General features: G+C 49.6%; 894 protein-coding genes, 13 tRNA genes, 1 other RNA gene, 3 pseudogenes, 2 riboswitches and 1 other annotated feature (2 of these 914 cut by a window edge). Of the genes and pseudogenes, 470 read left to right on the top strand and 441 right to left on the bottom strand.

The genetic code is table 11. The annotated features are described in order from the left end of the window. Positions 1–189 carry the final stretch of an ExbD/TolR family protein gene (locus AACQ84_RS06720; RefSeq protein WP_012306937.1) on the top strand. The gene continues 519 nt to the left of window position 1, outside the view, so 189 of the gene's 708 nt are visible here — the last part of the coding sequence; the start codon falls outside the window, past its left edge; the stop codon is at positions 187–189. Here the strand turns inward: AACQ84_RS06720 and tmk are convergent. The 6 genes from tmk to petM all read right to left on the bottom strand — a co-directional run bounded on the left by tmk (position 143) and on the right by petM (position 7,107). After that, positions 143–802 carry a dTMP kinase gene (gene tmk, locus AACQ84_RS06715; protein ID WP_012306936.1) on the bottom strand — a complete coding sequence of 220 codons (660 nt, stop codon included), beginning with the start codon at positions 800–802 and terminating at the stop codon, positions 143–145. The genes AACQ84_RS06720 and tmk overlap by 47 nt on opposite strands. Next, positions 802–2,019 carry an FAD-dependent oxidoreductase gene (locus AACQ84_RS06710; RefSeq protein ID WP_012306935.1) on the bottom strand — a complete coding sequence of 406 codons (1,218 nt, stop codon included), beginning with the start codon at positions 2,017–2,019 and terminating at the stop codon, positions 802–804. Before AACQ84_RS06710 ends, tmk begins: the two co-directional genes overlap by 1 nt. Positions 2,020–2,072: 53 nt before the next feature. Continuing rightward, positions 2,073–4,301, bottom strand: coding sequence for a molybdopterin oxidoreductase family protein (locus AACQ84_RS06705; RefSeq protein ID WP_012306934.1), 2,229 nt, complete (start codon positions 4,299–4,301; stop codon positions 2,073–2,075). Between the two features lie 207 nt (positions 4,302–4,508). Beyond that, positions 4,509–6,113, bottom strand: a complete 1,605-nt coding sequence (locus AACQ84_RS06700) for an MFS transporter (RefSeq protein WP_041443465.1) — start codon at positions 6,111–6,113, stop codon at positions 4,509–4,511. 327 nt (positions 6,114–6,440) lie between these two features. Next, positions 6,441–6,914, bottom strand: coding sequence for a photosystem II reaction center protein Psb28 (psb28, locus tag AACQ84_RS06695; protein ID WP_012306932.1), 474 nt, complete (start codon positions 6,912–6,914; stop codon positions 6,441–6,443). Positions 6,915–6,987: 73 nt separating this feature from the next. Continuing rightward, positions 6,988–7,107, bottom strand: a complete 120-nt coding sequence (gene petM, locus AACQ84_RS06690; RefSeq protein ID WP_012306931.1) for a cytochrome b6-f complex subunit PetM — start codon at positions 7,105–7,107, stop codon at positions 6,988–6,990. A 12-nt stretch (positions 7,108–7,119) separates the two neighbouring features. Between petM and AACQ84_RS06685 the strand changes: the two genes are divergently transcribed. From AACQ84_RS06685 to AACQ84_RS06670, 4 genes are all read left to right on the top strand, one after another. Continuing rightward, entirely contained in the window at positions 7,120–7,269 is a 150-nt protein-coding gene (locus AACQ84_RS06685; RefSeq protein WP_156785469.1) for a hypothetical protein, read from the top strand. 94 nt (positions 7,270–7,363) lie between these two features. Then, the gene (gene dcd, locus AACQ84_RS06680) at positions 7,364–7,960 is read left to right on the top strand and encodes a dCTP deaminase (protein WP_012306930.1); all 597 of its coding nucleotides are present in this window, start codon (positions 7,364–7,366) and stop codon (positions 7,958–7,960) included. A gap of 133 nt (positions 7,961–8,093) precedes the next feature. Next, complete coding sequence (gene thyX, locus AACQ84_RS06675; protein WP_012306929.1) at positions 8,094–10,148, top strand: FAD-dependent thymidylate synthase; 2,055 nt, start codon at positions 8,094–8,096, stop codon at positions 10,146–10,148. Between the two features lie 236 nt (positions 10,149–10,384). After that, entirely contained in the window at positions 10,385–11,134 is a 750-nt protein-coding gene (locus AACQ84_RS06670) for a response regulator transcription factor (protein ID WP_012306928.1), read from the top strand. A 34-nt stretch (positions 11,135–11,168) separates the two neighbouring features. Here the strand turns inward: AACQ84_RS06670 and AACQ84_RS06665 are convergent, their stop codons facing one another. The 8 genes from AACQ84_RS06665 to AACQ84_RS06630 form a co-directional block, all read right to left on the bottom strand. Continuing rightward, complete coding sequence (locus tag AACQ84_RS06665) at positions 11,169–11,846, bottom strand: hypothetical protein (RefSeq protein WP_012306927.1); 678 nt, start codon at positions 11,844–11,846, stop codon at positions 11,169–11,171. Positions 11,847–11,882: 36 nt separating this feature from the next. After that, on the bottom strand, positions 11,883–12,647 hold the full coding sequence (locus tag AACQ84_RS06660; RefSeq protein WP_041443462.1) for a hypothetical protein: 765 nt from the start codon (positions 12,645–12,647) through the stop codon (positions 11,883–11,885). Positions 12,648–12,700: 53 nt separating this feature from the next. Continuing rightward, the gene (locus AACQ84_RS06655; RefSeq protein ID WP_012306925.1) at positions 12,701–15,436 is read right to left on the bottom strand and encodes a hypothetical protein; all 2,736 of its coding nucleotides are present in this window, start codon (positions 15,434–15,436) and stop codon (positions 12,701–12,703) included. Between the two features lie 178 nt (positions 15,437–15,614). Beyond that, positions 15,615–16,199 (bottom strand): Maf family protein, encoded by a 585-nt coding sequence (locus tag AACQ84_RS06650; protein ID WP_012306924.1) that lies wholly within the window; start codon positions 16,197–16,199, stop codon positions 15,615–15,617. 106 nt (positions 16,200–16,305) lie between these two features. Beyond that, positions 16,306–16,857 carry a photosystem II reaction center PsbP gene (gene psbP / locus AACQ84_RS06645; protein WP_012306923.1) on the bottom strand — a complete coding sequence of 184 codons (552 nt, stop codon included), beginning with the start codon at positions 16,855–16,857 and terminating at the stop codon, positions 16,306–16,308. Between the two features lie 131 nt (positions 16,858–16,988). Further along, the gene (locus AACQ84_RS06640) at positions 16,989–18,266 is read right to left on the bottom strand and encodes a glutamyl-tRNA reductase (protein ID WP_012306922.1); all 1,278 of its coding nucleotides are present in this window, start codon (positions 18,264–18,266) and stop codon (positions 16,989–16,991) included. Positions 18,267–18,524: 258 nt separating this feature from the next. Further along, positions 18,525–19,562: a class II fructose-bisphosphatase gene (gene glpX, locus AACQ84_RS06635; protein ID WP_012306921.1), complete on the bottom strand. Its 1,038-nt coding sequence runs from the start codon at positions 19,560–19,562 to the stop codon at positions 18,525–18,527. Between the two features lie 143 nt (positions 19,563–19,705). Continuing rightward, entirely contained in the window at positions 19,706–21,334 is a 1,629-nt protein-coding gene (locus AACQ84_RS06630) for an NB-ARC domain-containing protein (RefSeq protein ID WP_012306920.1), read from the bottom strand. Between the two features lie 445 nt (positions 21,335–21,779). Here AACQ84_RS06630 and AACQ84_RS06625 point away from each other — a divergent pair, with 445 nt between their 5' ends. Continuing rightward, on the top strand, positions 21,780–22,709 hold the full coding sequence (locus AACQ84_RS06625) for an FTR1 family iron permease (RefSeq protein ID WP_012306919.1): 930 nt from the start codon (positions 21,780–21,782) through the stop codon (positions 22,707–22,709). Positions 22,710–22,723: 14 nt separating this feature from the next. On the opposite strand, the gene AACQ84_RS06620 is transcribed toward AACQ84_RS06625, so the two are convergent. Then, positions 22,724–23,317, bottom strand: coding sequence for a hypothetical protein (locus AACQ84_RS06620; RefSeq protein ID WP_012306918.1), 594 nt, complete (start codon positions 23,315–23,317; stop codon positions 22,724–22,726). A gap of 222 nt (positions 23,318–23,539) precedes the next feature. Then, complete coding sequence (locus AACQ84_RS06615) at positions 23,540–24,304, bottom strand: dienelactone hydrolase family protein (RefSeq protein WP_012306917.1); 765 nt, start codon at positions 24,302–24,304, stop codon at positions 23,540–23,542. Between the two features lie 531 nt (positions 24,305–24,835). Here AACQ84_RS06615 and AACQ84_RS06610 point away from each other — a divergent pair. Together AACQ84_RS06610 and AACQ84_RS06605 are read left to right on the top strand one after the other, a co-directional pair. Continuing rightward, a complete protein-coding gene (locus tag AACQ84_RS06610) occupies positions 24,836–25,852 on the top strand; it encodes a hypothetical protein (protein WP_143589353.1) in 1,017 nt (338 codons plus the stop codon). Positions 25,853–26,087: 235 nt separating this feature from the next. Further along, positions 26,088–27,524: a dihydrolipoyl dehydrogenase family protein gene (locus tag AACQ84_RS06605; RefSeq protein ID WP_012306915.1), complete on the top strand. Its 1,437-nt coding sequence runs from the start codon at positions 26,088–26,090 to the stop codon at positions 27,522–27,524. Here the strand turns inward: AACQ84_RS06605 and folP are convergent. Further along, positions 27,502–28,359 carry a dihydropteroate synthase gene (gene folP / locus AACQ84_RS06600; protein ID WP_012306914.1) on the bottom strand — a complete coding sequence of 286 codons (858 nt, stop codon included), beginning with the start codon at positions 28,357–28,359 and terminating at the stop codon, positions 27,502–27,504. The genes AACQ84_RS06605 and folP overlap by 23 nt on opposite strands. 4 nt (positions 28,360–28,363) lie before the next feature. Beyond that, complete coding sequence (gene xth / locus AACQ84_RS06595) at positions 28,364–29,146, bottom strand: exodeoxyribonuclease III (protein ID WP_041443459.1); 783 nt, start codon at positions 29,144–29,146, stop codon at positions 28,364–28,366. A 401-nt stretch (positions 29,147–29,547) separates the two neighbouring features. Here xth and AACQ84_RS06590 point away from each other — a divergent pair, with 401 nt between their 5' ends. From AACQ84_RS06590 to AACQ84_RS06580, 3 genes are all read left to right on the top strand, one after another. Then, the gene (locus tag AACQ84_RS06590) at positions 29,548–30,576 is read left to right on the top strand and encodes a chlorophyll a/b binding light-harvesting protein (protein WP_041443458.1); all 1,029 of its coding nucleotides are present in this window, start codon (positions 29,548–29,550) and stop codon (positions 30,574–30,576) included. A gap of 166 nt (positions 30,577–30,742) precedes the next feature. Then, complete coding sequence (gene fldA, locus AACQ84_RS06585; protein ID WP_012306911.1) at positions 30,743–31,255, top strand: flavodoxin FldA; 513 nt, start codon at positions 30,743–30,745, stop codon at positions 31,253–31,255. 141 nt (positions 31,256–31,396) lie between these two features. Beyond that, positions 31,397–32,122: an alpha/beta fold hydrolase gene (locus tag AACQ84_RS06580; protein WP_012306910.1), complete on the top strand. Its 726-nt coding sequence runs from the start codon at positions 31,397–31,399 to the stop codon at positions 32,120–32,122. 43 nt (positions 32,123–32,165) lie between these two features. Here the strand turns inward: AACQ84_RS06580 and AACQ84_RS06575 are convergent, their stop codons facing one another. Next, positions 32,166–33,257, bottom strand: coding sequence for a saccharopine dehydrogenase family protein (locus AACQ84_RS06575; RefSeq protein ID WP_041443455.1), 1,092 nt, complete (start codon positions 33,255–33,257; stop codon positions 32,166–32,168). Positions 33,258–33,608: 351 nt separating this feature from the next. On the opposite strand from AACQ84_RS06575, the gene AACQ84_RS06570 reads away from it, so the two are divergent. From AACQ84_RS06570 to AACQ84_RS06560, 3 genes are all read left to right on the top strand, one after another. Continuing rightward, on the top strand, positions 33,609–33,938 hold the full coding sequence (locus AACQ84_RS06570) for an STAS domain-containing protein (RefSeq protein WP_012306908.1): 330 nt from the start codon (positions 33,609–33,611) through the stop codon (positions 33,936–33,938). Positions 33,939–34,068: 130 nt separating this feature from the next. Continuing rightward, on the top strand, positions 34,069–37,557 hold the full coding sequence (gene mfd, locus AACQ84_RS06565; RefSeq protein ID WP_012306907.1) for a transcription-repair coupling factor: 3,489 nt from the start codon (positions 34,069–34,071) through the stop codon (positions 37,555–37,557). Positions 37,558–37,605: 48 nt separating this feature from the next. After that, positions 37,606–38,070 carry a plastocyanin/azurin family copper-binding protein gene (locus AACQ84_RS06560; protein ID WP_012306906.1) on the top strand — a complete coding sequence of 155 codons (465 nt, stop codon included), beginning with the start codon at positions 37,606–37,608 and terminating at the stop codon, positions 38,068–38,070. A gap of 85 nt (positions 38,071–38,155) precedes the next feature. On the opposite strand, the gene AACQ84_RS06555 is transcribed toward AACQ84_RS06560, so the two are convergent. Together AACQ84_RS06555 and AACQ84_RS06550 are read right to left on the bottom strand one after the other, a co-directional pair. Then, positions 38,156–38,494: a P-II family nitrogen regulator gene (locus AACQ84_RS06555; RefSeq protein ID WP_012306905.1), complete on the bottom strand. Its 339-nt coding sequence runs from the start codon at positions 38,492–38,494 to the stop codon at positions 38,156–38,158. Positions 38,495–38,617: 123 nt separating this feature from the next. Beyond that, complete coding sequence (locus AACQ84_RS06550; protein ID WP_012306904.1) at positions 38,618–39,058, bottom strand: acyl-CoA thioesterase; 441 nt, start codon at positions 39,056–39,058, stop codon at positions 38,618–38,620. A gap of 52 nt (positions 39,059–39,110) precedes the next feature. On the opposite strand from AACQ84_RS06550, the gene AACQ84_RS06545 reads away from it, so the two are divergent. Continuing rightward, positions 39,111–40,334: a hypothetical protein gene (locus tag AACQ84_RS06545; protein WP_041443454.1), complete on the top strand. Its 1,224-nt coding sequence runs from the start codon at positions 39,111–39,113 to the stop codon at positions 40,332–40,334. 102 nt (positions 40,335–40,436) lie between these two features. Continuing rightward, a complete protein-coding gene (locus AACQ84_RS06540) occupies positions 40,437–41,276 on the top strand; it encodes a hypothetical protein (protein WP_012306902.1) in 840 nt (279 codons plus the stop codon). On the opposite strand, the gene bioF is transcribed toward AACQ84_RS06540, so the two are convergent. Together bioF and polA are read right to left on the bottom strand one after the other, a co-directional pair. Further along, a complete protein-coding gene (gene bioF, locus AACQ84_RS06535; RefSeq protein WP_012306901.1) occupies positions 41,273–42,460 on the bottom strand; it encodes an 8-amino-7-oxononanoate synthase in 1,188 nt (395 codons plus the stop codon). The two genes, AACQ84_RS06540 and bioF, sit on opposite strands and share 4 nt — an antisense overlap. A 2-nt stretch (positions 42,461–42,462) precedes the next feature. Beyond that, positions 42,463–45,384 carry a DNA polymerase I gene (polA, locus tag AACQ84_RS06530; protein WP_012306900.1) on the bottom strand — a complete coding sequence of 974 codons (2,922 nt, stop codon included), beginning with the start codon at positions 45,382–45,384 and terminating at the stop codon, positions 42,463–42,465. Positions 45,385–45,572: 188 nt separating this feature from the next. Here polA and AACQ84_RS06525 point away from each other — a divergent pair, with 188 nt between their 5' ends. Then, positions 45,573–46,397, top strand: a complete 825-nt coding sequence (locus AACQ84_RS06525; RefSeq protein WP_012306899.1) for a class I SAM-dependent methyltransferase — start codon at positions 45,573–45,575, stop codon at positions 46,395–46,397. Between the two features lie 83 nt (positions 46,398–46,480). Here AACQ84_RS06525 and ilvC read toward each other — a convergent pair whose 3' ends face one another. Further along, positions 46,481–47,476, bottom strand: a complete 996-nt coding sequence (gene ilvC, locus AACQ84_RS06520) for a ketol-acid reductoisomerase (RefSeq protein ID WP_012306898.1) — start codon at positions 47,474–47,476, stop codon at positions 46,481–46,483. Between the two features lie 327 nt (positions 47,477–47,803). Here ilvC and map point away from each other — a divergent pair, with 327 nt between their 5' ends. After that, positions 47,804–48,574 carry a type I methionyl aminopeptidase gene (gene map, locus AACQ84_RS06515; protein ID WP_030006497.1) on the top strand — a complete coding sequence of 257 codons (771 nt, stop codon included), beginning with the start codon at positions 47,804–47,806 and terminating at the stop codon, positions 48,572–48,574. A 105-nt stretch (positions 48,575–48,679) separates the two neighbouring features. On the opposite strand, the gene tig is transcribed toward map, so the two are convergent. Beyond that, entirely contained in the window at positions 48,680–50,044 is a 1,365-nt protein-coding gene (tig, locus tag AACQ84_RS06510; RefSeq protein WP_012306896.1) for a trigger factor, read from the bottom strand. Between the two features lie 413 nt (positions 50,045–50,457). Between tig and AACQ84_RS06505 the strand changes: the two genes are divergently transcribed. The 3 genes from AACQ84_RS06505 (at position 50,458) to AACQ84_RS06495 (ending at position 54,437) form a co-directional block, all read left to right on the top strand. Continuing rightward, on the top strand, positions 50,458–51,501 hold the full coding sequence (locus AACQ84_RS06505) for an aspartate-semialdehyde dehydrogenase (RefSeq protein WP_012306895.1): 1,044 nt from the start codon (positions 50,458–50,460) through the stop codon (positions 51,499–51,501). A 36-nt stretch (positions 51,502–51,537) separates the two neighbouring features. Further along, complete coding sequence (dapA, locus tag AACQ84_RS06500; protein WP_012306894.1) at positions 51,538–52,428, top strand: 4-hydroxy-tetrahydrodipicolinate synthase; 891 nt, start codon at positions 51,538–51,540, stop codon at positions 52,426–52,428. 182 nt (positions 52,429–52,610) lie between these two features. Continuing rightward, on the top strand, positions 52,611–54,437 hold the full coding sequence (locus tag AACQ84_RS06495; protein ID WP_012306893.1) for a ribonuclease J: 1,827 nt from the start codon (positions 52,611–52,613) through the stop codon (positions 54,435–54,437). A gap of 162 nt (positions 54,438–54,599) precedes the next feature. On the opposite strand, the gene AACQ84_RS06490 is transcribed toward AACQ84_RS06495, so the two are convergent. Together AACQ84_RS06490 and dnaB are read right to left on the bottom strand one after the other, a co-directional pair. After that, complete coding sequence (locus AACQ84_RS06490; protein WP_049761592.1) at positions 54,600–55,022, bottom strand: slr1601 family putative cell division protein; 423 nt, start codon at positions 55,020–55,022, stop codon at positions 54,600–54,602. Positions 55,023–55,411: 389 nt separating this feature from the next. Then, a complete protein-coding gene (gene dnaB, locus AACQ84_RS06485) occupies positions 55,412–56,788 on the bottom strand; it encodes a replicative DNA helicase (protein WP_041443451.1) in 1,377 nt (458 codons plus the stop codon). Between the two features lie 145 nt (positions 56,789–56,933). Between dnaB and ruvA the strand changes: the two genes are divergently transcribed. Further along, positions 56,934–57,563: a Holliday junction branch migration protein RuvA gene (gene ruvA / locus AACQ84_RS06480; protein ID WP_012306890.1), complete on the top strand. Its 630-nt coding sequence runs from the start codon at positions 56,934–56,936 to the stop codon at positions 57,561–57,563. A 58-nt stretch (positions 57,564–57,621) separates the two neighbouring features. Here the strand turns inward: ruvA and rpiA are convergent, their stop codons facing one another. Then, positions 57,622–58,323, bottom strand: coding sequence for a ribose-5-phosphate isomerase RpiA (gene rpiA / locus AACQ84_RS06475; protein ID WP_012306889.1), 702 nt, complete (start codon positions 58,321–58,323; stop codon positions 57,622–57,624). A gap of 116 nt (positions 58,324–58,439) precedes the next feature. After that, on the bottom strand, positions 58,440–58,877 hold the full coding sequence (locus AACQ84_RS06470) for an RNA recognition motif domain-containing protein (protein ID WP_012306888.1): 438 nt from the start codon (positions 58,875–58,877) through the stop codon (positions 58,440–58,442). Positions 58,878–59,471: 594 nt separating this feature from the next. Between AACQ84_RS06470 and AACQ84_RS06465 the strand changes: the two genes are divergently transcribed. Next, on the top strand, positions 59,472–61,286 hold the full coding sequence (locus tag AACQ84_RS06465; protein WP_012306887.1) for an aspartate kinase: 1,815 nt from the start codon (positions 59,472–59,474) through the stop codon (positions 61,284–61,286). A gap of 211 nt (positions 61,287–61,497) precedes the next feature. On the opposite strand, the gene AACQ84_RS06460 is transcribed toward AACQ84_RS06465, so the two are convergent. The 3 genes from AACQ84_RS06460 to AACQ84_RS06450 form a co-directional block, all read right to left on the bottom strand. Next, positions 61,498–61,570, bottom strand: a tRNA-Phe gene (locus AACQ84_RS06460). A gap of 98 nt (positions 61,571–61,668) precedes the next feature. Then, on the bottom strand, positions 61,669–62,262 hold the full coding sequence (locus tag AACQ84_RS06455; protein ID WP_012306886.1) for a DUF3177 family protein: 594 nt from the start codon (positions 62,260–62,262) through the stop codon (positions 61,669–61,671). Between the two features lie 198 nt (positions 62,263–62,460). After that, positions 62,461–62,682 (bottom strand): Calvin cycle protein CP12, encoded by a 222-nt coding sequence (locus AACQ84_RS06450; protein WP_012306885.1) that lies wholly within the window; start codon positions 62,680–62,682, stop codon positions 62,461–62,463. A 345-nt stretch (positions 62,683–63,027) separates the two neighbouring features. Between AACQ84_RS06450 and dnaN the strand changes: the two genes are divergently transcribed. Continuing rightward, positions 63,028–64,212, top strand: a complete 1,185-nt coding sequence (gene dnaN, locus AACQ84_RS06445; RefSeq protein WP_012306884.1) for a DNA polymerase III subunit beta — start codon at positions 63,028–63,030, stop codon at positions 64,210–64,212. On the opposite strand, the gene AACQ84_RS06440 is transcribed toward dnaN, so the two are convergent. Beyond that, the gene (locus AACQ84_RS06440) at positions 64,209–65,396 is read right to left on the bottom strand and encodes a serine hydrolase (protein ID WP_234991413.1); all 1,188 of its coding nucleotides are present in this window, start codon (positions 65,394–65,396) and stop codon (positions 64,209–64,211) included. The genes dnaN and AACQ84_RS06440 overlap by 4 nt on opposite strands. 551 nt (positions 65,397–65,947) lie before the next feature. Between AACQ84_RS06440 and AACQ84_RS06435 the strand changes: the two genes are divergently transcribed. Further along, on the top strand, positions 65,948–69,640 hold the full coding sequence (locus tag AACQ84_RS06435; RefSeq protein ID WP_041443450.1) for a response regulator: 3,693 nt from the start codon (positions 65,948–65,950) through the stop codon (positions 69,638–69,640). Between the two features lie 20 nt (positions 69,641–69,660). Here AACQ84_RS06435 and AACQ84_RS06430 read toward each other — a convergent pair whose 3' ends face one another. The 4 genes from AACQ84_RS06430 to AACQ84_RS06415 form a co-directional block, all read right to left on the bottom strand. Then, positions 69,661–69,972, bottom strand: a complete 312-nt coding sequence (locus AACQ84_RS06430) for a hypothetical protein (RefSeq protein WP_012306881.1) — start codon at positions 69,970–69,972, stop codon at positions 69,661–69,663. Between the two features lie 88 nt (positions 69,973–70,060). Next, a complete protein-coding gene (gene secA, locus AACQ84_RS06425; RefSeq protein WP_012306880.1) occupies positions 70,061–72,877 on the bottom strand; it encodes a preprotein translocase subunit SecA in 2,817 nt (938 codons plus the stop codon). Between the two features lie 345 nt (positions 72,878–73,222). After that, positions 73,223–73,558 carry a photosystem II reaction center protein Psb28 gene (gene psb28 / locus AACQ84_RS06420; RefSeq protein ID WP_012306879.1) on the bottom strand — a complete coding sequence of 112 codons (336 nt, stop codon included), beginning with the start codon at positions 73,556–73,558 and terminating at the stop codon, positions 73,223–73,225. A gap of 122 nt (positions 73,559–73,680) precedes the next feature. Next, a complete protein-coding gene (locus tag AACQ84_RS06415) occupies positions 73,681–74,028 on the bottom strand; it encodes a hypothetical protein (RefSeq protein ID WP_012306878.1) in 348 nt (115 codons plus the stop codon). Between the two features lie 67 nt (positions 74,029–74,095). On the opposite strand from AACQ84_RS06415, the gene AACQ84_RS06410 reads away from it, so the two are divergent. Next, complete coding sequence (locus AACQ84_RS06410; protein WP_012306877.1) at positions 74,096–75,049, top strand: DNA polymerase III subunit delta'; 954 nt, start codon at positions 74,096–74,098, stop codon at positions 75,047–75,049. On the opposite strand, the gene AACQ84_RS06405 is transcribed toward AACQ84_RS06410, so the two are convergent. Together AACQ84_RS06405 and thiL are read right to left on the bottom strand one after the other, a co-directional pair. Continuing rightward, positions 75,039–75,860, bottom strand: a complete 822-nt coding sequence (locus AACQ84_RS06405; RefSeq protein WP_012306876.1) for a carbohydrate ABC transporter permease — start codon at positions 75,858–75,860, stop codon at positions 75,039–75,041. The two genes, AACQ84_RS06410 and AACQ84_RS06405, sit on opposite strands and share 11 nt — an antisense overlap. A gap of 71 nt (positions 75,861–75,931) precedes the next feature. After that, complete coding sequence (thiL, locus tag AACQ84_RS06400; RefSeq protein WP_012306875.1) at positions 75,932–76,924, bottom strand: thiamine-phosphate kinase; 993 nt, start codon at positions 76,922–76,924, stop codon at positions 75,932–75,934. Between the two features lie 101 nt (positions 76,925–77,025). On the opposite strand from thiL, the gene AACQ84_RS06395 reads away from it, so the two are divergent. Beyond that, positions 77,026–77,598, top strand: a complete 573-nt coding sequence (locus tag AACQ84_RS06395) for a hypothetical protein (protein WP_012306874.1) — start codon at positions 77,026–77,028, stop codon at positions 77,596–77,598. A 23-nt stretch (positions 77,599–77,621) separates the two neighbouring features. Here the strand turns inward: AACQ84_RS06395 and AACQ84_RS06390 are convergent, their stop codons facing one another. From AACQ84_RS06390 to AACQ84_RS06380, 3 genes are all read right to left on the bottom strand, one after another. Beyond that, entirely contained in the window at positions 77,622–80,741 is a 3,120-nt protein-coding gene (locus AACQ84_RS06390) for an alpha-mannosidase (protein ID WP_012306873.1), read from the bottom strand. A gap of 33 nt (positions 80,742–80,774) precedes the next feature. Further along, positions 80,775–81,509 (bottom strand): GDSL-type esterase/lipase family protein, encoded by a 735-nt coding sequence (locus tag AACQ84_RS06385; RefSeq protein WP_012306872.1) that lies wholly within the window; start codon positions 81,507–81,509, stop codon positions 80,775–80,777. 64 nt (positions 81,510–81,573) lie between these two features. Beyond that, positions 81,574–82,731, bottom strand: coding sequence for a 2-succinylbenzoate--CoA ligase (locus AACQ84_RS06380; RefSeq protein WP_012306871.1), 1,158 nt, complete (start codon positions 82,729–82,731; stop codon positions 81,574–81,576). 67 nt (positions 82,732–82,798) lie between these two features. On the opposite strand from AACQ84_RS06380, the gene AACQ84_RS06375 reads away from it, so the two are divergent. Continuing rightward, positions 82,799–83,098 carry a DUF3593 domain-containing protein gene (locus AACQ84_RS06375; protein WP_041443825.1) on the top strand — a complete coding sequence of 100 codons (300 nt, stop codon included), beginning with the start codon at positions 82,799–82,801 and terminating at the stop codon, positions 83,096–83,098. 2 nt (positions 83,099–83,100) lie between these two features. Here the strand turns inward: AACQ84_RS06375 and AACQ84_RS06370 are convergent, their stop codons facing one another. The 4 genes from AACQ84_RS06370 to rimM form a co-directional block, all read right to left on the bottom strand. Further along, positions 83,101–85,038: an FAD-dependent oxidoreductase gene (locus AACQ84_RS06370; RefSeq protein WP_012306869.1), complete on the bottom strand. Its 1,938-nt coding sequence runs from the start codon at positions 85,036–85,038 to the stop codon at positions 83,101–83,103. Positions 85,039–85,139: 101 nt separating this feature from the next. Beyond that, a complete protein-coding gene (gene prmA, locus AACQ84_RS06365) occupies positions 85,140–86,030 on the bottom strand; it encodes a 50S ribosomal protein L11 methyltransferase (RefSeq protein WP_012306868.1) in 891 nt (296 codons plus the stop codon). Positions 86,031–86,092: 62 nt separating this feature from the next. Next, positions 86,093–87,670, bottom strand: a complete 1,578-nt coding sequence (serA, locus tag AACQ84_RS06360) for a phosphoglycerate dehydrogenase (RefSeq protein ID WP_012306867.1) — start codon at positions 87,668–87,670, stop codon at positions 86,093–86,095. A 219-nt stretch (positions 87,671–87,889) separates the two neighbouring features. Then, entirely contained in the window at positions 87,890–88,417 is a 528-nt protein-coding gene (gene rimM, locus AACQ84_RS06355; protein WP_012306866.1) for a ribosome maturation factor RimM, read from the bottom strand. Between the two features lie 138 nt (positions 88,418–88,555). Between rimM and AACQ84_RS06350 the strand changes: the two genes are divergently transcribed. Together AACQ84_RS06350 and AACQ84_RS06345 are read left to right on the top strand one after the other, a co-directional pair. Then, positions 88,556–89,113 carry a thioredoxin family protein gene (locus AACQ84_RS06350; RefSeq protein ID WP_012306865.1) on the top strand — a complete coding sequence of 186 codons (558 nt, stop codon included), beginning with the start codon at positions 88,556–88,558 and terminating at the stop codon, positions 89,111–89,113. A 151-nt stretch (positions 89,114–89,264) separates the two neighbouring features. Next, on the top strand, positions 89,265–89,738 hold the full coding sequence (locus AACQ84_RS06345) for a hypothetical protein (protein WP_012306864.1): 474 nt from the start codon (positions 89,265–89,267) through the stop codon (positions 89,736–89,738). Between the two features lie 14 nt (positions 89,739–89,752). Here AACQ84_RS06345 and AACQ84_RS06340 read toward each other — a convergent pair whose 3' ends face one another. The 3 genes from AACQ84_RS06340 to AACQ84_RS06330 are packed head-to-tail and all read right to left on the bottom strand — an operon-like array spanning position 89,753 to position 91,421. Further along, positions 89,753–90,346, bottom strand: a complete 594-nt coding sequence (locus AACQ84_RS06340) for an L-threonylcarbamoyladenylate synthase (RefSeq protein ID WP_012306863.1) — start codon at positions 90,344–90,346, stop codon at positions 89,753–89,755. 3 nt (positions 90,347–90,349) lie between these two features. Then, complete coding sequence (locus AACQ84_RS06335; RefSeq protein ID WP_012306862.1) at positions 90,350–91,003, bottom strand: DUF2301 domain-containing membrane protein; 654 nt, start codon at positions 91,001–91,003, stop codon at positions 90,350–90,352. A 37-nt stretch (positions 91,004–91,040) separates the two neighbouring features. Beyond that, positions 91,041–91,421 (bottom strand): phasin family protein, encoded by a 381-nt coding sequence (locus AACQ84_RS06330; RefSeq protein ID WP_012306861.1) that lies wholly within the window; start codon positions 91,419–91,421, stop codon positions 91,041–91,043. Positions 91,422–91,625: 204 nt separating this feature from the next. On the opposite strand from AACQ84_RS06330, the gene AACQ84_RS06325 reads away from it, so the two are divergent. Further along, positions 91,626–91,850: an indolepyruvate ferredoxin oxidoreductase subunit alpha gene (locus tag AACQ84_RS06325; RefSeq protein WP_012306860.1), complete on the top strand. Its 225-nt coding sequence runs from the start codon at positions 91,626–91,628 to the stop codon at positions 91,848–91,850. 82 nt (positions 91,851–91,932) lie between these two features. On the opposite strand, the gene mnmH is transcribed toward AACQ84_RS06325, so the two are convergent. From mnmH to AACQ84_RS06310, 3 genes are all read right to left on the bottom strand, one after another. Beyond that, a complete protein-coding gene (mnmH, locus tag AACQ84_RS06320) occupies positions 91,933–92,994 on the bottom strand; it encodes a tRNA 2-selenouridine(34) synthase MnmH (RefSeq protein WP_012306859.1) in 1,062 nt (353 codons plus the stop codon). A 101-nt stretch (positions 92,995–93,095) separates the two neighbouring features. After that, the gene (locus AACQ84_RS06315) at positions 93,096–93,344 is read right to left on the bottom strand and encodes a hypothetical protein (protein ID WP_012306858.1); all 249 of its coding nucleotides are present in this window, start codon (positions 93,342–93,344) and stop codon (positions 93,096–93,098) included. A gap of 103 nt (positions 93,345–93,447) precedes the next feature. After that, positions 93,448–94,968, bottom strand: a complete 1,521-nt coding sequence (locus AACQ84_RS06310) for a helicase C-terminal domain-containing protein (RefSeq protein ID WP_041443448.1) — start codon at positions 94,966–94,968, stop codon at positions 93,448–93,450. Positions 94,969–95,092: 124 nt separating this feature from the next. Here AACQ84_RS06310 and AACQ84_RS06305 point away from each other — a divergent pair, with 124 nt between their 5' ends. Next, positions 95,093–95,665 carry a 5-formyltetrahydrofolate cyclo-ligase gene (locus tag AACQ84_RS06305; protein ID WP_234991415.1) on the top strand — a complete coding sequence of 191 codons (573 nt, stop codon included), beginning with the start codon at positions 95,093–95,095 and terminating at the stop codon, positions 95,663–95,665. Continuing rightward, positions 95,662–95,997, top strand: a complete 336-nt coding sequence (locus tag AACQ84_RS06300; RefSeq protein ID WP_012306855.1) for a YnfA family protein — start codon at positions 95,662–95,664, stop codon at positions 95,995–95,997. The genes AACQ84_RS06305 and AACQ84_RS06300 overlap by 4 nt, the downstream gene beginning before the upstream one ends. A gap of 101 nt (positions 95,998–96,098) precedes the next feature. Here the strand turns inward: AACQ84_RS06300 and AACQ84_RS06295 are convergent, their stop codons facing one another. After that, positions 96,099–96,368 (bottom strand): hypothetical protein, encoded by a 270-nt coding sequence (locus AACQ84_RS06295; protein ID WP_012306854.1) that lies wholly within the window; start codon positions 96,366–96,368, stop codon positions 96,099–96,101. Positions 96,369–97,209: 841 nt separating this feature from the next. Between AACQ84_RS06295 and AACQ84_RS06290 the strand changes: the two genes are divergently transcribed. Further along, positions 97,210–97,806 (top strand): Crp/Fnr family transcriptional regulator, encoded by a 597-nt coding sequence (locus AACQ84_RS06290; protein ID WP_012306853.1) that lies wholly within the window; start codon positions 97,210–97,212, stop codon positions 97,804–97,806. Positions 97,807–97,815: 9 nt separating this feature from the next. Here AACQ84_RS06290 and AACQ84_RS06285 read toward each other — a convergent pair whose 3' ends face one another. Together AACQ84_RS06285 and AACQ84_RS06280 are read right to left on the bottom strand one after the other, a co-directional pair. Then, positions 97,816–98,829, bottom strand: coding sequence for a hypothetical protein (locus AACQ84_RS06285; protein ID WP_086459461.1), 1,014 nt, complete (start codon positions 98,827–98,829; stop codon positions 97,816–97,818). A 296-nt stretch (positions 98,830–99,125) separates the two neighbouring features. Continuing rightward, on the bottom strand, positions 99,126–99,314 hold the full coding sequence (locus tag AACQ84_RS06280; protein WP_012306851.1) for a CPXCG motif-containing cysteine-rich protein: 189 nt from the start codon (positions 99,312–99,314) through the stop codon (positions 99,126–99,128). Positions 99,315–99,474: 160 nt separating this feature from the next. Here AACQ84_RS06280 and AACQ84_RS06275 point away from each other — a divergent pair, with 160 nt between their 5' ends. After that, positions 99,475–100,101 carry a TetR/AcrR family transcriptional regulator gene (locus AACQ84_RS06275; protein ID WP_012306850.1) on the top strand — a complete coding sequence of 209 codons (627 nt, stop codon included), beginning with the start codon at positions 99,475–99,477 and terminating at the stop codon, positions 100,099–100,101. A 68-nt stretch (positions 100,102–100,169) separates the two neighbouring features. On the opposite strand, the gene AACQ84_RS06270 is transcribed toward AACQ84_RS06275, so the two are convergent. The 3 genes from AACQ84_RS06270 to AACQ84_RS06260 all read right to left on the bottom strand — a co-directional run bounded on the left by AACQ84_RS06270 (position 100,170) and on the right by AACQ84_RS06260 (position 102,474). Then, on the bottom strand, positions 100,170–100,679 hold the full coding sequence (locus AACQ84_RS06270; protein WP_012306849.1) for an inorganic diphosphatase: 510 nt from the start codon (positions 100,677–100,679) through the stop codon (positions 100,170–100,172). A gap of 120 nt (positions 100,680–100,799) precedes the next feature. After that, entirely contained in the window at positions 100,800–100,979 is a 180-nt protein-coding gene (locus AACQ84_RS06265; RefSeq protein WP_041443447.1) for a hypothetical protein, read from the bottom strand. Between the two features lie 178 nt (positions 100,980–101,157). Next, complete coding sequence (locus tag AACQ84_RS06260; protein ID WP_012306848.1) at positions 101,158–102,474, bottom strand: ATP-binding protein; 1,317 nt, start codon at positions 102,472–102,474, stop codon at positions 101,158–101,160. Between the two features lie 146 nt (positions 102,475–102,620). On the opposite strand from AACQ84_RS06260, the gene AACQ84_RS06255 reads away from it, so the two are divergent. Next, positions 102,621–103,052 carry an EVE domain-containing protein gene (locus AACQ84_RS06255; RefSeq protein WP_012306847.1) on the top strand — a complete coding sequence of 144 codons (432 nt, stop codon included), beginning with the start codon at positions 102,621–102,623 and terminating at the stop codon, positions 103,050–103,052. Positions 103,053–103,115: 63 nt separating this feature from the next. Continuing rightward, positions 103,116–103,877: a twin-arginine translocase subunit TatC gene (gene tatC / locus AACQ84_RS06250; RefSeq protein ID WP_012306846.1), complete on the top strand. Its 762-nt coding sequence runs from the start codon at positions 103,116–103,118 to the stop codon at positions 103,875–103,877. Here tatC and AACQ84_RS06245 read toward each other — a convergent pair. Continuing rightward, complete coding sequence (locus AACQ84_RS06245) at positions 103,866–104,234, bottom strand: response regulator (protein WP_012306845.1); 369 nt, start codon at positions 104,232–104,234, stop codon at positions 103,866–103,868. The genes tatC and AACQ84_RS06245 overlap by 12 nt on opposite strands. A gap of 532 nt (positions 104,235–104,766) precedes the next feature. Here AACQ84_RS06245 and AACQ84_RS06240 point away from each other — a divergent pair. The 6 genes from AACQ84_RS06240 (at position 104,767) to AACQ84_RS06215 (ending at position 111,110) form a co-directional block, all read left to right on the top strand. After that, entirely contained in the window at positions 104,767–105,267 is a 501-nt protein-coding gene (locus tag AACQ84_RS06240; protein WP_012306844.1) for a cupin domain-containing protein, read from the top strand. An 87-nt stretch (positions 105,268–105,354) separates the two neighbouring features. Further along, a complete protein-coding gene (locus AACQ84_RS06235; RefSeq protein ID WP_012306843.1) occupies positions 105,355–106,434 on the top strand; it encodes a CIA30 family protein in 1,080 nt (359 codons plus the stop codon). Between the two features lie 148 nt (positions 106,435–106,582). Next, on the top strand, positions 106,583–107,863 hold the full coding sequence (locus AACQ84_RS06230; RefSeq protein WP_012306842.1) for a hypothetical protein: 1,281 nt from the start codon (positions 106,583–106,585) through the stop codon (positions 107,861–107,863). Next, the gene (locus tag AACQ84_RS06225) at positions 107,860–108,852 is read left to right on the top strand and encodes a pentapeptide repeat-containing protein (RefSeq protein WP_012306841.1); all 993 of its coding nucleotides are present in this window, start codon (positions 107,860–107,862) and stop codon (positions 108,850–108,852) included. The genes AACQ84_RS06230 and AACQ84_RS06225 overlap by 4 nt, the downstream gene beginning before the upstream one ends. Positions 108,853–109,420: 568 nt before the next feature. Continuing rightward, positions 109,421–109,750 carry a hypothetical protein gene (locus tag AACQ84_RS06220; protein WP_012306840.1) on the top strand — a complete coding sequence of 110 codons (330 nt, stop codon included), beginning with the start codon at positions 109,421–109,423 and terminating at the stop codon, positions 109,748–109,750. A 163-nt stretch (positions 109,751–109,913) separates the two neighbouring features. Then, complete coding sequence (locus tag AACQ84_RS06215; protein ID WP_012306839.1) at positions 109,914–111,110, top strand: FtsW/RodA/SpoVE family cell cycle protein; 1,197 nt, start codon at positions 109,914–109,916, stop codon at positions 111,108–111,110. Between the two features lie 23 nt (positions 111,111–111,133). Here AACQ84_RS06215 and AACQ84_RS06210 read toward each other — a convergent pair whose 3' ends face one another. Together AACQ84_RS06210 and AACQ84_RS06205 are read right to left on the bottom strand one after the other, a co-directional pair. Continuing rightward, the gene (locus tag AACQ84_RS06210; protein WP_041443445.1) at positions 111,134–111,547 is read right to left on the bottom strand and encodes a hypothetical protein; all 414 of its coding nucleotides are present in this window, start codon (positions 111,545–111,547) and stop codon (positions 111,134–111,136) included. Positions 111,548–111,566: 19 nt separating this feature from the next. Beyond that, positions 111,567–114,305, bottom strand: coding sequence for a valine--tRNA ligase (locus tag AACQ84_RS06205; protein WP_012306837.1), 2,739 nt, complete (start codon positions 114,303–114,305; stop codon positions 111,567–111,569). A gap of 207 nt (positions 114,306–114,512) precedes the next feature. Here AACQ84_RS06205 and AACQ84_RS06200 point away from each other — a divergent pair, with 207 nt between their 5' ends. Beyond that, positions 114,513–115,121, top strand: coding sequence for a hypothetical protein (locus AACQ84_RS06200; RefSeq protein WP_012306836.1), 609 nt, complete (start codon positions 114,513–114,515; stop codon positions 115,119–115,121). On the opposite strand, the gene wecB is transcribed toward AACQ84_RS06200, so the two are convergent. Both wecB and AACQ84_RS06190 read right to left on the bottom strand, forming a co-directional pair. After that, complete coding sequence (gene wecB / locus AACQ84_RS06195; RefSeq protein WP_012306835.1) at positions 115,108–116,220, bottom strand: non-hydrolyzing UDP-N-acetylglucosamine 2-epimerase; 1,113 nt, start codon at positions 116,218–116,220, stop codon at positions 115,108–115,110. The genes AACQ84_RS06200 and wecB overlap by 14 nt on opposite strands. 153 nt (positions 116,221–116,373) lie before the next feature. Beyond that, positions 116,374–116,745: a hypothetical protein gene (locus AACQ84_RS06190; protein ID WP_012306834.1), complete on the bottom strand. Its 372-nt coding sequence runs from the start codon at positions 116,743–116,745 to the stop codon at positions 116,374–116,376. 673 nt (positions 116,746–117,418) lie between these two features. Between AACQ84_RS06190 and AACQ84_RS06185 the strand changes: the two genes are divergently transcribed. Both AACQ84_RS06185 and psb35 read left to right on the top strand, forming a co-directional pair. Beyond that, positions 117,419–118,777 carry a type IV pilus twitching motility protein PilT gene (locus AACQ84_RS06185; protein WP_041443444.1) on the top strand — a complete coding sequence of 453 codons (1,359 nt, stop codon included), beginning with the start codon at positions 117,419–117,421 and terminating at the stop codon, positions 118,775–118,777. 53 nt (positions 118,778–118,830) lie between these two features. Continuing rightward, positions 118,831–119,040: a photosystem II assembly protein Psb35 gene (gene psb35 / locus AACQ84_RS06180; RefSeq protein ID WP_012306832.1), complete on the top strand. Its 210-nt coding sequence runs from the start codon at positions 118,831–118,833 to the stop codon at positions 119,038–119,040. On the opposite strand, the gene AACQ84_RS06175 is transcribed toward psb35, so the two are convergent. Continuing rightward, positions 119,037–120,476: a hemolysin family protein gene (locus AACQ84_RS06175; RefSeq protein ID WP_012306831.1), complete on the bottom strand. Its 1,440-nt coding sequence runs from the start codon at positions 120,474–120,476 to the stop codon at positions 119,037–119,039. The genes psb35 and AACQ84_RS06175 overlap by 4 nt on opposite strands. Positions 120,477–120,515: 39 nt before the next feature. Then, complete coding sequence (locus tag AACQ84_RS06170) at positions 120,516–121,208, bottom strand: hypothetical protein (RefSeq protein WP_012306830.1); 693 nt, start codon at positions 121,206–121,208, stop codon at positions 120,516–120,518. An 82-nt stretch (positions 121,209–121,290) separates the two neighbouring features. Between AACQ84_RS06170 and AACQ84_RS06165 the strand changes: the two genes are divergently transcribed. Further along, positions 121,291–121,363 (top strand) — tRNA-Ile (locus AACQ84_RS06165). Between the two features lie 116 nt (positions 121,364–121,479). Here AACQ84_RS06165 and AACQ84_RS06160 read toward each other — a convergent pair. Then, complete coding sequence (locus AACQ84_RS06160; protein ID WP_049761719.1) at positions 121,480–121,896, bottom strand: hypothetical protein; 417 nt, start codon at positions 121,894–121,896, stop codon at positions 121,480–121,482. Positions 121,897–121,989: 93 nt separating this feature from the next. Between AACQ84_RS06160 and pyrE the strand changes: the two genes are divergently transcribed. The 3 genes from pyrE to AACQ84_RS06145 all read left to right on the top strand — a co-directional run bounded on the left by pyrE (position 121,990) and on the right by AACQ84_RS06145 (position 123,829). Then, a complete protein-coding gene (gene pyrE, locus AACQ84_RS06155) occupies positions 121,990–122,586 on the top strand; it encodes an orotate phosphoribosyltransferase (RefSeq protein ID WP_012306828.1) in 597 nt (198 codons plus the stop codon). A 148-nt stretch (positions 122,587–122,734) separates the two neighbouring features. Then, positions 122,735–123,166 carry a hypothetical protein gene (locus AACQ84_RS06150; protein WP_143589432.1) on the top strand — a complete coding sequence of 144 codons (432 nt, stop codon included), beginning with the start codon at positions 122,735–122,737 and terminating at the stop codon, positions 123,164–123,166. A 39-nt stretch (positions 123,167–123,205) separates the two neighbouring features. After that, on the top strand, positions 123,206–123,829 hold the full coding sequence (locus AACQ84_RS06145; RefSeq protein WP_012306826.1) for an esterase/lipase family protein: 624 nt from the start codon (positions 123,206–123,208) through the stop codon (positions 123,827–123,829). 88 nt (positions 123,830–123,917) lie between these two features. Here the strand turns inward: AACQ84_RS06145 and AACQ84_RS06140 are convergent, their stop codons facing one another. Next, the gene (locus tag AACQ84_RS06140; RefSeq protein ID WP_012306825.1) at positions 123,918–125,150 is read right to left on the bottom strand and encodes an LL-diaminopimelate aminotransferase; all 1,233 of its coding nucleotides are present in this window, start codon (positions 125,148–125,150) and stop codon (positions 123,918–123,920) included. Between the two features lie 1,039 nt (positions 125,151–126,189). Here AACQ84_RS06140 and AACQ84_RS06135 point away from each other — a divergent pair. Next, entirely contained in the window at positions 126,190–127,176 is a 987-nt protein-coding gene (locus tag AACQ84_RS06135; RefSeq protein ID WP_012306824.1) for an RNA polymerase sigma factor, RpoD/SigA family, read from the top strand. Positions 127,177–127,425: 249 nt separating this feature from the next. Here AACQ84_RS06135 and AACQ84_RS06130 read toward each other — a convergent pair whose 3' ends face one another. Both AACQ84_RS06130 and queA read right to left on the bottom strand, forming a co-directional pair. Then, positions 127,426–128,709 (bottom strand): TldD/PmbA family protein, encoded by a 1,284-nt coding sequence (locus tag AACQ84_RS06130; protein WP_012306823.1) that lies wholly within the window; start codon positions 128,707–128,709, stop codon positions 127,426–127,428. A 76-nt stretch (positions 128,710–128,785) separates the two neighbouring features. Next, positions 128,786–129,862, bottom strand: coding sequence for a tRNA preQ1(34) S-adenosylmethionine ribosyltransferase-isomerase QueA (gene queA, locus AACQ84_RS06125; protein WP_012306822.1), 1,077 nt, complete (start codon positions 129,860–129,862; stop codon positions 128,786–128,788). 98 nt (positions 129,863–129,960) lie between these two features. Here queA and AACQ84_RS06120 point away from each other — a divergent pair, with 98 nt between their 5' ends. After that, a complete protein-coding gene (locus AACQ84_RS06120) occupies positions 129,961–130,497 on the top strand; it encodes a TIGR02652 family protein (protein ID WP_012306821.1) in 537 nt (178 codons plus the stop codon). Positions 130,498–130,511: 14 nt separating this feature from the next. On the opposite strand, the gene AACQ84_RS06115 is transcribed toward AACQ84_RS06120, so the two are convergent. After that, positions 130,512–131,492 (bottom strand): LysR family transcriptional regulator, encoded by a 981-nt coding sequence (locus tag AACQ84_RS06115; RefSeq protein ID WP_012306820.1) that lies wholly within the window; start codon positions 131,490–131,492, stop codon positions 130,512–130,514. Positions 131,493–131,634: 142 nt separating this feature from the next. Here AACQ84_RS06115 and AACQ84_RS06110 point away from each other — a divergent pair, with 142 nt between their 5' ends. The 3 genes from AACQ84_RS06110 to miaA all read left to right on the top strand — a co-directional run bounded on the left by AACQ84_RS06110 (position 131,635) and on the right by miaA (position 133,680). After that, positions 131,635–132,351 (top strand): NnrU family protein, encoded by a 717-nt coding sequence (locus tag AACQ84_RS06110; protein WP_012306819.1) that lies wholly within the window; start codon positions 131,635–131,637, stop codon positions 132,349–132,351. Between the two features lie 89 nt (positions 132,352–132,440). Continuing rightward, a complete protein-coding gene (locus tag AACQ84_RS06105) occupies positions 132,441–132,776 on the top strand; it encodes a thioredoxin family protein (RefSeq protein WP_012306818.1) in 336 nt (111 codons plus the stop codon). Positions 132,777–132,783: 7 nt separating this feature from the next. Then, positions 132,784–133,680, top strand: coding sequence for a tRNA (adenosine(37)-N6)-dimethylallyltransferase MiaA (gene miaA / locus AACQ84_RS06100; protein ID WP_012306817.1), 897 nt, complete (start codon positions 132,784–132,786; stop codon positions 133,678–133,680). 87 nt (positions 133,681–133,767) lie between these two features. Here the strand turns inward: miaA and AACQ84_RS06095 are convergent, their stop codons facing one another. Then, positions 133,768–134,367 carry an ATP-dependent Clp protease proteolytic subunit gene (locus tag AACQ84_RS06095; protein ID WP_012306816.1) on the bottom strand — a complete coding sequence of 200 codons (600 nt, stop codon included), beginning with the start codon at positions 134,365–134,367 and terminating at the stop codon, positions 133,768–133,770. Between the two features lie 64 nt (positions 134,368–134,431). After that, complete coding sequence (locus AACQ84_RS06090) at positions 134,432–135,118, bottom strand: ATP-dependent Clp protease proteolytic subunit (protein WP_012306815.1); 687 nt, start codon at positions 135,116–135,118, stop codon at positions 134,432–134,434. A gap of 119 nt (positions 135,119–135,237) precedes the next feature. Here AACQ84_RS06090 and cobA point away from each other — a divergent pair, with 119 nt between their 5' ends. Continuing rightward, a complete protein-coding gene (gene cobA, locus AACQ84_RS06085; RefSeq protein ID WP_012306814.1) occupies positions 135,238–136,728 on the top strand; it encodes a uroporphyrinogen-III C-methyltransferase in 1,491 nt (496 codons plus the stop codon). Position 136,729: 1 nt separating this feature from the next. Here the strand turns inward: cobA and AACQ84_RS06080 are convergent, their stop codons facing one another. The 5 genes from AACQ84_RS06080 to AACQ84_RS06060 all read right to left on the bottom strand — a co-directional run bounded on the left by AACQ84_RS06080 (position 136,730) and on the right by AACQ84_RS06060 (position 142,594). Further along, positions 136,730–137,797, bottom strand: coding sequence for a hypothetical protein (locus tag AACQ84_RS06080; RefSeq protein WP_012306813.1), 1,068 nt, complete (start codon positions 137,795–137,797; stop codon positions 136,730–136,732). 155 nt (positions 137,798–137,952) lie between these two features. Next, positions 137,953–140,454, bottom strand: a complete 2,502-nt coding sequence (locus tag AACQ84_RS06075; RefSeq protein WP_012306812.1) for a U32 family peptidase — start codon at positions 140,452–140,454, stop codon at positions 137,953–137,955. A gap of 44 nt (positions 140,455–140,498) precedes the next feature. Then, entirely contained in the window at positions 140,499–141,518 is a 1,020-nt protein-coding gene (locus AACQ84_RS06070; protein WP_200807221.1) for an AvaI/BsoBI family type II restriction endonuclease, read from the bottom strand. Then, a complete protein-coding gene (locus tag AACQ84_RS06065) occupies positions 141,439–141,858 on the bottom strand; it encodes a DNA cytosine methyltransferase (protein WP_012308460.1) in 420 nt (139 codons plus the stop codon). The genes AACQ84_RS06070 and AACQ84_RS06065 overlap by 80 nt, the downstream gene beginning before the upstream one ends. After that, positions 141,848–142,594, bottom strand: a complete 747-nt coding sequence (locus AACQ84_RS06060; RefSeq protein ID WP_012306810.1) for a DNA cytosine methyltransferase — start codon at positions 142,592–142,594, stop codon at positions 141,848–141,850. Before AACQ84_RS06060 ends, AACQ84_RS06065 begins: the two co-directional genes overlap by 11 nt. Before the next feature lie 378 nt (positions 142,595–142,972). Between AACQ84_RS06060 and AACQ84_RS06055 the strand changes: the two genes are divergently transcribed. Together AACQ84_RS06055 and AACQ84_RS06050 are read left to right on the top strand one after the other, a co-directional pair. Further along, on the top strand, positions 142,973–143,269 hold the full coding sequence (locus AACQ84_RS06055; protein ID WP_041443440.1) for a hypothetical protein: 297 nt from the start codon (positions 142,973–142,975) through the stop codon (positions 143,267–143,269). Then, positions 143,266–143,547, top strand: coding sequence for a hypothetical protein (locus AACQ84_RS06050; protein ID WP_143589355.1), 282 nt, complete (start codon positions 143,266–143,268; stop codon positions 143,545–143,547). The genes AACQ84_RS06055 and AACQ84_RS06050 overlap by 4 nt, the downstream gene beginning before the upstream one ends. A gap of 8 nt (positions 143,548–143,555) precedes the next feature. Here AACQ84_RS06050 and AACQ84_RS06045 read toward each other — a convergent pair whose 3' ends face one another. The 4 genes from AACQ84_RS06045 to AACQ84_RS06030 form a co-directional block, all read right to left on the bottom strand. Continuing rightward, positions 143,556–144,998, bottom strand: a complete 1,443-nt coding sequence (locus tag AACQ84_RS06045; RefSeq protein WP_012306808.1) for a sodium/glutamate symporter — start codon at positions 144,996–144,998, stop codon at positions 143,556–143,558. A gap of 235 nt (positions 144,999–145,233) precedes the next feature. Next, the gene (locus AACQ84_RS06040) at positions 145,234–145,377 is read right to left on the bottom strand and encodes a hypothetical protein (RefSeq protein WP_156785468.1); all 144 of its coding nucleotides are present in this window, start codon (positions 145,375–145,377) and stop codon (positions 145,234–145,236) included. Between the two features lie 7 nt (positions 145,378–145,384). Beyond that, positions 145,385–145,792, bottom strand: a complete 408-nt coding sequence (locus tag AACQ84_RS06035; protein WP_041443438.1) for a type II toxin-antitoxin system VapC family toxin — start codon at positions 145,790–145,792, stop codon at positions 145,385–145,387. Further along, the gene (locus AACQ84_RS06030; protein ID WP_065710489.1) at positions 145,789–146,043 is read right to left on the bottom strand and encodes a hypothetical protein; all 255 of its coding nucleotides are present in this window, start codon (positions 146,041–146,043) and stop codon (positions 145,789–145,791) included. Before AACQ84_RS06030 ends, AACQ84_RS06035 begins: the two co-directional genes overlap by 4 nt. A 133-nt stretch (positions 146,044–146,176) precedes the next feature. Here AACQ84_RS06030 and AACQ84_RS06025 point away from each other — a divergent pair, with 133 nt between their 5' ends. Then, positions 146,177–147,367: a class I SAM-dependent rRNA methyltransferase gene (locus tag AACQ84_RS06025; RefSeq protein ID WP_012306806.1), complete on the top strand. Its 1,191-nt coding sequence runs from the start codon at positions 146,177–146,179 to the stop codon at positions 147,365–147,367. A 12-nt stretch (positions 147,368–147,379) separates the two neighbouring features. Here the strand turns inward: AACQ84_RS06025 and AACQ84_RS06020 are convergent, their stop codons facing one another. Next, positions 147,380–148,678: an FIST signal transduction protein gene (locus AACQ84_RS06020; RefSeq protein WP_012306805.1), complete on the bottom strand. Its 1,299-nt coding sequence runs from the start codon at positions 148,676–148,678 to the stop codon at positions 147,380–147,382. A gap of 248 nt (positions 148,679–148,926) precedes the next feature. Here AACQ84_RS06020 and AACQ84_RS06015 point away from each other — a divergent pair, with 248 nt between their 5' ends. The 4 genes from AACQ84_RS06015 to AACQ84_RS06000 all read left to right on the top strand — a co-directional run bounded on the left by AACQ84_RS06015 (position 148,927) and on the right by AACQ84_RS06000 (position 152,240). Further along, entirely contained in the window at positions 148,927–149,265 is a 339-nt protein-coding gene (locus AACQ84_RS06015; protein WP_030006276.1) for a hypothetical protein, read from the top strand. A 103-nt stretch (positions 149,266–149,368) separates the two neighbouring features. Next, on the top strand, positions 149,369–150,868 hold the full coding sequence (ycf46, locus tag AACQ84_RS06010) for a stress-responsive protein Ycf46 (RefSeq protein WP_012306803.1): 1,500 nt from the start codon (positions 149,369–149,371) through the stop codon (positions 150,866–150,868). A 124-nt stretch (positions 150,869–150,992) separates the two neighbouring features. Continuing rightward, the gene (locus tag AACQ84_RS06005) at positions 150,993–151,346 is read left to right on the top strand and encodes a DUF1257 domain-containing protein (RefSeq protein ID WP_012306802.1); all 354 of its coding nucleotides are present in this window, start codon (positions 150,993–150,995) and stop codon (positions 151,344–151,346) included. Positions 151,347–151,601: 255 nt separating this feature from the next. Beyond that, positions 151,602–152,240, top strand: a complete 639-nt coding sequence (locus AACQ84_RS06000; protein ID WP_012306801.1) for a hypothetical protein — start codon at positions 151,602–151,604, stop codon at positions 152,238–152,240. Positions 152,241–152,345: 105 nt separating this feature from the next. Here AACQ84_RS06000 and AACQ84_RS05995 read toward each other — a convergent pair whose 3' ends face one another. After that, complete coding sequence (locus AACQ84_RS05995) at positions 152,346–153,647, bottom strand: DUF3747 domain-containing protein (protein WP_012306800.1); 1,302 nt, start codon at positions 153,645–153,647, stop codon at positions 152,346–152,348. Positions 153,648–153,730: 83 nt separating this feature from the next. Beyond that, positions 153,731–155,368: a mechanosensitive ion channel family protein gene (locus AACQ84_RS05990; protein ID WP_012306799.1), complete on the bottom strand. Its 1,638-nt coding sequence runs from the start codon at positions 155,366–155,368 to the stop codon at positions 153,731–153,733. Positions 155,369–155,850: 482 nt separating this feature from the next. Here AACQ84_RS05990 and ftsH point away from each other — a divergent pair, with 482 nt between their 5' ends. The 6 genes from ftsH to AACQ84_RS05960 all read left to right on the top strand — a co-directional run bounded on the left by ftsH (position 155,851) and on the right by AACQ84_RS05960 (position 170,886). Continuing rightward, positions 155,851–157,764 carry an ATP-dependent zinc metalloprotease FtsH gene (gene ftsH / locus AACQ84_RS05985; RefSeq protein ID WP_012306798.1) on the top strand — a complete coding sequence of 638 codons (1,914 nt, stop codon included), beginning with the start codon at positions 155,851–155,853 and terminating at the stop codon, positions 157,762–157,764. 5 nt (positions 157,765–157,769) lie between these two features. Further along, complete coding sequence (gene yidD, locus AACQ84_RS05980; protein WP_012306797.1) at positions 157,770–158,012, top strand: membrane protein insertion efficiency factor YidD; 243 nt, start codon at positions 157,770–157,772, stop codon at positions 158,010–158,012. A 39-nt stretch (positions 158,013–158,051) separates the two neighbouring features. Continuing rightward, positions 158,052–158,951, top strand: coding sequence for an alpha/beta fold hydrolase (locus AACQ84_RS05975; protein WP_012306796.1), 900 nt, complete (start codon positions 158,052–158,054; stop codon positions 158,949–158,951). A 196-nt stretch (positions 158,952–159,147) separates the two neighbouring features. Further along, the gene (gene ols, locus AACQ84_RS05970; RefSeq protein WP_012306795.1) at positions 159,148–167,310 is read left to right on the top strand and encodes a fatty-acyl-[ACP] elongase/decarboxylase Ols; all 8,163 of its coding nucleotides are present in this window, start codon (positions 159,148–159,150) and stop codon (positions 167,308–167,310) included. A 187-nt stretch (positions 167,311–167,497) separates the two neighbouring features. After that, on the top strand, positions 167,498–169,414 hold the full coding sequence (gene dxs / locus AACQ84_RS05965; protein WP_012306794.1) for a 1-deoxy-D-xylulose-5-phosphate synthase: 1,917 nt from the start codon (positions 167,498–167,500) through the stop codon (positions 169,412–169,414). Between the two features lie 17 nt (positions 169,415–169,431). Then, positions 169,432–170,886 (top strand): CmpA/NrtA family ABC transporter substrate-binding protein, encoded by a 1,455-nt coding sequence (locus tag AACQ84_RS05960; RefSeq protein WP_041443437.1) that lies wholly within the window; start codon positions 169,432–169,434, stop codon positions 170,884–170,886. A gap of 2 nt (positions 170,887–170,888) precedes the next feature. Here AACQ84_RS05960 and mnmE read toward each other — a convergent pair whose 3' ends face one another. The 4 genes from mnmE to AACQ84_RS05940 form a co-directional block, all read right to left on the bottom strand. Then, positions 170,889–172,271, bottom strand: coding sequence for a tRNA uridine-5-carboxymethylaminomethyl(34) synthesis GTPase MnmE (gene mnmE, locus AACQ84_RS05955; RefSeq protein WP_012306792.1), 1,383 nt, complete (start codon positions 172,269–172,271; stop codon positions 170,889–170,891). A 3-nt stretch (positions 172,272–172,274) separates the two neighbouring features. Beyond that, positions 172,275–172,739 carry a single-stranded DNA-binding protein gene (locus AACQ84_RS05950; RefSeq protein ID WP_041443436.1) on the bottom strand — a complete coding sequence of 155 codons (465 nt, stop codon included), beginning with the start codon at positions 172,737–172,739 and terminating at the stop codon, positions 172,275–172,277. Positions 172,740–172,806: 67 nt separating this feature from the next. Continuing rightward, entirely contained in the window at positions 172,807–173,340 is a 534-nt protein-coding gene (locus AACQ84_RS05945) for a hypothetical protein (RefSeq protein ID WP_012306790.1), read from the bottom strand. A gap of 163 nt (positions 173,341–173,503) precedes the next feature. Further along, on the bottom strand, positions 173,504–175,090 hold the full coding sequence (locus AACQ84_RS05940; protein WP_041443435.1) for a hypothetical protein: 1,587 nt from the start codon (positions 175,088–175,090) through the stop codon (positions 173,504–173,506). A 191-nt stretch (positions 175,091–175,281) separates the two neighbouring features. Between AACQ84_RS05940 and ispF the strand changes: the two genes are divergently transcribed. The 3 genes from ispF to AACQ84_RS05925 are packed head-to-tail and all read left to right on the top strand — an operon-like array spanning position 175,282 to position 176,183. Continuing rightward, positions 175,282–175,761 carry a 2-C-methyl-D-erythritol 2,4-cyclodiphosphate synthase gene (ispF, locus tag AACQ84_RS05935; RefSeq protein WP_012306788.1) on the top strand — a complete coding sequence of 160 codons (480 nt, stop codon included), beginning with the start codon at positions 175,282–175,284 and terminating at the stop codon, positions 175,759–175,761. 10 nt (positions 175,762–175,771) lie between these two features. Then, the gene (locus tag AACQ84_RS05930; protein WP_071819463.1) at positions 175,772–175,957 is read left to right on the top strand and encodes a type II toxin-antitoxin system HicA family toxin; all 186 of its coding nucleotides are present in this window, start codon (positions 175,772–175,774) and stop codon (positions 175,955–175,957) included. 10 nt (positions 175,958–175,967) lie between these two features. Next, positions 175,968–176,183 carry a type II toxin-antitoxin system HicB family antitoxin gene (locus AACQ84_RS05925; protein ID WP_223209862.1) on the top strand — a complete coding sequence of 72 codons (216 nt, stop codon included), beginning with the start codon at positions 175,968–175,970 and terminating at the stop codon, positions 176,181–176,183. Between the two features lie 77 nt (positions 176,184–176,260). On the opposite strand, the gene AACQ84_RS05920 is transcribed toward AACQ84_RS05925, so the two are convergent. From AACQ84_RS05920 to AACQ84_RS05910, 3 genes are all read right to left on the bottom strand, one after another. Further along, positions 176,261–176,860 carry a cytochrome c oxidase subunit 3 gene (locus AACQ84_RS05920; protein WP_012306786.1) on the bottom strand — a complete coding sequence of 200 codons (600 nt, stop codon included), beginning with the start codon at positions 176,858–176,860 and terminating at the stop codon, positions 176,261–176,263. A gap of 13 nt (positions 176,861–176,873) precedes the next feature. After that, on the bottom strand, positions 176,874–178,520 hold the full coding sequence (ctaD, locus tag AACQ84_RS05915; RefSeq protein WP_012306785.1) for a cytochrome c oxidase subunit I: 1,647 nt from the start codon (positions 178,518–178,520) through the stop codon (positions 176,874–176,876). 84 nt (positions 178,521–178,604) lie between these two features. Further along, on the bottom strand, positions 178,605–179,600 hold the full coding sequence (locus AACQ84_RS05910) for a cytochrome c oxidase subunit II (protein WP_012306784.1): 996 nt from the start codon (positions 179,598–179,600) through the stop codon (positions 178,605–178,607). 386 nt (positions 179,601–179,986) lie between these two features. Here AACQ84_RS05910 and AACQ84_RS05905 point away from each other — a divergent pair, with 386 nt between their 5' ends. Genes AACQ84_RS05905 through AACQ84_RS05895 form a run of 3 tightly spaced genes read left to right on the top strand, consistent with a single transcriptional unit; the run spans position 179,987 to position 183,359 of the window. Continuing rightward, positions 179,987–180,901, top strand: coding sequence for a COX15/CtaA family protein (locus AACQ84_RS05905; RefSeq protein ID WP_012306783.1), 915 nt, complete (start codon positions 179,987–179,989; stop codon positions 180,899–180,901). Positions 180,902–180,955: 54 nt separating this feature from the next. After that, entirely contained in the window at positions 180,956–181,909 is a 954-nt protein-coding gene (locus AACQ84_RS05900) for a heme o synthase (RefSeq protein WP_012306782.1), read from the top strand. Positions 181,910–181,913: 4 nt separating this feature from the next. Next, positions 181,914–183,359: an aminotransferase class I/II-fold pyridoxal phosphate-dependent enzyme gene (locus AACQ84_RS05895; RefSeq protein WP_012306781.1), complete on the top strand. Its 1,446-nt coding sequence runs from the start codon at positions 181,914–181,916 to the stop codon at positions 183,357–183,359. A 1-nt stretch (position 183,360) separates the two neighbouring features. Here the strand turns inward: AACQ84_RS05895 and AACQ84_RS05890 are convergent, their stop codons facing one another. Next, on the bottom strand, positions 183,361–184,179 hold the full coding sequence (locus AACQ84_RS05890) for a Cof-type HAD-IIB family hydrolase (RefSeq protein ID WP_012306780.1): 819 nt from the start codon (positions 184,177–184,179) through the stop codon (positions 183,361–183,363). A gap of 147 nt (positions 184,180–184,326) precedes the next feature. Here AACQ84_RS05890 and AACQ84_RS05885 point away from each other — a divergent pair, with 147 nt between their 5' ends. Further along, complete coding sequence (locus AACQ84_RS05885; protein ID WP_041443433.1) at positions 184,327–184,551, top strand: hypothetical protein; 225 nt, start codon at positions 184,327–184,329, stop codon at positions 184,549–184,551. A 237-nt stretch (positions 184,552–184,788) separates the two neighbouring features. Here AACQ84_RS05885 and AACQ84_RS05880 read toward each other — a convergent pair. Further along, positions 184,789–184,861 (bottom strand) — tRNA-His (locus AACQ84_RS05880). A 54-nt stretch (positions 184,862–184,915) separates the two neighbouring features. Between AACQ84_RS05880 and AACQ84_RS05875 the strand changes: the two genes are divergently transcribed. Then, positions 184,916–185,320 carry a DUF4359 domain-containing protein gene (locus AACQ84_RS05875; protein ID WP_012306778.1) on the top strand — a complete coding sequence of 135 codons (405 nt, stop codon included), beginning with the start codon at positions 184,916–184,918 and terminating at the stop codon, positions 185,318–185,320. Here the strand turns inward: AACQ84_RS05875 and AACQ84_RS05870 are convergent. From AACQ84_RS05870 to AACQ84_RS05860, 3 genes are all read right to left on the bottom strand, one after another. Next, positions 185,317–186,036, bottom strand: coding sequence for an LOG family protein (locus tag AACQ84_RS05870; protein ID WP_041443431.1), 720 nt, complete (start codon positions 186,034–186,036; stop codon positions 185,317–185,319). The two genes, AACQ84_RS05875 and AACQ84_RS05870, sit on opposite strands and share 4 nt — an antisense overlap. An 80-nt stretch (positions 186,037–186,116) precedes the next feature. Then, entirely contained in the window at positions 186,117–186,782 is a 666-nt protein-coding gene (locus AACQ84_RS05865; protein WP_049761583.1) for a histidine phosphatase family protein, read from the bottom strand. 2 nt (positions 186,783–186,784) lie between these two features. Then, positions 186,785–187,132, bottom strand: coding sequence for a HepT-like ribonuclease domain-containing protein (locus tag AACQ84_RS05860; RefSeq protein WP_012306775.1), 348 nt, complete (start codon positions 187,130–187,132; stop codon positions 186,785–186,787). Between the two features lie 118 nt (positions 187,133–187,250). On the opposite strand from AACQ84_RS05860, the gene AACQ84_RS05855 reads away from it, so the two are divergent. After that, positions 187,251–187,808 carry a DUF3172 domain-containing protein gene (locus AACQ84_RS05855; RefSeq protein ID WP_012306774.1) on the top strand — a complete coding sequence of 186 codons (558 nt, stop codon included), beginning with the start codon at positions 187,251–187,253 and terminating at the stop codon, positions 187,806–187,808. Between the two features lie 77 nt (positions 187,809–187,885). Continuing rightward, on the top strand, positions 187,886–189,757 hold the full coding sequence (glmS, locus tag AACQ84_RS05850; protein ID WP_012306773.1) for a glutamine--fructose-6-phosphate transaminase (isomerizing): 1,872 nt from the start codon (positions 187,886–187,888) through the stop codon (positions 189,755–189,757). A gap of 82 nt (positions 189,758–189,839) precedes the next feature. Here glmS and AACQ84_RS05845 read toward each other — a convergent pair whose 3' ends face one another. Then, positions 189,840–190,130, bottom strand: coding sequence for a YiaA/YiaB family inner membrane protein (locus tag AACQ84_RS05845; RefSeq protein ID WP_012306772.1), 291 nt, complete (start codon positions 190,128–190,130; stop codon positions 189,840–189,842). Between the two features lie 137 nt (positions 190,131–190,267). Between AACQ84_RS05845 and AACQ84_RS05840 the strand changes: the two genes are divergently transcribed. Together AACQ84_RS05840 and gshB are read left to right on the top strand one after the other, a co-directional pair. Then, entirely contained in the window at positions 190,268–191,290 is a 1,023-nt protein-coding gene (locus AACQ84_RS05840; protein ID WP_012306771.1) for a hypothetical protein, read from the top strand. 75 nt (positions 191,291–191,365) lie between these two features. Continuing rightward, on the top strand, positions 191,366–192,325 hold the full coding sequence (gene gshB, locus AACQ84_RS05835) for a glutathione synthase (protein ID WP_012306770.1): 960 nt from the start codon (positions 191,366–191,368) through the stop codon (positions 192,323–192,325). 44 nt (positions 192,326–192,369) lie between these two features. On the opposite strand, the gene aroB is transcribed toward gshB, so the two are convergent. Together aroB and AACQ84_RS05825 are read right to left on the bottom strand one after the other, a co-directional pair. After that, the gene (gene aroB, locus AACQ84_RS05830) at positions 192,370–193,467 is read right to left on the bottom strand and encodes a 3-dehydroquinate synthase (RefSeq protein WP_012306769.1); all 1,098 of its coding nucleotides are present in this window, start codon (positions 193,465–193,467) and stop codon (positions 192,370–192,372) included. A 103-nt stretch (positions 193,468–193,570) separates the two neighbouring features. Then, positions 193,571–194,140 carry a DUF4333 domain-containing protein gene (locus AACQ84_RS05825; protein ID WP_012306768.1) on the bottom strand — a complete coding sequence of 190 codons (570 nt, stop codon included), beginning with the start codon at positions 194,138–194,140 and terminating at the stop codon, positions 193,571–193,573. A gap of 301 nt (positions 194,141–194,441) precedes the next feature. Here AACQ84_RS05825 and AACQ84_RS05820 point away from each other — a divergent pair, with 301 nt between their 5' ends. Continuing rightward, a complete protein-coding gene (locus AACQ84_RS05820; RefSeq protein ID WP_012306767.1) occupies positions 194,442–195,626 on the top strand; it encodes an MFS transporter in 1,185 nt (394 codons plus the stop codon). Here the strand turns inward: AACQ84_RS05820 and AACQ84_RS05815 are convergent, their stop codons facing one another. The 3 genes from AACQ84_RS05815 to AACQ84_RS16375 all read right to left on the bottom strand — a co-directional run bounded on the left by AACQ84_RS05815 (position 195,627) and on the right by AACQ84_RS16375 (position 198,061). Then, positions 195,627–196,100, bottom strand: coding sequence for an NAD(P)H-quinone oxidoreductase subunit N (locus AACQ84_RS05815; protein ID WP_012306766.1), 474 nt, complete (start codon positions 196,098–196,100; stop codon positions 195,627–195,629). Between the two features lie 137 nt (positions 196,101–196,237). Further along, a complete protein-coding gene (locus AACQ84_RS05810) occupies positions 196,238–197,779 on the bottom strand; it encodes a sodium:solute symporter (protein ID WP_012306765.1) in 1,542 nt (513 codons plus the stop codon). Positions 197,780–197,911: 132 nt separating this feature from the next. Then, on the bottom strand, positions 197,912–198,061 hold the full coding sequence (locus tag AACQ84_RS16375; protein ID WP_200807557.1) for a phage integrase N-terminal SAM-like domain-containing protein: 150 nt from the start codon (positions 198,059–198,061) through the stop codon (positions 197,912–197,914). A gap of 239 nt (positions 198,062–198,300) precedes the next feature. On the opposite strand from AACQ84_RS16375, the gene AACQ84_RS05805 reads away from it, so the two are divergent. The 12 genes from AACQ84_RS05805 to sppA all read left to right on the top strand — a co-directional run bounded on the left by AACQ84_RS05805 (position 198,301) and on the right by sppA (position 209,644). After that, entirely contained in the window at positions 198,301–199,044 is a 744-nt protein-coding gene (locus AACQ84_RS05805) for an FkbM family methyltransferase (protein WP_012306764.1), read from the top strand. Between the two features lie 42 nt (positions 199,045–199,086). Next, positions 199,087–200,400, top strand: a complete 1,314-nt coding sequence (locus AACQ84_RS05800; protein WP_012306763.1) for a radical SAM protein — start codon at positions 199,087–199,089, stop codon at positions 200,398–200,400. A gap of 29 nt (positions 200,401–200,429) precedes the next feature. After that, positions 200,430–201,560 (top strand): hypothetical protein, encoded by a 1,131-nt coding sequence (locus tag AACQ84_RS05795; protein ID WP_143589357.1) that lies wholly within the window; start codon positions 200,430–200,432, stop codon positions 201,558–201,560. 29 nt (positions 201,561–201,589) lie between these two features. Continuing rightward, positions 201,590–202,585, top strand: a complete 996-nt coding sequence (locus tag AACQ84_RS05790) for a phosphotransferase family protein (RefSeq protein ID WP_041443429.1) — start codon at positions 201,590–201,592, stop codon at positions 202,583–202,585. A gap of 85 nt (positions 202,586–202,670) precedes the next feature. Then, positions 202,671–203,741, top strand: a complete 1,071-nt coding sequence (locus AACQ84_RS05785) for a glycosyltransferase family 61 protein (RefSeq protein ID WP_159449822.1) — start codon at positions 202,671–202,673, stop codon at positions 203,739–203,741. A 116-nt stretch (positions 203,742–203,857) separates the two neighbouring features. Continuing rightward, positions 203,858–204,187 carry a hypothetical protein gene (locus AACQ84_RS05780; protein WP_041443428.1) on the top strand — a complete coding sequence of 110 codons (330 nt, stop codon included), beginning with the start codon at positions 203,858–203,860 and terminating at the stop codon, positions 204,185–204,187. An 88-nt stretch (positions 204,188–204,275) separates the two neighbouring features. Next, positions 204,276–204,572, top strand: a complete 297-nt coding sequence (locus AACQ84_RS16370; RefSeq protein ID WP_012306758.1) for an SPASM domain-containing protein — start codon at positions 204,276–204,278, stop codon at positions 204,570–204,572. A gap of 3 nt (positions 204,573–204,575) precedes the next feature. Further along, complete coding sequence (locus AACQ84_RS05775) at positions 204,576–205,073, top strand: AAA family ATPase (RefSeq protein WP_012306757.1); 498 nt, start codon at positions 204,576–204,578, stop codon at positions 205,071–205,073. A 294-nt stretch (positions 205,074–205,367) separates the two neighbouring features. Continuing rightward, entirely contained in the window at positions 205,368–205,760 is a 393-nt protein-coding gene (locus AACQ84_RS05770; protein ID WP_041443426.1) for a hypothetical protein, read from the top strand. Positions 205,761–205,849: 89 nt separating this feature from the next. Further along, positions 205,850–206,614 carry an endonuclease NucS domain-containing protein gene (locus AACQ84_RS05765; RefSeq protein WP_012306756.1) on the top strand — a complete coding sequence of 255 codons (765 nt, stop codon included), beginning with the start codon at positions 205,850–205,852 and terminating at the stop codon, positions 206,612–206,614. 179 nt (positions 206,615–206,793) lie between these two features. After that, a complete protein-coding gene (gene fni, locus AACQ84_RS05760; protein ID WP_012306755.1) occupies positions 206,794–207,822 on the top strand; it encodes a type 2 isopentenyl-diphosphate Delta-isomerase in 1,029 nt (342 codons plus the stop codon). A gap of 37 nt (positions 207,823–207,859) precedes the next feature. Continuing rightward, entirely contained in the window at positions 207,860–209,644 is a 1,785-nt protein-coding gene (gene sppA / locus AACQ84_RS05755; protein WP_012306754.1) for a signal peptide peptidase SppA, read from the top strand. Here the strand turns inward: sppA and argJ are convergent. Together argJ and AACQ84_RS05745 are read right to left on the bottom strand one after the other, a co-directional pair. Further along, on the bottom strand, positions 209,641–210,885 hold the full coding sequence (argJ, locus tag AACQ84_RS05750) for a bifunctional ornithine acetyltransferase/N-acetylglutamate synthase (protein WP_012306753.1): 1,245 nt from the start codon (positions 210,883–210,885) through the stop codon (positions 209,641–209,643). The genes sppA and argJ overlap by 4 nt on opposite strands. A gap of 112 nt (positions 210,886–210,997) precedes the next feature. Then, complete coding sequence (locus AACQ84_RS05745; protein ID WP_012306752.1) at positions 210,998–212,164, bottom strand: DUF58 domain-containing protein; 1,167 nt, start codon at positions 212,162–212,164, stop codon at positions 210,998–211,000. A gap of 24 nt (positions 212,165–212,188) precedes the next feature. On the opposite strand from AACQ84_RS05745, the gene AACQ84_RS05740 reads away from it, so the two are divergent. Then, positions 212,189–212,797 carry a GIY-YIG nuclease family protein gene (locus AACQ84_RS05740; protein WP_234991419.1) on the top strand — a complete coding sequence of 203 codons (609 nt, stop codon included), beginning with the start codon at positions 212,189–212,191 and terminating at the stop codon, positions 212,795–212,797. A 122-nt stretch (positions 212,798–212,919) separates the two neighbouring features. Here the strand turns inward: AACQ84_RS05740 and AACQ84_RS05735 are convergent, their stop codons facing one another. Beyond that, on the bottom strand, positions 212,920–213,384 hold the full coding sequence (locus AACQ84_RS05735; RefSeq protein ID WP_041443423.1) for a hypothetical protein: 465 nt from the start codon (positions 213,382–213,384) through the stop codon (positions 212,920–212,922). Between the two features lie 504 nt (positions 213,385–213,888). On the opposite strand from AACQ84_RS05735, the gene lpdA reads away from it, so the two are divergent. From lpdA to hslO, 4 genes are all read left to right on the top strand, one after another. Beyond that, positions 213,889–215,325, top strand: a complete 1,437-nt coding sequence (lpdA, locus tag AACQ84_RS05730) for a dihydrolipoyl dehydrogenase (protein WP_012306749.1) — start codon at positions 213,889–213,891, stop codon at positions 215,323–215,325. 134 nt (positions 215,326–215,459) lie between these two features. After that, entirely contained in the window at positions 215,460–215,657 is a 198-nt protein-coding gene (locus AACQ84_RS05725; protein WP_012306748.1) for a hypothetical protein, read from the top strand. 120 nt (positions 215,658–215,777) lie between these two features. Next, a complete protein-coding gene (locus AACQ84_RS05720) occupies positions 215,778–217,094 on the top strand; it encodes a PrsW family glutamic-type intramembrane protease (RefSeq protein ID WP_012306747.1) in 1,317 nt (438 codons plus the stop codon). A 101-nt stretch (positions 217,095–217,195) separates the two neighbouring features. After that, on the top strand, positions 217,196–218,092 hold the full coding sequence (hslO, locus tag AACQ84_RS05715; protein ID WP_012306746.1) for an Hsp33 family molecular chaperone HslO: 897 nt from the start codon (positions 217,196–217,198) through the stop codon (positions 218,090–218,092). 47 nt (positions 218,093–218,139) lie between these two features. Here the strand turns inward: hslO and AACQ84_RS05710 are convergent, their stop codons facing one another. Then, the gene (locus tag AACQ84_RS05710) at positions 218,140–218,997 is read right to left on the bottom strand and encodes a Tab2/Atab2 family RNA-binding protein (protein WP_012306745.1); all 858 of its coding nucleotides are present in this window, start codon (positions 218,995–218,997) and stop codon (positions 218,140–218,142) included. 200 nt (positions 218,998–219,197) lie between these two features. On the opposite strand from AACQ84_RS05710, the gene AACQ84_RS05705 reads away from it, so the two are divergent. The 3 genes from AACQ84_RS05705 (at position 219,198) to AACQ84_RS05695 (ending at position 220,957) form a co-directional block, all read left to right on the top strand. Further along, positions 219,198–219,635: a BLUF domain-containing protein gene (locus tag AACQ84_RS05705; protein ID WP_012306744.1), complete on the top strand. Its 438-nt coding sequence runs from the start codon at positions 219,198–219,200 to the stop codon at positions 219,633–219,635. Positions 219,636–219,717: 82 nt separating this feature from the next. After that, entirely contained in the window at positions 219,718–220,362 is a 645-nt protein-coding gene (locus AACQ84_RS05700; RefSeq protein WP_012306743.1) for a class I SAM-dependent methyltransferase, read from the top strand. Positions 220,363–220,393: 31 nt separating this feature from the next. After that, complete coding sequence (locus AACQ84_RS05695) at positions 220,394–220,957, top strand: YqeG family HAD IIIA-type phosphatase (RefSeq protein ID WP_012306742.1); 564 nt, start codon at positions 220,394–220,396, stop codon at positions 220,955–220,957. Positions 220,958–221,371: 414 nt separating this feature from the next. On the opposite strand, the gene smc is transcribed toward AACQ84_RS05695, so the two are convergent. Further along, on the bottom strand, positions 221,372–225,001 hold the full coding sequence (gene smc / locus AACQ84_RS05690) for a chromosome segregation protein SMC (protein ID WP_012306741.1): 3,630 nt from the start codon (positions 224,999–225,001) through the stop codon (positions 221,372–221,374). A gap of 197 nt (positions 225,002–225,198) precedes the next feature. Between smc and AACQ84_RS05685 the strand changes: the two genes are divergently transcribed. Together AACQ84_RS05685 and AACQ84_RS05680 are read left to right on the top strand one after the other, a co-directional pair. After that, a complete protein-coding gene (locus tag AACQ84_RS05685) occupies positions 225,199–225,924 on the top strand; it encodes a WecB/TagA/CpsF family glycosyltransferase (protein ID WP_012306740.1) in 726 nt (241 codons plus the stop codon). A gap of 86 nt (positions 225,925–226,010) precedes the next feature. Further along, positions 226,011–226,571: a Uma2 family endonuclease gene (locus AACQ84_RS05680; RefSeq protein WP_012306739.1), complete on the top strand. Its 561-nt coding sequence runs from the start codon at positions 226,011–226,013 to the stop codon at positions 226,569–226,571. Between the two features lie 155 nt (positions 226,572–226,726). Here AACQ84_RS05680 and AACQ84_RS05675 read toward each other — a convergent pair whose 3' ends face one another. Both AACQ84_RS05675 and AACQ84_RS05670 read right to left on the bottom strand, forming a co-directional pair. After that, positions 226,727–227,125, bottom strand: coding sequence for a DUF2513 domain-containing protein (locus tag AACQ84_RS05675; RefSeq protein WP_012306738.1), 399 nt, complete (start codon positions 227,123–227,125; stop codon positions 226,727–226,729). A gap of 121 nt (positions 227,126–227,246) precedes the next feature. Continuing rightward, the gene (locus tag AACQ84_RS05670) at positions 227,247–228,098 is read right to left on the bottom strand and encodes a hypothetical protein (RefSeq protein ID WP_012306737.1); all 852 of its coding nucleotides are present in this window, start codon (positions 228,096–228,098) and stop codon (positions 227,247–227,249) included. A 242-nt stretch (positions 228,099–228,340) separates the two neighbouring features. On the opposite strand from AACQ84_RS05670, the gene AACQ84_RS05665 reads away from it, so the two are divergent. Further along, positions 228,341–229,846 carry a UbiD family decarboxylase gene (locus tag AACQ84_RS05665; RefSeq protein WP_012306736.1) on the top strand — a complete coding sequence of 502 codons (1,506 nt, stop codon included), beginning with the start codon at positions 228,341–228,343 and terminating at the stop codon, positions 229,844–229,846. 138 nt (positions 229,847–229,984) lie between these two features. Then, a complete protein-coding gene (mnmG, locus tag AACQ84_RS05660; protein WP_012306735.1) occupies positions 229,985–231,904 on the top strand; it encodes a tRNA uridine-5-carboxymethylaminomethyl(34) synthesis enzyme MnmG in 1,920 nt (639 codons plus the stop codon). Here mnmG and AACQ84_RS05655 read toward each other — a convergent pair. Then, positions 231,901–232,260, bottom strand: coding sequence for a (2Fe-2S) ferredoxin domain-containing protein (locus tag AACQ84_RS05655; protein WP_049761580.1), 360 nt, complete (start codon positions 232,258–232,260; stop codon positions 231,901–231,903). The genes mnmG and AACQ84_RS05655 overlap by 4 nt on opposite strands. Before the next feature lie 89 nt (positions 232,261–232,349). Between AACQ84_RS05655 and AACQ84_RS05650 the strand changes: the two genes are divergently transcribed. The 4 genes from AACQ84_RS05650 to bcp all read left to right on the top strand — a co-directional run bounded on the left by AACQ84_RS05650 (position 232,350) and on the right by bcp (position 237,199). Next, positions 232,350–234,947, top strand: a complete 2,598-nt coding sequence (locus AACQ84_RS05650; protein WP_083764435.1) for an ATP-binding protein — start codon at positions 232,350–232,352, stop codon at positions 234,945–234,947. Positions 234,948–235,130: 183 nt separating this feature from the next. Then, positions 235,131–235,649 carry a response regulator gene (locus tag AACQ84_RS05645; protein ID WP_049761576.1) on the top strand — a complete coding sequence of 173 codons (519 nt, stop codon included), beginning with the start codon at positions 235,131–235,133 and terminating at the stop codon, positions 235,647–235,649. Between the two features lie 59 nt (positions 235,650–235,708). After that, a complete protein-coding gene (gene speB, locus AACQ84_RS05640) occupies positions 235,709–236,602 on the top strand; it encodes an agmatinase (protein WP_012306732.1) in 894 nt (297 codons plus the stop codon). Between the two features lie 132 nt (positions 236,603–236,734). Beyond that, positions 236,735–237,199, top strand: a complete 465-nt coding sequence (gene bcp / locus AACQ84_RS05635; RefSeq protein WP_012306731.1) for a thioredoxin-dependent thiol peroxidase — start codon at positions 236,735–236,737, stop codon at positions 237,197–237,199. Between the two features lie 11 nt (positions 237,200–237,210). Here the strand turns inward: bcp and AACQ84_RS05630 are convergent, their stop codons facing one another. Further along, entirely contained in the window at positions 237,211–237,999 is a 789-nt protein-coding gene (locus AACQ84_RS05630) for a TrmH family RNA methyltransferase (protein WP_012306730.1), read from the bottom strand. 71 nt (positions 238,000–238,070) lie between these two features. After that, positions 238,071–238,156, bottom strand: a tRNA-Leu gene (locus AACQ84_RS05625). Between the two features lie 217 nt (positions 238,157–238,373). On the opposite strand from AACQ84_RS05625, the gene murA reads away from it, so the two are divergent. Beyond that, positions 238,374–239,690, top strand: a complete 1,317-nt coding sequence (gene murA, locus AACQ84_RS05620; RefSeq protein WP_049761716.1) for a UDP-N-acetylglucosamine 1-carboxyvinyltransferase — start codon at positions 238,374–238,376, stop codon at positions 239,688–239,690. Between the two features lie 194 nt (positions 239,691–239,884). Here murA and AACQ84_RS05615 read toward each other — a convergent pair whose 3' ends face one another. The 5 genes from AACQ84_RS05615 to ubiE form a co-directional block, all read right to left on the bottom strand. After that, a complete protein-coding gene (locus tag AACQ84_RS05615; RefSeq protein WP_012306728.1) occupies positions 239,885–240,817 on the bottom strand; it encodes an Hpt domain-containing protein in 933 nt (310 codons plus the stop codon). Between the two features lie 142 nt (positions 240,818–240,959). Next, positions 240,960–242,150 (bottom strand): 1-acyl-sn-glycerol-3-phosphate acyltransferase, encoded by a 1,191-nt coding sequence (locus tag AACQ84_RS05610; protein WP_012306727.1) that lies wholly within the window; start codon positions 242,148–242,150, stop codon positions 240,960–240,962. Between the two features lie 164 nt (positions 242,151–242,314). After that, a tRNA-Ser gene (locus AACQ84_RS05605) sits at positions 242,315–242,401 on the bottom strand. Between the two features lie 87 nt (positions 242,402–242,488). Then, positions 242,489–243,208, bottom strand: coding sequence for a metallophosphoesterase family protein (locus AACQ84_RS05600; protein ID WP_012306726.1), 720 nt, complete (start codon positions 243,206–243,208; stop codon positions 242,489–242,491). Between the two features lie 16 nt (positions 243,209–243,224). Continuing rightward, the gene (ubiE, locus tag AACQ84_RS05595) at positions 243,225–243,929 is read right to left on the bottom strand and encodes a bifunctional demethylmenaquinone methyltransferase/2-methoxy-6-polyprenyl-1,4-benzoquinol methylase UbiE (protein WP_012306725.1); all 705 of its coding nucleotides are present in this window, start codon (positions 243,927–243,929) and stop codon (positions 243,225–243,227) included. A gap of 128 nt (positions 243,930–244,057) precedes the next feature. On the opposite strand from ubiE, the gene AACQ84_RS05590 reads away from it, so the two are divergent. From AACQ84_RS05590 to AACQ84_RS05580, 3 genes are all read left to right on the top strand, one after another. Further along, on the top strand, positions 244,058–244,531 hold the full coding sequence (locus AACQ84_RS05590; RefSeq protein ID WP_234991420.1) for a hypothetical protein: 474 nt from the start codon (positions 244,058–244,060) through the stop codon (positions 244,529–244,531). Positions 244,532–244,632: 101 nt separating this feature from the next. Beyond that, positions 244,633–245,991 carry an anthranilate synthase component I gene (locus AACQ84_RS05585; protein WP_012306723.1) on the top strand — a complete coding sequence of 453 codons (1,359 nt, stop codon included), beginning with the start codon at positions 244,633–244,635 and terminating at the stop codon, positions 245,989–245,991. A 136-nt stretch (positions 245,992–246,127) separates the two neighbouring features. Further along, positions 246,128–246,595, top strand: a complete 468-nt coding sequence (locus tag AACQ84_RS05580; RefSeq protein WP_012306722.1) for a QcrA and Rieske domain-containing protein — start codon at positions 246,128–246,130, stop codon at positions 246,593–246,595. On the opposite strand, the gene AACQ84_RS05575 is transcribed toward AACQ84_RS05580, so the two are convergent. Next, on the bottom strand, positions 246,592–247,440 hold the full coding sequence (locus AACQ84_RS05575; RefSeq protein ID WP_159449824.1) for a carbonic anhydrase: 849 nt from the start codon (positions 247,438–247,440) through the stop codon (positions 246,592–246,594). The two genes, AACQ84_RS05580 and AACQ84_RS05575, sit on opposite strands and share 4 nt — an antisense overlap. A gap of 242 nt (positions 247,441–247,682) precedes the next feature. Then, on the bottom strand, positions 247,683–248,051 hold the full coding sequence (locus tag AACQ84_RS05570) for an AbrB family transcriptional regulator (RefSeq protein ID WP_012306720.1): 369 nt from the start codon (positions 248,049–248,051) through the stop codon (positions 247,683–247,685). Positions 248,052–248,301: 250 nt separating this feature from the next. Between AACQ84_RS05570 and AACQ84_RS05565 the strand changes: the two genes are divergently transcribed. From AACQ84_RS05565 to AACQ84_RS05535, 7 genes are all read left to right on the top strand, one after another. Then, positions 248,302–249,303, top strand: coding sequence for a succinate dehydrogenase/fumarate reductase iron-sulfur subunit (locus AACQ84_RS05565; protein ID WP_012306719.1), 1,002 nt, complete (start codon positions 248,302–248,304; stop codon positions 249,301–249,303). Positions 249,304–249,342: 39 nt separating this feature from the next. Next, on the top strand, positions 249,343–249,909 hold the full coding sequence (locus tag AACQ84_RS05560) for a photosystem I assembly protein Ycf4 (protein ID WP_012306718.1): 567 nt from the start codon (positions 249,343–249,345) through the stop codon (positions 249,907–249,909). Between the two features lie 106 nt (positions 249,910–250,015). Continuing rightward, the gene (locus tag AACQ84_RS05555) at positions 250,016–250,786 is read left to right on the top strand and encodes a peptidylprolyl isomerase (protein WP_012306717.1); all 771 of its coding nucleotides are present in this window, start codon (positions 250,016–250,018) and stop codon (positions 250,784–250,786) included. Positions 250,787–250,967: 181 nt separating this feature from the next. After that, entirely contained in the window at positions 250,968–251,468 is a 501-nt protein-coding gene (locus AACQ84_RS05550) for a CGLD27 family protein (RefSeq protein WP_012306716.1), read from the top strand. An 83-nt stretch (positions 251,469–251,551) separates the two neighbouring features. After that, a complete protein-coding gene (locus tag AACQ84_RS05545; protein WP_012306715.1) occupies positions 251,552–252,505 on the top strand; it encodes an asparaginase in 954 nt (317 codons plus the stop codon). Positions 252,506–252,575: 70 nt separating this feature from the next. After that, a complete protein-coding gene (locus AACQ84_RS05540; RefSeq protein ID WP_012306714.1) occupies positions 252,576–253,316 on the top strand; it encodes a cytochrome c biogenesis protein CcdA in 741 nt (246 codons plus the stop codon). A 62-nt stretch (positions 253,317–253,378) separates the two neighbouring features. Next, on the top strand, positions 253,379–254,767 hold the full coding sequence (locus AACQ84_RS05535) for a cytochrome c biogenesis protein (protein WP_012306713.1): 1,389 nt from the start codon (positions 253,379–253,381) through the stop codon (positions 254,765–254,767). Here the strand turns inward: AACQ84_RS05535 and AACQ84_RS05530 are convergent. Both AACQ84_RS05530 and AACQ84_RS05525 read right to left on the bottom strand, forming a co-directional pair. Further along, positions 254,753–255,973, bottom strand: coding sequence for a DUF445 domain-containing protein (locus AACQ84_RS05530; protein WP_041443420.1), 1,221 nt, complete (start codon positions 255,971–255,973; stop codon positions 254,753–254,755). The genes AACQ84_RS05535 and AACQ84_RS05530 overlap by 15 nt on opposite strands. 88 nt (positions 255,974–256,061) lie before the next feature. Next, positions 256,062–257,795: a potassium channel family protein gene (locus AACQ84_RS05525; RefSeq protein WP_012306711.1), complete on the bottom strand. Its 1,734-nt coding sequence runs from the start codon at positions 257,793–257,795 to the stop codon at positions 256,062–256,064. Between the two features lie 231 nt (positions 257,796–258,026). Between AACQ84_RS05525 and crtE the strand changes: the two genes are divergently transcribed. The 3 genes from crtE (at position 258,027) to AACQ84_RS05510 (ending at position 260,280) form a co-directional block, all read left to right on the top strand. Next, positions 258,027–258,935 (top strand): geranylgeranyl pyrophosphate/diphosphate synthase/geranyltranstransferaseCrtE, encoded by a 909-nt coding sequence (gene crtE, locus AACQ84_RS05520; RefSeq protein ID WP_012306710.1) that lies wholly within the window; start codon positions 258,027–258,029, stop codon positions 258,933–258,935. A gap of 21 nt (positions 258,936–258,956) precedes the next feature. Further along, the gene (locus AACQ84_RS05515; protein ID WP_012306709.1) at positions 258,957–259,412 is read left to right on the top strand and encodes a divergent PAP2 family protein; all 456 of its coding nucleotides are present in this window, start codon (positions 258,957–258,959) and stop codon (positions 259,410–259,412) included. Between the two features lie 64 nt (positions 259,413–259,476). Beyond that, entirely contained in the window at positions 259,477–260,280 is an 804-nt protein-coding gene (locus tag AACQ84_RS05510; protein WP_083764432.1) for an LCCL domain-containing protein, read from the top strand. 19 nt (positions 260,281–260,299) lie between these two features. Here AACQ84_RS05510 and ygfZ read toward each other — a convergent pair whose 3' ends face one another. Then, positions 260,300–261,358, bottom strand: a complete 1,059-nt coding sequence (ygfZ, locus tag AACQ84_RS05505) for a CAF17-like 4Fe-4S cluster assembly/insertion protein YgfZ (protein WP_012306707.1) — start codon at positions 261,356–261,358, stop codon at positions 260,300–260,302. Positions 261,359–261,449: 91 nt separating this feature from the next. On the opposite strand from ygfZ, the gene AACQ84_RS05500 reads away from it, so the two are divergent. From AACQ84_RS05500 to AACQ84_RS05490, 3 genes are read left to right on the top strand one after another with little or no spacing between them, the layout of a single operon-like run. Further along, positions 261,450–261,584, top strand: a complete 135-nt coding sequence (locus AACQ84_RS05500; protein ID WP_254903385.1) for a hypothetical protein — start codon at positions 261,450–261,452, stop codon at positions 261,582–261,584. A 39-nt stretch (positions 261,585–261,623) separates the two neighbouring features. Then, on the top strand, positions 261,624–262,040 hold the full coding sequence (locus AACQ84_RS05495) for a GNAT family N-acetyltransferase (protein ID WP_234991421.1): 417 nt from the start codon (positions 261,624–261,626) through the stop codon (positions 262,038–262,040). Between the two features lie 7 nt (positions 262,041–262,047). After that, positions 262,048–262,719, top strand: a complete 672-nt coding sequence (locus tag AACQ84_RS05490) for a serine/threonine protein kinase (protein WP_012306705.1) — start codon at positions 262,048–262,050, stop codon at positions 262,717–262,719. 4 nt (positions 262,720–262,723) lie between these two features. Here AACQ84_RS05490 and AACQ84_RS05485 read toward each other — a convergent pair whose 3' ends face one another. Continuing rightward, a complete protein-coding gene (locus tag AACQ84_RS05485) occupies positions 262,724–263,266 on the bottom strand; it encodes an NYN domain-containing protein (RefSeq protein WP_012306704.1) in 543 nt (180 codons plus the stop codon). 253 nt (positions 263,267–263,519) lie between these two features. Between AACQ84_RS05485 and AACQ84_RS05480 the strand changes: the two genes are divergently transcribed. Beyond that, a complete protein-coding gene (locus AACQ84_RS05480; RefSeq protein ID WP_012306703.1) occupies positions 263,520–265,202 on the top strand; it encodes a glycosyltransferase family 39 protein in 1,683 nt (560 codons plus the stop codon). Between the two features lie 94 nt (positions 265,203–265,296). Here AACQ84_RS05480 and AACQ84_RS05475 read toward each other — a convergent pair whose 3' ends face one another. The 13 genes from AACQ84_RS05475 to AACQ84_RS05415 all read right to left on the bottom strand — a co-directional run bounded on the left by AACQ84_RS05475 (position 265,297) and on the right by AACQ84_RS05415 (position 282,669). Further along, positions 265,297–265,671: a Crp/Fnr family transcriptional regulator gene (locus AACQ84_RS05475; RefSeq protein ID WP_012306702.1), complete on the bottom strand. Its 375-nt coding sequence runs from the start codon at positions 265,669–265,671 to the stop codon at positions 265,297–265,299. Between the two features lie 147 nt (positions 265,672–265,818). Then, positions 265,819–267,108, bottom strand: coding sequence for a DUF4335 domain-containing protein (locus AACQ84_RS05470; protein ID WP_041443419.1), 1,290 nt, complete (start codon positions 267,106–267,108; stop codon positions 265,819–265,821). A gap of 84 nt (positions 267,109–267,192) precedes the next feature. Further along, a complete protein-coding gene (locus AACQ84_RS05465) occupies positions 267,193–267,783 on the bottom strand; it encodes a DUF3038 domain-containing protein (RefSeq protein WP_012306700.1) in 591 nt (196 codons plus the stop codon). A 488-nt stretch (positions 267,784–268,271) separates the two neighbouring features. Beyond that, positions 268,272–268,463: an aldehyde dehydrogenase family protein gene (locus AACQ84_RS05460; protein WP_012306699.1), complete on the bottom strand. Its 192-nt coding sequence runs from the start codon at positions 268,461–268,463 to the stop codon at positions 268,272–268,274. Beyond that, positions 268,460–270,436, bottom strand: a complete 1,977-nt coding sequence (locus AACQ84_RS05455) for a hypothetical protein (RefSeq protein WP_012306698.1) — start codon at positions 270,434–270,436, stop codon at positions 268,460–268,462. Before AACQ84_RS05455 ends, AACQ84_RS05460 begins: the two co-directional genes overlap by 4 nt. A gap of 3 nt (positions 270,437–270,439) precedes the next feature. Next, complete coding sequence (locus AACQ84_RS05450; RefSeq protein ID WP_200807224.1) at positions 270,440–270,655, bottom strand: hypothetical protein; 216 nt, start codon at positions 270,653–270,655, stop codon at positions 270,440–270,442. A gap of 107 nt (positions 270,656–270,762) precedes the next feature. After that, a complete protein-coding gene (locus tag AACQ84_RS05445; protein WP_012306697.1) occupies positions 270,763–271,620 on the bottom strand; it encodes a GTPase subunit of Type II restriction endonuclease in 858 nt (285 codons plus the stop codon). Between the two features lie 91 nt (positions 271,621–271,711). Next, positions 271,712–274,735, bottom strand: coding sequence for an L-glutamate gamma-semialdehyde dehydrogenase (pruA, locus tag AACQ84_RS05440; protein ID WP_012306696.1), 3,024 nt, complete (start codon positions 274,733–274,735; stop codon positions 271,712–271,714). A gap of 105 nt (positions 274,736–274,840) precedes the next feature. Beyond that, positions 274,841–276,571, bottom strand: a complete 1,731-nt coding sequence (locus AACQ84_RS05435; protein WP_012306695.1) for an ammonium transporter — start codon at positions 276,569–276,571, stop codon at positions 274,841–274,843. A gap of 68 nt (positions 276,572–276,639) precedes the next feature. After that, complete coding sequence (locus AACQ84_RS05430; RefSeq protein ID WP_012306694.1) at positions 276,640–277,704, bottom strand: potassium channel family protein; 1,065 nt, start codon at positions 277,702–277,704, stop codon at positions 276,640–276,642. A gap of 431 nt (positions 277,705–278,135) precedes the next feature. Further along, positions 278,136–279,908, bottom strand: a complete 1,773-nt coding sequence (locus tag AACQ84_RS05425) for a hypothetical protein (protein WP_012306693.1) — start codon at positions 279,906–279,908, stop codon at positions 278,136–278,138. Positions 279,909–279,924: 16 nt separating this feature from the next. Then, positions 279,925–280,239 (bottom strand): ion channel, encoded by a 315-nt coding sequence (locus AACQ84_RS05420; RefSeq protein ID WP_012306692.1) that lies wholly within the window; start codon positions 280,237–280,239, stop codon positions 279,925–279,927. A gap of 285 nt (positions 280,240–280,524) precedes the next feature. Continuing rightward, the gene (locus AACQ84_RS05415) at positions 280,525–282,669 is read right to left on the bottom strand and encodes a polyribonucleotide nucleotidyltransferase (RefSeq protein ID WP_012306691.1); all 2,145 of its coding nucleotides are present in this window, start codon (positions 282,667–282,669) and stop codon (positions 280,525–280,527) included. Positions 282,670–283,261: 592 nt separating this feature from the next. On the opposite strand from AACQ84_RS05415, the gene rplC reads away from it, so the two are divergent. The 31 genes from rplC to prfA all read left to right on the top strand — a co-directional run bounded on the left by rplC (position 283,262) and on the right by prfA (position 300,244). Beyond that, complete coding sequence (gene rplC / locus AACQ84_RS05410) at positions 283,262–283,903, top strand: 50S ribosomal protein L3 (protein ID WP_012306690.1); 642 nt, start codon at positions 283,262–283,264, stop codon at positions 283,901–283,903. Positions 283,904–284,003: 100 nt separating this feature from the next. Continuing rightward, the gene (rplD, locus tag AACQ84_RS05405) at positions 284,004–284,636 is read left to right on the top strand and encodes a 50S ribosomal protein L4 (RefSeq protein ID WP_012306689.1); all 633 of its coding nucleotides are present in this window, start codon (positions 284,004–284,006) and stop codon (positions 284,634–284,636) included. A 4-nt stretch (positions 284,637–284,640) separates the two neighbouring features. Further along, the gene (locus AACQ84_RS05400; protein WP_030006191.1) at positions 284,641–284,952 is read left to right on the top strand and encodes a 50S ribosomal protein L23; all 312 of its coding nucleotides are present in this window, start codon (positions 284,641–284,643) and stop codon (positions 284,950–284,952) included. Between the two features lie 22 nt (positions 284,953–284,974). Then, positions 284,975–285,802: a 50S ribosomal protein L2 gene (gene rplB / locus AACQ84_RS05395; RefSeq protein WP_012306687.1), complete on the top strand. Its 828-nt coding sequence runs from the start codon at positions 284,975–284,977 to the stop codon at positions 285,800–285,802. A 36-nt stretch (positions 285,803–285,838) separates the two neighbouring features. Next, a complete protein-coding gene (gene rpsS, locus AACQ84_RS05390) occupies positions 285,839–286,117 on the top strand; it encodes a 30S ribosomal protein S19 (protein ID WP_012306686.1) in 279 nt (92 codons plus the stop codon). 15 nt (positions 286,118–286,132) lie between these two features. Further along, a complete protein-coding gene (gene rplV / locus AACQ84_RS05385) occupies positions 286,133–286,492 on the top strand; it encodes a 50S ribosomal protein L22 (protein WP_012306685.1) in 360 nt (119 codons plus the stop codon). A 45-nt stretch (positions 286,493–286,537) separates the two neighbouring features. After that, complete coding sequence (gene rpsC, locus AACQ84_RS05380; protein WP_012306684.1) at positions 286,538–287,260, top strand: 30S ribosomal protein S3; 723 nt, start codon at positions 286,538–286,540, stop codon at positions 287,258–287,260. A 58-nt stretch (positions 287,261–287,318) separates the two neighbouring features. Next, entirely contained in the window at positions 287,319–287,738 is a 420-nt protein-coding gene (rplP, locus tag AACQ84_RS05375; protein ID WP_012306683.1) for a 50S ribosomal protein L16, read from the top strand. 3 nt (positions 287,739–287,741) lie between these two features. Continuing rightward, positions 287,742–287,948 (top strand): 50S ribosomal protein L29, encoded by a 207-nt coding sequence (gene rpmC, locus AACQ84_RS05370; RefSeq protein ID WP_012306682.1) that lies wholly within the window; start codon positions 287,742–287,744, stop codon positions 287,946–287,948. A 21-nt stretch (positions 287,949–287,969) separates the two neighbouring features. Beyond that, positions 287,970–288,209, top strand: a complete 240-nt coding sequence (gene rpsQ, locus AACQ84_RS05365) for a 30S ribosomal protein S17 (RefSeq protein WP_012306681.1) — start codon at positions 287,970–287,972, stop codon at positions 288,207–288,209. A 52-nt stretch (positions 288,210–288,261) separates the two neighbouring features. After that, on the top strand, positions 288,262–288,630 hold the full coding sequence (rplN, locus tag AACQ84_RS05360; protein ID WP_012306680.1) for a 50S ribosomal protein L14: 369 nt from the start codon (positions 288,262–288,264) through the stop codon (positions 288,628–288,630). Positions 288,631–288,632: 2 nt separating this feature from the next. Further along, positions 288,633–288,983 (top strand): 50S ribosomal protein L24, encoded by a 351-nt coding sequence (gene rplX / locus AACQ84_RS05355; protein WP_012306679.1) that lies wholly within the window; start codon positions 288,633–288,635, stop codon positions 288,981–288,983. A gap of 74 nt (positions 288,984–289,057) precedes the next feature. Beyond that, positions 289,058–289,603: a 50S ribosomal protein L5 gene (gene rplE, locus AACQ84_RS05350; RefSeq protein WP_012306678.1), complete on the top strand. Its 546-nt coding sequence runs from the start codon at positions 289,058–289,060 to the stop codon at positions 289,601–289,603. 25 nt (positions 289,604–289,628) lie between these two features. After that, complete coding sequence (gene rpsH, locus AACQ84_RS05345) at positions 289,629–290,030, top strand: 30S ribosomal protein S8 (protein ID WP_012306677.1); 402 nt, start codon at positions 289,629–289,631, stop codon at positions 290,028–290,030. 33 nt (positions 290,031–290,063) lie between these two features. Beyond that, positions 290,064–290,606: a 50S ribosomal protein L6 gene (gene rplF, locus AACQ84_RS05340; protein WP_012306676.1), complete on the top strand. Its 543-nt coding sequence runs from the start codon at positions 290,064–290,066 to the stop codon at positions 290,604–290,606. 2 nt (positions 290,607–290,608) lie between these two features. Next, positions 290,609–290,971: a 50S ribosomal protein L18 gene (gene rplR / locus AACQ84_RS05335; protein ID WP_012306675.1), complete on the top strand. Its 363-nt coding sequence runs from the start codon at positions 290,609–290,611 to the stop codon at positions 290,969–290,971. A gap of 30 nt (positions 290,972–291,001) precedes the next feature. Next, complete coding sequence (gene rpsE / locus AACQ84_RS05330; protein ID WP_012306674.1) at positions 291,002–291,523, top strand: 30S ribosomal protein S5; 522 nt, start codon at positions 291,002–291,004, stop codon at positions 291,521–291,523. Between the two features lie 51 nt (positions 291,524–291,574). Beyond that, on the top strand, positions 291,575–292,015 hold the full coding sequence (rplO, locus tag AACQ84_RS05325; protein WP_012306673.1) for a 50S ribosomal protein L15: 441 nt from the start codon (positions 291,575–291,577) through the stop codon (positions 292,013–292,015). A 97-nt stretch (positions 292,016–292,112) separates the two neighbouring features. Beyond that, complete coding sequence (secY, locus tag AACQ84_RS05320) at positions 292,113–293,432, top strand: preprotein translocase subunit SecY (RefSeq protein WP_012306672.1); 1,320 nt, start codon at positions 292,113–292,115, stop codon at positions 293,430–293,432. 85 nt (positions 293,433–293,517) lie between these two features. Beyond that, positions 293,518–294,081 (top strand): adenylate kinase, encoded by a 564-nt coding sequence (locus tag AACQ84_RS05315; protein WP_012306671.1) that lies wholly within the window; start codon positions 293,518–293,520, stop codon positions 294,079–294,081. A gap of 55 nt (positions 294,082–294,136) precedes the next feature. Beyond that, positions 294,137–294,361, top strand: coding sequence for a translation initiation factor IF-1 (infA, locus tag AACQ84_RS05310; protein WP_006276978.1), 225 nt, complete (start codon positions 294,137–294,139; stop codon positions 294,359–294,361). Positions 294,362–294,499: 138 nt separating this feature from the next. After that, positions 294,500–294,613, top strand: coding sequence for a 50S ribosomal protein L36 (rpmJ, locus tag AACQ84_RS05305; RefSeq protein WP_071819462.1), 114 nt, complete (start codon positions 294,500–294,502; stop codon positions 294,611–294,613). A 74-nt stretch (positions 294,614–294,687) separates the two neighbouring features. Then, positions 294,688–295,065: a 30S ribosomal protein S13 gene (gene rpsM, locus AACQ84_RS05300; RefSeq protein WP_012306670.1), complete on the top strand. Its 378-nt coding sequence runs from the start codon at positions 294,688–294,690 to the stop codon at positions 295,063–295,065. Between the two features lie 60 nt (positions 295,066–295,125). Further along, positions 295,126–295,515 (top strand): 30S ribosomal protein S11, encoded by a 390-nt coding sequence (rpsK, locus tag AACQ84_RS05295; RefSeq protein WP_012306669.1) that lies wholly within the window; start codon positions 295,126–295,128, stop codon positions 295,513–295,515. A 113-nt stretch (positions 295,516–295,628) separates the two neighbouring features. Further along, positions 295,629–296,570 carry a DNA-directed RNA polymerase subunit alpha gene (locus AACQ84_RS05290; RefSeq protein WP_012306668.1) on the top strand — a complete coding sequence of 314 codons (942 nt, stop codon included), beginning with the start codon at positions 295,629–295,631 and terminating at the stop codon, positions 296,568–296,570. Between the two features lie 60 nt (positions 296,571–296,630). Further along, complete coding sequence (gene rplQ, locus AACQ84_RS05285) at positions 296,631–296,981, top strand: 50S ribosomal protein L17 (protein WP_012306667.1); 351 nt, start codon at positions 296,631–296,633, stop codon at positions 296,979–296,981. 24 nt (positions 296,982–297,005) lie between these two features. Further along, positions 297,006–297,830, top strand: coding sequence for a tRNA pseudouridine(38-40) synthase TruA (gene truA, locus AACQ84_RS05280; protein ID WP_012306666.1), 825 nt, complete (start codon positions 297,006–297,008; stop codon positions 297,828–297,830). A gap of 36 nt (positions 297,831–297,866) precedes the next feature. Continuing rightward, positions 297,867–298,322, top strand: a complete 456-nt coding sequence (gene rplM, locus AACQ84_RS05275; RefSeq protein WP_012306665.1) for a 50S ribosomal protein L13 — start codon at positions 297,867–297,869, stop codon at positions 298,320–298,322. After that, positions 298,322–298,735 (top strand): 30S ribosomal protein S9, encoded by a 414-nt coding sequence (rpsI, locus tag AACQ84_RS05270; protein WP_012306664.1) that lies wholly within the window; start codon positions 298,322–298,324, stop codon positions 298,733–298,735. The genes rplM and rpsI overlap by 1 nt, the downstream gene beginning before the upstream one ends. 86 nt (positions 298,736–298,821) lie before the next feature. Further along, positions 298,822–299,052: a 50S ribosomal protein L31 gene (rpmE, locus tag AACQ84_RS05265; RefSeq protein ID WP_012306663.1), complete on the top strand. Its 231-nt coding sequence runs from the start codon at positions 298,822–298,824 to the stop codon at positions 299,050–299,052. 100 nt (positions 299,053–299,152) lie between these two features. Continuing rightward, positions 299,153–300,244 (top strand): peptide chain release factor 1, encoded by a 1,092-nt coding sequence (prfA, locus tag AACQ84_RS05260; RefSeq protein WP_012306662.1) that lies wholly within the window; start codon positions 299,153–299,155, stop codon positions 300,242–300,244. Positions 300,245–300,330: 86 nt separating this feature from the next. On the opposite strand, the gene AACQ84_RS05255 is transcribed toward prfA, so the two are convergent. After that, entirely contained in the window at positions 300,331–300,654 is a 324-nt protein-coding gene (locus AACQ84_RS05255) for a hypothetical protein (protein ID WP_012306661.1), read from the bottom strand. Positions 300,655–301,082: 428 nt separating this feature from the next. Between AACQ84_RS05255 and AACQ84_RS05250 the strand changes: the two genes are divergently transcribed. From AACQ84_RS05250 to rplL, 9 genes are all read left to right on the top strand, one after another. After that, on the top strand, positions 301,083–302,909 hold the full coding sequence (locus AACQ84_RS05250; protein ID WP_012306660.1) for an iron uptake porin: 1,827 nt from the start codon (positions 301,083–301,085) through the stop codon (positions 302,907–302,909). A gap of 185 nt (positions 302,910–303,094) precedes the next feature. Next, complete coding sequence (gene rplS, locus AACQ84_RS05245; protein ID WP_012306659.1) at positions 303,095–303,457, top strand: 50S ribosomal protein L19; 363 nt, start codon at positions 303,095–303,097, stop codon at positions 303,455–303,457. Between the two features lie 95 nt (positions 303,458–303,552). Next, a tRNA-Trp gene (locus AACQ84_RS05240) sits at positions 303,553–303,625 on the top strand. 62 nt (positions 303,626–303,687) lie between these two features. Further along, entirely contained in the window at positions 303,688–303,915 is a 228-nt protein-coding gene (secE, locus tag AACQ84_RS05235) for a preprotein translocase subunit SecE (RefSeq protein WP_012306658.1), read from the top strand. 18 nt (positions 303,916–303,933) lie between these two features. Further along, positions 303,934–304,536, top strand: a complete 603-nt coding sequence (gene nusG / locus AACQ84_RS05230) for a transcription termination/antitermination protein NusG (protein WP_012306657.1) — start codon at positions 303,934–303,936, stop codon at positions 304,534–304,536. A 2-nt stretch (positions 304,537–304,538) separates the two neighbouring features. Beyond that, complete coding sequence (gene rplK, locus AACQ84_RS05225; protein ID WP_012306656.1) at positions 304,539–304,964, top strand: 50S ribosomal protein L11; 426 nt, start codon at positions 304,539–304,541, stop codon at positions 304,962–304,964. Positions 304,965–305,055: 91 nt separating this feature from the next. Then, positions 305,056–305,772 carry a 50S ribosomal protein L1 gene (gene rplA / locus AACQ84_RS05220; protein ID WP_012306655.1) on the top strand — a complete coding sequence of 239 codons (717 nt, stop codon included), beginning with the start codon at positions 305,056–305,058 and terminating at the stop codon, positions 305,770–305,772. Positions 305,773–305,793: 21 nt separating this feature from the next. Beyond that, positions 305,794–305,946 (top strand) — a sequence feature (ribosomal protein L10 leader region). Between the two features lie 39 nt (positions 305,947–305,985). Further along, a complete protein-coding gene (rplJ, locus tag AACQ84_RS05215) occupies positions 305,986–306,513 on the top strand; it encodes a 50S ribosomal protein L10 (RefSeq protein ID WP_012306654.1) in 528 nt (175 codons plus the stop codon). Between the two features lie 87 nt (positions 306,514–306,600). Continuing rightward, entirely contained in the window at positions 306,601–306,987 is a 387-nt protein-coding gene (gene rplL, locus AACQ84_RS05210; RefSeq protein ID WP_012306653.1) for a 50S ribosomal protein L7/L12, read from the top strand. Between the two features lie 213 nt (positions 306,988–307,200). Here rplL and gatA read toward each other — a convergent pair whose 3' ends face one another. Then, positions 307,201–308,658, bottom strand: a complete 1,458-nt coding sequence (gene gatA / locus AACQ84_RS05205; RefSeq protein WP_012306652.1) for an Asp-tRNA(Asn)/Glu-tRNA(Gln) amidotransferase subunit GatA — start codon at positions 308,656–308,658, stop codon at positions 307,201–307,203. 248 nt (positions 308,659–308,906) lie between these two features. Here gatA and acpP point away from each other — a divergent pair, with 248 nt between their 5' ends. From acpP to tkt, 3 genes are all read left to right on the top strand, one after another. Further along, the gene (gene acpP, locus AACQ84_RS05200; protein ID WP_012306651.1) at positions 308,907–309,152 is read left to right on the top strand and encodes an acyl carrier protein; all 246 of its coding nucleotides are present in this window, start codon (positions 308,907–308,909) and stop codon (positions 309,150–309,152) included. Positions 309,153–309,301: 149 nt separating this feature from the next. Then, positions 309,302–310,558 (top strand): beta-ketoacyl-ACP synthase II, encoded by a 1,257-nt coding sequence (gene fabF / locus AACQ84_RS05195; protein ID WP_012306650.1) that lies wholly within the window; start codon positions 309,302–309,304, stop codon positions 310,556–310,558. Between the two features lie 169 nt (positions 310,559–310,727). Continuing rightward, on the top strand, positions 310,728–312,734 hold the full coding sequence (gene tkt, locus AACQ84_RS05190) for a transketolase (protein ID WP_012306649.1): 2,007 nt from the start codon (positions 310,728–310,730) through the stop codon (positions 312,732–312,734). 93 nt (positions 312,735–312,827) lie between these two features. On the opposite strand, the gene AACQ84_RS05185 is transcribed toward tkt, so the two are convergent. Next, on the bottom strand, positions 312,828–313,919 hold the full coding sequence (locus tag AACQ84_RS05185) for an LptF/LptG family permease (protein WP_099241098.1): 1,092 nt from the start codon (positions 313,917–313,919) through the stop codon (positions 312,828–312,830). A 256-nt stretch (positions 313,920–314,175) separates the two neighbouring features. Here AACQ84_RS05185 and AACQ84_RS05180 point away from each other — a divergent pair, with 256 nt between their 5' ends. Continuing rightward, positions 314,176–315,651 (top strand): DUF3370 domain-containing protein, encoded by a 1,476-nt coding sequence (locus tag AACQ84_RS05180; RefSeq protein WP_012306647.1) that lies wholly within the window; start codon positions 314,176–314,178, stop codon positions 315,649–315,651. A 38-nt stretch (positions 315,652–315,689) separates the two neighbouring features. Here the strand turns inward: AACQ84_RS05180 and AACQ84_RS05175 are convergent, their stop codons facing one another. Beyond that, positions 315,690–316,274 (bottom strand): low-complexity tail membrane protein, encoded by a 585-nt coding sequence (locus tag AACQ84_RS05175; protein ID WP_012306646.1) that lies wholly within the window; start codon positions 316,272–316,274, stop codon positions 315,690–315,692. Between the two features lie 358 nt (positions 316,275–316,632). Between AACQ84_RS05175 and AACQ84_RS05170 the strand changes: the two genes are divergently transcribed. From AACQ84_RS05170 to AACQ84_RS05160, 4 genes are all read left to right on the top strand, one after another. After that, entirely contained in the window at positions 316,633–320,625 is a 3,993-nt protein-coding gene (locus AACQ84_RS05170) for a magnesium chelatase subunit H (RefSeq protein WP_012306645.1), read from the top strand. Between the two features lie 487 nt (positions 320,626–321,112). Continuing rightward, positions 321,113–322,960: an argonaute PAZ domain-containing protein gene (locus AACQ84_RS05165; RefSeq protein ID WP_012306644.1), complete on the top strand. Its 1,848-nt coding sequence runs from the start codon at positions 321,113–321,115 to the stop codon at positions 322,958–322,960. Positions 322,961–323,111: 151 nt separating this feature from the next. Continuing rightward, positions 323,112–323,231: a UPF0175 family protein gene (locus tag AACQ84_RS16365; protein WP_012306643.1), complete on the top strand. Its 120-nt coding sequence runs from the start codon at positions 323,112–323,114 to the stop codon at positions 323,229–323,231. A 144-nt stretch (positions 323,232–323,375) separates the two neighbouring features. Continuing rightward, on the top strand, positions 323,376–324,674 hold the full coding sequence (locus tag AACQ84_RS05160) for an FHA domain-containing protein (protein ID WP_012306642.1): 1,299 nt from the start codon (positions 323,376–323,378) through the stop codon (positions 324,672–324,674). A 12-nt stretch (positions 324,675–324,686) separates the two neighbouring features. Here AACQ84_RS05160 and AACQ84_RS05155 read toward each other — a convergent pair whose 3' ends face one another. After that, positions 324,687–325,313, bottom strand: a complete 627-nt coding sequence (locus tag AACQ84_RS05155; protein ID WP_049761566.1) for a GerMN domain-containing protein — start codon at positions 325,311–325,313, stop codon at positions 324,687–324,689. 34 nt (positions 325,314–325,347) lie between these two features. Then, positions 325,348–328,488: an efflux RND transporter permease subunit gene (locus AACQ84_RS05150; RefSeq protein ID WP_012306640.1), complete on the bottom strand. Its 3,141-nt coding sequence runs from the start codon at positions 328,486–328,488 to the stop codon at positions 325,348–325,350. A 185-nt stretch (positions 328,489–328,673) separates the two neighbouring features. On the opposite strand from AACQ84_RS05150, the gene AACQ84_RS05145 reads away from it, so the two are divergent. From AACQ84_RS05145 to plsY, 3 genes are all read left to right on the top strand, one after another. After that, positions 328,674–329,078, top strand: coding sequence for a DUF3119 family protein (locus AACQ84_RS05145; protein WP_012306639.1), 405 nt, complete (start codon positions 328,674–328,676; stop codon positions 329,076–329,078). A 62-nt stretch (positions 329,079–329,140) separates the two neighbouring features. Beyond that, entirely contained in the window at positions 329,141–330,265 is a 1,125-nt protein-coding gene (locus AACQ84_RS05140) for a DUF3086 domain-containing protein (RefSeq protein ID WP_012306638.1), read from the top strand. 37 nt (positions 330,266–330,302) lie between these two features. Next, positions 330,303–330,950, top strand: coding sequence for a glycerol-3-phosphate 1-O-acyltransferase PlsY (gene plsY / locus AACQ84_RS05135; protein ID WP_012306637.1), 648 nt, complete (start codon positions 330,303–330,305; stop codon positions 330,948–330,950). Between the two features lie 359 nt (positions 330,951–331,309). Here the strand turns inward: plsY and psaJ are convergent, their stop codons facing one another. Both psaJ and AACQ84_RS05125 read right to left on the bottom strand, forming a co-directional pair. Next, positions 331,310–331,423: a photosystem I reaction center subunit IX gene (psaJ, locus tag AACQ84_RS05130; RefSeq protein WP_012306636.1), complete on the bottom strand. Its 114-nt coding sequence runs from the start codon at positions 331,421–331,423 to the stop codon at positions 331,310–331,312. A gap of 43 nt (positions 331,424–331,466) precedes the next feature. Further along, the gene (locus AACQ84_RS05125) at positions 331,467–331,976 is read right to left on the bottom strand and encodes a photosystem I reaction center subunit III, PsaF (RefSeq protein ID WP_012306635.1); all 510 of its coding nucleotides are present in this window, start codon (positions 331,974–331,976) and stop codon (positions 331,467–331,469) included. 155 nt (positions 331,977–332,131) lie between these two features. Here AACQ84_RS05125 and tsaD point away from each other — a divergent pair, with 155 nt between their 5' ends. After that, positions 332,132–333,199, top strand: coding sequence for a tRNA (adenosine(37)-N6)-threonylcarbamoyltransferase complex transferase subunit TsaD (tsaD, locus tag AACQ84_RS05120; protein ID WP_012306634.1), 1,068 nt, complete (start codon positions 332,132–332,134; stop codon positions 333,197–333,199). Positions 333,200–333,266: 67 nt separating this feature from the next. On the opposite strand, the gene purU is transcribed toward tsaD, so the two are convergent. Next, complete coding sequence (purU, locus tag AACQ84_RS05115) at positions 333,267–334,115, bottom strand: formyltetrahydrofolate deformylase (protein WP_012306633.1); 849 nt, start codon at positions 334,113–334,115, stop codon at positions 333,267–333,269. A gap of 92 nt (positions 334,116–334,207) precedes the next feature. Here purU and AACQ84_RS05110 point away from each other — a divergent pair, with 92 nt between their 5' ends. Together AACQ84_RS05110 and AACQ84_RS05105 are read left to right on the top strand one after the other, a co-directional pair. Next, entirely contained in the window at positions 334,208–335,653 is a 1,446-nt protein-coding gene (locus AACQ84_RS05110; RefSeq protein WP_012306632.1) for a RecQ family ATP-dependent DNA helicase, read from the top strand. Between the two features lie 49 nt (positions 335,654–335,702). Further along, positions 335,703–336,383, top strand: a complete 681-nt coding sequence (locus AACQ84_RS05105) for a potassium channel family protein (protein WP_012306631.1) — start codon at positions 335,703–335,705, stop codon at positions 336,381–336,383. Here AACQ84_RS05105 and AACQ84_RS05100 read toward each other — a convergent pair. After that, the gene (locus AACQ84_RS05100) at positions 336,380–337,978 is read right to left on the bottom strand and encodes a cation:proton antiporter (protein ID WP_223209930.1); all 1,599 of its coding nucleotides are present in this window, start codon (positions 337,976–337,978) and stop codon (positions 336,380–336,382) included. The genes AACQ84_RS05105 and AACQ84_RS05100 overlap by 4 nt on opposite strands. Before the next feature lie 141 nt (positions 337,979–338,119). Between AACQ84_RS05100 and AACQ84_RS05095 the strand changes: the two genes are divergently transcribed. After that, positions 338,120–339,253 (top strand): beta-ketoacyl-ACP synthase, encoded by a 1,134-nt coding sequence (locus AACQ84_RS05095; protein WP_041443806.1) that lies wholly within the window; start codon positions 338,120–338,122, stop codon positions 339,251–339,253. A 28-nt stretch (positions 339,254–339,281) separates the two neighbouring features. Here the strand turns inward: AACQ84_RS05095 and AACQ84_RS05090 are convergent, their stop codons facing one another. From AACQ84_RS05090 to AACQ84_RS05020, 15 genes are all read right to left on the bottom strand, one after another. After that, on the bottom strand, positions 339,282–340,142 hold the full coding sequence (locus tag AACQ84_RS05090; protein WP_012306628.1) for a restriction endonuclease: 861 nt from the start codon (positions 340,140–340,142) through the stop codon (positions 339,282–339,284). Between the two features lie 90 nt (positions 340,143–340,232). After that, on the bottom strand, positions 340,233–343,949 hold the full coding sequence (gene bchH / locus AACQ84_RS05085) for a magnesium chelatase subunit H (RefSeq protein ID WP_012306627.1): 3,717 nt from the start codon (positions 343,947–343,949) through the stop codon (positions 340,233–340,235). A 59-nt stretch (positions 343,950–344,008) separates the two neighbouring features. After that, complete coding sequence (locus AACQ84_RS05080; RefSeq protein ID WP_041443413.1) at positions 344,009–345,448, bottom strand: isochorismate synthase; 1,440 nt, start codon at positions 345,446–345,448, stop codon at positions 344,009–344,011. Between the two features lie 388 nt (positions 345,449–345,836). Beyond that, positions 345,837–346,928 carry a Get3/ArsA fold putative tail anchor-mediating ATPase NosAFP gene (locus AACQ84_RS05075; RefSeq protein WP_012306625.1) on the bottom strand — a complete coding sequence of 364 codons (1,092 nt, stop codon included), beginning with the start codon at positions 346,926–346,928 and terminating at the stop codon, positions 345,837–345,839. 96 nt (positions 346,929–347,024) lie between these two features. Then, positions 347,025–347,390: an Hpt domain-containing protein gene (locus tag AACQ84_RS05070; protein ID WP_012306624.1), complete on the bottom strand. Its 366-nt coding sequence runs from the start codon at positions 347,388–347,390 to the stop codon at positions 347,025–347,027. Between the two features lie 5 nt (positions 347,391–347,395). Then, positions 347,396–351,178 (bottom strand): response regulator, encoded by a 3,783-nt coding sequence (locus AACQ84_RS05065; RefSeq protein WP_203414987.1) that lies wholly within the window; start codon positions 351,176–351,178, stop codon positions 347,396–347,398. A 283-nt stretch (positions 351,179–351,461) separates the two neighbouring features. Beyond that, positions 351,462–351,965 carry an SH3 domain-containing protein gene (locus AACQ84_RS05060; protein WP_012306622.1) on the bottom strand — a complete coding sequence of 168 codons (504 nt, stop codon included), beginning with the start codon at positions 351,963–351,965 and terminating at the stop codon, positions 351,462–351,464. Positions 351,966–352,047: 82 nt separating this feature from the next. Next, complete coding sequence (locus AACQ84_RS05055) at positions 352,048–353,544, bottom strand: AAA family ATPase (RefSeq protein ID WP_012306621.1); 1,497 nt, start codon at positions 353,542–353,544, stop codon at positions 352,048–352,050. A 103-nt stretch (positions 353,545–353,647) separates the two neighbouring features. Further along, a complete protein-coding gene (locus tag AACQ84_RS05050; protein ID WP_012306620.1) occupies positions 353,648–354,148 on the bottom strand; it encodes a YceD family protein in 501 nt (166 codons plus the stop codon). 112 nt (positions 354,149–354,260) lie between these two features. Then, on the bottom strand, positions 354,261–354,752 hold the full coding sequence (locus AACQ84_RS05045; RefSeq protein ID WP_012306619.1) for a Jag family protein: 492 nt from the start codon (positions 354,750–354,752) through the stop codon (positions 354,261–354,263). A gap of 6 nt (positions 354,753–354,758) precedes the next feature. Next, entirely contained in the window at positions 354,759–355,925 is a 1,167-nt protein-coding gene (gene yidC / locus AACQ84_RS05040; protein WP_012306618.1) for a membrane protein insertase YidC, read from the bottom strand. Between the two features lie 179 nt (positions 355,926–356,104). After that, positions 356,105–356,497 carry a PH domain-containing protein gene (locus AACQ84_RS05035; RefSeq protein ID WP_012306617.1) on the bottom strand — a complete coding sequence of 131 codons (393 nt, stop codon included), beginning with the start codon at positions 356,495–356,497 and terminating at the stop codon, positions 356,105–356,107. Continuing rightward, complete coding sequence (gene rnpA, locus AACQ84_RS05030; protein ID WP_012306616.1) at positions 356,487–356,837, bottom strand: ribonuclease P protein component; 351 nt, start codon at positions 356,835–356,837, stop codon at positions 356,487–356,489. The genes AACQ84_RS05035 and rnpA overlap by 11 nt, the downstream gene beginning before the upstream one ends. A 63-nt stretch (positions 356,838–356,900) precedes the next feature. Continuing rightward, complete coding sequence (gene rpmH / locus AACQ84_RS05025; protein ID WP_012306615.1) at positions 356,901–357,038, bottom strand: 50S ribosomal protein L34; 138 nt, start codon at positions 357,036–357,038, stop codon at positions 356,901–356,903. A gap of 184 nt (positions 357,039–357,222) precedes the next feature. After that, the gene (locus AACQ84_RS05020) at positions 357,223–358,002 is read right to left on the bottom strand and encodes a DUF2808 domain-containing protein (protein WP_012306614.1); all 780 of its coding nucleotides are present in this window, start codon (positions 358,000–358,002) and stop codon (positions 357,223–357,225) included. Between the two features lie 290 nt (positions 358,003–358,292). On the opposite strand from AACQ84_RS05020, the gene AACQ84_RS05015 reads away from it, so the two are divergent. The 4 genes from AACQ84_RS05015 (at position 358,293) to AACQ84_RS05000 (ending at position 361,650) form a co-directional block, all read left to right on the top strand. Beyond that, positions 358,293–359,438, top strand: coding sequence for a Re/Si-specific NAD(P)(+) transhydrogenase subunit alpha (locus tag AACQ84_RS05015; RefSeq protein WP_012306613.1), 1,146 nt, complete (start codon positions 358,293–358,295; stop codon positions 359,436–359,438). 67 nt (positions 359,439–359,505) lie between these two features. Continuing rightward, positions 359,506–359,796 (top strand): NAD(P) transhydrogenase subunit alpha, encoded by a 291-nt coding sequence (locus tag AACQ84_RS05010; protein ID WP_012306612.1) that lies wholly within the window; start codon positions 359,506–359,508, stop codon positions 359,794–359,796. A gap of 3 nt (positions 359,797–359,799) precedes the next feature. Then, the gene (locus AACQ84_RS05005; protein ID WP_012306611.1) at positions 359,800–361,200 is read left to right on the top strand and encodes an NAD(P)(+) transhydrogenase (Re/Si-specific) subunit beta; all 1,401 of its coding nucleotides are present in this window, start codon (positions 359,800–359,802) and stop codon (positions 361,198–361,200) included. 309 nt (positions 361,201–361,509) lie between these two features. After that, the gene (locus AACQ84_RS05000; RefSeq protein WP_012306610.1) at positions 361,510–361,650 is read left to right on the top strand and encodes a hypothetical protein; all 141 of its coding nucleotides are present in this window, start codon (positions 361,510–361,512) and stop codon (positions 361,648–361,650) included. 173 nt (positions 361,651–361,823) lie between these two features. On the opposite strand, the gene AACQ84_RS04995 is transcribed toward AACQ84_RS05000, so the two are convergent. Beyond that, positions 361,824–362,183 (bottom strand): YkgJ family cysteine cluster protein, encoded by a 360-nt coding sequence (locus tag AACQ84_RS04995; RefSeq protein WP_012306609.1) that lies wholly within the window; start codon positions 362,181–362,183, stop codon positions 361,824–361,826. 150 nt (positions 362,184–362,333) lie between these two features. Here AACQ84_RS04995 and psb30 point away from each other — a divergent pair, with 150 nt between their 5' ends. Next, the gene (gene psb30, locus AACQ84_RS04990) at positions 362,334–362,465 is read left to right on the top strand and encodes a photosystem II reaction center protein Ycf12/Psb30 (protein WP_012306608.1); all 132 of its coding nucleotides are present in this window, start codon (positions 362,334–362,336) and stop codon (positions 362,463–362,465) included. Between the two features lie 70 nt (positions 362,466–362,535). On the opposite strand, the gene recJ is transcribed toward psb30, so the two are convergent. Next, positions 362,536–364,536 (bottom strand): single-stranded-DNA-specific exonuclease RecJ, encoded by a 2,001-nt coding sequence (recJ, locus tag AACQ84_RS04985; protein ID WP_012306607.1) that lies wholly within the window; start codon positions 364,534–364,536, stop codon positions 362,536–362,538. Positions 364,537–364,699: 163 nt separating this feature from the next. Then, the gene (rpaB, locus tag AACQ84_RS04980; protein ID WP_012306606.1) at positions 364,700–365,428 is read right to left on the bottom strand and encodes a response regulator transcription factor RpaB; all 729 of its coding nucleotides are present in this window, start codon (positions 365,426–365,428) and stop codon (positions 364,700–364,702) included. Positions 365,429–365,649: 221 nt separating this feature from the next. Between rpaB (AACQ84_RS04980) and radA the strand changes: the two genes are divergently transcribed. After that, a complete protein-coding gene (gene radA / locus AACQ84_RS04975) occupies positions 365,650–367,071 on the top strand; it encodes a DNA repair protein RadA (protein WP_012306605.1) in 1,422 nt (473 codons plus the stop codon). 205 nt (positions 367,072–367,276) lie between these two features. On the opposite strand, the gene AACQ84_RS04970 is transcribed toward radA, so the two are convergent. Beyond that, on the bottom strand, positions 367,277–368,047 hold the full coding sequence (locus AACQ84_RS04970) for a tetratricopeptide repeat protein (RefSeq protein WP_012306604.1): 771 nt from the start codon (positions 368,045–368,047) through the stop codon (positions 367,277–367,279). A 126-nt stretch (positions 368,048–368,173) separates the two neighbouring features. Further along, positions 368,174–369,151 (bottom strand): cysteine synthase A, encoded by a 978-nt coding sequence (locus AACQ84_RS04965; protein WP_012306603.1) that lies wholly within the window; start codon positions 369,149–369,151, stop codon positions 368,174–368,176. A gap of 237 nt (positions 369,152–369,388) precedes the next feature. Here AACQ84_RS04965 and btpA point away from each other — a divergent pair, with 237 nt between their 5' ends. Next, positions 369,389–370,222, top strand: a complete 834-nt coding sequence (gene btpA, locus AACQ84_RS04960) for a photosystem I biogenesis protein BtpA (protein WP_012306602.1) — start codon at positions 369,389–369,391, stop codon at positions 370,220–370,222. Positions 370,223–370,341: 119 nt separating this feature from the next. Here the strand turns inward: btpA and AACQ84_RS04955 are convergent, their stop codons facing one another. Both AACQ84_RS04955 and AACQ84_RS04950 read right to left on the bottom strand, forming a co-directional pair. Further along, positions 370,342–371,304 carry a CAP domain-containing protein gene (locus tag AACQ84_RS04955; RefSeq protein WP_012306601.1) on the bottom strand — a complete coding sequence of 321 codons (963 nt, stop codon included), beginning with the start codon at positions 371,302–371,304 and terminating at the stop codon, positions 370,342–370,344. A 32-nt stretch (positions 371,305–371,336) separates the two neighbouring features. Continuing rightward, positions 371,337–371,810, bottom strand: coding sequence for a low molecular weight protein-tyrosine-phosphatase (locus AACQ84_RS04950; RefSeq protein ID WP_012306600.1), 474 nt, complete (start codon positions 371,808–371,810; stop codon positions 371,337–371,339). Positions 371,811–371,951: 141 nt separating this feature from the next. Here AACQ84_RS04950 and AACQ84_RS04945 point away from each other — a divergent pair, with 141 nt between their 5' ends. Further along, complete coding sequence (locus AACQ84_RS04945; protein ID WP_012306599.1) at positions 371,952–373,322, top strand: SGNH/GDSL hydrolase family protein; 1,371 nt, start codon at positions 371,952–371,954, stop codon at positions 373,320–373,322. Here AACQ84_RS04945 and AACQ84_RS04940 read toward each other — a convergent pair. Then, on the bottom strand, positions 373,319–374,308 hold the full coding sequence (locus AACQ84_RS04940) for an NAD-dependent epimerase/dehydratase family protein (protein ID WP_012306598.1): 990 nt from the start codon (positions 374,306–374,308) through the stop codon (positions 373,319–373,321). The two genes, AACQ84_RS04945 and AACQ84_RS04940, sit on opposite strands and share 4 nt — an antisense overlap. Before the next feature lie 141 nt (positions 374,309–374,449). On the opposite strand from AACQ84_RS04940, the gene AACQ84_RS04935 reads away from it, so the two are divergent. Both AACQ84_RS04935 and AACQ84_RS04930 read left to right on the top strand, forming a co-directional pair. Beyond that, a complete protein-coding gene (locus AACQ84_RS04935) occupies positions 374,450–374,914 on the top strand; it encodes a glutathione peroxidase (protein WP_012306597.1) in 465 nt (154 codons plus the stop codon). A 137-nt stretch (positions 374,915–375,051) separates the two neighbouring features. Continuing rightward, positions 375,052–376,104, top strand: coding sequence for a M42 family metallopeptidase (locus AACQ84_RS04930; protein ID WP_012306596.1), 1,053 nt, complete (start codon positions 375,052–375,054; stop codon positions 376,102–376,104). An 11-nt stretch (positions 376,105–376,115) separates the two neighbouring features. Here AACQ84_RS04930 and AACQ84_RS04925 read toward each other — a convergent pair whose 3' ends face one another. From AACQ84_RS04925 to AACQ84_RS04915, 3 genes are all read right to left on the bottom strand, one after another. Continuing rightward, the gene (locus tag AACQ84_RS04925) at positions 376,116–376,688 is read right to left on the bottom strand and encodes a hypothetical protein (protein WP_012306595.1); all 573 of its coding nucleotides are present in this window, start codon (positions 376,686–376,688) and stop codon (positions 376,116–376,118) included. Positions 376,689–376,775: 87 nt separating this feature from the next. Beyond that, complete coding sequence (locus AACQ84_RS04920) at positions 376,776–377,339, bottom strand: Uma2 family endonuclease (RefSeq protein WP_012306594.1); 564 nt, start codon at positions 377,337–377,339, stop codon at positions 376,776–376,778. A 93-nt stretch (positions 377,340–377,432) separates the two neighbouring features. Then, positions 377,433–377,861 carry a DUF29 domain-containing protein gene (locus AACQ84_RS04915; RefSeq protein ID WP_041443409.1) on the bottom strand — a complete coding sequence of 143 codons (429 nt, stop codon included), beginning with the start codon at positions 377,859–377,861 and terminating at the stop codon, positions 377,433–377,435. Positions 377,862–378,091: 230 nt separating this feature from the next. Between AACQ84_RS04915 and AACQ84_RS04910 the strand changes: the two genes are divergently transcribed. Beyond that, on the top strand, positions 378,092–378,643 hold the full coding sequence (locus AACQ84_RS04910) for a DUF4334 domain-containing protein (RefSeq protein WP_012306592.1): 552 nt from the start codon (positions 378,092–378,094) through the stop codon (positions 378,641–378,643). A gap of 23 nt (positions 378,644–378,666) precedes the next feature. On the opposite strand, the gene AACQ84_RS04905 is transcribed toward AACQ84_RS04910, so the two are convergent. After that, entirely contained in the window at positions 378,667–380,253 is a 1,587-nt protein-coding gene (locus AACQ84_RS04905) for a glucose-6-phosphate isomerase (RefSeq protein ID WP_012306591.1), read from the bottom strand. 119 nt (positions 380,254–380,372) lie between these two features. Between AACQ84_RS04905 and AACQ84_RS04900 the strand changes: the two genes are divergently transcribed. Then, complete coding sequence (locus AACQ84_RS04900) at positions 380,373–381,986, top strand: S8 family serine peptidase (RefSeq protein WP_012306590.1); 1,614 nt, start codon at positions 380,373–380,375, stop codon at positions 381,984–381,986. Between the two features lie 88 nt (positions 381,987–382,074). On the opposite strand, the gene AACQ84_RS04895 is transcribed toward AACQ84_RS04900, so the two are convergent. The 3 genes from AACQ84_RS04895 to AACQ84_RS16360 form a co-directional block, all read right to left on the bottom strand. Then, on the bottom strand, positions 382,075–382,371 hold the full coding sequence (locus tag AACQ84_RS04895; RefSeq protein WP_012306589.1) for a type II toxin-antitoxin system RelE/ParE family toxin: 297 nt from the start codon (positions 382,369–382,371) through the stop codon (positions 382,075–382,077). Then, positions 382,358–382,576: a TA system antitoxin ParD family protein gene (locus tag AACQ84_RS04890; protein ID WP_012306588.1), complete on the bottom strand. Its 219-nt coding sequence runs from the start codon at positions 382,574–382,576 to the stop codon at positions 382,358–382,360. Before AACQ84_RS04890 ends, AACQ84_RS04895 begins: the two co-directional genes overlap by 14 nt. 169 nt (positions 382,577–382,745) lie before the next feature. Continuing rightward, positions 382,746–383,147, bottom strand: a complete 402-nt coding sequence (locus AACQ84_RS16360; RefSeq protein WP_012306587.1) for a GFA family protein — start codon at positions 383,145–383,147, stop codon at positions 382,746–382,748. Between the two features lie 257 nt (positions 383,148–383,404). Here AACQ84_RS16360 and AACQ84_RS04885 point away from each other — a divergent pair, with 257 nt between their 5' ends. Further along, positions 383,405–384,817, top strand: a complete 1,413-nt coding sequence (locus tag AACQ84_RS04885) for a hypothetical protein (RefSeq protein ID WP_012306586.1) — start codon at positions 383,405–383,407, stop codon at positions 384,815–384,817. On the opposite strand, the gene AACQ84_RS04880 is transcribed toward AACQ84_RS04885, so the two are convergent. Then, on the bottom strand, positions 384,814–385,740 hold the full coding sequence (locus tag AACQ84_RS04880; RefSeq protein ID WP_012306585.1) for an RluA family pseudouridine synthase: 927 nt from the start codon (positions 385,738–385,740) through the stop codon (positions 384,814–384,816). The genes AACQ84_RS04885 and AACQ84_RS04880 overlap by 4 nt on opposite strands. A 192-nt stretch (positions 385,741–385,932) precedes the next feature. Between AACQ84_RS04880 and AACQ84_RS04875 the strand changes: the two genes are divergently transcribed. From AACQ84_RS04875 to AACQ84_RS04865, 3 genes are all read left to right on the top strand, one after another. Beyond that, on the top strand, positions 385,933–386,028 hold the full coding sequence (locus AACQ84_RS04875) for a photosystem II reaction center protein T (protein ID WP_012306584.1): 96 nt from the start codon (positions 385,933–385,935) through the stop codon (positions 386,026–386,028). Positions 386,029–386,210: 182 nt separating this feature from the next. After that, positions 386,211–386,756, top strand: a complete 546-nt coding sequence (nrdR, locus tag AACQ84_RS04870) for a transcriptional regulator NrdR (RefSeq protein ID WP_012306583.1) — start codon at positions 386,211–386,213, stop codon at positions 386,754–386,756. A 433-nt stretch (positions 386,757–387,189) separates the two neighbouring features. Continuing rightward, on the top strand, positions 387,190–388,170 hold the full coding sequence (locus AACQ84_RS04865) for a 30S ribosomal protein S1 (RefSeq protein ID WP_012306582.1): 981 nt from the start codon (positions 387,190–387,192) through the stop codon (positions 388,168–388,170). A 141-nt stretch (positions 388,171–388,311) separates the two neighbouring features. On the opposite strand, the gene pgeF is transcribed toward AACQ84_RS04865, so the two are convergent. Continuing rightward, complete coding sequence (gene pgeF / locus AACQ84_RS04860) at positions 388,312–389,100, bottom strand: peptidoglycan editing factor PgeF (RefSeq protein WP_012306581.1); 789 nt, start codon at positions 389,098–389,100, stop codon at positions 388,312–388,314. Positions 389,101–389,273: 173 nt separating this feature from the next. On the opposite strand from pgeF, the gene pyrH reads away from it, so the two are divergent. From pyrH to AACQ84_RS04845, 3 genes are all read left to right on the top strand, one after another. After that, positions 389,274–389,996 (top strand): UMP kinase, encoded by a 723-nt coding sequence (pyrH, locus tag AACQ84_RS04855; RefSeq protein ID WP_012306580.1) that lies wholly within the window; start codon positions 389,274–389,276, stop codon positions 389,994–389,996. Then, the gene (gene frr / locus AACQ84_RS04850) at positions 389,983–390,531 is read left to right on the top strand and encodes a ribosome recycling factor (RefSeq protein ID WP_012306579.1); all 549 of its coding nucleotides are present in this window, start codon (positions 389,983–389,985) and stop codon (positions 390,529–390,531) included. Before pyrH ends, frr begins: the two co-directional genes overlap by 14 nt. A 75-nt stretch (positions 390,532–390,606) precedes the next feature. Next, entirely contained in the window at positions 390,607–390,879 is a 273-nt protein-coding gene (locus AACQ84_RS04845) for a DUF6439 family protein (RefSeq protein WP_012306578.1), read from the top strand. Here AACQ84_RS04845 and AACQ84_RS04840 read toward each other — a convergent pair. Together AACQ84_RS04840 and AACQ84_RS04835 are read right to left on the bottom strand one after the other, a co-directional pair. After that, positions 390,876–393,404: a mannose-1-phosphate guanyltransferase gene (locus AACQ84_RS04840; protein WP_012306577.1), complete on the bottom strand. Its 2,529-nt coding sequence runs from the start codon at positions 393,402–393,404 to the stop codon at positions 390,876–390,878. The two genes, AACQ84_RS04845 and AACQ84_RS04840, sit on opposite strands and share 4 nt — an antisense overlap. 252 nt (positions 393,405–393,656) lie before the next feature. Next, positions 393,657–393,733 (bottom strand) — tRNA-Met (locus AACQ84_RS04835). A 201-nt stretch (positions 393,734–393,934) separates the two neighbouring features. Here AACQ84_RS04835 and AACQ84_RS04830 point away from each other — a divergent pair. From AACQ84_RS04830 to ruvX, 3 genes are all read left to right on the top strand, one after another. Further along, complete coding sequence (locus AACQ84_RS04830) at positions 393,935–394,789, top strand: hypothetical protein (RefSeq protein ID WP_012306576.1); 855 nt, start codon at positions 393,935–393,937, stop codon at positions 394,787–394,789. Between the two features lie 83 nt (positions 394,790–394,872). After that, entirely contained in the window at positions 394,873–396,060 is a 1,188-nt protein-coding gene (locus AACQ84_RS04825) for a GNAT family N-acetyltransferase (RefSeq protein WP_012306575.1), read from the top strand. A gap of 9 nt (positions 396,061–396,069) precedes the next feature. Continuing rightward, the gene (gene ruvX, locus AACQ84_RS04820) at positions 396,070–396,504 is read left to right on the top strand and encodes a Holliday junction resolvase RuvX (RefSeq protein WP_012306574.1); all 435 of its coding nucleotides are present in this window, start codon (positions 396,070–396,072) and stop codon (positions 396,502–396,504) included. On the opposite strand, the gene AACQ84_RS04815 is transcribed toward ruvX, so the two are convergent. From AACQ84_RS04815 to AACQ84_RS04800, 4 genes are all read right to left on the bottom strand, one after another. Next, positions 396,501–396,941 carry a hypothetical protein gene (locus AACQ84_RS04815; protein ID WP_012306573.1) on the bottom strand — a complete coding sequence of 147 codons (441 nt, stop codon included), beginning with the start codon at positions 396,939–396,941 and terminating at the stop codon, positions 396,501–396,503. The two genes, ruvX and AACQ84_RS04815, sit on opposite strands and share 4 nt — an antisense overlap. Before the next feature lie 119 nt (positions 396,942–397,060). Beyond that, positions 397,061–398,749, bottom strand: a complete 1,689-nt coding sequence (gene hflX, locus AACQ84_RS04810; RefSeq protein WP_217833056.1) for a GTPase HflX — start codon at positions 398,747–398,749, stop codon at positions 397,061–397,063. Positions 398,750–398,806: 57 nt separating this feature from the next. Continuing rightward, complete coding sequence (locus AACQ84_RS04805) at positions 398,807–399,274, bottom strand: surface-adhesin E family protein (protein ID WP_012306571.1); 468 nt, start codon at positions 399,272–399,274, stop codon at positions 398,807–398,809. A 132-nt stretch (positions 399,275–399,406) separates the two neighbouring features. Beyond that, a complete protein-coding gene (locus tag AACQ84_RS04800; RefSeq protein ID WP_012306570.1) occupies positions 399,407–399,982 on the bottom strand; it encodes a TerD family protein in 576 nt (191 codons plus the stop codon). 19 nt (positions 399,983–400,001) lie between these two features. On the opposite strand from AACQ84_RS04800, the gene lpxD reads away from it, so the two are divergent. Further along, entirely contained in the window at positions 400,002–401,027 is a 1,026-nt protein-coding gene (gene lpxD / locus AACQ84_RS04795; protein WP_012306569.1) for a UDP-3-O-(3-hydroxymyristoyl)glucosamine N-acyltransferase, read from the top strand. On the opposite strand, the gene dusB is transcribed toward lpxD, so the two are convergent. From dusB to AACQ84_RS04775, 4 genes are all read right to left on the bottom strand, one after another. After that, entirely contained in the window at positions 401,024–402,124 is a 1,101-nt protein-coding gene (gene dusB / locus AACQ84_RS04790) for a tRNA dihydrouridine synthase DusB (RefSeq protein ID WP_083764427.1), read from the bottom strand. The genes lpxD and dusB overlap by 4 nt on opposite strands. Continuing rightward, complete coding sequence (locus AACQ84_RS04785) at positions 402,108–403,862, bottom strand: EAL domain-containing response regulator (protein ID WP_012306567.1); 1,755 nt, start codon at positions 403,860–403,862, stop codon at positions 402,108–402,110. The genes dusB and AACQ84_RS04785 overlap by 17 nt, the downstream gene beginning before the upstream one ends. Before the next feature lie 33 nt (positions 403,863–403,895). Further along, the gene (locus AACQ84_RS04780; RefSeq protein ID WP_012306566.1) at positions 403,896–404,903 is read right to left on the bottom strand and encodes a PhoH family protein; all 1,008 of its coding nucleotides are present in this window, start codon (positions 404,901–404,903) and stop codon (positions 403,896–403,898) included. A gap of 131 nt (positions 404,904–405,034) precedes the next feature. Next, the gene (locus AACQ84_RS04775) at positions 405,035–405,754 is read right to left on the bottom strand and encodes a response regulator transcription factor (protein ID WP_012306565.1); all 720 of its coding nucleotides are present in this window, start codon (positions 405,752–405,754) and stop codon (positions 405,035–405,037) included. A 749-nt stretch (positions 405,755–406,503) separates the two neighbouring features. Between AACQ84_RS04775 and AACQ84_RS04770 the strand changes: the two genes are divergently transcribed. Further along, complete coding sequence (locus AACQ84_RS04770; protein ID WP_012306564.1) at positions 406,504–406,896, top strand: hypothetical protein; 393 nt, start codon at positions 406,504–406,506, stop codon at positions 406,894–406,896. A gap of 351 nt (positions 406,897–407,247) precedes the next feature. On the opposite strand, the gene AACQ84_RS04765 is transcribed toward AACQ84_RS04770, so the two are convergent. The 3 genes from AACQ84_RS04765 to AACQ84_RS04755 are packed head-to-tail and all read right to left on the bottom strand — an operon-like array spanning position 407,248 to position 408,964. After that, positions 407,248–407,865, bottom strand: coding sequence for a hypothetical protein (locus AACQ84_RS04765; protein ID WP_012306563.1), 618 nt, complete (start codon positions 407,863–407,865; stop codon positions 407,248–407,250). Between the two features lie 11 nt (positions 407,866–407,876). Beyond that, positions 407,877–408,332: a hypothetical protein gene (locus tag AACQ84_RS04760; protein ID WP_012306562.1), complete on the bottom strand. Its 456-nt coding sequence runs from the start codon at positions 408,330–408,332 to the stop codon at positions 407,877–407,879. 53 nt (positions 408,333–408,385) lie between these two features. Further along, on the bottom strand, positions 408,386–408,964 hold the full coding sequence (locus AACQ84_RS04755) for a hypothetical protein (RefSeq protein WP_012306561.1): 579 nt from the start codon (positions 408,962–408,964) through the stop codon (positions 408,386–408,388). Positions 408,965–409,990: 1,026 nt separating this feature from the next. Here AACQ84_RS04755 and AACQ84_RS04750 point away from each other — a divergent pair. Beyond that, on the top strand, positions 409,991–410,611 hold the full coding sequence (locus AACQ84_RS04750; RefSeq protein ID WP_012306560.1) for a CPP1-like family protein: 621 nt from the start codon (positions 409,991–409,993) through the stop codon (positions 410,609–410,611). Between the two features lie 18 nt (positions 410,612–410,629). Here the strand turns inward: AACQ84_RS04750 and nusB are convergent, their stop codons facing one another. The 3 genes from nusB to AACQ84_RS04735 form a co-directional block, all read right to left on the bottom strand. Then, positions 410,630–411,271: a transcription antitermination factor NusB gene (gene nusB, locus AACQ84_RS04745; protein ID WP_012306559.1), complete on the bottom strand. Its 642-nt coding sequence runs from the start codon at positions 411,269–411,271 to the stop codon at positions 410,630–410,632. 57 nt (positions 411,272–411,328) lie between these two features. Then, positions 411,329–412,093 carry a DUF502 domain-containing protein gene (locus AACQ84_RS04740; RefSeq protein WP_012306558.1) on the bottom strand — a complete coding sequence of 255 codons (765 nt, stop codon included), beginning with the start codon at positions 412,091–412,093 and terminating at the stop codon, positions 411,329–411,331. 257 nt (positions 412,094–412,350) lie between these two features. Then, positions 412,351–413,178: an HpsJ family protein gene (locus AACQ84_RS04735; RefSeq protein WP_012306557.1), complete on the bottom strand. Its 828-nt coding sequence runs from the start codon at positions 413,176–413,178 to the stop codon at positions 412,351–412,353. Positions 413,179–413,273: 95 nt separating this feature from the next. Between AACQ84_RS04735 and pgl the strand changes: the two genes are divergently transcribed. The 10 genes from pgl (at position 413,274) to AACQ84_RS04685 (ending at position 422,186) form a co-directional block, all read left to right on the top strand. After that, a complete protein-coding gene (pgl, locus tag AACQ84_RS04730; protein WP_012306556.1) occupies positions 413,274–414,032 on the top strand; it encodes a 6-phosphogluconolactonase in 759 nt (252 codons plus the stop codon). Positions 414,033–414,069: 37 nt separating this feature from the next. After that, positions 414,070–414,873, top strand: coding sequence for an FHA domain-containing protein (locus tag AACQ84_RS04725; RefSeq protein WP_012306555.1), 804 nt, complete (start codon positions 414,070–414,072; stop codon positions 414,871–414,873). A gap of 210 nt (positions 414,874–415,083) precedes the next feature. Continuing rightward, a complete protein-coding gene (gene nuoH / locus AACQ84_RS04720; protein WP_012306554.1) occupies positions 415,084–416,202 on the top strand; it encodes an NADH-quinone oxidoreductase subunit NuoH in 1,119 nt (372 codons plus the stop codon). 51 nt (positions 416,203–416,253) lie between these two features. Beyond that, positions 416,254–416,865: an NAD(P)H-quinone oxidoreductase subunit I gene (gene ndhI, locus AACQ84_RS04715; RefSeq protein ID WP_012306553.1), complete on the top strand. Its 612-nt coding sequence runs from the start codon at positions 416,254–416,256 to the stop codon at positions 416,863–416,865. 61 nt (positions 416,866–416,926) lie between these two features. Beyond that, positions 416,927–417,544, top strand: coding sequence for an NADH-quinone oxidoreductase subunit J (locus AACQ84_RS04710; RefSeq protein WP_012306552.1), 618 nt, complete (start codon positions 416,927–416,929; stop codon positions 417,542–417,544). A 22-nt stretch (positions 417,545–417,566) separates the two neighbouring features. Next, positions 417,567–417,872 carry an NADH-quinone oxidoreductase subunit NuoK gene (gene nuoK / locus AACQ84_RS04705; RefSeq protein WP_198158715.1) on the top strand — a complete coding sequence of 102 codons (306 nt, stop codon included), beginning with the start codon at positions 417,567–417,569 and terminating at the stop codon, positions 417,870–417,872. A 250-nt stretch (positions 417,873–418,122) separates the two neighbouring features. Further along, positions 418,123–419,589, top strand: coding sequence for a hypothetical protein (locus tag AACQ84_RS04700; RefSeq protein WP_012306550.1), 1,467 nt, complete (start codon positions 418,123–418,125; stop codon positions 419,587–419,589). A 167-nt stretch (positions 419,590–419,756) separates the two neighbouring features. Continuing rightward, positions 419,757–420,920, top strand: a complete 1,164-nt coding sequence (locus AACQ84_RS04695; protein ID WP_012306549.1) for a cysteine desulfurase family protein — start codon at positions 419,757–419,759, stop codon at positions 420,918–420,920. Positions 420,921–420,934: 14 nt separating this feature from the next. Further along, on the top strand, positions 420,935–421,273 hold the full coding sequence (locus AACQ84_RS04690; RefSeq protein ID WP_012306548.1) for a circadian clock KaiB family protein: 339 nt from the start codon (positions 420,935–420,937) through the stop codon (positions 421,271–421,273). A gap of 52 nt (positions 421,274–421,325) precedes the next feature. Beyond that, on the top strand, positions 421,326–422,186 hold the full coding sequence (locus AACQ84_RS04685; RefSeq protein ID WP_012306547.1) for an ABC transporter permease: 861 nt from the start codon (positions 421,326–421,328) through the stop codon (positions 422,184–422,186). Here the strand turns inward: AACQ84_RS04685 and AACQ84_RS04680 are convergent. Then, on the bottom strand, positions 422,183–423,058 hold the full coding sequence (locus AACQ84_RS04680; protein ID WP_012306546.1) for a lysophospholipid acyltransferase family protein: 876 nt from the start codon (positions 423,056–423,058) through the stop codon (positions 422,183–422,185). The genes AACQ84_RS04685 and AACQ84_RS04680 overlap by 4 nt on opposite strands. Before the next feature lie 69 nt (positions 423,059–423,127). On the opposite strand from AACQ84_RS04680, the gene AACQ84_RS04675 reads away from it, so the two are divergent. The 4 genes from AACQ84_RS04675 to AACQ84_RS04660 all read left to right on the top strand — a co-directional run bounded on the left by AACQ84_RS04675 (position 423,128) and on the right by AACQ84_RS04660 (position 427,122). After that, positions 423,128–423,955, top strand: a complete 828-nt coding sequence (locus AACQ84_RS04675) for an SDR family oxidoreductase (RefSeq protein WP_012306545.1) — start codon at positions 423,128–423,130, stop codon at positions 423,953–423,955. Between the two features lie 48 nt (positions 423,956–424,003). Then, positions 424,004–424,810 carry an EI24 domain-containing protein gene (locus AACQ84_RS04670; protein ID WP_012306544.1) on the top strand — a complete coding sequence of 269 codons (807 nt, stop codon included), beginning with the start codon at positions 424,004–424,006 and terminating at the stop codon, positions 424,808–424,810. Positions 424,811–425,158: 348 nt separating this feature from the next. After that, positions 425,159–426,046 carry a beta-carotene hydroxylase gene (crtR, locus tag AACQ84_RS04665; RefSeq protein WP_012306543.1) on the top strand — a complete coding sequence of 296 codons (888 nt, stop codon included), beginning with the start codon at positions 425,159–425,161 and terminating at the stop codon, positions 426,044–426,046. 14 nt (positions 426,047–426,060) lie between these two features. After that, positions 426,061–427,122, top strand: a complete 1,062-nt coding sequence (locus AACQ84_RS04660) for an Mrp/NBP35 family ATP-binding protein (RefSeq protein ID WP_012306542.1) — start codon at positions 426,061–426,063, stop codon at positions 427,120–427,122. Positions 427,123–427,231: 109 nt separating this feature from the next. Here AACQ84_RS04660 and AACQ84_RS04655 read toward each other — a convergent pair whose 3' ends face one another. The 4 genes from AACQ84_RS04655 to AACQ84_RS04640 form a co-directional block, all read right to left on the bottom strand. After that, positions 427,232–427,597 (bottom strand): hypothetical protein, encoded by a 366-nt coding sequence (locus AACQ84_RS04655; RefSeq protein WP_012306541.1) that lies wholly within the window; start codon positions 427,595–427,597, stop codon positions 427,232–427,234. Between the two features lie 67 nt (positions 427,598–427,664). Then, the gene (locus AACQ84_RS04650; protein ID WP_012306540.1) at positions 427,665–428,108 is read right to left on the bottom strand and encodes a SufE family protein; all 444 of its coding nucleotides are present in this window, start codon (positions 428,106–428,108) and stop codon (positions 427,665–427,667) included. 132 nt (positions 428,109–428,240) lie between these two features. Beyond that, a complete protein-coding gene (locus AACQ84_RS04645; RefSeq protein WP_012306539.1) occupies positions 428,241–429,296 on the bottom strand; it encodes a hypothetical protein in 1,056 nt (351 codons plus the stop codon). Positions 429,297–429,534: 238 nt separating this feature from the next. Then, positions 429,535–430,248 carry an ABC transporter ATP-binding protein gene (locus AACQ84_RS04640; protein WP_012306538.1) on the bottom strand — a complete coding sequence of 238 codons (714 nt, stop codon included), beginning with the start codon at positions 430,246–430,248 and terminating at the stop codon, positions 429,535–429,537. Between the two features lie 82 nt (positions 430,249–430,330). Here AACQ84_RS04640 and AACQ84_RS04635 point away from each other — a divergent pair, with 82 nt between their 5' ends. Both AACQ84_RS04635 and bchM read left to right on the top strand, forming a co-directional pair. Then, positions 430,331–430,816, top strand: a complete 486-nt coding sequence (locus AACQ84_RS04635) for a CYTH domain-containing protein (RefSeq protein ID WP_012306537.1) — start codon at positions 430,331–430,333, stop codon at positions 430,814–430,816. 70 nt (positions 430,817–430,886) lie between these two features. Then, entirely contained in the window at positions 430,887–431,582 is a 696-nt protein-coding gene (gene bchM / locus AACQ84_RS04630) for a magnesium protoporphyrin IX methyltransferase (protein ID WP_012306536.1), read from the top strand. A 20-nt stretch (positions 431,583–431,602) separates the two neighbouring features. Here the strand turns inward: bchM and AACQ84_RS04625 are convergent, their stop codons facing one another. Both AACQ84_RS04625 and AACQ84_RS04620 read right to left on the bottom strand, forming a co-directional pair. Then, positions 431,603–432,451 carry a sulfurtransferase gene (locus tag AACQ84_RS04625; RefSeq protein WP_041443797.1) on the bottom strand — a complete coding sequence of 283 codons (849 nt, stop codon included), beginning with the start codon at positions 432,449–432,451 and terminating at the stop codon, positions 431,603–431,605. A gap of 42 nt (positions 432,452–432,493) precedes the next feature. Continuing rightward, positions 432,494–432,880 (bottom strand): annotated as a pseudogene (locus AACQ84_RS04620) (ATP-binding protein); the annotation flags it as partial. Positions 432,881–432,929: 49 nt separating this feature from the next. On the opposite strand from AACQ84_RS04620, the gene AACQ84_RS04615 reads away from it, so the two are divergent. After that, the gene (locus AACQ84_RS04615; protein WP_012306534.1) at positions 432,930–434,060 is read left to right on the top strand and encodes a PP2C family protein-serine/threonine phosphatase; all 1,131 of its coding nucleotides are present in this window, start codon (positions 432,930–432,932) and stop codon (positions 434,058–434,060) included. Here the strand turns inward: AACQ84_RS04615 and larB are convergent. Then, a complete protein-coding gene (larB, locus tag AACQ84_RS04610; RefSeq protein WP_012306533.1) occupies positions 434,057–434,827 on the bottom strand; it encodes a nickel pincer cofactor biosynthesis protein LarB in 771 nt (256 codons plus the stop codon). The genes AACQ84_RS04615 and larB overlap by 4 nt on opposite strands. Before the next feature lie 33 nt (positions 434,828–434,860). Beyond that, positions 434,861–435,298 carry a DUF2996 domain-containing protein gene (locus AACQ84_RS04605; RefSeq protein ID WP_012306532.1) on the bottom strand — a complete coding sequence of 146 codons (438 nt, stop codon included), beginning with the start codon at positions 435,296–435,298 and terminating at the stop codon, positions 434,861–434,863. A 142-nt stretch (positions 435,299–435,440) separates the two neighbouring features. Here AACQ84_RS04605 and trmB point away from each other — a divergent pair, with 142 nt between their 5' ends. Both trmB and ftsH4 read left to right on the top strand, forming a co-directional pair. Next, positions 435,441–436,091, top strand: a complete 651-nt coding sequence (trmB, locus tag AACQ84_RS04600; protein ID WP_012306531.1) for a tRNA (guanosine(46)-N7)-methyltransferase TrmB — start codon at positions 435,441–435,443, stop codon at positions 436,089–436,091. 175 nt (positions 436,092–436,266) lie between these two features. Next, on the top strand, positions 436,267–438,144 hold the full coding sequence (ftsH4, locus tag AACQ84_RS04595; protein WP_012306530.1) for an ATP-dependent zinc metalloprotease FtsH4: 1,878 nt from the start codon (positions 436,267–436,269) through the stop codon (positions 438,142–438,144). Positions 438,145–438,230: 86 nt separating this feature from the next. Here ftsH4 and AACQ84_RS04590 read toward each other — a convergent pair whose 3' ends face one another. After that, positions 438,231–438,938 carry a hypothetical protein gene (locus AACQ84_RS04590; RefSeq protein WP_041443400.1) on the bottom strand — a complete coding sequence of 236 codons (708 nt, stop codon included), beginning with the start codon at positions 438,936–438,938 and terminating at the stop codon, positions 438,231–438,233. Positions 438,939–439,201: 263 nt separating this feature from the next. Here AACQ84_RS04590 and AACQ84_RS04585 point away from each other — a divergent pair, with 263 nt between their 5' ends. From AACQ84_RS04585 to rsmA, 4 genes are all read left to right on the top strand, one after another. Then, entirely contained in the window at positions 439,202–441,484 is a 2,283-nt protein-coding gene (locus tag AACQ84_RS04585) for a hybrid sensor histidine kinase/response regulator (RefSeq protein ID WP_012306528.1), read from the top strand. Positions 441,485–441,556: 72 nt separating this feature from the next. Then, positions 441,557–442,504 carry a prolyl aminopeptidase gene (gene pip / locus AACQ84_RS04580; RefSeq protein ID WP_012306527.1) on the top strand — a complete coding sequence of 316 codons (948 nt, stop codon included), beginning with the start codon at positions 441,557–441,559 and terminating at the stop codon, positions 442,502–442,504. A 22-nt stretch (positions 442,505–442,526) separates the two neighbouring features. Beyond that, the gene (gene cbiT, locus AACQ84_RS04575; protein ID WP_012306526.1) at positions 442,527–443,117 is read left to right on the top strand and encodes a precorrin-6Y C5,15-methyltransferase subunit CbiT; all 591 of its coding nucleotides are present in this window, start codon (positions 442,527–442,529) and stop codon (positions 443,115–443,117) included. 56 nt (positions 443,118–443,173) lie between these two features. Further along, the gene (gene rsmA, locus AACQ84_RS04570; RefSeq protein ID WP_012306525.1) at positions 443,174–443,995 is read left to right on the top strand and encodes a 16S rRNA (adenine(1518)-N(6)/adenine(1519)-N(6))-dimethyltransferase RsmA; all 822 of its coding nucleotides are present in this window, start codon (positions 443,174–443,176) and stop codon (positions 443,993–443,995) included. Here rsmA and AACQ84_RS04565 read toward each other — a convergent pair. The 3 genes from AACQ84_RS04565 to AACQ84_RS04555 all read right to left on the bottom strand — a co-directional run bounded on the left by AACQ84_RS04565 (position 443,980) and on the right by AACQ84_RS04555 (position 446,763). Then, positions 443,980–444,270 carry a cupin domain-containing protein gene (locus AACQ84_RS04565; RefSeq protein WP_012306524.1) on the bottom strand — a complete coding sequence of 97 codons (291 nt, stop codon included), beginning with the start codon at positions 444,268–444,270 and terminating at the stop codon, positions 443,980–443,982. The two genes, rsmA and AACQ84_RS04565, sit on opposite strands and share 16 nt — an antisense overlap. Before the next feature lie 62 nt (positions 444,271–444,332). Continuing rightward, entirely contained in the window at positions 444,333–445,064 is a 732-nt protein-coding gene (locus tag AACQ84_RS04560) for an SPOR domain-containing protein (RefSeq protein ID WP_012306523.1), read from the bottom strand. Positions 445,065–445,194: 130 nt separating this feature from the next. Further along, a complete protein-coding gene (locus tag AACQ84_RS04555; protein ID WP_012306522.1) occupies positions 445,195–446,763 on the bottom strand; it encodes a photosystem II high light acclimation radical SAM protein in 1,569 nt (522 codons plus the stop codon). Between the two features lie 519 nt (positions 446,764–447,282). Between AACQ84_RS04555 and AACQ84_RS04550 the strand changes: the two genes are divergently transcribed. The 9 genes from AACQ84_RS04550 (at position 447,283) to AACQ84_RS04510 (ending at position 459,503) form a co-directional block, all read left to right on the top strand. Beyond that, complete coding sequence (locus AACQ84_RS04550) at positions 447,283–449,118, top strand: PhoX family protein (protein ID WP_012306521.1); 1,836 nt, start codon at positions 447,283–447,285, stop codon at positions 449,116–449,118. A 133-nt stretch (positions 449,119–449,251) separates the two neighbouring features. Further along, the gene (locus tag AACQ84_RS04545; protein ID WP_012306520.1) at positions 449,252–449,878 is read left to right on the top strand and encodes a hypothetical protein; all 627 of its coding nucleotides are present in this window, start codon (positions 449,252–449,254) and stop codon (positions 449,876–449,878) included. Between the two features lie 285 nt (positions 449,879–450,163). Beyond that, positions 450,164–451,330, top strand: a complete 1,167-nt coding sequence (locus AACQ84_RS04540; RefSeq protein ID WP_012306519.1) for an ATP-grasp domain-containing protein — start codon at positions 450,164–450,166, stop codon at positions 451,328–451,330. A gap of 46 nt (positions 451,331–451,376) precedes the next feature. Continuing rightward, on the top strand, positions 451,377–452,312 hold the full coding sequence (locus tag AACQ84_RS04535; protein WP_012306518.1) for a succinate--CoA ligase subunit alpha: 936 nt from the start codon (positions 451,377–451,379) through the stop codon (positions 452,310–452,312). An 81-nt stretch (positions 452,313–452,393) separates the two neighbouring features. Further along, a complete protein-coding gene (gene folD / locus AACQ84_RS04530; RefSeq protein ID WP_012306517.1) occupies positions 452,394–453,260 on the top strand; it encodes a bifunctional methylenetetrahydrofolate dehydrogenase/methenyltetrahydrofolate cyclohydrolase FolD in 867 nt (288 codons plus the stop codon). A gap of 271 nt (positions 453,261–453,531) precedes the next feature. Beyond that, positions 453,532–455,691 carry an HAD family hydrolase gene (locus AACQ84_RS04525; RefSeq protein WP_012306516.1) on the top strand — a complete coding sequence of 720 codons (2,160 nt, stop codon included), beginning with the start codon at positions 453,532–453,534 and terminating at the stop codon, positions 455,689–455,691. Beyond that, on the top strand, positions 455,684–456,517 hold the full coding sequence (locus tag AACQ84_RS04520; protein WP_012306515.1) for an HAD-IIB family hydrolase: 834 nt from the start codon (positions 455,684–455,686) through the stop codon (positions 456,515–456,517). The genes AACQ84_RS04525 and AACQ84_RS04520 overlap by 8 nt, the downstream gene beginning before the upstream one ends. Positions 456,518–456,531: 14 nt before the next feature. Then, complete coding sequence (locus AACQ84_RS04515; RefSeq protein WP_012306514.1) at positions 456,532–457,407, top strand: carbohydrate kinase family protein; 876 nt, start codon at positions 456,532–456,534, stop codon at positions 457,405–457,407. A 110-nt stretch (positions 457,408–457,517) separates the two neighbouring features. Continuing rightward, entirely contained in the window at positions 457,518–459,503 is a 1,986-nt protein-coding gene (locus AACQ84_RS04510; RefSeq protein WP_012306513.1) for an alpha-amylase family glycosyl hydrolase, read from the top strand. A 16-nt stretch (positions 459,504–459,519) separates the two neighbouring features. Here the strand turns inward: AACQ84_RS04510 and AACQ84_RS04505 are convergent, their stop codons facing one another. From AACQ84_RS04505 to AACQ84_RS04495, 3 genes are all read right to left on the bottom strand, one after another. Further along, entirely contained in the window at positions 459,520–460,530 is a 1,011-nt protein-coding gene (locus AACQ84_RS04505; RefSeq protein WP_041443396.1) for an aspartate carbamoyltransferase catalytic subunit, read from the bottom strand. Between the two features lie 86 nt (positions 460,531–460,616). Next, the gene (gene rplY / locus AACQ84_RS04500) at positions 460,617–460,910 is read right to left on the bottom strand and encodes a 50S ribosomal protein L25 (RefSeq protein WP_012306511.1); all 294 of its coding nucleotides are present in this window, start codon (positions 460,908–460,910) and stop codon (positions 460,617–460,619) included. Positions 460,911–460,965: 55 nt separating this feature from the next. Beyond that, a complete protein-coding gene (locus AACQ84_RS04495; protein WP_012306510.1) occupies positions 460,966–462,297 on the bottom strand; it encodes an adenylosuccinate synthase in 1,332 nt (443 codons plus the stop codon). A gap of 92 nt (positions 462,298–462,389) precedes the next feature. On the opposite strand from AACQ84_RS04495, the gene dapB reads away from it, so the two are divergent. The 3 genes from dapB to AACQ84_RS04480 are packed head-to-tail and all read left to right on the top strand — an operon-like array spanning position 462,390 to position 464,782. Then, a complete protein-coding gene (gene dapB, locus AACQ84_RS04490) occupies positions 462,390–463,217 on the top strand; it encodes a 4-hydroxy-tetrahydrodipicolinate reductase (RefSeq protein WP_012306509.1) in 828 nt (275 codons plus the stop codon). A 14-nt stretch (positions 463,218–463,231) separates the two neighbouring features. Then, positions 463,232–464,062: a hypothetical protein gene (locus AACQ84_RS04485; protein WP_012306508.1), complete on the top strand. Its 831-nt coding sequence runs from the start codon at positions 463,232–463,234 to the stop codon at positions 464,060–464,062. 3 nt (positions 464,063–464,065) lie between these two features. Continuing rightward, positions 464,066–464,782 carry a hypothetical protein gene (locus tag AACQ84_RS04480; RefSeq protein ID WP_012306507.1) on the top strand — a complete coding sequence of 239 codons (717 nt, stop codon included), beginning with the start codon at positions 464,066–464,068 and terminating at the stop codon, positions 464,780–464,782. Between the two features lie 5 nt (positions 464,783–464,787). Here the strand turns inward: AACQ84_RS04480 and AACQ84_RS04475 are convergent, their stop codons facing one another. Beyond that, positions 464,788–465,357 carry a nicotinate-nucleotide adenylyltransferase gene (locus AACQ84_RS04475; RefSeq protein WP_041443395.1) on the bottom strand — a complete coding sequence of 190 codons (570 nt, stop codon included), beginning with the start codon at positions 465,355–465,357 and terminating at the stop codon, positions 464,788–464,790. Positions 465,358–465,412: 55 nt separating this feature from the next. Here AACQ84_RS04475 and pgsA point away from each other — a divergent pair, with 55 nt between their 5' ends. Beyond that, entirely contained in the window at positions 465,413–465,949 is a 537-nt protein-coding gene (pgsA, locus tag AACQ84_RS04470) for a CDP-diacylglycerol--glycerol-3-phosphate 3-phosphatidyltransferase (RefSeq protein ID WP_012306505.1), read from the top strand. Here pgsA and AACQ84_RS04465 read toward each other — a convergent pair. From AACQ84_RS04465 to rsfS, 5 genes are all read right to left on the bottom strand, one after another. Beyond that, on the bottom strand, positions 465,854–467,149 hold the full coding sequence (locus AACQ84_RS04465) for an O-antigen ligase family protein (RefSeq protein WP_143589362.1): 1,296 nt from the start codon (positions 467,147–467,149) through the stop codon (positions 465,854–465,856). The genes pgsA and AACQ84_RS04465 overlap by 96 nt on opposite strands. 71 nt (positions 467,150–467,220) lie before the next feature. Further along, positions 467,221–467,721: a hypothetical protein gene (locus AACQ84_RS04460; RefSeq protein ID WP_041443393.1), complete on the bottom strand. Its 501-nt coding sequence runs from the start codon at positions 467,719–467,721 to the stop codon at positions 467,221–467,223. Positions 467,722–467,766: 45 nt separating this feature from the next. Next, positions 467,767–469,092: a Mur ligase family protein gene (locus AACQ84_RS04455; protein WP_012306502.1), complete on the bottom strand. Its 1,326-nt coding sequence runs from the start codon at positions 469,090–469,092 to the stop codon at positions 467,767–467,769. A 90-nt stretch (positions 469,093–469,182) separates the two neighbouring features. Beyond that, positions 469,183–470,025, bottom strand: coding sequence for a pentapeptide repeat-containing protein (locus tag AACQ84_RS04450; RefSeq protein ID WP_041443392.1), 843 nt, complete (start codon positions 470,023–470,025; stop codon positions 469,183–469,185). Between the two features lie 526 nt (positions 470,026–470,551). Next, positions 470,552–470,935 carry a ribosome silencing factor gene (gene rsfS, locus AACQ84_RS04445; protein WP_012306500.1) on the bottom strand — a complete coding sequence of 128 codons (384 nt, stop codon included), beginning with the start codon at positions 470,933–470,935 and terminating at the stop codon, positions 470,552–470,554. Between the two features lie 251 nt (positions 470,936–471,186). Between rsfS and AACQ84_RS04440 the strand changes: the two genes are divergently transcribed. After that, on the top strand, positions 471,187–472,251 hold the full coding sequence (locus AACQ84_RS04440; protein WP_012306499.1) for an ABC transporter ATP-binding protein: 1,065 nt from the start codon (positions 471,187–471,189) through the stop codon (positions 472,249–472,251). Positions 472,252–472,260: 9 nt separating this feature from the next. On the opposite strand, the gene AACQ84_RS04435 is transcribed toward AACQ84_RS04440, so the two are convergent. From AACQ84_RS04435 to AACQ84_RS04420, 4 genes are all read right to left on the bottom strand, one after another. Then, on the bottom strand, positions 472,261–473,670 hold the full coding sequence (locus tag AACQ84_RS04435) for a serine/threonine-protein kinase (RefSeq protein WP_012306498.1): 1,410 nt from the start codon (positions 473,668–473,670) through the stop codon (positions 472,261–472,263). 68 nt (positions 473,671–473,738) lie between these two features. Continuing rightward, complete coding sequence (gene fghA / locus AACQ84_RS04430) at positions 473,739–474,617, bottom strand: S-formylglutathione hydrolase (protein WP_303396469.1); 879 nt, start codon at positions 474,615–474,617, stop codon at positions 473,739–473,741. A gap of 26 nt (positions 474,618–474,643) precedes the next feature. Further along, complete coding sequence (locus AACQ84_RS04425; protein WP_012306496.1) at positions 474,644–475,753, bottom strand: S-(hydroxymethyl)glutathione dehydrogenase/class III alcohol dehydrogenase; 1,110 nt, start codon at positions 475,751–475,753, stop codon at positions 474,644–474,646. Positions 475,754–475,859: 106 nt separating this feature from the next. Continuing rightward, positions 475,860–478,154: an MASE1 domain-containing protein gene (locus AACQ84_RS04420; RefSeq protein WP_012306495.1), complete on the bottom strand. Its 2,295-nt coding sequence runs from the start codon at positions 478,152–478,154 to the stop codon at positions 475,860–475,862. Between the two features lie 271 nt (positions 478,155–478,425). Between AACQ84_RS04420 and AACQ84_RS04415 the strand changes: the two genes are divergently transcribed. After that, positions 478,426–479,337, top strand: a complete 912-nt coding sequence (locus tag AACQ84_RS04415; protein ID WP_012306494.1) for an alpha/beta fold hydrolase — start codon at positions 478,426–478,428, stop codon at positions 479,335–479,337. A gap of 65 nt (positions 479,338–479,402) precedes the next feature. Here the strand turns inward: AACQ84_RS04415 and AACQ84_RS04410 are convergent, their stop codons facing one another. The 7 genes from AACQ84_RS04410 to AACQ84_RS04380 all read right to left on the bottom strand — a co-directional run bounded on the left by AACQ84_RS04410 (position 479,403) and on the right by AACQ84_RS04380 (position 486,340). Beyond that, positions 479,403–480,620 (bottom strand): PAS domain-containing sensor histidine kinase, encoded by a 1,218-nt coding sequence (locus AACQ84_RS04410; protein ID WP_030007550.1) that lies wholly within the window; start codon positions 480,618–480,620, stop codon positions 479,403–479,405. Positions 480,621–480,772: 152 nt separating this feature from the next. Continuing rightward, entirely contained in the window at positions 480,773–481,249 is a 477-nt protein-coding gene (locus AACQ84_RS04405) for a nuclear transport factor 2 family protein (protein ID WP_012306492.1), read from the bottom strand. Positions 481,250–481,353: 104 nt separating this feature from the next. Next, positions 481,354–481,797, bottom strand: coding sequence for a cyanase (gene cynS / locus AACQ84_RS04400; RefSeq protein ID WP_012306491.1), 444 nt, complete (start codon positions 481,795–481,797; stop codon positions 481,354–481,356). Between the two features lie 57 nt (positions 481,798–481,854). Next, the gene (locus AACQ84_RS04395) at positions 481,855–482,748 is read right to left on the bottom strand and encodes an ABC transporter ATP-binding protein (RefSeq protein ID WP_012306490.1); all 894 of its coding nucleotides are present in this window, start codon (positions 482,746–482,748) and stop codon (positions 481,855–481,857) included. Beyond that, positions 482,748–483,584, bottom strand: a complete 837-nt coding sequence (gene ntrB, locus AACQ84_RS04390) for a nitrate ABC transporter permease (RefSeq protein WP_012306489.1) — start codon at positions 483,582–483,584, stop codon at positions 482,748–482,750. The genes AACQ84_RS04395 and ntrB overlap by 1 nt, the downstream gene beginning before the upstream one ends. Before the next feature lie 20 nt (positions 483,585–483,604). After that, positions 483,605–485,242, bottom strand: coding sequence for an ABC transporter substrate-binding protein (locus tag AACQ84_RS04385; protein WP_012306488.1), 1,638 nt, complete (start codon positions 485,240–485,242; stop codon positions 483,605–483,607). A gap of 297 nt (positions 485,243–485,539) precedes the next feature. Beyond that, positions 485,540–486,340, bottom strand: coding sequence for a response regulator transcription factor (locus AACQ84_RS04380; RefSeq protein WP_012306487.1), 801 nt, complete (start codon positions 486,338–486,340; stop codon positions 485,540–485,542). Positions 486,341–486,854: 514 nt separating this feature from the next. On the opposite strand from AACQ84_RS04380, the gene AACQ84_RS04375 reads away from it, so the two are divergent. The 3 genes from AACQ84_RS04375 to AACQ84_RS04365 all read left to right on the top strand — a co-directional run bounded on the left by AACQ84_RS04375 (position 486,855) and on the right by AACQ84_RS04365 (position 489,228). Next, complete coding sequence (locus AACQ84_RS04375) at positions 486,855–487,025, top strand: hypothetical protein (protein WP_012306486.1); 171 nt, start codon at positions 486,855–486,857, stop codon at positions 487,023–487,025. Between the two features lie 128 nt (positions 487,026–487,153). Further along, positions 487,154–488,761, top strand: a complete 1,608-nt coding sequence (locus AACQ84_RS04370) for an NAD(P)/FAD-dependent oxidoreductase (protein ID WP_041443389.1) — start codon at positions 487,154–487,156, stop codon at positions 488,759–488,761. Between the two features lie 131 nt (positions 488,762–488,892). Then, complete coding sequence (locus AACQ84_RS04365) at positions 488,893–489,228, top strand: hypothetical protein (protein ID WP_012306484.1); 336 nt, start codon at positions 488,893–488,895, stop codon at positions 489,226–489,228. Positions 489,229–489,230: 2 nt separating this feature from the next. On the opposite strand, the gene sipA is transcribed toward AACQ84_RS04365, so the two are convergent. The 3 genes from sipA to AACQ84_RS04350 form a co-directional block, all read right to left on the bottom strand. Beyond that, a complete protein-coding gene (gene sipA / locus AACQ84_RS04360) occupies positions 489,231–489,455 on the bottom strand; it encodes a regulatory protein SipA (protein ID WP_012306483.1) in 225 nt (74 codons plus the stop codon). 118 nt (positions 489,456–489,573) lie between these two features. After that, positions 489,574–491,568, bottom strand: a complete 1,995-nt coding sequence (locus AACQ84_RS04355) for an NAD(P)H-quinone oxidoreductase subunit 5 (protein ID WP_012306482.1) — start codon at positions 491,566–491,568, stop codon at positions 489,574–489,576. Positions 491,569–491,598: 30 nt separating this feature from the next. After that, positions 491,599–491,730 carry a hypothetical protein gene (locus tag AACQ84_RS04350; RefSeq protein ID WP_254903390.1) on the bottom strand — a complete coding sequence of 44 codons (132 nt, stop codon included), beginning with the start codon at positions 491,728–491,730 and terminating at the stop codon, positions 491,599–491,601. Between the two features lie 518 nt (positions 491,731–492,248). On the opposite strand from AACQ84_RS04350, the gene petH reads away from it, so the two are divergent. From petH to AACQ84_RS04315, 7 genes are all read left to right on the top strand, one after another. Further along, positions 492,249–493,457 (top strand): ferredoxin--NADP reductase, encoded by a 1,209-nt coding sequence (gene petH, locus AACQ84_RS04345; protein WP_012306481.1) that lies wholly within the window; start codon positions 492,249–492,251, stop codon positions 493,455–493,457. A gap of 223 nt (positions 493,458–493,680) precedes the next feature. Then, complete coding sequence (locus tag AACQ84_RS04340) at positions 493,681–494,169, top strand: GAF domain-containing protein (RefSeq protein WP_012306480.1); 489 nt, start codon at positions 493,681–493,683, stop codon at positions 494,167–494,169. A 114-nt stretch (positions 494,170–494,283) separates the two neighbouring features. Continuing rightward, the gene (locus tag AACQ84_RS04335) at positions 494,284–495,039 is read left to right on the top strand and encodes a response regulator transcription factor (protein WP_012306479.1); all 756 of its coding nucleotides are present in this window, start codon (positions 494,284–494,286) and stop codon (positions 495,037–495,039) included. A 57-nt stretch (positions 495,040–495,096) separates the two neighbouring features. Next, on the top strand, positions 495,097–496,443 hold the full coding sequence (gene murD, locus AACQ84_RS04330; RefSeq protein ID WP_041443388.1) for a UDP-N-acetylmuramoyl-L-alanine--D-glutamate ligase: 1,347 nt from the start codon (positions 495,097–495,099) through the stop codon (positions 496,441–496,443). A gap of 54 nt (positions 496,444–496,497) precedes the next feature. After that, entirely contained in the window at positions 496,498–497,739 is a 1,242-nt protein-coding gene (locus tag AACQ84_RS04325) for a DNA cytosine methyltransferase (protein ID WP_012306477.1), read from the top strand. Between the two features lie 181 nt (positions 497,740–497,920). Beyond that, positions 497,921–499,471: a sensor domain-containing diguanylate cyclase gene (locus AACQ84_RS04320; RefSeq protein WP_012306476.1), complete on the top strand. Its 1,551-nt coding sequence runs from the start codon at positions 497,921–497,923 to the stop codon at positions 499,469–499,471. A 373-nt stretch (positions 499,472–499,844) separates the two neighbouring features. Continuing rightward, complete coding sequence (locus AACQ84_RS04315; RefSeq protein ID WP_012306475.1) at positions 499,845–501,047, top strand: NAD-dependent epimerase/dehydratase family protein; 1,203 nt, start codon at positions 499,845–499,847, stop codon at positions 501,045–501,047. 202 nt (positions 501,048–501,249) lie between these two features. Here AACQ84_RS04315 and rpmB read toward each other — a convergent pair whose 3' ends face one another. Then, positions 501,250–501,486: a 50S ribosomal protein L28 gene (gene rpmB, locus AACQ84_RS04310; protein WP_012306474.1), complete on the bottom strand. Its 237-nt coding sequence runs from the start codon at positions 501,484–501,486 to the stop codon at positions 501,250–501,252. 79 nt (positions 501,487–501,565) lie between these two features. Between rpmB and AACQ84_RS04305 the strand changes: the two genes are divergently transcribed. Together AACQ84_RS04305 and AACQ84_RS04300 are read left to right on the top strand one after the other, a co-directional pair. Continuing rightward, positions 501,566–501,754 (top strand): hypothetical protein, encoded by a 189-nt coding sequence (locus tag AACQ84_RS04305; RefSeq protein WP_012306473.1) that lies wholly within the window; start codon positions 501,566–501,568, stop codon positions 501,752–501,754. A 130-nt stretch (positions 501,755–501,884) separates the two neighbouring features. Then, positions 501,885–503,327, top strand: a complete 1,443-nt coding sequence (locus tag AACQ84_RS04300; protein ID WP_012306472.1) for an MFS transporter — start codon at positions 501,885–501,887, stop codon at positions 503,325–503,327. Here the strand turns inward: AACQ84_RS04300 and ctpA are convergent. Further along, positions 503,324–504,568, bottom strand: coding sequence for a carboxyl-terminal processing protease CtpA (gene ctpA / locus AACQ84_RS04295; protein ID WP_012306471.1), 1,245 nt, complete (start codon positions 504,566–504,568; stop codon positions 503,324–503,326). The two genes, AACQ84_RS04300 and ctpA, sit on opposite strands and share 4 nt — an antisense overlap. A gap of 230 nt (positions 504,569–504,798) precedes the next feature. Between ctpA and petB the strand changes: the two genes are divergently transcribed. The 8 genes from petB (at position 504,799) to AACQ84_RS04255 (ending at position 510,434) form a co-directional block, all read left to right on the top strand. After that, positions 504,799–505,467 carry a cytochrome b6 gene (gene petB / locus AACQ84_RS04290; protein WP_012306470.1) on the top strand — a complete coding sequence of 223 codons (669 nt, stop codon included), beginning with the start codon at positions 504,799–504,801 and terminating at the stop codon, positions 505,465–505,467. Between the two features lie 56 nt (positions 505,468–505,523). Further along, a complete protein-coding gene (petD, locus tag AACQ84_RS04285; RefSeq protein ID WP_012306469.1) occupies positions 505,524–506,006 on the top strand; it encodes a cytochrome b6-f complex subunit IV in 483 nt (160 codons plus the stop codon). Between the two features lie 216 nt (positions 506,007–506,222). After that, positions 506,223–506,630 carry a RusA family crossover junction endodeoxyribonuclease gene (locus AACQ84_RS04280; RefSeq protein ID WP_012306468.1) on the top strand — a complete coding sequence of 136 codons (408 nt, stop codon included), beginning with the start codon at positions 506,223–506,225 and terminating at the stop codon, positions 506,628–506,630. After that, entirely contained in the window at positions 506,627–507,319 is a 693-nt protein-coding gene (locus AACQ84_RS04275; RefSeq protein WP_012306467.1) for a hypothetical protein, read from the top strand. Before AACQ84_RS04280 ends, AACQ84_RS04275 begins: the two co-directional genes overlap by 4 nt. Before the next feature lie 4 nt (positions 507,320–507,323). Further along, positions 507,324–507,509 (top strand): hypothetical protein, encoded by a 186-nt coding sequence (locus tag AACQ84_RS04270; RefSeq protein WP_085519860.1) that lies wholly within the window; start codon positions 507,324–507,326, stop codon positions 507,507–507,509. A gap of 38 nt (positions 507,510–507,547) precedes the next feature. Further along, complete coding sequence (locus tag AACQ84_RS04265) at positions 507,548–509,806, top strand: NADP-dependent isocitrate dehydrogenase (RefSeq protein WP_012306466.1); 2,259 nt, start codon at positions 507,548–507,550, stop codon at positions 509,804–509,806. Positions 509,807–509,865: 59 nt separating this feature from the next. Further along, a complete protein-coding gene (locus tag AACQ84_RS04260; RefSeq protein ID WP_012306465.1) occupies positions 509,866–510,180 on the top strand; it encodes a type II toxin-antitoxin system Phd/YefM family antitoxin in 315 nt (104 codons plus the stop codon). After that, positions 510,174–510,434 carry a Txe/YoeB family addiction module toxin gene (locus AACQ84_RS04255; protein WP_315862064.1) on the top strand — a complete coding sequence of 87 codons (261 nt, stop codon included), beginning with the start codon at positions 510,174–510,176 and terminating at the stop codon, positions 510,432–510,434. The genes AACQ84_RS04260 and AACQ84_RS04255 overlap by 7 nt, the downstream gene beginning before the upstream one ends. 16 nt (positions 510,435–510,450) lie before the next feature. On the opposite strand, the gene AACQ84_RS04250 is transcribed toward AACQ84_RS04255, so the two are convergent. Continuing rightward, entirely contained in the window at positions 510,451–511,344 is an 894-nt protein-coding gene (locus tag AACQ84_RS04250) for a CoB--CoM heterodisulfide reductase iron-sulfur subunit B family protein (RefSeq protein WP_041443385.1), read from the bottom strand. 86 nt (positions 511,345–511,430) lie between these two features. Between AACQ84_RS04250 and AACQ84_RS04245 the strand changes: the two genes are divergently transcribed. Next, on the top strand, positions 511,431–512,192 hold the full coding sequence (locus AACQ84_RS04245) for a sensor histidine kinase (RefSeq protein ID WP_012306462.1): 762 nt from the start codon (positions 511,431–511,433) through the stop codon (positions 512,190–512,192). Here the strand turns inward: AACQ84_RS04245 and AACQ84_RS04240 are convergent. Next, complete coding sequence (locus AACQ84_RS04240) at positions 512,152–512,625, bottom strand: GNAT family N-acetyltransferase (protein ID WP_315862065.1); 474 nt, start codon at positions 512,623–512,625, stop codon at positions 512,152–512,154. The genes AACQ84_RS04245 and AACQ84_RS04240 overlap by 41 nt on opposite strands. A gap of 362 nt (positions 512,626–512,987) precedes the next feature. Continuing rightward, positions 512,988–513,087: riboswitch (TPP riboswitch) on the top strand. 9 nt (positions 513,088–513,096) lie between these two features. Between AACQ84_RS04240 and thiC the strand changes: the two genes are divergently transcribed. The 5 genes from thiC (at position 513,097) to gyrA (ending at position 521,621) form a co-directional block, all read left to right on the top strand. After that, positions 513,097–514,482, top strand: a complete 1,386-nt coding sequence (gene thiC, locus AACQ84_RS04235) for a phosphomethylpyrimidine synthase (protein ID WP_012306459.1) — start codon at positions 513,097–513,099, stop codon at positions 514,480–514,482. Positions 514,483–514,773: 291 nt separating this feature from the next. Beyond that, positions 514,774–514,989, top strand: coding sequence for a DUF2283 domain-containing protein (locus AACQ84_RS04230; protein ID WP_012306458.1), 216 nt, complete (start codon positions 514,774–514,776; stop codon positions 514,987–514,989). Positions 514,990–515,026: 37 nt separating this feature from the next. After that, on the top strand, positions 515,027–516,241 hold the full coding sequence (locus tag AACQ84_RS04225) for a hypothetical protein (protein ID WP_012306457.1): 1,215 nt from the start codon (positions 515,027–515,029) through the stop codon (positions 516,239–516,241). Positions 516,242–516,695: 454 nt separating this feature from the next. Beyond that, complete coding sequence (locus tag AACQ84_RS04220) at positions 516,696–518,888, top strand: ComEC/Rec2 family competence protein (RefSeq protein ID WP_012306455.1); 2,193 nt, start codon at positions 516,696–516,698, stop codon at positions 518,886–518,888. A 159-nt stretch (positions 518,889–519,047) separates the two neighbouring features. Next, entirely contained in the window at positions 519,048–521,621 is a 2,574-nt protein-coding gene (gene gyrA / locus AACQ84_RS04215; RefSeq protein ID WP_041443381.1) for a DNA gyrase subunit A, read from the top strand. Between the two features lie 166 nt (positions 521,622–521,787). Here gyrA and AACQ84_RS04210 read toward each other — a convergent pair whose 3' ends face one another. The 3 genes from AACQ84_RS04210 to hemE all read right to left on the bottom strand — a co-directional run bounded on the left by AACQ84_RS04210 (position 521,788) and on the right by hemE (position 524,907). After that, positions 521,788–522,741, bottom strand: coding sequence for an ABC transporter permease (locus AACQ84_RS04210; RefSeq protein WP_041443791.1), 954 nt, complete (start codon positions 522,739–522,741; stop codon positions 521,788–521,790). A gap of 19 nt (positions 522,742–522,760) precedes the next feature. Next, positions 522,761–523,693, bottom strand: a complete 933-nt coding sequence (locus tag AACQ84_RS04205) for an isoaspartyl peptidase/L-asparaginase (RefSeq protein WP_041443379.1) — start codon at positions 523,691–523,693, stop codon at positions 522,761–522,763. Between the two features lie 161 nt (positions 523,694–523,854). Beyond that, positions 523,855–524,907, bottom strand: coding sequence for a uroporphyrinogen decarboxylase (hemE, locus tag AACQ84_RS04200; RefSeq protein ID WP_012306451.1), 1,053 nt, complete (start codon positions 524,905–524,907; stop codon positions 523,855–523,857). 103 nt (positions 524,908–525,010) lie between these two features. Here hemE and AACQ84_RS04195 point away from each other — a divergent pair, with 103 nt between their 5' ends. From AACQ84_RS04195 to AACQ84_RS04180, 4 genes are all read left to right on the top strand, one after another. Continuing rightward, positions 525,011–525,442 (top strand): FYDLN acid domain-containing protein, encoded by a 432-nt coding sequence (locus AACQ84_RS04195; protein ID WP_012306450.1) that lies wholly within the window; start codon positions 525,011–525,013, stop codon positions 525,440–525,442. Between the two features lie 48 nt (positions 525,443–525,490). After that, positions 525,491–527,263, top strand: coding sequence for an ABC transporter ATP-binding protein (locus AACQ84_RS04190; protein ID WP_041443378.1), 1,773 nt, complete (start codon positions 525,491–525,493; stop codon positions 527,261–527,263). A gap of 61 nt (positions 527,264–527,324) precedes the next feature. After that, the gene (locus tag AACQ84_RS04185; protein ID WP_041443377.1) at positions 527,325–527,543 is read left to right on the top strand and encodes a hypothetical protein; all 219 of its coding nucleotides are present in this window, start codon (positions 527,325–527,327) and stop codon (positions 527,541–527,543) included. After that, on the top strand, positions 527,536–527,949 hold the full coding sequence (locus tag AACQ84_RS04180; RefSeq protein ID WP_012306447.1) for a putative toxin-antitoxin system toxin component, PIN family: 414 nt from the start codon (positions 527,536–527,538) through the stop codon (positions 527,947–527,949). The genes AACQ84_RS04185 and AACQ84_RS04180 overlap by 8 nt, the downstream gene beginning before the upstream one ends. Before the next feature lie 16 nt (positions 527,950–527,965). Here the strand turns inward: AACQ84_RS04180 and dxr are convergent, their stop codons facing one another. Both dxr and AACQ84_RS04170 read right to left on the bottom strand, forming a co-directional pair. Further along, complete coding sequence (dxr, locus tag AACQ84_RS04175) at positions 527,966–529,144, bottom strand: 1-deoxy-D-xylulose-5-phosphate reductoisomerase (RefSeq protein WP_012306446.1); 1,179 nt, start codon at positions 529,142–529,144, stop codon at positions 527,966–527,968. A gap of 68 nt (positions 529,145–529,212) precedes the next feature. Further along, positions 529,213–529,851, bottom strand: coding sequence for a class I SAM-dependent methyltransferase (locus AACQ84_RS04170; protein WP_012306445.1), 639 nt, complete (start codon positions 529,849–529,851; stop codon positions 529,213–529,215). Positions 529,852–529,962: 111 nt separating this feature from the next. Here AACQ84_RS04170 and dacB point away from each other — a divergent pair, with 111 nt between their 5' ends. Next, the gene (gene dacB / locus AACQ84_RS04165; RefSeq protein ID WP_012306444.1) at positions 529,963–531,402 is read left to right on the top strand and encodes a D-alanyl-D-alanine carboxypeptidase/D-alanyl-D-alanine endopeptidase; all 1,440 of its coding nucleotides are present in this window, start codon (positions 529,963–529,965) and stop codon (positions 531,400–531,402) included. Positions 531,403–531,461: 59 nt separating this feature from the next. Then, positions 531,462–532,034 carry a CesT family type III secretion system chaperone gene (locus tag AACQ84_RS04160; RefSeq protein ID WP_012306443.1) on the top strand — a complete coding sequence of 191 codons (573 nt, stop codon included), beginning with the start codon at positions 531,462–531,464 and terminating at the stop codon, positions 532,032–532,034. Positions 532,035–532,118: 84 nt separating this feature from the next. On the opposite strand, the gene ndk is transcribed toward AACQ84_RS04160, so the two are convergent. The 3 genes from ndk to AACQ84_RS04145 all read right to left on the bottom strand — a co-directional run bounded on the left by ndk (position 532,119) and on the right by AACQ84_RS04145 (position 534,345). Then, a complete protein-coding gene (ndk, locus tag AACQ84_RS04155; protein WP_012306442.1) occupies positions 532,119–532,568 on the bottom strand; it encodes a nucleoside-diphosphate kinase in 450 nt (149 codons plus the stop codon). Between the two features lie 99 nt (positions 532,569–532,667). After that, a complete protein-coding gene (locus tag AACQ84_RS04150; protein WP_012306441.1) occupies positions 532,668–533,276 on the bottom strand; it encodes a PspA/IM30 family protein in 609 nt (202 codons plus the stop codon). A 67-nt stretch (positions 533,277–533,343) separates the two neighbouring features. Continuing rightward, entirely contained in the window at positions 533,344–534,345 is a 1,002-nt protein-coding gene (locus AACQ84_RS04145) for a hypothetical protein (RefSeq protein WP_012306440.1), read from the bottom strand. 400 nt (positions 534,346–534,745) lie between these two features. On the opposite strand from AACQ84_RS04145, the gene AACQ84_RS04140 reads away from it, so the two are divergent. Further along, a complete protein-coding gene (locus AACQ84_RS04140; protein ID WP_012306439.1) occupies positions 534,746–535,492 on the top strand; it encodes a phycobilisome rod-core linker polypeptide in 747 nt (248 codons plus the stop codon). Positions 535,493–535,753: 261 nt separating this feature from the next. Continuing rightward, positions 535,754–536,497: a TIGR01548 family HAD-type hydrolase gene (locus tag AACQ84_RS04135; protein ID WP_012306438.1), complete on the top strand. Its 744-nt coding sequence runs from the start codon at positions 535,754–535,756 to the stop codon at positions 536,495–536,497. 216 nt (positions 536,498–536,713) lie between these two features. On the opposite strand, the gene psbN is transcribed toward AACQ84_RS04135, so the two are convergent. After that, complete coding sequence (psbN, locus tag AACQ84_RS04130; RefSeq protein WP_012306437.1) at positions 536,714–536,845, bottom strand: photosystem II reaction center protein PsbN; 132 nt, start codon at positions 536,843–536,845, stop codon at positions 536,714–536,716. Between the two features lie 80 nt (positions 536,846–536,925). Between psbN and psbH the strand changes: the two genes are divergently transcribed. Further along, on the top strand, positions 536,926–537,129 hold the full coding sequence (gene psbH / locus AACQ84_RS04125; protein WP_012306436.1) for a photosystem II reaction center phosphoprotein PsbH: 204 nt from the start codon (positions 536,926–536,928) through the stop codon (positions 537,127–537,129). A 79-nt stretch (positions 537,130–537,208) separates the two neighbouring features. On the opposite strand, the gene AACQ84_RS04120 is transcribed toward psbH, so the two are convergent. The 4 genes from AACQ84_RS04120 to AACQ84_RS04105 all read right to left on the bottom strand — a co-directional run bounded on the left by AACQ84_RS04120 (position 537,209) and on the right by AACQ84_RS04105 (position 542,215). After that, positions 537,209–539,446: a serine/threonine-protein kinase gene (locus tag AACQ84_RS04120; protein ID WP_083764425.1), complete on the bottom strand. Its 2,238-nt coding sequence runs from the start codon at positions 539,444–539,446 to the stop codon at positions 537,209–537,211. Between the two features lie 123 nt (positions 539,447–539,569). After that, positions 539,570–541,246 carry a DUF3352 domain-containing protein gene (locus AACQ84_RS04115; protein ID WP_012306434.1) on the bottom strand — a complete coding sequence of 559 codons (1,677 nt, stop codon included), beginning with the start codon at positions 541,244–541,246 and terminating at the stop codon, positions 539,570–539,572. Between the two features lie 75 nt (positions 541,247–541,321). After that, positions 541,322–541,501, bottom strand: coding sequence for a hypothetical protein (locus AACQ84_RS04110; RefSeq protein ID WP_071819461.1), 180 nt, complete (start codon positions 541,499–541,501; stop codon positions 541,322–541,324). 45 nt (positions 541,502–541,546) lie between these two features. Continuing rightward, a complete protein-coding gene (locus AACQ84_RS04105) occupies positions 541,547–542,215 on the bottom strand; it encodes a class I SAM-dependent methyltransferase (RefSeq protein ID WP_012306433.1) in 669 nt (222 codons plus the stop codon). 96 nt (positions 542,216–542,311) lie between these two features. Between AACQ84_RS04105 and AACQ84_RS04100 the strand changes: the two genes are divergently transcribed. Then, entirely contained in the window at positions 542,312–542,806 is a 495-nt protein-coding gene (locus AACQ84_RS04100) for a hypothetical protein (protein WP_012306432.1), read from the top strand. A gap of 21 nt (positions 542,807–542,827) precedes the next feature. On the opposite strand, the gene AACQ84_RS04095 is transcribed toward AACQ84_RS04100, so the two are convergent. From AACQ84_RS04095 to AACQ84_RS04055, 9 genes are all read right to left on the bottom strand, one after another. Continuing rightward, positions 542,828–543,253 carry a ferredoxin gene (locus AACQ84_RS04095; protein ID WP_012306431.1) on the bottom strand — a complete coding sequence of 142 codons (426 nt, stop codon included), beginning with the start codon at positions 543,251–543,253 and terminating at the stop codon, positions 542,828–542,830. A 3-nt stretch (positions 543,254–543,256) separates the two neighbouring features. Continuing rightward, the gene (locus AACQ84_RS04090) at positions 543,257–543,640 is read right to left on the bottom strand and encodes a DUF1257 domain-containing protein (RefSeq protein ID WP_012306430.1); all 384 of its coding nucleotides are present in this window, start codon (positions 543,638–543,640) and stop codon (positions 543,257–543,259) included. 40 nt (positions 543,641–543,680) lie between these two features. Continuing rightward, complete coding sequence (locus AACQ84_RS04085; RefSeq protein WP_012306429.1) at positions 543,681–543,893, bottom strand: DUF2997 domain-containing protein; 213 nt, start codon at positions 543,891–543,893, stop codon at positions 543,681–543,683. Positions 543,894–544,126: 233 nt separating this feature from the next. Further along, entirely contained in the window at positions 544,127–544,921 is a 795-nt protein-coding gene (locus AACQ84_RS04080; protein WP_012306428.1) for a Crp/Fnr family transcriptional regulator, read from the bottom strand. A 136-nt stretch (positions 544,922–545,057) separates the two neighbouring features. After that, entirely contained in the window at positions 545,058–546,104 is a 1,047-nt protein-coding gene (locus AACQ84_RS04075) for a sulfate/molybdate ABC transporter ATP-binding protein (protein ID WP_012306427.1), read from the bottom strand. A gap of 77 nt (positions 546,105–546,181) precedes the next feature. Then, positions 546,182–547,006 (bottom strand): sulfate ABC transporter permease subunit CysW, encoded by an 825-nt coding sequence (gene cysW / locus AACQ84_RS04070; protein WP_012306426.1) that lies wholly within the window; start codon positions 547,004–547,006, stop codon positions 546,182–546,184. After that, entirely contained in the window at positions 546,996–547,853 is an 858-nt protein-coding gene (cysT, locus tag AACQ84_RS04065; RefSeq protein WP_012306425.1) for a sulfate ABC transporter permease subunit CysT, read from the bottom strand. The genes cysW and cysT overlap by 11 nt, the downstream gene beginning before the upstream one ends. A 50-nt stretch (positions 547,854–547,903) precedes the next feature. Beyond that, positions 547,904–548,197, bottom strand: a complete 294-nt coding sequence (locus AACQ84_RS04060; protein ID WP_012306424.1) for an NIL domain-containing protein — start codon at positions 548,195–548,197, stop codon at positions 547,904–547,906. Positions 548,198–548,245: 48 nt separating this feature from the next. After that, positions 548,246–549,304 (bottom strand): sulfate ABC transporter substrate-binding protein, encoded by a 1,059-nt coding sequence (locus tag AACQ84_RS04055; protein WP_012306423.1) that lies wholly within the window; start codon positions 549,302–549,304, stop codon positions 548,246–548,248. Positions 549,305–549,629: 325 nt separating this feature from the next. Between AACQ84_RS04055 and AACQ84_RS04050 the strand changes: the two genes are divergently transcribed. The 4 genes from AACQ84_RS04050 (at position 549,630) to AACQ84_RS04035 (ending at position 554,392) form a co-directional block, all read left to right on the top strand. Further along, positions 549,630–551,456 (top strand): SLC13 family permease, encoded by a 1,827-nt coding sequence (locus AACQ84_RS04050; protein WP_012306422.1) that lies wholly within the window; start codon positions 549,630–549,632, stop codon positions 551,454–551,456. 102 nt (positions 551,457–551,558) lie between these two features. Then, on the top strand, positions 551,559–552,122 hold the full coding sequence (locus AACQ84_RS04045) for a peroxiredoxin (RefSeq protein WP_012306421.1): 564 nt from the start codon (positions 551,559–551,561) through the stop codon (positions 552,120–552,122). A gap of 118 nt (positions 552,123–552,240) precedes the next feature. Further along, positions 552,241–553,254, top strand: coding sequence for an NAD(P)/FAD-dependent oxidoreductase (locus AACQ84_RS04040; protein ID WP_041443374.1), 1,014 nt, complete (start codon positions 552,241–552,243; stop codon positions 553,252–553,254). A gap of 160 nt (positions 553,255–553,414) precedes the next feature. Then, positions 553,415–554,392 carry a GntR family transcriptional regulator gene (locus AACQ84_RS04035; RefSeq protein WP_012306419.1) on the top strand — a complete coding sequence of 326 codons (978 nt, stop codon included), beginning with the start codon at positions 553,415–553,417 and terminating at the stop codon, positions 554,390–554,392. Positions 554,393–554,430: 38 nt separating this feature from the next. On the opposite strand, the gene AACQ84_RS04030 is transcribed toward AACQ84_RS04035, so the two are convergent. The 6 genes from AACQ84_RS04030 to lipA all read right to left on the bottom strand — a co-directional run bounded on the left by AACQ84_RS04030 (position 554,431) and on the right by lipA (position 561,672). Next, positions 554,431–555,381 (bottom strand): hypothetical protein, encoded by a 951-nt coding sequence (locus tag AACQ84_RS04030; protein ID WP_012306418.1) that lies wholly within the window; start codon positions 555,379–555,381, stop codon positions 554,431–554,433. Positions 555,382–555,624: 243 nt separating this feature from the next. Continuing rightward, on the bottom strand, positions 555,625–556,461 hold the full coding sequence (gene mazG / locus AACQ84_RS04025; protein WP_012306417.1) for a nucleoside triphosphate pyrophosphohydrolase: 837 nt from the start codon (positions 556,459–556,461) through the stop codon (positions 555,625–555,627). A gap of 101 nt (positions 556,462–556,562) precedes the next feature. Then, the gene (locus AACQ84_RS04020; protein WP_012306416.1) at positions 556,563–558,644 is read right to left on the bottom strand and encodes an Rne/Rng family ribonuclease; all 2,082 of its coding nucleotides are present in this window, start codon (positions 558,642–558,644) and stop codon (positions 556,563–556,565) included. Positions 558,645–559,024: 380 nt separating this feature from the next. Further along, the gene (locus tag AACQ84_RS04015) at positions 559,025–560,164 is read right to left on the bottom strand and encodes a cysteine desulfurase family protein (protein WP_086459432.1); all 1,140 of its coding nucleotides are present in this window, start codon (positions 560,162–560,164) and stop codon (positions 559,025–559,027) included. Positions 560,165–560,174: 10 nt separating this feature from the next. Next, on the bottom strand, positions 560,175–560,738 hold the full coding sequence (locus AACQ84_RS04010; protein ID WP_012306414.1) for a Uma2 family endonuclease: 564 nt from the start codon (positions 560,736–560,738) through the stop codon (positions 560,175–560,177). Positions 560,739–560,766: 28 nt separating this feature from the next. Continuing rightward, the gene (gene lipA / locus AACQ84_RS04005) at positions 560,767–561,672 is read right to left on the bottom strand and encodes a lipoyl synthase (protein WP_012306413.1); all 906 of its coding nucleotides are present in this window, start codon (positions 561,670–561,672) and stop codon (positions 560,767–560,769) included. 93 nt (positions 561,673–561,765) lie between these two features. Between lipA and AACQ84_RS04000 the strand changes: the two genes are divergently transcribed. Beyond that, a tRNA-Pro gene (locus AACQ84_RS04000) sits at positions 561,766–561,839 on the top strand. Between the two features lie 57 nt (positions 561,840–561,896). On the opposite strand, the gene AACQ84_RS03995 is transcribed toward AACQ84_RS04000, so the two are convergent. Continuing rightward, entirely contained in the window at positions 561,897–562,406 is a 510-nt protein-coding gene (locus tag AACQ84_RS03995) for a pentapeptide repeat-containing protein (RefSeq protein WP_012306412.1), read from the bottom strand. Between the two features lie 246 nt (positions 562,407–562,652). On the opposite strand from AACQ84_RS03995, the gene AACQ84_RS03990 reads away from it, so the two are divergent. Beyond that, positions 562,653–564,263: an iron uptake porin gene (locus AACQ84_RS03990; RefSeq protein ID WP_012306411.1), complete on the top strand. Its 1,611-nt coding sequence runs from the start codon at positions 562,653–562,655 to the stop codon at positions 564,261–564,263. A gap of 84 nt (positions 564,264–564,347) precedes the next feature. Here the strand turns inward: AACQ84_RS03990 and AACQ84_RS03985 are convergent, their stop codons facing one another. Then, on the bottom strand, positions 564,348–564,665 hold the full coding sequence (locus tag AACQ84_RS03985; protein ID WP_012306410.1) for a DUF3082 domain-containing protein: 318 nt from the start codon (positions 564,663–564,665) through the stop codon (positions 564,348–564,350). Positions 564,666–564,881: 216 nt separating this feature from the next. On the opposite strand from AACQ84_RS03985, the gene AACQ84_RS03980 reads away from it, so the two are divergent. Continuing rightward, entirely contained in the window at positions 564,882–565,124 is a 243-nt protein-coding gene (locus tag AACQ84_RS03980; RefSeq protein WP_049761563.1) for a hypothetical protein, read from the top strand. Here the strand turns inward: AACQ84_RS03980 and AACQ84_RS03975 are convergent. From AACQ84_RS03975 to AACQ84_RS03960, 4 genes are all read right to left on the bottom strand, one after another. Then, complete coding sequence (locus AACQ84_RS03975) at positions 565,121–565,504, bottom strand: VOC family protein (protein ID WP_012306408.1); 384 nt, start codon at positions 565,502–565,504, stop codon at positions 565,121–565,123. The two genes, AACQ84_RS03980 and AACQ84_RS03975, sit on opposite strands and share 4 nt — an antisense overlap. A gap of 3 nt (positions 565,505–565,507) precedes the next feature. Further along, positions 565,508–566,632 (bottom strand): DUF3747 domain-containing protein, encoded by a 1,125-nt coding sequence (locus AACQ84_RS03970; RefSeq protein WP_012306407.1) that lies wholly within the window; start codon positions 566,630–566,632, stop codon positions 565,508–565,510. A 153-nt stretch (positions 566,633–566,785) separates the two neighbouring features. Then, a complete protein-coding gene (locus AACQ84_RS03965) occupies positions 566,786–567,076 on the bottom strand; it encodes a hypothetical protein (protein ID WP_012306406.1) in 291 nt (96 codons plus the stop codon). A 162-nt stretch (positions 567,077–567,238) separates the two neighbouring features. After that, positions 567,239–567,355, bottom strand: coding sequence for a photosystem II reaction center protein I (locus AACQ84_RS03960; RefSeq protein ID WP_015132356.1), 117 nt, complete (start codon positions 567,353–567,355; stop codon positions 567,239–567,241). Between the two features lie 158 nt (positions 567,356–567,513). On the opposite strand from AACQ84_RS03960, the gene AACQ84_RS03955 reads away from it, so the two are divergent. Genes AACQ84_RS03955 through AACQ84_RS03945 form a run of 3 tightly spaced genes read left to right on the top strand, consistent with a single transcriptional unit; the run spans position 567,514 to position 569,296 of the window. Then, the gene (locus tag AACQ84_RS03955) at positions 567,514–567,927 is read left to right on the top strand and encodes a DUF6282 family protein (protein WP_012306405.1); all 414 of its coding nucleotides are present in this window, start codon (positions 567,514–567,516) and stop codon (positions 567,925–567,927) included. Beyond that, positions 567,854–568,477 carry a DUF6282 family protein gene (locus AACQ84_RS03950; protein WP_315862534.1) on the top strand — a complete coding sequence of 208 codons (624 nt, stop codon included), beginning with the start codon at positions 567,854–567,856 and terminating at the stop codon, positions 568,475–568,477. The genes AACQ84_RS03955 and AACQ84_RS03950 overlap by 74 nt, the downstream gene beginning before the upstream one ends. 33 nt (positions 568,478–568,510) lie before the next feature. Then, positions 568,511–569,296 (top strand): DUF1350 family protein, encoded by a 786-nt coding sequence (locus AACQ84_RS03945; RefSeq protein WP_012306403.1) that lies wholly within the window; start codon positions 568,511–568,513, stop codon positions 569,294–569,296. Positions 569,297–569,313: 17 nt separating this feature from the next. On the opposite strand, the gene AACQ84_RS03940 is transcribed toward AACQ84_RS03945, so the two are convergent. Beyond that, complete coding sequence (locus AACQ84_RS03940) at positions 569,314–570,609, bottom strand: Glu/Leu/Phe/Val family dehydrogenase (RefSeq protein WP_012306402.1); 1,296 nt, start codon at positions 570,607–570,609, stop codon at positions 569,314–569,316. Between the two features lie 208 nt (positions 570,610–570,817). On the opposite strand from AACQ84_RS03940, the gene AACQ84_RS03935 reads away from it, so the two are divergent. The 7 genes from AACQ84_RS03935 (at position 570,818) to AACQ84_RS03905 (ending at position 576,109) form a co-directional block, all read left to right on the top strand. Further along, positions 570,818–571,399, top strand: coding sequence for a DUF4126 domain-containing protein (locus tag AACQ84_RS03935; protein ID WP_012306401.1), 582 nt, complete (start codon positions 570,818–570,820; stop codon positions 571,397–571,399). A gap of 52 nt (positions 571,400–571,451) precedes the next feature. Then, entirely contained in the window at positions 571,452–572,663 is a 1,212-nt protein-coding gene (locus tag AACQ84_RS03930) for a molybdopterin molybdotransferase MoeA (RefSeq protein WP_012306400.1), read from the top strand. Between the two features lie 135 nt (positions 572,664–572,798). Next, on the top strand, positions 572,799–573,266 hold the full coding sequence (locus AACQ84_RS03925; RefSeq protein ID WP_012306399.1) for an LptA/OstA family protein: 468 nt from the start codon (positions 572,799–572,801) through the stop codon (positions 573,264–573,266). Positions 573,267–573,269: 3 nt separating this feature from the next. Beyond that, positions 573,270–574,013 (top strand): LPS export ABC transporter ATP-binding protein, encoded by a 744-nt coding sequence (gene lptB / locus AACQ84_RS03920; RefSeq protein ID WP_012306398.1) that lies wholly within the window; start codon positions 573,270–573,272, stop codon positions 574,011–574,013. A 141-nt stretch (positions 574,014–574,154) separates the two neighbouring features. Further along, on the top strand, positions 574,155–574,532 hold the full coding sequence (locus AACQ84_RS03915; RefSeq protein ID WP_232318863.1) for a hypothetical protein: 378 nt from the start codon (positions 574,155–574,157) through the stop codon (positions 574,530–574,532). A gap of 29 nt (positions 574,533–574,561) precedes the next feature. Further along, positions 574,562–575,134: a signal peptidase I gene (lepB, locus tag AACQ84_RS03910; protein ID WP_012306396.1), complete on the top strand. Its 573-nt coding sequence runs from the start codon at positions 574,562–574,564 to the stop codon at positions 575,132–575,134. Between the two features lie 33 nt (positions 575,135–575,167). Then, a complete protein-coding gene (locus tag AACQ84_RS03905) occupies positions 575,168–576,109 on the top strand; it encodes a glycosyltransferase family 2 protein (RefSeq protein ID WP_012306395.1) in 942 nt (313 codons plus the stop codon). Positions 576,110–576,119: 10 nt separating this feature from the next. Here AACQ84_RS03905 and AACQ84_RS03900 read toward each other — a convergent pair whose 3' ends face one another. Further along, positions 576,120–576,782 (bottom strand): class I SAM-dependent methyltransferase, encoded by a 663-nt coding sequence (locus AACQ84_RS03900; RefSeq protein ID WP_012306394.1) that lies wholly within the window; start codon positions 576,780–576,782, stop codon positions 576,120–576,122. A gap of 73 nt (positions 576,783–576,855) precedes the next feature. On the opposite strand from AACQ84_RS03900, the gene AACQ84_RS03895 reads away from it, so the two are divergent. Together AACQ84_RS03895 and AACQ84_RS03890 are read left to right on the top strand one after the other, a co-directional pair. Then, positions 576,856–578,556: an ABC-F family ATP-binding cassette domain-containing protein gene (locus AACQ84_RS03895; RefSeq protein WP_012306393.1), complete on the top strand. Its 1,701-nt coding sequence runs from the start codon at positions 576,856–576,858 to the stop codon at positions 578,554–578,556. Between the two features lie 17 nt (positions 578,557–578,573). Then, a complete protein-coding gene (locus AACQ84_RS03890; RefSeq protein WP_012306392.1) occupies positions 578,574–579,656 on the top strand; it encodes a YheT family hydrolase in 1,083 nt (360 codons plus the stop codon). A 28-nt stretch (positions 579,657–579,684) separates the two neighbouring features. Here AACQ84_RS03890 and AACQ84_RS03885 read toward each other — a convergent pair whose 3' ends face one another. From AACQ84_RS03885 to psbX, 5 genes are all read right to left on the bottom strand, one after another. Further along, positions 579,685–579,900: a hypothetical protein gene (locus AACQ84_RS03885; protein ID WP_012306391.1), complete on the bottom strand. Its 216-nt coding sequence runs from the start codon at positions 579,898–579,900 to the stop codon at positions 579,685–579,687. Next, entirely contained in the window at positions 579,893–580,027 is a 135-nt protein-coding gene (locus tag AACQ84_RS03880; RefSeq protein ID WP_254903392.1) for a hypothetical protein, read from the bottom strand. Before AACQ84_RS03880 ends, AACQ84_RS03885 begins: the two co-directional genes overlap by 8 nt. Before the next feature lie 130 nt (positions 580,028–580,157). Then, entirely contained in the window at positions 580,158–580,694 is a 537-nt protein-coding gene (locus AACQ84_RS03875) for a TolB family protein (protein ID WP_012306390.1), read from the bottom strand. A 29-nt stretch (positions 580,695–580,723) separates the two neighbouring features. Further along, positions 580,724–581,644, bottom strand: coding sequence for a Ycf66 family protein (locus tag AACQ84_RS03870; protein WP_012306389.1), 921 nt, complete (start codon positions 581,642–581,644; stop codon positions 580,724–580,726). A gap of 134 nt (positions 581,645–581,778) precedes the next feature. Continuing rightward, positions 581,779–581,895, bottom strand: coding sequence for a photosystem II reaction center X protein (psbX, locus tag AACQ84_RS03865; protein WP_030005983.1), 117 nt, complete (start codon positions 581,893–581,895; stop codon positions 581,779–581,781). Positions 581,896–581,971: 76 nt separating this feature from the next. Between psbX and AACQ84_RS03860 the strand changes: the two genes are divergently transcribed. The 3 genes from AACQ84_RS03860 to AACQ84_RS03850 all read left to right on the top strand — a co-directional run bounded on the left by AACQ84_RS03860 (position 581,972) and on the right by AACQ84_RS03850 (position 584,827). Then, entirely contained in the window at positions 581,972–582,109 is a 138-nt protein-coding gene (locus tag AACQ84_RS03860; RefSeq protein ID WP_156785466.1) for a hypothetical protein, read from the top strand. Between the two features lie 17 nt (positions 582,110–582,126). Then, the gene (locus tag AACQ84_RS03855) at positions 582,127–583,596 is read left to right on the top strand and encodes a PhnE/PtxC family ABC transporter permease (protein ID WP_012306388.1); all 1,470 of its coding nucleotides are present in this window, start codon (positions 582,127–582,129) and stop codon (positions 583,594–583,596) included. A gap of 100 nt (positions 583,597–583,696) precedes the next feature. Continuing rightward, positions 583,697–584,827, top strand: coding sequence for a hypothetical protein (locus tag AACQ84_RS03850; RefSeq protein WP_012306387.1), 1,131 nt, complete (start codon positions 583,697–583,699; stop codon positions 584,825–584,827). 10 nt (positions 584,828–584,837) lie between these two features. On the opposite strand, the gene recO is transcribed toward AACQ84_RS03850, so the two are convergent. The 8 genes from recO to rimP form a co-directional block, all read right to left on the bottom strand. Then, positions 584,838–585,650 carry a DNA repair protein RecO gene (gene recO / locus AACQ84_RS03845; RefSeq protein ID WP_012306386.1) on the bottom strand — a complete coding sequence of 271 codons (813 nt, stop codon included), beginning with the start codon at positions 585,648–585,650 and terminating at the stop codon, positions 584,838–584,840. Positions 585,651–585,657: 7 nt separating this feature from the next. Next, positions 585,658–586,344 carry a deoxyribose-phosphate aldolase gene (gene deoC / locus AACQ84_RS03840; RefSeq protein ID WP_012306385.1) on the bottom strand — a complete coding sequence of 229 codons (687 nt, stop codon included), beginning with the start codon at positions 586,342–586,344 and terminating at the stop codon, positions 585,658–585,660. 173 nt (positions 586,345–586,517) lie between these two features. Continuing rightward, a complete protein-coding gene (locus AACQ84_RS03835) occupies positions 586,518–586,640 on the bottom strand; it encodes a hypothetical protein (protein ID WP_254903393.1) in 123 nt (40 codons plus the stop codon). A gap of 19 nt (positions 586,641–586,659) precedes the next feature. Next, positions 586,660–586,749: a cytochrome b6-f complex subunit PetN gene (petN, locus tag AACQ84_RS03830; protein ID WP_071819460.1), complete on the bottom strand. Its 90-nt coding sequence runs from the start codon at positions 586,747–586,749 to the stop codon at positions 586,660–586,662. A 193-nt stretch (positions 586,750–586,942) separates the two neighbouring features. After that, positions 586,943–589,882, bottom strand: a complete 2,940-nt coding sequence (gene infB, locus AACQ84_RS03825) for a translation initiation factor IF-2 (RefSeq protein ID WP_012306384.1) — start codon at positions 589,880–589,882, stop codon at positions 586,943–586,945. Between the two features lie 237 nt (positions 589,883–590,119). After that, positions 590,120–590,374: a YlxR family protein gene (locus tag AACQ84_RS03820; protein WP_012306383.1), complete on the bottom strand. Its 255-nt coding sequence runs from the start codon at positions 590,372–590,374 to the stop codon at positions 590,120–590,122. Between the two features lie 51 nt (positions 590,375–590,425). Further along, positions 590,426–591,688 (bottom strand): transcription termination factor NusA, encoded by a 1,263-nt coding sequence (gene nusA, locus AACQ84_RS03815; RefSeq protein ID WP_012306382.1) that lies wholly within the window; start codon positions 591,686–591,688, stop codon positions 590,426–590,428. A gap of 59 nt (positions 591,689–591,747) precedes the next feature. Beyond that, entirely contained in the window at positions 591,748–592,209 is a 462-nt protein-coding gene (gene rimP / locus AACQ84_RS03810) for a ribosome maturation factor RimP (RefSeq protein WP_030005977.1), read from the bottom strand. 290 nt (positions 592,210–592,499) lie between these two features. On the opposite strand from rimP, the gene AACQ84_RS03805 reads away from it, so the two are divergent. After that, positions 592,500–592,802 carry a 30S ribosomal protein PSRP-3 gene (locus AACQ84_RS03805; protein WP_012306380.1) on the top strand — a complete coding sequence of 101 codons (303 nt, stop codon included), beginning with the start codon at positions 592,500–592,502 and terminating at the stop codon, positions 592,800–592,802. A 147-nt stretch (positions 592,803–592,949) separates the two neighbouring features. Here AACQ84_RS03805 and atpC read toward each other — a convergent pair whose 3' ends face one another. From atpC to dusA, 5 genes are all read right to left on the bottom strand, one after another. Further along, a complete protein-coding gene (gene atpC / locus AACQ84_RS03800; protein WP_012306379.1) occupies positions 592,950–593,354 on the bottom strand; it encodes an ATP synthase F1 subunit epsilon in 405 nt (134 codons plus the stop codon). Between the two features lie 100 nt (positions 593,355–593,454). Then, positions 593,455–594,906: a F0F1 ATP synthase subunit beta gene (atpD, locus tag AACQ84_RS03795; protein ID WP_012306378.1), complete on the bottom strand. Its 1,452-nt coding sequence runs from the start codon at positions 594,904–594,906 to the stop codon at positions 593,455–593,457. A 156-nt stretch (positions 594,907–595,062) separates the two neighbouring features. After that, entirely contained in the window at positions 595,063–595,812 is a 750-nt protein-coding gene (gene rsmG, locus AACQ84_RS03790) for a 16S rRNA (guanine(527)-N(7))-methyltransferase RsmG (RefSeq protein ID WP_012306377.1), read from the bottom strand. Positions 595,813–595,833: 21 nt separating this feature from the next. Next, the gene (locus tag AACQ84_RS03785; RefSeq protein WP_012306376.1) at positions 595,834–597,159 is read right to left on the bottom strand and encodes a four-carbon acid sugar kinase family protein; all 1,326 of its coding nucleotides are present in this window, start codon (positions 597,157–597,159) and stop codon (positions 595,834–595,836) included. A gap of 2 nt (positions 597,160–597,161) precedes the next feature. Next, positions 597,162–598,139, bottom strand: coding sequence for a tRNA dihydrouridine(20/20a) synthase DusA (dusA, locus tag AACQ84_RS03780; protein WP_397427721.1), 978 nt, complete (start codon positions 598,137–598,139; stop codon positions 597,162–597,164). 184 nt (positions 598,140–598,323) lie between these two features. On the opposite strand from dusA, the gene ebsA reads away from it, so the two are divergent. The 3 genes from ebsA (at position 598,324) to ispG (ending at position 601,161) form a co-directional block, all read left to right on the top strand. Beyond that, positions 598,324–598,704, top strand: a complete 381-nt coding sequence (gene ebsA / locus AACQ84_RS03775; RefSeq protein ID WP_012306374.1) for a type IV pilus biogenesis protein EbsA — start codon at positions 598,324–598,326, stop codon at positions 598,702–598,704. 76 nt (positions 598,705–598,780) lie between these two features. Beyond that, entirely contained in the window at positions 598,781–599,869 is a 1,089-nt protein-coding gene (locus AACQ84_RS03770) for a phosphotransacetylase family protein (protein ID WP_012306373.1), read from the top strand. 71 nt (positions 599,870–599,940) lie between these two features. After that, positions 599,941–601,161 (top strand): (E)-4-hydroxy-3-methylbut-2-enyl-diphosphate synthase, encoded by a 1,221-nt coding sequence (gene ispG / locus AACQ84_RS03765; RefSeq protein WP_012306372.1) that lies wholly within the window; start codon positions 599,941–599,943, stop codon positions 601,159–601,161. A 157-nt stretch (positions 601,162–601,318) separates the two neighbouring features. Here ispG and AACQ84_RS03760 read toward each other — a convergent pair whose 3' ends face one another. The 3 genes from AACQ84_RS03760 to AACQ84_RS03750 form a co-directional block, all read right to left on the bottom strand. Beyond that, on the bottom strand, positions 601,319–601,540 hold the full coding sequence (locus AACQ84_RS03760; RefSeq protein WP_041443781.1) for a hypothetical protein: 222 nt from the start codon (positions 601,538–601,540) through the stop codon (positions 601,319–601,321). Positions 601,541–601,655: 115 nt separating this feature from the next. Continuing rightward, positions 601,656–602,012 (bottom strand): hypothetical protein, encoded by a 357-nt coding sequence (locus tag AACQ84_RS03755; RefSeq protein ID WP_041443370.1) that lies wholly within the window; start codon positions 602,010–602,012, stop codon positions 601,656–601,658. A gap of 15 nt (positions 602,013–602,027) precedes the next feature. Next, positions 602,028–603,002: an aldo/keto reductase gene (locus AACQ84_RS03750; protein ID WP_012306370.1), complete on the bottom strand. Its 975-nt coding sequence runs from the start codon at positions 603,000–603,002 to the stop codon at positions 602,028–602,030. A gap of 310 nt (positions 603,003–603,312) precedes the next feature. Between AACQ84_RS03750 and AACQ84_RS03745 the strand changes: the two genes are divergently transcribed. The 9 genes from AACQ84_RS03745 (at position 603,313) to psb29 (ending at position 610,627) form a co-directional block, all read left to right on the top strand. Further along, entirely contained in the window at positions 603,313–603,861 is a 549-nt protein-coding gene (locus AACQ84_RS03745) for an ATP synthase subunit I (RefSeq protein WP_200807225.1), read from the top strand. A 54-nt stretch (positions 603,862–603,915) separates the two neighbouring features. Next, entirely contained in the window at positions 603,916–604,656 is a 741-nt protein-coding gene (atpB, locus tag AACQ84_RS03740; RefSeq protein WP_173867214.1) for a F0F1 ATP synthase subunit A, read from the top strand. Positions 604,657–604,817: 161 nt separating this feature from the next. Further along, on the top strand, positions 604,818–605,063 hold the full coding sequence (atpE, locus tag AACQ84_RS03735; protein WP_012306367.1) for an ATP synthase F0 subunit C: 246 nt from the start codon (positions 604,818–604,820) through the stop codon (positions 605,061–605,063). A 150-nt stretch (positions 605,064–605,213) separates the two neighbouring features. Beyond that, the gene (locus AACQ84_RS03730) at positions 605,214–605,699 is read left to right on the top strand and encodes a F0F1 ATP synthase subunit B' (RefSeq protein WP_012306366.1); all 486 of its coding nucleotides are present in this window, start codon (positions 605,214–605,216) and stop codon (positions 605,697–605,699) included. 129 nt (positions 605,700–605,828) lie between these two features. Next, positions 605,829–606,356 carry a F0F1 ATP synthase subunit B gene (locus AACQ84_RS03725; protein ID WP_012306365.1) on the top strand — a complete coding sequence of 176 codons (528 nt, stop codon included), beginning with the start codon at positions 605,829–605,831 and terminating at the stop codon, positions 606,354–606,356. Further along, the gene (gene atpH, locus AACQ84_RS03720) at positions 606,353–606,910 is read left to right on the top strand and encodes an ATP synthase F1 subunit delta (protein WP_012306364.1); all 558 of its coding nucleotides are present in this window, start codon (positions 606,353–606,355) and stop codon (positions 606,908–606,910) included. Before AACQ84_RS03725 ends, atpH begins: the two co-directional genes overlap by 4 nt. A gap of 101 nt (positions 606,911–607,011) precedes the next feature. Beyond that, entirely contained in the window at positions 607,012–608,529 is a 1,518-nt protein-coding gene (atpA, locus tag AACQ84_RS03715; RefSeq protein WP_012306363.1) for a F0F1 ATP synthase subunit alpha, read from the top strand. An 84-nt stretch (positions 608,530–608,613) separates the two neighbouring features. Further along, positions 608,614–609,558: a F0F1 ATP synthase subunit gamma gene (locus AACQ84_RS03710; protein ID WP_012306362.1), complete on the top strand. Its 945-nt coding sequence runs from the start codon at positions 608,614–608,616 to the stop codon at positions 609,556–609,558. 304 nt (positions 609,559–609,862) lie between these two features. Next, complete coding sequence (gene psb29 / locus AACQ84_RS03705) at positions 609,863–610,627, top strand: photosystem II biogenesis protein Psp29 (protein ID WP_012306361.1); 765 nt, start codon at positions 609,863–609,865, stop codon at positions 610,625–610,627. A gap of 54 nt (positions 610,628–610,681) precedes the next feature. Here psb29 and AACQ84_RS03700 read toward each other — a convergent pair whose 3' ends face one another. Beyond that, positions 610,682–611,155, bottom strand: a complete 474-nt coding sequence (locus AACQ84_RS03700; RefSeq protein ID WP_049761560.1) for a hypothetical protein — start codon at positions 611,153–611,155, stop codon at positions 610,682–610,684. Positions 611,156–611,406: 251 nt separating this feature from the next. Here AACQ84_RS03700 and cimA point away from each other — a divergent pair, with 251 nt between their 5' ends. The 8 genes and pseudogenes from cimA to AACQ84_RS16355 form a co-directional block, all read left to right on the top strand. Then, the gene (cimA, locus tag AACQ84_RS03695) at positions 611,407–613,023 is read left to right on the top strand and encodes a citramalate synthase (RefSeq protein ID WP_012306359.1); all 1,617 of its coding nucleotides are present in this window, start codon (positions 611,407–611,409) and stop codon (positions 613,021–613,023) included. 350 nt (positions 613,024–613,373) lie between these two features. Then, positions 613,374–613,874: a DUF2231 domain-containing protein gene (locus AACQ84_RS03690; protein ID WP_012306358.1), complete on the top strand. Its 501-nt coding sequence runs from the start codon at positions 613,374–613,376 to the stop codon at positions 613,872–613,874. Between the two features lie 3 nt (positions 613,875–613,877). Next, on the top strand, positions 613,878–614,477 hold the full coding sequence (locus AACQ84_RS03685) for a DUF2231 domain-containing protein (protein ID WP_012306357.1): 600 nt from the start codon (positions 613,878–613,880) through the stop codon (positions 614,475–614,477). Positions 614,478–614,496: 19 nt separating this feature from the next. After that, complete coding sequence (locus AACQ84_RS03680) at positions 614,497–615,390, top strand: cytochrome c oxidase subunit II (RefSeq protein ID WP_012306356.1); 894 nt, start codon at positions 614,497–614,499, stop codon at positions 615,388–615,390. 82 nt (positions 615,391–615,472) lie between these two features. Beyond that, positions 615,473–617,128 carry a cytochrome c oxidase subunit I gene (gene ctaD, locus AACQ84_RS03675; protein ID WP_012306355.1) on the top strand — a complete coding sequence of 552 codons (1,656 nt, stop codon included), beginning with the start codon at positions 615,473–615,475 and terminating at the stop codon, positions 617,126–617,128. Positions 617,129–617,229: 101 nt separating this feature from the next. After that, positions 617,230–617,823 (top strand): cytochrome c oxidase subunit 3, encoded by a 594-nt coding sequence (locus tag AACQ84_RS03670; protein ID WP_041443369.1) that lies wholly within the window; start codon positions 617,230–617,232, stop codon positions 617,821–617,823. 85 nt (positions 617,824–617,908) lie between these two features. Beyond that, the gene (locus AACQ84_RS03665; RefSeq protein ID WP_012306353.1) at positions 617,909–619,399 is read left to right on the top strand and encodes a GMC oxidoreductase; all 1,491 of its coding nucleotides are present in this window, start codon (positions 617,909–617,911) and stop codon (positions 619,397–619,399) included. A gap of 187 nt (positions 619,400–619,586) precedes the next feature. Next, positions 619,587–619,682, top strand: a pseudogene (locus tag AACQ84_RS16355) (hypothetical protein); the annotation flags it as partial. Here the strand turns inward: AACQ84_RS16355 and AACQ84_RS16350 are convergent. Next, positions 619,646–620,167: pseudogene (locus tag AACQ84_RS16350) on the bottom strand (pentapeptide repeat-containing protein); the annotation flags it as partial. The pseudogenes AACQ84_RS16355 and AACQ84_RS16350 overlap by 37 nt on opposite strands. A 633-nt stretch (positions 620,168–620,800) precedes the next feature. After that, positions 620,801–621,343: an HD domain-containing protein gene (locus tag AACQ84_RS03655; RefSeq protein ID WP_012306350.1), complete on the bottom strand. Its 543-nt coding sequence runs from the start codon at positions 621,341–621,343 to the stop codon at positions 620,801–620,803. Between the two features lie 152 nt (positions 621,344–621,495). On the opposite strand from AACQ84_RS03655, the gene ureE reads away from it, so the two are divergent. The 4 genes from ureE to AACQ84_RS03635 all read left to right on the top strand — a co-directional run bounded on the left by ureE (position 621,496) and on the right by AACQ84_RS03635 (position 625,136). Beyond that, complete coding sequence (ureE, locus tag AACQ84_RS03650) at positions 621,496–621,945, top strand: urease accessory protein UreE (protein ID WP_012306349.1); 450 nt, start codon at positions 621,496–621,498, stop codon at positions 621,943–621,945. 107 nt (positions 621,946–622,052) lie between these two features. Continuing rightward, entirely contained in the window at positions 622,053–623,411 is a 1,359-nt protein-coding gene (locus tag AACQ84_RS03645; RefSeq protein ID WP_012306348.1) for an MFS transporter, read from the top strand. A 23-nt stretch (positions 623,412–623,434) separates the two neighbouring features. Then, positions 623,435–624,598 carry a glycosyltransferase family 4 protein gene (locus tag AACQ84_RS03640; protein ID WP_012306347.1) on the top strand — a complete coding sequence of 388 codons (1,164 nt, stop codon included), beginning with the start codon at positions 623,435–623,437 and terminating at the stop codon, positions 624,596–624,598. Between the two features lie 73 nt (positions 624,599–624,671). Further along, on the top strand, positions 624,672–625,136 hold the full coding sequence (locus tag AACQ84_RS03635; protein ID WP_012306346.1) for a hypothetical protein: 465 nt from the start codon (positions 624,672–624,674) through the stop codon (positions 625,134–625,136). Positions 625,137–625,167: 31 nt separating this feature from the next. Here the strand turns inward: AACQ84_RS03635 and AACQ84_RS03630 are convergent, their stop codons facing one another. Both AACQ84_RS03630 and rlmN read right to left on the bottom strand, forming a co-directional pair. Further along, positions 625,168–625,464, bottom strand: a complete 297-nt coding sequence (locus AACQ84_RS03630) for a TatA/E family twin arginine-targeting protein translocase (RefSeq protein WP_012306345.1) — start codon at positions 625,462–625,464, stop codon at positions 625,168–625,170. A 34-nt stretch (positions 625,465–625,498) separates the two neighbouring features. Continuing rightward, on the bottom strand, positions 625,499–626,539 hold the full coding sequence (rlmN, locus tag AACQ84_RS03625; RefSeq protein WP_012306344.1) for a 23S rRNA (adenine(2503)-C(2))-methyltransferase RlmN: 1,041 nt from the start codon (positions 626,537–626,539) through the stop codon (positions 625,499–625,501). Positions 626,540–626,731: 192 nt separating this feature from the next. Here rlmN and AACQ84_RS03620 point away from each other — a divergent pair, with 192 nt between their 5' ends. The 5 genes from AACQ84_RS03620 to AACQ84_RS03600 all read left to right on the top strand — a co-directional run bounded on the left by AACQ84_RS03620 (position 626,732) and on the right by AACQ84_RS03600 (position 631,676). After that, the gene (locus tag AACQ84_RS03620; RefSeq protein ID WP_049761559.1) at positions 626,732–627,565 is read left to right on the top strand and encodes an alpha/beta hydrolase; all 834 of its coding nucleotides are present in this window, start codon (positions 626,732–626,734) and stop codon (positions 627,563–627,565) included. Between the two features lie 9 nt (positions 627,566–627,574). After that, on the top strand, positions 627,575–628,330 hold the full coding sequence (locus AACQ84_RS03615) for a phosphonate ABC transporter ATP-binding protein (RefSeq protein WP_012306342.1): 756 nt from the start codon (positions 627,575–627,577) through the stop codon (positions 628,328–628,330). Positions 628,331–628,356: 26 nt separating this feature from the next. Next, positions 628,357–630,156, top strand: a complete 1,800-nt coding sequence (locus AACQ84_RS03610; RefSeq protein ID WP_012306341.1) for an ABC transporter ATP-binding protein — start codon at positions 628,357–628,359, stop codon at positions 630,154–630,156. A 61-nt stretch (positions 630,157–630,217) separates the two neighbouring features. Further along, entirely contained in the window at positions 630,218–630,391 is a 174-nt protein-coding gene (locus AACQ84_RS03605; protein ID WP_012306340.1) for a hypothetical protein, read from the top strand. Between the two features lie 4 nt (positions 630,392–630,395). Further along, complete coding sequence (locus AACQ84_RS03600) at positions 630,396–631,676, top strand: FAD-binding oxidoreductase (protein WP_012306339.1); 1,281 nt, start codon at positions 630,396–630,398, stop codon at positions 631,674–631,676. Here the strand turns inward: AACQ84_RS03600 and AACQ84_RS03595 are convergent. Further along, positions 631,673–632,167 carry a PH domain-containing protein gene (locus AACQ84_RS03595; protein WP_012306338.1) on the bottom strand — a complete coding sequence of 165 codons (495 nt, stop codon included), beginning with the start codon at positions 632,165–632,167 and terminating at the stop codon, positions 631,673–631,675. The two genes, AACQ84_RS03600 and AACQ84_RS03595, sit on opposite strands and share 4 nt — an antisense overlap. Before the next feature lie 277 nt (positions 632,168–632,444). Between AACQ84_RS03595 and typA the strand changes: the two genes are divergently transcribed. From typA to AACQ84_RS03570, 5 genes are all read left to right on the top strand, one after another. Then, positions 632,445–634,238: a translational GTPase TypA gene (typA, locus tag AACQ84_RS03590; protein ID WP_012306337.1), complete on the top strand. Its 1,794-nt coding sequence runs from the start codon at positions 632,445–632,447 to the stop codon at positions 634,236–634,238. Between the two features lie 288 nt (positions 634,239–634,526). Further along, positions 634,527–635,606: a magnesium-protoporphyrin IX monomethyl ester (oxidative) cyclase gene (acsF, locus tag AACQ84_RS03585; protein ID WP_012306336.1), complete on the top strand. Its 1,080-nt coding sequence runs from the start codon at positions 634,527–634,529 to the stop codon at positions 635,604–635,606. 249 nt (positions 635,607–635,855) lie between these two features. Beyond that, positions 635,856–636,698, top strand: coding sequence for an inositol monophosphatase family protein (locus AACQ84_RS03580; RefSeq protein ID WP_041443366.1), 843 nt, complete (start codon positions 635,856–635,858; stop codon positions 636,696–636,698). A 62-nt stretch (positions 636,699–636,760) separates the two neighbouring features. Then, a complete protein-coding gene (locus tag AACQ84_RS03575) occupies positions 636,761–637,783 on the top strand; it encodes a daunorubicin resistance protein DrrA family ABC transporter ATP-binding protein (protein WP_012306334.1) in 1,023 nt (340 codons plus the stop codon). Between the two features lie 83 nt (positions 637,784–637,866). Further along, positions 637,867–638,637: an alpha/beta fold hydrolase gene (locus tag AACQ84_RS03570; protein ID WP_012306333.1), complete on the top strand. Its 771-nt coding sequence runs from the start codon at positions 637,867–637,869 to the stop codon at positions 638,635–638,637. A 2-nt stretch (positions 638,638–638,639) separates the two neighbouring features. On the opposite strand, the gene AACQ84_RS03565 is transcribed toward AACQ84_RS03570, so the two are convergent. Next, on the bottom strand, positions 638,640–639,566 hold the full coding sequence (locus tag AACQ84_RS03565) for a homogentisate phytyltransferase (RefSeq protein ID WP_041443778.1): 927 nt from the start codon (positions 639,564–639,566) through the stop codon (positions 638,640–638,642). Positions 639,567–639,635: 69 nt separating this feature from the next. Here AACQ84_RS03565 and AACQ84_RS03560 point away from each other — a divergent pair, with 69 nt between their 5' ends. Both AACQ84_RS03560 and AACQ84_RS03555 read left to right on the top strand, forming a co-directional pair. After that, on the top strand, positions 639,636–640,799 hold the full coding sequence (locus tag AACQ84_RS03560) for a class I SAM-dependent methyltransferase (protein ID WP_041443364.1): 1,164 nt from the start codon (positions 639,636–639,638) through the stop codon (positions 640,797–640,799). Between the two features lie 27 nt (positions 640,800–640,826). Further along, a complete protein-coding gene (locus AACQ84_RS03555; protein ID WP_012306330.1) occupies positions 640,827–641,903 on the top strand; it encodes a hypothetical protein in 1,077 nt (358 codons plus the stop codon). On the opposite strand, the gene AACQ84_RS03550 is transcribed toward AACQ84_RS03555, so the two are convergent. The 4 genes from AACQ84_RS03550 to AACQ84_RS03535 form a co-directional block, all read right to left on the bottom strand. Then, a complete protein-coding gene (locus AACQ84_RS03550) occupies positions 641,900–642,457 on the bottom strand; it encodes a hypothetical protein (protein WP_012306329.1) in 558 nt (185 codons plus the stop codon). The genes AACQ84_RS03555 and AACQ84_RS03550 overlap by 4 nt on opposite strands. 8 nt (positions 642,458–642,465) lie before the next feature. After that, positions 642,466–643,704: a type II secretion system F family protein gene (locus AACQ84_RS03545; RefSeq protein WP_012306328.1), complete on the bottom strand. Its 1,239-nt coding sequence runs from the start codon at positions 643,702–643,704 to the stop codon at positions 642,466–642,468. A gap of 66 nt (positions 643,705–643,770) precedes the next feature. After that, positions 643,771–644,877: a type IV pilus twitching motility protein PilT gene (locus AACQ84_RS03540; RefSeq protein WP_012306326.1), complete on the bottom strand. Its 1,107-nt coding sequence runs from the start codon at positions 644,875–644,877 to the stop codon at positions 643,771–643,773. Positions 644,878–644,996: 119 nt separating this feature from the next. Further along, positions 644,997–647,018 (bottom strand): GspE/PulE family protein, encoded by a 2,022-nt coding sequence (locus AACQ84_RS03535; RefSeq protein ID WP_012306325.1) that lies wholly within the window; start codon positions 647,016–647,018, stop codon positions 644,997–644,999. Between the two features lie 409 nt (positions 647,019–647,427). On the opposite strand from AACQ84_RS03535, the gene grpE reads away from it, so the two are divergent. From grpE to rimK, 12 genes are all read left to right on the top strand, one after another. Further along, on the top strand, positions 647,428–648,177 hold the full coding sequence (gene grpE, locus AACQ84_RS03530; protein ID WP_012306324.1) for a nucleotide exchange factor GrpE: 750 nt from the start codon (positions 647,428–647,430) through the stop codon (positions 648,175–648,177). Between the two features lie 116 nt (positions 648,178–648,293). After that, positions 648,294–650,249 carry a molecular chaperone DnaK gene (gene dnaK / locus AACQ84_RS03525; protein WP_012306323.1) on the top strand — a complete coding sequence of 652 codons (1,956 nt, stop codon included), beginning with the start codon at positions 648,294–648,296 and terminating at the stop codon, positions 650,247–650,249. 121 nt (positions 650,250–650,370) lie between these two features. After that, positions 650,371–651,507: a molecular chaperone DnaJ gene (gene dnaJ / locus AACQ84_RS03520; protein ID WP_012306322.1), complete on the top strand. Its 1,137-nt coding sequence runs from the start codon at positions 650,371–650,373 to the stop codon at positions 651,505–651,507. Further along, the gene (locus AACQ84_RS03515) at positions 651,504–651,758 is read left to right on the top strand and encodes a sulfurtransferase TusA family protein (protein WP_012306321.1); all 255 of its coding nucleotides are present in this window, start codon (positions 651,504–651,506) and stop codon (positions 651,756–651,758) included. Before dnaJ ends, AACQ84_RS03515 begins: the two co-directional genes overlap by 4 nt. Further along, complete coding sequence (rsgA, locus tag AACQ84_RS03510) at positions 651,734–652,831, top strand: small ribosomal subunit biogenesis GTPase RsgA (protein ID WP_012306320.1); 1,098 nt, start codon at positions 651,734–651,736, stop codon at positions 652,829–652,831. Before AACQ84_RS03515 ends, rsgA begins: the two co-directional genes overlap by 25 nt. Before the next feature lie 46 nt (positions 652,832–652,877). After that, entirely contained in the window at positions 652,878–654,266 is a 1,389-nt protein-coding gene (locus AACQ84_RS03505; protein WP_012306319.1) for an IctB family putative bicarbonate transporter, read from the top strand. Between the two features lie 153 nt (positions 654,267–654,419). Then, positions 654,420–656,630: an ATP-binding protein gene (locus tag AACQ84_RS03500; protein ID WP_049761557.1), complete on the top strand. Its 2,211-nt coding sequence runs from the start codon at positions 654,420–654,422 to the stop codon at positions 656,628–656,630. Between the two features lie 91 nt (positions 656,631–656,721). Beyond that, on the top strand, positions 656,722–657,243 hold the full coding sequence (locus AACQ84_RS03495) for a hypothetical protein (RefSeq protein ID WP_041443363.1): 522 nt from the start codon (positions 656,722–656,724) through the stop codon (positions 657,241–657,243). An 82-nt stretch (positions 657,244–657,325) separates the two neighbouring features. After that, positions 657,326–657,859: a DUF4330 domain-containing protein gene (locus tag AACQ84_RS03490; RefSeq protein ID WP_012306316.1), complete on the top strand. Its 534-nt coding sequence runs from the start codon at positions 657,326–657,328 to the stop codon at positions 657,857–657,859. A gap of 10 nt (positions 657,860–657,869) precedes the next feature. Further along, positions 657,870–658,652, top strand: coding sequence for an ABC transporter permease (locus AACQ84_RS03485; protein ID WP_012306315.1), 783 nt, complete (start codon positions 657,870–657,872; stop codon positions 658,650–658,652). A 44-nt stretch (positions 658,653–658,696) separates the two neighbouring features. Continuing rightward, on the top strand, positions 658,697–659,155 hold the full coding sequence (locus AACQ84_RS03480) for an ATP-dependent zinc protease family protein (RefSeq protein WP_012306314.1): 459 nt from the start codon (positions 658,697–658,699) through the stop codon (positions 659,153–659,155). Further along, on the top strand, positions 659,152–660,057 hold the full coding sequence (rimK, locus tag AACQ84_RS03475; RefSeq protein WP_012306313.1) for a 30S ribosomal protein S6--L-glutamate ligase: 906 nt from the start codon (positions 659,152–659,154) through the stop codon (positions 660,055–660,057). Before AACQ84_RS03480 ends, rimK begins: the two co-directional genes overlap by 4 nt. A gap of 22 nt (positions 660,058–660,079) precedes the next feature. On the opposite strand, the gene AACQ84_RS03470 is transcribed toward rimK, so the two are convergent. Then, entirely contained in the window at positions 660,080–660,964 is an 885-nt protein-coding gene (locus AACQ84_RS03470) for an alpha/beta hydrolase (RefSeq protein ID WP_012306312.1), read from the bottom strand. Between the two features lie 316 nt (positions 660,965–661,280). Between AACQ84_RS03470 and AACQ84_RS03465 the strand changes: the two genes are divergently transcribed. Together AACQ84_RS03465 and trpE are read left to right on the top strand one after the other, a co-directional pair. Then, the gene (locus tag AACQ84_RS03465; RefSeq protein WP_012306311.1) at positions 661,281–661,709 is read left to right on the top strand and encodes a photosystem I reaction center subunit II PsaD; all 429 of its coding nucleotides are present in this window, start codon (positions 661,281–661,283) and stop codon (positions 661,707–661,709) included. A gap of 215 nt (positions 661,710–661,924) precedes the next feature. After that, positions 661,925–663,445, top strand: a complete 1,521-nt coding sequence (gene trpE / locus AACQ84_RS03460; protein ID WP_012306310.1) for an anthranilate synthase component I — start codon at positions 661,925–661,927, stop codon at positions 663,443–663,445. Positions 663,446–663,467: 22 nt separating this feature from the next. Here the strand turns inward: trpE and AACQ84_RS03455 are convergent, their stop codons facing one another. The 6 genes from AACQ84_RS03455 to AACQ84_RS03430 all read right to left on the bottom strand — a co-directional run bounded on the left by AACQ84_RS03455 (position 663,468) and on the right by AACQ84_RS03430 (position 668,955). Beyond that, complete coding sequence (locus AACQ84_RS03455; protein WP_012306309.1) at positions 663,468–664,277, bottom strand: MOSC domain-containing protein; 810 nt, start codon at positions 664,275–664,277, stop codon at positions 663,468–663,470. Between the two features lie 3 nt (positions 664,278–664,280). Further along, positions 664,281–664,658: a DUF1823 family protein gene (locus AACQ84_RS03450; RefSeq protein ID WP_041443776.1), complete on the bottom strand. Its 378-nt coding sequence runs from the start codon at positions 664,656–664,658 to the stop codon at positions 664,281–664,283. 157 nt (positions 664,659–664,815) lie between these two features. Continuing rightward, on the bottom strand, positions 664,816–665,484 hold the full coding sequence (locus AACQ84_RS03445; RefSeq protein ID WP_012306307.1) for a protein-L-isoaspartate(D-aspartate) O-methyltransferase: 669 nt from the start codon (positions 665,482–665,484) through the stop codon (positions 664,816–664,818). Positions 665,485–665,553: 69 nt separating this feature from the next. After that, a complete protein-coding gene (locus AACQ84_RS03440; protein ID WP_012306306.1) occupies positions 665,554–666,390 on the bottom strand; it encodes a prephenate/arogenate dehydrogenase in 837 nt (278 codons plus the stop codon). An 87-nt stretch (positions 666,391–666,477) separates the two neighbouring features. After that, positions 666,478–666,921, bottom strand: a complete 444-nt coding sequence (locus AACQ84_RS03435; protein ID WP_012306305.1) for a YlqD family protein — start codon at positions 666,919–666,921, stop codon at positions 666,478–666,480. Positions 666,922–667,041: 120 nt separating this feature from the next. Beyond that, positions 667,042–668,955 (bottom strand): long-chain fatty acid--CoA ligase, encoded by a 1,914-nt coding sequence (locus tag AACQ84_RS03430; protein WP_041443361.1) that lies wholly within the window; start codon positions 668,953–668,955, stop codon positions 667,042–667,044. A gap of 234 nt (positions 668,956–669,189) precedes the next feature. On the opposite strand from AACQ84_RS03430, the gene argF reads away from it, so the two are divergent. Next, positions 669,190–670,110 (top strand): ornithine carbamoyltransferase, encoded by a 921-nt coding sequence (gene argF, locus AACQ84_RS03425; RefSeq protein WP_012306303.1) that lies wholly within the window; start codon positions 669,190–669,192, stop codon positions 670,108–670,110. 14 nt (positions 670,111–670,124) lie between these two features. Here the strand turns inward: argF and AACQ84_RS03420 are convergent, their stop codons facing one another. Then, positions 670,125–670,295: a hypothetical protein gene (locus AACQ84_RS03420; RefSeq protein ID WP_223209840.1), complete on the bottom strand. Its 171-nt coding sequence runs from the start codon at positions 670,293–670,295 to the stop codon at positions 670,125–670,127. Positions 670,296–670,524: 229 nt separating this feature from the next. Here AACQ84_RS03420 and msrB point away from each other — a divergent pair, with 229 nt between their 5' ends. Both msrB and pdxA read left to right on the top strand, forming a co-directional pair. Beyond that, complete coding sequence (gene msrB / locus AACQ84_RS03415) at positions 670,525–670,926, top strand: peptide-methionine (R)-S-oxide reductase MsrB (RefSeq protein ID WP_012306301.1); 402 nt, start codon at positions 670,525–670,527, stop codon at positions 670,924–670,926. Between the two features lie 72 nt (positions 670,927–670,998). Next, positions 670,999–672,075 (top strand): 4-hydroxythreonine-4-phosphate dehydrogenase PdxA, encoded by a 1,077-nt coding sequence (pdxA, locus tag AACQ84_RS03410; protein WP_012306300.1) that lies wholly within the window; start codon positions 670,999–671,001, stop codon positions 672,073–672,075. Here the strand turns inward: pdxA and AACQ84_RS03405 are convergent. Continuing rightward, on the bottom strand, positions 672,005–673,057 hold the full coding sequence (locus tag AACQ84_RS03405) for a tocopherol cyclase family protein (RefSeq protein WP_012306299.1): 1,053 nt from the start codon (positions 673,055–673,057) through the stop codon (positions 672,005–672,007). The two genes, pdxA and AACQ84_RS03405, sit on opposite strands and share 71 nt — an antisense overlap. 144 nt (positions 673,058–673,201) lie before the next feature. Between AACQ84_RS03405 and AACQ84_RS03400 the strand changes: the two genes are divergently transcribed. Continuing rightward, the gene (locus AACQ84_RS03400) at positions 673,202–673,648 is read left to right on the top strand and encodes a hypothetical protein (RefSeq protein WP_234991316.1); all 447 of its coding nucleotides are present in this window, start codon (positions 673,202–673,204) and stop codon (positions 673,646–673,648) included. 23 nt (positions 673,649–673,671) lie between these two features. On the opposite strand, the gene AACQ84_RS03395 is transcribed toward AACQ84_RS03400, so the two are convergent. The 7 genes from AACQ84_RS03395 to AACQ84_RS03365 all read right to left on the bottom strand — a co-directional run bounded on the left by AACQ84_RS03395 (position 673,672) and on the right by AACQ84_RS03365 (position 678,775). Next, positions 673,672–674,163 (bottom strand): TolB family protein, encoded by a 492-nt coding sequence (locus tag AACQ84_RS03395; protein WP_041443360.1) that lies wholly within the window; start codon positions 674,161–674,163, stop codon positions 673,672–673,674. A 4-nt stretch (positions 674,164–674,167) separates the two neighbouring features. Next, positions 674,168–674,455, bottom strand: a complete 288-nt coding sequence (locus AACQ84_RS03390) for an MSMEG_0570 family nitrogen starvation response protein (RefSeq protein ID WP_041443359.1) — start codon at positions 674,453–674,455, stop codon at positions 674,168–674,170. Between the two features lie 5 nt (positions 674,456–674,460). Further along, complete coding sequence (locus AACQ84_RS03385) at positions 674,461–675,438, bottom strand: sll0787 family AIR synthase-like protein (RefSeq protein WP_012306296.1); 978 nt, start codon at positions 675,436–675,438, stop codon at positions 674,461–674,463. A 26-nt stretch (positions 675,439–675,464) separates the two neighbouring features. Then, positions 675,465–675,983, bottom strand: coding sequence for an MSMEG_0567/Sll0786 family nitrogen starvation N-acetyltransferase (locus AACQ84_RS03380; RefSeq protein ID WP_012306295.1), 519 nt, complete (start codon positions 675,981–675,983; stop codon positions 675,465–675,467). 14 nt (positions 675,984–675,997) lie between these two features. Beyond that, entirely contained in the window at positions 675,998–677,092 is a 1,095-nt protein-coding gene (locus tag AACQ84_RS03375; protein WP_339367121.1) for an MSMEG_0568 family radical SAM protein, read from the bottom strand. Between the two features lie 24 nt (positions 677,093–677,116). After that, positions 677,117–678,124: a Nit6803 family nitrilase gene (locus AACQ84_RS03370; protein ID WP_012306293.1), complete on the bottom strand. Its 1,008-nt coding sequence runs from the start codon at positions 678,122–678,124 to the stop codon at positions 677,117–677,119. Positions 678,125–678,292: 168 nt separating this feature from the next. Then, entirely contained in the window at positions 678,293–678,775 is a 483-nt protein-coding gene (locus AACQ84_RS03365; protein WP_012306292.1) for an MSMEG_0572/Sll0783 family nitrogen starvation response protein, read from the bottom strand. Positions 678,776–679,178: 403 nt separating this feature from the next. Here AACQ84_RS03365 and AACQ84_RS03360 point away from each other — a divergent pair, with 403 nt between their 5' ends. From AACQ84_RS03360 to AACQ84_RS03350, 3 genes are all read left to right on the top strand, one after another. Further along, positions 679,179–680,417 (top strand): MSMEG_0569 family flavin-dependent oxidoreductase, encoded by a 1,239-nt coding sequence (locus tag AACQ84_RS03360; RefSeq protein WP_012306291.1) that lies wholly within the window; start codon positions 679,179–679,181, stop codon positions 680,415–680,417. A 150-nt stretch (positions 680,418–680,567) separates the two neighbouring features. After that, positions 680,568–680,840, top strand: coding sequence for a hypothetical protein (locus AACQ84_RS03355; protein ID WP_012306290.1), 273 nt, complete (start codon positions 680,568–680,570; stop codon positions 680,838–680,840). Positions 680,841–680,843: 3 nt separating this feature from the next. Then, entirely contained in the window at positions 680,844–681,311 is a 468-nt protein-coding gene (locus AACQ84_RS03350) for an HNH endonuclease (RefSeq protein WP_012306289.1), read from the top strand. Here the strand turns inward: AACQ84_RS03350 and AACQ84_RS03345 are convergent. The 5 genes from AACQ84_RS03345 to AACQ84_RS03325 all read right to left on the bottom strand — a co-directional run bounded on the left by AACQ84_RS03345 (position 681,308) and on the right by AACQ84_RS03325 (position 686,546). Beyond that, complete coding sequence (locus AACQ84_RS03345) at positions 681,308–682,399, bottom strand: LuxR C-terminal-related transcriptional regulator (protein ID WP_012306288.1); 1,092 nt, start codon at positions 682,397–682,399, stop codon at positions 681,308–681,310. The two genes, AACQ84_RS03350 and AACQ84_RS03345, sit on opposite strands and share 4 nt — an antisense overlap. 234 nt (positions 682,400–682,633) lie before the next feature. Then, positions 682,634–683,029 (bottom strand): hypothetical protein, encoded by a 396-nt coding sequence (locus tag AACQ84_RS03340; RefSeq protein WP_012306287.1) that lies wholly within the window; start codon positions 683,027–683,029, stop codon positions 682,634–682,636. 85 nt (positions 683,030–683,114) lie between these two features. Continuing rightward, positions 683,115–684,086, bottom strand: coding sequence for a protein translocase subunit SecF (secF, locus tag AACQ84_RS03335; protein WP_041443358.1), 972 nt, complete (start codon positions 684,084–684,086; stop codon positions 683,115–683,117). A 32-nt stretch (positions 684,087–684,118) separates the two neighbouring features. Continuing rightward, positions 684,119–685,522, bottom strand: coding sequence for a protein translocase subunit SecD (gene secD, locus AACQ84_RS03330; protein WP_012306285.1), 1,404 nt, complete (start codon positions 685,520–685,522; stop codon positions 684,119–684,121). Between the two features lie 40 nt (positions 685,523–685,562). Beyond that, positions 685,563–686,546 (bottom strand): alpha-ketoacid dehydrogenase subunit beta, encoded by a 984-nt coding sequence (locus AACQ84_RS03325; RefSeq protein ID WP_012306284.1) that lies wholly within the window; start codon positions 686,544–686,546, stop codon positions 685,563–685,565. Between the two features lie 368 nt (positions 686,547–686,914). Here AACQ84_RS03325 and AACQ84_RS03320 point away from each other — a divergent pair, with 368 nt between their 5' ends. The 7 genes from AACQ84_RS03320 (at position 686,915) to AACQ84_RS03290 (ending at position 695,640) form a co-directional block, all read left to right on the top strand. Further along, positions 686,915–687,391, top strand: a complete 477-nt coding sequence (locus AACQ84_RS03320; RefSeq protein WP_012306283.1) for an Hsp20/alpha crystallin family protein — start codon at positions 686,915–686,917, stop codon at positions 687,389–687,391. 408 nt (positions 687,392–687,799) lie between these two features. Continuing rightward, on the top strand, positions 687,800–689,029 hold the full coding sequence (locus AACQ84_RS03315) for a hypothetical protein (protein WP_041443356.1): 1,230 nt from the start codon (positions 687,800–687,802) through the stop codon (positions 689,027–689,029). A gap of 93 nt (positions 689,030–689,122) precedes the next feature. After that, complete coding sequence (gene ilvD, locus AACQ84_RS03310) at positions 689,123–690,808, top strand: dihydroxy-acid dehydratase (protein ID WP_012306281.1); 1,686 nt, start codon at positions 689,123–689,125, stop codon at positions 690,806–690,808. A 95-nt stretch (positions 690,809–690,903) separates the two neighbouring features. After that, complete coding sequence (locus tag AACQ84_RS03305) at positions 690,904–691,767, top strand: hypothetical protein (RefSeq protein ID WP_012306280.1); 864 nt, start codon at positions 690,904–690,906, stop codon at positions 691,765–691,767. Beyond that, positions 691,724–692,206 (top strand): Uma2 family endonuclease, encoded by a 483-nt coding sequence (locus AACQ84_RS03300; protein ID WP_012306279.1) that lies wholly within the window; start codon positions 691,724–691,726, stop codon positions 692,204–692,206. Before AACQ84_RS03305 ends, AACQ84_RS03300 begins: the two co-directional genes overlap by 44 nt. A gap of 156 nt (positions 692,207–692,362) precedes the next feature. Next, positions 692,363–694,060: a DNA mismatch repair endonuclease MutL gene (gene mutL, locus AACQ84_RS03295; protein ID WP_012306278.1), complete on the top strand. Its 1,698-nt coding sequence runs from the start codon at positions 692,363–692,365 to the stop codon at positions 694,058–694,060. A gap of 44 nt (positions 694,061–694,104) precedes the next feature. Next, positions 694,105–695,640: a bifunctional ADP-dependent NAD(P)H-hydrate dehydratase/NAD(P)H-hydrate epimerase gene (locus AACQ84_RS03290; RefSeq protein ID WP_012306277.1), complete on the top strand. Its 1,536-nt coding sequence runs from the start codon at positions 694,105–694,107 to the stop codon at positions 695,638–695,640. Between the two features lie 16 nt (positions 695,641–695,656). Here AACQ84_RS03290 and AACQ84_RS03285 read toward each other — a convergent pair whose 3' ends face one another. Then, positions 695,657–696,040, bottom strand: a complete 384-nt coding sequence (locus AACQ84_RS03285) for a DUF2358 domain-containing protein (protein WP_012306276.1) — start codon at positions 696,038–696,040, stop codon at positions 695,657–695,659. A gap of 15 nt (positions 696,041–696,055) precedes the next feature. Then, complete coding sequence (locus AACQ84_RS03280; protein ID WP_143589366.1) at positions 696,056–696,787, bottom strand: hypothetical protein; 732 nt, start codon at positions 696,785–696,787, stop codon at positions 696,056–696,058. A gap of 7 nt (positions 696,788–696,794) precedes the next feature. Between AACQ84_RS03280 and AACQ84_RS03275 the strand changes: the two genes are divergently transcribed. The 3 genes from AACQ84_RS03275 to hemJ all read left to right on the top strand — a co-directional run bounded on the left by AACQ84_RS03275 (position 696,795) and on the right by hemJ (position 698,408). Then, positions 696,795–696,941, top strand: a complete 147-nt coding sequence (locus AACQ84_RS03275) for a hypothetical protein (protein ID WP_156785464.1) — start codon at positions 696,795–696,797, stop codon at positions 696,939–696,941. 53 nt (positions 696,942–696,994) lie between these two features. Further along, complete coding sequence (locus tag AACQ84_RS03270; protein ID WP_012306274.1) at positions 696,995–697,705, top strand: hypothetical protein; 711 nt, start codon at positions 696,995–696,997, stop codon at positions 697,703–697,705. Positions 697,706–697,793: 88 nt separating this feature from the next. Further along, on the top strand, positions 697,794–698,408 hold the full coding sequence (hemJ, locus tag AACQ84_RS03265; RefSeq protein WP_012306273.1) for a protoporphyrinogen oxidase HemJ: 615 nt from the start codon (positions 697,794–697,796) through the stop codon (positions 698,406–698,408). Between the two features lie 128 nt (positions 698,409–698,536). On the opposite strand, the gene cynS (AACQ84_RS03260) is transcribed toward hemJ, so the two are convergent. Continuing rightward, positions 698,537–698,980 (bottom strand): cyanase, encoded by a 444-nt coding sequence (cynS, locus tag AACQ84_RS03260; RefSeq protein WP_012306272.1) that lies wholly within the window; start codon positions 698,978–698,980, stop codon positions 698,537–698,539. A gap of 475 nt (positions 698,981–699,455) precedes the next feature. On the opposite strand from cynS (AACQ84_RS03260), the gene AACQ84_RS03255 reads away from it, so the two are divergent. The 3 genes from AACQ84_RS03255 to AACQ84_RS03245 all read left to right on the top strand — a co-directional run bounded on the left by AACQ84_RS03255 (position 699,456) and on the right by AACQ84_RS03245 (position 701,367). After that, positions 699,456–700,487 carry an isochorismatase gene (locus AACQ84_RS03255; protein ID WP_012306271.1) on the top strand — a complete coding sequence of 344 codons (1,032 nt, stop codon included), beginning with the start codon at positions 699,456–699,458 and terminating at the stop codon, positions 700,485–700,487. A gap of 92 nt (positions 700,488–700,579) precedes the next feature. Next, on the top strand, positions 700,580–700,855 hold the full coding sequence (locus tag AACQ84_RS03250) for a helix-turn-helix domain-containing protein (protein WP_012306270.1): 276 nt from the start codon (positions 700,580–700,582) through the stop codon (positions 700,853–700,855). After that, the gene (locus AACQ84_RS03245) at positions 700,852–701,367 is read left to right on the top strand and encodes a TolB family protein (protein WP_012306269.1); all 516 of its coding nucleotides are present in this window, start codon (positions 700,852–700,854) and stop codon (positions 701,365–701,367) included. The genes AACQ84_RS03250 and AACQ84_RS03245 overlap by 4 nt, the downstream gene beginning before the upstream one ends. Before the next feature lie 94 nt (positions 701,368–701,461). Here AACQ84_RS03245 and AACQ84_RS03240 read toward each other — a convergent pair whose 3' ends face one another. Further along, positions 701,462–702,190: a phycobilisome rod-core linker polypeptide gene (locus AACQ84_RS03240; protein WP_012306268.1), complete on the bottom strand. Its 729-nt coding sequence runs from the start codon at positions 702,188–702,190 to the stop codon at positions 701,462–701,464. Between the two features lie 969 nt (positions 702,191–703,159). On the opposite strand from AACQ84_RS03240, the gene AACQ84_RS03235 reads away from it, so the two are divergent. The 14 genes from AACQ84_RS03235 (at position 703,160) to AACQ84_RS03170 (ending at position 718,108) form a co-directional block, all read left to right on the top strand. Beyond that, entirely contained in the window at positions 703,160–704,314 is a 1,155-nt protein-coding gene (locus AACQ84_RS03235; protein ID WP_012306267.1) for a D-alanine--D-alanine ligase family protein, read from the top strand. Between the two features lie 68 nt (positions 704,315–704,382). Continuing rightward, positions 704,383–704,529: riboswitch (cobalamin riboswitch) on the top strand. A gap of 364 nt (positions 704,530–704,893) precedes the next feature. Next, positions 704,894–706,864: a TonB-dependent receptor plug domain-containing protein gene (locus AACQ84_RS03230; protein WP_012306266.1), complete on the top strand. Its 1,971-nt coding sequence runs from the start codon at positions 704,894–704,896 to the stop codon at positions 706,862–706,864. A gap of 39 nt (positions 706,865–706,903) precedes the next feature. Then, positions 706,904–707,671 carry a phosphodiesterase gene (locus AACQ84_RS03225; protein ID WP_012306265.1) on the top strand — a complete coding sequence of 256 codons (768 nt, stop codon included), beginning with the start codon at positions 706,904–706,906 and terminating at the stop codon, positions 707,669–707,671. Between the two features lie 11 nt (positions 707,672–707,682). Beyond that, on the top strand, positions 707,683–708,897 hold the full coding sequence (locus tag AACQ84_RS03220) for an ABC transporter substrate-binding protein (RefSeq protein ID WP_012306264.1): 1,215 nt from the start codon (positions 707,683–707,685) through the stop codon (positions 708,895–708,897). Beyond that, positions 708,894–709,946 (top strand): iron ABC transporter permease, encoded by a 1,053-nt coding sequence (locus tag AACQ84_RS03215; RefSeq protein ID WP_012306263.1) that lies wholly within the window; start codon positions 708,894–708,896, stop codon positions 709,944–709,946. Before AACQ84_RS03220 ends, AACQ84_RS03215 begins: the two co-directional genes overlap by 4 nt. A gap of 186 nt (positions 709,947–710,132) precedes the next feature. Beyond that, positions 710,133–711,083 carry a DUF4365 domain-containing protein gene (locus AACQ84_RS03210; RefSeq protein WP_012306262.1) on the top strand — a complete coding sequence of 317 codons (951 nt, stop codon included), beginning with the start codon at positions 710,133–710,135 and terminating at the stop codon, positions 711,081–711,083. Positions 711,084–711,421: 338 nt separating this feature from the next. Beyond that, the gene (locus AACQ84_RS03205) at positions 711,422–711,664 is read left to right on the top strand and encodes a DUF433 domain-containing protein (RefSeq protein ID WP_012306261.1); all 243 of its coding nucleotides are present in this window, start codon (positions 711,422–711,424) and stop codon (positions 711,662–711,664) included. Further along, positions 711,648–712,022, top strand: coding sequence for a DUF5615 family PIN-like protein (locus tag AACQ84_RS03200; RefSeq protein ID WP_012306260.1), 375 nt, complete (start codon positions 711,648–711,650; stop codon positions 712,020–712,022). Before AACQ84_RS03205 ends, AACQ84_RS03200 begins: the two co-directional genes overlap by 17 nt. A gap of 178 nt (positions 712,023–712,200) precedes the next feature. Continuing rightward, on the top strand, positions 712,201–712,683 hold the full coding sequence (locus AACQ84_RS03195) for a crossover junction endodeoxyribonuclease RuvC (protein ID WP_012306259.1): 483 nt from the start codon (positions 712,201–712,203) through the stop codon (positions 712,681–712,683). A gap of 88 nt (positions 712,684–712,771) precedes the next feature. Further along, positions 712,772–713,035: a hypothetical protein gene (locus AACQ84_RS03190; protein ID WP_041443351.1), complete on the top strand. Its 264-nt coding sequence runs from the start codon at positions 712,772–712,774 to the stop codon at positions 713,033–713,035. Between the two features lie 184 nt (positions 713,036–713,219). Further along, on the top strand, positions 713,220–713,486 hold the full coding sequence (locus AACQ84_RS03185) for a hypothetical protein (protein ID WP_012306258.1): 267 nt from the start codon (positions 713,220–713,222) through the stop codon (positions 713,484–713,486). Positions 713,487–713,826: 340 nt separating this feature from the next. Continuing rightward, positions 713,827–715,641, top strand: coding sequence for a threonine--tRNA ligase (gene thrS / locus AACQ84_RS03180; RefSeq protein WP_012306257.1), 1,815 nt, complete (start codon positions 713,827–713,829; stop codon positions 715,639–715,641). 57 nt (positions 715,642–715,698) lie between these two features. Continuing rightward, positions 715,699–716,139, top strand: a complete 441-nt coding sequence (locus AACQ84_RS03175; protein WP_012306256.1) for a DUF29 domain-containing protein — start codon at positions 715,699–715,701, stop codon at positions 716,137–716,139. A 49-nt stretch (positions 716,140–716,188) separates the two neighbouring features. Then, positions 716,189–718,108 carry an ABC-F family ATP-binding cassette domain-containing protein gene (locus AACQ84_RS03170; RefSeq protein ID WP_012306255.1) on the top strand — a complete coding sequence of 640 codons (1,920 nt, stop codon included), beginning with the start codon at positions 716,189–716,191 and terminating at the stop codon, positions 718,106–718,108. Positions 718,109–718,182: 74 nt separating this feature from the next. On the opposite strand, the gene AACQ84_RS03165 is transcribed toward AACQ84_RS03170, so the two are convergent. Further along, positions 718,183–718,269 (bottom strand) — tRNA-Ser (locus AACQ84_RS03165). Between the two features lie 71 nt (positions 718,270–718,340). Here AACQ84_RS03165 and AACQ84_RS03160 point away from each other — a divergent pair. The 7 genes from AACQ84_RS03160 (at position 718,341) to AACQ84_RS03130 (ending at position 725,673) form a co-directional block, all read left to right on the top strand. Then, a complete protein-coding gene (locus tag AACQ84_RS03160; protein WP_012306254.1) occupies positions 718,341–718,709 on the top strand; it encodes a 2Fe-2S iron-sulfur cluster-binding protein in 369 nt (122 codons plus the stop codon). 92 nt (positions 718,710–718,801) lie between these two features. Beyond that, complete coding sequence (locus AACQ84_RS03155; RefSeq protein ID WP_012306253.1) at positions 718,802–719,644, top strand: inositol monophosphatase family protein; 843 nt, start codon at positions 718,802–718,804, stop codon at positions 719,642–719,644. 71 nt (positions 719,645–719,715) lie between these two features. After that, entirely contained in the window at positions 719,716–720,645 is a 930-nt protein-coding gene (locus AACQ84_RS03150) for a J domain-containing protein (protein ID WP_012306252.1), read from the top strand. 34 nt (positions 720,646–720,679) lie between these two features. Then, the gene (locus AACQ84_RS03145; RefSeq protein ID WP_012306251.1) at positions 720,680–721,894 is read left to right on the top strand and encodes an ATP phosphoribosyltransferase regulatory subunit; all 1,215 of its coding nucleotides are present in this window, start codon (positions 720,680–720,682) and stop codon (positions 721,892–721,894) included. 47 nt (positions 721,895–721,941) lie between these two features. Continuing rightward, positions 721,942–722,574 carry an ATP phosphoribosyltransferase gene (gene hisG, locus AACQ84_RS03140; RefSeq protein WP_012306250.1) on the top strand — a complete coding sequence of 211 codons (633 nt, stop codon included), beginning with the start codon at positions 721,942–721,944 and terminating at the stop codon, positions 722,572–722,574. A gap of 136 nt (positions 722,575–722,710) precedes the next feature. Beyond that, positions 722,711–724,030 (top strand): 30S ribosomal protein S12 methylthiotransferase RimO, encoded by a 1,320-nt coding sequence (rimO, locus tag AACQ84_RS03135; RefSeq protein ID WP_012306249.1) that lies wholly within the window; start codon positions 722,711–722,713, stop codon positions 724,028–724,030. A 179-nt stretch (positions 724,031–724,209) separates the two neighbouring features. Further along, positions 724,210–725,673, top strand: coding sequence for a DEAD/DEAH box helicase (locus AACQ84_RS03130; RefSeq protein ID WP_012306248.1), 1,464 nt, complete (start codon positions 724,210–724,212; stop codon positions 725,671–725,673). Between the two features lie 157 nt (positions 725,674–725,830). Here the strand turns inward: AACQ84_RS03130 and AACQ84_RS03125 are convergent, their stop codons facing one another. The 10 genes from AACQ84_RS03125 to AACQ84_RS03080 form a co-directional block, all read right to left on the bottom strand. Next, positions 725,831–726,217, bottom strand: a complete 387-nt coding sequence (locus tag AACQ84_RS03125) for a RidA family protein (protein WP_012306247.1) — start codon at positions 726,215–726,217, stop codon at positions 725,831–725,833. 39 nt (positions 726,218–726,256) lie between these two features. Then, the gene (locus AACQ84_RS03120; protein WP_012306246.1) at positions 726,257–726,691 is read right to left on the bottom strand and encodes an NUDIX domain-containing protein; all 435 of its coding nucleotides are present in this window, start codon (positions 726,689–726,691) and stop codon (positions 726,257–726,259) included. Between the two features lie 71 nt (positions 726,692–726,762). After that, entirely contained in the window at positions 726,763–728,409 is a 1,647-nt protein-coding gene (locus AACQ84_RS03115) for a DUF3685 domain-containing protein (RefSeq protein WP_049761554.1), read from the bottom strand. A gap of 161 nt (positions 728,410–728,570) precedes the next feature. Next, the gene (locus tag AACQ84_RS03110; RefSeq protein WP_012306244.1) at positions 728,571–728,798 is read right to left on the bottom strand and encodes a DNA-directed RNA polymerase subunit omega; all 228 of its coding nucleotides are present in this window, start codon (positions 728,796–728,798) and stop codon (positions 728,571–728,573) included. Positions 728,799–728,870: 72 nt separating this feature from the next. Beyond that, a complete protein-coding gene (locus tag AACQ84_RS03105; RefSeq protein ID WP_012306243.1) occupies positions 728,871–731,879 on the bottom strand; it encodes a DEAD/DEAH box helicase in 3,009 nt (1,002 codons plus the stop codon). 26 nt (positions 731,880–731,905) lie between these two features. Beyond that, a tRNA-Arg gene (locus tag AACQ84_RS03100) sits at positions 731,906–731,978 on the bottom strand. Between the two features lie 82 nt (positions 731,979–732,060). After that, a complete protein-coding gene (locus AACQ84_RS03095) occupies positions 732,061–733,284 on the bottom strand; it encodes an ABC transporter permease (protein ID WP_012306242.1) in 1,224 nt (407 codons plus the stop codon). Between the two features lie 81 nt (positions 733,285–733,365). Beyond that, complete coding sequence (locus AACQ84_RS03090) at positions 733,366–734,814, bottom strand: bifunctional orotidine-5'-phosphate decarboxylase/orotate phosphoribosyltransferase (RefSeq protein ID WP_012306241.1); 1,449 nt, start codon at positions 734,812–734,814, stop codon at positions 733,366–733,368. Continuing rightward, positions 734,805–735,092: a DUF3288 family protein gene (locus tag AACQ84_RS03085; RefSeq protein ID WP_012306240.1), complete on the bottom strand. Its 288-nt coding sequence runs from the start codon at positions 735,090–735,092 to the stop codon at positions 734,805–734,807. The genes AACQ84_RS03090 and AACQ84_RS03085 overlap by 10 nt, the downstream gene beginning before the upstream one ends. A gap of 71 nt (positions 735,093–735,163) precedes the next feature. After that, positions 735,164–735,862 carry a response regulator transcription factor gene (locus tag AACQ84_RS03080; RefSeq protein WP_012306239.1) on the bottom strand — a complete coding sequence of 233 codons (699 nt, stop codon included), beginning with the start codon at positions 735,860–735,862 and terminating at the stop codon, positions 735,164–735,166. A gap of 94 nt (positions 735,863–735,956) precedes the next feature. On the opposite strand from AACQ84_RS03080, the gene AACQ84_RS03075 reads away from it, so the two are divergent. Further along, positions 735,957–736,370 carry a gamma-glutamylcyclotransferase family protein gene (locus AACQ84_RS03075; RefSeq protein ID WP_012306238.1) on the top strand — a complete coding sequence of 138 codons (414 nt, stop codon included), beginning with the start codon at positions 735,957–735,959 and terminating at the stop codon, positions 736,368–736,370. On the opposite strand, the gene AACQ84_RS03070 is transcribed toward AACQ84_RS03075, so the two are convergent. From AACQ84_RS03070 to AACQ84_RS03055, 4 genes are all read right to left on the bottom strand, one after another. Then, positions 736,367–737,509 (bottom strand): 5-(carboxyamino)imidazole ribonucleotide synthase, encoded by a 1,143-nt coding sequence (locus tag AACQ84_RS03070; protein WP_012306237.1) that lies wholly within the window; start codon positions 737,507–737,509, stop codon positions 736,367–736,369. The two genes, AACQ84_RS03075 and AACQ84_RS03070, sit on opposite strands and share 4 nt — an antisense overlap. 90 nt (positions 737,510–737,599) lie before the next feature. Then, positions 737,600–738,772, bottom strand: a complete 1,173-nt coding sequence (locus AACQ84_RS03065) for an iron-containing alcohol dehydrogenase family protein (protein WP_012306236.1) — start codon at positions 738,770–738,772, stop codon at positions 737,600–737,602. A 56-nt stretch (positions 738,773–738,828) separates the two neighbouring features. Then, positions 738,829–739,350, bottom strand: a complete 522-nt coding sequence (locus AACQ84_RS03060; RefSeq protein WP_012306235.1) for a Ycf51 family protein — start codon at positions 739,348–739,350, stop codon at positions 738,829–738,831. Positions 739,351–739,675: 325 nt separating this feature from the next. Further along, complete coding sequence (locus AACQ84_RS03055) at positions 739,676–740,665, bottom strand: phosphotransferase enzyme family protein (protein WP_012306234.1); 990 nt, start codon at positions 740,663–740,665, stop codon at positions 739,676–739,678. Between the two features lie 248 nt (positions 740,666–740,913). Between AACQ84_RS03055 and AACQ84_RS03050 the strand changes: the two genes are divergently transcribed. The 3 genes from AACQ84_RS03050 to AACQ84_RS03040 all read left to right on the top strand — a co-directional run bounded on the left by AACQ84_RS03050 (position 740,914) and on the right by AACQ84_RS03040 (position 742,669). Then, complete coding sequence (locus AACQ84_RS03050) at positions 740,914–741,126, top strand: high light inducible protein (RefSeq protein WP_012306233.1); 213 nt, start codon at positions 740,914–740,916, stop codon at positions 741,124–741,126. Positions 741,127–741,287: 161 nt separating this feature from the next. Continuing rightward, entirely contained in the window at positions 741,288–741,863 is a 576-nt protein-coding gene (rdgB, locus tag AACQ84_RS03045) for an RdgB/HAM1 family non-canonical purine NTP pyrophosphatase (protein ID WP_012306232.1), read from the top strand. Between the two features lie 2 nt (positions 741,864–741,865). Then, the gene (locus AACQ84_RS03040; protein WP_041443347.1) at positions 741,866–742,669 is read left to right on the top strand and encodes a M48 family metallopeptidase; all 804 of its coding nucleotides are present in this window, start codon (positions 741,866–741,868) and stop codon (positions 742,667–742,669) included. 445 nt (positions 742,670–743,114) lie between these two features. Here AACQ84_RS03040 and argS read toward each other — a convergent pair whose 3' ends face one another. From argS to rseP, 8 genes are all read right to left on the bottom strand, one after another. Beyond that, positions 743,115–744,872 carry an arginine--tRNA ligase gene (gene argS, locus AACQ84_RS03035; RefSeq protein ID WP_012306230.1) on the bottom strand — a complete coding sequence of 586 codons (1,758 nt, stop codon included), beginning with the start codon at positions 744,870–744,872 and terminating at the stop codon, positions 743,115–743,117. 44 nt (positions 744,873–744,916) lie between these two features. Then, positions 744,917–745,624: a phospholipase D family protein gene (locus tag AACQ84_RS03030; protein WP_012306229.1), complete on the bottom strand. Its 708-nt coding sequence runs from the start codon at positions 745,622–745,624 to the stop codon at positions 744,917–744,919. Positions 745,625–745,632: 8 nt separating this feature from the next. Next, a complete protein-coding gene (locus AACQ84_RS03025; protein WP_012306228.1) occupies positions 745,633–746,016 on the bottom strand; it encodes a DUF4346 domain-containing protein in 384 nt (127 codons plus the stop codon). Positions 746,017–746,285: 269 nt separating this feature from the next. Further along, a complete protein-coding gene (gene bchD / locus AACQ84_RS03020; protein ID WP_012306227.1) occupies positions 746,286–748,334 on the bottom strand; it encodes a magnesium chelatase ATPase subunit D in 2,049 nt (682 codons plus the stop codon). A gap of 114 nt (positions 748,335–748,448) precedes the next feature. Next, the gene (gene tpiA, locus AACQ84_RS03015; RefSeq protein WP_012306226.1) at positions 748,449–749,174 is read right to left on the bottom strand and encodes a triose-phosphate isomerase; all 726 of its coding nucleotides are present in this window, start codon (positions 749,172–749,174) and stop codon (positions 748,449–748,451) included. Positions 749,175–749,240: 66 nt separating this feature from the next. Continuing rightward, positions 749,241–750,146, bottom strand: coding sequence for a S66 peptidase family protein (locus AACQ84_RS03010; RefSeq protein WP_041443771.1), 906 nt, complete (start codon positions 750,144–750,146; stop codon positions 749,241–749,243). Positions 750,147–750,188: 42 nt separating this feature from the next. Next, positions 750,189–750,455 (bottom strand): DUF3493 domain-containing protein, encoded by a 267-nt coding sequence (locus AACQ84_RS03005; RefSeq protein WP_012306224.1) that lies wholly within the window; start codon positions 750,453–750,455, stop codon positions 750,189–750,191. A 54-nt stretch (positions 750,456–750,509) separates the two neighbouring features. Continuing rightward, the gene (gene rseP / locus AACQ84_RS03000) at positions 750,510–751,601 is read right to left on the bottom strand and encodes an RIP metalloprotease RseP (protein WP_012306223.1); all 1,092 of its coding nucleotides are present in this window, start codon (positions 751,599–751,601) and stop codon (positions 750,510–750,512) included. A 185-nt stretch (positions 751,602–751,786) separates the two neighbouring features. Here rseP and AACQ84_RS02995 point away from each other — a divergent pair, with 185 nt between their 5' ends. From AACQ84_RS02995 to AACQ84_RS02965, 7 genes are all read left to right on the top strand, one after another. After that, complete coding sequence (locus AACQ84_RS02995; protein ID WP_041443770.1) at positions 751,787–753,046, top strand: efflux RND transporter periplasmic adaptor subunit; 1,260 nt, start codon at positions 751,787–751,789, stop codon at positions 753,044–753,046. A 28-nt stretch (positions 753,047–753,074) separates the two neighbouring features. After that, positions 753,075–753,392, top strand: coding sequence for an ArsR/SmtB family transcription factor (locus tag AACQ84_RS02990; protein WP_012306221.1), 318 nt, complete (start codon positions 753,075–753,077; stop codon positions 753,390–753,392). A 75-nt stretch (positions 753,393–753,467) separates the two neighbouring features. Continuing rightward, on the top strand, positions 753,468–754,607 hold the full coding sequence (gene arsB, locus AACQ84_RS02985; RefSeq protein ID WP_012306220.1) for an ACR3 family arsenite efflux transporter: 1,140 nt from the start codon (positions 753,468–753,470) through the stop codon (positions 754,605–754,607). A 16-nt stretch (positions 754,608–754,623) separates the two neighbouring features. Next, positions 754,624–755,022 (top strand): arsenate reductase, glutathione/glutaredoxin type, encoded by a 399-nt coding sequence (arsC, locus tag AACQ84_RS02980; RefSeq protein WP_012306219.1) that lies wholly within the window; start codon positions 754,624–754,626, stop codon positions 755,020–755,022. Between the two features lie 115 nt (positions 755,023–755,137). Further along, positions 755,138–758,332 carry an efflux RND transporter permease subunit gene (locus AACQ84_RS02975; RefSeq protein WP_012306218.1) on the top strand — a complete coding sequence of 1,065 codons (3,195 nt, stop codon included), beginning with the start codon at positions 755,138–755,140 and terminating at the stop codon, positions 758,330–758,332. A 69-nt stretch (positions 758,333–758,401) separates the two neighbouring features. Next, entirely contained in the window at positions 758,402–758,845 is a 444-nt protein-coding gene (locus AACQ84_RS02970) for a VOC family protein (RefSeq protein WP_012306217.1), read from the top strand. 382 nt (positions 758,846–759,227) lie between these two features. Further along, positions 759,228–761,003 carry a TolC family protein gene (locus AACQ84_RS02965; protein WP_012306216.1) on the top strand — a complete coding sequence of 592 codons (1,776 nt, stop codon included), beginning with the start codon at positions 759,228–759,230 and terminating at the stop codon, positions 761,001–761,003. 3 nt (positions 761,004–761,006) lie between these two features. Here AACQ84_RS02965 and AACQ84_RS02960 read toward each other — a convergent pair whose 3' ends face one another. Together AACQ84_RS02960 and AACQ84_RS02955 are read right to left on the bottom strand one after the other, a co-directional pair. Beyond that, a complete protein-coding gene (locus tag AACQ84_RS02960) occupies positions 761,007–762,776 on the bottom strand; it encodes an N-acetylmuramoyl-L-alanine amidase (protein ID WP_012306215.1) in 1,770 nt (589 codons plus the stop codon). 73 nt (positions 762,777–762,849) lie between these two features. Then, on the bottom strand, positions 762,850–764,124 hold the full coding sequence (locus AACQ84_RS02955) for a glutamate-5-semialdehyde dehydrogenase (RefSeq protein WP_012306214.1): 1,275 nt from the start codon (positions 764,122–764,124) through the stop codon (positions 762,850–762,852). Positions 764,125–764,384: 260 nt separating this feature from the next. Between AACQ84_RS02955 and AACQ84_RS02950 the strand changes: the two genes are divergently transcribed. After that, the gene (locus AACQ84_RS02950; protein WP_012306213.1) at positions 764,385–764,582 is read left to right on the top strand and encodes a hypothetical protein; all 198 of its coding nucleotides are present in this window, start codon (positions 764,385–764,387) and stop codon (positions 764,580–764,582) included. A gap of 83 nt (positions 764,583–764,665) precedes the next feature. On the opposite strand, the gene AACQ84_RS02945 is transcribed toward AACQ84_RS02950, so the two are convergent. The 6 genes from AACQ84_RS02945 to AACQ84_RS02920 all read right to left on the bottom strand — a co-directional run bounded on the left by AACQ84_RS02945 (position 764,666) and on the right by AACQ84_RS02920 (position 771,452). Then, entirely contained in the window at positions 764,666–765,859 is a 1,194-nt protein-coding gene (locus AACQ84_RS02945) for a homocysteine biosynthesis protein (RefSeq protein ID WP_012306212.1), read from the bottom strand. A 42-nt stretch (positions 765,860–765,901) separates the two neighbouring features. Then, entirely contained in the window at positions 765,902–766,051 is a 150-nt protein-coding gene (locus AACQ84_RS02940) for a DUF2256 domain-containing protein (RefSeq protein ID WP_071819459.1), read from the bottom strand. Between the two features lie 62 nt (positions 766,052–766,113). Further along, positions 766,114–767,085 (bottom strand): solanesyl diphosphate synthase, encoded by a 972-nt coding sequence (gene sds, locus AACQ84_RS02935; RefSeq protein WP_012306211.1) that lies wholly within the window; start codon positions 767,083–767,085, stop codon positions 766,114–766,116. 151 nt (positions 767,086–767,236) lie between these two features. Further along, positions 767,237–768,076, bottom strand: coding sequence for a glutamate racemase (gene murI, locus AACQ84_RS02930; protein ID WP_012306210.1), 840 nt, complete (start codon positions 768,074–768,076; stop codon positions 767,237–767,239). Between the two features lie 104 nt (positions 768,077–768,180). After that, positions 768,181–769,998: an N-acetylmuramoyl-L-alanine amidase gene (locus tag AACQ84_RS02925; RefSeq protein ID WP_012306209.1), complete on the bottom strand. Its 1,818-nt coding sequence runs from the start codon at positions 769,996–769,998 to the stop codon at positions 768,181–768,183. 146 nt (positions 769,999–770,144) lie between these two features. Beyond that, complete coding sequence (locus AACQ84_RS02920; RefSeq protein ID WP_223209845.1) at positions 770,145–771,452, bottom strand: cation:proton antiporter; 1,308 nt, start codon at positions 771,450–771,452, stop codon at positions 770,145–770,147. Positions 771,453–771,739: 287 nt separating this feature from the next. Between AACQ84_RS02920 and AACQ84_RS02915 the strand changes: the two genes are divergently transcribed. Further along, a complete protein-coding gene (locus AACQ84_RS02915; RefSeq protein WP_012306207.1) occupies positions 771,740–772,615 on the top strand; it encodes a GDSL-type esterase/lipase family protein in 876 nt (291 codons plus the stop codon). Positions 772,616–772,665: 50 nt separating this feature from the next. Here the strand turns inward: AACQ84_RS02915 and AACQ84_RS02910 are convergent, their stop codons facing one another. From AACQ84_RS02910 to AACQ84_RS02885, 6 genes are all read right to left on the bottom strand, one after another. Beyond that, on the bottom strand, positions 772,666–772,869 hold the full coding sequence (locus AACQ84_RS02910) for a hypothetical protein (protein WP_012306206.1): 204 nt from the start codon (positions 772,867–772,869) through the stop codon (positions 772,666–772,668). A 156-nt stretch (positions 772,870–773,025) separates the two neighbouring features. Then, the gene (locus AACQ84_RS02905) at positions 773,026–775,038 is read right to left on the bottom strand and encodes a ribonuclease catalytic domain-containing protein (RefSeq protein WP_012306205.1); all 2,013 of its coding nucleotides are present in this window, start codon (positions 775,036–775,038) and stop codon (positions 773,026–773,028) included. A 71-nt stretch (positions 775,039–775,109) separates the two neighbouring features. Next, positions 775,110–775,325 (bottom strand): 30S ribosomal protein S18, encoded by a 216-nt coding sequence (gene rpsR / locus AACQ84_RS02900; protein ID WP_012306204.1) that lies wholly within the window; start codon positions 775,323–775,325, stop codon positions 775,110–775,112. A gap of 64 nt (positions 775,326–775,389) precedes the next feature. Further along, positions 775,390–775,584, bottom strand: a complete 195-nt coding sequence (gene rpmG / locus AACQ84_RS02895) for a 50S ribosomal protein L33 (protein WP_012306203.1) — start codon at positions 775,582–775,584, stop codon at positions 775,390–775,392. A gap of 52 nt (positions 775,585–775,636) precedes the next feature. Further along, on the bottom strand, positions 775,637–776,176 hold the full coding sequence (locus AACQ84_RS02890) for an RDD family protein (RefSeq protein WP_012306202.1): 540 nt from the start codon (positions 776,174–776,176) through the stop codon (positions 775,637–775,639). Between the two features lie 65 nt (positions 776,177–776,241). Beyond that, positions 776,242–776,751: a hypothetical protein gene (locus tag AACQ84_RS02885; RefSeq protein WP_012306201.1), complete on the bottom strand. Its 510-nt coding sequence runs from the start codon at positions 776,749–776,751 to the stop codon at positions 776,242–776,244. Positions 776,752–776,797: 46 nt separating this feature from the next. Here AACQ84_RS02885 and AACQ84_RS02880 point away from each other — a divergent pair, with 46 nt between their 5' ends. Beyond that, positions 776,798–777,157 (top strand): NAD(P)H-quinone oxidoreductase subunit M, encoded by a 360-nt coding sequence (locus tag AACQ84_RS02880; protein WP_012306200.1) that lies wholly within the window; start codon positions 776,798–776,800, stop codon positions 777,155–777,157. A gap of 138 nt (positions 777,158–777,295) precedes the next feature. Here AACQ84_RS02880 and AACQ84_RS02875 read toward each other — a convergent pair whose 3' ends face one another. The 3 genes from AACQ84_RS02875 to AACQ84_RS02865 form a co-directional block, all read right to left on the bottom strand. Then, positions 777,296–777,832 carry a CHRD domain-containing protein gene (locus AACQ84_RS02875; RefSeq protein ID WP_012306199.1) on the bottom strand — a complete coding sequence of 179 codons (537 nt, stop codon included), beginning with the start codon at positions 777,830–777,832 and terminating at the stop codon, positions 777,296–777,298. 401 nt (positions 777,833–778,233) lie between these two features. Further along, positions 778,234–778,584 carry a phenylpyruvate tautomerase MIF-related protein gene (locus tag AACQ84_RS02870; RefSeq protein ID WP_012306198.1) on the bottom strand — a complete coding sequence of 117 codons (351 nt, stop codon included), beginning with the start codon at positions 778,582–778,584 and terminating at the stop codon, positions 778,234–778,236. A gap of 65 nt (positions 778,585–778,649) precedes the next feature. After that, a complete protein-coding gene (locus AACQ84_RS02865; RefSeq protein WP_012306197.1) occupies positions 778,650–779,132 on the bottom strand; it encodes a flavin reductase family protein in 483 nt (160 codons plus the stop codon). Positions 779,133–779,192: 60 nt separating this feature from the next. Here AACQ84_RS02865 and AACQ84_RS02860 point away from each other — a divergent pair, with 60 nt between their 5' ends. The 3 genes from AACQ84_RS02860 (at position 779,193) to AACQ84_RS02850 (ending at position 783,583) form a co-directional block, all read left to right on the top strand. Then, on the top strand, positions 779,193–779,705 hold the full coding sequence (locus AACQ84_RS02860) for a MogA/MoaB family molybdenum cofactor biosynthesis protein (protein WP_012306196.1): 513 nt from the start codon (positions 779,193–779,195) through the stop codon (positions 779,703–779,705). Positions 779,706–779,745: 40 nt separating this feature from the next. Further along, positions 779,746–780,735, top strand: a complete 990-nt coding sequence (locus AACQ84_RS02855; protein ID WP_012306195.1) for a vitamin K epoxide reductase family protein — start codon at positions 779,746–779,748, stop codon at positions 780,733–780,735. Positions 780,736–780,937: 202 nt separating this feature from the next. Next, the gene (locus AACQ84_RS02850; RefSeq protein ID WP_041443344.1) at positions 780,938–783,583 is read left to right on the top strand and encodes a chloride channel protein; all 2,646 of its coding nucleotides are present in this window, start codon (positions 780,938–780,940) and stop codon (positions 783,581–783,583) included. Between the two features lie 34 nt (positions 783,584–783,617). Here AACQ84_RS02850 and trpA read toward each other — a convergent pair whose 3' ends face one another. The 3 genes from trpA to ndhL all read right to left on the bottom strand — a co-directional run bounded on the left by trpA (position 783,618) and on the right by ndhL (position 785,088). After that, positions 783,618–784,412: a tryptophan synthase subunit alpha gene (trpA, locus tag AACQ84_RS02845; protein WP_012306193.1), complete on the bottom strand. Its 795-nt coding sequence runs from the start codon at positions 784,410–784,412 to the stop codon at positions 783,618–783,620. Positions 784,413–784,482: 70 nt separating this feature from the next. Continuing rightward, a complete protein-coding gene (locus tag AACQ84_RS02840; RefSeq protein ID WP_030005830.1) occupies positions 784,483–784,803 on the bottom strand; it encodes a DUF3007 family protein in 321 nt (106 codons plus the stop codon). Between the two features lie 51 nt (positions 784,804–784,854). Then, entirely contained in the window at positions 784,855–785,088 is a 234-nt protein-coding gene (gene ndhL, locus AACQ84_RS02835; RefSeq protein ID WP_012306191.1) for an NAD(P)H-quinone oxidoreductase subunit L, read from the bottom strand. A gap of 181 nt (positions 785,089–785,269) precedes the next feature. Between ndhL and AACQ84_RS02830 the strand changes: the two genes are divergently transcribed. The 4 genes from AACQ84_RS02830 to AACQ84_RS02815 all read left to right on the top strand — a co-directional run bounded on the left by AACQ84_RS02830 (position 785,270) and on the right by AACQ84_RS02815 (position 790,482). Continuing rightward, on the top strand, positions 785,270–787,753 hold the full coding sequence (locus AACQ84_RS02830; RefSeq protein ID WP_012306190.1) for an ArnT family glycosyltransferase: 2,484 nt from the start codon (positions 785,270–785,272) through the stop codon (positions 787,751–787,753). Positions 787,754–787,832: 79 nt separating this feature from the next. Next, the gene (locus AACQ84_RS02825; RefSeq protein ID WP_012306189.1) at positions 787,833–788,420 is read left to right on the top strand and encodes a peroxiredoxin; all 588 of its coding nucleotides are present in this window, start codon (positions 787,833–787,835) and stop codon (positions 788,418–788,420) included. 69 nt (positions 788,421–788,489) lie between these two features. Then, on the top strand, positions 788,490–789,848 hold the full coding sequence (gene rlmD, locus AACQ84_RS02820; RefSeq protein ID WP_012306188.1) for a 23S rRNA (uracil(1939)-C(5))-methyltransferase RlmD: 1,359 nt from the start codon (positions 788,490–788,492) through the stop codon (positions 789,846–789,848). A 169-nt stretch (positions 789,849–790,017) separates the two neighbouring features. Next, complete coding sequence (locus AACQ84_RS02815) at positions 790,018–790,482, top strand: ATP-binding protein (RefSeq protein WP_012306187.1); 465 nt, start codon at positions 790,018–790,020, stop codon at positions 790,480–790,482. A gap of 130 nt (positions 790,483–790,612) precedes the next feature. Here AACQ84_RS02815 and AACQ84_RS02810 read toward each other — a convergent pair whose 3' ends face one another. Continuing rightward, positions 790,613–790,933, bottom strand: coding sequence for a hypothetical protein (locus AACQ84_RS02810; RefSeq protein ID WP_012306186.1), 321 nt, complete (start codon positions 790,931–790,933; stop codon positions 790,613–790,615). A 293-nt stretch (positions 790,934–791,226) separates the two neighbouring features. Here AACQ84_RS02810 and AACQ84_RS02805 point away from each other — a divergent pair, with 293 nt between their 5' ends. The 3 genes from AACQ84_RS02805 to mtnC are packed head-to-tail and all read left to right on the top strand — an operon-like array spanning position 791,227 to position 793,075. Then, positions 791,227–791,865 (top strand): methylthioribulose 1-phosphate dehydratase, encoded by a 639-nt coding sequence (locus tag AACQ84_RS02805; protein WP_012306185.1) that lies wholly within the window; start codon positions 791,227–791,229, stop codon positions 791,863–791,865. Further along, entirely contained in the window at positions 791,862–792,392 is a 531-nt protein-coding gene (locus AACQ84_RS02800) for a 1,2-dihydroxy-3-keto-5-methylthiopentene dioxygenase (RefSeq protein WP_012306184.1), read from the top strand. The genes AACQ84_RS02805 and AACQ84_RS02800 overlap by 4 nt, the downstream gene beginning before the upstream one ends. Continuing rightward, positions 792,389–793,075 (top strand): acireductone synthase, encoded by a 687-nt coding sequence (gene mtnC / locus AACQ84_RS02795; RefSeq protein WP_012306183.1) that lies wholly within the window; start codon positions 792,389–792,391, stop codon positions 793,073–793,075. Before AACQ84_RS02800 ends, mtnC begins: the two co-directional genes overlap by 4 nt. 94 nt (positions 793,076–793,169) lie before the next feature. Here mtnC and AACQ84_RS02790 read toward each other — a convergent pair whose 3' ends face one another. The 4 genes from AACQ84_RS02790 to chlG all read right to left on the bottom strand — a co-directional run bounded on the left by AACQ84_RS02790 (position 793,170) and on the right by chlG (position 797,812). After that, a complete protein-coding gene (locus AACQ84_RS02790) occupies positions 793,170–794,126 on the bottom strand; it encodes a M48 family metallopeptidase (RefSeq protein WP_012306182.1) in 957 nt (318 codons plus the stop codon). 42 nt (positions 794,127–794,168) lie between these two features. After that, a complete protein-coding gene (purF, locus tag AACQ84_RS02785) occupies positions 794,169–795,638 on the bottom strand; it encodes an amidophosphoribosyltransferase (protein ID WP_012306181.1) in 1,470 nt (489 codons plus the stop codon). 243 nt (positions 795,639–795,881) lie between these two features. Beyond that, on the bottom strand, positions 795,882–796,574 hold the full coding sequence (locus AACQ84_RS02780; protein ID WP_012306180.1) for a PHP domain-containing protein: 693 nt from the start codon (positions 796,572–796,574) through the stop codon (positions 795,882–795,884). A 236-nt stretch (positions 796,575–796,810) separates the two neighbouring features. Then, complete coding sequence (gene chlG / locus AACQ84_RS02775) at positions 796,811–797,812, bottom strand: chlorophyll synthase ChlG (RefSeq protein ID WP_041443765.1); 1,002 nt, start codon at positions 797,810–797,812, stop codon at positions 796,811–796,813. A gap of 202 nt (positions 797,813–798,014) precedes the next feature. On the opposite strand from chlG, the gene pyrF reads away from it, so the two are divergent. The 4 genes from pyrF (at position 798,015) to AACQ84_RS02755 (ending at position 799,905) form a co-directional block, all read left to right on the top strand. Beyond that, positions 798,015–798,704: an orotidine-5'-phosphate decarboxylase gene (gene pyrF / locus AACQ84_RS02770; RefSeq protein WP_012306178.1), complete on the top strand. Its 690-nt coding sequence runs from the start codon at positions 798,015–798,017 to the stop codon at positions 798,702–798,704. A 96-nt stretch (positions 798,705–798,800) separates the two neighbouring features. Further along, positions 798,801–799,061, top strand: coding sequence for a BolA family protein (locus AACQ84_RS02765; protein ID WP_012306177.1), 261 nt, complete (start codon positions 798,801–798,803; stop codon positions 799,059–799,061). A 60-nt stretch (positions 799,062–799,121) separates the two neighbouring features. Continuing rightward, complete coding sequence (gene grxD / locus AACQ84_RS02760; protein ID WP_012306176.1) at positions 799,122–799,451, top strand: Grx4 family monothiol glutaredoxin; 330 nt, start codon at positions 799,122–799,124, stop codon at positions 799,449–799,451. 118 nt (positions 799,452–799,569) lie between these two features. Continuing rightward, positions 799,570–799,905 carry a hypothetical protein gene (locus tag AACQ84_RS02755; protein ID WP_012306175.1) on the top strand — a complete coding sequence of 112 codons (336 nt, stop codon included), beginning with the start codon at positions 799,570–799,572 and terminating at the stop codon, positions 799,903–799,905. A 45-nt stretch (positions 799,906–799,950) separates the two neighbouring features. Here the strand turns inward: AACQ84_RS02755 and AACQ84_RS02750 are convergent, their stop codons facing one another. The 3 genes from AACQ84_RS02750 to AACQ84_RS02740 form a co-directional block, all read right to left on the bottom strand. Continuing rightward, positions 799,951–800,208: a DUF6761 family protein gene (locus AACQ84_RS02750; protein ID WP_012306174.1), complete on the bottom strand. Its 258-nt coding sequence runs from the start codon at positions 800,206–800,208 to the stop codon at positions 799,951–799,953. A gap of 399 nt (positions 800,209–800,607) precedes the next feature. Continuing rightward, on the bottom strand, positions 800,608–800,883 hold the full coding sequence (locus AACQ84_RS02745) for a hypothetical protein (RefSeq protein WP_012306173.1): 276 nt from the start codon (positions 800,881–800,883) through the stop codon (positions 800,608–800,610). A gap of 419 nt (positions 800,884–801,302) precedes the next feature. After that, on the bottom strand, positions 801,303–801,950 hold the full coding sequence (locus AACQ84_RS02740) for a DciA family protein (RefSeq protein WP_012306172.1): 648 nt from the start codon (positions 801,948–801,950) through the stop codon (positions 801,303–801,305). 135 nt (positions 801,951–802,085) lie between these two features. On the opposite strand from AACQ84_RS02740, the gene AACQ84_RS02735 reads away from it, so the two are divergent. Together AACQ84_RS02735 and AACQ84_RS02730 are read left to right on the top strand one after the other, a co-directional pair. Then, positions 802,086–802,571: a J domain-containing protein gene (locus tag AACQ84_RS02735; RefSeq protein ID WP_012306171.1), complete on the top strand. Its 486-nt coding sequence runs from the start codon at positions 802,086–802,088 to the stop codon at positions 802,569–802,571. Between the two features lie 85 nt (positions 802,572–802,656). Beyond that, positions 802,657–802,932, top strand: a complete 276-nt coding sequence (locus tag AACQ84_RS02730; protein WP_030005814.1) for a DUF3143 domain-containing protein — start codon at positions 802,657–802,659, stop codon at positions 802,930–802,932. On the opposite strand, the gene AACQ84_RS02725 is transcribed toward AACQ84_RS02730, so the two are convergent. After that, on the bottom strand, positions 802,889–803,413 hold the full coding sequence (locus AACQ84_RS02725) for an AAA family ATPase (RefSeq protein WP_012306170.1): 525 nt from the start codon (positions 803,411–803,413) through the stop codon (positions 802,889–802,891). The two genes, AACQ84_RS02730 and AACQ84_RS02725, sit on opposite strands and share 44 nt — an antisense overlap. Before the next feature lie 51 nt (positions 803,414–803,464). Here AACQ84_RS02725 and AACQ84_RS02720 point away from each other — a divergent pair, with 51 nt between their 5' ends. The 4 genes from AACQ84_RS02720 to AACQ84_RS02705 all read left to right on the top strand — a co-directional run bounded on the left by AACQ84_RS02720 (position 803,465) and on the right by AACQ84_RS02705 (position 807,240). Then, the gene (locus AACQ84_RS02720) at positions 803,465–804,814 is read left to right on the top strand and encodes an O-antigen ligase family protein (protein ID WP_012306169.1); all 1,350 of its coding nucleotides are present in this window, start codon (positions 803,465–803,467) and stop codon (positions 804,812–804,814) included. A gap of 239 nt (positions 804,815–805,053) precedes the next feature. Continuing rightward, entirely contained in the window at positions 805,054–805,257 is a 204-nt protein-coding gene (locus tag AACQ84_RS02715; protein ID WP_012306168.1) for a hypothetical protein, read from the top strand. A 358-nt stretch (positions 805,258–805,615) separates the two neighbouring features. Continuing rightward, positions 805,616–805,969, top strand: coding sequence for a hypothetical protein (locus tag AACQ84_RS02710; RefSeq protein ID WP_012306166.1), 354 nt, complete (start codon positions 805,616–805,618; stop codon positions 805,967–805,969). A 38-nt stretch (positions 805,970–806,007) separates the two neighbouring features. After that, a complete protein-coding gene (locus tag AACQ84_RS02705) occupies positions 806,008–807,240 on the top strand; it encodes an MFS transporter (RefSeq protein WP_012306165.1) in 1,233 nt (410 codons plus the stop codon). Between the two features lie 35 nt (positions 807,241–807,275). Here the strand turns inward: AACQ84_RS02705 and AACQ84_RS02700 are convergent, their stop codons facing one another. From AACQ84_RS02700 to AACQ84_RS02685, 4 genes are all read right to left on the bottom strand, one after another. After that, positions 807,276–808,700 (bottom strand): glycosyltransferase, encoded by a 1,425-nt coding sequence (locus AACQ84_RS02700; RefSeq protein WP_012306164.1) that lies wholly within the window; start codon positions 808,698–808,700, stop codon positions 807,276–807,278. A 130-nt stretch (positions 808,701–808,830) separates the two neighbouring features. Beyond that, positions 808,831–809,412: a Uma2 family endonuclease gene (locus tag AACQ84_RS02695; protein ID WP_012306163.1), complete on the bottom strand. Its 582-nt coding sequence runs from the start codon at positions 809,410–809,412 to the stop codon at positions 808,831–808,833. Positions 809,413–809,436: 24 nt separating this feature from the next. Continuing rightward, positions 809,437–811,803, bottom strand: coding sequence for a DNA helicase PcrA (gene pcrA / locus AACQ84_RS02690; protein WP_012306162.1), 2,367 nt, complete (start codon positions 811,801–811,803; stop codon positions 809,437–809,439). Between the two features lie 68 nt (positions 811,804–811,871). Beyond that, complete coding sequence (locus AACQ84_RS02685) at positions 811,872–812,294, bottom strand: tellurite resistance TerB family protein (protein WP_012306161.1); 423 nt, start codon at positions 812,292–812,294, stop codon at positions 811,872–811,874. Positions 812,295–812,535: 241 nt separating this feature from the next. On the opposite strand from AACQ84_RS02685, the gene zds reads away from it, so the two are divergent. After that, on the top strand, positions 812,536–813,999 hold the full coding sequence (zds, locus tag AACQ84_RS02680) for a 9,9'-di-cis-zeta-carotene desaturase (RefSeq protein WP_012306160.1): 1,464 nt from the start codon (positions 812,536–812,538) through the stop codon (positions 813,997–813,999). A gap of 200 nt (positions 814,000–814,199) precedes the next feature. Here the strand turns inward: zds and AACQ84_RS02675 are convergent, their stop codons facing one another. From AACQ84_RS02675 to AACQ84_RS02665, 3 genes are all read right to left on the bottom strand, one after another. Next, positions 814,200–814,343 carry a high light inducible protein gene (locus AACQ84_RS02675; RefSeq protein ID WP_030005805.1) on the bottom strand — a complete coding sequence of 48 codons (144 nt, stop codon included), beginning with the start codon at positions 814,341–814,343 and terminating at the stop codon, positions 814,200–814,202. A 163-nt stretch (positions 814,344–814,506) separates the two neighbouring features. After that, positions 814,507–815,136: a precorrin-8X methylmutase gene (locus tag AACQ84_RS02670; protein WP_030005804.1), complete on the bottom strand. Its 630-nt coding sequence runs from the start codon at positions 815,134–815,136 to the stop codon at positions 814,507–814,509. A 222-nt stretch (positions 815,137–815,358) separates the two neighbouring features. After that, a complete protein-coding gene (locus AACQ84_RS02665; RefSeq protein WP_041443341.1) occupies positions 815,359–816,654 on the bottom strand; it encodes a D-alanyl-D-alanine carboxypeptidase in 1,296 nt (431 codons plus the stop codon). Positions 816,655–816,800: 146 nt separating this feature from the next. Between AACQ84_RS02665 and plsX the strand changes: the two genes are divergently transcribed. Then, positions 816,801–817,898, top strand: coding sequence for a phosphate acyltransferase PlsX (gene plsX, locus AACQ84_RS02660; protein WP_012306157.1), 1,098 nt, complete (start codon positions 816,801–816,803; stop codon positions 817,896–817,898). Between the two features lie 50 nt (positions 817,899–817,948). After that, positions 817,949–818,953, top strand: a complete 1,005-nt coding sequence (locus tag AACQ84_RS02655; RefSeq protein ID WP_012306156.1) for a beta-ketoacyl-ACP synthase 3 — start codon at positions 817,949–817,951, stop codon at positions 818,951–818,953. 34 nt (positions 818,954–818,987) lie between these two features. On the opposite strand, the gene AACQ84_RS02650 is transcribed toward AACQ84_RS02655, so the two are convergent. The 3 genes from AACQ84_RS02650 to AACQ84_RS02640 all read right to left on the bottom strand — a co-directional run bounded on the left by AACQ84_RS02650 (position 818,988) and on the right by AACQ84_RS02640 (position 821,558). After that, on the bottom strand, positions 818,988–819,371 hold the full coding sequence (locus tag AACQ84_RS02650; RefSeq protein ID WP_012306155.1) for a hypothetical protein: 384 nt from the start codon (positions 819,369–819,371) through the stop codon (positions 818,988–818,990). A gap of 39 nt (positions 819,372–819,410) precedes the next feature. Further along, the gene (locus AACQ84_RS02645; protein WP_012306154.1) at positions 819,411–820,163 is read right to left on the bottom strand and encodes a class I SAM-dependent methyltransferase; all 753 of its coding nucleotides are present in this window, start codon (positions 820,161–820,163) and stop codon (positions 819,411–819,413) included. A 108-nt stretch (positions 820,164–820,271) separates the two neighbouring features. Then, positions 820,272–821,558: a M16 family metallopeptidase gene (locus AACQ84_RS02640; RefSeq protein WP_012306153.1), complete on the bottom strand. Its 1,287-nt coding sequence runs from the start codon at positions 821,556–821,558 to the stop codon at positions 820,272–820,274. 95 nt (positions 821,559–821,653) lie between these two features. On the opposite strand from AACQ84_RS02640, the gene AACQ84_RS02635 reads away from it, so the two are divergent. Next, complete coding sequence (locus AACQ84_RS02635; RefSeq protein WP_234991323.1) at positions 821,654–822,442, top strand: phosphatase PAP2 family protein; 789 nt, start codon at positions 821,654–821,656, stop codon at positions 822,440–822,442. A 24-nt stretch (positions 822,443–822,466) separates the two neighbouring features. Continuing rightward, positions 822,467–823,408 (top strand): GTPase Era, encoded by a 942-nt coding sequence (gene era / locus AACQ84_RS02630; RefSeq protein ID WP_012306151.1) that lies wholly within the window; start codon positions 822,467–822,469, stop codon positions 823,406–823,408. A gap of 126 nt (positions 823,409–823,534) precedes the next feature. Here era and AACQ84_RS02625 read toward each other — a convergent pair whose 3' ends face one another. Continuing rightward, on the bottom strand, positions 823,535–823,963 hold the full coding sequence (locus AACQ84_RS02625; RefSeq protein WP_012306150.1) for a KH domain-containing protein: 429 nt from the start codon (positions 823,961–823,963) through the stop codon (positions 823,535–823,537). Then, positions 823,963–824,205 (bottom strand): 30S ribosomal protein S16, encoded by a 243-nt coding sequence (gene rpsP / locus AACQ84_RS02620; RefSeq protein ID WP_030007128.1) that lies wholly within the window; start codon positions 824,203–824,205, stop codon positions 823,963–823,965. The genes AACQ84_RS02625 and rpsP overlap by 1 nt, the downstream gene beginning before the upstream one ends. A gap of 196 nt (positions 824,206–824,401) precedes the next feature. On the opposite strand from rpsP, the gene AACQ84_RS02615 reads away from it, so the two are divergent. After that, positions 824,402–824,998: a chorismate lyase gene (locus tag AACQ84_RS02615; RefSeq protein WP_254903397.1), complete on the top strand. Its 597-nt coding sequence runs from the start codon at positions 824,402–824,404 to the stop codon at positions 824,996–824,998. Between the two features lie 87 nt (positions 824,999–825,085). Here AACQ84_RS02615 and AACQ84_RS02610 read toward each other — a convergent pair whose 3' ends face one another. The 6 genes from AACQ84_RS02610 to AACQ84_RS02585 all read right to left on the bottom strand — a co-directional run bounded on the left by AACQ84_RS02610 (position 825,086) and on the right by AACQ84_RS02585 (position 830,732). Continuing rightward, positions 825,086–826,297: a 4-hydroxy-3-methylbut-2-enyl diphosphate reductase gene (locus AACQ84_RS02610; RefSeq protein WP_012306148.1), complete on the bottom strand. Its 1,212-nt coding sequence runs from the start codon at positions 826,295–826,297 to the stop codon at positions 825,086–825,088. Positions 826,298–826,359: 62 nt separating this feature from the next. Further along, positions 826,360–827,283 (bottom strand): Ycf66 family protein, encoded by a 924-nt coding sequence (locus tag AACQ84_RS02605; RefSeq protein ID WP_012306147.1) that lies wholly within the window; start codon positions 827,281–827,283, stop codon positions 826,360–826,362. A gap of 71 nt (positions 827,284–827,354) precedes the next feature. Next, positions 827,355–827,633 carry a cell division topological specificity factor MinE gene (gene minE / locus AACQ84_RS02600; protein ID WP_012306146.1) on the bottom strand — a complete coding sequence of 93 codons (279 nt, stop codon included), beginning with the start codon at positions 827,631–827,633 and terminating at the stop codon, positions 827,355–827,357. A 79-nt stretch (positions 827,634–827,712) separates the two neighbouring features. Continuing rightward, entirely contained in the window at positions 827,713–828,513 is an 801-nt protein-coding gene (gene minD, locus AACQ84_RS02595; RefSeq protein ID WP_012306145.1) for a septum site-determining protein MinD, read from the bottom strand. A 64-nt stretch (positions 828,514–828,577) separates the two neighbouring features. Continuing rightward, complete coding sequence (gene minC / locus AACQ84_RS02590; protein ID WP_012306144.1) at positions 828,578–829,498, bottom strand: septum site-determining protein MinC; 921 nt, start codon at positions 829,496–829,498, stop codon at positions 828,578–828,580. A gap of 64 nt (positions 829,499–829,562) precedes the next feature. After that, complete coding sequence (locus tag AACQ84_RS02585; RefSeq protein WP_012306143.1) at positions 829,563–830,732, bottom strand: pyridoxal phosphate-dependent aminotransferase; 1,170 nt, start codon at positions 830,730–830,732, stop codon at positions 829,563–829,565. Positions 830,733–830,949: 217 nt separating this feature from the next. Here AACQ84_RS02585 and AACQ84_RS02580 point away from each other — a divergent pair, with 217 nt between their 5' ends. Continuing rightward, positions 830,950–832,071, top strand: a complete 1,122-nt coding sequence (locus AACQ84_RS02580) for a histidinol-phosphate transaminase (RefSeq protein WP_012306142.1) — start codon at positions 830,950–830,952, stop codon at positions 832,069–832,071. Between the two features lie 10 nt (positions 832,072–832,081). Here AACQ84_RS02580 and AACQ84_RS02575 read toward each other — a convergent pair whose 3' ends face one another. Together AACQ84_RS02575 and AACQ84_RS02570 are read right to left on the bottom strand one after the other, a co-directional pair. Next, positions 832,082–832,387 (bottom strand): hypothetical protein, encoded by a 306-nt coding sequence (locus tag AACQ84_RS02575; protein WP_012306141.1) that lies wholly within the window; start codon positions 832,385–832,387, stop codon positions 832,082–832,084. After that, positions 832,384–833,259, bottom strand: coding sequence for an MBL fold metallo-hydrolase (locus AACQ84_RS02570; RefSeq protein WP_012306140.1), 876 nt, complete (start codon positions 833,257–833,259; stop codon positions 832,384–832,386). Before AACQ84_RS02570 ends, AACQ84_RS02575 begins: the two co-directional genes overlap by 4 nt. Before the next feature lie 120 nt (positions 833,260–833,379). Between AACQ84_RS02570 and AACQ84_RS02565 the strand changes: the two genes are divergently transcribed. After that, positions 833,380–834,720, top strand: a complete 1,341-nt coding sequence (locus AACQ84_RS02565; RefSeq protein WP_012306139.1) for a nicotinate phosphoribosyltransferase — start codon at positions 833,380–833,382, stop codon at positions 834,718–834,720. Here AACQ84_RS02565 and AACQ84_RS02560 read toward each other — a convergent pair. Then, entirely contained in the window at positions 834,717–836,060 is a 1,344-nt protein-coding gene (locus AACQ84_RS02560) for a 16S rRNA (cytosine(967)-C(5))-methyltransferase (RefSeq protein WP_012306138.1), read from the bottom strand. The genes AACQ84_RS02565 and AACQ84_RS02560 overlap by 4 nt on opposite strands. Positions 836,061–836,108: 48 nt before the next feature. Here AACQ84_RS02560 and AACQ84_RS02555 point away from each other — a divergent pair, with 48 nt between their 5' ends. After that, positions 836,109–836,837 (top strand): HAD family hydrolase, encoded by a 729-nt coding sequence (locus tag AACQ84_RS02555; RefSeq protein WP_234991324.1) that lies wholly within the window; start codon positions 836,109–836,111, stop codon positions 836,835–836,837. 499 nt (positions 836,838–837,336) lie between these two features. Here the strand turns inward: AACQ84_RS02555 and AACQ84_RS02550 are convergent, their stop codons facing one another. The 5 genes from AACQ84_RS02550 to pilM all read right to left on the bottom strand — a co-directional run bounded on the left by AACQ84_RS02550 (position 837,337) and on the right by pilM (position 843,296). Then, entirely contained in the window at positions 837,337–837,921 is a 585-nt protein-coding gene (locus AACQ84_RS02550) for a transposase (protein WP_012306136.1), read from the bottom strand. 79 nt (positions 837,922–838,000) lie between these two features. After that, positions 838,001–840,367 (bottom strand): AMIN domain-containing protein, encoded by a 2,367-nt coding sequence (locus AACQ84_RS02545; protein WP_012306135.1) that lies wholly within the window; start codon positions 840,365–840,367, stop codon positions 838,001–838,003. A 232-nt stretch (positions 840,368–840,599) separates the two neighbouring features. Further along, complete coding sequence (locus AACQ84_RS02540) at positions 840,600–841,406, bottom strand: hypothetical protein (RefSeq protein ID WP_012306134.1); 807 nt, start codon at positions 841,404–841,406, stop codon at positions 840,600–840,602. A 50-nt stretch (positions 841,407–841,456) separates the two neighbouring features. Continuing rightward, positions 841,457–842,188: a PilN domain-containing protein gene (locus tag AACQ84_RS02535; protein WP_012306133.1), complete on the bottom strand. Its 732-nt coding sequence runs from the start codon at positions 842,186–842,188 to the stop codon at positions 841,457–841,459. 4 nt (positions 842,189–842,192) lie between these two features. Further along, positions 842,193–843,296, bottom strand: a complete 1,104-nt coding sequence (pilM, locus tag AACQ84_RS02530; RefSeq protein ID WP_012306132.1) for a type IV pilus assembly protein PilM — start codon at positions 843,294–843,296, stop codon at positions 842,193–842,195. A 212-nt stretch (positions 843,297–843,508) separates the two neighbouring features. Here pilM and AACQ84_RS02525 point away from each other — a divergent pair, with 212 nt between their 5' ends. The 4 genes from AACQ84_RS02525 (at position 843,509) to AACQ84_RS02510 (ending at position 846,783) form a co-directional block, all read left to right on the top strand. Beyond that, entirely contained in the window at positions 843,509–844,789 is a 1,281-nt protein-coding gene (locus tag AACQ84_RS02525) for an ABC transporter substrate-binding protein (protein WP_012306131.1), read from the top strand. Between the two features lie 120 nt (positions 844,790–844,909). Then, positions 844,910–845,353, top strand: a complete 444-nt coding sequence (locus AACQ84_RS02520; protein ID WP_012306130.1) for a DUF3531 family protein — start codon at positions 844,910–844,912, stop codon at positions 845,351–845,353. Further along, a complete protein-coding gene (locus AACQ84_RS02515; protein WP_012306129.1) occupies positions 845,346–846,020 on the top strand; it encodes a RibD family protein in 675 nt (224 codons plus the stop codon). Before AACQ84_RS02520 ends, AACQ84_RS02515 begins: the two co-directional genes overlap by 8 nt. A gap of 31 nt (positions 846,021–846,051) precedes the next feature. Then, complete coding sequence (locus tag AACQ84_RS02510; protein ID WP_012306128.1) at positions 846,052–846,783, top strand: ABC transporter ATP-binding protein; 732 nt, start codon at positions 846,052–846,054, stop codon at positions 846,781–846,783. Between the two features lie 7 nt (positions 846,784–846,790). On the opposite strand, the gene AACQ84_RS02505 is transcribed toward AACQ84_RS02510, so the two are convergent. The 4 genes from AACQ84_RS02505 to pheS form a co-directional block, all read right to left on the bottom strand. Continuing rightward, positions 846,791–847,594, bottom strand: coding sequence for a response regulator transcription factor (locus AACQ84_RS02505; RefSeq protein ID WP_012306127.1), 804 nt, complete (start codon positions 847,592–847,594; stop codon positions 846,791–846,793). Positions 847,595–847,813: 219 nt separating this feature from the next. Continuing rightward, on the bottom strand, positions 847,814–848,164 hold the full coding sequence (locus AACQ84_RS02500; protein ID WP_012306126.1) for a DUF4870 domain-containing protein: 351 nt from the start codon (positions 848,162–848,164) through the stop codon (positions 847,814–847,816). Between the two features lie 96 nt (positions 848,165–848,260). Next, on the bottom strand, positions 848,261–848,812 hold the full coding sequence (locus AACQ84_RS02495) for a TM2 domain-containing protein (RefSeq protein ID WP_012306125.1): 552 nt from the start codon (positions 848,810–848,812) through the stop codon (positions 848,261–848,263). Between the two features lie 90 nt (positions 848,813–848,902). Further along, a complete protein-coding gene (pheS, locus tag AACQ84_RS02490) occupies positions 848,903–849,910 on the bottom strand; it encodes a phenylalanine--tRNA ligase subunit alpha (RefSeq protein ID WP_012306124.1) in 1,008 nt (335 codons plus the stop codon). 99 nt (positions 849,911–850,009) lie between these two features. Here pheS and surE point away from each other — a divergent pair, with 99 nt between their 5' ends. Beyond that, a complete protein-coding gene (surE, locus tag AACQ84_RS02485) occupies positions 850,010–850,843 on the top strand; it encodes a 5'/3'-nucleotidase SurE (RefSeq protein ID WP_012306123.1) in 834 nt (277 codons plus the stop codon). Between the two features lie 15 nt (positions 850,844–850,858). On the opposite strand, the gene AACQ84_RS02480 is transcribed toward surE, so the two are convergent. After that, the gene (locus tag AACQ84_RS02480; RefSeq protein ID WP_143589438.1) at positions 850,859–852,997 is read right to left on the bottom strand and encodes a DUF3769 domain-containing protein; all 2,139 of its coding nucleotides are present in this window, start codon (positions 852,995–852,997) and stop codon (positions 850,859–850,861) included. Between the two features lie 277 nt (positions 852,998–853,274). On the opposite strand from AACQ84_RS02480, the gene rplU reads away from it, so the two are divergent. The 4 genes from rplU to rnpB all read left to right on the top strand — a co-directional run bounded on the left by rplU (position 853,275) and on the right by rnpB (position 855,149). Then, positions 853,275–853,622, top strand: a complete 348-nt coding sequence (gene rplU / locus AACQ84_RS02475) for a 50S ribosomal protein L21 (protein WP_012306121.1) — start codon at positions 853,275–853,277, stop codon at positions 853,620–853,622. 71 nt (positions 853,623–853,693) lie between these two features. Then, positions 853,694–853,960 carry a 50S ribosomal protein L27 gene (gene rpmA, locus AACQ84_RS02470; protein ID WP_012306120.1) on the top strand — a complete coding sequence of 89 codons (267 nt, stop codon included), beginning with the start codon at positions 853,694–853,696 and terminating at the stop codon, positions 853,958–853,960. 142 nt (positions 853,961–854,102) lie between these two features. Continuing rightward, positions 854,103–854,738, top strand: a complete 636-nt coding sequence (hisIE, locus tag AACQ84_RS02465) for a bifunctional phosphoribosyl-AMP cyclohydrolase/phosphoribosyl-ATP diphosphatase HisIE (RefSeq protein WP_012306119.1) — start codon at positions 854,103–854,105, stop codon at positions 854,736–854,738. A gap of 24 nt (positions 854,739–854,762) precedes the next feature. Beyond that, an RNA gene (gene rnpB, locus AACQ84_RS02460) (RNase P RNA component class A) lies at positions 854,763–855,149 on the top strand. A gap of 23 nt (positions 855,150–855,172) precedes the next feature. Here rnpB and rpaB (AACQ84_RS02455) read toward each other — a convergent pair. After that, positions 855,173–855,925, bottom strand: coding sequence for a response regulator transcription factor RpaB (rpaB, locus tag AACQ84_RS02455; RefSeq protein ID WP_030007099.1), 753 nt, complete (start codon positions 855,923–855,925; stop codon positions 855,173–855,175). Between the two features lie 203 nt (positions 855,926–856,128). On the opposite strand from rpaB (AACQ84_RS02455), the gene truB reads away from it, so the two are divergent. Beyond that, positions 856,129–857,025 (top strand): tRNA pseudouridine(55) synthase TruB, encoded by an 897-nt coding sequence (truB, locus tag AACQ84_RS02450; protein WP_041443755.1) that lies wholly within the window; start codon positions 856,129–856,131, stop codon positions 857,023–857,025. A 104-nt stretch (positions 857,026–857,129) separates the two neighbouring features. Here the strand turns inward: truB and AACQ84_RS02445 are convergent. Beyond that, positions 857,130–857,203 (bottom strand) — tRNA-Pro (locus tag AACQ84_RS02445). Between the two features lie 135 nt (positions 857,204–857,338). On the opposite strand from AACQ84_RS02445, the gene AACQ84_RS02440 reads away from it, so the two are divergent. After that, the gene (locus AACQ84_RS02440) at positions 857,339–858,556 is read left to right on the top strand and encodes a site-2 protease family protein (RefSeq protein ID WP_012306115.1); all 1,218 of its coding nucleotides are present in this window, start codon (positions 857,339–857,341) and stop codon (positions 858,554–858,556) included. A gap of 71 nt (positions 858,557–858,627) precedes the next feature. Then, the gene (locus AACQ84_RS02435; RefSeq protein ID WP_012306114.1) at positions 858,628–859,116 is read left to right on the top strand and encodes a DUF1499 domain-containing protein; all 489 of its coding nucleotides are present in this window, start codon (positions 858,628–858,630) and stop codon (positions 859,114–859,116) included. 95 nt (positions 859,117–859,211) lie between these two features. Here the strand turns inward: AACQ84_RS02435 and AACQ84_RS02430 are convergent, their stop codons facing one another. The 6 genes from AACQ84_RS02430 to AACQ84_RS02405 form a co-directional block, all read right to left on the bottom strand. Next, the gene (locus tag AACQ84_RS02430) at positions 859,212–861,737 is read right to left on the bottom strand and encodes a glycogen/starch/alpha-glucan phosphorylase (RefSeq protein ID WP_012306113.1); all 2,526 of its coding nucleotides are present in this window, start codon (positions 861,735–861,737) and stop codon (positions 859,212–859,214) included. A 298-nt stretch (positions 861,738–862,035) separates the two neighbouring features. Beyond that, the gene (locus tag AACQ84_RS02425) at positions 862,036–862,248 is read right to left on the bottom strand and encodes a DUF2839 domain-containing protein (RefSeq protein WP_012306112.1); all 213 of its coding nucleotides are present in this window, start codon (positions 862,246–862,248) and stop codon (positions 862,036–862,038) included. Between the two features lie 110 nt (positions 862,249–862,358). Then, positions 862,359–862,991 carry a vWA domain-containing protein gene (locus tag AACQ84_RS02420; protein WP_012306111.1) on the bottom strand — a complete coding sequence of 211 codons (633 nt, stop codon included), beginning with the start codon at positions 862,989–862,991 and terminating at the stop codon, positions 862,359–862,361. Positions 862,992–863,161: 170 nt separating this feature from the next. After that, a complete protein-coding gene (locus tag AACQ84_RS02415; protein ID WP_012306110.1) occupies positions 863,162–864,265 on the bottom strand; it encodes a N2,N2-dimethylguanosine tRNA methyltransferase in 1,104 nt (367 codons plus the stop codon). Positions 864,266–864,273: 8 nt separating this feature from the next. Next, positions 864,274–865,758 carry a M16 family metallopeptidase gene (locus tag AACQ84_RS02410; RefSeq protein ID WP_143589369.1) on the bottom strand — a complete coding sequence of 495 codons (1,485 nt, stop codon included), beginning with the start codon at positions 865,756–865,758 and terminating at the stop codon, positions 864,274–864,276. A 61-nt stretch (positions 865,759–865,819) separates the two neighbouring features. Continuing rightward, the gene (locus AACQ84_RS02405) at positions 865,820–867,424 is read right to left on the bottom strand and encodes an Hsp70 family protein (protein ID WP_012306108.1); all 1,605 of its coding nucleotides are present in this window, start codon (positions 867,422–867,424) and stop codon (positions 865,820–865,822) included. Positions 867,425–867,576: 152 nt separating this feature from the next. Between AACQ84_RS02405 and AACQ84_RS02400 the strand changes: the two genes are divergently transcribed. After that, entirely contained in the window at positions 867,577–868,434 is an 858-nt protein-coding gene (locus tag AACQ84_RS02400) for a TlyA family RNA methyltransferase (protein ID WP_012306107.1), read from the top strand. A 15-nt stretch (positions 868,435–868,449) separates the two neighbouring features. Here the strand turns inward: AACQ84_RS02400 and AACQ84_RS02395 are convergent, their stop codons facing one another. Further along, complete coding sequence (locus tag AACQ84_RS02395; RefSeq protein WP_083500740.1) at positions 868,450–868,803, bottom strand: FHA domain-containing protein; 354 nt, start codon at positions 868,801–868,803, stop codon at positions 868,450–868,452. Between the two features lie 411 nt (positions 868,804–869,214). Next, entirely contained in the window at positions 869,215–869,529 is a 315-nt protein-coding gene (locus AACQ84_RS02390) for a P-II family nitrogen regulator (RefSeq protein WP_012306104.1), read from the bottom strand. 688 nt (positions 869,530–870,217) lie between these two features. On the opposite strand from AACQ84_RS02390, the gene AACQ84_RS02385 reads away from it, so the two are divergent. The 7 genes from AACQ84_RS02385 (at position 870,218) to AACQ84_RS02355 (ending at position 877,850) form a co-directional block, all read left to right on the top strand. Continuing rightward, positions 870,218–870,460 (top strand): hypothetical protein, encoded by a 243-nt coding sequence (locus tag AACQ84_RS02385; protein ID WP_030007089.1) that lies wholly within the window; start codon positions 870,218–870,220, stop codon positions 870,458–870,460. Between the two features lie 372 nt (positions 870,461–870,832). Then, the gene (locus tag AACQ84_RS02380; protein WP_012306102.1) at positions 870,833–871,945 is read left to right on the top strand and encodes a sodium-dependent bicarbonate transport family permease; all 1,113 of its coding nucleotides are present in this window, start codon (positions 870,833–870,835) and stop codon (positions 871,943–871,945) included. A 382-nt stretch (positions 871,946–872,327) separates the two neighbouring features. Beyond that, on the top strand, positions 872,328–873,779 hold the full coding sequence (locus AACQ84_RS02375) for a circularly permuted type 2 ATP-grasp protein (RefSeq protein ID WP_012306101.1): 1,452 nt from the start codon (positions 872,328–872,330) through the stop codon (positions 873,777–873,779). A gap of 72 nt (positions 873,780–873,851) precedes the next feature. Next, positions 873,852–874,802: an alpha-E domain-containing protein gene (locus AACQ84_RS02370; RefSeq protein ID WP_012306100.1), complete on the top strand. Its 951-nt coding sequence runs from the start codon at positions 873,852–873,854 to the stop codon at positions 874,800–874,802. Between the two features lie 35 nt (positions 874,803–874,837). Then, positions 874,838–875,722, top strand: coding sequence for a transglutaminase family protein (locus AACQ84_RS02365; protein WP_012306099.1), 885 nt, complete (start codon positions 874,838–874,840; stop codon positions 875,720–875,722). Between the two features lie 243 nt (positions 875,723–875,965). After that, entirely contained in the window at positions 875,966–876,856 is an 891-nt protein-coding gene (locus AACQ84_RS02360) for a mechanosensitive ion channel family protein (RefSeq protein WP_012306098.1), read from the top strand. A 64-nt stretch (positions 876,857–876,920) separates the two neighbouring features. Further along, on the top strand, positions 876,921–877,850 hold the full coding sequence (locus AACQ84_RS02355; protein ID WP_012306097.1) for a bestrophin family protein: 930 nt from the start codon (positions 876,921–876,923) through the stop codon (positions 877,848–877,850). A gap of 8 nt (positions 877,851–877,858) precedes the next feature. On the opposite strand, the gene AACQ84_RS02350 is transcribed toward AACQ84_RS02355, so the two are convergent. Beyond that, positions 877,859–878,641, bottom strand: a complete 783-nt coding sequence (locus tag AACQ84_RS02350) for a proteasome-type protease (RefSeq protein WP_012306096.1) — start codon at positions 878,639–878,641, stop codon at positions 877,859–877,861. Between the two features lie 170 nt (positions 878,642–878,811). On the opposite strand from AACQ84_RS02350, the gene AACQ84_RS02345 reads away from it, so the two are divergent. Then, positions 878,812–879,381, top strand: coding sequence for a zinc-ribbon domain-containing protein (locus AACQ84_RS02345; RefSeq protein ID WP_012306095.1), 570 nt, complete (start codon positions 878,812–878,814; stop codon positions 879,379–879,381). Positions 879,382–879,416: 35 nt separating this feature from the next. Here the strand turns inward: AACQ84_RS02345 and AACQ84_RS02340 are convergent, their stop codons facing one another. From AACQ84_RS02340 to AACQ84_RS02330, 3 genes are all read right to left on the bottom strand, one after another. Beyond that, positions 879,417–880,550 carry an amidoligase family protein gene (locus AACQ84_RS02340; protein WP_012306094.1) on the bottom strand — a complete coding sequence of 378 codons (1,134 nt, stop codon included), beginning with the start codon at positions 880,548–880,550 and terminating at the stop codon, positions 879,417–879,419. Positions 880,551–880,643: 93 nt separating this feature from the next. Further along, complete coding sequence (locus tag AACQ84_RS02335) at positions 880,644–881,414, bottom strand: hypothetical protein (RefSeq protein ID WP_012306093.1); 771 nt, start codon at positions 881,412–881,414, stop codon at positions 880,644–880,646. 95 nt (positions 881,415–881,509) lie between these two features. After that, the gene (locus AACQ84_RS02330; protein ID WP_012306092.1) at positions 881,510–883,126 is read right to left on the bottom strand and encodes an MFS transporter; all 1,617 of its coding nucleotides are present in this window, start codon (positions 883,124–883,126) and stop codon (positions 881,510–881,512) included. Between the two features lie 131 nt (positions 883,127–883,257). On the opposite strand from AACQ84_RS02330, the gene AACQ84_RS02325 reads away from it, so the two are divergent. Continuing rightward, positions 883,258–884,928 carry a serine/threonine-protein kinase gene (locus AACQ84_RS02325; RefSeq protein WP_012306091.1) on the top strand — a complete coding sequence of 557 codons (1,671 nt, stop codon included), beginning with the start codon at positions 883,258–883,260 and terminating at the stop codon, positions 884,926–884,928. On the opposite strand, the gene AACQ84_RS02320 is transcribed toward AACQ84_RS02325, so the two are convergent. From AACQ84_RS02320 to leuD, 3 genes are read right to left on the bottom strand one after another with little or no spacing between them, the layout of a single operon-like run. After that, complete coding sequence (locus AACQ84_RS02320) at positions 884,925–886,178, bottom strand: FGGY-family carbohydrate kinase (RefSeq protein ID WP_012306090.1); 1,254 nt, start codon at positions 886,176–886,178, stop codon at positions 884,925–884,927. The genes AACQ84_RS02325 and AACQ84_RS02320 overlap by 4 nt on opposite strands. Further along, positions 886,178–886,555, bottom strand: a complete 378-nt coding sequence (queD, locus tag AACQ84_RS02315; protein WP_012306089.1) for a 6-carboxytetrahydropterin synthase QueD — start codon at positions 886,553–886,555, stop codon at positions 886,178–886,180. Before queD ends, AACQ84_RS02320 begins: the two co-directional genes overlap by 1 nt. A gap of 6 nt (positions 886,556–886,561) precedes the next feature. Then, positions 886,562–887,155: a 3-isopropylmalate dehydratase small subunit gene (gene leuD / locus AACQ84_RS02310; RefSeq protein WP_012306088.1), complete on the bottom strand. Its 594-nt coding sequence runs from the start codon at positions 887,153–887,155 to the stop codon at positions 886,562–886,564. A 162-nt stretch (positions 887,156–887,317) separates the two neighbouring features. On the opposite strand from leuD, the gene AACQ84_RS02305 reads away from it, so the two are divergent. The 3 genes from AACQ84_RS02305 (at position 887,318) to AACQ84_RS02295 (ending at position 890,262) form a co-directional block, all read left to right on the top strand. Beyond that, complete coding sequence (locus AACQ84_RS02305; protein WP_041443335.1) at positions 887,318–887,647, top strand: DUF6825 family protein; 330 nt, start codon at positions 887,318–887,320, stop codon at positions 887,645–887,647. A gap of 79 nt (positions 887,648–887,726) precedes the next feature. Continuing rightward, positions 887,727–889,469 carry an ABC1 kinase family protein gene (locus tag AACQ84_RS02300; RefSeq protein ID WP_012306086.1) on the top strand — a complete coding sequence of 581 codons (1,743 nt, stop codon included), beginning with the start codon at positions 887,727–887,729 and terminating at the stop codon, positions 889,467–889,469. 64 nt (positions 889,470–889,533) lie between these two features. Further along, positions 889,534–890,262, top strand: coding sequence for a Stp1/IreP family PP2C-type Ser/Thr phosphatase (locus AACQ84_RS02295; RefSeq protein WP_041443333.1), 729 nt, complete (start codon positions 889,534–889,536; stop codon positions 890,260–890,262). 24 nt (positions 890,263–890,286) lie between these two features. Here AACQ84_RS02295 and AACQ84_RS02290 read toward each other — a convergent pair whose 3' ends face one another. Next, positions 890,287–891,183, bottom strand: a complete 897-nt coding sequence (locus AACQ84_RS02290) for a D-hexose-6-phosphate mutarotase (protein WP_012306084.1) — start codon at positions 891,181–891,183, stop codon at positions 890,287–890,289. A gap of 119 nt (positions 891,184–891,302) precedes the next feature. On the opposite strand from AACQ84_RS02290, the gene recN reads away from it, so the two are divergent. Then, positions 891,303–893,069 carry a DNA repair protein RecN gene (gene recN, locus AACQ84_RS02285; protein WP_012306083.1) on the top strand — a complete coding sequence of 589 codons (1,767 nt, stop codon included), beginning with the start codon at positions 891,303–891,305 and terminating at the stop codon, positions 893,067–893,069. Here recN and glmM read toward each other — a convergent pair. After that, positions 893,066–894,472 carry a phosphoglucosamine mutase gene (gene glmM / locus AACQ84_RS02280; RefSeq protein ID WP_234991431.1) on the bottom strand — a complete coding sequence of 469 codons (1,407 nt, stop codon included), beginning with the start codon at positions 894,470–894,472 and terminating at the stop codon, positions 893,066–893,068. The two genes, recN and glmM, sit on opposite strands and share 4 nt — an antisense overlap. Positions 894,473–894,656: 184 nt before the next feature. After that, the gene (locus tag AACQ84_RS02275) at positions 894,657–895,262 is read right to left on the bottom strand and encodes a Uma2 family endonuclease (protein ID WP_012306081.1); all 606 of its coding nucleotides are present in this window, start codon (positions 895,260–895,262) and stop codon (positions 894,657–894,659) included. 248 nt (positions 895,263–895,510) lie between these two features. Between AACQ84_RS02275 and AACQ84_RS02270 the strand changes: the two genes are divergently transcribed. Next, positions 895,511–896,902 (top strand): NAD-dependent malic enzyme, encoded by a 1,392-nt coding sequence (locus tag AACQ84_RS02270; protein WP_012306080.1) that lies wholly within the window; start codon positions 895,511–895,513, stop codon positions 896,900–896,902. 42 nt (positions 896,903–896,944) lie between these two features. On the opposite strand, the gene pheT is transcribed toward AACQ84_RS02270, so the two are convergent. Beyond that, positions 896,945–899,374: a phenylalanine--tRNA ligase subunit beta gene (gene pheT, locus AACQ84_RS02265; RefSeq protein ID WP_012306079.1), complete on the bottom strand. Its 2,430-nt coding sequence runs from the start codon at positions 899,372–899,374 to the stop codon at positions 896,945–896,947. Positions 899,375–899,737: 363 nt separating this feature from the next. On the opposite strand from pheT, the gene AACQ84_RS02260 reads away from it, so the two are divergent. Beyond that, a complete protein-coding gene (locus tag AACQ84_RS02260; protein WP_012306078.1) occupies positions 899,738–901,414 on the top strand; it encodes a serine/threonine-protein kinase in 1,677 nt (558 codons plus the stop codon). Positions 901,415–901,425: 11 nt separating this feature from the next. Here the strand turns inward: AACQ84_RS02260 and AACQ84_RS02255 are convergent, their stop codons facing one another. Further along, positions 901,426–903,150: a peptide ABC transporter substrate-binding protein gene (locus AACQ84_RS02255; protein WP_012306077.1), complete on the bottom strand. Its 1,725-nt coding sequence runs from the start codon at positions 903,148–903,150 to the stop codon at positions 901,426–901,428. 45 nt (positions 903,151–903,195) lie between these two features. Further along, the gene (locus AACQ84_RS02250; protein WP_012306076.1) at positions 903,196–903,990 is read right to left on the bottom strand and encodes a fumarylacetoacetate hydrolase family protein; all 795 of its coding nucleotides are present in this window, start codon (positions 903,988–903,990) and stop codon (positions 903,196–903,198) included. A gap of 247 nt (positions 903,991–904,237) precedes the next feature. On the opposite strand from AACQ84_RS02250, the gene rpsF reads away from it, so the two are divergent. Then, positions 904,238–904,585 (top strand): 30S ribosomal protein S6, encoded by a 348-nt coding sequence (gene rpsF, locus AACQ84_RS02245; RefSeq protein WP_012306075.1) that lies wholly within the window; start codon positions 904,238–904,240, stop codon positions 904,583–904,585. Between the two features lie 158 nt (positions 904,586–904,743). Here rpsF and AACQ84_RS02240 read toward each other — a convergent pair whose 3' ends face one another. Further along, positions 904,744–906,138, bottom strand: a complete 1,395-nt coding sequence (locus AACQ84_RS02240; protein ID WP_012306074.1) for a sensor histidine kinase — start codon at positions 906,136–906,138, stop codon at positions 904,744–904,746. Positions 906,139–906,304: 166 nt separating this feature from the next. Between AACQ84_RS02240 and AACQ84_RS02235 the strand changes: the two genes are divergently transcribed. Further along, on the top strand, positions 906,305–906,556 hold the full coding sequence (locus tag AACQ84_RS02235) for a hypothetical protein (RefSeq protein WP_030007062.1): 252 nt from the start codon (positions 906,305–906,307) through the stop codon (positions 906,554–906,556). Between the two features lie 11 nt (positions 906,557–906,567). Here AACQ84_RS02235 and AACQ84_RS02230 read toward each other — a convergent pair whose 3' ends face one another. From AACQ84_RS02230 to AACQ84_RS02200, 7 genes are all read right to left on the bottom strand, one after another. Further along, positions 906,568–906,711, bottom strand: coding sequence for a hypothetical protein (locus AACQ84_RS02230; protein WP_012306073.1), 144 nt, complete (start codon positions 906,709–906,711; stop codon positions 906,568–906,570). 169 nt (positions 906,712–906,880) lie between these two features. Then, positions 906,881–906,952 (bottom strand) — tRNA-Thr (locus tag AACQ84_RS02225). Positions 906,953–906,956: 4 nt separating this feature from the next. After that, positions 906,957–907,041: transfer RNA gene (locus tag AACQ84_RS02220), tRNA-Tyr, on the bottom strand. A gap of 94 nt (positions 907,042–907,135) precedes the next feature. After that, positions 907,136–908,161, bottom strand: coding sequence for a hemolysin family protein (locus AACQ84_RS02215; RefSeq protein WP_143589444.1), 1,026 nt, complete (start codon positions 908,159–908,161; stop codon positions 907,136–907,138). A gap of 128 nt (positions 908,162–908,289) precedes the next feature. Next, a complete protein-coding gene (locus AACQ84_RS02210) occupies positions 908,290–908,427 on the bottom strand; it encodes a hypothetical protein (RefSeq protein WP_012306071.1) in 138 nt (45 codons plus the stop codon). Positions 908,428–908,529: 102 nt separating this feature from the next. After that, positions 908,530–909,603, bottom strand: a complete 1,074-nt coding sequence (locus AACQ84_RS02205) for a Gfo/Idh/MocA family protein (protein WP_012306070.1) — start codon at positions 909,601–909,603, stop codon at positions 908,530–908,532. Positions 909,604–909,873: 270 nt separating this feature from the next. After that, positions 909,874–912,465, bottom strand: coding sequence for a M1 family metallopeptidase (locus tag AACQ84_RS02200; protein ID WP_315862086.1), 2,592 nt, complete (start codon positions 912,463–912,465; stop codon positions 909,874–909,876). A 166-nt stretch (positions 912,466–912,631) separates the two neighbouring features. Between AACQ84_RS02200 and AACQ84_RS02195 the strand changes: the two genes are divergently transcribed. Next, positions 912,632–913,355, top strand: partial view of a M3 family metallopeptidase gene (locus tag AACQ84_RS02195; protein WP_012306068.1) — the 5' end (the start) only. Its footprint extends 1,346 nt past the window's final position; only the first 724 of its 2,070 coding nucleotides appear in the window; the start codon lies at positions 912,632–912,634; its stop codon lies off the right edge, out of view.

Below are 913,355 nucleotides of genomic sequence, written 5' to 3'. Positions count from 1 at the left end.
CCGACAATTCCCCAGGTGCCGGGAGTCAATCCAAATAATGATTTTCAGCTTGAGCCCCTCGACAGTGGCACACCGTTACCGCCGCCCAATGGGAATGGGTTTGATTTGGAGTTACAGCCCCTAGAGGAGTTCGGGACGCCACCTAGTCCGACCCAGATTCAGGAGCAGTTACAAAATAATCAGCAATAGTTTGGAGAATTTGCTGGTGGATGGTTTCAGGGGGTTGGGTAGCATCGAGTTGTTGCCAATTCCCTGGATAGGTTTGAAAAATTTGTTGGTAGTTTTGGCGCACTTGGGTAAGTTTGGCTTTGGTTTCGTAGATTTCTTGGTGCGATCGCCTTTGGACGCGCTCTAGGGCCACCTCCACGGGAAGATCGCAATAAAACACCAGATCGGGATTAGGAAAATCTTGGTTGAGACGGTAAATAAATTCGTATTCGGCGGCATTGTTGGCGTTGTAGGCGAGGGAAGAAAAATAATAGCGGGTCGTAATCACCTGGATCCCAGCGGCAAGTTGTTTGAAGACGCCGTCAATTTCGTTGTAAAGATGATCATGGCGATCGCCAGCGAAGAGATAAGCCAGTTGCCGATTTAGTTGGACTGGGTCGGTGGTAAAGCGCAGCCGTTGCCGCAGAGTTTCTCGAACGAGGTTGCCGATAATGCCGTTGGAGGGTTCGGGACTGAGGACGGCGGGGATCTTTTGTCGCTGAAAATGTTGATACAAAAGCTCGGCTTGGGTAGAGCTACCGGAACCGTCAATCCCTTCAAAAACGATAAATTTTGCTTGGGTTTCACGCTGCATCACCACACCATCTCCGCCAAAAGGCCCGCATTTTCTAGGAGATTGTCCCACGTCTGGAAAGGTTTTTGGTTTTGAATCAAATCACGGCAATGGTAAATTAGTTTGCCAGAGCGATCGCCGAGGATGGTGGCCCCCAACAGTTGATCCTGGCCATCGAGCCACAATTTGAGCGTTAAGTCTTGGGGAAATTGCAGTTGATCAACGCGATCGATCATTAGAGTCTTACTCAGGATTTTTGCGTCGGGGGGCAGATTTTGACCTTGGGCACCCACATGATCAAAAGGTAGCGGTTCAAACAAACGATAGGGAACTTCGCCGTAGGCACAGGGCATTTTTCGGCGCTGGGGCATATTGTTCACGAGGGTTGTCGCTTCGGCGATCGCCAATTCTGGCAAAGCATAACCACCAAGCACTGGCCCGACTCCATAAATATTGCTGCGGGGAGTTCTAAGCTCAGAATCAACCCGTAACCGCATCTGGGGCGGCTGACAAAAATCGGGGGGCAAATTCAGTTGAGTTGTCAAACCCCGGCGCTCTTTGGCCCAAATGACGGCCTGGTGTTCCTGGGTAAGGAGATCTGGGATTAGCTCAAACTGGAGCGTTACCCCCGCCACTTCGAGGCAAGTCTGTAACCGTTGGACGCAGTCAGGATCTTCTGTGGGCAGTAGGCTTTTTTCGCTAGTTAACGTGACCGTTTTTCCCAATTTTGCGAGGCAGTAGGCAAGGGTAAGGCAATGGGGATCGTGACCAACAAGGACAATTTTTTCTGGCAGGGTGCGCCAAGTTTCTGGATTTAAGAGGTCAGTGGGGCTTAAAAAACCATCCTGGGGAGGCGTAACCCAAGTGGTGCCCGTGGCGATCGCATAATGTTTGCTTTGGAGGCGACGGGTTGCGGTGATAAAACAGGTGTTGGGTTTCCAGACAAAATTGCCCATTTCTGGAATTACATCAACGCCCGCTTCTGCCAGGCGTGCCAAGGGTTCATAGAAATCATTCGGGGCGATCGCCCCCTTAACCCAAGCGGCAATATCTATTGGTTGGGGCTGTTCGGCCAGGTGTAGCAAGGTTTTTTCGAGGGCGAGTACCTGTTGATCCTGGAGTGGCTCCCCTGTTTGCTGCACTAAAGCAACTTTTTTACCAGAGGCGATCGCCCGTTTTGCCGTCGCAATTCCAGCTCCCGTTGCCCCAATCACCACCAAATCGTAGTCCACTGCCATACCAACCCCAATCACGTTCAAAAGGGATATCATAACCCAGGTTTCGGATCGTCCTAAAGCTGCTGCAATACAGGCTCGGCTGTCGCTTTTTCCTGGGGAACAGGGCCGGTGATTTTTTGCACATTCACGGCACAGGCTTTTAATTCCGGCTGCAATGAATCGGGACAGGCTTCGGCATGGCTCAGGGCATTGGCTTCGGTATCTTCTCCCCACAAAGCGCCCCAGTGCATCGGCGCAAAAACGGTGCCAGGGGTAATATTTTTCGTGATCAGCGCTGGAAATCGGGCCATACCGCGCGGCGATCGCACTTCCACCATTTCCCCGTCGGTAATGCTGAGACGGTCTGCATCGCGGGGGTGAATTTCCAGGAAAGGATTTGGGTGCATTTTTTGGATTTTTTTGATTCGTCCCGTGCGGGTCATCGTGTGCCAATGGCCGTAGAGTCGTCCAATGGTCAGCACAAAAGGATAGTCGGTGTTTGGTGGTTCTGCGAGACCCCGGGAGTGGTACGCCGCAAACCTGGCCCGGCCATCGGGGGTATGGAACCGTCGGTCGGTGTAAAGCCGTTTGCCCTTAAGGGGTTCGTCCTGGTGGAATAATTTTTGCAATAAACCCCGGTTGTCGGCTGTTGTTTCTGGATCGCACTTGGTCTCATTGGCGGGACAGGGCCATTGGATCGGGCCTTCGGTGGCCAAACGTTGGTGACTTAGCCCCGTCATATCACAGGGGCGATCGCCCGTGAGCTGAACAAATTCGGCGTAAACCTCTGCTGAAGATACCGCCCGGAACTGTTGCTGGAATCCGAGGCGGCGTCCTACCTCGGCGAAAATCTCCCAATCAGCCCAGGCTTCACCGGGGCGATCGCGGAACTGGGGACAATAGGTCACAACCCGCTCCGAATTGGTCATTGCGCCTGTTTTCTCGCCCCACTGCAACGCTGGCAAGAGGAGATGGGCGTAGTTAGACGTTTCCGTGGGGTAATAGGCATCCTGGCAAATGGTAAAGGGGGATTTTAACAATGCAGCCTTGGTTCGTTCCAAGTCGGGCATACTCACCGCTGGATTCGTCGCTACCACCCACAGCAAACCCACTGTCCCCATGTCTAGACCCTCGATCATCGCCCAGGCATCTTTTCCGGGCAGTGGTGAGATGGTTCCTGGGGGTAATTGCCAGGCTTTTTCTAAGGTGGCGCGGTGCTCTGGATTTTTGACGAGGCGATATCCCGGCAGTAAATGGGCCAGTCCTCCCGCTTCTCTGCCCCCCATGGCATTGGGTTGACCCGTGAGAGAAAAAGGCCCGGCCCCCGGCTTGCCAATTTCCCCGGTCATTAGGTGCAAATTAATTAGGGTGCGTACCTTGGCTGTGCCCTCGGCGGATTGGTTCATCCCCATCGACCAAAGAGATAAAACATTGTCCGCATTGGCCCAATATTTTGCGGCTTGTTCGAGGTGATCAATGCGAATCCCACAGCGTCGGGCCACCGTTTCGGGAGTATAGCTCTGGATGAGCATCGCATATTTAGAAAAGCCCTTGGTACATTCATCGATGAAGAGGGTATCGATTTTGCCCCATTTCAGTAATAGATGCGCAATGCCGTTGAGTAAATCAATATCAGTGCCGGGTTTGATCGCCAGGTGAAGATCGGCCACTTCGGCGGTTTTGGTGCGGCGGGGATCAACGACAATTAACTTTGCTTTAGAGCGTTTATGGTGTTCGCGTAGGCGATTAAACACAATCGGGTGACATTCGGCGGTATTGCTGCCGATGATAAAGGCGCAATCGGTTAATTCTAGGTCTTCGTAGCAAGGGGGCGGCCCATCGGCCCCAAAGCTCTGGATATAGCCCGCCACGGCAGAGGACATACAGAGGCGGGAGTTGGCATCGAAATTGTTGGTGCCGAGGCAGCCCTTGAGGAGTTTTTGGGCGGTGTAATAGTCTTCGGTTTGGAGCTGTCCGGAGCCATACATGGCAATACCTTCGCTGCCGAGGGTTGCCTTTACCGTTTTGATCTGCTCCACAATTAGCTCAAAGGCGTCATCCCAACTGATGCGCTGGAATTGATCCTGTAGCGATCGCCGATACATGGGGTAGAGTAAGCGGTCTTGATCGAGGGATTCGGCAATGGTCGCGCCCTTAACACAGACTTTACCGAGGCTGGATGGATGTTGGCGATCGCCCATGACTTTGAGGGTGGGTTGTTCATTTTTGATCACCTCAGAAACTTCGAGGCCACAACCAACACCACAATAGGGACAAAGGGTTTTCGTTTTGCGTTGATCCATTGCTAAACCGCTAACTTTAAGACTTCAATAATAGAGTTAAAAAATGCCAGAAAATTAAATAGCATTCATTAAGGAAAAAATCCCCTGGGGCAATGATCCTGAAAGACCCACATGGCCCCAAAGCGCGTAATAGAAAAAAACCTGTAAAACGCCATTACTTGCCATGACTTTTGTTTTACAGGTTGTGCCTAAACTAATCTCAAAAACCTAATAGGTCGCTTCTTCCTCAATGGGAGGGGTCGCGGTCATTTCCGTTTCGCCTTCATGGAACTCAGCAAACGAGCCCTTCGGTTCTTTGAGGAAAAAAGCACAGAGGAAAGCAACAATCAAGCCCGTGATCCCCAGCACTTGGAAGAAGCCAGCGTTGACCGTGGCCATCACAGGTTCACCTCCATTGGCCCCTGCCGAAGCTTCGGTGAGCAACAATAGCACTGTCAAATAAGCCACTGCTCCCACATTGCCGTAGGCGCCAACGTTGCCAGCAATTTGTCCGGTAATGCGTCGTTTGACGAGGGGGACAATCGCAAAAGTTGAACCCTCTGCGGCTTGCACAAAGAAGGAACAGGCCATCGTTAACAAAACGGCGATCGCCAAGGGCCAAGTCCCCGCCACCGAACTCATCAGGAGATAACCAACCCCCATGCCCACCGTGAGGACAACCATTGTCCATTTCCGGCTGCCCATCTTATCGGAGATCAAGCCTCCCCCTGGGCGGGACATCAAGTTCATAAATGCATAGCTAGAAGCAATAATTCCCGCCGTTGCCTTGTCTAAACTAAAGGTGCCTTCAAAGAAAGCCGGCAACATGGTCACCACTGCGAGTTCAGAGCCGAAATTCACAATATAGGTCAGCTCTAAAATAGCCACTTGGCTAAATTCGTAACGGTCTTCCGGGGCATAGCGTTTTTTCCCGGTCATTAAGTCCTTATTCACAGTCCAGCAGTTATAGGTCTGGAACAGATACAGGCCCACTAGTGCCAGAATAGCGATCGCAAAGCCAGTGCCATTTAAAAAATTCACCTTTTGCAAACGCCAAGCCAGCACCATCAAAATCAAGGTCAAAGGCAAATTCATGGCCAACAGGAACCAGAAATCCTTTTTGGTTGTGACTTCCATGCCCCGGGCACTCTTCGGGCGGTGGTACGTTTTCCCAGGGGGGGTATCACTCACGCTGAAGTAATACAACATCCCATACAAAGCCGCGATAATCCCTGTACCGGCGATCGCCGCCCGCCAATTCAAAATAGCCGTATTAAATTCCGGGAAAAAGAGAATCTTAAAACTTTCCGGCTGGCCGAAATTAAACGCACCGGGGAGGAAAGCCAAAATGATCCCAAAAATCACCATGGTAAAGGCCGAAAATGCCGAGCCAAAGTTACCCCAGCCCCCATAAATGCCTTCTGCTGTACCCACATCTTTGGGAGGAAACCACTCTGCGACCATCCGAATCCCGATCACAAAACCAGCCCCAACAATCCCCATTAAGAGACGTCCTAATACCAGTTGATTAAAGCTCTGGGCCGTCGCGAAAATCAAACAAGGAACCGCAGCATAGATCAACAATAGTGAGTAGGTTAAACGGGGGCCGTATTTATCTAACAGCATGCCGATAATGATCCGTGCGGGCACCGTCAAAGCAACATTACACAACCCGATTGTGCCTAGTTGAGCCTTGTCTAAGCCAAAATCCTGGGCGATGGTGGTTGCGAAAGGTGGAAAATTAAACCACACCACGAACGACAGGAAAAAAGCAAACCAGGTCATATGCAGGATCTTATACCTGCCATTAAATGACCACATTTCTCCAAGCATTGTTTACCATCCTAAAAAGAGTATTTTCAAGCTGCAGGTCAGACTGTCAATTTTCGACCTTATGGGGATTCGAACCAATCAAGAAACTTATGATTATCAAGAAAATAAGCGAGGGAATTATTTTTTCCCATTATGAAGAAACCAATATTATTTGATTCCGACAATTGTTTATGTTCCTGTTGATAGTTCGAATGGCCTAAAAATCTCTCGCCACTGCAAGAAGTTGTGATAAAGAATCACATTCTTTCTTCGCTAAATTCGTAACCGCTGATACTCTTTATGGGGATCGATGCGCTTTTGGGATGACAAGGGGCTTAATCCTGCATCCTAAGCTTCTGAATCTGTTTCTGATGCTAATGAGGATGGTTCATTGGAGGTCTCAGCACTTTCACCATAGGCAAAGCCATGTTCATCGGCGTAACGGTGCATGAAACGCATGAATCTTTCCCAGTGGTCGTCATTCTCAATTTCAAAGCGACAAATGACGCCCCGGAGCTCGTCTCCTTCTTCGCCACCAAAGACAATGCGACAACTGGAGGGGGTAACTGCGATGTCTCCTTCTTCGTCGATCAGTCGGACAATGCCATTGGAGCCAGCAGTAAAGCTCTGGAAACGGTCAAGGGCATTGAGTTGGGCAAAGGTCATAGAGACGGATTTGACACCTGTTTTGGGGTTGCGCTGCAGGCTAACGTTGCTGAGTTCTTCGCTGATGCCGTTGAAAAATTCGATCCGTGGTGTTGGGTCTTTTGGTGGAGGCGGGGCGGCTGGTTCGGTTTGTTTATTTTTGAAGAAGTTAAACATGATTTTGGAGGGCGATCGCCAGTGAGGGAGGGATATAAGGCTATACCCCTATCCTAACAATCGTGTGCTGAACCTATTCGGCTTTGCCTGCTTTATTTTGGATTTTGAGGATCAAAAATCCCCAAGCTACACCAAAGAGAACTGCGGTGATGGCAATGATAAAGCCGTTGAACATCATACTTTCTGCGCTCATGGAAATACTCCTTTGTCTGGTTATAATGGCTTGATTTTAAAGCGGTTTGGCCACAAAGGACATTTTAAAGCAGGTAGTGGGATTTTTGCGGTTGGGGTATTCCAGGGGCGCGGTTGGGATATTCCAGGGGCGATCGCCGCTCTGCAAATTTCTCCAAATTAAAAAAATAAACTCCAAACTCCAAATTTGTGGGGTTTTTGTGGGATTATATAGTTTTTGTTTTTTGCTATGATGAGCGATTTTAGCTACAGGAACTATGCTGAAGAATGACATTTGGATCCTCGAACAAGCCCAACAGGGGATGATTTCTCCCTTTGAAGCCTCACTGATCCGCCAGATCCAACTGTCCCCCCAGCAAACTGTACCGGCCCTCAGCTACGGCCTGTCTAGCTATGGCTACGATATTCGCCTCAGCCCCGAAGAATTTCTTATTTTCCGCCATATCCCTGGCACCGTTGTGAATCCCAAAGCCTTCAGCCCGGAAAACCTTGAGCGGGTTGACCTCAAGCGCGATGAGTACGGCGATTACTTTATTATTCCGGCTAATTCCTATGGTTTGGGCGTGTCCCTCGAAAAAATTCAGATGCCCCCCAATGTCACCGCGATCTGTCTTGGTAAGTCCACCTATGCCCGTGTCGGTCTGATTGCGAACACAACTCCCCTAGAGGCTTCCTGGTGCGGTGCAATCACCCTTGAATTCAGCAACGCCTCTAGTACCGACTGCCGTATTTATGCTAATGAAGGGGTTGTGCAACTACTTTTCTTTGAAGGCGATCCCTGCAACACAACTTATTCTGATCGTGGTGGAAAATACCAAAATCAGGAAGGAAAAGTCACCCTGCCCAGAGTCTAGGCCGATTCTGTTTATAGTTGGCGATCGCCCCAATTTTTATTACAACCCCCATGGACATCGCTTATTTTTGTCTATGGTGAAATCAAATCTTTTCTTTCCCTACATCTCCATTTGCTCCTGAGTTTGAATTGTCATGGATAAATTTCGCGTTGAAGTGCTCCGCTCTACCCCCAACCCCCAGCAAACTATCTGGAGTGCCATGCACCAGGACTACTGCGAGGAATTTGTGTGGGAACAACAGAGTAATTTTCCAGACGAACAAAAAGCAGGGGAGTTAATTGTTAAACATCTTTTGGCGGGTGGTCGCGGTCACTATGGCCCCCTGGAACATCCCCAGATTGTTTTTAATGTGGGCTATTTTCCCCACTCGATGATGCAGCAAATCCGGACTCATCGCGTGGGCGTTTCCTTTGATGTACAGTGCCTCGCCGGAGATACAGAAATCACCTTTGTCCAAGCCTCTGGATCTCTCCGCAAAATTAAAATTAGCGATCTCCATGACCTCTGGCACAACGGAGAAAAAGCCATACGGGAACGCAAAATTCGTGGTCGCAAAGGTGAACAACCAGGCTTTTACCGCCGCGACTGTAAAACTCGCTTGCGTAACATGTCATTAAGGGTGCTGAATGAGGACACTGGTAATTTTGAAATTGGCCATCTCCAAGATGTAATGAGTAGCGGTGAGCAGCCCGTTTATCGCCTGACCTTAGCCGATGGAAAAACCCTTGACTGCACCGTTAATCATCGTCTCTACACGACCCAAGGCTGGCAACGCATGGGAGAAGCCCTGGGTTTAATGACCGATGAAGAACATCAAGTCCTAGCAGTGACAAAAACCTGTGAAGTCATGACCAACGGCGTTGTCCGTCCCGATGCTCTCTACAGTCAGCAATCTTGGTTAGCCGCACAGGCAAAACAAGGGTTAACAGCTCAGCAAATTGCTAATATTTGTGACTGCTCCCCAGACGTGATTCGCCATTGGGCCAAGAAATTTCAATTAAAACTTCCTGCGGGTCATCGGCGAGGGCTAAAAACAGTTGTCGGTAATGGCTGTTATCGCAGTCGTACTTGGCTACAACAGCAACATGAACGAGGGTTACATGTCGATGAAATTGCTGCTTTAGCGAATTGCTCTATCGAATCTGTGAAAAAGTGGAGCTACCATCATGGCCTCCAACTCAATAAACGCTCCCCTGGAACCAAACAACCTTGGAATAAAGGTTTAACGGGTTATCGTCTTACATTGTCTGAGACAGCTATGGAAACACGGCGACGGAATGCGCAACATTTCACCAAACGTGGTGCAGATTCTCACTTTTGGAGAGGCGGCACTGCCACAGAGCGGCAACAGATTGGGGCCTGGACACGACAAATTGCTCCACAAGTCCATGCAAAATTCGACTATATTTGTCAGTCTTGTGGCCAACAAGGTAAACAATTACATGCCCATCATCTCGTACCCGTTTTTGCGGATAAATCCCTTGCCTACGAATTTGAGAATTTAGTTTCTCTTTGTCAGACTTGCCATCAATCTCTACATCAAAATCACTTGGAAGAGGATTTTGCCAGACGATTTCACCCCATCCGAAAACCTGAAATGTGGGCGGCAAAACCTAAATCTAAGGGTCGTCGTTTAAAAGCGCATCCGGTGAAGGTGGTTGCCGTGGAATATCTTGGGATCCAGCCCACCTACGATCTGGAAGTACAAGGGCCTTGGCATAATTTTGTGGCGAATGGTGTTGTTGTGCACAATTCTTTCCGCTATACAGGACAGCGGATTATTGACGTTGCAGAAGGCAAGCGGGACGTAGAAGAGGTCTTTTACCTACGGCCTGTGGGTAAGTATGATAATCGTCAAGGGAAAAAATATTTTTACTCAGAAGAGCAGCGTAACGCTGATAAGGAATGGTGTCTGGCTGCCTGCGATCGCTATCGGCAACGGATTGAAGAAGGCTTGGCAGAGGAGCACGCTCGGAGTTTGATTCCTTTTGATGCGCGGCAACACTTTGTTATGAGTTGCAATGTGCGATCGCTGATGCATTTGTTAGATTTGCGTTGGAAAAAAGACGCCCAACTAGAAGCCCAACAACTTTGTGAATTATTATTTGTTCACTTTGAAACTTGGTGTCCAGAAATTGCAGCTTGGTACCATAAGAATCGCGCCCAAAAAGCACGCTTGTCGCCTTAAGATTTTCTTTAGATTTTTGAGGCTGAGTGCCGATAAATTTACGCAAAAGTTAACATTGCTTGGTAATCTGTAATGTTCTTTCTAAATAGATCGAGTGGATGAAACCTTTGAAAATCAAAGAATAAGGCTGATTATCCATAAATTTTGATTGTCATGACCGGGGAATTTTGTGAAAATTCCTTAATCCTTTTGAATTTTCCTTTTAAGATAGAAGCAGTTGCTTTAGCTTGGTTGTGATGCCTCGAATTTTAATTATTGATGATGATCCGGCGATCGCCGAATTGGTTGCGATAAACCTTGAAATGGCGGGTTATGACGTCAGTCGTGCCGAAGACGGTATTAAAGGTCAGGCATTGGCGGTGCAGCTACAACCCGATTTGGTCATGCTGGATCTGATGTTGCCGAAAGTGGACGGGTTTACCGTTTGTCAACGGATCCGGCGGGAAGAACGCACAGCAGATATCCCCATTTTGATGTTAACCGCCCTGGGGCAGACCCAAGATAAGGTAGATGGCTTTAACGCGGGGGCCGATGATTACCTCACGAAGCCCTTTGAAGTCGAAGAAATGTTGGTGCGGGTGCGGGCTTTATTGCGACGGAGCGATCGCATTCCCCAGGCCGCCAAACACACAGAAATTTTAAACTACGGCCCGTTAACGTTAATCCCAGAGCGATTCGAGGCGATTTGGTTTGATCAGACCATCAAATTGACTCACCTTGAATTTGAATTGCTCCACTGTCTCCTGCAACGTCACGGCCAGACCATTTCTCCCAGCGAAATCCTCAAGGAAGTGTGGGGTTATGATCCTTCCGATGATATCGAGACCATCCGGGTGCACGTTCGCCACCTGCGCACGAAGTTAGAGCCGGAGCCCCGTCGTCCCCAGTACATCAAAACGGTTTATGGGGCGGGTTACTGCCTGGAGTTGCCGTCGCGGGTGAACCACGGGGAGACAACTCAGGTCTCGGAGCCAATGAACTCCTAGGCCCAAGTTTGCTTTGGCGTTAATTGATCAGCGCTCAAAGGTAATGGAGCCAGCGGAGTCCCCAGTTTCTCAGGCGATCGCACTGGGCAAAGCGGCCATAAAGTACCTGGGAGAGCAACCAGCGTTTTAGGGGATATCGCCATTGTCGTAATAAGGTCTGCAATCCCCAGCCGAGCAGGCCCAAGACGATGGGAACGAGAATCCATAGTAAGGGTTGCATCATCAGCGTTGACCAACCCAAGATCACAGAGATTAATACAAAGGCGATCGCCAAGGGCCAGGCCAGGCAACTGAAACCATATTTTCGTTGTCGCCAGGGTAATTGCGTCAATAATTGCCCAATAAACCACCCTTGAATTTCTGCTAACTGTTGATAGAGGGAAGGCGACGGCAGTAGATCCGCTACCACTTGGTGCAACACACCGCCATCAAGTCCAATTTGGGTCTTTAAAACGTTGATCCCTTCGTAACGCAACAGAAAAGAGAGGGACGCCTGGGGCCAGTCACCTTCTCGAAAAAGCACATATTTTCGCCAAGCGAGGTTGAACTCATCGGTAAACGTTAGGGTTTGCCCTTTGTTTTTGAGCGCCAGGAGCTGCAAAAGGTCATCATGATCCAACACAAATAAAACCCCGTGGCAGAGTGTGGACTGCGGTGGCGGCGTTAGCTGTTCTTGATCCAGTTGGATGTAGGGGTGTGCGGAAACAGTCACGGGAGAAAGGGCAAAAAGCGTAAATGACAGAGAAAACTATTGGGGCTTAACAAGGGACGCTCTGGGGAGACTTGGTCGGGCTTTGGACGTTTGTGAACTCGGTTTGGGTTGTCGTTTGAACGTGCCTTGAATGAGACTGATAAAAAATCTTAAGAGTCCCTGCCATTGCTGTTCACTGGTTTGGATATTGTGCTGGTGGGCCTGGAGGATTGTCGTGCAGTGGGGATGGCTCATCAGAGCTTCGGTGTAGGTATTCGCAATGGTGCCATCCAGTTGCAGGATTGTTTTCGCGTAAATAATGCCTTCGGGGAGGGGCTGTTTCGCTTGTTGGTGCTGTCGTTTGCGTTGGTCAAGGGCAATTTTTAGTTCTCCTAGTTTGCGTAGGCAACAGAGAAATTGGCGATCGCCAAGCAGATTTTGAATTTGCCGCTGATCTTGGGCATCGCCCGTGGGATTGGGGAGTGGGGGGAGAGGGCCGGAGTTTTCGCCATGATACAAAGGGTGTGTCGGTTCCCTGAGGAGGGTGTGGTATTGTCGCGCCAGTTGCGATCGCAAATTGCCGTAGGCCGCCTGTAAATCGGGGGAGTAATGCTGCTGGCTGAGCGTATCCTCCCTGAGATAATACAAATCTTGGTAAACCTCCTGGGGAATAAATCGCTGACCATCAATGGCATCGACCACCATCGTACTGACCTCTAGGGTGCTTGCATCCAGAAAAACCTGGTTTAGAGCCTGGATAAATGGGTCCATAGCAGCAGGCTGGAGCTGAGGGGATTTGGCTTCGGGAGCAGAACGATTCATGGGAGACCAAAAAAGTGGGATGAAACAATTGGGAGCGTCGTTAGCAGTAACACCTAGGACTCTTCTTCTAGAAAAAGAGGCGCCTCGTCTCCAAAATCAAAATCATCAAAGTCCTTGCTATCAAAGGTACTCAGTTCTTCTAAATCTGCTAGCGCTTCTTCTAAATCTAGATCCCCATCGGGGGCGATCGCCGCATCGCTGGCGGATAGATCAATGGCACTGTCTTGATCCAAATTATCGAGGCTGGTGATATCTATCGCTGAATTTTCGTCATCAAGGGCAAGATCGAAATCAGGATCTAGTTCACCCGACAGATCAAGTTCCTCTAACCAACTATCATCGCTGAAATCATTGGTCGGGGCGGCTGTTGCGTCATGGTGATGATTGGCCTCGCTGGTGCCGTTGCTTTCATCTCCTAGGGAAGGGAGATCGGCTGTAAGGTCAAGATCATCATCCCAAAGGGCCATGGCCTCCGGTGGCAAAGTCTGGGGGTCAAGATCAAGGTCTAAGTCGTCAAAATCCAGGGCTGCAGCATCTTGCGGACTAAGATCATCTGGCTGTTGAAAATCTGCCTGAATCACAGTCTCTTTGCTGAACTCACTGGCCTCAAAGTCGTGGGAATTTTCTTGGTGATCAAGGGCTTCGATTTCAAGTTCGGAGAGATGGTCTTGATCAAGGTCAAAGTCGAGCAGTGCTGCCTCATCGAGTTCCCCTAGGTTAAAGATATCGGCATCTTCTTCCTCTGGGTCGGCTCCCTCTGACAGCCAAGCGTCGGGATCCGTCGTGGATTCCGGTGGGGCATCAGGATCAGCCGGGGCGACGTGAATATCCTCGGTGAAGTCTTGTTGTTCTAGATCTAAATCAAAGGATGCATCGAGGGGATCAAGGGCCATTTCCCCAGAGAGCTCCATCTGGTCGAGGTCAAACTCAAAATCGTCAAATTGCTCAAGATCGTCTTCAGATAGAGCTTCTGGAGCTTCTAGGGAATCGATATCTGACCCAGAATCATCACTGGTATTGTTGGAATGATCAATGGGTTCGAGATCAAGCTCAAAATCACTGGGCAGATCGAAGTCTTCCTCGGCTAGGGGATCTGCTGTTGCCAAGGGATCAGCCCCAAGCTCAAAATCGGCATCAAAAGCATCGGGATCGAGGTCTAGGTCTCCGTCGTCATCTAATTCTAGATCTAGGGCTAAGTCTGAACTGCCAAGGTCTGGGGCATTTAAGGGGCCGAGGGTATTTTCGTCTAAATCTGTGGGGAAGAGGTTGAAGTCAAAGGCGTCCAAATCCTCTAGATCCGTGGGTAGGTCTTGGTGATCTGTAATGGTTTCTTCGGGGGCGATCGCCGCATCTGCTTCGGTGGTTTCAATGAGCGTTTCTTCATTACTCCCCAGAAGATCGTCCAAGTCAGCGGCGGCCAAAGTCTCTAAACGTTCTAAGTCAGAGTCCGTAAAGTCTAATTCTTCTTCTTCGCTGAATTCCTCGTTGGGCAAGGCATCATCTGCCGTCAACTCTGATGAGGCTTCCGGGTCATTGTCAAAATCGGCGGTGGTGACATCCGGGAAGGCTTGGCTTAGGCGATCGCCAAGTTCATCTTCCGGGAGTTCGCCGAGGGCCAGATCCTCTATGAAAATATCCTCCCCAAAGTCAGCGATGGTTTCATTGAAGTCCCCTAAGTCTGCTTCACTATCACCATCATTAGCTTCGGACTCTGCCAGATCAGGTAAAGCCTCTGCTTCTGCGGCCAGTTCCTGCTCCAACCAATTTTCCGGAAGGGGAGGTAAAGGCAATCGGTCTGTCTCCGGCCCATCGAGGGACGTGATCTCCGTGACGCCTGGGTGATTGTGCCAATCCTGATTCAAAAATGCAAATAAAGTCTCATCATCGACCGCATCTAGATCCGTGGTTTCTAACGATGTCGCTGTCTCTGCTACGGGAGTTTCGGGGTCTTCGAGTAAATCTTCTAATTCTAAATCGTCTACTGCCTCATCTCTGAAGGGATCGCTGTCTACTTCAAAATCTGCCAAATTGGGGACATAGGCATCGGGGCGATCGCCGTTGGCCCGTTCTGCCGCCGTGGTATCAACAGGGGTTTCCCAATCTTCAATTTCTGGGGCCTCATGGGTTGTCAGGGTCGCCTCTGGCGTTTCATCCAGGGCAATTTCCGCAAAATTATCTAAAAAGTTGAGAGAATCAGCATCCGCTAGATCCTTCGCCTCGTTCTTTTCTGCGACAAAGCTGGGCTGAGGTTCCGCAGCTGATTCGGTCGGGGCAGAGGGGGCTACCGTTGGCAGGGAATTATGGGGCAGAGGGGGAATTTTATCACTCTCCGGCGGCGTTTCCGAAAAAGGCTCAACAACCTTCACCGTTGCGGCCATGAGCGTTTGGTTAGGAATTTCAAGGAATTTCAGGTCTAGGGGTTCCTCGGCATTCATCAAGCGGTCATATTGCTGCAGGGTCACAAGCAACTGAAATAGCTGTTGCAAACCCTGGAAATTTTCTTGAATTTTACGGTGACCTAGGGCAACTTGCTGTTGATGAAAATGCTGGAGATTCTGGTACTGAGCAGTATTGAGTACGGCCTCGTCGACATCATTTTCGACGGTGCCATTAATGAGATCGACTTGGGTATGGAGGCTCGTATCGGGAGGGTAGGGCTCACCCTGGTCAGGATGACGGACAATGCGAGTCGTAATATTTAGGGTTGCTGCCTTACTCGCCACCATCGTAAAGGCTTTGGAAAGGTCGCCGCTGCGGAGGGCTTGCTTAAATTCATCGCTTAAGGACATGGTGGAATCTCCTTGGTCACTGGGTTGGCGCAAAAATGGGGGCGCAGTATGGATAAAAGCCTGGGGATGATGGCTGGGCGGATGTTATTTCTTCTCAGAATATCCCATCCCTAAAATGTCGTTGGTAAAATGCCAGTAAATGTAACATTGCCCTATTTGTTTGACATTGCCGCTGATCTTAGGGCCATAGGGTCTGGACGGTATAGCCGAGGTGCGCCAGCATTTCCCGTAATAGCGGTAGGCTCAAACCAATGACGTTACTATGGCAGCCTTCAATTTTTTCGATAAAAAGCCCCCCTTTTCCTTCAAGGGCAAAACACCCTGCACATTGTAGGGGTTCACCGCTGCGCACATAGGCCGCAATGGTGTCATCGTCAATGGCTGCAAAATAGACTTTTGTAACTCCGTGGCGCACGAGCAGTTGGTTTTGGGTTTGATCCACGAGGGCATGGCCTGTATAGAGCAAACCGTAATGGCCCCGCATGGTTTGCCACCGGGCGATCGCCTCAGTAGGGGAGGCCGGTTTCCCCAAGATTTCCCCTCGGACATGGAGCACTGAATCGCAGCCGAGGATTAAAGCATCTTGACGATGTTGGGCCACGGTTTTTGCTTTGGCCGCAGCGAGGGCTTCGACCAACTGGGCCGGATCATCATGGTGAATTTGGGATTCATCAAAATGACTCACGTGGACAATGGGGTTGATCCCAATGCCTTGGAGTAAACGACGACGGGCTGGGGAAGCGGACGCAAGGACAAATTCCATGGTGTTTTGAGGTAAGGCGGCGCAAACAAAGGCAATTACAGCATACCCAGGTGGATGCACTGGCGGATCAAGGTGTCAAAAATATTGCTTGAATATGGCTGATCAATTAGACCTTAAAGGAATTGACCATCGCGTTAAAGAGTTTCTCCACTTGGGGCCAACGGCTTTCGCGGGTCGAGAGATTAAAGGTATAGAGTTTGCCTAGCTTGACGGCAACGGTGGCGAGGTCATGGCGCATTTGACCTTCAGGGAGGGTGACGCGATATTCGAGGGTGTAGTAGGTTTGGCCCTTGTCGGTGCGGCTTTCGGCCCGGATCAATTCAGGTTGGCGATCGCTATTTTGGCTTGCTTCTTTCATAAACCGATAGCCAACATCGGTGGGAGTGCCGAGATCGTTTAAGGCTTTGTCGGCGGGAACATCACTGATAATGACGCTCAAATTTTCGGAATATTCCACCAAATCCCGAAATACCACATCTACGCCAGTATCGCTCTTGCTGACGTCAACGGGAATCCAACCATTGGGATAGAGAAACTGATAGCCATAGGTGCCATTGCTATAGCCCTGGAGGCTACCGACGCCACCGCAAGCAGCCAACGTACAACTGATCACGATCAACAAACTGGCGATCGCCTTTTTCCATCGATTTTGGCGCATTTATTTACCTCAGAAATTTAAAAGAAATTAAAAAATAAACTTACAGAGCCGGAGTCTCCGCGTTCATCATCCTAGCGAAAACACCGGCTCAAACCGAAATTTATTGGGTTTAATAATGCCTTAGGCTCTTGCTAAATCGCCTCTTCCGTTTCGAGGTTAAACAGCATTTGCAGCGATTGGAGGCAGACTCGACGGGCTTCAATATCCTGTTGGGCCCGCAGTTGCACCATCGGATCATGGAGAATTTTATTAACGATCCCCCGGGTCAAGGTTTCGATAACTTCCTGGTGCTTCTCTTCAAATTCTGCACCGAGGCGAGAGAGGGCTTTTTCCAGCTCCTGCTCCCGAATGCTTTCGACTTTGCTGCGTAGGGAACTAATGGTCGGGACGGTTTCGAGGGACTGCCACCATTGGATATAGTTTTCTACTTCCTCTTCTAAAAGGGCTTCGGCTTCTTCGGCCATTTTGCGGCGGGACGCTTGGTTTTGGGCCACTACTTCCTTGAGGGCGTCCACATTATATAAACGCACGCCGGCGATTTCTTCCACATCGGCAGCAACGTTAAGGGGCACAGAAATATCGATCAAAATTAACGTGTGAAGATCGAGATTTTCCAGTTTCGCCCGGTCAAGAATCGGTTCCGTCGCCCCGGTACTGGTAAAGACAATGTCCGCCTGTTCAACGACATTGAGCATCTCTGGCAGCAATTCTAATTGCAGATCCACATCGGGGAATTTTTTCGCGAGATCCCGCGCCCCCCGTTCGGAACGGTTGACGATAGTGATGTCTTCGGCCCCTTTAGAAACGAGGTGTTGCACCAACAGACGCGACATTTTCCCGGCACCGATAATCGCAATTTTTTGATTGGAAAGATCCTTGACCTTCATCTGGGCCAATTCCACGGCGGCGGAGCTAATGGAAACGGCCCCGGTGCCAATGTTGGTTTCGCTGCGGACGCGTTTCCCGGCGGTGATCGCCCGTTTGAACATCCGGTCGAGTAAGCGCCCTAGGCCTTTGTGCTGTTGACCAAGTTTGTGGGCGGCTTTGACCTGGGCGAGGATTTGGCCTTCGCCGAGAACGAGACTTTCTAGGCCCGCAGCGACTCGCAAGAGATGACGGATGGCATCTTGGTGCAGCAGGGTGAAGAGGTAACGGCGCAGGCGGTTGAGTTGGAGTTGTCCGGTTTCCGCAAGAAATTGGCAAATTTCCCGCACGCCCTGTTCTGTTTCCTGCACGACGGCATAGATTTCAAGGCGGTTACAGGTACTGATAACGGCGACTTCTTCTACGTGGGGGTAGGATTTGAGGTGGGCGATCGCCTCGTCCATTTTCGCTTCTTGAATACTGAGTTTTTCGCGGATTTCGACGGGGGCTGTTTTATGACTCAGGCCAACAACAACGATATTCATGGGGTTTTCTCTAAAGGTTTGATCTCTCTAGGGCTCCAACATCCAAGGGAAGCGCAGAGTTCTATTAAAGGATTTTTTTAACTTCCTATGCAATGTAGTCTCCGAACATTTAGGGACAAAAGGTTTTGTAAAGAAAATTTATGTAACTTTACGGCATCCCAATCGCTGACAGCGCACGAAAAAAAGGCGACCCCTCGTTGGCGATCGCCCTTTTGTTGCAGACAGATTAAACTCCAATGATCGCTGTCAAGTTTGATCCTAGAGTTGAATATTTTGGGGGTTGTCCCACATGTGAATGGTATCCACGAAGCGAGCCGTCATGGATTGGCTAGAAATAACCAGAGACTGGGTGCGTGCGCCACCATGGAACAGACGAACCCCTTCCATGAGGGTGCCGGGGGTAATCCCACAGGCCGCAAACAGAACCGTTTCACCGGAAGCTAATTCTTCTGCTTCATAAACCTTGTCCGGATCTTCAACGCCCATGGACTTGAGGCGTTTGATATTTTCTTCGCGATTCCAGTCCGCACTTTCGGGGGTATTCACATCGGCGGGATCGTAAATCAGTTGCCCTTGGAAGTGACCACCCAAACAACGCATCGCGGCGGCACTGATCACCCCTTCAGGAGCGGCCCCAATTCCCATCAGCGCATGGATGTTCGTCCCAGCAAAGGCAGCACAAATTGCCGCAGATACGTCCCCATCGCTAATCAAACGAACCCGGGCGCCAGTGGCCCGAATTTCTTTGATCAGATCTTTGTGACGGGGGCGATCCATCACGATAATGACTAATTCTTCTGGGCTACGATTTAAGCACTCAGACAAAATTTTGATGTTTTCGGTGGCTGACTTGCGAATGTCAACTTTTCCTTTGGCGGCTGGGGGCGCGGCCAATTTTTTCATGTAGTAGTCGGGGGCATGGAACAGACCGCCTTTTTCGGAAATGGCGAGGACTGCCATGGAACCGGGTTGACCATTGGCGACGAGGTTGGTGCCTTCACAGGGGTCAACGGCGATGTCAATTTCGATCAGTTCATCGGGGTTGCAATAGGCTTTGGCATCTTCACGGGTACAAATACCGACTTCTTCACCGATGTAAAGCATGGGGGCATCATCCCGCTCCCCTTCACCGATAACGATGCGACCGCGCATATGAATTTGATTCATCCGTTCCCGCATGGCTTCAACGGCCACTTGGTCGGCGGTATCTTTTTCGCCCATCCCCATCCATTTGGCAGAGGCGATCGCCGCTTGTTCGACAACTTCAATAATTTCTAAACCGAGGGTGCTTTCCACGCTTTTTATCCTCCAGACTGCGACTGTTGATCAAAACCACCAGTCATTTAGTTTTTTTGTAAACACCCCAAAGTCTATCAGAGAAGGGCGATCGCCTCAGAAGATTCCCAGAAAAGTTTTTCCTTTAAATATCTCCGGATGGGCTAGAGAAAATAGGTCGTTAAGGTTTCATATAGAAGGGTGAGATTGGTTTGGCGATAGTCGTGCTGGAGGGAGTTTGCAGGGGGCGTGTTTTGGGCAAGTCGCCGCAAATTTGCTTGGATTTGTGAAAAATCCCGATAACGGTTTTGCAGTCCCTTCAGGATCGGGCAAATAACGGGGGAAGTCAGGATATTTGGATCGGCTCCCTGGGGCATGAGGGGGAAATGTTTGAGGTGATTAAAGTGGGTTTGGGGGAGAGTGGCGATCGCCTGGATAATTTCTTGGCAACATTCCCGGGTAAATTCCTGGGCGAGGTAACGCTGGATAGACGGTTGCAGGCCAAAGTAGGGGCGATGATTTTCTTTTTTCTCCAGGAGGAAACGTCGGTCAAGGGAGCGCACCGCATCCCAAACTTCACTGGCAAAGGGCATTTCTACATGAAAGTTAGCCTGCAGTTGTTCGAGGGTAATGGATTTGCCCCACAACATCAGCCAGTAGAGCACTTCCTGTTCGGAGTTGCTAATGCGGCAGGTGAGATTGTAGAGGATATCCCGTAGGGTATTGCCACCGATAATTGTTTCTTGGTTTTGAAATTGCGCCACAGAACCGCCATACCATTCTTGAATCCCTGTGGCAATTAGCCGGAGCTTGAGGGGGTTGCCGCGATAGGTCTCGACCAAATCAGCCCAAAGCTCTGGGTCTTGGAGGTTATATTCCTGGAGGATTTGCTGGGCGACTAAATTACTGAGGCCTTCGACGGTGATCAATGTGACCCTGGGGTTGTCCGTGGCTAAGGCTTCGATGGCGGGGGAATTTTCTCTGGAAATCACGACAACGGTGCCAGCTAGACTCTGGTGGGCGATCGCCTCTAAAAATTCCACATACATTACGTGTTGCGGTTGATAGTTTCCCGACAGACAAGCGGTGGCAAAGAGTAGTTCCCAGTGGTCAAAGACTAAAATCTTCGGCTGCTGTTGCAAATGATCCTGGAGTTGGGCGATCGCCCCGTCAGGGTGTTCCGCCAAGGCCCATTCCTGCTGAATCAAAGCCCAATTGTGATCAAACATGAGGCGATCGCTGAGGTTACACCAGAGCGTGTTTTCCTGGAGTGGTGGGTGGTGCCGGAGCACTTCGCTGACAAGGGTAGTCTTTCCCAGGCCGCCACCCCCTAGCACGAAGATTAATGAAATATCCCTTTGTTGGAGCCGTTGCCCTAGGGTGCGCAGGGTTGACTCTTGGTTATAAAAATGATTCTTGTTTCTCGGAATTCCTTGGTACTGGGGTGGTGTTGGGGCTGGTACTTGGGACTCCGTCGTTGCGGCCATACCGTTGGGTACGATTTTATCGACCGCTGCCTTTTCTTGTTCCGAGAGCTGCTCATATTTAGTGGTCAAAGCCAACTGGAGTGAACGAATCCCCACCCGTTGGTTACAATAACGTCCGAGGCGTTTCCAAAGATCCGGAGCAATAACCCGTTTTACATAGCTGTGGGAATAGCCATCGATCTGAATATCTTTTAATTTGTACCCTTCTAACGCCCGCAATAATAGCTCTTGACGCAGTCCATCCAGGGGGTCCCCGTGTTTGTGACTAAGCCAAATACAAAGCTGAAGAAGCGTAAGGTTGGTCATGTGGCGTTATTCGATGAAATGTTAGGTGACGGCTGCAATGGACAATGCTCTGCCACACACTAAGGCAACTATCTAAGAGTTTATCTGTATTCCTTTCCTTCCTGGTGTCCTTGACCAAAAGTTGTGAATAATATGACTTTGTGAATAAAATGACTTTCTGTATCTGCCAATAAAGAGCAAAATGTTGCAGAAAATGCATTGTGAGCATTTTTGAGTTGCTTTATTTTTGACCATTCAGTCAAGATAAAAAATGTCTTGTCAGAGCCGTTAAGCATTAATCGTGATTGGCCGTCACTTTTATGCAAAATTTGGATGCAAAATATTCATCGCAGCGATGGTGAGAGTAAGGGACTTTTGGCGATCGCCTAGGTCTTAAGGAAAATCCTTTAGGATCAAAAAAGCATTGCGCAAGCGAAAAACGTCACCGAAATTGATGGGATCAGTTATGGAAATTAGTGCAGCATTACCCGCCTTTGTGATTACGTTGCGGGAGGGCTTTGAAGCGGCCCTGGTGGTGGGCATTGTCTTGGCTTGTCTGGCGAAAGCGCAGCAGATGTCCCTCCAAAAGTGGGTCTATGGTGGCATTGGTGCCGGGTTGGGGGCGAGTGTCCTGGTGGGCTGGGGTCTGTGGGGGCTGCTGTTACAGGTGGCGACGGCGGATGGAGCCTATGCGCCAGTTTTTAAACAAATCCTCGAAGGGAGTTTTGGGGTTGTGGCGATCGCCATGTTGAGTTGGATGCTCATTTGGATGACCCGCCAGGCCAAATCTTTAAAGTCCGATGTCGAAGGGGCATTGCAAGCGGCACTCCAGGACAGAGAAACGGCGGCCTGGGCTGTCTTTTCCCTGATTTTTATTGCGGTACTCCGGGAGGGATTTGAAACGGTGATTTTTATCGTGGCCCAATTCCAAGGGGGATGGCTGCCGCCGAGTCTTGGGGCGATGGCTGGCTTGACTGTGGCAACGGTGCTGGGGTTTCTCCTCTTTGCCCTGGGGGTACGGCTGAATATCAAGTTATTTTTTCAGGTGATGGGAATCTTTCTGCTGCTGATTATTGCGGGGCTGGTGGTCGGTGTTCTAAAGCACATCGATGCGGCGATCGCCCTTTTTGCCCAGATCCAAACCCAATATCAAGCCCTCTGCATTTCCCCTGCCCCAGCCTGCGTTCTAGGGATTCAGCTTTGGGATTTGTCAGAAACTTTACCCGACAAACAGTTTCCGGGGATTTTGCTGAAATCCTTGTTGGGTTATCGCCAAAAAATTTACCTGGCCCAGGCGATCGCCTATGTGCTCTTTCTCAGTTCCGTCGGGACGCTCTATCTTTATAGCCTCGGTTTGTTCCGTAGACCCGATGTCCCCTCAGTGAAACAACCCTAGGGAAATCGTTTTAGCTAATCATCGTAATCATACGAACGCACGCGACCACATTGCCGCAACAAATAGGGAGGCACTGGGTTGCCGCGATAATATTCCTGTCGCCACCGGGCTGGTAAGCAACTAGCATCGATGCCGTAGTCAAACCCGCGCTGATAACGGTAGTTATTGTAATTGTTGTAGTTACGATCGAAAAGAACACCGAGAATAATGTCACGGATCAAACTGTCATTTCCCCTAGGCAGACCGAAGGTTTGAAACAGGCTCCGACGCAGATTTTGGTCGCGTCTTAGGAAATAAAAAAGCTCGCGGGGAATACGACTGTTGTAATTGCGATCAATGTCATTAAAAATTCTATCCCAGGAAGAAATTTCATCTCGCCAGTCGTATCGACGGTATTGATATCGATAGCGATCATCGTCGTCATCGTCATAATCATCCCAGTCATCATCGTCATCATAATCCCAACGATATCTGTAGTATTCGTAGGAATTTTCGGGGGTGTTGTTTCTTCTGGGGTCAGCGGCGGCGGGCAATGTGGGCAGTAGTGACCCCAAAGTCAGGAGGGGAATAAGGCCCAGCAGTACCCATTGACGTGTGAAGGGTTTCATGGTGCTAAATATCCTGCTTAACTCAATCCTTGTGTAAAAGTCCATGACAGGTTAAGCCACGGAAAAGTTTCCCAATGGGCGTGAAATTAATGATGTAAAAATTTGTACTAATTGCTGTTTTACCGTGGCGAAAAACATCAAAAAAGCAAGCCTGGAATGATATTTTTCCAAAACTTGCCGATAATGAACTGTAACTTTTCTGAAATGAAAAATTGATCTGGTTTAAAAAACTGTTTTTAAAAATTCGAGCAATTCATCCCAGGATTTGAGATCCGCTTGGGGGTCATAATCGCTAGAATCCCACTTGGTAAAAGAGTGCAAGCCACCCCCATAGATTTCCATGTCGTAGGTCACGCCCGCTTCGTTTAAATCTGTGGCGAGGGCGGCCACCTCAGCGATGGGAGAGACAGGATCAGCCGAGCCATGGAGCACTAAAACGGAACCTGTGGTTTCACTGTAATCTTGACCTTCTGGTAGAGCTAAGCCGCCATGGAAGGAAATGAAGCCATCAAGATCTGCCCCTGACCGGGCCATTTCTAGCACTGCCGAACCGCCAAAGCAATAGCCCATGATGGCAACTTTTTCTGGGTCAACCCCTTCGAGTTGCTTGGCGACTTCTAAGCCTGCTTGTAATCTTTCGCGCATCAGTTGGCGATCGCCATAGAGTTTGCCACTTTCTGCTTGGGATTCAGCGACATTTTCGGGTCGTACCCCCTGACCATACAGATCAAGGGCAAGTACCGTATAACCTTGGGTCGAGAGCATATTCGCGCGCATTTTCTCGTAGCGATTGAGGCCATCCCAGTCGTGCACGAGTAAAACAACCGGCTGATCATCCCCAAAGCCTTCGTTGCGGGCAACATACCCCTCAAAGGGTTGGTCATCGATGTCATAAACCAAAGGATAGGCAACAACATCAGCTGTGGCGGGTTTTTGAATACCTATTAACCCCACAAGCCCAGCTAATAGAAGGATTTTTCGTAACATCTTTAAAGGTCTCTCCTCAACGTATCTACAATCACTGATATGCGGTTAGGCCACGAGCCACAATATGGCGATCGCCAGCTTTTCCGGCCATCACATTGTAGCGATCCTAAAAAATCATCGTTAATTCGGTTACTGCATAGGTAATTATTCTTAGCCACTAAAAACGCAGTAACTCAAAGTCATTGATCAAAAATTTTTAGTTACTGAATTGTTAATATGAGACGATCCCAATCTCGCAAGCTTTCTCCCCCGTTACTTTGCTGCCTTTCACCCTGGAAGGGAGGGGTCTCCGGAGCTTGGCCACTTTTTTTGATCAAGCATCTTCTAGAGCCAGTACAACGGAGACAACGCCCGCTGCTCTTTCAGTCATCCCTACCCCCAAAAAGAGTGAGAAGTTGGAGTTATTTTGAGGAGCCGGTGGGCAATGGTGGTAGTTGGACTGGGATGAGGCAGTAGGTAAATCGAATATTGCTTTATCCATGTCCATTGAAATCAGCACTTACCACCACGTAATTTTATTGAGATTGAACTATGTTCACTAAAAATTTCATTCATTTATCAACAGGAATGGCGATCGCCTTGATCACGGCCTGTGGTCAATCTGCAGATTCCGCCAAACTGCTCCAAGCAAATCCTATCGCTTCAGAAACCCAAAACACCGGGGGGGTAATGTCCCAATCGCGGCATCAGACGGCAGAACCATCGACCCCAACATCACCTGCCCTAATTGCCCAAGTCCCCACGCCCACTAGCCTCTCTCCAGAAGGACTGCGCTACTTTCAAAACATGGGCCCCCTTGAATATGCAGCTCGCCTGAGCGGTGTCCCAGATTTACCAGCCTGGCGCGTCCGACTTCGCCTATCACCACCGACCCTGATCGACAATGCTCGAGAACAACTGAACACGGTAACTGTCGATCACTATAATCTGTCCCCATCTCTCTATCAGGATCTCGCAGAGAGCTATGGGGTAGAAAATGCTGACCCTAGTTTCAATGATCGATCACCCCACCAGGCTTGGTCTTTTACTTTTATGCCGATCATGGGGATTGCTGCTGAATTACGGCCAGAATATACCGAGAGTCAGACTTTTCCTTTCGAGAGCAAAACAAAGGAATCTTGTGATTTTGTCGGGAATTGTACTGATTTGACTTTTTTAGATTTTGGTGGTGACGAATGGCGGGCTGCACCGACCCTTGCCCCAGAACAAGCCCCTTGGGAAAGTGAATCCCAAAGTATCTATGTTTTAGTGCGAGCGTTAGCACAACAGGCTGGCTGGTATGACCCAGTTCTAGGTTGGTTGCCTCCGACAGAAGTTCCTGAAGGAACCTCCGATGCAAGGCCCTGGGTAGAGATTTTGATTGATAACTACCCAGGCAATGGCGGTGGTTACCAAGGGGTCTGGTTGGAACGAGTTGCCGATGACAGCGTACAACAGATTGTCCATGGGGTATTTTATGAACCGACTAACCCACAGATTTTTACCTTTGAGAGCTATCGTTGCCGCCGCACTTCACCCCCGGGAAGTTTGAGCCTCCTTTGTCCCTAAAGGATAAAAAGGCAAGAAGCGCTTGGATGGGCCATTTGTCACCGCTAGAATTGAACTTTTTCGGGTAAATTTTCCGCAAAAGTAAAAGCAATTGGCCTGGGGGAGCGGGCGACAAAACTGAAGCTAAGCAGAAAAAGAGTTAAAAATTTCCTGAAAATCCCAACGTTAGCGATACAAAGGGGAAATTTTCGCGCAAAATAAAATCACTTGACTGCACCAATGGAGAAACTTAACTGTGGCTGTGGATTACGATATTGTCATCATCGGCGGTGGTTCTGGAGGCCTCGTGGTGGCCAGTGCAGCGGCCCAGTTAAAGGCAAAGGTGGCCCTGGTCGAAAAGGATCGCCTTGGGGGAGATTGCCTCTGGTATGGTTGCGTTCCCAGTAAATCTTTTCTCCATGCGGCAAAAGTTGCCCACCAAGTGCGCCACGCAGGACGGGTCGGCGTTCATACAAAAGCGCCAGAAATTAATTTTTCAGAAGCAATGGGCCATGTACAAAAGGCGATCGCCACCATTGAACCCCATGATTCTCCAGAGCGATTTGAGGGGCTTGGGGTCGAGGTGATTTTTGGGGATGGTCAGTTTCTCGACGGCAAAACTTTTCTCGTCAATGGTCGCAAGCTAACGGCCCGCGCTTTTGTGATTGCCACCGGATCACGGCCTGCTGTTCCCCCCGTCGAAGGGCTCCAGGAAGCGGGTTTTATTACCAATGAACAGGTGTTTTCCCTCACAGAGCAGCCAGAATCCCTCGCGGTGATTGGGTCGGGGCCGATTGGTTGTGAGTTGGGGCAAGCCTTCCACCGTTTGGGGACGGAAGTGACTCTGTTTGCGAGCCGCGATCGCCTTTTGCCCAAAGAAGACCCCGACGCCGCCGCTGTCCTGGAGCAACAATTTAACCAAGAAGGAATCACCATTCTGAAAAATGCCCGGTTAAAACGGGTAGCAGTGGTCAAGGGCAAAAAACACCTCTACACTGAGGATGATTCCCAGGTGGCGGCGATCGCCGATGAAATTCTCCTGGCCACGGGCCGCACTCCCAATATCAAGTCCCTCAACCTAGAAGCCGCTGGAGTGGACTACGACAGTCAAGGCATCCATGTAAACGACAAACTCCAAACGACCAATGGTCGGATCTATGCTTGCGGCGATGTGATTGGGGGCTATCAGTTTACCCATGTGGCGGGTTACGAAGCCGTTGTGGTACTCCAAAATGCCCTGAATCCACTGCAATTATTTCTCAAAAGCGTCAATTATCGGGTGATTCCCTGGGCAACCTTTACCGATCCGGAGGTGGCACGGGTTGGCATGACCGAGGAACAAGCCCGTAAACGTTACGGTGATGTGCTGATTTTGAAAGTGCCTTTCGCGTCAGTGGATCGGGCCCAGGCGGAGGATTCTACCGTGGGCTTTAATAAGTTGATTGTGCGTCATAACGGCGAAATCCTAGGGGCGCATCTGGTAGGGCCAATGGCAGGGGAGCTGATCCATGAAATTGTTCTGGCGATGACCTATCGCTTACCGGTTTCGGCCTTAACGGGGATTCATGTTTACCCGACCCTGAGCGAAATTAATAGTAAAACGGCGCTGTTACTCTCCAAGAAAAAATACGCCGATAACGAAAAACTCCAAAATTTCTTGACCGAATTCTTTAAGTTTCTGCGCTCTTTGTAGGCCGCCAAATCGCATCGGCAATTTTCGCCACATCGATCATTTCTGGGCCATCATGCACCCGGAGGATATCGGCCCCGAAGGCGATCGCCCCGGCACAGGCCGCCGCTGTCCCCCACACCCGTTGCGTGGGATCTGGTTTATTGAGGATATGGCCAATAAAGCTTTTACGGGAAGGCCCCACCAGGAGCGGGTAACCCAGATCGCGAAAGTCCTGGAGCTGGCGAATGAGATCGTAATTTTGCAGGGCTGTTTTCGCAAAACCAATGCCCGGATCGAGGATCAGGTGATTTTTCGGGATGCCCAATTCTAGGGCAGCAGCGATGCGCCCTTGGAAAAAAGTTTTCAGATCGGCAATCAGATCTTGGTAGTCCGTCAGACTTTGCATGGTTTCGGGTGTGCCCCGGATGTGCATCAAAATAATTGGCACGTTTAAATCCCGCACCACCGTCAGCATTTGCGCGTCAAAGGTCGCCCCAGAAATATCATTAACAATATCGGCCCCAGCGGCGATCGCCTCTTTTGCTACTTCTGCACGGGTGGTGTCGATGGAAATTACCGTTTGAAATTTTTCTCGAAGCGCTCGAATCACAGGAATTGTCCGGTCTAACTCTTCCGCGAGGGAAATTTGTGCCGCACCGGGTCGGGTCGATTGACCACCAATGTCGAGAATATCAATGCCAGCAGCGACCATTTTTTCTGCTTGGGCCAGGGCGGCAGCAACGGAATTAAACTGACCGCCATCACTAAAACTGTCGGGGGTGACATTGAGAATCCCCATCACATAGGTGCGATCGCCCCAGGTAAAAGTTTGATTCCGGAGGGTAAGCGGTTCCATCGGTCTAAAGCTCCACAATTACAGGGGTATGGTCACTGGGTTTTTCCCAACCGCGCGGCTCCCGGTCGATCCAACAGCGTTTTGCCTGGCCGTAAAGCTTTTCCGTCAGATAAATGTGGTCAATGCGCCAGCCGCGATTCCGACTAAAACCCCGCGTCCGATAATCCCACCAGCTAAATTGATCTGCCTCTTGGTTAAATTTGCGGAATACATCCTGAAAGCCGAAGTCCAGGATCGCCGTTAAAGTCTCTCTTTCTGCGGGGGAAGCCATAATGTGATCCGGTTTTTTCGGCATATAAATATCCCGGTCTTCGAGGGCAATATTAAAATCGCCGCACATTAAAATCTCTCGATCGTCTTTGCACAATTCTTTTAAATAGGCCTTGAGAACCTCAAACCAGCCCAGCTTGTAGTCATATTTTTCGCTACCGACGGCGGAACCATTGGGCACATAGAGATTCACCACCCGCACATCGCCAATCACCCCAGAAATCACCCGTTTCTGCGCGTCAAAATCCTGGGCGATCGCCGCCCCGACCACAGGCGTAAAACCAATAATCACGTCCTGGAGCGGTTCCCGACTGAGGAGAGCAACGCCATTGTAGGATTTTTGGCCAGAGATCGAGGTGTGATACCCCAGGGCTTCAAAGGGCTGCCGGGGAAAGTCCGGATCTACCACCTTTGTTTCTTGGAGACAGAGCAGATCAACCCCCGTTTGTTCTAACCATTGGCAGATGTGGGTTTGGCGAGAACGCACCGAGTTCACGTTCCAGGTTGCGATTTCCATGGGCTTCGAGAATTGGACTTAGTTAATTTAGCGTAGTTTGCGGCCAGGAATCCGACTGATACCTAGGCGATCGCCTTTTATTGCATGAACACCAACTGATAATTAATAGTGATAAAACTTGTCTGAAATAATTATTGGGTTTCTTCATATCAAAACTGATTAGCAAAAAAGACGTGATCGTTGCGGCGAGAAGTGGAGCGAGAAATTCGTAAAAACTCCTATTTTCTTTGCAGAGATAAGGTTTTTGGTCTCATGGAGTGATTGGCCAGGGCAACTTTTTACAAAAGTTAACTTGACTTTACTGAGAATAATTGTAGGATAAAGCCAATCCTTTATTGCCAAATATATGCGATAAGTGATTAGCCTGATTAGTTTTAACGACCACTCTTTTTAAAATCACGATGCAAACCTACGATAATCCAGACGTTAAATACGAATGGTGGGCAGGCAATGCCCGGTTTGCTGACCTTTCCGGTCAGTTTATTGGTGCCCACGTGGCCCATGCTGCCTTAATTGTTTTCTGGGCAGGGGCCTTCACGTTGTTCGAAATTTCTTACTTTGACCCGACCCTACCCATGGGCGAGCAAAATTTAATCCTCTTGCCCCATTTAGCCACCCTTGGCCTGGGCATCGAAGGAAACGGTGCGATCAATACAGAGCCTTATTTTGTGATTGGTGCAATTCACCTAATTTCTTCAGCGGTACTGGCGGCAGGGGGATTGTTCCATGTGTTGCGTGGCCCCCAAGATCTCAAAACAGCCACCGGCCCAGCCCGTCGTTTCCATTTTGATTGGGAAGACCCGAAGCAATTGGGTTTAATTTTGGGCCATCACTTACTGTTGCTGGGACTGGGTGCTTTCTTGCTCGTAGCGAAAGCGATGTACTTTGGCGGTTTGTACGACACAGCGACCCAAACCGTGCGCTTGGTTACAGAGCCGACCCTCGATCCGGCGGTGATCTACGGGTATCAAACCCACTTCGCCACCGTTGATAATCTCGAAGATATCGTTGGTGGCCATATTTATGTGGGTGTACTGCTTGTGGCTGGGGGAATTTGGCACATTCTCGTGCCGCCACTCCAGTGGGCAAAAAAGGTGCTCCTGTTCTCTGGGGAAGCGATTTTGTCCTATTCCCTGGGGGCGATCGCCTTGGCGGGATTTGTGGCCGCCTACTTCTGCGCAGTGAATACCACGGCCTATCCCGTTGAATTTTATGGGCCTGTTCTCGATGTCAAACTCAGCATTGTGCCTTACTTTGCCGACACCATCGAGCTCCCCATGAACGAACACACTTCCCGTGCCTGGTTAGCCAATGCCCATTTCTTCTTTGCCTTTTTCTTCCTCCAGGGGCACCTCTGGCACGCCCTCCGCGCCATGGGCTTTGATTTCCGTCGAGTCGAAAAAGTCCTTAGCGATCCACTGGATGCCTAGGTTTTTTAACCGCTACACATCAACTTAGTAAAAGTTTTCCTCTCATAGACAATCGGGTTCCATGCAGTGATTTGGAACCTTTTTTCTTTCTCCTAACGCGACTCTTTTTAGAGTAATTGATTTTTCAATTCAAACAACTTTCTAAAGCAAGATTACGGTTTTAATCATGTCAAAAATTGGTTTATTTTTCGGCACACAAACAGGCAACACAGAAGAACTTGCCCAAGCGATCCAAGCGGCCTTTGGTGGTTCAGATATTGTCGAACTTTTTGATGTGGCTGAGGTTGATATCGAAGCACTACGGGATTTTGATCAGCTGATCATTGGTTGTCCAACCTGGAATGTGGGAGAACTACAGTCAGACTGGGAAGCCCTCTATGATGATCTCGATGACGTAGACTTTTCAGGAAAAACCATTGCCTATTTTGGGGCTGGGGATCAAGTGGGCTATGCCGACAATTTTCAGGATGCCATGGGCGTTTTAGAAGAAAAAATTACCAGCCTTGGCGGGAAAACCGTAGGCCAATGGCCCACCGCTGGTTATGACCACAGCGAATCCAAAGCGGAACGGGACGGTAAATTTGTCGGTTTGGCGATCGATGAAGATAATCAACCGGAATTGACGGCAGAACGTATTCAAGCTTGGGTTGCCCAACTTAAACCAGCCTTTGGTCTGTAGAACGCTTGATTAATGTCATTCAGGGGAGGAGCTTGTTGTACTCTTCCTCTGGTGGAATCAAAAGGAATTCGGTAAAGGGATTTTTCCAAATAAATTTTTTTTAATCAATAACAACAATAAAAAATTATTCTAAAAATAAAAATGTACCAAACCAATGATGTGCTGTGGTTAAACGTTAATCCCGCTTTTAAATCCTTTGATATACCTCTCCTGAAGGTATTAGCAAAAAAACACTCAGTTCACTATTGGGAATATCAGCAATCGATGGACGAAGCCCGTTCCCTTGATGATGTTTTAGTCTTGCTTCATGATTACCTCAAGCAGTGCGATCGCCCCGTTCATTTACTAGGCCATGGCACTGGCGGATTAGTGGCCTTGCTCTACGGCGATCGCCACCCAGAACGGGTGAAATCCCTGACCTTGCTGTCGGTAGGGGCTTATCCGGCGGTGGATTGGCAGGCCCATTATTATGCCCAGTTGCGCCTATTACCTTGTCCGAGAAGTATTCTCCTAAAGCAGACCGTTTACAATCTGTTTGGAATTCAATCGCCAGCCACCGTTTATCAACTGCGGGATGTGCTCGAAAGCGACCTCAAAACGGCTCTTCCCCTCCATACCCTTTGTCGAAATCGATCTTTACCACCCCGTTCGGTCTCAATGCCTTTGTTGGTTTGTGGGGGCAGTGATGATGTGGTGATTGATCAGAAACTTCAAACAGATTGGCAGCCTTGGCTCAAGCCGGAGGATACCCTGTGGCAATGCCCCCAAGGTCGGTATTTTTTCCATTATTTTCAGCCCGAAAAAGTGGCCCATGAAATTTCGACCTTCCTGCAACTCAAGCAATCGGCCCTAACAGCGACAGTTTAAAAATAGTGACCAGATTTCTAGTGAATGTTCAATTGGCGATCGCCTAATTCTTTTCAGAAGGTTGAATGTTCCAAGAAAGTTGGAGTTGATGCTGGCGTGCCCAGGCCAAAAACAAATCACTGGGAATAATCTGCTCGACGGGATAGAGACCAGGCTGGTTAATTTGCTCACTCAAAACTAACTCCGCCACCAGAGCAACCCCTAAGCCAGCGGCGATCGCCGTGTGTTCATGAACAAAATCCACCGTAACCTGCTGGGGCGTAGCATCTTTTATGCCGCTAACAATCGCTCGCATCGCCACCCCAACCCCCGTAAAGGAATCCGTGAGCTTGGTCATACCGTAGCCAATTTTGCTGAGACCCTGAATGATGCGGGGATGTTGGCGTAATGATTCCGGCAATAGGGTCATGGCCCGCGTCAGCTGATTATAAAAATTGGGCAGAGAACCAAATTTTGTGACCACCGTTTCTACCGGAAAAGACTCAGCAAAGGTAAAAGTTTCCGCCACATCAAACCAATACACCGTTGTTTTGCCAATGGGTGCCGGAAAATCGATAATCGTCGGCTTGGAATAGGGTTGTTTGGCTTGCCAAGTGCCCCCTTGGAACACCAGAAAAGGTTCTCCTAACCCCAGAAAAGTCGTGGTCAGCACCGTTTCTCCAGCCCCGCCGGAACCTGCGACACCATAATAAAGCTCAATTTGGTGAGGTTCGTCAAGCTGCTCTACACCGAGGCGCACCATACTGTTAGAGATCCCCGGAAAGACCCCTGCATTGCACACCGCGATAATTCCGGCTTCCCTGGCGGCTTGGGTCAGGGGTTTGAGCTTTTGGTACAGGCAACGGTGATCACTAACGTCAATGTAATTTTTGCCTTGGTAGATGCAGGTTTGTAGGACTCGCCCATCCCGGCGGTGAAATGGCCCCGCACAGTGAATCACCAGATCATGGTTGGCGATCGCCTTTTCTAAAGCTGCTAAATCTTCTAAATCAAGGCGCAGAAATGTTCCCTGGAGCGCCTTTGCTGTCTGCCCAGAACGTCCCGTAACTGTCACCGCACCCAGGGGGGCGATCGCCGCTGCCACCCGTTGACCGATGCAGCCCGTGCCCCCCAAAATCAAAATCTTCCTTACCATCGGCGCTATCCTGTACTCTGGCTGCCACACCCTGGGCATTTTATCAGGCTGCTCCCTGAGACAGTAGACAACGACCCACCACGCCACCGCAAGCCTGAGCCTAAAAAATCCAATTTTCCCCGCCAGGTTGCCCCTAGGCTCGGATAATATTTAAGGTAGAAACGCCATTTGTTGCCAAGCCCATGGATTGAAAAGAATAGGTCTGGTTCAAAGGACGACAATGTAGACTAAGCTAAAACAGTCCCCCTGGGTCACTGCGCTTGAGGACAACGCCTCACCTTCTTGACCATCAATATTGATTTAAAATTTTTACCTAGTTTTTGATTCTTTTTTAACGATTCTGCGTTCATTATGGATAACAAAATTGCAGTCTTTCACCCCACGGGCATTTTTGATAATATTAAATCCCTTGAGTTTAAAGATGATTTACTCAAAAGTATTATCGAGGAAAAAAAAGAAGTTGTTGTCCTTGATTTTGCTGGAATCACATTTATGGACAGTGCCGGCCTCGGATCATTGGTTTTATTATTAAAAACGGTGCGCTCCCACGGGGCGAAAATGATTTTATGTAACGTCAATGAACAGGTACAAATGCTGTTTGAGTTGACCAATATGAACCGTGTGTTTGAAATTTTTGCGACCCAAGCAGACTTCTTTGAACAGCAGGCAGCGCAATCCTAAACAAGCCCCAAAAAGCCGAAGCGATCGCCGTAATCTTTTATTGGTTTTTTTATTGATTTTGCGGCCCCGTAAAGAACTGTAATACATTTAATGAACCCCTAAACGCTTCCTGTCACCGTCGCCATTACCTATGACTTTTTCTTCGGTTGTCCGTTTTTTGAGCCGCGCTGCCCTCACCGCAGAATTAAACCAAAAGCTCCAGACCCAAGGGGAACTCGCATTAAGTGGCCTGCCAAGACTCCCCAAAGGGCTGCTGGCCTCAAGTTTGGCGCAGTTGCAGGAGAAAAATTTATTAGTAGTTTGTGCCACCCTAGAGGAAGCCGGACGTTGGGCGGCCCAATTAGAGGCCATGGGTTGGGGGCAGGTCTTGTTTTATCCCACCTCGGAAGCGTCCCCCTACGAGGCCTTTGATCCAGAGTCAGAAATGATCTGGGGGCAGATGCAAACCCTAGGGGCGATCGCCCAGGGTCAGTCGTCTAATGTTGGTAAGGGCATGGTCGTGGTGACAACGGAGCGCGCTCTCCAGCCCCATCTGCCACCCCAAACGGTTTTCCAAGATTATTGTTTGACCTTAACGCCGGGAGAAGAACTCGATCACGCCGGGGCGATCGCCACCCAGTTAACGCGCCTGGGTTATGAGCGGGTAAATATTGTCGAAACCGAAGGCCAATGGACTCGTCGGGGAGATATTGTTGATATTTTTCCGGTGTCGGGGGAGTTACCGATCCGCTTAGATTTTTTCGGTGATCAGCTCGAAAGCATCCGGGAGTTTGACCCCAACAGCCAGCGTTCCCTCGATAAAGTAGACCAACTGGTTTTGACCCCCACGGCCTGGGCTCCTTTAATTGGTCAACAGATCCTTGATCCGGCGGATCTCCCCTTAACCCCAGAGGAAAAAGAACAATGGGCGGATGGTGTTTACCCGGAGGGAATGCAACGCTTTTTGGGGATCGCCTTTGCGGATCAGGTGGCCTCGATTTTGGAATATTTACCCGAAAATACCTTGGTGGCCATCGATGAACTCTCCCAATGTCTGGCCCATGGCGATCGCACCTACGAAACCAGCGAGGCCCAGTGGCAGTTACTCAATGGCGACTTTCCCTTGCCGAAAATCCACCGCAGGGTGCAAGAAAATTTCGACCAAGTCAGCCAACGGTATCAAAAAATCACTCTGGCAGAACTTGATGATGTCAGTGAAACCAGTGTCAACTTGTCCAGCCGTCCGGTGCCCATTACACCGCACCAGTTTGGTAAATTAGCAGAAATTTTGCGGGGTAAACGGGAAATCTACAGCACCATTACCCTCGATAAATACAATGCTTGGCTGGTCTCGGCCCAACCCTCACGCTCTGTGTCCTTACTCCAGGAACATGACTGCGCCGCCCAGTTCATCCCCAACCCCAGGGATTATCCCGCCATCGAAAAGCACCAACGCCAAGGCACGGCGATCGCCCTTAAGTACAAAGGCCAGGCAGAACTCGAAGGTTTTATTCTACCCACCTTTAGAATTGCCGTTGTTACCGACCGAGAATTCTATGGCCAACACGCCCTCACCACCTTTGGTTACATCAGAAAACGTCGCCGGGCCGCCTCAAAAACCGTTGACGTTAATAAGCTCAATCCCGGTGATTATATTGTCCACAAAAGCCACGGTATTGGTCGTTTTATCAAAATTGAAACCCTGCAAAGTCGAGAATATTTAGTTCTCAAATATGCCGATGGAATTTTGAGAATTCCCGCAGATTCTTTAGATACCCTGTCCCGCTATCGCCACACTGCCAAGGGGCGTCCGGAACTCCACCGCATGGGCGGTAAAACCTGGGAAAAAACCAAGGCCAAGGTCAGAAAGTCCGTTAAAAAGCTGGCCGTTGACCTCTTAAAAATCTATGCCCAACGGGCAGAAATGAAGGGAATAACCTACCCAAGCGATGCCCCCTGGCAACAGGAAATGGAGGATTCTTTCCCGTACCAAGCAACCCCAGACCAACTGAAGGCCGTCCAGGATATTAAGCGGGATCTCGAAAGCGATCGCCCAATGGATCGGCTCGTTTGTGGCGATGTGGGATTTGGGAAAACAGAGGTGGCGATCCGGGCCATTTTTAAAGTGGTGACTGGCGGCCATAAACAGGTGGCTCTCTTGGCACCGACCACAATTTTGACCCAACAGCATTACCACACTTTAAAAGAACGCTTTTCTCCCTACCCGATCAATATTGGCCTTTTAAACCGCTTCCGCACCGCCTCCGAACGCAAGGACATTTTGGAGCGGCTCCACAAGGGCGAATTAGACATTGTAGTCGGCACCCAACAACTCCTCGGCAAAGACGTGCAATTTAAGGATTTAGGTTTGCTTGTGGTCGATGAAGAACAACGCTTTGGGGTGAATCAAAAGGAAAAAATTAAGGCTCTCAAAACGAAGGTTGATGTTTTGACGTTGTCCGCCACCCCGATTCCGCGCACTCTATACATGTCCCTGTCCGGCATTCGGGAAATGAGCCTGATCACCACGCCACCGCCCTCCCGTCGCCCGATCCAAACCCATGTGTCCCGCCATAACCCTGAAATTATTCGCACTGCGATTCGCAATGAATTAGATCGGGGCGGACAAATTTTCTATGTGGTGCCCCGTGTCGAAGGAATCGAAACCATTGCCACCCAATTACAAGAAATGATTCCCTCGGCGCGGGTGGCGATCGCCCACGGTCAGATGAACGAAGCCGACCTCGAAACGACGATGTTGACCTTTAATAATGGCGAGGCGGATATTCTTCTCTGTACGACCATTGTGGAGTCTGGCTTAGATATTCCCAGGGTGAACACGATTATCGTCGAAGATGCCCAAAAATTTGGCCTCTCCCAGCTCTATCAACTGCGGGGTCGGGTGGGACGCTCCGGGATCCAGGCCCACGCGTGGCTCCTTTATCCGAGCAAAGGGGAACTGACCGAAAAAGCCCGGAAACGATTGCGCGCCTTGCAGGAATTTAGTCAACTGGGTTCTGGTTATCAATTGGCGATGCGGGATATGGAAATTCGCGGCGTGGGAAATCTCCTTGGGGCAGAGCAGTCCGGGCAAATGGAGGCCATTGGCTTTGATCTGTACATGGAGATGCTCCAGGATTGCATCAGTGAAATTCGCGGCCAGGAAATTCCCCAGGTGGATGACTGTCAGGTGGATCTAAGACTCACGGCCTTTATTCCGAGCAACTACATCACCGATGGCGACCAAAAGCTCGATGCCTATCGTCTGATTACCCAGGCCAACTCTAAACTGGAACTGATGCAAATTGCTGCCGATTGGGGCGATCGCTACGGCAAATTACCCCCCTCGGTCGAGCAACTGCTCCAGGTCATTGAGCTAAAAATGATTGCCAAATCCCTTGGTTTTGCGCGCATCAAACCCGAAGGCAAACAAAATATCGTCCTAGAAACGCCCATGGAGGAACCCGCCTGGCAGCGCTTCGCCGAAAAGTTGCCGTCCCATCTCCAGTCCCGCTTTGTGTACACCTCTAAAAAAGTGACGGTGCGGGGTTTGGGGGCGATGAAACCTCAGCAACAGTTGGATAGTCTTATCGAGTGGCTCGGCAGAATGCAGGGGGTGTTAGAGGAAGCCAGGGTATAACGGAACTATCAAAGAAAGCTAAATTTTCAAGCGCAATGGAGAAAATCAATGGTATTTCATAAATACTTCATCCATGGCTGTAGAGCGCTGGTGTTACTCGGATTAATCTGGTTTTGTCTGACCCCAGCGGCGATCGCCTTACCCGTTCCTGCCCAACAGCCCCTCCAGGAAATGCAGATCCATCTGGGTACAACCAGTGGCGCCCTACGATTTGTCCCTGACCAGTTGGAATTTGTCGCTGGCCAACGCTACAAATTACTCCTCGATAATCCCAGCAATCAAAAACACTACTTCACGGCCAAGGATTTTGCCGATACCAGTTGGACTCAAAAAGTCGAAGCGGGCAAGGTGGAAGTAAAAGGGGCGATCCACGAACTCGAACTCAAGCCAGGGGCGATCGCCGAATGGATTTTGATTCCCCAAAAGACAGGCAAATTTGAACTGCATTGTTCTGTCCCTGGCCATGCCGCAGCGGGGATGGTTGGCACCATTCAAGTCATTGCTGATTCGTAAAAAAAACTCCCTCAAATCAAGAGGGAGCTGTGGGGGATAGTTGTGGACAATTTTAAAAAAACTTAACTGAGCACCAGGGGCGATTTTAGACAGCTTCGAGGTCTTTTTCGCCAGTCCGGATCCGCACAATTTGATCCACAGGAGAAATAAAGATTTTCCCGTCGCCGATTTCCCCAGTCCGGGCCGCCGCAACAATTTTGTCAACGACTGCATCTACTTGATCATCATCGATGACAATCTCAATCTTGAGCTTTTGGAGGAATTCAACGGTGTACTCAGAACCGCGATATCTTTCTGTTTGTCCTTTTTGGCGACCGAAACCGCGAACTTCAGAAACGGTCATGCCGACGATGCCTGCATTGACGAGGGCGATTTTGACTTCATCGAGTTTGAAGGGGCGAATAATGGCTTCTACTTTTTTCATTGAAGTGATGACTCCTCTTAAATAGTCTGAAAATAATGAAAAATAATGAATTAAGTGCGTGAGCTACCTTGTTTTAGCATCACAGGTAAAAAGATATCGTTAGATTCAAGACAATTGTACAGGCTAAATTTTGCTGTCCTCGATTTTCGGTGCATTCCTTAACCATGTTTCGACTACCGGAGGTAGGCTACAACGCTGACGAGTTCTAGGATTGATCGCCACGTGGCGGGTAAGGGCTGTGGCCAGGGGCGATTCTGGGGGGGAGTCTTGATTTTCCTTAAAAATCCGGTAAGAAATCTTAAATTGGCGAGAATTTTCAAGTTCTGGGTAAAGCTGAATGTCTAGGCGATCGCCCCAGGTGATTGGCCGCAAAAAATCGATGGCACTATGGACAATGGGCAGGGCAACGGTTCCCTCCCGGAGTAACCCAGACCAATCCATACCGTTCCCTATGAGACATATTTCATAGGCCTCGTGGCAAATATGGAGAAGCTGGGCAAAGTAGACCACCCCGGCGGCATCAGTATCCGCCAAATGGATGGTTCGTCGATAAGCGTAAGCCATAAACTTCGATTCCGAAATCTCTATGGGACAATAAAAGCGTTGTGCCGCAAAAATGACGATGTCTGCTCCAGGCCCCTACCAAAGTAAACTCTTTAACTTTCTCAATCGTCAATCGATCCAGTGGGGAAGCCGACTGACCCAGGCCGCCCGCCGCCTTAAAATTACGGTGGAGTGGGGTAGCCAAATCGCTCTGTATCCGCTGTATCTACTGGTGCAAACCAGCCGCGTTGCGGTGCGTCAAATTGCCGCCGCCCAAACAGAACGCAAACGCCTTGCCCTCGCGGAGGCAGCGACCCAAACATCGGATTTTCCCCTCAGCATTTCTGGAGGTGACGGTACAACTCAGCCCCCCCTCCAAGGCATTGCCTGCGACCTCAAAACCCAGGACATTTTATTTGTCGATCAAGACAATCACACCGTTGAACCTCAACAATCCCAAACAGAATTACAGCGACAAATCAGTTTTCACCTCGGCAGCGTTAACTATCAAAAAAGACAGCAGGATCTCGTGAGCCAAACCCCAAATCCTCGGATTCTCCCGCCCGTGCATCACCATAATCCCCGGCTGCTAGCTCCGGTACGTTGGTTGATGCAGGGTTTAAGTTGGCTTGAACAAAGTCCGGTGGCGATCGCCATTGATCTCTTCGGCGAATCCCATTGGCACACGGCGGTGGTTCCTCCCGAAATTTATTCGCCCCAGCTTTTACCCCCGTTGCCCCTCGCCCCAGTGCTTAAGCCCCTAGATCAACGGCTAGCCCAGTTAGAACAGCGGGTTCTGGCGCCCACGATGCCCGTCGAAGCCTTACCACCCCTGCAACGTTTTTTTCGCAACTGGTTTAAGATTCAACCCGCCACCAGTACCATCACGGCCCCTGACCCCGTTGTCACCCCCAAGCCCTGGCTAACCTGGGCCGACCTCTTCCAAGCCAAAACAAAATCTGCCGCGGCCATTGATCAAGCTAATCTTAATTCGCTTCAGGCTCAACTGAGTCCACTGCCGCCATTGATCACAACTTTAGACCTACCAATTTCTCGCCCTGAATCGGGGGCGATCGCCACGGTCAAATCCCAGACCCAGAGCCTCACCCAGCCGGATGCCCCCCCCAATGCGACGGAGATTGAGGCGAAACCGGAGTGGATAGAAGCGGAGGCCCTCAGCGTTGGTTACGAGCAACATTTTTTGGAGCGACTTTTAAAAGCGCTGGATCACCTTTTGGCTTGGGTTGAACATACGGCCAGCCAACTCTTTAAAAAACTAAATCAGCTTAGGAAATAAACAAAACCAGTCAACGGCACTGCGACAAGCAAATGTCATCAGGATCGGTAGCCCAGCAAGCTAAAATTGGAGTGTTGTCAAAAACCTTAGCACTCTCGGATTATGGTGGCGATCGCACTTGTGGGTAAAGGACTAAAAAGTCTAGGGCTAGGCGCGTTAGCATTGGCTTCTGGAGCCGCAATTATTACCCTGCAACAGTTCCGTCTCAATAATTTGAAGCAAGCCACCGACTTAACCCCAGAAATTGTCGAGCGTCAGGCACAAACGGAAGCGGCCAGTTTAGACCTGTGGCAACAACTGCCCACCTACGGTTACGACAATTTAGTTTCCGACTGGATTTTTCTGCGATTTTTACAATACTTTGGGGATGATGAGGCGCGAAAATTGGGGGATTATCGCCTCAGTACGGATTATTTTGAGGTCATCGTCGATTTAGACCCTTGGTTTAAGGAAGGCTATTACTATCTATCGGGGAGTAGTTCCCTCTACGCTGGTACCCCAGACCGCACCGTCGAGTTGTTAAATCGTGGCCTGGCCGAGATGACCCCCACTGTCCCGGATCAAAGTTTTTATCTCTGGCGCATGAAAGCCATTGACGAGCATCTTTTCCTGGGTGATATCCCCGCCGCCATTCAATCCTATAAAACGGCGGCGGCCTGGGCGGCCTACTATGATGACCCCGAAAGTCAAAATGCCCAACAACGCTCTGAGGCCAGTGTTGCCTTTTTGGAACGGGATCCCCGTAGTATTATGGCGCGGGTAACGGCTTGGTCGTCGATTTTGGGGCAGGCGCGGGATGTGGAAACCCAGAGACGGGCGATCGCCGAGCTAGAGGCGATGGGAGTCATTGTTCGCATTGATGAAAATGGCAGACCCCGCTTTCAGGTGCCGCCGGAGATCCTAGAGGCGGAAAAAGAGGCTTTCCAAATTGAGGAAAATTAAAGATTCGATGACCCAGAAAATTCCGCAAAGCACCGCTGGAATATTTCGATAAATCCTTGGATCTGTTGGGGGCTATGGGTCGCCATCACCGACACGCGAATGCGGCTGGTAGGAACTGTTGGCGGGCGAATGGCAGGGGCAAAGAAACCTGTGGCCAAAAGGCGATCGCCCATGGCTAGTGCTTGCTGCGGATTAGCGAGACCAAAACAAAGCACCGCCGACTCAGAAGGCACCAATTCATGGTTCCCAAGGGCGCTTTTTAACTGACGAATGTTTTCCCAGAGTTGCTGCCGCCGTTGGGGTTCCTCCTGCAAAATATGAATCGCGGCGAGGGCGGCCGCCGTATCCGCTGGGGAGAGTCCGGTGGTGTAAATCCAAGTCGAAGCACGGTTACGGAGAAAATCAATTAAGGCTTTGCTGCCCGCTACATAGCCGCCGAGACTGCCCAGGGCTTTGCTGAGGGTGCCCACTTGGATAAGCGGTTGCTGGGTACAGTGAAAATGTTCCACGACTCCGGCACCTTTTTGGCCCAAAACCCCAGTCCCGTGGGCTTCGTCCACGAGTAGCATGGTGGAAAATTCCTTGGCGATCGCCAACAGTTCGGGCAGTAAACAGAGATCGCCATCCATACTAAAAACGCTATCGGTGGTGATCAGGCAACGGCGGTAGTTTTGCCGATGGGTTTCGAGAAGCTGACGTAATGCGTCTAAATCATTGTGGTCATATTCCAACACCGTCGCGCCGCTTAATTTTGCCCCATTTTTTAAACTCGAATGGTTGTATTGATCTCCTAAAATCAGGTCTTTTTTGTTAGTAATGGCGCTAATGGTGCCGAAGTTGGCTAGGTAACCGGAGCTAAATACTAGGGCATCTTCGGTTTGTTTGAGATTGGCGATCGCCTGCTCCAAATCCTGGTGGAGTTGTCGGTGGCCACTGGTGAGCCGAGAGCCTGTACTCCCTGTCCCCAGCGCCTCGGTGGCCGCTATGGCAGCATCAATTAAGCGGCGATCGCCCGCTAAACCCAGATAGTCATTGCTGGCAAAATTAACCACCGATTGACCATTTAAGGTGACCGTCGCCCCCGATTGACTGGTGATTGTTTTCGGTTGTCGATACCAATTTGCTTTTTTGATAGTGGCCAAAGCGGTCTCTAGCCAGCCATAAATAGGATCAGAATTCGCCATTGTTACTTCGCATCGAGCCAATTTTTACCGCAGTGAATATCAACCACTAAAGGAATAGATAAAGGTACCGCTTGCTCCATTGTGGTTTTAATTTTAGAGCCTAATTCTTCCCATTCTTCTGGGGGCATTTCAAAAACCAATTCATCGTGAACTTGGAGTAACAAACGAGCCTGATAATCCTTTAATAATTCGTGAATTTGGATCATCGCCACTTTGATAATATCGGCACTGGAACCCTGGATCGGTGCATTAGCTGCTGCCCGTAATAATTGGGCATCGTTGTAGGCATAATCGAGGCTATCTAAATCAATCGCTTTGGGGTCGCTGCCTTTTAGTTCAATTAAACAGTTACTGATAAAGTCAAAGTTGCGCCGTCGCTGCAAAATTGTACTCACATAACCCTGGGCGATCGCCTGCTTTTTAACCAGTTCTAAATACTCAAAAACCTTAGCATAGCGTTCATGGTAGCGGTCAATAAAAGCCCGTCCTTCTTCCTTAGAAACGCCCGCTTCCCGGGCAAACCGCTGGGCACCCATCCCATAGATCACGCCAAAATTGATAATCTTACCAATCCGTCGTTCTGCGGCAGTCACTGCCTGGGGTGAGTCCCGATCAAAGATCATCTGTGCTGTGACCCGGTGGACATCTTCTCCGGCTTGGTAGGCCTGTAATAAAATGGGTTCTTGACTTAAGTGGGTCAGGATTCTGAGTTCAATTTGTGAATAATCTGCCGCGACAAGTACCCAGTTTTCCTTAGGGATAAATGCCCGCCGAATCCGTTGGGAAAATTCAGTGCGTACCGGAATATTTTGCAAATTGGGGTTCGATGAAGAAAGTCGCCCTGTACTGGTCAAAGTTTGATTGAAATCTGTATGAATTCTATCGGTTTTTGGGCTAACGAGGGTCGGCAAAGCATCAATATAGGTGGATTTTAATTTTGCAAGGGTACGATATTCAAGAATGTAATCAATGATCGGATGATCCCCTTGTAATTTTTCGAGGACAGCATGGTTTGTTGAATAGCCTGTTTTGGTTTTTCGTGTTTTCTTTGTGTTTAAACCCAACTTTTCAAAAAGGATTTCTCCTAATTGTTTGGGGGAATTGAGATTAAATCGTTCATCTGCTGCGTTGTAAGCTTTGATTTCTAGGTCTGTTAAGTCAGCCCCCAATTCTTCGGCTAATTGTTGAAGATAGTCTTGATCAATGCGAATACCTGTATTTTCCATGGCACAGAGTACTGGTTCCAGGGGCGTTTCAACTTTTTCTAGAAGTTTTTCTAAATCGGGGTAATCTTTAAGCTCGACTTTTAATTTTTGGCAGACTAAATAAGTTGTATAAACATCTAAGCCGCAGTATTCTGCCGCAACGGAAATCTCTAAATCTGCAATGGTTTGTTTTTTGGTTAACCCTAAATCTTTATAGCTTTTAGCAATGATATTTCCCAGATAACGTAGGCTCAAATCCGTTAAATTATGTTTCATCTCTGGATGTAAAACATAACTTGCTAACATCGTATCGAACACTACCCCAGCTAGGCTGATTCCCTGGTGGGCAAAAATAGCGCGGTCAAACTTCGCATTTTGAAAAACTTTTGGATATTTTTCTGTTTCCAAAATCGGTTTTAGAGCCTGAAAAATTTGCGTTTTTTCTAGTTGGTTTCCGTTATGGTGAGCAATGGGAATGTAGGCAATATTGCCTGGGTCTCTCCCCCAACAGCACCCAATACCCACGAGATCGACTTCCCGGGGATCTAAACCGGTAGTTTCTGTATCCCAGGCCACGGGGTGATTGACATCAGTTTGGGTTTTGAGTTGATCGATTAACTCAGTGAGCTTCTCTGCGGTGTCAATAATCAGTGGCTGGATCGGCGAGATAGTTGCAGTTGGGGGCGTCTGGGCTTGATTTTGGTCGGGATCTGAGGGGGCAAAAATAGATAATTGTGCGTTACCTGCTTCGTCAACGATTGTATTATTGGACTGGACAGATTCTAGGGTGGGAATTTCAATCGTTTCTGCGCCAAAAATTTGCTGGATTCTACCAATATCTTGAATAAATTTTTTGAGTTCTAATTTCGTTAAAATCCCGATTGCTTGCTCTAGATTAAAGCCAGTTAAATGAAGCTCATTTAAGAGAATATCAAGGGGCGCATCCTGGGCAATTTTTGCTAATTTTTGACAATGATAGGCAGCGTCTTTGTCTGTTTCTAGGCGTTTTTTAGTGGCGCCTTTAATATTATCGAGGTTGGCATAAATATTATCTAAACTGCCAAATTCATGGATGAGCTTAATGGCAGTTTTCTCACCAATGCCCTGGACGCCTTTATAGTTATCAGATGAATCGCCAGCCAGGGCTTTAAAATCTACGACTTGCTCTGGTTTTACACCTAATTTTGCTTCGACGAGTTCCGGAGTAAATTCTTCATAGCTACCGCTTTTGACGCCCTTGGTATCGAGGTAAAGAATGCTGATTTTTTTGTCAGGGTCTACCAACTGAAAAAGATCGCGATCGCCTGTCAAAATTTTTACCTGTTGGCCCGCTTCACTGGCTTGTCGGGCGAGGGTCGCAAGCACATCATCGGCTTCGTAACCCACGGCAGTCACCCGGGACACATTTAAGCTATCGAGCAGGTCGAGGAGATTTTCAAAATCGGGCCGGAAATCGTCTGGGGCAGGCTTACGTTGGGCCTTGTAGTTCTCGTCGGCGGTGTGGCGAAAGGTGGGTTCAGGTCGGTCAAAGGCGATCGCCACCGCATCGGGTTTTTGGCGTTCGATCACCTGCACAAGGGCATTGAGAAAGCCAAAGCAAATACTCGTCGGAATGCCCGTTGAAGTCCGCAGCGCCCCTTGTCTAGACTTGGCAAAGGCGTAGTAGCAGCGAAAGGCGAGGGAGTGACCATCAATTAGGAGCAGCAGCGGCGTTGTCATTAATACTTACGGAACAATTCAAAGAGCAATCGACTATGATGATCTTCCCATAATCCCGCCATTTCATCACCCCAGGGATTTGTTTTATTGTAAAAAGGAGGTTGGTTTTTTACTTCCTTAATTTTAATCATCAAGAAAATAACTAATATTAAATAACCGAAAATACTGTTCTTTTAAGCTTTTAAAATATGAAAAATTTTGACGCCTTTTTTCAAAAAATTTATGCTCAACCCATCGAAGCACGTCAACATTGGTATGCAGAGGCAACCCAGGCCTATGACCAATATCGTGCCCCCTATATGCCGGAAATTATTGATTTAATCTGCGGAAAAATCAAGCCGGAAAGTGTCATTCTAGAAATTGGCAGCGGCCCAGGCAATGCAACGCAACATTTTGCCCAACGGGGTTTTTCATTAATCTGTCTAGAGCCGAACCCACGAGCCTGTGAATTTGCCGCCCAACGTTTTCAAAATTACCCAATTCAAATTATTAATACCACCTTTGAGGAATGGCAACCGACCCCAGAAAAATTCGATACTATCCTTGCCAGTACTTCTTTTCACTGGCTACAACCAGACACCAGATGCCAGGCGATCGCCAACTTACTCAAGCCCCAGGGGAACATACTTCTGCTTTGGAATACCGTTCCCCAACCGGATCCCACCATTTTTCAGGATCTCTTGCCTCTCTATGAAAAATATATGCCCAGCTTTGCCAGCTTTGAAAATATCGCTGTCCAGGAACAAAATCTCAAGAACATCAGCCAGGGTTTGCTTGATTCAAATTGTTTTCAAAACTTAGAACTAACCCAGGTCATTGAAACCAAAGATTATTCCCCCAACGATTACCTCAAATTACTCACAACTCTTTCTCCCTACATTGCCCTAGATCCCACAGTTCGCAGGCAGCTCTTTGATGAACTAAAGGCTGTCTTTCAAGCTCGAAAAATTCAGACGATTCCCACCCAATATATTTGCGCTGCCCACATTGCCCAAGTGAAACCGCCCAGTTAAAAAAAAGGTGAGAATCACTGACTCTCACCTAATCGGTTTAACTTAATATTGTTATTAAATATTAAATCAATCTAATTTCTCGATTAGCTTTCCTTCAACCAGCTAAACATTGCCCGCAGATCCTTACCCACAACTTCAATGGGATGTTCTGCTTCACGGCGACGAATAGCCGTAAATTGCGCTTGACCCGACTGATTTTCGAGGATGAAATTTCGTGCAAACTCACCCGTTTGGATTTCGGTCAGAATTTCCTTCATTGCGGCTTTGGTTTCAGCAGTGATCACCCGTGGCCCACTGACATAATCACCATACTCAGCGGTGGTAGAAATGCTATCCCGCATTTTCGCCAGACCACCTTCCACAACGAGGTCAACAATGAGCTTCACTTCATGGAGACACTCAAAGTAAGCCAACTCCGGCTGGTAACCCGCTTCGACGAGGGTTTCAAAACCAGCTTTAATCAGAGCACTCAGACCACCACAGAGAACTGCCTGTTCACCGAATAGATCAGTCTCCGTTTCTTCTCGGAACGTGGTTTCAAGGATGCCACCGCGAGTACCGCCGATGCCTTTCGCATAGGCCATCGCCAAATCACGGGCTTGACCTGTGGCGTCTTGGTAAACTGCGAATAATGCGGGCACCCCTTGACCTTGTTCATAGGTACGACGCACGAGGTGACCAGGGCCTTTAGGGGCAACCATTACAACGTCTACATCAGCGGGGGGAACGATTTGGCCGAAGTTGATATTGAAGCCGTGAGCAAAGGAAAGTACATTGCCCGCTTGGAGGTTGGGGAGAATATCTTTGGTGTAGACAGATTTTTGGACATCGTCGGGTAACAAAATCATGATCCAGTCCGCCACTTTTGCTGCTTCCGCAACAGGTAAAACCTTTAGACCTTCTGCTTCGGCTTTGGCTGTGGACTTACTTCCGGCATATAGGCCGATAACGACGTTAATCCCACTGTCTTTGAGGTTGAGGGCATGGGCATGGCCCTGGGAACCATAGCCGATGATGGCAACGGTTTTGCCGTTTAACAGATCTAAGTTTGCGTCCGCATCATAATACATGCGAGCCATAGGACAATTCTCCGACGGAAATTACAAAGTTAAGAATATGTGTTAATGCATACTGCAGACTTCGTATTATAGGAGATTGTTGTCAACTGAACTTTTGCTGGGCAGGCTCCTCAGAAATTTTTAATCACTTATAGGAAAAACAGCCAACCGACATCTTTGATTTCGGCAAACTCTGCTGATCATTGCGTCGCAATTTTGGCGATCGCCGAGGGTCTCAGTCGCCCTCCCTGGGGACTTGACAGGCGCAGCAATGATTCGCCGAAGGCTTTTAGGGCTGTTACAATAAACCTCTGATAATTCTGTTGGTCTTACAAGCAATAAACTCCCATGGGTAAAGGCATCGTTCTGCTATCAAAACGAGAAATTGAAAAAATGCGCAATGCGGGACGGCTAGCGGCGCAACTCCTTGATTACCTAGAGCCTCTGGTTAAACCGGGAGTGACGACCCTCGAATTGAACGATGCAGCGGAGGAATGGACCCAAAAACACGGTGCAAAAAGCGCCCCCCTCGGTTATGGCAAGAGTAACCCTTACCCAAAATCTATTTGTACCAGTGTCAATGAAGTAATTTGTCACGGCATTCCCAGTAAGAAAAAAGTCCTCAAAGACGGCGACATCATCAATATCGATGTGACCCCCATTCTCGATGGCTACCATGGTGATACGTCTCGGACTTTTTTTGTGGGCACCCCAGCACCCAGGGTTAAAAAATTAGTCGAAGTAACGGAAAAATGTCTGTACATCGGCATTGAAGCAGCTCAACCCAACGGTCGCATCGGTGATATTGGGGCGGCGATCCAAGAATATGCCGAATCCCAAGGCTATTCAGTCGTGCGTGATTTTGTCGGTCATGGCATTAGTAATGTCTTCCACACAGAGCCCCAGGTTCCCCACTACGGTAAACGCGGTAAGGGTACCAAAATTCGTCCGGGGATGGTTTTTACCATTGAACCAATGATCAATGAAGGCACCTATGAGAGCCAGCTACTCGGTGATGGTTGGACGGCGGTGACCAAGGACGGTAAGCTCTCGGCCCAGTTTGAACATACGATTGCGATCACCCCAGAAGGGCCAGAAATTTTAACCCTGTCGGCATAAAGGGTGTGATGGGATAGCTTGAAAACCTGAGATACCAACAAAAAAGACCCCAAGTGGGGTCTTTTCGCAATTAGTTTTAGAGTTTAAACATAAGCGTCTAAAGCTCTATTCTTCTCCGTTTGCTGCCTCAGCCTCTTCTGCTTCGAGAGTTCCGGCAGGGACAAATTCGATCTCAGACTGCTCTTCGAGCCAATCGAGGGTTGCATCAATGGTCAACTCTTCTTTGATGGCTTCCTGGAGACGCTCTTCATCAAAGCCTTCCTGGAGTTCTGCCTTAGCTTCCTCTAGGCGCTCGTTGAATTTGTCGGTATCAATTTCGATCTTCTCGACCTTAGCAATTTCCGTGAGAATCAAGGAGTTGCTGAGCCGTTGTTCTGCTTCTGGGCGAGCCGTTTCTCGCAGTTTAGGAATCATATCCTTGGTAAAAATGCGATTCACATCGATGCCCATGCGGCTGAATTCCATCATCTGCTGGGTGAGGACTGCGGTAATTTCTTCGTTGACGCTCACTTCTGGCAGTTCGGTGCTGTTATTGGCAGCGAGTTGTTCTAGCAGATAACGACGCACGCTGTTTTTGGTGCTGATTTCAGCGTTTTCTTTTAGTTGGGCTTCTAGACTTTCTTGCCAAGCCGCGAGGGTTTCAAATTCTTCGTTGGTGGCTTCGCTGGCAAACTCATCATCGAGTTCCGGTAGTTCGCGGCTCTTGAGTTCCTTGAGGGTGACGGTGAAGGAGACTTGTTTCCCGGCCATTTCTTCGTTGCCGTAGTCTTCGGGGAAGGTAACGGTGAATTTCTTGGTTTCTTCGGGTTTCATGCCGACAAAACCATCCACAAAGCCTGGGATAAATTTGCCTTCTTCGAGGTCGAGGGAAAAGTCTTCGGCTTGGGTGCCGGGGATAATGTCCTCTTCTTCTTCGCCAGCGTCGTTTACATAGCGACCTTCGTAATCGGCGATCGCCACATCTCCCATTTGGGCAGCCCGGTCTTCGACGGGGACAAGGGTAGCCAGTTCGCGTTGTTTCTGGGTGAGAAATTCATCGAGATCCGCCGGATCATATTCACTCTTTTCGGCCTTGAAGCTGAGGCCTTTGTAGCTGTTGAGGGTGACGGTGGCGGGGACATCCACGGCGGCCTTGAAACTGGAGGCTTCACCGGGTTTGTAGGCGCTGATCAGGTCATCGAAGGAAGATTTGAGCTGGAAATTTCCTAGGGCCTCAATGTTTTCTTGGGCGATCGCCGCTTTTAAGCTGTCGTCGATCAAATCCTCAAGGACAGACGCCTTAATGCGATTGGGGCCTAACCGTTGGATCAAAATCTGCTTGGGAACTTTACCTTTCCGGAAACCGGGGAGGTTCACGGTACGGGCGAGTTTCCGCACTGTGTCATCATAGGCTTTTTGGGTGACGTCAGCGGGGACTTCGATTTCTAGCCCAACTTGGCTGGCAGGAAGCTTTTCCTGGATAACTTTCATCGATGTTTAAAGGTTCTAATATATAAGTTACAACTAAGGGTCTTAGGATAGTTCTGTTCGTTGGCGATCGCCCCTTTAGGGGTCTGAATTGAGCGCTCCATGATATCCTAAGGTCAGTAACCCAAACGCAGGATTACCCAGAATATGTTTGGGTCGGTCTATTGCGTTTTTACGAGGGGTTAACCTATCTGATAATAGTATAATTAGAGCTTCGATATACAAAGTCTTGCGAAAGGGATGCCCCAGCACAGAACGACAAAAGTGGCCCTGCTTATCCTAGCCAAACCCTCGCCTCTGGGGTGATCAAGCCAGCCCCGCCACAGTGAAAAATTCCCCCTAGGCGATCGCCCCAACCAGATTTTTACTTTTTAATTTCATTACCCTTAACCCAAAGTCATTAGGAGGTTTATTCTTTGTCAAAATTAGTCAATGTCGCCATTCTTGGTGCTACCGGAGCCGTTGGCGCAGAACTCTTACAGTTGTTAGAAGAACGGGATTTCCCCCTAAACAACCTAAAACTTTTGGCCTCGCCCCGTTCTGCCGGGAAAACCCTCACCTTTAAAGGCCAACCCATTACCGTCGAAGCCGTCAGCCCAGAAGCCTTTGAAGGGATCGATATTGTCCTCGCCTCCGCCGGGGGAAGCACTTCGAAAAAATGGGCCAAGGCGATCGTCGAAGCCGGTGCCGTGATGATCGACAACTCCAGCGCCTTCCGCATGGATCCTGATGTGCCCCTCGTGGTGCCAGAAATTAATCCAGCGGCAGCCCAACAACACCAGGGCATCATCGCGAACCCCAACTGCACAACCATTCTCATGGGGGTGGCAATTTATCCCCTCCATCAAGTACAACCCATCCAGCGGATTGTGGTTTCTACCTATCAATCTGCCAGTGGTGCCGGGGCCAGGGCCATGGAAGAAGTCAAGCAGCAAACCCAGGCGATCTTGGCGGGTGAAGAACCCCCCACAGAATCTTTCCCCTATCCCCTCGCCTTTAATCTTTTTCCCCACAATACCCCCATCGATGACGCGGGCTATTGCCAAGAGGAGATGAAAATGGTGAACGAAACCCGGAAGATCTTTGGGACGCCTGACCTGCGGATTAGTGCTACCTGTGTCCGGGTGCCGGTGCTGCGGGCCCATTCTGAAGCGGTTAACCTAGAGTTTGCGCAGCCCTTCGAGCCAGCCCAAGCCAAAGACATCCTCACCACGGCCCCTGGTGTTACCGTAGTAGAGGATTGGGAAAACAATTATTTCCCGATGCCCATGGATGCAACGGGGAAAGATCCGGTGCTGGTGGGTCGTATTCGCCGGGATATTTCCCAAGACAATGGCCTGGAATTGTGGCTCTGTGGCGATCAGATTCGGAAAGGAGCAGCCCTTAATGCCGTCCAGATTGCGGAACTGCTTTGGGAAAAAGATTGGCTCCAACCAGCGGCGATCGCAACGGCGGTCTAGTCCAGTAAGATTTATGTGTGTTGTGTCGATTCGTTTATGACAAGTACAAGATTTGGTCGAGTGATCACCGCAATGGTGACCCCCTTTACGGAAGAGGGGCAGGTGGATTACGCGATGGCGGAAAAATTAGCGGCCCATTTCATTGACCAGGGGAGTGACGCCCTTGTTGTCTGCGGCACCACCGGAGAATCGCCCACCCTGACTTGGGATGAGGAGTATGAGCTATTCCGGGCTGTGCAAAATGCTGCCACTGGACGGGCTAAGGTAATCGCGGGTACGGGTTCTAATTCCACCAGTGAGGCGATCGCCGCCACCCAAAAAGCCGCTAAACTGAACTTGGACGGTTCGCTGCAAGTTGTTCCCTATTACAATAAGCCCCCCCAAGAAGGACTTTATCAGCATTTCAAGGCGATCGCCGAGGCCTGCCCTGATATCCCATTGATGCTTTACAACGTGCCGGGGCGCACCAGTTGTAATCTGTTGCCCGAAACCGTGATTCGCCTCGCCACCGTGGACAACATCGTGGCCATCAAAGAAGCCAGCGGTAACCTCGACCAGGCCGCCCAAATTCGTTGTGGTGTAGATTCTACCTTTGAAATTTACTCAGGGGATGATAGTCTAACTCTACCTTTGATGAGTGTAGGAGCCCAGGGCGTTGTGAGCGTGGCCAGTCACCTTGTCGGGCCGCAGATGCAGGCGATGATCCAAGCCTTTCTTGCTGGCCGTACCCAAGAGGCGATCGCCCTCCACTTGAAGCTTTTCCCCCTATTCCGTGTCCTATTCTGTGATACCAACCCCCTCCCCGTGAAAACCGCTCTCATTCTTCAGGGATGGCGTTTAGGTAGCTTTCGTCCGCCCCTCTGTCCCCTCAGCCCTGATCGCACAAAACAACTCACCCAGGTGTTGAAGGATTTGTCCCTCCTCTAAAACGAAGCATTCGGCGAACGTCCCACTGCCACGGCTTTTGACAACTGAACAGTATTGCGCCAATTACCAGCACCCTGTTGCTCGCTGGTCATATCTAGCCGTTGGTCTTCAAATACCAGCCTAAAAGTTTTCTATTTCAACCTTTTCTCTAGTTTTAACCACAAGCAAATCTAAGGAGTTTTATGAACAAGAGCAAACCCCAACCCACAACCCGTAGAAGAACCCGCACCAGCCAAAAACAAACGACAAAGCCAGAAAATCTCAACCCCCAGGACAGTATTAAAATTATTCCCCTGGGTGGTCTCCATGAAATTGGTAAAAACACCTGTGTTTTTGAGTATGACGATGAAATCGTGCTGCTCGATGCGGGCCTAGCCTTTCCGACGGATGGGATGCATGGGGTCAATATTGTTCTGCCAGACACAACCTATCTCCGGGAAAACCGCCACAAAATTAAGGGGATGATTGTCACCCACGGCCACGAAGATCACATTGGTGGTATTTCCCATCACCTCAAGCAGTTTGATATTCCCGTCATCTATGGCCCCCGCCTAGCTATGTCTCTGTTGTCCGACAAACTAGATGAAGCAGGCGTAAGCGATCGCACCAAACTCCACAGCGTCATGCCACGGGACATGGTGCGTATTGGTAAAAATTTCCTCGTAGAATACATCCGCAATACTCACTCCATTGCCGATAGCTTTACCGTGGCGATCCACACGCCCATTGGGGTGATCATTCACACAGGGGACTTCAAAGTAGACTTTACCCCTGTTGACGGTGAACAGTTTGATTTTCAGCGGCTCGCTGAGCATGGCGAAAAAGGTGTTCTCTGTCTTTTAAGTGATTCGACGAACGCCGAAGTTCCCGGTCGCACCCCTTCGGAAGCCTCAGTGAAGCCGAATTTAGACAGAATCTTTGGTCAGGCCCAAGGACGACTCTTTGTGACGACCTTTGCCTCTTCTGTCCACCGGGTCAGCATTATTTTAGAACTGGCGCAAAAACACAATCGTAAGGTGGCTGTGGTGGGCCGTTCCATGCTAAACGTCATTTCCCATGCCCGCAATTTAGGCTACATGAAATGTTTGGATGAGCTGTTTATTCCCCTGCGGCAGCTGAAAAGCATGAAGGATGAGGATGTTTTGATCCTGACAACGGGCTCCCAAGGTGAGACCTTATCGGCCATGACACGGATCTCCCACGATGCCCACCGCCACATCAAAATTAAGGAAGGGGATACGGTGGTCTTTTCGGCCAATCCGATCCCTGGGAATACGATCGCCGTGGTCAATACCATTGATCGTCTGATGATGCGCGGCGCGAAAGTCATCTACGGTAAAGGGGAAGGAATCCACGTTTCTGGTCACGGCGCCCAAGATGATCACAAGTTGATGTTGGCCTTGACGAAGCCGAAGTTCTTTATTCCGTTCCACGGGGAACACCGGATGTTGGTGAAGCACGCCCAAACGGCCCAATCGATGGGGGTACCGGAAGAAAATATTGTGATTATCGATAACGGTGACATTGTGGAACTCACAGAAAATTCCATTGGTGTTACCGGGAAAGTGCCTTCGGGAATTGAATTAGTAGACCGTTCTGGTATTGTCCATGATTCGGTACTCCAGGAACGGCAACAGTTGGCCGAGGAAGGGGTGATTACGGTGGCCGTGGCGATCGCCCAAGACGGTAATCTAATTGCGCCACCAGAAATTCATCTCCGGGGTGTGGTTACCGCAGCGAACAATAAGTTACTCCACCAGTTAATCCAGCGGAATGTCGAAAATGTGTTGGAAGACCGCCTCGCAGAGTACAAAGAACATGGCAAGCGCAGCAACGAAGACATTGACTGGACTGACATTCGCCTAGAGATTGAAGCATCCCTACAACGCCTTGCCCGTCGAGAATTACAAGGGGAACCCCTCGTGGTCTTTTTGATGCAGGTCAGCGAACAGACTGCCGTTAGAACCCAGCGCCGTCGTCGTCGTCCCACAGCATCCCTTGCTTCCTAATGTAGGAAAAGGATTTGGGATCTACTCTAAGTCTCTTGTAAGCATTTGAATTCAGAGAAATACACGAAAGGGAGCCATAATGACTCCCTTTTTTGTTTACGGATTTAGAGCATTAAAAAAATTCGAGAAAATGCTTAGCTGATAGCCAAGCTCTTAGAAAAATTAATTTTCGCTATTTTGAGCCTGGGCCGGATCTACCCAGATAATGCGCTGTTGTTTGGGATCGACTTTTATGGTGTACTCTTGCATTAGTCGATGGCTCCCGTAGGCATCGAAGTGACGGTTAAATTCTTGGCGTAGTTTGGCGACCCGTTGTTCTGCTTCGGTGACTTCGCCCTTGAGAACAGATAACTGCTGCTGTTGGGATAGTTGGGCCGGTAACAATTGGGCAATGGAGGCGATCGCCACCCCACCAAGGAGACAATTTACAGAAATCTGCGCCGCCAATTCCCAGCAGGCGAACCGATGCTGCTTATTTGCTGCTGTTAATGGGCCAGCGCTTTTTTGATCTTGCTTATGGCGACGTTTCTGGAGAGAAATGGGGGTCTGTTGCCGGGGTGATTGTGGAGGGGAGAAGCCGTACATGAACACAGGATCCAACACTAAAAAAACAAGAAATCGCGTAACCTGAAGTTATCGAAGCATTTTTCTTTGATTGATAATGCTTATAACAAGCCTTTTTAGAAAAAATGATCGATAATTTTGCCGATATTTAAATGACAGTAGATGCGCTGAAAATGGATCGAGGCGATCGCCCAAATCATTAAGATGTAAAAAATTTCAAGACCGAAATTCACCACAATTTTTTGGAGAATTTTGATCAAGCTTTGGCCTTGATGCTAGCAGCATCTTAGCACTTGCGTTTTAAAAAATTAGAATCTCTTCAAAAAGAAGCTCTGATCCCCAAAATTCAGGCAAATATGGCCGCTATTGATAAATAAAATAAATCATAGCCACGCAGATTTTGTCAGATTCTAATAGGTTTCTGCATAGGGGCTGGGACTCTGGGCTAGATTTAAAAACTTTGTTAGCTCCGGCTGGAAAATCAGCTTAACCGTTCCGGTGGGGCCATTACGGTGTTTCGCAATAATCACCTCGGCAATATCTCGCTCCGGGGTATCTGGGTTGTAATAACTGTCGCGGTAGAGCATTAAAACCAGGTCGGCATCCTGCTCGATGGAACCTGATTCGCGCAGGTCAGACATCATCGGGCGTTTGCTGTTGCGGGCCTCAACCCCCCGACTTAACTGGGATAGGGCAAAAATGGGTACATCTAATTCCCTGGCGAGCCCTTTGAGCGATCGCGTAATTTTTGAGAGTTCTTGGACACGATTGTCACCACCGCCTTCCATGAGTTGTAGATAGTCAATGAGGATTAGCCCTAACTTTCCCCCCTGCTCTGCCTGGAGTTTCCGCGCCTGCGATCGCATCTGACCTACCGTGATATTCGCCGTATCATCGATAAATAAAGGCACATCCGACAAAAATTCCACCGCTTTGAGGAGGGGACGCATATCAACCTCATCGAGGCGTCCGGCCCGGAGACGATTACTTTCAATCTGAGCCTCCCCAGCCAAGAGGCGCTGCACCAATTGCTCCTTCGACATTTCTAAACTAAAAATGGCCACGGGAAGCCGTTCCTTTTTAGCGATATTAGTGGCCACATTGAGCGAAAAACTGGTTTTTCCCATGGCGGGACGTCCGGCAATAATCACCAGATCAGAGCGTTGGAAGCCATTGGTCATCGCATCGAGATCATAAAACCCACTCGAAAGCCCCGACAGCATCTCTTTTTCCTGCTGTTTGGTCTGGCGTTCTTCGATGTTGCTAAAGGCTTCGGCAATGGTTTCGGCAATGGCGGTTAGGCCATCCTGGGGACGGGTCTGGGTGAGCCGAAAGATTTTTTGCTCGGATTCATCGAGGACATCGGGTAGAGTTTTAACGGTGTCATAGCCCAGATCAATAATTTCATGGCCCCCGGCAATGAGTTGTCGCCGCACGTATTTATCCATGACCAGTTCCGCATAGTGGTCAATATTCACAGCGGAGACGGTGCGATCCACCAATTGGGAAAGCTTGGGAATACCGCCGACTTTTCCGAGACGTTCGTTGTCTTGGAGCCAGGTACTCAGGGCCAATAAATCCGTCGGTTTGCCTTGGTTATGGAGCACCAACAAACCTTGATAAATATCCCGGTGGGCCTGGACATAAAAGGCATTAATCACCAGAACATCCACCACCCGGCCCATGGCCTCTGGGTCCATTAAAATCCCCCCCAGAATAAATTCTTCGGCTTCGATATTTTGGGGCGGAAGGGCGTTACCGGGAAAAGCGGGAGTTGAATCGGCCATGGTTGGGGAGGAAGTGGGGCGTAAGGAAACGCTTTCTTAATAGTCTAAACGTACTGATTGAAAATGAAAATAGCGATCGCCACTGGGACTTGCTGGAATGTCAGAGGCAATGGGAAGATCGCAGGCATTAGGCAGAGGGGCTTTCATGTTTAGTTATCTTAAGGGAGAGGCGATCGCCATCCACCGGAATTTGCAGGGGCGTTTTTTTCTAATTCTCGAAGTAAGGGACATTGGCTACGAGATCCAAGTGCCAGGACGCCTCGCCCAGGAGTTGGCAGCCGCAATCGGCCAACCCCAACACATTTTTGTCCACAGTCAGCAACGAGAGGACGGCACCTACCTCTACGGCTTTGCCAGCGCTGCCGCCCGGGATTTATTTCGGCAGCTGATCAGTGTCAGTGGCATTGGTGCCCAGGGGGCGATCGCCCTACTTGATACTCTAACCTTGCCGGAATTGGTACAGGCCATTGTCACCGCCGATCATCGTCAGCTAGCCAAAGCGCCGGGCATTGGCAAAAAAACCGCCGAACGGCTTGCCCTCGAACTGCGCAGCAAACTCAGCCAATGGCGAGATCAATTTTCGCTTCCCGACACAGCCGCTCAACCCAATGCCGCTGTCCACGAAGATTTGGAATTAACCTTGTTGGCCTTGGGATACCAAGAAACCGAAATCCGTGGGGCGATCGCCACCCTCAGTCAAGACTCGATTCTGTTGCAAAATGACAATGCCGACGAATGGATCCGGCGGGCCATCACTCTCCTAAGCCAAACATAACAAGACAAAAACCCCCTGCAATGAGGAGGCCCAGGCTTACCTGTTCAACAAAAAAACGCTACTGAATTTCCCGGACGCGGGGTTGTCCGTCAATAATTTCGCCGACCAAAATCACATCAGCCACCCCGACAAACAGACCGTTTTCCAGGACGCCAGGGATATTATTAATCTTTTGCTCTAGGGTTGCCGGGTCGTCGATGCCAGCAAATTTAAGATCCACGACTAAATTTCCTTCATCGGTCACCACGGGGCCAGCTTTTTTGACTCCCATTCGGAGTTCTGGCTTACCACCCAATGCTTCTAGTTGACGCATCACTGGCGTAATGGCCATGGGAATCACTTCCACGGGTAATAAAAAGGTTGAACCCAAGCGATCAACCAGCTTGCCGCTATCTACCACGACGACGAATTTGTTGGCGAGGGCATCCACAACTTTTTCCCGGGTGTGGGCCGCACCGCCCCCTTTAATTAAATTTTTCTGGGGATCGACCTCATCGGCCCCATCAATGGCCACATCAATATGATCAACGGCATCCAAACTGCTTAGGGGAATTTTGTACTGTTTTGCGAGAACTTCTGCCTGGAAGGAGGTGGGAATCCCGACAATATTCTCTAGTTCACCTGCGGCTAAACGCTCACCGATGTATTGAATTGCATAGGCGGTGGTTGACCCAGTGCCTAAACCAACCACTGAGTTGGACTGGACTAGGGCGGCGGCGACTTTGCCCACTTCTTGTTTCATGACCGTGACGGCATCCATTGTGTATCCCTCCGAGAAAAAAGTTGAATAAAAAAATTAATGCTGAAAAATTTTTTGGCGTAAACAAAACAAATCCTGCCACACGACCTGCAGCAGGAAAATCAATGACCCAAGGCCTAAACGTTAGCGGTTTGCTGTTGGAGCATGTCTTTGAGCTTCTCCAGTTCGCTGGCCCAGCGGGGGTCGGGTTGAGCGGAAGTTGCATCACCGTAGCTGGATTGCTTCTTGCTGCTGCCACCACTGCGCTTGCGCTTGCCGCCGCCTTTGGTGTTGCTGGCTTCGGCTGGCTTGTCGTCGCCTTTGCTACGGGGGAGAGCCTTCTCAATTTTGAGGGGACTGTCCATGAAGGATTGGCCATTGTACTTTTCGATGAAAGCATCGGCTTCTTCGTCGGTGGGGACGGTAACGAAGGCAAAACCACGACATTTGCCTGTTTTCCGGTCTTTGATCACTTTGGTGGTTGCGGTTTCGCCTGCTTCAACAAAGAAATCAACCAGGGCTTGTTTTTCGACGACGTCTTTGGGCAGATTGCCGACATACAAACGTACGGACATAGGGAACCTCCTAGATGTTGGTTGGGTTAGATGAAAAACTGGTTTTGGGACAAACTCGTTCAGGGATCAAGTGCTGATAATGTGGCGATCGCCTTTGACCTTGAATACAAAAAAATTTAACTGTAAAAAGACTGATCATCCAGTGTTGTTGTGCCCTAGGGCCTTCGGTGAAAACTGATCGGTTTGTCTGTCACAGGAGCAGTGGTGGCATACTTCACATCGTGCGGTTGCTCTGGAATTTTTACTTTACCGTGAACGTTACAGAATGTATAGCACCATCGAGTGACCCATTATGGGGTAAATAGTGCGGAAAGACAAGTCACTTAACGTTTTTTTTCGTTTTCCCCAGGGAATTTATGCTATGGCGATCGCCTGAAATTTTCTCGATGCCGTGGCTTTGGTGAACGATTATCCATCGTAAACCTTGGGTGAAAAAATTGCCCCTGAACGTAACAGAGATGACGGCACCACACAACGGAATGTGAAAGATCGATCAGAAAAGTCGGTAGGATTTGCTAGAGTGGATCACCGATTTTCCAAAACATCTATGGAAAGCGAATTGTGTTTTAAGTTCGGGAGAGTGAGGCAGGTTCCATGGCAATGATCGTTCAAAAATATGGCGGTACCTCCGTCGGCTCGGTAGAAAGAATTCAAGCGGTGGCCAAACGGGTACAGCAACGGGCCCAAGCGGGCAATCAAATTGTCGTGGTGGTCTCTGCCATGGGAAAAACCACCGATGGTTTGGTGAAATTGGCCCACGAAATCAGCACCAATCCCAACCGACGGGAAATGGATATGCTCCTCTCTACGGGGGAACAGGTCTCGATTTCTCTGCTCAGTATGGCCCTCCAGGAACTGGGACAACCGGCAATTTCTCTCACTGGTGCCCAGGTGGGAATTGTTACTGAAGCGGAACATAGCCGCGCCCGCATCCTCGAAATTAAAACCGACCGCCTCCAACGGCACCTGCAAAAGGGAGAGGTGATCGTCGTGGCGGGTTTCCAGGGCATTTCCAAAACCGAAGATCTAGAAATTACTACCCTGGGTCGGGGCGGATCGGATACTTCTGCGGTGGCGATCGCCGCTGCTCTCAAGGCCTCCTGTTGTGAAATTTATACCGATGTGCCGGGGATTTTAACCACTGACCCGCGTATTGTCCCCGAAGCGCAACTGATGGCCGAAGTCACGTCCGATGAAATGCTAGAGCTTGCCAGTTTAGGGGCGAAGGTGCTTCATCCCCGCGCTGTCGAAATTGCGAAAAATTATGGGGTGCCTTTGGTGGTACGTTCCAGTTGGACTGAGGATCCGGGGACTTGGGTGACCTCTGCCCCGGTGAGCGATCGCCCCTTGATTAACCTCGAAATTGCCAAAGCCGTCGATGCGGTGGAGTTTGATACTAACCAGGCCCGCATTGCGATGCTGCACATCCCTGATCGCCCCGGCGTCGCTGCCAAATTATTTGGAGAAATCGCCACCCACAATGTCGATGTGGATTTAATTATCCAGTCGATCCACGATGGCAACAGTAATGACATTGCCTTTACCGTGACCGAAAATGCCGCCACCCAGGCCCAGGCGATCGCCGAAGCCATTGCCCCCACCCTCTGCGCTGGCACAGACCAAGATTTAAGCGACGTTGCGGTGATGAGCGCCAATGACATTGCCAAAATCACCATCTCTGGGGCTGGGATGATCGGCCGTCCCGGGATTGCCGCCACCATGTTCCAAAGCCTGGCCGATGCAGGGATTAATATCGAGATGATTTCCACTTCGGAAGTGAAGGTGAGCTGCGTCATCCAGCAGACGGATTGTGACCGGGCGATCGCCACCCTCTGCGATGTTTTTGACATTGCCTCTTCCCCGATGAATGCGACCCCAGCGGCTCTCAATCCCGAAGATCACCCCCCCGTCCGGGGTGTCGCCCTTGACCTCAAACAAGCGCAACTGGCCATTCGTCACGTGCCGGATAGTCCTGGTATGGCTGCCCAAATTTTTTCGCTGTTGGCCCACCAAAACATCAGCGTCGATATGATTATCCAGTCCCAACGGTGTCGTGTGCTCAACGGGGTAAAGACCCGTGACATTGCCTTTACCGTTGCCCAAGGGGATGCTGAAGCGGCTCGCCTCGCCCTCTCTAGCATGGCAGAACAGCTAAATTTTGGGGAAATCGAAGTAGATCCGGCGATCGCCAAAGTCAGTATTGTCGGTTCTGGGATGATTGGTGCACCGGGGGTTGCAGCTCGCTTCTTCCAAGCCCTTGCCACGGCAAAAATCAATATTCAGATGATTACCACTTCTGAAATTAAAATTAGCTGCGTTGTCCCGGAAACCCAAGGCCAAGCCGCTCTGAAACTCGTCCATGAAGCCTTTGCCCTCGGTGGTGAAGCAAAGGTGGAAGTCCCCGCCTAATCATTGCCCAAACCCAAGATTAGCCCGCCGAGGAGAATTAGGAGCAAAAGCCCCAGGATCATAAGTACGCCCATACAAATTCCCTAAAAATACAATCTGCATTCAAACCCAGCCTAGCCCGGTTGGGTTTCTTTGTAGCGGAAACAACTTGATTCTAAAAATATTTTTCAAACAAAAAAAGAGCCCACCGAGGTGAACTCTCTTTATGCAGTGCCGGGAGGCGGAATTGAACCGCCGACACGAGGATTTTCAGTCCTCTGCTCTACCAACTGAGCTATCCTGGCGTTTTGCGCACAAGTTCTAATTTAGCAAAGCAATTTTAAATTGGCAACCCCTAAGCCTAGATTTTTCTCAAAAAAAGTTTTTTACGGGGTTTTTTCCATTATTCTTCGATGGCAATGCGGCCCTGACGTCCCAAACGGAACACCAAAAACGTCAGCAAATACACGACATAAATCACCAGGCCGACAATTCCTAAGAAGCCGAGAAAACCGGGTGTCGAGTTGGCGTGCAAAATTTGTTGGTAACGGCTGGGTGCTTCTAGCCACACTTGGCAATAGGCCCCTTGGCGCATCGCCGTGGAAAAGGCACAGCCCAAAAATGGTAAGTTGGCGATCGCCCCGAGCGCGCAGTAAACTGTCACCGCCCAACGCCAAGCCGTAAACGCGAGTTTTAGACGACTACCCGGCTGATCGCGAATTTCTTCATTGAGATCAATCCAAAACCACAATCCAATGGGAATCAAAATCCGTGACAACAGCCCTGTCAGATAGCCCACTGACCAACTGGGAATCAACAGATACACCGTCACCATTAACAAGCTGGCCACTTTCCAGTAAATGCCCAGGAGCCGCTGCATCGATTCCACCTTCGCGACGAAACTCCAGATCAACAGTGCAATCGGCACCATCACCGTAAAAATGACCGCCAAACGGTAGTCCATCCAGGCCAATTGCTGTAGTAACGTTTCATCCATGGTTTATGTGGGGTTTGAGACAAATTAAGATTGATTTTTCACAGTATACACAAGTCAAAGCAGTGGCACTACGGAGAGAAACCACTGCTTTGGGGATTAGCCTCTAGCACGTTTTTTGACCTTACCGAAGCCAAGATCAATGACCAAAAGCGCATCAACTAATTTTTTTTACAAAAATAAAGGCGATCGCCGACAAAATTAGTCTTCGTAGAGACGGCATTCATCCGCGTCGGGGTTATCATCACAAAACTTTTCTAGGGGACTTTTTTCCGGCTCTTTTTCCCGTTGGTGGGCGGCTTCCGCCTGGAGTTCTTCAACGGCGTCCCAAGCAGCTGCACATTCAGCGGAAGTGGAGTCAGTACTACAAGCTTCCCGAGCCGCATCACGTTCTTGTTCAATTTTTTGATGAATATTTGTCATGAATCCTCGTTTTATCTTGCTATCTTTTTTAATTAAGGGCTCCAGTGACGAATGTTGCAATGTTTGCTTAAGCTCAGCAAAAAGAAAGGACAACAGCCACTGGCGTAGGAACGAAACTCTTTGCTTTTCTTGGCAGTGATTGGCATTCACCGATGGAGATTAGCGCAGGATTAAATTCGAAAAATAAAAAGTCCCTACTGCTCCCCATTGTACCGTAGGAAACCTGGTGGGTCGGTTTATTTTAGATCGGGTATTGCGCCATCGCCGCCCCAGAAAAAATCCCGCCGGCTAGGGGATGTTGTAGTAGAATCTATCTGCTCTGCTTGGAGATCTCCGGAAAAAGCCATGAAGTTTGTTTGCAGTCAAAGTGATCTAAATAGCCAACTGTCCCTCGTCGGTCGGGCGGTGCCCTCGCGGCCTACCCACCCTATTTTGGGAAATGTGCTGTTGACTGCGGATGCGAACCGCCATCAGATTCAACTCACCGCTTTTGATCTCAGCCTCGGCATTCGCACGAGTTTTCCGGCCCAAGTTATCGAAGGGGGCACCCTAACCCTGCCAGCAAAGTTGCTCAATGATATTGTGTCGCGTCTGCCTGAGGGGGAAGTGACCTTGAGTTGCCCGTCGGATACTTTGATGAAAGGTGATGCCCAGGCGACCCTAACTGCTGCGACGGGACGGTTTCAGATTCGAGGCATGGGGGCCGAGGAATTCCCAGAATTACCAACGATCCAGGACGGTAAAAAATTAATGTTGCCGGCGATCGCCTTGAGTGAAGGCCTAGGAGGTGTACTATTCGCTGCAAGCCCCGATGAAACCAAGCAAGTTCTCACGGGCGTCCATCTCACCCATCACCAGGATTGCCTTGAGTTTGCCGCGACCGATGGCCACCGTCTTGCTCTCGTTGAAACCAGTGATCAGGTCAGTCCAGAGCCAGAATCCAGCGAAACCGGTAAACTTCCCACCTCAACCCTGGAAGATTTTGCTTTAACCATCCCCGCCCGGGCGCTCCGAGAACTAGAACGAATGTTGACCACCGCCAATGAAGCGGATTTGATTGCCTTGCATTTAGACGATAGCCAAGTCATTTTTGAAGTCAATCACCAGCACCTCACCAGCCGTAAACTAGACGGTGCCTACCCCGCTTACCACCAGTTAATCCCCCGCCAGTTTAGCCGCGATGTCACCCTAGAGCGACGGGCTTTGATTAGCAGCATTGAACGGGTGGCGGTTCTGGCCGATCAAAAAAATAATATTGTCAAATTCCGCCTCAACAGCGCCGAACAAAAACTTCACCTCGCTGTGGAAGCCCAGGATGTGGGCAGTGGTGAAGAAGCGTTGCCCGCCCAGGTTTCAGGGACAGACCTAGAGATCGCTTTTAACGTGAGGTATCTCATCGATGGTCTGAAGGCTTTACCGAGTAATGAGATCAAGATGCAGTTGAATGAGAATAACCAGCCAGTCATTTTTACGCCCCTGGGTGCAGTGCAAATGACTTATTTGATTATGCCCGTGCAGATCCGCAGTTAAGGCGTTGGGGCTGGGGCTGTCTCTGGGGCGGCTGGTTGGCTAGGCGCTTGGATAATCTCTTTTTTAGCCATGTGGTCATAGAATTGACGACTAATTTTGTGGAGTAGTTCTTTACCCTTGGGGTCGTTGTAGGGACGCTCGACAAAAATTGCAGCAACGTAACGCTTGCCATTGGGCAGATCAACAATTCCCGCATCGCCGATGATACTGCCGATGTCTCCGGTTTTATGGACGATGTCGGCTCCCTGGCCCAAACTCTGGGGTAAAAGGCGATCATTACTCGTGTCTCCCATGATCCGAAACAGGCGATCGCGGGAGCGGACAGACAAGATTTCGCCTTGGTTAACGCGGGCCAGGAGATGGGCAAGATCCTTAGCGCTGGTGAGGTTTGTGCCTTCGAGATCCGGCAGGGGATTGTTTAATTGGGTTTGGGTCATGCCCCACTGCTGAAATTTGGCGTTGAGGACGGCATTCCCCCCCAACAATTCGGTGATCATGTTGGTGGCGGTGTTGTCACTGTTAACGCTCATTTCCGTGGCGGTGTAGAGGGCGGTGTAGGTGCTGCCTGGGGTTTTGTATTGCATGCCGCCAGATCCACCCCCGATGACCTCTTGAGTGAGGGTGAGTGAATCATCGAGGTTGACTTTGCCACTGTCAACGGCTTCAAAGAAGGCCACAAGAATGGGAATTTTGATCGTACTGGCGGCGGAGAGGGGACGATCGCCAGCCACATCTAAATATTCTCCGGTGTCTAAATCCACAAAGAGCAAAGACGCATCCAGGGTAGAGTCAGCGGCGATCGCCGCTTGGGTGGTTTCTGCCAGTTGGGTGAGGGGCGTTTTCAGGGGAAGCGGTTCCGGGGCCGGGGGAGGAGTAACCTGTTCAGAGAGGAGCTGTTGGCTCGTTACGTTGTCGGGGGGAGTAACCGTGGGGACGGAGCGTAGGTTTGCGGCGCTGAGAATGGTGCCAATACAAGCACTAACGCCCACACCCACGATGAGTAAACGGAGAGGATACAGGAGGGGCCGGGGTAGTTTGAGGCGTGCTTGGCGGACTGGGCGGCGGGAACGGCGATTTGTCCTTGGGGAGTTGGATGGGGCCTGGAGCGCGATCGCCTGGGGGGAATTTCCTTGCCGATGACGGGCTTCAAAGGCGATCACCTTAGTATTGGTCGCAGCATTCAATGATCGTGGCGCTGGGGATTTTCTGCGTTTAGAACGACGGGACTTACCAACCACTGACGACTCCTACCTTGACTTTGGGGTAACTGAAATAGATTTTTTTCATTATGCCTGAAGACTTTGGCGATCGCTCCCCCTTTCTCAAAATTTTGTCAGCTCGCTGCAGCCCAAGGGAAAATCCAGAGAATCATGGCCAGCCTCTGCAATGCCATTGAGCCAAAAGCAGGAACAGATCGTGGTGTTGCGTCTTGGACAAGGCAATTTAAATTAAATTTGTATCCTATCTTTCAGTCAGGATAAATTTTTGAGCTTTGGGGAGAATCTAAATTGATTTAGTAATTTGGCGATCGCCTTTTTGCGAGAAAAAATAGCTTTCATGCTTAAAAATCAAGGTTAAAAAATGATCGCTTTATGCTGAATTTCACTTTAGGTCAGTAAAAGAACTGTTAAAATTTGCTTAAAGACTCAAGCCAATTTAGGGGAAATAATTAAGGTAATTCTCCCCTCCAAAATAACTGACAACAATGCTACAAAAATAATTCGGGGTGTTGTGTATGGTGAGTTTTTCTGGTGCTTTGACCTGGGAAGGTCTGTGGGGCTTTTTGACGGGGCGGATGTATATGCCCCACGGAAGCTGCTATCTATGGCAAACCCCTCTAGTCGGTCTACATCTGATGGCGAATTTGCTTACGGCGATCGCCTACTTTTCGATCCCGATTATGCTGGTTTATTTTGTCAAAAAGCGGCAGGATATGCCTTTTTCACGGGTGTTTATCCTATTTAGTACTTTCATTACTGCCTGTGGAATTGGTCACTTTTTAGATATGTTGACCCTCTGGTTTCCCATTTATTGGATTGATGGGATCGAAGGCAGTTTTACGGCTTTGATTTCCTGCTATACCGCCATAGAACTGTACACTCTTTTACCAAAATTTTTAGCGCTCAAAAGCCCGGAAGAGTTGGCAATTATCAACCAAAAATTACAACTCGAAGTGCAGGAACGCCAGAAAGCAGAAAGCATTTTGAGTCGTATTGTGGCGGGCACGGCTGCGGTCACAGGACGTGATTTTTTCTCGGCCCTAGCGGAAAATTTGGCGATCGCCCTTGATGTTTGTTATGTCGCCATTCGTGAAATCCTCGACAACGACACTCATTCGCCACAAACCCTTGCCACCTGGAAAAATCCTAAATTTCCCTCGATCCCAGCAGTGGCGATCGCCTCCCCTGCTACGGAATCCGACACCAGTCAAACACTCCAGTTCCCGATCCAAGACCGCAATTCTCGCACTATCGGCACCCTCCATGTGCAGCACTATCAACCCACCATTGACCAAGAGCTAGCCACAAAATTAACCCGTATTTTTGCCGCCCGGGCCGCCGCAGAAATTGAGCGCAAACGCGCCCTAGACGAACTTGCCTGGGCCAATAATCAACTCGAAACCATCAATAACCAACTCGAAGAAAAGGTCGCCGCCCGCACCCAAGCGCTCAAAACAGTAAACGAAACGCTCCGGAGCAGTGAAGCCCGTTACCGCAGTTTAGTGCTCAATATCCCTGGGGCCGTGTACCGTTGTCTCCCCGACGCACAATGGACAATGGAGTTTCTTTCCAATGGTATTGAACCAATTACTGGCTACCCGGCGACGGATTTTTTACATAATCAAGTTCGTGCCTTCGGAGACATTATCCACCCCGAAGATTACCCACGGGTTCTTGCCTCTTTGGGCACGCTTACCCCCGATAATCCCACCTATACCGATGAATACCGTCTTGTGCGCGTTGACCAAAACATTTGTTGGGTCTTTGAACAGGGACGGGGAATTTTTGATGCAACCGGTCATTTGATTCGCCTAGAGGGGGTAATGATCGAAGTCACTGACCGCAAACTGGCTAGCCAAGCCCTTGATCAAGAGCGGCGGCAACTGCGGCAACTGATCCAAAATATGCCCGTGGCAATGGCGATGTTAGACAAAAAGCTATGTTACGTGGCCCATAGTCATCAGTGGCTTGTTGACTATCAGCTTGGGGAAAAAACCCTCGTGGGGCGATCGCACCGTGAAGTTTTTGTGAATCTCCAGGAAGACTACCAACAGCACCTCCAAACAGCCCTAGGCGGTCAGGTGATTACCTGCGAAGAAGATTGCTACGTCCAGCATGATGGCAAAAAACAGTACCTCAAATGGACAGTCCAACCCTGGTATCACCGGGAAAATCAAGTGGGTGGGGTAGTGATTGTCACCCAAAATATCAATGATCTTGTCGAAGGTCGTGAGGCTGCCCTCGCTGCATCCCGCCTTAAATCGAGCTTTTTGGCGAATATGAGCCACGAAATTCGCACTCCCATGAACGGCATTCTCGGCATTGCGGAGCTTTTACAAACGACTCAACTGAATCCCCAGCAACAGGATTTTATAAAAACCCTCAGCCAAAGCGCGAACCATTTACTTTATGTGATCAACGATATCCTGGACTTTTCTAAGTTAGAAGCCGGGGAAATGCGCCTCGAATCCGTGCCTCTACAGATTATTGACTGTGTGGAGTCGGTGGCAGAGCTACTGGCTATTCAGGCCCAAACGAAACAGGTGGAATTGATCACCACTATTGATCCGCAACTGGGAGGAACAGTTACGGGAGATTCGATGCGGTTGCGGCAGATATTGACGAATTTAGTTGGTAATGCGATTAAATTTACCCATCGGGGTTCTGTGGTGATCCGCGCTCTACCCATGGCCGAAGATGAGGCTTCTGTTTTGGTGAAGTTTGAGGTCATTGATACTGGGATTGGCATTGACAAAGCAGATCAAGCAAAATTATTCCGGTCTTTTTCCCAGGTTGATCCGTCTACGACAAGGGAATATGGGGGAACAGGTCTCGGTTTGGCGATCGCCAAACATTTGGTCAGTCTCATGGCCGGAGACATTGGTTTAGAAAGTAGTCCTGGCCAAGGTTCAACCTTTTGGTTTACGGCCCGTTTCCAACGGTTAGAAACGCCGCCCCCCCTGCCCCAACTGGCCCCTTGCCGGGTTCTCCTCATTGACTCCCAGCCCTTGTCTTTAGAAGCGACGCGTCGGCAGCTCAGTCACTACGGGGTCAGCGTCACGGCCTATGGGGATTTTATGGGGGGGATCCTCGCCCTCGAACAGCAGGATAGTTTTGATCTGATGCTCTTGGCTTTACCCATTGTTGGTAATCAGGCAGGCATCGAAACGGTTCTAGATAAAGTAAAAACGCTCCTCCCCCGGGAAAATTTAGTGCTGCTGCTATCGGCGGTGGATTATCCTCGCTTAAAAAATTGGCTGCAGCCCCAAGGACTCCGTTATCTCCTCCGCCCCCTCCAACAGGAAGCGCTACTACGTTGCCTCCAAGCGGAAAAAAGGCTGGATCAGACAATGGCAGATGACCCAGATTTGGATTGGACTTTAGCAGAAATTTTGAGCAATCAGGGGGAGCGATCGCCAGATATTCAAATCCTCGTGGTCGAAGATACGCCCATTAACCAAACGGTTATTCTCAATCAGCTTGAAATTATTGGTTTTCGCAGCATCGATTGTGTGAGTAATGGCCGCGAAGCCCTCACTCAGCTCCAACAGCGGACCTATGACCTGATTTTGATGGATTGTCTGATGCCGGAACTAGATGGCTATACGACCACGGAAATGATCCGTCAACAAGAACAGGAGGATACCCACCAATTGATTATCGCGATGACGGCCAATGCGATGAAAGGCGATCGCGAAAAATGTCTAGCGGCGGGGATGGATGGCTACATTGCCAAACCCACCAGTATTAAGACCCTCCGTCAGGTCATTGATAAGTGTTTACAAAAGGCAGAAAAAAGTCGATCCGCAGGGGCGATCGCCGCGCCAACGATCCAGGAAAACCCAGAAATGGTCGCAGATCCTGACGCGCCTGTAGATTTAACACAGTTGGTGCATTTTTATGGCGATAATCCCAATTTCCACCGGGAAGTATTCAGGCAATTTTTAGACTTTGCCGCCAGCTACATCGAAGCACTCCAAGGGGCGATCGCCAATCGGGATGCCGCAAAAATTTCCTACGAAGCCCATCGCCTCAAGGGAGCCGCCAGTAGCGTGAGTGTGCGTAAAATTCCAGACTGGTGCATTGCCATCGAATTCGCCCTCGCCACCGAAAACTACGCCACGATCCAGACGCTTTCCCAGCAGATCGAAACCCATTTCCAGGCAGCCCACCAGTTTATCCAGACCTACCTCGAATCCCCCGACTGATGGCCGAACAACCCTTGATCTCAGAGTTCTGAGCGGCGAATATCTTGCTCAGCTTGCTTTCTCAAAAGGCGATCGCGGCGGCTATGGTAGAGCTTCGTTTCCTCTGGGGTCATCTGGGTTGGATCGAGGATAATCAACCCATGGAAATTTAACGCCGGATAAACCTTTAAATGGGGTAAACATTCCTCCAGGGCTTGCAATACAAGGCCATAGACATCCGCTAAAAAATAGTCAAAGGCCCCTGGCTGATCCCGTTGCCGATAGCCCACTGCCTGTTCCAGGTCTTTTTGGGAAATAATATAGCCCGCCTCAAATTGTGAAAACTCCAACATCGCTGCCCATACTTAAATTGATCCAAGGAAAAACATAAAACAAAAACTCCCCCAAGGAGGGGGAGCCATTCGGTATTTAAAGAGATATTTATACCGCTTGGGGTTGTTGGGGTTGCCGTTGGGGCTGGAATTGGAACAGGGAGTAAACCACGTTCCGGCGGATGTCGATCATCATTTCCAGGAACATTTCGTAACCCTCTTGTTTGTATTCGATCAAAGGATCTTTTTGACCATAGCCCCGTAAGCCGACAGATTCCCGCAGGGCATCAATGGCCTGGAGGTGTTCCCGCCAGAGGGTGTCGATCTGCTGGAGGATAAAGAACCGTTCTGCTTGGCGCATCAAACCGGGTTGACTTTTCTCCACCTGGGCTTCCTTGAGGTCGTAGGCTTTGCGCACTTCTTCATGGAGGAAGGTTTTAATTTCGGGGACGGTCATATCCTCAATATCTTTGGGTTCTAGATCTTCGAGGAGGTAGATAAATTCTTTTGCTTTATCGAGGAGCTTATCGAGTTTCCACTCTTCGGGGGGCAGTTCGGGGTTAACGTAGGCCTCGACAATTTCGCTCATGGTCTTTTCGGCGTATTGGATGACCTGCTCTTTGAGATCTTGCCCTTCTAAGACCCGACGGCGTTCAGCGTAAATGGCCCGCCGTTGATTGTTCATTACTTCGTCGTACTCAAATACCTGTTTCCGGGCGTCGTAGTAGAAGGTTTCGACTTTCTTCTGGGCACCTTCGAGGGAGTTGGTAAGCATTTTTGATTCGATGGGCATGTCTTCTTCGACCCGGAAGGCATTCATCAAACCAGCCACGCGATCGCCCCCGAAAATGCGCAGGAGGTTATCTTCGAGACTCAAGAAAAATCGTGTCGAACCGGGGTCCCCTTGACGACCGGCCCGGCCCCGCAGTTGGTTATCGATCCGGCGGGATTCGTGGCGTTCTGTCCCAATGACATGGAGGCCGCCATTTTGAATCACCTCGTCATGCTCCACGCTGGTGAGGTCATGGTAGGTTTTTTCGATGGCATGGTATACCGTCCGCAATTTTTGCACCACAGGATCGGCGGTGGGGGCATTTTCCGAGGCGATCGCCAACTTTTCTTCGGCCTCTAGTTCCGTCAAACTTTGGTTGCCATATTGATCGACGGCGAACTTTACCGCTTCCTTAAGCTGCTGTTCTAAGTCTGTGGGCAGTTCCGTTGGATAAATGTCGAGGGTGGTTTTCCAGGTTTTTTTCTTCTGTTTATTGTTGGTGTCAAAACCCTGGCCGCCACTGTTTTTACCACTGCCGGCGATCGCAAAATTGCCCTCATCCTCTGGTTTAACGATCTGGGGCATAAAATATTCACGCATCTTCAGGCGAGCCATATATTCCGAGTTCCCGCCGAGGATAATATCTGTACCGCGACCCGCCATATTTGTGGCGATCGTTACAGCCCCTTTACGACCCGCCTGGGCGACAATTTCCGATTCCTTCTCGACATTTTCGGGCCGCGCATTCAACAGGTTATGGGGAATACCCAACTCGTGGAGATAGGCCGAAATAATCTCTGACTTTTCTACACTGGTGGTCCCAACTAGCACCGGCCGGCCTGTTTCGTGCATCTGGGCACATTCTTCAGCAACAGCTCGCCACTTTGCTTTCTCATTTTTGTAAACCACATCCGCCAGATCTTGTCGCTTGGTGGGACGATTGGTGGGGATGATCGTCACCTCAAGGTTGTAGACCTTTTCAAATTCTGTTTCTTCGGTTTTGGCTGTCCCCGTCATCCCAGAAAGTTTGGGATAGAGCAAGAAAAAGTTTTGGTAGGTAATATTGGCGAGGGTTTGGGTTTCTTTTTGGATCGTGACCCCTTCTTGGGCTTCGATCGCCTGGTGGAGGCCATCACTCCAGCGTCGTCCTGGCATAATCCGGCCTGTAAATTCATCGACGATCACCACCTCATCGCCGCGTACGATGTAGTTCACATCTTTCTTAAACAATTCCTTGGCTTTAACGGCATTGAAAATATAGTGGGCCCAAGGATTTTGCTCGTCGTATAAATCCGTCACTCCTAGCAATTGTTCTGCTTTGGCAAACCCTTCGTCGGTCATCAAAACATTGCGGGCTTTTTCATCGACTTCGTAGTCGCCGGGGCCGTCTTCCTCGACTTGGGGCACCAACTGTTTCGCAATTTCCGCCGCTTGGAGATATTTTTCGGTGGGGCGTTCGATCTGCCCAGAAATAATCAGAGGTGTTCTGGCTTCATCAACAAGGATCGAATCCACTTCGTCAATAATGCAGTAGTTAAAGGGACGCTGCACCACTTCTTGGATCGTGGTGGCCATATTGTCCCGCAAATAATCAAACCCTAGTTCAGAGTTGGTGGTGTAGGTAATATCGCAGCGGTAGTTTTCAATCTTTTCGGCCGGCCCCATGCTGGACTGGATTAGCCCCACAGTAAGGCCCAAGAAACGGTGTACCTGCCCCATCCATTCGGCGTCCCGGCGGGCGAGGTAATCGTTCACGGTGACCACATGAACCCCTTTCCCCGTGAGACCGTTGAGATAGGCGGGCAGGGTGGCAACGAGGGTTTTACCTTCCCCGGTTCTCATTTCGGCGATTTGCCCTTTATGGAGGACGATCCCCCCCAAAAGCTGGACATCGTAGTGGCGCATCTGGAGCACTCGCCAAGCGGCTTCGCGAACGACGGCAAAGGCTTCGGGGAGGATTTCGTCTAAAATTTCTTCGGTTTCTTCGTCGCTATTGGCTTTGTCGAGCTTGGCGCGAAATTCTACAGTTTTTTGGGCTAGGGCTTCGTCTGTAAGGTTGGCAAAATCCTCTGCGAGCAGGTTGATTTCAGCGACGAGGGGCTGAAACCTTTTGAGTTTGCGGGCGTTGGGGTCACCAAATAGCTTCTTAAACATAGGATTTTGATTACAAACGGAGGATTAGGGGAAAAATATACTCATTGCGCTGGCACTGACTAAACGCCATTTCCTCAATTTTGGGTCTGGCGTTGGGCGATCGCAAATATTAATTTAATAACTTTTTTTAATTATGGTATCACTCCCGTTTTCGGTGAGAGAGTGGGGAAAATACGCCAGGCCATAGAATTCTATCGGCGATCAAAAGGCGATCGCCCCTGGCATTTGGCTCGTGAATACCAAAGCAAGCCATAATCTGACGCATCATAATTTGCGCAACCGTGACAGGCAATATTCCTGGAGCAGGCAACCGAATACCAAGGACGGAGAGACGTTTGGCCGGGCCTAGGCTTTAGTAAATTCGAGGCCGTTTTCCGCCGCATAACGTTCCATAAACCGCATAAAACGATCCCATTCAGCGGTCGAGCGCATCACCAAGCGCGCTTCAATAATGCGTGGTTTCCCATCATAAAATTTTGCTTTGACTTCGCGGGTGACAATTTCGCCTTCTTCGTCGATGAGGTACATACCCGTAATTTCATCGGTACTTTCTTGGGCGAGGGCGGCGGGATCTTCAAAGGAAAATACAGCGGTGCCGGTACTACCATCGGGGGAACGGGTTAAGCGGATACCGGGAACTTCGGGTTCATTAACGCCTTGGGAAAACTGAATAACGGCCATAATAATTTAATTTTTCTTCATATATTTGTGCCCCTATCTTCTCATACTCCCATCGGTTTGTTGATGGCCTGGGTCGGGAAAAGCGGGACTTTTTTAACAAAAGCCTGGGGGAAAATCAGGGATTAATCGAGGTTATTTGTTTCTAATTCCCAGGGCTGTTGGGCGTTCACGGTTTTCAAAATCTGTTCAAAGATCGACCGACAATGGTTATCGGTATGGAGGGGGAGTTCTTGATTTTTCGCCACAAAATCCACTTGCAGTTTGCCATCTTGAACTTTGTTGCGGTCAAATAGGACTTCAAGCTCCACAAGTTTGGTGAAAGAAACATTGCCGGGTTTTTCTTTGGCCATGATGTAACCTCCCGTCTCATAGGTGAGGTTGAGGTCGCATTCCTGGATGATATCCCTGAGGGAAGCGAGCATCTCTGGTTCGGAGAGTCCAACGAAGTAGGAGCAAGTATAACGCGCCATAAAAAATATCTTTCAACCATGCTGAAGCATTCTTTTTTATATTACCGAACGGGAGGCCCCTAACCGAATGATTTCTCTCGATCAGGTTCTTGGTCAGCCCCAAGCCGTCTCACTCTTGCGTCAGGCGATCGCCCAGGATCGTCTGGCTCCTGCCTACCTATTTGCGGGGCCAGAGGGCATTGGTCGCAGTTTGACAGCCAGGGGGTTTACGACGGCCCTTATGACCCAGGAAGTACCAGAAGCAGCCCAACGTCTGATTCGTTATAAGCTCCTAAAAAATAATCACCCCGATTTGCTGTGGGTAGAACCCACCTACCAGCACCAAGGCAAACTCTACACCCCAGCCCAGGCCCAGGAAGCTGGCTTAAAACGGAAGGCACCGCCCCAGATTCGCATTGAACAGATCCGCCAATTAGGGGAATTTCTCAGTCGTCCGGCCCTGGAAGCTCCTCGTTGTGTGGTGGTGATCGAGGCGGCCCAGACCATGGCAGAGGCTCCGGCCAATGCTCTTTTAAAAACCCTAGAGGAACCCGGCAACGCGACGTTAATTTTACTGGCCCCCAGTGGCGATAGTTTGTTGCCGACCCTCGTTTCCCGCTGCCAAAAGATCCCTTTTTATCGCCTTTCCCAGGACGATGTGGCGCAAATCTTAACGGCCCAAGGTTATCAACACATTTTGGCCGATGCAACGATTTTGGCGATCGCCCAGGGGAGTCCCGGTGCCGCGATCCAAATTTACGAGCTACTGAGTAATGTCCCCCAGGATTTATTACAAAGCCTCCAGCAACTCCCCCAAAACCCCCTTGGCGCTTTTAGCCTCGCGAAGGGAATTCACAATGCCCTTGACATAGAAGTGCAATTGCAACTTATTGACTACCTCCAATATCAGTACTGGCAACGGTTTCACAATGATCAACTGATCCAGCGCCTCGAAACCACCCGAAAATACCTCCGTAATTATGTTCAGCCCCGTCTCGTGTGGGAAACTTTCTTCTTAGAATTTTGCCAAACTAGCCCTTAACACCACTGCTGCTGTCACTGGGGATGATGTAGCGCTGGAGGAAAACAAACAGGATCATCACTGGCAAGATAGAGATAATCGAACCCGCCGCGATCAAGCGCCAATCGAGGGAAAATTGGCCCGCCAAGGTCGCTACTCCCAGGGGCAAAGTATAAAATTCCGGACGGTCAATGACGATTAGTGGCCAGAGAAAATCGCTCCAGGCACCGATAAAGACAAAAATTGCCAAGGTAATCAAAGCCGGACGCACGGCAGGCACCATAATGTGCCACCAAATGCCCAGTTCCGAACAGCCATCAATGCGGCCCGCTTCTTCTAATTCCTTGGGCACCCCTTGAAACGCCTGTCGCAGCAAGAAAATTCCAAAGGCAGAGGCCAGACTGGGAAAAATAATCCCCAAGTAGGTATTACGCAGACCAAGCTGCACTGTCAGGACATATAGGGGAATCATCACGATCTGAAAGGGGATCATGATCGTCGAGACGATGGTGGCAAAAATAGCATCCCGGCCTCGGAAGTCCAGACGCGCCAAAGGATAGGCTGCCAAGGCACAAAACAGAAGATTAAAGCCCACGGTAAGAACCGCAACAAGGGTGCTATTGAAGAGATAGCGGCCAAAGGGATGTTGTTGCCAGACGGTGACGAAATTACTCAGGGTCGGCGCTTGGGGAATGAGTTGGGGTGGAAAGCTAAAGACGTTTTCGGTGGGGGATTTGAGGGCGGTGCTCAACAACCAGAGCAGGGGAAAAAGCATCACTAGGGCGATCGCCCCCAGAAGGAGATAAGTGGCAGCGGTTTTCAGGCGATTCATGGAGGGCCGACATGGAGAAGATTGCAGCCTTATTTTGTCACATTCGGCTGGGGATCTCGGCAAGGAAAACGTTAGGCAAAGTGTTGAAAAGTTTGAGTTTGGCTTAAGGGCATGGTTTGGCCTGCACCATTGGCGATCGCCACCGTTTGCTCGGCGGTAATCTGGCCGATAATCGCCCCTTGACCTGGAAGCTTGGCCAGGAGCCGTTCCGCCGCCATCGGGGGGAGACAAAGCACCAGTTCAAAATCTTCGCCACCGTACAAAGCCCACCGCAAAGCCGTTTCTGGATCTTGATAACGCCGAAGGGCCGGGGACAAGGGGATTTTCTCTGCTTCCACTACGGCACCGACACCACTGCGTTGACAAATTTGCAGCACGGCATCGGCCAAACCATCGCTACTATCCATCCCTGCTGGGGGCGAATCTGAGGAGTTTAAATGCGGCAGCACATCCAGGCGGGGTTGGGGCGTTTGGTGGGCGCGGATCAAGGCTTGGCGATCGCCTATCGATAAAGTTTGAGAGCGAGCATTGGTATGGAGCAGCAATTCCAGGCCCGCACGGGAATCCCCATGGCAACCCGTAACGAGAATCACATCGCCCACTTTCGCGCTACTGCGCTGAATCGCACGGTGCGGTGACACCACCCCAAAGGCCGTAATGCCGATGGTTTTCACCGGCGATCGCGTTAGATCCCCACCGACTAAAGGCGTACCATAACGACCTAAACAGGCAGCTAACCCTTGATAAAGCTGATCGAGCCACAAAATCGGTGTTTCAGGAGGCAGAGATAAACCCACGGTAATGCCGATTGGTGTGGCCCCCATCGCTGCTAAATCCGATAAATTTGCCGCCACTGCTCGCCAGCCTACTTTCTCTGGGGGCATCGTGCGATCGCCAAAATGGACGCCATCCACCAGCACATCCGTCGTCACGACTAAATTCTGGCCAGGGGGGAACGTTAAAACTGCCCCATCATCGCCGATAATTTCTGCTGGACAAAACCGCTGCAGCCGCTGGAGAATCTCCGCTTCCCCAAAATCCTTGAGACATTTTCCTGCCGTCATCGTTTTCTCGCCAAGCCCTCCATGATGAATTGTTTATGCTCTGAAAAAGTATAGTAATTGACTAAATCCATTACTTTTTTTGTAAAATCGAGGAAATAGTAATGGACTATGACAACATGGGTACCAAAAATAAAGCCGTCACCGCCTATCTCCCCGAGGAAATTGAAGCACGTCTGACTGCTTTTTGTTTGGAAAATGGTCTGTCTCGCCAAGGCAAAAAAAGCGGTAAAGAGAAGCCCGCCTTAGGCACAGGCATTATCGAAGTGCTGCGGATCTTTTTTAGTGCTGACCTTAATGGCAACACTCCCACTCCCGTTTTAGACAAAGATGAGCTCCAAGCTATTGTCTCTGAAACTCTACCCAGTAATGTACCAACCCAGGAATGGGTACAAACAGAAATTCAACAGGCGATCACCCAGCTCAAATCTGAGTTAGACAGCCCGGCCCAAACCACCGAAATACCACCCAACCCTGAAAAAAAAAGTCCCCTCATCCTGAAGCAAGCTGACCTCGCCCGCCGCCTCCGTTCCAACCCCTCGACCCTCAGTCGCCATAATCAAAAAGGGGGCCAACATTTCGCCCAGTGGTCGAAGGCCAAAGACCCCGAATCTGTCGCCTGGCAATACCGTGGCGTCGAGGACAATAGCAAAATGTATGAAACAATCGAGCTTTGAAATGAAACATCATTCATCATATTTTAATGTTTCTCTAATCGATAACTCTGGACTTTCCAGGGCTGAATAGGCGTGTCAATTGCTTGTGAAATAGTATCCTCTAAACCATTTACCTGTTCTGTGATAGTTAGCCCCAAAGTATTACGATAATTTAATTCAATTTCTTGGCCACAGGCCTCGTAAAAACGGAGGATATAATCTTGATTGGATTCTGCTTGTTTTAATGCCAATAAAACCAAATTATCTGAACCTAACGTCAAAAAAGAATGGTGAGGTGGTAACTGATTTTGGTTGGCAGTAAGATCAGGAACCACTGCGCGTAAAGGGGAGTTGAAATTCCGCGCTAAATTAACAGTTTTCGCCCTTTGCCATGGGCCGCTGTGAGGATATAGGGCATAGGCTAAGTGATGCATTCCCCGATCTGCTTTAGGGTCAGGCCAGAGGGGGCTTTTTAATAATGTTAGGCGCAATTGACTGGATTTTACATCGTAGCCATGGTGATTTTTTGTGAGAATACTCACGCCATATTTCTCATTATGAAAATCAGCCCAACGTAAGGCTGGTACTTCCCATTTTGCCGGATCGATTTCAGGTTTTCGTTCGATGGCGCCACAGGGAGTTTCGTAGGTGCAAGTAGCCTTGTCAATGGCAAAAGGGAACGCAACTTTTAAGACAATCTGTTCTGCTTGCCAATCCACGGTGCTGTAAATCTTTAGCATTTTCCCCCGGCAATCGAGTTGATAGTCCTGGATAAACGTGGACTGATTTAATTGCTTTTTTACGCGGATCACTGAACGCACAGCATTTTTCTCTCGCCAGTGAATTGAAACGACTCCAGCGGGTTGGAGAGGCTTACTTTCGTAATCAGGGGCAATATCCCAAGCGTCCCAGTATTGACCTTTATCTTCAAAGGCTTGCAGTTGATTGCCAGCACCAGAAAAGATATTTTTCCTGTTGATTTTGTCAAAATATTGCGCAATATCTCCCGTTTGTGGATCAATTTCAATCTGGAGAAAATCATTCTCTAAAATAAAGTCTGGCTCATTGCATAAGTCATCTTCTCTTTGGGTTGGTGCTTGTGGATCGGGAGATAACCAGTAGAGGGAGTAACCGACGGATGACACTGTCGCAAGAAATGATAAATATTTTTTGTAATTTTGATCTGTCTGTAAATCTTCAACAATAATTTGTGACTCGACTTTGTTACCGTTCCAGTCGTAAACTGTCACTAAATCGGGAACCCTTAAACTAACAACCTCTGTGCGGTCCCAGTTGAGGTCATTAAATAAAAGTAGTGGTTTAGCTGCCGTTTCTAAGGGACAATCATAGGTGATTTGTGTGGCGATCGCCTGTAGATTTTGGGATAACATCGCCTCGCCAGCATTAATCACTTCCTGCCATTGTTGATTCGCTTCTGTAAAGACTTCAGGAATAGAAGTGCCTGGTAAAATATCGTGAAATTGATTAAATAAAACTTTTTTCCAGAGATCTTTTAGTTGGCTTTGAGAGTTGTTTAATCTGAAGGGATCTGGATGGGGTAAATTGTTGGCGATCGCCGACCAGATTTCGATTTGGCGCAGCAAGGTTTCACAGCGATTATTAAAGATTTTTTGATCTCGGTGCACAGTGTAGTACCCACGGTGCAATTCTAAATAAAGTTCGTCCTGCCAAACTGGTAAATCGGGGGCTTTTTTAACGTGGTTGAGATAGTTTTCTGCGGTGGAAAATTCCAGCTTTGGGAAAAATGGCGACTGTTGCCACTTGCGGGCCACCTGCAACATATCCTTGGTGGGGCCACCACCATGATCACCGACGCCAGGTAACCAAAAAATATCTTTTAAATGGGTTTGATCCTCCCATTTTTGGGCATAACTGGCCATCGTCAGCGGATTGGTATCCATGATTCCGGTGACATTGGGAGGCGTCATGAAGGTTAACAGTTCTGTCCCATCGGGCGATCGCCACCAAAACAAACCATGAGGAAAAGGAGCCGTATCATTCCAGTGTAATTTTCCGGTACCAAATGCTTTAATGTCACAATGCTCAGCCAGTTGAGGAAATTGATTCGGAAAACCAAAGGAATCCGGTAACCAAGCAATGGTTGAACGTCGGCCAAATTTTTCTAAAAAATATTGTTGGCCATAGAGAAATTGACGAATTATTGATTCCCCAGAAACTAAATTTACATCGGGCTCGACCCACATACCGCCCAACAATTCCCAATAATTATGATTAACGGCTTGTTGAATTTTCTCCCAAAGATCGGGACGATTGTTTTCAAGCCAATCGTAGAGAGCAGGGGTGCTGTGGCCAAAAATTAGTTCAGGAAATTCCCGTTGGAGATTTAAAACCGACTGAAACGTGCGTTGTCCGACTTCCCACGTTTCAGCAGTTGTCCAGAGCCAAGCCATATCTAGGTGGGCGTGACCCAAAACATGAAATTTTCTGGTTTTAATGCAACTGGCAAACGATATTAGTTCTGTGCGAATTTCTGCTAAAGCTTGATTGAATTTTTGCGTATCTGCGACTTGCGCCCAAGGGATACGATTTAATTGTTTTTCTACAACAGTGATCTTTTCCGGATTATGACGCGCTAAATAGTCGGTCAAAATTTTCAATTCTGTGGCAAAACTCCCCGCTTCTAAAATCTCTAAGGTCGGGGATTCAAAGATCAATTCAGATTTCATTAATGCGCCGATGTCATGGCCTGGACTAACGAGGGCGATCGTCACCTTGAAAATCTGATTCGCTTGGGCCTGATCCGTTAATAGTAGCCGCGTTGAAGAATCAAATAAATCACCTTCACAAACTAATTTGCCGTTGACAAAAATTGCGGCAATTTCGGCCCACCAAGTAAGATTTAAGCGGGCATTTAATCCGGAAATATTATAATTATTAATACTTTCAGGGAGGGTGATCTTTTGGTAAAACCAAGCGAGCTTTAATCCCTTTTCAAAAACGAGATAACCATTATTATTTGGTTGAATTGCTGCGAGTTGAGTGGGTTGAAAGGTTGCTAAATCTGGCCGAAATGTTTTCGGAACAGCGGTCTCTGTTTGGTAAAATTGCCATGTCGTTTGGGTCGGCAATGCAACAAAACTTTTTAGGTGCTCGATGGTCGCTTGGATAACAGGGGATGCCATGGGATATTTTCAGCCAGAGAACTGACTTTTATCTTAAACCCCAAGGGATACTGGCGTTTTCGATGAAATTGAGCAAGTGTTACCAGAATCGAGTTGGGCGATCGCCTGCCAGTTGATCACATCTTGAAAGAGCATCGCATAGCCTCCGCTGTTGGGGTGGAGACCGTCGGCGCTGAGGTTCTCATTGACCCAGTGGGTGCCGCGACTGAGCCACAAATCAAAAATATCCAGGTATGGAATTTGGCGATCACCGCACAGCTTTTTCGTCAATTCTTTGTAACGATATTGTTCGCTGTGACTGTAATATAGGCAGTCAAGAAAAGGCATTTTGGCTTCATTAACGGGCACTTGACCGATAAAAATTACCGGACAAAGTTGTTGCGCTTGTGCTAATAAATTGTCTAACTGGCTTTGGAAAAGGTCAAAATCCGTAAAACTTTTCCCATCGGGACGCCCCAGGCGCGGCGAATCATTGACCCCGACGGACAACAAAATTAAATCCGGCTGTTTATTGCGGAGTTCACCCCGTTGTTGGTACTCGGCTCCGAGGCGATCGCCCACCAATTTCACCGTATCACCGCGCACACCGAGGTTATAGAGCACATGGCCTTGGGGATTGCCCATCCAGTGGAGCCGTAATTGCTCGACCCAACCACCCCGGACTGGATCGCCAAACCCATACACCAAACTATCCCCGAAGGCGACGACCCGCAGCGGATGACGTTGGGCGTAGCTGGGGTTGATGTGGGTAGGACTAAGGGCAGTCATGGCAGATGTATTGGCAAAATTAAGCTTGCTTCATAAATCTACATCAAAAATGCAACTTCCTCCTTTACTGATAGCGATTTTCAATCATTTGGCGGAGTTTGATTCGGTTTAACTTTCCCTGGGCATTGCGCGGCAATTGTTCAACCAGCAACCAATGTTTTGGCTGTTTATAAGGGCTTAATTGCTTGGCGATCGCCATTTTTACCCTGTCTAAATCACTCGGATTTTTCAAACTCAGCACAGCGATGACAACTTCTCCCCAGTAAGGATCTAGCAAACCCAAAACCGCCGCATCTTTAACGAATTTCGTCCCTAGAATTGCTGCTTCAATTTCCGCTGGATAAATATTTTCACCACCACTAATAATCTTCTGGCTTTGGCGTCCAAACAAATGTAAATAGCCCGCTTGATCAAAGGCACCAACATCATCGGTTTCTAAGATTTTAGGATAATCAAAATTGGGGTAATAACCGAGAAATAGCGATTGGGCCGCAATGGAAATCAAACCCGTTTTTGATAAAGATAAATTGGCATGGGGCAAAACTTGGCCCGCACAATCTTTGCCGTCTAAAAAGTCTGCGGGTTTTAGGGCTACCACCTGGGAAGCGGTTTCCGTCATGCCATAGGTCAGAGCAATCCGGAGCTGCAATTGCCGGGCTTGCTCAAGGAGCGATCGCCAAGGTGGTGCCCCACCGAGTAATATTAAGCGGAACTGGGCTAACCATTGGGGGCAAACTTGGAGCAATACTTGTAATTGGGTCGGCACTAAGGACAGACAAAAATTACTGACATCCCAATCCGGCAAAATGCCGCGTTTTAACGCTGGATAATCGCCGAGTTTAAAGTCACCCCCACTCAAATGTGATCGCCACCATTGCATCAAGCCGCTGACATGGTAGAGGGGCAAAATACAAAGGCAATTTACCCGTTCTAAAGCGAAAAAATCCTGAAAAGCCTGGGCCGAAGCAGAGAAGGTTTCAGGGGTATGAATTGCCAATTTTAGCTGTCCTGATGTGCCGCCAGTGGGAATTAAAATGTGGGATTTTTTTGTTAGCAGTTCTGGCCTTTGATCTTGCCCTAAGAGTGATTTAATTTGTGTCCGTTCTGAAGTTTGCCAAGTAGAATTGACCAGCAACACGGATTCGTGACGGGCGATCGCCTTTTGAAACGCTTCAACAAAGAAGGCTGGATTTTTTTGATCAATGATTTGGAGCGACGACATCGAAGCAAATAAGCAGAATCCTTTAGAATACGGAGACAAACGCCCCTTGGTTGCTGATTATTCCATAATGTTCTCCAAAGAAACTTTTTTTGCCCTGTCTCTGTTTCCCTACCTCGGTTTTTTATGGTTCCTGACCAAATCCGGGAAAACGCCAAAACTGGCCCTGATCGGCTTTTACGTCCTCCTCGTTTTTGTGGCGATCTCCATTCCCGCCGGCATTTACGCCCAGGTGCAATACGGCGAAGAGCTGGCCAATGTGGACTGGCTCCATGGCGGCGCTGAATCTTTTTTGACCCTCTCCAATGTGTTGGTGGTCTTGGGTTTCGTCGGGGCGATCGCCAAACTCAAACAGACCAAATCTGAATAAATTTAGATTTTAAAAACCCCCTCCGGATTCACCGAGAGAATCGGCCGCCGCTGTATCCCTTCCCGTTGGAGAACGCTATTGGCAGCGAGCAAACCGCTACTGATTGCCCGTTCCATCAAGCCACAGGGGAACGGCATTTTTACCCAATCCCCCGCATACATGAGGTTGCTAATTTCGCTTTCGGTGGTGGGGCGATCGCCATAGCTATTGGGGGGATAGCCAGAGAAATTCTTTTGGTTTACCAGTTGCCGATGGAGCACCGTCGCCCCCTTTAGTTCCGGCACAATTTCGTATAGTTCCTGCTCAAAGGTGGCCAACAGTGCCTCTTGGGTAGGAAACTCTTTTTCCTTATAACAGTAAGCATGGAGCTCCACCACACTACCCCCGGTGCGGGCGGCCCAATCCTTAAACTGGGTCTGGATTTGGTGATATAGGGTAATGCTATCGGTCAAGGCATAGCCCGATAACGATGCAAACTTACTATGCTCCCAGGGGAAATCTCGATCCAACCAGAACCGTCCCACCGCAAAGGGATCAGACACCACGAGCTGATCAACTTTACGTTCTGCCTCTGGATCCCGGTCTCCCACTAAGCGGGTAAACAAATGGCGAGTTCCGGGCACGTCCGTTGCCAGCACTACATAATCGGCGGCAAGGGTGCCCCGCTGGAGTTCATCACTGGGATTTTCGGCCACCAACTGTACCTGATCAGCTTCACGGGCTTGGACTTTAAAGGGAGCTAAATCCCGTTGGGCGGGGCCACTCAGACGTTTACCATTGGCATCATAGCGAGCGCCATGACAGGGACAGAGGAAAGATCCATCCGGTTGCCGACCAACGGTACAACCCTGGTGGGTGCAGGTTAAGGACAAGCCTTCCTCCGTTGCCGGATTGACCGCATACATTGCATCCCCAGCGCCGTAATATTCCAGACTGTCATCGGTAATCAATTCATTCTGCTTCGTCCAGAAAGGTACATCCGTTTGTTCGTCTCCCTGTTGGTAGGCGATCGCCTGGATTTTGTTGTCCTGACATTGAATTTCGCTGACGGACACATCGGTCAAAATTTGGCCCCCTTTCGCGCGGATGGCGTCGGCAATGGGTTGAACGAGGCTCGTGCCCATGTCATCCACGGTGCCGTTAAACGCTAGGCCCTCTGGATTTCCGAAAAAGTAGAAGTGAAAAAATTGCAGCAATTCCCCTGTGCTCAAGGTATCAGGGGCATTGAGGCTAGATTTGGCGAAGGGTAAAAAGTAGAGGTCATAAAGGCCCTGGGGAAATTCACCCCGGACCCAATCGGCCACGGTGATGGTGTCGTAGGTGTCGTAGGTACGGGGGATTTTAAAGCCCGTAATCGCGTGAAAAACCTCTAAATGCTTAATTTTTGTGAGATTAATGCCCCAACGGAGTCGGTTCGGCGAAGAAATGGCGAGATCCACGATATTCCAAGGAAATGCGGTATTACTAGGACGAAATACCTCTGGGCGATAGCGGTCTGGATCTTTGAAAACGAGGGAATAAAAATCTAAGGATTGAAAATTGTCGTTGATGCTCAGTTCACTAACCAAGCTCTTGAGGTTGTAATACTGGGGAAAAAAGCCGTGGAAGCCATGTTCCATCATGAACTCATCTTCACCGACATTAATTTTCCAACTGGCGACCTTGCCACCGAGTTGGGGGGATTTTTCTAACAGCGTGACCTGAAAACCCCGTTGGCTTAATTCGTAGGCAGCGGCCAGCCCTGCTAAACCGCCCCCAATGACAACGACTTTTTTTCCCTGGCTGTGATAGTGGGGTAAATCCAAGGATTCTTGCTGGTGGATCGTCGGGTGGGGTTTGGCGAAGCGGGTGTACCCGACCATCGATCCGGCGGCTCCCACCCCAAGGAGTTTGAGGGCGCTACGGCGGGAAATGGGGGGAAGGGAAGTGTTGTCACTCATGCCATTCAGTTTAATTGCACATCTAGTGTCAATTATTATGAACTGATTTGCTGGGGGTGGGTTGTTTTTTTCGGCACTTTGTCACATTTGCGCAAAAAGACTTAGTTTCGGCGGATATTGAAGCAACACCATTCGTCTTTCTTCCAGAGGGCGGCGATCGCCCAGCCATTTTGCTCGAGGGTATCGGCGATGGGTTGAATCTGTTCGATCAGAATGCCGCTGAGGATTCCCCAGGTGTCCGGTTTGGCGATCGCCGACATCTTGGGGATCAGCTCAATAATAATTTCCGCCAAGATATTACAAACAATCCCGTCAAAGGGCTCCGGGTACATTTTGGGAAGGGTATCGATGCTGCCCTGGGCGACGACCATGCGCTCTGGTTCGATGTTATTGAGCGCCCGATTACTGTTGGAGGCAGTCACCGCCAAAATATCCGTATCCACCCCAAAGGTTTGCTTCGCCCCCAAAAGGAGAGACCCGATGGAAAGAATCCCCGAACCACAGCCAATATCCGCGATTACCTGGGTTTCTGGTTGCTGCCCTAAACGCATTTCTAGGGCTTCGAGGCACAGTTGGGTGGTCTGGTGAGCGCCAGTCCCAAAGGCAGAACCCGGATCGAGGCGCAATAAGAGGCGTTCTGAATGGGTGGGCACTTCTAACCAGGCTGGGTAAATCAACAGGCGATCGCCAATTTCCTCAGGTTGCCAATGGCTTTTCCAGCTACTTGACCAATCTTCTTCATCGATGAGATGCCACTTAACCACTGGTTTGGGTAAATGGGCAAGTACCGCATCCTGTTTCAGTAGCAGTGCTAAGGCTGCGAGATCTAAATGGTCAAACTCCGCCTGGGGGCTATAGGCACGGATCAGGTAGGATTGTCCTTTTTGCTCCCCTGCCATTCCCCGACAGCCAAAATCATCTAAGCGCCAGAAAATCGTTTCTTCTAAACTGGGGTCGCAGAGGATCTGTAATTCCCACCAAGTTGTTGTCATTGTTTTCCTCTTGTCATTGGGCGGGGGAAAGAATCCAGAGACCTTTCCCCCATGGCTCAACCTTACAGCTTAACCGTGTAGGCATCCCGGATTCCGGTTACCTTGGTAATCTCACTCAAGACACCTTCCGGCAGCGGATCATCTAGGCTCAGAACCATTACGGCGTCACCCCGGACAATTTTGCGGCCCACCTGCATACTGGCGATATTCACATTAAAGCTGCCCAGCAGAGAGCCGATCTTGCCGATAATCCCCGGAACATCCCGGTGGAGAGTAAAGAGCATGTAGCCCGTTGGCGGCACATTAATCGGAAAACCATTGATACTAGTAATGCGAATATCCCCGTCACTTAACAGCGCCCCATTGACGGAGTGTTCTCCATCAGCGCCAGTGGCTTCTAGGTGAATGGCTCCGGTGTAATCACGCACCGATTCATCACGGGTCTCAATGATCCGGATCCCCCGTTCCTTCGCTTCGATTTCTGCGTTCACATAGTTGACCCGTTCCCGCAATGCCGGAGAAAGGAGACCTTTGAGCGCAGCTACAACCAAAGGCTTGGCTTCTTTTTCGGCCAAATCCCCTTGGAGGGTCACATTTAATTTTTCGATGCGGCCTCCGGCTAACTGACCGACCATGTTCCCTAGGGTCTCCGCCAATTGGAGATAGGGACGCAGTTTTTCCATGACGTTGGCATTAAGGCCAGGAATATTCACCGCAGAGCGTGCTGGCAACCCTAAAATGACATCCCGAATTTGCTCGGCAACATCAACGGCAACATTTACCTGGGCTTCAGCGGTAGAAGCACCCAAGTGGGGGGTAAGGACGACGTTATCCAAGGCCCGGAGTTCAGATTCACCCAGGGGCTCTTCTTCAAAAACATCCAAAGCGGCCCCACCAAGGCGACCTTCTTGGATCGCTTTAGCAACGGCGGCTTCATCAACAACGCCACCACGAGCACAGTTCACAATGCGGGTGGTGGGCTTCATTTTGGCGATGGACTCTTCGCCAATTAAATGGGTAGTTTCGGGGGTTTTGGGGACGTGGAGGGTAATGTAGTCGGCTTCCCGGAACAGGTAATCGAGATCGACGAGGCGACAACCCAATTGTCCGGCCCGTTCTTCGGAGATAAACGGATCATAGGCGAGGAGCTTCATGCCTAGGGCTTTACCGACGCTAGCTACGTGGGCACCAATTTTGCCGAGACCGACAACGCCGAGGGTCTTTTTATACACTTCTGCGCCGATGAATTTTTTCCGGTTCCATTCTTTGGCTTTGACGGACTGGTTGGCATCGGGGATGTGGCGAGAGAGGGACAACATCATCGCGAGGGCATGTTCGGCGGCAGCAATGGTGTTTCCTTCGGGGGAGTTGACGACGATGATCCCTTGGCGGGTGGCGGCGGGAATATCGACATTATCAACACCGACTCCGGCACGGCCAATGATTTTGAGGTTTTTACCGGCTTCGATCACTTCTTTGGTGACTTTGGTCCCGGAGCGAATCATCAGGGCATCGTATTCGGGAATAATGCTGATGAGTTCTTCGAGGGGTAATCCGACTTTAACGTCTACTTGGGCGACCTGGGAGAGGATATCGATTCCGGCTTGGTCGATAGAGTCGGAAACAAGAACTTTAGCCATAACAATTCGATTAAATATAAATGTTTCGTTTGGGTCGGATACTGCGGGTCGTGTCGCCGGGGGCGGGGTTTGGGGGAAGTTCCCGTGGGCACGAGGGCTACAGATCCTTAAGTTTTTGTATAGAACAAAGGATTATTCTATCCTGACTGCTCACCCTGGACGGATTTTTCCCTGGGGGCGATCGCCTTTTTTCTAGATTTACAGGCGGAGTTTTGGTACTTAAATCTCGAAAAGTCCGGGAGGGGCATCCACTTCCAGGCGATTTTCCACTAGATCAACGACGGGGACAATGGCTTTCACGAAGGGGACAAGGTGCTTTTTCTGGTTGGCATCGGTGACTTCGAGGACGTCCTGGGCCGCCGTGTAGAGATCGCTGACAATCCCCAGCTTTGCTTGGGTGTTGTAATCAAATACCTCAAGGCCAATCAAGTCACTGACATGGTATTCGTCGGCTTCGAGTTCGGGGCGATCGCCAGCCCGCACCAGAACTTTGGCACCCCGGATATTTTCTGCTTGGGTACGGTCTTGGATATGTTCAAATTTCACCACAAATAAATTTTTGCCAGGGATTTGACGACCCCGTTCGAGTTCTACTGACTGGGGATCTTGGTTGGGCAGTTGTAACCACCGTTGACCGGGTACTTCGAAGCGTTCAGGAAAATCGGTGCTGGGATTAATTCGCACTTCTCCTTTAAGACCCTGGGCGGCCACCACCTGGCCAATGATGATCCAATCCTGTTCTGCCATGTTGCGCCTCAATGTCTTTTTAGAGCGATGTAAAAAAATTTGGGTTAAAAACTCAGGCTTCTTACTTTATCGGATTTTTCTGACGGAACGCGCCCTTTACAATACTTATAAGTTTTACTTGGAATCTGGCCCTTAGCTATGACTGACACAAATTCTGGACAAAATAAACTCAAAGGTCTCGTAATTGGTTTGGTGGCGATCGCCCTGGCGGTATCCCTCGCCCTGGGGATCAAATTCCAGCCCCCTGCCGCTACCCTCGAAGCCCAAGCGGCCGAAGCCGTACCCCTCGCCGTTGCCCTCGACAATGGTCGCCCGACTTTGATGGAATTTTATGCGGATTGGTGTACCAGTTGTCAGGCCATGGCCCCGGATCTCCGGCAAATCAAACAAACCTACGGCGATCGCCTTAATTTTGTGATGCTCAATGTGGATAACGGCAAATGGCTCCCGGAAGTGCTGAAATATCGCGTTGATGGGATTCCCCACTTTGTTTTCTTAGATGAAGCCGGCCAGGCGATCGCCGAAACCATTGGCGAACAACCCCGCAGCATCCTTGAAGCCGACCTCAATGCCCTCCTCGCCCACAACGACTTACCCTACACCTACGACCAAGGCCAAGTTTCTAAACTCGATCGCCCCAATCAACAACCCCGCCAGAGTGATCCCCGTAGCCACGGCGCCCAGGTCAAATCCTAGGTTTTGGGCGAAAAACTTGCCTCACAAATTTTCCCAGAAAGGTTGGCTATAATTGAAGCCAATTTTAAGGCCCTGGCCCGTTCGTGCTGGTGCCTCAGATTTTTCTAAATACCCTAGGTTTCAGGTTACGCCCTGTTTCAGTAAAGTACCTATGAATATTAAGTCTCTCCTCACCACCATCACTTGCTTGTCAGTCGGCTGTCTCGCCCCCAAAGCAGCCCTGGCCCACGCCATTGAAACGAATTTCCAAGTGCGCTTCGATAACTTTGAGCTCCAAAGCACCTTTGGTGATGGCGAAGTTTTCCCCAATGCCCCCGTTACGGTTTACTCTCCAGAAAATCCTGACCAACCGATCATGATTGGTCGCACCGATGAAAACGGGAAATTTAGCTTCAAAGCCGACACTACCAAAGCCGGAGACTGGGCCGTAGAAATTGGTTCCGCCGACGATAGCCACTGGGATCGCCTGATTGTGCCCGTCCAAGCAGAGGGGATCGACGCCAACGCCATTAGCGAACTGCCCCAACCGGAACACAGCCATGATTACTTTGCCTATTCATTCCTAGCGGGAATCGTCGGCTTGGGCCTCGTCTTTGGGATGCGCCAAAACCAAGACCGCGCTTAAACACAAATTATTTTTTACAAATTAAGGCTCACTGCCCCTTGACGGAGAATGCGCCAGCCGGAGCCTGTCCACTGGGCCACCGTCGAGGGCTGTCCACTGCCAATTTTGCTTGTTCGTTCCTGGGTTGTGCAATCAAGCACTGGGATTTCGGGAAATTCTTTGGCGATCGCCGCCATCCATTCGAGGGGGTCGCTACCGGAACGGTTGGCGCTGGTGGTGGCGAGGGGGCCTGTTTCTCGCAAAATCCCTTGGGCCAAGGCCAAATCGGGGACACGCACGCCAATGGTACCGGAATTAGTCGGATTCATTGCCGCTGAAACCTTTTCAGAAGCGGGTAGGACAAGGGTCAATGCCCCTGGCCAATATTGTTGGGCGATCGCCTGCCATTGTGCTTTTTCTGTCTCACTACCCACCACATAGTCCCAAATCTCCGGTAGGGAAGCCGTCATCAGGATCAGCGGTTTATCGGGCGATCGCCGTTTCAATTGATAGATCAGGGGGGCGGCGTCGGGTTGTGCCGCGAGGGCAGGCACGGTATCCGTGGGGAAGCTCACCACTTGGCCATTATTTGCCCGGTCAACCAGGGCAGCAGCAGTAACGAGGGGCATTAATTATTGGGTTTGTTTGAGATGGTCAAATACACTTTTATCACCAATATCATCGGCGGGCTTTTGTGTAAATTTCCGAGCCGCAAAAATGATGAATAAAACGCTCCACAGACTGAACCCAATTTGGGCAACTTCTAGAGGTAAAAGCTGGGTTAGATGACCGAGTAACAGGAATGGCACCAAAGGCGTCAGAAGCATTGTTTCCAAACGCCGAAAACAAAAGCCTTCCTTAAAGAAAATTCCCGTTAAGGCCGCAAAAAGAAAACCAATGCCCCACAGGGTTTGGGGTTGATCTAAAACGGTGACAAATAGCGGTTCGGGAAAAATTAGACCAAAGGCGATCGCCGCCCCACAGCCCACGAGCCAAAAGCCCTGGAGCAGTCGGTGTAGGGGAATCAGATAAATATGAATCTTGGCTAAACTGAGACCCAGACCACCACAAAAACCGATAAATAGCCTAGAAATCACTTCTTGCGCCCAACCCTGATCCCCAAAAGTAAGGGCGAAAACAGTGCCGAGGCTGAATGTCCCAGCGGCGATCGCCAACCCCAGACGATAAAGAAAAACTTCCTGGCGATCGGCAGCGGTGATCGTAAATTCGCCATAGTAACCTGTGTAAACTTCCGGGGTTTGGGGTGATAAAGAAGCATCAGACATCGTTATTTCCAGTCATCCATTTCCAAAACAGCTACGTTTATCGTTTCAAATTATTCAGCTCTGCTTGGAGAGATTCTACTTCCCGCCGGAGCCGTTCCGCTTCGTCCATGGCGTCGGTGTTTTCAGGTTCGTCATCGTCAAGGATTTCAATGCGGCGCGGCTCTTTGGTCTCGCTGTTGGAGCTTGTTGTCGTTTCTGGGCTTTGAGGCACCCGCTGTTGGGCCTGCTTGACCATTTCATTGACAAATTTTTTGGCCTCTTCGGCGTTCATCTCCCCTTTTTGTACCATTTCATCGGCGATGACCTGGGCCTGTTCGCGCAGATCATGGATCGTTGCCCCTGCTTTTTCGGCAGCGAGGGAAGCGGCCCCGACCCCAAGGTAAAAAGCTTTTTGTACTAAATCACTGAAGCCTGCCATAGTCTAAAGTCCTTTGTCATCAAGCGTGCTGTTTTAAGCATAGTCGATAAATTTGAGGCTTGGGCTGGGGGCGATCACCTGTCCCCATAGCGAAGAGCAATATTCCGGAGCATCCTTTGGGGAGAAATAGCGAAACGTTGATCTTCTTGCAAGGAATCGGTTACAAACAGTAACAACAAGCAGTACATCTTTGAGGAAAAACCCTTGCCCCATTCCATTGTGACTGACGTTTGCGAAGGCATCGCGGATTGTGTCGAAGCTTGCCCTGTGGCTTGTATCCATGATGGCCCCGGTAAAAATGCCAAAGGTACCGATTGGTACTGGATTGATTTTGATGTATGCATCGATTGCGGCATTTGTATTCAGGTTTGTCCCGTCGAAGGGGCGATTATCCCAGAAGAAAATGCCACGTTACAGCGTACTCCCTAATTTTTGGGACTTGATCTAGATCGTTTTGAAATGTGACAAATCCCCGCAGCAGGGGATTTTTATTAGCTGTATTAAATCTCTATTACCTTGAGCCAAGAGTCTTGATAAAGCTTTGAATGTCAGCGGCGTTTAACCCATTGAGGTGAATGGTTTGTTGGGGTTGGCGAAAATGGCGGGGTAGCGATCGCCGATAGGTGGGATCATAATGCGCTTCGAGGATCGCCTCAACAAATTCTGGCCATTGTTGAGCATCAATTAAGTTGTACCAGGCTTGGATTTTGCCCTTGCCATATTTGGGTACGAGCTGACTGAGCAATTGTTTCAGGGTCGCTGGATGTTCGATGAGGTGGGGATATTCCGCGATGAGTAGCTTGACCCGTTCGGCCATCGGTAAAACCACTTCCACCACAGGCGATCGCCGCATATTTTCCCAGAGGGGTTTCGGCACATGGATTTTGCCAATGGTCTTACTTTCTGACTCCACCCAAATCGGTCGCCTGGGATCAAAGGCTTGGAGCTGGGCCACCAGTTGCGACTCAAACCACTTTTGCGCAGGCTGTTGCTGGGGCGTTTCTTGCCACATTTGTCCTAACAGAGATCCCCGGTGGGCGGCGAGGGCTTCTAAATCTAAAACCTGAAACTGTGCTGCCTGCAATGCTTGGAGTAATTTGGTTTTGGCGCTGCCTGTATAGCCGCAGAGTACCCGCAAAGACAGGGTCGTTCCGAGATGGGAGAGGGCTTGGCGCACATACTGGCGATAGGTTTTGTAGCCCCCGGTCAAGAGAGTTGTCTGCCAACCGATTTGGCTGAGTACCGTCGCGAAACTGTGGGAACGCTGGCCGCCCCGCCAACAGTAAATAAGGGGGTGGAATTCCTTGGGTCTTTCTAAAAAATGCGTTTCTAAATGATGGCCAATATTTTTAGATACGAGGGCGGCCCCAATTTTACGGGCTTCAAAGGGCGATCGCTGGGTGTAGATGGTGCCCACCAAGGCCCGCTCTTCGTTGCTGAGTACCGGAAAGTTGACGGCACCGGGAATATGATCCTCGGCAAATTCCGCTGGCGATCGCACATCGATAATGTCTGTGTAGGGTTGAAAATTCTGATCCCAAGGATTTGTCGTGCTGTGAATCGGAGGAGCCATCGCCACCTAACTTTACGTTGTGAATCAAGCCTTCACCATAACAAAAAGACAGCCACGGGGCTGCCTTGGGGGTTTAGGTTTTAGCACAAGTCTAGGGAGATCTAGAACAGGGGAGATAGGGGCGCGCTAAAGAAGATTGCGGCGAGGGCAAAGGCGACACCACCGGCTAACAACACATTGTTATAGAACCAACCAATTTCTTTTTCTTGGCCAAAGAGGTTTTCTTCTTGACCCGCCGAGAAGAAGAGAGACCAAGCTTGGGTCGCGGAAATGGTGGCGTTGCTGAAGTCCTTACGGAAAATAACGGGGGTGAAGAGATTTTCAGGTTTGTAATTAAAGTTGGTAACCATAAAATTGCCTGTTTTGTTTGTCTACATTGACAATCTTAACATAAGTTTACGAAATATTGCAAATTGTTACAAAAGCATTGACTTTTGCTTGAGCCTTCAAAAATTAATTTCTTAGCCAGTTGGGTTCAAGATAATTACACACAGAACAGGGCTGGAGGGCATCAAGGATTTGTTGACCGTAGGCGCGGTGGTTGATGCGGTTGTCGAGAATGGCGATCACACTTTGCTCTTGGTGGAGGGGATAGGTAGCCCGTTGCATTTCCTGGAGAGCTGTGGGGAGTAGGTACAGGCGAAACCAATCTTGGCGTTTTTGTTTGTATTGGGCGACGCGGGCTGCCACCAGGGGATTTTCTAGGGACGGGAGAGGGAGGGTGGCGATCGCCATTAGTTGAGGTAACGGGAAGCCCACGGATTGACCATAGAACAAGGGATCCGTAAGCCGTCGCCAAAAAGCCCAACCACAGATCAAAATGCTATCGGCCTGGGGATTTGCTGTTTCTACCTTGACCCGCGACCCAAACTCAGCAGCAAGGGCCGCCCCCATCTGTGCCTGGAGGGGCACGTCGTTAATCAATAAAACAATGGGACGCTTCTGGTGGGGGTGGCGGCGAATTAGATGACGCAGTTGGTGCAATAGTTCCCCTTGGAATTCTGGGGTATTGGGTAAGGGAAGGCGCTGTTCTGGCAGATAAACGCGCACTTGATCCTGTTGACGGGGGGGCGCAAAGTCTACGCAAGTAAGCTGGTCTGGGTTGAGGCCAATTTGTGTACAAAAGCTGGGGGCTTCTCGTTGGGGTTCGAGAAAGCTTCCAATCAATAAAGTCGGCTGCCGTTGCCAGAGGGGTGCAAGGCTTTGGTTAAGGGTCTGGGGAGCTACTTGGAGAGAAAATCGGCCGTCCCGTTGGTGGAGGTGCGCCCAGCAGAGAGGTGACTGGTGACGGTGTTGCCAGGTAGCCGCAAAGGTACGCCAAGCTGCGGGGAGGTGGGGGAGTTGAAAACAGGTGGCCAAACGGCGTTGATTGTCTGGGTCGAGGGGATAGCAATGGTAGGGATTCGGCGATCGCCGCAGTAGTTGCGCTTTTAGTTGGTCGTACTGGCTCTGAATAAAATCCTGCTGGCCGGGGTTTTGTTGCTTGAGCATTTCCCAATCGGCAAGTTGTAGTTGGCAACGGTAAAAATCTTGGGCCCACTGCCATAGCTCATCGACAGGATTAAGAATTGTGGTTACAGGGGTCGGGGGGCGATCGCCAGTCATTCTTCCGAACCATTGGGGAGGGGTTAAAAGCGTAATGGCGCTGGGGTGGGGTTGACTTCCAGATTCAAGGGTGACAATGGGGCGCTCGGTTGCCAGTAAGCGTTGCAGTCGCGGGATTTCCTCCGCTTGGAGCCAAGCCAACAATAGCTGGGGGACGACGATGGTGACAGGCTCTGAGGTTAAGAGGGCAGGGGTCAGATAGCTGAGGGCATAGTCTTCGATGCCGGTTCTGGTTTGAATCAGAGCAGAGCGACCTAAACGTAATCCCCGCGCCACCAACCGGGCCAGGGTTAAATGGTGGGGCCAGGGGCTAATATCTTGCTCACGGGCGATCGCCACCAGGATTTGGTGTACCTGTGCTTCCATCATGGCGTCACTTTTCCCATTAACACAACAACCCAGAATTTCCTAAGCAAGAATTGATCCCCCCGCAAAAACGCTTTCTAGCCTATCAGAACCCTATTGCAGCGGTAGTGATGGGTCTGGTATATCCATGGATATGGATCAAAAAACCCACTTACGACAAACCTTTAAACAACGGCGGCGATCGCTGTTTGAATCAACTTGGCAACAGGCCAATGCCGCCATCTGTCAGCAACTCCAGGACAGCCTGCTCTGGCGAAATTCCACAACAGTTTTGGGCTACCTATCCCACCACCGAGAGCCCTGTTTACAAGCCTTACTGAGTGCTCCTAAAACCTGGGGATTACCCCGCTGTGTCGGGGACGATCTCGCTTGGCACCATTACCAAATGGGCGATCGCCTGATACCGGGCAAATTTGGCATCCGCGAACCGGAAGCCACGGCTCCTTTAATCGATCTGACAACCATTGATCTAGTGCTAGTACCAGCCCTTGCCTGTAGTCAAACGGGCGATCGCCTCGGCTACGGCGCTGGATTTTATGATCGATTTTTTGCCACCCTACCCCAACCCGTCACCACAGTGGGTATTGTGTTTGAATGTTGCTTTGTGCCAACCCTGCCCAACGATCCCTGGGACGTGCCCTTAGACTATGTTTGTACAGAAAAACGACTGATTAAAATTGCCCAGGAGCTTTCCCAATGACCAGCGTTATTTTCAAATCTTTGCTGTATTTTGTGCTGGCGGGGCTGTTTGAAATTGGTGGCGGTTATCTCGTCTGGCTCTGGCTTAGGGAAGGAAAAAGTTTACCCGTCGCCCTTTTGGGCTGGCTACTGCTGATGATTTACGGCGTGATTCCGACCCTGCAACCGGCTCACTTTGGTCGGGTCTATGCGGCTTACAGCGGTATTTTTATTGTCTTGTCGTTGCTGTGGGGCTGGCGTATCGACCAAGTTCGTCCCGATAACTACGATTGGCTGGGCTGTGGTTTGGCGATCGCCGGGGTTTTGGTCATGATGTATGCTCCCCGCAGTTAAGCGCCGTTAGGATTTTTCACCCATGACTTTTGCGAACCTATTAAAAAGCCCCCCAACCAGCTAGGGATTGAGGAGCCAGGTGCTAGGCGATCGCCAAATGATTAGTTAGCGGTTTCTTCGCCTTCAGCGGGAGCTTCTTCGGTGGCTTCACCTTCAGCGGGAACTTCTTCTTCAGTTACTTCACCGTCAACGGGAGCTTCCTCGGTAACTTCACCGTCAACGGGAGCTTCTTCGGTAACTTCACCTTCAGCGGGAACTTCTTCGGTGGTGGTTTCATCGGTGGGTGCAGTGGTCTCAGGGCCGCAAGCACCTAAGAAGCCAAGGCTCATAACAGAGGCGATCGCCACCAAGAGAAAACGTTTGATGTACATAGTATAAATACTCCTTAATCTAAATTAAGACCAAGTTAAAACAGCTACTAATTATAGCGACGGAAAATTGTCCTTGAGTAGCCGTTAAGCCAAGAACCATAAAGGTTTGAACAAAAGCAAAGCCGATCATCAGAAAGGCTAATCAAAACACTATTGCTTTTCTTGTTTTTTCCGCCTAAAGGATCATGATCTTTTGAGCTAACCTAAGCTAAAGCTTTAACAAACGTTTTAGTGCACCGAATCCAATTCTTTTGCTATTAATTCTCAACAAAAATTATTGATAAGTAAAACTACTTATTCCCACCAGCCCCGAAGCCCAGAAATTAAGATCAAGAGTCAGTGCTGTTTAGGGTTTTGCAAAAAATCTTGATTGCTCTGGGCAAAAATGATGTAAGCCTCTCAAATTGGCTCGGATATTGCCAATATTTTGATCGTAAATTTAAAGAGAATGATTGATGTTCCAATGCAGCTATTTTCACCAAGGTGATGCTACATTCTAAATAATGGCCACGATTTTCTTAAAATAGAAATTCGAGAAAAATGATTGGATTATTATTGGGACTAAGTGCTTTCTTTTTGGTTACAACCTATGTCACAACTCAATTTGCTGTGATTTATGGCTACTGGGGGTTCAACTCCCTTGTTCAGCTTAGTCAACAAGTAATATTTTGGGTCGGGGTTCTCTTCGTGGTTTGGTGCTTTGCAGAAGATTAACCTTAAACTCACGATTACATTTTATTTAACTATCTCCTTTATCCTGGGCGAAGCTTCGATTATCTCTTAACCAAAATTATCTTTGTCAGCAATTATTATTGGCCCAACGTTTGACTTTTGTAAGCCCATGGACGCTGCGGAAAAAATTTGCCATTCTTTCCTCCGGGGTCAGGTGATTCCCCGCTATTCTCAGGATATTTGGCAGGTGGAACGGGGCGTGTTGCAGCTCCGGAGCCACACCCCCGAAGGAGCAGTGACGGTGTTGGGTTGGCTCCAAAAAGGAAGTTTTTGGGGATCATTTATGACCAAACTCGAAGGGATTGAGGCGATCGCCCTTGTGGACAGTCGTCTGGTGCGCCACTCTGCCAAAGCCGTAAAACAGTCTCCCAGCCTTCAGCAGGAATTACTCCAACAAACCCTCCAGCGCCTCCGTCAAGCCGAATATCTCTTGGCGATCGCCGGTCTCAAACGCATTGAAGACCGCTTAATTTCTTTGCTGCTGCTCCTCAAGGACGAAATGGGCAAATCAGAAGCAACCATCACCCGACTCCGTTATCGTTTCACGCACCAGCACCTCGCCGATACCATTGGGACGACCCGCGTCACTGTCACCCGACTTTTTAAGGAATTTCAACAGCAAGGCTGGCTAAAAATTGATGGCGATCGCCACATTTTGTTATTAGATAATCCCCAAGGCGATCGCCTCCCCCTGCCTCGACTTTAGCGACTTGCCCTAACCTGAACATTGTTGACGCCACATCACATCGCCAATTTCTCCGCCTCCCGTGCGGGAACCCCTCTCCACATTAAAGTAATGATCATAGGAGCCAAACCCTGAAATTACCGCATACTCTGATTTCACGTCCCCATAGGTCGGCATTAAGCGACCATCGAAAAAGTAAATGGGAAAGCTAGGGGGATCTGTCGGCGTTGTACTGTTTTGCAAAATGAGATTAGCTCTGGGATAGCCCACCGAAATCGAATATTCAAATCGGGCCACCTCTCCCCGCTGCTGATGGTTAATAACGCCAATGTAGGGGACAGTCACAAAGCCTTGGGCTGGCTCAAAGCGCAATGACACTTGGGGATTGCCAATGGCTTGAAAGGTCACATTGCCGTTGCGACAAGCTTGGGCATTGTTACCCAGTTGAAGCGTATCCCCAGGCTCAGGGTTAAACAAATCAGGCCGATTACCAGGGGGCACCCGCACCGGTTCCGGCGATGCCGCCACAGATCCAATGGCGCCAATGGCATCAATATCTGGGCCACCATAGGGACTACCACTCGTTCGCCAGTCGGGATAATCACGTAAGCGCACGAAGCGATATTGGGCACCAGGGGGCAAATCATTAAACCTCGCTAAATCCACAGAACGGGTAGCGCCTTGAATACGCCCCAACTCGTACCATTGCTGTCCATCTGTAGAAATCGCCACGTTGGTGGCCTCTACCGCTGGCCCCACTTCAAAAATGTAAAGATCTGGCCCTGGCACGTCCACCAGGCGATTATTGACAAACTCCACAATCAACGCAGAAGAATTCATTTCATCTGAGGCATTACCGAGGGATACGTGGTTACCATCTGGAATGCCTAGGGCGCGGGAGCTGTCACGATATTCACCACTGACATTGGTGGCCTCGTTGTATTCCAAGCTCACGACTCGATCTGCAAAGGAGCTGGCCCCCTGGGGAAAATCAATCCCTTGGTAAACTTCGGCTTTCACGGAAATGGCGAGGGGAAGGCTCAAAAATAAGGCACTGCTAAGGCAGATCTTGACAGATGATGGTATCGAACTTTGGTTTTTGGTTGGGACATCCATAGTGGCAATAAGACGGGCACACCACTTCAGTATAGTGAAATAATTCGCCACTACAATCCGCCAAAACTCGGAAAATAACAATAGTAATAGTTAGCGGTATTTTTACTGTTGTTGAAATATTTTTTGTGGTCAAAGGAGACAAATTTCAATTAAACAGTATTAATCGCTGGGGACTGGAAATCTAATGTTTAATTGGCCGTTGATTTGCTTAGAAATACGGGGGATCAATAGGTAATGTCAGTTTCAATGGTTACTTCTAGGGTCTCTTCATCGACCGTAATAAACAGGCGGTTCGGCTGACAACAGACTTGGCAATCTTCGATATAACTTTGGGAAAAACCACCACTGAGATCCACAAAAGTAATGCTTTCTTCGCCGCAATAGGCACAAAAATAGTTTGCTGTATTTTCCATAATGAATTACCCGCTTAGTTTGTTTTTCTGTCACTAAATGTTTCTCAATATTTTCTGGGGGAGCACCTCAAGTTTTATGAAGGCTAAGGGAGGGGATTTCGTCTCCTAAGACACAATAAAAGTAGTTAGATACTGTATATGGGACGTAGGAAAGATGGTCATGTTTCAGCAGCGATCGCCAAAGACAGGATTAGCAGAGAACTGCGCGGCAGACCAGCCCCGGGACCGAATTTTAAAGGCGGCACTACAGTTATTCGCCCAAAAGGGATACGAAAAAACCACAACGAAGGAATTAGCCGCCAAGGCCCAGGTGGCAGAGGGAACTTTGTTTCGTCACTTTAGCAACAAAAAAACCATCCTCGTGGAAGTGGCAACCCTCGGCTGGATGGATCTCCTCACGGATTTTTTAACGGAAATGAGTGAGATGGGCAGCTACAAGGCGATCGCCCAGGTGATGCGCCACCGGATGCTGAATATGCACAAAAATAAAAATCTGCTCAAGGTTTGTTTCATCGAAACCCAGGCCCACCCAGAACTCCAGGAAAAAATCCAGGCAGAAGTGATCGATAAAATGACAGGCATTGCAGAGGCGTTTTTCGAGTCGGCCATGGAAAAAGGCATTTACCGGAAAATGAACCCCCACATTGTCGCCCAGGTCTTTTTGGGGATGTTTGCGATCGCCGGCTTTTCTGACGTGACCATCGCTGACCCCCACGCCACCCCAGAGTCACTCCGGGAAATGGCAGAAGGCATCGCCGACATTTTTCTCCATGGGGTCTTGGCTTAGAACCCAAAGCAAGGGGCGCATCCCAATAAGAACACGCCCACCCTTAAACATTGTCAATTTACAGCACTCTATTTGTAAGCTTTGACGCACTCTTCCACGATGGGCGCAACGGCATCAATATCTTTCCAGCCTAAAATTTCCACTTCTTTTTTCTCCAGGTTCTTGTAGGAGGCAAAGAATTCGGCAATTTCATCTAGGCGGTGCTGGGAGATCTGTTTGATGGATTTAATGTCGTTGTAACGGGGATCTTCAGCGGGAACACAGAGAATTTTTTCGTCGCGATCGCCACCGTCGATCATTTCCAGCATCCCAATGGGGCGGGCAGCGATGACACAACCAGGGAAGGTCGGCTCGTCCATAATCACCATCCCATCGAGGGGATCGCCATCATCGGCGAGGGTATTGGGCACGAAGCCATAGTCGTAGGGATATTTCACCGAAGAAAAGAGCACCCGGTCGAGGGCAAAGGCATTCATATCCTTATCGAACTCATACTTGTTTTTGCTGCCGCCGGGGATTTCGATCAAAACATTAATCAAACCAGCTTTCGGTTGGGCAGGAATCCGAGATAAATCCACGGGTAATTTCTCCAAATATATCCAGAACAAAGGGTTGAGGCGGCCCTGAAACACTCTAAAAAAGTGCGAGGCGATCGCCCTCAAGCATTCTACACAGAAGCGGTTCCTTTACCCGCAGGATTATTCCAATAACACAGAGGAGGTGAGATCCGGTGCGAGGTTCTGGACAGGTTGGTCGGAGTAATACCCAATAATCAATAGGGGAATGGTCAAGGTCAAAAGGGCGATCGCTGTACCAAGCAGATCAGACCATCGGGGGGAAGGGTCGGCAGGTTTGCCGGGAGAGCCACTGGAGTCCATAGGTGTCAGGGCCTGCTAACACAATCGTTAGGAAGCCAATGTTTTAAAAAACTAAAAAATTAAGTGGTTAAAGAAGGTGCTGTTATTCTAACTAACAATTGGCCCAGAACTGTGTTGGGTTTGACGATTTTCGCTACCCTTAAGATTTCTTTAACCGTCGGGGTCTTTTCATCACAGGCTATTGGGACGAATTCAAGGCTTGTTCTGCCAGCAAAAAATCAACAAATTGGCGGGCTGTCCGGCCGGAACGACCATTATGGCGAGTGGCCCATTGCTTCGCTTGAAAATCCAGATCAGCCGGAGCCAAATTTAAACTAGCTCTTTGGGCTAAATGGTGGACGATTTCTAAATAGGTGGCCTGATTAGCTGGGGCAAAGGTCAGGGTCAACCCAAAGCGATCGCTAAAGGATAATTTCTCTTGAACCGTATCCCAGTGATGAATTTCTTCTGCTTGGCTGGGTCGGGGCCGTTCCTCAAAGAATTCCCGCACCAGATGACGGCGATTGGAAGTGGCATAAACCACAACATTACTTGCCTTGGCCCGGATACTGCCTTCGAGCACCACCTTGAGGGACTTAAACACTTCATCATCCTCTTCAAAGGACAGATCATCAACGAAGATAATGAATTTTTGGGGTTGTTGCCGGAGGATCTCCACAATTTGCGGTAAATCTCCCAGACCTGTTTTGTCCACTTCAATTAGTCTGAGGCCCTGGTCATAGTAGGCCCCTAACAAGGCTTTTACCAGGGAAGATTTACCAGAACCGCGACTCCCGTACAAAAGCACATTCAACGCCGGTAAACCTTGAAGTAAAGCTTCGGTATTACGGATTAAGGCAGTTTTTGGCTCAGGGTAGCCCACAATATCGGCGAGGGGGAGCCATTCGGGATCAAGGACGGGTTGCAAACTTCCTTCAGCCCAGCGGAACGCACCATATTGGCTAAACTGGCCTGCGCCATGGCGATGGTAATAACCAGCCAACTGCTCTAGGGAGTCGGGCCAAGCGTCGTGGGAATGGAGAAAAGCAGAATCTTTGATGGGCGATCGCCGCCAAGGGGTGAGGGTTGTGGCGACCTGGGTCGCAACGGTGACCCAATAGCGGACGGTTTCGGGTTCGCACGAATACACTTGGTGCAAAATCGTCAGGTCATGGCGTACCGCTTCCTGGAGGGAACGGCTCATTTCCCCTAGGGATTTCACCTGGGCCTGACGACTAAAGGGATTATCGTCCTGGAGAATGCGCCCCACAAGCCAATCTTGCCAACTCACATCGGCGATCGCCAAAGCTTGAAACCAGCGCCCATAGCGTCGCAAGCACTGAATACTGGCCGTTGACCCGGAGGATTGGGCTGCTTGATCTGAATATAAGCTTTCTAACAACGCCAAAAAGGTCTGACCAACTGGATCCGCAAACACCCCCTGAAAAATCAGTAAAGATGCAATTTGCGGATAAAGTAGCCTGGTGGAAATTGTGTTTGAAGCGGGAGCAACCATAAAAATATCTGCCGATGTAATGGGCTAGAAGAATCCAGATGAACTGTGCTGATAGCGCTATACCATTCTGCTAAGAATTTACCGCATTGGGGAAATGGCGGTATTGTATTCCTCAGCATCCTTTACATTTTCTCAATCTGGATCAGATGGCATATTGGCTTTTTCAAGGGAACCCCCGCTATCATCGTGTACTTGATGCCATCCGTGAACAAACGGAAATGCCCTGGCTTGTGACCCGCTACAAAAACAAAATTCAAGTCGGTGATGGCGTTTTAATTTGGATGGCCGGTGAAGCTGCCGGCATTTATGCGATCGCCGAAATCATTAGTCTCCCCACAGTTATTTCCCCCAAAGACATTCAAGACCTCGACTATTGGACGGATCCCAAGCGACTCCGAGCCGATAAACCCCGCAGTCAGATCCGCTTTATTCGCAAGCTCCTCGGTCAACCCCTACGCAAGATAGAATTGCGATTTGATGGCATCCTGCGCGATCTTGATGTTATCCACACGCCCAGCAGTACCAATTTCAAAATCACCCCCGAACAATGGCTGCGGGTGCATCAACTGAAAGGGTGATCTCCCCTAACTTCCCCAAAAACCTCCGTTAAAATAAAACTCTGCTGTGCACCTTTCTTCACCATGACCTCGACCCAAAGTAAAATGCCCCCAACCGAGTCCCCAGATCCCATGCGGGAGATTCCCGATGAAGCAGAAATGTCCTTTTTCGATCACCTCGAAGAACTCCGCTGGCGCATTTTTTATTCGCTGATTTCCGTTGTTGTCGGTTGGGTCGGTTGTTTCTTTTTTGTCAAACCCATCGTCCAGATCTTAGAAGCGCCTGCTGCTGGGGTGAAATTCATCCAGGTGGCCCCCGGCGAATTTTTCTTTCTCTCGTTTAAGGTGGCGGGCTACACCGGCGCTTTACTGGCGAGTCCTTTTATCCTGTACCAAATTATTCAGTTTGTTTTGCCGGGGCTAACCAGGGGAGAACGGCGTCTCCTCGCTCCCGTTGTCTTGGGGTCTGGTGTGCTGTTTTTTGCGGGCTTGGCCTTTGCCTACGTTGCTTTGATTCCAGCGGCTCTGAATTTTTTCATTACCTATGGTGCTGATGTCGTAGAGGCGGCCTGGTCTATTGAACGGTATTTTGAGTTGGTGCTGGGTCTGATGTTTTTTACGGGGCTAGCGTTTCAGGTGCCTGTGGTGCAAATGATCTTGTCTTGGTTGGGGATTGTTTCTTCGAGCCTGATGCTCAAGGGTTGGCGCTTTGTCGTTCTGGGGGCAGTGGTGCTCGGCGCGGTGATTACGCCCTCGACAGATCCGATGACCCAATCACTCTTGGCTGGGGCCGTCCTGGGCTTATATTTTGGCGGCATTGGCATTGTGAAACTTTCAGGACGCTAGGGGCTTGGCGATCGCCTGCAGTACAGCGGCCATTAATTCGGGGCGACCAAAGGGTTTACGGAGAAAAGAATCGGGCTGTGGCACAGAATATTCTGGTAAGGCATCGGCACTGATCAAAATAAACGGAATTTTTTCGGTGGATTGATCATGGCGCAATTGACCAAAAATTTCTTGGCCATCGAGACAGGGCAAGCGAAAGTCACAAATAATCACGTCTGGTGTTAGTCGCCGCGCTAAACTAACCCCCAGGGCACCATTTCCTACGCCCGTCACTGCATAGCCTTCAACGATTAAAGAAATCACCAAGCTACCTCGTAGATCAGATTCGTCTTCGATCACTAAAATTTTCGGAATCATGATGTGTCACCAAGGGAAACAATGATTTTTGAGGAGAAAATTCAAGACTCTTTAGTGAGCCTAAATCAGGAAAAAATACGACGGATCTCAATAGTCAATAAAAGTTGTAATAGGTCGGTCTGGCTGAGAAAAAATACGATTGCTCAAGAGAAATTTGGCAGAAACAGCTACGACAGAAAAAGTAATTTTGCAGCATTGACCTAACTTGCTTACGCTACTGATCATAGAGGCGACCTTGCCTGGAAAAAATAAACCCTAATGAACATTTAAGGTTTCCCGGAAGCAAACTTAATGAATTTTGCTTTTTTTAACTTGCCTGTGGTTTTGTAACTAATTTTCTAAAAAAATATTGCGATTTGCTGAGAGTTGCATCGAAATCAGAGTTTATTTTTAGGTATTTTGTCTTACTGCCTGAAATGATCAATTAAAAATATTTTTAGCTTGTTTGATCTCTGTGATCGGGCGCTATCTTGAAGTCAAACAAAATTCGAGCTAATTTTCACGTTCGTTTTCACTAGGGGATTTTTAATTTATGACTTTGACAGCGGCAGCCGTAATTGAATATTTGGGCCTAGAACCCCATCTGGAAGGGGGCTATTTTCGGGAAACTTACCGCTCAACACTCTCTATGGCCACCGAAAGACCGGGAGGCGATCGCCAATTGTTAACCTCGATTTACTATCTGCTCAGTCAATCGCGGCCCATGGACTATCTGCACCGCAACCAATCGCCGATCATGCATTATTTCCACGGCGGTGCGGCGATCACCTACCATACCCTTTCTCCGGAAGGCCAGTGGCAGACCACGAAGCTCGGCTTTGACTTAGCGGCGGGAGAAGTGCCCCAACTCCTGGTACCAGGGGGTTACTGGAAAACGGCCATTTTAGAAGCGGGCGAATTTGGTCTTTTGGGGGAAGCGGTGGCCCCAGGATTTGATTACCAAGATTTGGAAGTTGCCCAGGGGTCAGTGCTCCAAGAACTGTATCCGGAGCATTGGCCGCAACTCAAGGATTATATTCATCCGAGCCATTAACTAAAGGAAATCATTGCCTCGTTTTGGCGATCGCCCAGGGAAACCCGTTACACTTTGGCTAACGGATCGGCAACCGAGGGAAACACAATGGCAATTTGGGATTTCGGTCGCTTTATGCAGACCCTCATTCAGTTCGATGTTATGCCGGGGAGTCAACTGATTAAGCCTTGGTTGGGTCAAGAAAACGTGGCAGCGGATAATGAAACATTTGGAGGCAGCGCCCAGATGGGAAAAATTTTAGTGGTGGGTGGCGATCGCCCAGAAAATCAAACCCTTGTGCAGGCCCTTTCGGCTCGCGGCTATCAAACCCATTGGACGCAAGATGCTGATGAATCTCGAAATGGGGCGGCCATGCTTATTCTTTGTGCTGATCTCGCCGCCACAACCAGAGACTCCCTCCTCACCCAGGTGAGTCAAGATCCCCAATGGCGATCGCCCCAGTGGGAACTGTTTAATTTTCGCCAAGCGACCCCTGCCCTCGCCCAACTGTGGGGGGCAGTAGACGACGTGGTGATGGGAGGTGTTAGCCAAAGTCAATTGCGGTTAACCCCGACTGGGGCGCTATTTACAGGTAATGTCTCCACCGATAACAATGGCGGTTTTGCGTCGGTACGCACCAAAAGTTTGGCAAATCCCTGGGATCTATCTAAATATGCGGGGTTCCGGCTCCGGGTAAAGGGCGATGGCCAACGCTACAAATTTATTGCCCGCTGCGAAAACCGTTGGGACGGCATTGGCTATAGTTATTCCTTTGAGACCACCGCAGATCAGTGGTTGAGCGTGGATATTCCGTTTAGCGAACTTGTGCCTGTTTTTCGGGCCAAATCCGTACCGCAAATGGGGCAATTTCAAGCTGACCGGGTCTATGCGTTGCAGTTGATGCTCAGTAAGTTTGAATATGATGGGCAACTCAATCCCAGCTTTCAGCCGGGGTTATTCCAACTAGCCATCGAGGCGATCGCCGTTTATGGTGGTGAACCTTTCCCCCAAATTATTGCCCTGAGTCAAACCACCGCCCCCCAGGAAGCGCTCCAGGAAACGGGGCTCCCCTATTGTCTAATCCATTGTCCCCAGGGTTTTACCGCAGAAAATTTGCAAACTGTGATCAATGTCATTGGCGATCGCCAAGCCGTTAACCAAATTATTACCTGTGCAGCGTCACAGTAACCAACAACTGGCCACCCATGGCAAAGAATTGCGGGGTATCCGGTTAGATATTTAGCATAAACAAGTAAGATCGAAAGCATAAATACTTTGGCTGCCTTAATCCTGTCCCCTTAAACGCTGGTTTCCCGTGGGAATTGTTTCTCAACCTATGACTCCCCCTGTCTCTCTCCAAGCCATCATTCGAGAGTTAGAACAACACCCAGATGCCCAACGCATCAAAAAGTTGTTAATTTATACTGCTGTCAATCGGTGGGAAAGTAATCCCCAGTTACTCCAACGTCTCTCCCTGGAGCGCATCGTCAAAAAAAATCTTGACCAGTTCTTGAGTTTCAAAGAACTCCAGCGGGCCTTTAGTACCTCTGTCAGTACCCTCAGTCGGCCTGCTACCTATGGTCGCCTTGCCAACGACATCTTGACCCAGTTAAGCCCCCTCTACGAAAACGAAGATCAAGATCCTTCGACGGGTATTGTTGCTGCTGGCCAGAATAGCCACCAAAGCATTACAGAGATTCACCTAGAAGTTGCGGTGCAAACCCTCGAAGAACACCGCGAGAATATTCGCATCAAAAAATTACTCTATGCCCTTTGTTTTAAGCGTTGGGAAAATAGTTTTCAGGTTTTAGAAGAATACAGTTTGGCTAACCTGTTACGCCAAGTCGTCGTTAACTACCCCACCCGTAACCAATTTGAGACGATCCTGCGCAAATTAGTGTCTCTGCTTAATCGCCAACAAATCTATGGCCAATTGGCTGATGTAATTCTTGGGGCGATCGCCCCCCTATACAAATCCGGTGATTCTGCCACGGGTTTAACCCAACCCACCGCTGACCCCCCGGCGCCAGTTCCCACCCCAGTGGTGCCGCCCCCTCCCCCTCCCCCTGCCCCAAGTCCAGCACCAGAGTCTGTGAACTATAAGCAGACCATGGCTTTTAATATTGACGAGCTCCCCATTCCCAAGCCTGCCAAGTCGATGGATCTTGATTTCAGTGAAAATCAAACCCTGGCGCTAGATCCAGAGACCCAGATGACCCAGACGATGTTGCTCAACACCGGCCCCCCTCGACCAATGCCGGCCCCTGCGCCTGCTCCGGTACCGAAAAAAAAGCATTTTGCGGCGGCTCTCAACATCTACGAACTTAAGCTGGAGGTGATGAAATATGCGAATCCCCTCCGCACGAAAATTTTGCTGTTTTCCGTCGTCCATCATCCCTTTGACCTCAGTGGCAAAGACTGGTCAATGTTGCGTACCTGTGATTTTGATGAGTTATTATCCGAAGTGCTGCGGGATGCCTCTAGTCTCAAGGCTTTGGAAATCAAACTTTCGGCGATCGCCCGGTCACTCTTTGACGCCAACGAACATCTCCAAGCCGCCGGAGCCATTGTTCAAGCCGTGACGACTTTCACCAATCCCCCCGTCCATGACCTATGACCCCCCAAGAACTCATTGCTAAATATGCGCTTGGAGAAACCCATTTCCCAGAAGCCCAACTCGATGGCGCGAACTTTTGGGGGGCAGATCTCATCGGCATTAATCTCCAGGATGCTGACCTCCACAACGCAATTTTGATTTTTGCCTATCTCAGCCGGGCCAATCTAAAACAAGCCAATTTCATTAATGCCAACCTCAGCGGCGCTAACCTCAACCAAGCCAATTTAACCTTGGCAGAACTTCATAACGCTGATCTCCATGGTGCTGTTTTAATTGGTGCTAACTTAACCAACGCCGACCTGACCCTGGCAAATTTACTCGATGCCAACCTGATGGGAGCAGATCTCCGGGGGGCAGACCTAAGCGGGGCGAATCTTTCTGGGGTCTGTTTGCGGGAAGCCAATCTTCGGGAAGAAAAGCGAGTTTATAATTCCAGTCTGCGGGGCACCATCCTCCGGAAAGCCGATCTACAGGGGGCGAACCTCCAAGGTGCCGACCTCGCCCGGGGCGAATTAAGTGGTGCCAACCTCAAGGGTGTTAATTTCCGACGGGCCGATCTCCATGAAGCCGATCTCAGTGGGGCCAACTTAGAAAACGCGATCTTGACCGAAGCGAATTTGATTGGGGCCAACCTTGTCAAAGCTAATCTCAAAAATGCGAAATTTGAGCGGGCGTTAATGGAGGATGCTGATCTTCGCCTAGCCAATCTTACCTGGGCTAATCTTCCCGGTGCCCGCCTCAATCGCGCCAAACTCAATAAAGCCAATTTGACCAATGCCCGTCTCAACCGTGCGGATCTCAGTCGCACCAACCTCTCCCAGGCCAAATTAATCGATGCTGAAATGATTGATACTTACCTTGCCCGCGCCAATCTGATGGGAGCAGATTTAACCCGGGCGAACCTGATCCGTGCTGAAATTAGCAGTACAAATCTTGCTGGGGTCATTCTGACTGGGGCGATGATGCCCGATGGCTCTGAACACCGCTAGACCAACGATTAATCTACACCAACCCATAAAAAAACCAGCCTAAGCTTCAGGGCTGGTCAGTTTGAGCTTGCTGTATGAGAGGAGAAACTCAATGTCAAGACGGCGCATGGTACTTTGCCGACAGATCCACTGGAATGGAAATCTGTAAAATCTTGGAGTGAGCTTTGTTAAAAATTGTAACAAGCACCGTCGATCTTTGCAACATTTCTTTACAGATGGCGTAATTTTTTGTCCAGGCCTTGATTTCAGATCTGGCGATCGCCAGCAAGATTAATCACGGAGAAATCGATTCTCTTAAAGATGAGTTGTTGTATTTTTGATGTGAGAACAGATATGTAAGCCCTAGAAAATAAGTAATTATACCCAATTATTTTATCTAAACTTTTCTTTCTTTGGCGATCGCCTTTGGTTTTTCAGTTGATAGGATAAAATTCCATTCTTCAAGGCGTTCTGTGTTTGGAATTGTCTTTGGGAATGAACAGATAAAACAACATCAAATCTTAAATAATTGTTTATTGTTTGCCAGATCAATAGACATTACAGAATTAATCAGCAGGAACAAATGAGTATGAGGCATTATTGCGACGAGTGGATTCAAGAGTGGTGTGATGGCAATGGCTGGACAGATCCAACGTTAGTCAGTACCAATTTTTATTGGGCTTTTCCGCCAAATGGCGTGATGCCCGAACCCATTCCTGGAGAAATTCTCCGCCTCATTAAATCGGAAAAAGGTTTTACCCAAGATGAAAAACGTTGGTTGGCTTTTGCCGCCGGGGTGACCTTAGTTTCAGGTATTTTTACTTATTATTGGCATTGCCCTTTACCGTTGGTGATGGCCTTTGCCTTTAGTGCTGTCACAGCGGCACGTTTGGAGGTTGAAATTCCGGCAACGGCTTAGGAAAAAAAAGAGTCATTTCTCTTGAATCGGTATTTGTCACCCAATAGCCTACGGTAAGCAATATCAAAAATTCATCAATAAGTTTGCAAAAAAGTCCAGGAGAAGCAACCCTAGGATCGAGCATCCTTTGCGATAATAGGGAAGCATTTTTTACCCTTAAAACGTGTTGGCTAACAGAGATCTCCTCCACCATTTTTTGACGTATTTTACTGAGGTCAAGCATTGGGCCTTGGAGGCAAGGTTGTTGCGATGGTTGACTTTGTTGTGGCTTGGGCTTGGATTAGTCACCCTCTTTTCCGCCTCTTATCCGGTGGCAGCTGTTGATTATGGTGATGGTTGGTACTATGTCAAGCGGCAAATCGTTTGGGCGATCGCCGGTTTGATCTGTGCTGGGGCGATCGCCCGCGTCCCCCTGAAAAAAATTCGCCTGATTTCGTTTGGCGGCCTGATCATTTCCTTTGGATTGATCCTGCTGACGATTGTCGGTTTTGGTCGGGGCAGTGAAGAATGGGGCGCTTCCCGTTGGATTGGGATTGCCGGATTTGCCCTACAACCCTCGGAGTTTGCAAAGCCTTTTTTGGTCTTAGAAGCCGCTAATGTCTTTAGTCGTTGGCGTCAGTTAAAAATTTGGCACCGAGCTGTTTGGTTGAGCTTATTTGCTGGGATTTTATTGGCAATTTTGAAGCAACCCAACCTAAGTACCACCGCCCTTTGTGGTATGACGATCTGGTTTATTGCCTTGGCCGCAGGTATTCCTTGGCTATTGCTGGGGGGAGCCGCTGGTGTCGGGGGATTGGCGGCCTTAGCGAGTATTAGTGTTAATAGTTATCAACGGGAGCGATTGACGTTTTTCCTTGACCCTTTCCGCGCTGCACGGGATGAAGGTTATCAGTTGGTACAAAGTTTGCTGGCGGTTTCCTCCGGTGGTGGTTGGGGCTTAGGCTTTGGCGAATCCCAGCAAAAGTTATTCTTTCTGCCGATTCAACACACGGATTTTATTTTCGCGATTTTTGCAGAGGAATTTGGTTTAATTGGCTCTTTGGGACTATTGGGGTTACTCTTCGCCTATGCCTCTTTGGGGAGTTATGTGGCTTGGCGATCGCCTGTGCTCCGTCACCGACTGATTGCCATTGGGGCCACCTTTATTCTCATTGGTCAATCTTTGCTCAACATTGGCGTGGCAACGGGAGCTTTACCGACGACGGGTTTACCCTTGCCCCTCTTTAGCTATGGTGGCAGTTCAATTATTTCTAGTTTGATGCTGACGGGACTTTTGGTGCGGATCGCCAGGGAAAACGGCGAAGCAACAGTCATTTCCCTCGCAGAACGACGGCAGCAGCGACAAGAAAATCCAACATAAACGCTCAACATTGAACGAACCAATCAGGAGTCAGACAATTTCTGTTCCAGGGCTTCTAGCTGCTCTCGGCGTACCTCTAGTTCGAGTTGACGACGGGTAAAGTCTTGGCTTTGGGCCGTCATTTCTTGCCGCCAAGTTTCTATTTTTTTTTGTTCTTGCTGGACAAACTCCGGGGTGATTTTGCCTGGGACAAAATAATGGTGCACCACATTCAAGAGCCAGTCCGTCGCGTCTTGGATGCTGGCCAATTGTCGCTGTTTATCAAGTTGAATTAAAACCAGTGCCCCCACAGCAAATTCCGTTTGGGAATAAACCATGGAGGGGCGATCGCCTTGGTCATGGATGAGCCAACTCCCGTCAGGCTGCTCTTGCGCCACAAACACAAGTTGAAGCTGAGTCGATTGGGGATGACGTTGAATTTGAGCAAGGTGACGCATCACAGGTAAAGGAAACGCATTACTGAAGTCGTTGTAAACGTTCCGTCAAAATAGATTGTTGTGCTTCAGCTTCGGTAAGGGCAGACCGGGCACCTTCGATCACCTCTGCTGGAGCTTTATTGACAAAGCCAGGGTTATTCAAACGTCCACTGAGGGATTGAATTTCCTTATTCACTTTTACGAGATTCTTCTCTAATTTTGACCGCAGTGCAGGAATATCGACAAGGCCTTCGAGGGGAATTAAGACCTGGATTGTCCCCACGACTCCGGCGATCGCCTGTTTGAGGGAATTATCGACGGTATTGGTCAATTTTAAAGTTTCCACCTTAGCTAATTTAAGAATATAGGCTTCCCCTTTCGCCAAGGTGTTGAGTTCCGTTTCCGTTTCACTTTGGAGGATCACGGTGACCGTTGCTCCTGGTTTAATGCCCGCTTCGGCACGGAGATTGCGGATCGTGCGAATTGCCTCAATTAATAGGGCAAATTCATCCTCTAGGGAGGTATCGACTAACTGGTCATTTTCGGCGGGGAAAAGCTGCGTCGCAAGGAATGTTTGGCCGTCCGCTTGGGTGAGGGTCTGCCAAATTTCCTCGGTGATGTGGGGCATAAAGGGATGGAGTAATTTCAGAATGTCCTCTAAGACCCACGCCAAAATCTGTTGAGCAACGGTACGGGAAGCTTGATCTTGCGCTTCCTTGGCATAGAGACGGGGTTTGACCAGTTCGATATACCAGTCGCAGAAATCGCCCCAGATAAATTCGTAGAGGGCTTTGGCGGCTTCCCCTAAGCCATACCCTTCGAGGTTTTTGTGGGTGTCGGCAATCACTTGGTGCAGACGGGAGAGAATCCAGCGATCGCCTAACTCTAGATCCGCCATCGCAGGACGACCCAAATCGGTGGGGGTTTTCCCATCGAGGTTCATCATCACAAACCGCGCCGCATTCCAAAGCTTATTGGCAAAATTCCGGGAGGCTTCTACAGACTGGGATTCATCGGTTTTGCGGTCGTATTGCAAACTGATATCCTGACCTGCCCCAGCGACCTCACGGATCAGGGTATAACGCAACGCATCCGTGCCATAGCGATCGCACATCAGCAGGGGATCAATGCCATTATTGGCAGATTTCGACATTTTTTTGCCATTTTCGTCTCGGACTAGCCCGTGAATGTAAACATCCTTAAAGGGAATTTTTCCGGTGAAATGGCTGGACATCATCGTCATCCGCGCCACCCAGAAAAAGATAATGTCAAACCCCGTCACCAGCACGCTATTGGGGAAATATTTCTGGAAATCTTCGCTATTGTCGGGCCAACCCAAGGTCGAGAAGGGCCATAAGCCAGAGGAAAACCATGTATCCAACACATCGGGATCCTGTTCTAGCTGACAATCTGCGCCATAGGCGGCGATCGCCTTTTGTTTTGCTTCCGCCTCATCATGGGCAACGATAAAGGGCGTGTGATCCTGAATTTCGCCATTGGTTTCACTAACCACATACCACGCCGGAATCTGATGTCCCCACCACAACTGCCGCGAAATACACCAATCATTCAACTTCACTAACCAATCCCGATACACCTTGCGCCACCGTTCCGGCACATAGTTCGGTTGATTTTCTTCGTCTAAAAAGGCGAGGGTTTTCTGCGCCAGCGGGTCAATTTTGACAAACCACTGGGTGGAAAGGAGTGGCTCTACCGGAACCTTCCCGCGATCGCTGTGGGGGACGCTGTGGCGATAGTCTTCCGTTTTGACCAGTACGCCATCCTCTTTTAATTTGGCAACGAGATTTTTCCGCGCCTCAAAGCGATCTTGCCCTGCAAACATCCCCGCATTTTCATTTAACGTGCCATCGCGGTTCATGATGTTAATAAATTCGAGGTTGTGGCGTTTCCCCATCTCAAAATCATTCGGATCATGGGCGGGCGTAACCTTCACACAACCTGTCCCAAATTCAGGGTCTACGTGCTCATCGGCAAACACCGGAATTTCCCGCCCGACAATTGGCAAGGTTAACGTTTTTCCAATTAAATTTTTATAGCGTTCATCATTGGGATTCACCGCAACGCCCGTATCACCGAGCATCGTTTCTGGGCGAGTCGTTGCCACTTCCACATAGCCACTGCCATCGCTCAATGGATAGCGGAAATGCCACAGATGCCCGTCTATTTCTTTGTTTTCTACTTCGAGATCGGAGACGGCGGATTGGGATTCGGGACACCAGTTGACTAAATAATTGCCGCGATAAATTAAACCTTCTTCGTAGAGGGTAATAAAGGCTTTTTTAACGGCTTCGCAGAGATTTTCGTCAAGGGTAAAACGCTCCCGCGTCCAGTCGGCGGAGAGTCCGAGGCGTTTGAGTTGGTTGATAATTGCGCCACCGGATTCGGCTTTCCACTCCCATGCTTTTTCGAGGAATTTTTCGCGACCGAGATCGTAACGGGTTTTGCCTTCGGCTTTAATTTGTTTTTCGACGAGGGTTTGGACAGCGATGCTGGCATGGTCTGTGCCGGGGAGACAGAGAACATTTTCCCCCTTCATGCGGTGATAACGAACGACAGTATCGATCAGGGAGGTATTGAAAGCGTGGCCCATGTGCAACTTGCCCGTGACGTTGGGGGGCGGAATCACGATGCAAAAGGGATCGCCTTTTTTCTGGGGGTCGGCCCGAAACACTGACCGTTCAAACCAAGTCTGTTGCCACTTATTCTCGGTGTTGTGGGGATCGTACTGACTGGGAAGATTGGGGATATCGGTAGTCATTGGGCCGTCTTGGAGAAATAAAAAAACTTGAGAGCTGCTTCATTGTAAATCGATCTTCGCCCTAGATTGTGCCATGCTGGGTTAGTTCTCCCCAAATTTGTTTGGGGACGGCGATCGCCTAGGATGTTAATCGGCAAATTTGGCGCGACACCGAAACACGGAACAATGTGCTAGAAGGAAGATGAGTTCGCACTATATCTGAACAAGATGGCAAAGAAAGAATATTTTTTATATGGTGGTTTGTTCCTGGCTGGGGCAATTTTGACGCCAGCGGCAGTTGGTTTATTCGGTCAAGGCGATCGCCCCGCTGAAACAACGGAAACAGCCGCTAATGAAACCTTTGGCAATGGCGACTCCGAGCCAAGTTTTATGGCCGACGAACCCACTACGGCCACCTTTGCCGAAAACGACAGCCGCGAACAGATCCTCAAAGATTACGAAACGGTCTCCCCCGAAGCACTCCGCAACATTCCGACGGCGATTCCCCAGTACGCCACCAACCAGCCTTCCGTGCCGCCCTATCCCAACTATTGGGCGAATATCAGAATTCCAAACTTCGCCAGTCCGCCCCTCAACCCCAATCCCAGTGCGGGTCAACCCAGTGGGCAAACAGCAGGCGATCGCCCCCCTAACAATGTCGCCAGCGTACCGACCCTCGATTCGCAAACACCCCCAGACGCTTTTCAGCCTGACCCAGCAACGTCCGCCCAGGAGAATCCTAATTTCCAGGGCCAAGACACGATCCAAGCCCCAAGCTCTGTCAATCTCCGGGATTTTGTGAACTCCGCTCCGGCCCGGGAGCTTACGCCGCCCTAGCTTGCAGAAAATCACGCACAATTTGCAAGATTTGCGCGGAACTGGTGCCATCCCCAAAGGGATTTACCGCATTGGCCATTTGCTCATACTTTTCCCGGTTTGTGAGCAAGAGTTGGGTCGCTTGGAAAATATTGTCCTGGGCGGTACCAATTAATTGGGCCGTACCGGCGGCGATCGCCTCTGGCCGTTCGGTATTTTCTCGCAAAACTAACACCGGCTTACCCAAGCTCGGTGCTTCCTCCTGGAGCCCCCCGGAATCCGTGAGTACCAGATAACTCCGTTGCATCGCCCCGACTAACTGCGGGTAATCTAGAGGTTCGGTGAGAAAAATTTGGGGATGTTGGCCTAGGATTTGCTGAATTGGCTCCCGAACCGTGGGGTTGCGGTGCATCGGTAATAAAATCGCCACATCTGGAAACGCCGTAACAATCTTATGTAACCCCTGCAAAATGTCCTGGAGCGGTTCACCCCAATTTTCCCGGCGGTGCACCGTCGAAAGAATCACCCGTTGCCGCTCCCAATCTAAACCGGGAATCTCACAGGGGGGATTTGCCGCTGCGACGGCTAAAAGGGCATCAATCACCGTATTCCCTGTGCAATAGGTGCCCCCTAAAATGTCCGCTTTTTTCAGGTTGGCGATCGCCTGGGGAGTCGGTGCAAAATGTAACTGGGCAATCTGAGAAATTAGGCGTCGGTTGGCTTCCTCTGGGAAAGGATTCATTAAATTATCCGTTCGTAAGCCCGCTTCCACATGGCCCACAGGAATCTGCTGATAAAACGCCGCTAAAGCTGCCGCAAACGCTGTTGTTGTGTCCCCTTGCACCAGCACCATATCCGGGGATAACTTTTGGTAAATCGCCTGTAAACCCGCCAAGCTCCGGCAGGTAATGTCCGATAAGGTTTGTCCCGGTTGCATAATTTCGAGATCATCATCGGCCCGTAGATCAAACCACTGCATCACCTGATCAACCATTTCCCGGTGCTGCCCCGTCAAAATCACATGGGTTTTAAAATCAGACTGCTGGCGAAATTGCCGGATCACAGGCGCGAGCTTAATCGCTTCCGGGCGGGTACCAAGAGTGATACAAACTGAGGGCATAAAACACTCACCAAAAGATCTTATCTATTCTACAGATTCCCTTGCCGGTCACGAAAAAACCCGGCAAATTACCGGGTAGATACAAGCATCTTTTTTTAGATCACTATGAACTTTGGAAAACTCTAATCAACGAGGCAGTGTACAGGTGTGCCTCTAACTAACTTCACAGGTTAAAGGGCAGGCTGCAAAAATAGAATCCGATGCGACCTCTGCATTTCCATGGAGCCAAGTTAACCAAGTCACCTCTTGCGGGTGAACTCCCTTGGCGGTTAGCATTGCCGCTGCGACCAAAATGCCCATCAAGGTGCCGCCAATAATCGTCCCGGCAACAACGAGCACTGCACTAACCGGCAAAATAGACTGGAGCACAATGGCCATGAGCGAACCAATAGTCATCATTAAAACAACGATTGGAAAACCGACAACCAAAAGGCAAACCAGTAGCGTAAAACTCCAGATCAAAAAGCTTTTTAATAGTACAGATAGGTAAGCTGAATCCCAACTGCGCGTCGATGAGTAGTCCATAATCTGTCCCCTCCCAGGGATATGTTTAGTTGTCAAAAAACTTAAATGGAAGCATCAATATTTCTGGGTGTTGATGCCCTTCGATAGTAAATAGTATAAACAGGAATTAGGTGAAAATGAGAATCCCTTTACATAAATTAATTTCTAAAGCTTTTTTTTATGGTAGAAATTCAAGGGAAAATATCGAAACTACTGATTATTCAAGTCTTTTGCTCCCTCTAGGTCATTAGAAATAGTTATTTATACTCAGGTAATAAAAAGCCGTTTCTGGACTGCTATTAAACGCTTTTTTGTCGTCAAAACTTTGCCTTGGCACCTGAGATTCTGTTACATTAATTCACATCAAGTTATGGGTATTTATGCTCGGTTTAAAAGAGATTGTTTGCCCCTTGGGGACTGCCTCAGAAAACATTAGAAATGTTGTGGCAAAAGATCCCTAGATAGAGCTGGAGATTATGTTGGTAGCAAATCGTTAAAGATGAAGGGCGCGATCTTTGATTTTTGGGTCAGGATAAAGGCGATCGCCTACAGCATTTCCCCTTTAGCAGAGCGAAGATTTCAAGTTACCATAGGGAAAGTCAGCCAATAAATTTAGGCAAAATTCCCCGGTTAAACCCACACAACACCAGGGTGTCCCCTCATTTTCAGTCCCCTCCATTGCGGAAAGATACCTATGAGTGATTCCATGCCTCCGAACCGTTCTGCGGGCTCCCGTCCTCCCGTTCCCCCTGCCAGCGAGGCAACCCAAATTATCTCTGCACGGCCCCAACCTGCTGTTTCGGCGGATGAAACACAAATTGTGATGCCCCAACAGCGACGTCCCCAGCCCACGGCCCAACCCCAACAACGTCGCCCGGCCTCTCCACCTCCGCCACCGCCGCTGCAACGGATGCCGCCCCCACCGCCTTTACCTACGCCACCTCGACAATATTTAGGGGCTAATGCCGAACGAATTCCCCAACGGGGGCCAGGGCAACCGAGTTTAAAGGAACTGGTCACCAGGGCTCACAAAGAAGGATTTTCCGATGTGCACCTTGGGGTCGGGGAAGTGCCTCGGTATCGTGATCGGGGGGAAATGGTGATCACTGAATACCCTGTGACTGACCAAGATACGTTTTATGCTTGGCTGCATGAAGTGCTTAAACCACAGGAAATCCAACGCTTTAAGGACAGTCTCGATTTTGATGGCGCAACCCAATACGAATTCGCCCGGGTGCGGATCAATATTTTTGATTCTCTAAATGGCCCCTCGTTGGTCTTGCGTTTGATTCCGCTCAAAATCTTGACCATGGAGCAGTTGCGCCTACCACCCATCTTTAAGAATATTTCTGATGCAGAAAAAGGCCTCGTTCTGGTTACAGGGCCAACGGGTTCGGGTAAATCCACAACCATGGCGGCAATGGTAGATTACATCAACAAAACCCACCCAAAGAATATCATCACCATTGAAGATCCGATTGAATTTGTTCACCAAAGTCGGAAATCTTTGATCAAGCACCGGGAAGTGGGGATGCACACCCTAAAGTTTGACAACGCGCTCAAAGCGGCCCTCCGGGAAGACCCAGACATTATCCTGGTTGGGGAAATGCGGGATAAAGAAACGGTTAATACGGCCCTCAAAGCAGCGCAAACGGGGCACCTTGTCATGGGAACGCTCCATACCAACAGTGCGATTAAAACTATTGAACGGATTCTTAATCTCTACAGTGCAGATGAGCAAAATGCGATGAAGGTGGCGATCGCCGAATCCTTGGTTTCTGTCATCGCCCAAGGGCTATGCCGTACCACCGATGGAAAGCGGGCTGCTTACCATGACATTTTAGTGAATACCGAAACCATGAAAGATTACATCGTCAGCGGTCAGTACGACAAAATGCTTGAACTGATGCAAAATGGTGAATTTGATGGTATGGTCACCATGAATCAGTCGTTGTTTAACCTCTACCAAGAAGGCCGGATTACAGAGGAAATCGCCCTAGAAAAATCGCCGACGCCCAACGAAATGGCGATGATGCTCCGGGGACGGATCTAGGCAGAGACCCGTTTCTTGGTAAGCTTGTAACGAATTGTAACGATCAAGAAGTTATGTCCGATTCTCATTCTCTATTTTTGGCAGTTGCTGGCCAACCCTTCCCTTTATACTTCACCCTCGTTTACGTGGTGGGCTTCGTGGCGGCGGTATCCATTGGTCTGATCGCCTTTTTTAATTCCAAGCGGCCTTCGGGTTGGGAAGATGCCAAACGCCCGGATCTGATTCCAGATTTGCAGAAAAAAGAGTCCCAGGATCAGTCTTAGTCGGTTCCGCCGCTGGGTTTAAAGTCCGGGCCAAGGATTTCTTCCATGTCTGGATGATCCTCTGGCTCTGGAGGAAAATCAAATTCGGCGATCGCCTCAATGTCAGAGGGGTCGCGGGTGATCTTGACCTGTTGGAGGCGGGGGCCATCAATACCCATCACTTGAAATTTCAGGTCTTCAAAGTGAAAGACTTCACCCGTTTCTGGGATTTTTTGCCATTGGTAGAGCAAAAAGCCACTGAGGGTTTGATAATCGTCGGTGTAGGGCAATTCAACATTTAGCAAATCATTGAGTTCTTCGAGATCAATTTGGGCATCGACCAGGAAAGTCTGTCGATCTAAAGCTTTGAAATGGAGTGGCGCATTGGGATGACTGTCGAGTTCATCGCCAATAATTTCATTAATAATATCTTTGAGGGTGACAAGCCCGGCGGTACCCCCAAATTCGTCTACTACCATGACCATCGGTTGTTTGGTGCGCTGCATTTTCGGCAAGAGGTCGGCGATCGGGGTACCCTCGGCGACGAAGGGAATAGGCTTTACCCAGCGATTAATGGCCGTATTGAGATTCATCCCCCCGGCGGCTAGGGGTTTGGCAAAATCCCGGAAGCGCACAAAACCGACAATGTCATCGATGGATTCTCCATAAACAGGATAGGCGGAGTGATTGGTCTGGCTGACTTTTTGCAACAGTTTGCCGAGGGTCGCGCCGTTGGCGATCGCATGGATTTTGGTGCGGGGCGTCATAATTTCTTCGGCAACCACATCACCAAATTCAATGACATTACTTAAAAGCTCCCGTTCCTCCGCCTCTAGGCCCATGGATTCTTGTTCGGTGGTGATAATCAGTTGGAGTTCTTCTGGTGTCAGTCGGTCATACCAAAGCCCCTGCTGAATCGGCGCAATGCCCCCAAGGCGCAACAGGAGACGGTTAGATTGATTCAAGATCCAAATAAACGGTTTAAAAATTCGGGCGATCGCCAAACTGGGAGGGGCCAACCAGCGGGCCATTTCTTCGGCATGGGAGAGAGCCAAGGATTTAGGACAGAGTTCCCCCAAGACGATCTGTAAATAAGCAATTAAGAAAAAAGCAAAAGGGATCGAAATAGAAACAGCAAAGGGTTGAATCCAGTCGTCGGGGAGAGGCAATCCCACCAAAAATTGAGCAATAACCGTCGCCATGGTATCTTCACCAATCCAGCCCAGGGCCAAACTAGAGAGGGTAATCCCCAACTGGGTCGTCGAGAGGAGGCGTTCCAAGCGGGACTGGAGGGCTTGCACCATCTTGGCCTGGAGATCCCCCTCCGCAATTAGTTGACTAATGCGCGATCGCCGCACCGAGACAATCGAAAATTCTGCGGTCACAAAAAAAGCATTAATTGCGATCAGCAACAACACAGACAATAATCGGACTAAAATTTCACCGCTCGATAACATGGAATTGTGCTATAACCCTTGCAGGCGTACTGTTTCTACCTAACGTATCACTGGAATCTGAGAAAGTTCTAGGGAAATTTCCCGGTCTGGATAGTCCTGAAGTTGGAGCGACAGGGTTTGCGTCTCATCCAGGATCACTGCCGGAATCCGGATGGTGCCAGCATACTTTTGCCGATTTGCAGGGATTTCGTTGGGGAGACCGTCCATTTGGGTACTTAACAATCGTCCCGTTTCGGTTTTAATTTCAAGGAAGTTATACAAAAAATTCACCGCTTCCTGGCCATTATTTTGCAGGTTTACTTCCATGAGCCAATCGTTACCAGAAAGTTGGCCGCTTACAATTTCTAAAGTGACATCGTCTGCACTGGTGCTGAGGGGAAAGGTTTTTTGGTCGGCGGTTTCCGCAGGTTGTTCCTCAATAAAGGCGTCCTTTTGCGGTGTTGCTGCCGGGGTGGCCTTTTGGAGTTCCTTTTCTTGGGCCTGGATCTGATCGTAAACAGACACAATAATTGATCGCTCGGACACAAATTCTAAATTTTCGGCGGGATCTGCTTCGCTATTGTCTGGCTGACGGCTACGAATCAGTTGCTGACTCGGATTTCCTTCGGGCTGCTTGACACCTTTTAGGGCTTCGTAACCCACTGTAAAGCCATAGAGGGCACTCACCGTTCCAGCACCAAACATTGCAAGCAGGAGCAAGAAAGTAAAAGCCAGGGTCGTTTGAAACTTCATGGGCGATCGCCGAGGGAACAGTTAAGGAAGAGAAGAAATTGTACTATGATAGCCTGTGGGCAAAATCGCCCCAACAAATTTGCCAGGGTTGGCCGAGCGGTTTAGGCAACGAACTCATAATTCGTCCCAGGCAGGTTCAACTCCTGCACCCTGGACTTTCAGATAAGTTTTCGAGCTTCAAATTTGCAAATTTAAGGTTGCGAAAAAAACGCCCCAAAGGCGATCACCTTTCGTTTGGGAGCATTGCCGCTTGGGTGAATGTTATTGCGCCCTAATAACCCATGTTGTAGTCGAAAGCAGCTTCCGTTTGCAGGGAAGAGTTAAACGGATTCGGCAAATCTTGGGTACGCAGCACCGGGTCACTGCCTACCTGTTGCAACAAAATATCCCGGTAAAGAATATCGATTTTCTTGATATCTCGTTTCGCCCGTTGTTCAGGATAGCCTGCCCCATTCAAGCCAAAGGGGGAAACACCAAAATAATCATTGAGTACTTGGCCCGTGCTAAAGCTCGCAAAGGTATCCTGCAACTCGTAGTAGAGGGCGCGGGTAAATACATCATTTGTATGTTCTGGGTAAGTGGGGTATCTTCCCTCTAGATACGTTTGGGCGATCGCCCCTTGGCCAATTCCCTGTACCGCCGCACCTACCACAAAAACTGTGGTTAAATGATGAAACCATTTTTTCATGGCATTACATCCATAAGTCAAATCTTTACCAGCATCTTTGCTCACAAAACCCAATTGGTCAAGTTTTCTCTGTACTGAACTTCATATACAACCATGCCTGCCCTTTCTGACCTCCTGACCGCTGATCAAGCCACCCTCAGACAAACACTCCTCAATCAAATCGCCACAGATGCGTATAAAGAAGGCGACTTCACCCTCTCTTCCGGACAAAAAAGCACCTACTATATCAACGGTAAATTGGTCACCCTCACCCCAATGGGAGCGCTCCTCATCGGTCGTCTGATCCTTGCTCAGCTCGATCAAGACGTTGCCGCCGTCGCTGGTTTAACCCTAGGGGCTGACCCGATTGTTAGCGCCGTCAGTGTTGTGTCAGCCTACGAAAATTGTCCCATTCCGGCTCTGATTATTCGCAAAAAAGCAAAGGGCCACGGCACCCAAGCCTATATCGAAGGGCCATCCCTTACCCCAGGCGCGAAAGTGGTTGTCCTTGAAGATGTTGTGACCACTGGACAGTCCGCCGCCCAAGCCGTTGAGCGTCTCCGGGATGCCGGTTACCAAGTAGAAGAAATTATTGCCCTTGTTGACCGTCAGCAGGGAGGGGCCGAATTTTACGCTAGCCAAAATCTCAAATTTTCTAGCTTGTTTACGATCACCGAAGTACAAGCCGCCTACCGCGCTTTAAATGCTTAGTCCCAGACATTGAATCTAATCAAAGTCCTCACTCAATCTGGTGGGGACTTTTGGAATTAGCCCCTGCGTAATGTTTGGTAAATGCTCCCTTGGCTAGGTTGGTGCGGCAGTGCTATGACTGAGGCAAGTGGCCATGGTGGAGCTTAGGATAATGGCGAATCGCTACCCGACACAGATCAACGCCCTTTGGATAGCTTTTCTTTTGGGAACCTTGTTTCATACGGACTTGGGATTGATGCCTCTGTTCCATGACCAGGCGGTGGAGCATTCCCATGCTGGAGGCAACCTAGATCTCGTTTTCGGGTTTATGCTTTTTTTCTTCGCCATCCCCATGGTGTTGATCATTTTGACGACTTTCACCAACAGTAAAGGGTTTCGGCGACTACATTTTTTGGTGACTTCATTATATTCAGTGCTAAATGTGGGCCATTTGATCGCAGACATTGTGGTGCAAGCTCCCTGGTATCAGCTTGTGTTGATGACGTTACTCCTGGGGATTGGTATTTTGCTGAATTTGGTGTCGTACCAGTGGCTCCAAAAACGTTACCATCGGATCAGAAAAACAATTCCTGCCGCCTAGGGTTTTTGTATTATGAGCGGCGATTGTGCAGTGTAATCAATGAAAATTTTATGTATTCACGGCCTCAGCCGGACGCCCTTTTCTCTCCTGGGGTTAGCTCAATATTTGGAGCGCCATGGTTGGGCAACGGAGCAGTTTGGCTATTTTGCGGCTACGGAAAGTTTTGAGCAGATTGTGGTACGGCTCCGCCAAAAAATTCAGACGATCGCCAAAACCGGAAAATACAGTATCGTGGCCCATTCCTTAGGGGGAGTCCTGACGCGGGCTGCCCTCACTTGCCCGAAAACTCCAGACCCAGAACATGTGGTGATGTTAGGCACCCCGAACCAACCACCTCGTTTAGCGGCTTGGGCTTGGCAATTGCCTCCTTTTCGCTGGTGGACAGGCCAATGTGGGTTTAATTTAACAGATCCGGCTTTTTACAAGGCTCTCCCCAATTTAGATGCACCCTACACGGTAATTGCTGGCGTCGGTGGCCCCAGGGGGAGCTTAAGTCCATTTGGCGAAGAATTTAATGATGGCATTGTTGCCCTAGAAGAAACACGCCTTTCTCCAGCAGATCCTGTGATCCAATTACCGGTACTGCACACTTTTATGATGAATCACTTGCCCCTCCAACAGACTGTCCGCGACATTTTGCGCCCCCACTCTCCCGCGTCTTAGTAAAGGTCATAAAAAAAGACGCACTCCGGTGCGCCTCAAAAGATCAACAGCAAATTTTTTAACTCAACGTTTAGAAATTACTAAATCCCTATTGGAATGCCGTTGTGATCCGTTTCATTGCTTCGAGCACATTTTCACGGCTATTGAAAGCAGAGATACGGAAATAGCCTTCCCCAGCGGCCCCAAAACCAGATCCTGGGGTGCCGACCACATTGCAGTTAATCAAGAGCTTGTCAAAAAAGTCCCAACTCGATAAACCAGCAGGGGTTTTAACCCAGACATAGGGCGCATTCACGCCGCCATAGACATCAAAACCAACCGCTTGGAGTTCCCGGCGAATAATGGCCGCATTTTCCAAGTAAAAATCGATCAGTGTTTTGATTTGGGCTTGACCCGCTTCAGAATAAACGGCCTCTGCTCCCCGTTGGACGATGTAAGAAACGCCGTTAAATTTGGTGGACTGACGGCGGTTCCAGAGGCTCCAGAGTTGCACGGCTTGGCCATTGCTCGCAGTAACAGTCAGATTTTTCGGCACAACGGTAAAGGCACACCGAGTCCCCGTAAAGCCTGCATTTTTAGAGAAAGAACGGAATTCGATGGCGCAATCCTTCGCTCCTTCTAGTTCGTAGATCGAGTGGGGTAGGCTTTCGTCGGTAATGAACGCTTCATAGGCAGCGTCAAAGAAAATAATTGAACCATTGGTCTTGGCATAATCCACCCAAGCTTGGAGCTGTTCTTTCGTCGCCGTTGCCCCGGTGGGATTATTGGGAAAACAGAGATAGATCAGATCGACTTTTTCTGTGGGGATTTGGGCGACAAAGTCATTGTCAGCGGTGATGGGGATGTAAGTCAGGCCACCATATTTACCAGACTCGTCGGCTTCTCCGGTATGTCCTGCCATCACGTTGGTATCAACGTAAACGGGGTAAACAGGGTCAGTGACGGCGATGGTATTGTCTTTGCCAAAGATATCAAGGATGTTCCCGGTATCGCATTTGGCACCATCAGACACAAAAATTTCAGAGGCGTCAATGTCGCAACCGCGGGCCTGGAAGTCGTGGGCGGCAATTTTTTCCCGTAGCCAAGCATAGCCTTGTTCAGGGCCATACCCTTTAAAGTTGGCGCGATCGCCCATGTCGTCAATGGCCTTTGCCATCGCTTCTCGACAGGCAGCGGGTAATGGTTCGGTGACATCACCAATCCCTAATTTGATAATGGGCGCATTGGGGTTTTCTGCTAGAAACCCATTCACTCGCCGGGCAATTTCGGGAAAGAGATAACCTGCTTTAAGTTTGAGGTAATTTTCGTTAATTCTAACCATAGAAAAATCAGGGGCAAAAGACCGTAAGACAGCTTAACCTATCATCCCATGCCCCAGGGAAGCCGCTAGATCTTTTTGGGGTGAAGAGGCCGGAAAAATTATCCATCGCTACTCACCTGACCAATCCATCGCACCGGGTTACAAAAATCGAAACGCCATCCCATCACGGCACAAATTCTGCAACTCTGGGAATAGATCTTGATCCAAAGGCGATCGCCACCTCGGTTTCCTGGACTAACAAGGACATTCTTTTATTTTTGAGAAGGATTATCAACCGTTAATTTTTAGGTGAAATCCCTGGCTTGCCAAAATACTTCTACGTTCTTCATTTCTGGCCTAAATGCCCTTATTTTTGCTGAGATTATCTTTTTCCTAAAGGTATACAAAGCGCCTTTTTTTGAATAAACTGGACTTATTGGTCAAAAAAATATTCTTTTTCAATCTTTTAAACGGTAGTGATCATCACAAGGGATACTGCCACCATGGGCAAAAAAGTCTATCCCTAGGTGGAGTTAACCCCACCGAACTTGATCTTATTCGCGCGAGAAGATACACTATAAGAAGTGAAAAGTCTTAATTTATGGGCATCTCCCTGTACCTCTACTGCAATAGAGGTCTCATTTTTGAGAGATGTCTTCCCCGCAAGGGCCACCCTTATCGCATTGAATAACATATTGCAACGACACTATATTTCTAATTGAGTCTGTCGATATTCCAAGTTCGGTAATCCCGCATCTTTTCCCCTTTTCAAGCTCTTGGTCAATCAAGGAGAATTAAGTATAGAACGCCGATGAATTCCCCATCCCTGAGATTTTAATGAATCGTTGAACCTTTTTCGATTGTTGCCCGTCTAAAGTAGTGAGCGCTCAATTAAAAGTTATAAAGCGTAAGAAAGTTAAAGGGTATGTCGTTTATTTTTTAGAAAAATTCTTTGTGTTCTAGATTGTGACCTACATGATGATTGTTTTGTAAAGTATCTGCCCCCCTGGGCCGCACCATATAGTTCTTCGTTCTTTAGATTTAAGGAGTTAAAGCGTAAATGCCTAAAGTAAATCTTCAACAAGCCCCCAATAACGGCAAAAGTTCTGCGGATATGGTGCGTACCTATCTCCGGGAAATCGGTCGGGTGCCCTTGTTAACCCACGAAGAAGAAATTGTCTATGGGAAACAGGTTCAGCGCCTGATGGCCCTCCAGGAAAAACGCCAAACCCTAGAAGAATCCCTTGATCGCGAAGCAACCCGTGAAGAATGGGCCGAGGCCGCTCAACTGACACCGAAGCAACTCCAACGGGATCTCCAAATCGGGGAACGGGCAAAGCGCAAGATGATTGAAGCAAATCTCCGGCTTGTGGTGGCGATCGCCAAGAAATATCAAAAGCGCAACCTAGAATTCTTAGATTTGATCCAAGAAGGCAGCCTTGGTTTAGAACGGGGTGTCGAGAAGTTTGACCCCACAAAAGGGTATAAGTTCTCCACCTATGCCTACTGGTGGATTCGCCAGGCGATCACCCGGGCGATCGCCCAACAGGGTCGCACGATTCGACTCCCGATCCACATTACCGAAAAGCTCAACAAAATTAAGAAAACCCAGCGGCAACTGGCCCAAGACCTAGGCCGGGCGGCCACCATCGCTGAAATCGCCGAAGCCCTCGAATTAGAGCCGGCCCAAATCCGTGAATATTTCCGTGTTTCCCGGCACCCAATCTCCCTCGATGTCCGGGTTGGCGATAATCAAGATACCGAGTTAATGGACTTACTCGAAGACAGCGGCGAATCCCCCGACAACAACGTCACCTATGAGTTGCTCAAACAGGATTTGCGCGACCTGATCGCGGATTTGACCCCCCAGCAACAGGAAGTGATTATTCTGCGCTTTGGCCTGAACGATGGCAAAGAACTATCCCTGGCAAAAATTGGCAAACGCATGAACCTCAGTCGGGAACGGGTACGCCAGCTAGAACGCCAGGCTTTGAATCATCTGCGGCGCCGGCGATCGCAAATTCGTGAATATCTGGTTGCCAGCTAAATTTTTCAACTTTTCACCATGACTTAGGCATTCTGAGATGGGGCATTCTCCCCATCTTTTTTTTGTCCATCTGGACGGCTAATAAAAAAGATTTTTAATATTGTTGACTTAATTTATCAACTAAGAGTATTCTAAAGATGGTGTTTTTCTCTCAAGGATGTACAGGGTGGGTGGTCCCACCTTTTTTATTGCCAAAAATGCCAGCACACAGCACTGACAGGTACGCTTGCAAAGGCAATAGATGATTTTCTAGGCAACAATAGACAAAGATTCGAGGGCAATGCAGGGGGTATAACAAGAACCCTGCCAGCGGCGATCACCTCCCACTTGAATAACTTGTTTGAGGGCTTCATAAACGTTGCCAGTGACCATCGTATCCTTAATCCGTCCGGTGATTTGCCCTTGTCGTACCTGGTAGCCCAGGTCAATATTGACGGAAAAATCTCCCGAAAGGTCTGCGTCTCCTCCCAGGATTTGATCGACGACAATTGCCGTATCTAATTGCGAAATAATTGTGTTAAGATTGCCTGCGCCAGGGGCAACAATCAAATTAACGAGCTCTGGGGTTGGATAGCGCCCGAGACTGGCCCGAAATCCGTTGCCCGTCGGTCGCATCCCAAGGCTTCGACTTGTTTGGCGATCGCCGTAGATGTCTTGGGCAGAACCTTCCCGCACCAGGGACAAAGAGCGAGTCAGGGTACCTTCGTCATCAAAGTGGCAAATGTAAGGTTTGGCGGTGGGGTCTTGGTAGAGGCTGATCTGGGATGAGGCGACCCGTTGGCCGAGGGCTTGGCTCCAAGGAGAAGACTTTTCGAGGATATTTTTCCCATTGAGGGCGGCGGCAACCGTTGACCACAGCAGGGGCGCAGCATTACTGGTGAAAATTACTGGTATTTTGCCTGTGGTGGCCGGACTATTTTGCTTCGCCCAGTGGAGACGCTCCAGAATCCTGTGTACCGTTGCCTCTGGATCGAGGGAATCCTGGGTAATATCCCCATCATAAATGCCCAAAAAGTCATCCCCCCGCACCCACTCCACCTCTAGGCCATAGCTGAGGGAAATATCGGCGGCAGTGCAATAGAGACCTTCGGAATTGACCAGGAGCGTATGGCTCGATTCGCAGTCGAATACACCGCTACAGAGAATATCGGGATAGTGATCGCGCAGTTGAGCGATCGCCACTTTACCTTTCTCGACTAGAGTTTCCACGGCCATGGCAGTGCCAATGGGAGGATTGATATCACGGCGCGGCTCACAGACTTCTAGGGGCGTCGGTTCCTGGAGTTGGCTCAAGGCGATCGCCTTTTCTACTAATAGTTGTGGTGCGACATGGCCATAGGCCACCGCGAGCCCAGGCCGCCCTTGGTACCAAAGCCGCAGTGCCGTACCGATGGATTCAGCCGTTTCTAATTGTTTGAGACGATTCGCCTCAAAGGTGACGGGGTGGGAAACGGAACTTCCCTGGTAAACTTCCGCAAACTCGGCTCCCCCCTGATGTGCCAAATCCAGGAGCTGCTGGGCAAAATCGCTCATAAAATTTTCCTACCGATACCCTACAAACTGTAAATAACGCCACTTAGCGGAAACTTTCGATTCAATCCTAATGTCCCTAAAAGACTTTCGCCTCAGGCAAAATGAGCATCGCATCCCCAAAGGAATAGAAACGATATTCCTGGGCGATCGCCGCCTGGTAAACGTCGAGCAATCTTTCGCGCCCGATCAACGCACTAACTAGCATCAGCAAGCTCGATTTTGGTAAATGGAAATTCGTGATCAGCCCATCCACCACCTGCCATTCGTAACCCGGATAGATAAATAAATTGGTTTGTCCCTGGAAAGACTGTAATTCCCCAGGAGAAGCGGCGGCCATTCCCTCTAGCGATCGCACAACCGTTGTCCCGACCGCAATGACCCGACCGCCCTTTGCTTTCGTTTCCCGGATTTTTTTCACTGTTTCCTCCGGCACGTCAATCCACTCATAGTGCATATCATGGGCGGTGATATCTTCTACTTCCACCGGGCGGAATGTGCCAACCCCCACATGGAGGGTCACAAAAGTTTTTTCTACACCCTTTTGTTCTAACGCCTCAAACACTTCTGGCGTAAAATGTAGCCCCGCCGTCGGTGCCGCCACAGCCCCAGGAGTCTCTGCATAGATCGTTTGATACTGGTCGGGTTTCGCCTCAGAGTCCGTCACATAGGGAGGGAAAGGGATCTCCCCAAAATCGTCTAACACAGACCAAAGGGTTTGGTTTGGCCGCAACTGAAATTCAAGTAAGCGCCCCCCTGTCTCTGGGTCTCGATCAACCACCGTTGCTTTCAGGGTTTGGCTCAAATCATGGGGCGCGGTGAATAAAATTTCTGACCCTAGGGTAAAACGTTTCCCCGGTTTCACTAAAGCCAGCCAAGTATCTGCTGAACGTTCTTCCAAGAGGAGGACTTCTACCGGAGCGCCCGTTGTCTTACGGCCATGGAGCCGTGCCGGGATCACTTTCGTATTGTTCATCACCAACAAGTCATTGGGCTGTAGCCAATCAACCAGGTGGTAAAAATGCTGATGCTGGATGCTATCGACAGAATCAAGCACTAACAGACGGGAACGATCACGGGGAGTGACAGGGGTTTGGGCGATGCGTTCCGGCGGCAGGTCGTAGTCATAACTTGAGAGGCTTTGGTCTGGGTTCATAGCTCACTGAAGCGAATAAAAATCTCCGATATAATGAACACAACTTTGAGGACGGCACAGCAAAATTTTTTTATTCCAACTATACCGACACAAGTGCAATGGTTGAATCTAGCTTACATTACCCTATTTTTGGTGCTGAAATTCCCTGTCCCCATTGTCGTCAAATGATTCCAGCGTTAACTTTGACGGATAGTTATCTCTGCGATCGCCATGGTGCTTTTGAAGCAGATCCAGAAACAGAAATCTTGGTACACCTTCAATCCAGTCGCCAATGGAAGCGCTGGGAGGAAAAATGGTACCGCCAACATACCCATCCCGATGGCATTCGCTTTGAGATCCATGAAGCCCTCGATCGCCTTTACACCCAGGGGTTACGGGCTACCAAAATTACCATCGCCCAACGCTACCAAACTTTAATGCGGCGCACCCTCGATTTTAAATCGGCCCCTGGACGGGGAGACATAACCTCAACGGACTATGCGGTCACCCCTTCAGTGCCCCACCTATACGGTCTGCCTGTGTTTTTTCATGATGCTGGCGATCGCCAAGACCGCTGGCAGATTGTCAACTTCGAGCTTGAAACCGAACCCGGCTCCCCCCGGCGTTATCCCTACCATTACCTGAGCCGAGAATAATCCCCATCAAACCCTTATTTTTGACCGGATTCTAGACCCTGGGGCATCAGCTCACTCAAATCAAACTTTTTCAACTGATTGGCAAATTGGGGCAAAATTTCGAGACAAAAGGCTTCCGCTGCCTTGGAGCGATAACGGTTTGGATTGACGATCACGCTTAAAATACGCCGCACTTCCACATCTTCAATGCGCGCCCGGTGCAGCACCCCCATCCGTAGTTCTTTCTCAATGGCCGTCACTGAGACAAAGGAAGCCCCTAGACCCGACTGCACAGCATTTTTAATTGCCTCGATGGAATTAAGTTCCATTTCAATCTTGAGCCGTTTGGTATCGATATCGCAGCGGGTTAAGACCTGATCAATGACCTTGCGGATCGTCGATTGAGAATCGAGGGCAATGAATTTCAGTTTGTACAAATCATCTCGATAAATGGTTTCTGCCTTGGCGAGGGGATGACTCACGGGCAAAATCAGGGACAGTTCATCCTCGGCATAGGGCACGATTTTCAACGTATCTTGCAACTCCGAAGGAACTTCGCCGCCAATGATTGCGAGATCCACTTGACCGTTAGCCACTCCCCAGGAGGTGCGTCGCGTCGAATGTACTTGTAACTGGACTGCCACATCGGGGTATTTCTGCCGGAAGCAACCAATCATCCGGGGAATGAGGTAGGTACCCGTGGTTTGGGAGGCGCCGACAATCAGGGTGCCCCCCTGGAGATTTTGTAAATCTTCGATGGCCCGACAGGTTTCTTGGCAGAGGGTAATAATTTTTTCGCCGTAATCGAGGAGAAGATAGCCGGCTTCGGTGAGTTGGGCGCGCCGTCCACCCCGGTCGAAGAGGGGGACATTGAGCTGTTTTTCGAGGTTTTGTACCTGGAGGCTGACGGCAGGTTGGGAGACGTAGAGACTATCTGCTGCCCGTTTAAAGCTTCCTTCGGTGGAGATGGCTTTGAGGATACGGAGTTGATCCAGGGTAAATGGAATGTCAGACATATAGCCTCGGCAAAAAGGGACGACAAAGAGGGATCACGGCTGGTTTTATGATTGACAGTACCATAATAAGGGGATCGTATCTCTTTTCATGGATAATATAGCCTGTACTAATTTTAAGCAAAATACTTCGATCGACGGAATTATGACGGATTTGAGCTGGTTTTCGACAAGTCACTGGATTATGGCAGGTCTTTTGCTTGGTTTTGCGATCGCCCATAGTGGTTTGGCGGCGTTGCGTCCCTGGGGCGAACAAAAAATTGGTTCTCGCCTGTACCGGGTACTGTTTGCTTTAGTCAGTATTCCCTTCGCGACTTGTTTGATTATCTACTTTTTTAACCACCGCTATGATGGTCTGGTGTTGTGGCAAGTCCAGGGGGACGCTTGGGTGAAACCGACGGTGTGGTGGCTGTCGGCGATTTCTTTTTTCTTTTTGTATCCCTCAACCTTTAACTTGCTCGAAATTGCGGCGGTCAAGCAACCCCAGGTGCATCTCTACGAAAAGGGGATCATTCGCATTACCCGTCACCCCCAGATGGTCGGTCAGCTGATTTGGTGCGTGGCCCATACCCTCTGGATTGGAAGCTCTTTTACGTTGCTTACTTCCATTGGCTTGATGGCTCACCATATTTTCGCGGTTTGGCATGGCGATCGCCGTCTGAGATCCCGTTATGGACAGACGTTTCTGGCGGTGAAAGAACGCACCTCGATCATTCCCTTTCTGGCGATTCTCCAGGGACGTCAACAGCTTAAACTAGAAGAATTCCTCAAGCCTGCCTATGTCGGTGTTACAGCCTTTATTGCCCTGCTCTGGTGGGGACACCCCTGGTTGATGGTGATGACGGCTAAAGTGCCCTGGTAACGGAAAAAAAGATGATCCCCAGGACCGATACAGGTAAGATAAGAGACCACAGATAATATTGAGTATGTGAGCGAAAAGAACAGGCAATTATGGTTCTATCAATCACCGAAGCGGATTTTACCCAGACTGTTTTAGAAGCCAATCAACCTGTTTTGGTGAACTTTTGGGCACCCTGGTGTGGTTTGTGTCATTTGCTCCATCCCTTTTTGGTGAAGTTGCAAAAGGAATGGGAAGGACAATTTCTTTTGGTCGATGTTAATGCCGACGATAACCTAAAGCTCGCCAATACCTATCGCCTCAAAACCCTCCCGACTTTAATTTTGTTCAACGATGGCACGATCGTCGAGCGCATCGATAAGTTCCAAAACCGCGATCGCCTTAATGCCCAGCTCGAACAACTCCTCCAGGGCGTGGTGATCCCCTAAATTTTTTATGACTGCCCCCCTCATCGTCATCTGTGGTGCCACCGCGACGGGTAAATCCGGTTTGGCCCTCAAACTTGCCGAAAAACTGGACGCGGTAATTCTTAGCGCCGATTCGCGTCAAATTTACAAAGAATTCGACATCGGTACAGCGAAACCAACCCCTGCAGAGCAGCAAAGCATTCCCCATTACCTGATCGATATCTGCGAACCGACAGAAACGCTCACCTTGGCGGAATATCAAGCCCAGGCCCAAGCACTAATCGCGCAATTTCACGCCGAACAGAAACCCGTTTTACTCGTCGGCGGCACTGGCCTTTACATTAAAGCGATTACCAAAGGTTTAAAAATTCCCCGGGTTGCGCCTCAACCGGATCTGCGCCAACAATTCACCGACCTGGGCCAAGCCTATAGCTACCAACTGCTCCGGCAGGTTGACCCAGAAGTTTGTCAGAAAATTCACCCCAATGACCAAGTGCGTACCCTCCGGGCCCTAGAGGTTTTTTATGTCACTGGGGAGCCGATTAGCAGCCAACAGGGAGAAAATTCGCCGACTTATTCGATCCTCGAAATTGGTCTCGATTGCGCTCCCGACCACCTCGATCAACGGATCCGTCAACGCACCCAGCAGATGGTTGACCAAGGCTTTGTTGCTGAGGTTGAACGCTTGGGTAAAAAATACGGTTGGGATCTGCCCCTCCTGAACACCCTCGGTTATGCGGAATTTCGGGATTATGTACGCGGTCAAGGGACATTAGAAGAGGCGATCGCCAACACCGTGCTCCACACCCGCCAATTTGCCAAACGCCAACGCACTTGGTTCCGCGCCAATCCAGATATTCACTGGCTCGATAACACCGCCCCAGATCTCCTTGAGCAAGCCCTCAATCTCATTACTCAACAATAGAGATTTGAAAGATTTTCCACATAAAAAAGCACCCTTTCGCGAGAAAGAATGCTTCAACGAATTTAAGGTTGAAAAATCAGACAAACATTAAGGACGTTCTTCAATTACCTTATCGATCAGGCCATATTCCAACGCTTCCTGGGCTGACATAAAGTAATCCCGATCCGTATCCTTCTCAATTTTTTCGATGGATTGACCCGTGTGGGCCGCCATCAATTCATTGAGTTGATGCTTAATGCGGATAATTTCCTTGGCTTCAATGTCAATATCTGTCGCTTGACGACGACCTTGGATCCCACCGAGGGGTTGGTGGATCATAATCCGGGAGTGGGGCAGGGCCAGACGCTTCCCTTTCGTGCCCGCAGACAACAAAAACGCCCCCATAGAAGCCGCTAAGCCCACACAAATGGTGACTACTTCCGACTTGATGTGTTTCATCGTGTCGTAAATCGCCAGACCCGCTGTCACTGAGCCACCGGGGGAGTTGATGTAGAGATAGATCGGCTTGCTGGGATCTTCAGAATCGAGGTAAAGCATGATGGCAATAATCTGGTTTGCCAAAGCATCATTGACACCCCGACCGAGGAAAATAATCCGTTCACGGTACAAACGGTCATAGATATTGATCCAGTCAGAATAGGGCTGACCGGGCATTTGATAGGGAACTTTGGGTACACCGATGGGCATGGATTTTGTTTACCTTGATCTGAACAACGGGAAAAAATGGGGTGATTTTAAGCAATCACGAAGACTACAGAGCCGGTACGGGGGACGGCAAGTCCTTCGAACTTTCGAGCACTTTATCGATAATGCCGTATTCGAGGGCCTGCTGGGGTGTCATGTAAAACATCCGGTCAGTGTCTTTTTCGAGTTTTTCGAGGGGTTGACCTGTATATTTAGACATCATTTGCAGGATTGTCCGTTTGTTTTCGATCACTTCCTTCGCCCGAATTTGAATATCGGAGGCTTGGCCCTGGGCCCCTTGGCGTGCTTGGTGGAGAATAATCGTCGAGTGGGGCAGGCTCGCGCGGCAGCCCTTCGTACCAGCAGCAAGGATCATGGCCGCTGTCCCCATCGCTTGACCGAGACAAATGGTATGCACTGGCGGCGTGATGTAGTTGAGGGTATCGCAGATGGCAAAGGCTTCTGTTTCAAACCCAATGGAATCACCACCGTACCAAGAAGTCCCGGTGGAGTTGATGTACATATAAATCGGTTTATCGGGATCATCAAACTGTAAAAATAACAGTTGGGCGATGATCAGCTCGGTCACATCAACGCCAATTTGATCTTTATACTCATCGGGAGAGACGAGGGGAAGGCCGAGATAAACGATGCGTTCTTTTAACAGTAAGGAAGGGAGATCTGGCGGTGGCGTCCTGTAGGTGGAGCCGCCACCTCTGTAGGGTGCTTGTACAGCCTGAATCGGTGAGTTCATAGATCTTTTTAATGCGTTGGGTAACGTGTTGGCGTTACGGTTGCGGGGTGTTTTTGTCTGATTTTGTCTTAGCATCTAATTTTAACGCAAGGTTTGACGGTGGTTTAGGGCGATCGCACATGGGAAAAGTATTTTTGCTAGGAGCGGGTTTAGGGACAAAGAACTATTTAACGGTGCGAGGTTGGGAGATCCTCCAACGGGCGGAAGTGGTGATTTACGACGCCCTGGGTTCCCAAGAACTGTTGGATCTGCTGCCCCAGGACTGTTTACGGTTATTCGTCGGTAAGCGAGGCGGCCAAAAGAGTACGCCCCAAGAAGAAATTAATCGCCTTTTGGTTGAGCATGGACAATCGCCAAAACGGGTGGTGCGCCTGAAGGGGGGAGATCCGTATATTTTTGGGCGATCGCACCCAGAGATTTTGGCACTCCAAGGGGCGGGCTGTGATTTTGAAGTGATTCCTGGCATTTCATCGGCCTTCGCAGCACCTTTGCTAGCGGGAATTCCCCTTACCCACAAGGATTTGGGGCGCGGCTTTTTTGTAGGGACAGCCCATGATCTAGAGGCCTTTGATTGGACAGCCCTAGCCCAATTGGAAACTTTGGTTTTTTTGATGGGGGGACGCAATTTAGAAGACATTTGTCGGCGCTTGATGGCAGCGGGGCGATCGCCTCATTTACCAGTGGCCATTGTGCGGGCGGCGGGATTACCAGAGCAGCAGGTCTGGACGGGAACGTTACAGACCATTACGAAGCAAACGGCGACGGTTCAAAAACTTTCGCCCTGTGTGATCATTGTGGGTCAGGTAGTTAGTCTCCGGGAGGATTACATGGATCGGGCTCCATTGGGTGGCAAAACAATTCTGATTACCCGCGCTGCGTCGCAATCGAGCGAATTTACCAAACTTTTGGCAGAAACTGGCGCAAAGGTCTTGGAAATGCCCGCTTTAGAGATTCGTGAGCCCTCCACCTGGGAACCCCTCGACCAGGCGATCGCCACCCTAGAAACCTTTGATTGGCTGATTCTCACCTCGGCCAATGGCGTTGAATATTTTTTCCAGCGACTCGAAACCTTGGGCAAAGATGTCCGCGCCTTAGGCAAGCTCAAAATTGCCGTCGTCGGCAAAAAAACAGAAAAATTCTTGCGCCAGCACGGCCTCAAAGCGGACTATATTCCCCCCGATTTTATTGCAGATTCCTTAGTGGAAAATTTCCCAGATCCTCTGCAAAATCAAAAAATTCTTTTTCCCCGGGTCGAAACGGGAGGCCGAAAAATCCTGGTGCAAGAGCTCGCCCAACAGGGTGCCCAGGTGGTTGAAGTGCCCGCCTATGAATCGGGCTGTCCGCGACAAATTCCGGCGGCGGTCTGGCAAGCTCTCGAAGCACAAACCATTGATCTAGTAACCTTTGCGAGCTCTAAAACAGTGCGCAACTTTTGGCAGCTAATTCAGCAGCAGGGGGGGGATTTAGCGTTATTAAAACCGCTGAAAATTGCCTCCATTGGCCCCCAAACTTCCCAGACTTGTTTAAACCTTTTCCAGCGGGTTGATCTCGAAGCCGAGGTCTACACCCTAGAAGGCTTACGGGATGTCATTCTGGACAATTGCGTATAGTTCACAATCCCGAAGAGCGGACTTGATAGGGGATTTCTTCGATGGGGAGATTGTCTAAATTCCAGTCGGCGTAATGCAATTGGAGGCGTTTTTCGCCCGCATATTCAACGATTTTGCCGCCATATAAACGGGCATCGGTACCGATACTTTGGATTTTGATGCTGCCGTTAAAGACCGTGGCCCGGGCGAGATAAATCACCAAATCGTCGCGGGAAGGGCGATTGACCGTGGTGCTAGCGGTGAGGTGTGCTAAACCCCGTTCGTCTAATTCTTGGGCGATCGCCACCGCTGTATTACGAATGCCGCGAATCGCCACAATATTGGCCGCCACCGCCATCGTAATGTCAATTTTTTTTGTATCCGTCAGGACGGCATTGTGGGCTAAAAAATGGAAATTTTCTTCCCCTAAATCATTGCGAATGCGGCGATGGATCGGATTATGGGCGTTGTAATTTTTCAAAGTACCGACAATTGCACCACAGGCGTTGCGGGGTTCGCGCCACGGCGATTCACGGGTTTTGCCATAAACCTGTTTGCCATCCTGACGCAGTCGGCCCACATGGGTTTTGAGATCAATGGCCACGAGGGAAATGGACTGGGGATTGCCTGCGTACACACGCCGCTTTAAAGATTCATCTAGCTCGTGGGCTACGGTCACATGAGCTAAGGTTTCGCCGTCATCGGTGCCTCCGCCTGCCGGGAAAAAGGCCTCTAATTTTAATTCGCCAATTTCCGAGAGGGTGGCAAAACGGGAGGCAACGACATCTCGATAACGTTTTGTGGCTTCCCCCTGGTGAATGCGATCGCCGCAGTTGGTGTAGGCGAGGGTCGTCACCACACTGGGCAAACTCATATCGGCCCCACAAGCTTTAATATCCGTTGAATCGGAGGCAACAAATTGCAATTCATCCCGCAAAATCTGGAGGCCGCTGATCAGGGCATAGCGATCGCTGACGATTTCATTAAGGTAATTATGGTAGGCATTACGCTCCATCCCAAAACTGGCGGCGAGTTGCCAAAATTGTTTAACCCGTGCTTCGGTGGGGGCCGCATTAAAGGGTAAAGTCATAGAAGTTTATCTGGAACGTTGATGTGATGTGTTGTGGCGTCTTAGGCTTGGCGACTACGATAAGTCTACTTAACGACCCATAATTTTGGTGCAGCCCATTACTGACGCTGATCTGTGACAGTTTTTTTATTGAATGAAGCAGGGCGATCGCCTTTTTATTCTAGCGAACCACGGGTCACCCCTAATTGATTTTGGAGCTTGAGGGTTTGCCAAAGCTGTGCCCCAGAAATTTTTCCTGTGAGTAATTTTTGGTAAAGATCAACGGTTTTGGTAATCTCTGCGGGAGATTCGTCCACAAATTCAACGCGGAAGTGCTGCACTCCCAAATCTATAAAATGTTGCATATATTCTGCGCCAGTTTGGGCGGTGCCATTAAACACCGTATTCCGACAGCCCGCATCGGCAACTAAAACATGCTCAATACCCGTGCGATCGCCTAATTTCACTTCATGGCTTTCGCAGGGGCGACCACAATTCGTAAAGTCAGTGCCATCGGAGAGAAACGCGCAGAAAACACAATGCTCCATGTGAAACATCGGCATATGTTGGTGGATCGTGATTTCAAACCAGTGGGGTGGTGCTTTTTTAAGGAGTGATTCTAACTGGTGAATATTGAGGTCATAGGAGGCCGTGAGACGTTCTAGGGGAAAAGTTTGTTTAAAATAATTGGCACTAATTGGGTTGGAAATATTTAAAGAAAAATCAGCGGTAATCCGTTCGTTCTTAAAGAATTTGAGCTGATCATAATTGCGAATCAAATAGCCATCTGCTTGACTAGACAGCACTTGATTGAGAATGTACTGTTCCTTAGGTTTGGTGATTCGGGGCGGTGCCACCCAAATTTCCGGTTGCTGTTCAGTTTGTTGCGCCAGTTTAACTGCTTCACGGTAGTTAATCGGATTTTCAAATTCACAATAAATAGTTTGGATATTAGTCTTTAAAACAGCTTTTAATTGCGCTAAATTACGCACTAAAACAATAATTTGTGCTGCCTGTGGTGCTATTTTTTCGACAGTCGGCAATAAGCTTCGATAAGAGGCATTGCTATTCAGTTGCCAACGCTTCGGTTGAGCGCGTAAAGTTTCTAATTGACTGACTATTTCCCGTCGTATTCGATTTAGTTCGCTCACGGGAAGAATGGCCTCACCAAGCAGATTATTTTCTAAATGTTGGAGATAAAAAGGGGTATTCCCTAAGCGGCCAAATTGTTCCGTTAAACGTTCCGTTGTTAGGGGTTTTTTGATTGCGGTGTCGAGAAGAATTTCCGATCTGACCTGGACAATATTGCCCTGCCCATCGCGGGCGATCGCCGTCAATTTTTCACCAATTTCTCCGTGAATTTCTATCGTAATGGGCCGCTGAAACTGAATTTTTTCACTGGTAAAGGTTTGGCGCAATTTTTTATCCAGTTCTGGATCGCTGGTTTTCCAGAGGCGATCACCAACCCGCACCCTGCGCAAGTCCACATCCCGCCGCCCAAAAGTAACAATCGTATCTTTTCCCTGGGTTTCAACGGCGTAAACTCGCCCCCCTTGTTCACGATCTGCGGGTTTCCCCTGATCAAAGACCACCCCATCCCCAGCCTTTAGGGGCGCTTCTAAGTGCAAAATAACTTGTTTGTCGCGACCATCACGAATTTGCTTGATTTCACCAAGAAATACGCCTCTTTTCTTGCCAAAGCGACCATGAACAAGGCTTTGATTATCGATGCCGTCGAGCCAACCCGTGTACAACCCACGCGAAAAGGCCATTTCCAATTGATATTTTTCCTGGTCTGAAATGTCCTGCTCAATGCCCTGCACCGCCCGATCAATGGCCTGGCGATACACTTGGGTGACACTGGCCACATATTCCGGTTGTTTTAAGCGTCCTTCGATTTTTAGCGACACGACACCCGCTTTAATTAAGTCCGGCAAAACAGGTAATCCCGCCAAATCTTGGGGGCTTAGTAGGTAACGTCTGTCGCTCAGATCAAATGGCCTACCATCGACAATCATTTCGTAGGGCATCCGGCAGGCTTGGGCGCATTCTCCGCGATTGGCCGACCGTCCGCCGAGGGATTCACTGGTTAAACATTGCCCAGAATAGGCGACGCACAACGCCCCGTGGACAAACACTTCTAGCGGCATTGAGATCTTTTGTTGACCCAATTCCTGCTGGATTTTATTGATTTCCTTGATCGAACATTCCCGCGCCAATACCACCAAATCACAACCCAAGTTTTGCGCGAACTCGACCCCTGCGGCGCTGGTGACGGTCATTTGCGTCGAACCATGGATCGGAAAATCGGGCGACAATTGCCAAATTAATTGGCACAGCCCCACATCCTGGACGATCGCCGCATCGACTCCCGCCGCAATAATCGACCGCAAATATTGTTCGACTGCCGCCAATTCCGAGGTGAAAATCAGCGTATTTAACGTCACATAGCCCTTCACGCCGCGCCGATGTAAGTATGCCATCAACTCCGGCAAATCTGACTCGACAAAGTTTTGTGATCGCATCCGGGCATTAAATTTATCCAGCCCAAAATAAATCGCATCAGCCCCATTCTCCACGGCGGTGATCGCACAGTCCCAATTTCCCGCCGGAGCCAGCAGTTCAGGGGTTTTGATTAGGGTGCTAGATTCTACAGGGGTAACAGAGGGAGTAGACATAGATTTATCAAAATAGAGAGGCGATCGGGTTTGATTTTGTAAAGTTATTGCGTTATTAGCCACTCACACAATGCAGATAATTGATTATCAACAGTGAGATTTGCTGCGTTACTAAGTTCACCTGTCTGGCATTGTTCGTAAATCTCTGCCGACATACTGGTTTCTATCGCAGCCCCAATGAAAAATAAGTGGATTTTGTTCTTGAAAGAATCTCTTACTCTACTAAGAGCTGTATTTGCCGTTTTCCAATGTTCATCTGCCCCGGCTGGATCAATTCCGCCCTTTAACTCACCGATGGCAAGATACTTATTTTTATCGTTAAGGATATTAGCCAAAATAGACGAGGTTACTCCTTCAATCTTGTCATTTAGCAGCACGATATCAATATTCTTTTTGACCTGTGGAACATTAATGTTGAAAATTAGAGATCGATAAGTTGTTTTATTTTTCCATCTTAAGGCTTTCGTTCGTGCAGCCATCTCAGCTCTATAGTTTTTGTTTGAAATCCATTGCGAACGTTTTGGAAATAGTTCAAATTCAATATCATGCACCTGTAACTGGGCAACGATAAATCTGACGAATTTCTCTTCTGCGATAGAACCAACAATGTTGCGCATTTTACCACCAAGAGCATCTCCAAGTGTGAGCAAGTAACGATAGACAATCTCATCGATATACTTTTTGCCACAAGGTGCAAGAACCTCCTTAACAAAGCCTGCAAGAATTTCATTTTTGTCCATGTCATCGAGGTGAGCCTTCGCCTTGACAGATACACCCGCTGCCTCAATGAGTGTTTCTCGGATGTCATAGAGTTTGAGAATATCTTCTGCACACTTTGTATTCTTCTGAAGAGATACTTGTAGAGCTTTCGCCTTGTCGATAAATGGAATAGACTCTTTATTGCGACGAAGAGCATATTCAAGAAAACCACTTCTGCGAGCATCTTTTGTCGTCACAAGGTCACTGGAATTGTTTACAAACTGATTATTTTTCATCAATGACATCCAGAAGCTGTTCGCTAACCGCTTTAGCAACAGCTTCAGCAAGTAACGGCGGTACTGCATTACCCACTTGTCCAAACTGAGTCATCGTCACTTTACGTTTACTACTATAAGAATCAAGTCGAGTTCCGGTAAACTCCCAATCAAGGGGAAAGGTTTGCAAACAAGCCAGTTCACGAACTGTGAGCATTCGATCTTCAAAAGGATGAATAAAATCTCGATAACCACTACGGGTCACTGTAGGAGATGGCTGGTTCGGATCTAACCTGCGGTAGGTTGAACCAAATGTCTTTGTCTGTTCTGAGAGTTTACCCCCTTGTTTGACTTTACGAATTTTTTCTAGAGTGGAAGGTGCATGAGCTGTTTGTTCGTGATTTTTGATATGAACGTTTTTAATATCCATGATTCTTTATCCTATCTTTTATGGTCTGCGAAACTCTTAGTGCCATCGCTGAAGGAGGGGTTGCAGGGGGGAGAGTGCTAATTGCATCTTGAACAGTTTTGTAAGGTTTTAGCTGCTTGCCAAAAAGATCTATCTGTCTCGCTTGGTTGCTAGGCCCATGAGTTGGTTCAGGAAATTGGAATGTTTTGCCCAAACGATTACCTACGATGAATACTCTTTCTCTAAATTGCGGAACACCAAAATCAGCAGCATTTAGGACATGATACGAAACAGCATATTTATATTCTTTTCCAGCGTATTTTATAGGCTGCGATGCTTCTGTCATGATAGCCTCAAGAGCCTTTCCCTTTGACCAATTGATCATTCCTTTGACATTCTCCATAACAAAACACTTTGGCAATGCCTCCCTGACTACACGTAGAAACTCAAGTACCAGCATTCCTCTCGGATCATCCATTCCCATACGTTTACCTGCTAGGCTGAAACTTTGGCAAGGGGGGCCACCAATAACTAGGTCAATTTCAAGAGGATTGACTTTTGCCGCTTCTAAGATAACCTGTGTTGTAATTGAGGTGATGTCGCCTTCAATGACTGGAGTGTCCGGCATATTAAGCCTTAGAGTATTGCAGCAAGACGGATCTTGTTCCACAGCTACCGCCGTACTGAAGCCAGCAGCGTGAAAGCCGATGTCCATGCCACCAGCTCCGGAAAATAGGCTTATCAGTTTTTTTTCCATTATGAATTTTATGTTATTGTACAGCTCACCTAAAGATTATCTCTTAGGGATCAGGACAATACTACCTTGAGTGGATCAAGTCTCTCGAAGGGTAGGCGATCGCCTTTTATGGATATTGCGGATAGGATAACGGTAGGTAAGCTATTCCGGTACAGTACACTCAATGCTATCTGCTCCTCTAACCATAGCGACAGAGCCTGACTTGTGCAGCAACTAAGGTCTTCATCCAATTCATTTCCCCCGGCAAGGCTATATCCCCTGACCGTACTGCCAGAACCCTATCAGACTGCCTTTCGCCAGGGAAGCGCCCACTATCTACCAGGACGATTTTTACGCGCACAGACAGATTGGTTTGTCCAAATCTGCTTACTGCCCTTCATGGTGATGTATGCATTGCCCATTCTGGGACTGGTGCCAGCTTTAATTTCCCAGGCCATCTATCAGCCCAGCAGTTATGGGCGACTTTGGCAAACCCTAACCCAACAGAACTTACCGGAATTGGGGTTTACGCTCCTATTGTTTCTAGTTTTGGCGGTTTTGATCGGCTATTGCACCTATATGGCCTGGGATATGGCCCAATCGTTCTACCGTACCTGGCATTGCTCTCGATTGCGCAAACGGAAAGAGGAAGGCTACGGAATGGTGCTGTTGTCCCATGGGCTGGTGGCCGCTTGATTGATAATCTAGGGCGACATAACTGTCTGTGGTTACCGCGCCAGGCGATCGCCGATATTGCTTGGCACCGAATGCGCGAAGAAGGAGCAAAACGATCCTATTGGGTGAATCGAACGCGCATTTGCTACGTTTCTGCCAAAGGGAAAAAGCACTGGCTCACCCTAGAAGGTCGCATCGTAGATCTGGGGTATTCCAACCATGGACATACCGATGACCGCGCCGATCGTGCTCTTTATGAAGCCTTAGTGAAATGGTGGAAAGGGCGATCGCCTCAATAAATACAATCTCAAAGGGAAGGCGATCGCCGTCTTTGTTGCTGGTTCTGGCGAATAATCAAGAATCCCATCGCCAACCAAAAAATCAACAGCCCGCCCGTGAGTAATAGTACTGGTACCAGGCCAAAGCGAACAACAAGCGCCGGAGCTGCCGCTGTAAACAATCCACCACCAACAATCGGTTCAAAGAACAGTTGTTTATAAGCAAAACTCTCAAACGCACCGGTGCGGTTCTCCGGATCGACCATTCTCAATAATAAAATTCCCGTGGCCGTCACTCCCATCGACTGACCCATATCGCCGATTCCTTTTTCAAACCAATGACTCGGAAAAATACGTGGGGCGAAATAAAGAAACATCACCACATTCCAGGTGATGCCTACGACACTCAAAATGGTAAATACACCCAAGTTGGAACCAATTACACTCAGGGAGATAGAGGCCAGTGCCGTCACCACGACCACGTCCAAGGCTAAACCCGCAATGTTACTCATCAGCGAGCGAATAATCAAAGGCGCTAACCCCAGACGTTCCATCACCAACTGCACAATGATGCCGCCAATCAGAGCCATCGGGAATAACGGCACATAGGAGATTACCTCAAACCCAGTTTGTCCCCAGGTAACCGACTCCACCCAAACCAGTGCTTCTAAAATAAGCCAACCAATCACAATCGCCGCACCGACAATGCCAAAATTGATCGACAGAGGATCAATTAGTAGGTTACGCATGAGTTGGGCGCGACGACGGCGTACCTCAGGGGATTCCGTTTCTGTCAGTTCCGGTACACCATCTAAATCTTCTACAGCTTTCTGAAAAGATGTGACATGGCCCTTACGCCGGCCCCAATCTGCTAGCGCCGTACCCGCAACAATTCCGCCAACAATGCCCACCGTGGCAATGCCCAAAGCCAGATCCGCACCTGCCTCAAAGCCCAGTTCAGTAAACGTCTCAGCCATCCCGCCGGCGGTGCCATGCCCTCCTTCAAAGCCAATCTCGATTAAGCAAGCAGCAATGGGATTTACGCCAAATAGCGGCATCAAAATCAGCAGGGTTACCAGGATTCCCACTACGTATTGACCCCAGGCCAATGTTTGCCCAAAGACGACTTGAGGAGCCGTTTTTGTCCAAATGTCTTTTGGTCGTGGAATAGCTTCCCCAAGGAATAGGGCCGCAAAGACAATATTGATAAAGATCCCTGGCGATTGTGACCAAACGGCGCGAATCGGTTCTGAAAAAAGCCCATCTGACAGGATCGAGGTTCCCCCAGAAATAGCAGTGGCGATCGCCCCTAAAACTTGAGGCCCCAGCAGCAGTGCTAATACACCAGCCACAATGGATTCAGGTAAATAAAGCCTCTGGATCCAGCGCACTTTTTGTTTGACGTATCGCCCCGCTAAAACCAGTAACGCAATTAGGATAAAGGCAAAAAAAACATCTCTGAGAGTAAACATGACCCCGTTTCGTCCACTAAATAAATATCCTGGACAGGAAAGTAATAGACTGTGCAACAGGCATGAGTACAACAAAATTCATCCTGTTTTTCCTTAATTTCATGGATGAGTTGTGCGCTAACTTACTGTTTCACTGACCTGAATAGGACTGACTTGCATCATAGGGAAAGTTTGGAATTACGGAGTGATTAGAGTTACAGAACTCTACAGAACCGCTTGCCTGATGTGCCGTGTTTTACACATTGCCGTTACTGGCGAGGAACAACTCCCTTGGTCTGGCTCTACGTCGTAGGGAGTTGCGATCAGATGGCGGCACAATTTCGCCTGTTTCAGAAGGCGATCGCCCTGACCCAATTGCCCGCCGGAGTAAAGAATTCAAGGAAATTTCAAGGAACAACATCAAAAGGTTGATTTCCGGGAAGGCGATAAATGTAAAAATCTCGGTCAAGGGTAAAAATTGTCTTTTGATTCAAAACTTCAGCCGCAGTGACTAAGGAAGCATCCGCCAAATCCATCGGCACATCCCGATACTGTTCCATTAGCTGTTGCATTCGTCTCTGTTCTGCCTCGTTAGATACGTGCAATACAAGAAGCTCGTCGGCGACATAACTCCATAACTCCTGCTGCGCGAGCCATCCACCATACCGACCTAGTAAATGCATCGCCTCAGTAAAACAAGACCAAGTTGTGACCAATGGAGCTTGAAGTCTTGAAAGTACAGCCGCACAACGACTTTGATTGTTATCGTTCCGGTTAATCAGGGCAATCAAAGCCGAAGCATCGCATAGAGTCATGAACGATGACCCCATGACTGATTTTTATCTGCCAACATATCCGCAAAAGCGTCCTTTGTCCGTGCAGATAGATCAGAGGGCTGAAACTGAACTCGGCCAATTCTATCTTGTAGTGTCTGTTCTAAGGTCATTGGCTGCTGAGGCTGTAATGCTTTAGGAGATAAAACTGTTAACCTTACTTGCTGTCCAGTCAACTCAGATGCATGCTGTAAGATCTCTTCCCAAGTTCCTTCAATCGTGCGTTGATTCATAAAAGATAGCTCTAAAAAGATATACCCACAATTATGCCAAACCTTTGATAAGCGACTTTTATCTATATCTTGATGGTGGGCGATCGCCGACGGGAACGATCAATAATAGAAGGCTGCCCATTCTACGATTCCCATGGCAAAACTCCGCGAAATCACCGTTTCCCCCCAACTGAAAAAGCATCTCGTGCAAGGTCATCCCTGGATCTATCGCGATAAATTGCCGAAGAGTCTCCGCTTTGAAACGGGGGAATGGTTGCGAGTTAAATGTGGCAACTGGACGGGATTCGGCCTTTGGGATAACAAAAGTCCCATTGCTGTCCGGATTTTTTCCCAACGGCATCTGCCTGACCGTCGCTGGTTACAACAGCAGGTACAAACAGCCTGGGATTTACGGGAACCCCTGCGCCAAAGCAATTGCACCGCCTACCGCTGGCTCTTTGGGGAAGGCGATCGCCTGCCAGGAATTACGGTGGATCTGTATGGGGAATACGCCGTCGTGCAAACTTATATGGAAGCGGCCAATGTACTGCTCGATTGGCTCGTGCGATCGCTGCGGGAAGTCGCCCCACTACAGGGAATTTTATGGCGCACCAAACATTTAGAAAATTTAGAAGATCGCGATACAGACAGCAAAACCCAAGTGCTCTGGGGCAAGGAACCCAAGGGCGATATTACCGTTACTGAACATGGTCTAGTCTTCCAGGTGAATTTGCAAACGGGCCAAAAAACAGGCCTATTCCTTGATCACCGGGAAAATCGCAAATTTATTGGCGAAATTAGCCACGATAAAACCGTTCTCAACTGTTTTTCTTACACCGGAGCCTTTTCTCTCTACGCCCTGCGCGGTGGTGCTAGCCAGGTGACCAATGTCGATGTGGGCAAGCAATTAGCGGAAGTCGCCAACACCAACGTGCGCCTCAATCATTTTGACCCAGGCAAACATACCTTTGTCACCGCTGACTGCTTTGATGTTCTCAACCGCTACGCCCAAGCAAAACAAACCTTCGATCTTGTAATCCTCGATCCACCCAGTTTCGCTAAAAGCAAAAAAAATCGGTTTGCCGCCATCCGTGCCTACACCAAACTCAATGCCCTCGCCCTCCAATGCGTTGCCCCTAATGGATTACTGGTTTCTGCCAGTTGCACCAGCCAAGTCAGCCCCGAAGCCTTCCGAGAAATGCTTGCCAGTGCCGCTGCCTCGGCTAATTATTACCTGCAAATTATCCACGAGGCCGGACAACCCTGCGATCATCCGGTGCCAGCCGCTTTTCCAGAGGGACGCTATTTAAAATTTGTTGTTGCGAAGGTCAGCCCCATTATTTAGCGATTATTTAACTCATGCCTTTGGGTGCAAAATTCCAAACACGGAAGTGTAGCCATGCAAAAAGGTGCGATCGCCGACGGGGCCAATTTCCCCATTGCAGAAAAATCCCCCTAAATTGGGTGTTGGCAAGGCCGTAGAAAAGAGGGTCGAATCAAAATTTGGCTCCCCATAGAGTCCCTTCCCGCGACCGAGACAGGCAAACATCAAGGCTCCAAAAGGAGGTTCCAGCGGATCATTTGCTTGGAACTGTTGTAACAGCACCGAGAGATCTTCCGCTGAAGTCTCTGCATCCCGCAGGTGAAACTGTACCCTTTGGCCCGCCCGAATGCGATCGCCCACGGCGATCGCCCCAGCCCTAGGGTCTACCCCAAGTAAGTTGCGAATGAGAAAATCCCCGTGGATAAGCTTTTGTTTAAAGGCATCCATCGCAATGCCGATAAAAAGAGAATCCTGGGCGAGGGCTTGATCTTCTTCATCCAACTCGGCGATCAACTCCTGCAAAAATCGTAGGGGGGAGCCATGGCGGAGCTGTTCACCCTCGGCCACCGATAATTCCGTGATGATATTGCGATCGCATTGGGTAATTTGATACACCTCACCGATGGGCCGACATCCCTGGGCGACAACGGTCTCCATCTGGATATTTCCAGCCAAAGCCACCCCCACTGTGCCAGACCGCAACAGGGTTGGTTCTTGGTCGGCTTCGTAGTAAAACAAACCGCTGGCTGTTCTGCCGCCGGAGCTTGTTAGTCCTCCTACCTTTGCCGCATTTGGATAGGCAAAATCAAGGCCCGCCAACAGATCCGTAATACTCGACGAAAAGGGATCCGCCAGCAAAATAAAATTCGGTTCCGCCTCGGGGCTAACCCCAAAAATGTCGATCCAAGGGTCTGGGGCGCTATCTAAATCAGGTAAATCTTTCTCGGTGACATGGAAAGGCACGACTTCCACATCTGGTAAATGGGCCACCGTTAAACTAAGGGCGGGTTGTCCTTCACATTCTTGGGTTTCTCCGGTTGCGTCGGTGCCAATAATACTCACGCCACCGCAACCAATCACTACTTTGCAGGCTAATTTTTCAGTCAAGAGCGGCAAGATCCGGGCATATTCGCTGGCAAACGCGGCTGAAATGAAGAGAATGGCCAGATCTGCACTACCAGAGAGATTTTCTTGGATTTGGGCAACGGCTTCATCAATGGCTCCTTCTAGGGACGCTTGGGTCGAGAGGGCATTTAGCCACTGAAAAGGATGGGTATCGACTGCGGGTTGTGCCCCAGTGATTCCTAATTTTTTCCACAATGCCTTAAGCATACTGACACATCTTGAATCGGTTGCGGTTTTTGAGATTCTCCCAAAGTCTTTAGCTTACAGGGAAAAGGCCAGAGAAAACCAGGGTCTACCCCCAGACAGATGGCAATTTCCTCACAGTGGCAATCGCCTAGATTTTGTAACGGAATATTACAAAAAAGACGGCATAACGCTATAGCAGCTTGACGGTCTCCGGTGGGCTGGGTACAGTAGGGCGGTATACCCCATCGGGTAAAGCTTCCATTAGTTGTATGCAAGATAAGCAAAAAGTCACCCTCTATCTGCCTGCGGCGATCCATCGTCAGCTCAAAATCAAGGCAGCCCTCGATGCAGATTCCATGTCTGCTTTAGTGGAAAAAGCCGTGGCCTTCTATCTACAACACCCTGAAGTGGTAGAAGAAGTACAAGAAACCTATGGCCAAACCCACCGTGTCCACATTTGTCCCGATTGCGAAGGGGCGGTGGTACTCCGGGATGGACAACTGGTTTCCCTCAAGAGGCAGCCAACGGTACTCCTTGATGAAGAGATTGCACAGGATTTGCAAAGTGCAAAGGGTGCTGCGGATGGGGCAGAACTAGTCACTTGCTAGCTGTCCGATCGGCGATCGCCGTTTATTTTTCTCCCGATTTACCTCCACTCTGGTCGATGTGGTGCCGCCTAATTCCCCCTTTTAGAACGTCAGGACTAAACCCATGAAAGAAGAGCTCAATACCCTCATTCAAGCTCAATACCCCCTGATCTACCTCATCACCCCCGAGGAGGAACGGGCCGAGGCGGCGATCGCCCACATTGCGCAACTGTGTGAATATCAGAATGTTTTCGTCTGGACGATGACCCATGGCTTGGTGGAATATGGTTCCGACCGGAAGCCCCAAACTCGCACCCTCTCAGCAGAAGCGGCCATTCGTGAAGTCATTCACCACAACGATTCTGGCATTTTTATCTTTGAGGATCTGCATCCATTTTTAGACGATCCCAGCACCGTCCGTTGGTTACGGGATGCGATCGCCAGCTTTAAGGGCCGCCAAAAGCACATTATTTTAATGTCCCCCTATCAGAAGGTGCCCCTCGAACTCGAAAAAGACGTTGTTGTCCTGGATTTTCCTTTCCCGACCCTCGACGAACTCGATCAAGTTCTCGCCCAATACCTCAATCCCCGGCACCCCATTTCCCCCGTTGTGCGAGAAAAACTCCTCAAGGCAGCCCTGGGCCTGACTAAGGACGAAGCCGAGAAAGTTTATCGCAAAGCCCAGGTTAAGGCGAAGAAACTCACTGCTTCAGAGGTAGAAATTGTCCTCTCCGAGAAAAAGCAACTGATTCGCCGTAACGGTATTCTCGAATTTATCGAAGAAGACGAAACCATTGACGCCATCGGCGGCTTAGAGGAACTCAAGCGCTGGCTTAAACAACGCTCCAATGCCTTTACCGAAGCAGCACGGGAATATGGACTACCCCAACCCAAGGGAATGTTGATTCTTGGTGTACCGGGTTGTGGTAAATCACTCCTGGCTAAAACAACTTCTCGGTTATGGGGTCTTCCCCTCCTGCGTCTCGATATGGGGCGGGTATATGATGGCTCCACCGTAGGCAAATCCGAAGCAAACCTCCGCAGTGCCCTTAAAACCGCCGAGTCCATTTCTCCAGCGATTCTCTTTATCGACGAATTAGACAAAGCCTTTGCCGGTTCCTCTGGATCTGCGGATTCCGATGGAGGCACCTCCAGCCGTATCTTTGGCTCGTTTCTCACCTGGATGCAAGAAAAAGAATCCCCCGTTTTTGTAATGGCCACCGCGAACCGAGTGGATCGGCTACCAGGGGAATTTCTTCGGAAAGGACGATTCGACGAAATCTTTTTCGTGGATCTCCCCAACCCCAGCGAACGGGAAGCGATCTTTAATATCCATCTCCACAAACGTCGGCCAGTCGGCGATCGCTTCGACACAGAACAACTGGCAAAAATTTCAGAAGGTTTTTCCGGTGCGGAAATCGAACAGGCGATTATTGCCGCCATGTACGAGGCCTTTGCCCAAGATCGCGAGTTTACCCAACTCGACATTATCGCCGCGATCAAAGCAACCTTGCCCCTTTCCCGCACCATGACTGAACAGGTCAATAGTCTCCGCGATTGGGCCAGACAGCGCGCCCGACCTGCTTCAGCCTCCGTCGCCGAATACCAGCGATTGGAGTTCTAACAGGCTTAATCTGTCCCGGATTAAGGTCAACAAGATTCCCAACTTGTTGGCATTTAAAAAACCACTTTATTAGTGGTCTTTACACAAAAAACTCAAATGTTGTTGTTTTTGGAGAATTATTCCAATGTCCCACTTTAGCACTCTCCGCACTAAAATCACCGATGCCGCAGTTCTCAAGACTTCCCTGCAAGACCTCGGAATTTCTGTGAATACCGATGCTGCAGTTCGTGGCTACAACGGCCAACAGATTCAAGCAGACATCGTGGCTACTCTCGAAGGCGATTATGACCTCGGCTGGACTCGCAATGCCGACGGCAGCTTTGACCTCATCGCTGACCTATGGGGTGTCGCGAAGAAGCACAACCAAACTGAACTGATCAATTCCATCAACCAGAAGTACGCCATCAACAAGACCCTCGCTGAAGTTAAGCAACGTGGTCTCAACAATGCGAACGTCAAACTGGTATTGCAAAAGTAACGACTAAATGCGTTCCCACGAAGAGCTAGGGTTGGTCTCATCGCAGAGATCAGCCCTTTTTCATTGGGTCTTGTGCTGGGGTCTGAGGGTAGATCAATATTTCAGCAGCGAGACTCAATTAAGTAACATTAAAAGAAGTGCATCTCCTTAGTCTAAATGTTTAGGATTGCAGAAAGCAGCCCATCGTTTTGTGCCTCGTTATTTTTGGCATGGAGGAGGTCACGGGCTCAATTTAAAATGTTGGTCTAAAATTTTATGAAATCTAAATTTTTACTTTTTTTGAGTGTCGCAACGCTTCAGGCTGCTCTATTCGGCTGCGGACTCGTTGGCAATAATACGTCCGGTGAGCAAAATACTTCAGGTACAGAAGAAACAACCAGTGAATCAACCGCGACGAATGAGTCAACCAACGTCACGGCAGATTGGGTTGATTTTCAAACGGAAAATGGCAAACTCGCAGTTAAATTTCCAGGTACGCCTCAAACGGAAAGTCAAACGACCCCCTCTGATCTGGGTGAACTACAGTTCACAATGACTTCCTACGCGGACGACGCCAATACGCAATTTTTTATGGTGAGTAGTGTTACGTATCCGGTTTCTCCTGATCAATATGATGCGGCCCAGGGACTTGAAGCGGCCAAGGAAGGGGCGGCCAGCAACTCAGGTTCGACAATTGTTTCTGATGAGCCAAGTGATAAGTTTGGGATTCCGGGGAAAAAATTGGTGATGAACGCCGCCCAGGATAATGGCGAAGTTTATACCACCCGCGCTGAAATCTACATCGATCCCAACGGCCCCACCCTCCACCAAATTTTGATGGTGACGGAAGGCGATCGCGTGGATAGTCCAGAAGCCAACGCATTTTTTGATTCCGTCAATATTACGCCTATCTAAACTTTTCGGTTGGTAAAAAAAGCCTGATATAGCAATAGCCCCGATGAATCAACACCAGGGCTATTTTTTTATGGTCTTTTTATGGCCAAAATTTAAAGGGAAAATTTATCGCACGCTGCATTGGAGTGTCCGGAGGGTGGCAGCGGCGGCGTAGTTCCGTTGGGAGGCAGTATCGGGGAAAAAGCGATCGCCACTTTCATTCAAAGGAGAAGCGACGCGACAGTAAGTAGACATCTGGGCAGCCAAATCATTGGCCCAGTGACCCGCCGTATCACTAAAAGCAATGGGGCCATTGGTGGCCACGAGGGTCATCGGTTGACCTTGGGCGGCCTTGGCATATTCTGCGGTGCGACGGAGAACGGCTAATAGTTCGGCCCGGGTGACGGGTTGAGTGGGTTGGAAAGTCCCATCGGGATAGCCACTGACAATATTGTTCGCCTGGGCCCAGGTGATTTTTGCCGCACTCCAACGGTCGGCAGCCACATCGGGATAGGGGGCATTCGCAACTTGGGTGGGCACAGCCAGGGAAGCATTGGGAAGAGCTTGGAGACCTTCAATGGCCATGGAAACCAACTGTTCGCGGGTCAGGACATCGGTGGGCCGGAAGGTATTGTCGTTAAAACCAGCAATAAAACCGACATTCACCGCTTGGGCAATTTCGTTACGGTAAATATCACCACTGATATCAGTAAATTGGGCCACCGTACTGCCGGGATCAGGCGTTTCAGAGGGATTTGTAATTTCTGGTGGGGAGATTGCCAGACCGGGGAGACTATCGACCGTCACAATTGAACTCTGCGTAATGCCCGCAACTAAGTCATCAATGGTGGGTTTTTTAAGGACGGCGAACTGGCGGCCCTCGTTAGAAAAGTAAAAGTGGCCCAGGGGTCGCTCTTCAAAGGTACGGCGGGTAAATTCCCAACCGGGGAGGAGGTTGAACTTAAGGAAGCCTTCGGTGAGACCATTACTACGGCCAATGACAATTTCTTCTTGATCGTTATCTTTGGGAGTGGCGACCAACAAAATTTCATTTTCGAAGCGAGTGATGCGCAATAGGTGGCTCTGGCCAAAATCTTGCCCATTGATCCGCATGGAGTAGCCATTACTATCGGTGCTGCGGCGACAATAGCCAGTAAAGTCAAAGTTCAGCAGCAGGGGATCAATGCTGGTCGGATTTGCGCCACTTTCGGCCCAACATTCTTTGCGGTCTTCCCGTTCGAGCTGTTCGACTACGAGGAGGTTATAGCCACCGTTACTGAGGGGGACGGCGATCGCCGCCATGGATTCGGGGTTGATCTCTGCTTCTCCAAAAACAGTTTGGGCTTGGGCGCGTCCCAAAGGTACAACACTACTGAGGGTTGCAAGGGCGATCGCCAACATTTTTCCGGATAAGGCAGCTTTAGACATGACAAATAATCTTGGATTTTAGACAACTACTGCTCCCATTAGACTGAATTTCGCCTATTTTGAGCCCAGCTATTACAAAAGTCTTACATATTTTCCGAATCTCGAAGTGAATCGAGGTCAGGGGCTTCATTTTTGAAGATGAGTACACGGCGGGCAAAGGGAATTTCGATCTGTTCGCGGTCGAAGGCTTCTTTGATTAACTTCCGCAGGAGACGCTGCACCGGTAGATGTTTTCCTGGTTTCACCTTGGTAACCGTGCGGATGGTGAGTTCAGATTCGGCAAAGTTATCGAGGCCATCAATGCGGGTCGGTTCGAGCACATCAGGGTGTAAGCCTTGAATTTGGTGGCCCACATCCCCTAGAACCTGATACACATGGTCTAAATCTGAGTCGTAAGCGACCCCAACATAAACCACCGAATACACATAATCTTTGGAGTAATTCACAATGGTCTTGATGTCGCCATTGCGGATGATATGTAGCCGTCCCCCTGTATCGCGGATGCGTGTGACCCGCAGATCCATTTCTTCGACAAGGCCTGTGGCATTATCCGTTTCGACAAAATCACCGACAAGGTAGTAATTTTGCAACAAAATGGAAAAGCCATTGACGAGGTCATTGATTAAATTTTGCGCCCCAAGCCCCACTGCTAAACCCAAGATCCCGGCCCCGGCGAGGATCGGTGTCGGGTCAATGTCAAAGACATAGAGAATTGAAACGCCACTCACAAAATAAATGCAGTAGCGTACGGTGTTTTGCACCAGGGGGATAAAGGTTAAACGACGGCGTTGTTGGACAGGACTGAGGTTTGGCGATCGCAACAATAATTTTTCGACAATGATATTGCTCAGTTCGATCACCAGGGCCGCGATGAAAATAATCAGGATAATTTGATTCGCCGGGATCGCATAGGGGGCAATGTGATCGAGTAGGGGAAATTGGGCACAAATCACTCCGGCGATCGCCAGATAAATGCCCGTTTCTAAACAACGTTTTGTGAGGCCCAATAAATAACGAAACCGGGGGTAAAATCGCAGGGGAGACCGGGGATGTTTGGCAATAAATTCCGTTGATAAACCATCTAAAGTATCCAGCAAAGAAAACGATGCCCGCACAGCAATGATCCCAAAGCAAAGCAAAAAATAAACTTTGATCGCGAGATAAAAATATTGGGTAATGCTCGGAGGGACAAACAAAAAATTGAGGCACACCACCAGGGCCAAAATCCAAAGACCATTGGCGATCGCCAAATCAATGGCCTTAAAGAGCGTATCTAAGCTGTGGTTATTGCCTTCGATATTTTTCCAAGCTTTGAGGCGATCGCCAGCCCGTTTCAAGCGTGGCCGCAGAGAAGCGATCATTAAACTCACGAGCAACAGAAGTAAAACACTTTTTAATAAACCGAGGGCGAGCCTTTGCCACTGTTCCGGAGAGATGCCGTTAATTAAATCAAGGAGATAAAGGTAAGGGGATTTTTGTTGAAGGAATAAATAACCATTTAAGGCAGCAATGATTATGGCCCCGGTGATCTTAATGACGAAGAGGGATTTATTAAGGATTTTTTGGGTTAAATTTAGGGGATTTTGTCCTTGTTTTTCTGGCACCCATTGGGCTAGACGTTTCAGGGTCAAAATAATTAAAAATTGTCCCACAGTGATCGCGATTAAAAAGAGAATAATCTCGGCGATCACCACACCAAGATCGAGGAGGATCCCATTCATGTTTTCTGTCTTTGCACCGTTTTTGACTGAAATTCGAGATTGCGGTTAGTTCTTTTTTTTAACAATCTCGGCTTCAACTTAGCAAAAACACCATCCCATACCGCAGCCCAAAAATAAATTACAAAAAAAATTAACCTACTGTATTTACCAACGGGCAGCAACCATCATTTTTTTCCTTAACGCTCCAAAGATCAAGCTAAACCATCGCCTGCGATCGCAATGCGAGTCACGATCTAAACTTTTTTGGGGTGGTGAAAGTTCAGCCAAAAAATCACTGTGGATAGAGTCGGAGTTGTTTTCTGTGATCAAGATTCAATTTACTCCTTGCCATGGTGATTAAGCGGCTATTAGTAACGGCTTTTGGGTGAGGAAATTTGCGGGAAACAGAGGGAGATTTTGGCGTAAAACCAAGGGAAGCACCCCGATTAGGAAAGGAAAACTCTAGAATAAGAACAGTTTCTCTGTCGTTGTCCCTCCGAAATATGAAGCACTATCGTCACCTCCTTCCGAGCAAGCAGAAGCATCAGGCCAAACCTCGTTTTAAGTGGCGAGCTGGGATGGCTAATTTTCTTTTGAGCCAAGCCTTACTGTGGGGAGGGGGAACGGCGACGATCGCTCAGACAGAATCAACGGAATCGACGGAGACCTTGAACTACGGAGAGCTGCTCCAGGATATCCGACAAAACCAGGTGGATCGCTTCGTCCTTGACCCAGAAACCAATACGGCCCAGGTCACACTCCGGGGGCAAACTGAGGAAGAAGCCCAGACCATCCAGCTCCTTAACAATAACCAAGAACTCCTCGCCGCTCTCCGGGAAAATAATGTTGACTTTGAGGTGGTGCCTTCCCAGGATCATTCGGTGGCGATCGCCATTTTTACCAATCTCCTGCTTTTTGGGATTCTGATCGGGGGGCTAGTGCTGATTATCCGCCGCTCGGCCAGTATGCAAAACAATGCCATGAACTTTGGTCGTTCTAAAGCGCGCTTTCAGATGGAAGCGGAAACGGGGATCATGTTTAAGGATGTGGCTGGGGTCGAGGAAGCCAAGGAAGAACTCGCTGAAGTGGTCACCTTCTTAAAAGAACCGAATAAATTTACGGCAATTGGTGCGAAAATCCCTAGAGGAATGCTCCTCATTGGCCCACCGGGGACGGGTAAAACGCTCCTAGCAAAGGCGATCGCCGGGGAAGCGGGCGTACCGTTCTTCAGTATTTCTGGCTCGGAATTTGTGGAAATGTTTGTGGGGGTTGGCGCGTCACGGGTACGGGATCTCTTCCGCAAGGCCCAGGAAAACGCTCCCTGTCTTGTGTTTATCGATGAAATTGATGCGGTCGGTCGCCAACGGGGTGCAGGCATTGGTGGGGGAAACGATGAGCGGGAGCAGACCCTAAACCAACTACTCACAGAAATGGACGGTTTTGAAGGAAATTCTGGAATTATTGTGATCGCCGCCACCAACCGTCCTGATGTCTTGGATCAAGCTCTCCTGCGTCCCGGCCGCTTTGATCGCCAGGTGACTGTAGATTATCCAGACCGTTTGGGGCGTTTAGCAATCCTCGAAGTGCATGCCCAAGATAAAAAAGTCGCTGAGGATGTTGATCTGGAGGCGATCGCCCGGCGTACCCCTGGTTTTTCAGGGGCAGATCTAGCAAACTTACTCAACGAAGCCGCCATTTTCACCGCCCGCCGCCGCAAAGAAGCGATTACCAGCAGCGAAATCAATGACGCCATTGATCGGGTTGTAGCAGGAATGGAGGGAACAGCCCTCACCGATGGCAAAAGTAAACGTCTCATTGCCTATCACGAAGTGGGCCATGCCATTGTTGGCACCATCCTCAAAGACCACGATCCCCTCCAGAAAGTCACCATTATTCCCCGGGGCCGCGCCCAAGGCCTAACCTGGTTTACCCCCAACGAAGAACAGGGTCTGACCACCAAAGCCCAATTCCGCGCCCAAATCGCCGTGGCCCTGGGGGGACGCGCCGCCGAGGATATTGTCTTTGGCTACGATGAAATCACTTCTGGGGCCTCCCAGGATATCCAAATGCTCACGAACATTGCCCGTCAAATGGTGACAAAATTTGGGATGTCAGAACTGGGTCACTTTGCCCTAGAAACCAATCGGGGTGAAGTTTTCCTCAGAAATGATTGGTTTGGGGAGCGGCCTGAATATTCCGAGGCGATCGCCCAGCGCATTGACCTCAAGGTGCGCGAAATTATCAACGAGTGCTACGAAACTGCCAAGCAAATTATTCGGGACAATCGTCAACTTGTAGATCGTCTGGTGGATCGTCTCATCGAAGAAGAAACCATCGAAGGCGAAGACTTTAGTCGTCTCGTCAACGAAGCCCTTGGTCAAACCATCGACCTCCAAAAGACTGCTTCCGTTGCCTAAATACCATGAAAAGCTTAATCCTCTGGAGCATCAAAGGCTACCGTCGCTGGATTTCCCCCCTATTCCCCCCCAGTTGTCGCTTTCAGCCCACCTGTTCCCAATATGCCCTCGAAGCCGTGGAACGCTTTGGTGTACTCCGGGGCAGTTGGCTCGCCCTAAAGCGCCTTGGCCGCTGTCACCCGTTTCACCCTGGGGGTTATGATCCGGTGCCCCATCTTTGCCATCACGATTTAGACAACACGCCCTAGGACATTTGTTCCTTATTTCGGTTTTATCCATCGCTCACCATGACCATTACTTCCCCCGCTCATCCCCATACCGATTACAGCTGGCAATGGCACGGCTTCAATATTAACTATCGTCAGTGGGGCACCCAGGGGCTGCCCGTTCTTTTCGTCCATGGCTTTGGGGCCTCGGCCGGTCATTGGCGCAAAAATCTTCCGGTTTTAGGGGAACATTACCGCTGCTATGCCATCGACTTACTGGGCTTTGGGAAATCGGCAAAACCCCAACCGGAGGTTGAAGCGGACTACACTTTTGAAACTTGGGCCACCCAGATTAAGGCGTTCTGTGCTGAAATCATTGGTGAACCGGCTTTTCTAGTTGGTAATTCCATTGGTTGTGTCGTTGTCATGCAGGCGGCTGTGTCCTATCCCCACTGGGTGCGGGGGGTTGTGGCACTCAATTTTTCCCTGCGGCTGTTCCATGAGCGCAATCTTTTAAAAGCACCTTTTTATCAACGCTGGGGCGTTCCCCTCTTCCAAAAACTCTTGACCCAAACCCCCCTCGGTTCCTTGTTCTTTAAGCAATTGGCCCAGCCGAAAACAATCCGCAAAATTTTAGCCCAGGCCTACCGAGACAAAACAGCGATTACCGATGAGTTGGTGGAGCTGATCCTGACCCCCGCCCAGGACCCAGGGGCGGCAGCGGTTTTCCTGGCCTTTACGAGTTATTCCCAGGGGCCACTCCCGGACGACCTGCTGCCCCAGTTGCATTGCCCCACGGCAGTTTTGTGGGGAACAGCGGATCCGTGGGAACCAGTTGATCTGGGCCGTGCCCTTGTCGCCCAATATCCTCAGATTGAGTTTATTCCCCTCGATAATGTCGGCCATTGTCCCCAGGATGAAGCTCCGGCATTAGTCAACGGCTATTTACTCGATTGGTTAGGGCGACAACAGTCAGCGTAGCCTAGGGCTTTTACACTCAAATCAGTTGAAACCAGGCCCTCCATAATCGAAGGAACGGCGGATTTTGGGAGGATTTACCGTGGGGAGGGAACTCACGGTTTAATATGGTTAACTAGGCTATAGCCCGTGGGTATTCGTAAAAATTGCTAGGATACGGAGTCCAGAATTTCCATTCACAGGAGTTGCTAAGGCATACATGGTTGGTCAATTTGCAAATTTCGTCGATCTGCTCCAGTACAGAGCTAAACTTCAGGCGCGGAAAACCGTGTTTAGTTTTCTGGCTGATGGCGAAGCGGAATCTGCGGCCCTGACCTACGGAGAATTAGACCAAAAAGCCCAGGCGATCGCCGCTTTTTTGCAAGCTAACCAGGCTCAAGGGCAACGGGCATTATTACTTTATCCACCGGGTTTAGAGTTTATCGGTGCCTTTTTGGGATGTTTGTATGCTGGTGTTGTTGCGGTGCCAGCTTACCCACCACGGCCGAATAAATCCTTTGACCGCCTCCATAGCATTATCCAAGATGCCCAGGCAAAATTTGCCCTCACCACAACAGAACTTAAAGATAAAATTGCCGATCGCCTCGAAGCTTTAGAAGGTACGGATTTTCATTGTTTGGCTACAGATCAAGTTGAATTAATTTCAGGAAAAAATTGGCAAAAACCGAACATTTCCGGCACAGATCTCGCTTTTTTGCAATACACCAGTGGCTCCACGGGCGATCCTAAAGGAGTGATGGTTTCCCACCACAATTTGATCCACAACTCCGGCTTGATTAACCAAGGATTCCAGGATACAGAGGCGAGTATGGGCGTTTCCTGGTTGCCGCCCTACCATGATATGGGCTTGATCGGTGGGATTTTACAGCCCATCTATGTGGGAGCAACGCAAATTTTAATGCCTCCCGTGGCCTTTTTGCAGCGACCTTTTCGGTGGCTAAAGGCGATCAACGATTATCGGGTTTCCACCAGCGGTGCGCCGAATTTTGCCTATGATCTCTGTGCCAGCCAAATTACCCCGGAACAAATCAGAGAACTCGATTTGAGCTGTTGGCGACTGGCTTTTTCCGGGGCCGAACCGATCCGCGCTGTGACCCTCGAAAATTTTGCGAAAACCTTCGCTACAGCAGGCTTTCAAAAATCAGCATTTTATCCCTGTTATGGTATGGCTGAAACCACCCTGATCGTTTCCGGTGGTAATGGTCGTGCCCAGCTTCCCCAGGAAATTATCGTCAGCAAACAGGGCATCGAAGCAAACCAAGTTCGCCCTGCCCAAGGGACAGAAACAACGGTGACCTTGGTCGGCAGTGGTGAAGTGATTGGCGACCAAATTGTCAAAATTGTTGACCCCCAGGCTTTAACAGAATGTACCGTCGGTGAAATTGGCGAAGTATGGGTTAAGGGCGAAAGTGTTGCCCAGGGCTATTGGCAAAAGCCAGACCTCACCCAGCAACAATTCCAGGGAAACGTCGGTGCAGAAACGGGCTTTTTACGCACGGGCGATCTGGGTTTTTTGCAAGGTGGCGAACTGTATATTACGGGTCGTTTAAAGGATCTCCTGATTATCCGGGGGCGCAACCACTATCCCCAGGACATTGAATTAACCGTCGAAGTGGCCCATCCCGCTTTACGACAGGGGGCCGGAGCCGCTGTATCAGTAGACGTTAACGGGGAAGAACAGTTAGTCATTGTCCAGGAAGTTGAGCGTAAATATGCCCGCAAATTAAATGTCGCGGCAGTAGCCCAAGCTATTCGTGGGGCGATCGCCGCCGAACATCAACTGCAACCCCAGGCCATTTGTTTTATTAAACCCGGTAGCATTCCCAAAACATCCAGCGGGAAGATTCGTCGCCATGCCTGCAAAGCTGGTTTTCTAGACGGAAGCTTGGCTGTGGTTGGGGAGTGGCAACCCAGCCACCAAAAAGAAGGAAAAGGAATTGGGACACAAGCCGTTACCCCTTCTACGACAACATCAACGAATTTTCCCCTGCCTGACCAGCACCAACAGCAAATTGAAGCCTGGCTTAAGGATAATATTGCCCATCGCCTCGGCATTACGCCCCAACAATTAGACGAAACGGAACCCTTTGCAAGTTATGGGCTGGATTCAGTGCAAGCAGTACAGGTCACAGCCGACTTAGAGGATTGGCTAGGTCGAAAATTAGACCCCACTCTGGCCTACGATTATCCGACCATTCGCACCCTGGCTCAGTTTTTGGTCCAGGGTAATCAAGCGCTAGAGAAAATACCACAGGTGCCGAAAATTCAGGGCAAAGAAATTGCCGTGGTGGGTCTCAGTTGTCGTTTTCCCCAAGCTGACAACCCCGAAGCTTTTTGGGAATTATTACGTAATGGTAAAGATGGAGTTCGCCCCCTTAAAACTCGCTGGGCCACGGGAGAATGGGGTGGTTTTTTAGAAGATATTGACCAGTTTGAGCCGCAATTTTTTGGCATTTCCCCCCGGGAAGCGGAACAAATGGATCCCCAGCAACGCTTACTGTTAGAAGTAACCTGGGAAGCCTTGGAACGGGCAAATATTCCGGCAGAAAGTTTACGCCATTCCCAAACGGGGGTTTTTGTCGGCATTAGTAATAGTGATTATGCCCAGTTGCAGGTGCGGGAAAACAATCCGATCAATCCCTACATGGGGACGGGCAACGCCCACAGTATTGCTGCGAATCGTCTGTCTTATTTCCTCGATCTCCGGGGCGTTTCTCTGAGCATCGATACGGCCTGTTCCTCTTCTCTGGTGGCGGTACATCTGGCCTGTCAAAGTTTAATCAACGGCGAATCGGAGTTGGCGATCGCCGCCGGGGTGAATTTGATTTTGACCCCCGATGTGACCCAGACTTTTACCCAGGCGGGCATGATGAGTAAGACGGGCCGTTGCCAGACCTTTGATGCCGAGGCTGATGGCTATGTGCGGGGCGAAGGTTGTGGGGTCGTTCTCCTCAAACCCCTGGCCCAGGCAGAACGGGACGGGGATAATATTCTCGCGGTGATCCACGGTTCGGCGGTGAATCAAGATGGACGCAGTAACGGTTTGACGGCTCCCAACGGGCGATCGCAACAGGCCGTTATTCGCCAAGCCCTGGCCCAAGCCGGCATTACCGCCGCCGATTTAGCTTACCTAGAGGCCCACGGCACCGGCACGCCCCTGGGTGATCCCATTGAAATTAATTCCCTGAAGGCGGTTTTACAAACGGCGCAGCGGGAACAGCCCTGTGTGGTGGGTTCTGTGAAAACAAACATTGGTCACCTCGAGGCAGCGGCGGGCATCGCGGGCTTAATCAAGGTGATTTTGTCCCTAGAGCATGGAATGATTCCCCAACATTTGCATTTTAAGCAGCTCAATCCCCGCATTGATCTAGACGGTTTAGTGACCATTGCGAGCAAAGATCAGCCTTGGTCAGGCGGGTCACAAAAACGGTTTGCTGGGGTAAGTTCCTTTGGGTTTGGTGGCACCAATGCCCACGTGATTGTCGGGGACTATGCTCAACAAAAATCTCCCCTTGCTCCTCCGGCTACCCAAGACCGCCCTTGGCATTTGCTGACCCTTTCTGCTAAAAATGCCCAGGCCTTAAATGCCCTGCAAAAAAGCTATGGAGACTATCTGGCCCAACATCCCAGCGTTGACCCACGCGATCTCTGTTTGTCTGCCAATACCGGGCGATCGCCCCTCAAAGAACGTCGTTTTTTTGTCTTTAAACAAGTCGCCGATTTACAACAAACTCTCAATCAAGATTTTCTGGCCCAACCACGCCTCAGTTCCCCCGCAAAAATTGCCTTTTTGTTTACGGGGCAAGGTTCCCAATACTACGGCATGGGGCAACAACTGTACCAAACCAGCCCAGTATTTCGGCAAGTGCTGGATGAGTGCGATCGCCTCTGGCAGACCTATTCCCCCGAAGCCCCTGCCCTCACCGACCTGCTGTACGGTAACCATAACCCTGACCTCGTCCACGAAACTGTCTATACCCAGCCCCTCCTCTTTGCTGTTGAATATGCGATCGCCCAACTATGGTTAAGCTGGGGCGTGACGCCAGACTTTTGCATGGGCCATAGCGTCGGCGAATATGTCGCGGCTTGTCTGGCGGGGGTATTTTCCCTGGCAGACGGCATGAAATTAATTACGGCCCGGGGCAAACTGATGCACGCCCTACCCAGCAATGGCAGTATGGCGGCGGTCTTTGCCGATAAAACGGTCATCAAACCCTACCTATCGGAGCATTTGACCGTCGGAGCCGAAAACGGTTCCCATTTGGTGCTATCAGGAAAGACCCCCTGCCTCGAAGCCAGTATTCACAAACTCCAAAGCCAAGGGATCAAAACCAAACCCCTCAAGGTTTCCCATGCTTTCCACTCCCCTTTGATGGCTCCCATGCTGGCAGAGTTTCGGGAAATTGCTGAACAAATTACTTTCCACCCGCCGCGTATCCCGCTCATTTCCAATGTCACGGGCGGCCAGATTGAAGCGGAAATTGCCCAGGCCGACTATTGGGTTAAGCACGTTTCGCAACCCGTCAAATTTGTCCAGAGCATCCAAACCCTGGCCCAAGCGGGTGTCAATGTTTATCTCGAAATCGGCGTAAAACCAGTGCTCCTGAGTATGGGACGCCATTGCTTAGCTGAACAAGAAGCGGTTTGGTTGCCCAGTTTACGTCCCCATAGTGAGCCTTGGCCGGAAATTTTGACCAGTCTCGGCAAACTGTATGAGCAAGGGCTAAACATTGACTGGCAGACCGTGGAAGCTGGCGATCGCCGCCGGAAACTGATTCTGCCCACCTATCCCTTCCAACGGCAACGATATTGGTTTAATCAAGGCTCTTGGCAAACTGTTGAGACCGAATCTGTGAACCCAGGCCCTGACGATCTCAATGATTGGTTGTATCAGGTGGCGTGGACGCCCCTGGACACTTTGCCCCCGGCCCCTGAACCGTCGGCTAAGCTGTGGTTAATCTTGGGCGATCGCCATGATCACCAGCCCATTGAAGCCCAATTTAAAAACGCCCAGCGGGTGTATCTCGGCCAAAGCAATCATTTTCCGACGAATGCCCCCTGGGAAGTATCTGCCGATGCGTTGGATAATTTATTTACTCACGTCGGCTCCCAAAATTTAGCAGGCATCCTTTACCTGTGTCCCCCAGGGGAAGACCCAGAAGACCTAGATGAAATTCAAAAGCAAACCAGTGGCTTCGCCCTCCAACTGATCCAAACCCTGTATCAACAAAAGATCGCGGTTCCCTGCTGGTTTGTGACCCACCAGAGCCAACGGGTGCTTGAAACCGATGCTGTCACCGGATTTGCCCAAGGGGGATTATGGGGACTCGCCCAGGCGATCGCCCTCGAACATCCAGAGTTGTGGGGGGGAATTATTGATGTCGATGACAGCCTGCCAAATTTTGCCCAGATTTGCCAACAAAGACAGGTGCAGCAGTTGGCCGTGCGGCACCAAAAACTCTACGGGGCACAGCTCAAAAAGCAACCGTCACTGCCCCAGAAAAATCTCCAGATTCAACCCCAACAGACCTATCTAGTGACAGGGGGACTGGGGGCCATTGGCCGTAAAATTGCCCAATGGCTAGCCGCAGCAGGAGCAGAAAAAGTAATTCTCGTCAGCCGGCGCGCTCCGGCAGCGGATCAGCAGACGTTACCGACCAATGCGGTGGTTTATCCTTGCGATTTAGCCGACGCAGCCCAGGTGGCAAAGCTGTTTCAAACCTATCCCCACATCAAAGGAATTTTCCATGCGGCGGGTACCTTAGCTGATGGTTTGCTGCAACAACAAACTTGGCAAAAGTTCCAGACCGTCGCCGCCGCCAAAATGAAAGGGACATGGCATCTGCACCGCCATAGTCAAAAGCTCGATCTGGATTTTTTTGTGTTGTTTTCCTCTGTGGCAGGGGTGCTCGGTTCACCGGGACAGGGGAATTATGCCGCCGCAAACCGGGGCATGGCGGCGATCGCCCAATATCGACAAGCCCAAGGTTTACCCGCCCTGGCGATCCATTGGGGGCCTTGGGCCGAAGGGGGAATGGCCAACTCCCTCAGCAACCAAAATTTAGCGTGGCTGCCGCCCCCCCAGGGACTAACAATCCTCGAAAAAGTCTTGGGCGCCCAGGGGGAAATGGGGGTCTTTAAACCGGACTGGCAAAACCTGGCCAAACAGTTCCCCGAATTTGCCAAAACCCATTACTTTGCAGCCGTTATTCCCTCTGCTGAGGCTGTGCCCCCAACGGCTTCAATTTTTGACAAATTAATCAACCTAGAAGCTTCTCAGCGGGCTGACTATCTACTGGATTATCTGCGGCGGTCTGTGGCGCAAATCCTCAAGTTAGAAATTGAGCAAATTCAAAGCCACGATAGCCTGTTGGATCTGGGCATGGATTCGTTGATGATCATGGAGGCGATCGCCAGCCTCAAGCAGGATTTACAACTGATGTTGTACCCCAGGGAAATCTACGAACGGCCCAGACTTGATGTGTTGACGGCCTATCTAGCGGCGGAATTCACCAAGGCCCATGATTCTGAAGCAGCAACGGCGGCAGCAGCGATTCCCTCCCAAAGCCTTTCGGTCAAAACAAAAAAACAGTGGCAAAAACCTGACCACAAAAACCCGAATCCCATTGCCTTTATCCTCTCTAGCCCCCGGTCGGGTTCGACGTTGCTGCGGGTGATGTTAGCCGGACATCCGGGGTTATATTCGCCGCCAGAGCTGCATTTGCTCCCCTTTGAGACTATGGGCGATCGCCACCAGGAATTGGGTCTATCCCACCTCGGCGAAGGGTTACAACGGGCCTTAATGGATCTAGAAAACCTCACCCCAGAGGCAAGCCAGGCGAAGGTCAACCAATGGGTCAAAGCGAATACACCCATTGCAGACATCTATGCCTATCTCCAACGGCAGGCGGAACAACGTTTACTCATCGACAAATCTCCCAGCTACGGCAGCGATCGCCATATTCTAGACCACAGCGAAATCCTCTTTGACCAGGCCAAATATATCCATCTGGTACGCCATCCCTACGCGGTGATTGAATCCTTTACCCGACTGCGGATGGATAAACTGCTGGGGGCCGAGCAGCAGAACCCCTACGCCCTCGCGGAGTCCATTTGGCGCACCAGCAACCGCAATATTTTAGACCTGGGTCGCACGGTTGGTGCGGATCGATATCTCCAGGTGATTTACGAAGATCTCGTCCGTGACCCCCGCAAAGTTTTGACAAATATTTGTGATTTCCTGGGGGTGGACTTTGACGAAGCGCTCCTCAATCCCTACAGCGGCGATCGCCTTACCGATGGCCTCCACCAACAGTCCATGGGCGTCGGGGATCCCAATTTCCTCCAGCACAAAACCATTGATCCGGCCCTCGCCGACAAATGGCGCTCAATTACCCTGCCCGCTGCTCTCCAGCTGGATACGATCCAGTTGGCCGAAACGTTTGCTTACGATCTCCCCCAGGAACCCCAGCTAACACCCCAGACCCAATCCTTGCCCTCGATGGTGGAGCGGTTCGTGACAGTGCGCGGTTTAGAAACCTGTCTCTGTGAGTGGGGCGATCGCCACCAACCATTGGTGCTACTTCTCCACGGCATCCTCGAACAGGGGGCCTCCTGGCAACTCATCGCGCCCCAGTTGGCGGCCCAGGGCTATTGGGTTGTGGCCCCAGACCTGCGTGGTCACGGCAAATCCGCCCATGCCCAGTCCTACAGCATGCTTGATTTTTTGGCTGACGTAGATGCCCTTGCCAAACAATTAGGCGATCGCCCCTTTACCTTGGTGGGCCACTCCATGGGTTCCATCATCGGTGCCATGTATGCAGGAATTCGCCAAACCCAGGTAGAAAAGTTGATCCTCGTTGAAACCATTGTCCCCAACGACATCGACGACGCTGAAACCGGTAATCACCTGACGACCCATCTCGATTACCTCGCCGCGCCCCCCCAACACCCGATCTTCCCCAGCCTAGAAGTGGCCGCCCGTCGCCTCCGCCAAGCCACGCCCCAACTACCCAAAGACCTCTCGGCGTTCCTCACCCAGCGCAGCACCAAATCCGTCGAAAAAGGGGTGCAGTGGCGTTGGGATGCTTTCCTCCGTACCCGGGCGGGCATTGAATTCAATGGCATTAGCAGACGACGTTACCTGGCCCTGCTCAAAGATATCCAAGCGCCGATCACCCTCATCTATGGCGATCAGAGTGAATTTAACCGCCCTGCTGATCTCCAGGCGATCCAAGCGGCTCTCCCCCAGGCCCAACGTTTAACGGTTGCTGGCGGCCATAACCTCCATTTTGAGAATCCCCAGGCGATCGCCCAAATTGTTTATCAACAACTCCAGACCCCTGTACCCAAAACACAATAAAAAATATTGCAAAGTGCAGTCCGAAAACCCGTAAATATTAGATCCTAAACATCTGTGGAACCTTGACCAAGATTCCCACACAACCCCATGGGATCATCCGGACTAACCGGGATCTTCTGATTAAAATTGTTAGACCTGATATCCTGAGAACTAGACCCCTTTATAAGATCGCTCTCTAGAAACACCCATGCACCTGAGTGAAATTACCCATCCGAACCAACTCCACGGCTTGACCGTCCGTCAGTTGGAAGAGATTGCCCGGCAAATTCGCGAAAAACACCTCCAGACGATTGCCGCAAGTGGTGGCCACCTCGGCCCTGGTTTAGGGGTGGTTGAACTAACCCTCGCCCTCTACCAAACCCTTGATCTCGATCGCGACAAGGTGGTGTGGGATGTCGGTCATCAGGCTTATCCCCATAAATTGATTACCGGACGCTACAACGAATTCCACACCCTCCGGCAAAAGGATGGGGTAGCTGGCTACCTTAAGCGCAGTGAAAATGTGTTTGATCATTTTGGTGCTGGCCATGCCTCGACCAGTATTTCCGCAGCGCTAGGGATGGCATTGGCACGGGATGCCAAGGGAGAAGAGTTTAAATGTGTGGCAGTCATTGGTGATGGTGCCTTGACCGGCGGCATGGCCCTCGAAGCCATCAACCATGCGGGTCATTTACCCGATACGAATTTAATGGTGGTTCTCAATGACAATGAAATGTCTATTTCCCCGAATGTGGGAGCCATCTCGCGATACCTCAATAAAGTTCGCCTCAGTGATCCCGTTCAGTTCTTGACCGATAACCTCGAAGAACAGGTTAAGCACCTCCCGTTCCTTGGGGACTCCCTCACCCCAGAGATGGAACGGCTTAAGGACAGCATGAAACGCTTGGCTGTCTCAAAAGTTGGCGCCGTCATCGAAGAATTAGGCTTTAAATATTTTGGCCCCGTGGATGGCCACAACCTCGAAGAGCTGATCCGCACCTTTAAACAGGCCCATAAAGCCAAAGGCCCGACCCTCGTCCACGTCGCCACAGTTAAAGGCAAAGGTTATGCGATCGCCGAAAAAGATCAAGTAGGCTACCATGCCCAGAAACCCTTTGACTTGGCCACAGGCAAGGCTTTCCCCTCGAAGAAACCAACCCCACCGAGCTATTCCAAGGTCTTTGCCCATGCCCTGACCACCCTCGCAGAAAACAACCCCAAAATTGTCGGGATTACAGCGGCGATGGCCACTGGCACCGGGTTAGATAAGCTCCAACAGAGATTACCAAAACAGTACATCGACGTTGGTATCGCCGAACAACATGCCGTTACCCTAGCAGCGGGCCTCGCCTGTGAAGGAATGCGGCCAGTGGTGGCGATTTATTCGACCTTCCTGCAGCGGGCCTACGACCAAATCATCCATGATGTTTGTATTCAAAAATTACCAGTCTTTTTCTGCCTTGACCGGGCGGGTATCGTCGGTGCCGACGGGCCGACCCACCAGGGGATGTATGACATTGCCTATCTCCGCCTGATTCCCAATATTGTGTTGATGGCACCCAAGGATGAAGCTGAACTGCAACGGATGCTCGTCACGGGGATTGAATACACGGACGGGGCGATCGCCATGCGTTATCCCAGGGGGAGTGGCATTGGCGCACCGTTAATGGAAGACGGCTGGGAACCCCTGCCCATCGGTAAAGGAGAAATCCTGCGCAATGGTGATGACATTCTCCTGATCGGCTATGGTGCCATGGTGCACTCGACCCTCCAGGTGGCCGAAATTCTCAGTGAACACGGCATTAGCGCCACGGTGATCAACGCCCGTTTTGTGAAACCCCTGGATTCTGAACTCATTGCGCCCCTCGCCAAGCAAATTGGTAAAGTGGCCACCTTTGAAGAGGGTTGCTTAATGGGGGGTTTTGGGTCTGCGGTCTGTGAAGCGCTCCAGGATCATGATGTGCTTGTTCCCGTAAAACGCTTTGGCATTGGGGATGTGCTTGTGGATCATGCAACTCCAGCGGAATCAAAAGCGGCCCACGGGTTGACCCCAGCCCAGATGGCCGAATCCATTCGGGCGGCATTTTTCCAGAAAGACGCCGCCAAGACAACCACCACCGTTTAAGCAAAATTGACTGTGCTTTGACTTTGATCCCCAGTGCTCCCTCGCTGCCCTGGGGATTTTTTGATGGTGGAACCGTCACAGAAAATTGCGATCGCCAAACCGAACCCGTAAAATTTGGGAGCCTCCCTGTATTTTTGCCTATGAAACGCCGCCACCTGCTCAAATACGGAACCTTTGCTGCCTGGGGTTATGGTCTCACTGCTTGCAATCGACTCCCAGATACCGTTCGTCTGCCAGGAAGATCTGCGAAGCAAGCTAACTTAGAATCAACTCCGCCGATATTAGATCTGAGTGCCCCGGAAAAGCAAACCCTCACCCTGGGTTATGTGCCGGACTTGGCGATCGCCCCCTGGCTGATGGCCCTCACCCAAGGCTTTTTTGAGCAGTATGGCCTGGAAGTTGAGCTGTATCCCCAGGTAGATCAACAGGCCGTGGAGCAGGGGCTACTAGAATCGCGTTTTGATGCGGCGATTACCTCTTTTTCGACACCACTGATTTATCAGCTCAAAAGTCCTAGGGTTGATCTGGTCGCGTTGATGCAGATCCATCGCCACGGCGGTGTTTTTTGTGGCTGCCAACAGACCTGGGCTGATAATATTCGTTCTGGCATCGACTATGCGAATTTTGCAGAATTTGCGGCGGCCTACCGGGACTATGTGCGGGCTTTACCGGAAAAAACCTTTGGGGTAGACCACGACTACAGCACAACGGCTTATCTTTATCGCTACTGGTGGGCGGCCCTGGGTTTCCATCCAGATCGAGATTTAGAATTGGTGACTTTTGCGCCCACGGAGTTGCGTCATAAGTTGCAGGCAGGGTTGATCCAAGGCTACTGCAGCCAAGAACCTTGGGGACAAGAGGCGATCGCCACCGATTCTGGTTTTATTCAATACCTCTCAGGGGATATTTGGCAGGGCCACCCGGGGCCGGTGATTACCACCAGTGCAGGCTGGCGAGAAGAAAACCCAAATACAGCTAAGGCTCTCATTGCCGCCACCCTCCAGGGTTGCCAATATTGCCAAGACCCCACCAACGCGGCCACCATTGGCCCGCTCTTGGCCAGTAACCTTGACCTTGATCCCGCCGCCCTCACCGCCCTCTTCAGTGGCCAATATTTCTACGGGGGAGACGGCGATCGCCCTATTGCCCGGCGGGATAGTCCCATTTGGTTTGACCAAGGGCGACGGATTACGGCCCCCGACCAGGCTAATTATTGCTGGCAATCCCATGGCCTGTGGCTCCTCACCCAGATGGTTCGCTGGCAACATTTTGAGCTTCGACAATATCCCCAAAATGCCCGCGAACTGGTGGCGGCAGCCTATCCCCCGGAACCCTACGGGGCGATCGCCCCGGGATTTGGGTTACGTTTACCGCCTGAGTCTTTTAAGTCAGAGATTCACTTCATTGACCAACGGGCTTTTTTACCGAACCAAGTGGCCAGTTATCTTAACCAGTTTAAAATCCGCACCTGACCCTATTTCCCGATACAAAAACGGCTAAAGATCCGATCCAAAACCGATTCAGTCACCCCTTCGCCGGTAATTTCCCCTAGGGCCTGGATCGCACTGCGTAGATCGATTGTCCAAAAGTCCAGGGGCAACCCTTGGGCAATAGTTTCTCGTACTTGGATGAGGGCCTGTTGCGCCTGGGCCAAGGCAGCGGCTTGCCGTTGGTTGATCGCAAAATCGAGATCCGCAGCCCCCACTTTCCCCGCTTGCACCAAATTGGCGATCGCCGTTTCCAATTCATCCACACCCTGGTGCTGGGCTGCCGCTGTTTTGACGACCCCTTGCACTTGGGGCGGAATTTCAATGGCCTCCGGTTGGCCGATGTCAATTTTATTAAGGATCAGAATTAAGGGTTGATTGGCTTTTGTGGCTACAATTCGCTGAAAAATTTCTTGATCTGCCGCTGTCCATCCCACCGCCGCATCGATGGTAAACAAAATCAAATCCGCCTGCTGAGAAGCGGCAAGGGAACGGGCAACACCAATTTTTTCCACGGCATCTTCGGTATCCCGGATGCCAGCCGTATCCAATACCTGTACCGGGATACCCTGCACCACAAGCTGGGACTCCACCACATCCCGCGTTGTCCCTGGCAAATCCGTGACGATGGCGCGATCGCTGCGACTCCAGGCATTTAACAGACTCGATTTTCCCACATTGGGACGGCCCACAATCGCTACCTTTAACCCCGTGCGCAATAGTTCGCCCCGGTCAGAGGTCTGGAGAATTTGTGCCACTTTTTCGAGCACCTGGGTCAGATCCCGCTGAATTTGCGGCTCATCGAGGGGAGGTAAATCGTCTTCAAAATCAATGCGGGCTTCCACTTCCGCCAAAATATCTAAACATTGACCCCGGAGTTGTTGGATCGGTTGGGCCAGTTTCCCCTGGATGCCTGCTAGGGCCACCTGGGCCGATTGGGGGGATTTTGCCCCCACCAATTCCGCGACACTTTCGGCCTGGGTGAGATCGATGCGACCATTCAAAAAGGCGCGCAGGGTAAATTCTCCTGGCGTCGCCAACCGCGCCCCTGCCCCTAAACAAAGCTGTAGCACCTGTTGCACGGGAATAATGCCCCCGTGGCAGTGGAACTCCACCACGTCTTCAGCGGTAAAGGAACGGGGGGCCAACATCAGCAGGAGCAGCGCTTCATCGACAATCGTTTGGGTTTGGGGATGACGGACATAGCCGTACAGAATGCGGTGACTCTCCCAGGTCTGCTGGCCAGGGTCTTGAAAGAGTTGACGGGCAATGGGGAGAGCCGCTGCGCCAGATAGACGGACAATGCCAATGCTGCCTTGGTTTGGGACGACGGCACTGGCGATCGCAACAATGGTATCGCCTAGGTTCACAGTCTAAAACGGGATGTCATCGAGGTTCGGTTCCGGTTCACTGGGAGCCGGGGCAGGACTAGGAGCAGGAGCCATGGGGTTGATGGGCACCACGTTACTGGGGGTGACGGGTGAAGTCGAAGCAGAAGGGGTCATGGTCGTTCCAGGAGAGGTGGGGCCTAGACCAGCACCAATAGCTTGGATTTGCGAAATCACTAACTCTGCCTTCTTTTCCTTAAAGCCTTCGGGTCGTTCGATGGTGTTCATCGTCAGTCGTCCCGTCAAGATCACTTGATCACCGTCATGGTAATTTTGCTGGATGTCTTGGCTGAGGTTATCGCCCCAACCCACGGCCTTGAGTCGGCAGGCGGGGTCTCCCTCCCGGAGCGCCGGAAATTCGATGGTGATCTGAGCCAGGGGAGTATTGTCTGGGGTATAGCGCAGTTCTGGTTCCCCTAGGATGCGCGCCATTAATACACAACTATTCATTTCGTCTCGGTTGGCGATCGCCTAACATACGGTTCAATTGTACTTTTTTAAAGCCACGGGTTGCCGTTTAGAAGCGGAGACCTAACCCTCCTTGGAGCGCAACGGCCTTTTCATTTTTACCTTCATAGGCATCAAAGGCAAACACCGCATTGGTAAAGAGCACCGTGTTGCCATTGGGCAGTGCATAATCAAGTCCCGGTTGAATCACCAAGGTGTTTCGATCGCCGACGGGGGAAGGGTTGTTTCCGGTTGCGAAGGAATAACCAGCACCCACATAGGCATCGAGTTGCCAGGTTAGGGGCACATCATAGGAAATGGTCGGCACAATGGCGGTACTACCAGAACCGATAAAGGCTTGGGTCCGGAGGGAAATAGGTAATTTCAGAAACTTATAGCGGGCCGCCAAAACAGCACTGAGTTGTTGACCTTCGCCGTTCCAGTCGGAGGAAACGCCAACGCTCGCCCCAGCACCCACATAGCTACCATAGGCGGCCTGGGCCTGGGCTGTGGATTGGTAAATCGCGCCAGTGAGTCCTGTTAGTAAAGTCGTGGCGATCGCCAAGTGACTTAAATGCTGTCGGCCGATGCAAGCAAGGCTCATGTTTATACTCCTCAAAACCAGGGAACGGAAATTGTCCAGAATTGCTGCTATTTTAAGGTAAATTTTAGCTTTCTACCACAGAGTTTCGGGGGCGCAAAGGACTTATTAGGGGCCGTTACTAGGTTGAGTAAATATTATTTGTCCAAATGATTTCGTCTAAAACTTAGGCTAAAGATTCAACGTTTTCTAAAACAACAATGCCCGGTTGAACCAATTCCCAAAGATTGTCTTGATCTGTGGTGGCAATGCGAGCGGGTTTGAGTAATTTAATCGTCTGTAAATCTGGCTTTTGGTTACCGTAGCAGATAAAAGTTTGCTGGAAAAAAGTGTAGTTATCGGGGGTGATTTTAAGCTGGGCGCGGGGCACAAGGTAATACTGATTTTGCACTTCGATGGCCCAATAGTCCCCTTGGTCATCGGTTTGGAATAATAACCCGCTCAGGAAATTTTCAGTTTTTCCGTCAGTTTCGAGGGCCGAGGTCACAGGCGGTTGGACAGCCAAGGCGATCGCCTCTGGGGCCAAGCCCATGGCATCGGCATTATAGGTTTCCACCAGGGCATCGTAGGCATTGAGAAATTGCACCGGAAAATCAGCGTCTGTGTCTGCATTGATTTCTGTTTCCACAGGATTCGGCTCTAGGTGATCGAGCGTTTGTGAAGCTGGATTGAATGCCTCTAGGTCGTCTAGGGTGTTCGCGGCTAGGGGCTGTGAAGGCGGTGTTTCGCTGAAGGGAATAGTGGTGGGTTGGGTTGTGACTGGTGGCGGGGCGATCGCCGCAAAATTTTCCTTGGGCGAAAGATCGTAGGTGTTTTGGAGTCGCTTGATAAGCTTTGCTTCTAGCCGATCGAGATCAAAGGAATCCGGTTCCGCATCCGGAAAATAGCGATTGACAGGCGAAGCTGCTGGGGTCGGTTTCCGTAGATAAAACAGGGCGAGGGTCGCGGTGCCTAACAGAAGGAGCAGCCCCAGGAGAAAATTGGTGGTACGCAGGCGTTGTCGCAGGCGCTGATTATCCCGCTGGAGGGTTTGGATCATTGCCGAAAAAGTCGTGCCATCATCCACAACGGTATTTTCCAGGCTTAGGCTCGTGTAGAGATAATCAATCGAGGTGACCAGATCCGGGGCGATCGCCCCTTGGGTTGAGGTTTCATTCAGGGTTTTGAGGGTTTCGCTGAGGTCACTTAACTGTTGTGCAAGGTATTCTTCGAGCTCTGTTTGGGTGACGCTACCGTAGAAACCATAGTCCGCTTCACTGAGGTTGCGCCGTTCAAAAAAATCTAAAAATTCCTGGAGCCGCCGGATTGTTTCCGGATTAAAGCCCTCTGCAAAGGGTTCAATCAGGTTGGCGAGATTATTGAGCTGCTGATCAAGGTTGGCGATCGCCGTTGCTAAAGCTTCCCGTTGGGCCGGGTCTTGAATCGTTGCCAGTTGCCCTTCCAGCAACCGGATCTGTTCTTGGAGTTGTTGCAGGCCAGCCCGATCATTCCGAAAAATTTCTGCATCGAAAGCCGCTGTCCCAGTGTTGAGCGCCGCCAAATTGTCAGGGAATTCTTCTAGGTCAGGCCGGAGACCAACAAAACCTTGGTTCAATAACCACAACTCCGCAAGGAATGAACGCCCTTGGGTAGTGGAGGTGGCTTCTTGGGCAAAGGTTGGAGGTATTAGGACAGGTGAGAGCAGTGCCGATCCGCCTGTGCCCAGCAGTAAACTCCCCAGGATTAAACTGTGCCAGCCTTGCCTCATTGCCATACTTTTTTCCTGCGATAGGATTCTTGAACCAAAAAAATTGTGCTCAGAATGTGTGAACTTACTTAAGGTGATTCTAAGGCAGCTTTCCCCCAGAAATTAGCTTAGCCTCAGAAATTTATCGCCGTCACACCCAGAAAATAAAAAGAGATATGCTACCCTAACCAGTGACTTTATGCCCGCCCCTAACTCCTATGAAAATCCGCATTGGTAACGGTTACGATGTCCACCGTCTCGTGCCTGGTCGTCCCCTCATTTTGGGAGGCATTCAGCTAGAACACCACCTCGGCTTAGATGGCCATAGCGACGCAGATGTTTTGACCCATGCGATTATGGATGCGATGTTGGGTGCCCTCAGTTTGGGGGATATTGGCCATTATTTTCCGCCTACGGATCCCCAGTGGAAAGGGGCTGACAGCATTGAATTGCTCAAGCAGGTACATCAACTCATCCAAGAACGGGGCTGGCAAATTGGCAATATTGACTCGGTGATTGTCGCTGAACGCCCGAAACTGAAATCGCACATCCAAGCCATGACTCAATGTCTTGCTGAAGCCCTGGGAGTTGATCCAGATCAGGTGGGTGTTAAGGCCACAACCAATGAAAAACTAGATGCCATGGGTGAGGAAAAGGGAATTTGTGTCCATGCTGTCGCCCTGTTAGTGCAAGTATGAGTCATGGATAATGAAAGTTAAAGAAATTATCAAACTTATAGAACAAGATGGTTGGAGCCTCACTAGAACTCGCGGAAGTCACCGTCAGTACAAGCATCCAACTAAACTAGGATTAGTAACAGTTGCAGGAAAATTCAGCGATGAACTAGCTCCTGGAACCCAAAATAGTATTCTCAAACAAGCTGGTTTAAAGTAATAAAGTAGAAATGATGCGCTATCTAATCGTCATCGAAAAAACCGATACGGGTTATTCAGCTTATTCTCCAGATTTATCTGGTTGTGTCGCAACAGGGGCAACAGAAGTTGAAGTGACGCAAAATATGCAAGAGGCGATCGCCTTTCACCTTGAAGGATTGCAATTAGAAGGCTTAGAAATTCCACAGCCTTCTGTTTCTTCTGCCTATGTTGAAATTGCAGCGTGAAAAATAAATGCAGCAACAAAAAAGAGGAGACATTATTGGCCTCCTCTTTTTAAGGATTGATTTAAGAAATGAAGCTATTACAGCAGATAGACAAGGCCGAACAGGATAATCCAGACCACATCCACAAAATGCCAGTAGAGTTCCGCTGCTTCGACACCAAAATGGGCCTGGCCACTGTAATGACCGGCTTCGCGCGATCGCCACAACACTGCCAAGGTAAATAACAGCCCTGCCGTCACGTGGAGACCGTGGAACCCCGTCAGCACATAGAAACAACTGCCAAACAGATGCTCCGTGAGGCCAAACTCCATGTGGGCATATTCATAGACCTGGCCACCAAGGAAGACTGCCCCCATCAGTGCCGTAATCCCGAACCATAGCTGGAGACCTTTGACGTCGTCGTTTTTGATCGCGCTTTGGCCCTTGTGCATCACAAAGCTACTGCTGACCAGGATGATCGTATTCACCGTGGGCACGAGCAATTCTAATTCCTTTGTGAAACCAGGCATCGTCGCCTTATAAATCAAAAAAGCGGCGAACAGCCCCAGGAAAATCATACTTTCTGCGACCAGAAACATCACGAGGCCAAACATCCGGTAGTCAGGATGGCCATGGTGTTCCGTCGGGGGCGTTTGATAATCGGTGGCGATCGCCGTATTGGTGGTTGAACTTTGCATTTTTGCGACTCCTCTAACTCATTTCTGCCACTTCAGCGAGCATCTCTTCAATGGAATCTTCGTCTCTGGGTTCCCCGTCAATGCCATACTCATAGGGGCCAGCCCAAAGGACGGGTGGCTCATCAAAGTTTTCGATACTCGGCGGTGAGGTCGTTTGCCATTCCAGGGTGAGAGCACGCCACGGATTCCGTCCGGCTGCTTTCCCATTGACTAACCCCAAGACGATTGAAACCAAGAAGGGCAACGTTGATAACGCCAAAATGTAAGACCCTAAGGTACAAACTTGGTTTAGGGGCTGGAACTGGGGATCATAAAGGGCAATGCGGCGGTTCATCCCCTGGAGACCCAAATAGTGCATCGGCAAAAAGGTCATGTTAAAGCCGATAAAGGTCATCGCAAAGTGAATTTTGCCCCAGGTTTCGTTGTACATTTTGCCCGTCATTTTCGGGAACCAATGGTACACCGCCCCAAAGAGGGCAAAGACAGAGCCACCGAAGAGGACATAGTGGAAGTGACCCACGACGAAATAGGTGTCATGGACATGGATATCAAAGGGAGCTGCTGCCAACATCACCCCTGTTAAACCGCCAATCAGGAAGGACGAAAGAAAGCCAATGGCGAAGAGTAACGCGGAGTTGAGTTGTAATTTGCCGCCCCAGAGGGTCGCACACCAGCTAAAGATCTTGATCCCCGTCGGTACTGCCACGAGCATGGTGGTTGCCATAAAGAACATCCGCAGCCAGCCAGGGGTGCCACTGGTAAACATGTGGTGCGCCCAGACGATTAAACCGAGAAAGCTAATTGCTAAACCGGAGTAGGCGATCGCCCGATAGCCAAAGATTGGTTTGCGGGAGTGGACGGGGAGAATTTCTGAAATCACCCCAAAGAAGGGGAGCACCATAATGTACACCGCCGGGTGGGAATAGAACCAAAAGAGGTGCTGGTACACAATCGGATCGCCACCGCCTGTGGGGTTAAAAAAAGCTGTGCCTGCCATTAGGTCAAAGGACAGCAAGATCAAAGCTGCGGCCAAGACCGGAGTCGAGAGCAAAATTAACGCCGAAGTCGCCAACATCGCCCAACAAAACAGCGGCATACTGTGGATGTCCATATCCGGGGCGCGCATCTTAAAAATCGTGGTGACAAAATTAATCGCCCCCAAAATCGAAGCCGTCCCCAAAATCAGCAGACATAAAATCCAGAGTTCTTCGCCCCACTTCCCAGAGATCAAACTCAAGGGCGGATAGGACGTCCAACCCGCCTGGGGTGCGCCTACAAAGAAACTCAGAATCAGAAGAATACCGCCGACGGGCTGCATCCAAAAGGCCACGGCATTTAACCGGGGGAAAGCCATATCATCCGCACCGATCATCAGTGGGATTAAGTAATTGGCAAAGGCGGCTCCGGCGGGCACAATCCACAAGAAGATCATGATCGTGCCGTGCATCGTAAACATTTGGTTATAGACTTCGGGGGAAACAAAGTCTGGGTCTGGGGTCGCAAGTTCTGTGCGGACAATCTCTGCTAATGCACCACCAATGAAGTAAAACAAGAAGGCCGTAACAAGATATTGAATCCCGATTACTTTGTGGTCAGTACAAAAGGTGAAGTAGTCCGTCCATTTGCGATCGCCCGCATGGTGTATTGTCGCGTCACTCATGGTTGATCGTTAATTAGTTATCGTGCGTTTACTAAAAAATTAGTTACAGGTTTAGTTGGTTTAATTGTTTGAAAAAGCCTGACCTTACTGGGCCATCGACATCATTCCCAAAGGATGATGGGGAATCTGCTCTAGGGTATTTTCAATAATCCCCATCTCCTCGGCGTAGGCCTGGAGAAATTCTGCATCGGTTAAGGCCGTAGAATCGACGGGTAACGGTTGACCCTCGCCATCTTGCAGCGCCACTGTGCGCGACTGCACCCATTGGTCATAACCCTCTGCCGTTTCAACGGTCATCGTAGTTTTCATGCCGCCATGGTAAGAGCCGCACAATTCTGCACAAATCACCGGGTAGGTGCCTTCTCGGTTGGCCACAAAGCTCAGTTGTGAAACCTGGCCGGGCATCACATCTTGTTTAATGCGAAATTCTGGGAGCCAGAAAGCATGGATCACGTCTGCTGCTTTCATGTTGAGTTGAATTGGGCGATCCACAGGCACATGGAGATCCCCGGAGACAATGCCCGTATCGGGGTAGGTGAAAATCCAGGCATATTGCAGGCCATTCACGTCAACCACTAAAGGATCTTCATCATTGGCCGACATGGATTTACCAATGCCAATGGCAATTTTAGAATCTGGTTCCATTGCCACCATGTTGTCCATGGTATTGGGGTTATGTTGATGATGGTGGGCCATGGTCATACCGCCCCCAGAGACCATCGGGTCGAGGCCGCCCATTTTGTTATAGATTTCAAAGCTATAGATCGCCAAAATAAAGACGATGACGGTGGGGATCGCTGTCCAGACAATCTCTAGGGGAACATTGCCTTCGATCGCCGGGCCATCGGTTAAATCCCCCTGTTTGCGGCGAAATCGAATTAGACAAATCACCAAAACCCCTTCAATCAAGATAAAAAGACCAGTGGCAATGGTCATCATCAGATTAAACAATTCATCGACATCATTGGCGTCGGCGGAGGCGGCAACGGGTAGTAAACCATGGTTTTGACCGTACCAGAGACTGATGAGGGTAATGGCAATTCCAGCGATCAAGGTCGTGATGCTATTGGGAATATTCACGGGAAATGTTGGAGCTTTTTTGGAATAACTGCTGGTTACCACGTTAAAACAAACTGTTTGGAAATGCCTTTGGTTTGTCACAATCTTCATGGTTGACTGATGACAAATCTTGATGATTTTGTATCAAGGTTATTTAAAACTCAATTATGTAATCTATCTGGCCAAAAACTTAAGATTATATTTAGATTTCCTCGGTTATTCGTTGCTTAAATGTAAAGAATTTGTACAGGATAGGTCGCTGAACAGCAGCGTCTAAATGGGTTCACTACAGTGTTAATTAACGAGATTTAGCTATTTTTCTTAGCCTAAAATCTAATTTGTGTAGCTATTTACATCTGTGGCAGTTCTGACTCCGTAGATTGTTAAGCGTTTTGTGAGGAGGCTTCATGGCTCATTCCATTTCATCTCCAAATTCTTTTTCGCCAGCGAGTGATCAGGTGAAAACATGGGTTCGTCGTTTGGTTTGGAAAATGGCGATCGCCACCTTGTTGTTAATGGCGATTGGCAGTGCAACACGGGTGATGAATGCGGGACTGGCTTGTCCGGATTGGCCCCTGTGCTACGGGCAACTGGTGCCGACCCAACAGATGAATTTACAGGTTTTCTTGGAGTGGTTCCACCGTTTAGACGCGATGTTGATCGGTCTCTCGGCGATCGCCTTGGTGGGACTCACTCTCTGGTTCCGGACGGTACTACCCCGTTGGCTGCCATGGGCCGCGAGCTTTGCCCTGTTTTTGATTGTGTTTCAAGGGATCCTAGGAGGATTAACCGTCACCGAATTGCTACGCTTTGATATCGTCACAGCCCACCTGGGGACGGCTCTCTTTTTCTTTGTTACCCTGCTCACCATTGGCAGTTGTTTGAGTGACTATCGCGGCAACGGCACCGCCGGAAAATTACCTTGGTTTGGTTTGACGGCAGCCATTTTTATTTATCTCCAAAGCCTGTCCGGAGGTTTAGTCGCCTCCCAGTGGGCCTTGCACCAGTGCTTTTTCCAAGGGGATATGTGTGTGGTGATGGACAGTCACATCGTCGGTGTTGTCCCTGCTACCCTCGCAACGCTCGTCACTGTGATCATAGCTTGGCGGACACCAGCGCTCCACCCTGCTCTCCGCAGCCTGGCCAATGTCGCCATGTTACTGGTGTGCTTACAAATTCTCATTGGGGTAGCCACCTTTAAACTGCATCTGCAAGTGGAGCCTCTCACCGTGACCCACCAGGCCGTTGGGGCGAGCCTCCTTGGGACTTTGGCGATGTTTTCTGTCTTTGCGTTCCGCGATCGCCAGCCCCACACCAGTTAAGTCAAACCCTATCTCTCCATTCCTCTGCGTCTTTAATTAAATTCAGGTATTTTTATGCTCGGCACCAGCCTTTCTCCGCACCATGAAAACTTTTGGGCGGTTATCAAAAGCTATTACCAACTCACCAAACCCCGCATTATTCCCCTACTGCTGATTACCACCGCTGCTTCGATGTGGATTGCCTCCCACGGTCACATTGACCCGGTAAAGTTACTGATTACGTTGCTGGGGGGAACCCTCGCCGCAGCCTCTGCCCAAACCCTCAACTGTATCTATGACCAGGACATCGATTTTTCGATGCAGCGCACCCGTAAGCGGCCCATTCCTTCCGGTCGCGTTCAACCACGCCATGCTTTAATTTTTGCGCTGATTTTGGGGAGTTTGTCTTTTTCCCTGTTAATGGTATTTGTGAACCTGCTTAGCGCCTGTTTAGCGTTATCGGGCATTGTGTTTTATATGCTGGTCTATACCCACTGGCTGAAACGGCACCACGTACAAAATATTGTGATCGGTGGGGCCGCAGGCTCGATTCCGCCCCTGGTGGGTTGGGCGGCGGTTACGGGTCAGTTGGATTGGTCGGCCTGGATTTTGTTTGCACTGATTTTCCTCTGGACGCCGCCCCATTTCTGGGCCTTGGCCTTGATGATCAAAGAAGATTATGCAGAAGTTGAGGTGCCGATGCTGCCCGTGGTCAAGGGAGAGAAAATAACCGTCGATCAAATTTGGATTTACACATTAATCGTTGTGCCCTTTAGTTTGTTGCTGGTGTTCCCATTCCAAGCGTCTGGGCTGTTTTATGCGATCGCCGCCTTAGTGCTGGGAGCCATTTTTATCCAAAAAGCCTGGGAATTGAAGCAAAATCCCTTTGATCAGTCCCTAGCAAAGTCAATGTTTAAATATTCGATCCTTTACATGATGTTGCTTTGTACAGCGATGGTGGTGGATAGTTTACCTGCGGTGCATGATGTCACTGCCCTGGTGACCACAACCTTAGCCTCCCTGACTTAAATTAATGACGCCCCTGTTTTCGCGCCTGCTCGCCCTCGCCCACGATAACCATGCAGCCTTCTATGCCCCCGGTCACAAAGGTGGTCAGGGGATTTTTTCTGGGTTGGCACAAGCCTGGGGGAAGGAAATTTTTCGGGCGGATTTACCGGAGCTCCCCGGTCTCGATAATTTATTTGCGCCAGAAGGGGTGATTTTAGAGGCTCAAACCCTAGCTGCCGAAACCTTTGGGGCCGATCAAACCTGGTTTTTGGTCAATGGTTCCACCTGTGGGATTATCGCCGCCATTTTAGCGACGGTGGGGGAAGGGGAAAAAATTCTCTTACCCCGCAATGTCCATCAATCGGCCATTTCCGGCTTGATTTTGTCTGGGGCGATGCCAGTTTTTGTGAATCCGCCCTACGATCCCCAATGGGATTTGAGTTATGGTTTAACGCCAGAATCTGTTGAGCAAGCCTTGCAAATTCATCCTGATATTAAAGCGGTTTTTGTTCTTTCTCCCACCTATCAAGGGGTTTGTCCAAATTTAAAGGAGATCGCCGCCATTACCCAGCGCCACAATATTCCGCTCATCGTTGACGAAGCCCACGGTAGTCACTTTAAATTTCATCCTAATTTCCCGCCCCCTGTCCTCGAACTCGGTGCTGATCTGGTGATCCAATCGACCCACAAAACTCTGGGAGCGATGACCCAAGCTTCGATGCTCCATCGACAAGGAGCCAGGGTTGATCCCCAGAAAATCAACCGTGCTTTGCAACTTGTCGAATCCACCAGTCCCAGCTATTTACTCCTGGCTTCCCTGGATGCGGCCCGCGCCCAAATGGCAGCACAGGGCGAAACCCTTTGGTCAGAAACACTCGCTTTGGCGCAACGAGCACGGCAAGCTTTGACCTCGATTCCAGGATTAAAAATTTTTGATCCCCAACCCCAGGCAGGCATCGAATATTTTGATCCCACCCGCCTCACCGTTGATGTTTCGGGTTTAGGGTTAACAGGTTATGCCGCAGATGAAATCTTAACGGAAACTTTGGATGTGATTGCAGAACTCCCCCTGGGGCGATCGCTCACTTTTATCCTCACCTTTGGCAATACAAACCAGGATATTCAGCGGCTAATCGATGCGTTTCAAACCCTTAGTCAAAACAATCAAGCACAACAGCCTTTAAACAAGCCAAACATTTCAACCGATCAGCCTAAAACCTGCTATGGACTGCCACAACTCTCGCCGCGCCAAGCTTTTTTTGCCACCAGTAGAGCCATTACCCTTGAAGCCAGTCTCAATCAAATTTGCGCGGAGTTGATTTGTCCTTATCCCCCTGGGATTCCGGCGATTATGCCCGGCGAAAAAATTACGGCAGCAACCCTCGCCAGCTTGCGCCAGACGTTACAACTGGGGGGAGTGATTACCGGGGCTAGTGATCCCAGCTTAAAAACGATTCGCGTGATTGATTAACTTAAAGCAAAAATTTGGCGATCGCCTCGGCGACTCCATCCTCTTCGACGGAGGTTGTCACCGCATCCGCAACGGCTTTGAGGGCAGTAGGAGCATCCCCCATGGCAACCCCAATCCCCGCATATTCGAGCATTTCTCGGTCGTTAAAATTGTCGCCAATGGCCATCACGTTAGCAGCCTGCAACCCCAGAATTTCTTCAGTGAGAAATTTTACCGCTTGGCCTTTCGTCGCCGTCGGTGAGGTGAATTCTACATACACAGCCGTGGACTGGGTACAGTAAATTTGCTGCTGGGTGTAGCGTTTTTGCACGAGGGGCAAGAGGGTTTTCGGTACCGTTTCTGTGTGGCAAACCGCAAGAATTTTTGTGGGAGCCTGGGCCACAATATCCCGCAAATCGGTGAGCAAATTTGCCTTGCAACCCGTTCTCTCTTGGTAAGCCGCAGTCCGCTCATTGAAGTCATCGACATATAATTCGTCGTTGTGATAGACGTGCAAATGGAGCTGCGATCGCCAATTCTTAGTGCTAAGAAAATCGAGAATATCAAGGGCAATATCGGCTGGCACTGAAAGCTGCTGATGGGGGAGAGTTTGTAGCGGGTCTTGAATCCAAGCGCCGTTATAGGCAATCAAAGGAACATCGGAGGCAATGGCTTCGTAAAATCGCTTGGCCGAACAAAACATACGCCCGGTGGCGATCGCCACTTTGATCCCTTTCCGTTGGGCCGCTTGGATCGCCTCTAAAACCTGGGGACTCACTTGGTTTATTTTCCCGGAAATCGTGCCGTCAATATCCAACACCAGTAGGCGAATGTCCTGCATTGTTTCGGTCAAAATGGTTGTCCCTAAAGCATAGAAGAGTTCCCCTATCCCAGCAACGACCCAAACCCCAAGGCCGGATTGCCACTTTGTATAATAAAAAACACAAGTACAAATTATTGCTGCATTCAAGTTTTAGAGAATTTCACCATGACCACCGAGCGGGAATTTGCCGAATGGCCCGAAAAAATTAGACGGGTTCGTGGCCAAGCGCCCCAACGCAAAACCCAGCGTTCAACCCAAGCGTCCCGTTGGTTACCGATTCTGCTGTTCTTTTCGAGTTTGGCGATCGCCCTTTGGTTCAACCAACAACTCCAGCAACGTCCGGTACAGTCGGGTGGGGAATCGTCCGCAGTAAGACAATATCGGCTCTAGGGAATTAATTTTCTGGTCGTTTTCCCTGGATTTAATGTGGGTGTAAGTTGTTGCTAAGGTTTTTTATGCCAAGGCTCTCAACGAAGGTCTACTTTTTGCAAGCTTAAATCACTATCTGAATGACCCTGTGCTTGGTCTACGAGAGGATAAAAATTCGGTACTGACTGAAAAAATATCCCCTGGGACAGGCTGTGAGGGAACCCTGACTTCGGTTATAAAATTGTTTAGATTTGAGAGGGCGAACGAGGGGACTCGAACCCCCGAATGGCGGAACCACAATCCGCTGCCTTAACCACTTGGCTACGCTCGCCATAATCACGATTAATAATGTTATCGAATTGATTTTATTTTGTCCAGGTTTTTTATGAAATTTTCTCAAATTAGCGGTGTGGTCAGCGGCTTCGGCGTTGTTGCCCTTGGGGCGATCGCCTACTTAACCAATCCTCCCCTGAGCCAGTATCGCAATTATGCGGGCGAACAGATTGCCATCTATCTCAAGGATAATGTCTGCCAAAATTCGGGTGATGATCTGCCCCTCGGTTTAGGCAATCTCCAAAGCGATTTGCTGCGCAACTACTGCAAAACCCTAGTGGACGCGAGCCAGGCCCAATTGGGCGAAATCGTCAGTCGGCAAACCAGCGTCAATAATTATTTTTTCTTTAGCATCTACCAAACGGATATCGTTTTGCCGGAGCCCTTTCCACGGTACTCCTTTGAGACGGTGGGCATCTTCCAGCAGTTCTACACCTACCGGGCAGAAAAAAGCTAGGGGGAGCATTGCGCCCAGGCCTGATGGGAGAGTTTCAAACGGGCGATCGCCTCATCCACCGACCCAACACACACAGGAATTTCAAAATCCACTGCATCGGCCATCTGGGGCACCATGGTTTGTTCGGCCCACTGGACTAATTCTGTCCACATGTCGCCCACCAAAATAAACGGCATATTATGGATCGAACGCACCTGGAGCAATTGCCAAATCATCAACGCTTCGAGGGTTGTCCCAATTCCCCCCGGCATCACCACAAACGCATCGGAAACCAAAACGAAATGGTGCAGGCGTGAGAAAAAAGTCTGGTGCTGAAACACCTCTTCGACAAAGGGATTAACCTCCTGTTCAAACCCCAAATCCACGCGAATACCAATGGATTTTGTCCGGTCATGGGGATCTGCTAAAACACTGCCTTCGTTCGCTGCTTCCATCAAACCAGGGCCACCCCCCGTCACAATGTCACAGCCGAGGGTCGTCAACTCACTGGCTAAGCGGCGCACGTCTTGGTAGAGGGGCGAGTCACGGGTAATCCGGGCCGAACCAAAAATTGTCACGCGATAGCGATCGCGGCGGGGCGGCTGAATACTACTCAGGCCATTGACCACTTGCCAGAGGGATAACACGGCTTCTTGCACAATGTCATAGCTCATGGTCTGTTCGCTGAGGCTAACAGGAAAGCAAGGGGAAGGTTGGCCGTTCGCTTCGTTTTTCATGGTGATTTTTGCCCGGTAATGGGAGCAATCTTACAATATTTCCGGGAATTTCCTCGATGGCGACTGGGCGGATTGATGGTTTAAGGGGCCACCTTGATGCCTGGGTCTGTCAAAAAATCAGTCTCATTTTGCCGTTGCCAGAGCCAGCGATCGCCAAGGTTAACCAGTTGATTGAGGGCACACACATCGGGGCTAATGGTTTGGTCTGTTCCCAGTAGATAATTCAGACAAATGCCCAGGGGAATTTTGTGGCCAATCAAAAGCAAGTTGCCGGAATAAGATTTTAGTAACTGCTTGAGGGTCTTAATCGTCCGTCGCTGCACCTGGGCGGCATTTTCGGGGTAGTCGGGTAAATACTTTTCCTGGTAGCGCCAGTCGATATGGATAAAGTTTTGGCGTAAAAAAGCTTTGGGGTGGGTCAGCGGCGGGCGAGTCATCCAATGGGGATTTTGCCATTCCCCCAGGCCCGGTTCTAGCTTCAGAGGGAGGTTTAAACGTTGGGCGCAATAGTAACTCGTTTGGATTGTGCGCAGGAAAGGAGAAGTGAAAATATGGTGGATCGTTTCTGGGGCGAGGCGATCGCCTAACTCCTGGGCTTGGTGGTGGCCAGCGGGACAAAGGGGCGGATCGTAGGGATAGAGGGCCGTGGTAAACCAAGCCGGTTGCACGAAATCTAAGCGATTTCCGTGGCGCACAAACCACAACTTTCGGCCCCAGGCGCTATGGGAAACAGGCTTAAACAGCATCCCTAGACGTGGAGATTTTCCGGCAAGATTACTTCTAAAGCCTCTGCCCAAACCGGGAGATCATTACGCACCAGATCCCAGACAAAGGCAATATTGACCGCCTCGTAATCTTCACTCATGGTTTTGGCGATCGCCTCTAGTTCAAACCAAGGCACTTGGGGGAGTTCTGGGTGCATCACCTTGGGAATATTTCGCGCCGCCAGACCCATAATTTCGATCCGCCGAATCACCGCATCCTGAACCACAATATTGCCGAGGAACTCCGTCCAACTCAGATCCGCTAGATAATTAATCGCGAGCCGCGCCGAAATGAGAATATCCAATAAAACTAATGTGTGCCGATCCGCCATGGAAAACCTCGAGATAAGCTCCGGGTGGAGTAGTAAATCGCTATAGTGGATAAAATGATCACTTAACAAAGTATCGTATCGACTTGATGGAGCCGCTGTTCCCCATAGATATCCGCTGATGAAACGTCAAACTCGTTCACGTTACGATCGCCCTCCCTACGACCGTCCGAGGTATCCCGAACGGGAACCCAAAAAGTCCCTCTTTAACTTCAACTATGCAACCCTGGCACTGTTTGGGGGAATTTTTGTCCTAGGGGTGACGGTGGGCATCGGCTTTAGCTCCAGTACCAATCTTAACCCGACAAGCATTGATTCTCGCCTGGAAATTGACCGTCAGGCTCCGGATGCTGAACTTTGCCAACAATTTGGTGCGAGTGCCATTGTGACGGACATGAAAATCTTTGTGACCCTCAACCCCTTCAACGTTTTTGTCACTCAGCCGCAGATGGAACCAGGCTGTGTAATTCGGCAAAATAACTGGGCCATTCTCGAACGCCAAAACCTGGTCACCTCAGAACAGGTCAACGACTGCAAACGGCGCATGAATACCTTTGGCTATACCGGCAGCCTACAAGGGTCACCGAGTATTAACTGTATCTATCAAAATGATGCAGCAGGGAATCTTTTCCTCAATCAACCCGGAACGACCTCAGTCCCAGAATCTGACCGCTTCTAGGGAACAAAAACAAAAATTCAAGGTTAAAGACTATAGGATAGTAACGGCTCATTTTTCGTGTAGGGAGACCTGATTTTATGTGTGGCATTGTGGGATATTTAGGCACGCAAGCGGCAACAGATATTCTGGTCTCAGGCTTAGAACGGCTAGAGTACCGGGGTTATGATTCGGCGGGCATTGCGACGATCTGGCAAGAAAAACTCCACTCGGTACGGGCCAAGGGCAAACTATATCGTCTCCGGGAGAAATTGGAAGGGAACAGTACCCCCGCCACCATTGGCATTGGTCACACCCGCTGGGCAACCCATGGGAAACCAGAGGAACATAATGCTCACCCCCATTTGGACATGGCGCAACGGGTGGCCGTGGTTCAAAATGGCATTGTGGAAAATTACCGGGAGTTGCGGGAAGAACTCCAGGGCAAAGGCTATACTTTCCTGTCGGAAACAGACACGGAAGTCATCCCCCATCTGATTGCGGATCTGCTCCAAACGACGAAATCTGAACCGGAACCCCTCCTCGCTGCGGTACAAAAGGCTGTGCAACGGTTGGAAGGAGCCTTTGCGATCGCCATTATTTGTGTGGACTATCCCGATGAATTGATCGTTGCCCGGCAGCAAGCGCCCTTGACCCTGGGGTTTGGCCAGGGGGAATTTTTCTGTGCCTCGGATATTACGGCATTAATTCCCCACACCCGGGCAGTTCTAACCCTCGAAAACGGTGAAATGGCCCGGATGACGCCCCTGGGCATGGAAATTTATAATTTTGCGGGCGATCGCCTCAAAAAAGCCCCCCGCACCCTCGACTGGAACCCCGGTCAAGTGGAAAAACAAGGCTTCCGGCACTACATGCTCAAGGAAATCTATGAGCAGCCGGCGGTGGTGCGCACCAACCTCGAAGTCTATCTCAATCCAGAAGCAGCCCAGCCGATCAACCTCGGTATTAATGACCCCACATTTCTCGACAACATCGACCATATCCAAATCGTGGCCTGCGGTACCAGTTGGCACGCTAGCCTCGTGGGGAAATATTTACTCGAACAACTCGCTGGCATTCCCACCTTTGTGCACTATGCCTCGGAGTTTCGCTATTCTCCTTCACCGATCATGCCCAATACCCTGACCATTGGCGTGACCCAGTCCGGTGAAACCGCCGATACGATCGCCGCCCTAGAAATGGAAAAAGAGCGTCGCCTCCACCACAACGACCACCTCAAGGCCCGCCTTCTAGGTATTACCAATCGTTCGGAAAGCACGATCACCCACATCGTTGACCAAGTGCTCTATACCCATGCCGGCATTGAAATCGGCGTTGCGGCCACCAAAACCTTTACGGCGCAACTGATGAGCTTTTATTTCCTGGCTCTGGAGTTGGCGGCCCGACGTCAAACCCTCGCCCCTGAAAAACTCCAGCACATTGTCACCGGATTACAGCAGATTCCAACCCAAATTGAGTCGATCCTGGCGGATCAAGAAAAGAGCATCGAAGAATTGGCCCACAATTTCACTGATACCCAGGACTTTATCTTTATTGGTCGGGGGATTAATTTTCCCATTGCCCTAGAAGGCGCCCTCAAACTCAAGGAAATCAGCTACATCCACGCCGAGGGTTATCCTGCCGGGGAGATGAAACATGGCCCCATTGCCCTCCTGGATGCGAAGGTGCCCGTGGTGGCGATCGCCATGCCAGGGGACATTTACGAAAAAGTGATTTCCAATGCCCAGGAAGCGAAGGCACGGGATGCCCTTTTAATTGGTGTGACGGCCCTGGATGATACGGAAGCGACCCAAACCTTTGATGAAGTGTTACCAGTAGCGGCGGTGGACGAAATTTTGTCACCCCTATTGGCGGTGATTCCTCTCCAGCTCCTTTCCTATCACATCGCCGCACGACGGGGCTTAGATGTGGATCAACCGCGCAACCTCGCCAAATCTGTCACGGTGGAATAAAGGAAAAAATAAAGGCGATCGCCCCATATCTTCAGTCCGGGGAGAGCAATCATGTTCTCCCCAATTTTTTGGGAACCAATGCCTATTTATTAAACGGATCATATTCCGCCAACAATTTCTCGAGTTTAGCCTCATCAACCCGATTAAAGATTCGTTTTGATTCTTCTAAGTCCCTAGTCGTCTTTGCCAGGCTAATGGTAGAGCTAATCGAAAACACAAACCCCATGCCCAGGTAGCTTTTCATCCAACCGTTGAGGGGCAACAAATAAATGCCGATCCCCATGGCACTGAGGGACAGAATAAACGCTAACCAGGTTTGAAAAATCCAAGCGTTGGTGTGGGTGGCTGGGGCATCAAATTTAGGAGTGGCCATGATCTTGAACCTCAATGAAGACTTGTCGTTGCTTACTTTCATTGTCGGGAAAGATTTTCTGTAGTCGCAATGAGCAAACCCAAGCCCGTAGAAGTAAGGTGAAGTAGGATGAAGTAATTAGACTTCCAGAGAAAGCCATGATCACCCTCCAGGAGCTTGAGCACTGGTTCCCTGCTACCCAAAAGCAGGCCTTGCTGACCCAGCTAAAGCAGGTGGTGGGCCTCACGCGGGTGCGGGCTGAATATTTTTTGCGTCTTTGGATCTATCTCCTGGTGAAGGCGAAACTAACGCAACAGCCGCAGCTACGGCCCCCCTTAACGGAATTGCAAACTCAATTTGGGGCGGTTATTTGTACCCACCGGGAGGCGGCAGAATTGTTCTATGGCGATCAGGAAAAAGGCGGCGATCGCGCGGCAGGTATGATGCTAGATAAGCTGGCAGCCTTGGGGTTGATTCGCAAATATTTCGATGGCAACACCACCTGCATTGAAATTTTGCCGTTACCGCAACAGGTTTTGAGTGCTGAAACCGACGATGTTGTTTCCCTGACCTTGGCGGAGTTTAATCCCCGCTGTGATGCGATTCCCGTAGCGAATTTGCTCGCGGTAAATTACAACTGGATGAACAATAATAATGATGCGGTGCCCCACCGGATTGCCAGACTCTTGCGTCAGTGGGGACAACAATATCCCACGGGAATGCGGGTTTTGAGGCGTGTGGATAATCAAAATCCGGTGGGCTTTTATCTGCTCTATCCGACTGCTGCCCATTCTGATGTCAATTTTTTTCGGCCCGCAAAGAAGGCGCTGCACCTCAGTACGATGGCGGCAACTGATCCGTTTACCCTAGCCACCGTGGGCGACGAAACCTGCGTGTCGGTGTTTATTCGCAGTTGGGTGATTGATCCTATGTATTTAACGGCCTATCGACTTACTTTCCTGGTGGATGCCCAGCAAACATTACGAAAAATGCAAGGAGATTTTCCCAATCTTTGTGATCTGCATACTTTAATTATCCATCCGAGCTATGCTCAACTGGCGACGGCTCTTGGATTTCAGCCGACCCAGCAAGGGGATTTGGGCTCTATCCACTGGATGTACCAAGCTCTGGATCGGTTTTTGGCTCTGGAGATTGCTGAGGCGATCGCCCCCCTTGGGTAAAGCGAATCCTTTGCCTTTTCAATTGACGATTGATTATGATCAGTGGGTTCCATTGTGTTTAGGAAGCAACCCCCTGTGAAACTGGCCTTTATCCTCGATCCCATTGCCAACCTTGACCCCTGCCATGATACGACGGTGGCTTTTATGGAAGCGGCCCAACTCCTCGGCCATGAGGTTTGGATTACGACCATGGAGCAGTTGAGTGTGGTTGACCACCAGGCCTGGGCAACGCTGCAGGCAGTGCAATTAGAGCCAGTGCGTTTGGAAAATGGTCTCTGGGTTGCTGAGGAACATTGGTTTCGCCTCGGAGAACGGAAATTGTTGCCCCTCACGGAGATGAATGCGGTCTTTATGCGCACCGATCCGCCTGTGACTTCGGCATATCTCTATGCCACCTACATTTTAGATTTGCTCATCCCCACCAAAACCCTGGTGTTGAATAATCCCCAGGGGATCCGCGCCGCCAACGAAAAACTCTACGCCCTCCGGTTTCCCACGGTGATTCCCGCCAGCATTATCACTACAGAAAAGGCAGTGGCACGACAATTTATCGAAGCCAAAGGAAAAGCCGTTTTAAAGCCCCTCGGTGGGAAAGCAGGGGAAGGGATTTTGTTAATCAAAAAAGGCGATCGCAATTTTAATTCCCTCGTAGAAATCAGCACCAAACAGGGGAAAGAGCCGGTGATGGTGCAGGAATTTTTGCCCGCTGCCCAGGCAGGCGATAAGCGTCTGATCGTCTTGGATGGAGACCCGATTGGGGCCGTAAACCGCATTCCGACGGGGGACGATTTCCGGGGCAATATGGCCGTTGGTGGTCGCATCGCCCAGGTGGATATTACGGAGCGCGACCGGGAAATTGCCGCAACCTTAGCTCCCCAACTCAGGGCCGATGGGTTATATTTTGTCGGCCTCGATATTATTGGTGGCTATGTGACGGAGGTGAATGTCACCAGTCCCACAGGTGTCCGGGAAGCCGATCGCCTCGATGGGGTCTCCATCGGTAAACAGGTGATTGAATGGGTGGCAGATCGATAAACAGGTGATTGAATGGGTGGCAGAGCAGACATCCCCCTAAATTTCTAGCAGAGGGCGGGTGCTAAAACGTCGGTGATCAGGTCGGCGCTGACTTGATCGGTGATTAAGACCTCCCCAATTTTGGTCGGGAGGACAAACCGCACTTTCCCCGACTTCACTTTTTTATCGCTCTGGAGGGTCTCCAGAATCGCTTCAATCGCTAAATTATTGGGGCATTCGGTGGGAAGACCCGCTTTTTTAATCAAGGCATCTTGGCGTTGGGTCTCAGCCGTCGTCCAGAGATTCATCCGGGTGGCGATCGCCCCTGCCAGGGCCATCCCAATGGCAACCCCTTCCCCATGGACAAAGGTTTCGTAGTGGGTCAAACTTTCGACGGCATGACCGAGGGTGTGGCCGTAGTTCAAAATGGCCCGCAAACCCGATTCCCGCTCATCTTGACTGACGACTTCTGCCTTCGCCCGGCAAGAACGTTCGAGGATGAGATCCAGCAAATCGGGGTCAATGGTTGCGTAGCTATCAATCTGCTCAGCGGCTTCGAGTTTCGTAAAGAGATCGGCGTCCCAAATCACACCGTACTTAATCACTTCCGCCATGCCCGCCCGGAATTCTCGCACCGGCAAAGTCTTGAGTACCGTCGGGTCGATGAGGACAAATTTCGGCTGGTAGAACGCCCCGATTAAATTCTTGCCTTGGGGATGATTGACCCCTGTTTTACCGCCAACGGACGCATCGACCATCGCCAATAGAGTTGTGGGCACCTGCACAAAGTTAATGCCCCGGAGCCAGGTGGCCGCTGCAAACCCAGTCATGTCGCCGATCACACCACCCCCAAGGGCGAGCAGTGTCGAGGAGCGTTCAAGGCGATTTTTAAAGGCTGTGTCGTAAATTTTTTCGATGGAGGCCAGATTTTTATATTGTTCTCCAGCAGGGATTAGGTGGGTATCAACGCTAAAGCCAGCGGCCTGGAGAGAATTCACCACCGTTTCGCCGTAGTGGCCGTAAATTTCCGGGTTGGAGACGATTAAGACCTTCTGACCCAAGTCGAGGGGACGGAGAAAAGTCCCGATTTGTTGGAGGCTTTCTTTGGCGATCGCAATATCGTAGCTATTTTCTCCCAGTTCTACCCGCGTTGTTGCGTCCATAATGCTTTGAGGTTGCTTGCTGCTAAAAAACTCAATGGTTAAGTGGGTATTTTACAAGGTGGCGATCGCCTTTTGGGGCACTCTGGAAATCCCGAAGCCCAATTTATTGCAGTCGCCACACCACATTGCCCGCATCATCCTCAGCGGTTACTGCCACAGAAGCCGAATTACCAGAGTTATCCGTGGCTGTGCAGTTAAAACTTTCGCCGGTGAGCAAGATCCGATAGGGAGCACCGCAATCGATGGTCGCTTCGACGTTCAGTTGTTCAGCGATACCCTGGGCGATTTGTGTTTCTAAAGTCTCACTGGAGATTAATCCCCGGAGATTTGCGAGGCCCTCATCGGCACTCCAGTTAACATTACCCTCGTCATCACTTTGGGTGACTTGAATGGCGAGGGTCTGACCTCCTTCCAAAGCGGCCTCACAGCTAAACACATTGCCCGCTTCGATGGCTTTATCTTCAGGGCAAGTCACTGCTGTCGTCGCCAATCCCGTTTGGGTGGTAAGTCCTTGGGAGATTTCTGTTTCGAGTTTTTCAGCATCGAGGGTTCTGTTCCCGAAACCAAAGGATAAGCCCTCGACGGAAAAAGAACAGCCAGCGAGGGTCAGCACCGCTAGGGGCGCAATGGCACGTAGCAACGGCTGTAACAAAGGATTTGTGACACGAACCATAATCAATCAGTTCAAGAAATCGACAATAAAGAGCGGTGAATCTCCAGGAACCTCAAATACATTGCCTTTTTGGGGGCGGTCTCAACCGATCGAAAAACGTTTGCTTAGGGTAAGATTTGAATTTTTTGAGGTCTTTTGCAGCACCTTGAAATATTTGTCATTGTAGTGACGATTTATGCTTGACAGTCGTTGCTTATTGTTTCTTAATCGCCGGCGGGTACAAGGGCTGAGCGATTGAGGCGAGCAATATCAATCGGAGTTTCGCAACACCTAGTAAAACCAATGGTGTCTTTAACAAAACATGGGGTATTTAAAGCCAGCAGAACTGATCACAAAAAATTTAACAACCCTCTGGCTTCTCAAGGGCCTTGAATCTGCTTGGTTTCCAATTCCGGTCATCGTGCTGTTTTACGAATCCCAGGGTTTATCCATTGCCCAGGCGGTGTTACTCAAGGCGATTTTGTCGGCGGCGATCTTTGTGGGGGAAATTCCGTCGGGTTATTTTGCCGATCAATTTGGCCGCAAAAATAGTCTCGTGCTGGGGGCGAGTTTGTGGTTGGTGGGTTGGCTGATTTATTGCACCCAAGGGAGTTTTAGCTGGTTTGCCTGGGCCGAAATCTTGACAGGGCTTGGCGGTAGTTTAATCTCTGGAGCCGATAGTGCGATCGCCTACGATAGTTTGCTTGCCCTGAATCGAACCGAAAAATATGCAGCCTGGGAAGGAAAAGGAGTCGCAATCATGGGTATTACAGAAGCGGTCTGTGGTCTCATGGGAGCTTGGGTCGCCCAGTGGGATCTGCGCTATCCGTTTTATTTGCAAACTCTCTGCATTGGCGCTTATCTGGGGTTGGCATTGACGCTCCGGGAACCGCCCCAGCAACACCCAGAAAAAACACCGGGCTGGCGTACTTTGTTGCCGCAGATTCGGGCAATTTTTCAGGAAAGGCGATCGCTCCGGTGGCTGCTGCTCTTTTCGGCATCCTTAAGTTGCGGTTCTTTTTTAGTGGTGTGGGTTTCCCAGGAATATCTTGTAGACCGGGGTCTGGGTTTGACCCAACTGGGCTGGTCTTGGTTACTATTCCACGGGGCAATGGCCCTTATTTCTTGGCGCGTTCACACTTTCGTCCGCTGGTTTTCCTACCGCCGCTTATTTGCGCTGCTGCCCGGATGTATGGCGATCGCCTACATTGCGATGGGCCTGATTGAAAACCTCTGGGGGATTCTATTAATTGTCGTTATTTATCTTGTGCGGGGCTGCAACACACCGTTGGTCTTGAGCTATCTCAATGAGCGAATTCCCTCGAACCTACGGGCAACCCTGATTTCCCTGAATAGCTTTGCGTTTCGGTTGCTGTTTATCGGGCTGGCGGCGATCGCCAATGGGGCAACGTGGCTTTGGGGGCTTAACGGCAGCTTAATTGTTGTCGGCATTGTGGTGGGCGTAACTTCTTTGTACGGTTATTTAAAATTACGCCCGGCTCTCTAACTAAACCAAGAGGTCAGCCAGGGGCTTAAAGGAAAATTGGCGATCGCCACCCATTTCCACGACCACTTTAATCTGAGGATTGTCTTGGGTCAGGCTCACAAGGTATTCCTGTTCCTGGCGAGAAAGCACAAACCCTTCAATGATCCAGAGAATAATCCCTTTGCTCTTTTGGGGGAGATTTTCCAATTGGTAGCTCGCAATTCCCGGCACATAATACCGGAGACCCACCGCCGCGCCACTGCCAGCAATATCTTTTTTACCCAGGTGGGGGGGGCGAATCCCGTGGTATTGCGTTAAATAGGCCGCCACATCTCCCAAACCCCGCGCCGTCAAATTGACCACTGAATAACCAGAGCAACGTAAACGACGCACATAGCGGCCTTCAAAACCACCCTCAAGGGGAGCATAGACTGCAACTGCGCCAGACTTTTCTACGGTGCGAATGAAGCTTTTGCCGGTGGTCAGAAGTGCCATGGTTTTACGATCTTGAGATGGATTGAACTTGCCAAAAAATTATATCGGATTCCCCTGGCCCCTGTCGTTAAACTTTTAAGCGGAGCCGTGGTGCAACGCGCCATTTGACCCTACTCTCAGCCTATCGATACAAATGCCTAATAATCCTCATAGCGAGAAACATCTTCCTCTAGGCCCGGTCTTCCTAGGGGTTTAGTCCCTTGGGTTTGGCTCCAGAGGGTGAGCCCCTGTAGCGATCGCCGGGGCGGAATTTGACCCAGCAGGGAGATCCCATAGCCCAGCAAAATCCCCAGGGGAGCCGTGATCGCCGACCGCCAAATACCAGGGAAGGTCAGCCATTCCGCATTCGAGCCAATAATCACCAAAATGACTGCGGCCACCGTTCCATAAAAAGCGCCCGTACCGTTGACCCGAGGACACAAAACCCCCATCAAGAAAATACCGAGCAATGGCCCCAGGAACATGGTGGTATAGCTCACCAGAAATTCCAGTAGATCTTTCCCCGTTGAGGCCACATAAAACGCCGCCCCAATACCCACTAAGCCCCAAATCACGATCAGGATCTGTGCAATGCGTAGAGATTGTTTTTCGCTGGCTTTAGGTTGACGGTAGCGGTCATAGAAATCGACGGTAATGCAAGTCGCGAGGGAATGGAGGGCCGAGTCAATGGAAGACATCGCTGCTGCAAAAATCGCGGCTACCAAAAAGCCAGACGCCCCTGGGGGTACTTGATTGATAATGAAGTGGGACAAAATACCGTCGGCGGGCACTTCGGTGGGCAACCCCCCATTGATGTTGTAAAACCCAAACAGCAGCACCCCTAGTAAAAGCGTGGCCGCTACCCCCACAAGACCGGAAAACCAACCGAGTAAAATCGCTTTGCGGGCTGAAGTTTCGTCGGCGCAGGAAACATAACGCTGTACAGATTGCTGATTGGTGCCAGCTACGGCAAAAGCAAGGATCCCGTAGGCAAAGAGGGCTGTCGGTAAAGACCGGATGGAGCCTGGATCCCAGGAAAAATTAAAGACTGCAAGCTTATCATTGGCCGCCGCCACTTGCCATAGCTCCCCAAAACCGCCAGGAACCCCATTCACGGCAGTCCAGATCCCTGCACCAATCCCGACAAAAATCATCGCAAACTGCAACACATCTGTCCAAACGACGGCGGTAATGCCCCCAGCGACGGTGTAGACAATCGAGACGAGCCCTACGAGCAGAATGGCGATGCTAATGGGTATATCCGTCACCGTGGCGACCACGAGGGAAGCGGCATAGAGCAATCCCCCTAGCCGGGCAATGACAAAGAGCAAAAAGCAGAGGGAGCCGAGGGAACGGGTTTTAGCATCGAAGCGTTTTTCGAGGTACTCGTAGGCGGTAGTGAGGTTCAGCCGCACAAAAAATGGGAGGAGCAGGGCGATCACGAGGCCATAGCCAAGGAGATCGCCTAGTTGGAGTTGGAGGTATAGAAAGCCATTGGTATAGCCTTCCCCTGGCCCCCCCAAGAGTGAGGCAGCAGAAAAGGAAGTGGCGATGATCGAAAAGGCGATCGCCCACCAGGGGATTTGCCGTGCACCCCGAAAATATTCGTCCGTATTGGTTTGTTTGCGGCTGGCGATGACGCCGATGGCAATGACAATCAAGCCATAGATCGCCACAATCGCCCAGTCAATTACACCCATTGTTGTTGCACCTCACAATTCGTTAGTCAGCCCCATGACGGGGGAGCCAAGCAGACTTGAACCATTGTATTGATTGGTTGCCTTGGCTCTATGTTCTTGTAACAAAATATTTTTTAGGGACGAGAATCCTCTCTAGTCGGCCTTGGTAATGCTGTTCGACGCTGGATAAACCAACCAAAGGCCGCACTGGTGATAACGCAGATACCGCCGAATCCAGTCCAAATAACTCTGATCGGTACGGTAGGAGTAATGTTCGAGACGAATAGACCTCACATACCCCATCTAACAACTTCCGCAGTGGGGCTGGTGTCATTGTCACGTAGGATTTTAGAATCTGTATATCGCCTCTAATAAAGATGCTATGCGGACTCATTCTGCTTAACACCCCATTTTCGGCTGTTTATGCAGAAACTTTCCATATAAAAGTAACAGAGAGAATTTTATACGGAAATCATCCGTATAATCACTAGTTAGGCCCACGAAATAAATAACTGTTCATTGACATAGGGAAATGCACTCCGATGATTCTCAATACCGAGGAATATCCTATATCAATAGGAAATGAGATCAAATACACTAAGGAAGTTTATGACTGCTTACAGTTGCTAAGGTTAAGAACTATATTGAAAGAATATGAGGTAAACCTTATTCTAGATGTTGGCGCAAATGAAGGTCAATTTGCTTCGGTTTTACGAGATATCGGCTACGTAGGGACAATCATCTCCTTTGAGCCATTATCCAAGGAGTATCGGTTATTGAGCCAAGCCGCTAGTAAAGACTCAAATTGGTATACTTATAATTTGGCTTTAGGCAAACAGAATAAAGAGCAAATATTACATGTTTCAGACAAGTCTACATTCTCTTCATTTCTGTTATCGAATTCTTTGTGTGAACAAAGATTTGGCAAAGAATCTATAGGTGACAAAAATGAAGTCGTTTCAGTTCGTAGATTAGACAATTTTCTCGTTGAAGTTGTAAAAAATATAGATAAAATGAGAATATACCTCAAAATGGATACTCAAGGTTACGATCTAGAAGTATTTTCTGGTGCTGGCACTCTGCTCAAAAACATAGTCGCGTTGCAAAGCGAGGTTTCTGTTGTTCCGATTTATCATAGTATGCCTGATATGTTATATAGTATCTCGCTCTTTCAAGAGGCTGGATTTAGTTTGTCGGGCATGTACCCTGTCACTTATGTAAAACCTACTCTTCAAGTAATTGAATTTGATTGCTTGATGGTCAAAGCTGACACTAAGATTTCATGAATCGTAATTGTACAATTGGTACAATTGGGAGGAATATTTATCGTGTCCAACTCATCTCTTTCATTCAGTGAAGTTTCTAAAGTAGATAAACTTGTCCTTTTTATTCAGAATCAGCTCAAAGGTTTTCAAGAAGTTAAAAGTGGGAAGAGAGATGATTGGGGGGAAGACTCAATTAAAATAGTTTTTCACAGAAAAAATTTTTCTGAGTTTCTATTGGGAAACGTAAACAAGATCATTCCAATAACTTTTGAAATGTGGCCTAGCCTATCATGCGATGCTAGATGTCCGAAGTGTACATACAGAATTAATAAGGCAAGATACGAAGATGATAAAAATGCTTCGTTAACAACATTTGCCAATACCTCGGATTACCTTCGATTGATTTCAATGCTTTCAGATGGGGGAGTAAGGTCTGTTACATTAACTGGAGGAGGAGAACCACTTTTGAATCCCGACTTTGGAAAAATAATAAAGCATGTTAAAAAGTGCGGCATGAGTTGGGGAATGTTTACACATGGCTTGCATTTAAAAGGCGAAGTAGTTAATGAGATATTAGACAATCCACCACGATTTATTAGGGTCAGCCTGAATTCAAGCTCTCCTATTACTCATCATGCAGAGTATAGAATAGGTGAAGATGCGTATTTTCAAGTAATTAATAATGTCGTTAAGTTCGCTACCAAATCTAAGGAGATTCCATCATCTGTAGGTGTAGGATACGCTATCGATCCGGTGATCTCCGATAGTGAGTTATTGGAAATTGGGCAAGCTTTAGACGTTTTGTATAGTAGAACTAATGGCGGCTTAAAATATGCCAGTTTCCGGCCAAAAGTTGTTTATTACAATAACGATACAACTCCAAAATACAACCAGTTTAGATATGAGCAGTTTGCCCTTTTACCTCAACGTGTAAAAGATATTGTAGTACCTTTCCTTACAAAAGGAAACGGAATTCGCATTGATCTAAAACATCACTTATTTCATAACATTTCTGAACGGAAAATTTTCAATAGAGCTTTAGGTTTAAGCTGGGCTTCTCAAGTAGATCACCGAGGAGTAGGGTATTTGCTTAATGAGTTGAACGGAAGTCCTTGGTCCCTAGCTTCGTATGGTAATTTTCTCAGTAAAAAAAGCTTCGAGAGTACTTGGTACTCTGAATCAAGGCTTATGTTAACTGAACAATATCAAAATGGCGACTTGTCATTACCTCTAAATATAAAAACGTCTCACGTTGAACATTTACTCAACCAAATACTCGATCAGTTTGGACTGTTTTCCACAGCAGAAGTTGAGGAGTTTTGGAAAAAAATCAATTTGGATAGTTATTACAAGCCAAGCAATTGGGATTTTCTTTGACTCATTTTTTTGTGTTCTTATTGTCTGTTATGCAAGATCAGTTTCCTATGAAAAAAATAGCTTTTGTAGTTGCACCATATGGTTTTGGCCCTACAGCTAAGACTATAGCTATTACTCAACAAATAATCAGGTTGTCCAAAATACCAAAGATAGTATTTATAAGCCAAGGTCCTGCCACTGAGATTGCGGAAGGAATTAATTTATTTTCTGAGGTTTGGAATATTGATTTCTACAATAGCCATGCTTTATGCTGTATTTCTGATGACTGTGATGTTTTGGTTTTTGTCAATACTTCGAGACATATTCTACGGTTATCATCATTTGCTTCAAAGAAACTCTACTTTGTAGACACCCTCGCTTGGGTACGCGACAAGCCGATTCAGTGCATGCATTTGTTAGATGCTTATTTTGCTCAAGAGTTTTTTGGATATGAGGTTTCTAAGCAAATAAAAAATCGTTCCAACTATATACCTACTGGGATAATCTCACAGTATATAAATGACCAAAGTACGAGATCAATCGATGATGGCTATTCTAAGAGATCTGTTGTTCATTTAGGAGGCTTTTTTTCCCCAGCAATGCTAAAAGATTCTGATATTTACTTTTTGAATATGGTATTAATAATGTTGAAGGAAATAGAGCATTTTTTTGACCTAATATTGCCACCATATATGTTGCCAAAAGCTTCAATGATTCCTGAAAATGTCAATTGTATTTCATGTTCTCCTGATGAAGTGCCTAGAATCCTACTTGATGGGTTTATCTCACTTACAACTTCTGGAATTGAGCATACATATGAAAGTATTTTATTAAATAAGCCAACTATGTTCTTGCCCCCATTTAATATGACTCAGTATTTACAGTTAGTCCATCTTAATAGAATTTTTCCAGGATCAGTAAGATTCGATTTTAGTAGTCAATTTGAAAGTATTAGCTCTAACAATTTAGACACTTCGACTTTCAGAATTCAGTCCATGGGAGTTGATGGTATTTGGGAGAAACAGTTTAATCAATTGAAAGCTTTTCTTCAAAAAAAATTTAAGTCCTCAGATTTTAAATTTTTAAAGGTTATACATGATATTCAATCAGAGATGATACGGAATATTCCTAGAGATGGAGCCCAAGTAATTACCAGTAAAGTTTTGGATTTAGATTTCTAAATTTTATTCGCATATTTGGTATTGATGTGATGAGCATAGAATTTTCAAACAGGCTGGGTTTAATTAGTGAATTACAACTACAGGCTGCATTGGCTCACTTTAATCTTGGGGATTTTATTAAAGCCGAACCAATCTTATTTGGTAATTTCAGACAGAATCTCTATTTAACAAGTACAAAAGGAGAGTATGTTCTACGCGGCGTTCCCCATACCCCTTGGCAATTTGAACATGAAAAATTTTTTTATAAGTTACTTTTTGAAAAAACCAAAGTACCTGTTCCTTTACCTTTTTTAATAGATTATTCTGATGATATTTTCGGATGGAGCTACGTAATTATGCCCAGAATTAAAGGGCTTAATTTATCTGATCCAAAGGTCAAAAATAAGTTAACTGAAAATGATTTAGAAGAAATTTCAAAAGCAATGGGTGAAAACCTTATTTTAATGCAGGAGTTATATTGGGATTTTCCTGGCCATTATGATCCAAAACTTAAGTCGATCAAAAAACTAAATAAAAAATATCAAGAATGGATATTTTATCAAATTTATTATTATCTCGATCTTTCAATAAGATATTCCAAGATCACTCATGTTGATATTCTATGGGTTGATAATTTATTAAAGCAAGGTATAAAAGCAATGCAATATCCATTTAAACCTTGTTTTGTCATGCAAGATTATAAAGAAGATAATGTTGTTTTAGAGAAGAGTAATGATTGTTGGAAAGTAGCAGGTATATTTGATCTAGTAGATGCATATTTTGGCGATGGAGAGACTGACTTGTCCAGAAATATGGCAATTTACCTAGATAAAAATCCTAACTTAATTAACGCCTTTTTTAGAACTTATGCTGCTAAAAGGAAACTACGTCCAGGATTTGAGAGAAGATTTCCTATTTATATGTTAAAGGATCGTTTAATGGTCTGGGAATTTGTTCATAGAGAAAAAAAGGTATGGTGGCAAGGTTCACCATCTCTCCATGAATGGGCAGAACGCTATACGTCAATAAAACTACCCAATATATAGGCAATCATAGATGAAAATATTTTTCCTGGATTTAATCAAAGTTGTAGATAAGAGCTTTCACTCTTTCTTTAAGAATGCTCTATCTATGATTTATGCTCCGACTAAAATTTTAGACTACAAAAACTGTAGTGATTATATTCAAACATTCTCTGTGAACCTTGATAAAAATGAATATTTAGTTGTAAGTATTAATGGTGGTCGAGTGTTTACAGATCGTCTTACAAATATTACTTTTATTTCACGAAAATACTTGTGTCCCTGTGTATCATGGCAATATTTGGGTACTTATTTGTCAAGTAACGGTTTAGAGAGAAAAATTTTATCAGATCATGAGAACTTCGTTCTCAACAGAAAGATTTTAATTGATTGCTTCCCAACAAAAATAAATAGTACTGTTATTAGTCTACTTACAGGTGGAGCTGCCAACAATAATTATTTTCATTGGCTTTTTGACACTCTACCTAGAATATACATGGTAAAAGTAGCTATTGATAAACTAGATGATCATGTGAAATATTTGATCCCAGAAGACACTCAGCCTTTTCAGCGAGAATCACTCGAAGCAATTGGTATACCTTCGAGTTTACGAATTACAAGTAAGGTACATAGGCATGTTTGTGCAATTAAGATTATTGCTACAACTCATCCTCATCCTAATATTGATGAGGTTCAGTCTTGGGTTGTGAAGTTTCTTAGGAAGTCTTTTCTCAAATTGTCAGCAAATAGTCAGAAAGTAGATTTGATATATATCAGTCGAACTGATAGTCTTCATGTGCGAAAACTTCTAAATGAAGATTATTTCTTTAAACTTCTTAAGCCTATTGGTTTCCAAATTTATAGATTATCTAAGTTAACATTTTCCGAACAAGTTTCTTTGTTTTCTAACGCTAAAATGATAGTTGGAGTTCATGGGGCGGGTCTAGCAAATTTAGTGTTTTCACCAAGTCAGACAGTGGTTTATGAGCTTTTTTCAACGTGTTATCAACCATCAATGTATGAGAGGTTATCTGAACTTGTAGGACTCGACTACCGAAAGATTGTCTGCCAAGCAAATGAAAACTATGGGAGTGAACAAAAAACTAGTTTTTACATAGCAGAAAATGATATATATGCTATTGTTAAATCTGCCCAAAAAATTATAGGAAAGCAAAAATAATCAAAATGTTTACGTTAATGCCTCGTTATATTGAGATAGAGACATCTCGCTACTGTAATCGTTCATGTTTATGGTGTCCTAATTCCGTAATACGTGATCGGCATCAACAGGAACTTATGGAGTGGTCTCTTTATGCTGATTTGATTGGACAGCTAACTGAAGTGGATTATGACGGCTGGCTAGCATTTCATAATTACAATGAACCACTTGCTAATCCTCGCTTAAAACAAGAAATTTCTTTTGCTAAAGGTAGTTTACCCAGTGTTAAGTTAGCAATTTACACTAATGGAGACTTGTTTAATGAGAAAATCTATGAATACCTATGCTCAATTGAAGTTTCAGAAATTCGTATTACACGTTATCCTAATTCACATGATCTACAACAGCCAGAAAAGCATGATTTAAATCAACTTATGGGAATGGCTAGAGAAAAAAGACTTTCTTAAAAATCTTGATTGGAAATATGTCGCGGCTCGTCAAGGAGATACTCTTGAATGCTATTTTCCCGTAAAAATCAGGATTATTGCTCCAAATGTGAACAATTATTATGATCGTGGGGGTATTATTTCTCACCTATCCGCAAAAAAAAGAAGTAAGCCCTGCAAGTTAACTAGTCACTCTTTATCTGTAGATTATTTAGGCAATGTAAAAATGTGCTGCAATATTCTATCCAGTAATCCTGAACACTCTCCGTATATTATTGGTAATGTTTATAAAGATCGGCTTTTGGCTATCTGGAATAATGATTTTTTTCAAAAGGTCAGAGAGTTTCATATGTCTTGTAACTGGTCTGAAACTACAATCTGTGAATCTTGTATTCAGGATATTTAATGTATGAAGCGCTTTTTAATTGGTGCTCCAGCTAGTGGTAAAAGCACGATAGGTAGCATTATTGCCAAGGGTAGTGATTATTGTCATACATCGATTGACTGTTTTGTACACTTAGTATACAGCTACTCCGTTGTGAATCGTCCAATGTTGGATTCAGAAATTGATGAGGCTCTACATAAGCTATTGCTTTTCTCTGGTAAAAATCTAATTTATGAGTTTTCCTATCATGATTATCATAAGTTATTTGGGAAACCTTATCTGCTGTTTAGTGAAGAAGATAGAGTTGTAATTGTAACTGCTCCTCTTGAAATTTGTCTGCAAAGAAATAGGTCTAGAGCAAATACTATTCCTGAAAAATACTTGATACGTTGTTGGCACAGTACAAATCAGATTTTTGAGCGATTTTTGAGTTTATCTTTATGCAATTTCATTGTTGTGAACACCTCTATTGAGTCGCAAAATGCATGTGCACAGATTGCAAGAAGCTTTTTTGATGCATAAAAGCCCACGCTACCCATACTTTTTGGTTATATGTTATCAATCAAGCAGAAATGTGTTCACATAACCTCATAAGCTGAGTTTCTTAGCAAAAGTTCTTTGTTCTTTGAAACAAGATTTATAGTCTGTTCGGTTGTTTGCGAAACCTGTTATTCGCAGGCATGTGCGAGCCTAACAATTCGCTGCACCGGAACGCCGCAAGCTGATCGGTTAGTTGCAAAGGTTGTCTGCGTCCGGTGAGCGTGACCGTTAGGCCGCGTGAGCCAACACAATGAATAGCTTGCAAAGGAGCCAAGAATGTTTGCTACACTTGTCGGCACAAATAGACAAACCAACGACCACATCGATTTGCTAAGCCAGCTTATCCCTATCGCAAAGGATCTAGGGTTCGAACCGCCTGACTTGGAACACGAAGCTGTTGCTGATCAAGGCAGTCTTGCAGGTTGGTCTTCGGAATTGCGTGGACCGTCTTCCAATACCTGTGAGTTCTTTTTGGCGGTTACTGCTCCGAATGTACCAGGGATGTCACCCATTCACCCGTTTCGTAAGACTTTTAATGGGCCAATGTTCGCCGTCGTAGTTAACGATGGCTGGTTCCTCGTTTCGCGTTCGGATCACGGTGATGTTACGGAATTCAAAACGAACTCAGATGTGGTCGATGCATTTGCAAACTATTTGGAAAAACTCTAATCGTTGTGCGCAGAACGTTAGGTGTCTCAGGTTATCGGTGAGGCAGTACCCCTTAAAATCGTCTTCGAGATAGTCGAGAGATCTCAAGCATGGCAATTTACGATAAACCAGTTAGATTTTTGATGAAGGATATGGTCGATGCCTTTGGTTTACAAAACGGACAGAGTTTCGTTAGGCAGCAGGCAATCGATTGGTTTGTACAGCATTATCCGAAGATCAAGAAGGGTACTATCACAGCTCACTTAATTCGCTTATCGGTCAACGCACCGAGCAGACTGCATTACTCCCCAAAAGTTGGTGAAGATGATTTTTTCTTCCAAATCGATAGCAACCATTTTCGCTTATATGATGCCAAGCAAGATCCATTGCCCATTCACAGCGTAACGAGTGCTGCACAACGTCAAGACTCAGAAGTTTTAGACGAAGAAATAAACCTGGGAATTTCGACAGAGTTTGCCTATGAATCAGACTTGCGTGATTATCTAGCCGAAAACCTGCAAGTTATTGAACCAGGGTTGAGGCTATATGAGGAAGAAGGAATAACAGGTGTTGAGTTTCCTGTTGGGGGACGTTTCATTGATATTCTTGCAGTGGATTGCAATGATAATTTTGTAGTTATTGAGCTTAAAGTATCTCGTGGCTATGATCGTGTAATCGGTCAACTATTGCGCTACATGGCATGGATACAGAAAAATCAAGCAGAGCCAGAGCAGAAAGTTAGAGGTATTATCGTAGCCAGGGAAATCAGTGAAGATTTGATACTCGCTTGCTCTCTGATGCCTAATGTTGAGTTATTTGAGTATGAGTTATCACTCGCCCTCAAGCAGGTTCATCCAGTTAGCAGCGACACCTAATGCCGTTGTATGGCGATCGCCACAAAAAAATAACCTGTCTCATAGATCTAGAGCCTTTGATCCATCAGCGAAGCCAAGCCCATCGCCTTGAAAGTTTGAAATATTGCAATCCATTGACGAATGCCGAGAACCCAGAGGGGATTCTGTACAATTTGGGGAGCTTAAACCTTACCTAACCCATGACTGACAGCACCCAAGTTCGCAAAGCCGACCATATCCGCATCTGTCTCGAAGAAGATGTCCAATTTCGCCACAATCGCGCCGGTTTTGAACGGTACCGTTTTGAGCACTGCTGTCTGCCTGAATTAGACTGCGCCGACATTGATTTGAATACCTCCTTTTTAGGGAAGCGCCTCGGTGCACCGATTCTGATTTCTTCGATGACCGGAGGGACAGCCCAGGCCCAGCAGATTAACTTTCGCTTGGCAGAAGTTGCCCAAACCCATCGGCTCGCCATGGGGGTTGGTTCTCAACGGGTCGCCCTCGAGAAACCAGAGGTGGCGGCTACTTTTGCAGTCCGTCAAAAAGCCCCAGATGCTCTCCTGTTTGCGAATATTGGCGCAGTGCAACTCAATTATGGGTATGGCGTAGAGGAATGCCGCAAAATTGTTGATTTGCTCGAAGCTGATGCGCTAATTCTCCATCTCAACCCCCTCCAGGAATGTATCCAACCCCAGGGGGACACGAATTTTAAGGGGCTATTGGACAAAATTGAACAGGTCTGTCACCAACTGCCCGTGCCTGTGATCGCCAAAGAAGTAGGCAATGGGATCTCCGTCAAAATGGTGCAACGCCTCCGGGAAGTGGGGGTACAAATCATTGATGTGGCTGGGGCGGGCGGCACCTCCTGGGCGAAGGTAGAAGCGGCGCGATCGCCAAACCAACTCTTGCGCAATCTGGGGCAAACCTTCGGGGACTGGGGAATTCCTACGGCGGACTGTCTGGCGGCGATCGCCCATTACGATCCCGAAATTCCCCTCATTGCTTCCGGGGGCCTGCGGAACGGTTTAGATGGGGCCAAGGCGATCGCCCTGGGAGCTGACCTCGTGGGCTATGCCCAACCCTTTCTCAAGGCGGCGAGTGAATCCCCAGAGGCTTTGGCCGAGTGGGTCGAACTGCTGCTATTGGAATTGCGGACAGTGTTGTTTTGTACGGGTAATGCTAATTTTCAGCAACTGCAACGGGCGAATTGCCTGCACAAGTTCTAAGGTAAAAACTAAGACCTCTTTCCCGAATGCCTCAACCATGAAAGATTTTTTTAAACAGGTTTTTAGCAGTTGCCTCGGTACCCTGATTGCCCTCAGCCTTCTATCGACCCTCTCTCTGTCAGCGTTTATTGCCCTGATTGCCCTCTTCTCTGCCCAGGAAGGCGGTGGCAGGCCCAAGGAAAACAGTATTTTGATCTTCAATATGGGCACGATCATCCAAGACCGAGATCCCTCTAGTTCCATTGGGAATGTCATTGCCGGGGATTTTCCCGAAACCCTCAGTCTGCGGGATGTCACTGAAAGTATCCGCGCTGCCGCCGAGGATGACAAAATTACGGGACTCTTCCTCGATGGTCGGCAAAATAGCTTGAACGGTTATGCCACGCTGCGAGAAGTGCGCCAAGCTCTCCAGGACTTTAAAGCCGCCGGGAAGAAAATCTATGCCTACGATGTGGAAATGACGGAGCGGGAATATTACCTGAGTTCCTTGGCCGATGAAATTTGGCTCAATCCCCTGGGGGTTGTGGAAATGAACGGTTTGGGTAGTGAGCAGCTTTTCTTTAAGGGAGCCCTGGATCAATATGGGATCGGGGTGCAGGTGGTGCGGGTCGGTGATTATAAAAGTGCTGTAGAACCCTTTACTCAAGAGGAATTCAGTCCTGAAAATCGCCAACAAACCGAGGCTCTGCTCAGTGATCTCTGGACAGATTTTAAAGATACGGTGGCTGGCGATCGCCCCTTTGCCGCAACCTTGCCCCAGAGCCTGGCCGACACCCAGGGGATTCTTTTGCCAGAGGTGGCCCAACAGGAGCAATTGGTGACGCGCCTGGCCTATTTTGATGAAATTCTGGCGGAGCTTAAGACCTTTACGGGGACAGAACTTGACAAAGATTTACCCCAGATGGATCTGGCCGATTACAGTCTGGAACAGGATTTAGCCCAGATCGGAGTCACCTCAGAAAATACCGTGGCGGTGGTCTATGCCGAGGGTAATATCGTCGGTGGGGAAGGGACGCCGGACACCATTGGCGGGGATTCCCTCTCGCGACAACTGCGGGAGTTGCGCCAGGATCCTGAGGTCAAAGTCGTTGTGCTGCGTATCAATAGTCCTGGGGGTAGTGCGATCGCCTCAGAAATTATCCTGCGGGAACTAAAACTGATCCGCGAGGCAGACAAACCCGTGATTGTTTCCATGGGGGATCTGGCGGCTTCTGGGGGCTATTGGATTGCCACCGAAAGCGATCGCATTTTTGCCCAGCCCAATACCATTACTGGCTCGATTGGGGTGTTTGGCATTTTGCCCAATATCCAAACCATTGGGAATAATAATGGCCTCACCTGGGATAGCGTCCAAACGGGAGAACTGGCGAATTTAGGCACGGCGTCTCGCCCGAAAACCGAAGCAGAAATGGCGATTTTTCAAAATTTTGTCAATGATATTTACGGCAAATTTTTAGACCGGGTCAGTGCGGCGCGGGGTCTTACGGAAGCTGAGGTGCGCCAAATTGCCCAGGGACGGGTCTGGTCTGGGGAAGATGCCCAGGCGATTCGGCTCGTGGATGAGTTGGGGGGGCTATCGGCGGCGATCGCCTATGCCGTGGACACCGCAGAATTAGGGGAAGATTTCACTGTTCAAGAATATCCCCGACCCCAAACTTGGGAAGAAGAAATTTTTAGTAATCTATTTGGGGCTCAGATCGAAGCGAGCGATCCCCTCTCCCAAGAATGGCTCCGGCTCCAGGCCAGTATCAAACTGTGGCGATCGCTCAATGATCCCAAGCAGGTCTATGCCCTCATGCCCTGGCAACCCCAGATCGATTAGGTCGTATATTCGGCGTTAATGCGCACATAGTCATAGCTGAGGTCACAGCCCCAGGCCGTACCTTTACCAGAACCATTGCCCACACAAACAGCAATCAACACCGTATCGTCTGTGAGATAGGCTCCGGCAGCACGATCCACGAGGTATTGACTGGCTGCTGCCCGATCAAAAGAAAGAGGTTGCCCCTGATCCATGAGTTGAAAATCCCCCAGGGAAATTTGCAGCTCTTCTTGGTTAAAGGTCACCCCAGCCCGGCCAGCGGCGGCGGCGATGCGCCCCCAGTTAGGATCTCGCCCAAAAATCGCTGATTTCACCAAAGATGATCCAGCAATGGTGCGGGCAATTTTCCGGGCCGCTTGATCATCTACGGTGCCAGACACTTGAATTTCCATTAAACAGGTGGCCCCTTCCCCATCTCTGGCGATGCACTTGGCGAGATACTGGCACACTTCCGTGAGCATCGCCTCTAGTTGTTGGGCACTTTTGGACTGGGGATCGGTGATCGCCGTGGTGCGGGACTGACCATTGGCCAGGGCAATGACGCAATCGTTGGTGCTGGTGTCGCCATCGACGGTGATTTGGTTAAAACTTTTGGCCACGGCCCGGCTCAACATCCCTTGCCACAGTGGTGTCAAAACCGCCGCATCACAGGTGATAAAGCCCAGCATTGTTGCCATGTCGGGGTGGATCATCCCGGAGCCTTTACAAATGCCGCCGATCCGCACAGGCCGCCCTTCAATTTCTGTTTCCAGGGCGATCGCCTTTGGCACAAGATCCGTGGTCATAATCGCCTGGGCCGCTGCATCGCCCCCCTCTGGGGAAAGGGCAAATACCACCTGGGGAATTCCCGTTTCTAGGGCAGCCATTTTGATCCGTTGACCGATCACCCCTGTGGAGGCCAGCAAAATACTTTCTGGAGGAACATTGAGGGCTTCCCCTAACCACTGGGCCGACTGGATCGCATCTTGCCAACCGGCTTCCCCCGTGGCGGCATTGGCTTGCCCGGAGTTACACAAAATCGCCCGACTGCTGGGTTTTTCCTGGAGGCGTTGACGGCAATAATCGACACAGGCGGCGCGCACTTCTGATTTGGTAAACACCCCGGCGGTAATCGCTTCGGTATCAGAAACAATCAGCGCCAGGTCTGGTGCCCCCGAAGGTTTGAGTCCGGCGGTGATCCCTGCGGCCCGGAAGCCCTTGGGAGCCGTCACACTGCCAGAAATTTTGTGCCAATTTGCCATGGTTTTCGTCAACGCTAGATGGGTTGCAAGCCATTATACAGGGGGGCTTGGGGATTTTTTTGCGGTAATTGTGGAGAATTGCTCACGCTGCCCTGGTTTGCTTGGGATTACCCTAGGATAAAAGGCGATCGCTTTGCCGTTGTAACTGTTGGGGTAGGGGATCGATGGGATTAATGATGAGACCCGGACAATGGCCCCCGGTCACCGTTTGTTCAGGCGCTCCTTGGAAAAAGAGCCAGCGGTTGCCGGGGTTTAGCTCCAGGAGCGTTTGGGGGTTTTGGGTTAACCATAACAATGAACCTTCCGGGCGGGATAGAGACGTATTTTCTCCTAATGGCTCAGGATTAATCCGGGCCAGGGCTTCGAGGATCGTCGCGCGGCTGTTGAGCAGACCACTCTGGGCTGTCCAAAATTTCACATTCAGTTGCGATCGCCGGGCATAAAAATAGAGAGAAGCCGCTGCACTGGCCGCCTGTTCAAAGCTATCGGCCTCCCAAGCAAAATGATGATCCAAGCAAATAATCAGTTCTTCGCCGCCCGTGGTAATTTCTAGCTCCCGTACCTTAAATTCCCCAAAGCGGGCACTGCTGCGCCAGTGGATCAACCGCATTGGGTCGCCCATCCGGTAGTTCCGAATCGCCTTCGTCATCCCTTCGGTGGCGTTTTGATAGAGATTTTCACTCTGAAATTTGGTGCTGTCTTCGCTGCCGATGTGGTCAATGATCGGGCAACTACTCAGGGGAAAAATTTGCGGATAAACCACAACCCGGCCCGGTACTGAACGCCGCCGCCGACACCAAAACAAGCCCAAGGGGTTTGCGGTGCGCAACTCGACTCCCTCCCACTGAAATACACCACGTTTTTGGGCATCTAGCTCGTAGACCCAATCTAAACTTTCCTGGGGTGAGAGGGTTTCTAGGACTGTCCGCCGGGGTGCCCCCAAGCCAGACGAAATTTGATCTGTGACAGCAATGAGGGTTTTGGCGTTTTTACTGTCATTGGTCAGGGTTAGATGAATGCTTAAAACTTCCCCAACGCTAACCGGGGCCGTGGGCGATCGCCGAATTTCAAGTTGCCTCAAGGCTCGCACTGGCAGGATTGCCCCTAAACATAAAATGGCGAGGATCGTACCGCTGAGGACATATAACCAGCCCGCCATCGTATTTGTGGCGGCCCCAAAAAAACAGAGGGCAATGACAAATAAAATACCACCCCCATAGGCGGGAGCGACCCAACGTCGTTCGAGGCTGAGGTAAAAATTATGCTGCGGTTGTGCCATAGGTTGAAGAGAAAACCATTAAGGATGTTTACGATCGCCGCTCTCCAGGGGACGGCCTTACCTAGGATCAATAGTAATGCCCCTTTCCATTGTTCCCAATTGTCTATGTCTTTGCCCAAACTCGCTGAGTTAGACTTTTTGCCCTACATCGATGCTGATGGGGCGATCGCCCCGACCCTGGGGGGCAAGATTGGCCTCTATGGGATCTTCGATGGGAGCCAGACCCTCTGCTATGTTGGTTATTCCCGTGATGTGTCCAAAAGCTTACAACAGCACCTTATTCGTTGTCCGGAACAATGCCATTGGGTGAAAATTTTCCAGTGCGATCGCCCCAGCCGGACTCTCCTAGAGGAAATGCGGGCTGCTTGGTTAACAGAAAATGGCACCATCCCCCCCGGCAACGGCGAGGCAGAATCCCTCTGGACGCAACCCATCGACATTAAAGAAGATTTGCCCCCAGCAGCACGGGAAGCCCTCCAGCAGAGCACCGAATTAGATATGGTCAAACACCTGAAAAACTATGCTCGCCAACGGGAAGCAACTATCAAAGAATACCTAATCGGGCGGGGCCTCAAAATTGACCTCCGCTTTCAGCCGAAGCTCAAGGAACAGGGGCTCCTAGACCTGAAATAATGACGGCTACAACTGCGGAAGAATATAGCGATCAAGAATTGTGGGTAGTGCTGTTTAAGTATTCAATATTGACATCACACCGGAAGTAATGGGTCCCACAAGTTAAATACTCACTTTTGGATTTATTGTGTCAAAGGACAGCCCTGATCACGGGTGAGGGAAACAACACTATGGCGAGAATAGGGTTCTTCCCCAGAACTTTTGACAATGTCTAATTTGACTTTCAAAGCGCTCATCTGGGGATGGTCTGCAAAAATAGATTCGGCTAAATTCCGGTTCATAATTTCCCAGTAATCTGTTTCGTTGGGGTATTCCCGCAGAAAACGCTCAATTTCAGCGGCGAGGGGCACAAAATTGATGTAGTTTGACCGCTGGGCCGTGGGTTGGTCAACGTAGCGAAAATCGACAGCGATATTGAGAATTGCCCAATCTTGGTGCTCAATGGCATAGTCATCGATGGTGAAGCCAAAACTTTCTTCCCGCAGCAGGCAGGGATCAATGGGCGTGGCGATCGCCGCTGGCATAGGGAGGATCAATAACGAGGCCAGAACAAGGATTAGAAATTTTTTCGAGGGAGAAAGCAACATTATTTCAAGGAATGGGAAATGAGAAAGCTGTGATCATACAACTACCGGAATTCGAGGGGGGCGATCACCTTGTAGGACTTTAGGGGAAAATGGCTGAGGTGAGGTCGGGATAGGGAACACAACGATGGAACAACGTGGAGTCGTTAATGATACGATCATAGTGGCAATGGGGTAAATCCCGTTATCGAGCCAAAACTGGTGGCGACCTTGCGTATCGACACAAACGTACTCTCAAGACAAAATGCTTGATTGGTGAACAGTGCGACCTACGTGAAACGTATTAAGCAATTGAATACCTCCAAGCAAATCGGTGGGACGCATCGATTAAGCCTGTGGAGCCGAACCCGTAGGGATGGCAACGAAGCAGGAACTTCTCAGTAGCCGGGGTGCGCAAGAGTTCACCCATGAGGCGAGAAGCCCGTGCTGTAATCTTGATTCAGCATCGGGAAAACGTCACGATAAGCTAACAAAAGGAAATTGGCTGAGTAAGAGCATTAAAACTTCATGAGTGAAACACAGTTTGATTATGATTTGGTGATTATCGGCGCGGGGGTCGGTGGCCACGGTGCCGCGCTCCATGCCGTGAAATGTGGCCTGAAAACGGCCATTGTTGAAGCCGCAGACATGGGCGGTACTTGCGTCAATCGTGGTTGTATTCCGTCTAAAGCCCTCCTGGCTGCCTCCGGAAAAGTCCGGGAAATGCGCGACCAGAAGCACCTCAGCGAGATGGGTATTAATGTTGGTGCGGTTGATTTTAGTCGTGAGGCGATCGCCGCCCATGCCACCGATTTGGTAAACAAAATCCAAAGCGATCTCACCAATAGCCTCAAGCGTTTGAATGTCGATATTATTCGCGGTTGGGGAAAAATTGACGGCGTCCAGAAAGTCTGTGTCATTGGCGAAGACGGTGTGAAAAACATCACCGCCAAAGAAATTATGATTTGCACTGGCTCGAAACCCTTTGTCCCCCCCGGCATCCAAGTCGATGGCAAAACCGTTTTCACTAGCGACGATGCAGTGCGTTTAGAAACCCTGCCCCAGTGGGTCGCAATTATTGGAAGCGGTTACATCGGCCTCGAATTTTCCGACGTTTACACCGCCCTCGGTTGCGAAATTACGATGATCGAAGCCCTTGATGATCTGATGCCTGGCTTTGACCCAGAGATTGCGAAACTAGCCAAGCGCGCCTTAATTGATAGCCGTGACATCGAAACCTATACTGGCGTCTTTGCCACGAAAGTTATGCCTGGCTCTCCGGTCAAGATCGAACTCACCGACGCAAAAACTAAAGAAGTCGTCGAAAATCTCGAAGTAGATGCTTGTCTGGTCGCCACCGGGCGCGTCCCCGCCACAAAAAACCTCGGCTTAGATGCCGTTGGCGTGGAAACAGACCGCCGGGGCTTCATTGAGGTAAATGACAAAATGCAGGTGATCAAAGACGGTCAACCTGTACCCCATCTCTGGGCTGTGGGCGATGCCACCGGAAAAATGATGTTGGCCCATGCTGCCTCTGGTCAGGGGGTTGTGGCTGTAGAAAATATGATCGGCAATGCCATGACCGTTGACTATGCCGCGATTCCGGCAGCAGCGTTTACTCACCCAGAAATTAGCTATGTGGGGATGAGCGAACCCCAAGCGAAGGAAGCCGCCGCTGCAGGTGGTTTTGAAATTGCCACGGCAAAAACGTACTTTAAAGGCAATTCCAAAGCCCTCGCTGAAAAAGAAACCGACGGCATCGCCAAGATTATCTACCGTAAGGACACCGGGGAATTGTTGGGCGTCCATATTATGGGGATCCACGCTTCGGATCTGATCCAAGAGGCCGCCAATGCGATCGCCGAGAAAAAACCCGTCCAAGAATTGGCGTTTAACGTCCACGCCCACCCGACCCTCTCGGAAGTTCTCGACGAAGCCTACAAGCGAGCGAAAGTCACCGCGTAAATTACGTTAGAATTTGGCATCAAAACAGGGGTTGTTCGCTGAATAGATTCAAGGAAAACCTCTGTTTTGCCCTTATCTCACTCTTTTTTATAATCCCCTAAACCAAATCTTTGAGGCATAAAACCATGGTTTCGATGACCCCCAAAAGTGGTGTTTTATTATTACTATGCTGCGTCTTTGCGATCGCCGCTGTGGGTTGCGTGTTTGAACTCAGTTCCGGCGAACCCGATCTTGGTGCGACCAATACCACCATTATCCTGGCCCTCAGTATTCCCCTGACCATTGCCTCTTTTTTGTGGGCCGTCCAAGATACTCGCGCCAATCAAGACTAGGCGTTCAACAGCCCGTATCAATTTACAAAAATATCTTTAAGATCCGGCAATCTATCGTTATAACTAAAGTTGAGGCGGGGCGCTCCTCCGTCTTTTGCGTTTTAGAAAAAAATTATTACGATGCAAGCTTCTGGTATTTTGCGCCAAATTTCCACTGGCGGTGTTCAAGCCCCACTGCTGCCCGATTTTTCCCTTGATCATCGTCAAGAAATTCTCATTGGCCGCGAACCCAGTTGCCAGATTGCCCTCAACCCCAATCTTTACACCGTTGTCTCCCGTCGCCACGTTCTGATTCGTCCCCAGGGTCAAGGTTGGGAAGCCGTTGATCTCGGCAGTGCGAATGGCACCTTTATCAATGGTCAACGGTTACAAGGTTCACGAATCCTGCAAGCAGGCGATCGCCTCACCCTCGGAGACAATGGCCCCAGCTTTAGTTTCGAGCTCCAGAGCCAAGGCCACAATCCCCAGGCTCCCCTCGATCCCGGTTCCCATATCCCTGTCCCCGGCCCCATTGTCAGTCCCAACTCCAACCTCACCCTGACCCAACTTTTTCCCATCGCCGCCACCGGGAAAGACCTCTCCAGCAAAGCCTATCTCGTGCCGGGGATCCTCACCGTTATTTTTGTCGTCCTCATGTTCGCCACCATTGGCGCACCTGGACTCTTTAATTTTTTACTGGGAACCTATATTGCTGGGGCCGCTTTCTACTACATTTATCAACTCTGTGGTAAGCGTAAAGCTTGGATCGTTATACTTGGTTCCGGCTTCCTTACAGCCCTCATGTTAGTTACCCCGGTTGTTGACTTATTCATTTTTGTATTTCGAGTCATTCTGCCGGGCAATATCAGTGACGCTGATGGCGTGGGTCGGCTCTTCGTCGGCATGTTTTTTGGTGCTGGCCTGATGGAAGAAATTTTGAAGGCGATCCCTATTTTCGTCGCCATGGGCATCGGCAACCTGTTTGGCCCGAAACGTCGCGAAAAAATTGGTGTCACCGAACCCCTCGATGGTATTTTGCTTGGAGCAGCCTCCGCCGTCGGTTTTACCCTGATTGAAACCCTCGGTCAGTACGTCCCCAACATCATTAACGAAGTTTCCCTTCAAGTCGATCCCGGCACAGGGGAATTACTCGGTTTACAACTGCTCATTCCCAGAATCCTCGGTTCCGTAGCTGGGCACATGGCCTACAGCGGTTATTTCGGTTATTTCATCGGTCTCAGTGTCCTCAAACCATCAAAGTCTGTACAGATCTTAATTATTGGTTGCCTTACCTCCTCGTTACTCCATGCCCTTTGGAATACTGTCGGCTCCTTCAGTAGTATCCTGTTGGCGGTGGTGGGGGTTTTTTCCTATGCCTTTCTTGCTGCGGCAATCCTCAAGGCCCGCGCCCTTTCTCCGACCCGCGCAGAAAATTTTGCCACCCGCATTGCAAAATAATCTGGCCTAAATCTAAAACGAGAATCTCCGACCCCCACCACGATTTTGTGACGGAGAAGTTGCCATAATAGAATTTACAAAAATTCACTTTTCCTAGACCTATGGCAGATCAACTCATTCGCGGTACCGCAGCAGACAATGGCATTCGGGTAGTGGGCGTTATTTCCACAAATCTCACTGAGGAAGCCCGACAACGCCATAAATTATCCTATGTGGCGACGGCTGCCCTAGGTCGCACCATGGCTTCGGCCCTGTTGATTTCTTCAAGTATGAAAAAACAGGAAGCCCGCCTCAATCTGCGCATCAAAGGCGATGGCCCCCTGGGGGGATTATTGGTGGATGCTGGCCCAGATGGCACCGTGCGGGGCTATGTACAAAATCCAGGCGTGGAGTTACCCCCCAATGCAAAGGGAAAGTTAGACGTGGGCGGCGCTGTAGGCAAAGGATTTCTTTATGCGGTAAAAGATTTTGGCCGGGGCTACCCTTACTCCAGTACGGTAGAGTTGGTTTCTGGGGAGATTGGCGATGATGTTACCCATTATTTAGCAACCTCGGAACAAACCCCTTCGGCGTTGTTAGTGGGGGTCTTTGTTGGCGCAGAAGGAGTCACTGCCGCTGGGGGAATTTTGCTGCAGATCTTACCGAAAGCGGCCCGTGACGAGAGCTTAGTCGCCAAACTAGAAAGTCGCCTAGGGCAATTATCGGGCTTTACGCCGCTATTGCAGCAGGGCAAGTCTCTCCATGATATTTTCCAGGATCTCCTCGGCGATGAAGACCTCAACATTTTCCCAGAGACACAAATGGTGCGCTTTGACTGCGGCTGTACCTTTGAGCGGATGATGGGTGCCCTGAAGATGTTGGGCCAGGATGAGTTGCTGGATATGATCGAAAAAGATGGCGGGGCAGAGGCCACCTGCAATTTCTGCAACGAGGTGTACCATGCGGATGTGGATCACCTGAGTCGCTTGGTTGAGGAATTAAAGGCTGATGCCCATTAGAGAACGCTTTCTAGGGAAAGTTTTTTTCTAAGGAAGAATTTTAAGGATTATTCCTGGAGCATCCAAAACCCGGCAAATTGTTCTTCGTCGGGGCTTTTTTGGATAGCAAGGAAATGAATTCCTGCTGCGGCTTTTTTGGCAGCTTCAAATGATTCTGCTTCCTTGAGGGTTTGGGCGTTGGGTAGGTCGGCGACGATCCAACTGTCGCTCACCCCTGTTTCGAGGACGAGGCTACTGCGGGGATTTTTTTGGAGATGGAGAAATCCGAGTTCGAGGCCAGACATCCAACCAGCGAGGGGGACAGCCCTAGGAGAAAAAATCAAAAGGCCGGGGATCTTTGTCGTGGGGTCGAGGTGGGTCAGGGGAAAGGGTTCGCCAAAGGCAATGTCCCATTCGTCAAAATCACTGAAGGCGCTAGCTTCGAGGGAAACGATCGCCCATTTGTCTCCTTTATCCCCCCGGACGGCATCGGGGAGGGCGATCGCATTAAGGGCGGGATATTGGACGGAGCTAGATTTGGCGGATTTCTCGTCGTAGTTGGCTTCCTGGGGATAGACTTCCTGTTCCCGCTGGGTGATCCAGGTCATGAGGGTATAGGTGCGACGGGAGGGGGCGGCGGGAATACCTGCATCTTCGCAACCTTTGGTGATCATGTTATTCATCTGGCGGCGAAAGAAGCGGATCTTGGTGGGGCTTTGGCCGGAGGTGGCGATCGCCTTTTCGATGGCCGTCTTGAGGGTGATCGAATTCACATCGGTGTTGCTGCAAAATTCACTGTAACGGAAAAGGGTCGTCGGATCCTGCTGGATGCGGGTGGGGGTTTCGCAGATGAGGATTTCCCACAGTTTTTTGTCGTTGTCATCCAAAAGCGGGCGCGAATAAAAATCAAGTTCCCAAATAGTCACGGTAAATCTCAACTACACAACTAAACCATTACTGATTTTGCCCCATCGACCTTGCTTTATTCAATTCCAGGGGTTGCAATTTCCCCAAGAGCCGTCCTTGAGCTGGGGAGTAACCAGGCGATCACCTTCTTGATCACCGCCGGAGATGAATTTTTTTTGGTAGTCTTATACACGTTATTTCGGGGTGGAAACACAAAACCATGGCGCTTTATCGACTTATTTACGTTAGCCAGGCGATCGCCGAGCTAGAATACCGCGATCTCATCGAAATTTTGCAAAAATCGGAGTTTAACAATCGTCGAGCTGGAATTACGGGGATGTTAGCCTTTGGCGATTTGATGTTTTTACAAATTTTGGAAGGGAGTCGGCGGGCCATTAGTGAAACTTACAATCGCATTTTGCTAGATTCGCGCCACACCAACGCCGAATTAATCGAGTTTTCAGAAATTGACCAGCGCGACTTTGGGATCTGGTCGATGAAGGTTTTGCAACTGAATAATCAGGACGAAGTGCGGCAGATTATCCTGAAATATTCCCATTCAGAGACCTTTTCGCCCGTTTCGATGACCGGCCCCCAGAGCCTTAATTTTTTGCGAGAAATCACAGCCCTCTATCACCAGGGAGGCATCCAGCAATAGCGCGGCAGCGTCGGGGATTCTTTGTTAGCTTATGTTCTGGACTCTATGCATTTTTTGACGATATTTTTCCGAGGCGATCGCCATGGCTACCTTTCTCCGGACTCTCAGCTACCGTTATCAATGGCTTTACGACACCATTTCCCGCCTCGCGGCCCTAACCGTCGGTGGTGAGACCCGTTTTCGGAACCTTGCTCTCCAGGGCTTAACCGGAGACAAAAGCCTGAAAATCCTCGATTTATGTTGCGGTGCTGGCCAAACCACCCAATTTCTCACCCAATATAGCGACGACGTCACCGGGCTTGATATTTCCCCCCTCGCCATTGAACGGGCGAAAAAAAATGTCCCCCAAGCGAATTATGTCGTTGCCCCTGCCGAAAAAATGCCCCTGCCGGATCAGCAGTTTGACCTGGTTCATACCAGTGCCGCCCTCCATGAAATGACCCCGACGCAACTGAGCCAAATTTTCCAGGAAGTGTACCGTGTCCTTAAGCCCGGCGGCATTTTTACCTTTATCGATTTGCACCAGCCGACCAATCCTTTTTTCGTCCCCAGTCTCTATACGTTCATGTTTCTCTTTGAGACCGAGACCGCCTGGCAGCTGATCAAAACTAATTTAGCCGAAAAACTCACCACCACAGGCTTTGAAATCCATAAACAGGAACAGTATGCAGGCGGAAGTTTGCAGATGATCCAGAGCCGAAAACCGGGAAGTGAGCCGCTAAAATAAAAGCTTGGAAATCAACAGCAACTGAGGTGTTATGGCGCTATTTAATTCCAATTTACTGGAGCCAAACTTAATTTTAGGGAAAACCATTTTGCATCTCAGTCCAGAGATTATCCGTCATCACCGTTTAAAGGGTTTGATCCTCGATGTGGATGACACGTTGGTCTCGATGCGCCAGAGCTATGCCTCAGATGATGTGCTGGAGTGGGTGACCCAAGTCAGACGGGTGGCGGATATTTGGCTCGTGAGCAATAACCTCAGCCAAAAACGGATTGGGCGGATTGCCGAGTCCCTGGAGTTACCTTATTTGTTCGGGGCGAAAAAACCATCTCGGAAAAAGCTCCGTAAAGCGATGGATGCCATGGATCTGCGTCCCCAAGAAGTGGCGATGGTTGGCGATCGCCTGTTTACAGATGTCCTCGCTGGTAATCGCTTGGGTTTATTTACGATTTTGGTGGAGCCGATGATTGATCCCCTCGTGGCGACACGCCAAAACCCAGTGCGGAATATCGAAGTCTGGATTTCAAAATTCCTTGGGGCCTCCTTTGATGACATGAAACAAACCTTTACAAAAGGCCACAAAAGTAAACCTCGATAAATATAAAAAAAATGTTACGAATCTGTTGAGATTGGCAATCATCAGGCATAATCTTTTACAGAAAATATAACAAGGGATCACCTGATATATATAGATCCCAACATAATAAACTACTAAAATTCTTTTCAACTTGTTTCGTTCGGGTCGATTCCTCAGGGGATCGATTTTTTGTCTGTTTTGGGTAAAATAACAGCGTTTCTTCTGGTTTTCAGCGAAAATCGTTACAGACCGAAACCAAAGAAAACATTTATCAATATTCCGAAAAGCGCAACTAGCTAAAGATAGACTTATTTCACTAACTAAGTTTAAATACCTATTCCGCAATCCAGATTTCTTAATTTTTACCTTCTAGCGATGGGTGATTGTCTATTAAATGGGCACTAAAAATAGCCCTGACAAAGTTCCCAAAAAGCATCACAATTGAATCCCTAAAACCTGGGTATAGGCACCCCGGGCCTGGGTGACACCAATGGTGCGCTGGGAAGCCTCGATCATCGGCCGCCGTAGACTGACCACCAAAAATTGCGCCTGGGCCGCCTGCTGCTTAATCATCTTGGAAAGACGCTCCACATTCGCCCCGTCCAAAAACATATCCACCTCATCGAAGGCATAGAAGGGAGAGGGACGATAACGTTGAAGCGAAAAAATAAACGATAGGGCCGTGAGGGATTTTTCCCCCCCCGACATGGAACTGAGGCGCTGCACAGGTTTACCCTTGGGGTGAGCCACCAAATTTAGGCCCCCGGCGAAGGGATCCGCTGGGTCATCCAATTGGAGATAGCCATCACCGTCAGAGAGGGTAGCAAAGATTTTTTGGAAATTTTCGTTGACGGCATCAAAAGCTTTTTTAAATTCCTGGAAGCGGCGCGTGGTAAAGCGTTCAATGCGGGCCAGGACTTCGAGGCGTTCCTGTTCGAGGGTGGATAATTTTTCAGATAGCTCCCCCAGACGAATTTGGGTTTGTTCATATTCCTTGAGGGCGAGCATATTCACGGGTTCGAGATCTTCGATTTTCTTTTGGGTGCGACGATTGGCCCGCTGCGATTTCTCAATCTGTTCTGTGATCTCCTGGAGCGCTTGGTCGAGTTTTTCGGGTACTACTTCCACGAGCAGATGGGTGGGATCAAGATCCGGCGGCAGTTCGGCCTCTTGGGCTTGGAGGTGCTGTTGCAGTTTTTCGAGCTGTTGCGCCCGTTCCTGTTGCTGGGTTTGGAGTTTTTCCAGACGCCATTGGCTATCTTGGTGCTGTTTTTGGAGATTTTTGAGCTGAACTTCCGCCTGATCCCGTTGTTTTTTTACATCGCCCATCTGGGCAGAGAGTTCCGCCAGCAGGGTTTCAGTGGTTTGAATTTCCGTATCAATTTGATCGAGTTGCGTTTGGATAACAGCGATTTGGCCTTGGAGATCTTCTAGTTGGGTTTGGGTTTCCTGGAGTCGTTGTTCGTCGTTGGTTAATTTTTCACTGAGACGAATTAGCTGGGCGTCGCGGTCTTGGATCGTCTGTTGGGTGCTGTTGAGGGTCTGGGCAGCCGCTTGGAGGGTGACTTCCTGGGCTTTGATTTCCTGTTGGATTTCTTGCCACTCCCGGTGGGTTTGCTGGGCTTCGAGCCGGGCTAGATGTTGTTGTTGAGCCGCTAATTGTTGTTCGAGTTGCGGAATTGTCTGGGTGAGATCTTCGAGGTGGGTTTCGGCGATCGCCAATTCGTTTTGAGATTGCTGTTGCTGTTGCTGGCTTTGTTCAAGTTGGGGGCGCAATTTTTCGAGAGATTTCGTGAGTTGCACCTGGTGTAGTTGGGCTTCCCGTTCCCGTTGGCGCGCTTGGGTCAGTTGCTGGCTGAGATCCTGGAGGCGATCGCCTTTGTCGAGGAGGGCATTTTCGGTGTAGCGCAACAGGTGCTCAATTTCTTCGAGTCGTTCCCGCAGGGCAAGGATTTCCGCCGAATCCCCCGTGGCCATGCTGCCGAAATGGAGGGTTGATTTTTGGGAGAGACTCCCCCCGGTCATTGCCCCCGTGGTCTCTAGGAGTTCGCCATCGAGGGTGACAATGCGGGTTTGCCCCATAAAATTCCGGGCGAGATCGAGGCTTTCAAAGACGGCGGTACTGCCAAAAACGTAGCGAAAAATATCCAAATAACGGCGATCACATTGAATCAGGTTGACGGCAAAATCAACAAAGCCCTGGGCGTAACGGGGGATGGTGTTGGTGTGCAATTTCGGGGCGCGGATTTTATTCAGGGGTAAGAAAGTAGCCCGGCCCGCCCGCTGATTTTTTAGGAGTTTGATCCCCGTCGCCGCCGTTTCGTCATCTTCGACAACAAGGTAGCCGAGGCGACCCCCGGCGGCGATTTCCAAGGCCTGTTGGTAGGCTTTTTCCACTTGGCCCAGTTGGGCGACCAACCCATGAACACCGGGTAAATTGGCGTTCAAAATCACCTTTGTGGCGTAGGTGCCCTGGGCTTCCTGTTGGGCCTGGGAGCGGGCTTCGAGTTGATCCAGTTGCCGTTGTTTGTCCCGCTGTTCCCGCTGGAGGCGATCGCCAGTTTCCTGGTCGAGCTTGCGGCTTTCTTCCAGTTGGGCGAATTGTGTCGCAAGGGTTTGAATGGTTTCTTGTTGACAGGTGATCTCCGTTTGGGCTGTGGCTAATTCTGTTTCCTGTTGGCTGATATCGGTGCTGAGTTGGGTAATTTGCTCAGTTTGGCTGGTGATATTGTGCTGGAGCTGGCTAAGGCGTTCTTGCAGGAGGGCTTGTTCGGTGCGTTGGGGATTGAGTTGATCCTGGATGCCTTGAATTTCCTTGGCGATCGCCGCCTGTTCCTGTACCCAAGCTTCCGAAGAACTGGCTAACTCATCGGCCCGTTGGCGACTGTCTTGGAGGATTTTTGCGGCGGCGGCTTGGGCGGCCTGGTGTTGGGGGAGGGTTTCTTCTTGGAGGGTGAGTTTTTCTTCTTCGAGGCGCAGCAGTTGTTGCTGGTTGACTTGTACCGTTTCTAGCAGTTGGCGGTGGAGCTGGAGCGATCGCCGTTGGTCTTCCTCTAATTCCGTTTGCCGTTGGCCCCATTGGTGCCGTTTTGCCTTTTGGGTGGCGAGTTTGGACGCAACCGAAAGTTGTTCATCTTCCCCCAGGGCTTTTACCTTGGCGTTCAAACTTTCTAGGGTTTGGCCAGTCTGAAAAATTTCCCCATCCAAAGCGTTCAAATTTTGAGTTAACTGGGTGCGTTCCTGGGCGCTGCTGGCGAGATCCCGTTGCAGTTTTTCCTCTTGAAGTTGGAGCGATCGCCATGTTAAAAGAACTTCTTCCTGCTGCTGGCGGGCCAGGTCAATTTTGAGCCGTTGGTATTGTTCAGCCTTGAGGCGATCGTCGGCCAGCTTTTCTAAATTGCGTTCTAGCTCCTGGCGAATAATATGGCATTTTTCTTCCCGTTCTTTGACTGCATTGAGGGTTTCTCTGGTCTGGGTAATTTTGCGGTCAAATTCTGCCACGCCCGCCAGTTCATCGATGATTTCCCGCCGCTCCCGCCCGTTCATCGTAATAATCCGCGTCACGTCCCCCTGGAGCACGACGTTATAGCCTTCGGGATAAATGCGTAGGCGATTCAGTTGTTCGTGGAGTTCCGTAGCAGTGCAGGGCTGGTCATTAATGTAATAGGTCGAGGCATAACTGCCGCTTTTGGTAACCCGGAGTTTGCGCGTCACCGTCCAATCGTGGCTCTGGAATTGCGCTAAAAATTCCTTTAATTCCGAGGCTTCTGTGGCTTCCGTTTGATATTGCTGGGCGAGATCACTGAGATCAAAGGTGACCGACACCACCGTTTCGGCAGCACCTTTCCCTTGGCTATGTTTATGATTGATTAAATCGGGTAATCGTTCCGCCCGCATTCCCTTAGAACTGGCAAGGCCCAAGCAAAACAAAATGCCGTCGAGGATATTCGATTTTCCCGAACCATTTGGCCCAGAAACCACCGTAAAACCAGGACGTAGGGGCACGGCGACGGTACCACCGAAGGATTTGAAGTGGGAAAGCTCGATTTGCTTGATGTGTACCATCAGCGCCGGACGGGGGACAAAACAGAGGTTGAGTTAGAATTTTAGCGTCTAACTGCCCAGGCAAAGTGTTTTATCGGTGGCGATCGCCAAATCTTCCTGAGAACTTTAGACAAGCGCGATCAATAGCCTGCTAGAGTGGATGCTATATCTTGACGCCTAATTTTTTGTCTATTTCACTAAGGTGTTGACGTTCGTCTATGTTGACTGCTGAATCTTTTCTGCCGAGTGTCCCTGTATTTCAGGTGTTGGTACATCTACACCCCAACTATTGCCAATGGCTGACTGAGCGGATCCAGCACCATCAGGGAACGCACGTGGTCACCCTCAACGCCGAAATTGCGATGATGACGGAAAAAAACAAGGCGATCGCCAAGGTGATTAAGCAGGCAGATTTGATTATTCCCGACGGCGCAGGGATCGTCCTCTACCTCAAGCTCAAGGGTAAAAAACAACACCGAGTACCCGGCATCGAACTCGCAGAACAACTGTTAGCCCAGGCTGCGGCCCATGATTGGCGCGTCGTCTTTTTTGGTGGCTCCCCTGGGATTGCCGACCAAGCAAAGGAAAATTGGCTCAAACGTTATCCTGATTTAGATATCACGACCCAGCACGGCTATCTCAACTCAGAAATGGCGGCGGACTGGGAGCATCAGTTGCAGCAGTTGCAACCCCAACTCATTTTTACTTGCCTCGGTGTCCCGAAACAGGAATTTTGGATCGAAGAACATCGCCACCTTTGTCCCCACAGCACTTGGATCGGTCTAGGGGGAAGCTTTGATGTGTGGGCTGGCGTCAAACAGCGCGCCCCGAAACTGTGGCAAAAACTTCATTTGGAGTGGCTTTATCGTCTTTATCAGGAACCTTGGCGTTGGCGACGGATGTTGGCGTTACCACAATTTGTTTGGCGTGCTTTGTGGTCTTAGTCAATTCAAATGCTTGAAGTCAAAAGCAACATTTGCAGAATTGAGTAGGATTAAAGAAACATCATCAACGAATCAAGGTGCTTGGTATGGTAGACACCCTCGCCCAAAGACTAACCCTCCAAGCTTTTTTACAGCAACCAGAAACAACACCTGCCAGCGAATATATTGATGGAGAAGTCATTCAGAAGCCGATGCCAAAAGGAAGGCATAGCCGTTTACAAGGAAAACTTTGTGCTGTGATTAATCAGGTCGCAGAAGACCAAAAAATTGCCTATGCTTTCCCTGAATTAAGATGCAGCTTTGGTACACGCTCCATCGTGCCTGATATTGCAGTTTTTCGGTGGGATCGAATTCCCTTTACCGCAACTGGCAGCGTTCCCGATAATTTTGATCTAGCGCCAGATTGGACGATCGAAATTCTTTCCCCAGACCAAAGAGCGAATAAGGTTCTTGGTAATATTCTCTATTGCCTGGAACATGGCAGTCGTTTGGGATGGTTTATTGACCCAGATGATCTTAGTATTTTGTTTTTAGAACCCCAGCAACAACCCATCTTATTCCAAGGGGATCAAGAGGTTCCTGTCTTACCAGAGTTAGATATCAAGCTCAGTGTCGATCAGATTTTTTATTGGCTAAAAATGATCTAATTTAGAATCCTCTTTTTAGAGGCGATCGCCAACTGTTCAGAACTGGGTAATTGATCAAAATCATAGAGAATTTCTTGGGCTAAAGCAGTCATATCGCTTTATCTCAATATTTATCTAGAGTCTAGCATGAACAAACCAGTAATTAGGCGATCAACTTATAATCCAAATGATTGTTTCATGAGAGTGGAAAGAATTTGTATCAAAACTCCGATTGTGACTGCACCACCTTTTTCTTGTACTATTGCCATGACTTTTTTCCATCGGGTATCATCCCGTGCGGTATCTAGAAAGTCATGACCCGTCATTGTCAATCGGTCAATCACAACTCCAGAAGGAGCATCAAATCCTCGCCCAAGATCTCGTACTTCTGCGAAACCAGCATCACCAAGAAGCAATATATGTTCACATACTTCTTCAAAGTTATGTTCACCAATATTCAGTTTATAATGCCGCGATGAATATTGTGCTTTATCAGTAACCACAATTGGATATCCAGCATCACAAGATTCGGCTTGATTTAGTATCCAACGTAGTAAATCCCAGTTACGTTTCATGTTTTTTTACAAATTAATATTTGGTAAATTTATCTCAAATAAATCATCAAAAAGATGCGTTGTTTTTTATTAAAAAACCTTACAGTTCAGAGATCACTCTTGTTTCTTGATCAGCAGGTACTTAATTGTAATTGCTGAGATCTGCTATACACCATCCACCCGGCAGTTGTTTAGCTCTTTCAGCATCTTCTTCTTTGGTCATTCCCAAACTCCAATCAGCAATAATTGCTTGCCCTCCTTTATTACTGGATTCAATACGGAGCTTTACTCTTGCAATATCTCCACTTGTAAAATAATCAAGAATCTCAACTTTACGAGGAGCAAAAAGACTGGATTGAAGAATTGCATATTGACTGCACCAGTAGCGCGTTCCATCATCACCCTCTTTTGTGATTGCATTTATCCAAGTATTCAACAACTGTTTAGCCATATCGACAGGCATTTCTTGCTGTTGAGGTTTAGGTTGTGATGGCACTGCTTTTGGTTGAGATTGAGAGGCTGTTGAATCTGGAGAACTAGGAGAAGAAGCTGACACTAGTTGATTGTTTCCTTCAGCAACTTTTTGTACTTTGTTTTTTGTAAGATCAGCATTTTTTTTGTACTCAATGAGCTTTTGCTGTGCCAAAGTATAATCCTTATGATCTTTTGGTACTTTCTCAAGTAATTGCACTGCTTTTAACCAGAGATCTACAACAGTTTTCCAATCGGCTTCATCTTGAGCAATCGAAGCAAATTTTGCAGCATCCATACCTGCATTTAGAGCTTCTTGGAATGGATCAGGCTGAGGAGCAGATTCTTGTGCAGGTTCAGGGATGGGAGAAGAACTAACAGGAACTGTGGGTGAAGTATTCGTTCTGGGTACTGGCGTTGATGCCGATGTAGTTGTATTTTTCTGTTCATTACAACTCCCTAATACAACACAAATAAGCAGGACAACGATTGAAAAAGAAATCTTATTTTTACGATTTTTCATATTATCTCCGCATAAAAAAAGTCATAAAGTTCATGATTTCAATAAATCCATAAGAACACACCGATTATCTTATCTTACTTACAGCAAACAGTATATGTATATTAATTGACAAGCATCAAGACTAATTGAGTAAGAAGCTTGATCATATTTTTATGAATACCATTGAAAAACAACAAGGTATTCTCTCCTGCAAGTATCAAAACCGTTAAGCTATATGACGTACTCATTTTCAGACGGCAGACATGGCACGGGATTTACGCGCATTTATCAAATTGGTAGAAGAACGGGGGCAACTGCGCCGCATTAAAGCTCTGGTGGATTCGGATCTAGAAATTGCCGAGATTGCAAACCGGATGCTCCAGGTGGGTGGCCCGGCGTTGTTATTTGAGAATGTGCGGGGGACTTCCGTTCCGGTGGTTGTCAATCTGTTGGGGACAGTGGAGCGCATCTGTTGGGCGATGAAAATGGAAAAGCCCGAAGAATTGGAAGATCTAGGCCGCAAATTAGCGATGCTCCAACAGCCGAAACCCCCGAAAAAGATTTCCCAGGCCATTGATTTCGGCAAAGTGCTGTTTGATGTGCTGAAGGCGAAACCCGGTGGTAGCTTTTTTCCCCCTTGTCAGCAGGTGGTCGTTGAGCAGGAAGAATTAGATCTGGGTTTGATCCCGATGTTGCGCCCCTACCCGAAGGATGCGGGGAAAAATATTACTCTCGGCTTGGTGATTACGAAAGATTGTGAAACGGGGGTGCCCAATGTGGGGGTTTATCGCCTGCAATTGCAATCGAAAAATACGATGACGGTGCATTGGCTCTCGGTGCGGGGTGGGGCACGTCACCTGCGGAAGGCGGCAGAAAATGGCAAAAAATTAGAGGTGGCGATCGCCGTTGGTATTGACCCAATTTTGATCATGGCGGCGGCAACGCCGATCCCCGTGGATTTATCAGAGTGGCTGTTTGCGGGGCTATATGGCGGTTCTGGGGTGGCATTGACCAAATGTAAAACCGTCGATCTCGAAGTCCCTGCCGATGCGGAATTTATCCTCGAAGGCACGATTACTCCTGGGGAAATGCTACCCGATGGGCCATTTGGCGATCACATGGGCTATTACGGCGGCGTCGAGGATTCTCCCCTGGTGCGCTTCCACTGCCTAACCCACCGCAAGGATCCGATTTATCTGGCCACCTTTAGCGGTCGCCCTCCCAAAGAAGAAGCGATGATGGCGATCGCCTTGAACCGGATTTATACGCCGATCCTGCGGCAACAGGTTTCCGAGATTGTCGATTTTTTCCTGCCGATGGAGGCCCTCAGTTACAAGGCCGCGATTATTTCCATCGACAAAGCCTATCCTGGCCAAGCCCGTCGCGCTGCCCTTGCCTTTTGGAGTGCCCTGCCCCAATTTACCTATACGAAATTTGTGATTGTGGTGGATAAAGATGTAAATATCCGCGATCCCCGTCAAGTTGTCTGGGCGATCAGTTCTAAAGTTGATCCCGTGCGGGATGTGTTTATCCTGCCGGATACCCCCTTCGATACCCTCGATTTTGCCAGCGAAAAAATCGGTATGGGCGGCCGCATGGGCATTGATGCGACGACAAAAATCCCCCCCGAAACTGACCACGAGTGGGGTGAAGTCCTTGAGTCCGATCCTAAGATTGCCGAAAGGTGCGATCGCCGTTGGGCAGAATATGGCCTCGCTGATATTGATTTAACCGCCGTTGATCCCAACAAATTTGGCTACGAAATGTAGAAAACAATCCCGATCAAACCCAAAAATATCCTCAAAATTTCAGGGGCTAAACTCATACTTTGCCCAGCGAACAATCTGCCTTGCCTTGATAGAATATTGAATCCCTAGTCCTAACCCATCATTCCCCAAAACAAAACAATGCTGCGAACCCCCGTTGATTTTCAAGATGAGTTTGATGTCATTGTCATTGGTGCTGGCCATTCCGGTTGTGAAGCGGCTTTGGCCTCGGCCCGTTTAGGCTGCCGCACGCTGATGTTGACCCTCAACCTCGACAAAATCGCCTGGCAACCCTGTAATCCCGCCGTGGGCGGCCCCGCAAAATCCCAGCTAACCCACGAAGTGGATGCCTTGGGGGGGGAAATCGGTAAGATGGCAGACCGCACCTATCTCCAAAAGCGGGTGCTCAATGCGTCCCGGGGGCCAGCCGTCTGGGCCTTGCGCGCCCAAACCGATAAGCGCGAGTACGCTGCAGTGATGAAAAATATCGTTGAAAACCAAGATAATCTTGTGATTCGTGAGGGGATGGCGACGGATCTTGTGTTAGGCAACAACGATGAGATTTGTGGGATTCAAACCTATTTTGGGACTTGTTTTGGGGCCAAGGCCGTTGTCCTAACAACGGGGACTTTCCTTGGGGGAACGATCTGGATTGGGAACAAATCGATGCCTGCGGGCCGAGCCGGGGAATTTGCAGCAGTGGGCATGACAGAAACCTTAAACGAGTTGGGGTTTGAGACGGGGCGCTTAAAAACAGGCACCCCCGCCCGGGTGGATCGCCGTTCGGTTGATTACAGCAAAATGGAAATTCAACCGGCAGACGAAGAGGTACGGTGGTTTAGCTTTGATCCCGAAGCCTGGGTAGAGCGTGAACAAATGCCCTGTTACCTGACTCGAACAACCCCAAAGACCCATCAATTGATTAAAGACAATCTGCACCTGTCTCCCATCTATGGTGGCTTCATTGATTCCAAAGGCCCCCGTTATTGTCCGAGCATTGAAGACAAGATTGTCCGGTTTGCTGATAAGGATTCCCACCAAATTTTTATTGAACCGGAAGGGCGCACGATTCCAGAGCTTTATATCCAAGGTTTTTCGACGGGACTGCCCGAAAGTCTCCAGTTACAGATGCTCCAAAGTCTGCCGGGGATGGAAGATTGTGTGATGCTCCGCCCAGCCTATGCGGTGGAATATGACTACTTACCCGCAACCCAGTGTTACCCCACCCTGATGACCAAGCGCGTCGAAGGTTTATTTTCAGCGGGACAAATCAATGGCACCACGGGCTACGAAGAAGCAGCAGCCCAAGGGATCGTGGCAGGTATCAACGCGGCGAAATTTGCCCAGGGTCAGGACATGGTTGTTTTTCCCCGGGAACAAAGCTATCTAGGTACTTTGATTGATGATCTGTGTACAAAGGATTTGCGGGAACCCTACCGGATGCTGACTTCCCGTTCGGAATATCGCTTGATTCTCCGTTCCGATAATGCTGATCAGCGGTTAACGCCCCTGGGCCGGGAGATTGGTTTAATTGGCGATCGCCGTTGGGCCTTGTACCAAACGAAGCAGGAAAATATTGCTGCCGAAAAAGAACGACTCCACACGGAGCGGGTCAAAGAATTGGATCCCTTGGGCCAGAAAATTGCGGCGGATACGGGCCAAAAAATTAAAAGTTCTGTGACCTTAGCGGATTTATTGCGGCGACCCAAGTTCCACTATGCCGATCTCGCCAGTTATGGCTTGGGGAATGAGGCGCTCACCCAGGCAGAGCAAGCAGGGGCAGAAATTGATATTAAATATTCTGGCTATATCAAGCGGCAACAAAACCAAATTGACCAAATTAGCCGCCATGCGAATCGGAAGTTGCCGGAAGGTTTGGATTACTTGACGGTGGAAACCCTGTCGATGGAAGCCCGGGAAAAATTAAATAAGGTGCGCCCCCTCACCATTGGTCAGGCCACACGCATTGGCGGCGTCAACCCGGCAGATATTAATGCGTTGCTGGTTTATTTGGAGGTGCAACATCGTCAGAAAAACGCCCAGGAAGCCGTTACCTCCTAAATCAACGACCCTGGGGGATGGATTCTGGGGTTGAGTTTTGCTCGCACAGGATTAGCAATGTCTTGATGTCCTAGGGGATCGTCTCGGTGGAGCGCGGCGCAAATATAAGGCACGTCGACAAGAGTAACTTGGCAATACCATACTTCTGTGGGCACCAAGCGCGCGGTCACGCCCAAATGACATTGGCCCTGGCAAGGACTTGGGATCGCAAAAACCTGTGGTGGTAGGGACATTTGCTGAAAAGCTTGCAGAACAAAAGCACTCCCTCGCTCACGGCAGCTCCGGTGCTGGCAAACTAAAAGATAGCGATCGCCTGGTTCACCGGGTGGCATCAGGGGCAAACTTTCTGGGGACATGGCGAAACAGAACAGAGAATGGGGCAGCGGGCAATTTTAAAATTAGGCGCGACAATGGGGATGAGCACTTATCCATCTCAACCGGGCCAATGACGTATCTTCCGCTGGCACAAGCATCAACCCTGACAAAGTCATTACTCCATATTTTGATTGTAGGGGAAGATTTAGGGCGATCGCCCCTGGAGGATTGCCTAGAGCAAATTTCTCGGTGGGATCTGAGTTGGCGATCGCAACCCTTTGTGACCCCCCTAGAACCCGCCGACTTGATCATTCTCTTTTGTCCTGAGGCACTAACCGAAATATGGCTTGATCAAAGCTTGGCCCTGGCACTCCCGGTGGTGGTCGTTACCGCAGCCCCGCTCCCCAAGCAACCTGGCTTGATCGCAATTCCCCCCGGAGAGCTATCGCCGTTGACCCTCGAACTCGGTTTTCGGGCTGTGCTCCAGGAAAAATCCCCCGACTTGGTGCGTCAGCCAGCCCCCCGTCCCCTAGAAACCCATCTCCAGCTCACCACTATTCTGGTCAAATTTTCCCAGGCCCTTTTCCGTCCTGAAGCCACCCTAGATAAGGCCTTGGGAATCCTGGGACGCCACCTCCAGATGGAGCGGATCACTATTTTTCAATGGCATTGGGATGGGGCAGGTCAGATTAATTCGCCCCCCAACATTGTTGAACAATGGTCCTATGATGGTTCTCCTCCTTGCCAAAAAAAGGTCGCAGAATTTCCCCTCCACTGGTGGCAGCAACTCCTAGAGCTTGGTGATGTCGTGGCGATCGCCCACCAAAACCAAGACCCGAAATTAGTTCCCCTGTTGGAATTTCTGGAGGTCAAGGCATTTTTGGGGCTACCGATTTTTGACCACCAAGGCCACCACTGGGGGCATTTAATTTTCACCAGCGAAGCTCCCCGCGCTCATCCCTGGTCGGCCCTCGAAATTCAAACCCTGAAGATGGCGGCGGAACTGCTTCACCACAATTTGATCCGCACTGCTACCCAACGGGAACTAGAAGCCTCCGAAGCACTCTACGCCGGGATTGTGACCCATTCTGCGGAGGCCATTTTTTTGATCCGTGTCCACCGAGCGATCGCCATTACTGCTGCGGCTCCCGTTGACCTGACCGAATTGGTGACTGAGTTTACCTTTGAAATGGTCAACCCCACCTACTGCGAAAAAATGGGGGTTTATCCCCGGCAAATTATCGGAAAATCGCCCCAAACCGTCTTTCCCGAAAAGCTGGCGCAACAACTGTGTGATTCTTTCCAGGGTTGCCTCGAAATTGGTGAAACGCTGTTGTTTGAAGAAGTGCTCGAACTTCCCGACTGCACCCAAATTTGGCGAACTTGTCTGATCCCGATCCGCGATCGCCAGGGCACCATCCAACAGATCCAAGGCAGCGCCCGGGATGTCACCGAAGAACGTCAACTGGAACTGACCAAAATGCGCTACAGCCGCCATCAACATATGTTGGCTTCCTTGACGGTTAAAATTTTGCGCTCCTGGGACATGGACAAAATGTTAACCACGACGGTGCAGGAACTCCGCAAAACCCTCCAAGCCGACCGGGTGATTTTTTGGGAGATCTTAAATGAAACTGAAGGTAAAGTGACGGCGGAGGCGACTCACCCCAATGTCCGCTCGATGCTCCACCATCGGTTTCCCCTGGCGGCCTTTAACCGGGGCGATTTTGATCTATTTCGCCAGGGAGAACTCCAGACCTGCATCGACGTAGAAGCTGCGAAGTTTCCCCCGGCCCACGATGCTATGCTCCGGGAATATGGCGTTGTCGCCTACGCTGTTTTACCTGTCCTCGTGAGCGCCATGGATGATCCCGAAGGAGAACCGCGGCTAAAGGGTTTGATTTGTGTCCAGCAGTGCCATTTTCCTCAAATTTGGAATGCCGATGAATTGCATCTCCTGCGGCAGCTCATCAATCAAATTTGCATTGCCCTCAACCAAGCGGAGCTACTACAGCGCCAACGCCATTACACCAATGAACTGGCCCGTTCTAACCAAGAACTCGAACAGTTTGCCTATGTGGCGTCCCATGACCTCCAGGAACCGCTGCAACTGGTGGCTAATTATGCCCAACTGCTAGCCCGTCGCAATGGCGATCGCCTGGATGAGCGTTCTCAACGTTATCTCCAGCACATCACTGCGGGCACCCGCACGATGCAAACGCAAATTCAAGACTTGCTGCGTTATTCCCGCCTGAATACCCGTCAAAGTAAACCGGAACTGGTGTCTATGGAGGATTGTCTCCAACGGGCGATCGCCAACCTCAAGCTCAAACTCAAGCGGACTCACACCCAACTCCACTGTCCCAAAACCCTCCCAGAAGTCCTGGGTGATGGGAGTCAACTCCAAAGCCTCTGGCAAAATCTCCTCAGCAATGCAATTAAATACCGGGGCGATCGCCAACCCAAAATCACGATCAACGTCACCGAAACCGAACACCACTGGCAGTTTATGGTCGCAGACAACGGCATTGGGATCGATCCCAAACATCAACAGCGCATTTTTCAAATTTTTCAGCGGCTCCACACCCAGGAAGAATATCCCGGCACTGGAATTGGTCTCGCCATTTGTCACCGCATTGTCAAAATCCATGGGGGCGATATTTGGGTCACCTCCCAACCCCAGGCAGGGGCAACTTTTTACTTTACGCTGCCCATTTATCACCATTGAGTAATAAACCAATGGCAAGTTGAGGGGCGATCACCTTTAGCCGCAAAATAACAGAAAAATTTAAGGCATCCGCAGGGTCATGCCCCTAGGTAGGTTCGATACCATTGAAATCGATAGTATATTTTGAAAAATTTAGAGTCATCGTAGCCTAGACCCTTTCTTTGGCTTCTAACCCCAACGCCCTTGACCCAAACGCCCAACGCCCCCATTTATTCTGCTTGTTCCTTGACCGCCATCCAACGCTCCATTCTGATGGTGGATGATCAACCTGGCTATCTGGAGTTGATGGCAGAAGTCGTCGAAGAATACTTTCCAGAATTGCACCTCCAAACAGCCCCCAATGGTGAACAGGCCTGGCAGTTCCTCAATCAAGGACAAGCCCTCGCGCCGTCGGCAGCCGAGAACCAGAGCCATTGGATTTATCCCTCCCTAATCATTTCAGACTTAAATTTACCCAAAATATCCGGCGTGGATCTCCTCCATCGCATCAAACAAGATCCCTACCTCCAGGCGATCCCAGTGATTATTTTTAGCACCTCCCAGGCTGAACAAGATATCCTCCGTTGCTACCAGGCCCAGGCCAATTGCTTTATCACCAAACCTAGTAATGTGGATGATTTTTTTACCGTGGTGCAGCAAATCATTGCTTTTTGGTTGAATTTGGTGACTTTACCCCATTTTCCCCCGCAACAGATCCCTTGAGACCGTTTTGACGTATAGTTTTAGGTCTATTTTTCGGTTATCGCGGTTAGGGAATATCTATGTCTCAATTTGTCTTACAAGATTTCATTGGTTCTGAAGTGGAACGGAGCTACGCCGAATCTCCGGTGGTGATTTTGCCCATTCCCTACGAAGCGACAACCACCTATCGCAAAGGGTGTGAATGGGGGCCGGATGCACTGTTAGAAGCGTCCCATCAGCTGGAATGTTATGACGATGAGTTGCGCCGGGAAACTTGTTTTGATGTGGGGATTTTTACCCATGGGGCGATCGCCGATACGCGCCAGAATCCTGGACTGTCCGCCGAGGAAATGTTAGCGGTCACCAGCGAAACCACCCAAAATCTCTTGCAAGATGGCAAATTTGTGATTGCCCTGGGGGGAGAACACGCCATTACTACAGGGGTCGTGAAAGGTCATCTGGAGTTTTACCAAGAACCCTTTACGGTGGTACAAATTGATGCCCATGCGGATCTGCGCCAGAGCTACGAAGGTTCTGAACATAACCATGCTTGCATTATGCGACGGGTAATGGATTTGGGGTTGCCGAGTTTGCCTGTGGCGATCCGGAGCCTCTGTCGAGAAGAAGCGGATTTATTGGCGGCGAAGGAAATTCCGGTGATTTGGGCATGGGAGATGCAAAATGACCCCAACTGGATCGAAACGGCGATCGCCAATATTAAAACGGAAAAAGTTTTCCTTACCATTGACCTCGACGGCATTGACCCGACCCTCATCGCTGGCGTCGGCACCCCTGAACCCGGTGGCATGGATTGGTACAGCACCCTGCGCTTTTTGCGTCGCCTGTTTCGGGAAAAACAAGTGATCGGCTGCGACATCATGGAACTGGCCCCCTTAGATGACTCTGTGGTTTCTGAGTACACCGCCGCCAAGCTGGTGTATAAACTCATTGGCTACTGGTACGAAAATCGCTAGACTTTTCCCAAGGGTTGGGTCGTCTGGGAAAATCTTCGGGCAATGCAGGGCTTCGCTCAAAGCTCACTCTAGAGATCTGCTTTGGCCTAAGGAATAATACAGTTATAAATTTTCAAGTGAACGCCTAATTCCATGACGACCCTGACGATTGGCCAAGCAGCCCCTGATTTTGCCCTCACCAATGCCCAAGGTGAAGCCCGTACCCTAGCGGACTACAGCGGCAAATGGCTCGTTTTTTATTTTTACCCCAAGGACAATACCCCCGGTTGCACCACCGAAGCCCTAGACTTTACGGCCCTTGTCCCCGAATTTACCGCCTTGAATGCCGTGATCGTGGGCGTGAGTCCCGATTCGGAAAAATCCCATGGCCGCTTCATTGAAAAAAAAGAGTTAGCCATCGAACTGTTGAGCGATCCCGACCATCAAACCGCCGGGGTCTATGGGGTCTGGCAACTGAAAAAATTTATGGGCAAAGAATATATGGGGATTGTTCGCAGTACGTTTTTAATCGATCCCCAGGGTCAAGTGGCGGCAATTTGGTCAAAGGTGAAGGTTAAAGGCCATGCTCAAACGGTACTGGAGACGCTCCAAACCTAACTGTCGGGAAATTAGGAAAAAGTTTGGTGATCCCGCTGGCGACGGGCCTCGTAGAGCATCAAGGCACAGGCGATCGCCACATTGAGAGATTCGACCCCCGGCCCCATGGGAATCTGCACCGTTTCGTTGGCGAGACTGGCGATCGCTGGGGATAAACCAGCTCCTTCGTTACCCAATAGAATTAAACTTGGTTGTCGCCAATCCACATCCCAGTAGGTTTTGGTTGCCTGGGGCAGGGTGGCCACAATCTGTACCCCCTGAGCGCGGTACCGTTGCAATTGTTCAGCAAAGGTGGGGATAACTACGGGCGTCGTTTGGAACCAAGCCCCCACGGAGGCCCGCAGCACCTTCGGGTTACTGGGATTGACGCTGTCATGACTCAGCAACAGACCATCGACCGTCGTGGCCGTAGCTGTACGAATGATTGTCCCCAGGTTGCCTGGATCCTGGAGTCGTTCCACGGCTACCCCCAATTGGAGGGTTTGGGGCGGCGTCTGGGAAATGAGTGCCTGGTCGAGGGTTGCCACAATACCATCAGGATTCACCGTGGTTGCCACCTTTTGCAGCACTTCTTCTGAAACCAGAGTTTGGCGATCGCCGTTGAGTTGACTAGCCAGTGCCGGATATTTCGTCTGCCAAGCTGCCGTAAACAGTACCGTCTGGAAAGAAAATCCCTTGGCGATCGCCGCCTCGATTAGATTGGTTCCCTCCAGTAACAAACGACCTTGTTTTTGCCGTTCCCGCCCTTGGTGCAGCTTGCGAATCTCCTTAACCAGTGGATTTTGTAAACTTGTGAGCATCTTTGCCCCCATCGACCTTACCGTTGTCGTCAAAAGGCTTCAGGCAAGGCAAACAACTTTTGCCGGATAGATGCGGAACGCGAGACTTGAACTCGCAAGGGATAAAACTCCCACTAGAACCTGAATCTAGCGCGTCTACCAATTCCGCCAGTTCCGCAGGTAAATATGTAATTACACAATCAACAATTATTACTTGAAGAACGAAAAGCGTCAAGCCAATTGCCAAAAGATTATCTATTACCAAGAAACCTATTCTAAACCGTGAACAAAAAAGTGTAATTCTGAGCAACATAGACCAAGACTTTCCGGTAGAATCAAGACGAAAATTTGACAAAATTTCCCCCATCTTCTTTCCATTTGTGGAGGATCGACCCATTAAAACTTCTGCCCCCCTCACCCCCACCCGTGCGACCGCTGAAACCATCCTTAAAATTGAAGGGCGACATCCCCTCAGTGGCGAGGTTAGGATCAGTGGCGCGAAAAATTCTGCCCTGGCCATCATGGCGGGAACCCTACTCTGTAGTGATCAATGTCGTCTGACAAATATCCCCGACTTGGCGGATATCAAACGGATGGCCGAAGTGATTGCCGCCCTTGGGGTTCAAATCGTTGCGACCCCTGGTAACCTTGATTTCGATACCCGTCACCTTAGGACAGCAGAAGCGCCCTACGAATTGGTATCCAAGCTGCGGGCGAGCTTTTTTGTTATTGGCCCACTCCTGGCCCGCCTTGGGGAAGCTAAAGTGCCGATGCCGGGGGGCTGTGCCATTGGTGCTAGGCCCGTAGATCTCCATGTGCGAGGTCTCCAGGCGATGGGGGCCGAGGTGATTATTGAACATGGGGTTGTCCAAGCGACAGTCAAGGGAAATCGACGACGGCTCCAGGGGGCCAAAATCTACTTAGATTATCCGAGCGTTGGGGCGACCGAAACCCTGATGATGGCGGCAACCCTCGCTGAAGGGGAAACAATCATTGAAAATGCCGCCCAGGAGCCAGAGATTGTTGATCTGGCAAACTTCTGTCGGTCTATGGGGGCATACATTAGCGGAGATGGCAGCAACAAAATTGTGATTCAAGGGTGCGATCGCCTCCACGCTACCGACTACCCGATTATTCCCGACCGCATTGAAGCCGGGACTTTTCTCGTGGCCGGGGCCATTACCCAGTCAGAATTTAGCGTCTTTCCCGTCGTCCCAGACCATCTTTTACCGGTGATTGCCAAGCTCGAAGCAACGGGGACAAAGGTGATTGCCGAAGGGCCGAACCGTCTGCGGATCAAACCCCAAGGGATTCTCCGGGCGACGGATATCGAAACCCTGCCCTATCCTGGTTTCCCCACGGATATGCAAGCCCAGTTCATGGCGTTGCTCACCCTCTGTGAAGGGAGCAGTGTCGTCACGGAAACGGTTTTTGAAAACCGGATGCACCACGTCGCAGAATTTAAGCGCATGGGGGCGGATGTCAAAGTCAAGGGCAATAACGCCATTATTAAAGGGGTACCTTTTTTGTCTGGGGCTCCCGTAATGGCGACCGATCTCCGGGCTTCAGCAGCCTTGGTTCTGGTTGGTTTAGCGGCTGAGGGCACAACCATCATGCGCGAGGTACACCACATGGATCGGGGCTATGATGACCTTGAAGGGAAGTTTAAAGCTCTAGGGGCAAGGATTGAGCGTCTGACTGCAACCCTCTAACCAATCTTTCAATTTCTACTCAGTTTAGAAAAAGCAAGGAGGTTCAGCCCCAGGGTTGGGCCTCTTTTGTTGTGATTATCTCAAACATTGATACAGGTATTTCAAGCATTAAGAGACTGACCATTCACTACCCAGGGGGCGATCGCCATAGTGATTTTCGTGATTCGGGTTCAGTTCGGAAACTTGGCAGAATACTAAGCGCGATGTTTCAGGGCCTGGACCAATTGGGCCAGTTGGGCTTCACTAAAGGCACTGTTCAAGATTTGGGCGGCCTCCTTGGGTTCTGTGGGAATCAGAATGTAGGGGAGTTGGGCGATCGCCAAATTTTTTAAATCCGTTGGCAGGCTAATGCGTTCCGGTTCGTTGCGTTCTAAATGGTCAGCAGCTTCTTTGATGCTTTTAAGCACAATGGGGGCAAGGGTCGAAAAACGATGGGCCGGATTGGCGATCGCCTTATGACTTGCCTTGAGTAATTTTTGCCAAGGTTTCGCTTTTTTATTCAGTTTAGCCAGTTCAATACAGAGCTTTTGGAGTTGCTGGCGGCATTCTGGGGTGGCATCCTGGCGAAATAGTCCCAACATTTGCTGCAACAAGCCACGAACTTGCGGCCCAAAGGAAAACCCCGTCGCCGTTGGTGATCCCGTGGGGGCAGGCGTTAGCGGCGGCGGCGCAACCTCTGGAGAAACGACAGGATTACGGTTATCGCTGACGGCGAGACGATCCAAATACTTTTGTAATTCGCTGAATTGAGGGTCAGCCTCCGCCATGATTTTTTCAATTTCTTCTTCCTGGAGGCCAAAGGGACTTTGCAGCTTTTCGAGGAGCTCTTGGAGCACATCGTAGGCATTGAGAAAAAGAGACTTGAGGGTTTCATCGACGGTAATCGTATTGTCCTTAAAGACCTTGAACGCATCTTCGAGGCGGTGGGCCGTTTTTTGGATGCTCGTGTAGCCCAACATCGCTGCCCCCCCTTTTACTGAGTGGGCGGCCCGGAAAAGTTCATTGACCCGTTCGGTATCATCCACCACCTCCGACAGCTCCAGGATGCCCTGTTCTAAGGTTTCAAGGTGTTCTTTGGCTTCTTCAATGAAATAGCCGAGAATTTTTTGTTGACTGGCGGCATCCACAGTAGATTCTCCTCACACTTTAGGGCTGGGGTAGAAGGGATTGAGAGGCGTCTTAATCACCCTGTTTTAACGTTATCAAGGAACGGTGATTTCAGCTTAGATCGATGGTTGGTTTGGGGGAATTTTTATTTTTGCCAATATTCTAAGGATGATAAATCATATCGAGGAGGTTGTTCTGCACTTCGTACTGCATTGCGTCTGTGAGTTGCTGCAGGGTGCCCTGGCGATCGCCTTTATATTGGGCGACATAATCCTGGAGATTAATCGGTGTGCCCACCCGGAGCCAGCCCTCGTGGAGTCCCTTCGGCGCGGGAATTTCCACCCGAAACACCTCCCGTTCTAGGCGAGTGAGGGTATCGATAAACCGTTCAGGGCTTGGATGATCCCCCACATAGCCATCGTAGATCGCATCGAAGTTCAGTAAGCGCACCGTTGTTTGGTAGAGGCTTTCGTAGGTGTCGAGGTCGAGGGCCATCTCTCCATCGGCTTTTTCAATGAGGAGCGCCTGCATTTTATAAACCCGTTCCCGGAGCGGGAAATCCTCTGGAAAATTTAGGCCCAATTCCGTTTCACAGAGGCTGAGGGCCCGGTTCCGAATGCGCTCAATTCGGTCATTCCAATCATCATCGGCCGCCGGAGTGAGGTTATATTCTGCTTCTAGTTGCTGCATCACCACCTGGGCGACCCCCCGCAGACGGCCATAGGGTTCGGGGTCACTGGGGGTAATTTCTAGTTTCTGCTCTAGGGTTTTGAGGCTCTGCTGAATAATCAGTTCAGGGGCCTTGAGGTAGCGATATTTGATGCTAATGGGCACCAGATAACAGGGGGGAAATTGACCCTCTTGTTTGGCGATCGCCAACATCGCTTGCATCGGCAATTGAATCGCTCCGGTGCGAAAGGGCATGATTGCATCATTTTGAAAGGAACAGCCCCCCTCCGGAAAAATCACCATCCGGGAGCGTTCCTGTTTCAACAGATCTAACGTGTGGGCAATACTGCGGCGATCGCCAAGGCCCCGACGAATGGAATAACAGCCCATCTTTTGCAAAAACCCGGCGAGTTGCGCCGTAAAATTTTCGTAGGCCACCAGGTAATGGAAGATTTCTCCCAACTGGGCCGAAAGCAAAAACAGCACCAAGCCATCGTCAAAGGTGGGGTGATTGGGCATAAAGATCACGCGTGCATCTCCCAAATCCCGGATTTTACCGAGATCTGCCTCGCTCACCCGCAATTTCAGTTGATATTTAAAACGCCCCACCCAATAGGCAATACTTTGCACTAAACGCACGAGCATCGGCTCAGTTTGGGTCGGGAAAAAATCAGGTTTAGACATGGAGACAGAATTATTCTCAGGCAAGCGCTTCTCATTATTTTGCCTAAATCCATCGCCCCGGCGCAGGAAAATATCCCAAAAATTTTATTTATTCACAAATAGAGGAACCAGCAATTGGGGCGACGACAGTTTGTTATTTGAAAAAATGAATTAAAAAATCTGTACGGAGAGGGGGGGATTCGAACCCCCGTCCGAGTTGCCCCGAAACCTGATTTCAAGTCAGGCGCATTCAACCGCTCTGCCACCTCTCCAAAAGTGATTAGCAAAAGTATCATAGCGTGAATCTCGACTGCTGATCGGAAAAATTCTAAGAAAACCTGTGTGGCCAAGGCTGGCGACTAGAACGATAAAAAGGGTGTAACGGCGATCGCATCTAGGGGGAGTTGGCGTTTTTCGGCGGTGTGGCTATTGACTTGATAGATTTGGCGCTGGTCAATATCAAAAGCAGTTAACCAGCCGCTTTTGGTGTGGTAGACCCCGGTGTCAATGTCCAACCAGCCCGGCCCCTGCACCACCTGTCCCGGTTGTACCCCCGGAAAGGTGAAGGTGATCGTATGGCCGACAATAATCAGCTTATTGGCAAAGTAGGGCTGGGTCATGGAATGAAACTCACTGCGCACCCAACAGAATTGTTCCGCCCCCTGTTGCTCGATGGGTAGGTGGGGGGAAAGGCCCGCATGGACTAACCAAACATCCCCTAGATCGAGGTGGGTGGGCCGCTGTCGCAACCATTGTAAATGTTCGGCCGGGATGCGGTGATTATAGCTTTGGAGGGTATTCGCACCGCCGCTATGGTACCAGGCGATAAAGGTTTCTTGCTGGACGCTGCCATCGTTGGCGATCGCCTCTAGCATCATCATTTCATGGTTACCGAGGAGAGACTGATAGGAACTACGGCGCACAAACTCAATAATGTCTGCACTTTTGGGGCCTCGGTCAATCAGATCACCGAGGAAGTAAACCGCATCTTCTGTTCCGGGCGCAACCAGCTCCAGCAGGGCCATCAACGTATCGTAATGACCATGCACATCTCCTATACAGATTCGTCGCTGACCCATGTGTCCCCTATCCCCGTCACTTGGTAGCCACTAGTACACCCATCATATCGCCGACGATGCCGTAGTGAATTGCGTTCCGAAAACCTGCTTCTTTAGCCAGTTTTTCTTGGGTTTTTCCGGTGGGAAACCGTTCGATACTGGGTTGAATGTAAGCGTATTCGGGGGTGAGTTGGAATCGTTCTGCGAGGGGCACCACAAAGCGATCCAGATACCATTGTTGGAACATCTGTTTCCCAGGATTATCCGGACGGTGAAAATCTAAAATAGCCACTTTTTTGCCCGGTTTTAACACCCGTTGTAATTCCCGCAGTGCCTGGGGAATATCGGTAACGTTCCGCAGCCCATAGCCCATAGTCGCCCCATCAAAATGATTGTCGGGGTAGGGTAAAGCCAGAGCATCTCCTTCCTGCCACTGGATATCGAGGTGAGGACAAAGACGGTTTTGTTTCTGGGCGGCGATCGCCAATTGTTGGCTCGCAAAATCAATGCCAACGGTTTTGCCGTAAACGCCGACGGTTTTCGCTAGCAGTAAAGTTAAATCGCCACTGCCGCAACACACATCCAGGGCAAGATCGCCTCCGGTAACGCCACTCCATTTCACCGCCATTTTTTTCCAAATACGATGCTGACCGAGGCTAATCCATTCATTGAGCGCGTCATACTGGGGCGCAATGCGATTAAAAATTCCTTGGATTTCAGTGGCAGCGTTCGGTTTGGACATGGTTTGGGGGGCGATGGCTCTCCCTGGGAGCAACAATGGGGGATGTTCAGGGGATTCAGTTGAAAATTTTTAAGCTAATTTAGCAGGCGTTAAAGACATTCAGCCATTGTAAAGAAATACGGGTAAAGATGTCTTGTTCTAGCGCTGGGATTTGCGAAAAAAATGAGGCGATCGCCTTAAACTGGGGAACTAGATTGTCAATTTTTTCCACCCCGATTATTCAATCATTGAACTTGCCCCTGGAACTGCTAATGTCCCAAACCACGACAGAACCTTTTAAACCCCAGCAGATTGTTTGCTTAGCCGCTGGCGATCGCCGCTTATATGGTGCTGTTATTCAATTTATTGAAGCCCAGGCTAGCTATTGGCTACGGCCGCTGTGTTTGTTGAACGCAACCGCCGAGGCCCCGACCCCCCTCCACCGCAGCGCCGATATCATTATTGCCGCCCCAAAAATTCGTGCCGCCTTGGATACTGAAATTCTCGATTGCTGGTCAGTGCTCTATGATGACTCCGGGGACTATGGCGACAATGTGGCTGGTCGCAAACTGGTGCAAGATTTTCTGCGTAGTCTGGATTGGGGTAAGGCCACCCAAGGATAGCTGGCTCAAAAAATTAATTCGCTTTTGCGGTGTTGACGACAATACCATCGCGCCAAAAAAGTATGTCAAAATCCTAGGGAGTTTTCCTTGGGGTTGAATGTATGTGGCATTGGCGATCGCAACCGTTAGCACAACGCACTGGTGCAGAAATTTTCACGCGACTATACGGCCAAGCCAAGATTGCCACCCTCCTCGAAAGCCCCTACCCTACCCCCAAGGACTATCCCCAGCTTTCCCGCTACTCCATCTGTGCCGGGGCACCGAGGGCCAAACAGCTATTTACGCCCGCCCTAGGGGAAATTACTGCTTGTTTAAAGCAGCTCCTCGCCACAAAACTAGATCCCCCGGCGGCGATCGCCCATTTGCCCTTTACGGGGGGATATCTAGGCTGGCTCGGTTATGACTTTGCCTGGGAAATTGAAACGCTCCCCTACGAAAATCCCGATCCGTTGCCCTTTCCAGTGGCCTATTGGTACCAGCCCGATTCCTTTGCGGTACTTGACCACCACCAACAGGTGCTTTGGCTGGCGGCGGCTACCGTTGCGGATCTCGATCGTTTAACAACCCAACTCAGTCAACCGCGTGTATCCTCCGATCTTGATCAGCCTCCAGTCAACTCTGAGGCCCCTTCCCTCGAATTTCTGAGCGATCGCCAAGCCTACACCGACGCTGTGCGCCAGGCGAAACAATATATCCAAGTGGGCGATATTTTCCAGACCAATCTTTCCCTGCGCTTCCGTACCCAAGCGTCCCATAGCAGTTGGGCCATTTATCAACATCTCCAGCAGATCAATCCTTCCCCCTTTGCTAGCTATTGGCGATCGCCCTGGGGGGAGATGATCAGTTGCTCCCCAGAACGTCTGATCCAAAAACAGGGGCGCTTTGCCCAAACCCGTCCCATCGGCGGCACCAGACCCAGGGGACAAACTCCCAGCGAAGACCAAGCCCTCGGCGAAGAACTGTTGCTTAATACCAAGGAACGGGCCGAACACACCATGCTCGTGGACTTAGAGCGGAATGATCTTGGCCGGGCCTGTACCTGGGGCAGCGTCGTGGTGGATGAGCAATTTGTCCTAGAACGCTATAGCCACGTCATTCACCTAGTCAGTAATGTGGTGGGGGAACTGGCCGCCGACAAAGATGCGGTAGATCTGATTCGGGGCATGTTTCCGGGGGGGACGATTACTGGTTGCCCGAAGGTGCGCTGTATGGAAATTATCGAAGCCCTAGAACCGGTGCGGCGCAGTTTATTCTACGGTTCCTGTGGCTACCTAGACCAACGGGGAAATTTGGATCTCAATATCTTAATTCGTACTTTACTTTATGTGCCGAATTCCCAGGGGCCAGCGACGGTCTACGGGCAGGTGGGGGCCGGTATTGTTGCTGACAGTGATCCAGAACAAGAATGGGCTGAGTCGTTACAAAAAGCGAAAGCTCAACGTCAAGCGCTCAATTGCTAGGGGCATTTTCCGGGGCGATCGCCACCGCAATCCCAATCTCCGCCATTTTCACGAAATCTCCATTAATCCGAAAAACGCCTTTCAAATTCGTTATAACAGTCAAGACATCATTTTCGACATCCCTTGAGAAACAATTATGGAACGCCGTCAATTTGTAGGTTTATTCGGTTTAGGTTTACTTGCGAGTTCTTTCCCGACGATTTTAGCCGCCTGTTCTGGTGGCTCGGAATCAACAGCAGTCAGTGAAGCAGAAGATGCCGCAGCCAACGATGGGGCGATCGCTGAAGCAGAAGATGCCGCGAGCCTTGTGGCCGATTTCACCGCTGTGGGGAGTCTCGATGCCAATGGCGAACTTTCCACAGAGGTCAATGGACAGAAAGTCTATGTTTTCCGCAATCCTAATGACCAAAGCCTGGTGGCCGTCGATCCCACCTGTAACCATCGGGGCTGTCCTGTAAAATTGGCCGATGCTGACCTGGTTTGTGATTGCCATGGTTCACGGTTTGCCTTGGATGGTGAATTGCTTCAGGGGCCAGCCACCGCCGGTTTATCTCGCTACGAAGTCCGCCAAGAAGGTGAGAATATTTTTGTTAAAGTAGCCTAATTTTTCGTTTCCTGACCGGGAACATAATATTGCACTTGATGGGTCGTCATTGTTTGTCGGGGGCGGGCATTTGGTGCATACAGAGCTTGGTAATATTCGATTTGCGCTGCCCCTAAGGCAATGGGTTGTGCGAAAACTAACCAGCGAATTCCTTCCGTGCAAGGGGGCGTGGTTAAAGAACCAAGATAATGGAAATAAGGGCGATCGCCTTGGGGGAGTAATGCCGCCGGATCGAAGTGAATCACCTGACTGGGATGGGCTTGGGTCGGCCACCGTTGCAAAATATGGGTGAACGTCGGATTGATCGCTCCAGGTTCAACCAGTACCGCCAAAACAGCGGCTCCTTGGGTGGCACGCCGATGGACAAAGTGAACTTCCATGGCATATTGTTTTCCCTGGACATGGTGCTCACTGGGATAATGAAAATGAATTTGCTCAAGCTTGTAAAGATCAACGCCGATTTGTAGGGTGTTATTCCCCGTGACTTGGATTTGTAAAGTGGTACTGGTCGCCTGGATAAGCCCGAGACTCGGTTGATACTGCCAAGGCAGCGACGCCCCCGAAACTGGAGTAGACGATTCAGGAAAAAGCGCCAAGGGTGATTGGGTTTCGCCAATGGCACAGGTCTGGAACTCTGGTTGCAACTCGCCCCACCGCTGGGGGCCAAGATCTGCGTAATTCCAAGGGGTTGCGACGGTTTTTGCGATTGTCAAAAACTGCGATTGAGGCGCCGCCCAAACAACCCATAGACCCCACCATAAGGCAATGGCGATCGCCAAAATCACTCGCCTTAACATGATTCCAAATCCTTTCCCTGAAACCTCTAAACAATAAAAAAGAGCCATGGTGACCACAGCTCCCATCAAAATTAGCCAAAAATAGCTTTAAAAATTAAGCAACAGATTACCCGGAATCTCTACCTGTGATTTGTGCATCAACCGTAGAATTTTGTCGGAGAGAATCCATTTAAGGCAGTTGATTTCTTCTAAATATCAACCCGTAGATTTAGTAAACCCCAGGAATGAAATCAGGCGTGTCAAGGAGGGACGCTAAAAAATCGCCAAAAGGCTTGACTATTGTTGCCTTTTTAGCCTTCGTTGATCTGTTTTAGGTGAATGTGCTTGTAGCCAATTTTAATTTCAAATTCATCCCCTGGTTTCAGGTTCATTTGATTCGTGTAAGTTGAACCAATGACAATTTGGCCATTTTTGTGAACACTCACCCGATAGGTCGGCTCTCTCCCGCGGCCATCTTGACTGCCACCGGGGTCTAGGGGGAGTCCTTTTGCTTCAAGGACAGCATCATAAAAACCCGTCAAATTGACACGAGTCGAGCCATTTTTCGTACTGCTATATCCACAAAGCTTTGCTGTTTCTCGCCGGGGCAAATGGGATAATTCCTTTACTTTACTCAGCAGAGCCTTTCCTTTCAAAGGAGTTGTCGGGATGTCACTCATATTTCTAAAACGCTTGTTTTTTGAGTCTAAATTTTTGTCGGCAATAAACTTACCACATTTGTAAATATAACTGCAAAAATTCTGTTTTGCGCAGTTTTTTTAAAAAGTTTTTTAAAAGAGGCCCTGGGATTTTTTAAAGTTTTCGTAGTGGCGCTGATTATTTGTTAACTTTATCGACAATGGTTTTAACTGCCGAATTCATCCCGATAGACTAGGAAGGGAAGAAATTTGTGGCAAAAAGAGGTTGGCCATGGACATCGCCTTCAATATTTTGCGCCAACGGCAACGAAACGTCGCACCAGAATTTTTCACTTATCAGCTTTCTGTGCCAGAAAGTACAACAATTTTAGATTGTCTAAATCAGATCAAATGGCAGCAGGATGGCAGTTTAGCTTTTCGCAAAAATTGTCGCAATACCATCTGTGGGAGTTGTGCCATGGGGATTAATGGCCGGGCGGCCTTGGCCTGTAAAGAAAATGTGCGCCAAGAAATTACCCGTCTACAAGGCACCGATTCTGATCCTGGAGCCATTCCCAAAATTACGATTACCCCCCTGAATAATTTTCCGGTGATTAAGGATTTGGTGGTAGATATGACCACCTTTTGGCAACAGCTAGAAGCGGTAGTTCCCTATGTCCAAAGGCGATCGCCCCAGGTTCCCGAAACAGAATTTCGTCAGTCTCCCCAGGAGCGCGAAGCCCTCAACCAAGCCGGCAACTGCATCCTGTGTGGCGCTTGCTACGCCGAATGCAATGCCGTCACTGTCAACCCCGAATTTTTAGGCCCCCACGCCCTCGCCAAGGGAGAACGGCTGCTCAAGGATTCCCGGGATGATACGACTTCCGCCAGGCTAGATCACTACCACCAACCAGCAGTCGGCGTCTGGGCCTGCACCCGCTGTTATCAATGCAACTATGTCTGTCCCCAGGAAGTTGACCCCCTCGACCGCATTACCCAAATCAAAAGTACCCTCCTCCAGCAAAAAGATCCCGCTGAAAGTCGTGCAGTACGCCACCGGAAAACTCTCCTTCACCTGGTGCAAGCAGGGGGATGGATCGATGAACGGCGTTTTGCCTTGATGGTGATCGGACTCCAGAGCGTTGGTGAGATTTTTCCGTTGGGTTGGCGGATGCTGTGGCATGGCAAATTTCCCGTGACCTTCGAAGCTTCAGAAGGTACCGCAGCCGTGGCAGATCTGATGGCCCAGGTAATGGCTTCCAAGCAGGGAAGTCAAGATTATCCAGTAAAATGAGGGGGCTTAAATTAAATAAATTTTCTACAAAAAACGTTTATGGCAGCACAGGTGACAACTTCAACGGATAAAGTTTTGCGGCAGCCGATCCTCGGCTCTCGTCGTTTTAGTAATATGCTTTGGGCCAGTGTTTCTGCCATTGGTGGCATTGGTTTTCTGTTAGCTGGTCTTTCGAGTTATTTTCACAAAAATCTGCTGGGGGTGAGTGACCCCAGTAATATCCAATTCATTCCCCAAGGGGCTGCCTTAACGTTCTATGGCGTTGCCGGAACGCTATTGTCTGCCTATCTCTGGTTTGTATTTTTCCTTGATGTGGGCGGTGGTTACAACGAATTTAATAAAGAAACGGGCAAGGTGACTATTTTCCGGAATGGCTTTGTGGGCAAAAACCGGATTATTAATTTCCAGTATCCCCTCAAGGATATTTTGTCAATTCGAGCAGAGATCAAAGAGGGTCTAAACCCCCGGCGAGTGCTTTATCTCCGGGTAAAAAATCGGGGTGATATTCCCCTCAACCGAGTCGGAGAGCCGATTCCCCTTGCGGAACTGGAGAATCAAGGGGCTGAGTTGGCCCGCTTTTTAACCATTCCCCTGGAAGGTCTCTAGATCTTTCTAAGCACCTGAGACGAAAAAAAGACAGTGGGCGATCGCCTTCGCTGCTTCCTATAATTTTTCCAGGTTTTATCTAAAACAAAAGTACGACTAAATTTCTATGGAACGACCTTGGCAGCTACTATGTCTCGCACTCTTGGTGGGCAGCCTCAGCTTGAGTGGCTGTGCGCCGACAACGGAAACATCTTCCAATAATCCAACGGCCACCCCACCCAGTGCCGAAAATTATAAGCCCCGTTTAAATTGCCCGAATCCAGCTTCTACCGAGGCCACCCCAGAAGATAGCTGTACAGCGGTGGTCGAAATGGTACTCCAGAGCCAATCTGAAGCAGTGGATGGCCAAACGATCCGCATTGAACTCAATGGTGCAGATGCGCCAGTGACGGCGGGAAATTTTGTGGATTTAGTCAGCCGTGGCGTCTATGATGGCACCGCTTTCCACCGGGTAATTCGGACGCCGGAACCCTTTGTTGTCCAAGGGGGAGACCCCCTCAGTAAGGACAGCCAAGTGCCCCTCAATGCCCTCGGTCGCGGGGGATTTGTCGATCCAGAGACCGGGATTCGTCGGGATGTCCCCCTAGAAATTAAGCTCCAGGGTGAGGAACAGCCCGTTTATGGCAAGGCAGAACTTGATCCGAATCAGGTGGTGCTTAAGCATGACAAAGGGGCGATCGCCATGGCCCGTTCCCAACTGCCGAACTCCGCCTCGTCTCAGTTTTATTTTTCCTTGGGGCCGAATGATTTCCTCAATGGGAACTATGCAGTGTTTGGCCAAATTACCGAGGGTCTTGCGGTGATCGACAAAATTGAAATGGGCGATCGCATTCAATCGGCGCGGGTTGTCGAAGGAGAAGATCTCCTCGTGAAGTAAAAAAGGACTAGGTCGCGTTTGAGCATTACCACGTCCCGCAACAGTTCAAAATATTGCCAGTGATCCAAATCTATCTGGGTCACTTTTTTGTTGGCAAATACAAAGGCGATCGCCCCCTGCGCCCCCCTAGAAAAAAACGATACACTGTTGGGCATAGGTTTTCTCTGTCCCGTCGCCATCCATGAACAATTCTCCCACTACCTTTTGTCCCGTCCCGGAAGAGCAACAGCCCCTCAACGAATATGACCAACTCAAGGAATCCTGGTTTTTTAGTTGGGGCAACATGGAAATGGTCTGCTACATCCGCAAGGTAGCCTGGGTGTGGTTTTGGGCGACCCTCATCTTTACCCCCATTGCTTGGGCGAGTTTTCCCTTCGACCGCTATCCAATTAAATTGGTCTTGAGTGCCAATCTCGGCGGGATGTTTTTATTGAGTTTGGTTTTACTACGTCTTTACTTGGGGTGGCGCTACATCCGCGATCGCCTCCAAACCGAGAAACTCACCTACGAAGAATCCGGCTGGTACGATGGCCAAATTTGGCGCAAACCCGAAGCCGTCCTCCAACGCGATCGCCTGATTGTGTCCTACCAAATTGCGCCGATCCTCGCCCGTATCCAACAAACCAGCTTGATTGTCGTGGCGATCGCCATCGGTTTGATCAGCGGTCTGTGGCTGCTATAAACCCTTAAATCTTCACAATCATTCCCGCCACCCCCGTATTTTTCCCCTATCCTTTTACTGCTGAACTTTTACCCCCAATCGTTATGTCCAGAGGCAAACGCGTCCAAGCTCCCCCCCTTGAAATTAACCTCCTCCGGGAAGGTCTCAAAGAATCCACTCACATCGCCGAAGCCGTGGTGTGTGACACCAAAGGCCGTGTCCTGTCCATGGCTGGGGATGCCGAAAGCTCTGCCTTTATCCGGTCAGCCCTTAAACCCTTCCAAGCCCTTGCTGTGATTGGTACCGGGGCCCTAGATCATTACAAACTTTCCGATAAAGATTTAGCCGTCATTTGCAGTTCCCACCAAGGCACCAAGGAACACGCCCGTCAGGTGTTTCGCATCCTCTGGCAGGCGGATCTAGAATCTGACGTTTTGCAATGTCCGATTCCCCACGGCAAAGACAGCGCCCTCGAACACAATTGTTCCGGAAAACACGCAGGGATGCTGTTGACCTGTAAGCATTGCAACTGGGGCCTCGGTAGCTATATGGAAAAGTCCCACCCCGTCCAGGCTCTGATCCTCAATAAAATTGCCGAATTACTCCAGATGCCCGCCCAGGAATTTATCGGGGCGCGGGATGATTGCGGTGTCCCCACCTATTTGATGCAGCTTAGCCAAATGGCCACTCTCTATGCCCACCTCGCGTCTGGCGATCGCCTGGATGTGGAGCGGGTGGTGCGGGCAATGACCTATCACCCCACCATGGTATCTGGGCGAGGCGGCTTCGACACAGAATTAATGCGCCTCTCCGAAGGAGAAATTGTTAGTAAATCGGGTGCAGAGGGGATTCAGTGCATCGGTCGCGTCGGTGAAGGCTTAGGCTTGGCGATTAAGGTCAAAGACGGTGCGAAACGAGCTAAATATGCCGTCGCCCTCTATCTTTTGACCCGTTTGGGTTGGATCACTCCCGCAGTCTCTGATACTTTGGCGGAACAATTTTTATCCCTCAGTCCCTATAAGCGTTTAGATGTGGTGGGTGAATTATCCCTGGTTTAGGCGGAAGATACCTTTGCCGTTGCCCCCAGGAAACCCGATACAATAGCAAACAGTCTTTGGGCACGGCACCATGTGGGAAAATTTCAGTCTGCAACTGTATCACCTCCAGCAATTTAGTGACAGCCTGGTCAATGAGCAGCTGAGCCATTGGAGTTTGTTGAGTATCTTTTTGGTGTTTGGGGCGGGCCTCCTCACTAGCTTGACCCCCTGCACCCTCTCCATGTTGCCCATCACCATTGGTTACATCGGCGGCACCCAGGATAATGATCGCCTCCAAGCCTTTTTCCAATCCCTGTGGTTTTGTTTGGGGCTCGCGACGACCCTGGCGGGCCTGGGAATCGTGGCGGCGGGCTTTGGCCAGATCTACGGCCAGGTTGGTATTGGCTTACCAATCATCGTCAGTGCGATCGCCATTTTAATGGGTTTAAATTTGCTCGAAATTGTCCCCCTGCGTTTTCCTTCCCTGGGGGCGACCGACTGGATCAAGCCGGATTTCCCAAAAGCTGTGCGGGCTTATCTCGTGGGTTTAACCTTTGGTTTGGTGGCTTCCCCCTGTAGTACCCCGGTGCTGGCGACCCTTTTAGCCTGGGTTAGTACCACCCAAAACCTCGCGTTGGGGGCGGCGCTCCTCCTTGCTTATACCCTTGGTTATGTGGTGCCTGTTTTGATTGCCGGAATTTTTACCGCTTCCCTCAAACGCTTGCTGTCCCTGCGGCAGTGGTCGGGCTGGATTAACCCCGTGAGTGGTGCTTTGCTCCTGGGATTTGGGCTATTTTCGCTTCTCATTCGCCTGCCCATTGGCCTCGCTTAGATTTTCCCTAACCCTGAACGGGCTTTTTTCTTGTTAATTTTTCTTTTCTCATCCCCTAAACCATGACAGTTTCTGATTCTTCTCCTAATTCTCCGTGGCACAGTTTTCCCCGCAAGGTCTGGCGCACGGGTTTAAAGTGGATTGCGGATCTCCGGGTGGCGATCGCCCTGCTGTTGCTCATTTCGGTATTTAGCATTTTAGGAACCGTCATCGAACAGGGCAGTACCATCCAGTTTTACCAAGAGAACTACCCTGAAGATCCGGCGTTGTTGGGTTTTTTGTCTTGGAAAGTTCTATTAGGGTTGGGACTGGATCATGTTTATACAACTTGGTGGTACTTGGTTTTGCTCCTCGCCTTTGGGGTGAGTTTGATCGCCTGTACCTTTCGGCGGCAACTGCCTGCCCTGAAAACAGCCCGAAATTGGAATTACTACAGCCAAGCCCGGCAATTTAATAAATTAGCCCTGAGTACGGAATTGGATCATGGTTCGCTCCAGAGCCTAAAACCCCAACTCGAAAAAAAGCGCTACAAAATTTTCCAGGACGGCGAAAAGCTCTATGCCCGGAAAGGGATTGTGGGGCGCATTGGGCCGATTATTGTCCACATCGGCATGATCGTCACCTTGGTGGGTTCTATTTGGGGAGCCTTTGGGGGGTTCATGGCCCAGGAGATGATTCCCAGCGGCGTGAATTTTAAGGTCAATAATGTGTTTAAGGCGGGGATTTTTTCCGAGAGCGATCGCCCTTGGTCGGTGAACGTAAATCGCTTTTGGATTGACTACACCCCCACGGGTGACATTGATCAATTTTATTCGGATCTCTCGGTGGTCGATGGCGAGGGCCAGGAGCTTGAGCGCAAAACAATTTCTGTAAACCACCCCCTCCGCTACGATGGCATTACTTTTTATCAAACCAGTTGGTCTATTGGTGGTGTCCAAGTTCAACTGAATAATAGTCCGATTTTTCAATTACCCGCCGCCCAAATCCCCACGGAGAATGGAGCGAAACTCTGGGGCAGTTGGGTACCCATTAAGCCAGATATGAGTGCTGGAGTGTCGATCTTGATGCAGGATCTCCAGGGCAGTGCCATTGTCTATAACGAGCAGGGAGAATTGGTCGGAGCGGTACGGGTTGGCGATCGCCTAGATGTGGGGGACATTAGCTTGAAATTGGTTGATCTTGTTGGTAGCACTGGTCTCCAGATTAAAGCTGATCCCGGTGTCCCCGTGGTATACACAGGCTTTTTGTTGGTGATGCTTGGTGTGGTGATGAGCTACGTTTCCTATTCCCAAGTGTGGGCCCTGGCCGCTGGCGATCGCTTTTATCTGGGAGGGAAAACCAATCGCGCCCAGGTGGCCTTTGAGCGGGAACTCCTGGAGATTATCAATACCCTCGAAACATCCCATTCCCAAGCAACCCCAGAAAATACCTTGACATCAATTGAGCAATAAAATAACCGATTGGGCTACACCAACGAGGAAGCCCAGTACTCCCCCCAAATTAACGATGGCTTGGAGTTCATTTTTGACAATGCCCTGGATGGCGCGTTCTAGTTCCCTAGGGCTGGTATTGTTCACTCGCTCAATGATTACTTGATCAATGGCGAGGATCGGGATCACCTGACTAATAATTTTTTCGAGGTCTTTTTCTAAATAGCGATCCAAAAGCAAAGATAATTCTTGGCTAACGACACCCAGAGAACTATCTAAGACTTGAGACGCTTGGAGCCGCCGTAAAATCACCACCGACAAATTATCCCAATCCACCGACTCACCAATGTATTCCATCAAGCCCGCCCCTTTATTCTGGAAATATTGACGGATTGTTTGGTGAAAACTTTTACGGAGTTGCCGCACCGTAGACACAGGCAAATTTTGGAGGGACAAACCCTGGAGCCAGAGGCGCAATTTAAGGCGAATTTCGAGGGTGAGGATTAACTCTTGGAGGCGGGCATTGGCAATTTCTCGTTCTTCTAAACAGAAGGCCCGGAGGCGGGTCAGGCTATTTTTAACGCCAAATAGGTTTGCAACGACCCAATAGGTGCCGCTGGTTTTTTCCCGGAGGCTGGTGTCGATAATTTCAATATTTTTATCTGTGAGAAAATCAATGGTCGCTTGACGGAGAATATCGGGGGTCAAAACAGTACGCAACAGCCAATCGGTGAGCTGGCGGGCTTGGGCTTCTGTGAGCTTAAAATCCAGCAGCAGTTGATCGAAAATTTGGTAAACCTGGGCCTCTAAAAAGGTATCTTCCCGAGACCAGACTTTAATCAGGCGGGGCAAAGATTCGCTGGCGAGATCTCGCAGAATTGCTGCCAAAATCCCAGCGGTTTTTTGTTCTTGTTCGCCCTGGATTTGTGCAAAGGCCAGTTGTAACAGCCACCGGATCGCAGCTTCGATACGTTCGGTTTGGAGCAGTTTTTGGGCGAGCTTTTGAATTTCTTCGGGGGTGAGCAGCGACCCCATAATAATCCGGGAAATGTTACGGGCGAGGCGGTCTTGGTTGGCGGGGATCAGACCTGGGGTGAAGGGTAAACGGCGATCGCCAATGTAGATAGCCTTGTAGGGACGAAACAGCATATTGATCGCAATGTCATTGGTGAAATACCCAATCACAGTGCCAGCGATGGGGGGCAACAGTAACGTCCAAAAATTCAAAGCTATGCGTCATGATGTACTTAACATTTCTGATTTTAGAGCTTTTGGTTTGGCGATCGCCTGGATTGAGATGTAACTTTATTGATTGCTAGGGCACAAAGGCTTCGCTTCCTTGGACTGACGGGAAGGGGTTAAAGGCCACTTCTGAATTGCTAGGTTCCTTGCGCCACAGTTTTTGGAGGCCATTGGCAGCGATGGTGATGTAGAGCACATCCTGGGGCTGCAGTTGCCGTTGCAGGAGGGGCCAACCGTGAATCGCTTCTCCCTGGGATTCGAGGTAGAGGGGCACAAAATTTTGGGCGATCGCTGCGTCCTGGACTCGCTGTCCACAGAAAGGATGGTTTGGGGTAATTAGAGTCGCAAGGGCAATCCACAACAAATCATCGGTCATGCCGTTGCCAAGGATACGTCCCCCTAGGGCGGCGGCAGCAAAAGAATGGGTCGCCAACTCCGTCGGGGAAAGCACCAGATCAAAGGAAAAGACTTCCTGGGCCGACTGGGCGAAATTGGTATCCTGAATCCGGACGATCACATTGACCTTGGGGGCGATCGCCTTGGCACTCAGGGCAATTTCGACGTTGGTCATGTCTTGGCTGGTGGCGGCAATGAGGGCCGTTGCTTTGGCAATCCGTGCATCCCGTAAACTGCTGGTCACACTGGCATCGGCAAGAATGACCGGAATCCCCAAGGTTCTGGCGGTGCGTAAAAAGCGGTTGTTGTGGTCGGTTTCAAGAACAACAACGTCATAGCCCTGGTGGTGCAGTTGGCGGGCGATCGCCATACCCATCCCTCCCAAGCCACAAATTACGTAATGGTTTTGGTGGGGAATTTTTGTCGCATCCCAAAACTGACGAATTCGACTTCCCAAAATGAAATCATTGATCAACGCATAGCAGATCCCCACAACTCCGGCGCCGACCACCATCATCACCGCCGTGAAAACCTTGACCCAATCGGGGGCGAGTTCCGCGACTTCTTCTTTTCCCCCGGCCCCAGTGATCATCCCCACTGAAAAATAGAGGGCATCCACCAGGGACAAATTAAAATTCACACAAACATAGGTAAAGGTGGCAATGCAGATGGTCACCAACAACGCCACCGTCACCAGGGTCATCGGCCGCACGTGATGTTGGTATTGCCGCAGATTGGCGATCGCCTTCCGAAATTTTTGCCAGAGAGAATAGCGTTGACTTTTGACCTGGGGCGGCGTCCCTAAGATTAAATGATCCCCCACCTGGAGGGTTTGGTCGGCCACCACCGCCGACACCAAATCCATTTCCCCCTGGGCTGGTAGGTAGTGGATAAACATCCGCTCTGGGTTTTCCCAAAGCCCACTGAGAGGTTGGCCCAACCAGGGATGATCCGTGGTGATCACTTCTTCGTAAATGGGCCAGGTTTTTTCGTAGAGACGCAGTTGGCCGATGGCTTTATTGCCCAGGGCGGCAAAGGCAAAAATGGGGGCGGCCAGGGCCGAAACACTCATGGTCACATGATCCGGCAGAGTTTGATCGAGGCGATCGCCCAGGGCTTGATTATAAATACGATTAACAATGCGAATTTTTGGATTCAGCACCCGCGCTTGGGTCAGCACCGCGAGATTGAGGGCATCATCATTACTGGCAAGGACGAGGGTTTGGGCTGTGTGAATTCCCGCTCGCACGAGGAGTTGTCCCTGGCGGGGATCCCCCACAATAATGCCTGCTGCCCGCTGGCGACTGGGGCGATCGCTAATGCCGATCACCTCAGCCCCTTGATTTTGCAGTAGACGAAAAATCTTATATCCCGTTCGTCCTAAACCACAGACAATAATTTTTGGTTGCATGGAAACTGGGCCTGGGTTGATCAGGACTTATCTCAACAGATCAATTACCCTTCCTGTTTTAAACCCAAACGTTCCCGGCGAGTGTAATGAACCACACAGAGCAAAACAACTTCACATTTAGAGGCCAGAATTAGCACCCCTCTGCAAGCAACCCAGGATGATTCCCCCAGACTTGCCCCCAAAGCCCTGTAGAATATTCTTGAAAAAATCAACAGTTTTCCAAACGTAGCTATGGTAGTTGCAGACGCTCACACCCAGGGCTTTTCCCTCGCGCAATATCTCCAAGAACAAAAGACCATCGTCGAAACCGCCCTTGACCAATCCTTAGTTATCACTGAGCCTGTCACCATCTACGAAGCCATGCGCTATTCCCTCCTGGCTGGGGGAAAACGGCTACGCCCGATTCTTTGTCTTGCCGCCTGTGAAATGTTGGGGGGCACCGCCGCCATGGCGATGAATACGGCCTGTGCCCTGGAGATGATCCACACCATGTCTTTAATCCATGATGATCTGCCCGCCATGGACAATGACGATCTCCGTCGGGGCAAACCCACGAACCATAAAGTTTATGGGGAAGATATTGCCATTTTGGCGGGGGATGCCCTGCTCTCCTATGCCTTTGAGTATGTGGCCCGCACCCCGGATGTTCCGGCGGAACGTCTGTTGCAAGTGATCGTACGCCTCGGCCAAGCGGTGGGGGCCGAAGGCCTCGTCGGTGGCCAAGTGGTGGATCTCGAATCGGAAGGGAAAACCGATGTTGCCGTAGAAACCCTGAATTTTATCCATACCCATAAAACAGGGGCATTGCTGGAAGTTTGCGTCACGGCGGGGGCAATTTTGGCCGGGGCGAAACCGGAAGAGGTGCAATTACTCTCCCGTTATGCCCAAAATATTGGTCTGGCTTTCCAGATTGTCGATGATATTCTCGATATCACTGCCACAGCGGAGGAACTAGGTAAAACGGCAGGCAAAGACCTCGAAGCCCAGAAAGTGACTTATCCGAGCCTATGGGGTATTGAAAAATCCCAGGCTGAGGCCCAGAAGCTGGTGGCAGAGGCGATCGCCTCCCTCGAACCCTATGGTGAAAAGGCCAATCCCCTCAAAGCCCTGGCGGAATACATCGTTAACCGTAAAAACTAACCCGCGTCACGGCCAAGCACCATGGATAATTTCAGCGCAGTTTTCCAAAATCACATCCTGATTGTGGCATTAGTGGCCTGCATTACGGCACAGTTGCTTAAAATTCCCATTGATTTGATTCGTTATAAAAAAACCAGCCTCCGTTCCCTCTTTAGTGCTGGGGGGATGCCCAGTGCCCACTCTGCTCTGGTGGGAGCTTTAGCGACAGGGGTTGGTCAGGCGAAAGGATGGGATAGCTCCGAGTTTGCGATCGCCTGTTTATTTGCGGTGATTGTGATGTACGATGCCGCCGGAGTGCGTCAAGCTGCGGGTAAGCAGGCGCGCATTCTCAACCAGATTATTGACGATATGTTCCAGGAAAAAGAATTTAGTGACGAACGGCTCAAGGAATTACTCGGTCACACACCCGTGCAAGTGTTTGTGGGGCTTTCCTTGGGCATTGCGATCGCCTTTTTTGCCAATAGCCAACTGGCCTAGACCCAGATCCTGACCCCCATCCCTAAACTAGGACATAGCGAATCTCTTCTTATTTCTAAGCTTCATGATGCAATCTACGACTTATTTTTTCGGGGCGATCGCCCTGGCTTTTTCCCTGGGCGCCTGTACCCAAAACAACACCACCCCAGAATCTAACGCCACTGGGGGCGGAACTGTTGCGACCCCAGAAGCAGCACCGGAAACCCCAGCGTCGCCCCCAACCCTCCAATTCACCGCCCTGGAATGGGAAGCAAGCCCCGTTAGCCTCGAAATCCAAGACCAGGTGGGACAGACCTTCGAGTTTTCCTGTCCGCCGGGGGATCCCAGCCAAAGGATTTGGGGCACGGGTGTTTACACCAGCGATTCGTCCATTTGTGCCGCCGCCGTCCATGCAGGTCTATTCGCCGCAGAGACCGGGGGGAATTTAACTTTAGAAATCCTCGCGGGCCAAGACCTCTACACCGGCAGTCAACAAAATGCAGTGACCAGTCGTGACTACGGCGCTTGGGATGGGAGCTTCCGTTTTCCGGAGGCTAGTGACAGTGCTGCGGCGACAACGCCGAATATCCAGTGGGATTCGACCCCAGGCTCCTTCGGGATTGCCGAAAATGTTGGCGATCGCTACAGTTTCAATTGCCCACCCAACGGTGAACTAGGGGCCTCGGTCTGGGGGACAGATATTTACACCAACGATTCCGCAATCTGTGTGGCGGCAGTCCATGCCGGAGAAATTGACCTAGCTACGGGCGGCCCGATCACCATCGAAATTGCCCCCGGTCAGGACAGCTACACCGGCGGCGATCGCAATGGCGTAGTTACTGCCGACTATGGCTCCTGGGGCGGCAGCTTCATCTTTTTAGACGAATAAAGCAACCAAAGACGGTTCCCTAGGGTTCGGGGTAAGCATGGGTCACATAGGGAACCGCGACGACTTTTCCAGTCACTTCTCCTACTGTCACTTCTAACTCTTCTCCACCCACTTTCGTACGGACATAACCAAGGGCAAAGGTGTTATCCGGGTCAATACTGGTGATGACGCCAGCCCGTTCTTCACCCACAAAAATTTTGCAAGGGACTGCTACGGGGGCAGAAAGTTGAATCCCAAAGAGGCGCTGTTTAACGCCTTTGTAGGTATTGAGGCGGGCAATGGTTTCCTGGCCAATGTAGCAGCCTTTATCAAAGGAAATACAATCCCAAAGCCCTGCTTCCAGGGGATTATAATCTTCGGTGAGTTCTTGGTCGGGGGCGGGTCTGCCTTGGTGAATGCGAAGTTTCTCCCAGGCTGCTTCGCCACAGGGGATCATTCCTAAATTCATCAGAGCTTGCCAAATTTCGACACCAGCCTCGGCGGGAATATACAGGGTATAGCCCGGTAATTTCAAACTGTTCCCCGTCGCACAGAGAATGTTTTGTCCCTGGATTTCTAGAAATTGATGACCACCAGCCGGAAAGTCAGCTAAGGTTACGCCAGTGAGTTTTTCGAGAATTTCTTTGGCCTGAACACCCATCAAAGACAGAATATTAAACTGCCCAGAAAGATCACTAATTTCTACTTTGTCCATCGGAAAGAGAAACCGATCAAACCATTCTAGGAGAAAGGTTTTTTTCTGGGGCGAGACCTGCACCCAGAGGGCATCATCCAGAATATGCACCGTGGCGAGATCGATGGTGCGGGCCGTGGAATTAACGAGGACAGTGTCACAGCTTTGGCCCGATTGAAGCTGCTGGATTTGATTAGTGCTTTGGTTGTGGAGGTAGCGTTGACGGTCAGCGCCCGTAAAGTTGAGGAGACCCCAATGGCTTTGGTCATAGAGCAAACAGCCATTGCTGAAATCTTGGGAAATGTCGGCGTCGTTCCCAAAGGTTACAACGGCCTCACCGGAAGCTGTTAAAGGAAAGCCTTGGTGCTGGTGGTATTGCAAAAGGGGGGTCATGGCAATGGTCATGGATACTCAATTTGGCACAGATTCCATTATGCCAAGGGGAGAGGTTACACTGACAGAGATATTTTCTATGTGTTGTTTGGGATCGCCACCTATGGACTTATTTCGTCAACAGATTCTGCCGTTCTTAATTTTGCTGGTCTTCCTCTTGGCTTTAGGGATTGTCAGCGCCCGGATTTTTCTCCCCACCGATATGCTCGCCCCAGCACCCATTGGTTTTTTGGGCTAGGTCATGCTACCAGCGGGCTTTTCTCTGAGACGGGGTGCGATGATCGACCGACCGTTATTGTTAAAGTTTTTGCACCGCAGTTACCAGGAACTTTATCCGGAAACGGGCTTCGATCACCTCCGTACAACCTTGAACCATTACTTCACAGTGGATACGCCCCTCTGGTGGGTACGGACAGAAACGGAGCAAGTGGTGGGTTGTCTCTGGCTGGGCAATAGTGTTGATCAGATTAGCGGCGATCGCCACAGTCATATTTTTCTGTTGTATGTGATGCCGGAGTATCGCCGTCGGGGGCTGGGTTCGGCGCTTATGGCCACAGCGGAACGGTACGCGAAAACCAAAGGCGATCGCCAAATCACCCTCCAGGTCTTTACGAATAACCAAACGGCCCAGAGCTTTTACCAAAGCCTCACTTACCAGCCCCATGCAATCTTGATGCGAAAAATCCTCCCCTAAAGGATCTATGGCTCAATCTCGACTCCAAGTTTTTTGCGATCGCCTCGAACAGGAACTCCGACCCCACCTCGATCTCACCAGCGAGCATCCCCACCATCCTGTGATCGTGCGCCATTGTCCCAGCCCTTGGTATTGCGTGGGCACCGGGAACTATGCTGCGGTTGTCGCCCATCCTGACTTTCCGGCGTGGGTAGTAAAGGTCTATGCCCCCCACCGGGAAGGATTTGCCGCAGAAGTGGAAGTTTATCGTCGCCTAGGGACCCATGCTGCGTTTTCGGAATGTTATTACGCCAAGGATGGCATTTTAGTGCTGCGGCGTTTGCATGGCACGACCCTCTACGACTGTGCCCACCGGGGGATTCCAATTCCGAGAAAAGTTATTGAAGATATTGATCAAGCCTTGGATTATGTCTATGCCCAGGGCCTTAATCCCCATGATGTCCACGGGAAAAATGTGATGTTGGGGGTCGATGGTCGGGGACTTGTGGTAGATATTTCCGACTTCCTCAAACCAGAGCCCTGTTATGCCTGGAAAGATCTTAAACGGGCCTATTATTGCCTGTATCGACCCCTGATTGCTGGTCTCAAATTAAAAATACCCTATGCTTTTTTAGACCAAGTACGCACGGTCTATCGCGTTTATCGTCGGCTTGGCGATCGCCTTTTTTTGAAACCTTGAAACCCTAGAGGCCGTGGCGTAACTGACGTAAAATCTGTTGGGTTTTCGGATCAAGGCTATTCAAGAGTTGCCCCCGTCGCTGCTGGCGTTGACGTTTGCGATGATCCCGGGAACGCCGATTGGCGGCGGCCACATCCGATTGCAACTTTAAAGAAGACATCCATTCCGCCCCATAACCCACCACCGTATGCCGTTGGGCCTGGTCAGAGGTCACCACAATTACCCGTCGGGGCGTATTATAGTCGTGCTGAAAAGCGGCACAGGCTTTTTCGATGTAAGTATCGGCAGTTTCCGAGAAAGCAGTGTAGTAAGCGGAAACAAATTGCGTATGTTCTTCTTCTTGGCTAGGGGTCTGCTGGTAATGGGCGTCAAAAACGACTTTTGTCCGGTAGCAGTTGTGGGAGGCGTAGTTAATTAAAACTTCAATCAATTCGTCCCGTGCCATCTCAAGGCCATGGCGATCGCGGGTTGCCTTAAGCTCCTGCCAAGCACCAATGACGTTATAACCATCCACTAATAGTAGCGCTTCGGGGGATTGGGACTTCATGACTCACTCGTAACCTCCATGGTAAAAAAACAAAAGGATTTTAATGGATAAAAACCACATCCTAACAAGTTTTGTCACGCTTCTGCCATCGTCGAAATTATCGCTGCGGTCTGTTAATATCGTTCACCATTGCGAGAAGACAAAGACTCCCCTGGGGTTGCATCCCCTTGCCGTTCATTTTAGTTAAGGCTTTATTTTTAAGTTGCAATTCTTTTTAAATACCTCCCCAAAAAATATTATTTCAAGCAAAACGTTGCCCGTTTTTTTATTATGGTTTTGGGTGATTTTAGGCGGGATTATTCGCCTGACAAACCTTGGTGCAAAACCCCCTTGGACCGATGAATTTGCGACCCTCCTCTACAGTCGCGCCGAAAATTATAATCAACTGCCCTACGATGAAATTCTCACGGGGAAAGAGCTTTTAGCGCCACTGCTCGGCTACCCAGACCAAGGCGTCACTGAAGCGGCCCATTTTTTGATCCATTACGATAACCACCCGCCGTTGTATTTCATGGTGGTTAACCTCTGGCAGCGCCTATTTCCCCTAGAGATGGGGGGTTACATTTCCATTGATGGGGTGCGTCTCCTCTCGGTGCTGCTTAGTTTGTTAGGCATTGGAGCGCTTTATGGTTTGGCAAAGTGGCTCTTTCAATCGGAAAAAATTGCCCAACTTACGGCGGCTTTGATGGCTTTTTCGCCCTTTGATATTTACTTGGCCCAGGAAGCTCGTCACTATACATTAATTGGTCTGTTTGTGATCGCTTCCTTGGGATTTAGTTTCCTAGTACTGCGCCAAATTAAGACCCGGCAGGCGTTGTCCTGGGGGCAAGTTTTTGTGGGGATTGTCCTCTGTGGGGCGGGGCTGTTAGTGCATTACTTTTTTGTTCTGACGCTTCTGGCCGAGGCGATCGCCCTGGGGTGGTGGATGGTGGCCCACCGCAAATATCCGATTCCGAAGCAATGGTGGCGTTTAGGCACAATCATCGTGACGGTGGGGCTTCTGGGGCTGATCTGGAAAACCCAGGTACTCCCCGACAGCTATGGCACCAGTATGACCGCCTGGATTCGCCTCGATCGCAGTGATTGGTTAGCGTGGCTCAGTCCGGTCTTTCAGTTGTTGGCTACCGTTGTCACGATGGTGATGCTTTTGCCCATCGAGGTGGATTTTTTGCCGACGGTGATTGTCTGTGGTGCGGTGATGATTGTGGTGGGTATTCGTTTTTTAATCCTGTGGCGACAAGGCATCAAGGCCCAGAGCACAGTGCCTCAGTTTCAGGATGAGTTATTTTTCCTTTGTCGTTTTGTGGGGGCTGCCTGGGGGCTCTTTGGGGTGCTCAGTTTTGGCCTCGGCATCGATATTACCCGTGGTGCCCGTTACAGTTTTGTGTATTTTCCGGCGGTAATTCTCTTGGGAGCCGTTGGCCTGAGCTATTTTTGGCAGCGGGAGAATATTCGCTGTCTAGGGGTTGAAACGATGGGGACTCGGTTTCCCCAGGTGAAATCTGGGACAAAGGCGATCGCCTTTATGGTGTTGATTAGTTTTTGTAGTGCCCTAACCGTCGTTCATGATTGGGGCTACCAAAAGTACTACCACCCCGACAAAATCGTTGACCGACTCGCAACAGCAACTCAACCCGTACTGATGGTGCTCCCCCGGGAAAGCACCGTGCAAATTGGCGAAATGATGGGGATCGCCTGGGAACAGCAACGACGCACCCTAGAACGTCCTGTATTTTTTGCTTTTATACCAAAACAAAATACGCCAGCAGCTTACACTGACGATCTAGACAGAATCAGCGCTCAATTTTCCCAAACGCCCTTTGAATTATGGTCGATCAACATCTTTGAACCGATTCCTTTGTCAAACTGCCGTGCTTCTGAACAAGTTTGGGTTTCTGGCTACTACAGCGATGTTTACCAATGTGGTGCCCCCTGATCTGCCATTTCCCAGGGGATGAATTTAAGCGTCTTTTCCCAATGAATCTTCTCAGCGAGATCCAACCGCAAGGCACTTTTGTTAACGACTGTCCCTAACCCTGGGCCTCTAGCTTTTGGTTCGTGCGACTTAAACGCTCGGCTAAGGTTTTCATGATTTCGATGGCAAAGTAGGGATTTTGCTGGATGAGAAACGTAAATCGCTTTTGGTCAATCACCACGAGGCGACAATCCGTTTTGGCGATCGCCGTCGCACTGCGGGGGGAACCCGGCTCAATGACGGCCATTTCTCCTAAAGCTTCCCCTTCACCGAGGATACTCAAGGGTTGCCCTTGAAACTGAATTTCCACTTCCCCGGTTTGGATAATGTAGAGCAGATCGCCCGGGGTGCCTGCGCTAAAAATTACAGTGCCCGCCGCGAAATCTTGGGTGTCGTGGTCATGTCTAAATAAGTCAAAATGCGCCATCATGATTTAGTTCCTTCTGAACTCTCGAAATAAATTTCTAAAAACGAGCCAATGCCCGCCTATTCACGATCATAGTGGAGCTAAGACCGCTTTTTTGCGTATTTCTTTGGGCTTATCGCGAATTTAACTTCCCCTTTACCAAGGCTGTTTTTAGCGGGGCGCTTCGGTAAAAGCCTGGACACGACCATCGGGATTTAACACTAGGCGAAATGTCCGACTTTCAGCAGGAAAAGAAGCGCCAACATTGCGACCCACAGAGAGAAAAGAAAGTTGGGGTTGATAAAGTTCGGCGGCTTTACCAATGGGAAAGACCGTTTCAATGGCCCCTTGTTCACTGAGCTTTAAACGATATTCCAACACTTCAGCGAGGTCAGCGGGACTCTGCCACTGGGTTTGAAAATGACGTTCAACTCGCTGTTCAGGGTTTAGCCTTGGGGCATTAGCGGGAGACAGGGCGATCGCCTCTTGCTGGGGCGCATCAGCAAATTGTTCTGCTTGATCGGCAGCGGTGGTTCTGGCCATTTGTCCCCCAAAGCTGGGAGCGACGCTCAGACTGGTATTCTCCCTGGGGGCAGTAGCCGTGATCGGGGCCGGATCATTACTAGGGGGACTGGGGGGGGATGCGGCTGGGGGAGCCGGATTCGCAGTCGTGGTTTCCCCCGGCGTCGGTTGAGTCAGATCAACGGTTTGGGGGGCAACCCGTGGGTCGTCTAGGGGCGCATCGGCTGCGGATGGCACCGGCGAGAAGGTATAGGAAGCGTGGGGATCCGGAGGGATAAGCTCTACTTGCTTGCCCGCTTCATCCGTAGCTTCGAGGTTTAGGGCACTACTGGTTTCCGGGATTTGTTGCTGTTGCCAAACGGCGTTACTAATCCCCACCACGAGGAGAAAAGACGCGGCGATCGCCCCCCAGCGAGTGACAGTCCGGCGTTGTTGGCTAGCAGTGAGGCTGGGTAAGGCCACCATGTCCGTCTGGTAGGTTTCGAGGGCCTCCGCCAGGTCATGGAGTTGGGTGGCGTTGAGTTGGAGGGTCGGGCCAGATTCCTTGGTTGCTAGGCGACCCAGGTGGAGGGTATGGGACAAAAGCCCCTGGGTGACAAGCTGGGGTTGGGGCAGGGTGGCGACGGTCTGACCAGGGGTGTTGTGGTAGCCATAGACAGAGGCGGCTTGGGGCAGCCATACTAAGTCGGGACTGAGGTCTTGGAGAAACCCTTGGACATAGTCATTGACGGCGGTGGCGAGGGCATCCAATTGGGGGCGATCGCCTTTGATGACGATGCGCTGGTCGGGGCCAAGGCGCGGATCATCAAAACTCAACTCAAAATTCAATTCTTTAATCAGCGGCTTCCCTGTCCACCGGGAGAGGGCCGAGGTTTTCGCTGCCACTTCCAGGCTACAGGTGGGGGGAGTATAGCGACGGGTGAGGGTGGGAGAGAGCATAGGAACCATCTAAGAACGAAAACAAACTACGAGGGAATTGAGTGAAAAAGAGAAAAAATCAAGGGTGGAGTTTAGGTCAAGTCTCTAGGTTTTGCCTTGATCGATTAATGCTAACCAGAGGCGTCGATGTCCATTTTTGGCCCCATAGAACAGCAAATCAATCAGTAATTTCAGGGCGAGTCCCACTAAAGAGGCCGAGGCGATCGCCTCCCCTTCCTCCATGCGTTCTTGGTAGGTATTGCTAAAGTTATCGAGGTAATCCCCTAAAAGGGCGGCTCGGTGGGGTTCCTGGCCTTGTTCGGTCATCTGTTCCAGGAGAGCGCAGGCGCGGCGAATGTCATCCTGCTGTTGGCGGGCTAAATGGCAAATGATCAACACCAAAGAGCGGGCTTCTTCGACGTCTAATTTTTTGCGGCCCCCACTACTTTTCCGGAGGGGGTTGGACTGTCGCAGTCGCCATAAGGTAACGCGATCGCCGATGACTGCCTCTAAATTTAGCTCTTTGGCCGCCTGTAACATCGCTTCTGAACTCAGGCCCGCTAAGGACTCCAACGCCAATAAGACCAAGTCCAGATGACTTTTAATATTCTCTAGCTGCTGACCATCGGGGGGCTGGGCCAGGGGCAAATCCGCAAAAGACGCAGGGGTAGGAACGGCTTGGAGACTAGGGCGCATAGTTACAGCTTAGGTGAGAAAAATAGAGACCAGCGTTGGGTTACAGATTTTGCAACTCCCTTGTGGCAACCCCGTGATGGGCAACATATCCCCAATATTATGCCCCACCCCTAGGGCGCGGCTCGGTCGTGCTCAAGATGTAATGGTGAGAAAGTGGAGTTTTATGGTCGCCAAACCCCATGCCTGTCGGTCTTAACGGCGCATTTTCCCACACGGTCAAAAATGGTCATATTCACAAGGGAAAACAACGTTTAAATGTTGCCGATATGGATGACCGTTCATTGAACATTCCAGTAAAAAGTTGACATACTTTCCCGCCGTAAACGGTCGAAGATTTCTTGATACTTAGCTGGGTTGCAACACAATTGGCCTTACCATCTCTCCATGTCTGTTTAAAGTCTCCCGATGCTCTTTACCGGAAAGCTGTCCTAAAAGGTGACTGAACTTGCCGAAGTTAGGACGGGGTTTTAGCTCCATTCTTCCGGTCATTAATCAACGCCTTCGATAGGAGCAAAGCCTTGACGCTGAACATTTTCCGTCACATGACGCGGCTCTAGGAATTGCAGGAGATAGTCAGGGCCTCCCGCCTTAGAACCTACACCGGACATCTTGAAGCCCCCAAACGGTTGACGGGCCACGATCGCCTCCCTTTCTCTCCACACAACTGAACTTTTGTTCATTGACCAAAACCTTCAAAGTAATCTTGATTTGTCGCTAAATCTTCTACTCCTTCAACAGAGCCAACAAGGTCTCCGGTAAGTTCAAGTGCACTAACTCCTTCCTCTTGCTGTAGAGGAGAGGGCCCGGAAACTGGTGACGCAATAGGATAAGTAAGTAAGGCTTGAAAGGAAGAATAGTACTCTGCAATTTGTACAAAATTCACTTTTATCAATTCGATGTAGCCACCAAGAAAAGAATTTTCTACTGAAAACATATTTCTATCAAAAGGTCGAAAATCAGGAATCCAGAAAGAACTAGATATATCTACATTATTGTTTAGAGTGTTTAGCTCAGGACTTTGTTGCTGTATCAAATACTCATAAACAAACTGTTTCCGAATAGATCGTTTTTTGATAATTTTTTTATTTTTCTTGTCCATGAGATATTGCTTTGATAAATATTTGATGTCATGAATTAAGATTCTGTTAAATATTCCTTCTGTTAATTCTAAATATTGATTTATAAAATCATCAAATAATTCTTTTATCCTTGTTATACTTCGGCCTCTAAAGAGGGAGGCACCAATAACATTATTCGCATCATATCCGGAACGGCCATTAAGATTAAAAGCGTTAAATATATACTTTTCAAAAAGTTCTAAGTCGAATATTTTTTTGTCTATTCCAATCATGAAAATATGATTGAGCACATTCATCTGATTTAGAGAATCGAAGGATAAATCTTCGGGGGGCTCGTAAAATGAGATGAATTTAGAGGGAAGTTTATTGTTGATGTAAATTTCACCTGAATTAGAATCATAGTATTTCTGTAGCTCCTGATATGTATCCTCTGAAGTTGTCTGACCTATAAAAGCTACTCGAATATTTCGGTCTTCCTCTTCATCAATTCCGAACAATGTTCTGTAGCCAAAATCATTCCAGTTGTCACCATGTAAAGTAATAATTTGTTCAGGTTGTTCAACACAAGAAAATTTTCCTATGACTACATCAGGTCTTAAGGATCTGCCATTGACAGAAAACACATTACGCCCAAAAGTACTATCAGTCTGTAGAAAGTCAATATACCCTGTATCAATATATAAAATCTCTTCAGAAGAGATATTTCGGGATATGTAGTCAAGACATATTGATTCCCAAACAGAGTGAAAATTGTTGATGCCCCATATTTTGCCATCTTGGGATGAGTCGAATTTTCCATATAGAAAATTTTCAATGGCTTCATAGAAATCCCAATAATCAGGATCTTTGAATGGAGTATGGTGATGAATCTCCTCTAAAATGTCTTTTAATTGATTAACAATCTGATTACAAGCTTTCTCTTCAAATAAAGAAGTACTACCAGATAGATGATTCTCTCTAAAATTTTCTGCAAGGGCTGTAATTTCAATAGAAATATCTCCTTGCAACTCTAATTGAAGCTCCGAATAAATATAGCAATACATTTTGACAATATCTGCTGCTTCATACTTCACACATCTACTTGGCAATAGCATTGTATCCACATATGCAGTATCGTTTGCTAAATAAACTGCTTGATGCAGATATTTATGTATTTGACTCGTATCTATGTCATGAGTTCTGCTAAGCCGATATGCTAGTGAGAGAATTTTAGGTTCATCATATACTTGTAATATAGAGTCAAATGAGTTTAGTTTTGAATAAAATACAAAGCTATTCTCTTCATTTGCCTGAATAGCTCCATCAGAATCATCATCTATTACTCCATCTCGATCTTGAGTTTGATTTCTTATCCTGCTAGACTCCCCTTTTATTTCTAAAATCTCTCTAAACCTTTCAAAGACTTTATAAAAAAGAAAAAATAATCTTTTTTTATTATAAAAAGTGTCCAAATAATTGATGTGATCTTGAAATCCTTTTGGCAAACAGAAGTAATACTCGCCTACATTTGCTTCAATACCCACAAAAGAGTATTTTTTGTGAACAACAAGTTTTAGAGATGAGAAGTCGATCATAATCTAAAATGATATTTCTCCGATATCCTCGTCTAGATCAATATATTTGAATCTGTTTGAAGCAAGATCATGCATTTTGTCGAGAAAAATTTCTGCCCTATCGGCAAATTGTTTATATGTAATAAGTGTAAAATTTCCCGGAGATTCACCATCCTTAAGGATAATTTTTTCTAATGGCTTTTTGTCTCTTGGAAAAACAGTATCCCAAAGATAAAACATGATTTTATTTCTAACATCCTCAATGTTGACGACATTATCTTTAGGTTTTATAAACCACCAGCCAATTTGCTTATCTTCAATTCTCCGAATTGATTGATGATTTGCTTTTATGAATTCATTAATGCCTGTAATATATTAATCCATAGACCTTTCTCATGACCATTAATAACAAGCATTGTTCCGAATAGCTCAGAGGGAAGATCACTTAAATAACCATCAGTCGGAATATCAATATATTCCCAGTCCCAGCGACGCTTAAAAGCACTATCTAAATAGTAAATAGATTCATCAGAAGTATTGATCGTACAGAGGATACTAAGATTTGGAGGTAAGCTGATTTTATGCCGCCTCAAGAGTGTAATTAATCGTCCCGCATCTTTGATGACTTGAGAATCCAACTCATTTTCAGGAGGAGCTTTTCTATACTGGTAGATTTTCTCATCCCAGAAATTGTTAATAGTAACTCTATTCCCTTTTTCATTTCTTACTTCTAGCCCGTTACTTTCTATAAAAAGTTCACTACTAAGTGTGATTTCTAGTAATGCATATAATTCCATATCAGATAGTTGAATATCATAGCTAGACCAGCCATCGTCTTCTCTATCTAGCAATTGAAAAATTGATCCAAAGATTGCTGAAGCATTCCCTCGGTTCAGCTCATCGATCACTAATAAATAGCTTGCTGTCTCTCCATTGATGATTGATTTATATGCTTCTCCCAATACCTGAAGGAAATGACCTGCATAAAATTTATAAGTTACTTTTTCACCTTGCGTTAAAGGCATTAACTTACCCATGAAGTCAGCATGGGTATATTCAGGGTGGAAAACAGTTTTAACAGTATTCTCTAAAATTCCAGAAGCTTCATCGTATGTGATGTCTAATTCTTGTTGCGCAATTTCACGAACTTTGTAGCTTTTTCCTGTTCCGGGACTGCCAAATAAGATTTTCTGGATAGGTGGCATATGTATTGAAGCATTTGGAAATAAAAAACTCTCTTACATTATGAAGTAAGAGAGCTTTAACTATCAAGAAACCGTTATGGTGCGAAATACTCTATGAGTCAACCCCTTCAATGGGTGCAAACCCTTGGCGTTGAACATTCTCAGTTACATGACGTGGCTCTAGGAATTGCAGCAGATAATCAGGGCCGCCCGCCTTAGAACCTACACCGGACATCTTAAAGCCGCCAAACGGTTGGCGCGCCACGATCGCCCCCGTAATCCCCCGGTTGATATAGAGATTTCCCACTTCAAATTCCTCCGTTGCTCGCTCGATGTGTTGCGGTGTCCGGGAATAAATGCCCCCGGTCAAAGCGTAGTCTGTGCCATTGGCGACTGTTAAGGCTTCATCAAAAGAACTGACTTTAATCACCGCTAATACTGGCCCAAAAATCTCCTCTTGGGCGATCGCCTGATCCGCTTGCACATCAGTGAAGATAGTTGGGGACACATAATAACCATTGTTGGGAACTGCCGTTTCAAAGGCGACTTTTGATTGTTCCTTGCCCTTGAGAATGTAGTCCTTAATTTTCGCTTGGGCTGCCCCGTCAATCACCGGCCCCATCTTGACCCTGGGATTATCCGTTTCGCCGACCTGGATTGATTTCACCGCCTCTACCAAACGTTCCACAAAGATATCGTGGATTGCTTCCATCACAATGGCACGGGAACAAGCCGAACATTTCTGACCGCTATAGCCAAAGGCCGAATGGAGTACACCCGCCACCGCTTGGTCGAGGTCGGCACTATCATCGACGATAATCGCATTCTTGCCGCCCATCTCGGCAATAACCCGCTTCAAGTGTTTTTGGCCCGGTTGGACGATCGCCGCATTGGCATAGATATCACAACCCACTTCGCGGGAACCCGTAAAGGCAATCAGATGCACATCGGGATGTTTAACCATCGCTGCGCCTACGGTGGAGCCACGCCCTGGCACAAACTGAAAGACACCCTTAGGAATCCCCGCTTCAATGAGGATTTCCGCGATTTTTGCGCCGATCACGCTAGAGGTTTCGGCGGGTTTTAGGAGGGTACAGTTGCCCGTCACCAAGGCTGCAACGGTCATCCCCGTGGCGATCGCAAAGGGGAAATTCCACGGAGAAATCACCACCGCAAGGCCGCGCGGTTGGTAATGGTAGCGGTTGGTTTCGCCACAAACATCGTATTTTTTGAAGCCCTGTACCTGGGATAAATCATCGGGTTTAACCTGGTAGCCATGGTGCAAACGCTCCATTTCGTCGGCGTAGTAGCGACAAAAATCAATGGCTTCGGAGACTTCTGGATCTGCTTCTTTGAGGATTTTGCCCGTTTCTAGACAAATCCACGCATTCAACTCGTGGCGACGGGCTTCCATGATGTCGGCGGCTTTGCGGAGAATGTTGGCCCGTTCCGAGACGGGGGTTTTCTTCCAGGCGGGAAAAGCAGCTTTGGCGGCGGCGATCGCCCCTTGGGCTTGCTCTAGGGAAATTTGACCAACTTTACCAATGAGTTCTGTGGAACGGGAGGGATTCACCGAGTCCACAAAGTTTTCAGTTTGTACATATTCACCGTTGATGTAGGGCAGATAACGTTTGCCAAGCTGTTTTTTTACCTCGGCGATCGCAAACTGGGACTTATCCCGCAATTCCGGCTCGGCATAATCAACGTTGGCAGCCCCGGCAAATTGTAGATGACTACTATCAAGATCATGAATCGTTGCCTTGAGATCCCCCGTCGGTGGCGCGATTAATTCTTCAACGGGACGCTCCTCTAGGTTCTGGCGGAGGAAAGAACTATTAGCGGTATTCTCCAACAAACGCCGGATTAGGTAAGCCATGCCCGGCAAAATTTTGCCGTAGGGACAATACACCCGCACCCGATAACCTTCTTTTACCAACGCCTTCGCAATTTGGTCGCCCATGCCGTACAGCACCTGACATTCAAAGTTCCGTTTCGGAATATTGAGTTCCTTGGCGATCGCACAGGCCACCGCCTGGGAACGCACATTATGGCTGGCGATCGCCCCGTAGAGAAATTGATGATTTTCCAACAGCAGCCGGGTCATGCATTCGTAATTAATATCCGTCGCGCCCTTTTCGTTAAAAACCGGCTGTTCCCAGTGGTTTTGCAGGGCCGTAATCGTTTCTTGATCCCAGTAAGCGCCTTTTACTAAACGGACAGTGACAGGGGTACCCCGTTCCTTGGCCCACTCAATCAAACTTTCTAAATCGGCGTAAGAATCCCGCAAGTAGCCCTGTAAAGTCACGCCAATGTCACTGCGATCACGGAACTCCTCCTCCAGCAACACATCTTTCAAAATCTGGAGGGTGAGGGTTTTATATTCGTAATGCTCCATATCAAAGTGCACCGCAACCCCCAATTCCTGGGCATGGCGTAACAATAGCCGCACCCGTTCCGCCACATTCTCCTTGCTGCCCGCTGGATCGAGGGGATCAAACTGGGAATAAAACGCTGTCAATTTTACGGATACTTGCACCTTGGCGAGATCCTCACCGTCCGCCACATCAATGGCATCGACCTTAGGCCAATGTTTTGCCGCTGCCGCCAAATCCGCCATTAAATCGAGGTAAGTTTGCTGATATTTTTGGGCTTCTGATTCGGTGATCACTGCCTCGCCTAAGAGATCAATGGTGAACGCCATTTTGTCTCGACGCAGACGTTCAACGGTTTTTAGTACCTGCTTGACGTTTTCCCCCGAAATATATTTAAACGCGAGGGTTTCCACGGATTTACTAATGGTTGCGGCCGCAATCTGTGCCGGAGGAGAATGGGGTTCGGTGAAATTGAGGATTTTTTTTAAAGCTCCGGGTAACTCCACCGACTCATCCCCTAGATACTGTTGGAGATGCTGGGCGATCGCCGTATTGTCCTTGAGGGCTGGCAACACATCAATGAAGCGAAACAGTTGCACCCGCAAATGGGGATTTTCCATGGCCCAGCCCAGCAATTTATCGTCTAGGCGCATCTGGTCTTGGATTTTCGAAAAAAATGACCGTTTTTCCCTGGTGGCAGCGATTAACTCCCTGGCAATTTGTTGGGTACGCGCTTCGTAACGATCCTGAGCATCGATGACCACAGCTAACAATTCTCCGAAAAGACCTATGGTTTAATTTTCCCGGAAAAAGGCAGGCCCAGGGGTAGAGGCTTTGTCAATGTTTCAGGACTTGGTGAATTTATATTTTCAATCGTTCCAATCTGCCGCAACTGGCTGATTTTCTCCAGAGGCAATGTTGGTAGCCTGCACTTGTGTTAAAAATTGCCCAAAGCTGGTGGTGGCGATCGCCATGTGGGTAATTTCGGCCATGGTCAGCGCCGAGGGCAAATCGGGTAATTGTCCTTGATAGGTGAGACTCGGCTCCCCAAACCGCTGCTGAAAAATTTCTCCGAGCACAGCCTTTAGGGTCGTTTGTTGTTGCTGCTGTAGTTGTTCGAGGGCCGCTGTTTGCTGGTTAATGGTCTGGAGCAACTGTTGGAGGGAGCGGCCTAAAATGCCCAATTCATCGGGGCGATCGCCAAAACTGGCAAACAAATCGGGGTCAAAATTTTGGTGCTCAATGGCGGCCACGGCCATCGCGGTGATTGTGTAGAGTTCCTCTAGGGATTCGGCATTTTCCCGGTGATTTTGTTCGAGGGCGTCGATCACTTGGTTATAACGGGTGGCAATGTGGCCAATTTCTGTAAAGGGTTCCACGGGCACCCGCAGGGTCAAGTCTTGGGTCGCGGCCTGGTGATCCATCACCTGAAACAGTTCGTAGGCATCGGTTTTGGCCCCATGTTCAGAAATATTCAAACCCAGGGCTTCGGCTTCCGGGGAAACCCGCAAGGGATACCACCGCTGCAACAGTTGCAAAATTAGCCAAGTCAGCCCCGTCCCCCAAGCAAGGGCGATCGCCACCCCCAAGAGTTGTACTAGCAGTTGACTATGGCGGGCTTCGACATTGCCAAATAACCCGACACAGAGGGTTCCCCACAGTCCCGCGCCCCCATGGACGGCGATCGCATCCACCGCATCATCAATTTTGTAGCGCTTTAAAAGACTCGACACCCACCGGGCTACTCCAGCCGCCGTTATCCCCACCACCACCGCCAAAGGGCTCGACACCAGATCACAACAGGCCGTAACTGCCACCAGCCCCGCCAGGGAACCATTGATAATTTCCTCGACCTCCGAGCGCTTGAGGTAACATTGGCTGAGGAGCATCGCCGTCACCATCCCCGCAGTCCCCGCCAGTACTGTATTCGTAATAATTTGGGGCACTTGGTCATTAAAAACGAAGGTACTTCCCCCGTTAAATCCCAGCCAGCCCACCCACAACAGCAACGCCCCCAAAACGGCAAAGGGCAAGTTCGATCCTTGGATTTTTTGGGTTCCCGTGGGGGTAAATCGCCCTTCCCTAGCTCCGACTAAAAGCAAGGTGCCCAGGCTCACCCAAGCCCCCATGCTATGCACCACCGTACTGCCCGCAAAATCCAGAAACCCCAGTTGTCGCAACCAGCCCGCTTCGTTCCAGGCCCAATGTCCAAAAACCGGATAGATAAACCCCGACACCAGGATCACAATGATGATGTAGGCTTCAAACTTGAGGCGTTCGGCGATCGCCCCCGAAATAATCGTTGTGGCCGTACCGCAAAACATTGCCTGAAATAGGAAAAAAGCTGCCTCTTCGGGGTTCCCAGTCGTGCCCAAAAAGAAATTGCTTCCACCGATCCCCCCCCACTGAGATAACCCAAACATCAGACCATAGCCAATTCCCCAGAACAGCATCACCGACAGACCAAAATCGGAGAGGTTTTTAACAGCCACATTAATGTTATTTTTTGTGCGGGTCAGGCCAGATTCGAGGCACATAAAGCCAGCTTGCATCAACAGCACCAAACCAGCACAAATTAGCAACCACAGTTGATCAATCATAAAGTAATGGGTTTCCTTAGGAACGGATAATTCATCGAGATTAAATTAATTTTGCTGAGGGAAAAAACTTATTTAGGCTGGAATAATTGATAAAACCGGGCAAATTTAGGAATGTCTTCTTCGTGACCCAAAACCACTAAAATATCCCCAGAAGTCAACATTAAAGTTGGACTTGGATGGGTGATAAAATCGCCTTGAAATCGCCGTAAAGCCACCACAATAAAAGCCCCTTTGCCGCGAATTTCTAGCTCCCGGACTGTTTTCCCCACGAGGGATGATTGGGGGGCGATCGCCAACTCGATCATCTGTACATTAATTTGTTGCAAAAGATCATTCAGTTGTTCCTGCTGAGAGGACTGACTAAAAAAATCCGTTGCGGGAGGTGTCGTAATCAAATTAGCCATCCGCGCCCCACTGACGCTGGCAGGTAAAATAACGTGGTTTGCCCCCGCTAACCGGAGCTTTTTTTCGGTACTGGGCACTTCCCCCCGCGCCAAAATCATTAAGTCTGGGTTCAACTCCCGGGCAGTCAAAGTAATAAATACATTGCTGGCATCGCTATCGAGCACCGTCGCTAGAGCCTTGGCCCGCCGAATGCCTAATCCCTGCAAAATCAGTTCATCTGCTGGGTCTCCCTCCTTCGTTAAATACCCCCGCTGTTCGGCGATCGCCAACTGTTCTGGATCAATACTGAGCACCACAAAAGCTTGTCCCGAATCTTCGAGTTTTTGGGCTAAAATTTGGCCAATATAGCCAAAGCCACAAATAATAATGTGATTTTCTAAATTGGAAATGCTTTTGCGCTGTCTTTCTGCCTCAAACGCCCGATTAATCTCTCCCTCTGTCACCATTTGCACAAATCCTCCCACCCCATAGATGGCCGCTGATGTCCCCGCTAAGATGACAAAAATCGTAAATAGTTTTTCCGGCGTCGTCTCCAGGGGTTTTACTTCTCCATATCCCACCCCAAACACCGTGATCACGACCATATAAAACGATTCTAGGGCCGTCCAACCAAACAGCATGTAGCCGCAGATCGCAATCACAATGGTGATTAAAAAAAAGATCGACCCAGTTGTCACCCGTTGAAAAGGGGTTTGAGAAAATTGAGGTGCAGCGTGGGGACGATCCATACTCTGAATAACTTTAAAGCGATCACGATGGTTACCCTAGAGTATGGCAGTTTCCCTCAATGTAGCTTGTATCTAATTTAGCTTCCCTGAAAATCGTAGTTTTCTGGAATTTAGTCTTAACCTTTTGTTCGGGATTTCTTACTCCGGAGAAAATTGATTGATTTGTTCTTCTGGTGATTTTACAGGGATAGATAATGGTATTAAATAAAAAAAGTCCCCAGGCCGCTTGAGGATTTTGTGTTAAGTAAAAACCCTGAAAAGCGACAGTATTTATCCTAAGTTTTACAGCTAAACTGAGGGGATGAAATGTAGAAAATCAACATTAATCTTGATGGTGGGTAAACGAGGCTGCCAGAAACAATTTCTTCAACTCAAAATGAATGACATCAGTCATTTTTTTAGAAGTATAGAGACGATTTCATAAGACATGTTTAATCACTTCTACCACCACCTAGTAACCACATTAAATTAAAACCAACGCTCACATTATCATCAGATTGACGAATTAGGCTACCAATATTTCCTTTGCCTGAGGTGTTGGTACCATAAACTCCTAAACCAAAATTGGATTTGGGAAATAAATAACGCGCACCAGCTGCCCAAACAAAGGGATCATCACTAAGCATAGGAGTTACTTCCCCAATTAACTGTAGTCCGGGAGACAGCTGTAAATTAACACCTAAACCTGCACCAACAATGCTCTCGTCAGAAAATAACGCTACTTTCGGATTTAACGTAAAACTAATCGTATCATTGGGAGAATAAGCAAAAGATAAATCTCCTAAAAAGGAATCGGTACCATCTTGAAATACAAGTGCAATTCTCGAACCTAAGGAAAAGGGATCACCTTGGGCCTGATTCAAAAAATTAAGTTTAGTCGCAACACCAGATTTAAAATTATTTTGTAACGGCTGATCATTATCTGCTAATTGCGAAGCTAGAAATTCTATTTGAGCGGTATCACTGAGACCAAAACTAAGCTGTGCGCCACCACTGTCCCCATCAGTAGTAATTCCACCATCCAAAAGAATCATGCCTTTACGAACAGTGGTGGGACTACTAAGAAGAATGCCATCAAATAGTAATTGCTTCTCTCGATACGTCATAGGGGGAAAAGGATTATCTCCAAAGTTCCCCCGATAGGTTTGAGCAAGATCAGGTGTATATCTAAGCTTAAATAAAGCTCCTACTTCATCACCATTGGGCAGAAAAGTTAGTAACTTAGTTGCTGGCGTGGTGCCTAGCCGGTTGGTCACTGAAAAATCCAAGGCGAGGTTCGGACTATGCAAATAACTAAAACCAGCATTCCAAACCACTTTTTCGCTAATACTACCGTCTGTATTGACGCTATTGCCGCCAGAAGAGCCAATCGGAAAATTAATGTCCGCTAGCAAACCAAATCTTTCGCTTAATTGAAGAGTTATCCCTGTACCAACATTAAAGAAAGTACCGTAGAAATCTCCCCCATTAACGGTCTCAGGGAAAATCGTCGCTCCAGCCACTGCATGCCACTGAGCATTTTCGGAGATATTATATGTCACTGGTAATTGAATGGTACCAGCCAGAACATTATCTTTTTGGCGGGCAGAAGTACCTTGTTCACTGAATAAACCATTTTCGGAACGGACTTGTATCCATTCAAGTGAACCAACAATCCCAAGACTATAGGAAGGCTCTTCGATCAGCTTGTATTTAACATTTGGTGCTACAGATGAAAAAGTTAGATTAGTTCTTTCTCCATTAAATCTATCACCTAAAACATCATCAAAAAATGAGACATTCGCACCTATTTGTAACCTGTCCGTAACACCATACTCAATAGAACCATAATATACTTGTAACCCCACACCAGTGGATTCTGAATTGGTAGGATAGACAATAAATCCAGAACTAAGATCAAGAACGCCTGAAGGCAATGTAGTTGCTGATTCTATAGTTGCAGGCTCTAAAAAATTAGCCTCGAAAGGACTGGTCGAATATTCAATGACTCGATTCCCTGTGACTGTTGCTTCTTGAGTATCGGCATCTTCCTGCTCAACAATATCTGAAATCAGTATCTGAGCACTATTTTCTAAGTCGAAAGCATTGGTATCTGTAGAAGTTCCTATCAGAGATTCGTTGACTTCATCTGCTGCAGCCACAGCAAAAAAACTAGTCACTAAATTGATAGAGAAAAGATATAGGCTTAGTTTTTTTACATTCATGGCAACAGCTAATTGATTAATTCACACAATGATAACGCCTTAAATCATATCCAGATCTTTTTTTGAAGTCAATGATGGCCGCTGATGTCCCCGCTAAGATGACAAAAATCGTAAACAGTTTTTCCGGCGGCGTCTCCAGGGGGTTTACTTCTCCACATCCCACCCCAAACACCGTGATTACGACTATATAAAAGGATTCTAGGGCCGTCCAACCAAACAACATATAGCCACAAATCGCAATCACTATAGTGATTAGAAAAAAGATTGACCCAGTTGTCACCCGTTGAAAAGGGGTTTGAGAAAATTGAGGTGCAGCGTGGGGACGATCCATACCCTGAATAACTTTAAAGCGATCGCGATGGTTACCCTAGAGTGTGGCAGTTTCTAGCAAACCAGCTTGTATCTAATTTAGCTTCCCTGAAAATTACACTTTCTTAAAGTCTAATCTTAACCTTTTGTTGAAAATTTCTTACCTTGAAACAATTTGATCGGTTAGTCTATTCTTCCGACCATTTGACAACGATAAATTCTGGTGCCAAACAAAAAAAATCCCCCAAGTCACTTGAGGGAAATTACATTAAATCACAACACCGAAAAATAGTGATGTTTTATATTTTTATTGAGCAGCAACCCGAGCAGCGGCTGCTTCATCAGGATGGATCCCTAGGCGGGTGAGATTAATGCGTCCTTTGTTATCAATTTCGCGCACTTTAACCACCACTTCATCACCGACAGCAACTTCATCTTCGACTTTGCCCACGCGGCCTTCTGCCAGTTGCGAAATGTGAATCATCCCTTCTTTACCCGGCATAATTTCCACAAAGGCACCGATCTGAATAATACGGGTGACTTTACCGAAATATACATCCCCTTCATTGAGCTTGCGGGTCATGTTTACGATCAGCCGCTTGGCTTTTTCGGCATTTTCCGATTCAGAGGAGGCGATCGTTACGGTACCGTCATCGGCAATATCCACCTTGGCACGGGTTTGTTCGGTAATCCCCTTAATGGTTTTACCACCGGGGCCAATGACCATCCCAATTAAATCAGGATCAATCTTAATGGTGAGTAGACGGGGAGCAGCCGGGGACAACTCCTTCGGCTCAGCAATGACATCGGTCATCTTTTCGAGGATATGGAGACGAGCGGGTAAAGCTTGCTTAATCGCTTCTGCGACCACTTCAACGGCTAGGCCAGTGATCTTCATGTCCATCTGGAGGGCGGTAATTCCGTCAGCTGTCCCGGCAACCTTAAAGTCCATGTCGCCGAGGAAGTCTTCAATCCCCTGGATATCGGTGAGGATGCGGACTTCTTTGCCTTCTTTGATCAGCCCCATCGCGGCACCACTCACGGGCTTGGCAATGGGCACCCCAGCATCCATCAATGCGAGGGTAGAGCCACAAACAGAACCCATGGAGGTGGATCCGTTGGAAGATAAGACTTCAGAAACGACCCGAATGACATAAGGAAATTCATCCTTCGGCGGCAATACGGGTAAAAGGGCGCGTTCGGCCAAGGCACCGTGGCCAATCTCCCGGCGGCCAGGCGATCGCATTGGGCGAGTTTCACCCACGGAGTAGGGGGGGAAATTGTAATGGTGCAAGTAGCGCTTTTCGTCGGAGGGATGTAAATCGTCCATCTCTTGGGCATCACCAGGCGTTCCGAGGGTAGCAATGGATAAAACTTGGGTCAGACCTCGGTTAAATAAACCGCTACCATGGACGGCTCTCGGTAACACAGCAGTGCGGCAGGAAATGGGGCGCACTTGATCCAATTTACGACCATCAACCCGAACCCCATCTTCGACGATTTGGCTCCGCATCAGCTTTTTCGTCAGCGCCTTGAAGGTATTATCAATGAGCTTCGGCTCTTCTGTGGTTTTCAGCCGCAGTGGTGCATCTTCCGGCAGAGCTTCGATGGCCTCAATGATTTCTGTTGCTTTGATTTCATCGAGGGCGGCATCGCGACCATTTTTATCGAGATCAAATTGACTCAAGACTTTTTTGATCTTGTCCGTGGTGCGATCGCCAATGAATTTTTCGAGTTCCTCATCCTTAGCAGGTGGCTCAGCGCTGACCATTTCAACGCCAAGTTCCTTCATCAGCGCGCGTTGGGCTTCGATCAACTCTTGGATCGCCTCGTAGGCGAAATCAATCGCCTCGATCATGTCCGCTTCTGGCAACTGATTGGCTCCGGCCTCAACCATGATCACACCGTCGGGGGTGCCAGCAACTACGAGGTCTAAATCCCCATTCATCATTTCTCGGTACGTGGGATTGAGGATAAAATCATCCCCCACCAGACCAACCCGGACGGCAGCCATCGGCCCGTAGAAAGGTAAACCCGCGAGCAATGTGGCCACAGAAGCCCCCGTCACAGCGAGGACATCCGGCGGTACCTCTTCATCGAGGGAGAGCGTTGTAGCGACAATCTGAATATCGTCCCGCAACCACTGGGGAAATAGCGGGCGCATCGGTCGGTCAATGAGGCGCGAAATGAGCGTTGCCCGTTCTGGGGGGCGGCCTTCTCTTCTTAAATAACCACCGGGAATTCGTCCTGCTGCGTATAACCGTTCTTCGTAATCTACCAACAAAGGTAGAAAGTCAATTCCTTGTCTGCCAGGGGCTGTCGTTGCACTGACTAAAACCGCTGTATCTCCTGATTCAATTAAAACTGACCCGCCGGCCTGAGGCGCAAACAAACCTGTTTTTAGTCGAATTTCTCGCCCATCGAAAGAAATCGACTGAATATGTTCTTGCATTATTGCGTGTTGTCCTTTTGTTTATGATCACTTTTCTTCGTTCTGTGGCAATCGTAACACTTTATGCTGGCCCCGATCCTAGACAGCATTGGCGATCGCCCCTGGTTCCTTGAACTCCCAAAAATCTCCTTCAAAGCGTCAATCTCTGTCTCAAGAATTAAGAACTGTCATGTTTTTCTGATGTGCCCCTTGCCAAGGCTCACTTTCTCCGCTTATAATGCTCGCTTGTGGCTAAATGTAACCAGTTATACGAAGTTTCCTGACGAAGCATAGAACCCCTGCCCCCTTGTTCATCGCATCGGTTCAACCCAGAAACAGGCTTCCCTCAGGCTGCATTTTTCGGTCACAACTTTTAGGCGATCGCCCCAAGCGACAGCCCCCCTCCTGCAGTTACAGCAAGATACTGAAGCAAGCGCTTTAAGTCTTGGGTAAAACGTAGCACACCTACCTGTAGGCAAAAACCTTTCAGAGCCATAAAACACTCTGAATATCCAAGAGTAGAAGACAAGAACCACAACTCTTTCGGGAGCGGTTCATATTATTTCTACTCACCTTTTAATGTTGTCTATTAGTAGATAGAGGTCTCTGTTCCGTGTCACTCGGTATCCTCGGTACTAAACTCGGTATGACCCAAATCTTTGATAACGAAACCGGAACTGCGATTCCTGTTACCGTTGTCCAAGCAGGGCCCTGTACCGTCACCCAAATCAAAACCTCCGAAACAGATGGCTACACCTCCGTGCAAATCGGCTACGGAGATGTTAAGGAAAAGAACTTAACGAAGCCTCAACTGGGGCATCTCAAAAAAGCAGATGCTGCCCCCCTCCGCCACCTCAAGGAATATCGCCTCGATGACGTTTCTGGCTATGAACTTGGCCAAGCGATCACTGCGAATATTTTTGAGGCCGGCCAAGTTGTCGATGTTTCTGGAAATACCATTGGTCGTGGTTTCGCTGGTTATCAAAAACGCCATAACTTTAAGCGAGGCAACATGACCCACGGTTCTAAGAACCACCGTCTCCCCGGTTCTACCGGTGCAGGGACGACTCCCGGTCGCGTTTATCCCGGTAAGCGCATGGCGGGTCGTTATGGTGGGACCAAGATCACCGTCCGTAAACTCGAAGTCGTTCGCGTTGACGAAGAAAAGAATTTATTGCTGATCAAAGGTGCAATTCCTGGCAAAGCCGGCAATTTATTAAGTATTGCTCCGAGCAATATTGTGGGCCAAAAGTAATTGGGCTTGCGTGGCGATCGCCATTTACAACCCCTTTACGAAAAGCCACAGCTTTATTTATTTCATTAGCTGATAACCGATAATCCGATACTTCATCACTATGGTTAACTGCGCAGTAAAAAATTGGCAAGGAGAAGAAGTTGGCCAAGCCAACCTCGACTTCAAAGTTGCCAAAGAAGAAAATGCCGCACATATTGTCCACCGCGCCCTTGTACGTCAGCTAAATAACGCACGTCAGGGAACTTCTTCCACGAAAACCCGTGCAGAAGTCCGTGGGGGTGGACGCAAACCTTGGCGTCAAAAAGGAACTGGCCGGGCAAGAGCTGGTTCAATCCGTTCCCCATTATGGAAAGGTGGCGGTGTCATCTTTGGCCCCAAACCCAAAGAATACAACCTCAAAATGAACCGCAAGGAGCGTCGTTTAGCACTTCGTACCGCTTTCCACAGCCGGAACGAAGATCTCATCGTCGTTGAAAACTTTGCCGAGCAATTTGCCGCTCCCAAAACCAAAGAGTTGGTCAATGCCATGACCCGCTGGGGCGTCGCATCTGGTGAAAAAGTACTCCTTGTACTTGCTGAGATGACTGACAACGTATATCTCTCTGCCCGCAACATTGCTTCTGTGAAAATGGTTCCTGCCGATGGTTTGAATATTTTTGATATTCTTAACGCTGGCAAAATCGTAGTCACCTCCGAAGCACTGGCTAAAATCCAGGAGGTTTACAATGACTAGTAGAATGCCTACCGCGAGCCGGGTTCCAACCCGTGACCTCGCCGATCTAATTCTCAAGCCCATTGTTAGTGAAAAGGCGACAATTCTGCTTGAAGACAACAAATATGTGTTTGATGTTGCCCTCAAAGCAACAAAAACCGACATCAAAGCAGCCATTGAAACTCTGTTTGAAGTCAAAGTTGTTAAGGTCAACACCAGCCGGCCACCCCGCAAGAAAAAGCGCGTCGGTCGCTTTATGGGCTTTAAGCCCCAGTACAAGCGGGCAGTCATCACCTTGGCAGAAGGGGATACAATCACATTGTTCCCAGAAGTATAGTCGTCATTCACTTGAATAAATCATGGGTATTCGTTCATTTAGACCATATACTCCGGGAACTCGTCAGGCTACGGTCTCTGACTTTTCGGAGATTACCAAATCCAAACCGGAAAAATCTCTTACCAAATACAAACACCGCAAAAAAGGCCGTAACAACCGTGGTGTGATCACTTGTCGTCACCGGGGTGGTGGCCATAAACGCCTTTATCGTCTGATCGATTTTCGCCGTGATAAGCGGGATATTACCGCCCAGGTGACCGCGATTGAGTACGATCCAAACCGGAATGCTCGGATTGCCCTAGTGCAGTATGAAGATGGCGAAAAACGCTACATTCTGCAACCGGCTGGTCTTGGCGTCGGTGACACGATTATCGCTGGGGAAGAAGCGCCCTACGAAATCGGCAATGCTTTACCGCTCTACAAAATCCCTCTCGGTACTGAAATCCACAACATCGAGCTTTATGCCGGTCGTGGTGGCCAGATGGTCCGTTCTGCGGGGGCTTTTGCTCAGTTGGTTGCTAAAGAGGGTGATTATGTCACCATCAAGCTGCCTTCGAAGGAAGTCCGGATGGTTCGCAAAGAATGCTATGCCACCATCGGCAAGGTGGGCAATGCTGAAGCTCGGAACTTGAAGCTCGGGAAAGCGGGGAGAACTCGTCACCTGGGACGTCGGCCCCAAGTCCGCGGTAGTGTTATGAACCCGGTAGATCACCCCCATGGTGGTGGTGAGGGTAGAGCACCCATCGGTCGCAGTGGCCCTGTGACGCCTTGGGGTAAACCTGCCCTCGGTAAGAAGACTCGCAAGAAGAAGAAGCAAAGTAGCTCTTTGATTGTGCGCCGTCGCCGTTAATTATCTATTTTTGTTCATCACACTCTGTAAGAAACTATGGGTCGTTCACTGAAAAAGGGTCCGTTCATTGCGGACAGCCTCCTAAAAAAAATCGAGAAGCTCAATGCTTCCGGTGATAAGCAAGTGATTAAAACTTGGTCACGGGCATCGACAATTTTGCCTCAGATGGTGGGTCACACGATCGCTGTTCACAACGGTCGCCAACATGTGCCTGTTTTTGTGTCTGAGCAAATGGTAGGTCACAAGCTGGGAGAATTTGCCCCCACACGGACCTTCAAGGGCCATGCCAAGAGTGATAAGAAAGCACGTCGATAAGGGTTAAAGAAAACAATGACTATCGATACTCAAACTGAAGTCAAGGCGATCGCCCGCTATATTCGGATGTCTCCGATCAAGGTCAGACGAGTCCTCGATCAGATTCGTGGCCGTAGCTACCGCGAAGCCTTGATCATTCTCGAATTTATGCCCTATCGCGCTTGTGAACCTGTACTGAAGGTTTTACGATCTGCCGTTGCTAATGCGGAACATAACGAAGGGTTAGACCCCGCCGATCTCGTTGTTAGTGCAGCCTTTGCTGATGCTGGCCCCGTGTTGAAGCGGTTCCGCCCCCGGGCCCAAGGACGTGCTTATCAAATTCGTAAGCCCACCTGTCACATCACCGTTGCTGTGGCCCCTGGTTCTGCCGAATAGTACTCCTAACCTGTCGTAGATCGTAAACATCAAAAGGAACAAACCGTGGGACAGAAAATTCATCCAGTTGGTTTCCGTTTGGGGATTACAAAAGAGCACCTCTCCCGTTGGTACGCCGACCCCAAACAATACCCTGCCCTCGTGCAGGAAGACTACAAAATCCGCCAGCACATTGATGCAAACCTCAATAACGCTGGTATCTCCAAAGTTTTGATCGAGCGTAAAGCTGATCAAGTTGACCTAGAGATTCACACTGCCCGGCCCGGTGTTGTCGTTGGCCGTGGTGGTTCTGGCATCGAAGCCCTCAGAACGGGTCTCCAGGATGTCCTTGGCGATCAGCGCCAAATCCGCATCAACGTTGTCGAAGTTAACCGCGTTGACGCCGACGCTGCCCTCATCGCTGAATATATTGTTCAGCAACTTGAGCGACGGGTATCCTTCCGTCGGGTTGTTCGCCAAGCCGTTCAACGGGCCCAAAGAGCGGAAGTTCAAGGGATCAAAATCCAAGTAAGTGGTCGCTTAAACGGTGCAGAAATTGCCCGGACAGAGTGGGTACGTGAAGGGCGTGTTCCCCTACACACACTCCGCGCTGACATCGACTACTCTTACAAAACTGCCCAAACCATTTACGGAATTCTTGGGATTAAAGTTTGGATCTTCAAAGGCGAAATTATTCCGGGTCAAGAAGAAACTTCTGCCGCTAATGCTGCCCCTCTGCCCCGTCGTAAATCCCGACGTCAGCAGTTTGAAGACCGTAGCGAACAATAAATTGCCCAACTACTGGCAATTTAATTTTCTACCCTCACTGTTTACCCTTTAGGAAACAATGCTAAGTCCAAAACGTACAAAATTCCGGAAGCAGCATCGCGGTCGCATGCGGGGAATGGCGTATCGCGGCAACAACATTCAATTTGGTGACTACGCGCTCCAAGCCGTGGAACCCAGTTGGATTACCGCCCGTCAAATCGAAGCCGCCCGTCGTGCGATGACCCGTTACATCAAGCGGGGTGGTAAGATTTGGATCCGAATTTTCCCCGATAAGCCCATCACCATGCGTCCGGCAGAAACCCGTATGGGTTCTGGTAAAGGTAACCCCGAATTCTGGGTTGCTGTGGTTAAGCCTGGCCGGATCATGTTTGAGATGAATGGTGTCGCTGAGCCAATCGCCCGTGAAGCCATGCGCCTTGCGGCCCAAAAGCTGCCGATTAAAACCAAGTTCATCACCCGCAACGAGGAGTATATCTAAATCATGCCTTTACCCAAGATTGAAGATGCTCGCAAACTCAATGACCAAGAGCTTGCTGACGAAATCGTTGCCGTCAAGAAACAATTGTTTGACCTCCGTCTCCAACAAGGTACTGGTCGCCTGGAGAAAACCCATGAGATCAAGCATGCTCGTCACCGTCTCGCCCTGTTGATGACAGTCGAGCGCCAAAGACAACTCCAAGCTCAGTAAAAGTAGGAGACAGAATCTCGTATGGCTACGAAAGAAAGAGTGGGAATGGTCGTCAGCGACAAAATGGATAAAACCGTGATTGTGGCTGTGGAAAACCGCTCTCCCCACCCGAAATACAAAAAAATCGTGGTTAAGACCAAGCGTTTTAAAGCCCACGACGAGGAAAATAAGTGCAAAGTTGGTGATCGCGTTCGTATTCGCGAAACCCCTCCCACCAGCAAAACCAAGCGCTGGACTATTGCCGAAATCCTCAACCAATAGTTTTTACTAACTGTTGACCCTAATCTATTTTCTTTACCCTTACCGTAAAGCCGTGATTCAACAACAAACCTATCTTAATGTTGCCGATAATAGCGGTGCTCGTAAACTGATGTGCTTACGGGTTCTGAGTACAGGGAATTGTCGTTATGGTGGCATCGGCGATCAAATCATCGCTGTTGTTAAAGAAGCAATTCCCAACATGGGTGTCAAAAAATCTGATGTCGTTCGAGCCGTTATCGTGCGGACGCGTCAACCACTCCGCCGTGCTAGCGGTATGAGTATTCGTTTCGATGACAATGCCGCTGTCATTATCAATGCAGAAGGCAATCCGAAAGGCACTCGTGTTTTTGGTCCCGTCGCCCGTGAGTTACGGGATAAAAACTTCACCAAAATTGTTTCCCTTGCACCGGAGGTCATCTAACCATGGCAGGACGCAAAAGTTCCACCCCCACACGTCACAAAATGCATGTGAAAACGGGTGATACGGTTCAAGTCATTTCTGGTCGCGACAAAGGCAAAGTAGGCGAAGTCATTAAGACTCTGCCCAAATCCAGCAAAGTCGTAGTCAAGGATGTCAATATCCGCACCAAGCATGTCAAGCCTCAACAGGAAGGTGAGTCGGGTCAGATTCAAACCTTTGAAGCACCGATCCATAGCTCCAATGTGATGCACTATTCCGAGAAGGAAAAAGTCGCTAGTCGCATTGGCTACCAGCTGACTGAAGATGGCCGTAAAGTGCGTGTATTAAAGAAAACCGGTGAAGTGATCGACTAATCGGCTTTTCTTGAAATTTTTATCTACATTTAGTTTTTCCCTGACCAAGCCCAGGGAGGTTAAACGTAAAATCTATGTCTCAAAGACTCAAAACCCTTTATCAAGACAGTATTGTTCCTAAATTAACGGAGCAGTTTGGGTACAGCAATGTCCATGAAGTGCCCAAGCTTGTCAAAATTTCAGTGAACCGGGGTCTCGGGGAAGCTTCTTCTAATGCCAAGGCAATGGAGTCTTCCATTAAGGAACTGTCAACCATCACTGGTCAACGCCCCGTAATCACCCGTGCGAAAAAGGCGATCGCCGGCTTCAAAATTCGCGAAGGGATGCCCGTCGGTGTGATGGTGACTCTGCGCTCCGAAAAAATGTATTCCTTTTTGGATCGTCTCATCAGCTTAGCCCTGCCCCGCATCCGTGACTTCCGTGGCATCAGCCCAAAAAGTTTTGATGGACGTGGCAACTACAGCTTAGGGATTCGTGAGCAACTGATTTTCCCTGAAATTGACTACGATTCCATTGATCAAATCCGAGGAATGGACATTTCCATCATCACCACCGCGAGAACCGATGAAGAAGGTCGTGCGCTGCTGAGAGAAATGGGTATGCCCTTCCGTGAAAGCTAAATCTTAGGAGAGATTAAAGGTAATAATGGCGGCTAACGATACCATTTCCGATATGCTCACCCGCATCCGTAATGCGTGCATGGTGCAGCATGACAACACAAAAGTCCCGATGACTCGCATGACCCGTAACATTGCCGAGGTGCTGAAGGACGAAGGTTTCATTGAAAACTACACCGAAGCAGGTGAAGGGATTGAAAAACACCTTGTTATTTCCCTGAAGTACAAAGGTCGTAATCGTCAACCGATTATCCAAAAACTTCAACGGGTAAGTAAGCCGGGGCTTCGGGTATACAGTAATCACAAAGACTTGCCTCGCGTACTCGGTGGGATTGGAATTGCGATTATTTCAACTTCCAAAGGCGTGATGACAGATCGCCAAGCCCGTAAAGAAGGTATTGGTGGTGAAATTCTTTGCTACGTCTGGTAATCGTGGCTGAAGTTGATATCAGGAGAAAAACGAATGTCTCGTATTGGTAAAAAACCAATTCCCATCCCCGACAAAGTGACCGTTACCCTCAATGGTGCCAATGTTGCGGTTAAGGGTCCGAAAGGTTCCCTTGAGCGGACATTACCAGAGAAAGTAACTGTCACCCAAGAAGACAACACCATTGTTGTCTCCCCCGTGGATAACTCTCGGACGGCCCGTGAACGTCATGGCTTGTGCCGCACCCTCGTGGCCAACATGATCGAGGGCGTTTCCCAGGGTTATTCCAAACAACTCGAAATTATCGGTGTTGGTTATCGGGCCCAGGTACAGGGGAATAAGCTCACTCTTAATGTGGGTTACAGTAAGCCCGTAGAAATGCAAATGCCTGAAGGCGTGACTGCGGCTATGGGTGAAAAAAATACTCAAGTGATCATCTCTGGTATTGATAAAGAGGTTGTGGGTAACACGGCTGCTAAGGTTCGTGCTGTCAGACCTCCTGAGCCCTACAAAGGTAAAGGGATCCGTTACCAAGGTGAATACATCAGACGTAAAGCTGGTAAGGCAGGTAAGAAGTAGAGATGAAAGCAACTCGCAAACAACTCACGCAGCGTCGTCATTTCCGTATTCGCCGTCGTGTCGAAGGGACTGGCGATCGCCCCCGTTTAGCAGTATTCCGCTCCCACAAGCATATCTATGCCCAGGTGATTGACGATGAGAAGCAACATACCTTGGTAGCTGCTTCTACCCTCGACAAAGATCTCAAGGGAGAACTCGCATCCGGTGGTAACATCTCAGCTTCCACTGCAGTCGGTAATCTCATTGCCAAGCGCGCCCTCGAAAAAGGCATTACCAAAGTCGTCTTTGATCGCGGTGGTAACCTTTATCATGGTCGTGTCAAAGCCTTAGCAGATGCCGCAAGAGAAGCCGGTCTGGACTTTTAAGCTGTTGATGAAATCATTAGGAAAATAATTATGGCAAAGCGTCGTAAATCATCAAAGAACAAAGAAAAAGAAACAAACTGGCAAGAGCGTGTGATTCAAATCCGTCGCGTCAGCAAAGTTGTCAAGGGTGGTAAGAAACTCAGTTTCCGCGCCATTGTTGTCATTGGCAATGAGACCGGAAAGGTCGGTGTTGGCGTCGGTAAAGCAGGAGATGTCATCGGTGCCGTCCGCAAAGGTGTCTCCGATGCGAAAAAGCACGTTGTCGATGTTCCTTTAACAAAAACCAACACTATCACCCACCGAATCAATGGCGTTGCGGGTGGCGCAAAAGTAATGATGCGTCCCGCTGCTCCCGGTACCGGTGTAATTGCTGGTGGTGCTGTGCGGACTGTACTCGAACTCGCTGGTGTGAAAAATATTCTCGCCAAACAATTGGGTTCTAGTAGCCCCCTGAACAATGCTCGGGCGACCGTTGATGCATTGGGTAACCTCCGGAGTTTCTCCTCCGTTGCCCAAGAGCGTGGCGTTTCTATCGAACGGATCTATGCCTAACCCTAATTTGGCGGGCTAAGGACATTAGTAAAACGTTTACTCAAAAAAACCATGAAGTTATCCAATCTATCCCCTAAAGCGGGATCAAAGAAGCGCCGTCGTCGTGTTGGCCGTGGCATTGCTGCCGGCCAAGGCGCAAGCTGTGGCTTCGGCATGCGGGGTCAAAAATCTCGTTCTGGTACTGGTACAAAAGCTGGGTTTGAAGGGGGACAAATGCCCCTTTACCGCCGTGTACCGAAGCTAAAGCACTTCACCATCGTGAATCCGAAAAACTTCACCATTGTGAATGTTGGCCAATTAACTGACCTGCCAGCCAACACAGAAGTTACCCTTGAAAGCTTAATGGCAGCAGGCATTGTCACAACCAACGATGGCCCCCTCAAGGTTCTTGGTGATGGCGAATTGTCCGTTGCTCTCAAAGTAACTGCGGCGGCGTTTTCTAACGGCGCTAAAGCAAAAATCGAGGCGGCTGGCGGCAGTTGTGAAGCCTAGAAAAATTCGGGAACAAAGCACTAAGTTAGAATTTATCAAGGTTGCTTAATACTTCTTAGAACTGTTCATTACGTAAACTCCCGAAGAGAACATCACTATGGTTGTCAGTCGCGAAAAAACACCAACCGCCCAGGAAACCTTTATGCAAATGGCACAAGCCGCTGGCCTTCGGGGTCGTCTGCTTGTTACCCTTGGTCTTTTGGTTCTTGTTCGGTTTGGCGTTTTTATTCCAATCCCCGGCATTGACCGGGTGGCCCTAAGTGAGGGGATCCAAAATTCTCCTCTCTTGGGCTTTCTAGATGTATTTGCCGGTGGTGGTCTTTCCGCTGTCGGCATTTTTGCCCTAGGGATCCTTCCCTACATCAATGCCTCAATTATTATGCAGCTCATGACGGCGGCTATTCCTGCCCTTGAAGACATGCAAAAGAATGATGGTGAGGCTGGGCGTCGTAAAATTTCCCAGATTATCCGTTATGTGACGGTGGGCTGGGCGGCTTTACAAAGTTTTGGGATCACGCTGCAAATTCTGCGCCCCTATGCTTTAGATCCTGGTTTTACTTTCGTGTTGGAAACCACATTAGCACTGACGGCGGGATCTGTCTTTGTGATGTGGATTTCTGAGCTGATTACCGAAAAAGGTTTAGGCAATGGGGCTTCTCTGTTGATTTTCGTCAACATTGTGGCCGTATTACCAAGAACTTTAGGCAATACTATTGAATTTGCCCAGACTGGTGGTCGAGCAGTGATTGCTAAAGTCATTTTGCTGCTGGTCGTTTTTCTGATCATGATTGTCGGGATTGTGTTTGTGCAGGAAGGGACACGCCGGATTCCGATTGTTTCGGCCCGTCGTCAGGTGGGTCGTAAGCTCTATCGGGAACGCACAAGCTATCTGCCTCTACGGCTCAATCAGGGTGGGGTGATGCCGATTATTTTCGCCTCGGCTGTTCTGGTGCTGCCTTCTTCTTTGGCGGGTCTGGCTGGCTCAGGGGAAGGGTTCTTTGGTCAAGCGATCGCCACAATTTCGACACTGCTACAACCGGGCAGAATTCCCTATGTGTTGGTCTATCTCGCTTTGATTCTCTTTTTCAGCTATTTCTACGCGTCTTTGATCGTGAATCCGGTAGATATGGCCCAGAACTTGAAGAAGATGGGGTCTAGTATTCCTGGCATTCGTCCTGGTCGGGCCACGAGTGAATACCTCGAAAAAGTGATCAATCGTTTGACCCTATTGGGGGCAATTTTCCTTGGCTTAGTCGCAACGGTTCCTACTTTTGTAGAAGGGGCGACAGGGGTCACGACTCTACGGGGTTTTGGGGCCACTTCCCTACTCATCTTGGTGGGGGTTGCGATTGACACAGCCAAGCAAATTCAAACCTATGTTATTTCCCAGCGTTATGAAGGCATGGTTAAACAATAGTGTTTTTAGCAGGGTTTAGATATTAGCTGGAATATCTAAACTCTTTGTTGATTTAGTAAGCAATTTGGATGGGAATAGAGGCGTTATGGCTCAGGGAGTAAGGTTGATTTTTTTGGGGCCCCCAGGGGCTGGAAAGGGCACTCAAGCTCAGGTTTTGGCAGAATCTTGTGGAATCCCCCACATTTCTACTGGCGAAATTCTCCGGGCGGCGATCGCCAACCAAACAGAACTTGGCCAACAGGCCCAGGGGTTTGTGGATCGTGGTGAATTAGTGCCCGATAGTCTGATTCTGAATTTAATTCGCGAAAGACTACAGGAGCAAGATGCCCAGCAAGGCTGGATTTTGGATGGTTTTCCGCGCAATGTGAGCCAAGCCGAGTTCCTCAACACCTTACTCACTGAGCTGAAGCAGCAATGTGATGTTGCCCTTAACTTGGAAGTTCCCGATGCCACATTGGTAGAACGCTTACTAAGTCGTGGCAGAAAAGATGACAACCAGGAGACCATTCGGCGTCGTTTAGAAGTTTACCGGGAGCAAACAGCCCCAGTTATTGACTTCTACCAAAAACAGGGTTCTCTGAAATCCGTCGATGGCGATCGCTCCCTTGAAGAAGTTACCGCCGCCCTAGAGCAGGCGATCGCTTCATAACTCCTGGTTAGAATTCGATGCCGATTGATGAAATTTATTAGGAGATCTATTTGTTTTGTCTAAACAAGATCTAATTGAAATGGAAGGTACCGTCACCGAGTCCCTTCCCAACGCTATGTTCCGGGTTGACTTGGACAATGGCTTTAATGTGCTTGCCCACATCTCTGGCAAAATTCGCCGGAATTACATCAAAATTTTACCGGGCGATCGCGTCAAAGTAGAACTGACCCCCTACGACTTAACCAAAGGGCGGATCACCTACCGACTCCGAAAAAAATAAGCCAATCCCATCCGTTTCTTGTATTCAATAGCAAAAAAACTTGCTATGATGATAAGCTTGCGGAGTTTTGTGCTAATCGCCAATCGGTTCATAGCAGAATCAATATATAGAAAATTGCTAAATCTAACCTGAAAACCTATGAAAGTTCGAGCATCCGTCAAAAAAATGTGTGATAAATGTCGCGTGATACGCCGTCGCGGTCGTGTCATGGTGATCTGCGCCAATCCCAAGCACAAGCAACGTCAAGGGTAAACCGTAGAAGTCGCTGAGGCATTTATTCCGTAACTTATAAATTATTGAAATTGTTCATTTAGGGAGAAAAAATCGTGGCACGAATTGCAGGTGTTGATCTTCCCCGCGATAAACGCATTGAAATTGCCCTGACCTATGTGTATGGCATTGGTTTATCAAGAGCCCAGGAGATCATCGCAAACACCGGGGTAAACCCCGACACCAGAGTAAGGGATCTATCTGACGAAGATGCTCTTAAGCTCCGGTCTTACGTTACCGACAACTACCAAGTTGAAGGGGATCTCAGACGTCTAGAGTCCATGAACATCAAGCGTCTGGTGGACATCGGCACCTACCGGGGCCGTCGTCATCGCCAAGGTTTGCCCGTACGTGGTCAAAGAACCCGGACCAATGCCCGCACCCGCCGTGGTCGTCGCGTCACTGTTGCCGGTAAGAAGAAAGCACCGCGTTAATCCCTTGAGTTTTACCTCACAAAGCTACGCATTTATCCTATTCTTCTACAGATTAAAATTATGGCACGACAAAAGAAAGGCAGCCCTAAGAAGGTTAAAAAGAATATCCCCAACGGTGTTGCCCACATTCAATCCACCTTTAACAACACAATCGTCACCATCTCCGATACCAAAGGCGATGCCGTGTCCTGGTCTTCTGCCGGTGCAAGTGGTTTTAAAGGGGCAAAAAAAGGGACTCCCTTTGCTGCCCAAACTGCCGCTGATAACGCAGCTCGCCGCGCAATGGAACAAGGAATGCGCCAAATCGAAGTGATGGTGAGTGGCCCCGGTGCGGGTCGTGAAACTGCGATTCGTGCTCTACAAGCCGCTGGTTTGGAGATTACCTTGATTCGCGATGTTACCCCCATTCCCCACAATGGTTGTCGTCCGCCCAAGCGTAGACGGGTATAAATCCTCTGCGACTGAATTCTTGACAACAAGAAAATCAGTCCAAGTAAATATCCATCTTGTCTGAAGGCTTGGTGCCTGGCTCAGATCGCGAAAAACGGGAGATCAGAAAAAGCGTGACACAGTTTCAAATCGAGTGTGTAGAAAGCAAAACACACAAAAATCAAAGTCAATATAGCAAGTTTGTCTTTGAACCCCTAGAGCGGGGTCAAGGAACAACCCTCGGCAATTCCCTCAGACGAATTCTACTGTCTAACTTAGAAGGAACCGCCGTAACAGCGCTGCGGATTGGTGGCGTGAACCATGAGTTCGCGACGATCCCTGGTGTGCGGGAAGATGCCCTTGAGATTATCCTCAATATGAAGGAAATCATTCTCAAGAGCTACACCCATCAGCCCCAGATTGGCCGCTTAACAGCCACTGGCCCTGGTCAAGTAACTGCGGCTCAGTTTGATCTGCCTTCTGAGGTGGAGGTCGTAGATCCGACCCAGTATATTGCGACCCTCGCTGATGGTGCAAAGCTGGAAATGGAATTTCGGATCGAGAAGGGGAAAAGCTATCGCGCCGTTCAGCGGAATCGGGACGAGGCCACTGCTTTAGATTTTCTACAGATTGATGCGGTGTTCATGCCAGTCACTAAGGTGAACTATAGCGTCGATAGTATCCATAGTGAGGGAGACGCGGTTCGCGATCGCCTAACTCTCGAAATCTGGACAAACGGCAGTATTAAGCCAGAGGAAGCATTATCCCAGGCAGCGGCGATCGCCGTTGAACTGTTTAATCCCCTCAAGGATCTCACCCTCGAAGCCATCCAAGATGAGTTGCAAGAGGACGAAGACCCAACTAGCCAAATTCCCATCGAAGAATTACAGCTATCGGTACGGGCTTACAACTGTCTCAAGCGGGCGCAAATCAACTCTGTCGCTGATCTTTTAGACTATAGCCAAGAAGATTTGCTAGAAATCAAAAACTTTGGTCAAAAATCAGCCGAAGAAGTGATCGATGCCCTCAAAACCCGTTTAGGCATTACTTTACCGGAAGAAAAAACGGCGAAGTAAGTTTAGATTTATTTGATTTTTCATTGACTGTACTGTTTACATCCTAGGGAGGAAGAAAAAATGCGTCACGGTTGTCGCGTTCCCGAATTGGGGAGACCGGCGGATCAACGGAAGGCCCTCTTACGTGCCCTCACCACTCAACTGATTCGCCATGGCCAAGTAAAAACCACCAAAGCGCGGGCTAAGGCGGTTCGTTCTGAAGTGGATCGCATGATCACCTTGGCAAAAGATGGTTCCTTGGCTGCCCGTCGTCGGGCTTTGGGCTATATGTACGACAAAGATCTTGTCCATGCCCTGTTCGCCCAAGCAAAAGATCGCTATGGCGATCGCCAGGGGGGCTATAGCCGCGTTGTGCGCACCGTTCGTCGTCGCGGTGACAACGCAGAAATGGCAATTATCGAATTAGTCTAACTCAGACTAATCTGCCAACTGTCCATGCCCATGTCCCAAGCCAACCCCAGAAAACGCATCGCGTTGGTCATCCAATATATCGGAACTCACTTTTGTGGTTGGCAACGCCAAACAGCAGAAAGAACAGTGCAAGCCGTCATTGAAGAGACAATCTCCACCGTTGTCGGCCAAAAAATCACAATTCACGGTGCCGGCCGAACCGATAGCGGTGTCCATGCCGCCGGACAATTCGCCCACTTTGAATGTGAAAGCCTAATTCCTGGTTATAAATGGGCCAAAATCCTCAACGATCGCCTGCCACCCGATATCAATATCCGTGGTGCTTGCGAAGTTTCCCAGGATTGGCACGCACAATTTTCTGCCCAATGGCGACGGTATCGATACACCATCTATACCCACCCAACCCCAAACCTGTTCATTCAGCCCTATGCTTGGCATTATTACCAAGCCCCCCTCGATGAGACTCTCATCCAAGCAGCCCTGACGCCCCTATTGGGTGAACATCACCTCGCTGCTTTTCAACGGACTGGTTCCAAGCGATCCCATGCATGGGTCAATGTACAGGCAGCAGAATGTTCCCGTCGAGGCTCCTTTATTCATATAGAAATTCAAGCCAATGGGTTTTTGTATGGGATGGTTCGCCTACTGGTCGGGATGCTAGTGGACATTGGACAAGGTAAACTTTCTTTAGCGCAATTCCAAGATATTTGGAAAAATGAGAAGCGACACCTTGTAAAATATTCAGCCCCAGCAAAAGGCTTATGTTTACTTAGGGTTGGTTATCCTGAGCCTTTGTTTCCACCCCATATTTGGTTTGATACCCAGCCAACTTTTCTACTAACTCATTAGTTGAATTCCTTATGCGTCATCTAGCGCAAAAATTTTATGATTAAGACACCTTTACCGAAACAAGAAACCCTCGACCAGAAATGGTACGTGGTCGATGCTGCTGACCAACGCTTGGGTCGTTTAGCCAGCGAAGTTGCCAAAGTACTCCGGGGCAAAAACAAAGCAGAATACACTCCCCACATGGATACTGGGGATTTTGTGATTGTCGTGAATGCCGAAAAAGTGGTTGTGACGGGGCGCAAGCCTGAGCAAAAGCTCTACCGTCGTCACTCCGGTCGTCCTGGTGGGATGAAAGTTGAAACCTTTAATCAGCTGCAAGACCGGATTCCTGAGCGCATTATCGAAAAAGCAGTGAAAGGAATGCTGCCGAAAAATGCCCTCGGTCGTCGTCTGTTCACCAAGCTAAAGGTCTATGCTGGGACTGAACATCCCCATGCCGCCCAACAACCCGAAGTTCTGACCATCAATACTATTCCCGGAGGAGATAACTAATGAACGCAACTGCAACTCAAGATCGCCCTATTTACTGGGGAACAGGTCGTCGTAAGGCATCCATTGCCCGGGTACGCCTTGTACCTGGTTCTGGCAAAGTTGTTGTTAACAACCGCTCCGGGGAAGATTATTTCAACCGGATTCCTGGTTACCTTGCGGTGCTAAAGTCTCCCCTGGAAACCCTGGGCCTAGAAAGCGAGTATGACATTCTTGTGAATGCCCATGGTGGTGGCTTGACTGGTCAAGCAGATGCCGTGAAGCTGGGTGTTGCTCGTGCGCTGTGTGAATTGGATCCAGACAACCGCCAGCCTCTAAAAATTGAAGGCTATTTGACCCGTGATCCCCGCTGTAAGGAACGGAAAAAGTACGGTTTACACAAGGCCCGCAAAGCGCCTCAGTTCTCCAAGCGTTAATTTATTTGGTCTGGCGTTCGTTATGGCTACTGTGGCGATCGCCTTTATGCATTTTATTAAACTAAATTGATTAGAGAATAATTCCCATGCCCAAAGCTGATATTCATCCCGAATGGTACCCAGACGCCAAAGTCATCTGTAACGGTGAAGTTGTGATGACGATTGGTTCTACCCAACCTGAAATCAACGTTGAAATTTGGTCTGGTAACCACCCCTTCTACACCGGAACTCAAAAGATTATCGATACCGAAGGTCGTGTAGACCGTTTCCTCCGGAAGTACGGTATGCTCAGCAACAATTCCGACGACCAGAAATAGGTATTTCCTTGAGTTTTCCCAACCCGGCAGCCCCCTGCTGGGTTCCTTTGTTTTTTAGGGATCTCTTTCCTTCCCCTAGCGTAAAAACGTTCTGTGCATTATGGCTGAAGCATACTTACTCGATAAACTAAAGTCCGTCGAACAAACCTTCCAGGAAATGACCCGACGCCTGGCCGATCCCGACATCGCGACGAACCCCGATGAGCTACAACGGGTGGCAAAAATTCGCTCCTCCCTCGAAGAAACAGTAAATACCTTCAATCAGTGGAAAGAAGCACAAGAAGAACTCCGGGGGGCCAAAGAAATTCTCAAAGAATCCGCTGGAGATCCCGAAATGAAGGAAATGGCGGCTTTAGAAGTCGAGGAACTCGAAAATACCATTGATACCCTCGAAAATCGTCTGAAGATTCTGCTGTTACCCAAAGATCCCAACGACGAAAAGAACATCATGTTAGAAATTCGCGCCGGAACAGGGGGCGATGAAGCGAGCATTTGGGCTGGGGATCTGCTCCGCATGTATTCTCGCTATGCCGAAGGTCAAAACTGGCGGGTGAAACTCCTGAGTGAATCGGCCGCCGACATGGGGGGCTTCAAGGCCGTCATCCTAGAAATTCAAGGGGAACAGGTTTACAGCAAATTAAAATATGAAGCTGGCGTCCACCGAGTCCAGCGGGTACCTGTTACCGAAGCTGGGGGGCGGGTTCACACCTCCACAGCAACCATTGCTGTGATGCCAGAAGTTGATGATGTCGAAGTAGAAATTGATCCTAAGGACATTGAGATGACCACCGCCCGTTCTGGTGGGGCCGGGGGACAAAACGTCAACAAAGTAGAAACAGCGGTTGACCTGTTCCACAAGCCGACGGGAATCCGCGTTTTTTGTACAGAAGAGCGATCGCAATTACAGAACCGAGAGCGGGCAATGCAAATTCTCCGGGCAAAGCTCTATGAGATGGAACTCCAGCGGCAGCAAGAGGAAGTCAGTTCCATGCGCAAATCCCAGGTGGGTACCGGCGCCCGTTCTGAAAAAATTCGCACCTACAATTACAAAGATAATCGCGTCACAGATCACCGCCTAGGCCAAAACTTTTCCTTAGCCCCGGCCTTAGAAGGAGATATTGAGGATATGCTCCAGGCTTGTATTTCCCAAGACCAACAGGCTCAACTCGAACAACTCGCCGCCGAAAGCTAATAAATCCTTCCCTGGGGAAGGTGGCCGCAGGCCGGAAGGGGTTCTTCCCTGGGAAAGGCGATCGCCGCTCGGAAGAAGTTCCTTCCCTATGGTTGAACCTCACTGCAAACCTGGTAAAAATCTGTTTCTGGCGGTTCTGCAAAGAGAGGATTCATTTCCGCCATAATTTTTTGGCTGAGTTCCGTCTGATTTTTATCCATATCCTCGATGTTGTCCCAAAGGATCATCGCAATGCCTTGCTCACTGTTTGGCCCCATTTTTTGTAGCAAAAAAGCCCCTTGAAATCCCTCTGAATAGCTGGACACAATTTTTTCATAAAGGGTTTGGGCCTGGGCAAACCGTCCAGGTTTAAATTCACCGATCGCCACATACGCAACCTTATGGCGGAGACAGTCGTTAAGTCCTTGCATAGTTGAATTTTCCATTGTCTAAAATTACATGGCCTGGGGCGATCGCCTGTCGCCTCTGCCAATAATTTCACTGTAGCGAGAGAATCCCCCTAGAAAGCCTCTTTACGCATTTTCTTAACCGCTTTCGTGTTTATGTCAACTTTTTTGTCACATTTCCAACACACCACCGTCCGTCTATTTTTGAATCTTTAACCTGCCATTAATCCAACATCAAGGCGATATTAATCCTCCTTTGGTTCACTAGAGGTGCATCAAACCATAAACTAGCCCGTATCCAACTTTACAGATATTGAAAGTTGTGAATTTCTGGTGCTATACTGCTAAGCGGCGTTTTGAAAATGATTTGCAGTAATAAAACATGCTTATCAATAACATAAATGCCCAAGCTCAAAGTCAAAAAATATCTCAGGTGTGAGGTTCAATCGAATATGTCTAAAACAGTGAGAACTTTTCTCAGTGGCGCTTCCGTTGCCCTAGGTGCAACCGTAGCTTTTTCTGGCACTGCCCAAGCCAACACTGAACTTCTCGATCAAATCAACAGCTATAGCCAAGACGACATCGCTCAGGTTAATAGCGTTTTCCAACTCAGCGATGTTTCTCCTTCTGACTGGGCCTTTGACGCACTGCGCAACCTAGTCGAAAACTACAACTGTATCGTTGGTTATCCCGATGGCACTTTCCGTGGTAGCCGTCCCCTCAGCCGTTATGAATTTGCTGCTGGTCTAAACGCTTGTTTACAGCAGATCGAGCGGATGATTCAAAGTGGTACTTCTGAAGTAACCCCCGAAGATCTCGCTGCACTCCGTCGTCTCGTGAACGAATTCGAAGCAGAACTCGCCACCCTCGGTGCTCGCGTTGATGACCTCGAAGGCCGCGTTGAATTCCTCGAAGACAACCAATTCTCCACTACCACCAAACTCGGTGGAGAAGTAATCTTCAACCTCGGCGGTGCTTTTGGTGAAGAGAAAGCTTCGCCTCTAGCACTTGATTCTATTGAATTTCCTGGTGGAGACTTCGATCCTGAGACTGTTACCTTTGAAGAGTTATTTGACGTAGTTGATTACCAAGATATTTCTTCTGAAGAGAGAGAGCTTCTCAAAGAATTTTTCGTAGGTCTTGGCATCGATGAAGACGCTCTAGGGTTTTCTTTTGGTCTTGGAGACGACGGAGACTTACAAGATTTCTTTACTGGACTTGCCGATAATGATGACATCGACGATGAAATCACCTTCAGCAACCGCGTTCGTCTAAACCTTGACACTAGCTTTACTGGCAAAGACCGCCTGCGGACTCGTCTAGAAGCTGGTAACATCACTGCCTTTGATGATGCCACCGGTGTAGATTCTGCTCGCCTTGGCTTTGACACCGATAATGGTAATGACGTCGAGATCGGCAAATTATTCTACCGATTCCCCGTTGGTGATAACGTCACAGCTTATGTTGGTGCCGTAGGCATGGGAATTGACGATATTTTCGATGCCACCAGTCCTTATTTTGAAAGCAGCGGTAGTGGCGCTCTGTCTCGCTTTGGTCGCTTTAACCCCATCTACCGTGGCCCCGATGGCGCTGGTGCTGGTTTCAACTTTGACCTCGGCGAGAGATTTACTTTCTCCGCAGCTTACCTGGCAGACGATGGCGATGTGAACAATCCCGAAGAAAAGAATGGTCTTTTTAACGGTAACTACACCGCAGGCGCTCAGCTCGATTTCAAACCGGCTGATGACATTATGTTCTCTGCCTTCTATGCCAACCGCTACCAAAAAGCGGGCGATGTTAACTTGAGTGGTAGCACTGGCAGCGTCATTGCTAACGACCCCACCTTTAACTCCCTGGCTGTTTCTTCTAACAACTTTGGTTTACAAGGTAGCTGGCTAATTGGTGACAAATTCAACCTTGGCGGTTGGGTTGGTTACACTACCGCAGACATCGAAGATCCCAATGTCACTGGTAACTTTGATGTTTGGAACTGGGCTGTCAACGCAGCTTTACTTGATGTCGGTGGCGAAGGTAATGTCCTTGGTCTGATCTTCGGTCAAACACCTAAGCTGACTAGCGGTAACATCGACTTCGGTCAAATTGAAGTGAACTACAACGATGACAGCGACAGCAGCTATCTCGCTGAACTTCAGTATCGCTACAAGCTCAACGACAACATCACCATTACTCCCGGTGCTTATGTCGTATTCAACCCCAACCAAAATGACGATAATGACACTGTTGTTGTGGGTTCTGTACGTACTACCTTTAGCTTCTAAGGCTGAAAAAAAACAAGTCTAATTCCTCACACATATTGCTTCTAAAAGCGAAAAATTAGTCCTGAAAGTGAGTCAATTTTGGCTCACTTTTTCTTTGGAACGATCAAATTCCAAAAATCAGGTTTTATTTTGACTTTAAGTTGTATTGTACATATACTGATAAATTGTGAGTTTTTTGAAAAACCATGAACGCTGAAGCAATCATTCGCTCCATCGAAGCGGAGCAGCTCAAGGATGATCTACCGACCATCCACGTGGGCGACACCGTTCGAGTCGGAGTCAAAATCAAAGAAGGTACCAAAGAACGGGTTCAGCCCTACGAAGGTACCGTTATTGCCATGCGCAATGGTGGGATTAACGAAACCATCACTGTGCGCAAAATCTTCCAAGGGATTGGTGTTGAACGGGTCTTCCTGTTGCACTCTCCCCTCGTCGATAACATCAAGGTTATCCGTCGCGGTAAAGTCCGCCGGGCTAAACTGTATTACTTGCGCGATCGCGTTGGTAAAGCAACTCGGATCAAGCAACGTTTTGATCGCCCGATCTAGGCTTTTTGTAATCCATTTGACTCGCTCAAAATGTTTTGCACAAAGCCTGCCACCTGTGCTAAGATTGCTAAGGCTTGTTAAGAGCAAGCACCCAAGCGTCCTTAGTTCAGTTGGTAGAACGCAGGTCTCCAAAACCTGATGTCGGGGGTTCGAGTCCTCCAGGGCGCGTATCATTTACATTAAACTTTAGTTGAAGTATTGCAGAGTGGCTCTGGGAGGAGTTTCTGATTGTGGCCAAAACAAAGAAGACCGTCGAGACTGAAGCCAATAAGCCCGAAGGTTTCGATGTTACGAAATACGCCAATGAAACAAAAGAAGAACTAGCTAAGGTTGTTTGGCCCTCTCGCCAGCAGCTCATTAGTGAATCTGCCGCTGTCATTTTGATGGTGATTCTTGTTGCGACTGTTATCTACGTCGTAGACAATCTCTTCATTTTCGTTTCAGGTGCTGTATTTTAAAAGACTCTTTAACTTTCTATGGAACATTCAGAAGAATACACAGGAACGCAAGCTGGACCCAAACCGCGTTGGTATGCCGTCCAAGTTGCATCTGGGTGCGAACAAAGAGTCAAAGCAAACCTTGAACAACGGATTCATACTCTCGATGTGGCGGATCGGATCTTTCAGGTTCAGATTCCCCAAACCCCAACCGTCAAAATCCGTAAGGATGGCAGTCGGCAACATGGAGAAGAAAAGGTTTTTCCTGGTTATGTCTTGATTCAGATGACCCTAGATGATGAAGCTTGGCAGGTTATCAAAAATACGCCCCATGTGATTAATTTTGTTGGGGCCGAACAGAAGCGTAGCTACGGTCGGGGACGGGGCCATGTTAAACCCGTGCCTCTCAGTAAGTCTGAAGTAGAGCGCATCTTTAAACAAGCTCAGGTTGTTGAACCGACTGTTAAAGTCGATATGGCCATTGGCGACAAAATTCTTGTGCTTTCTGGTCCTTTTAAGGATTTTGAAGGCGAGATCATTGAAGTCAGCCCTGAGCGCAGCAAACTGAAAGCTCTATTGTCGATCTTTGGTCGAGATACGCCAGTAGAACTTGAATTTACTCAAGTGGAAAAACAGAGCTAGCGATGGCAAAAAAAGTTGTTACGGTAATTAAATTAGCCTTGCCTGCGGGTAAGGCCAACCCTGCACCTCCTGTTGGGCCAGCCCTGGGTCAGCATGGGGTTAACATCATGGCCTTCTGTAAGGAGTACAACGCGAAGACTTCTGACCAGGCAGGCATGATTATTCCTGTAGAAATCTCGGTATATGAAGACCGGAGTTTCACCTTTATCCTGAAAACGCCCCCCGCTTCTGTCTTGATTCGTAAGGCAGCTGGGGTTGAGAAAGGTTCTGCCCAGCCTAATAAGCAGAAGGCGGGTTCTATTTCCCGGGCACAACTCCAGGAAATCGCCCAAACTAAAATGCCTGATTTGAATGCGAACGATATCGAAGCAGCAATGAATATTGTTGCCGGTACAGCACGGAATATGGGCATTACAGTTACGGATTAGTAACTGCTTGGAAACTGAATACAACAGTTAAGTTTTTAATCTTTATGTTTGGGGAGAGGCGTGTGTCTCGTTATGTACCCAAGGAGTAAGTATGGCAAAAAAATTATCTCGTCGGCTTCGTGAGGCGCTTGAAAAGGTTGAAGATAGAGCCTATGAGCCTCTAGAAGCTTTGACCCTTTTGAAAGAAACTGCCACGGCCAAGTTTGATGAAACAGCTGAGGCCCACATCCGTTTAGGGATTGATCCGAAGTACACGGATCAGCAGTTGAGAACGACTGTTGCTTTTCCGAAAGGTACCGGTCAGTCTGTGCGGGTCGCTGTCATTACTAGTGGTGAACAGGTAAAGGTTGCAGAGGAGTCCGGTGCAGACCTCGTTGGTTCTGAGGAACTCATCGAAGATATCCAAAAGGGCATGATGGACTTTGAAGTCTTGATCGCAACGCCGGATATGATGCCGAAGGTGGCTCGTTTGGGTCGTCAGCTTGGCCCCCGTGGTTTGATGCCTTCGCCCAAAGGTGGCACTGTGACTACGGATGTCGCCACGGCGATCGCCGCTTTTAAAGCAGGGAAACAAGAGTTCCGGGCTGACCGCGCAGGGATTGTCCACGTGCTTTTTGGTAAATCCTCTTTCGCTGCGGAAGATCTTCTGGTAAACTTAAAGGCTCTTCAGGAAACTATCGACCGGAATCGTCCTTCTGGGGCCAAAGGTCGTTACTGGCGGAGCATTTATGTCTCTGCTTCCATGGGACCTTCGATCCAGGTGGATATCAACGCCCTCCGGGATCTTTTCATTGAAGAAAAAGCCTAGGCCCTCTTAGGTAAAACAATTAAATAGATTTTATTCATGCCAGAGACAGCAGGGGCGATCGCTTAATATCCTGCCGAGGTAAAACGCTACAAGACTAAACAAGTTTTTTTCCAAGTTTGCTTGGAAGAAGAGCGTGACCCTGGCATTGTCGCTGGGGTCTATTTTTTTGTCCCTACTTTAATAACCTTTCCCCAAAAAGGAGGTGAGAACAGAATGGGAAAATCGCTAGCAGATAAGCAAGAATTGGTTGCTGAGATCAAGGATCTGCTCAAGGATGCACAACTTACTTTTGTGATTGATTACAAGGGTTTAACCGTTGCGGAAATCACTGATTTGCGTAACCGCCTTCGTCCTGCCGGGGCATATTGCAAAATTGCGAAAAACACGCTGATGCATATTGCCGTTGATGGTGATGAAACGTGGCAACCCGTGCAATCTCTTTTAAAAGATTCCTCCGCATTTTTAATTGCTGGAGAAGATGTTGCTTCCGCCGTTAAAGCTTACAAAGAATTCCGCAAAGCAACGAAGAAAACCGAACTTCGTGGCGGCGTTATGGAAGGTCAAGCTTTAACCAGTGACCAAATCGAAGCCCTCGGTGATCTGCCCACCAAAGACCAACTTTACGGTCAGATTGCAGGTGCGATCAATGCAGTTACTGCAAAAATTGCCATCGGCATCAACGAAGTACCGGGTTCTTTGGCCAGAGCCATCAAAGCTGTTTCCGAAAAAGAAGCAGCCTAACCCTCAACGTCGCGTGATCTATGTCATGGCGGCTTAATTTTCTCGTTGTTCTAAACGTAATTTTTATTCACTAAGGAGATAGATTAAATGTCTGCTACTACCGATGAAATTTTGGAGAAGTTGCAATCTCTAACCCTGCTTGAAGCAGCTGAATTAGTTAAGCAAATCGAAGAAACCTTTGGCGTTAGCGCTGCTGCTCCCGTTGGTGGCATGGTAATGGCGGCCCCTGGTGCTGCTGCTGCTGAGGAAGTTGAAGAGAAGACTGAATTTGACGTTATTCTCGACGAAGTTCCCGCTGACAAGAAAATCGCTGTTCTTAAGGTTGTTCGTGGCATCACTGGCCTCGGTCTTAAGGAAGCCAAAGAAATGGTTGAATCTGCGCCTAAGCCCATCAAAGAAGCCACTGGCAAAGAAGATGCTGAAGCCATCAAGAAGCAGCTTGAAGATGCTGGTGCAAAAGCAAGCGTCAAGTAATTTATATCAACTTACCTATGGATAGAGTAGGTATAGCTGCAATTTATATTTAGTTGATTGGTCAGCGGACAGATTATCTGTTCGCTTTTTTTTGATCTTGGTTATTAGGGTTCTGCTACGGCATAAAAAATCCCCCTGCAGTTTTTTCGAGGGGGAGCTTTAACGTGAGCTAAAGATGAGACGGTAAATTATTTATCGATGTGTGAATACTGCTTACAGTTGGGGTTGCTTCTGGTGCCAAGCCGTTGCCTGTTCATAGACATGGGCCACCTGAAGTAAGAGATCCTCTCGGAGAACATTGCCGATCAGTTGCATCCCGATGGGGAGTCCCTGGGCATCAAAACCACAGGGAAGACTCAGAGCCGGCAGACCGGCCAAATTGACGGGAATGGTCATCAAGTCAGAAAGATACATACTGAGGGGATCGTCGGTTTTTTCGCCAGCTTTGAAAGCGGTGCTGGGAGAAGTGGGACAAATAAGCACGTCCACTTTGGCAAAGGCTTGATCGAAATCTTTTTTAATTAAAGTGCGTACTTTCTGGGCTTTGAGGTAGTAGGCATCATAGTAACCAGCGGAGAGGGTATAGGTGCCGAGCATAATTCGGCGCTTTACCTCGGGGCCAAAACCAGCGGCCCGGGTTTGGGTGTACATGTCAACAAGGTTATCGGCTGCAGCATTACGGGTGCCATATTTGACGGCATCGTAACGGGCCAAATTTGCAGAGGCTTCGGACGGGGCAATGATGTAGTAGGCGGGTAAGCCGTAACGGAAGCGGGGACAGGAAATGGTTTCGACTTCGGCACCGAGTTCCTGAAGTTGGGCGATCGCCTTTTGAACCGCTTCAGCCACTTCTGGATCGAGCCCTTCCCCAAAAGTTTCTTGGATGATGCCAATTTTCAGGGGCTTATCCTTGGGGAGTTCCGGCTGGAGTAACTGACTATATTGGGGAATATCCACATCTAAACTGGTGGAATCTTTGGGATCATGGCCGGCGATCGCCTCTAAAAGAATTGCTGTATCTTCTACCGTCCGCGCAAAGGGGCCAATTTGATCCAAAGAAGACGCATAGGCCACCAAGCCAAAACGAGACACCAGGCCATAGGTCGGTTTAAGGCCCACAACCCCACATAAAGAAGCCGGTTGCCGAATCGAACCGCCGGTATCTGAACCCAGGGCGATTGGGGCTTCCCCTGCTGCCACTGCCGCCGCTGACCCCCCAGAGGAGCCTCCCGGTACCCGCGTCACATCCCAGGGATTACCCGTCACTTGATAGCCAGAATTTTCCGTCGAACTCCCCATGGCAAACTCATCCAAATTGGTTTTGCCCACCATGATCGCCCCAGCTTCCTGCAACTCCTGGGTGACGGTCGATTCGTAGGTCGGCACAAAGCCTTCGAGGATGCGCGAAGCACAGGTCGTCTGAATACCTTTCGTACAGAGATTGTCCTTGATCGCAATGGGGATGCCTTCTAGGAGGCCAATGGTTTCCCCCGCGGCAATTTTTGCATCCACTTGCGCCGCCTGGGCCAAGGCTTGTTCCTTAGTCAGGGTTAAAAACGCTTTAACCTTGGGTTCCACCGCTTCGATATGGGCAAACGTTTCCGTCAAAATTTCGACGGCAGAACGTTCCTTTGCAATGAGTTGTTGGTGTAGCGTGCGGATGGCTGACATGCTTTATATATTCTCTGAAATACCCCAATCAGTTTATCCACTTGCCTTCCTCCCTGACAATCATCTCTAAAAAATTATTTTTGCGGCGATCGCCTCGGAAGGGAACCAGCATCCGATACAATAAACTCCAGCTTATGTTAATTTAATAAGTCTATTTTTAGTCAGCACAACAAAATGCTAAATTTATGAGCGCTCATATTCTTTAACAAAGTATGGGAACCGCTCAGGTAGATTTTTAGGAATCATCAATGAACCAGGAAATTTTTGACAAAATTAAAAATATTATCGTTGATCAGCTGGATGTCGATGCTGACTCCGTAAGCCCCGAATCAAACTTCATCAGTGACCTTGATGCAGACTCCCTCGACACAGTCGAGCTGGTCATGGCCTTCGAAGAAGAATTTGATATCGATATTCCCGACGATGTTGCTGAAAAAATCACTACGGTGGGAGAAGCAGTTAACATCATCGCTGAAAAAACTGGCGCCAACTAAGCCATTTAGTCTAGTCAGTTTAACCTCAACTTCCAGAGCTGCGAACTTCCAAAAGTTATCGCGGCTTTCTCGCTAGTTTTTATGATTGATTGTCGCTTCCTTTGGATGCACAAGCCTTTTTTCCCACTGCAAAACCACTCAAATCAGCCATGGCACACTCATCTCCGTATCGCGTTGTAATCACCGGTTTAGGTGCGATCACCCCGATTGGTAATACCCTAGAGGAGTATTGGGAAGGACTCATGACCGGTCGCAATGGCATTGACCTCGTGACCGCATTTGACGCTTCCCAACATGCCTGTCGCATTGCAGGTGAAGTAAAAGGCTTTGATCCCCTCGCATTCATCCCGAAAAAAGAAGCGAAACGCATGGATCGGTTCTCCCAGTTCGCCGTGGCTGCCAGTAAACAAGCCCTCGCCGATGCTGGCCTAGAGATCAATGCTGACAATGCCCCCGATATCGGCGTAATGATCGGCACTGGCGTCGGCGGGATTAAGGTGATGGAAGACCAGCAGGAAATTTACCTGGAGAAAGGCCCCAGCCGCTGTAGCCCCTTCATGATTCCGATGATGATTGCTAATATGGCGGCGGGATTGACGGCGATCCATACCGGTGCCCAAGGCCCCAATAGCTGTACTGTGACGGCCTGTGCCGCAGGTTCCAATGCGGTTGGGGAAGCTTTCCGACTCGTCCAACAGGGTTACGCGAAAGCGATGATTTCTGGGGGCACCGAGGCAGCTGTAACCCCCCTCAGTTTTGCGGGATTTGCCTCGGCCCGGGCGTTATCGACCCGTAATGATGATCCGAAACACGCTTGTCGTCCTTTTGATCAAGATCGCGATGGCTTTGTGATGGGTGAAGGGGCGGGCATTTTAATCCTGGAAGAGCTAGAGCATGCCCTGGCACGGGGGGCAAAAATCTACGGGGAAATCGTTGGTTATGGCATGACCTGCGATGCTTACCACATGACGGCACCGACCCCCGACGGCGCTGGGGCAACCCGGGCGATTGAATTGGCGCTCAAGGATGGCGGCTTGGCTCCGAACCAAGTGAACTACGTGAATGCCCACGGCACCAGCACTCCAGCCAATGACATCACAGAAACAAAAGCGATTAAAAAAGCCCTCGGTGACCAGGCTTACAAAATTTTAGTGAGTTCGACAAAATCTATGACCGGTCACCTTTTGGGTGGCTCTGGGGGCATTGAGGCGGTGGCCACAGTGATGGCGATCGCAAATGATCGCGTTCCGCCGACGATCAACCTCGAAAATCCCCAGGAAGGTTGTGATTTAGATTACGTTCCCAACGAAAGCCGCGAACACCCAGTTGAAGTTGCCCTTTCTAACTCTTTTGGATTTGGCGGCCATAACGTTACCCTTGCGTTTAAGAAATATCGCCCGGAATAAAAATTTAGTCCGAGTAAATGTTAGCGATTTGACAGAATCATTCTTGCCCAGTGATCCTAACAGTGGGATGATGGGGGGGATTTTGAGGAGGGCAATTTGCGCTTCTTGATGGTCTAACAACTCCCTATAGTTTTTCTTTATTTGTCGTTTACTGTCAGAAATTTTCACTATGACCGTTGCAACCCAATCTATAGATCAGCTTTGTATTAATGCAATTCGCTTTTTAGCAATTGATGGCGTCGAGAAGGCAAAATCTGGTCACCCCGGTTTACCGATGGGCGCCGCTCCCATGGCCTACACCCTCTGGGACAAATTTATGCGGTTCAACCCCAAAAATCCGAAATGGGTTAACCGCGATCGCTTTGTTTTGTCAGCGGGTCACGGTTCGATGCTGCAGTATGCCTTGATGTACTTGGCTGGCTATGACAGTGTTTCCCTCGAAGACATCAAGCAATTTCGTCAATGGAAATCGAAGACCCCTGGTCACCCTGAAAACTTCGAGACCCCTGGTGTAGAAGTTACGACTGGCCCCCTCGGCCAAGGGATCGCCAATGCCGTCGGCCTCGCCCTCGCGGAAGCACACCTCGCAGCCCGCTACAACAAGCCCGATGCCAAAATTTTTGACCATTACACCTATGTGATTATGGGTGATGGTTGCAACATGGAAGGAATCTCCGGGGAAGCGGCATCCATTGCGGGTCACTGGGGTCTGGGCAAATTAATTGCCCTCTACGACGATAACCATATTTCCATCGACGGCTCCACGGACATTGCTTTCACTGAAGATGTGTGTAAGCGCTATGAGTCCTACGGTTGGCACGTGCTCCATGTCGAAGATGGCAACAATGACATTGAGGCGATCGCCAAAGCCATTGAAGCGGCTAAGGCAGTGACTGACAAGCCCTCTTTGATCAAAATCACAACGACCATTGGTTACGGTTCCCCCAACAAAGCAGATACCGCTGGGGTACACGGGGCAGCCCTTGGTGCCGACGAAATTGAACTGACCCGTAAATCCCTCGAATGGAACTATGGGCCTTTTGAAGTGCCTGAAGATGCCCTCAACCATTTCCGGAAAGCCGTTGAACGGGGTGCCAGCGCCGAAGCAGAGTGGGACCAAGTATGGGCCACCTACAAAACAAAATATGCCGAGGAGGCTGCAGAATTAGAGCGGATTCTTTCTGGGAAGCCCCCCGCAAACTGGGCTGACGCTTTACCCACCGCAACGCCCGCCGATAAAGGTCTTGCGACCCGTAAGCACTCCGAAGTAACCCTGAATGCGATCGCCCCGGTATTACCAGAATTGATCGGTGGTTCTGCGGACTTGACTCACTCCAACCTGACAGAAATCCACGTTTCTGGCGATTTCCAAAAAGGTGCCTACGAAAACCGCAACGTCCACTTCGGCGTCCGGGAACATGCCATGGGCGCGATCTGTAATGGCATCGCCCTCCACGGTACAGGTTTAATCCCTTACGGAGCCACTTTCCTTGTGTTCTCCGACTACATGCGAAATTCCATCCGTTTATCGGCCCTGTCCGAAGCACGGGTCATTTGGGTAATGACCCACGACTCCATTGCCCTTGGAGAAGACGGCCCCACCCACCAACCGATCGAGCATGTTGCTTCTCTGCGGGCGATGCCGAACCTCTATGTTTATCGTCCGGCAGATACCAACGAAACCTCCGGTGCCTATAAAGTTGCTGTGGAAAGTGCGACAACGCCGACCCTCTTAGCCCTCACCCGTCAAGGTCTCCCCAACCTCGAAGGCAGTTCCATCGAAAATGCGGAAAAAGGTGGCTACATCCTTTCCGATAGCGAAGGCACCCCTGATCTGATTTTGATTGGTACAGGGAGTGAAGTGCAGCTTTGTGTCGAAGCAGCAAAAGCACTCCGGGCAAACGGCAAAAATGTCCGTGTTGTTTCCATGCCCTGTGTGGAACGCTTTGAAGAGCAAGATGCCGCTTACCAAGAGTCCGTACTGCCGAAAGCTGTAACCAAACGGGTTGCCGTGGAGGCTGGTGCCACCATGAGCTGGTACAAGTACGTTGGCTTTGAAGGCGCTGTCATCGGTATTGACACCTACGGTGCTTCCGCTCCTGGTGGTGTGGTCATGGAGAAATTTGGTTTCACCGTGGACAACGTTGTTAAAACCGCTGAGACAGTACTAGGTTAAAACCCTGGGTCTGGTCATAGACTGATTCTTTTCAGTAAAACGTTTTGGAGGTAGGGGATAAACCTACCTCTTTTTTGTTTGTGACAATATTGCCTAGCCTGTCCGCCAGAGAATTGTCCCTGCGGCCACTAACCCCAATAGATTAGGAAACCACGTCCCCATAAACGGCGTAATCGTTCCCCAGACTCCCATGGAGCTGGAAATCACAGAAATGAGATAGTAGGCAAAAACGATGGCCACCGATAGGCCAACACTGGTCGCTCGGCTTGAGTTTTGCGGGCGCAGGCCAATGGCCGAGCCGACCATCGCAAAGACAATACAAACGAAGGGGACGGAAAATTTTTCTTGTTTTCTCACCTGGAGCGTCCGGATCCGCCTTTCATTACGACTTAACTTGAGGCTCTCTAAACAAACATCAATCACCTGGAGGGTCATTTCATTTGGGCGTTGACAGCGGGTGGCGAGGATCAAAGGGGCATCAGACAGATTTAAAAAGTTGGTTTCAAACTGCTCGATGTCACTAAAGGAACCATTGGCCCCAATTTGATAAATACTGCCATCCTGCACCAGCCAACCCTGTTCATTGGCATTCCACTGGGCGGCGGCGGCGGTGATAATTCTTTGGGTATCGACGGCGGCTCGATCGAGGATGGTGAGATTGTTCATTTGGGTGCCATCGAAGGTCTCGGCATAAAAGAGGGTTTTGAGGATTTCGCGGTTACCAGTGGCCGTTTTTACCCGTTGATATTCGGGGTAGATGATATTTTTTTCTTGGTAGTCAATGGTTGCTTCGCCCTGAGCAATGTTGGCAATGGTGCTGGCTTGTTTCGTGGTCTGGGGGACAATCCAATCGTTGAGGCCAAAGGTGATGCCCGTGATCAGTAACCCCAAAAGCAGACCGGGCAACATCAGCCGCAAGGGGGGCAAACCAACGCTCCGTAAGGCGATAATTTCACTAAAGGAAGATAGGCTGCTGTAGGCGGTGAGGGTACCCAGTAGGGTTGCCATAGGGAGGCCGAGGACGAGAAATTCTGGGAGACGGAGAGCGAGAATTTGGAAGGCGATCGCCCAGGTGATTTCATTGGCGACCACGTTGCGCATTACCTCAAAGAGAACGCCGATGGTGAGGCCCAAACTCGTGAAAATTCCTAACCCAAATAGGAAAGGCCCCACAAGTTGCGCCATAATGTAGCGATCTAATAGTGAAAATACCCTTAAAATTCTCAACATTGTGGTCTAGTCTGATTAGAGTGGAGAGTTTTAGCAACTGTTTAGCAATTAAAATCCCTAGCCCATCATGCCAAAGAAGTTACTGTTTTGTCTGAAATTGTGCCCCTTGACCACTGATTGATCACCGCGCGTCGGGAACTTAGAGCCGCGATAATGATTCAGTGCCACTGCACTTTGGTTTATTCTAAATTTACTTTTTTTGATAGAGTCCATGTTTGACCTGTTTGCTTCTTTGCTCATTGCCCAGGAATCTGCCCCTTTATTGGTGGCCCAAGAGAACAGGTCGAAGGAAGAGTTACTCCCCCACCAAGTACCACAACCAGGGGAGGATCAGGGGTCTTCTGTGGGGCGATCGCCGGCGGCCATCGTGACGGAACCCCAAGAGGTGCGCCCTTTGCCGGGGAGTCTCAATGAAATTCCCGTCTTTAACAGCAACAGCCCTGAAGTCATTGCCCAGGAAGGCATCTTATTATCGACCTTCCCAAAGGCAGGAAAAAGCCAGGCGATCGCCCACCTCGAAACCCCCCTCGAAGGACGCTTTGATATTTTTACCCACCACATTTCCCGTCCCGCCACGGAGCAGCGCACCCTGTACCAAGGCTTGTTGGTCAACAATCCGACTGGAAGCCCCCGCACCCTCAAAATTCTCCAAGGCATTAGTTACCTCAATAGTAAAGATGCCCCCTTCCGCGAACTATTACCCTTCGTTGAGGATCCCCAGGGTCATGTCTATTCCGGCCCTGGCTCCCGACTGGTGAGCGATACCCTCCGGGGCAAAAGCCAAACGCAATTCCCAGAGATTCTACGTATTCCCCCCTACAGCACCGTGGTTTTGGCGAATCTCCCCATCCCGGTTAGCGGTGCTCGCTCTACCTACTTACAAGTGGAAACGGATGGTAGCGTTTACTTGGCAAATTTAGCGAAATATGAAGTCCGCGAAGAAATTGCCACCAGCAGTATTAGCAATAATGGCAGTATTGTCGAAGGGAAAGCTGTCCGCTCCCGTCCCCCCAGCCTCAATGAATGGCGATCGCTCCTCACCCAAGGTCAGCTTGTAGAACCCCGGGATCTGCCCCCAGTTCCCAGTAAAGATCCTGGTCGCATTATTTATGGCCGGGTTGCAGGTATTTCCGTCGGTAGTCAGTGGGAAGCCACCGTCACTGATCCAGACGCAGAGAGTTTAGCAATCCCCGCCCCCGGCGAAGCGATTTCTTTCCCCATTAGCACCACCAGCACTGGCACCTTTGGCACCGACCAAGTCCAAAGCGCCCCCATGCTCACCCGTTACCCTGATACCGCGCTCCAGGGCCATGGTAACTATTTAGTCCACTACAAACTGACTTTCCCCCTTGAAAATACGAGCGATGAATATCAGTGGACGTCGCTAACGTTTCAAACGCCGATTAAGGATGATCTCCATAGCGATCGCCTTTCCTTTTTTGAATCGCCCCCCAACCGTGTTTTCTATCGAGGCACTGTCCGCATCAACTATCCCAACGAATACCGACGCCAGATTACCCGCTATGTCCACCTAGTACAACATCGGGGCCAACGCTCAGAACCCCTTGCCACCCTGGAAATTCCCCCTGGCACAAGTCGCACCGCCGAAATTGACTTTTTCTATCCCCCCGACGCAACGCCTCCCCAGGTGATTACCGTGAGGACTCTCGCCCCAGAGGAGCGTTAAATATTGTTGAATATTCTCAAAAGAATGTAGTGATCGCCCTAGGCACGTTTCGGGGGAAACAGTTGCCCCAACGGTAAGCCCCAACAGGCAAAATCGCGCCGGATACTCACGGTGGGGTGGGGATCAATGGCCTGGGCCGTTGTTTCAGAAATAAAGAGTGTCGGCAACAGGGTCAAGGGAATTTGTAACAGAATATTCCCCAAGAAGAACAGCAGGATTGCGGCGAATAAGCCCAAAATATGCCATTGGGGGAGACCCGCCGTCAGTCCCACCGCAAGGGGCGCATAGTGGGCCACCTGCCACAACAAAATCACCATGGCGATCGCCCCCAGGACATTTAAAATCGGCTGCCGAGTTCCCTGCACGAGCCGTAAAATTTGTCGTTGCCGTTCATCAAGGCGTTCTGGCGGAATTTGAAACACAAAGAGACTGAAGGGCTGCCAAGGCCGGAGGATTTGCAGGAGCCACACCGGGACTCCCCCCAAGAGCACAATTAAGCCCAATTCAATATTGGCCACGGGAAACGGGATGCCAATCGCCAAGGCGATCGCCAACAAAGACCAGATCAAAGGCAGCAGAGCCAAGCCTGCAACATGCAACCAAAAATAAGGCTCAAACAACATTTTTCCGTCGCTCCAAGACTTAAACGAACAACAGCACAATGCCCTGAATATCCCACGGTGCCCCCTGAAAGTAAAGTGGCCCGAAGCGCCAGGTAGACGACAAATCAGCTTTTCTCCAATGGTCACTACAAATGTCAAGGAATATGACAAAAAATTAAGTTTGGTTTATCAAATTGTGTCAGAATGGCCAGCCTTTCCTAGGCCAACCAGCATTTTTTGCTAAAACTCTTTAAGTGCCTTCAGCTTGCTCACTATCAGAACAGCAGCTTCTGCTCCATATAATGTGATGATGAGCAGGAGAATAGTTATAAATTTTTAATATCCATCTACTTGTCCAAGTAAAGGAGACTCACCATTTATGTTCACTAACGTCAAGTCCGCCATTCGCCACATCAAACCAGATGACATCAATAATCGCACGTTAGTGAAGGTGGTCTATGTCGTGTTGGAGTCCCAGTACCAGAGTGCCCTCTCTGCTGCGGTAAAAGCGATTAACGCGAACCACCCAAAGATTGCGGTTGAAATTAGTGGTTATCTGATTGAAGAACTGCGTGACCCCGATAACTACGAAGAGTTCAAACGGGAAGTCGCCCAAGCCAACTTATTTATTGCCTCCTTGATCTTCATTGAAGACCTCGCCCAAAAGGTGGTTGAAGCTGTGACGCCCCACCGGGATAACCTTGATGCGGCGATTGTTTTCCCTTCCATGCCAGAAGTGATGCGCCTCAACAAAATGGGCACTTTTTCCATGGCACAGTTGGGACAATCCAAGAGTGCTATTGGCGAGTTTATGAAAAAGCGGAAGGAAAAATCCGGTGCTTCCTTCCAAGATGCCATGCTCAAGCTGCTCCGGACATTGCCGAAGGTTTTAAAATATTTGCCCGTTGAAAAAGCCCAGGATGCCCGCAACTTCATGCTGTCTTTCCAATATTGGTTGGGTGGTTCCCCCGATAACTTGGAAAACTTCCTGTTGATGATGACCGACAAGTACATCCTCAAGGGGGCTGAGAAGCTCGATAAAGCCGATTATGCCGAGCCGGTAGTCTATCCCGACATGGGCATTTGGCATCCCCTCGCCCCGAAAATGTTTGAAGACACAAAAGAATATCTCCAGTGGTACAACAGCCGCGATGATATTAGTGACGAACTGAAAGATCCCCTCGCCCCTTGTATTGGCCTCGTGCTGCAACGGACACACCTCGTCACCGGAGATGATGCCCACTACGTCGCCATGCTCCAGGAGTTGGAATATCGCGGCGCAAAGGTGATCCCCATCTTTGCGGGGGGTCTCGATTTCTCGAAGCCTGTGGATGAATTTTTCTGGGATAACACGGTCGCCGGGGTCGAAAAATTACCTCTGGTGGATACGGTGGTTTCCCTAACTGGTTTTGCCCTCGTGGGTGGCCCGGCACGTCAGGATCATCCCAAAGCCATTGATTCTCTCAAGCGGTTGAACCGTCCCTATATGGTGGCGCTGCCATTGGTCTTCCAAACCACAGAGGAGTGGGAAGAGAGTGATCTCGGTCTGCACCCGATCCAAGTGGCGCTCCAAATTGCGATTCCAGAACTGGATGGGGCAATTGAACCAATTATTCTTTCTGGTCGTGACGGGGCCACGGGTCGGGCGATTACGCTACAAGATCGCGTCGAGGCGATCGCCACCCGTGCTTTGAAATGGACAAACCTCCGGAAGAAGCCCAAGCTAGAGAAAAAACTCGCCATTACAATTTTTAGCTTCCCCCCCGACAAAGGCAATATCGGCACCGCCGCTTACCTCGATGTCTTTGGCTCGATCCATGAAGTAATGAAGGGTCTCCGGGACAACGGCTACGACATTCAAGATATCCCTGAAACCCCCAAAGAGCTGTTAGAGCTAATCATCCATGATGCCCAGGCGCAATATGCTTCCCCTGAGCTAAACATCGCCTATCGCATGGGTGTGCCGGAATATGAAGAACTGACCCCCTATTCCAAACGCCTGGAAGAAAATTGGGGTACGCCTCCCGGTGAACTCAACAGCGACGGTCAAAACCTGCTGATCTATGGGAAGCATTTCGGCAATCTGTTTATCGGTGTCCAGCCCACCTTTGGCTATGAAGGCGACCCGATGCGCCTCTTGTTCTCCCGTTCTGCCTCGCCTCACCATGGCTTTGCTGCCTACTACACTTACCTTGAGCGGGTTTGGGGCGCAGATGCGGTGCTGCACTTCGGTACCCATGGCTCCCTCGAATTTATGCCTGGTAAGCAAATGGGGATGTCTGGCGATTGCTATCCCGACAATTTGATCGGTAATATTCCCAACATCTACTACTACGCCGCCAATAACCCTTCGGAAGCGACGATCGCCAAACGCCGCAGTTATGCGAATACTATTTCCTACCTGACTCCCCCGGCAGAAAATGCGGGTTTATATAAGGGTCTCAAGGAACTTAGCGAGTTGATCGGCTCCTACCAAACCCTCAAGGATGGGGCGCGGGGCGTGCAGATTGTGAATACGATCATGGATCAAGCGCGGATCTGCAACCTCGATAAGGATATCGAGATTCCCGAAACAGATGCGGCCCAAATGTCCCAAGAAGAGCGGGACAACATGGTGGGTATTGTCTACCGGAAGCTGATGGAGATTGAATCTCGTCTGCTCCCCTGTGGTCTCCACGTTATCGGTAAGCCTCCCACCGCCGAAGAGGCGATCGCCACCTTAGTGAATATTGGGAGCCTCGACCGCGAAGAAGAGGGAATTTGGAGTCTACCGACGATCATCGCCAAGAGCATCGGGCGCAACATGGAAGAGATCTACCGTAACAGTGATCAAGGCATCCTCGAAGATGTGAACTTGCTTCAAGACATCACCGAAGCTTGCCGCGCCGCCGTCCGTGCCCTCGTGATGGAACAAGTGAACGCCGAAGGTCGCGTGTCCCTCGTGTCTAAGCTCAACTTCTTCAACATGGGCAAAAAAGCGCCTTGGGTAGAAGCCTTACACGAAGCAGGCTATACCAACGTCGATCAAGAATTGCTCAAACCTCTGTTTGATTACCTGGAGTTCTGCCTCGAACAGGTTTGTGCGGATAAAGAGCTGGGTGGACTGCTCAAAGCCCTCGAAGGCGAATATGTGCTCCCCGGCCCTGGTGGTGACCCAATCCGGAATCCCAACGTGTTGCCCACAGGTAAAAATATCCACGCCCTCGATCCCCAATCCATCCCAACCCTCGCCGCAGTGCAATCCGCAAAAGTTGTCGTCGATCGCCTAATCGAACGGCAAAAGCTCGATAACGGCGGCGAATATCCCGAAACCATCGCCTGTGTCCTCTGGGGAACCGACAACATCAAAACCTACGGCGAATCCCTCGCGCAAATCATGTGGATGGTCGGCGCAAGACCCGTTCCCGATGCCCTTGGCCGCGTCAACAAACTTGAACTGATTCCCCTCGAAGAACTCGGTCGTCCCCGCATCGATGTCGTGGTCAATTGTTCCGGCGTATTCCGTGACTTGTTCATCAACCAAATGAACCTCTTGGATCAAGCCGTCAAAATGGCAGCCGAAGCCAACGAACCCCTCGAAATGAACTATGTGCGGAAACATGCCCTAGAACAAGCTGAGGAAATGGGGATCAATATTCGCCAAGCCGCAACCCGCATCTTCTCCAACGCGTCTGGTTCCTATTCTTCTAACGTTAACCTCGCCGTTGAAAATAGTTCTTGGGAAGAGGAAAAAGAGCTTCAGGACATGTACCTGAACCGGAAATCCTTCGCCTTCAACTCCGACAATCCGGGGGTAATGGATGAAAACCGTAAGGTATTTGAATCTTCCCTCAAGAAAGCTGATGTCACCTTCCAAAACTTGGATTCTTCAGAAATCAGTTTGACCGACGTATCCCACTACTTCGACTCTGACCCGACTAAGGTTGTCGCCTCTCTCCGGGATGATGGCAAGAAACCCGCTGCCTACATTGCCGACACCACCACCGCCAACGCTCAAGTACGGACACTGTCTGAAACCGTGCGTTTAGATGCGCGGACAAAACTGCTTAATCCCAAGTGGTACGAGGGCATGCTCTCCCACGGTTATGAAGGGGTGCGCGAACTGTCTAAGCGCCTGGTGAATACGATGGGCTGGTCTGCGACGGCTGACGCGGTAGACAATTGGGTCTACGAAGATACCAATGAAACCTTCATCAAAGACGAGGAAATGTGTAAGCGTTTGATGGATTTGAATCCCAATTCCTTCCGTCGGATGGTCAGCACGTTACTCGAAGTCAATGGTCGGGGTTACTGGGAAACCAGCGATGAAAACCTTGAGCGTCTACAACAGCTTTACCAAGAGGTTGAAGACCGCATCGAAGGTATTGAGTAAGAATATTTAGTTTAAACGCACTTCAATAGTGTATTTTGAGTATAATGTTGAGGGTAAGCTTTTTGGCTTACTCTTTTTTATTGTAGTGATTGTATAAGTATGAATGATTCTAATCAGTTTCCTGTATTTGTGAATAGTTTCAGGATCAAAACACTGGAAGAAACTGAAAAAAATGTTTACTCATATCGCTACGAATTTAAAAAATCACCAGAACAGTCAAAAATTAGTCGATTAATAAATCGAATTGCATTTCAAACTAAAGTTTCTGCTGTAAGACATTTATGATAAGCTTGTCTCCTATTCTGAAATCAAGCAACAACACTTAGAAACTGATGAATATCATCTATTTCCACAAGAAGTAATTACGCTTAATATTTCTCAAGAAGATGATCGTATTACACTAGAAAAGCTTCAGAGAAAAATATTAAAAGATCGTCTATATAAACAATGTAAATATTATATTGAAAACAACTCAAGTCAAGGTGGTTTGATTTGTTGGCAAAAAACAGAAGCTGATATTAGAAGTGATGTATCTGGATGGGAAATTTATAGAGGGTTTAAACTTGATATTTTTGTTTCTTCTCAAGGAAATGTATTCTTAGAAGTAGACGAGCATTATAAATTGTTTAGTGCTTGGACACTAACTCAATGGCTAGAATGGTATCCTGATTTTTCAGCAAAAATACTAAGAAACACATATGACGGACGTACTTGGAAACTTCAGAAAATAACAAATGAAGATCCAAATAATATAGATTCCGGTACAGGTCAAACACTTGCCACATACCACAAAAATCATCAAAAGCCAGCTACAGATCAAGAAATCAATTCATCAAAAGTAATTTATGTAAAACCCTACAACAGCAAAAAAGAAGAGTCTTATCCACATTTGTCATCAAGAGTTAAACCATGTTTATTCCTCGATACCTTGTCTGAATTAGCATCACAAGGAGATCGAAAAGTCAAAGAGGTTTTTAATCTCATTAAACCATCTATTGAAGATAGATTCTCTAGAGCAACTGAAATTGCTAAACAATTAGCCGTCGAAATTTATAATATAGATGAAGAAATCTCTGATGATATTAAAGTCGTTCAAGTTCAAGCTCAACAATCCTCTCAAGATAAATCAATTTTACTTGCACATTCCTCAAAGAGAATTGATAAGGTTTTCAAAAGCCTCGACCAAGGATGCTTTCGAGTAGGAGAAATCAAATTTGGATGTATTAATTTATTAGATAAAAACCAAGATGGCTGGTCAAAGTTTATTTTGCAAAAGCTTCAAAAACTGGCCACAATACACAACATCAATATTGATGCCAATTTAGTTAAAGCAGCAGTTGACATTCCTGAAAAAGATTTTGAAATTGATCAATTTTGGGAATCATGGGTGGAACAGGATATTAAAACAATCCTTGTCATTTCTGAATGGTTAGATAATAAATACAAAACTAAACTAACTAGAGATGCTTTAGAACATGGAATTACCCTTCAGTTTATGCTGCCATTGAAGGAAAATGTTCGACGTATAGAAAGTAATAAAGGGGTTGAATCTAAAATTACTTGTTTTACCTCAGATCAATACCGTGCCAATAATATACTTCTTGGATTACTTGCAAAAGCCGGATGGCAAGCTGTTGGCTTACCTCTGTTAAATAATGAATATGCTGCTGATTTAGTAATCGGTTTTGATGCAGGTAGAAATGAAACATTATCCTATGGAACTAGCTCATTTGCTGTATTGGCAGATGGTCAAATTTTAGGTTGGGAACTTCCAGAAGCACAAAAAGGAGAGATTTTAGATCCTGATCATGTTAGGCGAACAGTCAGAAGAATCATTAGTCAATTTCAAAAAATGAATGGTAAACAATCTCCCAAACGTATATTGCTGATGCGAGATGGATTGATTCAACAACAAGAATTTTCATTGATTACGGAAGCATTAGAAGAAGGAGAGATTAAATATGACTTGATTAGTGTAAGAAAAAGTGGAGCAGGAAGAATTGGTAGACGAAATTCTGATGGAACTTATGTAGATGCTCCAAAAGGAACAGTTATTTTTTCTGGTAATGATAAATTTAAGATTGTCACATCTGAGGCAAAAGCTGGTGGTAGTGCTAGACCTTTATTTGTTGTTCGTGAACAAGGTGATACTCCAATTGAAATTATCGCAGAACAATTTTATCGATTGACACAGCTACATCCTGTTAGCGGTTCTTTTACAAGCCGTTTACCGATGCCATTGAATTATGCAGATAAATTAGCCAAAAAAATTCAGTCTTTAGGATCTGTGGGGATTTTACAAAATCTTGATCGCAAGAAACTATTTTTTGTTTAGAAAGAGGAATGTTTGTATATGTCTTTAGCTTTAACGATTTACTATTCAGAACATTTCCCTGATACTGTCGGCAAAACTCAACGGAAATTTGAAGAGGCAGTAAAATAGGCAATGGCAGTAAAATTATTTGAACAAAAACGAATTTCTTCAGATGGCGGCAATTCTGATTAGTGTAGATCGAGTCACGTTTTTGACGCGATTACAAGAATATAATGTACCGATGATCGACCTGACAGAAGATAAAATTTCATCGGATTTAGCCAATGCATAAAAAATAAATCGCCGAAAAATTATTACTGGAATGAGAGACGGGCGATCGCCTTAATAATCTTTTATTCACGACTGTGAACCGTCGCCAAATAGGGTGCTACGATGGGCAACAAAACCCTCTGCCATCCTGGAGAAGCTGAGCGTCATGGCCAAATCCATTGTCACCCTTGTTGATAATCTGCCGGAAAACAACATCACCACAAAAGTTTTGACGGCTCTCGATACCCTATTTCCAGGGGAATGGATAAATTTTCGGGGATTTGACGACGCGATCCGCCAAATTACCCAAGAGACCAATCCAGAGGTATTGCAACGAATTCGAGACAAGGCGATCGCCTTCTACGATGACCCAAAAAACGGTTACCAGAGTGCAGTTTTTCTGTACCAAACCGTCGATAGAGCTGATGCTGCCCTGGGAACTGCCGCCCTCGCCGACAAAATTGGTGAAAAAATCGGTCTTTTGGGCTTTCTCAGTAAGCTGACCCCCAAGGCCGACACCAGCCAAACCATCGATCTCGTGCTGAAAATTTCCGTCGAGGCGATCGCCTACTGCAAACTAAACGGTCTCCCCCAGGCAAACCCCCAGGTTCTCGCCCAGGCCCTCCAAGAAAACTATCGGGGTGCCGCCCTGGTGCGCATGGGAACCCTCGTTTGTGTTGATGGCCTTTTACCCCTGGGGCCGGATTTCCTCGAAAAAGTCCACAGCATCATTGGCCAGGTCGATCAAACCGAAGTGCAAAATAATAGCGGTTATACGGTACTTGGTTCGGCTCTGCCAGGGGAAGATACCGCTTCCAAGCTGGGCTTTTTAAGCGAAAATTTCGAGGCTGTGCGGGGCTGGATGCAAAACTGGATCGCGAAAACCGGTGTGTCCCGTAGCTCTGTATTTAGTCAGTTGGGGCGATTTATTGAATTTGCCGACGACAATCTCGATTTAGTGGCTGCTTTTTTGGATCAAACCACCAATTACTTTACCCATACCGGCATTCAAACGGTGGCGACCCACCTGATTAAACGGGCTTACCAGGACGTACAAACAGAGATGGATTTACTCCCTGGGACGGTCGCACCACCAGAGCCAGTCCCCACAGATGCTGGGGCGACGACTCTACAGTTACCCCAACCGCAATTTCGCCATGTACAAACGGATACGGTGCTGGCGATCCCCAAAGTTTCCATTGTCCACATTGGCAAACCGAATCCCCAATATCCGCCAGAAGTTGATTTATCGCCGTTGCCCAATAGCGATGTTGTTTCCCGGCTCCACGCAAATTTGTGGAGTGATAATGGTTTTGAGTATTACATCCTAGATGTGGGGAGTTCCAACGGCACTTACCTCAATGGCGTTTTGTTGGAACCTAAGGAAAAACATCTGCTGCAAAACGGCGATCGCCTCGATTTTGGCCGGGGCGAAAAGGTCAGCCTCATCTTTGAAATGGGCTAATTCAGAGGCTAATTAAAGATCAAAGTCTGTTGTGAAACTGTCGCGGGTCATGGGCTGGGCAATTTCTAGCCCCTCACCCCCCAGCACTTCCAGGGGTTCCCCTTCGATTTGGAACCACACTGCGGCGGTGGGATCAAGGCTGGTAGCTGTGTAGAGCACCTGGGCAACGCGACCAATCATCGAGGCACTGCCACCGCCAAACTGAAATTCTTCGGACAGATTCACCACGATACCATCCCCTTGGATAATCAGGCTTAACAGTTCGGTACCGGGGGGAATTGTGCTACTGAGGCCATCCTCTGGGGTTTCTGTGAGTAATTGGGTAAAGAGGCTTTCGAGTTGGCCTGTGGGGGTTTCTGCGGTGGGGGTCACTTCGACGGGAGCCAAAGCCAGGCGATCGCCTTCATCTTTGAGCCAATACACCGTCGGTTGAGGCGTCGTTTCCCCGGGATTTGAATCTGGATTATTGTCAGTGGGATCTTCACCATCTGGGGGCGGATTATTGTTATCCACCGGGGGCTGTTCATTTACCACCGGGGGCAGATTGTTGCCATTGGGCACCTCACCACAAGCGGTCGTGAAGGCGATCGCCAAAGCCACCGTACCCAACCCTTGCCAAACGCGTCTTGTCCAGATCATCTGTTTTACCATTGCAAACTTACAGAGCAAAATCCTATACCTCATCCTTTGACAGTCGGTGACCCAATAAAGATTCACTCAGGTAAGTCACCAAAATATACAAAATCGGCACCACAAACAAACTCAACAAAGTCGCCACTAGCATTCCCCCAAAGACCGTCGTCCCCAAAGACTGACGACTGGCGGCCCCGGCCCCCGTTGCCAATGTTAAGGGAAAGATCCCCGATAACGTCGAGATCGCTGTCATCAAAATTGGTCGGAGTCGCTCCCGGGCTGCCTCAATAGCGGCTTTGGTAATCGATAGCCCTTCGCCACGCAAATGGTTTGCAAATTCCACAATCAAGATCGCGTTTTTACTAGCCAAACCAATCAACATCACCAGACCTACCTGGCAATACACATCGTTGGGGAATCCCCTAAGCACCAATGCCGTCAAAGCACCACAGATTGCTAACGGTACCGAAAGCAAAATAATCGCCGGATCCAAAAAATTTTCGTATTGCGCGGCTAGAACTAAGAAGACAAAGACCAGCCCCAAACCAAAGATAATCGGTGCTTGGCCGCCAGACTCAATTTCCTCTAGGGCTGTACCCGCCCACTCATAACCAAAACTGCGGGGTAACGTTTGCTGGGCGATGCGTTCCATCGTTTGTAAAGCTTCACCAGAACTGACCCCCGGAGCCGCAGAACCATTAATTTCAATGGAACGCAACAGATTGTAGTGGTTAATGGTTTGCGCCCCAGATCCGGGTGTGACGGTGAATAACTGCCCCAGGGAAACCATTTCGCCCGTGTCGGAACGGGTATAAACCTGACCAATATCCGCTGGATTATCCCGAAATAAGCCATCCATCTGAACATAGACCCGATAATTATCCTGACCCAAATCAAAGTCATTGACATAGGTAGACCCAAAGGCCGTTTGTAATGTGCCATAGACCTGGGCAATATTGATATTTTTCGCCTTTGCAAAATCCCGTTTAATCTCAAGGTCATACTTGGGATTATTGGCGGCATAGGTACTAAACACCCCTTGGAGGGCGGGATCTTGGTTCGCAGCGCCTAGCAGTTGTCCCATGGCTCCCACCAAATCCTGGATGGCAGCGCGTCCACTGCGGTCTTGGAGTTGGAACTGGAAACCACCAAAGTTACTGAGACCCTGAATCGGCGGCGGATTCACAGGAAAGACGCGGGCTTCAGTAATTTGCGCAAAGGTCGGAAATAGGCGACCGATGATCCCTTGGGCTGTTTGTTCGGGTCGAGTCCGCTCTGACCAAGGTTTCAGGGGACAAAAAATAACACCAGAATTGGCTTGACTACCGCCTCCAAAACTAAAGCCACTAATGGCAAAGGTGCCGTCAATTTCGGGGATTTTGAGGAGTTCTGCTTCGACCTGCGCCATCACAGCATCGGTGAACTGCATTGAAACCCCCTGGGGAGCCTGGACAAGGGTGATGATGTAGCCCTGGTCTTCTTCGGGCACAAAGGCGCCGGGGACAATTTGGTAAAGCCAAGCGGTTATCACCAGCAGGACAGTAAAAAGACTCACCACGACATATTCCATGCGGGTCAGTTGGAAAAGAATTTTTTGGTAGCGGCGACGGAGCCAATTTTGAAAGCGATTGAATTGGTTAAAGACTTTTCCCAAAGCACTGGTGGGTTCGGGGCGATCGCGCAACAAAACCCCAGCGAGGGAAGGTGTTAAGCTCAGGGCGATAAAGGTTGAAATCGCGATGGAGAAGGCAATGGTGAGGGCAAACTGCTGATACAAAGCCCCCGTCGTCCCTGGGAAAAAAGCCACCGGAATAAACACAGCCATCAGCACCAAGGAGGTGGCAATAACGGCCCCGGTCAACTCTTGCATCGCGGCGATCGCCGCCTGTTTTGGGGCCATGCCTTTCTCGTGGATGAGCCGGGCAATGTCTTCGACGACCACAATCGCATCATCGACCACTAGACCTGTCGCAAGGGTCAAACCAAAGAGGGTCAGACTGTTAATCGAAAAATTGAAGAGTTTAATGAAAATAAACGTCCCAATCAAGGCAATGGGAATCGTCAAGGTCGGCACGAGGGTTGTGCGCCAATCTTGGAGAAAAAGGAAAATCACAAAAATCACTAAGGCGATCGCCGTGATGAGGGTGATCACCACTTCCCGCATCGATGCCGCCACATAATCGGTCGTATTAAAAGCAATCCGATAATCCAACCCAGGCGGAAACTGTTCCGAAAGGACTTCCATCTCCGCAATGACGCGATTTGCCACATCCAGGGCATTGCTCCCCGGCCGCTGGAAGATCCCAATCCCGACAGCCTGGTTTCCCCGGTAGCGGACAGTGGTGTTGTAGCTCTCCGCTCCCAGCTCAACGCGGCCCACATCCCGCAGTTTAATAATCTGACCCTGCTCATCAACCTTGAGAACCAGTTCTTCAAACTCTGACACTGTTCCCAGGCGTCCCCCTTGAATTTCTAAGTCAAACTGATACTGTTGTCCGGCAGGGGCAGGGGATTGGCCCAACTGTCCAGCCCCCACCAGGCGATTTTGTTCTTGAATTGCGGCGACTACGTCCTGGGGGATGAGGCGACGGGCCGCCAGACGATTGGGATCAAGCCAGACCCGCATCGCATAGCGACGCTCCCCAAAAATTTGGACATTACCGACCCCCTCTAGTTTGCGGAGGGCATCGAGCAGATAATTATCAGCATAGTTACTGAGAAAGACATCGTCATATTCGCCCGCCTCGGAATACAAACCGACCCCAAGGACAATGTTATTGCTGCTTTTCGCGACTCGGACTCCGTTTCGCTGAACTTCTGCGGGCAGTTGTGAGGTGACGGCGGCAAGTCGGTTTTGGATATCGACGGCGGCAAGATCTTCATTACGACTCGCATCAAAGGTGGCCACAATGGTGCTCAGACCGTCGTTACTACTGGTGGAGGACAGATATCTGAGACCTTCGATCCCGTTGAGTTCTGCTTCAAGGATATTAGTAACGGTTTGCTCTACCACTTCAGCACTGGCCCCGGTGTAGCTGGCGGTGATGCTGATTTGGGTGGGACTAATTTGGGGAAACTGGGCAACCGGGAGGCTGGGAATCGTAATGAGACCGACCAGTAAAATGATCACACCACAAACCAGGGCAAAAATAGGCTTCTTGATGAAGAGCTTAGAAAACATTGGGAGAATCTGAGAAAAGCATCTCCCTATCGTAAGAGTTTTTTTCCAGAAAGGCCGGTAATTTTCTGGGTTTCGCGTCAAATTCTTTGTTTTTGTACTTCAAATCAGAAAATCTTTAATGGGGAAAGGCTTGGCGTTAAAATTGGAATTTACCCCTGCTCACCCTAAAACCCCCACAGCAAGCAATGACTTCTGCTTCTCCGTCCCCTCAGCTCAGCGATCAACTGCCGCCAACGGTGGAATTACGGCCTAGCTATAATATTCCCCTGGTGCTGATTATTAGTGGGATTCCCCTGGCCCTCTGGCAAATTTGGGTGGGGGCGATCGCCTCGTTATTTGGCCTATTTTTACTGTTTCAAGCAGTAATCCTGCGACTAGAATTCACCGCCACGGATTTAGATGTTTATCGCAGCGGCGATCGCATTCGGCGTTTCCCCTATCGCGAATGGCAAAATTGGCGCATCTTTTGGACAAGGGTTCCCATCCTGTTTTACTTTAAAGAAATCAATAGCATTCATTTTTTACCGATTATTTTTGACCCCCGCACCCTCCAGCAGGTTCTCGAAGCGCGCTGCCCCCGCCAAGACTAACACCCTTCATTAATGACGCTTTCCCCTGCGTTGTCACCCGTTGCCCCTAAGGACAAACTTTTATGAGTTCAGACCCCCAACAAGACCGACCCAAATTAGATCTGCAACCCACTCCCAAAGAACCATTAAATTTGCCCTCTGAAGCGAGTGGTACCGAGCCTGATGCCAGTGCTTCAACTCCTGCGCCTGACCAGACCCCAGAGACCACGACAGACAGCACGGACTTAGAAAAATTACAGGCAGAGAAAGCAGCGCTTCTGGCAGAGATTGCCGAACTTAAGGCAGAAAAAGAGGCTCTTTTACAAACGGAAACGGGAGATCTCCAAGTTCAACTGGAACGGTTGATGGCCACAGGACTCCAAACCCTCGAAGACAGACAGGCAAGCCTGCAAAAATCTGTTGCCCAATTGGAGCGACGCCGGGACAAAATCCGTGAGGAAATGCGCACCACCTTTGCGGGTACGTCCCAAGAAATTGCCGTGCGGGTGCAAGGGTTTAAGGACTATCTCATCGGGAGCTTGCAGGATTTGGCGATCGCCGCCGAGCAGTTAGACTTACCCAGCTTTGATCAAGATTGGTCTGCGGCACCGTCACCAGTACCAACCCCGGAGCCTCCTCCTCAAAAATTAACTCCACCCCAGTTTTCGGAGCAAAGTTTTGCAGCTAAGGCGCGTCGAATCCAGGAAATGCTGGATCAATACCGGATGTCGCCGGACTACTATGGCCCCCCTTGGCAACTGCGTCGCACCTTTGAGCCGATCCATAGCGAACGGGTGAAGAAATGGTTCTTTGACCAAGGCGGACGGGGCGCGATCCGAAGCATGGGTAGCCGTCTGCAAAATATTCTTGTGGCTTCGGCCAGTTTATCGGTGCTCTACAGTCTCTATGGCGATCGCCTCCGGGCCTTGATTTTGGCTAATACCCCAGAACGACTCGGCGAATGGCGGCGGGGCTTACAGGACTGTTTAGGCATCTCCCGCAGTGACTTCGGGCCAAACTCTGGGGTCATTTTATTTGAAAGTCCCGATGCCCTCGTCCAAAAGGCGGATCGACTCGTAGAAGATGATAGACTACCGCTAATCATTATTGATGAGGCTGAGGACAATATTAATCTGTCGTTGCTGCAATACCCGTTGTGGCTTGCATTTGCGCCGGAACCCCAGTCCGATTCTTCTTACTTTTTCTAAGTTTTCGCACGTGTTTTCTGCATCGGAGTAATGGGTTATGAATCTTTCGTTGGCGATCGCCCCCTTTTGCATCGGAGTAGCCTATTTATTGGGCGCTATTCCCACGGGCTACCTAGCTGGCAAGTGGCTCAAGGGAATTGATATCCGCGATTATGGTTCCCGTTCCACAGGGGCGACCAACGTCCTCAGAACCCTCGGTAAAAAAGCGGGGATCACGGTGTTGCTCTTCGATGCGCTCAAGGGCGTTGCGGCGATCTTATTTTTTAAGCTGCTTTATACCCACCCCGAATGGATCGCTTTTCCTGCCAACTATGACCAATACTGGCTCACCATGGCCGTGGCGATCGCCGCTGTCTTGGGCCACAGCAAATCGATTTTCATCGGCTTTAACGGCGGCAAATCCGTTGCTACCAGCATCGGCGTCCTTTTGATTATGGCTCCTTGGGTGGCCCTGGGCACCATCGTCACCTTTGCAGCGGCAATTACTTTAACCCAAATCGTTTCCCTGAGTTCAATCAGTGGGGCGATCGCCGTGATGCTTTTGATGATTGTTTTACAGCAGCCCCTCCCCTACATTCTCTTTGGGGCGATCGCTGGTATTTATGTCATTGTGCGCCATCGCAGTAATATCCAAAGAATCATCGCTGGTACCGAACCTAAAATTGGCGCAAAGGCAACAAACTAAACTTTAAAATTAGTGCTCAACAGATAAAGTTTCTCCTTGAAAATAGGGAGAAGATTTTCTGTACTTTTGATTAATTTATCCGGCCTGATTTACTTGGAAACTCTTCATTTCATAGTTAAAATTATCGATGATTTTCCAGTTTTTTAAGTCTTTATTTACGAGCATCATATTTTCACAAAGTAGCCAAAATGACGGCTTTCTTCTAATTCGATTCGGGTCAATTTCCTTGATTGCCTTTCTGCCGCTACAAAGTCAAAAAAAATCAAGTCGAACCAATTAAAAAAGCACTGAGACTATTCCCAGTGCTGTTGTTTTATTAGATTATTAAAACCAAAATCCCAGTGATGTTTTATTTGAACCTACGGGTGGAATAAAAGATCAGGGAAGAAACGGTTGAACTCAATTAATAGTCCGGCCGTAAAAACCATCATTGCGGTCAACAACACCGGCGCAGAAGATAAGAACTTATCCATTTATTTACTCCAAAAAGAATGATAAATACTTAAAAATGAAAACCTAGCGAGGAGAGATGGGGACATCCGCATCCTTCACGACTAGCTCACCGGAAGTAAATTCTTTCAGAGCAGCCAAAGGCCAAGCAAAACCAGCCAACATCAAACTAAACGCCCGGGGGACATTGATGATGACTTCTTGCATTGCCGCATCTTTTTCATCACGGACTGCGATCAGATAAGCGCGACCAGCCCAGCCGATCCAACCAGCAATGTAGAGAAAGAGAAGACTTGGAATTAAAAATTCACCGGCATGATCAAGACGGCCGTCCACGATAAGGTGGGGCAAACCTTCGGGGCCACAGAGGGCTTCAGAGTAAGCAGCGGCACGGTTTTGACCGGAGTTCGGGTCTGCGGTGGTGTTGCGGAAGTTCTTTGCTCTTTGTTTATAAGCGGCGGACTCACTACAGGGGGTTAAGTGAGACAAAGAATCTGCTTTCACGGGGGAAGCAAAACCCAGCCACAAAGTTAAAGAGAGAGCAAAGGCGCAAACAACAGCTACGAAACGTTGCATAAGTTTGTTTCCTTTTGTTACAAAATAATTAAGTTTTTTGTACAAAAGATACGCCAATCCATTTGTACTTTGGAAGCAATATTACTGTGACCAGCGTATCGAGTAAAGGCAAAAAAGGTTAAAGTTGTTAACTTAAATCTAAGTTATACCGATATATGAGCATTGTTTTAGCAATCGAAACAAGTTGTGATGAAACTGCCGTTGCAATTGTTAATAATCGTAAAGTTCTTGGCAATGTGGTTGCTTCACAAATCGACATTCATCGGGAATTTGGCGGCGTTGTGCCAGAGGTGGCATCGCGGCACCATTTAGAAAGTATCAATGCTTGTATTGACACGGCCTTTGAGCAGTCGGGGTTGAGCTGGTCTGAAATTGAGGCGATCGCCACGACCTGTGCGCCGGGCTTAGTGGGGGCTTTGTTGTTGGGAGCGGCCGCCGGAAAAACTCTAGCGATGATTCATAACAAGCCTTTTATTGGCGTTCATCACCTAGAGGGACACATTTATGCCAGCTATCTCAGCCAACCGGAGCTAGAACCGCCCTTTCTCTGCCTCTTAGTTTCTGGGGGGCACACGAGCTTCATTGAGGTGCGCGGTTGTGGGGAATATAAACTGTTGGGGGAAACCCGTGATGATGCGGCTGGAGAAGCCTTTGATAAGGTGGCGCGGCTGTTGAGGGTGGGTTATCCGGGGGGGCCAGTGATTGATCGCCTGGCCAAAACAGGTGATCCCCAGGCCTTTAAGTTGCCAGAGGGGAGAATTTCCTTACCTGGCGGGGGTTACCATCCCTACGATTGCAGTTTTAGTGGTCTAAAAACGGCGGTGCTGCGTTTGGTGCAGCAATTTGAAACCCAGGGGAAAGCCGTGCCTGTAGCAGATATTGCGGCCAGTTTTCAATACACCGTTGCCCAGGCTTTGACGAAACGGGCAGTACGGTGTGCGGGCGATCGCCAACTGCAAACCATTGTGGTCGGTGGTGGTGTGGCAGCAAACAGTGGTTTACGGCAGATTTTGACTGCAGCGGCAGCGGAAGCAGGGATTCAGGTTTATTTCCCGCCCCTCAAGTTCTGTACGGATAATGCGGCGATGATTGCCTGTGCGGCGGCGGAACATTTCCAGAAAGGCGATCGCTCCCGGCTAGATTTGCCCGTGGCCTCCCGGTTACCGATTACCCAGGTGCAAACCCTATACACCCCTTTAGTTCCCCTCAAGGGGAAATCTTAAGCTGCGCCACCTCCCTTAAGGGACATACACCCTCTGGCCTATCGGCCACCTCCCTCAAGGGAGGATTTTAGGCGAAGACGGCGGTGCGGTTGCCGTAAACTAAAACGCGATGTTGCAGGTGGAGGCGGACGGCGCGGGATAAAACGATACGTTCTAAATCTTTGCCTTTGCGAATTAGATCTTTCACGTCATCCCGGTGGCTGACCCGCACCACATCCTGTTCGATAATCGGCCCTTCGTCGAGATCCTGGGTGACGTAGTGGGCCGTGGCACCAATGATTTTTACACCCCGGTCGTAGGCGCGGTGGTAGGGTTTCGCCCCTGCAAAGGCTGGTAAAAAGGAATGGTGGATATTGATCACCTGGTTAAACTTGCCAAGAAAATCTGGACTAAGCACCTGCATATATTTGGCGAGGATCACCAGATCGATGTTGTATTCTTGCAACAGGGCCAATTGTTTTGCTTCTTGTTCTGCTTTTGTGGCTTTGGTGATCGGAATGTGGTGAAAATCAATCTTAAATTGCTGGGCGATCGCCTCTAGTTCCTGGTGATTGCTGATGATTAGGGGAATCTCTGCTTTGAGTTCTTTTGCCTGTTGTCGCCAGAGCAGATCCAGCAAACAGTGATCCTGTTTGGTGACCCAAATGGCCAGCCGGGGAACCTGATCAGAAAAATGTAAGCTGTAGGTCGCCCCCAACGGTTTGGCGATCGCCCCAAAAGCGGGTTCAATCACTTCCCGTGGCAGGTTGAATCCGTCTAGCTCCCACTCGATGCGCGTTAGAAATAAACCAGCACTGAGATCCGTATGTTGATCGGCGTGGATAATATTGCCGCCATTGGCGTAGATAAAGTTGGCAATTTTCGCAACCAGACCTTGTTGATCCGGACAGGACACTAGCAGAGTAGCAGTGGGCATTGCTTTTGTAGATTCTTAAAGGTTCGCAAAACTCCACTATTGTACGGGTTTCGCCTTGAAAATAAACGGTGTAGCGAGAATCTCACGGGAAAATGACACAGACTTGGGCGCAGGTGCAGCACACTTTCCAGCAAATTTGGGGCTATGACGATTTTCGGCCGCCCCAGGATCAAATTGTTCGCAGTTTACTCGCCGGACAGGATGCTCTCATTATCATGCCCACCGGCGGCGGCAAATCCATTTGTTTTCAACTGCCAGCAATTCTACAAACGGGCCTGACTCTAGTGGTTTCTCCCCTGGTGGCCCTCATGGAAAATCAGGTGCAAGCTCTCCAGGAAAAACGACTCTCGGCCCGACTCCTCCACAGTCAGTTGTCCAAATTAGAGCGGCGGCAAACCTTGCAGGCAGTAGCAAAAAATCAGTTGCGCTTGCTTTATCTATCGCCAGAAACTCTTTTAAGTCCCCCGGTTTGGGAAATTTTGATTCAACCCCAGCTCAAGGTGAATGCTTTAATCCTCGATGAAGCCCATTGTCTGGTGCAGTGGGGAGATACCTTTCGTCCGGCCTATCGCCGCTTAGGGGCTGTCCGTCCCGCCTTACTGCGCCACAAACCCAAAGGCACAAAAATGGCGATCGCCGCCTTTACCGCCACCGCTGATCCCCAAGCCCAGAAGAGTATCAGCCAAACCCTCCAGCTCAAGAGTCCCAAAAAATTTGTCCAGAGTCCCTATCGCCCCAATTTACAGTTAGCGAGCCGCACCGTTTGGAGTCCCAAGGGCAAACGAGACCAGTTGCACCGATTGCTACAAACCAATGCCAAGGCGTCGGGGTTGATTTACGTCCGGTCGCGGCGGGAGGCGGAAACCCTAGCCATGACCCTGGGGCAACAAAATTATCAGACAGCGGCCTACCATGCGGGTCTTAGTCCAGGCGATCGCCGCCAACAGGAAAAAGATTGGCAAACGGGGCGCTTGCAATTTGTCGTTTGTACTAACGCCTTTGGGATGGGTATTGATAAAGCTGATGTGCGCTGGATTCTTCACTACCATCCCCCTAGTCTGCTGGCGGAGTATCTCCAGGAAATTGGTCGTGCCGGCCGCGACGGTAAAAAAAGCACAGCCCTAAGTTTGGTCAGTGAACCCACGGGCCTTTTAAACCCGGAGGATAAAAATCGCACGCGCTTTTTTCAACAAAATCTCCAAAAGCAGATCCGCCACGCCGCAAAATTGGCCCAGACCCTACCTCTCCAGGGCAGCATTTTAGAACTCGATCACCAGGCAGAATTAAGCCTAGGGATTTTACACAGCACCGGGCAACTCCGCTGGCGGGATCCGTTTACCTACGAACGTCAGCCAACCTTAGATCCGAAAGCCTTCACGATTCTGAGACAGCAACAAATCCACGCCGTTCGCCAGCTACAAACCTTTTGGCGACAAAAAACCTGCCGCTGGCAATTTTTAATCGACAGTTTTGGTTTCCATGACCAGGCCAAAGACTTCCGCTGTGGCCATTGCGATCGCTGTCAGAACTCTTCATGATCAAGGCAAAAGGCGATCGCCTTTTTTCCAGTTACCAAGGAGAAACCCCATGTACGTTTTAATCGGTGGTGCCGGGATGATGGGACGAGATCTCGCCAAAACCCTCCAGCGGATGAACCACACCGTGGCGATCATTGATACCGATGCCGCCGCCTGTCAGGATGCCCGCGAAAAAATTGGTGTCATGGCCTTTGAAGGAAGTGCCGTTAAAACCAGTGTCCTCATCGAAGCTGGCATCCGCAAAGCCAACGCCGTCATTGCCACGCTCCGAGACGATGCTCTCAATCTGGCCTTGGTAACTCTCTGCAAACACTATGGTGTCCCGCAAATCATTGTCCGGATGCGCGATCGCGACTTTATCGAGCCCTACAAACTCGCGGGGGCAACCCACATTATCAGCACCACAGAACTGGCCCTCAATCGCGTGGTCAATGCCATCGAATATCCCGAAGTCGATGCGATGATGCATTTTGAGCAGGGTCAAATCGAAGTTTTAAAGCTCTCGATTCCTGAAAATTGCGCCATTGTTGGCCGGAGCGTCGCGGAATTAGCCCAGGATCATCGGTTTCCTGCCGGGACATTGGTGATTGGCTACCAAGCGCACCCCCACGAAGAATTACAAATCCCCAACGGCAGTACACTCCTAGAAAGCGGTTCGACAATCCTAGCTGTCACCAAACCAGAACTGGTACACCAATTAGTGGACTTTATGGGGTTATGTGTTGCCTAGGGATCTCGCAGGGCCAGAATTTTTTGGTTTAACTCCTGTAAGTACGGCCGGGCCGTCTCATCACTAATTAAGCCCTTGAGAATTGCTTCGTTAATGGCACTTTTTTCCGCGAGAAAGAGGCGATGGCGCAAGCCTTCTAAATAAGCTTGGTTCTCAAACTGGCTTAACTTTTGGGTGAGGCGTTGATTATAAAGTCCCCGTAACTCTTCCTCGGCGTTGGCAATGCGGGCTTGGTAACTGGCAAAGAGTTCTTCGTAGAGAAATTTCGGCAAACTGCCACTCTGCAACAGTTCCTTGAGTTCTTCCTGGGCAGATTTGGCGGCGATTAGATTGAGTTGCAAATTTTCGAGGTGTTGGCGGACGGGGGAAGGCTTGGCGAGTTGGAGCTTTTTCACGAACCAAGGCAAGCTCAAACCTTGACCAATCAGGGAAACTAGGACGGTACTAAACACGAGGGTAATCACCTGCGATCGCCCCTGGAGGGTTAAAGGCAAGCCGAGGGCGAGGGCCATGGATAAAGAGCCTTTGACATTACCGAAAATGAGTACGTGCTGCCAGCGGAGGGGCAAGGGACGGTCAAAAAATTTCAGCACCGACAGCAGAGGATAAATCGAACAAATTCGCCCCACTTGATAGGCCACCACCGCCAGTAAAGCCGCCGGAATTGTCTGTAACAACGATAAAGGGGCGACCTCAATCCCCACAAACAAAAAAATGAAGGTATTCACTCCAAATCCCGCATATTCCCAGAAATTCAGGAGCGTAATCGTCACGGAACCGGAACATTCTCGCAGCGCCACGTTGCCGATCAAAAGTCCCGCGATCAACACGGCGATCGCACTAGAAACCCCTAGGGCCTGACCAATTTGAAAGGTGCCCAGGGAGACCGCCACCGTCAACAAAATATTACTGAGGGGATCATCCAATTGCCGGAACAGACCAATGCACAAATAACCCAGACCCAGGCCCAGCAAGCCACCCCCCACAAAGGCAATTAAAATTTGTTCAACCCCTTCCCCGACGCTAAACGAGCCTTGCAGATGAATGGTGGTCACAATATTCAGTAGAACAAGGGCAATCCCATCGTTAAACAAACTTTCCCCTTCCACAATGGTCGCCAGTCGCCCCGGTACTGGCACCGTCCGAAAGGCCGCAATCACCGACACCGTATCTGTAATCGTGAGGATCACGCCCACCGCACAGGCCGTTAGCCAAGCTAAATCTAAACTGACCTTCAGGAAAAAAGCGGTGATCGTCGCCGCCAAAAGCACCCCAGGCCCCGCTAAAAGGGCAATCGGTTTAATGGTGCTGCGCAAACGACTGATATCAGTATTGATCGCCGCCTCAAAAATTAGAATCGGCAAGAATAAATTGAGAATAACCTCAGGATTCAAGCCAATGGCATCGGAGAGAATTTGTTTGGGGATCAACAACCCTGCCAGCACCAGACCAATCACGTAGGGAATCCTGAGCCAGCGGGTCACCAGTGCCACGACCGTCGCCACCAACAGCAACAAAATTAAAGTATTCACCAATCCGGTAAAGGCATTGGCCGGCAAAGAAACCGCTTGTCCGAACAGGAAGATGTGGCGCACAATGATCAGGGGAGGATTGGGCACGGTGGTAAGTTTCCTTGGTGAGAATAATCGGTTGCAACATCCTACGGTAACGGCGATCGCCAGAAATCGACAGGCTGACGCAAAATTTTTGATGCTTAGTGACGGGATATTGATATGGTGCGGGTAGTGATAACGGGCCTGGGTTTACGCTGTGCCCTGGGCGATCGCCACCAGGCTTGGCAAAAATTACAACGGGGAGAAAGCGCGATCCAATTGCGGCAACCGTTTCGGGATTTACCCGTTATTCCGGTGGCGATGTTGGGGAAAGAACCTATAGATTTAGAAATTTTGCGGCGATCGCTCGTTGAGGCGACCCTCGTAGATGCTGGCCTAGAACCGCCTTTAGAACATTGCGGGATTGTGATCGGCTCCAGTCGGGGCTTTCAGGGGCAGTGGGAAAAGCTGCGGTACGACGACCAACAAGGACATCAGAGGGGATTAGAGAATTGGTTAACTTATTTACCCAACCAATTGGCGATCGCCACGGCCCAGCAAGTCGGCTCCCAAGGGCCAGTTTTAGCACCGATGGGGGCTTGTACCACCGGATTATGGGCGATCGCCCAGGGCTTTGAACTTTTGCAACGGGGCGATCGCCCACAGGTGTTAGCCGGAGCAGTGGAATCTCCCGTCACGCCTTTGAGTATTACGGGGTTCCAGAAAATGGGGGCTTTGGCGACGACGGGCTGTTTTCCCTTTGACCAACGGCGAGAAGGTTTGGTTTTAGGGGAAGGGGGGGCGATCTTTCTGCTCGAAACCCTAGAATCGGCCCAGCAACGAAACGCCAAAATTTACGGCGAAATCCTTGGCTGGAGTTTTACCTGTGATGCCCACCACATGAGCGCGCCCCAAGGTAATTATCAGGTCGCAATGAAGGCGATCGCCCAATGTTTAGATTGGGCTGGCCTGGAACCCGAAAATATAGATCACATTCATCCCCACGGCACCAGTACCCGTTTAAATGATCAAGCCGAAGCAACGATGATCGAAATGCTATTTCCCCACCGTCCTTTTGTCAGTGGTAGTAAAGGGGCAACGGGTCACACCCTCGGCGCATCGGGAGCTTTGGGGGTTGCGTTCTCGCTGTTAATGTTGCGGGAGCAACGGCTTTTTCCCTGTGTAGGCTTAGAACAATCAGAATTTGACTTAAATTTCGTCATGAAAGCCCAGAATACTCCACTCCGAAATGCTCTTTGTTTTAGCTTTGGGTTTGGTGGCCAAAATGGGGCGATCGCCCTTCAAAAATATTTTTGAGGGATTCAGAATTTATGTACCAAACTAATCAAATCTTGGTAAACCACTCGGCATCAACATCGACTGACTCAATCAAATTGATTTTGACCCCTAGGCCAAGTTCTTTAAGTCGTTGAACTAACTGCTCACCATCTATTAAATCAATGGGCGGTGCACCATCACGAGTTGCTTCTTTGATTGCGTCTCGCGTAAAAGTTCCTGTTGTAATCATCAAGCCTTTATCAGTTCTCCCTTGCATTGCGCCTCGGAAATCTCGGATTTGACTTGCCGTCACTGAGCCTTGATAGCGCTTGCATTGAAAGAGTACATGAAAACTCAGAAATCCATTAATTCTTGCAATGCCGACCCCATCAATTCCCCCATCCCCTGATTTACCTGTAACTTGTACCTGAATAAAACCAGACTCACGCAGCAACCGTTGAGCTAATCGCTCGAAGGCGGCGGGGTCTAATGACAAAAGAATTTCGTGAAGCTGTTGATGCCAAGTGCTTTCATCTAAATTTTCCGTAGTTTCAGTTGATTGGTTTGGTAAATCTATCGAGGCTTTATTCTTCTTGTCTACTTCTCGAACAAACCTAACAACTTCCCTAGGATCGAGATCGTCGGGGTTGATCGTCGTTGAGGTTAAAGACCAAACGCCCCGTGCTGAATTTTCTAAAAGACCATATTTTTTTAGATAAGTCCGACTCCATGCCAGTCTATATTCGACTTCACTCTGGGATGTGTTTACATGAATAATTTCAAGAATCTGATCTGGCAGATTTAATAACTGGATGACCTGTTCATAAATTTCTTCAATGGTGCCAGAGCCTCCTAATGTTTGCAGAGCTTGAACAGTAGGAACCAGCAAAGCATCAAAAGTAGGTACTGGGGGAGCTGAATGATTCATAAAAAGCGTGTACTAATTTCTATGTCTATGATCAACACCCTAAATCTTAAGGGATTAAGTTTCTTACAAATCTTTGAAATCTTGTCTCAATTAAGTTGTAATTCCTTCTAAAACATCGTCCGTAAGGTCATAAAGATCACTTAGTTTTTGCAATTTTTCATCGGAAGCTTCCCAGAAACCGCGCCCATGGGCTTCCAACATCCGCCCGACAATATTCCGAAAAGCTTCGGGGTTCGCATCTCGCAATTTTTGCGCCATCGTTGCATCGAGGGCATAGGTCTCTGCGGCTTGGTCATAGACCCATTGATCCTGGAAATCGACTGTGCCACCCCAACCGATTAAAGCTGTCATTCGCTGGGAAATTTCATAGGCTCCCCCAGACCCCTGATCGGCCATCGCCTCAGCCCACTTGGGGTTGAGCAGTTTTGAACGGTACTCCATGCGCAGGACTGATTCTAATTTGCGAGGCGTTGTATCTTTTGAGAAACTTTCCACAAAGCTGGCTGTCACCGTCTTGCCGCTGGCATTTTCCGCTGCTTTTTTCAGACCCCCGGTATTGGCGTAATATTCCTGGATATCTGTGAGACCATATTCTACCGAGTCAATTTCTTGCACAAGGCGATCGCCTGTTTGGAGTAATTTTTTCAAGACCTCCGGGCGTGCCTGACCCTTATCATTGCGGCCATAGCTGTATTGATTGCGGCCTTCCCAGGTTTTCGCCAGTTCATCGCTGTTGTCCCAGTTGCCTTCGACGATTTGATCATTCACCAGGGAGCCAAAATCCCCGGCAGGATTGGAAAACAAGCGGGCGGTGGTATTTTCGACTCCTTCAGCCTGGAGTTCGAGACTGTGTTTGCGGATAAAGTTTTGGGCAGGATCTTCGTCTACGGTGGCGGCCCGGTGGAACAAATCATCGAGTAGTTCAATGATGTTGACAAAACTATCCCGGAAAATGCCCGACAGATTCGCCAAAATATCAATGCGAGGGTGGCCGACGACTGCCAGGGGCAATAATTCATAGCGGACAATGCGCCCCGTCCCTTCCTTAATCGGTTCTGCCCCCACCAACTCCAGCAGAATCCCCAAGGATTCTCCCTTTGTTTTAATAGCATCCAAACCCCAGAGCATCACCGCCACCGTTTCTGGATAATTGCCCGTTTCCTCAAGGTGTTGCTGGATGATTTTTTTGCCAATTTCCCGACCGCGAGCATAGGCCGCCGGAGAAGGCATCCGGTAGGGATCGAGGGCATGGATATTGCGTCCGGTGGGTAAAACGCCCAGACCATCCCGCAGCAGATCGCCCCCAGGGGCCGGGGGAATATATTCGCCGTTCAAACCCTTAAGCAAATTGGTCATTTCGTCGTCCGTTTGCAAGAGGCGATCGCCAATTTCCCGTGCTTCTGCCAAAAGTTCCGGTTGATTGCAAGTAATTTCCTGCTCTCCCTGGGCGACCTGGGTGAGGACATTTTCTGGCAGGCGATCGCCAAAATAGGCCGCGAGGTAACTTTGGATAATTTCGGGGCTGGGTTTTTCCCCCAGGACATGGAGACCAGAGGAAAAGAGACGTTGCTCTAGGGTTTGTAGGTATTCATAAATGTGGACGAAATAATTTTGGAGGGCGGTTTTGCTGAATAAGGGGGCATTTTCGACCGTAAATTCGCTCCCCTGCTCCTGGCCTACTGTAAATGGACAATCTTCCGGCAGGCCCAGATCAACAATTTTTTGAATAATATCCGGGCGGAGAGCGTCATTTTTCTCTGGATCTTCGCGATATTCCCCAATCAAATCCCGCAGCACCAACAGTTCTTTGTATAAACCGGCCCGACCATAGGGGGGCACATTGTGGGAAATCAGGGTGCCGTAACCGCGCCGCTTCGCCAAAATCGACTCTGAAGGATTATTCGCCGCATAAATATATAAATTTGGCAGATTTCCCAACAAAATATCCGACCAAGAATAGCTGGTATTTCCTAGGGGCGAACCGGGCAGCCATTCCACCGTCCCATGCATCCCAAAGTGAATCAGGGCATCGGCGCGAAATTCATTTTGGAGCCACTTATAAAAAGCAGCGTATTGGGGATGGGGCGTTAGATCTTTCTCGAACATCAACCGCATCGGGTCACCGGAGATACCCAGGGGCGGCTGCACGCCGATCCACACCTTCCCGAACTGGACGCCCCCCACCTGACATTTGCCGCCAAAGGTTTTTAGACCCGTATTCGTTAAACTTTGCCATTGTTTTTCAATTTTCTGGGTCAGAAGATAACCCAACCAACGATCCATGGTTTTGAGATCGATATTTTCCAGGGTCTGCTGGGGTGCCAAGGCAGGATCAAGGCGGTAGGCTTCATCAGCCGCTTTCACCAAACGAATAATTTCCTCCCCATCTTCTGGAAAATTCCCCACGTCGTAACCCTGAGCCTGGAGCGTTTTGAGAAGATTGACCAAACTTTTGGGGACGTTTAATAATGCCGCTGTGCCCGTCGCCCCGTAGCCTGGCGGAAAGCCATAGAGCAAAATGGCCAGTTGGCGATCGCCTGGGGCCGTATTTTTCAGACGAATCCAATTTTTTAGCCGTCCTGTGAGTCGTTTTATCCGTTCGGGGATCAAGTAAATATCTTCCCCGACGAGGCCACCGAGGGGAATCGTATCAATCGCCCCATCCAGTTCTGGCAGGGCATAGAGCACCACACTTTGGAGGCCGCCAATCCCTTGTCTCGTCCAGGAATGGAGGTCTTGGATTAACAAGGGAGCCGCAACGAGGTAGGGAATATTTTTCGCTGTGAGGATACTTTTCGCCACTTCCACTTGCCGCCCTGCCTCCATGGAACCGGCAGGGCCACCCACCAGGGGAAACCCAATCGTTGAAACAATGCCTTCAACCCTAACCGCATCGGCTTTGAGAGATTTAATGGCCACCTGGCCATGGAGCCTTTGATGCTGTTCATAGTCGGTGGTCAGCCAATCCCGGACGATTACATGGGCTTCAACACCGTTGATAAAAATCGGCAGGGGCACCAACCCATCAGCTTCAAATTTGCGAATCAGTTGGGGAATGTAAGGTTGCTTGGTGACAACGTGTTTGCGGTAGAGGAGGACGGCAACGACGGGGTTTAATTTTTGCTCTGGAAAGATTCGGTGATGCCAATCGAGGTAAGCCTGGGGACTGAGAAAATAGCCATCATGGTCAGGATGGAGCAGACCCAGGTTCGGCGTTTCTACCACAGCCGGCAATTCCCCGATTTCTAAACCCAAATAATTTGCGGCGATCGCCCAACACATGGCCGCCACATTGTCCGTTCCGCCCGCATTCCAATAGCCATAGATAATCAGCCAATTGCGCAGATCTTGAACTTTTTTCGCGGGAATATATTTCAGCAGCTTCGGCCCAGTCTTGAGGAAACTCAGATAGCCAGCGAGCTTATCCTCTTCTTTGCTGTTGGTGAATTTGCTCAGGATAAATTTAATCGGCTTCGGCATCCCCTTGGGTTGCTCCCCGATGATGAACTTACCCAACCGAGTCAGGGCCATCAGCTCCAGGGCCGACTCAAACACAAGACGCACCGGAATATTTTCGACCCGTTCCCGCAGCCAAATCACCTGGTCATAGTCAAAAATCAGACTCGCGAAAAGAACATCGGCCCCCTGTAAAGCTTGGACCACGGCATCCGGTTGACTGACCAAATCCCGGTCGTTAAAGGTCAACACCTCCAGGTCGGGACAGCGGGCGATCGCCTTTTGGGCAGCATCCCGATACAAGCTGGCATTAAACGCTTCAAACCCGGTGATGATCACAATGCGCTTCATGGGAGCGGCCTTTACTTTCCGTTACACTGCGATCTTAGCAACTTTTCCTGGGGGAAAGTTCAGGTCAGGGCTTCCAAAAGGGAGGTCAATTTTAACTGGACTTCGGCATATTCCCGTTCCGGCTGGGAACCGGCGACAATTCCGGCCCCACCGTAGAGTCGCGCATGGTTACCCCGAATTAAGGCCGACCGAATCGCCACGATAAATTCACTATTGCCCTGACTATCGAGCCAACCGATAGGAGCGGCATAAAGGGTACGGTCAAAGGTTTCTGCTTGGCGAATTTCCGCACAGGCGATCGCCCTGGGGACACCGGCCACTGCTGGTGTTGGATGTAAGTGGGCTACTACCTCTAGGGGATGAATTTGCGGCGGTAGGATTGCATGAATCGGTGTCCAGAGGTGCTGAATATTAGAAAGTTTAAGGAGCTTACGGGGAGCCGCCTGGGGATCGAGACCAAGGCTCTGGAGTTGTCCTAGTAGAAAATCTGCCACGGCCTGGTGTTCCCGTTGTTCCTTTTCACTGTGGAGTAGGCTTTTGGCGAGACGCTGATCTGTGAGCAAAGATTCCCCCCGGGGGGCAGATCCGGCGAGGGCATCGGTCACCAATTGTCCCTGTTGTACCGCTAACAACCGTTCTGGACTTGCGCCGATAAATGTGTCACCCCGCTGATTACGGAGGGAAAAAACACAACAGTCCGGGTGGCGATCGCGCAGATTATCCAGGGCATGCACCACATCAAAGGCTTGATTGGCCGTGACATCGAGGGCATGGGCCAGAACGATTTTACTGAGTTTGCCTTGGTCAATGAGTCGGAGGGCTCGCCGGACAGCCTGGGTAAATCCCGTTGAGGCGGTGCAGACAGTGCCCCGAATCCCTAGGGAAGGGACAAGTTCCTGGGGCAGAGTCGCGAGAAACTGGCGCAATTGCTGAGCGATTTGGCGTAAGAGGGTGCGCTGTTGGCGATCGCCATTGAGCACTAAAAAATAATCCCGTTGGTGTTGCACCAGTTGCAGTCTAGGAATGGTGACCAAGCCAGCCGGAAAAGGCGCTTCGGGGGTTTGGGCACTAAAAAAAGTGAACCCACAGGAAAAGTAGGGAATCGGAACGTTGATATTGCGCTGAATTCTCGGTTGCCAATGGGTAATAAATTGCTGGGCTTGGCGAAAACGATCCTCTCCCTGGGGAACTAATTCGCTTAGGGTGCCAAAATTGAGGATTGCCCGTTGCTGTTGGCGATTTTCCCAATAGAAGTGATTGAGGGGACTGGGCAGAATTTGTTCAATGGCCCGGAGCACCACTAGACTATCCACCGCTGGAATTTTAGTGATTTCGCTGACAATTTCCCCAGATGGTGCGGGGGTTCTTTGGGTGAGCCATTGTTGCCAGGTTGATGGGGACAGTTGACGCCGTTGGCAGGAAGCTCCCATTCCCTCCCCCAATGCCGAACCGTGACTTTGATCCGGCTCTAGGCGATCGCGCCAAAGCGTTTTTCCCACAATTCAGATCCCTCTAGGACGATGGACAACGAAAAACAAAGATGTGCAATCAGTCGATGGTGCAGTCACTCAGGCCAGCAATGATGTCTTCCCAGTGACCATTCAGCTGTAGCGGGCTACCACTCCAGAATTTTACAATCAAGACCTCAAGCTTATTTTATGTATGGTAACGAAACGCAGACTAACTTCATAGGTTCCGGGCTTGATTTGGCCGTGCTTTCCGGAAAAAGTCCCCTATTTTAGACATTTTTTACTTTTTCTTAAGTTTTTTCTTGATTTATTGGGCATTCTTTCATTTTATGCTTCCCAAAAGATTGCTCCAGTATGGTTTCTGGAGCGGTTGTTTTCGCCATCAGCAATTTCTTGCAAGGGACTCTCTCCCAAGCAGTTACAGAGAAATAATTAGATATTGATTTTGGAATTTTGCCCCCTTTACAGGAGCACCTTTGAGGGGAGGCGGCAGCAGAATATTACGCCGTTGATCCCCTGCTTCGATGGTGATTTCGGGGCCATATTGGGTGAGCTTAACCTGTTTTTTGTCAAAGGTGGGGAGGAATACTTTCACCTGACGGGCAGCGGTATCGATGATCAGGGGCCGAGGAGCCTGGGCCGCTTGGCTAAAGTCAGGCAGATGGGAAATGAGGTCTTCCCAATAATCAGCCTCTACTGTGGGTAGGGCGGTATTCGTCAGGGGTTCAAATTCAGGGCCAACATCTGCATCGCTACGATTGACGATGACACCACCAACGGTCACATTCACCTGCTGGGCACTGCCCCAGAGATATTTCGCTTTGGCGATCGCCCCAGCACTGGCATCGGTGACGAGGTATGCGGCGAAACGGTTGGGGTCAGCCATCGCTTTTTTGCCTTCATCGAGGACTTGGTTTGCCTCTTGGGTGGGTTCAGCGGCAAAGTTATCAAACGTCCAGGAAACATTTAAAATGGCGCTGGTCACGGGTTGAATAAAAGGTGAAACGGCACGACCCAGGTCAGAGGCTTGGAACACTTCCCGGAAGCGGCGGATGTACCAGCTTAAAATTTCGGGAGTGCCTAACAATCGTAGGGTATTGAGGTCGCCATCACCGTCAAAGATAATCACATCGTACTGGCCGCTTTTGTCGTAATCCCAAATTTCCTTGAGGATCACGGCGCTATCCATCCCCGGCAAAATGCCTAATTCCTGACCATAGACATTCTTTAGGGTGGGCGATCGCAGATATTTTGCTTCTAATGCTTTGACCTGCTCCCAGCCGGATTCGAGGGCGGCAGTGGCCATGATCTGCACGGCATCGAGGTTATTTTCGAGGTTAATGGGACTAAAGCTCGGTGACATCCCCAGGGCGATCCCCCAGGCGGGGCTTGGATCTTGGCCGATGAGTAAAACCCGCTTACCTGCTTGGGCATATTTTTTCGCGGCGGCGATCGCCACAGTGGAACGACCGACCCCACCTTTACCAAGGAATGTCAAAATAAAAGCCATAGTTCTCCATTGCACAAAACGATGATCTAACAAAAATTGTAGCGATTCTGCTGGATTATCTTGCGAGGCTATTTTGAATTAGTGCTAGGACTCCGCCTAAGCCATTAATTGGGTCAGTTTAATAGTTAGAGCAGCGGCGATCGCCTGATAGTCTTGCCCTAGCTGCTGTAAGAGAGTTGCCACGAGAGGCCAATCTTCGGCATGGGCTGCCCCCTCTAGGGCCTGGCATTGGCGAGCAAATTGCTCCATTTGAAATAGCCGACTACTGGATTTGAGGGTGTGGGCATTGCGCACAAGCTCCGCCTGATTGTGTTGTTCGTAACCCGTCTGCATCGCCGCAATCAGTAGGGGCGTATCTCCTAAAAAAGTTTCAACGAGGTCTTGCAATGTTGCTAAGTCATAGCTGACCATCTCAGCTAATTGTTCTAAATTGACTTCGTCGGCAGCGGATGAAGAGGCCATAGACTTTAATCAGAAGAAGACTGGGTAGTGGAGAGGGACTGATGGTAATGGTAGGCGACCTTTAGGGCATGGAGGAGCTTTTTTACTTGAATCGGTTTACTCAGGTAATCGTCCATCCCCGCATCTAGACAAACTTGGCGATCGCCTTGCATCGCATTGGCGGTCATGGCAATAATCCAGGGACGCTTCCCCTGGGACTGGGGCGACCGGGCATCACGCTGGCGAATTTGTCTGGTGGCTTCGAGGCCATCCATCGCAGGCATTTGTACATCCATCAAAATGACATCATAGTTATCGCTTTGTAAACGGCTCAGGACTTCGAGGCCATTGGTCGCCACCTCTACACCATAGCCGAGGCGGGCCAAAATATTGAGGGCAACTTTTTGGTTCACAATATTATCTTCCGCCAACAGAATCCTGAGGGGGTAGGCTTGCCCCAAGGTCGCATCAAAGGGAGAGGCAGGCTCCCTGGCCGTTGTGGGTAGGGCCTCGGCGATCGCCAGGGACAAGCAATGGTAAAGGGCCTCTTGCTTGATGGGCTGACGTAATTGGAGCTGCTGGGAGATGGCTGGATAATGAGTCGATTCGGCAGTACTGAGGGGCGGGGCGATCGCCACAATTGCCAGGTCAGGATTTTGACTAGATTGCTTAATTTGTCGGAAAAAATCTGCGGAAACAAGATCCGTTTTCATCTCCATCATCAACAGATCAATGGAACGTTGATGCAAGATATCCAAAGCACCGGAGGCCATGGTTGTATGGGAAACTGCTGCTCCAGTTGCTGTCAATAAATGGGAAATGCTGCGGGCAAATAAAGGACTCGGATGGAGGATCAGGAAGTTTTTCTCCTGGAGTTGGGGCGGGAGTTCGTGGAGGGTGATTTCTTTTGCGGAAATCGGGGCAATGGTAAAGGGAATTTGCGCATAAAATACCGTTTGCCGCGCCACGGATTGGAAGATTTTTGGCGGATCAGGGGACATTTCCTGGGGAAATTGACCAGCCATGATCCCACCACTTTCGACCCAAAGTTTCCCCCCCATCAACTCCACCAGTCGTTTGCTAATTACGAGACCCAACCCCGTCCCACCATAGCGGCGCGAAGTGGAAGCATCCCCCTGGCTAAAGGGTTGGAACAACCGGGTCATCTGCTGCGCCGGAATGCCGATCCCCGTATCTAGGATCGCAAATCGCAGGCAGACTTGATCCCCGTCACCCGTCGCTGTGGGGACTTTTTGTACCCAGAGGGAAACGTCACCACGATTGGTAAATTTGACGGCATTGCCCAAGAGATTGAGCATGATTTGTTGAAAGCGCGTCACATCTCCCATTAAGTGGTGGGGCACATCGGGATCAAGGATATAGCTCAGGTAAATGGGCTTGGCGATCGCCCGGGTAGACATCAAATCTAAACAGTTTTCCAAACAGGTTTGCAGGTTAAAGGGCTGCAACTCTAACTCAAATTTTCCCGATTCAATTTTCGAAAAATCCAGAATATCGTTAATGATCGCGAGGAGGTTACTGCCACTATTACGAATAATGTCGATAAATTCCTGTTGTTGGGCCGTGAGGTCTGTATCCCTGAGAAGTTCCGCCATCCCAATCACGGCATTCATCGGCGTCCGGATCTCGTGGCTCATGGTCGCCAGAAACTCGCTTTTGGCACGGTTGGCTTGTTCTGCGTCTTCCTTGGCAAGCTTCAGTTGGATTTCGGCTTCCACTTTGTCTGTAATGTCGGTGATTGTGCCGACAATGCGGTAAGGGTTGTCCTGTTCATCTTTGAGGCACTTCGCTTTACTCAAAATCCACCGGTATTGGCCATCACAATGGCGTAGACGATGGACGTTTTGATAACTTGCGGTCAGTCCCTGGAGATGGTTTGTCATGGCGGCCTGGGCTTGAGCTAGATCATCAGGATGAACGAGATCGGCCCACATTTGGCGACCTGTGATCCGAGGCTGTAGGTTGGATTCTTTGTAGCCCAAAAGACGAAACCAAGACCGGGAGCGATAAACCTGATCTGAACGGAGATCCCAATCCCAGATACCGTCATTGGTAGCGGCGATCGCCAACTCGTAGCGTTCTTCACTCTGCCGTAATTGCTGTTCAATCAGTTCCCGCTGTCGTACTTCTTCTGAGAGGGCTTTGGTTCTCGTTTCTACCTGTTCTTCGAGGTTGAGGGTTGTCGCCTGGATCGCCTGGAATTGTTGTCGTAGGGTATTGAGCATCACCTCAAAGTTTTGGCTCAGACGATTAAATTCACTGATATAGCTCTTGAGAGGAAGAATCGGTTTCTGCTGCCGCAACTCCTCTTGAATATCGGCGGTCATCGCACTCAGTTGATTCAGCGGTGCCGTCAGCCAACGACTCATTTTTTCCGCCGTCACCACTGCCAACAACAGCAAAATCAGGACGATCATCAGACTGCGAATGTAGTAACTTTCCAGGGCATCCATATCCTCCGCCAGTCCCATGGTCAGCCATAACTGAGCCGGAAATACACTGCCTTCTAGGGGTTGAACAATAACTCCAAAGGCTTCTTGCCAGCGGGCGATCGCCGATTTACCGATGACAGTCTCCGGTAAGGAAATAAACGTTTGACTAAGTAAGGGTTGGTTATCCCGTGCGTCATACCAAGTCCAGGGCTCCCCCGCAGCGATCTGTTTGGCAGAATCTGCAATCACGAAATCATTTGTCTGGGTTGTGGCGATCGCCCGGAGCGGATATTGTCGTACCGCTTGTAGTTTTCGTTGCAAAAAATCCGCTAAAAAATCAACATTTACATCAAGATAAAACGAACCTAAATTATCCGGAATTTCTAAAAGATAATCGATATGTAAGTGATCTTTTTGTTGATTTATGGCAGCAACAATCCCATCTTGTAAAAACGGCTTACTTTGTCGATAATTTTGCAGTGCTTGATTCGTCTCTTCTGTTGCTATATGTTGGATAGAGTCAGCTTGATTATCCAAGGCAATAATTGGATTTCCCGTTGCATCAAATACTTCTATATAAGCGAGTTCTGGATAAACTCTTTGCAGCCCTCTGAGAACATTATCAAGCCTGCCCAACGGAAAATCATCCTGGGCAATACTGTTAATAGCGTATTGGCTTGCCTCTAAATAAGCAGCTTCCCAAAGTTTTAATTCTGTCGTCAAAGACTGGTTAGATGTGACTAAAACATCATGAATATCCCGTTCAATTGTTTCAAATCTTTCTTGGGCAGTTAAAATCATCAACGTCAAAATAGGAAAAATCACAAAGGCCAGGAGGACGTCAAAGGCAATCTTTTGGAGTGAATTTTCTCGCCGATAACGCCGGGGGAAGACTCGCAGTAGAAAAGGAAAATAATTAATAATTAAACTAGCAATTTCGGCATTGAATATCCCATTTACAAATTGTTTTAAAGCAATAGTTATTACGGCTTGGGCATCCATTTTTAAAATCAAAAAATAAATGCCGAAAATCAGAACAGCACCAACTGTCAACCAATAAATCGCGTCATAAAAAGGAATATTGATATTGCGGCGTTTTTTTTGCCAAAAGAAGCTCACAAAAAGAACTTCTCCAATAAAAATAACCATGGCATAGGGATGATGCCAGATAAAAAATGTATGCACACTGGCGATCGCCCCAGCGATGATCGCCCAAAAAGGCCCATAGAAAAATAAAATTATCCAAACTGCAATAGAACCAAATAAAAAGTCAATACCAAAAAATAAGCTTAATTTAAAGTAATTACCCAGGTAGCTAACGACGATCAAAGTTAACAATAACCAAGGGTACTCCACCTTTAAATTAAGGAGCTTGGATACAACTTTATTGAGTGTTTTTTGGAACTGAAACAGCATCACACTCAGAGAATTCTATTAAAAACTTTATAATCATTAATCTTAATAATGCTTGCCATCTAATATCAATCAAACGATATGATTCTTGACTAAGACAACGAAGGCATCCGGATTCTTTTTTACTTTTTGACTAATTTGTCCGGCGATCGCCCTATCTACCTTAAAGGCCGTTTTTCCTAAACTGACGATCAAGGGAGGCTTGTCAGATATTCTGTTTGCCTAATTAATTGACCTTTTGGAGATTGCCCGCTTTTACCCAAGCTTCTGTACCGTTCGCTAGGCGAATTTGCTGCCACACTTGATCGTCACTCATGCCGAGCACCGTTACCTCGGCGTTATAATCAACACCCCCCAAGCGAGCGGAGTCTTGGGAAGGCTCTGCCCGTAAACTTAAGCCACTCGACCAAGTGACCGTCGCCTTATAGCTATCCGTCGATGTTTCAGACACCTCTGGTTCTGGGGCTTCCTCTTCCTCTGCTTCGGCCTCGGTTGCCTCTGGATCATTATTGGCAGCGGTGGTAGTGGGTTCAGGCTCGGTCTCCTGGGATTGAGGCGATGTCGGGGTGGTTTCTGGGGGATCAGCGACGGTCTCAGAAAACACCGGTTTAGGCGGGGCAGCGGCCATGCGGTTAAAGAAATAATAAGCAGCCCCAACACTGCCTACCGCCAACAGAAATACCCCAAGGATAAAACCAAGAATAAATTGAAAAAGATTAGAAATATTCATAAAATCTGCTCTCTGACCGGGACACCAACAACATCAAAAGAACGGCCCATAGAAAGCATTATAGTTGACCGTTCCCTGGGTCTTAGGGGTTCAAAAAATTTTGTTGTCGTGAGGCGAGGCGAGCCTTTCCAGAGGTCGCCCAATGTTGCAAAAACTCGATTTGCTCTTTCGCGGTGCGCGCCAGGGGAATGATTTGGCTCGCGGCTTCTAAAATGTCGTCGGTGGTGAAGTCTCGATTTTGGCTAAAGCCCAGGTGCATGGCCTCGATCAAGGTTTGTTCAATTTCAGCTCCAGAAAAATCAGGCGTTTCGTAGGCCAAGCGCTTTACATCGTAGTTTTTGAGGTTATGGGGCCGCAGGCGGGAAATATGGACATTGAAAATTGCTTCCCGTTCGGCCTGGCTGGGTAAGCCCACAAAAAAGATTTCATCAAAGCGGCCTTTCCGGAGCATTTCGGGGGGCAGGGTGTGGATTTTGTTAGCCGTAGCGACCACAAAAACAGGACTTTGTTTTTCCGCCAACCAAGTAATAAAAGTGCCAAAGACGCGACTGGTTGTCCCCCCATCGCCTCCCCCATCAGCCCCAGCAAAAGCCTTATCAATTTCATCAATCCAGAGGATGCAAGGGGCAAGGGCTTCTGCGAGCTGGATCATTTGCCGGGTGCGGGATTCGGATTCACCAACCAATCCGGCAAATAAACGTCCCACATCAAGGCGCAGCAGGGGTAAATGCCAATGGTGGGCGATCGCCTTGGCGGTGAGAGATTTACCTGTGCCTTGAATGCCGACGAGCAACAGTCCCCGTGGGTGGGGCAGACCATATTCCCGTGCTTTTTCACTGAAAGCTCCCCCCCGACGTAATAGCCATTCTTTTAATCGGTCGAGGCCGCCAATGTCAGAAATCTGCTCCGTGGCCGGATAGAAGTCCAAAATTTGCGTTTGACGAATAGACTGGCGCTTTTCAGCGAGGATAAGTTCTACGTCTTCTGCTTGGATTTGGCCATGGTTCGCCAGGCTCAGGGTAAGCACACGGCGAATCCGTTCTAGGGAAAGTCCCTGGGCGGCCCGGACTAATTCATTCAGGAGTTGGGCTTCGGGGGTTTGGCCGACACCCTGGAGAAGGCGTTCAATTTCGGTGCGGATTTCATTCGCGGTGGGCAGGGGAAATTTCACGATGGTGAGTACCTCCGCCAGATCTGCCGGAATTTTTATCTCTGGGGCCACAATCACAATATTTTTCGGTTCTGCCTTGAGACGACGGGCAAGGTTACGCAATTTCCGGGCGATCGCAATGTCTTCGAGGAATCGCTGAAAATCTCGCAGGATAAAAATGCCACCGATATTGGGGGGGAGTTTTTCGATAAATTCGAGGGCTTGGAGTGGATTCCGTTTACCAAAGCCGGTGTTATTGGGGTTGTCCTGGTAGCCATCCACAAAATCCCAGGTGTAGACCGTCCGCTGTCCTAGGTTCGCGGCACATTGGGCGATCGCCCCTTCAACCCGCTCTTCTTCGAGGGTGGGGATATACAACAGCGGATAACAGGCACGGAGAAGGAGGCTAAATTCTTCGCGGAAGGTCATAGGTAAAGCGCTTTCAGCACAGGGCAACTCAATTAATGTTTAAGCTTAGGGGGAAATTTCCCTAAAACCAAGGGTCATCATCCTTGTGCGACTGCCTCTTTTGCTAGGAAGAGAGCTGTTGTTTGAGGTCAGCCAGCTTGGCCCAACGGGCATCAATTTGCGGCGTCGCATCGTCTGGGTTCGTTTCTGCTCCAGGACAACGTTGGGGATCGCAGACTTTCCGCAGGGGCATTTCTAAACAAAATTGTTCATAGAGCCAGGTTTCTGGTTCAAAGTAGCCATGGGGATCTAAAGATTCATCCAAATCTTCCAGGCTGACTTCCCGTTCTGCGGGGAGATCTTCGCCAAGGTTACTCTGGAGCCAAATCAGTTCGGTGCGGTCTACGGTGAGGCGGATATTGTAATGCTGGAGGCAGCGATCGCAAGTGAGGGTCACAATCGTTTCGGCCTGGGCCGTGACTTCGAGGTAAGTTTGACGGTGGGCGATCGCCATTTCACCCCGCACCGGGGTCAAGGTCTCCAAATCCGCGAGGGTTTCCGCAAAAGCAAATTGCTCCTGTTGTTGGGGGGCCTTTAATAGTCGGGGAATAAAAATCCGATCCATCACCTCAAACCTCCGATGACGCGGCATTTATCAGCCCCATCCTACCGTAAAACTCCCACAAAAAAGACGGGACAAAGCCCGCCTCTTGGGAAATATTCAGGGTGAAGCCCCGTTATTGAGCCAATTGCACAATGAGTTGGCGGTGGGGTTCTTGACCTTGACTTTCGGTTTTTAGGAGCGGAAATTCCTTAAAAAAGCCGTGCATTTGCCGCCGTTCCGCCGAGGATAAATCGCCAATCGCTTCTGCCTCCCCCGTGGCTTGTACCCGGAGGGCAATTTCAGTGGCGATCGCCTTGAGTTCATTGAGGCGGTTTTCGCGGTAGCCCCCTAGATCAACGGTGAGGGGATATTGCTCCTCCTTCGGCAGATCGTGGTTCAGGGTGATGTTGGCTAAATATTGCATCGCATCGATTAAGTGACCGCGATCGCCAATTAATTTTTCCCGCTGGGCCTCAGATAGTGCTTGGTGATCAATGGTCAACCAGAGAGAATCTTCCCCATCAAGGCCTTGTTTCACCGCCGCAGTAACCGGAGCCGGAAGCGCCATCAACTCAAGCAGTGTCGCCAGCCAGGTTTCACCCTGTTGGATTTTGGTCTCGTTCATCTGCTCTTAACCTGAAGTTTTCTCTTTTTTCTTGCTACCTTTGCGCTCAAAGGGAAGCTTGTCGCGCCCTTTCTCCGACTTCTCCTGTTCATCCACTAGTTTCTGGAGATTTTCTGGTAAAGGTTCCTTCGTAAGGATGAACGTCTGTACCGTTTGGAACGCGTTGGCGATCGTCATGTACATCAACACCCCAGCCGGTAGTGGGAAAAACAAGAACATCCCTGAGAAAATCAACGGCGTAATTTTGTTCACCGTTTGTTGGGCCTGCTGCTGTTGATCGCCGCCGCTGTTGTTATTGCTGCTGGGAGCGCCCCCAGAAATAGTCTGGTTAATGTAAAGGCTCACCCCAAAGAACAGCACCATACCGAGAATATCCCAGTGGATACCATCGTCACCATTGACCCCAATGCGGCCTAGGGCTTCAATGAAGAGAAATCCTTTATCAGCGGCGATCCCCGGCACAGTTACCTGGATGCTGACATCCCCAGGCGCAAGGGCCACGAGGGAACCATCGGGTTGAATCTCTACTCGTTCTTGACCTTTGGTAACTTCAAAGCTGGGCTTGATGTTACTGTCTGGATATTCGGCAGCCAGGGCCGCAAAGTCCTTCCCGGAGTCACTCTGGAGAACAAATTGGGTAGTTTCTCCAACACCGACTTTATTCCCAGCGGGTAAAGACAAGGTGATTGGGTAATGGATACCGCTATCAAAATAAACATTTTGGGTTTTAACATCGACCGCCTGGGGCTGTACCTGCTCCATTTTCTCGCTGGGGAGAATTTGCAGATTAGCGGTGTAGTTGATGTTGGCAAATGGCGATCCCCGCAGGGTAGCGAAGAGGGCAAAGAGGATGGGCATCTGCAACAGAATCGGTAAACAACCGGCGAGGGGATTCCCAAATTCTTTGTAAACCTCTGACATCGCGGCTTGTTGCTTTGCCGGGTCATTTTTGTAGCGCTCTTGGATTTCCTTGACCCGTTTTTGCATTAGGGGCTGGGTAATCTTCGTGCGTCTCATGCTGCGGATCGATTTGGCGCTTAGGGGATAAACGGCAAATCGAATCACAAGGGTCAGGGCGATGATTGCAAAGCCGTAGCTCGGCACAATGCCATAGAAAAAATCTAGGATTGGCAACATCACGTTGTTTGATAAAAATCCGATCCCAAAATCCATGCGTCTGAAGTTCGTCTAGCTATGAGTTGTTTAAGGGTTAGTTTATCGGGTTTAGTTCTTATTTTTAATGGTTTCTTTTAAAAAAGCGATGGGAGAAATGGGATTAGGGGTCGCGTTTCTCCCGACTAACCACTGGGATTTAACCCAGAAAATAATCGATAAATAATTTTTATTGGCGCTTAGGCGGCGATCGCCTCTAGGGGAACCCCGGTGCGGTCGGCTGCCTTTTCGGCGATGTGACTGTAGATACCACGGAAGTTGGGCATGGAGCGCAACTCTAGGCGGCTACCATCCTGGAGGGTCACAACCAGATCTCCCCAAAGGCCAAATCCCCGGGGAATCTTGACGATTTTTCTAACTTCGCTGTAAATAATATCGGTGCGATCGCGCCCCTGCCAGCCCCCAGTAATCGAGATACGCCGACTGGTAATGCGATAGCGGAGCCACAATGCTCGGACAATCGCCCCGACGGTCAGCGGCAGACAGATCACCGTGAACCCCAGCAAGATATTGAGGATCAGATCCCCAATGTGGGGGCCGCCCTCATAAATCACGTCTTCTTTAATGCCCATGGAATACCTCGGCTTGTATGAGTAATCTTTTTAATTCTTGCAAAAAATGCTCATATTCGCATTCTCTGGCGTTGTACCGCACAGCAATGACGATGTGCCAACCGGGTTGAATCTGGGGCAGTAGCGTGCGACAGGCGTGGCGAATACGGCGTTTGATTAAATTCCGAACCACTGCTTTTTTACTGACTTTGCGGCTGATGCTGATGCCAATTTTGGTTGGGGCCGCTGGCTGAGGTAAGAGAATGATTGCTAGGGCATCTCCCCGGAAGCGTTTCCCTTGACTGTAGATCGTTTTAAAATCGCGCCAGTGTTTTAGACGGTGTTCTTTTGGCAGTCCCACAAAGAAAATGAGAGTGAGGTAGACGGCAAGTCCCCTCACCAAAATAATGGTTTGCGCGCTGGATTAGACAGTAAGGCGATGACGGCCTTTTTTTCTGCGGGCGCGGATAACATTCTGGCCAGTGTGGCTGCGCATACGAGCCCGAAAACCAGAAGTACGTTTTTGCTTGCGGACGGTGCCGCCTAGGGTCCGTTTAGTCATGGAAGTCCTCCTTATATTCCTTTGAAAATAGGTGCTCTCTCCGGAGGCGATCGCCGCCTTGCCGAAAAAATTAGAAAATGACAGTCTCTAATTATACCGTGTCCGTCAAGTTAACCAAGGGCTCCGGCGAAATTGATCGCATTTACCCCGGTCAGTACCCAGGAAATAAAGAAACTGGCAATCCCTAAAAATCCACATCCAATAACCAAGAGCCCAAACGGCTGGGGAGAGGCGCCCCTTGGCTACGGGCAAAGGCCGTTATCAAATACATTCCCCCCCGAGAAGGATTGTTGACACTATCGAGGATGATCTCAACGTCGCTTTCGGGGCTGAGGGGTTCAGCGAGGGTAATCACCAGGGAACGACTACGGGGGCCTTCATCTTCTGGCTCTTCGGCAATCTCTGGTTCCGGAGCAGGATTATTGTTGTTGGTGTTGTTACTTTGGCTGGCTTGTTGGGCGGCGAGGGTTTCTGAATCGAGGAACACCAATTCGCCGTTGACCAGGACTAATTCGCCCCCACGATCCGGTGTGGTTGTACTGGCGGCAATGTTACCGAGGATGGTTTGGCTCTGTTGGGCTGGATCGGTGGGTAAGCTATCGGGATCCCAGGCGGTAGCGGCTTCGTTGAGGGCAACTTCTCGGCCATTGACTCGGACCCGAATTTTTGCGTCATCGACCCGACCGTCAAAGTCTTCCGGGAAGCTCAGTTCAAAAGTCTGGAAGCGGTCAACAATTTTACTTTTTTTGATTTCTAAGTAGTAGCGATCGCGGCGGCGGGCACCGGAATTATATTCAACGGCACACTTGAGAATGTCCCCTTGGGGAATCGTCCCCCCCCAGTTGATCGTAAAAGACCCACAGGGTTGGCGGGCTTCAGCCATTTGGGGCATGAAAGTCAGGCTACTGCTTAACAGGGTGGTGGCGATCGCCAAACGGGAAAGGGGAGAACGGAAGAGTTGCATATTCACAGGCGCCTTCAAAGTCTGTAACCGATTGTGACTAAAGTTTGCGTTTTCAGCAACTCCCCTGACGAAATCCTGACGAAGAAGTGCCAACGCAACAGAGATTTACAAAAACTGATAAGACACATTACAGAGGGTGTCCGCCAAGGAAAAGATAGCACTACACTGCGAAAAGACGCCGTAACAGCCTTATGGGGATGGCCGACGGCCCTGGGTTCTCAAGGTTTTGCCACTGAATTGCTCTACATCTACCGTTCAGTCTGTTGCTATTGTTTCGTTAAGGAGTTTCTATGAAAATTGCTGTTGCTCGGGAAACCGTTGCCGGAGAACGTCGGGTAGCCCTGACACCGGATCAGGTTTCTCGTCTTGTTAAAAAAGGCTGGGAAATCCATGTGGAGGCCGGGGCTGGTGAGGCATCTCTCCTTCCCGATGCTGCCTATGAGGAAGCTGGGGCAAAAGTCGTTGGCGATCGTCAATCCCTCTGGAAAGAGGCTGATCTCCTCGTCAAGGTGGCTGTACCCACAGAAGAAGAGGTTGCCCTCCTGCCGGAAGGGTCAATGGTGGCGAGTTTGCTCAATCCCCTGGGACAACCAGAGATTATTCAAAAATTAGCAGATAAAAAGATAACCGCCTTGGGCATGGAGTTGATCCCCCGCACCAGTCGCGCCCAAAGTATGGATGTGTTGTCTTCCCAGGCTGGGGTGGCTGGCTACAAAGCGGTTTTACTTGCTGCCGCTGCCCTACCCAAGTTTTTCCCAATGTTAACCACAGCCGCTGGCACCATTCGTCCAGCTAAGGTGTTTGTGATTGGAGCTGGGGTAGCGGGTCTCCAGGCGATCGCCACAGCCAGAAGACTCGGCGCGGTAGTCGAGGCCTTTGACATCCGGCCCGCCGTCAAAGAAGAAGTCCAAAGTCTCGGCGCTAAATTTGTCGAAGTGCAACTAGAAGAAGAAACTGCAACGGCCGGTGGCTACGCCAAGGAAGTTTCCGAAGACTCGAAAAAGAAAAGCCAAGCCCTCATTTCAGACCATGTGGCCACCGCCGATGTGGTGATCACCACCGCCCAAGTTCCCGGTCGCCGCGCCCCCGTACTTGTAACCGATGACATGATTGCCCGGATGCAAACCGGATCGGTTTTGATCGATCTCGCCGGCGAACAAGGGGGTAACTGTGAAGGCTGTGAGGCAGGCCGCGAAGTCCAAGTCCACGGGGCCACGATCATTGCTCCCATTAATCTTCCTTCCACGGTGCCTGTCCATGCGAGCCAAATGTTTGCCAAGAATATGGCGACCTTGCTACAACTGCTCATTCCCGAAGACGCGATTAATCTCGATTTTGCCGATGACATCCTAGATTCCGTTTGTGTGACCCATCAAGGGGAAATTCGCAATCAACGGGTCAAAGACGCCCTGCAACAAATGGCTGTCACTGCCTAAGAAACAGACATTTTCTCAGTTTTGAACCTAAATTTATTCATCTTATCTAAAGGAGTTTTGACTGTTCATGACAACAGCAACACTGCTCAGTAGCCTATTCGTATTCGTATTGGCTTCCTTTGTGGGCTTTGAAGTAATTAATAAAGTCCCACCCACGCTACACACACCACTCATGTCCGGGGCCAACGCCATCTCTGGTATTGCCTTAATTGGTGCCCTTTTGGTTTCTGGCGAAGAACACTGGAATTTAACGGTCATCCTCGGTCTCATCGCGGTGGTCTGCGCCACGATCAATGTTGTCGGCGGTTTTTTGGTCACAGACCGGATGCTGCAAATGTTTAAGAAGAAGGAGGCCTAAGTGATGGATAGCTTACTTACCAATGGCATCGAACTGAGTTATCTCGTGGCGGCCTGTCTGTTTATTCTGGGCTTAAAGAAATTAGGCTCTCCTGCAACAGCCCGTCAAGGCAACTCCATTGCAGCGGTGGGCATGTTACTGGCAGTGGTGGCGACCCTGCTCAATCAACAGGTTTTAAACTATGGTCTGATCGCTGGGGGGATCGTCATCGGCAGTATCATCGGTGTGATCACGGCGAAAAAAGTCGAAATGACCGATATGCCCCAATTGGTCGGCCTCTTTAATGGTCTGGGGGGGGCGGCTTCGGCTCTGGTGGCGATCGCCGAATTTTGGCGACTCCTATCCCTCGGAGAAACCCTCTCTATCACCACTAGCCTCACGATTATTTTGGGGGTACTGATTGGCGGCGTCACCCTAACAGGAAGCCTCATTGCCTTTGGCAAATTACAAGGGATCATGCCCGGTCGCCCGGTAATTTTCCCGGCCCAACAGATCATTAATTTCGCCATTCTGGCAGGATTCCTCAGCGGCAGTATCTATTTGTTCGTGAATCCTGATCCGAATATTTTTCTCGGCTTAGTGGGGATCTCCCTTGTGCTGGGCGTTCTCTTTGTGATCCCCATCGGTGGCGGCGATATGCCCGTGGTGATCTCTCTTCTCAATTCCTACTCTGGTCTAGCTGCCAGTGCCGCCGGGTTCGTGGTGGGCAACAATATGCTCATTATTGCCGGGGCTTTGGTAGGCGCATCGGGGATTATCCTCACCCAAATCATGTGTAAGGCCATGAACCGTTCCATTACTAACGTCTTGTTTGCGGGCTTTGGGAGTGATGGCGGTGCCCCAGAAGGCGACGGTGGTGCGGCCATTGATGGCGCCATTAAAAGCGTAGATCCTGAAGAAAGCGCCATGATGCTTGGCTATGCCCGCAGTGTTGTCATTATTCCGGGTTATGGGATGGCCGTGGCCCAGGCGCAACATTCCGTCAAAGAGCTGGCCGATATGCTGGAGAAAAAAGGCGTAGAAGTCAAATACGCGATTCACCCTGTGGCTGGTCGAATGCCGGGGCATATGAATGTGCTCCTCGCGGAGGCCAATGTCCCTTACACCCAGCTTTATGACATGGACGATATCAATCCCCAGTTTGATAATACGGATGTGGCCCTAGTGATTGGTGCCAACGATGTGGTTAATCCGGCGGCGCGCCACGACAAAGGTAGCCCCATTTATGGGATGCCGATTTTGGAAGTAGATAAAGCTAAAACCACCATTGTAATCAAGCGAAGTATGAGTACAGGCTTTTCTGGGGTACAAAATGAGCTGTTCTTCAAAGACAAAACAATGATGCTGTTTGGCAGTGCCAAAGACATGGTGGAAAAAATTTCTTCTGAAGTAAAAGAGCTTTAGGAAATTAACAGTATTTTTTTTATGATTAGGCCCTAATTGTTAAGCGATTAGGGCTTTTGATTGATTTGGCTTTGTCTTTTTTTACATATACAGGAGTATTTACTTTTTTCGACTTTCAGAACCCTAACGCAATTTCAAGAATCGCAACTAAGCGATCCCCCAAGGGGACTGACCCCTAATAATAGTCATATAGAGCTGAATGAAAAATCTCAGCGATAGACAAGCTTAAAGTGCAGTGGCAAACCCGGTTTGTTTCGTGGTTCTAACCATTGTATTTCGAGTGATTAGACGTGACGAGGCACAGCAACCATGAAAACGTTAGAAAAGCTTTTTCAGTATGTTTTACAGGGCATCAATCGGATTTTTTCACCGAATGAAGAACCTATGCCAGAGGTAGGGGTACAACCCTTTGATGGGGATCCCTATGATGGATCATCGGATTTAGATTAGTTAGTTGGCAACTTGGTTTTAGGTTGTGGGCATCAACAACTAAACGGTATTGCAAGTATCGATGGGTACCAGAGTCCTTGGGCTGGTACTCTTTCTTTTTGGGCAAGTCTTGTTTCGTCCTTGAGAAACTTGCTCCAAGGATGGGGATCAACGATCTTTTTCGGGAAAACCGTTTACAGTCCAACATTCACGACCTTGGCAACATAGCGCTCCATTTCTGGGCTTTCGTCACCATAGATGCTATCGATGTGCTCGAGGCAGCAATCAATGGCAAATTGTTGTAACTCTTCGGTGGGCACATCAAACATTTCGGTAAACGTTTCTGGGAGAACACGGCAAAAACGGGGACGTTCGGTGTAGATCTTGCATTTGCGATGGGCTTGGTCATAGTTGATGCACCAGCCGTCGGGGCCAACCATAGCGAGATATTGCTCCAGTTGAGCGGGGGTGAGGTAGTCCTCAAGGTCGGGGCGATCGCCGGGTTCGAGGTGGCAGCAGGCACCACAGTTTTCAATACATTGCCAAGTGGGCATCGGGATCCGTCTCCGGGGCGTTACAAAACTTCATTGATTTTTGCCTATTCTCAGCAAAGCAAGGCAGGCCTGACGGGGTATGATAGACATTGATTTTTAGGAAAAAAAAATTTACCCTGTTTTTTGCATTAACTCAGGAATAGGAGAAATATGGATTTTATCACAGGTTTTTTTGGTAGCCTCAACTTTGAAGTGATTTTTCAGTTGACTTTTGTCTCTTTGATCCTCATTTCGGGGCCTGTTGTTATCTTTTTGCTGGCTATTCGTGGCGGCGATATGTAATTTTTTCTCAAAAACAAATTGTGCTCAGGGACAACAAACCGACGGGGGAGTTGTCTTTTTTTGTGCTGATTTAGTTGGCTTGTTCGAGGGTGGCGATCGCCGTTTTGATCATCTGAAAAAAAGGAGGTTGGGTAACATCAACGGTTTGCTCGCCGAGTTTGCCCTGCCGTTGACCTTTTTTAATCGCCAATAACTTACCTTGATCATTGCGAATTCTGAGGGTCAATCCCTGATCCGCGAGGGTACAGAAATACGTCCGGTCATTAAACAGAAAAGTCTTTTCTGAGTGCTGGGGTTGAGCTTGGGGAGACATTTCCTGGTCTGGAACCGCAGGACGCGGGGCTTCACTGGGACGCGCCCCGACCAATTCTAGCTCTAGGTTCACCTCACCATTCCAGCGATTTTCTTTGAGTTTGTAGGCAATGTCCAGGGTTGGGGGAAGTGGCAGATAGTCTCCCCATTGCCAGGCGATCGCCTTAATGGTAAATGTTTGACCGGCGATGGTTTGGCCGAGGCTGAATTTTAGGTGATTTTTGCCAATGGTACGTTGTTCTAGAATTTGTACATTCTTTGTCCAGAAAATCGGTTCTGGATTGCCGATGCCCCAGGGATGGAGTTGATCAATCTGTTGGTAAAACTCTGGGGTTAAATCCGTGAAATTTACCGCCCCGTCAATTTTCACCAAGGGTTTTAGGTGTTCTGGTTTGAGCAATTGGTGGGCAAATTCACTAAGTTTTTCGGTAAACGCAGCTAGGTTATCTCTGGCAAGGGAAAATCCCCCAGCGGCTTTGTGGCCCCCAAATTTACCCAGGAGATCTTGGCAATAGTTCAGCGCCTCAAACACATTAAATTCTTCGATGCCCCGGGCTGAACCGCGAATTTTGCCATCTTCCTCAGCAGTACAGATAAAGACGGGCACACCATAGCGTTCGACCAACCGGGAAGCGACAATGCCAATTACGCCATGGTGCCATTCTTCTTTGCAAACCACCAACACCCGCTGTCCTTGGTAATCGATGGGGGTTTCTTCTACTAGGGCGATCGCCTCCGCTTCGATCTGGGTGCACATTTCCTGGCGCTGCTTATTGATCTGCTCACATTGCATCGCCCGCTCTAGGGCCAAACCCGGTTCGTCGGTAGTTAGCAATTCAATTACTTTTTGGGGATCATCAATGCGACCAACGGCGTTAATGCGGGGGCCAAGGCGAAAGCCAATATCATCGGGCTTGAGTTGTTTCTTTTGGTCATCGACCCCAGCAATTTGCATGAGGGCCTGCACCCCTGCCAACTCCGACTGGGGTAAAAGCTTGAGGCCACGCTTCAACCAGCGACGATTCACCCCGGTCAAGGGCGCCAGATCAGCGATGGTCCCCAGGGTAAATAATTCTAAAATTTGGCTGGTGAGCCCTTCTAGCTTGTCTACCGCCTGGGCGAGGGACACCGCCAGCACATAAGCTACCCCAACCCCGGCTAAACCAGCATAAGGAGACATGGTCGGCAATAACTTTGGATTCAGAATCGCATTGGCGGGCGGCAATTGATCCGGCAAGTCATGGTGGTCAGTGATGATCACATCCAGGCCCAGATCCCGCGCCAAATTGATCGGCTCGTAGGCGGAAATGCCGTTGTCTACCGTGAGAATTAAGCCCACCCCTTCCTCGGCGAGCTCGGTGACGATGCGCTCATTGATCCCGTAGCCATCTTTCATGCGACTGGGGATCGCGTAGGTTACCTTGGTTCCCACATGGCCCAAGGCCCGCAACAACAACGCGGTACTGGTCATCCCATCGGCATCATAATCGCCACAAATGGCAATGAGAGTTTCTTCGGCGATCGCCTCCTGGAGAAGTTCCACACTGAGGGCCAGATCCTCAAATTCCACCAAGGGCGCAGGTAATCGCTGGGATTCCGGCTGGATGTAGATCTTCGCCTGCTCTGGCGTGCGAATATTGCGATTCACTAAAACCTGGGCCACAAGCGGATTAAGGCCCATCGCCTCAACCAATGATTGGGTGATATCCGGTTGGCGATCGGCAATGTGCCAGCGCTGTTGGGGGAGGCGAAAATTCATGGCAAAGGAGATAGTTTGCAGCAAAAAAGTTAGTAGGTACAGAAGACGGTTCGTCGTTTAGAGACCTTGCGTCAGATCTAGCATCCCCAGTCAAAATTTAAGACCACGGTCAAACATTCATCCCAACCATGATCTTAAAAGTTTATCCGTACAATTCTTGGGGTTATTCATCACCCGGTTCGAGGATCCGCTGAAACAGATAACCTGTACCTCTGGCTGTCAAAATAAGTTCGGGATTGCTGGGATCATCTTCTAGTTTGGCGCGCAGCCGGGAAATATGCACATCCACAACGCGGGTATCCACATGGCGCTCTGGGGTGTAGCCCCAAACTTCTTGGAGGATTTCTGAACGAGAAAAGGGTTCCCCAGAACGGCTGACCAGTAATTCCAACAGGCTAAACTCCATCCCTGTTAGTCGAATGCGTTCATCGCCTTTGTAGACCTGGCGCTTATTGGTATCAATGCGGATCGAACCCACATGGATAACCCCGGAGCTAGGAATGCCCGTACCACCATTTTTTTCAACACGCCGCAGGACTGAACGAATGCGCGCTTCTAGTTCTTTGGGGGAGAATGGTTTTACGACGTAATCATCGGCCCCAAGCTCCAAACCTGTGATGCGGTCCGCCACATCCCCAAGGGCTGTGAGCATAATAATCGGCACATCGGATTCTTTGCGGAGTTCTTGGCAAACGCCATAGCCATCGAGCTTGGGCATCATCACATCAAGAACCACAAGATCGGGGTCTGCTTCATCAAATGTGGCGAGGGCTTCTTCACCATCAGCGGCGGTCACAACCTCGTAACCAATCATGGAAAGGCGGGTTTCGAGGATGCGGCGGATGCTGGCTTCGTCGTCAACGACAAGAATTCTTTCTTTATGATTTTCCAAGTTCCTTCACGCTCCTGTTGACTTTCGGTAAGTGTTGTTGAAGTTTATTAAGTAGGGTTATCTAGATATAAGAATATCGCTTTCCTGAAATCTGATGGGAGTCTGAGGTCGGGTTTTCGGGAAAATGAGAAGTTTTTTAAGATTTATTTTGGAAAGTGTGCGGTTTTTCGGGGTGATGCTGCCACCGAGGGAAATTCATTGTGATGGGGAGATGACAAGTCATGGCTAAGGCAAAAACGGTTTATGTGTGTCGTGAATGTGGGGCAGAGGCGCGGCAATGGCTCGGTAAATGTCCAGATTGTGGGGTCTATGGGTCGCTGCAAGAAGAGATCCGCGAAAAGGAAAGCAGTACTGGTGTGAGCCGTACCTGGCACCATAAGCCGAAAACAACCAGAAAAGCCGCCAGCCCAGTCTCCCGCACTGCGGTGAAATTTACAGATATTGACACTCGCCAACGGATGCGCTTTGGGTCTGGGTTTGGGGAGTTAGACCGGGTGCTTGGCGGAGGGTTAGTCCCAGGCTCCTTGGTGCTGATTGGGGGCGATCCGGGCATTGGGAAATCGACATTATTACTCCAGGTGGCCTATCAGCTCAGCACAAGTTTACCAAGAATTTTGTACGTGTCGGCGGAGGAATCGGGCCAGCAAATCAAACTCAGGGGCGATCGCCTCCGGGATGCAGACCACCCCCCAGAGGAAAATTTATATGTGCTGACGGAAACGGGCCTAGAAACAATTTTGGCGGAACTAGAAACCCTCCGGCCCCAGGTGGCAGTAATTGACAGTATTCAAACCCTTTACTATTCGGCCCTGGGTTCGGCCCCCGGTTCAGTTTCCCAGGTGCGGGAATGCACGTCGGCTTTGATGCAGGTGGCGAAGCGGGAAAATATCACGCTGTTTATCGTTGGTCATGTCACCAAGGAAGGGGCGATCGCCGGGCCACGGGTTTTGGAACACCTCGTTGATACGGTGCTGTATTTCGAGGGGGATAGATACGCCTCCCATCGGTTGTTGCGTTCCGTGAAAAATCGCTTTGGGGCCACCCATGAAGTCGGCATTTTCGAGATGGGGGAGCAGGGATTAGAGGAAGTGCTTAATCCGTCGGAACTTTTCCTCGGTAACCGCGAAGAGGCGACCCCCGGCACTGCCACCGTTGTCGCTTGTGAAGGCACCCGGCCCCTTTTAGTAGAATTGCAAGCCCTGGTCAGTCCCACCAGTTATTCTTCCCCTAGGCGTTCCACCACGGGCGTTGATTATTCCCGTCTCCAGCAAATTTTGGCGGTGTTAGAAAAGCGAGTGGGCATTCCCCTTTCTAAGTTAGATGCCTATGTGGCTTCGGCGGGCGGTCTGACAGTTTCGGAACCCGCCGTTGATCTGGGAATTGCCATTTCTTTGGTGGCCAGTTTCCGCGATCGCCTTGTTTCACCCCAGACTGTGCTAATCGGCGAAGTGGGCTTAGGGGGACAAATTCGCCCTGTTTCCCACCTCGAAACCCGCCTCAAGGAAGCGATGAAATTGGGCTTTACCCGTGCCATTGTGCCCAAAGGCCAAAAGTTACCAGACGGTTTAGACCTCGATATTATTCCTGTGGCTCGCGTGCTGGATGCAATCGTCGCTGCTCTGCCTGCCGATGGGAAAGAATAGACTCCATTAAGGCAATTGGAGTTTGAGCAATTTAACGGACTTATTCTTTATCGTTCATCGCTGTGGTGCCTTTGATCAGCATGAATAAACCGCTGGCGACGATCAAAAACGCCAAGATGCCCATCACAATATCTAAAGTTTGGGTTTCCATAAAATCAATCCACACAATTGTCAGTTAGCACAATCAAAATTTCAGTTGACAAAGTCATTTACTGTCTCCTCGTAGTACTTGAGAGTTTAATTTTTTCTGTAATTCATGTATTTTTGCTTCGTAGAAAGTATCTTTGACTTCACCTGCCCATTTTAGAGCTTGTTCTATATCTAGCTTTGCTTTTTGTTTCTGATTAACAAATATGTAGGCTAAAGCACGAAAATAGTAGCTATGATGATCTTCGCCGTAATCATTTCCATGTTTTTTGTCTAGCTCAACAGCTTTCTTAAAATCATTAATTGCCATCGTTCTGTCTCCTATTTCTAGGCGTGCTAGTCCTCTTAACCAAAACGATGGGGCATAGCTTCCATTTTCACGAGATACTTGAATGCAATCTTCTATGCACTCTAAATAATTGTCAAAAGAGTAATGAGCGATTGCACGATTATACAGATATGCATCTTCTTTAGTACCTTTAGAAAAATAGAAGATTGCAACTTCAAAATTCCCCAAATGCATCGCGCTGATGCCGCAAAGATCATACGAAGTTTTCTCTACTTCTTTCAGTTCAACGTTGCGACAAAGTTCAATAACTCTTTTATAAATTGAAATCGCTGCTTGCCAATCTCTTGCGGCAAATTTTTCATCACCTTGCCGTCCGAGGATTTCAATTGTATCTAGTGCCTCTTTTTGCTTTTGAGCAATTTTTTCATCTGAAGGGGATTCAGTTTCAGGAGGCATCAACGAGGCAAGAATCAGCAACAAGGCCAATACACAGGAGATAATCCCAATGATGGCAAAGAACCAAAGCCAAAATTCACTCATAGGATCTACATAACAAGTTTTTTATTTGACTATATCCTCATCATTCCTCTAAGTGTAAATATGGCTAACTTTGGTGGCTTCCAGACTAAGGTTATTCACCTTTATTCTCCTTACACAGTTTAAATATTAATTAGGAATAGATAGCCCTTTACTGGCGAGCCATGCTGGGTTAAATAGGCGAGATTGATAACGAGCGCCACTGTCACACAACACCGTCACAATAGTATGACCTGGCCCCATTTCCTTCGCGAGGGCATAGGCAGCACCGACATTAATTCCTACGGAGCCCCCCATAAACAGACCATCTTTTTTCAAGAGTTGATACACAACCTGCACCGCCTCTTGGTCATCAACCCGAATGGCGTCGTCCATGGGCACTCCTTCCATATTGGCGGTAATGCGTCCTTGACCAATGCCTTCCGTGATCGAACCGCCTTCCCGGTCGAGTTTGCCCGTTTTTACATAGCTATAGAGCACACTACCCATGGGGTCAGCCACAACACATTTAACGTTAGGATTTTTTTCCTTGAGGTAAAGGGCGGTACCAGCATAGGTGCCCCCAGTTCCCGTAGCAGCCGTCCAAGCATCAATTTTGCCGTCGGTTTGAGCCCAAATTTCGGGGCCAGTGGTCTCGTAGTGGGCGCGGCGGTTGGCTAAATTATCAAACTGATTCGCCCAGATCGCGTTTTCTGTTTCTGCGGCGAGCCGTTGGGAATATTTCACATAATTGTTAGGGTCGGCATAGGGCACCGCCGGAACCGTAATTACTTCTGCCCCTAAAGTGCGGAGCAGGTCAATTTTTTCTTGGGACTGGGTTTCGGGGATCACAATGATGCACTTGTAACCCTTAGCATTACAGATATGAACCAGACCAATGCCTGTGTTCCCTGCGGTGCCTTCAACAACGGTGCCACCAGGTTTGAGCAGGCCCCGTTCTTCGGCGTCTTTGATGATGTAGAGGGCGGCCCGGTCTTTGACGGAACCACCGGGATTGAGAAATTCTGCTTTGCCTAAAATTTCACAGCCCGTTGCTTCACTAAAACTGTTTAGGCGAATGAGGGGGGTGTTGCCAACTGCACCAACAAAACCGTCTTTGATATCCATAGGTTGATTCTGTTTCTTCTGTCTTTTGCACTGTGGGTTGCAATCCCCCTATTGTGACATGGGCTGGTTCGATTCCTGTGGTGAATTATGGAGGCGATCGCCTTTTCTTCGGGGAAACAAAATTTTGGGGAGGCCTGCCCCTGATATACTAATTTACGCCCTATCCCAAGCCTGCAAAGGTGACGAGGCATCGCTCCTGTGGGAGTGACCCTGTACAAACGAACGTAAAGAAAATCAGTGGATCTCAAACATCTTTTCCAGACCGAAAATCCCATCCTTGGCGTTGTTCACCTGTTGCCTTTGCCCACCTCTGCCCGTTGGGGAGGTGACTTTCGTCAGGTGATGGACCGCGCGGAACAGGAGGCAACGGCCCTCGCTGCGGGGGGGATTGACGGCATTATTATCGAAAACTTCTTTGATGCCCCCTTCACAAAAGACCGGGTTGATCCCGCCACGATCAGCGCCATGACCCTAATCATGGATCGTCTTGCGGGGTTGGTGACTGTCCCCCTGGGGCTTAATGTCCTCCGCAATGATGCTAAAAGTGCGATGGCGATCGCCGCCTGTACTGGCGCCCAGTTTATTCGTGTGAATGTGCTCACCGGGGTAATGGCCACCGACCAAGGCTTAATTGAAGGCAATGCCTACGAACTGCTGAAATACCGCCGCGAACTCGATGCAGACGTAGCAATCTTGGCAGATGTCTTAGTGAAACACGCCCACCCCATCAGTACGCCTAACCTCACCGCCGCCATCCACGACACCGTAGAGCGGGGTTTAGCCGATGCAGTAATTCTCTCTGGTTGGGCGACGGGTCAAGTGCCGAAAATGGACGACTTGAAAGATGCCCGTGCCAATGCAGGGGATACGCCGATTTTGATTGGTAGTGGTGCCACCTGGGAGAATATCGGCAACCTCCTCCAGGTGGCAGACGGGGCCATTGTCGCCAGTTCCCTCAAACGTCATGGCAAGCTCAGTGAACCCATTGATCCGTTGCGGGTGTCGCAGTTTATGGAATCGGCCCAACAGGGGATTAAAATTCGCCAGATGCGCCAGAAACAATTTGCCTAATCCTGTGTGCGGGCACGGGTGCTGTATTTTTTAAAAGTTCTGGCTTGATGCTGATGCTTTGCGGACAGTGCGGTGCTTGCTGTTTTTGACCTGAAAAAATATTGTCTAATCCCCAGGGCTTAGTAGGGTCGCTGACCCCGGTAATTACCGGGGGGATCATAGTTACAGACCCAAACTTCCCAGCCATTATCCTTACGCACCATGCCACAACCGACTTTCTCCGTATCACGCCACACGATTTGGGTATAGTGGCCACATACTTTACCTGGTTGGCAGCGGTTAGTGCCATAGTCATAGTCCTGGATTTCGTTTCCCCAAAGATTCACCACCGCCGTCGGCGAGAGCACTAAATTACTAGACTTCGCAATATTTTCACCGTAGTCATCGCTGGTGTTGTGTTCTACCCTCTCCTGGGCTGCTAAGCGTTCGGCCCAAGTTTGGGCATGGTTGGCGAGGGTTTCTGACCAAACTAAATCTGGCAAATTGTGGGGCGATCGCCACTCATTATGGGCCGCTAACATCTGTTCAATGCCAGCCTGGGTGGAGAGATCAAATTCACTCACTTCAATCCCGGCGGCTTTTGCCTCTGCCACTGAACGCACCCGTTGGGCCACAACATCTGTTTCAAGGCGGCCATTGTCGCGATATTGCACCGTAAAGCGATTTCCCGTGCGGGAGCTGTAGCTATAACTCCGAATACTGGCTTCGACCCAAACGCCATCCCGTTCGACATAAATGGGTTCACTGACGCTATTGATTTGGGGTAAGCGGCCTGCTACAGGTTGAGTAGCAACGGTTGGCCGTAATCTTTCTGGGCTGACATTGTCCTCCACGAATCCCACGTCCAAATACCGCACTTGATAACGCACGGCTGCTTCGGGAGCACTTTGGATAGCAAGGATTTCACCGGGCCGCCAACTCCCTTGCCGCTCAATGTCAACTTTATCGCCCACTTCAAAGATAGTCGCCTGGGCCAAGAGAATTGGGGTTGGCCCCTGGGGAACTGGATTGCTGTTACTAGCTGCCCCCTGGAACCAAAAGAGGCCCAATAAGGCGATCGCCGTTGCATTGCGGATAAACATGGTGTGACCGAGAAAATAAACTGCCTACACCATCACATTTCCTGTTTAATTTCTGTGAGGAGTCCTTGGCAGGCATCGAGGAGCAAATCAATCACATAGTCAAAACCCGATTGGCCGCCGTAGTAGGGATCTGGCACTTCGCTATCGGGAAAATTCGTGGCGTAGTCACACATCATTTTAACTTTTTCGCCATAGATATCCGCCCGGTCTAGGGACAAAATGTCACGATAATTAGCGCGATCCATTGCCAGGATCAGGTCAAATGCTTCAAAATCAGCGCGGGAAAATTGCCGGGCGCTACCCATCAGACGAATATCGCGCTTTTGGGCCGCTGCCTGCATCCGTCGGTCTGGGGCGGCTCCTATGTGATAGCTAGAAGTCCCGGCCGAATCGCAGAGAATTTTATTGCTTAAACCTTCTTGCTCCAAAAGATGCCGCATAATATTTTCGGCGGAGGGGGAACGGCAGATGTTACCGAGGCAAACGAATAATAATTTATAGGCCATCTCAATTTTTTTTAGCTAAGGGGCGATCGCAATTTTGCAGTGTACCCCAAATTCCTTCCCGGAAAAGCACAAATTCCCCATGACAAATGGGCCATCTCCCTTGAAAATAGTTGGAAATTCTCTCGTAAAAGGAAAGCGTACATGTTTAGTCGCGGTCGCCGTCGTTACTCGTCCCTCGGTCGAAGAAAAAAGAAAAAATCCGTTTCTCCCTGGACGATCCTGGTGGCTGTACCGGTGGTATTGCTCGGCCTCGAAGTGGTGGCTCGGCTTGGGTCTGGCTATTTTGAAGGACAGGATGATCAGCTCTCCCAGGAGGCGATCGCCTACAGCCTAAAATTTGTCGATGACGATCAAAACGTCTACCAAGGGTTAGACAATCGCGGCGAACTTCTCGCCCAGAAAGCCATTGCCACGGGCTACGAACTGGTCGGCAGCCAAGAGAGTGAATTTTTTAGCCTCAATGAACAAGGTTTCCGGGACGAGGAACCGTTACCCGTTGCCAAACCCCAAGATGAAATTCGTGTGTTTATCCTTGGCAATTCCACCGCCTTTGGTCGGGGTGACCAGACGAACCAAGAGACGATCGCCGCTTTCTCGAACAACGTCTCAAAACCGTGTCAAGACCAACGACAATCCCCCGGCACCTATCGCCCGGACGTTTTCCCTTTCTTTCCGCCGACCCGCAATCGCTTGGCCCAACTGCCCGCCAAAATTCGAGAGGGAAACTACCGTGTGGTGAATGTGGCCGTACCTGGCTATAGCTCTGGCAATGAGTTGGCCCAGCTTGCCCTGAAGATTTTGCCCTACCAGCCGGATTTAATTGTTCTTCTCAACGGCTATGAAGATCTCCTCCTCCCCAGTGACCAAGCGGCCACGGAGATTCCAAAATTAGCAGAATTTGCCAAAAATCCCGATGCCTACTTCCACCAATACCTCAAGGAATCCTTCCGAAACAAGGCCGAACAAAGTGCTTTAATGCGGGCCGTTTTTGCCTTGACTTCCCCCCGCAAAGCAAACCAGGGGGGCGAAGTGTTTAGCATCCGCGAACGCAACACAACGGGCTTGGCACAACAACTCCCTAACTCCGATGCAGAATTTCAGGAACGCCTAGGGCGCTACCAGGACAATCTGGCGCAGATGGTGGGGCTGTGTGGTGCGGCCCAAATTCCGTTGTTGGTGGCCCTCCAACCAGAAATCACTGGACGCCCTGAAGCTCAACTTGATCCGACGGAAGCAGCGATTCGCCAGCAGCTTGGGGATAACTACACAGAAAAAATGACCACCTATTACCCCCAGTTTGCTGAGACACTGCAACAACTGGCCCAGGACTTTCCGAATAATCTAGAGTTTATTGATTTTTATCGCCTTGATAATCAGTTCCCCACACCGACTTTTATCGACCCGATCCACATTAATGCTGCTGCAAATGAGGTGATGGCCGAGCAACTCTACGGGGCGATCGCCAATTTGCCAAAGATGCAGATTATCCCGGAAAATTTCTTCCTCGATTAAGGGCGACGACGTGGGATAATCCCGGAGCTAGTGAGGACATCACTGAGTTTTGGACAGGCAGATTCTAAGCCAAAGCTGCGGGGATTGTAGGTTTTGCGATAGGTGAAATGGCGGTAGTCGATGCAAAAGCGATCCCAGGCCGCCAACTGAATCCGAAAAACTTTGATAATGAAATTCGCCAACCACAGGGACAGGGGAATTTTAAAGTAAATTTTTTGGCCCATGTGCTCACACAATTCGGCGATCGCCGCGTCGGCGGTTAACGGTTCATTGCCCAACACAAACTGGCGATCGGGGTCTAATTCTCCGGGGGGTAGATCAAAGCGAATGGTCGGCGGATTTTCTGCCAGATGGCGCACCACCCGCGCAATATCTTCCCCATGGATAAAGTGGAAACTGCCGTCCGCACTGAGGAACTTGGCGATGGATAGCCATTTAATGTGATCCCGCAGGCCCCCAGACAGGTGGGAAAAGGGTTTATTTTCACCGCCCCCCGCCACCAGGGTGGGGAAAACCACGGAAATTTTCGGTGCTAATTTTAAGGTGCCCAGTTTTTGGTAACACTCGTATTTCGTGCGGATGTAGTCGGTGCCAAAGTCCCGGGCCTCCGTGAGCACTTCATTGTTGCGCCCCAGAATACTCGCCGTGGAAAAATAAATCACCTGTTCACAAATTTCTGGATCGAGCAGATCAATAAGCTGGGCTGTTTTTACCACGTTGGTCTCAAAGGATTCTTGGGCACCACCCCAGGCTGTGGCCGCCAAGATCGCCACGTTGATCGTTTTTAGGAGATCTGCCTGCTGTTCGATATCTAATAAATCCCCCTGAACCACATGAATGCCGCCCCGGGCCTCGGTGTTGAAGCGCAATTTCTGGGGCGATCGCACCAACAGATAAAGCTCGTAATCGGTGTGGTAAATAAACGTTTCAGCAAGGTAATGGCCAATGCAGCCACTAGCGCCAGTGATAAAGACCTTTTTCGTCATGGGTGGGCGGGATGCGCGATGGAAAGTTGCCCCTTAGTTTAGTATGTGGGGGCCTGTCCCGAAAAATTTTGACCGAGCCTACCCCTGCTCCCCGTCGATCCCCGATAATGGAAACTGTCGTAATAATTCGTAATCATCACCATGGCTTTACCCACAGCGTTAAAAACCCTAGACGGCGCGCCCCTCAGCCCGGAAACCCTCGAAAATAAAGTCGTTTTATTCGTGAATGTAGCGAGCAAATGCGGCCTGACGCCCCAGTACAGTGGCCTGGTTGCCCTCGATCAAGAATATGGCGATCGCGGTTTGGTGATTGTCGGCGTTCCTTGTAATCAGTTCGGCGCCCAGGAACCCGGCACCCCTGACGAAATCAAAGATTTCACCAAGACCAAATATGACGTAGATTTTACGCTCCTCGAAAAACAGGATGTCAACGGCGCCAACCGCAGCCCTCTGTACCAGTTTCTCGTGGGAAATGGCCCCGACATCGCCTGGAACTTCGGCAAATTCCTCGTCGGCCGTGACGGTGAAGTCATCGAACGCTTTGAGCCCCAGACGGCCCCTGATGACGCAAACCTGAAAGCGGCCATTGAAAAAGCTTTGGGTTAATACATCCCCCTAAATCCCCCTTCGGAAGGGGGACTTGACATTGGCGATCGCCCCTCCCCGCACTTCTGTTTTTCTTCAGATTAAGTTGCGAAAATATTCGGGGTGATTTTGTTTATTCTTCCCCCCATTTCCCGACCATGAGCCACGACTTTGAGCGTTTGTTTGAGCAAATTTCTACCCTGGTGATGCACCATTCCCCCAGCGGTCAGGAAACGGAAATCGATCACTATCTCCTTGCTCTGTTCGCCAAGCTCGGAGTGAACCACTGGCAAGACCGGGCCGGTAACATCATCGTGAAAATTTTGGGTCAAAACCCGGATGCTGGGGCGATCGCCATCACTGCCCACAAGGATGAAATTGGGGCGATCGTCAAACAGGTGGACGAACGCACCGGTCGCGTAGAAATTCGGGCTTTGGGTGGAGCTTATCCTTGGATCTATGGCGAAGGGGTAATGGATATCCTCGGGGATCACGCAACCATTCCTGGGATTCTTAGTTTTGGATCGCGCCACGTTTCCCACGAATCCCCCCAAAAACTTTTGCAAACGGAAAAACCCGTCCAATGGCACCAGGCTTGGCTGGAAACAAAATGCCATAGCACTGAATTACTTGCCGCTGGGGTGCGTCCTGGCAGCCGGGTCGTAGTCGGCAAACATCGCAAAAAACCGTTCCGCCTGAAAAATTACATCGCCAGCTACACCCTGGACAACAAAGCTTCCCTCGTCATTCTGATTGAACTGGCTAAACACCTCAAAAATCCGCCCCAAGATGTTTATCTGGTGGCCTCTGCCAAGGAAGAAGTGGGAGCATTGGGAGCCCTCTACTTCAGTCAAAATACCCAACTGGATGCCCTAGTTGCTCTAGAAATTTGTCCCCTGGCGCGGGAATATGCGATCGCCGCTGGGGATCGACCGGTATTACTCTCTCAGGACGGTTATGGGATCTATGACGAGGGCTTAAACCAAGAAATTCTAACCGCCGCTGCTGAAATTAACCGTCCCCTCCAACAGGCGATTATCCAGGGGTTTGGTAGTGATGCCTCGATCGCGATGAAATTTGGCCATGTGTGCCGGGGTGCTTGTCTCAGCTTCCCCACAGAAAATACCCACGGTTATGAAATTGCTCACCTTGGGGCGATCGCCCACTGCATTGATATTTTGTTCGCCTATTGTCAACACCCCAAAATTTAATAGCTGACAAATCAAGGTAAATAATCAAGCCTAAAACCTTCCGTCACATTAGGAGAATCACTATCCATAGATGCTAAGGTTCGTCTTTGAAAATTATTATAATTAGTAATGCAGGTATTGAGTTTATTTAAAATCTCTTGACGGATTCCATACTCAATTGAATATTTTCTTTCTTTGTGTTTAAAGTGAGAAATTTCATTTAAAAATAGAGTTATGGCCTTATAAATTAGTTTCAAATCAGCTAAAGAATTCGCTTCAGTAAGTTGTATCGCCATTAGCCGAAATTGAAAACTTAATTGATTCGCTTGTTCTTCATTTAAGCCATGATCAACATAATAATATCCAAGCACTTCTGCCATATATTGAGCATACTTTGCAGCCTCTTGGATTTGAAACTGTGACTCTTCAATAGGAGAAAGAATTTTATCCATGAGTAACTCCATCGCGAGTTGGCTCCGAAGATTAGAATCACTAATGATGGAAAGCTCTTTTAACTTTTGCTCGTGTCTTCTTTGATCTTGCTCTTGGATTTGGTCGAGAATTTTATCAAAAAGATTCACCCCAACAAAAAGACTTTCAATCATGATTTTATAAAACCTCAGCTAAATGCTGCATATTTTGATGACAGTGTTTAAATTCTTTGTCACTAATTTCAATGGATATAGTTGAGATTAACGAAAAACTTGATCAATGGCGATCGCAAAATCGGGTAATAAAGGTGAAGTGAGAGCATCATCACCCAGTAAAGTACAGACCAACTCCAACTGCGCCTGATTGCGCCGATAGACTTCAATCGTTTTCAGTCGCCAATCCACCACCCAATATTCCTGCACCCCATAGAGCGAATATAATTTACGCTTTGCCTCTTTATCTCGCTGCTCATTTAGTTTGCCCGCCGAGAGAATTTCGATCATCAGTTCCGGCGCAACGGTAAAATGCCCCGACTCATCCACACCCGTTTCGAGACGGGCATTGCTCACCCACACCACATCTGGAATCACGCCATCATTCGGAGAGAACACCACCCCTGGAGCCTCAAAAACACGACCAAGACCTGATTGGTCTGACCAATTACCTAGGGCAACATGGAGCCGACTGGCAGCACTTTGATGAAAAATATGGGGCGCGCGGGTCACGATTAATTCTCCATCAATAATTTCATAGCGTTTCCAGCCGCCATCGTCGGGCATGGCTTCAAGATCCTGTACTGTCCAGCGAACTGCATTGGCAACCATGGTTTTCCTGGGAGTATTGATATTTTTAGTGTAGTCGATGTCTTCTGGAGCGATCGCCCACTGCTCAGCGCTGAGAATATAGCAACTCAAAAATCAGGGCAAATAATCTAAGTCAAGACTTTCTGAGATTGTAAAGGGTGAGATCTTGGGAAAATTGCCAATAGAAATTCCTGTTTCATCAGCAGCTAAACGGCGGGCATTTTGATAACAACGTTCAAATTCTTGTTCAAAAAATCCTTTTAAACTCGGACTGATTTCTAAACTGTCTAAAATTCTTTGGCGGTGTTCCGTAATTGTATAACGCCAACTATTGGTTCTTTTTTCGGGCTGAAACTGATATTTGAGAAGATGCATCAGGAGTATTTTTAGATTGCTTTTGAGAGCATTTTTTTCGCTCTGGCCCATGGTTTCTAGTTCCTCAATCAAATTTCCATAGTCAACCTCCAATAATTTTCCTTCCTTGAGAAAACGCACTGTTTCCGCAAGCCAAAGATTAAAATCCTGGTCATATAAAACTTGCATGGATATTTGAGATTTCGCATTCACCATTATTTAAACCACGATACTTAATCAAAGAATAATATTTGATATTTATCAAAAACGTAGCGCCATAGGAACTCTAATCTAGCTTTGATTTTTTATTGTCGCCAGCCTCCTATCTAGAAAACTCGCTTTTCTCGAGATCTATCACTGCCTGAATTTCTTGTTAGCCTATGGAAATGACCCCAAACATTGATGGAAAGCGATCGCCGATGACGACCACAACTGAGTTACCAAGCATTTTGCAAACAGGCCAAGGTACAACCCAGGAAGCCCTTGAACTCTTTGACCGCCTCGAAACCGTTGATCTGGACTTTATGTGGGGACGGTGGCGAGGCCGGGGAATTTATACAGGGCACCCAATGGATGGTCTGCTGGAGTTAGGTAACTGGTACGGCAAAGAATTTATCGACCCGGAAACCGTACATCCCCTACTTTTTTCTGGTCGTCAGGGAGAAATTTTTAAAGTAGCCCCCAACCTCAAAACCATGGAGATGGTCTTGAAATTGCCCATGCCCCAAAACCCGGCCTTTAAACCGTTTCTAAGGTTGCTCAATGGCCTATTTAAAACCGAAAAAAGTCAAGCCAGACTCCGAATGATGGAATATCGCGGCAAAGTCAGCGCCACCATGATCTATGACTGCCTGCCCATCAACGATTCCTTTAGGAAAATCAACGAAAATCAGGTTTTTGGCGTGATGGATTTCAAGCAATCTACCCAGCCATTTTTCTTTATCCTGGAGCGCGTGACAGGTCAGCCATAGCTTGAATGTGAGACATTCTGAACTTAGAGACGACTAATCTTTAGCGCACTAGGTTGAGCCGGATTGCCCTCTAATTTCAAGGCGCGACCATTGGCAGCCAGATGACGGACAATTTTGTAAATCACCTCAATTTGTTCAATTGCCCCGACTTTAATCGCTAGACTATCGAGGGTCAGAGAAGACTCACTCGTCGTTACCGCATCCACCACTTTTTTCTGAAGATCGAGCACTGATGCTGCTGCTTTTTTCCCAGCTTCGACGCCAGGTTGGTGGTAAGCGTTGATATTGACCAAAGACGCATAGATCGTGACAGCCCGTTCATAGAGGGCAATCAGGGCACCGACAGTACGGGCATCGACATCGGGAACGGTAATGGTGATCGAGTCCCTGCCATTGTCATAGAGGGCTTCGCGGGTGCCGAGCAAAAAGCCAGACAGAAAATCACCGCTGGTTGCGCCATTTTCAATATCAATGGAATTGCCTTGGCGATCGCCTAACACTTCGATAAAGGTCGCGAAGAAATTGGGAACCCCTTCTCGCAGTTGTTGCACATAGGCGTGCTGGTCAGTGGAACCTTTATTCCCGTAAACAGCAATTCCTTGGTAGACCTTATTGCCATCGAGATCCTCTTCTTTGCCGAGGGATTCCATGATCAGTTGCTGCAAATAGCGACTAAAGAGCAATAAACGGTCTTTATAGGGCAAAATCACCATATCCTTCTCGCCCCTGCCATTGCCGGAGTAATACCAAGCCAGAGCCAATAATGCCGCCGGATTTTGTTTTAGTTCAGGAATGCGGGTGGCATCGTCCATAGTTTTTGCGCCGTCAAGCATTGCCCGAATATTAATCCCTTGTAACGCGGCGGCAACTAAACCCACGGCTGACAATTCGGAAGTCCGACCGCCCACCCAGTCATGCATCGGGAAGGTGGTCAGCCAATGCTCGGATTTCGCCACATTTTCGAGTTTGGAGCCAATTCCGGTAATCGCTACTGCATGGGAAGAGAAATCAATTTTGTGGGCTTTGTAGAAATTTTTTACCTCAACCATGCTGTTCCGGGTTTCGGGGGTACCGCCAGATTTAGAAATGACGATCGCCAAGGTGGTATTCAGTCGATCTTTGACCTGGGCGAGGGTGCGGTCAATGCCGTCGGGATCGGTGTTATCGATGAAATGGATCTTTAACGGCGCATCCACATCGGCGAGGGCTTCGGCGACAAATTGGGGGCCGAGGGCAGACCCGCCAATGCCAATGGAGAGAATATCTGTAAACGGCACACCACCGGGAGCCGTAATTTCTCCCGCATGAACTGCCTTGGCAAATTTTTCGACTTTTTCGAGGGTGTCAACAATATCTGCTTTTAGTTCCGCATTGGGGGCGAGATCAGGGTTACGCAACCAATAGTGACCCACCATTCTGCCTTCATCGGGGTTGGCGATCGCCCCGGCTTCGATCGCTTTTAAATCTTGAAATGCCTTTGCAAACTTCGGTTGTAAACCTTGTACAAACGCCTCATCAAAGCCCATCCGACTGATATCGACGTAAAATTCGAGTTCCGGATGGTAGTAGAGCCAAGCTTGGTAACGTTGCCAGAGTGCGGCGGTATCCATATATAAACTTCTCAACCTGTTTTTTGATGATTTACGTTAAGTTTAACTAGAGGCTGGCGCCGATTTATGTAGCAATTCACATTGTTTAGTATTCAGTTTTGGGTTAAGAGCGGGAGATCATGGGGAGATTTAGGCAAAAACGGTCACTTTTTGGGATATTCACCCTCGGTTTGACGGTTTTTGGGGGATTTGAAGGGGCGATCGCCCAGGACTTTAATACCTCTATCGGCGACAACGGGATCCAAGCTACCATCCTCCACCGTGAACCCTACGATCTACTGGGCCGCAAAATTGCTATTGGCCAGGTAGAAATTGGTCGCCCCGGCAAATTTGGCCTCGATAAACGGGCCGTCTGGCAACCGCAACTAGGACTTTCCCAACTGTTTTTCCTTAACGAAAAGGCAACCCCCGATGATCACGTCGATGACCACGCGGGCATGGTGGCGGGAATTATGGTTGGACAGGATAAACGCCAACTGGGAGTCGCCCCGGAAGCCCGTCTGTTTTCTTCGGCGATCGGTTCCACTGACGATTCGGCCCAACCAGAGGAATGTCTCGCGACCCAACACATTGCCCGACAAAATGGCGGCGACGTGCGGGCGATCAATTTCAGTTTTGGAGAATCCCTCAGTCGCGATCCCCGGCCGAATCCAGCCTTAGATGGCAATGCCCTTTTGACCCAATGTTTAGACTGGACAGCGCGGGTTTATGATGTCCTCCATGTGGTAGCCGGAAACCAAGGCACTGGTGGTATCCCGATTCCGACGGATCATTACAACGGCATCACTACCGCCTACACCACCCGGTTTCAAGGGGATGCGTTTAATAAAATTGATTTTGCTAATCTCAGTTCCCTGCCTGTGGGCAGTGGCAGTCGTTTGATTCGCCAGGAAATTAATACGGGTTCCCGCCGGGCCATTAGCCTCAGTGCTCCCGGTAGCCAGCTCAATCTGATCACCACCTTTAATAAAATCGACCGGGTGAGCGGTACGAGTTTCGCGGCCCCCCACATTACTGGCACCGTTGCCTTGTTACAGGAATTTGGCGATCGCCAACTGAAAACCCAGGCCGACCAATGGAGCCTCGCTGCCCGTCGCCATGAAGTAATGAAGGCGGTATTGCTTAACAGTGCCGATAAAATTGCCGATACTGGGAACGGTAAGTCTCTGGAGATGACCCGCACAATTCTCAGTAAACAAAATCGCACCTGGCTAGAGGGAGACGCTTACAAGAATCCCGATATTCCCCTGGATATCGAAATGGGTACAGGGCAACTCAACGCCCAACGCGCTTATCAACAATTGGCCGCCGGACAATGGTCAACAACAGCGCCTGTGCCAAGTCGGGGCTGGAATTACGACAAAATTAGCGCCCAAGAGTTTCAGGACTATCATTTCGCCATGCCCCTACAACGGGATTCTTTTGTAGCCCTGACCCTCACTTGGGATCGTTGGGTGGACTTGAATGACCAGAACAATAATGGTCTGTATGATGTGGGAGAAAGTTTTACGGATCGCGGCTTGAATGATCTCAATCTCTATCTCTTGCCAGCGGATGCTGACAATTTAGGCGATGCGGTATGTCGCTCTACCAGTCCCGTTGATAGCGTTGAACATATTTTTTGCCCCGTACCACAAACGGGAAAGTATAAAGTGCGGGTTGTCTATGCCGAGCAAGCTAATCAAGCAACCCAGGATTATGCGATCGCCTGGTGGACAGCGACAACGCCCTAATTTTTTCTCATGTGGCGATCGCCCAATCAAATTTTCAGCATCGACGTTGAGCAGAGAGAGCTTTGGAATTTTGCGCTCGAACTCGTTGTTAGAAGTTTGATTTTTTCAGATCACGATAAAAATTTTCGTGGACGCCAAGTGCAATAAGAATTCTTTTTTCCACATCCCACTTATAAGCAAGCAGATTTTCCTGTTTTGCCATTTTAAATTTGTAGACCCACACATCAGCTAAATCGCCTTTTTTTTGAACACCAATTTCTGGGTTCTCAATAATCGCTTTAACAGCATTATCTAGGTCTGCAATTTCACTTTTACGAAGCTTCTTTTTTTTCTTGGTAAAGGAAGGAGTTTGATATACTTCGATTTTCTTTTTATTGGAACTCATAAGGTGTTAATTCAGAGTTCTCAGCCTCTTCTTTACCGATGAGGATTTCTTGTACAAAAGCGAAAGACAAATCAGGGTTATCTTCGAGAATTTCACCCATTTTCGCCCAATACTCGATTTGACCAGCAACTGAACGATGCATCGCTTTTGAACGAATTTTAGCCTTTATCGCCAAAGAGTTAGAGATACGAACGGCAACAGACATACTATTTTCCTAACTAGATGATTGCATTATGCGTCATAAAGTTGCGTTTTGCAACAAAAATTCCAATAAGCGCTTGGTGGACAGCGACAACGCCCTAATTTTTTTTCGTCAAATACTGTATTTCGGGATGGTGAAGTTAGCGTGCTTTGACTTGTGATGTGATGGTCGCTCAACTTGGCAACCCTTTGAATTTTGGCAGTTCCCCTAACGCTCTATCCCAAGCAGCTTTGCTAGATGTAAAGATGTGGGCAGTTGGCGACATAGAAACTTCTGTGTCCAAACACCCTGCGGGAATGACCAGAAAATCAGCGATCTGAGTGCTTGGCAACGCTGAACCACACAACTTACAAAAGCTTTTGTTGTGGCGAGTACCTGGAAGCGTAAATGTAGTCACTGCATCCACACCAGCCAGCCAAATCAATTTAGCAGACCGCGAAAATAAATTTGCCGAGTGAGCCGACCCTGTATCTTTTTGGCAATGCTGACAATGACACAGGTAAAAGCTGTCGAACCCCCCTTGTACTTTAAATTTCGTGGTTCCACACAGACAAGAACCAAAGTAATCAGTCATCTTTTTTTTTCCTATGACCTCTAGGTGACACACACATAGACTATGTATGCTGCGAATAATTTCTGTATAGTGTCCTCTCTGTTATTTTTACATAGAAACTTTTTCCTCCGCTAAATGTGGAGTGTTGCGCAGAAAAATCCGTCCAAAATTAGGCGATCGCCTTTTGCCTGGTGGACTGCTGGGTACACTAGAAACTAGAGAGGTGTCTAGCCCGTCACGGAGTAATATCCGGGCGGATAAATCAGGGGTCAAACGCGATGAAGTGGCACCATTGGGTGGGAATTGGCAGCGTTGTGGTCGGGATAATTATGGTCGGGGCGATCGCCCCTGGGGTTTCCCAGCATTATCCCTATTACAACAACTCCTTCTCGTGGGGACAGACGGGGCGCGATGGTCGTCCTGGCCGCGATGGTCGCTCCGGCGGCAGTGCCCAAAATCAAACGATCATTACCGATGGCACCGCCCGCACGTTTGACCTCAAAGGTGGCGACGGCGAACCAGGCACCGACGGCGAATATGGCGAAGCAGCCCGCTGTTCTAGCTATTGGCGACGACCAGAACACAATATTCGGGGCGCTGATGGGGGCGATGGCGGTCGAGGCGGCAACGGTGGTAATGGAGGCGATGGCGCGGATGTGACAATTTTCTATCAACAACCCCAGGATCTCCGCCTAATTTTTATTGATAATCGCGGTGGCGAAGGTGGACTAGAAGGACGAGGCGGTTACGGGGGGCGCGGCTGTGGTTGCCCCTATTCCTCTTGGGTCGTCGAAACTTGCCGTTTGGAAGAAGTGGCCAGCAATAATCCCGAAGAAAAACCTAGAAAAGAAGAGCGATGTACTCAACAACGCTATTACTGTACCCCCGGTCGCAATGGTCGTAACGCTCCCGATGGTAACCCTGGCAGAAATGGAACTCCTGGCACCGTGACCCTCATTCAAAATTTAACCGCTATCCCCACCGACAATCCCAACACCACCATTTCTCTCGCCGCATTGGAACGATCGGGGACGACCCTCAGCAAAAATATTTGGCGATCGCCTACAGGATTACGCAGCAAATTAGCCAGCGGTTCCCAAATCCCCGATACCTATCGCGAATATGTCGAACTTTTCACTGCGCCGATCCAACTGGTTTGGGCCGCTGATCAACTCCAAACTGCTTTTAACCAAGCACAATTTAGCCTCAGCCTGGGAGACAGTCGGCAGTTAGCAGTACAACAATCGGGGGAAGCTTGGTTAGATTACACCGTTCAACCCCAGGGTAACGGTTTCCAAATCCAAGTTAACCGGGCAATGGAAGCAGATGAGGCCACCCAATTGATCCGCCAGGGTTTGCGGGGAACTGGCCGCGATCTAACTTTCAGTATCCTCGATCTCGGGCCTCGGAGCGATTGGTTAGACACACAATTTATGGTCACCTACCGCACCCGTAATCCCACACCCCAATTTCGGGAGGGCTACACCTACGAAACCCGTTATAGCGGACGCCTCTCCCCAGAAGCAGTGCAGCAAATTGGTTCAGAATATCAACTACGCCTGGGAGATCTCCCCTTGGCTCAAGAGTATTTCCAGAGCGGAATGGTGGTGGATTTAGAAATTACAGCCGAGCGGCGTTTCGGAGAACATCAGACCCAACAGGTGATCCAATGGCGGGGGGCGCTGCCCTAGGCCCGCTGCCGCAAAAATTGCAGTAACTTTTCAAATTCTGTAGGTAAAGGGGCGATCGCCTCGATCGTTTCTCCGGTCACTGGATGTTTGACGATTAACTTACGGGCATGGAGTGCTTGGCCCGTGAGCTTGACCTTATCAAATTTATTGCTGGTATAGAGGGGATCCCCGATGATTGGATTGCCCATGTGGGCACTGTGAACGCGGATTTGGTGGGTGCGACCCGTTTCGAGCTTGTAATAGAGCAGGGAATAATTACCCAGGCGTTCCATGATCTCCCAGTGGGTCACCGCCGGACGCCCCGTTTCATCGACGGCCATTTTTTTGCGATCGCCTTTATGCCGTGCAATCGGTGCCTCAATTGTCCCAGCAGCATCGTTCCGGGGGCAACCGTAGACGATGCCCATGTATTCCCGTCTTGCTGTTTTGGCCTTGATTTGCGCCTGTAGATGTTGGTGGGCCTGGTCTGTTTTCGCAATGGCGATCGCCCCGGTCGTGTCCTTATCCAAGCGGTGTACAATGCCAGGCCGCTGTACCCCACCAATACCTGCTAAATTCTCGCCGCAGTGGGCCAACAACCCATGGACAAGGGTGCCGGTATAGTTTCCCGGTGCCGGATGTACCACCATCCCAGCGGGTTTATTAACGATTAAAAAATGCTCATCTTCAAACAAAATATCCAGATCCATTGCCTCCGGTGCGAGGGCCATGGTTGCTGGAGCGGGAATCTTGAGTATTAGGCGATCGCCCACTTTTAATTTTGTCTTTTTCGATTGGCAAGGGGCTTCATTGAGCTGCACTTGACCCTGCTCAATCAACCGTTGCAAACGAGACCGTGACAACTCTGGGAGCTGCTGGGCCAACCATTGATCCAGGCGTTCCCCTGCTCCTTCAACTTTTAATTCTAAAATTTGTTCCGTCATCCCCTAGCTGTGCCTCGAATAGTCTGCAAAAATCTTTTCCCCAAGCCCCCAAGACCTCATATTTTTCCCAAACGGGGCAGAAAACGTTAAAAAACTTAAAATCTCAATTATCAACAAAACCCCAACTGAGGATCCGAACAAAAAAATGTTAAAGTGAAGCAAAAGTTCAAAACCCAAGGATTTTTTAAAAACATGGATAGTGTTGCTTACATTATTGTGCTAGCGATGGCGTTATCGGTTCTCTTTTTCGCGATCGCCTTCCGCGAACCCCCCCGTATCGAAAAATAAACTTTGATTTTCTCATACCAACCTTTGAAGATCATCCCTGAACTAAAGCGAAAAGTTTGTCTTTTGGGGCAGATTTTTTCTTGGTTCAGGCTTTCTCCATTTTCCCCCAATCATTAGGATGCACCGATCAGCGGCTGCCATATTTCGCTCAGATCGGCCAACTTTTTTCTGTTCCAATCGTTATGCAATGCCCCTATTGTCAACATACTGATAGTCGCGTTTTAGAGTCAAGATCCACTGGCGCTGGACGAAGTATTCGTCGTCGTCGGGAATGCCTCAGTTGCAAACACCGTTTCACCACCTACGAGCGGATCGAATTTGTGCCCATCTCTGTGATCAAGCGCAATGGTCAAAGTGAAGCCTTTGATCGCTCTAAAATTTTGCGGGGTATGGTGCGGGCTTGCGAAAAAACAACTGTTTTACCCTCGACCCTAGAGGCGATCGCCGAAGAAATCGAAGCCCAACTCCAACAGAAACCCAAGCGCAGCATTACCACAGCCCAAATTGGGGATTTGGTATTGCATCGGCTCCGCCAAGAAAGTGAAGTCGCTTACGTGCGTTTTGCTTCCGTGTACCGTCAGTTCCAAGGAGTCGATGACTTTATCGAAACCCTCAGTCATCTCCAGGACAACGCCGAGCAAGCCAACCTCTGGATTCAAACCCTCAATGAAGACGAAGAATCAGAAGATTTGACTTCTCCCTCAGTCCTAACGCCCTCTGCAAACTAGATTAAACGAGATTTAGTTTGTTGATCCCGTTCCCCTGCAGTGACAGCCGAAAAAATAAGCCTGGGAACTTATGGATCTGCGCCATTTTTTGAGATACTATTGATATCCTGTATCTTAATATATTTAACTTTTACATTTTAAGATATGTACCCTGCCATACTGCCTTGATCGTAGTACGGTTTTTCTTGCTGCTGTAAATTACTTATCAAGATGTCATCAAGCATTCAAATTTGAAGACATCCAAGGCTCCCGTAATTTACCCAAAGCTAGTCGAGGCGATGCTTTCCCATCCCTAGACTATTTCTCCCACCAAACATATGTTATGAAAAAGCCATTTTGGGTTGTGCCTTAAATCCCAAAGGTCGGTCACGTATCGAGGTTGGAGGTCAGCAACAAAAGTTCAGGAGATTAAACACTAGGAATAGAAACACACATGGTCAGTCAGAACACAGCTACAGTAGATATTGGTTTTACCCATGACGATTTTGCCGCTCTCTTAGACAAATACGATTATCACTTCAGCCCTGGAGATATCGTTCCCGGCACCGTATTTAGTATGGAGCCAAGAGGTGCATTGATCGACATCGGCGCGAAAACCGCAGCATATATTCCCATCCAGGAGATGTCCATTAACCGTGTGGATACTCCCGATGAGGTTCTTCAATCTGACGAAACCCGTGAGTTTTTCATTCTCACCGATGAGAACGAAGATGGTCAGCTTACCCTCTCCATCCGCCGCATTGAATACATGAGAGCGTGGGAACGTGTCCGTCAACTCCAAGCAGAAGATGCGACGGTGCGCTCTTTGGTATTTGCCACTAACCGTGGTGGTGCTTTGGTGCGTATTGAAGGGTTGCGCGGTTTTATTCCCGGTTCTCACATCAGCACTCGCCAAGCGAAAGAAGATCTCGTCGGCCAGGAACTGCCCCTCAAATTCCTCGAAGTCGATGAAGACCGCAATCGCCTCGTCCTCAGCCACCGTCGGGCGCTAGTTGAGCGGAAGATGAATGGCTTAGAAGTCGGCGAAGTCGTTGTGGGTTCTGTCCGTGGGATCAAGCCCTATGGTGCGTTTATTGATATCGGCGGTGTCAGCGGCCTGCTCCACATTTCTGAAATCTCCCACGACCACATTGATACGCCCCACAGCGTCTTCCAGGTGAACGACGAACTGAAGGTAATGATCATTGATCTTGATGCGGAACGGGGTCGGATCTCCTTGTCGACGAAGCAGCTTGAACCCGAACCGGGCGATATGCTCAAGAACCGCGACCTTGTGTTTGAAAAGGCCGAGGAAATGGCAGAGAAGTACCGCGAAAAGCTCCGGGCTGAAGCGGCTGGTCTGACCGTTGAAGATCAAGTGGACGAGAGTGAAGATCTCGATACTGATGATGAATACATGAGTGCAACAGAGTAAGCAGAATAGTTGCGGACACCAGGTATTTTCCTTTGGGTTCCACAAGCTTTTTCTATAAACTGCACAATTGATTGCAAATTTTAGCGATGAAGGGAGGTACTGCAAAGGCCTCTCTTTTTTTATCGAAACTTTCGCCTGGGGTTAGCGGGAAACAATTCCTGACCATTGCACGTTTTTTTGGTTACTGCGGCGATAGGAAAAGAAATGTTCAGGCTGTTGGTAGGTGCAGTGGGGGGCGATCGCCATTTGCCCAAGATCTAGACCCAACTGCTCAAGCTGTAATTGATTGACGCGACGGACATCAAGGCGCACTTTTTCATGTTCATCATCGGGCAGGATCGGTGAATCCAGGAGATTTTCCAGGGCGAGGAGCATCCCATCGAGATCATCTGCAAGATCCTGCAAGCCTAAACTGACTCCCATCTCGACGGCAACATCGGTGGAGACTTGGTAAACTTCGCCACTGATGGCCGGGCCAAGGGCAACCAGCAAATCTTTTATTTCAGAACCCGCATCGAGAAATTTTTGAATCGCTTCGGGGATAATCCGTTTTGCTGTACCCCGCCAGCCCGCATGGATGGCTGCCACTTGTCCGGTGCGGCGATCACCAATGAGTGCTGGCGTGCAATCTGCTGTGGCGACGAAAACCGCCTGTTGGGAAGCCGTTGAAACAATCCCATCCGCTGGTGAAAAATGCTCCCCTTCCCAATTAATTTCGTGGGGCGTGAGGACGGTATTCCCATGAACCTGTTTGACACGGTAGGCCGGGATTTCCGGATGGAAAATTTTCACAAGGTTTTCTGGCAGTTCCGGGGCAAAAGCTTGGGTAAAAAAGCCATGGTGCCAAGGCTCTAACAGCTCACAGGTTAAATAGGGCCGCCCTTCCCATGCTTGCCAATGCCATTGATCTGCGGCGGTGACTGTGCCCATTGCCGTTGCTCCAGTGATAATTTTTGATTTAGATTCACTTTAATAATCTAAATGGTAATAAAAAATAAAATACTTTTTCAGGGCGCAAAGTTTTCTTGGGTCGGGCCGCAATTTCCGAAAAGCTGCTATTTTAATGGAGGCAAAACGCGAGTTAGATAGGAACGGGACAACCGATGGCGTACCAACGTGTTCTTTTAAAGCTGAGTGGTGAGGCTCTGATGGGGGATCTCGGTTACGGGATTGACCCGCAAATCGTATCAGACATCGCCAAAGAAATTGCGGAAGTTGTCTCCAGCGGTGTGCAAATTGTGATCGTGGTTGGCGGTGGCAATATTTTCCGTGGGGTACAGGCTTCGGCTAAAGGGATGGATCGGGCCACGGCGGATTATATTGGCATGATCGCGACGGTGATGAATGCCATGACACTCCAGGATGCCCTCGAACAAATCGATATTCCGACCCGAGTCCAAACGGCGATCGCCATGCAAGAGGTCGCAGAACCCTATATCCGGCGACGGGCCATCCGGCATTTAGAAAAAGGCCGGGTAGTAATTTTTGGCGCAGGCTCCGGGAATCCATTCTTTACCACCGATACCACCGCTGCCCTGAGGGCCGCCGAAATTGACGCCGAAGTGATCTTCAAAGCCACCAAAGTTGATGGGGTTTACGACAGCGATCCAGCGAAAAATCCCGCAGCAAAACGCTATGAAAGCTTGACCTATGCCCACGTTCTCGCCAATGATTTAAGGGTAATGGATGGGACGGCGATCGCCCTTTGCAAAGAAAACGACATCCCGATTATGGTGTTTAATCTATTTGAGAAAGGCAACATTGTCCGTGCCGTTAAAGGTGAACCAGTTGGAACAATCGTGGGAGGTTCCTGTGCAGTTAAGTGAACTTAGAGAAAATATGCAAAAGACCATTGAGGCAACCCAGCGGTCTTTTAATACCCTCCGGACAGGGAGAGCCAGCGCCTCCCTCCTCGACCGGATTACGGTGGAATATTACGGTGCAGAAACTCCCCTAAAATCGTTGGCGAGTATTTCGACACCCGACTCCAGCACTATCATGATCCAACCCTTTGATCGGGGTAGTTTGAGTGATGTGGAGCGGGCCATTTCCATGTCTGATTTGGGTCTGACCCCCAACAATGATGGGACAAATATCCGCTTAAATATTCCGCCGCTGACGAAGGAGCGCCGTCAAGAATTGGTCAAAACGGCTGGAAAATTAGCTGAAGAAGGAAAAGTTGCCCTCCGCAATATTCGCCGTGATGCCATTGATGATGTGCGCAAACAGGAGAAAAATAGCGACATTTCCGAGGATGAATCCCGTAGCTTACAGGACGATATCCAGAAGGTGACGGACGAGTTTACGACAAAAATCGATGACCTGCTCAAGATCAAAGAAAAAGACATTATGACGGTCTAGGGCCGCACTCGGTAGACTAGAGGGAGGCCCAAAGGCCTTCTTTTTTTGTTGAATATCCTAGAAATTAGTGTTGTGATGCATAGTTTAACGTCTGATTTAACAGCCATTGATGCGCTAGAACTGGCCCAAGCCCTCGCTGCAAAGTTGGCGATCGCCCCCAATGATTGGCACAGATTAAAAGGCAACCGTAAAGTCCAAGCCCAACAACATTTATCTGCGGCTCTGGTTTTTTTGTTGAATGACAATCCCGCCGCCGCCCTGCAACATCTAGAACAGGCCCAAGGATGGTTAGACCGGACAATCTCCGCGCCCCCTTGTCCCGACCATGGTCGTAAAACCGCGTCCTAAAATTCCGGCATATCGCCGTTTTGTTCCCGTTCGATGAAGCTCTGCACCTTGTGGCGATAATCCCGCAAGGATTCTTCGACCCATTCCCGGCTTTCACTGTTGACGTAAATATGTACTAATGGTTCCCCAGCGTCGGGCAGCACCAGCACCCAGTTATCCGAAACCGGATCAATAATTTTGACGCCATCGATCAACACCAGGCGATCGCTCTCATGGATTTCAACTAAGTGCCGCATTAAAGCTCCCTTTACCCGCCAGGGACAGCGCATCGTGTAAGACTTGTGGAAAACGATCGGTAATTCTGCCCGAATTTGACCGAGTGATCGCTCTTGGATGGTCAACATCTCAATTAATTTGGCGATCGTAAACATCGCATCAAAGCCAGGGTGCAACTCCGGGAAAATAAAACCCATGTCTCCACTTCCCCCTAACACCACATGGGGATTATTCCGGCAGGCTTCCATGAGGGCCGTGGGGTTAGCTTTGGTGCGGATCACATGGCCATCATGGCGGCGGGCAATTTGTTCTACAGCACTCGACGCATAGATGGGCACCACGACGGAACTGCGTGGACTGGCCGTGAAGAGAATGCTCGTCAGCAAGGCCGTTAGGCGTTCCCCATAGATAGATAGTCCCGATTCATCGACGAGGGTGAGTTGTTCTCCGTTAGCGGCAACCTGTACTCCCATGCTGGCGCGTAGGGCTTCTACCACATGACCCAACTGCAACAGTAGGGATTCTTTCTCTTGGCCCACGGGGGAATTTTGCTTGAGGCTAGCGTTTAGGACAACGGCATCACAGCTAAATTTATTCAAAATAGTCGGTAAAACAGCACCAGACACAGCATAAGCGTAGTCAATGACCACCTTCGAGCCGCTATTCATCAAGGCACCAATATTGAGGTGATCTTCAAAGCGCTGACTATATTGCTCAATAATTTGCGCCGGACAGGACATTTCGCCAATTTCGGCGATCGCCACCCGTCTTAAATCTTCTTTAAAATAAACCCCCTCGATTTTCTTTTCCTTCGCCTTAGAGATATTGATCCCTTGGCTGTCGAGAAATTCAATTAGCAGATGATCCGACCGTTCCGGGTGGAGCCGCACATGAATTCCCCCCTCCACATCTAAAATATTCGCCATGGTCCGGGCGATGGGAATCGCTGTAGCCTGGAGATTTTGCACGCCAATCCCCGCCGACATTAACCCCGCAATCAAGGAACGACTCACCATCCGCGAGACACTGCGCTGATCCCGCGACACTAGCACCATCGAGCCAATTTTTAAGGTCGAACCGTAGGCCGCCCCCAGCTTGACGGCAAATTCGGGGGTGATATCAATATTGGCGAGGCCAGAAACCCCCCGCTGACCAAACAGATTCCGCTGGGCTGTGCTGCCCCAGATGAGGTTGATATTCACAATCGCCCCCGCCTCAATTCGTTTATTGGGCCAGATCCGCACGCCGGTACCAATGTGGGCTTCTTCTTCCACGGTGGATAATGCCCCCACCACGGCCCCTTCTAAAATGTGGGCGCGGCGATCGACCCGGCTTCCCCGCACCACTGTACAAGCCCGCAACTGCACTTCATCACCCAAAACGACGCCGTTCCAGAGAATAGGACGTTTGAGGTCAGAATCAGCACCGACGGTCACGTTATCGCCAATGACTGTACCGGGTTCAATGTGAACTCTAGCCCCAATGCGGCAGTTATCACCAATCATCGCGGGGGGGGAAATCGTCGCACTGTCGTCAATAAAGGTATTGTGGCCAATCCAAATCCCTGGCGATCGCTCTTCATAGGAATATTCCACATGGACTTTTCGAGCGAGGGCATCGTACTGGGCTTTACGGTAGGCATCAAGGTGTCCAACATCGCACCAATAGCCATCGGCAATGTAGCCATACATCGGTTCTCCCCGGTCGAGGAGCAGTGGAAAGAGATCCTTCGAGAAGTCGCATTCTTCGTTTTCCGGGAGATATTTCAGCACCTCTGGTTCGAGGATGTAAGTGCCTGTGTTGACGGTATCGGAAAAAATTTCACTGGTGGAGGGTTTTTCAAGGAAGCGACTAATTTGTCCGTTTTCTTCGGTAATCACAACGCCAAACTCAACGGGATTGGGAACACGGGTAAGAACCAGGGTGGCCTTGGAACCTTTTTCACGGTGGAAGGCGATCGCCGCCGCGAGATCAAAATCCGTAATGCTATCCCCACTAATCACCACAAAGGTTTCGGTGAGCAGTTCTTCGACATTTTTGACGCAGCCCGCCGTCCCTAAAGGTTGCTCTTCTTCTACGGCATAATGCATTTTGACACCAAACTCGTGGCCATCCTGAAAATAGTCCCGCATGATGTCCGGTACATAGTGCAGCGTGGCAATCACTTCGGTAATGCGGTGGCGTTTGAGTAGATTAATAATATGCTCGGCAATGGGGCGATTGAGCACTGGCACCATCGGCTTCGGTAAATCACAAGTCAGGGGACGCAACCTTGTCCCAGCACCACCTGCCATTAAAACTGCACGCATAAAAAATCTCCGCTGTACCGCAATATCAAAATACGCGGCGGACTCAGCCAAAAAATTCCCTGGGCGATGTCGCGATCAAAGAAGTTCTCTGGTTGTCCCGCTGCCTCTCTTACTTTGGCATTGTATTGTGGAGTTCTCGGTTTGACGGCAATGGTTCGCTAACAAGAGACAATCTTTAAAATTAGAATGCTCAATACTGCCTAAAACAACAAAGCCCCACCCGGAGGTGAGGCATTGCTTTCTGATTCGATTTGGTGGCGGGAGGCGGATTTGAACCACCGACCTTCGGGTTATGAGCCCGACGAGCTACCAGACTGCTCTATCCCGCGGCGCTTTTACTAGCATAAACCCCCTAAAGAAAAATGGCAACCCCCCAGGAAAGATTCTTGGGGATCTGAAGAAATCTTCACCAGTGAAACGAGCAAGAACCAGCTTTTGGCAAAACAATCAACGGGGGAAGGCGATCGCCTAAAATAGGGACGCAGATTTTCTGCTGCTGTGTGATATTTTGTAATTTTTTGGCGTAACCCATGAGCCAAGCTGATCCCCAAGCTTCCCTAAGCCGTCTCAAACAAACCCTAGCCCAATTGCAACAGGTGGTCGCCGACCTGGAAACAGGGACTAGCCAAATTCCAACGGCGGCCCTCGATACCCTGAGCACCGACACAGAAAATTTGATTCGGCAACTACAGCAGCAACCGGAAGCGGCGATTAATCCTGTGGTAGAAGTCCCTGCGAATACCCCTGGAGTTGAAGTACCGACTACCCCCGTCCCAAAAGTAAAGCCCCGTCGCGTTGAACCGGTTCCCCAACGTCCCCGACGTAAGCCCTGGTGGCAACAACAGAAACTTTGGCTGGGTGCCGCAACAGCGGCGATCGCCTTTATTTTTCTCTGGAAATTCACGGCCCAAACGCCCCAACTCAGCGAAGATATTGCCCAATCCCCCCCCACTGAACCCACCGAAGAAGTAGCCCCAGAGACCTCCCAACCGGAAACGCCAACCCAAGCGCCCAAAGTTTCAGAACCAGCTCCAGCCGCCAGCGCAGAACCCCCCAAACCCCTGACCCCAGAACAGCGCTTGATCGCGGCAATTCAGGCCCAGTTAGATGAAGTCACCCAACCCTATGGGGACAACATTGTGCGCACGATCCAGGCGGATTTTGACACCAATACCCTACGAATCACGGTAGGTGATGCTTGGTATCTCTTGCGAGAGGGGTTGCAGGATCGCCTCGGCATGGAGGTTTTAGAATTAGCCCAGTTGCTCGATTTTAAAAAGATGGTTGTGGAAGATTTAGCAGGAAATTTCGTGGCGCGGAATCCGGTCGTGGGCGATCGCCTTGTGATTGTGCGGCGCTATCAAGATTTCCAGGGGGCAAGCTGAAGCTAGGTCTGAGTCGGTGCATTCAGCCCATAAACCCGTTAAGATAGGGGCAACAGCGGACTGAATTGGGGACAATACTGACCATGACAGCGGGAATGAGCAAACAAGGCAAAGTATCCATCCGGCCAGTACAGTATCGAGATCTCACGGCGATCGCCAATTTTGCCAGCGAAGCGGACCTAGATGGGCCTTCTCCCCTCGATATGCCCCTTGAGGATCACCTCGAAAATACCAAGAATTTCTACGGCCTCGTTAAGTTACTGAGTTTCTTTCCAAATCCTAATCAGTACAGCTTCCATGGTTATGTCATTGAAGTCGATGGCCAGCTTGTGGGCTTTGTGAAGATTTCTCCCTTCAATTCCTCCCAAAGCACCTGGCGCGTTGAACAGGTAATCATTGATCCCCATTTCCCCAAATTGCAATACCACGGCTCCGCCAGAGACCCTGGTTCAGCCCTGCTCCGTTATTGCTTTGACCATGTCGTGGAAGCCCGCAACTGGGTCTTAGAGGTGAATGTTAACGCCCAACAGACCCTCAGCCTTTACCGTCAAAATGGGTTCCAGCCCCTCGCGAAACTGACCTACTGGGCGATCGCCCCGGAAATTCTCAGTGAATTAGCCCTCCAGGAACCCGCCCTACCCAATTTGATGCCCGTGGGTAATGCTGATGCTCGCTTGCTCTACCAACTAGACACCGCTTCCATGCCGCCAATGCTCAGACAGGTCTTTGATCGCCACGTTCAAGACTTTAAGAGTGCGCCCCTCAGCAATTTAATCTGCCGCGTCAAAAATTGGACGCAGCATGTGGATGTGGTAGAAGGATACGTTTTCGAGCCCCAACGGAAAGCCGCCATCGGCTATTTCGCCGTGCAATTGGCCCACCAAGACCACAAACCCCACCATGGCCGCCTCACGGTACACCCAGCCTACACCTGGCTCTATCCGGAACTGATGATCAAAATGGCCCAGATCGCCCAGATCCGACCAGAGCAGCCTCTTTTGACCACCTCTACGGATTACCAGCCGGAACGGGAAGAATTTTTTGAAACGGTAGGCGCAACCCCCAGGGAGCATACGCTCCTCATGTCTCGCTCGGTGTGGCACAAAGTGCGGGAATCCCAGCCCCTCGAAGCGTTGCAATTATCAGGGGTACTCCAGGGTTTGCAGCCGATGCGATCGCCAATCCCCAGCCGCATCCATTGGTTTAAAAATCATCCCAGCCTAAAATTGCCAAAGGAATCACCGCAGCGGGATTTCTTCCCGGAAAATTAGGCACAGCAGATGAAACCAGTGGCAGCATTGGGCCTGGATATTGGCCGTAAACGTATTGGGGTGGCTGGCTGTGATGGTCTGGGGCTGTTGGCGACGGCTTTGACCACCATTCAACGCACTACCCTAGAGGCAGATTTAGCGGCGATCGCCCATTGGATCGAACAGCGCCATATTCAAGTTTTGGTGGTGGGTCTGCCCTATGCCATGGACGGCAGCCTAGGGAAACAGGCGAAACAAACTCAAAAATTTGCCCGTAAATTGGCAGAAGCCTTTGGACTCCCCATCGAGTATGTGGACGAACGCTTAACCTCCGTTGAAGCCGAAAACCAACTCAAAGCCGAAAAGCAATATGACCGCCAACAAAAGGGCCTCGTCGATCAGCGGGCAGCCCAAATTATTTTGCAACAGTGGCTAGAAACGAGACAGTGTGCCTCGAAACCTTAGGTGACAGCATCAGAATTCCCTGAAGCGAACAATTCAAAGGCTTTTTGGGAAAATCGTTGGAGGCGATCGCAGACATCTTTAGCGGGTTGATAGTCGCCGACCAGTTGCCACTGGGCAATGGTTGAGAGCCGCCAAGCTTCCCCCTGGTGATTAAAACCCGCCGTTTCAATGCCGATAAAGGTTTGCACTTGATCCAGGGGGTCTGTAAAAAAGCGAATTTGCACCAGCATACTCCGACTTTGGAAACGGGGACTCCAGCCCGGCAGGTGAAAGCCAATGTCAATGGAATCTGGGTCCATCCATTCACGGGTTTCGGGGTCATTGCGCCAGGGTTTGAGGTCGGCCCTTGCATCGGGGAATTCGGCCCGGAATAAATTCACCACCGAGGCAATTTTCGTCGCCAGCTCAACGCCTAAGGCCCGTTCTGATGCATTCACGTTTAACCTCCTCGGAATCTAGTAGACATATCTCAAGCTTAACGAGTTGTGTTCTACGCTAAGGGAGAAATTCGCAGTTTTTTGACAATTGGTTTACAATCTCGCGAAAATTTGTCTCTTTATAGTTGTTTTAGCATCTGGGCAAGCCGTTGTCGGAGGGTTTCAAAACCGAGGCGATCGCTGGCAGAAATATAAACCGCGTTCGGATGGCGTAACTTCGCCTCCTGGAGTGCTTCACTAGAAACTTGATCCAGCTTATTAAAAACCAATAGGGCTTGGGCTGGCATAATCGGCATTTCCCCTAGAATTTTTTCGACGGATTCTAACTGATGCTGCCACGCAGGATGGGACAGATCCACCACATGGATCAATGCATCGGCTTCGGTGACTTCTTCGAGGGTCGCCCGAAACGCATCCACCAGGGCCGGAGGCAACTCATGGATAAAACCAACGGTATCCGTTAGTAGAATCGTCTGGGTTTGAAAGGCTTCATCGGTGAGGGTCAAGCGCCGCGTCGTGGGATCGAGGGTCGCGAACAGTTGATCCGCCGCATACACTTCAGCATTGGTGAGGGCATTAATCAAGGTCGATTTGCCCGCATTGGTATAGCCGACAATTGCAAAAGTGGGCACATCCTGCCGTTGCCGCTGACTGCGCATCCGCGAACGGTGGGCTTGCAGTTGATCCACTTCCTTTTGCAAGCGACTGAGGCGACTTTGGATCGTGCGCCGCTCCGTTTCTAATTTCGTTTCCCCAGGGCCACGGGTGCCGATCCCCCCCCCCAAACGGGACATGGCTTGACCCCGACCCACCAAGCGTGGCAAGAGATACTCCAATTGCGCCAGTTCCACCTGGAGTTTTCCGGCGCGAGACTGGGCCCGCTGAGCAAAAATATCGAGGATTACTTCCGTGCGATCGCAAACCTTCACCCCTAGTTGTCGTTCCAGGTTGCGCCCCTGGGCGGGAGATAGATCCCGGTCAAAGACCACAAGATTCGCGCCAAGGGTTTGTACCTGGAGGGCAATTTCTTCTACTTTCCCGGTACCGACAACGGTTTGGGGATGGGGCGTGCTGCGTTTTTGCTCCAGGGTGAGCAGCACTTCCCCCCCGGCAGTATCCACCAAGCGGGCCAGTTCCGTCAAACGATCTTGGAAAGGGCGATCGCCAATATCTGATGTTTGTAAGCCGACGAGAATCACCCGGTCATGGCTTTGATCGACTTGTTGGGCCGTGAATTCCCGGCGAAACTCCGCCTCTAGTCCTTCAACCAGATCCAAAAAATCCTGTTGGGAAACCTCTTCTAGGGCTTGAGACTCAGAAACAAGCCAATAGGCATGGCTCGGATGGGTCTGGGGCAAGAGGTGAGCCACATAGACATTTTTTACGTAGCCAGCGGCCCCCCGGCCCCGTTTGGTCGTCCCCGTCCCCGTTAACGTAAAACTCACCAGGGCGTCTAACCGTTGCAGCACCATCGACGTTAAACTCGATTCCTTGGGCGGTTCATCCTTCGGGCTGGCGGTTAAGCAGCGGATACCCGATAAGCGCTCGGCACCATAACGGGGTAATTCTAGGGGGGGAATTTGGGTTTGTTGGGGCGAACCAACCCCCACCCGGATCACCTTGCCCCGGCGATTGAGATAAACACAAACCGCTTGGTTTAGCTCTGTACTGAGGGCCGCGATCCGTTGGGCTAATTCTGGAGTCGTGAGGCGATCGCCGGGCACAGCCTGTTGATACAGTCGTTGCAACTGCTTGAGTTGACTACTTTTAAGACCTTTGAGATTACCGTGAATAGTATCGATGGGCAGCTTCCTAGAACGAAATGAATGCTAAATAATCATTAGAATATCGTGTCGAAATGTTTTCTATTCGTCAAGGCGAGGGGCCGCCGCCGTATCGGTGCGACCATTGCCGCAAACAAAGTCTAGGAGGCTAGCTCCCGTCGAACCGGAGGAGACCGTATTCACTTCCCCTTGATCGCCGTAGTTTTTGTAAAAATCAGTGTTTTCGCCGTTGAGGATAAACACCGAAATTTCCCGTAAACGGGTGACCCGCCGGGAGCAGTCCCCAGAATAATAGGCCCGGGCATGGTAGCGCAATTCCTTCGAGGTGCTATCTCGGTTGACCGCTTCTACTTCCCACCAAGCAAACGGCCCCTGCCGTCTGATGGTTGTGGGATTGACGTATAGTTCTTTTTCCATGTACTGGCCGTAGTCTTCGTCGTAGCTGCGACTGGCTACCACCTGTACCAGTTCTGCCTGGGCAACCAGGGGAATTGCTAAAATCCCCGTGGCGATCGCCAACGTGCGCCAAAATTTTGAAAAATTACCCATTGCCCGTCCTCCGCAAGGCATCAAAATCAAAAATTGGGGAAGGGTTTTGAGGCGATTTAAAAAAATATGCGATCGCCATCTGTTCTACTAGCTGGGAACTTCCCCGAATTCCTCAACCAGCAAGCCAAAACACTATTGATAGCGGTCGAGCAGCGTTTGTAGGCCTCCTTGGTAGCCATCACCCACTGCATTGAGGCGCCATTCGCCCCCTTCGTTAACGACCTCTGCCATAATCAGGGCCGTCTCAGTGGAGAAATGTTCCTGGAGAGAATAGCGCAATACCTCTGCTTTCGTTTCCACGTTCACCAACCGGACATAGGCATTTTGCACCTGACCAAAGTTCTGCCGCCGCGCTTCCCCGTCATAGATCGAAATCGCGACCACAATTGTGGCGACATTTTCCGGCACTTTCCGAAAATCAATGATCATCACCTCATCGTCACCTTCACCGGCCCCCGTGCGATTGTCCCCCATTAATTTGACGGCTTGTTCAGGATCGGGACTCGTCAAGTTATTGTAAAAAATGAAGTGCTGGTCTGAAATGAGCTTGCCATTATTCCCCAGCATAAAAATAGAAGCATCAAGGTCAAAGTCTGCCCCTGTGCCCTGTTGCTTTATATCCCAACCTAAACCAATAAAAGCGGCGGTGAGGCTTGGTGCAGCTTTCTTGAGGGAAATGCCTTGGCCCTTGTTTAGATTAATCGTCATTTTCTATAGCTAAAATTCGATGAACGTTTCTGAATTAATTCAAGTTTTAAAGTCTGATCTCATTATCGATCATTCCCTCGGAAGTGACCCGGAGATTACGGGGGTCGCCGCCATTGATGCCGCAAAATCCCAGGAAATCAGCTACATCGAAGGGGGGAAATTTGCCGCAAGGGTCGATACAACGGCAGCTTCGGCGTTAATCTTGCCTGCGGATGAAGATTTGCAACAACGAGCCACAGATCGCGGCCTAGCTTGGCTGAGTACCAAGGAACCGCGTTTATTGTTCGCGGCGGCAATCAAGGTCTTTTATCAACCCTTCCGTCCGGCACCGGGGATTCACCCCACCGCAGTAATTGATCCGTCGGTGCAGTTGGGCGAGGCTGTCTCGGTGGGTGCCCATGTGGTGCTTTATCCGGGGGTAAAAATTGGCGATCGCACTTGCATTATGGCCAATGCGGTGATTTATCCCGATGTGGAAATTGGTGCGGATACCTTACTCCATGCCAATTGCACGATCCACGAGCGGGCCAAGATTGGTAATCATTGTGTAATCCACAGCGGCGCGGTAATCGGGGCAGAAGGATTCGGCTTTGTGCCCACGGCCCAGGGCTGGTTCAAGATGGAACAGTCGGGAATTGTTGTCCTCGAAGATGGCGTTGAAATTGGCTGTAACAGTGCGGTGGATCGGCCCGCCGTCGGGGAAACGCGCATTAAAACCCAAACCAAATTGGATAATCTCGTCCATGTAGCCCATGGGGGAACCATTGGCTCGAACTGTGCCCTTGCCGCCCAGGTGGGTTTAGCAGGGGGCGTCACCGTTGGGAATAATGTGCTCCTTGGGGGTCAGGTGGGCGTCGCGAACCAAGCAGTGATCGGTGATGGGGCGATCGCCACGGCCCAAACCGGGATTAACAGTCGGGTTGCCCCTGGGGAAATTGTCTCTGGTAGTCCAGCGGTGCCCAATGCGGTTTACCGGAAAGTTTCGGCCATCTACAAGCGTTTACCGGAAATGTACGAGGTGTTTCGTAAACTCAAAAAGGGTTAAATCACCGCCAATTGGGGTGTTTGGATGGCGGGAATGCTGGCTTGGTTTTGTACTTGCTCAATGGCTTCATCCAGGAGGGCTTGACCTTCGGCGACGGTGTTGATTTTATTAAGGCGATCGCGAAAATCTGCGGCCCCCGGAAAATCGCGACAATACCAAGTCAGGTGCTTGCGGGATTGGTAAATGCCCTTTTGTCCTTTGTAGGCCCAGAGCCCGTCTAAATGTTCCTTGGCGCACTGGAGCAACTCCACCACGGTTGGTTGGGGCCGCCGCTGTCCCGTTTTGAGGAAATGGTCAATTTCGCCGACTAAAAACGGATAACCAAGGGTACCCCGGGAACACATCACCCCATCAGCTCCCGTTGCTTCCAGGCAGGCGATCGCCGCATCCACGGAAAAAATATCGCCGTTGGCAATCACCGGAATCGAGAGGACTTCTTTGACTTTTTTAATCCACTGCCACTGGGCTTTCCCGGTGTAACCCTGGGCCCGGGTGCGACCGTGCACCGTCAGCATTTGCGCTCCGGCATCTTCTAACCGGCGGGCAAAGTCAACAATCACGATTTCAGCATCAGCCCAACCAATGCGGGTTTTAACGGTCACAGGCACATCGACGGCTTCCACCACTGCTTTAACGATCGCCACCGCCACCTCTGGTTGCCGCAGGAGGGAGCTACCACCTCCTTTGCGGGTAATTTTATTCACCGGACAACCCATGTTGATGTCGATGGTTTGGGCGCCCTCGGCCACGGCTTTTTTTGCTGCTTCCCCCATAAAATCAGGGCGACAGTCAAACAGTTGAATGCTGATCGGCTGCTCCCCCGGGTCAATCTCCATGAGCCTCGGTAAGGTCTGGAGGTGGTGAACTTCCTGGGCGCGCACCATTTCGGTGTACATCATTGAACTGGGGGCGTAGCGACGTACCAGGCGACGAAATACTAGATCCGTGACCCCCGATAGGGGCGCTTGGAGGACACGGCTCTGGAGGGCAACGTTACCAATTTTTAAGGGGCTATCTGGCAGGGAGATTGGCGGCGATCGCCTTGGGTCAGAATTCACTGAATTTACTGGGGCCGTGGTGTTAGGGGTCAGGGGCATCAAAGATTACCGAATCATGGGGAAATATTGTCTTGGACAAGAGTAGCTGTTCTAGTTCTGGGACGCTCATCGGATAGCCCAACAAAAAACCCTGGGCGCGATCGCAGTTGAGTTGCTGCAAACACTCTAATTCTGTCTCGTTTTCAACCCCCTCCGCAATCACTAAGCGTTTCTGTTGGTGGGCCGTGTTAATTAGCGATCGCACTACTGTCTGTTGTGCCGATTTTTGGTGGATGTTGCGGATTAAGCTGGGGTCTAGTTTGAGGAAATCAAAGGGAAATTTTTTGAGGTAAGTCAAAGAGCTATAACCCAGACCAAAATCATCCAGAACAATTTTGACACCGAGGGTTTTAATCGCCTTGAGGCGGCGAATGGTTAACGGGGCATTGTCTAAGAGGGTTGACTCCGTGAGTTCTAACACGAGGTTTGCTGGGTTTAAGCTATTTTCAATCAGTAAGTGGCTGAGATCTTGGTGGAAGTGGGGTTGATTAAATTGAGTCGCCGAGAGGTTGACCGCCATTTGGAACGTTTGATGGTCTTGGTTTGCCCAGCGGCGGAGCTGACGACAGGCTTGGGTCAGCACAAATTGATCGAGAAGTTCGAGTAAACCGATGGGTTTGGCGATCGCCAAAATTTCCTCAGTCAGAATAGAACCCCTCAGGGGATGTTCCCACCGCAGCAGGGCCTCCGCCCCCACCATCTCTTTTCCTGGCAGTTGGCATTGGGGCTGATAATGAACCGTTAACTGATGCTGGTGATAGGCATCCCGCAGATCATCGGCTAGATCAAGGCCCTTGGGGTAACTTTGCGGCGTCATTGCGTTGGCAAATTGATAGCGCGGCTCCCCTAAATTTTGGGCCTGGCGCTGGGCGGCCTGGGCCTGGGCGACTAAATCCCTGAGATTGTCGGCATCCTGGGGATACTCAGCAATCCCTAGGCTCACGGACAGGAAAAACTCCTCGGTGGCAGTGGTTAAAAATTGCTCGAAAGCAGCAAGGATTTCCTGGGCGATCGCCCCGGTATCGGCCTGGACATAGGCGCGATTTAAAACGAGGCAAAATTCCCCAGCCGCCAAACAAATGACTCTTCCTCGCCCTTGGAGCCCTTGATTTAGACGATTGATGATCGCCTGGTTGAGCGTGTCAATTTCCTGGGGTTCGAGGTCAGCACAGATCTGGGCAAACCGTTCAAAGCCAACGACAAATAGCGGTAAAAATGCAGCATCATCCTGCTGGAGGGTCAGGGCGATCGCCTCGAAGGTTTCCTGGAGACTAAAGCGATCGCCGCAATCATTTCTCAGTGCTGGGGGCATTGTCTGGGGCGCTGCCTTTGGCGATGAATCTGGGGGGCTATAGTGCTGTTGCAAAGAAGATAACTTACTCAACCGGATGGCGATCGCCGACAATAATTCTTCTTTTGTAAATGGTTTTGTTAAATAATCATCCGCCCCCAAACGCATTCCCTGGCGAATGTCCTGTTTTTCCGCCCGGGCCGTTAAAAACACAAAAGGAATCATCGCCGTTGCCGCTTCGGCCTGGAGTTTTTGCAAGACCCCATAACCATCTATCCCCGGCATCATCACATCACAAACAATCAAATCCGGTTGGTGCGCCAAGGCTAACTGCACACCCTGATGTCCCCCGGCGGCTTCTAGGACTGCATATTGCTGCTGCGTTAGGATTTTACGGATTAGCTTCCGCACAATATCATCATCTTCAATGACTAGAATTGTCGTCATAACAAAATAGGTGATTAGGGTATGGCCCCCTTGCTACCCTCCTTTCGTTTGTCCCAAAGGCCGCCGTTTTTGGCTGGTCGTACCATGGCTCTCAAATCGATCATAGGCGCTAACGATTCTCTGGACGAGGGGGTGACGCACAACATCAGCATCCGTCAGATAACAAAAGCCAATCCCTTCTACAGACTGGAGAATCTTACTCGCCATAATCAATCCCGAAGACTGATGACTCGGCAAATCCGTTTGGGTGATGTCCCCGGTGATCACCATCTTAGAACCGAAACCCAACCGTGTCAGCACCATTTTGAGCTGGGCTGGGGTCGTATTTTGGGCCTCATCGACGATCACAAAGGAATTGCTGAGGGTGCGTCCCCGCATATAGGCTAATGGTGCGATTTCAATGCGCCCTTTTTCCATTAGTTCCGGCAGTTTCAGCGGATCGATAAATTGGTAGAGGGCGTCGTATAGAGGACGTAGGAAAGGATCAACTTTTTGTTGCAAGTCCCCCGGCAAAAAGCCTAGTTTTTCTCCAGCTTCCACCGCTGGCCGGGTTAAAATCAAACGCTCAACCTCATCCCGGAGCAGGGCTTGGACGGCTAGGACTGAAGCGAGAAAGGTTTTCCCAGTACCCGCCGGCCCAATGCCAAAGGTGATGTCATGTTTTTGAATGAGTTGGATGTATTGGCGCTGTCGAAATGTTTTGGCCCGGATATATTCGCCACGTCTGGTTTTCCCCAGAGTCTGCTTTTGGAGATCTTGGTATTCTTCGACTTGATGGGTATCAATGGCATGGAAGGCCGTCAGGAGATCTGGTTGGGAGATGTGTTGGGCTGTTTCCCAAAAAGGTTGCAGGAAATAGAGCGCTTTAATGCAACGATTAACGGCCTTTTCGCGACCTCGCACCAGTAGCTCTTGTCCCCGTAAGACCACAGTTGTGCCGGTGTGCTGGGATAGAAATTTGAGGTTTTCTTCCTTGACGCCAGAGAGGGCGATCGCACTTTCTAGGCTGGGGAGTTGAATGGTTTGCGAGGTTTCACTCATGGGCAAAGCAAAAAAATAGATCAGCCTTAATTATAGGCAGCAGAGGGAAGAGAAAAGACCAAGATAGAGTTTCAGACCCTCACTTTTGGGGGGTCTTTTCCTGTCAAATGACGCCACAGACTGGGAACTGATCAGCGGGTTTCGCTAAAGGAGTTTAATGTTGTTTCAAACATATAGCCCACACCCCGCACGGTTTTGATCGGGTTTTCTTGCTGCATGAGGTTGTCAAGTTTGCGACGAATTTGTCCGATATGGACATCCACGACCCGTTGATCGCCTAGGTAATCGTAGCCCCACACTGCTTGAATCAGTTCTGAGCGCCGCCAAACTTTGTTCGCATTTTTCGCGAGGAAGTGGAGCAGGTTAAATTCTAGGGCCGTTAGGTTGACGGGTTCTCCCTTGACAGCGACCACATGGCGCATCGGGTCAATGTTTAAATCGGCAAAATCGAGGCTTTGGTCTCGGGCTGGGGGGGCAACGGGCGATCGCTGACGGCGGAGGATCGCATGGACACGATGTTCCAGTTCAATAATGTCAAAGGGTTTAGTCAGGTAATCATCTGCCCCTTGGGTAAAACCTCGTACTTTATCGGTCGCATCGGTGCGACTGGTCAGGATCAACACGTAAGTATCCTTAGACTCCTGCATTTGCTCGCAGAGGGCATAGCCGAGGGTATCTGGCAGATTAATGTCGAGGATTACCAGGTCAGGGCTAAAGGATTGAAATGTTTCTTTAGCGGATTGTCCATCCGTTGCTGCTGCCACTGCATAACCTTTCTGCCCGAGAAATCGAACAATTAGTGTGCGAATTGCTGGATCATCATCAACAACTAAAATTTTGGCACCGGCCATAGACTCTTCAAGATACTTTCGGCGAATAGTAAATCAAGGCTTCAAACTAAAGCTTGTTTGATTAGTGTGCGATCATATTCCTCCCTAACACATTATTTTAGTGTAATTCTGCGAAAAGTCTATGGCGATCGCCCTGAGCCGCCCCAGAGTTTTTTTTTAAATTCAATTTGACCAGTGGGCAAGCCCTAAAAACGGCCTGAAGGGAGCCAGAACATAAAAAGCAACTTTTGCTGCTTCCCCAATCCCCACGATGGCTTTCCGAAGTAGAAAATTTTTCCTTCTTCTTTTCTTGATAATTTTAGACAACCTTTGCCTGTTAAATTAATTGTGTTAGAAAAAAGATGCATCACCAAGCTTTCAAAATTGAGACTTCAATTTATCCCAAGAAGTTAGAGGTGGACTAGATTCAGACTACTAAACGAAGGTCGTCAATACCCCTTTTGCCTATGCAATACTTGTTTACTATTTTTGAGTATTGAAACATATCTTGAATTTTTATTTAAGCTACGTAGTCATGTTTTCTCAAATATTGTTATCATTTAGGGGGAGAGCATCAATATTTCAATCACTCAACCTCGAATTTTTCTCATCGTAAACATAAATAATTCATAACCAAAAGCATTGAGTACAACATTAAGCACTAACAAACCCAAGAGATGTGCTTTCAGCAAAAGTTCTTTTACAAAAAATTTTACTCAAACTGATCGCTCCAATATTGATCAATTAAGTCAAGGGATGGAGAAAGCAAAATGAATAAACTGTTTACAGCAGCCCTTAGTGGTCTATCATTTATCGTTGTTCAACAGGCAAAAAGTGAACCTGTATTTATTGATTTTGATTACCAGTATCGGTATGGTTATGAATATAATTACGACTATGATGACTATACCTATTACTACCACGCCAATGTCTACACCTATAGCGATGATTCGGTTGTATTCCCAGTCAAAGTACTCGTTAATGCTGCATGTCAACAACCACAATACCCCATTGTATTAGGCTCTGAAGCAGATATAAGCAACGGTACAGATGTCTTGATCGAAGAATCTAATGTCATTATTGATAATGATTTCAGTACAAATTGCTCTGCTTTTACAGAAAAAAATGTCCTGCTACTCTGGGAAGAAAACGAGATAAAATAGGCGTCCCTTCTGGTTTTTCTTTCTGTAAAGCTGTACTGTTTAAAAATAGATCTTAAATTATAGAAGCACTTTGACTTTATTTTCTTAAGTTATTGATACAAAATTAACTCAAGAAAAATAGTGTGAACTAAAAGATACAGTAGGATATTTTAATACAGCAATTTCATGCCTATTTGACGAATTTCTAAGTATAGTAATAAAAACACTTGGAGTCAGTAAAAAAACGACTGTGTTTTAGTGCTTTAGAATGCAAAGACAGGCGTCACTGTAAGCTGAAGATTTTTTAGCCGCTCTTTTTTTATTTTCATATAGCCTTTGAGATATTTTTCCTCACTATTCAAAATATTATATTTACTCAGTTTTTAAGTAATTAGCAGACAATTCTACATCATCATCTAGCTTATTGTGAGTCGATTCATTTTGTCGGGCTTCATTTGTGCTAGAAGCCCGTCCTTGTGAAACCAACCGAACTGCAGAACATTGCCGCGCCAGTACTGGATAAACCTCTGGATCTACTTGAATGCCTGAAGAAATCATGTCAGCACAAAGTTTGACTGTTTCCGCTGAAGATTGGATTTGAAACTTTGCTAATTCGGCTTGTTCTCTTTCCAGTAGGGTAGTGCTGAAATCTCTACAGTTGCTGCCCACTTGACCACCGAGGGGCACAATAATGGCACCGGAAAGAGCGTAGGAATTTGAACTCTCCCCATCAAATGTATTGCCATTTGCAGAGCCACTGAGCACAAAGGAAGGGCGGGGACAAACGATCCCTCTAAAACCGTAGGTGGCACTTTGACCTAAGTTGTACACAGCGGTTTGGTTGACTACCCCAGTCGCACTATTCCCCAATGAATTTTCATTATTCATCGTATTACTTTGATCTTGCATCGTTTGAGCCGCTCCGTAAATAGGAGTCAGGAACACTGTGGAGACAGCCGTTAAAAGTGTGAAGAATTTTCGACCAAACATAAATAAAACCTTTAGAACTCAACGGAGAGATTGCTTTCAAAAATAAAGGTGGTGCCATAGGTCTCTGCTGAGCCTTTGACCGTTGTAGAGGAACCTCGTGTTGTAAATTCTGACGCGTACGAATATTGACTTTCGACTGTGTAATTTTCGAATTCGACACCACCATTGATGGGGTTCATCGATCCGGAAACTACATTTTGAGAGAATTCTGTTTCGAAAATGCTGGATTGCCCACGAGATTCTTCTGTAATATCAATTTCTGTGGAGCCGCCGTAGAATGGCTCAATGGAATGAAAAAAATTAGCCCGGATTGTGGGTGCAGATGCAAAAGGATCTGGCTCTATATCCAAAGATAAAGGAGCGCCTGTGTATAAACCATCATAATAAGGCTCTCCCTGGAGCAGATTACCCGCAGATGCCGGGCTGGCGATGAACAATGCCATCGCCAAACCTAGCATTCTTTTCATGATTCTATCTGTAATAGTTAGAAACTTAGCTACGTGATAAATTACCGATGAGATTATCGGTTGCCGGCAGCAGTTTCATGGCTATCAGTTGTAGATCGCATGATAGCTTCAATGGTGCCAGTAACTTTAGAATAGCCACCAAAGGTTTCATTACCAGTCTCATGGGCACCGGCAACATGGAAGGTAAAGCCGTCATAATCACTTGTTGTAGTAAAGTCAGATGCGATCGTATTTTCAGTACCTTCTAAGGAAATTGTGCCTTCTGTGGTACCAGAAAAATCATCTTCAAAAAAGTCAACGGGCCCACCACACTGGTTACATAGAGCACCGTCTTGAATGGTACCTTCAACAGTACCTTCAAAAGTTCCAGTTAATGCAATTTCACTAGAGAGTTCACCATCTACACTGGTTGTTACAGTTCCATCGTAGTATTCTTTGTAAGCATAGTTAGACCATTCACGAGAGCCGTGATACCAATCTTTGCTTTCCAGATCAAGGTTAGAAGTCGTTTTGGAAGTGCTGTGTTCGAATGTGTTGCGGACGTAGCTTTCGCCAGCCTGTGCGGCTTGACCGATGGCAGCAAAAGCGATGATGGTTGCGAATGTGATTGTAGAAGAATTGAATTTAGCCATTGTAAGGAATCCTCAATAGAATTCAGTTTGATTTCAACAAATGCGTAACTAATTAATTTAGTCTTGCTGCTAGGAAAAGGTAAGACCCAAACCATCAAGTCTAAATTTCCCGTATAAACCAAGCCTCAGAACACTTAATTTTCTTGAAATCTCAGTAGAGGAATTACTCCCTACTTCTGGGATTTTTTTGGAAAAACACGTACATATGTCGCTTTGATCCTTGCAAGTAGAGGTTTCAAGTGCCCCAGAAGGATCTCCATGAACCTTCTCACAAAGGAGAAAGATGAATAGAATACTTCTTTTGGGGTAAAAATACGTGTTTCTACTGAGGCAGATTGCGGCTTACTCCTTTTCGTTACTTACGTATTTGTTTGTACTTCAGTTTTATTACCTTTCAAAAGGAAGGTCAACCCTTTAAAGCTTGATTTTTAGAAATTCTATATAATGAAGCTTTTTTCTATAAAATTAGTGCCTAATTAATCTGAGGTTAAAAGAAGCTTCATGAAACTGATAAAATTCAGGGCATCTTTAACTAATTAACATAAACTTATGTTTACAAAGCCAGATCGAAAGAAAGAGGATCCATAAAAGATCAAGCTTGAGTTTTTATGGTAGGGTCAATCGACAAAATGGACTTATTTTCATGCCGAGTGCGATCAACGGACACAAACCATAGTCTGGGAGGATTGTATTTTTGTGCTTGTCTGTTCAGTGGCCTCTACACGATCGCTTAGTGGAGGGTCTTTGGGATGGTCTCTAAGATTTTGTACATTGCAGCGGTTTAGGGAGCCTGAGTGGTTCGAGTACCTACTCCGTTGATCAGCTAGCGTTAAGTATGGGGATGTATACTCTCTGGTCTGGGCAAGTCTTGAGGCGATCGCCCCGGCTATCATCACCAGAAAAAATTTTGCTCTATGGAAAGCGCACCGGAAAACGCTCATAATAATAAACTGTATGATGATTGGGTTACATTAAGAATCTAAGGATGTTCCAATAACCCAGTGGCATGCTCACAGGAGGAGGAGAATGAGCGAACAAAATCCCTACGAAACCCTTGGGCTTGCAAAAACGGCTTCATTTGAAGAGATCCAAGCAGCCAAACAAAAACTAAGCGCCCAATACGAAGGCGATCGCGCCGTAGTGGACAAACTCGAAGCGGCCTACGATGCGATTATTATGGACCGCCTTAGACAACGACAACAGGGCACCCTCGATGTTCCGGATAAAATTCGCTTTGCAGAAACTTCTCAGAAGAAGGCGCAGGCGTCTCAACCGTTGGTGAAGTCTCCCGAACTGCCCCAGTGGTTGGTCAATTTACGGGATACACCAGAAACCAACACTCTATATACTGCCCTCGGTGTCAATGGGGCGATCGCCATTGCCGGAATATTCCTCGCAACGGATCTCACCTCAACTCTTTTGACTGTGGCATTGATCGCGAATATTTATTTGCTCTACCGTAAAGAACAACGCTTTGGGCGAGCCGCTCTGATTGGGATTGTTGCCCTGGTCGCAGGCATTGCCCTCGGTAGTGGTGTGAATGCCATCCTCAATAGCACTGGCGTCACCGTGGCGATCGCCCCCGAACATCTCCTATTAGTGCTCACCAGTATTGTTTTTGGCTTAGGGACGAGTTTCTTAAGATAATAATGACCTAGAGGGCATCTATTTGAGGCTGTCCTCAGCCCGGAGGCGATCGCTAACCCGGCGCAGAACACCGTTAATAAAACGATGGCCGTCTTCGTCAGAATAGCGTTTTGCCAGTTCTACGGCCTCATTGATGGCCACTTTATAGGGCGTTTCTAAAAACAAAATTTCAGCCACAGCGATGCGCAAAATATCCCGGTCTAAGCGGGGCAGACGATGGTATTGCCAATCCACTAAAGACCCGTCAATGACCTCTTTGATTTGATCATTGCGACGGCGGAGGGTTGTGAGAATCTCTAACGCAAAATTGCGCACCTCATGTTGGCGAGTCAACTGCAAAAATTCTGGCAATTCCACCACATGACCCAAACGATTAATTGCCGCACGAGTCAATTCCAGGGCATCTGCGGCCATTGTACGCGCACTCTTGACATTAACCGCTAACGTTTCACTTCTGAGTAATTGCTCCTCCGCCCGGGAAACTTCACTCGCCGCATCCTCTAAAATGTCATGGATTTCGCTACTCAGGGTCCGAACTGCTGCCAACATCAATTCATCAAGCTCTACGGCTTCTAACTTATCGGGCTTGCCTTTGATCTGACTCAAGCTCAATAGAGCAATTTCACGGGCAACACTACGGGGCTGTTTACGGGCGGGCATAGTCTAACTAGGGATAAACAATAAGGAAAATCAACGTCACTCAGAGGCACCATTAAACTACACTTCTTCCTCTAGAGAAAGCATATCCGCCTGGGGACTGTTTAATTCTTCAAGAGGACGCTCCAATTCACGGGACTTTTTACGGCGGGTGAGATTGAGGGGAATTGTGCCCCGCACTGATTTTCGTTCAGTTTCTGCCTCCGGACTCACAATGCCCCCAGAAATTAAGACTTTAAAGGCATCCTCAATGGACATTGAGAGGTTGATCACATCATCTTCTGGCACCATTGCATACCAGCCAGAGGTGGGGTTCGGAGTCGTCGGAATAAACACACTCAAGAGAGGATCGGCCACCTGGGCCTGTAATTGGGGACTGACTGTTCCTGTGACAAAGCCTAGCGTCCAAACACCAGGTCGTGGATATTCCACCATCACTACTCGTCGGAAGCGACTCTGGGAATCCCGCAAGAGAGTTTCTAATAGTTGCTTGAGGGTTTTATAAATTGCGCCTGCTAGGGGAATCCCTTGGAGAATTTGTTCCCCCACATCCAACAGCCAACGTCCGACAAAATTTCGTGCCATCAGACCGATCACCAGAATAAATGTCAGGGGAACGGTGATCCCAACGCCAATATTTAAGGCATTGGTCAAGATTGGGTCCAGGCCATCGAACGGATTAATCTGCTTAGGGATTTGCGTCAAAAAATTAATCACCCAAGTCGCAATCGTGATCGTCAACCAAATGGTGGTCGCTAGGGGGATAACAACGAGCAACCCGGCAATCAGATCGTTTTTTAAATCTTGTTTCAGACGTTCTAACACGGTAGGGCGAGGTTTCCTGGTAGGGAGATGGTGGACGAAATGGCGGGAATATGTACAGTGGGTAGTCGTTTTTGTCGGTTTAGGAAATCAGAGAAATTTTGGGGACTAGGGTAGAAAAATAAGTGAAATGTTAAGAAAAAAGACGACGTAATCTATTTTACTGAATTCTTTGGGGTTGCCAACGTGTCTGGGTGCTACTGTGCTGGAAAAAATGGGGTGACAAGTACCCATCGAGGTCACCCCAAGCGGGAAAAATATTATTCGGAATCGGCAGGTGCTTCAGGTTGGGGGGCTTGGGATGGGCTTGTTTTATTGAACCAAGCATTGCGAACGCCAAGCCAACCCACAATCAGATAAGCAATTCCTAACAAGAGACTGCGGATAGTGGTTGGGATAATTTCCTGGAGGACACTGCGGTTGGCTTCTTGGCGCTGTTGTGTCTGGAGTTCAACAACGCTTTGTTGTAATTCTTCTAGCCGCGCATTCAGGGCTTCGGGGTCATTGACGAATGTTTGGTAGTTGAGGAATTCTTGTCTTTGAGCTTCGACTTCGGCGATCTGCTGGGGGGGAACTTGACCAGAGTTGAGGGCTGTTTCAATTTCTTGGATCTGTTGCTCTAGTTGTTGTTTGGCTTCGGGGTTTTGGGCAAGGGCTTGGAGTTGGCTATATTGCTGCTGGACTTGTTGTTCCCGTTGTTGGGTTTCTTGTTCAATTTGGGCGATCGCCTGTTCCCGAATGCCCTGCATATTATCGAGGTGGATAGGGATGAGAATCAAGAAGATCACTCCAAGGACGAGGGAAAAAAGAAAACTTAAAAAACGACCATCTGTAATGGAGGCGCGCAGTTTTGCTGGTTTTCCGGCATTGTCATCTAGCCAACTGCCCAGAAGCAGAGCCACAATCCCAATCAAAGGGTTAAGCCCTCTACCGACTACCTGATTTGTGAAATTAATTTGCCAAGCATTGTCCAGGGGCAGCCACGGGAAGGCGGCAATGACGTAATCAACGAAAGAAGAAATTAACAGTACGCCCCCCAAAATCTTGAGGCTCAGGGACGTAAAAGAAGCAAGGCGAACATTATTCATACTTTATGTATCAGTCAATGGGCGTTTATGGGTGTCACCACTAGAATGACGAGTAACGCTATTTTAGGGGGCATGGTTCGTCCTCTGTAAAGTTTATGACAAAATACCTGGAAATCCTGGATGACAAACCGGAACTCATTAAACGGGCGCTGCGTATTGTCATGGGCCGGATTGAGGAGGCGATCGCCCGTCGTGGTGTCTGTACCATTGCCCTTGCCGGCGGCAGTACCCCCAAACCTTTATACGAAAAATTAGCAGAGCAATCCCTCCCCTGGGCGCAACTCCACATTTTCTGGGGAGATGAACGCTATGTACCTGCCGAGCACCCCGATAGTAATCAACGGATGGCCCGGCTCGCCTGGCTGGATCAGGTGCCGATTCCGGAGGGCAATATTCACCCGATGCCGACCGCAGCCGCAGACCCCCAGCAAGATGCAGCGGCCTATGACGCAACGTTGAGAAATTTTTTTGGCGATCGCCCCTGGCCCAGTTTCGATATTGTGCTGTTGGGCATGGGGGACGATGGTCATACTGCTTCGTTATTTCCCCAAACGGCGGCCCTAACCGTTGGCGATCGCCTCATCACCGTTGGCGAGAAACAGGGAGAACCCAGGCTGACCTTTACCGTGCCCCTGATTAATGCCGCCCAGAACATTCTTTTCCTAGTCGCTGGGGAAAATAAACAGGAGGCGCTCCAGAAAATTTTCCATAGCGATGCCGATGGGTTTGCCTATCCCAGTAAATTGATCAACCCAGACCACGGTGTCCTCTGGTGGCTCCTGGATGCTGCTGCTGGCGATCGCCTCGCCCCCGATCAAGCAATCTATCAAACGAAATCTCGCCCAGAGCCTTAAAATAAAACCATTCTTTTCCCTTTGACCACCCACTGTCATGATTAGTTGTCCCAACTGTAACCACCAAAATCCTGACGGCGCCGTCCAATGCGAAGCCTGTTATACCCCTCTCCCCCAAGCATCGGCTTGTCCCCAATGTGGCGCTAGCGTCCAAAGTAATGCCGCCTTCTGTGGTCAATGTGGCTTTAACCTGCAACAGGCCGCTCCCATGGCAGTAACAGAGGAGTTACCCAAAACTGTGGTTCCCAATGCCCCTAGTGCCAGCGCTCCCCCCACAGCGCCCCCTGAGCCCACCCTGGATTTCCCAGAGATTCCCGAAGCAGATTTCCCTGATTTTCCTGATTTTTTCGAGGAAGAAGAAGCCGCCGCCCCTGCCGTTGCCAAATCTCCAGAATTGCCTGATCCTTTCACATTTGATTTTGAAGAACCAACCCCTGCCCCAGAGGTGCCGCCAACGCCTGCTCCTGCCCCAACCACTGTCCAGGGATCAATGCAGGCAACCCAAATTCAAGTGCAGACCGCCAGCTTGCTCCATGTGCAAACCCAGGTGGCCTTAGAAATTCCTGAACACCTCGATGTGATTCACATCGGCAAACCGAATGAGACCGTCCCACCAGATATTGATGTTTCTGGTTTTCCGAGTTCTGAAGTGGTATCACGGGTACACGCTGACCTGCGCCAAGAAGCGGGCCTCTACTATATCGAAGACACCGGTAGTTCCAATGGCACCTATATCAACCATGTGCCCCTCCCCGTCGGTAATCGACATCGACTCCGGGCCGGCGATCGCATTGGTCTAGGCAAAGGCGATAAGGTGACGTTTATTTTCCAAATCAGTTAAGGGCGATTTTCCAATCCTGGCGTTTTGCCGTGGCCATTGACGCACCTTGGTTTAGAAAAACTTATCAATAGCCCCTAAAATTCCCTAAGAGGTTCTGATAACGGAGTTTCCCGGAACAACGATATACTAATTCAGTGATGTCACTTTTGTTGGAAATCCCTGCCTCGATACATTCCCTTAACAATCCATCGTGCAGGCCAAAGAACCCCTATGAACTCAGGAATCGATCTTCAAGGTAGTTTTATCGAAACCCTCCAATCCTTTGGGTTGTCCCATGAAATTGCCAAGACTATTTGGCTACCCCTACCGTTGTTACTGATGATTATTGGCGCGACAGTGGGTGTTTTAGTCGTGGTGTGGTTAGAGCGAAAAATTTCAGCGGCAGCCCAACAACGGGTTGGCCCGGAATATGCAGGCCCCCTAGGGGTTTTACAGCCGGTGGCCGATGGTTTAAAGCTGGTTTTTAAAGAAGATGTGGTCCCCGCTAAAACAGATCCCTGGCTCTTTACCCTCGGGCCTGCTCTCGTGGTCATTCCGGTCTTTTTGTCCTATCTCATCGTTCCCTTCGGGCAAAACCTGGTGATTACGGATTTGAACGTGGGGATTTTTCTGTGGATTTCCCTCTCAAGCATCGCTCCCATTGGCCTTTTGATGTCAGGCTACTCTTCTAATAATAAATATGCGTTACTGGGGGGACTGCGTGCTGCCGCCCAATCAATCAGCTACGAAATTCCCCTGGCCCTGGCTGTATTGGCGATCGCCATGATGTCCAATAGCCTGAGCACCATTGACATTGTTGAACAACAATCCGGTTACGGCATTTTAGGCTGGAATATTTGGCGACAACCCGTTGGCTTCCTCATTTTCTGGATTGCGGCCCTCGCCGAATGCGAACGTCTCCCCTTTGACCTCCCTGAAGCAGAAGAAGAACTTGTCGCTGGCTATCAAACCGAATATGCCGGGATGAAGTTTGGTCTGTTCTATGTTGGTTCCTACGTCAACCTTGTGCTCTCGGCCTTGATTGTTTCAATTCTCTACCTAGGCGGTTGGGAGTTTCCCATTCCCCTCGATAAGCTTGCCGGTTGGTTAAACGTTGCCCCCAGCACCCCTTGGCTCCAGGTGATCACCGCCTCCTTGGGGATTATTATGACCCTCGTGAAAACCTATGCCTTGGTCTTTATCGCTGTCCTCCTACGCTGGACTTTACCGCGAGTACGCATTGACCAACTTTTGAACTTTGGCTGGAAGTTTCTCCTCCCCGTTGCCCTCGTTAATCTATTGCTCACGGCGGCCCTAAAACTTGCTTTCCCCATTGCTTTTGGGGGCTAAAGCTTCGTCGTTTCTTTCTCCTTCTTTGTTGATCTTCTCACCCTATGTCCTATGTTTAAAATCCTCAAACAAGTCGGTGACTATGCCAAGGATGCAGCCCAGGCAGCGAAGTATATTGGCCAGGGTCTCTCGGTAACTTTTGATCACATGCGGCGACGCCCCGTGACAGTGCAATATCCCTACGAGAAGCTGATTCCCTCAGAACGGTTCCGCGGCAGAATTCACTTTGAATTCGATAAATGTATTGCCTGTGAAGTCTGTGTAAGAGTTTGTCCGATCAACCTCCCCGTCGTGGATTGGGAATTTGATAAAAGCATCAAAAAGAAAACCCTCAAGCATTACAGCATCGACTTTGGGGTTTGTATCTTCTGCGGTAACTGTGTCGAATACTGCCCCACCAATTGTCTGTCAATGACAGAAGAATATGAGCTGGCCACTTACGATCGCCACGAATTGAACTACGATAATGTGGCCCTGGGTCGTCTGCCCTACAAAGTCACCCAAGATCCAATGGTGACCCCCCTCCGGGAGTTAGCCTACTTGCCCCAAGGTGTCATTGACCCCCATGATCTCCCCCAAGGCAGTCAGCGGGCTGGCGAGCATCCAGAGGATATTCTCGAACGCTTACAGGCCGAAAAGCAACAAGAAACAGCAGATCAATAAAGCCAAGATAGACTAAGCAAGATTAGTGCAGGTGTGAATTTAGCAGGAGTTTTAAAAAACTGTGAATTTAGCAGAAGGTGTTCAAATTGTTTCGTTCGTCATCCTCACGGTGATGATGCTGGGGTCAGCCCTTGGGGTTGTGCTCTTTGAAAATATTGTCTACTCAGCGTTCCTGCTGGGGGGCGTGTTTATCAGTATTTCTGGGTTCTATATTCTGTTAAATGCGGATTTCGTCGCGGCAGCCCAGGTCTTGATTTATGTTGGGGCGATTAATGTTTTGATCTTATTCGCCATCATGTTGGTGAATAAAAAAGAAGACTTCAGTCAGATGCCTGGTCGTCTCCTTCGTCAGGGGGCAACGGCTCTGGTCTGCTTGGGTCTTTTCGCTCTCCTTGGCACGATGGTTTTGGTAACTCCTTGGGAATTGTCGACAATTTCTCCGGCAGCAGTGGGCAATTCTGTGGTGGCGATCGCCAAACATTTCTTTAGCGATTTCCTCCTGCCTTTTGAACTAGCTTCAGTGCTCCTCCTCATTGCTATGGTGGGCGCGATTATCCTGGCCCGTCGCGATATTATTCCTGAGATTACAACCACAGAAGAAGGGAGTACTGGCCTTCAACTCCCAGAGCGTCCCCGGGAGCTCGCTGGCGCAAATAGCCCCAAATCCAAACAAAACTAAGCTTTTCTTGACACCCATGCAAATTCAACTCGAATACATCCTGGTTCTCGCTGCCGCCCTATTTTGCATCGGCATTTACGGTTTAGTGACCAGTCGCAATGCCGTCCGCGTGTTGATGTCCATTGAGCTATTGCTAAACTCCGTCAATCTCAACTTTATGGGCTTCTCTAACTTCCTCGATCCCGGCGAAATCAAAGGGCAAGTCTTTACCGTCTTTGTTCTGACTGTTGCTGCTGCCGAAGCCGCCGTGGGTTTGGCAATCATCCTTGCTATTTACCGCAACCGCAACACCATCGATATGGAACAGTTTAATTTGCTGAAATGGTAGCCCTTTAAAAACCAAGCAAAGTTAATAAACTTCATCTTTTTGAGAGGGATCAGTCCACTGGTCTCTCTTTTTTTCTTCACAAAACATAAGGTTATCAAATAATAACAAGATAAACTAAAACTTAAACTTAACTCCCAAAGGATTGAGATAACATTAAGACCACGACAGCACAAACGACCTTGTGGGATTGACCGTAGCGATCTTCAAGCATCGTCCCGTGATTGCGATAAAGATATATAAGGAAAAATACATGGTTTCGACACTTTCTCCTCAAGCAACCCAATTACCCAATATTTGCGGTCAGGAGCAGGAAATTTCAGAGATTGTCAATCATCACGAAAAAATCTTTCTCGATCGGAGTGATCTCAATCTTGATCAAGTCAAGGCTGGGTTTGCCTGTGCCCTTCATATGCACCAACCCACCATTCCCGCCGGAACCGATGGCGCACTCATTTGCAACTTGCAGCACATGATGGAAAATCCCCACGATGGTGATAACCACAATGCCACAGTGTTTGCTTGGTGCTACAGCCGCATGGGAGAGTTTATCCCTGAGCTAGTAGCTGCAGGCTGTAGCCCCCGGATTATGTTGGATTATTCTGGCAACCTGCTCTGGGGTCTACGGCAAATGGGCCGGGAAGATGTCCTCGATAACCTCAAGAAAATCACCACAGATGCCCGTTATCAGCCCTATGTGGAATGGCTAGGGACTATGTGGAGCCATGCGGTGGCCCCTTCGACGCCTATCCCTGATTTAAAATTGCAAATTCAAGCCTGGCAGCATTATTTTGCAGAAATTTTTGGGGTCGAAGCCCTGAAGCGGGTTAAGGGATTTTCGCCCCCAGAAATGCACCTCCCCAATCATCCGGATACGCTATTTGAATACATTAAAGCCCTCAAGGAATGTGGTTATCGTTGGCTCTTGGTGCAAGAACATTCCGTGGAGCGTTTGGACGGTTCTGGTTTACACCATGATGATAAATATCTCCCCAATCGCCTGGTGGTGAAAAATTCCCGGGGCGAAGAAATCAGCATTACGGCACTGATTAAAACCCAGGGGTCTGATACGAAACTGGTGGCCCAGATGCAACCTTATTACGAAGCGAAGAGTCGCGATCGCCAAGAATTAGCAGGCCAATCAGTGCCCTGTTTAGTTTCCCAGATCGCCGATGGGGAAAATGGCGGCGTGATGATGAATGAGTTTCCTGGAGGTTATCTCCCGGCTTGGCATGACATTAAAAATGACGGTAGTGTTGTCGGTTTTAATGGCACGGAATATCTTGAACTCCTAGAAGCGAAGGGTATTACCGAAGCCGATTATCCAGTGTGTCAGGCGGTGGGCCAGGCGAAGATTTGGACAAGACTGGAGGCGGAAAATCAAGGCGTTACTCCAGAAACCGTCAATCAGGCGATCGCCTATTTGAATGAACATGATCACCAATTCCATGTGGATGGCGCTTCCTGGACGAATGATCTCAGTTGGGTCAAGGGCTATGAAAATGTCCTGGAGCCGATGAATGAACTGAGTGCCAAATTCCACGAAAAATATGACCGTCTCGTGGCCGAAGACCCCAGTGTGACGAAAACAGAAGCCTATCAGCGATCTTTGTTGTATTTGCTGTTGGTAGAAACCAGTTGTTTCCGTTATTGGGGCCAGGGCACTTGGACGGACTATGCCCGGAAGCTCTACGGTGATGGGCTTGCAAGTTTGGCTTAGGGCTTGTACCTAGAGTGATGTGATGGCGTAACTCTTCTGGTCTTGGACTGGGGGAGTTTTTTCTTGTTGCGACTTTGGCTTATCCTGGGATACTCCCTTGGTCGCACGGGCTGACGGGTTGGCCCGAATTTGCGTATGCTAAGGGAACCATTGAGCGATCGCCCACCATGCAAATTTACCTTGATTACAGCGCCACAACGCCCCCCCATCCCTTGGTGATCCAGCGGGTGCAAGCAGTCTGTGGCCAAACCTGGGGCAATCCCTCCAGCTTACATGGTTGGGGCAATCGGGCTGCTACCCTCCTGGAAATGGCGCGGATGCAAGTGGCGAGCCTCATTGGTGCAGCGAACCCCGATGAAATTATTTTTACGGCAGGGGGTACCGAAGCCGATAACCTGGCAATTTTTGGCATTACAGACCAGTACCGAGAGCCGCAACATTTGATTATCTCCCAGGTGGAACATCCGGCGATCGCCAAGGCCGCAGATTTCCTCGCAACCCAAGGCTGGCAAGTGACACGCCTCGGAGTTAATCGTCGTGGCCAAGTAGATCCTCAGGATCTAGAAAAGGCGATTCAAGCCAACACGATTTTAATTTCGGTGATCTATGGCCAGAGCGAAGTGGGCACCATTCAACCCATTGCGGAACTGGGGGCGATCGCCAAAAAACATCACATTACCTTTCACACCGACGCAGTTCAGGCCGTGGGACGCATTCCCATTGATCTCCGCCAGCTTCCCGTGGATTTGCTTTCCCTGTCTGGGCACAAAATCTATGGCCTCCAGGGGGCTGGTGCGTTGTATGTGCGCGACGGTATTAAACTTCAGCCCCGACTCTACGGCGGCGGCCAAGAACACAATTTGCGTTCCGGCACCCAAAATTTACCCGGCATCGTTGCTTTGGGGATGGCCGCTGAACTCGCCGAGGAAACCATGGCCCAAGAAATTGAACGCTTGAGTCGCCTCCGCAATTTTTTGTTAAACCGAGGGAGCAGTAGCCCACATCTACAAATTACAGGCGATCGCCATGCCCGCTTACCCCACCATGTCAGTTTTGCCTTGCGCCAAGATTCGCCCCTCCTGGGCCTAACCGGGAAAACCCTCGTGCGTCAAATGAACCTCGCTGGCATCGGTATTAGTGCGGGGTCTGCCTGCCATAGCGGTAAACTCAATCCCAGCACAACCCTGAAGGCGATGGGCTATAGCGATCAAGAGGCTCTCTCTGGGATTCGCTTAACCCTAGGTGCACAAACTCAAATGGAAGATATAGAATGGACGGCGATCGCCCTCGAACAAATTTTGCAGCGACAACCTACCGTGCTTCTGGCATAACCTGACCCAAATACATGGCTTCTGACTTCTCTAAGGATCCCTCCCCGCGGCTAGATCCAAGCCCTCCCATCCACCACAAACAAAATGAATTCTATGTGCTTTATCTCTACGTTGCTGGCAGTAATAGCCATTCCCGCTGGGCGATCAACGAACTAGAAAGCATTTGCAGCGAATATCTGCCCGGACGCCACGAAATCCGGATCATTGATATTTATGAGCACCCCGACCTCGCTGAGTCAGAACGGATTGTTGCGACCCCGACTCTGATCAAAAAATTGCCGCCCCCCTTGCGAAAGTTTATCGGCGACTTATCCGATCGAGAAAGTATTCTGATTGGTTTAGATATTTGGTAAAAGCCATGGGGAGAGACCGCCCAACCGCTATACTGACAGACGTTCTGTTTTAATGTGGGCTGTTATGGCAGGGGAAAATCCTGAGGCAAAACTTTCGCGTCGCCTGGCCCTGGTGGGGGTGACGCTTACCGGGCTATTTGTGGCGATCGCCCTCGGCGCACCCTTATTAGAAAATGTCGGCTGGTTGAAAGATCCCCTCGATTCCCTCAGTTTCCCGATCCATAGTCCCCCCAGTTGGAACCATTGGTTTGGCACCAGTCGCCAGGGTTACGATGTTTTGTCCCGCACCCTCTTTGGTACCCAGGCAGCCCTCAAGGTAGTGCTGCTAGCCACGAGTCTCAGTTTAATAATCGGCGTTCCCCTGGGGATGGTGAGTGGATATTTTGGTGGCAAGGTAGACCGGGTGCTGCTGTTTTTAATGGATACGATCTATACCCTACCGGGATTGCTGTTGTCCGTTACCCTCGCCTTTGTGGTGGGCAAAGGGGTCATTAATGCGGCGATCGCCCTGAGCATTTCCTATGTGCCCCAATATTTTCGCCTTGTCCGCAACCGCACCACCAGCGCCAAAACAGAACTGTTTATCGAAGCAGCCCAGGCCATGGGCGCAACGCCAAGGCGAATTTTGTCGAAATATTTGTTTCTCAATGTAATCCAGAGTGTACCGGTACTGTTTACCCTCAATGCTGCCGATGCGATTTTAATTCTGGGGGGCTTGGGCTTTTTGGGTTTAGGTTTGCCCGATGGCACGCCGGAATGGGGCCATGATTTGCGCCTCGCCCTCGATGCTTTGCCGACGGGGATTTGGTGGACGGCGCTGTTTCCGGGGCTGACCATGACCCTGATGGTGATGGGTTTATCTTTGCTAGGGGAAGGCTTAAACACCTGGCTAAATCCTGCGAACCGCCGCTAGGGACAACTTTTAGGGCGAGATTCGACCTCAGCGATTAATTGATCTAATTCCCATTGCATCTCCCCTAAAACCCGCTGATAACAAGCTTCCACATAGGGGCGATCGCCAGCCGCGGCCCGGCCATATTTTTCAAAGCGAATTGGTGGACAGACCCGTGTGTACATTTTTGTGGGCAAGGGAAAGTTGGGTAGGGGGCCAAAGGCGACGCCCCAGGGTAAACCGAGATAAATAGGAAAAACTTCTGGGTCGATGTTAAATAGCCACGGCAGGTTAAACGCTTTTAAAAATCCTTTAAGGGGTTCGTAGATATCTTCAATGACAAAAATACTGTCGTGGGCTCCCCAAGAAATCAGCGGCACAATGGGCACCCCCTGGCGCAGGGCCAGTTTAATAAATCCCCGTCGCTCGGCAAAATAAATCTGATTTCTTTGGGCATGGGGCCGGAAAACATCTTGGCCACCTCCGGGATAGACAAGGACATTGGCCCCGGATTTCAAAGCGGCGATCGCCATTTTCGGGTGGGCTTGCACTGCCCCCGTTTTGACCGCAATTTTCGCTAATTCTGGAAAAGCGAGCCAAATATTGCGATGCATCAGGCCATAGGTGGGCCTTTCAACTCCATACCGCCGAAACCAGTCATACATCATCATCCACATATCCGGTGCCGCAAGGCCGCCATTGTGGGAACCAACCCCTAACACCGGCTCATCTGTCGGTAAATTTTCCCAGCCACTGGTTTCTACCCGAAAATAAAATTTGTAGAGCCACTCCCAGAGGGGCAGCAAACGCCGGATAGTTTCTGGGTCGCGCCCTTCTAAAGACCAGCCATCCAAGGGCGGATCCAGGGGCGGAAATGGCGGAAAAAGGGGCATAATAGCGACAAAACAGGACTTTACAATGCTTAAAATTATGGCATGGTTTGTTAAGGAGGAATTCCCTTGGTGAAAATTGCAATTATTGGCTGTGGCTATGTGGGCCAGGCGATCGCCAAGCAGTGGACAACGGCGGGTCATCAAGTGACCGTGACAACAACGACCCCCGAAAAAGTCTCCCAGTTACAAGGGATTGCTCACCAGGTGAAAGTCCTCAGCGGCGATCAACCAGAAGCCCTCCAGGAGCTTTGTGAAGGCCAAGATGTCATTCTTTTGGCAGTAGGTTCCAAGGGGCGCACCGAAGCAAATTATCGGCAGGCTTATCTGAAAACGGCCCAAAACCTCGCCCAGGCCCTCACCCATAACGACACCGTTAAACAGGTGATTTATACCAGCAGCTACGCCATCGTCGGCAATCACCACGGTGCTTGGGTTGATGAAAAGACCCCCGACAAACCACCCCATGTTTTTGCAGAAATTCTTTTGGCAACGGAACAAACCCTAAAGGCGATCGCCACCGATGCACGTCAGGTTTGCATTTTGCGTTTGGGGGGAATCTATGGTGAAGGCCGAGAAATTAAGAAAATTTTCCAGCGGGCCATGGGGCAGGTGCGACCTGGTGACGGCAGCGAATATGGTAACTGGATTCATTTAGCAGACATTGTGGCAGCGATCGAGTTTGCCCAGATCCATAATCTGAACGGTTTATTCAATCTAGTTTGTGATGAACCCCTGCCCCGGCGGGAATTGCTCTCTCGTTTGGCCGAAAAATATGCCCTGGCCCCAGTACGTTGGGATGCGAGCCAACCCTCTGATCGCCCTTTAAATGTGCGTGTATCTAACCAAAAATTAAAAAATTTAGGGTTTACATTCCGCCATCCGACCATTGAAGTTTAGATTGAAAGACAGAGCATTACGACCCAAGGTAGAGTTGACCCGAAAAATATGCCCATTGACTTCATTCGGGGGGCCAGTTACCCATTCCGCGCCGCGAGATTTTTTTCCCGTCACCCGAAGCTTCTCCAATATTTAGCGATTCCCCTTGGCGTTAATGTCGTGCTGGGGGGATTGCTCTATACTTTTTCTTTGCGCTGGGCGTGGCGGACGGCGGGGGCTGGCTACACTTGGATTAGCACCAGTCTGATTGGTTTAATTGATCGCTTACCTCCTTGGTTGCAGTGGTTAGATTACGGCGCAAATTTTCTGGGAGGGTTGTTAGGCCTGATTTTCATTGCGGCAGTGTTTATTGCTGTGGGACTGCTGCTGGTGCAGTTTGGCGTTATTCTGGGTGCCCCTTGGTATGGCCAACTCTCAGAACAGATTGAAAAACTCCGCACCAGTCGCCTGGAAATCATTGAAGTGGGTATTTTCCGCGACATTGGCCGCGCCATTCTCTTTGAACTAAAAAAATTAGCCTTGGTTTTGGCGATCGCCCCCTTGTTGTTTGGGATCAACTTTTTGCCGGGGATTGGTAGCGTGCTGTCCTCCCTGGGAGGCTTGGCGGTGACTTTAACGATTATTTGCCTTGATTTTTTCGATGCCACCCTTGAGAGAAGGCGCTTTACATTTCGTCAAAAGTTGCGGCAAGTTTACCGGGCCTTGCCGGGGAGTGCGGGGTTTGGGCTGGTTTGTCTAGGGTTGATCAGTTTGCCTTTTCTCAATCTCGTGACGATTCCCCTCTGCGTTGCCTCTGGCACTTTGTTTGTGTGCGATCGCCTGTTGCCAAAGCTGAATCCCCCAGCCAGTGACTAGGAACCGAGGACAGGACACTCTCTTAAACTCTTCCCAATGCAGGAAAACCGATTGTTTATCAATCACGCCACGGAACATTAATCCTCTTAATTGTCAAACTCCGCGAGGCGATCGCCACGGAAGAAGACGATAAACTGCAGAAAGTAACCGTGGACTTGGTATTTTACAAACGCAGCGACGCAGTAAATGGCTAGCTTGAAATTAGCCTAGAAACGTTGAATTACAAGCGTTTTTTGTTTTTTTCTGAACAGTGTTTATGGCACGTCAAGGTTTATGAATTAGCCTTAAGTATTGTAAACTACCCAAGGATTAACCAAATTTCACAGACATCGAGGAGAACAGGAGCTTATGACGGCGGCGGCAGCGTCATCATTGGTAATGTCAAGGGAGTATTTGCGTCCCCCTGGTGGGATGAACCCTAATGTGTGGATGGTCATCATCGCAGTAGGATTGATCGCCACCTCCGTGGGAGGCTATTGGTTTTGGGGTTGGTATGACTGGATTTGCTTCCTAGAAAACGTTTTAGCGCTGCACCTTGCGGGAACGGTGATCCACGATGCGTCCCACCGTGCCGCCCATAGCAACCGTGCGGTCAATACCATCTTGGGCCATGCCAGTGCCCTAATGCTGGGATTTGCTTTCCCGGTTTTTACCCGGGTCCATCTCCAGCACCACGCCCATGTCAATGATCCTGAAAATGATCCGGATCATTTCGTTTCGACTGGCGGCCCCCTCTGGATGATTGCAGCCCGTTTTTTCTACCACGAAATCTTTTTCTTTAAGCGTCGTCTGTGGAAAAATTACGAATTACTGGAGTGGTTCCTTAGCCGTGCTTTTTTAGGAGTCATTGTCTACCTAGGCATCCAGTATGGCTTCATTGGCTACATCATGAACTTTTGGTTTGTTCCGGCCCTGGTGGTTGGTATTGCCCTGGGTTTGTTCTTTGATTATTTACCCCATCGTCCCTTTGAAGAACGCGATCGCTGGAAAAATGCCAGGGTTTACCCAAGCAAGCTCCTCAATCTTTTGATCCTTGGGCAAAATTACCACCTAGTCCATCACCTGTGGCCCTCAATTCCTTGGTATAAGTATCAACCCGCCTATTACTACATCAAGCCCCTGTTAGATCAAAAAGGTTCTCCCCAATCATTAGGGCTGCTCCAGGGAAAAGATTTTCTCAGTTTCCTCTACGATATTTTTGTGGGCATTCGCCTGCACCACAAACCCAAATCCTAAATTTTCCTGAAGTTATGGCTGATACCCAAGCAATTCTGGCTGCCCTCCGTCCCGTTCAAGATCCTGAGCTGCAAAAAAGCCTGGTGGATCTCAATATGATCCGCAATGTTTCTGTGGAGAATGGTACGGTGAAATTCACCCTGGTGCTTACAACGCCCGCTTGTCCCCTCAAGGAATTTATCGTCGAGGAGTGCAAAAATGCTGTGCTGCCTTTACCTGGGGTAAACGCTGTGGATGTGGAAGTCACCGCCGAAACGCCTCAACAGAAAGCACTGCCTAACCAACAGGGCATTGATAACGTCAAAAATATCATTGCCATCTCCAGCGGCAAAGGGGGCGTTGGTAAAAGTAGCGTTGCGGTGAATGTGGCGATCGCCCTGGCCCAAACTGGCGCAAAAGTCGGCCTCTTGGATGCAGATATCTACGGGCCAAATGTGCCGAACATGATGGGCATCGGCGAAGTAGAGATTAAGGTCGATAAAACAGGCGGCCAAGATATTCTCCAGCCAGAATTTAACCATGGGGTCAAACTCGTTTCCATGGCGTTCCTGATTGACCCAGACCAACCAGTGATTTGGCGAGGGCCGATGCTCAACGGCATCATTCGTCAGTTTCTCTACCAGGTGAACTGGGGCGAACTGGACTATCTCATTGTTGATATGCCCCCTGGTACGGGTGATGCCCAACTAACGATGGCCCAGGCGGTGCCCATGGCCGGTGCTGTCATTGTCACCACTCCCCAAACCGTTTCTCTCCTAGACTCGCGCCGGGGCCTTAAGATGTTCCAGCAAATGGGAGTGAATGTGCTGGGAATTGTTGAAAATATGAGCTACTTTATCCCGCCGGATCTGCCAGATCGCCAATATGACCTGTTTGGCTCTGGGGGCGGCGAAAAAACCGCGAACGAATTGGATGTGCCTCTCCTCGGCTGCATTCCCTTAGAAATTGCGCTCCGGGAAGGGGGCGACACTGGTACACCGATTGTGGTCGCCCAACCAGAATCTGCTTCGGCTAAGGCTCTGGTCTCCATCGCTAAGGCGATCGCCGCGAAAGTTTCTGTGGCGGCCCTCGCTTAAATTGAACCCTTAAATCTAACTGATCGGCATAAAAAAGGGGGCGTTAGCCCCCAGCTTTTTAGTGAATATTCTGAAAATCACCGTCGAAAATCGCAATAGTTCTTAACCTTTAGCGATTCATTTTCTTCGCCATGTTACGGAACATGTCCATGCTGCTATCGACCTTCAGGTTAGGACGAGGTGCTGCCGGGGTAATGGGAGTGCTGGCGGTTTCAGAAGAAGCCTTGGTTGCTTCCGTTGCCTGGGATGTGGCTTGTTGATTTTTGTTCAGTTTACGGGCGATCTCCGAGGAGACTTGGGTGACAACGGTCGCGCCCTCTTGACCCTTAAGTTTCGGGAAAGTCCGCTTAATAGTTACGGATTTCTTCATCAATTCAGTATCACCAAGGGTCTGGGCTTCTTCAAAGTCGAGGAAGTAATCACTCTTAGGAGCTTCGTTCTTTTTCTTGCCGCCAAATAAGCCAAAAAGTGCCATAGGATTTAAATTTTCTTTTTTTAACAAACAACATTACTTGTTGTAAATGATATCAAAATTTTCTCATTTATGAGTTGGAGCTCGCTTCTAACCCCACTTCAAAGCCCCTTGCTTTTTTTTGCATCATTTTAAAAATGTTGTAAAAACCGTTGGCCCTAGACGGCGTTAGACTCACATTCAATCCCGTTTCTGCGATGAAGTCTGGGGTGACCGCCAGGATCTCGGCGGGCGATAAACCATTTAAACCTGTAATCAGTAGGCCCACCAATCCTTTCACGAGCTGGGCGTCAGAATCCCCGTGGTAAGTCACTTTGCCCGCTTCGTAGTCTGCTGTGATAAAGACCTGGGAAACGCAACCATGGACTTTATTGTTGGCGTTTTTCTCACTGTCGGCCATGGGCTCGAGCTTGTTGGCGTACCACAAAAGCTGCTGATATTTTTGTTTGGGATCTGTTTTTCGCTTAAACCGACTGACGATCTTTTCGAGGTTTGCAGGTAACGTTCTAGGCATAATCACTTAAAAATAAACGTCGATAAAATTTGCAACTTCTATTGTTAAATATTGTGACAAAAAAAGATTGGCGATCGCCACTGGGTCAATCACCAACGGGGTCTTAGGGAGACCCAATATTTAGGACAGCAATTAGTTCCGTAAAAAGGCTGGTAAATCCACCACTGCCGCAGACATCGGCCGCTTCTGGCTCCGGGGACTGTTGAGGGTCGGCGCTGGCCAGTTGTGGTTGGTTTCTGCTTTGGCCGGGGTGCCCATGGGCGCACTGACCCGTCGTTTGGTCACCGGGGGGGTAATCCGTAGGGCGGCTTTTAGGCTCATGGTGGGCTTTAGGATTGAAGCGGCCCCGGCGGATTCTTCCATTTCTTCAATTTCTTCTTCGAGGGCCGCTAACTGACGATCCAGGTCAGCTTCGGTATTCGGATCTGCTTTGGCGATCGCCGGCATTGTTGGCTCGGTTGCCGCTGTTTCCGGCTCAGACCAGGGTTGAATATTCGACGCCTTGGGCATGGAGGCTTTCCCGGTCGCCAAATCGTTTTCGACGGGAATATCCGCGCATTCATCTAGGGCTGATTTGTACTGTAAGGTGTAGCGTTGTTGCCGCTGGAGTCGCACCTGGAGATCCTTAATTTCCTGTTCGGCGGCGAATAGTTTTTGCTGCTGTTCGTTATAGGCTTCCTGGAGGAGGGCACATTCGCGTTCGATTTTCGCCAACTGAGTTTGGCTAGTTTGGAATTTGTATTCTAGTTCTGCGAGCATCTCTTGGTATTGGCGGGCATTTTGTTTGGCTTGTTCGAGTTCTTGCCCCAACTGACTAAGCTGTTGCTGGCTCGTATTCAGTTCGTCACTCTGCTGGGTAATGAGGCTGTCGGCGCTGCGGGAACGGATAATGTGTGCCTGGAGTTTTTCTTGGGATTCGGCCAAGGCTTCTTCGAGTTGAACAACGGTTTTAACCAGTTCGCGGTTGTGCTGCCTCAGTTTGTGGGCAATGACATAGCCATCGGCGTTGGGATTCGGTTTCGGAATCGTCGGGCTAGGACTCGCAGACTCTGGTTGTTGTTTTTCAGAATGACCCGGATCTACGGCACTGGTCGCTTCGGTCTCGGGGGCCTGGGGCGGAGACTGATTGAGGTTCGCTTCGGTCTCGGGGGGCGTGGGCTCTGGCGAGGGGAAGTTAAAGTTGCTCATAGTTGTGCTGATGTAGACGGGACGCGAAAGGGAAACAGGAGAGGCAATGGGGTTTTGCTCTGCAGTGTAACAAGGGATTTGGCCGACTTTGACAAAATTTGCGAATTTTATCGTTTTTTTAATGGACTTGTCCCCAAGGAATCATGGTGGTGGGATAGGGTTCCCCAAAGTCTTGTCCCAAGTGTATCTGAATTGAACCATGGCGATCGCCAAATTGCATACCACTCCCGTAGGATTCTTAGGGGCTTGGGGCTAAGGCCACTTGGATCATTTCCGCAGGACTGAGGTTTGGGTGGGTAATACTGCCATCCCGGAGCCAGATAATCCGCTTGGTTTGCCGGGCCACTTCCGTTTCGTGGGTAACCATCACCACGCTCATGCCGTCGTCGTGGAGGGTCTGAAATAACGCTAAGATTTCTTGGGTAGTTCGGGAATCTAAAGCCCCGGTGGGTTCGTCCGCCAGCAGTAGTAAGGGTTTATTTACAATCGCCCTGGCGATCGCCACCCGTTGTTGTTGTCCCCCAGAGAGTTGGTTGGGACGATTATAGAGACGACTGCCCAAACCGACTTTGGTTAGAGCGGCGACGGCCCGGTCTCGCCGTTCGTTGGGAGGAACATTGCCATAAACCATCGGCAAAATCACATTTTCAAGGGCACTCATCTGGGGCAAGAGATGAAATTGCTGGAAAACAAAACCAATATTGCGATTCCGAATGGTGGCCAGTTGGCGATCGCTGAGGGTGGCGACATTTTGGCCATCGAGGAAATAATCGCCACTGGTGGGCTGATCGAGGCAACCAATGATGTTCATCAGGGTTGATTTGCCGGAACCTGACGCCCCCATAATGGCGCAATATTCCCCCGCTTGGATGCTGAGTTCTACCTGTTTGAGGGCATAGATTTGGGTGTCCCCTTGGCCGTAAATCTTGGAGAGATTATGAATTTCGATCATTGATTTTTGTTGGCGATCGCACAGTTGATCTTCATTCTAGGCCACAATCTTTGGGGTCTGCCGCTGTGGAGGTTTTCACGCTATGCCCCAAGAAATTGAACGGAAATTTCTCGTCATCGGCGATCGCTGGCGGGATCTGGCCCCAGGGATTCCCTATCGCCAAGGCTATCTCCAACGGACGCCCGAAAAAACGGTTCGGGTGCGCATTGCCGGGGAGCAGGCTTTTTTGACCATTAAAGGTAAAACCGAGGGGATTGGGCGCTTGGAATTTGAATACCCAATTCCCTTGATCGAAGCCCTAGAAATGCTAGAACATCTTGGCGATCGCCCCCAGATCGAAAAAATCCGCTACCGCATTCCCCTCGATAATTTCCTCTGGGAAGTCGATGAATTTCTCGGTGAGAACCAAGGCTTAATCCTGGCAGAAATTGAACTCACAGATGCTGATCAACCTTTCCCAAAACCCAATTGGATTGGCCCTGAAGTGAGCCACGAGCCCCGCTATTACAACGCCAACCTCGTTAGCTATCCCTACTGTCAATGGTCCCCCACAGAACAATCACCCTAGGGTTTCCCAAAGCTGCTACATTATTGGATCGATAACAAAATCCTTTAATTTTTTTTGAATCCAAAGCGCCATGACCTCCTCCCTCAATGACAAAACCATCGTCAAAGATTATTTCAATGCCAAGGGCTTTGACCGTTGGCGACGCATTTATGGTGACGGGGATGTCAACAAAGTCCAGGCTGATATCCGCGTCGGGCACCAACAGACCATTGATAAGGTGGTGGCTTGGCTTAAGGCCGATCAAAATCTCAACCTCAGAAGCATTTGTGATGCTGGCTGTGGGGTCGGTAGCCTCAGTATTCCCCTCATGGAGGCCGGTGCCCGCTCAATCTATGCCAGCGATATTTCTGAAAAAATGGTCGGTGAAGCCCAGGAACGGGCCGCAAAAATCTTTGGCAACACCCCTAATCTGAAGTTTGAAACCAAAGATCTCGAAAGCATCAGCGGCAAATACAATACGGTGATTTGCTTGGATGTGCTGATCCACTACCCCACCGAGGATGCGGCAAAAATGATTGCCCACTTGGCATCCCTCAGCGAAGATCGCTTGATCTTGAGCTTTGCGCCGAAAACGTTTTGGTTGACGATCCTCAAGAAAATTGGTGAATTCTTCCCTGGCCCCAGCAAAACCACCCGCGCCTACCAACACAAGGAACAGGATATCCGCCAAATCTTAATTGATAATGGTTTTGCGATCGCCCGCACCGAAATGACCAGTACCCGTTTTTACTATTCCCGTTTGTTGGAAGCGGTTCGCCTTCGGTAATAAATATTGCCTGAAATTTCCTAAGGAGACTTTGCGTCGAATAAGGGGGCTACGTAGGAACACCAATCACTCCAGCCCCCAGGGTACAGTTTCAAATTATGGTGGCCCGTCAGCTCCAAAGACAGCCAATTGACGCAGGCCGTGACCCCGGAGCCACAATACAGCATGATCTCTTGATCAGGGGATAGGTTTTCCCAGAGGCTTTGTTGCACTTCCGGCGGTTGGGCAAACCCTTGGGCATCGGTAACTTGTTTCCAGGGGACATTGAGCGCCCCAGGAATATGGCCAGCAATTGGATCGATGGGTTCAATTTTTCCCAAATAGCGATCGCCATCCCGGGCATCAATCACCAGTCGTTGATTGTCCGTCGCGATTAACAAGTCCTGGCGATTAACCACCAATTGAGGTTGGGGATTTGGCTCAAATTGGCCGGGTTTAAACCCAGGAATATCAGTGGCGATCGGCGCTTGGGCAGTCTGCCAGGCCGGAAACCCGCCATCTAACAAGCGGGCTTTGTCGTGGCCATAGTATTTGAGCAACCACCAAAACCGCGCCCCAAAAGCACAGTGAAAATCGTCGTAGATAATCACTTCGGTGTGATTGCGCTCAATGCCGAGGCGAGAAAGTAACGAAACAAAAGCTTCTGGGTCAGGCAAAGGATGACGCCCCCCATGTTGTTGCACAGGGCCGGAGAGGTCTCGATCCAGATGCAGGTAATAGGCCCCAGGAATATGGCCTTGTTGGTATTGCGTTTCCCCCCAAGTCGGATCATTGAGCCGAAAGCGACAATCGACAATGACAAGGTTGGGATCAGCTAGGCGATCGCCCAATTGATCAACGGTGATGAAATGGGAAGATAAACGGGGCATTAGATGTTTAACGATATGTAAATAATTCTGTTGTCGCTGGGGATCACGGCGATAGGTGAGGTGGTTGGCCACTTTCTGCAAAATCATCATGCCACGCCCCCCCGCATCTTCTAGGGTGGTTTGTTGGTGTTGTTGGGTGGCGTAATATTGCTCTAAATCAAAGACAGTGGGGCTATGGTCCCAAATGCGAATTTCTAAGCTGTGGTGACTGAGGCAGAGTTCGACGGTGATCTGGTACTGCTTGAGATCTTCACCGTGGGCATGGCGAACGGCATTGGTAAATCCCTCAGCGATCACGATTTTGCACTGGAGCCAATCTTGGCTGGCCAGGTGATGACGCAGTTGAAAAGCCTCACAGTGCTGGAGGACTTGGTCTAACTGAGCCGTATCACTGGGAATTTGGAATTGAAATTGGTCTAAGATAGCCAAAGTACAGCCATAAAAAGGGATAGTCTCCCTTGGTAGTTTAGCTTAAGTAATGCCTCAGATTCTTGTCATTGATGATGACCTTGCGATGCGGGTTCTCTTGGAACGAACCCTCAAACGTAAGGGTTATCAAGTCACCACTGCGAGTGATGGCAAAACGGGATTGGACTTGGCGATCGCCACCCGGCCCGATCTCATCATCTCCGATTGGATGATGCCGGAAATGAATGGCATTGAAGTCTGTCAAGCAGTGAAACAACACCCCGATCTCTCGACTACCTTTTTTATTTTGTTGAGTGCCCTAGATGCCGTCGAAGATAAGGTGATGGGTTTAGATGCGGGAGCCGATGATTTTCTCTGTAAGCCCATTAGCAGCCACGAACTAGAAGCCAGGGTTAGATCTGGCCTGCGAATCTGTCGTCTCACCCAGGATTTGACTGCCCAGAAACGCGCTTTAGAGTCGGAACTGACCGAGGCGGCCCAATACGTTAAATCGCTTTTACCAGACCCCCTCTATCAAGATCACTTACAGATCGATAGCTGCTTTATTCCGTCTTCCCAATTGGGGGGCGATGGCTTTGATTATTTTTGGCTCAGTCCCCAGGAGCTGGTGTTTTATCTTTTGGATGTGTCGGGCCATGGCCTCAAAGCCGCACTTCCTTCCATTAGCATTTTGAATCTATTGCGATCGCGCAACAAAACTAAAGGTCTTGACTACCGCAGCCCCCAGGCTGTTCTGAATCACCTCAACCGCACTTGCCAATTTCTCGAACAGCAAGGGCAATACTTCACTATGTGGTATGGGATTTATGACGTGGATGACCGGATTGTTACCTATGCCTGTGCGGGCCATCCCCCGGCGGTTCTGGTGAAACCCAATACTGGTGAACCGCCGCAATTATTAAAAGCCCAGGGGTTCCCCATCGGGATGTTACCACCAGACCTTAGCATCTACGAAGAACATAGCCTTTATCTGCCGTTTAATTCCCGCTTGTATCTGTTTAGTGATGGGGTCTATGAAAATACGGCGGCCCTAAACCACAAGCAGCAATGGAATCTGTTTTTGAACTTTCTACAGCGGTTCCAAGGCACTTCTCTCCAGCCTCTGGTCAAAAGCATTGGCGATCGCCTGCACCAAAATCACCTCGAAGACGATTTTTCACTGTTGCGTTTGACCCTCTAGCGTAACCTTGCCGCCGTCCGCAAAATTTGTCCCGCCAAGATCGCCGCCCCAAAGCCATTATCAATATTCATCACACCGATGCCCGCCGCACAGGAATTAAGCATGGTCAGGAGAGCAGAAACGCCCCCAAAACTCACTCCATAGCCAACACTGGTGGGCACCGCAATCACAGGGCAATCGGCCAAACCTGCCACCACGCTAGGCAAAGCGCCCTCCATGCCCGCCACCGTAATCAGAACGTCTGCTTGCTCGATCACATGGCGATGACTTAAAAGGCGATGAATTCCGGCCACCCCCACATCCCAAAGGCGATTTACCGCAAAACCCGATAATTCTGCGGTGACAGCCGCTTCTTCGGCTACGGGGAGATCAGCGGTGCCAGCGGTCAAGATCGAAATCGTACCCCGATGGCGTACCTGGGGCGGTGCCTGGATGAGGGCACAAATGCGGGCTTCGGGGAAATAGGTGAGGTTATGTACCTTGGGCTGCAGTTGGTGGTAGGTCTCCACATCAATGCGGGTAGCCATGACAACCGGGTGGCGATCGCCCATCGTTTGCATAATTTGGGCAATGTGATCCGGCGTTTTCCCTGGCCCCCAGATCACTTCCGGAAAGCCCGTGCGCAGTTGGCGGTGGTGGTCAATTTTGGCAAAGTCACCCACAGCTTCAAAGGTCAAATGCTTCAGCTCTGTCAGCGCATTTTGGGGACTAACTACCCCCTGGGCCACCGCTTCGAGTAACTGTTTGAGGGCCTCAGGATCACTCATGGATAACCTTGTCGGTGCAGATTGCGCCGCGCCTTAGTTGAGAACCAACCATTTTTGGCCATTGAGCCGCTGGAGCACATAGCCGACCATCAAGGGAAGATTCACACGGCGTTCATCGATCATGAAAGACTCTAGGGTGCTGTGGGGGGAGCCATCCGTCGCAAAAGACCAAGCTTTCTGGCCTTTGATGTCTGCATCAATGAAATAAAGAATAAATTGCCGCTTGTTGTTGAGCCAACTGCCTTGAACCTGCCAGCAGGCTTGAGATTCTAAACCTTTAATGGGAATATTCGTTTCGATAAATTTGAGACCCATGTCCCCAATGCCATTTTCCTTGAGGGCAGTTTGTAGATCCGGGAGGAAGTGATTCTCAATAAACTCCGCAAAGGGTTTGTCTTCTACTGCGGGGGGCTTTTCCTTTTTTTTCGCGGCGGGGGCTGCTTTGGATTTGGGATCGGTGGTTTCTGCCATAGTCTGCCGAAAAGTTGAGGGGGTTCACGAAAGGCAAAGGGTTTTTGCTCTTTTTCATTTAAGCATATCCAAGTTTAGCGTGGGGGACGTGGCACAATGGGATGGCAAATTTTTTCGTTGGACATTTCTAAGGAGTGAGTTCGTGGGGCGATCGCGCGTTCGACAGCATGTCAATCCCTTAACCGATAAGTATCAACAGGTGTTTCAGATGCCAGATTGGTCAGATCTTTTTGCTGATCTAACGGCTCCTTTACACCTCGATATTGGTTGTGCGCGGGGGCGGTTTATTTTAGAGATGGCCCAACGGTTTCCAGAGCGTAATTTTGTTGGGGTAGAAATTCGCGAACCCCTCGTGGACGATGCCAACGAAATCCGGGATCAACTGGGGCTAAAAAATCTTCACTACGTTTTTGCGAATATTAATACCTCTCTCCAGGTGCTGTTGGACTCCTTGCCGACGGAAACTTTGACTTGGATCACGATTCAATTTCCTGATCCTTGGTTTAAGAAAAAGCACCACAAACGCCGGGTTGTGCAACCAGATCTAGTTGACATTCTGGCGAAACATACACCCCAAAAGCTGGTTTTGTTTTGTCAGTCGGATGTTGAAGAAGTTGCTTTAGAAATGAGAGAAAAATTTCTGGAGCATGAAAAATTTGTCCTCGCCCATGATTCGTTTTGGCTAAAGGAGAATATTTTTCCAGTGCCGACGGAGCGGGAAGTCGCCACGGCCAATAAAGGCGAACCGGTCTACCGTTTTCTTTTGCATAAAAAAGAAGAAAGTAGCGCGTAACAGATGCCTTGGCGATCGCCCCTAAAGCGCCTAAATACCTTGGCCAAGCCCTAGCCCACTAACACAAATGATCTCGTCTGAAGCCGAACCGTTGATTTCGGTTAACCGCGTTGTATCAAAAATGTAACGATCTTTACAATGGGGGAATACAAAGCTTTCTGCGGACAACATTGCTATGAGCATCAAAGATAAACCCCCCTCTCGGACGAGGCAAATTGGCTCCATTTTGTTGTGGCTGACGGGACTTTTTTTCCTGGTGAATGCCTTTTTCCCCAATTTGTTTGGTAATCCGACCCCTCAGGTGCCCTACAGTCTCTTCATCAATCAGGTAGAAGATGGTCAGGTGGCCCGCGCTTCCGTTGGCGATCGCGAAATCCGTTACCAACTCAAAGCCGAAGGCGAAGAACAACAGGGCACAATCCTCCGCACCACCCCCATTTTTGACCTAGATTTGCCCAAGCGTCTCGAAGCCAGTGGCGTTGAATTTGCCGCACCTCCCCCAAAAAATAATTTCTTTGGCAATATCTTGGGTTGGGTGATCCCGCCGATTATTTTTGTCTTAATCTGGCAATTTTTCATTGGGCGCAGTGCTGGCGGTGCCGGGGGAGCCGGGGGAGCACTCTCCTTTACCCGCAGCAAAGCAAAAGTCTACGTTGAGGAAGAAGCCACAAAAATCACCTTTGATGACGTAGCTGGTGTCGAGGAAGCCAAAACCGAACTCACGGAAATTGTTGAATTTCTAAAAACCCCCCAACGCTACACGGCGATCGGTGCCAAAATTCCCAAAGGGGTATTACTGGTTGGCCCTCCGGGAACCGGAAAAACCCTCATGGCGAAGGCCGTTGCTGGTGAAGCTGGCGTACCATTCTTTAGTATTTCGGGTTCGGAATTTGTTGAACTCTTTGTCGGTGCCGGTGCCGCCCGGGTACGGGATCTCTTTGAACAAGCCAAGAAAAAAGCCCCTTGTATTATCTTTATCGATGAATTAGATGCCATCGGCAAATCCCGGGCCAGTGGCGGCATGATGGGGGGCAATGACGAACGGGAGCAAACCCTCAACCAGCTTTTAACCGAAATGGACGGTTTTTCGGCGGGCGATGCCACCGTGATTGTCCTAGCTGCAACGAACCGCCCCGAAACCCTTGATCCTGCCCTGCTCCGCCCAGGACGGTTTGACCGTCAAGTCTTGGTGGATCGCCCGGATCTCGGCGGACGTCTAAAAATCCTTGAAATCTACGCCAACAAAGTCCAACTCGACAATGAAGTTAATTTAAAAGAAATTGCGACCCGTACCCCTGGATTTGCGGGGGCTGACTTGGCGAACCTTGTTAACGAAGCAGCTTTGCTAGCGGCTCGTAATAAGCGTGATAAGGTAACCCAAGCGGATTTTTCGGAAGCAATTGAGCGGGTTGTCGCTGGCCTGGAGAAAAAAAGCCGGGTTTTGTCGGATAAAGAAAAGAAAATTGTCGCCTATCACGAAGTCGGTCATGCCCTTGTTGGTGCTTTGTTGCCTGGGGGAGGCCGAGTTGCCAAGATTTCCATTGTGCCGCGTGGAATGGCAGCCTTGGGTTATACCCTACAAATGCCTACAGAAGACCGTTTCTTGATGGATGAGCGGGAAATGCGTGACCAGATTGCCACCCTACTCGGAGGCCGTTCCGCAGAAGAAATTGTTTTTGGTTCGATCACCACAGGTGCCGCCAACGATCTGCAACGGGCCACGGATCTCGCCGAACGGATGGTCACCACCTACGGCATGAGCAAAGTCCTCGGCCCCCTCGCCTATGAACGGGGTTCCCAAAATAATTTCCTCGGTGAAAGTATGATGAATCCCCGGCGCATGGTCAGCGATGAGACAGCCCAGGCCATCGATGCAGAGGTGAAAGAAATTGTCGAGACTGCCCATGATCAGGCGATCGCCATTTTGCGGGCCAACCGAAATTTACTCGAAACCATCTCCCAAAAAATCCTCGATACAGAGGTCATTGAAGGCGATGAACTCCAGGAACTTTTGAACCAAGCCGTTAAGCCAGAAGTTTCAGCTTCAGCCTAGGCCCCAAACCTTGAATGTTGCCTGATTAGTAACTTAGAAATAAAAAATAGTTTCCTATGGCTTTTCCAAGGGTCATGGGAACTTTTTTATGGTGCTGTGGTTGCTGGGGGGCTCACATTTTCCACGTCTGGTAGGGTAGGAATGCTAGGTAAAGCAGGAATCCCCGCATCGGGAACTAACCCTTCGCTTGGGGTTGGGGTCGTATCTAGGCTTGGGGGTGGCGTGATTGTCTCTGGGGTTGGCGATGCTGGCGATGTTGCAGCTTCGTTACTCGCCACGGGCTGACTGAGGTTCAGGAGGACATCTACTTCGGGATAATAACTGGCCCACTGTTTGATATTGGGGTTCCGTTGCCAATCCTGTTGGGAAATACGCAGATTAAATAGAGGGGCTACCGCCACATCATTTTGACCAAGTACCAAAAGATCCAAAGTGCTGGGGGTGGGACTTTGCCTAAATAACAAAGGAATTAGTAATTCGGTGCGGTCTTCGGCTTGGCGCATAAACCAAGAATAACGGCTGGGGGGTTGGCCGGAACTTAAGGGTTCTAGGCCATTAATTTCAATGGCATCAAAACGGAGCATACAAGACATTTCTGGGGTGATCGCTGGGTCTTGGGGAGGCTCGGCATAATCACAGGTCAGTTGGGGCGGTGCTTGGGCGATCGCCTGGGGGAGCGTCAAGCTTAATAGTCCAACTAAGCCCACCAGACCCAAACAAGATCTAGAGGCGAAACCCAGGGCCAATGGGGAAATCCCTGGGACAGAGATGCGGTTTTGAAAACTATAGAACATCGGCGAAACCTACAATAGGAGCGCGAAAGGAAGGCAAAAGCCTTGTATGATATCATCCTACCGAAAAAATACCTGTCGCCAAGTCAGGCTTGATCATCCTCTGCCCTTGACACGTTTCGTTTCAAGACAAGAAGATTCTTTCGGCAACCCCTCAGCTTGCCATAAACTTTCTTTAGAAAAGCTTAGATCTAAAGCTCCCGCCAAAAATTAGGGCCATGCTAGACAGCAACGAGGTCTGTCTGATTGGTCTCTTGACGTAATTCATGATTCTTAACGCCATTACCCCCGATATTGCTTGGACTGCCCCCTGGAATGTGCTGCAACAGCTGTGTCATCTTTGGCGGCGGTTTGGCATTGGCATCGACCCCCAGGATCGCCTATACATCAGTGGTGCCCAGTTACAAGAGGCAGGGTTGGCCCTCGACTACGACGTTTTTCACCTCCTCATCGAAACGGATTTTACGGCCCTGCTGTGGGCGAAGGCTATTGATCCCGCCGCAGTTACTCCGGATACGCTGTCAGCCCCAGGGGAACAGTATGAAATTTCTATGGTGTTCGATCCCCAGGCGATCGCCCCCCTGATTGCGACCCTCCTCGGTAGTCAAGTGGACTTTCCCCAATTGAAGGCCCTGCGAAAAAAGATTTTGCCCCAACGCTCTGCGATTCCGCCGGATCTGATGGTGGGCCTCTTGGAGATTGTGCGATCGCCGACTATTCAAGAAACAGCGCCGGATGAGGTTGTGGTGCCAAACCAGCCCCTCAATATGTTGCTGAGTCAGCGCCTAGAGCAAGAAAAAATCCTCAATAATGTCACCCACCGCATCTACCAAAACCAAGATCTGATGGTGACGGTACGCATGGCCCTCGAACAGGCCCAGCGCTTATTGCGGGTTGATCGGCTGCTGGTTTATCAGCTCGATTTACCGACGGCGAAGCCAGAGAAATTCGTCAATCGAGTCACCTTTGAAGTGGTGTCCTCAGACAAAGTCACTTCCCTCCTGCATTTTGACCAAGATGAATGTCTGACGAACAATGAACTGATCAAGGATGCCTATCTTGAAGGTAAGCATCTAGCGGTGAATGATATTGAGACACAACCGAACCTCAGTCCCTGTTTTAAACAACAACTCCAAGGGATGCAGGTCAAGGCGAAGTTGGTGGTGCCCCTCATCGTCGAACAGCGTCTCTGGGGTTTGCTCATCGCCCACCAGTGCCACGGCCCCCGCCGCTGGCGCAAAAATGAAATTACCTTTCTATCCCATGTGGCGGAATATTTGGCGATCGCCATCCTCCAAGCCCGTTCTTACCAGCAATTGCAAGAACAAAAAACCAGCCTTGAAACCCTCGCCCAACGCCGCGCCCGGGAACTAGAAGATGCCCTCCTTTCTGCCCAAGTGGCCAGCCAATCAAAAAAAGAATTTATCCACATCATGAGCCACGAGCTTTTGACCCCGCTCACGTCGATCATTGGCCTCTCGAATACCCTCAGCTATTGGACAGCCGACGACAATCCGAAAAAGCTCTCCCCCGAAAAACAGCGCGTCTATCTCCAAACCATCCATGAAAGCGGCACTCGCCTGCGTAATTTGCTCCAGGATATTCTTGATTTTTCCCAAACAGAAGCGGCCCGTTCCGTGTTGGATTTACAGAAATTTTCCCTCAAACAATTGTGTTATCGCGTCCTCAATGGGTTCCAAGAATTAGGCGATCGCCAGGGGATCAACCTTAAATTCATCAATCAACTAGAACCAGAACAAGATTCCTTTTACGCCGACCCAATTCGCCTGGAAAAAATCCTCAGTCACCTCCTGTCCAATGCGATTAAATTTACCTCCCACGGTGGCGAAGTCACCTTCAGCATTTGGCGCGAAAAACAAAAAGATGTCAGCTTCCAGGTCAAAGACACGGGCATTGGCATCCCTCCCCAGCAAATTCCCCTCCTGTTTGAGCAGTTCCAGCAACTCGAACCTTCCATGAGTCGTCGCTACGATGGGGCAGGGTTTGGTTTAGCCCTCGTCAAACAGCTCGTCGAAATTCACCAGGGACAAATCCACGTCACCTCCACGCCAAAAAAAGGCTCCATCTTCACCGTCCGCATCCCCAATCAAGTGCCCCGCAATCTTCACCCCGTGGGTAAGGGGAGTGTGGGCGGTAACCAGGGCGGCACCATTGTGCTGGTTTCCCAAGATGAAGAAATGGCGACCTTGATTTGTGAGTTGTTAACGGCGACGAACTACCAAGTGATTTGGCTGATCGATAGCGAAATTGCCAGCCGTCAGATTAGTGCTCTCCAGCCGATTTTAGTGATTCTCGATGCCCACCAACATAAAATTCAAATTGAAGACATTATTGATAGCCTCAAAATGGCTCCCCAAACCCAACAAATTCCCACGCTTTTGACGGGCGATCGCCTCAGCGATGACCAGTGGCAAAAACTCCAAAAACATGGTTTCCAAGATTACCTACCCAAGCCGATCCACAGTGAAAAACTGATTGATATGGTGAACCATTACGTCACCCGTCACTATCTCGCCAGCACCCTCTAGGACAGCCAACCCATTGGCGATCGCCTGCTGTTTCTGGCACGATTCAACTACGCCCACCCCTTCACCTCGGCCATGCGCAACCTCTATCCCCCTCTCCAGCCCTACCACAGTGACAAACTCCCTGTTTCTGAGCTCCACACCCTCTATTACGAAGAATCCGGCAATCCAGATGGTAAACCCGTCGTCTTCATCCACGGTGGCCCTGGGGGGGGCTGTCCCCCGATCTATCGCCAATTTTTTGATCCGCAACAATGGCGCATTATCCTGTTTGACCAGCGGGGCGCAGGCCAGAGTACCCCCAGGGCAGAATTACGGGAAAATACCACCTGGGATCTCGTTGCAGATATCGAAAAAATCCGCGACCATCTCGCCATTGACCAATGGTTTATCTTTGGCGGCAGTTGGGGCAGTACCCTCGCCCTCGCCTATAGCCAAACCCACCCAGACCGTTGCCTTGGTCTGATCCTGCGGGGAATTTTTATGCTCCGTCAAAAAGAAATTCAGTGGTTCTATCAGTACGGGGCCAGCGAAATTTTCCCCGATGCCTGGGAAAGTTACCTCAAACCGATTCCCCCCAAAGAACGTCACGATCTCGTCAGTGCCTATTACAAACGTTTAACCAGTCCCGATCCTCACATTCGCCTAGAAGCAGCCCAGGCCTGGTCTGTGTGGGAAGGTAGCACCAGTCGATTAATCCCATCGGCGGCCAGTAAAGTGAGTTTTGCACGCCCAGAATTTGCCGAAGCCTTTGCCCGGATTGAATGTCATTATTTCGTGAATAAAGGTTTTTTTACCACAGAAAATCAACTCCTCGAAAACATTGATCGCATCCGTCATTTACCAGCGGTCATTGTCCAGGGTCGCTATGATGTGGTTTGTCCGATGACCAGTGCCTGGGAACTCCATCAAGCCTGGCCGGAGGCAAAGTTTGTCCTTGTCCCGGAGGCAGGTCACTCGGCCTTTGAACCGGGCATTCAAACGGAATTATTGAACGCAACGGATGCGTTTGCAACCCTATAGTTTTTATTTTTTAGCAGCACTTATGGCTTGGCATTACCAGACCCCTGGCATTCCGGATCACCTATTTAAACGTTTACCGGGCATTCCCCTGACGAAACGGGAAGCGCGGCTTTTGATTATCTCGGCCCTACGGATGGAGGCGGATTCTGTACTCTGGGATATTGGGGCCGGGACGGGGACAATTTCCGTTGAGATCGCCCTTTTATGCCCCCAAGCCCAGGTGATCGCCGTTGAACGGGATGAGGAGGTCGCGGATTTAGTGCGTCGCAATTGTGCACATTTTCAAACCGACAATATTACGGTGATTGAGGGGAATGCACCGGAATGTTTTGCCCAGATTGCCACGAAGCCGGATCGGATTTGTCTTGGGGGTGGCAAACCGATCAAAGTTCTGTTGAGTGAGGCTTGGCAATGCTTACGGCAAGGGGGCCGAGCGGTGGCGATGGCGACTAACTTGGAGCAGCTTTATCAGCTTTCGGAGGGTTTTTCGGAACTGCAGGCCCGGAATGTGGAAGTGGTCCAGGCGGCAATTAACCGTTTAGAAACCCAGGGAATGCGCCAGGTGTTTGCGGCGGTAGACCCGATGTTTATCTTGAGTGGGGAAAAAATTTAGGGGTAGAAAATGCTTGTAAAATAAACCCCTGCCCCTGGATGGAGAGAGACAAAACGATGCGCCCCCGAAAACGGTTTGGTCAACATTGGCTGACGGATCAACAGATTTTAGATGAGATTGTTGCGGCGGCAAACCTGCAACCGACAGACCGGGTCTTGGAAATTGGCCCAGGGAAAGGGGCGTTAACCAGCCGTTTATTGCCTCAAGTAGAAGCCTTGCTCTCGGTAGAAATTGACCGGGATCTATGCAAGTACATGGTCAAAAATTATGGCGATCGCCCGAACTTTTTACTCCTCGAAGCGGACTATCTCCAGACAGATATTAATGAATTTTTGGGGGATTTTCCCCAATTTCAGAACCCCCGCAAGGTGGTGGCGAATATTCCCTACAACATCACCGGGCCGATTTTAGAGAAGCTCCTGGGCACCATTGACCGACCGAACTCGAATCCCTTTGAGTCGATTGTGCTGCTGATTCAAAAGGAAGTGGGCGATCGCCTGGTAGCCCATCCCTGTACCAAAGCCTTTGGGGCCTTGACTCTGCGGGTGCAATATCTCGCCGATTGTGAAACGGTTTGTGTCGTCCCGCCGAAGGCCTTTTACCCGAAACCAAAGGTCGAATCCGTGGTGGTGCGCCTACGGCCCCGGCCCCTTGCCCAGCCAGCCCAGAACCCCAAACTACTCGCAACCCTGATTAAGGTGGGCTTTGCCAGTAAGCGCAAAATGCTGCGCAATAACCTTAAAAGCCTTTATAACCCGGAAATTCTCGACCCGATTTTTGCGGATCTCGACATTAGTCCCCAGGCGAGGGGAGAAGAAGTGGATCTTTTACAATGGATTGCCCTGAGCGATCGCCTCAATGATTACCCAAAGGAATAGTGCTTTTTCACAGGTTGGGTAATCTCCCAGGTACAGGTCAGGCCCGCCGCAAAGGTCACTAAATCCCCTTTACCCATGGTGACGGGGGAGCCGTCTTCTGGGGTTACAGTCACTTCCCCCTCAAGGAAATAGCAGGTTTCCGCTTCGTCGTAAGACCAGGGAAAGGTGGAAACTTCCTTCGTCCAAATGCCCCAAGTTTTGACCCCCAGTGCCGCTAACCGTTCCGGGCTGGGTTGACGTTCAATCTGAATCGCTTGCTGGTTTGTTGTAACCATGGTTTTTCTGAAAAAAACGACAAATCAAGTGTGTTCCGATTGTAAGGGAAAGCCGATGAAAGCTAGTTGCGGAAATACAGGCGACCATCGAGATCCATGAGGCGTACCCGCACATTCATCAACTCTGCCTCTTCCCGTTGAGCAAAAGGACCGATGGCGATGTGAGGCCCCCGGGGAGCGCTTTTTGCTTCGATCAGATCCTGTTGAATGCCCATGCGCCGCAGTTGGTCTTGAATGTCTTGGCCCTGGCCACGGCTGGGAATCGCCACAAAATAACCCCCATGGCTGTTGGCTGCTGTGGTGCTATTGGCAGCGAATGAATCCCCGGAACCCATGTCTGTAATCTGGGCAGCAATGCCACTGGCTTGGAGGTTGGCCCGCAGCGTTTCTGCATTTTCGCGCTCAGAAAACAAACCAGCCTGGATGCGATCGCCTTTCACGAAAGCAGTTGGCTCCACCTGGCGCACCGTTGCCAACATCAAGGGACTAGATCCGACTACTTCAACCCGGTAGCGGGCGCTTGACCGCGGCGTCGAGGGGACGAATGCCGGAGGGGACGCGGTGGGAGCCGGAGCCTCAAAAATGTACTCTTGACCAGGGGCCACCGTCGTTGCAGGGCCATCGTAAAACACAGGTTCTGAGGCGGGGGGGTCTTCCCAGAGAGGAATCACTGGGGGGACCGGGGGTAACGGCTCAAAGGTGAAAACTTCTTGGGCGATCGCCCCAGGCGAAAGCAGCACAAATCCCCCAAGAACAGCCAATAGGGGACACAGATTAGGGCAAGACTTCAACACCGATCTTTTCCTCCGTAAACAGACGGGGTAAATAGGCTTTTTTGACAATCTTATTAAAGATTTGGCCAAACGCAAATGCTGACCCCCAGTCCTGAAGATTCCGAACCCATGACCCACCGAGATTAAACATTTAAGCAGGGATCAGAGTCGGCTTTTGGGACACAATTTTCGCCGTTAGGGCTTCTTCCAAAGGCGATCGCCCCAAACGAGCCTCTAGAATTACCATCACTTCCCGACCAAAATCATTGGGGTTTTGCCGCCACGCCTGGAGACACACTTCCCCAAAGAAAGAACCGAGGGGTTCCGGGTTCCACAGGAGTTTTTTCGCCGTCCAGGGCATCAAACTCATGGGGTTATAGTCCGGCTTTAGCACTTCTTGATCAAAGGCATATTGTTCAAGGTGGGTGTGGGGCTGGAGGCCAATGAAGAAAATGGCGGGTTCTACCTTATCGACCCCGAAGATTTTTTCGAGTTCCCGGTGGTAGGCAATGGTTTGGCGGATCGTATCAAAGGTCTCATCAATGACGTTAAAGGAATAATTCACCGAGACCACATCATTAAAGCCCGCCGCTTTGAGATCCCGGCAGTTTTGTAAGACTCGCCGCAGATTGTAGCCCATGCGCATTTTCCGCACGAGTTCCTGGGAGCCACTGGTGATGCCAATCTCGAAATAATTCATCCCCGTTTCTACCATCAGATCGCAGATTTCTGGGGTCAGATTATCGGCGCGGATGTAGGAAGCCCAGTGAATATCGTCCATGCCCGAATCGCGGATCGCCTGGAGCAGTTCCACCACATCATCCATGTACTTTTTCGCCGGGATAAACTGGGCATCGGTAAACCAGAAATTGCGGATCCCCCGATTGTAGAGTTGGCGCATTTCTGCCACCACTTCCGCCGCTGGATTGACCCGGACTTGCTTCCCTTCGACGACGGTGTAGACGCAGTAGCAACAATTGTGGGGGCAGCCCCGTTTCGTCTGGACACCGATGTAAAAATCATTTTCCTGGAGATAATAATCAAACTCCGGCCAAATTTCAGCAATGTACTGGTAATTGCAAGCGGTTTTTTCGATGGGGGTGGGTTCTTCGTGGATCATGCCGGGGCGTAGCTCTGCCTGACCCACAACATAGCAACGTTGATCGCTAAAGTCTTGGCCCCGGAGTAGGCGTTCTAGTAGGGTCTCCCCTTCGCCGATGGAGACGATTGCCCCTTTCGGCAACGCGGTTTTCAGTTGTTCATAGAAGACACTGACTGCCCCGCCGCCAACGACCATCTGGGCTTCAGGATTATACTGTTGGGCTTTTTGAAGACCGCGTTTGATGAGTCCCAGGTTGCGCCACAGTTCGCCGTAGTAGGCAGCCATCACCTTCAGGCCTCCGAAGGCTCCCCTCAGCTTAATGAAGGGATTTTTTGCGTAGAAAATCTCAAAGGAGTTTTGTAAAGGGTTACCACCCCGGCCACCCACAGGGGCATAGATCTGGATATCGCGCCAGGAAAAGACCAGCAGTGTCGGCTTAAAAGCAGCGATACAGTCATCGAGGGCTTTTTTGTAGTCTAGGGGCGGTACAGCCCCCAGGTCGAAAATCTTTTGTTCGAGGTTCGGGAAGAGCTTATGGACATGATCTGCTAGGTACACCACGCCAATGGGAAAGATGGGATTGCAAGGGAGGCGGACGTAGAGGAGGCGCTGAGTCATGGTGAAAATGAGCAGGCGTTGTTACATAAGTTAACTCTCATTATAGGGAAAATCCGCAGCGGGGCGATCGCCTTGGGGTAGTGACGGGTGCCTGTTCGCAAAACGAGCAGCCTAAAAATATACCGTAATTATCGATTTTAAATTCAATAGATCGGCTTCTTTCTTAAACGGATTGAAAGAAAATTTAAAGTTTTAACTGGTCAATCTTAATTTCTACTTAATTCCCATGGTGATAATTGTAATCGGCATCCTCTATGTCTGCCCATTTAACTGATTAGATGTTTTCTAACCACGGCTAAAGCCTTTGTTTAAAACAATATTTAAAAGGCTCTAACCACTTCCTGTTTAAGGACATTCATTTGGATAAAAGTGTATTTTGGGAATTGATTCGCCATAAAAAAATAATGGCATAATTCTTTATGGTAAACACTCAATATTCAAAATCAAAATCAGGGGCAAATTAAAATATTTTTTCCTTAAAACATCTTTGAGACGCTGTAAACTAAGCACCCTACAATCATGATTCACGACGACGGCAGAAGTAATTATTCAAATAATCGTCCTTTCCAAGATATTTTCAAGGCGCGATTCTCCCGCCGGAGTATGCTCCAAAAAAGCATGATGCTCTCCGCCGCTGGTTTTATCGGGGCGATCGCCGGCAATAGCGTCCTCAAACCCAGCACCGCCGCCACCCAAGTTGCCCAACGGCGCACCAGTCCCCTTTTGGGATTCAATGCTGTAACCCTAGCCCAAGGCAATGGCCCCGTCCCCAGTATTTCCAGTGACTACCAATACCAAGTGTTGATCCCCTGGGGTACCCCCATCCAACCCGGTGGCCCCGAATACAATGGCGACCCCAACACCCGACCCACCGCCGACGAACAGGCCCAGCAGATTGGCATCGGCCACGATGGGATGTGGTTTTTCCCCCTCGGCAACAACAATGACCATGGTTTGTTGGCAATTAACCACGAATTTGGCATCAACGAACACGTCCTGGGTAAAGCAGATCCCGCCAGCCTTGAGGATGTGCGATTGTCTCAACATGCCCATGGTGCCTCCGTCGTTGAAATTAAGAAAAATAATCGTGGCGTTTGGGAAGTGGTTCGCAGTAACTATGCCCGCCGGATCCATGCCAATACCCCCATGGCCTTCAGTGGCCCTGCAGCAAATCATCCTCTCCTAAAAACGGCAGCGGGCAATGCGCCGAAAGGGACTATCAATAACTGTTCTAACGGTCACACTCCCTGGGGCACCTACCTCACCTGTGAGGAAAACTTCAACACCTACTTTGGGGCAACCGGAGAATGGACGCCCACCGAAGCCCAGACCCGCTATGGACTCGCCAGCAGTTCTCGCTATGGTTGGGCAAACTATGACGAGCGATTCGACTTGTCAAAGGCGGCCTACAAAAATGAAGAAAACCGCTTTGGTTGGGTCGTCGAAATTGATCCGATGGATCCCAACCAGACCCCTGTGAAGCGCACAGCCCTTGGTCGTTTTAAGCATGAAGGGGCAGAAATTGTCGTTGGTCGTGGCGGTCGTGTGGTCTGCTATATGGGTGACGATGAACGCTTTGACTACATTTACAAGTTCGTTTCGGCAAACAATTGGCAGTCAATGCGGGCGCGGGGGATCAGTCCCTTCGATGAAGGCCAGTTGTATGTTGCCAAGTTCAACGATGATGGCTCTGGAGAGTGGTTACCCCTCAGCATGGATAACCCAGCCTTACAAGGAAAATTCCAAGACCAGGCTGAAATCCTTGTGTATACTCGCTTAGCGGCAGATGCGGCTGGGGCAACGCCGATGGATCGTCCGGAATGGATCACTGTCGGCACCGAGGAAAACGTTTATTGTGCCCTCACTAACAATAGCCGTCGCACGGAAGCTGATGCGGCGAACCCCCTGGCACCGAATCCTGATGGCCACATTATTCGCTGGCAGGATAGCGATCGCCACGTGGGGACAACCTTCACCTGGGATATTTTTGCGATCGCCCAAGATACCCATGGCACCGAAGAATCTTTTGCCTCTCCCGATGGACTATGGGCTGACCCCGATGGCCGTCTCTTTATCCAAACCGACGGTGCCCAGAAGGACGGCTTGAATGACCAACTGCTCGTAGCGGATACCAATACCAAGGAAATTCGGCGTCTCTTTACTGGGGTGACAGATTGCGAAGTAACGGGGATTACGGTGACCCCAGAGCGTCGCACGATGTTTATTAACGTGCAGCACCCAGGCGATGGCAACCCAGCCACCACCAATTTCCCGGCTCCCCAGGGGAGTGGGATGGTGCCCCGGGATAGCACCGTGGTCATCACCCGTAAAGATGGCGGCATCGTTGGCTCATAGCACTTTGATGATTTAGTTAGGATTTGGCGTTACAGTTCGGTCACCCCAACGGTTCAACTCTGGGGTGACTTTTCTCTTTTATCGGCCTAGGGGTTAAGCTGGATTTTGCTCTGTCACCACCCAATTTTTGTCCATGTCCCCAACGACCCACACCACGGGCCAAGATCCTGAAGTCCAGCTCCAACGGGTTTGTACCCAAGCCTATGGGGAGCCTCTGCAACTACTTTGGTGGGAAATTGCGGATGCCCAGGGGAGCCTCAAGGTCATTTGTCGAGAACAGCGCCGGGGGTATTACATTGAGGCGTTACTGCACCGTACCGCCGCTGGCTATCAACCGAGTCATGGTTTGGTGGCAGCCTTTGCGACCTTGTTAAAACCTGACCCCAGTCGCTGGGAAAATTTGACCAAACGGGCCACGGCAACGGACTGGCAAGCCCTCGATCGCCTCTGGTTTTATGCTTTGACGATTCCCGATAGTGAGATTCTCTGGGGCGATGAAACGATTATTGGTGTTACGGTGGCCGAAAAGGCGATCGCCCGGTTTGGCTATGCCGTGCCCGACCCATCCTTGCTTCCGGTCTTGATCTTTGAAAATCGAGCTTTGGGGTTAAATCTAATCAGCTATGTTTGCGATCCAGATCATTTTGCGGGCGAGAATCTCCTTTATGATCACCGTACCCACCGGGGAGAAGCTTACCCAAATCTGTTTGAAGCTCAAATCCGCCTAAAACAAAAACTAGATTTGTATTTTCCCGGCTAGACCGCCGCGATCCATGGCTTGTCCTGGGGGCGAATGGCTCAGAATTTATTGGGTGCAAATAACCCTAAATAATCCGTTGAGATCCCAGATAAAACTTAATCTAAAAAACACCATTTCTTTAACTGCAATTAACTTTTTTCCCTTGTTCGCCTAATTACCCAAATACGTGAAAAAAGATAAAGCCTAATCGTTGCGCCTCGGCACTGGAACCTCTGGCCTTGATGACTAGGGTTCAGGTTTTAAGTTAGGCTTGAGTTGAGAAATATAGAGGTTGCCTCTGCGCTAATGGAATTGCTCGAATACCAAGCAAAACAACTTTTTGAACAGGTGGGGATACCCACGTTGCCGTCCCAGATTATTGCGGATCCCCGGGAACTGAAACAGTTGCAAATTCCCTATCCCATTGTGCTGAAGTCCCAGGTGCGGGCTGGGGGACGGGGTAAAGCTGGGGGCATTAAACGGGTGCAGAATACCATCGATGCGATCGCCGCCGCGCGGAATATTTTTAATTTGGCGATCGCCGGGCAATACCCTGATGTTTTACTGGCCGAGGCCCACTACGAACGCAAGCAGGAAATTTTCTTGGCGGTGGTTTTAGACTACGAATTGCAGCGGCCTGTGCTTTTGGGGTCAGCCCACGGCGGCATGGAAATCGATCAGCTTTTGGCGAACCTCCATCAAGTGGTGATCAAAGACTTTTTCTCCCCGTTCCAAGCGCGCCATCTCCTCAACAAAATGGGCATCCGGGGCGCATTGGTGCCCGCCTTGAGCGACATCATCAAAAAAATGTACGATCTGCTCCTTGCCAAGGACTTGGAATTGGTGGAAATCAATCCCCTGGGCATTAACCAAGCAGGGGAATTAATGGCCCTTGATGGTAAGGTCACGGTTCACGATACGGCCCTCCGTAAGCACCCTGAAATCGCCCTATTTTACGAGCACCAAAACCAACTCAGCTTTACCCCAGAGGCGGCCCCCCTCTCTTGGCAACATGATGTCCAGGGGGGCGCGGTGGGCATTGTTTGTTATGGGGTGGGGGCAGCGGCGGTGATTTGGGATATGCTCCATGATCTCAAGGGTCATCCAGCCTGCTGTTGGCTCCTTGGCCCCCGCGCCCAGGGTCGAGTGTTTTCACCCTACGACCTAGATGAACAGATCGAAATTATTCTTGAACAATTGGCCGCACTACCGCAGATCAAGGTGGTTTTGTTGAACTTGGTGGCGGAAGCAGAAATTAACCAACGCATTTTGGCAACTTTAACCGCACGTTTACCCCAATTGGCGATCGCCCCGGATGCTGACCCCGATCCAGAGCTACCTGAGTTGCCCCAACACATTATCGTGCGCTGTTTACCTTCCCTTGACCCGGTGATCGCGCCTGGTTGCCATTGGGAAGAAGATTTAGAGGCCGCCGTCAAACAGGCGATCGCCCTCAGTAAACCCGGAACCTAAAACGCCTTTCAACTTTTCTCACACACAGGACTTAGACACAACGGCAATGGCTTGGCACACAAATCACAATATTTTGATTCAAGGGATCCATACGCCCCTCGCCCAATATTATCTCCCCCGGATGGTCGCCTATGGCACCGAGATTATTGGGGGCGTCAGTGCTGGGGGCGGTGGTGAGACCCTTGACGGCATTCCCATTTTTGATTTGGTCATGGAAGCCAAGGCCCAGGTCGGCGAGATTACCACCAGTTTGATCTTTGTCGAACCCTTTGAGGTTTTGGATGCGGCCTTTGAGGCGATCGCCGCCGGGATTAAACAACTAATCATCGTTTCTGCGGGAGTGCCGCCCCTGGATATGGTGCGCCTGCTCTGCCAAGCCCAACAAGAAGAGGTGCAGATCCTAGGGCCAGGGAGCAGTGGACTCGTGATTCCGGGGCAACTGTGGCTGGGGACAAGCTTCGTTAATCATTTCCAACCCGGTGAAGTTGCGCTTCTCAGTCGGTTTAGTAGCCTCTCCCAGGAAGTTGCAATTCTCCTCAATCAAGCGGGTTTAGGTCAATCCTATGTGGTGGATGTGGGCAACGCCGATCTGCCGGGTTCCCATTTTGCCCAGTGGCTCCACTACCTCGATCAAGATCCCCAAACCCAGGCGATCGCCCTTTTAGGTCGTTATGGTTCCCAAGAAGAAATCGATCTGATTCCTCTGATCCGCGACCAGATCCAAACCCCCGTCGTTACCTATCTCTGTGGCAGTCACGCGCCTATCCAGCGCAGTTGCTACGATGCCGGAACCATTATTGCTAACCAACTTTCCTACTGCATTAGCGACACCTACACCCCTGCGGAAATGCACAGCGCCTTTAAACGGGAAAAACTCGCCTTTGGCCGCAATCTTAAAGAAATTCCGACCCTGATCAAAAAAGCCCTCCAACCCCCACGCAGTCGCAGCCGTCGCCCTAAAAATGCTCCCACGACCCCTTAAATTTGCACCGCTTAGATCCTATCCTCAGCATCAGATCTAAGATAAACTTGGCAACCGAAATGCTCAGCATCCCCGACATCCATGGCACAAATCCTTGACGGCAAAAGCTTTGCCCAAAAAATCCAAGCAAACCTCAAAACCCAAATCGCGGCCCTCACCCCAAAAATGGGTCGTCCCCCCGGTCTCGCCGTGCTGATGGTTGGGGATAATCCTGCTAGCGCTGCCTATGTCCGTAACAAAGAACGCGCCTGCGAACGGATTGGCATGGCCTCCTTTGGTAAGCATTTTCCCGCCGATACCACCCAAAGCGAACTTGAAGCTGTGATCCAAGACCTGAATCAAGATGAGCGAGTTGACGGGATTTTGGTGCAATTGCCGTTACCGCCCCACCTAGATGCCGTGGGTTTGCTGTTAACCATTGCCCCGGAAAAGGATGCCGATGGGCTGCACCCCTTAAACCTAGGCCATCTTGTACGCTCCGAACCGGGCCTGCGCAGTTGTACCCCCTACGGCGTAATGGAACTGCTCAAGGAATATCACATCCCCCTCGAAGGGAAAAAAGCCGTGGTGGTGGGCCGGAGTATTTTGGTAGGGAAACCCATTGCCTTGATGCTTTTAGAAGCAAATGCCACAGTGGCGATCGCCCATTCTCGCACCCAAGACCTCGCTGCGGTGACCAGGGAAGCAGATATTCTCGTAGCCGCCATTGGCAGACCAGAATTTATTACCGCTGACATGATCAAGCCCGGTGCTGTGGTGATCGATGTGGGCATCAATCGCATCGTCGATACGGCAACGGGTAAATCGCGCCTGGTGGGAGATGTCGCCTACACAGAGGCCGCCCAAGTCGCCGCCCAGATTACGCCCGTCCCCGGTGGCATCGGCCCCATGACCGTAGCAATGCTCCTACAAAATACCTTCAACAGTTACCAAGCTAAGGCGAAGTAAGCATTTATTTTTAGGTACAGATTTGTATGAAATTTTCTCTCCTCCCGGGGGGAGTTTTTTATGGTCTTTAGCGAGGGAAATTGCCCAGAGAAATTGACCTACTTTGGCCAATTTTTGATTAATGAAGATATTTTTCAAGGATCCTTACTGGGCTAAAGGGTACGCTAACATCACAACAGCAGTTACCTTTTGGTTGCGTTTTGCGATTCATTTTTCAACGAGAACCAAACCCCTTGCGACGGTTGATATTGGGTATGCCCCCAGAGCAACGATGATGCGTCCCCAATCCCCTCGATACATCGTTTTAATCAGTATTCACGGTCTTATCCGCAGTCAAAATTTAGAATTGGGTCGTGATGCTGATACGGGTGGTCAGACGAAATATGTGGTCGAACTTGCGGCTGCCCTGGCCCAGCACCCAGACATTGAACAGGTCGATTTGATTACCAAGCAGATCATTGACCCAAAAGTGAGTGCCGATTACGGTCAGTCTTGCGAACCCATTAGCGAAAAAGCCAATATTATTCGCATCTCAGCCGGGATCGATGACTATATTCCCAAAGAAGAACTGTGGGATTACCTCGATAATTTCGCAGACAACACTTTAACCTATCTCAACCATCAACCCAGGCTCCCGGATCTGATCCACAGTCATTATGCCGATGCCGGTTATGTGGGCATCCGTCTAGCGAATCATCTAGGGATTCCTTTATTTCACACAGGCCATTCCCTCGGTCGCAGCAAACGTAAGCGCTTGCTTGCTAGTGGTGTGAAAGGGGAACTGATCGAGAGTCGTTACCGTTTGACCCGGCGAATTAATGCGGAGGAAGAAACCCTTGCCTCGGCGACCAGGGTGATTACCAGTACCCAACAGGAAATCCAGGGTCAGTATGCCCAGTACGATTTTTACCATCCGGAAAATATGCGGGTGATTCCACCGGGGACGGATCTGCAATGTTTTTATCCCCCCACGGGTGATGAATGGCAAGGTTCAGTTTGGCAGAAATTGGCGGTGTTTTTGCAGGAACCCCGTAAGCCGATGATTTTAGCCTTGTCCCGTTTGGATCAGCGCAAAAATATTCTGGGCCTAATCCGAGCTTTTGGGACATCACCATCGTTGCAACAGCAGGCTAATTTGGTGGTTTTTTCGGGTACGCGGGATGATCCACGGGATTTAAGTAGCAATGCCCAGGCGATCTTTACGGAATTGTTATGGGCGATTGATCGTTACAACCTGTATGGCAAAGTGGCCTACCCTAAATTTTTGTCTGCCCAAGAAATTGGGGAACTGTATCGGCTGGCTAGTCTTTCCCAAGGGGTATTTGTGAATCCAGCGTTAACGGAGCCCTTTGGTTTGACGTTGATCGAGGCGGCAGCCAGCGGTTTACCCATTGTGGCCACTGAGGATGGGGGGCCAGTGGATATTTTGAAAAATTGTCAAAATGGCTATTTGGTCAATCCCCTTGAACCCCAGAATATTGCGGCGAAGATTAGCAAAATTTTAGGGGACGCCCAACGGTGGCAAACGTTTTCGCAACAGGGGATTCGCAATGTGCGCCGGGTATATACTTGGCAGTCCCATGTGGAGCGGTATATGGAAGTGGTGCAGTCGATTTTGAACCGCACGGAGTCCCGACAGGAATTGGCGATCGCCCGTCGCCCGGCCCTATATCACCAGGGAGCGATTGTTTCGACCATCGATCAGAATTTGGTGGGGGATCCGCTTGCCCTGCAAGCATTGGTGGATTTGCTCAATCAGCACCGTAAGGAAATTGCCTTTTGTATTGCGACTGGAAGGCGTTTGGATGCGGCCCTCAAGGTTTTGCGGGAACACAATATCCCCCAACCGGATGTGTTGATGACGAGCCTCGGCACAGAAATTTACTATGCACCCCAATTGACACCAGATTGGGCTTGGTCGAATCACATTAATTATCTTTGGAATCGTCAACGGGTGGTGGATCTGTTAGGGGATTTACCTGGGTTAGAGCTTCAACCCAAATTATTCCAAAGCACCTTTAAGATTAGCTATTTTTACGATCCGGCGATCGCCCCTAGTGTTGAGGAATTAAAACGCATTTTATTTAAAAATGATCAGACTGTAAATGTTATGTTTTCCTTTGGTCAATATCTTGATGTTGTACCAATTCGCGCCTCAAAAGGTTACGGGTTACGCTGGTTTGCAGAACAGTGGGAAATTCCCCTCAACCGCATTCTAACGGTGGGTGGTTCTGGGGCCGATGAAGACATGATGTTAGGCAATAGTTTGTCTGTGGTGGTTAAAAATCGCCACCGGGAAGAGCTTTCGGATTTAAATAATATTCAACCAATTTATTTTTCTGAAAAAGAATTTGCGGCTGGCATTTTAGATGGTTTAGCCCACTATAATTTCTTAGAATTATGTCGTGCGACGGGACAAAATCATGACTGATCGCTTGCTGTTATGTACTGATCTAGATCGCACTTTGATTCCCAATGGTGCCGCCCCAGAATCTCCCCAGGCAAGGGCTTATTTCCGTCAATTTGTTGCCCAGCCCCAAGTAACTTTAGCCTATGTCACGGGACGCCATTTAGCTTTAATTGATCAGGCGATTTTAGACTATCAACTGCCTCACCCCCAATTTGCGATCGCCGATGTGGGTAGCAGTATTTATACTTGGCAAAATTCCCAATGGCACCGCTGGCAAACCTGGGATGATCACCTTGCGACGGACTGGCCAAAACAGGGGGCGATCGCCATCTATCACCGCCTTGCCAATCACCCGGCTCTCCAACTCCAGGAATCAGCCAAACAAAGCCACTATAAACTGAGTTATTACGTCGATCTTCAAGCAGATACTCAACAATTATTAATTGAAATCAAAACACTTTTAGAAAAACATGATTTTTCCACCCATTTAATCTGGAGCGTTGATGAAGAAAAGCAAATAGGCTTATTAGATATCTTGCCTTCCCAAGCGAATAAATATCAAGCTATTTCTTTTTTGATGGCTACCCAAAAATTTTCTTTGGCACAAACGATTTTTGCTGGGGATAGCGGCAATGATGAGGCAGTTTTAAGCAGTCCCATTCCTGCGGTGCTTGTGGCCAATGCCCACCAAGAATTAAGAAAAAAACTTCAAGATGCCCATGATCAAGCCTCACTTTATTTTGCTCAGGGTAATTGTTTAGGTATGAATGGCAATTATAGTGCTGGAATTTTAGAGGGCATTTTTTACTACTTTCCTGAATATCAACAATGGCTTAATTCCACCTAAGGAAACATTTGACTATGGCAAAAAATATTGTAATTTTTGGTGAAGTGTTGTGGGATATTTTTCCCGACAATGATAGAAAGCTGGGGGGAGCTCCCTTCAATGTGGCCTGGCATCTAAAGGCGTTTGGGGCCAATCCTTTGTTAATTTCTCGGATTGGAACCGATGATCTTGGGGCAACAATTCAAACCAAAATGCAGGCTTGGCAGATGACCCTTGCTGGTCTTCAAATAGATAAAATTCACCCCACCGGAACCGTTAAAGTCACCCTGGAAAAGGGTCAACCCCAATATGAAATCACTGCCGACTGCGCCTATGATTTTATTAATAGTCAACAGTTTCCCATATTAGAAGATAAATTTTGGCTTTACCATGGCAGTCTTGCCCTTAGAAATGCTGTTTCTCAAGCCAGTTTTAGGGCACTACAGCAACGAGCAGACCAGATTTTTTTTGATGTGAATTTACGTCAACCCTGGTGGACATTAGAAACTATTGCTTCTGCCCTAGCTGCCAGTCAATATGTGAAATTAAATACCGAAGAATTAAGGTTATTAACACCTGAGTTTTCCTCAACTAACCTTGCCATCGATCATTTATTGAATCAGAATTCGCTACGGCATATTATCCTAACAGCGGGAGAAGCCGGTGCGAGTCTCTACACCCAAGGCGATCGCCAACAAATTTCTCCTCTCCAAAATACCACTGTGGTTGATACGGTTGGAGCTGGGGATGCTTTTTGTAGTATTTGCTTATTGGGGCTTATGAATGATTGGCCATCTGTCCTAACCCTAGAACGGGCGCAAGCCTTTGCCAGCGCTATTGTGGGGATTCGTGGTGCGGTAAGTGAAGATCCCCGATTTTATCAACCTTTTATTCAGGCCTGGCGGTTATAATTGCTTGGAGTTAACCCAGTACTCATTTAATTTTCTGCAAACGGTTTTTTGCAAGCACCTTTGCTTTACTATAAATACGGTTCAATTTTCTAAACTTTAGGTTTCGGGCTATGTACGAACAGTTTTCTCACTCGATTTTAAATGAGATTTTAGATCAATTAAGGCCCGAACTCAAAGAACAAGAATTAAGTCATTTTTATACCCGTTTAGGAGCAAACTTCTATAGCCTTTTCTCTCTCTTTTATAAACTCTATGGTCGCCGCTCAGACTTTAAGGCGCAACTGCTGAGACTGGTCGAAGTGATGGCCTATCAATACATTGGGCGATCGCCAGAATTTAAACAGACTGATTTAGTACGGGAAAAAAACTTTAACTGGTTTCTTGAATCCCAATGGGTCGGTATGACTTTGTATGCCGATGGCTTTGCCGACGATCTCCAAGACCTAGGCGATCGCGTTGCCTATTTCAGCGAATTAGGGGTTAATTTCATCCACATTATGCCGATTTTAGAATGTCCCCGCCATGCCAGTGACGGCGGCTATGCGATTAGTAATTATCGACAAATTAACCCCAAAATTGGCACCCTCCAGGATCTCCAACACCTCGTAGAAATCTTTCGCCAAAAAGAAATTTTGTTGGCCCTCGATATTGTAATTAATCACACTTCAAACGAACACGAATGGGCACAAAAAGCACGTAAAGGGGACAAAAAATATCAAAAATATTATTATATGTTCGACACGCGGGATATTCCCGACATGTTTGAAAAAAATCTTCCAGAAATTTTTCCAGAAACGGCTCCGGGTAATTTTACCTGGGATGAAGAATTACAAAAATGGGTGATGACTGTTTTTAATAACTACCAATGGGATCTTAATTATCAAAACCCGGCGGTGCTCATTGAAATGGTCGATATTATTCTTTTTTGGGCCAACCAAGGCGTTGATGTGCTGCGGCTCGATGCGGTCGCTTTTCTATGGAAAAAGATCGGCAGCCAGAGTCAAAACGAAAAAGAAGCCCACATGATTTTGCAGATCTTCAAAGACTGCTGCCAAATTACCGCCCCAGGGGTCATTTTCATTGCCGAGGCGATCGTTGCCCCCGTAGAAATTGTGCGGTATTTCGGGGAAGATGCGATCAACGCCAAGGAATGTGAAATTGCCTACAATGCCACGCTCATGGCCCTCCTGTGGGATGCCGCCGCCACCAAGAATGCCAAACTTTTAATCCAAGGACTCAAAAATATTCCGGCAAAGCTGGACCGCGCCACCTGGCTCAATTATATCCGCTGCCATGATGACATTGGCCTGGGGTTTACCGATGCAGACATCGCTCAGGCAGGCTATGACCCAAAATCCCACCGACGGTTTCTCATTGACTATTTTTGTGGCCAATTTGAAGGCACCGATGCGAGGGGTTTACTGTTTGGTCAAAATTCTAAAAATGACGATGCCCGTATTTCAGGTACTCTGACGTCTTTAATGGGCTTAGAAACAGCTATTGAGGCCAACGACCAGCAAAAAATAGCGATCATTATCAAACATATTTTATTGCTCTACAGTATTATTTTTTCCTTTGGGGGCATTCCACTAATCTATTATGGCGATGAAATTGGCACTTTAAATGATTATTCCTACATGGGAAATTTGAGTAAAGCCAATGATACTCGCTGGGCTCATCGGCCTAAAATCAACTGGAAAAAAGCAGAACTACGACATATTGAAGGCACCATTGAACACCGTATTTTTTCTGCTTTACAACACATGATTGTGGTACGTAAAGCAATTCCTGCTTTTGCTGATTTTAATAATCGTCAACTGTTATCCATTGATAATCCGCACCTATTTGGGTTTGTGCGCATTAGTCCCAATAAACGGGATCATATTTTAGTCATTGGAAATTTTTCACCGGACTATCAAAATTTAGATCTTAGTCACTTAGCCTGTCATCCTTTTGATTGCCATGACCAGGATTTATTGATTGATTTATACAGTCAAAATGCACCGGAAATTTTTGAAAAACAACTTGTGCTGGCACCGTTCCAGTTTTATTGGTTGAGTAAAATGCAGCCGAGTCTGACCACAACTTTGCTATAGGTTATTGCGCCAATGCTTAATTGAGAGAACCATTGGCCTTACTGCTACCGATGAGATAAAGCAACGCCATCCGTACAGCGACGCCATTGGTCACCTGCTCAGAAACAAGACTGAGGGCGGGATGATCCATCACATCGGAGGCAAGTTCCACGCCACGATTCACAGGCCCCGGATGGAGCACTTTAACATCTGGTTGACAAAATTTAAGGCGATCGCCTGTAATGCCAAACCGTTGATGATATTCCCGCAAACTGGGGAGGAGATGGGCGGTCATCCGCTCATGTTGCAGGCGGAGGGTCATCACAAAATCGGCGTCTTTGAGAGCAGGTTCAATGTCCCAGTGGAGCTTGAGGCTTCCCGCGGCGTCCGTGGCAAATTCCCGAAATCCTTCTGGGAGCAAAGTGGGCGGCGCGGCTAAGTGGACATCGGCCCCAGCGGTGGTCAAACTCCAAATATTCGAGCGGGCCACCCGAGAGTGCATAATATCCCCGACAATGGCAATTTTTTTGCCCCGCAAAAGTTCACACCGGGGATTTTCGGGATCGAGTACCCGGCAAATGGTAAACAGATCCAATAGGGCTTGGGACGGGTGGGCGTGGAGGCCATCCCCCGCATTGAGAATACTGACGCCTGAATTTATCCGATCCATCTCGGCGGCGATCGCCTGGGGAACACCCGATTGCTGGTGGCGAATCACCATAATGTCTGCCCCCATGGCCAGATAAGTCTTCGCTGTATCCAAAATCGTTTCCCCCTTACTCAGGGACGAAGATCCCGGCGCAAAATTCATTACATCCGCCGAAAGCCGTTTCGCCGCCAACTCAAAACTACTCCGGGTACGGGTCGATGGCTCAAAAAACATATTTGTGACCACCTGCCCTTGCAGCGCGGGCACCTTCTTCATGCGACGAAATAAGACATCCCGTAAGCTAGTGGTCGTCTGCAGTACCGCATCCAGTTCCGCCACCGAAAAATCCATCAGTGACAGAATATGTCGCCTTGTCCAGGTGGCCGTTGCCGTTGTCATAACTGTTCCCATTCACTATCAAGCCACAAAAAAGAGGGCACTTTCTGTGACGCCCTCCCCATCTTAACCAATCAAATTAGGTGTCCTTACGCAGCATCCGTGTGGAAAAAGCTGAGGTGTAGTAAATTCCGCTTCCAGGGGTGGGACTGGATTTCTCGCACAACTGCAGTGCCAGACCAATCGGGGGTTTTGACTTCAACTACGGTTTCGTTGGGGGTTACTTTTTTCAGCAACGTTAGGGCGTCTTTGTAGTTCACCACAAAAACATCAGAATCAGCACCCTTATGGCCATAGAGGTTGACGGGTAGGAGGCCGTCACGGCGGAGTGCACGGGGGTTAACCCCTTCAGGGCGAGCTTGACATTCAATCGTTAAAGACATGGGAAATAACCTAAATAAATAGCGTTAGAAAATAAAAAGTTAAAAAATAGCAGGCTTAGCCGATGGGTTCACCGTTACGATCCAACAAAGCCCGTTTGGGACCATGGATTGGGTCTTCGACGATGATGGTTTGTTCTCGACCTGCCCCTAGAGAAACAATGGCGATCGGCACGTCCATTAGTTCTGCTAGGAATTTCAAGTAGGCAAGCGCTTCCTTGGGCAACTCATCGAGGGAACGACAATCACTCGTGGGCTGTTTCCAGCCGGGCATTGTCTTGTAAATCGGCTGGCAACGAGCAAACAGATTAGCATTACTCGGGAAGTGTTCACAAGCTTCCCCGTCGATTTCGTAGGCCACACAGACCTTGATCTCATCGAGGGAATCGAGCACATCTAATTTAGTAATCGCTAGACAATCTAGGCCATTAATCCGTGCCGCGTAACGTCCAATAACGGCATCAAACCAGCCGCAGCGCCGCCGCCGCCCCGTGGTTGTCCCAAATTCTGCACCCACATGGCCAAGGAGTTCACCGATCTCGTCGTCGAGTTCTGTAGGGAACGGCCCTTCGCCGACCCGTGTGGTGTAGGCTTTAGCGACGCCAATCACGCGGTCAATGATGGTGGGGCCAATGCCAGCACCAACACAAGCCCCCCCAGCAATGGGGTTAGAGGAGGTGACGTAAGGATAGGTTCCGTGGTCAATATCGAGGAGTGTGCCCTGGGCGCCTTCAAAGAGGATATTTTTCTTCGCGTTGACGCCTTCAAAAACCTTCAGGGAACTGTCTACGACGTGGGGACGTAGCGCATCGGCATAGGCACGATATTCTTCGATGACTTCCTGGGGATCTAGGGGAGGCAGATCGTAGAGTTTTTCGAGAATGACGTTTTTGTATTTGATCGCCCAAACGAATTTGTCTTGGGAGTTATCAAGATCCATGAGGTCTAGAACTCGTACCCCCGTCCGTTCGGACTTATCGGCATAGGTCGGGCCGATTCCCCGTCCGGTGGTGCCAATTTTGCGATCGCCGCGCATTTCTTCAGAGGCCCCATCGATTAAACGGTGGTAGGGCATCGTCACGTGGGCGGTTTGGGAAATAAACAGATTTTCCGTCGAAACATTCAGACGGTGGAGCTGATCAATTTCTTCGAGGAGGACTTTCGGGTCAATGACCGTCCCTGAGCCGATGATACATTCGGTATCTGGATATAAAATGCCGGAAGGGATTAGATGAAGCTTAAAAGTTTGTCCCTGCACAACGACGGTGTGTCCTGCATTCACGCCCCCTTGGGAGCGCACGACAACATCGGCGGATTTGCTCAGTAAATCCGTGATCTTTCCTTTTCCTTCGTCACCCCATTGGGCACCAATGACAACTACGTTAGCCAAGGGTTTGTCTACTCTAATTCACACAAACTTCAATTATTGTGACTTTGGCGATCTTGTGTCAAGCTTTTTAAAAAAGTTTTCTAAGGGAAGTCATGGAAAATATCAACAAAATCCCAGTGGTGATCAACGGTGCCGGTGGCAAAATGGGCCGGGAAGTGGTCAAAGCAGTGGCTGGGGCTGCGGATATGGAGATTATCGCTGCTGTTGATAAAAATCCAGCACTTTTAGGCCAGGATGCGGGAGAAATTGCTGGCTGTGGCGCGGTTGAAGTCCCCATTGTGAACGATTTAGAGGCTTCCCTGGTCATGGCGACCCAAAGCAAGATCCAAGGGGTAATGGTGGACTTTACCCACCCCAGCGGGGTCTATGCCAATACCCGTGCGGCGATCGCCTATGGGGTGCGTCCTGTTGTGGGAACCACAGGATTAAGCGAAGAACAGATTAATGACCTCAAGGAATTTGCCGAAAAAGCCAGCACTGGAGCATTGATTATTCCCAATTTTTCCATTGGCGTCGTCCTCCTGCAACAGGCTTCATTACAGGCCGCTAAATATTTCGATCACGTCGAAATTATCGAGCTACACCACAACCAAAAGGCCGACGCTCCCAGTGGCACTGCGATTAAAACGGCGCAGATGCTGGCGGAACTCGGCAAGCAATTCAATCCCGCTGAAGTAGAAGAAAAAGAAGAGATGCCCGGTGCAAAGGGAGCTGTCACCGAAGATAATATCCGCATCCATAGCGTTCGGTTGCCTGGTCTAATCGCCCACCAGGAAATGATTTTCGGTGCCCCTGGTCAAATCTATACCCTACGCCACGACACCAGCGATCGCTCCTGTTATATGCCCGGTGTACTGCTCTCGATTCGTAAAGTGACCGAGTTGAATACCCTTGTTTACGGCTTAGAAAATATCCTGTAGTTCTTGCCAAAATTATGGCTAAATCCGCCGATATTGGCAGTAAACGTCTCATTAGTCTTAATCCCGATGCCTGGGTGCAGTGGGTCATGGGGGATCAAACGCTCCAGGCCCAGGAATTTATCGATCCCCAATTCCAGTGGGTCAGCCGGGATAGCGATGTGCTGTTGCGCGTGACCTGTCCCCAAGATGGCGATTTTCTGCTGCTCAACGAATTGCAGTTGCGTTATACCGCCCAGATGCCCCGGCGGATGACGGCCTATGCAGCCTTAGCGCGGGAAAAATTCAACTTGCCCGTTTACCCAGTGCTAATCAATATTCTGCCCCCGGCAAGCAAACCCCAGATTCCGACTTCCTACCAAGCGGTGTTTAAAGGGTTGCAAACGAGGCAGGACTATCAGGTGATTAATCTTTGGGAGGTGGAAGCTAATTTGGTTTTGGCCCAATCCCTAACCTCATTGTTGCCCTTTGTTCCGATTCTTGCCGGGGGGAATGATGAAAGCTTAATTCGAGAGGCGGTTCACCAACTCCGTCAAGAAGAACGACTCGATGAATTGGAGCCGCTGTTAGCCTTTTTTGCTAGCTTTGTATTGGAACTGCCCCTTGTGCAACAAATTATGAGGTGGGATATGACTGTACTTCGGGAATCGCCTTGGTATAACGAAATTCTTAGTCGAGGTCAGCGTCGAGGTCAGCGAGAAAAAGAAATTTCAGTTGTACTTCGTCTTTTACAAAGGAATTTTTCGGTGGAGGAAATTGCCGAGATTGTCGATGATTCTGTTGAAGCGGTGACCAAAATCATTCAGGATCATCAAGGGCGATCGCCACAAGAGGGCACCCAAGATTAACCAATGCTCATTCCCATTACCCAAGAGAAATTTGAACAACTGATTCCCCTGGTCGCCAGCGCCGAGCAATACCAATACTACTGGGGGAAAACCGAAGATTTTTTACGACGCGCCCTAATCTCCTTTATTTTGGTGGTCTTGTTTTATTTACTGGGCCTCTTGCTGCGAGAAACCGATTCCCTGCGGCTCTTGACCCAAATCATTGGTGGTTTGTATTGGTTTTGGTCGCCCATTTACTCAGCCAGTCTGAAAAATGCGGAATATCGGCGGCAAGCCTACTGTTTTTTTTGGCGGGGCAAGATTCTCGATGTTTACCTCACCGAAGAAATTGTCCGTACCCAGGAAGAAGTCGATAAACTTGGTCGTTTGTTGCGGGTCGAAAATCGAGAACGCCGCATTAACTTAGAAGTCGGTGACAAAGAAGGCTATTTGGCCCGCATTCAAGCCCCAGTCGCCCCCATCCATCGCAACCTCAAACCAGGCCAAGCCGTTGAACTGTTGGTGTTATCGAATCAGCGCAATCTCGGCCCCAAACTAAAGGTGACGGATGCCTATGTACCTCGACTTAATCTTTGGGTAGGGCTATATCCCTATTTGCGGCGAGATGTGTTTTGGGATGTGCGGGAACAACTGCGGGTACGCTATAGCAAAAATCCCAATAATCCTCCCCCAAGACCCTATCCAAAACGGCGATCGCCCCGACTGATGCGTAATTTTTAAACGACTCAAGAAAGCTCTTGGTACAGATTGTGGGTCTGGATATATTCAGTAACAGCGGGAATAACTGTCTTTTGTTTGCCTTCACTGCGATATTCACTGGAAGAAACCGAAGGCGGCACATAGGTCGCTGTTTCCCAGGAACCCTTGAGGGCTTCTAGTTGTTGGAGTGCTTCTGGTTGGAGAGGGTAGCCCCGGCGGGGAAAGATGAGGAGAGTAACCTGCTGGAGGAGATCCTTGGCCCGGTACCAACGGGGAATTTGACTGACCAGATCAGAGCCAATTACCAAAAAAAACGCTGTTTCTTGACCCCAAATAGTCTGGGCGCGCTGGAGGGTATGTAAGCTGCGGCGATCGCTGAGACGTTCATCCACCAGAACATTGTCGCAACCCAAATCTTCGATCACCAACTGCAACATCGCCGACCGTTGAGCCAAGGATGCCCCATGCTTTTTAAAGGGATTATCGGCAGCCCAAACCGCCACTTGATCGTAATGTTCACTGAGCCAGCGGAGGATCGCTTGGTGGCCCACTGTAGGTGGATCAGCACTGGTACCAAAGAGGGCAACGCGTGTCATGGAAACAGACATTGGTGTGACATGATGGGAGGTTAGGTTGTTCTGAGAAGTTTATATGAATTTACCCACTTGGATCACGGTTTCTCGATTGGCGGGTGTGCCTTTCCTCTTATTTCTGTTAGAAAATCCGACGCCGAGACTACGCTTCATTGCCCTAATTATTTTTCTCGTCGTGGCCCTGACCGATTGGCTGGATGGCTATTTAGCCCGCAAACTGGATCAGGTGACAGATTTAGGCAAATTTCTTGATCCCCTCGTGGATAAACTGCTAGTCACAGCGCCGCTATTATCTTTGGTTCATCTACAACAAATTCCTGCTTGGGGCGTTTTCCTGATTTTGGCGCGGGAACTGACCATTGCTGGTTGGCGCGTCACCGGGGAAAAGAAAATTCAGGGGGCAAATCTCTGGGGAAAGGCGAAAACAGTGACCCAAATTGCGGCGATCGCCTTGTTAATTTACCCAATTACCGCCCAAGGGGAAATATTGGCTTTAGGTTTATTCTGGCTGGCTGTCGCTTTGACTTTGATTTCCGGCCTGATTTACTTGCTGCCCCAAACCCCAGATCGCGCTCAGGAGGAGCCAAGTAAATAAGTTTAAACGCAAATCGAGCACCGTCACATCAAGGGTATTGAACAAAACATAACCGCCAAAAGCCATCAGATAACTAAATAGGAGGAGGCGATCGCCCCGGTCAGATAACCTGCGCCAGGCCAACACTCCCTGGGCATAGAGCCAGCCAATAGTACCGATCAATAAAGCCGCGAAGGGAATGCCAATTTCAGAAGTGAGCATCAGATAAAAATTGTGGGGGTGGCCCAGCCAACGGTTCATCGCCACTTCATAGCTGGGGGTAAAACTGCGGATGCCCCACCCCGTCAAAGGCCGCTGACGAATCATGTCTAGGACAAACTGCCATTGGGTAATGCGGAGATCTTCGATGGCACGGCCCCGGTGCATTTGATCCGATAAACGTCCCCAAAAATAGTAAGGCACAATCTGGCGCAGGGGATCGCGCCAGGGGGTTTGGCCAAAAGATGCGCCGAGAATGGCGGTACCGAAGCCCGTTGCAAAGCCACAAATCCACCACCAACCCACATAAATGGCATAGATAAACAGCCCTAAAAAGGCGATCGCCCAGACATTCCGGGAATTTGTCAAAATCAGGGCAACACCATCGAGGAGTAGGGTCACGGTGAGATAAAGAAAAATTCGGGACTGCCGTAACTTTCCCCAAGCGAAATCTCGCAACCACAGACCCACCCCCAATAAAAAAGCCATCAGCAGATAGGCGGCGCAAATGTTGGCATACATAAACGTGGAGGACAACCGCGTGGGGGGATTTCCTTCCCCTGTCAAACCCCAGCCAAACAGTTGCCAAATCAGAGGGGGCGTCCGCCAGCCAAACCAAAGCTCCCCTAAACCTAAAACGGCGATCGCCAAAGAAGGGGCCACAATCAGCCACGCCAAGCGCTCCAAACGTTCCAGGGTATTGAAGAGGGTCGAGAAAGCGAGAAAAACTAGGAAAAACGGGACAAAGTTAGCAACCCCCAACAAAGATTCCAAAGGATAGGGGGCGATCGCCGTTACTCCGAATAGCCAAACTGAAATAGCCCCAAAAATCCAAGTTAACGGTTGCTGCCATAATTGCCGTCCAGCCTGTTTTAACAACATAATCATTTGAATCCCCAGACAAGCAACCCCCCAGCCAGGGGCGATCGGCAGGAGAACCATCCCCAGTTCTGTTAGGGGTGGTAAATATTCTAAAGTTGAGGCTGACGAATGTTTGATCATACCGAGGGGAAGGGAGCCACAGCTTTCAAATCCTACCGCACCACCCTACCCTTCTTAGATTGCTGGAGATTCTAACCGCCCCAAATGCCCCAACTGGTCAAGCCCACGAGACCCAAGCCCAAAGCCCACCAGAGAAACTGATTATCCTGGGTTTCGATTTGGGATAGATCTTCCAAATCCTCGATGGCAAGTGCTTTGGTTTCCACTTTTTTCTTGCCTTCGACATAGAGCGATTTTGCCGGATCAAGATTATCCAAGCTGGGGATTTCCGTGAGCCACTCCTTGGGCCGTTCAAGTTTGGGAGCTTCGAGGATGTACAGTTGTCGCTGGGCCCGTTGGCTGGTGCTGGCAAAGGGATGGGTCATTAGTTCACGGCAGAGGGCGATCGCCTTTTCCCCTTGATTGTTCGCCTGATATGCACTGACAAGCCAAAGTTGTACTTCCCCAGATTCGCGGGAATAGGGAGGTAGATTTGCAACGGTGCGCTGGAAATAGTCAATGCTTTGGCGATATTCCCCCTGAAGAAAAGCATCCTTGCCAGTTTCAAACAAAATTTGCGTCGTGGTATCCATCAAAAAAAACGGTGGCGCTGGAGAGCAGAATTTATTTTTGCTAGCCTACAAAATTTTGCGGCCCGTCAACATTTGGCGCACCTCTAACATCGCTGAATAGGTGGGCAGGATATGGAGGGTTTGATCGGCTGGACTGAGGGCAATCGCCTGGTCGAGGGCTTTTGTTAAATCCGGTTCCACAATTAATTCGGCAGCCCCTTCGCAATAGCGAAGCCGCAGGGCCATGTCGTAGGTGCGATCGCCGCTGATGATAATTTTGCCAGGGGATTGGGTGAGCTTTTCGAGATCCACATCCCAAATCCAGGACACATCGGTGCCGTCGGGGGTGCGGTCATTGAGTACGACGAGGACGGTGCTCGTTTTCCCTTGCTGCTGTAAATCAGTGACGGCGCGGACTGTTTCGTTCATGCCCACGGGATTTTTTGACAACAGAATCCGCACCGATTTTCCTTGGACGGTTAATTCTTCCGCCCGACCAAAGGCCGCTTTAAACGACTGAATCTGTTCGTTGATGATGTCCCGGTGAATACCCAGGGTTTCCGCCAAGAGAGCGGCAGCAAGGGTATTGTATTTGTTATAAACGCCGATGAGGATTTGACCCCAGTCTGGACTGTGGATGTCGAGGGGATTTTTGGCAAAGCCGCAACTATCGCAGTGGTAATCGCCGAGGTGGGACAGGTAAACGCCTTTGTAGGTGAGGGGCGCACCGCAGCGGGGACAATAAATGGAATCGACAGCGTGGGGGATGGCCTCTAGGTATAGGTCTGGCTCGTTGAGGCCAAAAAATTTCACCGTTTGGCTGAGGTTTTGCCCCAGATCATTGAGGGTCGGGTCGTCGCCATTGACGATAATCGTGGTTTCCGGCGGGAGGGGGGCGATCGCCGCTTGCCAACGCTGACTAATGGTATCGACTTCGCCGTAACGGTCGAGTTGGTCACGGAATAAATTGAGGGCGAGGATATGGGTCGGAGAGCAGGTTTTGAGGAGGATCGGAATAATATTTTCATCCACTTCGAGGATCGCGTAGTCAATATCGAGTTGGCCGAAAAGATTCGCATGCTCCAGGAGGGCTGTCGTTAAACCATTGATCAAATTTGCCCCGGTAGCATTGTGGGCGAGCTTATAGCCCTGGGCCGTGAGGATTGCTTTGATTAGCAGAGAAGTCGTGGTTTTACCATTTGTGCCCACCACCAAAATGACGCCTTTTTTCGCCTGTTGGAACAGATCCGGCAGAATCTCTGGAAAAATGCGTCGGGCGATCGCCCCCGGTAAGACACTGCCCGCACTAAGCTTGAGGCCCCGTACCACCGCTGTAATTGTTTTGCCTAAACCACAGGCGATCGCCAACCGTACACTGCGCAAAATAGCCATTCCCTTCGGCTGTCTCCCAGACTGTCTAAGTCCTTAAACATAACAGAACTTGCAGTCCCTGCCTATCTCTGGGCGAGGTCTGACTGACAACTAACCAACCGCCTGGGGTAACCCTTGCCAGCCCCCGTGGGCATCGGGTGAATGATAGGTCAAATTAGCCAGCACCGGACGATCGATTCCCGGTAAATACGCTAAATTTTCTGGCTCGAGCAGCACATTCCGCAGGTCTGCCCCTTCTAATTTTGCCCCGACGAGCTTTGCTCCCCGCAGATCTGCCTCGACTAAACAGGCGAGCTTTAGATTGGCTTCGACGAGATTACTCCCCTGGAGATTCGCCTGCCGGAGATTAGCGCCATAAAGTTTTGCCCCTGAAAAATTTAGCCCGGCTAAATCCATACCCAGCAAATTCACATCCCGCAAAAAAGCGCGGCTAAAATTGCCATGGTGTAAATTAGCGTGCTGGAGATCCGCATGGCCTAGGCGTGCTTCCTGGGCATTGACCCAGGCTAAATTTGCCTGATTTAAGTTTGCCTGGCATAGGTTCACCCGGGCGAGATTCGCGCCACACAAATTAGCCCGCCGGAGGTTCCCGCCCCGTAAATTGGTATGGTCTAGGCTGGCCCCACACAAACGCGCTTCGATCAGTTGAGCGTTGACCATAAAGGCCCCGTCTAAGGTCGCTTTCGTTAAATCTGCACCAACAAGCTGGGCATCGTTTAGTTTGGCATGGGCGAGGTTTGCCCAATTTAATGCCGCCCCAGACAAATCGGCTTTCAGTAAAAATGTTCGACTCAGATTCGCACCCATGAGGTTGGCCCCCTGGAAGTTAACGCCAATTAATGCCTCACCCCGGAGATCGGCTCCCTGCAGGTTGATTCCGGCAAAGTTTCGTTCCCCATGTTCGTAGGCGCGTAGTAATTGTTGAACATTCATGGATTTCGACCCACAAAACAAAAAAATAGCACTAATTCCATGCCATGACTGGACAGAATCACGGTGACGGGCTGCTATTTCAATTCACGTTTATTCTATATCTTAAAAAATTCTTAAAAGGGAATCTCCGGGACGATCGCCAAAAAAATTCACGAATATTTTGGGAAACTTAATAACTTTCTCTGGGGTTGGAAATGCCGGAGAAACTGAGATCTAGCGTTACATTTCTTCTTAAAGAAATATCAACTTTTCACTAGGTAAAAGTCATCAACAAGCCTTGAAAAATCGTTTTTTAGCTGGGTTTAACTGTAAAGAGATAAAGCCTTTTATGATTTCTGGGAGAAGAATTAATCGCCCCGCCATCGGAACGTCACGCAGCATTTTTCTGAGAAAATAAATGGCAAGCGTAATATATCGCAACGGCGACTAACGCACCATTGCGATCCTGACTAGAGTTGATTTAATTAATTACGAGAAAGAGTCTAGGCTTTTAAAAAGACACCCTTGACGCTTCATCCCAAAAAATCTAAGGAAGAGCAGGCTCAAATTCAATGCGTTCGGCATGGCCCCAGAAGGCTTCGAGATTATAAAATTCCCGTTCCTGCGGCAGAAAGATGTGTACAATCACTTCGCCATAATCTTGGAGAATCCACATCCCTTCGCTTTTGCCCTCCATCCGTAGGGGCACTTTGCCATATTTTGTTTCTAATCTTTCTTCGATGGCATCGGCGATCGCCCGCACCTGAGTCCGCGAGAATCCTGTCGCCACAACGAAAAAATCCGCCAGATAGGAAATTTGATCTACCTTCAAAATCGCAATATCTTCGGCTTTCCGGTCATCGGCTGCAGCCGCGATATCCCAGACTAAACGTCCATTTTCATGGGTTTCAAGGGTTTTCGGTAGAGTCATTAACGGTTCTGTTGTGAATATCAATAGAGCAAAAATAGTTGTTCTTCTAGCTTACCGTGGAATCTCCCCCACAGCACCCCAGGGAAAACAAAGGCATTCTGCCGCAATTCGACAAAATATCTTGTCTTTGATCGATCAAACTAAATATTCCTATGTTATGATGCAGCAGTTGAGAATAGTTCTTAATTAATTGGCGATCGCCTCTGGGAATTGTCTCAAGGCCCTGCCATTAGAGTCACCGTTAAACCCCCATGAATGATTCCCCCATCCTACGCGTCGAAAGTCTTTGTAAACGTTTCAGTGCCCAAGATCTACCAGCGGTCAAAGATATTCAGTTTCAACTCAAACAGGGGGAAATTCTCGGACTTTTAGGGCCTTCCGGTTGCGGTAAAACGACGTTACTGCGCTTAATCGCCGGGTTCGAGCAGCCCAGCGCAGGACAAATTATTCTCAATGGTGTACCCGTCAGTACCCCAGAAAATTGCCTTCCCCCGGAGCGACGGAATACAGGGATGGTTTTCCAGGATTACGCTTTGTTTCCCCACCTCACCATCGCCGATAACATTGCCTTTGGGTTGCGCCACCGCGAACGTAAGTTTTCCCGCCAGGAAATTCGCCAACGAATTCAGGAAATTTTGCATTTAGTGGGACTTGCGGGCCTAGAAAAGCGCTATCCCCACGAGCTATCTGGGGGGCAACAGCAACGGATCGCCCTCGCCCGCGCCCTGGCACCCCGTCCTTCGTTAATTTTGTTAGATGAACCCCTGAGTAATTTGGATGTGCAGGTGCGCCATCACCTCCGGCATGAGATTCGCCAAATTATTAAAGCGGCGGGCATTTCGGCGATTTTTGTAACCCACGACCAAGAGGAAGCGTTGGCCATTTCGGATCGGATTGCGGTGATGCGCCAGGGAAATTTAGAGCAGTTGGGCACACCAGAGGAAATTTATACCCGCCCGGCCTCTCGGTTTGTGGCAGAATTTGTCACCCATGCGAATTTTCTACCAGCCCAGTGGATTGGTGGGGTTTGGCGCACGGAGATCGGTGAATTTAAAGTGGCGATCGCCCCCCCAGAACAGGCCGCTGAGGGAGAATTAATGGTGCGGGAGGAGGAATTGGAATTGATTCCCCAGCCAGAATCCCCAGTAATTGTGAAGGAGCGGCAATTTTTGGGCCGGGAATACCGCTATTGTCTCCAGACAGATTCGGGGAAATGTCTCCATGCCCGCATGGGAGTTAATCAATTGGTTCCCGTCGGGTCGCGGGTCGAAATTAAGATCCAATCGGCAACCCCCCAAGTGTTTGCCGCATCCTAGAAAGTTGGGCTAGAGCTTAAAAGAATAAAGAATTTCCCCATCAGGCGATCGTCGGGTCGTGCCATTAAATTCCTTGGCTCTGGCGTCGAGATATTTTTGTGCTTCTTTGCCGGAAAGTTGGGTACTTTGGGCGAAACGAAGCACCGTCACTTCGCCATTGGTCTCACTGAGGGTTTGGTAGAAATTTTGCCGCAGCCAGTCGGAGTCAAATTTTTCCTTCCGTACTTGGCGATTTAACCGCCACAGCATAAATGAGCCTGTTCCAGTAAAGGGAACCCCGAAAATAATAAAAGCGGCGATCGCCCCTTCGCGGTCCTCCTGGGAGACATTTTCATTGACCCCTTCCACGAGACCGTAGATGGCGATCGGCAGCCCCATAATTAGCAAAGACACCCCGATAAACCGTTGCACGGCACGGAATAGAAACTTCGCCCAGTGGGTTTTGGGGGGAGCGGCGAGGGGCGCTTGTCCTTGAATGTTTTGACCCAAGCCACCACTCACCACCGTTGCGGGCACTGCTGCTTCCTGCAAATTCGTTTTTTGGAGATTAATGGCTGGCTTGGCGACGGGTTGGGCAGCCCCCGTCAGGGATTGGAGAGCAGCTTTTACGGCCATGGCCGATGGGTAACGACTGCGAAAATCGAAACAAATCATTCGGTCTAGGATCGCCGCAAATTCTGGACTCACCTGGGCATCCTGACGCCAAAGAATCTCTGCAGTTTGGGGATCTTCGTAGAGCTCGTCGCCACTGCGATAACCCATGGGGGGCAGTTTCCCAGTGAGGGCCTGGATAATAATCAAGCCTGTGGCGTAAATATCACTACTGAGTTTAGGTTTGCCCCGGCCTTGCTCGTTGGCCATATAGCCAGGGGTGCCAATGATGGTGCCGACACGGGTTTGACCCTGGGCATTAATTTGGGTGCCTGCCAGTTCTTTCACAGCGCCGAAGTCGATCAGAACAATTTTTCCGTCCTGTTTCCGCCGAATCAGGTTTGCGGGTTTAATATCCCGGTGAATCACGTTTTGGCTATGGATAAAACTGAGCGGTTCGAGGATACTTTTTAACAGGGCGATCGCATAGGCTTCACTAAGTTTTTTGCCGACGGTGATTTCCCGTTCGAGGCTATGGCCTTCAACAAAATCCTGAACCAGGAAAAATTCTTGATTGATTTCAAAATAGGCGAGCAAGTGGGGAATTTGATCATGGTCTCCCAGACGATTGAGCAGTTGGGCTTCCACTTCAAAAAGCCGCCGCGCCACCTTCAGGGCTTCGGGATCAGAAAAACTGGGTTTAAACTGCTTAACGACACAGGGCTTGTTGAACTGTTTGATGTCCTCGGCGATAAAGGTTTGCCCAAAGCCTCCCGCCGCCAAGGATTTGACGATGCGATAGCGGCCATCGAGTAACTGCCCAATCATAATCTCTGTAACGCTTGGCTCACACCTAAACTGATGTTCCCATTATGGAACAGGTTCGGCGAAAACATTTAGCCAATCAGGAATTGGGCGTGATGTCGGACATGGTCAAGCATAAAAGTGGCAATGAAAAAATAGCTGTGGTCATAGCCGTCTTGGTAGCGGAGGGTGAGGGGTTGACCGACTTTTTCACAGGCGATCGCCAATTTTTCTGTCAGTAATTGTTTCTCCAAAAAACCATCGGCGCTGCCTTGATCCACCAGGATTGGGTACTTTAAAGGGCCATTTTTTTGTAAGAGAGCCGTCGCATCATAATTTTCCCAGAGGGTTTTATCCGTGCCCAGATAAGCAGTAAACGCTTTTTCTCCCCAGGGGCACTGGCTCGGCGCAACAATCGGCGCAAAGGCAGACACCGACTGGTAGAAATCAGGCTGCCGGAGGGCACAAATTAAAGCTCCATGACCCCCCATGGAATGGCCAAAAATCCCCCGTTTCGCCGTCACGGAAAAGTTCGCTTCGATGAGTTTGGGCAGTTCCTCGGTGATGTAACTGTACATTTGATAATGGTTGGCCCAGGGCTGTTGGGTTGCATCCACATAGAAACCGGCGCCACTGCCAAGATCCCAATCTTTATCCTCGTCGGCGATGCCCGTATTGCGAGGGCTAGTATCGGGGGCGACGAGCATTAAGCCATAGTCTGCGGCATATTTTTGAGCGCCCGCCTTCGTGGTGAAATTTTCCTCAGTACAGGTCAAACCTGATAAATAATAGAGGGTTGGTACGGGTCGAGTTTCGGCTTGGGGCGGCACAAATACCGAAAAATTCATCGGTACACCGCACGCCTCAGAATCGTGCTGGTAATACTGCACTTTGCCGCCAAAACAGAGGGTTTCTTTCGTTAAAACAAGGTTTGTCATCGTTAATTTGATCGTGCTATGGGGGCTTACCATGGTAAACCCCTACCAATTTTGAGGATCTAAAAGGTGACCACGCTGCGGATAGATTCTCCGGCGTGCATCAAATCGAAGGCTTCGTTAATCTTCTCAATGGGCATGGTGTGGGTAATCAGATCATCGATGTTGATTTTGCCTTCCATGTACCAATCGACAATTTTCGGCACATCGGTACGGCCCCTCGCGCCCCCGAAGGCGGTTCCTTTCCAGACGCGACCCGTTACCAACTGGAAGGGTCGGGTACTAATCTCTTGACCTGCGCCTGCTACCCCAACAATAGTAGAAACACCCCAACCCTTATGGCAACTTTCCAGCGCTTGGCGCATCACGTTGACATTGCCAATACATTCAAAGGTGTAGTCCGCACCGCCTTTTGTTAAATCCACTAAATAGGGCACGAGATCACCCTCAACTTCCTTGGGATTGACGAAATGGGTCATACCAAATTTTTCGGCGATCGCCTTTTTATCGTCGTTAATATCGACGCCGACAATCATATCTGCCCCCACCATGCGACAGCCTTGGATCACGTTTAGGCCAATGCCCCCCAAGCCGAAGACAATTACCTTTGACCCCACTTCAACTTTCGCCGTATTGATCACCGCCCCGATCCCCGTGGTGACACCGCAGCCGATGTAGCAGACCTTATCAAAGGGGGCATCTTCGCGGATTTTTGCCAGGGAAATTTCTGGCACCACGGTGTAGTTAGCAAAGGTGGAGGTGCCCATGTAGTGAAACAGCGGCTTACCATTAATCGAAAAACGTCCGGTACCATCGGGCATCACGCCCCGGCCTTGGGTAAGTCGGATTGCCTGACAGAGATTTGTTTTAAAACTGAGGCAATATTCGCACTCGCGGCATTCTGGCACATAGAGGGGAATAACGTGATCGCCCGGTTTCAGACTTTTAACATCCGGCCCCACTTCAACCACAACCCCAGCCCCCTCATGGCCTAGGATCGCCGGGAATAGCCCCTCTGGATCGGCCCCAGATAAAGTGTAGGCATCGGTATGACAAACCCCCGTCGCCTTGATTTCTACCAGCACTTCTCCAGCTTTGGGGGGTTCGAGTTGGACGGTTTCTACCTTGAGGGGTTCTTTTGCTGCATAGGCGATCGCCGCTTTCACATCCATGGGGTCAATCCTTAAATTTTGGTTTTAGTCGTTACTATTCTAAAGACAAATACTGGGGGGACAGATTTTTGCTAAATCTAGGGGTTCATCGGCAAACACAAGGCTTTTAAAATACGAGGCGACAACATTGTGATCGCCACAGGGCCTGTACCAACAAATCCAACCGCACAGGCTTGGTAATGTAATCATCCATCCCAACCTCCAAACAAGCCAATCGATCATGCTGCATAGCATTGGCCGTCAGCGCAATAACATAGGGATGTGGCTCCAAATTCAGTTTAAGTAATGCTTTGGTGGCGTCTAAGCCGTCCATTTCAGGCATCTGAATATCCATCAAAATCACATCATAAATTTGCTGTTCAACTGCCTCTAGGACTTCTAAACCATTACTCACAATGTCCACCTGATAACCTAAATTCTTTAGGATCTTTGCGACAACCTTTTGATTCGTTAAATTATCTTCCGCTAAGAGGATCTTCAGGGGCAGTTTCGTCGCCAACTCTCGATCAAAAACAAACAAAGGATTTTGCTTTTTTTCAAGGGAGTCACTAGGCTTATTGACAATTTGAGTACAGATCATAAACTCGAATTTACTGCCGATGCCCGGCTGACTCGTCACTGAAATTTTGCCGCCCATCATCCGGACAATTTCTTGACTAATGGCGAGACCTAAACCAGTTCCTTGGGTTTTAAATTTGGCTTTACCAGTTTGTTCAAAAGGCAGAAAAATCAAGTTGAGCTTATCAGGCTCGATGCCAATCCCAGAGTCTTCAACTTCAAAATTGAGCAATGTATAGGTCTCACTCAAATCGGGAAAAGAATGAAGTTTTAAGCGAAAAATAATCTGGCCTTTCTCTGTAAATTTCGCTGCATTATGCAAGAGATTTAACAATACTTGCTTAAGCTTTTTTTCATCAATGCTCACCACTGCTGGCAACTTGGGGGGGAATTCACAAATGAATTCAATGGCATCGGTATTGATTTGCGCTTGAATAATGCCCTTAATCCCTTGGAGAAATTTGGGAAAATCTACTTCTTGAAAATGAAGTTCGACTCTTCCCGCTTCAATGCGAGAAATATCTAAAATATCTTCAATGAGATGGAGTAGGTGAATCCCTGAGTCACTGATGGTTTGTAAATCTCCCCGTTCGTATTCGTCTAAATTATCAGAATCCTTGAGCAGTTCTACTAACCCTAAAATAGCGTTTAAAGGGGTGCGCAACTCATGGCTCATACTAGACAAAAACCGCGTTTTGGTGCGATTCGCATTTTCTGCTGCTTGTTTGGCTTCGATGAGCTCTAAGTTTTGTTGCTCTAATAAAAAGGCATTTTCTTTCAGGATTATCTTGCTTTGTTCAAGTTGTGATGATTTTTCTTGGAGGTGGAGTTTAGATTGGCGCAAGTTGTTAAAGGCTTCTTTTTTTTCTCTTAAAGTCGCCATTAAGCTCAAATTAGTCACCACGATGACCACGGTGAATAACTGCAAGCGTAGTAAAGATTCGTTAATATCTTCACTGGCAAAGGAACCCAGTCCCCGCACAGTGCCGAGTGCCGCTAACATTGTCACGAGGGAAATAAGATTTGTCGCGCCAAATTGACCAAAACGAATCACGGCCCACACCAGACAGGGAATGAGCATATATTCCAAATGGAGATCTTGAGAAAAGGAAATATAACTAATCAACAAAATAATTGTAAGTAGGCTCAGGGCCTCAACAAATCTTGTTTCAAGCAATAATTTCCAGGCAAGTTTAGCGGGCTTTTTAGAATGTTTATTAAAAGTGAAAATTGCTTTTTGAACGAGACGATTTAAGGTTTGTGGTTGAAATAGCTCATACCAACTAATTAGGGCCGGGGTAAAAATGTAAATTCCAGAAACGTTAGAAATCCACCAAGTTAACCAAGATTCTCCAAAGTTTGCCCAAGTAACTGTATTGCCGATGGCAAGGGCAAAAACTCCGGCTGTGGCATTGATTGCCGGGGTTAAAATACCGATAAATAGAAGAAACTTGCAGAGATCGTCAAGTTTTTTGAGGGGATTTTTGCGCTGAATTTTGGTATCTAGTAAGTATTTTCCCAAGCCCATACCGCTTGTGGTGCCTAGGGCGATCGCCAATACCTGCACAATTGAAGTGAGGACTTGATTGAGATTTCCCCCATGAAAAAAAGCCCAAATATTCGCCAAAAAAGAGCCAAGAAATACCCCTGGTAATACTTGATAGCCATAGATAAATGTTGCTGCCAGGGCAATGCCATCGGGGGGCCATATAGGGGTAACGGATTGGGGGGTCGAAGCAACCTGGCGAGAAATTTCTGCGGTCCCGTAATAGGCTAAGGCAAGCAAAATAATGAGGATAAACCGTCGGGATAGTTTCAAGGGCGGTTGCGGGAAATGGAACATGACGATCCTGATGGAGCTTGGACAGATTCTGGCAGGTGAATCACAATGGGTAGCTGTAACTTAAATTGGGAAATGTCAACTGGCACAAAGAGCTCTAAGGAACTAAGTCCTACTATTCTATTATTGTCGAAAAACCACAACTACCCAAGCATACAATTTTGCTTGAGCGTGCCCTAGCTCCCTAAATTTTCTCGGACACCGTTTGCTTGTAGGCCAGGGGCAAACCTGTAACAATAAGTAGGCAATTTGGCTGCATTTGTTGAAATCCCCTATGTATCCTTCCTTTTTACCGCCTCTGGTTAATCAGCTTACGGAACTTGATGCGATTCGCCTCGCCCAGCAGCTCCAACAGGTGGCGATCGCCACTCCGCTTCAGACAAATCCCATCTTGACGAACTTTGTCCAACAGGGCAGCGGCGACCAAGACATTCTCCTCATCCATGGCTTTGATAGCTCAGTTTTAGAATACCGCTATCTTTTGCCCAAATTAGCCCAGCAGCATCCTGTTTGGGCCGTGGATTTGCTCAGTTTCGGTTTTACGGAGCGACCAGAACAGCTTCCCTTTACCCCAGAAACCATCAAAACCCACCTCTGCCAGTTTTGGCAACAGCAAATTAATCGCCCGGTAGTGATTGTTGGTGCCTCTATGGGTGGGGCGGTGGCCCTCGAGTTTGCCCTGAGCTACCCCGACGCGGTCAAGCAAATTGTCCTCTTAGATAGTGCTGGTCTGGCCCCAAAACCCCTCAGCCGCTTTGCGATGGTACCGCCTTTGGATCGGTGGGCTACACAATTTTTAGGGAGTATGAATATCCGCCGAAAGATTTGCCAGAGTGCCTATTTCGATAAAACAAAAGTCACAACAGATGCGGTACTCTGTGGCGCGATGCATGTCCAGTGCGATCGCTGGCAGGAAGCCTTGATTCAATTTACGAAAGGCGGTGGCTATGGCTCTTTTTATCCCAAATTGAAGCAGATCCAGCAACCTACCTTAATTCTCTGGGGTGAACAAGACCGAATCCTTGGCACAAAAGCAGCCCATCGCTTTCAACAGGGCTTACCCAATAGCACCCTCCACTGGATTCCCAATTGTGGCCACCTCCCCCATGTGGAGCAAACAACCCTCGTCGCCGAACACATTCTTCGCTTTTGCCAAACTTTAATCCCAATCACATCTAATCATTAGCTTGAATCCTTGAGTTGATAGGAAATATTTTTTAATAAACTCAAGATGATATTTTTTGATTTTAATTAACTGGTGGAAGCCGAAATATTGTTTTTACTGTTATTGAACATTGGCAATCTCACAGTAAAAGTCGTTCCTTTATTGATTCGGCTGGACACATGAATATTGCCTCCAAGGAGATCCACAAACTGTTTAACGATACTTAGCCCTAGTCCTGTACCAGGAATATTACTGGTATTACAACCCCGATGAAACGGTTCAAAAAGATATTTTCGATCTTTTAAGGCAATGCCAATCCCTTCATCTTGGACTTTGATAATTAGTATTTGTTTCCACTTTCTTAAGCTCAAAGTAATTGCGCCACTCGCGTGGGTATAGCGAATCGCATTGGCAAGTAAATTTCCTAAAATTGAATAGAGTAAGCGTTCGTCAAGCTCAGTGATAATCGAATGGCTGGGGCAAATCAATTTAATGGGATCAGACTGACGAATAAATTCTCCTTCCTCTAATAACCGACGGCAAAATGCCACTACATCAACTTTTGTTCGGTTAACTTCTAGAACTTTGGCTTCAATCCTACCAATCACTAAAATATCGTCAATGATTTGAGTCATGCGCTCAACATTCGCATTAATACTGGAAAGATAACCTGCTTTTTCTGCTAAGGAAAGATGGGTGTCATAACGTTTCAGGGAAGAAACAGACAGGGTGATGTTATTAAGGGGATTACGAAATTCATGACAAACCATGGTGATGAAGCGTGAACGCATTTCGCTAAGTTCCCTTAGCTGTTGATTGGCTCGTTGCAACTTTTGGGTCCGCTCTTGAATTTTTTGCTCTAAATCTTCATTGGCCTGTTCAAGAATTTTTTCTGCCCAACGCCGCTGACTAATATCTTGAAATGTGACAACAGCCCCAATTAAAGTGCCGTCTTCATCTTTCATGGGGGTGCTGATATATTCCACCGGAAAACTGGTGCCATCTTTGCGCCAAAATACATCGGAAATCACGCGATGGGTACTACCATCTTTGAGGGCGGCATAAATTGGGCAATCTTCACGGGGATAGGGCGAACCATCCACATGGGAATGGTGCAATACCGTATGCATTGACTTGCCGACCAACTCTGTCACTGGCCAGTCAATCATCTTGGCGGCAGCGGGATTAATAAAGGTCACATTGCCATCTAAATCAAGGCCATAAACCCCTTCGCCAACGGCATTTAAAATGAGTTGGTGCTGGCGACGGAGCTGTTTTAATTCTTGGGCAAATGGTTTAGACAAGAAACGTTATTATCCTCGACATCAGTACAGTAGAAAGTATTATGACTGACTCTATCACTCGGCTGCCGTTACCCATTGAGTCAACTCAGACTGATGTGAATCAATGGGCTAATTACCGCTTGCAGATGATGGGAACGCTGAAAATTTTGTATTTATTCAGGGGAATTAATCAATCCGGGATGATCGAGGGGGCGATCGCCAGGGGCATCCCAAAAAAAGCGGCGCTCAGATTCGGCAATGGGTTTGTCGTTAATACTGGCTTCTCGGCGACGCATTAAACCATTTTCGTCAAACTCCCAATTTTCATTGCCATAGGCGCGATACCATTGCCCTGCATCATCCTGCCATTCGTATTGAAAGCGTACCGCAATCCGGTTTTCGTCGAAGGCCCACATTTCTTTGACGAGACGATAATTTAGCTCTTTATCCCACTTGCGGCGCAGAAATTCACGGATATTTTCCCGACCTTGAAAAATTTCAGCACGGTTGCGCCAAAAACTATCTTCTGTATAGGCCATGCACACTTTATCCGGATCGCGACCATTCCACGCATTTTCCGCCATCCGCACTTTGGCGATCGCCGTTTCTCGATCAAAAGGAGGGACTAACTTTTTTGGAGTCGATGTCATATTTCAAAGCCTCAACACAAATTCTGTTTAAAAAAGAGGCTGCCAGCCAATCACTAACAGCCCCGATCCATGCAAACGCCATTAATTCATAGCAGGAGCTCTACTTACCATTTCTTGTAGGGCAAGAACTTACCGCACATGATCACCTTAACGCGATCGCCTTTGGGATCTTCTTCGCACTCAACATCAATGGAAAAATCAATCGCACTCATGATGCCATCGCCGAATTTTTCATGGACAACCGCTTTAATGGGCATACCGTAAACCTGCATGATTTCGTAGAAACGATAGATGAGAGGATCCGTCGGAATAACAGGCTCAAGCGAACCTTTTAAAGGACATTCTGTCAACGGCTCAATTAGAGACTCATCCGCCCCAATCGCTTGCACAATCTTGGTTGCTTCTTCTAAAGAGGCACTGGCCTGACGGTAAACCACGGAAGCAATCCAAACCTCATCACAACCAACTTTCACTTCCAAATCTGCAAAGGAAATACCAGCAGCCTTTTTCGCAGCTAAAAGCTTTTCTGTAACCTCAGAAATTGCCATTCTTTAAATCCTCTAAAAAATCAAAATTTACAACGTAACCAAATCGAATCATGTCGCTTAACGACTAATTCTTGCCGCCTCAACCGCGCGGGTTTCGCGAGAAAGATGACTCTCCATTTCAACCTTCAGATCGTGATATTCCGGATACTGATCCAGCTCCTCACGATTACGAGGACGAGGGAAAGGCACATCCAAAATTTCATCCACACCAGCAGCCGGGCCACGGGTCATCATAATGATGCGATCAGAAAGCAATAAAGCCTCATCAATACTGTGGGTAATCATGATTACCGTTTTCCGTTCCCGCTCCCAGATGCGTTCAATCTCATCCTGCAAGAACCCACGCGTTAGTGCATCCAATGCTCCGAACGGCTCATCCATCAATAAAATTTGGGGATTAATCGCCAGAGCACGGGCAATACCGACCCGCTGTTTCATGCCACCAGAAATCTGATGGGGATGCTTTTTCTCCGCACCCGTTAGACCCACAAGCTGAATATGCTCTTTAATCGTGCGCTTAATTTGCTTTTTCGGCATATCCGGATAAACCGTTTCCACCGCAAAGTAGAGATTTTCCTCCACTGTCATCCAAGGCATCAGCGCATAACTTTGAAACACCATGCCGCGATCAGGCCCTGGCCCAGTAATCGGTACGCCATTAAGACGAATCTCACCAGAAGTGACAGGCGACAAACCCGCGATCATATCCAACAACGTGGACTTACCACAGCCCGAAGGCCCAATAATCGACACAAAAGTGTTCGGTTCAATATCGAGGCTAATATCCTCGATCGCCACATAATCTCTCGATTTTTTACCAGTAACCTTACCCAATAAACTTTGTTTACCGTGAAAGACTTTGGTCAAATTACGAATTGAAAGTTGAGCCGTATCCGAAAAAGTATCTTCCGGCGTTAGGGGAGTTGCGTAATTCACAGGAGTAACACTCATTATTTTCGACCAAATGCAACAAATTTTTCGACAGCCGCAAAGCAACTATCCAGAATGAGACCAACTAAACCGATGATCAGAATCGCCACCAAAATGTTCGGAATATAAAGGTTATTCCACTCATTCCAGATGAAGTAGCCTAAACCTGTACCCAACAACATTTCTGCCGCCACAATGACCAGCCAAGCAATCCCCATACTGATCCTTAAACCCGACAAGATGTTGGGCAGAGCAGCAGGAATAATCACTTTGAAAATAGTGCGGAAACTCGAAGCACCAAGGGTTTTTGCCACATCCAAATATTCTTTACTAACATTTGCCACACCGAAAGACGTGTTGATCAAAGTCGGCCAAATACTGGAAATGAAGATGATAAAAACACCTGTTTGCTCAGAATCGCGCAAGACATATAAACCAAGAGGTAACCACGCTAGGGGAGATACGGGTTTTAACAACTGAATGAATGGGTTAAAACCTTTTCTGGCGATCGGTGAAATACCAATCAAGATTCCGAGGGGAACAGCGACACAAGAAGCCGCAAGGTAGCCGATCGCCACCCGTCGCAAACTGATTAACAAATTCCAGCCAATGCCCAGGTCGTTAGGCCCATTGTCGAAAAAAGGATTGGTTGTCCACCACCACAACTCCTTGAGAGTCAAAGAAGCAGTAGGCATATTCGCAAGGATTCCTATGCGAGCACTGATTTCCCATCCTCCTAAAAAGACAATAAGGGAAGCAACAAATAGTGCAAATGCGAGAAAATTCTCATTTTGCCAAAGGGACTCTTTCGGCCTAGCGTAAGCTGATGTTGGTAGTCGTTTACTTGTGACTGCCATAATAAAAAACCTCCTAAAAATTACACGCCATATTCATCGATTTGCTGTTGCACATAAGCCGCAGGATCAGCGGGATCGAAGGTGTCAAATTTGAGGGTCTCCTCGCGATAGATCTCAGTGGGCGGTGTCTGACCAAGCTCAGTTGCCAGTTCTCTTGCTAAATCAGTGAGGAAGACATCTGTACCAACAGTGTCATAGCCAGTCTCAGGAATAATTGTGGGAGCCAATCCGTCACCCTGAAGATCCCAACGCACAAGCTGGGAAGAAATCCAGTTTGCAAAACTCTGCCAAGGATAGGGATCAAAGCCGATTCGGTCAGGAATATCAAGGCTATTGCCATTACCATCGTCAAACTTGCCAGTGAGAACTGCTTCGACAACTTCCACAGGCTGGTTAAGGAAGGCCCGCTCGGAAATCGCTCTGGCAATTTCTGGACGATTTTCAGGGACTTGAGCGTAAGCAGCCGCTTCGATAATGGACTTGTTAAGGGCACGGAAGGTATTGGGGTTGGCGTCAATCCACTGATCACTCGCGGCAAAAGCGCAACAAGGATGACCTGGCCAAATTTCTTTAGTCAACATGTGGATAAAGCCTGCACCTTCGTACACGGCCCGCTGGTTAAACGGATCAGGCATCAAGTATGCGTCGATATCACCCGCTACCAACTGAGCAATACTATCTGGCGGGGGAACAGGACGAATTTGAACATCCACATCAGGATCAATGCCGCCCGTCGCCAGGTAGTAACGCAACAGGAGATTGTGCATTGAGTAAGGGAAGGGAACCCCAATGGTAAAGCCCCTAAAGTCGGCAGGTCCATTTACCTGCCCCTTATATTTTTCAGCAACTGTGATTGCTTGACCATTGATATTTTCAATACTTGCCAACTTCACGCCAAATGCCTCGGAACCAAGACCTAGAGTCATCGCAATGGGCATCGGAGCCAGCATGTGATAGGCATCCAATTCGCCGGCGATCGCCGAATCTCTGACGGCCCCCCAGCTCGGCATTTTGACGACCTTGGCATTAAAACCATACTTTTCGTAAAAGCCCAAAGGCTCAGACATAATAATGGGCGTCGCACAGGTAATGGGAATAAAACCAATCTGTAAATCAGTTTTCTCCAAATTACCCACTGGCGCATCTGCCGGAGTGTCTGCCGCAGGGGGCGTTGTATCCTGACCACAACTTGCTAAACTCACAAGGGCAGCACCAACGGCCATATTCCGCAGAAATTCTCGACGGGTCTGTTGACTACTACGAATTGAGTCCGCAAAAAATAGACCAGCTTGGGGCCCAAAGGCCGCCGCAAAAGCATTTTCCATCCCGCCAGCCTGCTTACAGAGGGCCAAGATCAGCTTCTCTCGCTTTGGATCACTGCGACCAATGCGCTTCAAAAATAAAGTTTTTCTCAGTTCGTAGGCATTTACTCCTTCTGCAGCCCGCAACTGATTCTCTTTATAAATCCCCATTTTTACGAGGTCATCAACCATTTCTACAGGATCTTGGGGCATCGTCTGCATAAACTGCCAGTGATCACTCGCGCCATGGTATTTTCCACAAACATGACACAAAGACTGTAAGTTCGAGCGCCTGCCACCGAAAGAGTCGGAACCCCCTAGTCCCTGTAAAGCCTGCTGTGCTGAAATCAGAGTCATAATTTATATCTACCCAAAAATAACAACTTAAACTTTCAAAACCGCAGAATTTTGAAAGAGCCCTAAAACTCAGAAAAGTACTTTTATTTATTAAGAGTTGCGGTCTATAGTAGCAGCCACTTTCGTAATAAACATTAGATTTTTTTTTGAAAAAATGTCATTTTTTTAGGCTGTTTTTTCAACTCCCTTGATATCCTGCTTTTTTTGTTAAATCAATTACAGAAAAGTCTTTTCCGAAGATGTTATTCTCAGTTGGTTTTTGTGAAAAACTGTCCTGGCAGCCCACAAGAAGACAGGCTATATTTGCTCAGAACGCCAATTTAATGGTGTTTTTCCATGGAATCGCCGGAATTGGTTGGTAAAGTAGCCCGCATCATGGTAGCCACATAATTCTGCAATTTTATGGATTGGCTTGTTTGTATTTTTCAATAGTTTGCGAGCCTGCAGCATGCGCCTTGCGATAATCCACTGTTTGACTGTGTAGCCAGTTTCTTTTTGAACTAAATTACTCAGGTAGGAAGTGGAATAGCCAACTTCCTCGGCGATCGCCTTGATTTTAATGGGTTGATGGTAATGATCTTCAATAAAATCAAACGCTCGATTTAAATTGCTGGAGTAGGGAAAAGAAAAATCGCGATCGATATCTGTTAATGGAAAGTCGATTTCGGCACCAGAAGAAACAACTGTTTTATTTTTTGTCGAATCTAGATGGTGATTTTCAATCGTGTCTTGTTGTCGCTTTAGTCGAACATTAATTGCCCCTAGAAATTGTTCAACTGTGCAAGGCTTGGTCAGGTAATCGTCTGCTCCGAGCTGCATACCATAGCGAAGCTCGGCCATAGTAACTTTGGCAGTGAGAAAGATAAAAGGAATCGCGGTTGTTTTAGGTGAGCGGCGTATTTTTGACAACACGAAGTAACCATCCATGTCAGGCATGAGAATGTCACACACAATCAAATTTGGTTGTTCGTTTAATGCCAGTTCGATACCATCTAAAGCATTACTTGCAGCACAGGTTTTAAAGCCTTCAAATTCTAGGCACTTAAGGAAAACATTACGGGTTTCTGCTTCATCCTCAATAATCAAAATTTTCGTCATTGCCTTCTTGTTTCCAAAAATTGATCATTTATGCTGCCAAGTAGAGCACCCCATACCCTAGGGCTTAAAGAGCAGGTTGATATTGTGTTCTTGCTTAGATGTAATCACTGCACTCAACTTAAGCTTTATTAGCCTTTAATTATGGTCAGCTTGATGTATCCCGCTATACAAAATAGGGGCGATCGCAATGATCAACTTGGAAAAATATTGTCGAATTAAGCACCAAGGTGTTGTGTGACCGTTCGCCCTTCGCTCCTCTGATCAGCAGGCGATCGCAGTTTGGTCGTGTAACAATTAGAGTAAAGATGCCTTAGCATTTTGGATAACCTCAATGGCGATCGCCATCTATTTCTAAGGCGAATAAACTTGGTAACAACTAAGTGTAAAAGTCTATGACAATAGACGAATAAAACGATTGAGCCATGAAATAGCGAAATGTACGACCGTGGCTTTTGTGCGCTACACTACATATTAAGAATTATTACATTAATTTCGATAAGACGAGGTTTTTACCATGGCAGCTCCAGAACCCACCGTTAAGCCCAATCTTGAAGATCCGAAGTTTGGCTTCAATCTCTATTCCGAGAAGCTCAATGGCCGGGCGGCGATGATCGGGATCATCATTGCGATCGCCATCGAATTATTCACCAAAGAAGGCGTCCTGAGCTGGTTGGGGTTGATCTAAGGCCGCTGACTAAATCTTCTGTTTATTAAGTCTGGGTCTTCCTCGCCATTGTGGGGAAGATTTTTTTCGTTTTTAATAAGAATCCCCGGCCCCAGGGATCATCACCGCTATTTTTGTCAGTAACTGCCATGCTTCGTCTTACGGAAATCAAACTGCCCCTCGACCACAGCCCAGAGGCGATCGCCCAGGCCATTTGCCAGAAGTTAAAAATTCAGCCGGATGACTTGCTGGAATATCAGATTTTTAAACGCAGCTACGATGCCCGTAAAAAGAGCAATATTTACCTCGTCTACATCTTTGATGTGCACACCACGAAGGATCAAGCTTTGCTAAAACGCTTCAAAAAAGATCCCCATGTGCTCCCCACTCCAGACATGAGTTACAAAATGGTGGCCCAAGCACCGGCAGATTGTGCGACGCGGCCCATCGTCATCGGCATGGGGCCTTGTGGGATGTTTGCGGGATTAATGCTAGCCAAAATGGGCTTTCGGCCGATTGTGTTAGAACGGGGAAAAACCGTCAATGAGCGCACCAAAGACACCTTTAATTTCTGGAAAAAGAAGGGAGAATTTAACCCCGAATCTAATGCTCAATTTGGAGAAGGAGGCGCAGGGACATTCTCCGATGGGAAGCTCTACAGCCAGGTGCGCGATCGCCACCATTACAAACGCAAAGTCCTCGAAGAATTCGTCGCCGCCGGGGCCAATCCCGAAATCCTCTACATCGCCAAGCCCCACATCGGCACCTTTAAACTCGTGGGCATCGTCCAAAGCATTCGCAAAACCATCGAATCCCTCGGCGGCGAAATTCGTTTCCAAAGCAAGGTCAAAACCCTCGAACTAGAAAACCATCAGGTCAAAGGCGTCACCCTCGAAAATGGCGAATTTATTCCCAGTTCCCACGTGGTGCTGGCCATGGGCCACAGTGCGCGGGATACCTTCCAAATGCTCCATGACCAGGGCGTTTACATCGAACCCAAGCCCTTTTCCATTGGCTTTCGCATTGAACATCCCCAACCCCTGATCGATGAATGTCGCTACGGGGAATTTGCTGGCAATAAGATTCTCGGTGCCGCCGATTACAAGCTCGTCCACCACTGTCAAAATGGGCGCTCGGTCTATAGCTTTTGTATGTGTCCGGGGGGATTGGTGATTGGGGCCACCTCCGAGGCAGGCAAAGTCGTCACCAACGGCATGAGCCAATATTCCCGCAACGAACGTAACGCCAATGCGGGGATCGTTGTCGGCATTACCCCAGAAGAGGATTTTCCAGGTCATCCCCTCGCAGGCATTGATCTCCAACGAAAATTAGAAGCCAGGGCCTTTGAACTGGGTGGTGGTGATTACAGCGCGCCGGGTCAACTGGTGGGGGACTTCCTCGCGGGTTGTTCTTCTGAGTCGTTGGGCAAAGTAAAACCTTCCTATGCCCCGGGAGTTAAGCTAACGGATCTCAGCACCGCGCTCCCGGACTACGCCATCGAAGCGATTCGGGAAGCTCTACCCGCTTTTGACAAACAAATTAAGGGGTTTGCCATGGCTGAGGCGATGTTAACGGGGGTGGAAACGCGCACCTCTTCGCCAATTCGCATTAAACGGGGCAAAGATTACCAAAGTATTAATACCCAGGGCCTCTATCCTGCGGGGGAGGGAGCTGGTTATGCAGGGGGCATTCTCTCGGCAGCCATTGATGGGGTCAAAGTGGCGGAGGCGATCGCCTTAGATATTGTCAATGAGTAACAATTCAGCCAAATCGCGCTTTTTTTTCTAAAACATTTTCACTACACTGACACTACAACTTTTGATGTTTTGCCTCATTCCGAGGACAGATATTTAGTAAAGTCTTAAATGTAAGGGGATCAGCGAAAATTATGACTCGGGCAACTAGCACGACAGAAATGGAAGTCACCAGTATTCGCCTAGAGCGCAAACTGAAAGATAAACTCAAGGAACTCGCTGGAAACCAGGGATACCAAGCTCTAATCCGCGATATTCTCTGGAACTACGTCAATCACAACTCAGGGGATTATCGCCCCCAGTTTAGCGAAGCAGATATTCGGGCGACCCTTGAGGCGATCGCCAAAAAGGATGAAACCTGCGCCCTTACGGGGAAACGCATCCAAACAGGCGAAACCATGTGCCTCGGCCTCACTATTCACGGCGATTTTGTCCCCCTGAGTCCGGCTGTCGATCTGCCCAATTCCTAGGTTTAGGCCGTCCCAGTGGCGACTGCTAGATAGGTTTCTTCAAGCAAAAAAGAGCCCCGCTCGAACTTAACCGCCCAATAACCACCAGGGCGGCGATCGCCTAGGGTGCCAACCGCCCCCACCGCCAATAAATCCGCCGGACGCAACATCGGCATCGGGTCTGCGGTCTTGAGATAGGGAGGCAACTGTGTCAGCTTTACCTGGGTTCCTTGTTTAAATTCAGCCATAATTTTTCTGCTAACCCCTGTAACAACGCCACTGCAAATCTTATCAGGAAAAATAAAACCCCTCACCACTCAGGCAAGGGGAAATTTTATCTTCTCAACTTTCGGAATATAGTGACGGCTAGGCCACACTAAAGAAAATGACGAAGCCTAGCACCGCCCCAAACACAATGAGCGCATAGAACTGGACGCGGCCATTTTCAATGTATTTCAAGCCCTCACCACTCAGGAGAGTGGCGATCCCCGTGAGGTTTACGGCCCCATCGACGACGCGATAGTCCACCTCAAGGATTTGTCGGGCTAAGCGCCGGGTACCCATCACAAAAACATTGTTGTAGATATCGTCGAAGTACCATTTGTTCAAAGACAACTGATACAACACCGGGAATTTTTCGGCCAAACGAGCCGGATCAATTCTCTGCTGGAGATACATCAGCGAGGCAATGGTAATCCCAATGAGGGCGATCCCCACAGAATTACCACCCATGATCAAAAATTCTGTCAATTCAAAACCATGCTCAGCGGCCTCTGCTGCTTCGTTGGGAGAAAAGACAAAAGCTTCAAACCGATTACCCCAGGGAACCCCCAGCAAACCGATCAATACCGACGGAACTGCCAAAGCCATCAACGGGAAAGTCATCGTCAAAGGAGACTCGTGGGGCTTAGAGCCATGGTGGCCTTCTTCGGGGGCTTGACCTGCCGCCGTCAGGAGCTTTTCTTGCAGTTGCTGATCCGTGCCGCGAAACTCCCCTTCAAAGGTCAGGAAGTACATCCGGAACATATAAAAAGCGGTCATGCCAGCGGTGGCCCAACCAATGAACCAGAGCACAGGATTGGCCTCAAACGCCAGGCCCAAAATTTCGTCCTTTGACCAGAAACCAGCAAAGGGCGGGATCCCACAGATAGCGAGGGTCCCAATGAGAAACGTTGTGGCAGTGATGGGCATATATTTTCGCAGGCCACCCATCAGCCGCATATCCTGGGCCAGCACAGCATTATGGCCGACCACCTCTTCCATACCATGGATGACAGAACCGGAACCCAAGAAGAGCATCGCTTTGAAGTAGGCATGGGTCATCAGGTGAAACAACCCAGCGGTGTAGCCACCGATCCCCATGGCCATCACCATGTAGCCCAACTGGGACATGGTGGAATAGGCAAGACCTTTTTTGATGTCGTTTTGGGTTAAGGCAATGGTCGCCCCTAGAAAAGCGGTGGTTGCCCCCGTCCAGGCAATGACATTCATCGCCTCTGGGATCGGCTCAAACACGGGATACATCCGCGCCACGAGGAACACTCCAGCAGCAACCATGGTCGCCGCGTGGATCAAAGCGGAAATGGGGGTTGGCCCTTCCATGGCATCGGGGAGCCACACATGGAGCGGAAATTGGGCGGATTTAGCCACAGGGCCAAGGAACACAAGTACAGCAAAGACAATGGCCAGGAGAGAGCTGATTTGCCCCGTCGAGACGAGATCCATCAGGCGATCGCCCATCAGATCAAACTCAAAACTGCCCGTGGCCCAATAGAGACCGAGCATCCCCAGCAAGAGACCAAAATCGCCGACACGGTTTGTGACAAAAGCCTTTTGGCAAGCATCGGCCGCCGCCTTGCGGTCATACCAGAAGCCAATCAGGAGGTAGGAACACATCCCCACCAATTCCCAGAAAATGTAAACCTGCACAAGGTTTGGGCTAAACACCAAGCCCAACATCGACGAGCTAAAAATGCTCAAATAAGCATAAAAACGGACATAACCCGGATCGTGGGCCATGTAACCATCGGTATAGATCATCACCAGCAAGGCCACCGTGGTTACGATCACCGACATCAAGGCACTCAGGTGATCCACGGTATAGCCCATCTGCAGATGAAAATCGCCTGCCGCCGCCCATTCTAGGGTGTAGGTAAAGGCTTCATGACCCTGAATTTGACTCCAGAGTAGCCCAAAAGAGAGGGCCATCGAAGTGCCGATGAGCGACAGAACAAATACCGCATTGAGTTGCCGTAGCTTGTTCGTGAATTTGTTTAAGGAGATTAAGCCGATCCCGATAACCATTGCCCCCAACAGAGGCAGCACCGGAATCAACCATGCATATTGATAAAGCGGTTCCATTACGAATGCCTAGGATTCTTGCTTTCTAAGTTACACATCCATTGATGTCAAATTTCCCAACAAATTTTGGGTGACAGCGCACAGTTGACCAAGGGCATTTTTCGGAATTGCTTGGGGCGAGTTGCTCTGTTTGGGCTGTTCTAAATAGACACCAATGGTCAAAGAGTTTCGCCCCTCATTGTGACATATCCCCCTAAATCTTCAACGGATTACCGCCGTTTGATTATATTTTGCTATCACAATTCCCCAGCAAAGGCGATCGCCCCGTTCTAATCCATTTCAAAAAAATCTAAAGAAAATCTAAAAAGATTACCTCTATGAAGATCCCCTTACAAAGCCCCAAGAAGAATGCAACAGCCATCACAAAACCCCTAGAGAAACATCCCTAAAATGTCTTTCTAAACTTCCTTGACTCACAATCTTGCACTAACTAACTCCAAGGAACCGAGCCCGGCTAAGATCGTGTTTCCAGTGGCCTTGCCATCCCAATTCTGATACATCAAAATCAGTCGCACTTCCCGCCCCATTCAGTAAAGCATGGGCAGCACAATGATAGTCTAAATGGAGTAAAGCCCTTATAATCTTGACTCTAAAGCGGGAAAAAGCGGTTTGTACCGACGATCCACCCCCTTTAAGATCAAAAAAACTGATAAATCAAAATAATTGGGAAACTGCACATAATGTACGGTATCACTAGCACAGCAAACTCTACTGGAAATCAATCCTACGCCAATCGTCTGTTTATCTACGAAGTTGTTGGTCTGGGTGGCGACGGTCGTAACGAAAACTCCCTCGTTCGTAAAAGTGGCACCACATTTATTACTGTGCCCTATGCCAGAATGAACCAGGAAATGCAACGCATTACCAAACTGGGAGGCAAAATCGTTAGTATCCGTCCCGCAGAAGATGCAGCCCAGATTGTGAGTGAAGGCCAGTCCTCCGCCCAAGCATCTGCACAATCTCCTATGGCTTCTTCGACAAAAATCGTTCACCCCAAAACCACCGACACCTCAGTTCCAGTTAATATTTATCGCCCGAAGACCCCCTTCCTCGGCAAATGTATCGAAAACTACGAGCTTGTTGACGAAGGCGGCAGCGGCACCGTGCGTCACGTAACCTTCGATATTTCCGAAGGCGATCTGCGCTACCTAGAAGGTCAAAGTATTGGGATTATTCCTCCCGGTGAAGACAAAAACGGGAAACCCCACAAGCTCAGACTCTATTCCATCGCCTCTACCCGTCATGGCGATATGGAAGACAACAAGACCGTCTCCCTCTGTGTTCGTCAACTCGAATACCAAGATCCCGAATCTGGCGAAACAGTTTATGGTGTGTGCTCCACCTATCTCTGTAATCTTCCTGTCGGCACAGATGACGTCAAGATCACTGGCCCCGTTGGGAAAGAAATGCTGCTGCCCGATGACGAAGACGCAACTGTCGTCATGCTCGCTACCGGCACTGGGATTGCACCTTTCCGGGCTTTCCTCTGGCGGATGTTCAAAGAGCAGCACGAAGACTACAAATTTAAAGGCAAGGCATGGCTCATCTTCGGTGTCCCCTATACTGCCAATATCCTTTATAAAGACGACTTCGAAAAAATGGCCGCGGAAAATCCTGACAACTTCCGCCTAACCTACGCCATTAGCCGCGAACAGAAGACCGCCGATGGTGGCAAGGTTTACGTTCAAAGCCGCGTTAGCGAATATGCTGATGAACTCTTTGAGATGATTCAAAAACCCAATACCCATGTTTATATGTGTGGTCTCAAGGGCATGCAACCCCCCATTGACGAAACCTTTACCGCCGAAGCAGAGAAGCGTGGTCTCAATTGGGAAGAAATGCGCCGCTCCATGAAAAAAGAACACCGTTGGCATGTGGAAGTTTACTAAAAACGTTGCTGTGAGCTTCTGCTAGTCACACTATCGTGCAATTTCAGCAAGTTGTTAATCTCTGCCCTGGGAGCCACTACGGTTTGTCAGGGCTTTTTTGTTCAAGACAAATCCCTTGCCAAAGCAGGTTAAAACTGGAGCGCCCTCTGAGGAAATTCATCATTAATTCCCAAAGTGAAGGAGATCTTTATAAAATCGAAGGTAATAAAACTAGCAGTCGAATATGTTTGATCGAAGTCTTAATCGAGTGAACGAGCGATTAAATCGCACCCTGACTCGTAATCAATTGCTACAACAGGCCACTGATCAAACACGCTGGCAACTCCGGGTGAGTCGGGTTGTCATTTATTATTTCTACCGGGAATGGAAAGGGCAGGTGATCATTGAATCCCTGAGCCAGAGTGAATTTTCGATTTTAGGCTCGACGGGGGCCGATGATTGTTTTAATGGTGATTATGCCCAACGGTATCTCCAAGGCAGAATCCTACAAATTACAGATATTGAGGCAAGTGATTTTGACCCTTGTCACCTGGACTTTTTACGATCAATTCGGGTGCGGGCCGATCTGGTTGCGCCAATCATCGTCGATCAACGTTTGTGGGGACTGTTAGCGGCTCATCACCATGAAGTCCGGACTTGGCTAGCGGAGGAGGTGGAGTTTGTGCGACAACAGGCGCAAACCCTAGCTGGTGATTTACAACTCATGGACTAAATCCTGACCCTGGCTAAACTTGGCAGTGTGAATGTATAGGAAATCACAATGTACTAGCCAAATCTCTGCCTTTTGATGTATATGTTGGCGTAACCCTGTAAATAATTTATTTTTATGCTCTCCCTTGATTTGATGTCACATACCCTAGATGCTGAGCTATCGACGAAAGCACGGATCCTAGTAGTGGAGGACGAGGCAGTCATTCGTGACATGATTGTGATGGGTTTAGAGGAAGAAGGCTATGAGGTCTTTTTTGCGGATAATGGCCGCACAGGCTTGAATATGCTGCAAAATCCAGAATTCAATGCCCCGGATATGCCTCTGGATTTGGTGATCCTAGATATTATGTTGCCGGAGGTGAATGGCTTAGATCTATGTCGTTTTTTGAGATATCAGGGAAACACAATTCCGATTTTAGTTCTAAGTGCCAAGGCGAGTGAGACAGACCGGGTATTGGGCCTAGAGGTGGGCGCGGATGATTATTTAACCAAGCCGTTTAGTCTGCGGGAGTTGGTGGCCCGGTGCCGTGCGCTGTTGCGGCGTCAGCAGTTTATCCGGAGCACGCCTAAAAATTCGGTACGTCAGTTTAAGGATATTTCTTTGTTCCCGGAGGAGTGTCGGGTGACAGTGCGGGGTGAGGAAGTGAGTTTGTCGCCCAAGGAATATCGTTTATTGGAATTGTTTATGAGCTATCCGCGCCGGGTCTGGTCACGGGATCAGTTAATTGAACAGGTTTGGGGTGCTGATTTTCTAGGGGATACAAAAACGGTAGATGTGCATATCCGCTGGTTACGGGAAAAGTTAGAGTTAGATCCGAGTCAGCCGGAATATTTAATCACAGTGCGGGGCTTTGGCTATCGATTTGGTTAGGGGAAAGCGGCCATAATTCGGTACAATCAGCGATCACATTATTTCGACAGAGATGGTATGGCTCAGGCGCTCGTCATTGGCATTGGTCGTTCGGGAATTGCGGCAGCACGGCTTTTAAAGCGGCAAGGTTGGGAGGTGGTCTTAGGCGATCGCCAAACGGATGAATCCCTCGTGGCAGTGCAACAGGAGCTGTCGGCCCAAGGGATTATGGTCAAACTCGGCCATACCCCCAGTTTGAAAGAAGGCGATCGCCCGGATTTAATCGTCGTCAGTCCGGGGGTGCCCTGGGATATTCCTTTTCTGAAAGAGGCGCGGGATCAAGGCATTGACACCATCGGCGAAATGGAATTGGCCTGGCGCAATCTGGATCAAAAACCCTGGGTCGGCATTACAGGCACCAATGGTAAAACCACCACTACGGCCCTGGTAGAAGCGATTTTTCAGGTAGCGGGTCGGGGCGGCCCTGCCTGCGGGAATATTGGCCATGCCGCCTGCGAGCTTGCGTTGGGAGAAGCCACCCCGGAGTGGATCGTGGCCGAAATTAGTAGCTATCAGATCGAATCTGCGCCGACCCTGCGTCCCCAAATTGGTGTGTGGACGACCTTCACGCCAGACCACCTCGCCCGCCACTACACCCTCGACAATTATCACAGCATTAAAGCGTCCCTCATTCAGCGTAGTCGTCGCCAGGTCTTAAATGGAGATGATCCGTTTTTGCGATCGCAGGCAGAGCAATGGCCCGACGCCTATTGGACAAGCATCAAGGGAGCAGAACATTTACCGTGCGATCCTAAACGGGGGGTATTTATCCAGGATGCTTGGGTGAAAGCCTTTGGGGAATTGGTAATTCCGGTTTCTCTACTCAAAATGGTCGGCGACCATAATCTCCAGAATTTACTCTTGGCGATCGCCGCCGCCCGGTTAGCAAATATTGACAAAGGGGCGATCGCCGAGGCTATTGCTACTTTTCCTGGGGTGCCCCATCGTCTTGAGTTCATTTGCCAGCACCAGGGGGTTGATTTTATCAACGACAGTAAAGCAACGAACTATGATGCTGCTGAGGTGGGCTTAAATGCGGCCCCTGGCCCGGTGATTCTCATTGCTGGGGGCGAACCCAAAGCAGGCAATGCTGGGGCCTGGATCGAAAAAATTAAAGAAAAGGCAGCGACGGTGCTTTTAATTGGTGAGGCGGCCCCCCAGTTTGCTCAGTTACTCCAAGAGAGCGATTACACCCAGTACGAAATCGTTGAAACCCTAGAAAAGGCGATCGCCCGCAGTGTTGCCTTAATTCCGACCTATCAACCGAAAACGGTGCTTCTTTCTCCCGCCTGTGCCAGCTTCGATCAATACCGCAGTTTCGAGCACCGAGGCGATCATTTTCGTCACCTTTGCCAAGCTCTATAGAGCCAAAACCCTTTAGCATTAAAGAGAATTGCAAACACCTACTGGGAGCGCACTGTGAACCAAAGGCCCCTAGCCATTGATTTGTTTGCCGGATGCGGCGGAATGTCCCTGGGGCTAGAAGCGGCGGGCTTTGATGTGGTCGCAGCGGTAGAGATTGATCCCGTCCATGCCCTCGTTCACGAAGTAAATTTTCCCTATGGCGTCACCTTTTGCCGGGATATTCGCCACCTGCAATGGCCAGAAATGCGCCAAGCCATCGAACGGCGGGGCTATTCAACGGCAGACATTGATTTACTCACGGGTGGCCCTCCCTGCCAGGGATTTTCGGTGATGGGCAAACGACAATTGGGTGACCCGCGCAATCAATTGATCTTTGAATATGTCCGTCTGTTACGGGACATTCAACCCAAATATTTCATTTTTGAAAATGTCCAGGGCCTGACTGGGCAACGCCACCAAGGGATGCTAAAACAGCTTTGCCAATCTTTAGGTGAGGCTGGCTACCATGTTTTGCCCCCCCAGGTGCTCAATGGTGCTGACTATGGTGCTCCCCAACGACGTAAACGCTTAATTCTCTTGGGATATCGTCGGGATGTTCCCTCGGTGGCCTATCCAGCGCCGAGCCATGGCCCCGGCCTAGCACCCTATGTTACTGTCCACGAGGCGATCGCCGATTTAGAAACTATCCCTGTTTTTACAGACATTGACCGGGGCATTGTCCCCCCCGAACCTTTGGGAACCTTTGGGCGATCGCTCCATGAGCAGTTTCGCCATTGCCATTCCCGCCACCTAGAACCTAATTTTCTCTGGGGCCACCTTGGTTCTCAGCATCAACCCGAAATCCAAGCCCGTTTCCGAGCCACTCCCCCTGGCAAAAAAGAAGCCATTAGTCGCCTCTTTAAGCTGGATGCCCAGGGTCTCAGCAATACTTTACGGGCCGGCACTCCCACCGAAAAAGGCTCCTTTACGGCTCCTAGGCCGATTCATTACCAACTGCCCCGCTGTATTTCGATTCGCGAAGCTGCCCGCCTACATACCTTCCCCGATTGGTTTCAGTTTCATCGCAAGGTTTGGCATGGCTTCCGGGAAATTGGTAATGCCGTGCTGCCGCTCTTGGCCCAAAAAATTGCCCAAGAAATTATTCACACCTTAGACATTCAGCCGGATTTGCTCCCCCAAAAAACAATTCATATTACCCAAACTGATGCTTTATGGTATCCCCTTGGGCAAGCTAGTCAATATTGGGAAATTCCGCGACATTTAGTGCCACGCCGTCGCCGTCTTTCTCCACCTTAAAAACTCATAAAAATCATATTTTTTGAAACCCAATTTCTCACCTATGATAACTATATTCCTATTTCGCAGACTATCTTTTTAAGCCCCGATAACCTATTAGAAGACCGATTTTGAGCTGGTAGAAACCAGTTTCTTTTTGCTGTTTAATTCTTGTTAACGTTCCTCCCCAATTACTGGTACTATGGATTTTCTCCGACTGCTACACAGTCGATGGCTGCGATGGTTCGGCCTCAATATCTGCTTGGCGATCGCCTATGCCTGGACCGCGGAAATCAGTCTAATTTTTACCACCCTGCCGGGAACCGTCGCTTCAGTATGGCTTCCTTCGGGATTGACATTGGGTTTAATTCTTCTTTTTGGCAATAAAATCTTACCGAGTATTGCCCTAGGTTCCCTTTGGGTTATTTCTTTTGATTTGATCGAACGGGATCCAAATATTAGTATTCAGGCTTTCTTTTGGGTCAACTTTGGTTGCATTGCTGGCAATTTAGTACAACCTCTGTTAGCCCGTTTTATCCTGAAAAAATATTCCCAGAGCCGACATTTTTTTAATCAAGTTCGGGGCGTTTTAACCTACATCACGGCTGCAACCCTTTCGCCAATGGCCTCTGCATTTATTGGTGTCACCAGTATTGTGTTTGCAGAACGTATGGAATGGGGACAGTATGGCTTAAATTGGTTTACTTGGTGGCTGGCGAGCACTTTAGCTCACTTGATTTTCACCCCGGTAATTCTCCTGGGGAAGGACTTTTTTAGCCGAAAAATCCCCTACCATGTCATCGAGATGTTGCTGATTTTAGCTGTTTTCATCAGTGTGAGCTGGAGTATTTTTATTCAAAGTTATCCCGTTGCTTACCTATTGCTGCTGATTTTAAATTGGACAGTGTTTCGCTACGGTGCTTTTGTGTCAAGCCTATTGGTCAGCATTGTTTCTATCTTGGCTATTTATACAACTGCCCATGGTTTGGGTGTCTTTGTTTTAGAGTCCCAAAATCAATCTTTATTGTTTTTACAGTCCTTTATGGGGGTATTTGCCCTCAGTTCTCTGCTCCTCTCAGCGGTCGTGGAAGAACGGAGCCGCGCCCAAACTTCCCTAAAGAAAGCTCTGGATAATTCCACAAAGCTCATTTTAGAAAGAACAAAAGAATTACGTCGTAGTGAAGCACTCCTCCGGCAGACCAACCAAGAATTACAAAAATTAGTCCATTTAGACGGTTTAACTCAAATTGCCAACCGACGTTGTTTTAATCAACGGCTCACGGCGGAGTGGCATCGTCTCTACCGCGAGCAAAAACCCCTCGCTTTAATTCTTTTTGATGTGGACTACTTCAAGCGCTACAACGATTCCTATGGTCACCAACAGGGAGATGAATGTCTGATTCAAATTGCCCAAGCAGTGAAACACCTCCTCAAACGACCGGCAGATTTGGTGGCCCGCTATGGGGGAGAGGAGTTTGTGGTTGTCTTACCGAATACGACTCAGGAAGGCGCAACCATCGTCGCCAAGCGGATTCGACGAACTGTTTTAGAGCTTCAGATTGCCCACAATGCAACGGAGATAAATGAGGCAATTGTTACCGTCAGCCTTGGTGTTGTCAGTGGTATCCCCCAGAGCCAGGAAAAACCCCTAACGTTTGTGAAAAAAGCTGACCAAGCCCTCTATTTAGCCAAACAACAGGGGCGTAATCGCATTGTTGTCGCCGGAGAGTCTGAGTTTCCCCATTTGCCCTAGTCGAAAGGCGCTAGTCCAAAGGCATTAGGTGGCGATCGCCTTGCCTATAATTTGTCAGCCCCTAGGTTTTAAGCCCAGATTAACAGCGATTTATCCCTATGCTAGCCTGGATTAAAAGTCCATTAACCCCGTGCAAGATGATCTCAGGGAACGACCCAACCGTCTATAATGTGGGATGATTTCAACGATTTGCTTTAATTTCGAGCATTTTGTTTTGATCCAAATACCCGACATCCCCTTTGAAGTCATCCTTTTCTACAAACTCGGGAATATATGTATGGCGTACCATGAACCCCAAAAAATTTTCCGGGAGTACACACCATGCACATTACTTTTTAAAGCACCAAAATAAAAAACCTAAGGAGTTGAATCCATGAAAATTATTGTTCTGGGTGGAGATGGGTTTTGCGGCTGGCCCACAGCATTGCATCTGTCGAAAACAGGTCATGATGTTGTTATTGTTGATAACCTTTCCAGAAGAAATATTGATAACGAACTGGAAGTAACATCACTGACGCCGATTAGCCCAATGTCGGTCAGGCTCAGAGCATGGAAAGAACTCACTGGCAAAACAATTCAGTTCTTCAACTTCGATATTGCCCACGAATATGACCAGCTTCTCAAGCTATTCGTTGACTATCAACCGGATGTGGTCGTTCACTTCGCCGAACAGCGGGCCGCGCCTTACTCCATGAAGTCTCCCAAGCACAAGCGTTATACCGTCGATAACAATCTAAACGGAACCAATAACGTACTTTGTGCCATTGTAGAATCCGGCCTTGATATCCACGTGGTACACCTCGGCACCATGGGGGTCTATGGTTACGGTACCGCTGGGATGAAGATCCCCGAAGGCTACCTCGATGTTCAAGTGGTCACCGAAGAAGGCAAAGTGATCGAGAAGCAAATTCTGCACCCAGCAAATCCTGGCAGCATCTATCACATGACCAAAACCCAGGATCAACTATTTTTTGCCTACTACAACAAAAATGACCAAGTCCGCGTCACTGACTTGCACCAAGGGATTGTTTGGGGTACGAACACCGCAGAAACAGCAATGGACGAGCGGCTCATCAACCGCTTTGATTATGATGGCGACTATGGCACCGTGCTGAATCGCTTTTTGATGCAGGCAGCCGTAGGCCATCCGCTGACTGTCCATGGTACTGGCGGCCAAACCCGTGCTTTTATTCATATTCAAGATACGGTGCGTTGTGTTGAACTGGCGATCAGTAATCCTCCGGCGAAAGGGGAACGGGTCAAAATTCTCAACCAGATGACGGAAACCCACCGCGTCCGGGATCTGGCGCAGATGGTGGCGAATATCGCTGGGGCGGAAATTCAATATTTAGAAAATCCCCGGAATGAAGCAGCAGAAAACGAACTGTATGTAGATAATCAGTGTTTCCTCGATATGGGCCTAGAACCGACCAAGCTCGATAAGGGATTGATGTTAGAGGTCACAGAAATCGCGAAGAAATATGTGGATCGCTGCGATCGCTCCCGAATCCTCTGTACTTCTAAGTGGAACCAAAATGCGACCGCAGAACCGCTGAAAGTCCATGCAAAGGTCTAGATAGGTTTAATTAAATTTTGGCGTAATGGGGGGCGATCGCCCCTCTTTTTTGTGTTGACTTGAATTGTTGGCTAGTATAGTGGCGAAGTGGTGAGATGCGAAAAAGAACTGAATTTTTTAAAATTTAGAAATAAATAAAGAAGACCTCCATAGCAACCCATGGAAGTCTGGTGAAAGTAATAAAGAACTGGCGTTTTTGACCTTAGAGTTTGTTAAGGTTGATACCAGCTTCTCTAGCCATGGCATCGATGCCTTTCTTTTCAAGGGTTTTGATGGCTTTGGTGGAAAGACGTAGGCGGACAAAGCGATTGCCTTCGGGCCACCAGACTCTTTTCCACTGCAAATTAACTTCTTGTAGCTTTTTCGTCCGACGGTGGGAGTGGGACACCGCCATCGCATTATTGGCTTTCTTGCCGGTAATCTGGCACTTACGGGACATACGAAAGATCTCCTAGCAATTTTTATAATAAGTAATCCAATCTACAATCATAATGCATTAACGAAGCGAGGCCAAATTCATGCAACGCGGAAAACTGACCGCTATTATTACCGGAGCGATTTCTCTTTTGTTGGCGATCGCCTATTTACTGCTCGTCCAAATTCTAGATTTTCGCGGCGAAATGAAACCCGCGCCGATGGTGGAGATGCTCCCGACAACGATCAGCGTTTTTGCCCAGTCCCACATTGATCAAGCATTTCACTCCTAAGCATTAAAGCGATTTCCCTGGGGCGACCAAGTTGGGCCGCTAGAATGAAATTATGACAACCAATGGGCGATGGTCCTCTAGTCCTCAACTTCACCCATAGGGCGATCGCTCGGCAACTGGAGAATTTTATATGGCTTTTACTGGGGAAGAAAAATCTTCCCAAAATCCAACCATCGCAACCCCCTCAACGGACAATTCCCCGCAACAAAAACAAGAGTTTAATGCCTGGCAACTGTGGAACATGAGCATTGGCTTCCTGGGAATTCAGTTTGGTTGGGGCCTGCAGATGGCCAATATGAGCTCTATTTTTGAACATCTCGGCGCCAGTGCCCACAGTATTCCGATTCTTTGGTTGGCGGCCCCCCTAACGGGTCTTTTGGTACAACCGATCATTGGCAATTTAAGTGATTACACTTGGACTCCCCTGGGACGCCGTCGCCCTTACATTCTCGTGGGGGCCATCTTAGCGTCCATGGCGTTAGTCCTTATGCCCCAATGTGGCAGCCTTTGGATGGCGGCGGGACTCCTGTGGATCTTAGATACCAGTGCCAATACGAGTATGGTGCCGTTTCGGGCTTTCGTTGGCGATTTACTGCCCCAGCAGCAACGGACAAAAGGGTTTGCCATGCAGAGCGTGATGGTTGGGCTAGGGGCGATCGCCGCTTCGATGTTGCCTTGGCTCCTGAGTCACTTATTTGCTGTCAATTCCACCACTGGCCCAGATCAGCAAATTCCCCAATCTGTCACCTGGTCTTTTTATATTGGTGCCGGGCTTTTTCTCACCACTGTACTGTGGACGGTGCTGACCACCTCAGAATCTCCCCCTCCGGATTTAGACCGCTTCGACCAACTCAAGGAAAAACGGGGTGGTATCCGCCAGAGTTTCAGTGAAACCTGGCAAGTGTTGGGACAAATGCCACCGACGATGTATCGACTTGCTTGGGTGCAAATTTTTACCTGGTTAGGAATTTTTTGTTTTTTTATTTACTTCCCGCCAGCGGTAGCCCGGAATATTTTCGGGGCTGTGGATATTCAGTCAACCCTCTATAACCAAGGCATTGAATGGGCAGGGCTTTGTTTTGCGGTGTTTAATGCCGTCTGTATTCCTTTCTCGTTCCTGTTACCCTGGTTAACCCGTCGCCTTGGTCGCAAGGTGATCCACATCATTTGTCTTTTGTGTGGCGGCTTTAGTCTGATTGCCCTCTTAAAAATTCAGCAACCCTGGCTGCTTTTGCCTTCGATGGTTGGTTTTGGCTTGGCCTGGGCCAGTGCCCAAGCGATCCCCTATGCCATTTTGACCTACGCTTTACCGACCCAAAGACGGGGCATTTACCAGGGCATTTTTAACTTTTTTATTGTGCTACCAGAAATTGCCGTTTCCCTAGGCTTTGGCTGGATCATGGAACATTGGCTCCAGGATAATCGACTGACTGCTGTGGTCTTGGGGGGAAGTTTTCTCGTGATTGCAGCGGCTTTGATGTTATTTGTGCCGACGGAGGCAAAACAATTAGCGGGTCTAAAAACATCACCACAGCAAATGGCAGAGCCTTCGGTGGTCGATTCAACGGTTTAGGAAGCTTGGGAAATTTGGGCGATCGCCTGGTCTTGGGTCAATAGATCGAGGGCGGCTTGATATTGCAGATCCGTCTCACTCCCCATCATTGCATAGCCGATCGGCTCTTGGGGCACCACCTCATCGGGCATAATCCCTAACTTGTTAATGTCATGGTGGAGGGGGGTTTCATATTTCGCGACGGTAACGGCCATACCTGCCCCATCCGGCAATTCAAACAGCGATTGAATCAGCCCTTTCCCAAAGGTTTTTTCCCCCACGAGCATCGCCCGGCCATTGTCTTGGAGTGCCCCAGCTAAAATTTCACTGGCGCTAGCGGTCGCTTGATTCACGAGGACAACCAGGGGCGCATCGGTGAGGGGTTGGCCCACAGCACTGTAACTTTCAAAAATCCCTTGGCGGTTGACCGTGTACACAATGGTTTCTTGATCAAGCCAGAGGCGCGCGATCTCGATGCCAGCCTGGAGTAAACCACCGGGATTATTGCGCAGGTCGAGGACATAGCGGTCAGCCCCCTGTTTTTGCAACTGATTCAGGGATTTGATAATTTCTGTTTTGGCGTTGGCACTGAATTGATTGAGGCGAATGTAACCCACTTTTTCGCCATTTTTTTCGTCCAATTTGTCATAGACAGGATTTAAGGCAATGGTGTCGCGGGTCACTTTGACGGTGCGTACCGTGTCTGTTTTCGGAGATTTTACGGTGAGAGAAACGGTGCTGCCTTTTTTGCCACGCATTCTTGCCGCCGCCTCCTCAAGGCCAATATTGCGGGTGTCAATGCCATCAATGGCTAAGATTTGATCCTTGGCTTCAATGCCCGCCGCTTCTGCTGGGGAGCCAGGCAAGGGCAAAATCACTTCTAAAACATCGACTTCTGGATTGACATTGATCTGTAAACCGACCCCCGACAGTTCACCAGAGGTACTGACTTTTAGGCTGCGGTACTGCTCTGGGCGCAATAGACGCGTGTAGGGATCATCGAGGAGGGCCAACATTTCACCCACAGCTTCATAGGCTTCGTCGCGGGTTTTGAGGGGCCGCTTCAGGAATTTTTGCCGGATGAGCCACCAATTTTGGTGATTAAAGGTTTCATCGACGTAGGCTTGACTGACGTAACGCCAGGCCTGGAGCAGTAAATCTTGTTCGTCGGTAAAGGCGATCGCCCGCTCCATAGGCCCAAAGACCAATACCAACACCAGCAAAAGACTGCAAAGACCAGCCTGTAAACGTTTTCTCAGCATCCGTCGAGTTTTATGAAAAATACTTGATTATTTTTAACACTATAGCGAAATTAACAGCCCTTTGACGGTTTTTGAGGTTATCCTGGGGCGATCGCCGTCCATAAAAATTTGCCCTGACGCCATTAGGGTCATATCCGCCAAAAAGCCCGATAATCCTGTTACTTCACCACTTGACAGAGCAAGCTGTGTTACATTTTTGTAAAGAGATTTTTCGTTTCTAATCAGGCTTCATGTTTACAAAAGAAGTTACCGACTCCAAATTATATAAGTGGTTTAACGAACGACTAGAAATCCAAGCGATCTCTGACGACATTTCTAGTAAATACGTTCCCCCCCACGTCAATATCTTCTATTGTCTGGGTGGTATTACCCTTACCTGTTTCATTATCCAGTTCGCCACTGGATTCGCAATGACCTTCTACTACAAACCCACCGTAGCAGAGGCATTTACTTCCGTTCAATACATCATGAATGAAGTGAACTTCGGGTGGTTGATCCGTTCGATCCACCGTTGGTCTGCCAGCATGATGGTCTTGATGATGATTCTTCACATTTTCCGGGTGTACCTCACCGGTGGCTTTAAACGTCCCCGTGAGCTGACTTGGATTACTGGGGTCATCATGGCGACGATCACCGTTTCCTTCGGTGTAACTGGTTACTCCTTGCCTTGGGACCAAGTTGGTTACTGGGCAGTCAAGATTGTGTCTGGTGTACCTGCGGCGATTCCTGTCGTGGGCGACCAAATGGTTGAGTTGCTCCGGGGTGGCGCAAGCGTTGGCCAAGCAACCCTAACCCGTTTCTACAGTCTTCATACTTTTGTTTTACCTTGGTTGATTGCGGTCTTCATGTTGGCCCACTTCCTCATGATCCGTAAGCAAGGTATTTCTGGTCCTTTGTAAGGATCAGGTTTTCCGTTTGCTCAAAACAACGTTCTTGTTGAGGAGAACTTTTACTCATGTCTATCATGAAAAAGCCGGATCTTAGCGATCCAAAACTCCGGGCAAAACTGGCTCAAAACATGGGACACAATTACTATGGTGAGCCGGCTTGGCCCAATGACATTCTATTTACCTTCCCCATCTGTATTGCGGGAACCATCGGTTTAATTACCGGCTTGGCGATTCTCGATCCAGCGATGATCGGTGAACCGGGTAATCCTTTCGCAACACCCCTGGAAATTTTGCCGGAGTGGTACCTCTACCCCGTCTTCCAGATCCTCCGGGTACTGCCCAACAAACTGCTGGGTATTGCTTGTCAAGGGGCGATTCCGTTGGGTTTGATGATGGTGCCTTTCATTGAAAGCGTCAACAAATTCCAAAACCCCTTCCGTCGTCCGGTGGCGATGGCTGTTTTCCTCTTTGGGACTGCGGTCACTCTCTGGCTCGGTGCGGGTGCTTGTTTCCCTATTGATGAGTCTTTGACTTTGGGCCTGTTCTAAAACCCACGCCTAATTTTTTGGACTAATTTTATTTTTCATTTCTAAACAGATTGGCGATCGCCCCCTTTGGCTCCGGCTAAACGATGGCGATCGCCTTTTTTGTTAGGATGGTGAACACCTGACTTCTAAAGGAAGTCAAGATCTAGTCGCTTATTATATTGTGTTACTCACAGACATATAGGAGTATAAAATAACTAACCCTTTCTAGTTGAAGGCATGTTCTCAAGACTTGAGTTTATAGTGGATGGACCACCTGTATCACAACAGACCCGTAGACGTGAGCGTCTTAGAGATTGGAAAAGAGTGGTACGACAAGAGGCAGAGAAATATTGGTCATCTGGACAAAAAGCAACTACTGGTCTAATCATGCTACAAATAACCTATTTCTATGATTCTGTTGCTATCGATGTAGATAATATTGTTAAGCCGATTCAGGATGCCATAATCGGATTAGTTTATATTGACGATGATCAAGTCACTGATGTTCTTGTCAGGAAACGAGATTTATCAGGTAACTTTAAGGTAGAACATATGACCTTAACATTGGCGGAAGGTTTTTCTCGTGGAAATGAATTTTTGCATATTGTCGTAAATGAGGCTCCTGATCAAGAGGTACTTACATGATGACAACCCAAACAGCCAATCTAGAAAGAGAGCGATTACTACAGCTAGCTGAAGAATATCGTGAAAAGGGATATGAAATTTCTTTTGAGCCTAACCCTGAAGACCTGCCTGATTTTCTGAAAAATTATCGCCCTGACATGATTGTAAGGCGGGGAGATGAAGCGGTTATCGTTGAAGTAAAATCACGTCGCTCACTGAATGCTTCCTCTAGACAATATTTACAGACTTTAGTCCAATCTGTAGAACAGCATCCTGGTTGGCGATTTGAATTAGTGATGACTAATCCAGAAGATGTTGTGTTTTCTCTACAAGCGGAAAGCCCTCTTCAAAAACCCGAAATAGAAACAAGACTACAAGTAGCCAGGAAACTTGCAATGCAACATCCAGAGTCAGCTATTCTCTATGCCTGGTCTCTTGTTGAGGCAACTTTAAGGCTTGTTGCAGAGCATGAGAGAATGAGTTTACAAAGACTTGATCCACTTTATTTAGTCAAACAATTAATGACTGAGGGAGTGATTTCACGTCCTGAGTATCAGTTACTCATAGATGGACTTTCTTTGCGTAATGCGATTGCCCACGGCTTCAAAGCAAACCAAGTTACAAAAGGGTCTGTGTATCAGCTAATTGATCTTACAGAGCTGCTATTGAAAACGTTGCAGATGAGTACCGAAGCAGATCAATTGTGTTGAGTTAGTGCTTTTGATACTGCACATCCTCCAATTTAAGGATGTCATCGATAGGGATACCTTTTGTTATGGAAACAAATCCCTTCAGAGTTTTGCAAAAGGCGATCGCCCCCTTTGGCTCCGGCTAAACGATGGCGATCGCCTTTTGCATGACCCCTATCAGCATTTCCAGACGGAGAAGCGTCAAGGCTAGACCCTGTGCCATGTATCATTTAGGCTGAGAAACATTCCGTGACACGACGCCTAAGCGATATGAGCAACCAGACCTCGAAAATTACCTACACTTTTACCGACGAAGCCCCTGCACTGGCGACCTACTCCCTTCTCCCCATTGTGGAAGCCTTTACGACTGCGGCCAATATTGAGGTGGAAACTAAGGATATTTCCCTCGCTGGGCGGATCATTGCAAATTTCCCGGAATATCTCACCGCCGACCAACGCCGCCCCGATGCCCTCGCTGAATTGGGTGCTCTCGCAAAAACTCCCGACGCCTACATCATCAAGCTGCCCAATATTAGTGCCTCTATTCCCCAATTAACGGCAGCAATCAAAGAATTACAGACTAAGGGTTACAACATGCCGGATTATCCCGCAGACCCCAAGACCGAGGCAGAAAAGGAGATTAAAGCGAAATATGCGAAAGTTCTCGGTAGTGCCGTAAACCCGGTTCTACGGGAAGGCAATAGCGATCGCCGGGTCGCCGCTGCCGTTAAAGAATATGCCCGGCACAATCCCCACAAGGTCGGGGAATGGACAAAGAACTCCAAATCCCACGTCGCCCACATGGATGAGGGAGATTTCTATGGCAGTGAGCAATCGGTCGTTATTGAACAAGCGGGCACCCTGAAAATTGAACATCAAGGCACCGATGGCACCGTCACTGTTCTCAAAGAAGCCATTCCCGTGCTTGCGGGTGAGGTGGTCGATGCTGCGGTGATGAGCGTCAAGGCCCTGCGTGCTTTCTATGAAAAAGAAATTGCCGCCGCTAAAGCCGAGGATATTTTATTGTCCCTGCACGTCAAAGCGACGATGATGAAGGTGTCTGACCCGATTCTTTTCGGTCACGCCGTCACCGTTTACTACAAAGATGTCTTTGCGAAATATGCCGATACTTTCCAAGCCTTAGGTGTTAGCCCCAATAACGGTTTAGGGGATGTTTACGCCAAAATTGCCAACCTTCCCCCAGCAGAAAAAGCGGCGATCGCAGCGGATCTCCAAGCGGTTTATGACAAGCAACCCCGTTTGGCAATGGTTAATTCCGACAAGGGCATTACCAACCTCCATGTGCCCAGTGATGTGATCATTGATGCGTCGATGGCGGCAGCGATTCGCACCTCCGGGAAAATGTGGGGAGCCGACGGGAAGGCCCACGATACGAAGGCGATGATTCCCGACCGTTGTTACGCCACTATGTACCAGGCCTGCATTGAATTCTGTCAAGAAAATGGCGCTTTTGACGTCAAAACCATGGGCAGTGTCGCCAACGTGGGACTAATGGCGAAAAAAGCCGAAGAATACGGTTCCCACGATAAAACCTTTGAAATTGCCGCCGCTGGTCAAGTGCGTGTTGTTGATGGGCAGGGCAATGTTTTAATGGCGCATCCCGTGGAAAAAGGCGATATCTGGCGGATGTGTCAGACTAAGGATGTGGCGATCCAAGATTGGGTGAAATTGGCAGTTAATCGCGCCCGCCTCACAGGAAATCCCACCGTATTTTGGTTAGATGAGAACCGCGCCCACGATGCCAAAATTATCGCCAAGGTTAAAGAGTATTTACCCCAGCATGATCCGAGTGGTTTGGATATTCACATTCTCCCGCCAGTGGATGCGATGAAATTTACCTGCACCCAAATTAAAACTGGTCAGGACGTCATTTCGGTTACGGGAAATGTGCTGCGGGACTATCTAACGGATTTATTCCCCATTCTCGAACTGGGTACGAGCGCCAAAATGCTCTCGATTGTGCCGTTACTCGCTGGCGGTGGTTTGTTTGAAACGGGCGCGGGCGGTTCTGCCCCGAAACACGTCCAACAGTTCCTTGAAGAAGGTCACTTACGCTGGGATTCCTTAGGGGAATTTTTGGCGATCGCCGTTGCCCTCGAAGACCTCGCCCAGAAAACAGGCAACGACAATGCTCTCGTTTTGGCAGAAGCCCTAAACAAAGCCAACAGTCAGTACCTCAACAACGATAAATCTCCCTCCCGCAAGGTGGGCGAAATTGATAACCGGGGCAGCCATTTTTATCTGGCACTCTATTGGGCCCAAGCCTTAGCGGAACAGGACAAAAACCTCGAATTAAAAGCGAAATTTGCCCCCTTAGCCCAAGCCTTAACGGAAAACCAAGACAAGATCGTGGCGGAGTTAAATGCGGCTCAAGGTCAATCGGTTGATATTGATGGGTACTATTTTGCTAATTCTGAAAAAGCGAGTCAGGCCATGCGTCCTAGTGAAACTTTAAATCAGGCGATCGCCACCTTGATTACTGCTTAAAAACCCAATTTTTCGAGGATCGGCTTCGTGGAAACAAAATATTTTCTGAGGCCGATTTTTTGATTACTGGTTTATCTAGCAAAAAAGATATACTAGGAATAATTTTAAAGCCCACGAAAAAAGCGATGGATTTGCTCACAGTTCAAGAAGCGCAAAATAAACTCCAGCGACTCATTGATGAAATTGCTGATAGCCATCAACCGATTGTGATTTCTAGTGAACACAATAAAGCTGTGATGATTTCACAAGCTGATTGGGACGCGATCCAAGAAACCCTTTATTTAGTCAATATTCCAGGCATGAAGGCATCCATTCAAGAGGCAGCTAGAGAACCTCTAGAAGAATGCATTGCCTTGGAGAATCTGGACTGGTGAGCTGGAAAATAATCTTGTCAAAGCAAGCAGCTAAAGATGCCAAAAAGATTGCATCTGCTGGTTTGAAGCCAAAAGTTCAAAAACTTCTGGGAATTCTCCAAGAAAACCCCTATCAACCTCCCTACGAAAAATTAGTGGGCGATTTAAAAGACTATTATTCACGCCGCATCAATATTCAACATCGTCTGGTTTACCAAGTTTTAGAATCCGAGAGAATGATTAAAATTTTGCGGATGTGGAGTCACTACGAATAAACATTTGACTCTTTTCTTAAAAACCCAATTTTTCGAGGAGCGGCTTCGTGGAAACAATATGTTTGCCGAGGCCGAGTTCCTTAGGAGAAATACCCAATGCAAGAGCCACTAATTGGGGCAAATGGAGCACAGGAATTCCCAATTTCTGGCCAATGACTTTTTCGACTTCTGGTTGGCGCGAGTCTAAATTGAGATGACAGAGGGGACAGGGGGTCACTAGGCAATCAGCTCCGGCGGCGATCGCCGCTTGTAGATGTTTCCCTGCGAGACGAAACGCTTGTTCTGTGGCATAACTAGAGAGGGGCCAACCACAGCATTGGGTGCGACCATCATAGATAATTGGCGTTGCCCCAACCGCCGAGAAAACAGACTCCAGAGAATGGGGCTGGACAGGGTCATCAAAGGGAAGACTATTTTGAACCCGGAGGAGATAACAGCCATAAAAGGCGGCACATTTGAGTCCTCGGAGAGGCTTAATTACTTTTTGGGTGAGCTTATCAAGGCCATAATCTCCCACGAGCGCCCAGAGTAGATGTTTGACTTCGCTAGTGCCTCTGTAGGGTGAACAGTGGGATGCACTCAGGAGTTGATTGACCTGGGAAAAATAATCTGGATTATTGTCTTTGGCTGCTTTGAGGCGTTCATCGACATGGCCGATTACCCCTTGGCAGGTGCTGCAGTGGGTTAGTAAGGGTAAATTAAGCGATTCAGCCAACGCGATGTTGCGGGCATTGACGCTATCTTCTAGGAGTTGGGATTCTTCTTTGTAGGTGCCAGAGCCACAACAGGCAGCTTGCTTGAGTTCGATTAATTCAATGTCGAGGGCTTGGGTGAGGGCCGCCGTGGAGAGGTACAGTTCCCGACAGGCTCCTTGGGCGACACAACCGGGAAAATAAGCATAGCGCAACATTTCAGCCAAACCTTAGGATCTTGGAGGATGTAGGTTCATCTTATCGTTGCTCGTTTCGTAGTCTGTGAAAATAGTTATGTTTTGTTATGTCTAATGGTCTTTCTGCTTTGAATACGGATTTGGCGATCGCCCTCCAGTGGGGACAATTCCAAGCGCGGTTTTTTGGCCAAGTGGCCCACGAATTGCGATCGCCCTTGAGCACGATCATGGGGCTGCAGCAGCTCATTTTGAGTGATTTGTGCGAAAGTCCTGACGAAGAACGGGCCTTTATTGCCGAAAGTTATGCCGCCAGCCAAAAATTACTGGGATTACTTGATTTGGCGATCGCCGTTTCAAAGTTAGATTATGGTCAAAGTTCGAAACAGGCGGAGTGGTTTGATCTCGAAACGCTCCTCGCAGAACTAGAAAGCTTGCTCAGGGTGAAGGCCCAGAATAATAATTTGCGGTTGATCATTGCGCATCCGGTCGGCGCTACCCTGGATATTTTCGGCGATCGCCACCACCTCCACCAGTTTTTTCTCACCCTTATTGATACCACCCTACAACGGGCTGAACAAGGAACAATTCACCTCAGTTATGGGCTACAACAACCCAATAAAATCACGTTTCAACTGACCTCAACCCAGACCACGGACTTTTGGTGTGAAACCCACGTGCCGGATTTAACCCTAGGCGATCGCCCAAGCCTCGAAGAAGTCCAACAACTAGCCCAAGCCCTTGAATTTTCTCCAGCCCTAAAGTGGCAACTGTGTCAAAAGTTGCTGGCAAGCTACGGGGGGACCCTAACCCGCCATTACCAAGACCAAACTATGCAGGTAATGGGGCAGTTTCCTCAACCGCACAGGTAATCACGCTGATCGGATGCTCGTGGTTGTGGAGCACCATGGTAGTCGTCGCATTTTCTTTAAAGCCGATGCGCTCATAAAACGTCTGTTGGTGGGTGGTCATCAAATACACCCGTTCGACTCGACACATCCGCGGATGGCTAATCAGGGTTTCCACTAACTTACGGCCTAGGCCCAACCCTTGATAATCGGGGTGAATCACTACATCCCACACCGTCGCCCGAAAGACACCGTCTGAGGTTCCCCTGGTAAAGCCAATGAGGCGATCGCCATCCCACACCGTCACCACCGGATCACTGTAGGCGATCGCCGTTTCTAGATCCGCCAAAGAGCGTTCCCTCGCCCAAAAGGCCGTCGCATTAAACAACGCCTGCAACTGCACCAGATCAATCCTGGCCTTATCCACAGAAAATAAAATATTGCTGCAATCCGAAATTTTATTCATAGCCTTTTAGACGCAGAGGGAATAAAACGAAAACACCCAGGGCAACCCTTTCCTTGTCCCACGGGAATGTTCTAGGACAGGCGGATCGCGAGTGCAAAAGAACAATAGCTAAAAAAGCCACCCATTCTAATTAACCCATTAGCAATCTTAACCTGAAAAATTTGTCCATCATTGTAACCAGTTCCGCCATACATCCGGTGATGAATTGTTGATTTTTAGCTTTTTCCCCAGAAAATAGCGATTTTCCAGACTGCTGTCCAAAAATCCTTAAATCTGCCCAAATCCCATCAGACTCTGATCCCAGCCCCGCCATACTTCCCAAGACTTTGCTAAGGAGTGATGTTAGAATTTATTGCCATAGCTAGGGGTGTCTGTCATAGGAATCAGACTGAGATAGTCCCTTAGAACCTGAGACTGGGTAATACCAGCGTAGGGAAGCTGTTAATAGAGGATTAAAACAATATGAGAGCTGATTGGGTCGCCAAACGGCAAGGTCAAAGTAACGTCTCCCAAATGCACTACGCACGCCAAGGCGTTATCACCGAAGAAATGGACTACGTGGCAAAGCGTGAGAATCTGCCCGTTGACTTGATTCGCGACGAAGTAGCCCGGGGTCGCATGATTATCCCGGCTAATATCAATCACACCAACCTCGAACCGATGTGTATCGGCATTGCTTCGAAATGCAAAGTCAATGCAAATATCGGTGCGTCCCCCAACTCCTCTGAAATTAATGAGGAATTGGCTAAGCTACAACAGGCCGTTAAATATGGTGCGGATACTGTGATGGATCTCTCCACTGGGGGCGGCAACCTGGACGAAATTCGTACTGCCATTATCAAAGCCTCACCGGTGCCCATCGGGACTGTGCCCATTTACCAAGCCCTAGAAAGTGTCCATGGCAACATGGAAAACCTCACGGCCAATGATTTCTTGCACATCATCGAGAAGCACGCCCAGCAAGGGGTGGACTACATGACCATCCACGCCGGGATCTTGATCGAGCATCTGCCCCTTGTGAAAAACCGGATTACGGGGATTGTGTCCCGTGGTGGTGGAATCCTTGCCCGTTGGATGTTGCATCACCATAAGCAAAATCCCCTCTACACCCACTTTGACGACATTATCGAAATCTTTAAGCGCTACGATGTGTCCTTCAGCCTTGGGGATTCTCTGCGTCCTGGCTGTACCCACGATGCTTCTGATGAGGCGCAACTCGCTGAACTGAAAACCCTAGGTCAACTGACCCGTCGCGCTTGGGAACACGATGTCCAAGTGATGGTAGAAGGCCCTGGCCACGTCCCCATGGATCAGATCGAGTTCAACGTGAAGAAGCAGATGGAAGAGTGCTCTGAAGCACCTTTCTATGTGCTCGGCCCCTTGGTGACTGATATTGCGCCTGGCTATGACCACATCACCTCGGCGATCGGGGCGGCGATGGCTGGCTGGTACGGCACGGCAATGCTCTGCTATGTCACCCCCAAAGAGCACCTCGGCCTACCTGATGCGGAGGATGTGCGGAATGGTCTCATCGCCTATAAGATTGCGGCCCATGCGGCAGATATTGCCCGTCATCGTCCTGGGGCACGCGATCGCGATGATGAGTTGTCCCATGCTCGGTATAACTTTGATTGGGAGAAACAGTTTGAACTGTCCCTCGATCCTGAGCGTGCTCGTGAATACCACGATGAAACTCTTCCCGCAGATATCTACAAAACAGCAGAATTCTGCTCGATGTGTGGCCCTAAATTCTGTCCGATGCAAACGAAAGTTGATGCGGATGCGTTAACGGAACTGGAAAAGTATTTAGCTAGTACTGCCGCCAAGGAAGAACTCGCCAAAGCTTAAGCCTTATTTATGGGGTGTGTTATTACAAAATAATGCACTCTATACTCACGTTTTCTGCATGAAATTCACACAATATTTTTTAACGACGAGACAACGTCCGGATCGAAGCTTAATAAAATTAGAATGGATTGAGTTCGTGATTCTAAATCCCGAAAAAGAGCAAATCCAGGAAGATGGACGTATCAAGAGATGGGCAAGAATTCATGAAATGGATAACCGGGCATTGAGGGTTGTTTTGCTTCAGGATGGAGAAACGATTCACAATGCCTTTTTTGATCGGAGTTTTAAAAAATGAAGATTCAATATTTTCAAGATACAGATACTCTATATTTAGAATTCAATCAAAATCCGATTGTAGAAACGAAAGATATTAACGAAAATACCCTCGTCGATTTAGATCAAGATGGCAAAGTCTGCGCAATCACTATCGAGCATGCTCAAAACCTAACAAATTTAAATACTTTTTCTTTTGAAACTATCGCCCCAGATATAATTCTGGCCTCTTGACAAGTTATTGTTTTTATATTGATCGCAGTATTTTCAGATGTCTATTGACAAAAATCTTTTTAGTAAATGTGTTAAATTCGATGATCGTAGACGGAAATACTGCCTTGACTTTTCATCATTAATTAATAAATTAATACTATTCGACAAAGTTATTTTAGATTCTCCTAATTTTTATGAGGTCAATGGTCTCGTAGAAGAATTGGGTTTTGAACAAACTTTATCTTTGCTCTCATCTGGGATCTTGAAGTTTTCGTGTGATCTTCGTATAACTTCTCAGGTTGCACAAAATCAACACATTATTTCAAGTAAGAAAACTTATCCACAGGGATTTTATCAAATTCAATATGCTTTTGCTGCTGAACAAAAAATATGGATTAGTGACAATCTTAAGAATATCAGGCACTCTGAACTCAGCAAAAGTAAAGTAAAGAAGCTTAAGCTGACAGTAGTTGAATCCCTTGACAAAAACTATTTAAAAGACAATATCGATCTACTAAAACAGACAGATGAGGACTTGCAATTTAACCGTGGCGTTAAAGTTGCGACCTTAAATGTTTTAAAAAAAGAATATAGCATGGAATTAGATTCAGAAATTTTTGATATTAAACTACATCAAGTAGACAAATCTATTTTCAAAGTCGAGACTAACTTGAGTGATCTGTGCTCTCTAAACGAAACAGAAATATATAAAATTGTTGAAAAGGCGGTGTTGGGAATCGGGAATTTCAATCTGCGTATGGCAGAAATGAACATGCACAATGCTTTATCTTGTTTTATGCGAGACGAAATAGATCTGTTGAAAAATAGGTTGGAGTATATTTTCTTTAAAAAGGATGACCCCAATAAGCTCGAAGCAAATTTCGATTCTATTTTAAACCTAAAAAGACACCCTAAAATAATTGCAGAATCCAATCCCAAGATTGATATTAATAAATTAATGAAGGTTAGACAAAGTGACGAACTTAAACTTTTTCGAAATTGGTTAAAAGATATTGAAGAAGTTAAAGAGAAAGAGATCCTTCAAGAATTGAATAGTATTCGGGCAAAACTTGGAGTCAACTTAAATACTAATACAGGCAAATTTTTACGACTAGGTATGTCTACCCTTGCCGGATTAATTCCTAATATTGGAATGCAGGCAAGTATACCTTTAAGTGTACTGGATAATTTTCTCTTAGATAAAGTTTTGCCAGCTTCTCCTATAGTCACTTTTGTTGATGATCTATACCCATCTATATTTAAACAACATTGATCACAACATAGCCGCTAATTTTTTCAAGGTTTTTTCCTCGCTTATCTGGCTCGATTGTAATAATGTTTTGGTAACTCATGACTGCAAGCCTGCCAAAGATCCATATTTAATGGTATGTGATTTTGAGAAGACGATCGCCTTTTTAGGGAGTCAACGAACAACCCTGGTCACGGGTGAGAGAAACAACACTATGACGCGCATAGGGTTCTGCCTTGGAGGTCTTTAGCAATGTCAATGCGGATTTTTATGGTGCTCATTTGGGGATGGCTCGCGAAAATCGACGGTAATACAGAGGATGGCCCATTCTTGGTGCTCAACGGCATAGTCATTGATTCACACAAATTTTCTACTCTGAGTCCTTCTACCGTTTCCTCCCCAATTCCCATGGATAAAGTCGAGCTAAGCTTGTGGGCAAGTTTTTGTACCTTTGCTTGCAGATTTGCTTTCTTTGCCTATGGTTTTTCAGCGTGGTATCGTCCTCTGTCTTGGATATCTCATTGGTCTTGGTTTAACGGGATTTTGGGGGCCACTGAACCCGCAACCTTCTTTGCTGCAGTGGGGGTTATTGGTTGGGGCGATCGCCTTGGGGACAATCCTCGCAACAATTTTTCTTCCCCGTTATCTCTGGCAAGTACCGCGCCACTTCTGGCCGATGCTGGGATTGGTGATGCTGCTGGCTGTAGTTTATAGTCAAGGGCGTCTACCCCGTCCGGCGACCAATGGTCTCTATAGCCTCACCCAAAGTCAGCCCAGTTTATTACAAAGTCCTGTAGAAATCCAAGGGCAAATTTACCGCTCCATCACCACACAAGAGCCAAATAAACAACGGTTTTGGTTTCGGGTGCAAAATGTAAACCTAGGGCAAAATGTTGCTCCTCAAAAAGAAAATTTATATGTCACGTTAAGCGGAGATTTTTCTCAATTTAAGCTTGGCGATCGCCTCCAGTTGACAGGGCGTTTATACAAACCCCAACCGCCCCAAAATAAATTTGCCTTCAGTTTTCCGGATTACCTACGCCAAAACAATACTTTTCTGGGTTTTAGTGCTTGGGAAGCGGCATTAACCCGACGGGAAGAGTCGCTCACAGAAATACTGCGCCAACGGATTCAACGGAGTCATCGGGAATTTTTACCAGACAAACCCGCTAGCTTGCTCAGTTCTATGGTGTTGGGGCGTCAGACCACCAATTTAGACCCCGAAATTTATGATTTGTGGGTCAAAGCGGGCTTGGCCTATACCGTCGCCGCGTCTGGGTTCCATGTGTCGCTGTTGTTGGGGGTCGTGCTGTGGCTCCTACGAAATCAAGAAGAGAAAACACAATTCTATGGCGCGGCAGGAACTTTACTTGGTTACGTGCTGCTGACGGGTTTCCAGGCTTCGATTCTCCGGGCGGCCTTAATGGGGATGGGGGGTTTAGTGGCCCTAGTACTTGATCGCAAGGTCAAGCCCATTGGTCTTTTGCTAATGACGGCAACGGTGTTACTCCTGATTAAACCGCTATGGCTTTGGGACTTGGGCTTTCAACTCAGTTTTCTGGCAACCTTTGGCCTATTTACGACCCTAGAGCCACTTCAAAAAAAGCTAGATTTTCTTCCCCCAACGGTGGCAACGGCGATCGCCATTCCCATGGCCGCCAGTATTTGGACATTACCCTTACTGGCCTACAAATTTAATGTGATCGCCACCTACTCGATCCCCACCAGCATTGTGCTATCGCCCGTCATTGGCCTAGTCAGTTTGGGCGGTATGGTCAGCGGTGCCGTCGGTCTATTAATCCCAGAACTCGGTGGGGCGATCGCCTATGGGCTGGGTTGGCCTTTACGGGGGATGATTTGGCTCGTGGAACAGGTTGTGGCGTTGCCTGGGAGCCAAGCGAGTGTCGCCGCGCTACCTTTGCCGCAACTGCTTGTTTTCTATGGAGTGATGCTGTTGATTTGGCGCTCTCCCTGGGCCCAAAAACAGGCCAGGCCCCTCATCGGCGGTTTACTAATCCTTTTCGTTACAGTGCTGGTTTATCGTCACTTCAATACCACTCAAGTGACGATTTTTGGCGATCGCCAAACCCCTATAATTGTCGCTCAAGCGGGCGGTAAAACCCTGGTAATTAATGTCGGTTCCCCTGGATTTTGGGAATATACCCTCGAACCCTTCCTGCGTCGCAGCGGCCTCAATCAAATTGATGGCTTGCTTTCCCTGACGCCCCCCGACCCCGCCGCCCAAACCGTTGATTTTTCCGGTGAACTGCCTATCAAACAGCGTTTTTCACTCCCTCAATCTCCAGATAAGGTTACAATCCTCCGCCCCCTCGAACCGAAACGCTTCGGCCCGATCCGCTTGCAACTCCTCCAGGAAGATTTGCATATTTTAGAAATTCGTCTCCAAGGCCAAGCTTTTTATCTCCTCAGCAAACAAACCGCCGACGCCGACTTTATCGCCCAGTGGAATCCAGCCATTCTCATTGCAAAGGCCGCTGATCTCGATTTCAAAATCTGGCAGACCCTCAAACCCCAAAAGGCGATCGCCATTGGCTCTCCCCAGGGTCATTTTTTGGCCCCCAATCGCATCGTTTACTGGAGCGAAACCGACGGCACGATTCAATGGACGCCCCGCCAGGGTTTAAGCAGCCTTGCGCCCAATCTCCCCTAGGCCCAAAGCCTTTTCCTGAGCCAGTTTATGCCCCAAAGACTGTGGTAAAATAGGAGTCTATTTGACCGAAAAAATCCAGTTAAAAAACGCAAAATAATCTTCCTTAACGTCTTTTTCTCTGGTTTTTAACCTTTTTTGACCTAGCGGAGCCGAAATCCTATGACCTCCCCCCAGGAGCGCATTATTCCCACCGATTTAAGCAATGAAATGTCACGCTCGTACCTAGAGTACGCCATGAGTGTGATTGTGGGGCGGGCGTTACCCGATGCACGGGATGGCTTAAAACCCGTACACCGTCGTATTTTGTATGCGATGTATGAATTGGGTTTGACCCCAGATCGCCCTTTCCGGAAATGTGCCCGGGTCGTGGGGGAAGTCCTCGGTAAATATCACCCCCACGGGGATACAGCGGTCTATGATGCCCTGGTGCGCATGGCCCAAGATTTTTCCATGCGAGACCCGCTGATCAATGGCCACGGTAATTTTGGCTCCATTGATAACGACCCAGCGGCGGCCATGCGTTACACCGAATGTCGGCTCCAGTCTTTAGCGACCAACGCCCTGCTGCGGGATATCGAATCAGAAACCGTTGATTTTGCGGATAACTTCGATGGCTCTCAACAGGAACCCGTTGTTCTCCCTTCTCGGATTCCCCAGCTTTTGGTGAATGGTTCTTCGGGGATTGCGGTGGGGATGGCGACCAATATCCCGCCCCATAATCTTGGGGAAATTATTGATGGGGTGACGGCACTCATCCATAACCCTGAGATCACGATCAAAGAATTAATGCAATTTATTCCGGCCCCTGATTTTCCGACGGGGGCACAGATTCTCGGTCGTTCGGGGATTAAAGATGCCTACATGACGGGTCGGGGTTCGATCACCATGCGGGGAGTCGCAGAAATTGAAACGCTCCGCCAAAATGGCCGGGAAAAAGAAGCAATTATCGTCACCCAACTGCCCTACCAGACCAACAAAGCGGCGCTGATCGAACGCATTGCCGATATGGTCAACGACAAGAAAATTGATGGCATCTCTGATATCCGCGATGAAAGCGATCGCCAAGGGATGCGGATTGTCATCGAACTCAAGCGCGATGCTTATCCCCGTGTTGTTTTAAATAATCTGTATAAACACACGCCTCTCCAGGCCAATTTTGGCGCGAATATGCTGGCCCTGGTGAACGGCGAACCCCAACTGCTCAATCTGAAGCAATTCCTCCAGGTATTCTTGGATTTCCGGGTGGAAGTGATTACCCGGCGCACCCGCTATGAACTGCGCAAGGCCCAGGAACGGGATCACATTCTCCAGGGATTACTCATTGCCCTCGATAATCTCGATGCGGTGATTCACTTAATTCGTCAGGCAGCGGATACGGCGATCGCCCGTCAAGGGTTAATGGACGGCTACAACCTCAGCCAAGCCCAGGCCGACGCCATTTTACAGATGCAATTGCGTCGCCTCACGGCCCTAGAAGCGGACAAAATCGAAGCAGAACACCAGGATCTCTTGCTGAAGATTACGGATCTCGAAGATATTTTGGCGCGTCGGGAACGGGTTTACGCGATTATCGAAGCAGAGCTCACCGAAATTAAGACTATCCACCAGAGCGATCGCCGCACAGAATTGGTCTTGGATGACGGCGATCTCCAGGATATTGACCTAATTGCCAATGAGCAAGCAGCTATTTTGCTCACCGAACAGGGCTATATCAAACGCATGCCTGTGGCCACCTTTGACGCCCAAAACCGCGCCACTCGCGGCAAAGCCGCCACCAAAATGAAGGAAGACGATGGCGTCGATCACTTCCTCACCTGCTGCGATCACGACCATGTGCTGTTCTTTACGGAGCGCGGCGTCGTTTATTCTCTAAGCGCTTACCAAATTCCCCAGAGTTCCCGCACGGCCAGAGGTTTACCAGCCATTCAACTGCTCCCCATCCCGAAGGATGAAAAAATTACAGCGATGCTGGCAGTGAGTGAGTTTACCGAAGATGAATACCTCGTCATGCTCACCCAGAACGGCTACATCAAAAAAACCGCCCTGTCTGCCTTTGCCAAAATTCGCTCGAACGGTCTAATTGCCATTTCCCTCGAAGATGGCGATGAACTCCGTTGGGTACGCCTCGCGCGACAGGAGGACAGCATCATTGTGGCCAGTAGTGAAGGGATGGCGATCCACTTCCAGGCTGACCATAACCAGTTACGTCCCTTGGGCCGTTCTACGAGAGGCGTGCGGGCGATGAAACTCAAATCCGACGATGACAAATTGGTAAGTATGGATATTGTGTCGTCTCAAATTACGGCGGCGATCGCCGCTGCGGATACAGCAGAAGACGAAGACGATAACGAAGAAGTCACCGAAAATGTTGACCAGGGGCCTTGGGTGATTGCCGTAACCACAAAAGGCTTCGGCAAGCGGGTGCCCGTGGGACGATTCCGCCTGCAAAACCGCGCGGGGGTCGGTCTCCGGGCGATTAAATTCAAATCTAAGGCAGATCGGTTGGCTTCCCTGAGAATTGTCAATCCCGAAGATGAGCTGATGCTCGTCACGGGGCGCGGCATTATGATCCGTCAAGCAGTGGAATCCATCTCGCTCCAGTCCCGCAGTGCCACCGGAGTCAGGGTACAACGCCTCGATGGGGATGATGCAATTGTGGCAGTGGCCCTAGTACCGCCCCCAGCAGAAGAAGACGGTTTAGAAACTGTGGATATGACTGCTGAAGAAGAATAAACTCTCCTTTAGTAACACTTCTCTAGCTTCCCTAGAGGAAAGAATTTTGTGGAGCTCGCCAACACACCGGCAACTGTTTCCCCTCTTGAGAGGGGTCAGGGGAGTGTTAACTCAAGGGATAAACACCTTCCGCCTGCGGCACCTCCCTTAAGGGAGGATTGTTTTGTTACTTAATGCGGGGGTCGAGGAAACGGTAACTTAGATCGGCGATCGCATTAAAGATCACCACCAAGGCCGCATAGATAATCGTGATGCCCATGATCACGGGGGTATCGTTGCGGTTAATGGATTCAATGAGCAGTGCGCCAATCCCCGGCACCCGAAAAATTTGCTCTGTCACCAAGGCCCCCGTCACAATGCTCGGCACATCAATGGCAATCAGAGTGACAACGGGAATCAAAGCATTGCGCAAAATATGTTTGCGGAGCACGGCAAATTCCCCTAAGCCCTTAGCATAGGCCGTCCGCACATAATCCTGGGGCAACTCTTCGAGGATCGCATTGCGCACAAACCGGGTCAAAATTGCCGTTTGGTACAACGCAAGGACGGTGATCGGCAGGATCGATTGCTGGATCTGCTGCCAAAAACTTTGAAAGTCATTGACCACCAGGGTGCTGTTGTATAGCGAGGGGAGCCACTGCAATTTCACGCTAAAGATAATGATCGCTAGCAAACCCGTGAAAAAAGTGGGTAGGGAATACCCCAAAAAAGCAAAGGTGGTGGCCAGTTGATCCAAAAGAGAGTTGCGGCGCAGGGCAGAAATAATCCCCAGGGGTAAGGCGATCGCCACACTCAAACCGTAGGCAAGACCCACCACCCAGAGGGTCGTCGGCAGGCGTTGCCAAATCAGACCCAGCACAGGACTTTTACTCGTAAAAGAATAGCCCAAATTCCCCTGGCCCAGCGCCCAGAGCCATTTGACATAACGAAGATAAAAGGGCTGATCCAGGCCCAGCGATCGCCGGATATTTTCCCGCACCTCTGCGGTGATCGCCGGATTATTTGCAAATTCACTGAGGGGGTCCCCCGGTGCCAAGGCCAAAATCGTGAAAATCACAAAACTAATGGCAAGCAATGTCCCCAGGGCGATCGCCAAACGTTTTAGAAGAGTGCGCATCACCATCGGCCTCCCCTCTTCCCTAGAGACAACCGACCCCCGGTTCCAGTTGCCATTCCAGGGTATCCCCCACAGCGGTGCCGTCGTGGTAGGCCGCCAAAAGCACTTCGCTGGTTTTTCCCCAGACAATATTGCCCTCGGCATCCAAGGCGATCGCCCCCAGATCCCGTTTATTTGCCGTTGCTTCCTGGATTGATTTTTCCATGGCGGTTGGCAAACTTAAACCATCCGTGACCCGAATAACCACCTTCGCCGCAAGGCATTCGTCAATAATGTCTTCCCCAATGCCCGTGCAACTAACCCCAGCCACCTGAGTCGCGTAATTTCCCGCAGGCATCGCCGAATCACTCACCCGACCAATCCGCTCTAAACCTTTTCCGCCCGTAGATGTGGCCGCTGCAACCCGACCATTTTGGTCCAAAGCCACCACCCCAATGGTGCCGCGCCGGGCCATTTCATCCTCCGCGACAACCCCGGCCATACTACTGCGAAAATTTCCCTTACGTTCTTCCAGCCATTCTTCGAGGCGTAAATCGGTCAGAGGATCATGAATGGGGAGCTGCATTACCCGCACCATCTCTGCCGCACCGACATCGGACAGTACCCGATCATCTTCTGTTTGCAACGCCTGGGCCACTTCGATGGGATTTTTAATGCGGCCCACATTAATCACGCCGCTAAACTTTTGGGCCGTACCATCCATCAGGGAAGCGCTCATGCGAATTTGACCATCGGACTGGAGCACTGACCCTGTACCTGCATTGAAACGCGGCTCATTTTCCAATAATTTTGCCCCTAGGATAACGGCTTCCACAGCACTGCCGCCCTGTTCTAGGAAGTCATAAACCTCTTGAACAATCCTGTGGAGCGACTCCCGTACGGCGATTAAGCCCCCTTTGCCCTTGAGGGAACTGCCGGCCCCACCGTGAATAATGAGTTTTGGTTGCACTGTCATCCCACTGATTCCCCAGAATTTTTAACTAAAAGCAAACGCTAGGAAATTCTATCGAGAAATGTCGGCCCTGCCTACGGTATCAGCCCAATTCCCCAAAAAAAGCGCCCTAGGATTTGACTCTCCTAAAACGCTTTTTCTGAATGAAGGAATGGCTTTAAAACCTAGAGGAAACTCTGGACGTTCTTACAGGTTTCAAAGAAGAAGCGGACATTATCTTCGGGGGTACCGACGAGAACACCGTGGCCGAGATTGAGAATATGTCCCCAATTGCCCGCTTTACGCACGGTGTCAATGATCCGCGCTTTGATGAAGTCCTGGGAACCAAACAGCACACCAGGATCAATATTGCCTTGGACTTTCATGTCTTTACCAAGGCGCTGGCGGGCATCGGCCATATCCACCGTCCAATCGACGCTGACGATATCGACACCAGATTTACCCATGCGCTCTAGAACACCGGCACTGCCACTGATGTACAGAATCAGCGGGAAGTCTGGGTATTTTGCTTTGACTTTGTCCACGACCCGTTTTTGATATGGCAAGGCAAACATATCGTAGTCTTGGGGACTGAGTTGGCCCGCCCAAGAGTCGAACATTTGGATCACCTGGGCCCCACATTCGATCTGGTAGCAAACATAATCGGCGATCGCATCGGCAATTTTTCCAAGGAAACTGTGCAACACAGCAGGCTCAGAAAAGGCCATATTTTTGATGATGGCGTAGTTCTTTGAACTCTTACCTTCAATGGCATAGGCCGCTAGCGTCCAGGGGGCACCGACAAATCCCAGTACCGTTGAGGCATTGCCCACTTCCTGGCGGAGGGTGCCAAGGATTGTTTTGATAAAAGGCAAGGATTCTGCCGGATCAAAGGGGGTCATAGCATCGACCTGGGCCTGGGTGCGGATCGGGTTTTCAATGATTGGCCCTTTGCTTTCGATGATGTCGAAGGGAATCCCCATCCCTGGTAGGGGAGTGAGAATATCCGAAAACATAATTACACCGTCAGGCTGGAATGCATGCCAAGGTTGGAGCGAAATTTCGATAGCGAGATCAGGATTTTCAGAACGTTCCCGGAAGCTCGGGTACTTCTCCCGCAGGTCGCGATAAATTTTCATGTAACGTCCGGCTTGACGCATCATCCAAACCGGTGTCCGCTCAACTTTTTCCCCCCGTGCAGCCCTCAATAAAAGAGGTGTATTATTGCTTTCCGACATGATTTATTAAAATAATTTTTGTGCATTTGTAAGCTTATCATCTCGGTTTGTGAAATAAACTTGAGGCACTATCGTAAGCAGTTAACAATTATTAAGAAACATTGTGAACGATCCTTTCTCTCGTAATATTCAATTCTCTTCTTCGGGCCTCGGCTGTTTTTTGACCTTTATTCTGATCGCGGCGTTACTGACTTCGGTGGGCCTCGGCTGGGTTGTCAACGGGTTTATTATTCTCATTCTGCTCATTCCCGTGGCGATCGCCTTGGGGGTTGTGGGCTTCCAGTGGTGGCTCAAGCGCAATTTGGTAGAGGCAGATTGTCCGGTCTGTGGCTATGAATTTACGGGTTTAAACAATTCCATGGCCCGCTGTCCTAGTTGCGGTGAAGTGGTGCAAATTACAGAAAAGAAATTCCAGCGCCAGACCCCTGAGGGGACGGTGGAGGTGGCCGCCGTGGAAGTGGATGGGTCGCAAGGGACGGATAACGCCGACGCTAAAACGGTAGATGTGCAGGTGCTAGAGCCGGGCGAAGATTAAACAGAACAGGTTATGATCTCTTGGGTATTGGCTTGATTTTCTTTGAGTATGTCCCATCCGCTAACCCGTTTATTCCGCTATGGTAGTCGCTACCGCAAACAGATCAATTTGGCGATCGCCTGTTCCGTTCTGAATAAACTCTTTGATCTGGCGCCTCCGGTGCTGATCGGGGTGGCAGTGGATACCGTGGTACAGCGGGACAACTCCTTTGTGGCCCAGTTTGGTGTCACCAGCATCATCGGTCAATTGGTCGTCATCGGCATTTTGTCTTTCCTAATCTGGAGTGCCGAGTCCATTTTTGAATATTTCTACCAACGTCTGTGGCGCAATTTAGCCCAAAAAATGCAACACAATCTCCGTCTCGATGGTTACGGCCATTTGCAGGAACTGGAGTTGGGCTACTTTGAAGAACGCAGCACCGGGGAGCTATTGGCCCTGCTCAATGACGATGTGAACCAGTTGGAACGCTTTCTCGATGTGGGCGCCAACGAAATCTTGCAGGTGATCACGACGGTGATTTTGATTGGGGGTTTATTTTTCTACGCGACCCCCTCGGCGGCTTGGATGGCGATGGCGCCGATTCCGATCATCATTTGGGGTTCTGTGGCGTTCCAGAAAAAGTTGGCTCCCCGCTATGCCGATGTGCGCGAAAAGGTAGGGGTACTCAGCTCGCGCCTATCCAATAACCTCAGCGGCATCACGACCATTAAAAGCTTTACGACGGAGCATTACGAGCTAGAACGGCTCCGCTTTGACAGTGATGCTTATCTTCAAAGTAATGAGCGGGCGATCGCCTTAAGTGCCGCCTTTATCCCCTTGATCCGGATTGCGATTTTGGCTGGGTTTACGGCGATTCTCTTTTTCGGTGGATTGCAGGTGGAACAAGGAGCTTTGGCTGTGGGTACCTACAGTGTGTTGGTGTTTATGACCCAGCGGTTGCTGTGGCCCCTGACCCGCCTGGGGCAAACGATGGATCTTTATCAACGGGCGATGGCTTCGAGTAACCGGGTCTTTAATCTCCTCGATACCGAAGTGCAAATTCGTTCTGGAGAAGTAGCCCTGCCCACCCATACCGTCAAAGGAGAAATCAAACTCGACAATATTTCCTTTGCCTACTTTGAGCGAGCGCCGGTTTTGCAAGATTTTTCCCTCCATATTCCTGCGGGTCAAACCATTGCCATCGTGGGGGCGACAGGTTCTGGGAAAAGTACGATTGTGAAATTGCTCCTGCGTTTCTACGAAATTAACCAGGGACAAATTACTGTCGATGGCCTGGATATTCGCGATATCTATCTCAAGGATCTACGGCGCGCCATTGGTCTAGTGAGTCAGGATGTGTTTCTGTTCCATGGCACCGTGGCCGAAAACATTGCCTACGGGAACCCCGATGCAACTCTCCCAGAAATTATCCAGGCCGCAAAACTTGCGGAAGCCCACGATTTTATCGAAACCCTGCCCCAACAGTACGACACCATCGTCGGGGAACGGGGGCAAAAATTATCCGGTGGCCAGCGGCAACGCTTGGCGATCGCCCGCGCCATTTTGAAAGATCCGCCCATTCTGATTTTGGACGAGGCTACTTCTGCTGTGGACAATGAAACCGAAGCGGCGATCGCCAAATCCCTCGAAAAAATCACCCAGCATCGCACCACCATTGCGATCGCCCACCGCCTTTCCACGATCCGCCATTCCGACTGCATCTATGTGATGGATCAAGGCAAAATTGTTGAACAAGGCACCCATGAGCAACTCCTCGATCAGCAGGGTTTATACTACAGCCTCTGGCAGGTTCAAACTGGTGCAAAATTACCTGCATTCTAGGTACAATCCTGTGAGCTTGGTCATTGCCTCGCCAAAAATTCGTTACGTCAGGTCATATTCAATGGAAACCATCACCATTCAAGTCGAGTCTCATCTCGCCGAGGCCTATCAACAGATTGATCCTCAAAAACAACGGCAAATCCAAGCATTGCTGAATATTTTTCTTGCCAAAGCAATTAACCCCAAACCACTCCTAGAAGTCATGGAAACGGCGAGTCAGCAAGCTATTGCCCAAGGCATGACACCGGAGATTTTAGAAACAATTTTGGCGGATGAATAAATGCCGCATCATTATTGATACCAACGTACTTGTCAGTGCTTTGGTTTTCTCAAGTTACAACTTCCATACAGTTGTAACTTTCGCTCAAAAACAGGGCATTATCCTGACGTCTTTAGATGTTTTGTCAGAATTAAGTGAGGTTCTCAATCGACAAAAATTTGACCGTTATCTGACCAGAGAAATCAGAGACGATTTTTTAACAAGCTTGGCACTAGCCTCTGAAATTGTTCCCATCATCGAAAAAGTTTCGGTCTGCCGCGACCCCAAAGATGACAAATTCCTTGAACTCATTGTCAATGGCAAGGCTGATTTTCTCATCACAGGCGATCAAGATTTACTCGCTCTCCATCCCTTTCGAGACGCTTCCATTCTTACCGTCCAAGACTTCCTGCAAGCTGTTAACTAAGGAATTTGATTTGGCCTTAAGCTAATTGTGGCTGTAATTCAAGAACAGCTTGTCTGGCCCATTGATCTGCCTGCAAAATGTCGTCTAGGGTCGGGTTTGTCTTGTTGTCGTTTTGGTGGCGATCGCAAACCTTTTCGATGAGACGAGGGATATCGAGGAATTCAATTTTTTCTTCGAGGAAAAGGGCCACAGCTTGCTCATTCGCTGCATTTAAAACTGCTGGCATCGATCCCCCGGCCCGTCCCGCAGCATAGGCCAAATTCATGCAGGGATATTTATGGTGATCCGGTTCCCGGAAGGTAAGATCGCCGGCCTTCACGAGGTCAAATTGCTCCCAATCGGTGTGAATGCGTTCGGGGTAGGAGAGGGCATAGAGCAGGGGCAAGCGCATATCAGGCCAACCCAACTGGGCTAAAACCGAGGTATCTTGCAGCTCGATTAGGGAGTGGATGATGCTCTGGGGATGCACCACAATGTCGATGTCGTCGTAATCTTTACCAAAGAGATAATGGGCTTCGATCACCTCTAGACCCTTGTTCATCAGGGTAGCGGAGTCGATGGTAATTTTTTGCCCCATGGACCAGTTGGGATGTTTCAGGGCATCTTTGACAGTGACGGTGGCCAATTTTTCCACAGGCAGATCCCGGAAAGCGCCCCCGGAGGCCGTGAGAATAATCCGCTTTAAACCTCCTTCAGGCACCCCCTGGAGACATTGGAAGATCGCGGAATGTTCGGAGTCAGCGGGCAGTAGTTTCACGCCATATTTTTCGATTAAGGGTAAAACCACTGGCCCCCCAGCGATCAGGGTTTCTTTGTTAGCAAGAGCAATGTCTTTGCCGGCTTCGATCGCCGCAATGGTCGGTAAAAGTCCAGCACAGCCCACAATCCCCGTTACCACGCTTTCGGCATCACCATAACGGGCCACTTCGGCGATCGCCGCTTTGCCAGCGATGATTTGGGGTTGGTGTTCTAAATCTTGAAGGAGAGATTTTAGTTCGGGTAAAAGGCTTTCCTGGCTGGTGGCAACAATCTCTGGGTGGAACTCCCGCACCTGTTCGGCCAGCAGTTGAATGTTACGCCCAGCGGCCATCCCCACCACGCGGAATTTATCGGGGTGCGATCGCACAATATCGAGGGTTTGCGTCCCGATTGATCCGGTGGAACCAAGGATAGAGATGGCTTTAGCGTTGGTCATGATACTTGCTTGCGTGAACCCGTTTGTTGCAGACAATCATCTCATAATCGGGGCTTCGTGGGGACGACTTAAGGGGCGATCGCCTTTGGGATTTCCTCGCTTTTCTGGAAAATCGTGAGCAAAACGCCGAACATCAAATAATGGTGTGCTACAGTCTCTAGGCCAACCCGTTTCCCCATTGCGGTTCGTTCCGTCCGGGAATAGAAACGCAATCCTCCAGGCGAAAAGGGAAAACCATCCCCTTGGCACAATTCTCCTTTGCCATAATCCGCTAGATAAAATTGGCCACCCGGCTTGAGCACCCGCTGCACTTCCTCTAAAACCGTCTCGGGGTGGAGATAATGCAAAAAGCTAATCGTATTAAACGCCGCATCAAAGGTATTTTCCGGAAAAGGTTGCGCCTCAGCATTCCCTTGGACAAAGGAAAGGCGATCGCCATGGATATTTTTCCGTTGGGCCTGGGCTAACATTTCTGGAGATAGATCCAACCCCACCCCCGTTAATTCTGGATAAAGCTTACCGAGTCGTTTAAATAATTTGCCCGTCCCACAACCCAGGTCAAGCACATGGCCATCTCTGGGGAAATCAGCATAGGTGAGTAACCGCTTATGGACAGCCTGGTAAAAGGGCGTGGTCAATAAAATGTCGTAATTTCTCGCCCAGCGGTCAAAAAAAGTCTGCTTCCGTTGAAAAAATTGTTCGCTCATGGAGATTTAGCCCAAGAAAACCACAAAGATCCTTTTCGCAGTGTACCGAAGCCCACCAAAAACGGCAGTATAGTAGGACAAATGCGCCCTGACCGTTGACGAGGAGAAAAAATGGGGAAAACACAATTTCAACCGGTAAGCCAGATCCTCGCCCTGGCAAGTTTAGCAACCCTGGCTTTTAGCTCCCAAAGTCTGGCCCAATCCCAAGAGACCTGCGATCTCTCTGGCACTATTTCTCAGATCCTCCAGCGTCCAGAACAGCAACAAACCCAGTGGGGCATTGCGATCCAAGATCCCCAGACCGATAGCCTCTTATTTGAGCACCGAGCCGACACTTTTTTTGTGCCAGCCTCTAACCAAAAACTCCTCACCACTGCCGCTGCCCTGGTAAGTTTTGGCCCAAACTATCAATATCAAACGCCAATCTACACCGTTGGAACAGCTCCCAATCTTGAGAAATTAATTATTCGAGGTGTGGGTGATCCAAGTTTGACCACCGAAAAATTAACCACAGCTCTCTCGCAGCTATCCCAACAGCAAATCCACCATATTGATCAAGTCATCCTGGACAGCAGCCATTTTCCTGAACCTGGGGTTAATCCTACCTGGGAATGGTCTGATCTGAGTTTTTATTATGGTGTCCCCGTTACCAGCTTGATGCTCAATGAAAACGCCGTTGTTCTCACGGTTTTTCCCACAGAGTCCGGCCAAACCACAACGGTGGGCTGGTCTGATGATATTGCGGCCCAACAATGGCAACTGGAAAATCAGATGGTGACGGCCCCTGACGATACTCCCTACAGCGGTTCCCTGACCCAAACCTATGGCACGACGACGTTAACCCTCACCGGGAAATTGGCCGCCGACGCCATGCCCGACATTTGGGGACTATCGATTCCCGATCCAGACCGCTATGCCCTCGATAAAATCACCCAAATTCTGGGAGAGCAGGGTATTACCGTCGGGAAAAGTTTAACGACGCAAACGCCGATCCCTAACCTAGATCAAGCGCAACCTTTGGGGGCGATCGCCTCTGATCCCTTAGCTGAAATCCTCAAAACCACTAACCAAGACAGCAATAACCTTTTTGCCGAAAGTCTCCTAAAAACCCTTACTGCCGCTGACCGAGACCCAGAAACAATCCTAGAATCTATCGGGGTCGATCCTGCCACCTACCGACTCCGGGATGGCTCTGGTCTTTCTCGCCACAACCTTGTCACCCCCATGGCCTTGATCCAAACCCTAGACGGTATGCTGACCCATCCCCAGGGGGAAACTTACCGCAATTCTTTGGCGATCGCCGGTCGCACAGGCACTCTCCAAAACCGCTTTCAAGATACCCCAGTCGAAAACCAATTCTTTGGGAAAACAGGCACCATGACCCACGTTTCTGCCCTCTCTGGCTACCTCGATCTACCCGATGACAGCACCTTATTGGTCAGTATTTTGGCGAACCAAACCGGCCAATCGGCCCGAATTACCCGTCAAGCCATTGATGATGTTGTCGTCGCTGTCCATGATTGGCACTCCTGTTCCACGACCCAGCCATAACCTCCGCTGTTGATCGAATACAAGGCGAATATTCAATTTTTCCGATTCAAGTTGCAACAATGACCCCAGACGCCATCTCCGCTACCCTCACTGAATTTTTTCCCGACGCCAAAATTAACCACACAGACAACAAAACTTGGAAAGTACACAAATCCCAAGCCCGGTTTCACCTGCTGGTGAGCCTGTCTAGTGATGGTCAAATGCTGCGGATCTTTGTACCTGTCGCGTCCCAGGACGACGCGGAACCCTATTATGGCCAGTTGCTCGAAAGTAACTTTAATGAAAATAAACTCGCCCGCTACGCCCTCAACCAGGGTTTACTTTGGGGCGTATTTAAATATCCCTTAGAACAACTTGACACCGCTATTTTCCAACAGGTGTTAACGGAAATGGTGGCTTTACACCAACAAAATCTCAGTCCCTTTTTTAATCAACTGGCCGAAGATAAAGTTCGAGAAATTATCCGTGCCGCCAAGTCCCAGGGGCAAAGTATCGAAAAGACGATGCAAACGATTACCCGGTTTTACCAAGAAGGGATTATGGGGGGCCTCGACCAAGAACCCAGGGAACAACAGCGGGCTTTATTGGCTTGGCAGCACCAATTAGAACGGCTCTGGGATGAAGAGGAATAGCCACGAAAAAACCTCGTTGGGGTTGAACGAGGTCTTGAAAAAATTAAATTGCCGAAATTTGCTTGGAAACCAAACAGATTGGATTTATTCGTAGAGCCAAGCTTTGGTGGCGGGTTCCCAGTTGGCCAATTCAGATTCGGAGAACCAGAGGGCAATTTCACTGGCAGCGGTGTCGGGGCCATCGGAACCGTGGATCAGGTTACGGCCAATGTCCACACCGAAGTCACCCCGGATTGTGCCGGGTTCTGCTTCGAGGGGGTTGGTGGCACCGATGATTTTCCGGGCGGCGGCGATCGCCCCTTTACCTTCCCAAACCATGGCGACGACGGGGACAGAAATAATGAATTCTACGAGGCTACCGAAGAACGGTCTTTCTCTGTGAACGCCGTAGTGCTGCTCTGCTAATTCGCGGGAAACAGAAACCAATTTTAGACCGACGAGCTTAAAGCCTTTTGCTTCAAAACGACGGATAACATCGCCGACCAAACCGCGCTGAACACCGTCCGGTTTAACCATTACAAATGTGCGTTCCACAGAATTCTCCTTTGGACATATACAAAACCACAGGTCAGCGTAACATAAGTTTTACCCTTCGTTGCGCCTAAAATGGAGTGGGCGATCGCCTTTATTTTTCTAAGAATTCTTTGGGTTACGCTGCTGGCTTTTTTCCAACTGACGAAATTGTGCTTCGAGGGGATCAATGAGATCGGTTTCTGCTTCCACTTGCCACAGGGACAATTCTAAATCGGCGATCGCCGCATCCAAGCTTCCCCCCATTAATTCTTGCTGGAGGGTTTGTAACTGCTGTTGGGCGATCGCCGTCCGCAACCGCGTCACATACCAATCTTTTTGCAGTTTAATGTGGTTGATTTTGTCTTCGAGGGCCTCAAGATTGTGGCGTACGCCTCGGATAAAGGCTTGTTGTTCTTCCCGTTGGGCCTCCAGTTTCGCCAACATTTCCCCATAGGTTTGTCGTCGGGCAATCGCCGCTTTTGCTAAAGTTTCATCGCCACAATCCAGAGCCAATTTTACCCACTGCTGCCATCGCTGTACCATTGCCGCCATGGTTTTTCGGTGTCGTTCCCCCCGTTTAGCACTCGCTACCGCCTGGGCCACGGCCCGCCGCATTTGGATCAATTTTTTTTCCATGTCCCAGAGGGTCTGCTCCAGGATGTGTTCTGGATCAGCAGTAGGTTGCCACCATTGTTGAATGCCATCCCAGGTGCGCCGGAAAAAATTCATCGTGCCCAGTGTCCCGCTTACTGACGCGTTTCAACTACTAATCTAGCCCAGGGGGCGATCGCTTCGTTTAGGAAGCTGGCGACAGTTGATGGTAATAAACCTCCGCTGCAATTTTTTGGGCCTTAAATTGACGCATCAGATCATCGGCTTTGGCGGCTGAATCGACTTCTGCCATCTGAATGGCTTGGCCCACGGGGAACTGTCGCACAAAAGCCCCATCAACCACTGCTTGAGCCCGATCCAGGGCGTTGGGACTCGTATTCCGGAAAATCACGTAGTAATATCCCAACTTCAAACCATCGGGGGTGGCCAAAGGTGTCCCCGGAAAGCCCGGCACTGGCGCAAGGGGAGTTGCTATTGCTTGATCTGGAGTTGGGGGAGGCGTTGTGGCACTGGTAGAAGCAGTGGCATCGGCTTCGGTATTTTCGGTGTCCGTGGGTACGCTGGGATCAATGATGCTGAGATTGTCTAGGCGCAACTCGATAAATTCTTGGGAGGCTAGATTAACGGTGCTAGAGGCCGCCGGTGTAGTGGTCTCTGGCGTTGTTGCCGTGGTCTGGGCAGGGGAGGATTCTGCGGCTGTTTCCGGGGCTGGGGTCGGGGTAAATAAATCGGGAACGGCGATCGCCAAGGCCACCAATCCACCCCCTAAAATGGCTGCTCCCAAAAAAGCAAGACCCAGTTTCCAACGTGGCGTAGGCGGGGTAACAGGTGGGCTGCTGGCATCTAAACTTTTGAGGAGTTCCTCCGACGATTGCAGGTAATCTTCCGGGGGGGGCGTGGGCTGCTCCCAGGGGGAAAGGGGGCCAGCAACGGCAGTGATGGTCTCGGTAGTGTCTGTTTCAGAAGCCTGTGCTGGTTGTTGGGCCATTAATTCGCCATCATCACCCTGATCAAGAGCTGCAGATCCCCCATCGAGGGGCGGTTCTGGACTTGGAGGCGGTGTGAATCGCTCGGATGGTGGCCGCTGTTGCCGATAACGTTGCAATTCTCGGTCTAGATCTAGGTCTAAATTGTCTAAAGCAGCCTGAAAGCTAGCATTTGCGGCGTTAGGGGGGGCTTGATTCATCCGAAAACTCCTACACTCTCAACGGAGAACAATCAATGGGATGGGGAAAGGCGATCGCGGCTCAGTAACCCCACTGTCAAACTAAGGGGTTGGGAGACTCAACTTTCTCTAAAATACTGCATTTTTTTCGGCCACCGTCAATTGTTTTAAATTGACCTTTTAGGGCTGGATCTTTTTTCCTTTTATCTTAAGGAAATGGCCTAGGCGATCGCCCCAGAATAGACCCTTATTTGATCAAGTTTTGCCGAAAAAGCAAGCTACTGCGGCCCTAGGGCGCGGGAAATAAACGTTAACTTCTGTAATATTTTTTAATCTTTCCGAGGGATAGCCCCTGACTCCCTTATGCTAATCAGTAAGAAATTTTATTTTTTAAAGTCTTCTGATATAACGGAGGTCTGGTTTGACAATTCCTTTATTACAATACGCCCCCTCGAGCCAAAACACTCGGGTAGCAGGGTATACCGTCGGTGGCGACGAGCAGCCTTTTGTGTTTACAACCGATAACGTCATTAGCGATTCTGACTTTGACGTTCTCATCAACGCTGCCTATCGTCAAATTTTCTTCCACGCTTTTAAGTGCGATCGCCAACAGCTACTCGAATCCCAGTTGCGCAACGGTCAAATCACTGTCCGTGACTTCATTCGGGGTCTGTTGCTGTCGGAAACCTTCATCGATAGCTTCTATAACAAAAACAGTAACTATCGCTTTGTTGAGCAGTGTATCCAACGGGTACTCGGTCGCGATCCCTTCAGCGAACAGGAAAAAATTGCCTGGTCAATCGTGATCTGCACCAAGGGTCTAGCGGCCTTTGTTGACCAACTCCTCAACACTGATGAGTATATGGAAAACTTTGGCTATGATACGGTGCCCTACCAGCGCCGCCGTAGCCTCGCTAGCCGTGAGCAAGGTGAGATACCCTTTAACATCAAGTCTCCCCGTTACGATGCTTACTACCGCTCCCAGTTGGGCTTCCCCCAAGTGGTTTGGCAAAATGCAGTCCGTCGTTTCCGGACTCCCGACCGGGTGCCCCAAGCTGGCGATCCCGCTCTCTTCCTCAACATGGCGCGTTCTGCCCAGATTCCCAAAGTCAACGTTCGGGTTTCCGCCGCAGACATCAGCCTTGCCGCAGTGCCTTACCGCAACTAAGACGGACAGCTTCTAGCACCCCATGGGGTGTTATTGTTTTGTTCTAAAAAATTGAATTACCGTCTTTAATCTTAGTTTGAGCAACCTCGTTTTGTTTGGACTGATATTAAGGGGCGGTAATTTTGTTATGGGGCATTGAGCCTTTGCCCAAGCCCCAAAGAGAACAGAAAAAAATCTGATTTTGTTTTCAGTCAAAGACTTGGGAAAATAGCAAACAAGACGATAAGTATAGCGATAGGTTTTACAACAGAGGTGGTGACCATGGCGAAGGGGATTGTGATTTTTGATATCGACGGGGTGATTCGCGATGTGAGTCAGTCCTACCGGCGGGCGATCGCCGATACCGTTGAACATTACACCCAGGGGGAATATCGCCCCAGCAATGGTGAAATCGATAGTCTCAAGGCCGAGGCCATTTGGAATAACGATTGGAAAGCCTCCCAGGAACTGATCCGCCGTTGGGATGAGACGATTCCTGTCAATTTTAAAGAGCTCGTCGCTTTTTTCCAGCGCAAATACCGGGGTCACAATTTTGATGGGTATATCAACGATGAACCGTTGCTCGTCACCAAAGCCTATTTTGAGTCCCTCACCGCTGCCGATATTGCCTGGGGCTTTTTTAGTGGTGCCATGCGGGGTTCTGCTGAACACGTACTAAAAGGTCGTTTAGGCTTAGAAAATCCTGTGCTCATTGCCATGGAAGATGCCCCCGAAAAACCCGATCCCAAGGGATTACTCGCGGCGATCGCCCAACTCGAAGCCGCATCAGCCCAGACCCCCGTCGCCTACGTGGGAGATACCGCTGCTGATATGCGCACCATCACCAATGCCATCAGCCAGCAGCCCCAACGACGATGGCGAGCCATTGGGGTGATCCCACCCCACGCCCAGACTGGTGACGACAAGGAGTATATGTATGCCTCTAACTTGCAGGATGTCGGGGCCAATATTGTTCTCCCAGGAGTGCAAGAGCTATTACCTGAGGTTTTGTTACAACTATTTTGACGTTTTTAAAACCCAGAATTTCGAGCAATCCCCCAAGAAAAAACAGCCCGGAGGCTGCCTGATCAACTTATTTCAAGTGAGCTAGTTGAAGTGCGTCAGATTGTGACGGTATAAAAAGACATCTCAAAAAGGGTTTTATGATGACAGCGAGACTGGGGAGAAAAACAACCCAGGCATAAGAGCCATGGGGCTTGATGTTAAAGGGTAGCTGCCCGCTTAATCTTCATGATCTTCAAAGGGATCCTCAAGTTCTACCGAAGGAGGCCCGAAGGCTGTGTAAATCGAAAACCCTGTTACGGCGATCACAACCACCGCAATGCCGATGCTAAGAACTGTTGCAGAATCCATAGGTGTATCTCAGTTTATGATGACTCTTCCTCTATAATATTACGGAACATTACAAAAATCCTTTACGATACACGAATCCTATGGCACAGCGTACTCGGTTGGGAGATATTCTCAAGCCTTTGAATTCTGAATACGGTAAAGTCGCTCCCGGTTGGGGCACCACACCGCTCATGGGCGTCTTCATGGCGTTGTTTTTAGTATTCCTGCTTATTATTCTCCAGATCTACAATTCTTCTCTGATTCTCGAAGGTTTTGAAGTGGATTGGACTGCCCTTGGTTTCTAAGGATTTGCCAATCACCATTTTTGAAGCCATTTTTCTACTGATGAGATCCGGGTCTACCCGGATTTTTTGTGGGCGATAATTACAACCAAGGCACAATTTCCCGCAGGGTATCCCGGAGCACTTCTTTCAGGCTATCGGCTCCTTCTTTAAAATCATCTTGGGCTTGTTCCCACTGAAGACGCTCCTGGGCATCCTGGCGATCACCTAAAATATCTGGGTCATTGGGTTTATACTGGAGTGCTTCGTCATAGGCGTTAATGGCAGCTTGGTATTGGCCTGTGGCTTTGTAGGCATTCCCCAAACGTGCCCAAATATCTCCATCAACATCATCTAGGCGGAGAGTATTTTCGTAGGCGGTGATCGCCTCATCATAATTTTCAGAATCATAGAGTAAATTTCCTAGACTTCGCCAACTGGGACGGTCATCGCTGTTCAGGGCAACGGTGCGTTGGTAGGCGTCGATGGCCGTGGGGCGATCGCCATTTTGTTCTGCATTCCAGGCGAGATGGTACCAGGCACGGTCATTGTTCGGTTCGAGGCGAGTGACGTTGGCAAAGGCATCCTGGGCTTCGGGGTAATTGCGGAGATTTTCCTGGGCCATGCCGAGGCTATACCAGGCGGGGGCGCGGTCTGGCTCTAGTTCTACCACTCGGACATAGGCATTTTTCGCCTCTCGATACCGTTGCAGTTTGCTGTAGCTGTTACCCTGTTGGTACCAAATATTGGCGTTCTGGTCATCGAGCTTGAGAGCCTGTTGGTAGGCGGCGATCGCCTCGTTATATTCGGCACGATTGTGGTGAATCCAGCCCTTTTCAAACCAGGCCCAGACCTGCTGGGAATCCAATCTGAGAAGCGCACCGAGACTATTGAGGGCGGCATCGGTTTCTTCGCGACGGAGATGAATTCGGGCCTTTGTCTCCCAGACCACCGCTTGACGGGAATCTTCCTGGATGGCGCGGTCGAGAAAGGTTAGGGCTTGGTCATCCTGTTGGCGATCACTGGCGATTTTACCTTTGCCCCACCAGGCTTCCCAACGTTGAGGGTTAACCTCCAGTAGTTGATCATAGGTTTCTACAGCCGCATCAAATCGTTCGAGGGCTTGGAGGACTTGGGCCTTTCCCAAAAGCGCCCCTTCATGGTCTGGGACGGTCTGTAAAATTTCTTGGTATTGGGCGAGGGCCTGCTCTAGTTGATTTTGAGATTGGGACAGTTGGGCCTGTTCGTATTGGGCCATCAGGGCTTGGCGTTCTGACCACCACCGCCACCCCGCATGAACGCCGAGGCCAGTCCCCACCAATGCCGCGAGTCCCACGCCGAGAAGGGCGGCCTTGATCGCTTGGTGATTGACGCTCAAACGCTGGTATTGCTGGGAAACGACCGTTGAGAGGTAATTGAGGGGGGCGATCGCCGTTTGTTTGATCTGCTGAATACTGCTTGCTACTGGTAAAACACGGGTGCTCGTTTTAGCTTGTTGTTCCCCCTGTGCTGCCAATGGGTTTAAGGCCTGTTGGGCTTCTGTGGCGGTCCCAAAGCGATCGCGCCAATTATGGTGCACCATCTTAGAGAGAAAGTGCCTGACCTCTTCTGGCATTTCTACTTGATCCTGCCATTGCACTTCCCCGGTTTGGGCATCGAGGGGAATTTTGTCGGGGGCGGTACCCGTCAGAGCCGTAATCGCAATCATCCCCGCCGCATAGAGGTCGCTACAGTAACGGGGATAGCCCTGAATCTGCTCTAGGGGCATATAGCCTTGGGTGCCGATGGCAATGGTGGGCCGACCGGAGGTACTGGCAAATTGGTGGGTGACCTGTTTAACCGCACCAAAATCAATGAGGCAGAGTTTTTGATCGGCTTGGCGGCGAATGAGGTTACTGGGGTTGAGATCCCGGTGAATTACCTGGTGCTCGTGGACAAAAACCAACAATTCCAGGATTTCTTGCACAAGGGCGATCGCCCCTGCCGGAGGACAGGGAGAAAGCCGCTGTAGTTCTTCCCAGAGACTTTGTCCTTCGATGTATTCTTCAACTAAATAAAACTCTTGGCCTTCCTCAAAATAAGCCAGTAACTGGGGAATTTGCGGATGCTGACCCAATTCATCGAGAATTTTTGCCTCGGTTTCAAACAAACGCCGGGCCGTTGCTAAGGTTTCTGCGTCGGTGGTTTGGGGCTTGAGGAGCTTCACCACACAGATGGGACGCTTTGGGCGATCGCGGTCTTCTGCCAAAAAAGTCGCCCCAAATCCTCCCTGGGCCAGAGACCGGAGAATATGGTAACGTCCGCGCAGGGTGTGTCCGGGGGCCAATAGGGAAGCAGTCATCGGCAGCGGGGAAATAAAAGCAACAGATTAAAATCGCAGGGGCAAGGGTTACCGGAGGACAAAATTTTCAAAAAGATCACCTTGTTCCATAGTAATCGGGACTTTCACAAATCGGGGGCCGTCTCAATTTTGTAAACGATTGGGGGAGAGGTTGAAAAATAGGGTTGATCGCCGAATATCTTGGGTACTGCCAGCACTGGTGAGGGTAAAGGCGCGGAGATGGTTAAAGAAGGGTTTGGCCACATAATCGACCACCCGCAGGATCGGCACTTGGGTTTTGAACAGTTGGGAACCTTGACGCCAATCGGCAAAAAGATAGCCGCTGTTTTCGGGAGGCAGTTGGGCAATGCTGGTCTGGAAATCTTTGTTTTTCAGGAGCGATCGCCCGGTATTGGCTTGGATCGCCCGGCTGAGGGTTTTTACAGAAGTGGCAAAGAGTTCGTACTCGTCAACGCTGAGGTGCGCCCCCCGGACATCGGCATTGAGTTGTACCAGTTCATCTTGGTCTTGGGTATCGATGGCTGTCCAGGCAGTGACGTGGCGATCGCCCAAGGGTAAACGCCCCACACTTAAGCCTTTTTCCTGGGCCAAGCTATCAAAATGTTCAATGACGGGATCGAGGTTGACCTCCGGTTGTCGTTCCGCCACAAAGAGCCATTCCACATCATTGCGTTCGGCATCGGGGACGAGGGCCAGGGCATATTCCCCAGAAATCCACGCGAAAATATCTTCGGGGAGGTCGATGCCGAGGGGATCTTGGATTGCGGCGACCGCCTGTTGCAAGATCTGGGATAAGGGACTTTTCGGATTTAACCCCGTGGTCGCTTCACCCCAGAGGGCCTTTAAATCTCGCCCAGCTACGGCAAACATCGCCTCCTGGGGAATGTAGTTGAGGACATGGGTCGGTGCCGTGGTCGCCCCTGGCATCAGGCTAGGTTCAGTGTCCCCAATCAAAGCCGTTTCCGCCACTAACCCCTCTGGATGAAGACCGATGGCGATCGCCAAACGTTGTTCGAGGGTCGGTTCTTCTGGGGTCGGATCGTTGGCAATCCAAGCGCTGAGGGCGGGTAAATTCGCTACCATCACGCCGATATGTTTCCGGTCAATGGTTTCTAGGGCTTCTGTATATTGCGGGTCATGGCTCAAATTCAAATCTGGCACCTGCACCGTATTAATCGCACTGCGTAGCACCTTTGCTTCGTTGGCAAACAGTACATAATTACCCACAATCGCACTAGCAAACCGATGGCTGTCCGCCTGGGGAATGACTAAATTGACCCCCTTATATTGATCAAACGTCAAACCCGCTTCTGGGGCGATCGCCTGTTCCGTATAAGAAAGCTGTAAAAATTCCTTGGCTAAGGCCTGATCCCGTGCTTCTACCACCAATAAATAGCCCGGTTGTACCCCATTACTCGGATCGCGATCCACATCTAAAGTAGTCACCGCCAAGCTCAACTCGTCCCCCAGCCACGGTTCAATCTGCTTGCTGTAATCCAGTCCCGTCGCACTGAGTAAACTTGTTTTCACCTGTTGTAATTCCGTGAGCGTCGCCCGCCGTTTACCCCAAGGGGTTTGCACGAGGCCCAGGGCGGCTAATTTCTCTGGATTCACCACTAGCGAAAGCATCAATGGCGCTTGCCGGGGAACAAACAAGGCTGCTGCTGGATTTCGCGCCACCCCACCCTGCAACCAAGGTAAAGGACTCTGTTTAAAAATAGCGAACCAACTGCCTAGCCCCACCGAGAGCAGAAGCACCACCAGAAGACCGAGATACACAAAAAAGGAACGAGATTTCATGGGCTGCCTAGAAACGCACGGCATTCATTATCCCATTGTGCTGGGAGGATCGAAAATTCCCGACCGCGAAAAGGTCTATTTACGTTTTTTCGCCTTCCAGGTGCCGCCGTAGCAATAGTTAGGATTATTGGTTGCTAACTCGCGCCGACAATCAGGGCAAACCAACACCCACTGCTCACTCGCATCATATTGAATTCGGTAACGAACTGCCGCAATAGTTTGGCAATAATCACAGTTTTTCTCTCGAATACGCATGACTTCAGAACTGAGGCTAAAAAATTTATTCTTTGTTGCATGGCGTTAAGGCTGGGGAAAAATCAGCGTCCAATGGCGTTCTGAAGATTGATAAACTTGGGCCTTGGTTAAGCCCGCTTCGGTGGCGATCGCCTCAATTTCAGGCACCGTAAACGCCGCATGGAGCGAATCCCAGAATAATTGACGTTGACGCGCATCAAAACCTGGCCCCTCGGCAGCAGCAACGATCTGGTCAATGGCGGCGGTGCTATCGGGACGAAATAAATCCCGCACGATAATGTTTCCCTGGGGTTTGAGGAGACGGCGCATTTCCTGAAAACAGGGCAACGGATCAGGTAAATGGTGAATCAGGCTATTGGAAATAATCACATCAAAGCTTTGGTCGGGCCAGGGCAAATTTTTCGCATCGGCATAAACCAACTCGATTTGTGCTGTTAAACCTGCGGCCACAACGTTTTTTTGTCCTAGGGCGAGCATCGACTGCGCTAAATCGGTGCCTTTAATCTGCCATTGGGGGCGCTGTTGCCCTAACAAAATCGGAATTTGTGCTGTCCCTGTGCCCAAATCTAAAACGAAAGCGGTTTCTTGGGAGTAAGTCGTAACCACGAGATCCGCAAAATCTTGATTCACCGCCCGAAAGTCCATCGCATCGTAGGCGATCGCCTCGGCGGGATCGTCCATCACTTCCGGTTCTAAAATTCTTGTTAACGCCATCTTTCGTTTATTCCTGAAAAAATATCTCCGGATTGATCTGATTGTCTAATGTTCTAAAAAATTCGCTACACTGCCGATGTTGAGTGTTCGTCTGTAATGTCCTTGTTCTCGCCCTTTCGTCTGATTTCTCTCATCGGTTGCACCAGTCTTTTGAGCCTTGGCGCTTGCCAAAGGATTGACCCGGCCCTCTACGACTGTCAAAAACTTTTGGCGCAAATCCAAAGCACCGTCACGGAAGCCCAGACTCTTGTCCAGAACGAACCAACGGCAGAAGCTCCCCAAACTTTTAATTTTGAGCGTTGGCTCCAGGCGGCCGATGCCCTGAAAATGGGGGCCGAGGCGATCGCCCAACTGCGCTTACGGGATAGCCAGATGAAAACCTACCAAACGCAAATTAGCGATATTTACCAACGTCAGGCCGAAGCCACCTATGCCATGGTAAAAGCGCGCCAGAACAAAGACCTAGAAGCGGCCCAAACTGCCCAATCCCTGAGCCAGACCGCAGGCACCGAAGAACAAACCATCGGCCAAGCCCTTAATGATTATTGCCAAGCCAAATATCAAGCTGTCACCGCTACAGAAGACCCATAAGCCAAGCAAAATTTTAAATGCTTAGGGTTTCCGGGAGGGTTTAGGTTTGCGGGCGATCGCCTGACCCGCCCCATCCTGGGGAAAACCGAGGGGCCGAATCACCTGGTTTTTCCTGGCTGCTTCTTTGGCCTTTAGTTCCGTGTAATCTAGCCAATGGATGCAGTCTACCGGACAGGTATCAATCGCCTCTTGGACAATTTCCTCAGCATCTCCATCCTGGCGATAGGCCCGGGCCCGACCATGTTCTTCTTCGATATAAAAGGTGTTGGGGGCCGTGTGGGCGCAATGTTTGCAGCCGATGCAGGTGGTTTCATCCACATACACCCCTTTTTGGCGCAGCAGGCCACCTAGTTCCGGTTCAAACCCAGACCGTTCCGTGTCATTTCTTAAAAAGCCCCCCAACTCCGGCTCAAAACCAGACCGCTGGGGGGAATTTTCAAAGGTCATACATTAGCTCCAGCGTTGGACGACGAGGCGAATCGAGCCATCTTCGTTTTTCTGCTGTTCACTGACTTGGAAGCCTTGTTTGTTGGTTTCATTTAGGATGGTGTGGTAAGCATAGCCCTGGGTGAGACGTTGGAGGAAGCCATCAACGGTTAGGGGTTGCTGCCAATATTGCAAGTCAGCGACGAGTTCGTATTCATGGCCATTCCAGCTAAAGCCGATATCGTAGTCATTGTTCTGTTGGATGACAACTTCAGCGGTGCGGCGATCGCCTTTATAACCCCGCACAGCACTGGGGCCTTCTTTCCACTCAATGTCCATGTCCTTGAGGGCAGACTTGAGGGAAGTCAAATTACGGATTTTGGTTTTGATATTGCTGAAATGAGACATAGGATTTAACGGGGCTATTTATAGAGGTTTGCAAAAAAAATCACCAATTGCTTTGGACGGGGTTCGTCGTCGTTGCAGTTTGGCTTACCGGTTGGGCAAAATATTCCGAGGTTTGTTCTTGGGAGAGAACAACGCCCAGTTGCTCTTCGATCGCAGCGGTCACTTCTTGGCATGAAGACCCGACAATGCCTGTGACCTTTTCTTGGACACGGCCATCAGGATAAATGATGAATTCTAATGTCTCCATGTTCATGGGTGCGCTTCCTCATTGGCATGGTGGGAAAGTTGACCAATTTGGCGGGGGACAATATACGGAATTTTGCCCTTAACTTTCCAGCACATTTGTGTTTACAGCAGTTTAACAAATCTCGACAATGGGGGGGTAGCTTGCCGCCGCAAATCGTAAGATTCCTTTCATTTTTAGGTGGCTAAATAGATGATTTTCAATGGTGATTAGGCGATCGCCCCAATGGTTGACTCCCTCGCCTAGCGCAATGGCCACCAAGCCACTTTATCCCGGGTCGCACTATAGACTTCCTTGAGGCCTTCTGGATTCAGCACATGGATCAGATCCCCTTGTCCCTCAGCGGATTTTTCTGTCTTGATCAGTTCCACCTTCGTCATCCCCTTCAACACCTGTTCCACAGTGCGGTGATTTAACTGGCAGGCATGGGCAATGATATCTACGGGGAGATCAAAGCTAAAAACGCCATTACTCTGGGGTTGATTGGCCAGCGATCGCTCTTGGTAAATCAAAGCCCGCAGCAGGGAAGCGACGGCCTGGGGTGGGTAGGTACTACAGTTCAGCAGATGGTACTGGAATTTTTCCCGTAACTCGAAACTCAGGTTATAGCGATCGCGAAAATCAGCACTCTGGTCATAGATCCGTTGTACCGTTGCTACCGGAATTTTCAGCACATCGGTAGTTTTGTAGGCTTCCACCAAACTGGGAAAACTCCGACTCACCTGCCCAAACCCAACGGGAAGATTGCGCATCCCAAAACAACTGCCCGTATAGGTGATCGCTAGAATGCGGTCGAGGGGCGTACTCCGCACAATCACTGGCCCCCCCGCAAGTAACACGTAGAGAAATTCCAAATTGTGGTTCGGGCGAAAAGCTGTATAGATCGGCCGACTGGAATAGAGTTTCTCAGTGATTAATTCTGCTGGATCAAGCCAATTTTGCAGTGCATCTGGATCCATTCCCCGAAAGAAAAAATTGTTTTCGGTTAACTCTGTGATGATTTCTGGCACTTTGGGAGCTTGGACAGATTTTGCCATGGAAATTACAAACGTATTAGATTCAGAAGCTACAGGCGTTTCCTTCTGATTCTAGTCGAAAAGCTCGATGTAACCGAGTCATCAATCGCCCCTGGGTGAGGTTTTGCCATGGCCTAAGTTTCCTCAAACCGGGACATTAAGATTGCCTCAGCACGGGTTGGGACTCCGCATTGACCGCAAAGACTTTTGCCTGTTTTGGCCTGAGATAAACGGTTTGGCCAACTTCAACTTGTAATTGGGCAAGTTTTTCTCGACTAAGGTGAGCCATGATAATTTCTTGATCTGCCGTTAGTACCTCCACTTGAACATCGGAGCCTCGGTAAATGATTCGCTTGACTGTACCGGGCAAAGCAGTCGGATCACCATCGATTTGTAAATCTAGATCATGGGGACGAACAAATACAGCATGGGTCGCGTGATGGGGGGTTGTGTCCGGGTGATTACGGATCAAGGAGTGATGACTGGGTAAAACATTCACTTCCCCGATGAAGTTCATCACAAACGGAGTCGCAGGGTGGTCATAAATTTCCGCAGGGCTGCCGACCTGTTCAATGCGCCCGTGGTTCATCACGACGATTTCGTCTGCTACTTCCATGGCTTCTTCTTGATCATGGGTGACAAAAATACTTGTGACATGAACTTCTTCATGAAGGCGACGCAGCCAAGCTCGGAGTTCTTTTCTGACTTTTGCGTCTAGGGCACCGAAAGGTTCATCAAGCAGTAAAACCTGGGGCTGTACCGCTAGGGCACGGGCTAAGGCGACCCGTTGGCGTTGACCGCCGGATAACTGGGAAGGGTAGCGATCGCCTAAACCTTGCAGTTGAACCAAATCTAACAGTTCTTCGACCCGCTGGCGGATCAGATGCTTTGGTTTTTTGCGGATCTCAAGCCCAAAGGCAACATTTTGGCGGATGGTTAGGTGTTTAAACAGGGCATAGTGCTGAAATACAAAACCAATATTCCGCCGCCGAATATCTACATGGGTCGCATCTTGACCGTTGATAATCACTTGTCCATGATCAGGGGTTTCTAGTCCGGCGATCGCCCGTAGGAGGGTTGATTTCCCAGAACCAGAGGGTCCCAATAAGGCAACCAAGCTTCCTTCTTTGACTTCTAAATTAATATTCTCTAAAGCCTGAAAAGTACCAAAATTTTTATAAACCGAATCAACAAAAATACTCATTTTTCTATAGTAATAAGGGGTGTATTAGTGATAAGGGGGGCGAGATTTAGTGAAATAAATTATGATCTAAATTGCCATTAAGTGGAGTGGGTATTCTGTTCTAAGATCTCTTTCAGCACCAGTGTCACCAAGGCAAGCAAAGCTAAAACAACAGCCGCCGCGAAAGCTGATTCTGTCGCATAATTATTATGTTCCTGTTCTACAAGAATTGGTAATGTTGATGTTTTGCCGAGGATACTCCCGGAAACCACTGAAACAGCCCCAAATTCTCCCATCGCCCGGGCATTTGTCAGCAAAACGCCGTAGAGTAATCCCCAACGAATATTTGGTAATGTCACCCGCCAAAAAATTTGCCAATCACTAGCACCAAGAGTACGAGCGGATTCTTCTTGATCTGGTCCCATTTCTTCTAAAACAGGAATAACTTCCCTGGCGACAAATGGCAACGTTACAAAAAGTGTGGCAATCACCATGCCCGGCAAAGCAAAAAGGATCTTGATATTTGCCTGTTCAAAAAGAGCACCTAGCCAACCATTTTGCCCATAAAGCAAAACAATCATCAAGCCAGCAACGACGGGGGAAATTGAAAAAGGAAGATCGATCACACTGAGAAACAGAGTCCGCCCCCAAAATTTTTTTCTTGCCAATACCCAAGCGGCACAAAGACCAAATATTGTATTCAATGGCACGCTAATTAAAGCAATGATCACCGTCAATTTGACTGCATGAATAAAAGCGCGGGCCTGGAGTGATTCAATGAAAACACCTATTCCCTGATGAAAGGCTTCATAAAAAATGGCAAGAATAGGAATTAAAAGAATTAGAGCGAGATAAGTAAGCGTAATCCCAATTAGCCATTGGGAAGAGAGTTTAAATTCAAAGGATTTAAGCTTAGTTTGCATAACGCCTTCCCCATTGCTGTAGAAAATTGATAATGAATAGAAGCAGCAAAGAAACAATTAACAGCACCGAGCCAATCACCGTCGCCCCTTCGTAATCAAAAGCTTCTAGGCGTTGGAAAATTAACACTGGGGCAATTAAATCTTTGAAAGGAATCCCCGATGAAACAAGCACAATGGAGCCATATTCCCCGACAGCCCGTGAAAATCCGAGGGCAACTCCGGTTAAGATTGGCGGGATTAGGGGGGGGAAAATAACACGCCAAAAGGTTTGGCTTTCCGTCGCCCCCAAAGACCAAGCCGCATGTTCTGTTTCTTCTTCCAGTTCACGCAATACTGGCTGGAGGGTTCGTACGACAAAGGGCAGAGAAATAAATAACATCGCGATAAAAACGCCGATGCGGGTGTAGGCAATCTTGATCCCTAAGGGGGCAAAAAATTGTCCAATCCAACCTTGATCGTTATAGAGCGTTGCTAAGACGAGACCTGCAACCGCCGTGGGGACGGCAAAGGGAATATCAATTGCGGCATCAACGACCCGTTTGAGGGGGAAGTCATAACGTACTAAGACCCAAGCAACGATAGTTCCCAATACGCCATTAATTGCCCCAGCGGCGATCGCCGTAATAAAGGTCACGCCATAGGCAGATAAAGCCACCGGAGATAAGGCAATCTCTAAGTATTCGGCAGGTCTTAAGCTCAGGGATTTTTGAATTAGGGCGAAGGTCGGCAAAATCAAAATCAGACCAAGGTAACTAATCACAATTGACCAAGGAATGGTATTTGCAGGAAGCTGGATTGATCTAATCGATAAAAAGCTTCGAGATTGTGCCAGAGATAAAATTTTCATGGTTTACAGAGCAAAAATTACTGATGAGTGTCTAGGAAGTTAAAAAATTTTCACCAACCATCAGTTTCTGGATGCTCTTTGTGATAGACACCGATGTTCTGCTCTTCTAGGTAGAGGATCGCATCTTTAACCGCTTGATGGGGGCCGGAAATTTGGAGATCAAACCAACCGCTGACCGTATTATCCCGACCTAAAGTCGCCGCCAAAATATTGACTTGAATATTATATTTAACGGCTAGTTGGGTGATGATTGGATCCTGTTGGTATTGCTTTGGGATTTGCACCAGAATATTGACTTGAGTATGGCGATCGCCCGGATTTTTTTCGACTGATTCAGGGGACATAATTGCTGTACCTCTCCTATTCAAGAATTCAGCTTGATGTTCAATTAATTACTGTTGAAAAATTTGATCAAAGATGCCACCATCACCAAAGAATTTTGGTTGTGCTTCGCGCCAGCCACCAAAGTCTTCAATGGTTGCTAGGTTTTCAATCGCTGGATATTGATCCGCGACTTGAGCCGCAACATCAGGATCTGTCGGTCGGAAACCAACTTCTGCAAAAATAGCTTGAGCTTCAGGGGTGAAGAGGAACTCAACAAAAGCCTCTGACACGTCCCGCGTATTGCGTTCATCAACGGTTTTATCCACAACGGTCACGGGATTATCGATCGCGATATTGAAATCCGTCAGGATGGTGTAGGGTTGATTTTCCCCTTGTAAGTTGGCGAGATAAACTTCATTCTCGTAGTTCAGCAGAATATCTCCCTGTCCCTGTTGGTAAAAAACATCGGTAGATTCCCGTGCATTTTTTGGCAGAATTGGCGCATTTTTATAGATTTTGGTGACAAATTCCCGTGCTTCGGCTTCAGTACCACCCGTTTGAGTGATGGCACCCCAAAGACCAAGGAAATTCCAGCGGGCACCACCGGATGTTTTGGGGTTGGCCGTAATAATTTCTAAGTCGTTTTCCGCAAGATCAGTCCACTGTGTAATTTTCAAATTGGGGTCACGGGGCACGATCGCAATCACAGAGGAAGTAATCACACTGTCACGGGGGGCTTCTGTTTCCCAGCCGGGGTCAATGAGACCAGCCTCTTCAATGGCGTTGATATCAGATCCCAAGGCGAGGGCGACAATATCTGCTTCCAAGCCATCGATGACGGCACGGGTTTGGGAACCAGATCCGCCATAGCTTTGCTCGATGGTTACGGTTTGTCCGGTTTCTGCTTTCCATTGTTCAACGAAGAGCGGGATGATTTTTTCGTAGGCGCTGCGGGTGACGGCATAGGTAACCAGGGTGATGGTAACTGGCTCTTGGGATTGAGTCTGGGCTGCTGTGGTTTCGGGCTGGGAGGTGATGCTTTGGTTTGGGCTACCGCAAGCGAAAAGACTACTGCTTAATAGGGTGGCGATCGCCAAAGTTTTTAGGGACAAATTAGACTTTCTCATTTTTGATTCAATTTCTTTTGAATTGATAGCCAATCATAATCTAGTCCTGTTTAAATTACAATTCATTTTAAATTCAATCTTGAATCATTCTCTGCTGTGTCATGATGAGAGTTGAAAAAAAATTGACCCTGCCAAGGGTGCATGGCAATCCGTTCTAAGCTGTCAACCCTTCTCTATGCCTTTGTTTCAGATTTCTAAATCTTTTTTTCAGTCCTGGCGATCGCCCCGAACTTGGGACGCGATTCTGCCCTTTAATGTCATAAAAACGACTAAGTTCTTTTCAACGGCGCCCATGCTAAGCGTTCTATGTGCTGGAGGATTTTCGATGGCAATGTTTGCGCAGTTGCCTTCTTTGGGGGAGGCGGCTTTCTTCGGTTTGGGTTGGCAAGGTTGGTTGACCCTCGGTCTGACCCTGGTGGCCTTTCTTCTAAATGCCCTGACGCCTCTCCCTGCCGAGGTGATTTTCCTTGGTGCCTTGGGAGCCTTGCTGCTGACGGGGGTGCTTGATACGAGTACTACCCTCGCCGGGTTTAGTAACGAAGGTTTGGCGACCATTGCGGTGCTTTATCTCGTGGTGACTGGCTTGCAACAAACCGGCTCTCTCAGTTGGATTTCCCAGCGGGTTTTAGGACTGCCGAAAGGAGAGTCTGCGGCCTTGATGCGGTTGATGGTGCCGGTGATGGGCCTGAGTGCTTTTCTAAATAACACTCCCGTAGTGGCGATGTTTATCCCGGTAGTGAACGAGTGGTGCCGTAAGCTGCGCATTAGCCCCTCAAAATTGATGTTGCCCCTAAGTTATTCCGCTTCTTTTGGGGGCGTCTGTACTTTAATTGGTACCAGTACAAACCTGGTGGTCAATGGCCTCTTGATTGCCGAAACAGACCATGCCGGTCTCGGCCTCTTTGATATTGCCTTGGTGGGATTACCCTGTGCGATCGCCGGTGTGACCTTTCTAATGCTGAGTCACAGTTGGCTACTACCAGAGCGCAAACCGGCCATTAGTGACCAAGACGATCTGCGGCAATACACCGTGGAAATGGTTGTCCACGAAAATAGTCCCCTCATTGGCAAAAGTATTGAAGAAGCTGGGCTACGAAATTTGCCAAACCTGTACCTGATTGAAGTGGTGCGGGATTCCTTAGTGTTGCCAGCGGTCAGCCCGCGCGAAGTTTTGCAGGAAAAAGATCAGTTAGTTTTTGTCGGGGCAGTGGATTCGATCCTCGACCTCAATCGACTCCGGGGGTTACAGCCAGCCACGGATCAAGTTTTTAAATTAGATACTCCCCGCTCTGAACGTTGCCTAATTGAGGCGGTTGTTTCCAATACCTGTCCGCTAATCCGACAAACGATCCGGGAAGGAAAGTTTCGCAGTCGCTATAATGCCGTCGTTTTAGCCGTGGCCCGCAACGGGGAGCGCCTCAAGGGAAAAATCGGGGAAATGCGTCTGTTGGCAGGGGATACCTTATTACTCGAAACCCATCCCACTTTTTTGGAGCAGCAACGGGGTTCCCGGGACTTCTATTTAGTCAGTGAAATTCCTGATTCGGAGCCGATGCGCCATGACCGTGCTCCCCTGGCCCTGGGAATTCTGCTCGTGATGGTGGTTTGTGTGGTGTTCGGTTGGCTCTCGATGTTAAAGGCGGCAACCCTAGCGGCGATCGCCATGATTGTTTTCGGTTGCTGTTCCCCCAGTCGTTCCCTCAAAAGTATTGAATGGTCTGTGTTGCTCGTGATCGGGGCCGCCTTTGGTTTGGGGAAAGCCTTAGAAACGACCGGGGCTGCCGGGGCGATCGCCGCCAATCTCCTGCAACTGGCCGGAGACAACCCTTGGCCCACCCTGGTTGTCGTCTACGGCATTACGACCCTCCTCACAGAATTAATTACCAACAATGCCGCAGCAGCGTTAATGTTCCCCATTTCAGTATCTTTAGCCAATACCCTCGGTGTGGATGTGATGCCTTTTGTGATTGCGATCATGATCGGCGCTTCGGCGAGTTTTTCGACTCCCATCGGCTACCAAACTAATTTGATGGTCTACGGGCCAGGGGGCTATAAATTCACCGATTATTTCCGGGTCGGGATTCCCTTGAACCTCCTGTTTTGGGCCGTGTCCTGTGTTCTGATTCCCTTCGCCTTTCCCTTTTACCCCTAAAAGAATCTTGACTTATTCCTAAATAAGAATTATTCTGGCTTATTAAGAAAGGTTGAGACCTTTCCTAAAATTTTCTGTTATCACACTATCCAAGAGGTCCACATGGCTAGAGTACCTGACGTTGTCTTCAAAACCCGCGTCCGCGATGAATCCGTAGAAGGCCCCAACCCCTACCGTTGGGAAGACAAAACCACCGCTGACATTTTCGGTGGCAAGAAAGTTGTTCTTTTCTCCCTGCCTGGTGCTTTCACGCCCACTTGTTCCTCCAACCACTTACCCCGTTACGAAGAGCTTTATAGCGAATTCCAAGCCCAGGGCGTTGATGAAATCATCTGTCTGTCTGTAAACGATGCTTTCGTAATGTTCAAGTGGGGTAAGGAGATCGGTGCTGACAAAGTCTTCCTCCTTCCCGATGGTAACGGTGAATTTACCCGCAAAATGGGGATGCTCGTTGAGAAGTCTAACCTCGGTTTTGGGATGCGTTCTTGGCGCTACTCCATGCTCGTCGAAGATGGCGAAATCAAGAAAATGTTTGTAGAGCCTGACTTCTCTGATAACTGCCCCACCGATCCTTTTGAAGTATCTGATGCAGATACCATGCTGGCTTACATCAAGGGCGAATCTGCTCCTGGTGTTTCTGAACCCCGCAAAGAATTTGTTGGCTAAGTTTCTATCACTGACGCTCACCAAATAATTTTTTTAGACTAAGGCAAGGGGGGCGGCGATCGCCTTCTTTGCCTTTTTGATTTCTCGTACCACCGCCAAACCATTGGGGGACCCTGCCATGAAGCTTTCTAGTAAAAACCTCGAAACCCGTTTAGATACCGTCTATGATGCCATTATTGTGGGGGGCGGCATGGGTGGTTTATCCGCTGCAATTTACCTCGCCCGCTATGGCCTGAAGTGCCTCATCGTCGAAAAAGGCAGGGGCCGCTCCTTCTGGATGCAAGATCTCCGCAACTATGTCGGCTTAGACCCAGAAACTCCTGGGCGAGATATTATCCTCCAGAGCACCAAGCAGGCCATTGATTGGGGGGCGGATCACCTGCGGGGTTATGTCGAAGAAGTTACTGATGAAGGTGAAACCTTCGCCGTCAAAGTCAAAGTTGGCAGAAAAAATAGTAGCTATCCTGTTTTCCACAGTAAATATGTAGTCGCCGCCTCTGGCATCATCGACAATCTCCCCGAAACCGATGATATGCAAAATGTCTATGATTATGCTGGCTATACGCTCCATGTCTGCATGATCTGCGATGGCTTCGATATGTGGGATCAAAAGGCGGTCGTCATTGCGGGCACCGAAGGACAGATCAACGCGGCTTTCGTCTTAAATTGGTTTACCCCCTACATCTCCGTGTTGACCCATGGCCTCGTGGAAGTGAGCGATGAAATGAAAGAAAAGCTTGCTGAACACGGCTATCCCCTCTACGAACAAAAAATTGTGAAATTCCACGGCGAAAATCACAAGATGAGCGGTGTTGAACTCGAAGATGGCACTATCGTCGAAGCCACGACAGGTTTGGTGAATATGGGCTCGACCTACTACAACGACTATTTGAAAGGGATCGATGGTTTGGAGTGGGACGGTGAAAACCTCGTGACCAACAATATGTGTCAAACGACCCATGAGCGAATTTTTGCCCTGGGTGATCTCAAGAAAGGCCTCAATCAAGTCTCTGTGGCGGTGGCGGATGGTACCTTGGCCGCAACGCAGATTTGGCGCAATATTCGTCGGGCGGCTCCACCCCGCAAGTGGGTTGAAAATGTCAGCGAACCCCATCCTTTCTTAAATGTCTAATTTTGCATAGCGCCCTGGTATTTTTGCTCGGCCAGGTAAATTGGCTATTTTATTCCTCAACTTTTGGGGAATTTTTTTATGCCAATATTCAACCATTTAGGCGATCGCCCAGGCATTTTTTCGGTTTGATGGAGGAGATCCTTTACGTGTGAAGTCCCCCATGTTTTCTTTCCACATTCAGCCCGATAGCGAAATCCCTGCGTCCCAACAGCTCCTGGATCAATTGCAATTTGCGATCGCCTCCCATCAGTTTGCGAGCGAGCAACGGCTGCCGAGTTTGCGGCAATTAGAAATGATGACCGGACTCCACCGCAATACTATCAGCAAGATTTACCGGGAGCTTGAAGTCCTGGGCCTCGTCAAGTTAATTCCCGGCTCAGGGGTTTATGTTCAGGATCAGCGCCAGTCCCCCACGACGCCATCCGAAACCACTAAAGAGCCGTCGCCGCAACCCCAGGCTATTTTTGATGACGCAATTCAGCAACTGTTGGAGGCGGGCTATAGTTTGCCCCAAATTCAACAACTGTTTACTAAGGCCGTTGATTGGCGTCTTGCCTGTGCCGCCCAGGTGATGATCACTGTTCCCCAGCGGGAATTGGGGGCTGGCCAGTGGATTTTGCAAGAAATAAGTCAGGCGATCGCCATCCCGATCCAACTGGTTCCCCTAGAAGCATTGGCCGAACGTTTAGAACAGGTCACGGCGGCAACCCTGGTTACTACCCCCTATTTCCTTCAGGCTGTGGCGGCGATCGCCCCCCCGAATATCCAGATTATCCCGGTCACACTCCATGACTACGGCCCCGAACTGGCCCACATCAAAGCGCTTCCCCCCAACCACTGCCTCGGTCTAGTGAGCCTGAGTCCTGGCATTCTCCATGCTGCCCGCACCATTATCCATAGTCTCCGGGGGACTGAGCTGACCCTGATTACTAGCACGCCGACGGATCTGCCTCGTCTCCAGGCGCTAATCCGGCGCAGTCACATGATTTTATGCGATCGCCTTAGCTTGGAAACCGTGCAACAACAAATTAGCCGACTCCAACCCAGTCTTAGTCAGCGACCTAAAGTATTTCCCTGTAACAATTACATCAGTGAAACATCACTACAGTCACTGCATCAAGCCTTACAAAAATCCTAATATTCTAGAAATTCTTAGTTTTGGCTGAATAAAGCTGCTTATAAATATTGTTGGTATTTTTCATAAATGTCTACTGCCGGAATTGGTTCCTTAAATGCCTGCGGCAAACTATAATCCTGAGCAGAATACTCTCTTCGCAAATCAACAATATTTAGATAAGGAAGTTGCCAATCCCGTAGCCGCTGCAATAACTCTTGAAATTCGATGTCATTTTTTTGATAACGATATTTAAACGCAATAAATTGCAGCATCCGTGCATAGGAACGGGGGTTATCATGTTCTGCTGGAATTTGGAGAATTTCAGTCAAATGATTGAAAACATCTTGATTATCACGAATGTGTAAACTGAGCTGCGTCACATCATAAGTATCAGATTTTGTTAGGGTTTTTGAGATACTAGAAATCGCCCGCAGGACCGTATAACTGTAGGTTGCCTGCTTAAAAAGCCTCAGCAATTCCAGTCCATCTGGATATTGGGCGACATTATCAATCGCCTTTAAATATTCCTGGAGCACAATCCGGCCTTTGTCTGTTTTAATGCGGTCGAGCAGAGGCCATACTTTTTTGTGAAGAATAGCGATCACTGTTTGGTGATCTTGGGTTGCAAGCACCTGGGAAATAAATTTGTAAATACTTTTTTGAAGCGGACTGCGAAACTGTAATTCTGTTTCAGAAATCAGTAAATAACTTTCCGCCGCTGTTAAAGCCAATTCTAAAAACTGAATAATTCGTTTTAAACCCTTAAACTCGCCAAGTTCTTTCTCGATCAAGACCCGCATTTTGGCATAGGTCAAAAAGTCTTCATTGTCGAACTTATTCAGTTCGATTCGCTGCACATGCCAGGCCTTTGCTCTAATTTCGCGATTATACTTTCGGTGTGCTAAAACAACTTTTTCCGGCACTGACTTCTTGCTAATCAGTTTCACAATTTTTTCTGAAAAACTGGTCTCACCGATTAAAGGCTTATTCCACCATTGTGTTTCATCCATGGTTATTTAAGGCAAGTAATGGAGTTGATTGCTGGTGAACGGGATAGTGTTTTCTGTTCCTAAACTATTTTTTGGTTTGCTGATAGGGAAAAATAGACTTTCTTAACCATATCATCGCATATTCTTTGTCTAGGTTGGGGCGTTTATTATTACATAAATCCTGTCGAAATTGTGGCTTAGAGCGAGCAGTCAAGCCACTTTAACAACCCTCACAGTGCCCTAAGGTAACGAAATTACTGAAGACTAGTCGGAAGAATCAATGCTTTGGTGGAGATGTTGTTTTGCCCGTTGCCAAAGGGTTTCTAGTTCTGCGAGGGAGTAATCTGTCAGGTACTTATCTGCAAGCTTTTCCATCAAAGAAATGCGTTGCACCATGCGGTTGTTGGTGCCGTGGAGCGCCCCATTGGGATCGAGATCATACCACCGGGCTAAATTGACGACGGTGAATAGTAGATCGCCGAGTTCAGCCTGTTGATGGGCCTTGTTCTCAGTTTGGAGTGCCTCGCGAAATTCCTGGAGTTCTTCCTCAAATTTCGCCCACACTTCCCCAATGTTTTCCCATTCAAATCCGGCGGCGGCAGCTTTTTCGGACATTTTTAGGCTCGCCATCAATGGTGGGAGGGTGCTGTTATAGCGGTCTAATTTACGGCTGAGCTGGGGCACAGTTTGCGGGGATTCGCCTTTTTCCTCGGCCTTGATGGTCTCCCAGTTTTGACGGACTTCAGCGACGGTGCTGGCACTGGTTTCACCGAACACGTGGGGGTGACGGCGAATTAATTTTTCGCTAATGCCTTCGGCGACTTCCTGGAGGCTGAAGTGGCCGTATTCCTGGGCAATTTGGGCTTGTAAAACGACTTGCAGTAAGAGATCCCCTAATTCTTCGGCGATCGCCTGTTGGTCATCCTGGCGGAGAGCATGGACAACTTCATAGGCTTCTTCGATCACGTAGGGAATCAAGGTTTGGGGTGTCTGTTCTAAGTCCCAGGGACAACCACCAGCGGGCGATCGCAATTGGGCGACAACTTCAATTAAATGTTGTAGAGCCGTTAGGATTGCGTCGGTCGTTTGTTTCGGTGCCATAGCTTTTTAAGGGAATTTTTGGGGTCAGAGTGAGGGGGCGAAAACACCCCCAAAAGAAAAAAGCAGTGTTGCCACTGCCTTAGGTTAACGGTAATTGGGTTTTAACTACTGGCGGAAGAACGGCGACGGCGACGGCGACGGCCATTGGTTTTTTCTTCAGCGTCTTTTTCTGCTGCTTCCGGTTCCGCCTGGGGTGAAACTTTTGTTTCTACGGGTTGAGCAGTTTGGGGAGCTGTGTCGTCTGCTTCGGGGGCGACCTCTCCAGTTTCAGGGGTCTCAATCTGGAGTTGTTGCGGCTCTAAATTTTCGACTGGTGTTACCTTTTCCGAAGTGGCATCGGTTTCTTTGGCGCTTCCCGGTCGCACAATTTCGATAATCGTTGAGCGGGGGTCTTTTTTCCCAGCAGCGTCTAAACGCACCAGGGGGGATACCCCAATCAGGGCATAGACATTTTTTTCCTGCTCCGTCATTTCCACCTGGACGGTTTCTTTGGGCTCGTCACGGCGGTAACGGCTCCGTTCGCGGCGGTCATAGCGGGAAGACGTATTGCTGTTGTCTTGGGGCGAAGACGTTTTTGTTTCTTTTTTTTCTTTTGTTGGCGTCTCAGCAGAGGGGCGATCGCCACCATTATCTTGGGTTTCTTTTTCGTCCCGGAGCACCGGCTTACTCGAAACCTCTGGCGATCGCCGGCGACGACGACGATTATTATTATTGCTGCTTTGTTCCTGATAATCGGGATGATGCACCAGATTTAACGGCTCTGCCGCAGGCGTATTCCCTGCATTAATCAGCTTGCTCCGAGCAACCCGTGATGTAATCCGTCGTCCGTGGCTGGTGGTGCCGCGCCGTCCCCCAGACAGTACAGGCCGACTTTCTCCCGGTGTCCGCGCCCCGCCCTGGAGCGAGAGAGAAGACAGAATATTTAACTGGAGTGGTACTGGTTCCTCTTCACCGGGTAAATGTACCAAGTGACCGAGGCCATTACAGTGGGCGCAGGGCTTACCGAACAGTTCATAAATATTTTGACCCTGCCGTTTGCGAGTCAGTTCTACCAAACCCAATTCAGACAACTGGGCGATCTGGGGTCGGGCCTTATCCGCCTTGAGAATACTTGTAAAATGCTCCAGCAACTTCAACTGATCATGGCGAGAATCCATGTCGATGAAATCCACCACGATTACCCCACCAATGTTGCGTAACCGCAGTTGCCGCGCAATTTCTGTGGCCGCTTCATAGTTCGTCCAAAGCACCGTTTCCCGTGCGGTGGCGGATTTAGTAAAAGAACCAGAGTTTACGTCAATGACAGTTAAAGCTTCGGTGGGTTCAATGATGATGTAGCCCCCAGAAGGCAACTCAACCCTGGGCTTGAGGGCTTCACGAATGGCCGCATTCACCCGGAAATAGTCCAGAATCGATTGCTTTTCGCGGTGATGATCAATTAACAAACCGTCGGGCGCTTTCCCCCCTTCCCAGTTCATGAGCTGGCTTTTCACCCGTTTCATACCGCTGGCAGAATCCACCACGATGCGGTTCACTTCATCGCTGTACATGTCCCGCAGCACCCGCTGAATAAAGTCGTCATCGCGGTTGATCAGGGTCGGGGGACGGCCGTAGTTTGCCTGCTGCTGGATCGCTTCCCACTGTTTTTGGAGCAGTTCTAAATCTTCGATGATCGCTTCTTCGTCGGTACCTTCGGCCTCAGTCCGCACCAAAAGTCCCATGCCGGGAGGTTTCATCAGCACGGCGAGGGCCCGCAGACGGTTACGTTCGCTATCACTACTGATGCGGCGGGAAAGGTTAACTCCTTTGCTGTAGGGCATCAGGACGACGTAGCGACCGGGGAGGGTAATATTGCCTGTGAGCCGTGGCCCTTTGTTTCCCGTGGGTTCTTTCATCACCTGAACCAAGGCTTTTTGTTGGGGTTCGAGGAGTTCGGTGATTGAGCTGGAATTTTTTCTGAGTCGAATGGGGCCGAGATCGCTGACGTGGATGAAACCGTTTTTTTCGGTGTCACCGATGTTGACAAAGGCCGCGTCAATGCCGGGAATGACGTTTTCGACGATACCGAGATAGATGTCACCGACCTGTTGGGCACCGGTGGATACGACAATTTCTTGGATTTGGTCTTCCCAAAAAACGGCAGCAATCTGATGCTGCTCTGCAATAATAATTTGCTTAGGCATTCAAATTCCTCGATTTTTTTCGCTTAATGCTGAAAAAACTGTTCTATGCAAGTTCTGTTGTCTGAAATAAATGCTTTGAAACTAGGCTGGATATTTCTTGTTTCGTGCAGACTTCACCGCAGACATGAGTCTATGTATGGCTGGGTGAGATGAAATGGTAGGCGATCGCCGGATCTTGTGTCATTGAGGAAAAGGTTAGGATTACCGCAACAACAAACAAAGACCGGAGCAAATTCTTTCTTCACACGCTGTGTAAAGGGAGAAGACGGTTACGGCTAAATACAGGAAGGTTTAGCGGCATATTTGCAATCGCCTCAGATTCCATTCTAAAGCCAAGTGTTCACTTTGGATCACTTTCATGGGGTCTTGGTGGGCATTTTTCAGAGGCTGTGGAGGGTGTGCTGTAGGGTGTAGGCGACGTGATCGATATCGGTAGCAGTGGTGAAACGGCCTAAACCAAAGCGGAGGGAGGCGCGACAAAGGGCTGGCGATCGCCCCAGGGCAGTAAGGACATGGGAGGGTTTACCGGAACTACAGGCGGAACCAGCGGAAAGGGCGACGGTATTGCGCAGTGCCAAAAGGAGGGCTGTGCCATCAATATTTTCGATACTGATGTTGAGATTATGGAGGAGCCGTTGGTCGAGGTCGCCGTTTAGATAAATGCCCTCTAGGGGTTGGAGTTGCTGCCAAAGGCGATCGCGTAATAGTTTAATCTTGGCATTTTCTTCATCCATCTGGGCCAGACCAATTTCGACGGCCTTGCCAAAGCCAACAATTTGCGGCGTATAGAGGGTGCCCGATCGCCGCCCCCGTTCTTGGCCGCCGCCGTGGAGTTGGGGCGCAAGATTGACCCGGGGATTTTTGCGGCGCACGTACAACGCACCGATTCCCTTGGGGCCATAAATTTTATGGGCTGTCAGGGACAGCAGGTCAATATTTTGGGTTTGGACATTTAGGGGAATTTTGGCGATCGCCTGGGCCGCGTCACAGTGAAATAAAACACCTCGATCATGACAGAGGGTGCCAATCTCGGCGACGGGTTGGAGTACGCCAATCTCGTTATTGGCCGCCATTACCGAGACCAGCACCGTATCTTGACGGAGTGCTTTTTCCAACAAAGATAAATCCAATAAGCCATTGGCTTGCACGGGCAGATGAGTCACCTCAAACCCCAAAGTTTCCAAATAGGCACAGGGGTCAAGCACCGCTCGATGTTCCGTTTGCACCGTAACAATATGCCTGCCTTTGTCAAAATAAGCCTCAGCTACTCCTTTAATCGCTAAATTATTTGCCTCCGTCGCCCCGCTCGTAAAAACAATTTCCTCTGGTTCTGCCCCAATACTACTGGCGATCATTTCTCTGGATCGTTCCACTGCCGCCACCGCTTCCCACCCATAAACATGGCCAGCACTCGCAGGATTACCAAACTGCTCCGTAAAATAGGGCAACATCGCTTCTAATACCTGCGGATCAACGGGAGTTGTCGCATGGTTATCGAGATAAATGGGACGCTTCATCACAAAAAATAGCCTAATTTTTTAACCAAGCAAAAATCTCATCTCCCCTTAAAGTCAATGATTGAGCAAAAGTCGGCATTGGTAAACTTTGGGCTTGCTGATCAAACACCTGTACAGATTTATCTGGCTGATAAACGAAAATACAGGCTTCTTGGGGGTCAATCAGCCACCCCATTTCTGTTCCATAAGCTAAACAGTGGAGGATGTTACGAATAACACGGCTATGGCTTTGATTGGGAGACAAAATTTCAATTAACCAATCCGGTGCAAGCTTAAAAACATTGGCAATTTCATCGTTGTCATCCCGAGGGATTCGTTCTGTTTTAAACACTGCAACGTCCGGCACAATGGAGCGTTCCCCAAAAGTACAACGTAGTTCTGGAAAAACCTGAGCTGTTTTCTCCGGGCGAAAAGCCATGGTGAGGGCAAGGGTTAATTCCCGTTGTAGGAGGCGATGTTTTCCTTGGGGCATTGGCTTTTGACGAATCATCCCATCGATATATTCGTTGGCAGGTTTAGTCTCTGGTAGCGCCAGGAATTCTTCTAGGGTCATTGAGCGACTTAGTGCTTGCACCATGGAACGTACCGTAGATGGAAACTATTTTTTATTTTAGTGAATGTAACTGACTGAGTTCTGGCTTAGATCGTGGGTGGGTTTCCATTAAGCGCCGCACCTGTTCGGCATGGTAGGAACTGCGGGTGAGGGGGCTAGATACTACTTGCAAAAAGCCGAGGGATTCACCATATTCCCGCCAAGCGTCAAATTGTGCTGGGGTAATAAAATCTTGCACCCCTAAATGTTTTTGGGTGGGCTGGAGGTATTGACCAATGGTGAGAATGTCACAGTCTACGGCTCGCAGATCACGCATTACTTCACGCACTTCGGCATCGGTTTCTCCAAGGCCAACCATAATCCCCGATTTGGTGTAAACCCAGGGGGTTAGCTCGCGGGTGCGCTGGAGTAACTCCAGGGAACGTTGATAATCCCCTTGGGGACGCGTTTTTTTATAAAGACGGGGGACGGTCTCGGTGTTGTGGTTCAACACTTCGGGGGCAGCATCAAGGATCGTTTTGAGGGCGTCCCAATTACCGCAGAGGTCAGGAATCAAGACTTCAATGGTGGTTTTGGGTGACAGTTCGCGAGTTCGTTCGATACATTTTACAAATTGGCTTGCGCCACCATCGGGGAGATCGTCACGGTTGACGGAAGTGATCACGACATGATTGAGATTCAGACGGCGGACGGCTTCGGCAAGATTGTCGGGTTCTGTGGGATCTAAACCCCGGGGCACTTTGTCGAAGTCAATGTCGCAGTAGGGGCAAGCACGGGTGCAGGCTGGCCCCATAATCAAAAAGGTGGCGGTGCCTGCATTAAAACATTCGCCAATGTTGGGACAGGAGGCTTCTTCGCAGACGGTGTTGAGGCTGAGGTCCCGTAAAATTTCTTTGACGCTGCCAACCCGTTGCCATTGGGGGGCCTTTACTCTGAGCCAATCTGGTTTTACCGCCACGGCGATCGCTCCTTATCTTTTGAGAATTTTGGACTTAACGGACAAGTTTTTATCGTAGCAAGGTTTACCTGTGTTAGTATAGGTTCTGTTTTTCGGGATGTAGCGCAGCTTGGTAGCGCACCTCGTTCGGGACGAGGGGGTCGTAGGTTCAAATCCTATCATCCCGATTTTTTGAAAAATCGCGACCAAAGATCTCCTGGATATTTTGCTAATTCCCAGGGGGACTAATTTTTACAGTTGAGACTGTAGCGGGTGTCAATGCCAGTGATGGTATTAGTGCCGCTGGCTCGTTTGCAGAGTTCAGACAGTTGGTAACGGTCGAGAAGCGCACCAGAAAAATCAGCCCCGTCGATAATCGCTTCGGCAAAATTTGTCCCCGGTGCAACGGCATCGACAAAAAGGGCGTTGGTGAGGTTTGCACCTTCCATGTTGACTTGATCCATAAAGGCTTCGGAAAGGTTGGCTTCGGTGAGATTGGCCTCCATAAATTTGCCTTCGGTGAGGATCGCTCGGCTTAGGTCACTGCCAGTAAAGTCGCTCCCCCGCACATCGGCCCGGGCAAAGCTCGCTGCCTGGAGATTTTCGTGGGCAAAGTCATGGTTCGGCAGTTCCGAATAGGTGTAGTTCAGCTTACTGGCGGCGATCGCCTCTGGGGTTATAAAAATCATCATGGCGATCGCCAACAAAAAAATCATTCCCACACGTCGAACAAATTGCGCGGCCACAAGAACCATAATTTCACTAACCTCAAAAAATATTTTTCTTTTTCTAGGATACAAGCCTTCCCCAAGGGGGTTACATCCAGAACTCCCATGTAGTATTCGCTAAATTTGCATCACCGCTGCAATTTCGTAGGAAATACTACAAAACTTTCACCATAAGTCATGGCAAAACTAAGCCATTCATTTTTTAACCCCGACTTCAACTTTGGTTAACCTTGCCAAAATCAAAGCTTCGGGTGTGAGGACAAACACCAAACTATGACTTCTTTGAAAACTGTATCTTTAGCTGCAACCGCTTTTGTGACGATGGCCAGCCAGGCGATCGCCGCAGATAACCAAGGATTGCTCGAACAAATTAATCAGTACAGTGCGAACAGTGCTACCGCTCAAGTCAATAGTATTTTCCAGCTCAGCGATGTTTCTCCCTCTGACTGGGCCTTTGATGCGCTGCGAAATTTAGTCGAAAACTACAACTGTATTGTTGGCTATCCCGATGGTACCTATCGTGGCAACCGTCCCCTCAGTCGTTATGAATTTGCCGCTGGTTTAAATGCCTGTTTACAGCAAATTGAGCGGCTGATCACCAGTGGCAGTTCTGAAGTTACGGCAGAAGATCTCGCTGCGCTACGTCGCCTCGTTAATGAATTTGAAGCAGAACTCGCAACCCTCGGAGCCCGCGTTGATGACCTCGAAGGCCGCGTCGAATTCCTCGAAGATCATCAGTTTTCAACGACGACCAAGCTGGTGGGCGAAGTTTCTTTTAATGTTTCTGATGCTTTTGGCGATGGCATCGATGATGCCCAAACCGTTTTTCAAGACAAAGTTCGCTTAATGCTAGTCACCAGCTTTACTGGCAAAGATCGGCTCTATACACGTTTAAGTGCCGGAAATTCTGGCCCTTCATTTACAGGGCAATACGATACTTTGGGATCTGGATTTGTCCCTAGAACTCAAGAAGGACGTTTTTCTTATGATGGTGAACGTGACAACGACGTCACAATCGATCGACTGCACTATGCCTTTCCAGTTGGTGATAGCACAACTGTCACGGCGATGGCGATTCTCGGTGCTCACCACTTCTATGCAGATACCTTCAACACAGGTCTAGAAGCTGGTGGTGGTTCAAATGGTGCCCTCTCTCGTTTCGGTGAGCGCAACCCAATTTATCGTCTGGGGATTGGTACTTCCACTACCGGGATTGGGATTAAACATGACTTTAATGACGTCTTCCAGCTTTCGGCGGGATATCTTGCAACAAATGGCAGTGATCCGAGCGAAGGAGAAGGACTATTTAACGGCACCTACTCCGCAATGGCGCAATTGGCAATCAAGCCCAGTGACAAGTTTAAATTTGGGGTGAACTATGTCCGCGGCTATGCTACTGATAGTAGTGATTTTGCCTATGGTGGTACGGGAACTGGCTGGGCTAATAATCTGAATAACTCCGGCATGGGCATGGCTATAAACAATGTGGAAACGAATTCGTTTGGTGGCCAGGTTCAATGGGATGTTACCGATAAAATCAGTCTTCGCGGTTGGGTCGGCTATACCGATGCCAAGTTCGATGAAGGTGAAGCGGATATCTGGACTTGGGCTGGTATTTTGGCATTGCCTGACCTTGGTAAGCCTGGCAACATGGGGGCAATCATCGTTGGTTCTGAGCCCTACGCCACAAACCTAGAAATTGGTGGCAGTACACCCCGAGGCTTTACTGATGATATGCCTTTACACATTGAAGGGCTTTATAAATATCAGTTGAGCAAGAATATTTCCATTACCCCTGGTGTAATTTGGCTGATTAACCCAAATCAAAATGAGGATAACGAAGACATCATCATTGGCACGATTCGGACAACCTTCTCGTTCTAGAGGAGCTGGCAGCGAGTGAAGCTGCTTAACTGAAAATGCTGAAAAATAATGACCTGACCCTGGAAGCAATTCTAGGGTTTTTTCTTATGAATCACCAGGGGAAGTTGTTTGCTTACCGCTCAAGAGAGACTGGAGACCCAAAATAAATAGACCTACAGCAATGAGGCCAAATACCCCGGTCGCCATGGTAAATAAGCCCATAATGAGGGTGCGTACTGTGATCCCGATTTGGATGGCAAGACCATTTCCCGTGGGCGGTTTACTAGCAAAGCCCGCAATGACTTTATTTGTTAAAAGGTAGGCTGCAAAGGACATGGAACCAGCAACGGCAGTACCGTACCAACACCGCAAAGGACTGGGTAAGGTTTCGTCTGGTTTTAGGTCGGGGGTTTCTTCGCTCATCGTCTCGATTTGTTAAATAGTAGAAACTACAAATTACAGGCCAGGGGACATGGTTGATATTTTACGCCTTTGGGGTTTGGGCAAGGAAATTTTCCAGGAGTGCCAAGATCAAGATTTAAGCCAATATTTAGTATCGATGCCACTGGGCCAGGTGTTGCCATAGTATAAAAATTGAGAGAAATATTTCCGTGGCCGTTTACGAGGAAGGATAGATCCATGAAAGTTAAGTTCATGAGTGCAGGCAATTCGGTGAAGTTAGTTATTTTTCTGTTGTTGGCATTTGTGGCGGTGGGAGACGTCTTTTTACCGGAACCTCTCAAGGGGGCGAGTAAACAAATAAAGGCAACCGTAAACAATCTTGTCCTGGGTATTTTGCCACGGGAGGGATTTAAAGATCCCCATGAGCGGACGGAAAAGGCCGTAGAAGAAATGGAACAGGAAGCAGGGAGCCAGCCCTAGGGATTGACTTGAATAGCATTACTTTGGTGCAGAATTAAGCGGTTTTGGGCAGGATCGTAGGCGTAACATTCGCGTCCATGGGAGGCTATACTGATTTCGCTGTCTATCGTTCCTCCCAAAGCTTGCACGGTGGCGATCGCCTCTTCGAGATCATCAACTTCTAGGCAAAAACTCAAAGCGCCTGAGGTTCCGGTAAATTCTGATTGGTGTTGGGGACTGGGTTTAAAAATGCCCAACTTCAGACCCTGAATCAAAAACTCCGCGTAACGATCTTGGCTGTAGCTTGCGGGTTCGTCATTCAGGAGGCCACGGTAAAAGTCAACCACCTCCTGCCAAGGGTCAGCGGCGATCGCCACAAAGATTTCTGAAAAATTTGCCATCACTTACTGCACAGGGACAATTTGTACCGCTAGACCCGTTTCTCGCAAGCGCATTTGCAGATCTTGGGCTTCAAATTCGGCGGCGAAGGCCCCGGCTTGCATCATCCGGCGATCGCCAACCCAAGTATGAAACGCATCCGGAATCACAGCCTTTAACCGTTCTTTTTGTTCTGGAGTTTGGGCATCAACCACCACCCGGTACCGCAAACCTAAGCTCTGGGCCAAGGAAACGCTATTGGGCGGCGGCGGCGGTTGTTGACCGGGTTCTTCAAGGCGAATGACCCCGGTGTTACTGGAACTGTAGGTGGGGATAGAGCGTTGGGGGACAGGGAGAACGTTGGGATTGCTGGGATTGCTCGGTAGACTCACGATGGGTTCAGGAGCTGCGGGAACTGTAATCGCCGCCACGAGGGTTTCGTTCGGGCGACTGGTGGTTTCTTGGTAGGGAGGCACAAAAATCTGAATTGTTTCGCTGCCAGAGACCGATTTTTCGGTGATTTTGCTACTGGTATAGGTGGTGGGCGCCGTTGCAACCCATTCCTGTCGGGGATCGGCAGCAACCAATTGGTCGCGGGGTCGTTCATTGGCGAGGTAAATGTGACCCAGGGTTTTTCCTTCGTAGGTGCGTTTCGCCATGCGCCAACCCGGATTGAGATTAATCTTCAGCATCCCCTGGGCCAGCCCTCCAGTATCTCCCACTTCGATGGGCGATCGCCCCGGATTTTCCACATCAAAAGCCTTGAGGACAACGGCTCCCCTTTCCTGAACCAACTGGAGGCGATAGCGCCAAGCCATATCTTGCTCCCCTAGGCGCAGGGAATAGCCGTTGGAATCGGTGCTGCGGCCACAAATCCCCGTAAAGTCAAATTGCAACAGTAGCGGATCAATGACCGTGGGGGAACCTCCCTGTTCTCGCCAACAGGCCCGGTTTTGGTCGAGTTGTTCGAGGATCACAAGATTATAGGCTTCACCACCAGCAAGGGGGACGGCGATCGCCACCACATCTCCAGGGGTCAAATCCTGGGTGCCAAACAAACCGCTATTAGCTTGGGCTATGGGTGCAAAGCTAATGGGCCCTAGGGTAGCCATACTCACCCCCAACGCCGTGAGACCTGCGCGAATATTCATCTGATCCTCATCACCAAAACGAACAATGGGCCTGGGTTTTCCCCTGGGGGAAAGCTCAGAATTGCCAGCATTTTAGCACCGGACTTTTGCCTCTCCCATCCCCTATCCGGCCATCAGTCAACAAAAATTTATAGTTCCGTGTGCTGACACAGTTTAAAAAGGAGAAATTGTTTGCAGCAGTTTCCGCAACCGGAGAAGAAAAATGGTGTGCTGGATGTCTGCATTGACGGTGGGGGGAAGATTTCGTTCCGCCTGTTCCTGTTGGATTTCGGCGTATTCTTGGGCGGTGACGGGTTCTCCATCAATGGGCGATCGCCCTTCGGTAATTATTTCCGGGCGCAGGACTTCTTCGGGTAAATCCTCTGGGGGCGGCAAGGCGATCGAGAGGGGCGTTGTCAGGAGCAAAACAACGGCGGTTATGGGAAAAGCAGGTCGTCTTAGCATGGTGACATTTAGGAGACAGTTGCGGGGGACTCAATGGCCTTTCTTTTCAATGTAGCGAATCCAAAACCCGTACCCATGAAAAAGTGGGGTTGCCCTAGGACAGCTCCCCACCATTTTTGATGCTGTAAATCAAGTTTGCTGCGATAAACAGCCCAGAATACTTTATTCGAAATCCTTTCTACCGGGGTTGCGGGTTGGGTCGCTAGATAGAAAACCGAAGATAAACAGAGATACAAAGAAAATGACTGTGATGTAAACAGCAATCTTAAGGGTAAGCATATTTATAGGTCTCCTGTGAACACAAAACCAACGGATGCAATTGGTTTTATGAGGATATTTTAATTAACGTAACATATCATACGTTGATATCCTCGCTTCCGTAAACGAAAGGAATCCTTAAACCGTATTCGCTAGCGCAAAAGCTGTCATTCTCTGCCATGAAACGTCCCCTTTATTTCCTTAAAAATCCTTTCCTGTTGCGGCTGGTAGTCGGGATCGGTTTGGGCCTCTGGATTTGGGGGGTTGGGATGCTGGGGGCGATCGCCACAGATTTTAAAGGCAGCATCGATTTCCATGTCCATTCTGCTCCGGATGTCACCGCCAGACTATACGACGACTTAGAACTGGTTGAAAACGCAGCCCAGGCAGGAATGCAAGCCCTCGTGCTCAAAAACCACTTCACCCCAACGGCGGATCGGGCGGTGTTGGCCCACAAAGTTGTGCCGGACATGGAAGTATATGGCGGCGTTGTACTCAATGAAACGGTGGGCGGTTTAAATCTCCGGGCCGTGGAAACCATGGATCGCCTGGGAGAAGGGCGGGGGAAAAGTCGTTTGGCTACCCACCATTGATGCGGCCCACCATCGTCAGACCCTAAACCACCGCTTTGGGGGATTGCGGGTGGCCCGCTATGGCCATCTGGTGCCAGAAATGCCGGACATTTTGCAGTACATTGCCGCCCATAATCTGGTTTTAGGTACGGGCCACATTTCCCCAGCAGAAATTCTCACCGTTGTCCCTGCGGCGAAACAATTGGGCGTTGAAAAAATCCTCATAACCCATGCCATGGCCACCGTACCAGGATTAACCCTCGCACAAATGCAGGCGATCGCCGACCAAGGGGCTTTTTTAGAATTAACCTACGTGAATACATTGATGGGAGAAAACGCTACCGAAGCCGACCACCAAGCTTGGGAGAATGTGAGCATTGAAACAATGGCGAAGGCAATCCAAACCATCGGCGCAACCCACTTTGTCCTGAGCACCGACCTCGGACGAGCCCTTGATCCATCGCCCATTGAAGGCTACCAGCGATTTTTAGAACAGTTGGCGGCGGCGGGCATTTCTGAAGCTGACCTGTACCTGATGAGCCACACCAACCCCGAAAAACTTTTACAATAAAAGCCACTTTTAGTAAGCAACAAACGGCAAATAATGATTTGGCAAGAGTCTGGTGGCAGTTGGATTTTAATCCCAGTACAACCGGTGGGGGTGATTCATTTTTTGGGGGGTGCTTTTGTGGGCACTGCGCCGCAACTCACCTACAAATGGCTCCTAGAACAGCTTGCTGCCGAAGGATATGCGATTATCACCACTCCTTTTGTGAATGGTTTTGATCATTTGGCGATCGCCCGGCAGGTACTCAACCGCTTTGAAAATATCCTCGAACGCCTGCAAAACTCAAACCAACTGGGTTACCGTTACCTCCCTGTCTATGGCGTGGGCCACAGCATGGGCTGCAAAATTCACCTATTGATTGGCAGCTTATTTAATGTGCAACGGGCGGGCAATGTTTTGATGTCCTACAACAACTTTCCCGTGAAAAAATCTATTCCTTTCTTCGAGCAGTTTGACCCAGATAACACAATTAATTTTGAATTTACCCCTTCTCCTCTTGAGACCAACGAAATCATCCAAACCAGCTACCAGATCCGGCGCAATCTCCTGATTCAGTTTAATAACGACACCATTGACCAAACCCCAGATCTAACCCCCATCCTCATCGAGCGCTTCCCCAATATGGTGGCCACCCTCAACCTCACGGGGAATCACCTCACCCCCTTAGGCCAAGATCTAGACTGGCAATTTACCGAAGGCTTTTCTCCCCTCGATACCTTTGGCCAATGGTTAAAACAAGGCCTATCAAAGGATCTAAAGGGATTGAAAACAGAGATCTGCCGTTGGTTGAACCCTGCTGATTTTGCCGTCCCTAGGGCGTAAATCGAAAGAATTCTCCCCTAGGCCGAACTGCCTGAAAAATAAGTGCGTGTCCCCTTCGCATCTAGGGCCTCACCGAGGCGCATCAGGGCCTGGACATAGGCCGCAGTCCGCATTGAAATCTGTCGCGTTTGGGCAATGTGCCACACCTGGTTTGTGGCTGTAACCATACGCGTCTTCAGCTGATCACGAATGTCCGTCGCTGGCCAATAAAAGCCACTGCGATTTTGCACCCACTCAAAATAACTCACCGTGACTCCCCCAGCATTGGTGAGAATATCCGGCACCACCATAATTCCTTTTTCTTCTAGGATGACATCCGCAGCCGAGCTAATGGGGCCGTTGGCCACTTCAAAAATTAATTTGGCTTGCACTTGATGGGCATTGTCCGCCGTAATTTGATTTTCCAGGGCTGCCGGAATCAGAATGTCCACATCTAAGGTCAAAAGTTGTTCATTGGTGATCGTTTGGTGTTCAACAATATTGCAAACGGATTTTTCACAATAAACAGCAGCCATATTCCGACTTTCTGACTTGTACTGGCGGATGCTCGGAATATCTAAGCCCTGTTCTGCATAGATCCCCCCACGGGAATCACTAACGGCGACAACACGGTAGCCAGCGCAGGCTAGTTGTTGGGCTAGTTCTGCTCCGGCATTGCCAAACCCTTGCACCGCAACGGTGGTTTTTTCGGGTACATATTCTAGTTTTTTGCAGATGGTTTTAATTACATCAAAGGCACCACTGGCCGTCGCGGTATTGCGTCCTTGACTTCCTCCCATGCCCAAGGGCTTGCCCGTTACGACCCCCGGCAAAATTTTCCGTTGAATAATGCTGTAATGATCCATCATCCAACCCATCACCATGGCATTGGTATAGACATCCGGTGCCAAAATGTCTGTGTCGGGGCCAATGGCATCGGCGATCGCCTCGATGTAACCCCGGCTCAAACGTTCTAGTTCGGCTTTAGAAAGGCTTTTGGCATCAACGGTAATGCCCCCCTTGGCTCCCCCAAAGGGCAGATCTAGCAAGGCACATTTGAAGGTCATCCAAAAGGCCAGGGATTGTACTTCGTCTAAGGAAACGTTGGGATGATACCGCACGCCTCCTTTACCCGGCCCCCTAGTGTCGTCATACCGCACCCGATACCCCCGGAAGATTTTCAAAGAACCATCATCGAGGCGCACGGGAATAGAAACGCTCAGGCTCATTTTGGGATATTTCAAGCGTTCGCTGGCATCTTCAGAGATGTTGACGTGGTGGAGCGCTTTTTCGAGGCGTAGGCTAGCATCGCTCAGGAGAGAATTTACCGTCATGGTTCATGGTTTAAGCCGAATAAGGGGTATTAAATCACGGTGACTTTGGCTTGTGAGGTTGGGAACATGAATCACGGGGAAATCGTTACATCTGCTGGTGTGAAATCATTCGGGATTGGAAAAAAGGCCATCCCTAAAAATGGAACGATACACTGAAGGGTAAGGTCTTCTGTCCACGGGATTGTGGCACAGAATTTTTTATGCAGACATGATCATCGGATTTTTGGCGGTATTGTCAGCAGCGGCGGCGGCGGGAATGCGCATCGGTTTACCGTTGCTGATTATTTTGCTGCTCCACAGTGATGAATTGGTGGCAAATTTGCCTGGGATCGGTTGGTTGCCGCCCCGGGTTTTGATCGCTATTTTTACGATGTGGGCCGTGTTTGAGCTGTTTGGCTCGAAGCAACTTCTGGGTCAACGCATTCTCCAGGCGATCGCCCTCTTATTTAGTCCGATTGTGGGGGCCATTTTAAGCCTGACCGTGGCCCAGGTGATCCGTTTAGAATTTGAACCGCTCTGGCTGGTGGGGGTAATGGGGGGGCTGGTCGCTTTTGTGCTGAAGCTGACTTTGACGGGGTGGTTTTTCCGGTTGCGGGGTCTGCCCCTGTGGTGGTCTTTTACGGAAGATTTTTTATGTGTGGTGCTGGTGCTGTTTGCTTTTCAATCGCCGGAGCAGGGTGGCATTATTGCGATGATTTTGCTGTGGTTAGCGGTGCGCAGTTCCACAGAATGGAAACGCTATTACGAAGAGAATCGCCAGCCCCAAGGTGGCAGCCCAGGGCCAGACTAACTTGTTTGGCAAACTGACTTACTATATTGAGTGTCAAAACGTGGGACGAAGTATGATTTCCGTTGATCAAGCCCAAGCTTTAATTCTCCAGGCGATCGCCCCCCTTAGTGAAACCGAACCCAGCACCCTAGAAACGGCCCTGGGACGAATTTTAGCGACGACGGCGACCGGAAAATTGGATATTCCCCACTGGGATAATTCCGCCATGGATGGCTATGCGATCCGGTTTGCAGACCTGACAGAGCAACCCGTTGAACTGGAGATTATTGAAACGATTCCGGCGGGTCAAGCGCCCCAAAAATCCTTAGCGCCTGGCCAAGCCGCCCGCATTTTCACCGGGGCAATGTTACCGACTGGGGCGGATACGGTGGTGATGCAGGAGCATACAGAGCAACGGGGCGATCGGGTCAAAATTTTACAGAATCCCTCTTTGCGGCAGTTCGTGCGCCAGCGGGGTGACTATTACCGCGCCGGGGAACCCCTTTTAAAACCAGGGCAACGGTTGGGCGCAGCGGATTTAGCCGTTCTTGCGGCCTGTCAATGTGTCGAATTTCCGGTCTATCGGCAACCGAGGGTCGCAATTTTTTCCACGGGGGGTGAGTTGCGATCGCCCCGGGAAAAGTTAGAAATCGGCCAAATTGTTGATTCGAATCGCTATGGTTTGACGGCCTTTGTCCAGGGGCAACGAGCGATTCCGAAAAATTTTGGCATTGTCCCTGATGATCCGGCCCAACTGAAAGCAACCATGAAAAAGGCGATCGCCGCTGGGGATCTCATCCTCTCGACGGGAGGCGTTTCCGTGGGCGAGTTTGATTATGTTGAAAAACTCCTCGAAGAATTAGGGGGCGAAATTTTTATCCGTAGTGTGGCGATTCGCCCTGGTAAACCCCTGACAGTGGCGAAATTTCCTGGGAATAAACTCTACTTTGGGCTGCCCGGCAATCCGGTATCGGCCCTGGTGGGTTGTTGGCGGTTCGTGCAACCTGCGTTGAAAAAGTTGTCCGGCAATGCTGGGCCTTGGGCACCAGAATTTGTCTGGGCCACCTGTGATCAACCCCTCAAGGGAGCCGGAAAGCGGGATGCTTACCTGTGGGGAACCTTGGCAACCACGGCGACGGGTTATCTTTTTCATTTAGCTGGGGGCGGCCATAGTTCTGCTAATTTAGTTAATCTTGCCCAAACCAATGCCCTCGCCATTGTGCCCCAGGGGACTGGTGAAATCCCAGCAGGCGATCGCCTCCGGGTGATGCGTCTCCAAACCTAGGAGAATTTTTGTTGAAAAGGGAAATCCCAGGCTTACTATAGGAAGATAATTCCGCAACTCAATCGGCCATCGTTGCGTCTTTAGGGTAAATAGCCGCACCCAGCGCGCATAGTCTTTTTAGCAGGTACAACAATTATGACGGTCAAGGGCTTTGGTAATCGAATGATTTATGGATTTGGGGGACTCTCCTTGGCGATCGCCGCCACGGTCAGTCAGCTTCCCCCCCAGCAGGCCGCCCAAGCCCAAAATGCCAATGCCCTCACGGTGCGTTCTGATATCCAAGAGGCGAATACCGAAACGGGGATTATCACGGCCCGGGGCAATGTGCGGATCAATTATCCCGCCCGCAATCTCCAGGCTACTGCGGCCCAGGCCCAATATTTTTCAGAAGAACGTACACTAGTGCTCAGCGGCAACGTCTATGTCCTCCAGGATGGCAATAGTCTCCGGGCAGAACAAATGACCTATTCCATCGACGAAGGACGTTTTGTCGCCACCCCAGGCCGCAGCGAACAAGTAGAAGCCAGCTATCTCATTCCCGAACAGCCCCCGACAAGTCAATCCCGCACCCCTGCTCCCATTACCCTCCCCGAAGACGAATAAACCGTGACCATCGTTCTCGAAAACATCCGTAAAACCTATGGCAAACGCGTCATTGTTAACCGTGTCAATTTAAAAGTAAATCAAGGAGAAATTGTCGGCCTTCTGGGGCCAAATGGTGCTGGGAAAACCACTACCTTTTACATTACAACGGGTCTGATTAAACCCAATGAAGGGCGCGTCTGGCTCCAACGGCAGAACATTACGCCCCTAAGTCTAGATGAGCGGGCAAAACTAGGCATTGGTTATCTCACCCAGCAACCCAGCATTTTTCGGAATTTAACGGTCAAGGAAAATATTCAACTGGTTCTCGAACAGTCCCCTTTGTCCCACCGCCAACAGCAACATCGCCTCAAGGAACTGGTGAGCGAATTTCGGCTGCACCGCATTGTGAATACCCGCGGTCGTCTGGTGTCAGGGGGCGAACGACGGCGTACCGAACTAGCCCGCGCCTTAGCCGTTGGCGGTCAAGGGCCGAAATTTCTCCTGCTTGATGAACCCTTTGCTGGGGTTGATCCCATTGCTGTCGCTGAAATTCAACAAATTGTGGCCCAACTGCGGGAACGGGGCATGGGGATTTTGATCACCGACCACAACGTCCGCGAAACCCTTGCGATTACTGACCGTGCTTACATCATGCGGGACGGGGAGATTCTTGCGGCGGGAACGACAGAAGAGCTTTATAGCAACCCCCTTGTGCGGCAGTATTACCTTGGGGAAAATTTTGAGCGCAATGTGAAATATTTCTAGGGCTAGGGTTGCGGGGCGATCGCCAATGGGTAAGGTTTTTAAGGGCGAAGACTTCATAAAACGTTAGGTAAAAGTTCCTAAGAATTCGTTAGGCTCAGATCAATAACATCATCTTTTTTTTAAGAGCCTTTGAATATTGCCGTGTTCGAATTGAGTAGCGTTTTTGAGCAGTTGTGTGAATTTTCCCGGTGCCATTGTCTTGCCATTTGTGGCGGTTTGGTTCCCTTTAACCTGATTTTGAGTTTTTTGACCTTGGTGTACGTGGTGCGCCAAGCTTCCCCCAGTTTGATCCAAAGAAATGCGATCGCCGTTTATGGGGGCGTAACCCTAATGGTGCTCCATGTCAGCACATGGTTCCTGGTCGGCGTTGTGATGGTGCCCACCTTCCTCCTGCCTGCTTTTGGGGCAGTTTGTATCGCGATTAATCTCTGGGGAACCCAAGCGCCCGCATCCCTGCGCCGTTTCCTGTTTTGGCTGTGGGGAACTGTACTGAAACGAAGCGAACGTGCCACAATATAGAGCCGTCGTATCAAATTTCACGGAGACCCATGGGCGATCAGGGCAAACACCTCAGCACAAATCAACAACCGAAACCATGGGCCGCCCTCTGGGAAAATATTCGCATTCTAGTCATTGCCCTGGCGATCGCCTTGGTGGTGCGCTGGTTTATCGCGGAACCCCGGTATATCCCCTCCGGTTCGATGCTGCCGACCCTCGATTTAGGCGATCGCATTATTGTCGAAAAACTCTCCTATCGATTCCAGCCCGTGCATCGGGGTGATGTGGTGGTTTTCCGGACGCCCCCTCAATTAGAACTCCTCGGTTACGATCCCCAACAAGCGTTTATCAAAAGAATTATTGCCACCCCCGGTGAAACTGTATCCGTTCACAATGGCACCGTGTATGTTGACCAAACGCCCTTAACGGAACCCTTCATTGCTGCGTCGCCTGACTATGAATTGCCGACCCTAACGGTGCCACCCCACAGTTTTTTTGTCCTTGGTGATAATCGCAACAACAGCAATGATTCCCATATCTGGGGCTTTGTCCCTGCCGATAATGTTATTGGCCATGCCATTTTTAAATTTTGGCCCCTGAACCACCTCGGCAAAATTCTCTAGAACTATTTTCTCAACCCATCTCCCCTGCCTTCGATGATTACTTACTCCATCATCATCCCGGTGTACAACGAAGAAGCGAATCTTCCGGAAATGTATCGGCGCGTTGTCCAGGTCATTGAAGAGTTAGATGGCCCCGCAGAGTTGGTTTTAATCGACGATGGCAGCCAGGATCGTTCCCTCGCCATTTTGGACGAATTACACCAAAGGGATCCCAGGGTCCACTACTTGAGTTTGGCGAGAAATTTTGGCCATCAAATCGCGGTCACCGCCGGTTTGCAATATGCCCAAGGGGAGGCGGTCGTTATCATGGACGCTGATCTCCAGGATCCCCCCGAACTGGTTCCTCAACTAATTGAAAAATGGCGGGCGGGCTACCATGTGGTCTATGCCCAGCGGGTGAGTCGGGCCAGAGAAAGCTGGTTTAAGAAGCTCATGGCCTATGGTTTTTACCGGATTTTAAATCGATTCACCGATGTTTCCATTCCCACGGATACGGGGGATTTCTGTTTGATGTCCCGTCAAGTGGTGGATATTCTCAACAGTATGCCCGAAAAACACCGCTACATTCGCGGCCTCCGGGCCTGGGTAGGCTTTCCGCAAACGGCGGTGCAGTTCAACCGGGATCCACGTTTTGCTGGGGAAGTAAAGTACACCTTTCGTAAATCCCTGAAGCTTGCCATTGATGGGATTATTTCCCTGTCCCGTAAACCCTTAAAGATTGCCACCTATTTGGGTTTGGTGACGGCCCTGGTGGCGATCGCCATGATGATTTTGGTGTTATTTTGGCGGATCTACAATGCCCCGGCCCAATTAATTGGCTATACCCTGATCACCATTGCCATTTTCTTTTTGGGAGCTGTGCAACTCATTTGTCTTGGCATTCTCGGTGAATACATTGGCCGCATTTACGACGAGGTGAAACAGCGTCCCCTCTACACCGTTAAAAAAGCGGCGGGCTTTGACGAAGTACTTTAGCCAGATTTTTCTAAAGTTTGCGGGCGAGGGTCAGACCATCAGCCACGGGCAATACCGTTAAACTAATGCGTGGGTCATTATACAAAGCTTCATTGAAAGCGCGAATTTTGACCGTACGTTTGTCTTGATCCGCTGGATCAGCCACGCGTCCCGACCACAACACATTATCAACGGCAATCACGCCGCCGACCCGCAGTAATTTGAGAGACCGCTCAAAATAGTTTAGGTAGTTGCCTTTGTCCGCATCAATGAAGGCAAAATCAAAGGTGCCCGCTTGGCCATCTGCCAGTAGAGAATCTAGGGTTTCAAGGGCTGGGGCAAGGTGGAGTTCAATTTTTTCGGCGACCCCTGCTTTTTCCCAATAGGTTTGGGCGATCGCCGTTGGCCTTGGGTCGCGATCGCAAGCAATGACTTTTCCGTTTTTCGGCAGCGCTAAGGCGACAACGAGAGCACTGTAACCCGTAAAAACGCCGATATCTAAGGTTTTCTGCGCCCCCAGCAGTTGCACGAGCCAGGCCATCAACTGACCCTGTTCCGGAGCGATCTGCATCCGGGCTGCTGGGTGTTGGGCCGTGATTTCCCGTAATTCTTTGAGGACGGGATGCTCTTTGAGGGAAATGCGCAGGAGGTAATCATATAAAGGGGCGTCCAGGGAGAGGCTACTACGGGTCATGGCAAAGGAGTGAACGAAAAAAGTTTACAATTTGTTATAGACTGATGCTGATCCCAACCAGGAGTTTTTCCCGATGTTAAGACTTGAGCACATCCGCAAAATTTATCCCACCGGCGAAGTTCTCAAGGATATTAACTGGGAAGTGAAAACGGGTGAACGGGTCGGCCTTGTGGGGGTCAATGGTGCAGGAAAATCTACCCAGATGAAGATCATTATGGGGGAAGTGGAGCCGACGGATGGCGAAATTATTCGTCCGGCTGATCTGCGTATTGCCCATTTAACCCAAGAATTTGATGTGGTGCCGACGCGCACTGTGCGCGAAGAGCTATGGACAGTTTTTACAGAAGCCAATGCTGTGCAGGATGAAATCCACCGCATTCAGCATGAAATGGCCGAGCCGGATGCCGATTTAGATGATCTGATCCACCAGCTTGACCGGGCCCAACGAAAATTTGAAGCCCTTGATGGTTATCGTTTAGAGTCCCAAATTGAAAAAATTCTCCCGGAAGTGGGCTTTGAGATCGAAGATGGCGATCGCCTGGTGAGTTCCTTTAGCGGTGGCTGGCAGATGCGGATCAGTTTGGGCAAAATTCTCCTCCAGGAACCAGATATTCTCCTCCTAGACGAGCCGACCAACCATCTAGATCTAGAAACCATTGAATGGTTGGAAAATTATCTCCGGGGTTTAAAGACGCCGATGGTGATTATTTCCCATGACCGAGAATTTCTAGACCGCCTTTGTACGAAAATCGTTGAAACAGAGCGGGGAATTTCGACCACTTACCTCGGTAACTATTCCCAGTATTTGCAACAGAAAGCAGAAAATAAAGACGCCCAGCAATCTGCCTTTGAGCGCCAACAAAAAGACTTGGCCAAGCAACAGGAATTTATTGAAAAATTCCGGGCGAGTGCCACCCGCAGCACCCAGGCAAAGAGTCGCGAAAAACTATTGGATAAGGTCGAACGCATCGAAGCGCCCATTAGTGATGTGCGGACCCTCAAGTTCCAGTTTCCCCCAGCGCCCCGGGGCGGCCAGGAGGTGGTGACGATTCAGGATTTGACCCACACCTACGACGACAAAATTCTGTTTCTCGGTGCAAATCTGGCCATCGAACGCGGCGATCGCATTGCTTTTTTAGGGCCAAATGGCTGCGGCAAGTCCACAACTCTACGCATGATCATGGGCATGGAAAGCTACGACGAAGGCAACGTTAAAATTGGCACCCACAACATCATTCCTGGTTATTTTGAGCAGAACCAAGCTGAAGCTCTCGACCTTGAAAAAACGGTAATGGATACGATTCATGATGAAGTACCCGATTGGAAAAATGGCGAAGTCCGGACGCTCCTAGGGCAATTCCTCTTTAGTGGCGACACTGTTTTCAAAAAAGTAGGTGCCCTTAGTGGTGGTGAAAAAGCCCGGTTAGCCCTGGCAAAAATGTTGCTGCGGCCCGCAAATTTTCTAATCCTCGATGAGCCGACCAATCACCTTGATATTCCAGCGAAGGAAATGTTAGAAAACGCCCTCAAGGAATATGACGGCACCGTGGCGATTGTCTCCCACGACCGTTTCTTTATTTCCCAAGTCGCCAATAAAATTGTCGAAATTCGCGACGGAGAATTTATTGTTTACAACGGCGATTATCATTACTATCTTGAAAAAATCGAACAAGAAAAAGAAGCAGCACGACAACGTCTAGAAGCAGAGCAAGAAGCAGCGAAAAAAGCAGCAAAAAAAGCCAAGCAATTGGCCAAGAAAGCGACTAAAAAATAATAGCAAGATGTAGTTTTATGTTTTATCAACCGCCCCTCTGGTTACGGTCTGGCATTGCCATGACAATCTATGCGGCCTTTGGTGCTGCGAAACAGTGGCACAGTCAACCAAAAACATCTCCTTTAAAGTATCGGGAGGTGATCCTGACGGGGGCGAATCAAACGCCTATTTTTTGCCAATATGCGCAACCCAGTGATTCAAAAGGAACGATCGTTGCTACCTATGGCATTACCGGCAGTTTAGAAGACCAATGGTTTCTAGAAATTCTCGCTCATAAGGCTTTCCAGGCAGGCTATGGTGTTTTATTGTTCGATTGGCGTGCCCATGGCAAAACAGCAGCCCTCTCCCCTGATTTGACTAGCGATGGTCTCCTCGAAGGCGAAGATTTTGTGCGTCTAGCGGCCCAGGGCAAACAACAACTGGGGTTAAAGCCGCCTTTTTTCTTTGCTGGTTATTCTCTGGGGGGACAATTAGCTTTGTGGGGATTAAAAAAAGCCCAGGAATTGGATTTAAAGGCTTTAGGGTTGCAACCAGAAGATATTCTTGCGGGTGCTGTCATTTGCCCCAGTTTAGAATCCCACCGTTCCCTCAGTTATCTCGAACAACATCCGTTCAAATGCTATTTTGAGCAGGCGATCTCCAAAAATTTACAGAAATTGGCTTGGCAACTTCAAAGCTACCATCCCCACGCTTTCCAGACTGAAACCATTGAAAAGGCGACGACGATTCGAGAATTTGATCAATATCTCGTGATTCCAAAGTTAGGTTTCACCACGACCCAAGCCTACTACGAAGCCAGTAGTCCCCTTTATTTTCTCCAGGATTTGCACAGGCCGACCTTTATGCTGTATGCGGCGGATGATCCTCTGTTTGCGCCGGATCTTGTCGAAGATCTCCGCTATGTCGATCAACGAAATACTTACCTCAATACCCAAATTACAAAGTTTGGGGGCCATGTGGGTTACATTAGCGATCGCCACTGTCAAAACCATTGGGGAGACAGTGATCCCTGGTGGGCATGGCAAAGAATTCTTTCTTGGTTTGACCAACAGTTAAGTCAGCACCACCGGACTCGTTCTGTCACGACAGCGCAACAATAGAACAATAGTCAGAAAGTCGAACAGAAATTCAAAGATCAGAAGAACGGGCTTTGAGGCGCTCGATGATGATCGGCGTTGCAATAACGAGTACCTTAACGACCCAGGGGGCGTAACACAAAGCGAGAAACCCGGCGAGAATAGCCACGCATCCCGTGGCAACTTTGACAATTTCTTCCTTTGTGGTGACACTCAAACAAGTTGCACAGGCAGCAACTCCGAGACTCAAAATTGATGGGTTAATCATATTCAATACTATTTCTGCAGCAAAAGGCGATCGCCCGAATGGCGTTGGTGCGGATTTTTACTTCCCTAGCTGTCATGGTGGGGCGGTTAGGGAGCGCACAGTCAATAAAAGTTAAGATATATGACATAATACTCCGATCTACTCATCTGTCAAGGTGGAGCAAGACGACTTTTTCTCACATTGTTAACAATTGCCCACAGCAATGGGGCTCAACATTTTCCGCTGAAGCAATCGCCAACTTGCCTACGGCGACGCGGTTAACCCGACGGATTGACAATCACTTCCTGGGGTAAATCAAATTCAATATTCGGGCCACGGTCTAAAACCTCAATATCCCACTGGCCCCGCCGAGCTGATTCAAACACTACATAGCGGCCATCGGGGCTAATTTGAGGGTTCCGCACCCAATGACGATAGCCCTGGGTCAAAATATCGGACTGCTGGGTCGCTCGATCGTAGAGGATAATATCCGGCTTCCCAAGGGGACTCGAAAGATAAACGAGGTAACGCCCGGTACGACTCAGACTCGGACTTTCATAGATCGCATTTTTTTGATTGAGCTTAGGCAACTCCACAAACTGCTTTTGGTTTAAATCATAAAAAAGCAGTTCACTGGTGCCATGGCGATTGGAAATGAAGGCTAACCAGCGACCGTCCCCACTCAACGCAGGCTGTTCATCGTGGAAGCGGCTATTGAGGGAAACGGGGGTTAAGGGGGTGTTGCCAAAGGAGCAGCCTCCCAGCCCCAGGAATATTGTCAACAACCAGAGAAAGCAAGGGGTTTGCCTAAACACGTTCGTTAATGGGCAGAAAATTCGGGCAATTAGTAGTCGAAATTGACGGGGTTGTTGGGGCGATCGCCTTCTGGCATTTCTGGATTGTCGGGGGCCGGATCATCCCAATCTTGATCCTCACCAAAGGCAGCCCCATCAATGGGTTGGTAATCAACGGTGGCCACTTCTTCGTCGGGGGCACCATAGTTATCCGGGCGAGGCCGACGGGGACGGCGGGGGGCTGAAGGCTCATCATCAGGTCGGGGGCGGCGGGGCCGACGGGGCGTTTCATCGACGGGGCGATCGCCTTGATCCCAGGCGTCTTCTGACCAGACATCGGTGACATTACCGCTGGGGCCATAGGCATCATAGCCACCATTTTCATAGCGATCCGGACGGGGGGGGCGTCGGCTGGGAGGGGAGGGGCGACTGGGACGACGACTAGTGGGGCGGCCACTGGGGCGATCGCCATAATCTGTCGGGGGACGATTGGTCGGGCGGCTACTGGGTCGGGTACTCGTTCCCCGGGGGGCTTCATCTTCGTAACCCCGGCTCCGACTCGAACGGGGTTCAGGGTAGCCCCGCAACCGACGTTCATAGCGTTCTTCCCCCTGGTAAGGCTCAATCTGATCCAGCTCCGCCCGATAAACCCGACTGACGGGCCGTTCATCGTCCACAATGGGCGTATTGCGGCGGGCCTGCTCTGTGGCCAAACCCCGGAGACGAATTGACTCAATGGCGAAAAATACCGCTGAGCCAGACAGGAGAAATTGACCAAATTGCAAAATCGGGTCTAAACGCCACCCTTGGAACAGGAGGATGAAGCCGCACAATAGCCCAACCGCCGCAAAGAAAATATCGTGGTCGCGGGAAAGTTCTGGGCGTACCGACCGTAAAAAATAGAGGGATGCACCCGCTGCGGCCAGCGCAATCCCCAAGATACTGGCGGAATTTAGCCCAAAATTAACCATTGTTGATCTCCCTTGACTCTACCTTCTATACTAACGGCTTCCGTTTCCAGACTATAAGATATCTCAGATGAAAACAGAGGTGGACAATGTTACAAAATGCCCACCTCGCAGTTTCGTGTTTTGGAAGGGAATATCTAGCGCTTAATTTTGTCCTGCTGACTGATGAAAATCAAAAATGCGGTGGCAGGAATGACCACAACTAAGGTGCCAGCCAAGAGGCTATAGAAAAAGTTTGCCAAAGAGGGAGTCATAATGAGGGTTTCCTTAATGTGTTTAATAATTATTTGTTGATAATTTTGCCATACTCTCCGCCGAATCTTGCCATTGATGTTTAGAATCTCCCTGCCGCTGCCCCGAAATGTTCAGCCCAAGGCTTGGGGGTTTAGTCTTTTTGGCCTGGCGATCGCCTGCAGTTTGATCGACGTTACCGTTCAGGGTGGAGCCTTATTTAATGGCCAGGTTTAGGTACCCTTGGGCGATTTGTGGGGGCCGCTTTTCAGCCAAATTTAACAACGGACTTTCTTCTACTGACCTGCCAGGCAACCTTGACCACCTTTGCCTATGCGATCTGCGGCACCTTTTTGAGTTTGGTGGTGGGTACTATCGGCGGGCTACTCAGTGCCAAGTTACTCTGGGAGACGATATTTCCCCAAGGCAAGCGGTTAGGAAGCGGCATCCGGTTGCTTTTAGCTGTACCCCGTTCGATCCATGAGGTGGTGTGGGGTCTGATTTTGATTAATGTTTGGGGCCTAGATCCGGTGGTGGCCTTGGGGGCGATCGCCATTCCCTTTGGGGCAATTGTGGCGAAAATTTTTGCCGAAATCATTGATGAGACTCCCCGGGCCGCCTTTGCAGCCTTAATTTATAGCGGTGTCCCCACGGCCCAAGCTTTTCTCTATGGGATTTTGCCCCAGGCTTTGTTTAATTTGTTGTCCTACAGTTTTTATCGCTTTGAATGTTCCCTGCGTTCGGCGGCTGTGTTGGGCATTATTGGTGCTGGGGGCCTGGGCTATGAGATTTATTTAAGCCTACAATCCCTCCGCTACGAACAGCTTTGGACGTTGTTTTATGCCCTGATTGCGTTGAATGGGGTGGTGGATTGGGGAAGTCATTTTTTGCGGCAACAGCTGGATTGCACCAGTCGCTTTGACCTCAACAGTCATCGTTACAAATTGGGGGGACAGCGGCGGGATTGGCTCCTCGGTACGATGCTTTTCGGTAGTGGTTTAGTGGCTTGGGGATTTTGGTATATTCAGCCCGATTGGTCGCGACTCTGGTCTGGCCGGGGCCAAGACTTTTTGGGGGAAGTTATGACTCAACTCCAGACCGTCAGTTTCGATTTCGCCCAGGGAAAACAGTTAGCGATCCTGAGTCTACAGACTCTGGAGATGTCTATTTTGGCGATCGCCTTAGCTGGGGTGGGCGGATTCTTTCTGGCCTTTTTGGCAGCGAAAAATCAGCGGCCCATTTTCTGGGGACAACGGCTCCTGAGCCATCTAATACTCTTGGTTTGTCGGAGTATCCCAGCTCCCATCTGGGCGTTGGTGGTGGTATTTGTGATGTTTCCGGGGATTTTGCCGGGGGCGATCGCCCTGGGGATTCATAACCTGGGCATTTTAGGCAGATTAATGGGCGAAGTAATTGAAAATGTTCCCCCTGCGCCCCTCAATGCTCTCCGGAACCTAGGCAGTAGCGAAGGCAATGTTTGGCTCTACGGTACGGTGCCTTTAACGCTGCCTAATTTTATTGCCTACAGTTTTTATCGTTGGGAAGTCTGTCTACGGGAAACGGTCATTGTCGGCCTTGTGGGGGCGGGCGGCCTAGGACGACTTTTGATGGAACAATTGAGCAGCTTTAATTATGGGGGCGTCAGTCTGACCTTGCTTTGTTTCCTCTTGCTTACTTGGGGAGTTGATAGTTTTAGTGGATTTTTGCGGCAACAGCCTCGCTAAATAAACTGAGCTTTGGCGATCGCCGGGGTCTTTTGACAAGACTTTTTTTTTGAGCTTTACTTACAATGACATTTCAAGTCCATAGGCTGTTCTTGCGGTTATGTCCGATGTTGCCCCGTTAAATCTCCAGGATCTGCAAGCGGATCTCCAAACTCAACTTGAAGCAGAATATTTCCCCACAGACCCGATTCAGGTGCGTTGTCTCTTTAAGGAAGGTCTGTTGCTTGTCCTGGTGCAACATCAAGCTCCGGCCCCGGCAGAGCTCCCGCCCCTTTTCCGGCTGATCCGCGATCGCCTCCAGGGTGATCCCCGCGTCCAAGGGCATCAAACCCTCATTTATTTGCGGATTACTGGGGCCAACGAACCCTATGCCTTCCACGCCCTCACCCAGTTTGAAGTTGAGCCGGTTTTCGATGGGCAGTCCCCAGAAAATGCGACGGATTTCCCTGAACAATCTGAATTTCCAGAAGATATTGACCTCGAAGCTACGGATGATCCTTTTCCGCTCGTGGGCAATGAGTTAGAAAAAGACTCGTTTGATAACGTCGCCCCAGAAGAAGAGTTTACAGGCCCTACCGGAGATTTTGAAGGCTTTACCACCGCCGATGGAGGGCTGGAAGAATTTACTGAATCCTCCCCCCGGAAAGGCGATCGCCCCGGCAAAAAAGGCCCCCTAATCCTTGGTGCGGGTTTGTTGTTCGTCCTTCTGGGGGCCGCAGGCTATGCCTTGAGTCGTCCCTGTGTGGTTGGTTCCTGTGCGCCCCTGACCACCGCCACACAACTGGCTGATCCGGCTCGATCACTGTTTGCTGCTGGCGAAAATCCCTCTGGCCAAGCGATTCTCCAGGCCCAGGCCAATTTAGAAGAGGCGATCGCCACCCTAGAAACCGTGCCCCGTTGGTCGCCTCGGTACGGAGAAGTGCAGACCCAACTCGCCGATTACCAGTCCCTCAATGGCAGTCTTGGCAATCTAATCACAGGCTTATCCCAGGGGGCAACGGCCGCCCAAATGGCTGAAACTCCCCCTGCTTCTGTGGCCCAGTGGCAGGAAATTATCGAGCAATGGCAAACGGCGATCGTCACCTTAGACGCGATTCCACCAGGGGATTTTTACTACGATTTTGCCCAGGCGAGACGGGCCAGTTACCAACAAAATTTAGAAGCTGTGGAACAACGGGTGCAACAACTCCAGGCCCAAGAATCCCCAACCCCGGCTGCAGCGAGCAATTAGCGATCGCCCTTTAAAAAGCTAAGGGGGCAAGGGTATCGATGAGCGGGGCCGCTTTGAGGGTTTTGCCAATGTGATGCTCAAGGTACTGCCGTAACAGATGTTCAACCCGGAGCCAAGCCGTTTCTAAGGAAAATACCATTTGTTCGGCTTGGGACCACCGTTGCAGCTCCGGCAAATTACGGTTGGGTAGCATTTGTAAAATATCTAGTTCCAAAGCCGTCAGCCGTTGATCGGGACGAATGTTTCCCTGGCCCAGCACCATAATCCCCCCCAGATCGTGACTAAAGCCAATGCGCCACCGGGGATCAACAAAGTTGGGAGAAATAAGGGTTTGACTGCCCTGGCAATGTTGAACTTGGGGGGCAAAACCGGCGATCGCCAACAGATGAAATAGAGCTTGGGTTAGGTGGGCGATGATCTGGGTCACCCTGGCGCTGGGCTGAAATTCTAAAGCTTCGATGCGGCGTAAATGTTCCCGAAGCAATTCATATAGTTCCGGCTGGGGGGTTTGGCTCACTGCGAGGTAATGGGTGACTTCCGCCAGGTATTGACCCACGGCTAATTTGGCAAAGTCATGTCTGAGGCCAGAATAGGAGGTGAGCATATCCGCCTGTTGGATCCGGTCTAGCGATCGCCCCCGGGTCAAGACAAACTCATTGACCACCAGTAATTCGGTGCGCCCCCGTAGGGCAGAGCGGTGCTGACGGGCTCCAGGCGCCACGGCCTTTACCAATCCTTGTTCTGGCGACAGAATCGTCACCAGTCGATCCGCTTCGCCCAGGGGACTGCCTTTGAGGATGATGCCTGTGACTTTAAAAGACATGCCGTATTTACCAAGTTGGGTTATCGCTCACTTGTTCCCTTTCCTGCATAATCTTGATACTCCGGGACGTGCCAAGGCGGGTTGCTCCAGCCTGAATTAAGGCGATCGCCTGGTCAACCGTTTTGATCCCCCCCGCTGCTTTGATGCCAATGCGGCCTTTGGTGATCCCATAGAGTAATTTCACATCAGCTACCGTTGTACCGCCGAACCAGCCCGTTGAGGTTTTGAGATAGCTCACCCCTGCATCGAGGCAAATCTCTGCGGCGAGTCGTTTTTCGGTGTCTGTTAAAAGGGCCGTTTCTAAAATGCCTTTGATGGGAACTTTCGTCAGCTCGACGATTTGCGCCACTTCCTGATAGAGCTTCTCTGATTCCCCCATTTTTACAAAGGCTAAGTTCAGCATGACGTCTAATTCTGTTGCTCCATTTTCTACCGCTTCCTGGGCTTCGTAGAGTTTGGTTGCGGTCGTATGAGCCCCGGCGGGAAAACCCACCACAGAACAAATTTGAATGGGTCGCTGGTGCAAGAAATCCCGGGCTGTTTTGATCGCCGTTGGGTAGAGACATACCGCCGGAAAATCAAATTGGACTGCCGCCTCACAGCATTCTTTGACCTGGGCTTCGGTGGCCGCTGGGTGCAACAGGGAATGTTCGAGATACCGGGCTAAATCAATTTCGTTTGCGGGAATCGCCATGGTTTTTGGGAAGTGTACTTCCTTTGATTGTGGCAGAAATTGTTCGTTTTCTGGTGCTTCTCTAGAAACTACCCAGGCACAAAATCCACAAAAAAATCCCCTGCCATCACAGGAGATTGATCAAGAAAGATATTTCGGGAAAGGCGCCAAGGCCAAGCAAGTTCGTTTGAGGGTTACTTGCCCCGTTTATCTCGGTCTTGACGACGGCGATCGCGCCATTCCACAAAGGTGAGATAGGAGATCCCGCCGCTGACCAGTAGCAGCAAGGCAAGGGCCCCCAAAAAAAGAGAATTCAAAAAAATTGTTTCCACGATCCTAGAAACCGTTACGTGCCCAAACAACCATGGCGATCGACCAAGTGAACAGGGCCAATAGCGCGCCCCAACCTAAAGAAAGAACATCCATTTTTAATAACGCCTTGAAATTACTAAAGAGTGATCATTCCATATCTTATCCTGTCTTGAAACCTACCGAAACGTGACTCCCTGAATCCCCAGGGTGAAATTGAAAGCGAAATTGGCGATCGCCAAAAAAACCTCCTAGTTGTCCAGGAGGTTTTGGATTAAAGGATTATCGCCAGTTAAACAATGTGCGTCGCTTAACTGGTGCGGCCCGCCAAGGTGCGGCGTTTGAAGACCATTTCGTAGGCTTCGATAATGTCCCCTTCTTTCCAGGTGCTAAATTTATCGACGCCAATCCCGCATTCATAGCCAGAATTGACTTCCCGGACATCCTCGCGGACACGCTTAAGGGAATCGAGGGAACCGTCATAGACGACGACATCACCCCGACGCACGCGGATCATCCGGTTACGAACGACCTTACCCGACTGGACATAACAGCCCGCAACGGAGCCACGCCCGACGGGGAAGACGGCCCGCACTTCGGCCCGACCCAAGGGTTCTTCGACTTCCTCTGGATCCAGGAGACCTTCCATCGCCCCTTGGATTTCTTCGAGGAAACGGTAGATCACGTTATATTCGCGGATATCAACCCCTTCTTGTTCGGCGGCCTGTCGCGCACCGGGAGCCAAGGTCGTGTTAAAGCCGATAATGATCGCCCCACTGGCAGCGGCAAGATCGACATCTGTTTCGCTGATTTCACCGGGAGCAGACAGCAAGACACGAATTTGGACTTCGTCCTGGGGCAGTTGTTGGAGGGAGCCGAGAATCGCCTCGACGGAACCCTGGACATCGGCCTTGAGTACCAAGTTGAGTTCCTTGAGTTCCCCTTCTTGGGCTTGGGCCGAGAGACTGCTAAGGCTGACCCGTCGGGAAGACATGGCCTGTTGGAGCCGAGATTGACGCTTCCCTTCGGCCCGTTCGTCGGCGATCGCCCGGGCTTCTTTTTCACTGGAGTAGACTTCAAATTCATCCCCAGCCGCTGGTACCTCACTTAAACCAAGGATTTCCACTGCAAAAGACGGTGTTGCATCCGTGACTTTTTCACCGCGATCGCTAATCATGGCCCGGATTTTACCCATCACCGATCCCGCCACAATGATGTCACCAACCCGTAGGGTTCCGTTCTGTACTAACAGAGTCGCTACCGGGCCGCGAGCGCGATCCAAGTGGGCTTCAATGATTGTGCCTCTCGCCAGACGATCTGGGTTCGCCGAGAGTTCTTCAATCTCAGAGACGAGCAGAATCATTTCCAGGAGAGTATCTAGATTCTCTCCCTTCAGGGCACTGACGGGCACCATAATGGTTTCGCCGCCCCACTCCTCAGGCACTAAGCCCTGTTCTGAGAGTTCCTGCTTGACGCGATCCGGTTCTGCGCCGAGTTTATCCATTTTGTTGATCGCCACAACGATGGGCACTTTGGCCGCTTGGGCGTGGCGGATCGCCTCTAGGGTCTGGGGACGGACACCGTCATCGGCGGCGACAACAAGAATGGCAATATCTGTCACCTTTGCGCCCCGGGCCCGCATGGCCGTAAAGGCTTCGTGACCAGGAGTATCGAGGAAAACAATTTGACCGGGTTTCCCGTTGTGTTCGATGTCCACGTGGTAAGCACCGATGTGCTGGGTAATTCCCCCGGCTTCCCCTTGGGCCACCTTAGTCTCGCGAATGGAGTCCAGGAGGGTAGTTTTACCGTGGTCAACGTGACCCATGATGGTGACGACTGGAGGACGATGTTGGAGGTGTTCGAGGTCGGCCACATCCAGCATTTCTGTGGATTTTTCAGCCGCTGATTTCACCTCTGGGGCAATGACTTTCACGTCAAATTCCTCGGCTACCATCTGGGCGGTGTCGTAGTCTAGGGTTTGGGTGATGTTGATCGCGATCCCCTTACTAAAGAGGCGACGGATAATGTCTGTTTCAGCGATGCAGAGAATATCTGCCATTTCCCGGAGGGTCATGGTTTCTGTGAGGGTGATCTCCGCTGGTGGTGTTTTCACATCAGGGCGATCGCGCCGTTGTTCTTTCTGAGATTGACCACTACCACCACTGCCAGATCGTTTCGCCGCTGGTTTCTTCGGTTTTGAAGGTGATGGCTTGCTTGGGGAAGGAGACGATGAAGCACTCTTCGGTTTGGGGGGACGGGCAATGGACAAGCTGACAGAAGGCACTTCGGCATTGTTGTTTGTGGTTGTGCCAAAGTCATCGTCATCGTCATCAATGACAACGGGGCGACGCTTGAGTTTGCTGGTTTTTGTCTTCTTGCTTTCGGATTCGTCCTCTTCCTCATCTTCCCAGACTTTACGTTTGCTGGGTTTCGGGCCAATGGCTTTTTTGGGTTTTGCGGCGGGACGCTTGGGGGGAGCGAGAAGGACTTCTGGGGTCGCATCATCATCCCCTTCGACATTGTTGGTATCGGGTTCTTCGTCAAGCTCGGGTTCAATCGCTTGAACGGGGGTGGGCTTTTTACTGACGGTGCCAACAATTTGCGGTTTTGGCCGTAATTTTGGTGCTTTGGCCGGGGCTTCGGCGGTATTTTTCGAGAGGGATTTGGCCCTCACATCGGCTTGGGTTGCCCCACTGCTTGTTTCTGCCGTTGCAGGACTGGCATCGGGCGTCTTGGGAGCAGATGATTTGGGGGTTGGCCGAGGCGGCGGCCCCATGAGCTTGGGTTTCGGGGCAGCGGGGGCTGCTGGTTCTGCTTTGGGGGAAGTTGTCTTGGCCACTGGCTCAGCTTTGGCTCCATTGTTGGCCGGAGACTCTTCTGGTTGTGCAGGTGTCTCCTTTCCTCGACTCGGAGGAGACTGCAATTTCGGACGTTCAAGCTTTTTGGCTGTTGAGGTTGGGTGATTTGCGTCGGCTGATTCTGATTTACTAGCCTGGGGTTTTGCGCCCTGGGGCTGGTGCTGGACGGAGAGAATTTCTTGTTTTTTCTTTCTCTGGGGCCGCTGGGCCTTGGGGGCTTGGGGGCGCTTTTGTGTGGCGATCGCCCGGATTTTATCAGCTTCTTCTGTCGTGATGGTGCTACTGTGACTCTTCACATCAATGGAGAGCTGGCCACAGAATTCTAAAATGTCTTTGTTTTCGAGATCTAGTTCCTTTGAAAGTTCGTAAATTCTAACTTTTTCGTTATTCATCCAATAATGTCCTTAACTACTAGTCGTACAAATTGAGGGTAAGTGAGGGATAGGTGGGTTTAATGTGGATTGTGGGATCTAAATCCAACGGAGATTAGCGGCAATGATGAATGGAAAGGCCTCCGAGCTTGCTAGAGTTCAACAATAAAAAGAAGGTTTAATCTGAATAATTTCAGGGATGATTTTAAATAGCATCGCGCGTCCATAATGGCTTGAGGAGTGGCGATTGTCAGAGCTTTAATTGAGAGAATTTAAGCGTTCTTTTAGGGTTTGATAAATCTCAGGGGAGACGTTCTTTTTGAGCGATCGCCCGAGCCGATCTTTGCGCTGGGCCATTTCTAGACAATGGTGACATTGACAGAGATAGGCGGAACGCCCCATGCCCCGATCTAATTGTACCTGCTGGGATGGATAGACTCGAACCACCCGCCAAAGAGATTGTTTTGGGGCAAGTTTGCGGCAGGCAACACAGCGGCGTAGATTTGGCTCCATGGCAATGGTTGAAATGGCGATCGCCTTTTACATCAAAATTCCCCCCGGAATCTAAGCGTCCGTTGGCGTGGCCTCTTCTTCTAAAGGTTCCGTTTCAGCTTGATCCGGCAGCACAGCAGTTTCCGACTCCACTTCACTGGGTGGGGCTGTCTCTTGTTCGGCGAGGGCGGCTTGTTCTGCCTCGTACTTGGCACTATCTTTAATATCAATTTTCCAGCCCGTCAAGCGTGCGGCCAAACGTACATTTTGCCCTTCTTTACCAATGGCAAGGCTCAGTTGGTTTTCGGGGACTAATACCGTGGCCTGTCGCTCTTCCGCATCAACCAAGATTACCCCATCGACCCGTGCTGGGCTCAGGGCATTGGCAATGTAGGTCGCTGGATCTGGCGACCAACGGATCACATCAATTTTTTCGCCCCGCAATTCATTAACTACGGCTTGGATCCGTGATCCCCGCGCCCCAATACAAGCACCGACAGGATCCACATCCCGCTCTAGGGTATCCACGGCAATTTTTGTGCGGGGGCCAACATAACGGCCGGGGGGATTCGCTTCTCGGGCAACGGCCACAATCCGCACGATTTCTTCTTCGATTTCTGGGACTTCGTTGGCAAACAGGTAAACGACTAAATCTGCGGCGGCGCGGGAAACGACTAACTGGGGGCCACGGTGGGAGCCTTCTTTAACGTGTTTTAAATAGACTTTGTAGGTGGTATTAGCTCGGTAATTGTCGTTGGGGAGCTGCTCCCGTCTGGGTAATTCGGCTTCGGTTTCTGGTTGTCCAAAGGCGCTGGTAACCGCCATCACCACAAAGTTCCGCTCAAAACGGAGGACACGGGCCTGGAGGACTTCCCCTTCTAGTTCTTGGAATTCTTCTTGGACGAGTTTGCGTTGCTGATCCCGTAATTTCTGAAGCAGCACTTGCTTGGTTTGAATCGCGGCCATCCGCCCAAAATCACTCTGTTCGGGGGTGACGTCTAGGATTACGGAATCACCGAGTTGGGCTTCATTGGCGACTTCTTGGACTTCTTGTAGGGCAATTTGATGATCGGAGTTTTCCACTTCTTCGACAATCACCTTGGTGGCCAATACCCGAAAGCCTTCGTCTTCGAGGTCTAGTTCGACTTCAAAGTTATCGAAGTAGTCTTCAGCGAAGGGGGTAGCTTGGTTGAGCGTTAGGGAACGGCGATAGCGCTCATAACCTTTGAGCAGGGCTTCCCGGAGGGCTTCATGGACAGCACTTTGGGGTAAATTGTGGCGATCGCTGATTTCTTCAACGAGGGCGCTTAAACCAGTGAGACTAACAAGGGACATAGAAATTTACGGATAGAAAAAATCGATAAATGAACAAAGCTTGGGGCAGTTTGGGGCAACTAGGGTTGGTCATCTAGTTGTACTTTGGCGACCAGTTCCCGGGGAATGGCGATCGCCTTGCCCTTGAGATTGAGATGGATTGCCGCTTCATCCCGTTCCCGGAGGGTGCCACACCACTCTTTTTGATCTTTGTAAGGAGCATAGGTTTTCACCCGGACAGGAAAGCCCCGGAAGGCGATAAACTCTCGATCTGTGGTGAGGTTGCGGTCGGTGCCAGGGCTAGAGACTTCCAGCACATAGGCCCCAGGAATGATCTCTTGGGCTTCCAGTTGGGGATCGAGTAAGCGACTGAAGCGCTCGCAATCTTCCAGGCCAGTGTCTTGGGAGAGATTCCGGACATCAATTCTGAGGACTGGTGGTTTTTTATTCGTCTGGAACACCACGTCCACCACTTCTAAACCCAACTCTGCAGCAATGGGTTCGGCACAGGTTACGATTCGGGGGATGAGGGGATGAGCCATGGGGAAATCTAGACAACAAAAAAAGCGGGTCAGGCCCACTTCAGGATTTCTTGATCGGGGTGGTATAGATAAAAAATATTTTATCTATCTGCAAATAGTCTAACATTCGCCCGTCACAATGACATAGCTTGGGGCGATCGCCCCCGGTAACAAGTGTTTATTTCTCTGGATTTGTTGCCCCAATCCGTCAGGAGATTTTCTAGGGGGCATCCAAATCTCCCGCTTCAATGTAAAATAATAGACTGTAAATTTTTGAAACCACTTGTGTAAATTTGGGTTTGGAGGCTTCTTTGGTAGAAAGATTTCTTTTAAAGGTACTTTGGTTAGATAAAGACGTGGCGATCGCCGTGGATCAAGTTGTTGGGAAAGGCACCAGTCCTTTGACCGCCTATTTCTTTTGGCCCCGTAACGACGCTTGGCAACAATTAAAAGACGAACTAGAAGCGAAGCACTGGATTTCTGAGGCAGAGCGCATCGAAGTGCTCAACCAAGCCACAGAAGTTATCAACTACTGGCAAGAACATGGCAAAAAGACCAGTATGGCTGAAGCCCAGGCAAAATTCCCTGAAGTGGCCTTTAGCGGCAGTAACTAAAGTCAATTGCCACTGTGCTTGTCTTAAATGTAATCACTATCTAAGTTTTTACGATTGTTATTTTGTAATTAATTTCTATAAAAAAATGGGCAGCTCTAGGGCTGCCTTTTTATTGCAAAATTTTTTGGCCCTGGGGCGACACATTGCCTATGCCATGCCACCAGCCGCCATGTAGCGGGCCCGGGTCCGCTTGAGTTCTTTGCGGGCATCAAGGATTGCTTTACGATCTGCCGCATTGACTTGATCAAGTTGTGCCTTTGCACTTTCAAAGGCCTTGCGGGCTTCCTCAAGATCGATGTCTTGACCCTTGGCTGCAGTGTTAACCAGCACCTTTACTTCATTGGCTTCTACCTCAGCAAAGCCATCGGTAATTGCGATGTTCTCCCAACCACTGGTCCGGACGCGAATGACGCCGGATTCGAGGGCTGTGAGGAGGGGCGCGTGGCCCGACAAAATACCGATTTGACCAGAACTACTGGGGAGGATGACTTCTTCGACACTGTCATCCAGTACCGTCCGGTCTGGGGTGATCACTCGTACTTTTAAAGCCATTTGCTTAAATCTAATTCAAAAAATAAGGAAAATTCTGACGTTCAAGGTCAGCACCCCGCAGAACGGTAGCACTGACCTGATGTCTTAGGCGAAGCAGGGTTTAGCCTTGCTCTTTGAGCTTCTTGCCTTTGGCGATCGCCTCTTCGATGTTGCCAACGAGGTAGAACGCCTGCTCAGGTAGATCATCTAATTCACCAGAGAGGATGCGCTTGAAGCCTTCAATGGTTTCTTCAAGGGTCACATACTTACCAGGAGAACCGGTAAATACCTCTGCCACGAAGAAAGGCTGAGACAAGAAACGCTCAATCTTCCGGGCCCGGTCTACGGTCAGACGGTCTTCTTCAGAAAGTTCGTCCAAACCAAGAATCGCGATGATGTCCTGGAGTTCCTTATAGCGCTGGAGGGTAGACTGTACCGCACGCGCCGTGTTGTAGTGGTCTTCACCCACGATGCTGGGCTGAAGCATTGTACTGGTGGAATCAAGGGGATCCACAGCAGGATAAATCCCTTTGGAAGCCAAAGCACGGGAAAGTACAGTAGTACCGTCGAGGTGAGCGAAGGTGGTTGCCGGAGCAGGGTCAGTCAAGTCATCCGCAGGAACATAAACTGCTTGGATCGAGGTGATAGAACCTTCCTTGGTGGAGGTAATGCGCTCTTGGAGATCCCCAACGTCAGTACCGAGGGTGGGCTGATAACCTACCGCAGAAGGCATCCGACCGAGCAGTGCCGATACCTCAGAACCAGCCTGGACAAAGCGGAAAATGTTGTCAACGAAAAGCAGTACGTCCTGCTTGTTTACATCACGGAAATATTCCGCCATGGTCAAACCAGACAGACCAACCCGCATCCGGGCTCCGGGGGGCTCGTTCATCTGACCGTACACGAGGGCGATCTTGGAATCGTTGAGGTTATCGGGGTTGATAACGCCAGATTCGATCATTTCGTTGTAAAGGTCATTCCCTTCACGGGTCCGTTCCCCTACACCAGCGAATACAGACACACCACCGTGGTTGGTGGCGATGTTGTTGATCAGCTCCATCATGATGACGGTTTTACCAACACCAGCACCACCAAAGAGACCAATTTTCCCACCACGACGGTAGGGAGTAAGAAGGTCAACAACTTTAATGCCCGTTTCAAACACAGAAGGAGCTGTGTCAAGTTCGGTCAGCTTAGGAGCAGGGCGGTGGATCGGAGAAGTTTCTTCTGCGCCAACTTCGCCTTTTTCGTCTACGGGTTCACCGAGAACGTTGAAAATCCGACCGAGGGTTTTCTTCCCTACGGGAACGCTGATGGGAGCACCAGTGTCGAGGATATCCATGCCGCGAACGAGACCGTCGGTGGAGCTCATGGCAACGGCCCGGACTTGGTTGTCGCCGAGCAACTGTTGAACTTCACAGGTGAGGTTGATTTCTTGACCGTAGGGGTTTTTTCCTTGGATTTTTAAAGCGTTATAAATCCGAGGCATTTTGCCACTGGGGAACTCTGCGTCAATGACAGGGCCAATGATCTGAGTGATTTTACCTAAAGTTTTTTCTTGTGTAGCTACCATGCTTCTCTATTATCGATTGGTTTCGCTCTAGGCCAAATGCTGGCTTTGTTCCTAAAGTTTTAACCAAATGTAAAAATTTGCCATACTCAGGGTACCATCTCTTGGGATTAAGTAAACAAGATTCGACAGAGGGCCAGGGAGCTTGATCTATAAGGCTTAAACCGGGGCGAGGGGGGATTGTTTCGGCAGGCCGATCGCCCTAGGAAATTGGGGGGCTGTGGTCTGTTTTTTCTCGATGTAGAGACAGGTGCGCTGGCCTTGGGTGATTGGGGTTGTAAATTGCTGTACGGCTAGGAGTTGACCACCACATTGGGCGATCGCCCCTTGGAGTTGTTCTGTTTCGGCCTCAGACCATTGACCCCGATAGAGAACCGCGAGGCCGCCAATTTTGAGTAGGGGCAAGAGATATTCCACACAGAGGGAGGCTTTACCCACGGCGCGGATCGTCGCGATGTCATAGCTTTCCCGGTATTTTGGGTCTTGACCCAGGGTTTCAGCCCGGTCAGCGATGCCAAGGGTGTTCAGTTGGAGGGTTTGGCTCAGTTCAACGAGGAAATTAATTTTTTTGCGGGTGGCATCGAGCAGGGTAATTTGCCACTCAGGAAAGGCGATCGCCAAGGGAATGCCGGGAAAGCCGCCCCCAGTGCCCACATCGATGACTTTTTGGGGCTGGGTTAAACGCTCCGCCAATACGTCTAGTTTCAAAGCGGCGTAGGAATCCCACAAATGTTTTTCCCAAAAGTCTTCTGGAGACGTGATTCGGGTCAGATTCAGCCGCTGGTTGCCGTCGCAAATGCCGTGGTAAAGGGCAGCAAGGGCCGGATAGTGGGAGGAATCGGGTTGCCAAAGGTGAGGATCGCCATAGCGTTGAAATAAGTTACGAAATTGGGCTTCGATGTCGTTCATGGTTTCTGGGAAAAATAAAGCCTAAATTGTTGATTGGCTGGGAATTTGGAGGCGTTGGTAAGCGGTGACGAGACTGTGGTGATCGCCCACATTGCCAGGAAACAGTACCACGGGTAACAGGGGAAATTGTGGGTGATCATGCTCCGTTTGCACGAGGCAACAACCAGGGATGATTTGGCCGCGCAATTGGATCACTGGAACCCGCAAACCTTTTTGGAGCAGCGCATTGGTGGTGTTACCGCCTTTACTAATTACAAAGCCGAGATCTGCGGGCAACTGGGCAAGAATTTTAAGGAATAGAGCCGTGATATTTTTCCCAAATTCAAGGTTATGTTGGGCTTGGTCGCTGGCCACCACTTGCCGACTGGTAAAGAGTACGGGGGTTTGTCCGGCTTGGCGAATTTTGGGGATCTGCTCTAGCATCGCTACTGCTAGTTGATCACGGCCTAGGGATGTTTGGCACAGCTCTACGTCGATTTCAATGCCGACAACACCTGCTAATTGCAGTAATTCCGCGAGTTGTACAGTTGTTTTTTGTGTGTGGGAACCGACAATAATCAGTCCGGGTTGGGGCGATCGCCGCACGGTAAAACTTTTTTCCGGCGGAATCGGTTGGGGGCCAAGATCCGCAAGAGAAGTAAGCAAACTGGCGGCACTGCGAAAGAGAAACTTTTTGCCTTGGTGAATCGCTTGGAATAGCGCCGGAACTAGACGATCAAAATCAGCCTGTTGTTCGCCGTCGAGGACAACGTATTTGCCATTCTGAAGCTCGCGGAAATAGTCAAGGAGAGTTTCAGGTAAATTCCCTGGACTGAGACAATCCACCTGAGCCGCCGTCACTGCGCCCTGGGTTTTCGTCGCGATGAAATCGGGTAAAAAACTATTCTGGAAGCCAAAAAGGCGATCGCCCGCAAATTCTGTCTCAGCCACGGGGATCAAGCGTTCATTTTCCTGGACATAGTGAATGCCGTTGCGGGTAATGCGGCCCCCCTCAAAAAATGCTGGGGCAAAAAAACAGGCATCAAACGGCCCTAATACGTTGGCGATCGCCTCGGTTTCAGCGGGAAAATGGCCCCTCAAGGTGGAATCCGAGCGACTGACGATCAGATATTCCTGGATATTTTCCTGGGTCAGGGCAATTTTGAGATTCCGACAAACTGCTGTGGTGGTGGCGATCGCCTCTGGTTCTGTCAAAGCGCGGGTATTCGCCAAAATAAATAGAATGGGGGCCGGATCCCGTAAACCCAACCGCAACGTGTCCACATCCCAACGCAATAGTAATGGACAACTATGCACCGTTTGGGAGCCCGTCGGGTCATCATCAAACACAATAATTTTTGCTGTCATGGTCACTTTCTCCCAGAAACCATGGAGACCGGATCGGCGATCGCGTTTGTCTGGGACACTAGGGCCAAGGCTTGCTCAATAATTTCTCGTCCCACCGTCGTTCCTCGACCCTCCTCCGTGATAAACCGTTTCCAGGCTTTGGTGCCGGGCTGGCCTAAAAACAGCGACAACATGTGACGGCTAATGCTGTGGAGTTTCACCCCGGCTTTTGTGGCACGTTCAATGTAGGGCAACATCTCTTCAACAATTTCATGGCGGCTTTTGGGCTGAATCGCTTCCCCGTAGATATCGCGGTCCACCGTCGCAAACAGATAGGGGTTGTCATAGGCTGCCCGCCCCACCATTACGGCATCCACTTGGGTTAAATGGGTTTGAATGTGTTCTAGCGTCGTAATGCCGCCATTGATCTCGATCCAGAGGTGAGGAAAGTCTTGTTTTAACCGATAAACATCTGCATAACGTAAAGGTGGTACCGTGCGATTTTCCTTTGGGCTTAAACCCTGTAGCCAGGCTTTGCGGGCATGGACAGAAAAGCGATCGCATCCGGTTGCCGAGACAATCTCGATAAAGCGGCAGAGGTCTGCGTAACTATCTTGTTCATCGACGCCAATGCGATGTTTCACTGTAACGGGAATATTGACGGCCCCCTGCATCGCCGCTACACAATCGGCCACCAACTCCGGCTGGGTCATCAAACAAGCCCCAAAATTGCCCTGTTGCACCCTCGGACTGGGACAGCCCACATTGAGATTAATTTCGTCGTAACCCCAGTCTTCGCCCACCTTGGCACATTCGGCTAATTCCTTGGGATTATCGCCCCCCAATTGGAGGGAAATGGGATGTTCTGCGGCATCAAAGTCTAAAAGCTTGGGGCGATCGCCATGGATAATCGCCTGGGTGGTAATCATCTCCGTGTAGAGTAATGTCCGTCGGGTAATCCGGCGCATCAAGTAACGAAAATGGCGATCGGTGCGATCCATCATCGGCGCTACACTTAACAAATGGGGACAAACCACGGTATTGATCCTCTGCGACATAAACCAAAACGGATGAAGAAATATTCAACGGAAATTTCAGCCAATCCTAGAACAAAACAGAAACCAGCCAACAGGCTACAATGCGATGTATTCTCAACGCTAACTGATTTCTTTAGAGCAATGCCCCATGGCTGTTTTTGACGATATCCAATCTGCAGGAAAGGGAGAAGTGATGGTTTATGCTCCCTACTATCCAAAAAATAAACAAAAAACACTGCCCAAAGCCCTCGGACTATACCAGATCGGCTCCGTTGAGGGGAAACGGGTGATCGAAAAAGGAGAAAGTATCCCCTTTGTGGCCAGTTGGTATGTCTCTAAATTACCGTCGGAAATGACCAGTTGTCGCCTTCAATTTGCGGCCCAGGCGGATCTCAGTTACAGCGTGACATTACCAAACCACCAGTTTGTAGATTACCTCATTGATCTCTTAATTGGCTTCGGCCGTGACGGGGCCATTGACTTTCCTAAGGATTTTTATCGGGAACTTCTGGGCCTAAAAAAAGAATAGCGTCCTGGTTTGCTCAGTCGCGAAATTCCGTTATTGTGGAGGCTAAAGAATGTGAGCTTCTAAAGGAGTAGTGGGTGTGACCAATTCAACCCAACATATCGTCGTTGCTTCTACCGAACCCTACAGTGGGAAATCTGCTGTGCTACTTGGGTTGGTACAGAGCCTTAAGCAAAAAGGCATCTCTGTGGCCTACAGTAAGCCCATCGGTACAGTTTGGCATGACGAGCAGAATGGGCGTTTCACCCGCATCGAAGATGATCTCCGGTTCCTTGGGGAAGCCTTTGGTCTTAAGGAAACGGAAGTGCGATCGCCGGTACTTTTTCTGGATGAGGCAACGGTGGCCCAGCGACTCACGGGTCAAGACCAAACCGATTATCCTCAAAAATTAAAGGATGATCTAGGGGCGATCGCCAGTGACATCACCTTTATCGAAGCCCCCAAAAGTCTCTGGGAAGGGAGTTTATTTAACCTCTCTGCCGGGGAAATTGCGGCGACCCTAGGGGCCAAAATCCTCTTGGTCATCCCCTACCACCACAAGCTTTTAGTTGATAGTTTGTTGACAATTTATCGGTTCCTGGGCGATCGCCTCATGGGAGTGGTGATTAACAAAATTCCCCCCGAAGCCCTCGAAACCGCCGAGACACAAATTAAGCCCTTCTTGGCCCAGCGGGGTATTGATGTCTATGGCCTTGTCCCCGCCGACCGGATCCTCCGGAGTGTAACAGTGCGGGAATTGGTGAAGCGCCTCAATGCGGAAGTTCTTTGTCGGGCTAATCGCCTAGATCTGATGGTCGAAAGTCTCACCATTGGCGCGATGAACGTTAACTCTGCCTTGAAATATTTCCGGCAACGACAAAATATGGCGGTGGTCACTGGGGGCGATCGCACTGATCTGCAACTGGCAGCCCTAGAAACCTCCACCCAATGTCTGATCCTGACAGGCCATGTCGCCCCCCAAGAAATTATTCTCAACCGCGCCGAAGACCTAGAAATCCCAATTCTGTCGGTGGACTATGACACCCTGACCACCGTCGAAATCATCGACCAAGCCTTTAACCATGTGCGCCTCCAGGAGCCGATTAAAGTAGAAGTGGCCCAGACCCTATTCCAAAAGCATTTTGACTTCGAGCGTTTCTTAGCCCAGATGCCCTTTCCCGTTGCCTAGAACCTTTGCCAACGCTTATGCTTAGATCCTAGATACCAGCGACTTTTTGTAATTTCCTATCCTCAAGTTCCATGCAAGCTGTAGAGCGTCCTGTGCAAACGACCGATTCCCTTGTGGATACCACTATCCATCGCCGGAAAACCAGAGCTGTCAAGGTGGGCAATGTCACCATCGGCAGTGATTATCCTGTGGTTGTCCAGTCGATGATCAACGAAGATACCCTTGACATAGAGGGCTCCGTCGCGGCAATCCGCCGACTTCATGAAATTGGCTGTGAAATCGTCCGGGTAACTGTTCCGAGTATGGCCCACGCCCGTTCCCTGGCTCAGATCAAAGCGAAGCTCGCCGAGACCTACCAGGCAGTGCCAATTGTGGCGGATGTCCACCATAACGGCATGAAAATTGCTCTGGAAGTTGCCAAACACGTGGATAAAGTGCGCATCAATCCCGGTCTTTATGTTTTTGAACAGGCCAGTGGCGATCGCACTGGTTATACCGAAGCAGAATTTGCGGCCATTGGTGAAAAGATTCGTGAAACCCTCGAACCCTTGGTGGTTTCCCTGCGGGATCAAGGCAAAGCCATGCGCATCGGCGTCAACCATGGTTCCCTCGCCGAGCGAATGCTCTTCACCTACGGGGATACTCCCGAAGGCATGGTCGAATCAGCCCTAGAATTTATTCGGATTTGTCAGTCCCTCGATTTCCATAACCTGATCATTTCCATGAAGGCATCCCGTGTTCCGGTGATGTTGGCCGCCTATCGCCTCATGGCTAAACGAATGGATGAACTCGGCATGGATTATCCCCTCCACCTGGGCGTAACCGAAGCTGGAGATGGAGAATATGGCCGCATTAAATCTACCGCAGGCATTGGGACGCTCCTGGCGGAAGGCATTGGCGACACAATCCGTGTTTCCCTCACGGAAGCACCGGAAAAGGAAATTCCCGTCTGCTATAGCATCCTCCAAGCCCTAGGCCTACGGAAAACCATGGTGGAATACGTCGCCTGCCCTTCCTGTGGCCGGACGCTTTTTAACCTCGAAGAAGTGCTCCACAAGGTGCGCGAAGCGACAAATCACCTCACGGGTCTAGATATTGCCGTAATGGGTTGTATCGTCAATGGCCCCGGTGAAATGGCCGATGCGGACTATGGCTATGTGGGGAAAACGCCCGGTGTAATTTCCCTATACCGTGGTCGGGAAGAAATCCGCAAAGTCCCCGAAGCCCAAGGGGTTGAAGAACTGATTAACCTAATCAAAGCTGATGGTCGCTGGGTTGATCCGCCCCAATAGTTTTTGACAGAAATTCTCTCAATCATTTGTCACCCAGGCGATATCAATTTATCCCCTGGGTTTTTTCTCGTATCCGATCAATAAACCGATTAATGCAGCAGTGAAACCCTGAATATTCAAACTGTTAATGGCAGGGATTTTCTATGGCGATCGCCGACTAATCTTCAGCGTCCTCAGGGTAACGGGCATCGTAGGCAGGACGTTCTGCTTCACTGACGAGGTGTTTTAGGGCATCCAGACGAGAATTAAGCAGGAGTTGAGCAACGGTGGCTACATCCCCTTCTTTGATCTGCATGGAAGCAAGGGAATCAAAGAGTTTTTGGTAACACTGGTTGAGCTCGTGGTGTAGCTGAAAACGAATTTCGGAGGTATCACGCATGGGCCTGGGGTTGATCAAGTCTGAAAAGAGCATGTACTTTTTCATAACACGCTCCCTTTCACAAGTTAAAGCGCGGCAATATATATTGATTTTCTCAAGAGCAGCGCCTACCGTTTTAATCGAGTCGTTCGAGCATGGAACCGGGGCACCAATCGGTAAAGCCATCAACGGTAAACACGACGTAATCAACCCCGTAGGCGTCCCAATAATCCACTACTTTGCCCTGTTTTTGCTCTGGATCTGCCCGGCGTTGCACAAGGCAACCAAGGGGGAACTCCTGGGCGATCGCCTTATCTTTCAAATCCCTGAGCTTAAGAATGCGGCCTTGCTGATCTGCCGATAATTGTTTCCAGGCGATCGCCTTAAAGTCGGGGTAGGCTTGAGTGAGCAGTTCAATTTCTGCCCAGGTTTGGGCTTGGGTGAGACATTCCGACAACTGTTCGGGGGATTCAATTACAGGGACAGGGGTCATAGCAAGCTTCAAAATTTAACGGGATTGGAACGGATTTTGCACCATGGTTTTTGTGACTTGGGCTGCCGCTTGATCGAGGGCTTCTACTTCAGCGGCGCTTAGGTGCCAACCCAATGCCCCAGCATTTTCCTGGGCTTGGGTGAGATTTTTTGCCCCCGGAATCGGCATTGTCCCTTTACAAATACACCAGTTTAAAGCGACCTGGGCCATGGTTTTTTGGTGCAGCGCCATCAGCTCCTGTAAACAGCTCTGCAACGGGGCCATGTTCGGCAAAACTTGCTTGAAAACTCGCCGTCGTAAACCTTTGGGTAGCGGTTTATCTAAGCTGTATTTTCCCGTCAACAGACCAAGGGCCAGGGGACTATAGGCGATTAACTGAATCCCCAATTCGTCGCATACGGCTTTGACGTCATATTTCAGTACCGGATCCGTTGAAAGCAAAGAATACTGCACCTGCAATGTCCGAATCGGTACGCCCCAATCCTGAAACCAACGGTGCACTTCCCGGAGTCGCTTGCCACCATAGTTGGATAACCCTACGCCTTTCACCTGACCCGTTTCGTACAGTTTTGCCAAACCCCGCAATAATCGTTTTTCTTGCCAAGGGGCATAATTTGCCGTTGACCAATGCATTTGCACTAGATCAATTGGCCGCTGGAGGCGTTTTGCGGAGGCGGCCCCAGCCCGCTTCATGGAGCCAGCGGTGAGCCGCCAAGGATAAGGAGCCAGTTTAGTCGCCAGAATGATTTCCTGTTGGTGACGGCCAGTGTAGGCTTGGGAAAATTGCCCCAAAAGGCTTTCACTACGACCGCTTAAACGCCCGGTTCCATAGGAATCCCCCGTATCAAAGAGGGTAATGCCGCTGGTCACACAGAAATTAAACACCTGTTGTAGTTCTTGATCCATGCTGGGTTGGTACCCCCACAGCAGGCGATTGCCCCAGGCCCAGGTGCCACAGCCCATGGCGGGGAGAATAAGTTGCTCGCGCATAACATCAGTTTGAATGGAGTGAAATACTGAGAAAAAGTCAGGAAAAGCTGATTAGCGCCGACTGAAAATTTGCCAGCAAACCAGTAGGGTAACGCCAAAATAACCGGCGATCGCCACCCAATCTAACACCGCAGTCTCCATCGCCATAATCCTCCTAGAACGATTCATTCTCCCACCAAAGCAGGTTTGCGCCCTATAAAAATAACTTGAATCTCCCCAGACACAACCCACAAATCCCCATCTTTAGCCCTTTTACAGCCTTCGCCCTGGGTCATGGGGAACTTTTTAAGGATTGTGACAATGGCGTGATATGATTGCACGTGGTTTGTACTGTTTCCCTTGTACAAAGCAATATAGACAGTCAAATAAACTGATCAAAACCCTTGATCTTCTAAACCTGCTGAGCGTGAATTCATCTGAGTCTCAAAGCCAATCAGACATTCCCAACTCTTCTAACTCAACCTTAGAAAACAATGGGGATTCGGCAAGTAACACCCCAATGGACGAGTACTATCAGCTCAAACAGTCCATTTTTTTTGTGACTCTTGCCATCAGTGGGGCGATCGCCCTGTTGGTCTGGTACTTTTATTCTGCCCAAACAGCAGTGAGTTATCTCATTGGTGCTGGCGTTGGAATAATTTATTTGAGACAGTTGGCAAAAAGCGTAGAAAAAATCAGTAGCACTAATCCCAGAACCGGTTCCGGTCGCCTAGCCCTTTTTATCGGCTTGATCGTCATCGCAACCCAACTGGAGCAACTGGAAATTCTCCCCGCTTTTTTAGGGTTCATTACCTATAAACTTGCCATCATTGTTTATGTGCTGCCAAATAGTTTACTTATCGCAGACAAAACAAATTAGAATTCCGCCCTAGCCCTTGATTGTCGAAAGAAAGAACCGGGGAAAGATCATCAAATGGAAATGCTTAATAGTTTAACTACATTTAGTTTATTTCCCCTTGCTGAACTCGAAGTCGGCAAACATTTTTATTGGGAACTCGGTGGCTTAAAAGTTCACGGACAGGTACTAATGACCTCTTGGTTCGTTATTGCTGTACTCGTGCTTGCTTCGATCCTAGCAACCCGTAATGTTCAGCGTGTCCCTGGTGGTTTCCAAAACTTCATGGAATACGCCCTCGAATTTATTCGGGATCTGGCTAAAAACCAGCTAGGCGAAAAAGAATATCGTCCTTGGGTGCCCTTCATTGGAACATTGTTCCTCTTCATCTTCATTGCCAACTGGTCCGGTGCCCTTGTGCCTTGGAAAATCATTGGTTTACCCGAAGGTGAATTGGCCGCTCCCACTAACGACATTAACACCACCGTAGCCCTAGCTCTGTTGACTTCCTTGGCATACTTTTATGCCGGGTTCAAAAAGCGTGGAATTGGTTACCTGAAAAAATATTTGGAACCAACCCCTATCCTGCTTCCAATTAACATTCTGGAAGATTTCACCAAGCCCCTCTCCCTGAGCTTCCGTCTTTTCGGAAACATCCTCGCGGACGAACTGGTGGTTGGTGTACTGGTTTTCTTGGTTCCCCTGATTATTCCTTTACCCTTGATGGCACTCGGTTTATTTGCCAGTGCGATCCAAGCGTTGATTTTTGCGACCCTCGCCGCAGCCTACATTGCTGAAGCGATGGAAGGTCATCACTAAGGGAAGGTTTGACTTCAGGATTATTGATAAAAGCCCGAAGGCTAGCTAGAAATTTCAACTTGATTTGTGTTTCTGGTCACTTTTTCTGTTAATTTTTTTGACGGGGATCTGTTTTAGAGACCTGTTTATACCCACTTCAATAACATCGAAAGGAAAAAATTATGGATTCTTTAACTGCTGCTGCTTCTGTTATTGCTGCTGCTCTTGCTGTTGGTCTTGCGGCGATCGGCCCTGGTATTGGTCAAGGTAATGCTGCGGGTAGTGCAGCCGAAGGGATTGCCCGTCAACCCGAAGCGGAAGGCAAAATCCGCGGTACTCTCCTCCTCAGCTTGGCTTTTATGGAAGCTTTAACCATCTACGGTCTTGTTGTTGCCCTCGTTCTTTTGTTTGCAAACCCCTTTGCATAAAAAGATACCGGACTGGGTTTAGGTCATTCGAGGCTGATTTAAAGGCAGCTCACCTGGATGACCTAGGCCCCGTTTTTCCATGGGACAATGGGGTAACCCCCTAGATGTATAAACTCTATAAGACCCAAACACGGTGGGGTCAATTGATAAATGACACACTGGACAATTGTTTTAGCAACTGAAGCAGTCGAGAAAACCGCTGAGGGTGGTCTTTTTGATTTTGACGCAACGCTCCCCGTGATGGCCATTCAGTTTTTGGTCTTGGCGGCGTTGTTAAATAAGCTTTTTTATAAGCCTATTGGTCAAGCGATTGACGACCGTTCCGATTACATTCGCACCAACTTAGTGGACGCGAAAGAACGTCAGCAAAAGGCGGAGGACTTAGCCGCTCAATATGAGCAAGAACTCCGTGATGTGCGTCGTGAAGCCCAGGATGTAATTGCAAAAGCTCAGGCTGAAGCTCAAAAGGTCGTAGCAGATGAAGTGAAGTCTGCCCAGGCTGAGGCTTTGGCGGAGCGGGAAAAAGCAGCTCTGGAAATCGAGGCACAACGGGAATCTGCGTTCAAATCCCTTGAACAACAAGTTGATTCTTTAAGCCAGGCGATCGCCTCCAAATTAGTTGGGGCAAAGCTTTAGGGTAGTGCGGTTTTCGCTGCCTAGATGGGAACTCTTGAAGATTTCAAGTTTTTATATCTTTAAGAAAAAGAGTTATCCATTTTTAGATGTATACACCATAAGCAAATAGCGCTGGGGTAGATCGATATCATGGGAATTATTTCCTACCTTGCCACCGCATCGGAGGGTGGTTTTCATTTAAACTTCGACATTTTAGAAACAAACATTATCAACCTTGCGATCATCATTGGGGTTCTGTACGTCTATGGGAGCAAGTTTATTGGCAATATTTTAGAGACGCGCAAAAGCAAAATTGTCGCCGATCTAGAAGACGCTGAAAACCGCGCGAAAAAAGCCCAAGAAGCACTGACAAAAGCCCAGAAAGATCTCGAACAGGCCCAGGCCCAGGCTGCCAAGATTCGGGAAGACGCTAAGGTTGCCGCAGAAAAAACCAAACAAGACATCTTGGCCAAAGGTCGCGATGAAGTTGAAAAACTCAAGGCCTCTGCGGTTAAAGAATTAAGCACAGAACAAGCGAAAGTAATCACCGAGCTGAAGCGACGGGTTGCAGAACTTGCTCTGGCAAAAGTGGAAGCTCAATTGCGGTCTGATTTGGATGAGTCTGCTCAAGCCAAGTTAGTTGATCGCAGCATTGCACAACTGGGAGGTGGCGCATGAAAGGCAACACAATGATTGCTCAGGTCGTTGAGCCCTATGCTGGTGCCCTGATGACCCTTGCGCAAGAGACCAATAAAGTCGAGGCATTTGCAGAAAATTGTCGGGCTTTACTGTCACTCTTCCAAGAGTCTGCGGAGTTCCGGTCTTTTGTGATGAATCCTTTGGTCAAAGCAGAGGATAAAAAAGGTGTTCTCCAAGGGGTTTGTGGCCAGGATGTAGATACCTACTTCCTCAACTTTTTGTTTTTGCTTGTGGATCGTCGGCGTATTGTTTTCCTCGAAGGCATTTGTCAGGAATTCGTCGCCCTCCAGCGGAAACTGAACAATATTGTTCTCGCTGATGTCACGAGTGCGCAACCGTTGACCACTGACCAAGAAGCAGCGATCGCCGATCAAGTCAAACAAATGACCGGGGCCAATGCCGTCGAATTGAACATTAGCACCGATGCCGATTTGATTGGTGGTGTCGTGATCAAAGTCGGTTCCAAGGTCTTTGACGCTAGCTTGCGGGGCCAACTCCGGCGGATCAGCATGGATCTATTAGGCTCAAACTAAGCTGGTGCCAATTTTTTGGATCTGTTTTAACACCGGCCACTTAACTTTAAAAGTGTCTCAATAGACTGTCTCTAGAATTAACCTTATTTAACAGTACAGACATGATTAGTATCAGACCCGACGAAATTAGTAGCATTATTCGTCAACAAATTGAGTCCTACGACCAAAAAGTTCAAGTCGATAACGTCGGCACCGTACTTCAAGTCGGTGATGGGATTGCTCGGATCTATGGTCTTGAGCAGGCCATGGCCGGTGAATTGCTTGAGTTTGAAGATGGCACCGTAGGGATCGCCCTCAACCTTGAAGAAGACAACGTCGGTGCCGTATTGATGGGCGACGGTCGTGACATTCAAGAAGGCAGTAGTGTGAAGTCCACTGGCCGGATTGCCGAAATCCCCGTCGGTGAAGCCATCGTTGGCCGTGTTGTCGATGCACTTGCTCGTCCTATCGATGGAAAAGGCGACATTGACGCCACCGATACCCGCCTCATCGAATTCATGGCCCCTGGGATTATTGCCCGTCGCTCTGTCCATGAACCGATGCAGACTGGGATTACCGCAATTGACGCGATGATTCCCGTCGGTCGGGGTCAGCGGGAATTAATCATTGGTGACCGTCAAACTGGTAAAACTGCCGTTGCGGTTGACACAATCATCAACCAGAAGGGTGAAGATGTAATTTGTGTGTACGTGGCCGTTGGTCAAAAGGCGTCCACCGTTGCTCAAGTTGTTTCGACCCTCGAATCTAAGGGCGCTTTAGATTACACCGTCGTTGTTGCTGCGAATGCTAACGATCCGGCAACTCTCCAGTACCTTGCTCCCTACACTGGTGCGGCGATCGCCGAGCACTTCATGTACCAAGGTAAGGCAACCCTCGTTGTGTACGATGACCTTACCAAGCAAGCCCAAGCGTACCGCCAAATGTCCTTGCTGCTCCGTCGTCCCCCCGGACGTGAAGCATATCCCGGTGACGTTTTCTACTTGCACTCTCGCCTGTTAGAACGGGCGGCAAAACTTAGCGATGAGCTCGGTGGTGGTAGCATGACCGCTCTGCCGATCATTGAAACCCAAGCCGGTGACGTTTCTGCTTACATTCCCACCAACGTTATTTCGATTACCGACGGTCAAATTTTCTTGTCTTCTGACCTGTTCAACGCGGGTTTCCGGCCGGCAATCAACGCGGGTATCTCTGTATCCCGGGTTGGTTCTGCGGCTCAAACCAAAGCAATGAAAAAAGTTGCCGGTAAGCTGAAGTTGGAATTGGCCCAGTTCGCAGAACTCGAAGCCTTTGCTCAATTCGCTTCTGACCTAGATGCAGCAACCCAAAACCAGTTGGCTCGGGGTCAGCGTCTGCGTCAGATCCTCAAGCAGCCCCAAAACTCTCCCCTCTCCGTTGCGGAGCAGGTGGCAATTGTTTACGCAGGTTTGAACGGCTATCTCGACGAGATTCCTGTAGATAGAGTGGTTGAGTTTACCACTGGCCTCCGTCAGTACCTCGCCACCAGCAAAGCTCGGTACGGTGAAATCATTGCCAACGATAAGGTGCTCTCTGAAGAAGCAGAGAACCTCCTCAAAGAGGCGATCGCCGAGCACAAGCAAAGTTTCGCCGCTGCGGCCTAAGCAGATGATCATGTCGTCTGTGGCCTATGGCTAGCATCACCAGGGGTTGCAGGCGACCCAGAATCGAACTAAGGGATATTACTCATGCCAAACCTAAAGGGGATTCGCGACCGGATTCAATCCGTCAAAAATACCAAGAAAATTACCGAAGCGATGCGTCTGGTGGCCGCGGCAAAAGTACGTCGTGCCCAAGAACAGGTGACTTCCACCCGTCCCTTTGCTAACACCCTCTTGCAGGTACTCTATAGCCTCAAGAGTCGTCTCCGCCTTGAAGAAGCAGATTTGCCTCTCCTCAAGCAACGGGAAGTAAAGTGTGTCGGTCTGTTGGTTATCACCGGCGATCGCGGCCTGTGCGGTGGCTACAACGCCAACATTATCCGCAAAGCCGAACGAAGAGCAAAAGAATTAGCCGCAGCCGGTATCAACTATAAGTTTGTGCTGGTGGGCCGTAAAGCGGTGCAATATTTCCAGAATCGCCAAGCCCCCGTTGCTAAAACCTATGCTGGTTTAGAACAAATTCCTTCAGCAGCAGAAGCGTCGGACATTGCCGATGAATTGCTCTCTTTGTTCCTCTCAGAAGAGGTGGACAAAATTGAACTGATTTACACACGCTTTGTGTCTTTGATTAGTTCCCAGCCCGTTGTGCAAACCCTGTTGCCTTTGGTACCTGAAGCGCTCACCAATCCTGACGACGAAACTTTCAACCTGATTACTCGCGGTGGTAAGTTCCAAGTCGAACGGGAAAAGGTAGCGACAGAAGTTAAGGAACTGCCTGCAGATATGATCTTTGAACAGGATCCGAAGGACATTTTGAACGCTTTGTTGCCGCTATATCTCAGTAACCAACTACTGCGGGCGCTCCAGGAAGGAGCAGCGAGTGAGTTGGCAGCGCGGATGACGGCGATGAACAATGCCAGTGACAACGCTTCTGATCTGATGAAAACCCTGACATTGTCCTATAACAAGGCCCGTCAGGCTGCCATTACCCAGGAACTGTCAGAAGTCGTAGCCGGTGCAAATGCACTCTAAAAGACGAACAAGTCATTTCCATTACCGTCACTAACTTCAACAGTTACTTGAAGGCGGTACTAATAATATAGGAAGGGTGGCATAACCATGTCACTCTTTTTTTGTCGTGGTCTGGGGAAGCGATCGCCAAAGAGTTTTAAGGAGTTTTTAGAGGGGATCAATTTACTGACCAAAGGAGATTTTTTGGGGTGAATTTTAATTGAAATATTGAGCCGTCAAGAATCCGTCCCAGACCCATCACCTTGGCAAACGCCTCTGGAAACGTCAAAATAGAATATTGAAATGTCAATTGTGGGTTCCATTTGTGAGTCAAGTTCGCACCGTTTCCGATACGAAGCGTGATTTTTATACACACCATACTCGGCCAATTAATTCGATTTTTCGGCGCGTCGTCGAAGAACTTTTGGTCGAAATGCATTTACTGTCGGTAAACGCCGATTTTCGCTACGATCCTTTCTATGCGCTGGGCGTCGTCACTTCCTTTGAGCGCTTTATGCAAGGCTATCGCCCAGAGGCGGATAAAGTTTCTATTTTCCAAAGCATGTGCCAAGCGATTGGGGGCGACGCCAACCGTTACAAAGAAGATGCAATGGCCCTGGTTGAACTGGCAAAACGTTGTTCTGGGACGCAACTAATTGAGTGCTTCCGGCAAGATGTTCCCCCCGAAGGTGCCCAGGAATTATGGGAAAAAATTGAGGCGATCGCCAAAAATGATCACTTCAAATATAGTCGGTTGTTTGCCATTGGCGTCTATACTTTTTTGGGTGAATCAGAGCCACAACTCCTTGAGGACACCGAGAAGCGCGATGAAATGCTGACCACGGTCACCGCAGGTCTGAATCTCCCTGAGGAGAAAATGAAAAAAGACTTAGATCTTTATCGCAGCAATCTCGAAAAAATGAATCAAGTTCTAGAGGTTTTAGAAGATGCCCTCGCCGTAGAACGGCAACGTCGAGAAAAGGCAGAAGCAGAGGCGAAGGCCAAAACAGCAGAAGCCACCGTAGCGACTGAAACCAACGACGAACAAGACGAACAAAAAGAAACCAGTGAATCCGGCTCCGATGCTTAGGATTACTTGTGCGAAACCTTGATTCTTAAATGTTATTTACTAACACCTTGATCTTCAGGATTTTTGATTGCCTTTGTGGGGTAAAAACTGCAGATCAAGGTGTTCTTTAATGGGTAATTGTGGCGGTGAAATCGTTCCCTCTTCTACGGTGTCGATAATCGCCTGTTCTTGAATAAAAAATTCCCCAAAATTTTGTTGCTGGAGTTGCAACTCATGGAATTGTAATTGCCCGGCGATCGCCAATTCTGCCCCAGGCTCCGGCAGCGGAGTTTCCGTAATCACCCAAATGCGCCCGGTGCTGTCCTGCAATTCGTAAGCACCTTGATCGAGGAGAGGCACCCGCTGGGTTACAGTTCCCTGGACATAGACCTCAGCCCCCGGTGACACGGCCCCAAGACTGGCGATGGGCTGCCTGGTTGTGCCCAGGTTTTCCTGTTGAGATAAAACTGTCCAAGGAGTACAGCCGATTAAATTTACTGCGATGAAGCCGCTAAGACACCACCGACTAACTTTGAAGGCGATCGCCATAGACAACACAAGCTTATAAACGCATCACAAAATCAAAAAAGTATATCCAGTGTACTCGATTCCCCAGAAGCTTCAAAAATCTTGGGACCAGTGATCAATGTTTCCAAAGAAATGTCTAGAAAATTTAGCGATGTACTGACCCCGAAATATCAACAAGATTGTCTAAGTTTGTGGAATCGTATCGAGGCCCGCCTTAGCCAGAAACTCCCTTGCTAGGATCAAAAGCAGCATTTCTAGCCGACGGTTCCCCTATGGTTTCTCCCCAAAACCCAGTTCAGATCTACGACACCACCCTCCGCGATGGTTGTCAGCGGGAAGGGCTTGCCCTCTCCCTCGAAGATAAAGTCCGCATCGCCCAACACCTCGATCGCCTCGGCATTCCTTTTATTGAAGGGGGCTGGCCAGGGGCAAATCCCAAGGATGAACAATTTTTTCTACATCTCCGGGAATATCCACTCCAGCAGGCGAAAATTGTCGCCTTTTGTTCAACACGACGTCCCCATTCCGCCGTCGAAACGGACTCTTTACTCCAGGCATCCCTCCGGGCGCAAACCCACTGGATTACTCTTTTTGGCAAATCTTGGGATCTCCATGTCACCCTTGGTTTAGGCACTACTTTGGCAGAAAATTGCGCGATGATCCGGGAGAGCCTCGCCTATCTAAAATCCCAAAATCGGCGGGTAATTTATGATGCCGAACATTGGTTTGATGGCTACCAACAAAACCCCGAATATGCCCTCAAGACCCTCGAAGCAGCGATCCAAGGGGGAGCCGAATATCTAGTTTTGTGCGATACCAACGGCGGCACATTGCCCCAAGGAATTATGGCCAGTCTCCAGGATATTCAACGGGCATTTCCGGATCTCAAGATTCCCCTCGGCATCCACACCCACAACGATTCGGGGATGGCGGTGGCCAATGCAGTAATGGCCGTGCAAGCCGGAGCCACCATGGTCCAGGGCACCATCAATGGCTATGGAGAACGGTGTGGTAATGCCAATTTATGCACGTTAATTCCCACCCTGCAACTGAAGTTAAATCAGCCTTGTCTCGCACCGGAAAAACTACAACAGCTCACCAGTACAAGCCGCTTAATCAGTGAAATTGTCAATTTAGCTCCCGATGACCATGCGCCCTATGTGGGCCGTTCGGCTTTTGCCCATAAGGGAGGAATTCATGTCTCAGCAGTGCAAAAAAATGCCCTCACCTATGAACACATCAATCCGCAAACGGTGGGCAATGAGCGGCGTATTGTTGTGTCAGAACAGGCGGGATTAAGCAATATTTTGGCTAAAGCGAAAAGCTTCGGCATTGCCCTAGAGAAAACGGATCTGGCTAGTCGGACGATCCTGCAAAAATTAAAGAATTTGGAGCATGAAGGCTACCAATTTGAGGCGGCAGAGGCGAGTTTTCAGTTGTTAATCCGTTCGGCATTGGGGCATCGGCAGGAATTTTTCAAGCTGCGGGGATTCCATGTGAATTGTGATGTGGGAGAAACTCAAAGTACGGCGATCGCCACGATCAAGTTAGAAGTGAACGGGAAAAATTTGCTCGAGGCAGCAGAGGGGAACGGCCCCGTTTCGGCCTTGGATCAGGCTCTGCGGAAGGTGTTGACGAAATTTTACCCAGAAATTGCCGAGTTTCAATTGACGGATTATAAAGTGCGAATTTTGGATGGGGCAGCGGGCACTGGTGCAAAAACCAGGGTTTTGGTGGAATCAAGTGATGGCCTGGAACGGTGGACGACGGTGGGCGTATCAGCCAATATTCTTGAGGCATCCTATCGGGCTGTGGTCGAGGGTATTGAGTATGGTCTGTTGCGGCGATCGCCTTATCCCTCTGTGCCTTTACCTGTGGCAACCCTGTGACTCTAACTCTGCGGGGATGGTGTAGATTTTTTGACCTATTTTCCGATGCGGGAGAGTTGACATTTAGAGGCGATCGCCACCCCTCCTTTTTTGATCTGAGCTAGTATGGTTTGCAAGTCAAAATACCTAAAAAATTTTGGGTATCAGTATTCCTCATTGCCGTCTCTTGTTCTAGTTGTCGGACTCACTCAACTCAGATTTTTAGTTTATTTTCTGGTTCTGGTGTTGATCTACTATGACCCAAACCTACCAAACCCAAAGGACTCTCTTTTTGGAAAATTAGTAACTTAAAAGTTGCTAAGGCTTCAGAATTCTTGGGGACTGGGTCGCATCCTCTCCACGCAATTTTCATGTTTGATAATCTTCTTCCCCCCCTCAACGAGCATAATCTGCCCTATCCCGACACAATTCACCCGATTGTGGTGCATTTTGTGATTGCGATGGTGTTATTTGCTTTTTTCTGTGATGTGCTTGGCTATTTCAGCCGCAACAGCAAACTCTATGAAGTGAGCTGGTGGAATATGTTCGTCGCCACGGTTTCGATTTTTATTGCCATTATCTTCGGACAAATCGAAGCAGGTTTGGCGATCGCCTACGATGCCGTTGAACCCGTGCTCAATCTCCACACGATCATTGGTTGGTCTTTGTCGGGGATTATCGCGGCCTTGACTGGTTGGCGCTACGTGATTCGCTCTAAAAACCCGGAAACCTTGCCGATGTCCTATCTGGGCATGGGAGCCATTTTGACGGGAATTGTTTTTTTCCAGGTTTATCTCGGCGATAAATTGGTCTGGGTTTATGGACTCCACACCACAGAGATTGTCCAAGCAGCGAAAGAGGGACTTTTATAAACGATGTATTCTGATCTGATCCATCAACTCGATTTGGGGGCAAACGGCTTACCCTACAGCATTCCCATTCACCCGAATCTGGTGCATCTGACCCTGGGGCTGTTCATCATTGGCATTGCTTTCGATATTGTCGGTGTATTTTTTACTTTTGAGCGTCCCATTTTTAAATATCTGGCGATCCCGGCCACCCGCTCTAATTTCTTTGATGTGGGCTGGTACAACATGGTAGCGGCGTCAATCATTACCTTTTTTACGGTGGCGGCAGGTTTCTACGAAATGCTGTTGATGGATGCCCCGTCTGAGGTAAAAAGTGCCTGGAATTTTACTGCGATAGATACGATGATTTGGCACGGCATCGGCGGCGTGCTGTTACTGGCGTTAATCGTTGGCATGACCGTTTGGCGAGGCTTTCAGCGCTATGTCTGGCGCAGCGATCGCAGTCGGCAGGTGCAGTGGTGGTATCTGCTGGCGGGACTGGTCATTATGTTTGTAATGTATATCCACGGAACCCTCGGCGCTCAGTTGGCAGCGGAATTTGGGGCGCACAATACGGCGGGTCATCTGCTCCGGCTCGGTGAAGATCCCAATGTGCTGTTGCGGTAGGGGTGAGGAACATTAGGCTATGAAATTAAAAACAATTATTTCACTTTCGGCGATCGCCCTACTTTTGGGGGTATTTAGCTATTGGGTCGGGCAATGGTCTTACAGTTGGTTGCCGCCCCAGGCTTCCGTGGAATCCCAACTGGTGGATCGGCTCTTTAGCACCCTGGTGGCGATCGGCACATTTATCCTGTTTGGCGTTGCCGGCACGATGACCTACTCGATCCTCTTCCACCGGGCAGGACGCTACGACACCAGCGATGGCCCCCCCATCGAAGGCAATGTCACCCTAGAAATCGTTTGGACAACAATCCCCTTCTTGATCGTCATTTATCTGGCCTATTTCAGCTATCAAACCTACCGCGAGATGAATATTCAAGCTCCGGGACATATGCACCAAGAGGCTTTAGTGACCAATGTTTCTACAGGGAAAACCACCATGGCTATGCCCGTCACCAATGTGGAAGTCACTGCCAAGCAATGGGCCTGGATTTTCCATTACCCCGAAAAAAATGTCACCAGCACCGAACTCCATCTCCCGGTAAACCAACGCGCCCACTTCATTCTGCGATCGCCCGATGTGATCCATGGCTTTTTTATCCCCGCCTTCCGGGTGAAGCAGGACGTGATCCCCTTTGAAGATACGGACTTTGAATTTACACCGATCAAAACAGGGAAATATCGGATTCGTGATTCCCAATTTAGCGGCACCTATTTCGCAGCGATGCAAGCCGATGTAGTGGTGGAATCCCAGGAAGACTACCAAACCTGGTTAAACCAAGCAGCCCGCCAACCCCCCACTCCTGCCCCTAACCAAGCCGTCAGTGAATACGCCCGCCGTCAGCAGAAAGAAGATCGTGCTGCCTGGAAAACCGTGCCCCCTGCGCCGCCACCCGTGGTGAATTATCATCCCTGATTTTGTTTATTGACCTTTTTCCTCTGAATTTTTTTGTCAGTCTTCCATAAATTTTCTGTAATTCCGTAATCGCTCACAAACCATGACCCAAGCTCCCCCAGAAGCCCTGACCAACGAGGGACAACCCCTCACCAACCTGCCCAACTGGCGAACCTTTTTTTCCTTTAGTACCGACCACAAAGTAATCGGACTGCAATACATTGTCACGTCCTTTTTCTTTTTCCTCGTCGCCGGAATTTTCGCGATGATCATGCGGGGGGAACTAATCACCCCAGAGCCGGATCTCGTAGATCGCACCGTTTACAATGCCCTGTTTACGATGCACGGCAGCATAATGCTGTTTGGCTGGACATTTCCGGTATTGGCAGGTTTCGCGAATTACCTCGTTCCCCTGATGATCGGGGCACAGGATATGGCATTCCCTCGACTAAATGCGATCGCCTTTTGGATGGTTCCGGTGTTTGGGTCGCTGTTGGTGCTGAGTTTCCTGGCTCCGGGGGGACCTGCCCAGGCGGGTTGGTGGTCTTATCCTCCGGTGAGTATCCAGAATCCAGCGGGCGTTTTGCTTAATGGGGAATTTCTCTGGTTGGTTTCCGTGGCGCTATCGGGAATTTCCTCGATCCTGGGGGCGGTGAATATTGTCACGACCATTGTGCAGATGCGTTGTCCGGGGATGGGCTGGTTTAAGACCCCGGCATTTGTTTGGACGGTGCTAGCGGCTCAAATTATTCAGCTTTTTGGGTTGCCCGCTTTAACTGCTGGGGCGGTGATGTTGCTCTTCGATCTCACGGTGGGCACAACCTTTTTCGATGCCTCCCAGGGGGGCAGTCCGGTGCTGTACCAGCACTTTTTCTGGTTCTATTCTCACCCGGCGGTGTACGTGATGGTGTTGCCGGTGTTTGGCTTTTTCTCGGAATTATTTCCCGTTTACGCCCGCAAGCCCCTGTTTGGCTACAAGGTGGTTGTCGTTTCCTCGATGATTATTGTTGTCCTTAGTGCGGTGGTCTGGGTTCACCATATGTTCGCGAGTGGGACACCTCCCTGGATGCGGATGTTGTTTATGTTCTCGACGATGCTGATCTCGGTGCCGACGGGGATTAAAGTGTTTGCCTGGGTGGCGACCCTCTGGGGTGGAAAATTGCGCCTGGATACGCCGATGCTCTTTGCGATGGGGGGTCTGATTAACTTCGTTTTTGCAGGAATCACGGGGATTATGTTGGCATCGGTTCCGGTGGATATCCATGTGAACAACACCTATTTTGTGGTGGGGCATTTCCACTATGTGATCTACGGGGCGATCGTCTTTGGGATCTATGGGGCGGTGTACCACTGGTTCCCGAAAATGACAGGCAAGATGTACTACGAGGGTCTGGGGAAACTGCATTTCTGGTTGACGATGATCGGCACAACTTTGAATTTTCTGCCGATGCACCCGGTGGGGTTGATGGGAATGCCCCGGCGGGTTGCGTCCTATGATCCGGAGTTTGCGTTCTGGAATGTGATTGCAAGTATCGGTGGTTTTATCCTTGGCATGTCCACGATTCCTTTTTTGCTCAATATGATTGCGTCCTGGATTAACGGCGATCGCGCTCCCGCAAATCCCTGGCGGGCGATCGGTTTGGAATGGCTTGTACCTTCTCCCCCGGAACACGAAAATTTCGAGGAGTTGCCCATCGTCATCGCGGAACCCTATGGCTACGGGAAATCGGAACCCCTCACGGAAAATCTGGGGGGTTAAACCCATGATTTTTTTGTTGTTGCCCCATCACCATTCGTAGGGGCGGTTCGCGAACCGCCCCTACCTAGAAATTCAGTTTTTTTAACACTGCGATTATTGTTATGACTGCCATCAATGAAACCCCGATCTCGGCAACAAGCCACGGACATGGAGAAGAGGATCATCGCCTGTTTGGATTTATTGTCTTTTTGCTCTCAGAAAGTGTGATTTTTATCAGCTTTTTTGTGGGTTATATCGTCTATAAACTCTCGCCAACGGATTGGTTACCGCCGGGGGTGGAGGGTTTAGAAATCCATGATCCGGCGATTAATACGGTGGTGCTGGTTTCGAGTAGTGGTGTGATCTATCTGGCGGAGCGGTTTCTGCATAAAGAAAATCTCTGGGGCTTCCGTTTTTTCTGGCTGCTCACAATGGCAATGGGGAGTTATTTTCTCTATGGTCAGGCGGTGGAATGGCAGAGTTTAGAGTTTGAGTTTACGTCGGGGGTCTATGGGGGAATTTTCTATCTGCTGACGGGGTTTCACGGGTTGCATGTCCTGACGGGGGTCTTGCTGCAAGGGGTAATGCTTGGTCGATCTTTCCTGCCAAATAACTACGCTGGTGGACAGTATGGCGTGGAGGCAACGTCGTGGTTTTGGCACTTCGTGGATGTGATTTGGATTATTCTTTTCGGGCTGATTTATCTCTGGCAATAATTGGGGCGATCGCCGATCTTTTTCCTGACAAAAAATTGCCGAGTTTTGCCCTACAAACATTTTTAGACATAGTGGTGTGTAAGTAATGATTATTGATGACCAAATTTATGACGTAATCGTTGTCGGAACTGGGGCAGGCGGTGGCACGATCGCCCGAAAACTGGCGGATGCTGGCAAGAAAGTTTTGGTGCTAGAACAGGGGCAATTTTCCGAGAAGGAAAGCTCTGAATTAACCGAAGTCGAAGTTTTTAAAAAAGAGCAATACCACGCCCCGGAACAGTGGTACGACCAGCACGGTGAGCCATTTCCTCCCCAAACCAGTTATTGCGTTGGCGGCAACACTAAAATCTATAGCGGCGTGTTGATGCGGCTCCGGGAAAAGGATTTTGAAGCGGTGGAACACAAAGATGGCATTTCCCCAGAGTGGGGGTTAAAGTACGCCGATTTTGAACCCTATTACACCGAAGCAGAAAAGTTATACCAGGTGCATGGGCAAGTCGGGGATGATGCCACGGAACCCTCTCGGAGTCAGGATTATGGCTTTCCCCCGGTCGAAAGGTTGCCCCAACTCGATGCAATTAATCAGCGTTTTAAAGATTATGGTTTGCACCCGAACTATCTCCCCATCGGCATCGGGCAGGAAGGGCGTACGGACTCGGAGGATACGGGGATTAGTCCCGCTATCCGCGCAGGCGATCGCCTAACTTTGAAAACGGGGGCGCAGGTCACCTCCATCCACACCGACCCCTCCGGCAAAATCGTGAAGGGGGTGCAGGCGGTCATCCAAAACCAAGCCTTTTTGTTTGTGGGGGACATCGTGGTGTTAGCGTGCGGCGCGATTAACTCAGCGGCATTACTCCTCAAATCAGCGAACGCCAAACATGAAAACGGTTTAGGCAATAGTTCCGGGCTGGTCGGTCGCAACCTGATGAAGCAATTGATGACGGTCATCGTGGAGCAGGAACCCACCCTCAAAGATGGTCTTTTCCAGCGATCGCTCTACGTGAATGATTTCTATTGGGGCGACCAAGATTTTCCCTATCCCATGGGTCATGTGCAGGATTCTGGCGGCATTTTACAGGATGTTATTTTCTCCGAATCGCCCCCTTTAATATCCGTGGCAGCGAAGTTCTTACCGAAATTTGGGCTAAAACAATTGGCGACCCGCTCCCTGGGTTGGTGGCTGCAAACGGAGGATTTACCGAATCCCGACAACCGTGTGTGGCTGAAAAATAATAAAGTTCACCTCAACTACACCGAGAATAACCTCGAAGCCCACGACCGCCTGTTATACCGTTGGCAGCAGATTCTTAAGGCGGTGGACAAGGAATTTAAAGGAACCCATCCCTACGCTCGGATGCCCATTTCCGTCGTCGCCCACCAGTGCGGAACCTGTCGCTTTGGCACAGACCCCACGGCATCCGTGCTCAATCTGGATTGTCGCCTCCATGACCTCGAAAATCTCTACGTCGTGGATAGTAGTTTTTTCCCGTCCAGTAGCGCCACCAGTCCCATGTTGACGGTCATTGCCAATGCCCTCCGGGTCGGCGATCGCCTGTTAGAAATCCTTAGATAATTAGTCCCAGCGATGTTGCCGCGCTTCATCGACGATCCCCTGAGCTTCTTCGAGGGAAATATCATAGCGATCGCTTAATAATCGCGGAATACGGTTGCAGTCACGGTTGGGATTCATTTTTGGATGCTGGGCATAGGTAGGGAGAGCAACGTTACAGAGAAAGGGCGAGGGCTCTGCCTTGAGTTGAATGGGTTCAAGGTTAAGCACGTCCCGTGAATTGATAAAAAAGAGCAGGGCACCACTGAGATTCGCCTCGCTGAGGTTGGCATCACTCAGGAGGGTGCAGTTGAGATCAGCATCACTGAGATTTGCATACCTGAGGTCAGCGCCGCTGAGGTTGGTGTATCTAAGATTCACGCGGCTGAGATTCGCATACTGGAGTGATGCACCGCTGAGGTTAGCCCCGTTGAGATTGGCGCTGCTGAGGTTCGCCCCGTTAAAATTAGCACCGCTGAGATTGGCACCACTAAAGTTGGCATCAATTAGGCTCGCACCGCAAAAATCAACGCCATTGAGATCAGCACCACAGAAATTAGTGTCATTGAGATCAGCACCGCAGAAGTCAGTGGTTTCCGTCTTTTTTGTGGCCCTGCGGAAACTGAGGAATAGGAAAATGCCGCCAACAATTGCGGCGATCGCCCGGAGGTCGCTGGCTAAAATTTCGCGATCGCGATGGGTGTCAACGAGGGTAACGCTTTCGTTTTGGAATAAATGAGGATAATTGGTTTGCTGTCTTTGGCCAGGGAGCCACCATAACCACCCCGTCATCCAGAGCACAACTGGCAAGGCGATCGCCCCCATTGTCCACCCCTTGTTAATTTCTTCCTTTGGCTGCCATGGCTTGAATCGCTTGGGCATTCTTGAGACTCCCCGAATACTGATCCCATTATTGCGTCCTCGATTTGGCAACACTCTAATCTTTATACAGGCTTCAGGATTCTCGGAAATAGACAAAGGGGAATTGACACCGCAAGTTCTACAGCCCCCAGAAATCGGGTGTTGTGAAGGTAGTGGACTGACCAAAATCAGCTTTACAGTTTTGGGGAACTCAGATTTTTGTCGGTGATGAACGTTCTACCAATGTTCGGACATTGGGTGGCCGCAGCGGGCGCAGTCAAATCCTCCGGGTGGATCAACGAATGAGGGGCAACCACAGCCGCTATGGGTGCATTTTCCTTTGCCGTTTACGGGGTGGTTTGGGGAAATATCTTTTCGAGGCAGCCGCCCAAATAAAAGTCCTACATTTTTGGTCGGTTGAGCGACTGGTGTAAGGGTCTTAGTATTCATCGGTTTGATCGGGTTTACGACTAGACTCCTCCAGGCTAACCTTCCCGGTTGGCGATCGCTAAAAATCGCTAAAAATCTCAAAGTTTCCGTCAATTAATAATTGAGGCATATTTCCTATAGATATTGGTCGTAATCGGATATTTTGACGATCAATCGCTGTGCAAGAAACGGACTGGCCTCACCGAGTTGTTCTAAGATAAACTGTGCTTCACTCTGGTATGTAGCTATTTTGACTTTATCCCAATGCATTGGCGGTGGTTGTAAGTTAGTAATGCGATCGCATAATTTAACCATCCACACTTCCTTAGGTTGCAATTGAATTCTGTTGATACTGTCTTTCATTTGCTCAAATTTTGAAGGCAGTTCTGTATTTTTAGTCAGTGCTAAAACCCCATCGGCGATTTCAATCCCAAAATCACGTTTTACATCCTCAAATGTAGTAGAAGTATCTTCAATGACATCATGCAATAATGCACACAAAACAAGAATGTTTGGATTGTCAATTCTCTCATGGGCCACCGTTGCTGTTGCTTCCATGGCAACCAGCCCAAGATGATTGATGTAAGGAATATCACTGCCTGGTAATTTCTGACCGTTGTGTGCATTTGAAGCGAAATTCCATGCTTTTTGATATTTATCTTGATCCCAAATTTTCATTGATTACCTTTTTTTAACTATTATACGAATACTTTTCCCATAACATTCTTTTTGTTACTTTCCCATAGAATTTTATGAAGCGATTTAGACTAAACTAACACTTACTCCTTGAGAATTGCCGGTTTTCTTGTACTTCCATATCGCTAAAGACGATGGCTAACGCTGACTTAATCTTGACCCAAAAATATCAACCCCAGGCACCGATCCAAGTAGATCTGGAGTTGTTTCTCACCGCTGCCGAACGTCAAAAGAGCCGCCAACGCCTAGAGTTAGACAATGGCCAAGCGATTCACTTCAACCTATCCCGTGGCAGCCATATCCATCCCGATGACTACTTTCAAGACGCGACTGGTTCTACTCTCGTACAGGTTAAGGCAAAACCTGAACCCGTGGTTACCGTCACGGCCTCGACCCCTTTGGAGCTACTCAGGGCTGCCTATCACCTTGGCAACCGCCATGTACCCCTAGAGGTGCATCCCCAGTATCTTCGCTTTTCCCCTGACCACGTACTCGAAGATATGCTTACCCGGTTGGGGTTGCAACTGAAACAGGAAATGCTGCCCTTTTTTCCGGAAGATGGAGCCTATGGCCATCATCACTAAGCACACAATCTGGGCGAATCCTGGGCGGTAACTCCCCAACATAAGGCGATCGCAGGATTTATACTTAAGAGTGATTCCCTTATCAACTTTTTGGTTGCCGAGCACCCATGTCAACGGAAACGGATCTACCGACCCTCTCCCCTAAAGATACTTCCCCAACCGAGATGGGCGTGGCCCCATCCCAGAGTGTAGATGGTTTTGGGCCTGTGTTGCGCAACCCGAAATTCCTCGTCCTTTGGCTTGGTCAAATCTTTTCACAACTGGCCGACAAGATTTATCTCGTGCTGATGATTGCTTTGATTGCCAGTCACTTTCAAACGGCGGATCAGAGCATTAGTGCTTGGGTCTCAGCGATCATGATTGCCTTTACGGTGCCTGCGATTTTGTTTGGTTCCGTTGCGGGGGTTTATGTGGATCGCTGGTCTAAAAAAGGGGTGCTGATTATTTCGAATTTGTTGCGGGGCGTCTTTGTTTTTTGCATCCCCCTCTTACTCTGGCTCGTGCAAGATCAACCCAATTGGTGGGAGCTTCCCCCTGGATTTGTCTTTTTATTGGGGATCACCTTTGCTGTTTCTACCTTGACACAATTTTTTGCGCCAGCGGAACAGGCGACTTTACCGCTCATTGTTAAAAACAAACACCTGTTAGCGGCTAATTCTCTCTACACCACCACGATGATGGCCCTGTTAATTGTGGGGTTTGCGGTGGGAGAACCCTTATTGGGCCTGGCGGATCAGCTGGTTGAATCTTTCGGGATTACGGGGACTTGGGGGAAAGAATTTGTAGTTGGGGGAGGCTATGCGATCGCCGGTTTGATTTTGTTGGCCCTGAAGACCAATGAAACGGAAACGGATCGCCAACGGGAACAGCCCCATGTTTGGGAGGATATTCAAGACGGCCTCAGTTATCTGAATCAAAACCACCGGGTGCGCAATGCGCTGATCCAATTGGTGATTTTGTTTTCTGTGTTTGCGGCCCTGGCGGTATTGGCGGTGAGTCTGGCGGCGCAAATTCCGGGATTAAAGGCAGAGCAGTTTGGCTTTTTGTTGGCAGCGGGCGGCGTTGGTCTAGGGATTGGTGCTTTCTTTTTGGGGCACTGGGGGAATCAGTTGCCCTACCGTACCCTCAGTCTTTGGGGTTCCATTGGAACGGCGATCGCCTTAATTGCCCTTTCTTTTTCGATTCACAATTTGGTTTTTGCCCTTGTGAGTACCACCTGTCTTGGCTTTTTTGCGGCCCTGGTGGGAGTGCCGATGCAGACGACGATCCAGCGAGAAACCCCGGCGATCCTCCGGGGGAAGGTTTTCGGTTTACAGAATAATGCTGTTAATATTGCTCTATCTTTACCTCTGGCCCTGGCTGGGGTGGCAGAAACCTTTTTTGGCCTGCAACCAGTGCTTCTAGGCCTTTCGGGATTGGCGATCGCCGGTGGGGTATTGAACTGGTATATTTCAATCAAATCCTAACGCACACCACAGGATCCCCCTCAATGCATGTTGCTTGGCTCGGTAAAAAATCTCCTTTTTGTGGCAATGTCACCTATGGCCGTGAAGTGACCAATCACCTCCTCGATCGGGGCTATCAAGTGAGCTTTCTCCACTTTGCCCAGCAAGAAGAATGCGATCAGAAATGGCGGGACTGCCCAGAGGTTTTTTTACCCTTCCTCTACAAATCGCAAATTTATACGATCCCCAGTCCGAAATCGAGTCAAGTGCTGATGCGATCGCTCCAAAAGTTTCAGCCAGACCTCGTCCATGCCTCCCTGACCCTCTCACCCCTAGATTTTCGTCTGCCCGACATCTGCCGCGAACTCGATTTGCCCCTAGTGGCCACCTTTCACCCTCCCTTTGACAGCAAACTACGCAACCTCAAATCCAGTACCCAATACCTCACCTACCAGCTCTATGCCCCCTGTCTAGCCAACTATGACCGGGTGATCGTCTTCTCAGAAATCCAAAAAGAAATGCTCGTCAAACTGGGAGTACCACGGGATACGGTGCGCATCATTCCAAATGGCGTCGATGAACAAAAATATGCCCCGGCCCTCAGTGCCTACCGCCACACCTTCCAAGCGAAACGGGTATTCATTTACCAAGGCCGCATTGCCCCTGAGAAAAATGTAGAAGCCCTCCTCAAGGCTTGGCGACTGGCCAATATGGGGAAAGATTGTGTGCTGTTAATGGTCGGCGATGGCCCCCTCAAGGCTTCCCTGGAATTGCTTTACACCGAAGATCAAGGAGTCCGTTGGCTTGGGTTCGTCGGCGATGAAACCCAGCGGATTGACCTCCTCCGGGCGGCAGATGTATTTGTGTTGCCTTCTTTGGTGGAAGGATTGTCTTTATCACTCCTCGAAGCAATGGCCTGCGGTTTGGCCTGCATTGCCACGGATGCCGGCGCCGATGGGGAAGTACTCAACCAAGGAGCCGGGGTTGTCCTCGATACCCAGGGGGTCACCGGACAATTGAAAACCCTTTTACCCTTATTCCGCGAACAACCAGAATTAGTCACAATCCTGGGTCACAAGGCGAGGCAGCGGGTGTTAGAACGTTACACCTTGCAGAACAACATCAGTCAGCTCGAACAAACTTACCAAGAACTGTGTTCCACGGCGGCGTCTGCCCCCCATCCGGCTCCAGTGCAAAGTTTTCCCTAAAAGGTTTACTGTTGGCCAAGGTTTATCATGGGGAGACCAATGTATTTTTTGGCGATCGCCTTGATATTGTTCTATGGATTTAGACCAACAACTGCAAGTCCTCATTGACCAAGCCCCCCAGGATGGCAAGATGCCCCAGGTGATGGCCCAGGCGATCGCCCCAGTCCTCAAAGCCTTCGCCCAAAAATTACAATCCCTCGAATACTATGTTTGTCAATCTTTAGAGGGGGACTGGCTCATCACGACCCTTGCCCAACAGAGCGATCCCCAGCAGACCAAAACCGTTATTTACGGCTTCTCAAGCCTCGCCCTCGCCCAACAGCACCAGGGCAGCAATGCCGATCCGTCCCTAATTGCTGTGCCACTGCCCGTCACCCACCTGTTGTTTCAGCTATTTTCGCTGGCCGCCGTTGATAGCTTGATCCTCACCGAGGCCCAGGGGAGCCTTGAAATTCGCCGCCAGGATCTGCAACAGGCCGTTCAACAACAATTATTAGGCGATCGCCCCCGTCAAACCCCAGGTAGTCAGTGGGCTTAAACAAGATACCAAGGACAAACCCAGTTAATCCCTAACTAGATGGGGTATCAGCTTTTGTTTCCTGATCAGAGGTTTCCGGTTTAGCTTCCGTGGCCTCGACTTTTTCGCCGTTCCCTTCCTCTAGGCGGGCCTGCATCGAAACAGTTTTTTCAATTTTTTCGGCTTCTTTCTTAAATTCTTCCTGGAACTCGTTGGAGGCATCCTGGAAACTACGGATCGTTTTCCCAAGACTCCGGCCAATCTCTGGCAACTTTTTCGGGCCAAAGATTAACAGAGCAATAATAAAAATGAGGGCCATTTCTGGCAGGCCAATCCCGAAAATATTCATAGATTCTGGGGGTTAAGGGTGGGTTTTTGCTGTTTTATTTTACCGTTGCCGGGGCAGATCGTCGGAGGTTTGATCGCAGTTGACCACAGGCCGCATCCGCCTCCAAGCCCTTAGAATAACGTACGCTCACAGCAATCTTGTGATCCTGGAGGATTTGCTTAAAGACATTGATCCGTTTTTTCCCTGGTCGCTGGAAAGGCACTTCGGTAATGGGATTGTAGGGAATCAAATTCACATGGCTTTGGAACCCCTTTAGTTTTTTGGCTAATTCGGCGGCATGGTCGGGCAGATCATTCACCCCCGCCAGCAAAATGTATTCAAAACTGAGGCGGCGACGGGTGATGGCGACGTACTCGCGGCATTCGTCCAACAGAGCCTCAATGGGATAGTGGACAGCGGTGGGAATAATCGATTCCCGGAGGGCTTGGTTCGGGGCGTGGAGGCTTACCGCTAGGGTAATTTGCAGATTCTGCTGGGCCAGGGCGCGGATCTGATCCGGCACCCCCACGGTAGAAACTGTCAGCGATCGCTGGCCGATACCGATGTCTTGGTTCAGGCTTTGGATCGATTTGAGCACCTGTTCAAGGTTGGCGAGGGGTTCCCCCATGCCCATAAACACCACATGGCTGACCCGTTGCTGGAAGTCTGTTTGGACAGTGAGCACTTGATCAATAATTTCGTGGGCCTGGAGGTGCCGGGTAAAGCCACTTTTGCCGGTGGCACAAAAATCACAGGCCATGGCACAGCCCACCTGAGAAGAAACACAGACAGTGAGGCGTTTTTCCGTGGGGATGCCAACGGTCTCAATAATTAAACCGTCATGGAGTTGGAGGAGATATTTGCGGGTGCCATCGGGGGCGGTGCGTTGGTGGTGGATCTGCGATCGCCCCACGGGATAGGTGCCCATTTGCTCACGCCAAGCCTTCGGAAAGACGGTGATTTCACTCAGGTCATGGATCCCTTTTTGGTAGAGCCAATTGTAGAGCTGTTTGCCACGGTAGGCGGGTTGACCAGTGGTTTCGATCCAGTCGGTCAGTTCCGGGAGACTTTTGCCGAGGAGTACGTCTTGGGGCATGGGTTGCAAGGGAAAGGGGCGATCGCCTGTGATTGGGTTAAGGGATAAAGTTAAAAAATTCCTTTTCCATTGTGGCATAGGGGCCGTTGGTTCCTGGTAAGGTGCCCAGACAATCGAAAAACTGTCCTTAAATCCTTGGCTCCCCCAGGGAATCTGCCTATGATTTAAAGGTGGCGTATGGCAAGGAGAATAATGGTTGGCTGGCTATTAATTGGACTGGTATTACTCTATCTGGGGGGCTGTGGTTATCTCTTTTTTGGGCAGCGGCGGATTATTTTTGAACCCCAAGCTCAACCCTTACATCCAGTGCCGTCGGATTTTGCTTTGCCTTACGAAACGATCACGATCCCCGTCGCCCTAGGGCAACAATTAACAGGTTGGTGGCTGCCCCAGGGCAATGGCGATAAAACGTTACTGTTTCTCCATGGGAATGGCGGGTTAACGGCCTACAATTTCCAGGCGATCGCCCTGTGGTATCAAGCGGGCTATTCGGTTTTGGCTTTTAACTATCGGGGTTTCGGCCAGAGCAGTGTCGGCTTCCCCCAAGAATCCCAGGTGTACGCCGATGCGGCAGCAGCCTATACATTTCTCACCCAAACGAAGAAAATTCCAGCCCAGCAGTTGATGATCCACGGCCATTCCCTCGGCGGGGCGATCGCCATTGAATTGGCCCAGCGGTACCCGGTGGGTGGATTATTTCTAGAGGGTACCTTCACCTCAATGTTCGCCATGTCTACCACCAAACCCCTCTATCGAATTTTTCCCGTCGCTTTCCTTTTACACCAGCGGTTTAATTCAGCAGCTAAAATTACCCAACTCCAGCTTCCTATTTTTCTTTGCCACGGGGAACTGGATAAAACAGTCCCCAGTACCATGGGGGCGCAACTGTGGGCGATCGCCAATGAACCCAAGCAATTTCAAGCTGTGCCTGGGGCCGACCACCATAACCTCGCCGCCGTGGGTCCAACCACGATCCAGCAGGGGATTACCTGGCTCGAAAACCACCGTTCCCTCTGCCACGGGTAACTAAAACAGATGACAGAACCAATTTTTGTGGGGCGATCGCTCTCGTGTCATTTCCGGGGGGTCGCTGCCCTGACGGAACTCAACTTTGAAATTTATCCCGGCGAGAAGGTGGGGCTGATTGGGGCCAGTGGCGCAGGTAAAAGCACCCTCCTCAGTCTCCTCAATGGTCAACAACAACCAACCCAAGGGCAATTGCTCATCTGGGGGGAAGCGATCGCAACCCTCTCCCCAAGGCGACGGCGGCGCATCCAACGGCAACTCGGCACCATTTATCAACAACTTCATTTGGTCGAGAGTCTGGCCGTCATTCACAATGTCAATGCGGGTCATCTGGGGCGTTGGTCTTTCGCCAAAGCAATGTTTTCCCTGATCTTTCCCCGTGAGCGTCCCTTGGCCGAAGCCGTCTTAAAACAGGTGGGCATCCCCGAAAAACTCTTTGCCAAAACCAGTGACCTATCGGGGGGACAAAAACAACGGGTCGCCTTGGCGCGGGTCTTGGTGCAAAATCCGGTAGTAATCCTTGCAGACGAACCCATTTCAAGCCTTGATCCCCAACTGAGTCGGGAAATGATGGATCTGCTGGTACAGCTTTGTGAAACCCAAGGAAAAACCCTTGTTGTTAGCCTCCACTCCCTGGAGTTTGCCCGGAGCCATTGCGATCGCCTAATTGGTCTCAAGGGCGGCAAAATTCTGTTTGATCAGCCCACCACAACGGTCAGTGATGCCCAAATCGCCCACCTCTACGGTGAGCAATCGATATACTAGATGTCTGCATTTCTTGAAAAATTTCCATGGCGATCGCATCCTCTTCTGTTCCGAAAAATGATTGGCAACTGGCCGGGAAGCTCCTTCCCTACGCCAAGAAAAATCTCATTACCCTTGTTGTGTCGATTGTTTTGCTAATTCCTTTGGCGATCGCCGGTGCGGTGCAACCCCTCGTTGTCGGTCAGGCAGTTTCCCTATTGCGGGGCGAAACCGTGTGGGGCATCCTCGCCGATCTCAGCATTCCAGCAGGGATTAACCGTTTAATCTGGATTCTGTTGGCCACCATTGTGATTCGCTTGGCCTTCACCTCGATCCAAGGGTACCTCGTCCAAAAAGTAGGCCAGGAAATTACCGCAGGCATCCGCCAGGATTTATTCGATCACGTCACATCCCTTTCTTCTCGCTTCTTTGACCGGATGCCCGTCGGCAAACTCGTCACCCGCTTAACCAATGACGTGGAAGCCCTGGGTGATGTTTTTGCCAGTGGGGCGATCGGCATCATTAATGATGTCATTTCCCTGGCTGTAATTATTGTTTCGATTTTTCTGTTGCAATGGCAGCTAGCGACGCTCCTCATTTTGATGTTGTTGCCCGTCACCTTTTTGATCGTTTATTTCCAGGGGCAATACCGCAAAGCCAACTACCAAGCCCGGGAAGAATTATCCCAACTGAACGCGATGCTCCAGGAAAACGTTGCGGGGATTAATATCGTGCAATTATTTCGCCGGGAGGCCCTGAATGCCGAGTTATTCCGGACGGTTAATGACCGCTATCGTCTGTCCGTTAACAAAACAATCTTCCATGACTCGGCTGTTTCTGCCACCCTAGAGTGGATTTCCCTGGTGGCGATCGCCGGAGTACTTTGGTTGGGAGGCTGGCTGATTTTCCAGGATGCCCTGAGCTTTGGGGTGCTGTCTGCCTTTATTCTCTATTCCCAGCGGTTATTTAACCCCCTGCGCCAATTTGCCGACAAATTCACCATGTTCCAATCGGGACTAACGGCCATCGAACGGGTGACAGAATTGATGTCGGAGCCCATCGAGATCCAAGATAAACAACAGCATTTAACGACTTCTTTAAATCTCTCGGATTCGGCCTCCGGTGAAATTATTTTTGACAACGTTTCCTTCGGCTATAAACCTGGGGAATATGTCCTGAAAAACCTGAATTTTAAGATCAAACCCGGTGAAAAAATCGCCCTTGTGGGGCCAACGGGGGCCGGAAAAAGCTCGATCATCCGTTTACTCTGTCGCCTGTATGATCCGAGTGAAGGACGCATTCTCGTTGATGGCATTGATATTCGTGATCTGCCCCAAGAAGATCTGCGGCGGCACATTGGCGTCATCCTCCAAGAAAGCTTTCTTTTTGCTGGAGATGTTCAACGCAACATTACCCTGGGGGAGGAGTATCCCTTTGAGGCAGTAAAGCAGGCCGCAGTACTGACCAACGTCGATCAACTCATTGAGGAATTGCCCCAGGGGTATCGCACAGCTCTCCGGGAACGGGGTACAAATCTTTCTGGGGGCCAAAAACAACTGTTGGCCTTTGCCCGGGTTGCAATCCGTGATCCAAAAATTCTGGTACTCGATGAAGCTACGGCAAGTCTTGATGTGGGTACAGAGGCGCTAATTCAGTCGGCCCTAGAACAACTCCTCGAAGACCGCACGGCGATTATCATTGCCCACCGCCTCTCGACCATCCGGGATGTGGATAAAATCATTGTCCTGAAGCAAGGGGAAATCCTCGAAACAGGGAACCACGATCAACTGCTCGCCCAAAATGGGTTGTATGCCAGCCTCTATCGTTTGCATATGTTGGGAGACTAGACGGGGCGTTTCCTTTGCTTGGTATGATAGTGAACACAGAATTTTCATAAGGAACGGGCCGATGACAACCCACTTCATTACCGCAGAAATTGATCTCCAGGAAAATCCAGCAGATTTGCCCAAGGAAATTGAAGCAGAGCTCGAAAAGCGGGGTGATGTGCTCCGGTGGGCAATTACTGAAGTTGAAGAAAATACGGCAAAAGTTGAGGCGATCGCCTTAACTCCAGAAGACTAAAATCATGGCTTTGGTGGTTGATCCCGGTACCCAGAATATCGATCTAAAAGCGTGGCAATATTGTCATCCCCATTGGCGTCGGCAGATGGAACGGATCAGCCGTCAAAGCCCCGAAGCCCTGCTTGTGCCCCACTCTCGCGCGGCCCTAACGGAAATCTTCCGCACAGCCCACCGGGAAAAAATTACGATTATCCCCTGCGGTAACGGCACAAAGCTCGCCTGGGGTGGACTCACTCCGAAAGTAGATTGGTTGGTGAGCACCCGGCAGCTAAATCGCATTGTGGATCACGCCGTTAATGATCTAACCATTACGGTGGAAGCAGGGATTACCTTTGCTGAACTACAAAACCATCTCAGGCCCCATAAACAGTATCTTCCCCTCGATCCCAGCTTCCCCAACCAAGCAACCCTAGGGGGGATTGTAGCCACGGCAGATACCGGCAGCTTGCGTCAACGCTATGGTGGTGTACGGGATTTGCTGCTGGGGATCACCATGCTCCGGGCCGATGGCACCTTGGCAAAAGCCGGGGGAAAAGTGGTTAAAAATGTGGCGGGCTATGATTTGATGAAGCTCCTCACAGGTTCCCATGGCAGTTTGGCGACGATTACCGAATTAACGTTTCGCCTCTATCCGATCCAAGAGCAGTCCCAAACGATCTTAATGCTTGGGTCGTCCGCGCAAATACGCCAGGCCCAGGGCCAAATTTTAAATTCTGTACTTACACCAGCGGCGGCAGATCTGCTTTCACCTCGACTATTACAACGGTTACAAAAGGGAACTGGAGAAGACTGGGGTTTGCTGCTGCGTTTTGAGGCGATCCGCGAGAGTATTACGGCACAACTGCAGGAGTTGAAAACTATCGGGCAGCACCTAGGTTTAGTCAGCCAACCGGAGCACCTGGATCTGTGGGCACAGCTACGGGAAGCTTTATTTGGGGAAATGGTCGTCGCCAAGGTCGGCATTCTATCCCATCAAAGTATGGCTTTACTGCAACACATTGAGACCCTAACGAATGGTCAGGCGATCGCCCGGATCCATTGCAAAAGTGGTCTAGGTATCATTGCGTTTCCCCATGATCAATTTCTCCGGCAATTCCGAGCCATCCGGGATTTTTGTCAGGCTCACCACGGTTTTTTCACAATTTTAGATGCCCCCTATCGCCTCAAGCAGCAATTTGAACCCTGGGGCTATCCAGGTAACGCCCTGCCATTGATGCGCAACATTAAACAGCAATTTGATCCCCAAAATATCCTAAGTCCCCAGCGTTTTGTGGGCGGCATTTAACGACGAAGAATTGCTGCGACAAATTGTTCAGGCTTCTCTGGGGTGACGACAATGGTCTGGTTAGGCCATTTCAAAACCACTGCTAACCGAACCGCCGTGGCATAGGCATTGTAGTGACCCAACTTTTTGTTCCAAAACTTTCCGGTAAAGGCAAATAGACCACCATTACCAAACAGCCGTAACGAACCATCCATGGCGGTGGGATCGTAGGTGGCACTTTCTAGATTTTCTAAAGCGATTTCTGTGCGCCACCCCAAGCGTTCAACGTAAAGGCGATCGCCGTCCAGATGATAGCCTCGCACCATAAATAATGCCGTCATTACCACAATGCCGATGGGCAAAATAATCCACAGCAAAAAATAAGGATTCTGTTGTTGGAGTCCTAAAATCAAAAACAGCAGCACCATGGCCAACAACACTACGCAAACAAGAGTTGTAATGGTGATTAAAGTTTGACTCCAGGGAGCCTTAAAAAACAGACTATTTTCCATAACCGTGACAAAAAGCTGATTTCACGGTAGCAAAGTTCCCCAAGAATTACGGCAGCGGTAAAGTTTTATCTCTGTTGGCCAGTATTGCCTGGCGCCCTTCAACATTTCCGCACATTTATCTCGTAAATCTTGGCCGTGACGGTGCTACCCTGGATTTTTCGCCCGCCCAATAGCCGAAACTTCACAACTTAAATATTAAGAAAGATGATAATTAGGCTACAATTGGGCAGAAATTGTCAAAAAAATTTACAGGTCTTAGGAACCATCCGTAAAATTTATGTCTCTTCCCATTCGTAACGTCGCGATTATTGCCCACGTTGACCACGGTAAAACGACCCTTGTTGATGCTCTCTTACATCAATCCGGCATTTTCCGAGAAGGCGAAGACATCCCCGATTGCGTGATGGACTCCAATGACCTCGAACGGGAACGGGGTATTACGATTCTTTCCAAAAATACCGCCGTCCGTTACAACGACATTCTGATCAATATTGTTGACACCCCTGGCCACGCCGACTTTGGTGGTGAGGTAGAGCGTGTCCTCGGCATGGTAGACGGTTGCATTTTGATCGTCGATGCCAATGAAGGCCCAATGCCCCAGACCCGTTTCGTCTTGAAAAAAGCCCTCGAAAAAGGTCTACGCCCGATCGTTGTCGTTAATAAAATCGACCGCCCCAACGTCAATCCTGAAACCGCCGTTGATAAAGTCTTTGATCTGTTCGTTGAACTCGGTGCCGATGACGATCAATGTGACTTCACCACTCTCTATGCCTCTGGTTTATCTGGTTTCGCCCGGGAATCCCTCGACGATACCAACGAGGATATGGAACCCCTCTTCCAAGCGATTCTGCAGCACGTTCCCCCGCCAGCCGGAGATATTAATAAGCCCCTCCAGTTACAAGTTACAACCCTCGATTATTCCGATTACCTGGGCCGGATTGTCATCGGTCGTCTCCACAACGGCACGATTAAAGCGGGACAACAGGCAGCCCTGGTCAAGGAAGATGGCACCATTGCCAAGGCAAAAGTGGCTAAACTGATGGGCTTTGAAGGCTTAAATCGTGTTGAACTTGAAGAGGCAACCGCCGGAATGATCGTCGCTGTTGCCGGGTTTGCTGATGCCAATATTGGGGAAACGGTAACGTCTCCTGAAGATCCCCAAGCTTTACCACTAATTAAGGTGGATGAGCCTACATTACAGATGACCTTCTCTGTGAATAATTCTCCCTTTGCGGGCCAGGAAGGAACCTTTGTGACCTCTCGCCAAATCCGCGATCGCCTCGAAAGAGAACTCGAAACTAATGTGGCCCTGCGGGTCGAAGATGGCGAGTCCGCCGATAGCTTTGCTGTGTCCGGTCGGGGTGAACTGCACCTGGGTATTTTGATTGAAACCATGCGTCGGGAAGGTTATGAATTCCAAGTGGCCCAGCCCAAGGTGATTTACCGCGAAGTGAATGGCAAACCCTGCGAGCCTTTTGAATACCTCGTGCTCGATGTCCCGGAAGAAGCAGTGGGTAGCTGTATCGAACGGCTCGGTCAGCGCAAAGGGGAAATGCAAGATATGCAAGCTGGCGCAGGTGGACGGACTCAGCTCGAATTTGTGGTACCCGCCCGTGGTTTGATTGGTTTCCGGGGTGAATTTATCCGGATCACGCGCGGTGCTGGCATTATGAACCATAGTTTCCTGGAATATCGGCCCCTCTGTGGCGACTTCGACACTCGCTACAACGGCGTCATCACTGCCTTTGAAGAAGGCACAGCAACCTTCTATGCCCTCAAGAACGCTGAGGATCGCGGTCAATTTTTCATTACCCCAGGCACTAAGGTTTACAAAGGCATGATTGTCGGGGAGCACAACCGTCCCCAAGATCTAGAGCTAAACGTTTGTAAGGCAAAACAGCTCACGAACCATCGGGCTGCCAGTGGTGATGAACTGGTTCAGTTACAAGCCCCCATGGAAATGAACCTAGAGCGCGCCCTCGAATATATCGGCCCTGGGGAACTCGTAGAAGTCACGCCCGAATCGATTCGTCTTCGTAAAGTGGAAACGAAGAAAATGGCAAAACGCTAAATTTTCGCTGACCGACTGAACTATTTGAGCTTTCAATAGTAACGACTGATCCTATGCACAAATGGGATCAGTTTTTTGTCGGTTTAATAAAGGCGATCGCCTTTATTTCACGATTTATCCTGCAATATTTTGTAACAATGTGTATCAACTATTCACAAAAAAGGGTTTAAACCCTGGTGTAGAGCTTGTTAGACTGTAACCTAATCAAAACCCCAAGTCTCACGCGGTTATATTTGGCAAAAAAGAGACTGATCCCCATAAAAAACGGAAGCAATAAACATTACAGATATGGTAAGCACTGTTAACAAATCTGCTGGCGTAGAGGAATTGCGCCCCGGCGTGAAAGTTCCGGCGAAGGAAACTATCCTGACTCCCCGCTTTTACACCACCGACTTCGATGAAATGGCGAAGATGGATCTTTCTGTCAACGAAGAAGAGATGGAAGCGATCATCGAAGAATTCCGCGTGGACTACAACCGTCATCACTTTGTTCGGGATGAGTCTTTTGATATCTCCTTCGACCATATCCAAGGGGAAACCCGGCAACTCTTCATCGAGTTCCTGGAGCGTTCCTGTACTGCTGAATTTTCTGGCTTCTTGCTCTACAAAGAATTAGGCCGTCGCCTTAAGGACAAGAATCCCCTGTTGGCTGAAGGGTTTAACCTCATGTCCCGGGACGAAGCGCGTCACGCTGGCTTCCTCAACAAGGCGATGACGGACTTTAACCTGTCCCTTGACCTCGGTTTCCTCACCAAGAGCCGCAGCTATACTTTCTTTAAGCCGAAGTTTATTTTCTACGCGACCTACCTTTCGGAAAAAATTGGGTACTGGCGTTACATCAAGATTTATCGTCACCTCGAAAAGAATCCCGAAGACCGCATTTATCCGATCTTCAAGTTTTTTGAAAACTGGTGCCAAGACGAAAACCGCCACGGGGATTTCTTTGATGCCCTGATGAAAACCCAGCCCAATATCCTTAATGACTGGAAAGCGCGGTTGTGGTGCCGTTTCTTCTTGCTCTCTGTCTTTGCGACGATGTATCTCAATGACACCCAACGCCATGGCTTCTACGAGTCCATCGGTTTGAATGCGCGGGAATTTGACAAGGAAGTGATTTGGGAAACCAATAATACCGCTGGCCGGGTCTTCCCGATCATTCTCGATGTCGAAAAGCCTGAGTTCTACGAGCGTTTAGAAACCTGCGTCAAGAACGGCGAAAAACTGCGGGAAATTGATGCCAGCGATGCGCCTGCGCCTGTGAAGCTGTTGAAGAAGTTACCTGCTTATCTCTCTAACGCAACCCAATTCATTAGTCTTTATCTGATGAAGCCGATCCGCGTTGATCAACTGGCTGGTACTGTTCGCTAATATCTCTCTAACTTCTCTCAAGGGAAACACCCTCCGCCTTCGGCACCTCCCTCAAGGAGACACCCCTCTAACTCCCCTCAAGGGGAAAATCATTGGCCTCCTTCTTTTTTAGAGGGAGGATTTTTTTGTCTAGAGATAGCGAGATTGCAGGGTTTTGGGCTATGGTTGTTTAGCCAGACGAGGTATTGATTGACTCAGTGGCGATCGCCTTTTTTGGACTGGGATAACGTTTCTGGATCTAGCGCACCGATGGTTGATGCATTATTTTGGACGGATATTTTGACCTTTGCGGCGGACACAAGCCACCGGATTGGCGCAGAATTAACGGAAAAATTTGGGAAGCTCACGGCGGTACGCAAAGCCGATGGTAGCCTCGTGACGGAAGCAGATCAGTGGTCTGATCGAGAAATTTGTCAGGCGATCGCCACAGCCTTCCCTGACCATGGCATTCTCAGCGAAGAAAAAACGCATATTTTGCCTGGAAATGATTGGTGCTGGGTGATTGATCCCATTGACGGCACAACGAATTTTACGCGGGGCATTCCGATCTGGGGCATTTCCCTGGGGCTACTCTACAAAGGCACCCCTGTTTTTGGTTATGTGCATTTCCCTTGGTTGCGCCAATCCTTCCATGGCTATTGGTACGGAGACTCCGGTTTAACGGGGCCAACGGGGGCGTTTTGTAATGGCGAACCGCTCCAGACCAGCGACGACGAGCCGAGCCTAAACCATATTTTTAACCTCTGTGCCCGCAGTACGGCAGTGGCAGCTCAACCGAATTTTCCCTGTAAGATTCGCTTGATGGGGGTTGCCAGCTATAACGTTTTAATCGTGGCTTCGGGGGCGGCCCTAGGGGGCGTGGAAGCGACGTCGAAAATTTGGGATATTGCGGCGGTGTGGGCGATTATCCAGGCGGCTGGGGGAGCCATTGAATCCCTCGAACCAAATCCGATGTTTCCTTTAGAAATCGGCAAAAATTATGGCGATCGCCCTTTTCCTTGTTTAACGGCGAGTCGGGCAGAACTGATTCCCGTCTTCAAACCCTGGGTACAATTTATTGGCGATCAAGTCTGCGAAAAATACGGATTGTAAAGAACTTCGATACAATACACAACTGAGTATTTTGACGAACCATTGCGAGGACTCCCCCGACCATGACTGTTGCGGTTGCCATTGACCACCTCCAGAAAAGCTACGGCACCACCCAAGCGGTAAAGGATGTCTCCTTCACGGTGGAACAAGGAAAAATATTTGGGCTGTTGGGGCCAAACGGCGCAGGCAAAACGACGACGATTCGCTGTCTCTGTACCCTCGCCCAACCGGACGGAGGCCAGATCGAAGTCTGCGGTATTTCTGCCCTGACCCAACCGAAAGCAGTGCGACAACGGCTCGGCTATGTGGCCCAGGAAGTGGCGATCGACAAAATTCTCACGGGGCGGGAACTGCTGAATTTACAGGCGGCCCTCTACCATCTCCCGAAAAGCTTTATTCCCCAGCGGGTGGAACAACTCCTTAATGCCCTAGGTTTAAACGATTACGCTGACCAGAAAACAGGCACTTACTCCGGTGGTTTGCGCAAACGCTTGGATTTAGCGGCAGGTCTGCTCCATCAACCGGATGTGTTGGTTCTAGACGAGCCGACGGTGGGCCTCGATATCGAAAGCCGTGTTGCAGTTTGGGATTTTCTGCGGCAACTGCGGGCGGCAGGCACAACGGTAATTATCACCAGCCATTATCTCGAAGAAATTGATGCCCTCGCCGATAGTGTTGCCATTATTGATCAAGGCAAAGTCATTGCCAACGGCACCCCCAACGAACTGAAGGATAAAGTGGGTGGCGATCGCATCACGTTGCGCATCGAAGAATTTACTTCTGCCCAGAATGCCGAAAAAGCGAAAGAAGTGGTGTCGGCTTTAGATTTTGTTGAGAGCGTGATTATTAATGGCTCCCAAGGGAATTCTTTGAATCTGGTGGTGAGTCGCCAGGGCAATCACCTGAGCACCATTGAGCAAAGCATTCAAGCGGCTGGACTGCCCATTTTTAGCTTGAGTCAAGCGCGGCCTAGTTTGGATGACGTTTATCTCGCGGCTACGGGTAAGACCCTCATGGATGCCGAAATCGAAGCGGCCAGCAAGCGGGATCTCAAAAAAGAGAAAAAGCAACAAATGAAAGGTTAAACCCATCCATCGTTTCTGGAGAATTTATCCACGCAAAAGTTGATCGCTCAAAAACCCTCGATAAAGATTATCAAAAAATATTTATGGGATGTGTTGTTCGGAATGGACGCCTACGTTTAAATCAAGGCCAGATTTTTTGGCGGGAAACAGGTCAAGGGGAGGCGATCGCCTTTATTCACCGGGAATATAGCGACGGTAGTCAGTGGTTAGATTTTTTTGAAAATGTAGGGCCAGATTATCAATGCTTTGCGCCGGATTTGTTGGGGTTTGGGGATTCTGATCCAGCAGTTTCGTCCCAGTCTATTCAATGGCAAAGTGAAATTTTAGCAGAGTTTTTTAGCCAGTTAAATCTTAAGAAAATATATTTTGTGGGAGATTCCCTTGGAGCTTGGGTCGCTACCCGTTATGCTCTGAACAATCCTGAACAAATTCAAGGTTTGGTCTTACTTTCTCCGATTGGTTTTGAAGCCCCAAATAATGCTGGTTATTTCCTTGAAAAATGCTTATTATTACCAATCCCAATTTTGCCTTGGGGACTTAAATTACTCTACCCCCTAGGTAAGCTAATTGGCCTCGGTCAAAAGATTCAAAAACTTCTCAACTATCGACAACAGTTGCTTAAATCTCCGGCCAGTCGGCGACTTTTGTTTCAGCGGCATCCCAGTGAAATTCAGGCAGAATATCTAAACTCTGAATTGTCTCAGCTAACTGCACCTACGTTAATTGTTTCAGCCGATCAAGGCTCCCACCAAGCCCTATTGTTTGCCCAAAAAATTCTTCAAGCACAAATGGTTAAAGTCCAAGACAAAATAGAGGCGATCGCCTTGATTAAAAACTGGCTAAAACAACAATGATTTTAAAGCCAATGGGCGAGGGGAAACAAAAGATATTCCAGAAAGAAGAGTTTCCAAATAAATTGATAAAAGCTGGCAATAGATTTTTTCGATTCAAGATCAATCTGACGACTACGCCACCACAGCAGAGCACCCAGGATAAGGTGACACCCAATAAATAGCAGTTGATTCAAACTGGTGGTCATCGTTATTTCACCGAGAATCATCCCGGCGTAACAGGCAAAAATAATCCCCAACGAAAGCTGAAAAATCCGTTTTTTGCCCAATAAAATTGTAAAGGTTGTGATTTGATATTGGCGATCGCCCTCTAGATCCGGTACGTCTTTGAAAATGGCGATCGCTACCGTAAACACAATAATAAACCCCGTCAACAGCCATACCGTCGGCGTAATCACCACTGGGTTCTGTAACATCGTCTGAAAATGGGCAAAAAGACCAAGGTTCACCACCACACCCCGCACCGTAAAAATACACATCGCTGCGAGTAGGGGAAACCGTTTCAGGCGCACTGGGGGCAGAGAATACATTGTCCCGATGGCCAAGCTCCCCCACACCGTCACCCCAAGCCACAGGCCACTAAAAGCACTCAAAATCAGCGCTAAAGCTCCGCAAAACCAGACAATACCCCAACCTGTTTTTCGAGAAAAATGTCCCGCCGCCACTGGTAAATGGGGTTTATTAATTTTGTCAATGTCAATGTCCGTCAGTTGATTGAGGCCGACAATAAAGACATTGCCCGCCAGACAAGCGAGCCAAGCACCAAGCACCGACTGACCATAGCCCCAGGAAAATGTTTCAGGGGTCACCGCCAACAGCGCCAAAGCCCAAACACTCAGACTCGTGCCGATAATCGTATGGGGCCGGGAAAATTGCCATAGGGAAGCAAGAAATGACGGTCGCGGGGCAGTGGGAGAAATAGAAGACTTCACAGGTAAAAGGTTGCACCTCAAAAAGGCGGCAGCATACACTAATCGCACATCATTTTAACGGACTTGTCCATGGCTTCTCCCCTTTTGGCGATCCTCCAGGAAAAACTCCAGACCGCACCGCACCAGCGCCTCACCTTTGCTGAGTTTATGGAATTGGCGCTCTATCACCCCACGGTAGGTTACTACAGTAGTGGGAAGGTGGCGATCGGTGCCCAGGGGGATTTCTTCACGGCCACATCCCTCGGCCCAGACTTTGGGGAATTATTGGCAGAACAGTTGCTCCAAATGAAACAAATTTTGGGGCGATCGCCGTTTCAGATCGTCGAAATGGGAGCAGGCAAGGGCGACTTGGCGAAGGATATTTTGTTTTACCTCCAGCAGCATTATCCAAAAGAACTTGAAGAAATTGAATATTACATTATTGAAAAATCCCCGGCTCTCCGCCAGCAACAACAGGAAAAATTAGCAGGGTTTTCCTATTGCAAAATTCAATGGTGCGATTGGTCAGAGTTACTTGAAAATAGTATCCAAGGCTGTTTTATTTCTAATGAATTGCTTGATGCCTTTCCGGTACATTTGGTCACAGTGAATGCCGGGAAACTTCAGGAGGTTTACGTTCAATATAATCCTGCTCAAAATGCATTGGAAGAAGTGAATGATTCTCTATCTACACCAGAGATTCAAGCTTATTTTGATCACTTAAATATTGATTTCTCTAATTATCCTGATGGTTATCGCACAGAAGTTAATCTAGGGATGCTGAGTTGGTTAGAGCAGCTACAGACCAAACTAAAAACCGGCTATATTCTCACCATTGACTATGGCCATCCAGCGGCAAAATATTATCATCCCCAACGGTCTCAGGGCACTTTACAATGTTATTTTCAGCACCGTCGCCACGATAATCCCTACACCAATTTAGGCGAACAGGATCTAACAGCCCATGTGGATTTTACCAGCCTCCAAAACCATGGCGAATCCCTAGGATTAGCAACTTTAGGTTTAACGCAACAGGGACTTTTTTTGATGGCTTTAGGGTTAGGCGATCGCCTCAATGCTTTATCCCAAAACCCCACCGATGTGATGACCCTCTTTCGTCGTCGGGATGCCCTCCATCAGTTGATCGATCCCATGGGTTTAGGGGGCTTTTATGTCTTGGTTCAGGGAAAAAATCTCACAAATGATCAGCTTCAGACTTCCCTAAAGGGTTTAACCCAGCCCCCCATGGTCTAATAGTTTTCAACGATTGCGGAAGGTTCTATGCGTCCTGTTTTGTATTTGGCGATTACGAGTCATGGGTTTGGCCATGTGGTGCGGGTGGCTTCGGTGGCGGCCCAGGTGCAGAAATTACTGCCCGATGTATTGCTGATTTTTGTGACGACAGCGCCCCACTGGTTGATTCGCAGTTATGTCAAAGGAGATTTTATTCAGCGGCCGAAACGGTTGGACGTGGGGGTGATTCAGGCGGACAGTTTCTCCATGGACTACGACGCAACCCTAGAAAAATTGCGGGAAATTCGCCGGCGATCGCCCCGGATTATTGCGGGCGAAGTGGACTTTTTACGGTTAAATCGTGCCCAGTTAGTCCTCGCTGATTTGCCGCCCCTGGCGATTCCCATTGCCCATGGTGCCGAGATTCCCTGTTGGTGTATGGGAAATTTTGGTTGGGATTTTATTTACCGTGCTTGGGGTGGAGAATTTATTCCCGAAGCCGATTGGATTACAGAGCCTTATCGTGAAGGCGATCGCCTGTTTCGTTTACCGCTGCACGAACCCATGGGGAATTTTGCAAACGTTACCGATGTGGGACTGACGGGCGGCGATCCGCAATATGATCTGGCAGCCCTGCGGGAAAAATTTCAATTAACTCATCCCAAGGAAAAAACTATTCTTCTCAGTTTTGGCGGCCTCGGTTTTGCCGGAATGCCCTATGAAGCCTTGGCGCAATTTCCTGATTATCAATTTATTAGCTTCGACCGTAACGCCCCCGATTTAGCAAATCTCCGCAAAATTACAGAGACCCAATACCGCCCCGTTGACTTCATGCCCCTGTGCGATCGCATTATTTCCAAACCGGGCTTTAGTACCTACGCCGAAGCCCTGCGCCTCGATCTTCCCGTTGTGACCTTGCCTAGGGATGATTTTGCCGAAGGGCCAATTTTAATTAAAAACCTCCAACAATATGGCCACCACCAAATTTTAGATCCAGAGCAATTTGCCCAGGGTGATTGGGATTTTCTCCGGGAATCACCCCAACCGCCCCAAGGCAATCAACCCATCGATAAGACGGGCACAAAGGCGATCGCCCAAGCCATTGCCGAATTTCTCAGCCATTAATTTCCCGTAACAAAAACCTCAGGTACAGACTCCGGTTCAGGAAACGGTGATTCCCCCAGGACAAAGGGGAGATGCGCCCCCGTAAGTCCCTTAATAATGTGCTCAGGGGTTGTCGGGAACACCACAAACAAAGGGTGAATTTGGGCCGGAAGATTACTGATCATGTGGGCCTCCGACTCTGGCATTAACCACTCGTAATCTTGATCAAGGTAAACCTGGGTATGACGCCAGCGCAGCAATAGCTCTGAAAAAGTTTCCCCAGGCCGATGGATAAACACCATAATTTCGGCATCTAGCTTAATTTGCCACTCCGGATCACAGGTCAAAATCGCCAGATCACAGGGCAAAATTAAGGTTTTTGGAGTGGAATGCTGTTCATTTCTGCTGAGGTGGCGCATCACCGGCAGCGGCATCACAATTAAACTCCCCTCAGGACGCCGGACACTGGGTACCAAAGAAAGGTAAGGGCGATGTTGCTTCAGTAAGGCGATCGCCGTTTGTCGATCACTGTAGGCCGCTAAAAGCGTTTCATACTGACTTTGCTGTCCGGTCATCGTTTGTTCTAACCCAAATCTTCAAATACCTTAAACATCGGCAGATACATCGATAGCAAAATAACACCAACCATCGCTGCAATAATCACCATCATCGCTGGTTCTAAAATACTGGTCAGCGCCTTCACGGTCTGCTCTACTTCATCTTCGTAGAAATCTGCCACCTTCATCATCATGCTATCTAATTCCCCTGTTTCCTCACCAATGGTCATCATTTGAATCGCAAGGATCGGAAAAACCCGGTCGCGATCGAGGGCAACACTTAACATCCCCCCTTCTTGAATTTCAGACTTGGCATCATTAATCGCCTTGGCAATGACCACATTCCCCGCCGTTGCCCCGACAATATCAAAGGAATTGAGGATCGGCACCCCAGACCGGGTTAATGTCCCGAAGATCCGACAGAACCGAGCCACCGCATTTTTCCGGAGCAAATCCCCAAACAGAGGCAATTTGAGTAACAAAGAATCAATTTGCCACCGCCCCATTTCGGTGTTGTAGTAGCGGCGGATCGCAAAAAAGAGAATATTGGCACCAATAATCATCAGGAGCACATTCCCAAAGGGCATTGGTAATAATCCTTCGCTAGTCCGCAGAAAGTTACTGATCCCCATCATGATGATCGTTAAAGCCGGCAGTTCTGTGCCAATACTTTCAAAAATATCGGCAAAAACCGGAATCAAAAAAACGGTCATCCCAAAGAACACCGCCACCGCCAAAAATGCCACAGCCATTGGGTAGGTCATGGCTGATTTGATTTGGTTTTCCAGTTTGGCCATGTCTTCGAGTACCTTCGCCAAACGGTTTAGGACTTCATCGAGTACCCCACCAATTTCACCGGCTTCTACCATGCTGACATACAGGGTATCGAAGCATTCTTCGTGGGGTCGCATCGCGTCGGAAAGATTCACCCCCTGCTGAACTTCGGCCTTGATGGCAGTGAGGGCTTTACGCATCTTGATGTTGGAGTGGTTTTCTCCCAAGATGCTTAGACAACGAACGATCGCCACCCCAGCATTGATCATCACCGCAAATTGTCGCGAAAATACGGCTTTATCTTTGATGGAAACTTTCGCGAGGGCTTCTTCTAAAAACGAGAGATCGATTTCCCCCGGCTTCATGATCTTGCCCACTTCTGGATAGCGCGTCGCTAGCATGGTGCGGGCTTGTTCGGGGGAATTGGCTTCGATTTTTTCTTTTAGCTTTTGACCGTTGCGATCAACGACTTGTGCGACATACTGTGCCATGGCTTTCGTTCACTGGGAAAAATGGAATAAAGGGTGTCTTTTGCCAGCTTAACTGACAATATTTATTTAGCGACGTTTTGCGGTTGGGCTAGCCCCCAAGGCTCCCCCAACGAGTCGTTGTAGTTCATCGGGTTTACCACTCTTCGACAGGGCTTCTTCAAAGGTAACGGTGCCTGTGGCCACTAAACCCGCCAGGGCTTGCTCCATGGTTTGCATGCCGAGTTTCATTCCCGTTTGGATTGCTGAGTAGACCTGGGCGCTTTTTCCTTCACGAATCAGGTTGGCGATCGCCGGGGTGACAACCATAATTTCTTGGGCCATAGAGCGCCCGAATTCACCGGGTTTCGGATTCGCTTTTTTCACTAGACATTGACTAAAAACAGCCAAGAGAGAGTTGGAGAGCATCGCCCGAATTTGGGGCTGTTGAATCGGCGGGAACACATCTAACATCCGGTCGATGGTGCTGGCGGCGGAGTTGGTGTGGAGCGTCCCGAAAACCAAGTGCCCAGTTTCAGCGGCGGAGATAGCCAAGGAGATGGTTTCGAGATCCCGCATTTCCCCGACGAGGATGATGTCTGGATCTTCCCGGAGCGCGGCCCGGAGCGCATTGGCAAAGCTTTTCGTGTCTTCTCCCTTTTGCCGTTGGTGGAAGAGGCTTTTGTGGTTTGGGAAAACGTATTCAATGGGGTCTTCGACGGTGAGGATATGTTCGGCACGGGTGCGGTTGATCAAATCCAACATCGCAGCCATGGTGGTGGTTTTCCCGGAACCCGTTTGGCCCGTAACCAGCACCAAACCCCGGGGACGCTCGGCCATTTCCCGCACAATATCGGGTAAACCGAGTTGATCAAAGTTGGGAATTTTCGAGGACAAGGCCCGCAGGCAAGCGGCATAACAGCCCCGTTCTTTGTAGACATTGACCCGGAAGCGCGCGAGTCCTTTCACGCCATAGGAACAGTCTAGTTCCCAATTTTGCTCGAGGTCTTTGCGTTGGGTGTTGTTGAGCATACTGAAGATGAGCTTTTGGGCATCTTGGGCGGAGAGGGGCTCGTCATTAATGGGGCCAAGTTTCCCACTGACTCGGAAGTAAACGGGGGCACCGGCCTGGATGTGCATATCGGAGCCGCCCATTTCTACGAGTTGCTCCATGAGGTCTTCGATCATGTAATCCATTGGCTTGTTACTCCTTGGGCGATCGCCTGGGATAGGAAAGAAAAAAGTTGGGGTGAAAGATTGTCGCTGCCATTATTCTGCCCAAAAGGCGATCGCCAGGGAACAGAGAGTGAAGAGTCTTAACTAAAGCGGGGCGTCATACAGTAGGGACAATCTAGCCAATCCGGCTGCAACTCAGCATTACAGGTGTCACAAACCAAGCCCGTCTTTCGTTTCGCCTTTAGTTCTGCCTCAAGGCCAGAATCAGTAAAGGTAACACGGTCTACCTCCTCAAAGGTCGTATGGCCTTCTTTGACCAACTCCAAACTGTAGGCCAAGATACTCAACATGCCCTCTTGCACTGCCACTTCTTTGATCATGTCCGTGGTGGCCCCGGTATTAATCAACCGTTCAATTTCTTCACTATTTTGCATAAACTCATAGACCCCCACCCGGCCTTTGTAGCCGCCGCCGCCACATTTAGGACAGAGACTGCCGGCTTCTTTGGCCATTTGGATTTGCTCTGGCGTCAGGGTATTGGCCCGGTACACCGTTAAAGGATGGCGATCATTACTGGAAAGGCCGTAGCGTGCCAGCTCTTCCACTGTGGGCTGATAGGGGATGCGGCATTCCCCACAAACCCGTCGCATCAAGCGCTGGGCCAGAACTCCCAGGAGTGACCCGGAAATCATAAAGGGTTCAACTCCCATCTCATCTAGACGGGCGATCGCCCCTGGAGCATCATTGGTGTGGAGAGTCGTTAGTACCAAGTGCCCCGTTAAAGCCGCCTCAATGGCTGTTTTTGCCGTTTCCTTATCCCGGGTTTCTCCCACAAGAATGACATCTGGATCCTGCCGCAAAAATGCCCGCAAAATTGACGCAAAATCCATCCCCTTTTCCCGGATGACCTGCACCTGGGTAATGCCCGGCAAAGTATATTCAATGGGGTCTTCTGCGGTACTGATGTTGATGCCCGGCTCGTTGCGCTCCGCCAGAATTGAATACAAAGTTGTTGATTTTCCTGAGCCTGTTGGCCCCGTCACCAAAATTAGACCAAATGGCCGCTGGGCCATTTCCCGCACCTGCCCCAGAATATTTTGGTTGGTAATTAACAAATCCAAGCCCAACTGGGTTGAAGAATTATCGAGAATCCGTAAAACAATTTTTTCGCCGTAGCGACTGGGTAAGCTATTGACCCGAAAGTCCACCTTGCGCCCCTTAAACATCCGCCGAATCCGACCATCCTGAGGTACACGACGTTCCGCAATGTCTAGGTCCGCCATAATTTTAAACCGGGCCGTTACCGCCGGCACAATCCGTTTGGGCAGCGGATCAAAAGCATATTGCAGAACCCCATCTTTACGGAAACGAATCCGCAGATCATTTTCTTGGGGTTCGATGTGAATATCTGAGGCCCCTTCCTGGAGAGCTTTAAGTAGCACTTTATTGACAAGTTTGATCACCGGAGCAGAGCTAGCCTGATTTTCATTCATCAGGTCGGCGCTTTCTTCTTCCTGCTCGTCTAATTCCCCGGCTACACCGAGATCAAGATCTTCGATATCAACTGCTTTTTTCAGTTCTGCTGCTTCGGCGGCCTTGGCTGCTTGTTCCTGCTGTTGGATTTGAATCTGGACTTGCTGTTCTAAATAGCCATCTAGCACCTGACGATAGTCGTCTTCTGTGATCACGATGCGCCGTAACGTCAGATTTTGCAGGCGAAAAAGACGGTTTAAATCATCTTGGGCGGCTAGGTTATCGGGCTCTACCATCGCCACAATCACTTCATCTTGAACCCGCCGGATCGGAAGGAGACGGTGGCGGCGACATAATTCTACGGGCACGAGGGAATTGATCAACTCGCCCATCTGATCGATGTCAATTTTTTGAACTTCTGGGTCAATGGAATTGAGACCGTAGAGGATCTTCAGTTCAAAGAGATGATGCTTTTTGTACTGTCGGACTAGCTCAGGGGACAGGGCTTTCCCGGTTAGTTCTTCGACAATGGCCGTGAGGGGGCGTCCACTACGCCGGGTTTCAACGAGGGCTTTTTCCATCTGTTGATGGTCTACAACTCCCTGTTGAATGAGCTTGTTGCCGAAAGGAGAGAAATCATTGCGGAGGGCAAGGGCTCTTGTCCGTTTGGGAAGGGAAGAGTGGGTCATAGGAAAAACCAGACAGCATTGGCAAATGACGGCAGACTAGGCAAAAAAGAAAAGCGGGATAGTTGTTGGCAATATGATGATTCGTAGTTCAATGCTGAATGTAGCAGAAAGAATCTGCTTTTTGGGATCAAGGGGATCGGTCGGGGCTTAATAATGGCAACTGTCTGTGTCGGTTACGATGCCAGGGTTGTTTCTTCCTAATATAGCGGTTGCTTGAAGTTTTATTCTTTTTACCTGGGAAAGACGGGATCCATAGGGGACAATGTTACATTTGGTAATGTTAAAAGACCTATATTTGATGTTTTTACTCTAGGTTAGGCGATCGCCCACCATCACTACTAGGATAGAAACGACTAAAAACATCGATATAACCCAATAGCCAATCCTAAAACAACTAGTTCAAGCAACCATGGTAGAAGACGCGAAAAATCTTGATAGCCCAATTGATCCAGGAAGCACGCCCGAGTCTGTTTCCGACGAGGCCCCCGAGACAACCATCGAGTCTAACCTTGGGGAGGATGCCACAACGATCGAAGCTCAAGGAGAAACAAACACCGATACCGCAGATCAAGCCCCTGACCAGGAGGTCGATGACACGCCCCTCGATGGTGCCGAACTAGAAGCTGTCATTGCCGCTCTCCAGCAGGAGGTCAGTACCCTGCGCCAACAGCTCAGTACCCAAAGTCAACAAACCGAAAATTTCAAAAGCCAATATATGCGGATCGCCGCCGATTTTGAAAATTTCCGCAAGCGTACCAGCAAAGAAAAAGAAGAAATGGAATTGCGAATCAAGTGCAATACCGTCAATGAAATCTTGGGCGCCGTTGACAACTTTGAGCGGGCCAGATTGCAGATCAAGCCCTCCACCGATGGCGAAATGACAATCCACAAAAGCTATCAAGGGGTCTATAAACAACTTGTCGATGGATTGAAAAAAATTGGTGTCTCTGCCATGCGTCCAGAAGGAGAAGAATTTGATCCCAATTTCCACGAGGCGATCTTCCAAGAACCCACCAGTGAGCACCCAGAAGGCACTGTGATTGAGCAGGTCGTGCGTGGCTATCTTTTAGGAGACATGGTGTTACGCCATGCCATGGTTAAGGTTGCCGCCGCGCCTGAGGAACCCCCCAGCGGTGAAACCAGCACCAGTGAAAGTTAAGGGTTAAACCCAATTTTTGCGATGGGGCCTATAGACATAAACTGTTGTAGTTCCTGGCCCCAGACAAAATCTTCAGTAGTATTGAAAAAATCCTTATCGTCTTTCGGCCGCGAACCATGGGCAAAGTAATTGGCATCGATCTTGGCACTACCAATAGCTGTGTTTCTGTCCTTGAGGGCGGTAATCCCCTTGTCATTACCAACGCAGAAGGGGCACGGACTACGCCAAGTATTGTTGGTTTTGGCAAAAGCGATATTCGCCTCGTGGGTCAATTGGCAAAACGCCAGAGCGTAACCAATGCCGAAAACACAGTCTATAGTATCAAGCGGTTCATTGGCCGTCGCTGGGATGATACGGAACAAGAACGCCGTCGGGTTCCTTACAAATGTGTTAAAGGAAAGGACGATACCGTTGATGTCGCGGTACGGAAACAGGTTTTTACGCCCCAAGAAATTTCAGCAATGGTGCTCCAAAAGCTCAAGGCCGATGCAGAGGCGTTTTTAGGGGAGGAAGTTTTTCAAGCTGTCATCACCGTGCCAGCCTACTTTACCGATGCCCAACGTCAAGCCACCAAAGATGCCGGAACGATCGCCGGTCTTGAAGTGCTGCGAATTATCAATGAACCGACCGCTGCGGCCCTTGCCTATGGCCTAGACAAACAAGACCAAGAACAATTTATCCTCGTGTTTGACCTTGGGGGCGGCACCTTCGATGTTTCCATCCTGCAGTTGGGAGACGGGGTGTTTGAGGTCAAGGCGACCTCTGGAAACAATCAACTGGGTGGTGATGATTTCGACAACGCCATTGTGGAATGGATGGTTGAACGGTTTCAGCAACTCGAAGGCATTGATCTAAGTAGCGATAAGATGGCCCTCCAACGGCTCCGGGAAGCGGCAGAAAAGGCCAAGATTGAGTTGTCTAGCACCATTACGACATCCATTAATTTGCCGTTTATCACGGCCGATGACACTGGCCCTAAGCACTTTGAAATTGATTTGAGTCGCTCGAAGTTTGAGGAATTAGCCAAAGATTACATTGAGGCAACCCTCCGCCCTGTAGAACAAGCCCTAAAAGATGCAGAATTAACGGTCGATAATATTGATCGGATTATTTTGGTGGGGGGTTCCACGCGCATCCCCGCAGTCCAGCAGGCGATTCAAGGTTTTTTCCATGGCAAACAAATTGATCGTTCTGTAAATCCTGACGAGGCGATCGCCATTGGGGCCGCAATCCAAGCCGGTGTCCTAAACGGTGAAGTGAAAGACGTTCTCCTCCTTGATGTCACCCCCATTTCCCTCGGCATCGAAACCCTCGGCGAAGTCTTTACCAAAATCATTGACCGTAACACCACCCTGCCAACCAACAATTCCCAAGTTTTTTCCACCGCCACCGACGGCCAAACTTCTGTAGAAATCCATGTTCTGCAAGGTGAGCGCGCCCTCGCAAAAGACAATAAAAGTCTAGGAAAATTTCTGCTCACAGGGATTCCCCCTGCTCCCCGGGGCTTGCCTCAAATTGAAGTTAGCTTCGAAATTGATGTCAACGGCATTTTGCAAGTGTCCGCCCAGGATCGCGGTACCGGCAAAGAACAGGGCATTAAAATCACCAATACCGGTGGCCTTGACCCCGCTGAAATCGAAGCAATGCGCGCCGAAGCCACAAAGTACGCCGAACAAGACCGCCAACGTCTCCAAGTAGTTGATCTCCAAAACCAAGCCGATAGCCTCTTCTACAGCCTTGATGCCACCCTGCGAGAAAATAGCGAATTGTTAACCAATGAAGTTAAAACCCAACTAATCCAAAAACGCGCTGTTTTAGAACAATCCTTTACCGACCGTTCCTTCTCGACCGCAGAAATTCGCCGTCTACTCGAAGACTTCAAGACCGCACTCCTGGCCATTGGTTCAAAACTCTATGACCGCGAAGGCGATACACCGATCTATCGCCCCATCTCAGTGACCCCTGTGCCAACCACTGCCGACGATGATTTAATTGAATTTCCCACCGAAGCTGGTGTTGTCATTGAAAATGGCGAAGGCAATATTACTGGGGATTATGAAACCATTGATTGATTGGGTTATGGCTAAACCTTGACCCAGATAACACATCTATTCCCCATAACACTTTTCAGGTTTTCCCAGTTCAAGTTAAGATTGGTAAAGGCTAGATTGTGCTCGTTATTAGAAAAGGTTTATGGCAGGCGACTTTTACGAAATTCTTGGTGTCTCCCGTGATTGTGGGAAAGATGAACTCAAGCGGGCTTATCGTCGTCTAGCTCGTCAATATCACCCAGATGTTAATAAAGACCCTGGGGCCGAAGAAAAATTTAAAGAAATTAACCGCGCCTATGAAGTCCTCTCGGAACCGGAAACCCGAGCCCGCTATGATCGCTTTGGTGAAGCTGGTGTCTCTGGGGCAGGTGCTGCTGGGGCTGACTATGGCGACATGGGCGGCTTTGCTGATATTTTTGAGACCATTTTCAGCGGGTTTGGTGGTATGGGCACTGGTGCCACCGGGGGCGGCCGCCGACGCAGTGGGCCGATGCGGGGCGATGATCTCCGCCTAGACCTAAAGCTCGACTTTAAAGAAGCGATTTTTGGGGGCGAAAAGGAAATCCGTATTCCCCACCTAGAGACCTGTAAAACGTGCAGTGGCTCTGGAGCAAAGGCTGGTACTTCGGCAAATACCTGCGGCACTTGTAATGGCACTGGCCAAGTGCGGCGGGCGACCCGGACCCCCTTCGGTAGTTTTGCTCAAGTTTCCGTCTGTCCGACCTGTAATGGGGAAGGGCAAGTGATCGCCGAGAAGTGTGAATCCTGTGGTGGTGCTGGTCGCAAACAAGAAACGAAAAAGCTCAAAATCACGATTCCTGCCGGGGTTGATAGTGGCACACGACTGCGGGTATCGCGGGAAGGTGATGCTGGCGTTAAAGGTGGCCCCCCTGGGGATCTTTACGTTTACCTAGCCGTCAATGCGGATAAAGAGTTCCGCCGCGACGGTACGAATATTCTTTCAGAAATTGAAATTAGCTATCTCCAGGCGATCCTTGGGGATACGGTGAAAGTAAAAACCGTTGACGGCACAGAAGATTTAACGATTCCAGCGGGCTTACAGCCCAATAAAGTCCTTATTTTGGAAGGAAAAGGGGTGCCTAAACTGGGTAATCCAGTGAGTCGTGGCGATCATTTGATTACGGTAAAAGTCATGATTCCAACAAAAGTAAGTCGGGAAGAAAAAGAACTGTTGCACCAATTGGCGAAATTAAAGGGCACTGAACATAGCAAAGGTGGCTTTGAAGGGTTATTGGGGAACCTATTCCATAACAAATGAGTAATCCGCAAGCATTAGAGGCAGACGCACGGTTAGATTTGCGAGGGACTCCCTGCCCGATTAATTTTGTGCGCACAAAGTTACAACTTAAGAAAATGGCTCCCAATGCCCTGCTAGAGGTGTGGCTTGATGCGGGGGAACCCATGGAGCAAGTGCCTGATAGTTTGACGATGGAAGGGTATTTGGTAGAAAAGGCGATCGCCCAACCGGAGGGCCACTACGTATTATGGGTACGTTGTCCGGCGACATGAGTGGTGGCTTAGTCCCAGAGAACTACCAGGGAACCGTAACGGCGGTTCAGGCAAACTTTTACCATGTGCAACTCCAAGCTGGGGCAGGACATTTGCTCTGTACAAGGCGAGCCCGCTTAAAAAAAATTGGTCAACGGGTCATGGTGGGAGACCAGGTCATCGTTGAAGAAGTTGATTTTCAAGATAGACGGGGAGCGATCGCCCAGGTTTTATCCCGCCGCACCGTTTTAGATCGACCCCCTGTAGCCAATGCCGACCAACTCTTACTGGTGTTTGCCCTAGCGGAACCATCCCTTGATCCCTGGCAACTGAGTCGCTTCTTAATCAAAGCAGAATCAACGGGGTTGCCGTTATTATTGGGTCTCAATAAACAAGATTTACTCTCTAAAAAAGAACAACATACCTGGGCTGAACGCTTACAGGAATGGGGCTATCGGGCTGTCTTTTTTAGTGTGCTCCAGGATGCTGGCATTGCCGCCCTAGAAGCCAGTCTTAAGGATAAAATCACCGTGGTGGCTGGGCCTTCGGGGGTGGGAAAATCAAGTCTGATCAACCGCTTAATTCCCCAGGTAGAGCTACGGGTGGGCGAAGTTTCAGGCAAATTGCAGCGGGGACGACACACAACCCGCCATGTGGAACTATTTCCACTGCCCCAGGGGGGACTTTTGGCCGATAGTCCTGGATTTAATCAGCCGGATTGGTCGGTGCTGCCCCAGGATTTGGGGGGATATTTCCCAGAAATTCGTGCCCAACTCAAACAAGAAAATTGCCAGTTCAAGGATTGTTTACACCTGCAGGAACCCAACTGTGCGGTGGGACGGGATTGGGAACGCTATGAGATCTATGAAAAATTTCTCGAAGAGGCGATCGCCTACCGTGAAACCCAGCAGCAGCAACGGGATGAAGAAGAACACCTCAAGATCAAAATTACAGCGGCGGGCAAACAAATCCACGAGCCGAAACTAGCGACCAAAAAATATCGACGAACTTCCCGGCGGGAACGGCACCAAAATTTAAAAGATCTATACGAAAAGCAATCCCTCGATGAGTTGTATGGGAACGACGACGGCTAAATCTCTTTTACAATGAACAGTTACACAATACTGAGGTTGATGGTTCATGGCGGCAGTGTGGCAGCAGATTCTCTTTTTGCGCTTTCCCTTTGAGCCTTGGTTACGGGCCAGTGTCAGTTACCGGGTGTTTGGACTTTTGCAGGGCTGGCGGGGCGGCAGTTTGCTATTGCAGTGGGCAGAACCCCTGGGGGCAATGATTCTCTGTGTATTGTTGGTGGCAGCGCCCTTTGTCTCGACAACCTTAATCGGATTTTTGCTGTTGGCCTGTGCGGGCTATTGGATTTTGCTAAGTCTGTCTGATCTGCCCCTGGGACGGGTGACGGGAATTCATCTTTTGGTTGCGCTGTATGGGGGCATCGCGGCGATCGCCACGGTCTTGTCGCCAGTTAAGGGGGCGGCCCTGTCTGGGTTGGTGCAGTTGTTGCTATATATGATTTTCTTTGCGTTTTGTGCGCGGGTCTTGCGATCGCCCAAAATTCTCGCGGCGGTCATTTGGGTGTATTTAATGGTGTCCCTGGTGGTGAGTGGCTATGGTATTCGTCAGGAATTTTTTGGGGTAGAACAGTTGGCCACCTGGAACGATCCCTTGTCGGAGTTTGCCAATGATACACGGGTTTACAGTTACCTAGGCAACCCGAATCTTTTGGCGGGTTATCTCCTGGGGGCGATCGCCTTTAGTGGCGTAGCGATGCTGATTTGGCGCACCAAGATCCAGAAAACTTTAGCAGCGGTCATGTTTGTAACCAATGCGGCTTGCTTATTTTTTACCGATAGTCGGGGGGGCTGGCTGGCGATGGTGGGAGCGGCCATTGTGGGGGGATTATTACTCTACAGTTGGTATGGCGATCGCCTCAGTCCTTTTTGGCGTAAATGGTTGCTGCCCCTGTGTTTCGGCTTTGGGGCGGGGTTACTACTCATTGCGGTATTGGGCGTTGATGCCATTCGCCTACGGTTGTTGAGTATTTTTTCCTGGCGGGGCGATAGTAGTAATAATTTCCGGATTAATGTGTGGTTGGCGGTGCTGCGGATGATTGGCGATCGCCCCCTGCTGGGGATTGGGCCAGGCCATGATGCCTTTAATGCGGTGTACCCCCAGTATATGGAAAGTCGTTTTTCGGCCCTGAGTGCCTATTCAATTTTTCTGGAGACCGCTGTGGAAACTGGTTTACTGGGTTTGACCACATTTGTGTGGCTGCTGATCAATATCTTTAGCCAAGCTTTACAAAGCCTTAAAGACTTTCAGTCCCAGCATAAAATAGAAGGACTATGGTTAGTTGGGGCGATCGCCGCGATGACAGGACTGTTGATCCAGGGCCTCTTTGATACCGTTTGGTATCGTCCCCAGGTCAATACCCTCTGGTGGTTGATGGTGGGCATTATTGCCGCCCAGATCCCCCCGTGCCAACCCACTGGAAGAGACAACCCCAGCCCTTAATCTAGATTATTTTTTCTGGCTGAGCTACCGGGGAACTTTTTGTCCCGTGGTTTCAGCGTGCGGCCTGAAATTTTGATCTACATCTGCTCTTTGGAGAGGAGCGGTCTGATTTTTCTTCCCATTATCTCCTGCCCTGAGGTTTGCAATTTTGTCATGATTTTAGTCGGTGAGCACCAAGCCCATTTCCTTGAATTTTTCCTGGAGACCCTCCGGGGTATTGCCGCAGTGCAGGTTGCCCCCAGCGCCGCCCATCTGTCGGCTTTGGCGATCGCCAATCATCCAGAACTGATCATTGTGAACCTCGATTTTGTGTCCCGTCCGGAGCGCAAACTGTTTGCCCAGCTTAAAAGTGATCTGCACAGCCGCGATATCCCCCTGATTATTACCACCACGGATATCCATGCCCAAACCCGGGCCGAGGCTTTCTCGTTTGGGGCCGATGATGTGTTGCTATTGCCCTGCACCAGCACCGAATTACAAAAACGTGTCCAACAACAACTTAACCACAAACATCTCCAAGCCCTGTGGTCAAACCAAACCGAGCAACTGCAACGGACAATCACCCGCCAAAGAATTCTCCGCGTCGTGATCAATCGGATTCGTCGTACCCTCAACCTCAACGAAATTTTTCAGAGCACGACTAAAGAAATCCATGATGCCCTGCACTGTGACCGGGTGGTGATCTACAAGTTTAACCCCGACTGGAGTGGTCACTTTGTAGCTGAGGCCATGTCTCCCCAATGGCGATCGCTGATGAATGACGCCAGTGCGCGACAGCGTGAACTCCTAAAATATTCCGCAGTGCGTGATGACCGTTGTATTGTCAAAGTTTTTGAAAGTGAGCTACCGGGCTGGGTAGAAGATACCTATCTCCAGGAAACCCAGGGGGGGATTTATCGTCAAGGCAATACCTACCGGGCAGTCCATGATATTTACAAAGCCGGGTTTCCTCCCTGTTACATCGAGCTCCTCGAAAACTTCCAAGCCAAAGCCTATATCACCCTACCGATTTTTCTAGGCGATCGCCTTTGGGGACTCCTCGGCATCTACCAAAACAACGCCCCCCGCACCTGGCTTACCGAGGAAATTGAAATGCTGCGGCAGATCGCCACCCAACTGGGTGTGGCCCTCCAACAGGCCAAACTCCTAGAAACCCTACAGGCAGCCAAGGAAGAGGCAGAAAAGGCAAACCAAGCAAAAAGTCAATTTTTGGCCAATATGAGCCATGAACTCCGCACACCCCTCAGCGCCATTTTGGGGTTTACGGAGCTACTCACGGGGGATACTAACCTCACTTCTGATCAACTCGAATCCCTCGACATCATTACCCAGAGTGCCCAGCACCTGCTGAACCTGATCAACGATATTCTCTCCCTCTCAAAAATTGAGGCCGGGGAGACCAGCGTCCTTCGAGAAGCCTTTAATCTCGTTGAAGCTCTCAATGTTATCTACGATTTTGTTGTCCTTGCGGCGAAACAAAAGCAACTAGAACTGATCTTTGAGCGTGATGCCAATGTACCGGAGGTGATTTACCTCGATGAAAAAAAGCTCAAGCAAGTCTTAATTAATCTCTTGAGTAATGCCATTAAATTTACTGAGGTGGGTCGCGTTACCCTCAAAATTACCTATGATGCCCACCAACAGAACTTACACTTTGCGGTAATTGATACGGGGCCTGGCATCCCAGAACATGAGCAGAACAAATTATTTCAGGTTTTTCAGCAAACCAGCACAGGAATCCGTTCGCGCCAAGGTACGGGCCTGGGCCTCGCCATCAGTCAGCAGTTGGTACAGCTCATGGGGGGAGAGATCCGGGTAACAACGGCAGAAAATCAGGGTAGTTGCTTTTGGTTTGAGCTGTCCCTCGCCTCGCCAGAAAAAGATCAAGCAGACATTTCAATTCAGGCTTTTGTAGAACACACGGGGCGATCGCCCAAAATTTTGCTCCTCAAGGATCAAGTCGAGCAGCGGGAATTACTCTGTCAGCGACTGGCCAGGGCTGGTATCGAAACCCAGGCGATCGCCATGGAAGCAATCTCCAATCACCCATGGCAACAATGGACACCAGACCTAATTTTGGTTGACCTGAAACTGGCCTCCGTCAATGGTGCGGAGATCTTGAGCAATATCCAACAACAGCTCCAAACAGTCCCCCTAACCGAAGACCCAAAACTCATCGTGATTACCGCTGATATCTTTCAAAATCAGCAAGATGAGCATTCGCGGTTAGCTTGTGATGACATTATTTATCACCCGGTCTCTTTGGAGGAACTTCTAGGTAAGGTTGCCCATCATTTAGAGCAACATAGGGGAATCTTGAATCCCGTTGATGCCCACCCAAAATCACAAACCTCCCCGTCCTAAATCCAGTTCGTTATGCTGAAGTTACCAGCGATTACCTTGTTTTAATCCCCTTGGCCTAAAGGCTACTAATCTTTAAATTTTGTCACCGCCGATGGCTTCTACTTCCCCGAAAAAACAACCGCCTCGCCTGATCACTTTTAAACAACTCATTAAAACCCACCATGGTCGCGCTTATTTCCTGGGTGGTAGTTGCTTGGCGATGTTAACCCTCAGTAGTGTGGGCTTCGCAACCCTGGTCAATCCTCGGGTGCCAATTCCGGTGGTGGATAGTCTTTTGGGACAATTGCCAGCCCAGACAGCGGCGCGGGTTTTGGAGGAAACGGAATCCCCATCATCCCAAACGATCAGTGGTGCGGACGCCCCCCCGGCAACAACAACGCCGCCACCCGCCGAGACTAATGCTCAGACAAATTCCCCTGGGGGAGAACCGTCCGTGTTACCCCTCTGGATTTATGGAGTCATTGTGCTTTGTGCTCTGGTGGGGCCTTCTCTATTTACCTATGCCCTTTACCGACTCTATCAACAGTCCCGACGACGGCCTCAACTACAGAGACAAGCCTCCCCGGAAGTTGGGCGATCGCCGCTGCCGATGTCCCCTCCCCAAGACGGTTAAGGGCGAATTTATCGGGGGACGGCGGCCACCTCCCCTATAATGTGGAGGGTTAAAAAAACTTTTAGTGTATTTCCACAAACATATGGCTCTGTTGGATTCAAAAGGGCGTCTTTTCGGCAAAGTGAGCATCCTCGATCTGGGGGCACTTCTGATCATTCTCGGCGTAGTTTTTGGTATTTTTTTCCTCCCCGGTCGTTCGGGTTCCGTGGCCCAAATTGGGTCAGCCATGGAAGCGATCGAGGTGGAAGTCCTGGTGCGGGGTCTGAGTGTGAAGTCCCCAGAGACCTTTGTGGCAGAATTTCAAGGGTCTGAAACGACCTCCATCGTGATCCGCAATCAACCCTTTGCGAATGTCGGCATTAAGTCCATTGAGCTGTTGCCCCGGACAACCCCTGTGCCCCAGCCGGACGGCTCTGTTTTACCGTTGAATGATCCCCGTCCTGAGGTACAGAATATTGGGGATTTTCGGATTGTGTTAACCAGCGAAGCCCAGAAAACAGATAATGGCTATGTTTTTGGCAACAACAAGGTCAAAATTGGCCATACCTTGCGCCTTGAGGGGTTTAATTACGATTTCAATGGCAGCGTGATTGATATCCGGGCAGTGGAGAAATAGGCTCGACTCCATGGGCAAGTATTGGCGCATTTTAGGACTGTTTTGGAGTACGGCGATCGCCGCCGAATTGGAGTATCGTTTAAATTTTTTCATTGCGGCCCTCAGTAGTGTGGGGAATTTGGCGGGCAGCCTGTTCAGCCTCTTTTTGTTTTACCGCACGGGGTATCAATTTTCCGGTTGGACTTGGCAAGAGGCGATGCTGGTGGTGGGCATGTTTACCCTCTTGCAGGGGGTGGCCAATACTTTTTTTTCGCCGAATCTCAACCGGATCGTGCAACAGGTACAGGAAGGCACCCTCGATTTTGTGCTGCTCAAGCCCATCAGTAGTCAATTTTGGCTCTCGGCGCGGATGATTTCCCCCTGGGGCTTGCCTGACTTGGTTTTAGGACTGGGAATTTTGGTCTACATCGGGCTGCAGTTGGGTCTGTCACCGCTCAATTATGTGTTGAGTCTGGTTCCCATCGGGTTTGGGATGTTGATCCTCTACAGCCTCTGGTTTATGTTGGGGGCAACGAGTATCTGGTTTGTGAAAATTTATAATGTCACCGAGGTGCTGCGGGGTTTCCTTGAGGCGGGGCGTTACCCGATTGTGGCCTATCCGGGGGTCTTTCGTTTTTTCTTTACCTTCATTGTCCCCATTGTTTTTTTAACGACCATTCCTGCGGAAACCATGTTGGGGCGATCGCCTCTGGGGTGGATTGCTGGTGCCGGTTGTTTGGGCCTGCTGCTGCTGTTATTGTCTAATGTGGTGTGGCGGTTTGCCCTACGGTTTTATACCAGTGCTTCTAGCTGAAGCCTTAGCAAGAATTTAAACTTTGTCTCCTAGACTGCCGTTGTATGAAAAGAAAACCCATCCTATCGACCATTGGTTGGCGAGAATGTGTGGCGCTCCCGGATTTTCAGATCCCCGTGATTCGCGCCAAAATTGACACCGGTGCTGGCTCCTCTTCGATCCATGCCACCCGCATTCACTATTTTCACCAAGGCGATCGCGAGATGGTTCGTTTCCAAATTCACCCCCACCAGCACAATATCCATGACACCGTTACCATAGAAGCCCCTTTGGTCGAACACCGCAGCATCAAAAGTTCCAATGGCCAAAAGCAACTGCGGCCCGTCATCGAAACCCATGTTCAACTAGGCGAACACCGTTGGCTCATTGAACTCAATCTCACCAATCGCTCCTTAATGGGTTATCGGATGCTCCTTGGACGCCAGGCCCTGCGCAAACGATTCCTCGTTGATGTGAGCAAATCTTTTCTCCAAAGCCAACCGGATCATCCCCACCAACCATGAAAATTGCTATTCTCTCCCAAGATCCAAAACTCTATTCCACCCGTCGTCTCCGGGAAGCCGCCGAAAATCGCCACCACGACGTCCAGGTGATTAATTTCATGCGCTGCTACATGAACATCACTTCCCATCAACCCTTTGTCATTTACCAGGGGCAGCGGTTAGAAAATTTTGACGCGATTATTCCTCGCATTGGAGCATCGGCCACCTTTTACGGTACGGCGGTGGTGCGTCAGTTTGAAGTGATGGGAGGGTTTAGTGCCAATACATCCCAGGCGATTTCTCGGTCCCGCGATAAACTGCGATCGCTGCAAATTTTAGCCCGCAAAGGCATTGGACTCCCGGTGACAGGCTTTGCCCACGCGACCCAGGACATTGATGGCCTCATCGAAACCGTGGGTGGTGCTCCTGTCGTCATTAAACTTTTAGAAGGCACCCAGGGTATTGGTGTGGTGCTCGCGGAAACCCACCAGGCCGCCAAATCCGTGATCGAAGCCTTTCGGGGGTTGGATGCCAACATTTTGGTGCAAGAATACATCGCCGAAGCCAAGGGCACGGATATCCGCTGTTTTGTGGTGGGCGAGAAAGTCGTGGCGGCAATGAAGCGCCAGGGAGCAGAGGGAGAATTTCGGTCTAATTTGCACCGGGGCGGCAAAGCGGACAAAGTTCGACTCACCCCCGAAGAGCGCAGTACCGCTGTCCGGGCCGCTAAAGCGATGGGATTGCGGGTCGCCGGGGTAGATTTGTTGCGCTCAAACCATGGGCCTTTGGTGATGGAAATTAACTCTTCACCGGGATTAGAAGGCATCGAAAAAACCACCGGGGTTGATGTGGCCGGAAAAATTATTGAATATCTCGAAAAGAATGCCGCTCCTGGGAAAACCACCGATCGCATTCAGTATTAGAGGTCAGATTTTTGCCCACGGGCTAGAAGAAAAGCTGCAAAATTGTCTCAAGGCGATCGCCCCAGGCAAGTTCATCGTGGCGACCAAGGGGATCTTCAAGGGTAAAAAGATTCACATTTTCTTGGTATTGGAACTCTTCGATTAAAAGCGATCGCATTTCTTGGCCCCGTAATCTCGCCCGGGCCTCCTGGTGCTGGGTATCAGCCATTAAACCCCAGTCTAGGTAAATTTTGGGGCGCAGTTCAGGATTGCTCAAAACGGGAGTCGCGGCAAAAACCAACGCCGAATTTTCAAGGGATATTTTAAAAGCCCCATCCAAACCATTTATGGACATTGGGTTTGCCTCCAGTCCCAGCCAAAAAGAGGGGGATAAAGCGGCCACTTGGGGAAACTGGCGGGGGTGCTGGGTAGCCGTGTAAAAAGCAGCCAACCCGCCTTGGGCAGCACCGACGATGAGCGTTTGATCGGTTTGGGTGCGGTATTGCTCATCGATAAAGGGTTTCAGTCCTTTGGCAAGATAACGACTGTAATCCCCTAGGCCACCACCTTGATCCGGGATATGGGAATATTCGTAGGCACGATCATTGGGGCAAATGGCCACGACAATCAGTTTTTGCAATTGCTCCCGTAGATACAGTCGACTCAAGCGTTCTGCCACCTGCCAACATTGACCAAAATTCCCATCGGGGAAAAAAATATGGTCGCCATCGTTGCAGTAAAGTACGGGCAGGCGATCGCCAGTTACTTCATAATCTCGTGGTAAAAAGACATGGATTTTGCGGGGTTGATCAAAATGCGCCCCAAAACCCTTGAGTTGCAACTGATCATAGGTATGGAAAAAACCGCCCCAATGGCCCTGATCATGGAACCAAGCCCGTTGTCCACCTTTGTAAAATTCTTCTGCCATAGATGTTCTTTAACCTGCTGGGTTCAACCCATCCCCTAACCCAAAAATTCCAAAAACAACGGATGCTCACCTTCTACTAAGCCTAGGTTTTGCAGTGGAAAAAAGGGGATTTTCTCGCATTCTAGTGGCTTTTGCCAGAAACTTTTGCCCCTAGGGCCATTCCCACCAAAACAGTCCCTAAAGGATGATAAATTTGCCTGTCTGCTTCCCTTACAAATAGAAAATAACTGTTACAGTTCTTGACACTTGATCTATGGCGTAGGGGTCTGGTGATAGCATTTGCGAAACACCCTTTATTTAATAAAGATTTTTGAGCATGTCTAACGAGCTTACTGGAAAAACACCGAAATTCGGTGGCAGCACGGGTGGTCTACTCGCCGCTGCTGAACGGGAGGAAAAATACGCCATCACCTGGTCTAGCGCAAAAGAGCAGGTTTTTGAACTGCCCACCGGTGGTGCAGCGGTCATGAACGAAGGCGATAACCTCATGTACTTTGCCCGCAAGGAACAGTGCCTTGCCCTCGGGACTCAGCTGAAAACACAATTTAAGCCCAAGATTACCGACTATAAGATTTACCGTGTCTTCCCCTCCGGCGAAACTCAGTTCCTCTATCCTCTCGATGGTGTACCTTCTGAGAAGGTAAACGAAGGTCGCGAATACAAAGGGAAAGTTGACCGCAATATCGGGAGCAACCCCGAACCGGCAACCCTGAAGTTTTCTGGTGTGGCCCCCTACGAAGCCTAGATTTTTACCACAACAGTTCGGGCGGAAGTTGACAGTTTTAGTTTGAGTTATGAAGGCTTTCTTGGTGGCGGCGATTAGCCCAGACCGATGAAGAAAGTCTGTTATGATGAAAAGCTGAACAAAAGGCTTCCGCTTCTTTGTGTCTAGCTCTATTTTTACTTTTATCTACCGTCCCAGCGGCCCTCCATGTGCCCCAGGCGACCGACGCATTTCCTATGATTTTTCCTGATTTCGAGCAGTTTCGGCATCTCAGTCAACAGGGTAATTTTATTCCGGTCTATCAGGAGTGGGTGGCGGATCTCGAAACGCCAGTGTCGGCTTGGTACAAGGTTTGTGCAGATCAACCCTACAATTTTCTGTTGGAGTCCGTTGAGGGGGGCGAAAATATTGGTCGCTATAGTTTCCTCGGTTGCGATCCGGTTTGGGTCTTAGAAAATAAAGGCGATCGCACCACGCAAAAATTCCGTGATGGGGCTGTCCAAGAATTTAGCGGCAATCCCTTTGATGTGTTGGCCCAATGTCTCGCCAGCATTAAGCCTGTCCAACTGTCGGAATTACCACCGGGGATTGGTGGTCTATTTGGGATGTGGGGCTATGAGTTGATGCGCTGGATCGAACCACGGGTGCCGGTGTACGAACGCCAAGAAGAGGATCTACCCGATGGCCTCTGGATGCAAATTGATAGCTTGATCATTTTTGACCAAGTTAAACGCAAGATTTGGGTCATCACCTATGCTGACCTGCGGGATCCGGCGGTGCCCCTAGAAGAAGCCTACCTAAATGCCTGCGATCGCGTGACGAAATTAGTCCTCAAGCTCAAGTTGCCTTTGCCTGTTGCCGCCAAACCCTTAGAATGGCTCGCCAACCCAGACGGGGAAGCCCTCAAGTACGAAAGCAACACTTCCCAAGCACAGTTTTGCCAGAACGTCGCCAAGGCAAAGGAATACATTAAGGCCGGAGATATTTTTCAGGTGGTGCTTTCCCAGCGGCTCCAGACGAGCTACGAAGGCCATCCCTTTGATCTCTACCGTTCCCTGCGCCTGATTAACCCTTCTCCCTACATGTCTTTTTACAATTTTGGGGATTGGCAACTCATCGGCTCTAGCCCAGAGATTATGGTCAAAGCCGAGCAAACGCCAGACGGAAAACTCCAGGCGATGCTCCGACCGATTGCGGGCACGCGACGCCGGGGGAAAACCCAAGCTGAGGATTTAGCGTTAGAAAAAGACCTCTTGGCCGACCCTAAGGAAATCGCTGAACACGTGATGCTTGTGGATTTGGGCCGCAATGACCTCGGTCGCGTCTGCGAAAAAGGCACGGTCACAGTTGGGGATTTGATGATCATCGAACGTTATTCTCACGTGATGCACATCGTGAGTAATGTGATGGGAGATTTAGCCCCCGACCAATCGGCTTGGAATTTATTACAGGCTTGTTTTCCCGCCGGAACAGTCAGCGGTGCGCCGAAAATTCGCGCTTTAGAAATTATCAACGAACTGGAACCCGAACGACGTGGCCCCTACTCTGGCGTCTACGGTTACTACGATTTTGAAGGCCAACTGAATACGGCGATTACGATCCGGAGCATGATTGTGCGATCGCAGGGGAATCAGCACCAGGTCTTTGTCCAGGCGGGCGCGGGCATCGTCGCAGACTCCGAGCCGGAACGGGAATACCAAGAAACCCTTGATAAGGCCAGGGGGATGTTGGAAGCGATTCGCTGCCTTCAGGTTTAATGACGTCTGGGGACAGGGAATTTTAAAACATCGTTGAATCCAGGATTACAGCATCTCCCACTGAAATCTTGCCGGAGCTTGTGGGCATGAGGTTAATGCCAAAAAGAATGCCTTTGGCAGTGCGTCGAAAAGTGCCCAGAGTGCGGAGGGGTTCTTGAGTTGGGTGGCGATCGCCTGTGGTTTGATTTGTTGTAATCACAATGCAACGTTCGCAGGGTTTGGCGGTGACAAAGGTCGTGCCACCAATGTCCACAGTCTGCCAATGATCTTCCGCAAAGGGTTGTGCTGTCTCAACCACTAGGTTAGGACGAAACTGATTTATCGAAACGGCTGCCCCTAATTTTTCTTCCAGCAGCTTTAAAGAAGCAGTATTGGTGAGGAGCACCGGATAACCATCGGCAAAACTGACATTTTGGGTCTCCCATAGGGCATATTTTGGGTTAACGGGCCGGGGATGGTCGGGGGATTGGCGCACAAGACGGCAGGGGGTTTGTAGCACCTCCGAAAACCAAGCGGCAGCTTCAGGGCCTTGGTCAAGGGCTTGGGTCTGGTTGCGCCAGATTGTCACGGGTTTGAGGGAGCCTACGGTTTTGGGAGACAGTTTCAGGGGCGAAAAATCATCAAAAGTTAAGGTGAGATTATCCTCTATCATGTGGGGCTTAACCCTGGCCAGTTGGGGATATTGCCGTTGACTGAGAAATTTCCCGTCGGCATCAACAATCATCCATTGGCGATCGCCTTGAAAACCCTGGGTCAAAACTTCCACTGTCTCCAAAGCGATCCCGCCGCAGGACTTCACCGGATAAATCCATAAGGCCGTCACCCGTGCCACTCGCTAAACCTCTAACAAATCGTGTTGGGCCATATAGCTAAGGAGCCAACTGGCCATGGTCGCCCGCCGCGTCAGGCGCGGAATCAGTTGATCAACTGTGTAGCCCTTAAAGCCCATTTTTTCCTTGAGCAGAGCCTTATAGGGTTTGGGGATCGAGCGGGTCAGTTGCACCGTGGGGGGACGTTCCTCAATGAACTTAGGTGGTTCTGGATATTTTTCGGCCCAGGCTGGATCAACTTGGTCAAGATTCCAGCATTTTTGAGTTTCATCGTAACGGTAGCCGAGGTAATGCCAGACCAACTGATGGAGCGTTTCATCCTCAAGGCGATCGTCAATGATTTGCTGAATAGTGTCCGTTGTTAGGGGAGGCAAAGTCACGATAACAGAAAGAAAAAGTGTAGAGAAAGCTGGTTCAATTTTAGGCGATCGCCTCCACAAAATATGTGGCCGTTGCGCCGGATTCCCAAACCGTCTAGGTCACTCTCCAGGAAGTCTCGATGCGAGCAATAGAGATGGGACAATTCCTATCCAAATTTACTCAAAATCCGTAGCTGTGACCCTGGAGTGGCACAAACCGCACAGCGATCGCCTTTTCCATTTCCAAGTCAGTGCTGGTTTTGTGGAGGACTTCAAGGCGTTGGCCGACGGTGCCCACAGGTATTACCAGGTGACCGCCCACGGCCAATTGTTGCAGTAACGGTTGGGGCCGATGGTCTGGGGCCGCCGTAACAAGGATCGCGTCGTAGGGAGCAAATTCTGACCAGCCCTGGTAACCGTCACCAATCTTGTAGTGAATATTCTGATAGCCCAATGCTTCGAGGCGATCGCGGGCTTGCCGGGCTAATTCGGGCACAACTTCAACGGTAAAAACTTCCTGGGCAATTTCGGCGAGGATCGCCGCTTGATAACCGCACCCCGTACCAATTTCTAAAACTTTGCTGCTGGGCGTCAGGTGGGCCGCCTCGGTCATGTAGGCGACGATATAGGGCTGGGAAATAGTTTGGCCATAGCCGATGGTAAGGGGTTGATCGGCGTAGGCGAGATTTTGGAGAGAATCAGGCACAAAGCGATGCCGGGGCACTTGCTGGAGCGCGGCTAAGACAGCTGGATCGTTCACGCCCCTGGCGATAATTTGCTGCTTAACCATCCGCTGACGTAAAGCAACGGTGGGATCGGCACAGAAATCATTGGTGGGTGGAAGATCCATGGTCGCTGGCGAGGATCATTTCAGTATGAATCCTTCGACTTCCTCCTACCTCCATTGTACTCCTGGAATCTAGAGAAAGTCGGGCCGCTGTTGTTGGGTCGCTGCGAGGAATTGGGCGATTGCCTCCCAGTTTTCTGTTTCAAGATCTGCAATGACTTGATCTAACTGCTGCCGATAATGGGTGAGGGATTTTAACAACGCCTGTTGATTCCCCTGGGCCATCATCAACCCCAATTCTGGATTGCCACCGCCGACACGACTGGTATCCCGAAAGCCAGAACTCGCCAGGGCTTTAGCCATTTGTAGCACTTCTAAATTTATTTCCGATCCACAGGCCGCGATCAGACTCGCACTAACATAAACGGGCAAATGGGAAATCCAGGCCACCGCTTGATCGTGAATCTCCGGGGCGCAGCAGTAGAAACGACTCTGGAGCAGCAGGATTAAGTCTTGGAGGATTTTGACCGCATCCGGAGAGGTCTCGGGGGTCGGCGTTAAAACGTAAGGCGCGTTAATAAACAATCCAGGAAGCGCGGCGTCAATGCCCTGTTCAGCGGTGCCCGCCATGGGATGTCCCCCGATAAAGTTGGGCCACAGCGGGGCGATCGCCTGGGCAATTTCCCCTTTCACTGAGGCCACATCCGTCAAAATCGCCGTGGGTTTGAGGTGGGGAATAAGGGTTTGGGCCGTGGGCAAAATCGCTTTGATCGGCGTGCAGAGAAACACCACATCTGCATCCCGGAGTAACCCCATATCCGTGCTGGCTTTTGTCACAATCTTCTTGGTCAGGGCCGTTTCGCAGGTTGTATTTTTCCGAGAAACTCCCAACACTTCTAAGCCTTTTTCCCGAAAGGCGATCGCCAAAGATCCACCGATTAAACCCAGCCCGACAATGCCAATTTTCATGAATTTTTTCCCCATTAAAAATCCCCCGCACCGCAAGTGTCATCGGGGGAGCCGAACACTGTCACTCGACAGCAATCACAAAAAAAATTAGAGGTCGCCGCGAATTTCTTCAACAACACCATCCCGGACCACAAGTTCAACATTCAGCTTGCGCACCAGATTATCGCCCACTTTCACTTCAAAGAAACTCTCCATTTGACCCTGGAGAAACTCTTGATCTAATTCTAAGTTTTGTACCTGTTGGAGCTGCTGGAGCACTTGGTTTTTCTTCTCAAGGAGTTCCCGCTTTTTTTGGTTAACCTGGAGTTGGATATTTTCCATTTGTTGAGCGACCTGGGGGGTATTGCCCTGTTGTTGAAGTTCACTAATGGTGCGATTTCCTTGGACATCCAGTTGTTGTAATTGACCATCAAAAGTCGCTATTTGTCCCTGGAGTTGCTGCTGTACTTCCTCTTTCCAGCGGGGGGTCACGATGACCTTCAGATTAATTGGGCGTTTGAGGGTAACAGTAGGCACTTGGTTTCCGTCCATGTGAATGTTTTCCTAGAGAAATGTAACTCGGTTTTGTTAAATCAGTGGGCTAAAGGGGCCCTATCTACAAAATATTTTCAGGGTAGCATCAATACCCGAAGATTCCGCCATTCGGATCGCTTAATCTTTGTCGTAAAGGGAAGCAATTAAGGCCGCATATTTCTCTGCCACCACTGGCCGCTTTACCTTTAGCGTCTGGGTCATCAGGCCGTTCTCAATGGAAAAAGGCTCCAAAATCAACGCAAAATCACTAATGCGGTCATCCACCCGATAGCCAGGTCGATTTTTAATTTCTCGATTCAGCTCCTGTTTAAATAAATTCAAGACTGGCTTACTGTACAAATCCGTTTGGGGCAGTTGTTCTGAAGGAATGTCAGGATCTGGCAATTGCAAACCGAGGCCACCCTGGGACATCCACTGACCGAGGGCTTCGAGGTTCGGCACAATTAAAGCACCAAGGGATTTTTGATCCTGGCCCACCAGCATAATTTGATCGATGTAGGGACTGCGGGCGCAGGCATCTTCGATGGGCTGGGGTTCGATGTTTTCGCCGTTGGTGAGGACAATAGTATCCTTTGCCCGGCCCGTTAAAACGAGATCCCCCTGGGGCGTCACCCAACCGAGGTCGCCGCTGTCAAACCAACCTTCGGGATCAATGGCCTTGGCGGTGGCTTCGGGTTTGCGGTAGTAGCCCTGCATTACCTGGGGGCCACGGATTAAAACCAGTCCCTTTTGGCCTTGGGAAAGGGTTTGTCGCGTTTCAGGATCAACAATGCGAATTTCGGTGCCCTTGAGGGCGGGGCCAGCAGAACCACACACATTGCGTTCGGGCCGCCGGGCATTGGTCACAGGAGAAGTTTCGGTGAGGCCATAACCCACAAGGATATTGATCCCCACGATTTCAAAGAAGGTGTCGATGTGTTGGGCGAGGGAGCCGCCGCCGCTGATTACGTAGCGAATTTTGCCGCCAGTGGCCCCCCGAATTTTTTCGTAAACGAGTTTGTTGCCGAGGAGGTGAAAAGGATAAAGGGCGATCGCCTTTGCTCTAGCCATTAACCGCGTCAGGGAAGAAACATGGAAATGCTCCAGGCTGAGGTTGTTGGCGATACGCTGGGCCAGGACATAATTTTGGGAGCAGGTGAGGAAAAAGTTCACCAGCTTTTGTTTTTTGGCGGGTTGTTCCCGGAGATTTTTCTGCACTCCTTCGTAAATCGATTCCCAAATGCGCGGCACCGCAACCATGTAACCGGGCTTGTAGGTTTGGAGATCTTTTTTGATGTTGCGGATATTCGTATAAATTTGGGTGCAGCCCTGGGACAGGAGGAAATATTCAGCAGCCCGTTCATAGGAATGCCAGGTGGGGAGAATGCTGAGGGTGACATCGCCAGGATTCGGTTGAATCACCTGGTCGAGGTTGCGCACTTGGTAGAGGACATTGCCGTGGGAAAGCATCACCCCTTTGGGTTTGCCCGTCGTCCCAGAAGTGTAGATCAAGGTCATCAAATCTTGGGGCGATCGCCCAGGCATCGTCAGGGGTTCTTGGCTGCCGAGGGTCATCAGTTGGGAAAAGTTGAAAATCGGGAGTTCCGTTTCTGGCACTTCTTCGTCGGTAAGGAAAATGACGGCCCTGGGTTGGAGATTTGTAATTTCTGGATTGAGGCGTTCAAAGGTTTTGCGGTCTTCGACGATGAGAAATCGACTTTCGCTGTCAGTGTAGATGTAGAGCAGTTCTTGTTTTTCTGCCTGGGATGAGCGCACCGCATTCACTGCCCCCGCCGCAATACTACCTTGATCGGCGATGAACCAACGGGGGCTATTATCCGCAATCAGGGCGACTTTTTCCTGGGGTTGAAGACCGAGGGCTTGGAGGCCAGCCCCAAATTGCTGAATCCCTTGCCAGAGCTGATGATAGGTCAGTTTGAATTCTGGTTTTTGGTGGGGATCATAGAGGGCAACAATGTCGGCATAACGCTCGGCGGCGATCGCCCAAATTTTTGATAAAGATTGGATCTGGTCGTAGGGAGCAGTGCTCATGGCAATTCCATTTAAAAGCGCAAAAAACAAGCCGAAATCATGGCTACAATCCTACTTTAAAACCAGATTTCACCCATCTCCCCAAAAGTAGACAGTTTTTCAAGTGTCACCCCCTTGGGATCGCCATCAACATTTCCTGACGAAGACCAGTGGCGATCGCCCTTGCAAGCTTTTGTGGAATCTGGAGGGGAGCTTATAATGATTTTTTTGCCACGGTAAGGAGCCGAAAACAGGATGAATGCACTCAAGGGTCGGGATCTTCTGAGCATTGCAGATCTCAGCAGCACAGAAATTATTACCCTGCTAAACCTGGCGGCAGATCTCAAACAGGGAAAAATCGCCCCCACCTGCCCCAAAACCCTCGGCCTGTTGTTCTACAAAGCCTCTACCCGCACCAGAGTCTCCTTTAGCGTGGCTATGTATCAACTGGGTGGCAATGTCATTGACCTGAACCCAAACCGCACCCAAGTGGGTCGCGGCGAGCCCATCGAGGACACCGCCAGGGTTTTAGACCGCTACCTCGATATTTTGGCGATTCGTACCTTTGATCAACAGGATCTCGAAACCTTCGCTGATTACTGTGAAATGCCGATTATCAACGCCCTTACAGATTTAGAACACCCCTGTCAGATGTTGGCGGATCTGCAAACGATGCAGGAAACCTTCGGCCAACTGGAAGGCCTGACCATGACCTATGTGGGTGATGGCAATAATGTCGCCCACTCGATCCTCCTCGGTGGCGCGTTAGTCGGCATGAATATTCGCATCGCTACCCCCAAAGATTACGAACCTAGCCCGAAAATTGTCGCCCAGGCCCAGGCCATTGCAGGCGATCGCAGTCAAATTTTAATTACCCATGATCCCAAGGAAGCCGCCGAAGGCTGTCACGCCATCTACACCGATGTGTGGGCCAGTATGGGCCAAGAAGACCTCGCCAACAGTCGGGTACCCATTTTCCAACCCTACCAAGTCAACGCCGAACTCATGGCCCTCGCCGATAAAGAGGCGATCGCCCTCCACTGTTTGCCCGCCCATCGAGGCGAAGAAATTACTGCCGACGTGATGGAAGGCCCCCAAGCCAAAATTTGGGATCAAGCCGAAAACCGGATGCACGCCCAAAAAGCGCTGATGGCCAGTCTCCTTGGCATTGTCTAACTTTAATTATGGATCTAGCGGAGGGTGATTTGTAGCTGGAGATTACTCATGCCCCACATCGCAAAAAATTTCCGCGATAGCTCTAGGCTGGCTTCGGTCATATCACCATCGGGAGCAACCAGCCCTCCCTCTAGGTAGCGACCCCCGTCCGTAACCAGATCAAGCCGTTGTTGATCGTTTTCCATCGGAGTTAAAACTAACTTCCCTCGCGCCAGAGTTTGACCGGCACGACTAATAATGGCACATCGCATCTTTTGGCGCTCTCCTTGAACTTGAATAAAAAAACCTTGTTGAGTATAGCCGAAAGCCCCGACCCCACAACATCCATTGGGGGATTTCTCACCTGTTTTCCCCTAGTCGATCTTGTTACGATACAAAGCAGTGCAACCCCACTTTTGGAGACAAAACACCACCATGACCGACAAAGTTGTCAAAACTGACGCCGAATGGCAAGCGCAACTTTCCCCAGAGGCCTACAAAGTTACCCGCAAACATGGCACCGAGCGGGCCTTTACGGGTGAATATCACGATTTCAAGGGGGAAGGCACCTACAATTGTGTGTGCTGTGGTGCGCCCCTGTTTACCTCGGAGACGAAGTTTAATTCGGGTACTGGCTGGCCGAGCTATTGGCAACCGGTCAATGATCAGGCGATCGCCGAAAAAAATGACTTTAGTTTCTTTATGAAGCGGACAGAAGTGCTCTGCGCGAAATGTGATGCCCACCTAGGTCACGTATTTAACGATGGCCCCCCTCCCACGGGCTTGCGCTACTGTATCAATTCCGTGGCCCTGAAGTTTGAACCGAAGGCTGAGTAGACGCCCTCACACCCTCCGCCTTCGGCACCTCCCTCCAGGGAGGATTTTTTAGTTCGTTGACTATTCTCCCCTATGAAAATTCGCCTCGCTTTGACTATTGGTGATCCGGCCGGGATTGGCCCAGAGGTACTTTTAAAAGCTCTGGCGGATCCAGAAATTAGAGCGCTTTGTCCGATGAGGGTCATTGGCGATCGCCCCTTGCTCGAAAAAACCTATCAGCACCTCAAAACTCGGACGGAATCTGATCTCCTTGATCCCAGTGAGTTAGAGATTGTCGAACCGAGTGGCAATGAATTTTTGAGGAATTTCACCTGGGGAGAAGGTTCGGCAGAAACAGGCGATCGCGCTTTCCAGTACCTCAACACGGCGATTGAAAAAACCCTGGGGGGAGAATTTTCGGGGATTGTCACCGCCCCCATTGCTAAATCCCTCTGGAAAGCAGCCGGCCACGACTACCCCGGCCAAACGGAGGTTCTCGCCCAAAAGAGCCAAACCACCCGCTATGGCATGGCCTTTATTGGCAAATCTCCCTATACAGGCTGGACATTGCGGAGCCTGCTAGCGACGACCCACATTCCTCTAAAAGCGGTGCCAGAAACCTTGAATCCAGGGCTGATGGATTTGAAACTTAGTCTTCTTTTAGAGTCGCTCCAGCAGGATTTTGGGTTAGAAAATCCCCAGGTGGCGATCGCCGGTTTAAATCCCCACAGTGGCGAAAATGGTCAATTGGGCACCGAAGAAATGGACTGGCTTAACGGTTGGCTAGAAGATGCGCGACAAAAATATCCCAATGCAACTCTGTTAGGGCTTTATCCTCCGGATACCATGTGGGTCAATGCGGGCAAAGCTTGGTATGGCAAACCAGAATTCAAACCCGCCGCCGATGCGTATCTGGCTCTCTACCACGACCAAGGGTTAATCCCAGTGAAACTGATGGCCTTTGACTACGCGATCAATACCACCATTGGTTTACCCTTTATTCGGACTTCCCCCGACCACGGCACCGCCTTCGACATTGCGGGGCAAGGCAGCGCCAATCCCACCAGCATGAAAGAAGCGATCAAACTGGCCGTCAGCATTAGCCAAAATCGCGCCGCCACCACTGTCCCCCCACTTCTAACCCCCCCAGATCGCTCGTTGCTTGGATGAGGGGCGTTTTGTCCGGGGCGAATAGTTCAAGGGAAATTTGGCCCCGCAGGGTATCCTGACAACAAAACCGTAGGCCCGTGTGGGTCGGTGCTCGCAGGGGTTGTCCCGGTAGGTCGGTTTTCCCACTGAGGTGAACCGTAAACCCTTGGCGATCGCCTGCGGTCATTTCCCAACTTCCCCAGGGAGAAAAGTGCCAGGTGAGGGTGCTTGTCCAGGGGGCAAATTCATAAAATTTTCCGTGGTGGTGAATACCAATTAAACCCACTTCCTCTCCCCTCGCTAAAATTTGACGAATGCCACCAGCGGCAGTGAGGGCGAGATCTTTTTCTTCCTTGAAAGCATTGCAATTGAGCCAAAACCAAGCCTTTGGAAAGGATTTGCCCCAATTTTTTTCGCTATAGGCCGGGGCATCTCTGAATTCATAGCGTTTGCCCTGCCATTCGATCCAACCCGTACTCAACCCATGGGCCAGTAAAACTTGCCAACCGGGATCATAAATGGGCAAAAAAGAATACCAATTGGCGGTGGGCTTAGCGGGCGTTCCCCAACCGTAGATCGGCTTGGTTTCGTAGTGCCACTGGCAAATTTCCCCGGTGCCTGGGTCGATGATACGGCCTTGGTTGAGGGTTGCTGTGGCCTGGTAGCCTTCCTGAATTTTGTCCTGGAAAACCCTGGGAGCTAGAAATTGAGGTTTTAGATGTGGGGGACAATGTCGCCAATGGCCCAGGGCGAGATGCTGATGATCAGCCCAAAAATTTTTCACGTTCGGTAAAGTACGCCAGAGATACTCATCCTGGAGGCCCAGAACTTGCACGGCACCACCACTATGGGGGCGATCGCCGAGGGGATCTTCGATGGAATACATGAAGGCAAAATTATCACCCAACTCCGGCAAGGTGACACGAAAGTACCAACCTTCAAAGAAACGGGGGGTGTGGTGATCCCAGTGGTAGCCACTGTGGGGTGGTTCACAAAAATTCATATAAAAAGGCGGTGATGGGCTTAAATCTAAAAACGATCTTAAAAAAAATTGCTTTTCAAGGCTCAGACGGAGGCGATCGCCACGGGTCTTCTGTTTTCTCGATAGGATAGGGACGATGGGGACGGCGTAGTTTTAGGGATTGATATGCAGCAGGAAGAAGATAAATATATGGCGACCGTGAATCAAGTTAAACAATATTTAGCCTACTGGTTTCAGGTGGGCAAACCGGTGATCTGTCCTAAGGGCGATCGCCAAATTTTACCGATGACCGTGCTCGAAGGGAATCAATATTCCCCAGATTTTGAGGCCTGTTGGCAAGACCTCAACGCAAACCGTGACTGTTATCTCCAGGGTACAACCCAAACCATCGCGGATTTGCTCTCAGAGCGGTGGGATATTGCCGATTGTCCCCGCTGTGCGATGCCGATGCCCTTCGATGCGGTGGGTTTGAAAAATGGCTGCCCCTGTGCGGATCTCGCAGATTGGCCGAATGTGAATATTCCCGTGCCCCACTGCCCTCACTATGCCCGCGACCAACTGTCTGCGATCCATAAACGCCTCCGGTCAAGGCAACATCATTCTGATCTATAGACCATAGCGCAGTCCGGTTTCCATTAGGGAGTCACGTCCACCAGCATCAAATTCCATTGCCCCCGTTCGTTGCTCTGAAAAGCGACCCGACGTCCATCGCCGCTAATGGTGGGATTTTGTACCGACCCCCGCAAATTCACCGTTAACAACTGCGATCGCCCCTGGTTGCGGTCATAGACAAATACATCCTGGCGGCCCCGTTCGGTGGAAACATAGGCGATAAAACGGCCATCTTCACTGAGATCCGGTTGGTCTTGGCTAGAGTCGCGGCGGTTGAGATTAGGCAGGTTAACTAATTGATTAGTCTGGAGATCGTAGAGAAAAATATTGCGGCGGCCATCCCGTTCTGAGGCAAAGGCGAGATAACGGCCATCACCGCTGTAGCTCGGAAATTCTTCGGCAAAATTACTATTAATTCCCCCCGTGGCAATCTGGGGCTGATAAAACAAGGCCCGACCACAGCCCCCTAAGATCAATCCCATAGTGGCGATCGCCAACGGCCAAAACTTTTCCATAGGATTAGTGGTCATTCGCCAAGATTGTGACCTGGGCATTGGGTTGATCCATGAATATACTAGCCTTCTGTTCAACACGTTGGAGCTGCCTCAGGGCCAAGGAACAAGGGCGACCATAACGTTGTTCGACCCGCTTACTGGCCAGGGTCAGGGCCGTTTGGGAACGATGCACAAAATCCGCCAGGGCGTAGCCTTGTCCCACCTGAAAGTAGTCATGGACGACGGTGGAGGGGGAATAAAATTGATCCTGGGAGCCGTCTGGCCAAACGATGTCGAAAGTAACGGCTGGCATAGAATTTAGGAGCCTCCGGTAAAGCCAGTGAGCGGAACATGGTCGAGGTGCCAAAAATCGAGGCTAGTTTCCCCCAGTTTAAGGGTCAAGGTGTGGCCTGGGGTAATGGTGGCGATCGCCTGAGCGACCAACCCCTGATCTTCGCACAACATTTCTACTTCAGAGACCTGCTCTGGAGACACAGTCAGCAAAAAACCGTAGCTTGGAAAACTGAGGAGCCATTGTTGCAAATCGAGCTGTGGTGGACAGGGAACTGCGCCAATATCCAAGATCGCACCACAATTAGACGTTTCCAAGAGCATCAAAGTTGTGCCGATAATTCCCCCCATACTGACATCTTTGCCAGCGCTACATAAACCCCGTTCAGCCAAGAGCGGTAATAAATCCCATTGGGCCTGGAGTTGCGCTGGATCGGCTTGGGTGGCGGCATCCCAACAGTAGGGCAGTTGGGGCCGGGGTTGCCCCTGAAAATTAGCGACTAACACGAGGCGATCGCCCACCTGGGCATCAAAACTGGTAATCAGTCGTTTTGCCCGACCGAGAATCGCGACTCCCAAGGCATCATATTCACTGTGGGTATTGGTATGACCCCCAACAATCGGCACCTGAAACTTTTCTGCCGCTGCCTGCATCCCGGCCCAAATTTGCTGTGCCTGCTGGTCGCCACAGGCCCACAGAGCATCAACAACCGCCAAGGGTCGTCCCCCCATGGCATAAATATCACTGACATTCACGAGCACCCCACACCAGCCCGCAAACCACGGATCCTGCTGCACCAATGCCGGGCTCATGCCCTCTGCGGCTAGAAGGAGAAAACCAGCTTGGTCGGGAATGGCTGCACAATCATCCCCAAGGCGAATGGCTTGTCCCTGGGTCGTAAATTGCCGTTGAAAGTGCCGGGAAGCGAGTTGGATATCCCGTTTATGTAAAAGGCCCAAATTGTGGCGTAGGGTCTCTGCCAACTGGGGTAAAGTGATGTTCACGCCAAGTATTTCGATTATTTTTTCCTTTAGGAAACGAGCCAAGTCCCCAGGTCAAGTTGGGGTCGGGGATTCACTGCCGGTGGGTAAAAGTTTAAATCTGCCTCCATAAGATGATGGGGGCGATCGCAAATGTCCATTTCCGCCAGAGAATGCCAATGTTGCCGCTGGAAAAAACGCACATTCTGTAGCTGTACCGTCGCCAGAAACTTAGTACAACCCCAACCATGGGCCGTTGTGACCGCTTTGTAGATTAACCCCTTACCAATGCGTCCCACCCGCCGAAACTCTGGCTGGACTCCCAGGCGACCACCGTACCAAACCTGGGGCTCACTTTCGTAGATGCGCACAACCCCAACCACCTTGCTCTGGGGGGATGAGCTCTTGTCCAAAGCGACAATCGGATAGGCAATGGGATCGAGATCATCAAAATCATTGCCGCTAAAAATCCCCTGTTCTTCACAAAAAATATCCCGTCTCAGGGCAAAATAAGCGCGGATTTCCGCCGCAGACTGGGCCAGTTCAAACTGAAATTGCTGACGGCTCATTTCCCATAGCCTCCTTAATTTTCAAAGGTAGATAATGCGGAACAGGCACCACATTTCGCACAACCGGCTTTGATCGCCTGAGAAGACATTCCCGCTTCCTTGAGGATCTGACCCACCTTTTGGTAGAGGGCAAACATGAACTCCGCATCAGGGGCCGGGTGGGTTGCTAGGGGCGTGCCAGAAATAGGGACAAAAGGCACCACGAAGGGGTAAACACCAATACTGACTAATTTTTCTGCCGCCGTCACAAGCGTTGCAAAACTATCTCCTAAACCGGCTAGCAGGTAGGTGCTGACTTGGCCCCAACCGAATACTTGCACAGCTGCTTCATAGGCTTGGTAGTAGTAGGAAACAGGGACTTCTGCTTTGCCAGGCATGATTTTGGCACGGACTACGGGATCAACAGCCTCTAAGTGCATTCCTAAACTATCTACGCCAGCGGCTTTTAAACGCTCAAACCAGACAAAATCAGCGGGGGGTTCACATTGGGCTTGGATAGGAATATCGACTTTTGCTTTGATGGCAGCGGCACATTTGGTCAGGTAGGCCGCACCGCGATCGCCTGTGTTGGGGGTTCCTGTGGTCATGATCACCTGCTCAATACCATCGAGCCGCACCGCCGCTTCCACAACCTCTGCTAACTGTTCCGGGAGTTTACGGGCAATGGTTTGTTCTGCTTCTAGGGATTTTTCAATCGCACAAAATTGGCAGGCTGTACTTTCGTCCCGGTAGCGCATACAGGTTTGTTGCACCGTTGTGGCGAGCACATTATTGCTATGGAGAAGGGCAATTTTCCAGTAAGGAATCCCCTCCGCTGTCTCTAGATCGTAGAATTTGGGACGTCCTTGTAGGGTAATGGGGGCGATGTCTTGGTGATGTTTCTGGAGCTTGGCTTCACTCCGTTGGGAATCTAGGGTGGCATGGTAAGGCGATCGCCCAGCGGTATTCGTATAAATAGGAACCATCACGGTGGTCCCGCCAATGGTCACTGCCCGGTGATCCGAAGGCCCTGCCCCCCCTTGACGTCCAGTCATTGTGGTCTCTGTCAGGCGGAGACCGTGGGACTGGAGTTCTGTAATCAGACGTTGTTTATCCATGGGCATAGTCATAGGGATGGGTGATGGCACACTAGATTAGGGACAGGAGGCGGGAATATCTGGGGCCGGGGTATTCGGCAGTGGTGGTACTTCTGAGGGAAAGGACAAGGAACTCGTGTTGAGGGTGGCCCAAGGTGCGTCATTGAGTTGTACCTGGAATAGATCAGGGCGGGAGTAATGTCCCACTGAATCCATCATTCGCTTGCGTTTGGTAATCAGGGAGAAATCTAAATCGGCGATCGCCAAACCTTCCCCTTCATAAATCGGGGCCGTTAAATGCTTACCTTCAGGACTAATGATGGCCGTATAACAACCACCACTAAGGGCTTTGTGCATCTTTTCATTGCTGGTTAATTGGGTCTTCTGTTCTGCCGAGAGCCATCCCGTTGCATTGATCACGAAACAGCCGGATTCAAGAGCATGGTGGCGCATGGTCACTTCCATCTGTTCCGTAAAAATTTGCCCCACCATAGATCCCGGAAATTGACCACAATGAATCTGCTCATGTTGGGCCATCAGACTATAGCGAGCAAGGGGATTGTAGTGCTCCCAACAAGCTAAAGCACCCACACGGCCCACAGCCGTATCGACCGTCGTTAAACCAGCGCCATCCCCTTGACCCCAAACCATTCGCTCATGGTAGGTGGGAGTGATTTTGCGGCGCTTAAGGCGCAATGTCCCATCGTGATCAAAAATCAATTGGGTATTGTAAAGGGAACCCTCCTCCCGTTCATTCACCCCTAAAACCACGACCATGTCATGGGCTTGGGCCGCTTCAGCCACCGCTGTCGTGACGGGGCCAGGGACTGTGACTGCTTGCTCATAGAGCTGGAGATGGCTTTTCCCCATCAGCACAGGGGGCTCGATAAAAGAAAAATAAGGATAGTAGGGGACAAAGGTTTCTGGAAAGACAATCAACTGCACGCCCTCCTTGGCCGCCTGGGTAATTGTCTCCAGCACTTTTTCCGTCGTACCTGCACAACTAAACAAAACCGGACTAATTTGTGCCGCTGCCGCCCGAATTGTTTTCGAGGAATCAAGCATAATCGCTACCGGAAAAATAACAAACTCACGAAAAACGGATTTGGTAACCGAAAATATTCCAACAAAACCCTTTTAAAAAATACTCGGAAGTTTTTAAAGAGTGCAAAAAAAATCTAAAAGTTGTTCTTGTGAACTCTTTGGAAATTTTCGGAAGTAAAACCTTTGTTTTTACATCGTCCAGGTGTCAAGGATAAATGCCCCTTCTTTGCGGTGCATTAAAATTAAATCCATCACATCTAAGGGATTAATCGGGCGGATACCAGGAATCAAAGAAGGTTCTCCGTGGCCATAAAGAGCTTGTAGTGCAAAACGACAGGCATAGACCTTTCCGCCAGATTCCATAATCTTAACCAGGCGATCATTCATGGCTAAGTGCCCCGGAAAACCTTCATCGCCGAGTTTTGGAAAGCCCCGCTGAACCCCCAGAGTTACCCCAGGGCCATAAAGTAGCACAGACGTTTCAAACCCTTTTTTGATGAGGCGACTTGCTTGTAATAAATTGACTAAACCAATGGAACCTTCAAAGGCTACTGTATGAAAGGTAATCAGTGCTTTTTCGCCGGGCTCTGCTTGGACATCAGGAAAAACTTTTTCTTCGTAATCCACAAGAAAGTCACCGGTCTGGTGGGCAGGAATTGTTACTTCAGGCATGGGAAATTTTCCTTTAGTTTTTAGGTTTTAATGGGTTGAGTTGTGCATTACTGTAAGGGGAGAATTCAAGGCGACCTGTATCATTGCTGACAAAAGGAGACCTTCTGTTTAAAGGAATAGTTTTTTGATTGAAAAGCCAATTTCTGGATTGTCTTTTTGGCTAGACTCAAGCTTGTTTGATAATAGCTATCTGAATGGTTTTGTCCTGATTAGAGGATAGTGATTGTGTCCTAAAAAGAACTATTGATTTTGCTAGGTTAGGCCACCAAAATAGCAGCTACTGGGTCGTAATTCATCGATCGCCTATGGGTAATCACAAACCGCTGGGATCGGTAACAACCCTTACAAGAAAAAGAATTGAGCGGGTTTACAGTTAAAGCAAATCCACTTAAGAGCAACGGCAATGCAGACCCATTACCCGGTAATAATTGTTGGGGGTGGCCAGGCAGGACTTGCCCTCAGCTATCTCCTCAAGCAAAACAATATTGACCACCTTATTTTTGAGAAACACAAAATTGGTCATGCGTGGCGTAATGAACGCTGGAATTCCTTTTGTTTAGTGACCCCCAATTGGCAATGTCGGCTCCCCGGTTTCCCCTATGCAGGGCCTGACCCTACTGGTTTCATGGCCAAGGAAGAGATTGTTTCTTATTTAGAAGCCTATGCCCGCTCTTTTAATCCGCCCATTCGAGAGGGGGTAACGGTTTCCAAGGTGAGTTCGGCTGGAACCAAGTTTGCAGTAAAAACATCTATCGGTAACTACACGGCTGATCAAGTGGCGATCGCCACAGGGGGATACCACGTTCCAAAAATTCCGCCCATCGCTGCCCAACTGCCGCGTGAGTTACAGCAAATCCATTCCGTACAGTACAAAAATCCCCAGGATCTTCCCGACGAAGTATTGATTGTGGGCACTGGCCAGTCGGGTTGTCAAATTGCTGAGGATCTTCATTTAGCAGGGAAAACAGTTCACCTTGTTACCGGTAGTGCGCCCCGAGCGCCGCGCCGTTATCGGGGCAAGGATGTGGTGGAGTGGCTCGAACGCATGGGTTATTACGACCTACCCATCGACCAGCATCCCCAAAAAGAAATGGTGCGTCATAAAACCAATCACTATGTCACAGGCCGGGATGGGGGCCGCGATATTGATCTGCGCCGCTTTGCCCAACAGGGAATGCACCTCTATGGTCGCTTGCAAAGTATTACCAGGCAGACTCTCCACTTTGGGAAAGATTTAAAACACAATTTAGATCAGGCTGATGCCACCGTGGTGCGCATTCAACGGAATATTGACAAATTCATTGCTGATAACAACATCACCGCTCCCCCAGAGGCCCATTATCAACCCGTCTGGGAGCCAGAATTAGAACCATCATCCCTCAACCTCAAAGAAACTAATATTGGTGCAGTTATTTGGGCGACGGGCTTTCGCTTAAACTTTAGTTGGATTGATCTCCCCATCTTTAATGAATTGGGAGAACCCTTACATGACCGAGGGGTAACCGCCGTGGATGGATTATATTTCCTTGGTTTGCCCTGGCTCTATACCTGGGGTTCTGGTCGTTTTTCCGGTGTCGCTCGTGATGCAGAATATTTGGCGACACAAATTACAGCAAGGCTTTTGGTTCCGGCTTCTGCTTAACAACCGAACGAACGATTATTAATCCGGTTTCAGTTGAAAGACGTTCATTAGGAATTCTAAACTTCCTCAATCAAATAAAAACCGAGTTCCTGACTTAGTGACGAGCAGTTTACTAAGTTATGATGATCATAGTTTTTCGATTTAAACATTATGGCTGCTTCTGCTTTTCCTGTGCTGCAACGTTTGTCGAATTCCATACCGCTTGATGGTGCTGTTCAGCTTGATTTGGTGGAAGGAGTTCTGATTTTTCGAGCTTCAGTACAGGTACAGGCGCGGGTTGAAGTTTTGTTGGAGAAGCAGCAGTCTGAAGGATTGACCGAGGCTGAGGAGGAGGAATTGGACTGTTATGAAGAAATTGATGATTATTTGAGTTTCGTGAATCGGACAGTTCGTAATGCTGCTGCTGGGAGCATGGTGGCATAGGAAATGGGTAGGTCTCCACTTCCAGAAAAAATTCAAAACAAAGTCAGAGAAAGGGCTAAGGGTCTATGTGAGTATTGTCATGGAGTGGAGTTATGGCAGTATGTTCGCTTCACGATTGATCATGTCATTCCACAGGCTCGGGGTGGTTCGGATGATGTGGACAATTTGGCATTAGCTTGTTTTAATTGCAATCGTAGAAAGTCAAGTTTCGTGACAGGAGTTGATCTGCTGTCAGGGGCGGAAGTTCGCTTGTTTAACCCGCGTTGTGATCGATGGGCTGATCATTTTGTTTGGGCAGAAGATGGAGTTATTTTGGTAGGTTTAACAGAAATTGGGCGGGCAACGATCGCCAGATTAGATATGAATCGGGAGCGCGTTCTGTTGATTCGGCAAGCGGATCGAGATGTTGGGCGACATCCTCCGAAATTGGATCGGCTGTTGGGGGATAGTGGAACTAGCGATCTCGTTTAAATCAGACCTTGTTTTGTGGCTTGGTAAATAGCTTGGTAGCGGTTTTTAGCTTGTAGTTTACTCAAGGTGCGGTTTAGGTGGAATTTTACGGTACTTTCACTGATGTGGAGCTGCTGGGCAATGTCGCGATCGCGTAGCCCTTTGGTGAGGAGCGCTAAAACTTGACGTTCCCGTTGGGATAGTGATTCTTTTGATTTGTAGACTTGGGTGGTCGCTCCATAGGGCAAAGTAAGGCGAATTTGGTGAACTGCTTCCTGGGCGTTGATCCCGACATCGCAGTTCCCCCCAAGGGTTTGTACGAAAAATTCAATGTCGGCAAAAGGCGATCGCCCTGTGTTTTTCGTCGGGGTAGGGGCGGCGATAATCCCTTCGAGACAAATTTCCGTATCACCGTAGATGAGTCGGCAATAGTGACAGTTGAATTGATTGAGAATTTCTACGGTTTTGATTAAGAGATAGGTCGAACTTGGTGTCAGAGGTCGTTCCGTACCAATCAAACTAAGCTGGCTGGTACTTAAAAGGCTGCCCAGGTGATCCGAGAGGGGGTGAGATTCTCTTGTCTGGCTTTTGCTGGGATCTTGGGGACTTTTTTGGGCGGCATCTAAGGCGATCGCCCCAGCCATACATAGCACCTGCAAAACCTCTAAAAATTCTGGTAAAAAAGTTTCATGGCTAAAGGCCGCTAACACACCAATAATTCGCTGTTGACTGGCAAGGGGATAACCCGCAAAACCTTGAATTCCGTTGGCGATCGCCCAGTCATGGTCTTTTACCCAAGCTTCTTCCGCCAGGTGATTACTCAGGAAAGGAATCCCATTTTTGGCAATTTTTCCGACCTTATAGGCGCCCATGGGAACCCGTGCAAAACTGCCATTAATATTTTCAGACAGACCCGATGAGGCCACCAACCGGAGCGATCGTTGATCTGGCTCAGTTAACCAAATTCGCGCAAAGACGCAATTAAAGTCTTTAATCAATGCTTCGGTTAAACGTTTGGCGATCAGCGTTGGTTCCAGACAACCGGAAATGCCCTGGGTAATGCGCTGAACCTTTTGCAAATCAACAATCAAGCAAGCAGAATCAAGCACGGCATCGGTAAACTAAGCACAAATTCTCTTTCTAGTTAACGCGAGCCAGCTCACCTACGTCAGTCAGTAGTGAACATTAGTACAGAAACCCGCAATTATCTGGAACTTTGGAGGAGATTAATCCAGAAAAGTTTCAGCGACTCGCTCTCCCAGAAGATCCGCTTTCAGTAATTTGGCGTATTTGCGAATGCTGGCTGTTTTTCTTTTGACACCCTATAGATGGCTGAAGTCAAACTATAAACGCCTTAGAAAAAACCAAAGCCAATGCTGCTGATTTCGGGTTAATTTTTCTGCCCATTGATTGAAACGATACTTTTCCCGTTGAGACCAGCCTTGGGTTAATTTCTGGCTATGCCAAACCAAAACAGCACAGGTATAGGCGACACAGATCGTCAAGGCAACGCTGGCCCAGTAATGGTAACCGAGGCTCAAGCGCACCACGGCCCAGGTGAGATGATCACGCCAGAGGGCAAATTCTCCCCGCAACGCCCAAACGCCGTAGCTCCCCAAGATCAGCCACAGCAAGGCGACCAATAGCCAACGCCAGAGGAAAGTGAACCGCACCAGCTTGCGGGCCAAGGGACTGAAATGATGGTCTGTTGGTGCTTCCTGAAGTTGGCGATCGCCCATATTTTTTCACCCTAAACATCTTTACCGAGTGGGTCAGGCCAAATCCTGGGATTGCCGCCGTTACCGGGAAGTTCCCCTGCAATGGCTAGGACAATTCTGTAACATTCACCGCTTCTTTGGTGACCGTGGGGGGTTGGCCATTACGGTTACGCCACCAGGCCAAGAGGGTACTGGCGACAAAAATACTAGAGTAAGAGCCGCAAATAAACCCAATAATCAAGGCGAGGGCAAAAAACTTGAGGGTCGAACCACCGAACAAAAAGATCGCCACCAGCGGCAATAGGGTGGTGAGGGTGGTATTGATCGAACGGCCCAGGGTTTGCTGGACGGAATGATCAACAACTTGATCGATGTTGTCTCCCTCGTCAGCCTTGAGATTCTCACGAACGCGGTCATAAATGACCACCGTATCATTCACAGAAAAACCAATAATCGTCAGTAGGGCCACGAGGAAAAGGCTATCTACTTCAACGCCCAACACCAGACCGAGTAGCGCAAAGACACCAGCCGTGACCAGCACATCATGGAACAATGCGGCGATCGCAAACAGCGCATAATCGAACTGAAAGCGGATACTCAAGTAGACAATAATCCCGAAAAAAGAAACCAGGAGGGCGAGCATCCCTTGGACAAACAATTCCCGACCAATGGTTGGCCCCACCGAGTCAATTTGGATCGTGCCAGGATCTAGGGCGCCCACTTCGGATTCTAGGGCGTCGAGCAAACGGCTGCGTTGATCCACATCGAGCTGCGGTGTCCGCACCGAAAACGTTGTCCGCTCTTGGCCCAAAATTTGCACCGTACTACTGCCGACCCCCTGGTTATTCACCACGTTTTGAATTGTCGCTGTTTCTAAAGGATCAGTACAGTTGCCAGCCACCGTACAGTCGAGGGCCACTTGGATTTTTGTGCCCCCAACAAAGTCGAGACTGGGTCGGAGGGGTGCTTGGAGTTGGTTGAAGGAAATGCCCATAAACAACACACTCGCAAGGATGGCGATCGCCGAGATGGACCACCAAAGGAGACGCTGTTTAATGACGCTAAATTTAAAAGTCATCGGGTTAACAACAGACTAGAGGGCAAAGGAAATTAGTTGGGGACTTTGGGCGCAAACAACTTGGGATTTTGGCGCACCGCCGGTAAGCCCAATACCGTTAACAGCAGTAAAGTGCGGCTGCAAGTCACTGCCGTAAACATACTCACTCCCACCCCGATCGCCAAGGTCAACGCAAAACCTTTTACCAAACCCGAACCCAAGAAAAAGAGGGCCGCACAGGCGATCAAAGTGGTGACATTACTGTCGAGAATGCTGGAGAAAGCGTTAAAAAATCCCGATTCCACGGCTCGGTATAGGGTATTCCCCTTATAGATTTCCTCCCGGGTGCGCTCAAAGATCAGCACATTTGCATCCACGGCCATACCAATACTGAGAATAAAACCAGCAATCCCCGGTAACGTCAGCGTAACCCCCACAAGGGAGTAGCAGGCCAAAGTGAGGAGGGTATAAACCACTAACGCCACATCTGCGATCAGCCCTGGCAAACGGTAATAGACTGCCACAAAGATCAACACCAGAATTAGGCCCGCAATCCCTGCATAGATACTTTGGCGAATGGAATCTTGGCCTAGGGTTGCCCCTACGGTACGGTTCTCGACCACAGCCACCGGGAAGGGTAACGACCCACCCCGAATCTGAATGGCGAGATCACTGGCGGTATCAATGTCAAAGTTGCCGGTAATGGTCACGTTCCCCCCGGCGATCCCTTGGGCAGTATATTCTGGGCCAACGGTGGGGGCGCTAAGGAGGGCATCATCTAAGAAAATGCCGACACTCCGGCCTGTACCAGCTAGACCTTTTGTGATTTCTGCAAAAAGTTCGGCCCCTTCACTATTGAAATTGAGAAAGACTTGCCAACTGTTGCCCGTTTGGGTGGGGGCAGGTTGGGCATTGGTGACGTATTCGCCGACTAGACCAACGGGTTCAAACAGAGCGAGAATCTCTTGATCGAGACTGTCAATATTGGTTTCTAATTCTTCGATCTCGGCATCGCTAGCGGCAGGGCTTGCACTGCCACGGAGACTGGTTAACTGGGCGTCGAGTTGGCGGCGGAGGGCGTACTTTTCTTGGAATTCGGCTTCAGTGCCAGGGTTTTGGGGCCGAAACTCGAGCTGAGCGGTGCCACCGAGAACTCGTTCAGCCTGCTCAGGATCTGTCACTCCAGGCAATTGCACGAGGATCCGGTCGTTCCCCACGAGTTGGGTGATGGGTTCGGCCACTCCTAGACCATTGATGCGATTTTCGATGACTCGCTTCACGGCAGCTGTATCATCGGCCTCAACGACGACTCCTTCGGCATTGGGTTGCACCTGGATCGTCAGTTGGGCACCACCTTTGAGATCCAGACCGAGCTGGAGGGGTAAGGTTGTCAAAATCGTGATGGCGATCGCCACCAAAAAAAGAATTGCAACTATGATTAACCGTTGTTTTTGCATGATGGATCTAGGAGGATGAACCGCAGTTGGTCGCTGGTGTTTAGACGTTCAGGGCCAACATATTTTGCACTGCTTCGACGATGTTGTCCGGTTGGACGATGGTGAGTCGCTCCAGGGTGCCGTTGTAGGGGGTGGGAATATCCTGGGACGAGAGACGCATTACGGGGGCATCTAATTCGTCAAACAGTTGCTCGTTGATCAAGGACATCACTTCCGCCGCAATCCCCGCCGTTTTCATACATTCTTCGACGATGATCACCCGGTGGGTTTTCTTCACGGATTTGGCGATCGCCTCCATGTCGATGGGCTTCAGGGAGATTAGATCAATTAATTCTGGATCGATACCTTGTTTTTCGAGGGTTTTAATCGCCTGGGTGCAATGGTGACGCATCCGCGAATAGGTCAAAATCGTCACATCTTTCCCTTCCCGCACCAACTCCGCCTTATCGAGGGGCAGCACATATTCCCCATCGGGCAAATTCTCTTTTAGGTTGTAGAGCAGCACGTGTTCAAAGAAAAGGACGGGGTTTTCGTCACGGATTGCCGCCTTTAATAAACCCTTGGCATTGTAAGGGGTAGAACAGGCCACGATCTTCAAGCCAGGGACAGCTTGGAAGTAGGCTTCTAGCCGCTGAGAGTGTTCTGCCCCCAACTGCCGACCGACACCTCCAGGCCCCCGGATCACCATTGGAATTGTGAAATTACCGCCGGATGTGTAGCGCAACATCCCAGCGTTATTGGAAATTTGGTTGAAGGCCAACAGCAAAAAGCCCATATTCATCCCTTCGATGATTGGCCGTAGCCCAGTCATGGCGGCGCCAACAGCCATCCCGGTGAAGCTGTTTTCTGCGATGGGTGTATCCAGAACGCGCAGGTCACCATATTTTTTCGCAAGATCCTTCGTTACCTTGTAGGAACCGCCGTAATGACCCACATCTTCGCCCATAACGAAGACAGTTTCGTCACGTGCCATCTCTTCATCGATAGCTTGACGCAGCGCATTAAAAAGTAAAGTTTCCGCCATATGAAATCGTTCTAAAACCTATCGCAGCAAGTGACATCGTATCATTCCTGAGCCTTTCTTGCGCCATCAATCTAGGTGGGATTGAAGCCGATATTTTTAGGGCTCTGGGGCCGGATTGAGAAACCCCATCGGCAGGGAGGCTCTGTCCGGTGGCGATCGCCTTTTGCGGGGGGAATGGCCAACCCGCCCCAATGGTGATCGAAAAACCCTTAAATTTTTCCTAAAAAAATGCAATTTGTAATCCCAAAAAAAACAGCAATTCTGCGGTAATTTCACCAAAAAAATACGGTTTTTGTCATCTACAAACCCCTTGAAGATAGTAGACAATAAAAATGTAGCAAGAAGTCGATTCTCTTAGGAGGTCATATATGTCTTTAGTACATTTCTCGCCGTTTTCTGAACTAGAAACAGTTCAGACCCAAATGAATCGCATTCTCGATGAACTTGCCGGCTGGCAAGGGGAAGGTCGCTCCCCCTGGCGTCCCTCTATCGAGCTACTCAATGGGGACGCAGAATTAACCTTAAAAGCCGCCCTTCCTGGCATTGCCGCTGACGATATCGATATTCAGTTGACCCGTGAATCAGTCCGCCTCTCCGGGGAATATAAATACGAAGAAGAAAAAGAAGATGAAGGCTGCTACCATTCTGAATTCCGCTATGGAAAATTTGACCGCACCATTGCGCTTCCGGTCGCCGTCGACCACGAAAATGCCACGGCAGAATTTAAAGATGGTATTCTTACCCTGAAGCTGCCCAAAGTTGTTCCCGCAGCGAAAAAAATTGTCAAACTACAACTGGGTAAAAGCCCCGAAACTCAAAAAGTTCTCGAAGAACCGACTGAATAGTTCACGGACTGTCATTTTCCATGACGCCGTCAAATCATAAACACTGTGCTGGCCCTCCCCAAATTTTCGGGGAGGCCATTGTTTTTTTGAGTAACTGACAGAGCCTGCGCCAATGTGAATTTACAATAAAGTTTGGCTATATATCTAAAGAAGCAATGAAGTATAAAGCTTTTCTTTGAATTGTCCAAGAAAGCAATGCTCAACAGACCTGGAACTTTATCATGGAGGTAGTCAAGAAAACTGGGGATTGCCGGGGGGAGAAACATCATGAAGCAACTGTTGCCACTGAACCACCTACGGCCGATCACGTCGAAATCGGTTCGCCGCAGCTCAAAGACTGACCCATCAGGGCGAGCCAATGTATCATCGGAAGAGACAGTACTGCAATCAACAGAGATGATGCCGGACATGACTCCAGGCCGTGATTTTGAAACCTCCTTAGCTCCCGTAGAATCATCGTTACCGAAGCCAGAAATCCCCCCGGAACAGGTCGTTTTTGATTTCTTTGCCCAAACGCTACAAACTGCTTCCCTTGATGAGTTCTTGGGGTTATTTCAAGGGTTTTTTGTTGGTTATGACACGGCCCAATGTCCAGAACCCCTGCAACAAGCAAGTTATCAGCTGATTATTGGCAATCGGCGCACGGGATTTATTGCGGTTCTTAAACGGTGTTGTTATCTATTTATCGAAACTTGCCTTAATCAAGAAAGCATCCAGCACATTACTCAACTGGCCCATTTGCTGTTGACGCCAACATCGCAGACGGGTGATGCGTCGTTGACCACAGAGCGATTTCAGGATTGGCTACGGGGATTTATTCAGAGTGAGGAATGTCGGGTCTTGCGGGTTTTAGCGCCTCCTAGTGAGACAAATCAACGGACTTGGGGCGATCGCTACGTGGGTTTTATGTTATTTGCCCAAGCGACAGATCCACAATCTTCCCCAGAACAACAACGGGCCTCTAAGCTGCTTTACCAACTATTTAATAACCGCTATCGTTACCGCTTGGTGATGTACCTGTCAACGAAGGGAAAAATGACAGCGACAGGGGAGGCCATTAAAAATCCTACCCTCATTGAAGATGTAACCCTGAATCTGATTCACCGTTTAGTGGTTAAAAAGCAGCCGAGTTACCCTGATATTGCCACGCAATTTTTAGCCCAGACAGATGAGCACACCTTTGTCACTTGGCAGCCCTATTTTGTTGATTATTTGTTTTGTGCCATGACTTCACCACGCCGTTTGAAGTGGCTGCCCGATAAGATTTTGCAACATCTGAAACAGTGTTATCCCGCAGGAGACAGTATCACCCTAGACCGGGCGCTGATTACTGATGTTTGCCGCAATTTGATCCATTACCTGCTCAATCCTGAACATTTGCAAGATTTATCCCATCCTCTGCCCGTTTTAATGATTCAGCGGGAATATTTAACCCACAGTATTTTGTTGTTGAAATTGGTATTGGTCGCGCCAGAAACCTATGGTGAACTGATGCAAGCCCTCAATCTTCTGCTCGGACAATATCAAGACCAGCCCAAGGCAGAGTGCCAGTGGCTCATGGGCTTTTTTGAGACGGTTCAGGTTATTTTGGCGTTGGTGCTGACGGCTCCCCAGTATTGCCCGGTTGTGCCTGAGTAGTCGTGGTTAACTTTAGGCCGTCCCTATCCAAAAGCTCGAAAAAAAAGGACAATAGAAAGGTTATTTTGATGTAAATCTTGATTTCTATTTGTTATGAGCGACAATCGACGTAGCCGGGTAGTCACCGAAGGTCATCAGCGGAGCCCAAACCGCGCCATGCTCCGGGCTGTGGGCTTTGGGGATGATGATTTTAGTAAACCAATTGTGGGCTTGGCGAATGGGTACAGTACGATTACGCCATGCAATATGGGAATCAATGACCTCGCCCAGCGAGCGGATAAGGCAATCCGGGAAGCGGGAGCGATGCCGCAGATGTTTGGGACGATCACCATTAGTGATGGGATCTCCATGGGTACGGAGGGGATGAAGTATTCTTTGGTTTCCCGTGATGTGATCGCTGACTCCATTGAGACGGCTTGTAATGGCCAAAGCATGGATGCGGTTCTCGCCATTGGCGGTTGTGATAAGAATATGCCGGGGGCAGTGTTGGCGATCGCCCGGATGAATATCCCCGCAATTTTTGTTTACGGTGGCACGATCAAACCCGGTCATTTAGACGGGGAAGATCTCACAGTTGTTAGTGCGTTCGAGGCTGTCGGTGAATTTAGCGCCGGAAAAATCGACGAGGAAAGATTATTAGCCGTTGAGAAAAATGCTTGTCCGGGGGCTGGCTCCTGTGGCGGGATGTACACGGCCAATACGATGTCCTCGGCTTTTGAGGCGATGGGGATCAGTTTGCCCTACTCCTCGACGATGGCCGCTGAAGATGAAGAAAAAGCTGTCAGTGCGGAAGAGTCGGCACGCGTTTTGGTCAATGCGATCAAGAAGCAGATTTTGCCGAAGGACATCCTCACGCGCAAGGCATTTGAAAACGCGATTTCCGTAATTATGGCCGTGGGCGGCTCGACAAATTCAGTCTTACATTTGTTGGCGATCGCCAATACTATCGGTGTGGATCTGACCATCGACGACTTTGAAACCATCCGCCAGCGCGTCCCCGTCATCTGTGACCTCAAGCCCTCTGGTCGCTACGTTGCCACCGATCTCCACAAGGCGGGCGGCATTCCCCAGGTGATGAAAATGCTCTTGGATCACGGTCTTCTCCATGGCGACTGTCTAACAATTACTGGCAAAACCGTCGCTGAAACCCTCGCCGATATTCCCAGCGAACCCTCTCCCGATCAGGATGTGATTCGTCCTTGGGATAAGCCAATGTACGAAAAAGGACACCTGGCGATCCTCAAGGGCAACTTGGCCGAAGAAGGTTCCGTGGCGAAAATTAGTGGCGTGAAAAATCCCCGGATCACTGGCCCCGCCCGCGTTTTTGAGTCCGAAGAAGAATGTCTCGATGCAATCCTGGCTGGCAAGATTGTTGCTGGTGATGTGGTGATTGTTCGTTACGAAGGGCCGAAGGGTGGCCCCGGGATGCGGGAAATGCTAGCGCCCACCTCCGCAATTATTGGCGCTGGTCTGGGCGATTCTGTCGGTCTGATCACCGATGGTCGTTTCTCTGGCGGAACCTATGGTCTCGTGGTCGGACACGTTGCCCCGGAAGCGTTTGTGGGTGGCAATATTGCCCTTGTGGAAGAAGGGGACAGCATCACCATCGATGCCCACGAAAAACTGTTGCAAATCAATGTTCCTGATGAGGAACTGGCAAAACGTCGCGCCGCTTGGAAACCCCGTGAACCCCGTTATAAGCGTGGTGTCCTTGGAAAGTATGCCAAGATTGTTTCCACCAGTAGTAAAGGTGCAGTGACAGATATCGATTTGTTTTAAATTAAAAGCGATATTTAAGCTTTACTTTATCCCTCTGTTGGCTATGCTGATAGGGGGTTATTTTTATAGTCTAGAAAAAAATATATTTAGTTATTATGGACATAAATAGAGCATCAGAAGACTTAGCTCAAAGAGTGAAAAAGTTTTTTCATTTCAGAGCAGATTTATGTGAAAATCTCCTTAAAAATGATTATTTTACAAATGGAAAAAACAGTTTGAATTTACCGCCTATAGAATATGACCCCTCATGTAATTTGCATACTGAAGCATATTCAATTGCTTGCACTGCAATTGATGGATTAAGTTATATCGAAAGTTGTTTGCTAAACTTTTCCAAAAAGAAAATGAAAAATGAAACTCGCTTTTGCCGCTTTCTAGAAGAGTATAGTGAATATCAACATTTACGTAGAGTTAGCACGCCATTTTTATCGTTCTCTTTAGAGAAAGAAAATACTGATGAAGTATTTAGAAGCAAACTCAAACGAGATTGGATTGACAAAAAGAGCTTGAATGAATCGCATAGGGTTTATGAGGATCCAGAAATTCAAGAACTAGTGAAGATTTATAATAATTTGTCTCAAAGAGATATCAAAAATCCACATGATATTTTCAAAAAATTCACTTATAGCGCATTGATTTATAAATATTATCGCTGCTCTTTTGTTCATGAGTATCAGGCTTCACCTTACACCGCATTATATAATGGGCTAAACAAAAACTTATCGATTCGTCAATTTAGCTGTGAAGTATATTCAGATGGTTCAAGTAAAAACATCGAAATTATTCCACAATTAGATCTTGGCTTAAAAATCCTTACCGACTGTCTGAGAAATGGAAGTCAAATAATTCATAATTTAATCATCCAAGAACAAATAGAAACAATACCAAATCGTCTCGATGATTTAATTAAAGTCAATGGTGCTATCTATCAAAAGCCGATGCCCAAAGGGGAAACATAGTCGTCTTCAGTTAAAACTCAGCAATCATATCAATGCTGTTACTGAAACAACTCAACTTGCCTATGCCTTTCCAGAATTGTGCTGTAGCTTTGGCGATCGCTCCATTGTTCCTGATATTGCGGTGTTTCAATGGTCACGCATCCCATTGGAAGCAGATGGCGAAGTCCCAGATAATTTTCTGCTGTGTCCAGATTGGACAATTGAAATTCTTTCCCCTGAACAAAGCCCTAACCGAGTCACTGGCAATATTTTGTACTGCTTAGAGCATGGCTGTCAGTTGGGGTGGCTTATTGATCCAGGCGATCGATCAATTCTAATTTTTCAGCCTAATCAACAACCACAACTGCTCACGCAAGAAGATGCACTCAAGATTCTACCGAATATTCCCTTAACCTTGACCGCCGCTGAGGTGTTTAGTTGGCTAAAAATGGGGTCATGATTATTTTCTGATGTTTGATTTGAAGATAAAATAGTTTTCCATAAAAATTTTCAACCTTCATCAAAAGTGAGTGCTAAGTTATTAAAGCCTGGTCTTAAATTACTGAGATCTTAGTCATAACTTGATCGTCAAAAATAAATAATTACTCAGCACTAAATGGCCAATATCAAACAACTCCCTAATGATGTCATCCAGTTAATTGCGGCTGGTGAAGTGATTGATTCCCTGGCAGCGGTGGTACGGGAGTTGGCAGAAAATGCCATTGATGCCGGGGCGACACGCATTAACATCGATATTCAGCCCCAACGTTGGCAAATTCGCGTTGTAGATAATGGTCAGGGAATGGATCTGGAGGATTTGCAACAGTGCGCCCTCCCCCACCGGACAAGTAAGATTGGCGATCGCCAAGATTTAGCCCACATCAAAAGCCTCGGATTCCGGGGGGAAGCCCTCCACAGCATTGCTCAGGTGGCGAAACTTACCATCGCCAGTTGTCAAGATGGACAACCCGGTTATCAACTCACAGTGCAGCAAAATCATGTTTCGGAACCACTCCTCAAGCCAATGGCCGTGGGAACGATGGTGACGGTGACAGACATTTTTCAGAATTTTCCGGTGCGACGCCATGCCTTACCGGCGATCGCCCAGCAGCTCAAAACCGCCCAGCAGATGATTTATCATTTGGCCCTAGGTCAGCCACAAATTACCTGGCAAGTCAACCAAAATAATCAGCCCTGGTTTGTCATTAGTGCAGGAAAAAATGCCCAGGAGATTTTGCCGCAACTGCTAAGATCAATTAGTATTCAAGACTTGATTTTTCAACGCTATCAAGCCACAGATTTTTTGACAGAAAATAATTCTGATTATGCAACAAGTTATTTGGAAGTAGTCCTCGGTTTACCAGACCGTTGTCACCGCCACCAGGCCGATTGGTTAAAGTTGGCAATTAACGGCAGAATTGTTAAATTTTCGGCTTTAGAACAGGCGATCATGAAAGGATTTAGTCGTACTCTTCCCCGCGATCGCCACCCCATCTGTTTTGTCCATCTCCATGTCCCACCAGAACACATCGACTGGAATCGTCATCCCGCAAAAAGCGAAATTTATCTACAACATCAAACCCTCTGGCAAGAGATTATTCCGCAGGCGATCGCCAAAGGTTTAAGCTTCAGCGAGGCTAATCTACCACGCTTAGAAAATCAGCGGGTTTTAAGTCTTATTCAAGCAGCAGAAAAAAAAGAGAACTATTCTATTGAGCCTCCCTCTGAACATTCAACGACAAGCGCATCAAATCCACACAAAAAAGTCTTAAAAGTCATTGGCCAAGCCCGCAATACTTATATCATTACGGAACATCCCGATGGCATCTGGCTAGTAGAGCAGCACATTGCCGACGAACGGGCAATTTATGAAGACTTATGCAAAAATTGGCAGCTTATTTCTCCGATTCAACCCGTGCTGCTAAATGACTTATCACCAAAACAAATAGAGCAACTAACAGACCAACTGGGTTTGGATCTCGAAATTTTTGGGGAAAATGTTTGGCGAGTCAATACGATTCCTCGGGCTTTGCAAGGCCATTCTGATCTAGAAGCTGCTTTACTAGAATTGAGTCGGGGGGGAGATCTTGAGGCCGCCCAAGTGGCGATCGCCTGCCGGACTGCTGTCCGTAATGGCACACCGCTAGATTTCCCGACCATGCAAACAATCATTGATCGCTGGCAACAGTGCGAAAACCCAAGTACCTGTCCCCACGGTCGACCCATTTATCTGGCCCTAGAAGAAACATCCCTTTATCGTTTTTTCCGTCGCCATTGGGTTTTGGGCAAGAGCCATGGCATTACCGAAAAATGAGTATTTTAAAAGTTAATTGACCCTTTACCGTTATCTAGAGAAAAATGCTTGAGCTTGACCAGATTTTTGTCACTGCTGCCCAAATGCAGCACCTTGAAACAGCAATTTTTAACCAAGGAATGCCGACCCCAGCTCTTATGGAAAAGGCGGCGGGGTTAATTGCCCAATATATTCAAAATCATTATCCTTTAAAAAATTATCGAAAAATTAGTGTTTTAGTGGGGCCTGGTCACAATGGTGGCGATGCCTTAGTTGTTGCACGGGAGTTATCTTTTGCAGGCTATAAATTATGCTTATTTCATCCCCTAGAAAAGCTAAAATTCCTCACCCAAAGCCACTGGGATTATGCACAATTTTTAGGAATTTCCCATACAAAAGATCTTGATATTTTTCTGGAAAGTCATTTGATCATTGATGGTTTATTTGGCTTTGGTTTAACGCGGCCGATTACGGGAGATTTAGGTTTATTAATCGATGAACTGAATGAATCAGGACGGCCCATTGTCAGTATTGATTTGCCTTCGGGGCTCCATACCGATACCGGGGCGGTGTTGGGTACAGCGATTCAAGCAACGGAAAGTCTCTGCTTAGGGCTTTGGAAACGGGCCTACGGCCAGGATGTTGCCACGCCTTATCTAGGTAAAGTTAACCGCCTTGATTTTGGTATTCCCTCCCATTTAATTGCAGAAACTTTATCCGCCAAAAATACGATTCAAGGCATTCCCCAAAGCTTGTTACAACGTTTGTTACCCCTGGGGCGATCGCCGTTAACCCACAAATACAAACAGGGCCATTTATTGCTCATTGGTGGCTCCCAAACTTATCTGGGAAGTGTGCTGCTGGCGGCTTTGGGGGCGCGAGCAACGGGGATTGGCATGCTCACCATTGCGGTGCCAGAATCCCTGAAATTATTGGTGGTGGCCCAACTGCCGGAAGCCTTGGTGCTTGGTTGCCCAGAAGATGAAACGGGGGCGATCGCCCAACTGCCAAGCCTAGACTTTTCCCGATACCAAGCGGTGGCCTGTGGCTGTGGTTTGACCCTTGCGGGGGCGACTAATTTAATGCCCGATCTCACGCCGCGGGAAGTGCCTCTAGTGTTAGACGCCGATGCCCTCAATTGGCTGGCCGAGGAAGATCTAGAAGTGCTTCAAAACCGCCATTTCCCCACAATTTTAACGCCCCATCTCGGCGAATTTAAGCGTCTATTTGCTGACCAAATCCCCATCACCGCCGACCGATTCCAGATGACCCAAAAGGCGGCCCAACTGACCGGGGCGATCGCCCTTTTGAAGGGGGCAAAAACTGTTATTGCCCGTCCCGATGGCGTGACCCATTGCATTACAGAAAGTACCCCAGCTTTAGCTAGAGGCGGTAGTGGCGATGTTCTCCTTGGTTTAATCGGTGGCCTTTTGGCCCAACATCCAGAAGCACCCTTAGAGGTCGCTACAGCAGCCGCTTGGTGGCACGCCCAGGCCGGAATTCGCGCCGCCCAGGCCAGAACTGTTGCCGGGGTTGATGGGGTCACGTTGGCGGAATTTCTCGTTGAAGTTTTACAGCAATGGCAAACAAAATCTGTCTGAGCGTAAAAGAAATAAGCTAGGGAGACGGTTGAAAAACTTGCAGCAAAATCTTTAGGGGCGGTTTTTGCCAGTAATCAATGTGGGAGACGATCAAGTTATCAGCGTTGATTTCCAAAAGACTATGGCCAGAAATGCGTAATCGGGGTTGCCAGGGCAGAGGACAGGTCATGGATAAAGTCCACTCGCTGCGGATGGTCTGTTGAGTTTGCTGGAGGTCGTGGAGTTCCAAGTGAATATCCCGAAACCAGCGCCCTAAAAAACCAATCATTTTTTGATAGCGATCGCGTCCCCGGAACTGATTGAGGGGGTCTTGGAAAAAAACATCGTCACTGTAAATGGCAAAGGTTTGATTCTGGGGGAATTTTTGGTAATCCTGGCGCAAGATATCGAGGAGATCCATCGGCAAAACCGGTAACTACTGGGTACTAATTTCAAGACGGGCTTGGCTGCTGGTTTCCGTTGTGTCTTCTGGGGGATCAGCGGCGGCTTGTTCACCATAGCCCACCACGAGCCAACGATAATCACCGGGGAGAGCCTCGGCCAGGTAAGTTTGGACGGCCTGGGCCTGCTGTTGGGCGAGGCTTGTTGCTTTGGTGGCATCCTCCCCAACTTGATAATTGCGAATGGTGATCGTTTGCCGCTCCTGTTGCTGGAGATCGATGGCGATCGCCCCTAGAATTTCGGCGGCATCGGCGGCGAGTTGCCCATCGGCACTAAATAGGGCATTGCTGGGCAGGGTGATTTTTAACGGTTCCGGAGTTTGCGAAGTCGTTGCGGGGGTCGCCTGGGGGTCAAAGGTGCTGGGATCAGCAGCGAGGAGTGTGGTCAAATTGGTGAGGCGATCGCCGAGATCCGCCTGTTGTTGACCCAGATCGAGTTCTGCCTCTAGTTGTTGGGTGCGCGCTTCGAGGACATCTAGTTGGGCCTGAATGCCCGCAATTTCTTGTTCGATGGCGGCCCGGTCTTCAGCCGATAATTCAGCAATGGTTTCGTTGAGGGTCGGCTTGGCGATTCCAGCAGAATTTGTCGCCCATAACCGTAAAAATAATGGCGGTTTTGGCTCGGCCCGTGGCATAAAATGACCCACCAGGATCCCCAAGGCGATCGCCCCGAAACCAGAACCCAGCAAAAGTGCTGTGCGGCCCAAGGTTGCGATGATCCATTTTGTTACAGAAAAGCGGGATTTCGTTGACGGTATTGGGGGGTGGGGTGAAGATGAACTCACAGTTGTCGTCGCCATCGGCACAATAATTTATCGCTATTCTAATGCCCTAGAGACCCCACCGCTCAGGTTTATGTAAACCATTTCCTGGCCGTTCTGTCCTTTTTTTGCCGCTCTTTCCCCCCTGAGATCATGTCCATCTCCACCGCCGACCCCCAGCTCATTACGGATCCACTCCACAGCCCTTTCCCTATCCCTTGGCAGTGGATTTTAGAGACCCAAGCTACGGTGGCCGCCGGGAACCAGAGTAGCGCCGATGTGTGTCGCAGTCCTGCCTTAAATAATGGTCGCCATCAGTACGCCGCCTACAGTCGTATCCAGTTAGCACTGCGCCCGCAACTCCAGGAAAGTCAGGTCACCAGTGTTTTATTTGTGGAAAATTTGCAAACAGGCATTTTAAGCACGGTAATGGCGCGATCGCCCCTCGCCCCCCAAGCATTTCAAGCAGTCGAAGGGAACGATGCTGCAGGTTTAATTTCGCTATTGATTCCCGTATCTTGGTCTGCCGATGGCCAAAGGCTCCTGGCGCGGCAGTTTGAAGGCTTTTTTAACAGTGGCGTGATGTCAGATTTTGCGGTGGTCTGGGATGCCAAAACCCAACGGAGTATCACCCTCCAACCCAATATCGAAGCCGAATATAGCCATGCCATTTTGTTGGGCTGGAGTGAGCAATATGCTGAGGATGTCCTATTCCAAACCGGGGTGATGGGGGAGGAAACCTGGCCCATTTGGCGGGTGAGTCCCAGTGGGGATACAAACCTTGCCAGGGAAAATCACGGCGTGGTCTACGGTGATCTCCTTTCTCCGGCTTGGTTTGGCAGTGACGGAGAATTTAACATTTAATGTCAACTTCGGAAAAAACTGCGGCGATCGCCCCCAGCCCCTTTTACACTGACTAAAAACGATATAAAGATTTTTATCGAAACTTGCTATGACACAGTTTTGGTCAGAGATTGCTCCCCAGGCCTATTTTTGGTTCAAGGCTTTCCATATTATTGGTGTGGTGGTTTGGTTTGCGGGGTTGTTTTACCTCGTGCGCCTTTTTGTCTACCATGCCGAAGCCGAAAAGGAACCCGAACCCGCCCGGAGCATCCTCAAAAAACAATATGAGTTGATGGAAAAGCGCCTCTACAACATCATTACCCAACCGGGAATGTTTGTGACTGTGGCCATGGCGATCGCCGTGATCAGTACTGAACCGGGGGTTCTAAAAGCCTGGTGGCTCCATGCGAAATTGGCCTTGGTTGTCCTGTTATTGGTCTACCATTTCTTCTGCGGGCGGATTATGCGTAAGCTGGCAGAAGGCACCTGCACCTGGACAGGTCAACAGTTCCGCGCCCTCAACGAAGCGCCGACCCTCCTGTTGGTAACCATTGTGATGTTGGCCGTGTTTAAAAATAGTTTGCCCCTCAATTGGACAGGGGGTTTAATTCTGGCGTTGATTGTTTTTATGGCCGCCGCAATCCAACTCTATGCGAAAAAACGTCGTAAGGATCAAGAAAAACTCCGGGAAGCCCAGAGCCAAGTGGCCACCTCTAATCCTTAAAATCAGCCCTTGATTTTGTGCGTTTAAACCAAGTAAAAGTCCCTGGATTCTGTCAAAAATCTAGGGACTTTGCTATGTACATCAAGCTTAAAACTCAAAAAAGAAAAACCCAATCACTTTTCAATGGCTTACCATTTTTTGTAGGGTAAAAATTTGCCGCACATGGTTACTTGCACGCGATCGCCTTTGGGGTCTTCGACCTTATCCACTTCAATGGAAAAATCAATGGCACTCATGATCCCATCGCCGAATTTTTCGTGGATCACTGCTTTGACGGGCATCCCATACACTTGCATGATTTCGTAGAAGCGATAGATCAATGGATCGGTGGGAATGACGGGCTCTAGGGAACCTTTGAGGGGCGGTTCGGTAAGTGCTGCGGCGAAATCTTCCGGTAAACCGACGGCGGTGACGAGGGTTTTTGCTTCCGTCTCATCGGCACTGGCTTGACGGTAGAATACAGCAGCGACCCAAGTTTCATCGCGGCCAACTTTTTCGCCGAGGGTCGCAAAATTAAGACCTGTTGCTTTTTTGGCAGCAAGTAACTTTTCGGTAATTACGGCGATCGCCATAGAAATGTTTCTCCGTTATCAAATAAATTCAACTGCACAGAATTGGCGGACAATTTGAGTAATTAATCAGAGCAAATTTGTCCGGGCCAGATCACGAAATATCAGCCTCTAACTTGATTTACTGAAATAATTTTTGTGAGGAAAATGTTCCAGTAAGTGTTAGGAGGAAGACTTTTGTGGAGTGGTTGCTTGCTATTAAACGGTTTAAAAAATCAACGCAATGTAATTAAAGATACGCTTTTAAATGGCAACAATTGTATGTTGAACCTGGGAAACTATAACAAAAATCAACACTTCACGACAAAAGCACATCGAATCAATCCTAAAAATACATGATGCAAATTGTCGCTCCGGCCGATGTAACTAAAGCTGGGCGATCGCCTTTCCCTCGGCTGACCCCGATTTGACAATGTGTTTTTAAAACACCACAATAAGGGTGTGGCGAAAATATCTGTTGCCAATTGAGGTGTCGATGATGGCGAACCAACTACCCATTCCTGCTTTTTTTAATCCCCAGACCGTTGGTGAGATCTGGCGTGTCCCCTATCTAGACCGGGCTGCCGCGGCTGAAACCTGGGCCAAGGAACACGGGATTCAGCCGGCCACCACTGACCGCTGTCGTGTTTGCCTGCTGGTGGTCGATGTGCAGAATACCTTTTGTATCCCGGAGTTTGAGCTGTTTGTCGGCGGCCAATCGGGACTGGGGGCCGTGGAAGATAACCGACGTTTGTGTGAATTTATCTACCGAAATCTCGGAACAATTACCACCATTACCCCTACCATGGACACCCACAAGGCGGTGCAAATTTTTCACCCGGTCTTTTGGGTCAATGGAGCGGGCGAACATCCCCAACCCGCGAGCAATATCAGCTTTGCGGAGGTTGAACAGGGTCTTTGGCGCGTCAATCCGGCGATCGCCTTTAGTACGAAGCGCGACTACGAAGACTTACAACAATATGCCCGTCACTACACCGCCCAACTCAGCCAAGCAGGGAAATATCCCCTGACGATTTGGCCCTACCACGCCATGCTCGGAGGAATTGGCCATGCCCTTGTGCCAGCGGTGGAAGAGGCTCTGTTTTTCCATAACTTAGTGCGCCATAGCCAAACCCATTTTGAAATTAAAGGAGATAATCCCCTCACGGAAAATTATTCTGCGTTGCGGCCAGAGGTCTTAGACGATGCCCAGGGACAACCCATTGCCCAGGAAAATACCCGTTTCCTGCAAAAATTGTTGGCCTTTGATGCGCTGATTATTGCGGGGCAAGCGAAAAGCCACTGTCTAGCCTGGACGGTGGACGATTTACTCTCGGAAATTTTGCGTCACGATCCAGCCTTGGCAAAGAAAGTTTATCTTTTGGAGGACTGTACTTCTCCGGTCGTGATTCCTGGGGTAGTTGATTTTACGGCCCAGGCCGATCAAGCCTTTGATCGATTTGCCGCAGCCGGGATGCAGCTTGTCAGTTCGACGATGGCGATCGCCGATTTTCCGGGGTTAAATCTTTAGTTGTCTGGGGGAGGGAATTGTGTACAATCTAGCCAATGTGAAAACCTCCCCTACAATAGGAAAATAACAATACACAGACAAAAGAAGGGTCTATGGCTACGGAAAAGACGGCAAGTGAAGCGGCTTTATCGGAACGGGAGATCGAAATTGTCGATTTGGTGGCAGCGGGTCTGACGAACCATGAGATTGCGGCGCGCCTCGACATTAGCAAGCGCACGGTGGACAACCACATTAGTAATATTTTGACAAAAACGGCGACGGATAATCGCGTTTCCCTGGTGCGCTGGGCGTTACAGTGGGGGAAAGTGTGCCTGGATAATGTGAACTGTTGTGCCCTCCCGAATCAGTCCGCTACCTCAGATTCATGAACCATGCTTGGGCGATCGCCCTTCTAGGGGTTTTGTGTATCGGCTGCCAGAGTACCAGTTTTGTGACGCCCCCAGCCGACCCCCTTGGCAATAATCTCAATAGTCTCCACAGCGAAAAAAATCCCCGCCTTTCCGATGAAGGCCGTTATCTAGTCTTTAGTAGCGATCGCCGCCAACAACGGCGTATTTTTTTGTATGATCTCGCCCAACGTAAGCTTTTGCCCCTGCCCGGTTTAAACCAACCCAATGTGTTCTATGACCAGCCAGACATTAGCCGCAATGGTCGCTTCATTGTCTACACTTCCGAGCAGGAAGGAAAAACCAATATTTATCTCTACGACCGCCAAGCGTTCCAGAGCCAAAATCTGACCCGTACCTACATCGGTCAAGTGCGTAATCCTACCGTTAGCGGCGATGGTCGTTGGGTCGCCTTTGAAGGCGATCGCACGGGGCAATGGGATATTGAAGTGATTGATCGCGGTGTTCAACCGGATTTAGTCGAAGCAGAATGAACCAAACCCCAAGATCTGCTCCTGTTCGGTCTTGAGGTTGAAATTTATGTATTGTGCAAGGAATTGAAGTCTTGCCCTCAATCGAGCCATAGGCCTACAGCTTAATGATTTCAAAAGCGGCCAAAGCAACGGCGATCGCCCCTAAAATCAAGGTGCCAGCTCCAGCAATGGTAACCGTTTTCCCAATTACACTGACCCAAGTAGGAGCAACCCATGGCGTTTCATCCCGTTCTTGGAAATAGCCCAGATCTTCTAATTGTTGACGATAATCAGCGTCATAACGGGGCATCCGTGCAAAGGGTAAATTTCCTTCTGTGCGTTGGGGTAAGATGCGTCGCCGCTGATAAGGAACAGTATCTAAGCCAAAATTGTCGAGATATTCCTCAGAGTTTAAGAGAGCATTCACAAAGCCATTTAAGCCCTGGGTCGCCAACAAAATTGACCAAGAAAGAACCTCTTTCTGACCATAAACATCCCGGCCCAGTACCCGCTGCACGCACATCCGCACAAAGCGATAGTTATTGTTCACGTCATAGTTCCGTTGCCGAAAAGACTCAGACAATAACAACGCCCGGATAAAGTCTTGAACGGTAATAAAACCTGATTTCAGCTTAGATTCTTGAACTTTCAGGCGATTTTGTTCAAGCATCTGCTGCTCATTGAAAATTTGACGATAGGCCGCCTGGATTAAGGTCTCAAAATCTGTTTTTGCAAAAGCCGATTCCACGCTAAATTGCTTGGGACTTTCTTCACTGCCGATAAAAAAATCTTGTACCCGTTGATTCTGAGAGCTTGGTTCGTAGGTCAATAGAGGTATAGTCATTTTTTTATAGTAAGTATTGACTTTAGAAAATGAAAAGAATTAAGTTTATAAAAACTATAGACTAGACCAGGCAAAGTTTCGGGAAAGTTGCTTTTTTTAAAGTAAGGTTTATTTTTCTTAAGTTTTCACCACAATCCCCCTAAGGGTCTATGGACAATAGTGCATTCGCCATTTAAGAAAGTATGATTTTTCTCTATTTTTAGTTGCCAATTACAATAAGAAAACAAAAATCATATAACGATTCATAACTCAGACAATCTCACAAATATCATTGACAAATAAAGAAATAATTCTTGTTTGATTAGGAAAATATAAGCCTAATTCCCGGAGGTTTTATTGACTTAAATATTGGTCTCTTTGGATCTTTTGCCAGGGATGAAGCGGTAAGCATAAGTACTATTAAGATCGTTATCGAAATGGAAACAAATTGACGCAGCCAATCTTTTGAAAATTATGTCAAGCACCGCAATTCATCGCCTTGGTAGCTGATCTCCTGATGAATCATTGTGGCTGTATCCATCGATTGAGCATTGACCACTCCATAGCTGGGTGAGGAGGGTGCTCGTGACCTGTGCGGCACTTCCATTGGTGGGGAGTTTGTTTAATGGGTTCGAGGGTCGTGTCGTCACACCATTAGTGGGCGTAGGAGGAGACGGTTTTCTATTGGGGAAAATTACGGGGCAGTAAGCGCTAGATAATACTACCCGTAGAGGAGATAAAAGCGTGTATGAACAACCTGGCGCAGGTCAGTGGGACAGGAGCTTGCTAGATTGAACTGGGGGAAGTAGGGGTTTGATGAGAGACCATTGGTCATTGGTGAGGTCTGTCGGATAGGATGCAGACATGATTTTTTTGTTTAGAGATTTTAGTACTTTTAAAGACTCAATCTCTTTTTTTCTGCCTGCCATATCTTTCTCAGGGATCCTCTAAAATAACAAAACTGCTCAGAATTGTGGGAAAGTCACGTTAATGATGGGATTTGTTTACGATTTCAGTCAACTACCAAACTACCTTGAAATTCTCCGGAAAAAGTTAAGAATTGCTGTAATTCATGGGGGTGACAAAGCAGCGCAGGGGGCTGTGATCTACCAAACCCACAATCCCCGCTCCACCAAAACCTACGAAGTGGTAGCCCATGACATTGCCGCGGCCCTCGAAGATTTAGGGTTTCAGCACGTGTTTGTGTTGCCCGATGATGCGACATTAGGCGATCGCCTCCGGAAACATCAAATTCATCTGGCTTGGCTGAATACTGGTGGGGTGCAGGGTTACAATCCCGTCTGCCACACCCCGGCAATTTTAGAAATGTTGGGAGTACCCTATATCGGCCATAACCCTTTAAATAGCTCGATTTTAGATAATAAACACAGCTTTAAACGGGAACTGCAAGGGCTCGGTTTTCCCACTGCGCCGTTCATGATTTGGCATCCAGCCCAGGGGAAATTTACTGCCAAGGACAACGCTCGTTTCCAGCAGACTTTTGGCGATTACCAGGGCAGTTTTCTGGTTAAACCCGTGTCTGGTCGTGCCTCTTTGAACATTCATTTTGTGGATCAGCCCCAGGATCTCGGTGAGGCGATCGCCAACATACATCAGCAAACCCACAACACCGCTTTGATTGAACCCTTCTTAACCGGGCGCGAATTTTGTGTCTCTGTGTGTGGCTATGTGCGCCATCGTCAAGGGCAGTTTGAAAAATTAGAATCTCCCTTTACGTTTTCGATTTTAGAGCGTCTTTTAGAAGCCGATGAAAAGATTTTTACCTCGATGGATAAAAAGGCAATTACAGGCCAAAGAATTCGCTTTTTAGATGACAGTGACCCAGCCAAAAAAAAGCTAGCAAAACTCGCCCAACAAGTCTACTGGGAATTTAGTTTAAATGCCTTAATTCGTATCGATGCCCGGATGGATGCGATGGGAAATATCCAAATTTTAGAGGCTAATCCCAAACCCGATCTTAAGCGGCCCGCTGCCAACGTCACCAGCTTGGTTGCCCAGGGACTATCAGAAGAGGGAATGACCTACGAGGATTTAATTTTGTCGCTGATTAGCGATCGCCTGGATTATTTATTGACCAACCACGCCCAGATTATCCCCCACATTACGGCCCTGCTTAATCCCTAAAGGTGCTTTTCTCCCAAGGCTCAAGGGGACTTCATAAATCTATTTACATTGGGGGCGATCGCCTGCTATATAATTAGACTCTGTTCGGTTTTATCGGGGATCAGCCGATAAAAGCAATGGGGAAAGAACGGTGCAAATCCGTCGCTGTCCCGCAGCTGTAAGGAAATTTTCAGCAATTTCTAAGTCAGAATGCCCGCCGAGCCAAGCATAAACGTTTTAGTAATTACCCATCTGCGAGGTACGGATGATGTTTTCTTTTAGCACTCAATCTTTTTCTGCTGCCCATAATTTCTATCTTCTGAGACTGCAATATCGCCGCAATCAGCAAACCCAGTCTCGTTAGCGAGTTTGTCTTAAACATTGCTTTAACCCGTTATTCCATCAGCATTAGCCTCATTCAATGAGGTTGAGAAATGCATTGATTTTGGCAAACCAGAAAAAATCGACGATATTTTGATCGCTCAACTGCTTTGCTTTTCTTAAGGTTATTGACCAAGGCTTTTTATGACTCAAAAGTCTTGCCATTGCTCCATGAATTCTGCCTTCATTACATTAAAAATTAGCCCAAAATATTCTTAGATGACGTCATTTTTTACGACCCAGACGATTTGTTTTACGATTGTTTGTTTTCTCTGTAGTAGTACCGCTGTTTTTGCTCAAGAAGAAAACGATCTAGATGATGAACAAGAGACCGTTGATTTTGAACTAACGGTCATTGACCAGCTATTAAATCAACCTGTATATGCTCCGTCACGCCAGGAAGAAACGGTTCAAGATGCGACCCGTGCGGCCTATGTGATTAACCGGGAGCAAATTGAAGCCCAAGGGTATCGCACCGTCAACGAAGCCTTGAAATATTTCCCTGGGATTTTTATTGATAGCACGGCTGGATCTCGCCTCGGTGCCCAAAGTTCGCAAATTTTTCGGGGGGCCAATAGTTCTTCCCAAACATTAATTTTGCTCGATGGCAGACCGCTGAATCGTTTCGATTCAGGGAACTTTGATCTGTCTAATTTGACTACCGATAATGTCGAACGCATTGAATTAATCCCTGGGGGCAGTTCGGTGTTGTTTGGTTCCAATGCCATCGGCGGCGTGATTAATATTGTGACGCGCCAACCCGGATTTAACCAACCAGTTGCAGTAGAGATCGGGGTCGATCTGGGGAGCTTTGGCTACAATCGCCAAAATGTTGGGGTGAGTTTTGGTGCGGAAACCCAGGCAGTGCGACTGGCCTATGACCGCACCGCCGCAGAAAATGATTTTGACTATGACATTGCAGCACGGGGTTTGTCGGGTGTCCGGGATAATGCGGCGACGAATATCCAAAACGTGAATCTCCAGGTGGTTAATCAGTTAGGCGATCGCCACCGGTTGCGCTTCAACGGCATCTACAGCAGTAAGGATTTAGAAATTCCGAGCAGTGTTTCTTCCCCAAGTCCAAATGCAACCCAATACGACAATAATTGGTTACTTTCTCTGGATTTGGAGTCTCGCCTGGGGAATAGCGATGATTCTCTGCTGACGACAAGATTATTTGCAGATCTGAATGATTTTCGTTTCTTTGATGAGAATCAATTTGGGACAACCGATGCCCGCTATGAAAACAATTCTTTTGGTGCCCAGATTCAGCACAATTGGCAACTAAATGAAACCCAAAATCTCACCTATGGTTTTGATTACCGCTATTTGACTGCAAAAGCAGAGGATCCTGGCGTATTTGGCTTTAGTTACGACGAAAACCTCAGTCAAGGGGCCATTTTTGCCCGCTATGGCCTGGATATTACCCCGGAACTGACTTTAAATCTGGGCGTGCGCCAGGACTTTAATAGTTTGGCCGATGGTTCCGTCACATCACCCAGTGCAGGGTTTGCCTGGCAAGTGGGAGACTCCACCCGAATTCGGGGGAACTATGCCCGTAATTTCCGGGTGCCAACTGCCGTGGATCTCTATTTTCCGGGGTTTAGCAATCCTGATTTAGTGCCGGAACTGGGGAATAGTTTTGATCTGGGTGTTGACCACCGTTTTTCGGATCGTGCTTTGGTGCGGCTGACCTATTTTAATAACACCCTCGATGATGCCATCGTCTTTGATCTTGGGACATTCACTCCCCAAAATGTCCGGAAAGCCCGCAATCAAGGTTTAGAAGCAGAGGTGACGTTGCAATTGTCCCGATCTCTTTCTGCCTTTGCTAATTACACTTGGAACAACTCAGAAATTCTTGCCGATGCTGATCCGACGGTGGTTGGTAATGAGGTCGCCTTTGCGGGGACAGATTATTTCAATGTGGGTCTTGCCTACGAAAATCCCCAGGGAATTTATGCCGGAATTTTCCTGAAACGGGTGGGTGATCGCCTGACGAATAATGCCAATACTGAATCCTTGGCAGGCTACACAAACTTGGATCTGCGGGCGCGCTATCCCATCAGTGATACCGTAAATTTAACGGCGAGTGTCGAAAATTTGTTTGATGCGGATTTTGAAACATTCCCCGCTTACCCTGGAGTGGGGCGCAGGTTCCAGATCGGTGTCAATGCCCAATTCCGTTAAATTGCTCCGTTTCGTCCCCTATTGTTCCCACGATTTTCCATGGTTCTCATTGCCCAGATTACTGATACCCACCTCCTCGATCACCCAGAGGCCGAAATGCGCGGCGTGAAAACCGATGCCTCTTTTCAAGCAGTCTTAGCGGCGGTGCAACAGTTTAAACCAGATCGGCTGATTTTGACCGGGGATTTGGCCCACCACGGTGAGGCGATCTCCTACGAAAGGCTACGGGATTTGGTCGAAGCGACCCAGATTCCCAGCTATTGGCTGCCAGGGAACCACGACGATCCAGAACTGATGGCCGGGATTTTGCAGGGAGATTATCTTTCGCCAGACAAGAACGTTGCTTTGGGGAACTGGAAACTGTTGCTGTTGGATTCGTTTCTTGAGAACCCAGAATATGGCGAGGGTTTTTTAGATACGGCGCAACTGGCCTGGCTCGCTGAAAGGTTAGAACATCATCAAAATTCTCCGGTGGCGATCGCCATCCATCACCATGTGGTGCCAGCGGGGGTTGATTGGCTCGATCAAATCGATATGACCAACCGCGCCGAGTTTTGGCAGATTGTGCAACATCATCCCCAGGTAAAAACGGTTTTCTTTGGTCACGTCCACCTGGAATACAGCGTCACCCAAGGGGGAATTCCTTGCTTTGGTACGCCATCAACTTGTACCCAAGTGACGCCCCCGGATCAGGAACCCATCGAAGGCGATCGCCAACTGTGGGAACAACCAGGTTTCCGTCTGTTTGAACTCCATGATGATGGTCGCTTCCAGACAAAAGTCCAACGCATTCCGTGGTTTGCGTAGGAGAAAAAACGATGCGTTTCCCCTTCTTGCCACACCGTTCGATTCCTCTGCTGGGCCTGGGTTTATCCCTGTGGCTAGGGGGTTGTGGCCCGACCCAACAAACCGTAGAAACCCCAACTTCGACGGCGGCCTGTGTCGAAAATTATGACCCGGCGGTGGATTATTTCCCGGATAAGGTGACGCCAGAATTTGCCAGGGGCTTTCAGGTGACATACCACGACCATTACAAAGTGGTGACGGTGCGGCAACCCTGGGAAACGGCCCAGCAGGATTTGACCTATGTTTTTGTGCAGTGTGGCACACCGATTCCAGAGGATTATCCAGGGGCGACCATCGTTGAAGTGCCCGTCAACCGGGTGATTGCCCTTTCGACGACCTATTTACCCCACCTGGATGTTTTGGGTCATTTAGAAAATTTAATTGGGGTCGGCGATCGCCAATTGATTTACAGTCCTGAAATTCGGGCGGCCATTGAAGCAGGTGAAATCAAAGAAGTGGGCAATCTCCAGCTAGACCGGGAAGCGATCCTCAGTCTCCAGCCCGATGTGATTTTGAACTATCGCCTCGATGCCAGCGAGGGGAACAATACCAGCGCCTTAGATTCCTTGGGGTTAACGGTGGTGTTAGACGCGGCCCACCTGGAACCCACTCCCCTGGGCCGGGCTGAATGGCTCAAGTTTACGGCTCTCCTCTTTAACGAAGAAGCTGAAGCCAATGAAACCTTTGGGGCGATCGCCAACCGTTACCAAGCCCTCGTGAACCAAGTCAAAGATCTAGAAACCACGCCGACGGTGCTGAGTGGGTCGCCTTACCAGGGGGTCTGGTATGTGCCGGGGGGCGAAAGCTATGTAGCCCAACTGCTGCGGGATGCAAACGTGAATTACCCCTGGGATGCGACAACGGCCCGCTTGAGCTTACCTCTAGATTTTGAGGCTGCTCTAGGTCGGGCAAAAACAGCGGATCTGTGGCTGAATGTGAATCCTGACTGGCAAACCACCGCCGATATTTTCCAGGAAGACCCGCGCTATAAACTGTTTGAGGCGGTACAAAACCAGCAAGTCTATGCCGCCAACAACCGGGTTGCGCCTGGGGGAGGTAATGATTTTTGGGAAGGAGGCACCCTCAATCCCGATGTGATCCTCGCCGATGTGATCAAAATCGCCCACCCGGATCAATTACCTGACCACGAGCTTTATTATTACCGTCACTTGCAAGATTCCCCGTGAAAATTCCCTACACCACGACCCCTTTAACTTGTTTGTCCCTACCGGAACTGCGGTGGCGATCGCCCTCGTTATTTATCCTGCTGGGGGGATTATGGGGGGTTTTATTTTTCCTCAGTTTGAGTCTAGGCTCGACGACCATTCCCTGGGATCAACTTTTGGCGATCGCCTTGGGTCAACCCATTGACAATCCGGTGTGGGCAGAAATCGTTTGGCAACTGCGCTTTCCACGGGCGATCGCCGCCACCTTTGCCGGGGCAGCCCTGGGGATTAGCGGCCTCCAGATGCAAACCCTGTTTAATAATCCCCTCGCTGGCCCCTTTGTGTTGGGCATCAATTCTGGGGCGAGTTTGGGGGTGGCCCTGGTGCTGTTGGGAACGGGTTTTATGGGCGGTCTTTTTGGAAATTTGAGTGTGGCGATGGCGGCGAGTTTAGGGGCGGTGGCGGTGTTGCTGCTCGTTTTGGCGATCGCCCGTCGAATTCCCCACAATGGCACCCTACTAATTTTGGGGTTGATGCTCGGCTATGTCAGCAATTCCCTCGTCACATTGTTGCTGCACTTTAGCCCCACGGAAGCGCTGCGCCTGTATCTCAGTTGGACATTTGGCAGCTTCGCGGAAATCCAGCGGGAACAGTTGCCCATTTTTATGGTGTTAATTTTTGCGGGGGGACTGCTGGCTTTTTTTCAGGCGAAACCTTTGAATGCGCTTCTTCTCGGCAAACAATATGCCCAAAGCGTGGGCCTCAACCTCAAGGCAACCCGTCGTCACATTATTGTCAGCACTGCTCTCCTGGCGGGATCTGTCACGGCATTTTGTGGCCCGATTTCTTTCCTGGGGATTGCGGTGCCGCACCTCTGCCGGGGTTTACTGAAAACGGTTGATCATCGGCTTTTGGTGCCAGCGGTAACTTTATTGGGGTCTAGTCTAGCGTTGCTGGCGGATATTATTGTGCAATTGCCGGGCAGTGAATTAACGTTACCCTTGAATACGGTGACAGCGATGTTTGGTGCGCCAATTATTGTGATCTTAATTTTGCGTCGCCATCGTTAGTAAAACACTAAAAATCCAGAAATATTCCATATAAAAGCAACAGAGAGAATGTTATTACAGAAAGCATCCATGTAATTCTTAGTTAAACAGCCAAGTTCAGGTTGCTCTGAGATGTTACTTGCCTGACTTTTCCTTATTCTTAAGGACAGTTAAGTTAAGATTGTGGGGGAAATCTCTAGTATTGTAATGAGCAAGTTACCCAAACGCATTAAATCTCAAAAAATTGGTGTCAGTGCTGCCGATCTATTGAGTTCCGTCTTTGCCAAATTTTGCAACATTATTCCTGTCCCTCAAGATAGAGATCTCGGCATCGACTTCATCTGTGAAATCATGCAGGGAGAACATCCAACTGGAAAACTATTTAATATTCAGTGTAAAGGTAAAGAAGAAGTAAAAGTAAATGGCAATTCGATAACAGCCTCAATTAAAGTAAGTACTCTCAATTATTGGTTACTTCAATCAAATCCGACATTTCTAATCATTGTTGATTGTCAAAATAACCTATTTTACTGGTCTTTTCCCCAAGATTTTCTTGGTTCTCTTCGTAAAAATTGGCAGCGTCAAAAAAACGTTTCGATTCCAGTTTCCACCGAAAATTGCTTTGAGCAGCATATAAACACTTTGCCAAAACAATTAATCTCGATAGTTAATTCACAAGCATCTGCTACTCCTAAAAATGGTGATTATCTTGAGACGTTGATACTTGCAGACGCAGTAAATAAAGCTACTAATTATGGATTATCTATTCTGAGAGCGCCTTTCCACCGACCTTTTCAATATCTTGGAATGCCTTTAGCAGATGCTGCAAGGGCAGTTGGTAGCACGCCTAATGAAGTAGGCAATATTATTGTCGATTCTGAGCAAATTTATATGTTGTTGGAGGCGGAAGGAAATTTCATTAATTATGTGGATGCCAAGTTAAAAAAGACTTCGCCTTGGAGCATGAAACGTTCATTTGATTCTGAAGCAATTTTGGGAATATTCAGTATCAATCCATCTGAGTTAGAATTAGCTCGAAAGCAAATACATTTCCACACTTATTACGACCACATGAGGAAGTTGAAAATTGGCGTATCTTGTCAGTATGAAGGTGCACCGCTATCCGTAGGATTTAGCAGTAAATACTACAGAGCGTGAATTAAGTTTTTAGACTTAGATTTGATACTGTCTAATAATTTGAGTACAGTAGATTGACCAAAGACTCTTGGATAGAATGTACAAGTATTGATAACTCCTCACCTGAATCGTTAAAAAGTTGTCACAAATGAAAGGAATGGAATGATAAGGTGATCGCTGATGAGTTTTACCTTCTAAACCATGGCAAGAAGTTGTAGCTGGGAATGGCGATCGCCATCGTCGTAAGTTCGGTTGAGTAACAGTCATCCTTGTCCGTAGGCTATTATCATATTTGAAGCGCAACCCAACAATACATACTGGGACTGCTCTTTAGCGTCGAACGAGCTAGAGTTAATTCCATGAAATTAGACCGTATCAGCAGCAATCCCAATCGGATGAATGGACAACCTTGCATTCGTGATACGCGCCTTACAGTACGTCGCGTGCTTGAACTACTGGCAACTTATCCCGATCACCAAGAACTGTTACAAGAGTTTCCCGAACTGGAAGAGGCTGATATCCAAGAAGCCTTGATTTTTGCCTCCTCTTATTTGGATGATCGCATTTTAGAACTACCTCAAAGTGATGAAACTGCTGCTTGATCAGGGCTTGCCACGTTCTGCGGCAACGTTGCTCAGTGAGGCTGGAATCGATACGATTCACGTTGCTGAGATTGGTTTGTCGGCAGCAGATGACACCGATATCCTTCAAAGAGCAAAAGATGATGAGCGTGTAGTTGTTACTCTTGATGCCGACTTCCATGCTTTACTGGCTCTAAGTGAAGCGGCTTCTCCTTCCGTAATTCGCATCCGCATTGAAAGATTGCGTGCTCAAGCGTTGACCAATCTGCTCTTAAAAGTTCTTGGTGAAGTGACAGAGGATTTGGAACAGGGGGCGATTGTGACAGTTGAAACGAGTCGAGTTCGTATGCGCCGTCTCCCATTGATGAAAGAATACTAAATTCAACCGTTAAAAGGTTATCACAGGCAAAAAAATAGAAGAATAAAGCGATCGCCCTACATTGATCGTAAGTTACAAGAACTTTGAGGGTTTTGGAGTTTCAACCGTACTGGAAGTGTGCTTTGAATGTCATGCTAGATTTGTAACTGAATAAATATCTTGTAAAAATTGTTTTGCCATGAAGCGTTGGCTTGGCATTGATCCTGGTTTAGCGATTATTGGCTGGGCGGTTCTCGAAGAACAGGGGCAAACGCTGCCACAAATTCTTGATTACGGCATTATCGAAACAGCCAAAGATTTATCGACGCCCCAACGACTCCTAGAGATTGAACAGGACTACACAGAAATTTTGGGGGAATTTCACCCAGAGGCGATCGCCATCGAGATGCCCTTCTTTAGCCGTCAGATCAAAGCCGCAGGAGGCGTGTTGCAGGGCCTAGGCATTTTAAACTTGGTTAGCCTGCGAGAATTAAACATCGAACCGATTTATCTGCACCAATCCAGTTGGAAATGCCACATTGGTAATGCAAAGGCCGATAAGCGGGAAGTGGCGACCCTCGTGCAGTCGATTTTTGGGATGGAGACGATGCCTATCGATGATAGTGTCGACGCCATTGCGATCGCCTATGCCGCCGCCTGTGGCTTACGGAATAACATTTGACCCTGGTAGCTTTTTAGGGTCATTTTTTTGGTAGACTTTCTAGGATAGCCTCAAAATCATAAAATACTAACTAATAATAAAATTAAACATGAATAAAATTATCCTAGCTTCTCTAATAGCTGGATTATTGATGAGTTGTGGAAAGAATTCATCTAATACTACTGTAGAGTTACAGGAATCAGAATCTATTACTACAGCAGATAATCTTAAATCTTCTGAAGACTCAAATGTTAATTACACTGTAATTAAAGATTCTAATATGGGGAGTATCAAGAGGAGTGTAGAAGTAATGCTAGAAGAGAAAATCACTGAAGAAGAATTACAAATATTGGCTAATTCTCATAAGAGATAGTGATTCTTCTAATTATGAAAGAACTTTTATTGGTTATCGTGTAAAAGGAGAAGACAATAACGCTTATTGGGCTACAACACACTTTGATCCTAATTTAGAAGTTAAAATACTTGGCTTATCAAAAGCAGAAGAAGAAAATTTAGCAAAATCTTCAGATTCTGATGAGGATGAAGACAAAGATATCTTGGGTGTATGGTTAGATGATCGCGCTTATATTAGCTCTAAGATAAGAATTTATTATTCCAAAGAAAATATTTTGTATTTTGAGAATACCTATACCGACGGCAGTTCTGGTGTTAAAGAAATGATATCTAAACCAATGGAAAATGGGAATTTACGTATAGAAGATAAAGATGGGAATGACTTTGGCGAGTACTTTATTATAAATGAACAAAGTCAACTTGAGTTCTGGAGTGAAAATGGAAACTTTTACACTGCTAAAAGTATTTAACAAGTTATATTTATTGGCTAAAATCACTAAAGCTATCTAAAAAATAAATTTATCTAAAAAATAAATTTTATTTAACAGGATTATTTGCTCTATTCGTTTATGTGATTATATTTTTTTCCTGTTTTGATTGTTCAAATTGATACTCTTAAAATCGATGCTCAGAGTCAACAGAATAATTCGATTATTAGAACCTAATGCGGCGATTGCCTATGCCGCCGCCTGTGGATTGCGCAACGAGATTCGGTAAAGGAAAAGTCCCCAGTCCAGCAGGGACAACGGATAATATAGAATGGCGACCTGCTAAACTTTTTGGAGCAATTTTAAGGAGCATATTTCAACCATGGATCAGGTGAATGGTGAACAACTCGAACCGATGAAACTTCCCAAAACCAGTGAATCAGACACCCTCAAGCGGATTCGTCACACCACCTCCCACGTCATGGCGATGGCAGTGCAAAAGCTATTTCCCGACGCCCAGGTCACCATTGGTCCTTGGACAGAGAATGGGTTTTACTACGATTTTGATAAGCCAGAACCCTTCACCGAAGCGGATCTCAAGGCAATCAAAAAAGAGATGGTAAAAATCGTCAAGAAAAAATTGCCTGTCGTTCGTGAAGAAATTTCCCGCGCCGAAGCCGAAAAACGGATCAAGGAAATTAACGAACCCTACAAACTCGAAATCCTCGCAGGAATTCACGACCCCATCACCCTCTACTACCTCGGCGATCAATGGTGGGATCTTTGTGCTGGCCCCCACGTGGAAAATACCGGTGATATTAACCCCAAGGCGATCGCCCTCGAATCGGTCGCCGGAGCCTACTGGCGGGGTGACGAAAATAACCAGCAACTCCAGCGTATTTACGGCACCGCTTGGGAAACCCCCGAACAGCTCAAAGAATACCAACGCCGCAAAGAGGAAGCCCTCAAACGCGACCACCGCAAACTCGGCAGAGAACTGGGTTTGTTTATGTTCTCCGATCAAGTCGGCCCCGGCTTACCCCTCTGGACGCCGAAGGGAACTTTGATCCGTTCCACCCTCGAAAATTTCCTCAAGGCAGAGCAAACTAAACGCGGCTACCAAGGTGTCGTGACTCCCCACATCGCCCGCGTGGATCTCTTTAAAGTATCCGGTCACTGGCAGAATTACCGCGAGGATATGTTCCCGATGATGGCGGATGGCGACGCAGAACGGGCGGCGGAACAGGGTTTTGTGATGAAGCCGATGAACTGCCCCTTTCACATCCAAATTTATAAGGATCAACTGCGTTCCTATCGGGAATTGCCGATCCGTTTGGCAGAATTTGGCACGGTTTATCGTTACGAGCAATCCGGTGAATTGGGTGGTTTAACGCGAGTGCGGGGCTTTACCGTGGACGATTCTCACCTTTTCGTTACGCCAGATCAACTGGAAGCAGAATTCTTTAACGTGGTTGATTTAATTTTGACCGTCTTTAAGAGTTTGCAACTGAAAAATTTCAAGGCGCGACTAAGCTTCCGTGACCCCAACTCCGATAAATATATTGGCTCCGATGAGGTCTGGGAAAAGGCGCAAAACGCAATCCGTAAAGCCGTCACCAAGCTCGACATGGACTATTTTGAAGCCGAAGGGGAAGCGGCGTTCTACGGCCCGAAACTGGACTTTATTTTCCAAGATGTCCTCGAACGGGAATGGCAATTGGGCACGGTACAGGTGGATTACAATCTCCCCGAACGGTTTGAATTGGAATATGTTACTGAGCATGGCGATCGCCAACGGCCGATCATGATCCACCGCGCGCCCTTCGGCTCCTTGGAGCGATTGATCGGCATTCTGATCGAAGAATATGCGGGTGATTTTCCTCTATGGCTCGCCCCCGAACAGGTCAGAATTCTTCCCGTCAGTGATGAATTTTACGATTACGCCAAGGAACAAGCCGCGAAACTGCAAGCTATGGGGATTCGGGCCGTGGCTGATGCCTCTGGGGAACGTCTGGGCAAATTGATCCGCAACGCCGAAAAACAGAAAATCCCCGTCATGGCGATCGCCGGGGCGAAGGAAGTCGAAGCCAATAGCCTCAGTATCCGCACCCGTGCCTCTGGGGAACTCGGTGCGATTCCGATGGAGGAAGTGATTTCCCGCCTCATCGAAGCCAACACGAACCACACCAATTTCTAATATCCGTAGGGGTTTACCACGGTAAACCCTTTTTCGCTTCATTGCGAGGGCTAAATTATGACCCAGGCAAAATCAAAAATCCTCTATGATCAAGACTTTTATCAATGGATTGAACAAACCATCTCTAACTTAAAATCAGGCGACTTAGAAGCCCTTGATCGAGACAATTTAATCGAGGAAATAGAGGCTTTGGGTAAACAGGAAAAACGCGAATTAGAAAGCCGTTTAATTACTTTATTTGAGCATGCCCTCAAACGGAAATATGTCCCTTTAGAAGAATGCCATCGCGGTTGGGACGTGACAATTCGACGCACCCAAAAAGAAATATTGAAAATCCTTAGGGACTCTCCCAGCTTAAAAAATTATCTTCAAGAAATTTTCTTGGATTGCTACCAAGAAGCCCTTGAAAATATGCAAATTGAATATGATGTAGAATTCCCTCAGAATTATCCTTTTCCAATAGAGTTCAATCAATTATTAACACAATCCTTAAGCTAATCTAATCAAGTATCCAAACAGTAATTTTAATTCTCTCCCTTCACAATTCATGAGTATCATTACCCTCCAATCCATTAAAAAAGATTTCGGCATTAAAGAAATTCTCAGAGAGGCGAGCTTAAGCATCGATGATGGTGAAAAAGTCGGCTTGATTGGGGTAAATGGGGGTGGCAAATCAACCCTTTTAAAAATGATTGCGGGGATTGAACCCATTGATGGAGGACAGCGGCTCGTTCGTTCTGGGGCAAGGATTATTTATCTACCACAACAACCAGAAATTGATCCAGAAAATACTGTTTTAGATCAGATTTTTGCCAATTGCAGTGAACAAATGAAATGGGTTAAAGCCTACGAAGATTTATCCCATAAAATGGCAAAAACTTCTGGCGATGAGCTAAATAGTTTAATGGGCAAATTATCCAGTATTACCGAAAAAATGGATGCCCTGAATGCTTGGGAAGTGGAAACCAATGCCAAGATTATTTTGAGTAAATTAGGTATTGATGATTTTGAGACAAAAGTAGGGGATTTATCCGGTGGTTACCGCAAACGCATTGCCCTTGCTTCAGCATTATTATCAGAACCTGATTTGCTCCTAATGGATGAACCAACGAACCACCTAGATGCCGATTCAGTGGAATGGTTAGAGGGCTATTTAACTCAATTTTCAGGGGCATTACTATTAATCACCCACGACCGTTATTTCCTTGACAAAGTCACCAACCACATCGTCGAAATTGATCGCGGTGATCTGTATACCTATGCCGGAAATTATTCCTATTACCTAGAGAAAAAAGCCCTGGCAGAAGAGGCAGCGGTTAGCAGCCAACAGAAACATAAAGGGGTATTGCGACGGGAATTAGAATGGCTCAAACGGGGGCCGAAGGCGAGGAGTACCAAACAAAAAGCGCGCATTGATCGGATTGCCGATATGCAAAATACAACCTTCAAAGAAGCTCAAGGAAAAGTTGAGATCGATACGCCCGGTCGCCGTATTGGCAAAAAAGTTATCGTCGTCGAAAATCTCTGTAAAAGTTTTGATGATAAAACGATCATTAAAGATTTTAGTTATGAATTTAATCCCGGCGATCGCCTCGGTATTATCGGCGGCAATGGGGCGGGTAAATCGACCTTTTTAAATCTGATTACAGGACGACTCGAACCCGATAGCGGCACAGTAGAAATCGGCAGTACGATTCATATTGGTTATTTTGACCAACATTCCGATGATTTACTTGATGAAGCGACACAAAATCAACGGGTGATTGATTACATCAAAGATGTTGCCACCTATGTACAAACGGCGGATGGCACACAAATTACAGCGTCACAAATGTTGGAACGATTCTTGTTTCCGCCCGATCAACAATATGCGCCGATTCATAAACTTTCTGGGGGTGAAAAACGGCGTTTATTTCTGCTAAAAGTGCTGATGGGTGCGCCGAATTTACTCATTCTTGACGAACCTACGAATGATCTCGATGTACAAACCCTTTCTATTTTGGAAGATTATCTCGAAGACTTTAATGGCTGTGTGATTATCGTTGCCCACGACCGTTATTTTCTCGACCGGACAGTGAACATGATTTTCGCCCTCGAAGGCAATGGACTGCTGAGACAATACCCCGGTAATTATTCCCTTTATTTAGACTATAAACAGGCAGAAGCCGTCCAAAACCCACCAGAAAATCCTCCCCAAAAAGAGGCGATCGCCAAACCACAAACACCCAGCAAGCCGAAAGCCGTTCCATCCCGTCGCCTGTCAAACTACCAACGGCGCGAACTAGCACGTCTCGAAAATGAGATCATTCCTGAGCTAGAAATTCAGCGGGAAGCATTACAGATGGAACTCAGTAACCAAGTGGACTATGAGCAATTGCAGACCCTTTCCTTAAAATTAGAAGCCCTAAATCAAGACATCGAAGCGAAAACAGAACGGTGGTTAGAACTGGCAGAAATGGAGCATTAACCATTATCTTTCAAGCCACAAAAAAGCCCTAGACAACACATCTAAGGCTTTCGTAAATAGGTTCTAAATTAGAACGGAGAGAGAGGGATTCGAACCCTCGTTAGAGTTACCCCTAAACAGCATTTCCAGTGCTGCGCCTTCAACCGCTCGGCCATCTCTCCAGATGGGGCACGGTTAATGATTATACAATAACTAAAGGAAAAGGCAAATTTTTATTTTTTCTGCTGTAACCATGGCTAAAACTCACAAAATCACGATTAATTACCGGCAAATTAACGAAACCCAGACTTTTACCGTCCCTGAGGACGAATTCATCTTGCGGAGCATCGAAAAACAAGGGTTTCAGATTCCCTTCTCCTGTCGCAACGGGGCCTGCACGACTTGCGCTGTGCGGGTTTTGTCGGGGGATCTCGAACAAAAATATGCCATGGGACTTTCCCCGGATCTCCAACGCCAGGGTTACGCCCTGATGTGTGTGAGCCATGCCAAAAGTGATTTGGTGGTAGAAACCCAGGATGAGGACGAAGTGTATGAACTCCAGTTTGGGCGCAACTTCGGTAAGGGTAAGATTCGCTTTGGTCTACCCCTTGATGAAGACTAACGGCACCTAGACCCCCCACTATCAATTCCGATCCTGGGGCGATCGCCACTTTCTTGGATTCAAACTCTGCCCATCTCCTTTTAAATATCTCTATGGCCCTTCCCTCCCTACCCGAACGCCAAACTTACCTCGACATTGCCACAGAAGCCGCCCTCAGTGCTGGCGCAATTCTCAGAAAATATTACGGTAACCTCCAACAAATTCGAGAAAAAGCCACCCCAGGCGACCTGATCACAGAAGCGGATACCACCTCCGAAGCCGCCATTATCGAGCTGCTCCAAAGACATCTACCGGATGTGCCGATCCATGCCGAAGAAGCAGGCCAGTTAGCCACAAATCAGCCCAGTCCCTACCTCTGGATGATCGATCCCCTCGATGGCACGGTGAACTACGCCCATGGCTATCCGATGTTTTCGGTTTCCATTGCTCTGTTATATGCTGATGAACCGTTAGTCGGCGTTGTTTACAATCCCTACCGCGATGAACTCTTCCGCGCCGCCCAAGGATTAGGGGCCACCCTAAATCGCCAACCGATCCAAGTTTCAAAAACAGATCAGCTACAAAATAGTCTCCTGACCACTGGCTTTGCCTATGATCGCCGGCAAACGAAGGATAATAATTACCGTGAATTTTGTTACCTCACCCACCAAACCCAGGGGGTCAGACGGGGCGGATCGGCGGCCCTTGATCTCGCGGATGTGGCCTGTGGTCGCCTAGACGGTTACTGGGAGCGGGGCATCCAACCCTGGGATATGGCGGCGGGCATCTGCATTTTGCGCGAAGCAGGCGGCCTCGTCACCAGCTACGATCAAACCCCCCTCGATATGAGCAGTGGTCGGCTCTTGGCGACGAATGGCAAAATTCATACCCCGTTGAGTGTCGCCCTCCAAGAGGCCCAAGGATGGTTTCAGAGTTATTACGCTGCGGATTCATAAAAACCATCATTAAACGGTTGTACCTTTTTTAGAATCAGTCATAATTAGGTCAATGGGACCCCCACAAACATATGTCGCTTGCCATTAACCAAGGATTATTTGCTCGAAAAATTGCCGACCATTTTGCGGTGCTCGGCTTGCCCATTGATGCGAATCCAAAAGTCGTGCGCAAAGCCTATTTACAAATTGCCCAACGGCTCCACCCGGATACCTGTACCCTAACCCAGGCTCTGGATAAACGCTTGGCCAGTGAATTTTTGTCAAAGCTCGTGAATCCGGCCTATGAAAAACTGTCTAAACCGGCTTCCTGGTCGGAATACCAAGTGATTCTGGTGCAATTGAGTCAGCAATTGAGTAATGAGACAGATAACCTTGTCCTCACCACGACGGAAGCCCAGGAACTCCTCGATACCCCAGGGAATATTTCGGCGCTCTACCGGGAGAAGGTGGCCGCTTTGGCCCAGGCAAATTACCAAACGATGGCTACAGTCCCCCAGGCGATCGCCACCTTAAGCGAACTGAACCTCGTCTATCTCCAATACCTCGGCAAGGTTAAAAAAGTCGAGACAAAAGAAACCATGCCCCAATATCCTGGGGAAACCATGGCGACATCAGGCGCTACCGTCAGCCCGCCGCCGAAAAATACCAGCACATCTTCCCTAGACGCAGCCCTCTGGCGGGGGGAAGAACACCTAAAAAAGAAAAACTATGCCAAGGCCGTACTGGAATTCCGAGATGCCCTCCAGCTCGATCCCAACTGCATTAAGGCCCACGCCCTCATGGGACTGTCCTATCTCAGCCAAAACCAACTGGCAATGGCCAAGGTGCATATCAAAAAAGCTTACCTCTCCAAACCAACAGATCCCCTCGTGCGCCAAGCCAAACAAGCCCTCGAAAAAGTGATGGGCAGCGCCCTAGAGACCCAACCAGGGGCCAAGAAAGGGAGCGCCGATAAACAAGGGGGTTTATTTGGCGGTTTGTTTGGCGGGAAAAAGAAGTAGAATAGGCGACGGCAAAGCTCAACATACGGATTTCATGATTCATCAACCCCCCGCAGGTGCCAGGGATTTATTACCCCTCGAAGTTGCTCAAAAGGCCTGGATTAATGACAATCTCCAACGGGTTTTTCAACAGTGGGGCTACCAGCGGATCGTCACCTCTACTTTGGAATGGTTGGAGACGCTCACGGCTGGCGGGGCGGTGGATCGCACAAAGGTCATTCAACTACAAACGGCAGAAAGTCAAGCTTTGGGTTTGCGTCCAGAGTTAACGGCCTCGATCGCCAGGGCGGCTGTCACCAGAATGGCCGAAAATACCTTTCCCCAACGGCTTTGTTACCGGGCCAATGTGTTTCGTCATCCCCCCCGGGGCAGCCACGGCAAACAAATGGAGTTTTACCAAGCGGGGGTAGAGTTACTCTTTGCGGCAGGAATTGTGGCGGATGCAGAAATTTTATTGCTTCTAGCAGATTCCCTCGATGCCCTGGGTTTAGAAGATTGGCAGTTAATTTTAGGAGAGGCGGCCCTGGGGCGATCGCTCTTGGATCCGTTTCCTGAACCAGTAAGGGAAACAGTTCGTCATTGTGTGGCCAATTTAGACCGGGTTGGGTTGCAGGAATTGCCCCTGGATGAGGATCTCAAGGCCTATGCCCTGGACATTTTTGATCTGCGTGGCGAGCCGGAAACCATATTGGCGCGGGTGAGTCAGTTTGATCTGGGGCCAGAGGCGCAGGAAATCGTCGCGAATCTTAAGGCTCTCTTTGCGTTATTGGCTGGGAGTACCCAGAAGCAACTGCCAATTATCTTGGATTTAACCCTAATTCAGACCTTTGATTACTACACGGGCATTGTGTTTGAGGTGGTTAATTTTGCCAATCATCAGTCTTATATCTTGGGTCAAGGTGGCCGCTATGATCAGCTGCTGGGTCTGTATCATCCCCAACGGGAAAATCACCCCGGTATTGGCTTTTGCTTGAATATTGAAGAACTACACACCTGTCTGTTGACAAGTCCCCAATTGCCCAAACAACTCGCTGGTAGTGCTTGGCTGGTGATTGCAACGGAACCCAATGCCCAGCAGCAGGTATTTCACTATGCCCAAACCCTGCGTCAAGGGGATGAAATGGTGCGCGTCGAAGTGGAACTGGGAGGGCGATCGCCTGCCGAAATTTATGCCTATGCCCGCAGCAGCCACATTACCCACCTCGCCTGGATTGACCCCAGTGGCGAACCCAAACTCGAAACCCTCTAACTTAAATTCTGTTTCCTTAAGATTTTTGAATCACTGCTAACGAAAAAATGCTTACCATTGCCATTCCCAAAGGTGGCCTCCTCCCAGAGGCGATCGCCCTCCTCCAACAAGTCGGGTTAGACTTTAGCGCCTTCCTCGATAAAAAAAATCGCCAACTGCAAATCACCGATCCCACTGGCACCGCCCGGGCGATGCTCGTGCGCACCCATGACGTTCCCGTCTATGTCGAATATGGCCAGGCCCAACTAGGGTTTGCGGGTTACGATGTCCTCCGGGAGAAAAAACCCGATGTCGCGAATCTGTTAGACTTAGGATTCGGTGGTTGTCGCCTCTCCGTTGCCGTCCCCAAGGCCAGCCCCTACAAAAATCCCCGGCAACTCCCCCCCAACTGCCGTGTAGCCTCCAAATTTGTTAATTGCGCCAAAGACTACTTCCGCGATCTCGATCTCCCCATCGAAGTCATCCCCCTCCACGGCTCCGTCGAACTTGGCCCCATTACTGGCATGTCCGAGGCGATCGTTGACCTTGTTTCCACTGGGAATACCCTCAGGGAAAATAACCTCGAAGAAGTTGAAGTGCTCTTCCATAGCACCGTTCGCCTCATTGCCCACCCCACCAGCTACCGTGCCAACCGTCACAACATGCTCGATTGGGTGCAAAAATTGGAGCAAATCCTCTAAATTTTTGGACAAATGGTAACAAGGTTTGCTGACAAATTCCTAAAAAATATTTCAGCATCGCCCCAAGATCCGTTACAATGCATTAAGAAATCGTTCCTAGATCTTGACCTGAACTCCGTTCTTTACTAGAAACTGCATGACCACAAAACCGACAATCGCCATTTCCCATCTTGGTTGTGAAAAAAACCGCATCGATTCCGAACATATGATTGGGCTATTGGTAAATGCTGGTTATGAGGTCGATGCAAACGAAGAACTGGCCGATTACGTCATCGTCAACACCTGTAGCTTCATCGAAGATGCCCGCGCCGAATCTGTGCGTACCCTAGTGGAATTGGCAGAGGCAAACAAGAAAATCGTCATTTCCGGTTGCATGGCGCAACATTTCCAAGAGCAGCTTTTAGAAGAATTGCCTGAAGCCGTCGCCCTCGTAGGCACTGGGGATTATCACAAAATTGTTGACGTGATTCAACGCACCGAACAGGGTGAGATTGTAAAGGAAGTTTCCCAAGAAATCACCTATATCGCTGACGAAACTGTGCCCCGCTACCGCACCACCAACGAAGCGGTGGCTTATCTCCGGGTGGCGGAAGGCTGTGATTACCGCTGTGCCTTTTGCATCATCCCTCACCTCAGAGGGGATCAGCGATCGCGCCCCATTGAGTCCATCGTGGCCGAAGCCAAACAATTGGCTGAGCAAGGCGTCCAGGAAATTATTTTAATTTCCCAGATCACCACCAACTACGGCAAAGATATTTACGGCAAACCCAAATTGGCAGAACTTCTCAGAGCCTTGGGGGGTGTCGATGTACCTTGGATCCGCATCCACTACGCCTATCCGACGGGGTTAACCCCTGAGGTGATCGCGGCGATGCGTGATACCCCCAACGTTATTCCCTATCTGGATCTCCCGCTACAACATTCCCATCCAGATATTCTTCGGGCGATGAATCGTCCTTGGCAAGGTCGCGTCAATGATCGCATCATTGAAGATCTTAAAAAGGCACTCCCCGATGCAATTTTGCGCACCACCTTTATCGTGGGTTTCCCCGGCGAGACGGAAGAACACTTCCAGCACCTCGTGGATTTTGTGAAACGTCACGAATTTGATCATGTGGGTGTGTTTACTTTCTCCGCTGAGGAAGGAACCCCTGCCATTGATTTACCGAACCAACTACCGCAATCTGTCAAAGATAGCCGTCGGGATGCTCTGATGGAAATTCAACAGCCGATTGCTGCCCGCCGCAATGAACTTTGTGTCGGACAAACGGTGGATGTGCTGATCGAACAGGAAAACCCAGCGACTGGTGAATTAATCGGGCGATCGCCCCGGTTTGCCCCAGACGTTGACGGACTGGTATATGTCACCGGAGAAGCCTCCCTCGGCAGTATTGTCCCTGTTCAAATTACCGCTGCGGATATTTATGACCTCTACGGCACCATCGTTGAAGCATAACTAGACCGTTCAGCCACACCCCCGGCATTGTCCAGACTGCCAAGAAGCATCCAATCGGTTTTATTTCAAAGAACCCAGTTTGGGAAAAGGGTTGGGGGAGGGATTGTACTCAAAAAAAGTCATTCCCAATTTTTGTCAAACCTTAGCAAAAACCCATCCATAAACCTTACAACTTTTTTATGACCACTTCTTTTCAAACCATCGGCTTATCCGACGCTCGCGTTGACCTGTTAGAAAATATCGGCTTCGAAAAGCCCACCGAGATTCAAAGTAAAGCGATCCCCGCAATCCTCGAAGGCCGGGACGTGGTGGGACTATCCCAAACAGGTACAGGTAAAACCGCCGCCTACTCCCTGCCTTTCCTTGAAAAAATTGACCTGGAACAAAAGACCGTCCAGGGTTTGATTCTGACCCCCACCCGTGAACTGGCGGTGCAGGTGACCCAGTCCCTCAAGGAATTCGCCGTGGATCGTCGTCTCTGGGTGCTCACCGTCTGCGGTGGTCAATCCATGGAACGGCAAATTCGCAGCCTGCAAAAGGGCGTCCACATTGTTGTGGGTACGCCGGGCCGGGTCATCGATCTCCTCGAACGGGGTAAGTTGTCCTTTGAAGAACTCCGTTGGGCAGTGCTTGACGAAGCCGATGAAATGCTCAGTATGGGCTTCATTGATGATGTGAAAAAGATTTTGCGTCAGTCCCCCAAAACTCGCCAAACGGTTTGTTTCTCGGCGACCATGCCCCCCGCAATCCGGGATCTGGTGGAAAATTTCCTCAATGACCCGATCAACATCACGATCAAACAGCCCCAGGTCACGCCTGACCGCATTGCCCAAGAAGTCTATATGATTCCGCGCGGTTGGTCAAAAACCAAAGCCCTCCTGCCCATCTTGGAAATGGCAAACCCAGAGTCGGCGATTATCTTCGTGCGCACGAAACGTACAGCTTCGGAGTTGACCAATGAGTTGGTTGAAGCGGGCCAAAGTGCCGATGAGTACCATGGCGACCTCAACCAAAACCAACGGGAAAAACTGGTACGTCGCTTTAAGGATGGCAAGATCAAGATGATTGTCGCCACGGATATTGCGGCGCGGGGTCTGGACGTGGAAAACCTCAGCCACGTGATTAACTTTGATTTACCAGATAATACGGAAAGTTACATTCACCGCATCGGTCGGACGGGTCGGGCTGGTAAAACGGGAACGGCGATCGCCCTCGTCGAACCCAGCGATCGCCGGTTGTTACGTCAAATTGAACGGCGCGTCAAACAGTCCCTCAAGGTTTCGACTATTCCGAGCCGCACTGAAGTAGAAGCCCAACGAGTGACCCGCCTGGAAACCCAAGTACGGGAAGCCTTGGCCGGGGAACGGATGGCCTCCTTCTTGCCGATTGTGAAGCGTTTGGGTGATGAGTATGATCCCCAGGCGATCGCCGCGGCGGTATTGCAAATGATGTACGACAATAATTCCCCCGAATGGCTCAACGAAGATTGGGAAGTACCGGAAGTCAACACCAAGACAGGTCTCCCCAAGCCGACGAAAAAAGGTGGCCGCAGCGGACGTCGTTCTAACTACAAAGGGAGTGGCGGTGGCTACAAAGGCGATCGCTCCCGGGGACGCCGTTCCTACAGTTCCAACCATTCCTAAAAATGTGATATCGCTGACTCCCCAGGTGAGCCAACTCACTAAATCTAGGGGAATGCGACAAGCATCATAGAAATACAAAAAGAGCCTCCATTTCCGATGAGAAGTGGAGGTTTTTCTTTGGGTAAGGCTTTAAAAAAATGCAGCTTTAGTTGTGTGTTTAAAGCACGGCAATACATTCAATTTCGACGAGGACATCCTTTGGCAGACGCGCTACTTCTACGCAAGCGCGGGCGGGGGCAGTGGCTTCATCAAAGTAGGTGGCATACACAGCATTAACCGCCGCAAAATCATTCATATCCTTGAGAAAAACGCCCGTTTTCACAACATTTTCCCAGGTGGCGCCAGCTTCTTTTAACACCGCCGCTAAATTTGCCATGACTTGTTTCGTTTGGGCTTGGACATCCCCCTCAATAATTTGGCCCGTGGCGGGATCAAGGGCAATTTGGCCAGAACAAAATAACATCTTGCCTGAAGCGGCGATCGCCTGGTTATAGGGGCCAACGGGGGCGGGGGCATGATTAGTTTGAATAACTTGTTTTTCCATCACTAAATTCTTAAAACCGTTAAAAAATTGCAGATCACGTTAAGCACCCAAACGGGGACGCATCCCGTGGTGGCGGTAAGACCAATAATCCTGCAAAATGCGCCCATGATCAAAACATAAATTTTGCGGAACTTCCCACGGCTGAAAAATGCCGACCGTTTTCGCATCATCTGCCGCTTTGGGGTCTCCCATTGCCGTCGCGATAAAGACCACACTAATGGTGTGTTGGCGCGGATCACGGGCAGGGTCGGAGTACACACCCAATTGCTCAACCAATTGCACCTCTAGGGAGATCTCCTCTAAAGCTTCCCGTTTGGCAGCTGTCTCTACTGTTTCGCCATAATCCACAAAGCCCCCTGGAATTGCCCAACCAAAGGGTTCATGTTTGCGTTCAATCAAAATAATTGGTCGATGGGGGCGATCGCAGAGTTCAACAATGATATCGACGGTGGGAGCGGGATTACGGTAAGCCATGGCAGAGAAAGGCAATTGCAACCAGGATCATAGCAGTTTCTCTGAAGCCAGTTTGCAGACTTATTGTCTTTTTAGGAATTTTTTCGGGCCATGTTCGCTAGCTCAATTTGGCGCGCCCGGAGATGTTGCCAACTGCTGCCAGCTCCTTCGACGATGCCCCTAGCGATTAACCCAAGGGCCCGGCCAATCACATTGGTCAGCACATAAACTAAAATTTCACCGAGCCAGGCCACGAGGGCGCGAATCCGGGGGGCAAGGGCATCCCTCAGTTCCAGGAGAATCGTCACCAGCCAGGGAATCCCCTCAAGGTTGGCGAGTTCTGCGGATCGGGGTTGGTAAACGGCCGTTTGCACGATGCCGACTGGACTAACGCTCAAAAATTGATGTTGACTTTCAAAAATGGCCTTCGGTTCTAACCAATATTTGCGCAGGCGATAGGCCCACGATAGATCATTGCGAAAACGGGCAATGTTTCGGGAAGAGCGCAGTTTTGGCTGGTAAATTTCTGCCTTGAGTAATTCTGGTTCCGGTAAGGTATTCAAGATAAATTGCAGGATATCGTTACCGACGGTGATCAACAAATTTTCTAAAATGAGTTGGCTGCGTCGTAGGGCTTCCCTGGCCTCAAGGCGATAGGTGACATTATCAATCTTGAGGGGCTGGTCTTGCAGGAGATAGGCGAATAAGTCGTCGCTTTGGGGTAGTCTTTGGTTTAGGTCTGGGGCATTGGCGATCGCCACCCGATTGAGCAACTCCAAAAAGCCCTCGGCCTGATTGTCAGCGGTGAGGTGGTAGCGGCCAATAAATTCCTGGGCACTAAATTTCCAGAGGTTGCGAATGCTGCGTTGATGTTGGGCTTGGAAGGCTTCGGGATCTAAATTTTTCCACTGGGGATCATTAAAAATAAAATTGAGTTGTTGCAGAATGATGTAGAGCAGTTCCCGTCGTTTTTCTGGGGTGACAATCTCTAGTTCTAGGCTACTGCCAGTGGCATTTTTCAGGGAGCCATTGAGCTTCACAAAGGTCTTTTCGAGGAGAATTTGCCAGCGGCTATTGGTCGTCGTGATCTCTACGGGTGAGGCAATGGCGATCGCCCCGGCGGGAGGCGTTTGGGGCTGGGCGGGAGGAACTGTATTGAGGAAAATGGCACTTTGGGGCAGACAATGGCGCAGGAGCCAGGCTGCTGTTTTGAGTTCCCGTTGTTGTCCAGCGAAAACTGCACGGTACAGGGGCGGGAGATTCTCTTGGGCGAGGTAGGTTTCGACGCGATCTAGGGCTGTGTAAATCTGGTTAAGGCCCCGGCGACGCATTCCAGCGAACAAATTTTGGTTAATGCCCTGGGGACGTTGGGACCAAACTTTACCACCAGCGGCGATGGTACTCAGCTCCGGGACGAGATCGGCGATCGCCAATCCTTTCGGGAAATAACCTGCCAGTCCATCCCGTTTTGCCTGTAAAATCCGCTCTGAATCCAATTGTGCCGTGCAAAGAACCAGGGGCGTTGTGGGGTAAAGGCGTTGTAGTTCGCGGTATCGACGCCAATGACGATCCCCCTGCCAGGCGGGATCACAGAGAATTAGATCCAAATCCTTGCGGGGGGATGCTGCCAAAATGGTGCTGAAATTTTCTGCGGCGATCGCCCAATCCGTTTCCTGGGCCAAAGCGGTACAAAAGCCTAGACGAAAAATGGGATCATCATCTACCAACAGCAGTTTCATGGGAAGCTTAGGAATGTTTTTCACTGAGTTGCCAACGATCCCAGTGTACTGGTTGACGCCTGCAATACATCGCTCCCCACAAACTTCTTGCGGATTTTCTGGTTAAAGGCTACCCGTTAACCCCTTAGGAACGGTAAACCTAAACAAGAATATGGTTTGAACTATTCGCCAATAATTTCAGGCTGGGTCAGTTCATCGGACATCTCGATAATGGCGCGGATCGGCGGCTTCATTAACGGGTCTTCAACGGCATCAAATTCTTCGTAACGGCGGCGCTTAGCCCGCTGAGCCACCTGCACGGTAATGCGGTAACGATTGGATGCGGCCTGCATTAGATCTTCAGCCCGGTGCATAATTTCTGCAGAATCGAAGGAGCTACGTTTTTGCATACGAGGTGGTAATAAATCTGTGGGTTGGGTATTCAGGCTTTCCATTATAACGGTGTGGGGGAGTTCGCCTGGTTATTCTTCCATGAGGCGATCGCGCTCTAGGAGCAGTAAATCTCGCAGTTGATTTGTATCCAGTTCCGTCAGCCAATTTTCTCCCGTATCAACCGTTTGTTCGGCCAGTTCTTTTTTGCTGGCGATCATGGCACTAATTTTTTCTTCGAGGGTGCCGGTACTGACGAATTTATGCACCTGGACATTTTGCTTCTGGCCAATGCGGAAGGCGCGGTCGGTGGCCTGGTCTTCTACCGCCGGATTCCACCAGCGATCGACGTGGAACACATGGTTGGCGCGGGTTAAATTCAACCCGGTACCCCCTGCTTTGAGGGACAGGATGAAAATAGGCGGGCCATTGGGATCATTTTGAAAGCGATCGCACATCTGTTGGCGGGTCTCCCGTCGGGTCGCTCCGTAGAGGAAAAGGACATCCTGGCCGAGGCGTTCCTGGAGGTAGGGTTGGAGCAGTTTCCCCCATTCAGAAAATTGGGTGAAGATCAAGGCGCGATCGCCTTCGGAGATTAATTCTTCGAGCATTTCTTCGAGGCGGAGTAGCTTGCCGGAACGGGGGGCAAAATTTTTGCCGAGTTTGGGTTTGCTCTGGAGCAGTACAGGGTGATTACAAAGCTGTTTGAGCCGTAGCAGCAGGGTGAGAATTAAGCCGCGCCGTTGGATGCCGTCGGTGTTTTCGATTTCCGCAAGGGATTCATCCACCAGTTTTTGGTAAAGGTTGGCTTGGTCTTTCGAGAGACTACAAAAGACTTCCATTTCCTGTTTTTCGGGCAGGTCTTGGATAATTGTCTTGTCGGTCTTGAGGCGGCGCAGGATAAAGGGTTGGGTGAGCTTACGTAGACTCTGGAGGGTTTGGCGATCGCCATATTTTTCGATGGGAATTGCAAAGCGCCGTTGGAAAAATTGTTGGGTGCCGAGGAAATTGGGATTGAGAAAATCAAGGATTGACCAGAGTTCCTTGAGGCGATTTTCCACGGGGGTTCCCGTGAGGGCAATGCGAAAACCACTGTCGAGGGCGCGCACCGCTTGGGACTGTTTTGCCTGGGGATTTTTGATATTTTGCGCTTCGTCGAGGATCACGCCCTGCCAAGATACTGTGGCTAAATCTTTTTGATCCCGGAAAACCAAGGAATAGCTGGTGAGAATCACATCATATTGCTGGGCCGTACTGGCAAAGGTTTTTCCTTTAGCGCGGCGATCGCCATGGTGAATCAAGGTTTTTAAGCTGGGGGCAAATTTACTGATTTCCCGTTCCCAGTTACTGACTACGGAGGTGGGACAAACCAACAGCACCGGCTGGGTTAGTTTTTTGTTTTCCTGGAGGGTCAATAAAAAGGCGATCGCCTGGATTGTTTTCCCCAGACCCATATCATCGGCGAGGCAAGCCCCCAAGCCCCATTTTTGTAAAAAGCTCAGCCAACTCATCCCCTTGTGCTGGTAGGGCCGGAGCGTCCCCTGGAGCGAGTCCGGTGGCTCAATTAGCTTAAGGGATTCATTATTTGTTAGATGGTCAAGGAGTTCTCGCAACGCCCCAGACGCCTCAAAGCCAATCACAGGCAACTTCGCAAACACCTGGCCCGATTCTGCCCCCAAACGGAGGGCATCCTCGACTCGCAGGGGCTGTTCACCGATTTTTGTTTGGTAAATTTCCTGGGCGGCCCGCACATCAGTGGGTTGGAGGGCGAGCCATTGACCATTGACTTCTACCAAAGGCGATCGCCGCGCGAGGAGATCCTGAAATTCCCGTTCTGTGAGAGTCGTTTCGCCAACGGCCACTGCCAGATTGTACTGCAACAGGCTCTGGAGATTTAAGCGACTTTCATCTTTAACCTGGGCAGAGATTTTAATGCCAAGGCGTACCTCATTGCTTCCGGCTCCTAACCCCTCTGGCAGGATGACCCCCAGGCCCTTATCTCGCAGTTGCCAGGCCACCGAACGGATAAATTCATAGGCTTGGATCGCATCGAGGGGACAACCACAGGGCTGCGGCCCCCCTAAACTTTCACCAATGGGTTCGTACAACCGGGACGCCAGGCCTAGACCCTTTAATAAAATTTCCTGGGGTTGACTCGGATCTTGCCAAACCTGATCCGCTGTGACAATACTTGCCGCATTTCCCAAGGCCTGCAAACCATATTGCAATTGCCAATGGTCTTGGGCCGCGGTGGGGGGCAACAGTTGGAAACAGGCGCGAAATAGGGGCTGCTTCAGGGCAAAATCCGGCGGATTTACCAAATATTCCCGCACGGGAAACGTCCAATTTTCATAGGCATGGCCCAGTTGACGGGGCAGATCTTCAAAGGTGGCCTTGGCTTTGGAAAGGCGATCGCACCAGGGAAACACCACAGAGGTTTTCGGAAAATTTTGTAGGGGCTTGGCATGGGGACGCACCTGGGCATCGACCATCGCCGTGAGAAAACTCAATAACACCTGGGCTGGCCTTTGACCGACCGCACAAATGCCTGGCATCTGTTGCAAAAACTGGGCAAACCGCTGTTGTTCTGTGACGCTATCTAACAAAGGTACCCACGTCGCCAGGGCTTCTCCCGTTGGGAGGGGGGTCACATGGGGCAGAAATTTACACCGCACAACTAGATCAAGACTCCAGCGGCACACCTGCCACCAAAACCGGAGATCCCCCGCAAGGGCCTCATCGGTGAGGGGTAATGTTTGAATAATATTCGTGGCTTGGCGAGCGTTTAAGGCAAGGCCCGCAATTTGCCAGTCGGCCCACACGAGTTGATTGGGAATCTGGGTTTGATTAGACAAGAGTGGGATCGAGGGTTTTGTCTTGGTGCCTTTGGTACTGGGTAGAGAAAACGTCGTTTCTAGCCACTGGGCATTTTCGGGCATCGTCACCCCATGAGCCTGGAGTTGAGCTTCAAGGCTTTGGCGATCGCCCCCAAAAGGATAAGCGGGCGGGCTGACTGCGGACTCACTGCGCCAGACCTCACTCCACAGAAAAAAGTAGGATTGCTGTGCCTGAAAAATCCAAGTGCCGTGTACCAGTGCCATAGACGATATGTATTTATCGAGAAAAACGGACGCAGCAGGATTCGAACCTGCGACCGACCGCTTAGAAGGCGGTTGCTCTATCCACTGAGCTATGCGTCCAAGGGTTTTGGGCTAATAAAGTATAGCAGATTGAAGTTTGGCTGTAGACCCCGGTCTATCTCCGTTGCCGGGGGGGAGAGCGTCAATCGCTGCGGAGGGCAACAATCGGGTCTAAACGGGCCGCCTGTCGCGCCGGAAACACCCCAAAAAATAAGCCAATTCCCCCAGAAACGCCCACCGCCATCACAATCGCTGTCACAGAAATAGGGGCCGCCAGAGGGGTCAATGCATTAGCGAGAAACACTCCCCCTAGGCCTAGACCTGTCCCAAAGATCCCACCGATTCCCGCCAGGATCACCGATTCAATCAGGAACTGATATAAGACGTCGTTTTCTGTGGCACCAAGGGCTTTACGGAGACCAATTTCCTTCGTGCGCTCGGTGACAGACACCAACATAATATTCATAATGCCAATCCCACCAACGAGGAGAGAAATACCGGCGATCGCCGCCAACATTGTGGTTAAAGCCCCGGTAATTGTATTCGCCACATCCAATAGATCCTGTTGACTCTGGACACTAAAATCATCCTCATCAACAATCTTATGGCGGAGCCGCAGCAGGTTTTCGATCTGAAAGGTCATCGCCCTGACCCGGTCTTCACTTTCACCGGAAACAGAGATAAAGGTTAACTCGGTGCCATAGGGAGACGTGCGTCCCACCACCTGGTTGGACATCGTGGTTAGGGGCATATAAACGGCGTTGTCTTGGTTGGTGCCAAAGGAAGCTCCTTTTTCTTCTAAAACGCCAATCACATCAAAAGTTAGATTTTTAACCCGGAGTTTTTGACCCACCGGCTCAATATTTGGAAAAAGCTCCGTGGCAATCTCAGACCCAATCACAGCAACGCGCTTATTGCGCTCCACATCACTGTCGGTCACAAACCGTCCTTGGGCCAGGGTGAATTCGCGCACATCAATGAATTCGGGGGTAATCCCCAAAAGCAAGGAATCTTTATTAATCCCGCGAAATGTGACTAAACCGCGACTATTAATCTGGGGAGCCACCGCCGCTACGTTTGGCACCTGTTCGGCGATCGCCTGGGCATCTTCCCAAACGAGGGTCTTGGGTAAATCGATGGTGGTGCGCTGGGCCGCCCGCGATCCAGGGATGATAAATAAAACATTGGAGCCGAGGGATTCAAACTGCTCTGTAGCAAGTTTTTGGGCACCTTGACCTAAACCGACCATGGCAATCACGGACGCATTACCAATGATGATGCCGAGCATCGTTAACCCACTGCGCATTTTGTTGGTGCGGAGGGTGGCGATCGCCATTTGTAAATGCTCAAACAGATGTAATCCCATGGGGCCGTCGTCGATAAAGGTGCTTCTTCTCTACTGTACGCAAAAGACCCAAGCCCTGGCAGAATTTTGTCCGAAAAAAGCTCAATGGCTCACGAGGCAATCATACTGACTCTGGTTAATGCGACCCGCTTGGAAAAGGGTTTCGGTGATTTCAGAAATGGTTAAAATGGCGTGGGCTTGATATCCTTGGGCCTGGAGCCGATCCTTAACGCCCGCTTCGTGGTCTATGAGAACTACCATCTCCTGCACGGTGAGGCCCGCCGACTCCAGTTTTTTCGCCCCCTCAACGATACTTTTGCCCGTAATCAGCACGTCATCGACGACCAAAATCGTTTCCCCTGGCTCAAAATGGCCCTCAATCACCCGCCTCGTCCCGTGGGCCTTGACTTCCTTACGGGGGAAAATCATCGGGTAATTTAATTTCAGAGCCAACCCCGTTGCCGTCGGGAGCGAACCATAGGGAATCCCGGCGATACGGTCAAATTTCAGGTTTTTGGCGATCGCCCCGTAGGCATTGAGCACCTGGTTAAAAACCTGGGGGTTAGAAATAATTTTGCGCAGATCAATGTAATAGGAAAACGTCGCTCCGGAGGCCTGGACATATTCCCCAAAGAGCAGACAGCCCAGGTCAAACAACTGCACAATCAACTCCGCCTGGGGGTGCGCTGCGGGGAAATTTGTCGGTACTTGGAGCAAATCACACCGGGCATTGCTGGGGGTATAACGCTGGCGGATGTCTTCAATCTTTTGCCGTAGCTGGGCGACGGGTTGCCGACAATCCGTTTGACTCAGGTCATCGTTGGGAATGGGAATTAAGAGGCCAGACCCATTGGAATTTAAACCCTGGTGCACAATTTCTTCGAGGTTTTCACTCCGTTGCCAGATACTGCGGGCGAGAATCCACCGTTCCGGGGCAATGGCACGTACTTGGCGAAAAACCGCCGGGCGATCGCCCCCAATTTCTAGGAAAAGTTGTTCCGGGGTGCCCCACTGTTTGATTTCTTGGATCAGGTGCAGATAAAAAGGCCGTTGCGGGTCGGGGTAATTTTGCAGGGGAAAGGCGCCGGGGTTCGAGGTGCGGCATTGCAAGAAAACGCCTTTGTCGGGATAGAGCAAAAAAGGGGCAACGTGGTCTTGGCCCGGGTAGGCGCTGAGGGTGACTGCATCCACTTGCCACGCCTCAAAAATCGCCTGGGCGAAAAGGCTGCTGGTATTGAGATCGGCGTGTTTCGCATCGAGAATAATGGGGATATCAGGCGGAATATGGGCTAAAACTGTTTCTAACAGTTGCAACCCCGGTACACCCAAGGCTTGATAAAAACCGAGGGTTGGTTTGTAGGCACAGACGAGATCCTGGGTCTGGTCAATAATCCCCAAAAGCCACGTTTTCAGGTTCTGAATTAAATCTCCGGTGCGCAAAGAATCCGGCAGCATTTCCGGGTTCGGATCGAGGCCCGCCACGAGGAGGGTCTTTTGGGCGGCGATCGCCCCAGTGAGTTTTTCGGTGAAAGTTGCGGGTGCTAGCTCCAATCCTGTTGCTCCTCGCCATGGCGTAGATGTTTGTAGGCCCGCCCGGCCGCATGGATTTCCCTTGTTTTAGCGAATAAAACGTCCTCCGTCAGGCCCCACTGTTGGAACAGCAATTTCAAATCCTGTTGAATTTCCCTTGCCCCGGGGAAGCCGTCATAGCGCAGATGGAGCCGTGCCAATTCCACCAGGGCATTTTCTGTGGGTTCTCCCTTGAGGAGACTATCCACAATCAGGCGATCGCGGTTGGCTTGGGGATGGACTTGATCTTGTTGGGGCATCGTCGCGTATAGAACTACAACTACAAAAAAAGCTAAATCATGGCGCAAGACCGAAGGAATTACTTCGTCAACTATTGCGTTAAACCGTGCTTGAGGGCGTAGCGTACCAATTCTGTCCGACTATTGGTTCCCGTTTTGCTAAATAGGCGACTAACATACTTTTCAACATTGCGGACGCTGGTTTCGAGCTCCTTGGCAATTTCTTTATTCATCAGTCCCTGGGCCACGAGGTCAAGGACACTTTGCTCCCTGGGGGTCAGGTCAATTTTTAAAGGCGGTGGGGTGGTGACCAATTGATTTTGCTGGCCGAGGAATTGCTTAATCTCCCGGAGATCCTGGGCGATGCCTTCGAGATTGCTGCCACCACCGTCTTGTTGTTCGGCGATCGCCGCCTCCCTGGTGAGGAGATTTTTGACAATGGCTTCGAGTTCTTCGGGTTCAAAGGGTTTCGGTAAATAGGCATCACAGCCTGCTTGGTAGCCTTGGATGCGATCGCCAGTCATGCCACGGGCCGTTAGAAAAATTACCGGAAGCGTTTTAAAGCGCGGATCTTCGCGCAGTTGCCCCAAAAACTGATAGCCATCCACCTGGGGCATCATAATATCAGAAATGACCAAATCCGGTGTAAACGTTTGCAAAACATCCCAGGCTTTTGTGGCATTCTCAGCGGTGGTGACGGTTAGGGCTTCATCATCTTCTAAATAGGCTTGAACCGCCTCCCGGACGCCCGGTTCATCATCGACAAGCAAAATATTGTAGCGTTTATCCATCGCCCATTTTCCCCTTACGAAAGCGCATGATCTTGCCCCTGATTATAGCTTTTCACGGTTTTGCCCTCTGTTGTTCTTTGTCGGAAATCACACCATGCTCAAGGTTTTCGTGTATGGCACCCTCCAGCCAGGAGAAGCAAATTTTCCCCGCTACTGTGCCCCCTATCACCCCCACATTGAGAAGGCTTTCATCCCAGGGAAGCTTTATCAGTTACCGGTGGGTTATCCGGCCCTCACCCCAGAGCCTGGCTGGGTAGAGGGTTGTCTGTTGCGATTCAGGGATCCCAATGTTTTAGGGAAACTAGATGTCCTTGAAGATTATCAACCGGGGCGATCGCCAAGCCTCAATGAATACCAGCGGCGTCAAGCGCCTGTTTACACGGAGACAAAAACGCTCCTGACGGAGGCTTGGGTCTATGGGATGACCCCAGAAAAGGTTGCCCAACTGGGAGGGACGCCTTTCTCTGGTTCCCGCTGGACGGCTAACCAAAACTTCTCGAACTTCTAGGTGGGGCTAGAGTCACCATACCAAATGGCTTCAATTTGCTGGGCGATCGCCACCAATGTTTCTCGGTCATTCGTCTCACTTAAAACTGTGACATGACCCAGCTTGCGGCCTGGACTGGCGCTGGTTTTGTCGTACCAGTGGACATGGCTATGGGGAAATTGGCTCAGCATTTGCCGTTTGTGGGCATAGTTCCCCGTGCTGTGCTCAAACCCTAGTAAATTCACCATCACCGCCCCAGGGGTGATCATCTTGGGGTTCCCTAAAGGCAAATCGGCGATCGCCTGGAGTTGCATTGCAAACTGCGAAGTCTGACAAGCATCCAAACTAAAATGGCCGGAATTGTGGGTGCGGGGCGCGATTTCATTGACTAATACTTGTCCTTCGGGAGTGAGAAACAGCTCAATCCCCATAATGCCCACCAGATTTAACCCTTCAGCTAAGGTACGGGCAATCTTTTCGACCTGATTTACTACATCTTGAGCGATCGCCGCAGGGGCCAGCACCCAACGACACACTTGATCAATCTGTTGGGTTTCCACCGTCGGAAAGGTGCGAATTTCTCCCCGGCGGTTGCGCGTTACCATCACCGCCAATTCCTGCTCAAAGGGCACAAACGCTTCTAAAAGTAAGGGAGTATCAGCTAAATCCGTTGGTAAAGTCTGTAACGCCGCAGCATCTTTCACGATAAATGTCCCTTTGCCGTCATAACCATGGCGACGGGCCTTCACGACCAGTGGAAATTCCCAACCAGAGGGGAGCAGTTCCCCCAGTTGCCAAGGGACAAAGGTCGGCACCGGAATACCAAACCGTTGACAACAGCGCCGTTGATCATATTTATCCAAGAGGGCAGCGAGGAAAGGCAGAGAAGGGAAGAATTTTGCCCCCCGTTTAACGAGGGTATCGAGGGCTTCGAGATCAACAAATTCATTTTCAAAGGTGACCACATGGCAGTTTTCCACCAGCTTGGCCGTGGACTCTAAATCGTCGATCGCCCCAATGATCACTTGATCAGCATTAGAAACCGCCGGATCACTGGCGTTGGGTGTTTGTACCCACAGTTCCATGCCGAGGCTCCGGGCTTCTGCTCCCATCATCCAGGCGAGTTGTCCGCCGCCAATGACACCCACTTTATGTTTCATGCTCTTGTTTTTGCCGTTTTTATATGGATTGCCCGTGCCCCATTAAACCCTAGGAGGGCTGCCGGATGTCAATTGTCTAGATCCGCGAGCCTAAGCCTGAGCTTTAGTTACCTCTGGGGCAGACTGGGGCTCAGAGGCGGTACTCTCTCTGGTTGCTTCTGTGGAAACCATCGCCGCCATTAACTGGTCTGGGTTGACGGTAAAGGGTAAACGGTGGATGTCTGACTGGGGCTGACAGGTGATCTCTGCCACCTGGCGCAGCTCGGCCAAGGTCATTGTATTCAGACCGAGATCAGCGAGGCTCTTCGGTAAGCCAATATCGCGGTAAAACTGGAGGAGCTGTTGGCGGGCGGTCTCAGCCAGTTGACTTTTTTGGCAGACTTCTTCGAGGCGGAGTTGCACCAAAATGCCGTAGGCAACTTTTTCTCCGTGCAAAATGCCATGGGCCGCAGGTAGGTGGGTTAACCCATTGTGAACCGCGTGGGCGGCCACGGTGCGACAGTTTGCCCCTCCCAAGCCACCGATCACGCCAGCGAGGAGAACTGTTGCATCAACGACTTCCTGCCATTCGGGACTGTGGACATCGGCGATCGCCTGGGAGGATTTTTGAAAGAGGAGATCCCGGAGAATCCGCGCTTCTTGGACGGCGGCAATGGTGAGGGTCTGGGGGGAATGGCCACTGCTGACGGAAGCTTCGTACCATTTGGCGATCGCATCCCCAATCCCGGCAATCAGAGTCCGTTGCGGCGCCGTGCGTACCAACTCGTAGTCCAGGATCAACAGATTCGGACATTGCTCCAAGGCCACATCATATTGAAAGGCCCCCTGGTCAGAATAAATATTCGACAGAGCTGTCCAAGCAGCACAAGTAGCCGCCGAGGTGGGCACGGTCACAATGGGGCAACGTTGCTGATGGGCAAGGAGCTTGGCTGTATCGAGGGCTTTACCGCCACCGATACCGATGACAAAATCTGCTTTGTGGGCTTTAAATTTTTTGTTGAGTTCCTGGAGGGACGCTTCGGAACAGTCAGGACTGTAGCTGCCACTGGCGAGATCGAGTTTTTTTTGCTCGGCTAGGGTTTGGAGCGGATCTGCCAATTTTTCGAGGCTCTGCTGCCCTCCCACCACAAAAGGACGTTTTCCCCACCGGGCGATCGCCGCACCAGCTTGGGCTAGGGCGTTATTTCCCTTGAGTACTTGGGCCGGCGCAATCAGCACTTGCATGGGAACAGTTTGGGTTTGGGTAGCAGCAGGCTTTTTCATGGGTATTGGTAGCGAAGAAATGGCGACGAAACGGTTGAGAAAAACTTCCCTAGATCCTAACTAATCGCATTGGGTTGGGGCAGCTTTTTGAGATTTTCTGGATAAAGCTGGATGTCCAGGGCTCCATTTTCACGGTCAGCAATGGCGCGTTGGACTTGACCCAGATAGAGGGGTTCGGAAACGCCGGGTTCGGGATGACTCATGACCCGGAGGCGCACGGTAAATTTATTATCGCCATTGCCAATGCGGCCGTAGGAAAAGAGGTCATTGGAAGCTTGGCGGAGGGTTGCATTGACTTCCTCGGCAGTCACTTCAGGCTTCACGGAGACAACGGCTAGGTTGGCACCATTGTCGTAAACCAGGGCATAGCGCACGGCCCCCGGCACGACACTACGGCTAAAGAGTCCTAAGCTGAGGCCAAACAAACCAATGGTGAGCACAATCATAAAGCCGGTGGTGCCGACTAAGCGGAAACGGATGCCCCACTTAAAAAGAAACGCGGCGATCGCCAAGACCGCAAAGAATAAGGTGGCGTAGGCAGACCACTGGGTATAAAGGGCAAAATCTAAATTTTCCATGGGTCAGTTCGGTAAAAACGTTTTGGCACAAGGCCAGTGCAGTTAATTAAGGGATCATTAAAAGTTGTGGCTTCCATTATCCCAGCAAGGGCCCCAAGAAAAAACCAGCGAGGCGATCGCTGGCATGACTCAAGCTTGTTGTTGTTTTTGCATCGAAAAAATACAAGATTTCAAACCACGCGTTCCCAGCACGAAGCCCGAAATATTTCTTTACACAACGCTAAGTGTAGCAGAACATACCATTTTTGATCAGGGAATTTTTCAACTTTTCGCGATATTTTCCCTCAGCCTGGGTCATGTCACATAGATTTATCACTGGGGAGATTTAGAATAATTGCCAATCCCGCGAAGATAAAGCCTTGAGCCGTTCTAGCCGCTGGGTGAGGTAGTGACGATCCAGTTGGCTGTTGTTAAAAATTTGAATACTGGTGAGACTGATGCGCCACGACCAAATATAAGCCAGTTGGGTGAGGGCCTGGAGGGCCGCCTGTTCCTGGGCGACAAAGGTGGTTTGGGACTCATAGCCCGCGATAAAGGCTTCTCGCACCCGTCGCTGGAGACCTGTGGTGAGTGCCCCCTGGAAAAATTTGCCAATTTCAAAGGCGCGCCAACCGTAGCCGCATTGGTCAAAGTCGAAGAGGGTGAGCTGATGATCTTCGGTGAAATGGACGTTGCCGCAGTGGGCATCACCCCAACAGACCGACCAGAGGGGCTTTTCCTTGGGGAGTTGCGCTAAAGTTTCACGGATTTTGTGGGCAATGTCCTGCATGAAACCCCAATCCCGGGGGCGATCGCCAAAAAACGGCAAAATCACGCCCAAGGATTCATCCAACAAATACTCAAGGTCTAGGGGTTTGCGCGGGTGGTCACAGATAAAGTCTTGGCTGACCTGATGGATCTGCGCCACCACTGCCCCTAAATGACGACTTTGGCTTTCGTTCCACCCCCCTAGGGCAATTTCCCCTGGGGCAAAGGGAAACAGAGTGGCATAGCGATCGCCTTCTGGAGCCTGAATTTTGACCGCCCATTCACCAGCTTCCGTCGGTAAAGGAGCCGCCACCGGTAAACCCTGGGCCTTGAGAAAATTTAAAAAATCGAGCTCGAAAAAAATTTCCGTGGGCGATCGCCAATGGTGATGGGAGACCCGCAAGACAAACGTATCCTGGGCTGCTTGCACAAAATAAATATCACTCAAGCCCCGATTCCATAACTCACATTGGCTGACGGTCTTAAGGCCATATTGCGGCAGCACACGCTCCCGGAGGGCGATCGCCGATAGCGTGGAGTAAATGACGGGGAAATCCGAGCAGACCATAGACCGCAGCCCCTCAGGTGCAGGACAAATCAACTATCAACCTAAAAAGATATGGGCCAAAAATCTGTAGCCCATGGCACCATCTTCCAGAACATCAAGAAAAAGTTTGCAATTCTTTTCTAAAATGGGATAAACGCTTACACTTGCAGCTTTTGTCAACCTCGAAAAATAAAATGTTGCAAATTGTTACAAAACTTGTTAATCTTGAATCAAGATAAAAAACAACCTAATTTACCCCAGATAAAAATATGGCTAAAAAATACCAAGGCAACATCATCGACGACCAAGGCAAAATGAATACCTTTGCCGTAGAGCCCACCGTTTACGTCCAAGAAAATCCCCGCGTCGGCTTTACCGAATACGCAGAAAAATTCAATGGTCGCGCCGCAATGATCGGTTTTGCTTCTTTACTTCTTCTCGAAATCTTCACCGGCCACGGTGTCATTGGTATTTTTCAGTAAGACCAACAGCTTTTAATTTTTTCAAACAACATCTCAACAGCATAAGTTTGTGTAGGGCGGCCCTTGGTCGTCTTTTTTTTAGCAAATTTCCTTAAAATAGGAGTCGCTGCCCGGTACTCCCGGTTAACTTTTTTAATTTCTCATCCAGATATTTAACGCCCATGCCCGTCCTTGTCGTCGCCACCGGAAACCCCGGTAAATTACAGGAAATGCAAGCCTATCTCCAGGATTTGCCCTGGGAATTGCAGCTCAAGCCCCCGGAACTCAACATCGAAGAAACAGGCACAACGTTTCTCGAAAATGCAGCTCTCAAGGCCTCTCAGGTGGCAAAGGCCCTCAACCAATGGGCGATCGCCGATGATTCTGGTTTAGCCGTCGAAGCCCTCAACGGTGCCCCTGGTCTGTATTCAGCCCGCTACGGCACCACCGACCAAGAACGCATTGAACGTCTGTTAACGGAACTGGGCAACAACCCCAATCGCCGCGCGAAATTTATCTGTGCAGTGGCGATCGCCAAACCAGACGGTACCATTGCCGCCCAAGTGCAAGGAGACTGTCCCGGAGAAATCCTCCCGGAACTGCGGGGGAGAGGGGGCTTTGGCTATGACCCCATTTTTTATGTGCCAGAATATCAACAGACCTTTGCGGAAATGTCAGCGGCGCTCAAACATAACGTCAGTCACCGGGGCCAAGCCTTTGCACTGCTGTTGCCGCGTCTTGCCACACTCCTCGATTAACGATGCCTGCTCCCCCAACCCCAGAAGATCGCAACCCTGAAGCGTCCCTCCGAGAACTCCTTACCCTTGGGAGCATGTTTCTCTGTGCGATCGCCCTCTTGATTTGGCTATTAAACTTCAGTGTCAACTGGCTCATTGTCCAGATGCCCGTGAGTTGGGAACAACGGTTAGGGCAAGCCCTGGTCAAAATCTACGAACCCCAAGCCGAACCTTCGCCTGCCCAAGATGAACTAAATGCCCTGCTTGACCGCCTGGAAGCAGAAATTCCTACTGGCGCTAAAGAAAAACGCGACTACCAACTCCTCTATATTCCCCAGCATGTGGTTAATGCCGCGGCCCTGCCGGGGGATACGGTATTGGTCTATCAAGGGTTGTTAGATCAAATGGACTCAGAAAACGCCTTAATGATGGTGTTGGGCCATGAAATCGGTCACTTTGCCAACCGAGACCACCTGCGTAATATTGGTCGGGCTCTCGTAATCCGTACAGTGATTTCCTCTATTTTTGGTGATGTCAGTTGGTTGGGAGATGTCGCGCAAATTGTCAGTACCTCGCGCTTTTCCCAAGCCCAAGAAAAACAAGCCGATGAATATGGTTTAGATTTGCTCTATGCCACCTATGGACAGGTCGCTGGTGCAACGGATTTCTTTGAGGCGATGAGCCAAAAACAAGGGGCCAATTGGGATTTTCTTGCGACCCACCCGGCCCCCGCAAAACGAGTGCAACACCTCAAAACGTTAATTCAGCAAAGGGGCTACCCCATCGGTGAATATACCCCTCTGCCAGAGGTATTAACCCAAGATTAATCTACCGCTGTTTGGGATGATTTTCCCCTAAACAAGGCGAAAGCCTACTCAGGGGAGCAGGCTTACAATCCAAATTTAACTAACAAAAAGATTTACCAAACAACAAAACGAGGTTAACAACGAACCCAACAAGCGCTTCTCGAAAAACGGTACCTAACAGGCAGTGATTATAGCCCGATTACCCGATTCCGTTAGGGGGAATAACCGAGTCTATCTTCAACTTGAAATGTTGAGAAGGACTTCTGGGCGAGACCGAACAAAGGAGGTACAACCGCTCAATCTCTTCGTCCGAATAAAAGCTTTTTCAGAACTTTTATTTTGTACCTTGCTTATAAGGTATCAGCAAAGATAGGTAGCGGTGATGGATACTTTATATCTTGTAATATTTGCTTATCGATCTCGCGGGCGATGTTGGCAACTCTTCTGAGGGAATAAGGGTTTAGGACTACATTCGGTCTAGCACCTCAATCCCCAGGAGAGATAAACCCAATTTGAGGGTGCGGGCCGTGGTGTCGGCGAGGATTAACCGGGAAATGCGGCGATCGCCTTCTGCCTTGAGGATCGGGCAAGCCTCATAAAATTGGTTGAATTTGCGACTGAGGTCATAGAGGTATTCACAGAGGCGATTGGGCATCAGATCCTGCTCAACGCTCATCAGGACTTCACTCAGTTGCAGTAAATGTTTAGCCAGGGTCAGTTCAGCGGCCTCTTCAAGAATAATCGGCGTATCGGTGGGTAGGGTGCTGAGGTCAATGCCCCCTTGGCGACTGACCCCTTGGACACGCACATAGGCATAGAGCATATAGGGTGCCGTGTTGCCCTGGAGCGCCAACATTTTATCGAAGCTAAAGATGTAATTACTGGTGCGATTTTGGCTCAGGTCAGCATATTTCACAGCTCCAATCCCGACCACCTGGGAGACTTTTTCGATGAAGTCTGCTGTTTCCTGGCGTTCATCTTCGGCGAGACGTTTTTCTAAATCAGCGCGGGAGCGGTTGACAGCTTCATCCAATAAATCCTTGAGCTTGATCGTATCGCCAGCACGGGTTTTGAGTTTTTTGCCATCTTCCCCTTGCACAAGGCCGAAGGGCACATGGACAACTTCCACATCATCGGGTAAAAACCCAGCGCGCTCTGCCACCTGGAACACCTGGGCAAAATGTCCGGCCTGACCAGAGTCTGTCACATAGATGATCCGTTTGGCCTGATCTTCTTTGATCCGATAACGAATTGCCGCCAAATCGGTGGTGGCATAGTTAAAGCCCCCGTCAGATTTTTGGACGATCAATGGTAGGCGATCGCCATCTTTATTTTTAAACCCTTCGAGGAAAACACATTGCGCCCCGGCATCTTCTTCTAATAAGCCCACTTCGTCCAATGCCGTTAGGACATCCGCCAGATACGGATTGTAAAAAGACTCGCCCCGTTCCGTTAATTTGATATCTAGAATGTCATAGATCTTTTGAAATTCTCGGCGGGATTGTTCACAGAGCAATTGCCACGCTTTTTGACTTTCTTCATCCCCAGATTGTAATTTTACGACTTGATTTCGAGAGGCTTCTTTAAAGGCTTCATCTTCATCAAAACGAACCTTTGCTTTTTTATAAAATGCGACCAAATCACCAATATCGAGGGCATCTGCTTTCGTTAAAGCATCAGGGTAAACTTCCTTTAAATAGGTGATCAACATCCCGAATTGCGTGCCCCAATCCCCCACATGGTTGAGGCGTAAAACATCCTGGCCCCGAAACTCTAAAATCCGCGCAATAGAATCCCCAATAATCGTTGAGCGGAGGTGGCCAACGTGCATTTCTTTAGCAATATTCGGACTAGAAAAATCTACAATGACTTTCTGGGGATTTTCTGCTGGCTCAATGGCCAGGCGATCGCTTTGCTGGACTTCCTTCAAAAGTGTGGCTAAATAGCTCGGTTTGAGGCTGAAGTTAATAAAACCAGGCCCAGCAATGGTCGGATTTTCACAAGTATCAGCAATATCTAAAGCTTCAATAATACTTTGGGCAATTTCTCTGGGATTTTTCTTCAGTATTTTCGTTAGCGACAGGGCAACATTAGACTGATAATCACCAAATTTCGGATTACTAGCAGGGACAACAAGGGGATCAGTATCTTTAAGATCTTCGCCAAATGCCTTGATCAGAGCCTCAGAAACAGCCGTTTTTAATTGCGATAAAATAGACTTCATGATAAATAATTACTTTTTAAACTTTGACGATATAAAAATATTTTTTATGCTTTGTTTGCTGCAAAGCAAGTTTTACAAATGGGCTTAACAAGTGATGTCTTCACTTCCAGGCCACATTGATGACAATATTTTTCTGGATGTTTACGATTTTTGAATTTCACCCAAGCAACATAGCATTTAGAACACAAGGGACGGTGAGTATTTAAGGGAATATCGCCGCGACAACGAATACAGAAGGCTTTTGTTTCTGTTACTTGATTATCTTGAGATACAGTATTTTGTTCAGATGTCTGGGGCGGAGATGCTAAAGGCTCACCCGTCGCGTCACAACGTTGAGCAGCGGCAAGAATTGATTTTACTTCTCGACAAGTATCGACATATATTTGATTGTCTTCTTGTCGATTGATTAAGATTCCCATTTCGCGATTATTCTTCTCTGAAAATTCATACATATTCATTGAAGTGATAATCATTTCTTGTTCATTAAAGTAGCATTTTGCATGGAGATTTGGAGAATAAAGAATATCCAAATTCTTAAAGTTTCTTACTACTTCAATTTCTGCTTGTCTAAGTTTGTTTTGACTATAAACAACAACAATCTTAATATTTCTGCGCTCTGCATCCTGTAACCTTTCTAATAAAGTTCTTGAAAGGAATAAATAGGGAGAAAGAAGGATGATATTTGTTTTAGCACCAATAATGATTTGTTCAATGTGATAAGAAGTGCCAGATGTAGTTAAAAACTTAGCCATGCTTTTTGTTAATCTTGAATGTATTCTGTGCCGGAAAGAAGGGCGATTTCGGCTTTGACAAATTCCCGTCCGAGATATAGGGCATGATCTAACTTGGAAATGGGACAGGGATCGGCTTTTTCGGTAATTTCAATACCTAATTCTTTTGCGGTGCGGCCAGCGTAAACAGTGACATGAGTCCGTTCTAAACTACCTTTGCAGGCGAGGACTTCTCCGGTTTCTGGATCTGTGGCTAAACCTTTGTCGTTAATCGTATTGGTGTAATGTTTCGCGCAAATTAAACCCTGTTCACGGTCTAGGTAGATAATAAAATAACCGTCGGGATCGAGGTCAATAAACCGATTGGATAATTCGTTGTCAAGTTTAGCCCGTTCTTCGGCGTTAACAGTCATGGTGAAGGCAGTGATTTTGGATGGCGTTTGGCACAGCTTTTTAGTATAGCCTACGGGGTTTCGTCACCAAAAATTCTTGAACTAAAAGGCGATCGCCGGAAAAGAAACCTCAAGAGGAGCCAGATTGCTTTGAATCAAGAGAGTGGTTGCCATAGTATGTTTTCCCGTGAGCCAGATGGTTTCATTGTAGCCTTGCCCCCAGAAGGAAAAATAAAGGCGATCGCCTTTGTAGACAATCGCCCCTGAAGCTTTTATGGATTTAAAATCGCCTAAATTTCGGCCATTGCTCCTTTGGCCATGGCGGCGATCGCCTGATCTGTGGCCTTGGGCAGACGGTAATATTTACCCCCCGCTTTAGCAGCTAGCTCTTTACCGAAGCCAGAGGAAATAAACTTCTTCTCTGTGTCAATAATCAGCAGTTTCATCCCAGAAGCACGGATTTTACCGGCAATATCCAGAAGTTCCTCTTTAATATCAGGTTTTTCTTCCCCTTCCTCTGGTTTTTCGCCGAGGGAACGAGAGAGGGGAATATTGCCCCGACCATCAGTAATCGCGACGATTACTACTTCACCCACATCACCGGACATTTGCGCATTCACACCGATATGCACAGCTTGGGTTAACCCATGGGACAGCGGTGAACCACCACCACAGGGCAACGTTTCCAATCTATTGCGCGCCAAAGTAATCGAACGGGTAGGAGGTAAAAGCACCTCCGCCATTTCGCCCCGGAACGGAATCAACGCAATTTGGTCACGGTTTTCATAGGCTTCTGTCAGCAGACGCATCACCGCCCCTTTCGCTGCCTGCATTCGGTTCAGAGCCATAGATCCAGAGGCATCAACAAGGAAAATCATCAAAGCCCCTGCTTTACGGGCCATCCGTTTAGAGCGCAGATCACTTTGCTCGACGATCACTTTTCGCTCAGGGTGCCGCAGTCGTCGCGCCTTTTGGTAGGGAGCCGCCGCCCGCAGGGTCGCATCCACCGCAATGCGCCGTACTTTCCCCCGCGGTAACATCGGCTTAATGTAACGGCCCCGGTCATCGGAGAAAATTAAGCCCCGTTTCCCGGAGTTACCTTTGTTTTGCATCATCTGGGCAAAGGCGAGAATCCCTGGGTCAAGCACAACCCCCTCTGGGTCAAATACAAATTCCTCGGGAATCGTCGGCTCCTGTTCCGGCTGTTCCTCTTGGTCTTCGTTTTGATCGTCGTCGTCTTGATCCTCTTGATCTTCGTCCTGGGATTGATCCTCCTCGTCCTGTTGATCGTCTTGGGATTGAGGGGGTGGCGGCGGTGGAGGTGGCTGCATATCCTCATCTTCTGGGGTGGGGATTGTCGTGGCCCTGGGCAAAATCACCAGTTCGACCGCTGTGCGGAGATCATCGGCAATCACAACATTACGGCCATCAAGGGCGGCAGCAGCCATGGCAACGCGTACGGCAAACAGTTCGGCTCGGTGACCTTCGACACTACCACGCACTGCTTCGCTCACGAGGTAGGCCACTTGGTCTTTGCTGATTTTGACTTCCTTGAGCCATTCCCGGGCCAGGATAATTTGGGTGCGGAGGGCATCAAGGTCTTCTTCATAGCTTTGGAGAAAATCCTTGGGAGCCGTGGCATATTGCACGACTTGATCCACTGCTGCTACCCGTTCTTCGAGGCTGAGGGGGCGATCGGCGGACAGGGTAATGGCGATGCGATCGCGGAGGTGTTCCCGCAGATTTCCTTCTTCGGGGTTATAGGTGGCAATGAGGAGGGGCCGACAGGGGTGCGAAAAACTAATACCTTCCCGTTCGATTTGGTTGCGTCCTTCGGTTAAGACCGTCAGGAGTTGGTTAGCAATTTGGTCATCAAGGAGGTTGATTTCATCGATGTACAACACACCCCGATGGGCTTGGGCCAATAGACCAGGTTGGAAAACAGGTTCTCCCTGGCGCACGGAAGCTTCGACATCCACAGAACCCAAGAGACGATCTTCGGTAACGCCCAGGGGAATTTGCACAAAAGGCGCGGCAATCACTTCTGTGGGAATGTTTTCGCTGGCCGTTTCACCATAGGTCGCTGCGGTGAGATCGTCCCAATCACTGCGGTTCTGCACATCACAGTTAAAGGGATTGTCCTTAATAACTTCGATGGGGGGCAAAAGAGAATGGATTCCCCGGGCCATCACGGATTTTGCGGTGCCCCGTTTCCCGGCGATCGCCACCCCACCAAGGGCAGGATCAACGGCCCCCAGCAGGAGAGCAGTTTTGATTACATCTTGACCAACCACCGCTGTTAGGGGAAAGGTCGTGCGCGATGTCGTGAGAGTAGGCATCTATCAAAAAAGTTTTTATAAAAATAAAAGTTTGGCAATGTGGAAATGAAAAGATGATTAAAACGTAGGGGTTTACCATGGTAAACCCCCACCCAATGAAAAATTGATTAGAACTTACACATAGTTCACCAAGCGGGCAAAACTCTCTGCCTCTAGGCTCGCACCACCTACCAAGGCTCCATCAATTTCGGGCTGGGCCATAATCTCATCAACGTTATTCGGCTTGACGGAACCACCATATTGAATGGTGACATTTTTATTGGTGAGTTTTTCGCGGATCAGACCAATGACTCGGTTTGCTTCGGTGGCATCACAAGTGTCACCTGTGCCAATGGCCCAAATGGGTTCGTAGGCAACAACCAAGTTATTTTGATCAATATCGACTAAATCTTGCTCTAACTGGGCAAAAATCACCGCTTCCGTTTCGCCAGCATCCCGTTGGGCTTTGCTTTCACCAACACAGAGAATCGGCGTTAGACCGTGGCGTTGGGCCGCTTTAAGGCGTTGATTTACGGTTTCATCGGTTTCACCAAAATATTGCCGTCTTTCGCTATGGCCCACAATGACATAACGGACGCCCATTTCCGTCAGCATTGACCCGGAGATTTCCCCAGTAAAGGCACCTTCGTCAGCCCAGTGGATATTTTGTGCTCCTAGACGTACCCGCGTTCCGTGGAGACTCTTGGACATTAAGCCTAAATCGGTAAAGGGCGTACAGAGTACCACTTCTCGTTCTTCATGGTCATCGGCGATTTTGGGCAGTAATGCTTTGAGAAAGTCTAAAGACTCGGCTTGAGTCTTATACATTTTCCAATTACCCGCAATAATGATCTTTCGCACGGCTTTCCTACTAATGCTTTCCTTACAATGCACAGGGATCCAGTTTACCCCATTGCCGAAGCGGTGCTAATGGGGGGTCGGCTTCTCCGGGAAAGAGAGTAAACCGCGATCGCCATCTAAAATTACCGGAACCCCCACGGGTAAAGCGGCATTAATCCCATCATGGCCAAAGGGCAACTCGGCGACAATCGGAATGTTTAAATCCTGGAGGCGATCGCCAAGCACTTCCATAACGCTAAAACTGTCCGCTGAACCCAACTCATCACATTGGCTAAAACGACCGAGGGCAATGCCTTTGATTTTTTCAAAAGCCCCCAGCAGTCGCCATTGAGTTAACAGGCGATCAATGCGGTAGGGCGCTTCTGTCACGTCTTCGAGGGCCAGAATGACATTCTTAAAATTCGGCTGTAACGGTGTTTTGAGAATGTGGGTCGCCACCGTCAAATTTGCGGGCAATAAAATTCCTTCAGCTTGGCCATTGCCCCAGCCCTTGCCCTGGAGCGCTTCAAGGGGTTTTCCCGTCAAGAAATCAAATAATCTTTGCCTAGACCAATCGGGTTCTGCCGCAAAAGTAGTTAAAACGGGGCCGTGGATACTGGCAATGCCCACCGTGCCTAAACTCCACAATAGACTGGTAATGTCCGAAAAGCCGATCAGCCATTTGGGAGTCACTTGGTCGATTTTCCAGTCCCAATTTTCTAGGAGGCGCATCCCGCCATAACCGCCCCGCGCACAGAGAATGCCTTTGCAATCTGGGTCAAACCAAGCTTCTGCTAAGGCGTCCCGTCGCCCCTGATCGTTGCCCGCTAAATAGCCCCAGCGCGCATCCCAACCCGCCGTCAGTTCTACCTGATATCCTTGCGATCGCCAAATATCTACCCCAGCCCAAAAGGCATCCTGCTCTAGCAAACGACCACTAGGGGCAATCACTTTCAATAAATCCCCCGGTTGTAACCAAGGGGGCAGCATCAATTTATTCATTTAAAATTAACGGGCCAATTGGTGAGATCCAGCTTATTCTTTCTCTTGACTGGCGAGTTTATTTTTGTTTTCCCAGCGCCAGAGAAAAATCATTAAACCCACAACCCCAGCCTGCACCGCCAGATTCGGAATCGCCTGGTCTAAATCTCGCCCAGCGGCAATTTGCAACAGAAAAATCATCCCCCCAATGCCCCCAGACAACCCAAAGCATAGATAAATAAATTGGCGGAGCGAACGGTAAGGATTTTTGGCTTCCGCCCGTAGACGGGCCATTTTTTCGGGGGTGAACTTTTGACTCATGGTTGTATCAATTGCGAGGGATTAACCAGCGTTAACCCCTACGGAACAAAGAAATTAACGAATTAAATTTTGGAAAAAAGCCAGGTTGACGGTGTCGCGCACGATGAGAAAAACCCCAAGGCCAAGTAACAGGACTAAGCCCGTTTGCATAATGTTTTCCTGGAGGCGCATCGGCAGAGGTTTACCGCGAATTCCTTCTACTAGGAGAAAGGCCAGTTGGCCGCCGTCTAAAGCGGGTAAGGGCAAAATATTAATAATCGCCAGGTTAATGCTGATGAGTGAACCAAATTGGAACAGATTACTTAGATCATCTTTTGCTAAATCGGCTCCCACCGCCACGATCGCCACGGGGCCAGCCACCTGTTGGGCTGTTTCTTGGAAATTGAAGATGAGTTGACCAAAGCCTTGCACTGTGAGACTGGCAAGCCGCTGAAACTCCCGGGAGCCTGCCTGGAGGGCCGCAATGGGGTTACCGGCACGGTTGCGCACAATTTCACCATTGGGAGCTAACATCACCCCAATTTTTCCTTGCCCATCACTCCCCGCATCGGGGGTTACATCTACAGTGAGCGTTGCTTCGCCCCGTTGGAGTTGCAGATTAAGGGTTTCGTTGGGAGCCTCCTGAATCAGCACCCGCAATTCCTCAAGGGCGGCTTGGCCACTGAGGAGGGTTTGGCCATTAACAGCTAGGACAATATCTTCGCTTTGAATACCTGCTGCGGCTGCCGGGGAGTCTACTTCGGTTAATACTTGGGGAATGCGTACACCCGGTTGATAGTTAATATCTTGAAAACCCACGGTGCCTGCCTGTACCACGAGGAGGAAGTAGGCAAAAATTAAATTGGCAATGACCCCGGCACTGATCACGATCGCCCGGTCAAAGACGGGACGATTACGCAAGAGGTTCGGGTCTTCTGGGGGAATATCACTGTCTGGGTCGTCATCGGGGAAGCCCACATAGCCACCGAGGGGGAAGGCGCGCACCGCATACTCGGTTTCTTTGCCTTGGTATTTGAGCAGGGTCGGCCCAAAGCCAATGGAAAAGCGGTTGACATGGATATTTTGAAGTCGGGCTGCTGAGAAGTGACCCAACTCATGGATCACGATGAGGAGTGCCAAAACTGCGATCGCCGCCAGTACGGACATAACGTTCTCTTGATGTTGTAGTGATTTTTTATGTTCTAGCTATTGTAGGCGATCGCCATCGGAGTTATGGGAGAAAGACCTGGGTGAGCGGCAGCCTCAAAATTGAGATGTTAGAATCAGCGGCGACAAAACCTTTAAGAAACATTAAGTTTTTTGCCTGCTATTCCCCTCCTTGGTGCTCTCCTATGGCTCAGCAATTTCATCTCCCCATCGGTGCCTGTTTATCCCTAACCCTGGCCTTTGTTTCGACGGGATGCGCCCTCGAACAAAATAGCAATGCCCAACCAGCGGGCCGCCTAGAACAGTCAGACCAACCGCCCCTAGTCGAGGTGGCGATCGCCACTGGGACAGAAACAGCCCCCACCGCCAGCTATACCGGCACCACCATGGCCCTGAAACAAGTGGTAGTCCGCTCCCGGGTCGAAGGACAATTGCTTACCCTCAATGCAGATGTGGGAGATTTTATTCGCCAAGGTCAACTGCTCGCCGCCGTGGAACAGGACTTACCCCGCACCGATGTCAGTGAAGCCCAAGCTGAACTGGCCGCCCGGCAATTTGAAGTGAAAGAAGCAGAATCTGTTCTTGCCGAAGCTAAAGCCCAGGTGGAACGGAACCGGGCCGAACTCAAACAAGCCGAAGCCGATGCCCGCCGTCTCCAACAGTTAGCCGAAGCGGGAGCGATCACCGCCCAACAAGCTGAAGTCGCCCAAACCCAGCAAGCCACTGCCGCCCAGGTACTAAAAGCCAGCCAAGAACAAGTCATTACCCGTCAACAGGCGATCGCCGCCACCAAGCAACGGGTGACGGCCCAACAAGCGATCCTCGCCCAGGCCCAAGAACGCCTTACCTATACCCAAATCACAGCGCCCCAAAGTGGCATTCTCCTCAGTAAGCAAGCCGAAGCTGGCGATACGATTCAAGGGGGGCAAACCCTCGTCGAAATTGGCGATCTGAGCGCCATTAAGGTTGAAATCCAAATCTCTGACCGGGATCTGAGCCAATTTGCCCAAGGTCAACGGGTTAATGTGGCCCTCGATGCCTTCCCTGGGGAAACCTTTCCCGGCGAAGTCACCCGCATTTCTCCTGTGGCCGATGCCGCTGCCCGTTTAATTCCCATTGAAGTGACCATTCCTAATCCCGCAGGAAAAATTGCCACGGGGTTATTGGCGCGGGTCAGCCTTACAGATCCCAACCTCACCACGGCTGTCATGATTCCCGCATCCGCCCTCACCACGGGGAATAATGGCAACCAGACGACGGTATTTGTGCCCGTTACCCAGGGGGACACAACAACTGTGCAAGCGCGTCCGGTGCAGGTCGGCCCCGAAGATAATGGCATGGTCGCCATCTTGAGTGGCCTCAGTGCCGGGGAACGATATGTTGTCCAAGGCGATCGCCCCCTGGAAACTGGACAAACAGTCCGCTTAAGTTTGCTGTCCGAATAACCATAAAGCATCAATTATTTTTGATTTAATGTCCCTCACCCAAGACCTATCCCTAATTTTGCAGGGCTTCAAAGCCTTAGGAGATCCCATTCGTTTGGAGATTCTGGAACGGTTGCGCGCCCAAGAATTATGTGTGTGTGAATTGTGTGATGTCTTGGATTTAAAGCAGTCCAAACTTTCTTTTCACTTGAAAATCCTTAAAGAGAGTGAGTTGGTACTGACCCGACAAGAAGGCCGCTGGATTTACTATCGGCTGAATTTGGCCCAATTTATCGCCCTAGAATCTTATTTGGCGGAATATCGCCGCTTTGGAGAAATCTTACCTGCTCGCCCCTGTGCAGACTAAAACCCCAACCCAGAATATAAATCAATTTTTTTTGATATATTGAGTCCTGTAAGCCTCAGCAGGATTTTTTTAGTCATGGTTAAAACCAAGGCGGTGCAGGCAGGGGGACAGCTCAATATATTTGAGAAATACCTGACCCTCTGGGTGGCCCTTTGTATCGTTGCGGGGATTTTGCTCGGTCGTCTCTTTCCGGCGATCGCCCAAAGCCTCGATGCCCTCAGTCTCTACAATGTGTCGTTGCCGATTGCGGTGTGTCTGTTTTTTATGATGTACCCGATCATGGTGAAAATTGATTTTTCCCAAGCCGTCAAAGCAGCCCAAACCCCAAAACCAGTGACCCTCACGTTGGTGATCAATTGGTTGATTAAACCCTTTACGATGGTCTTTTTTGCCCAGTTTTTTCTGGGGTATTTATTTCGGCCTTTGCTCAGTGCCACGGAGATCATTCGGGGGACAGAAATTGCCCTGGCGGATTCCTATATCGCGGGCTGTATTCTGTTGGGAATTGCCCCCTGTACGGCGATGGTGCTGATGTGGGGCTATCTCTCCTACAGCAACCAGGGCCACACCTTGGTGATGGTGGCAGTAAATTCTTTGATGATGCTGTTTGTCTATGCGCCCTTGGGAAAATGGCTCCTGGCGACGAATAATCTGACGGTGCCCTGGCAAACCATTGTGTACTCGGTTTTGATTTATGTGGGTTTACCGTTAGCGGCGGGCATCTTGAGTCGGCAATGGCTGCTGCGTCGCTATGGTCGGGCCTGGTTTGAAACCCAGTTTTTGCAGTTTCTCACCCCGGTGGCGGTGCTGGCATTACTAACAACTTTAGTGCTGCTCTTTGCCCTCAAGGGGGAATTGATCATCAATCAACCCCTCCATATTCTGCTGATTGCCATCCCGCTGTTGATCCAAACCAATGTCATTTTTGCGATCGCCTATGTTGCGGCCCAGAAGTTGGGATTTACCTATGAAGATGCAGCTCCAGCAGCCTTGATTGGGGCGAGTAATCATTTTGAGGTGGCGATCGCCACGGCGGTGGTGCTGTTTGGGTTAAATTCTGGGGCTGCCCTCGCCACGGTGGTGGGAGTTTTGATCGAAGTGCCGGTGATGTTGATGTTGGTGAAGGTGTGCCAGAAAACCGCCTTTTGGTTTCCCCGGGAGCCGGAAAAAGCGACGCTCCCCGATCCCCGTTGTCTTAATTCGTGCAATTTTTAGGGAAGCAAAACCTGCCATGAAAAAAATTATGTTCGTCTGTCGGCGCAATTCCTGTCGCTCCCAAATGGCGGAGGGTTGGGCGAAACATCTCGGTGCAGACAAGGTGATCGTCCACAGTTCCGGTCTCGAAGCTTCGCGGGTTCATCCAGGGGCGATCGCCACCATGGCTGAAGTGGGTCTTGATCTGACGCCGCAAACCTCTAATGCTTTAGCCGAATTTAACCCAGAAGATTACGATGCGGTGATTTCCCTCTGTGGTTGCGGGGTCAATCTGCCCGCCGCCTGGGTGACACGGCCCCTCTTTGAAGATTGGCAAATTCAAGATCCCGATGGACAGCCTCCCGAAATTTTTCGAAATGTCAGAGATGAAATACAAGGACAAGTCAACCAGTTGCTAAAAAAGTTAACATCTTAGGGTGATTTGCAGGAGGTAGCGATTTTTTGGCTAAATTGACAAATTTTGAACCAAAGATTGCTCCCTAATGTCTAAAAAGTAGCTTCTTCTTGTCCAATTTCCCGGTGCATCCGTCATGAGCGCAAAATCGAATCTAAGCTTGACGACCCTCGCCATCCGGCGTCATATCGGCACCCTGATGTTGGCGATCGCCGTCGTGGTGATGGGATTTTATGCCATCTTCAGGATGCCCGTGGATTTACTCCCTTCCATTACCTATCCGCGCATTGGTGTACGGGCTGATGCCCCTGGGGTTGTCCCCGCAGTAGCCGTTAACGAAATTACTAGACCCCTCGAAGAAGCCCTCGCCGCCACGGAAGGGGTGACTCAAATTTTTTCCCAGACCAGGGAAGGCCGGATCAGTATCGATCTCTTTTTTCAGCCTGGCGCCGATGTCGATCAAGCCCTGAACGACACAACAGCAACCCTCAACCGGGCGCGCAATTCCCTCCCCGACAACATCAGTCAGCCTAGGGTATTTAAGTTTGATCCGTCCCAGTTGCCTGTCTACGAGATGGCCTTAACCTCCAGTACCCTGGCGCCAGTGGATCTACGAATTTTCGCTGATAATGACCTGGCGCGAGAATTAATCCGGGTGCCGGGGGTCGCCAATGTGGATATTTCCGGTGGGGTTGAAGAAGAAATCCAAGTTAACCTCGATTTAGAACGCCTCCAAGCCCTGGGTTTAGATGTCCCCACGGTACTCAACGCCCTGGGGGAACGGAACCAAGATGCTTCTGGTGGTTTGTTGCGGGGTGGTGATCAAGAATCCCTCACCCGCCTGTTGGGACAATTTAATGACGTAACGGAAATTCGTAACTTACCGATCCGCCTGGGCACCCCAGAAAATCCCCAGACGATCACCCTCCAGGATGTGGCCCAGATTACGGATGGCACGGTGGAGGAACGGTTAGTCGTTACCCTCAATGGCCAACCAGCGGTGAAGGTGAGCGTCCAGAAACAACCCGATGCCAACACGGTGCAAGTGGTGGATGGGGTGAAAGCAAAGTTAGCAGAACTGCAACAATCCGGCCTGATCCCTGCGGATATGGATCGTACAGCAACCTTAGACGAGTCGGTGTTTATCCGCAGTTCAATTCAGAATGTGGCGGTGTCAGGATTGACCGGGGCAACCCTCGCGGCGATCGCCGTTTTATTGTTTCTAGGCTCAGTACGCCAAACCCTCATTATTGTTTTGTCTATTCCCCTGGCGACGTTGACGGCACTGATCTTGATGTTTACCTTTAATCTTTCCCTCAACGTGTTTAGTTTGGGGGGCCTAGCCCTGGGGGTCGGGGTCGTGGTGGATAACGCCATTGTGATGCTCGAAAATATTACCGCTGGGGCCGAAAAAGTGAAATCCGAGCAGGGTTCACGGCGGAAACTGCAACGCACCGTCGAAGCCAGTAGTCAGGAGTTGGAATCGGCCCTATTTGCCTCGACGACGACAAACCTGGTTTCCGTGTTGCCCTTTCTGTTGGTGGGGGGCTTTTTAGCACTGATTTTTAGCGAACTGATTTTGACTATCAGTTTCTCGGTGGCTGCTTCTCTGATTATTGCTCTGACGGTGGTACCTGCCCTTTCTTCACGACTACTCGCGGTACGTTGGTCTAGTAACCTCCAGCGGGCGCTGCCGATTCAGTGGTTTGGTGCTTTTATCAATCGTTTAACGACCCTCTATAGTCGCGTTTTGGGCCTGATTCTGCGGCGAAAATTATTGGTGATTGCCGGGGCGATCGCCATTTTTGGGGGCAGCAGTTTGTGGATGGTGGGCCAATTGCCCCAGGAAATTTTACCCCGGATCAATACAGGCCAAGCGGAATTACGGGCGACCTTCCCCCCAGGCACCACGGTCGAAGAAAACCGCACAGTGATGCAAGCTGTAGAAGAGTTGCTGCTTGCGCAACCAGAGACAGAATATGTTTTTACCACTTCGGGGGGGGCTTTATTCGGCACTTCAACGGTCAGTAACGCGCTGCGGGGGTCGAGTAGTGTCACCCTCAAGCCTGGCAGCAATGTCCAAGCCTACACCGACCGGATCAATCAGCTCGTGGCCGAACAAATTCCGGCGATTGGCACCTCAATTCGGATGCGACCGGGCAGTGTGCGGGGCTTGATTTTAAGTAATTCTCCGTCCCGGGCCGATGTGGATGTGATGCTCCAAGGTGCGAATACAGACATCCTTGAGCAGGCGGGCGCAGAGGTTTTAGCGGCCCTGGAGTCCCAGGCAACTCTCGCTAGCTATGAACCCGATGCGGCTCCCCCCCAACCGGAAGTGCAAATCCGCCCTGATTGGCAACGGGCCGCCGCCCTAGGACTTTCTGCTGAAGCGATTGGCAGCACGATTCAAACGGCCCTCGATGGCTCTGTGCCCACCCAACTGCAACGGGGCGATCGCCTGGTGGATATCCGTGTCCAACTCGAACCCCAGACCATTCAACGGGCCGCCCAATTACGGAGTATTCCTTTATTTACCAGCACCCGACAACCGGTACAACTGGGGGATCTCGCCACCATTACCTCCGGTGATGCCCCAGGGGAAATCCAACGCATTAACCAGCGACAGGTGTTGATCCTCGAAGGAAATCTCGTCGAAGGGGCCAGCCTGAGTGACGCCCTCAGCGAAGTAAATCAAATCATTGCCGGTCTTGAGTTGCCCGCAGGGGTAAGTCTCTTGCCTAGTTCGGCAGCAGAAACTAATCGTCAAATTCAACTGGCCCTCCAACTCCTTGGGGGGATGGCGGCTTTCCTCGTATTTGTGGTGATGGCAGTGCAATACAACTCCCTCATCGATCCGTTGGTAATCATGCTGACGGTGCCCCTAGCTTTGGCAGGCGGCATTTTGGGTCTATTTGTTACCCAAACGGCAATTGGGGCGACGGTGATTGTTGGGGCGGTGCTCTTGGTGGGGATTGTCGTTAACAACGCGATCATCATGGTGGAATTGGCCAACCAAATTCGAGAACGCGATCGCCTTAGTTACCGGGCGGCGATTTTAGAAGCTGCTCCCCTGCGTCTCCGGCCGATTCTTATGACAACAATTACGACGGTCTTGGGCTTATTTCCCCTGGCCCTGGGCATTGGCGAAGGCTCAGAATTTCTTCAGCCTTTGGGGATTGTGGTCTTCTCCGGCCTTTCTTTGGCAACGGTGTTGACCCTCTTTATTATTCCCTGTTTTTATACCCTGCTCCATGAACTGGGTACCCCCCGCACCAAGCGTCCCCGCCCGGTGGTTGTAGAAGAAGAGCTGCCGACTAAAGTCCTACGTTAGGGCCGAAAAAGTGCTGAGAAAAATCCCTCTACAATGGGGAAATGATCTTCGTTATGAGAAAAAATTGCCATGGGCGATCGCCTCCTGTTTCACCTTGCAATTCCGATTACTGACCCAGTTGTCGCCAAAAAATTCTATGCCGATGCCCTCGGTTGCACGGTGGGACGAGAAAATAGCGGGGCGGTGATTTTTAACTTCTTTGGTCATCAACTGGTGGCCCATGTCACCAAGGAACCCCTCCGCCCCCAAAAGAGCGTTTATCCGCGCCATTTTGGTCTAAATTTTCTCGATGAACAGGATTGGCAACAGGTCTTAAATCGGGCAGAAAACTATCAACTCCCCTTCCGCGATCGCCCCCGCCTCCGGTTTCCAGGAAAATTAACGGAACATCGTACTTTTTTCCTCGAAGATCCGTTTTTTAATCTATTGGAATTTAAATGGTATCGCCATCCAGAGGCAATTTTTGGCGGTCGAGAAATCACCGAAATTGGCGATCGCTCCGAAACTCACTAGGTTTTGCTTTGAGATTATGCGGCTTCAGTAAGTTGCATTACTGTTATTGATGCCGTTGGTCGTCAAAAAAATAAAGGGGCAAAAATCGCCCAATTTGAGCGCTTTATTTGGTGACAACATAAAAGCTTGCGGGATGCGCAGCTAACGCTTAGCAACGGCCAATGACATTCAATTACAGAAAAATTACAGGCATTCCAATAATTTGTTCCAGTTCTTCTGGTTAGATCAATTGGTTTTTGCTGGAGGATTTAGTGACAAGTAGTAGTTTAAAGTTTTTTGACTTAAACTAAGTCATTAGCTCCTAGGCCGCGCAATTTTTCCCGTTGCCAAGCTCGCTAGTGGGCAATTTTTAAACTATTTTCAGCTGGACCCTTAGAAGCTAATGTTCGCTTTTCGAGATTTTCTTACTTTCAGTACCGGTGGCCTTGTGGTTCTCTCTGGTGGTGGGGTGGCGATCGCCCAAACAACCCCGCCGCAAATCGCTACTCCAGAACCTTTCATCGGCCAGACCCCCCAGGCGCCATTGCCACCATTGGCCGCTCCTAGCGTTGAATCCCTCGATACAGCAGCCTTTTTACCGAGTCTCGGTGGTCTCAGCCAACCCACAACCCTGGCCGCTTTACCTCTACCTTCCCCAGAGCTCAATTTATCCCCGACTGCCCACCTCGGCACAATTCAAGCTCCCTCGCCGCTCCTTGCCCAGGTAGATACAACGGCGACCCCCTCCCCAACAACCGCCATTGATGTGACCCTGCCCACCGCAGAGACAAACCAGACGATTCCCCTTGTGCAACCCTTACCGCCGGATCGGGTGATTAATGAAGATCTAAATCAGCTCCTAGAGCCCATCGATAATCCGGCAGTGACAGTCCCCCAGGAGGCCACGGCGGTGACGACTGACAATGTTGTTGACCTCACCCTAGAAGAAACGATTCGTCTGGCCCTAGAGCGCAATGAAACGCTCCAGGAAGCCCGTCTGAACTACGACCGATCAGAGGAACTGGTGCGAGAGGCGATCGCCGCCGAATACCCAAATCTCAGCAACCAGGTTGACATTACCCGCACCGATAGCGCCAACGGAGAACTCCAGGCCCGACGGCTGGGGGGAGACAACAATGCCACCACAGCGATCAATGGTCGTCTCGAAGTCAGCTATGACATCTATACCGGGGGGCGTCGCTCTGCCCAAATTGAAGCAGCCCAGACCCAATTGCAAATTGCTGAACTAGACATCGAGCGCCTCACCGAAGAAACTCGTCTAGCCGCTGCGGTGAACTATTACAATCTCCAGAGTGCCGACGCCCAGGTGGTTATCGAGCAAAGTTCGGTGTTTGATGCCACCCAGAGTTTACGGGATGCCACCCTACTAGAACAGGCAGGCTTGGGCACAAAATTTGATGTGTTGCGGGCCGAGGTCGAACTCGCTAGTGCCCAACAGCGGCTCACCAGGGCTGAAGCCACCCAAAGAACCGCCCGGCGTCAACTGGCTCAACTGCTGAGTTTGGAACCGACCATCGATCCCCGCACCGCCGATGAGATTAACCTCGCTGGAAGATGGGAAATTTCTTTAGAAGAAACCATTGTCCTGGCATTGCAAAACCGCCAAGAATTGCGCCAGCAGCTCCTCCAGCGGGAAGTTGATGGTTACCAGGAACGGATTGCATTGGCTGCCGTTCGACCTTTAGTCAGCGTTTTTGCGAATTATGATGTCTTGGAAGTGTTTGATGATAGCCTTGGCCCCGCCGATGGGTTAACGGTTGGGGCCCGGATGCGTTGGAATTTCTTTGATGGGGGTGCAGCGGCCGCCCGGGCAAATCAAGAGCAAGTTGATCAGGCGATCGCCGAAAATCGTTTTGCTAACCAAAGAAACCAAATTCGCCTGGCGGTGGAAACGGCCTACTATGACTTTGAAGCCAGCGAACAAAACATCACGACGGCAGCCGCCGCAGTCACTTTAGCAGAAGAAAGTTTACGCCTGGCTCGTCTGCGCTTTAATGCAGGGGTCGGCACCCAAACCGATGTAATCTCTGCCCAAACGGGTCTGAATACGGCCCGGGGGAACTATCTTCAGGCAGTCACCGATTACAATCGTGCCTTTGCCCAACTGAAACGGGAAGTCGGTTTAGGGGATGCGGTGATTGCCCCGGCGGCTCCCTAGGGATTATTGAGCGATCGCCTTGGTTTGCAGCCAGGTTTCAACTGCCGTGGCGATCGCCCCGGCGAGTTCTTCCTGGGCCTGGGGATCGGTAATCCACTCAAACTCCGTGGGATTAATCATAAAACCCAACTCCATCAAAACCGCCGGAGCTTCCTGGGGCCGGGTTAGGGCTAGGTTATTCCAAAAGACACCATAACTGGGACGGCCTAACTGCGTCGTTAAGTCGTCGTGGAGAAACTGCGCCAGGTCATGGGCCTGGGGATGGTACCAAAACATCCCGATTCCCGCCGTATTTTCCGCGTCCCCCGCATCGGGCAGAGCGTTGTAATGGACAGACAGGGCCAAAGTGGGCTGGAGGTCGCGAATCGCGGCCTGGCGATCGCCTAGGGATAAATCTTGATCCGTGGTACGGCTGAGGATCACTTCCGCGCCCTTGGCTTCCAGTTGTTTTTGAATTTTTTGGGAAATGAGCAAATTAATTGCTTTTTCAGGGTAGCCCGTTGGCCCCAAGGCACCGGATTCAGCCCCCCCATGGCCAGGATCGAGCCAAATGGTCGCGCCCCGGAGCGAATTCCCCTGGAGTTGTGGCGGGTGGCGGAGGGACAAAATTAAATTGCTGCCTTCATAACGCAGTGAATGGCCCCATTGTTGGTCTGTTTTGAGGCGGAAATCATAGCGGATCGTTTCTGGATCAAGCTGTGCCCAGTCGAGGCGGCGGATAATTGGACTGTCATCTAGATAAATGGTGTCAGTTTGGGCGATCGCCTGGTGGAGGGTCAGGCTAAAGGTGTCGTCATTTTGACTGACGGTAACTGGTACGGGTCTTTGGAGGGGAAAAATAACGTTTGTTTCCGTGGCGGTGGTTTGCGATCGCAGGCTGCGAATCAATGTCGTCGGCGTCACTGCACCCTGGATCGGTGTGGTCTCCGAAGCGCGAATCCAAGCGCCATAGTCTAAACGCAACCAATCCCCTTCTTTGCCAGTAACCAGGGCCTGGGTTCCCTGGGGCAAGGGCGTGAGGCGGGAAAAATTGGTACTGGGGCCTGTGCGGGCCACCCCTGCTAAACTGGTGACGGCGATCGCCTCAGTATTTTGGGTGTCTAAAATTTCGATGCGACCGGGGCTGGTGGCGGTGCTGGTTTGCCCCTGGACATTCATCTGGTAACGGGCTTGGCCGAGGTTCCCGCCTTGGGTAAAGCGCTGACAGCCCCCGTAGGTTCCCGTAAAAACTTCGGCAGGAGCTTCATTCTCTAGGGTTAAGACGGCGGCATTGCTGGGGAGCGTCACCGTGGTCTGGGGTTGTAGGGAAAAAGATTTTCCGCCGAGGGCAACCCTAACTTGGGCTTGGGCTGGCCCCTGGACTTGGAAACAAATTGTCTCGTCGGCTTGCCGGGCAATATCCACCGCCGGGAAAGGGGCTTCGAGTTGGTTGGGCGGCATTGTATTGTTCGCCAAACGCTCAACGGTGAGGGTTTTTGTTTCCGTCTGTCCCGAAGGCTGACGATAGGTCAGGGTGATTTGGTTTTGACCCACCGCCAAGGGCAAACTGGGAGCAAAATGGCCAAAGTCACTCCGGGTAATCGGTTGACCATTGATCGCCACGGTGCCCGCCGCTGGGGCTGAGCCAATCAAGAAAATCTGGGCGGCGCTGGTTTGGTGATTGTTTGGGGGGTAGACCAATTGGAGGCGATCGCTTTGGCGGGGAAACTGGGCGATCGCCGGAAAGGTCAGGGCCACGGCAATACCAGAACTGAGGGCGATCGCTTTAAACATAAATCTTGTCCTTAACTTTTTAAGCTTACAAAGGCCATCTCCATCGAGACAGCGTTCTTTGAGGCGTTGAAACCTAGAGGGTACTATCCCCCTGAACCACCTGTTTAATGGTCGTAAAACTTTCGAGGCCAATTAAACCCCGGCGATTTCCCTTTTGGTTCGAGACCCCAAGAAATACCGAATCGCTCCCCAAGGGATGACGCGAAAAACAAGGGGAGGCATTGATATAGATCAAGGCACTATCGAGTCCCATGGAAAATTGCCGACTTTCATGGTAGGACTCCGTGACAATACAATCAGCATGGCCACCGGAGTTGCAATTAATTTCAGTGATGGCTGCGGCCAGATCCGGCACCCGTTTAAACGCCACAATTTTTTCCAAATAAGCCTGCTGCCATTCTTCTTCGGTACCGATGGGGGCGAGGTGTTCAGGAAATTCTTCGACGAGGGACGCATCTCCCCGTAGCTCAAAGTCTTGTTCTTGGAGGGATTTAAACAGACTAATTAAATGGGATGTTTTTTGCTCAGGACACACCAGGACTTTTTCGATGGCATTGACGGCATCGGGTTCGTAATTATGGCTGTCTTGGATCACCCAACTGGCCAATTCCAGATCACCGCTGGGGGCGAGGTAGAGGTAGCAATTGCCTACGGTGGTTCTCAGGACAGGGGTGGTGGCATGTTGCACCACCTGTTGAATCATGTTGGGACGGCCATAGGGAATGATCAGGTTCAAGTAGCGATCCTGGGCCACTAGCTGTTGTACGGTACAACCTTCCTCAGAAGAGAGAGATTCTAAACAGCCTGCGGGTAAACCCTGGTCAGCAAGGGCCGTTTGCATAATCTCAGCGATCAGATGATTGGTATGGCTGGCATCACCGCAACCGCGAATCACGAGGCTATTGGCTGTCTTTAAACAAAGTCCAGCGGCGATCGCCCCTAATTCGGGCAAGGCTTCATGGATCAGACAAATCACCCCCAGGGGCATCCGTTGGGAATAGGTCTGGTAACCGCTAATTTGATAGGTCGCATTTTTCACCCGTTGCAGCGGATCGGGTAGTTTTGGCAGTTGACGCAGCAGACGCACTGTTTTTTGCAGCCGTTCGGGGGTCAACTTTAACCAATCCAGAATCAGCTTCGGCACGGCCATTTCGCGGCTGGCCTCTAAATCCTTGGTATTCGCTTCGAGGATGACGGAAATATTGGCCTCTAGGGCGGTGGCGATCGCCTCAATACCCAGATGACGTTCACTACCTTTGAGTAACTCTAGTTCTAGGGAAGCCTGATGGGCCCGCTGCAAGGCTGCCGTAATCGGATCACTGCTCTCTAACGGGGGAGTAGATGCCATTTGATTACCCATGAAGTCCCAATGTACTCGCGAAAGTTTGCGTAAAGCCTCACCAGATCATACTGATTGCCCTAGGGGATCGCAAGAACCTGCCAGCTAGCAAGGTTGCTTTCTCCCAACTTTTTTGTCAAAAAGGCCAGTTGCTCTTATTAAAATATGTTTTCTGTATCAAATTTTACAGAAAATAAAATATAATGAGGTAGAGAACAAAGCATAAAACACAAATCCCCCGTGTTTCGCGGTCGGTCAGGAGCAAAACCATGAGAACCCAACAACAAGCCCGTGCATTAATGATGCGCCATCACCACGCCATTAAAAATCGTCAAATGTCCCTCCTGAACCGTTCTGCCACAGAAATCGGCATGGCACCAGAAGGAGACTATCAAGGCACGATCCAAGGTAAACTCCCTCGTCAAGTGCGTGCGGACTATGGCCCTAGTCATGCCACCATGAGCTAACGAAATTTACTGGGAAAATTCTGTTTTCTAAAAAATGATCGATGGTCACCGCCGTTTCAGGATGGTGGCTTTTTTCGTCGGTATTACAAACGCTGGCTCCATTGGTCTTGGGACAAAAAGGGGCGATCGCCACTGATGGTCGCCACGGGTTCGGTGAGGGTAAAATCTCCGGCTTGAATCCATTGTTTGAGGGTTTCTGCCACTTGATCCGCGAGATATAGACTTGTGACCGGAGCAACTTTTACGGTTTTTCCCTCAATGGTTAATTTCCCGGTTTTGAGCTGGCCATAGCTCACCAAACCAAAGGTGGGCCGCACCCGGCGCGGAATCGAAAAATCCATCACCGGGGCGACAATTTCTTTATCTTGGACAGCACAGTGGGCGATGACTTCCTCATGGAGAACTGGCAGGGGCACCCCCACACCCAACATTAAAGAAGGGCCGTACTTGGTGAAATAACAACCCCGTACCCACTTGGGGTCCATTTGTTTTGCGTCGCCGATCAAGGCCAAAGTGGAGGCTGGCCCCAGGGGTGTGCGATTGCCCAGACGTTTCTGGAGGGGAAAATGCTGGGTGCCTTCCCAGGCCACGTAACCAATACCGCCCCCCAAGAAAATTTTGCTGCCGACCCCGATCAACTCTAAATCTGGGTCATTTAACAAAGGAGAAATTGCTCCAGCACAGGCATAGACGGCATTTCCCAAATGGGGCTGGAGGGGGCCGAGGTAAGTATAGAGGGGGCGATCGCCACCGTTAACGCCCACAATAAAATTTTGATAAAGATTGCGGGGATTGAACAGATAAAACTGATTAATTTGATCTTTCGTGAGGGTATTGTCCCAGGTAGCGCGCGGATAACAATCGGTCACATGGCCTAGGGCATGGAGATGGACGGTTTTACCTGCGATCAGATCTTCAATGACATGGCCGCCGCCTTTCTGGGAGAGGGGGCGATCGCCAATTTCCGCCGCTTCATTTTCCAGGGGGTCTTCCATCATGGTCGCCCCTAGGTAAATATCCACCGCCCCCAGGCCAGGATAAGCGGGCACCCCATTAAGCCAACATTTGCGAATTTTAATGGGGGGATCCGTATGGCCCAGGTTGAGCATTGCCCCCGAAGATTCCATCGGCTCAAAGGTACCTGTGGTCACCACATCAACGGTTTCAGCAATTTTTTTGATGCCCCATTCCGCCACCCGTGCTTTTACTTCAGACACCGTCCAGACAACGGCCTGGTGGGCGAGAATCTTTTCGTTGATGCTGGCGATCGTTCTCATGGTTGAACAGAGGGAAGCGTACCCTTTCATCCTAGGAGAAAATTACCCTTGGTTACGCCGCCGCCGGCACCGCTCCGAACAATATTTCACGTCATCCCAGCATTTTTCCCATTTTTTGCGCCAGGTAAACGGCAGTCCGCAAACGGTGCAAGTTTTTGTCGGGAGATCGGCTTTTTTACGCTGTCGTGCCATGGTCAATCATTGCAACTGGATGTCGCCTTGTTTCAGGTTGCTTTTTTACTTCAGGGTGCGGCCTAATACATCCGGCCCAAAACGTAGTCAATGAGATCCGTGAGGGCATCTTTGGAGGGAGACGGATCTAGGCACTCTAAACTGTGGCGAGCCAATTGACCGTGATGGGCCGCAAGTTCTTTAGCGCGACTGATCCCATTACTGTTGCGCACAATTTCGAGGGCTTTTTCGGGGTCGCCGTTTTCGGCAAATTCCCGCTCGATCAGTTGGGTCAGGTTGGGATGCTCTTCCATGGCAAACAGGGCTGGGGCGGTAATGTGGCCGCCGATCAGATCGGATCCGGCGGGTTTCCCCAGAACATCAGTAGAGCCGGTGAAGTCGAGAATGTCATCGACAATTTGGAAGGCCAAGCCTAAATTGCGGCCATAGTCGTAGAGGCGATCGCCAATTTCTGGGTCAACCTCACTGAGAACAGCCGCCGCTTTGGCACTATTGCCAATCAATGACGCTGTTTTGTAATAGGATTTTTCGATGTAAATTTCGAGGTTCATTCCGGTGTCGAAGCGGTTCAGCCCCTGTTGAATTTCCCCTTCGGCGAAGTCTTTGATCACCTCAGAGAGCAATTTCACCACGGTGAGATTATCTAAATTCGCGAGATACCACGAGGACTGGGCAAAGAGAAAGTCTCCGGCCAAAACCGCGATGCGATTGTCAAAGAGACTGTTCACGGTGGGCACACTCCGGCGCAGGGCCGCTTCATCAACCACATCGTCGTGGACAAGGCTCGCCGTGTGAATCATTTCGGTGATTTCTGCCAGGCGACGGTGCCGCTGGGTCAAGGGGCGATCGCCTAGGGTTGCCCGGGAGGCCAAAAGCACAATGGCGGGTCGAACTCGTTTCCCCCCCGCAGAAAACAGATGCTCTGCCGCGGCCCCCAAAATCGGATGTCGGGCGCTAATTAGCCGCGTCAGATTTTCACTGAGCTCCTTGAGGTCGGCTTCGACGGGAGAAAAAAGGGTAGTCGCTGAAATCATTATTAAGCCGAGGGAAACGAAATTTACGAAAATTTACATATTCTATATTGTATGGCAATGGATTCGTTTCAGCAGAAAACGGCTCTTTTTTGCGGGTCTACCCTGGCCCGATCGCTCGTAGGGACACCTGTTTCAGGCAGGCGATCGCCCTTTAGCCATTGGTGATCGAAAGGGGCGATGCATTCATAATTAGGTTTTTTAAGTCTACTTGTTCCACTAGGGGCTGATGTCCAAGCCATCCCTTCGCCGATTGGGCAAACTGGTCTGGGCAACCGCTCACCGCAAAGCGGGTTGGTAATGGTGACTGGGGATTTTTCCAACCCATCAATTCCAATTCCTGTTCCGTGGCACTGACCACATATTCCGCCGGATCGACACAAATCACATGGCTCGGCAAAATTGATTGAATTACCCCAGACAAGTGGCGATAGTGGGTACACCCATAAACCAGGGTATCAATGCCCTGTTCGAGGAGTGGTTGCAGACGTTTTTGGACAATGCGTTTCGTGTGGGGATCATTAATGCGATTGGCCTCAATGAGGGGGACGAATTCTGGACAGGGCATTTGCCACACCGCCGCCTCTGGGTTCGCTTCCAGAATTGCGTTTTCGTAAGCGCCGCTATTCACTGTGGCCTGGGTAGCGATCACCCCGATGCGTTTCCCTTGACTGACTGCCCCCCTTGCTCCGGGAAGAATCAGTCCTAAAACGGGGGTTTTAAATTCTGAGCGGATCACATCCAAGGCGATCGCCGAACTGGTATTACAGGCCATTACCACCATCTTCACCCCTTGGGCTTCCATCCAAGTCAGAATTTCGCGCACATATTGAATCAACTCTTCAGGTGAACGATCACCATAGGGTAATCGGGCCGTATCGGCAAAATAAATAATCGACTCTTGGGGGAGTTGTCGGTAAAGGGCTCGAAGGACGGTGATGCCCCCCAAGCCACTGTCAAAAATGCCAATGGGGTGTTGCTGTTGGTTGCCCATAGATTCTCGTTCACACCAAATAAATTAAACAAAGATTAGCGCAGTTTTAAGGTATTTGCGCTTATTTCTGTGGCGAATTACTGATTTTCTGGCAACCCCCTGGGCTAGCGCACATTGTTTTGGATATATTCCAGGATGCCAGCGGCGATCGCCTGGGCCATTTGGCTCCGAAATGCAGGATCATTCAAGCGGGGAGCATCTTCCCGACCCGTGACAAAACCTGTTTCCACGAGCACTGAAGGCATGGATGTATTACGCAATACATAAAAGCGCGCCGTTCTCACCCCCCGGTCTCGCATTTGAATCCGCCGCATAATATTGCGATGAATAGACTCGGCTAAAGTCTTCCCGGTCTGGTGATAATACACCTCTAGACCGTTCACATCAGGGCGACTCATGCTGATGGCGTTGGCATGGATACTTACGAATAAATCGGCGTTGGCATTGTTAGCCAGTTGAGTACGTCCTTCTAGGCTGACGAAATAATCCGTATCCCGGGTCATTCGGGCAGTGATGCCACTTTGTTGCAGAATTCGGGCTACTTCCTGGGAGATGGGGAGAATCACGTTTTTTTCCTGTAGGCCACCAATCCCCACAGCACCGGGATCACGACCACCATGGCCGGGGTCGATCATGACCATAATATTGCTCCGGGGCGGGCGAAAATTTGGCAGTACCGCTTGGGTTGTGGGGGGCGGTGCCGTTGGGGCCGGCGGCACAAACAGGGGGCTTGCCGTTTGGGGACGATTGAGGTCTAGGGCAAGAAACTGGGCATTGGGTTGACTGAGACTTCCAATTTGTACCCCCTCGGCGGGTTCAATCTGGACGAGCACCGTATTGGCCGTTTCCTGGCGGATGGCAATGCGGGAAATGGGACTATCTCCCCCCCACTGGGGGCCACGCACAGGTTGGGCAAGGCGGGCGTTGTTAATGCGAATTTGGTAGAAGCCGGCGTTACGATTCCAACCACCATCGGCCTGGAGGCGATCGCTGCCACGGATGACTAACTGGGTACTGTTGCGGGCAAGTTCTAGGGCTTCAACGATGGTTTGTTGGGGTTGAGCTGTGGCGACTGATTGTTGGGTGGGGACGGTGATCGCCCCGGTTTCTCTTCCCCCTAGGCTACTGGTGCCCCCATCCGGAAGCAGTACCAAACCGCCATCACCGTAGGTGGTATACAGCGCGCGCCACCGAGGGCTACCGGGTTCTAAATTTAAGGTAATGCGGGCTTCGGTACGGCTGGGTTGCTCAAATTTGATTTGGCGGACTTTGTAGCGGTTAACATCTAGGGTCTGATTTTCTAAGCTCCGGGGCAATTGCAAATCCCGCAGGGTAAAGGTAAGGCGATCGCCATCTTGGTCGGTGGTGATGCGACTACCGGGCCGGGGATCCAGGTTGACGAGGAATCCCTGTTGGGTCACCCGCACCAAGTTATTAAAAAAAGCTTCTTCTGGAGCGGCGTTACTGGGATTTCCAGGATTGGTAGAATTGTTAAAAATTTCTGGGGTACTGGGAGCTACTGGGGCCACGGGAATGAGTTCAGGTTCTGGTAAATTCACAACCCAATCCGTCGGCGATCGCCCTTCAAAACGAATTGCCTCAGGATCTAAGGTATAGCCAGGGGCTAATTCCACCACCAACCGTGTGACATCTGGCGCAAACTGACCTAGCCGTACGCTCGTAATTTTGCCGCCATAGCTGCGATTGACCGTAGAGCTTCCCAGGACAGTGCCCGGTAAATCAATCACCAAACGGCTGGGATCTGGGATCAGTTGCGCTTCGGGCTGCACCCGTTCATTGGTGCGAAACTGCAATTGACGTCGTTGGGTATTAAATTCCCAAAAGACCAATTGACCTGCCCAAGCCGGTAGTTGCCAAGTGGATAGCGTCAGTAGCGTCAGAAAAAACCAGAAAAATCTCACAGTTAAAAATCCTCGACTCACAAGGGAAAATGCCACGCCCTCAAGATATAGAACAATTCCGGTGGATAGAGATAAAACCTCTTCCTACCTTCTCCCAAGGGACGTGGGTCGCTTAGGATATGTTTCAATGGTTGCCCAAGGCTGAATTATTGTAGCTTCTCCGGCGTCTCTCCAGTGGCGATCGCCGCCTGGGGTTCCTTAAAGACCAAACGCAAAAATGGCGGTGCAATAAATGTCGTCAAGATGACCATCATAATAATTGCCGCTTCCGTCGATTCCGAGAGGGCGCCACTGGCCGAACCAACCCCTGCAAACACAAGGCCCACTTCGCCCCGGGGAATCATGCCTACCCCAATCGCCAACTTGTTCAACTGGTCTTGGCCGAAGACGGTAAAGCCCGTAATGACCTTACCGACAATTGCGACCACGATCAAAAAGGCCGCAATAATTAATCCTTCACGGTTGGCCGGAACCGCCGGGTTGAGGACGCTGAGGTCTGTTTTTGCCCCGACGCACACAAAAAAGATCGGCACAAACAAATCCGCCACCGGCAATACTTGTTCTTCTAGTTCGCCCCGTTTATCCGTTTCCGCCAAAATCAGTCCAGCCGCAAAGGCCCCAAGAATCGCTTCCAGTTGGATCACCGTCGCAATGTAGGACAGCACAAAGGCAAAAACAACGGATACGGTTAACAATTGGCCTCTGGTTTTCATCCCATCCACCAAACTGACAAATAAAGGACTCAGGAGGCGACCGACAATAATCGCACCAATGAGAAACGCCCCAGCACTCACAATGAGCCAGATAGTGCTGACAACCTGCACTTCTCCTGTTTTCGCCAAGCTTGCAACCACAGCGAGGACAATAATGCCGAGGACATCATCGAGTACAGCCGCGCCAATGATAATTTGTCCTTCTTTGGTGGTCAGTTGACCCAATTCTGCTAGCACCTTCGCGGTAATCCCGATACTGGTTGCCGTGAGGGCTGCCCCCGCAAAAATCGCTGGCACTGTACTGAGATGGAATAAAAAGACTAAACCTGCTGTCCCTGCAGCAAAAGGTGCCACAACCCCAACCACGGCGACAATGGCGGCTTGGGGGCCAACTTTAATCAATTCTTGTAGATCCGATTCAAGACCAATTTCAAACAGAAGGATAATGACCCCTAGTTCTGCGAGGACAGAAATTACTTCGCTTTGGGTGGCAAACACTGCCGGGGCTGCCTCTGGACTTAAACCGGCTGTATTTTGCAGAAATTGCATCAGTAGTGATTGGGACGCTTCGATGCCCCCTTCTGGAAAGACCAGTAAACTCAGGGCAGATACGCCCACCAATACTCCGCCGACTAATTCGCCCAGTACTGGGGGGAGATTGATGCGGGAACAAAGCTCTCCGCCCACTTTACTCGCAAAGTAGATGACCACAAGGCTCAGTAGCACCGCAGCCAGAATCATGGAGGGTTCCGCTGCTTCACTAGCGGGGGGCGCATTGAGAAGGAACGATTGAAAATACGGCATGAATTTTTGATTACAAGGTAACGACAAGCGTAGGGACCAAAGTTGTCCGGGGAGGTTTGGCTTCGGTCAAAAAACGGGGCAGAATAACCAGAGGCTTCCTGGTCGCGTTTTACCAGATTAATGTAACAAACCCCTGAGTCATTAAAGGGTTTATTCTTAACGGATTTATCGGCAACTTTTCGTTTTGGGACAATAATTAGAAGGTGTTTGCCCTGGAAATTGCCATGTCAGAACCGTTATTTTTAGTTGCGAATTTATTATGCCGAACGCCGACTGCTGTTCATTCGGTCAAGGCGATCGCCCCTCAAACCTGTGTCCAAAGGGCAAGCAATCCAACGGCCACCAACCTTTGGGCAACGGCGACACCGCAATATTTAGCGAGCCCTCGCTTTCGTTCCGGGGCGCAACTCTATACTTTTCGTCTCAATGCTTTATTACGGGGACAGATCCAAACTGCCCTTAAGGCAGGGGCAAGTACCCGGCTATGGACAAATGGCGCGCCCCAACCCACCTATCAGCAGTGGCAACAGCTCCTGAGCCAAGAAGTGCACTTGGCGGCCCAATATCAAGGGCGGCAGTCCCTCGGCATTTTGTTGGGGGATTCCCTGAGCCTCTGGTTTCCCAATGACCTTTTACCGGCTTCTAAAATTTGGTTAAACCAAGGGATTTCAGGTGAAAATACGAGTCAAATCCTGGCGCGCCTCGGAACGCTTCATGGCCTCCAGGCAGACACGATTTATCTCATGGCCGGAGTCAATGATCTCAAGCAGGGAGTTTCTGAGACGACGGTACTGAATAATCTGCGGGCAATCATTCGTCAATTGCGCTGCCAACATCCTGAGTCAGTGATCGTCGTACAGTCCCTTTTACCCACGAATCACGGTTATTTACGCAAAGACCGGGCCATTCGTATTAATCAACAACTCCAGGCGATCGCCTCCCAAGAAGGTGTCAACTACCTCAATCTTTATCCTTTATTCACCGACGCTAATGGTGGACTCCGGTCGGAGCTAACCACCGATGGCCTCCACTTGAGCGATGCTGGCTATGCTCAATGGCAGGGAGCTTTACAACGCCTAGAAGATTGTTTGGCCCAATGATTTTTAGGAGTTAAACCCGATAAGATTCCGAGCATCATCCCTAGATTTTTTTAGGCAATTTGGCGGGAAGCCAATTTTTCCAAGTGGAGTTGGGATTCATGGAGCAACTGATGCCGACCATCCTGGGGATGTTCTAGGGAAGGCACGAGATTCTTCGCCTGGAGTGCCATATGGAGTTGCAGTTGGGCCACGTATTCACCCATCTCTTCTGCCCAGGGATTGACTTGATTCTTTGTCGAGTAAATAGCAGTCATTGCTTTCACAGTTGTTCGAAAACATTTCAAGTTCGCTGGCTATGAGGTTACCATGCCCAGGAGAAACAACGGACGCCCTCCAGAGAACTGCAATATTTCTCAATAGGGAACCCGCAGAGTCTGTTATAAATCTTGATGTTTTGTCGGCTTTTGATCCTAGGAAGCCGCCGCAATCTCTGTTTCGAGCAGTTCCCGGAAGCGAATTTCATCTTTATGGGGATCGGCTTGGCTTACTTTTACTTCCAGGCGATCGCCTAAGGCAACGGCCCGTTCAAAGCGATGGGGCAGTTCTAGGCCCAGTTCTTCCAGGAGAATAATGCCTAACTTTTCATCTTCCCGGAGCCAGCGTAGGACTAACCCTTGCCACACTTGATCCGCATTACGACGTAAGTATTCGAGGCTCCAATAGCGGTTGGTTTGGCGCTCTACATGGACGGCTTCCTGACTGGAAGTGACAACGCTGTAGAGAATTTCCTTGAGTTCATCCACCGAGAAAGGCAGTTCATCCCCCCGCAGATGGGCCTTGATTTGAAAATGGGCCAACAGGTCAGTGTAACGACGAATGGGGGACGTGACTTGGATATAGGAGTCTAACCCCAAACTGGCATGGCGTACAGGATTGGTGCCCATTTCACTGCGGGGCATACAACGCCTTACCGCACAGGCGCGCACAGGCCCGGCGGGTAATAATAACAGTTCCTCTTGGGGGGGCAGTTCTGGTTGGGGTTGTCCCCGGAAAGGCAGGGGTAAACCATGGGTACGCCCGTAATGGCCTGCCACTTCGCCAGCGAGGATCATCATTTCAGCGACCAGTTCCCGGGACATGGAGGCATGGAGGACTTCGATGAAAATGTTTTCGTCCTGCACCTTAATGGAGGCTTCTGGCATCTTAATACTGATGGAGCCTTGGGCATCCCGCCACTTTCGGCGTTTGTGGGCAAAATCCGCGAGGAGGGCGATTTCTGATTCGGCCTGGATCCGCAGATGGAGCATTTCGTCCACATCGTCATAGGTCAGGCGATAGGTGGGCTTCACCCAACTGGGGGTAATTTCATAATCGGCGATCGCCCCATTTTCTGTGAGCAAAACCCCAAAACTGAGGGCGGCACAGACCTGACCTTGGCGTAAGCTCATCGGCCCCGTCGCCAGCTCTTCCGGGAACATGGAGATCATCCCCGTGGGTAAATAGAGGCTGGTACTACGACGCCGGGCTTCTAGATCGAGTTCATCCCCAGGGCTTAACAAGCGGGTGGGATCCGCGATGTGAATCCAAACTTTATGGAGACCGTCTTCTAGGGTTTCGATACTGAGGCCATCGTCAATTTCTGAGGTACTCTCATCGTCAATGGTGTAGGTCTTGAGATGGGTTAAATCGAGACGGTTCCCCTCATCGGTATCACCGGGCGAGGCTGACAGGCGGGCATGGGACACATCGAGTACCTTCTGAGAAAATTTTCTGGGGTAACCGCTCCGGAGGAGAGCAAGATTTTCGTGGAAACTCCACCAGCCAAGGGAGACCAAGAGGCGGAAAGCCTGTTCTGTCGTGGGCGATCGCCCCAGCATTTCGAGGAGGTCGTGGGCGGCTCTGGCTGACTGCTCCGGGTAGAGGACAAATTTTTCTAGGCTTTCGAAACGTTGCCGATCACTGTCTTCCCAGGTTACTGTTTCTCCGGCGATCACCTGGTTAACCCGCTGTAAAAATTCCGTTTTTTCACGTTCTTTCTGAGCTTCAACTTCTAGCTGATGCTGAATTTCGCGAACCTGCGCCTCTGCACGGGGTTCGTAGTAATCCCCTTTGCGTTTGAAGAAAATCTTATCTTCCGCCAGCATCAGATGACAGGCATAACATTGCTGGGGCGTTTTGGCCGAAAACAAGAGTTGCGCGAGGGATTCTGGGGTTGCCGGTTCCGAGGCTTCAACGAGAAACTCCCAGGCGACGGCCAGATTGTCGGGATCAACTAATGCCTGACTCTCTGTGAAAAAGCTGGGGATCTCAGTTGGATCGTAGGGGGAACCCGCCACGGTGTATTCAACCCTTTGGGGACGCAGCTTATGGGATTGCCCCCGTCCATCGATTACGATCCAATCTTTTTTTCCTTCAGGACGCTCAGCGACAGCAAGTACTCGTTCTCCCTGTAGCCGAAACTCAATCAGTTGTCCTTTTTCCACCAGCTTTGTTGCCTAACGCGACTATACAAGAGCAATCCTAAACTCAACACCTAGAATTGCTTGGCATCACTTTAGCCTTCTTTGTTGATGAAGGGCAACAGGGCCAGCATCCGTGCCCGCTTAATGGCGGTATTGACATCCCGTTGTTGACGCGCTGTTAAGCCGGTGATCCGACGGGGTAAAATTTTGCCGCGCTCGGTGATGAATTTGCGGAGGAGTTCGACATCTTTGTAATCGATCGGCTGGCTAGGAGGAATCGGAGAAAGACGTTTACGGTAGTAGGCCATGGTTAATAAATAACGTTAAAAAATAAAAAATTTGTCGATAAAATTTCAGTGGTAAAGGAATTACCTACTTAATTTCTTTGTGGACAGTGTGCGCGTTGCAGTGGGGGCAGAATTTTTTGATTTCGAGCCGCCCGGTGGTGTTCCGACGGTTTTTGCTAGTGGTATAGCGGGAAACGCCATTGGAGCGCTTGTTGGTATTGGTGCGACATTCGGTGCATTCCACGGTGATGGTAATGCGGACGCCTTTTTTGCTTGCCATAATTTTTTACTAGATTAGCGGTTGTGGATCGCTAAGGTTTACACACAAATTTCTATTTTTGCATATTTTGTCTTAGCTCGGCAAGGATTTGTTTGAGACGTAAATCTAGGGAAAAACCGCGCTGGGTTTGGATCATATAGGTTTCGGCGATGCGATCGTGGAAGGCTTGGTTGAATTCTTCGTCGGCGATCGCCACGCCACAGGAGGCCAACAGGGGAGAGATTAACAAAATCAAAGAAATGCCGTTTCCCATCAGAAAAAAACTTTGGATCCCATACATGGCAAGCATGGCGGCAAACCCTAAAATGCCTTCTCGTTTGCTGAGGTTGATAATTTCTGGCACTCGGTAACGGATGTCGATGACTTTGATATCAAAGGCCCAACTGCCCAGGCTTTGACCCTGGTTACGGCTGACGAGAAAGACCCGCAGGCCAAACCAGACGACGAGAAAAACCAACCACTGTAGGGTTAAGCCCCCTAAGCCACTGACAATCCAAGCGACGATAAAATCCACAAAAAAAGCCCAAAAGCGTCTGTCTAGGGGGACTTTTGGGAAACGGCGGACGGGACGGTAATCTTCTTCGTCATACATAGGCGGGAAATCGGGCAAAGACGGATTGCTTTTATTGTAGAGGGTCAGGGAAACGGGGATGCGGCTTATCGAGGGAGTTGTTGCGATCGCCAACCCTGGGGATTTTTTTCGAGCAATCGCCAGGTTTTTCCTTCCGGTTGCCGTTGGAGATAAACCTCAAAGGGATTGCGGCGACGATTTTCTGTGCGCTGGGAAGGAAAATTCAGTACCACATCATAGGTGCCCTGGAGGTGATAAACCGGCAGTGCCTGGAGAAAAAAAGAATCGAGCTTTTTGACCTGGATATTTTTCAGTTCCAAGTTGGGCGGCGGCGCATTAATGGTCTGGCTCAGTTGTTGGTAATGGCTTCTAAGTTTGGTGGCGATCGCCCGTTGGATCACCTCACCGTCCGGGGCAAATTCCCGGGGGGCCTCCGTCCCAGTACAACCCCAAAGATTGAGTAAAATGACACCGAAAATGACAAGCTGCCCCAGACGTTTCCACAAGGGCCTTACTTTTTGGAAGATTGGTAACTCTGGCGCATGGTTTGTCGCCGCACCAAGGAAAACTTTATCTGTACACTGGGGAAATGTCACAATAGCAATTGTTGCAGAATAATTTTCATCTTATCTGTTAAGTCCTATGCTGCTTAAATCCACGACCCGCCACGTCCGCATCTACACTGCCGAAATTCAGAAAAATGAATTAATCCCCAGTGAAACCGTGCTCACCTTGGATGTCGATCCAGATAACGAATTCGTTTGGCCCGAAGAAAGTCTCCAGAAAGTCTATCGCCAGTTCGATGCCCTCGTGGAAAGTAACAGCGGCGAGGATTTAACCGAATACAACCTGCGGCGGATCGGCTCTGACCTAGAAGCCTTTATCCGTGACCTCCTCCAAAAAGGTGAACTCCGCTATAACCTCGACTCACGGGTAATGAACTTCAGCATGGGCTTACCCCAAATGGATCACCCCGATAGCCAAGGCGCTTACCTCCAGTAAGGTTTAGTCTAGACTTAGAATTCACACCAGAAAAACCCGCAGTCTTTGATGAAATTCCCCTCGGAAAAACAAAAGAAACTGCGGGCGATCGCCCCAAAAAATTCAGCAGAAAATCTTGTGAAATTTTAAGCCCTATCCCTAATGAGAATGGGAATGAATAGAACTCAGTTGACCCCGAATAGCCCCGTTCGGGAACTGGGGATTATGAACATTAATATAAAAATCGCTGGGATTCTCTAAAATACGTTGCACAATTCCGGTTTCACCCGTGGGAAATTTCCCTTCTTCCCCTTCCGTCAGGCAGTCCGCAGCATTGCCATCCTCTGGCCCGGCTAAAACTGCGACCACTGGGCCATTTTCATCCATTGCGCCTTCGTGAATATGGGCCGCCATCCCAGAGCCGACGGGAACGAGTTGGATCCCAGTGACCGTCATCGAATAACAAAGGGTGGTCGGATCATTATCAATGCCAAAAACGTAGGCATGGCCCTCACCATTGGCATCACCGACAAGCATTTCCATATTGCCGTCTTCTGGCACCTCTGCGCTACCATCCATCATCGTGTGCAGAATAGTATTGGTATGGCCGGCGAGGGCAACCGAGGGAACCATTGCACTAAGGGCGAGGACGAGATAACTACAAGCGCGTTTTAGGCGTTTTGTTTGACTTTTCATCGGAACTCCTGATTGAAATCGAGATAGCTTTGCAAAAAACAGCGATTAGAACTAGCTATTGATCGTTGTACTATCTCCGCGAAAATAAAGCTTGAATTTAGACGTCAAAGCTCACTTTTTCCGCATTTTGGCGCAGATATTCGGATTTTTAAATTGTTTTGTGAAACAATCAGCCAGGAAATGTTTCTTTGATCCTGCTGACATCAGCAAACTGTCCCATCGTAAGTATTTTTAACTACTGTAAATTACCTAATTTGCCTCCGGCGATCGCCTAAAGATTGTGAGCTTTGCCGCAAAAAAAAGCCGCCCCAAATTTATAGATGCGGCAGCTCCTTGGGATTAGTTGGCGTTTGTCAAGATAAACCCAAACTTAATTGAATCGCTTTGGTCATCGGCTGCGGTTAACCGAAAGTCGAACCATTCCAGCCCCACATACTGCCTTTGGCATCGGCAAACTCAATGTAGATACGGTTTTTGGCAACACCAAGACTCTGGTGAATTTCATTACAGAAATCTTCACTCATGGTGCGGGTGTGATCGCCCATGGTGCCCACACTTTTGATCTCCACATAGCAAGCTGGATCAATCGATCCCCCAAAGGTCATGGGAATCCCGGCCTCAAAAGCGGTCATCACATAGGATTCTGGCTTACCGAGGTGCGCCGCGAGTTTGCGGGACAAATTGAGCAAAAGGGCTTCTACATCCCCCTGGGAAGCGGGTGGTAAAGATGTTTGAACTTTAATCAGAGGCATCGTTTTAAATCAGGAAAATTTTGTTGAAAGACTAGGTCGGTTTTCGGCAAAATAGAGCCTTACTTTTAGCCGCCGTAACTCCAGCCCGTACTCGCCAGGTCGAGAATTTTGCCTTCCCGGTGTACGCCAGCGCCGATCACTTCGCCCACAAAGACCGTGTGATCGCCCTGTTCAACGGCCCCGACCACTTTACATTCCACATAACCAAGGGAATCTTTAATCACTGGACAGCCAGTTTCAGCTCCTTCGTAAAATTCCACATCTTCAAATTTATTGCCGACCCGACGTTTGGGTTTGAAGAAATTGGCGGCCATATCTTTTTGGGAGTCGTCAAGAAAACTCAGGGAAAAGACGCCGGTTTTTTTGAGCATGGCGTGAGAACCAGAATCGGAGCGGACACAATTGACCACGAGGGGGGGCTTAAAGGAACCTTGCATCACCCAACTGGCAGTAAAGCCATTCATCTCATCACCATCCCGCACACCGCAGATATATAATGCGTGGGGAATGTGGAGGAGCATTGTTTTTTTGGCCTGTTCGTCTAGCATTTTTTAACTTCTCCTGTAGGGGTTTGTTGTCACAACCATTGTTAATCATCTTTGCTGATCATGCTGCAACCTCATCCTGATCCTGCTGCGCGTGTCGTCCGTTGTGGGGTGATCACTGTCAGCGATACGCGATCGCCAGAAACAGACAAAAGCGGCCAGTTAATTCAAGCATTACTCACCGCCGCAGGCCATGAAATCGGGGATTATGAGGTGATTAAAGATGATCCAGAGGCGATCGCCCATCGTTTAGAGCACCTCGCCCACGCGAATTTGGAAGCCTTAATTTTTAATGGCGGCACCGGTATCGCCCACCGGGACAACACCTACGATATGCTGGCCAAACATTTAGAAAAAACCTTGCCGGGGTTTGGGGAAATTTTCCGGGCCTTGAGCTACGAGGAGATTGGCTCTAGGGCGATCGCCTCCCGGGCGGTGGCAGGCACCTATCGGGGGATGATTTTATTTTCCCTACCCGGATCGACTGGGGCGGTGCGGTTAGCCATGGAAAAACTCATTTTGCCGGAACTGCGCCATTTAGTCAGCCAACTGCAACCCGCCGCCCCGCAGGTTTAAGATGTAGACAATTTATTGCTTGGAATTTTTTTGACGCGCTATGGTACGCCGACGTTCTCAACCCTGGATCCATCAGTGGTCCCGCCCTATTATCGGGGCGATCGCCATCATTGGCTTTTTGCTCACCAGTTACCTGACGATCTCCAAACTTTTCGGGGCAGAGGTGGCCTGTGGTACAGAAGCAGCAGCGAGCTGTAGTGATGTACTCTCTAGTCCCTACGCCTTTGTCTTTGGCTTGCCCTTGTCGCTGTTTGGGGCGATCGCCTATCTCGCCATGGCCGGTTTTTCCCTAGTGCCCCTGGCGATTAATCCCGAAGACAACAAAAAACTGCGGAACAAATACGAAGATTGGACATGGCTCTTTCTCCTCATTGGTGCCACCGCCATGAGCCTGTTTAGTGCCTACCTGATGTACATTCTCTTTGCGAAAATTGGCGGCGTTTGTCTCTACTGCATCACCTCGGCCACCTTTGCCGCGAGTTTTCTGCTATTAACCCTCTTTGGTCGCTTTTGGGACGATTGGGGTGAAGTGTTCCTGACAATTTTTGTGGTGGCGATAATTACCGCCCTCGGCACCCTCGGCTTATACAACAGCATTGAACGCGATATCCAAGGCAACGTCCCGGTGCTTAATGACCAGGGCCAAGAAATTATTACCCAAGTCCCCAACCGCGCCCCCGAACCGCCCACAGGCTGGGAAATCACCACTACCTCTGGCCCCGCAGAAATTGCCCTAGCCGAACACCTCACAGAAATTGGGGCGAAAGAATATGGCGCTTACTGGTGTCCCCACTGCTACGACCAAAAACAGTTGTTCGGGAAAGAAGCCTTTGCCAAAGTGCCCTACATTGAATGCGCCCCCGAAGGAGAAAATGGCCAGCCTGATGTTTGTGCCGCCGCTGGGCTAGAAGGATTCCCTACCTGGGAGATTAATGGGGAACGTTATGCTGGCACTCAACCGCTACAACGTCTGGCAGAGCTTTCTGGCTACCAAGGTTCCACTGATTTTAAATATGCCTTGCCCCGTTAAGGAGTGAATGCATTACCCATCAGCTTTTACATCCCTAAAATGCATCACCTGATCTGTCAAGGTCAGGTTTTTTTGTCAACGATTGGGCTAAAATTTGCCAAAAATTTTCCTGAAAGGCCCAGGGAAAGATCGTGCTAATCTGCTAGGGGAAAGCTGAAACCAGCGTTTCTGAATCTTTTGAAGCATCTTACGGGCGATCGCCATGGCTTCTGTGCGAAATTGGTGGATTTTTCGATCCTTAGGCCAGCACAGCTTAAACAATAACTATTTATTAATCGAAGCCTGCCTCATTGGTGTCATCTCCGGTTTGGCGGCCCTTTTCCTCAAACAAGGCATTGGTTTCGTGGGGGGATATCGGGTCATCCTGAGTCGTCAATACGGCGCCTGGTTAATCCTGCCTCTGTTTGGGGTGGTTTGCGGCTGGTTGGCGGGCTATCTCCTAGAGACCTTTGCCCCAGAAGCCAAGGGGGGCGGCGTCCCCCAGGTCAAGGTTGTCCTGGCCCAATTTCCCCTGCCGCTAAATTGGAAGGTAGCCTTAGCTAAATCCATTGGCACGATTTTGGTTCTAGGTGGTGGACTGACCCTCGGACGGCGCGGCCCCAGTGTCCATATCGGTGCGGCTCTCGCAGCTCAACTCAGTCAATGGCTGCCGACAACCCCAAACCACCGACGACAGATGATTGCAGCCGGAGCAGCGGCGGGTTTAGCGGCGGGATTTAATACCCCCATTGCTGGGGTACTGTTCGTGGTCGAAGAACTGATGCGGGACATGTCAGGGCTGACTTTAGAAACAGCAATTGTTGCTTCCTTTACGGGCGCGGTGGTCTCCCGCTGGTTTGGCACTTCGGATCTGAATTTGCCCGCAGAGCTATTAAACGCGGCGAATCAAAGTAATTTTTATCTGGCAGAAATCCCCTGGTATTTGCTGTTGGGGGGCTTGGCAGGGGTTTTGGGGGCTTTATTCAATCGCGGTATCTTAACGGTTTTGGGGTTTAATCGTCGTCTCCGTTTGAGCTTGGGGGTGCGGATGGCGATCGCCGGGGCGATTTCGGGCACTGTGGTCGCGTTTTTGCCGCCTTTTTTCCGGGACAATGCAGGGCTACGGGATTTTTTGCTTACGGGGGATGCGGGCTGGCAGGTAATTGCGATCGCCTTTGTCGCCCACTTTTTCCTAAGCTTGATTGCCTATGGCTCCGGCGCACCGGGGGGACTATTTGCACCGACCCTCGTTTTAGGCACGGCCCTCGGTTATTTAGTGGGTACCTGTGCCGAGATCTTTGTGCCAGAGGCGACCCAATATACCTACGCCCTTGCGGGGATGGGGGCTTTTTTTACAGGGGTGGCGCGGGTGCCAGTGACCGCGATTGTAATTGTCTTTGAGCTGACCACAGATTTTAATTTAGTCCTCCCCTTAATGCTGGCTTCGGTGACAGCGCTCATCGTGGCCGAAAGCATTTTTAAAGGTTCGATCTACGAGTATCTCCTGGAAGCCAGCGGCATTCACCTAGAGGAGGAAAAAAACCCCCAGGTGTTAACGGATCTCACCGCCGCCCAGGTGATGCAACCGGAAGTAGAAACCCTGGAAAGCCACCTCAACTTAAAGGATTTAGTCCCCATCCTGTCTGAATCGCCCCACCGGGGTTTTCCGGTTTTAAAACAAGGCAAGCTCGTCGGCATTGTCACCCAAGGGGATCTGGCCCAAATGGCGGCCCAGGGAAAGAATTTAACGGTAGCCCAGGTGATGCAACGCAAGGTGATTACGGTCTCTCCCCGGGCTTCCCTTAGTGATGTTTTGTACCTGCTCAATCGTTATCAAATTTCCCGCCTACCTGTCGTCGATAATGATCAGCTCCAGGGGATTATTACCCGGTCAGATATTATTCGTGCCGAGGCCCAGGAACTCCTCGGGAAAAGTCACCATGCAGTACAGCGCACGCCGTCCTATTGCGTTTATCAAACCCACACCAGCGACAATTACAAGCGCAAACTCTGGGTGGCGATCGCCAATCCCAATACCGCCGAAGCCCTCATCACCTTTGCGGCAGCCATTGCCAAGGAAAAAAATGCCATGGTCTATTGCCTGAATGTGGTGCAGGTGGCAGCAACCTATCCCCTCACCGATGCCCACATGAACACCTATCCAGAACGGCATCTGATGGAAAAACTGGAACGCCTTGGGGAGACATTGGGGATCTCAATCCACACCCAAGTGATCCTCGCCTACGATGTGGCCGGGGCCATTCTTCAGGAAATTTCGAGCAAGGATCAGGGGTTAATCTTGGGTTGGCAAGGCGATCGCCACCCAGGGGGGCAACTGTTCGGGAGTGTAATGGAATATCTCGTGAAAAAAGTGCCCTGTGACGTGATTTTGGTGAAAACGAGCCACGCCCATCCCCTCCAATTTAAGGCTCAAACAGGAAAAATCCGCGCCCTCGTTCCCATTGCGGGCGGCCCCAACGCCGAACGCGCCCAGGAATTCATCCCAGCACTGCTGCACCTGTCCCCAGAGGTGGTGCGCTATTCCCTGCCGTCCCAAATTTGCCTCTGTCAGGTCTATCAACCCCAACAACGCCCCCAACATTTTCCGCTGCTCGTCAAGGCCAAGCGAGGCTTGGATCCCCTGGTCGAAATTCCCATTATTCCCCTACCTATTCGCTCGTCCCACATTGCTGACAGTTTAATCCGCCTAATCAAAGAAGAAACCTACGATCTGGTCATTCTGGGAGCTAGCCGAGAAAGCTTATTTCAAAAGGCGCTCCATGGAAATATCCCGGAGGCGATCGCCAAGGGGACAAACCGCACAGTGGTGATTATTCGGGGGGCCTTAGACGTCACTGACCCCGAATGATCTTTCATTTTCTCGATCTACAACAGGCCCATCGTTAGGCGATCGCTTCCTTGAGGGACTCACAAAATTCTTTGACTGCCGCTAAACCTTCGGCGGGCGTTCCAGTGGCGAGGCGTTTGACTACCGCACTGCCGACGATCACGCCATCCGCGCCCCATTCTTTTAGCTGTCTTGCCTGGGCTGGATCCGAAACCCCGAAACCAACCCCGATGGGCTTATCGGTCACTTGACGTAACTTCGGCAACAGTTCCCCGACACGGCTGGCCACAGAGGTTCTCGCCCCCGTGACCCCCGTCACACTCACGAGGTAAATGAAACCTTGGGATGCTTTGGCGATCGCCTCGATCCGTTCCGTGGGACTGGTGGGAGCCACCAATAAAATCAAATCAAGACCATGACTTGTTGCTGCATCCAGCACCATCTGGGATTCCTCTAGGGGCAGATCCGGGATCACCAAACCTTTGACTCCCGCCGCTGCCACTTGGGCCATAAAAGCATCAATGCCCCGATAAAAAATCGGATTGTAATAGGTGAATAAAATAATCGGTGCTGTTAATTGCCCATGGACTCGTTGCACGATCGCTAAAACTTGCTCAAGGGTGACGCCCCGGCTCAAGGCCCTGGTTGCCGCCGCTTGGATTGTCGGCCCATCGGCGAGGGGATCAGAATAGGGGACGCCGAGTTCAATAAAATCAGCCCCGGCTGCGTCTAAAATTTTGAGGGCCTGTTCTGTCGTTTCTAAATCTGGATCACCCGCTGTAATGAAGGGAATCAGCGCACATTGGCCCGCCTGCTTGAGGGATCGGAAACGTTCAGAAACAGAGGTCATGATTTTGTTCGATAAAAACACACAAGGGGTTATTGTACGTCCCCAACTCCCCCTTCGGTAAAGATTGCCGTTACTTTTTTGGCGAAGTTTGATCTTCCGTTGCCTCAAGTTCTGCCTGGAGTTGGGCTAATTCTTCGGGGCTCATCTCATCTAAGCGCCGCTGCAGGGCTGCTTCTTCGTAATCTCGCCGCTGTTGATGAAAGGTCATATTGCGGGTTCCTACTCGAAACAGATAGGTTCCCACCCAGACAAACACCACAATTACCAGCAACGCCTGGGACCAGATCCCTGCATCTAAACTTTCGAGGCCCGCAACTTTGAGGCCACCATAGAGTAGCCCACCCACGATGAAAATACCGAAACTGATGGCCAAGATATCAATGCGTCGCATGGTTTTAGGGGGAGAAGTTGGCAAGGATGGGAAAATTCATTCGGCAAAGCCTTAGACTTCGCGACGGCGGGGACGGAAATTCAGGAAAGGGCTTAGGAGGAGCATCCCAGGGAACAAAAAGAAAACGAAGAAATACATCACAAGTCGCTCGATGGAACTGGCGACATACCAACGGTTATTGAGATAAAAATAGAGACCAGCAGGCAAAACGAGCAGATAGGTCACGCTGAGGCTGAGGTAGAGGGTGGCAATCAGGAGGGTTTCAACGGGAATATCAAAGGGCATGGGTTTGTGGTGGTGATGATTTGCTTGGGGATTATTTTATCCTAGTGCCCCAAGGGTCAAGCAAGGTGTGGTGATTTGAGAAATTATTTTTGTCTATGGCAAGGATAACGAGAAGCTTTACCTTGAGGGATTTTTTCCGATACATTGCAGCTAGGCTAAATCCATCAGGGGAGTTTTAACATTGCAGGATCAGGTCGCAAAATCACCCAGAGCGCCTTGGAAGACTGGGTTACTTTTATTGGGGTTGTGGCTGGGAATTAATCTCGGCGATCGCCTGTGGTTATGGCTCGATCAAAGTGTACCTTCTTGGGATCATGCCGACTATCTCACGGAGAGTTTGAACTACGTTGCCGCATTTCGCCAATTCCCCGGCTGGGAGAATTTTTGGCGCTTATCCAATAAGATTCCTCCCTTCACCCATTTTATTGCGGCGCCATTTCAACTCATTTTTGGGCCGGGAAATGATCAAGCTCTGCTGATGAATCTGGTATTTAGCGGTGTTCTAATGCTGGTGGTTTACGGCATTGGCCAGCGATTATTTAATCGTTCGGTGGGTTTGTGGAGTGCGGCGATCGCCCTTTTAATGCCCCGCTTGACGTTCCCTCGACTTTACTATGTGACGGATTTTCCCCTTGCTGCTGTCACGCCATTGGCATTTTGTTGTTTAACCTATTGGTATTTTGCGCAAACCCGTCGCGCCCAATGGCTCTGGGTAATAGGGTTTGGGATCAGTGCTGGGTGTGCCCTGATGACAAAACAAACCGCTCTCTTTTTTTTGTTTGTGCCGACAGGATTTTCCTTGGCCGCTCAACTCTGGCAGAAGCAATGGGTAAGGGTTCTACAACTTCTCTGCGGTCTGCTGCTCTCCCTTCCGATCTGGGGAATTTGGTATCGCACAAATTTTATCTACTTATTCAGTACCTATGAGCGCGCCAACGTCGCATCGGCAGCGAGGGAAGGAGATCCTCCTCTAAATACCTTGGGGGCATGGGTTTACTATTGGTTGGATTTACCCCAGGCGATCGCCTGGATTCTGTTGCTGGTGCCCCTTGTTGGTATTGCGTTGCACTTACTACGTCGTTTTCCTACCCAAAACGCTAAATATCAACTTCCTGTAAGACAAAGTTTGTATTGGTTAGGGATTTATTTTGGTGGTGCTTATTTGCTGCTATCAGCGATGTACAACAAAGATGGCCGCTATATCATGCCCTATCTGCCAATTGTGGCGGTTTTCTTGGGGTATGGCCTGACCCAGTGGCGCGGTAAATGGCAACCTGTGCGTTGGGGAACCGTGGGTTTAGCTGCAATCTTTTGGCTCATCCAATTGTTTCCTTTGCCAGTCATTGCGGGACTGGTACCAGATCCTAATTATCCGGATCGGCAGACCTATCCCCACCCAGAAATTATCCAGGAAATTATTGAGCAAACTCCAAATTTAAGAAGTAACTTGGGGGTGATCCCTGGGGTGGCGATCGCCAATAATCACACGCTTAATTACTATGGCGCTCTACGGGATTTTCAGGTGTATGGGCGGAATTTAGGGAGTACTCCAGAACAGTTGGCTCAAGACAAGGAGTCCTTTGATTGGTTCCTCACGAAAACAGGAGAGGACCCCCACCGCAACGCGGATCAGTTGGCCCTCGCGGCGAGTTTAGATACTGATCCTGAGTTTCTGCTCCAGGGGAGTTGGCCGCTGCCGGATCAAGATCAGCTAAAGCTCTATCACCGTCGCCAACCTTTGGTTTCTGTCGAAGCTGCTGATACCACTCAAAGTCCTGTGGCATTACAAAATGTGGCCGTCGCACCAGAGGCGATCGCCGGTCAACCTCTTCCGATTACCTACACTTGGTCGGGAAATCGGCAGGATTTAACCAAGGGTATGGCGTTACTCACCTGGTCAAACGGCGAACAGTTTTGGATCCAGGATCACCAGTTGGCCTTCGGGATGCTACGGGAGGATGCAGAGAACAAAGGCGATCGCCTCGAAATTATTGAACGTACCGCCACTTTACCGCCAGCAGATTTACCAACGGGCCTTTACACTTTGGAGGCCCAGTATCTCGATCCAGCCACCGGGGAAGCCCGCCCCTTGAACCAACCGACAGTCACTGTAGAAATTTTGTCGGCCACAGGCGAAGCCTTAACGCCAACACAATTGGTGGCCTTGGATTGGCTGACCCAACTTCGGGAAATTGCGCCCCAACTTGGTGAAGGCATTGCGGGGTTAGAGCCATTATTTGCCCACGTGGAGCGGCTTAACCAGTACGATCCAGTCCAGGATTATTTACAGCAAGTGGAAGATAGCCTTGCCTATCGCCTCACACAAACGCCAGCCAACGCAACCAACCGCCCCCAACTGCGGGATTGGTATTGGGCCAAAACCCTTGCCCATGCTCTCCAAGAGGAATCTCAGGCCACCATCGAGACCCTGACTCAACTGCAGCAACTGGCCCTAGACGATCCCTGGGTGAATGCCTACATCGCCTTCGTCCATCTGTACCGTTGGGAACCCAGGCAGGCAGAATTGGCCATTACGCCAGTTTTAGACGAGCTAGGGGATGTCCCAGAAATTCAGGCGATCGCCGGGGTGGCGGCGCTCCTCCAGGGAAAACTCTTCAAAGCCTGGTCAGTGGTGCAAACCCTCAAGGCCCAGGGCGTTTTGTAACCCATTTTCACTGGTTTTCGGGACGCAAAATAGCGGTGTGATACCTTGGGGAAAGATTTTGCGTTGGAACACGATAACCATGGCCGCACAAGTGGGACAATTGGCACCGGACTTTACCGCTACCGCCGTCATTGATCAAGAGTTCAAAACCATTAAGTTGTCCGACTATCGGGGGCAATATGTGGTGTTGTTTTTCTACCCGCTCGATTTCACTTTTGTCTGTCCAACAGAAGTAGGAGCCTTTAGCGATCGCCACGGGGAATTTCAAAAACTCAATACGGAAGTATTGGGCGTTTCCGTAGATAGTGAATTTGCGCACCTCGCCTGGATCCAAACAGACCGCAAAATGGGTGGCGTGGGCGATTTAGCCTTTCCCCTGGTGTCTGATTTAAACAAAACCATTAGCACGGCCTACGGCGTCCTCGAACCGGAAGCGGGGATCTCCCTGCGGGGACTTTTTATCATCGACCCGGAAGGAATGATCCAACACATCACCGTGAATAATTTTTCCTTTGGCCGCAGCCTTGACGAAACCCTGCGGGTGCTCCAAGCGATTCAGCACGTCCAGACTAATCACAATGAAGTTTGTCCCGTCGATTGGCAAGTGGGCGATCGCACCATGGTGCCAAACCCAAGCGAAGCCCAGGCTTATTTCTCGACCCTCTAGGGAAAAACTGCCGGATTGACCGCAAGAAAGGCTAAAGTGTGAAGGCACTTTGAAAGCGAATTTAGCACCATGCACCAAGGCGATCTGATTGAACTCTCCATCCATGACCTTAATAGCCAGGGGGCTGGGGTCGGTCGCCATGGGGATCAAGTTGTGTTTGTGCCGGATACGGTGCCAGGCGATCGCCTCCAGGTGCGGATCGTCCGTCTCAAGCGACAATACGCCATCGGTCAACTGCAAAAAGTTTTAGAACCCGCCCCAGAACGGCGGCGTCCCCCCTGCATCGTGGCGGACAAATGCGGTGGTTGTCAGTGGCTCCAGGTAGAAGATTCTCTACAACAGCAGGTCAAAACCAACGAAATTCAACAGGCCCTCCAGCGCATTGGTGGTTTCCAGGATCTCGACATTCAGCCGATCCTGAGTGGTGATGGGCCATTGAGTTATCGCAATAAGGCCACCTATCCCCTGGGTCGTTCCAGTAGTATGGGCAATGTGCAAGCCGGGTATTACCGCAAAGGAAGCCACCAACTGATCAACCTCAACCAATGCCCAGTACAGGATTCGCGCCTCAATCCCCTCTTGGAAAATGTCAAAATTGACATCCAAAACCAAGGCTGGTCGATCTACAACGAAACCAAACACCAGGGCAAATTACGCCACCTCGCCCTCCGCATTGGTCAGCGCACCGGGGAAATGCTGTTGACGCTAATTTCCACCAGTGGTGATTTGATTAACCTAGAAACCCAAGCTGAAACCTGGCTCGAAGAATATCCCGGTCTTGTGGGGGTTTGTTTGAACGAAAACCCGAAAAAAGGCAACCTCATCTGGGGTGACACCACAAAGGCGATCGCCGGTCGTCCCTACCTCGAAGAAATTTTTGCGGGACTAACCCTCAAGCTCCGGCCTGAAACCTTTTTCCAAGTCAACACCAGCGCCGCCGAAGCCCTCCTTACGGCAATTACTCAACAGCTCACCTTTACCGGTGAAGAAATCCTCGTCGATGCCTACTGTGGTGTGGGAACCTTCACCTTGCCCCTAGCGAAAAAAGTCCAGCAGGCGATCGGCATCGAAGTTCAAGCAAGCTCGATCCAGCAGGCCTGGGAAAATGCCCACCACAACGATATCCATAATGTGGAATTCTACGCTGGCACCGTAGAGTCAATTCTACCTAGTCTGGATGTCACTGCTGATATCGTGCTCCTTGATCCCCCCCGTAAAGGCTGCGATCGCCAAGTGCTCGATGCTCTCCTTCACAGCAAACCCAAGCAAATTGTTTATATCAGTTGTAATCCTGCAACCCTCGCCCGCGACCTCAAACACCTTTGTGCCACCCAACAGTACCAAATCCAGTGGGTGCAGCCCGCCGACTTCTTTCCCCAAACGCCCCATGTCGAATGCGCCGTTCTCTTGAATTTCGTGGAAACCTAAAATTTTTTGTATAATACAAGGCAGAAACCACGACAAGATCGTTCGGGATTCCCTACAGGCAAACAAACTATGTTGTGACCACTACTTTTTGGGTTTATGCCATAAGCTACCCCACTGAGCCCAGTTTTCCCCATTCATCCCTGCGCACATCCCCAAAGGAGCATTAACTGTGATCGCGATTTCATTGCCGCCGCTAAAATCCCATTGGACGACCCTCAGTTTTGCCTCTACCCTCTACTTAGTCCCGATTCTCGACCTTCTCCTAGACCGTATCCCCAGTGACTGGCGCTACGAAGTTCAACTCGGTCTCCAGGAAGCACTGATTAATGCGGCCAAACATGGTAATCGACTAGATCCCAGCAAAAAAGTCATTGTTCATTTCTACATGGGGGCAGAACAATGCTCATGGATTATTACCGATGAGGGTCAAGGCTTTGACCGTCAGGCTCAATGTTGTCAATTAAATGATGATCTCCTCCCCCCTGAAGAAGATGAATGTGGTCGTGGCCTCTGTTTGCTCTATCAAATTTTCGACCAAATTCACTGGAACGCCGCCGGTAATCAATTACGCCTAAGTAAACGCTTCAGTAGCGCCCCGGTGATCTCCCTAGACTCTGCACCGTCAATCCATTAAGCGGCCCCAGAAAGTCCTCAGAATTAATTTTAATTTTTCCAGATTTCTCTAGTGCAACCACTAACGCCCCTGTTTCATGGGGCTATTTAACTGTTATCTCTGGCTGGGCCATCACTTCCGTAATTCATCCCTAGCTTGCCGTTGCCGGATTAGTAGAGGAAGGGGGCGTACGACGGCTTGGGAAGGTTTTAGAAGATTCGGATTCGCCCATGGGCACGAATTCAATGTGATTGAGTAGCGTTGTCACAAAGGCAAATAAGAGAAAGGGCAAAGATAAGACAACAACAAGGGCAACGGTGGCCAGGGCATAAACTTGCCGGGTTGCACTCCAAAGGGCGAGGGTGGTCGCAAGACTCAGAAAGATGACAATCAGCCAAACAATAATTTGCCCATAGATATCGCCAAAGGTTAGGGTGCAAACCATGCGGTATTTTTTAATTTCGTTATCCATTATCAATAATTGATTTTTATTTTTGTTTTTAGCCAAAGATGACTGATTGTAGTCAGCATCATGTTCTGGTTGTAAACGATTTATGAGAATGAATGGTCAAAGTTGCAACATCAATTAACAAAGAAAGCAACTAAAAGTTGAGTAAAAACACTTATCTGCAATGGTGTTTTGGCTAAAAATTTCCCGTAAAAAGATAAAGTCCCAGTTGTCGCTAGAAATGTCGCGCTAACCATGACATCAATCAGTAAAATATTAAGATTTGCTTTTATTTTTTCTGCTTTATTTGTGCCCAAATGTCTTTAGAGAACCAGACCCAAAAAGAAAGGCTATGTGCTGTGATACGGCAACTCCATACCCAGGGAAAATCACCGGCCACTTCGACGAATTATTCATTTTTGGACGAAGATCAAGTTATTTTTGTCTCCCGCAGTGGCGTTGATAAATCTCAATTTCAACCGGAGGATTTTATTGCGGTAGATACAATGGGTTTGCCGCTGCCCCCCGATGAAGGAATTAAGCCTTCGGCAGAAACTTTAATTCACTGCTTTATTTATCAAAACTTTCCGGGAATTACCTGTGTGTTGCATACCCATTCAGTGGCGGCAACGTTGTTGTCTGGGATATTTGCGGCGAAACAAGCTGTTACCTTTAGCGGCTACGAGGTAATTAAGGGCATTGCGGGTCAAACCACCCACGAAACGGCGATCGCCTTACCGATTTTCGCCAATGACCAAGACATGAAATCCTTTTGTCAACAACTCGCCCAGCGACAGGAGGAGTTAAATAATTACGGCTTTTTAATCGCAAAACATGGCCTTTATGCCTGGGGAGAAACCATGGCGATCGCCAAGCGTCATCTAGAGGTTTGGGAGTTCATGTTAGAATGCGAGCTTGAGCAATTGAAAATCACGCCCCCCTTGGCTGCCCGATGACGACGTTATATCAGACCGAATCGAAACAAACCTTAACCGACCCCGCGACGATCAAAGATTTTTTAAAAAGCCATGGTATTTGGTTTGAGCAATGGGAAACGCCTGCCCAATTAACCCAGGAGGCGTCCCAAGCAGACATTCTCGCCGCCTATGCCGATGTGCTCGATCCTTTCATGGCGGCCAATGGTTACCAAAGCGCCGATGTGGTGAATATCCACAGTGGCATTGAAAACTACCAAGCGATCCGCGAAAAATTTCTCGCAGAACATACCCACTCCGAAGACGAAGTGCGCTTTTTTGTCGCTGGTCAGGGTTTATTTTGGTTTAACCTCGACGGTACCGCCGTGTTTAATGTTTGTTGCGAAGCGGGCGATTTAATCTCTGTCCCCCAAGGCACTAAGCACTGGTTTGATGCGGGGCCAGTGCCCAATGTGAAAGCCATTCGCATTTTCTCGGATACCGCAGGCTGGACGCCCCACTACACTGGCTCCCAAGTTGAACAACAATACCGCGCCATCACCCTATGATTCAGTTTGTCTTGATGGACATCGAGGGCACAACCACCTCTGTGAGTTTTGTGTTTGATGTGTTGTTTCCTTATTTTCGGGACAATATTCAAAGCATTGCCAGCCGGGCCGAGGAACCAGAAATTGCGGCAATCCTCAAACAGGTGCAGGATTTAGCCCTCACTGAAACCGGAACATCTCTCGATCAAACTGGGGCGATCGCCACATTACACCAATGGTCAGTAGAAGACCGCAAAGTTGCCCCCCTGAAAGCAATGCAAGGTTTTTTGTGGGAAGAGGGTTACAAAAACGGCGATTTTCGGGGCCATGTTTATCCAGATGTATTGCCCAAACTAAAAGAGTGGCAAAAAGAGGGCATCCAGTTGGGGATTTATTCCTCTGGCTCGGTTAAGGCCCAAAAGCTCCTGTTCGGCTACTCTGACTATGGTGACCTCACGGGCTACTTCGATTACTTCTTTGATCTCAAGGTCGGCCAAAAACGAGATGTGCAATCATATCAGGCGATCGCCCAGGCTGTGCAACTTCCGCCTGAGGCAATCCTGTTTCTATCGGATGTCCCTGCCGAATTAGACGCGGCGATCCAAGCCGGATACCAAGCATGGCAACTCGTCCGCCCCGGAACAACTGCTTCTCCGACCCATCAGCAAGTTACGGACTTTGGGGCAATTACAAGCCTGCATTAAGGGGGGCAATAGATGCATTACTGGCATCGCTCAACATCGCAATTCTAACCTCAGCCCTAGCCATCCCCCTCCAATCCTTTATCCCCCACGGGATTTATTCGGTTCCTTTGGCCTTTTTGATTTCTGCTTTAAGTTCTTCAATTTGACGACGCAAACTATCTAGATCACTTTCATCTTCGGCATTCACGTCTACTGAACCAGTACCGGCTTGGGCATAATGACCCTGTTTAATCCGTTGATATTCTTCAGAGGCTTCCCAGGTTTTGATAAAGCTCAATCGCTCCACCGGGAAAGGATGACTTAGAAATGTCCCATTACCGCCGTTGTAGATTAAAAACTTATAAATTTGGTTCAATTGATCCTGATCAAGCTCATCGTAATCCTGAGACTGTTGGGTAAACTCAGTCAAACTCATTTCGTGGCCGTATTTCGCACTGCCGCCGGCGAGCTTCATCATGGTATGCAAAATGGGGTTGAGATCATCCATCACCAGGAGAGCGGCCCGATCCGCCGAAAGTTCTGCCTTCCGCCGCCATTCATAAAAAGCGTAAAGTAACCCTGTGGTGATGACATTACCGAGGCCAAGGGTAATTTCCCCCAGGAAAGAAGCTGCCCCCATGGCCCACATTGCCATTTGGATCAAAATCGTATGGTCGCATTTAATGTGTCCCAACTCATGGGCCATCACCGTCCGTAACTCTGTTTCATCGAGTAAATCCATTAACCCCGTATTCACCACAATGTAAGGATGATCATGGCCGAGGGCATAGCTATTGACCATCGGATTTTGGTTGACATAAAGGGTCGGCTCTGGGGAAATATCCAAATCATGGACACATTCCCGAAAAATGCCGTACAGGGTTGAATACTGACGGGGGCCTGCTTTGATATTGTTGCCCATTAAAAAAACCTGCTGGGGTCGTTCGTAGATATATTCCACAAAACGACTAGCCAACAGCTTAAAACCGGGCAGGTTACGGAGGGCTTCTTCTGCTTGGCGATCGAGGGGATGACGAAAGGCTTCGCTAGAAATTCCGGGATAGGTCGGCATTAATACTTCCTTTACCGCTCTCAATCCATGGGAACGGCTTTGCTAGACAGTGGCTTTTTCTAACATTAGCTTAGATGACTTGATCGCGTCCGGAATTTCAATGGGATAGTGACCATCGAAGCAAGCAGTACAGAAACTAGAAGTGCGTTCGTTGGTGACATCTAGCATGCCCTCTTTGCTGAGGTAGGTCAGGGAATCAACTTCAATTTGTTTTTCGATTTCAGCCAGGGACTTTGTCGCAGCAATCAGTTGATCTTGGCTGTCGGTGTCGATGCCGTAGAAACAGGGATGGGTCACAGGGGGCGAGGAAATGCACATATGGACTTCAGCGGCCCCAGCTTGCCGGAGCGCCCGGACAATTTTACGGCTGGTAGTGCCGCGCACAATGGAGTCGTCCACGATGATAATTCGTTTACCTTGGAGGACATCTTTTAGGGGGTTGAGCTTCATGCGGATCCCCACTTCCCGCATGTGCTGGGTCGGTTGAATAAAGGTACGGCCTACGTAGCGGTTTTTAATGAGTCCTTCCCCAAAGGGAATCCCAGAGGCACGGGAAAAACCGATGGCGGCGGGAATACCAGAGTCAGGAACCCCCATGACGAGATCGGCTTCAATGTTGGATTCTTTGGCCAATTGCGCCCCCAGGCGGAGACGGTAACTAAAGAGGGTTTCGTCGTGGACAATGCTATCGGGACGGGCAAAATAGATCATCTCGAAGACACAAAGCTTCCGGTCTGGTTTTTCAGACCACTGCTGGGCAGTTAGGCCAGATTCGGTAATCCAGACCATTTCGCCTGGTTCGACGTCCCGCAGATAGTCCGCGCCAATGATGTCGAGGGCACAGGTTTCAGAAGCCAGAACATAACGGGTGCTGCCATCTTCCTCGGTGAGGGTGCCAATGACGAGGGGACGCACTCCTTGGGGATCCCGTGCGCCAATAATGCCGTCCGGGGTACCGATGACCAAGCTATAGGCACCGGAACAAAGGTTAAAGGCAGCGATCGCCGCTTCAGTCCAATCTTTCCCTTGATCGACATAGATGGCGATCGCCTTAGCGATCATTTCTGAGTCTGTGGTGGTCTGAAAATCTAGACCATCGGCAAGGGACAACAACTTATCCTTCAGCTCGATGGTGTTCACCAGGTTGCCGTTGTGGGCGAGGGCCAAAGTCCCCAGGCGAGTTTCTTCAAGGGCAGGCTGGGCATTGCACTTATGGCTAGAGCCAGTTGTGGAGTAGCGGTTGTGGCCCACGGCCCAAACCCCAGGCAGTTCCTGCAGTTTTTCTTCGCTAAAGACTTGGGAAACAAGGCCCATACCTTTGTGCACGTGCATTTGCGTACCGTCAAAGGTCGCGATCCCTGCGGATTCTTGCCCCCGATGTTGGAGCGCAAAGAGTCCGAAATATGCCAGTTTTGCCACTTCTTCCGTTGGGGCATAGATACCGAAAACACCACAGTATTCCTTGGGTTTGTCGGGGAGATCGTTGGCATAGACAGTTTGAGGGACAGTCATCCTACAGGTTGCACTCCTAGTTAGTGGGTGAAAGAGAGTAAGGAAATTCAGCGGTTACGATGGCTACAATACCACGTCAATGAATGCCTTGAGGGACAAAATCCACAAAGGCTTTAACCCCACTTAATCTCGTTTTAAGGGTCGCGGCAGGATTAATGGGGGCAAAGGAGGAAAATATTCCTTGGGTAAGTTTATTTTAGGCCAGAATTTTGCTATGCGGGGATCAAAGTTTCGCAGCGATCCCTAAAGTCGTTGCTGGAGGCTGCGACCATGGGTATCTGTGCCGCAGGTGAGCCATAGATTGTGCCGATGGCCAAGGGCAGCCACCACCGGGGTATGTTTTTGGCTAGGCACCCAGGGTTTCGGGTTGTCGTAGGCGTAATAGGCTTCTACACCATCAATGTTAAGGGATGCTGCTGCCGGGATTAACTCCGTGGCAGGACGACGATAACGGGCGGGATGCGCCAGAACAGCTAAGCCTCCAGCGGCATGGATCGCGTCAATAATCACTGCTGCTGCGGCGCGATCGCCTTCCGGAATTTCCCGGTTAAAGTAAGGGGTGATCGCACTGTGATCGGGGTTAAACCCATAGGCAAGGATATGTACTGTGGTGTCAAGGAGGATGCCGTTAATTTCGATGCCCGTCCAGAGGTGGGGCAAGGGTCGTGTCGTATCATTCTGCTGCTGTCGGCTGAGGTAGCTTTGGGCCTGGTGATAGCCGTGGATGGTGTGGTGGTCAGTGATCGCAAAGCCTTTTAGACCGATGGCGATCGCCTGGTCAACAATTTCTGTTGGGGTGAGTTGACCATCGGAACAGACCGAATGCATGTGGAAGTTGTACTGATTGGGGCAACTGGTTGCCGTTAGACTGCGCCAAGCCTTTTCGAGCGCTTGCAAATCTTGAGCCGCACTTGGAACAGACAAAGTAGAAGTCATGGCGAAGGCGATCTTTGGCGATCGCAGATTTAAAGGGCGAGCGGGATGGTAATAAAAGGGTAAAGAAAACCTGAAAAAAAGATTAGATATTGCAAATTGTTACAAACAAGATAGCAAAGATTTTTCCCCCTTGGGCAGCACCATAAAAAAATCTCCCCATGTCCTCGACGACCCGGAGAGAAAGAGCCCGATCAGCATTGCCAAAAAATCAAGCGAAAAATAGTCCAGTTAATCTTTTAGGAAATCCCCGCATGGCCCATGGCGAGGCCCGCAACCAGCATCCCCAACACCAAAAAAGGCTGGGCACTGGCTTGATATTTCACATCATTTTTTAGGGGATCCCGCAGAAAATACATATCCTGGAAGGTGATTTGGGGAATCACCAGCAGCAAGAGAATCGTGGCATATAACTGTTCGTGGATACTGACTAGGTACCCCGCAATGCCCACCTGAAAAATATCAATCATCAGCACACAAATCCATGCCGCAGTCCCGACCCCAAACATGACAGGGAGAGACTTTAAACCCAGTTGGCGATCGCCTTCGACACTCTTGAAATCATTCACAACGGCGATCCCCAGACCTGCAAAACTATAAATCAAGGTCACCACCATCACCGTCGGTGTCAACGTCCCAAACAGCGCATGGCCGGCCCACCAAGGCAACGCAATATAACTCGCCCCCAAAGCATAGTTACCGAGCCAACCATTCTGTTTCAGCTTCAGCGGCGGCGCAGAATAAATGTAAGCAATGAAGCAGCCCACCACCGTTAAGACCAACATCACGGGGAAATCATGGCCAGCCCAAAGATCAAGGAGATAGCTCAAACCGATGCCAGAACCCAGGAGTACGAGAATTTGCGTCACTACCTGGGGTACAGAAATTGCCCCCGAAGGAATGGGACGGTAGGGTTCATTGATCGCATCAATCTCCCGGTCATAGAAATCATTAAGGGTTTGGGTATAGCCCGTGAGTAAAGGCCCTGACAACAACATACAGGTCATGGCCTTGAGAAAATCTTCGACTCCCCACACATAGCCACCGGAGGATGCTGCCCCGCAAACAACCCCCCAGATCAGCGGAATCCAGGTGATGGGTTTCATTAATTGCAGGCGAATTTTCCAGATGGAGGTTTCCCCCCCAGCGGCGCCTTTCATGCCGAGGAGTTGGCGAGCTTTAGAACCCTGTTCCTCTGGGGCTGTGGCTGGTTTCGTGTCTGGATTAGGCGTTTCTGTCATGGCGTCTGGATTGGAATATTTTGTACAGAAAAAGAGCGTAAAGGAAAACCACTCGTCATTGGGCATATTACGCCGCAAGGGGTTTATTTTAACCTAGTCCCCGGTGGGATTTTGCCAATGGGTGAGCCTTGTCTCAAAAAGCTCAAAACACCGTTATGCTGAACATGACCGTCTCTAATGAAATTTACGCAAGCAATAACTGATGCAAGATACTGTGATTGTGCCCCTGGATGTGCCGGATCTCCCTGCGGCGATCGCCTTAGTCGAGAGCTTACCGGAGGTCACTTTCTGGAAAGTGGGCCTAGAATTATTTGTCGCCACTGGGCCGGATATTTTGCGCTACCTCAAAGACCAGGGCAAACGCATTTTTCTTGATCTCAAATTCCACGACATTCCCAATACCGTTGCTGGTGCCTGCCGTTCGGCGCGGGCCTATGGGGTCGATCTTCTGACTATCCACGGTGCTGCCGGGGCGATCGCCTTAACGGCTGCCAAAGAAGCCCTCGGAGATTCTCCGACTAAACTAATTGCGATTACCGTCCTCACCAGTATTAGTCCAGACCAGTTGCGGGACGATTTGCAAGTGGATCTGCCCCTCGATGCCTTTGCCCAACACATGGCCAACCTGGCCCAAGGCGCTGGGTTAGATGGGGCGGTGTGTTCCCCCCAGGAAGTGGCGATGCTGCGGCAATGTTGCGGTCAAGATTTCACCTTGGTTTGTCCAGGGGTACGGCCCACCTGGGCTCAATCAGGGGATCAACAGCGGGTCATGACTCCCCAGGCGGCAATCCAACAGGGGGCAAATCACCTCGTCATTGGCCGACCGATCACCCAGGCCGCAGATCCCCAAGCGGCTTGGCAGAAAATTCAAGCAGAGTTGGCGATCGCCTAAATCATTCACCCCAGCAAATCCAGAGACGGAAGACTAAAGATACAATGGCTTAAGTATTCCTGCTTACATTTAGGATTGATTTCACACTAATTACCTATGGTTAGCTTATCGGCAGTCAAAACCTCCATTGAAACCCATCTTTCCGGAGCCCAAGTGTTCGTGAAAGATCTCACCGGTGGCGGCGATCACCTAGAGGCCATCGTCGTTTCCCCCGACTTTGCAGGTCAATCCCGGGTACGCCAACACCAAATGGTCTATGCTGCCCTCAAGGAGGATTTAGCCTCAGAAGCGATCCATGCTTTAGCCCTGCGGACTTTCACCCCGGAGAAATGGGCAGAAGTGGGTCAACCCACTTAAACGGTCGGGGAAACAATGTTTTCCTGAACCCTTATCAACCCATACTATGAGGAAAAATAGATGTCTTTAACCCCTGAAACCCGCGAAAAAATTGATCAATTGGTCAACAGCAGCAAAATTTTTGTGTTCATGAAGGGCAGTAAGCTAATGCCCCAATGTGGCTTTTCTAACAACGTTGTGCAAATTTTTAACAGTCTCGGCGTTGAATATCAGACCTTTGATGTCCTAGAAGACTACGATGTGCGCCAAGGCATTAAAGAATATTCCAACTGGCCGACGATTCCCCAGGTCTATGTCAATGGAGAATTTGTTGGTGGTTCCGATATCATGATCGAGCTTTACAACTCGAAGGAACTCCATGAGATGCTTGAGGTCGCCCTCGCGTCCTAAGGCGATCGCCTGTTCGAAAACGAAAAATAACTTTGGGAAACAGCGCCACATACCTGTGAAGTCAGAGGCTGTTTCCCTACATTCTGGCCGTCTCAGATAGGCCAAAAATCCCCAGGTTATGCTTAGCCCCGATCTCTATAAGCGCCTACTACGGGGGGAGAAGCTTGTTGCCGAGCTCCCCCCGCTACGTGCCGGTCACCGCCGTTACATCACCGTTTCTGGTGTCAAAAGTATACCTACCAAGCATCCCAACTTTGATAGGGTTCCCTGGCTTTTTCGGGTCAGTGGCTACGAATTACGAGAAGAGCTGCTTGATGAGTATCCTGGCCTAGAAAGTCTTCGGGATTTCCAGAGTGAAATGGTTGGGGAGGATCACCTTGAAGCAACGGTTGAACGCCTTGCCGGTCAGGCCGTGACCCTACAATCTGCTTCCATTGTCGATGCTCCCTGGTAAAAACAACGCCCCAGGGACAAAAGTTCCCTTGTCCCGACGGCAGCCTTAGTAATAGAAATCTGTTTCCGTTTGGGTTTGGGGGTAGGCCATTTCAAAATTGGATGGATCCCGCAGAAAACGAAAAACTTCTTCTTCTAAGCGGTGAATCTTATACACTTCAAGGGCTCCCGTGTGGTGAAGACAGGCAATATAACCGTCCATGTATTGACGAATATCTTCATAGCGGTTGCCTCTGCGCCACAGTTCTACCATGGCGTCCGTTAAGCGTTGATAGTAGCGGATGGTGAGACTGTCTTGGAGCATAGTCACGGAAGATTAAAAAAACAGTAGATGAGTCCGGGTACAGAGGGAAACGGTTATCGTGTCACCTGATACCTGTTTCTCTTGGCCCTATTTTAGCGATTTTTGTGAATTGGCGCTGATTTTTTTCCCTTTTAAACGAGATCTCGGCTCTTCGCGCAACAACAAAAATCCTCTTCGGATAGCCTAATTGCCGATAATTTTTCTTAAAACAATATTAAGTTTTACCAACAAAAAAATAAAAGTATTTCCCAAAATTAATTTTTACACCACGGGGGCGATCGTCGTTATTTTTTCGCTGAACAACACCAGTAAAAAAGCATGGTTGCCCATGCTAAGTTTTTTGCCATCAATTTTTTGTTTTTAAAGCCATTTCTTTGTCGGTCAGGGAGCCAATCCCGACTATTGGGGATGAATCTCAGAATAGGTCGTTGACAGCGGGGCGATCGCCGTTGGTACTTTTTGGGCCGCACAATCCAACGAAAAAGATTTTTCGAGCAATACCAGATCCGTTGTGGGTTCCCAACTGTCTTCAAAAATGGGGAGCGCAAAGGGGCAGCTTGTCCAGTCCCCTGCCGCAAACGTTTCGAAGCGTTTACAGATGCCGCCACGACGCCCTTCAGCCTGAAAACAACGACAATGCTTACAAGTGGAGACTGAGCAACTTTGCGGTTTCATAAACGCTCCCCTAGGGACCCCATGTCATAAAAATTTTATTTATGTTTTCATTATGTGACTGTTACCCAGATCACCAGATCCCCTGAAGCTTAATCCCTGCCCTTGATTAACCCGGATCAAGGCACAATTAAAGTTTGTTTTTTTTTTATATTTGATGTTTCAACTTCTTAACAGTAATTTTAAATAGGTATATGTGCCTGTAACCCCCTAAGATATGGCAAAAACGCAGCCAATTCACTATGGGGATCATTTAACAATCAAGATGTTTTTTCTCTGTATTTCCCCAGAAAAATAAAATAAGCCAGTGATTACGTCCAAAAAACCTTGGCGATCGCCAAATTTTTACTGAACATTTCAGAATTCCCACAGCTCAACAGTCGCGATTCCGGCGCTTTGCTTTATTCCCTGCAAAAAGTAAGTTAGGGATCATCCTCAGGGGGGGCATTTTCTGGCTCGGTAGAAGTTTCCGGGGCCGAAGATTCGGGAGGAAGGCCTAAACCTAAGGGTTGTTGTTCCTGCCAAACCTGCACAATGCAAAAACTACAAACCTGCCACCGTTGTAGTTCCCCAGGGGGCGTCGCTCTTTGGCAACGGGGACAGGCAGGTAACCCAGCGAAGAGTTGCTGTTGGGTTTCGGCCCAGTGGCGTGCGGCTTCGAGGGGATCTTGATTTGTTTGACGAGCATCCGGGCGCTGGGGTTGGTCTGGACGAGGGGGGATCTGGCTCGGATGGGGGAGATTTGGGTCGGCGGCCAGAGGGGAATAGGCAGGCCGTCGGTGCCAATGGACGGTAGAAAACCGGAGATCCTTGAGGGGAGGGTTTAGTTGGGCATTGAGCTGGGCCAGCAGACGGCGGCGCTGGAGATTCAGGTGTTGTGACCAAGTGTGATTGGGGGTGGCGACCCACAAAACGTCATCAATGATCCGAATGGGATGACTGTTAGCCAGGCTTTTTTTCGGCAGGATCTTTTGCCAACGCTTATTAACGGCTGTAAAACGTTTTTGGTGCGCCCAGGCGGGTTGGTCAAGCAGATGGTTGAGGAGATGATCAATGGATTGGAATCCCATGGGGCGTCGGAGAATGCAGGGGAAGGGACAAAGGAAAATGGCGAAAGGGCGATCGCCTTTTGTCTGTTACTACCACATTACCTCTGGGGAGAGAGAACGATAAAATATGGGGCAAGTCTTTGGGGTTTGTTCACGATGGCTCGTTCTTCCCAACAGTCTCGCACCACCGAAAAAGTCCTTGATGTCAAAACGCGCATTGCCCAGAGTCATTATGGTCTTTTGGGCCTATCACCAACGGCATCGCCCCTAGAAATCCGCCAACGTTACCGGGAGCTCAGCAAGCAGTTTCACCCCGATACGACGGTGTTACCGGAAGCGGAAGCTACGGCAAAGTTTCAACGTCTCAATGAAGCCTACGGCATTTTAAGCAGTCCAGAGCGGCGATCGCTTTACGATTTGCAGATTGGGTTTTCTCGCTACAGTGTGATCCAGCCCTTACAAAATGAACAGGGAGAACGCGGTTATTCGAATTCTGCCTATCTAGACCCGACGGATCGGCCCCTTTCGGCGGGGGAAATTTTCGCGCTGTTTATTATGGGCTTAACTTTTGTCGGTTGTGTCTTGTTGGCGATCGCCCTGGGGGTTAGCCGCCAAAACCTGAACTTAGAAGGCTTATTCTGACGTTGCGATGCCGTTGCCAGCTAAAAGAAATTGGTAGACTGAACGGTGGCCCTCTGGGCCGAGCCAATCACCTTCCCCAAAAACCATGTCCACGATGCCTTCCCTTGATAGCCCCCTCTACAACCATCCCCTCCCCAAAATTGAGCAGTGGCTCCGGGAGATGGGCTGCGAGCAAGATCCCCAAAATCTCCACTGTTGGACAGTCGGCCGCCCTGGTTGGCAAGCAGAAATTCGCCTCGAAATCGAAGAGCTGGCGGTGTCCTACCTCAAAGCGGGGGCCGATGGTTCTGACATTGAGCGTTCGTTTAAATATTCCCTTAGCCGTCGAGATATTGAAGCTGCTGTTTTTTCAGGGCCTTAAGGGTTGCTGGTTGCAAATCCGGTAGAGTAATGATTTCCAGAAAACCTTCCTGGGCCTGGGGTGGCGCGGCTTCGAGGTCGCGGATCATTTTTTCGATAATTTCTGGGGGAACCTGGCGCGATCGCCTTTGGTTACGGGCCAAGCAAATCCCTAAAGGACAAGCTAAATACCAAGCCAGCCAATCCAGGGGTGGACATTTTTTTAAAAAATCTAATCGCCAGGGTTGATGGCAGTTGGTGGCATCATAAATGACAGGTTTTCCCTGGGCGATCGCCTGGTGTAGCCGCCACAGCACAATCGCCTCAATGGTGGGCCCATCCCCTTGAATCCCTGGGTCGCCGTACAATTGCACCCGAATTGCATCAGTAGAAATTAAGCAAGCCTGGGGCATAGTTTGGCGCAACCACTGGGCAAAGGTAGATTTGCCAGAACCAGGGGCACCAATGAGAAAATGCGATGGGGGTTGTGCCGAGGAAAACACAATCAGTTTGAACTCATGTTTTGCGTAATATCGACGAATTAACGGGGATAGATGAAGACTTTTGCTGAGATGACAACGGGACGCTGGCTCGCCTGCGGGGGCTTGGCACTCTTGATTTTTTTTATGTTTTTGCCGCCGAGTTATTACCTTATGGCCGCCTTCCCTTGGATCTTACTCTGGCAGGGGGGATTCTTACTGTTGGGTCTTGCCCTCTTGGTGATGCTCCGGAAATTTGAGCTGCCTTTTCGTCCCCTAGGCTATGGTTTGGATTGGGGCATTCTCGCGGTGGCGATCGCCTGCGGACTATCCACCGTATTTGCGCCGTTTAAAGGGGTTGCCCTATTTAATCTTGTCACTGTTTCCGGGTATGGCGTTGTCCTCTATAGTCTCCGAAACCTTGGCGACCTGGGTGTTTGGACTTGGCAAAATCAATGGCGGAGCCTTGTGGGTCTAGGTTTTGGGATTAGTTTCGTGAGTCTCATTGGTTGGTTAATGGCCAATGGCGAGCTAGAACGCAACTCCATTCCCCTGGGCCATCACAACTTTATGGCGGCCTATTTCTGCCTTGTGTTGCCGATGATCTTGAGCTTTGCCCTTGCCCACCGGGGAAAAATGCGGGGCCTGCTCTTGGTGCTGAGTACTCCCCTGCTTTATCTCCTCTACACTTGCTCCTCCCGGGGTGGGTTTGTGGGGTTACTTTTGTGGGCGATCGCCACCATCGCCTTCGTTATTGGCCGCACAAAAGGAAAAAAACGTTTAATCTCCGGCACCATTGCCCTATTTCTGTTGGGGATCATGGTGACAGCGGGGTTACAACATCCCCGGGTGCAGCGGCTGATTCAAATTAATCTCAGCGATGGCCTACCAACGGTACAGTTCCAGGTGGACGGGGAAACGGAAGACCGCTTATTTATGTGGCAAGCGGGCTTGAATATTTTGCAAGATCGCCCTCTAACAGGAGTCGGCCCGGGGAATATGTCCCGGGAATATAACCTCTATCGCCCGATCAATGTCGGCTCCGGCGCCGCTCACATCCAGCAACTCCACAGCAACCCGATCCAACTTCTGGGGGAACTGGGTTTAATTGGTGGCGCGGCGATCGCCTTTTTCTTGGTGCAACTAATTCGGCTCGGTCATCGTATCCATCACCACACAGATAACCCGCAAATCAAACGGTTGCTCTATGGTTTGGGGGGCGGTTGGTTTGCCTACGCCATGGCGACCCTCACTGATTATCAATTAGAAAATATCCCCATCAGCCTTACCCTGACTTTAACGATTATGCTGCTACTGAGCGTCGCGGATCAGGTTTTAAACGAAGCCACTCCCCAACCCTTGCCCATTCCCGAACGCCGTTTGTGGAGCTTAGGAAGCCTCGCTGGTTTTTGGGGGCTTTGTTAGTTGCGGTGCCCTACAGTGCTGGGATGTATCTTTTTTCGCGGGGACAGACCCTCTGGGCTAACGGCAACCAGAAGCGGCCTTTACCGCAATAAACCGGGCCTATGCCCTCAATGGTTGGAATGTGAACTATCCTCTCCGGTTGGACTGTGGCTGTGGGGTACGCGCCAGGCAACGGATAGCCCAGAAAGCAACCAACAAACCACCGAACTAGCGGCGGAATATTCCTCGATGCCCATCCTTTGATCCCCAACGACTACTATGCCAACGTTAATACAGGGGTTGTGCTGTTGGAATTAGACCCAAGCTTGGCGCAACCTTACTTTGAACGGGCAATCCAGTTGCTCTCACGGGAAGCAGAACCCACCTTTTTCTCCTTGGTCAAACCTACCTCCAGACTGATCAACGGGAAAAGGCGATCGCCGCCTTTGCGCTCCAAGGCTTAGTCATCCTAGGATCATGACCCTCGGCCAATGGGAGCAAGAACCCTTTACAGCGGTGCGGGTGGAGGCTGTCGAAGTGTCCCTGCTTTGTACCAGGATCTACTTGAACGCCTTGATCCCCAGGATCCCTACGTCATCACCCTCCAGGAACGGATGGCTTGGTGGCCTGGTGGCATAGTCTGCCAATTCCCCACCGGGATCATCTCAGTCAGTTTTCACCAATGGTGCAAGCGTTGATTTTAGCGATCGCCAACCCGAACAAGCCCTAGAAATCATCAACCAACAAATTGCCCAAAACCCGGACAATAATACCCGTTGGCTCATTCTCAAGGCTTGGTTTCAGCCGGACTTTAATCTGAATTTGAACCTCAAACAAGCCAATGCAGAAGACTCCCAAACCTATCTCCTGACCTCCCGCCGTGCCGAAGGGGTGACGCTCCAGGCATGGCTGAAGCAGATTGCCGAACTTGCCAAACCCGTCGGTAGTGAGCGCCTAGCCTCTCGACTGCTTTACCGTAGTGAGGATTTTGAAGCGGTGGATACGGTGTTGCGTCCCGATGATCTCCAGACGTTTCGTCTCCTGTCATTGTTGGGGCTGGGAAGTGGTTATCCCCGCACGTTCCCGGTTTTAGATCAGCTGATCAACGATGTCCGTACCGAGGCGTTGGGCCTGCCTCACCCCACTGAAAACGATTTCCAACTCAGGGAACAATAAATTTCACGGTCAACATTTAAGCGCAATTTAAAAATTTCATGGGTAATGCATCAAAAACTTGGCTGCTGGGCCTTGATCGCCAGATCTGGATCCTCGCAGCAGGCCGACTTCTTTCCCAGATTGGCACCGGGTTCACTGCCTTTTATGCGCCAATCTTTTTCGTAAATCAGGTGGGCCTATCAGCAACCCAGGTGGGCCTCGCGTTAGGGAGTGCCTCGGTTTCGGGGGTTGTGGGCCGTTTTTTAGGGGGAACAGGGGCGGATAATCCAGCCTGGGGACGCAAAAAAACGCTGCTGGCCGCCGCAGGGGTTTCGGCGATCGCCGATGTGGCTTTAGCAACGGCAGATACGTTTTGGCTGTTGGTGCTGGGAAATTTGTTAATGGGCTTGGGGATCGGTTTGTATTGGCCTGCGACAGAAACGGTGGTGGCAGATTTAACCAGCGGTAGTCAGCGTAATGAAGCCTTTGCCTTGGTGCGCCTGGCGGACAACATTGGCCTCGGTACAGGGGTGATGCTGGGGGGCTTGATCATTGCAACGATTCAAAATTATCGTTTGCTGTTTGTCCTCGATGGCATCAGTTTTGTGGTGTTTTTTGGGGTGATCTGGGTGGCGATCGCCGAAACCTACCAAAGCCACGAAGATGTCCAAGCGGATGGTAATAGCTGGTTAACGGCCCTCCAGGATCAACGGCTGGTAATTTATATGGCCGTCAATGTGATGTTTACGCTGTACATCGCCCAGATCCAAAGCACCGCGCCTTTATACCTCACGAATTTCATTGAATTTTCGCCCCAGGTGATTAGTGGCCTGTTTGCCTGGCATATCGTGTTTGCTTCCGTCTGTCAGTTGCCCATTGCCCGGCGTTTAAATGGCTTGAGCCGACCCCATGCCCTGATGGTTTCCCTCCTGTTATGGGGCATGGGCTTTACGGTGATGTGGGGAGCGGGTATTGGTGCAATTCCGGCCCTGGTGGGGGCGATCGCCAGTCTGGGGATTTTAGCCCTAGCCACCGATGCCTATACCCCAGCCGCTTCTGCTTTAGTGGTTGATCTCGCCCCAGCCTCCCAACGGGGTGTTTACCTCGCACTGAATTCCCAATGTTGGGCGATTGGTTATTTAATTGGGCCACCGATCGGCGGTTGGGCCTTGGATCAGGTGCCGGCGATCGCCCATGGATTTTGGCTGGCGGGGGCAGTGAGTATTGTTCCTTGTCTGTTGACCTTGCGGTACCTCGAAACCCTTATCACCCACAAAAAAACGGAGGGTTAACTCCGTTCAATGGTCAATTATTTCCTGTAAATTCACTAAGTCTGAGAAACAAAACTTTCTTCTTCTCCCTGGTGGGTGGTTTTAACCCACTTGAGCCGTTTGGGGCGCACCGACATCCGGGCCGTGGTCAGGGGCATCACGACCATCCAGTGGAGCATATAAACCATCGTCAGACCACAGGCCGTAAAAATTTTCGTGACCTTCGCCCAAGTCCAGGGCAACTCGCGATAGACACGCATATTTCCCTGCACCATTGCCCAGAGGGATAGGCCGAGGGCGAGGGTTGTCATTGGCATCAGGACGGGTAAATGGCCCTTCAGTACCGCAAAAATAAAGTCGGGAATCGCCGCAGTGGGGAGCAAATACTGCATCAAAATAAAGGAAAAGAGATCGACTTTTTTACCAAAGCCGAGGCGCTTATTCGAGAAATATCGCCAATAGTCGAGGTAGCGCTGGTAACCCCCTTCGGCCCAACGGCTGCGCTGGTGCCAGAGGGCGATCGCCTTGGTAACTCCTTCTTCGTTAACGGCGGGATTAAGCAAAAAGCCAATTTTCCAATTGTCCAGGTGAAGGCGGATGGTCAGATCCAAATCATCGGTGATCGTTTCTTCGTTCCAACCACCACATTGATCCAAGGCAGAACGGCGCACAAATTGGCCATTGCCCCGTAGTTCCCCGATGCCACCCAGGGCAATCCGTTGTTGTTGAAAATAACTGTCGAGGATCATTTCTGTAGCTTGACCCTTCGTCCAGAAATTTAGCGGTTCGTTGGCGATCGCCTTCCGGACTTGGATCGCCCCGACATTCTCATCGGCAAAGAGGGGCACCACATGGCGCAAAAATTCCGGCGGTACCGTGGCATCGGCATCAAAGACCGCAATAATTTCTCCCTGGGTTTGGGCTAGAACTTGGTTGAGGGCACCTGACTTCCCACCACCGGCATTGGGGGAGCGATGCACCACCTTCAACTGGGGATACTCCAGGGCCAATTGATCCAGGATTTGGGGTGTTTTGTCGGTGCTAGCATCATCAATTAACCAGACTTCACATTTCGCCGTCGGGTAATCCAATTGGCAGAGATTTTTTACTAAACGCCCAATCACTGCCTCTTCGTTCTTCGCCGAGACAATGAGAGAAACGATGGGCGCAGTGGTTAAATCTGCGTCAGCTAGGGGTTGGGGTTGAGGATCAGGCTGGGCGCTAACCAAACGGATGGCCTGAATCAAAAGCAGACCCGTAGCCCCCAAAACCGCCGTTGACCCCCAGCTCACACTGTGCAGGACAAAGGCGATCGCCCAGATGAAACTGAGCATCAAGGCTGACTTTTTACGACGCCCCCCTAATCCCTGGAAAAAATCACTCCGAAATTCCGCTTCGGCTACCTCTGGATCAGTCAGTTCATCTAAAAAAGCCCCAAGGGGATCGTGATTGTCATCGGTTTGCCAGGGTTGATTTGCCATGCGGAGATTCTCCTCTTCCAAAAAGTGCGGTTCGGGGGCTGGGGATAATTGCGTTTGCCGCTCGACATTCATGATAATCGATAGGCCTGCCCCCTTGGGGAACGGTTCTCAAGGGACTGTGCGACCATCGCTACGGAGTTGGTGCAGTGAAGGTTACTCCTTCGTAAATGTCCGTGAGGGGGGCATCAAGATCAAAGGATTCTAAATGGGCGATCGCCTCAAGCCCTTCGTAAATTTGTACTGTCCAAATATCTTGGGTCTGTCGCCGAAAACATTGCACAAAGGGGCTTTCTGTCCCAACAAGTAAATATTCTTCTAGGCTGGGTAGGGTGCGATAGTACAAAAATTTAGCAGTTTGATCAAAATTTTTCGTCGAGGGGGAAAGCACTTCGATGATCAGTTTCGGTTTCTCCACAAACAGTTCGCTTGTACCATCTTCTGGATCGCACGTTACCACGAGATCGGGATAGAAAAACCGCCGACCTGTTTGTAATTTGACTTTAATATCAGCCATAAAGGTCGTGCAGCTGGAGTTTTGCAGATGGCGACGCAGGAGGATGTAAAGATTCCCACTGATCAGGTTATGGTTTTTACTTGTACCTGCCATGGCGTAAACTTCACCATCGACATATTCATGACGAATGTCACTGGCGGCTTCAAAGGCGAGATATTCTTCTGGAGTTAGGTATGAATGGTCACTGAGGGCAATCATAATCTTTTTTAATTTGGTATCTACTTAAAGCTTTTTCATCGGGGCCACCCGGGGATCAATGATTTTTTTACCGAGATTGGGAAACTGGATCGCCAGGTTGGTCTTTTTGTCATCCCCAAAAATTTTAATCACTTCCCCTTCCCCAAAGACGTTGTGGTGGACGCGATCGCCAATGTCCCATTTTTGTTGGGCCACTTCGGTGCGGGCGGCCTGTCGTTCCCGTCTTTTCTGGGAGCGTTGCTTCTGGCTAATGGACATCATCTTTGGTTCCTGTTTCGGGGGCATTGGCGCTGGCGATCGCCCATTGGAAGTTACCAACTCCTGGGGGAGTTCTGCGAGAAATTGCGAGGCAACGGCAGGCTCTCGATAACCCCACATATACCGCTCCCTGGTATAGCTGAGGAATAATTGCTCCTGGGCGCGGGTCAGGCCCACGTAACACAACCGCCGTTCTTCTTCTAAAGCAACGGGATCATTTAAGGAGCGGGTATGGGGAAATAGCCCCTGCTCTAGCCCTACCAAAAAGACCACCGGAAACTCCAAACCCTTGGCTGAATGGAGCGTCATCAAAGAAACCTGCTGGGACTCATCATTGAGGTCATCGAGATCCGAAGCGAGGGACGCATTTTCCAGAAAGCCATTTAAGCTGCTGTCTTCGTTTTCGTCTTGGAATTGCAGCATTGCATTGTAAAGCTCGGAAATATTTTCCACACGACTATCGGCTTCTTCAGTACCTTGCATTTTTAAATCATCGATATAGCCGGAATTTTCCATCACATAATCGAGGATATCGGCACCGCGCATGGTCGCCATTTTGCCTTGCATTTCCTGGATTAGCCCAGCAAACTCATTGATTTTCCGGGCCGCCCGTCCAGCGATGGTGGCTACAGAGGTTTCATCGCTGAGGATTTCCCAGAGAGGACAGCCTAATTCTTGGGCGGCGTGGTTAAGTTTATCGACGGTGGTTTTGCCGATGCCCCGCTTAGGAGTATTAATCACCCGCATCAGGCTCAGGGTATCGGCAGGGTTGGCGATCGCCTTGAGGTAAGCGAGGGCATCTTTAATCTCTTTGCGGTCATAGAATTTGAAGCCGCCCACCACTTGGTAGGGAATATTGTTACGAATCAGGAGATCTTCAAAGGGGCGGGATTGGGCATTGGTGCGGTAGAGGATCGCAAAGTCGCCCCAGTCGAGTTCTGGATTTTTGCGCCGCAGACCGAGGATTTGATTTAAAACGAATCGCGCTTCTTCGTTTTCGTTATCCGCCTTGTGGCAATAAATTTCCTCTCCAGCGCCCCGGGTGGCCTTGAGCACTTTATCGATGCGCTGGCTATTTTGCTCGATCAAGGCATTGGCGGCTTTCAGAATATTTTCCCGGGAGCGGTAATTTTCCTCCAACTTAACCATCGTCTGGGTTTCGTCATCGGGGAGGCGATCGCCAAAATTTTCTTGGAATTCCAGCAAGATTGTGAAGTCCGCCATCCGAAACGAATAAATGGATTGATCCGCATCCCCTACCACAAACAAAGAGCGATTATGCCAACCCAAAGCGGCCTGGTTTGTTTCGCCATTGGTACTGAGTAGCCGAATTAACTCATACTGAATCCGGTTTGTATCCTGATACTCATCCACAAGAATATGGTGAAATTGACTGTGCCAATAACCGAGGATCGATTCATTTTGCTGGAACAACCGCACTGGGATCAGAATTAAATCATCAAAATCGAGGGAATTATTCGCCGCCAAGGCCGTTTGATAGGCTTCATAAACCTCCGCGACAACTTTCCCTTTGTAACCTCCCTGCTGCCGGGCATAGTCATTGGGGGTAAGGCCGAGGTTTTTGGCATTACTAATCTGATAGCGGATGGTGCGGGGATTGAATTTTTTATCGTCTAGGTTCAGTTGCTGGGTGACAATGCGTTTGATCAATGTTTGGACGTCGCTATCGTCCATGATCGTGAAATTGCGCTGCCAGGTGCGGCCCCGTTCGTCCTGATATTTGTTGATGTCGTACCGGAGAATTCGCGCGCAGAGGCTGTGAAACGTGCCAATCCAGAGCTGTTTTGTCACCTGCTTGTAAACCTGCGATCGCAATTTTTTTTGCTCAAACTCCGGCAGCCCTCCCAGGGGTTTACCATGTTGCAGTTCTGCGAGCTGTTGGGCATAGAGCAGTTCTACCCGTTCTTTCATTTCGCGGGCAGCCTTGTTCGTAAAGGTGACGGCCAGAATATTCTCTGGATCAACACGGTGGTTGCGAATCAAATGGGCAATGCGAAACGTCAAGGCCCTGGTTTTGCCTGAGCCAGCCCCGGCCACCACCAGGAGTGGCCCACAAAAATGTTCAACAGCACGACGTTGGGAGGGGTTGAGTTGGGCTAACAAGTCAGACATGGAAGGTAAGGTTCACAGCACAAGGAGAGACCTTATTTTGACATACTCCCCGGCGTGGCAGGGTTCGGTTAGTTCATCTCGGCGATCGCCCCTTTGTAGAGTTTTTGGATGGACTTGATCACCCGCTGAAAAGGAGAGTTTGCGTGCTGGGACTCCGGCGCTAGAGATTGCAAGCGATTAAGCAATTTTGCCTCTTCCGTTTCAATTTGACTATCGCTATAGACCATGTGACTAACCGCATCGAGCAGTTCTTGGTATTCCGCCTCGTTGGTATGGTCATCAATATATTCTTCAACGAGACGGTAACAATCCTCTGGTTTGACGGGAACCGCCTCACATAACAAAGCCCGAATATCCGGATCTTGGGAGAGGTTTTTTTGATCCGCAATTTGGTGGAGATATTGACGTTCTTCTACCTGGATTTCGCCGTCGATCCAAGCGGCACTAAAAAGAATTTTAAAAAGTTGTTTGTTTTTATCTGCCGTCTGCATGGGGGTCCTCCCGAATCAGTGGGGAAAGTTATGGGCCAAAACCTTCTTGATTGTCTCTACCCTAAACTCCCTGTCTTGTTACCCCGAATTTTCTGTTGAATATCTTAAACATTCTGACTTGAACTTTTCCTGAACCCGCACCGATTCAACCAGAAAGAAAGGCGATCGCCCCGAAGAGACCCCCACCAATCGTTTACAATAATTAATACTTTTTTGAGAATCAAACCGTAGGACAAAAGTAATGCGTGTAGCAATCGTTGGAGCAGGCCTCGCCGGACTCAGCACCGCCGTTGAACTGGTCGATGCAGGCCATGAAGTCGAAATCTTTGAAGCTCGCCCCTTTGTCGGTGGAAAAGTCGGCAGTTGGGTTGACAAAGACGGCAATCACATCGAAATGGGCCTTCATGTCTTCTTCGGTTGCTACTACAATCTGTTTTCCCTGATGGAAAAAGTCGGTGCAGGCAATAACCTCCGCCTCAAGGAACACACCCACCAATTCATTAACGAAGGGGGCAAAATTGGCGAACTCGACTTCCGTTTTCCCGTCGGTGCTCCTTTCCATGGTCTCAAAGCGTTCTTTACCTCTTCTCAACTTTCGGCGATCGACAAAGCCGCCAATTCCCTGGCCCTAGGAACAAGCCCCATTGTGCGGGGCCTCGTTGATTTTGACGGAGCCATGAAAACGATCCGCGACCTCGACAAAATCAGTTTTGCCGATTGGTTCCGGAGCCACGGTGGTAATGACGGCAGTCTCAAGAAAATGTGGAATCCGATCGCCTATGCCCTCGGCTTTATCGACACCGAAAATATCTCCGCCCGCTGCATGTTGACCATTTTCATGTTCTTCGCCGCAAAAACTGAAGCCTCAGTGCTGCGGATGCTCGAAGGCTCTCCCCACGAATATCTCCACAAACCGATTGTCAACTACCTCGAAGCCCGGGGCACCAAGATTCATACCCGCCATCGGCTTACGGATATTCACTACACCCTAGAAGGACAATCCAAAATTGATGGCATCGTCATTAACAACGGTGAAACTACCGAGACCATCACCGCCGATACCTATGTTTTTGCCCTTGATATCCCTGGTATCCAGCGCATTATTCCCGAAGCTTGGCGTCAATGGTCGGAATTTGACAACATCTACAATCTCGAAGCTGTACCTGTCGCCACTGTGCAATTACGCTTTGACGGTTGGGTAACAGAACTCAACGACCCCGAAAAACGTAAACAACTCCAAGAAGCGGTCGGTATTGATAATCTGCTCTACACCCACCAAGCCGATTTTTCCTGTTTTGCCGATTTAGCTCTCGCCAGTCCCGCCGATTACTACAAAGAAGGTGAAGGTTCTCTTATGCAATTGGTTTTGACGCCCGGCGATCCATTTATCAAAAAGAGCAATGAAGAAATCGCCCAGCACGTCTTGGCCCAGGTACATAAACTCTTCCCTTCTTCCCGAGAGCTGAATATGACTTGGTCGAATGTTGTCAAGCTCGCCCAGTCCCTTTACCGAGAAGCCCCCGGCATGGATGTGTATCGCCCAGCCCAAGCGACGCCCATCAACAATTTATTCTTAGCCGGAAGCTATACCCAGCAAGACTACATCGACAGCATGGAAGGCGCGACAATTTCCGGTCGCCAAGCGGCAGCAGCGATCCTCCGTACCGTCGAAGAACCACGCGAGAAAACCCCTGCGGTTGTGTAGGACGGCACTACTGCGGCATTACTGCAACTGAAAAAACTGTTCACCAAGCCTCCTGATACCAATAGAACGGGGGCTTTTTAATTGTTTTCTGACAAAAAACAAAAAAAGAGAGGAATTCAATCCTCTCTCAAACTTTTAAGTGCTTTTTTTAACAATCAATTTGTGATAACTGATCCTGGAATGTCGTCAGTTCTCAGAAATTACATGAGGCCGAGTTGTGCCAGAATACCTTTTCCGGTTAGGAGCTCAGTCAAAAGACCGATTACGAAACCGAGCATTGCTAGGCGGCCGTTCCAGTTTTCAGCGAAGGCGCTGAAGCCAAATTTGCTTTCTTGATTTTCCATAATGTATTTCCTCAGAAGAATCTTGACGTATATAGTTGTTTTCTAGTCAACCAGTTGATACTTAATTTAACAAAAGTACAAACATCTTGCAACGTTTTGTTACCAGTCTGAAGGGAAATTTCTTCGAAGATTGAAACGAAAACAGGGCTGGAACTCTTCTCCTTCAAGGGTTTTCGCCTACATCTTGTCCGTAGGCTTTCCATGACAAACTAATCAAACCATTGATAATCGCCACGGCAACGGTCGCGCCACCTTTACGACTTTGCATGCAAATGTGTGGAATCGCCGCTTCTTCTAAATACTTTTGGGGCGCTGTGCCTGTCAGAAAATTAGCAGGGGTAAAAATGACCAGCGCAGGGCGAATGATGCCTTTTTTGACTAAAGTGACCAGACTAGACAGGGCGGTTTGGGATTGGCCAATGACAAAAATTGCTTCTGGATAACGGCGCGCCAGGGTTTCCATACCCCAAGCGGTTTTTGTCTTTTCCCGTTGGGGGCGGGTGAGGGTATCGGCGCTACAGTAAACGGGATTGGCGAAGGAATTTTGAAGCTGCTCTGTGATGCCGACACGAACCATCGGAGCATCGACAATGATCGTACCGCGAGCGGCCAGGGCCGCTGCACCAGCCTGGAGGGCGTGTTCTGAAAAGTGAATCAGTTGGGCATACTCAAAGTCAGCGGTACAGTAAATGACCTGACGCACAATTTCATATTCGGCAGGGGAAAAGGAGTGTTTGCCAATTTCGCGATCAATGAGGGCTAAACTTTGGGCGTCGGTCAGATGCCATTCCATCATATTTTGTACTGCCTAAGCGTTATCGGGCTCTGTTCGGTAGTCCTCCACAATTTTGACATACTCGAAAAGCCACTAGAGTAGTTCTCCGGGAAAAATTAACTTGACATTAGTTTCATTGCAAGGCGCCTAAATATCTTGATAGGTAAGTGTTTCAGCATTGTTCGGACAGTTTTTTATCTCGGCTTGGAATTCTGGAAGTAATGATTGGGTCTTTGGTTTTTAATTGGCTTGAATGCGTTCGAGATTGCCGAAATAGTCTGGGGGAGATTTTTGAGTTGAGTCAACGGGGGGAATCACCGGCCACTGCTCACTTAGGGTTTGTAGGAGTTGATCCTGTTGTTGTCGATAGCCGCTAACGTCCCAGGTGCCGTTATTGATAATGGCAAACCAGACATTGCCTTGGGTTTGGGTTGGCATAACCCCAGCGAGGGCACTGACTTGGTTGAGGGTGCCCGTTTTAAAGGCGATGCCTGGGGGAATGGTGCGGTTATTGACGGTGCCGCCGCGATCTTGGCCCGCAATAGGTAGGAGATCGAATACGGTGAAGGGTTGTCCTTGGAGTTTGCTGTCGATGGCTTGGAGCATTGCTACGGCAGCCCGGGGGGAGATTTTGTTTTCGACGCCGAGGCCAGATCCGTTAATGAGCTGGATTTCTGAAGTTGGTATATTTAGGCTTTGGGCAATGTCTGTTCCCATGGCTGGGCCACCACCAAGGTTTTGGGCGATCGCCTCGGCTACGGCATTGTTGCTGTAGAGATTCATTTGTTTGAGGATGTCGGCCAAGGTTAAGGATTGATGGCTAAGGACGAGGGCTGCACCATCGGGTAGGGCTTGGCGAGTAAGGATTTTTCCGGCGATCGCCACCTGAGGACGAGACGGACGCGGCGACATCTGTTGATATTGGGTTTCGATGGCGTCGTTCCAGGCGCGTTGATCAAGGGCGAGGCGCAGACTGTCCCCAGAGGTGGCAGGCTCGGCGACATAATTCATCATGAAGTCACCGACAATAATTAAATCTCCTTCAATTTGACGAATTTCCGCTTGATTCAGGGCATTTCCCAAGGCGATCGCCTCTTCCCAAACAAATAAAGGATCGCCCCCTGCCTCAATAACCAAATCTCCCTGAACTAGGCCATTAGCCACCGTCCCCGTTGTGTAAACACGGGTGGTAAAGCGATGGGTCAACGGCCACTGCTCCAAGGCCGCTAGGGTGGTCGCAATTTTCGTTAGCGAGGCCGCCGACAACGGTTGATTTCCCTGGTGGCTCCCCAGGGTTGACCAGGCTGATTCTAGCCAAATGCCCTGTAACGCCGGATCTTTGCCGCCAGAATCTAATTGCGCTAAGTATCGATCCACAATGGTTTGGGTATTGGTGTCCTGTTGGTAGCGAATCTCGAAGAGGCCCGCTTCTTGCCATTGCAAGCTTGCGTAGGAGGCGATCGCCAAATCCGTGCCATCCCCTTGCTGAAAAAAGCCCAAAAAACCTAAAACTCCCAAAGTTAACCCATCTAACATACCGTAAACCCCCATTGATCCCCGTCAATGCAAAATCACAATCGAAATTTGGGTCAATGATATCAACATCAAAATCTTCTCAGCCGTGACTTCAGTGACCCAACAGGCTTCTGGTAATATGTTGAAGGCTTCTATTCCTGATAAAAATGTCATCGACACGCGCAAAAATAGCCGTAGACGCTATGGGGGGAGATTATGCTCCAGACGAAATCGTTGCTGGGGCGATCCGAGCCGTAGAAGAACTCAATGTAGAAGTTTTTCTAGTCGGTGACCCTGTCCGTATTCAAAAGTATTTAGACGAACATTCATCTCCAGCCAACCAGTTTCTCCATGTGGTAGAAGCCGAAGGAGTGGTGGAAATGTGCGAAGAACCCCTCGTGGCCATTCGGCGCAAGCCCAAAGCGTCAATTAATTTATCGATGCAGCTTGTCCGTAAAAAACAAGCCGATGCCGTCGTTTCGGCGGGGCATTCTGGGGCGGCGATGGCTGCTGCTCTTTTGAAATTAGGTCGCATTAAGGGCATTGATCGGCCTGCAATTGGTGCCGTATTTCCGACCCTTGATCCTGAGCGGTCGGTAATTGTGCTCGATGTCGGCGCGAATGTTGACAGCCGCCCGAAATATCTCGAACAATTTGCCCTGATGGGCACCATTTACAGCAAATATGTATTGGGGAATAAAGAGCCGCAGGTTGGTTTATTGAATATTGGTGAGGAGCCTTCCAAGGGCAACGAACTGGCCCTAAAAACCCACGAACTATTGAGTAGTAACCCTGCAATTCCTTTCAAAGGGAACGCTGAAGGACGGGATGTGCTGTCCGGTGAGTTTGATGTGGTGGTCTGCGATGGTTTTACGGGGAATATCCTCCTAAAGTTTGCAGAATCAGTCGGCGCAGTGCTCCTACAAATCCTAAAAGAAGAATTACCCCGTGGTCTGCGGGGCAAACTTGGGGCGGCGGTATTAACTCCAAACCTCAAACGGATTAAGCAACGCATTGATCATGCGGAACACGGTGGCGCATTGCTATTTGGAGTGGCTGGGGTGTGTATCATTAGCCATGGTAGCTCGAAGGCTCCTTCTATTTTTAACGCGATTCGTTTGGCAAAAGAAGCAATTGACAACCAGGTAATCCAACGGATTCAAAATTACACGGAGGAACACCAAGCTCTGCTTGAGCAGCAAACGAACTCCACCACCACACTCTCTGAAGTGGCATCCAGTGCCATGATAGAAAAAAGCGAGTGAATGAATTACTATCAGATGAATCATCTCCGAGGAAGGAAGGGAGTCGAGCATTGAAATTTGATGGGGCAGGTATTGCCATTACAGGAAGTGGCTCTGCCACACCAAAAGCAGTCATCCATAATGATGATCTGAGTCAGTTGGTAGAGACTTCAGACGAGTGGATTCGCACTAGAACGGGGATCGCAAATCGTCATTTACTTCCAGAAGATAGTAGTTTGAGTGAACTGGCGGCAGAGGCGGCAAAAAAGGCGATCGCCGCCGCCCATTTACACCCAGAAGAAATTGATTTGATTATCCTGGCGACCTCCACACCGGATGATTTGTTTGGCAGTGCCGGGAAAGTGCAGCAGTTGATCGGCGCGAAAAATGCCACCGCCTTTGATCTGACGGCGGCCTGTTCTGGATTTGTTTTCGGTTTAGTGACAGCAGCCCAATATCTGCGGACAGGCACCTTTCAAAAAATTGTTGTGATTGGTGCCGATGTGTTGTCCCGGTGGGTAGACTGGGGCGATCGCACCACCTGTGTATTGTTTGGCGATGGTGCTGGAGCCGTGGTTTGTCAGAGCAGTCCCCAGGATCAGTTGCTCGGCTTTGAGATGTACAGCGACGGTAGCCAAAACGAATGCCTGAATCTTGCCTACGACGGGCATCCCAAATATTTAATCCATGATGTGTCAATTCAAAAAGGTGGCTATCGAGCAATCACCATGAATGGGCGCGAGGTCTATCGGTTTGCGGTGGCGAAAGTGCCGGAAGTCATTGAAAAAACCCTATTTCGGGCAGGTCTCACCACAGAAGATATTGATTGGCTCATTCTCCACCAGGCAAACCAACGAATTATTGATGCCGTGGCAAAACGCTTAAAATTGCCCTCAGAAAAGGTAATTGCCAATCTCCAGGAATATGGAAACACTTCGGCGGCTTCGATCCCCATTGCCCTCGATGAAGCGGTGCGGGCTGGCAAAATCAAACCGGGTCAAACGGTAGCCACTTCTGGCTTTGGGGCGGGTCTCTCTTGGGGATCGGCAATCTTTAAATGGGGAATGCCTCATTAGTGAAAGAAAAAGGCGATCGCCGCTTTTAAAAAGATTACTTGAGTAAAAATATTACGCTTGGGCAAAACAACAAAACAAGCATACCAATGCCTAAGAAATTACCTTTGAGTGGGTTGAAATCATCCACAATTTTTTGCCATGGTAATCGAAATACAACTCTGCCAAAGTACAAATCCAAAGACAACATCACCATAACCCAAATCAAGCCAATGCCAGCACACTCAAGCAGATTTTGAGGCTTGATCCAAGGCAAGCAAAAGTAGGCAATCAAGGTAAAAAGCAAGATTCCTGAGCAGAGGCTAATATTTTTTCCTTTGCGGCGGCCAAACTTTTTCTGGAGATACCTAACGCGCAAGTTGCCATTAATAATTTCTCCAAAAGCAATTAGAATCCCAACTAAAAAGGCTCTAAAAATCATAGGTCATTGGCCTGAAGTGAAAAACAGTTTAGCTATTTTTTAATTCAATTTTCTGGCAATATATACTCCATAGCTGTAATAAGCTTTGTATTGTTCATATAATTCAATTTCACGCGTTTCCATTTCAACAATACTGTGGGCATCTTCACTATGATTATTTCGTTTCAGAAAATCTTGAAAACGCACCTGCATCGGTTGGTAATAATTTTCTAACCAACAATGTTCTGGCAAAACAAAATAACCGATTGGCGAATAGCCGTACTCTTCGAGTAAAGCAAACTTTGCAGAGGCTAGATCAATTTCTGAATATTCAACTTCCCAATATTTTTGAATTTCTAGCGGACGAAAATTTGTAAGCCAAGTGATTTCTGAAACGACCAATAATCCGCCTGGTTTTAGGTAACGGTGCCAATCTTTGATCCCTTTTTCAAAGCCGATATTATAGATTGCTCCCTCAGACCAGATTACGTCAAATTCTGCATCATTAAAGGGTAAATTTTCCATGGAGCAGCACAGGGTCGATATTTTCTCAGAAAGTTCCTTTTGTTTTGCTCTCGTTTCAAGGACTTCGAGAAAATCCGGGAGGAAATCGACTGCGGTAATCTGCGCGTCTAATTGTTCCGCAAGTACCAATGTCGAAGCCCCTGTCCCGCAACCGATATCAGCAATTTTTAAGGGAGCAGTTTTATCTATCTCCAACAGATCAAGGGCAAGTTTAGTTTCTGGATTTCCCCCAGGCCCTTGACGTTCTGCATCCTTATGGAGGTCTATTAATAGTTGATAGTCTGCCACTGGTTTGTCCTAACCCACGGGTTTATTCCCTCAGGATATCGTCCGTACTACCAACTTATTTCAACAAGCAAAATATTCTTAAAGAAGAGACTGACATCCTTTCAAAGTTTAGGCAGGTGGCGTCAGGGTAACAATTCCGTAAGCTTCGGGATTGAGATATTTTTGTACAGATTTTTGAATTGTTTCGAGGGTAATGGCTTGGAGTAATTCCGGATAATTTAAAGCGGGTTCGAGATCCCGTAATAGCGAGTAATAGTAACCGTATAAATTGGTGCGATCGCTGGGCCGTTCATTCCCCAAAATAAAGCGATTAGCTACTTGAGTTTTCACCCGCTCTAATTCGTTGGGCAAAATAGAAGCGGTACGAATGGTTTGAATTTGTTCAAGAATCGCCGCTTCTACGGCGGGAATATTTTCGCTTGGTAATTGGGCAGAAATATAGAAAACGCCCTGTTGTTTTTGGGTGAAGTTACTAACGCTGATTTGAGTCACCAGACCTCTTTTTTCCCGGAGATCCTGCACGAGGCGCGAAACTTTACCTTGCCCTAATACCGTCGCTAAAATGTCGAGGGCATAGGTTTCTTCGAGATCCGTTAGCCCCGGCACACGCCACATCATCACTAAACGAGCTTGCTGTAGGCCTTCATCTTCATAATGACGACGCACAATATTTTGAAAAGGGGCTTCGGGAGAGTGATCGTCAAAGGTGGGAACGGTTGCTGTGGGTTGGGATTGATACAGTTTATCGAAGGCTGCGGCAACTAATTCAATCAGGCGATCGCCTTCTAGATTTCCGGCAACGGCGGCAGTCATCCGTTGGGGTTGGTACCAAAAGCCGTGGAAATCCCGCATTTGTTGGGCTTGAAGATTTTCAATCACCTCACTAGGGCCGAGCACCGGACGACGGTAGGGCAACCGCTCAAATCCCGTTTCAATGGCGCGGAAATAGGTACGACGGCGGGGATTATCCTCGGAACGACGAATTTCTTCGAGCACCACCTGGCGTTCCCGCTCAAAGGCAGCATCGGGAATGCTAGGATTTAGCACCACGTCCAGTTGCAGGGGCGCAAGTTCCGCAAAATCCTGGGGCGCACAGGTAATGTAATAGTGGGTGTATTCTTGGCTAGTGGCGGCGTTGGTGACGGCTCCTTTAGCTTCGATGCGCTGTTCAAATTCGCCATTGCCGATTTGGGGCGTTCCCTTAAAGACCATGTGCTCCAGGAAATGGGCCATCCCATTAATGCTGTTGGCTTCCACCGCAGACCCCACATTGAGCCACACATTGAGGCTCACGGCATCAACCGGCACCTGTTCGGCAATGATTGTCAACCCATTGGCCAGGGTCTTAATCGTTGGTTGGTTGAGGCGTGGGCTGGGCACTAGGATGGAAGTCATGGGCGAAGCGCTGGCAATTCAAAGTTTTTCCGTGTTTTTACTTTAACGCAATGTTGTTCATCGAGTTTTTACAGAAGGTTTTTGGGGACAGGTTTTTGGGCTTTTTTCTGGGGGTAACGCACCTGGGGGGAGAGGCAATTTATATTTTGTTGCTGAGTTTGTATTATTGGCTACTAGATCCCCGTCAGGGTCGGCTACTAACCCTCATTTTGACCCTGAGTGTGATCAGTAATATTGTTTTGAAAAATGCCTTTGCCTTGCCCCGTCCCTATGTGGTTAATCCGGCGGTAATTACCCCAGAAGCGTTTCATACGGAGGGTAGTTTTAGTTTTCCCAGCGGCCATGCCCAGGGGATCACGACATTTTGGGGGGCGATCGCCTGGTTACATCAAAAGATCTGGCTGTGGTTAGTGGCGATCACCATTATTATTTTGGTCTGTCTGTCGCGCTTGTATTTGGGGGTTCATTTTCCGGTGGATGTGGCCGCGGGAATACTCTTGGGGATTTTTTGGATTAGCGTTGGCCTGTGGCTCAACGGAATGATTCCCTTACCGAATTATCAGTGGTGGCAAAAAATTGGCTTTTGGGGTCTGGGGGGATTGGTGGCGATCGCCTTGCCGGGATTAGCAGATTTACTGGGGATCTTCTGCGGTTTTTTGGTGCTTCCAAGTTTTACCTTTACGCCGCCCCAGGACTACCGCGACAAAATAATGCTCGGATTCGGCGGGTTGGTGATCCTAATTCTCAGTTATCTCTTGCTGAAAGGAGCAAGTCTTGTGCTGCCCCCAATTGGCCTGGTGAACTATGGGCGCTATTTGGCGATCGCCCTCATCGTTACAGAAGGTATCCCCCGTCTCTGGCAACGCCTCCACCCAGTAAGATAAAAACACGCCACATCGCACAAATTCATGACCCAAGACTTTGATCTCAACCCGACTATTCCTGCCGCCCCCGCCGATTTTCGCTCTGGTTTTGTTGCCCTGATCGGTCGTCCCAATGTGGGCAAATCCACCCTGATGAATCAATTGATCGGTCAAAAAGTGGCGATCACCTCCCCCGTCGCCCAAACCACCCGCAATCGCCTGCGCGGTATTCTCTCCACTGACCAAGCGCAAATTATTTTTGTCGATACTCCTGGGATTCATAAGCCCCACCACGAGCTGGGAAAAATTTTGGTCAAAAATGCCCGCAGTACCGTTGGGGCCGTAGATTTAGTGGTGTTTATCGTTGATGGTGCGGTTCCCCTGGGTAAAGGCGATCAATTTATCGCGGATTTTTTGGTCAAAACCGAAGCCAAGGTGATCCTTGGGGTCAACAAAATCGACCAGCGCCCCGACAAGCGCCCGGAGATTCTTGCTTCCTACCAAGCCCTTGCCACCCAAAACCATTGGCAACTCCAAGAATTTTCGGCCCTCGCTGGCGATCGCCTCCCCGAACTCCAAGACAAACTTATTCAGGCTCTCGATCCTGGCCCCTACTACTACCCCCCCGACCTCATTACCGACCAGCCCGAACGCTTTATTATGGCCGAGCTAATCCGGGAACAAATTTTGCTCCACACCCGCCAGGAAATTCCCCATTCCGTGGCGATCGCCATTGAACAAGTCAATGAAGGGGAAGAAATTACCGAAGTCCGTGCCGCCATCAACGTCGAACGCAATTCCCAAAAAGGAATCATCATCGGCAAAAAAGGGGCCATGCTTAAAACCATTGGCACCGCCGCCCGTCAGCAAATCCAAAAACTGATCGCCGGTAAAGTTTATCTCGAACTCTTCGTTAAAGTTCAACCTAAATGGCGACAATCCCGCACCCGCCTCGCCGAACTTGGGTATCGCCTCGAAGATAATTGAACCGTCCAAACTGAAGCCTAGGCATAGCAATACCAATAACAAAGACTCCAAACCAAAGGGCGACTGGAGTCTCAGGAGGCATCCACCAGGAATACCGTTTCAATTTTGTCGCAACGCAAAAATAGCCTAACCCTCGTCGGAGTTCCGCAACTGGGGGCTGGGCTTCGGCGTGCGGGGCCGTCGGGAAGTGCGACCACGCCGACCGTCTTCCCTTCTACCACGAGAAGAACCAGAGGAACGCTCTCTCTGGCCACCATTGCCATCATGGCTACCGTACACATCCAAGGAAATTTTTTGCTGAGGATTGGTGGCAGCCCCATTGAGTACGGTTTCAATGGCCCGTAGATTTCGGCCGCCACGCCCAAAGACCTTTCCCTTATCCTCTTGCTCAAAAGCAACACGGATCAAAACCCGGTTGCTACTCGATAGCTGTTCGCAATCTATCGCCAGGGATTGGGGGTCATCAAGCAATGGCTCTAGAAGAAATTTGGCTAATTTTTCGTAGTTTGCCGTTGCTGAATGGGATGCACTAGACAGATCGTCTAAATTAGACATTAAACTTGGTCGAATACTTTAGCTTTTTCGAGGAGGTCACGCACTGTGTCCGTCGGTTGGGCACCTTCTTTGAGGCGCTTCACGATCGCCGGCACATTCAGGCGGGTTTCATCGGTACGGGGATTATAAAATCCGAGTTCTTCTAGGGGACGACCATCGCGGCGGCTGGTGCTTTGGGCAGCCACAAGACGATAGCTAACTTCTCTTTTCTTACCAAAACGCTTTAGACGGAGCTTTACCATTTGTTTTAACTGTGAAAAACTTCTATAGAAATAACTATAACAGAGCCAATATACTATCAAAACATAAGCACTGGGGGATGTCAATTTGCCCTGGTTACAGTGAGAACCCCAGCGGCAGGGTGGGCAAGAATTGTTTATGATCAGTTTAGTTGAAGTTTTGTGAAGAATCTTGACTCTAGCACTCAATTCTCCGTTTTTGGCAACGTCTAAAGAGCGTCAGTGGCACTGTTTAGAACCCATCTGGCAAGGGGGGATGGCCGAAGTACAAAAGGGACTCCCCCACAGCCAACTCGCCCCGCCCTGGCAAATTTTGCTCTTGGGGGATGGTTCGCCGACCCGCCATTTGGGTCTACTGACACGGGAAAAAATTGAGGTCGATGTGATCGATATGTCCCCCATTGGTACGGATAATGATGGGGCACCGAGTTTGATTTCTGCGATTCCAACACCCCATTTACGCCGTCAGGTGTGGTTGCGAACGGCGGGGGGACAACGTTTAGCCTATGCAACGTCCTGGTGGGATGCGAACCATGTGGATGATTATTTGCAAAATCGCAGTTTGCCCATTTGGGAGAGTTTGTCACGGCTCCACACGGAACTGTACCGGGATATTCAAGGAATTTATCTGGGGCGATCGCCAATCCTAGAAGCCGCTTTTCAGGAGGAAGGGCCTTTCTGGGGTCGCCATTATCTGTTTTGGCACGATGGTAAACCCTTAACCTTAATTTATGAGGTGTTTTCGCCCTATTTGCGCAAATATTTAGGAAAACCGAGCCAGGAATTTCCCCAATAAAAAAATCCCCATCCCCAGGCGATCGCCAGCATTAGGACGGGGTAAAGATTTTTTACGTTTGCGAATGTTTAACGGTGCCTGAAGAAGTTAGACCAAGGCCGCTGGTTGGGCTTTTTCGGCAAAGATTTTCGCAATGACGTCTTCAACAACTTTGTCGGGGGTAGACGCGCCGGAGGTCACACCAATTTTTAGTTTGCCAGCCGGGAGCCAGTGGGTTTGGGTCGTGATTTCACCATCGAGGGGTTTGTGGGCAATAACGTTATTCCCTAAAAGGCGATCGCCGCTGTCGATGTGATAGGAAGGAATATTGCGCTCGACGGCGATTTCCTGGAGGTGGGTGGTATTGGAGGAATTGAAGCCACCGATGACGACCATCAGATCTAAATCTTTTTCCACGAGGTCAAACATCGCATCCTGCCGCTCTTGGGTGGCATCACAAATCGTATTGAAGCTCATGAAGTGGTCATTAATTTCCGTCGGGCCAAATTTTTCGAGCATCGTCTGTTCAAACAGTTTGCCCATTTGTTCCGTTTCGCTCTTAAGCATGGTGGTTTGATTCGCCACACCCACACGGTCTAGATCTTTGTCAGGGTCGAACCCTTCGGAATAGGCATTTTTAAACTTATCGAGGAACGTTTGGCGATCGCCTCCATGGAGAATGTAATTCCGGACATATTCCGCTTCTTCTAGATTCAGGAGCACTAGATAGGTCCCCGCAAAGGAACTGGTAGCCACCGTTTCCTCATGCTTATATTTGCCGTGGATAATCGAAGTGTAATTTTTCTTTTTATGCTTTTCAACGGAATTCCACACCTTAGAAACCCAAGGGCAGGTGGTATCCACAATCGTGCAACCGCGATCATTGAGCAGTTGCATTTCTTGCACCGTCGCCCCAAAGGCAGGCAGAATCACCACATCGCCATTCGCCACACCACTAAAATCCTTATCGCCATCAACCACCTCAATAAAATGAACATTCATCTCCTTCAGACGATTATTCACCGAGGGATTGTGGATAATTTCGTTTGTTACCCAGATTTTTTCCGTAGGGAAATGCTTGCGGGTTTCGTAGGCCATCGCCACTGCCCGTTCTACCCCCCAACAAAAGCCAAACGCCTCCGCCAGGTAAATGGTGACATCACCACGGGTTAACTCATAGTTGTTGTCACGGATCTCTTGGATCAGGCTACTTTGATATTCGCTGGTCATCATGCCAGCCACTTCATCTTTATGGCCAAATCCTTGGCGATAGTAATTTTCAGAGTGATTTAGGGAACGTTTAAAGGCTTTGGTATCCATAGGGCACGGGAGATCAACGATACGCTTCAGTCAAAGATCATAGCGAATTCTTGGGGCGATCCCTAATCTTTGGGAGTATCTTCGGTTTTGGAGGTTTCGTCTAATTCAGTCGAGGCTTCTGTTTCTGCCTGGGTTGCTGCTTCGGCAGCTTCAGCTTGGGGTTCCTCTAGAGGGGAAGTGTCATCGGTGACATCATTAACAGCAGGGTCTGGCTCAGACGCATCTTTTTCTTCGGCAAAAATTTGCTCAATATCTTCGTCTTTTTCTGTCGCAGTGGGTTCCGTTGGGGCTGCGGTAGATGCGGTTTTACGTCCAAATAGCCGACCGAAGGAAAATCCTTTTTTAGAGGGTTGTGCCGTAATCGGTGGATCGGTGATGGCGTCGCTTTCTGTTTCTGGGGTGTCGGATACTTCCGTGGGTGTCTCAGAAGCTTCTTCTGGCGAGGGAACGGGCTTTGTCGAGTCAGCTTTGTCTAAATCTTTTGAAGCAGAGGGCGTTGCTGGTTCTGGGGTCGGCTTTTCAGCTTCGGGAGATGTAACTGGGGCCGTTTCAGGAGACTCAGATGGTGTAGAGGTTTCTGGAGCTTCCTTTGCGGGGTCAGGGGCTTTAGAGGAATCAGAGGAAGATTTTTGTGTTTTTTTGGTAACTGGGGCAGGCGCGACTTTGGGTTTTTTAAAGCGATCTTTGACGTAGCCAACCAGGGAAACTTTGTCGAGGTTGGGGATTTTGCTGGGGTCGGCGATCGCCTGGCGGAGTCGGAGGGTTTCCCAAGCAAACCAACCGAGGAGGATTACACTGGCCAATTGCCCCAACAGGATGGCCCCAGCCATTTGCCCGGCACAAACCCAAAGGACGAGAGCATAGAAAAGACCAACAGTGCTCCAAAAAAAGTCATCTTGGCGGTGGAGTTTCGGGAAAATAAAGGCAGTCAGAAATAGCAATCCGCTCCCCAGGGCAACGGCGATCGCCAAAATTTGTGCCAACATGACCAACAACTCCTACTGATGCTAACTGCTTGCCCTATTGTGCCAGAATCATCGGATCTTCGCGTAAAAAACTATTCTAGGGAACGAATATCTCGCACCCGGCGAATGGGCAGATTTGCCACCAAAGCCGTCATCCGGTCACTACTCGAAAGGTCGAACTCCATTTCCTCTGGATCCACCTCGACGTATTTAGCGACGACGGCCAAAATTTCCTGGCGCATCTCCTCGACTTTTTCGGGGCTGAGGCCCACCCGGTCGTGGGCAATGACCAGCTTGAGGCGTCGTTTTGCTTCGTCACTGCTCTTGGGAGACTGCCAATGGAGCAGCTTTTCAAGTAATTCCTGGATCATGACTCATTACAAAGGGAAACATTAATTAGATTTCAGCATAGAGGGGAATGAGGGCGATATTCCGCATCAGAGACAGCAGTTAACTGGCAAAGATCCGGCGAATTTTGGCAAGGAATCCCTCTTGGTTGGCCATTAGGTTTAACAGGGGCACTTTTTCCCCCTCTAGACGGCGGGCAATATTCATAAACGCGGTGGCAGGGAGGTCATTTTGTTTGTCTCCTAGCACCAACGGTTCGCCCCGGTTACTGGAAACAATCACTTGTTTATCGTCGGGAATAATCCCCAGGAGCGGAATGGCGAGAATTTCGAGGACATCCTCGACGCTCATCATTTCATTTTGCTTGACCATTTCTGGTTTGAGACGATTCACAATAAGGCGCGTCCGTTTAATGCCATAGGCTTCTAAAAGACCCACAACCCGGTCTGCATCACGCACAGCAGCCACTTCGGGGGTTGTGACAATCAGTGCTTCCCTCGCGGCGGCGATCGCATTCCGAAAACCCATCTCGATGCCCGCCGGACTGTCCACCAAAATATAATCAAAAGCTTTATTCAGCCGCATAATGAGCTGTTTCATCTGGGTGGGAGTGACGGATTCTTTATTCCGGTTTTGGGCTGCTGGCAGGAGGACGAGACCATTCTGCCGTTTGTCCTTCACAAGGGCTTGTTCGAGGCGACATTCTCCGGCGATCGCTTCAATGGCCGTATAGACAACGCGATTTTCTAAACCCAAAAGCAAATCCAGGTTTCGCAGACCAAAGTCCGCATCGACCAGGGCCACTTTTTTGCCGAGCTTGACCAAGGCCGAACCGAGGTTGGCGGTACAGGTGCTTTTGCCGACGCCTCCTTTTCCGGAGGTCACAACGATAACGCGACTCATAGACTTCTGGGTGGATAAATAATTCAATAAGCTTACGACATAGCCACTGGTTGCGGCAGCTTAGCTACGATATTACAGGTAAGAGGGGATCAGATGTTTCCTGCCAATGCTGTTGATCGGCTTGGTATTGGTAGTTTTTCGAAAATTTGAGGGCCGGAGCTAGACGAATTCCCGCTTGGGTCAGATAGGCCACCTCTGGCTTTCGTTGCTCAACGGCTTGCGGAGCTGCACGGGCGACCACATCGGCAATGCGCAGTTGGGTCGGCTCCATTTGCAACGCCATAATCCGTCCCGTGCGATCGCCTTTCGCTCCAGCATGGGCAACCCCCCGCAAACAGCCCCAAACCACAATATCTTTGTCCGCAACGATACTTCCCCCTGGATTGACATCCCCTGTGACAATCACCGAGCCGGGATAGACGATTTCAACTCCGGAGCGGACGGTTTGGTCAATGTACAACACCTCCGGTTCTTTGTCGGGGGCCAGGAGCGGTTTTAACTTTAGAGGAACATCCGCCAACAGTTGATTCGGGGGATCTTGATCAACGCTATAGCCTGCTGTCGCCGCGGCGATCGCCGTTTGCCGTCGGTTGGTGTAAATGCGTTTGAGCTTTAGGTCGTGGGGTTTGAGTAGGTCAGCCAGTTCCTGGAGTTGACGGCCCCCTACCAGTTGATTTTGAGCGATTAAGTGAACGTGGGCGACCGGAAAATCAGCAGCAGCCTGCAACTGCTCCCGAAAATTGGCCCAGATTGTGTCCCAAGCCTCAATTTCATAGGTCTGGGTGGTGGGTAAGACTAGGGTGAGGTGGTCAGCTTCAAGGCCGAACTGCAACTCCGGGGTCGCCATGGCTGCTTCTGGCTCTTTTGGGTTGAGATCATCACGTTCCGTAACAATCTCCGGGGTCGCGCTTTCACTGGAGTTAGAAGAAAACTCCGTCGATGTTGAGTCGGGATTGGGGAGAGTGTGATCGTCAAGCTCGGCCATAAAGTCAATTAGAAATTCACCCCTGATTTATAGCAGTAAGCACTGGGCTTCGGCAAAATTTTACTTACCTTGAGAGGGACTGGAGAAATTTACCAAGACGGGACATTCCCTTTTCAATGGTGCTGAGATCCGTGGCGTAGGACAGACGAATGCAGCGGTCGTTGCCAAAGGCCACCCCAGGGATCGCCGCCACCTGCTGCTCGGCGAGGAGCTGTTTACAAAAGCTGAGGGAATCGAGACCGTAAGCGCTGATATCCACAAAGAGATAGAAGGCCCCGTCGGGGGATGGACAACTCAAACCCGGCAGATCTTGAATCGCCCCCAGCATTATTTCCCGACGCTTACTAAAGGCGGTTAACATTTCCTGGACGCAATCAAGTCCTCCTTCTAGGGCGGCGATCGCCCCGTATTGGGCAAAGGTACAAACGTTGGAGGTGCTGTGGCTCTGGATCGTCGTCATACCCTTAATTAGTTCCACCGGCGCGGCAATGTAACCCAAGCGCCAACCCGTCATCGAAAACGCTTTAGCGAAGCCGTTACAGGTGATCGTCAGGGGAAAAATTTCGTCACTCACGGAGCCAATACTCTGGTGCACGGCATCCCCGTAAAGAATTTTTTCGTAGATTTCATCGGCCACCACCAACACTTGTTTCTCCACTAAAACCTGGGCGATCGCCGTTACCTCTGCCGGACTGTAGACGGCCCCGGTGGGATTCGAAGGGGAATTGAAAACAAATAATTTCGTTTTGTTGGTGATCGCCTGGCGCAACTGATCCGGAGTGATCTTGTAGCCCGTTGCTGCTGTGGTTTCGACGAAGATCGGGGTGCCGCCCGCTAAAATTACCATTTCTGGATAGCTCAACCAGTAGGGGGTCGGGATAATCACCTCATCCCCCGGTTCAATGAGGGCCATCATCAAACCATAAAGGGCGTGCTTGCCGCCATTGGTGACGATCACGTTTTCGGGGTTGTAGGGGAGATTATTTTCTGTCTGTAATTTTTTGGCGATCGCCTGACGCAGGGCCGGTTCTCCGGGGGCAGGGCCATATTTGGTTTTTCCCGCATCAAGGGCGGCTTTGACAGCGGTTTTAATGTGATCGGGGGTGTCGAAATCCGGTTCTCCAGCACTAAAGCTGCACACGTCAATCCCATCCGCCTTCATGGCCTTTGCTTTTGCGGAGATTGTGAGGGTAATCGAAGGCTTGATTTGACCGACTCTGGCTGCCAATTTCATGGTGATTTGCGTTTAGATAGGAAGTGGAAAACGTGAAATAACGGTGCAGGAAAATTCCCAATTTTTAGGCTAAGGCGACTCCCCACCGCACCAACGTTATTTTTACATAACGCAACCTTAAACTTATGATCGATTTCACAGATTGATTACATTTCAGTTGTGTCCATTTCAATGCCCTTGGGGAATTGATTTTCATTCTTCTTTTTTCACAGCACCTATGTCCTTTTTGCGTTCTGACTTGGCCCAACTCAAAGCCTATGTGTCCCACCCCGGTGGCCCGGTAAATACGCCGGTAGATATTCTCGACACCAATGAAAGTCCCTACGATCTCCCAGCGGATCTCAAAGAAATTCTGGCTCAACATTATCAAAATCAAATTGCCACAAACCGCTATCCCGACGGGGGCCATGGGGCGCTCAAGGAAGGCATTGCCGACTATGTGAACCGTTCTGGGCAGTTGACCGGGGATATTCAAGCAGCTCACATCTCCGTGGGAAATGGTTCCGATGAGTTGATCCGCTCGTTGTTAATTGCCACTTGTCTGGGCGGGGAAGGATCGATTCTGGTGGCCGAGCCGACTTTTTCGATGTATCGCATTTTGGCGCAAACTTTGGGAATTCACACCGTGGCGATCGCCCGACAGCCAGAAGACTTTAGCTGGGATCTTGCGGCGGCCCAAAACGCCATTGACCAACCCCAAGGGGCACCAGTGCGGGTGGTGTTTGTGGTGCATCCCAACTCTCCCACGGGCCAATGTCTCACGGCAGCAGAAATTAGCTGGCTCCAGTCTTTGCCGCCGGATATCCTTGTGGTGGTGGACGAAGCCTATTTTGAATTCAGTCAAAAAACTTTGGTGGCAGAAGTCCTACAGCGGCCCAACTGGGTGATCCTGCGGACATTCTCGAAGGCGTTTCGATTGGCAGCCCTGCGGGTGGGCTATGCCGTGGGCAGTTTAGAAATTATCCAAGCCCTCGAAAAGGTACGCCTCCCCTATAATTTGCCCAGTTTTTCCCAGGCGGCGGCCCGACTCGCCCTCGACCATGGCGATCGCCTGTTGGAAACCATTCCCGAAGCGCAACAGGAACGGGGGAAACTTTACCAAGCGTTAGGGCAACTGCCGAATTTCCGGGTGTGGCCCAGCGATGCGAATTTCCTCTATGGTCGCCTCCAGCCAGCGATGGAACCCCAGGCGGAAGCCTTAGCAAACCTCGTCGAAACCCTGAAAAATCAGGGGACTTTAATTCGACACACGGGGGGCGGCCTGCGGATCAGTGTAGGAACACCAGCGGAAAATCAGCGCACTTTAACTCGGTTAACAGGTTACTTGCAGGCTCTGTAAACAGGTAATTTCAGAGGCGACGCCGCACGAAAATTAAGGCTCGGAGGAGTTGTTGGAGCAGCTTAATCTGGGCGATGACTTGCTGCCCTTGCTGTTTTTTCATCTGGATCTGTTGGGTGGTGGCAGGGATCACGTCCGCTTGTTGTATTAAATCTTCCACGACAATTTTGATTTTGCGTTCGTTGAGGGCGAAACGGTGCCGACTGAGGCGCAGATCCTGGTGCCAACGGCGAACTTTTCGCCAGAGAATATAATTCACCCCGATTAGACAAAGATTACTGGCGATCGCCACCAGCCAGAAAAACGTTACGCTCATGCCACGGACTCCATCCACTGAATACAAGCTTTTAAATCTTGGTGAAGTGTTGCGCTGTCGGCCTGGTGGCGGCGGCCATGGCCCGGCAAAATCCAGGTGATCGGGTAGGAGAGGAGTTTTTTCATCGATTCAATTTGCGCTGTCCAAGAATACCAACAGTGATTCCGAAAGCCCGTCAAATGACCCAGGCGCGCCGAAAAAGCCAGGTGATCCCCGGTAAAAAGATATTGATCGCGGTAGAGCAACACTGCATGACCCTCGGTGTGGCCCGGCACAGGAATAATTAGGCAATCCTTGAGAAAGGGGATCGCTTCGGTGCCTTCGAGAACGGTTTCTACGGTTTTTGTTCCCTCCCGGAGATCGGCCCGGTGCAAGAGGCGATCGCAACCGAAATGATCATGGAATTTTTGGTGATCGGCCACGTCATCCCGGTGGGTTAAAAATAAATATCTCACGCCGCCAAGGGCTTCTAATTGCTTGACTAGTGAGGGTTGGAAGCGGGGAGAATCCACGAGAATATTACCTTCCGGATGCTGGATAAAATAGCTGGCGGCTCCAAAGGATTTGCGCGAATGGTAGCCGCAATAATAGATATTTTCAACAAGGGGCAGGGGAAACTCGGCTTGGATTGTGGGGAGATCTTTCGGTGCGGTTTCGGTGGCGATCGAGGCCGTTGGACAGGCTAATAAAGCTTGCAAGGCTGCCCGCCTTTGGTCAGGGGTTTGGGGTTGGTGGTAGACGGCAGATTGCCCATCCTGGCGGTTAAAAATCTCTGGACTGAGCCAACGGCAAGTGTCACAGTCGATGCAACTACTGTCCACATAAAAGTCACCGGGCACATTTTGCGATCGCCGCTGGTGTTGGGTAGCCATGGATCTTTTTCCCCTGAACTTTCTGATGGGATCTTAACATTCACCCCCAAAAGCAGCCGATCCAGATTTTTTATTGTAAAATAAACACTAAATTAATTCATTGGAGGCGAAAGACGCACCATGGTTGGGAAAAATTTAGACATCACGGCCCAGGACTACAGTCTGTTAACGGATCTTTACCAACTCACCATGGCAGCCTGTTATGTGGGGGAAGGGCTGGCGGAGACCCCGGCTTGCTTTGAAATGTTTGCCCGTCGTTTGCCCGATGACTTTGGCTATCTGGTGGCGATGGGCCTGGAGCAGGTTTTAAGTTACCTAGAAGGATTACGGTTTACGGAGGCGCAAATTGACTATCTCCGCAGTACCGGGATTTTTGAGCAGGCCCCAGCCGCCTTTTGGGATTTACTCGCCACGGGTCGTTTTACAGGGGATCTTTGGGCCGTCCCAGAGGGAACCGTGATTTTTCCCCAGGAGCCGTTTTTGCGGATCGAAGCCCCCCTGTGGCAAGCCCAGATTATTGAAACGTTTCTGCTCAATGCCATCAATTACCAAACCCTAATTGCAACACGGGCGGCACGGATGCGTCACATTGCGGGCGATCGCCAATTATTAGAATTCGGCACAAGGCGGGCTTTTAGTCCCCAGGGGTCTACCTGGGCAGCGCGGGCGGCTTTGGCTGGCGGGTTAGATGCCACGTCCAATGTTTTAGCCGCACAACAGTTGGGGATTAAACCCGTGGGAACGATGGCCCATGCCTTGGTGATGGCGGTGGGCACCCTCGAAGGCTCGGAGGATGATGCGTTCCGGGCGTTTCACCGTTATTTTCCGGCGGCCCCTTTGCTCATTGATACCTACGACACCGTGGCGGCGGCGGAGCGTTTAGGTAAGGCGATTCAAACTGGCGAAACCCATCTGGCTGGCGTGCGCCTCGATTCGGGGGATTTATTAACCCTCTCCCAACAGGTGCGGCGACTGTTACCAACGACAGTGAAAATCTTTGCCAGTGGTGATCTCGATGAAGGGGAAATGGCACGACTCCAGGCCGCTGGGGCAACCATTGATGGCTATGGTTTGGGGACGAAATTGGTGACAGGCGACCCGGTTAATGGGGTTTACAAACTGGTGCAAATTGGCGATCGCCCCACGATGAAAAAGTCCAGCGGAAAAGCCACCTATCCGGGTTGTAAGCAGATTTTCCGCAATCTAGAGGCTGGCCGGGATCGCCTGGGTCTCGCCACTGAAGCCGCGCAATCAGGGGAAATGGCCTTGCTCGAAAAGGTGATGGCCCAGGGGAAACGCCTTACGCTCCCAGAAGATTTGGCAACCATTCGCCAACGAACGACGGCTAGCGTGCGTCAGCTTCCCGACAGGGTGAAACGCTTGACCCAGCCCGAAGTTTATCCTGTCAGCATTTCTGAATCCCTGCAAACCCTCACCGAGGCGATCGCCCAATCCCTCTAGGCAGGCCGTTGCAACTTCACCATAAAGAAACCATCCATGTCGTGGCGCTGGGGTAAGACCTGAATCCAACCCTGTTCCTGGGCGTAGGGAAAAGCGGGTAAATCTGGGCTGGGGGGGACAATCTGCCAGTCTGGGTGTTCCACGAGAAATTGGTTGGCGATCGCCTCATTTTCTGCCGGATTGAGGGTACAGGTGGCATAGACTAAATAGCCTCCCGGTTTGACCCAAGTGGCCCCCGTGGTGAGGAGTTCTCCTTGGAGTTGGGTCAGTTGCGCAATTTTTTGAGGGTTCTGTTGCCAACGGATATCGGGGCGTTTGTGGAGTGTCCCCAATCCCGAACAGGGCACATCCAGCAGTACCCGGTCGGCCATATTGCGAAACTGCGAATAGGTGCGACTGTCACCGATGAGGGTGCGGATCATCGAGAGTTTGAGGCGGCGGGCATTTTGCTCAATTTTATTAATGCGAGCTTGATATTTATCGCTGGCCCAGATGGTGCCGCGATCCTGCATTTTTTCGGCGATGTGGGTCGTTTTGCCGCCGGGCGCTGCACAGGCATCAATAATCACTTCCCCTGGTTGGGGATCGAGTAAGTGCGTTACCAACTGGGCGCTGGCATCCTGGATCGTCCACCAGCCTTCTTTGTAACCCGGCAAATCTTGAATTAAACCCCGTTTTTCCACCAGGCGCAGGGCATTGGGTAAATTGGCGATCGCCTCGGCTTTGACCCCTGCCTGGTTGAGCTTATCCTGGACAGCGGCGACATTCGCCCGGAGGGGATTTACCCGGAGATCCAGTTGGGCAGGCCGATTAAACCATTGACAAAGCTGTTCCGTTTCCTCCGCTCCAAATTGTTCAAGCCATTGTCCAATCAGCCATTCCGGAAAACTGTATTGCAAAGCTAGCCGCTCTGCCGCTGCCTCTGGTAACTGGAGCGGATCATGGCCTTTGTCCCGTTGCCGCAGATAACCGCGCAGACAGCCATTTACCACCCCTGCTAATTGGCCTAGCTTGTTGGTTTTTGCAATTTCAACGCTGGTATTGACCGCCGCCGAGGGGGGAATTTGATCTAAGTAACGCAGTTGGTACAAACCCAGTTGAAGGAGTACCCGTAGATCAGGCGGTTGTTGGTCAATGGGCTTTTTTCCTAGTTGGTCAATGATCGCATCGAGGGTTTTTTGGCGACGGACAGTACCATAGACTAATTCGGCAACTAAAGCGCGATCGCTCCCGGTGAGGTTACTTTTGTGGAGGACTCGATCAAGGGCCACATCGGTATAGGCGTTGTGGTACATGATTTGCCGGAGGGCGAGGAAGGCGAGTTGGCGGGCTGAAGACATTAAATCCGATAAAAACGTAGTAGGTTGATTATCCCCCATTGCTGACCTATGCTAGTCGCCATAAATTTTATCAACAGTGGTGCAATGGTCAGGTTAATTTCGGATTTTGATGGGGTGGTCGTAGATCTGTCGGAACGCTACTACCGTGTTTATCGCTGGCGGTTAACTCAAGTCGTAGAACCAGAGCAAACGTTATCCCCCTTAACAAAGGAGGAATTTTGGGCTTTAAAGCGACAAAAGACTTCCCAGACCGATATTGGTTTGCGGTCGGGTCTCCGGGAGGATCAGTTACCAGAGTTTAAGCGGCTCCGGGATGGCCATGTGCATCGACTGGAAAATATGGTGCACGATCGCCTGATTGAGGGTTCCTTAGAAGCATTGACGGCGGCCCAAAGTTGGGGCTGGGAAGTGATGACTGTTACCATGCGTCGTTACAGTGAACTGGACAAAATTTTGCAGCTTCATCCGGTTTTGCAGGATATTTTTCCGGGCGATCGCCGTTTTTGTTTACCCGACTCAACGGATCGCAACCAAGATTTTTATCAAAAGCCGTTACTCATGGGCGAAAGCCTCGCCCGACTGCGCCCCAAGGTGACCACTTGGATGGTAGGGGACACAGAAGCCGATATTCACTCAGCCCAGAGTCATAATATTCCTGTGATTGCAGTGTTATCGGGGATTCGCGATCGCCAATTATTGGCCGCCCACAACCCAGATTTCATTGTGGAAAATTTATGGGAAGCGGTGCAACTGATCCGAGAACAGGTCGCTAGTTAGCATCGGAAAAAAGCTATGTTATAATTTTGGCGCTTTATTGGGGCTGTGGCTCAGCAGGATAGAGCAAGCGCCTCCTGAATCTTTCGGGCAGCATGGATCGGAAACGCCATGGCTGAATGTGGTCAAATTCAAGGAAGCCTAAGTGATGAAAATTTCCATCATAGGGTAACCCTGAGCCAAGCCTTTCGGTGCCTCGCCGGAGGAAGGTGCAGAGACTAGCAGGTTGGTTTTGGGGCAAATTTTTTTGAGGATCTTGAATGCTAACGTTTGTAGCGAAAGGTCATCGCCAACCCAGCATAACGGCCACCACCTACGGAAACTGTAGGGATTTGGTAACCAAATCCTGGGTTCTAGGGTGAAGAGATAGTCCAGAGAGTTGGGGAAACCCACACCAATCTGAAGCGCTAGGTCGCCGGTTCGAATCCGGCCAGTCCCGTTTTTCCCGTAGGGATTTGGTCTCCAAATCCCATTATTATGAAATCCCCTGGCAACCAAATCCCTACCATTTCGATGGAATATTGGGGTGTAATTGGTCGGTGTGCCAATTGTAGGGATTATTTTCTATGTATTCTCTGAGGATATTGAGAGATTTTCCATTACGAATAATGTGCTCGTAATAGTTTTTTTGCCAAATTTTTGTCCCAACCAGACCGCGTTTTTGGTTGATTTTTTTCGTTGTTTGATATTTAAAATAGGCGATGATTTTGCCGAGGTTTGTTTTTTGTTCGTAAAAAGGGCGATCGCCTTTGTTGTGAATAGCGTTAAAAGCATCTTTTGGCGGTGGCACAGGGAAATCTGGCGTTTCAGGTTCGGTACAAATTAAGATGCAATGAAAATGATTGGGCATAATCACGGCGGCATCAATTTCTAGATTTTCAAAATGTCTAGGCAAATAATTCCAAACTTGTTCAACAATTTTTCCACACTCGTTTAAGTGCAAGATTTGATCCGTGATCGTGCCAAGTAAACATTCACGGGCCTGCACACAAATTGTCACAAAATATGCGCCTGACCGGTTGTAATCATAAGATTTCAAACGAATGGAGCGCCGATGATGAATTTGCGGATTATATTGATTTGCCATCGCAATAACCGTAGGGGTTTGGTTTCCAAATCCAAAATAATAGAAACTAAGGGCATGGGAACCAAGCCCCTACGGATGGTTAACGGGTTGGGAAACGAGCATTGTCTAGCATTTCACGGGCGGTTTCGCTAGGTTGATAGCCGTAACCCCACATCGCATTCTGAGAATCATCAATAACCTGAGGCGTGATGATAAAAAGTAGTTCACGACGCTCATTTGTTCTAGAACTGCTTCTAAACAAGGATCCGAGAATAGGAATATCACCTAAGATTGGGACTTTACTTGTGGTGGTAATATCTCGTTCATCAATCGCCCCAGCTAAAATAAGCGTTTGGTCGTCTCTAAGCCGCACAGAACCAGAATTCAGAATACTCTGACGTTTTAGTGTTAAGACATTTCTACTTGTACCAGCTTCAAAGACAACTTCTTCACTAGGCGCTGACACCTCAGGGGTAATATTAAGAGTTATAAAACCATTATCATCTATGTTTTCCACAGTGATTGGAACAAAAAGACCAACCTCAGCTAGAACTGGTTCAGGTAAGACATTAACGGCGTTATTGGTTCCATTATCGCTATCGGAATTCACACTGCCTGACACAATTTGAACACTGTTAATAATCTGTTCTGTAACCCTTAGTTCTCCTGTTTCATTCTCTTGGATAATTAAGGTTGGATCAGCGACAATTTTGGATGTTGTATTTCTCAAAAGACCAGCGACAAGGCTGCCAATAAAGTTAGTCCCTGAAGTTGTAGAGGGTACGATCGTTCCAATTCCTTCTTCAAAAGGTACTAAATCTAAAATTGGTGTGTTATTCGGACCCACTCCTACTTGGACTAATCTTTGCCCTATTGCAATAAGCTCATCTCCATCTTGCTCAATTCTAGTAGTTCCTGGTGGACCATCAAAAGAATCAATTACTTGACCTAGATTAATGTTTGCGCCTCCTCTCTCTACTGTGATGGAATCCGGATTAAATTCAGAGAAAAATTCAGAAGTTCTTGCTAAATCATTTGGAGAAAGAATAATTCCGTCTCCTGCACTAATTCCGACACGATCTTCAAGTAAGAGCTTAATATCAGAGGAAATAGAACGATTTCCAGTCAGCGTTACGTCGATAATTTTGACATTTACTGCCACTTGCCGCTGACGAGCATCTAACTGCTTAAGAAAATTACTGGCAATTTCAATAGTTTTGGGATCGCCACCCAAAGTAATTGTTTTTAGTCGTGCATCAGTCAGGATATCTAAACTACTAAATCGGGATAGTAAACCACGGGCAAGCTCCTCCTCTGTTGGGGTCTTGGAGCAAGTTCTTGTCACTTCTCTACTTACCGATGTGCTTTGAGTCCGAGATGTTGGGACATCGCCACTTTCCTCACTTAATGAAAAAGCTGATTCTGCTGTTTCTACCGTTCTTTCTTCGTTAATTGTTTCAGAAACTGTAGAATCACCAGTAATCAAGAAACAACGAGCTTCTTCGGGAGTGGCCTGATTCAACCGGAAGCTGCGGGTAATCCTGGGGGCGATCGCAAAGGGCAGATTTCTCCCGACAAAAATTGTGTTGCCATTTCTCACAGCATTGAGGTCACCAAGCATTAAGACGTAGTTAAAGACATCTTGCACAGGCGCATTTTGCATATCTAAAGAGACAGTGACAGGTGGCGCTTCACCTTCCCCGGCAGGTGCTTTTACATCATTGCCCACAACAATATTGAGACCGGAAGCGCGGGCCAACAGAGACATCACATCCTCAATGGGAGCTTCCTTCAGTACGAGACGGGGGACAACCGCATTTGTTTGTAGATTCACATAGCTAGGCAGGGTCGTATCAATTGTCGAAACCGCAATATCCCCCACTGGTGGCGCACTGGCCCTCGGTAAAAACGGTGGGATAGGGGCCGTCGGTTGGAGAAAATTATTTTGATTGTTATTGCTGGGGGCACTCTGGGCCAACAAGGTCGGTTCAATGACTGTGGAGGGCTCTGTGACCTGGGCCGTTTCTGTCGTGTCTGCTGTCGAGGTGGTCACATTGAGCAAAATGCTGTTGTTATCCTGGCTGAGGATTTCCCCTTTTGGTGCTGCCACTTCCCCTAAGGCGACGATTTTGACATTGCCTGGAGCCGACTCCATCACCTCGATGCGCTCAATCCCAGGTAAAGGATTATCTTGGCTGAAAATATCCTGTCCATTACCGAGATCTAGCCGTGCATTGGCAATTTCTGCGATGAGTACCCGGTCTTTTTGGGTCGTCGAAACCTGGGGCTTCTCACCAGACAGATTTGCACTCTCTGGCGCAAGACTGAGAGCGAGCTCTAGGTTGCCATCCCCTGGCCGTACCGCCAGTTCCCGTACTTGTATATTTGCTGCCTGGGCTGGGGTAACTAAAACTGTTGTAGAAGCAACGACACCAGCGACGACTCCGGAATAGGACTTGATATTCACGACAGAAAATCTCCACACACACTAATTAAATGTAATCGAAAAACCGAAATGAATCCCGCTTGAAATTAACAATAATTTTAAAAAACAACCCTAAAAATCCAAAATAATTAGCAATTTAAAATAAGTTTTGCTAATGATGTCTTCAGAAATTTGTTTTGAAACCAAAATTAATGGTTTCTATGCCGCTAGTTTACCTCCCTATCTCCTCAGCAAATTGTTTTGACCTCGAAACCTAGCCACCATTCTCTGCGGGTTGTTCCTCTTGACCTTCTTCTCCCTCGGCTGGGGCGGCCTCTGCAGCTAATTCTGCTTGTCGGGCGGCTAGCTCTTCCGGGGTCGGGGCAATGAGGGCATCCACCACAAAGGAAACCCCTAGCTGGGCTTGGGTTTGTGTTACCAAACGGCCATTTTCGTAGCGGAATGTCGCTGGTTCGGCCACCGTCGTCGAAAAATTACGCAATACCAACAACGGCTGCAACACATCGATGCTCGTGAGCATGGACTCTGCTTCTGTGTAGGTCATATTATCGAAGCTGACGTTAAAGGTTTGGTATTTCAGCTTATTTTGGGCAGCTTCACCGTAAGTAGCGGCATCGGTAATAAATTCGGGTTTAGGCGGTGTAGGCTCGTAGCTCGTTAGTTGTACATTGCTGGCTGTGAGGATCCGGTTGAAATCGAGCAAAAAAGTCTGCATTTGCTTGTCTTGACCATAGGCATTGAGAATTTCGGTGGCAATCCGTTGCTCGTTGGCCAATTCCGCCTCGCGCTGGGCGATTTGCTCTTGGATATTCCCGGCGCCTTTTTCTTGTAACTCTGCTTGTTTTGTCTGGAGTTCCTGTTCGAGGGTGCTGATTTCCCCTTGGATGGGCCGAACGAGAAACCACCACAGTCCGGCGCTGGCCCCAATACCGGCGATCGCCAACATCGTCCCTAAAACTTTTGAAGTGAACTGAATCCCAAAGGCTTCAAAAAAGCCCTGTTCCTGACCAACCATGGTCATTTCCGTCATCGTTTGCCGGAACTCTTCTGCGTATGTCATCGGTTGTTGCTCCTCCTCACAGTGTTGATGAATATCGAGATCGTTAAATCCTAAAAGCTACTCCGCAAGCGTTCGGCCATCCCCCGTGCCCCCTGGCTGTCTAGGGTGCGAATCACCTCTGCATCGGTGAGGTCATTGAGGGAGATTGATACCGTATAATCCACCACCTGGGGCATGCTAAAAGAAGCAACGGGCCGCGGAAAATCCACCTGGGCAGTAGTAATCGGGTTATCGACTAAATTTGCACTGACAATATAGATTTCTTCCCCTTGCAGCAAAGGCGATTCCGGCAGGTTGAGAACAAAATCATTCACTTCATTAAAAGTGCGTGCGTTACCCCGTACCAACACTTGATTATCCGACTGCTCGAAGGAGGTGATCTTGAGACCGGGTGGGGTTAAATCACCCACTTCCTGCAAAATGGCCGACCAGGGCTTAATCCTCGTTTGCAGCACATCTACAAAGGCTTGGCTTTGGGATTTATAGGTATCAATTTCTTGTTGAATTTGCTGTAATCTTGCCTGCTGGGCATTGGCTCCCTGGAGCTGTTGATCGACAACGGCAATCTCTTCTTGGATGTTCGCTTTTTCACGACTTTGCTGGAACCATAACAGACCCACCACCGCCAAGGCCGCCGCAGTGACCGCCCCACCGATAATTAGTGGCTTTGGCTCTTGGCCCGGAATCACCCCAGGTTTGCTCACCAGACGATCGGCGATCGCCATCGAAGAATCCTTGGTTAAACCGCGGTCTTTCAGAAAATTAATATCTAAACCGTACATGACCCTATGCCTCCCGTAGTCCTAAACCCAGTGCAGTGCCCAAGGATGGTCGTTGCACCTTGGAAATTTCTTCATCAACGTCAATAGATAGCGCCTCAAACGGATCAATTTGAATCGTCGGAATGCTAAGACGCTGCGTAAAAAATTCATCCAGTTGACTAATCCCCCCACCGGGGCCAGCTAACATCAATTGGGCCACTTCCAACTCACCACTCTGGTTGAGATAAAAATCAATGGAACGGCGCAGTTCGTCGGTCAATTCACCTAAAACGCGCAGGAGGGCCGCCATCCCAGGATTAATGCCCGTTGCACCAGTACGAGCTCCCTCCATCGGTGTGTTGGGAATGGTCATCCCCTGCAGAAGTTCAATATCGCGGGGGGCAGGTAAATTCATGGCGCGGGATAGGGCATTTTGCAATTGTGAAGCACCAATGGGCACTGTCCGGGAAAATTGCGGCACCCCATCGACCACAATGGCAATTTCGGTACAGTCAAACTCAATATCGACTAAAACCACCGCTTCCTGGGAACTAAACTGCCGCAGTTGCTCGCGAATCGTCCGGAGGAGGGCAAAACTATTAATCTCGAGGATATTTATCTCTAGCCCCGCCTGGACAATGGTCTCCACATAGGCGTCGGTCACTTCCCGCCGGGTGGCCACCAAGAGGACTTGTACCTTTTCAATGCCATCTTCATCTTGGAAAAACCCAAGCTTTTGGTAATCGAGATCTACTTCTTCGCGGGGGTAGGGCAGATAGAGGCTCGCTTCGTGGTTGAGGACCATATCCCGCAGTTCGGCATCATCGAGTTCTGCGGGGATCGGGATCAGGCGAATAATGGCCTCCCGCATGGGCACGGCGGCGGTAACCTGTTTGGCGCTGATGTTGTTGGCGCTGAGGGTATTTTGGATCAGCTCGGCGAGGGCCGGAACATCGACAATTTTTCCTTCTTCAAAAATGCCTTCGGGTACGGGTTCGGTGATGTAGGTTGCCAGCTTATAGACCTGTCCCTGTTTTTTGAGTTGGACAATGTTCAAGCGTTCCGTTGAGATCTCGATGCCAATCCCTTTACGCTTTGGTTTGAAGATATTTTTGAAAAAATCTAGCATAGGAAAATGTTCCGAAAGGATGACCTATGGAGCCATCGGTGCTAACCACCCATACCCCGGTTGCTATTAAATTTAGCTCAGTTTGCCGAAAGTAAATAACAATCGCAAAAAAGGGAGCAATTTTGCCCCAGAAGCTGTCTGGATAATGGCATGATCTGAAGGTCAATTCAATGTGAGTGATCACTGCGGCTGAAATTGGGAGAAAAGTTTTTATGTTTAATGGTCTCAAAGGGCTACGGCGTGGGCTGTTTGTGGGGGTGAGTTTGGTGGCGATCGCCGCTTGTCAACAGGTACCTGGTGGCAATGGCAACACCCCAGAAACGGTCGAATTTTGGACAATGCAATTGCAACCAAAGTTTACAGACTATTTCAATGAATTAATTACGGCCTTTGAAACCGAAAATGCGGCAGAGACGGTGCGCTGGGTGGATGTCCCTTGGTCAGCGATGGAAAGTAAAATTTTGACGGCGGTCTCGGCCCGCACGGCCCCGGATGTGGTGAACCTCAATCCTAATTTCGCTTCCCAGTTGGCCAGTCGTGATGCTTGGTTAGTGCTGGATGATCGTCTGACGCCAGAATTGCGCGATCGCTATTTGCCGAAAATTTGGCAGGCCAATCAAATCAACGGCCAAACCTTTGGTATTCCCTGGTATCTCACGACTCGTATTAGCTTTTATAACGAAGATTTATTTGCCGAGGCGGGCATCGATGCGCCCCCCAGCACCTACACAGAGTTGGCGATCGCTGCCCAAACCATAAAAGAAACAACTGGGAAATATGCCTTTTTCGTTACCTTCGTTCCTGGTGACTCCAATGAAGTTCTGGAGTCCTTGGTGCAGATGGGGGTCACCCTGGTTAATGCGGATGGCTCTGCGGGTTTTAATACCCCCGAAGGCATTGCCGCTTTCCAGTATTGGGTTGATCTGTATCAGGCGGAGTTATTACCTCCGGAGGTGCTGACCCAGGGCCATAGCCACGGCATTGAACTCTACCAAGCTGGGGAAACGGCGATCGCCAACACTTCCCCCGAATTTATCAACACCATCCAGCAGAACGCGCCCCAAATTGCGGTGGTATCCGTCCCAGCGCCCCAAATCACCGGAGAAACAGGTAAGAAGAACGTTGCCGTAATGAACCTTGTGATCCCCAAAGATAGCGACGATCCAGAGGCTGCCCTCGATTTTGCCCTCTTTGTCACCAATACTGAAAATCAACTTGCCTTTGCTGAAGCCGCCAATGTTTTGCCCTCTACCCAGGCCGCAGTGGAACAGTACATTGCGAAACTCGCCACCAGCGCCGCCACTGATAGCCTCAGTTTGGCCCGGAAAATTAGTGCCGAACAACTGGCGGATGCCGAAATTTTGATCCCCGCCCAGGAGAATCTCACGGAACTGCAAAAGCTTATCTACGAAAATCTCCAAGCAGCGATGCTCGACCAAAAGACAGTCCCCCAGGCGGTGGCTGATGCGGCAGCAGCCTGGAATGCCCTTTAACTATCCCAAGAGGGAATTCACCCTCCGCCCTTTGGGCACCTCCCTCCAGGGAGGATGTTTCTTGGTTTTTTGCAAAACGTTTATACTGACATTTCTCAAGCCCTATTATCCACAAACAATATGGAAGTCCAATTTCGCGAATTTTCCCCCTTCGACCTCTGGATTTGGTTGGAGTTTGACCATGTGCCTTCGGAAACAGAAAAACAATATGTCGAAGAGCTATTCGACTCTTGGTTTTACATCGGGAAATTAGGGGGATTTAACGCGGAGAATCTCCAGATCCAAGAAACTGGGGTAGATATTAGCTACCTCACCTACGACGAAGACCAAGCGGATAATGCGCTGATGGCCCCAATGCACAATAAAGGGGACTTTGAATATGAGGGCATTTGGGGACGCTGTTGGTTTGATTTGGGGACGAGTGATCTCATCTCCTTAGATGTCTTGGTCAATGCCCTGAAGCAGTTAAGCAAGGATTTTGTGGATCTGCGCCGGATTGTGGTGGGGGGCGAAAATGAAGATTGGCCCATCGAACGGGACGAAGCTGACAGTTGGTATGCATAGGCAGCGACCCCTGGTAACAGCGATCGCCGCCATGAGTGCCGACGGTAAAATTGCCGATTACAGTGGCGCTCCAGCGCGGTTTCCTTCGGCCCAGGATAAGGCTCACTTGGAACGGTTAATTGCCCAGATGGATGCGGTGATGTTTGGGGCCAATACCCTCCGCGCCTATGGCACAAGTCTCCCGATTGGCGATCGCCACCTATTGCAACAACGCCAAGACCGCCACCAACCGCCCCAACCGATCCACTTTGTTTGTTCTGGCTCCGGCAATCTTCCCCAGGATTTACCTTTTTTTCGGCAGCCCCTCCGCCGGGGTCTTTTAACCGCTCCCGAACAACTCCCCCGGTGGGCGGAATTTCCGGGCTTTGAGCAAATTATTGCTTTAGATTCAGCCGGAGCATGGCAACCAACTCTCACGGAACTGAGGCAACGGGGGATTGAAAAGTTGGGCCTGTTGGGAGGGGGAAACCTCATCGCCAGCTTCGCGGAGCAGGGCTGCTTGGATGAACTGTGGCTAACGGTTTGTCCTGTTTTACTCGGCGGAACAGCGGCTCCTACCCCCATGGCAGGCAATGGTTTTTTACAGACGGCGGGCTTGACCCTCGAACTTCTGGAATATGAGGCGATCGCCTCGGAATTATTTCTCCATTACCGCATGAAACAATAACAGCAGCACTCTGTACTCTGGCACCTTATCCATGGCGATTTTAACGGTTGAACAACTCACCCTTACCCTTGGGCCTCGGGATATTCTCCGGGATATTTCCTTTGCCCTAGAGCCAGGCGATCGCCTAGTGCTGGTGGGGCCATCGGGCTCCGGAAAAACGACCCTCCTTCACTGTCTCAATCAACTCCAGAGTCCCACCACAGGCCGCCTCACCTTCCAAGGTCAGCCCTACAGCGCCTATAATCCCGTTGTTCTGCGGCAACACATTGCCCTCGTCCCCCAGGAGGCCCGCCTTCTGGCCATGACCGTCAAAGATGCCCTATGGTACCCACTCCAGTTACGGAAACAATCGGCTCCAACCATCCGCAACCATTGGCAACAGTGGCAAGATCAACTGGATATCCCCCTAGAATGGCTTGATCGCCACGAAGCACTCCTGTCCGGCGGCCAAAAACAATGGGTGGCGATCGCCAGGGCACTCCTCTGCCAACCCCAAGTTCTTCTCCTAGACGAACCCACCGCCGCCCTAGATTTAGGTCGCATTCAAACCTTAGTTGCGCTGTTGTTGAAATATCAGGCCCAATCCAATATCCCTTTGGTTATTTCTACCCATAACCTCGACTTTGCCCAGCAACTCGCAACAAAATTGATTTACCTCGACCAAGGTCAAATCCAGCACCACCACCACAATCACTCCATTCCTTGGTCAGTCATCCAGCAAACCCTCCAAAGTCGTCAATCCACCAATAGCGAACCTTGGTGACGACCCTCTAACCTTGATTAACCAGCTCACGAATGGAGGTCCGGGTTTTGAGTTTTGGGTGGCTTGGGCGAGCCGGCGTCGGCGAGGGTTCTAAGGTTGCATTATTGCCATTGCCGAGACCAGACCCAATCCCATCGAGATTGAAGCGATAGCCTACATTACGTACCGTTTGAATCAAATTGGGCTGGCGGGGGTCCTGTTCAATTTTTTTCCGCAGGGATAATACATGGGTGTCGATGGTACGGGGGTTATCAATGGCATCTGGCCATGCCCGCCGCAATAATTCTGAGCGACTGAGGGGTTCCCCGTTGGCCTGGGCGAGCACATACAACAAACTAAATTCTTGGGGCGTTAAATCGATGTACAGACCTCGGAATTGTACCCGCCGCTGCACGAGATCAATGCGCAATTCACCATAATCAAGTTGGAGGGGAGCACTCACTGCCCTAATCCGCCGCGTCAAGGCTTCTACCCGTGCTAAAAGCTCTTGCATCCCGAAGGGCTTCGTTAAATAATCATCAGCCCCGGCCTTTAACCCTGCCACAACATCTTTTTCTGTATTTTTGGCCGACAGGATGAGAATGATGGCCTGGGTATTTTGGCGCAACCAACGGCAGAGTTCGAGGCCATCACCGTCCGGTAATTCCGAGTCTAGTAGCACCAAGGCAGGCATGTGCTGTTCAAAGACACGCCGCGACTGGTTGAGATTTGCTGCTTGGTAAATGGCATAGTTGGCTTGTTGAAGATGCCACCCAAGCAATGATCTCAAGTGGGGATTTCCTTCGATGATGGCAACAGAGATTAAAGTCACGATGGTTTGACTTCCTTGCGATTGTTGCTCCTACGTTAACAAAGTTAATGTCAACAGATTGTAACCGTGGTTACGTCTTAACTGTTTCTTTGGACTCGATTAATTGCCACAAATCACAATCTTAAAAGTTCACCTAAATGGATCATGTATCTTAATGATTATTTAAGCTGAACTTGATAACAAAAGGCAAAAGAACGAAGTCAACCATCGTCATTTTAGTTACAGAATATGGATGATAAAAGGGTAGCGATATTCTGTTGCTGGACTACCCAAGATTTTTAAAATCGCCAAAATTGGCATCACAAAGCTCAGGAGCAGTAGGGGAATGGCTAGGATGATTGCAATGGGAATCAGGATTACGGTAGCCGCGCAAAAACCGGCGATCGCCCAACCCACCCAGAGGTTTAGGTGGAGATTGAGAGATTCTCGTGCATTGGCTTTAACGACGGGGTCTTCACTGATGACGAGTAAGACAAGGGGAATTAAGACGGAAAGAAAAAAATAGTTAATAAAAATGGCTCCGTGGCAAAGACTCGAAAGCAGTTTTCTTTTATCGGGATCAAAGGTCATCGCTTAAATTCTCCTAACTTGAGTAAAGTTGTATTTTTTAAATGAAGGTTAAATGGTTGTTATGAATGTTACGTTTTGCGAGCACGAAGACATCCATTAGTTGTCTAAACGATAAACAATTTTGCCATCGGTGGCGCGATTCGTCACTTGCAAAAATTCTGCCCGCACTAAATTTTCTAGGTGGGATTCGAGGATATTTCTTGGAACTTCTTCAATTTCAAGGAAGCAGTCTAGAAGGGTAACTTCGCCTTTGGTCTGACAAAATTTAAGGATGCGACGATCGAGGGCTTCTTTGGCAATGTTTTGATCGACAGGTGTGTCTGGGGCCAAACTGGGAGTCACATTTTGCTGATTGGCGGCGATCGCCTGATCCCCAATATTCACAATCACCTGGGGGGGGATCGCGTCACGGGTTAAGCGTTTAGACTCGTATCCCATAAGGGCTTTGGTGTTGTACTTTTTGTCAAAATCATCCTGGGACATACTAACCAACACGATTGCTTCGACAAAGCCGACAATGGTGGGAATGTAAGTCCAGAAAAAAATAGCGTAAATAATCCCCCAGCCGATTTCCCCCAGATAGAATTTATGCCCCCCCACACCACCTAGGAAAAAGGCTAACACTGCGGCTGTACTTTTCTGTCTCATGCAGGGTTCTTGGTCATACTAAGCGGACATTGGCAATCAACCAGGCGATCGCCTTTCCCCACTATTGTAGAAACCCTAGTCGAAAACGGCCTAGAACTGACGCAAAAAGCGCAGATCACTGTTATACAAACGGCGAATATCGTCCAGCTTGTGTAGAACCATGGCAAAGCGTTCTACCCCTAGCCCAGCGGCGAAGCCCGTATAAACTTCTGGGTCGTAGCCGACAGCTTTGAGGACATTGGGGTCCACCATGCCACAACCCATCACCTCCAGCCATTTACCCTGCCATTTCACATCCACTTCGGCGGAAGGTTCAGTGAAGGGGAAGTAGCTGGCCCGGAAGGTCACCTCTAGGTCTTCGCCGAACATCTGCCGCAAAAATTCCTTGAGGGTGCCTTTTAGGTCGGTGAATTTCAAATTTTTATCAATTGCCAGGAGTTCAATCTGATGGAACACGGCGGAGTGGGTCGCATCGACGGTATCGCGACGGTAAACCCGGCCCGGGGCAACGATCCTTAAAGGGGGTTCGTTTTGCTCCATGTGGCGAATCTGCACTGAGGAAGTATGGGTGCGCAATAGGCGATCGCCCGGCAGATAAAATGTATCCTGCATATCCCGCGCTGGGTGGTCAGCAGGGGTATTGAGTGCCTCAAAGTTGTAATAGTCTGTCTCAATTTGGGGGCCTTCAGCGACGGTGTAGCCCAGGCCCACAAAAATATCTAAAACCCGATCAATGGTGCTCTGGAGCGGGTGCATTTTCCCCAGGGGACGCCCCACACCGGGCATGGTGACATCGAGAGTTTCGGCCTTGAGTTGGGCTTCGATCTTCGCTTTCTGGAGAGTTTCAAGCTTGGTATCAAGAGCCCCCTGGAGGACTTCTTTAACTTGGTTGGCGATCGCCCCGATTTTTGGCCGTTCTTCAGCGGAGAGTTTGCCCATGCCCCGGAGGATTTGGGACAGTTGACCCTTCTTGCCGAGGTAGTTGACCCGCAATTTTTCGAGGGCGTCGAGATCTGTCGCCGTGGCGATCGCGTCGGTGGCTTCCTGTTGGAGCGTTTGCAAATCAGATTCGATTTGGGTCAAAGTAGAAGTGGTCATGCCAAAAAGAGTGCGACTAAACTTGTTTCGATGGTGAAGACCCTAACAGTTTAAACCGTCCTTGATCATAAAAAAACGTCAATTTTTCACCAGGAACCCATGACACCTGCTACGCCGCTGAATTTATTAATCAGTAATGATGATGGCATCTCCGCCCTGGGGATCCGTACCCTCGCCAATACCCTTGCCGAAGCAGGTCACCAGGTCACCGTCGTTTGTCCTGACCGGGAACGCTCTGCCACGGGGCACGGTTTAACGCTCCACCGCCCGATCCGCACTGAAATTGTCGAAGGGATTTTTGATCCCCGTGTCACCGCCTGGAGCTGCTCTGGGACACCATCGGACTGTGTCAAATTTGCCCTCAGTGCTGTCCTCAAGGAACGCCCTGATTTTGTCCTCTCTGGCATTAACCACGGCTCTAATTTGGGAACAGATGTGCTTTATTCGGGGACGGTTTCGGCGGCGATGGAAGGGTTATTAGAAGGTATTCACAGCATTGCCCTAAGCCTGGCGGACTATACCAGCCACAATTTTCAACCTGCCGCTGATTTCGCAGTCAAGCTTCTCTGTCAGCTGATGGAAAAACGTCCCCACTGGGCGATCGCCAACCAAGATGCGCCAGTTTTGTTGAATATTAATGTGCCCAACCTAGAAAAAGAAAAGCTTGCGGGGGTAAAAATTACACGTCAGGGGTTGCGCCGTTACATTGAGCAATTTCAGAAGCGTCAAGATCCGCGCGGCAAAACCTATTACTGGCTTTCTGGGGAAGTGATCGAAGAATTACCCCAACCGGATGAGCCGAATATTCCCCTAGATTTTCCGACCGATGTCCAGGCGATCGCCGCTGGCTATATCACCATCACGCCTTTGCAGTACATCATGAATGACCTGCACCGCATCCAGACCCTCGCCCAGGAGGATTGGCAGATCTAAGCTCTGTGAATTTCGTTAAGGTGTGACCCCATCGCTGACGGGCCGAATTTCCTCGTTGGTAAACGGATCTGTGGAGCCGTTCCAATTAAAACTATTGATCGTAATATTCACCGAACCAATTTCAAGGACGGGATTGTAGCGCAACAGCACACCGTGGGTCCGCCGACTATATTCAAGGAAATAATCGGTGCTAATCGCTTCTTCGCTGTCGAGGTTGATCGCCGTCTGGAAACCCACCCGAAAGGGGCCATAGAGTTGTTGGGTCAGGCCGAATTCGAGGGTACGTTGGTCAACGGCCCGGTCAAAGAGAAACGGCGATAGTTCATCACTGAGGACGCTATTGGTGTAGCTCAGATTAAAACCCGTATAGTCGAAACTGTTCCCGGCAAAGCGGCCAAATTGTCCTTCGATACCAATTTTCCCCCGGAGGGAATTTTGGCGATCGCCATTGCTATAAACCCCCGCTACCCCCTGTAACCCCGTCACCAGAGAAACATAGGGAACAATGGGCCTCGGACTGTATCGTAAGCCCTCAAAGCGAGTCGGCGGCAACGGTTCACTGCTCCAGAGAGGGAAACGATGGTCGAGGTTAAAGGAGCCTTGGTAACGGGTGAGGTTCACTTGGTCTTCGCTGACCCCAGGTTCCAACAAGTCTGGGCGGTCGGTATCGGCTTCGATATTCTGCACGCTGGCCTGAAAATCCACCTCAAAGCCGGAATCTCCCAAAATATAGCGGGGCGATCGCAGCACAATGCCAAAGCTCCGCTGTACTCGCTGGAAGCCGAGGGAACCATTAAAAAGGCGATCGCGGTAGTTAAATTCCTGGCTAAGACGAAAGGGATTATCTAAATTGCCAAGCTGTTGTTCTAGGCGAAAATTCAACTCGAGTTTATCTTCAAAATTATCCAGCTTGAGATTCTCTAAAGAACCCCGTGCCGCAAATGACACCCGTGGATTGAAGCGATAGTCAAATTCACTGGTCACCGCAAATAGCCCAGGGGCCAAGATTTCCCCTGCATCATCATCGTTGGTTTCTGCGAGGATCGTATCCGGGAACCAAGCCTTCTGGAGGAGGTATTGGGGGGTCACTGTCCAGCGACCCTGGGCACTGCGATAGAGAGAAAATCGCCGCTGCAGAAATAAACCGCCTTTTTCCTCATCATCAAATCCAAAGGACACCTGGCTAAAAATGCCCTCGGATTCGCCAAAGCGAAAGGTCCGCGGAAATACAGGTAAAGAAACGTTGTTATCAATGACGAGGCGGGTCTTGGTGGTGACGAGCTCGTCGTTAAATTCGTCTACTTTTTGGTAAGTGGCCGTGTCTGCCACCAACTGCAGTTCCGGTGGCGAAAAGGGATCATTGGTAATGCTGATATTTTTAGCTTCCCAGCGATCGCCGACAAATTCCACCGATTCAGCTTGGAAACGCACCCGATTAATGACGTTCGTTTGAGTATCAATGTCACGGGTGCCAATGTCACGCCCACTGCCCAGGACAAAACTAATCCCTTCTTCGCCCATGACCTCTGTGGCTGGTTGATTGAGCAAAAGCCGTTCGTTTAAAAGCACGGCTGGATTGCTACTGACCCCAAAACGCGTGGGTCGCACTCCCAAGTCTTGGTTTAAGGTCGTTTGGGAAATTTCCCCTTCTGCCTGTTGGATCTGGCCGCGATTTTGTACAAAAAAATAGGTAAATTGTTCACCCCGTAAAATCTGTTGTCCCCGACGTAGGGCGACATCTCCCCTGGCGATCGCCAATTTGCTGTTGAGATTAATCTGGAGTTGATCGGCGCTGAGAACGGCTTCCTGAAAGCGGACGACCACATTTCCCATGGCTGTCACCACCTGGGTTTGCTCGTTATATTCCTGGCGATCGCTGATTACTTCGAGCACCGCTGGCGGAGTAGGAACTGCCTCGACATCCAGGGCTTCCTCGGTTGGATTTGCTTCTAAGGAAAATTGCTGCTGCTGGCCAGTACGGTCTTGAATTTGAATTTCGCCATAGTTCATTTCCCCTTCTAGCTCAATTTCCTGGGCCGCTACTCCCCCCGGTAATTGCGCCACCGGTGAGCCTTGGCCCGTCTGCATCAACGGCTCTGCCACCACAGGCATCACAGCACAATTCAATGTACAAAGGACGGCGATCGCAGACATAACAGTACTCACCTGCAAAGGAAATTACACAAAATCTATCCTAATCCCTAAATTCAGCACCACACGTAATTTTATTTTTTGGGGAAGTTATTTTGTAATGTGCCGGGATTTGACGAAACCCACAAATTAAATCTATATTAGATGATTGTGTCTTTATATCCTGCTCGGATCAGGTGACACAGTAAAAATGCGATCGCCAGCCTTAACTTTGTGAAGCAAACAGACTTAAGCGCGATTGCTACCTGTACGGCAACCCTATAGAAAAATTACTATTTTTATGAGCTACGCAATTATTGAAACCGGCGGCAAGCAGGTTCGTGTTGAGCCCGGTCGTTTCTACGATATCGAAAGACTCGATGTGGACGTTGATGGCAACCACACCATTGAGAAAGTGCTTTTGATCAGCGATGACAATGGCGTCACCGTCGGTCAACCCTACATCGACGGCGCAACCGTTGAAGGGACTGTTGTTGATCAGCGCCGGGCTAAGAAGGTGCTGGTTTACAAAATGCTGCCCAAGAAGAAAACCCGTAAAAAGCGCGGTCACCGTCAATACTTCACCCGCTTCATGATCGATAGCATCAAAGTTGGTGGCAATGTTGTTGCGGCCAAAGCAGACGCCTAAATCCCCCCAACAGTCGGCAATAGTTCACTGTTACAATAAATCCCTAGATTTCTAGCAACTGGAGAATCCCCATGGCACATAAGAAAGGTACTGGTAGTACGAGAAACGGCCGCGACTCCCGCGCCCAAAGACTCGGTGTAAAACGCTATGGTGGCCAAACCGTGACCACTGGCAGCATCCTCGTCCGTCAACGGGGCACCAAAGTTCACCCCGGCAATAATGTTGGTCGTGGTGGCGATGACACCCTGTTTGCCCTTGTCGATGGCATCGTTAAGTTCGAGCACTACAAGCGTGGCCGCCGTAAGGTCAGTGTTTACCCCGCAGACGCTTCTGCTTAAGTTTTTTAGCAAACGTTTCTGAAGAATTGGGGAACAAAACCCCACCGTTTATACTGGGAAAGCTCAATAATTGGGCTTTCTTTTTTATTGGCATTCATTGCCCCAATTAGTCGTTATTTTTTAGAGATTGGAGATCGTCAAAATGAGTTTACGTGGTGCTATCCCACTGGATCAGGTGCGTTTCAATGAGCAGGGATTGGTGCCGGCGATCGCCCAAGATTATCTTGATGGCACCGTGCTGATGTTGGCCTGGATGAACCAAGCATCCCTAGAAAAAACCATGGACACGGGAGAAGCTTGGTATTGGAGTCGTTCCCGCCAAGAGCTATGGCACAAAGGGGCCACCTCCGGACACATTCAAAAGGTACAATCCCTCCGCTACGATTGCGATAGTGATGCGATTTTAATGTCCATTGAGCAGATTGGTGATATTGCTTGCCACACGGGGGAACGGAGCTGTTTCCACCAACTGGATCACAGTAAATCTGCACCCCCAGCGGATACCCTCTCAGAAGTTTTTAACGTTATCCGCGATCGCCGGGACAATCCCCAAGTGGGTTCCTATACTAATAGCCTCTTTGAAGCAGGGGATAATAAAATCCTCAAGAAAATCGGCGAAGAAGCCGCCGAAGTGGTGATGGCCTGCAAAGACGATGACAAAGACGACATCGCCGGGGAAGTGGCCGATCTGTTTTATCACTCCCTCGTGGCGATCGCCCACCATGGCGTAGAACTGCGGGATGTTTATAAAAAGCTCCAAGATAGACGCCGGAAATAAAATACCGCTACACTAACTATTAGGAGAGTTAGCGCGGCAGTTGCAGGGTTGACATTGAGATCAGCTCTGAGGAAAGTCCGGGCTCCCCAAAGACCAAACTTGCTGGGTAACGCCCAGTGCGCGTGAGCGTGAGGATAGTGCCACAGAAACATACCGCCGAAGCTTAGCATTAGGTTCGCCTAATCTATCTGGTAAGGGTGCAAAGGTGCGGTAAGAGCGCACCAGCAGTATCGTGAGGTGCTGGCTCGGTAAACCCCGGTTGGGAGCAAGGACGGTGGGATGATGGTTGGTCTTTTTCCGATCCCATAATTTGGAGTGCCGCTGGAGGTGGCTGGTAACAGTCATCCTAGATAGATAACTGCCCTTTTGCGCTGCAAGAGAACAGAACCCGGCTTATGTCTAACTCTCCTGAGCTTTTTTTGAAATCAACTCCACTACGATGCCGCCATAGAAGAAGATACATTCGCGGCGATCGCCACTGGCAGTTTCCGAAACAGATAGCCTGTGCCCCGTTCTGTAATGATAAATTCTGGCTGGCGTGGATCCTGCTCAATCTTCGAGCGCAGGCGCGATACATGGACATCCACCACCCGCAAATCACTGTGGCGGCGGGGCACATAACCCCAGATCGCCGTCAAAATATCCGTGCGGCTTAGGGGTTGTCCCGCTTGGTTCACGAGCAATTCCAGCAAATTAAATTCAATGTGGGTTAACCGCAGGGGCTTATTATTTTGGGTCACCTTGCGGCGATTCGTATCAATCACTAGGTTGGCCGTCCGTAAAATACCCGCTTCCTCCGTGGGGGGCAGCGTTTTTTGGGTGCGCCGCAAAATACATTGGATCCGCACCTCCAATTCCTTGGGCGAAAATGGTTTGATCAAATAATCATCGGCCCCAAAGCGCAATCCCGTAATCCGGTCGGCCACATCCCCAAGGGCCGTCAACATGATGATCGGTGTACTAGATTCGCGGCGAATTTCTTGGCAGACGTAATACCCATCGCGCTTGGGCATCATCACATCCAGGATGACTAAATCAGGATCTTCACGCCAAAAAATGTCGAGGGCTTCATCACCATCGGCAGCAGTGATAATGTCGTAGCCAATCATGGATAAACGAGTTTGTAAGATACGACGTACGGCGATTTCGTCATCGACTACGAGGATGGTTGCCTTGTTGTCTACCACGATGGACGGGACTCCTTGTTGCAACGGTGGGATTTCTTAGAAATGATTCTTTACATTTCGTTACAAGAAGTATAGCAAGATCCTTTTTGTCGTGCCAAGCCAAGATAGGGCAAAATACAAAGGCTCATTGTCATTGGTGACGGAAAAAAGGGGGCCATTTGAATCAGCAACGGACAGGATCAGCCTTTAGCGGGTGGGGCTTTATTAACTTGCAAAAACCGGCTGGCTGGACTTCCCATGATTGTGTTGGGAAACTGCGGCGGCTTCTGGGCCTCAAAAAGATTGGCCATGGTGGTACCCTCGATCCGATGGCCACGGGGGTTTTGCCTATTGCGGTGGGTAAGGCAACGCGTCTTTTGCAATATCTGCCGAAACAAAAAAGTTATCAAGGGATTGTCCGCTTTGGGGTCAAGACAACCACGGATGACCTAGAAGGGGAAGTAATCACCCAAAAAGCTTGTAGTACCTTAACTTTGGCGGAGATTCAACGGGTTTTACCGGACTTTTTCGGTACTATCACCCAAATTCCCCCAGCCTTTAGCGCGATCCAGCGGGATGGCAAACGATTATATGAGCTGGCTCGCCAAGGCATTGCGGTGGATGTGCCTAGTCGTCAGGTAGAAATTTATGATTTACAAATTAAAGCGTGGCAACCGGGGGATTTCCCGGAACTAACCCTAGAGATTTGCTGTGGGGAAGGAACTTACATTCGGGCGATCGCCAGGGATCTCGGTGAACGGTTGGGGGTCGGAGCCACCTTAGCGGGTTTAACGCGGACTCGCAGTGGCGGTTTTGACCTAGAGGAGAGTATTAGCCTAGAAGACATTGCCGCCCAGCGGGAAACGGGAGTATTTGCTTGCCTCGAGCCGGATCAAGCTTTGGCCCATTTGCCAGCTGTCGTTCTGAATGAAGCCCAAGTAACCCAGTGGAGTTATGGGCAAAAAATTAGTTGGGATGTGGCCTTGGCTGATCCCCTGGGGGAACCTCTGGCTGTCTATGACCAGGCCCATAACTGTCTCGGTGTGGGTGAGTTTCGTCCCAGTAAAGATAATCCGCATGAACGGGTTTTGGCGGGGCGAGTAGTCTTAATCGGTCGCTAGGCGATCGCCTGTGATTTCTTTTCCCAAAAACGATTTCCAGAAACGAAAAAAACCTCCGGATCATCCAGAGGTCTTTCGAGGGTGATGATTAGATTTTTTTCGTATCGGAACGGCGGGATTTGAACCCACGACCCCCACTACCCCAAAGTGGTGCGCTACCAAGCTGCGCTACGTCCCGTTTTGTCAACAGTATTACATTCTAGGGGATGTTTTGGGAAATGACAAGACTTTTGTCCCGAAAAAAGGCGATCGCCTAAAGTTGCTATGATCACAGTGACCCTCACCATCGTCGCCAATTGGTCTTGTGCGTGCTATGCAAAAAAACTGGCAAGTGGGATCGCTGTTTGGGATTCCGTTATATCTAGATCGCTCTTGGTTTGTAATTTTAGTTCTCATCACGGCGGTGGATGCCAATGATGTCCTCGGGCAAGGATTGGTGCAATCCCCCCTCGTGGCCGTTGGTCTGGGTTTTGCCATGGCGTTACTGTTGTTTGGTTCCGTATTACTCCACGAATTGGGCCATAGCCTCGTGGCCAAATCCCAGGGAATTAGCGTCAAATCGATCACTCTTTTTCTTTTTGGGGGCGTGGCTTCCATCGACCGTGAGTCCCAAACTCCTTTAGCAGCTTTTGCAGTGGCGATCGCCGGGCCATTGGTGAGCTTTACGTTATTTGGTTTGTTTTGGGTGCTGTGGCAATATGCGCCCCTCGGCGGCGCGGGTACTTTTTTGGTGCGGGATCTAGCTCGGTTAAATTTGGTCTTGGCGCTGTTTAACTTAATTCCGGGGCTGCCTCTGGATGGGGGGCAAATGTTTAAGGCCATCGTCTGGAAATGGACGGGCGATCGCCTCAAGGGAATTCGCTATGCCGCTGCCAGTGGAAAATTATTAGGCACAGTGGCGATCGCCTTTGGATTATTGGCGGTGTTGTTGGTTGGTGAATTAGGAGGGTTATGGTTGGCGCTCATTGGGTGGTTTGTGTTGCGCAACGCCGATGCTTACGAACGCTTGAGCGATCTTCAAAATCTCCTTTTGACCTTGACCGCCGAGACCGCTATGAGCCGAGAATTTCGGGTGGTTAATGCCCACTTGTCTCTGCGAGAGTTTGCTGAACAGTACCTTGTGCTGTCGCCCCATCCCACTCGCCCCACCTATGCTAGTTCCGAAGGCCGCTACCGGGGCTTGATCCAACCCAAGAGCCTCCACCGCCTCGAGCGTAGCCAATGGGATCAGCTAGAATTGATGGCGATCGCCATGCCCCTAGACAAAATTCCCTCGGTGACGGAACAGGACAACCTCGCCACGGTTATCTGTGCCCTCGAAACCCTCGAAGAACCCTTTATTACCGTCCTCTCTCCGGCGGGAGCTGTGGCGGGGATCATTGACCGCGCCCAAATCGTCCAGGCGATCGCCAAGGAATACAACATTAACTTGCCCGCCCAGGAACTCCAACGAATTCGCAGTGAGCGGGTCTATCCCAATGGTTTTCCTTTAGTGGAAATCGCCCAACAACTACAACCCTTTGAAAGTTAATGGCCATGAACCAAACGGCATGAACGGATTTTGTCTAGCATAGGGGATGTTGTTCTAAAAATTCTTCTAAGATGCTGAGCCGTTTTTTGATCCTTTGCCTTGCTCTCTGCCTCTGGGCTGTATCACCACTGCCAAGTTTTGCTGCTTCCCCCTTTGCCGGCGAACGACCAACGAATTTAGGCGTCGAAGCTGGACTTCTCGCACCCTGTCCCAGTACCCCCAATTGTGTTGTGAGCCAGGGCGGTGATGGGGAACATCAAATTGCGCCGATTACCTACGTCGGCGATCGCCAACAGGCCTACCAAGCCGTTGTTCAGGTTCTCGGAGTTGTCCCCCGCACAGAAATCATCACCCAAACAGAAAACTATCTCCGGGCCGAATCTCGCAGTCGTTTATTTGGCTTTGTGGATGATGTGGAATTTTACTTCCCCGAAACAGAACCAGTGATTCAAATGCGCTCAGCCTCCCGTCTGGGGGAATCAGACTTGGGCGTTAACCGTCGCCGCCTCGAACAAATTCGCCTCGCCCTCCAGGATTTAGGCATTGCCCAAAATTCTTAATGTGAGCACGAAAAAAGTGGGCCGCCATCGTGACCCACTTGCTTGCTTAGATGATTTCTTCAGTTGCCATCGAACAGGCGATCGCCGTTAAAAATCTACAGCTTGACTGAAACAGGTTTAGCACACCAGATTTCTTTGACATATTCATCGATGGTGCGGTCAGAAGAGAATCTGCCCACCCGCGCCGCATTTAAGATCGACATCCGTGTCCACCGTTCCGTCTCTGTATAGGCATTAGCCACATCCTGTTGACGTTCAACATAGGATTCATAATCCGCCAACAACACATATTGATCGTTGTACAACAGAGAATCCACAATCGGTTTAAACATCTCCGTGTCCCCATGGGAGAAATCACCCCGGGCAATCCGGTCAATGACGCCTTTGAGTTCCGCATTATTGTTGTAATAATGCAGCGGGTCATAGCCGCTGGCCTTGAGATGAGAGACTTCTTCCGCCGTGAGACCAAAGAGGAAGAAATTATCGGCCCCCACTTCCTCACGAATTTCGATATTTGCTCCGTCCAACGTCCCAATGGTTAGAGCGCCATTCATCGCAAACTTCATGTTGCCAGTCCCAGAGGCTTCTTTTCCAGCGGTAGAAATTTGTTCTGATAGGTCGGCTGCTGGATAGATCTTCTGGCCGAGGGAAACGTTAAAGTTCTCCATAAAGACCACCTTGAGGCGATTGTGGGTATCGGGATCATTATTGACCACTTCTGCCACAGCATTCACCAATTTAATGATCAATTTCGCCATGAAATAGCCCGGTGCAGCCTTACCACCAAAGATCATCGTCCGGGGCACCATATTGATCGCCGGATTATGCTTAATGCGATTGTAGAGGGTGATGATAAACAACACATCCAGCAATTGGCGTTTGTATTCGTGGATGCGCTTCACTTGGATATCGAAAATCGAATCCGGATTAATTTCGATACCGTTGTGATGCTCAATGTAGCTGGCCAGCTTGACTTTATTTTGATGCTTGATTTCGCGCCACTGACGACGGAACTCTGGATCATCTACAAATTCTTCGATGCGTTGCACCTGTTCTAGGTTTTTGATCCAGCCGGTGCCAATTTTGCTAGAAATCAGATTTGCAAGTTTGGGATTGCACTGGCGAATCCAACGACGGGGGGTGACGCCATTGGTCTTGTTGTAGAATTTCTCCGGCCAGATGCGGGCAAATCCCTTCAGGGTGTCGGATTTCAAGAGTTCCGTGTGGAGGGCAGCAACCCCATTAATCGCATGGCTGCCGACGCAGGCCAGGTTCGCCATCCGGATCGATTTTTGGGGATATTCCTCGATGATGGACAGCCCTTGAATGAGATCATCGAGATCATCGTGATCGGCGTACCAGGTTTTGAGATTTTCGATGAAGCGGAAGTTAATTTCGTAAATGATCTCTAGATGACGGGGCAGGAGCTGCTCGAACATCTCCACGGGCCAACGCTCGAGGGCTTCGGGCATTAGGGTGTGGTTGGTGTAAGCGAGGGTTTTTTGGGTGATATACCAAGCGCGATCCCAGGGGAGACTATGTTCATCGATAAAGAGACGCATCAACTCGGCAACGGCGATCGCCGGGTGGGTATCGTTGAGTTGAACGGTGTAGAAATCGAAGAAATTATCCAGATTGGGCTGTTTCTTCAGGTGCGCCCGGATCATATCCTGCAAGGAAGCGGACACAAAGAAAAATTGCTGTTCTAGGCGCAGTTGACGTCCCTGGGGGGTGTTGTCGTTGGGATAGAGCACCTTAGAAATATTTTCCGAAGAAATCTGGTTGGCGACCGCTCCGTCATAATCCCCGGCATTAAAGGCTTCAAAGTTAAAGCCTTCATCTTCTGCTGCCATCGCACTCCAAAGACGGAGAACATTAACGGTGTTATTGCTATAGCCCGGAACTGGGGTATCGTAGGGCACTGCTTTAACGCGGCGGGCTGGTACCCAGACAGCACAGGGGTAGCCCTTATCGCAGTGGTAAATCTCAGTGTGGCCCCCAAAGGGAATTTCCAGGGCCTCAGCTTGGCGACAAATTTCCCAAGGATTACCGTTACGGAGCCATTTATCGGGCACTTCCACTTGCCAACCGTTGCGGATGTATTGGTGGAAAATGCCAAATTCGTAGCGAATCCCGTAACCAATGGCTGGAATTTCGAGACAGGCCAGGGAATCTAAAAAGCAAGCGGCGAGACGACCCAGGCCGCCATTCCCTAAACCAGGATCAACTTCTTCTTCGAGAATATCTTCGAGTTTAATGTTGCTTTCGGCGAGCATTTCGGCGACGGTTTCGTAGATTCCGAGGCTGATGAGGTTGTTACCCAGGTACCGTCCCATCAAAAATTCTGCGGAAAGGTAGCAAACCGTTTTTGCACCCGTGTTGAGGTAAGTTTGCTCGGTTTGTTTCCACCGTTCTAAAAGGCGATCGCGGACAACATTTGCGAGCGCAACGTAATAATCGCGTTGTTGGGCCGCATCTTTATCACTTCCGGCGGAATAGAAAAGGTGATCGAAAAATGCACGGCGGAGACTTTCTTTGTCCATCCCCGTGCGATCGCCACTCCCCCCAAGGGAAGAGAGGTTATGGGAATTAGTCGCAGAGGTAGAAGGTTGTGTTTGCACAGTAAGTTGTCACTCCTAACAAAATAAACGAGGGTCGCGGGTTTGTAGCATTGCAGTGGTAGGGACGTTCCCGTAGTCTGACAACGCGCATGATTCAGTCAATGATTTTAGTGAATAGTCAATGGTGAAAATTTCTGTACTGCTACGGCCCACCGTTGTACTGCTATTTTGCAGTCTGTCCTCATAATCATGCAAAAGAATCGTTAATAGAACATGACATTATCAGGACTTATGAATTTCTTTAGCGAAAGATGTCGAAATGTTCTGGAGAACGGATGTTGTAAAGCGTCCTTTGCTTTTAGTCAACGGCCCACCAACCGAAGCCAGGGCCAATAATTCGCACGGTAAGCCACAGTACAACCATGAGACCAATGCCAATCCAGGCACCTTTGGTGGTCAGATTATAAGCTTGTTCTGCTTGGGTTTTGGTGAGGGGTAACCAGGGGTAAATGCGCTGTTCTTTACCATAGTTTTCCCCCATGGATTTCTTGCGGCGCTTTGCTTCTCCCATTGTTTTTTTTGTCCTAACTGTTTGAATGGCTTGCATTGTGGGTACTGCGATCGCCATCATATCAAAGTGACCCTCGGCGATCGCCCTTATGGCAACCAATTTAAAGCAACTTAATCAATTAAGGCCTTCAGCAGCACTTCCGGGAGAGACATGGCCGTCATTTCATCGATGGTGATGGTATCGACAATATCAAACTTTGCCCCAGCTTGACCTAGTTGATCATCGAGGGCTTTGAGATAAGCCTTAGCCTTACGGTCTTGGCCCACTTGAATCAGCGAGATCCCGATTTCTTCATCCCGCTCAATTTTATTGGCGGCATCGATAATCACCCGCATCACGGCTTTACTGTCGTCCGGCTCCCCATCGGTAATCACCAAAAATGTTTCACCGTTGGGTTTGGCTTCCCCTCGTTCTTTCCGTTGGAAATAGTTATCGAGGGCATCTTGCAAAACTGCCGCCAAGTCCGTCCGTCCCATGGGCTCATTTTCAGCGTAAACTTGGGTCACTTTATCGGCAGTGACATTGTCGTAACGCCGGAATCGCCCTGAAAACAAGTAGACCGTAATGCCATCGGGGTCAATTTTTTCGCAGGTTTGGGCAAGGGCAAGGGTAGAGTCTTGGGCTGCATCCCAGCGGGTTTTGTCAGAGGTGGGCAGATCGCAGGTGTACATACTGCCACTTTTATCGATGATGAGGGTATAGTCGCGATTTTCGACTAAAGAAATTTCTGCAAGATCTACCATGGGCCTTCTCCGTCACAGGTGGGGTTTTGGGGTTCCCCCTGCTTTAGCCTAGCGAATTTCTCCAGAAAAAACGGGCTCAGTAACAATAGTTTTTGGACATTTCACAACAAATAAAGTTTGGGTGACATCCTCCAGACACTGAGTTAAAGATTACAAGGTTAAACGACAATTTAAGATGCGCCTAACTGGGTGGCGATCGCCTTAATTTTTTCCATTGGCGCATCGGTTTTCAGCGCTTGGGGATTAATGTGGGTGCGACTGGCTTGGAAACCTTGCGCCTGGAGACTATTCAGTAGCGAATCTAATTTCGGCAGATCGATTTTGGCCCGGGCACCAATCTCTTTTAAAGGGAAAAAATAGGGGGGTAAATCATTTTCTAAGGCCATCGTTTCTAGAACCTTGACCACATCCTGCCAGTGCCAGCGTTGGGCGATCGCTAACATTTGCCGTAAATAATCCGGGTGGTGCAGCTTGCCTAACCACATCGGGCCACTGAGGGTTAAGGGCAAATCATCGTGGGCACAGGTCGCCTGAGACAGTTTACGCCATGTCGGTAGGCCATAGGTGCCGCAGTGGTGACAATAGCCGAGGAAGCCGTAGTTTGTCTCCGTGAGGATGGGTTTACGGGTCAAACGGGCCATAATCCGGCAAGTATCCCCCCAAAATAACGAAAAAATTGGCTCAATGCCGAAATTGCGCTGGGCTGCCTGTTGGGCGAGGCTCCCTAGCAATAGCCGTAGGCCCTGTTCCTGGACGGCAGGATGCGATCGCCCATAGGCCCCTTGCCGCAAGGCCCGTTGCGGTTCTCGGCCACTGTAGGTTCGACCATCGGTGCTAGTCAGGTACATCAATCCGTCCAGGGTCGTGACGGTGAGGGCATCCTGGACGAAGGCTGACCCAGAGCCAAAGGCATCAAAATCAACCAGATCATAGCGATCGCCCATTAAAGACCGTTCCAAACAAAGCTGCCGTAGAGAAAGCACACTAATGCACCGTTGGGCCGCGGGAATTCGCCGCAAATTCGTGGTCAACGTCTCCAAGAGATCTGGGTTTCCTTCATTGGCCCAGACCCAATCGGCTTGGGCTTCTTGGTAGTACCGGAGCGATCGCACCCCCGTTGCCGATAGGCCATCTAGAACCCGCAATTGCCCTTGATTTTGTCGATAGACCGCCGCCGCTAATACCCCTAAATCTCGCACAATGCGGCTGTGGGCCCGGTAGAAGCCCCCATCTACCTGAAATTGTATCGACCGCTCTTCAACCAGTTGCACCACAACGCCACCTACTCAGGGATGGTGATGTCAACAGGTTTAATCGTCTCAAACAGACTGCTTAGGGGAGGATCCATGGCGGCAGCATTACCCACCACCAACACCGTTAGTTGTTCCGGTTTGAGGTAGGTTTGGGCCACCCGTTGCACATCTTCAATGGTGGTTGCTTCCACTTCCCGTTGGTACTGGAAAATAAAATCTTCCGGGTAGCCGTAGTACTCGTAGCGCATGAGGCGGGATAGGGTTTGACCTGGATCTTCAAAATTAAAGACAAAGGAATTCAGAATCGAATCCTTGGCATAGGCGAGTTCTGCGGGGGTAATCAGTTCCGTTTGCAGTCGCTTAATTTCCCCTTTCATGGCCGTGATAAAGGGCACCGTCGCCTCGGTACGGGTTGATCCCCCGGCGATAAATTGACCATCGTAGTCATAACGGGGACTCCACACGCCATATACAGAATAGGCGAGGCCCTGGCGGGAGCGAATTTCGTTAAAAAGCCGACCCCCAAAGCCATTAATCACACCATTCATCACAGAGAGTTCTGGATAATCAGGGTTACTCAGTTGTCCCCCCTGGTGGCCAATCAAAATGCTGCTTTGGGTCAGTTGGGATTGATCGACGAGGAAAGCGCCGCTTTGGGCGGGTTGGGTGACGGCGGGTGGAGCAAGATCAGGACTGGGACTGGGGTTACGCCAGGGGCCAAATTTAGCGGCAATTTTTGCTTTGGTGGCTTCTACGTCGATGTCACCGACAATGCCGAGGATCATTTGGTCAGGGCGGATATAGCTGCGGTAGAAGTTAAATAAATCGACCCGGTCAATGTTATTGAGGGTGGCATATTCGACGGTGCGGGCGTAGGGACTATCGGCACCGTAGATCAGTTTGTCAAATTCCCGGGCGGCGATCGCATCGGGTTCATCGTTACGGCGGGCAATACCTCCGGCGGTTTGTCGTTTCGCGAGGTCGAGTTTGTCCTGGGGAAAGGCGGGTTGCTGGAGCACTTCGGCAAATAGATCAAAGACGAGTGCAAAATCTTCCTTGAGGGCACTAAAAGAAGCACTACCAGAAGCTTCCCCGATGCTGGTCTCAATGCTGGCGGCCCGTTGTTCAAGGATGTTATTTAAGGTGTCAGCGGGATGCTTGAGGGTGCCCCCACTGCGCATCACAGTGCTCGTAATACTGCCGAGGCCCACTTTGTCGGCGGGTTCCAGGCGTGAACCAGTGCGAATCACCATGGAGCCCCCCACCAAGGGCAGGGTGTGATCTTCCATGAGATAGACCACCATCCCGTTTTCTAGTTCGTAGCGTTCGTAATCGGGAAGGGTGATTTCGGGTAGGGGAGGAAATTCTAACTCACTGTAGTCTTTGGGGGTGAGGGCGATCGCCGGACTGGGGAGCAGTTGTACCGTCACTAAACCGACAAAAAATAAAGTCCAACTGCGTCGGTATAATTTCGAGACCAGGAGACGCATCTTCTTGAGTTGGGGATTTTTCATCGATTTTGTGAGATTGAAGGGCTTCTATGGATTTTAGCAGGGCTGTCCTGGGGATGGGCAGCTAACTCAACTCGGCAACTTTTTGGTTTTCAATGAGGGTGACATTGCGCAGTAGATCCTCGACGGTAACCCGCAAGGTGCGATCGCCATCGACGAGGAATTGCAACTTAATGCGGTCAGTGCCGGGATAGCCCACGGGATCCAGTTTGGCAATGGTGCGCGCCCCTTCCCGGTCATTGAGGGGTTTAACGTTGGTTTGGTTGGCTCCTAGTTGTTGGGTCACGAGGCGATCGCCATCGAAATAAACCTCCGTGCCGCTGCTTTGTTCTCCCAACTCGCCAACGATTAGTTCAATGCTGGGCTGTTGATCCATCGATGCCCCTAGGGTGATTTCCAGCGGTTCCGTCATCGGGTAGGGCTGGCCTTGGTTAATAATCGGTTGCCAATCGTGGCGATTATGGCGGCGATTCCAGTAGCGGATACCGTAGCTGTGGTAAAGAAAATCTTTGAGTTCAAATCCCTGGGCCAACTGCAACGCCCCCCAGGCGATCGCCCCAAAGGGATTATCTCGTTTAATTTTTTCCGGGGGGAAATAGCCCTCTAACCAGCTTTGCACTAGGGGAATTTGGCTCGTGCCTCCGACTAGGAGCACCGCTTCGATATCCTCTTTGCCGACACCATTACGGCGGGCCTGTTGCAAGACCTGGGCCAGCAAATCATCAAGTTGGGCGAGGAAGCCTTGATTTTCTAAAATCTCCTCAAAGGCCGACCGACCCAGGGTCAACTCATAGGTTTCAAAGGTTTGGTCGTTGTAATAAATCTCCGTTGCCTTCGTCTTTTGGGAGAGGGCAATTTTCAACCGTTCAACTAAGCGTAAACTCAGGGCATCCTGGGGCAAATTTTGTTGGGTCTGGAAATATTCAAAGAGCCAATTATCTAAATCAGAACCACCGAGATTTTTACCTGCTTTCGCCAGCACTTTTGCGGTTTTGACTTTTTGGGTTTTGCTTTCGGCAAAGGATTTACGCCCCCACTTCAAAATAAAGCCCGTCGGTTTGCTTTGGCCCTGGGCCAGGTTGAGATCTACGAGAGAAAAATCTACGGTTCCCCCCCCAAAATCCACCACGAGAACTCTTTTTAAATCTTCAGCCAAGGCTCCATAGCCCAAGGCGGCGGCGGTGGGTTCGTCCAAAAGCTGAATTTTTTCGAGTTCTGGCAACTGCTCACAAAGCCGACTCAGCCAACTCCGGTAGGCTTCAAAACTATCGACTGGCACGGTTAAAACGAGGCTATCGAGGGGTTCACCCTGGGCTTTGAGTTGGGCAAAAATGCCGTTGAGGAAATATTCCCCCATTTTTTCAAAGGTGATTTTTTCGCCGTCTAGTTCCGGTAAAAAACCTTGGATTGCGGTGCCAATGCCCCGTTTAAAGTTACAGAAATAGCGGGGATCGGGGCCGCGATCTAAACCGCGATCGCCAATGGCTTGACCGATAACGACTTTTTGGTCGGCGGCATTTTCGATGTACAAAAGGCTGGGGATCAGCGGTGGATTCGGGGAAATGCGTTGGGAAAGACCCTGGAGTGGGAGAATTTCTGGGGCTCCTTTGGCGGCATTCCACCGGGTCACTAGGGTATTGCTCGTCCCAAAATCCACTGCGATCGCCATAATGATTTCGTGATTTTCTTGAAAGCTAAACTGGACAATTTTTGTATTGTATCGAGTTCGACGGTTTCCGGTCGCCCTGGCCCAATCATTCCCGAAAGCACCAGACACCCAGTAGACTAAAACAGCAGCGGTGGCATTGGGGAAGAAAAACTTTGGCCAAACAACGATTAGACCTCCTGTTGGTGGAGCGTAAACTGTGCGAGTCTCGGCAACAGGCCCAACGGGTAATCCGGGCCGGAGAAGTCAAAGTAAAACAGCAGATTGTGGATAAACCAGGCACTTTGGTTCCTGCGGATGTGGACATTGAAGTCCAGGCGAAACCGCCCTTCGTGTCCCGGGGAGGCGAAAAACTAGCGAAGGCGATCGCCCACTTTCAAATCACAGTCAAAGATCGCATTTGTCTAGATGGCGGGATTTCCACCGGTGGCTTTACCGACTGCCTCTTACAAGCCGGTGCCCAACAGGTTTATGGCATTGATGTGGGCTATGGCCAAGTCGCCTGGAAGATCCGCCAAGATCCACGGCTGATCCTCCGGGAGCGCACCAATTTTCGCCATTTGACCCCAGGCGATCTCTACCCAGAAAGTACAAAAAGACCAACCCTAGGGGTGATGGATTTATCTTTTATTTCCCTGACGAAGGTTTTGCCTACCCTCTGGAGTCTTCTGGATGAGCCGAAGGAAGTGATCCTGTTGGTTAAACCCCAATTTGAAGTGGGACGCGCCCAGGTAGGAAAAAATGGCGTTGTTCGCGATCCCCAGGCCCAGGCCCAAGCGATCTTTTCGGTACTAGAAGCCGCCCAAAAACTCGGTTGGCATCCCCAAGGGCTGACCTATTCGCCGATCACTGGCCCCGCCGGAAATGTGGAATATCTGCTGTGGTTAAGTACAGATACTCCCCAAATTGACCTCGATTTAGAGGCCCTAAAACAGCTCACCAAAACGGCGATCGCCACCCTCAGCAAGCCAGCGAATCCAGACGGATCGACGACGGCAAATATTACCGAATAAATTTAAGATTACGCATTAGAATTGCGCGAAGGTTTCCCGGGACGGATCTGGGTTAGAGGACTTTTTCAAGCGTTGTTCCTTGCTTGCCGCTTCCCCTTCACTGAGTTGTTTCCCTTGGATGCGCACAAGAATTTTTGGCCCAGAGGTTGCCAAACGGAAAATCAAACCATCCTTAGCCACACATTGCTCGACCCGTTGATCCTCTATATAAGTACCGTTGGTGCCGAGATTAACAATTGACCACTCTTCCCCCTCCAATCGCAGTTCAACATGGTGGCGAGAAACGACTGCACTGTAGAGAACCACATCATTATCAGTTGAACGGCCAATACTGATCGTGGTTTCGGTCTCAAAAGACCAATTTTGCATCGGAGTAGCTTGGATGGGATGAAGTAAGGTCAGAATAATCACGGATTAACAAGGGTTTGCGGATGGGGCACGGCACTAGAAAAAACGAAAATTTTAGAGATGCGGCTCGTGAAATAAAGACTTTTGACCCTATTTTACCCTTAAGGGTAGTCGAACTTACCGATTAGATTATCTTTCCTCGCCCAAGATGATCTCAGAAAATTTGATGTCCGTAACACTGATGAGATCAAGAAAATCAAAGAAGAAACACCACACTTGATCCTGGACATTAAAAAACCCCCTACGGTTGTGTGGAGCACTGCTGCTATCCGTCGCTGTAGAGGGCTTGACTGTGGTGATGACGTTTGATGAGGGAACGACTAGCTGTGACTGACAGGGTTTTCTGCAATATTCAGCACTTGGGAAGTTAGCCTAAAATTTGTGCGCGTACAGTACCTCCGCGTCGCAGATGTAAGTGATCCCTGAATAGTCATCGAAAAACTGGGCGGCAACCTCATCCGAAATCTTTAGAGCCATCTCTCGACTAGCGGTCAGTACCTCAATTTTTACATTCGAGGAAGTGTCAGAGACGTTGGGCTGTCCCGATGAGCGCACGTTGCGGCTCCCTTTACCGCCGGCGGGCACCACCGTGTAACCTGTTGCTCCAACACCATCGATAATTTTGGCGATTTTTTTGAGTAATAATTTTTCCGTAACGATGACGAGCTTAATGGCTTGCTGAGTCATGGGGGGTTCCTCTTGACGCGTGATGTATGGCGAGTCGAAAAAAAATTGTCGCTTTTCTATTAAAAATATGGGTTGCGACAATCAAAGACAAGACTCTATGGTTTTGTCTTAAACCATATCTTTAAGTCTATGCCAAAGGATACCCTCTATTGGAAAGGATTGATTTAGATTAATCGAAGCATTTTATAAAAAACGCTTATCCCTTTAGTGCCGCGATCGCCTTTTAATCATTGGTTTTAACGCTGTTTGCAATGGAACCCGTCAAATCCTAATTCATCGTCTAACGACAAGCCAGCCCTTGAGAATCACCCTCGTCACAGCAGATATTTTTCTAACGGATGTTGGCCTCGTAAGTTGATCTAATCCACGGATACAGATCTAGGAAAGTTACGCATAGCATGGCCATTTAGATTCGATTCATAAGCTTGGGTTATCAAAAGATTCAGCAAGTTTAAGGCGATTTTTGACAAAAAAGGCCACTTGTTGACCCGGCATTGTATAGACTAAAAAACATGGCATTCACTCAATCCATAGGCTTATTTCTATGGATTGGGCTTACTCAACTATTTAAAAAATTCAACTTAAAGTCGCCATGGATATTGCATTGGTGGTTGTTGGCTACGTTCTCTGTTTTAAACGGGCACGTGATTGTTCGGAAATACATACAAACAGCATGGAGTAAAAAGCAATGAAAAAATTTGACGCGAGACCATCGCAACCCACCTTAAATGCAGATGAGGGGTGGGTAGTGCAAGTGTATGGTAGTGACCGCCGCTTACTTTGCGTTTTAGAGCCTTCCCACGGTTGGATGTTTTTGATCGGTTGTGGGGTTGGTTTACTGCTTTCTGTTATCTGGGTGAACATTGCCCCTTACAGTCCCCCTTTAGAAAGTCCTGCACCGGAACAGTCTCCTGCTTTGCAAGTGGACTAAATTCTCCCCTTGGAGGCACTCAATACAGCGAGAAATAAATCAAGGGATAGCTTGGTTGCACGAACAATAGGCGATCGCCATTTACTTGAACACCATTCACCTTAACTAGGAGCAATGAAGACAATAGAAAAGAAAAACTTATGAATTAAATTTGACATTGCGTATCAAATCCAGGCTGAAAAACGTAAAAATCTGCGCAATTCAAGATAGACTTAAGCACATAGAAATTTGGGTGTTAATAGAGCTAAATCTATAAAAGCCCGATAACAGATTTTCGCATCGTACCCGCGCTGTAGGTGTGAAGCCCTGCAGCCTTACTATTCAAAGCTCACAATTACCGCTCTTCATGGGAGGAAGCGGAAGGAGGTATTAGTGGATTTTTTGTCCGATTTTTTGACGAAATTTGGGTCGCAGTTGCAGTCCCCGACGCTCGGCTTTTTAATTGGCGGTATTGTCATTGCCGCCTTCGGTAGCCGACTTACAATCCCCGATGCAGTGTATAAGTTCATCGTTTTTATGCTGCTCATCAAAGTCGGTTTGAGCGGCGGTATTGCGATTCGTAATACCAATATCACGGAGATGCTCTTGCCTGCGTTATTTGCTGTGCTCATGGGCATTCTGATCGTTTTTATTGGGCGTTTTACCTTAGCAAAGCTGCCAGGTATTAGGACCGTAGATGCAGTGGCAACTGCCGGCTTGTTTGGGGCAGTGAGTGGTTCGACCCTTGCTGCTGGAATCACGGTTATGGAAGGGCAAGGTGTTTTCTACGAACCTTGGGCAGCGGCACTTTATCCTTTTATGGATATTCCCGCCCTGGTGACAGCGATTGTTGTAGCTAGTCTTTATAAGAGCAAGCAGCGCGAGGTTGAAGCCGATGATTTCAGCAAACAACCCGTTGCCGCTGGTGAATATTCTGGTGAACCTGTTTATCCCACCACGAGGCAGGAATATCTGGGTCAAAAGCGTGGTAAGGCTACTAATCGGGTTGAAATTTGGCCCATTGTTAAGGAAAGTCTCCAGGGTTCTGCCCTATCAGCATTGTTGCTCGGTCTTGCTCTCGGTTTGTTGACTCGGCCAGAAAGTGTCTTTGAAAGTTTCTATGAGCCCCTCTTCCGTGGTTTTCTTTCGATTTTGATGCTGGTGATGGGGATGGAAGCTTGGTCTAGGCTTGGGGAACTGCGCAAAGTTGCTCAATGGTACGCTGTCTATGCGTTTATTGCGCCGCTACTCCATGGGTTTATTGCCTTCGGTCTCGGCATGATCGCCCACTATGTTACAGGGTTCAGTCCTGGTGGTGTTGCCCTCTTAGCGATTATTGCGGCGTCTAGTTCGGACATCTCTGGGCCGCCTACTTTACGGGCTGGGATTCCGTCGGCTAATCCTTCTGCTTATATCGGTTCGTCTACGGCCATCGGTACCCCCGTGGCGATCGCCATCGGCATACCACTTTTTATCGGCCTTGCCCAAGCAACCATGGGTGGCTGATCGAAAATCTGTCGTAGTCAAACAACCCAGAATCTCAATCAAGGTCTGCGTTGTCTCTGGTCAATCGTCGGGCGATCGCAAAAAATAAACACTAGAAAGTCGAGGTTTGGCCTCGGCTTTTTTTGGTTTGAGGGGTCAAATTTTTGGCTCCGGAGCAGACCCCATGGGATTTTGAGGTAGCGAGAATGGTGTCTTTTGGGAAGCTTGATTTTTGTGAAGTCTTTGGTAGCTGTATGACTTGTTACAGCTTCGGTCGCTCAATGCTTGATACATCTAGCTAGCTGGGACGATTTAGGCACAGAAGGCAGTGGTCTGTTCGGCGATCGCCTGAACTGTAGCTTGATCTTTGGCCCCACTTCACAGCAGGTTCGAGGGTAATGGCATGGTAAATAGTCTAGAAGGTTACAACCCCGGAGATTTTTATGATGAGCTTTTTGCGGATCAGGGGATACCACGACCAGCCGCAGCGGCGTTGATTCAGCATATTGGCAAGTTCCCCCTCAACGTCCTGGAACAACAACAAAAATCTGCGCAAAATATGTTGTTCAAGTTGGGCGTGACCTTCAATGTTTACAGCGATAACCAGGGGACGGAGCGGATTTTTCCCTTTGATGTGATTCCCCGGATTATTGCCCAGACGGAGTGGGATTGGCTCGAAAAAGGCTTACAACAGCGCATTGAAGCGTTAAATCATTTCCTTGACGATATTTACAATGAACAGCGCATTATCAAGGATCAAGTGATTCCGCGCCATGTGGTGGAATCAGCGTCAGGCTACTTGAAACCCTGCATTGGCCTCAAACCCCCCAAGGGCAAATGGTGTCACATTACGGGTACTGATTTGGTGCGCGATCGCCAGGGGCAATGGTATGTCCTCGAAGATAACCTCCGTTGTCCGTCGGGGGTTTCCTACGTTCTCGAAAATCGTCGGGTGATGAAAAGTCTTTTTCCGAGCTTTTTTAATACCCTAAAGATTCAACCCGTCGATGACTATCCGGGACAATTGCTAAATCTGTTAATGAATTTGGCCCCCGATCACATTGCCGATCCCTGCGTTGTGGTGCTGACACCAGGCATTTACAACTCTGCCTATTTTGAACATTCTTACCTCGCCCAGCAAATGGGGTGTGAGTTGGTCGAAGGGCGAGATTTGGTCGTGGTGGATGGCTATTTACAGATGCGCACCACCAAGGGATTGCAACGGATTGATGTGATTTATCGGCGCATTGATGATGACTTTTTAGATCCGTTTGTTTTTCGCTCGGATTCGGTGCTTGGGGTGCCGGGCCTGATGGAAGTCTACCGCCAAGGACGGGTGGCGATCGCCAACGCCCCAGGGACAGGGATCGCCGATGACAAAATGGTTTACGGCTACGTTCCCCAGATGATCCGCTACTACCTTGGCGAAGACCAAATTTTGCCCAATGTTGAGACTTATTTTTGTGAAGATCCCCAGCAGCAATCCCATGTGTTGAACCATTTAGACGAGCTTGTGGTGAAGGCCACCGATGCCTCCGGGGGTTATGGGATGTTGGTCGGCCCCCACGCTAGCCCCGCTGAACGGGAACAATTTAAAGGCTATATCAAAGCTAACCCCAGAAAATATATCGCCCAACCCACATTATGTTTATCGCGAGTCCCGACCCTGATCGACGGCGCATTTGTCGGCTGCCATGTGGATCTACGGCCTTTCATCCTCAACGGTGGCGATCGCACCTATGTTAACCCCGGTGGCCTGACCCGTGTCGCCCTCAAACAAGGCTCCCTAGTCGTCAACTCATCCCAAGGGGGCGGCAGCAAAGATACCTGGGTGATTAATACCAAGGCCGCCTAAAAAAATTACGTCAAACTGCGAACTCCCTACTACACCCTATTCCTAAGCAAATTCGAGGAGTAAAGATCTACCATGTTGAGTCGTGTTGCTGATTCTATTTATTGGCTCAATCGTTATGTCGAACGGGCCGAAAATGTCGCTCGCTTTGTGGAGGTCAATTTAACCCTCCTGCTAGATACGACAACCACCACCAACTATTGGCAAGCCCTGATCACCACCACAGGAGATTCTGCTCTATTCCGCGAGTCCTATGGCGAAGCCACCAGCGAAAATGTCCTGCAATTTTTAACCTTTGATCAGAACTACCCCAGTTCAATTGTGTCCTGTCTCAAACGGGCGCGGGAAAATGCCCATGCTGTCCGGGCCAATATTTCTTCTGAGATGTGGGAACAGCTCAACGAGCTTTATCACACAGTACAACGGGCCGCGAGTCAGCCCATGACCCTAGAAGAGCGTTATCAATTTTATCCTGCCATTCGCATGGGGAGTCATCTGTTCGCAGGCATTATGGAAGCGACAATGTCCCACAATGAAGGCTGGCACTTTGGCCAGTTGGGGCGTCTCCTCGAGCGGGCAGATAAAACAGCGCGAATCCTTGATGTGAAATACTTTATCCTCTTGCCTTCTTTGCAGGATGTAGGGAGTCCTTTAGATAATTTGCAGTGGATTGCCCTGCTCAAATCTGCCAGTGCCTACGAGATGTACCGCAAACGCCAACATCGAATTACCCCAGAGAATGTAGCCGCCTTTTTGATCTTGGATGCACAGTTTCCCCGGTCGATTTGTTTTTCGTTGCTCGAAGCCCAAAAATCTCTCCATTGCATTGCCGGGACTCCCGTTGGGAGTTGGAGTTGCTGTAGTGAGCGTTCCCTTGGTCGCCTCTGTTCTGCGTTGGACTACATGACGATGGATGAAATTTTTGACCAGGGCCTCCATGAATTCCTTGACGATCTTCAGAGTAAATTGAATCGCGTTGGTCAGGATATTTATGAAGATTTCATCGCTGTCCCCCTGGCGGTTTAGTTTGAATTAACTGTTTACTTTTTTAGGCCTGTGTTGTGCGCTATCAGATCACCCATTCGACCCTCTACACCTACGGTCATCCCGTAGAACTGGGCAGTCATTGTGTCAAATTATGTCCACGCACCGATGGCCAGCAACGGCTCCGGCAGTTTCACTTAGAGGTTGACCCGCTACCCCGGCAGCACACTCGCCTCCTGGATCCAGATGGCAACGTGGCGGATCGCTTCTGGTTTGACCCCAAACCTGTGCAGTCCCTAAAGTTCGTCACAACGGCAGAGGTGGAAGTCGTCTGTCAGAATCCTTTTGATTATCTGATGGCTCCCTGGGCGATCGCCTGCCCCTGGGACTACCCCAGTTCCCTCGCCCTCAGACTTTATCCCTACCGACAACTCACCACTCCCCATCCCCGCGTCGTGGAGTTAGCCCAGGATCTCTTGCACCAAGTAGAAGGAAATGCCGGCCTCTTTGTGAGCCAACTGACCCAGCGCATCTATGAAGATTGCCGCTATATCCATCGCCTTGAAGGGGCACCCCAACTTCCTGGGATCACCCTCAGCCAGCGGACAGGTACCTGCCGTGATTTTGCCTTGTTATGGGTTGAGGCCTGTCGAGTCGCTGGTCTAGCGGCACGGTTTGTCAGTGGCTACCAACGGGGCGATGAAACCACAACCCAACATGAACTCCATGCCTGGGGAGAAGTGTATATGCCGGGAGGTGGCTGGCGTGGCTTTGATCCCACCTTGGGTTTAGCGGTCACAGACGGTCATATCGCCGTTGCGGCAACGGGAGATCCCCGACGGGCGGCCCCTGTATCGGGAGATATCCAGAGTCCCTTGGGGAGACCCCAGACGAGCTTGGTTTGCGATATTCGTCTGGTTGATGATGTGCTTTTTTCCCAAACACAATCACAATCGCAATAATTCTCTAGGGTCTATCATCAGTTAAGCCAGAGGATGGCATTAGCGAATCATTTCTATATGCCAAACCCCGTTAACTTGACAGCTTTACGGAAAGCTTTCACCATGAAATCGGTTCAGTTAACTTGAGCAGAATACTTTTTATTTTCTCTCAGTACTGATGGCATTGTTGCCAATCCTAAAATTTTTGTTGAATTATTCTCCTAATTATATTGAGTTTCACTACAAACTGAAGCCACACATTTTATGAGCCAAATTACAGAAACCATTATTAACAGTCTACAAGCCATTTTAAGTATCGGTATTCAACGAATCCCTGGCTTGCTAACTGGAATCATTATTCTATTTTTAACAAGGTATTGCTCGGAAATTTTCCAGAAAATAACCAAAGAAGTTACCGCCAAAACCATCAAAAATCATTCACTACAAATTCTGGCTGACAAAGGCGTTTATGTGGGGACATGGGTTTTAGGTGTTTTATTTGCCTGTGTAGTCGCTTTTCCTGGCCTGAGTTTAGGGGATATTGTTGCCACTTTAGGGGTGGGTTCAATCGCCATTGGTTTTGCGTTTCAGGATATCGTCAAAAACTTTTTTGCGGGGATTATCCTACTGGTTGAGGAGCCTTTTCGCATCGGTGATGAAATTGCAGTCAGTGATTACCAAGGTATTATTGAAGATATCAGCATCCGCACAACGAGCATTCGCACCTATCAGGGGGAAAAAGTCTTGTTACCAAATGCCAGCGTGTTTACTGATGCGGTAATGGTGAAAACAGCTTATCCTAATCGGCGCACTGATCTCGGTGTGGGGGTAGATTACAATACGCCCCTGCCAATGGCCAAGGATTTATTACAGCAAACGATTTGTGATTTGGATGGCGTTTTAGCACAGCCTGCCCCCGAAATTGATCTCGTCAGTTTTGGCGATAGTTCCATTGACTTTATTGTCCGCTATTGGACAACGCCTAAACAAAAAGAAGTTCGTCGCGTCCAAACCCTGGCAATTATTAAGATCAAAGAAGTATTCGACGCAGCTGATATTAATATCCCCTATCCTATTCGCACTTTATATTATTACAATCAGGATAAATACAATGATTATTTTCCCAACCAATTACCTGCAGGAGATGATACTTAGAAAGCTGATTTGAAAACTGAATATTTAATTTGTTGACTCACACAAAAAATTACTTTAGATACCGATGATTACCTCTGACAAACTGGATAAACCCGATTGGCTCAGTACTATCTTTCAGGTCAAGGGGGCTGTCTTGTCTATGATTTTGCCGCGCATCCTTTTTTTCTGTATTTTGACTGCGGCATTGACATTTATCTACCTCCAGGGTTTGCCTATCTATCTTGAGAAACTGGGAGATTTGACCACAAATGTTATTTACAATCTGATTCTGGGTTTGCTCATCGTTTTTCGCACGAATACATCCTACGAGCGTTTTTGGGAAGGGCGAAAAGCATGGGGAGGAATCGTTGTGAATATCCGTAATCTTGCCCAGGAAATTTTGATTGGGATTACGACCTCAACAGAAAAAGAAATACAGGGCAAAAAACAGGCTTTAAATCTACTGCTTGCTTTTGCGATCGCCACCAAGTTGCACCTACGGGGAGACCAAGTAAACGACAGACTAGAAGCATTGGTCGAGCCGGAGCAGGTCACGCAACTGAAAGACTCGAAAAATCGTCCCCTTGATATTCAATTTTGGTTACGCACCTATCTACATCAGCAACTCAAGCTGAAAAATTTTGGGGATGCGCAGCTAAATATGACCACCGGTATGCTGAATAATCTCACGGATAGTGTGAGTGGTTGCGAAAGAATTTTAACCACCCCAATTCCGATTACCTATCGTGTCTATTTAAAGCGCTTGATTTTAATTTATTGTTTTGGTTTACCGTTCCGCCTGGTGCCTGAGATGACCTGGTGGGCGATTCCGATTGTGGCCGTGGTTAGCTTCTTGCTACTGGGCGTTGAAGAAGTCGCCCGGGAGCTAGAAAATCCCTTTGGTTTTGATGTTAATGATCTGCCCTTAGACGATCTTTGTGACGTGATCGAAGGCAATCTTGAACGTGTCTCTAGTCTGCATGACCAGACGAAAGAATTAGCGTCTGTATCGTGATTGTGAGACTAAAGAAAATCTGTGCCATTGCTTGCGGGATCTTGATCCTGCTGCCCTAAGTCCCGGTTCCATTCCACCCCTGGCATTGCTTCGGAGGCTTGTTTGAGGGCGTTTTCCCAATAGCGACGAATTTTGAGTAAGTAGGGGTCGCGGGCTTCTAACCGCAAACGGTGCTGGATTTTGAGGCTATTGACCGCATAGGAAATCATATCGATGGGAGGCCCCACAGACAGGTTAGAACGCATTGTGGAGTCGATGGAGAGGAGGGCTGATTTGGCGATCGCATCTAAAGAAGACTCATAGGAGAGGGTGCGATCCAAAATCGGTTTGCCATACTTCGTTTCGCCAATCTGTAGATAAGGCGTCTCTGGGGTCGCACGAATGCAATTCCCCTGGCTGTAAATAAGAAAAAGCTCCGGCGGTGCCCCGGCAATTTGTCCGGCGAGGAGAAAATTACACTGAAAATCAATATGATCCTTCTCGAGCCACGGCCGATCTTCCTGTTGCAGTTGGCGCGTTTTTTGGCCAATGTAGCGGGCAGCATCATAAAGACTAGGGATTGTATGGAGATTGTGGGGCGTACCACTGCGAATCTCTTGTTCTAGTTGATAGGTGATGGCTTGGGTAATGGATAAATTCCCCGAAGTGCAGAGAATAAGCACCCGTTCCCCTGGACAGGAAAAATCAAATAACTTTTGATAGGATGAAACGTAATCAACCCCCGCATTGGTGCGTGAATCGGCGGCGAGGATAAAACCCTGGCGAACTAAGATTCCTAAACAATATGTCAATCTTGATGACCTCGTTTGACCTGATGGGATTCACAGAAAAAATTTTTGGGTTGGCCGATCATAATCTGTCAAAACATAGACAGTAAAAGCCAGTTGCTGTCAGGTTAATCATCGCATATCTTCCAAGCTGCGCGAGCATTATTTTTGCAAATTATTGTTGGAGTTTCCCCATGAATTACGTCTGTTATCTTGGTTCTGGGCAACGGCTTGATTTGACGAACCAAGGCTCCCATACCATCATTACCCTTAGCCAAAGTGGCCCTGGACAACAGCAACAAAGCACAAACCGTTATTTAACGGGCACATGGACAGCACAGCCCACGGTAATGCAGGCTGGCGGGATCACGGTCATCACGGTTTTTAGCGCGACAAAAACAACGCAGATTAGAGTACAAGGCCAAATGGCTACCCTTTGTGAACAACCCCTCAATTTACAGGGTGCCCAATCGCTGCCTTTAGAACAAACAGCGACGGAATCTCCGGAGCCGATGTCACCTTTAGAACCCCTGCCCCCACTCAAAATGGGCAACATGGAAATGAAGATGAAACCGATGGAAATGCGCCTGGGCAATATGGAGATGCGGATCAATGATTTGCCTCAGTCTGTCCAGCAGCAACCGACATCAGCAGCAAATTCGGCAGCCGACAATAAACCAAAACGGTTTTGTGGCCAATGTGGTCAAGCAATTACGGCAGGCGATCGCTTTTGTACCCAGTGCGGTCAGCCTTTGTCGTCCTAGCGATAGCGCTTAATCTAAGGGTTCCATCGTTGAAATTACTGAAAACCTTTTTTCCGGGCCTTGCCTTGGGGCACCCGTTGCAACCAAAGATCAACTTGCGCTGGATCTAGTTGCAGTTGTTGCAAAAGAGCTTGGACATTGGCACGGGTGAATTTTTCTGGAGGGCCTGGGGCGATCGCCTCTCCCTGAGTAGCCAAATGTAAAACAGCGGTAAATAAAGAGGCGGCCTGCAGAATGGGTGCTGTCTCTAGCCAAACGGGAAGAATTCGCACTTCAATCGTGTTTTTGTGGGGTAGGGCGTTGATGCAGTTCACCAAATTAAAATCACAATATTTTGTTAGCTTGAGGCGATGGAGTTGTTGCTGGACAGTGGGCCAGGGGAGTTGCCGAAATTCTGGCTGGTTCACGGTGGTGAGGAGGGTTTCGGGCCAGGGGCCGAGGCGACGACAGTTGGGATTGGTGCCCATGAGGGTTTTGAGAATAGCCCCATAGCGCCACAACAGATTCACTAAATTGGCGATCGCCGGGGCTGACTGGAGGGGCGTCGCCTCAAAATGAAGGTGAGTTGCGCCTTCAACGGGAGCTGTAAATTTTAGGTGCCGCGCTAAGGATAATAGGGTTTCTAATTGATGCTCGTGGTCTGTCTCCAGGGGCGCTGTAATCAATTCACAGGGACGTTCTCGTTCTCCGGGTAGTGGGGCGGCGATCGCCACGGATGCCCCGCTTTGATCATTCACCCGCCGCATCCCCCCTGGCCCCGGTTCTGGTACCGTGCCAAACAACTCACCGATGGGATCCATTACGGTTTCCAAAGGGGCTTTGGCATCAGTTTGACGGGCAATCAAACGCAGCAGACGTTCATCATCACTGACAATGCGGTACCAACCTGCTTGGGGTTTAGCCTGGCGCTTCAGGTCTTTTTGTAACGTTAGATCATCGACACATTGGGCGATCATCCGTTGCTGGGGATCAAGAATCTCAAAGCCGAGGGTTAAATTGTGAAAGACTGGTTTACCAGGTACTTTGCTGGGTTCCGATTGGGGGTGAAAAAAGCGATGGACTTGCCCCCCCTGGGCAGTGGCGATCGCCTCTGCGAGATCCTGACGACTGCTCCCCGCTGGTGCCAATAACTCAATTTCAAACCCAATTTTCCAATCTAAAGTGATCACGATTTTTGCTCCCCGGCTCTCGTATTGTTGGCGTCAGTAATTGATCTAAAAAAATATGGGAGATGATGGCTCACCCCCCAAAACGATTGTCAATTAGAAACCCATGGCGTAGAGGGGCTTGGGCGCACCTTGATCAGAAGAATAGCGGTATTGAATTTGATTGAAATGATAGTCCAAATGAATTTCCATATTGCGTGAAGCGTCGAATAGAGTCACCACTAACGGATCCCGCTCAATTTCATTGAAGTAGAAAATCTCTTCCCCGGCAGCGGTGAGTTCTACCCATAGACCATCGGCCCGTTGGACAAAATAACCCAAAGTTTGGCCATCACGATTCAAATTCTCAAAGGCGATGGTTTCGACAATCGCGGTGGGATCATAATGGGATTGCTCGGCGTAGGCCATCTCAACGATGTCATGGGCAACACCCGGTAAGCCCCATTCCAATTTGTCAGCGATGGTTGTTTTTGCTTCGGTTACGGACACATCCCAATATTCAGCGACGACAACCATATCTTCATAGCTAAAGCCTTCGTCAGTATAGTTGCAAAGACCTTGGCCACTGTAATAGTCCCGGGCCGCCGTTAATTTGCTTTCAACAGTTTGATAGTCCCCGTCTTGGAGGAGTTTGCCAGCGCTGACTTTGGCATTACCGGGGCCTTCTCCCCAAAATTCCCCCAGCATTTTTGCATCGCACCAGGTGTAGTCTGCAAAGAATAAATCAGTCGCATCCTGGGCGGGACTTACGATTAAGGGGGATGCGGTGGTAGGAAGGACATTGGCGGAGAATCCGGACACAAATACTGCACCAGTGGCAATCATTTGTAAGAGGGTGCGGGGGGCGGTAAAAAGTGTGGTTGTCATGGCTCTTGATTTTAAGTGGGAATTTTTGTGTGTTGCCCAGTCTTAGTTGTGCTGCCTATTTACTGATGCACTTTGTGGGGCGATCGCCACTGCAACTAGGCTTGATCAACGCGTCGTTCAGCGAGTTTGAGACGAATTTCTTCGTGGTACTGCTGGGTGATGGGATAAAAGTAAGCGAGTCCTAAGCCAATGATAAGCGCGATGGTCGGTAAGGGGGCGATCGCCAAGCGGATCGCCAAGAGAGCCGAATCAGGTTGCACCGGGGGCGCTTGACCCGGAACAGATTCAACGAAACCAGCCCAGGCCAAGGCTTGACCCACCAGAAATAAGCTAATAGCCAGACCTATTTTCTGGAGGAGCACCATAAAGCCATAAAAAACGCCTTCCCGCCGTTGTCCGGTGGTGAGTTCATCTAGTTCAATCACATCGGGCACCATCGACCAGGGGATCAGATAGCTCACGGACACCCCACAGCCAGCCAAGATTGCACAGGCAAACATTAAACCGATTTGTCCCGGTTGTAGGAAAAATAACCCCACCTGGGCAATAATCCACAGGAAAACGCCCCCAAAATACACCGTTTTTTTCCCTAAGTGTTGACTGAGGGCGCTGGCCACAAATAAAAGCACCAGGGCTGTTCCCTGTACCGCCAGAGCCACATTGGGAAACATCGCATCTGGTAGGCCCATCCAGTTGATCACGAAATAGGGCAAGATCGAAGCGGTTAATTGAATCGCCAGCCAAGAGGCCAGATAGATCCCAATCACGAAGAGAAAGGGTTTGTTACTAAAGGCAATTTTCAGTTGCTCCCGGAAGGGAATCGGGGCCGCAAGATCCGTTTGTTCAGCCAAAGGTACTGTTAAATGGGGTTCCGGCACAGAGCGCACGAATGTCCAACCCGCCACCGCCAGCAATAGCCCCGCAGAAATAAACAAAAATGGCCATAAAATTGGCCCCTGGAGCAACCCCAACCCAGCCAGGCCACTCACCCCAGCCATTCCCCATAACCCTTGACCCAATCGCTGCCGTTGCCGAGGGTTTAGGATTGGCGATCGCCCCTTCTCTTGGAGCCGCAACGTACACCACAACAGCGCCAAGCCCGCAAACACTGAACAAACGAGCCCCAGAAGGCTGTACTGCTTTAGGGGATCATCCGGATAAGCTTGGAAGATCAACCGCGCCACAATCAGCGAAAAAATACTAGAGCCAATGGAAAAACTAAACCGAAAACTGTTGAGACTGGTGCGTTCGTGGTAATCCTGGGTTAACTCTGGGGTGAGGGCCGCGTAGGGCAAATTAACCGCTGTGTAGGCCAGGTTAAATAAAATGCCCATCACAATGTAGTAGCCAAACAAAAACCAATCATTCACTTGATCAATTTCGCTCAATTGGGGAACCAACCACTGCCCAAAAAAGACAAAGACAAAGGGAATAATTCCCCCCAGCATCCAGGGCAAGCGTCGGCCCCAGGGATGACGAGTGCGATCGCTCCATACCCCCACAATCGGATCATTGATGGCGTCGGAAATTTTGCCGATCATCAAGATGCTCCCCGCCAGGCCCGGTGGTAAACCCGCTACCTGGGTAAAAAAGTACAACAGAAAGAAAACCAAGACATTTGCCGTGAGAGCTGGCCCAATATCGCCCGCCCCAAAGGCAATTTTTGTCGATAGGTTGAGTTTTTCTGATGGGGGATGGAACGGCTGGGTCATGGCAGGGACGCCCGCTTGGGGGCGCAAAGAAACTGCTTGCAATTGTAGTGGCTGCTACGGTAATCGGCGATCGCCAACTCAGAAACGGGGAATGTAAAATAAAATTCACGCCTTTTCGTAACCAAATCCCTATGCAATCTTCCTTGATCAATGGCCGTTACCAAATCGTGAAGACCCTCGGACAGGGTGGATTTGGGGATACCTTTTTGGTGAAAGACCTACAACTGCCCTCCCAACGGCAATGTGTGCTGAAATCACTCAAGGTACAGGCCACCAGCCCCCAAACGGTCCAGGAGATGCAGCGACGCTTTCAACGGGAAGCCGCCATCCTCGAAGGCCTGGGGGAAAAACATAATCAGATCCCCAAGCTCTACGCCTACTTTGAGGAGCAGGGACGATTTTATTTGGTGCAAGAATGGATCGATGGGCTGACACTTCAGGACATCGTTAAACAGCAGGGCAGTCTAAGCCCACTCCAGGTACAACAAATTTTGCTGGACTTGTTGCCCGTCCTCCAACTGGTTCATGACCAATACATCATTCACCGGGATATTAAGCCAGAAAATATTATCCTGCGCAGTAGCGATCGCAAACCCGTTTTAATTGACTTTGGGGCCGTCAAGGAAGCCCTGACCACCGCCATTCACCTGGACTTGAGCCAGCCCGTCTCTGTGGCGATCGGCACCCCCGGCTACATGGCCCCCGAACAGGGCACCGGGCGTCCCGTCTATTCCAGTGATTTGTATGGCCTTGGGTTTACGGCGATTTTTCTCCTCACTGGCCAATCTCCCCAACAGTTTCCCAACGATCCCCAAACGGGGGAATTGATTTGGCAGCAGGATTTTCCCTATCTGCAAACGCCATTGGGTCAAGTCATTGCGAAGGCGGTGAAATTCCATCCCCGCGATCGCTTTCCCACGGCCCAGGCGATGTTAAATGCTCTCCGGAATGCAGTGGGCACTGCGGCGGCTCCGGCCCCGGTAGTTAATGGCAATCAAACCACCGCCACGCGGGTTGTGGGATCGCCCCCCGTGGCAAGACGTACCACATTACCGACAAGCACCACCGCCGCCCAACCCCAGGAAACAGAAAATGGTGGCTGTTGGCGTTTGGCGATTCTCACGGTTTTGTTTAGCGGTATTGGCATCAGTGCGGGAATTTGGTTGACCTTTGCCCTCGTCGGGCGATCGCCTGAACCTCAAACTTTCCCCGAAGATCCAGCCTTGAACACAGAGAGCAATTCGCCTGTTCTTGAAACTCCCCTACCCGAACCGACCCCAGAGCCGGAACCGGAACCGGAACCCATTCCAGAACCAGAACCCGAACCGGAACCCATTCCAGAGCCGGAGCCGGAGCCAGAACCGACCCCAGAACCTACTCCCAGCCCTGGAGAAATTCCGTTAATTCCCGTGGGGACTCCCGGCGCCGCCATTCCCCAAATTATTTCTGTGCCCCCCACCGATCAACGGCCTGGCTTTTGGGGTGATAGTACGGCGATTTTGTATCGTAACTATGGCCCGGCGAATGTCAGCCTCGGCTACATCGTTGACAACACAACGGGCACCCTGGCCCAGACGGAAATCACTTTTCCGGTGGGGACTGACCTCAGCGTGATCCAACAAACCCTGGGTGGCCTCTTGCCCGAAGGCGTGCCCCCGGAAGTGAACCAAGCGGTGGCTAGTGTCTACAACCGCAATAGCAGTTCCCAATCCTTCACCACGGCTAACCACCGGGGTCAAATTAAACGCAACGATAGCGATCGCCTTTATCTCGGCATCTGGAATCCCGGCTTCCACGATTAGGCTCTGGGCAGTCCCCGTTGGGCGAGGAGAGCGCTCCCATAGGCGGCTTCTGGTTGGGGTGAAATAAGCACTGGACAACGGAGGTAACGGGCGCGAATTTGTGTCCAGACTGGGTTTTTTGCCCCACCACCAGCGGTAAAGACGGTGCTAACGGGGGGCGCTCCTAGGGCCTGTAACTTTTGGTAACCCTGGGCTTCAATGCGGGCGATGCCTTCTAAGAGGCCTTGCAAAAACTGGCGGGAATCTTGGGGCCGTGGGGTTAATTTTGGTGGCAAAGTTGGGTCATTAATCGGAAAGCGATCGCCAGGCCGCAGCAACGGATAATAATTTAAGCCGCTGTCCTGGTGGGGGTTAAGGGTGACACTGAGTCGTTGCAGTTGTGTGTCATCAAAATAATGTTTGAGCACGGCACCGCCTGTATTTGAAGCGCCACCCACGAGCCACAGATGACCAAACCGATGACTGTAGACCCCGGCGGCCAGGTCTTGAATCGGGCGATCGCCTAACAATTTCAGCACCAGCGTGGAGCCGAGGGAGGTCACTGCTTGCCCAATTTCCTGGGCACCACTGGCGATAAAGGCCGCAATACTATCGGTGGTTCCAGCGCAAATTTGACAGTGGGGATTGATCCCAAACCGCCGGGCAACGGTCGCTAAAATCTTCTGTTTCCCAGCACCGGGGGTTTGCACTTGGGGCAGTAAATGAAACAGAGGATGCTGTTGTAACCAGAAAGGATAACCCAGATTTTCGACGTCGTAGCCAAGTTTTAGGACGTTGTGGTAATCGCTCAGGCTAAAGTTGCCGTGGAGTAAGCCACTTAACCAATCCGCCTGATGGCAAAAATAGTTGGCCCCCTGGGTTAACCCCTGGGATTCAAACCAGAGTAATTTGGCGAGGCTGGCCGTGGCCGATTGCACGAGATGTTGGGGCGGTGCCAAGGTGCGGAGCATTGGTAAAACAGTCTGGCCCCGGTCATCGTTGTAAAGCAGGGCTTCTGTAATCGCTTCTCCGGAGGCATCACAGAGTAGAACTGTGCCAGAGGTGCCATTGAGGGCGATCGCCTGGAGATTTTGCCGAATCTCTAGATTGAGGGCGGCGAGTAAATGCCAGAGTGCCTCGCGCCAACCCTGGGGCGTTTGTTCAAGGGGATTTACACTAATCGTCTGGGAAATTTCACCCTCACCTGTAATGGCGATCGCCCGTGCCCCAGAAGTCCCAAAATCAAGGCCGAGGTAAAATGGCGCGGTCATCAGTCTTCGGTATAAATACAGCCTGCGGTGCAAGTTTCTTTAATTTCTACCGCCGCTAAACCCGGTAAATCCACTTTTTTTAGTTCTTGGTAAATCCATTGGGCGATCGCCTCGCTGGTGGGACTTTCCATCCCCAAGGAATCATTCAAATGGTAGTGATCTAGGTACTGATCTAGTAGCGGCTGGACGTATTTTTTAATCTCGCCAAAATCAAAAAGCATCCCCTGTTTTGGCCCCGTTTCCTGGAGGCGATCGCCCCGCAGATACACCCGCATCACCCAACTATGGCCGTGGAGACGGGCGCATTTACCATCGTGGTGGGGCAGTTGGTGGGCTGCCTCAAAGCGAAATTCTTTATAGAGTTCCCACTGGGCCATGATGGTTTAGGCCCAGGCCAGGTAAGGCAATTTTGTCGCCGTTGTGGCAATCTCCGCCTGGTTCGCCACCAATTGACCACAACTATCCCAAGTGCCAGCGAGTAATGCTTGTCTAGCCCCTTCTCCTAACTGGATTTGACCCGACCAATCACCGCAGGAAACTGTCAAATTTTCTAGATCGACGCTGGTGGCCGCCTGGGGGTTAGCTTCTAACTGACCTTGTAATGCTTCGACCGTCGCCCGATCCGCCGTTACACAGGGGACGCCGTTGGCGAGGCAGTTTCCAAAGAAAATTTCCGCAAAACTTTCACCCACAATGGCTTCAATACCCCATTTCAAAAGGGCTTGGGGGGCGTGTTCCCGTGAAGAGCCGCAGCCGAAATTGCCGTTGACCACGAGGATATTCGCATTCTGATACTGGGGTAAATCAAAGGGATGCTCGCCGTCTAGTTGCTGGCGATCGTCCGCAAAAGCTTGTTCCCCAAGGCCATCAAAGGTGACACACTTCAGAAACCGTGCGGGAATGATGCGGTCTGTGTCGATGTCGTTGCCCCGGAGCGGGATCCCTGTGCCAGAAACTTGCTTGATTTCGCTGCTCATATCTCGTTTGAATCGGTGACCAGTGGGAGATTGCTAATTTAGCATACTTTCCTGGGGCAATTGCCACAGTGAAAAGGAAACCCCAGGGGCGATCGCCAAAAGACGAAACCTCGTTTAATAGATATAATCTGTTACGAAAGCCATTAAGAAATGTTGCGTCCCATGAACAACCCCGTCCTCCAAGCCCTGGCCTATGGCCGCGCCTTTGCAGAAGTCCTCAAAGAGAGGGTAGAAGACAGTTTGACGGATCTGCTTAGTGATCTTGGTAAATTCGATGCAGAACGCAATCAATGGTTTCAGGAATTTGCCCAAGAAGTCCAGACCCGCGCCGAACGGGAAGCGGCTAATCAAGGTAATTCTAGCCGCCCGATCACCATTGACATTGACGGCGACGATCGCCCCGCTGACCTCCAGGAGATGATCGACAATCTCCGGGCAGAAATTGCGAGCCTCAAAGCGGAACTCAAGCAATATCGCGATACCCAAAATTAAGCTTTTTCTTCCAAGGCGATCGCCCTAGCCACACTATACTTCTCCTTTCCGTAAACCCATTTCGATAGGCAAATTCTTTGTGTCTGCTCTGTCTTCCCAAGCCAATTCCAGGGTCTCTAATCCCAACGCCACCCCAACACCGCGCCTAGAGCGGGCTAAATCTACCTATCGCTGGAACCGTGGAAACTACTCCAAAAATCGGCGACGGTTCGACATTTGGGTATTTGTGCTCACCCTAATCTTTAAACTGATCCGCAACGGCAAGAAATGGACTTATGCGGGTGGTTTTACCGAAGAGAAACTCTCAGCCCGGCAAAAAATTCAAGCCCAGTGGATTAAAGATAGCTTCCTCGAATTGGGGCCTACTTTTATTAAAGTCGGTCAACTCTTTTCAACCCGCGCCGACCTATTTCCCGAAGCATACGTCCAGGAATTGTCTAAGCTCCAAGACCGCGTCCCAGCCTTTTCCTACGAACAAACGAAGCAAATAATCGAAGCAGACCTCGGCAAACCGATTAATATTCTGTTTCGCAGCTTCGATCCCGTTCCCCTCGCGGCGGCGAGTCTCGGCCAAGTCCACAAAGCCCAACTCCACAGCGGCGAAGAAGTAGTGGTTAAAGTCCAACGACCGGGCCTGAAACAGCTTTTCACCATTGATCTGGCGATCCTCAAAAAAATTGCCTGGTATTTCCAAAACCATCCCCGTTGGGGCAAAAACCGTGACTGGCTTGGAATCTACGCTGAATGCTGCCGTATCCTCTGGCAGGAAGTAGATTACCTCCAGGAAGGACGCAGTGCCGATACCTTCCGGCGTAACTTCCGGGGGATTGACTGGGTAAAAGTACCAAAGGTCTACTGGCGTTATGCCTCACCGCGAGTGTTGACCTTGGAGTATGTACCGGGGATCAAAATTAGCCATTACGAAGCCCTGGAAGCGGCCGGCCTAGAACGCAAACAATTGGCGAAACTCAGCGCCCGGGCCTATTTACAACAATTACTAAATGATGGTTTTTTCCATGCTGACCCCCACCCCGGTAATCTGGCGGTGAGTCCCGATGGGGCACTCATTTTCTATGATTTTGGGATGATGGGAGAAATCAAGGCCAATGTCAAAGCTGGCCTTATGGAAACCATGCTGGGAATTACAGAAAAGGATGCCGACCGGGTGATGAACTCCCTCGTTACCCTGGGGGCCTTGGAAGCAACCGGAGACTTGGCACCGGTACGCCGTTCGATCCAATTTATGTTGGATAATTTTATGGATAAGCCCTTTGAGGCCCAATCGATTACGGCGATTAGTGATGACCTTTACGAAATTGCCTACGACCAGCCCTTTCGGTTTCCAGCAACCTTTACCTTTGTGATGCGGGCTTTTTCTACCTTAGAAGGGGTCGGCAAAGGTCTTGATCCAGAGTTCAATTTTATGGCGGTGGCTCAACCCTTCGCCCTCCAGGTTATGAGTGAAAATTTACCCAGCGGCAGCAACATTATTGACCAGTTAGGACGCCAGGCGGCACAACTGAGCACTTCCACCTTTGGTTTGCCACGGCGCATTGAAGACACCATCGACAAGCTAGACCGGGGTGATATTCGTATCCGGGTGCGGGCCCAGGAGTCTGACCGACTGCTCCGCAAATTGGGGGGAATGCAACTGGCGACAAATTATACGTTGATTTTTTGTGCGCTGATTTTGTCTGCTACCCTGTTATTTGTGAATGGCTCATTCATTCCGACGGCGGTGGTGGGGGCGATCGCCTTGGTGCCTGGTTGGGCATTATGGCGTCTCCTTAAAAAACTAGATCGCTACGACCGCAAATTTTAGCTAAATTTAGATAAGTTCTAATCTAGTACGCTACTTTTTCAGCTATTTTCCCGAAACCATGCTTATGAAATGTCGCTTTACGGGGCAAACTGATCCCGGGTTGGTGCGCTCCGCTAACCAAGACTCCTACTATTGTGATCCCGACGGGCGATTTTTCATCGTTGCCGATGGCATGGGAGGACACGCAGGGGGAGAAGAAGCTAGTCGGATTGCCGTAGAAACCATCCAGCAATATTTAGAGGCTAATTGGGAAAGCCCAGAAAGCTCAGAAGATCTTTTAGAAACGGCTCTTATCAAAGCCAATGAGGCAATCCTCGCGGATCAACTCGACAACCCAGCCCGTCAAGACATGGGTACGACAGCGGTGATGGTGTTATTTCGGGGCGATCATGTTTGGCGCGCCCACGTGGGAGATTCTCGCCTCTATAGTTTCCGGGGAGATACCCTCATTCAAGTAACCGGCGATCATACCTGGGTCTCCCAGGCAGTGCAGTCGGGAGATATTACGGCAGAACAGGCGAAGGTGCATCCCTGGCGTCATGTCCTTTCCCAATGTCTGGGTCGTAAAGATTTAAGCTTGATTGACCTGGCTACCCTAGAGATTCACAGTGGCGATCGCCTGTTGTTATGCAGCGATGGTCTAACGGAAGAGGTAGATGACTCAGAAATCCAATTTATTCTGAGCGCTAATGATGACCTCGACCAGGCAGCGGCGGCTTTAATTGAAACGGCTAAAGATAACGGTGGTTCCGATAACGTCACCGTAGTTTTGGTGCAGGTTGAAGCCGACTAGCCCAAATTTTCCATAATCCATAACTCACAACAATCGGTAAGTAACACCGAGGGTATAGCGTTCGCCGGGAGCGAGGGTGATAGTCTCGGCGGCAGCATTGGCCGTTTCGACGCAGAGAAATTTTTGATAAGCAGCATCGGGAAGATCGCTCATCGTCGCAGTTTTGGTGGCCCCAGGGTTCCAGACAATGGTGGTTTGGCTGTGGTGACTGTGGATTTCGATCTGTCGCCCCAGGCTAGAATCCTCAATGGTGAGGTGAGCAGGAGTATGTTGATAAATGCGGTCTAGTTCCCCCTGGATCGTGACTTCGCCAATTTGTGATTTTTGCTGTGTGCTGTCTACCTTATCGATGTAATCAAGGCCCGCAAGACCCAGCACTTTCACCCGCTGAATGTCGCCGATGGTGAAGTAGGTGTGGAGAGCTTGGGTAATGGTCATCGGCCTTTGATCGCGGTTATGACTCGTGAGTTCGAGATCTAAGCTTTCGCTTACGGTGACGGCGATCGCCAGTTCAAAAGCATAATCCCAAATTTTGCGGGTCTCTTCGTCATCTTGCAAGCTTAAAATAACGCGGGTTGCGCCATTGGCGAGGGTTTCGGTATGCCGGACAGTCCAGAGGCGATCGCGGGCAAAACCATGGTTTGCTCGCCCTAATCCGTCCGGGTCTGCCCCAAACCAGGGCCAACAGATGGGAATCCCACCCCGGATCGCTTTTCCTGGTTGGTAGTGACTGCGATCGCTCAAAAATAAAAGATCGGCCTGGGCGTTGCTTGGTTGGAAAGAGAGCACCTGTCCGCCATAGAGAGAGATTTCTGCCGTGGCAAACCGATTCTTGATTTTGATCACCGGAAAACCCGGTTGGCGATCGCCAAAGGAAAGTTCAGGCAGGCCGTATTGTTGATTGAGTTGGTCAAGATGCATAAAAACTGTGGAGCGCTACTGCCATTTTAGTGAAAATTGCCAGGGCCAGAATCTACCACTGCCGCCCCAAAACTCCGGCATAATAGACAGCGAACGACTTTTCTTTTCCCCAACCATTTATGCTGTGTTGCCTCCGCATTGAAAATTTTGCGTTGATCGATCATCTAGAACTCGATTTACAGGCTGGGTTGATGGTTTTGACCGGGGAAACGGGGGCCGGAAAGTCAATTATTCTGGATGCCCTCGATCTTGCCCTTGGCGGAAAAGCAACGGCGCGGTTAATTCGGGCGAAAAATGATCAAGGAGATGCCACGGGGGAACGGGCGTTTATTGAAGCAACCTTTAGCCTCACCCCCAGCATCAAACAATGGTTACAGAGCCAAGACATTGATCTGCTAGAAGATGAAACGGTGATTTGTAGTCGGGAGTTGAGTCTGACCCGCACTGGTTTGCGATCGCGCAGTCGCGTTAACGGGATTATTCTCAATCAGGGTTTGATGGCGGAACTCCGGGCGCAACTGCTAGAAATTACCGCCCAGGGTCAAACAGTTGAACTCCTGATTCCTGAACGGCAACGAATTCTCCTCGATAGCTACGGTGGCTCCCAGGTACAACAGCAACGGCAACTTGTAAATTTAGCCTATCAAACTTATCTCAAAGCAAAGCAATTACTCGAAAGTCGGCGCACTTCGGAGCAAGAACGGCTCCAACGGCTAGATTTACTGCAATATCAACTCCAAGAGCTTCGTGATGCCCATTTAGAGGATTCTGAAGAGCTAGAAACCTTACAACAGGAAGGCGATCGCCTTTCCCATGTGGTGGAATTGCAACAGCTCAGTTACCAGGCACACCAAATTTTGTACCAAAATGACGATCCCGAAACCCCGGCGGTGGCGGATCTTTTGGGGGAGGCTGAGAACCTGCTCAAAGAAATGGTGGACTATGATACCCAGTTAAATGGCATTCTCGACATGGTGCGCAATGCCCTTACAGAGGTAGTAGAAGCAGGCCACCAAATCAGCACCTACAACAACAATCTTGAAGCTGACCCAGAACAATTGGCTGACATTGAGGCCCGAATGCGGGTGCTAAAGCAAATTTGCCGTAAGTATGGCCCGACCCTCAGCGAGGCGATCGCCTACCGGGACAAACTTCAGGGGGAGCTAGATGTCCTCACCGCTGCGGATCAGTCCCTTGAAGCCCTAGAGCAAGACTGTGGAATTAAATATCAAGACTTAGAAGTCCATTGCCAAAAATTAAGCCAATTACGCCAAAAAGCAGCCCAAAAATTAGAAAAGCAACTGATTAAAGAACTGAAACCCTTGGCGATGGCAAAGGTGAGTTTTGAATGTCGCCTTAGTCCCATCTCGCCTACCGCCGCCGGAGCCGATCAGGTGACGTTTTATTTCAGCCCGAACCCTGGAGAGGTGGCTCAACCCCTCGCTGAGATTGCTTCTGGTGGGGAAATGAGTCGCTTTCTCCTCGCCCTCAAAGCCTGTTTCACCCAGCAGCAGACGACGCCGAAAACTTTGGTGTTTGATGAAATTGACGCCGGGGTTTCTGGGAAAGTCGCCCAGGCGATCGCCACCAAGCTCCACCACCTCAGCCAGTATCATCAGGTGCTTTGCGTCACCCACCAACCCCTCATTGCCGCCATGGCTGATGGACATTTTCGCGTTACAAAACAGGTGCAATCCCAGGCAAAAAATCAAAAAGGCGATCGCACCCTTGTCGCCGTAGAATCCCTACAGCACCATCAGAAACGCCGCGATGAATTAGCCCAGTTGACGGGGGGTCATGCCGCCGAGGAAGCAATTTCCTTCGCTGAATCCCTCTTAGTCCAGGCCCAAACCCTCAAGGCGGGCAGCAAAATGACCCAAGCCTAGCCCAAATGGCTTTGCACCACATTGACCAAGTGTTGCGTCCAATATTCCGCGAGGTATTGTTCCTCGGCCTCGACCATCACCCGAATGACAGGTTCCGTCCCCGAAGCTCGCACCAGCACCCGTCCTTTATCACCCATGGCTGCTTCGGCTTTAGCAATTTCTGTTTGAAGCACGTCGCAGTTCTGCCAATTTAAACGGCGATCGCGATCTTCGACCCGCACATTTTTCAGGAACTGGGGATAGGTTTGGAAACTTTGATCAATTAACTCATTGAGGGGAACCCCTGCCTCCCGGACGAGGGCTGCTAAATGCAATGCCGTTTGGATCCCGTCCCCAGAAACGCTGTGGTGATGGCAAAGAATATGACCCGATTGTTCGCCACCGAGCATCGCCCCCGTCTGCCACATGGCCGCTTGGACATACTGATCGCCAACGGCAGTCCGATGAAGTTGTCCTCCCAGTTTTTCCCAGGCCCGCTCAAAGCCCAGATTTGCCATTACGGTACCGACAATTAAATTGTTCGGCAGTTGGCCCGCTGCCTGGAGTTGTTTCCCCCAAAGGTAGAGGATGTAATCCCCATCAACGATCCGGCCTGTGTTATCCACAGCAATCACCCGGTCGGCGTCCCCATCAAAGGCAAAGCCGAGATCCGCGTTGTGGAACTGCACCGCCCCTTGGAGTTGGTCGATGTGGGTAGAGCCGCAGTTGACGTTAATTTTGTTGCCGTCTGGTTGGTGGTGCAGGGCAATCACTTCTGCACCGAGGGCTTGGAAAAGTTCGGGAGCCAAATGCACAGAAGCGCCCCAGGCCAAATCGAGCACAATTTTGAGGCCGTCGAGGGATAAACCTTGGGGAAGTGTCGCAAAAACTGCATTCCGGTATTGCTGGGTCAGTTCCTTTTGGTGTTGGTAGGAACCACAGTTATTGGTTTGCGACAGAATATTTTCTAGGCGATCGCCGCGCAGACCCGCTTCAATCTTGGCACTGAGATCCTTGAGGAGTTTCGTCCCAGCGTCACTAAAAAACTTAATGCCATTATCTTCGGGGGGGTTGTGGCTGGCGGAAATCATGATGCCGCCGATGGCGTCCGTGGTGCGGGCCAGATAGGAAACACAGGGCGTTGGACAAAGGCCCACATGCCACACTTCTAATCCAGAGGCGGTCAAACCAGCGGCGATCGCCATCGCTAACATATCACTGGAGTTGCGAGAATCTTGCCCAATGATCACGGGGGCGCGTCGTGCCGCTGTTTCCTGGAGCACTTGTCCAGCCCAGTAGCCAACTTGGAGCGCAAAGGGAGCCGTGAGTAGATCACCTGCTTTACCCCGAATCCCGTCAGTCCCAAATAATGAACCTGCGGGTAAATCACACCGTAGGGCTTGGGGCGGATAGCTCGCCAACATACGACTCAGGGGATGTCCTTCCTCTGGCATGATCATCATGGGTTTTGCTCCTCACAACATACAGACACAACGATATCAGTGATTGATTTGTCCTGACCACTATGGGGCCGCTTTTATCAGGGATTGGTATCAATGGTGTCTGGTTTAAAAACCTGGGGTGAGGATAAGGCCTCTATTTACTGATTTATTCGCTGAAATCTGCATCTAAATTAGGATCTGTTTCAGGAAAGGTCACAGTGGCATAGATATCAGCCAAGGAAATATCTAACTCTAACGATTGCACCTTGAGAACTGCGTCTTGGCTCTGGTAACTTTCGAGAATCCAGAGCTTCCCTTCGCTGCGCCGAAAACAGTCCACGGAATATTGGGTGGTGCTGACTAAAATGTATTCCTGCAAGCTGGGAATGGTGCGGTAAAACTTAAACTTATCTCCCCGGTCAAAACCTTCTGTCGATTCTGACAATACTTCAACAATGACTTTAGGTTGGGTCACATAGGACAAACTCAAATCATCGTCATCATCACAACTGACAACCAGATCTGGATAGAAAAACTTTTTTCCTGCTGATAAACGCACTTTCACATCAGCCATATAGGTACGGCAAGGGGAATCGCCTAAATGGTTACGGCAGGCGATCGCCAAGTTTAAGCTCACGGTATTGTGGGCGCGGGTTGCCCCAGCCATAGCATAAGCTTCTCCATGCATATATTCATGCTTAATGTCGCTATGTTTCTCTAACTCTAAATATTCTTCGGGACTGAGGTACTGATCTGAAGTGAGGGCAACCATGATGTTTTCAACAATTAGGTGACATTCCCTTCCATTTTGCCAAGAATTTACGGAGTGGCATCCCTAAGGGGAATGATTCGCGATTTGATCCAGGTCAGCTCCGGGCAAGATAAAGTGTCTTTTCCTGAGCTCGTCCCAAGCCATTTCGTAAGCCGCAATACTTTAGGAAAAGGGAAAAGTAGGGTTAAATGAGATGGGAATTTTTCCTCTTTTCGTTTTTTCAATAAGCAAAATTTAACGCAAATTCTATGGTTGCCCTCACCCCAAATCCTAGCTACAGTGTCACGATCCAGCTACGCATTCCCAACCGGGCGGGCACTTTGGCCAATGTGACCCAGGCGATCGCCAACGTGGGAGGCAGCCTCGGCAATATTGAGTTGGTAGAACGGGATCTGAAGTTTTTAATTCGCAATATCACCGTAGATGCATCCAGCGAAAAACACGCTGGGGACATTGTCGATGCTGTCAAAGCGGTGCCAGAGATTGAAATCCTTAAGGTTTTAGACCGGACTTTTGCGATTCACCAGGGGGGGAAAATTACCGTCGAAAGTCGCATTCCCCTAACGGTGCAGTCCGATTTAGCGATGGCCTATACGCCGGGGGTGGGTCGCGTTTGTCAGGCGATCGCCGAGAAACCGGAACAGGTCTATGATTTGACCGTGAAAAGCAATATGGTGGCGATCGTCACCGATGGTAGCGCTGTTTTGGGGTTAGGCAATTTGGGGCCGGAAGCCGCAATGCCTGTGATGGAAGGGAAAGCGATGCTCTTTAAGGAGTTTGCTGGGGTGAATGCATTTCCCATTTGCCTGGCCACCCAGGATGTCGAAGAAATTGTCCGTACCGTGAAATATCTCGCCCCGGTGTTTGGCGGTGTGAATTTAGAAGATATTGCGGCGCCCCGCTGTTTTGAGATTGAACAACGGCTGAAGGCAGAAACCGATATTCCCATCTTCCACGACGATCAGCACGGCACAGCGATTGTTTCCCTTGCCGCCCTATTTAATGCCCTGAAATTAGTCAAAAAAGACCTACAAAGCGTCAAAATCGTGATCAATGGGGCAGGGGCTGCGGGGGTGGCGATCGCCAAATTACTCCGGCAAGCAGGGGCAACGGATATTTGGATGTGTGACTCTAAGGGCATTATTTCCAGCCAGCGGGATAATCTCACCCCCGAAAAGCGAGCCTTTGCCGTGGCCGCCTCTGGTACCCTCGCCGAGGCGATGCAGGATGCAGATATTTTCCTTGGGGTAAGTGCGCCCGGTGTGGTGACCCCCGCAATGGTGACATCCATGGCGAAAGACCCGATCGTCTTTGCAATGGCCAACCCGATCCCCGAAATTCAGCCGGAACTGATCATGGATAAAGTGGCGGTGGTGGCTACCGGGCGCAGCGATTACCCGAACCAAATCAATAATGTCCTCGCGTTTCCTGGGGTATTCCGGGGTGCCCTCGATTGTCGCGCCTCCAGCATTACCACCAATATGTGTCTCCAAGCGGCCCAGGCGATCGCCTCCTTGGTTAGCCCGGCCCAGTTGGATCGAGAGCATATTATTCCCTCGGTTTTCGACCAACGGGTCGCTGCCGCCGTCGCCGCCGCCGTCGGTCAAGCCGCCCGCCAAGATGGTGTTGCTCGCCGCTAACGGAATTCTCCCCTGAGGGGAGATGCCGCGAGGCAAAGAGGGTTAGCTTCTGAGGGTCACGGCAAACTGTTTAACCAGCGCATCCCGCACCTTTTGGTGGACTGGATCAATCTCCTCGTCCGTTAGGGTTTTATCCGCAGCTCGATACTGCAAACTAAAAGCCAAACTGCGCTGGCCTTCAGGGGCGTGCTCACCGCGATATTCATCAAATAACTCCACCCCAGCCAACAGTTTTTTTGCTGTTTTCTGCATGGCCTGCTCCAGGTCGGCTACAGACGTTTCGAGGGGGGCAAAGAACGCCAAATCGCGGGTGACTGCGGGGTAAGTAGAAAAGGCCTTAAAAATGGGTACCTGTTGGGATGGACGACTCAACACCGTTTGCAGCAGATCAAGTTTCAGCTCAAAAACATACACCGCATCGATCAAATCTTTTTCCTGACGTAGTTGGGGGTGGAGTTGTCCAAAAATCCCCAGTTGACGACCCTGAAGCCAGAGAGACGCTGTCCGACCGGGATGCAATTTTTCGTTGCTGGTATCTGCCCGATAGCTCACCTCCAAGCCCAGTTGCCGGAAGGCGGCATCAAGGAATCCCTTCGCTTCATACCAAGACATTGGTTGACCTTTGCCACCAACAGCCCAACTGCCATCGGGATTGAGATTGCCCCCTAAAATTCCAGCCAGATAATCAGCTTCGGCATAGTTTTCGTTGTCGTCTAGCCAAAAAACGCGACCCAGTTCAAAGGCATTGAGGGCACCATTGCCTTGGGATTGGTTGTAGGCAAAGGCATCAATTAACCCTGTGAGCAACTCCTTTCGTAAGGCAGAATATTCCACAAACAGGGGGTTACTGAGTTTGATGTCAGCAAGTTCTGGCTTAACCAAGGAGTAATGCACCACTTCGGTCAGGCCAATCGCCCGGAAGCTGCCCCGCAATTGACGATTTACTTTTTCGGCTGGAGACAAAAAACCAGCGGCGGATTGACTCGGTAAAGTATCGCAGAAATTGTCATAGCCATAGAGACGGGCCACTTCTTCGATAAGGTCAATTTCGCGTTCTAAATCGCGATAACGGTAGGGGGGCACAGCCACTTCCCAGACCCCTTCTCCTGTGGATTCGAGGGTACAGCCGAGATCCGCCAAAATGCGTTCCACATCGGCGAGGGGCACGTCAAAAATTTTGCCGTCCTTATGGACATGGCCGAGGACTTCGTGGAGCCGTTGTAAACGCAGAGGAATTTTAGGTCGGGCATTGGGATCGGGTCGGGTATCCGTGAGACCACGCTGAACCACAGTTCCCCCGGTGAGTTCTTGGAGGAGGGCGATCGCCCGTTGGGCCGCCCGGTCTAATTCCACTTGGTTGACACCCCGTTCATAGCGAGTCGAAGATTCACTCCACAAACCAACGGCACGGGAAGACCGTCGGATGGTGACGGGTTCAAATAGGGCTGCTTCTAAAACAATATTCTGGGTGCCATTGTGAACTTCCGTACTTTCACCACCCATTACCCCCGCCAAAGCAACAGGGACATCATTGGCGGTAATTACCAAATTTTTCTCAGCTAGCTTGCGCTCTTGACCATCGAGGGTCGTTAACATTTCCCCGGCTTTGGCAAACCGCACCCCAAGGGCAACGGTTTCAGATCCTGCCACCTGGGCAAGACGCTCCCGGTCAAAGGCATGGAGGGGCTGTCCCCATTCGAGGAGCACATAGTTGGTGATATCAACAACATTATTAATCGGGCGGGTGCCAGCCGCTTGGAGCCGGAATTTTAACCAATCAGGAGAAGGCGCTGTCGTCACACCTTCGATCACCGTACCGAGATAGGCGGGACAGGCGACAGGATCGGCCACGGTGATGGTCAACGTTTCCGGGGCGGTATCCATGGCCGGAATTTCTGGGAGTTTGACATCTACGCCAGTGAGAGCTGCCACTTCCCGCGCGACGCCAACCATACTGAGGGCATCGGCTCGGTTAGCGGTGGCGGTTAAATCCAATACCACATCATCTAAGCCGAGGAGGGGGCGCACGTCCATCCCCGGCTTTAGGTCTGGTTGTTCAAAAATGTGAATGCCTTCGGAGTCTTTTTCTAAGCCCAATTCGGAGAGGGAGCAAATCATCCCGGAGGATTTTACACCCCGGAGTTTGGTGGGTTTTAGTTTGAGGTCAATGGTGGGTAAGTAGGTGCCTAGGGTAGCGACGGGGACAAAGATATCGGCCCGGACATTTTTCGCCCCACAGACAATGGTTGAAAGTTCGTCTGCACCAATATCGACTTGACAGACGCTCAGTTTGTCGGCGTCGGGATGGGGTTCGCGGCTTACAACTTTACCAACAACGACACCATTGGCCAGGCGGCGGCGATCTTCGATTTCTTCTACTTCAAACCCAGCAATGGTTAGGGTTTTGGCTAATTCTTCTGGCGATAGGGTGATCTCAACAAATTCTTTTAACCAATTCAGGGAAATCCGCATTGACTTTTTGGGGCATTACATTAGTTTCAAGGAGTTTATTTTAAACGTTTCCCTCCCCTTACCGGGGAAAATATTGGGGGCGATCGCCATAGATGATATCCCACAGATCCTGACAGAAAGACCCAAGCCCTGAGCCGAAACGCGCCCTTTTAGGGAACGCTAAGAACACGCCTAGCAAACCCCCAGACACCATCCCAGTACGTTAAGGTGGTGAGATATGATGGAGCTTGAGGTGAACACACCATCACAGGTCATCCCCGTTGGTGCGTCAGATCACAACGCCATGCTTGCTCACGGTAACAAAATAGGCGACCAAAACTTTCCTTGCAGAGGCGATCGCCTCTCTCATTAAGGTGACTCTGGATGAGCTACTGTATCAATCCCAAATGTTCCAACCCCAAAAATCCCCTCAAGGCGCGAGTCTGCGGAACCTGTGGCAGTAGCCTAATCCTGCGCCAACGCTATAAACCCCTCAAAAGCTTAGGCCATGGTGGTTTTGGCGCCACCTTCCTCGCGGTAGATTTGAACCTCCCTGGCAAACCATCCTGTGTGATCAAGCAACTGCGTCTTGCGAGCAACGTGCCTCACCTGTTCCAGATGGCCCGCGAACTGTTTGAACGGGAGGCCGAGACCCTCGGTCGCATCGGCAATCATCCCCAGGTGCCCCGCCTCCTGGATTACTTTGAAGACGACAATCATTTTTACCTCGTCCAGGAATATGTCAAAGGCAATAATCTGCAGCAGGAAGTGAAAAAAAATGGGCCATTTAGTGAAGCCGGCGCGCGGCAATTTCTCAGTGAAGTTTTACCTGTCATCCAATATATTCATTCCCAACAGGTGATCCACCGGGATATCAAGCCCGCAAACCTGATTCGCCGCGACCAAGACAAGAAGTTAGTTTTGATCGATTTTGGCGCGGTAAAAAATCAAATTAACGCCGAGGCGATCGCCTCGACATCAGAACAAACAGCCCTCACCTCCTTCGCCGTTGGCACCCCAGGCTATGCCCCCCCAGAGCAAATGGCCATGCGTCCCGTCTATGCCAGTGACATCTATGCGGTGGGGATCACCTGTCTTTATTTGCTCACCGGGAAACCCCCCAAGGACCTCGACTACGACTCCAAAACGGGAGAACTGCTGTGGGAGTCCCACGTCAATATCAGCAACAGCCTCGCGAGTGTCCTCCACAAAATGCTGGAGAGTTCAGTCAAGCACCGCTATCAATCCGCCCAGGATGTGCTTGATGCCCTCGAAATGGAACCCTATATGGAAAGCCTGGCCCAGGGCATGGCAGATTTGAGTGGCGCAGAATCCTTTACGGGAACCACTGGGGGCCAAGTTTCTCCCACCGCCTCAAGCGATGACGATGGGGAACTGACGGGCGGCCCTTCCACCCTGGCTAATTCTCAGTTAGCGATGGCCATCCGAGCAAGACGCGATCGCCAAAAGAAACCCTATGGTGCCCCTTCCCAGACAGATACCTATCACCCCTCTGCCTCTGCCCAGCGCATTAATCGATTGACCGCAGGACGCAACAAACCCCGTTCTACCATGGGCAAAACCATGCGGGTCGAGCCGAACAAAGCTAATCGGACGAATCCGATGGAGACTAAGTTGACCGCCCAGGATATGTTGAGTGCCTATGGCCAAGGTCGCCGAAACTTTGCTCAACTACAACTGTTAGGTCTCAGCCTGCCGCGCATGAATTTATCGGGGTGTATTTTCCACCAATCCCAAATGATTCAAGCCAATTTCCAGGGGGCAAATCTCAGTCGCGCTGATTTTGGCAAAGCTAACTTACACCAAGCGAATCTCCGGGACGCAAATCTAGAACAGGCTTACCTGAGCTATACCAACCTCAGCCAAGCCGATCTGCGGGGCGCTAACCTAAAACAAGCCTATTTAAACTACGCTCTGCTGGACGGGGCAAATCTCTGTGGCGCGAATTTGCGCAACGCCAAAATCACAGACCAGCAACTCAAAACTGCTAAAACGAACTGGGCCACTATCATGCCGAATGGTCGGCGGGGTCTATTTTAGGGCGGTCATTCCTAGGCTTCCTTGCGCCAGGCGGCAATATTCCAAGTATTCATATCCCAGGGCGTGAGGCTAACTCCCGTAAGGCGATCGCCAATCCCGGCGGTTTCTGCCCGGTGAATTAGGGGAATGACCGCAACCTCTTGAATCAGCAAATCATTGAGGCGAATTAAAGAGGCTTGCCGCTCTTCTGGATCGAGGGCTTGGGTGGTTGCGGCCCAGAGTTCGTCATAATCGGGGTTGCAATAACGGGCATAGTTATCCCCCGTCCAGTTGTTCGCCTGGGTCGGAATTTCAGCGCAGGTATAACGTTTGAAATAGGGCAGGGGATCAGGATTGGTATTACCCGTCGTAAACATCTGCAAATCTGCCGTAAAGCGTTCTGTGGTGTCCACATTGGCCGGATCGCCGGAAAAGTAAATGCTGGCGTCAATGCTTTTTAGTTCAACGGCCATCCCAATTTCGGCCAAATTTTGCTTAATAATCGCTTGGGTTTTCTGGCGGAGTGGATTCACGGAGGTCTGGAACAGCAACCGCATCTCCACGCCGTCTTGATCACGGGTTCCATCGCCGTTAGTATCGACCCAGCCTGCTTGGTCGAGGAGGGCCTTGGCCTGTTCTGGGTTGAAGCTATAGCTGGTATTGGGGGAGACGAACTCAGGGGGATTTACCACAAAATTACTGGTGGGTTTGCCCGTAACACCATACAGTTCCTGGGCAATGGTCTCGCGATCAATGGCCGTGGCGATCGCCTCCCGCACGCGCCGATCCGTCAAGAAAGGATGGAGAAAAGCCAAACTCGACCGTTCACCACTGGGGGTTTCTTGGTTGGGGTCAGTGAAGTTGAGGACTAGCCGTTCACTCAAAGACCCAAAGTTTGCTAAAACTTGACCCTGTCCCCCTGCACTCAGTTCCGTCAAAACCTTGGTTTCCACCTGGAGATTGTAGGCAAAATCTGCCTCCCCTGTTTGGAGGACAGCCCGCGCCGCTGCGGTGGCATCCCCACCCCCTTTTAGCTCTAGTCGCTCAAAACCTAACTGCTCGACCTCTCGGTAATGGGGGTTCTTTTCGTAAACCACCACATCCCCCGGCTTAAATTCCACCACCCGGTATGGCCCTGTGCCCACTGGTAACAGATTGGCTGGCGCAGTTCTGGCCTGTTCTCCTTGGTAATCGACAAATTTGTGACGGGGTAAAATCATCCCCTCGGCCCCGACAAAAACCCCAAACCAGGCAGGGGTCACATCCTTAAAAGTGACCTTCACCGTTGTTTCGTCGATGGCTTCTACGGTTTCCACCCCCTGAAAAACCCCCGCATTGGTCGCCCCCGCCGCCGGGTTTGTAATGAATTCATAGGTAAAAACCACATCCGCCGCCGTGAACGGCTCCCCATCAGACCAACGCAAATCTGGTTTGAGTTTCCAAGTTACGGAGCGTCCATCGGCACTGAGCCCCCCATTTTCGAGGCTGGGAATTTCTGCGACTAACACAGGCACCAACTCGCTATCGGGATCAAACGTTGCCAGGGGTTCGAGGGTAATTCGGCTGGCTTCCCAGTCCTTAAAACCCGTAGAAAGATGGGGATTTAAAATGGTTGGCCCTTGCCAGTACAGCAGTCGGAGCAACGTCGGTTCGCTGGGATTTGGGGGCGTAATGTTATTGGCGGTACCACAACCCACAAGGAAGAGACAGGCGGCAGCAGCACAGGTACGGGTCAAAAAACGTTTAGCGATGGGCATGGCAACGGGTAGTCAACAACAAGCAATGGAGGACGGGGACGGGTCTTAGGGGGCAATGATGGGATTTTCAAGCTCGCCGATCCCTTCGATGGTGATCAACAGGCGATCGCCAATGCGGACAGGGTGAACTCCGGCGGGGGTGCCCGTCAAAATCACATCACCGGGCAACAGGGTCATAATTTCGGAGATGTAACTCACCAATTTGGCCACGGAAAAAACCATATCCTGCACCGAGGCGGCCTGGGCTGGGTCTGATTGTTCAGGGAGTTCTTCCCCCAGGGGCGTCACATAGGTGCGCAATTTGGCATCGGGGCTAAGCTCGCGCACAATCCAAGGGCCGAGGGGACAGAACGTATCAAATCCCTTTGCCCGCGTCCACTGGGCATCTTGCCGTTGGAGATCCCGCGCCGTCACATCATTGGCGATGGTATAGCCCCAAATTTTTCGGTGGGCCTCTTCTTCAGAGCAATGGCGGGTGCGATCGCCAATTACAAGGGCCAATTCCCCCTCAAACTCCAACTGTTGACATTGGGCCGGATACACAATGCCCTGTTGGTGGGCCACAATCGCACTGGGAGGTTTCAAAAATAACACTGGTTCCGACGGAATCGGCTGCTGGAGTTCCGCCGCATGGGCGGCATAGTTGTGACCCACCGCAACAATTTTTGACGGGGCGCAGGGGGCCAATAATTGGTACTCATCCGGCGCGAGACTTTCCCCCGTCGGTTGTCCCCCCAACCAAGCCGGTGCATCGATCACCTGCACTTCACGGTTGAGCTTTAGCAGTCCGTATAATACTTGCCCTTGGGGAGTTTGAACCCGAACATATCGTTGCGCCATAAATGAATTTTGATCAACTAAACACAGAACAAAGCTCCACCTCAAGGTGGCGATCGCCAATCGATGACAGACCCTCAGACCCAAGTCATGATCTGTTTTTCATCAGTTTCAGATCCAGCCAACACTCCCTAAAAGGGGGCAAGGTGTAGTAGAATTTTATATCCTTGCTTCTCGAATCGTAAAAGAAATCCGAAATTTCCACACATCGAGCGGCCTTATTGTCCAGAAGGATTTATATTAAACAGTAATGAGCAACAACTACGAAATGATGTACATCCTGCGCCCCGACCTCAGCGAAGAGCAGGTGCAGGAAGTCTCCAGCAAATACAAGACCATGCTCCAAGACTCTGGGGCAAGCGACCTTCAGGTTCAAGTACGGGGCAAGCGCCACCTCGCCTATCCGATCCAGAACTTCAACGATGGTATCTACATCCAAGTAAACTACAAAGCCGATGGCAGCCAAATCAAAGCCGTCGAGCGGGATATGCGCTTAGGGGAAATGGTTATTCGCTACCTCACCATGAAGCTGGATGCAGAACCCATTGCCCTCGAGGCCGACGCACCTCCCTCTGAGCCAGCAGCTCCTGGTGCCTAAACCTCCAGCACCCGATAAAAACTAAATCGAAAATTAACAGAGATGGGCTCCTCTAGTGTGGCCCATCTTTTTTTGCATCAATGGTGAAATTCAGCGTTTGGTTAGCAGAGACATTCCCAAGGGGAATTTATGGGTGCTTTACCATGCCCTTACAAGACCTAGAGGGGCACAGCGAAGCTATTGCCGAGGGGTAAGAAAATAGCAAAGACTTCTTCCCCGGAAGCCCGGCGTCGAATTGCCAGTTTGCCGCCTAACTGTTGAAAGAGATTTTTAGTCACATCTAAATTCAGACTCAAGCTGCCCGTTTCTGGTTGGAAAATGAGCAACTGGCCAATCGCCTTTTCAAGGCATTTTTGACCTAGGCCGTGGGACTGGACTTCTAACTTCAGTTGGTTGCCGGCGGTGCTGACTTGGATTTGTACCTCTGCTCCCGTCGGTAGGCGTCGCGTGAGGGTCTCGATTAACCCGGACAGCATTTGGTCAAGCATCGCTGGATCACTCACCACCTGGGGCAGGTATGGGGGCAAGGCGACCTCTAGGTTGACATTGCGCCGTTGGGCCTGTTTTTGCCAACGGGGTGTTCCCTCCTGGAAAATTTGTTCTAGGGAAATGGGTACCAGTTGCAGGGTTTGCTTCGGGTGATGGGATGGAGTTTCCAATTCGGCCGCCCGAAAAATAAGTTCCATGCGCCGGATTTGTTCGTTGCACTCTTGCTCAATGGTTTCGATGCGTTTGACAATGTCTTGGGTCAGTTGGGTTTTCTTTTTTAACAACAACTTTGTCATGGTACGGATTGTTGTCAAAGGCGTGCGAATTTCATGGGTGAGAGCCTGCAATAGCTCTAATTCCGGTTGAGCTTGGGCGGTTGGTTCAGGGGTTTGGTGGGGTTCTGGAGATGGTAGGGAATCAGCCTGGGGTAAATTAACCGTCAGCGATCGCACCATTAACTGGCTAAACCGAGAGACAAGACGATAGTCCGGAACAACCTCGGCAAAGCGGGGCCAAAGTTGGGCGAGGGTTTGGAACTGAAATGGTTGCGTTAGGGCCATGCGCCACTGCAAAATTTGCCAAATGGCGGCGATCGCCTCTGTTTCAAACGAAAAGAGCAATCCCTGGGGAGACAGGGCCATCGCAAAATTAAACTTCGCCGTCAAAATCAAACAAAATTGTTCCTGGGCTAACGGATCATTGGGCAGAATTGGAAACTCAACGATTTGATTATTGTGGTGCCGAATGCTTTGATTCAAACCGGCCCCCGGCAATTGCAGATGACTCAGGGCAATATCCTGGAGATTTTTCGGCGTTAAAACGTAATGATGGTGGTGGCGGGTGATTTGGGGCGCGTCAAAGACCGGGCTAGGGCTCGATAAAATGACACCACGGGTTTCGCCCCCGGAGCGCAGGAGTAAATCCGTCAAGGCGGCGATCGCCGCGCGCCACTGCCCAGTTTGTCCAGAAGAAGAAGTAGACGAAAAAATAGGGTTAAAGTCCTGGAGAATTCCGGCCACCGTTTGCTGAATATTGAGTTCTTCTAGTTTCTTTAAATCCACCACAGTATTGCTCTCTTCTGACCCTAGGTTATATTGATACTAAAAGGATTTTTTCCAAAATAGAAGCAGTACAACCGAACATCACCGAGTGGGGTTTTACCCGCTATTTCTTTTCCCTCAGCCATCAACTTCAGATTAGTTCTCCGGCTGCCATAGATTTTTGTAAGCAATGAATTTCTATAACCTTTACCGCTGGATTCTCCTCGGCATCACCCTCTACAACGTTGGGAATGTCCTGCTAACGGCCCTGGAATATCGGCAATATTACGAAAAACTGCCCCTAAAATTGCGCCATTATTTACAACAAAAAACAGCCCGCATTCTTGGGGAAAAGATGAATACCTATAAAAAAGAATTGTGGGTAAATTTTGGTTTATTATTGCTGCTAATTAGTTTAAATGGTATTTCCTTTATGATTTGAGCTGCAACCGATTAATAATCACTATCGGCGACACAGATCCCCTTACATTTAATGCCATTGGTTGCGGTGCGTTTGCAATGGGGACACAGCACCTTTTCTGATGTCGTTGTGGTTTCCTGGGTCGGTGCTGGTTGGGTCTTTTGGTTCTCAGTCATAGATGCTTAGAATAACTCAGTTTGGCAGGGCGATGGGTAAACCTGGTGCGCCCCTATTAATCCTAAAGAAAAACAAAAGATTGCGGCAACGGCAGATATCCGAAGGAATAATAATTCAAGCGAGTATTCAAACGCTTTTTATACTGGTTAACAATTAATTCTTTTAAGAAGCCCATAACGAGATTTGAACTCGTGACCTCTCCCTTACCAAGGGAGTGCTCTACCCCTGAGCCATATGGGCAATGTGGTGGGCCGAGCTGGATTCGAACCAGCGTAGACATAGTCAGCGGATTTACAGTCCGCCCCCATTAACCACTCGGGCACCGACCCACGTTTTTTGTTTTCACAGTTATCAATCCTAGCATAAAAATAAAATATTGCAAGGCGATCGCCAATTTTTTCTAACAGACCCCCAACCCAACCTTTATCGATCAGAAAAACGGCTTGGTAAACCCGGTTCGCGGGGAGCATAATCACTCTCATCATAAATTTCACCCACCAGCTCTTCGAGTAAATCTTCTAGGGTGACAAGGCCCACTGTGCCCCCATACTCATCAACGACAATGGCGATGTGGAGGCGTTGTTGGAGCATTTCTTTGAGCAGATCTGCTACCCGCTTCGTTTCAGGGATATAAACGGGCGTATCCATCACGGAACGGACAATTGCTGGGGTTTGGGTCTGGGGAGATTCTGGAGCATGGAGACCCTTAAGGGCTTGTTTAAGGTTAACGATGCCGATGATGTGGTCTTTGGATTGTTCTTGGACAGGAATGCGGGTGTAGCCCGTTTCGAGGCAGAGGTTGACCAGCTCCTGGAGGGTGGCATCGTGGGCGATGGTTTGCATATCGATGCGTGGCTTAACCACATCTTTGACCATCATTTCATCGAGGAGGAGAGCATTTCCCAAAATGCGGCGGCGTTGCAGATCAAGCTTGCCTTTCCCTCCTAGGATTTCAATCATCAGTTGCAGTTCAGTGAGGGTTTCGCTGGTGGGAGAATTTTTATTTTGGCGGCCTTCAAAGATCTTGATCGTTTTTTCGGTGATGGTTTCAAAGATATAAATGATCCCCAAGGACGACAGAATACGCGACAGCCAATAGATGGGCGGCACAACGAAGGTAAAAGCCGAGCGCACATTGAGGATGGCGAGGGACTTGGGGGTGATCTCTGCAAAAATGAGGACGACGATGGTGACGACAGCCGTCGCAATGCCGATCCCAGCGTTCCCTAGCCAAATCGCGAAGAGGTTACTAGTGAGAATCGCTGAGAAGTTATTGACGAGGTTGTTTCCCAGCAGCAGGGTTGTGATAAATCGCGTCCGGTTTTTGAGGACAATCCGGAAAATGCCCTGGGGATCGCCTTGGCGCTTAATTAGTCCTTCGAGTTTGAGGTTGTCAAAGGCGGTAATGGCAGTCTCAGAACCTGAGAAAAAAGCAGATAGGCAAATCATGACCACCAAAACAGCGAGATCAAGCCAGATTTCCCCCAATAGGGGGCTTGGTTTGCTAGATTCAGCGGCGGCGATCGCAAACAGGAAATTCAAAGTGTGTCGTAGGAGCTAGAGGTGACTGGATTAGTTTAGAACGAATAGGCGGTTGTGAGACCCCAGATCACCAGGGCGGCGATCGCCCCTAAAACTAAAACAGCAGAAACGGCGACGACGATGGGTTTATCTGCGCCGTCAAATTTCATGATGCCACGATTGAGATCAGACATAGTCAGTGCAGCGGCTCCTTACCCGCTAAAGTCAAAGGATGATTATTTATCTATTAAGGGTAGCGAAAACTGCGCCCCTTCACGCATCGAAAACGCAAAATATCAAGAAACGGAGAGGGGCGTGACGATGGTCTTCGGCTTATTGAGGTGTTGGTAATGGCGATCAGCCTCTTTCCAGACTTTGCCATCCAGGGCGCTTTGTTCAATCAAGCTCGCAAGGCGGAGGGCTTTTAACGCCTGTTCTCCCCCGACGGAAGGTTGTTCGCCCCCCCGGACACATTGAACGAAATGTTCGAGTTCGGCGTGGAGCGGTTCGATATTACTGGTGTAAACCTGCTCGATCAAACCATCCTGACGATAAAGAACTTGGCCATAGTCGGTGGTGTAATTGGCGGTGGTTTGGCGGTGAATTTCGATCTCGTTATTGAGAAAATCGGCTTCGGTGAGGGAATTCTGGCAGTGGGCGGCGATCGTGCGGATTTTGCGGTGGGTGACTTTGCTTGCCGTGAGGGTGGCCACGATGCCATTGGCGAAATTTAAGGTGGCCGTTACGTAATCTAAGTGGTTAGAATCGTCTTTTTTTGAACCCGTGGCTGTCAGTTGGACCACCGGAGAAGCTGCCATTTCTAGGAGCAGGTCAATGTCATGGATCATTAAATCCAAGACGACGGAAACATCATTTGCCCGTTGGGAATAGGGACTCATGCGATGGGCTTCGATCGCCAAGAGCTTTTCGGTTTTGAGCACTTTACTCAGTTCTTGGAAGGCGGGATTAAACCGTTCGATGTGGCCAACTTGGAGGATCACGTTATGTTCGGCGGCTGCATTGACGAGGGCTTCGGCTTCACTAATACTCGCCGCAATGGGTTTTTCGATCATCACGTGTTTGCCCGCTGCCATGCACTCTAGGCCCACTTGGTAATGGAGCTTGGTAGGAACCGCAATGCAAACCGCATCGACGAGGGGCAGTAGGGCGTGGTAGTCCTCAAAGTAACGGATGCGATATTTACTGGCGAGGTCTAAGCCGCGTTCAACGTTGAGATCCGCGACGCCAATGAGTTCAACATCTTTGAGGAGGCTAAGGACACGGGTGTGGTGTTGCCCCATGTTGCCTACGCCAATCACGCCGATTCTGAGATTCGTATTGGGGGATAGACTGGACTGTAGTTGGGCCATAAGATTTAGGAAACTCCTTGAACTCCTCCACCGCAGATGATGAGGGATGATGTTGCCTCGCCACCTTTTTGACTACCGATGGTAGCACGGATGTCCGGAGTCTAAAGAATTGATAAGTAGATTTTGTGGAATGGCAGAGGGCGATCGCCAATGGATCCGGCCTTGGGATAATTCTTGGGGCGATCGCCAAGTGGTTGACAAATTGCTGGGCTATTCAACTTATTTTTTTCGACGCAAAATCGCCCCGGAAAGTTCGCCCCAAAAGTGCAGTTAAGGGTTGCCCTGGGCTTCGAGTTTGGCGAGGCGACTTTGCAGTTGTTTGTTGTCTTCCCGCAGTTTATCGAGGTCTTCGCGCAATCCTTGAATCGCTTTGTCGGTGCTGAGCTTTTTCTGGAGGCTGCTCACGGTTTCCTCGGCCCGCTGGCGGACGCGCTTGTCGGGGGCTTGGTTGGCCAAGGTTTGGAGGAGCGTAACAGCTTTGGGATTTTCGATCTGGCCGAGGGCGCTCACAATGGCAACTTGGGTGAGGAAGAAGGTTTCCCTGGCGATCGCCTCTAAGCGATTGAGAATGACTGCTAATTTGTCGTTGGTTTGGCCACTGGCGACGGTACCTAGAGCCCGGATTGCGGCAAGGCGTAGTGGTTGGGGGATGCCCAGTTCGGTGTAGGGCAGGATCGCGTCCACGGCTTCGGGGGAGGTTTTCATCGCGGCGAGTCCGCCAATTGCTCCGGCACGGACAACTTCATTCCAACCTGCGCGGGTTTTGAGGATCTGGTTAAGCAAGTCACGGGTGGCCTCGGCTTTGTCCGTTAAACCAACAGCAACCATTGCGCCTAGGGTGCGGGCGGCGGCGGCTTCGGTATAGTAGCTGGCATCTCCTGCCAAGAGAAAAGTTTTCATCGCTTCGTAGCTACTTTCGGTTTTGAACTTACCGAGGCTAGATAGGGTGGCCCGGCGGACACGGGGATGGGAATCCTTTAAACCTGCCATCAGGACATCCTCAGTTTGATTGAGTTGGATCGTCCCAAGGGCTTTGGCAATCTCTACCCGTACACCCCAAAACGCTTCTGTTGTTAAAGCTGTTTGCAACGTATTGACCGCTTCGAGGTTCCCTTCCTTGGCGATCGCCTCGGCTGCTTGAACGCGAGAAATGGGATCGGGATCATGGGTCAGTTGATTTTTCAGTTCCGCCATCGGGTAGGACAATTTCACCGTTTTTGTCCAATGGTTGCCCACATCGAAGCTGACAAAATCCGGTTTCCGGTCGAGGGGAATATAAAAGGTATGTTCCGCGTCGTTGAGCCTAAAGGTAAAGGTTTTTTGGCTGACTGTTTCCCCATCGAGATAGTTAAAGGCAACAGGAATTTTGAGATCAAAGAGGGCTTTTTCGTCTTTTTTCCCTTGGGTCTGTTTGACCGTCAGTTTTGCTAAACCATTTTCCCCGTCCCAACTGTAGGCCACCTCAAAATCCGGATGGCCACCCCGGAAGACATATTGATCAAAAAGTGGAGCCAGGTTAAACCCAGTGGATTCTTCAATCGCCCGCAGTAGATCAACGGTTTCGACGGTTTGGTGGGCATGTTTTTGGACAAACTTTTGAATTGCTTTTGAGAACAATTTATCCCCCAACACCGTGCGGATCATGTGGTAGACGCAAGCGCCTTTTTCGTAGAGGTGGCGGTCATAGAGTTCAATGGGGGCACGATAAACATGGGTGACGATGGGGCGACGGTAACGGCTGCTGTCTTCGTCGAGATAGTTCCGCATCTGTTCGAGGAGATAATAGGCTGCTTCTTGTTTGCCATATTCATGTTCTGTCCAGAGTACCTCGGCGTAGGTGGCCATCCCTTCTTTAATCCAGGCGTGGCTCCAATGTTTAATCACCACCAGATCGCCAAACCATTGGTGGGCTAACTCGTGTAACACGAGGGTTTCGGTGCGTTGATCGTCGAGGCTCGCCCGTTCGTCAAGTAAACAGCGATCCGTTAAAAGGGTGGTAGATGTGTTTTCCATGCCGCCGAAAATGAAGTCATCGACGCACACTTGGGCGTATTTTGGGAATGGGTATTGGTAGCCGTAGGTTTGACTGAGAAAAGCCATCATCTGGGGCGTTTTGCCCATGCTGCGATCGCCATCGGCTTCGCGCCCTTTTTCCACGTAGTAAAGGACGGGAATTCCTTGCCATTCGGTTTTTGTTTCAGCAAAATCACCCACGGCCAAGGTGATTAAATATGACGGGTGAATTTCCTTTTGATACCAGTGATATTCCGTTTTTCCCCCTTGTTCCTCGCTGCTGATTAATTCCCCATTGGAAATGGCCCGATAGGGATTAGCCACGCGAATTTTCAGTTCAGAGGTAGCAAGCTGTCCGGGATAGTCGAAACAGGGAAACCAAAAGCGGGAATCTTCATCTTCCCCTTGGGTCCACACCTGCACCGGCTTATCAGGGTAATGGTCGTCCGGTTGAATGAAATAAATGCCCCGTTGGGGTTCCGTTAACCGGTAGGCGATCGCCACCTCAATTTTTTCGGTGGCGGTGGGTTTTAGTAAGCGAATATTCAGGGTTTCGCCATCATAATCAAAGGGTTGACTGACGCTGCCGATGCTTACCGATTCAATGGCCATGTCCACCGCATCGAGGGTTAGGGACGTCACCCCAGAACGCACCGGCGCAAGGGTAATCGTGCAAGTGCCGGAGAGCGATCGCCCCGTCATGTCGAGATCCAAATCCAAACAGATATGCTCTACCTGTCCCGGACGGTCGGGGTTGTAGTGGGGTTTTGCGCCGGGCAACTCAAAAGAACGGGTCGTTTCTGTATCCACAAACGCTTCAAAATTAATTCCAGACATTTTGCTCGACATATCCTCAGGCTCAAAAGGCGATCGCCGCCCATAAAATTCATTCGCTTCAAATCATAACAATCCCGTAGGATAGCCAGCTAACCGTGCCCAGATATCCCCACTGCCTTCTCCAAAAACTTGCTGTCATAATGGGAAATAGCGTAAACATCAGAAAAATCAACCGCATATGACCCAGAATCCCCTCCTCATCGGCCATGGTCTGCCCCCCTTCGCTGAGATCAAGGCAGAACACGTTGAACCCGCTGTGACGACCCTCCTGACGGAACTAGAGCAACAGGTTAGCGATCTTGAGACGAACCTCAAACCCACCTGGACAGACTTTGTCGAACCCCTCACTCAGCTCGAAGAAAAACTGATGTGGACTTGGGGGGTGATCGGTCATCTGATGAGCGTCAAAAACAGTACAGAACTGCGCGCTGCCTACGAAAAAATGCAACCCGCCGTGGTGCAGTTTATCAACCGCTGGAGCCAAAGTCGCCCCATCTATGAAGGTTACAAAGCGATCCGCGAAAGTGACCAATGGGACAAACTAGAACCCGTCCAGCAACGGATTATCGAAACTGCCCTCAAGGAAGCCGAACTCGCTGGGGTAAGTCTGGAAGGAGAAACCAAAGAGAAATTCAACGCGATCCAATTGGAACTGGCGGATCTTTCGACGAAATTTTCAAATAATGTCCTCGATGCGACCAAGGCCTTTAAGCTCAAACTGACCAATAAAGAAGATGTGGCAGGTTTACCCGATAGCGCCCTGAGTCTCGCCGCCCAAACCGCCCGCAGTGAAGGGGAAGAAAATGCGACCCCAGAAAATGGCCCCTGGGTGATCACCCTTGACTACCCCAGCTATCTCCCCTTTTTGAAATATGCCGAAAACCGGGAACTGCGGGAAAAAG

This window comes from Picosynechococcus sp. PCC 7002, from assembly GCF_963860125.1.
In the GTDB taxonomy this organism is placed as follows: Bacteria; Cyanobacteriota; Cyanobacteriia; order Cyanobacteriales; family MRBY01; genus MRBY01.
Note: the sequence above shows the minus strand (reverse complement) of the source record. Positions and strands in the feature narration are given on the sequence as shown.

Excerpts from the sequence above, each read along its gene's own strand:
- AACQ84_RS04320 (WP_012306476.1), top strand. The coding sequence starts at position 497,921 with ATGGATTTTCTCCGACTGCTACACAGTCGATGGCTGCGATGGTTCGGC.
- AACQ84_RS04245 (WP_012306462.1), top strand. The coding sequence starts at position 511,431 with ATGTCTAATGGTCTTTCTGCTTTGAATACGGATTTGGCGATCGCCCTC.
- AACQ84_RS06190 (WP_012306834.1), bottom strand. The coding sequence starts at position 116,745 with ATGGACTACTCATCGACGCGCAGTTGGGATTCAGCTTACCTATCTGTA.
- AACQ84_RS06315 (WP_012306858.1), bottom strand. The coding sequence starts at position 93,344 with ATGGTTACCAACTTTAATTACAAACCTGAAAATCTCTTCACCCCCGTT.
- AACQ84_RS05670 (WP_012306737.1), bottom strand. The coding sequence starts at position 228,098 with ATGAAAAATCGTAAAAATAAGATTTCTTTTTCAATCGTTGTCCTGCTT.
- petH (WP_012306481.1), top strand. The coding sequence starts at position 492,249 with ATGTACGGTATCACTAGCACAGCAAACTCTACTGGAAATCAATCCTAC.
- psb28 (WP_012306932.1), bottom strand. The coding sequence starts at position 6,914 with ATGTTTAACTTCTTCAAAAATAAACAAACCGAACCAGCCGCCCCGCCT.
- rplV (WP_012306685.1), top strand. The coding sequence starts at position 286,133 with ATGACTATCGATACTCAAACTGAAGTCAAGGCGATCGCCCGCTATATT.
- rpsR (WP_012306204.1), bottom strand. The coding sequence starts at position 775,325 with ATGGCCTACTACCGTAAACGTCTTTCTCCGATTCCTCCTAGCCAGCCG.
- AACQ84_RS05060 (WP_012306622.1), bottom strand. The coding sequence starts at position 351,965 with ATGAATATTTCTAATCTTTTTCAATTTATTCTTGGTTTTATCCTTGGG.
- AACQ84_RS02755 (WP_012306175.1), top strand. The coding sequence starts at position 799,570 with ATGCTTAGCCCCGATCTCTATAAGCGCCTACTACGGGGGGAGAAGCTT.
- AACQ84_RS06105 (WP_012306818.1), top strand. The coding sequence starts at position 132,441 with ATGGTTCTATCAATCACCGAAGCGGATTTTACCCAGACTGTTTTAGAA.
- speB (WP_012306732.1), top strand. The coding sequence starts at position 235,709 with ATGTCTCAATTTGTCTTACAAGATTTCATTGGTTCTGAAGTGGAACGG.
- AACQ84_RS03160 (WP_012306254.1), top strand. The coding sequence starts at position 718,341 with ATGGCTAAAACTCACAAAATCACGATTAATTACCGGCAAATTAACGAA.
- ispG (WP_012306372.1), top strand. The coding sequence starts at position 599,941 with ATGCAAGCTGTAGAGCGTCCTGTGCAAACGACCGATTCCCTTGTGGAT.
- AACQ84_RS02355 (WP_012306097.1), top strand. The coding sequence starts at position 876,921 with ATGATTACCTCTGACAAACTGGATAAACCCGATTGGCTCAGTACTATC.
- AACQ84_RS06465 (WP_012306887.1), top strand. The coding sequence starts at position 59,472 with ATGGCAATGATCGTTCAAAAATATGGCGGTACCTCCGTCGGCTCGGTA.
- AACQ84_RS05795 (WP_143589357.1), top strand. The coding sequence starts at position 200,430 with ATGCAAGATCAGTTTCCTATGAAAAAAATAGCTTTTGTAGTTGCACCA.
- AACQ84_RS03055 (WP_012306234.1), bottom strand. The coding sequence starts at position 740,665 with ATGGTCTGCTCGGATTTCCCCGTCATTTACTCCACGCTATCGGCGATC.
- AACQ84_RS04520 (WP_012306515.1), top strand. The coding sequence starts at position 455,684 with ATGACTGATCGCTTGCTGTTATGTACTGATCTAGATCGCACTTTGATT.
- AACQ84_RS03680 (WP_012306356.1), top strand. The coding sequence starts at position 614,497 with ATGAAATTAAAAACAATTATTTCACTTTCGGCGATCGCCCTACTTTTG.
- AACQ84_RS04645 (WP_012306539.1), bottom strand. The coding sequence starts at position 429,296 with ATGAGCAACTTTAACTTCCCCTCGCCAGAGCCCACGCCCCCCGAGACC.
- secF (WP_041443358.1), bottom strand. The coding sequence starts at position 684,086 with ATGACTTTTAAATTTAGCGTCATTAAACAGCGTCTCCTTTGGTGGTCC.
- AACQ84_RS06590 (WP_041443458.1), top strand. The coding sequence starts at position 29,548 with ATGCAAACCTACGATAATCCAGACGTTAAATACGAATGGTGGGCAGGC.
- AACQ84_RS02480 (WP_143589438.1), bottom strand. The coding sequence starts at position 852,997 with ATGTCTGCGATCGCCGTCCTTTGTACATTGAATTGTGCTGTGATGCCT.
- AACQ84_RS02390 (WP_012306104.1), bottom strand. The coding sequence starts at position 869,529 with ATGACTCAGCAAGCCATTAAGCTCGTCATCGTTACGGAAAAATTATTA.
- pcrA (WP_012306162.1), bottom strand. The coding sequence starts at position 811,803 with ATGTCTGACTTGTTAGCCCAACTCAACCCCTCCCAACGTCGTGCTGTT.
- grxD (WP_012306176.1), top strand. The coding sequence starts at position 799,122 with ATGTCTTTAACCCCTGAAACCCGCGAAAAAATTGATCAATTGGTCAAC.
- AACQ84_RS02425 (WP_012306112.1), bottom strand. The coding sequence starts at position 862,248 with ATGGGAGAAGCAAAGCGCCGCAAGAAATCCATGGGGGAAAACTATGGT.
- mazG (WP_012306417.1), bottom strand. The coding sequence starts at position 556,461 with ATGGCACCGAAACAAACGACCGACGCAATCCTAACGGCTCTACAACAT.
- AACQ84_RS05930 (WP_071819463.1), top strand. The coding sequence starts at position 175,772 with ATGAAAGTTAAAGAAATTATCAAACTTATAGAACAAGATGGTTGGAGC.
- AACQ84_RS03435 (WP_012306305.1), bottom strand. The coding sequence starts at position 666,921 with ATGGACGGAAACCAAGTGCCTACTGTTACCCTCAAACGCCCAATTAAT.
- AACQ84_RS04050 (WP_012306422.1), top strand. The coding sequence starts at position 549,630 with ATGGCAATGTTTGCGCAGTTGCCTTCTTTGGGGGAGGCGGCTTTCTTC.
- map (WP_030006497.1), top strand. The coding sequence starts at position 47,804 with ATGGGTAAAGGCATCGTTCTGCTATCAAAACGAGAAATTGAAAAAATG.
- AACQ84_RS04880 (WP_012306585.1), bottom strand. The coding sequence starts at position 385,740 with ATGACGGAACAAATTTTAGAATTAAAAGTTGAAGGAGCAGGGGAACGC.
- AACQ84_RS03535 (WP_012306325.1), bottom strand. The coding sequence starts at position 647,018 with ATGACCCACTCTTCCCTTCCCAAACGGACAAGAGCCCTTGCCCTCCGC.
- AACQ84_RS06030 (WP_065710489.1), bottom strand. The coding sequence starts at position 146,043 with ATGAATCAACGCACGATTGAAGGAACTTGGGAAGAGATCTTACAGCAT.
- AACQ84_RS02320 (WP_012306090.1), bottom strand. The coding sequence starts at position 886,178 with ATGACCGCGCCATTTTACCTCGGCCTTGATTTTGGGACTTCTGGGGCA.
- tatC (WP_012306846.1), top strand. The coding sequence starts at position 103,116 with ATGACCTCGACCCAAAGTAAAATGCCCCCAACCGAGTCCCCAGATCCC.
- AACQ84_RS05720 (WP_012306747.1), top strand. The coding sequence starts at position 215,778 with ATGCAAGCTTCTGGTATTTTGCGCCAAATTTCCACTGGCGGTGTTCAA.
- AACQ84_RS16365 (WP_012306643.1), top strand. The coding sequence starts at position 323,112 with ATGGCGGCAATTCTGATTAGTGTAGATCGAGTCACGTTTTTGACGCGA.
- AACQ84_RS03170 (WP_012306255.1), top strand. The coding sequence starts at position 716,189 with ATGAGTATCATTACCCTCCAATCCATTAAAAAAGATTTCGGCATTAAA.
- rplK (WP_012306656.1), top strand. The coding sequence starts at position 304,539 with ATGGCAAAAAAAGTTGTTACGGTAATTAAATTAGCCTTGCCTGCGGGT.
- AACQ84_RS05485 (WP_012306704.1), bottom strand. The coding sequence starts at position 263,266 with ATGAAGTCCCAATCCCCCGAAGCGCTACTATTAGTGGATGGTTATAAC.
- purF (WP_012306181.1), bottom strand. The coding sequence starts at position 795,638 with ATGACTGTCCCTCAAACTGTCTATGCCAACGATCTCCCCGACAAACCC.
- ftsH4 (WP_012306530.1), top strand. The coding sequence starts at position 436,267 with ATGAGCATCAAAGATAAACCCCCCTCTCGGACGAGGCAAATTGGCTCC.
- AACQ84_RS03890 (WP_012306392.1), top strand. The coding sequence starts at position 578,574 with ATGTTTTATCAACCGCCCCTCTGGTTACGGTCTGGCATTGCCATGACA.
- AACQ84_RS06130 (WP_012306823.1), bottom strand. The coding sequence starts at position 128,709 with ATGAGCGATTTTGCCCAGCAGCTCCTGGATTTGGCACATCAGGGGGGA.
- AACQ84_RS05675 (WP_012306738.1), bottom strand. The coding sequence starts at position 227,125 with ATGAAACGTAACTGGGATTTACTACGTTGGATACTAAATCAAGCCGAA.
- tkt (WP_012306649.1), top strand. The coding sequence starts at position 310,728 with ATGACCGTTGCAACCCAATCTATAGATCAGCTTTGTATTAATGCAATT.
- AACQ84_RS03395 (WP_041443360.1), bottom strand. The coding sequence starts at position 674,163 with ATGGAAAAGTTTTGGCCGTTGGCGATCGCCACTATGGGATTGATCTTA.
- AACQ84_RS02420 (WP_012306111.1), bottom strand. The coding sequence starts at position 862,991 with ATGGTAGATCTTGCAGAAATTTCTTTAGTCGAAAATCGCGACTATACC.
- AACQ84_RS02920 (WP_223209845.1), bottom strand. The coding sequence starts at position 771,452 with ATGATTCTGGCTGCGGTGCTACTGAGCCTTGTGGTCATCTACTTTGCG.
- AACQ84_RS16360 (WP_012306587.1), bottom strand. The coding sequence starts at position 383,147 with ATGACTGATTACTTTGGTTCTTGTCTGTGTGGAACCACGAAATTTAAA.
- AACQ84_RS04010 (WP_012306414.1), bottom strand. The coding sequence starts at position 560,738 with ATGGTGCAAGCACTAAGTCGCTCAATGACCCTAGAAGAATTCCTGGCG.
- AACQ84_RS06570 (WP_012306908.1), top strand. The coding sequence starts at position 33,609 with ATGGATAACAAAATTGCAGTCTTTCACCCCACGGGCATTTTTGATAAT.
- AACQ84_RS03595 (WP_012306338.1), bottom strand. The coding sequence starts at position 632,167 with ATGGAAAATAGTCTGTTTTTTAAGGCTCCCTGGAGTCAAACTTTAATC.
- recO (WP_012306386.1), bottom strand. The coding sequence starts at position 585,650 with ATGTCTTTTAAAGTCACAGGCATCATCCTCAAAGGCAGTCCCCTGGGC.
- AACQ84_RS03895 (WP_012306393.1), top strand. The coding sequence starts at position 576,856 with ATGTTAAGACTTGAGCACATCCGCAAAATTTATCCCACCGGCGAAGTT.
- AACQ84_RS03065 (WP_012306236.1), bottom strand. The coding sequence starts at position 738,772 with ATGAAAAAGCCTGCTGCTACCCAAACCCAAACTGTTCCCATGCAAGTG.
- serA (WP_012306867.1), bottom strand. The coding sequence starts at position 87,670 with ATGGCTAAAGTTCTTGTTTCCGACTCTATCGACCAAGCCGGAATCGAT.
- ndhL (WP_012306191.1), bottom strand. The coding sequence starts at position 785,088 with ATGCCCTTTGATATTCCCGTTGAAACCCTCCTGATTGCCACCCTCTAC.
- AACQ84_RS02800 (WP_012306184.1), top strand. The coding sequence starts at position 791,862 with ATGACGACGTTATATCAGACCGAATCGAAACAAACCTTAACCGACCCC.
- AACQ84_RS02325 (WP_012306091.1), top strand. The coding sequence starts at position 883,258 with ATGCAATCTTCCTTGATCAATGGCCGTTACCAAATCGTGAAGACCCTC.
- rpsP (WP_030007128.1), bottom strand. The coding sequence starts at position 824,205 with ATGGTAAAGCTCCGTCTAAAGCGTTTTGGTAAGAAAAGAGAAGTTAGC.
- AACQ84_RS06545 (WP_041443454.1), top strand. The coding sequence starts at position 39,111 with ATGACGATGTCTGCTCCAGGCCCCTACCAAAGTAAACTCTTTAACTTT.
- AACQ84_RS02870 (WP_012306198.1), bottom strand. The coding sequence starts at position 778,584 with ATGCCTCTGATTAAAGTTCAAACATCTTTACCACCCGCTTCCCAGGGG.
- AACQ84_RS06710 (WP_012306935.1), bottom strand. The coding sequence starts at position 2,019 with ATGGCAGTGGACTACGATTTGGTGGTGATTGGGGCAACGGGAGCTGGA.
- AACQ84_RS06035 (WP_041443438.1), bottom strand. The coding sequence starts at position 145,792 with ATGACTCTATGCGATGCTTCGGCTTTGATTGCCCTGATTAACCGGAAC.
- rplL (WP_012306653.1), top strand. The coding sequence starts at position 306,601 with ATGTCTGCTACTACCGATGAAATTTTGGAGAAGTTGCAATCTCTAACC.
- rimK (WP_012306313.1), top strand. The coding sequence starts at position 659,152 with ATGAAAATTGCTATTCTCTCCCAAGATCCAAAACTCTATTCCACCCGT.
- plsX (WP_012306157.1), top strand. The coding sequence starts at position 816,801 with ATGTCATCGACACGCGCAAAAATAGCCGTAGACGCTATGGGGGGAGAT.
- AACQ84_RS06160 (WP_049761719.1), bottom strand. The coding sequence starts at position 121,896 with ATGAAAAAATGGTTTCATCATTTAACCACAGTTTTTGTGGTAGGTGCG.
- AACQ84_RS03640 (WP_012306347.1), top strand. The coding sequence starts at position 623,435 with ATGCATGTTGCTTGGCTCGGTAAAAAATCTCCTTTTTGTGGCAATGTC.
- AACQ84_RS03465 (WP_012306311.1), top strand. The coding sequence starts at position 661,281 with ATGTCTAACGAGCTTACTGGAAAAACACCGAAATTCGGTGGCAGCACG.
- hemJ (WP_012306273.1), top strand. The coding sequence starts at position 697,794 with ATGACACAGTTTTGGTCAGAGATTGCTCCCCAGGCCTATTTTTGGTTC.
- rplD (WP_012306689.1), top strand. The coding sequence starts at position 284,004 with ATGGTTAACTGCGCAGTAAAAAATTGGCAAGGAGAAGAAGTTGGCCAA.
- AACQ84_RS05785 (WP_159449822.1), top strand. The coding sequence starts at position 202,671 with ATGATTTATGCTCCGACTAAAATTTTAGACTACAAAAACTGTAGTGAT.
- AACQ84_RS02565 (WP_012306139.1), top strand. The coding sequence starts at position 833,380 with ATGGTTGGGAAAAATTTAGACATCACGGCCCAGGACTACAGTCTGTTA.
- AACQ84_RS04805 (WP_012306571.1), bottom strand. The coding sequence starts at position 399,274 with ATGGGTAATTTTTCAAAATTTTGGCGCACGTTGGCGATCGCCACGGGG.
- AACQ84_RS03645 (WP_012306348.1), top strand. The coding sequence starts at position 622,053 with ATGTCAACGGAAACGGATCTACCGACCCTCTCCCCTAAAGATACTTCC.
- ols (WP_012306795.1), top strand. The coding sequence starts at position 159,148 with ATGGTTGGTCAATTTGCAAATTTCGTCGATCTGCTCCAGTACAGAGCT.
- AACQ84_RS03375 (WP_339367121.1), bottom strand. The coding sequence starts at position 677,092 with ATGACTATGCCCATGGATAAACAACGTCTGATTACAGAACTCCAGTCC.
- AACQ84_RS02840 (WP_030005830.1), bottom strand. The coding sequence starts at position 784,803 with ATGCGACGCATTGATATCTTGGCCATCAGTTTCGGTATTTTCATCGTG.
- AACQ84_RS04515 (WP_012306514.1), top strand. The coding sequence starts at position 456,532 with ATGGCAAAAAATATTGTAATTTTTGGTGAAGTGTTGTGGGATATTTTT.
- AACQ84_RS03960 (WP_015132356.1), bottom strand. The coding sequence starts at position 567,355 with ATGCTTACCCTTAAGATTGCTGTTTACATCACAGTCATTTTCTTTGTA.
- ureE (WP_012306349.1), top strand. The coding sequence starts at position 621,496 with ATGGCTAACGCTGACTTAATCTTGACCCAAAAATATCAACCCCAGGCA.
- AACQ84_RS04775 (WP_012306565.1), bottom strand. The coding sequence starts at position 405,754 with ATGGCCGGTGCCAAAATTTTAGTTGTTGATGATGATCCAGCAATTCGC.
- AACQ84_RS03995 (WP_012306412.1), bottom strand. The coding sequence starts at position 562,406 with ATGGTTCTTGTGGCCGCGCAATTTGTTCGACGTGTGGGAATGATTTTT.
- gatA (WP_012306652.1), bottom strand. The coding sequence starts at position 308,658 with ATGTCAGCCATCCGCACGCTACACCAACAACTCATTGCAAAGGAACGT.
- AACQ84_RS03745 (WP_200807225.1), top strand. The coding sequence starts at position 603,313 with ATGATTGCACGTGGTTTGTACTGTTTCCCTTGTACAAAGCAATATAGA.
- AACQ84_RS02765 (WP_012306177.1), top strand. The coding sequence starts at position 798,801 with ATGGTTAGCTTATCGGCAGTCAAAACCTCCATTGAAACCCATCTTTCC.
- AACQ84_RS04690 (WP_012306548.1), top strand. The coding sequence starts at position 420,935 with ATGGCTTCTGACTTCTCTAAGGATCCCTCCCCGCGGCTAGATCCAAGC.
- AACQ84_RS04895 (WP_012306589.1), bottom strand. The coding sequence starts at position 382,371 with ATGAGTTCCAATAAAAAGAAAATCGAAGTATATCAAACTCCTTCCTTT.
- AACQ84_RS04045 (WP_012306421.1), top strand. The coding sequence starts at position 551,559 with ATGGCTAGAGTACCTGACGTTGTCTTCAAAACCCGCGTCCGCGATGAA.
- psb35 (WP_012306832.1), top strand. The coding sequence starts at position 118,831 with ATGTCCGATTCTCATTCTCTATTTTTGGCAGTTGCTGGCCAACCCTTC.
- AACQ84_RS06450 (WP_012306885.1), bottom strand. The coding sequence starts at position 62,682 with ATGACAAATATTCATCAAAAAATTGAACAAGAACGTGATGCGGCTCGG.
- AACQ84_RS04250 (WP_041443385.1), bottom strand. The coding sequence starts at position 511,344 with ATGTTGCGCTATGCTTATTTTCCCGGTTGTGTCGCCCAAGGAGCCTGT.
- rimM (WP_012306866.1), bottom strand. The coding sequence starts at position 88,417 with ATGGCAGAACAGGATTGGATCATCATTGGCCAGGTGGTGGCCGCCCAG.
- AACQ84_RS02305 (WP_041443335.1), top strand. The coding sequence starts at position 887,318 with ATGAACAACCCCGTCCTCCAAGCCCTGGCCTATGGCCGCGCCTTTGCA.
- bchH (WP_012306627.1), bottom strand. The coding sequence starts at position 343,949 with ATGAAGCGCATTGTGATCATCACCGGGTTTGAAGCGTTTAATGCCAGC.
- AACQ84_RS05575 (WP_159449824.1), bottom strand. The coding sequence starts at position 247,440 with ATGGCTCTTTTTTATTGTTTAGAGGTTTCAGGGAAAGGATTTGGAATC.
- AACQ84_RS04365 (WP_012306484.1), top strand. The coding sequence starts at position 488,893 with ATGACTCGGGCAACTAGCACGACAGAAATGGAAGTCACCAGTATTCGC.
- AACQ84_RS06540 (WP_012306902.1), top strand. The coding sequence starts at position 40,437 with ATGGTGGCGATCGCACTTGTGGGTAAAGGACTAAAAAGTCTAGGGCTA.
- AACQ84_RS05665 (WP_012306736.1), top strand. The coding sequence starts at position 228,341 with ATGGCACGGGATTTACGCGCATTTATCAAATTGGTAGAAGAACGGGGG.
- AACQ84_RS04055 (WP_012306423.1), bottom strand. The coding sequence starts at position 549,304 with ATGAGAAAGTCTAATTTGTCCCTAAAAACTTTGGCGATCGCCACCCTA.
- AACQ84_RS05000 (WP_012306610.1), top strand. The coding sequence starts at position 361,510 with ATGAAAACGTTAGAAAAGCTTTTTCAGTATGTTTTACAGGGCATCAAT.
- AACQ84_RS02860 (WP_012306196.1), top strand. The coding sequence starts at position 779,193 with ATGCTGCAACCTCATCCTGATCCTGCTGCGCGTGTCGTCCGTTGTGGG.
- cynS (WP_012306491.1), bottom strand. The coding sequence starts at position 481,797 with ATGGCAATTTCTGAGGTTACAGAAAAGCTTTTAGCTGCGAAAAAGGCT.
- AACQ84_RS04915 (WP_041443409.1), bottom strand. The coding sequence starts at position 377,861 with ATGCAAGTTTTATATGACCAGGATTTTAATCTTTGGCTTGCGGAAACA.
- AACQ84_RS06395 (WP_012306874.1), top strand. The coding sequence starts at position 77,026 with ATGGACTATGACAACATGGGTACCAAAAATAAAGCCGTCACCGCCTAT.
- rpmB (WP_012306474.1), bottom strand. The coding sequence starts at position 501,486 with ATGTCCCGTAAGTGCCAGATTACCGGCAAGAAAGCCAATAATGCGATG.
- AACQ84_RS02210 (WP_012306071.1), bottom strand. The coding sequence starts at position 908,427 with ATGTCTGATCTCAATCGTGGCATCATGAAATTTGACGGCGCAGATAAA.
- rplR (WP_012306675.1), top strand. The coding sequence starts at position 290,609 with ATGAAAGCAACTCGCAAACAACTCACGCAGCGTCGTCATTTCCGTATT.
- AACQ84_RS02235 (WP_030007062.1), top strand. The coding sequence starts at position 906,305 with ATGAATTTCTATAACCTTTACCGCTGGATTCTCCTCGGCATCACCCTC.
- AACQ84_RS03605 (WP_012306340.1), top strand. The coding sequence starts at position 630,218 with ATGACAACCCACTTCATTACCGCAGAAATTGATCTCCAGGAAAATCCA.
- AACQ84_RS05885 (WP_041443433.1), top strand. The coding sequence starts at position 184,327 with ATGACCACCGAGCGGGAATTTGCCGAATGGCCCGAAAAAATTAGACGG.
- AACQ84_RS05430 (WP_012306694.1), bottom strand. The coding sequence starts at position 277,704 with ATGGATCGTCCCCACGCTGCACCTCAATTTTCTCAAACCCCTTTTCAA.
- wecB (WP_012306835.1), bottom strand. The coding sequence starts at position 116,220 with ATGCCCTCAGTTTGTATCACTCTTGGTACCCGCCCGGAAGCGATTAAG.
- aroB (WP_012306769.1), bottom strand. The coding sequence starts at position 193,467 with ATGGACGCAACAACGCGGGTAGAACTGGGAGAAAATAGCTACGATATT.
- rsmA (WP_012306525.1), top strand. The coding sequence starts at position 443,174 with ATGCGCCCCCGAAAACGGTTTGGTCAACATTGGCTGACGGATCAACAG.
- AACQ84_RS04535 (WP_012306518.1), top strand. The coding sequence starts at position 451,377 with ATGGCTTGGCACACAAATCACAATATTTTGATTCAAGGGATCCATACG.
- AACQ84_RS05495 (WP_234991421.1), top strand. The coding sequence starts at position 261,624 with ATGATCGACCGACCGTTATTGTTAAAGTTTTTGCACCGCAGTTACCAG.
- AACQ84_RS03150 (WP_012306252.1), top strand. The coding sequence starts at position 719,716 with ATGTCGCTTGCCATTAACCAAGGATTATTTGCTCGAAAAATTGCCGAC.
- AACQ84_RS05170 (WP_012306645.1), top strand. The coding sequence starts at position 316,633 with ATGTTCACTAACGTCAAGTCCGCCATTCGCCACATCAAACCAGATGAC.
- AACQ84_RS04635 (WP_012306537.1), top strand. The coding sequence starts at position 430,331 with ATGCCCCAAGAAATTGAACGGAAATTTCTCGTCATCGGCGATCGCTGG.
- AACQ84_RS06410 (WP_012306877.1), top strand. The coding sequence starts at position 74,096 with ATGATTTCTCTCGATCAGGTTCTTGGTCAGCCCCAAGCCGTCTCACTC.
- AACQ84_RS06470 (WP_012306888.1), bottom strand. The coding sequence starts at position 58,877 with ATGTCCGTACGTTTGTATGTCGGCAATCTGCCCAAAGACGTCGTCGAA.
- AACQ84_RS04680 (WP_012306546.1), bottom strand. The coding sequence starts at position 423,058 with ATGCCCCTTTTTCCGCCATTTCCGCCCCTGGATCCGCCCTTGGATGGC.
- AACQ84_RS04180 (WP_012306447.1), top strand. The coding sequence starts at position 527,536 with ATGAATAAATGCCGCATCATTATTGATACCAACGTACTTGTCAGTGCT.
- AACQ84_RS05875 (WP_012306778.1), top strand. The coding sequence starts at position 184,916 with ATGAAATTTTCTCAAATTAGCGGTGTGGTCAGCGGCTTCGGCGTTGTT.
- rpsK (WP_012306669.1), top strand. The coding sequence starts at position 295,126 with ATGGCACGACAAAAGAAAGGCAGCCCTAAGAAGGTTAAAAAGAATATC.
- AACQ84_RS05020 (WP_012306614.1), bottom strand. The coding sequence starts at position 358,002 with ATGCAACTCTTCCGTTCTCCCCTTTCCCGTTTGGCGATCGCCACCACC.
- AACQ84_RS04765 (WP_012306563.1), bottom strand. The coding sequence starts at position 407,865 with ATGTTTGGTCGAAAATTCTTCACACTTTTAACGGCTGTCTCCACAGTG.
- AACQ84_RS05180 (WP_012306647.1), top strand. The coding sequence starts at position 314,176 with ATGTTTGACCTGTTTGCTTCTTTGCTCATTGCCCAGGAATCTGCCCCT.
- AACQ84_RS04640 (WP_012306538.1), bottom strand. The coding sequence starts at position 430,248 with ATGATCGAAATTCATAATCTCTCCAAGATTTACGGCCAAGGGGACACC.
- AACQ84_RS03495 (WP_041443363.1), top strand. The coding sequence starts at position 656,722 with ATGGCTTCTACTTCCCCGAAAAAACAACCGCCTCGCCTGATCACTTTT.
- leuD (WP_012306088.1), bottom strand. The coding sequence starts at position 887,155 with ATGAGCAGCGAAATCAAGCAAGTTTCTGGCACAGGGATCCCGCTCCGG.
- prfA (WP_012306662.1), top strand. The coding sequence starts at position 299,153 with ATGGCTGAAGCATACTTACTCGATAAACTAAAGTCCGTCGAACAAACC.
- AACQ84_RS06205 (WP_012306837.1), bottom strand. The coding sequence starts at position 114,305 with ATGACTACCGATATCCCCAATCTTCCCAGTCAGTACGATCCCCACAAC.
- AACQ84_RS03755 (WP_041443370.1), bottom strand. The coding sequence starts at position 602,012 with ATGACCCCTGTCCCTGTAATTGAATCCCCCGAACAGTTGTCGGAATGT.
- murD (WP_041443388.1), top strand. The coding sequence starts at position 495,097 with ATGGCTCAGGCGCTCGTCATTGGCATTGGTCGTTCGGGAATTGCGGCA.
- AACQ84_RS06060 (WP_012306810.1), bottom strand. The coding sequence starts at position 142,594 with ATGGAAAAAAAACTGATAAGCCTATTTTCCGGAGCTGGTGGCATGGAC.
- AACQ84_RS04035 (WP_012306419.1), top strand. The coding sequence starts at position 553,415 with ATGTTTTCTTTCCACATTCAGCCCGATAGCGAAATCCCTGCGTCCCAA.
- AACQ84_RS06070 (WP_200807221.1), bottom strand. The coding sequence starts at position 141,518 with ATGCAGTACCGCCGTTACTTGCTGAAGCTGTTGCTAAAGCGGTTAGCG.
- nuoH (WP_012306554.1), top strand. The coding sequence starts at position 415,084 with ATGAACTCAGGAATCGATCTTCAAGGTAGTTTTATCGAAACCCTCCAA.
- AACQ84_RS02295 (WP_041443333.1), top strand. The coding sequence starts at position 889,534 with ATGAAATGTCGCTTTACGGGGCAAACTGATCCCGGGTTGGTGCGCTCC.
- dusB (WP_083764427.1), bottom strand. The coding sequence starts at position 402,124 with ATGCCCCTGACCCCTAACACCACGGCCCCAGTAAATTCAGTGAATTCT.
- polA (WP_012306900.1), bottom strand. The coding sequence starts at position 45,384 with ATGACAACGCCGCTGCTGCTCCTAATTGATGGTCACTCCCTCGCCTTT.
- minC (WP_012306144.1), bottom strand. The coding sequence starts at position 829,498 with ATGGCCGAGCTTGACGATCACACTCTCCCCAATCCCGACTCAACATCG.
- AACQ84_RS03400 (WP_234991316.1), top strand. The coding sequence starts at position 673,202 with ATGCAGCAGGAAGAAGATAAATATATGGCGACCGTGAATCAAGTTAAA.
- cysT (WP_012306425.1), bottom strand. The coding sequence starts at position 547,853 with ATGAAAATTTTATCTCTGGCACAATCTCGAAGCTTTTTATCGATTAGA.
- AACQ84_RS05590 (WP_234991420.1), top strand. The coding sequence starts at position 244,058 with ATGTCTTGTTCTAGCGCTGGGATTTGCGAAAAAAATGAGGCGATCGCC.
- AACQ84_RS04190 (WP_041443378.1), top strand. The coding sequence starts at position 525,491 with ATGTCCCATCCGCTAACCCGTTTATTCCGCTATGGTAGTCGCTACCGC.
- ilvD (WP_012306281.1), top strand. The coding sequence starts at position 689,123 with ATGAGCGACAATCGACGTAGCCGGGTAGTCACCGAAGGTCATCAGCGG.
- AACQ84_RS03320 (WP_012306283.1), top strand. The coding sequence starts at position 686,915 with ATGTCTTTAGTACATTTCTCGCCGTTTTCTGAACTAGAAACAGTTCAG.
- mfd (WP_012306907.1), top strand. The coding sequence starts at position 34,069 with ATGACTTTTTCTTCGGTTGTCCGTTTTTTGAGCCGCGCTGCCCTCACC.
- AACQ84_RS04625 (WP_041443797.1), bottom strand. The coding sequence starts at position 432,451 with ATGCCCCGTTTATCTTCCCATTTCATCACCGTTGATCAATTGGGCGAT.
- rplQ (WP_012306667.1), top strand. The coding sequence starts at position 296,631 with ATGCGTCACGGTTGTCGCGTTCCCGAATTGGGGAGACCGGCGGATCAA.
- pheT (WP_012306079.1), bottom strand. The coding sequence starts at position 899,374 with ATGCGGATTTCCCTGAATTGGTTAAAAGAATTTGTTGAGATCACCCTA.
- AACQ84_RS03120 (WP_012306246.1), bottom strand. The coding sequence starts at position 726,691 with ATGGCTTACCGTAATCCCGCTCCCACCGTCGATATCATTGTTGAACTC.
- AACQ84_RS02640 (WP_012306153.1), bottom strand. The coding sequence starts at position 821,558 with ATGACTTCCATCCTAGTGCCCAGCCCACGCCTCAACCAACCAACGATT.
- AACQ84_RS05990 (WP_012306799.1), bottom strand. The coding sequence starts at position 155,368 with ATGAATGGGATCCTCCTCGATCTTGGTGTGGTGATCGCCGAGATTATT.
- AACQ84_RS03025 (WP_012306228.1), bottom strand. The coding sequence starts at position 746,016 with ATGACTGTTAACGCCGAAGAACGGGCTAAACTTGACAACGAATTATCC.
- AACQ84_RS03040 (WP_041443347.1), top strand. The coding sequence starts at position 741,866 with ATGCCTGCTCCCCCAACCCCAGAAGATCGCAACCCTGAAGCGTCCCTC.
- AACQ84_RS05855 (WP_012306774.1), top strand. The coding sequence starts at position 187,251 with ATGAAACGTCAAACTCGTTCACGTTACGATCGCCCTCCCTACGACCGT.
- AACQ84_RS02910 (WP_012306206.1), bottom strand. The coding sequence starts at position 772,869 with ATGACTGCTATTTACTCGACAAAGAATCAAGTCAATCCCTGGGCAGAA.
- AACQ84_RS03515 (WP_012306321.1), top strand. The coding sequence starts at position 651,504 with ATGAGTAATCCGCAAGCATTAGAGGCAGACGCACGGTTAGATTTGCGA.
- AACQ84_RS03555 (WP_012306330.1), top strand. The coding sequence starts at position 640,827 with ATGCGTCCTGTTTTGTATTTGGCGATTACGAGTCATGGGTTTGGCCAT.
- AACQ84_RS03850 (WP_012306387.1), top strand. The coding sequence starts at position 583,697 with ATGTCCGATGTTGCCCCGTTAAATCTCCAGGATCTGCAAGCGGATCTC.
- mnmH (WP_012306859.1), bottom strand. The coding sequence starts at position 92,994 with ATGGCTCCTCCGATTCACAGCACGACAAATCCTTGGGATCAGAATTTT.
- AACQ84_RS05770 (WP_041443426.1), top strand. The coding sequence starts at position 205,368 with ATGTTTGCTACACTTGTCGGCACAAATAGACAAACCAACGACCACATC.
- AACQ84_RS04590 (WP_041443400.1), bottom strand. The coding sequence starts at position 438,938 with ATGTTCTATAGTTTTCAAAACCGCATCTCTGTCCCAGGGATTTCCCCA.
- rsmG (WP_012306377.1), bottom strand. The coding sequence starts at position 595,812 with ATGAACGACATCGAAGCCCAATTTCGTAACTTATTTCAACGCTATGGC.
- AACQ84_RS02730 (WP_030005814.1), top strand. The coding sequence starts at position 802,657 with ATGTCCACGATGCCTTCCCTTGATAGCCCCCTCTACAACCATCCCCTC.
- AACQ84_RS05975 (WP_012306796.1), top strand. The coding sequence starts at position 158,052 with ATGACCATTACTTCCCCCGCTCATCCCCATACCGATTACAGCTGGCAA.
- AACQ84_RS06580 (WP_012306910.1), top strand. The coding sequence starts at position 31,397 with ATGTACCAAACCAATGATGTGCTGTGGTTAAACGTTAATCCCGCTTTT.
- AACQ84_RS04275 (WP_012306467.1), top strand. The coding sequence starts at position 506,627 with ATGATGACAACCCAAACAGCCAATCTAGAAAGAGAGCGATTACTACAG.
- rimO (WP_012306249.1), top strand. The coding sequence starts at position 722,711 with ATGACCACAAAACCGACAATCGCCATTTCCCATCTTGGTTGTGAAAAA.
- era (WP_012306151.1), top strand. The coding sequence starts at position 822,467 with ATGACCCAAGACTTTGATCTCAACCCGACTATTCCTGCCGCCCCCGCC.
- AACQ84_RS03655 (WP_012306350.1), bottom strand. The coding sequence starts at position 621,343 with ATGAAAATTTGGGATCAAGATAAATATCAAAAAGCATGGAATTTCGCT.
- yidD (WP_012306797.1), top strand. The coding sequence starts at position 157,770 with ATGAAAAGCTTAATCCTCTGGAGCATCAAAGGCTACCGTCGCTGGATT.
- fldA (WP_012306911.1), top strand. The coding sequence starts at position 30,743 with ATGTCAAAAATTGGTTTATTTTTCGGCACACAAACAGGCAACACAGAA.
- ebsA (WP_012306374.1), top strand. The coding sequence starts at position 598,324 with ATGGCTGTTTTTGACGATATCCAATCTGCAGGAAAGGGAGAAGTGATG.
- AACQ84_RS02605 (WP_012306147.1), bottom strand. The coding sequence starts at position 827,283 with ATGTTGGCACAAATTTTGGCGATCGCCGTTGCCCTGGGGAGCGGATTG.
- dapA (WP_012306894.1), top strand. The coding sequence starts at position 51,538 with ATGACAAGTACAAGATTTGGTCGAGTGATCACCGCAATGGTGACCCCC.
- AACQ84_RS03970 (WP_012306407.1), bottom strand. The coding sequence starts at position 566,632 with ATGAATATTCGCGCAGGTCTCACGGCGTTGGGGGTGAGTATGGCTACC.
- hemE (WP_012306451.1), bottom strand. The coding sequence starts at position 524,907 with ATGTCGGAAAGCAATAATACACCTCTTTTATTGAGGGCTGCACGGGGG.
- AACQ84_RS02745 (WP_012306173.1), bottom strand. The coding sequence starts at position 800,883 with ATGAAACCGCAAAGTTGCTCAGTCTCCACTTGTAAGCATTGTCGTTGT.
- AACQ84_RS06630 (WP_012306920.1), bottom strand. The coding sequence starts at position 21,334 with ATGACCAACCTTACGCTTCTTCAGCTTTGTATTTGGCTTAGTCACAAA.
- argS (WP_012306230.1), bottom strand. The coding sequence starts at position 744,872 with ATGAAGTCTATTTTATCGCAATTAAAAACGGCTGTTTCTGAGGCTCTG.
- AACQ84_RS04420 (WP_012306495.1), bottom strand. The coding sequence starts at position 478,154 with ATGTTCCATTTCCCGCAACCGCCCTTGAAACTATCCCGACGGTTTATC.
- AACQ84_RS05050 (WP_012306620.1), bottom strand. The coding sequence starts at position 354,148 with ATGGATCGGATTTTTATTCCCCGACTATTAAAGGCCCCCCAACAACAG.
- pyrH (WP_012306580.1), top strand. The coding sequence starts at position 389,274 with ATGGCGTACCAACGTGTTCTTTTAAAGCTGAGTGGTGAGGCTCTGATG.
- rplO (WP_012306673.1), top strand. The coding sequence starts at position 291,575 with ATGAAGTTATCCAATCTATCCCCTAAAGCGGGATCAAAGAAGCGCCGT.
- AACQ84_RS04650 (WP_012306540.1), bottom strand. The coding sequence starts at position 428,108 with ATGCCTAGAACGTTACCTGCAAACCTCGAAAAGATCGTCAGTCGGTTT.
- AACQ84_RS04080 (WP_012306428.1), bottom strand. The coding sequence starts at position 544,921 with ATGGCAAAATCTGTCCAAGCTCCCAAAGTGCCAGAAATCATCACAGAG.
- rpmC (WP_012306682.1), top strand. The coding sequence starts at position 287,742 with ATGCCTTTACCCAAGATTGAAGATGCTCGCAAACTCAATGACCAAGAG.
- rpmJ (WP_071819462.1), top strand. The coding sequence starts at position 294,500 with ATGAAAGTTCGAGCATCCGTCAAAAAAATGTGTGATAAATGTCGCGTG.
- AACQ84_RS03195 (WP_012306259.1), top strand. The coding sequence starts at position 712,201 with ATGAAGCGTTGGCTTGGCATTGATCCTGGTTTAGCGATTATTGGCTGG.
- cimA (WP_012306359.1), top strand. The coding sequence starts at position 611,407 with ATGGTTTCTCCCCAAAACCCAGTTCAGATCTACGACACCACCCTCCGC.
- AACQ84_RS03430 (WP_041443361.1), bottom strand. The coding sequence starts at position 668,955 with ATGAGCACTGCTCCCTACGACCAGATCCAATCTTTATCAAAAATTTGG.
- pgeF (WP_012306581.1), bottom strand. The coding sequence starts at position 389,100 with ATGGGCACAGTCACCGCCGCAGATCAATGGCATTGGCAAGCATGGGAA.
- AACQ84_RS05920 (WP_012306786.1), bottom strand. The coding sequence starts at position 176,860 with ATGCAAAGTTCAACCACCAATACGGCGATCGCCACCGATTATCAAACG.
- rsgA (WP_012306320.1), top strand. The coding sequence starts at position 651,734 with ATGGGTACGTTGTCCGGCGACATGAGTGGTGGCTTAGTCCCAGAGAAC.
- pgl (WP_012306556.1), top strand. The coding sequence starts at position 413,274 with ATGACAAAATACCTGGAAATCCTGGATGACAAACCGGAACTCATTAAA.
- AACQ84_RS04800 (WP_012306570.1), bottom strand. The coding sequence starts at position 399,982 with ATGACGATTAATCTAAACAAGGGCCAAGGCATTTCCCTCAAGAAAGCT.
- folD (WP_012306517.1), top strand. The coding sequence starts at position 452,394 with ATGGCACAAATCCTTGACGGCAAAAGCTTTGCCCAAAAAATCCAAGCA.
- AACQ84_RS05815 (WP_012306766.1), bottom strand. The coding sequence starts at position 196,100 with ATGGCACTTCTGACCACCGGCAAAAGCTTCATTCGCACCGTAGAAAAG.
- xth (WP_041443459.1), bottom strand. The coding sequence starts at position 29,146 with ATGGAAATCGCAACCTGGAACGTGAACTCGGTGCGTTCTCGCCAAACC.
- AACQ84_RS02945 (WP_012306212.1), bottom strand. The coding sequence starts at position 765,859 with ATGAGAACGATCGCCAGCATCAACGAAAAGATTCTCGCCCACCAGGCC.
- AACQ84_RS04115 (WP_012306434.1), bottom strand. The coding sequence starts at position 541,246 with ATGAAATCTCGTTCCTTTTTTGTGTATCTCGGTCTTCTGGTGGTGCTT.
- AACQ84_RS05550 (WP_012306716.1), top strand. The coding sequence starts at position 250,968 with ATGAACAATTCTCCCACTACCTTTTGTCCCGTCCCGGAAGAGCAACAG.
- minE (WP_012306146.1), bottom strand. The coding sequence starts at position 827,633 with ATGATCCAGGAATTACTTGAAAAGCTGCTCCATTGGCAGTCTCCCAAG.
- petN (WP_071819460.1), bottom strand. The coding sequence starts at position 586,749 with ATGGATGTTCTTTCTTTAGGTTGGGGCGCGCTATTGGCCCTGTTCACT.
- AACQ84_RS04455 (WP_012306502.1), bottom strand. The coding sequence starts at position 469,092 with ATGGCTATTTTGCGCAGTGTACGGTTGGCGATCGCCTGTGGTTTAGGC.
- AACQ84_RS02855 (WP_012306195.1), top strand. The coding sequence starts at position 779,746 with ATGGTACGCCGACGTTCTCAACCCTGGATCCATCAGTGGTCCCGCCCT.
- AACQ84_RS06005 (WP_012306802.1), top strand. The coding sequence starts at position 150,993 with ATGTCCCACTTTAGCACTCTCCGCACTAAAATCACCGATGCCGCAGTT.
- AACQ84_RS04900 (WP_012306590.1), top strand. The coding sequence starts at position 380,373 with ATGGGGAGATTTAGGCAAAAACGGTCACTTTTTGGGATATTCACCCTC.
- AACQ84_RS05435 (WP_012306695.1), bottom strand. The coding sequence starts at position 276,571 with ATGATTGATCAACTGTGGTTGCTAATTTGTGCTGGTTTGGTGCTGTTG.
- AACQ84_RS06330 (WP_012306861.1), bottom strand. The coding sequence starts at position 91,421 with ATGGCAGGCTTCAGTGATTTAGTACAAAAAGCTTTTTACCTTGGGGTC.
- AACQ84_RS05685 (WP_012306740.1), top strand. The coding sequence starts at position 225,199 with ATGTTGACTGCTGAATCTTTTCTGCCGAGTGTCCCTGTATTTCAGGTG.
- AACQ84_RS03350 (WP_012306289.1), top strand. The coding sequence starts at position 680,844 with ATGGGTAGGTCTCCACTTCCAGAAAAAATTCAAAACAAAGTCAGAGAA.
- AACQ84_RS04355 (WP_012306482.1), bottom strand. The coding sequence starts at position 491,568 with ATGGAACCGCTTTATCAATATGCATGGTTGATTCCGGTGCTGCCTCTG.
- AACQ84_RS03005 (WP_012306224.1), bottom strand. The coding sequence starts at position 750,455 with ATGAGTCAAAAGTTCACCCCCGAAAAAATGGCCCGTCTACGGGCGGAA.
- AACQ84_RS04970 (WP_012306604.1), bottom strand. The coding sequence starts at position 368,047 with ATGAGTGAATTTTGGCTTTGGTTCTTTGCCATCATTGGGATTATCTCC.
- infB (WP_012306384.1), bottom strand. The coding sequence starts at position 589,882 with ATGAATAACGAAAAAGTTAGAATTTACGAACTTTCAAAGGAACTAGAT.
- lepB (WP_012306396.1), top strand. The coding sequence starts at position 574,562 with ATGGGCGATCAGGGCAAACACCTCAGCACAAATCAACAACCGAAACCA.
- hisG (WP_012306250.1), top strand. The coding sequence starts at position 721,942 with ATGCTTACCATTGCCATTCCCAAAGGTGGCCTCCTCCCAGAGGCGATC.
- AACQ84_RS04890 (WP_012306588.1), bottom strand. The coding sequence starts at position 382,576 with ATGTCTGTTGCCGTTCGTATCTCTAACTCTTTGGCGATAAAGGCTAAA.
- AACQ84_RS02215 (WP_143589444.1), bottom strand. The coding sequence starts at position 908,161 with ATGATTTGCCTATCTGCTTTTTTCTCAGGTTCTGAGACTGCCATTACC.
- AACQ84_RS06025 (WP_012306806.1), top strand. The coding sequence starts at position 146,177 with ATGGCAAAACTCCGCGAAATCACCGTTTCCCCCCAACTGAAAAAGCAT.
- AACQ84_RS03030 (WP_012306229.1), bottom strand. The coding sequence starts at position 745,624 with ATGGCTAAGTTTTTAACTACATCTGGCACTTCTTATCACATTGAACAA.
- AACQ84_RS02890 (WP_012306202.1), bottom strand. The coding sequence starts at position 776,176 with ATGTATGACGAAGAAGATTACCGTCCCGTCCGCCGTTTCCCAAAAGTC.
- AACQ84_RS06700 (WP_041443465.1), bottom strand. The coding sequence starts at position 6,113 with ATGCTTGGAGAAATGTGGTCATTTAATGGCAGGTATAAGATCCTGCAT.
- AACQ84_RS04340 (WP_012306480.1), top strand. The coding sequence starts at position 493,681 with ATGTTTGATCGAAGTCTTAATCGAGTGAACGAGCGATTAAATCGCACC.
- truA (WP_012306666.1), top strand. The coding sequence starts at position 297,006 with ATGCCCATGTCCCAAGCCAACCCCAGAAAACGCATCGCGTTGGTCATC.
- AACQ84_RS05535 (WP_012306713.1), top strand. The coding sequence starts at position 253,379 with ATGACAGTTTCTGATTCTTCTCCTAATTCTCCGTGGCACAGTTTTCCC.
- AACQ84_RS04395 (WP_012306490.1), bottom strand. The coding sequence starts at position 482,748 with ATGAGTGTTACTCCTGTGAATTACGCAACTCCCCTAACGCCGGAAGAT.
- AACQ84_RS03440 (WP_012306306.1), bottom strand. The coding sequence starts at position 666,390 with ATGAAAATTGGCATTGTCGGGCTGGGTTTAATCGGTGGATCTTTGGCG.
- AACQ84_RS03155 (WP_012306253.1), top strand. The coding sequence starts at position 718,802 with ATGGCCCTTCCCTCCCTACCCGAACGCCAAACTTACCTCGACATTGCC.
- sppA (WP_012306754.1), top strand. The coding sequence starts at position 207,860 with ATGAAAGATTTTTTTAAACAGGTTTTTAGCAGTTGCCTCGGTACCCTG.
- AACQ84_RS05510 (WP_083764432.1), top strand. The coding sequence starts at position 259,477 with ATGATGCAATCTACGACTTATTTTTTCGGGGCGATCGCCCTGGCTTTT.
- AACQ84_RS03500 (WP_049761557.1), top strand. The coding sequence starts at position 654,420 with ATGATTTTAGTCGGTGAGCACCAAGCCCATTTCCTTGAATTTTTCCTG.
- AACQ84_RS03325 (WP_012306284.1), bottom strand. The coding sequence starts at position 686,546 with ATGGCGGAAACTTTACTTTTTAATGCGCTGCGTCAAGCTATCGATGAA.
- AACQ84_RS06640 (WP_012306922.1), bottom strand. The coding sequence starts at position 18,266 with ATGAATATCGTTGTTGTTGGCCTGAGTCATAAAACAGCCCCCGTCGAA.
- pheS (WP_012306124.1), bottom strand. The coding sequence starts at position 849,910 with ATGACCACTTCTACTTTGACCCAAATCGAATCTGATTTGCAAACGCTC.
- AACQ84_RS06375 (WP_041443825.1), top strand. The coding sequence starts at position 82,799 with ATGTTCTCCAAAGAAACTTTTTTTGCCCTGTCTCTGTTTCCCTACCTC.
- AACQ84_RS03315 (WP_041443356.1), top strand. The coding sequence starts at position 687,800 with ATGACTCCAGGCCGTGATTTTGAAACCTCCTTAGCTCCCGTAGAATCA.
- AACQ84_RS04480 (WP_012306507.1), top strand. The coding sequence starts at position 464,066 with ATGCTCATTCCCATTACCCAAGAGAAATTTGAACAACTGATTCCCCTG.
- AACQ84_RS06525 (WP_012306899.1), top strand. The coding sequence starts at position 45,573 with ATGAAAAATTTTGACGCCTTTTTTCAAAAAATTTATGCTCAACCCATC.
- AACQ84_RS04460 (WP_041443393.1), bottom strand. The coding sequence starts at position 467,721 with ATGGATACCACGACGCAAATTTTGTTTGAAACTGGCAAGGATGCTTTT.
- AACQ84_RS03085 (WP_012306240.1), bottom strand. The coding sequence starts at position 735,092 with ATGCCCCAACAAGATCAAGTCCATCCCCAAGCCAACCGCGATCGCCTG.
- AACQ84_RS05105 (WP_012306631.1), top strand. The coding sequence starts at position 335,703 with ATGTACGTTTTAATCGGTGGTGCCGGGATGATGGGACGAGATCTCGCC.
- AACQ84_RS04585 (WP_012306528.1), top strand. The coding sequence starts at position 439,202 with ATGATTCTTAACGCCATTACCCCCGATATTGCTTGGACTGCCCCCTGG.
- radA (WP_012306605.1), top strand. The coding sequence starts at position 365,650 with ATGGCTAAGGCAAAAACGGTTTATGTGTGTCGTGAATGTGGGGCAGAG.
- crtR (WP_012306543.1), top strand. The coding sequence starts at position 425,159 with ATGACGGCGGCGGCAGCGTCATCATTGGTAATGTCAAGGGAGTATTTG.
- rsfS (WP_012306500.1), bottom strand. The coding sequence starts at position 470,935 with ATGACTCTACCGAAAACCCTTGAAACCCATGAAAATGGACGTTTAGTC.
- AACQ84_RS03240 (WP_012306268.1), bottom strand. The coding sequence starts at position 702,190 with ATGACTATACCTCTATTGACCTACGAACCAAGCTCTCAGAATCAACGG.
- AACQ84_RS05470 (WP_041443419.1), bottom strand. The coding sequence starts at position 267,108 with ATGCTCTCTCCCACCCTCACCCGTCGCTATACTCCCCCCACCTGTAGC.
- AACQ84_RS06340 (WP_012306863.1), bottom strand. The coding sequence starts at position 90,346 with ATGCCCCTCGTTACTGCTGCTGCCCTGGTTGACCGGGCAAATAATGGC.
- AACQ84_RS04845 (WP_012306578.1), top strand. The coding sequence starts at position 390,607 with ATGCATAGTTTAACGTCTGATTTAACAGCCATTGATGCGCTAGAACTG.
- AACQ84_RS03480 (WP_012306314.1), top strand. The coding sequence starts at position 658,697 with ATGAAAAGAAAACCCATCCTATCGACCATTGGTTGGCGAGAATGTGTG.
- AACQ84_RS03445 (WP_012306307.1), bottom strand. The coding sequence starts at position 665,484 with ATGGATCTTCCACCCACCAATGATTTCTGTGCCGATCCCACCGTTGCT.
- AACQ84_RS06110 (WP_012306819.1), top strand. The coding sequence starts at position 131,635 with ATGACGGATTTGAGCTGGTTTTCGACAAGTCACTGGATTATGGCAGGT.
- AACQ84_RS03670 (WP_041443369.1), top strand. The coding sequence starts at position 617,230 with ATGACTGCCATCAATGAAACCCCGATCTCGGCAACAAGCCACGGACAT.
- fni (WP_012306755.1), top strand. The coding sequence starts at position 206,794 with ATGACTGACAGCACCCAAGTTCGCAAAGCCGACCATATCCGCATCTGT.
- AACQ84_RS06090 (WP_012306815.1), bottom strand. The coding sequence starts at position 135,118 with ATGAACTCACCGATTCAGGCTGTACAAGCACCCTACAGAGGTGGCGGC.
- AACQ84_RS04160 (WP_012306443.1), top strand. The coding sequence starts at position 531,462 with ATGACCCCAGACGCCATCTCCGCTACCCTCACTGAATTTTTTCCCGAC.
- AACQ84_RS06310 (WP_041443448.1), bottom strand. The coding sequence starts at position 94,968 with ATGATGGAAGCACAGGTACACCAAATCCTGGTGGCGATCGCCCGTGAG.
- AACQ84_RS04415 (WP_012306494.1), top strand. The coding sequence starts at position 478,426 with ATGTATCCTTCCTTTTTACCGCCTCTGGTTAATCAGCTTACGGAACTT.
- AACQ84_RS05950 (WP_041443436.1), bottom strand. The coding sequence starts at position 172,739 with ATGAATAGTTGTGTATTAATGGCGCGCATCCTAGGGGAACCAGAACTG.
- AACQ84_RS04940 (WP_012306598.1), bottom strand. The coding sequence starts at position 374,308 with ATGACGAAAAAGGTCTTTATCACTGGCGCTAGTGGCTGCATTGGCCAT.
- AACQ84_RS06220 (WP_012306840.1), top strand. The coding sequence starts at position 109,421 with ATGAGGCATTATTGCGACGAGTGGATTCAAGAGTGGTGTGATGGCAAT.
- murI (WP_012306210.1), bottom strand. The coding sequence starts at position 768,076 with ATGGGCAACCAACAGCAACACCCCATTGGCATTTTTGACAGTGGCTTG.
- AACQ84_RS02990 (WP_012306221.1), top strand. The coding sequence starts at position 753,075 with ATGTCCCTCACCCAAGACCTATCCCTAATTTTGCAGGGCTTCAAAGCC.
- AACQ84_RS05735 (WP_041443423.1), bottom strand. The coding sequence starts at position 213,384 with ATGTTGCTTTCTCCCTCGAAAAAATTTCTAATCCTTGTTCTGGCCTCG.
- AACQ84_RS05860 (WP_012306775.1), bottom strand. The coding sequence starts at position 187,132 with ATGGCGGATCGGCACACATTAGTTTTATTGGATATTCTCATTTCGGCG.
- nusB (WP_012306559.1), bottom strand. The coding sequence starts at position 411,271 with ATGCCCGCCCGTAAACAGCCCCGTAGTGTTGCCCGTGAAATTGCTCTA.
- ycf46 (WP_012306803.1), top strand. The coding sequence starts at position 149,369 with ATGAAAGAAGAGCTCAATACCCTCATTCAAGCTCAATACCCCCTGATC.
- AACQ84_RS05475 (WP_012306702.1), bottom strand. The coding sequence starts at position 265,671 with ATGATGGCGCATTTTGACTTATTTAGACATGACCACGACACCCAAGAT.
- AACQ84_RS03930 (WP_012306400.1), top strand. The coding sequence starts at position 571,452 with ATGATTTCCGTTGATCAAGCCCAAGCTTTAATTCTCCAGGCGATCGCC.
- AACQ84_RS04920 (WP_012306594.1), bottom strand. The coding sequence starts at position 377,339 with ATGGTTGCCAATGCAGTTCGCTGGACAGTACAGGATCTTGAAGCCATG.
- AACQ84_RS04040 (WP_041443374.1), top strand. The coding sequence starts at position 552,241 with ATGAAGCTTTCTAGTAAAAACCTCGAAACCCGTTTAGATACCGTCTAT.
- AACQ84_RS03505 (WP_012306319.1), top strand. The coding sequence starts at position 652,878 with ATGGCGGCAGTGTGGCAGCAGATTCTCTTTTTGCGCTTTCCCTTTGAG.
- AACQ84_RS04955 (WP_012306601.1), bottom strand. The coding sequence starts at position 371,304 with ATGTTTATCCGCAATGCAACGGCGATCGCCTTATTGGGCCTCTTTTGG.
- AACQ84_RS03925 (WP_012306399.1), top strand. The coding sequence starts at position 572,799 with ATGACGGTCAAGGGCTTTGGTAATCGAATGATTTATGGATTTGGGGGA.
- thiL (WP_012306875.1), bottom strand. The coding sequence starts at position 76,924 with ATGACGGCAGGAAAATGTCTCAAGGATTTTGGGGAAGCGGAGATTCTC.
- AACQ84_RS06670 (WP_012306928.1), top strand. The coding sequence starts at position 10,385 with ATGCCTCGAATTTTAATTATTGATGATGATCCGGCGATCGCCGAATTG.
- AACQ84_RS05900 (WP_012306782.1), top strand. The coding sequence starts at position 180,956 with ATGCTCGGCACCAGCCTTTCTCCGCACCATGAAAACTTTTGGGCGGTT.
- AACQ84_RS02270 (WP_012306080.1), top strand. The coding sequence starts at position 895,511 with ATGGTTGCCCTCACCCCAAATCCTAGCTACAGTGTCACGATCCAGCTA.
- AACQ84_RS03080 (WP_012306239.1), bottom strand. The coding sequence starts at position 735,862 with ATGGATAAACGCTACAATATTTTGCTTGTCGATGATGAACCGGGCGTC.
- thiC (WP_012306459.1), top strand. The coding sequence starts at position 513,097 with ATGAGAGCTGATTGGGTCGCCAAACGGCAAGGTCAAAGTAACGTCTCC.
- dxr (WP_012306446.1), bottom strand. The coding sequence starts at position 529,144 with ATGACCAACGCTAAAGCCATCTCTATCCTTGGTTCCACCGGATCAATC.
- AACQ84_RS05160 (WP_012306642.1), top strand. The coding sequence starts at position 323,376 with ATGGCCAAATCCATTGTCACCCTTGTTGATAATCTGCCGGAAAACAAC.
- AACQ84_RS05015 (WP_012306613.1), top strand. The coding sequence starts at position 358,293 with ATGAAAATTGCTGTTGCTCGGGAAACCGTTGCCGGAGAACGTCGGGTA.
- AACQ84_RS05610 (WP_012306727.1), bottom strand. The coding sequence starts at position 242,150 with ATGTCTAAACCTGATTTTTTCCCGACCCAAACTGAGCCGATGCTCGTG.
- AACQ84_RS04145 (WP_012306440.1), bottom strand. The coding sequence starts at position 534,345 with ATGAATCAAGCCCCCCCTAACGCCGCAAATGCTAGCTTTCAGGCTGCT.
- AACQ84_RS03145 (WP_012306251.1), top strand. The coding sequence starts at position 720,680 with ATGATTCATCAACCCCCCGCAGGTGCCAGGGATTTATTACCCCTCGAA.
- AACQ84_RS06260 (WP_012306848.1), bottom strand. The coding sequence starts at position 102,474 with ATGGTTGCTCCCGCTTCAAACACAATTTCCACCAGGCTACTTTATCCG.
- AACQ84_RS03175 (WP_012306256.1), top strand. The coding sequence starts at position 715,699 with ATGACCCAGGCAAAATCAAAAATCCTCTATGATCAAGACTTTTATCAA.
- AACQ84_RS06415 (WP_012306878.1), bottom strand. The coding sequence starts at position 74,028 with ATGGCGCGTTATACTTGCTCCTACTTCGTTGGACTCTCCGAACCAGAG.
- queA (WP_012306822.1), bottom strand. The coding sequence starts at position 129,862 with ATGAACCCAGACCAAAGCCTCTCAAGTTATGACTACGACCTGCCGCCG.
- glmM (WP_234991431.1), bottom strand. The coding sequence starts at position 894,472 with ATGTTGGCGAGCTATCCGCCCCAAGCCCTACGGTGTGATTTACCCGCA.
- nusG (WP_012306657.1), top strand. The coding sequence starts at position 303,934 with ATGGAACATTCAGAAGAATACACAGGAACGCAAGCTGGACCCAAACCG.
- AACQ84_RS06555 (WP_012306905.1), bottom strand. The coding sequence starts at position 38,494 with ATGAAAAAAGTAGAAGCCATTATTCGCCCCTTCAAACTCGATGAAGTC.
- AACQ84_RS04375 (WP_012306486.1), top strand. The coding sequence starts at position 486,855 with ATGGCAGCTCCAGAACCCACCGTTAAGCCCAATCTTGAAGATCCGAAG.
- AACQ84_RS04485 (WP_012306508.1), top strand. The coding sequence starts at position 463,232 with ATGGCTAAATCCGCCGATATTGGCAGTAAACGTCTCATTAGTCTTAAT.
- cbiT (WP_012306526.1), top strand. The coding sequence starts at position 442,527 with ATGGCTTGGCATTACCAGACCCCTGGCATTCCGGATCACCTATTTAAA.
- AACQ84_RS04840 (WP_012306577.1), bottom strand. The coding sequence starts at position 393,404 with ATGCGTGCAGTTTTAATGGCAGGTGGTGCTGGGACAAGGTTGCGTCCC.
- AACQ84_RS02330 (WP_012306092.1), bottom strand. The coding sequence starts at position 883,126 with ATGACCCAGCCGTTCCATCCCCCATCAGAAAAACTCAACCTATCGACA.
- AACQ84_RS06140 (WP_012306825.1), bottom strand. The coding sequence starts at position 125,150 with ATGGTTAGAATTAACGAAAATTACCTCAAACTTAAAGCAGGTTATCTC.
- AACQ84_RS04965 (WP_012306603.1), bottom strand. The coding sequence starts at position 369,151 with ATGGATATCAAAGACGGTTTTGTTGGTGCAGTTGGCAACACCCCCCTC.
- AACQ84_RS02865 (WP_012306197.1), bottom strand. The coding sequence starts at position 779,132 with ATGCTAGACGAACAGGCCAAAAAAACAATGCTCCTCCACATTCCCCAC.
- AACQ84_RS05315 (WP_012306671.1), top strand. The coding sequence starts at position 293,518 with ATGGCTCAGGGAGTAAGGTTGATTTTTTTGGGGCCCCCAGGGGCTGGA.
- AACQ84_RS03095 (WP_012306242.1), bottom strand. The coding sequence starts at position 733,284 with ATGGGATTACATCTGTTTGAGCATTTACAAATGGCGATCGCCACCCTC.
- AACQ84_RS05775 (WP_012306757.1), top strand. The coding sequence starts at position 204,576 with ATGAAGCGCTTTTTAATTGGTGCTCCAGCTAGTGGTAAAAGCACGATA.
- plsY (WP_012306637.1), top strand. The coding sequence starts at position 330,303 with ATGAATCTTTCGTTGGCGATCGCCCCCTTTTGCATCGGAGTAGCCTAT.
- AACQ84_RS05695 (WP_012306742.1), top strand. The coding sequence starts at position 220,394 with ATGGCGCTATTTAATTCCAATTTACTGGAGCCAAACTTAATTTTAGGG.
- AACQ84_RS03635 (WP_012306346.1), top strand. The coding sequence starts at position 624,672 with ATGGATTTAGACCAACAACTGCAAGTCCTCATTGACCAAGCCCCCCAG.
- AACQ84_RS06455 (WP_012306886.1), bottom strand. The coding sequence starts at position 62,262 with ATGGATGAAACGTTACTACAGCAATTGGCCTGGATGGACTACCGTTTG.
- AACQ84_RS03760 (WP_041443781.1), bottom strand. The coding sequence starts at position 601,540 with ATGCGTGATACCTCCGAAATTCGTTTTCAGCTACACCACGAGCTCAAC.
- AACQ84_RS03075 (WP_012306238.1), top strand. The coding sequence starts at position 735,957 with ATGCTCAAGGTTTTCGTGTATGGCACCCTCCAGCCAGGAGAAGCAAAT.
- AACQ84_RS06015 (WP_030006276.1), top strand. The coding sequence starts at position 148,927 with ATGCAAGATAAGCAAAAAGTCACCCTCTATCTGCCTGCGGCGATCCAT.
- AACQ84_RS06615 (WP_012306917.1), bottom strand. The coding sequence starts at position 24,304 with ATGTTACGAAAAATCCTTCTATTAGCTGGGCTTGTGGGGTTAATAGGT.
- trpE (WP_012306310.1), top strand. The coding sequence starts at position 661,925 with ATGATTTTTCCTGATTTCGAGCAGTTTCGGCATCTCAGTCAACAGGGT.
- AACQ84_RS04335 (WP_012306479.1), top strand. The coding sequence starts at position 494,284 with ATGCTCTCCCTTGATTTGATGTCACATACCCTAGATGCTGAGCTATCG.
- AACQ84_RS06240 (WP_012306844.1), top strand. The coding sequence starts at position 104,767 with ATGACTTTGACAGCGGCAGCCGTAATTGAATATTTGGGCCTAGAACCC.
- AACQ84_RS02260 (WP_012306078.1), top strand. The coding sequence starts at position 899,738 with ATGAGCTACTGTATCAATCCCAAATGTTCCAACCCCAAAAATCCCCTC.
- AACQ84_RS05585 (WP_012306723.1), top strand. The coding sequence starts at position 244,633 with ATGTGGCATTGGCGATCGCAACCGTTAGCACAACGCACTGGTGCAGAA.
- AACQ84_RS02960 (WP_012306215.1), bottom strand. The coding sequence starts at position 762,776 with ATGTTTAAAGCGATCGCCCTCAGTTCTGGTATTGCCGTGGCCCTGACC.
- AACQ84_RS05680 (WP_012306739.1), top strand. The coding sequence starts at position 226,011 with ATGGTAGACACCCTCGCCCAAAGACTAACCCTCCAAGCTTTTTTACAG.
- AACQ84_RS05780 (WP_041443428.1), top strand. The coding sequence starts at position 203,858 with ATGGAGTGGTCTCTTTATGCTGATTTGATTGGACAGCTAACTGAAGTG.
- bchM (WP_012306536.1), top strand. The coding sequence starts at position 430,887 with ATGACCTCCTCCCTCAATGACAAAACCATCGTCAAAGATTATTTCAAT.
- zds (WP_012306160.1), top strand. The coding sequence starts at position 812,536 with ATGCGTGTAGCAATCGTTGGAGCAGGCCTCGCCGGACTCAGCACCGCC.
- chlG (WP_041443765.1), bottom strand. The coding sequence starts at position 797,812 with ATGACAGAAACGCCTAATCCAGACACGAAACCAGCCACAGCCCCAGAG.
- AACQ84_RS03220 (WP_012306264.1), top strand. The coding sequence starts at position 707,683 with ATGCGTTTCCCCTTCTTGCCACACCGTTCGATTCCTCTGCTGGGCCTG.
- AACQ84_RS06175 (WP_012306831.1), bottom strand. The coding sequence starts at position 120,476 with ATGTTATCGAGCGGTGAAATTTTAGTCCGATTATTGTCTGTGTTGTTG.
- rpmG (WP_012306203.1), bottom strand. The coding sequence starts at position 775,584 with ATGGCAAGCAAAAAAGGCGTCCGCATTACCATCACCGTGGAATGCACC.
- recJ (WP_012306607.1), bottom strand. The coding sequence starts at position 364,536 with ATGAATTTTCGCCTCCCCCAACAGCGCTGGCACATTGCCGATCGCCAA.
- AACQ84_RS04695 (WP_012306549.1), top strand. The coding sequence starts at position 419,757 with ATGCAAATTTACCTTGATTACAGCGCCACAACGCCCCCCCATCCCTTG.
- sipA (WP_012306483.1), bottom strand. The coding sequence starts at position 489,455 with ATGGCTGAATTTAAACAAGGAACCCAGGTAAAGCTGACACAGTTGCCT.
- AACQ84_RS03630 (WP_012306345.1), bottom strand. The coding sequence starts at position 625,464 with ATGAATATTTTCGGGATTGGCCTGCCAGAAATGGCCCTCATTTTTATT.
- AACQ84_RS05445 (WP_012306697.1), bottom strand. The coding sequence starts at position 271,620 with ATGCCACCTATCCAGAAAATCTTATTTGGCAGTCCCGGAACAGGAAAA.
- AACQ84_RS02335 (WP_012306093.1), bottom strand. The coding sequence starts at position 881,414 with ATGACAACCACACTTTTTACCGCCCCCCGCACCCTCTTACAAATGATT.
- AACQ84_RS04685 (WP_012306547.1), top strand. The coding sequence starts at position 421,326 with ATGTGGGCTGTTATGGCAGGGGAAAATCCTGAGGCAAAACTTTCGCGT.
- AACQ84_RS05500 (WP_254903385.1), top strand. The coding sequence starts at position 261,450 with ATGGACTTATTTCGTCAACAGATTCTGCCGTTCTTAATTTTGCTGGTC.
- ntrB (WP_012306489.1), bottom strand. The coding sequence starts at position 483,584 with ATGGCAGTCACAAGTAAACGACTACCAACATCAGCTTACGCTAGGCCG.
- nrdR (WP_012306583.1), top strand. The coding sequence starts at position 386,211 with ATGCAATGCCCCTATTGTCAACATACTGATAGTCGCGTTTTAGAGTCA.
- dusA (WP_397427721.1), bottom strand. The coding sequence starts at position 598,139 with ATGGATCGCACCGATCGCCATTTTCGTTACTTGATGCGCCGGATTACC.
- AACQ84_RS06370 (WP_012306869.1), bottom strand. The coding sequence starts at position 85,038 with ATGAGTGACAACACTTCCCTTCCCCCCATTTCCCGCCGTAGCGCCCTC.
- AACQ84_RS03245 (WP_012306269.1), top strand. The coding sequence starts at position 700,852 with ATGAACCATGCTTGGGCGATCGCCCTTCTAGGGGTTTTGTGTATCGGC.
- AACQ84_RS04605 (WP_012306532.1), bottom strand. The coding sequence starts at position 435,298 with ATGGCAGAAACCACCGATCCCAAATCCAAAGCAGCCCCCGCCGCGAAA.
- minD (WP_012306145.1), bottom strand. The coding sequence starts at position 828,513 with ATGAGTCGCGTTATCGTTGTGACCTCCGGAAAAGGAGGCGTCGGCAAA.
- AACQ84_RS05450 (WP_200807224.1), bottom strand. The coding sequence starts at position 270,655 with ATGTTTTATCTTTGGGATACTGTTTTTCCAAGAGACAAAAAGCCATTA.
- AACQ84_RS03710 (WP_012306362.1), top strand. The coding sequence starts at position 608,614 with ATGCCAAACCTAAAGGGGATTCGCGACCGGATTCAATCCGTCAAAAAT.
- AACQ84_RS03225 (WP_012306265.1), top strand. The coding sequence starts at position 706,904 with ATGGTTCTCATTGCCCAGATTACTGATACCCACCTCCTCGATCACCCA.
- AACQ84_RS05995 (WP_012306800.1), bottom strand. The coding sequence starts at position 153,647 with ATGTCTAAAGCTGCCTTATCCGGAAAAATGTTGGCGATCGCCCTTGCA.
- secA (WP_012306880.1), bottom strand. The coding sequence starts at position 72,877 with ATGTTTAAGAAGCTATTTGGTGACCCCAACGCCCGCAAACTCAAAAGG.
- AACQ84_RS05400 (WP_030006191.1), top strand. The coding sequence starts at position 284,641 with ATGCCTACCGCGAGCCGGGTTCCAACCCGTGACCTCGCCGATCTAATT.
- AACQ84_RS03600 (WP_012306339.1), top strand. The coding sequence starts at position 630,396 with ATGGCTTTGGTGGTTGATCCCGGTACCCAGAATATCGATCTAAAAGCG.
- AACQ84_RS05740 (WP_234991419.1), top strand. The coding sequence starts at position 212,189 with ATGTTTACGATCGCCGCTCTCCAGGGGACGGCCTTACCTAGGATCAAT.
- AACQ84_RS02740 (WP_012306172.1), bottom strand. The coding sequence starts at position 801,950 with ATGGGATTCCAATCCATTGATCATCTCCTCAACCATCTGCTTGACCAA.
- AACQ84_RS02965 (WP_012306216.1), top strand. The coding sequence starts at position 759,228 with ATGTTCGCTTTTCGAGATTTTCTTACTTTCAGTACCGGTGGCCTTGTG.
- AACQ84_RS05820 (WP_012306767.1), top strand. The coding sequence starts at position 194,442 with ATGGGGTATTTAAAGCCAGCAGAACTGATCACAAAAAATTTAACAACC.
- AACQ84_RS03985 (WP_012306410.1), bottom strand. The coding sequence starts at position 564,665 with ATGAGCGAAGAAACCCCCGACCTAAAACCAGACGAAACCTTACCCAGT.
- AACQ84_RS06610 (WP_143589353.1), top strand. The coding sequence starts at position 24,836 with ATGTTCACTAAAAATTTCATTCATTTATCAACAGGAATGGCGATCGCC.
- psbN (WP_012306437.1), bottom strand. The coding sequence starts at position 536,845 with ATGGATTCTGCAACAGTTCTTAGCATCGGCATTGCGGTGGTTGTGATC.
- AACQ84_RS06290 (WP_012306853.1), top strand. The coding sequence starts at position 97,210 with ATGGACGCTGCGGAAAAAATTTGCCATTCTTTCCTCCGGGGTCAGGTG.
- pip (WP_012306527.1), top strand. The coding sequence starts at position 441,557 with ATGCGCAACCTCTATCCCCCTCTCCAGCCCTACCACAGTGACAAACTC.
- AACQ84_RS03545 (WP_012306328.1), bottom strand. The coding sequence starts at position 643,704 with ATGGCACAGTATGTCGCACAAGTCGTTGATCGCAACGGTCAAAAGCTA.
- AACQ84_RS03365 (WP_012306292.1), bottom strand. The coding sequence starts at position 678,775 with ATGCCTGAAGTAACAATTCCTGCCCACCAGACCGGTGACTTTCTTGTG.
- AACQ84_RS05650 (WP_083764435.1), top strand. The coding sequence starts at position 232,350 with ATGACGTATCTTCCGCTGGCACAAGCATCAACCCTGACAAAGTCATTA.
- AACQ84_RS05725 (WP_012306748.1), top strand. The coding sequence starts at position 215,460 with ATGACCCCCAAAAGTGGTGTTTTATTATTACTATGCTGCGTCTTTGCG.
- ctaD (WP_012306355.1), top strand. The coding sequence starts at position 615,473 with ATGACCCAAGCTCCCCCAGAAGCCCTGACCAACGAGGGACAACCCCTC.
- AACQ84_RS04770 (WP_012306564.1), top strand. The coding sequence starts at position 406,504 with ATGAATAAACTGTTTACAGCAGCCCTTAGTGGTCTATCATTTATCGTT.
- arsC (WP_012306219.1), top strand. The coding sequence starts at position 754,624 with ATGAAAAAAATTATGTTCGTCTGTCGGCGCAATTCCTGTCGCTCCCAA.
- AACQ84_RS04660 (WP_012306542.1), top strand. The coding sequence starts at position 426,061 with ATGGCTGATACCCAAGCAATTCTGGCTGCCCTCCGTCCCGTTCAAGAT.
- rplF (WP_012306676.1), top strand. The coding sequence starts at position 290,064 with ATGTCTCGTATTGGTAAAAAACCAATTCCCATCCCCGACAAAGTGACC.
- lpdA (WP_012306749.1), top strand. The coding sequence starts at position 213,889 with ATGAGTGAAACACAGTTTGATTATGATTTGGTGATTATCGGCGCGGGG.
- AACQ84_RS02955 (WP_012306214.1), bottom strand. The coding sequence starts at position 764,124 with ATGGCATCTACTCCCCCGTTAGAGAGCAGTGATCCGATTACGGCAGCC.
- AACQ84_RS02790 (WP_012306182.1), bottom strand. The coding sequence starts at position 794,126 with ATGCCGACCTATCCCGGAATTTCTAGCGAAGCCTTTCGTCATCCCCTC.
- AACQ84_RS04075 (WP_012306427.1), bottom strand. The coding sequence starts at position 546,104 with ATGAGTATTTTTGTTGATTCGGTTTATAAAAATTTTGGTACTTTTCAG.
- dnaJ (WP_012306322.1), top strand. The coding sequence starts at position 650,371 with ATGGCAGGCGACTTTTACGAAATTCTTGGTGTCTCCCGTGATTGTGGG.
- AACQ84_RS05415 (WP_012306691.1), bottom strand. The coding sequence starts at position 282,669 with ATGCAAGAACATATTCAGTCGATTTCTTTCGATGGGCGAGAAATTCGA.
- AACQ84_RS03250 (WP_012306270.1), top strand. The coding sequence starts at position 700,580 with ATGGCTACGGAAAAGACGGCAAGTGAAGCGGCTTTATCGGAACGGGAG.
- petD (WP_012306469.1), top strand. The coding sequence starts at position 505,524 with ATGTCTATCATGAAAAAGCCGGATCTTAGCGATCCAAAACTCCGGGCA.
- AACQ84_RS02370 (WP_012306100.1), top strand. The coding sequence starts at position 873,852 with ATGTTGAGTCGTGTTGCTGATTCTATTTATTGGCTCAATCGTTATGTC.
- AACQ84_RS03615 (WP_012306342.1), top strand. The coding sequence starts at position 627,575 with ATGACAGAACCAATTTTTGTGGGGCGATCGCTCTCGTGTCATTTCCGG.
- rpmA (WP_012306120.1), top strand. The coding sequence starts at position 853,694 with ATGGCACATAAGAAAGGTACTGGTAGTACGAGAAACGGCCGCGACTCC.
- AACQ84_RS03130 (WP_012306248.1), top strand. The coding sequence starts at position 724,210 with ATGACCACTTCTTTTCAAACCATCGGCTTATCCGACGCTCGCGTTGAC.
- AACQ84_RS03105 (WP_012306243.1), bottom strand. The coding sequence starts at position 731,879 with ATGGCACTGGTACACGGCACTTGGATTTTTCAGGCACAGCAATCCTAC.
- AACQ84_RS03900 (WP_012306394.1), bottom strand. The coding sequence starts at position 576,782 with ATGACCCGTAGTAGCCTCTCCCTGGACGCCCCTTTATATGATTACCTC.
- AACQ84_RS03575 (WP_012306334.1), top strand. The coding sequence starts at position 636,761 with ATGACTGTTGCGGTTGCCATTGACCACCTCCAGAAAAGCTACGGCACC.
- AACQ84_RS06095 (WP_012306816.1), bottom strand. The coding sequence starts at position 134,367 with ATGCCCATCGGTGTACCCAAAGTTCCCTATCAAATGCCCGGTCAGCCC.
- AACQ84_RS04225 (WP_012306457.1), top strand. The coding sequence starts at position 515,027 with ATGTCTATTGACAAAAATCTTTTTAGTAAATGTGTTAAATTCGATGAT.
- AACQ84_RS06390 (WP_012306873.1), bottom strand. The coding sequence starts at position 80,741 with ATGGCATCCCCTGTTATCCAAGCGACCATCGAGCACCTAAAAAGTTTT.
- AACQ84_RS04110 (WP_071819461.1), bottom strand. The coding sequence starts at position 541,501 with ATGCGTATTCGAGAGAAAAACTGTGATTATTGCCAAACTATTGCGGCA.
- AACQ84_RS03255 (WP_012306271.1), top strand. The coding sequence starts at position 699,456 with ATGGCGAACCAACTACCCATTCCTGCTTTTTTTAATCCCCAGACCGTT.
- argJ (WP_012306753.1), bottom strand. The coding sequence starts at position 210,885 with ATGGCAAATTGGCACAAAATTTCTGGCAGTGTGACGGCTCCCAAGGGC.
- AACQ84_RS05545 (WP_012306715.1), top strand. The coding sequence starts at position 251,552 with ATGTCCAGAGGCAAACGCGTCCAAGCTCCCCCCCTTGAAATTAACCTC.
- pdxA (WP_012306300.1), top strand. The coding sequence starts at position 670,999 with ATGAAAATTCGCCTCGCTTTGACTATTGGTGATCCGGCCGGGATTGGC.
- AACQ84_RS04405 (WP_012306492.1), bottom strand. The coding sequence starts at position 481,249 with ATGACATCGACTCCAAAAAAGTTAGTCCCTCCTTTTGATCGAGAAACG.
- ruvX (WP_012306574.1), top strand. The coding sequence starts at position 396,070 with ATGAAACCAGTGGCAGCATTGGGCCTGGATATTGGCCGTAAACGTATT.
- rpiA (WP_012306889.1), bottom strand. The coding sequence starts at position 58,323 with ATGGATGCCGTCACGGTCATGAAACAAGAAGTGGGCAAAGTCGCCGCC.
- mutL (WP_012306278.1), top strand. The coding sequence starts at position 692,363 with ATGGCCAATATCAAACAACTCCCTAATGATGTCATCCAGTTAATTGCG.
- AACQ84_RS02205 (WP_012306070.1), bottom strand. The coding sequence starts at position 909,603 with ATGGCCCAACTACAGTCCAGTCTATCCCCCAATACGAATCTCAGAATC.
- typA (WP_012306337.1), top strand. The coding sequence starts at position 632,445 with ATGTCTCTTCCCATTCGTAACGTCGCGATTATTGCCCACGTTGACCAC.
- trpA (WP_012306193.1), bottom strand. The coding sequence starts at position 784,412 with ATGACCTCTGTTTCTGAACGTTTCCGATCCCTCAAGCAGGCGGGCCAA.
- AACQ84_RS04385 (WP_012306488.1), bottom strand. The coding sequence starts at position 485,242 with ATGACTCTGATTTCAGCACAGCAGGCTTTACAGGGACTAGGGGGTTCC.
- AACQ84_RS03570 (WP_012306333.1), top strand. The coding sequence starts at position 637,867 with ATGGGATGTGTTGTTCGGAATGGACGCCTACGTTTAAATCAAGGCCAG.
- AACQ84_RS06120 (WP_012306821.1), top strand. The coding sequence starts at position 129,961 with ATGGTTGAATCTAGCTTACATTACCCTATTTTTGGTGCTGAAATTCCC.
- AACQ84_RS03205 (WP_012306261.1), top strand. The coding sequence starts at position 711,422 with ATGAAATTAGACCGTATCAGCAGCAATCCCAATCGGATGAATGGACAA.
- AACQ84_RS03115 (WP_049761554.1), bottom strand. The coding sequence starts at position 728,409 with ATGAAACTGCTGTTGGTAGATGATGATCCCATTTTTCGTCTAGGCTTT.
- AACQ84_RS03355 (WP_012306290.1), top strand. The coding sequence starts at position 680,568 with ATGGCTGCTTCTGCTTTTCCTGTGCTGCAACGTTTGTCGAATTCCATA.
- AACQ84_RS02880 (WP_012306200.1), top strand. The coding sequence starts at position 776,798 with ATGCTGCTTAAATCCACGACCCGCCACGTCCGCATCTACACTGCCGAA.
- atpE (WP_012306367.1), top strand. The coding sequence starts at position 604,818 with ATGGATTCTTTAACTGCTGCTGCTTCTGTTATTGCTGCTGCTCTTGCT.
- AACQ84_RS05255 (WP_012306661.1), bottom strand. The coding sequence starts at position 300,654 with ATGCAAGGACTTAACGACTGTCTCCGCCATAAGGTTGCGTATGTGGCG.
- AACQ84_RS05705 (WP_012306744.1), top strand. The coding sequence starts at position 219,198 with ATGGCGCTTTATCGACTTATTTACGTTAGCCAGGCGATCGCCGAGCTA.
- AACQ84_RS03860 (WP_156785466.1), top strand. The coding sequence starts at position 581,972 with ATGTTTAGAATCTCCCTGCCGCTGCCCCGAAATGTTCAGCCCAAGGCT.
- AACQ84_RS04910 (WP_012306592.1), top strand. The coding sequence starts at position 378,092 with ATGACGACCACAACTGAGTTACCAAGCATTTTGCAAACAGGCCAAGGT.
- AACQ84_RS05150 (WP_012306640.1), bottom strand. The coding sequence starts at position 328,488 with ATGTTTTCTAAGCTCTTCATCAAGAAGCCTATTTTTGCCCTGGTTTGT.
- AACQ84_RS05845 (WP_012306772.1), bottom strand. The coding sequence starts at position 190,130 with ATGGCCACTCCTAAATTTGATGCCCCAGCCACCCACACCAACGCTTGG.
- AACQ84_RS02290 (WP_012306084.1), bottom strand. The coding sequence starts at position 891,183 with ATGCATCTTGACCAACTCAATCAACAATACGGCCTGCCTGAACTTTCC.
- AACQ84_RS03610 (WP_012306341.1), top strand. The coding sequence starts at position 628,357 with ATGGCGATCGCATCCTCTTCTGTTCCGAAAAATGATTGGCAACTGGCC.
- AACQ84_RS03975 (WP_012306408.1), bottom strand. The coding sequence starts at position 565,504 with ATGGCAAATTTTTCAGAAATCTTTGTGGCGATCGCCGCTGACCCTTGG.
- AACQ84_RS04435 (WP_012306498.1), bottom strand. The coding sequence starts at position 473,670 with ATGATTGGGCAGTTACTCGATGGCCGCTATCGCATCGTCAAATCCTTG.
- tmk (WP_012306936.1), bottom strand. The coding sequence starts at position 802 with ATGCAGCGTGAAACCCAAGCAAAATTTATCGTTTTTGAAGGGATTGAC.
- rplU (WP_012306121.1), top strand. The coding sequence starts at position 853,275 with ATGAGCTACGCAATTATTGAAACCGGCGGCAAGCAGGTTCGTGTTGAG.
- AACQ84_RS05125 (WP_012306635.1), bottom strand. The coding sequence starts at position 331,976 with ATGCAACGTTTCGTAGCTGTTGTTTGCGCCTTTGCTCTCTCTTTAACT.
- AACQ84_RS05525 (WP_012306711.1), bottom strand. The coding sequence starts at position 257,795 with ATGCAACCAAAAATTATTGTCTGTGGTTTAGGACGAACGGGATATAAG.
- AACQ84_RS02685 (WP_012306161.1), bottom strand. The coding sequence starts at position 812,294 with ATGCAGACGGCAGATAAAAACAAACAACTTTTTAAAATTCTTTTTAGT.
- AACQ84_RS03050 (WP_012306233.1), top strand. The coding sequence starts at position 740,914 with ATGGCTAAAAAATACCAAGGCAACATCATCGACGACCAAGGCAAAATG.
- AACQ84_RS02705 (WP_012306165.1), top strand. The coding sequence starts at position 806,008 with ATGGGTAATGCATCAAAAACTTGGCTGCTGGGCCTTGATCGCCAGATC.
- AACQ84_RS03300 (WP_012306279.1), top strand. The coding sequence starts at position 691,724 with ATGGTGCTATCTATCAAAAGCCGATGCCCAAAGGGGAAACATAGTCGT.
- thyX (WP_012306929.1), top strand. The coding sequence starts at position 8,094 with ATGGATAAATTTCGCGTTGAAGTGCTCCGCTCTACCCCCAACCCCCAG.
- AACQ84_RS06705 (WP_012306934.1), bottom strand. The coding sequence starts at position 4,301 with ATGGATCAACGCAAAACGAAAACCCTTTGTCCCTATTGTGGTGTTGGT.
- rplP (WP_012306683.1), top strand. The coding sequence starts at position 287,319 with ATGCTAAGTCCAAAACGTACAAAATTCCGGAAGCAGCATCGCGGTCGC.
- psbX (WP_030005983.1), bottom strand. The coding sequence starts at position 581,895 with ATGACTCCCTCTTTGGCAAACTTTTTCTATAGCCTCTTGGCTGGCACC.
- AACQ84_RS05790 (WP_041443429.1), top strand. The coding sequence starts at position 201,590 with ATGAGCATAGAATTTTCAAACAGGCTGGGTTTAATTAGTGAATTACAA.
- AACQ84_RS05565 (WP_012306719.1), top strand. The coding sequence starts at position 248,302 with ATGGACATCGCCTTCAATATTTTGCGCCAACGGCAACGAAACGTCGCA.
- AACQ84_RS03750 (WP_012306370.1), bottom strand. The coding sequence starts at position 603,002 with ATGCGCGAGCAACTTATTCTCCCCGCCATGGGCTGTGGCACCTGGGCC.
- cobA (WP_012306814.1), top strand. The coding sequence starts at position 135,238 with ATGGGAAAAGTATTTTTGCTAGGAGCGGGTTTAGGGACAAAGAACTAT.
- AACQ84_RS03820 (WP_012306383.1), bottom strand. The coding sequence starts at position 590,374 with ATGGAGCCAAATCTACGCCGCTGTGTTGCCTGCCGCAAACTTGCCCCA.
- AACQ84_RS02675 (WP_030005805.1), bottom strand. The coding sequence starts at position 814,343 with ATGGAAAATCAAGAAAGCAAATTTGGCTTCAGCGCCTTCGCTGAAAAC.
- AACQ84_RS02520 (WP_012306130.1), top strand. The coding sequence starts at position 844,910 with ATGGAAGTCCAATTTCGCGAATTTTCCCCCTTCGACCTCTGGATTTGG.
- rpmE (WP_012306663.1), top strand. The coding sequence starts at position 298,822 with ATGCCCAAAGCTGATATTCATCCCGAATGGTACCCAGACGCCAAAGTC.
- AACQ84_RS02410 (WP_143589369.1), bottom strand. The coding sequence starts at position 865,758 with ATGAAAAATCCCCAACTCAAGAAGATGCGTCTCCTGGTCTCGAAATTA.
- gyrA (WP_041443381.1), top strand. The coding sequence starts at position 519,048 with ATGACCTCCCCCCAGGAGCGCATTATTCCCACCGATTTAAGCAATGAA.
- AACQ84_RS04230 (WP_012306458.1), top strand. The coding sequence starts at position 514,774 with ATGAAGATTCAATATTTTCAAGATACAGATACTCTATATTTAGAATTC.
- AACQ84_RS05925 (WP_223209862.1), top strand. The coding sequence starts at position 175,968 with ATGATGCGCTATCTAATCGTCATCGAAAAAACCGATACGGGTTATTCA.
- recN (WP_012306083.1), top strand. The coding sequence starts at position 891,303 with ATGCTGTGTTGCCTCCGCATTGAAAATTTTGCGTTGATCGATCATCTA.
- AACQ84_RS04670 (WP_012306544.1), top strand. The coding sequence starts at position 424,004 with ATGCCCATTGACTTCATTCGGGGGGCCAGTTACCCATTCCGCGCCGCG.
- AACQ84_RS04525 (WP_012306516.1), top strand. The coding sequence starts at position 453,532 with ATGATGCGTCCCCAATCCCCTCGATACATCGTTTTAATCAGTATTCAC.
- bcp (WP_012306731.1), top strand. The coding sequence starts at position 236,735 with ATGACGACCCTGACGATTGGCCAAGCAGCCCCTGATTTTGCCCTCACC.
- rpsH (WP_012306677.1), top strand. The coding sequence starts at position 289,629 with ATGGCGGCTAACGATACCATTTCCGATATGCTCACCCGCATCCGTAAT.
- AACQ84_RS05140 (WP_012306638.1), top strand. The coding sequence starts at position 329,141 with ATGAGTTCAGACCCCCAACAAGACCGACCCAAATTAGATCTGCAACCC.
- AACQ84_RS04425 (WP_012306496.1), bottom strand. The coding sequence starts at position 475,753 with ATGGATGTGAAAGCGGCGATCGCCTATGCAGCAAAAGAACCCCTCAAG.
- ftsH (WP_012306798.1), top strand. The coding sequence starts at position 155,851 with ATGAAGCACTATCGTCACCTCCTTCCGAGCAAGCAGAAGCATCAGGCC.
- AACQ84_RS02230 (WP_012306073.1), bottom strand. The coding sequence starts at position 906,711 with ATGACTGAGAACCAAAAGACCCAACCAGCACCGACCCAGGAAACCACA.
- AACQ84_RS02570 (WP_012306140.1), bottom strand. The coding sequence starts at position 833,259 with ATGGCTACCCAACACCAGCGGCGATCGCAAAATGTGCCCGGTGACTTT.
- AACQ84_RS05070 (WP_012306624.1), bottom strand. The coding sequence starts at position 347,390 with ATGGCCTCTTCATCCGCTGCCGACGAAGTCAATTTAGAACAATTAGCT.
- AACQ84_RS02540 (WP_012306134.1), bottom strand. The coding sequence starts at position 841,406 with ATGACATACGCAGAAGAGTTCCGGCAAACGATGACGGAAATGACCATG.
- AACQ84_RS05630 (WP_012306730.1), bottom strand. The coding sequence starts at position 237,999 with ATGCTCACAAGTTTACAAAATCCACTGGTTAAGGAGATTCGCAAGCTG.
- rpsE (WP_012306674.1), top strand. The coding sequence starts at position 291,002 with ATGGCAAAGCGTCGTAAATCATCAAAGAACAAAGAAAAAGAAACAAAC.
- AACQ84_RS06405 (WP_012306876.1), bottom strand. The coding sequence starts at position 75,860 with ATGAATCGCCTGAAAACCGCTGCCACTTATCTCCTTCTGGGGGCGATC.
- AACQ84_RS03730 (WP_012306366.1), top strand. The coding sequence starts at position 605,214 with ATGACACACTGGACAATTGTTTTAGCAACTGAAGCAGTCGAGAAAACC.
- AACQ84_RS06495 (WP_012306893.1), top strand. The coding sequence starts at position 52,611 with ATGAACAAGAGCAAACCCCAACCCACAACCCGTAGAAGAACCCGCACC.
- AACQ84_RS03235 (WP_012306267.1), top strand. The coding sequence starts at position 703,160 with ATGATGGGATTTGTTTACGATTTCAGTCAACTACCAAACTACCTTGAA.
- rplE (WP_012306678.1), top strand. The coding sequence starts at position 289,058 with ATGTCTCAAAGACTCAAAACCCTTTATCAAGACAGTATTGTTCCTAAA.
- AACQ84_RS02670 (WP_030005804.1), bottom strand. The coding sequence starts at position 815,136 with ATGGAATGGCATCTGACCGACGCCCAAAGTTTAGCCCTCATTGATCGC.
- AACQ84_RS06265 (WP_041443447.1), bottom strand. The coding sequence starts at position 100,979 with ATGGACTCCAGTGGCTCTCCCGGCAAACCTGCCGACCCTTCCCCCCGA.
- ruvA (WP_012306890.1), top strand. The coding sequence starts at position 56,934 with ATGTTTAGTTATCTTAAGGGAGAGGCGATCGCCATCCACCGGAATTTG.
- AACQ84_RS04135 (WP_012306438.1), top strand. The coding sequence starts at position 535,754 with ATGGCGAAGGGGATTGTGATTTTTGATATCGACGGGGTGATTCGCGAT.
- AACQ84_RS03070 (WP_012306237.1), bottom strand. The coding sequence starts at position 737,509 with ATGAAACATAAAGTGGGTGTCATTGGCGGCGGACAACTCGCCTGGATG.
- AACQ84_RS04930 (WP_012306596.1), top strand. The coding sequence starts at position 375,052 with ATGAGCCACGACTTTGAGCGTTTGTTTGAGCAAATTTCTACCCTGGTG.
- mtnC (WP_012306183.1), top strand. The coding sequence starts at position 792,389 with ATGATTCAGTTTGTCTTGATGGACATCGAGGGCACAACCACCTCTGTG.
- AACQ84_RS16375 (WP_200807557.1), bottom strand. The coding sequence starts at position 198,061 with ATGGGGTATGTGAGGTCTATTCGTCTCGAACATTACTCCTACCGTACC.
- lpxD (WP_012306569.1), top strand. The coding sequence starts at position 400,002 with ATGAACGTTTCTGAATTAATTCAAGTTTTAAAGTCTGATCTCATTATC.
- AACQ84_RS04300 (WP_012306472.1), top strand. The coding sequence starts at position 501,885 with ATGGCTTTTACTGGGGAAGAAAAATCTTCCCAAAATCCAACCATCGCA.
- AACQ84_RS05700 (WP_012306743.1), top strand. The coding sequence starts at position 219,718 with ATGGCTACCTTTCTCCGGACTCTCAGCTACCGTTATCAATGGCTTTAC.
- AACQ84_RS06385 (WP_012306872.1), bottom strand. The coding sequence starts at position 81,509 with ATGACTGCCCTTAGTCCTACCCACATCAACCCCAGCTACGCCCAACGT.
- AACQ84_RS06550 (WP_012306904.1), bottom strand. The coding sequence starts at position 39,058 with ATGGCTTACGCTTATCGACGAACCATCCATTTGGCGGATACTGATGCC.
- AACQ84_RS06255 (WP_012306847.1), top strand. The coding sequence starts at position 102,621 with ATGGCATATTGGCTTTTTCAAGGGAACCCCCGCTATCATCGTGTACTT.
- AACQ84_RS02500 (WP_012306126.1), bottom strand. The coding sequence starts at position 848,164 with ATGACCTTTGATCCCGATAAAAGAAAACTGCTTTCGAGTCTTTGCCAC.
- AACQ84_RS03470 (WP_012306312.1), bottom strand. The coding sequence starts at position 660,964 with ATGGCAGAAGAATTTTACAAAGGTGGACAACGGGCTTGGTTCCATGAT.
- AACQ84_RS05460 (WP_012306699.1), bottom strand. The coding sequence starts at position 268,463 with ATGAACAAAAGTTCAGTTGTGTGGAGAGAAAGGGAGGCGATCGTGGCC.
- AACQ84_RS05840 (WP_012306771.1), top strand. The coding sequence starts at position 190,268 with ATGATCACCCTCCAGGAGCTTGAGCACTGGTTCCCTGCTACCCAAAAG.
- AACQ84_RS02975 (WP_012306218.1), top strand. The coding sequence starts at position 755,138 with ATGAGCGCAAAATCGAATCTAAGCTTGACGACCCTCGCCATCCGGCGT.
- AACQ84_RS04170 (WP_012306445.1), bottom strand. The coding sequence starts at position 529,851 with ATGAGCGAACAATTTTTTCAACGGAAGCAGACTTTTTTTGACCGCTGG.
- AACQ84_RS02810 (WP_012306186.1), bottom strand. The coding sequence starts at position 790,933 with ATGGATAACGAAATTAAAAAATACCGCATGGTTTGCACCCTAACCTTT.
- AACQ84_RS03270 (WP_012306274.1), top strand. The coding sequence starts at position 696,995 with ATGTCCATCTCCACCGCCGACCCCCAGCTCATTACGGATCCACTCCAC.
- rplJ (WP_012306654.1), top strand. The coding sequence starts at position 305,986 with ATGGGAAAATCGCTAGCAGATAAGCAAGAATTGGTTGCTGAGATCAAG.
- rpsQ (WP_012306681.1), top strand. The coding sequence starts at position 287,970 with ATGGCTACGAAAGAAAGAGTGGGAATGGTCGTCAGCGACAAAATGGAT.
- AACQ84_RS02250 (WP_012306076.1), bottom strand. The coding sequence starts at position 903,990 with ATGGCGCAACGATATGTTCGGGTTCAAACTCCCCAAGGGCAAGTATTA.
- AACQ84_RS04995 (WP_012306609.1), bottom strand. The coding sequence starts at position 362,183 with ATGCCCACTTGGCAATGTATTGAAAACTGTGGTGCCTGCTGCCACCTC.
- psbH (WP_012306436.1), top strand. The coding sequence starts at position 536,926 with ATGGCACAGCGTACTCGGTTGGGAGATATTCTCAAGCCTTTGAATTCT.
- AACQ84_RS06625 (WP_012306919.1), top strand. The coding sequence starts at position 21,780 with ATGGAAATTAGTGCAGCATTACCCGCCTTTGTGATTACGTTGCGGGAG.
- rpsF (WP_012306075.1), top strand. The coding sequence starts at position 904,238 with ATGAGCAACAACTACGAAATGATGTACATCCTGCGCCCCGACCTCAGC.
- AACQ84_RS04185 (WP_041443377.1), top strand. The coding sequence starts at position 527,325 with ATGGAAACCATCACCATTCAAGTCGAGTCTCATCTCGCCGAGGCCTAT.
- AACQ84_RS05005 (WP_012306611.1), top strand. The coding sequence starts at position 359,800 with ATGGATAGCTTACTTACCAATGGCATCGAACTGAGTTATCTCGTGGCG.
- mnmG (WP_012306735.1), top strand. The coding sequence starts at position 229,985 with ATGCTGCGAACCCCCGTTGATTTTCAAGATGAGTTTGATGTCATTGTC.
- AACQ84_RS05600 (WP_012306726.1), bottom strand. The coding sequence starts at position 243,208 with ATGGGTCAGCGACGAATCTGTATAGGAGATGTGCATGGTCATTACGAT.
- AACQ84_RS02435 (WP_012306114.1), top strand. The coding sequence starts at position 858,628 with ATGCTGAGCCGTTTTTTGATCCTTTGCCTTGCTCTCTGCCTCTGGGCT.
- AACQ84_RS04465 (WP_143589362.1), bottom strand. The coding sequence starts at position 467,149 with ATGATCAAACATTCGTCAGCCTCAACTTTAGAATATTTACCACCCCTA.
- rplM (WP_012306665.1), top strand. The coding sequence starts at position 297,867 with ATGATTAAGACACCTTTACCGAAACAAGAAACCCTCGACCAGAAATGG.
- AACQ84_RS06245 (WP_012306845.1), bottom strand. The coding sequence starts at position 104,234 with ATGATTCCGAAAATTTTAGTGATCGAAGACGAATCTGATCTACGAGGT.
- AACQ84_RS02560 (WP_012306138.1), bottom strand. The coding sequence starts at position 836,060 with ATGTCTTCAGCCCGCCAACTCGCCTTCCTCGCCCTCCGGCAAATCATG.
- crtE (WP_012306710.1), top strand. The coding sequence starts at position 258,027 with ATGGTAGTTGCAGACGCTCACACCCAGGGCTTTTCCCTCGCGCAATAT.
- AACQ84_RS05905 (WP_012306783.1), top strand. The coding sequence starts at position 179,987 with ATGGCTCATTCCATTTCATCTCCAAATTCTTTTTCGCCAGCGAGTGAT.
- rplY (WP_012306511.1), bottom strand. The coding sequence starts at position 460,910 with ATGTCTTTAACGATTGAATGTCAAGCTCGCCCTGAAGGGGTTAACCCC.
- AACQ84_RS02735 (WP_012306171.1), top strand. The coding sequence starts at position 802,086 with ATGGCTCGTTCTTCCCAACAGTCTCGCACCACCGAAAAAGTCCTTGAT.
- AACQ84_RS05895 (WP_012306781.1), top strand. The coding sequence starts at position 181,914 with ATGACGCCCCTGTTTTCGCGCCTGCTCGCCCTCGCCCACGATAACCAT.
- AACQ84_RS04280 (WP_012306468.1), top strand. The coding sequence starts at position 506,223 with ATGTTCTCAAGACTTGAGTTTATAGTGGATGGACCACCTGTATCACAA.
- AACQ84_RS05555 (WP_012306717.1), top strand. The coding sequence starts at position 250,016 with ATGGAACGACCTTGGCAGCTACTATGTCTCGCACTCTTGGTGGGCAGC.
- AACQ84_RS06490 (WP_049761592.1), bottom strand. The coding sequence starts at position 55,022 with ATGTACGGCTTCTCCCCTCCACAATCACCCCGGCAACAGACCCCCATT.
- yidC (WP_012306618.1), bottom strand. The coding sequence starts at position 355,925 with ATGGATTTTGGGATCGGATTTTTATCAAACAACGTGATGTTGCCAATC.
- AACQ84_RS02575 (WP_012306141.1), bottom strand. The coding sequence starts at position 832,387 with ATGAGCGTAACGTTTTTCTGGCTGGTGGCGATCGCCAGTAATCTTTGT.
- acsF (WP_012306336.1), top strand. The coding sequence starts at position 634,527 with ATGGTAAGCACTGTTAACAAATCTGCTGGCGTAGAGGAATTGCGCCCC.
- AACQ84_RS02515 (WP_012306129.1), top strand. The coding sequence starts at position 845,346 with ATGCATAGGCAGCGACCCCTGGTAACAGCGATCGCCGCCATGAGTGCC.
- AACQ84_RS06560 (WP_012306906.1), top strand. The coding sequence starts at position 37,606 with ATGGTATTTCATAAATACTTCATCCATGGCTGTAGAGCGCTGGTGTTA.
- AACQ84_RS02535 (WP_012306133.1), bottom strand. The coding sequence starts at position 842,188 with ATGTACGGTTTAGATATTAATTTTCTGAAAGACCGCGGTTTAACCAAG.
- AACQ84_RS04750 (WP_012306560.1), top strand. The coding sequence starts at position 409,991 with ATGAGCGAACAAAATCCCTACGAAACCCTTGGGCTTGCAAAAACGGCT.
- AACQ84_RS03725 (WP_012306365.1), top strand. The coding sequence starts at position 605,829 with ATGGGAATTATTTCCTACCTTGCCACCGCATCGGAGGGTGGTTTTCAT.
- AACQ84_RS05145 (WP_012306639.1), top strand. The coding sequence starts at position 328,674 with ATGACTTCTGCTTCTCCGTCCCCTCAGCTCAGCGATCAACTGCCGCCA.
- AACQ84_RS03550 (WP_012306329.1), bottom strand. The coding sequence starts at position 642,457 with ATGACCGGACAGCAAAGTCAGTATGAAACGCTTTTAGCGGCCTACAGT.
- rpsS (WP_012306686.1), top strand. The coding sequence starts at position 285,839 with ATGGGTCGTTCACTGAAAAAGGGTCCGTTCATTGCGGACAGCCTCCTA.
- AACQ84_RS06650 (WP_012306924.1), bottom strand. The coding sequence starts at position 16,199 with ATGGAATTTGTCCTTGCGTCCGCTTCCCCAGCCCGTCGTCGTTTACTC.
- AACQ84_RS04925 (WP_012306595.1), bottom strand. The coding sequence starts at position 376,688 with ATGATTGAAAGTCTTTTTGTTGGGGTGAATCTTTTTGATAAAATTCTC.
- AACQ84_RS06235 (WP_012306843.1), top strand. The coding sequence starts at position 105,355 with ATGGCAATTTGGGATTTCGGTCGCTTTATGCAGACCCTCATTCAGTTC.
- AACQ84_RS06170 (WP_012306830.1), bottom strand. The coding sequence starts at position 121,208 with ATGAAGTTTCAAACGACCCTGGCTTTTACTTTCTTGCTCCTGCTTGCA.
- AACQ84_RS03980 (WP_049761563.1), top strand. The coding sequence starts at position 564,882 with ATGAAAGTTAAGTTCATGAGTGCAGGCAATTCGGTGAAGTTAGTTATT.
- AACQ84_RS05010 (WP_012306612.1), top strand. The coding sequence starts at position 359,506 with ATGACAACAGCAACACTGCTCAGTAGCCTATTCGTATTCGTATTGGCT.
- rlmD (WP_012306188.1), top strand. The coding sequence starts at position 788,490 with ATGCACCAAGGCGATCTGATTGAACTCTCCATCCATGACCTTAATAGC.
- sds (WP_012306211.1), bottom strand. The coding sequence starts at position 767,085 with ATGATTTCAGCGACTACCCTTTTTTCTCCCGTCGAAGCCGACCTCAAG.
- AACQ84_RS05810 (WP_012306765.1), bottom strand. The coding sequence starts at position 197,779 with ATGGGTGTAATTGACTGGGCGATTGTGGCGATCTATGGCTTGATTGTC.
- AACQ84_RS03390 (WP_041443359.1), bottom strand. The coding sequence starts at position 674,455 with ATGCCAGCCGTTACTTTCGACATCGTTTGGCCAGACGGCTCCCAGGAT.
- AACQ84_RS04755 (WP_012306561.1), bottom strand. The coding sequence starts at position 408,964 with ATGGCTAAATTCAATTCTTCTACAATCACATTCGCAACCATCATCGCT.
- AACQ84_RS04565 (WP_012306524.1), bottom strand. The coding sequence starts at position 444,270 with ATGGTTACAACAAACCAGCAAGCGATTCAGATTGAACGTCAACCCAGC.
- dapB (WP_012306509.1), top strand. The coding sequence starts at position 462,390 with ATGGAAAATATCAACAAAATCCCAGTGGTGATCAACGGTGCCGGTGGC.
- AACQ84_RS04935 (WP_012306597.1), top strand. The coding sequence starts at position 374,450 with ATGGCTTTACCCACAGCGTTAAAAACCCTAGACGGCGCGCCCCTCAGC.
- miaA (WP_012306817.1), top strand. The coding sequence starts at position 132,784 with ATGACTGCCCCCCTCATCGTCATCTGTGGTGCCACCGCGACGGGTAAA.
- AACQ84_RS04315 (WP_012306475.1), top strand. The coding sequence starts at position 499,845 with ATGAAAATTATTGTTCTGGGTGGAGATGGGTTTTGCGGCTGGCCCACA.
- AACQ84_RS02555 (WP_234991324.1), top strand. The coding sequence starts at position 836,109 with ATGCTAGTCGCCATAAATTTTATCAACAGTGGTGCAATGGTCAGGTTA.
- AACQ84_RS02495 (WP_012306125.1), bottom strand. The coding sequence starts at position 848,812 with ATGAGACAGAAAAGTACAGCCGCAGTGTTAGCCTTTTTCCTAGGTGGT.
- AACQ84_RS05570 (WP_012306720.1), bottom strand. The coding sequence starts at position 248,051 with ATGAGTGACATCCCGACAACTCCTTTGAAAGGAAAGGCTCTGCTGAGT.
- AACQ84_RS02825 (WP_012306189.1), top strand. The coding sequence starts at position 787,833 with ATGGCCGCACAAGTGGGACAATTGGCACCGGACTTTACCGCTACCGCC.
- AACQ84_RS03110 (WP_012306244.1), bottom strand. The coding sequence starts at position 728,798 with ATGCAAAAACGTAGCTCCTTCGATTCTGCAGAAATTATGCACCGGGCT.
- AACQ84_RS04545 (WP_012306520.1), top strand. The coding sequence starts at position 449,252 with ATGTCCCCAACGACCCACACCACGGGCCAAGATCCTGAAGTCCAGCTC.
- AACQ84_RS06200 (WP_012306836.1), top strand. The coding sequence starts at position 114,513 with ATGGCAAAGAAAGAATATTTTTTATATGGTGGTTTGTTCCTGGCTGGG.
- ilvC (WP_012306898.1), bottom strand. The coding sequence starts at position 47,476 with ATGGCTCGCATGTATTATGATGCGGACGCAAACTTAGATCTGTTAAAC.
- AACQ84_RS03560 (WP_041443364.1), top strand. The coding sequence starts at position 639,636 with ATGGCTTCTCCCCTTTTGGCGATCCTCCAGGAAAAACTCCAGACCGCA.
- AACQ84_RS06065 (WP_012308460.1), bottom strand. The coding sequence starts at position 141,858 with ATGGATATTAAAAACGTTCATATCAAAAATCACGAACAAACAGCTCAT.
- AACQ84_RS03125 (WP_012306247.1), bottom strand. The coding sequence starts at position 726,217 with ATGGAAAAACAAGTTATTCAAACTAATCATGCCCCCGCCCCCGTTGGC.
- AACQ84_RS02510 (WP_012306128.1), top strand. The coding sequence starts at position 846,052 with ATGGCGATTTTAACGGTTGAACAACTCACCCTTACCCTTGGGCCTCGG.
- atpC (WP_012306379.1), bottom strand. The coding sequence starts at position 593,354 with ATGGCTTTAAAAGTACGAGTGATCACCCCAGACCGGACGGTACTGGAT.
- AACQ84_RS04380 (WP_012306487.1), bottom strand. The coding sequence starts at position 486,340 with ATGACGAAAATTTTGATTATTGAGGATGAAGCAGAAACCCGTAATGTT.
- AACQ84_RS03485 (WP_012306315.1), top strand. The coding sequence starts at position 657,870 with ATGGGCAAGTATTGGCGCATTTTAGGACTGTTTTGGAGTACGGCGATC.
- AACQ84_RS03700 (WP_049761560.1), bottom strand. The coding sequence starts at position 611,155 with ATGGCGATCGCCTTCAAAGTTAGTCGGTGGTGTCTTAGCGGCTTCATC.
- AACQ84_RS03945 (WP_012306403.1), top strand. The coding sequence starts at position 568,511 with ATGATTTGGCAAGAGTCTGGTGGCAGTTGGATTTTAATCCCAGTACAA.
- AACQ84_RS06145 (WP_012306826.1), top strand. The coding sequence starts at position 123,206 with ATGAAAATTTTATGTATTCACGGCCTCAGCCGGACGCCCTTTTCTCTC.
- AACQ84_RS06435 (WP_041443450.1), top strand. The coding sequence starts at position 65,948 with ATGGTGAGTTTTTCTGGTGCTTTGACCTGGGAAGGTCTGTGGGGCTTT.
- AACQ84_RS06020 (WP_012306805.1), bottom strand. The coding sequence starts at position 148,678 with ATGCTTAAGGCATTGTGGAAAAAATTAGGAATCACTGGGGCACAACCC.
- AACQ84_RS04780 (WP_012306566.1), bottom strand. The coding sequence starts at position 404,903 with ATGAGTGAAACCTCGCAAACCATTCAACTCCCCAGCCTAGAAAGTGCG.
- AACQ84_RS05035 (WP_012306617.1), bottom strand. The coding sequence starts at position 356,497 with ATGGGCATTAAAGAAGACGTGATTTATGAGGGCGGCCCCCACATTGGG.
- AACQ84_RS05185 (WP_099241098.1), bottom strand. The coding sequence starts at position 313,919 with ATGGCGCAACTTGTGGGGCCTTTCCTATTTGGGTTAGGAATTTTCACG.
- smc (WP_012306741.1), bottom strand. The coding sequence starts at position 225,001 with ATGGTACACATCAAGCAAATCGAGCTTTCCCACTTCAAATCCTTCGGT.
- AACQ84_RS02875 (WP_012306199.1), bottom strand. The coding sequence starts at position 777,832 with ATGAAAAGTCAAACAAAACGCCTAAAACGCGCTTGTAGTTATCTCGTC.
- AACQ84_RS02585 (WP_012306143.1), bottom strand. The coding sequence starts at position 830,732 with ATGAAATTGGCAGCCAGAGTCGGTCAAATCAAGCCTTCGATTACCCTC.
- AACQ84_RS05175 (WP_012306646.1), bottom strand. The coding sequence starts at position 316,274 with ATGTTGTTTGAGCCTTATTTTTGGTTGCATGTTGCAGGCTTGGCTCTG.
- AACQ84_RS04785 (WP_012306567.1), bottom strand. The coding sequence starts at position 403,862 with ATGACGACAATTCTAGTCATTGAAGATGATGATATTGTGCGGAAGCTA.
- rplA (WP_012306655.1), top strand. The coding sequence starts at position 305,056 with ATGGCAAAAAAATTATCTCGTCGGCTTCGTGAGGCGCTTGAAAAGGTT.
- AACQ84_RS04085 (WP_012306429.1), bottom strand. The coding sequence starts at position 543,893 with ATGAACATGGAGACATTAGAATTCATCATTTATCCTGATGGCCGTGTC.
- AACQ84_RS04060 (WP_012306424.1), bottom strand. The coding sequence starts at position 548,197 with ATGTCCCCTGAATCAGTCGAAAAAAATCCGGGCGATCGCCATACTCAA.
- AACQ84_RS02665 (WP_041443341.1), bottom strand. The coding sequence starts at position 816,654 with ATGTTAGATGGGTTAACTTTGGGAGTTTTAGGTTTTTTGGGCTTTTTT.
- AACQ84_RS04825 (WP_012306575.1), top strand. The coding sequence starts at position 394,873 with ATGACAGCGGGAATGAGCAAACAAGGCAAAGTATCCATCCGGCCAGTA.
- AACQ84_RS04205 (WP_041443379.1), bottom strand. The coding sequence starts at position 523,693 with ATGACAGTGCAACCAAAACTCATTATTCACGGTGGGGCCGGCAGTTCC.
- prmA (WP_012306868.1), bottom strand. The coding sequence starts at position 86,030 with ATGACAACAACTTGGTGGGAATTACAGATCCTCTGCGACCCCAGTTTA.
- ctpA (WP_012306471.1), bottom strand. The coding sequence starts at position 504,568 with ATGCTGAGAAAACGTTTACAGGCTGGTCTTTGCAGTCTTTTGCTGGTG.
- AACQ84_RS05455 (WP_012306698.1), bottom strand. The coding sequence starts at position 270,436 with ATGATCGACTTCTCATCTCTAAAACTTGTTGTTCACAAAAAATACTCT.
- dxs (WP_012306794.1), top strand. The coding sequence starts at position 167,498 with ATGCACCTGAGTGAAATTACCCATCCGAACCAACTCCACGGCTTGACC.
- AACQ84_RS03665 (WP_012306353.1), top strand. The coding sequence starts at position 617,909 with ATGATTATTGATGACCAAATTTATGACGTAATCGTTGTCGGAACTGGG.
- AACQ84_RS04450 (WP_041443392.1), bottom strand. The coding sequence starts at position 470,025 with ATGAATGTTCAACAATTACTACGCGCCTACGAACATGGGGAACGAAAC.
- AACQ84_RS02940 (WP_071819459.1), bottom strand. The coding sequence starts at position 766,051 with ATGGCACGACAGCGTAAAAAAGCCGATCTCCCGACAAAAACTTGCACC.
- AACQ84_RS04150 (WP_012306441.1), bottom strand. The coding sequence starts at position 533,276 with ATGAATTTTTTCCGGCGCACCTGGGATGGCATTCAACAATGGTGGCAA.
- AACQ84_RS05515 (WP_012306709.1), top strand. The coding sequence starts at position 258,957 with ATGGATAATTTCAGCGCAGTTTTCCAAAATCACATCCTGATTGTGGCA.
- AACQ84_RS05425 (WP_012306693.1), bottom strand. The coding sequence starts at position 279,908 with ATGAATGTAAAAAAACTAAGCCTATATCTTTTCTCTATCAATTTAGTG.
- AACQ84_RS04120 (WP_083764425.1), bottom strand. The coding sequence starts at position 539,446 with ATGACTGCTTCCCTATTGGCCCCCGGACACACCCTGCGCGGACGTTAC.
- ctaD (WP_012306785.1), bottom strand. The coding sequence starts at position 178,520 with ATGAGTGACGCGACAATACACCATGCGGGCGATCGCAAATGGACGGAC.
- nusA (WP_012306382.1), bottom strand. The coding sequence starts at position 591,688 with ATGTCCCTTGTTAGTCTCACTGGTTTAAGCGCCCTCGTTGAAGAAATC.
- AACQ84_RS03490 (WP_012306316.1), top strand. The coding sequence starts at position 657,326 with ATGGCTCTGTTGGATTCAAAAGGGCGTCTTTTCGGCAAAGTGAGCATC.
- pilM (WP_012306132.1), bottom strand. The coding sequence starts at position 843,296 with ATGCTAGATTTTTTCAAAAATATCTTCAAACCAAAGCGTAAAGGGATT.
- dcd (WP_012306930.1), top strand. The coding sequence starts at position 7,364 with ATGCTGAAGAATGACATTTGGATCCTCGAACAAGCCCAACAGGGGATG.
- AACQ84_RS04550 (WP_012306521.1), top strand. The coding sequence starts at position 447,283 with ATGATTCACGACGACGGCAGAAGTAATTATTCAAATAATCGTCCTTTC.
- AACQ84_RS03580 (WP_041443366.1), top strand. The coding sequence starts at position 635,856 with ATGGTTGATGCATTATTTTGGACGGATATTTTGACCTTTGCGGCGGAC.
- AACQ84_RS02360 (WP_012306098.1), top strand. The coding sequence starts at position 875,966 with ATGAGCCAAATTACAGAAACCATTATTAACAGTCTACAAGCCATTTTA.
- AACQ84_RS02200 (WP_315862086.1), bottom strand. The coding sequence starts at position 912,465 with ATGTCGAGCAAAATGTCTGGAATTAATTTTGAAGCGTTTGTGGATACA.
- glmS (WP_012306773.1), top strand. The coding sequence starts at position 187,886 with ATGTGTGGCATTGTGGGATATTTAGGCACGCAAGCGGCAACAGATATT.
- petM (WP_012306931.1), bottom strand. The coding sequence starts at position 7,107 with ATGAGCGCAGAAAGTATGATGTTCAACGGCTTTATCATTGCCATCACC.
- AACQ84_RS05540 (WP_012306714.1), top strand. The coding sequence starts at position 252,576 with ATGTGGGAAAATTTCAGTCTGCAACTGTATCACCTCCAGCAATTTAGT.
- dnaN (WP_012306884.1), top strand. The coding sequence starts at position 63,028 with ATGAAGTTTGTTTGCAGTCAAAGTGATCTAAATAGCCAACTGTCCCTC.
- rseP (WP_012306223.1), bottom strand. The coding sequence starts at position 751,601 with ATGTCCGTACTGGCGGCGATCGCAGTTTTGGCACTCCTCATCGTGATC.
- AACQ84_RS05945 (WP_012306790.1), bottom strand. The coding sequence starts at position 173,340 with ATGAGCCTTGCTTGCATCGGCCGACAGCATTTAAGTCACTTGGCGATC.
- AACQ84_RS03275 (WP_156785464.1), top strand. The coding sequence starts at position 696,795 with ATGATCCATTTTGTTACAGAAAAGCGGGATTTCGTTGACGGTATTGGG.
- fabF (WP_012306650.1), top strand. The coding sequence starts at position 309,302 with ATGGCACACTCATCTCCGTATCGCGTTGTAATCACCGGTTTAGGTGCG.
- AACQ84_RS02395 (WP_083500740.1), bottom strand. The coding sequence starts at position 868,803 with ATGCAAAATTGGTCTTTTGAGACCGAAACCACGATCAGTATTGGCCGT.
- hslO (WP_012306746.1), top strand. The coding sequence starts at position 217,196 with ATGGCAGATCAACTCATTCGCGGTACCGCAGCAGACAATGGCATTCGG.
- bchD (WP_012306227.1), bottom strand. The coding sequence starts at position 748,334 with ATGCCTACTCTCACGACATCGCGCACGACCTTTCCCCTAACAGCGGTG.
- AACQ84_RS04700 (WP_012306550.1), top strand. The coding sequence starts at position 418,123 with ATGGTTTCGACACTTTCTCCTCAAGCAACCCAATTACCCAATATTTGC.
- thrS (WP_012306257.1), top strand. The coding sequence starts at position 713,827 with ATGGATCAGGTGAATGGTGAACAACTCGAACCGATGAAACTTCCCAAA.
- AACQ84_RS05155 (WP_049761566.1), bottom strand. The coding sequence starts at position 325,313 with ATGATCTGGACAAGACGCGTTTGGCAAGGGTTGGGTACGGTGGCTTTG.
- AACQ84_RS03690 (WP_012306358.1), top strand. The coding sequence starts at position 613,374 with ATGTTTGATAATCTTCTTCCCCCCCTCAACGAGCATAATCTGCCCTAT.
- queD (WP_012306089.1), bottom strand. The coding sequence starts at position 886,555 with ATGGCCCAGTGGGAACTCTATAAAGAATTTCGCTTTGAGGCAGCCCAC.
- AACQ84_RS05890 (WP_012306780.1), bottom strand. The coding sequence starts at position 184,179 with ATGCAGGACATTCGCCTACTGGTGTTGGATATTGACGGCACGATTTCC.
- dnaB (WP_041443451.1), bottom strand. The coding sequence starts at position 56,788 with ATGGCCGATTCAACTCCCGCTTTTCCCGGTAACGCCCTTCCGCCCCAA.
- hisIE (WP_012306119.1), top strand. The coding sequence starts at position 854,103 with ATGAGTTTACGTGGTGCTATCCCACTGGATCAGGTGCGTTTCAATGAG.
- AACQ84_RS02700 (WP_012306164.1), bottom strand. The coding sequence starts at position 808,700 with ATGGCAAATCAACCCTGGCAAACCGATGACAATCACGATCCCCTTGGG.
- AACQ84_RS06350 (WP_012306865.1), top strand. The coding sequence starts at position 88,556 with ATGACTGACACAAATTCTGGACAAAATAAACTCAAAGGTCTCGTAATT.
- pyrF (WP_012306178.1), top strand. The coding sequence starts at position 798,015 with ATGCAAGATACTGTGATTGTGCCCCTGGATGTGCCGGATCTCCCTGCG.
- deoC (WP_012306385.1), bottom strand. The coding sequence starts at position 586,344 with ATGGCGATTCCCGCAAACGAAATTGATTTAGCCCGGTATCTCGAACAT.
- AACQ84_RS02780 (WP_012306180.1), bottom strand. The coding sequence starts at position 796,574 with ATGACTTCTACTTTGTCTGTTCCAAGTGCGGCTCAAGATTTGCAAGCG.
- AACQ84_RS04725 (WP_012306555.1), top strand. The coding sequence starts at position 414,070 with ATGATTAGTTGTCCCAACTGTAACCACCAAAATCCTGACGGCGCCGTC.
- AACQ84_RS05940 (WP_041443435.1), bottom strand. The coding sequence starts at position 175,090 with ATGGCAATGAGGCAAGGCTGGCACAGTTTAATCCTGGGGAGTTTACTG.
- AACQ84_RS05045 (WP_012306619.1), bottom strand. The coding sequence starts at position 354,752 with ATGAACGAGACCAAAATCCAACAGGGTGAAACCTGGCTGGCGACACTG.
- grpE (WP_012306324.1), top strand. The coding sequence starts at position 647,428 with ATGGTAGAAGACGCGAAAAATCTTGATAGCCCAATTGATCCAGGAAGC.
- AACQ84_RS04370 (WP_041443389.1), top strand. The coding sequence starts at position 487,154 with ATGCTTCGTCTTACGGAAATCAAACTGCCCCTCGACCACAGCCCAGAG.
- AACQ84_RS05870 (WP_041443431.1), bottom strand. The coding sequence starts at position 186,036 with ATGAAAAACGAAGCGAACGGCCAACCTTCCCCTTGCTTTCCTGTTAGC.
- AACQ84_RS03540 (WP_012306326.1), bottom strand. The coding sequence starts at position 644,877 with ATGGATTACATGATCGAAGACCTCATGGAGCAACTCGTAGAAATGGGC.
- ygfZ (WP_012306707.1), bottom strand. The coding sequence starts at position 261,358 with ATGACCATTGCCATGACCCCCCTTTTGCAATACCACCAGCACCAAGGC.
- arsB (WP_012306220.1), top strand. The coding sequence starts at position 753,468 with ATGGTTAAAACCAAGGCGGTGCAGGCAGGGGGACAGCTCAATATATTT.
- AACQ84_RS04885 (WP_012306586.1), top strand. The coding sequence starts at position 383,405 with ATGAAGTGGCACCATTGGGTGGGAATTGGCAGCGTTGTGGTCGGGATA.
- AACQ84_RS02970 (WP_012306217.1), top strand. The coding sequence starts at position 758,402 with ATGGGCGATCGCCTCCTGTTTCACCTTGCAATTCCGATTACTGACCCA.
- AACQ84_RS02275 (WP_012306081.1), bottom strand. The coding sequence starts at position 895,262 with ATGGTTGCCCTCACTTCAGATCAGTACCTCAGTCCCGAAGAATATTTA.
- rpmH (WP_012306615.1), bottom strand. The coding sequence starts at position 357,038 with ATGACTAAACGGACCCTAGGCGGCACCGTCCGCAAGCAAAAACGTACT.
- AACQ84_RS02375 (WP_012306101.1), top strand. The coding sequence starts at position 872,328 with ATGGTAAATAGTCTAGAAGGTTACAACCCCGGAGATTTTTATGATGAG.
- pgsA (WP_012306505.1), top strand. The coding sequence starts at position 465,413 with ATGAATTTACCCACTTGGATCACGGTTTCTCGATTGGCGGGTGTGCCT.
- AACQ84_RS04905 (WP_012306591.1), bottom strand. The coding sequence starts at position 380,253 with ATGGATACCGCCGCACTCTGGCAACGTTACCAAGCTTGGCTCTACTAC.
- AACQ84_RS06185 (WP_041443444.1), top strand. The coding sequence starts at position 117,419 with ATGAGTGATTCCATGCCTCCGAACCGTTCTGCGGGCTCCCGTCCTCCC.
- AACQ84_RS02440 (WP_012306115.1), top strand. The coding sequence starts at position 857,339 with ATGCAAAAAAACTGGCAAGTGGGATCGCTGTTTGGGATTCCGTTATAT.
- AACQ84_RS04830 (WP_012306576.1), top strand. The coding sequence starts at position 393,935 with ATGAGCCAAGCTGATCCCCAAGCTTCCCTAAGCCGTCTCAAACAAACC.
- psb30 (WP_012306608.1), top strand. The coding sequence starts at position 362,334 with ATGGATTTTATCACAGGTTTTTTTGGTAGCCTCAACTTTGAAGTGATT.
- AACQ84_RS06345 (WP_012306864.1), top strand. The coding sequence starts at position 89,265 with ATGAATATTAAGTCTCTCCTCACCACCATCACTTGCTTGTCAGTCGGC.
- bioF (WP_012306901.1), bottom strand. The coding sequence starts at position 42,460 with ATGGCGAATTCTGATCCTATTTATGGCTGGCTAGAGACCGCTTTGGCC.
- tsaD (WP_012306634.1), top strand. The coding sequence starts at position 332,132 with ATGAGCATTGTTTTAGCAATCGAAACAAGTTGTGATGAAACTGCCGTT.
- AACQ84_RS05055 (WP_012306621.1), bottom strand. The coding sequence starts at position 353,544 with ATGACCTTCCGCGAAGAATTTAGCCTCCTTCTCCGTGCCTGTTATCCG.
- AACQ84_RS05805 (WP_012306764.1), top strand. The coding sequence starts at position 198,301 with ATGATTCTCAATACCGAGGAATATCCTATATCAATAGGAAATGAGATC.
- AACQ84_RS05075 (WP_012306625.1), bottom strand. The coding sequence starts at position 346,928 with ATGGCTTTTATTTTGACATTCCTTGGTAAAGGTGGGGTCGGTCGTTCC.
- tig (WP_012306896.1), bottom strand. The coding sequence starts at position 50,044 with ATGAAAGTTATCCAGGAAAAGCTTCCTGCCAGCCAAGTTGGGCTAGAA.
- AACQ84_RS05250 (WP_012306660.1), top strand. The coding sequence starts at position 301,083 with ATGTCTAAAACAGTGAGAACTTTTCTCAGTGGCGCTTCCGTTGCCCTA.
- AACQ84_RS06335 (WP_012306862.1), bottom strand. The coding sequence starts at position 91,003 with ATGTCTGATGCTTCTTTATCACCCCAAACCCCGGAAGTTTACACAGGT.
- AACQ84_RS05825 (WP_012306768.1), bottom strand. The coding sequence starts at position 194,140 with ATGGTTCGTGTCACAAATCCTTTGTTACAGCCGTTGCTACGTGCCATT.
- purU (WP_012306633.1), bottom strand. The coding sequence starts at position 334,115 with ATGCCCACTGCTACTCTGCTAGTGTCCTGTCCGGATCAACAAGGTCTG.
- atpA (WP_012306363.1), top strand. The coding sequence starts at position 607,012 with ATGATTAGTATCAGACCCGACGAAATTAGTAGCATTATTCGTCAACAA.
- AACQ84_RS04105 (WP_012306433.1), bottom strand. The coding sequence starts at position 542,215 with ATGGCGTTAACAAGAATTTTAGAACCGGAAGTGATGGACGATCCCGCC.
- AACQ84_RS03420 (WP_223209840.1), bottom strand. The coding sequence starts at position 670,295 with ATGGAAAACGATCAACAACGGCTTGATCTGGTTACGGACGGGGGTCGC.
- AACQ84_RS04090 (WP_012306430.1), bottom strand. The coding sequence starts at position 543,640 with ATGTCTCATTTCAGCAATATCAAAACCAAAATCCGTAATTTGACTTCC.
- AACQ84_RS03285 (WP_012306276.1), bottom strand. The coding sequence starts at position 696,040 with ATGGATCTCCTCGATATCTTGCGCCAGGATTACCAAAAATTCCCCCAG.
- dacB (WP_012306444.1), top strand. The coding sequence starts at position 529,963 with ATGGGGAAAACACAATTTCAACCGGTAAGCCAGATCCTCGCCCTGGCA.
- ubiE (WP_012306725.1), bottom strand. The coding sequence starts at position 243,929 with ATGTCCAAACCGAACGCTGCCACTGAAATCCAAGGAATTTTTAATCGC.
- AACQ84_RS04505 (WP_041443396.1), bottom strand. The coding sequence starts at position 460,530 with ATGACAACGGCAACGGCCACCTGGACAAGGCGACATATTCTGTCACTG.
- AACQ84_RS04095 (WP_012306431.1), bottom strand. The coding sequence starts at position 543,253 with ATGACCTTTGAAAATTCCCCCCAGCGGTCTGGTTTTGAGCCGGAGTTG.
- rimP (WP_030005977.1), bottom strand. The coding sequence starts at position 592,209 with ATGGCTCATCCCCTCATCCCCCGAATCGTAACCTGTGCCGAACCCATT.
- AACQ84_RS02625 (WP_012306150.1), bottom strand. The coding sequence starts at position 823,963 with ATGTCTAATTTAGACGATCTGTCTAGTGCATCCCATTCAGCAACGGCA.
- AACQ84_RS03290 (WP_012306277.1), top strand. The coding sequence starts at position 694,105 with ATGCTTGAGCTTGACCAGATTTTTGTCACTGCTGCCCAAATGCAGCAC.
- AACQ84_RS03885 (WP_012306391.1), bottom strand. The coding sequence starts at position 579,900 with ATGATTAACCCATCAATTTTGAGTCTCGGAGTTGCTGCCTGTGCAACT.
- AACQ84_RS06225 (WP_012306841.1), top strand. The coding sequence starts at position 107,860 with ATGACCCCCCAAGAACTCATTGCTAAATATGCGCTTGGAGAAACCCAT.
- AACQ84_RS05865 (WP_049761583.1), bottom strand. The coding sequence starts at position 186,782 with ATGCTGTTTAAGCCTGTTTCCCATAGCGCCTGGGGCCGAAAGTTGTGG.
- AACQ84_RS04760 (WP_012306562.1), bottom strand. The coding sequence starts at position 408,332 with ATGAAAAGAATGCTAGGTTTGGCGATGGCATTGTTCATCGCCAGCCCG.
- AACQ84_RS02610 (WP_012306148.1), bottom strand. The coding sequence starts at position 826,297 with ATGGATACCAAAGCCTTTAAACGTTCCCTAAATCACTCTGAAAATTAC.
- cynS (WP_012306272.1), bottom strand. The coding sequence starts at position 698,980 with ATGGCGATCGCCGTAATTACCGAAAAGTTACTTGCTGCCAAAAAAGCA.
- AACQ84_RS04945 (WP_012306599.1), top strand. The coding sequence starts at position 371,952 with ATGTTTAGTCGCGGTCGCCGTCGTTACTCGTCCCTCGGTCGAAGAAAA.
- AACQ84_RS03380 (WP_012306295.1), bottom strand. The coding sequence starts at position 675,983 with ATGAGCCGTCAGCAATTTCAGTTTGAACTGGCCCAGTCTGCGGCGGAA.
- AACQ84_RS05765 (WP_012306756.1), top strand. The coding sequence starts at position 205,850 with ATGGCAATTTACGATAAACCAGTTAGATTTTTGATGAAGGATATGGTC.
- AACQ84_RS03340 (WP_012306287.1), bottom strand. The coding sequence starts at position 683,029 with ATGGGCGATCGCCAACTTCAGGAAGCACCAACAGACCATCATTTCAGT.
- fghA (WP_303396469.1), bottom strand. The coding sequence starts at position 474,617 with ATGGTAAGCCCCCATAGCACGATCAAATTAACGATGACAAACCTTGTT.
- psaJ (WP_012306636.1), bottom strand. The coding sequence starts at position 331,423 with ATGGATAAGTTCTTATCTTCTGCGCCGGTGTTGTTGACCGCAATGATG.
- AACQ84_RS04615 (WP_012306534.1), top strand. The coding sequence starts at position 432,930 with ATGCCTCAGATTCTTGTCATTGATGATGACCTTGCGATGCGGGTTCTC.
- pyrE (WP_012306828.1), top strand. The coding sequence starts at position 121,990 with ATGCCTGCCCTTTCTGACCTCCTGACCGCTGATCAAGCCACCCTCAGA.
- AACQ84_RS03405 (WP_012306299.1), bottom strand. The coding sequence starts at position 673,057 with ATGAATTTTTGTGAACCACCCCACAGTGGCTACCACTGGGATCACCAC.
- AACQ84_RS05745 (WP_012306752.1), bottom strand. The coding sequence starts at position 212,164 with ATGGCACAACCGCAGCATAATTTTTACCTCAGCCTCGAACGACGTTGG.
- AACQ84_RS06380 (WP_012306871.1), bottom strand. The coding sequence starts at position 82,731 with ATGTCGTCGCTCCAAATCATTGATCAAAAAAATCCAGCCTTCTTTGTT.
- AACQ84_RS06055 (WP_041443440.1), top strand. The coding sequence starts at position 142,973 with ATGGTGATGTATGCATTGCCCATTCTGGGACTGGTGCCAGCTTTAATT.
- AACQ84_RS06655 (WP_012306925.1), bottom strand. The coding sequence starts at position 15,436 with ATGTCCTTAAGCGATGAATTTAAGCAAGCCCTCCGCAGCGGCGACCTT.
- AACQ84_RS03230 (WP_012306266.1), top strand. The coding sequence starts at position 704,894 with ATGACGTCATTTTTTACGACCCAGACGATTTGTTTTACGATTGTTTGT.
- AACQ84_RS06075 (WP_012306812.1), bottom strand. The coding sequence starts at position 140,454 with ATGTCTACTCCCTCTGTTACCCCTGTAGAATCTAGCACCCTAATCAAA.
- AACQ84_RS06575 (WP_041443455.1), bottom strand. The coding sequence starts at position 33,257 with ATGGTAAGGAAGATTTTGATTTTGGGGGGCACGGGCTGCATCGGTCAA.
- rdgB (WP_012306232.1), top strand. The coding sequence starts at position 741,288 with ATGCCCGTCCTTGTCGTCGCCACCGGAAACCCCGGTAAATTACAGGAA.
- AACQ84_RS02405 (WP_012306108.1), bottom strand. The coding sequence starts at position 867,424 with ATGGCGATCGCAGTGGATTTTGGGACGAGCAATACCCTAGTGACCCGG.
- atpD (WP_012306378.1), bottom strand. The coding sequence starts at position 594,906 with ATGGTAGCTACACAAGAAAAAACTTTAGGTAAAATCACTCAGATCATT.
- AACQ84_RS02580 (WP_012306142.1), top strand. The coding sequence starts at position 830,950 with ATGTCCTTTTTGCGTTCTGACTTGGCCCAACTCAAAGCCTATGTGTCC.
- ndhI (WP_012306553.1), top strand. The coding sequence starts at position 416,254 with ATGTTTAAAATCCTCAAACAAGTCGGTGACTATGCCAAGGATGCAGCC.
- AACQ84_RS02720 (WP_012306169.1), top strand. The coding sequence starts at position 803,465 with ATGAAGACTTTTGCTGAGATGACAACGGGACGCTGGCTCGCCTGCGGG.
- msrB (WP_012306301.1), top strand. The coding sequence starts at position 670,525 with ATGACCGACAAAGTTGTCAAAACTGACGCCGAATGGCAAGCGCAACTT.
- AACQ84_RS03305 (WP_012306280.1), top strand. The coding sequence starts at position 690,904 with ATGGACATAAATAGAGCATCAGAAGACTTAGCTCAAAGAGTGAAAAAG.
- larB (WP_012306533.1), bottom strand. The coding sequence starts at position 434,827 with ATGAGTGATCCTGAGGCCCTCAAACAGTTACTCGAAGCGGTGGCCCAG.
- AACQ84_RS03965 (WP_012306406.1), bottom strand. The coding sequence starts at position 567,076 with ATGCTAAGACGACCTGCTTTTCCCATAACCGCCGTTGTTTTGCTCCTG.
- AACQ84_RS06135 (WP_012306824.1), top strand. The coding sequence starts at position 126,190 with ATGCCTAAAGTAAATCTTCAACAAGCCCCCAATAACGGCAAAAGTTCT.
- AACQ84_RS03370 (WP_012306293.1), bottom strand. The coding sequence starts at position 678,124 with ATGCTTGATTCCTCGAAAACAATTCGGGCGGCAGCGGCACAAATTAGT.
- AACQ84_RS04020 (WP_012306416.1), bottom strand. The coding sequence starts at position 558,644 with ATGCCTAAGCAAATTATTATTGCAGAGCAGCATCAGATTGCTGCCGTT.
- AACQ84_RS06430 (WP_012306881.1), bottom strand. The coding sequence starts at position 69,972 with ATGTTGGAGTTTTCACAATTTGAGGCGGGCTATATTATTTCCCAAAAA.
- atpB (WP_173867214.1), top strand. The coding sequence starts at position 603,916 with ATGGAAATGCTTAATAGTTTAACTACATTTAGTTTATTTCCCCTTGCT.
- secY (WP_012306672.1), top strand. The coding sequence starts at position 292,113 with ATGGTTGTCAGTCGCGAAAAAACACCAACCGCCCAGGAAACCTTTATG.
- AACQ84_RS02525 (WP_012306131.1), top strand. The coding sequence starts at position 843,509 with ATGTTTAATGGTCTCAAAGGGCTACGGCGTGGGCTGTTTGTGGGGGTG.
- atpH (WP_012306364.1), top strand. The coding sequence starts at position 606,353 with ATGAAAGGCAACACAATGATTGCTCAGGTCGTTGAGCCCTATGCTGGT.
- AACQ84_RS06300 (WP_012306855.1), top strand. The coding sequence starts at position 95,662 with ATGACCAGCGTTATTTTCAAATCTTTGCTGTATTTTGTGCTGGCGGGG.
- AACQ84_RS02345 (WP_012306095.1), top strand. The coding sequence starts at position 878,812 with ATGAATTACGTCTGTTATCTTGGTTCTGGGCAACGGCTTGATTTGACG.
- ispF (WP_012306788.1), top strand. The coding sequence starts at position 175,282 with ATGAAAATCCGCATTGGTAACGGTTACGATGTCCACCGTCTCGTGCCT.
- AACQ84_RS06045 (WP_012306808.1), bottom strand. The coding sequence starts at position 144,998 with ATGTTTACTCTCAGAGATGTTTTTTTTGCCTTTATCCTAATTGCGTTA.
- AACQ84_RS04950 (WP_012306600.1), bottom strand. The coding sequence starts at position 371,810 with ATGGCCTATAAATTATTATTCGTTTGCCTCGGTAACATCTGCCGTTCC.
- AACQ84_RS04030 (WP_012306418.1), bottom strand. The coding sequence starts at position 555,381 with ATGGATGAAACACAATGGTGGAATAAGCCTTTAATCGGTGAGACCAGT.
- AACQ84_RS05420 (WP_012306692.1), bottom strand. The coding sequence starts at position 280,239 with ATGGATCGTCCCCACGCTGCACCTCAATTTTCTCAAACCCCTTTTCAA.
- AACQ84_RS06305 (WP_234991415.1), top strand. The coding sequence starts at position 95,093 with ATGGATATGGATCAAAAAACCCACTTACGACAAACCTTTAAACAACGG.
- psbP (WP_012306923.1), bottom strand. The coding sequence starts at position 16,857 with ATGCGCCAAAATCGATGGAAAAAGGCGATCGCCAGTTTGTTGATCGTG.
- AACQ84_RS03990 (WP_012306411.1), top strand. The coding sequence starts at position 562,653 with ATGACTTCTTTGAAAACTGTATCTTTAGCTGCAACCGCTTTTGTGACG.
- AACQ84_RS02385 (WP_030007089.1), top strand. The coding sequence starts at position 870,218 with ATGAAAAAATTTGACGCGAGACCATCGCAACCCACCTTAAATGCAGAT.
- AACQ84_RS04735 (WP_012306557.1), bottom strand. The coding sequence starts at position 413,178 with ATGAATAATGTTCGCCTTGCTTCTTTTACGTCCCTGAGCCTCAAGATT.
- AACQ84_RS06080 (WP_012306813.1), bottom strand. The coding sequence starts at position 137,797 with ATGACTTTACCCTTTAATGCGGCCCCCACCGAAGCACGGGTTAAACAA.
- folP (WP_012306914.1), bottom strand. The coding sequence starts at position 28,359 with ATGGAACCGCTTACCCTCCGGAATCAAACTTTTACCTGGGGCGATCGC.
- AACQ84_RS02850 (WP_041443344.1), top strand. The coding sequence starts at position 780,938 with ATGGCTTCTGTGCGAAATTGGTGGATTTTTCGATCCTTAGGCCAGCAC.
- AACQ84_RS06280 (WP_012306851.1), bottom strand. The coding sequence starts at position 99,314 with ATGGAAAATACAGCAAACTATTTTTGTGCCTATTGCGGCGAAGAAAGC.
- psb28 (WP_012306879.1), bottom strand. The coding sequence starts at position 73,558 with ATGGCCGTTATTCAGTTTTCCCAAGGCGTTAATGAACCCGAAGTTCCC.
- AACQ84_RS04305 (WP_012306473.1), top strand. The coding sequence starts at position 501,566 with ATGCAACGCGGAAAACTGACCGCTATTATTACCGGAGCGATTTCTCTT.
- AACQ84_RS05560 (WP_012306718.1), top strand. The coding sequence starts at position 249,343 with ATGGCAGCACAGGTGACAACTTCAACGGATAAAGTTTTGCGGCAGCCG.
- AACQ84_RS04865 (WP_012306582.1), top strand. The coding sequence starts at position 387,190 with ATGGTCAGTCAGAACACAGCTACAGTAGATATTGGTTTTACCCATGAC.
- AACQ84_RS04875 (WP_012306584.1), top strand. The coding sequence starts at position 385,933 with ATGGATAGTGTTGCTTACATTATTGTGCTAGCGATGGCGTTATCGGTT.
- rlmN (WP_012306344.1), bottom strand. The coding sequence starts at position 626,539 with ATGCCCCAAGACGTACTCCTCGGCAAAAGTCTCCCGGAACTGACCGAC.
- AACQ84_RS03360 (WP_012306291.1), top strand. The coding sequence starts at position 679,179 with ATGCAGACCCATTACCCGGTAATAATTGTTGGGGGTGGCCAGGCAGGA.
- dnaK (WP_012306323.1), top strand. The coding sequence starts at position 648,294 with ATGGGCAAAGTAATTGGCATCGATCTTGGCACTACCAATAGCTGTGTT.
- AACQ84_RS02950 (WP_012306213.1), top strand. The coding sequence starts at position 764,385 with ATGAGAACCCAACAACAAGCCCGTGCATTAATGATGCGCCATCACCAC.
- AACQ84_RS06230 (WP_012306842.1), top strand. The coding sequence starts at position 106,583 with ATGACTCCCCCTGTCTCTCTCCAAGCCATCATTCGAGAGTTAGAACAA.
- AACQ84_RS02750 (WP_012306174.1), bottom strand. The coding sequence starts at position 800,208 with ATGCTCCAAGACAGTCTCACCATCCGCTACTATCAACGCTTAACGGAC.
- AACQ84_RS05490 (WP_012306705.1), top strand. The coding sequence starts at position 262,048 with ATGGCTCAATCTCGACTCCAAGTTTTTTGCGATCGCCTCGAACAGGAA.
- AACQ84_RS02805 (WP_012306185.1), top strand. The coding sequence starts at position 791,227 with ATGTCTTTAGAGAACCAGACCCAAAAAGAAAGGCTATGTGCTGTGATA.
- AACQ84_RS06210 (WP_041443445.1), bottom strand. The coding sequence starts at position 111,547 with ATGCGTCACCTTGCTCAAATTCAACGTCATCCCCAATCGACTCAGCTT.
- AACQ84_RS04100 (WP_012306432.1), top strand. The coding sequence starts at position 542,312 with ATGTCCTTGTTCTCGCCCTTTCGTCTGATTTCTCTCATCGGTTGCACC.
- AACQ84_RS05465 (WP_012306700.1), bottom strand. The coding sequence starts at position 267,783 with ATGCGCCCTAGTCTCCAAGCCGTTCCTACCCCTGCGTCTTTTGCGGAT.
- AACQ84_RS06275 (WP_012306850.1), top strand. The coding sequence starts at position 99,475 with ATGTTTCAGCAGCGATCGCCAAAGACAGGATTAGCAGAGAACTGCGCG.
- AACQ84_RS02550 (WP_012306136.1), bottom strand. The coding sequence starts at position 837,921 with ATGGCAAATCAATATAATCCGCAAATTCATCATCGGCGCTCCATTCGT.
- AACQ84_RS04510 (WP_012306513.1), top strand. The coding sequence starts at position 457,518 with ATGTACGAACAGTTTTCTCACTCGATTTTAAATGAGATTTTAGATCAA.
- rplB (WP_012306687.1), top strand. The coding sequence starts at position 284,975 with ATGGGTATTCGTTCATTTAGACCATATACTCCGGGAACTCGTCAGGCT.
- AACQ84_RS03880 (WP_254903392.1), bottom strand. The coding sequence starts at position 580,027 with ATGTCATATATCTTAACTTTTATTGACTGTGCGCTCCCTAACCGCCCC.
- surE (WP_012306123.1), top strand. The coding sequence starts at position 850,010 with ATGACACCTGCTACGCCGCTGAATTTATTAATCAGTAATGATGATGGC.
- AACQ84_RS03905 (WP_012306395.1), top strand. The coding sequence starts at position 575,168 with ATGATTACTTACTCCATCATCATCCCGGTGTACAACGAAGAAGCGAAT.
- AACQ84_RS05655 (WP_049761580.1), bottom strand. The coding sequence starts at position 232,260 with ATGTCCCCAGAAAGTTTGCCCCTGATGCCACCCGGTGAACCAGGCGAT.
- AACQ84_RS03200 (WP_012306260.1), top strand. The coding sequence starts at position 711,648 with ATGAAACTGCTGCTTGATCAGGGCTTGCCACGTTCTGCGGCAACGTTG.
- AACQ84_RS04440 (WP_012306499.1), top strand. The coding sequence starts at position 471,187 with ATGAATGATTCCCCCATCCTACGCGTCGAAAGTCTTTGTAAACGTTTC.
- petB (WP_012306470.1), top strand. The coding sequence starts at position 504,799 with ATGTTTACAAAAGAAGTTACCGACTCCAAATTATATAAGTGGTTTAAC.
- AACQ84_RS03785 (WP_012306376.1), bottom strand. The coding sequence starts at position 597,159 with ATGACAGCAAAAATTATTGTGTTTGATGATGACCCGACGGGCTCCCAA.
- AACQ84_RS06660 (WP_041443462.1), bottom strand. The coding sequence starts at position 12,647 with ATGAATCGTTCTGCTCCCGAAGCCAAATCCCCTCAGCTCCAGCCTGCT.
- AACQ84_RS03190 (WP_041443351.1), top strand. The coding sequence starts at position 712,772 with ATGAATAAAATTATCCTAGCTTCTCTAATAGCTGGATTATTGATGAGT.
- AACQ84_RS02915 (WP_012306207.1), top strand. The coding sequence starts at position 771,740 with ATGTCAGAACCGTTATTTTTAGTTGCGAATTTATTATGCCGAACGCCG.
- acpP (WP_012306651.1), top strand. The coding sequence starts at position 308,907 with ATGAACCAGGAAATTTTTGACAAAATTAAAAATATTATCGTTGATCAG.
- AACQ84_RS03685 (WP_012306357.1), top strand. The coding sequence starts at position 613,878 with ATGTATTCTGATCTGATCCATCAACTCGATTTGGGGGCAAACGGCTTA.
- AACQ84_RS03955 (WP_012306405.1), top strand. The coding sequence starts at position 567,514 with ATGAAACGTCCCCTTTATTTCCTTAAAAATCCTTTCCTGTTGCGGCTG.
- AACQ84_RS02695 (WP_012306163.1), bottom strand. The coding sequence starts at position 809,412 with ATGATTGCCCTCAGTGACCATTCATACCTAACTCCAGAAGAATATCTC.
- AACQ84_RS05580 (WP_012306722.1), top strand. The coding sequence starts at position 246,128 with ATGGAACGCCGTCAATTTGTAGGTTTATTCGGTTTAGGTTTACTTGCG.
- AACQ84_RS04555 (WP_012306522.1), bottom strand. The coding sequence starts at position 446,763 with ATGACTCAGCGCCTCCTCTACGTCCGCCTCCCTTGCAATCCCATCTTT.
- AACQ84_RS02255 (WP_012306077.1), bottom strand. The coding sequence starts at position 903,150 with ATGCCCATCGCTAAACGTTTTTTGACCCGTACCTGTGCTGCTGCCGCC.
- AACQ84_RS02650 (WP_012306155.1), bottom strand. The coding sequence starts at position 819,371 with ATGATTTTTAGAGCCTTTTTAGTTGGGATTCTAATTGCTTTTGGAGAA.
- rplX (WP_012306679.1), top strand. The coding sequence starts at position 288,633 with ATGGCAGGACGCAAAAGTTCCACCCCCACACGTCACAAAATGCATGTG.
- AACQ84_RS04655 (WP_012306541.1), bottom strand. The coding sequence starts at position 427,597 with ATGGCACTTTTTGGCTTATTTGGCGGCAAGAAAAAGAACGAAGCTCCT.
- AACQ84_RS04475 (WP_041443395.1), bottom strand. The coding sequence starts at position 465,357 with ATGACACGCGTTGCCCTCTTTGGTACCAGTGCTGATCCACCTACAGTG.
- AACQ84_RS03060 (WP_012306235.1), bottom strand. The coding sequence starts at position 739,350 with ATGGAAAATTTAGATTTTGCCCTTTATACCCAGTGGTCTGCCTACGCC.
- AACQ84_RS04220 (WP_012306455.1), top strand. The coding sequence starts at position 516,696 with ATGGTTTTTCAGCGTGGTATCGTCCTCTGTCTTGGATATCTCATTGGT.
- AACQ84_RS03935 (WP_012306401.1), top strand. The coding sequence starts at position 570,818 with ATGATCATCGGATTTTTGGCGGTATTGTCAGCAGCGGCGGCGGCGGGA.
- argF (WP_012306303.1), top strand. The coding sequence starts at position 669,190 with ATGAATGCACTCAAGGGTCGGGATCTTCTGAGCATTGCAGATCTCAGC.
- AACQ84_RS06115 (WP_012306820.1), bottom strand. The coding sequence starts at position 131,492 with ATGTCTGACATTCCATTTACCCTGGATCAACTCCGTATCCTCAAAGCC.
- AACQ84_RS06295 (WP_012306854.1), bottom strand. The coding sequence starts at position 96,368 with ATGTACATCAAACGTTTTCTCTTGGTGGCGATCGCCTCTGTTATGAGC.
- rplS (WP_012306659.1), top strand. The coding sequence starts at position 303,095 with ATGAACGCTGAAGCAATCATTCGCTCCATCGAAGCGGAGCAGCTCAAG.
- secD (WP_012306285.1), bottom strand. The coding sequence starts at position 685,522 with ATGCAAAAACAACGGTTAATCATAGTTGCAATTCTTTTTTTGGTGGCG.
- AACQ84_RS04540 (WP_012306519.1), top strand. The coding sequence starts at position 450,164 with ATGGAATTGCTCGAATACCAAGCAAAACAACTTTTTGAACAGGTGGGG.
- AACQ84_RS06620 (WP_012306918.1), bottom strand. The coding sequence starts at position 23,317 with ATGAAACCCTTCACACGTCAATGGGTACTGCTGGGCCTTATTCCCCTC.
- cysW (WP_012306426.1), bottom strand. The coding sequence starts at position 547,006 with ATGCAAACTAAGCTTAAATCCTTTGAATTTAAACTCTCTTCCCAATGG.
- AACQ84_RS02995 (WP_041443770.1), top strand. The coding sequence starts at position 751,787 with ATGGCTCAGCAATTTCATCTCCCCATCGGTGCCTGTTTATCCCTAACC.
- rpsI (WP_012306664.1), top strand. The coding sequence starts at position 298,322 with ATGAACGCAACTGCAACTCAAGATCGCCCTATTTACTGGGGAACAGGT.
- AACQ84_RS03940 (WP_012306402.1), bottom strand. The coding sequence starts at position 570,609 with ATGACGGTAAATTCTCTCCTGAGCGATGCTAGCCTACGCCTCGAAAAA.
- AACQ84_RS03210 (WP_012306262.1), top strand. The coding sequence starts at position 710,133 with ATGAGCAAGTTACCCAAACGCATTAAATCTCAAAAAATTGGTGTCAGT.
- AACQ84_RS06000 (WP_012306801.1), top strand. The coding sequence starts at position 151,602 with ATGAAATCTAAATTTTTACTTTTTTTGAGTGTCGCAACGCTTCAGGCT.
- AACQ84_RS03620 (WP_049761559.1), top strand. The coding sequence starts at position 626,732 with ATGGTTGGCTGGCTATTAATTGGACTGGTATTACTCTATCTGGGGGGC.
- AACQ84_RS03870 (WP_012306389.1), bottom strand. The coding sequence starts at position 581,644 with ATGGTTAATTTTGGGCTAAATTCCGCCAGTATCTTGGGGATTGCGCTG.
- AACQ84_RS05110 (WP_012306632.1), top strand. The coding sequence starts at position 334,208 with ATGACACAGACTTGGGCGCAGGTGCAGCACACTTTCCAGCAAATTTGG.
- AACQ84_RS05090 (WP_012306628.1), bottom strand. The coding sequence starts at position 340,142 with ATGAATCATTCAGCTCCCCCAGTACCTACTTTTGATGCTTTGCTGGTT.